At 58.0% G+C, this 922,746-nt stretch carries 825 protein-coding genes, 25 tRNA genes, 3 rRNA genes, 2 other RNA genes, 4 pseudogenes, 2 CRISPR repeat arrays and 6 riboswitches (2 of these 867 running past the window's edge); of the genes and pseudogenes, 471 read left to right on the forward strand and 388 right to left on the reverse strand.

Annotated elements, in window-relative coordinates; genetic code table 11:
* On the forward strand, positions 1-126 hold the final stretch of the coding sequence (locus N675_RS05360) for a glutamine synthetase family protein (RefSeq protein ID WP_051914233.1). 1,209 nt of this gene lie to the left of the window's left edge; 126 of the gene's 1,335 nt are visible here — the last part of the coding sequence; the start codon falls outside the window, past its left edge; it ends in the stop codon at positions 124-126.
* On the opposite strand, the gene N675_RS05365 is transcribed toward N675_RS05360, so the two are convergent.
* Positions 116-1,414, reverse strand: a complete 1,299-nt coding sequence (locus N675_RS05365; RefSeq protein WP_038038403.1) for a glycosyltransferase 87 family protein — start codon at positions 1,412-1,414, stop codon at positions 116-118. The genes N675_RS05360 and N675_RS05365 overlap by 11 nt on opposite strands.
* A gap of 142 nt (positions 1,415-1,556) precedes the next feature.
* Positions 1,557-1,892, reverse strand: coding sequence for a GlsB/YeaQ/YmgE family stress response membrane protein (locus N675_RS05370; protein ID WP_081886883.1), 336 nt, complete (start codon positions 1,890-1,892; stop codon positions 1,557-1,559).
* Between the two features lie 208 nt (positions 1,893-2,100).
* On the opposite strand from N675_RS05370, the gene N675_RS05375 reads away from it, so the two are divergent.
* Together N675_RS05375 and N675_RS05380 are read left to right on the forward strand one after the other, a co-directional pair.
* Complete coding sequence (locus N675_RS05375) at positions 2,101-3,795, forward strand: CAP domain-containing protein (RefSeq protein ID WP_038038404.1); 1,695 nt, start codon at positions 2,101-2,103, stop codon at positions 3,793-3,795.
* Positions 3,796-3,821: 26 nt separating this feature from the next.
* On the forward strand, positions 3,822-4,373 hold the full coding sequence (locus N675_RS05380) for a GAF domain-containing protein (protein WP_231577944.1): 552 nt from the start codon (positions 3,822-3,824) through the stop codon (positions 4,371-4,373).
* A 323-nt stretch (positions 4,374-4,696) separates the two neighbouring features.
* Here the strand turns inward: N675_RS05380 and N675_RS05385 are convergent, their stop codons facing one another.
* Entirely contained in the window at positions 4,697-5,569 is an 873-nt protein-coding gene (locus tag N675_RS05385; RefSeq protein ID WP_051914234.1) for a cytochrome c oxidase assembly protein, read from the reverse strand.
* A 239-nt stretch (positions 5,570-5,808) separates the two neighbouring features.
* On the reverse strand, positions 5,809-6,102 hold the full coding sequence (locus N675_RS05390) for a putative quinol monooxygenase (RefSeq protein WP_038038406.1): 294 nt from the start codon (positions 6,100-6,102) through the stop codon (positions 5,809-5,811).
* Positions 6,103-6,410: 308 nt separating this feature from the next.
* Between N675_RS05390 and N675_RS05395 the strand changes: the two genes are divergently transcribed.
* Positions 6,411-7,376 (forward strand): TerC family protein, encoded by a 966-nt coding sequence (locus tag N675_RS05395; protein WP_038038408.1) that lies wholly within the window; start codon positions 6,411-6,413, stop codon positions 7,374-7,376.
* Here N675_RS05395 and N675_RS05400 read toward each other — a convergent pair.
* The 4 genes from N675_RS05400 to N675_RS14720 all read right to left on the reverse strand — a co-directional run bounded on the left by N675_RS05400 (position 7,345) and on the right by N675_RS14720 (position 12,124).
* Positions 7,345-9,384 carry an APC family permease gene (locus tag N675_RS05400; RefSeq protein ID WP_081886884.1) on the reverse strand — a complete coding sequence of 680 codons (2,040 nt, stop codon included), beginning with the start codon at positions 9,382-9,384 and terminating at the stop codon, positions 7,345-7,347. The genes N675_RS05395 and N675_RS05400 overlap by 32 nt on opposite strands.
* A 180-nt stretch (positions 9,385-9,564) precedes the next feature.
* Complete coding sequence (locus tag N675_RS05405; protein ID WP_038038410.1) at positions 9,565-10,779, reverse strand: NAD(P)/FAD-dependent oxidoreductase; 1,215 nt, start codon at positions 10,777-10,779, stop codon at positions 9,565-9,567.
* Between the two features lie 67 nt (positions 10,780-10,846).
* On the reverse strand, positions 10,847-11,647 hold the full coding sequence (locus N675_RS05410) for a class I SAM-dependent methyltransferase (protein WP_038038413.1): 801 nt from the start codon (positions 11,645-11,647) through the stop codon (positions 10,847-10,849).
* Positions 11,648-11,653: 6 nt separating this feature from the next.
* Entirely contained in the window at positions 11,654-12,124 is a 471-nt protein-coding gene (locus N675_RS14720) for a DnaJ domain-containing protein (protein ID WP_038038416.1), read from the reverse strand.
* Between the two features lie 605 nt (positions 12,125-12,729).
* Here N675_RS14720 and N675_RS05420 point away from each other — a divergent pair.
* From N675_RS05420 to N675_RS05455, 8 genes are all read left to right on the forward strand, one after another.
* On the forward strand, positions 12,730-14,853 hold the full coding sequence (locus N675_RS05420) for a glycosyltransferase family 39 protein (protein ID WP_051914236.1): 2,124 nt from the start codon (positions 12,730-12,732) through the stop codon (positions 14,851-14,853).
* A 12-nt stretch (positions 14,854-14,865) separates the two neighbouring features.
* On the forward strand, positions 14,866-15,522 hold the full coding sequence (locus tag N675_RS05425) for a GtrA family protein (RefSeq protein ID WP_038038421.1): 657 nt from the start codon (positions 14,866-14,868) through the stop codon (positions 15,520-15,522).
* Positions 15,519-17,414: an arylsulfotransferase family protein gene (locus N675_RS05430; RefSeq protein WP_081886885.1), complete on the forward strand. Its 1,896-nt coding sequence runs from the start codon at positions 15,519-15,521 to the stop codon at positions 17,412-17,414. Before N675_RS05425 ends, N675_RS05430 begins: the two co-directional genes overlap by 4 nt.
* 709 nt (positions 17,415-18,123) lie before the next feature.
* A complete protein-coding gene (locus tag N675_RS05435; protein WP_038038423.1) occupies positions 18,124-18,333 on the forward strand; it encodes a CsbD family protein in 210 nt (69 codons plus the stop codon).
* 218 nt (positions 18,334-18,551) lie between these two features.
* Positions 18,552-19,097, forward strand: a complete 546-nt coding sequence (locus N675_RS05440; protein ID WP_231577945.1) for an Asp23/Gls24 family envelope stress response protein — start codon at positions 18,552-18,554, stop codon at positions 19,095-19,097.
* Between the two features lie 6 nt (positions 19,098-19,103).
* On the forward strand, positions 19,104-19,457 hold the full coding sequence (locus tag N675_RS05445) for a hypothetical protein (RefSeq protein WP_156100824.1): 354 nt from the start codon (positions 19,104-19,106) through the stop codon (positions 19,455-19,457).
* The gene (gene amaP, locus N675_RS05450; protein WP_038038427.1) at positions 19,454-20,056 is read left to right on the forward strand and encodes an alkaline shock response membrane anchor protein AmaP; all 603 of its coding nucleotides are present in this window, start codon (positions 19,454-19,456) and stop codon (positions 20,054-20,056) included. The genes N675_RS05445 and amaP overlap by 4 nt, the downstream gene beginning before the upstream one ends.
* Before the next feature lie 32 nt (positions 20,057-20,088).
* Positions 20,089-20,277, forward strand: a complete 189-nt coding sequence (locus N675_RS05455) for a hypothetical protein (RefSeq protein ID WP_038038429.1) — start codon at positions 20,089-20,091, stop codon at positions 20,275-20,277.
* Here the strand turns inward: N675_RS05455 and N675_RS05460 are convergent.
* The 5 genes from N675_RS05460 to N675_RS14280 form a co-directional block, all read right to left on the reverse strand.
* Positions 20,274-21,458 carry a diphosphate--fructose-6-phosphate 1-phosphotransferase gene (locus N675_RS05460; RefSeq protein WP_038038430.1) on the reverse strand — a complete coding sequence of 395 codons (1,185 nt, stop codon included), beginning with the start codon at positions 21,456-21,458 and terminating at the stop codon, positions 20,274-20,276. The genes N675_RS05455 and N675_RS05460 overlap by 4 nt on opposite strands.
* A gap of 54 nt (positions 21,459-21,512) precedes the next feature.
* Positions 21,513-22,232: a DUF6391 domain-containing protein gene (locus N675_RS05465; protein ID WP_038038432.1), complete on the reverse strand. Its 720-nt coding sequence runs from the start codon at positions 22,230-22,232 to the stop codon at positions 21,513-21,515.
* A gap of 49 nt (positions 22,233-22,281) precedes the next feature.
* Positions 22,282-23,346 carry a serine hydrolase domain-containing protein gene (locus tag N675_RS05470; RefSeq protein ID WP_038038433.1) on the reverse strand — a complete coding sequence of 355 codons (1,065 nt, stop codon included), beginning with the start codon at positions 23,344-23,346 and terminating at the stop codon, positions 22,282-22,284.
* A 14-nt stretch (positions 23,347-23,360) separates the two neighbouring features.
* Complete coding sequence (locus N675_RS05475) at positions 23,361-23,558, reverse strand: hypothetical protein (RefSeq protein ID WP_038038434.1); 198 nt, start codon at positions 23,556-23,558, stop codon at positions 23,361-23,363.
* 465 nt (positions 23,559-24,023) lie between these two features.
* Positions 24,024-24,200, reverse strand: coding sequence for a hypothetical protein (locus tag N675_RS14280; RefSeq protein ID WP_156100825.1), 177 nt, complete (start codon positions 24,198-24,200; stop codon positions 24,024-24,026).
* 219 nt (positions 24,201-24,419) lie between these two features.
* Between N675_RS14280 and N675_RS05480 the strand changes: the two genes are divergently transcribed.
* Positions 24,420-25,262 carry a beta-keto acid cleavage family enzyme gene (locus tag N675_RS05480; protein ID WP_038038435.1) on the forward strand — a complete coding sequence of 281 codons (843 nt, stop codon included), beginning with the start codon at positions 24,420-24,422 and terminating at the stop codon, positions 25,260-25,262.
* Between the two features lie 16 nt (positions 25,263-25,278).
* Here N675_RS05480 and smc read toward each other — a convergent pair whose 3' ends face one another.
* The 7 genes from smc to N675_RS05515 all read right to left on the reverse strand — a co-directional run bounded on the left by smc (position 25,279) and on the right by N675_RS05515 (position 33,646).
* The gene (smc, locus tag N675_RS05485) at positions 25,279-28,863 is read right to left on the reverse strand and encodes a chromosome segregation protein SMC (RefSeq protein ID WP_038038436.1); all 3,585 of its coding nucleotides are present in this window, start codon (positions 28,861-28,863) and stop codon (positions 25,279-25,281) included.
* Positions 28,864-28,871: 8 nt separating this feature from the next.
* The gene (gene galE / locus N675_RS05490) at positions 28,872-29,903 is read right to left on the reverse strand and encodes a UDP-glucose 4-epimerase GalE (RefSeq protein WP_051914239.1); all 1,032 of its coding nucleotides are present in this window, start codon (positions 29,901-29,903) and stop codon (positions 28,872-28,874) included.
* Positions 29,884-30,393, reverse strand: a complete 510-nt coding sequence (locus tag N675_RS05495; RefSeq protein ID WP_051914240.1) for an inorganic diphosphatase — start codon at positions 30,391-30,393, stop codon at positions 29,884-29,886. Before N675_RS05495 ends, galE begins: the two co-directional genes overlap by 20 nt.
* Positions 30,390-31,358: a sulfurtransferase gene (locus N675_RS05500; protein WP_231577946.1), complete on the reverse strand. Its 969-nt coding sequence runs from the start codon at positions 31,356-31,358 to the stop codon at positions 30,390-30,392. The genes N675_RS05495 and N675_RS05500 overlap by 4 nt, the downstream gene beginning before the upstream one ends.
* Before the next feature lie 115 nt (positions 31,359-31,473).
* Positions 31,474-32,205 carry an SIMPL domain-containing protein gene (locus N675_RS05505; RefSeq protein WP_038038438.1) on the reverse strand — a complete coding sequence of 244 codons (732 nt, stop codon included), beginning with the start codon at positions 32,203-32,205 and terminating at the stop codon, positions 31,474-31,476.
* A gap of 94 nt (positions 32,206-32,299) precedes the next feature.
* Positions 32,300-32,956: an anti-sigma factor gene (locus N675_RS05510; RefSeq protein ID WP_038038440.1), complete on the reverse strand. Its 657-nt coding sequence runs from the start codon at positions 32,954-32,956 to the stop codon at positions 32,300-32,302.
* Between the two features lie 36 nt (positions 32,957-32,992).
* The gene (locus tag N675_RS05515; protein WP_051914242.1) at positions 32,993-33,646 is read right to left on the reverse strand and encodes a sigma-70 family RNA polymerase sigma factor; all 654 of its coding nucleotides are present in this window, start codon (positions 33,644-33,646) and stop codon (positions 32,993-32,995) included.
* A gap of 429 nt (positions 33,647-34,075) precedes the next feature.
* Here N675_RS05515 and N675_RS05520 point away from each other — a divergent pair, with 429 nt between their 5' ends.
* Positions 34,076-34,789: a LuxR C-terminal-related transcriptional regulator gene (locus N675_RS05520; protein WP_081886889.1), complete on the forward strand. Its 714-nt coding sequence runs from the start codon at positions 34,076-34,078 to the stop codon at positions 34,787-34,789.
* On the opposite strand, the gene N675_RS05525 is transcribed toward N675_RS05520, so the two are convergent.
* From N675_RS05525 to N675_RS05560, 8 genes are all read right to left on the reverse strand, one after another.
* Positions 34,786-35,190: an FtsB family cell division protein gene (locus N675_RS05525; RefSeq protein ID WP_038038444.1), complete on the reverse strand. Its 405-nt coding sequence runs from the start codon at positions 35,188-35,190 to the stop codon at positions 34,786-34,788. The two genes, N675_RS05520 and N675_RS05525, sit on opposite strands and share 4 nt — an antisense overlap.
* Position 35,191: 1 nt before the next feature.
* The gene (gene gatA / locus N675_RS05530; RefSeq protein ID WP_081886890.1) at positions 35,192-36,670 is read right to left on the reverse strand and encodes an Asp-tRNA(Asn)/Glu-tRNA(Gln) amidotransferase subunit GatA; all 1,479 of its coding nucleotides are present in this window, start codon (positions 36,668-36,670) and stop codon (positions 35,192-35,194) included.
* 18 nt (positions 36,671-36,688) lie between these two features.
* Positions 36,689-36,979, reverse strand: coding sequence for an Asp-tRNA(Asn)/Glu-tRNA(Gln) amidotransferase subunit GatC (gatC, locus tag N675_RS05535; RefSeq protein ID WP_038038445.1), 291 nt, complete (start codon positions 36,977-36,979; stop codon positions 36,689-36,691).
* A gap of 118 nt (positions 36,980-37,097) precedes the next feature.
* On the reverse strand, positions 37,098-38,264 hold the full coding sequence (locus tag N675_RS05540; protein WP_038038446.1) for an anti-sigma factor family protein: 1,167 nt from the start codon (positions 38,262-38,264) through the stop codon (positions 37,098-37,100).
* Entirely contained in the window at positions 38,264-38,839 is a 576-nt protein-coding gene (locus tag N675_RS05545) for a sigma-70 family RNA polymerase sigma factor (RefSeq protein WP_051914243.1), read from the reverse strand. Before N675_RS05545 ends, N675_RS05540 begins: the two co-directional genes overlap by 1 nt.
* Positions 38,840-39,061: 222 nt before the next feature.
* Positions 39,062-39,700: a hypothetical protein gene (locus N675_RS05550; RefSeq protein ID WP_038038447.1), complete on the reverse strand. Its 639-nt coding sequence runs from the start codon at positions 39,698-39,700 to the stop codon at positions 39,062-39,064.
* Between the two features lie 65 nt (positions 39,701-39,765).
* Positions 39,766-41,592, reverse strand: a complete 1,827-nt coding sequence (locus tag N675_RS05555; protein ID WP_038038448.1) for a hypothetical protein — start codon at positions 41,590-41,592, stop codon at positions 39,766-39,768.
* Between the two features lie 78 nt (positions 41,593-41,670).
* Complete coding sequence (locus tag N675_RS05560; RefSeq protein ID WP_051914245.1) at positions 41,671-42,246, reverse strand: TetR/AcrR family transcriptional regulator; 576 nt, start codon at positions 42,244-42,246, stop codon at positions 41,671-41,673.
* 198 nt (positions 42,247-42,444) lie between these two features.
* Between N675_RS05560 and N675_RS05565 the strand changes: the two genes are divergently transcribed.
* A complete protein-coding gene (locus N675_RS05565) occupies positions 42,445-43,167 on the forward strand; it encodes a TIGR00703 family protein (RefSeq protein ID WP_051914246.1) in 723 nt (240 codons plus the stop codon).
* Between the two features lie 68 nt (positions 43,168-43,235).
* A complete protein-coding gene (locus N675_RS05570) occupies positions 43,236-44,243 on the forward strand; it encodes a TIGR03557 family F420-dependent LLM class oxidoreductase (protein WP_038038449.1) in 1,008 nt (335 codons plus the stop codon).
* 103 nt (positions 44,244-44,346) lie between these two features.
* Here N675_RS05570 and N675_RS05575 read toward each other — a convergent pair whose 3' ends face one another.
* A complete protein-coding gene (locus tag N675_RS05575) occupies positions 44,347-44,544 on the reverse strand; it encodes a hypothetical protein (protein WP_038038451.1) in 198 nt (65 codons plus the stop codon).
* Positions 44,545-44,873: 329 nt separating this feature from the next.
* Between N675_RS05575 and N675_RS05580 the strand changes: the two genes are divergently transcribed.
* Together N675_RS05580 and N675_RS05585 are read left to right on the forward strand one after the other, a co-directional pair.
* Positions 44,874-46,268: a flavin monoamine oxidase family protein gene (locus tag N675_RS05580; RefSeq protein ID WP_051914248.1), complete on the forward strand. Its 1,395-nt coding sequence runs from the start codon at positions 44,874-44,876 to the stop codon at positions 46,266-46,268.
* Positions 46,269-46,413: 145 nt separating this feature from the next.
* On the forward strand, positions 46,414-47,895 hold the full coding sequence (locus N675_RS05585) for a DHA2 family efflux MFS transporter permease subunit (RefSeq protein ID WP_051914250.1): 1,482 nt from the start codon (positions 46,414-46,416) through the stop codon (positions 47,893-47,895).
* Between the two features lie 5 nt (positions 47,896-47,900).
* On the opposite strand, the gene N675_RS05590 is transcribed toward N675_RS05585, so the two are convergent.
* The 3 genes from N675_RS05590 to rsmI all read right to left on the reverse strand — a co-directional run bounded on the left by N675_RS05590 (position 47,901) and on the right by rsmI (position 50,850).
* Entirely contained in the window at positions 47,901-48,683 is a 783-nt protein-coding gene (locus N675_RS05590; RefSeq protein WP_038038452.1) for an enoyl-CoA hydratase/isomerase family protein, read from the reverse strand.
* Positions 48,680-49,936 (reverse strand): CaiB/BaiF CoA transferase family protein, encoded by a 1,257-nt coding sequence (locus N675_RS05595; protein ID WP_051914252.1) that lies wholly within the window; start codon positions 49,934-49,936, stop codon positions 48,680-48,682. The genes N675_RS05590 and N675_RS05595 overlap by 4 nt, the downstream gene beginning before the upstream one ends.
* A gap of 77 nt (positions 49,937-50,013) precedes the next feature.
* Positions 50,014-50,850: a 16S rRNA (cytidine(1402)-2'-O)-methyltransferase gene (rsmI, locus tag N675_RS05600; protein WP_038038453.1), complete on the reverse strand. Its 837-nt coding sequence runs from the start codon at positions 50,848-50,850 to the stop codon at positions 50,014-50,016.
* Positions 50,851-50,926: 76 nt separating this feature from the next.
* Between rsmI and dnaX the strand changes: the two genes are divergently transcribed.
* From dnaX to N675_RS05625, 5 genes are all read left to right on the forward strand, one after another.
* On the forward strand, positions 50,927-52,696 hold the full coding sequence (dnaX, locus tag N675_RS05605) for a DNA polymerase III subunit gamma/tau (RefSeq protein WP_051914256.1): 1,770 nt from the start codon (positions 50,927-50,929) through the stop codon (positions 52,694-52,696).
* An 81-nt stretch (positions 52,697-52,777) separates the two neighbouring features.
* The gene (locus N675_RS05610) at positions 52,778-54,160 is read left to right on the forward strand and encodes a GH1 family beta-glucosidase (protein ID WP_038038455.1); all 1,383 of its coding nucleotides are present in this window, start codon (positions 52,778-52,780) and stop codon (positions 54,158-54,160) included.
* Positions 54,161-54,185: 25 nt separating this feature from the next.
* Positions 54,186-55,172, forward strand: a complete 987-nt coding sequence (locus N675_RS05615) for an ABC transporter ATP-binding protein (protein WP_081886892.1) — start codon at positions 54,186-54,188, stop codon at positions 55,170-55,172.
* Positions 55,169-56,026 (forward strand): ABC transporter permease, encoded by an 858-nt coding sequence (locus tag N675_RS05620; RefSeq protein WP_038038456.1) that lies wholly within the window; start codon positions 55,169-55,171, stop codon positions 56,024-56,026. The genes N675_RS05615 and N675_RS05620 overlap by 4 nt, the downstream gene beginning before the upstream one ends.
* 25 nt (positions 56,027-56,051) lie before the next feature.
* Positions 56,052-56,699, forward strand: coding sequence for an MBL fold metallo-hydrolase (locus tag N675_RS05625; protein WP_038038458.1), 648 nt, complete (start codon positions 56,052-56,054; stop codon positions 56,697-56,699).
* On the opposite strand, the gene N675_RS05630 is transcribed toward N675_RS05625, so the two are convergent.
* Positions 56,696-58,012, reverse strand: coding sequence for a M16 family metallopeptidase (locus N675_RS05630; protein ID WP_231577947.1), 1,317 nt, complete (start codon positions 58,010-58,012; stop codon positions 56,696-56,698). The genes N675_RS05625 and N675_RS05630 overlap by 4 nt on opposite strands.
* Positions 57,987-58,496, reverse strand: coding sequence for a CinA family protein (locus N675_RS05635; protein ID WP_038038460.1), 510 nt, complete (start codon positions 58,494-58,496; stop codon positions 57,987-57,989). The genes N675_RS05630 and N675_RS05635 overlap by 26 nt, the downstream gene beginning before the upstream one ends.
* Positions 58,497-58,709: 213 nt before the next feature.
* Between N675_RS05635 and N675_RS05640 the strand changes: the two genes are divergently transcribed.
* The gene (locus tag N675_RS05640; RefSeq protein WP_051914257.1) at positions 58,710-59,096 is read left to right on the forward strand and encodes a cupredoxin domain-containing protein; all 387 of its coding nucleotides are present in this window, start codon (positions 58,710-58,712) and stop codon (positions 59,094-59,096) included.
* 3 nt (positions 59,097-59,099) lie between these two features.
* Here the strand turns inward: N675_RS05640 and N675_RS05645 are convergent, their stop codons facing one another.
* On the reverse strand, positions 59,100-60,401 hold the full coding sequence (locus tag N675_RS05645; RefSeq protein ID WP_038038462.1) for an MFS transporter: 1,302 nt from the start codon (positions 60,399-60,401) through the stop codon (positions 59,100-59,102).
* A 265-nt stretch (positions 60,402-60,666) separates the two neighbouring features.
* Between N675_RS05645 and rpmH the strand changes: the two genes are divergently transcribed.
* Genes rpmH through N675_RS05675 form a run of 6 tightly spaced genes read left to right on the forward strand, consistent with a single transcriptional unit; the run spans position 60,667 to position 64,183 of the window.
* The gene (rpmH, locus tag N675_RS05650; RefSeq protein ID WP_038038463.1) at positions 60,667-60,831 is read left to right on the forward strand and encodes a 50S ribosomal protein L34; all 165 of its coding nucleotides are present in this window, start codon (positions 60,667-60,669) and stop codon (positions 60,829-60,831) included.
* A gap of 12 nt (positions 60,832-60,843) precedes the next feature.
* Positions 60,844-61,245, forward strand: coding sequence for a ribonuclease P protein component (gene rnpA / locus N675_RS05655; RefSeq protein WP_051914259.1), 402 nt, complete (start codon positions 60,844-60,846; stop codon positions 61,243-61,245).
* An 11-nt stretch (positions 61,246-61,256) separates the two neighbouring features.
* A complete protein-coding gene (gene yidD / locus N675_RS05660) occupies positions 61,257-61,469 on the forward strand; it encodes a membrane protein insertion efficiency factor YidD (RefSeq protein ID WP_038038466.1) in 213 nt (70 codons plus the stop codon).
* 52 nt (positions 61,470-61,521) lie between these two features.
* Complete coding sequence (locus tag N675_RS05665; RefSeq protein WP_038038467.1) at positions 61,522-62,514, forward strand: YidC/Oxa1 family membrane protein insertase; 993 nt, start codon at positions 61,522-61,524, stop codon at positions 62,512-62,514.
* A 41-nt stretch (positions 62,515-62,555) separates the two neighbouring features.
* The gene (jag, locus tag N675_RS05670) at positions 62,556-63,269 is read left to right on the forward strand and encodes an RNA-binding cell elongation regulator Jag/EloR (RefSeq protein ID WP_038038468.1); all 714 of its coding nucleotides are present in this window, start codon (positions 62,556-62,558) and stop codon (positions 63,267-63,269) included.
* A 26-nt stretch (positions 63,270-63,295) separates the two neighbouring features.
* A complete protein-coding gene (locus tag N675_RS05675) occupies positions 63,296-64,183 on the forward strand; it encodes a PfkB family carbohydrate kinase (RefSeq protein WP_038038470.1) in 888 nt (295 codons plus the stop codon).
* Here N675_RS05675 and N675_RS05680 read toward each other — a convergent pair.
* The 3 genes from N675_RS05680 to N675_RS14450 all read right to left on the reverse strand — a co-directional run bounded on the left by N675_RS05680 (position 64,180) and on the right by N675_RS14450 (position 66,018).
* Complete coding sequence (locus tag N675_RS05680) at positions 64,180-64,677, reverse strand: aminoacyl-tRNA deacylase (RefSeq protein WP_081886894.1); 498 nt, start codon at positions 64,675-64,677, stop codon at positions 64,180-64,182. The two genes, N675_RS05675 and N675_RS05680, sit on opposite strands and share 4 nt — an antisense overlap.
* Before the next feature lie 78 nt (positions 64,678-64,755).
* Positions 64,756-65,223: a transcription elongation factor GreA gene (gene greA / locus N675_RS05685; protein WP_038038472.1), complete on the reverse strand. Its 468-nt coding sequence runs from the start codon at positions 65,221-65,223 to the stop codon at positions 64,756-64,758.
* Positions 65,224-65,346: 123 nt separating this feature from the next.
* Entirely contained in the window at positions 65,347-66,018 is a 672-nt protein-coding gene (locus N675_RS14450; RefSeq protein WP_038038474.1) for a hypothetical protein, read from the reverse strand.
* A 256-nt stretch (positions 66,019-66,274) separates the two neighbouring features.
* Between N675_RS14450 and argF the strand changes: the two genes are divergently transcribed.
* Together argF and N675_RS05700 are read left to right on the forward strand one after the other, a co-directional pair.
* Positions 66,275-67,252 (forward strand): ornithine carbamoyltransferase, encoded by a 978-nt coding sequence (argF, locus tag N675_RS05695; RefSeq protein ID WP_038038476.1) that lies wholly within the window; start codon positions 66,275-66,277, stop codon positions 67,250-67,252.
* Between the two features lie 56 nt (positions 67,253-67,308).
* Complete coding sequence (locus N675_RS05700; protein WP_038038477.1) at positions 67,309-67,701, forward strand: hypothetical protein; 393 nt, start codon at positions 67,309-67,311, stop codon at positions 67,699-67,701.
* On the opposite strand, the gene N675_RS05705 is transcribed toward N675_RS05700, so the two are convergent.
* The 10 genes from N675_RS05705 to N675_RS05750 all read right to left on the reverse strand — a co-directional run bounded on the left by N675_RS05705 (position 67,696) and on the right by N675_RS05750 (position 78,735).
* Complete coding sequence (locus tag N675_RS05705; protein ID WP_038038479.1) at positions 67,696-69,102, reverse strand: TIGR02710 family CRISPR-associated CARF protein; 1,407 nt, start codon at positions 69,100-69,102, stop codon at positions 67,696-67,698. The genes N675_RS05700 and N675_RS05705 overlap by 6 nt on opposite strands.
* Before the next feature lie 3 nt (positions 69,103-69,105).
* Positions 69,106-70,053 (reverse strand): type III-B CRISPR module RAMP protein Cmr6, encoded by a 948-nt coding sequence (gene cmr6 / locus N675_RS13610; RefSeq protein ID WP_051914261.1) that lies wholly within the window; start codon positions 70,051-70,053, stop codon positions 69,106-69,108.
* Positions 70,054-70,057: 4 nt separating this feature from the next.
* Positions 70,058-70,468: a type III-B CRISPR module-associated protein Cmr5 gene (gene cmr5 / locus N675_RS05715; RefSeq protein WP_038038480.1), complete on the reverse strand. Its 411-nt coding sequence runs from the start codon at positions 70,466-70,468 to the stop codon at positions 70,058-70,060.
* A 13-nt stretch (positions 70,469-70,481) separates the two neighbouring features.
* Positions 70,482-71,405, reverse strand: coding sequence for a type III-B CRISPR module RAMP protein Cmr4 (gene cmr4, locus N675_RS05720; protein WP_038038481.1), 924 nt, complete (start codon positions 71,403-71,405; stop codon positions 70,482-70,484).
* Between the two features lies 1 nt (position 71,406).
* On the reverse strand, positions 71,407-72,477 hold the full coding sequence (locus N675_RS05725; RefSeq protein ID WP_038038482.1) for a type III-B CRISPR module-associated Cmr3 family protein: 1,071 nt from the start codon (positions 72,475-72,477) through the stop codon (positions 71,407-71,409).
* A complete protein-coding gene (cas10, locus tag N675_RS05730) occupies positions 72,474-74,288 on the reverse strand; it encodes a type III-B CRISPR-associated protein Cas10/Cmr2 (RefSeq protein ID WP_038038484.1) in 1,815 nt (604 codons plus the stop codon). Before cas10 ends, N675_RS05725 begins: the two co-directional genes overlap by 4 nt.
* On the reverse strand, positions 74,281-75,438 hold the full coding sequence (gene cmr1, locus N675_RS05735; RefSeq protein ID WP_038038485.1) for a type III-B CRISPR module RAMP protein Cmr1: 1,158 nt from the start codon (positions 75,436-75,438) through the stop codon (positions 74,281-74,283). The genes cas10 and cmr1 overlap by 8 nt, the downstream gene beginning before the upstream one ends.
* A 99-nt stretch (positions 75,439-75,537) precedes the next feature.
* Positions 75,538-76,365, reverse strand: a complete 828-nt coding sequence (locus N675_RS05740) for a S1C family serine protease (RefSeq protein ID WP_051914264.1) — start codon at positions 76,363-76,365, stop codon at positions 75,538-75,540.
* A gap of 13 nt (positions 76,366-76,378) precedes the next feature.
* On the reverse strand, positions 76,379-77,365 hold the full coding sequence (locus N675_RS05745) for a zinc ribbon domain-containing protein (RefSeq protein ID WP_038038487.1): 987 nt from the start codon (positions 77,363-77,365) through the stop codon (positions 76,379-76,381).
* Positions 77,366-77,427: 62 nt separating this feature from the next.
* Complete coding sequence (locus N675_RS05750; protein WP_051914266.1) at positions 77,428-78,735, reverse strand: hypothetical protein; 1,308 nt, start codon at positions 78,733-78,735, stop codon at positions 77,428-77,430.
* Between the two features lie 294 nt (positions 78,736-79,029).
* On the opposite strand from N675_RS05750, the gene N675_RS05755 reads away from it, so the two are divergent.
* Positions 79,030-80,400, forward strand: a complete 1,371-nt coding sequence (locus N675_RS05755) for a dipeptidase (RefSeq protein WP_038038488.1) — start codon at positions 79,030-79,032, stop codon at positions 80,398-80,400.
* A 21-nt stretch (positions 80,401-80,421) separates the two neighbouring features.
* Complete coding sequence (locus tag N675_RS05760) at positions 80,422-80,991, forward strand: FumA C-terminus/TtdB family hydratase beta subunit (RefSeq protein WP_038039412.1); 570 nt, start codon at positions 80,422-80,424, stop codon at positions 80,989-80,991.
* On the opposite strand, the gene N675_RS05765 is transcribed toward N675_RS05760, so the two are convergent.
* The 3 genes from N675_RS05765 to N675_RS05775 are packed head-to-tail and all read right to left on the reverse strand — an operon-like array spanning position 80,964 to position 84,028.
* A complete protein-coding gene (locus N675_RS05765) occupies positions 80,964-81,926 on the reverse strand; it encodes an N-acetylglucosamine kinase (protein WP_051914268.1) in 963 nt (320 codons plus the stop codon). The genes N675_RS05760 and N675_RS05765 overlap by 28 nt on opposite strands.
* Positions 81,923-82,840 carry an N-acetylmuramic acid 6-phosphate etherase gene (murQ, locus tag N675_RS05770; RefSeq protein ID WP_231577948.1) on the reverse strand — a complete coding sequence of 306 codons (918 nt, stop codon included), beginning with the start codon at positions 82,838-82,840 and terminating at the stop codon, positions 81,923-81,925. The genes N675_RS05765 and murQ overlap by 4 nt, the downstream gene beginning before the upstream one ends.
* Positions 82,841-82,855: 15 nt before the next feature.
* Positions 82,856-84,028 (reverse strand): exo-beta-N-acetylmuramidase NamZ family protein, encoded by a 1,173-nt coding sequence (locus N675_RS05775; RefSeq protein ID WP_038038490.1) that lies wholly within the window; start codon positions 84,026-84,028, stop codon positions 82,856-82,858.
* A 231-nt stretch (positions 84,029-84,259) separates the two neighbouring features.
* Here N675_RS05775 and N675_RS05780 point away from each other — a divergent pair, with 231 nt between their 5' ends.
* The 4 genes from N675_RS05780 to N675_RS05795 all read left to right on the forward strand — a co-directional run bounded on the left by N675_RS05780 (position 84,260) and on the right by N675_RS05795 (position 90,663).
* A complete protein-coding gene (locus N675_RS05780; RefSeq protein ID WP_038038492.1) occupies positions 84,260-86,566 on the forward strand; it encodes a 3-hydroxyacyl-CoA dehydrogenase/enoyl-CoA hydratase family protein in 2,307 nt (768 codons plus the stop codon).
* A gap of 16 nt (positions 86,567-86,582) precedes the next feature.
* Positions 86,583-87,749, forward strand: coding sequence for a thiolase family protein (locus N675_RS05785; RefSeq protein WP_038038495.1), 1,167 nt, complete (start codon positions 86,583-86,585; stop codon positions 87,747-87,749).
* A 26-nt stretch (positions 87,750-87,775) separates the two neighbouring features.
* On the forward strand, positions 87,776-88,951 hold the full coding sequence (locus tag N675_RS05790; protein WP_051914270.1) for an acyl-CoA dehydrogenase family protein: 1,176 nt from the start codon (positions 87,776-87,778) through the stop codon (positions 88,949-88,951).
* Between the two features lie 62 nt (positions 88,952-89,013).
* Complete coding sequence (locus tag N675_RS05795; protein WP_038038497.1) at positions 89,014-90,663, forward strand: long-chain fatty acid--CoA ligase; 1,650 nt, start codon at positions 89,014-89,016, stop codon at positions 90,661-90,663.
* 96 nt (positions 90,664-90,759) lie between these two features.
* On the opposite strand, the gene N675_RS05800 is transcribed toward N675_RS05795, so the two are convergent.
* From N675_RS05800 to N675_RS14455, 7 genes are all read right to left on the reverse strand, one after another.
* The gene (locus N675_RS05800; RefSeq protein ID WP_038038498.1) at positions 90,760-91,758 is read right to left on the reverse strand and encodes a ribonucleotide-diphosphate reductase subunit beta; all 999 of its coding nucleotides are present in this window, start codon (positions 91,756-91,758) and stop codon (positions 90,760-90,762) included.
* 47 nt (positions 91,759-91,805) lie between these two features.
* Positions 91,806-94,142 carry a ribonucleoside-diphosphate reductase subunit alpha gene (locus N675_RS05805; protein ID WP_038038499.1) on the reverse strand — a complete coding sequence of 779 codons (2,337 nt, stop codon included), beginning with the start codon at positions 94,140-94,142 and terminating at the stop codon, positions 91,806-91,808.
* 182 nt (positions 94,143-94,324) lie between these two features.
* Positions 94,325-94,520: riboswitch (cobalamin riboswitch) on the reverse strand.
* A 230-nt stretch (positions 94,521-94,750) separates the two neighbouring features.
* Complete coding sequence (locus N675_RS05810; RefSeq protein WP_081886895.1) at positions 94,751-97,306, reverse strand: heavy metal translocating P-type ATPase; 2,556 nt, start codon at positions 97,304-97,306, stop codon at positions 94,751-94,753.
* A gap of 2 nt (positions 97,307-97,308) precedes the next feature.
* Positions 97,309-97,632 (reverse strand): metal-sensitive transcriptional regulator, encoded by a 324-nt coding sequence (locus N675_RS05815; protein WP_422396423.1) that lies wholly within the window; start codon positions 97,630-97,632, stop codon positions 97,309-97,311.
* 100 nt (positions 97,633-97,732) lie between these two features.
* A complete protein-coding gene (locus N675_RS05820) occupies positions 97,733-98,128 on the reverse strand; it encodes a low affinity iron permease family protein (RefSeq protein WP_038038500.1) in 396 nt (131 codons plus the stop codon).
* Positions 98,129-98,205: 77 nt separating this feature from the next.
* A complete protein-coding gene (locus N675_RS05825; RefSeq protein WP_338417749.1) occupies positions 98,206-99,591 on the reverse strand; it encodes a thioredoxin-like domain-containing protein in 1,386 nt (461 codons plus the stop codon).
* Entirely contained in the window at positions 99,565-99,702 is a 138-nt protein-coding gene (locus N675_RS14455) for a thioredoxin domain-containing protein (protein ID WP_197066273.1), read from the reverse strand. Before N675_RS14455 ends, N675_RS05825 begins: the two co-directional genes overlap by 27 nt.
* Before the next feature lie 162 nt (positions 99,703-99,864).
* Here N675_RS14455 and N675_RS05830 point away from each other — a divergent pair, with 162 nt between their 5' ends.
* Positions 99,865-100,968, forward strand: a complete 1,104-nt coding sequence (locus N675_RS05830) for an EAL domain-containing protein (protein WP_038038501.1) — start codon at positions 99,865-99,867, stop codon at positions 100,966-100,968.
* A 96-nt stretch (positions 100,969-101,064) separates the two neighbouring features.
* Positions 101,065-102,486, forward strand: coding sequence for an aspartate aminotransferase family protein (locus tag N675_RS05835; RefSeq protein WP_051914278.1), 1,422 nt, complete (start codon positions 101,065-101,067; stop codon positions 102,484-102,486).
* A gap of 87 nt (positions 102,487-102,573) precedes the next feature.
* Here N675_RS05835 and N675_RS14290 read toward each other — a convergent pair whose 3' ends face one another.
* The 9 genes from N675_RS14290 to N675_RS05880 form a co-directional block, all read right to left on the reverse strand.
* A complete protein-coding gene (locus N675_RS14290) occupies positions 102,574-104,364 on the reverse strand; it encodes an Ig-like domain-containing protein (protein WP_156100826.1) in 1,791 nt (596 codons plus the stop codon).
* A 331-nt stretch (positions 104,365-104,695) separates the two neighbouring features.
* Complete coding sequence (locus N675_RS05850) at positions 104,696-104,944, reverse strand: indolepyruvate ferredoxin oxidoreductase subunit alpha (protein WP_038038503.1); 249 nt, start codon at positions 104,942-104,944, stop codon at positions 104,696-104,698.
* Positions 104,945-105,127: 183 nt separating this feature from the next.
* Positions 105,128-105,337, reverse strand: coding sequence for a hypothetical protein (locus N675_RS05855; protein WP_038038505.1), 210 nt, complete (start codon positions 105,335-105,337; stop codon positions 105,128-105,130).
* Positions 105,338-105,454: 117 nt separating this feature from the next.
* Positions 105,455-105,787 (reverse strand): 50S ribosomal protein L31, encoded by a 333-nt coding sequence (gene rpmE, locus N675_RS05860; RefSeq protein WP_038038506.1) that lies wholly within the window; start codon positions 105,785-105,787, stop codon positions 105,455-105,457.
* Positions 105,784-106,086 (reverse strand): 50S ribosomal protein L27, encoded by a 303-nt coding sequence (gene rpmA, locus N675_RS05865; RefSeq protein ID WP_038038507.1) that lies wholly within the window; start codon positions 106,084-106,086, stop codon positions 105,784-105,786. Before rpmA ends, rpmE begins: the two co-directional genes overlap by 4 nt.
* An 18-nt stretch (positions 106,087-106,104) precedes the next feature.
* A complete protein-coding gene (rplU, locus tag N675_RS05870) occupies positions 106,105-106,416 on the reverse strand; it encodes a 50S ribosomal protein L21 (RefSeq protein ID WP_038038508.1) in 312 nt (103 codons plus the stop codon).
* Between the two features lie 98 nt (positions 106,417-106,514).
* Positions 106,515-107,270, reverse strand: a complete 756-nt coding sequence (locus N675_RS05875) for a rhomboid family intramembrane serine protease (RefSeq protein WP_038038510.1) — start codon at positions 107,268-107,270, stop codon at positions 106,515-106,517.
* 130 nt (positions 107,271-107,400) lie between these two features.
* Complete coding sequence (locus tag N675_RS14295; RefSeq protein ID WP_156100827.1) at positions 107,401-107,568, reverse strand: YtxH domain-containing protein; 168 nt, start codon at positions 107,566-107,568, stop codon at positions 107,401-107,403.
* Between the two features lie 30 nt (positions 107,569-107,598).
* The gene (locus N675_RS05880) at positions 107,599-107,958 is read right to left on the reverse strand and encodes a YtxH domain-containing protein (RefSeq protein ID WP_038038512.1); all 360 of its coding nucleotides are present in this window, start codon (positions 107,956-107,958) and stop codon (positions 107,599-107,601) included.
* A gap of 149 nt (positions 107,959-108,107) precedes the next feature.
* Here N675_RS05880 and sucC point away from each other — a divergent pair, with 149 nt between their 5' ends.
* Genes sucC through N675_RS05895 form a run of 3 tightly spaced genes read left to right on the forward strand, consistent with a single transcriptional unit; the run spans position 108,108 to position 110,799 of the window.
* Positions 108,108-109,250 carry an ADP-forming succinate--CoA ligase subunit beta gene (sucC, locus tag N675_RS05885; protein ID WP_038038513.1) on the forward strand — a complete coding sequence of 381 codons (1,143 nt, stop codon included), beginning with the start codon at positions 108,108-108,110 and terminating at the stop codon, positions 109,248-109,250.
* Positions 109,247-110,128, forward strand: a complete 882-nt coding sequence (gene sucD / locus N675_RS05890) for a succinate--CoA ligase subunit alpha (protein ID WP_038038514.1) — start codon at positions 109,247-109,249, stop codon at positions 110,126-110,128. Before sucC ends, sucD begins: the two co-directional genes overlap by 4 nt.
* 14 nt (positions 110,129-110,142) lie before the next feature.
* Entirely contained in the window at positions 110,143-110,799 is a 657-nt protein-coding gene (locus N675_RS05895; RefSeq protein WP_038038516.1) for a class II aldolase/adducin family protein, read from the forward strand.
* Here the strand turns inward: N675_RS05895 and N675_RS05900 are convergent.
* The gene (locus tag N675_RS05900) at positions 110,796-111,782 is read right to left on the reverse strand and encodes a HEAT repeat domain-containing protein (protein WP_038038517.1); all 987 of its coding nucleotides are present in this window, start codon (positions 111,780-111,782) and stop codon (positions 110,796-110,798) included. The genes N675_RS05895 and N675_RS05900 overlap by 4 nt on opposite strands.
* A 112-nt stretch (positions 111,783-111,894) precedes the next feature.
* Between N675_RS05900 and N675_RS05905 the strand changes: the two genes are divergently transcribed.
* Genes N675_RS05905 through N675_RS05925 form a run of 5 tightly spaced genes read left to right on the forward strand, consistent with a single transcriptional unit; the run spans position 111,895 to position 116,588 of the window.
* Positions 111,895-112,158, forward strand: a complete 264-nt coding sequence (locus tag N675_RS05905; protein ID WP_038038518.1) for a hypothetical protein — start codon at positions 111,895-111,897, stop codon at positions 112,156-112,158.
* 29 nt (positions 112,159-112,187) lie between these two features.
* Entirely contained in the window at positions 112,188-113,585 is a 1,398-nt protein-coding gene (locus N675_RS05910) for an MmgE/PrpD family protein (RefSeq protein ID WP_051914283.1), read from the forward strand.
* 14 nt (positions 113,586-113,599) lie between these two features.
* Positions 113,600-114,799, forward strand: coding sequence for an ATP-grasp domain-containing protein (locus N675_RS05915; RefSeq protein ID WP_038038519.1), 1,200 nt, complete (start codon positions 113,600-113,602; stop codon positions 114,797-114,799).
* A 3-nt stretch (positions 114,800-114,802) separates the two neighbouring features.
* Complete coding sequence (locus N675_RS05920) at positions 114,803-115,732, forward strand: succinate--CoA ligase subunit alpha (RefSeq protein WP_038038521.1); 930 nt, start codon at positions 114,803-114,805, stop codon at positions 115,730-115,732.
* Positions 115,725-116,588: a fumarate hydratase gene (locus N675_RS05925; RefSeq protein WP_038038522.1), complete on the forward strand. Its 864-nt coding sequence runs from the start codon at positions 115,725-115,727 to the stop codon at positions 116,586-116,588. The genes N675_RS05920 and N675_RS05925 overlap by 8 nt, the downstream gene beginning before the upstream one ends.
* Here the strand turns inward: N675_RS05925 and N675_RS05930 are convergent.
* Positions 116,585-117,379, reverse strand: a complete 795-nt coding sequence (locus tag N675_RS05930; RefSeq protein WP_038038523.1) for an SIR2 family NAD-dependent protein deacylase — start codon at positions 117,377-117,379, stop codon at positions 116,585-116,587. The genes N675_RS05925 and N675_RS05930 overlap by 4 nt on opposite strands.
* A 101-nt stretch (positions 117,380-117,480) precedes the next feature.
* Here N675_RS05930 and thiO point away from each other — a divergent pair, with 101 nt between their 5' ends.
* Positions 117,481-118,632, forward strand: a complete 1,152-nt coding sequence (gene thiO, locus N675_RS05935; RefSeq protein WP_038038524.1) for a glycine oxidase ThiO — start codon at positions 117,481-117,483, stop codon at positions 118,630-118,632.
* Between the two features lie 34 nt (positions 118,633-118,666).
* Here the strand turns inward: thiO and N675_RS05940 are convergent, their stop codons facing one another.
* Genes N675_RS05940 through queC form a run of 3 tightly spaced genes read right to left on the reverse strand, consistent with a single transcriptional unit; the run spans position 118,667 to position 123,004 of the window.
* Positions 118,667-121,162: a YfhO family protein gene (locus N675_RS05940; RefSeq protein WP_038038525.1), complete on the reverse strand. Its 2,496-nt coding sequence runs from the start codon at positions 121,160-121,162 to the stop codon at positions 118,667-118,669.
* A 21-nt stretch (positions 121,163-121,183) separates the two neighbouring features.
* The gene (ychF, locus tag N675_RS05945; protein ID WP_038038526.1) at positions 121,184-122,290 is read right to left on the reverse strand and encodes a redox-regulated ATPase YchF; all 1,107 of its coding nucleotides are present in this window, start codon (positions 122,288-122,290) and stop codon (positions 121,184-121,186) included.
* Positions 122,291-122,317: 27 nt separating this feature from the next.
* Positions 122,318-123,004 carry a 7-cyano-7-deazaguanine synthase QueC gene (gene queC, locus N675_RS05950; RefSeq protein ID WP_038038527.1) on the reverse strand — a complete coding sequence of 229 codons (687 nt, stop codon included), beginning with the start codon at positions 123,002-123,004 and terminating at the stop codon, positions 122,318-122,320.
* Positions 123,005-123,141: 137 nt separating this feature from the next.
* Between queC and N675_RS05955 the strand changes: the two genes are divergently transcribed.
* Entirely contained in the window at positions 123,142-123,783 is a 642-nt protein-coding gene (locus N675_RS05955) for a metal-dependent hydrolase (protein ID WP_051914284.1), read from the forward strand.
* 62 nt (positions 123,784-123,845) lie between these two features.
* Entirely contained in the window at positions 123,846-124,199 is a 354-nt protein-coding gene (locus N675_RS05960; protein ID WP_038038528.1) for a hypothetical protein, read from the forward strand.
* Here N675_RS05960 and N675_RS05965 read toward each other — a convergent pair.
* On the reverse strand, positions 124,196-125,857 hold the full coding sequence (locus tag N675_RS05965) for a ribonuclease J (RefSeq protein ID WP_038038529.1): 1,662 nt from the start codon (positions 125,855-125,857) through the stop codon (positions 124,196-124,198). The genes N675_RS05960 and N675_RS05965 overlap by 4 nt on opposite strands.
* Before the next feature lie 242 nt (positions 125,858-126,099).
* On the opposite strand from N675_RS05965, the gene N675_RS05970 reads away from it, so the two are divergent.
* From N675_RS05970 to N675_RS05980, 3 genes are all read left to right on the forward strand, one after another.
* A complete protein-coding gene (locus N675_RS05970; protein ID WP_038038530.1) occupies positions 126,100-126,765 on the forward strand; it encodes a phosphoribosyltransferase in 666 nt (221 codons plus the stop codon).
* A gap of 255 nt (positions 126,766-127,020) precedes the next feature.
* On the forward strand, positions 127,021-127,755 hold the full coding sequence (gene alaXM / locus N675_RS05975; protein WP_038038531.1) for an alanyl-tRNA editing protein AlaXM: 735 nt from the start codon (positions 127,021-127,023) through the stop codon (positions 127,753-127,755).
* The gene (locus N675_RS05980) at positions 127,752-128,954 is read left to right on the forward strand and encodes an aminotransferase-like domain-containing protein (RefSeq protein ID WP_038038533.1); all 1,203 of its coding nucleotides are present in this window, start codon (positions 127,752-127,754) and stop codon (positions 128,952-128,954) included. The genes alaXM and N675_RS05980 overlap by 4 nt, the downstream gene beginning before the upstream one ends.
* On the opposite strand, the gene N675_RS05985 is transcribed toward N675_RS05980, so the two are convergent.
* Positions 128,940-129,893 carry a GNAT family N-acetyltransferase gene (locus N675_RS05985; protein ID WP_038038534.1) on the reverse strand — a complete coding sequence of 318 codons (954 nt, stop codon included), beginning with the start codon at positions 129,891-129,893 and terminating at the stop codon, positions 128,940-128,942. The genes N675_RS05980 and N675_RS05985 overlap by 15 nt on opposite strands.
* A 154-nt stretch (positions 129,894-130,047) precedes the next feature.
* On the opposite strand from N675_RS05985, the gene ligD reads away from it, so the two are divergent.
* A complete protein-coding gene (gene ligD / locus N675_RS05990; RefSeq protein WP_051914285.1) occupies positions 130,048-131,010 on the forward strand; it encodes a non-homologous end-joining DNA ligase in 963 nt (320 codons plus the stop codon).
* Positions 131,011-131,017: 7 nt separating this feature from the next.
* Here ligD and N675_RS05995 read toward each other — a convergent pair whose 3' ends face one another.
* The 11 genes from N675_RS05995 to N675_RS14725 form a co-directional block, all read right to left on the reverse strand.
* Positions 131,018-132,505, reverse strand: coding sequence for an NADH-quinone oxidoreductase subunit N (locus N675_RS05995; protein ID WP_051914286.1), 1,488 nt, complete (start codon positions 132,503-132,505; stop codon positions 131,018-131,020).
* A gap of 11 nt (positions 132,506-132,516) precedes the next feature.
* Positions 132,517-134,103, reverse strand: coding sequence for a complex I subunit 4 family protein (locus tag N675_RS06000; RefSeq protein WP_038038535.1), 1,587 nt, complete (start codon positions 134,101-134,103; stop codon positions 132,517-132,519).
* A gap of 33 nt (positions 134,104-134,136) precedes the next feature.
* A complete protein-coding gene (gene nuoL, locus N675_RS06005; RefSeq protein WP_038038536.1) occupies positions 134,137-136,035 on the reverse strand; it encodes an NADH-quinone oxidoreductase subunit L in 1,899 nt (632 codons plus the stop codon).
* A gap of 17 nt (positions 136,036-136,052) precedes the next feature.
* The gene (gene nuoK, locus N675_RS06010; protein WP_038038538.1) at positions 136,053-136,361 is read right to left on the reverse strand and encodes an NADH-quinone oxidoreductase subunit NuoK; all 309 of its coding nucleotides are present in this window, start codon (positions 136,359-136,361) and stop codon (positions 136,053-136,055) included.
* Positions 136,358-137,080 carry an NADH-quinone oxidoreductase subunit J family protein gene (locus tag N675_RS06015; RefSeq protein WP_038038539.1) on the reverse strand — a complete coding sequence of 241 codons (723 nt, stop codon included), beginning with the start codon at positions 137,078-137,080 and terminating at the stop codon, positions 136,358-136,360. Before N675_RS06015 ends, nuoK begins: the two co-directional genes overlap by 4 nt.
* A gap of 43 nt (positions 137,081-137,123) precedes the next feature.
* Entirely contained in the window at positions 137,124-138,149 is a 1,026-nt protein-coding gene (gene nuoH / locus N675_RS06020; protein ID WP_038038541.1) for an NADH-quinone oxidoreductase subunit NuoH, read from the reverse strand.
* A gap of 81 nt (positions 138,150-138,230) precedes the next feature.
* The gene (gene nuoD / locus N675_RS06025) at positions 138,231-139,460 is read right to left on the reverse strand and encodes an NADH dehydrogenase (quinone) subunit D (protein WP_156100828.1); all 1,230 of its coding nucleotides are present in this window, start codon (positions 139,458-139,460) and stop codon (positions 138,231-138,233) included.
* Between the two features lie 3 nt (positions 139,461-139,463).
* Entirely contained in the window at positions 139,464-140,078 is a 615-nt protein-coding gene (locus N675_RS14300) for an NADH-quinone oxidoreductase subunit C (protein WP_051914288.1), read from the reverse strand.
* A 15-nt stretch (positions 140,079-140,093) separates the two neighbouring features.
* Entirely contained in the window at positions 140,094-140,654 is a 561-nt protein-coding gene (locus N675_RS06035) for a NuoB/complex I 20 kDa subunit family protein (protein ID WP_038038542.1), read from the reverse strand.
* Complete coding sequence (locus N675_RS06040) at positions 140,645-140,995, reverse strand: NADH-quinone oxidoreductase subunit A (RefSeq protein ID WP_038038544.1); 351 nt, start codon at positions 140,993-140,995, stop codon at positions 140,645-140,647. Before N675_RS06040 ends, N675_RS06035 begins: the two co-directional genes overlap by 10 nt.
* Positions 140,996-141,078: 83 nt before the next feature.
* On the reverse strand, positions 141,079-143,580 hold the full coding sequence (locus N675_RS14725) for a transglycosylase domain-containing protein (RefSeq protein WP_277870632.1): 2,502 nt from the start codon (positions 143,578-143,580) through the stop codon (positions 141,079-141,081).
* A gap of 135 nt (positions 143,581-143,715) precedes the next feature.
* Between N675_RS14725 and N675_RS06050 the strand changes: the two genes are divergently transcribed.
* Positions 143,716-144,249, forward strand: coding sequence for a PRC-barrel domain-containing protein (locus tag N675_RS06050; RefSeq protein WP_038038545.1), 534 nt, complete (start codon positions 143,716-143,718; stop codon positions 144,247-144,249).
* Between the two features lie 10 nt (positions 144,250-144,259).
* Here N675_RS06050 and N675_RS14305 read toward each other — a convergent pair whose 3' ends face one another.
* On the reverse strand, positions 144,260-144,436 hold the full coding sequence (locus tag N675_RS14305) for a hypothetical protein (protein ID WP_156100829.1): 177 nt from the start codon (positions 144,434-144,436) through the stop codon (positions 144,260-144,262).
* 60 nt (positions 144,437-144,496) lie between these two features.
* Between N675_RS14305 and N675_RS06055 the strand changes: the two genes are divergently transcribed.
* The 11 genes from N675_RS06055 (at position 144,497) to N675_RS06105 (ending at position 151,984) form a co-directional block, all read left to right on the forward strand.
* Positions 144,497-145,693: a glycosyltransferase family 4 protein gene (locus N675_RS06055; RefSeq protein ID WP_081886899.1), complete on the forward strand. Its 1,197-nt coding sequence runs from the start codon at positions 144,497-144,499 to the stop codon at positions 145,691-145,693.
* Positions 145,690-146,292 carry a CDP-alcohol phosphatidyltransferase family protein gene (locus N675_RS06060; RefSeq protein WP_038038547.1) on the forward strand — a complete coding sequence of 201 codons (603 nt, stop codon included), beginning with the start codon at positions 145,690-145,692 and terminating at the stop codon, positions 146,290-146,292. Before N675_RS06055 ends, N675_RS06060 begins: the two co-directional genes overlap by 4 nt.
* A gap of 24 nt (positions 146,293-146,316) precedes the next feature.
* The gene (locus N675_RS06065) at positions 146,317-147,228 is read left to right on the forward strand and encodes a ComEC/Rec2 family competence protein (protein ID WP_051914289.1); all 912 of its coding nucleotides are present in this window, start codon (positions 146,317-146,319) and stop codon (positions 147,226-147,228) included.
* On the forward strand, positions 147,225-147,470 hold the full coding sequence (locus tag N675_RS06070) for a DUF3006 domain-containing protein (RefSeq protein ID WP_038038549.1): 246 nt from the start codon (positions 147,225-147,227) through the stop codon (positions 147,468-147,470). The genes N675_RS06065 and N675_RS06070 overlap by 4 nt, the downstream gene beginning before the upstream one ends.
* A gap of 62 nt (positions 147,471-147,532) precedes the next feature.
* On the forward strand, positions 147,533-147,904 hold the full coding sequence (locus N675_RS06075; protein WP_051914291.1) for a LysM peptidoglycan-binding domain-containing protein: 372 nt from the start codon (positions 147,533-147,535) through the stop codon (positions 147,902-147,904).
* A 336-nt stretch (positions 147,905-148,240) separates the two neighbouring features.
* A complete protein-coding gene (locus N675_RS06080) occupies positions 148,241-148,846 on the forward strand; it encodes a DUF1684 domain-containing protein (RefSeq protein WP_197066274.1) in 606 nt (201 codons plus the stop codon).
* Between the two features lie 47 nt (positions 148,847-148,893).
* Positions 148,894-149,316, forward strand: coding sequence for a secondary thiamine-phosphate synthase enzyme YjbQ (locus N675_RS06085; RefSeq protein ID WP_038038551.1), 423 nt, complete (start codon positions 148,894-148,896; stop codon positions 149,314-149,316).
* Positions 149,313-149,684, forward strand: coding sequence for a helix-turn-helix domain-containing protein (locus tag N675_RS06090; protein ID WP_051914295.1), 372 nt, complete (start codon positions 149,313-149,315; stop codon positions 149,682-149,684). The genes N675_RS06085 and N675_RS06090 overlap by 4 nt, the downstream gene beginning before the upstream one ends.
* A gap of 70 nt (positions 149,685-149,754) precedes the next feature.
* Positions 149,755-150,636 carry a sulfurtransferase gene (locus N675_RS06095; RefSeq protein WP_038038553.1) on the forward strand — a complete coding sequence of 294 codons (882 nt, stop codon included), beginning with the start codon at positions 149,755-149,757 and terminating at the stop codon, positions 150,634-150,636.
* Between the two features lie 78 nt (positions 150,637-150,714).
* Positions 150,715-151,335: a hypothetical protein gene (locus N675_RS06100; protein WP_038038555.1), complete on the forward strand. Its 621-nt coding sequence runs from the start codon at positions 150,715-150,717 to the stop codon at positions 151,333-151,335.
* Between the two features lie 46 nt (positions 151,336-151,381).
* Complete coding sequence (locus N675_RS06105) at positions 151,382-151,984, forward strand: HDIG domain-containing metalloprotein (RefSeq protein WP_231577949.1); 603 nt, start codon at positions 151,382-151,384, stop codon at positions 151,982-151,984.
* 184 nt (positions 151,985-152,168) lie between these two features.
* Here the strand turns inward: N675_RS06105 and N675_RS06110 are convergent, their stop codons facing one another.
* From N675_RS06110 to N675_RS06130, 5 genes are all read right to left on the reverse strand, one after another.
* Positions 152,169-153,398, reverse strand: coding sequence for a polyamine ABC transporter substrate-binding protein (locus N675_RS06110; protein WP_051914299.1), 1,230 nt, complete (start codon positions 153,396-153,398; stop codon positions 152,169-152,171).
* A gap of 67 nt (positions 153,399-153,465) precedes the next feature.
* The gene (locus tag N675_RS06115) at positions 153,466-154,323 is read right to left on the reverse strand and encodes an ABC transporter permease (RefSeq protein ID WP_038038557.1); all 858 of its coding nucleotides are present in this window, start codon (positions 154,321-154,323) and stop codon (positions 153,466-153,468) included.
* Positions 154,320-155,240 (reverse strand): ABC transporter permease, encoded by a 921-nt coding sequence (locus N675_RS06120; RefSeq protein WP_038038559.1) that lies wholly within the window; start codon positions 155,238-155,240, stop codon positions 154,320-154,322. Before N675_RS06120 ends, N675_RS06115 begins: the two co-directional genes overlap by 4 nt.
* Before the next feature lie 12 nt (positions 155,241-155,252).
* The gene (locus tag N675_RS06125; protein ID WP_038038561.1) at positions 155,253-156,359 is read right to left on the reverse strand and encodes an ABC transporter ATP-binding protein; all 1,107 of its coding nucleotides are present in this window, start codon (positions 156,357-156,359) and stop codon (positions 155,253-155,255) included.
* A 183-nt stretch (positions 156,360-156,542) separates the two neighbouring features.
* Positions 156,543-157,970, reverse strand: coding sequence for a bifunctional folylpolyglutamate synthase/dihydrofolate synthase (locus N675_RS06130; RefSeq protein ID WP_038038563.1), 1,428 nt, complete (start codon positions 157,968-157,970; stop codon positions 156,543-156,545).
* A gap of 67 nt (positions 157,971-158,037) precedes the next feature.
* Here N675_RS06130 and N675_RS06135 point away from each other — a divergent pair, with 67 nt between their 5' ends.
* From N675_RS06135 to N675_RS06155, 5 genes are all read left to right on the forward strand, one after another.
* Positions 158,038-159,351 carry a hypothetical protein gene (locus N675_RS06135; protein WP_156100830.1) on the forward strand — a complete coding sequence of 438 codons (1,314 nt, stop codon included), beginning with the start codon at positions 158,038-158,040 and terminating at the stop codon, positions 159,349-159,351.
* A gap of 94 nt (positions 159,352-159,445) precedes the next feature.
* Positions 159,446-160,534 (forward strand): iron-sulfur cluster carrier protein ApbC, encoded by a 1,089-nt coding sequence (apbC, locus tag N675_RS06140; protein WP_038038567.1) that lies wholly within the window; start codon positions 159,446-159,448, stop codon positions 160,532-160,534.
* Positions 160,535-160,622: 88 nt separating this feature from the next.
* Positions 160,623-161,954: a beta-ketoacyl-ACP synthase II gene (gene fabF / locus N675_RS06145; RefSeq protein WP_081886900.1), complete on the forward strand. Its 1,332-nt coding sequence runs from the start codon at positions 160,623-160,625 to the stop codon at positions 161,952-161,954.
* 19 nt (positions 161,955-161,973) lie between these two features.
* The gene (gene speB / locus N675_RS06150) at positions 161,974-162,939 is read left to right on the forward strand and encodes an agmatinase (protein ID WP_038038571.1); all 966 of its coding nucleotides are present in this window, start codon (positions 161,974-161,976) and stop codon (positions 162,937-162,939) included.
* Positions 162,936-163,568 (forward strand): DUF1989 domain-containing protein, encoded by a 633-nt coding sequence (locus N675_RS06155; RefSeq protein ID WP_038038572.1) that lies wholly within the window; start codon positions 162,936-162,938, stop codon positions 163,566-163,568. The genes speB and N675_RS06155 overlap by 4 nt, the downstream gene beginning before the upstream one ends.
* On the opposite strand, the gene N675_RS06160 is transcribed toward N675_RS06155, so the two are convergent.
* Positions 163,565-163,903: a hypothetical protein gene (locus N675_RS06160; RefSeq protein ID WP_051914304.1), complete on the reverse strand. Its 339-nt coding sequence runs from the start codon at positions 163,901-163,903 to the stop codon at positions 163,565-163,567. The genes N675_RS06155 and N675_RS06160 overlap by 4 nt on opposite strands.
* Positions 163,904-164,127: 224 nt before the next feature.
* Here N675_RS06160 and rpsU point away from each other — a divergent pair, with 224 nt between their 5' ends.
* From rpsU to N675_RS06180, 4 genes are all read left to right on the forward strand, one after another.
* Entirely contained in the window at positions 164,128-164,352 is a 225-nt protein-coding gene (gene rpsU, locus N675_RS06165; RefSeq protein ID WP_038038573.1) for a 30S ribosomal protein S21, read from the forward strand.
* 61 nt (positions 164,353-164,413) lie between these two features.
* Positions 164,414-164,767 (forward strand): hypothetical protein, encoded by a 354-nt coding sequence (locus N675_RS06170; RefSeq protein WP_081886901.1) that lies wholly within the window; start codon positions 164,414-164,416, stop codon positions 164,765-164,767.
* Positions 164,768-164,803: 36 nt separating this feature from the next.
* The gene (locus N675_RS06175; RefSeq protein ID WP_051914305.1) at positions 164,804-166,612 is read left to right on the forward strand and encodes a DUF6909 family protein; all 1,809 of its coding nucleotides are present in this window, start codon (positions 164,804-164,806) and stop codon (positions 166,610-166,612) included.
* Positions 166,575-167,237: a translin family protein gene (locus N675_RS06180; protein ID WP_051914307.1), complete on the forward strand. Its 663-nt coding sequence runs from the start codon at positions 166,575-166,577 to the stop codon at positions 167,235-167,237. The genes N675_RS06175 and N675_RS06180 overlap by 38 nt, the downstream gene beginning before the upstream one ends.
* Positions 167,238-167,318: 81 nt before the next feature.
* Here N675_RS06180 and N675_RS06185 read toward each other — a convergent pair whose 3' ends face one another.
* Together N675_RS06185 and gcvPB are read right to left on the reverse strand one after the other, a co-directional pair.
* The gene (locus N675_RS06185; protein WP_038038574.1) at positions 167,319-167,750 is read right to left on the reverse strand and encodes a ferritin-like domain-containing protein; all 432 of its coding nucleotides are present in this window, start codon (positions 167,748-167,750) and stop codon (positions 167,319-167,321) included.
* A 78-nt stretch (positions 167,751-167,828) separates the two neighbouring features.
* The gene (gene gcvPB, locus N675_RS06190) at positions 167,829-169,304 is read right to left on the reverse strand and encodes an aminomethyl-transferring glycine dehydrogenase subunit GcvPB (protein ID WP_038038575.1); all 1,476 of its coding nucleotides are present in this window, start codon (positions 169,302-169,304) and stop codon (positions 167,829-167,831) included.
* Positions 169,305-169,444: 140 nt separating this feature from the next.
* On the opposite strand from gcvPB, the gene N675_RS06195 reads away from it, so the two are divergent.
* The 6 genes from N675_RS06195 to lipB all read left to right on the forward strand — a co-directional run bounded on the left by N675_RS06195 (position 169,445) and on the right by lipB (position 174,619).
* Complete coding sequence (locus N675_RS06195; RefSeq protein ID WP_038038576.1) at positions 169,445-170,452, forward strand: DUF1385 domain-containing protein; 1,008 nt, start codon at positions 169,445-169,447, stop codon at positions 170,450-170,452.
* A gap of 28 nt (positions 170,453-170,480) precedes the next feature.
* Positions 170,481-171,941: an argininosuccinate lyase gene (gene argH, locus N675_RS06200; protein WP_038038578.1), complete on the forward strand. Its 1,461-nt coding sequence runs from the start codon at positions 170,481-170,483 to the stop codon at positions 171,939-171,941.
* Positions 171,938-172,429 (forward strand): GNAT family N-acetyltransferase, encoded by a 492-nt coding sequence (locus N675_RS06205; RefSeq protein ID WP_051914309.1) that lies wholly within the window; start codon positions 171,938-171,940, stop codon positions 172,427-172,429. Before argH ends, N675_RS06205 begins: the two co-directional genes overlap by 4 nt.
* Positions 172,429-172,842, forward strand: coding sequence for a carboxymuconolactone decarboxylase family protein (locus tag N675_RS06210; protein WP_038038579.1), 414 nt, complete (start codon positions 172,429-172,431; stop codon positions 172,840-172,842). The genes N675_RS06205 and N675_RS06210 overlap by 1 nt, the downstream gene beginning before the upstream one ends.
* A 95-nt stretch (positions 172,843-172,937) precedes the next feature.
* Positions 172,938-173,855 (forward strand): lipoyl synthase, encoded by a 918-nt coding sequence (lipA, locus tag N675_RS06215; protein ID WP_038038580.1) that lies wholly within the window; start codon positions 172,938-172,940, stop codon positions 173,853-173,855.
* Positions 173,856-173,887: 32 nt separating this feature from the next.
* Complete coding sequence (gene lipB, locus N675_RS06220) at positions 173,888-174,619, forward strand: lipoyl(octanoyl) transferase LipB (RefSeq protein ID WP_051914311.1); 732 nt, start codon at positions 173,888-173,890, stop codon at positions 174,617-174,619.
* On the opposite strand, the gene N675_RS06225 is transcribed toward lipB, so the two are convergent.
* On the reverse strand, positions 174,616-177,480 hold the full coding sequence (locus N675_RS06225; RefSeq protein WP_231577950.1) for a DEAD/DEAH box helicase: 2,865 nt from the start codon (positions 177,478-177,480) through the stop codon (positions 174,616-174,618). The two genes, lipB and N675_RS06225, sit on opposite strands and share 4 nt — an antisense overlap.
* A gap of 111 nt (positions 177,481-177,591) precedes the next feature.
* Between N675_RS06225 and N675_RS06230 the strand changes: the two genes are divergently transcribed.
* From N675_RS06230 to N675_RS06295, 14 genes are all read left to right on the forward strand, one after another.
* Positions 177,592-178,782: a glycosyltransferase family 4 protein gene (locus N675_RS06230; RefSeq protein ID WP_038038582.1), complete on the forward strand. Its 1,191-nt coding sequence runs from the start codon at positions 177,592-177,594 to the stop codon at positions 178,780-178,782.
* Positions 178,773-179,804 carry a thiamine-phosphate kinase gene (thiL, locus tag N675_RS06235; protein ID WP_038038583.1) on the forward strand — a complete coding sequence of 344 codons (1,032 nt, stop codon included), beginning with the start codon at positions 178,773-178,775 and terminating at the stop codon, positions 179,802-179,804. The genes N675_RS06230 and thiL overlap by 10 nt, the downstream gene beginning before the upstream one ends.
* 50 nt (positions 179,805-179,854) lie before the next feature.
* Complete coding sequence (locus N675_RS06240; protein ID WP_038038584.1) at positions 179,855-181,264, forward strand: amidase; 1,410 nt, start codon at positions 179,855-179,857, stop codon at positions 181,262-181,264.
* Between the two features lie 21 nt (positions 181,265-181,285).
* Positions 181,286-181,819, forward strand: a complete 534-nt coding sequence (tsaE, locus tag N675_RS06245) for a tRNA (adenosine(37)-N6)-threonylcarbamoyltransferase complex ATPase subunit type 1 TsaE (RefSeq protein WP_051914313.1) — start codon at positions 181,286-181,288, stop codon at positions 181,817-181,819.
* Positions 181,785-182,492 (forward strand): tRNA (adenosine(37)-N6)-threonylcarbamoyltransferase complex dimerization subunit type 1 TsaB, encoded by a 708-nt coding sequence (gene tsaB, locus N675_RS06250; RefSeq protein WP_051914315.1) that lies wholly within the window; start codon positions 181,785-181,787, stop codon positions 182,490-182,492. Before tsaE ends, tsaB begins: the two co-directional genes overlap by 35 nt.
* A gap of 25 nt (positions 182,493-182,517) precedes the next feature.
* Complete coding sequence (rimI, locus tag N675_RS06255) at positions 182,518-183,201, forward strand: ribosomal protein S18-alanine N-acetyltransferase (RefSeq protein WP_051914317.1); 684 nt, start codon at positions 182,518-182,520, stop codon at positions 183,199-183,201.
* Complete coding sequence (gene tsaD / locus N675_RS06260; RefSeq protein WP_038038586.1) at positions 183,198-184,301, forward strand: tRNA (adenosine(37)-N6)-threonylcarbamoyltransferase complex transferase subunit TsaD; 1,104 nt, start codon at positions 183,198-183,200, stop codon at positions 184,299-184,301. Before rimI ends, tsaD begins: the two co-directional genes overlap by 4 nt.
* Before the next feature lie 14 nt (positions 184,302-184,315).
* Entirely contained in the window at positions 184,316-185,122 is an 807-nt protein-coding gene (locus tag N675_RS06265) for an inositol monophosphatase family protein (RefSeq protein ID WP_231577951.1), read from the forward strand.
* The gene (locus N675_RS06270) at positions 185,115-186,068 is read left to right on the forward strand and encodes a histone deacetylase family protein (protein WP_038038588.1); all 954 of its coding nucleotides are present in this window, start codon (positions 185,115-185,117) and stop codon (positions 186,066-186,068) included. Before N675_RS06265 ends, N675_RS06270 begins: the two co-directional genes overlap by 8 nt.
* Before the next feature lie 6 nt (positions 186,069-186,074).
* Positions 186,075-186,716 (forward strand): imidazole glycerol phosphate synthase subunit HisH, encoded by a 642-nt coding sequence (gene hisH / locus N675_RS06275; RefSeq protein WP_038038589.1) that lies wholly within the window; start codon positions 186,075-186,077, stop codon positions 186,714-186,716.
* Positions 186,713-187,471, forward strand: coding sequence for a 1-(5-phosphoribosyl)-5-[(5-phosphoribosylamino)methylideneamino]imidazole-4-carboxamide isomerase (gene hisA / locus N675_RS06280; RefSeq protein ID WP_051914319.1), 759 nt, complete (start codon positions 186,713-186,715; stop codon positions 187,469-187,471). Before hisH ends, hisA begins: the two co-directional genes overlap by 4 nt.
* Positions 187,468-188,583: a coiled-coil domain-containing protein gene (locus N675_RS06285; RefSeq protein ID WP_231577952.1), complete on the forward strand. Its 1,116-nt coding sequence runs from the start codon at positions 187,468-187,470 to the stop codon at positions 188,581-188,583. Before hisA ends, N675_RS06285 begins: the two co-directional genes overlap by 4 nt.
* A 6-nt stretch (positions 188,584-188,589) precedes the next feature.
* The gene (gene hisF / locus N675_RS06290) at positions 188,590-189,354 is read left to right on the forward strand and encodes an imidazole glycerol phosphate synthase subunit HisF (protein ID WP_038038590.1); all 765 of its coding nucleotides are present in this window, start codon (positions 188,590-188,592) and stop codon (positions 189,352-189,354) included.
* Between the two features lie 243 nt (positions 189,355-189,597).
* On the forward strand, positions 189,598-190,872 hold the full coding sequence (locus N675_RS06295; RefSeq protein WP_081886902.1) for a C40 family peptidase: 1,275 nt from the start codon (positions 189,598-189,600) through the stop codon (positions 190,870-190,872).
* 349 nt (positions 190,873-191,221) lie between these two features.
* On the opposite strand, the gene N675_RS06300 is transcribed toward N675_RS06295, so the two are convergent.
* The 10 genes from N675_RS06300 to N675_RS06350 form a co-directional block, all read right to left on the reverse strand.
* Positions 191,222-192,178, reverse strand: a complete 957-nt coding sequence (locus N675_RS06300; RefSeq protein ID WP_038038592.1) for an ABC transporter permease subunit — start codon at positions 192,176-192,178, stop codon at positions 191,222-191,224.
* The gene (locus tag N675_RS06305) at positions 192,175-193,116 is read right to left on the reverse strand and encodes an ABC transporter ATP-binding protein (protein ID WP_038038593.1); all 942 of its coding nucleotides are present in this window, start codon (positions 193,114-193,116) and stop codon (positions 192,175-192,177) included. The genes N675_RS06300 and N675_RS06305 overlap by 4 nt, the downstream gene beginning before the upstream one ends.
* A gap of 36 nt (positions 193,117-193,152) precedes the next feature.
* Positions 193,153-194,256: a recombinase RecA gene (gene recA, locus N675_RS06310; RefSeq protein WP_038038594.1), complete on the reverse strand. Its 1,104-nt coding sequence runs from the start codon at positions 194,254-194,256 to the stop codon at positions 193,153-193,155.
* A 79-nt stretch (positions 194,257-194,335) separates the two neighbouring features.
* Entirely contained in the window at positions 194,336-194,680 is a 345-nt protein-coding gene (locus N675_RS06315) for a cyclic-di-AMP receptor (protein WP_038038595.1), read from the reverse strand.
* Between the two features lie 126 nt (positions 194,681-194,806).
* Entirely contained in the window at positions 194,807-196,426 is a 1,620-nt protein-coding gene (locus N675_RS06320) for an ABC transporter ATP-binding protein (protein WP_051914321.1), read from the reverse strand.
* 1 nt (position 196,427) lies between these two features.
* Positions 196,428-197,399 carry an energy-coupling factor transporter transmembrane component T family protein gene (locus tag N675_RS06325; protein WP_038038596.1) on the reverse strand — a complete coding sequence of 324 codons (972 nt, stop codon included), beginning with the start codon at positions 197,397-197,399 and terminating at the stop codon, positions 196,428-196,430.
* The gene (locus tag N675_RS06330) at positions 197,396-198,409 is read right to left on the reverse strand and encodes a hypothetical protein (RefSeq protein WP_038038597.1); all 1,014 of its coding nucleotides are present in this window, start codon (positions 198,407-198,409) and stop codon (positions 197,396-197,398) included. The genes N675_RS06325 and N675_RS06330 overlap by 4 nt, the downstream gene beginning before the upstream one ends.
* Positions 198,410-198,438: 29 nt before the next feature.
* Complete coding sequence (locus N675_RS13620; RefSeq protein WP_051914323.1) at positions 198,439-199,950, reverse strand: prenyltransferase/squalene oxidase repeat-containing protein; 1,512 nt, start codon at positions 199,948-199,950, stop codon at positions 198,439-198,441.
* Positions 199,951-200,081: 131 nt separating this feature from the next.
* A riboswitch (adenosylcobalamin (AdoCbl) riboswitch) is annotated at positions 200,082-200,219 on the reverse strand.
* A 119-nt stretch (positions 200,220-200,338) separates the two neighbouring features.
* The gene (locus N675_RS06345; RefSeq protein ID WP_038038598.1) at positions 200,339-201,634 is read right to left on the reverse strand and encodes a hydroxyacid-oxoacid transhydrogenase; all 1,296 of its coding nucleotides are present in this window, start codon (positions 201,632-201,634) and stop codon (positions 200,339-200,341) included.
* Positions 201,635-201,665: 31 nt separating this feature from the next.
* Positions 201,666-202,481: an N-acyl homoserine lactonase family protein gene (locus tag N675_RS06350; protein ID WP_038038599.1), complete on the reverse strand. Its 816-nt coding sequence runs from the start codon at positions 202,479-202,481 to the stop codon at positions 201,666-201,668.
* Positions 202,482-202,809: 328 nt separating this feature from the next.
* Between N675_RS06350 and N675_RS06355 the strand changes: the two genes are divergently transcribed.
* The 16 genes from N675_RS06355 to N675_RS06425 all read left to right on the forward strand — a co-directional run bounded on the left by N675_RS06355 (position 202,810) and on the right by N675_RS06425 (position 220,074).
* Positions 202,810-203,694: a CDP-alcohol phosphatidyltransferase family protein gene (locus N675_RS06355; RefSeq protein WP_338417743.1), complete on the forward strand. Its 885-nt coding sequence runs from the start codon at positions 202,810-202,812 to the stop codon at positions 203,692-203,694.
* A complete protein-coding gene (locus N675_RS06360) occupies positions 203,640-204,080 on the forward strand; it encodes an NUDIX domain-containing protein (protein WP_038038600.1) in 441 nt (146 codons plus the stop codon). The genes N675_RS06355 and N675_RS06360 overlap by 55 nt, the downstream gene beginning before the upstream one ends.
* A gap of 375 nt (positions 204,081-204,455) precedes the next feature.
* Positions 204,456-205,067, forward strand: a complete 612-nt coding sequence (folE, locus tag N675_RS06365) for a GTP cyclohydrolase I FolE (RefSeq protein WP_038038601.1) — start codon at positions 204,456-204,458, stop codon at positions 205,065-205,067.
* Positions 205,068-205,182: 115 nt separating this feature from the next.
* Positions 205,183-205,764 (forward strand): NADPH-dependent FMN reductase, encoded by a 582-nt coding sequence (locus tag N675_RS06370; protein WP_038038602.1) that lies wholly within the window; start codon positions 205,183-205,185, stop codon positions 205,762-205,764.
* 249 nt (positions 205,765-206,013) lie between these two features.
* Complete coding sequence (locus N675_RS06375) at positions 206,014-207,786, forward strand: ABC transporter substrate-binding protein (RefSeq protein WP_051914325.1); 1,773 nt, start codon at positions 206,014-206,016, stop codon at positions 207,784-207,786.
* A 25-nt stretch (positions 207,787-207,811) separates the two neighbouring features.
* Positions 207,812-208,753 (forward strand): ABC transporter permease, encoded by a 942-nt coding sequence (locus N675_RS06380; protein WP_038038603.1) that lies wholly within the window; start codon positions 207,812-207,814, stop codon positions 208,751-208,753.
* Positions 208,753-209,628, forward strand: a complete 876-nt coding sequence (locus tag N675_RS06385; RefSeq protein WP_038038604.1) for an ABC transporter permease — start codon at positions 208,753-208,755, stop codon at positions 209,626-209,628. Before N675_RS06380 ends, N675_RS06385 begins: the two co-directional genes overlap by 1 nt.
* A 92-nt stretch (positions 209,629-209,720) precedes the next feature.
* Positions 209,721-210,947: an MFS transporter gene (locus tag N675_RS06390; protein ID WP_051914327.1), complete on the forward strand. Its 1,227-nt coding sequence runs from the start codon at positions 209,721-209,723 to the stop codon at positions 210,945-210,947.
* A 70-nt stretch (positions 210,948-211,017) separates the two neighbouring features.
* Entirely contained in the window at positions 211,018-212,631 is a 1,614-nt protein-coding gene (locus N675_RS06395; protein WP_051914329.1) for an ATP-binding protein, read from the forward strand.
* Positions 212,628-213,329 carry a response regulator gene (locus N675_RS06400; RefSeq protein ID WP_038038605.1) on the forward strand — a complete coding sequence of 234 codons (702 nt, stop codon included), beginning with the start codon at positions 212,628-212,630 and terminating at the stop codon, positions 213,327-213,329. Before N675_RS06395 ends, N675_RS06400 begins: the two co-directional genes overlap by 4 nt.
* 141 nt (positions 213,330-213,470) lie before the next feature.
* The gene (locus tag N675_RS06405) at positions 213,471-213,878 is read left to right on the forward strand and encodes a response regulator (RefSeq protein WP_051914331.1); all 408 of its coding nucleotides are present in this window, start codon (positions 213,471-213,473) and stop codon (positions 213,876-213,878) included.
* Between the two features lie 103 nt (positions 213,879-213,981).
* Positions 213,982-214,071 carry a K(+)-transporting ATPase subunit F gene (gene kdpF, locus N675_RS14015; protein ID WP_081886903.1) on the forward strand — a complete coding sequence of 30 codons (90 nt, stop codon included), beginning with the start codon at positions 213,982-213,984 and terminating at the stop codon, positions 214,069-214,071.
* A 299-nt stretch (positions 214,072-214,370) separates the two neighbouring features.
* Positions 214,371-216,098 carry a potassium-transporting ATPase subunit KdpA gene (kdpA, locus tag N675_RS06410; RefSeq protein ID WP_038038606.1) on the forward strand — a complete coding sequence of 576 codons (1,728 nt, stop codon included), beginning with the start codon at positions 214,371-214,373 and terminating at the stop codon, positions 216,096-216,098.
* A 28-nt stretch (positions 216,099-216,126) separates the two neighbouring features.
* On the forward strand, positions 216,127-218,280 hold the full coding sequence (kdpB, locus tag N675_RS06415; RefSeq protein WP_081887025.1) for a potassium-transporting ATPase subunit KdpB: 2,154 nt from the start codon (positions 216,127-216,129) through the stop codon (positions 218,278-218,280).
* A 19-nt stretch (positions 218,281-218,299) separates the two neighbouring features.
* A complete protein-coding gene (gene kdpC / locus N675_RS06420) occupies positions 218,300-218,887 on the forward strand; it encodes a potassium-transporting ATPase subunit KdpC (protein ID WP_038038607.1) in 588 nt (195 codons plus the stop codon).
* The gene (locus tag N675_RS06425; RefSeq protein ID WP_038038608.1) at positions 218,884-220,074 is read left to right on the forward strand and encodes a sensor protein KdpD; all 1,191 of its coding nucleotides are present in this window, start codon (positions 218,884-218,886) and stop codon (positions 220,072-220,074) included. The genes kdpC and N675_RS06425 overlap by 4 nt, the downstream gene beginning before the upstream one ends.
* 12 nt (positions 220,075-220,086) lie before the next feature.
* On the opposite strand, the gene pyk is transcribed toward N675_RS06425, so the two are convergent.
* On the reverse strand, positions 220,087-221,568 hold the full coding sequence (gene pyk, locus N675_RS06430; RefSeq protein ID WP_231577954.1) for a pyruvate kinase: 1,482 nt from the start codon (positions 221,566-221,568) through the stop codon (positions 220,087-220,089).
* Between the two features lie 146 nt (positions 221,569-221,714).
* On the opposite strand from pyk, the gene N675_RS06435 reads away from it, so the two are divergent.
* The 6 genes from N675_RS06435 to N675_RS06460 all read left to right on the forward strand — a co-directional run bounded on the left by N675_RS06435 (position 221,715) and on the right by N675_RS06460 (position 227,744).
* Complete coding sequence (locus N675_RS06435; protein ID WP_038038610.1) at positions 221,715-222,773, forward strand: NAD(P)-dependent alcohol dehydrogenase; 1,059 nt, start codon at positions 221,715-221,717, stop codon at positions 222,771-222,773.
* Between the two features lie 16 nt (positions 222,774-222,789).
* A complete protein-coding gene (locus N675_RS06440) occupies positions 222,790-223,284 on the forward strand; it encodes an adenosine-specific kinase (RefSeq protein ID WP_038039463.1) in 495 nt (164 codons plus the stop codon).
* Positions 223,285-223,491: 207 nt separating this feature from the next.
* Positions 223,492-224,505, forward strand: coding sequence for a pyruvate dehydrogenase (acetyl-transferring) E1 component subunit alpha (gene pdhA, locus N675_RS06445; protein ID WP_038038611.1), 1,014 nt, complete (start codon positions 223,492-223,494; stop codon positions 224,503-224,505).
* A gap of 19 nt (positions 224,506-224,524) precedes the next feature.
* Positions 224,525-225,547, forward strand: coding sequence for an alpha-ketoacid dehydrogenase subunit beta (locus N675_RS06450; RefSeq protein ID WP_038038612.1), 1,023 nt, complete (start codon positions 224,525-224,527; stop codon positions 225,545-225,547).
* A gap of 35 nt (positions 225,548-225,582) precedes the next feature.
* Positions 225,583-226,920: a dihydrolipoamide acetyltransferase family protein gene (locus N675_RS06455; protein WP_038038613.1), complete on the forward strand. Its 1,338-nt coding sequence runs from the start codon at positions 225,583-225,585 to the stop codon at positions 226,918-226,920.
* Positions 226,921-227,099: 179 nt separating this feature from the next.
* A complete protein-coding gene (locus tag N675_RS06460) occupies positions 227,100-227,744 on the forward strand; it encodes a 50S ribosomal protein L25 (RefSeq protein WP_038038614.1) in 645 nt (214 codons plus the stop codon).
* Positions 227,745-227,775: 31 nt separating this feature from the next.
* Here the strand turns inward: N675_RS06460 and N675_RS06465 are convergent, their stop codons facing one another.
* Both N675_RS06465 and N675_RS06470 read right to left on the reverse strand, forming a co-directional pair.
* Positions 227,776-228,204: a hypothetical protein gene (locus tag N675_RS06465; RefSeq protein WP_038038615.1), complete on the reverse strand. Its 429-nt coding sequence runs from the start codon at positions 228,202-228,204 to the stop codon at positions 227,776-227,778.
* Positions 228,201-228,710: a CpXC domain-containing protein gene (locus N675_RS06470; protein WP_038038616.1), complete on the reverse strand. Its 510-nt coding sequence runs from the start codon at positions 228,708-228,710 to the stop codon at positions 228,201-228,203. Before N675_RS06470 ends, N675_RS06465 begins: the two co-directional genes overlap by 4 nt.
* A 115-nt stretch (positions 228,711-228,825) precedes the next feature.
* Between N675_RS06470 and N675_RS06475 the strand changes: the two genes are divergently transcribed.
* From N675_RS06475 to tsaA, 3 genes are all read left to right on the forward strand, one after another.
* Positions 228,826-229,065, forward strand: coding sequence for a hypothetical protein (locus N675_RS06475; protein WP_038038617.1), 240 nt, complete (start codon positions 228,826-228,828; stop codon positions 229,063-229,065).
* Positions 229,066-229,142: 77 nt separating this feature from the next.
* Entirely contained in the window at positions 229,143-230,654 is a 1,512-nt protein-coding gene (locus N675_RS06480; protein ID WP_038038621.1) for a molybdopterin-dependent oxidoreductase, read from the forward strand.
* A 25-nt stretch (positions 230,655-230,679) separates the two neighbouring features.
* Entirely contained in the window at positions 230,680-231,558 is an 879-nt protein-coding gene (tsaA, locus tag N675_RS13625) for a tRNA (N6-threonylcarbamoyladenosine(37)-N6)-methyltransferase TrmO (protein ID WP_051914335.1), read from the forward strand.
* Here the strand turns inward: tsaA and N675_RS06490 are convergent.
* From N675_RS06490 to N675_RS06500, 3 genes are read right to left on the reverse strand one after another with little or no spacing between them, the layout of a single operon-like run.
* Positions 231,499-232,224, reverse strand: a complete 726-nt coding sequence (locus tag N675_RS06490; protein WP_038038622.1) for an ABC transporter permease — start codon at positions 232,222-232,224, stop codon at positions 231,499-231,501. The two genes, tsaA and N675_RS06490, sit on opposite strands and share 60 nt — an antisense overlap.
* A 6-nt stretch (positions 232,225-232,230) precedes the next feature.
* Positions 232,231-233,190, reverse strand: coding sequence for an ABC transporter ATP-binding protein (locus N675_RS06495; protein ID WP_051914336.1), 960 nt, complete (start codon positions 233,188-233,190; stop codon positions 232,231-232,233).
* Between the two features lie 21 nt (positions 233,191-233,211).
* Positions 233,212-233,622 carry a DUF420 domain-containing protein gene (locus N675_RS06500; protein WP_038038623.1) on the reverse strand — a complete coding sequence of 137 codons (411 nt, stop codon included), beginning with the start codon at positions 233,620-233,622 and terminating at the stop codon, positions 233,212-233,214.
* 90 nt (positions 233,623-233,712) lie between these two features.
* Here N675_RS06500 and N675_RS06505 point away from each other — a divergent pair, with 90 nt between their 5' ends.
* Positions 233,713-234,507 carry a Mut7-C RNAse domain-containing protein gene (locus N675_RS06505; protein ID WP_038038624.1) on the forward strand — a complete coding sequence of 265 codons (795 nt, stop codon included), beginning with the start codon at positions 233,713-233,715 and terminating at the stop codon, positions 234,505-234,507.
* An 83-nt stretch (positions 234,508-234,590) separates the two neighbouring features.
* On the opposite strand, the gene tatA (N675_RS06510) is transcribed toward N675_RS06505, so the two are convergent.
* The 8 genes from tatA (N675_RS06510) to N675_RS06545 form a co-directional block, all read right to left on the reverse strand.
* Positions 234,591-234,803 carry a twin-arginine translocase TatA/TatE family subunit gene (gene tatA, locus N675_RS06510; protein ID WP_038038625.1) on the reverse strand — a complete coding sequence of 71 codons (213 nt, stop codon included), beginning with the start codon at positions 234,801-234,803 and terminating at the stop codon, positions 234,591-234,593.
* A gap of 160 nt (positions 234,804-234,963) precedes the next feature.
* Complete coding sequence (pgl, locus tag N675_RS06515) at positions 234,964-235,704, reverse strand: 6-phosphogluconolactonase (RefSeq protein ID WP_038038626.1); 741 nt, start codon at positions 235,702-235,704, stop codon at positions 234,964-234,966.
* 18 nt (positions 235,705-235,722) lie between these two features.
* A complete protein-coding gene (locus tag N675_RS06520) occupies positions 235,723-236,907 on the reverse strand; it encodes a glucose-6-phosphate dehydrogenase assembly protein OpcA (protein ID WP_038038627.1) in 1,185 nt (394 codons plus the stop codon).
* A 21-nt stretch (positions 236,908-236,928) separates the two neighbouring features.
* Positions 236,929-238,470, reverse strand: coding sequence for a glucose-6-phosphate dehydrogenase (zwf, locus tag N675_RS06525; RefSeq protein ID WP_038038628.1), 1,542 nt, complete (start codon positions 238,468-238,470; stop codon positions 236,929-236,931).
* A gap of 19 nt (positions 238,471-238,489) precedes the next feature.
* Positions 238,490-239,407: a phosphogluconate dehydrogenase (NAD(+)-dependent, decarboxylating) gene (gene gnd, locus N675_RS06530; protein WP_038038629.1), complete on the reverse strand. Its 918-nt coding sequence runs from the start codon at positions 239,405-239,407 to the stop codon at positions 238,490-238,492.
* Positions 239,408-239,435: 28 nt separating this feature from the next.
* The gene (locus N675_RS06535) at positions 239,436-242,264 is read right to left on the reverse strand and encodes a bifunctional transaldolase/phosoglucose isomerase (protein WP_038038630.1); all 2,829 of its coding nucleotides are present in this window, start codon (positions 242,262-242,264) and stop codon (positions 239,436-239,438) included.
* A gap of 670 nt (positions 242,265-242,934) precedes the next feature.
* Entirely contained in the window at positions 242,935-243,900 is a 966-nt protein-coding gene (locus tag N675_RS06540) for a helix-turn-helix transcriptional regulator (RefSeq protein WP_038038632.1), read from the reverse strand.
* A gap of 146 nt (positions 243,901-244,046) precedes the next feature.
* Positions 244,047-246,023: an AMP-binding protein gene (locus tag N675_RS06545; protein ID WP_051914340.1), complete on the reverse strand. Its 1,977-nt coding sequence runs from the start codon at positions 246,021-246,023 to the stop codon at positions 244,047-244,049.
* A gap of 175 nt (positions 246,024-246,198) precedes the next feature.
* Between N675_RS06545 and N675_RS06550 the strand changes: the two genes are divergently transcribed.
* Entirely contained in the window at positions 246,199-247,896 is a 1,698-nt protein-coding gene (locus N675_RS06550) for a DEAD/DEAH box helicase (RefSeq protein WP_051914342.1), read from the forward strand.
* Between the two features lie 185 nt (positions 247,897-248,081).
* Positions 248,082-248,828 (forward strand): YebC/PmpR family DNA-binding transcriptional regulator, encoded by a 747-nt coding sequence (locus N675_RS06555; RefSeq protein ID WP_038038634.1) that lies wholly within the window; start codon positions 248,082-248,084, stop codon positions 248,826-248,828.
* 566 nt (positions 248,829-249,394) lie between these two features.
* Here the strand turns inward: N675_RS06555 and mreB are convergent.
* Together mreB and N675_RS06565 are read right to left on the reverse strand one after the other, a co-directional pair.
* The gene (gene mreB / locus N675_RS06560) at positions 249,395-250,399 is read right to left on the reverse strand and encodes a rod shape-determining protein (protein WP_038038636.1); all 1,005 of its coding nucleotides are present in this window, start codon (positions 250,397-250,399) and stop codon (positions 249,395-249,397) included.
* Positions 250,400-250,507: 108 nt separating this feature from the next.
* Positions 250,508-251,362: a hypothetical protein gene (locus N675_RS06565; RefSeq protein WP_038038637.1), complete on the reverse strand. Its 855-nt coding sequence runs from the start codon at positions 251,360-251,362 to the stop codon at positions 250,508-250,510.
* Between the two features lie 122 nt (positions 251,363-251,484).
* Here N675_RS06565 and N675_RS06570 point away from each other — a divergent pair, with 122 nt between their 5' ends.
* From N675_RS06570 to N675_RS06580, 3 genes are read left to right on the forward strand one after another with little or no spacing between them, the layout of a single operon-like run.
* Positions 251,485-252,558: a GntG family PLP-dependent aldolase gene (locus tag N675_RS06570; RefSeq protein WP_038038638.1), complete on the forward strand. Its 1,074-nt coding sequence runs from the start codon at positions 251,485-251,487 to the stop codon at positions 252,556-252,558.
* The gene (locus N675_RS06575; protein ID WP_038038641.1) at positions 252,551-253,675 is read left to right on the forward strand and encodes an NAD(P)/FAD-dependent oxidoreductase; all 1,125 of its coding nucleotides are present in this window, start codon (positions 252,551-252,553) and stop codon (positions 253,673-253,675) included. The genes N675_RS06570 and N675_RS06575 overlap by 8 nt, the downstream gene beginning before the upstream one ends.
* Before the next feature lie 60 nt (positions 253,676-253,735).
* Entirely contained in the window at positions 253,736-254,881 is a 1,146-nt protein-coding gene (locus N675_RS06580; protein ID WP_038038642.1) for an FtsW/RodA/SpoVE family cell cycle protein, read from the forward strand.
* A gap of 169 nt (positions 254,882-255,050) precedes the next feature.
* Here N675_RS06580 and pdxT read toward each other — a convergent pair whose 3' ends face one another.
* The 3 genes from pdxT to pdxR are packed head-to-tail and all read right to left on the reverse strand — an operon-like array spanning position 255,051 to position 258,131.
* The gene (gene pdxT / locus N675_RS06585) at positions 255,051-255,674 is read right to left on the reverse strand and encodes a pyridoxal 5'-phosphate synthase glutaminase subunit PdxT (RefSeq protein ID WP_051914344.1); all 624 of its coding nucleotides are present in this window, start codon (positions 255,672-255,674) and stop codon (positions 255,051-255,053) included.
* Between the two features lie 12 nt (positions 255,675-255,686).
* Positions 255,687-256,592, reverse strand: a complete 906-nt coding sequence (pdxS, locus tag N675_RS06590) for a pyridoxal 5'-phosphate synthase lyase subunit PdxS (protein ID WP_038038643.1) — start codon at positions 256,590-256,592, stop codon at positions 255,687-255,689.
* 36 nt (positions 256,593-256,628) lie between these two features.
* The gene (gene pdxR / locus N675_RS06595; protein WP_038038645.1) at positions 256,629-258,131 is read right to left on the reverse strand and encodes a MocR-like pyridoxine biosynthesis transcription factor PdxR; all 1,503 of its coding nucleotides are present in this window, start codon (positions 258,129-258,131) and stop codon (positions 256,629-256,631) included.
* Positions 258,132-258,311: 180 nt separating this feature from the next.
* Between pdxR and N675_RS14730 the strand changes: the two genes are divergently transcribed.
* Entirely contained in the window at positions 258,312-259,859 is a 1,548-nt protein-coding gene (locus N675_RS14730; RefSeq protein ID WP_051914346.1) for a PucR family transcriptional regulator, read from the forward strand.
* Here N675_RS14730 and N675_RS06605 read toward each other — a convergent pair.
* The gene (locus tag N675_RS06605; protein WP_038038646.1) at positions 259,810-260,220 is read right to left on the reverse strand and encodes a ribosome maturation factor RimM; all 411 of its coding nucleotides are present in this window, start codon (positions 260,218-260,220) and stop codon (positions 259,810-259,812) included. The genes N675_RS14730 and N675_RS06605 overlap by 50 nt on opposite strands.
* A 306-nt stretch (positions 260,221-260,526) precedes the next feature.
* On the opposite strand from N675_RS06605, the gene N675_RS06610 reads away from it, so the two are divergent.
* The 5 genes from N675_RS06610 (at position 260,527) to N675_RS06630 (ending at position 265,461) form a co-directional block, all read left to right on the forward strand.
* Positions 260,527-262,005, forward strand: a complete 1,479-nt coding sequence (locus tag N675_RS06610; protein ID WP_051914347.1) for an ABC transporter substrate-binding protein — start codon at positions 260,527-260,529, stop codon at positions 262,003-262,005.
* Between the two features lie 82 nt (positions 262,006-262,087).
* Positions 262,088-262,468, forward strand: coding sequence for a CHY zinc finger protein (locus tag N675_RS06615; protein ID WP_038038647.1), 381 nt, complete (start codon positions 262,088-262,090; stop codon positions 262,466-262,468).
* Positions 262,465-263,406: a carbohydrate ABC transporter permease gene (locus N675_RS06620; RefSeq protein ID WP_038038650.1), complete on the forward strand. Its 942-nt coding sequence runs from the start codon at positions 262,465-262,467 to the stop codon at positions 263,404-263,406. The genes N675_RS06615 and N675_RS06620 overlap by 4 nt, the downstream gene beginning before the upstream one ends.
* 2 nt (positions 263,407-263,408) lie before the next feature.
* Positions 263,409-264,254 (forward strand): carbohydrate ABC transporter permease, encoded by an 846-nt coding sequence (locus tag N675_RS06625; RefSeq protein ID WP_038038651.1) that lies wholly within the window; start codon positions 263,409-263,411, stop codon positions 264,252-264,254.
* Positions 264,255-264,354: 100 nt separating this feature from the next.
* Entirely contained in the window at positions 264,355-265,461 is a 1,107-nt protein-coding gene (locus tag N675_RS06630) for an ABC transporter ATP-binding protein (RefSeq protein ID WP_038038652.1), read from the forward strand.
* A 68-nt stretch (positions 265,462-265,529) separates the two neighbouring features.
* On the opposite strand, the gene N675_RS06635 is transcribed toward N675_RS06630, so the two are convergent.
* Positions 265,530-266,045: a DUF421 domain-containing protein gene (locus N675_RS06635; protein WP_038038653.1), complete on the reverse strand. Its 516-nt coding sequence runs from the start codon at positions 266,043-266,045 to the stop codon at positions 265,530-265,532.
* A gap of 238 nt (positions 266,046-266,283) precedes the next feature.
* On the opposite strand from N675_RS06635, the gene N675_RS06640 reads away from it, so the two are divergent.
* Positions 266,284-266,961 carry a cyclase family protein gene (locus N675_RS06640; protein WP_231577955.1) on the forward strand — a complete coding sequence of 226 codons (678 nt, stop codon included), beginning with the start codon at positions 266,284-266,286 and terminating at the stop codon, positions 266,959-266,961.
* On the opposite strand, the gene N675_RS06645 is transcribed toward N675_RS06640, so the two are convergent.
* From N675_RS06645 to N675_RS06660, 4 genes are read right to left on the reverse strand one after another with little or no spacing between them, the layout of a single operon-like run.
* Positions 266,958-267,221 carry a hypothetical protein gene (locus N675_RS06645; protein WP_051914349.1) on the reverse strand — a complete coding sequence of 88 codons (264 nt, stop codon included), beginning with the start codon at positions 267,219-267,221 and terminating at the stop codon, positions 266,958-266,960. The genes N675_RS06640 and N675_RS06645 overlap by 4 nt on opposite strands.
* A gap of 3 nt (positions 267,222-267,224) precedes the next feature.
* A complete protein-coding gene (locus N675_RS06650; RefSeq protein WP_038038656.1) occupies positions 267,225-267,743 on the reverse strand; it encodes a hypothetical protein in 519 nt (172 codons plus the stop codon).
* 39 nt (positions 267,744-267,782) lie between these two features.
* Positions 267,783-268,385 (reverse strand): thioredoxin family protein, encoded by a 603-nt coding sequence (locus tag N675_RS06655; protein WP_038038658.1) that lies wholly within the window; start codon positions 268,383-268,385, stop codon positions 267,783-267,785.
* A gap of 50 nt (positions 268,386-268,435) precedes the next feature.
* Complete coding sequence (locus N675_RS06660; RefSeq protein ID WP_081886905.1) at positions 268,436-269,308, reverse strand: LLM class flavin-dependent oxidoreductase; 873 nt, start codon at positions 269,306-269,308, stop codon at positions 268,436-268,438.
* A gap of 148 nt (positions 269,309-269,456) precedes the next feature.
* On the opposite strand from N675_RS06660, the gene N675_RS06665 reads away from it, so the two are divergent.
* Positions 269,457-270,251, forward strand: a complete 795-nt coding sequence (locus tag N675_RS06665; RefSeq protein WP_051914351.1) for a heparan-alpha-glucosaminide N-acetyltransferase — start codon at positions 269,457-269,459, stop codon at positions 270,249-270,251.
* Here N675_RS06665 and N675_RS13630 read toward each other — a convergent pair.
* Positions 270,248-273,958, reverse strand: coding sequence for a GAF domain-containing protein (locus tag N675_RS13630; RefSeq protein WP_051914353.1), 3,711 nt, complete (start codon positions 273,956-273,958; stop codon positions 270,248-270,250). The genes N675_RS06665 and N675_RS13630 overlap by 4 nt on opposite strands.
* A 236-nt stretch (positions 273,959-274,194) precedes the next feature.
* On the opposite strand from N675_RS13630, the gene N675_RS06675 reads away from it, so the two are divergent.
* From N675_RS06675 to moaC, 3 genes are all read left to right on the forward strand, one after another.
* Positions 274,195-275,556, forward strand: coding sequence for an aminotransferase family protein (locus tag N675_RS06675; RefSeq protein ID WP_038038660.1), 1,362 nt, complete (start codon positions 274,195-274,197; stop codon positions 275,554-275,556).
* A 68-nt stretch (positions 275,557-275,624) separates the two neighbouring features.
* Positions 275,625-276,590 carry a DMT family transporter gene (locus N675_RS06680; protein ID WP_197066275.1) on the forward strand — a complete coding sequence of 322 codons (966 nt, stop codon included), beginning with the start codon at positions 275,625-275,627 and terminating at the stop codon, positions 276,588-276,590.
* On the forward strand, positions 276,583-277,080 hold the full coding sequence (gene moaC / locus N675_RS06685) for a cyclic pyranopterin monophosphate synthase MoaC (protein WP_038038664.1): 498 nt from the start codon (positions 276,583-276,585) through the stop codon (positions 277,078-277,080). The genes N675_RS06680 and moaC overlap by 8 nt, the downstream gene beginning before the upstream one ends.
* On the opposite strand, the gene mnmA is transcribed toward moaC, so the two are convergent.
* Positions 276,998-278,173, reverse strand: a complete 1,176-nt coding sequence (gene mnmA, locus N675_RS06690) for a tRNA 2-thiouridine(34) synthase MnmA (RefSeq protein ID WP_081886906.1) — start codon at positions 278,171-278,173, stop codon at positions 276,998-277,000. The genes moaC and mnmA overlap by 83 nt on opposite strands.
* 102 nt (positions 278,174-278,275) lie before the next feature.
* Between mnmA and N675_RS06695 the strand changes: the two genes are divergently transcribed.
* Together N675_RS06695 and N675_RS06700 are read left to right on the forward strand one after the other, a co-directional pair.
* Positions 278,276-278,878 carry a GNAT family N-acetyltransferase gene (locus N675_RS06695; protein ID WP_051914355.1) on the forward strand — a complete coding sequence of 201 codons (603 nt, stop codon included), beginning with the start codon at positions 278,276-278,278 and terminating at the stop codon, positions 278,876-278,878.
* Between the two features lie 67 nt (positions 278,879-278,945).
* Positions 278,946-282,152, forward strand: coding sequence for a VPS10 domain-containing protein (locus N675_RS06700; protein WP_051914357.1), 3,207 nt, complete (start codon positions 278,946-278,948; stop codon positions 282,150-282,152).
* A gap of 245 nt (positions 282,153-282,397) precedes the next feature.
* On the opposite strand, the gene N675_RS06705 is transcribed toward N675_RS06700, so the two are convergent.
* Entirely contained in the window at positions 282,398-283,426 is a 1,029-nt protein-coding gene (locus N675_RS06705; RefSeq protein WP_038038666.1) for a helix-turn-helix transcriptional regulator, read from the reverse strand.
* A gap of 189 nt (positions 283,427-283,615) precedes the next feature.
* On the opposite strand from N675_RS06705, the gene N675_RS06710 reads away from it, so the two are divergent.
* The 3 genes from N675_RS06710 to N675_RS06720 are packed head-to-tail and all read left to right on the forward strand — an operon-like array spanning position 283,616 to position 285,959.
* Positions 283,616-284,431, forward strand: coding sequence for a WecB/TagA/CpsF family glycosyltransferase (locus N675_RS06710; protein WP_051914359.1), 816 nt, complete (start codon positions 283,616-283,618; stop codon positions 284,429-284,431).
* Positions 284,428-284,949: a B-box zinc finger protein gene (locus N675_RS06715; RefSeq protein WP_038038667.1), complete on the forward strand. Its 522-nt coding sequence runs from the start codon at positions 284,428-284,430 to the stop codon at positions 284,947-284,949. Before N675_RS06710 ends, N675_RS06715 begins: the two co-directional genes overlap by 4 nt.
* Before the next feature lie 8 nt (positions 284,950-284,957).
* Positions 284,958-285,959: a bifunctional heptose 7-phosphate kinase/heptose 1-phosphate adenyltransferase gene (locus N675_RS06720; protein ID WP_156100835.1), complete on the forward strand. Its 1,002-nt coding sequence runs from the start codon at positions 284,958-284,960 to the stop codon at positions 285,957-285,959.
* Positions 285,960-286,005: 46 nt separating this feature from the next.
* Here N675_RS06720 and N675_RS06725 read toward each other — a convergent pair whose 3' ends face one another.
* On the reverse strand, positions 286,006-287,367 hold the full coding sequence (locus N675_RS06725; RefSeq protein ID WP_038038669.1) for a hypothetical protein: 1,362 nt from the start codon (positions 287,365-287,367) through the stop codon (positions 286,006-286,008).
* Positions 287,368-287,966: 599 nt separating this feature from the next.
* Here N675_RS06725 and gltX point away from each other — a divergent pair.
* Complete coding sequence (gltX, locus tag N675_RS06730) at positions 287,967-289,493, forward strand: glutamate--tRNA ligase (RefSeq protein WP_038038671.1); 1,527 nt, start codon at positions 287,967-287,969, stop codon at positions 289,491-289,493.
* 80 nt (positions 289,494-289,573) lie between these two features.
* On the opposite strand, the gene N675_RS06735 is transcribed toward gltX, so the two are convergent.
* The 4 genes from N675_RS06735 to N675_RS06750 form a co-directional block, all read right to left on the reverse strand.
* Complete coding sequence (locus N675_RS06735; RefSeq protein ID WP_038038673.1) at positions 289,574-290,254, reverse strand: dienelactone hydrolase family protein; 681 nt, start codon at positions 290,252-290,254, stop codon at positions 289,574-289,576.
* Positions 290,255-290,386: 132 nt separating this feature from the next.
* Positions 290,387-291,775 carry a L,D-transpeptidase gene (locus tag N675_RS06740; RefSeq protein ID WP_038038674.1) on the reverse strand — a complete coding sequence of 463 codons (1,389 nt, stop codon included), beginning with the start codon at positions 291,773-291,775 and terminating at the stop codon, positions 290,387-290,389.
* Positions 291,776-291,907: 132 nt separating this feature from the next.
* Positions 291,908-293,434, reverse strand: a complete 1,527-nt coding sequence (locus tag N675_RS13635; protein WP_156100836.1) for a hypothetical protein — start codon at positions 293,432-293,434, stop codon at positions 291,908-291,910.
* A 26-nt stretch (positions 293,435-293,460) separates the two neighbouring features.
* Positions 293,461-294,255, reverse strand: a complete 795-nt coding sequence (locus tag N675_RS06750) for an MBL fold metallo-hydrolase (protein WP_081886909.1) — start codon at positions 294,253-294,255, stop codon at positions 293,461-293,463.
* A gap of 141 nt (positions 294,256-294,396) precedes the next feature.
* On the opposite strand from N675_RS06750, the gene N675_RS06755 reads away from it, so the two are divergent.
* The 3 genes from N675_RS06755 to N675_RS06765 all read left to right on the forward strand — a co-directional run bounded on the left by N675_RS06755 (position 294,397) and on the right by N675_RS06765 (position 298,689).
* Positions 294,397-296,655, forward strand: a complete 2,259-nt coding sequence (locus N675_RS06755; protein ID WP_038038675.1) for a GAF domain-containing sensor histidine kinase — start codon at positions 294,397-294,399, stop codon at positions 296,653-296,655.
* Between the two features lie 92 nt (positions 296,656-296,747).
* Entirely contained in the window at positions 296,748-297,422 is a 675-nt protein-coding gene (locus N675_RS06760) for a response regulator (RefSeq protein ID WP_051914365.1), read from the forward strand.
* Between the two features lie 79 nt (positions 297,423-297,501).
* The gene (locus N675_RS06765; protein ID WP_038038676.1) at positions 297,502-298,689 is read left to right on the forward strand and encodes a CaiB/BaiF CoA transferase family protein; all 1,188 of its coding nucleotides are present in this window, start codon (positions 297,502-297,504) and stop codon (positions 298,687-298,689) included.
* On the opposite strand, the gene N675_RS06770 is transcribed toward N675_RS06765, so the two are convergent.
* The 5 genes from N675_RS06770 to N675_RS06790 all read right to left on the reverse strand — a co-directional run bounded on the left by N675_RS06770 (position 298,682) and on the right by N675_RS06790 (position 302,643).
* Entirely contained in the window at positions 298,682-299,530 is an 849-nt protein-coding gene (locus tag N675_RS06770) for an ECF transporter S component (protein ID WP_231577956.1), read from the reverse strand. The two genes, N675_RS06765 and N675_RS06770, sit on opposite strands and share 8 nt — an antisense overlap.
* Positions 299,527-300,462, reverse strand: a complete 936-nt coding sequence (locus tag N675_RS06775; RefSeq protein ID WP_038038678.1) for a cobalamin-binding protein — start codon at positions 300,460-300,462, stop codon at positions 299,527-299,529. Before N675_RS06775 ends, N675_RS06770 begins: the two co-directional genes overlap by 4 nt.
* Before the next feature lie 24 nt (positions 300,463-300,486).
* Positions 300,487-300,843 (reverse strand): winged helix-turn-helix transcriptional regulator, encoded by a 357-nt coding sequence (locus N675_RS06780; RefSeq protein ID WP_038038680.1) that lies wholly within the window; start codon positions 300,841-300,843, stop codon positions 300,487-300,489.
* A gap of 267 nt (positions 300,844-301,110) precedes the next feature.
* Positions 301,111-301,818 (reverse strand): PIG-L deacetylase family protein, encoded by a 708-nt coding sequence (locus tag N675_RS06785; RefSeq protein WP_038038682.1) that lies wholly within the window; start codon positions 301,816-301,818, stop codon positions 301,111-301,113.
* 6 nt (positions 301,819-301,824) lie between these two features.
* The gene (locus N675_RS06790; protein ID WP_051914366.1) at positions 301,825-302,643 is read right to left on the reverse strand and encodes a serine hydrolase; all 819 of its coding nucleotides are present in this window, start codon (positions 302,641-302,643) and stop codon (positions 301,825-301,827) included.
* A 93-nt stretch (positions 302,644-302,736) separates the two neighbouring features.
* Here N675_RS06790 and N675_RS06795 point away from each other — a divergent pair, with 93 nt between their 5' ends.
* From N675_RS06795 to metE, 4 genes are all read left to right on the forward strand, one after another.
* Complete coding sequence (locus N675_RS06795; protein ID WP_051914368.1) at positions 302,737-303,948, forward strand: DUF711 family protein; 1,212 nt, start codon at positions 302,737-302,739, stop codon at positions 303,946-303,948.
* A 130-nt stretch (positions 303,949-304,078) separates the two neighbouring features.
* Complete coding sequence (locus tag N675_RS06800) at positions 304,079-304,594, forward strand: hypothetical protein (protein ID WP_038038683.1); 516 nt, start codon at positions 304,079-304,081, stop codon at positions 304,592-304,594.
* Positions 304,595-304,623: 29 nt separating this feature from the next.
* A complete protein-coding gene (locus N675_RS06805) occupies positions 304,624-305,487 on the forward strand; it encodes a class I SAM-dependent methyltransferase (RefSeq protein ID WP_038038684.1) in 864 nt (287 codons plus the stop codon).
* 50 nt (positions 305,488-305,537) lie between these two features.
* A riboswitch (SAM riboswitch) is annotated at positions 305,538-305,638 on the forward strand.
* A gap of 76 nt (positions 305,639-305,714) precedes the next feature.
* Positions 305,715-308,009 (forward strand): 5-methyltetrahydropteroyltriglutamate--homocysteine S-methyltransferase, encoded by a 2,295-nt coding sequence (gene metE / locus N675_RS06810; protein WP_038038686.1) that lies wholly within the window; start codon positions 305,715-305,717, stop codon positions 308,007-308,009.
* Positions 308,010-308,084: 75 nt separating this feature from the next.
* On the opposite strand, the gene N675_RS06815 is transcribed toward metE, so the two are convergent.
* From N675_RS06815 to cysS, 11 genes are all read right to left on the reverse strand, one after another.
* Positions 308,085-311,057 carry an FAD-binding and (Fe-S)-binding domain-containing protein gene (locus N675_RS06815; protein WP_231577957.1) on the reverse strand — a complete coding sequence of 991 codons (2,973 nt, stop codon included), beginning with the start codon at positions 311,055-311,057 and terminating at the stop codon, positions 308,085-308,087.
* A 134-nt stretch (positions 311,058-311,191) separates the two neighbouring features.
* Positions 311,192-312,178, reverse strand: a complete 987-nt coding sequence (gene ispH / locus N675_RS06820) for a 4-hydroxy-3-methylbut-2-enyl diphosphate reductase (RefSeq protein ID WP_051914371.1) — start codon at positions 312,176-312,178, stop codon at positions 311,192-311,194.
* Positions 312,179-312,186: 8 nt separating this feature from the next.
* Positions 312,187-313,728, reverse strand: a complete 1,542-nt coding sequence (gene crtI / locus N675_RS06825; RefSeq protein WP_051914373.1) for a phytoene desaturase family protein — start codon at positions 313,726-313,728, stop codon at positions 312,187-312,189.
* Complete coding sequence (locus N675_RS13640; protein ID WP_051914376.1) at positions 313,728-315,347, reverse strand: carotenoid biosynthesis protein; 1,620 nt, start codon at positions 315,345-315,347, stop codon at positions 313,728-313,730. Before N675_RS13640 ends, crtI begins: the two co-directional genes overlap by 1 nt.
* Positions 315,347-316,495, reverse strand: coding sequence for a glycosyltransferase family 2 protein (locus N675_RS06835; RefSeq protein WP_038038689.1), 1,149 nt, complete (start codon positions 316,493-316,495; stop codon positions 315,347-315,349). The genes N675_RS13640 and N675_RS06835 overlap by 1 nt, the downstream gene beginning before the upstream one ends.
* Positions 316,492-317,334, reverse strand: coding sequence for an alpha/beta hydrolase (locus N675_RS06840; protein ID WP_038038690.1), 843 nt, complete (start codon positions 317,332-317,334; stop codon positions 316,492-316,494). The genes N675_RS06835 and N675_RS06840 overlap by 4 nt, the downstream gene beginning before the upstream one ends.
* 5 nt (positions 317,335-317,339) lie before the next feature.
* Complete coding sequence (locus N675_RS06845) at positions 317,340-318,323, reverse strand: phytoene/squalene synthase family protein (protein ID WP_051914378.1); 984 nt, start codon at positions 318,321-318,323, stop codon at positions 317,340-317,342.
* A 252-nt stretch (positions 318,324-318,575) separates the two neighbouring features.
* Positions 318,576-319,157, reverse strand: a complete 582-nt coding sequence (locus N675_RS13645; RefSeq protein WP_051914380.1) for a TetR/AcrR family transcriptional regulator — start codon at positions 319,155-319,157, stop codon at positions 318,576-318,578.
* Between the two features lie 203 nt (positions 319,158-319,360).
* A complete protein-coding gene (locus N675_RS13650) occupies positions 319,361-319,861 on the reverse strand; it encodes a MarR family winged helix-turn-helix transcriptional regulator (RefSeq protein ID WP_197066276.1) in 501 nt (166 codons plus the stop codon).
* A gap of 214 nt (positions 319,862-320,075) precedes the next feature.
* A complete protein-coding gene (locus tag N675_RS06860) occupies positions 320,076-320,333 on the reverse strand; it encodes a hypothetical protein (RefSeq protein WP_038038691.1) in 258 nt (85 codons plus the stop codon).
* 76 nt (positions 320,334-320,409) lie between these two features.
* Complete coding sequence (gene cysS, locus N675_RS06865) at positions 320,410-321,609, reverse strand: cysteine--tRNA ligase (protein WP_038038692.1); 1,200 nt, start codon at positions 321,607-321,609, stop codon at positions 320,410-320,412.
* A 150-nt stretch (positions 321,610-321,759) separates the two neighbouring features.
* Here cysS and N675_RS06870 point away from each other — a divergent pair, with 150 nt between their 5' ends.
* The 7 genes from N675_RS06870 (at position 321,760) to N675_RS06900 (ending at position 330,095) form a co-directional block, all read left to right on the forward strand.
* Entirely contained in the window at positions 321,760-322,239 is a 480-nt protein-coding gene (locus tag N675_RS06870) for a redoxin domain-containing protein (protein ID WP_231577958.1), read from the forward strand.
* A 232-nt stretch (positions 322,240-322,471) separates the two neighbouring features.
* Complete coding sequence (locus N675_RS06875; protein WP_038038693.1) at positions 322,472-324,082, forward strand: alpha-amylase family glycosyl hydrolase; 1,611 nt, start codon at positions 322,472-322,474, stop codon at positions 324,080-324,082.
* Positions 324,083-324,307: 225 nt separating this feature from the next.
* On the forward strand, positions 324,308-325,822 hold the full coding sequence (locus N675_RS06880; protein WP_081886913.1) for an ABC transporter substrate-binding protein: 1,515 nt from the start codon (positions 324,308-324,310) through the stop codon (positions 325,820-325,822).
* Positions 325,823-325,880: 58 nt separating this feature from the next.
* Positions 325,881-326,816 carry a carbohydrate ABC transporter permease gene (locus N675_RS06885; protein WP_081886914.1) on the forward strand — a complete coding sequence of 312 codons (936 nt, stop codon included), beginning with the start codon at positions 325,881-325,883 and terminating at the stop codon, positions 326,814-326,816.
* Positions 326,813-327,664, forward strand: a complete 852-nt coding sequence (locus N675_RS06890; RefSeq protein ID WP_038038695.1) for a carbohydrate ABC transporter permease — start codon at positions 326,813-326,815, stop codon at positions 327,662-327,664. Before N675_RS06885 ends, N675_RS06890 begins: the two co-directional genes overlap by 4 nt.
* Positions 327,665-327,669: 5 nt before the next feature.
* Entirely contained in the window at positions 327,670-328,692 is a 1,023-nt protein-coding gene (locus N675_RS06895) for a PfkB family carbohydrate kinase (RefSeq protein ID WP_081886915.1), read from the forward strand.
* Positions 328,689-330,095, forward strand: coding sequence for a M28 family peptidase (locus tag N675_RS06900; RefSeq protein ID WP_038038696.1), 1,407 nt, complete (start codon positions 328,689-328,691; stop codon positions 330,093-330,095). The genes N675_RS06895 and N675_RS06900 overlap by 4 nt, the downstream gene beginning before the upstream one ends.
* Positions 330,096-330,143: 48 nt before the next feature.
* On the opposite strand, the gene lon (N675_RS06905) is transcribed toward N675_RS06900, so the two are convergent.
* The 3 genes from lon (N675_RS06905) to N675_RS06915 form a co-directional block, all read right to left on the reverse strand.
* A complete protein-coding gene (gene lon, locus N675_RS06905; RefSeq protein WP_081886916.1) occupies positions 330,144-332,585 on the reverse strand; it encodes an endopeptidase La in 2,442 nt (813 codons plus the stop codon).
* A gap of 25 nt (positions 332,586-332,610) precedes the next feature.
* Positions 332,611-333,912, reverse strand: a complete 1,302-nt coding sequence (locus N675_RS06910) for an MFS transporter (protein ID WP_156100837.1) — start codon at positions 333,910-333,912, stop codon at positions 332,611-332,613.
* Positions 333,913-333,996: 84 nt separating this feature from the next.
* On the reverse strand, positions 333,997-334,959 hold the full coding sequence (locus tag N675_RS06915; protein ID WP_231577959.1) for a pyridoxal-phosphate dependent enzyme: 963 nt from the start codon (positions 334,957-334,959) through the stop codon (positions 333,997-333,999).
* Between the two features lie 261 nt (positions 334,960-335,220).
* On the opposite strand from N675_RS06915, the gene N675_RS06920 reads away from it, so the two are divergent.
* Positions 335,221-336,867, forward strand: coding sequence for an amidase (locus N675_RS06920; protein ID WP_231577960.1), 1,647 nt, complete (start codon positions 335,221-335,223; stop codon positions 336,865-336,867).
* Positions 336,868-336,930: 63 nt separating this feature from the next.
* Here N675_RS06920 and N675_RS06925 read toward each other — a convergent pair whose 3' ends face one another.
* The 6 genes from N675_RS06925 to N675_RS06945 all read right to left on the reverse strand — a co-directional run bounded on the left by N675_RS06925 (position 336,931) and on the right by N675_RS06945 (position 343,077).
* Entirely contained in the window at positions 336,931-337,797 is an 867-nt protein-coding gene (locus N675_RS06925) for a DODA-type extradiol aromatic ring-opening family dioxygenase (protein ID WP_038038697.1), read from the reverse strand.
* 55 nt (positions 337,798-337,852) lie between these two features.
* Positions 337,853-339,208, reverse strand: coding sequence for an ABC transporter ATP-binding protein (locus tag N675_RS06930; RefSeq protein WP_051914387.1), 1,356 nt, complete (start codon positions 339,206-339,208; stop codon positions 337,853-337,855).
* An 18-nt stretch (positions 339,209-339,226) separates the two neighbouring features.
* A complete protein-coding gene (locus tag N675_RS06935) occupies positions 339,227-340,987 on the reverse strand; it encodes an ABC transporter permease (protein WP_231577961.1) in 1,761 nt (586 codons plus the stop codon).
* 285 nt (positions 340,988-341,272) lie between these two features.
* Positions 341,273-341,587: a CorA family divalent cation transporter gene (locus N675_RS14735; RefSeq protein WP_081886918.1), complete on the reverse strand. Its 315-nt coding sequence runs from the start codon at positions 341,585-341,587 to the stop codon at positions 341,273-341,275.
* On the reverse strand, positions 341,482-342,243 hold the full coding sequence (locus tag N675_RS06940) for a CorA family divalent cation transporter (RefSeq protein WP_051914391.1): 762 nt from the start codon (positions 342,241-342,243) through the stop codon (positions 341,482-341,484). The genes N675_RS14735 and N675_RS06940 overlap by 106 nt, the downstream gene beginning before the upstream one ends.
* A gap of 42 nt (positions 342,244-342,285) precedes the next feature.
* Positions 342,286-343,077, reverse strand: a complete 792-nt coding sequence (locus N675_RS06945; protein ID WP_051914392.1) for an enoyl-CoA hydratase — start codon at positions 343,075-343,077, stop codon at positions 342,286-342,288.
* 337 nt (positions 343,078-343,414) lie between these two features.
* Here N675_RS06945 and rlmD point away from each other — a divergent pair, with 337 nt between their 5' ends.
* The 6 genes from rlmD to pyrE all read left to right on the forward strand — a co-directional run bounded on the left by rlmD (position 343,415) and on the right by pyrE (position 352,316).
* Positions 343,415-344,614, forward strand: coding sequence for a 23S rRNA (uracil(1939)-C(5))-methyltransferase RlmD (gene rlmD / locus N675_RS06950; RefSeq protein ID WP_038038698.1), 1,200 nt, complete (start codon positions 343,415-343,417; stop codon positions 344,612-344,614).
* The gene (locus N675_RS14635; protein WP_338417744.1) at positions 344,611-345,441 is read left to right on the forward strand and encodes a Maf family protein; all 831 of its coding nucleotides are present in this window, start codon (positions 344,611-344,613) and stop codon (positions 345,439-345,441) included. The genes rlmD and N675_RS14635 overlap by 4 nt, the downstream gene beginning before the upstream one ends.
* A 464-nt stretch (positions 345,442-345,905) precedes the next feature.
* Positions 345,906-347,345, forward strand: coding sequence for a dihydroorotase (locus tag N675_RS06965; protein ID WP_231577962.1), 1,440 nt, complete (start codon positions 345,906-345,908; stop codon positions 347,343-347,345).
* Positions 347,305-348,456, forward strand: a complete 1,152-nt coding sequence (gene carA / locus N675_RS06970) for a glutamine-hydrolyzing carbamoyl-phosphate synthase small subunit (protein ID WP_038038702.1) — start codon at positions 347,305-347,307, stop codon at positions 348,454-348,456. The genes N675_RS06965 and carA overlap by 41 nt, the downstream gene beginning before the upstream one ends.
* Positions 348,457-348,460: 4 nt before the next feature.
* Positions 348,461-351,724, forward strand: a complete 3,264-nt coding sequence (gene carB, locus N675_RS06975; RefSeq protein WP_051914395.1) for a carbamoyl-phosphate synthase large subunit — start codon at positions 348,461-348,463, stop codon at positions 351,722-351,724.
* A complete protein-coding gene (gene pyrE / locus N675_RS06980) occupies positions 351,714-352,316 on the forward strand; it encodes an orotate phosphoribosyltransferase (RefSeq protein WP_051914398.1) in 603 nt (200 codons plus the stop codon). The genes carB and pyrE overlap by 11 nt, the downstream gene beginning before the upstream one ends.
* A 60-nt stretch (positions 352,317-352,376) precedes the next feature.
* On the opposite strand, the gene ligA is transcribed toward pyrE, so the two are convergent.
* On the reverse strand, positions 352,377-354,470 hold the full coding sequence (ligA, locus tag N675_RS06985; RefSeq protein ID WP_038038703.1) for an NAD-dependent DNA ligase LigA: 2,094 nt from the start codon (positions 354,468-354,470) through the stop codon (positions 352,377-352,379).
* A 100-nt stretch (positions 354,471-354,570) separates the two neighbouring features.
* On the opposite strand from ligA, the gene N675_RS13660 reads away from it, so the two are divergent.
* From N675_RS13660 to N675_RS07035, 10 genes are all read left to right on the forward strand, one after another.
* The gene (locus tag N675_RS13660) at positions 354,571-356,589 is read left to right on the forward strand and encodes an exonuclease domain-containing protein (RefSeq protein ID WP_051914399.1); all 2,019 of its coding nucleotides are present in this window, start codon (positions 354,571-354,573) and stop codon (positions 356,587-356,589) included.
* A gap of 33 nt (positions 356,590-356,622) precedes the next feature.
* A complete protein-coding gene (locus N675_RS06995) occupies positions 356,623-358,041 on the forward strand; it encodes a phosphohexomutase domain-containing protein (protein WP_051914401.1) in 1,419 nt (472 codons plus the stop codon).
* 60 nt (positions 358,042-358,101) lie between these two features.
* Positions 358,102-358,737 carry a uracil-DNA glycosylase family protein gene (locus N675_RS07000; RefSeq protein ID WP_081886921.1) on the forward strand — a complete coding sequence of 212 codons (636 nt, stop codon included), beginning with the start codon at positions 358,102-358,104 and terminating at the stop codon, positions 358,735-358,737.
* Between the two features lie 202 nt (positions 358,738-358,939).
* Positions 358,940-361,039 carry an FtsK/SpoIIIE family DNA translocase gene (locus tag N675_RS07005; RefSeq protein ID WP_231577963.1) on the forward strand — a complete coding sequence of 700 codons (2,100 nt, stop codon included), beginning with the start codon at positions 358,940-358,942 and terminating at the stop codon, positions 361,037-361,039.
* Positions 361,040-361,143: 104 nt separating this feature from the next.
* Positions 361,144-361,758, forward strand: coding sequence for a recombination mediator RecR (gene recR, locus N675_RS07010; RefSeq protein ID WP_038038706.1), 615 nt, complete (start codon positions 361,144-361,146; stop codon positions 361,756-361,758).
* An 18-nt stretch (positions 361,759-361,776) separates the two neighbouring features.
* Positions 361,777-362,838 (forward strand): hypothetical protein, encoded by a 1,062-nt coding sequence (locus N675_RS07015; RefSeq protein ID WP_156100838.1) that lies wholly within the window; start codon positions 361,777-361,779, stop codon positions 362,836-362,838.
* A gap of 25 nt (positions 362,839-362,863) precedes the next feature.
* Positions 362,864-364,630 carry a R3H domain-containing nucleic acid-binding protein gene (locus tag N675_RS07020; RefSeq protein WP_422396424.1) on the forward strand — a complete coding sequence of 589 codons (1,767 nt, stop codon included), beginning with the start codon at positions 362,864-362,866 and terminating at the stop codon, positions 364,628-364,630.
* On the forward strand, positions 364,627-365,277 hold the full coding sequence (gene tmk / locus N675_RS07025) for a dTMP kinase (RefSeq protein WP_038038712.1): 651 nt from the start codon (positions 364,627-364,629) through the stop codon (positions 365,275-365,277). Before N675_RS07020 ends, tmk begins: the two co-directional genes overlap by 4 nt.
* Complete coding sequence (locus tag N675_RS07030; RefSeq protein ID WP_038038714.1) at positions 365,274-365,606, forward strand: cyclic-di-AMP receptor; 333 nt, start codon at positions 365,274-365,276, stop codon at positions 365,604-365,606. Before tmk ends, N675_RS07030 begins: the two co-directional genes overlap by 4 nt.
* A gap of 32 nt (positions 365,607-365,638) precedes the next feature.
* Positions 365,639-366,283 carry a zinc ribbon domain-containing protein gene (locus tag N675_RS07035; protein WP_051914404.1) on the forward strand — a complete coding sequence of 215 codons (645 nt, stop codon included), beginning with the start codon at positions 365,639-365,641 and terminating at the stop codon, positions 366,281-366,283.
* Here the strand turns inward: N675_RS07035 and N675_RS07040 are convergent.
* The 3 genes from N675_RS07040 to N675_RS07050 all read right to left on the reverse strand — a co-directional run bounded on the left by N675_RS07040 (position 366,280) and on the right by N675_RS07050 (position 370,190).
* Positions 366,280-367,725 (reverse strand): cryptochrome/photolyase family protein, encoded by a 1,446-nt coding sequence (locus N675_RS07040; RefSeq protein ID WP_038038715.1) that lies wholly within the window; start codon positions 367,723-367,725, stop codon positions 366,280-366,282. The genes N675_RS07035 and N675_RS07040 overlap by 4 nt on opposite strands.
* The gene (locus N675_RS07045) at positions 367,676-369,262 is read right to left on the reverse strand and encodes a phytoene desaturase family protein (RefSeq protein ID WP_051914406.1); all 1,587 of its coding nucleotides are present in this window, start codon (positions 369,260-369,262) and stop codon (positions 367,676-367,678) included. The genes N675_RS07040 and N675_RS07045 overlap by 50 nt, the downstream gene beginning before the upstream one ends.
* A gap of 67 nt (positions 369,263-369,329) precedes the next feature.
* Entirely contained in the window at positions 369,330-370,190 is an 861-nt protein-coding gene (locus N675_RS07050) for an NAD(+)/NADH kinase (protein WP_038038718.1), read from the reverse strand.
* Between the two features lie 90 nt (positions 370,191-370,280).
* Here N675_RS07050 and N675_RS07055 point away from each other — a divergent pair, with 90 nt between their 5' ends.
* The 4 genes from N675_RS07055 to cas6 all read left to right on the forward strand — a co-directional run bounded on the left by N675_RS07055 (position 370,281) and on the right by cas6 (position 373,680).
* Positions 370,281-370,937 carry a bifunctional 4-hydroxy-2-oxoglutarate aldolase/2-dehydro-3-deoxy-phosphogluconate aldolase gene (locus tag N675_RS07055; RefSeq protein ID WP_038038719.1) on the forward strand — a complete coding sequence of 219 codons (657 nt, stop codon included), beginning with the start codon at positions 370,281-370,283 and terminating at the stop codon, positions 370,935-370,937.
* The gene (recO, locus tag N675_RS07060) at positions 370,937-371,761 is read left to right on the forward strand and encodes a DNA repair protein RecO (RefSeq protein WP_051914408.1); all 825 of its coding nucleotides are present in this window, start codon (positions 370,937-370,939) and stop codon (positions 371,759-371,761) included. The genes N675_RS07055 and recO overlap by 1 nt, the downstream gene beginning before the upstream one ends.
* 125 nt (positions 371,762-371,886) lie before the next feature.
* Positions 371,887-372,216, forward strand: coding sequence for a heavy metal-binding domain-containing protein (locus N675_RS07065; protein WP_038039524.1), 330 nt, complete (start codon positions 371,887-371,889; stop codon positions 372,214-372,216).
* A gap of 615 nt (positions 372,217-372,831) precedes the next feature.
* A complete protein-coding gene (cas6, locus tag N675_RS07070; RefSeq protein ID WP_051914410.1) occupies positions 372,832-373,680 on the forward strand; it encodes a CRISPR-associated endoribonuclease Cas6 in 849 nt (282 codons plus the stop codon).
* Between the two features lie 517 nt (positions 373,681-374,197).
* Here the strand turns inward: cas6 and N675_RS07075 are convergent.
* Positions 374,198-375,271 (reverse strand): permease, encoded by a 1,074-nt coding sequence (locus N675_RS07075; protein ID WP_038038721.1) that lies wholly within the window; start codon positions 375,269-375,271, stop codon positions 374,198-374,200.
* A 352-nt stretch (positions 375,272-375,623) separates the two neighbouring features.
* The gene (locus N675_RS07080) at positions 375,624-377,162 is read right to left on the reverse strand and encodes an AAA family ATPase (protein ID WP_051914412.1); all 1,539 of its coding nucleotides are present in this window, start codon (positions 377,160-377,162) and stop codon (positions 375,624-375,626) included.
* Between the two features lie 132 nt (positions 377,163-377,294).
* Between N675_RS07080 and N675_RS07085 the strand changes: the two genes are divergently transcribed.
* The 3 genes from N675_RS07085 to N675_RS07095 all read left to right on the forward strand — a co-directional run bounded on the left by N675_RS07085 (position 377,295) and on the right by N675_RS07095 (position 377,979).
* Positions 377,295-377,366 (forward strand) — tRNA-Ile (locus tag N675_RS07085).
* Between the two features lie 50 nt (positions 377,367-377,416).
* Complete coding sequence (gene rsfS, locus N675_RS07090; protein WP_038038723.1) at positions 377,417-377,788, forward strand: ribosome silencing factor; 372 nt, start codon at positions 377,417-377,419, stop codon at positions 377,786-377,788.
* Positions 377,789-377,793: 5 nt separating this feature from the next.
* Positions 377,794-377,979: a hypothetical protein gene (locus N675_RS07095; protein WP_038038724.1), complete on the forward strand. Its 186-nt coding sequence runs from the start codon at positions 377,794-377,796 to the stop codon at positions 377,977-377,979.
* Positions 377,980-378,115: 136 nt separating this feature from the next.
* Here N675_RS07095 and N675_RS07100 read toward each other — a convergent pair whose 3' ends face one another.
* From N675_RS07100 to der, 4 genes are all read right to left on the reverse strand, one after another.
* Positions 378,116-378,580, reverse strand: coding sequence for an FmdB family zinc ribbon protein (locus tag N675_RS07100; protein ID WP_051914414.1), 465 nt, complete (start codon positions 378,578-378,580; stop codon positions 378,116-378,118).
* 2 nt (positions 378,581-378,582) lie between these two features.
* Positions 378,583-379,707, reverse strand: coding sequence for an MraY family glycosyltransferase (locus tag N675_RS07105; protein ID WP_038038726.1), 1,125 nt, complete (start codon positions 379,705-379,707; stop codon positions 378,583-378,585).
* A 17-nt stretch (positions 379,708-379,724) separates the two neighbouring features.
* Entirely contained in the window at positions 379,725-381,032 is a 1,308-nt protein-coding gene (locus N675_RS07110; protein WP_038038727.1) for a serine hydroxymethyltransferase, read from the reverse strand.
* 117 nt (positions 381,033-381,149) lie between these two features.
* Complete coding sequence (gene der, locus N675_RS07115) at positions 381,150-382,583, reverse strand: ribosome biogenesis GTPase Der (protein WP_051914415.1); 1,434 nt, start codon at positions 382,581-382,583, stop codon at positions 381,150-381,152.
* A 185-nt stretch (positions 382,584-382,768) separates the two neighbouring features.
* Between der and dnaJ the strand changes: the two genes are divergently transcribed.
* Both dnaJ and N675_RS07125 read left to right on the forward strand, forming a co-directional pair.
* A complete protein-coding gene (gene dnaJ / locus N675_RS07120) occupies positions 382,769-383,920 on the forward strand; it encodes a molecular chaperone DnaJ (protein WP_038038729.1) in 1,152 nt (383 codons plus the stop codon).
* A gap of 83 nt (positions 383,921-384,003) precedes the next feature.
* On the forward strand, positions 384,004-385,620 hold the full coding sequence (locus tag N675_RS07125; protein WP_038038730.1) for a DUF2723 domain-containing protein: 1,617 nt from the start codon (positions 384,004-384,006) through the stop codon (positions 385,618-385,620).
* Here N675_RS07125 and N675_RS14310 read toward each other — a convergent pair.
* The 4 genes from N675_RS14310 to N675_RS07140 form a co-directional block, all read right to left on the reverse strand.
* Positions 385,617-385,787: a Flp family type IVb pilin gene (locus N675_RS14310; protein ID WP_156100839.1), complete on the reverse strand. Its 171-nt coding sequence runs from the start codon at positions 385,785-385,787 to the stop codon at positions 385,617-385,619. The two genes, N675_RS07125 and N675_RS14310, sit on opposite strands and share 4 nt — an antisense overlap.
* Positions 385,788-385,962: 175 nt before the next feature.
* Positions 385,963-386,148, reverse strand: coding sequence for a Flp family type IVb pilin (locus N675_RS07130; protein ID WP_051914418.1), 186 nt, complete (start codon positions 386,146-386,148; stop codon positions 385,963-385,965).
* Between the two features lie 312 nt (positions 386,149-386,460).
* Complete coding sequence (locus N675_RS07135; protein WP_081886924.1) at positions 386,461-387,543, reverse strand: sensor histidine kinase; 1,083 nt, start codon at positions 387,541-387,543, stop codon at positions 386,461-386,463.
* A complete protein-coding gene (locus tag N675_RS07140) occupies positions 387,543-389,192 on the reverse strand; it encodes an ArnT family glycosyltransferase (RefSeq protein ID WP_038038733.1) in 1,650 nt (549 codons plus the stop codon). Before N675_RS07140 ends, N675_RS07135 begins: the two co-directional genes overlap by 1 nt.
* Positions 389,193-389,428: 236 nt before the next feature.
* On the opposite strand from N675_RS07140, the gene N675_RS07145 reads away from it, so the two are divergent.
* The 13 genes from N675_RS07145 (at position 389,429) to N675_RS07205 (ending at position 402,331) form a co-directional block, all read left to right on the forward strand.
* Positions 389,429-389,499: transfer RNA gene (locus N675_RS07145), tRNA-Gln, on the forward strand.
* A 46-nt stretch (positions 389,500-389,545) separates the two neighbouring features.
* Positions 389,546-390,976 (forward strand): bifunctional UDP-N-acetylglucosamine diphosphorylase/glucosamine-1-phosphate N-acetyltransferase GlmU, encoded by a 1,431-nt coding sequence (gene glmU / locus N675_RS07150; protein WP_051914420.1) that lies wholly within the window; start codon positions 389,546-389,548, stop codon positions 390,974-390,976.
* An 8-nt stretch (positions 390,977-390,984) separates the two neighbouring features.
* Positions 390,985-391,923 carry a ribose-phosphate diphosphokinase gene (locus N675_RS07155; protein ID WP_038039535.1) on the forward strand — a complete coding sequence of 313 codons (939 nt, stop codon included), beginning with the start codon at positions 390,985-390,987 and terminating at the stop codon, positions 391,921-391,923.
* Between the two features lie 48 nt (positions 391,924-391,971).
* Entirely contained in the window at positions 391,972-393,213 is a 1,242-nt protein-coding gene (locus tag N675_RS07160; RefSeq protein ID WP_051914422.1) for a hemolysin family protein, read from the forward strand.
* Positions 393,210-393,755: a biotin--[acetyl-CoA-carboxylase] ligase gene (locus N675_RS07165; protein WP_051914424.1), complete on the forward strand. Its 546-nt coding sequence runs from the start codon at positions 393,210-393,212 to the stop codon at positions 393,753-393,755. The genes N675_RS07160 and N675_RS07165 overlap by 4 nt, the downstream gene beginning before the upstream one ends.
* Positions 393,756-393,892: 137 nt before the next feature.
* Complete coding sequence (locus tag N675_RS07170) at positions 393,893-395,113, forward strand: acyl-CoA dehydrogenase family protein (RefSeq protein WP_038038734.1); 1,221 nt, start codon at positions 393,893-393,895, stop codon at positions 395,111-395,113.
* 12 nt (positions 395,114-395,125) lie between these two features.
* The gene (locus N675_RS07175) at positions 395,126-395,686 is read left to right on the forward strand and encodes a gamma carbonic anhydrase family protein (RefSeq protein WP_038038735.1); all 561 of its coding nucleotides are present in this window, start codon (positions 395,126-395,128) and stop codon (positions 395,684-395,686) included.
* Positions 395,679-396,446 (forward strand): enoyl-CoA hydratase-related protein, encoded by a 768-nt coding sequence (locus N675_RS07180; RefSeq protein ID WP_231577964.1) that lies wholly within the window; start codon positions 395,679-395,681, stop codon positions 396,444-396,446. Before N675_RS07175 ends, N675_RS07180 begins: the two co-directional genes overlap by 8 nt.
* Before the next feature lie 37 nt (positions 396,447-396,483).
* A complete protein-coding gene (locus N675_RS07185) occupies positions 396,484-397,254 on the forward strand; it encodes an electron transfer flavoprotein subunit beta/FixA family protein (protein WP_038038738.1) in 771 nt (256 codons plus the stop codon).
* Between the two features lie 27 nt (positions 397,255-397,281).
* Positions 397,282-398,277, forward strand: coding sequence for an electron transfer flavoprotein subunit alpha/FixB family protein (locus N675_RS07190; protein ID WP_038038740.1), 996 nt, complete (start codon positions 397,282-397,284; stop codon positions 398,275-398,277).
* 9 nt (positions 398,278-398,286) lie between these two features.
* The gene (locus N675_RS07195) at positions 398,287-399,585 is read left to right on the forward strand and encodes an FAD-dependent oxidoreductase (RefSeq protein WP_038038741.1); all 1,299 of its coding nucleotides are present in this window, start codon (positions 398,287-398,289) and stop codon (positions 399,583-399,585) included.
* Between the two features lie 74 nt (positions 399,586-399,659).
* A complete protein-coding gene (locus N675_RS07200) occupies positions 399,660-400,526 on the forward strand; it encodes a CvpA family protein (RefSeq protein ID WP_038038743.1) in 867 nt (288 codons plus the stop codon).
* A 116-nt stretch (positions 400,527-400,642) separates the two neighbouring features.
* A complete protein-coding gene (locus N675_RS07205; RefSeq protein ID WP_038038744.1) occupies positions 400,643-402,331 on the forward strand; it encodes a hypothetical protein in 1,689 nt (562 codons plus the stop codon).
* On the opposite strand, the gene N675_RS07210 is transcribed toward N675_RS07205, so the two are convergent.
* Positions 402,282-403,367: a hypothetical protein gene (locus N675_RS07210; protein ID WP_051914426.1), complete on the reverse strand. Its 1,086-nt coding sequence runs from the start codon at positions 403,365-403,367 to the stop codon at positions 402,282-402,284. The genes N675_RS07205 and N675_RS07210 overlap by 50 nt on opposite strands.
* Positions 403,368-403,845: 478 nt before the next feature.
* On the opposite strand from N675_RS07210, the gene N675_RS07215 reads away from it, so the two are divergent.
* The 6 genes from N675_RS07215 (at position 403,846) to N675_RS07240 (ending at position 409,551) form a co-directional block, all read left to right on the forward strand.
* Complete coding sequence (locus N675_RS07215) at positions 403,846-404,640, forward strand: putative hydro-lyase (protein ID WP_038038746.1); 795 nt, start codon at positions 403,846-403,848, stop codon at positions 404,638-404,640.
* Positions 404,641-404,704: 64 nt separating this feature from the next.
* Positions 404,705-406,111, forward strand: coding sequence for an ABC transporter substrate-binding protein (locus N675_RS07220; protein ID WP_231577965.1), 1,407 nt, complete (start codon positions 404,705-404,707; stop codon positions 406,109-406,111).
* Between the two features lie 39 nt (positions 406,112-406,150).
* Positions 406,151-407,035, forward strand: coding sequence for a branched-chain amino acid ABC transporter permease (locus tag N675_RS07225; RefSeq protein ID WP_038039543.1), 885 nt, complete (start codon positions 406,151-406,153; stop codon positions 407,033-407,035).
* A 16-nt stretch (positions 407,036-407,051) separates the two neighbouring features.
* Positions 407,052-408,104, forward strand: coding sequence for a branched-chain amino acid ABC transporter permease (locus N675_RS07230; protein ID WP_081886926.1), 1,053 nt, complete (start codon positions 407,052-407,054; stop codon positions 408,102-408,104).
* The gene (locus N675_RS07235) at positions 408,104-408,844 is read left to right on the forward strand and encodes an ABC transporter ATP-binding protein (RefSeq protein WP_038038749.1); all 741 of its coding nucleotides are present in this window, start codon (positions 408,104-408,106) and stop codon (positions 408,842-408,844) included. The genes N675_RS07230 and N675_RS07235 overlap by 1 nt, the downstream gene beginning before the upstream one ends.
* Positions 408,844-409,551 carry an ABC transporter ATP-binding protein gene (locus tag N675_RS07240; RefSeq protein WP_038038751.1) on the forward strand — a complete coding sequence of 236 codons (708 nt, stop codon included), beginning with the start codon at positions 408,844-408,846 and terminating at the stop codon, positions 409,549-409,551. Before N675_RS07235 ends, N675_RS07240 begins: the two co-directional genes overlap by 1 nt.
* 257 nt (positions 409,552-409,808) lie before the next feature.
* Here the strand turns inward: N675_RS07240 and N675_RS07245 are convergent.
* Positions 409,809-409,896, reverse strand: a tRNA-Leu gene (locus N675_RS07245).
* A 910-nt stretch (positions 409,897-410,806) separates the two neighbouring features.
* On the opposite strand from N675_RS07245, the gene N675_RS14315 reads away from it, so the two are divergent.
* Entirely contained in the window at positions 410,807-412,162 is a 1,356-nt protein-coding gene (locus N675_RS14315; RefSeq protein ID WP_038038752.1) for a hypothetical protein, read from the forward strand.
* Positions 412,163-412,248: 86 nt separating this feature from the next.
* Here the strand turns inward: N675_RS14315 and N675_RS07255 are convergent, their stop codons facing one another.
* Positions 412,249-414,180, reverse strand: coding sequence for a S9 family peptidase (locus N675_RS07255; protein ID WP_051914428.1), 1,932 nt, complete (start codon positions 414,178-414,180; stop codon positions 412,249-412,251).
* A 156-nt stretch (positions 414,181-414,336) separates the two neighbouring features.
* Between N675_RS07255 and N675_RS07260 the strand changes: the two genes are divergently transcribed.
* Together N675_RS07260 and N675_RS07265 are read left to right on the forward strand one after the other, a co-directional pair.
* A complete protein-coding gene (locus N675_RS07260) occupies positions 414,337-415,521 on the forward strand; it encodes an amidohydrolase family protein (RefSeq protein ID WP_038038754.1) in 1,185 nt (394 codons plus the stop codon).
* Between the two features lie 23 nt (positions 415,522-415,544).
* Positions 415,545-417,740: direct repeats of the CRISPR family, unit length 30 nt; unit sequence GTTTCAATCCCTCATAGGTACGGGCAAAAC.
* Between the two features lie 121 nt (positions 417,741-417,861).
* Positions 417,862-428,037: a CRISPR direct-repeat array (repeat unit 30 nt; unit sequence GTTTCAATCCCTCATAGGTACGGGCAAAAC).
* Between the two features lie 967 nt (positions 428,038-429,004).
* The gene (locus tag N675_RS07265) at positions 429,005-430,111 is read left to right on the forward strand and encodes a M24 family metallopeptidase (protein WP_038038755.1); all 1,107 of its coding nucleotides are present in this window, start codon (positions 429,005-429,007) and stop codon (positions 430,109-430,111) included.
* Here N675_RS07265 and N675_RS07270 read toward each other — a convergent pair.
* The 5 genes from N675_RS07270 to N675_RS07285 form a co-directional block, all read right to left on the reverse strand.
* The gene (locus N675_RS07270) at positions 430,108-432,273 is read right to left on the reverse strand and encodes a sensor domain-containing diguanylate cyclase (RefSeq protein WP_038038756.1); all 2,166 of its coding nucleotides are present in this window, start codon (positions 432,271-432,273) and stop codon (positions 430,108-430,110) included. The two genes, N675_RS07265 and N675_RS07270, sit on opposite strands and share 4 nt — an antisense overlap.
* Positions 432,274-432,575: 302 nt before the next feature.
* Positions 432,576-433,841 (reverse strand): MFS transporter, encoded by a 1,266-nt coding sequence (locus N675_RS07275; RefSeq protein ID WP_051914430.1) that lies wholly within the window; start codon positions 433,839-433,841, stop codon positions 432,576-432,578.
* A gap of 873 nt (positions 433,842-434,714) precedes the next feature.
* The gene (locus tag N675_RS14325) at positions 434,715-434,891 is read right to left on the reverse strand and encodes a hypothetical protein (RefSeq protein WP_156100841.1); all 177 of its coding nucleotides are present in this window, start codon (positions 434,889-434,891) and stop codon (positions 434,715-434,717) included.
* A gap of 501 nt (positions 434,892-435,392) precedes the next feature.
* Positions 435,393-437,012, reverse strand: a complete 1,620-nt coding sequence (locus N675_RS07280; RefSeq protein ID WP_231577966.1) for an AMP-binding protein — start codon at positions 437,010-437,012, stop codon at positions 435,393-435,395.
* 78 nt (positions 437,013-437,090) lie between these two features.
* Entirely contained in the window at positions 437,091-437,834 is a 744-nt protein-coding gene (locus N675_RS07285) for an SDR family NAD(P)-dependent oxidoreductase (RefSeq protein ID WP_038038760.1), read from the reverse strand.
* Between the two features lie 194 nt (positions 437,835-438,028).
* Between N675_RS07285 and ald the strand changes: the two genes are divergently transcribed.
* From ald to N675_RS07300, 3 genes are read left to right on the forward strand one after another with little or no spacing between them, the layout of a single operon-like run.
* Complete coding sequence (ald, locus tag N675_RS07290) at positions 438,029-439,171, forward strand: alanine dehydrogenase (RefSeq protein WP_038039549.1); 1,143 nt, start codon at positions 438,029-438,031, stop codon at positions 439,169-439,171.
* Between the two features lie 54 nt (positions 439,172-439,225).
* Complete coding sequence (locus tag N675_RS07295) at positions 439,226-440,308, forward strand: tyrosine-type recombinase/integrase (RefSeq protein WP_081886930.1); 1,083 nt, start codon at positions 439,226-439,228, stop codon at positions 440,306-440,308.
* A complete protein-coding gene (locus N675_RS07300; RefSeq protein ID WP_081886931.1) occupies positions 440,274-441,683 on the forward strand; it encodes a glycine--tRNA ligase in 1,410 nt (469 codons plus the stop codon). The genes N675_RS07295 and N675_RS07300 overlap by 35 nt, the downstream gene beginning before the upstream one ends.
* 59 nt (positions 441,684-441,742) lie before the next feature.
* Here the strand turns inward: N675_RS07300 and N675_RS07305 are convergent, their stop codons facing one another.
* On the reverse strand, positions 441,743-442,609 hold the full coding sequence (locus N675_RS07305; protein WP_038038762.1) for a ParB/RepB/Spo0J family partition protein: 867 nt from the start codon (positions 442,607-442,609) through the stop codon (positions 441,743-441,745).
* Between the two features lie 279 nt (positions 442,610-442,888).
* Between N675_RS07305 and N675_RS13665 the strand changes: the two genes are divergently transcribed.
* A complete protein-coding gene (locus tag N675_RS13665) occupies positions 442,889-443,818 on the forward strand; it encodes a CPBP family intramembrane glutamic endopeptidase (protein WP_197066278.1) in 930 nt (309 codons plus the stop codon).
* Positions 443,819-443,858: 40 nt separating this feature from the next.
* Here the strand turns inward: N675_RS13665 and N675_RS07315 are convergent, their stop codons facing one another.
* Positions 443,859-445,502 (reverse strand): zf-HC2 domain-containing protein, encoded by a 1,644-nt coding sequence (locus N675_RS07315; protein ID WP_038038764.1) that lies wholly within the window; start codon positions 445,500-445,502, stop codon positions 443,859-443,861.
* On the reverse strand, positions 445,499-446,083 hold the full coding sequence (locus tag N675_RS07320; RefSeq protein WP_038038766.1) for an RNA polymerase sigma factor: 585 nt from the start codon (positions 446,081-446,083) through the stop codon (positions 445,499-445,501). The genes N675_RS07315 and N675_RS07320 overlap by 4 nt, the downstream gene beginning before the upstream one ends.
* Before the next feature lie 173 nt (positions 446,084-446,256).
* Between N675_RS07320 and N675_RS07325 the strand changes: the two genes are divergently transcribed.
* The 12 genes from N675_RS07325 (at position 446,257) to N675_RS07380 (ending at position 459,473) form a co-directional block, all read left to right on the forward strand.
* Entirely contained in the window at positions 446,257-448,140 is a 1,884-nt protein-coding gene (locus tag N675_RS07325) for a bifunctional homocysteine S-methyltransferase/methylenetetrahydrofolate reductase (RefSeq protein WP_038038768.1), read from the forward strand.
* Between the two features lie 97 nt (positions 448,141-448,237).
* Entirely contained in the window at positions 448,238-448,606 is a 369-nt protein-coding gene (gene rplS / locus N675_RS07330; RefSeq protein WP_038039558.1) for a 50S ribosomal protein L19, read from the forward strand.
* A gap of 88 nt (positions 448,607-448,694) precedes the next feature.
* The gene (locus tag N675_RS07335) at positions 448,695-449,345 is read left to right on the forward strand and encodes a ribonuclease HII (protein WP_038038769.1); all 651 of its coding nucleotides are present in this window, start codon (positions 448,695-448,697) and stop codon (positions 449,343-449,345) included.
* Complete coding sequence (locus tag N675_RS07340; protein WP_038038770.1) at positions 449,345-449,710, forward strand: YraN family protein; 366 nt, start codon at positions 449,345-449,347, stop codon at positions 449,708-449,710. Before N675_RS07335 ends, N675_RS07340 begins: the two co-directional genes overlap by 1 nt.
* 31 nt (positions 449,711-449,741) lie before the next feature.
* Complete coding sequence (locus N675_RS07345; protein WP_038038772.1) at positions 449,742-450,977, forward strand: M20 family metallopeptidase; 1,236 nt, start codon at positions 449,742-449,744, stop codon at positions 450,975-450,977.
* Positions 450,974-451,483, forward strand: coding sequence for a MogA/MoaB family molybdenum cofactor biosynthesis protein (locus tag N675_RS07350; RefSeq protein ID WP_038038773.1), 510 nt, complete (start codon positions 450,974-450,976; stop codon positions 451,481-451,483). Before N675_RS07345 ends, N675_RS07350 begins: the two co-directional genes overlap by 4 nt.
* Positions 451,484-451,501: 18 nt before the next feature.
* On the forward strand, positions 451,502-452,863 hold the full coding sequence (gene hisS, locus N675_RS07355; protein WP_038038775.1) for a histidine--tRNA ligase: 1,362 nt from the start codon (positions 451,502-451,504) through the stop codon (positions 452,861-452,863).
* A gap of 97 nt (positions 452,864-452,960) precedes the next feature.
* A complete protein-coding gene (locus N675_RS07360; RefSeq protein WP_038038776.1) occupies positions 452,961-453,662 on the forward strand; it encodes a PIG-L deacetylase family protein in 702 nt (233 codons plus the stop codon).
* A 107-nt stretch (positions 453,663-453,769) separates the two neighbouring features.
* A complete protein-coding gene (moaA, locus tag N675_RS07365) occupies positions 453,770-454,819 on the forward strand; it encodes a GTP 3',8-cyclase MoaA (protein WP_038038778.1) in 1,050 nt (349 codons plus the stop codon).
* Between the two features lie 82 nt (positions 454,820-454,901).
* Complete coding sequence (locus tag N675_RS07370; RefSeq protein WP_231577967.1) at positions 454,902-456,116, forward strand: M24 family metallopeptidase; 1,215 nt, start codon at positions 454,902-454,904, stop codon at positions 456,114-456,116.
* 94 nt (positions 456,117-456,210) lie between these two features.
* Entirely contained in the window at positions 456,211-457,680 is a 1,470-nt protein-coding gene (locus N675_RS07375) for an O-antigen ligase family protein (RefSeq protein WP_081886932.1), read from the forward strand.
* 53 nt (positions 457,681-457,733) lie between these two features.
* The gene (locus N675_RS07380) at positions 457,734-459,473 is read left to right on the forward strand and encodes a CocE/NonD family hydrolase (protein ID WP_231577968.1); all 1,740 of its coding nucleotides are present in this window, start codon (positions 457,734-457,736) and stop codon (positions 459,471-459,473) included.
* On the opposite strand, the gene gpmI is transcribed toward N675_RS07380, so the two are convergent.
* Complete coding sequence (gene gpmI, locus N675_RS07385; protein ID WP_081886933.1) at positions 459,441-461,057, reverse strand: 2,3-bisphosphoglycerate-independent phosphoglycerate mutase; 1,617 nt, start codon at positions 461,055-461,057, stop codon at positions 459,441-459,443. The genes N675_RS07380 and gpmI overlap by 33 nt on opposite strands.
* A gap of 188 nt (positions 461,058-461,245) precedes the next feature.
* On the opposite strand from gpmI, the gene ilvD reads away from it, so the two are divergent.
* The gene (gene ilvD, locus N675_RS07390; protein WP_038039565.1) at positions 461,246-462,907 is read left to right on the forward strand and encodes a dihydroxy-acid dehydratase; all 1,662 of its coding nucleotides are present in this window, start codon (positions 461,246-461,248) and stop codon (positions 462,905-462,907) included.
* Between the two features lie 79 nt (positions 462,908-462,986).
* On the opposite strand, the gene N675_RS07395 is transcribed toward ilvD, so the two are convergent.
* The 7 genes from N675_RS07395 to nadD all read right to left on the reverse strand — a co-directional run bounded on the left by N675_RS07395 (position 462,987) and on the right by nadD (position 470,662).
* Positions 462,987-464,090, reverse strand: a complete 1,104-nt coding sequence (locus N675_RS07395; RefSeq protein ID WP_038038780.1) for a 5-(carboxyamino)imidazole ribonucleotide synthase — start codon at positions 464,088-464,090, stop codon at positions 462,987-462,989.
* A gap of 6 nt (positions 464,091-464,096) precedes the next feature.
* Positions 464,097-464,618 (reverse strand): 5-(carboxyamino)imidazole ribonucleotide mutase, encoded by a 522-nt coding sequence (gene purE / locus N675_RS07400; protein WP_038038783.1) that lies wholly within the window; start codon positions 464,616-464,618, stop codon positions 464,097-464,099.
* Positions 464,619-464,620: 2 nt separating this feature from the next.
* Positions 464,621-466,087 (reverse strand): NADP-dependent isocitrate dehydrogenase, encoded by a 1,467-nt coding sequence (locus N675_RS07405; protein WP_038038785.1) that lies wholly within the window; start codon positions 466,085-466,087, stop codon positions 464,621-464,623.
* Positions 466,088-466,225: 138 nt separating this feature from the next.
* Positions 466,226-467,593, reverse strand: coding sequence for an NAD(P)/FAD-dependent oxidoreductase (locus tag N675_RS07410; RefSeq protein WP_038038786.1), 1,368 nt, complete (start codon positions 467,591-467,593; stop codon positions 466,226-466,228).
* Positions 467,594-467,613: 20 nt separating this feature from the next.
* Positions 467,614-468,543, reverse strand: a complete 930-nt coding sequence (secF, locus tag N675_RS07415) for a protein translocase subunit SecF (RefSeq protein ID WP_038038787.1) — start codon at positions 468,541-468,543, stop codon at positions 467,614-467,616.
* Positions 468,544-468,571: 28 nt separating this feature from the next.
* Complete coding sequence (secD, locus tag N675_RS07420; RefSeq protein ID WP_038038788.1) at positions 468,572-469,954, reverse strand: protein translocase subunit SecD; 1,383 nt, start codon at positions 469,952-469,954, stop codon at positions 468,572-468,574.
* 51 nt (positions 469,955-470,005) lie between these two features.
* Entirely contained in the window at positions 470,006-470,662 is a 657-nt protein-coding gene (gene nadD / locus N675_RS07425) for a nicotinate-nucleotide adenylyltransferase (RefSeq protein ID WP_051914436.1), read from the reverse strand.
* 106 nt (positions 470,663-470,768) lie between these two features.
* On the opposite strand from nadD, the gene N675_RS07430 reads away from it, so the two are divergent.
* The gene (locus N675_RS07430) at positions 470,769-471,575 is read left to right on the forward strand and encodes a hypothetical protein (RefSeq protein ID WP_038038789.1); all 807 of its coding nucleotides are present in this window, start codon (positions 470,769-470,771) and stop codon (positions 471,573-471,575) included.
* An 18-nt stretch (positions 471,576-471,593) separates the two neighbouring features.
* Here N675_RS07430 and gyrA read toward each other — a convergent pair whose 3' ends face one another.
* The 12 genes from gyrA to lexA all read right to left on the reverse strand — a co-directional run bounded on the left by gyrA (position 471,594) and on the right by lexA (position 485,289).
* Positions 471,594-474,068 (reverse strand): DNA gyrase subunit A, encoded by a 2,475-nt coding sequence (gyrA, locus tag N675_RS07435; protein ID WP_038038791.1) that lies wholly within the window; start codon positions 474,066-474,068, stop codon positions 471,594-471,596.
* A gap of 162 nt (positions 474,069-474,230) precedes the next feature.
* Positions 474,231-475,223 (reverse strand): lysophospholipid acyltransferase family protein, encoded by a 993-nt coding sequence (locus tag N675_RS07440; protein WP_051914437.1) that lies wholly within the window; start codon positions 475,221-475,223, stop codon positions 474,231-474,233.
* Positions 475,224-475,231: 8 nt separating this feature from the next.
* Complete coding sequence (locus N675_RS07445) at positions 475,232-475,933, reverse strand: hypothetical protein (RefSeq protein ID WP_038038792.1); 702 nt, start codon at positions 475,931-475,933, stop codon at positions 475,232-475,234.
* A 21-nt stretch (positions 475,934-475,954) separates the two neighbouring features.
* Positions 475,955-477,106, reverse strand: coding sequence for an inositol-3-phosphate synthase (locus N675_RS07450; protein WP_051914580.1), 1,152 nt, complete (start codon positions 477,104-477,106; stop codon positions 475,955-475,957).
* Between the two features lie 60 nt (positions 477,107-477,166).
* Positions 477,167-478,288 (reverse strand): glycosyltransferase family 9 protein, encoded by a 1,122-nt coding sequence (locus N675_RS07455; RefSeq protein ID WP_038038794.1) that lies wholly within the window; start codon positions 478,286-478,288, stop codon positions 477,167-477,169.
* A gap of 4 nt (positions 478,289-478,292) precedes the next feature.
* Entirely contained in the window at positions 478,293-479,423 is a 1,131-nt protein-coding gene (locus tag N675_RS07460) for a glycosyltransferase family 4 protein (RefSeq protein WP_231577969.1), read from the reverse strand.
* The gene (locus tag N675_RS07465; protein ID WP_051914439.1) at positions 479,395-480,552 is read right to left on the reverse strand and encodes a glycosyltransferase family 9 protein; all 1,158 of its coding nucleotides are present in this window, start codon (positions 480,550-480,552) and stop codon (positions 479,395-479,397) included. Before N675_RS07465 ends, N675_RS07460 begins: the two co-directional genes overlap by 29 nt.
* Positions 480,549-481,544, reverse strand: coding sequence for a glycosyltransferase family 9 protein (locus tag N675_RS07470; RefSeq protein WP_051914441.1), 996 nt, complete (start codon positions 481,542-481,544; stop codon positions 480,549-480,551). The genes N675_RS07465 and N675_RS07470 overlap by 4 nt, the downstream gene beginning before the upstream one ends.
* Positions 481,545-481,615: 71 nt before the next feature.
* A complete protein-coding gene (gene fabZ / locus N675_RS07475; RefSeq protein ID WP_038038795.1) occupies positions 481,616-482,065 on the reverse strand; it encodes a 3-hydroxyacyl-ACP dehydratase FabZ in 450 nt (149 codons plus the stop codon).
* 46 nt (positions 482,066-482,111) lie between these two features.
* A complete protein-coding gene (locus N675_RS07480; RefSeq protein WP_038038796.1) occupies positions 482,112-483,407 on the reverse strand; it encodes an adenylosuccinate synthase in 1,296 nt (431 codons plus the stop codon).
* Between the two features lie 84 nt (positions 483,408-483,491).
* A complete protein-coding gene (locus tag N675_RS07485; RefSeq protein ID WP_038038798.1) occupies positions 483,492-484,529 on the reverse strand; it encodes a DnaJ C-terminal domain-containing protein in 1,038 nt (345 codons plus the stop codon).
* 106 nt (positions 484,530-484,635) lie between these two features.
* The gene (gene lexA, locus N675_RS07490) at positions 484,636-485,289 is read right to left on the reverse strand and encodes a transcriptional repressor LexA (protein ID WP_038038800.1); all 654 of its coding nucleotides are present in this window, start codon (positions 485,287-485,289) and stop codon (positions 484,636-484,638) included.
* A gap of 202 nt (positions 485,290-485,491) precedes the next feature.
* On the opposite strand from lexA, the gene N675_RS07495 reads away from it, so the two are divergent.
* The 3 genes from N675_RS07495 to N675_RS07505 all read left to right on the forward strand — a co-directional run bounded on the left by N675_RS07495 (position 485,492) and on the right by N675_RS07505 (position 488,838).
* Positions 485,492-486,112, forward strand: coding sequence for a hypothetical protein (locus tag N675_RS07495; protein ID WP_156100842.1), 621 nt, complete (start codon positions 485,492-485,494; stop codon positions 486,110-486,112).
* The gene (locus N675_RS07500; RefSeq protein ID WP_038038803.1) at positions 486,106-488,520 is read left to right on the forward strand and encodes an endonuclease MutS2; all 2,415 of its coding nucleotides are present in this window, start codon (positions 486,106-486,108) and stop codon (positions 488,518-488,520) included. The genes N675_RS07495 and N675_RS07500 overlap by 7 nt, the downstream gene beginning before the upstream one ends.
* Before the next feature lie 75 nt (positions 488,521-488,595).
* On the forward strand, positions 488,596-488,838 hold the full coding sequence (locus N675_RS07505; RefSeq protein WP_038038804.1) for a putative signal transducing protein: 243 nt from the start codon (positions 488,596-488,598) through the stop codon (positions 488,836-488,838).
* Here the strand turns inward: N675_RS07505 and mfd are convergent.
* Positions 488,835-492,344 carry a transcription-repair coupling factor gene (mfd, locus tag N675_RS07510; protein ID WP_051914443.1) on the reverse strand — a complete coding sequence of 1,170 codons (3,510 nt, stop codon included), beginning with the start codon at positions 492,342-492,344 and terminating at the stop codon, positions 488,835-488,837. The genes N675_RS07505 and mfd overlap by 4 nt on opposite strands.
* A gap of 113 nt (positions 492,345-492,457) precedes the next feature.
* On the opposite strand from mfd, the gene N675_RS07515 reads away from it, so the two are divergent.
* The 8 genes from N675_RS07515 (at position 492,458) to N675_RS07545 (ending at position 498,323) form a co-directional block, all read left to right on the forward strand.
* Entirely contained in the window at positions 492,458-493,096 is a 639-nt protein-coding gene (locus N675_RS07515) for a ComEA family DNA-binding protein (RefSeq protein WP_038038805.1), read from the forward strand.
* A gap of 5 nt (positions 493,097-493,101) precedes the next feature.
* The gene (locus N675_RS07520; protein WP_197066280.1) at positions 493,102-494,490 is read left to right on the forward strand and encodes a ComEC/Rec2 family competence protein; all 1,389 of its coding nucleotides are present in this window, start codon (positions 493,102-493,104) and stop codon (positions 494,488-494,490) included.
* A gap of 100 nt (positions 494,491-494,590) precedes the next feature.
* Positions 494,591-494,663: transfer RNA gene (locus tag N675_RS07525), tRNA-Thr, on the forward strand.
* Positions 494,664-494,673: 10 nt separating this feature from the next.
* A tRNA-Tyr gene (locus tag N675_RS07530) sits at positions 494,674-494,755 on the forward strand.
* A 94-nt stretch (positions 494,756-494,849) separates the two neighbouring features.
* On the forward strand, positions 494,850-496,049 hold the full coding sequence (gene tuf / locus N675_RS07535; RefSeq protein WP_038038807.1) for an elongation factor Tu: 1,200 nt from the start codon (positions 494,850-494,852) through the stop codon (positions 496,047-496,049).
* 40 nt (positions 496,050-496,089) lie between these two features.
* Entirely contained in the window at positions 496,090-496,260 is a 171-nt protein-coding gene (gene rpmG / locus N675_RS14040; protein ID WP_081886934.1) for a 50S ribosomal protein L33, read from the forward strand.
* Between the two features lie 30 nt (positions 496,261-496,290).
* A tRNA-Trp gene (locus N675_RS07540) sits at positions 496,291-496,363 on the forward strand.
* A gap of 172 nt (positions 496,364-496,535) precedes the next feature.
* Positions 496,536-498,323: a GmrSD restriction endonuclease domain-containing protein gene (locus N675_RS07545; protein WP_038038808.1), complete on the forward strand. Its 1,788-nt coding sequence runs from the start codon at positions 496,536-496,538 to the stop codon at positions 498,321-498,323.
* A gap of 87 nt (positions 498,324-498,410) precedes the next feature.
* On the opposite strand, the gene N675_RS13670 is transcribed toward N675_RS07545, so the two are convergent.
* A complete protein-coding gene (locus N675_RS13670) occupies positions 498,411-499,745 on the reverse strand; it encodes a hypothetical protein (protein WP_051914445.1) in 1,335 nt (444 codons plus the stop codon).
* 256 nt (positions 499,746-500,001) lie between these two features.
* Complete coding sequence (locus N675_RS07555; RefSeq protein WP_156100843.1) at positions 500,002-500,889, reverse strand: hypothetical protein; 888 nt, start codon at positions 500,887-500,889, stop codon at positions 500,002-500,004.
* 1,192 nt (positions 500,890-502,081) lie between these two features.
* On the opposite strand from N675_RS07555, the gene N675_RS14330 reads away from it, so the two are divergent.
* Positions 502,082-502,252 (forward strand): site-specific integrase, encoded by a 171-nt coding sequence (locus tag N675_RS14330; RefSeq protein ID WP_156100844.1) that lies wholly within the window; start codon positions 502,082-502,084, stop codon positions 502,250-502,252.
* 512 nt (positions 502,253-502,764) lie between these two features.
* Here the strand turns inward: N675_RS14330 and N675_RS07565 are convergent.
* From N675_RS07565 to N675_RS07590, 6 genes are all read right to left on the reverse strand, one after another.
* A tRNA-Leu gene (locus tag N675_RS07565) sits at positions 502,765-502,847 on the reverse strand.
* A gap of 107 nt (positions 502,848-502,954) precedes the next feature.
* Positions 502,955-503,647: a thiaminase II gene (gene tenA / locus N675_RS07570; protein ID WP_038038811.1), complete on the reverse strand. Its 693-nt coding sequence runs from the start codon at positions 503,645-503,647 to the stop codon at positions 502,955-502,957.
* Between the two features lie 11 nt (positions 503,648-503,658).
* On the reverse strand, positions 503,659-504,780 hold the full coding sequence (locus N675_RS07575) for an ABC transporter substrate-binding protein (protein WP_231577970.1): 1,122 nt from the start codon (positions 504,778-504,780) through the stop codon (positions 503,659-503,661).
* 15 nt (positions 504,781-504,795) lie between these two features.
* Positions 504,796-505,599, reverse strand: coding sequence for an ABC transporter permease (locus tag N675_RS07580; RefSeq protein ID WP_051914446.1), 804 nt, complete (start codon positions 505,597-505,599; stop codon positions 504,796-504,798).
* Complete coding sequence (locus N675_RS07585; protein ID WP_051914585.1) at positions 505,577-506,377, reverse strand: ABC transporter ATP-binding protein; 801 nt, start codon at positions 506,375-506,377, stop codon at positions 505,577-505,579. Before N675_RS07585 ends, N675_RS07580 begins: the two co-directional genes overlap by 23 nt.
* Positions 506,378-506,388: 11 nt before the next feature.
* Positions 506,389-507,672, reverse strand: a complete 1,284-nt coding sequence (locus tag N675_RS07590) for an acetylornithine deacetylase (protein ID WP_038038812.1) — start codon at positions 507,670-507,672, stop codon at positions 506,389-506,391.
* Positions 507,673-507,757: 85 nt separating this feature from the next.
* A riboswitch (TPP riboswitch) is annotated at positions 507,758-507,876 on the reverse strand.
* Positions 507,877-508,225: 349 nt separating this feature from the next.
* Here N675_RS07590 and N675_RS07595 point away from each other — a divergent pair.
* From N675_RS07595 to N675_RS07610, 5 genes are all read left to right on the forward strand, one after another.
* The gene (locus tag N675_RS07595) at positions 508,226-508,951 is read left to right on the forward strand and encodes a TetR/AcrR family transcriptional regulator (protein ID WP_038038814.1); all 726 of its coding nucleotides are present in this window, start codon (positions 508,226-508,228) and stop codon (positions 508,949-508,951) included.
* Positions 508,923-509,852, forward strand: a complete 930-nt coding sequence (locus tag N675_RS07600; RefSeq protein WP_038038815.1) for an ABC transporter ATP-binding protein — start codon at positions 508,923-508,925, stop codon at positions 509,850-509,852. Before N675_RS07595 ends, N675_RS07600 begins: the two co-directional genes overlap by 29 nt.
* Complete coding sequence (locus tag N675_RS07605; RefSeq protein WP_038038816.1) at positions 509,849-510,655, forward strand: ABC transporter permease subunit; 807 nt, start codon at positions 509,849-509,851, stop codon at positions 510,653-510,655. The genes N675_RS07600 and N675_RS07605 overlap by 4 nt, the downstream gene beginning before the upstream one ends.
* A 36-nt stretch (positions 510,656-510,691) precedes the next feature.
* The gene (locus tag N675_RS14045; RefSeq protein ID WP_277870641.1) at positions 510,692-510,895 is read left to right on the forward strand and encodes an ABC transporter permease subunit; all 204 of its coding nucleotides are present in this window, start codon (positions 510,692-510,694) and stop codon (positions 510,893-510,895) included.
* Between the two features lie 79 nt (positions 510,896-510,974).
* A complete protein-coding gene (locus tag N675_RS07610) occupies positions 510,975-511,514 on the forward strand; it encodes a type 1 glutamine amidotransferase domain-containing protein (protein ID WP_038038817.1) in 540 nt (179 codons plus the stop codon).
* Between the two features lie 77 nt (positions 511,515-511,591).
* Here N675_RS07610 and pyrF read toward each other — a convergent pair whose 3' ends face one another.
* Entirely contained in the window at positions 511,592-512,416 is an 825-nt protein-coding gene (gene pyrF, locus N675_RS07615; protein WP_038038818.1) for an orotidine-5'-phosphate decarboxylase, read from the reverse strand.
* Positions 512,417-512,550: 134 nt separating this feature from the next.
* Here pyrF and N675_RS07620 point away from each other — a divergent pair, with 134 nt between their 5' ends.
* The 3 genes from N675_RS07620 (at position 512,551) to N675_RS07630 (ending at position 518,203) form a co-directional block, all read left to right on the forward strand.
* Positions 512,551-513,546 carry a threonine ammonia-lyase gene (locus tag N675_RS07620; RefSeq protein WP_038038820.1) on the forward strand — a complete coding sequence of 332 codons (996 nt, stop codon included), beginning with the start codon at positions 512,551-512,553 and terminating at the stop codon, positions 513,544-513,546.
* A gap of 20 nt (positions 513,547-513,566) precedes the next feature.
* The gene (locus N675_RS07625) at positions 513,567-515,690 is read left to right on the forward strand and encodes a tetratricopeptide repeat protein (RefSeq protein WP_051914449.1); all 2,124 of its coding nucleotides are present in this window, start codon (positions 513,567-513,569) and stop codon (positions 515,688-515,690) included.
* Positions 515,691-515,830: 140 nt separating this feature from the next.
* Complete coding sequence (locus N675_RS07630) at positions 515,831-518,203, forward strand: hypothetical protein (protein ID WP_038038822.1); 2,373 nt, start codon at positions 515,831-515,833, stop codon at positions 518,201-518,203.
* 25 nt (positions 518,204-518,228) lie between these two features.
* On the opposite strand, the gene N675_RS07635 is transcribed toward N675_RS07630, so the two are convergent.
* From N675_RS07635 to N675_RS07645, 3 genes are read right to left on the reverse strand one after another with little or no spacing between them, the layout of a single operon-like run.
* On the reverse strand, positions 518,229-518,951 hold the full coding sequence (locus N675_RS07635) for a hypothetical protein (RefSeq protein WP_156100845.1): 723 nt from the start codon (positions 518,949-518,951) through the stop codon (positions 518,229-518,231).
* Positions 518,930-519,967 (reverse strand): DNA polymerase III subunit delta', encoded by a 1,038-nt coding sequence (gene holB / locus N675_RS07640; protein ID WP_038038824.1) that lies wholly within the window; start codon positions 519,965-519,967, stop codon positions 518,930-518,932. The genes N675_RS07635 and holB overlap by 22 nt, the downstream gene beginning before the upstream one ends.
* Positions 519,968-519,973: 6 nt before the next feature.
* Positions 519,974-520,738, reverse strand: a complete 765-nt coding sequence (locus tag N675_RS07645; protein WP_038038825.1) for an NERD domain-containing protein — start codon at positions 520,736-520,738, stop codon at positions 519,974-519,976.
* Positions 520,739-520,858: 120 nt separating this feature from the next.
* Between N675_RS07645 and N675_RS07650 the strand changes: the two genes are divergently transcribed.
* The 12 genes from N675_RS07650 to radA all read left to right on the forward strand — a co-directional run bounded on the left by N675_RS07650 (position 520,859) and on the right by radA (position 537,897).
* Positions 520,859-521,803 carry a glycosyltransferase family 2 protein gene (locus N675_RS07650; RefSeq protein WP_038038827.1) on the forward strand — a complete coding sequence of 315 codons (945 nt, stop codon included), beginning with the start codon at positions 520,859-520,861 and terminating at the stop codon, positions 521,801-521,803.
* Positions 521,796-523,550: a glycosyltransferase gene (locus tag N675_RS07655; RefSeq protein WP_038039581.1), complete on the forward strand. Its 1,755-nt coding sequence runs from the start codon at positions 521,796-521,798 to the stop codon at positions 523,548-523,550. The genes N675_RS07650 and N675_RS07655 overlap by 8 nt, the downstream gene beginning before the upstream one ends.
* A gap of 7 nt (positions 523,551-523,557) precedes the next feature.
* On the forward strand, positions 523,558-524,712 hold the full coding sequence (locus N675_RS07660; RefSeq protein WP_038038828.1) for a glycosyltransferase family 4 protein: 1,155 nt from the start codon (positions 523,558-523,560) through the stop codon (positions 524,710-524,712).
* Between the two features lie 93 nt (positions 524,713-524,805).
* Positions 524,806-525,195, forward strand: a complete 390-nt coding sequence (locus N675_RS07665) for a hypothetical protein (RefSeq protein WP_038038829.1) — start codon at positions 524,806-524,808, stop codon at positions 525,193-525,195.
* 19 nt (positions 525,196-525,214) lie between these two features.
* On the forward strand, positions 525,215-526,552 hold the full coding sequence (locus tag N675_RS07670) for a DUF1015 family protein (RefSeq protein ID WP_038038831.1): 1,338 nt from the start codon (positions 525,215-525,217) through the stop codon (positions 526,550-526,552).
* Between the two features lie 84 nt (positions 526,553-526,636).
* On the forward strand, positions 526,637-529,249 hold the full coding sequence (mutS, locus tag N675_RS07675; RefSeq protein ID WP_038038832.1) for a DNA mismatch repair protein MutS: 2,613 nt from the start codon (positions 526,637-526,639) through the stop codon (positions 529,247-529,249).
* Positions 529,250-529,308: 59 nt separating this feature from the next.
* On the forward strand, positions 529,309-530,415 hold the full coding sequence (locus N675_RS07680; RefSeq protein ID WP_038038833.1) for a pyridoxal-phosphate-dependent aminotransferase family protein: 1,107 nt from the start codon (positions 529,309-529,311) through the stop codon (positions 530,413-530,415).
* A 147-nt stretch (positions 530,416-530,562) separates the two neighbouring features.
* Positions 530,563-531,369, forward strand: coding sequence for a DUF4397 domain-containing protein (locus tag N675_RS07685; RefSeq protein ID WP_038038835.1), 807 nt, complete (start codon positions 530,563-530,565; stop codon positions 531,367-531,369).
* A 7-nt stretch (positions 531,370-531,376) separates the two neighbouring features.
* The gene (locus N675_RS07690) at positions 531,377-532,204 is read left to right on the forward strand and encodes a class F sortase (protein ID WP_051914450.1); all 828 of its coding nucleotides are present in this window, start codon (positions 531,377-531,379) and stop codon (positions 532,202-532,204) included.
* Between the two features lie 139 nt (positions 532,205-532,343).
* A complete protein-coding gene (gene rpsA / locus N675_RS07695; RefSeq protein ID WP_051914453.1) occupies positions 532,344-533,645 on the forward strand; it encodes a 30S ribosomal protein S1 in 1,302 nt (433 codons plus the stop codon).
* Between the two features lie 264 nt (positions 533,646-533,909).
* Complete coding sequence (locus N675_RS07700) at positions 533,910-536,363, forward strand: ATP-dependent Clp protease ATP-binding subunit (RefSeq protein WP_038038838.1); 2,454 nt, start codon at positions 533,910-533,912, stop codon at positions 536,361-536,363.
* A 106-nt stretch (positions 536,364-536,469) separates the two neighbouring features.
* Entirely contained in the window at positions 536,470-537,897 is a 1,428-nt protein-coding gene (gene radA, locus N675_RS07705; RefSeq protein ID WP_038038840.1) for a DNA repair protein RadA, read from the forward strand.
* Here the strand turns inward: radA and murG are convergent.
* The gene (murG, locus tag N675_RS07710) at positions 537,870-539,027 is read right to left on the reverse strand and encodes an undecaprenyldiphospho-muramoylpentapeptide beta-N-acetylglucosaminyltransferase (protein ID WP_038038842.1); all 1,158 of its coding nucleotides are present in this window, start codon (positions 539,025-539,027) and stop codon (positions 537,870-537,872) included. The genes radA and murG overlap by 28 nt on opposite strands.
* Before the next feature lie 150 nt (positions 539,028-539,177).
* Between murG and lspA the strand changes: the two genes are divergently transcribed.
* Genes lspA through N675_RS07725 form a run of 3 tightly spaced genes read left to right on the forward strand, consistent with a single transcriptional unit; the run spans position 539,178 to position 541,985 of the window.
* Positions 539,178-539,678 (forward strand): signal peptidase II, encoded by a 501-nt coding sequence (gene lspA, locus N675_RS07715; protein WP_051914454.1) that lies wholly within the window; start codon positions 539,178-539,180, stop codon positions 539,676-539,678.
* The gene (locus N675_RS07720; RefSeq protein ID WP_081886939.1) at positions 539,678-540,676 is read left to right on the forward strand and encodes an RluA family pseudouridine synthase; all 999 of its coding nucleotides are present in this window, start codon (positions 539,678-539,680) and stop codon (positions 540,674-540,676) included. The genes lspA and N675_RS07720 overlap by 1 nt, the downstream gene beginning before the upstream one ends.
* Entirely contained in the window at positions 540,657-541,985 is a 1,329-nt protein-coding gene (locus N675_RS07725; protein ID WP_038038843.1) for a glycerate kinase type-2 family protein, read from the forward strand. The genes N675_RS07720 and N675_RS07725 overlap by 20 nt, the downstream gene beginning before the upstream one ends.
* On the opposite strand, the gene N675_RS07730 is transcribed toward N675_RS07725, so the two are convergent.
* Complete coding sequence (locus N675_RS07730) at positions 541,982-543,589, reverse strand: TolB family protein (RefSeq protein ID WP_038038844.1); 1,608 nt, start codon at positions 543,587-543,589, stop codon at positions 541,982-541,984. The two genes, N675_RS07725 and N675_RS07730, sit on opposite strands and share 4 nt — an antisense overlap.
* An 80-nt stretch (positions 543,590-543,669) precedes the next feature.
* Between N675_RS07730 and N675_RS07735 the strand changes: the two genes are divergently transcribed.
* Entirely contained in the window at positions 543,670-544,590 is a 921-nt protein-coding gene (locus N675_RS07735) for a nucleoside hydrolase (protein WP_038038845.1), read from the forward strand.
* A gap of 95 nt (positions 544,591-544,685) precedes the next feature.
* Positions 544,686-545,276, forward strand: coding sequence for a hypothetical protein (locus N675_RS07740; protein WP_038039588.1), 591 nt, complete (start codon positions 544,686-544,688; stop codon positions 545,274-545,276).
* 3 nt (positions 545,277-545,279) lie between these two features.
* On the opposite strand, the gene N675_RS07745 is transcribed toward N675_RS07740, so the two are convergent.
* Complete coding sequence (locus N675_RS07745; RefSeq protein ID WP_231577972.1) at positions 545,280-546,305, reverse strand: polyprenyl synthetase family protein; 1,026 nt, start codon at positions 546,303-546,305, stop codon at positions 545,280-545,282.
* Between the two features lie 230 nt (positions 546,306-546,535).
* Here N675_RS07745 and N675_RS07750 point away from each other — a divergent pair, with 230 nt between their 5' ends.
* From N675_RS07750 to lon (N675_RS07765), 4 genes are all read left to right on the forward strand, one after another.
* Positions 546,536-548,257 carry a putative glycoside hydrolase gene (locus tag N675_RS07750; protein WP_231577973.1) on the forward strand — a complete coding sequence of 574 codons (1,722 nt, stop codon included), beginning with the start codon at positions 546,536-546,538 and terminating at the stop codon, positions 548,255-548,257.
* 3 nt (positions 548,258-548,260) lie between these two features.
* Positions 548,261-549,208: a decaprenyl-phosphate phosphoribosyltransferase gene (locus N675_RS07755; RefSeq protein ID WP_038038846.1), complete on the forward strand. Its 948-nt coding sequence runs from the start codon at positions 548,261-548,263 to the stop codon at positions 549,206-549,208.
* A 122-nt stretch (positions 549,209-549,330) separates the two neighbouring features.
* Positions 549,331-549,801, forward strand: coding sequence for an Hsp20/alpha crystallin family protein (locus N675_RS07760; protein WP_038038847.1), 471 nt, complete (start codon positions 549,331-549,333; stop codon positions 549,799-549,801).
* Complete coding sequence (gene lon, locus N675_RS07765; RefSeq protein ID WP_197066281.1) at positions 549,798-552,326, forward strand: endopeptidase La; 2,529 nt, start codon at positions 549,798-549,800, stop codon at positions 552,324-552,326. Before N675_RS07760 ends, lon (N675_RS07765) begins: the two co-directional genes overlap by 4 nt.
* A gap of 99 nt (positions 552,327-552,425) precedes the next feature.
* On the opposite strand, the gene N675_RS07770 is transcribed toward lon (N675_RS07765), so the two are convergent.
* Positions 552,426-553,193, reverse strand: a complete 768-nt coding sequence (locus tag N675_RS07770) for a gamma-glutamyl-gamma-aminobutyrate hydrolase family protein (protein ID WP_038038848.1) — start codon at positions 553,191-553,193, stop codon at positions 552,426-552,428.
* A gap of 64 nt (positions 553,194-553,257) precedes the next feature.
* On the opposite strand from N675_RS07770, the gene N675_RS07775 reads away from it, so the two are divergent.
* From N675_RS07775 to N675_RS07830, 12 genes are all read left to right on the forward strand, one after another.
* A complete protein-coding gene (locus tag N675_RS07775) occupies positions 553,258-553,449 on the forward strand; it encodes a hypothetical protein (protein WP_038038850.1) in 192 nt (63 codons plus the stop codon).
* A gap of 199 nt (positions 553,450-553,648) precedes the next feature.
* Positions 553,649-555,166 (forward strand): 16S ribosomal RNA (locus N675_RS07780).
* Positions 555,167-555,393: 227 nt separating this feature from the next.
* Positions 555,394-555,467, forward strand: a tRNA-Ile gene (locus tag N675_RS07785).
* Between the two features lie 12 nt (positions 555,468-555,479).
* A tRNA-Ala gene (locus N675_RS07790) sits at positions 555,480-555,552 on the forward strand.
* Between the two features lie 120 nt (positions 555,553-555,672).
* Positions 555,673-558,643: ribosomal RNA gene (locus tag N675_RS07795) — 23S ribosomal RNA — on the forward strand.
* A 127-nt stretch (positions 558,644-558,770) separates the two neighbouring features.
* Positions 558,771-558,890: ribosomal RNA gene (rrf, locus tag N675_RS07800) — 5S ribosomal RNA — on the forward strand.
* The 16S, 23S and 5S rRNA genes sit together here with 3 tRNA genes alongside, the layout of an rRNA operon.
* 21 nt (positions 558,891-558,911) lie before the next feature.
* Positions 558,912-558,983 (forward strand) — tRNA-Met (locus N675_RS07805).
* A 186-nt stretch (positions 558,984-559,169) separates the two neighbouring features.
* Positions 559,170-560,159 carry a Flp pilus assembly protein CpaB gene (cpaB, locus tag N675_RS13675; protein ID WP_051914460.1) on the forward strand — a complete coding sequence of 330 codons (990 nt, stop codon included), beginning with the start codon at positions 559,170-559,172 and terminating at the stop codon, positions 560,157-560,159.
* The gene (locus N675_RS07815; RefSeq protein WP_051914462.1) at positions 560,156-561,421 is read left to right on the forward strand and encodes a CpaE/TadZ family protein; all 1,266 of its coding nucleotides are present in this window, start codon (positions 560,156-560,158) and stop codon (positions 561,419-561,421) included. The genes cpaB and N675_RS07815 overlap by 4 nt, the downstream gene beginning before the upstream one ends.
* A gap of 54 nt (positions 561,422-561,475) precedes the next feature.
* Entirely contained in the window at positions 561,476-562,969 is a 1,494-nt protein-coding gene (locus tag N675_RS07820; protein WP_038038851.1) for a TadA family conjugal transfer-associated ATPase, read from the forward strand.
* 18 nt (positions 562,970-562,987) lie between these two features.
* Positions 562,988-563,965 carry a type II secretion system F family protein gene (locus N675_RS07825; protein ID WP_038038852.1) on the forward strand — a complete coding sequence of 326 codons (978 nt, stop codon included), beginning with the start codon at positions 562,988-562,990 and terminating at the stop codon, positions 563,963-563,965.
* 17 nt (positions 563,966-563,982) lie between these two features.
* Complete coding sequence (locus N675_RS07830; RefSeq protein WP_231577974.1) at positions 563,983-564,906, forward strand: type II secretion system F family protein; 924 nt, start codon at positions 563,983-563,985, stop codon at positions 564,904-564,906.
* Here N675_RS07830 and N675_RS07835 read toward each other — a convergent pair.
* Entirely contained in the window at positions 564,903-567,089 is a 2,187-nt protein-coding gene (locus tag N675_RS07835) for a copper resistance CopC/CopD family protein (RefSeq protein ID WP_038038853.1), read from the reverse strand. The two genes, N675_RS07830 and N675_RS07835, sit on opposite strands and share 4 nt — an antisense overlap.
* A 75-nt stretch (positions 567,090-567,164) precedes the next feature.
* On the opposite strand from N675_RS07835, the gene N675_RS07840 reads away from it, so the two are divergent.
* Both N675_RS07840 and N675_RS07845 read left to right on the forward strand, forming a co-directional pair.
* Positions 567,165-567,560 (forward strand): DUF192 domain-containing protein, encoded by a 396-nt coding sequence (locus N675_RS07840; protein ID WP_051914465.1) that lies wholly within the window; start codon positions 567,165-567,167, stop codon positions 567,558-567,560.
* Positions 567,561-567,582: 22 nt separating this feature from the next.
* On the forward strand, positions 567,583-568,326 hold the full coding sequence (locus tag N675_RS07845; protein ID WP_277870642.1) for a ComF family protein: 744 nt from the start codon (positions 567,583-567,585) through the stop codon (positions 568,324-568,326).
* On the opposite strand, the gene dxr is transcribed toward N675_RS07845, so the two are convergent.
* The 10 genes from dxr to N675_RS07895 all read right to left on the reverse strand — a co-directional run bounded on the left by dxr (position 568,299) and on the right by N675_RS07895 (position 576,282).
* Positions 568,299-569,459: a 1-deoxy-D-xylulose-5-phosphate reductoisomerase gene (gene dxr, locus N675_RS07850; RefSeq protein WP_038038855.1), complete on the reverse strand. Its 1,161-nt coding sequence runs from the start codon at positions 569,457-569,459 to the stop codon at positions 568,299-568,301. The genes N675_RS07845 and dxr overlap by 28 nt on opposite strands.
* 5 nt (positions 569,460-569,464) lie before the next feature.
* Positions 569,465-570,325 (reverse strand): phosphatidate cytidylyltransferase, encoded by an 861-nt coding sequence (locus N675_RS07855; protein WP_038038856.1) that lies wholly within the window; start codon positions 570,323-570,325, stop codon positions 569,465-569,467.
* 16 nt (positions 570,326-570,341) lie between these two features.
* Complete coding sequence (locus tag N675_RS07860) at positions 570,342-571,151, reverse strand: isoprenyl transferase (RefSeq protein ID WP_081886941.1); 810 nt, start codon at positions 571,149-571,151, stop codon at positions 570,342-570,344.
* Complete coding sequence (gene frr / locus N675_RS07865; RefSeq protein WP_038038857.1) at positions 571,132-571,689, reverse strand: ribosome recycling factor; 558 nt, start codon at positions 571,687-571,689, stop codon at positions 571,132-571,134. The genes N675_RS07860 and frr overlap by 20 nt, the downstream gene beginning before the upstream one ends.
* A 24-nt stretch (positions 571,690-571,713) precedes the next feature.
* Entirely contained in the window at positions 571,714-572,454 is a 741-nt protein-coding gene (pyrH, locus tag N675_RS07870) for a UMP kinase (protein ID WP_038038859.1), read from the reverse strand.
* Between the two features lie 6 nt (positions 572,455-572,460).
* The gene (locus N675_RS07875) at positions 572,461-572,994 is read right to left on the reverse strand and encodes a translation elongation factor Ts (protein WP_051914589.1); all 534 of its coding nucleotides are present in this window, start codon (positions 572,992-572,994) and stop codon (positions 572,461-572,463) included.
* A gap of 120 nt (positions 572,995-573,114) precedes the next feature.
* On the reverse strand, positions 573,115-573,990 hold the full coding sequence (rpsB, locus tag N675_RS07880; protein WP_038038864.1) for a 30S ribosomal protein S2: 876 nt from the start codon (positions 573,988-573,990) through the stop codon (positions 573,115-573,117).
* A 169-nt stretch (positions 573,991-574,159) separates the two neighbouring features.
* Entirely contained in the window at positions 574,160-574,810 is a 651-nt protein-coding gene (locus tag N675_RS13680) for an SH3 domain-containing protein (RefSeq protein ID WP_197066282.1), read from the reverse strand.
* Positions 574,811-575,136: 326 nt separating this feature from the next.
* Positions 575,137-575,664, reverse strand: coding sequence for a bactofilin family protein (locus N675_RS07890; RefSeq protein WP_051914471.1), 528 nt, complete (start codon positions 575,662-575,664; stop codon positions 575,137-575,139).
* Between the two features lie 33 nt (positions 575,665-575,697).
* The gene (locus N675_RS07895) at positions 575,698-576,282 is read right to left on the reverse strand and encodes a bactofilin family protein (protein ID WP_051914473.1); all 585 of its coding nucleotides are present in this window, start codon (positions 576,280-576,282) and stop codon (positions 575,698-575,700) included.
* 196 nt (positions 576,283-576,478) lie between these two features.
* On the opposite strand from N675_RS07895, the gene N675_RS07900 reads away from it, so the two are divergent.
* Positions 576,479-576,781 carry a hypothetical protein gene (locus tag N675_RS07900; RefSeq protein ID WP_051914475.1) on the forward strand — a complete coding sequence of 101 codons (303 nt, stop codon included), beginning with the start codon at positions 576,479-576,481 and terminating at the stop codon, positions 576,779-576,781.
* 20 nt (positions 576,782-576,801) lie between these two features.
* Here N675_RS07900 and N675_RS07905 read toward each other — a convergent pair.
* Positions 576,802-576,874, reverse strand: a tRNA-Arg gene (locus N675_RS07905).
* 125 nt (positions 576,875-576,999) lie between these two features.
* Between N675_RS07905 and N675_RS14335 the strand changes: the two genes are divergently transcribed.
* Genes N675_RS14335 through rpoC form a run of 3 tightly spaced genes read left to right on the forward strand, consistent with a single transcriptional unit; the run spans position 577,000 to position 585,108 of the window.
* Positions 577,000-577,158, forward strand: a complete 159-nt coding sequence (locus tag N675_RS14335; protein ID WP_156100847.1) for a hypothetical protein — start codon at positions 577,000-577,002, stop codon at positions 577,156-577,158.
* A 38-nt stretch (positions 577,159-577,196) separates the two neighbouring features.
* Positions 577,197-580,664 (forward strand): DNA-directed RNA polymerase subunit beta, encoded by a 3,468-nt coding sequence (rpoB, locus tag N675_RS07910; RefSeq protein WP_038038865.1) that lies wholly within the window; start codon positions 577,197-577,199, stop codon positions 580,662-580,664.
* A 37-nt stretch (positions 580,665-580,701) separates the two neighbouring features.
* Positions 580,702-585,108 carry a DNA-directed RNA polymerase subunit beta' gene (rpoC, locus tag N675_RS07915; protein ID WP_081886943.1) on the forward strand — a complete coding sequence of 1,469 codons (4,407 nt, stop codon included), beginning with the start codon at positions 580,702-580,704 and terminating at the stop codon, positions 585,106-585,108.
* A 78-nt stretch (positions 585,109-585,186) separates the two neighbouring features.
* Here rpoC and N675_RS07920 read toward each other — a convergent pair whose 3' ends face one another.
* Positions 585,187-586,956 (reverse strand): L-lactate permease, encoded by a 1,770-nt coding sequence (locus N675_RS07920; RefSeq protein ID WP_038038867.1) that lies wholly within the window; start codon positions 586,954-586,956, stop codon positions 585,187-585,189.
* A 329-nt stretch (positions 586,957-587,285) separates the two neighbouring features.
* Here N675_RS07920 and rpsL point away from each other — a divergent pair, with 329 nt between their 5' ends.
* The 38 genes and pseudogenes from rpsL (at position 587,286) to rpsI (ending at position 609,267) form a co-directional block, all read left to right on the forward strand.
* Entirely contained in the window at positions 587,286-587,711 is a 426-nt protein-coding gene (rpsL, locus tag N675_RS07925; RefSeq protein ID WP_038038868.1) for a 30S ribosomal protein S12, read from the forward strand.
* Between the two features lie 120 nt (positions 587,712-587,831).
* Positions 587,832-588,302, forward strand: a complete 471-nt coding sequence (gene rpsG, locus N675_RS07930; RefSeq protein ID WP_038038869.1) for a 30S ribosomal protein S7 — start codon at positions 587,832-587,834, stop codon at positions 588,300-588,302.
* Between the two features lie 56 nt (positions 588,303-588,358).
* Complete coding sequence (fusA, locus tag N675_RS07935) at positions 588,359-590,479, forward strand: elongation factor G (RefSeq protein ID WP_038038870.1); 2,121 nt, start codon at positions 588,359-588,361, stop codon at positions 590,477-590,479.
* Between the two features lie 27 nt (positions 590,480-590,506).
* Entirely contained in the window at positions 590,507-591,706 is a 1,200-nt protein-coding gene (gene tuf / locus N675_RS07940) for an elongation factor Tu (RefSeq protein ID WP_038038807.1), read from the forward strand.
* A gap of 25 nt (positions 591,707-591,731) precedes the next feature.
* Positions 591,732-592,052 carry a 30S ribosomal protein S10 gene (gene rpsJ, locus N675_RS07945; protein WP_038038872.1) on the forward strand — a complete coding sequence of 107 codons (321 nt, stop codon included), beginning with the start codon at positions 591,732-591,734 and terminating at the stop codon, positions 592,050-592,052.
* A 94-nt stretch (positions 592,053-592,146) separates the two neighbouring features.
* Positions 592,147-592,806, forward strand: coding sequence for a 50S ribosomal protein L3 (gene rplC / locus N675_RS07950; RefSeq protein ID WP_038038874.1), 660 nt, complete (start codon positions 592,147-592,149; stop codon positions 592,804-592,806).
* A gap of 17 nt (positions 592,807-592,823) precedes the next feature.
* Positions 592,824-593,462, forward strand: coding sequence for a 50S ribosomal protein L4 (rplD, locus tag N675_RS07955; RefSeq protein ID WP_038038875.1), 639 nt, complete (start codon positions 592,824-592,826; stop codon positions 593,460-593,462).
* A gap of 4 nt (positions 593,463-593,466) precedes the next feature.
* Positions 593,467-593,775 (forward strand): 50S ribosomal protein L23, encoded by a 309-nt coding sequence (gene rplW, locus N675_RS07960; protein WP_038038876.1) that lies wholly within the window; start codon positions 593,467-593,469, stop codon positions 593,773-593,775.
* A 16-nt stretch (positions 593,776-593,791) separates the two neighbouring features.
* Complete coding sequence (gene rplB, locus N675_RS07965; RefSeq protein ID WP_038038877.1) at positions 593,792-594,625, forward strand: 50S ribosomal protein L2; 834 nt, start codon at positions 593,792-593,794, stop codon at positions 594,623-594,625.
* A gap of 18 nt (positions 594,626-594,643) precedes the next feature.
* Entirely contained in the window at positions 594,644-594,934 is a 291-nt protein-coding gene (rpsS, locus tag N675_RS07970) for a 30S ribosomal protein S19 (protein ID WP_038038878.1), read from the forward strand.
* 27 nt (positions 594,935-594,961) lie between these two features.
* On the forward strand, positions 594,962-595,306 hold the full coding sequence (gene rplV, locus N675_RS07975; RefSeq protein ID WP_038038881.1) for a 50S ribosomal protein L22: 345 nt from the start codon (positions 594,962-594,964) through the stop codon (positions 595,304-595,306).
* Positions 595,307-595,309: 3 nt separating this feature from the next.
* Positions 595,310-595,987 (forward strand): 30S ribosomal protein S3, encoded by a 678-nt coding sequence (gene rpsC, locus N675_RS07980; RefSeq protein ID WP_038038882.1) that lies wholly within the window; start codon positions 595,310-595,312, stop codon positions 595,985-595,987.
* 18 nt (positions 595,988-596,005) lie between these two features.
* The gene (gene rplP, locus N675_RS07985) at positions 596,006-596,446 is read left to right on the forward strand and encodes a 50S ribosomal protein L16 (RefSeq protein ID WP_038038885.1); all 441 of its coding nucleotides are present in this window, start codon (positions 596,006-596,008) and stop codon (positions 596,444-596,446) included.
* 17 nt (positions 596,447-596,463) lie between these two features.
* A pseudogene (gene rpmC, locus N675_RS14640) lies at positions 596,464-596,670 on the forward strand (50S ribosomal protein L29); the annotation flags it as partial.
* A gap of 155 nt (positions 596,671-596,825) precedes the next feature.
* Positions 596,826-597,095 (forward strand): annotated as a pseudogene (gene rpsQ, locus N675_RS07995) (30S ribosomal protein S17); the annotation flags it as partial.
* A 65-nt stretch (positions 597,096-597,160) separates the two neighbouring features.
* A complete protein-coding gene (gene rplN / locus N675_RS08000; protein WP_038038889.1) occupies positions 597,161-597,529 on the forward strand; it encodes a 50S ribosomal protein L14 in 369 nt (122 codons plus the stop codon).
* Between the two features lie 10 nt (positions 597,530-597,539).
* Positions 597,540-597,887, forward strand: a complete 348-nt coding sequence (rplX, locus tag N675_RS08005) for a 50S ribosomal protein L24 (RefSeq protein WP_038038890.1) — start codon at positions 597,540-597,542, stop codon at positions 597,885-597,887.
* 21 nt (positions 597,888-597,908) lie between these two features.
* Entirely contained in the window at positions 597,909-598,475 is a 567-nt protein-coding gene (gene rplE, locus N675_RS08010) for a 50S ribosomal protein L5 (RefSeq protein WP_038038891.1), read from the forward strand.
* Between the two features lie 15 nt (positions 598,476-598,490).
* Entirely contained in the window at positions 598,491-598,676 is a 186-nt protein-coding gene (locus N675_RS08015) for a type Z 30S ribosomal protein S14 (protein WP_038038892.1), read from the forward strand.
* Positions 598,677-598,700: 24 nt separating this feature from the next.
* The gene (gene rpsH, locus N675_RS08020; RefSeq protein ID WP_038038893.1) at positions 598,701-599,099 is read left to right on the forward strand and encodes a 30S ribosomal protein S8; all 399 of its coding nucleotides are present in this window, start codon (positions 598,701-598,703) and stop codon (positions 599,097-599,099) included.
* A 33-nt stretch (positions 599,100-599,132) separates the two neighbouring features.
* On the forward strand, positions 599,133-599,678 hold the full coding sequence (gene rplF, locus N675_RS08025; RefSeq protein WP_038038894.1) for a 50S ribosomal protein L6: 546 nt from the start codon (positions 599,133-599,135) through the stop codon (positions 599,676-599,678).
* A 69-nt stretch (positions 599,679-599,747) separates the two neighbouring features.
* Positions 599,748-600,125, forward strand: coding sequence for a 50S ribosomal protein L18 (gene rplR, locus N675_RS08030; RefSeq protein WP_038038895.1), 378 nt, complete (start codon positions 599,748-599,750; stop codon positions 600,123-600,125).
* Positions 600,126-600,145: 20 nt separating this feature from the next.
* The gene (gene rpsE / locus N675_RS08035; protein WP_038038898.1) at positions 600,146-600,721 is read left to right on the forward strand and encodes a 30S ribosomal protein S5; all 576 of its coding nucleotides are present in this window, start codon (positions 600,146-600,148) and stop codon (positions 600,719-600,721) included.
* Positions 600,708-600,953, forward strand: a complete 246-nt coding sequence (gene rpmD, locus N675_RS08040; RefSeq protein ID WP_038038900.1) for a 50S ribosomal protein L30 — start codon at positions 600,708-600,710, stop codon at positions 600,951-600,953. The genes rpsE and rpmD overlap by 14 nt, the downstream gene beginning before the upstream one ends.
* The gene (gene rplO, locus N675_RS08045; RefSeq protein ID WP_038038904.1) at positions 600,950-601,390 is read left to right on the forward strand and encodes a 50S ribosomal protein L15; all 441 of its coding nucleotides are present in this window, start codon (positions 600,950-600,952) and stop codon (positions 601,388-601,390) included. The genes rpmD and rplO overlap by 4 nt, the downstream gene beginning before the upstream one ends.
* The gene (gene secY / locus N675_RS08050) at positions 601,390-602,688 is read left to right on the forward strand and encodes a preprotein translocase subunit SecY (protein WP_038038906.1); all 1,299 of its coding nucleotides are present in this window, start codon (positions 601,390-601,392) and stop codon (positions 602,686-602,688) included. The genes rplO and secY overlap by 1 nt, the downstream gene beginning before the upstream one ends.
* 10 nt (positions 602,689-602,698) lie before the next feature.
* Positions 602,699-603,409: an adenylate kinase gene (locus N675_RS08055; RefSeq protein WP_038038907.1), complete on the forward strand. Its 711-nt coding sequence runs from the start codon at positions 602,699-602,701 to the stop codon at positions 603,407-603,409.
* Positions 603,381-604,136 carry a type I methionyl aminopeptidase gene (gene map, locus N675_RS08060; protein WP_038038909.1) on the forward strand — a complete coding sequence of 252 codons (756 nt, stop codon included), beginning with the start codon at positions 603,381-603,383 and terminating at the stop codon, positions 604,134-604,136. Before N675_RS08055 ends, map begins: the two co-directional genes overlap by 29 nt.
* A gap of 63 nt (positions 604,137-604,199) precedes the next feature.
* Complete coding sequence (gene infA / locus N675_RS08065) at positions 604,200-604,421, forward strand: translation initiation factor IF-1 (RefSeq protein WP_038038910.1); 222 nt, start codon at positions 604,200-604,202, stop codon at positions 604,419-604,421.
* A 23-nt stretch (positions 604,422-604,444) separates the two neighbouring features.
* Positions 604,445-604,558 (forward strand): 50S ribosomal protein L36, encoded by a 114-nt coding sequence (gene rpmJ / locus N675_RS14055; protein WP_081886945.1) that lies wholly within the window; start codon positions 604,445-604,447, stop codon positions 604,556-604,558.
* A gap of 16 nt (positions 604,559-604,574) precedes the next feature.
* Positions 604,575-604,964: a 30S ribosomal protein S13 gene (rpsM, locus tag N675_RS08070; RefSeq protein WP_038038912.1), complete on the forward strand. Its 390-nt coding sequence runs from the start codon at positions 604,575-604,577 to the stop codon at positions 604,962-604,964.
* Between the two features lie 40 nt (positions 604,965-605,004).
* Positions 605,005-605,421, forward strand: a complete 417-nt coding sequence (gene rpsK / locus N675_RS08075) for a 30S ribosomal protein S11 (RefSeq protein ID WP_038038913.1) — start codon at positions 605,005-605,007, stop codon at positions 605,419-605,421.
* Positions 605,422-605,467: 46 nt separating this feature from the next.
* Positions 605,468-606,103, forward strand: coding sequence for a 30S ribosomal protein S4 (gene rpsD, locus N675_RS08080; protein ID WP_038038914.1), 636 nt, complete (start codon positions 605,468-605,470; stop codon positions 606,101-606,103).
* Positions 606,104-606,163: 60 nt separating this feature from the next.
* A complete protein-coding gene (locus N675_RS08085) occupies positions 606,164-607,162 on the forward strand; it encodes a DNA-directed RNA polymerase subunit alpha (protein WP_051914477.1) in 999 nt (332 codons plus the stop codon).
* Between the two features lie 3 nt (positions 607,163-607,165).
* Entirely contained in the window at positions 607,166-607,519 is a 354-nt protein-coding gene (rplQ, locus tag N675_RS08090) for a 50S ribosomal protein L17 (protein WP_038038915.1), read from the forward strand.
* Between the two features lie 33 nt (positions 607,520-607,552).
* The gene (gene truA / locus N675_RS08095; RefSeq protein WP_038038916.1) at positions 607,553-608,425 is read left to right on the forward strand and encodes a tRNA pseudouridine(38-40) synthase TruA; all 873 of its coding nucleotides are present in this window, start codon (positions 607,553-607,555) and stop codon (positions 608,423-608,425) included.
* Positions 608,376-608,825, forward strand: coding sequence for a 50S ribosomal protein L13 (gene rplM, locus N675_RS08100; protein ID WP_038038918.1), 450 nt, complete (start codon positions 608,376-608,378; stop codon positions 608,823-608,825). Before truA ends, rplM begins: the two co-directional genes overlap by 50 nt.
* Positions 608,818-609,267 carry a 30S ribosomal protein S9 gene (gene rpsI, locus N675_RS08105; protein ID WP_081886946.1) on the forward strand — a complete coding sequence of 150 codons (450 nt, stop codon included), beginning with the start codon at positions 608,818-608,820 and terminating at the stop codon, positions 609,265-609,267. The genes rplM and rpsI overlap by 8 nt, the downstream gene beginning before the upstream one ends.
* 124 nt (positions 609,268-609,391) lie before the next feature.
* Here the strand turns inward: rpsI and N675_RS08110 are convergent, their stop codons facing one another.
* From N675_RS08110 to N675_RS08135, 8 genes and pseudogenes are all read right to left on the reverse strand, one after another.
* Entirely contained in the window at positions 609,392-610,267 is an 876-nt protein-coding gene (locus tag N675_RS08110; protein WP_038038921.1) for a sugar phosphate isomerase/epimerase family protein, read from the reverse strand.
* A gap of 99 nt (positions 610,268-610,366) precedes the next feature.
* A complete protein-coding gene (locus N675_RS08115) occupies positions 610,367-611,290 on the reverse strand; it encodes a P1 family peptidase (RefSeq protein WP_038038922.1) in 924 nt (307 codons plus the stop codon).
* 11 nt (positions 611,291-611,301) lie between these two features.
* On the reverse strand, positions 611,302-612,081 hold the full coding sequence (locus N675_RS08120; protein WP_231577975.1) for an MBL fold metallo-hydrolase: 780 nt from the start codon (positions 612,079-612,081) through the stop codon (positions 611,302-611,304).
* Positions 612,078-612,719: a histidine phosphatase family protein gene (locus N675_RS08125; RefSeq protein WP_038038923.1), complete on the reverse strand. Its 642-nt coding sequence runs from the start codon at positions 612,717-612,719 to the stop codon at positions 612,078-612,080. The genes N675_RS08120 and N675_RS08125 overlap by 4 nt, the downstream gene beginning before the upstream one ends.
* Positions 612,640-612,852, reverse strand: coding sequence for a hypothetical protein (locus N675_RS14830; protein ID WP_422396427.1), 213 nt, complete (start codon positions 612,850-612,852; stop codon positions 612,640-612,642). The genes N675_RS08125 and N675_RS14830 overlap by 80 nt, the downstream gene beginning before the upstream one ends.
* A gap of 36 nt (positions 612,853-612,888) precedes the next feature.
* Positions 612,889-613,209 (reverse strand): annotated as a pseudogene (locus tag N675_RS14835) (endonuclease III domain-containing protein); the annotation flags it as partial.
* Positions 613,210-613,227: 18 nt separating this feature from the next.
* Positions 613,228-613,428, reverse strand: a complete 201-nt coding sequence (locus N675_RS13685; RefSeq protein ID WP_051914479.1) for a hypothetical protein — start codon at positions 613,426-613,428, stop codon at positions 613,228-613,230.
* A gap of 101 nt (positions 613,429-613,529) precedes the next feature.
* Positions 613,530-613,958 carry an Hsp20/alpha crystallin family protein gene (locus tag N675_RS08135; protein ID WP_038038924.1) on the reverse strand — a complete coding sequence of 143 codons (429 nt, stop codon included), beginning with the start codon at positions 613,956-613,958 and terminating at the stop codon, positions 613,530-613,532.
* A 213-nt stretch (positions 613,959-614,171) separates the two neighbouring features.
* Between N675_RS08135 and N675_RS08140 the strand changes: the two genes are divergently transcribed.
* From N675_RS08140 to N675_RS08155, 4 genes are read left to right on the forward strand one after another with little or no spacing between them, the layout of a single operon-like run.
* Positions 614,172-614,546, forward strand: a complete 375-nt coding sequence (locus N675_RS08140; RefSeq protein ID WP_038038925.1) for a hypothetical protein — start codon at positions 614,172-614,174, stop codon at positions 614,544-614,546.
* 23 nt (positions 614,547-614,569) lie between these two features.
* Positions 614,570-615,262, forward strand: a complete 693-nt coding sequence (locus N675_RS08145) for an RNA polymerase sigma factor (protein ID WP_038038926.1) — start codon at positions 614,570-614,572, stop codon at positions 615,260-615,262.
* A 20-nt stretch (positions 615,263-615,282) separates the two neighbouring features.
* Positions 615,283-616,674 (forward strand): nicotinate phosphoribosyltransferase, encoded by a 1,392-nt coding sequence (locus N675_RS08150; RefSeq protein WP_038038927.1) that lies wholly within the window; start codon positions 615,283-615,285, stop codon positions 616,672-616,674.
* The gene (locus N675_RS08155; RefSeq protein ID WP_038038928.1) at positions 616,671-617,078 is read left to right on the forward strand and encodes a TraR/DksA family transcriptional regulator; all 408 of its coding nucleotides are present in this window, start codon (positions 616,671-616,673) and stop codon (positions 617,076-617,078) included. The genes N675_RS08150 and N675_RS08155 overlap by 4 nt, the downstream gene beginning before the upstream one ends.
* A gap of 1 nt (position 617,079) precedes the next feature.
* Here the strand turns inward: N675_RS08155 and N675_RS08160 are convergent, their stop codons facing one another.
* On the reverse strand, positions 617,080-618,756 hold the full coding sequence (locus N675_RS08160; RefSeq protein ID WP_038038929.1) for an ABC1 kinase family protein: 1,677 nt from the start codon (positions 618,754-618,756) through the stop codon (positions 617,080-617,082).
* A 93-nt stretch (positions 618,757-618,849) separates the two neighbouring features.
* On the opposite strand from N675_RS08160, the gene htpX reads away from it, so the two are divergent.
* Both htpX and pspAB read left to right on the forward strand, forming a co-directional pair.
* Positions 618,850-619,767 (forward strand): zinc metalloprotease HtpX, encoded by a 918-nt coding sequence (gene htpX / locus N675_RS08165; RefSeq protein ID WP_231577976.1) that lies wholly within the window; start codon positions 618,850-618,852, stop codon positions 619,765-619,767.
* Entirely contained in the window at positions 619,764-620,342 is a 579-nt protein-coding gene (pspAB, locus tag N675_RS08170) for a PspA-associated protein PspAB (RefSeq protein WP_038038930.1), read from the forward strand. The genes htpX and pspAB overlap by 4 nt, the downstream gene beginning before the upstream one ends.
* Positions 620,343-620,542: 200 nt before the next feature.
* Here the strand turns inward: pspAB and pspAA are convergent, their stop codons facing one another.
* The 4 genes from pspAA to N675_RS08190 all read right to left on the reverse strand — a co-directional run bounded on the left by pspAA (position 620,543) and on the right by N675_RS08190 (position 623,975).
* Positions 620,543-620,821 carry a PspA-associated protein PspAA gene (gene pspAA / locus N675_RS08175; RefSeq protein ID WP_038038932.1) on the reverse strand — a complete coding sequence of 93 codons (279 nt, stop codon included), beginning with the start codon at positions 620,819-620,821 and terminating at the stop codon, positions 620,543-620,545.
* On the reverse strand, positions 620,818-621,564 hold the full coding sequence (locus N675_RS08180) for a PspA/IM30 family protein (protein ID WP_038038933.1): 747 nt from the start codon (positions 621,562-621,564) through the stop codon (positions 620,818-620,820). Before N675_RS08180 ends, pspAA begins: the two co-directional genes overlap by 4 nt.
* A 212-nt stretch (positions 621,565-621,776) precedes the next feature.
* On the reverse strand, positions 621,777-622,640 hold the full coding sequence (locus tag N675_RS08185; RefSeq protein WP_038038935.1) for an SDH family Clp fold serine proteinase: 864 nt from the start codon (positions 622,638-622,640) through the stop codon (positions 621,777-621,779).
* A 228-nt stretch (positions 622,641-622,868) separates the two neighbouring features.
* Positions 622,869-623,975 carry a Zn-dependent alcohol dehydrogenase gene (locus tag N675_RS08190; RefSeq protein WP_038038937.1) on the reverse strand — a complete coding sequence of 369 codons (1,107 nt, stop codon included), beginning with the start codon at positions 623,973-623,975 and terminating at the stop codon, positions 622,869-622,871.
* Between the two features lie 159 nt (positions 623,976-624,134).
* Between N675_RS08190 and N675_RS08195 the strand changes: the two genes are divergently transcribed.
* The 6 genes from N675_RS08195 (at position 624,135) to N675_RS08220 (ending at position 630,544) form a co-directional block, all read left to right on the forward strand.
* Positions 624,135-625,343 (forward strand): CaiB/BaiF CoA transferase family protein, encoded by a 1,209-nt coding sequence (locus N675_RS08195; RefSeq protein ID WP_038038938.1) that lies wholly within the window; start codon positions 624,135-624,137, stop codon positions 625,341-625,343.
* Positions 625,340-626,167 (forward strand): ABC transporter ATP-binding protein, encoded by an 828-nt coding sequence (locus N675_RS08200; protein ID WP_038038939.1) that lies wholly within the window; start codon positions 625,340-625,342, stop codon positions 626,165-626,167. The genes N675_RS08195 and N675_RS08200 overlap by 4 nt, the downstream gene beginning before the upstream one ends.
* 18 nt (positions 626,168-626,185) lie before the next feature.
* Complete coding sequence (locus N675_RS08205; protein ID WP_081886949.1) at positions 626,186-627,049, forward strand: ABC transporter permease; 864 nt, start codon at positions 626,186-626,188, stop codon at positions 627,047-627,049.
* Between the two features lie 96 nt (positions 627,050-627,145).
* Positions 627,146-628,393, forward strand: coding sequence for an ABC transporter substrate-binding protein (locus N675_RS08210; protein ID WP_051914480.1), 1,248 nt, complete (start codon positions 627,146-627,148; stop codon positions 628,391-628,393).
* Between the two features lie 23 nt (positions 628,394-628,416).
* Positions 628,417-629,316, forward strand: a complete 900-nt coding sequence (locus N675_RS08215) for a hydroxymethylglutaryl-CoA lyase (RefSeq protein ID WP_038038940.1) — start codon at positions 628,417-628,419, stop codon at positions 629,314-629,316.
* A gap of 52 nt (positions 629,317-629,368) precedes the next feature.
* Positions 629,369-630,544, forward strand: a complete 1,176-nt coding sequence (locus N675_RS08220; protein ID WP_038038941.1) for a serine hydrolase domain-containing protein — start codon at positions 629,369-629,371, stop codon at positions 630,542-630,544.
* A 73-nt stretch (positions 630,545-630,617) separates the two neighbouring features.
* Here the strand turns inward: N675_RS08220 and N675_RS14065 are convergent, their stop codons facing one another.
* Together N675_RS14065 and N675_RS08235 are read right to left on the reverse strand one after the other, a co-directional pair.
* Positions 630,618-632,693: an ATP-binding cassette domain-containing protein gene (locus N675_RS14065; RefSeq protein ID WP_231577977.1), complete on the reverse strand. Its 2,076-nt coding sequence runs from the start codon at positions 632,691-632,693 to the stop codon at positions 630,618-630,620.
* Between the two features lie 132 nt (positions 632,694-632,825).
* Positions 632,826-633,968, reverse strand: a complete 1,143-nt coding sequence (locus N675_RS08235; RefSeq protein ID WP_156100867.1) for a sugar ABC transporter substrate-binding protein — start codon at positions 633,966-633,968, stop codon at positions 632,826-632,828.
* 476 nt (positions 633,969-634,444) lie between these two features.
* Here N675_RS08235 and N675_RS08240 point away from each other — a divergent pair, with 476 nt between their 5' ends.
* The 4 genes from N675_RS08240 to N675_RS08255 all read left to right on the forward strand — a co-directional run bounded on the left by N675_RS08240 (position 634,445) and on the right by N675_RS08255 (position 636,242).
* On the forward strand, positions 634,445-635,437 hold the full coding sequence (locus N675_RS08240) for an FTR1 family protein (RefSeq protein WP_231577978.1): 993 nt from the start codon (positions 634,445-634,447) through the stop codon (positions 635,435-635,437).
* Positions 635,438-635,814: 377 nt separating this feature from the next.
* A tRNA-Arg gene (locus N675_RS08245) sits at positions 635,815-635,887 on the forward strand.
* A gap of 44 nt (positions 635,888-635,931) precedes the next feature.
* Positions 635,932-636,019, forward strand: a tRNA-Ser gene (locus N675_RS08250).
* A 131-nt stretch (positions 636,020-636,150) separates the two neighbouring features.
* A tRNA-Ser gene (locus N675_RS08255) sits at positions 636,151-636,242 on the forward strand.
* A 698-nt stretch (positions 636,243-636,940) separates the two neighbouring features.
* Here N675_RS08255 and ppdK read toward each other — a convergent pair.
* Positions 636,941-639,583, reverse strand: coding sequence for a pyruvate, phosphate dikinase (ppdK, locus tag N675_RS08265; protein WP_038038944.1), 2,643 nt, complete (start codon positions 639,581-639,583; stop codon positions 636,941-636,943).
* Positions 639,584-639,631: 48 nt separating this feature from the next.
* Complete coding sequence (locus N675_RS08270; protein WP_081886950.1) at positions 639,632-641,806, reverse strand: ATP-dependent helicase; 2,175 nt, start codon at positions 641,804-641,806, stop codon at positions 639,632-639,634.
* 196 nt (positions 641,807-642,002) lie between these two features.
* Between N675_RS08270 and N675_RS08275 the strand changes: the two genes are divergently transcribed.
* From N675_RS08275 to ftsH, 3 genes are all read left to right on the forward strand, one after another.
* A tRNA-Met gene (locus N675_RS08275) sits at positions 642,003-642,074 on the forward strand.
* Between the two features lie 69 nt (positions 642,075-642,143).
* The gene (gene hpt, locus N675_RS14645) at positions 642,144-644,171 is read left to right on the forward strand and encodes a hypoxanthine phosphoribosyltransferase (protein ID WP_081886951.1); all 2,028 of its coding nucleotides are present in this window, start codon (positions 642,144-642,146) and stop codon (positions 644,169-644,171) included.
* Positions 644,172-644,319: 148 nt separating this feature from the next.
* Complete coding sequence (gene ftsH / locus N675_RS08285; RefSeq protein ID WP_038038945.1) at positions 644,320-646,293, forward strand: ATP-dependent zinc metalloprotease FtsH; 1,974 nt, start codon at positions 644,320-644,322, stop codon at positions 646,291-646,293.
* A gap of 102 nt (positions 646,294-646,395) precedes the next feature.
* Here ftsH and N675_RS08290 read toward each other — a convergent pair whose 3' ends face one another.
* Together N675_RS08290 and N675_RS08295 are read right to left on the reverse strand one after the other, a co-directional pair.
* Positions 646,396-646,644 carry a hypothetical protein gene (locus tag N675_RS08290; protein ID WP_038038946.1) on the reverse strand — a complete coding sequence of 83 codons (249 nt, stop codon included), beginning with the start codon at positions 646,642-646,644 and terminating at the stop codon, positions 646,396-646,398.
* Between the two features lie 122 nt (positions 646,645-646,766).
* Positions 646,767-646,842, reverse strand: a tRNA-Ala gene (locus tag N675_RS08295).
* A gap of 322 nt (positions 646,843-647,164) precedes the next feature.
* Between N675_RS08295 and N675_RS14340 the strand changes: the two genes are divergently transcribed.
* Complete coding sequence (locus N675_RS14340; RefSeq protein WP_156100850.1) at positions 647,165-647,302, forward strand: hypothetical protein; 138 nt, start codon at positions 647,165-647,167, stop codon at positions 647,300-647,302.
* A 228-nt stretch (positions 647,303-647,530) separates the two neighbouring features.
* Here the strand turns inward: N675_RS14340 and N675_RS08305 are convergent.
* Positions 647,531-647,606: transfer RNA gene (locus N675_RS08305), tRNA-Gly, on the reverse strand.
* Between the two features lie 257 nt (positions 647,607-647,863).
* On the opposite strand from N675_RS08305, the gene N675_RS08310 reads away from it, so the two are divergent.
* Positions 647,864-649,129 carry a threonine synthase gene (locus N675_RS08310; protein ID WP_038038948.1) on the forward strand — a complete coding sequence of 422 codons (1,266 nt, stop codon included), beginning with the start codon at positions 647,864-647,866 and terminating at the stop codon, positions 649,127-649,129.
* On the opposite strand, the gene mutM is transcribed toward N675_RS08310, so the two are convergent.
* The gene (mutM, locus tag N675_RS08315) at positions 649,108-649,947 is read right to left on the reverse strand and encodes a bifunctional DNA-formamidopyrimidine glycosylase/DNA-(apurinic or apyrimidinic site) lyase (RefSeq protein ID WP_038038949.1); all 840 of its coding nucleotides are present in this window, start codon (positions 649,945-649,947) and stop codon (positions 649,108-649,110) included. The two genes, N675_RS08310 and mutM, sit on opposite strands and share 22 nt — an antisense overlap.
* 24 nt (positions 649,948-649,971) lie before the next feature.
* On the opposite strand from mutM, the gene N675_RS08320 reads away from it, so the two are divergent.
* Complete coding sequence (locus N675_RS08320) at positions 649,972-650,322, forward strand: histidine triad nucleotide-binding protein (RefSeq protein WP_038038951.1); 351 nt, start codon at positions 649,972-649,974, stop codon at positions 650,320-650,322.
* Positions 650,323-650,477: 155 nt separating this feature from the next.
* Here N675_RS08320 and xseB read toward each other — a convergent pair whose 3' ends face one another.
* The 13 genes from xseB to N675_RS08385 all read right to left on the reverse strand — a co-directional run bounded on the left by xseB (position 650,478) and on the right by N675_RS08385 (position 663,058).
* Positions 650,478-650,831 carry an exodeoxyribonuclease VII small subunit gene (xseB, locus tag N675_RS14840; RefSeq protein ID WP_038038953.1) on the reverse strand — a complete coding sequence of 118 codons (354 nt, stop codon included), beginning with the start codon at positions 650,829-650,831 and terminating at the stop codon, positions 650,478-650,480.
* Entirely contained in the window at positions 650,824-652,047 is a 1,224-nt protein-coding gene (gene xseA / locus N675_RS08330; protein ID WP_038038954.1) for an exodeoxyribonuclease VII large subunit, read from the reverse strand. Before xseA ends, xseB begins: the two co-directional genes overlap by 8 nt.
* 7 nt (positions 652,048-652,054) lie before the next feature.
* A complete protein-coding gene (gene accB / locus N675_RS08335; protein WP_338417745.1) occupies positions 652,055-652,561 on the reverse strand; it encodes an acetyl-CoA carboxylase biotin carboxyl carrier protein in 507 nt (168 codons plus the stop codon).
* Between the two features lie 21 nt (positions 652,562-652,582).
* On the reverse strand, positions 652,583-653,143 hold the full coding sequence (gene efp, locus N675_RS08340) for an elongation factor P (protein WP_038038955.1): 561 nt from the start codon (positions 653,141-653,143) through the stop codon (positions 652,583-652,585).
* Between the two features lie 37 nt (positions 653,144-653,180).
* Positions 653,181-654,284, reverse strand: coding sequence for a M24 family metallopeptidase (locus tag N675_RS08345; RefSeq protein WP_038038956.1), 1,104 nt, complete (start codon positions 654,282-654,284; stop codon positions 653,181-653,183).
* An 8-nt stretch (positions 654,285-654,292) separates the two neighbouring features.
* Positions 654,293-654,751, reverse strand: coding sequence for a type II 3-dehydroquinate dehydratase (gene aroQ, locus N675_RS08350; protein WP_038038957.1), 459 nt, complete (start codon positions 654,749-654,751; stop codon positions 654,293-654,295).
* A gap of 2 nt (positions 654,752-654,753) precedes the next feature.
* Positions 654,754-656,487 carry a glycosyl hydrolase family 18 protein gene (locus N675_RS08355; RefSeq protein WP_051914481.1) on the reverse strand — a complete coding sequence of 578 codons (1,734 nt, stop codon included), beginning with the start codon at positions 656,485-656,487 and terminating at the stop codon, positions 654,754-654,756.
* A gap of 34 nt (positions 656,488-656,521) precedes the next feature.
* Positions 656,522-657,742: a hypothetical protein gene (locus N675_RS13695; RefSeq protein ID WP_051914482.1), complete on the reverse strand. Its 1,221-nt coding sequence runs from the start codon at positions 657,740-657,742 to the stop codon at positions 656,522-656,524.
* Positions 657,743-657,778: 36 nt separating this feature from the next.
* Complete coding sequence (uvrB, locus tag N675_RS08365) at positions 657,779-659,785, reverse strand: excinuclease ABC subunit UvrB (protein ID WP_038038958.1); 2,007 nt, start codon at positions 659,783-659,785, stop codon at positions 657,779-657,781.
* Positions 659,786-659,872: 87 nt separating this feature from the next.
* Positions 659,873-660,334 carry an NUDIX domain-containing protein gene (locus N675_RS08370; RefSeq protein WP_038038959.1) on the reverse strand — a complete coding sequence of 154 codons (462 nt, stop codon included), beginning with the start codon at positions 660,332-660,334 and terminating at the stop codon, positions 659,873-659,875.
* 65 nt (positions 660,335-660,399) lie between these two features.
* Positions 660,400-660,834, reverse strand: a complete 435-nt coding sequence (locus N675_RS08375; RefSeq protein WP_038038960.1) for a hypothetical protein — start codon at positions 660,832-660,834, stop codon at positions 660,400-660,402.
* A 13-nt stretch (positions 660,835-660,847) separates the two neighbouring features.
* A complete protein-coding gene (locus N675_RS08380) occupies positions 660,848-662,011 on the reverse strand; it encodes an aminotransferase class V-fold PLP-dependent enzyme (protein WP_038038961.1) in 1,164 nt (387 codons plus the stop codon).
* A 9-nt stretch (positions 662,012-662,020) separates the two neighbouring features.
* A complete protein-coding gene (locus N675_RS08385) occupies positions 662,021-663,058 on the reverse strand; it encodes a ThiF family adenylyltransferase (protein WP_038038962.1) in 1,038 nt (345 codons plus the stop codon).
* Positions 663,059-663,133: 75 nt separating this feature from the next.
* Here N675_RS08385 and N675_RS08390 point away from each other — a divergent pair, with 75 nt between their 5' ends.
* A complete protein-coding gene (locus N675_RS08390) occupies positions 663,134-663,649 on the forward strand; it encodes a hypothetical protein (protein ID WP_231577979.1) in 516 nt (171 codons plus the stop codon).
* On the opposite strand, the gene N675_RS08395 is transcribed toward N675_RS08390, so the two are convergent.
* The 3 genes from N675_RS08395 to N675_RS08405 all read right to left on the reverse strand — a co-directional run bounded on the left by N675_RS08395 (position 663,646) and on the right by N675_RS08405 (position 666,074).
* Positions 663,646-664,710 (reverse strand): prephenate dehydrogenase, encoded by a 1,065-nt coding sequence (locus tag N675_RS08395; protein WP_038038963.1) that lies wholly within the window; start codon positions 664,708-664,710, stop codon positions 663,646-663,648. The genes N675_RS08390 and N675_RS08395 overlap by 4 nt on opposite strands.
* Positions 664,711-664,728: 18 nt before the next feature.
* Positions 664,729-665,232, reverse strand: coding sequence for an SH3 domain-containing protein (locus N675_RS08400; protein WP_038038964.1), 504 nt, complete (start codon positions 665,230-665,232; stop codon positions 664,729-664,731).
* A gap of 74 nt (positions 665,233-665,306) precedes the next feature.
* Complete coding sequence (locus tag N675_RS08405; protein WP_038039639.1) at positions 665,307-666,074, reverse strand: class I SAM-dependent methyltransferase; 768 nt, start codon at positions 666,072-666,074, stop codon at positions 665,307-665,309.
* Between the two features lie 87 nt (positions 666,075-666,161).
* Between N675_RS08405 and smpB the strand changes: the two genes are divergently transcribed.
* A complete protein-coding gene (smpB, locus tag N675_RS08410; protein WP_051914484.1) occupies positions 666,162-666,647 on the forward strand; it encodes an SsrA-binding protein SmpB in 486 nt (161 codons plus the stop codon).
* A gap of 419 nt (positions 666,648-667,066) precedes the next feature.
* Positions 667,067-667,424, forward strand: a transfer-messenger RNA (tmRNA) gene (gene ssrA / locus N675_RS14080).
* A 57-nt stretch (positions 667,425-667,481) separates the two neighbouring features.
* Here ssrA and N675_RS14345 read toward each other — a convergent pair.
* Entirely contained in the window at positions 667,482-667,715 is a 234-nt protein-coding gene (locus N675_RS14345) for a hypothetical protein (protein ID WP_156100851.1), read from the reverse strand.
* A gap of 47 nt (positions 667,716-667,762) precedes the next feature.
* Complete coding sequence (locus tag N675_RS08415; protein ID WP_038038965.1) at positions 667,763-668,149, reverse strand: hypothetical protein; 387 nt, start codon at positions 668,147-668,149, stop codon at positions 667,763-667,765.
* A gap of 85 nt (positions 668,150-668,234) precedes the next feature.
* Between N675_RS08415 and N675_RS08420 the strand changes: the two genes are divergently transcribed.
* Together N675_RS08420 and N675_RS08425 are read left to right on the forward strand one after the other, a co-directional pair.
* Entirely contained in the window at positions 668,235-668,660 is a 426-nt protein-coding gene (locus tag N675_RS08420) for a MarR family winged helix-turn-helix transcriptional regulator (protein WP_038038966.1), read from the forward strand.
* A gap of 46 nt (positions 668,661-668,706) precedes the next feature.
* Positions 668,707-670,653, forward strand: a complete 1,947-nt coding sequence (locus N675_RS08425) for a chloride channel protein (RefSeq protein ID WP_081886953.1) — start codon at positions 668,707-668,709, stop codon at positions 670,651-670,653.
* Positions 670,654-670,745: 92 nt separating this feature from the next.
* Here N675_RS08425 and N675_RS08430 read toward each other — a convergent pair whose 3' ends face one another.
* Positions 670,746-671,210 carry an EVE domain-containing protein gene (locus N675_RS08430; protein WP_038038967.1) on the reverse strand — a complete coding sequence of 155 codons (465 nt, stop codon included), beginning with the start codon at positions 671,208-671,210 and terminating at the stop codon, positions 670,746-670,748.
* A 184-nt stretch (positions 671,211-671,394) separates the two neighbouring features.
* Here N675_RS08430 and N675_RS08435 point away from each other — a divergent pair, with 184 nt between their 5' ends.
* The 5 genes from N675_RS08435 (at position 671,395) to N675_RS08455 (ending at position 678,955) form a co-directional block, all read left to right on the forward strand.
* Positions 671,395-672,852: an FAD-binding oxidoreductase gene (locus N675_RS08435; protein ID WP_038038968.1), complete on the forward strand. Its 1,458-nt coding sequence runs from the start codon at positions 671,395-671,397 to the stop codon at positions 672,850-672,852.
* Positions 672,853-672,873: 21 nt separating this feature from the next.
* Positions 672,874-674,166: an FAD-binding oxidoreductase gene (locus N675_RS08440; RefSeq protein WP_038039642.1), complete on the forward strand. Its 1,293-nt coding sequence runs from the start codon at positions 672,874-672,876 to the stop codon at positions 674,164-674,166.
* 15 nt (positions 674,167-674,181) lie between these two features.
* Complete coding sequence (locus N675_RS08445; RefSeq protein ID WP_038038970.1) at positions 674,182-675,525, forward strand: (Fe-S)-binding protein; 1,344 nt, start codon at positions 674,182-674,184, stop codon at positions 675,523-675,525.
* Between the two features lie 71 nt (positions 675,526-675,596).
* Entirely contained in the window at positions 675,597-676,820 is a 1,224-nt protein-coding gene (locus N675_RS08450; RefSeq protein WP_038038971.1) for a transthyretin-like family protein, read from the forward strand.
* A gap of 161 nt (positions 676,821-676,981) precedes the next feature.
* Positions 676,982-678,955 (forward strand): S9 family peptidase, encoded by a 1,974-nt coding sequence (locus tag N675_RS08455; protein WP_038038972.1) that lies wholly within the window; start codon positions 676,982-676,984, stop codon positions 678,953-678,955.
* On the opposite strand, the gene N675_RS08460 is transcribed toward N675_RS08455, so the two are convergent.
* Positions 678,952-680,226, reverse strand: coding sequence for a metallophosphoesterase family protein (locus N675_RS08460; protein ID WP_231577980.1), 1,275 nt, complete (start codon positions 680,224-680,226; stop codon positions 678,952-678,954). The genes N675_RS08455 and N675_RS08460 overlap by 4 nt on opposite strands.
* A gap of 2 nt (positions 680,227-680,228) precedes the next feature.
* Positions 680,229-681,869, reverse strand: coding sequence for a helicase HerA domain-containing protein (locus N675_RS08465; RefSeq protein WP_231577981.1), 1,641 nt, complete (start codon positions 681,867-681,869; stop codon positions 680,229-680,231).
* Positions 681,870-681,960: 91 nt separating this feature from the next.
* Here N675_RS08465 and N675_RS08470 point away from each other — a divergent pair, with 91 nt between their 5' ends.
* The 3 genes from N675_RS08470 to ffs all read left to right on the forward strand — a co-directional run bounded on the left by N675_RS08470 (position 681,961) and on the right by ffs (position 684,883).
* Positions 681,961-683,691, forward strand: a complete 1,731-nt coding sequence (locus N675_RS08470) for a sensor histidine kinase (protein WP_231577982.1) — start codon at positions 681,961-681,963, stop codon at positions 683,689-683,691.
* Between the two features lie 82 nt (positions 683,692-683,773).
* Complete coding sequence (locus N675_RS08475; protein WP_038038973.1) at positions 683,774-684,571, forward strand: enoyl-ACP reductase FabI; 798 nt, start codon at positions 683,774-683,776, stop codon at positions 684,569-684,571.
* Positions 684,572-684,618: 47 nt separating this feature from the next.
* Positions 684,619-684,883: signal recognition particle sRNA large type (gene ffs / locus N675_RS14085), an RNA gene on the forward strand.
* An 83-nt stretch (positions 684,884-684,966) separates the two neighbouring features.
* Here ffs and N675_RS08480 read toward each other — a convergent pair.
* From N675_RS08480 to sdhC, 5 genes are read right to left on the reverse strand one after another with little or no spacing between them, the layout of a single operon-like run.
* Positions 684,967-685,452: a hypothetical protein gene (locus N675_RS08480; protein ID WP_038038974.1), complete on the reverse strand. Its 486-nt coding sequence runs from the start codon at positions 685,450-685,452 to the stop codon at positions 684,967-684,969.
* Between the two features lie 14 nt (positions 685,453-685,466).
* A complete protein-coding gene (locus N675_RS08485) occupies positions 685,467-686,162 on the reverse strand; it encodes a succinate dehydrogenase iron-sulfur subunit (protein WP_038038975.1) in 696 nt (231 codons plus the stop codon).
* A gap of 2 nt (positions 686,163-686,164) precedes the next feature.
* Entirely contained in the window at positions 686,165-687,898 is a 1,734-nt protein-coding gene (sdhA, locus tag N675_RS08490) for a succinate dehydrogenase flavoprotein subunit (protein ID WP_038038976.1), read from the reverse strand.
* Positions 687,899-687,901: 3 nt separating this feature from the next.
* Positions 687,902-688,312, reverse strand: a complete 411-nt coding sequence (locus N675_RS08495) for a succinate dehydrogenase hydrophobic membrane anchor subunit (protein ID WP_038038977.1) — start codon at positions 688,310-688,312, stop codon at positions 687,902-687,904.
* Between the two features lie 18 nt (positions 688,313-688,330).
* Positions 688,331-688,753, reverse strand: coding sequence for a succinate dehydrogenase, cytochrome b556 subunit (gene sdhC / locus N675_RS08500; RefSeq protein ID WP_231577983.1), 423 nt, complete (start codon positions 688,751-688,753; stop codon positions 688,331-688,333).
* Between the two features lie 234 nt (positions 688,754-688,987).
* On the opposite strand from sdhC, the gene N675_RS08505 reads away from it, so the two are divergent.
* From N675_RS08505 to N675_RS08525, 5 genes are all read left to right on the forward strand, one after another.
* Entirely contained in the window at positions 688,988-690,151 is a 1,164-nt protein-coding gene (locus N675_RS08505) for a M20/M25/M40 family metallo-hydrolase (protein ID WP_231577984.1), read from the forward strand.
* Positions 690,152-690,163: 12 nt separating this feature from the next.
* Entirely contained in the window at positions 690,164-693,106 is a 2,943-nt protein-coding gene (locus N675_RS08510) for a helicase C-terminal domain-containing protein (RefSeq protein ID WP_081886954.1), read from the forward strand.
* Positions 693,090-694,061, forward strand: a complete 972-nt coding sequence (gene glpX, locus N675_RS08515; RefSeq protein WP_038038978.1) for a class II fructose-bisphosphatase — start codon at positions 693,090-693,092, stop codon at positions 694,059-694,061. The genes N675_RS08510 and glpX overlap by 17 nt, the downstream gene beginning before the upstream one ends.
* A 352-nt stretch (positions 694,062-694,413) precedes the next feature.
* On the forward strand, positions 694,414-695,733 hold the full coding sequence (gene rho / locus N675_RS08520) for a transcription termination factor Rho (RefSeq protein WP_197066283.1): 1,320 nt from the start codon (positions 694,414-694,416) through the stop codon (positions 695,731-695,733).
* Positions 695,734-695,838: 105 nt separating this feature from the next.
* Entirely contained in the window at positions 695,839-697,569 is a 1,731-nt protein-coding gene (locus N675_RS08525) for an ABC-ATPase domain-containing protein (RefSeq protein WP_038038979.1), read from the forward strand.
* Here the strand turns inward: N675_RS08525 and N675_RS08530 are convergent.
* The 4 genes from N675_RS08530 to N675_RS08545 form a co-directional block, all read right to left on the reverse strand.
* Positions 697,538-698,314 (reverse strand): 16S rRNA (uracil(1498)-N(3))-methyltransferase, encoded by a 777-nt coding sequence (locus tag N675_RS08530; RefSeq protein ID WP_038038980.1) that lies wholly within the window; start codon positions 698,312-698,314, stop codon positions 697,538-697,540. The genes N675_RS08525 and N675_RS08530 overlap by 32 nt on opposite strands.
* Complete coding sequence (gene prmA, locus N675_RS08535; protein ID WP_051914486.1) at positions 698,311-699,267, reverse strand: 50S ribosomal protein L11 methyltransferase; 957 nt, start codon at positions 699,265-699,267, stop codon at positions 698,311-698,313. The genes N675_RS08530 and prmA overlap by 4 nt, the downstream gene beginning before the upstream one ends.
* The gene (locus N675_RS08540; protein WP_038038982.1) at positions 699,242-700,255 is read right to left on the reverse strand and encodes a sugar phosphate nucleotidyltransferase; all 1,014 of its coding nucleotides are present in this window, start codon (positions 700,253-700,255) and stop codon (positions 699,242-699,244) included. Before N675_RS08540 ends, prmA begins: the two co-directional genes overlap by 26 nt.
* 100 nt (positions 700,256-700,355) lie before the next feature.
* Positions 700,356-700,429 (reverse strand) — tRNA-Glu (locus tag N675_RS08545).
* A 184-nt stretch (positions 700,430-700,613) separates the two neighbouring features.
* Here N675_RS08545 and coaBC point away from each other — a divergent pair.
* The 4 genes from coaBC (at position 700,614) to N675_RS08565 (ending at position 704,551) form a co-directional block, all read left to right on the forward strand.
* Entirely contained in the window at positions 700,614-701,831 is a 1,218-nt protein-coding gene (gene coaBC, locus N675_RS08550; RefSeq protein ID WP_038038983.1) for a bifunctional phosphopantothenoylcysteine decarboxylase/phosphopantothenate--cysteine ligase CoaBC, read from the forward strand.
* A gap of 2 nt (positions 701,832-701,833) precedes the next feature.
* Entirely contained in the window at positions 701,834-702,208 is a 375-nt protein-coding gene (locus N675_RS08555; protein WP_038038984.1) for a hypothetical protein, read from the forward strand.
* Positions 702,209-702,492: 284 nt separating this feature from the next.
* Positions 702,493-703,659 carry a baeRF10 domain-containing protein gene (locus N675_RS08560; RefSeq protein WP_038038985.1) on the forward strand — a complete coding sequence of 389 codons (1,167 nt, stop codon included), beginning with the start codon at positions 702,493-702,495 and terminating at the stop codon, positions 703,657-703,659.
* Between the two features lies 1 nt (position 703,660).
* Entirely contained in the window at positions 703,661-704,551 is an 891-nt protein-coding gene (locus tag N675_RS08565) for a diacylglycerol/lipid kinase family protein (RefSeq protein ID WP_038038986.1), read from the forward strand.
* Positions 704,552-704,561: 10 nt separating this feature from the next.
* On the opposite strand, the gene N675_RS08570 is transcribed toward N675_RS08565, so the two are convergent.
* Both N675_RS08570 and N675_RS08575 read right to left on the reverse strand, forming a co-directional pair.
* On the reverse strand, positions 704,562-705,380 hold the full coding sequence (locus tag N675_RS08570) for a helix-turn-helix domain-containing protein (protein ID WP_038038987.1): 819 nt from the start codon (positions 705,378-705,380) through the stop codon (positions 704,562-704,564).
* Between the two features lie 30 nt (positions 705,381-705,410).
* Positions 705,411-706,271: a hypothetical protein gene (locus N675_RS08575; RefSeq protein ID WP_038038988.1), complete on the reverse strand. Its 861-nt coding sequence runs from the start codon at positions 706,269-706,271 to the stop codon at positions 705,411-705,413.
* Positions 706,272-706,739: 468 nt separating this feature from the next.
* Between N675_RS08575 and miaB the strand changes: the two genes are divergently transcribed.
* Both miaB and N675_RS14845 read left to right on the forward strand, forming a co-directional pair.
* On the forward strand, positions 706,740-708,128 hold the full coding sequence (gene miaB / locus N675_RS08580) for a tRNA (N6-isopentenyl adenosine(37)-C2)-methylthiotransferase MiaB (RefSeq protein ID WP_081886956.1): 1,389 nt from the start codon (positions 706,740-706,742) through the stop codon (positions 708,126-708,128).
* Positions 708,109-708,369: pseudogene (locus N675_RS14845) on the forward strand (tetratricopeptide repeat protein); the annotation flags it as partial. The gene miaB and the pseudogene N675_RS14845, both read left to right, overlap by 20 nt.
* 687 nt (positions 708,370-709,056) lie before the next feature.
* On the opposite strand, the gene N675_RS14350 reads toward N675_RS14845, so the two are convergent.
* The 3 genes from N675_RS14350 to mobA all read right to left on the reverse strand — a co-directional run bounded on the left by N675_RS14350 (position 709,057) and on the right by mobA (position 710,856).
* The gene (locus N675_RS14350; protein ID WP_038038989.1) at positions 709,057-709,332 is read right to left on the reverse strand and encodes a hypothetical protein; all 276 of its coding nucleotides are present in this window, start codon (positions 709,330-709,332) and stop codon (positions 709,057-709,059) included.
* Between the two features lie 65 nt (positions 709,333-709,397).
* Positions 709,398-710,204 (reverse strand): SAM hydrolase/SAM-dependent halogenase family protein, encoded by an 807-nt coding sequence (locus N675_RS08595; protein ID WP_038039653.1) that lies wholly within the window; start codon positions 710,202-710,204, stop codon positions 709,398-709,400.
* A 13-nt stretch (positions 710,205-710,217) separates the two neighbouring features.
* Entirely contained in the window at positions 710,218-710,856 is a 639-nt protein-coding gene (gene mobA, locus N675_RS08600) for a molybdenum cofactor guanylyltransferase (RefSeq protein WP_038038990.1), read from the reverse strand.
* A gap of 182 nt (positions 710,857-711,038) precedes the next feature.
* Here mobA and N675_RS08605 point away from each other — a divergent pair, with 182 nt between their 5' ends.
* A complete protein-coding gene (locus tag N675_RS08605; protein WP_038038991.1) occupies positions 711,039-711,314 on the forward strand; it encodes a hypothetical protein in 276 nt (91 codons plus the stop codon).
* Between the two features lie 24 nt (positions 711,315-711,338).
* Here N675_RS08605 and N675_RS14460 read toward each other — a convergent pair whose 3' ends face one another.
* Positions 711,339-711,680, reverse strand: a complete 342-nt coding sequence (locus tag N675_RS14460) for a cyclic-di-AMP receptor (protein ID WP_038038992.1) — start codon at positions 711,678-711,680, stop codon at positions 711,339-711,341.
* 268 nt (positions 711,681-711,948) lie between these two features.
* Here N675_RS14460 and N675_RS08615 point away from each other — a divergent pair, with 268 nt between their 5' ends.
* Both N675_RS08615 and N675_RS08620 read left to right on the forward strand, forming a co-directional pair.
* The gene (locus N675_RS08615; RefSeq protein ID WP_038038994.1) at positions 711,949-713,577 is read left to right on the forward strand and encodes a thiamine pyrophosphate-binding protein; all 1,629 of its coding nucleotides are present in this window, start codon (positions 711,949-711,951) and stop codon (positions 713,575-713,577) included.
* Positions 713,578-713,579: 2 nt separating this feature from the next.
* Positions 713,580-715,442, forward strand: a complete 1,863-nt coding sequence (locus N675_RS08620) for a GNAT family N-acetyltransferase (RefSeq protein WP_038038996.1) — start codon at positions 713,580-713,582, stop codon at positions 715,440-715,442.
* Here N675_RS08620 and N675_RS08625 read toward each other — a convergent pair.
* A complete protein-coding gene (locus N675_RS08625) occupies positions 715,397-715,807 on the reverse strand; it encodes an ASCH domain-containing protein (RefSeq protein WP_051914489.1) in 411 nt (136 codons plus the stop codon). The two genes, N675_RS08620 and N675_RS08625, sit on opposite strands and share 46 nt — an antisense overlap.
* A gap of 298 nt (positions 715,808-716,105) precedes the next feature.
* Between N675_RS08625 and cimA the strand changes: the two genes are divergently transcribed.
* A complete protein-coding gene (gene cimA / locus N675_RS08630; RefSeq protein ID WP_051914490.1) occupies positions 716,106-717,743 on the forward strand; it encodes a citramalate synthase in 1,638 nt (545 codons plus the stop codon).
* Here the strand turns inward: cimA and N675_RS08635 are convergent.
* On the reverse strand, positions 717,740-718,522 hold the full coding sequence (locus N675_RS08635; protein WP_051914491.1) for a class I SAM-dependent methyltransferase: 783 nt from the start codon (positions 718,520-718,522) through the stop codon (positions 717,740-717,742). The two genes, cimA and N675_RS08635, sit on opposite strands and share 4 nt — an antisense overlap.
* Before the next feature lie 102 nt (positions 718,523-718,624).
* Here N675_RS08635 and N675_RS08640 point away from each other — a divergent pair, with 102 nt between their 5' ends.
* Together N675_RS08640 and N675_RS08645 are read left to right on the forward strand one after the other, a co-directional pair.
* Complete coding sequence (locus tag N675_RS08640) at positions 718,625-720,832, forward strand: MMPL family transporter (protein ID WP_038038997.1); 2,208 nt, start codon at positions 718,625-718,627, stop codon at positions 720,830-720,832.
* 4 nt (positions 720,833-720,836) lie between these two features.
* Positions 720,837-721,964, forward strand: coding sequence for a lipocalin family protein (locus N675_RS08645; protein ID WP_038038998.1), 1,128 nt, complete (start codon positions 720,837-720,839; stop codon positions 721,962-721,964).
* Here N675_RS08645 and N675_RS08650 read toward each other — a convergent pair.
* The 5 genes from N675_RS08650 to N675_RS08670 all read right to left on the reverse strand — a co-directional run bounded on the left by N675_RS08650 (position 721,959) and on the right by N675_RS08670 (position 725,776).
* Positions 721,959-722,897, reverse strand: a complete 939-nt coding sequence (locus N675_RS08650; protein ID WP_051914492.1) for an LLM class flavin-dependent oxidoreductase — start codon at positions 722,895-722,897, stop codon at positions 721,959-721,961. The genes N675_RS08645 and N675_RS08650 overlap by 6 nt on opposite strands.
* Before the next feature lie 12 nt (positions 722,898-722,909).
* Positions 722,910-723,623, reverse strand: coding sequence for a B3/B4 domain-containing protein (locus N675_RS08655; RefSeq protein WP_038038999.1), 714 nt, complete (start codon positions 723,621-723,623; stop codon positions 722,910-722,912).
* A gap of 23 nt (positions 723,624-723,646) precedes the next feature.
* A complete protein-coding gene (locus N675_RS08660) occupies positions 723,647-724,969 on the reverse strand; it encodes a glycosyltransferase (protein ID WP_231577985.1) in 1,323 nt (440 codons plus the stop codon).
* A 107-nt stretch (positions 724,970-725,076) separates the two neighbouring features.
* A complete protein-coding gene (gene hpf, locus N675_RS08665) occupies positions 725,077-725,649 on the reverse strand; it encodes a ribosome hibernation-promoting factor, HPF/YfiA family (RefSeq protein WP_038039000.1) in 573 nt (190 codons plus the stop codon).
* A 53-nt stretch (positions 725,650-725,702) separates the two neighbouring features.
* Positions 725,703-725,776, reverse strand: a tRNA-Arg gene (locus N675_RS08670).
* Positions 725,777-725,902: 126 nt separating this feature from the next.
* Between N675_RS08670 and N675_RS08675 the strand changes: the two genes are divergently transcribed.
* Together N675_RS08675 and selA are read left to right on the forward strand one after the other, a co-directional pair.
* Positions 725,903-725,978 (forward strand) — tRNA-Pro (locus tag N675_RS08675).
* 60 nt (positions 725,979-726,038) lie between these two features.
* Complete coding sequence (selA, locus tag N675_RS08680; RefSeq protein WP_051914493.1) at positions 726,039-727,463, forward strand: L-seryl-tRNA(Sec) selenium transferase; 1,425 nt, start codon at positions 726,039-726,041, stop codon at positions 727,461-727,463.
* Between the two features lie 7 nt (positions 727,464-727,470).
* Here selA and dnaG read toward each other — a convergent pair whose 3' ends face one another.
* Both dnaG and N675_RS08690 read right to left on the reverse strand, forming a co-directional pair.
* Positions 727,471-729,387: a DNA primase gene (gene dnaG / locus N675_RS08685; RefSeq protein ID WP_038039002.1), complete on the reverse strand. Its 1,917-nt coding sequence runs from the start codon at positions 729,385-729,387 to the stop codon at positions 727,471-727,473.
* Positions 729,384-730,442: a deoxyguanosinetriphosphate triphosphohydrolase gene (locus N675_RS08690; protein WP_038039003.1), complete on the reverse strand. Its 1,059-nt coding sequence runs from the start codon at positions 730,440-730,442 to the stop codon at positions 729,384-729,386. Before N675_RS08690 ends, dnaG begins: the two co-directional genes overlap by 4 nt.
* 132 nt (positions 730,443-730,574) lie before the next feature.
* On the opposite strand from N675_RS08690, the gene uvrC reads away from it, so the two are divergent.
* The 3 genes from uvrC to N675_RS08705 all read left to right on the forward strand — a co-directional run bounded on the left by uvrC (position 730,575) and on the right by N675_RS08705 (position 734,388).
* Complete coding sequence (gene uvrC, locus N675_RS08695; protein WP_038039004.1) at positions 730,575-732,404, forward strand: excinuclease ABC subunit UvrC; 1,830 nt, start codon at positions 730,575-730,577, stop codon at positions 732,402-732,404.
* Between the two features lie 7 nt (positions 732,405-732,411).
* Complete coding sequence (locus tag N675_RS08700; protein ID WP_038039005.1) at positions 732,412-733,038, forward strand: L-threonylcarbamoyladenylate synthase; 627 nt, start codon at positions 732,412-732,414, stop codon at positions 733,036-733,038.
* Positions 733,039-733,176: 138 nt separating this feature from the next.
* Positions 733,177-734,388, forward strand: coding sequence for an MGDG synthase family glycosyltransferase (locus N675_RS08705; RefSeq protein ID WP_051914494.1), 1,212 nt, complete (start codon positions 733,177-733,179; stop codon positions 734,386-734,388).
* 35 nt (positions 734,389-734,423) lie between these two features.
* On the opposite strand, the gene N675_RS13700 is transcribed toward N675_RS08705, so the two are convergent.
* Positions 734,424-735,428 carry a hypothetical protein gene (locus N675_RS13700; protein ID WP_051914495.1) on the reverse strand — a complete coding sequence of 335 codons (1,005 nt, stop codon included), beginning with the start codon at positions 735,426-735,428 and terminating at the stop codon, positions 734,424-734,426.
* 176 nt (positions 735,429-735,604) lie between these two features.
* Between N675_RS13700 and N675_RS08715 the strand changes: the two genes are divergently transcribed.
* Genes N675_RS08715 through rph form a run of 4 tightly spaced genes read left to right on the forward strand, consistent with a single transcriptional unit; the run spans position 735,605 to position 738,754 of the window.
* Positions 735,605-736,432: a DUF5656 family protein gene (locus N675_RS08715; RefSeq protein ID WP_038039006.1), complete on the forward strand. Its 828-nt coding sequence runs from the start codon at positions 735,605-735,607 to the stop codon at positions 736,430-736,432.
* Positions 736,433-736,463: 31 nt separating this feature from the next.
* Positions 736,464-736,655, forward strand: a complete 192-nt coding sequence (locus tag N675_RS08720) for a hypothetical protein (protein WP_038039007.1) — start codon at positions 736,464-736,466, stop codon at positions 736,653-736,655.
* 6 nt (positions 736,656-736,661) lie between these two features.
* A complete protein-coding gene (locus tag N675_RS08725) occupies positions 736,662-738,008 on the forward strand; it encodes a replication-associated recombination protein A (RefSeq protein WP_038039009.1) in 1,347 nt (448 codons plus the stop codon).
* On the forward strand, positions 738,005-738,754 hold the full coding sequence (gene rph / locus N675_RS08730; RefSeq protein WP_277870636.1) for a ribonuclease PH: 750 nt from the start codon (positions 738,005-738,007) through the stop codon (positions 738,752-738,754). The genes N675_RS08725 and rph overlap by 4 nt, the downstream gene beginning before the upstream one ends.
* A 3-nt stretch (positions 738,755-738,757) precedes the next feature.
* Here the strand turns inward: rph and hisB are convergent, their stop codons facing one another.
* Positions 738,758-739,363, reverse strand: a complete 606-nt coding sequence (hisB, locus tag N675_RS08735; protein WP_038039010.1) for an imidazoleglycerol-phosphate dehydratase HisB — start codon at positions 739,361-739,363, stop codon at positions 738,758-738,760.
* A complete protein-coding gene (gene hisC / locus N675_RS08740; protein ID WP_081886961.1) occupies positions 739,360-740,424 on the reverse strand; it encodes a histidinol-phosphate transaminase in 1,065 nt (354 codons plus the stop codon). The genes hisB and hisC overlap by 4 nt, the downstream gene beginning before the upstream one ends.
* 115 nt (positions 740,425-740,539) lie before the next feature.
* Here hisC and N675_RS08745 point away from each other — a divergent pair, with 115 nt between their 5' ends.
* From N675_RS08745 to N675_RS13705, 4 genes are read left to right on the forward strand one after another with little or no spacing between them, the layout of a single operon-like run.
* Entirely contained in the window at positions 740,540-741,523 is a 984-nt protein-coding gene (locus N675_RS08745) for a pseudouridine synthase (protein ID WP_231577986.1), read from the forward strand.
* The gene (gene cmk / locus N675_RS08750) at positions 741,498-742,169 is read left to right on the forward strand and encodes a (d)CMP kinase (protein WP_231577987.1); all 672 of its coding nucleotides are present in this window, start codon (positions 741,498-741,500) and stop codon (positions 742,167-742,169) included. Before N675_RS08745 ends, cmk begins: the two co-directional genes overlap by 26 nt.
* A complete protein-coding gene (locus N675_RS08755; protein WP_231577988.1) occupies positions 742,144-742,896 on the forward strand; it encodes a lysophospholipid acyltransferase family protein in 753 nt (250 codons plus the stop codon). Before cmk ends, N675_RS08755 begins: the two co-directional genes overlap by 26 nt.
* Before the next feature lie 14 nt (positions 742,897-742,910).
* Complete coding sequence (locus N675_RS13705) at positions 742,911-743,474, forward strand: GNAT family N-acetyltransferase (RefSeq protein ID WP_197066284.1); 564 nt, start codon at positions 742,911-742,913, stop codon at positions 743,472-743,474.
* Between the two features lie 8 nt (positions 743,475-743,482).
* Here N675_RS13705 and N675_RS08765 read toward each other — a convergent pair whose 3' ends face one another.
* The gene (locus tag N675_RS08765) at positions 743,483-744,688 is read right to left on the reverse strand and encodes a DUF362 domain-containing protein (protein WP_038039011.1); all 1,206 of its coding nucleotides are present in this window, start codon (positions 744,686-744,688) and stop codon (positions 743,483-743,485) included.
* Positions 744,689-744,914: 226 nt separating this feature from the next.
* On the opposite strand from N675_RS08765, the gene N675_RS13710 reads away from it, so the two are divergent.
* The 4 genes from N675_RS13710 to N675_RS08785 all read left to right on the forward strand — a co-directional run bounded on the left by N675_RS13710 (position 744,915) and on the right by N675_RS08785 (position 750,132).
* Entirely contained in the window at positions 744,915-746,552 is a 1,638-nt protein-coding gene (locus N675_RS13710) for a D-alanyl-D-alanine carboxypeptidase family protein (protein WP_051914498.1), read from the forward strand.
* Between the two features lie 112 nt (positions 746,553-746,664).
* Positions 746,665-747,021: a heat shock protein transcriptional repressor HspR gene (locus N675_RS08775; protein WP_038039012.1), complete on the forward strand. Its 357-nt coding sequence runs from the start codon at positions 746,665-746,667 to the stop codon at positions 747,019-747,021.
* A gap of 65 nt (positions 747,022-747,086) precedes the next feature.
* On the forward strand, positions 747,087-749,699 hold the full coding sequence (gene clpB, locus N675_RS08780) for an ATP-dependent chaperone ClpB (protein ID WP_038039013.1): 2,613 nt from the start codon (positions 747,087-747,089) through the stop codon (positions 749,697-749,699).
* Positions 749,700-749,907: 208 nt separating this feature from the next.
* Positions 749,908-750,132, forward strand: coding sequence for a DUF2905 domain-containing protein (locus tag N675_RS08785; protein ID WP_038039014.1), 225 nt, complete (start codon positions 749,908-749,910; stop codon positions 750,130-750,132).
* 18 nt (positions 750,133-750,150) lie between these two features.
* On the opposite strand, the gene N675_RS08790 is transcribed toward N675_RS08785, so the two are convergent.
* Positions 750,151-751,359 (reverse strand): M20 family metallopeptidase, encoded by a 1,209-nt coding sequence (locus N675_RS08790; RefSeq protein WP_038039015.1) that lies wholly within the window; start codon positions 751,357-751,359, stop codon positions 750,151-750,153.
* 136 nt (positions 751,360-751,495) lie between these two features.
* On the opposite strand from N675_RS08790, the gene N675_RS08795 reads away from it, so the two are divergent.
* Genes N675_RS08795 through N675_RS08805 form a run of 3 tightly spaced genes read left to right on the forward strand, consistent with a single transcriptional unit; the run spans position 751,496 to position 754,138 of the window.
* Positions 751,496-752,335: an HAD-IIA family hydrolase gene (locus N675_RS08795; RefSeq protein ID WP_051914499.1), complete on the forward strand. Its 840-nt coding sequence runs from the start codon at positions 751,496-751,498 to the stop codon at positions 752,333-752,335.
* Positions 752,336-753,139: a class I SAM-dependent methyltransferase gene (locus N675_RS08800; protein ID WP_038039016.1), complete on the forward strand. Its 804-nt coding sequence runs from the start codon at positions 752,336-752,338 to the stop codon at positions 753,137-753,139.
* Between the two features lie 3 nt (positions 753,140-753,142).
* Positions 753,143-754,138 (forward strand): dipeptidase, encoded by a 996-nt coding sequence (locus N675_RS08805; RefSeq protein WP_038039017.1) that lies wholly within the window; start codon positions 753,143-753,145, stop codon positions 754,136-754,138.
* Positions 754,139-754,192: 54 nt separating this feature from the next.
* Here N675_RS08805 and thrS read toward each other — a convergent pair whose 3' ends face one another.
* The 4 genes from thrS to fusA (N675_RS08825) all read right to left on the reverse strand — a co-directional run bounded on the left by thrS (position 754,193) and on the right by fusA (N675_RS08825) (position 759,112).
* Complete coding sequence (gene thrS, locus N675_RS08810) at positions 754,193-755,974, reverse strand: threonine--tRNA ligase (RefSeq protein WP_051914500.1); 1,782 nt, start codon at positions 755,972-755,974, stop codon at positions 754,193-754,195.
* A gap of 381 nt (positions 755,975-756,355) precedes the next feature.
* Positions 756,356-756,432 (reverse strand) — tRNA-Val (locus N675_RS08815).
* A 79-nt stretch (positions 756,433-756,511) separates the two neighbouring features.
* Positions 756,512-756,931 carry a ribonuclease HI family protein gene (locus tag N675_RS08820; RefSeq protein ID WP_038039679.1) on the reverse strand — a complete coding sequence of 140 codons (420 nt, stop codon included), beginning with the start codon at positions 756,929-756,931 and terminating at the stop codon, positions 756,512-756,514.
* A gap of 105 nt (positions 756,932-757,036) precedes the next feature.
* Positions 757,037-759,112, reverse strand: coding sequence for an elongation factor G (gene fusA / locus N675_RS08825; RefSeq protein ID WP_038039018.1), 2,076 nt, complete (start codon positions 759,110-759,112; stop codon positions 757,037-757,039).
* Positions 759,113-759,257: 145 nt separating this feature from the next.
* Here fusA (N675_RS08825) and N675_RS08830 point away from each other — a divergent pair, with 145 nt between their 5' ends.
* Positions 759,258-760,367, forward strand: coding sequence for a M42 family metallopeptidase (locus N675_RS08830; protein ID WP_051914501.1), 1,110 nt, complete (start codon positions 759,258-759,260; stop codon positions 760,365-760,367).
* Between the two features lie 7 nt (positions 760,368-760,374).
* Here N675_RS08830 and N675_RS08835 read toward each other — a convergent pair whose 3' ends face one another.
* From N675_RS08835 to N675_RS08890, 12 genes are all read right to left on the reverse strand, one after another.
* A complete protein-coding gene (locus N675_RS08835) occupies positions 760,375-761,148 on the reverse strand; it encodes a type III pantothenate kinase (RefSeq protein WP_038039019.1) in 774 nt (257 codons plus the stop codon).
* Positions 761,149-761,201: 53 nt separating this feature from the next.
* On the reverse strand, positions 761,202-762,368 hold the full coding sequence (gene queG, locus N675_RS08840; RefSeq protein WP_051914502.1) for a tRNA epoxyqueuosine(34) reductase QueG: 1,167 nt from the start codon (positions 762,366-762,368) through the stop codon (positions 761,202-761,204).
* Positions 762,365-763,342 (reverse strand): carbohydrate kinase family protein, encoded by a 978-nt coding sequence (locus N675_RS08845; protein WP_038039020.1) that lies wholly within the window; start codon positions 763,340-763,342, stop codon positions 762,365-762,367. The genes queG and N675_RS08845 overlap by 4 nt, the downstream gene beginning before the upstream one ends.
* A 17-nt stretch (positions 763,343-763,359) precedes the next feature.
* Entirely contained in the window at positions 763,360-764,538 is a 1,179-nt protein-coding gene (gene ispG, locus N675_RS08850; protein WP_038039021.1) for a flavodoxin-dependent (E)-4-hydroxy-3-methylbut-2-enyl-diphosphate synthase, read from the reverse strand.
* 66 nt (positions 764,539-764,604) lie between these two features.
* Entirely contained in the window at positions 764,605-765,924 is a 1,320-nt protein-coding gene (rseP, locus tag N675_RS08855) for an RIP metalloprotease RseP (protein ID WP_038039022.1), read from the reverse strand.
* A gap of 244 nt (positions 765,925-766,168) precedes the next feature.
* Positions 766,169-767,176, reverse strand: a complete 1,008-nt coding sequence (gene ilvC, locus N675_RS08860) for a ketol-acid reductoisomerase (RefSeq protein ID WP_038039024.1) — start codon at positions 767,174-767,176, stop codon at positions 766,169-766,171.
* A 31-nt stretch (positions 767,177-767,207) separates the two neighbouring features.
* The gene (ilvN, locus tag N675_RS08865; RefSeq protein ID WP_038039026.1) at positions 767,208-767,726 is read right to left on the reverse strand and encodes an acetolactate synthase small subunit; all 519 of its coding nucleotides are present in this window, start codon (positions 767,724-767,726) and stop codon (positions 767,208-767,210) included.
* A gap of 3 nt (positions 767,727-767,729) precedes the next feature.
* Positions 767,730-769,463, reverse strand: a complete 1,734-nt coding sequence (ilvB, locus tag N675_RS08870; protein ID WP_081886965.1) for a biosynthetic-type acetolactate synthase large subunit — start codon at positions 769,461-769,463, stop codon at positions 767,730-767,732.
* 473 nt (positions 769,464-769,936) lie between these two features.
* Positions 769,937-770,884 (reverse strand): ABC transporter permease, encoded by a 948-nt coding sequence (locus N675_RS08875; RefSeq protein ID WP_038039027.1) that lies wholly within the window; start codon positions 770,882-770,884, stop codon positions 769,937-769,939.
* Between the two features lie 29 nt (positions 770,885-770,913).
* Entirely contained in the window at positions 770,914-771,882 is a 969-nt protein-coding gene (locus N675_RS08880; protein ID WP_038039028.1) for an ABC transporter permease, read from the reverse strand.
* 77 nt (positions 771,883-771,959) lie between these two features.
* On the reverse strand, positions 771,960-773,771 hold the full coding sequence (locus tag N675_RS08885; protein ID WP_051914503.1) for a peptide-binding protein: 1,812 nt from the start codon (positions 773,769-773,771) through the stop codon (positions 771,960-771,962).
* A gap of 361 nt (positions 773,772-774,132) precedes the next feature.
* On the reverse strand, positions 774,133-774,717 hold the full coding sequence (locus tag N675_RS08890) for a hypothetical protein (RefSeq protein ID WP_038039029.1): 585 nt from the start codon (positions 774,715-774,717) through the stop codon (positions 774,133-774,135).
* 307 nt (positions 774,718-775,024) lie between these two features.
* Positions 775,025-775,130: riboswitch (SAM riboswitch) on the forward strand.
* A 151-nt stretch (positions 775,131-775,281) separates the two neighbouring features.
* On the opposite strand from N675_RS08890, the gene metX reads away from it, so the two are divergent.
* Positions 775,282-776,409, forward strand: coding sequence for a homoserine O-acetyltransferase MetX (gene metX / locus N675_RS08895; RefSeq protein WP_038039030.1), 1,128 nt, complete (start codon positions 775,282-775,284; stop codon positions 776,407-776,409).
* Positions 776,410-776,415: 6 nt separating this feature from the next.
* On the opposite strand, the gene N675_RS08900 is transcribed toward metX, so the two are convergent.
* On the reverse strand, positions 776,416-777,420 hold the full coding sequence (locus tag N675_RS08900) for a homoserine dehydrogenase (RefSeq protein WP_231577989.1): 1,005 nt from the start codon (positions 777,418-777,420) through the stop codon (positions 776,416-776,418).
* A gap of 300 nt (positions 777,421-777,720) precedes the next feature.
* On the opposite strand from N675_RS08900, the gene asd reads away from it, so the two are divergent.
* Both asd and N675_RS08910 read left to right on the forward strand, forming a co-directional pair.
* Entirely contained in the window at positions 777,721-778,773 is a 1,053-nt protein-coding gene (asd, locus tag N675_RS08905) for an aspartate-semialdehyde dehydrogenase (RefSeq protein WP_038039031.1), read from the forward strand.
* Positions 778,774-778,861: 88 nt separating this feature from the next.
* Complete coding sequence (locus tag N675_RS08910; RefSeq protein WP_038039033.1) at positions 778,862-779,968, forward strand: DmpA family aminopeptidase; 1,107 nt, start codon at positions 778,862-778,864, stop codon at positions 779,966-779,968.
* Positions 779,969-779,991: 23 nt separating this feature from the next.
* Here N675_RS08910 and N675_RS08915 read toward each other — a convergent pair whose 3' ends face one another.
* Entirely contained in the window at positions 779,992-781,551 is a 1,560-nt protein-coding gene (locus N675_RS08915) for an alpha,alpha-trehalose-phosphate synthase (UDP-forming) (RefSeq protein WP_051914504.1), read from the reverse strand.
* Between the two features lie 208 nt (positions 781,552-781,759).
* Here N675_RS08915 and N675_RS08920 point away from each other — a divergent pair, with 208 nt between their 5' ends.
* Positions 781,760-782,047, forward strand: a complete 288-nt coding sequence (locus N675_RS08920; RefSeq protein ID WP_038039034.1) for a hypothetical protein — start codon at positions 781,760-781,762, stop codon at positions 782,045-782,047.
* Positions 782,048-782,160: 113 nt separating this feature from the next.
* On the opposite strand, the gene N675_RS08925 is transcribed toward N675_RS08920, so the two are convergent.
* The 8 genes from N675_RS08925 to N675_RS08960 all read right to left on the reverse strand — a co-directional run bounded on the left by N675_RS08925 (position 782,161) and on the right by N675_RS08960 (position 789,100).
* The gene (locus N675_RS08925) at positions 782,161-782,580 is read right to left on the reverse strand and encodes a cupredoxin domain-containing protein (RefSeq protein ID WP_051914505.1); all 420 of its coding nucleotides are present in this window, start codon (positions 782,578-782,580) and stop codon (positions 782,161-782,163) included.
* A 255-nt stretch (positions 782,581-782,835) separates the two neighbouring features.
* A complete protein-coding gene (locus tag N675_RS08930; protein WP_038039036.1) occupies positions 782,836-783,156 on the reverse strand; it encodes a metal-sulfur cluster assembly factor in 321 nt (106 codons plus the stop codon).
* Between the two features lie 45 nt (positions 783,157-783,201).
* Positions 783,202-783,582 (reverse strand): Fe-S cluster assembly sulfur transfer protein SufU, encoded by a 381-nt coding sequence (sufU, locus tag N675_RS08935; protein WP_038039037.1) that lies wholly within the window; start codon positions 783,580-783,582, stop codon positions 783,202-783,204.
* Between the two features lie 55 nt (positions 783,583-783,637).
* Positions 783,638-784,891 carry a cysteine desulfurase gene (locus N675_RS08940; protein WP_038039039.1) on the reverse strand — a complete coding sequence of 418 codons (1,254 nt, stop codon included), beginning with the start codon at positions 784,889-784,891 and terminating at the stop codon, positions 783,638-783,640.
* A gap of 22 nt (positions 784,892-784,913) precedes the next feature.
* Positions 784,914-786,251, reverse strand: a complete 1,338-nt coding sequence (gene sufD / locus N675_RS08945) for a Fe-S cluster assembly protein SufD (protein ID WP_051914506.1) — start codon at positions 786,249-786,251, stop codon at positions 784,914-784,916.
* 109 nt (positions 786,252-786,360) lie between these two features.
* On the reverse strand, positions 786,361-787,773 hold the full coding sequence (gene sufB, locus N675_RS08950; RefSeq protein ID WP_038039041.1) for a Fe-S cluster assembly protein SufB: 1,413 nt from the start codon (positions 787,771-787,773) through the stop codon (positions 786,361-786,363).
* Between the two features lie 27 nt (positions 787,774-787,800).
* Positions 787,801-788,589, reverse strand: coding sequence for a Fe-S cluster assembly ATPase SufC (gene sufC, locus N675_RS08955; RefSeq protein ID WP_038039043.1), 789 nt, complete (start codon positions 788,587-788,589; stop codon positions 787,801-787,803).
* A 70-nt stretch (positions 788,590-788,659) separates the two neighbouring features.
* A complete protein-coding gene (locus N675_RS08960; protein ID WP_038039044.1) occupies positions 788,660-789,100 on the reverse strand; it encodes a Fur family transcriptional regulator in 441 nt (146 codons plus the stop codon).
* Positions 789,101-789,249: 149 nt separating this feature from the next.
* On the opposite strand from N675_RS08960, the gene N675_RS08965 reads away from it, so the two are divergent.
* Positions 789,250-789,747 (forward strand): iron-sulfur cluster assembly scaffold protein, encoded by a 498-nt coding sequence (locus N675_RS08965; protein WP_038039045.1) that lies wholly within the window; start codon positions 789,250-789,252, stop codon positions 789,745-789,747.
* Here the strand turns inward: N675_RS08965 and N675_RS08970 are convergent.
* From N675_RS08970 to N675_RS08990, 5 genes are all read right to left on the reverse strand, one after another.
* Positions 789,744-790,142, reverse strand: a complete 399-nt coding sequence (locus tag N675_RS08970) for a hypothetical protein (protein WP_051914507.1) — start codon at positions 790,140-790,142, stop codon at positions 789,744-789,746. The two genes, N675_RS08965 and N675_RS08970, sit on opposite strands and share 4 nt — an antisense overlap.
* Positions 790,143-790,253: 111 nt before the next feature.
* Positions 790,254-790,940, reverse strand: coding sequence for a metal-dependent hydrolase (locus N675_RS08975; RefSeq protein ID WP_038039046.1), 687 nt, complete (start codon positions 790,938-790,940; stop codon positions 790,254-790,256).
* Between the two features lie 109 nt (positions 790,941-791,049).
* Positions 791,050-792,660 carry an amidohydrolase gene (locus N675_RS08980; protein ID WP_038039047.1) on the reverse strand — a complete coding sequence of 537 codons (1,611 nt, stop codon included), beginning with the start codon at positions 792,658-792,660 and terminating at the stop codon, positions 791,050-791,052.
* 15 nt (positions 792,661-792,675) lie between these two features.
* The gene (locus N675_RS08985) at positions 792,676-793,881 is read right to left on the reverse strand and encodes an aminotransferase class V-fold PLP-dependent enzyme (protein WP_038039048.1); all 1,206 of its coding nucleotides are present in this window, start codon (positions 793,879-793,881) and stop codon (positions 792,676-792,678) included.
* A gap of 80 nt (positions 793,882-793,961) precedes the next feature.
* Positions 793,962-795,173 (reverse strand): trans-sulfuration enzyme family protein, encoded by a 1,212-nt coding sequence (locus N675_RS08990; RefSeq protein ID WP_051914508.1) that lies wholly within the window; start codon positions 795,171-795,173, stop codon positions 793,962-793,964.
* Positions 795,174-795,272: 99 nt separating this feature from the next.
* Here N675_RS08990 and N675_RS08995 point away from each other — a divergent pair, with 99 nt between their 5' ends.
* The 9 genes from N675_RS08995 to thiS all read left to right on the forward strand — a co-directional run bounded on the left by N675_RS08995 (position 795,273) and on the right by thiS (position 803,462).
* Complete coding sequence (locus N675_RS08995; protein WP_231577990.1) at positions 795,273-795,932, forward strand: endonuclease III domain-containing protein; 660 nt, start codon at positions 795,273-795,275, stop codon at positions 795,930-795,932.
* 229 nt (positions 795,933-796,161) lie between these two features.
* Entirely contained in the window at positions 796,162-797,937 is a 1,776-nt protein-coding gene (locus N675_RS09000) for a peptide ABC transporter substrate-binding protein (protein WP_038039049.1), read from the forward strand.
* Between the two features lie 79 nt (positions 797,938-798,016).
* Positions 798,017-799,027, forward strand: a complete 1,011-nt coding sequence (locus N675_RS09005; RefSeq protein ID WP_038039050.1) for an ABC transporter permease — start codon at positions 798,017-798,019, stop codon at positions 799,025-799,027.
* A gap of 9 nt (positions 799,028-799,036) precedes the next feature.
* Complete coding sequence (locus tag N675_RS09010) at positions 799,037-800,029, forward strand: ABC transporter permease (protein ID WP_038039051.1); 993 nt, start codon at positions 799,037-799,039, stop codon at positions 800,027-800,029.
* 42 nt (positions 800,030-800,071) lie between these two features.
* A riboswitch (TPP riboswitch) is annotated at positions 800,072-800,181 on the forward strand.
* Between the two features lie 76 nt (positions 800,182-800,257).
* On the forward strand, positions 800,258-801,088 hold the full coding sequence (thiD, locus tag N675_RS09015; protein ID WP_038039052.1) for a bifunctional hydroxymethylpyrimidine kinase/phosphomethylpyrimidine kinase: 831 nt from the start codon (positions 800,258-800,260) through the stop codon (positions 801,086-801,088).
* Positions 801,088-801,897: a thiazole synthase gene (locus tag N675_RS09020; RefSeq protein WP_038039053.1), complete on the forward strand. Its 810-nt coding sequence runs from the start codon at positions 801,088-801,090 to the stop codon at positions 801,895-801,897. Before thiD ends, N675_RS09020 begins: the two co-directional genes overlap by 1 nt.
* A gap of 2 nt (positions 801,898-801,899) precedes the next feature.
* Positions 801,900-802,574, forward strand: a complete 675-nt coding sequence (gene thiE, locus N675_RS09025; RefSeq protein WP_156100852.1) for a thiamine phosphate synthase — start codon at positions 801,900-801,902, stop codon at positions 802,572-802,574.
* Positions 802,571-803,206, forward strand: coding sequence for a thiamine phosphate synthase (locus N675_RS09030; protein ID WP_038039054.1), 636 nt, complete (start codon positions 802,571-802,573; stop codon positions 803,204-803,206). The genes thiE and N675_RS09030 overlap by 4 nt, the downstream gene beginning before the upstream one ends.
* Positions 803,190-803,462 carry a sulfur carrier protein ThiS gene (thiS, locus tag N675_RS14095; protein WP_081886968.1) on the forward strand — a complete coding sequence of 91 codons (273 nt, stop codon included), beginning with the start codon at positions 803,190-803,192 and terminating at the stop codon, positions 803,460-803,462. Before N675_RS09030 ends, thiS begins: the two co-directional genes overlap by 17 nt.
* Here thiS and N675_RS09035 read toward each other — a convergent pair.
* Positions 803,422-803,793: an MGMT family protein gene (locus N675_RS09035; RefSeq protein ID WP_038039055.1), complete on the reverse strand. Its 372-nt coding sequence runs from the start codon at positions 803,791-803,793 to the stop codon at positions 803,422-803,424. The genes thiS and N675_RS09035 overlap by 41 nt on opposite strands.
* Before the next feature lie 6 nt (positions 803,794-803,799).
* On the reverse strand, positions 803,800-804,189 hold the full coding sequence (locus N675_RS09040; protein ID WP_051914509.1) for a DMT family transporter: 390 nt from the start codon (positions 804,187-804,189) through the stop codon (positions 803,800-803,802).
* A 232-nt stretch (positions 804,190-804,421) separates the two neighbouring features.
* Here N675_RS09040 and secA point away from each other — a divergent pair, with 232 nt between their 5' ends.
* The 12 genes from secA (at position 804,422) to N675_RS09100 (ending at position 819,581) form a co-directional block, all read left to right on the forward strand.
* Positions 804,422-807,031 carry a preprotein translocase subunit SecA gene (secA, locus tag N675_RS09045; RefSeq protein ID WP_038039056.1) on the forward strand — a complete coding sequence of 870 codons (2,610 nt, stop codon included), beginning with the start codon at positions 804,422-804,424 and terminating at the stop codon, positions 807,029-807,031.
* Positions 807,032-807,367: 336 nt separating this feature from the next.
* A tRNA-Lys gene (locus N675_RS09050) sits at positions 807,368-807,443 on the forward strand.
* 830 nt (positions 807,444-808,273) lie between these two features.
* The gene (locus tag N675_RS14740; protein WP_038039057.1) at positions 808,274-809,029 is read left to right on the forward strand and encodes a hypothetical protein; all 756 of its coding nucleotides are present in this window, start codon (positions 808,274-808,276) and stop codon (positions 809,027-809,029) included.
* 128 nt (positions 809,030-809,157) lie between these two features.
* Positions 809,158-809,427, forward strand: a complete 270-nt coding sequence (locus N675_RS09060; RefSeq protein ID WP_038039058.1) for a hypothetical protein — start codon at positions 809,158-809,160, stop codon at positions 809,425-809,427.
* Positions 809,396-809,902 (forward strand): hypothetical protein, encoded by a 507-nt coding sequence (locus tag N675_RS09065; RefSeq protein ID WP_156100853.1) that lies wholly within the window; start codon positions 809,396-809,398, stop codon positions 809,900-809,902. The genes N675_RS09060 and N675_RS09065 overlap by 32 nt, the downstream gene beginning before the upstream one ends.
* A 1,292-nt stretch (positions 809,903-811,194) precedes the next feature.
* Positions 811,195-812,505, forward strand: coding sequence for a hypothetical protein (locus tag N675_RS09070; protein WP_051914510.1), 1,311 nt, complete (start codon positions 811,195-811,197; stop codon positions 812,503-812,505).
* 1,466 nt (positions 812,506-813,971) lie between these two features.
* Entirely contained in the window at positions 813,972-814,178 is a 207-nt protein-coding gene (locus N675_RS09075) for a hypothetical protein (RefSeq protein ID WP_038039060.1), read from the forward strand.
* Positions 814,179-814,836: 658 nt separating this feature from the next.
* Positions 814,837-816,198, forward strand: a complete 1,362-nt coding sequence (locus N675_RS09080) for an amino acid ABC transporter substrate-binding protein (protein ID WP_038039061.1) — start codon at positions 814,837-814,839, stop codon at positions 816,196-816,198.
* A gap of 18 nt (positions 816,199-816,216) precedes the next feature.
* Positions 816,217-817,107, forward strand: coding sequence for a branched-chain amino acid ABC transporter permease (locus N675_RS09085; RefSeq protein WP_038039062.1), 891 nt, complete (start codon positions 816,217-816,219; stop codon positions 817,105-817,107).
* A complete protein-coding gene (locus N675_RS09090; RefSeq protein ID WP_038039063.1) occupies positions 817,104-818,102 on the forward strand; it encodes a branched-chain amino acid ABC transporter permease in 999 nt (332 codons plus the stop codon). Before N675_RS09085 ends, N675_RS09090 begins: the two co-directional genes overlap by 4 nt.
* Positions 818,102-818,845, forward strand: a complete 744-nt coding sequence (locus N675_RS09095; RefSeq protein ID WP_038039065.1) for an ABC transporter ATP-binding protein — start codon at positions 818,102-818,104, stop codon at positions 818,843-818,845. The genes N675_RS09090 and N675_RS09095 overlap by 1 nt, the downstream gene beginning before the upstream one ends.
* Before the next feature lies 1 nt (position 818,846).
* Entirely contained in the window at positions 818,847-819,581 is a 735-nt protein-coding gene (locus N675_RS09100; protein ID WP_038039067.1) for an ABC transporter ATP-binding protein, read from the forward strand.
* Positions 819,582-819,932: 351 nt separating this feature from the next.
* On the opposite strand, the gene N675_RS09105 is transcribed toward N675_RS09100, so the two are convergent.
* The 4 genes from N675_RS09105 to N675_RS13715 are packed head-to-tail and all read right to left on the reverse strand — an operon-like array spanning position 819,933 to position 823,312.
* The gene (locus N675_RS09105) at positions 819,933-820,205 is read right to left on the reverse strand and encodes a hypothetical protein (RefSeq protein ID WP_038039068.1); all 273 of its coding nucleotides are present in this window, start codon (positions 820,203-820,205) and stop codon (positions 819,933-819,935) included.
* A complete protein-coding gene (locus tag N675_RS14470; RefSeq protein WP_038039069.1) occupies positions 820,202-820,687 on the reverse strand; it encodes a hypothetical protein in 486 nt (161 codons plus the stop codon). Before N675_RS14470 ends, N675_RS09105 begins: the two co-directional genes overlap by 4 nt.
* 32 nt (positions 820,688-820,719) lie before the next feature.
* A complete protein-coding gene (locus N675_RS09115) occupies positions 820,720-822,777 on the reverse strand; it encodes an MDR family MFS transporter (RefSeq protein ID WP_081886972.1) in 2,058 nt (685 codons plus the stop codon).
* A 22-nt stretch (positions 822,778-822,799) separates the two neighbouring features.
* Positions 822,800-823,312, reverse strand: coding sequence for a MarR family winged helix-turn-helix transcriptional regulator (locus N675_RS13715; protein ID WP_051914511.1), 513 nt, complete (start codon positions 823,310-823,312; stop codon positions 822,800-822,802).
* A 192-nt stretch (positions 823,313-823,504) separates the two neighbouring features.
* Here N675_RS13715 and N675_RS09125 point away from each other — a divergent pair, with 192 nt between their 5' ends.
* Positions 823,505-823,714, forward strand: coding sequence for a TOBE domain-containing protein (locus tag N675_RS09125; RefSeq protein ID WP_038039070.1), 210 nt, complete (start codon positions 823,505-823,507; stop codon positions 823,712-823,714).
* Between the two features lie 325 nt (positions 823,715-824,039).
* On the opposite strand, the gene N675_RS09130 is transcribed toward N675_RS09125, so the two are convergent.
* The 5 genes from N675_RS09130 to N675_RS09150 form a co-directional block, all read right to left on the reverse strand.
* A complete protein-coding gene (locus N675_RS09130; protein WP_038039071.1) occupies positions 824,040-825,701 on the reverse strand; it encodes a DUF11 domain-containing protein in 1,662 nt (553 codons plus the stop codon).
* 76 nt (positions 825,702-825,777) lie between these two features.
* Positions 825,778-827,163, reverse strand: coding sequence for a hypothetical protein (locus tag N675_RS14360; RefSeq protein ID WP_038039072.1), 1,386 nt, complete (start codon positions 827,161-827,163; stop codon positions 825,778-825,780).
* Positions 827,164-827,303: 140 nt separating this feature from the next.
* Positions 827,304-828,605 carry a sigma-70 family RNA polymerase sigma factor gene (locus N675_RS13720; RefSeq protein WP_051914512.1) on the reverse strand — a complete coding sequence of 434 codons (1,302 nt, stop codon included), beginning with the start codon at positions 828,603-828,605 and terminating at the stop codon, positions 827,304-827,306.
* An 824-nt stretch (positions 828,606-829,429) separates the two neighbouring features.
* A tRNA-Gly gene (locus N675_RS09145) sits at positions 829,430-829,502 on the reverse strand.
* A gap of 11 nt (positions 829,503-829,513) precedes the next feature.
* Positions 829,514-829,586 (reverse strand) — tRNA-Pro (locus tag N675_RS09150).
* A gap of 442 nt (positions 829,587-830,028) precedes the next feature.
* On the opposite strand from N675_RS09150, the gene N675_RS09160 reads away from it, so the two are divergent.
* Together N675_RS09160 and N675_RS09165 are read left to right on the forward strand one after the other, a co-directional pair.
* Positions 830,029-830,520, forward strand: coding sequence for a hypothetical protein (locus tag N675_RS09160; protein ID WP_081887039.1), 492 nt, complete (start codon positions 830,029-830,031; stop codon positions 830,518-830,520).
* A gap of 15 nt (positions 830,521-830,535) precedes the next feature.
* Positions 830,536-832,161 carry a DUF5671 domain-containing protein gene (locus N675_RS09165; RefSeq protein WP_038039075.1) on the forward strand — a complete coding sequence of 542 codons (1,626 nt, stop codon included), beginning with the start codon at positions 830,536-830,538 and terminating at the stop codon, positions 832,159-832,161.
* A 152-nt stretch (positions 832,162-832,313) separates the two neighbouring features.
* Here the strand turns inward: N675_RS09165 and tyrS are convergent, their stop codons facing one another.
* The 8 genes from tyrS to nusA all read right to left on the reverse strand — a co-directional run bounded on the left by tyrS (position 832,314) and on the right by nusA (position 840,545).
* Complete coding sequence (tyrS, locus tag N675_RS09170; RefSeq protein WP_038039706.1) at positions 832,314-833,531, reverse strand: tyrosine--tRNA ligase; 1,218 nt, start codon at positions 833,529-833,531, stop codon at positions 832,314-832,316.
* A gap of 5 nt (positions 833,532-833,536) precedes the next feature.
* Positions 833,537-834,535: a bifunctional riboflavin kinase/FAD synthetase gene (locus tag N675_RS09175; RefSeq protein ID WP_051914513.1), complete on the reverse strand. Its 999-nt coding sequence runs from the start codon at positions 834,533-834,535 to the stop codon at positions 833,537-833,539.
* 21 nt (positions 834,536-834,556) lie between these two features.
* A complete protein-coding gene (truB, locus tag N675_RS09180) occupies positions 834,557-835,447 on the reverse strand; it encodes a tRNA pseudouridine(55) synthase TruB (RefSeq protein ID WP_038039076.1) in 891 nt (296 codons plus the stop codon).
* Positions 835,416-836,477, reverse strand: a complete 1,062-nt coding sequence (locus N675_RS09185; protein WP_051914514.1) for a DHH family phosphoesterase — start codon at positions 836,475-836,477, stop codon at positions 835,416-835,418. Before N675_RS09185 ends, truB begins: the two co-directional genes overlap by 32 nt.
* Positions 836,470-836,868, reverse strand: coding sequence for a 30S ribosome-binding factor RbfA (gene rbfA, locus N675_RS09190; RefSeq protein ID WP_038039077.1), 399 nt, complete (start codon positions 836,866-836,868; stop codon positions 836,470-836,472). The genes N675_RS09185 and rbfA overlap by 8 nt, the downstream gene beginning before the upstream one ends.
* A gap of 61 nt (positions 836,869-836,929) precedes the next feature.
* Complete coding sequence (infB, locus tag N675_RS09195; protein WP_081886975.1) at positions 836,930-838,819, reverse strand: translation initiation factor IF-2; 1,890 nt, start codon at positions 838,817-838,819, stop codon at positions 836,930-836,932.
* Entirely contained in the window at positions 838,797-839,189 is a 393-nt protein-coding gene (gene rnpM, locus N675_RS09200; protein ID WP_051914515.1) for an RNase P modulator RnpM, read from the reverse strand. Before rnpM ends, infB begins: the two co-directional genes overlap by 23 nt.
* A gap of 33 nt (positions 839,190-839,222) precedes the next feature.
* Positions 839,223-840,545, reverse strand: coding sequence for a transcription termination factor NusA (nusA, locus tag N675_RS09205; protein ID WP_038039079.1), 1,323 nt, complete (start codon positions 840,543-840,545; stop codon positions 839,223-839,225).
* A gap of 212 nt (positions 840,546-840,757) precedes the next feature.
* Here nusA and N675_RS09210 point away from each other — a divergent pair, with 212 nt between their 5' ends.
* The 7 genes from N675_RS09210 (at position 840,758) to tatA (N675_RS09240) (ending at position 847,400) form a co-directional block, all read left to right on the forward strand.
* Positions 840,758-842,188 carry a gluconeogenesis factor YvcK family protein gene (locus N675_RS09210; RefSeq protein ID WP_081886976.1) on the forward strand — a complete coding sequence of 477 codons (1,431 nt, stop codon included), beginning with the start codon at positions 840,758-840,760 and terminating at the stop codon, positions 842,186-842,188.
* Positions 842,166-843,197 carry a type I glyceraldehyde-3-phosphate dehydrogenase gene (gene gap / locus N675_RS09215; RefSeq protein ID WP_038039081.1) on the forward strand — a complete coding sequence of 344 codons (1,032 nt, stop codon included), beginning with the start codon at positions 842,166-842,168 and terminating at the stop codon, positions 843,195-843,197. The genes N675_RS09210 and gap overlap by 23 nt, the downstream gene beginning before the upstream one ends.
* 25 nt (positions 843,198-843,222) lie before the next feature.
* Positions 843,223-844,410 (forward strand): phosphoglycerate kinase, encoded by a 1,188-nt coding sequence (locus tag N675_RS09220; protein WP_038039083.1) that lies wholly within the window; start codon positions 843,223-843,225, stop codon positions 844,408-844,410.
* Positions 844,407-845,204 (forward strand): triose-phosphate isomerase, encoded by a 798-nt coding sequence (gene tpiA, locus N675_RS09225; protein WP_038039084.1) that lies wholly within the window; start codon positions 844,407-844,409, stop codon positions 845,202-845,204. The genes N675_RS09220 and tpiA overlap by 4 nt, the downstream gene beginning before the upstream one ends.
* Before the next feature lie 6 nt (positions 845,205-845,210).
* Entirely contained in the window at positions 845,211-845,438 is a 228-nt protein-coding gene (secG, locus tag N675_RS09230) for a preprotein translocase subunit SecG (protein ID WP_038039085.1), read from the forward strand.
* A 34-nt stretch (positions 845,439-845,472) separates the two neighbouring features.
* On the forward strand, positions 845,473-847,137 hold the full coding sequence (locus N675_RS09235; protein WP_051914516.1) for a peptide ABC transporter substrate-binding protein: 1,665 nt from the start codon (positions 845,473-845,475) through the stop codon (positions 847,135-847,137).
* Positions 847,138-847,211: 74 nt separating this feature from the next.
* The gene (gene tatA, locus N675_RS09240; RefSeq protein WP_038039086.1) at positions 847,212-847,400 is read left to right on the forward strand and encodes a twin-arginine translocase TatA/TatE family subunit; all 189 of its coding nucleotides are present in this window, start codon (positions 847,212-847,214) and stop codon (positions 847,398-847,400) included.
* Between the two features lie 48 nt (positions 847,401-847,448).
* On the opposite strand, the gene N675_RS09245 is transcribed toward tatA (N675_RS09240), so the two are convergent.
* Positions 847,449-847,703: a hypothetical protein gene (locus N675_RS09245; RefSeq protein WP_038039087.1), complete on the reverse strand. Its 255-nt coding sequence runs from the start codon at positions 847,701-847,703 to the stop codon at positions 847,449-847,451.
* A 39-nt stretch (positions 847,704-847,742) separates the two neighbouring features.
* Entirely contained in the window at positions 847,743-849,614 is a 1,872-nt protein-coding gene (locus N675_RS09250; RefSeq protein ID WP_051914517.1) for an outer membrane protein assembly factor BamB family protein, read from the reverse strand.
* Between the two features lie 109 nt (positions 849,615-849,723).
* Between N675_RS09250 and lepB the strand changes: the two genes are divergently transcribed.
* The 5 genes from lepB (at position 849,724) to N675_RS09275 (ending at position 852,321) form a co-directional block, all read left to right on the forward strand.
* A complete protein-coding gene (gene lepB / locus N675_RS09255) occupies positions 849,724-850,422 on the forward strand; it encodes a signal peptidase I (RefSeq protein ID WP_038039089.1) in 699 nt (232 codons plus the stop codon).
* 113 nt (positions 850,423-850,535) lie between these two features.
* Positions 850,536-851,072 (forward strand): bifunctional nuclease family protein, encoded by a 537-nt coding sequence (locus tag N675_RS09260; protein ID WP_038039091.1) that lies wholly within the window; start codon positions 850,536-850,538, stop codon positions 851,070-851,072.
* A gap of 39 nt (positions 851,073-851,111) precedes the next feature.
* The gene (locus N675_RS09265) at positions 851,112-851,450 is read left to right on the forward strand and encodes a hypothetical protein (RefSeq protein ID WP_038039092.1); all 339 of its coding nucleotides are present in this window, start codon (positions 851,112-851,114) and stop codon (positions 851,448-851,450) included.
* 72 nt (positions 851,451-851,522) lie between these two features.
* Positions 851,523-852,083 carry a sigma-70 family RNA polymerase sigma factor gene (locus N675_RS09270; protein WP_231577991.1) on the forward strand — a complete coding sequence of 187 codons (561 nt, stop codon included), beginning with the start codon at positions 851,523-851,525 and terminating at the stop codon, positions 852,081-852,083.
* Between the two features lie 4 nt (positions 852,084-852,087).
* Positions 852,088-852,321, forward strand: coding sequence for an anti-sigma factor family protein (locus N675_RS09275; RefSeq protein ID WP_038039095.1), 234 nt, complete (start codon positions 852,088-852,090; stop codon positions 852,319-852,321).
* On the opposite strand, the gene N675_RS14475 is transcribed toward N675_RS09275, so the two are convergent.
* Positions 852,303-852,755, reverse strand: coding sequence for a DnaJ family domain-containing protein (locus N675_RS14475; RefSeq protein WP_051914518.1), 453 nt, complete (start codon positions 852,753-852,755; stop codon positions 852,303-852,305). The genes N675_RS09275 and N675_RS14475 overlap by 19 nt on opposite strands.
* 142 nt (positions 852,756-852,897) lie before the next feature.
* Here N675_RS14475 and N675_RS09285 point away from each other — a divergent pair, with 142 nt between their 5' ends.
* Both N675_RS09285 and N675_RS09290 read left to right on the forward strand, forming a co-directional pair.
* The gene (locus N675_RS09285) at positions 852,898-853,446 is read left to right on the forward strand and encodes an NADH-quinone oxidoreductase subunit NuoE family protein (RefSeq protein WP_038039096.1); all 549 of its coding nucleotides are present in this window, start codon (positions 852,898-852,900) and stop codon (positions 853,444-853,446) included.
* Positions 853,430-855,160, forward strand: a complete 1,731-nt coding sequence (locus N675_RS09290; protein ID WP_038039097.1) for a complex I 51 kDa subunit family protein — start codon at positions 853,430-853,432, stop codon at positions 855,158-855,160. The genes N675_RS09285 and N675_RS09290 overlap by 17 nt, the downstream gene beginning before the upstream one ends.
* A 42-nt stretch (positions 855,161-855,202) precedes the next feature.
* Here N675_RS09290 and N675_RS09295 read toward each other — a convergent pair whose 3' ends face one another.
* Positions 855,203-856,195 (reverse strand): ornithine cyclodeaminase family protein, encoded by a 993-nt coding sequence (locus tag N675_RS09295; protein WP_038039098.1) that lies wholly within the window; start codon positions 856,193-856,195, stop codon positions 855,203-855,205.
* A 193-nt stretch (positions 856,196-856,388) separates the two neighbouring features.
* Between N675_RS09295 and N675_RS09300 the strand changes: the two genes are divergently transcribed.
* The 5 genes from N675_RS09300 (at position 856,389) to N675_RS09320 (ending at position 861,223) form a co-directional block, all read left to right on the forward strand.
* Complete coding sequence (locus tag N675_RS09300; RefSeq protein WP_038039100.1) at positions 856,389-857,960, forward strand: DUF2207 family protein; 1,572 nt, start codon at positions 856,389-856,391, stop codon at positions 857,958-857,960.
* Between the two features lie 349 nt (positions 857,961-858,309).
* On the forward strand, positions 858,310-859,419 hold the full coding sequence (locus tag N675_RS09305; protein WP_081886979.1) for an aliphatic sulfonate ABC transporter substrate-binding protein: 1,110 nt from the start codon (positions 858,310-858,312) through the stop codon (positions 859,417-859,419).
* Positions 859,416-860,279 carry an ABC transporter permease gene (locus tag N675_RS09310; protein ID WP_081886980.1) on the forward strand — a complete coding sequence of 288 codons (864 nt, stop codon included), beginning with the start codon at positions 859,416-859,418 and terminating at the stop codon, positions 860,277-860,279. Before N675_RS09305 ends, N675_RS09310 begins: the two co-directional genes overlap by 4 nt.
* Positions 860,279-861,100 carry an ABC transporter ATP-binding protein gene (locus tag N675_RS09315; RefSeq protein ID WP_081886981.1) on the forward strand — a complete coding sequence of 274 codons (822 nt, stop codon included), beginning with the start codon at positions 860,279-860,281 and terminating at the stop codon, positions 861,098-861,100. The genes N675_RS09310 and N675_RS09315 overlap by 1 nt, the downstream gene beginning before the upstream one ends.
* Before the next feature lie 51 nt (positions 861,101-861,151).
* Positions 861,152-861,223, forward strand: a tRNA-Asn gene (locus N675_RS09320).
* 204 nt (positions 861,224-861,427) lie between these two features.
* On the opposite strand, the gene mutL is transcribed toward N675_RS09320, so the two are convergent.
* Both mutL and mutS (N675_RS09330) read right to left on the reverse strand, forming a co-directional pair.
* Entirely contained in the window at positions 861,428-863,158 is a 1,731-nt protein-coding gene (mutL, locus tag N675_RS09325) for a DNA mismatch repair endonuclease MutL (protein ID WP_051914519.1), read from the reverse strand.
* The gene (mutS, locus tag N675_RS09330; RefSeq protein ID WP_038039104.1) at positions 863,158-865,860 is read right to left on the reverse strand and encodes a DNA mismatch repair protein MutS; all 2,703 of its coding nucleotides are present in this window, start codon (positions 865,858-865,860) and stop codon (positions 863,158-863,160) included. Before mutS (N675_RS09330) ends, mutL begins: the two co-directional genes overlap by 1 nt.
* Before the next feature lie 131 nt (positions 865,861-865,991).
* Here mutS (N675_RS09330) and N675_RS09335 point away from each other — a divergent pair, with 131 nt between their 5' ends.
* Both N675_RS09335 and fabF (N675_RS09340) read left to right on the forward strand, forming a co-directional pair.
* The gene (locus tag N675_RS09335; RefSeq protein WP_038039106.1) at positions 865,992-866,984 is read left to right on the forward strand and encodes a 2-hydroxyacid dehydrogenase; all 993 of its coding nucleotides are present in this window, start codon (positions 865,992-865,994) and stop codon (positions 866,982-866,984) included.
* Positions 866,959-868,224: a beta-ketoacyl-ACP synthase II gene (gene fabF / locus N675_RS09340; protein WP_051914520.1), complete on the forward strand. Its 1,266-nt coding sequence runs from the start codon at positions 866,959-866,961 to the stop codon at positions 868,222-868,224. The genes N675_RS09335 and fabF (N675_RS09340) overlap by 26 nt, the downstream gene beginning before the upstream one ends.
* Before the next feature lie 117 nt (positions 868,225-868,341).
* Here fabF (N675_RS09340) and rpoD read toward each other — a convergent pair whose 3' ends face one another.
* Complete coding sequence (gene rpoD / locus N675_RS09345) at positions 868,342-869,508, reverse strand: RNA polymerase sigma factor RpoD (RefSeq protein WP_038039108.1); 1,167 nt, start codon at positions 869,506-869,508, stop codon at positions 868,342-868,344.
* 276 nt (positions 869,509-869,784) lie between these two features.
* Between rpoD and ruvC the strand changes: the two genes are divergently transcribed.
* Complete coding sequence (ruvC, locus tag N675_RS09350; RefSeq protein WP_038039723.1) at positions 869,785-870,303, forward strand: crossover junction endodeoxyribonuclease RuvC; 519 nt, start codon at positions 869,785-869,787, stop codon at positions 870,301-870,303.
* Positions 870,296-871,108 carry a TlyA family RNA methyltransferase gene (locus N675_RS09355; RefSeq protein WP_038039109.1) on the forward strand — a complete coding sequence of 271 codons (813 nt, stop codon included), beginning with the start codon at positions 870,296-870,298 and terminating at the stop codon, positions 871,106-871,108. Before ruvC ends, N675_RS09355 begins: the two co-directional genes overlap by 8 nt.
* Here the strand turns inward: N675_RS09355 and meaB are convergent.
* From meaB to N675_RS09380, 5 genes are read right to left on the reverse strand one after another with little or no spacing between them, the layout of a single operon-like run.
* Complete coding sequence (gene meaB, locus N675_RS09360; protein ID WP_051914521.1) at positions 871,095-872,054, reverse strand: methylmalonyl Co-A mutase-associated GTPase MeaB; 960 nt, start codon at positions 872,052-872,054, stop codon at positions 871,095-871,097. The two genes, N675_RS09355 and meaB, sit on opposite strands and share 14 nt — an antisense overlap.
* Complete coding sequence (locus N675_RS09365; protein ID WP_051914522.1) at positions 872,047-872,499, reverse strand: cobalamin B12-binding domain-containing protein; 453 nt, start codon at positions 872,497-872,499, stop codon at positions 872,047-872,049. Before N675_RS09365 ends, meaB begins: the two co-directional genes overlap by 8 nt.
* A gap of 41 nt (positions 872,500-872,540) precedes the next feature.
* Positions 872,541-873,101 (reverse strand): cob(I)yrinic acid a,c-diamide adenosyltransferase, encoded by a 561-nt coding sequence (locus tag N675_RS09370; protein ID WP_038039111.1) that lies wholly within the window; start codon positions 873,099-873,101, stop codon positions 872,541-872,543.
* Between the two features lie 60 nt (positions 873,102-873,161).
* On the reverse strand, positions 873,162-873,761 hold the full coding sequence (gene pth / locus N675_RS09375) for an aminoacyl-tRNA hydrolase (protein WP_038039113.1): 600 nt from the start codon (positions 873,759-873,761) through the stop codon (positions 873,162-873,164).
* Entirely contained in the window at positions 873,725-874,906 is a 1,182-nt protein-coding gene (locus N675_RS09380; RefSeq protein ID WP_051914523.1) for a glycosyltransferase family 4 protein, read from the reverse strand. The genes pth and N675_RS09380 overlap by 37 nt, the downstream gene beginning before the upstream one ends.
* Before the next feature lie 74 nt (positions 874,907-874,980).
* On the opposite strand from N675_RS09380, the gene tatA (N675_RS13730) reads away from it, so the two are divergent.
* Positions 874,981-875,439 (forward strand): twin-arginine translocase TatA/TatE family subunit, encoded by a 459-nt coding sequence (gene tatA / locus N675_RS13730; RefSeq protein ID WP_051914524.1) that lies wholly within the window; start codon positions 874,981-874,983, stop codon positions 875,437-875,439.
* A gap of 8 nt (positions 875,440-875,447) precedes the next feature.
* Here tatA (N675_RS13730) and N675_RS09390 read toward each other — a convergent pair whose 3' ends face one another.
* Positions 875,448-876,080 (reverse strand): class I SAM-dependent methyltransferase, encoded by a 633-nt coding sequence (locus N675_RS09390; RefSeq protein ID WP_081886983.1) that lies wholly within the window; start codon positions 876,078-876,080, stop codon positions 875,448-875,450.
* Between the two features lie 79 nt (positions 876,081-876,159).
* Between N675_RS09390 and tgt the strand changes: the two genes are divergently transcribed.
* The 5 genes from tgt (at position 876,160) to N675_RS09415 (ending at position 880,989) form a co-directional block, all read left to right on the forward strand.
* Entirely contained in the window at positions 876,160-877,311 is a 1,152-nt protein-coding gene (tgt, locus tag N675_RS09395) for a tRNA guanosine(34) transglycosylase Tgt (RefSeq protein WP_038039115.1), read from the forward strand.
* Positions 877,304-877,597 carry an acylphosphatase gene (locus tag N675_RS09400; protein ID WP_038039117.1) on the forward strand — a complete coding sequence of 98 codons (294 nt, stop codon included), beginning with the start codon at positions 877,304-877,306 and terminating at the stop codon, positions 877,595-877,597. Before tgt ends, N675_RS09400 begins: the two co-directional genes overlap by 8 nt.
* A 72-nt stretch (positions 877,598-877,669) precedes the next feature.
* On the forward strand, positions 877,670-878,968 hold the full coding sequence (locus N675_RS09405; protein WP_038039118.1) for a UDP-glucose dehydrogenase family protein: 1,299 nt from the start codon (positions 877,670-877,672) through the stop codon (positions 878,966-878,968).
* Positions 878,958-879,395, forward strand: a complete 438-nt coding sequence (acpS, locus tag N675_RS09410) for a holo-ACP synthase (protein ID WP_231577992.1) — start codon at positions 878,958-878,960, stop codon at positions 879,393-879,395. The genes N675_RS09405 and acpS overlap by 11 nt, the downstream gene beginning before the upstream one ends.
* Positions 879,388-880,989, forward strand: a complete 1,602-nt coding sequence (locus N675_RS09415; protein ID WP_038039119.1) for a bifunctional ADP-dependent NAD(P)H-hydrate dehydratase/NAD(P)H-hydrate epimerase — start codon at positions 879,388-879,390, stop codon at positions 880,987-880,989. Before acpS ends, N675_RS09415 begins: the two co-directional genes overlap by 8 nt.
* 30 nt (positions 880,990-881,019) lie before the next feature.
* Here the strand turns inward: N675_RS09415 and N675_RS09420 are convergent, their stop codons facing one another.
* The gene (locus tag N675_RS09420; protein ID WP_038039120.1) at positions 881,020-881,550 is read right to left on the reverse strand and encodes an excisionase family DNA-binding protein; all 531 of its coding nucleotides are present in this window, start codon (positions 881,548-881,550) and stop codon (positions 881,020-881,022) included.
* Positions 881,551-881,706: 156 nt separating this feature from the next.
* On the opposite strand from N675_RS09420, the gene N675_RS09425 reads away from it, so the two are divergent.
* On the forward strand, positions 881,707-883,506 hold the full coding sequence (locus tag N675_RS09425) for an ABC transporter ATP-binding protein (RefSeq protein ID WP_051914526.1): 1,800 nt from the start codon (positions 881,707-881,709) through the stop codon (positions 883,504-883,506).
* On the forward strand, positions 883,476-885,284 hold the full coding sequence (locus tag N675_RS09430; RefSeq protein WP_051914527.1) for an ABC transporter ATP-binding protein: 1,809 nt from the start codon (positions 883,476-883,478) through the stop codon (positions 885,282-885,284). The genes N675_RS09425 and N675_RS09430 overlap by 31 nt, the downstream gene beginning before the upstream one ends.
* On the opposite strand, the gene N675_RS09435 is transcribed toward N675_RS09430, so the two are convergent.
* From N675_RS09435 to fmt, 5 genes are all read right to left on the reverse strand, one after another.
* Complete coding sequence (locus N675_RS09435) at positions 885,267-886,061, reverse strand: MBL fold metallo-hydrolase (RefSeq protein WP_051914528.1); 795 nt, start codon at positions 886,059-886,061, stop codon at positions 885,267-885,269. The genes N675_RS09430 and N675_RS09435 overlap by 18 nt on opposite strands.
* 19 nt (positions 886,062-886,080) lie before the next feature.
* Positions 886,081-886,875 carry a peptidoglycan editing factor PgeF gene (gene pgeF / locus N675_RS13735; protein WP_051914529.1) on the reverse strand — a complete coding sequence of 265 codons (795 nt, stop codon included), beginning with the start codon at positions 886,873-886,875 and terminating at the stop codon, positions 886,081-886,083.
* Entirely contained in the window at positions 886,872-888,512 is a 1,641-nt protein-coding gene (locus N675_RS09445) for a thiamine pyrophosphate-binding protein (protein WP_051914530.1), read from the reverse strand. Before N675_RS09445 ends, pgeF begins: the two co-directional genes overlap by 4 nt.
* A 383-nt stretch (positions 888,513-888,895) precedes the next feature.
* Positions 888,896-889,564, reverse strand: coding sequence for a deoxyribonuclease V (nfi, locus tag N675_RS09450; RefSeq protein ID WP_051914531.1), 669 nt, complete (start codon positions 889,562-889,564; stop codon positions 888,896-888,898).
* The gene (gene fmt, locus N675_RS09455) at positions 889,536-890,564 is read right to left on the reverse strand and encodes a methionyl-tRNA formyltransferase (protein WP_231577993.1); all 1,029 of its coding nucleotides are present in this window, start codon (positions 890,562-890,564) and stop codon (positions 889,536-889,538) included. The genes nfi and fmt overlap by 29 nt, the downstream gene beginning before the upstream one ends.
* A gap of 63 nt (positions 890,565-890,627) precedes the next feature.
* Between fmt and N675_RS09460 the strand changes: the two genes are divergently transcribed.
* The 7 genes from N675_RS09460 to N675_RS09490 all read left to right on the forward strand — a co-directional run bounded on the left by N675_RS09460 (position 890,628) and on the right by N675_RS09490 (position 899,869).
* On the forward strand, positions 890,628-895,085 hold the full coding sequence (locus N675_RS09460) for a DUF2298 domain-containing protein (RefSeq protein WP_038039123.1): 4,458 nt from the start codon (positions 890,628-890,630) through the stop codon (positions 895,083-895,085).
* Entirely contained in the window at positions 895,082-897,406 is a 2,325-nt protein-coding gene (locus tag N675_RS09465) for a DUF2298 domain-containing protein (protein ID WP_038039125.1), read from the forward strand. The genes N675_RS09460 and N675_RS09465 overlap by 4 nt, the downstream gene beginning before the upstream one ends.
* A 126-nt stretch (positions 897,407-897,532) precedes the next feature.
* A complete protein-coding gene (gene infC / locus N675_RS09470; protein ID WP_231578010.1) occupies positions 897,533-898,036 on the forward strand; it encodes a translation initiation factor IF-3 in 504 nt (167 codons plus the stop codon).
* Positions 898,037-898,050: 14 nt separating this feature from the next.
* Positions 898,051-898,242, forward strand: coding sequence for a 50S ribosomal protein L35 (rpmI, locus tag N675_RS09475; protein WP_422396428.1), 192 nt, complete (start codon positions 898,051-898,053; stop codon positions 898,240-898,242).
* Positions 898,243-898,285: 43 nt separating this feature from the next.
* Positions 898,286-898,654, forward strand: a complete 369-nt coding sequence (gene rplT / locus N675_RS09480; protein ID WP_038039131.1) for a 50S ribosomal protein L20 — start codon at positions 898,286-898,288, stop codon at positions 898,652-898,654.
* Positions 898,644-899,441 (forward strand): TrmH family RNA methyltransferase, encoded by a 798-nt coding sequence (locus N675_RS09485; protein ID WP_231577994.1) that lies wholly within the window; start codon positions 898,644-898,646, stop codon positions 899,439-899,441. Before rplT ends, N675_RS09485 begins: the two co-directional genes overlap by 11 nt.
* A 149-nt stretch (positions 899,442-899,590) precedes the next feature.
* Positions 899,591-899,869, forward strand: coding sequence for an HU family DNA-binding protein (locus N675_RS09490; RefSeq protein ID WP_038039132.1), 279 nt, complete (start codon positions 899,591-899,593; stop codon positions 899,867-899,869).
* Positions 899,870-899,940: 71 nt separating this feature from the next.
* On the opposite strand, the gene plsX is transcribed toward N675_RS09490, so the two are convergent.
* The 7 genes from plsX to mtnP form a co-directional block, all read right to left on the reverse strand.
* Positions 899,941-900,996, reverse strand: a complete 1,056-nt coding sequence (gene plsX, locus N675_RS09495; RefSeq protein WP_197066285.1) for a phosphate acyltransferase PlsX — start codon at positions 900,994-900,996, stop codon at positions 899,941-899,943.
* Between the two features lie 18 nt (positions 900,997-901,014).
* Positions 901,015-902,919, reverse strand: a complete 1,905-nt coding sequence (gene gyrB / locus N675_RS09500) for a DNA topoisomerase (ATP-hydrolyzing) subunit B (protein ID WP_038039134.1) — start codon at positions 902,917-902,919, stop codon at positions 901,015-901,017.
* A gap of 11 nt (positions 902,920-902,930) precedes the next feature.
* On the reverse strand, positions 902,931-903,914 hold the full coding sequence (locus tag N675_RS09505) for a hypothetical protein (RefSeq protein ID WP_038039135.1): 984 nt from the start codon (positions 903,912-903,914) through the stop codon (positions 902,931-902,933).
* A 9-nt stretch (positions 903,915-903,923) separates the two neighbouring features.
* The gene (locus tag N675_RS09510) at positions 903,924-904,295 is read right to left on the reverse strand and encodes a metallopeptidase family protein (protein ID WP_038039136.1); all 372 of its coding nucleotides are present in this window, start codon (positions 904,293-904,295) and stop codon (positions 903,924-903,926) included.
* Positions 904,296-904,370: 75 nt separating this feature from the next.
* Positions 904,371-906,017, reverse strand: a complete 1,647-nt coding sequence (locus tag N675_RS09515; RefSeq protein WP_038039137.1) for a peptidoglycan D,D-transpeptidase FtsI family protein — start codon at positions 906,015-906,017, stop codon at positions 904,371-904,373.
* Positions 906,014-907,321 (reverse strand): FtsW/RodA/SpoVE family cell cycle protein, encoded by a 1,308-nt coding sequence (locus tag N675_RS09520; protein WP_038039138.1) that lies wholly within the window; start codon positions 907,319-907,321, stop codon positions 906,014-906,016. The genes N675_RS09515 and N675_RS09520 overlap by 4 nt, the downstream gene beginning before the upstream one ends.
* Entirely contained in the window at positions 907,318-908,202 is an 885-nt protein-coding gene (gene mtnP / locus N675_RS09525) for an S-methyl-5'-thioadenosine phosphorylase (protein WP_038039139.1), read from the reverse strand. Before mtnP ends, N675_RS09520 begins: the two co-directional genes overlap by 4 nt.
* Positions 908,203-908,378: 176 nt before the next feature.
* Between mtnP and N675_RS09530 the strand changes: the two genes are divergently transcribed.
* Genes N675_RS09530 through N675_RS09560 form a run of 7 tightly spaced genes read left to right on the forward strand, consistent with a single transcriptional unit; the run spans position 908,379 to position 916,623 of the window.
* Positions 908,379-908,987 carry a hypothetical protein gene (locus tag N675_RS09530; protein WP_038039141.1) on the forward strand — a complete coding sequence of 203 codons (609 nt, stop codon included), beginning with the start codon at positions 908,379-908,381 and terminating at the stop codon, positions 908,985-908,987.
* The gene (locus N675_RS09535) at positions 908,984-910,399 is read left to right on the forward strand and encodes an O-antigen ligase family protein (RefSeq protein WP_051914532.1); all 1,416 of its coding nucleotides are present in this window, start codon (positions 908,984-908,986) and stop codon (positions 910,397-910,399) included. Before N675_RS09530 ends, N675_RS09535 begins: the two co-directional genes overlap by 4 nt.
* Positions 910,387-911,340, forward strand: coding sequence for a UDP-glucuronic acid decarboxylase family protein (locus tag N675_RS09540; protein WP_038039142.1), 954 nt, complete (start codon positions 910,387-910,389; stop codon positions 911,338-911,340). The genes N675_RS09535 and N675_RS09540 overlap by 13 nt, the downstream gene beginning before the upstream one ends.
* Positions 911,318-912,829 (forward strand): O-antigen ligase family protein, encoded by a 1,512-nt coding sequence (locus tag N675_RS09545; protein WP_051914533.1) that lies wholly within the window; start codon positions 911,318-911,320, stop codon positions 912,827-912,829. Before N675_RS09540 ends, N675_RS09545 begins: the two co-directional genes overlap by 23 nt.
* A 13-nt stretch (positions 912,830-912,842) precedes the next feature.
* A complete protein-coding gene (locus tag N675_RS09550) occupies positions 912,843-913,913 on the forward strand; it encodes a lysylphosphatidylglycerol synthase transmembrane domain-containing protein (protein ID WP_038039143.1) in 1,071 nt (356 codons plus the stop codon).
* The gene (locus N675_RS09555) at positions 913,897-915,036 is read left to right on the forward strand and encodes a glycosyltransferase family 4 protein (RefSeq protein WP_038039144.1); all 1,140 of its coding nucleotides are present in this window, start codon (positions 913,897-913,899) and stop codon (positions 915,034-915,036) included. Before N675_RS09550 ends, N675_RS09555 begins: the two co-directional genes overlap by 17 nt.
* Positions 915,037-915,042: 6 nt before the next feature.
* Complete coding sequence (locus N675_RS09560) at positions 915,043-916,623, forward strand: flippase (protein ID WP_038039145.1); 1,581 nt, start codon at positions 915,043-915,045, stop codon at positions 916,621-916,623.
* On the opposite strand, the gene N675_RS09565 is transcribed toward N675_RS09560, so the two are convergent.
* Positions 916,620-917,774, reverse strand: a complete 1,155-nt coding sequence (locus tag N675_RS09565; protein WP_156100858.1) for a hypothetical protein — start codon at positions 917,772-917,774, stop codon at positions 916,620-916,622. The two genes, N675_RS09560 and N675_RS09565, sit on opposite strands and share 4 nt — an antisense overlap.
* Complete coding sequence (locus tag N675_RS09570; RefSeq protein WP_038039147.1) at positions 917,743-918,456, reverse strand: M23 family metallopeptidase; 714 nt, start codon at positions 918,454-918,456, stop codon at positions 917,743-917,745. Before N675_RS09570 ends, N675_RS09565 begins: the two co-directional genes overlap by 32 nt.
* A gap of 56 nt (positions 918,457-918,512) precedes the next feature.
* Between N675_RS09570 and holA the strand changes: the two genes are divergently transcribed.
* Positions 918,513-919,532, forward strand: coding sequence for a DNA polymerase III subunit delta (gene holA / locus N675_RS09575; RefSeq protein ID WP_156100859.1), 1,020 nt, complete (start codon positions 918,513-918,515; stop codon positions 919,530-919,532).
* A 50-nt stretch (positions 919,533-919,582) separates the two neighbouring features.
* On the opposite strand, the gene rpsT is transcribed toward holA, so the two are convergent.
* Positions 919,583-919,885 (reverse strand): 30S ribosomal protein S20, encoded by a 303-nt coding sequence (gene rpsT, locus N675_RS09580; protein ID WP_038039149.1) that lies wholly within the window; start codon positions 919,883-919,885, stop codon positions 919,583-919,585.
* A 163-nt stretch (positions 919,886-920,048) separates the two neighbouring features.
* Between rpsT and murJ the strand changes: the two genes are divergently transcribed.
* Together murJ and lepA are read left to right on the forward strand one after the other, a co-directional pair.
* Positions 920,049-921,665, forward strand: a complete 1,617-nt coding sequence (murJ, locus tag N675_RS09585; RefSeq protein ID WP_081886990.1) for a murein biosynthesis integral membrane protein MurJ — start codon at positions 920,049-920,051, stop codon at positions 921,663-921,665.
* A gap of 61 nt (positions 921,666-921,726) precedes the next feature.
* On the forward strand, positions 921,727-922,746 hold the 5' portion of the coding sequence (gene lepA, locus N675_RS09590; RefSeq protein ID WP_038039745.1) for a translation elongation factor 4. The gene runs 804 nt beyond the window's last position; 1,020 of the gene's 1,824 nt are visible here — the first part of the coding sequence; its start codon is at positions 921,727-921,729; the stop codon falls past the right edge of the window.

Genomic DNA, 922,746 nt, shown 5'->3' on the forward strand with positions numbered 1-922,746 from the left:
TTGCTGCTCGATGCACTTGGGCCGGCGTTGGCGACGTCATACCTGGCTGTACGACGCTCAGAAGCAGCGGCATGCGCGGACCTGTCGCCGGAAGAGATTGCTCGACGCCATCGGTTTATCTACTGATCTTGGCTGCTGTGTGATCGCGGTGGCGCAGACAATGGACGGTCCACCCAAGTGTGACCAGCCAGGCAGGGATGCCGAGTGCGCGAACCGTATCGTCGCTGCGCACGAGTGGGAAGCTGTGAAGTTGGGGCTGGAGTAAGCCGAGCAGGTTGGCGCCGAGCAGCAGGATGAGGCACGCGGCGGTGTAGGCGCGGAGCGGGCGACGGTAGCCGGCGGCGAGCGCAAACGGGACCGGCCAGACGAGATATTGCACGCCAAATCCGGCGGTCGTTGCCAAGAACGTGAGCGTGAGCGTGAGCTGTGCGTGCAGGAACGGGGCTCGGCGCCACATGAGCCAGAGCGTGATGAGGAGAAGGGCGACGAGCGTTCCGTAGCGCCCGAAGAGTGCAGCTTGTGCGAGGCGTTTGGCTGGTTGCCAAGGCTGCAGAAATGCCGCGATCGGGTGCTGGGCCGCTACCGCGCTTAATCGGAGGAGGGCGGTATAGCCCCACCAACCGGGTACACCAGCGTACGAGAGAGCTGGGGTGATGACCGCGCTCCATGATCCGGGAAACAGCCAGCGGTAGCAGGCGATGCCGAGCAAGGGGACGATGGCAATGCTGAATGCTGCGGCGGCGCGGGCTTGCCATCGAGTTAGACGCCAGATAAGCAGCGGAGCGAAGAATGCTGGCCAGAGCTTGAGGAGAATGCCAAGCCCAAGCCACAGACCAGCAACTGTGCCATGACCAGCTTCACCAGCGAGGCCAGCAAGCAATCCGGCGAGCGCCGGTTCGGCGTCGAACTGGCCGTGGTAGGCGCTGACGTAGATAGCAATGGGCTGGAGGGCATACCACAGCCCGAGATGCCAGCTATCCCAACGGCGTTGGCCAAGCCAGGTGAGCGTCACCGCGATGATACCATCGGCCACAATCGGCGGGGCTTTGGTTAAAGGGGCAAAGGGTAATCCCTTCGTCGTCGCAAGCCAATGAGCCGCAGCATAGGCGTAGAGCTGGAGGGGCAGATAGGGGTGGCGACCTTGAGCGAGCGGGGTGGTGTAAATATCGTGGCCGGTGCGAATGAGGCTACCGACGATGGCGTAGGACGTCGTGTCAAAGGCTGCGCCGGAGGGGAGCAACAGCGCGGGGACAGCTCGGACGATAAGCGTGATGGCGCCCACGATGACGAGTTGCAGCCATCGGTGGACTCTTGCCGGCTGTTGGTTGGCGAACCGACGCGTGAGGATGAACCAGCACCCGCTCAGGACGGCAAGCCAGCTGAGACTCAGCCACCCGCGGGTTGCCCCTGTCACAAGCCGTCCCTTTCAGCCTGGTGGGATGGCGCAGCCGGAGCAGGTGGTTCAGGGAGCACGGAAGGGAATTGCAGCGTGGCGACTACCCAAGGCCAATGGATGGCCCAGCCAAGCATGCAGAACACTGTGTGGGCCCCCGATGCTAGAGGCGGCTACCACGCGTCTGCTTGTCAATGATGTTGACTACAAACGCAAGGATGATCGCGCCGACCAGTGCTGGCACGACGGCGATACCTGCGATCCGTGGTCCGAAGTTGCCAAGGAGCCAACCACCGAGCCAGCTGCCAAGTAGTCCAGCCGCGAGTGCACCAAGCCAGCCATAGGGAAGATTGCCCGGCACAATACGGTCAGCGAGCCAGCCGATAATGGCGGCGATGATGAGGGTAAAGACAACGCCGACGAGCTTGAGCGTGACATAGACGCCAAAGAGGATGCCGACAATCAAAACAAGCAAAATCAGCAGCGCGAGCACCCCCATCGCTGTGTGCTCCTTTCCGTGGCTCCTCCGCGACTCGGCACAGCGCCTTCCTTTACGCTGTTCAGTGTACCGGATTGTGCGCCTTCCATGCGTGGCGATGCGAAAAACAATGGGACGAGCCTGCGCGCGCACCTTGCCGAGTGTCGTGTTGCTGTGGCAGCATACCCCCGGCGTTGTCTCCAGGCAAGCGAGGGAAGGGATTGGGGCGATGGGGATGCGAGGGGATCGTCCTGGGCAATTCCGATGGATTGTGGTGATGTTGATGGTGCTCATGAGTACGCTTGCCCAGGCACCGCCGCCGACACGGGCGGATGACGCCGCTACGGCTGTGCTCCAGCGGCTGAACTGGTATCGGGCCTGGTTGGGTGCGCCGCCGCTGCAGCGCGATCCGGCGCTTGATGCGGCGGCGCGTGCTCATCTTGCGTACCTACAGCAGAATCAGGGTGATCCGAGTTTGACGGGGCTGGGGTTGCATCGTGAGCAGCCGGGTAAGCCTGGCTACACTGGCGATACCAGCGCCGACCGTGCAAAGGCGCAAGGGTATGGGGGCGACGTCGTAACTGAGGACCTTGCGCTCGGGGCGGATGTCGCTGACGCGCTCGATTGGTTCCTCGCGACGGTGGAGCATCGGTTGCCTCTGCTCGATCCCCGCATTCGAGACATTGGATTCGGTTGGGGGCAGGTTGGGACAAACTCGGCGGTTGTGTTCGACATGGGCGCGCCGAGCTGGTCGACAACGGCGACGCCAGCTTGGGTGGTCTGGCCGGTGGATGGAGCGACCGGCGTGGCTCCAGCGTTCGACGGCGAGGTGCCAGATCCGTTCCCCGGGGCGTCCTACCCGCTTGGTTACCCAATTACGGTCAGTTATCTTGGCCCGGGTCAGGTGACGTTCACCGACGGGGCGCTCTTTCACGACAACCAGGCGGTGCCAACTCGGTTTCAACCCGGCACGGGCTGGCTCAGTCGCCAGGCGGGGCTTCTTGTTGCGCTTGCACCGCTCCAGCCTGGTGGGACATATCACTACGTTGTGCATGGCCAGGTTGATGGGCAGCCGTTTACCATTTCCGGAACGTTCCGCGTCGCAACGAACGATGGTGAGTCGTTAGGTATTGGCGGGCTTAGCCGTCCCGATCAGTTGCCAGGTGGAGTGGCGCGGGCGCCGCTAGCGGTGCAAGGTCGATGGTGGCGCGACGATGCCGGGGTGTTCACTGGGATGCGTCAAGGGGGATGGCTGTGGGGGCCCGATGTCTTGGCGGTGCAGGAAGAGCCGTATCGTGAAGCGCCAGGGGGCAAGCGTACGGTCGTCTATTTTGACAAAGGTCGACTTGAATTGAACGGAGACGGGCAGGTCACAGCGGGGCTGTTGGTGCGTGACATGATCCTGGGTGCTGTGCAGACCGGCGATGCGACGTTTACGCCGCAGCCTCCGGCAACGCTGCCGTTAGCTGGCGATCCGGCCCCGGTGAATCCTGACGCGCCAACCTACGCAAGCTTGCACCAATTAGCAGCGGTGGTGCCAGGGCGGAGCCAGCCGAGCCGGGTCGGCCAGCCGGTTACGGCCGTGTTGCACCGCGATGGAAGTGTGAGCGACGATCCTCAATTGGGGAGTACAACAATCGCTTGGTATGATCCAGTAACGGGGGTCAATGTTGCAGCTGTGTTCTGGGATTGGCTGCAGCAGCAACCCTGGGATTGGCTCAGTGTGCTTGGTCATCCGCTGAGTGAGCCATACTGGATTCGGACGCGGGTCGGCGGGCGTGAGCAGTGGGTCTTGGTGCAGGCGTTTGAGCGGCGGGTGTTGACGGAGACGCCGAGTAACCCACCAGGTTGGCAGATTGAGTGCAATAACGCTGGCCGCGACTATCTCCAGTGGCGGGCTGGGCAAGCTGTGCCGGGAAGCTAGCGTGTGCGGGAGAAAGGGGACTTCCAATGATTGAGAACACGCCAACGTTCTTTGAACGAGACCAGCATCCGTATGATCGCATGCGGGAGGAGTACACTCGCACTGAAATTGCCTTGGCCGAGCTGTTCACCACACCGCCAGATGATCCAACAGCCCTCTGCCAGGCAGTGTGCACACTCTTGCGGCAGCGGGTGTCACACTATACCTGGGTTGGCATCTATCTGGTGAAGGGATCTGATCTGATTCTTGCTGCCTGGGACGGGCCGCAGGCGACTGAGCATGTGCGCATTCCAATTGGCACGGGTATCTGTGGCGCAGCGGCAGCTGAGGGTGCGACGATTGTGGTGCCAGATGTTAACGCTGATCCGCGCTACCTGCAGTGCTTCCTCGATACCCGATCGGAGATCGTCGTGCCGATCTGGTATGAGGGGCAGGTGATTGGCGAAATCGACATCGACAGTTCACTTGTTGATGCGTTCAATAGCGAAGATCAGGCGCTACTTGAGTGGGCGGCACGGCATCTCGGCCGGCTGCTCGGACCAGCGTGGGCTGCAGGAGCAATTCCTGCTTCCGCGTGATCGACTCTGTACTGGGAGCTGCCGCTGTCTCGACACGAATGCAAGAGGGGCTCTCGGCGATTTCTGGTCCTCCGGTCAAACAGGCTTGACAACTCGTGAGTGCGTTCAGTCCTGACGCAGCAGGTTGCGCGACCGGCTGCCACACGAAACTGGGCAGGCGGTCGGCGCTGACTTGTGTTGTGCTGAGCGGGTAATGTTGCACGGCCTGCGGCGTTGGCGTGAGCGGGAGGACACATCCCGCTAGCGACCGTTCACCCGATGGGACAAGCAGTGCTCTTGCTGCACTCTCAAAGAAGGGGGTGCTTTGGTGCCAATGTAAGGCGCTAGTTGGCGGGAGTGGGGTGCTCGGCAGCTTGGTGGCGATCCTCGGCGAGGAGCCAGCGAGCCAGGAGAAGGAGCAAGATGATGGTGTAGTACAGTCCGCCGCCGACCCACATGATGACGCCGGCTAGTTGCTGATCGTCGAGCGGTGTCAAGCCCCAGGGGGCACGGGCTGCAGCATAGAAGGGGTAGACCAGCCGCGGTGCAAGCGTGAGCAGTGCACCGATGGTCATGCCGACGACCATAATGACAAAGGTCATAACCAAGGCCCACACCGGCGCGACTTTGTGGTGACGTGGCACTGGTTCAACGATGACCCACCAGAAGAGCAAGGCCGTGCCAAGGAAGCAAAGGTGCTCAATGACGTGGACAGTGGTATTGACAAGTGTGGCGTCATAGAAGCGAGGGATGTGCCAGAAGACGAGGGCCACAGCATTGAGTGCGGTGACTGAGAGCGGTGAAAAGAGCGCATTGAGCGTTTGGCGTACCCAGGGTCGAGTGACGGTGAGTTGAAGGATGCGCTTGACGCGGGCAGGTGGCAGCGCTCGCAAAAAGAGCTGCACTGGCCGGCCAAGGATGAGGAGTGGCGCGCTGACTTGGATAAGGACGAGGTGCTGAAGCATGTGCTCGGTGAGACTCTCGTCGTTCCATGTGTCGAGCGGGCCGAGCAGCGCGAGCGCGAGACTGGCAAGGCCGAGGAAGAACGCAATGACCTGGCGGGTGGGGGGAAATTGGCGTCCTTGCTCACGGACAGCCAGGTAGGCAAGGCCGTAGGAGATCCCGGTCGCGAGCAACAGCGCAATTGCTGGGGGTTCGAAGCACCAGCCCATCCATGAGCGACCAACTGCGCACGCGTGGAGTACCGGTAGCAGCATTCAGATACCCTCCGACAAGGACAACCTTGCCGCTTCTAAGGTTACCATGGGTGGTGCATGACCCCTTTCCTCTTTTGTGTCTGGCACTCGTCTCCCCGTACGACATAGTCGAAGAATAATGCAGATTAGTGTCCGCGTCTTGCTGATCAGGCTCCTGTATTCAGGTGAAGCAGCGCTAGAGGAGTCTCGTATAACCCTATTCCTTACGCGATGCGAGTCGACAGAAGGGTTGCAATGGATCAATACACCACGTAGCCTTCGGCGTCGCGTTCTGCTAAGCGCCGGGCGACGCGTTCAAGGTCTGGCAACCGTGGCAGAATGTCGCCGAACAGCCGCTGGTTGAAGCTGTTGTGGGCTTCCCGTGTTGTCCACCGCTCGACCCACACATACCGGCACTCCTCGTCGAGTCGTACGAGTTCTGAAGAAAGACATCCTTCGGCTTCACGTGCTTGCTGCACGATAACACGGAAGGCTTGCTCAAAGACATGCTGCATACCTTCGTCGACTTCGAAGAAGGTTAGGTCAACAAACATCGCTCTCGTCTCCATGGTTATCCTGCTGCACACTTGCCCCTGATCCTGCCGATCGTTCCGTCCTCCGTCAAGATTATCTTGCGTTCTGCCATCCTCTTTGGCATACTCAGCCCACGACGTGGGGAGTAGCCTACCGGGCGTTGGCCCGGTCTGCTCGGTCGTCAGCACAGGGAAGCATTCCCTCGGCCGAGGCAGGATCCGCTCAGGCGAGACCACGGCAGTAGGCGTTGTGCCTGCGCTGTGGACGTCTGAGCGGTTTTCTCTTTGACCACCCGGCGCAGGCGTATCAGGAGTGAAAGGGGTAGGCGATGGCTGTGCCGTGGTGGGGTTGGGTTGGATTCCTCGTTGTGGTGATCGGGCTGATCGGTCTTGACCTGGGGCTGGTCAGTCGCCGCTCGCATGTCATCGGCTTCCGAGAAGCGGCCATTTGGGTGACCATTTGGGTGGGGCTCGCGCTTGCCTTCGGTGTCGGTATCTGGCTCATCGGTGGGGCGGAGCCAGGCTTACAGTACTTCACCGGCTATCTGATCGAGCTGTCGCTCTCCGTCGACAACATGTTCGTCTTTGTGTTAATTTTCAGCGCCTTCGCTGTGCCCGCTGAATATCAGCACCGTGTGCTGTTCTACGGTATTCTCTCCGCTCTTGTCATGCGTGGTCTGATGATCCTGGGCGGATCCTGGCTGATCACCACCTTCCACTGGGTGCTCTATCTTTTTGGTGCGTTCTTGGTTATCACAGGCATTCGCATGGCGCTGCAGCGCGAAGAGCGCGAGGTTGATATTGAAAATAATATTGCTATACGCCTTGTCTCGCGCATTGCGCCAGTAACTGGCGAGTATCACGGTCAACATTTCTTGACTCGCGTCAACGGCCAGCGGATGGCGACTCCGTTGCTTGTGGTCTTGGTGCTGATCGAACTGACTGACCTCCTCTTTGCCCTTGACTCAATTCCGGCCATTTTTGCCATCACGCAAGATGCGTTCTTGGTGTTTACCTCGAACGTGATGGCGATTCTCGGTTTGCGCTCGCTTTACTTCCTGCTTGCCGGACTCGTCGAGCGGCTGGTCTACCTGCGCCTTGGGTTGGGCATCATCCTAGCGTTCGTTGGCATTAAGATGCTCGCGTCAGCGTTTATCCACATTCCAACGCTGCTCTCGCTTGGTGTGGTCATCTTGGTCCTCGCCATTACGACCATCGCCTCGCTCGTTTGGGGTAAGCCGGCTGCCCAACGGGCTGCATCTGCTAGCGCACCAGGTGATACGGCACACCAGTAATGGCGATGTCCGGAATGTGCGAGAGCACACGACGCAGGCGCCATGCTGTCTGGGTGTGGAGAATGCGCTCCCACCAATGGGCTGGGACGAATTCCGGAATGACGACGGTGAGGAAGGGGCAGCCCTTCTCGCGGTGAATCTTCTCGATGACGGCAACGAGCGGACCAATGAGCTCGCGGTAAGGCGACTCAACGATGACAAGCGGAATGTCTAGTCCCGCTTCTTCCCAACGCTTCCGCAGGATCTCGCCACTCTCAGGCTCAACCGCTACATGGACTGCCGTGACATCTCGGGCAATCATCCGCGCGTACTCGAGGGCCCAGTACGATGCGCGGTTGAGGGAAGCAATCGGCACAACGGCAGTAGTGGACCGGCGGATTGGCCGCTTGGTCCGCTGCCGAAGCTCGATCGGCGACAGGCGCAACTGCTCAGCGACCGAACGATAATGGTGATTAATAGCAGCCATCATTGCAACGAGGAGCGGGACGATGATGATGACCATCCACGCGCCGTAGACGAACTTGGTGATGATGATGACGATGGTCGCTATCCCAGTGGCAACTGCTCCGATTCCGTTAATCACCATGCTGTGGATGTGACGATGGCGGTCAGGCATGCGCCACCAGTGGACGACCATACCTGTCTGTGAGAAGGTGAAAGCTGAGAACGCTCCGACGGCGTAGAGCGGGATCAAGGCGGTGACGCTCGCTTGCTTGATAATGACGAGCAGACTCGTTAACACACCGAGCACGAGGATGCCAGTGTTAAAGGCCAGCCGGTCTCCCTGGAACCGGAAGTGATGTGGCAGGAAGCGGTCGCGGGCAAGCAAGTAGGACAAGCGCGGGAAGTCGGCGAAGGCTGTCTCGGCGGCAAGGAAGAGAATTCCAGCAGTTGCTGCCTGGATAAAGTAGTAGAACGGTGATTCGCCAACGACTGTGCGGGCCAGTTGCGAGACAATGGTTTCTTCGTCTGATGGCACGAGGTGGAAGTGATAGGTCAGGATGTGGATGCCAAAGAAGATTGTTGCCAGAATCCCCGCCATCCAGACGAGGGTGATCCGCGCATTGCGTGTTTGCGGCTCCTTGAAGATCGGGATACCGTTGGCGATCGCCTCGACGCCGGTCAGTGCTGAGCTTCCGGAGGCGAAGGCCCGCAAGATAAGGAACAGGGTGAGAGGTTGCACTGCCTCCGGCATCGGATAACGGACTGGATGCGGGTGCAAGGGGAGGATGCCGAGCCAAGCGGCAAACCCAAGCCCTAATAACACGTACATGCTCACAATAAACGCATACGTCGGGAGTACGAAGACGGTGCCACTTTCGCGCACGCCGCGCAGATTAACGAGCGTGATAAACGCGATTGCCGCAACAGCGATCTCAACCCGATAGGGGTAGAGGGAGGGGAAAGCTGATGTGACAGCGGCAACGCCAGAGGAAATGCTCACTGCCACGGTCATGGTGTAGTCAATTAACAGGGCTGAGGCGGCAACCAATCCAGGGTATTTGCCAAGGTTTTCGAGCGTAACATGGTATGTTCCACCGCCTTCCGGGTAAGCCATGATCGTCTGGCTGTAGGAAAAGGCGACGATTGCGATCAGCAAGACGATTGCGATACCAACGGAGAGCATGGCGCTGTAGCCGACGAGGCCGGCCAGCACGAGGATGCGTAGTGCTTCCTCAGTTGCATAGGCTGTCGAGGAAATCGCGTCGGAGGAGAGAATTGCCAGCGCGCGGACTTTGTTGAGCCGCTCGTGCTTGGCCTCGGCCCAGCTCAGTTGCCGGCCGATCAGCACCCGCTCGAGCCGGTATAACAGCCGGCCGAAGCCTTCCTTTGGCGCTGTGACGTCTGCGACGTAGTAGCGGGCGCCGACCGGCTTCAGCGGCAGGTCATTGGCCGGGACGTAGCGAACATAACGATCGCCGGGGTGTGAACCAGTGACTGTAACACCAGAAGAAGATGATCCTGAGGAAGGACTTGGCAGCTCACTCTCGTCCTGTGCAAACGGCATCGCCGCAGCTCCACCGATACGGGGCGTACAACAGCTACGCCCTCTACAGGCTCCCAATGATACAACGTCCAGTCAAGTCCTGTATGTCTTCTCCTAGCATGCTATTCCTTCTCCCACCGGTCTCTCGGGGGATCAGTCTGCTCGCTCCTTCTCTTGTTCCGCTCCGAAGGGCTATGGGAGCTATTGTCTGGGAGTGCGGAGAGGCTCGCCAGCGGTAAAGGGGTTGGTCCAGGCAATGTCAGTACGGGAAAAGCGGTTCGGATCAAAGGGGGCAAGGTCGAAGGCTGCCTGGCCAAGGCAGATGAGCTGGGCGAGGGCCTTGCCAACAGCTGCACCCCATGAGAAGCCGCCGCCGTTGAACCCCGCGGCAACGTAGAGTCCGGCGATGCCGCCATAGGCGCCAATGAGCGGAAGTCCATCGGCCGTGAAGCCCATGAGTCCAGCCCACGCCCGGCGAACACGCACGCGAGCCAGATCCGGGAAGAGGCGCACGAGCAGGGCGGCGATGGCCTGCAGCACTGGCGGCGTGGTTCGTTCCTCCCAGATGCCGAGGCCGGTGCGCACGTCCAGCCGGCGAAAGCCGCCGCAGAGCACACGGCCGTCAGGCGTCTGCCGGCCATACTCTTTATCATCGTTGGCGGCAAAGGGCATTGGAACGATTGGCGGAGCTGGCTCGGTAACAAGAATTTGCCCACGGGCTGGCACGAGGGCGCCGGGTGGGAGATCAGGCAAGAGGAGCCCGGCCCACGCGTTGGTGGCGATCACCACGGTGCCAGTTTCGATGACGCCCTCAGGTGTTACCACGCCAGTGACTGCGCCGTTGGTAATCAGCAGGCGGGTGACAGCGAGTGGCGCGACGATCCGCGCGCCAAAGGCCTGGGCTCCGCGCGCAAGTGCCCAGACAAGCGCGAATGGCCAGAGGTGTCCGCGCTTAGTCAGGAGGCGGGCACCGACGACATGCTCACTGATGCTCGGCACAAGGTCGCGTAGAGCGGTACGGTCGAGCAGTTGGCTGTGGATTCCAAGGTCGTCTAGGCTTGGCTGCTCGGCAGCTGCGCGGGCGGCTTGCGTGTCATCGAGGAAGAGGTCAAGGCTGCCGGTGACGCGGAGCTTGAAGTCGTCGTCGAGTTCGCCAGGGAGTTCGTCTTGCAGCATCCGGAAGTTCTCGCGGGTGAGCGCAATGACCGCCCGGCCGGCGTGGCGCTGGAGGGTACCGGCAACGCCAGTCATCCCGCCGTTGCGGCCTGAGGCGCCAGCAGCGATGCCCCGGAGGTCGAGGACCAAAGGGGGACGTCCACGCTTAGCAAGTTGGTAGGCGACTGAGCAGCCGGTGAGTCCTGCGCCAACGACAACGATGTCTGCACGCCGCAGTGTGGGATGGGTCAGCATGGCCATGGCCCGTCCTTTCCGCAACCGCTCTTTGCCCGCACCACGCTCGGCACGGCCGTCTGAGTATGACAGATTACGCCGAATGCGGCGAGCGGATGGCGACAGCGAGGACGACGCGCAGGCGGTCTTCGGCAAGACTCCGGCGGACGTTGGCGAGCATGCGTGGGGTGTCTGGCCCGAGGATGAGATGGATGCCGAGCGGGCTCGGGGCGATTGGGCGTGTGGCCTGACGCTCGGCCCAGGCGCGGGTCTCAGCGGTGACGTCCTGCCATGTGCGGATAACGAAGCCAGCGGCTTCAAGTCCAGCCCGCAAGGCGTGGGCGGAGACGAGGGCACTTTCGTCGGGGGTCTGGGCCCAGGGAGCGGGGAAGTGGGGTGGGCCAGCCGGACCAGCGACTGGCTCGTGGAGAGCGAGCACACCGCCGGGTCGTAGCACGCGGGCGAGTTCGGCGAACAGGCGGGGTTTGTCAGGCACGATCAGCGCGACGTGCTGGAGCCAGACAGCGTCGACACTGGCCGGGGCGAGTGGCAGCGCCTGTGCGTCGCCAGCGACGAAATGGACTTGGCTGGATAGGCCAACTTGCCTGGTGAGCCAAGTGCCGAGGTGGCAGAAGGCAACCGACCGCTCGACAACAAGGACGGAGCAACCACGAGCGGCGAGCAGCCGTGCCGCACCGCCAATCCCTCCCCCGACGTCGAGGACGCGTGTGCCGGGCGACAGAGCTGCCTGCTCAGCCAGGGCGAGGGTGAGGCGGCGGCCGCCAGTGTGGACCTGATCGAGGGCGGCCAGATCATCGATCTGCAGAGGCGAGGTTTTGCCCGTGGCAGCGAGGGCAGCGGCGACGGCATCGCGGAGAGCACTCGGAGACGACATGGTCACTCACAGTCCAGAGAGGGCATAGGTTGCAGCTTCAAAGAGGGCGCTGGAGAGAACAAGTGCGAGGATGAGAACGGCCAGGAAGATGACGGCAACGACGAGCAGATGGGTGAAAGCGGCGCGGTCAGCTGAGCGGGAACGAGCGGCAGCGGCGCGGGTATACGCGGCGGTCCAGCCGGGGGTCGTGCCGGTGTAGCGCTGGAAGAGCAGGTCGGCGACTGCCCGCTGACGTCGAGCCTGGTCGTAGGCCTGGCGGGTGGCTTCGTGCGAGAGGACAGCGTAGGCGGCGTTGATGAGTTTCGCACGCTCTTCGGCGATGCGGCGCTGATCAGGGTCACGGACACGGTCAGGGTGGCACTGCCGCATGAGGGCGCGATAGGCACGGGTGATCTCGTCCCGAGTGGCGGTGAAAGGGACATCGAGGACGGCGTAGTAGTCAAGTGTTGGATCGAACTCAGGCCGATTGGATGGCATGAATCGTGCTCCTGCGCCATGGCCGCGCTTGAGTAGGCCACAGCAGCACACGCTGTTGCGCTTGCTCTAACGATAGCAAAGGCAGCGGTTGCTCCCAACTCCTCTCCTGCTGGGGGAGAAGTGTTGTGGGGCAGGAAGGCTACTTGTCAGTAGCAGACCCTGGGGCAGGGAGCGATTCAATTTTTAGTCGCATGGTGACAACTCCGCGTTCACTGCCGTGCTCCCCGGTGTCTTCATCCGGCGGGCGAGGAGCAGGCAGACAGTGAGGTTGCGTTTGCCCCCCCCATCCAGAAGTGCTCCTTCGCGGGAGCGTAGCCACGGGCCGGCGGTTACAAGCTGGTTACCAACGGCACGGAAACTTCGGAAGTGTGCTGGGGACGATACCCAGCACGCTCTACCAGTGCGGTGGGATGTCCGCTGGCTGGACTCGCGACCCGGGCGCGTACAGCCAACCATGGCAAAGCGGGTGCCATGAGGCGTTGGACTTGGCTCCTGATCACAGTGGGGAAAGGCAAAACGGTTTGCATGGCGTTCCCCTCCCGCACGGAGGAGCAAGCAACGGTAGAGCGCAACTATGAACAGTGTCTTGGTTGGTGGAGGACAGAATGAATACCTCAGTGTCGAATACGGCACATCCGGCGTCACTCCGCTTGCCAGCCACCTTGACTGGCCGGCGCACCTGGGTGCGTGCCAGTGAAGATGCCTGGTGGGTACGTCCAGCGTTTCTTCTCCTTCTGGCCGCCACGGCTGTCCTCTATCTCTGGGGGCTGGGTGCTTCGGGGTGGGCAAACGCCTACTATTCTGCTGCAGTCATGGCAGCAACGAAGAGCTGGAAGGCATTCTTCTTCGGCTCTTTTGATCCATCTAACTTCATCACGGTTGACAAGCCGCCGCTCGCCCTCTGGGTCATGGATCTGTCAGCACGGCTCTTCGGCGTCAGTTCCTGGAGCATCCTGGTGCCAGAGGCGCTGGAGGGTGTGGCGGCCGTTGGGTTGTTGACGGCGGCCGTGCGTCGCTGGTTTGGGCCCGTTGCTGGGCTACTGGCCGGGGCGATGCTCGCGCTGACACCGGTTGCCGTCCTGATGTTCCGTTTCAATAACCCTGATGCGTTGCTGACCTTGCTGCTTGTCGCTGCGGCCTATGCCACGATGCGTGGCCTTGAAGATGGCCGCACGCGCTGGATTGTGCTCGCAGCGGTGCTCATTGGCCTTGGCTTCCTGACGAAGATGCTCCAGGCATTCTTAGTGGTGCCGGGTATTGCGCTCGCGTATCTCATCGCAGCGCCGCGACCATTCTGGACACGGATACGCCAGTTGGCACTGGCCGCTGTGGCTGGACTGGTCGCTGGTGGCTGGTGGGTGGCGATTGTCGAGCTGGTACCGGCCTCATGGCGGCCGTACATTGGTGGATCGCAGAATAATGACCTGCTGAACCTGATCTTCGGATACAACGGCTTTGGTCGCCTGACCGGGCAAGAGGCTGGCAGTGTTGTCGGCCGAGGGCAGCCGGGGCCAGGCGCTTGGGGACCGACTGGTATCACCCGCCTCTTTAATCAGGAAATGGGCGGACAGATCTCTTGGCTGCTGCCTGCGGCATTGCTCGGGCTGGTAGTCCTCGCAGTTGTCAGCTGGCGAGCGCCGCGCACTGACCGCGTCCGGGCGATGGCGATGCTCTGGGGCGGCTGGCTGCTCGTGACCGGTGCGGTCTTTAGTTTTGGTCAAGGCATCATCCACCCGTACTACAACGTGGCGCTGGCTCCGGCCGTGGCCGCGTTGGCGGCGAGCGGTGCAGCAGTGCTCTGGCGGGCACGCAGCCACTGGCTTGCTCGGCTCACGCTTGCTGCTGGTATCGGGGTGACGGCTTGGTGGGCAGCAACGCTGCTCGGGCGAACGCCCGCCTGGTTGCCGTGGCTGCGCGTTGCTGTGCTCTGGGGCGGGGTTGTAGCTGCAGTTGGGTTGTTGCTGGCAACGCCGCGGCTCCCTCGTGCGCTTGCGGTTGGCACGGCTGCGGTTGCACTAGCAGTAGCACTAGCAGGCCCAACCGCCTACTCCGTTGTAACTGCGGCGACGCCCCATACCGGCGCATTGCCCTCAGCTGGGCCGACGCAGGCTGCCTTCCGCGGTGGGCCTGGTCAGGGCAACGTTGGCCGGTTTAATGGCCAAGCCAACGTGCGAGGCTTTGCCGGTAATAACGGCCAGTTTGGCTCAGGAACAAACCGTGCCTTCGGGCAGTTTGGCCGATTTGGACAGGCCGACGGCAATACCTTCGGTGGGTTTGGCCAGCCAGGCATGCCTCCCGCTGGCATGGGGAACCCCGGCGGGTTTGGCGGCGGACTGGGTGGTCTGCTTGATGCACGCACTCCCTCGAGTGAGCTTGTGAATCTGCTTCGGCACGATGCTGATCGCTATACCTGGGTCGCGGCGACCGTTGGGGCGAACAACGCGGCTGGTGTCGAGCTTGCGACAGGCGAGCCGATCATGGCCATCGGCGGCTTCAATGGCACCGATCCTGCCCCGACGCTGGTTGAGTTCCAGCAACTCGTTGCACAGGGTAAGATCCACTACTTCCTGGCCAGTGGTGGGTTCGGTGGCCCAGGTGGACGTAGTGGTACGGCACGCGAGATTGCCACATGGGTCGCTGAGCACTTTGCCTCAACCACTGTTGGCGGTGTCACTGTCTACGATCTCACCCAGCCGCTTAGCGCAATCAGCAACTCAACCCTGGGTTGATGGAGGGTCGTGATGGCACCTCGAACGTCACGCCTGTTGCCCGCTGCTCACCTTGACGAAAAGGAGAGCATTCCAATGAACCGCATTCCGCGATCTGCGCCGATGCACGCTGGGCCTGATGCCGTACTGCGGCTGTGGCAAGCGGCCGGGACTGCCCACCGGCCGTTGCTGCGGCTGGTGGTATCGGCACAGCCGCGGGTGCGCCACGCTATGGCAGGGGTGTGGCAAAGACCGGTTGTGGATCGACTACTTCGGTTTGCCATCGTTGGTGGGGTGGCCGGGAGCGTCCAGCTCGGACTGCTGGCCGGGCTGACCCGAGCTGGGCTGCATCCGTTCCTTGCCGATCTGGTGGCTTTCCTCTCCGCTGCCCAAATCAACTTCGCCCTCAGTCAGTGGTTCACCTGGCGCGACCGGAGACTCACAGGCTCGGGGCTTGTGGCACGCTGGCTCGCCTTCCACACAATGATTGCCGGAACCGCGTGCCTCAACTTCTTGGTCTTTTGGGCTGCTGATCGGGTGCTGCCCCACCTTGTGGCGGCGGCGCTCGGCATTGCAGTAGCTGCGTTGGTGAACTTTTTGGGCGGCGATCGCCTGGTGTTTGCGCCGCTGGCCCCTGCCCCAGCCCGCGTAAGCACTCGGCCGTTGCCGCAACGGAAAGGGGGACGATGATGCGGACAATGACGCGGCGTGCGCTTTTACATGCCGCTGCTGTGACCAGTGGAGCAACTCTCTTCGCTGCATGTGGAGTGCGTCGCACGGCCGGGACGCCAGTCCCGGCCGCTGTTATGTCGCCAACAGCACGTGTCACCGCGGCCGGTGAAGCATCGGCTGTGGTAGAGACTCCGGCGATTCCCGGCCTCGCCGTTTTCCCGCTGCCGAACAGTGCCACCGCGATGCCGCAGACGGAGATTACGATTCGTGGTGTTACTCCCGATGCGATTGCTGCTGTCAGTGTCACGGGCAGCCAGAGTGGCGGGCATCTTGGCACGCTTGTGCCACACAGCGACAACGCTGGGGCGAGTTTTGTCCCCAGTTCGCCATTTACGCCAGGTGAACACGTGAGCGTTGCAATTGAGGTCGCCGGCCAACCCCGATCGTTCCAGTTTACGGTTGCTACACCGGTTGCTGTCCAACCAGCCGGGCCTGGGCAACTTGTTGATGACCCGCAGTACGTGTGGCATTTCCGCTCGCGTCCCGACCTTCTGCCCCCGCGTGTCACGGTCACGCGCAGCGGCAACACAGCTCCTGGTCTGATCTTCCTTGGCGTTAAAGGAGGAGATGGCGTCCAAGGGTATGGCCAGCGTGGCGCGATGGTGTTAGACGAGCAAGGTGAGCTGGTCGGCTTCTTCCCCGTTTCGGGCGACGACCAATTCATCGAGAACGTCAGTATTCAAACCTACCAGGGGAAGCCGGTGCTTGCCTGGTGGGAGGGCCAGCATGTCGTTGGCTATGGTCGCGGGCGCTACGTCCTTCGCGACACGGCGTATCGCCCAATCGTTGAGATTTCGGCAGGCAATGGCTATGCGGGCGATTTCCATGAGTTCCAGGTCACCCCGCAGAACACGGCGCTCTTCGTTATTTACCAGCCGGTGCAGTGGGATCTTTCGGCGGCAGGCGGTTCTGCCCAGGGAATTGCGGTCGACGGCGTGATCCAAGAGCTTGACATTGTCACTGGGCGAGTACTCTTTGAGTGGCATGCGCTCGACCATGTCAGCTTTGACGAAAGCTACGTTGCTGCGCCACAGGATCCGAACAACCATTACGACTTCTTCCACATCAATGCTGTTGATATCGATCTCAGCGACAACACGTTGCTCGTCTCGGCCCGCTACACCTGGTCCATCTACAAGATTGACCGCAAGACTGGCGCGGTCATCTGGCGACTTGGTGGGAAACGCAGTAGCTTTACCCTTGGTCAAGGTGTTCAGACGGCTTATCAACACCATATCCGTTGGCACCGTGATGGGACATTGACCATTTTTGATAATGGTGGAGCCAACAACGACACGAAAGTGCATGACCAGTCGCGCGGGATCGTGCTCAAGCTGGACACGGGGCGCAAGCAGGTGAGCCTTGTGCGGCAGTACACGCATCCTGACAAGGTTTTTTCTGAGAGTCAGGGGAGCATGCAGGTCCTGGATAATGGCAATGTGTTAATTGGTTGGGGAAGTGCACCTTACTTCAGTGAGCATCGGGCCGATGGCACGCTCGTGCTTGATGGCCGTTTGCCTGACCAGAATGCATCGTACCGTGCGTTTCGTTCTATCTGGAACGCGCAGCCGGCTGACCCGCCCGTCCTCGCTGTTGAGCGTGGTGAAGGAGACGCGGTGACGGTCTACGCTAGCTGGAACGGGGCGACGACGGTAGCGCGCTGGCAGGTCGTGGCTGGGCCATCGCCGGAAGAACTCAGTCCGGTGAGTGAGGCTCCCAAGCAAGGATTCGAGACAGCGATCACCGCGCATACTGCCCAGCCCTGGATCGCTGTTCGTGCGCTTGATGCGAAAGGGCAGGTCCTTGCACAATCGGCCGTCGTTGCCGCGCCGCCTGTTGGGGGTAGTTAGCTCGAAAGCTCTTTGTCTCAGTTGCTCTCGTGCGCCGATCAGGACCGGGCAGAAGAGGAACCGCTGAGGTGCTCCAACCCTCTCTTCCCCAGAGGGGGTAGGGAGTGGGGGCATCTGCTGACGTGTGGCTACGCGCCAGATCACGCTCTCTTCACTGGGGGCAGGTTGAGGGCTGAGTCGAATTGGCCTTCATCCTTGCCCCTTTTCTTCGTCATCAGCAGCGAAGGAGCCTCGGGTGCCGAGCAGAAAAAGATGAACAGAAAGTGAACAGTGCGGTGTGTGCGTTGTGGCACGTGTGGTTGTGTGCCTTGATTTCCTAAGAGCTTCCTGCTACCGTTTTCCTTGTCAGAATCCAACCTTGCATGGAGCCGACATAAGTAGCAAGCGGACGCCGGGATGAGGTGGCTCACTGACATGATGCCAGTGACGCGAACGACCGTCGGCTCTGGTAGTGGCACGGGAGCGACGGATTGTGCGATCTCCTGCTTGGTCGTTCCGGAACCTGAAGCGTGACGACCGTGTCTCAAGGCGCGCAATCATGGCGTGTTGTCCTGCCCAGTATGGCCGTGATCGTTGTGACGTGGCGTGTCGGTGATCTACCAATCCAGGCGTTCCGTACCTCTAGTATGGGGACTGGCTTATTGCGGCATGCGTGAACCGAGCGGCGCACAAAGGTGTCATGACGTAGGAAGGTGAAGGGATACAACCGATGGGTGCTGAAGAGAAAGTCTCGGGAACAGCGAAAGAGATCGCTGGCAAAATCAAGGAGAAGGTTGGCGAGTGGACTGATAATCCTGACCTTGAGGCTGAGGGCAAGGCCGAGCAACTCGAGGGCAAGGCTGAGAAGGCCAAGGGCGAGCTTAAGGACAAGGCGAAAGACCTGAAAGATAAGGTTGACGAGACACTCCACGATCGTTAAGGGTATGTCACGCTGCGTCGCCGGGCTGCTCGCATGCCGCTGATCACGTCGTATGTCTGTCACGATCGCTTCTCGTAAGCTGGTTCCTGCTCCCGAATGGTGATGATTCCCTGGTGCTCCTGTTTAGGGAGCACCACACGCTCCAAAGACTATGGTTTTCTTGGTTTATCAACCTTCGAGAGAGTGGGAAAGCGGTAAGTTGGTGTGGAGGAATGACGATGGTTGAGCAGAGGCCAGAGCGACCGACAACGCAGGAGCGCAGTGTAGGTGAGCGTTCGGGGAGTAGCGCAGTTGAGCGTGTCGCTAGCTCAGTACCGTCGATGACATCAGGCAGCACGTCGCTTACTCGCCCGCGGGCGACCGAGCTCATCACGGAGAACGGCCGCACAACCATTGCTGACACGGTCGTGGCCAAAATTGCTGCTATTGCCGCTCGTGAAATTCCGGGTGTGCACGAGCTTGTTCCGCATAGCGCCGCCAGCGCGATTGCCGGCCTGACGCAGCGCGTGACCGGCGACGTGCGCACCGCTGGCGTTCGCGTCGATATCGGCGAACAAGAGGCCGTTATTGACGTCCGCATGGTCGTCGAATATGGCATCAGCATCCCACAAGTTGCTGAGGCTGTCCGCCGCAACATCATGAATCGCATTCAGGGACTGACCGGTCTGAGTGTACGTGAAGTCAACATCGAAGTTACGGATCTCTTCTTCCCGGAGGATGTTGCTGCGGAAGCTGCGCGGCCTGCTGAATCACGAGGTGCATGAGTGTCGATGGCGGCGGAGCACTCCTCGCCAATGATCGACCCGGCGATCGCGCTTGCGAAGGCGATCGCCGGGGCCCTCGTGCTGTTGCCTGGCTGTGTGCGCCTGGATGCTGGTCAGTTTAGTCCGATTGCAACCTATGGACCAGGTGAACGGGTAGATGGTATTGCGGTCACTGTCCTTCCTGACCGTGTCCAGGTCACGGTAGCACTGGTCGCTCGCTACGACCCTTCGCGTTCTCTTTTCAGCCTAGCTGACGAGGTCCGTGAGGTGGTCAACGGTGTGGCGCAGTTGCTGATACCCCTGCCAGTGCGGCCGATTGATGTTGTAATCACCGATCTGGAGGCTGAGGGGCAAGGATGAACGTCTTCAATCGGATCATCATGACGCTGCTTGGCCTGGTTCTCGTTGTCGGCGGTGTGCTGGGGTTGCTCGGCGCACTCGCTGCCAGTGTAGGAACACAGGTATTGACGACACTCGGGATCGGGCATCTTGTGACTCTGTTCAGTCCATTCTCGCCGTGTCTTGCAGCTGCCTTGCCCGCGGCGCTCGGTATTGCCAGTAAGCTGCTCATTGTCGGCGCAATCGGCGTTGTCCTCGGGGTGATTGTGCTGGTGCTTGAACTACGCGGACTGCGGCGGCCGCGTCCGATTGCGCTCTTTGAAGATCCACAGGGGCGGGTGACTATTTCCCAGGATAGTCTCCGCGTGCTGGTTGAGCATGAAGCGGCCCGGGTCCCTGGAGTGCGTCGGGCATCAGCCAGGGTGCAGGCTAAGGGTGAAGGCTTGGTCGTGCACTGCAACCTGGCAATCTGGCCTGATTATTCGCTGCCCGAGATGGCCGCTGCAGTGCAGCAACAGGTGCGCGAAGCGGTCAAGGATCTGCTGGGCCAAGCCTTAGCGCGGCTCGATATTGAGACGACCGTCGTCCGGCCTTCTACTCCAGCCCAGCAACGGGCGTAAGCGCGTGGAGAGTGGCAGGGAAGGAATGACGTATGCTACATCTCGATGAACTCCTGGAGCGACCGATCTTAGTCATTGTGCTCGCCGCGCTCTTGATCATCCTTGGCCTGTTGATTATGAACAATCCCCGACTGCTATCCTGGCTAGTTGGAATTGGCTGTGTGCTCGGCGGCATCGCGCTTGGCGCGCAGGTGCTGCTCGGTGGACGCCGATATCGTTAGATGAATCGGCCAGGTGGCGGTGGAGGCTCGCCGATCAGCGGCAAGGCGTAGTGACGGAAGGCTGGGGTGATGCGGTGCCCGTCTTCACTGATGAACGCGTCAGGGAGTTGCCGCTCACGCCCAGCCACACGACTAAGCGGTACGGCACCAAAGCTGACAGTGTACGGCTCATTCGCGATGCGCTTCAGCGTTACCATGACCTCGGTTGCGCCTTCCGTTAGCAGGCGCACGGCATGTGCCCCCGCTGTCCAGGCTTCCTGCCAGTCAACGGAGGAAACAGCAAGCGAGAGCATACGGGCGATGGTTCCTGGTTGGTCGATGCGTGCACGAAGTCCCAGTTTGGTTTCGACCGCCCGAGCGAGGGCAGCTGCCGGGCTCGGGTGATAGGGGTGACCGAACGGATCGACCCAGCGCGTCTCGGCTCCGCCAAGTGGTCGGCCGGTTGCATCGCGTAATGTCTCGGGCACGACGACGACGGCCATACCATACTGCGCGTGCACTTGCTGGATGGCAGTAACAGCGTCCTCAAGGCTCTGCGGTGGTCGCTCGGGGAAGAAGATCAGATGTGGTGGATCGTCTGGCGTGGTTTGGCCCAGGGCGGTGGCGGCAGCGATCCAGCCAGCATTCCGCCCCATCACTTCTAGTAGTTTGACGGGGAAGAGCGCGGCCGTGGCAGCGGTGTCCAACCCGGCGTCGCGCGCAGCATAGGCCCAGAACCGTGCCACGGAGCCATATCCAGGACAATGGTCGGTCTCCGGCAGATCGTTATCGATGGTCTTCGGTACGACGACGACCTGCAGGGGATAGTGCGCACGCTCAGCGGCTCGGGCAAGCCGCAGGGCAGTCTCAGCCGAGTCATTGCCGCCGATGTAGATAAAGGCGCTCACGTGATGACGCTGCAGGATGCTCACGGCGATGTCAGCCATTTCTGGTGAGAGGCGTACGCGGGTGGTGCCAAGTGCTGCCGAAGGAGTGTGCGCAACTGCCTGACGAATCTCTGGAGGTTGTGCGCTCAAGTCGACGAAATCCTGTCGGAGAACACCTTCAATGCCGTAACGTGCGCCAAGTATAGCAGCGAAGTGGCGGCTGCTAAGGGCGGCCTCGACTGCACCAATCAGACTGCTGTTGATAACAGCGGTTGCTCCGCCCCCCTGCGCAAGTACTAAAACCGGCCGGCTCATACCTCCCCCTGCTCGCCAGGGAAGATTGTAACCGGCCGGAGGAATCCTGTCGCGCTAATGCACGCGGTAGCGCCCGCCGATGATGACGTCGCGGTTCGGTGTGATGATGACAATATCGGCTTCGTCGGCCGGCTGCTGGAAGCGCAGGGGCTTGGTCGTTGTGCGTACGAAAAGTGTGGGGACCAGCAGGCTTGTCCAGCCGAAGCCGAGGCCACTCCGCAACGCAATGCCTTCAATGGTCAGTTGGTCAACGTGGGCATCGGTCGTGATCCAGCGCTGGAGGAAGGGGCTGAGCCGTGGCCCCAGAACAATCGCCGCAAGCAGTCCGGCAAGAAATGGCCAGATACTGAGGGTGTGCAGGATGATGAGAACGGCCAGAAACGTGACAGCGAGGACGAGCTGCGAGGCCAGTAACGTCGTGCCGCATCGAGGATGAATCGCCAGGCGGCGCTCACCGGCTTGGAGCCGCTGCAATGCTTCATGCGCTGCGTCAAGCACGAGCGCTGGGGAGACAGCACCACGGATATAGAAGCCGTCATGGCGAGCCAACCCGGTCAATTGTGACGGACCAAAGCGCTCTTCGAGTACGTTGATCGTGGCGTGTTCGAGCGCGTGGTTCTGTCGCAACTGGCGATCGCGTAACAATCGCCAGAGTTGTCCCGGCGCGGTTACAAGGGTGACAAGCGCGCTCAGGGTCATGCCCACAGTAACAGTGAGAAAGAGGAATCCGGCAATCAAGAAAGCGGCGAGGAAGAGTACCATCAACCCGATCATGCGCTACCCCTTCGAGCGATGCGTCCAGCGGCAAGTATGCCACTTGCGTTTAGCTGAAGGCGGCCATGACCGTGTTGAGGACAGCGCTCAGGCGCCGTGTGAAAACCAGGCGATCAGCGTTCATATGGCGGTTGGAGACAAAGGCGATGAGGACACGTGCGCGTGGGTCATACCACAACGCGCAGCCCGTTGCGCCACTTAGGCCAAAGCTCTCTGACGAGAACAAATCGCCTTCGCCGAAGCTGCCTTGCCCAATGGCGAACCCGAGCCCCCACGATGGCAAGTCAGGGCGGAAGAATCGCCGTACCTGGTCGGTGGTCATTGTGCAGATGGTCGCGGCCGAGAGAACCCGACTGCTCGCTTCGGGCGTGAAGAGTAGGCCAAAGCGGACAAGGTCAGGCAATGTCGCGACGACACCCCAGGCGGGATGACCAAGGCGTAAGCCATAGCTCGCGCCATACATATGCCCGGGTGTTCCCTCACCAAGCGCCCCAACGACGCGTGCAAGCCGTGGTGCTGCCTCGGGCGGCAGTGGGAAGAACGTTTCGCGCAGGCCAGCTGGTTCGAGGATGAGTTCACGGAGCAGTGTCGGAAAGCGTTGCCCGGTTGCAGCTTCGGCCACAAGCCCGGCGACAGCGTAGCCGAGGTCGCTGTAGGCGAACTGGCTGCCTGGGGGGAACTGCAGTGGGGAGGTGAACGCCGCATCGACAAGTTCGTCGAGCGGCTGCTGGGCGAGCAGGAGCGCTTCCATGTCAGGTGGTTCATAGAGCAGTCCGCTGGTATGGGTGAGCAGATGGCGCAGGGTGATTGCCTCACGTCCTTCACCAGCGAGTTCTGGGAGCAACGAGCAGACTGGCAAGCTGAGTGTCAATGTTCCCCGCTCGACCAGTGCCATGATCGTCGCTGCGGTGTAGAGTTTCGAGATGGCAGCAAGCGGCCAAAGCACCCGGCTGCTGCTTGGCACGCCTGGTGCGGCCTCGCCAGCGTACCACTCGATGGCCAACCGGCCTTCGTGGACGACTGCCAAGCCAGCGCCGTCGATCTCCCTGCGCTCGATCGCCTTCTCGATGTGGGCCTGTGCCTGGGCAAAGCCGTTGGCCTGGTGGGATGCCATGGTCGTGCTCCTGGTTAGCGTGTGCCGTCAACGCGCTCTTCTTCGCCAAATTCTGGAGCTCGAGCATGGGCGCGCTGCTCATGCTCGGCAATCGCTGCGCGAATTGCCTCAGCGATGTTTGCCAGGAGCCGCTCGAAATGGTCCGCTGGCAGACCAAGATCGTCTGCTGAAAGTCCGCGAGATAGAATGTCACGGAGGTGCTGATCCGTCATGGACTATCATCCCTCATCTGTCCGCTGTCACGTTTCCGCATGCTCGCCGGGCATTTCGTCAGTGTACCACCGTACGATGCGCCGTGAATCAAATGGGGAGCCGGCATTGCCGCTTGGCAACTTTGTTACGCGGTGATTCGCGGTAAGCGTGTCTCGGGATTGCCCGCGGCTTGGCTGTTCACCATCCGTCCTCACAACACCATTGAGCATGCTGTCGGGATTATGGCAGTCACCTCGCTGCGGTGCAAGGCGTGCTGCAGCGCGAAACAAATCGACAGTCTCGCCTGGTATTCCTGTCAGATGTGCCGAGCTGACATGGAGGAGTGGTCTGGCTGAACAGGGCATATCATGCGCTGGGCAGTTGTATTCGGCTGGGGTGGAAGGACACGACTGCGTTGAACATGAACGCTCCGCGCCCGGACGGACGCGGAGTGAGGGAGATGGGTTCTGCTGGAGATGGAGGGCTTAGTACCACACCGTGCGGGTCAGCACGCGCCTGACAGCCTCGAAGTCTCGCCGGGCCTCCCGAGCACTCGGGGCCCCGCTGCCAGCGCGGCTGACGACGGCGCTGTAGTACTCTTCAAAGAGCGAATCGGCAGAGTTGCCACTCAAACGGCGAAGCAGCGCTCCTAGTCGGAACATTGGTGAATCCTTTCCGGCGCTGAACCGAAGCGCCTCGCGCTTTTCGCTATTACGATATCACAATATCGCGATATCGTCAAGAGTGTTTTGCTCTGTATCCATGCGCATCAAAGCGCTGGTGCGGCAGGAGCCCGTCTTGGCTTTTGCTCACTGCGGCTTCCCGCGATAATACGCCGGAGGGTGGATTCGCGCGGCATATCGTGTCGAGGGGAGTGCACGATGGACAAGGTGATCATCTCTGTTGCCGTAACAGGCAGCTGGACGACACGCCAGCACACGCCCTATGTCCCGCTAACACCAGAGGAGATCGCGCAGCACGTCGTCGATAGCTGGCGTGAAGGCGCGGCAATCGCCCATATTCACGTGCGCGACGATGAAGGCCGGCCAACCTCCGATCCACAGCGGTACGCTCGTGTTCGTGAGCTTGTCCGCGCTCAGGGGTGCGATGTCGTCCTCAACTTCACGACTGGCGGAGGTGCTGGTCAGGCAAGTGAGGAGGAACGTCTTGCGCCGGTGCGCCTTCGGCCAGAGATCGCCTCGTTCGATGCGGGTTCGCTCAACTTTAACGACCGTGTCTTCGTCAATTCGCCGCAGTTCCTCGAGCGCCTTGCCCAGGAAATGCTTACCTATGGCGTCAAGCCGGAAATCGAGTGCTTCGACACCGGCCACATCGAAAATGCGCGTCGTCTCATCGACCGAGGGCTTATCCAGCCACCGTTTTGGTTCCAGCTTGTGCTTGGCGTCCGGGGTGGTGCACCAGCCACGGCTGACCAGCTCGTCCATATGGTGCGTCAGCTACCACCCGGTGCCCACTGGTCGGTTTGCGCCATCGGCCGTCACCAGCTTCCGATGAATCTCATTGCCCTCGCGATGGGCGGGCATGTCCGCACCGGTCTCGAAGACAACGTCTACTATCACTACCGCGTTCTCGCTGAGAGCAATGCGCAACTTGTGGCTCGGCTTGTCCGTATTGCTCGCGAGTGTGGCCGGGAGATTGCCAGTCCGGCAGATGTCCGTGCGTTGCTCCAGCTTACGCCGCAGCCGGATATCCTGTCCTCGTAATGTGGTAGGAGCGTGCTCAATCGGCAGCGTTGGTTGCCTGGTCGGTAGGGAGGCGGAGTGAGAGAACGCGGCTGGCCCCGTCACTCCCCATCGTAACACCGTAAAGGATGGTCGCAGCCTCAATCGTCACCCGGTTGTGTGTGACGATAATGAGTTGCGTTTGCTGGGCGAGGTGCTGCAGCAAGGAGCTGACGCGCCCAGCGTTGGCCTCGTCCAGCGCGGCATCAACTTCGTCGAAGACGCAGAAGGGGGTAGGGTGGACGCGGAGCATTGCGACGAGTAGCGCCAGCGCTGCCAGCGCCCGCTCTCCGCCAGAGAGCGCACTCAAACTGCGCACCTTCTTGCCTGGTGGTTGGACGATGAGATCGATGCCCCCTTGCTCCCCCTCCTGGTCAATGAGGCGAGCAGTGCCGCCGCCGAACAGCTCACGACATGCCTGGCGGAATGCCTGATCAAGTGCGCGGACTGTACGGCGATACGCCTGTGCAATTTGCTGATCGAGCGTACGCAGCGTCTCGCGGATCGTCTGAGCCGCTTGGCGGACATCGTTCAGTTCACGGCGGAGTCGATCGTATCGCGCTTTCTCTGCTTGGTACTGGACAATTGCAGCCTCACTTTCAGCATGGCGCAGGCGTTGCCAGCGGGCGCGGAGGTGACGGGCTTGGTGTTCAAGCATGCGGCTGTCGAGTGCCGCGGGCAGGCTCGCAGCGCGGGCCTGAAGTCGCGCTTCGATGTCCGCCCGTTCGGTACCAGCCGGCTCATCGAGTTCGAGGGTGGCTTGTTCAAGCAGGTGCCGAGCTGCATCCCGAGTTCGTTCCAGTGCAGCGTGCTGACGTTCCAGCGCGGCCTGTGCCGCTGCCACAGCTCGCTCAGCCGCCACTCGCTCGCTCGCGCGCACATGCGCTTGCGCTCGGGCTGTCGCAAGCCGCTCTTCAGCAGCCATTTGGGCTGCGCGGGCCTCGTGAGCGAGTCGCTCAGCCTCGGCAAGTGCGTGCGCCAAGCGCTCCACAGTCTGCAGCGCCTTCGCCTGTTCGTGCTCCAGTTGCTCGCGTTCTGCGACCAGAGCGGCTTGCCGCTCTTGCACGCGCGCTCGCTGTCGGCTCTGGGTGTCGTACTGCGACCGGACTTCATTGAGGGCGCTCGTCAACGCCGCGAGTCGTCGCTGGGCTGCAGCCAAGGCTGCGCGTTCTTCGGCATCATCACTGGCTGCCAGCTGAGCCTCAAGTTGTTGCCGGGCGGCGCTACGTTCCGCAAGCGCTGTTGACACAGAAGCAAGCTGTGCTGTTGCCATTGCGTGGGCCTCAGCAGCCTGGTGAAGTGCTTGTTCCAGCTGGCGAAGCCGCTCGGCATCATGGGCGAGTGCTGCTTCGGCAGCACGGATCTCCTGTTGGGCGCGCTCGACGGCGAGTTGAGCCTGGCGCAAGGCTGCCGCTTCAGCATCGGCTGCACGCCGTGCTTGCTCAAGGGTTTGCTGCGCAGCGCGCACCGCCTGGGAGGCGGCTTGCTCCTGACCTTGGGCTTCTTCAAGCTCGGCTTGGAGCCGCGTTCGCGCTGCCTCGCATTCACGGCGCTCACGTTCGAGTGCGAGCACCCCGCGCTCACGCCGCGCTGCACCGCCAGTAACACTGCCGCTGCTCCGTACCACATCACCGTCCAAAGTCACCATTGTCCAGCCAGCTGGGAGCAGGGCGAGAAGGCGGTGGGCTACTGGTAGGTTGTCGACGACCAGCACTCGGCCAAGTAGCAGCTGTACTACTGGCAGCACAGCTGGCTCACACGTGACAAGGTGAGCCGCGATGCCGTGCACGCCCGTTTCACGGAGCAAGAGCGGCGAAAGACTACTCGTCGATGATCGGATTGTGTCGAGAGGATGAAAGGTTGCTCGACCAGCTCGTGTCTGCTTGAGATAGGCTACAGCGGCTTCAGCGTCAGCCCACCGTGCGACGACGATGTCGGAGAGTCGCCCGCCGAGTGTTGCCTCGATTGCGCGCTCGTAGCGTGGTGGCACGTCGAGGAGTGTACTCAGCGTTCCGTAGATGCCGTGAAGCGTGCCGGCCTGCGCTGCCTGCAGCACTGTCTGTATTGCGCGCGTCGCGTCGAGTGCGCGTGCTTGTTCGATTGCTTCCAACCGTGCAAGTACGCTGGCTAACGCGCGTTCGATCTCGAGCACGCGGCGGCGTGCTGTAGTGTGCTCGGCTTCGCGTGTAGCGAGAAGGTCGCGAGCCGCTGCTTGTGCTGCAGTAGCGCGCTCAGCGCGGGCCGCGGCGGCGTCACGCTCTTGCTCAGCCTGCAGTGCCTGTTGTCGATGTGCAGCTAGCGCGGCTTCATGCGCTTGCAGACGCTGGTGTAACTGGGCATGTTCCTCACGTAGTTGTGCAAGCGTGCGTTGCTGCTGCTCGATTGTGGCCTCGAGCGCGGCTTGTTCTCTAGCGAGCGCGCTCTCCTCATGCTGGAGTTGGCGGAGTTGTGCCTGGTACTGACTGCGTTCACGCGCGGTTGTCTCCACGCGACGTTCGCGAGCGGCGATCTCTTCTTCGAGGGCCTGGCGCTCAGCCTGGAGGTGCTGCAGTCGCACAGAAAGCCGCTCGAGTTCCTCTTCCAGTGCAGTCGCTTCGTGGTTGAATGCCTGTTGCTGCCGCGTGAGATCATGAAGCCGGACTGCTACAGCCTGTGCCTGAGCGTGCGCAAGCTGATGCTCGTGCTGGAGTTGCCGCACCCGTTCGGCTTGCGCTTGGGCGGCTTGTGTCGCGCAGGCAACTGCGTGCTCAGCATCCTGGACCGCTGCTTGGGTGGCCTGCTCAGCGGCGACTGCCTGGGCCAGTTGGGCTTGGGCGGCGGCAAGTGCCTGTTCGCAATCCACAAGACGGGCAGTCTGTTGGCCGAGTGCCTGCTGCACTTCGTGCCAACGCCAGGCGTAGAGCTGTTCAAGGCAATCGTGGAGGGCAAGGCGTGCCGCTCGGGCCTCTTCTGCTGCCTGCGCTGCCTGGGCAAGCGCCGCCAGGTGAGGTTCAAGCTCGCGCAGGAGGTCATCGAGCCGGGCTGCGTGCGCTTCAGCGTCTGCTAAATCGCGTAGTGCCTCTTGCTGCCGTGCCCGGACGACGCTTAAGCCAGCCGCGTGCTCAACCAACGCGCGTCGCTCGCTGGGGCGCTGCTGGAGTACTGCCTCAACCTGCCCTTGGTTGATGATGACGTGCTCTGCTCCGAGTGCCGCAGCAAGTCGCAGCATGTCACGCAAGCGAACACGAGTGCCATTGAGCAGATACTGTTGCTCACCATCACGGAAGACGCGACGGGTGACGGTGATCTCAGGAAACGGCAGCCCGAGCGACTGGTCATCCTGTTCAAGTGTCAAACTTACCTCGGCCATGCCAAGTGCAGCCCGCCCCTGGCCGCCAGCGAAAATCACGTCATCGCTGCGTCGTCCTCGCCAGGAGGCCGGACTTTGTTCGCCGAGCACCCAACGAATGGCCTCGACAATGTTGGACTTTCCCGAGCCGTTTGGCCCAACGATCGCGGTAATTCCCGGCTCAAAGACCAATTCAACCGGCTCGGCAAAGCTCTTGAACCCGTGCAGGACCAGTCGCTTGAGGCGTACTCCCACGCGTGCGCTTACTCCGGATAGCCGTTCGGGAATCGCTGGTGCCAGCGAAGTGCACTCTCAATCATCACCTTGAGGTCATAGCGTGGTCGCCAGCCCAGCACCCGTTCCGCTTTCGCGTATGAAGCGTACTTGATCGGTGGCTCGCCTGGCCGCGGCTCCCCACGTTCAACCGGGAAATCAATGCCGGTTAGCCGTTGAATAGTGGTGATGACCTCCTTCGTTGAGTAGCCGACGCCGCTGCCCAGGTTTATGGCGTCCGTCGGATGACCCTCGCGTAACACCTCAATTGCACGGACATGGGCATCAGCCAAATCGAGGACATGAACGTAGTCACGGATCGTTGTGCCATCTGGCGTCTCAACTGGGGCAGAGGTCAGCTGGAACGGCTGAAGCCCGAGGGCACCACGGATTGCGTTGGGGATAAGGTGCTCTTCAGGGCGATGGTCCTCGCCGAGCGAGCCGTCAAGCGCTGCTCCGGCCGCGTTAAAGTAGCGCAGGCTGATCGAGCGAATGCCATAGGCTTGATCGTACCAGTGCAGCATCTGCTCGACGGCGAGCTTGGTTGCTCCGTAGGGATTGCTCGGATTCGTCGGGTGCGCTTCGTCAAGGGGGAGGTACTGCGCTTCCCCGTAGACCTCTGATGTTGACGAGAAGACAATCCAGCGCACTCCGTGCTGGATACACGCATCAAGGAGCTGAATCGAACCGCCGAGGTTGACGCGCACGTACTTGGCTGGATCCCGTACCGATTCGCCGACGGAAATACACGCAGCCAGATGCACGACTGCGTCGAATTGGTGGTGGGCAAACAGTGCTGCCACATCAGCTGGGTTGGTGAGGTCGCCGACAACAAGCGGCGCGCAAACGGCGGCGCGATGGCCTTGTGACAAATTATCGAAGACGATGACGTCGTGACCGGCTTCCTGCAAGGCACGGGTGACAAACGCGCCGATGTAACCAGCGCCACCCGTTACGAGGATGTGGAGCCCGCCCTGCTGCGACGGGCGGTGTCGCACTGCATCAGTCTGAGGAGTGTCCATGAATGCTATCCCTCCGTTGTTGTGCGCGTGCAGAGTGTGCTGCCTGTCCGTTGGCGATCAGCGCACGGGTAGCTGAGGCGTCTTCCCACCCAAGGACAACGGTCCAGTCAGCAAACCACTCCTCGATTGCTGTCATGACGTGTGGCGGAAGGTCAGCGAGTTGCCGGGCATGGCCGTAGACCGGGTCGTCACAGACAACAGCAAGGACCTTATGATCGCCATCTGGACGGCGGAAGAGTCCGATCGGGCGGACACGCGTGGTTGTTCCTGTCGGGAGCGAGGATGCTGCCAGGACGATCACGTCCAGGGGATCGTCATCGGCCGGGTTATAGGTACCCGGCAGGAAGCCATAGTTTGCTGGCCAGGGGCGCCGGGCGTATGGATGCTGGTAGGTTATCCAGCCATGCTCAGGATCAAGGACGTGGCGAACCGTGCTCCCCGCCGGGTCTTCGATCATGGCAGTGATGCAATCGTCCTGTCCATGCGTCATTGGCTCAGCTCCACGGGCATCGTGCTCTTGCTGCTTCCCCATTGTGCCCACGATCCATCGTAGACACGTACTGAAGGGTAGCCAAGCAGCGTAAACGCAAGGTAAGCAATAGCGGCATGCGGGCCGTCTAGCCCGTAGACGACGATCGGTCGGTCAGGCGTAATACCGAGAGCGGCTAGTTCAGCCTGCAGTTCGTGTGGCGGACGAATGAACGGGATTGGTCCTGGAGTGAAGAGCTGATCCCATGGCCAATGAATTGCCCCCGGAATGTGTCCACGGCGAAGCTGGCCGTTCCATGTTTCGTCTCGCTCAGCAGGAGTCCGATCATCGATGATGAGCGCCGAGTGGGTTTGCACGATACGGAGCACGTCCTCTGCTCCGATCAGCACGCGGTAGTCAAGCTGGCTGACCGGCCAGTCTCCGGCCGAGGACGAGAGCGGCACGGTGCGGGTTGTCGGAAGGTTAGCTGCCTGCCAGGCTTGCCAGCCACCATCGAGTATTTGCACGGCTCGGAACCCCAGCACGTGCAGTACCCAGAGAATTCGTGCAGCGTCACGCCCTCCCTGGTCATCGTAGACGACGACATGCACCCCGGGACGAATCCCCCAGGCCTGAACGAGCGCAGCCCGTCCAGGCTCGCCAGTGAGCATGCCATAGATATCGTTGTGTACTTCAATAGTGTCTTGCCACCAGGCATGGCGAGCGCCGGGAATGTGCCCAGCGTTATACGCGTGAAGCGGACGAGCATCGAGCAGACGCAGCTGGGTATCTCCAAGTTCTGCTGCCAGTTGTGGTGCGGTAATAAGGAGTGTGCCGTTAGGATAGGCTGATGGCGGTGCGGGCGGCGTTGGGGAAGCGCCGAATGCCGGTTGGCCACAGCCAGCTAGCAATCCTGCCAGGACAATCCATCCCCAATAGATGAGCGCCCGCGCTTGGATTGTGTACCGTGCCTTTGCCCGCATCATCAGGTGCTTTCTGCCAGCTCCGCTTCTCGTTGTTCGTTACCTCACGATGCGACCACCCGAGCGTGGACCGATGGTCTACCTAATGATGCTCTCTGGCGCACGTAGAGACGAGCGATCAGGGGATGCTATAGACGACATTGACCGTCACCCGAACCGTGAGCTCGCCGGGGGGTAAGGGGGTGCTCGGCGTTGCCCCGGCCGCAACGCGTGTTTCTGCTGGCAATGGCGTCACCGTGTTCTCTGTCAGAGAAATGACGGGACCAAGGCTTATGCCAGCTGCTGTCGCGAGTTGCCGGGCTTTGGTCTGGGCGTCTTGGACAGCCCGCTCCCGTGCTTGACGCATCGCATCAGTGAGATCGTCATGAGTGAAACGAACGCCCTCAACGACGGTTGCTCCAGCAGTGATTGCGGCGTCGAGTGCTGGTCCGGCCTGATCGATCGGCTGGATTGGGACATCGATCACATCACGCACTTGGTAACCAATCGGGTGCCCGCTTTGGTCAGTCTGAATGGCGACGGTGTATGTCACGGTACGGATTCGGTCCGCTTGTGCTCCATGCTGCTGGAGCGCTTGCAAAATGGCCTGCATCCGCTGTGCGGCTTCCTGCTGGATCGGTCCAAGCGTTGGGCCACGGAGATCGACGCCAAGCACAAGGTGTGCGACATCGGGAGTGACTGAAACTGTGCCTTCGCCGGTCACGCTGATCTGATGCGTCGGCGCCGTTGTCTCAGCAGCGACTGGCTTGCCTGGTATGGCGGTGAACCATGCACGTGCCAGCATGCCCGAACCGATGACCACGAGACCGCCTACGACAATGAGTAAGCTGATGAGTCGTTCGCGAGACATTGCAACCTCCTCTCTGCCGAAACTGGGAACATGCCGCTTCGGCATTTGCTGCTTCCGGTCATAGTGGTTTAGCCGTCGGGGTATGGGCGTTGTCTCACCCACGACGGGCAACAGCTGGCAACAGAATACTGAGGCCAAGACTCAGGAGACTGGCGAGTCCGAGCACGAGCAACGAGAAATGCCAGCGGGCGTCATAGAGCAGCGGTGTTGGGCGAATTGTTACGCTGGCTGTTGGGGCTACGTCCGGTCGGGTGCTCGCTTGCTCGAATGTCGTCTCGGCTGGCGTCGCTTGAACTGTGGCAACGCGAGCAACGCTCAGCGCTGGTCCCGAGGCTGGCGTTGCAGCGGCGCTTGATGCGATCGCCTGTGCTTGCAACATACGTGGGGCAGCGGCCGCGGTTGGTGTTGCGAGCATGACCGGCGGCAGGAGGAGCGCAAGCGAAGCGCCAGCGAACAAGAGCAGGGCGAAAGCCGTCGCCGTCACGAGCGCAACGCGGCGGAACAGTCGTTGCCAGACGCGATACCACGGTTCTGGCCGGAGACGAGCAAGTTCCTCACGTGTGAGGGTGAAGGAGCGCGGTAACGCTGGTGCGGGCAAGGAGCGCAGGGCGCGGCCAATTGCCGCGAGTTCAGCAGCTGTCTGCTGGCAAATGGCACAGTGCTGAGCATGGATACGCACGCGTTCGTCGGCTGCCCCGTCGAGAAGCCAGGCTGCGAGTTCCTCATCGCTTGGATGCCATCCACGTTGCACGCCTTCTGCCTCCTCAGTCGGTCTAAGCAACCGCCGCTATGATTGCTCTGGCTCAGCCGTCGCCTCTTTCTGTTGAAGAGAACGCACATATGCCGTCAAGAGTTCCCGGCGGGCTGGATCAGCGCACAGCCATGACCGTAATGCAGCCCGAGCTCGACTTAACCGCGACTTCACCGTCCCAACGGGGATGCCAGCGATGTCACTGGCTTCCTCATAGCTTAGACCTTCAATGTCGATGAGGGTGACGAGTAGCCGCTGTTCCGGGGAGAGTTGCGCAAGCGCTGCTTCGAGCAAGGAATGCAGACTGACCTGATCGACAACGCGTTCGGGATCGGGATGTGCCGTCTCTGCTAGTGGCGTTGCTCCGGTTGGTTCCACGGGCATTGCATCGAGTGATTGGGTCGGCTGTTGGCGTTGGGCACGTACAATGTCGATGGCACAGTTCGCGGCAATGCGGAGTAGCCAGGCACGGAAGTTTCCCCCACGGTAGCGGTCTAGCGCTCGATAGGCACGAATGAAGGCCTCTTGGGTTGCGTCCTCCGCGAGGGCAGCATCGTGGACAACACGGCGAGTAACAGCGTAGACGAGCCGCTGGTAGCGCTCGACGAGCAGATTGAACGCCGCGAAGTCTCCGGCGACTACGGCGGCGACCAGCGCGTCGTCAGACCATTGTGTGCGGTCGTGCTCCACCCCTGACTCACGTCCCGCCCAGCCCACTTCTCCCGGCTGTCACTAGGCCAAAGGAACTGCACATCTAAGAGTATTCGGCTATCGCGCCGGGAGCCGCGGTGCCGTTTATTCGTATTGGGAGTGTGGGTGAGCATGGCCGAGATGTCAAGGGGGGTGACAGTGCGGAAGAAATGGCAAAGAAGCAAGGCCTTTTGACAGTGCAATCAATGTCACATCAGATCATCGATTGTTGCAAGGGTTTCTCACTCTAGCCGCGTTTTGTCGGGTTTCGACAATGGAAACAAGGGCGATGAGTTCACGCAACGATCAGAAAAAAGTGGTTGTTGACAATCCGATGTGGTGGTATAATAGCATTGGCCCTCGCAGGTGGACAATCAATGAGCGAAACTCGTGACCGTTTCGCTAGGATGCACGAGGGGGACGTTAGGGATGATAGGGAGCGTTACACTACCCTCTGCCGCCCGCGTGGGTTCATCGTCAGCCGAGAGGGCGAGTGTGCGAGCCATCATCGCCGGCGGGCACGGATTGTTTCGTCAGGCGTTACGTCATTATCTCGAAGTGACCGCCAAAGTGCGGGTGCTCGCCGAGTTGAGTGATGGCCTGCAACTACTCGACATGGTGGAGCGGTGGCAGCCACATGTTCTCTTAGTTGATGCTGAACTACCAGGAGTTGACTTGCCGGTCGTCATTCTGCGCGCCAAACAGGAGATGCCGCAGGTCCGGGCGATTATCTTCGGCGTGCCGACCGATGAGCATAGCGTTGTTCAATTGCTCGGTGCTGGAGCCGATGCCTGCCTTGTCCGCGATACGCCGCTTGCGGAAGTGGTGAGTGCGTTGCGGGAAGTCTGTGCTGGCGGTACGGTATTGAGTCCAGCGCTGACTGCCATTGTCGTGCGAGAACTGCGGCGGCTCATGTCCGTTCACGGGACAACCGCTGTCGTGCGCTTGACCCCGCGTGAGCGCCAGTTCTTGGCGCTCGTTGCCGCTGGTATGAGCAATAAGGAGATTGCTGCGGCGCTCAGTCTTGCCGAGAGCACGGTCAAAAATCGTCTTTCCTTGCTCTTTGAGAAGCTTGGTGTCCGTGATCGAACGCAGGCAGCGATTTACGCTGTGCTGCACGGCCTGCTGAACACGGCCAATTAGGGCATCGGCAGGTGGAAGAGCTCGAGCCAGCGACGCCAGTTTGGTGATGTAGTGTTTGGCGAAGAAGAGGGTCCAGCGATTGGTGTAGGCGTTGGTGTGGCGGTGTCCTGCCAATGGACAATGACGACTGTCTCGCCGGGATACGCCAGGCCAAGCTCTCGCCGGGCAGTCTGCTCAACATAGGATCGGTATTGTGGCCCAGAGTACTGAGCAAGTTCAGCAGCAAGGGCGTCATGCTCGTGCTGCAAGGTGGTTAGTTGTTGCTGCCGCTCGTTCACTTGTGCCTGCAGCTGGCGCGCACGCCAGGCTTGCTGGCCAAACGCAACGCTAAAATAGAGCGTCACACCGAGTGCAAGAAGGATGAGCGCTGAGGCCTGGATCCGTCCCCGGTCGATCTGCATGTTACTGGCTGCCCTTCACTTGCGCAACTACAGGTGGCACGATGGTGTGCCACGACGTTGCCTGCTCATAGGCGTGGGCAACCCGGAGGATTGTCGCTTCATCAAAAGCCTTGCCGATGAACTGTAAGCTGACTGGTAACCCCTGTGCCAGCCCACAGGGAACAGCGATGCCGGGGAGTCCGGCCATATTAGCTGGAATGGTGAAAATATCGGCCAAGTACATCTGCAGCGGATCCTCAGTACGCTCACCGAGCCGGAAGGCAACCGTCGGCGATGTTGGCAGTGCAATGACATCGACCTTGGTAAATGCCGTATCAAAGTCGCGTTTGATCAACGTTCGCACTTTTTGGGCCTTGACGTAGTAGGCATCATAGTAGCCAGCACTCAGGGCATACGTGCCAAGCATGATGCGCCGCTTGACTTCCGGGCCAAATCCACGGCCGCGCGTCTCCAGGTAGTTCTCGAGCAATGTATCCTTGCCGGCGCTGAGGCCATACTTGACCCCATCATAACGCGCGAGGTTCGCGCTCGCCTCTGATGGGGCAATGATGTAATACGTCGGCAAGGCATAGGATATGTGGGGCAGCGTAACCGGTTCAACCGTTGCGCCTAGGTCCTCCAAGGTGCGTAGCGCATCCTGGATTGCTGCTGTAACGGCCGGATCGACTCCCTCGGCCTCATTCTCTAGCACGCCAATGCGCAGCCCACGAATATCGCCCGTTAAGAAATCAGTGTAGGTCGGGACGGGCAGTGGAACCGACGTTGAATCGTGGGGGTCATGCCCGCTGATTGCCCCGAGCAGGATAGCAACGTCTTCGACAGTGCGGCCGAAGGGGCCGATCTGATCAAGACTGCTCGCGAACGCAACGAGCCCGTAGCGCGAGACTCGTCCATACGTCGGCTTAAGTCCGACAATGCCACAGAAGCCTGCTGGCTGACGAATTGAGCCACCGGTATCTGACCCGAGTGCTACGATCGCTTCACGGGCGGCCACGGCTGCCGCCGAGCCACCACTTGAGCCTCCCGGTACCCGCTCAAGGTCCCAGGGGTTTCGCGTTGGGCCATACGCCGAATTCTCCGTCGATGACCCCATCGCGAACTCATCAGTGTTGGTCTTGCCCACAAACACGGCACCCTGCTCGCGCAGTTTGGCGACAACGGTTGCATCGTACGGTGACCGGAAGCCCTCGAGGATGCGCGAGCCAGCCGTCGTTGGAGCATCAATGGTGCAGAGCACATCTTTCAGTGCAATGGGAATGCCAGTCAGCGGCAGAACGTCACCCTCGGCAATGCGGCGATCAGCGTGCGCAGCCTGGGCTCGGGCGATGTCAGCAGTCACCGTGATAAAAGCGTGGAGGTACGGTTCGAGCTGGGCAATCTGCTCGAGGTGGGCCTCGAGCAACTCTTGTGCGCTGACCTCGCGGCGGTCGAGCAATTCCCGCGCCTGGCGGATCGTCAGCCGCGTCAACTCCTGCTTCACGGTTCCTCCTTCATCTCCTCATGACTGCTCGAGCACCGCATTGACCCGGAAGTAGCCGTTTTCGGCAGCTGGAGCGTTCTGGAGCACTGCTGCTTGTGGTAGTGAGGGCTGGACCACGTCGTCGCGCATCACGTCGTGGAGCTCAATGACTTGTGCTGTCGGGGGAATTGCCTCCGTATCGAGCTCTTGGATTCGGCTGACATGTTCAAGGATGCTCGAGAGTTGGATGCGCATGCGCTCGCGTTCCTCTTCAGTGAGGCCGAGGCGAGCCAGCATGGCAATGTGATCGACGATCTCACGGCTGAGCACATGCTCCTCCTTCCGCCGCGCTCCTTTGCTGGAGAGTGTAGCACGGGAAAAACAGCAGCGAGCCGGAGGGCCGGCTCGCTACCGGGTCTGGAGTTGGGGAGGGTGGGGGTATGCAGGGTTAGTGCACGGATTGAGCAACGCGTAGCACGGTATTGCTGTCGAACGTGCCAACGACACCGTGAAGAATGCCGTTCTGCTGCCAGAGTACTGCCGACCCTTGTGGCCCGCTAATGAGTAGGCCAGGCACACCGTGCACCGTCACCTGCTGCGTCGTTGCCCCACTGGGCACTGGAATGATCAGGGTATGCTGCCAGTCATGGACAGCGCGAATTTGCGCGACTACATCCGGCGGCAGCCCTGGGATGGAAAGGAGGTCTTCGCGGAGTGCCTCCGTATCGATCGAAGCCGGAATGTCAAGTTCCGGACTTTCCATCTCACCAATCGCCAGCTTCTGATCGCCTTGTTCGTAGACTTGCACAACGCCAGCCGGTACGTGCAGGGTAATAGTGACCGTCGGATTCGTCTGCGGGTTGGGCAGCGATGAGAGCGGAATTCCAAGCTTACTCGCAAACTCCTGCGCCTTGGCGACGTTGATCGTCAAGATAGCCGTGCCAGCATCACTGACACCGATCCGTGGTGTTACCCCAGCCAGTGCGCCTGGTACCTGTGTGGTCGACGCCGGTGTACGACCAAGGATGCGGGCAGCATCCGCGAGCGAATTGACTTCGTGAACGCTCTGCTCATTCAGCGTTGTCGAGAACTGGGCGACTTGTGCCAGTTCCTGTTGCAGCGCCTGCTGCTCTTCTGGCGTGAGGGCACTGTGCGCAGCGGCGATCTGATTCATGGCGTCCATCGGGATTGTGATCGCCGCGAACTGCTGCACGCGGAAGCGGTTAATGAGTTCGTCCGCAAGTGCACTTACTGGAACAAAGGTAACCAGGAGTGCGAGCCCAGCAATGAGTACCGTGCCAACGAGGGCAACCCGCGTACGGGCTGACCGAAACCGTCGAGCCATTATGCTTTCTCCTTTCCCACCCCAATGGGTGCGTGTTACCGGTGTGGTGCGTCGCTGGCGTAGCTGCGCCAGCATTACTGCGGGATCAGGCGCGGGAGTAGCAGCGAGCTGATCAAGCATCGACTGCGCCAGTGCGGCATTCTGTTGCAAGCGGGCCATGGCTGCAGCACAACGCGGGCACGTTGCCACATGCGCGTTAATCTGGGGATTGGGATGATCAAGCGCACAGCGGAGTGTGCCGATGGATGGACAACGGTGGAAGAGACGCATTAGGCCAGCTCCTCCCCAGAAAGTTCAGCATACCGAGCGCGAAATCGTTCTTCCGCGCGGGCCAGAAGTTTGCCAATTGAGCTTTCGCGCAGGTCAAGCGCATCGGCGATCTCGCGGTAGCTCAGGCCAGCGGCTCGCAAGCTGAGCAGCAAACGATCGCGCTCCGGCAAGCCGTCAAGTAACTGACGGACAAATGCAGCTGTCTCTCGACGAGCGATTGCAAGTTCGATCGGCTCGTCAGCTATCGGCTGTTCAAGTTGGCCGTATCGCTGCGTGCGAGCCGCGAGGCGGCGCTGTTGGCGAAGCATGTTCCGTGCCACGTTTGCTGCGACGCGTGCCAGCCATGGTCGGATGCCCGCATCACTGTCGCGAGCTGGCGGGCGGTGATAGAGCTGAAGGAACACCTCTTGAGTCACATCTTCCGCGTCTTCTAGCCGGCCAGTAATCCGCAGTGCGATCGAGAAAACCAGCGGATAATGCTGGGCGAACAGTCGCGAAAAGGCCTCGTCGTCGCCATCCTGCGCAGCACGCAGAAGTGCCCAATCGTTTGGTAATAGCGCGTGGCGTGCGACCATGAGGCTTAACCAACTCCTCTCGCGCCTCTCATAGACGATAACACCGCTGCCCCGTGAAGTGTGACAGTCCACTCCCACCTCTCGTCCAGCGCTTCCATGCCTCCATTGCTCGCGAACGCAACGGAATCGCAGTTTTGCGGGAAAACCGGAGGGGATCAGGGTTGCCTCAGGCGAGAATTCGTCCGCTTCCATTGCAGAGAAGAATTGAGGTATGGGGAAGCGCTACTGGACGGTGATCGTGAAAGCGTAGTCGGCTGAGGGTTGTCGTCCAGGAACCGGGTTCTTCGCTGGCGCAGGCCATTCGGCATGAAGCACAAGGTAGTATTGCCCTGGTGCAAGCGAGACGAGCCAGGATGCGGTGTCTCCGCTCATCTGGAGGGTTGTCGTTGTCGCCGGCGACGTTTTGATGACGAATCCGGGCGTGTTGTTTGCGCCGATTGTGCTTGTGTTCTCGTCCTTTGTATAGGCGGCGACGGTCAACCGCGTCGGAGCTGGTCCACCACTAAAGCGGAAGTGGGCAGTCTCACCAGTATGGAGCGTTAGTGCTGGTTGCTGTGCTGGGAATCCTGATGCATGGCCCTCCGCAGCCAGGCCGCTCTCATGCACCCAGAAGTAAGAACCAATATTCCCTGCCTGTTCACCAGCTTGAGCAGACAACGTGACCTGCGGTGGCTGGAGAACCAGTCCGCTTGGTGTGACGGTGAGCTTTGGTACCACCGGCGTTGTCGTTGCCGAACGGGTTGGCACGGTTGGAGCTGCAGACGACACTGGTGTGCGCTGTGTCGATGACGTGCCGCAGCTACTAAGGAGTACAAGCACGACAAATGAAAGAAGTGCTCGCCAGATTCCACGCGTCCACATATCGACCCCCGGCGCACTGCCTGCGCGCCGGGGGAAGCCTATCACAGATTGCTCTCGTGTTGGGCTTAGCTGGCGTGTGTCGGCACCTCAGGATGCGGTTGCCCGTCCCAGCTCTCGCCCCAGAAATGCCAACGGAAGACTTCGACTAGGCTACGTAGCGTGTCGCTGAGCGCTTGTGGATTTGGCTGGCCATTGCTATCGAACCAGGTCGGTAATGGCTGGGCGGGGCTTACGGTCGTCGCATGGGTTGGTAGATCGGGGTGGGGTTGTCCATCCCAGGAGATGCCCCAGAGATGCCAGCGAAATGCCTCGACCAACGCCTTCAGTGTTCGCGTCGTTGTCGCGGCTTTAAGCGTGCCGTTGCCAAAGAACCATGCTGATTCACCAGGGTCGTTTGAGACCATAAAACTCCAGGTCGTCGTCAGTTGGTGGCCGGCGGCGTCGATTGCGGTGGCACGTAGGCCGTAGCTACCCGCTGTCAACGGTTGCGTGGTGAAGATGGCGAGACTCGTCTCACTTGGCCCGCCCTTCTCTGGTGAAAGCGGCTGACCGTTGAGCCAGAGGGTGACGTCACGCAACGGGCTGTCTGCCGTGACGTGGATGGCAAGCTGAATCTCGCCTGGGGGTAGTGTTGCATAGCGATCAGGGGCAAAGCCGTCGAAGTGGATTGCGCCAGGGTTCAGGCTGGCATGGGTGGGGATATCGGCATGAGATTGGCCGTCCCATGTCTCACCGTAAAGGTGCCAGCGGAAGGCCTCAACGAGGCTGCGGAGCGTTGCCTCGATAACATCACGCCGTGGTGTACCGTCAGCCAAGAACCACCAGCTATCGCCAAGGTTGGTTGAGACGACGAAGGGCCAAGTCGTGCGCCGAACATGCCCCTGGCTGTCTTGGACCGTTACGCGGACGGTATAGAGCCCAGGCTGCAGCGATGGCATCGTACTCGCTTGAGCCTGGAACGTGCCCAGGCCATTGACTTGCATGGTCAAGGGCTGACTCGTGCTCGCTGTTGGCCCGGTAGCGAGTATGGCGGTGACGGCCGTAATCGGGTTTGGGCTCACCACGGTGAAGGCGATCTGCACATTCCCCGGTGAGACGGTTGTCCATGGCTTGGGGGTAAGCGTGCTGAGTATTGGTCCAGCGACCAGTGGCGGCGGTGGCGGCGCCGTGCTGATCACGCCGGTTGGTTCAAAGTCCCAGGTTGTGGTAATGCCGCCGCCGCTGAACGTAACATTGTCGATCGATCCCTGCCAATTGTTCCAGGTATAGCCGCTCAAGCAACCAGCAGCGAGCATGAGGCTCGGCATCCCAGAGGCACTGGCGAGCCGGGCAGTTGGGTTCTGTGCAAGGTAGGTGCTCAGCGGTTGTGGGTGGTCGCGGGTCAGTCCGGCCGTGCCGTTGGGCGACCACCAGAGGCCATTGAGCGCGTCCCAGGTCTGCCAGGTCTGAGACGTCACCGTGCCGTTTTGGGACGGTTCGAAGATCAGCTGGTCATCGGGTGTGCCATCGCCCGTGAGATCAATGCTGAGTGTCAAGTACGGTGCTGCTGACGTGTTTGGTGTCTCGACATAGGTGCTGTACTGAAGTGTTGTAATGCTGCTGAGCGGGATATTTGTCAGTTGGGGGTAACGCACTTGGAACCAGCCCTTGCCATCGCTGGCGATGCGGATCTCGAGGCTTCCCGAACCGCTTGGTGGGATAGCTGGTCCGCCGACAAACTCGCCGACCGCGAGCCCTCCGCCACTTGGGCAAGCGACCGCTTCCAACTCCCATCCGTCGGTGTTGACTGCTGCCGAGACGACTGGAATGCCAAATGCTCCGAACGCACCGACGAGGCTCAGGATCATCGCCGCGAGCCATTGAATGACTGCCAGTGTATGCCGGCGTGTCATGGTATCCCCCTCGAGACCTGGCCCTTCCCTGCACTGTGACCTTAGCAAGCCTGGTTCCCTTCTGCAACCCCTCAGCTGTTAGGCTCTGTTTGCGCTACGTCCTGTGAGAAAGCCCCGTACGTATTGTGGTAAGTCAAGGGGAATGTGGAAGCTGAAGATATTGCCGAGGAGGAACCGTGCCATGAGCGGCCCGATGAAGGCTAAGGCCAACGTCTCGGCTGGCTCGCTCTTGGTGAGTCGACCATGCTGTTGGTGATGGCGAAAGAGCGCCATGACGCGTTCAAACGTCTGAAGGATTCCAGTTGGTGGATGGTTTGCAAGCAGTTCGGGGTGGCGAAGGAGTTCTGATAAGAGGCGCAGGAATAATCCACCGTCGGCTGCGATGAGGTCAAGGTAGGCTTGTCCGAGTGCGAGCAGGTCGTGCTCGACATCGTCCGAGGGGTCTGGTAAGGCGATCGTTGGGGTAAAGTAGTGCAGCGCTTCTTGCATCAGGTGCTGCTTTGATCCGAAATGCCGGAAGAGTGTGAGTTCTGTGACACCGGCAGTCTCAGCAATGATCCGCGTTGTTGCGCCGCGGTAGCCATACGTGGCCAGTGCTTCAAGCGCTGCAGTGAGAAGCCGCTGGTGAGCTGAGGTTTCCCCTTCTTTGATCACGCATACGCCCTTCCGCGATCAATCCTGCCTTACGGTACGATACTGTGGCCCCCTATAGTAGGTACTAACATGCCGGCGTCATTGTAGCAAGCAGCGACTTGTTGCGCGGCATATGCATGCAGTGGTATAGTTAAGAAAACTTGCGCTTACTTGTATAAAGTAAGCGCAATCGGATCAGTTAAAGGAGTTGTAGATTTGATGGGAGGTGATACCGTGGCTGAAGGAAACCGGCAGCTCGCGTTGCAGCATGAGCGTGCGCTGAACACGTTCGTTCGTGAGATCTGGGGCCCAATTCCGGAAGAGCGTGAGGTTCGTTTGAAAAGCCTAAAGGCGTGGGGATTTGATCTGCTGCAAGGACTCCGTGGTGGCCAGGCTGCGTTTTTTGTCGCGGAAGCTGGACGGCGTCAGGCTGGTGAGCAGTACGAGGAAGAGGGAGAATCCTATGCCGTGCATCGCATTGTCGACGAGCTCCGCGGCGCAACCTTGCGAATTCGCGTCGATCTCGAAGATCGACGCGGGGTGATTCGCGCCTATCATCGCTCACCGGAGGGGCAGGATACATTGCTTTTTACGCTACCGGCGGGCGAGTTGTTGTTGGCCTTCTTCCGCAAGCGGGGATTTGGCAAGCTCTCACAGGCGTTCCACTCGAGTGGCTTGACAACAGAGTTGATCCAAGCGCGCGGACAGGTAGGGCGCGCTGTGCCCTTTGACCAACTTCCGGCCAAGTGGCGGCGCGCTCTCCGGGAAGCTCACGATGTGCTTCGGGATCGCACCGGCGTTGGGCGTTTTTCGCTGGTCTATTTTGGCCAGAACAAAGATGGGGATGATCGCTACATTGTGACCTGGCTCTTGCCGACCATCCATCTGTTCGACGTTGATACCGCTGAGCATCTTGAAGGCCTGCTTGCTGCCCTAGATTAAGGGCGTACCCTCCGCTTGCCAACAGTGGCAAGATCAACAGTGAGAGAATCGCAAGGCAGGAGGGGGCTATGGGACACCTCGGGTATTGTGCAAGTTTTGAGCAGTTTCACCCTCGTGATTTACTTCGCTGGAGCCAGCTTGCTGAGCAGTCTGGGTTTGACGCCGTGCTTGCTTCCGACCACTTTCATCCTTGGACGCCCGAGCAGGGGCAGAGCGGCTTCGTCTGGTCATGGCTTGGTGCACTTGGGGCGACCACGCGTCTGCGCTTCGGTGTCGGTGTCACAGCCCCAATTGGGTTCCGCTATCATCCAGCCATTATCGCCCAGGCTGCAGCGACGCTTGAGGCGATGTTTCCTGGCCGGTTCTGGCTCGGCGTGGGGGCAGGCGAGGCGCTGAACGAGCATATTGTTGGGCGCTATTGGCCTGAAGCACCTGAGCGCATCCGCATACTGCTTGAGGCAATCGATGTGATCCAGCAACTCTTTACCGGGAAGGTTGTCAAGTACAGCGGTCGATATTTTACGCTTGAGAGTGCGCGATTATACACCATGCCGGAAACACCGCCTCCGGTGATTGTTGGCACGGCAGGTCCCTACATGAGTGAGCGTGCTGGCGAGCGGTGCGATGGCATCCTGACTCCCGGCGCAGCTGATGAAAAGTTGCGCCAGCTTCTGAGTCGTTTTGAAAAGGGGGCACGTTCGGCTGGGAAAGATCCGGTTCGTATGCCGCGCCTACTGCAGCTCCACGTTTCCTGGGCCGAGACTGATGAGGAAGCCCTGGAGCAGGCGATGCGCGAGTGGCCAAACGGTGGTATGGCCTTCCCCAAGGCGGATATCCGCAATCCCGAGGACTTTGCCGCAATGGCACGGCTGGTGCGTCCCGAGCATTTCCAGAACCGAGTGCTCATCTCGGCCGATCTTGAGCAGCATCGGGAACAGATTCAGCACTACATTGATCTCGGCTTTACGGAGATCTACGTCCACAATGTAGGGCGGAACCAAGAGGCTTTTATCAAAGCCTACGGCGAGCATGTCATCCCGAAGTTGCGCTGGCCTGAGCCAGTGACTGCGTCATGAGCCTTGTTCGTCCATAAACGCAGCGCGCCCCCCGTCAGGACTTTCCTGCGGGGGGGGGCGATGCATGCGGGTTGTGTTGCAGTGTCGTACCGGCCACGACCGCTTAGCGAATGTCGAGGATCCGGAAGCGCCGGATTCGGCGCAGTCGTGGCGCGGTAGCCTCAGTTGTCTGCTCTTCGGCCTGATCCTGGGCAGTTGTTGTTGGCAGCGAGGACTCCTCGATCCGGCGCGGAACTGGTACCGCTCGGATCACTGGCCGACCATTTTGGGTGACGATGGTATAGCGCATATAATTCCGCATCGCTCCCCTCCTTTGGGCGTCTGCATGTTTGGTGTGCACTGCGACACCCCCCGAGCTAGCTCGGGAGCGGAGGGGTGATGCGACAAGAGGAGATTAGAAATCCGCACCCGACCAGCTCGTGGGGGTTGTACTGCCTATCGGTCCAGCATCCATCGAACCAAACCCTCCACGAGACACAAAAACAGCGGCGTTACCTGCCGCTTCTCAATTCCGCTGGGCTCCATTGCCCAGCGCTCTCAGTGTACTCCGCCTATGCCTTTCTGTCAAGCGCTGCCCGTGCCCACGCGTTACACTGACACGACAGAGGCGACTGGCGGAGGAGGCGTGCCATGGCAGATGTCGATGTTGCAGTAGTCGGAGCCGGTTACGCCGGCTTGACGGCTGCATGGCGGCTCCAGGAAGCCGGCGTGCGTGTCGTCGTGCTCGAAGCACGTGACCGAATCGGCGGGCGAGTCTGGTCGGTGCCGCTCAGCGAGGGGGGCACGAGCCCGGTGATCGACCTTGGCGGCCAGTGGGTTGGACCGGGACAGGAGCGTATCCTCCGTCTGGCTCGGCGCTTTGAGTTGCCGCTCGAGCGGGTCTATACCCGCGGGCGGCACCTTGTGCTGGTCGATGGGACTGCCCGTCCCTATCGCGGCCTCATTCCGCCGGTTGGCTTGAAGCGCACACTCCAGCTTGGCTGGCTTCTCTTGCGGCTTGATCTTGCAGCGCGGCGCATTCCGGTCGACTATCCCTGGTCGGGGCGTCGCGCGAAGTTACTTGATCGGCAAACGCTTGGAGACTGGCTCGACCGGCACGCACGTGATCCGGTGGTGCGCGGGTTGCTCGAGACGGCGATCACTGCGGTGTTCTCAGCTGAGCCCGAGGAATTGTCCTATCTCTATAGTCTGTTCTACATGCACAGTGGCAAGAGCTTCCAGCATCTGCTCAGCGTCCGAGGTGGAGCACAGGAACGGAAGTTTGCCTCTGGTGCTGACGCTCTTGCTCGCATCATCGCTGGAAAGCTCGGCAACCGTATCCATCTTGGGCAGCCGGTTCAGGCCATCGTGGCCTCGCCACAGGACGTGCTCATTCGCACACCTGATGAAACGGTTCATGCCAATTACGTTGTTGTCGCCGTGCCACCGCCGTTGTGGCGAAAAATCGCTTTTGCACCAGAGTTGCCAGAATCACTGGCTGTGCTTTCCCACGAGATGAAGATGGGCGCGGTGATTAAATGGCATGTTGTCTTTGACGAGGCCTTCTGGCGTGAACGTGGCCTCTCAGGCCAGATTGTTGCGGCTGATGGGGATGTCCGTGTCGCGTTCGATAACAGTCCGCCGAGCGGTCGTCCTGGGATGCTTGTTGGCTTTCTTGAGGGGGCAGCGGCTCGTCGTCTCTCCTGGCTCTCAATGAACGAGCGCGCTGCGATTGTCCAGCGTTTTCTTGAGGCGGCTTTTGGCTCCTTGCCGCCAATCCGGCTCTATCGCGACCATGTCTGGCAAGCCGAACCTTGGTCAGAGGGAGCGTACGTTGCCAATATGGGACCGGGGATTCTTTCGCGGCACTATCGGATGGTGCGTCGAAACTGGGGCCGGATCGTCTGGGCTGGTACTGAAACCTCGCCAGTGTGGTACGGCTACATTGAGGGTGCCATCTTGAGCGGAGCTCGCGCGGCCCTGCAAGTACTTGGCCTGGAGAGCTATCGCACAACGCCACCAAGCGACGCGCCACGCCTTCGCTAGGTGATCAGATGATCTCTTGTCAGAAGAAGAGGGGCGGCGTAAAGTTACCGATTGCCCGCTGCCGGCAGCGGCCAGGCACAAAACGGGCGGGTAGCTGCCCGTTGAGAACGCTTCACGGCCGCTTGGGAAAGGGGAATGGTTACTGATGGTGGAGACGGCAGCGCAAGCGGACATGACCAGACATCGACCGCGGACAAGCCGAGGGCCTGGCCTGCGGTCGATTTTCATTTTTATCGTGGTCGCGCTTGCCTTGCTCATGTCGAGTATCGATTCAACGATTGTGGCGGTTGGCTTGCCAGCCATGGTCGAGGGGCTGAAGACGAACCTTGTCTGGCTTGGCTGGGTATTGACCGCGTACCAGCTTTCGCAGACTGTCGTGATGCCGATGGCCGGCAAGCTTAGTGACGAGCTTGGCCGTAAATGGCTCTTTCTGGGCTGCGTCTTTCTCTTCACGCTGAGCTCGTTGCTCTGTGCTCTTGCCCCCAATGTCTACTTACTGATTCTCTTCCGTGTGTTTCAGGCGATGGGCGGCGGCGCGTTTTTGCCTTCAGCGTCAGGCATTGTGAGCGATGTTTTCGATGACCGCTGGCGCCCAACGGCAATTGGCCTCTTCACGAGTGTCTTCCCCTTGGGAGGCATCATCGGGCCAAACGTCGGTGGCTGGATGATCGATCACTTTGGCTGGCGTTCGATCTTCTTCGTCAACGTGCCGATCGGGGTGGTTTTGCTCCTGGCTGGCTTGGTCTTGATTCCGCGCGGCGTGCGTGCCCCGGGGCAGCACCGCATTGACTTTCTGGGGGCGGGCCTGTTTGCGCTTGGAATTGTGGGGATCATGTATGGCATGACCGTCTGGGGGAACCAGGTCGTCTTTAGCTGGCAGGTTGCCCTCTGGATTGCTCTTGGGATTCTCGCCCTCGTTGCCTTTGTCTATCAAGAGAGCCGAGCACCCGACCCGATGGTCGAGTTGCGGCTGCTGCGCGAGCGTGCCTTCGCTGCGGTCAACATCTATAATTTCCTCTACGGTGCCCTCGTCTTTGGCTTTTTTAGCTTTATCCCGCTCTATGCGATCGATGTCTATCACATGTCTGAGACGACTGCTGGGTTTATCCTCACACCCCGTGCCATCATTATGGTGCTGTGCTCGACGATAAGCTCGTTCGTTTTGATCCGTACTGGCTATCGGGTGCCAATGATCGCTGGGATTCTCTTCGTCAGTCTCGGCCTGTTCTTGACCTCGCAAGGCTGGCAACATGTGACGCTCTTCGGCCACCCAGTCAGCGACGTCGTCCTGCTTTCAGCGCTTGTTGGGATCACCGGCATTGGCGTGGGGATCAGCGGGCCGGCATCGAATAATGCGGCGGTCGAGCTGATGCCTGAGGCCGTGGCCCGCATTATTGGACTCCGGGGCATGTTTCGCTCGACAGGAGGTGTGCTGGGTACGGCGACCATCGTGCTGCTACTGGCGCACTTCCAGAATCAGGGACACGGGCTTGAAGTCATTCTCCGTGGTCTTTCTGCCCTGATTCTGCTCGTGATTCCCATTATTTTCCTGATTCCGGATACGGCTCGGGCCCGCTGGCTGAAGCGGCAACAACAGCTGGCTCGGGTGCGGGGAGCGGGTGACTAAGCTCGTTACTGGCCGCGGAAGGCTGGTGCTCGCTTCTCGATGAACGCTTGCACGCCTTCGTGATAGTCTGCACTGCCGTACGTCTCAACCAGTAGTGCCCAGTACGCAGGGTCTTCGGTGGATGCACCGTTGGCAACCAGCCGTAGCAGCCGTTTGAGTCCCGCGATGACGTGTGGAGCCTGGGCGAGAAGACGCTGTACGTACATCCGGACAGTGCTCTCCAACTCGGCTGGTGGCACAACATGGGTGACAAGCCCAAGGCGGCGCGCTTCTTCGGCCGTGATGAGTTCGCCTCGGTAGACGAGGTCTTTCAACGCTGCCGGCCCGATCAACTCGAGGAGCAGCCGTGCCTCTTCAAGTCCAAGCATCACTCCAAGCCGCCCAATCGGTAGTCCAAAGGCTGCCTGTTGGCTCGCAATTCGGACGTCGCAGGCGGCTGCGAGTTCGAGCCCACCACCGACGGCTAACCCATGGATGACGGCGATGACCGGTTGCGGTAGAGCCTGTATCCCACAGAGAGCGCGCCGAATCAGGTCGTCATACCGAGCTGCTTGCTCGGGGGTATTGCGCTGCGTTGGAAACTCGTGAATATCTGCGCCCGCACTGAAGGCTCGATCGCCCGCCCCGCGGACAAGGACGACGCGCACTGTTGGATCAGTTGCAAGCTGGGCCGTAATCTCGGCCAATGCCGTCCACATCGCCACCGTGATAGCATTCAATGCCTCTGGCCGGTTGAGCGTGAGGGTGGCAACTGGTCCATCTTGCGTAAGCAGCAGATGTTGGCTCATGATGTGACCGCCGTTTCTTTGGTAATCGGCCCAAGGCGTACTGCCCCTTGTTCGGCGAGCGTTGCGATCTCCTCTGCCGTGTAGCCAAGCTCCTCAAGTACTTCACGCGTATGCTGGGCAAGGAGCGGCGGTGGGCGACGAATACTTGGGGGTGTGGCTGAAAGCTCGACAGCGGGGCCAATGAGTGGGATATCGCCGGCAAGGTCGTGCTGGACGCGTCGAACAATCCCAAGGTGCTGCACGACTTCACTTTCGAGCGCCTGCCCAATTGTCCAGATCGGCCCACAGGCAACACCGGCCGCGCTGAGGCGCTCAAACCAGTGCTCGACGGTGTCATGCGCGAGTGCGGCTTCGAGCAGCGCGTTGAGTTCAGTCCGGTTGGCGACTCGGTCGGCGTTGGTGGCAAAGCGCGGGTCATCAAGCCATTCTGGATGGCCGACGGTTTCAGCGAGCCGACGCCACATCTGCTCATTCGCAATGGCGATGTTCAGCATCCCATCCTTGGCACGGAATGCTCCGTAGGGCGCCGCAACATGGTGCTCGTTTCCGGCTGGCTCGGGGTCGCCACCGCCTGCTAGGTAGCGGCCGGTTTGGTACGTTAGGATGCCGATAATTGCACCGAGCAACGACGTGTCGACGCGCTGCCCTCTGCCTGTCCGCTGCCGGGCAACAATTGCGCCGAGGATACCGTAGGTAGCGAAGAGCGCGGCAAGAATGTCGCCAATCGCGACCCCGACGCGCAAGGGGCCGCTTTCCTTCGTCCCTGTGACGCTCATGAGTCCCGACATGCCTTGGGCAACCTGGTCAAAGGCTGGCAAGTGTGCATACGGCCCGCGTGGACCATATCCACTCACTTGACAGAAGATTAACGTTGGATTGACCTCACGCAAGGTTGTTTCACCGAGGCCGAGCCGGTCCATTACCCCCGGACGGAAGTTGGTGATGATCACTGTGGCCTGCTCGGCGAGCTGGCGGGCGATGTGCCGACCTGCCTCGGTCTTGAGGTCGAGGACGATGCTGCGCTTATTACGGTTAACCGAGAGGAAGTAGGGGCTCTCGCCGGCAACAAACGGTGGACCGTAGCCGCGTGCTGGGTCGCCTTCAGGCGGCTCAACTTTGATCACATCGGCGCCGAGGTCACCGAGAAGCATTCCGCACATCGGGCTCGAGACTGCCTGGCCAAACTCAAGGACCCGCTCACCTTCCAGCGGGAGAGGATCATTTGGGGACGCGAATGGTGACGAAATAGCCATGTGCACGTTCTTCTCCATCCCGCGCTGACAGTGCACCACTGTTTCCCTCTTCATCTTAATCGGGGAGTCGCGCCATGTCACGACTCGGTTTGTCCGTGGCCTTGCAGTGTGAGTGCAAGCCGGTACAGCCGGTTGCGCGGTAGGCCCGTTTCGGTGGCGATCAGTCTTGCGGCCGTACTTGGCGGATGCCCAGCTGCTAGGGCTGCGCGCAGGCGGGAGATAAGCTCGTCGTCGCTTGGCTCCGGCGTGCTATTGGCGAGCCCGATAACGAGCACGAATTCGCCCTTGACCGGGGTGGCAAGGTGCATTGTGGCGTGCTGGAGCGTTGTCCGCGTAATCTCCTCGTGCACCTTGGTCAGTTCACGACAAATGACCACGGGGCGGTCGCCGAGTTCGTTGGCGAGGTCAGCGAGTGTCGCTGCCAGCCGATGTGGCGCCTCGTAGAGCACGAGTGGATAGGGTAGCGCGGCAAGCTGGCGCAAGCGTGCGCGCCGGGCCTGGGCGGTGCGAGGCAGGAAGCCAAGGAACACGAAGCCGTCAGAGACGAGACCCGAGACAGAGACCGCGGCTGTCAGTGCTGATGGCCCAGGAATGGGGACGACCGGAAACCCTCTCTCCGCTGCGGCATTGACCAGTTCCTGCCCTGGATCAGCAATGCCGGGCATTCCCGCGTCGGTCACAAGGGCGACGTCGTGGTGGGTCAGTGCGTCGAGAATTTCGGCAAGCCGAGAGGGTGGGCTGTGCTCGTGGTAGCTCACCAGCCGCGTGTTGATGCCATAGTGCTGGAGCAGGATACGCGTGCGCCGCGTGTCTTCGGCAGCGATTAATGGCACGCTACGCAGAACATCGAGCGCCCGCATCGTGATGTCGGCGAGGTTTCCGATGGGTGTCCCGACCACATACAGCGTTGCCACCGTGGCGCACCTCCAGCGGTTATACTTCCTCATCAGCGAGTGTACCCGCCATCCGGCGGACGATCGTGAGATGAGCATGGCCGAAGATCGACACGTTCTGCAGCAGCCGGCGGCGCAATCCAACACCCTGTATCGAAAGTATCGCCCGCAATCGTTTGCACCTGGAGAGCTCGTTGGCCAAGAGGCGATTGCTCAGACGCTGCGCAACGCCATCGCCCATGGCCGGGTAGCGCATGCCTATCTCTTCTGTGGTCCCCGCGGCACCGGCAAGACAAGCACAGCGCGCTTGTTGGCCAAAGCGGTCAATTGCCTCCACCCCGACCCATGGCAGCGGCCATGCAACACGTGCGAAGCTTGCCAGTTGATCAATACTAGTGCGACTGTCGACCTCATCGAGATTGACGCCGCTTCAAACCGTGGTGTCGATGATATTCGCGACTTACGCGAGAAAGTGAAGTATGCACCAGCTCAGCTCCGCGTCAAGTTCTACATTATCGACGAAGCCCACCAGTTGACGCGTGATGCGTGCAACGCCTTCCTGAAGACGCTCGAAGAGCCTCCGCCGCATGTTGTTTTCGTTCTCGCGACAACTGAGCCTGACAAACTGCTTGATACTGTCGCGTCGCGTTGCCAGCGGTTTGACTTCCGGCGTATCCCGCTCGAGGCGATGTGCGCCCGCTTGCGTACTGTTTGTGAACGGGAGGGCATCGTCGCCGATGAGCAGGCGCTTGAGCTGATCGCTCGGCACGCAAGCGGTAGTTTGCGTGATGCCTTGGTGCTACTGGAGCGTGTTCGGCTCTTTGCTGACACGCCGGATGGCCCAGCGACGTTGACAGCCGAACACGTGCGTGCCGCGCTTGGCCTGAGCCGAGACGAGCGGCTTGCTGCCCTCGTTGATGCTCTGATCGCTCGGGACGCTGGAGCAGCTTTGCGACTCATCAACGCTGTTGCTGAAGATGGCAGCGACATACAACAGTTCACTCGGCAGTTGCTGGATTACTTGCGTCTTCTCCTCCATACTCGTGCCGGCGGTGTTGAACTCTTCGCTGACGAGCGAGCACGAAACCAGGCTGCACAACTTGATCTTGCTGGTTGGACGACCCTGCTCCGTGTTTTCAGCGGGCTAGACCTGAGTTTCCCCCGTAGTGGGATCGAGCCGCTCATTGTCCTTGAACTTGCTGCGGTTGAGGCGACACTGCGCCTCGATGGTGTGACAGCCATGCCTGGCGTGCCTGCACCGTCGGCTGCTCGTCGTAGCAGTTTGCCACACGAGGAGGTGCCTCCAGCCCCGAGTCGCCCGGCCGCGGCAGTGCCGAGCGTACGCTCGGACCGTCAGCCTGTCCCGTCGGCGCGTCCTAGCTCGCCGCCTGCCCGCCCAGCGACGGCTTCGCCAACGGTGTCGTCATCTTCCTCAGAGCAGCATTTTGATGAGGAAGAACTCATCGAGCGCCTGGTCAATAACTGGCAGCGCATTCGGCGAGAAGTGCGGGCATTGAGCAGTAAAGCTGCGGCCAGTCTCGGCGACATCGAACCGGCACGCCTGCTTGGTGACGAACTCATCCTCGTCTCTCCCCACGAATTTCATCGCAATATGGTCAATCGCGATGCGAAAGTGCGTGAAGCGATTGTCCGAGTGCTTGAGCGTTACATCGGCCGTCGGGTGCAGATTCGCTGCCTTTCCCCCGAGGAAAACCGTGCGCTCGGTCACGCGACTCCGTCCGGCGCTTCTAATGTTGAGCCTGAGCCGCCAGCTACCGCGACGCCCGCGGCGGATCTGGGTGACGACGACCTTGAGCGACTGCGGGCAGCTCGCAGCATCTTTAATGCTCGTGATCTTCCCTCATAACTGAGAAAACGCAGTATCATCAGGCTGTACGCCACCAGGCGCGGCGAACGCGCAGAAGAGAACAAGGACGGAGGGCGGATCGTGGCAGGGCGACAATTCCCCGAAGGCTTTCGGTGGGGAACAGCGACAGCATCATATCAGATCGAAGGGGCGGTCAACGAAGATGGCCGCGGCCCATCAATCTGGGATACGTTTAGCCATACGCCAGGCAAAACGCTGAACGGTGATACTGGCGATATTGCTGATGATCATTATCACCGCTGGCCCGAAGACGTCTGGTTGATGCGTGAGCTTGGCCTCAACGCCTATCGCTTTTCAATTGCCTGGCCGCGCGTCCTGCCCTACGGTACTGGGGAGATCAATCAGAAGGGACTTGATTTTTACGACCGCCTCGTCGATGGATTGCTCGCCAACGGCATTACGCCGTTTGTCACCCTCTATCATTGGGATCTTCCGCAGGCACTCCAAGACCGCGGTGGCTGGACTGTCCGCGAGACGACCGAGGCCTACGCCAACTATGTCGACGTTGTCGTCCAACGCCTCGGCGACCGTGTTCAGTACTGGATTACCCATAATGAGCCCTGGGTTGTTGCGTATATTGGTCATTTCACTGGTCAACATGCGCCGGGTATCCGCGACATTGCGACGGCACTCCAAGTTGCGCACCACTTGTTGCTTTCTCACGGGCTTGCCGTTCAGGTGATCCGTGCGCGCCAGAGCAACGCCCAGGTGGGAATCACGCTGAATCTTTCGCCTGTGCATCCAGCCTCACCGTCTGAGGAAGATGTACGCGCAGCTCAGCTCGCTGACATGGGACTGAACCGATTCTTCCTCGATGCGGTCTTTGGGAAGGGCTATCCGGCAGAACTTGTCGCTGCGTATGGGCCGTTTGCTCCGCGGGTTGAAGCCGATGATCTGCGCATCATCGCTGTGCCGATCGATTTCCTTGGCGTCAATTACTATGCCCCGCAGTTCGTTCGGGCCGTCTCGTATGATCGCCATCCTCTGGGGATCGAAACGCTTGGACCTGAGGAACTCGCGCGGCGAAACTATCAGCTAACGGAGATGGGTTGGCCCGTTGTCCCCGATGGCCTCTACGAGTTACTCACGCGGATTCATCGCGACTACGCGCCACGTGCGATCTACATCACCGAAAACGGCGCGGCGTTGCCTGACCGCCTTGAGCGTGCTCGCGTCGATGATCCCCAGCGCATCGCATACTTGCATCAGCACCTTGTTGCGGCCCACCGGGCGATTGAGGAGGGGGTGCCGCTTCGGGGGTATTTCGTGTGGTCGTTGCTTGATAACTTCGAGTGGGCGTTCGGTTACAGCAAGCGCTTTGGACTGATCTATGTTGATTACGACACGCTGATTCGGGTTCCCAAGGCGAGCTATAGCTGGTACCAACGCGTCACGCAAACGAACACGTTGCCAGACGACGCAGAGGTTCCAGGAAACGCGTGATTGGCGCTTATTGAGGGAGTGCATTATGGTCGAGACCTCGCCAGCAGCCCCTCCCGTACAACCAGCGGAAGAGGCGACTGCTCGACGACCGGTTATTGAAACGTTCGGCTTACGCAAGGAGTATGGCGAGCGCGTCGCCGTCGCCGACCTCACGTTACGCGTTGAAGAAGGCGAAGTATTTGGCTTCCTGGGCCCGAATGGCGCTGGCAAGACCACCTCTGTCAAAATGCTCATGGGGCTGATCCATCCCACGGGTGGCACGGCGCGAATCCTGGGGAAACCACTTGGCGATTTGGAGGCTCGTAAGCAGCTTGGCTTCCTGCCAGAACTGTTCCGCTTTCATGACTGGCTGCGAGGCGAGGAGTTGCTCGATTTTCATGGTCGTCTCTACGGCATGAGCCGTGCGGAGCGTCGGCGGCGCATCCCGGAAGTGCTCAAGCTTGTCGGCCTTGCCGATGTCGGGCATCTGCGCGTGCGCACGTACTCCAAGGGCATGCAGCAGCGCATTGGAATCGCTCAAGCCTTGCTGAACAATCCTCGCGTCGTTTTTCTTGACGAGCCGACATCGGCGCTTGACCCACTTGGGCGGCGTGATGTCCGTGAGCTGATCTTGCGGCTGAAACACGAAGGGGTTACGGTTTTCCTTAACTCGCATTTGCTCAGCGAGGTCGAGAGTGTCTGTGACCGCGTCGCGATCGTCAATCACGGGCGTGTTGTCGCCATGGGGCCAATGGATGCACTCCTCAATCAAGAACTGACGGTAGAGTTTCGGTTGGGCGCGTTGCCTGATGCTGTGCTTGCGCGCTTGCGCCAACTACTCCAGGTTGAGGCGGTGCATGCTGGGCCGCCAGCGATGGTCGTGGCGCGTGCGCCCGATGAAGCGACGATCGCTCGCGCTGTTGATCTGCTAGTCCATGCTGGCGTGCCGGTCTATGGCGTCATGCCTGAACGGCGATCCCTTGAAGATGTCTTTGTTGCTATCGTCGCCCGCGAGGGGGGCGAACCGCAATGAAAGCTCTGGTCATCGCGCAGTTGACATTTCGCGAAGGGTTGCGCAAGAAGCTCGTCCTTGGAGTCCTCTTGATCAGCGTCATCTTTGTGGTGCTTTATGCCTGGGGCTTCCACCTTTTCGTCCTTGACTGGCAGGAACGCGTCGCGCGCCGCGCAGCACGAGGTATGCCGACAATTGGAACGTACGAGATCTTCGCCAGTGCGATGGTGCTCCTTGGTCTCTGGACGGTCAACTTCCTCTCTGGGGTGATGACCATCTTCGCGGCTGTCGGCACCGTTTCCAGCGAAATCGATGCAGGGACGTTGCAAGCTATTGTTCCGAAGCCGATTCGACGCTGGGAGATTGTGTTTGGCAAATTCCTTGGCTTTGCCGGCATGCTTGGCGTTTACATCATCGCCATGGTGACGGCTGTTATCCTGACAGCCCGCTGGATTGGTCATTACACGCCGCCCAACGTCATCCAGGCCACGCTCCTGATTCTGCTGGTCATGGTCATTCTGCTCAGCTTGACGCTTCTGGGCAGTACCCTTCTCAGTACCGTTACGAATGGCGTCGTTGTCTTCATGCTGTATGGCCTTGCTATCACTGGTGGTCTCGTTGAGCAGATCGGCACGGCACTTGACAACGATGTCTTACGGCGTATTGGCATCATCAGCTCGCTTGTGATCCCGAGTGACAGTATGTGGCGCTTGGCCAGCTACCTTGTTCAACCGCGGATTGCGGTCAATTTCCTTGGCCCGAATCCATTTGGCACGACTACACCACCGAGTGCCCTTGCTGTCGAGTACAGCGTGGCGTACGCCGTGATCATGTTGCTGCTGGGGATGCTTGCCTTTCGGTATCGTGATTTATAAGGCGGTTGAGCAGAAAGGGAGACGGATGACGCTCACGGTTGCGGTGGTTCCAAGCGGACCTTTGGAAACGAATAGCTATGTGATCGTAGATCTTGACCAACATCTTGCCTTCGTCATCGATGCGCCACCAGGTTCTGCTGACATGCTCGTCGAGACAGTACAACAGCATCAGGCCCGCGCGATCGCTCTTGTGATCACGCATACCCATTGGGACCACATCGGCGATGCTGCTGTGTTGCGGCGACGCCTTGGTGCGCCAATCCTCGCCCACCGTCTTGCTGTACCAGGGCTTGAACAGCCGCGAGCGTTGATTGGTGAGTTGCCGTTTACGATCGAGCCGGCTCCTCCTGACCGCACGCTCAGTGATGGTGAAACGCTTACGCTCGGCACGTGGACGTTCCAGGTCATCCATACGCCTGGCCATGCACCTGAGCAACTCTCGCTCTATCAGCCTGATCACGGCTGGCTCTTCTGTGGCGACACGCTGTTCCAGAATGGCTACGGACGGGTTGACTTGCCTGGCTCGAGTGTCGAGCAGACGATTGCTACACTTCGCCGCTTGCTCACCTTACCAGCCGAAACGGTCGTCTACCCCGGCCACGGCGGCACGACAACAATTGGCCGTGAAAGCGGCTGGATTCGCCAACTTGTCGAAAGCACGTCCGCGCGCTAATGGGCGAGCAATGCCTGGAATGGTGCTGGATCGTCATATGGGCCAATGATGGCAAGTGCCGTGTGTTCAGGCTGGAAGAGCGTTGCTGCTAACGCTTGAATCGCTTCGCTCGTGACAGCTTCAATACGAGCGATCACTTCATCAGGCGTGAGAATCTCGCCGTAGACGAGCTCCTGCCCGCCAATCCAGCTGGCGACCGCTCGGCTGTCTTCGAGCCCCATAACGATGCGGCCGCGCCGCAACGCCTTGGCCCGTTCAAGCTCATCTTCTGGCACAGGTTCAACCTGTAGCTTTGTCAACTCTCGCTGAATGGCTTCGATTGCTCGTGGTGCTTGGGCAACGTCTGTACCAGCATAGACAACTGACTGTCCGGCATCGGCATAGGAACGGAAATAGCCATAGACCTCGTAGGCTAAGCCCAGCCGCTCGCGAATTTCTTTGAAGAGCCGCGAACTCATACCAGAGCTGAGAATGGTATCGAGCATGTCCTGCACAAAACGCCGTTCATCACGGTAGGAGAGCGCGGGCAATCCCAAGCACAGGTGTGCCTGCTCGGTTGGCCGAGAGAGCAGCAACGCTTGTGGTAAATCAGGCCGCGGGCTGGCTGGTGTAAGCTCTGGTTCCGGCCCTGTTGGCAGATTGCCAAAGTACTTGGCTGCAAGCTCAACGACCTGGTCGTGCCAGATATCTCCTGCGGCAGCAATGACCAGCCGATTCGCGCGGTATTGTGCCGTCAAGTACTGTTGGAGATCATCCCGACTAATGCCCTGTACCGTCTCGATTGAGCCGATGATCGGCCGTCCGAGGGGATGGCCATCCCAGAGTGCTGTGTCGATCAGATCATGGATATAGTCATCTGGCGTATCGTAGATCCCGCGAATTTCTTCGATAATAACCCGCCGCTCTTTCTCTAGCTCAAGTGGATCGAACCGGGAATTGGTGATCATATCGGCCAGGACGTCGAAGGCTTGGGGCAAGGCGTCGCTCGGTACCTTGGCCCAGTAGTTGGTGCTCTCCCGGTCGGTTGCTGCATTGAGCATGCCACCCACGCCTTCGATTGCGGCTGTGATTTCAACGGGATCCGGTCGGCGCTCCGTGCCCTTGAAGAGCATGTGCTCGAGGAAATGCGAAATGCCAGCCTGCTGATCGGTCTCATGCCGTGCACCAACACCGAAGTAGAGTATTAACGTCGCTGAGCGCACGTGACTCATGCGACTTGTCACAACACGTACGCCGTTTGGCAATATCGTCTTCTGATATTCCATGGGGAACAGCACCCTTTCTTCCTCAATCGTTGCTGGAAGATGTATCATGGATAAGTTCCTGCGCGCAGCGAAGGGCAAGTGCCAGGGCGGCGCTTGCAGCCTGAACAATCACCGCCAGTCGGTCGCCCGAAAACAGTTGCTGCTCGACAACCACTGCCTGTGGTGTCGCACAGGCGATGTAGACCAGGCCGACTGGCTTTGTCGGCGTTGCACCGCCCGGGCCGGCAATACCAGTTGTGGCGAGCCCGAGCGTCGCTCCGGTTCGAGCCTGAATCCCTTTAGCCATTGCTTCAGCACATGGTGCGCTGACCGCCCCGAAACGCTCGAGAATCTCTGCCGGGACATCAAGCAACTGCTGCTTGAGCGCGTTGCTGTAGGACACAACGCCGCCAAGGAAGTATGCCGAACTGCCTGGAATCGTCGTAATGCGGTGCGCGAGATAGCCGCCGGTACACGATTCAGCTGTCGCGAGGGTTATACCAGCGGCGATACAGGTCGTTGCAAGCGTCTCTTCTGGGAGTGGAATGGTCATCGCACTCAGCTCAGCCTCCACCGACTACGCTGACAAATCAGTATAGCGTACGTGTTACCATGCACGGCGCTGCGGTGCACGGTGTTACTGCATGGGGAAGTGTTAGGAGCGAGGTCGGCCCCCCGCTGCGCTGTTGGTGGACAACGCTCGGCCGGTGCAGTATACCGGATGTGTCGGTTAGCAACAGGTTACTTCTGTGGAAAGGGACGGGTGATGCGCTGGACACGGCGGGATGTGTTGTGGCGGGGGCTCATGGCATTGTTAGGGAGCTGGCTCGTTACAGCCCCATTTGATGCTTGTCGGAAAGCTGGCAAGGCGAGCGACTTTGTGACCATACGTGCTACGGAGTATGCCTTCACCCCAGCGTCACTCTCGGCGCACGTTGGGCAGACCGTGCGGATTCGCTTCGAAAATCATGGCTCCTTACAGCACAATTTCGTCATTGACAATGTTATTTGGAGCGCGATGGTCGATCCAGGAAAGACGGTTGAGCTGGAGTTCACGGCTCCCAATCAGCCTGGTAACTATCCCTATTACTGTGCTGTCCCAGGTCATCGTGAACTCGGCATGCAAGGCATGCTTCACGTCACGCCGTCATAACGCCTAGGCTGAATCTGCCGGGGCGAACACTTCCTGCGGTGTTGTCATCAGTTGATCAGCTGCGCGGCTTGCGGGCACGACCCCCGCAAGAAGCGCGCTCACGAGCAACGTAATTCCAGTTGCCGCCAGTATCAGGCGTGCGCCGAGTGCGTCGCCAACCCAGCCTCCGATACCGTTGGCGATCAACGTTACTGCGAAGATCAGCGCAGAACGCAGGGTGAAGATTCTGCCGAGCATCTGGCCAGGGACGCAGCGGTGGACGATCGTTACGCTCGGGATGAGAACTAGCATATTGCCGATCCCGCTCACGGCCATCATCGCGATAGCCGTCCAAAGGGTATGTGTCCACGCAAGGCCGATGAATGCTCCACCCATTAGCAGTAAGCCGAGGATTACCAGTGAGCCGAGCCGACGCAGTTCACGCAGGCTGAGTACCATGGCACCGAGCACGCAGCCCACGCCAATGCCAAAGTTCAGCAGTGCATACGCACGGGTACCATCGCTAAAGACTGTCCAGGCATAGCCGATCAACAGCGGGGTCGCAATACCTGCGCTTAGCGGTCCAAGCAGCATGATGATCGTGTTCGTTCGTACAACGGCGTGCTGACGTAGAAAGTACAGACCATCGCGGAGTTCCTGCCAGCCCGAGTAGATGAGGGCGCCCACAGTACGCTGTTCGATGTTGTGCTGTGCTATTGCTGGTAGGCGCAAGTGGCTGAGGAGCATGGCCGAGAGCCCATAGACAAAGGCGGTCGTGCCAAATGCGATGAGGAGGCCGGTATTGGCGTCAGTCAGTTTCGTGAGCAAGCCAATACCGAAGCCGGCAACGGGATAGCCAAGCAGATCACCAACACTTTCGATCATCGACGAGAACGAGTTTGCTTGGTTTAACGATTCGGGCGGAACCACTGAGGGGATAGCCGCCAGCTTGGCCGGCCGGTAGAACACCGCGAGGGCGTTGATCACGAACAGCAAGAGATAGACGGCCCAAAACGCTCGTGGTGCGACGATCGGCAAGAGTAAGACTGGGATGACCCGGGCGATGTCTGAGAAGACCATCAGCCGCCGCCGGTCGAACCGGTCAATCAGAACCCCACCGGCTGGGCCAAGAACAAGGTCGGGCAATCCAGCAGCGATGAAGGCAATGCCAGCGTCAAGCAATGAACCAGTAAGAGTGTAGATGAGGTTTGCCAGAGCGACGCGATGAATGCGATCACCGAACGTCATCAACAAATCGGAGACCCACAGGATCGTGAAATCGCGGTTGCGCAGCAGTGAACTCACTGCAGCTATCCGCTCACGCATCTCCCCCGCTCCACCTTCCCGTGCAGCGTAACCAGATAATGAGGTGCCAAGAGCGAGTATAGCCAATACGTCTCGTCTACAACGAGGGGTAGGTAGTACGAATGTCACTGGATGACTTACCGGAGAGCGGATTAGCTTATTATGCCTGTTTGGTGATAGATCTGCTCGATTGACACTCGGATGGAGAGAACAGTACACTTCCCGTGCCGTGGCGGCAAGGATGCCGCGCGGGCATTTTTTTGCAAGGTAACGGAAGGTGGGCACAATGCCAAAGCGGACGTACCAGCCCAAACGGCTCCCCCGCAAGCGGAAGCATGGCTTCCGGGCACGTATGCGTACCCGTGGCGGGCGACTCGTCCTCAAGCGGCGGCGGCTGAAGGGGCGGTGGAAGCTGACCGTTTCTGACGAGAAGAAGCCGACGATTCGTTAATCAACCCGGCGAATGATTGCGCGAGCACTGCGACTGCGTCGTTCGGCTGACTTCGCTGCAGTGCGCCGGCAGGGGCGTACGGTGAGCGGGCAGCTCGTTGTGCTCGCGTATCGGCCGAACGGCCTGGAGCACAACCGCTATGGCGTGGCGGTCGGGCGTCGCATCGGCAAAGCCGTTCGCCGTAACCGCATCAAGCGCTGGCTTCGCGAGAGTGTGCGTCGGCTTCATCCCCAGCTGCGTCAAGGATATGACCTGGTCTTTATTGCGCGCGGCTCGCTGGCTGACCCGGCGGTGACGTATCATGATGTTGCTCGCTGCATGGAGGGGCTTGTCCAGCGAGTCGGTCTGCTGATTGAGTCGAACGAGGCCTCAACCAATGCTGCATCGTCGCCGACCGAAGTGATAACAGCCTGAGGGCCGTTTCGATGCTTACGCGTCTTGTGCTCGTACTTATCCGATTCTATCAGCGGTGGATCTCCCCGGGCTTACCAGCGGCCTGTCGCTATACACCAACGTGCTCGGAATACAGCTATCAGGCGATTGCCAAGTACGGTATCATCAAAGGCGGTATGCTGGCGGTCTGGCGCATTATCCGCTGCAACCCGTTTACCCGTGGTGGATATGATCCAGTGCCCTAGCGATATGCTGGGATAAAACGCGGCAAAGCATCACAAAGCAGGAGGCACACGGTTGTTCATCTGGGATGCGTTTGTTCACCTTATCGAGCTTGCGCTTGATCGCACCGCTATTCTCGTCGGCAGTGGGGGGCTGGCGATTATCCTGTTAACGATCTTGTTACGCACCCTCATGTTGCCCTTCACCATCCGGGCAGTCCGCTCGCAGGCTGCGCTTGCCGAAATGCAGCCCAAGCTGCGCGAATTGCAGAAGAAATATGGTCATGACCGGCAGCGGTATTCGGCTGAAGTGATGAAGCTCTATCAAGAGCACAATGTCAGCCCAACTGCCGGCTGTCTACCGATGCTTCTTCAAATTCCTATCTTCTTTGCGCTCTACTTTGCGATCCGCAATCTGTCAACGAGTGGGTCCGGGGTGTGGAGTCACGGGTTTCTGTGGCTGCCGAATTTGGCGAGCCCTGACCCGCTGAAGATCCTGCCGATTCTGGCTGGTGTGTTTCAGTTCATCCAAGCCCGCATGTCGCGCCCGGCCGGCCAGGGCAAGGTGCAGGACCCCCAACAGCAGATGATGTACACGATGATGTTGTTCATGCCGCTCATGGTTGTCGCCTTTGGCTGGAACTTTGCCTCAGGGCCGGTGATCTACTGGGTGGTGTCAGCCATCTACGCCGTCGTTCAACAGTGGCTTATTACTGGCTGGGGTGGCATGCTCGATTGGTTCCCGTTCTTGCCCGATTTGCCTGAGCACCGGCGGCTTGGCTACGTCGATCCGGCGAAGCGAAACCAGCAGCAAGCGCGGCAGGGTTCCGGCGGGCTCATGGGCTTGATCAATAAGCAAGTTGAGAAGCAAATCCGGCGCGTTGAAGAGCAGCGTGGGGTGGCACCATCGACAAACCAGCAGGGTCAGGCGTCTGCGGCTACCACTGCGCGCGGGGAGGCTGAGCGGAGCGAGCCGGCACCATCTACTCCCCTTGACCCAGCCGCTCTTGTGCCGCGGCGGAGCCGTCCCGTGAAGCAGAAGCCGTCGTCGACACCGAGCAAGCAATAAGATACCCGCGCCGCGCCGGCCCAAGGGGAAGGGCTGCGAGCATGGCACAGAAGCAGGTGGTCGAAATTCAGGCACGAACTGTTGATGATGCTGTTCGACTCGCGCTTGAGCAACTCGGGTTGCCACGTGAGCAAGTGCACGTTGAAGTCCTTGTCGATAATGTCGCCGAAGGCGGCGAAGCGCTTGTGCGGGTCACGCCACTCCATGTCCTGGCGAATAGTGGAAATGCAACACGCACCGCTCCTCCTCGTGTAGATCCACAGACTGAAGCGCTCGTCAAGCAAGTGGTCCGTGAGTTGCTGTCGGCGATGGGCTTCACGTGCGATGTTATGGCTGTCGATAACCCATCAATCATCGAGCTGGGACCGAACGATCCACCAACAGTCTTTATTGATATTTTTGGCCCGCGTGCTGGGATGTTGATTGGGCGTCGTGGGGAACATCTGGCCCAGTTGCAATACCTGGTGAACGTTTTAGTTAACCGGCGACTGCCCCAGTGGACGCGGGTTATTCTTGACATTGAAGGGTATCGTAGTCGGCGCGAGGAATCACTGATTAATCTGGCGCAACGCGTTGCCCGACAAGTTGCTCGCACACGGCGTCCGGTAACGCTCGAGCCGATGCCTGCGAATGAACGCCGCGTGATCCACGTCGCGCTGCGGAATCATCCTGATGTGACGACACGGAGTAGCGGGGAGGGTGACCAACGCCGTGTGACGATTTATCCGCGTGGGATGGCGCCAGCTGACGGCTGAGCTGCGCTCACGCATGGCGAGGAGTCATGACGACAGGGAACCCAGCGGCTCCTGACTACGTGGCCATTGGGCACGTCACGGTTGACCTCTTGCCTGATGGTCGGCAAGTTCTTGGTGGCACGGCGCTCTATGCTGCGCTGACTGCAGCCCGATTTGGCTTGCACGCTGCCGTGCTGACCCGTGGCAACTTCGGTGCCTACAATCCGAACGTGCTCGAAGACCTTACCCGCTTTGCCCGTGAAATTGCTATCATCGTCCAGGAGGCAACAAGCGCAACAGTCTTCGCGAACCGCACAGTTGCTGGCCGTCGTGAGCAGACGTTGCACGGATGGGCTGGTGTGATCGACCTCAACGGCCTGCCACCAACGTGGCGCTCCGCACGGATTATTCACCTTGCACCAGTGGCGCAGGAAATCGATCCCCGGCAGGCTGGCCGCTTGACTCCTGAATACCTCGGTGTTACCCCACAGGGCTGGATGCGCCAGTGGCCGCGGGCGCTTCCTGGACGGGTCCGTCTTACCCCACTTCGGCTTCCATTGGAGCTCTTGAGCCATATCGATGGGCTTGTGCTCAATGCTGAAGAGCACACGCTTGCCCGCGACGAGATTGAGGCGGTATCGCGACGTGGGCTCGTTGCGATCACGCGCGGACCAGATGGTGCCCAGCTGATCGACCGCGGGCGTGTCTACGATATACCAGCCTATGCGGTACCCGTGGCTGATGACGTCGGAGCCGGCGACGTCTTTGCGTCGGTGCTCTTTCTGCTGCGGGCTGATCGTGAACCGGTCAGCTTCGCTGGTCGCATGGCGGCTGCAGCGGCGGCGTTGCGTATTCAGGGGCAGGGGCCCGATGCCGTGCCGACGCGAGCAGCAGTTGAAGAGTTCCTCGAGCGACGAGGCGATTTGCGTCGCTAAGCACTACCCTCTGCATGCGGTGACTCGGTAATCTCCTCCACACGGGCATTGGTTAAGCGGACAATATCGGCGGGGGCAATGGCAAGCATCGCGTCGCTTGCGCCTCCGCCGCCGTAGACGACTGCGTGCGCAAGCAGTGAGGCATCGACGACAACCGGCAACGGTGTAAGGTGGCCGACGGGTGGGGTTGCTCCCGGGGGGTAGCCGGTAGCCTGTTCGACTATGGCTGGGGAGGCCAAGCGTAGTCGTTCTCCGCCAACAAGGGCGGCAAGCTTTGCTGGATCGACGCGTCGATCGCCGGGTACGACGGCGAGGACGAGTGTACCGTTGCTGTTTGCGAACACGAGCGATTTGATGATCTGGCCTGGTGGTACACCGAGTGCTGCCGCTGCTTCTGGTACTGTTGCTGTTGAGCGACCAGGATAGAGCAACTGTGCGTCGACATGATGTGCAGCAAGATAGGCGGCAAGTGTCTCTGGTGTGCCACGTGCCATTCTTTGCTATCCCCTCCAGCGTATGGCATGCCCCAGGGGCAAGGAATCACCGTTGGGGAAGGCCCCTGGGGCAGGATGTTACTCAATCCGGACGATACGTGCGGAAAAGGTGCGCGCTGGTGCTTCAATTGTCACCACATCGCCGACTCGGTGGCCAAGCAGCGCCCGGCCGACCGGCGACTCGTTCGAGATGCGGCCTGCTGACGGCTTTGCCTCGACCGCTCCAACGATGGTATAGGTCTCTTCTTCACCATCGATCTCAATGGTGACCGTCGAGCCGATGCGTACGACTGAACGGTCGGTTCCATCCTCTTCGATGACCTCAACGCGTTTGAGCAGCTCTTCAATTTCGCGGATACGGCCTTCAATAAAGCCCTGGTCATGCTTGGCTGCATCATAGGCCGCATTCTCTCGGATATCGCCGTGCTCCCGCGCTTCCTGAATAATCCGGGCAATTTCGGGTCGGCGCCGCTTGACCAAGTCCTCATATTCCCGCTGTAGTGCTTCAAGCCCTTCACGGGTAATCGGAATCTTCTCACGTGCCATTGCTCGTTCACCACTTCCTTACCAGTATGACAGTCTGCGACAGCTGCCGCGTACATCAGCCCGGTAGTGGGCGAACACTCATGATACACAGCAGCAGGTACTTTCTGCCAATCCCCTCTGTTCCTAGTATGGTGGAGAGACATCAGCAGCAATGCGTAGTTTCACGCGGATAACGTAGGGACTTTGGTTGGTGATGGTAAGTGTGGTGCAGCCAACTCGGATAATGCCATTTGGCCCGCTGCCGAGCGGCATCGTTGTCCCCTGGCGTGTGCCATTGAGGGAGAGCTGGAGGTCAGAAGGAACAGGGTAGGGAAGAATGACCTGCCATGCAACAGCGAGGCCAAACGCCGCGCAGGGTGGTTGCTGTGTGTAGCCAATGCGGGCAGCGAGATCAAAAGGATCCCACGTCTGTGTGCCTCCATTCGGATCAAGCTGGATAATCAGGAAGTTTTCAACGACGCGATGAGTGAATGGAGTCGCGATCGGGATGCGTGGTGGATCCGGTGGCGGCGTCGGTGTGCCAGGACGTGGGGTTGCCGTTGGTGGAAGGTTCGGCGTTGGTGTGGGAGGTGGCGTCGGCGTACTCGTCGATTGCAACGGAGTAGGGGTAGGCAAAGGCAGTGGGGTCGGGAATGCTGGTGCAGGTTGAGCGGGCACAGTATGAGCAGGCACAGCGGGAAGTTGCGTGCTCTGCGGTAGCGCGGTTGGCGACGTAGCGTGTGAGCAGGACACGATGGCGAGGATGCTCAGGAGCATCGCCCAACGCAGAGGTCGCTTCACGGGTCTGCCTGCCATGGTCTCTCCTCTGCTCGCGTCTTCTGCCTGAGCAATTCTGGGAGATGGCCTCAGTGAGAGCAAGCATGTCTATCATGCTTGACAAGGCCGGCAAAACATGTCACGATAACAATACATGCGGCTGAACAGCCGCTTGCTAGAGATTGTGGAAAGGAAGCTGCCGGATGCGCCTCCGGCTCAGGCACAGGCTCAGCTTGCTCACTGACGTGTCGGTGACGACGCGAGGCTGGGGTGTGGGTACTGAGAGGAGGCACCAATGGCAGTATCTTCAGCGAAGACCGTTTTTCATCTCTTGACGGATGACGACCTTGCTCCCGAACAGGCGCAGGCTCTGATCGCGCTTGCGGCTGAGCTAAAGGCGCAGCATCAGGCTGGTCATCCGCAACATCATCTCCTGCGTGGCAAAACTCTCGCAATGATCTTCCAGAAGCCGTCAACACGCACGCGCGTTGCCTTTGAAGCTGGCATGGCCCAGCTTGGCGGTCATGCACTCTATCTTTCGACCAACGACTTGCAGCTTGGCCGAGGCGAAACAATTGCTGATACGGCCCGCGTGCTCTCACGCTATGTTGATGTCATCATGGCACGCGTCTTCAAGCATGCCGACGTCGTTGAGCTTGCTACCTATGCCACGGTTCCCGTCATCAACGGGCTCTCTGACCTTGCTCATCCGACCCAGGGTCTGGCTGATATGCTGACGATCAAGGAGCATCTTGGTGGCTGGGAAGGGCGGACACTTGCCTATCTGGGCTGTGCCAACAACATGGCTCATTCGCTGGCGCTTTCCGGGGCCCTCGTCGGACTCAACGTCCGCCTTGCCTGTCCGCCGGTGTGTGCACCCGATGCGACGATATTGGCGCGGGCTCAAGCCATTGCTGCAAAGACTGGTGCTCAGATCACCGTCCATGCAGATCCCTGGGAAGCGGTGGCCGGCGTCGATGTCGTGTACACCGATGTCTGGGTGAGCATGGGACAACAGGCGACCCCGACATTGCTCGAAGCCTTGCGGCCATACCAGGTTACGCCAGCGATCATGGCAGCAGCTGGGCCGCAGGCGATTTTCATGCACTGCTTGCCGATGTATCGTGGACAGGAAGTCGTTGCTGAGGTTGCTGATGGGCCACAGTCGGTTATCTTCGATCAGGCTGAGAATCGCCTGCACCTGCACAAGGCGTTGCTGGTTGCGCTGCTGACCGATGCAGGCACGCGTGTTTTCAGCGGTACGACGGCCTAGGAGGGCTCTTACTGCTGGAAGTTGGAGAGGACAGCCATCATGGTAAGGAGCGGCCTGTGGATCGCCAGCATGCCGTGATGGATAAGCAGTTTCACGTGACAGTCAACAACGTTGATTGCAATGCGCAGGTGACGCGCGATGGCGCACGTGTGACGTTAGACATGACCTGCCGACACACTGCTCGACGGCAGGCACGCATTGGCGAACCGCTTGCTTTACGCGCATGGGGCCATCTCAGGCAAGATCAGCGGTTGGCCGTGCAGTACGGCGTTTGGGTACTGTGGGATAGTGCCGAGCATCAGCGGCTCCGCTGGGGTGAAGATGTGCTTTCGGTTCCGCAAGATCTCGAGCCGTGGCTCCGGCAGCTTGGATTCCCAGCATCTGTTGCCGAGTCGCTTGCCGAGCATCTTGCGACATGGCTGCGCAGCACAAGCGAGCCAGGGTCATAAACGTTGTCGCTCCTGTGCTATCTGTGCCAGGCCCAAGGCCTGGTCAAGCAGCTCCGGCCCTGGGAACTGTTGGTGACGTAGGACCTTCGGCCGCGCTTTGCTAGGCAGCGCTTGCAGTGCCTCCTGGCAGAGCTTGAGTCCGAGCTTGCCCTTGTCTCGCCAGGCCTCAGCTGAGACGGGTGTCAGTCCATGGGCAAGCAGCGAGTAATTGCGCGTCGCAAGGAAGTCGCGCACCTTGCCGGCATGTGCGCTATACCAGGCTCCGAGTGGTTCGTCGGGATAGGCAGCAAGGAGTTCCCAGCTCTGGGTCAGGGCCAGGCGGATTGACCCCTCGCCGGTACCGGTTGCGGGATCGAGTTCACGGCGTGTGGTGAGCCGAGTGCGAAGCGGCTCGGGTACACGGGTGAGGTCAACGTCGCTCGTAAGAATGCCATGTCCGATGGCAAGACGGAGTTGGGCGAGGAGTTCGAGGGCGCGATAGATCCGGGCGATCGCGTCGTCGTAGCGTGCCTGGGCAGCCCGGCGCTCGGCGTTGAACAGGAGGTCGACGATGATAATGACGGGATCGTTGATCTGCCGGAGTTGTTCAGCGACGGCGTTGGCGGTTTGACCGGGTGTCCAGTCGGAGGGCTTCTGGAATGAAAAGGCTGCTACCACTCCCTGTATGGCCTCCAGGACGGGGAGCCAGCTGTGCCAATCGCGGCGGTAGATCTCGAGGAGGCGCTGTGCAGTAGTCAACTCGTACCGGTCCCAGGCATCAAAGGCCCGGCAGAGATCACGCGCTTTTTCGATCTGCTTCCGAAAGGTCGAGGAGAGCTCGCGCCTCATCGCTTCGTCGAGCGCTGCAGCGGCTTCGGCATAGTCGAAGCGCTTGAGCGCAGCCCGGGCAAGTGCGATGAACCGATAGGCGCGCATGTCATGAATACCAGAGACCGGCGCGAAGCTTTCGGTGCCGGGAATCACGGTTGCCTGCTGCCCTCGTGCCCCACGCACGAGACGCAACTGCACCTCGGGCGATCCCTCGCTGTCGAACGCAGCGAGCACGAGTGCTGCGCTCATTGACTTGGTGCCGGCGGTGTAATCGGCCAGGAGTTCCGCATCAGGGAAGCGGCGGCGCAGATCGGCGAAGCAGGTGACGAGCGCCTCGTAGCAGCGAACGAGGTCATCGGGATCGGCTAGGGTGAGTACCTCGTAGTGCTCAGGAGAGAGGCCAGTTAGTGTAGCGTACTCGGCGACGAAGCTAAAGCTTCCCCCCTGGGTCTCACCCGGCTGGGAGCAGACGAAGACGACGTAGTCAGGGTGAGCCTCACGGAGGGCGAATGCCTCTGGCCGCTCGGCAACGTTTCCGTTCATTGGTTTCCCCACGTTGAGGACGAGCACACGACGGACGTACTGTTGCATCACTCATCCTCCGTTGTGGAATACACCATAGCCGCTGGTCGTCTTGGCGCCGAAGCCCAGCTGGGCGAGTCCCTTTTGCAGCCAGCCTGTCGCAAGCGCACGCAGGCGGCCATCGGGATCGCGCGCATCCTGCCGGAGCCCGATCGCGATCCGGTAGCGCGTGCCGGGTGCGACAGTGAGGAAGGTGATCGGGGTCGGGTTCTGCCAGGGGGTCGGCGGGGTGTCACCGCGATAGTAGTCTGGGTAGTGGGGCGTCATCACGTCGAGTTCCAGGCGCCAGCCCGGCTCGGGGTAGGCATCGAAGAAAACAAGTGCTCCTGCCTGGGCGACCTCGTACGCTTCCCCCGACGTGGGTACGCGGCTGAAGACGGCGAGAAAAGCGGGATCCGACTCGTCGCGCTGCTCGACCAGGTGCGCGTAGGCACGTGCGACACCCTTGAGACCGCTGCCCGGTAGCACAGGGAATCCGAGGCGGTCGAAACGGAAGCCGGCCTCTAGTGGTCCCTGTGCACCGAGCCCGGTGACGAGGCGGCTTTCCAGTTGGAGAGAAAATGGCTCGGCTCCGGCTGCTCGCACGATTGCCTCCCAGCGCGCCAGCACATGTTGCGCGAGATCGCTTCTGGCAAGCCGCTCGACCGCCGCGATGACCTCGCGCAGGAAGTCGCGGCGTGGTGTCGAGTCGGTACGGTCGCCGAAGACGGCCGCTTCTGGGGCGAAGCGGTCGAAGAGGAGGGCTGGGTTCGCCACCCGGCCTTGCGCGCTGCTCCAGAACATCCGCGTAGCGGACGGGAGGAGCGGGTGCGGCCGAGCTTGCTCGCCGCTGGGGCGGTTAGCCGATCGGTCGCGTTCGCGTGGTGGGCCGGAGCGGCCACTCGAAGGATGTTGCGCCCTGCCACGTTGCGGTGGACGGCCGTTACCACGCGGCTGGTCGGATCGTGGGCGCTCGCGCATCGGCTCACTCCTTCACCAGGTCGGCTTCGGCGAACCGCTTGAGCCAGGAAAGAAAGGCGAGGGCTTCCAGCGTGGCCCGCCGGTACTCGGCGACACTCGCCTGGCAAACGATCCACTCGCGAAGATCGTCCTGCTCCTGACCGATGACTTGCTTCCCTATCCAGCGCGAGAGGTCGCGGGCGAGGTGGAGATGAGCGTTGATCTGCCCAGATTTTTCGGGCTTCTTGGAAAAGAGAAACGCCAGCGTCTGCCCCAGGCCGTGCAGTTGAACGAGCGAGGCTGCCTCGCGCGCGAGCTGGCCATATTCTGATGGGTAGCTCGTCTCCTTGACCGCTGCCACGCATTCCCAGGCGCGTGCTGCACGTTGCTGCTCAAGCGTTTGTTGGCGTGGTGTTGTATGTGCTGGCTGGCTCATTGTTCCCCTCCCCTTAAACCCGTGCCACGCGCAGGGCGACGGCACCGCGGCCGGTCGTCTCATCGCCACCGAGCCGGACACGCCGACCGTCGAGCTTGCCCGTCAACCAGCCGAGGAGCGACTGGGCGCCCTCATTCATCTTGTCGTAACGCGAGCGGGTAGCTGCTAAGAGACCGACCAGGAGTGTTTCCGCCGGCAATGCCTCGGTGGTCCAGAGTGCTCCTTGGTCGACTGTTTTCGTCTCATCCTTCAAGCGCACGTGAGCCTCGATTTCAGTTCCATAGAGCACGAAATCGCGAAAATCATTGTCGGCCAGAACGCAGAGATGCTTGGCAAGATTTTCCCGCCACCAGCTGTATTCCGGCGACTGAGGCAGGGCGTGAGCAGTGAGCCACTCGGCTAGCACCGAGACGTGATCAGCGAGCTCGCTGACCAGCGTGAAGCTGTATTCCTCAAGAACCACTCCGGTCTGCTGGCCCGCTTGCACGCGCAAGGCACTGCTGCTGGTAACGGCGCACTGGCCCGGCTGCAGGGCAATGAAGCGGGTAGGGTCGACTGGCCCCTCGATCCCGGCTAGCTGTGCGAGCCGACCGAGGCGAGCCAGGGCGGTGGGACTCGTCGTCCATGCGAAGACACCGGACAGTGAACGAACCGGAAAGAGAACGATCTGAAGGTCAGTGACCTGAAGGCAACCAGCGTGACTTGAGGCTTCCTCTGGTCGATCCGGCCCGAAGAGAGCACGGTGCCGCTCGGCATCCGCACCATTTGTCTGCGTTGTTGCCCGGAGTACTCCTTTAACGCTGGAAGCCTGGACAATCGGAAAGCCGGTGATCCGCTCGCGCTGGATCGGCAAGTCCACCGTCCCTAGCGCTCGACCGGTTCCGGCATGAAGCGGAGTCTCGCAGTAGGCAAAGAGCAGCGCACACGCTTCAGCCATGTCACCATACTCCGATCGCTACTGTACCGAATCCGATCTCTCGGCCCCAATCGCTCACCGTGAACCACGGAAACTCGCTCGACCAGCGCGGCCGCGCCGTACCGCGGGCGACGAAGTAATAGGCGCTGCCGGCCGGCACTGCCCGCTGGGCGGGGCGTTCGCTCCCCCGCGCGATGTCGAACCCCCCAATCGTCTCGTACCGATCGAGTGCTGCGGCGACCAGCTCTACCTGACCATCGAAAACGGTGCGCCAATCGTACGGTTGCCAGCCTTGAGCGAAGATCGCTGGTGTGAGGAAGTAGAGCACGAACCGCTCGGGCAGCGGGTCTGGTATCGGTGGTGGGACGAACGAGGCGAGCTCCTCGAATCGGGCCGAACGCCGCTCGCCGCCGAGTGCCAGGACCCCCGTTTCCTCAGGCCAGTCGAGCCCGGTGAAGGAGACAAGCAACCCGACACCGGGGGCTGGCCGGACGTAGCGCGCTTCGTAGTAGAGCCCCTCGCGTGTGGTGCGGCGCGACGAATCCTGGGCGATGCCGATGCGAACTTCGTCTTCCCAGAGTGTTTCCTGCCGAACGCCGAATACTGACTCGCCCTGACAGTAGGCAGGAAGAGCGGCTAAGCGCAACCACATGCGCTGGCTCACCTTCTCCAATCCTTCCTCGCCCGTCTCCCAGAGCGGAAAGAGCAAGGGAGTTGGTGCGTTCATGCGCAACCAACCCGGTGGCTCCTTCGGGGCTGGGAGGCGTTGGAGCTGGCGACCGTGGGTAGTTGCGTCGGCGGGCGGAGCGAGAAGGACCTCGAGTTGTCCAGTCTCATCCCGGCGCGCAACGAGCGGCCCGGCCAGGCGCAATGGCCCCCAGTCGTCTGGTCCACCGACCGTCGCGGCGACCGCTGATGTGTCCCACACGGGGACACGGCTGTGCACGATGAGGTGATGGGTGCGCAGCGCGCCCTGCATGACGAGCGGACTGGGTGGGAAACGGCTTGCTGCGCGGAATTGCTGCCCGGCTGTGAATGGACGGCCATCACGGAAGAGCCAGACATCAAGTGGCTCTAGGAACAACGTCTTCACTCCCCGCCTCCTCTCGCCAGAAAGCGAGCTAGCGCGAGCCAATCGGCCAACTGTGCTGGCCCAGGGGGTACCCGTTCGAGCTGGTGCGTGTTGGTCTCATCCGGCAGACTCGCCCGCAGTTGGTCGTAGCTCATCGCGAAGGCGTACAGCCGATCAACGAGGTGCTCACGCTCTTCGCTCGTCCCGGATGGCCACTCCCCCTGACGCTTCACGGCGCGGGCAAGCACTGCCCGGAACGCGGCGTCGACCTGCGGGAAGGCACGGGCAAGCTGCCGCAGGTCAGTTGGCAGACGCCCAGAGAGGCTCCCAGCACCGTCGCGGCGAAAACGGTCAACGAGGTCGGTCAGGTCGAGTGCTGCCAGCTGGTCCGTGCGAGCGACGACGCGGATGGTCTCGCCCCCACGCGGCTGGAGTTCGACGGCAATGGCGCTCTTTCCCGGCAGCCGTTTGGCTCGCTTCTCTGCCTCGCGAGCACTCTGGAGAAGGTCACCGAGCGGCTCCAGCCAGTGTCCGATCGCAATCCCGGCCGATGCAGTGCGCCCACCGGTCTTTTCCAAGAAGGTGCGGGCAAGCGTCAGGGCGAGCGGCACGGCCTGCTCAGCTGGTGCCAACGCGACCACGTCGTCGCCACCGCGGTAGACGTAGACACCGTCGGGCGCCGCAGCCTGCAGGACATTTTCCGCTGCGTCGGCGAAGTGCGTGAGGGCGCGGCTAACCTCGCGGTGGGCCTCGACGCCACCTTCGGCCAGCACGCTGGCCAGCCATTGCCCCATTGAGTCGCCGTCGAGCACCAGGACTGCCACATAGCGTGACGGACGATGGCCAACTACTTGGTAGAGCTTGGCCAGGCGAGCACGTGCGTCGCGGAGTATCGAGTCAACCTGGGTACGTCGCTGCTCAGCTCGAGCCGGGTCGAGGCCGAGTTCCTCAACCAGCGCTGGCCACTCGAGCGTTGCCTCGTAGAGAAAGGCGCCATCGTAGGGAAAGCCTTCGATCGCGAGGCCGGTCCGGCGATACCGATCTGGTTGCTCGCCGAACGCAGTCACGAGGAGTTCGAAAGCATCACGGTACGACGCGAGGGCTTGTGCTGCCTGCACGGCCGCTCGGCGAGCGAAGGGGCGGGCGGTGATCGTCGGTACCGAGGGGTACGATGTCTTTGCACCATGGAAGCGCTTCACTGTACCGACCGCATCAAGCCGCTCGTGCTCGCCGACAAGCCGCGCACCGCGAGGATGCCGGCGTACCCTGCGCCAGAAAGCGCGGGGATCTTCGCCGTCGCAGGCGAGTGCGGCGCGATTGCCGCTGAGCGTGTCCTTGGCACCCGCCTCGGCATGCTGGACGAAGACGCGCGTCTTCTTGAGCGCGGCGACACCAGCCTGGGATCGGCCAAACGCCGTTGCATAATCGTCGTTCTCGATACGCGCGGCAGCCCAGTAGACTTCCCAGAGATCCGCAACCTGTGACCGCCACTGCCGCTCAAGCTTCTCGTCGAGATCGACCAGCCCCCGGAGTGTGGTGAGTGCCTCGTCGGCGAATGCCTGCCAGCGAGCCTGGAGCGCTGCAGTTGCCTGCTGGGCAAGTTGCTTGGCATCCTCCCTAGGTACGCGGGCGACGATGACATTCGGTGGGTCACCGGCATCGAGGTTAGCCGGGTAGATCAGGTCGGCACCAGCTTCCTGGAGTGAGCGGGCAGCAGCCCGGACCAGCTCGGCCAGGATACGGCTGCCGGCGTAGAGGTCAGCTGTCCGTCGGGCTTCAGCGATGAACGTCTGGACTGGGCTAACAGTGAAGCGGAGGAGTGCGTCAGGCATAATGTACCTCCGCAACGTTGGAGAAGTTCTTGTACAAGCTTTCGGCAACGATCTTGTGTAGGTCTTCTAACTTCTCTATCTTCACTAATCCGATATCACTGTACAATTGAGATTTAAATAATGTAACGACACCGATGAGTTGCCTTTTAACAGTTTGCGTTACTGAAAAGCAGAGGGGTGAAGGTCTTCTAACTTTCGCTACGGGTGTAGCTTTTAGCGGGGCACCCAGTACGATACGATCATGCAACTCAAAGGCTTCACGCGTATCGAGTAGAAATTGCTGAAAGCATCGCAACGCAACCTTCCATGGTTGGTCTTCCTTGGCAGTAGCTGGTGATACCATACCTGATGAACTGGTGGAGCGCTCGCCATTAAATGAAACCAGCCAGATGAAGCAGTAAGACGGATGGAGAATTTCCCAGCGGGGCAAACTAGTGGAAAACTCGGCGCTAACCCCGAATTTAGCCCGAATTTCTGAGAGGTTTTGCCCGACCTGTTGAGCGGCTGAATTTAGCTCAGGAAGGAGGTGAAGAGGAAGCTTGTTGATTGACATTGGGCGATAGCCAACGCTCCCATCAGGTAATCTCGTGGGACGAAATTCAACCCCGATGCTTCCTGCAGCACGCCTGCTTCGCGCTCCTAGACCCCCAAGGTGGATCAGTAGCCACGTAGCAATCAGAGCTTTTTGCCACGCAGTTCCGCTTATATCGCGGGGTACCCCAAAGCGTTCTGCTAGCTCGAGAGTAAATGTTGAACCTGGGGCGAAATACATCCTTGATAGCTGGGATTTGCCAGATTGTTGCATGCCGAATAATAAATATTTCATCTCAACTAGTGAAGTATCAAACCTCTCGATCTTGGTGGACCGGCCTGCAACCCGCACGACGATCTTGGAGGCACCGGCTTTGCTCTCACCCCCAGCTTCGCCGAATGTCTCAGCCTCGACCCGGCGGATCTTGGCAAGTGCCGCATCGTCCGTCCCGTAGCAGCCGCCGAGGAGCGCGCGTAGCCAGAAGCGCAACGCCCCGCGTACGGCCGTTGCCCGGAGTTCTGGCTGGCCGCGTGGGTCGGCACCACCGAGAAAGAGTGGTGTAAGGGTCTCCAGTGGAAAGAGGATACGGTGTGGCGTCGCTACCGTCTGTTCGCTCATGATTCCCACCTCTTCTTCGAGTGCTCTGACGAGCCGTGCCTGGCAGTCCAGCCTGTCTGTGCGTTGCCGCAGCAAAGTCAGCCCGGATACGCCGGCAGCCTAGGGCAGACCGAGGGCATCGCGAGCTTGCTCGATCGTGACTGCGAAGTTCACTCCCTGGATCGTGACTCCTGCACGCTCACGCACACCCCACGCCGCAATCCCGACGACCTCGCCGCGTTCGTTCAGCACAGGCCCGCCACTGTTCCCCGGGTTCATTGCGGCATCGGTTTGCAAACAGGCTACCCCGTCGATGACCCGTCGGCCCGACAGCACCCCACGCGTTACCGTTGGGTCGCCGAGTAAGTCAGCGCCTAACGCATAGCCCACCACGTAGAGTGGGTCACCTGGCTCTAACACGGCAGCGCTGCCCAGGGGAAGTGGCCGCAACCCGCCCGTATCGTTCGCCTCAAGCAGTGCCACATCGGCATGCTCGTTGACTCGCAACACATGTGCCGGATGTTCCTGCCCGTCTGGCGTGATCACGCGCACTTGGGGAGCGTCAGCAATGACGTGCGCGGCCGTCAGGATCCGTGTCGTGGTTCCCTGCTGCTGCCAGGCAAAGCCAGTACCTTGCCCGTTCGGAGTCCGCACCTGTACGACGCCAGCTAGTGCGGATCGGGCTGGGTTCGTCGAGTTGCTCAGCGCTGTGGGCGTCATCCCAGCCGTTGGCGTAGTACCGGGCGTGGATGCTTTCGGCGTGGGGTTTGGGCTCGTCTGCGTGCCAACCGGTGTCGCTAACGGTGTCACAGTGAGTTGGACACGTGGATCGAGCGTCGGTGGGGCTGGGGCTGGTCCCCAGGCGCGGCTGAGCAGCAGCCCGCCGGCGACCAGCCCGCCGACAATAATCACGAGTGCTACGGTGAGTCCTGCCGTTACCAAGCGCATAGTGCCTCCGGACTTAGCTGGGAAGCTGGTTCAGCAGTGCATTCCGCTGGGCGAAAAGTTCACGTAACCGCTGGATACTGGCGTTTGCCCGGCTCGATGCCTGCTGGTAGGCAACGGCGCTGCCGTAGCGGTAGGCGTCTTGCATGTCGATGAACGCCTCGACCAGGTTTCCAAATTCCTTGTGAATCTCGTTGTCCAGTACGACAACCTTGGCCAGCACCGTGCCCGCTTGCTCAGCTGTAGCTGCTCGCGACTGCTGGCGTGAGGCTTCCTGCTGGGCCTGCTGGAGCTGGCGGTTACGGTCGTCGAGCGACTGTTGTAGGCTCGACACTTTGGTCTGCAATTCAGCGTTGCTGCTGCGCAAGGCCGCTGCTTCCCCGGCCAGCTTGTCGCGCTCCTGCGTCACCTGGTCGCGTTCTTGCGTGAGGCGGTCACGTTGGTTGGTGAGCTGCCGCACTTGGTCTTGTAAGCCAATATTCGCATCCGTGAGGCTCTGCACCTGTCCCTGAAGCGTACTGATCGTCGTGTTGCGCTGCCGGATCTGGGTCGTTGCATAGGCTGCGCCTATCCCGAGTGCCAGCAGGAGTACAGTGGTGAGCACACCCAACAGCGCGGCCACGATGCCCCAGGTGCGCCGTGGAGGCGCTGCGAGCAGCGGTTCACTGGCTGCCCAGGCAGGTTGCGCTGCCGGAACGGATGCTGGCACCACCGCTTCGAGCGGCCGTGTCTGCTCAGGTGGAGGTGGTGGCGACGCGGTTGTGTTGCTAGAGGTGGCGGCGCGCTCCATTGGTTCCGGGGCCACGTGTGGTGTGTCAACCGGCTGTCCTGCTGGTGCCGCATCTGCGAGATGAGCTGGCGTTGCAGCCGGTGTCGTCGCTGCGATGGGTGTGCCCGACCCGTCTCCGGTTGCAGGAGCCGCCGCTGGGTGCAAGGCCGTGCCACAGTGGGGGCAGAAGCGAGCTTCATCGCTCACTGGTGCCTGACAGTGTGCGCAGTGCATAGGGCAACGCGTCCTTTCCGTCGTGTGCCGTGCAGTCGCTACTACTTGTGCTAGTACTTGTGCTAGCTGCCGAGACTTTGTAGCACTTGCATCGCAGCAGCGAACTCGGCTGCGGCCGTTCTGAGAAAGCCAGGATCGCCGGTGTCAAGGAATGCTCGGAGCGCGCGAGCCCCGTTATCGAGGTGGTCGGTCAGCAGTGTCAGCCGACTATGGAGGGTTCCGAGGCTCGGTGGCGGTGTAATAGAGCGGAACGTTTCAGCGATATCCTGGATGTACTGGAGCCGGCTTGTTGTGTCGTCGTACCAGTGCTGGCTCCCCAGGTTCGGCGTCTGCAGAAGCGGCTGCAGCGAGTCGAAGATCGTGGACAGTTGAAGGATCGTTGGTACGACGGCGTCAAGGTAGCTGAGTTCAGAATCGCGTGCTCCACTGTAACCTTGCGTGTCTTGCCAGCCGTAGCTGTAGCGGCCGAGGCCGAGTTGCTCGTAACGCCAGGTGTAATAGTGCTGGCCGACGTTGCCCGCTTCGACACGCCAGCCGGGTGGGTTATCTGGCGTGTAGGTCAGGACCCGCCGTTCAAAGACTTGCACTAGCACCCGTTTCGGCACTCCACCGACTAATACCGTTGTCCAGTAGGCTTCAGTCAACGGCAGTCCGGTCGCGTAGAAAGGATTGGAGAAGAGTGGCCCCTGCTGGAACTGTCCGTCCCAGTAAATCGTTCCCGTGCTGTTCATGAAGTCCCAGAAGACCGATGCCACAGTGTGGTTTGTCTCGCGCACGTAGTAGGCTGCAGTGACGTTATATCGCGCGAGCGCTTGATCAGCGCCGACATTGCCGGCCCGGTCAACCGTTTGGATAATCACCCAGCCAGTTGGAACTGGGCTGAAGCCCATGAGACGGTTGAAGGTCGCATAGGTTGGCCCATTCGGATCGTTGGCGTCGCCCGCGACGTTGACCTGAGCTGGGCTGAAGTCGAGAAACCGGTTGTCACCAACTTGTACCTTGCCGGTAATCAGTTCCTTAGCCAGCAGCCCATTCGTAACATACCAGGGGTTTACTGGGTCAGCCCCTTGATCGGTAATTTCCATGCGCGTTTTGTCGAAATATTGCACCAGGCGATAGTTGTAGCTCTGGTTATGGATTGATCCCTCGGCATACGGTTCAAAGATGACGTGGGTGTTGGCTTGCGGACCCCACATCCACGTCCGGTTTGCCCGCCCAGCAGCGACTGGTCGGTCGGTTCGATTCCAGGTGCGCTGAAAAGCGGCATTGAGACCACCGCTTGCTGCTGCCTGTGTTGGTGCGCTTGGCAAAGCAACAAGAAAGCTGAGCAACAACAGGCTGACAAGTGACCAACGGACACGCCGTGTCATAAATCCCCTCCCTTGTTCGATCAGCCGCACACCTTCGCCGTTCTAGTACATAGCAGAGTGCGAGAACCCTGGTGTTCCTGTCCCTGGTACTGAGACACCTTGTGTGCACGACGTGCCCGTCACTCCCCTTATGATGAATTAGGATGGTGTACTCATCGTTGGCACCTCCTTTCTGTCATCATGCTGACTACATTCCATTCTCGTGCGATACTCGCTATGAACCGTGCAGGAGCACGGCGGCCAAAAACACTATCGGATACGGTATTGGTCGGAGTGTAACGGAAAGGTAAATCCATGACAAGCGCTGCGGAAGTGTACCTCCAGGAGCATGAAGAGGAGTTGCTACGTGCCTACTTTGACTTGCTCCGTATCCCCAGCGTCAGCGCACTACCACAACATCAGGACGACGTGCGGCGCGCGGCGGAGTGGGTTGCGGAGCGCTTGCGGCACATTGGGGTACCCCACGTCGAGCTCTTGCCGACAGAGCGTAATCCTGTTGTCTATGGCGAGTGGTTGGTCGATCCTGCCAAGCCTACTGCATTGCTCTATGGCCATTATGACGTCCAACCGCCCGATCCACTCGACCTCTGGGAGACGCCACCGTTTGAACCGACGGTACGCAATGGACGGGTTTATGCCCGTGGGGCATCCGATGATAAGGGGAATCTCTTCGCTGCACTCTGTGGGGTTGAGGCGCTTGTGCGCACCCAGGGGAAGCCGCCCATCAACCTGAAGTTCTTCTTCGAGGGCGAAGAGGAGATTGGCAGTCCTAGTCTTGCTCCGGTAATTGAGGCACATCGCCAGAAGCTCGCCTGTGATTTTGTCATTTCAGCCGACGGTGGCATGTATGACTATGATCTGCCGTCAGTGACGCTCTCCTCAAAGGGGCTTTGCGCCTGCGAAGTGGTGCTACGCACTGCTGCCACTGACCTGCATTCTGGCCAATATGGTGCAGCGGTTCCGAATGCTGTGCAGTCGCTCGTACAACTGGCAGCGACGTTTCATACCCCAGAAGGCAAGGTGGCGATTGCGGGCTTCTACGATAAGGTGCGCGAGTTGACGCCCGAAGAGCGTGCGGAGATCGCGGCCGTGCCGTTCAACGAGCAACAATTGCTTGAGCGCGTTGGTGCCAAGGCTCTTTGGGGGGAGCCGGGATATAGTCCGCTCGAGCGGATGTGGGCGCGCCCCACACTTGACTTGAACGGCATTTGGGGCGGGTTCCAGGGTGAAGGCGTAAAGACTGTAACGCCTTGCGAGGCACACGTAAAGATTACCTGTCGCTTGGTGCCTGACCAGGATCCAGAGGAGATCCTCGACCTTATCGAGCGCCATGTCACTACGCATTGCCCACCCTGGGCGGAAGTCTCTGTCAAGCGCTTCCCGGGCTCAGCTCGGCCCTTTGCCGTGCGGCGCGATCACCCGGCGTTGCTCACGGCGAAGCAGGTACTCCGCGAGCTCTATGGGAAAGAGCCGCTTGCTGAGCGTACAGGTGGCACAGTTCCGGTTGCTGAGCTGTTCCAGCGTCTACTCGGTGCCGATATGATCTTTTTCGCGTGGGGTATGCCAGATAACCGGGTACATGCGCCCAACGAATCCTATCGCCTTGAGGATTTTCGGATGATGGCCCGCGCCTATACACGCTACCTTGAGGCGTTGGCTCGCTAGATGCTGAGTGAGGCAGCGGCGATGTCGGTACCACGCCGAATCACCGCGCCGTTCGATGAGGAGACAGTGAAGTCGTTGCGTGCAGGTGACGAGGTGCGAATCAGTGGGGTTCTCCTCACTGCACGCGATGCTGCTCACCGCCGACTCGCCGCTGCCCTCCACGCTGGCCAGCCGCTGCCGGTTGATCTGCGCGGCCAGGTCATCTACTACACCGGGCCTACACCTGCGCCGCCGGGCAAGATCATCGGCGCGGCTGGCCCAACAACAAGTAGCCGGATGGATCCTTTCACACCCGCTCTGTTGGCTGCGGGATTGCGCGGCATGATTGGCAAGGGCAAACGCAGCCTTGCTGTCCGTCAGGCGATCGTACGCTATGGCGCCGTCTATTTTGCGGCACTGGGTGGGGCTGGGGCGCTCCTGGCACGCAGCATTACGGCGGTTGAGTGCCTGGCATATCCAGAGCTTGGTCCAGAAGCGATCTATCGCCTGACTGTCATCGACTTTCCGGCAGTGGTCATTAATGACTGCTATGGTGGTGATTGGTACGAGCAGGCAGCGGCTGGCTATGCCGACGAACCTGTAGTGCCGTAAACCTGCGAGTTGGTGTCACGCTCGAGGAGCGTCTGCGCTAGGCGGAGTGCCCCGACTGCTGGTTCGGTGACAATGCTGACTGGCCCGATTGGGATTGTGATGGCCTGCACGGCCTGCTCACGCCACCACGCGTGATGGATAAATAATCCACCGCTCAAGGCCAGTGGTGGCTCAGGAAGGCTCAACCGGGCGGCGACGGCGTCAACGTGGCGGGCGAGTGCTCGTGCCTGTGTGCTGACAAGCTGGCGGGCGTCGTCATTGCCGGCTTCTGCGAGGGCGAGCACAACTGGGGCAAGCGTGGCTAAACGGTCGGGGCGTCCGCGGGCGTCTTGATAGACAGCGGTAATGAGCTGCTCTGGTGTATTCAGCCCCCACGCCTGTAATACTGCCGTCAACACGTCGGTCGCCTGTGCCCGCCCGTCGGCCGTTTGTGCGGCGAGCCGCAGCGCCTCAAGCGCGAGGGCACAGCCGCTCCCTTCGTCGCCAAAGAGATAGCCCCAGCCGCCAGTGCGTGCGAGCCGTCCGTCAGGTGCCCGCCCATAGCAGATCGAGCCGGTTCCACTCACCAATGCAATTCCCCAGCCATCTGGGCAGCCGGCTGCTAAGAGCGGGAGTGCATCGTTGACTACCACGAGCCGTTGGGCTAATCCCTGTGCCTCAAGCGCCGCTGTGACGCGTGCCTGATCGTCTGGTCGATCGACTCCGGCCAACGCAACACATGCGACGGCTACTGGCAAGGCCGTATTGTCTAACCCCGCGTTGGCGAGCGCTCGTTCGGTTGCGGTCACAATTGCAGTCACTGCGGCAGCAAGGCCAACAGTCTGATAGTTCGCCCTCCCGGCATTGCCGCGGCCCCGCACGTGACCAGTTGCGTCACCGACCAATGCAACGGTTTTGCTACCGCCTCCGTCAATCCCAAGAATGAGCTGGCTCATGGTGATGTCAACTCCAGGGCGCGACGAATGCGTCCACCACTCTGGGCGAGGCGCCGCCGAGCTTCAGGTGCGTCGACGCCAGCCAGTGCCATGACAATTGCGGTTTTCGCCTCACCGTTGGCTCGCTCCAAGAGCTCTCGTGCGCTGGTTTCGTCCAAACCAGTTGCCTGGGCAACGATTCTCGTCGCACGCTGCCAAAGCTTCTGGTTCGTCGGGAGTAAATCGACCATCAAGTTGCCGTAGGTCTTACCGAGCAAGATCATCGCGGTCGTACTGAGCGCGTTGAGCGTCAGTTTCTGAGCTGTGCCGGCTTTCATCCTGGTGGAGCCAGCGATGACCTCCGGGCCAACGATCACAGCGATGGTAAGATCGACGTGCTCAGCGAGTTGACTCGGATGGTTACAGGTTAACCCAGCGGTGAATGCCCCGCGCGCCCGTGCTGCATCAACGGCACCGATCACGTATGGCGTACGGCCGCTGGCGCTGATACCCACAACGACGTCGCCTGCCGTGACCTCGCGTGCTGCAATGTCACGCGCACCTTGCTCTGCGTCGTCCTCGGCGGCCTCAACGGCCTGGGTAAGGGCGGCTGGCCCGCCCGCGATCAAGGCGCATACTTGGGCAGGATCGACACGGTAGGTCGGCGGTAATTCTGCCGCGTCGAGTGCGCCAAGTCGGCCAGATGTTCCAGCACCGACATAGATGAGACGTCCGCCACGAGCAAGTCGTGCTGCGACGATCTCGGCGAGCGCAGCAATTTTACCGGCTTGTCGCGCAACTGCCTCTGCGACACGGGCTTCTTCGTTCAAAATGGTTGTGACGATCTCCTCAGCAGGGCGCAGATCAAGATCATGGGTGGTTGGGTTCACCGCTTCTGTTAGCATTGCCTGCATTCGCTCTGCATCAGGCGGCATCGTACTCCCTTTCTATCAGTCTGGATAGAGGCTGACAGACGCACGCTCGGCGGCAAAGGCCTGTTCGTCTTCTTTCCAGCTCGCAGCAATCGCGTCAGGGGGCACGCCCGCTTCCAGTGCCTGCCGTAGTTGTGGCGTGCCAGCTAACAGATCGATGACAACGCGGCCATCTTCCCATTGGCGCCAGGAGAATGCGTCAGGATTTTGCGCTCGTAACGCTGCCAGGAGCGTGATCCCTAAACGGACTGGCTGCAGTGCTGCGGGGTCGAGCACGTGCAGTTGCACGCCACCACAACGTGTTCCGGCGTGTTTGCTCCACTGAGGGATGAAGTAAGCCGGACGAGCCCGCAAGCCTGGCAGCCCCGCTGCGTTTACAGTCTCCGCGAGAACAAAGGGGTCGATCCAAGGGGCACCAACCAGCTGAAATGGCAGCGTGGTGCCGCGCCCCTCTGAACAGTTCGTTGCCTCGAGGAGACACGTCCCAGGGTAGAGGAATGTTGCCGTCAGCGTGGGCAGGTTTGGTGAAGGCGGGACCCACGGCAGGCCAGTCTGGTCGAAGCGCTGGCTTCGCCGCCAATGAGCGACTGGCACAATGATCGGCTCGGGCCACTCTGCCTGTTGGGCAAAGAGTCGAGCAAGTTCCCCGAGTGTCAGACCATGTCGAATCGGCAGTGGGAAAATGCCGACGAACGAGCGCAGCGATGGATCGAGTCGTGGCCCTTCAATCGCGCCACCGAGCGGATTCGGCCGATCAAGGACAACAACTGGTACGCCAGCCTGGGCTGCGGCTGCCTGGAGGGCAAAGAGTGTGCTCGGGTAGGTATAGAACCGGGCTCCCACATCTTGCAGATCGACGATGATGGCATCGAGGCCTTCTAGCATAGCTGGCGTTGGCGCCCGTTGCTCACCATACAGGCTATAGACGGGCAGGCCAGTGTGGGGGTCAGTGGTGTGTGGTACCGGCTCACCTGCTTGCCGATCACCCCACACCCCGTGTTCCGGACCAAAGAGCACAACGAGCTTGACCCAGTCGCTGGCGCGTAACCGCTCGACAGTACTCCGTAGCTGTCGGTCAACGCCGGTCGGGTTGGTGAGGAGCCCAACCCGAGCGCCATGCCTGAGTGGCCAACCTTCTGCCTTAAGCCGTTCGACGCCTGGAATAACGCTCAGGTTTCCCGCTTCATCCATATCACATTCCCGCAATCCTCTCGACGCGAGTCTCGCTAGCTGCACAAGACTTGTCAAGGCTTGGCCAGGTTGCAGTCCAAAAAAAGAAGATGCCATCAACCTTGACAACAGTCAGGCCACGCGCTACCGTTGTAATAGACTGCGTTTGGATGAGCGTGCAATGGAGTTCGGGTTAGCCCGCGATACTCGCCTGCTGCTAACGGCGAGGTATGCGGTAGTAAGGGGAAGCGAATGCGGATCAGGCGCGTTGGGGTTGTCGGCGCGGGCACAATGGGCAGCGGCATCGCTGCGCTGGTTGCCTCGGTCGGCATCCCGGTTGTCCTGCTTGATGTGCCCGGGACTGGCCAACGGCTTGAAGTCGTCCAACGGGGGCTGCGTCGAGCATTAGAGGCGCGGCCCCCAGCGTTTTATGACCCCGCTCGTGCTGCGCTCATCACTCTGGGAACGATCGATGACGATCTGCCACGCCTCGCTGAGTGTGACTGGATTGTTGAGGCAATCATTGAGCAACCCGAGCCGAAGCAAGCGCTGTTCGCCAAGCTTGAGTCAATCGTGCATCCTAAGGCGATCGTTTCCTCGAATACCTCCGGTATTCCGATCCACATCTTGGCCGAGGGACGCGGCGAAGCTTTCCGACGCCGCTTCCTTGGCACGCACTTCTTCAATCCGCCGCGCTACCTGCACCTGTTGGAAATCATCCCGCTGCCTGAGACTGATCCGGAAGTCGTTGAGACGATGGCGCACTTTGCCGACTACATACTCGGCAAGGGCGTTGTGCGGGCCAAGGATACGCCGGGCTTTATTGCGAACCGATTGGGCGTCTATGGCATGGTGCAGGCCTTGCGGCTCATGGAGCAGTTTGATCTAACGGTCGATGAGGTTGATGGCCTGACAGGACCACTCCTCGGGCGACCACGCTCGGCCACGTTCCGCACTACTGACCTGACTGGTCTCGATATCCTCCAGCATGTTGCCGGCGAACTCGGGGCAACGACGGGCGACGATTTTGCGTTGCCTGACTGGGTGCATGAGATGGCACGGCAAGGTCGGCTAGGCGAAAAGACTGGCGCGGGCTTTTATCGTCGCGAAGGCCGGGCGATTTTCACGCTTGACTGGAAGACCGGTGAATATCGTCCGCGTCAGGAGCTGGCGACGCCAGAAGTGAAAGCCTTGCTGCGCCAGCCCTTGCCAGAGCGTCTACGCGGTGCATTGCAGTTGCCAGGCAACTATGGCCCCTTCCTACGCGCGCTGCTCGCTCGGACGTTCCACTATACGCTGATGCGAGCTCCTGAGATTGCCTATGATCTCGTTGATATCGACCGCGCGCTTGAGTGGGGCTTTGGCTGGGAACTTGGGCCGTTTGCCACCATGGATGCGCTTGGGCTTGATACTGTTCGGCACCTGCTCGGTGAGCACGGGCTGGACGAGCCGCCGTTGCTGCAGCAGGCTGGTCCTGCCTTCTACCAGCGTCAGAACGGTACACGCCTGGTGCTCACGCTCGACGGTGGCCGCAAGCCGGTTACACCGCCGCCTGGGCAAATCTCACTGCGCTTCATCAAAGAAGAGCAGCGGGAGTTACTTGCCTCGCCCGATGCCGCACTCCTTGATCTCGGCGATGGCGTGGTGCTCCTTGAATTCCGCAGTAAGCAGAACACGCTGGGCGATGGCGTGTTAACGATGATTGAACGCGCTATCGACTTTATCGTTGAGCGGGGTTACGCTGGCTTAGTCATCGGCAACGAAGATCCCCGTGTCTTCTCCGCTGGCGCGAACTTGGTTGAAATTCTGACGCTGGCCAAGGCAGGGCAATGGGACATGCTTGATCAAGCCGTGCGTCGCTTCCAGCGCATGACGACAGGGCTGCGTGATGCGCCCTTCCCCGTTGTTGTAGCCGCTTTCGGCATGACGCTGGGCGGCGGTGCTGAAATGGCGCTCTATGCCGATCATGTGCAGGCTGCAGCAGAACTGGCGATTGGTCTCGTTGAGACGGGCGTTGGGCTCATCCCGGCTGGCGGTGGCACGACGGCCCTGCTCCGGCGCTTCAGCGAGGAACTGCAACCGTATGAGCAGGCTGATCCCTTTGAGGCTGTTCGCCGTGCGTTCAACCTCATTGCCTTTGCTCGCGTAAGCGGCAGCGCGTTTGAGGCCCGTAGCTTGGGCTATCTGCGGCCGAGTGACGGGATTACGATCAACCGTGATCGCCTTATCGCCGATGCCAAAGCGCGTGTCCTGCTCCTCGCGCCAAGCTATGTTCCACCAGTGCCTGGCCCCATCCAGGTTCTGGGCAATGAAGCGCTTGGCAATCTGCGTTACGCGATCTGGGCAGCGCGCGAGGCGAACCAAATTAGCGAGCATGATGCCTTCATTGGCGAGCAACTCGCCCTCATCCTTTCGGGTGGCGAAGGGCCGGCCCGAACTGTTCCGGAACAGACGGTACTTGATCTCGAGCGTGAGGCGTTCCTGCGCTTACTTGGCACAGCGAAGACGCAGGAGCGCATTGTCTATATGCTCGAAAATGGCAAGCCGTTGCGAAACTAGAGAGGCGGCACGAACCATGCGTGAAGCAGTCATTTTGAGTGCAGTCCGGAGCCCGGTGGCCCGCGGCAAGCCAGATGGCGCACTTGCCCATGTCCACCCGGTTGATTTGTCAGCTGCGGTTATGCGTGCAGCAGTCGAACGTGCTGGTGTTGATCCTGGCAAGCTCGACGATGTGCTCTGGGGTTGCGCCATGCCCGAGGCCTCTCAGGGGCTCAATGTTGCTCGGCTCTCCATCTTGCGCGCCGGTTTCCCGACAAGTGTCCCAGGTGCCACAGTCAATCGATTCTGCTCAAGTGGACTACAGACCATTGCGATGGCGGCCCAGTCGATTATGACTGGTATGGCTGACCTTGTTCTTGCTGGCGGCGTTGAGATGATGAGCCAGATGCCGATGTCGGGCTACCATACGCGCATTCACCCTGAGCTTACCGAGGCGTACATCGGCATGGGCTTCACTGCGGAGCGCGTTGCTGAGCGCTGGGGCATCCCTCGGGAAGAGCAAGATGCGTACGCGCTTGAGAGCCATCGCAAAGCAGCGCAGGCGTGGGATGCTGGCCTCTTCGATGACGAAATCGTGCCGATTCCAGTTGGCACGGATGGCGATGGCCAGACCCGCTGGTTTACCCGTGATGAAACGATTCGACCTGATACGTCACTTGAAAAGCTAGCGGCCCTGCGGCCAGCCTTCAAGGTCAATGGCACGGTCACTGCTGGTAACTCTAGCCCCTATTCTGATGGCGCGGCTGCCGTTGTCCTCGCCAGCCGCGAATTTGCCGAAGCCCATGGCCTGCAACCACTTGCGCGCTTCGTTACCTTCGCGGTGGCTGGCGTTGATCCAGACATTATGGGCATTGGTCCTGCCCGGGCAATCCCGAAGGCGCTTGCGCGTGCTGGCATTGATCTTGATGACCTCAAACGTATTGAGCTGAACGAAGCCTTTGCTGCCCAGGTGCTCGCTGTCATTAAGGAAGCGGAATTGCCACGCGAGCGTCTCAATATCCAAGGCGGGGCAATCGCGCTCGGCCATCCACTCGGCGCGACTGGTGCGAAGCTGACGGCGACGCTTGTCCATGCTCTCCGCCGTGAAGGTGGTGGCTACGGCATGGTCACGATGTGCATTGGCGGTGGAATGGGTGCCGCGGGCATCTTTGAAGTCTTTGCCAATGGCAAGGCCTCACGGTAGTGCGCGCAAGGAAAGGAAGGGTTGCCATGGATTTCCAGTTGACACCGGAACAGCAAGCGCTTCGTGATCGCGCTCGAGCCTTTGCCGAACGGGAGATTTTGCCAGTCGCTGCCAAATATGACCGCGAAGAGGCCCATCCGCACGAAGTGATCCTTCGTGCTCGTGCTGAAGGGCTGACAGAACTTGGCATCCCGCGTGAATATGGTGGCCCAGGCCTTGGCGCGCTTGACGTTGCGATCGTCAGCGAGCAGTTCGCTTGGGCATGCCCAGGCATGGCGACGGCGCTCGGCATGAACGGCCTGGCGGCTGAACCGATCATCATCGCTGGCACGGAGGAACAGAAGCGCCGCTGGTTGCCTCGCTTAACCCAAGGCGAATATGCAAGCTATGCTGTCACGGAGCCCGATGCGGGATCTGACGTTGCCAGTATGACGACCCGTGCTGAACGCCGTGGCGACCACTATGTCATTAACGGCGTAAAGCGCTGGATTGGCAATGCCCCGCACGCAAACTTCATGGTGGTCTTTGCCAAGACTGATCCATCGGCTGGCCATCGGGGTATCAGTGCCTTCATTGTCGAGCGGGATACGCCTGGTATTGAAGTGCGCAAGTTGCACAAATTCGGTCAGCGTGCCGTGCAGAATGGCGAGATTACCTTTACTGATGTCGTGGTGCCTGCTGAAAACCGTCTCGGGAACGAGGGCGATGGCTTCCTGATCGCGATGAAAGTCTTTGACCGCACCCGTCCGATGGTCGCGGCATTTGGTGTTGGTGTGATCCAGCGTTGCCTCGATGAATCGCTGCGATATGCCCTCCAGCGGCGCACGATGGGCCAGCCGATCATCCAACATCAGGCTGTTGGTCATAAGATTGCGGAGATGCAAATCCGTCTCAATGCCGCTCGGTGGCTCACCTATCACGCTGCCTGGCTTGCTGACCAAGGGCAGCGCAATACGCTCGAGGCTGCCCTTGCGAAGGCGTTCGCTGCTGATAGTGCAATGTGGGCCGCAACGGAGGCAATGCAAATCTTTGGTGGGAACAGTTACAGCATCGATTACCCGATCGAGAAGATTTTCCGCGACACCAAGCTCTTGCAAATCTACGAGGGTACAAGCGAGATCCAGCGCAACATTATCGTGCGGGAGCTTGCCAAAGCGGCAATCGCAGCAGCGACAGCCGCTGCGGGTGTGCCAGCCTTCTAGTGTGGCGCGCGGTGCGCTTGCGGAACACTGAGAGCACGCAACCGTTGGAGAGGAGCCTGGCAATGTTACGCGGACTCATGATGGACTATCAACTCACCCTTCCTGCCATGCTTCGACGAGCCGAAACATTCTTCCCCCATAAGGAAATCGTCACCCGGCTCCCCAACAAGGAGCTATTCCGCTATACCTACGCCGATATGGCGCGCCGCACAAAGCAACTTGCGCTTGCACTGCAACGCCTTGGTGTCCAGGAGGGTGATCGAGTTGCGACACTCTGTTGGAACCATCATCAGCATCTCGAAGCCTACTTCGGTATCCCAGCGACGGGTGCGGTGCTGCATACCCTTAACCTACGCCTGCCGCCCGACGACTTAGCCTATATCATCAATCACGCCGAAGATCGCGTGATCTTAGTTGACCAAATCTTGTTGCCGGTTTTCGAGCGCGTGCGCGACCGCGTTCAACCTGAGCATGTCATTGTCGTCGGCGCCGCTGGCCCAGTGCCCGAGGGAATGCTCGACTATGAGCAGTTGCTCGCAGCTGAAGACCCCAATGCGTTCACCTATCGTGAGTTGAACGAGTGGCAAGCTGCAGCCATGTGTTATACCTCGGGCACGACCGGGCGGCCAAAGGGCGTTCTCTACTCGCACCGTGCCATTGTGCTCCATTCGCTGGTCAGTGCCTTGCCTGACTGTACTGCTCTCTCAGAATCAGATGTGTTAATGCCCGTTGTGCCAATGTTCCATGTGAATGCCTGGGGGATGCCCTTCACAGCTACCATGCTCGGTGCCAAGCAGGTCTTCCCAGGTCCTCACCTCGATCCCCAGAGCTTGGCTGAGTTGATCCATCAGGAGCGTGTCACGTTCACCGCTGGTGTGCCAACGATCTGGCTCGGCTTGCTGCAGTTCCTTGACAAGCATCCTGGCGAGTATGACCTCTCAAGCTTGCGAGCTATTACATCGGGTGGTCAGGCCGCGCCCGAGGCCATGATTCGGGGGTTCCAGGAACGGCATGGGATTCATGTCTACACTGGCTGGGGCATGACCGAGACAACGCCGATTGGCTTGCTCGTTGGGCAAACGAAGGAGTTGCTTGAACGGCCACTCGATGAGCAGTATCGCTATCGCGCGAAGGCTGGTCGACCGTTGCCCTTCTTTGAAGTGCGCATTCGCAATGAGAACGGTATTGCTCCGTGGGATGGCAAGACCATGGGTGAGCTGGAGGTGCGCGCTCCATGGGTTGCCAGCGCGTACTACAACTACCCTGAAGGTGCTAGCTCCTTTACTGAGGATGGATGGTTGCGCACAGGCGACATTGCGACGATCGATCCCGAGGGCTGGGTTGAAATCCAGGATCGGGCGAAGGATGTGGTCAAGTCCGGTGGCGAGTGGATCAGCTCAGTGCGTCTTGAGAATGCACTCATGGCGCATCCCGCAGTTGCCGAAGCTGCTGTCGTGCCGGCCGAGCATCCCAAGTGGCTCGAGCGGCCGATCGCGCTGGTGGTGCTCAAGGAAGGCCAGCACGCTACTCCGGAAGAGTTGCGCGCGTTCCTTGAACAGCAGTTCCCACGCTGGTGGTTGCCGGATGCCTTCATCTTCGTCCCTGAGATTCCGAAGACCTCGACCGGCAAATTCCTGAAGGCTGCTTTGCGTGACCAGTATCGCAAGTATCTGATTGAATCAGGGTTGGCTGTTACGCCCTCGTCCGAATAGCCAGCCGTTGTCGCTGACGCTCGACCATGCAGGAATGAGATCGGCGCCGGGGCTGACCAGTACTGCCGCCCCGGCGCCGGTGCGCATGGTGTATGGCTAACTGCGCTCACGGCCAACTTCATAGTGCACGTTGCGTGCCTCGAAGAAGTTGACCAGTTCTGGTACATCAAGCTGGGTGGCCATCCACTTGAGTGGGTTAGGATTGCCAAACGCGGCCGGGAGCCCGAGTTCCTCGAGACGCCGGTCAGCCACGTAACGAACGTAGCCGTTGAGCGCGTCGGCGCTGAGCCCGATGATCGGCTGCGGCAGGACTGCGCGGTTATACCGCTCTTCGAGTTCCACTGCCTCGAGAATGAGCTGCTGGACGGTTTGTGCAAATGCTGGCGTCATAATCTCTGGATGCTCTTCGAGTAATGTTGTGATCAGGTGGATGCCGAACGAAAGATGCAGGCTCTCGTCCTTCAACACCCAATCGACGATACTGCACAGCCCGCGTAGCAGGTTTCGCTGTCGGAAGGCCAGTGCCAGCGCAAAGCCTGAATAGAAGAAAATTCCTTCCAGCACAACGAAGAAACCGATGAGGTTATGGCACAATCGCTGCACACCTTCGACTGTCGAAATGTCCGGCTCAACAAGCCATCCTTCGATTAGCCGACGCTGGAACGCCTCCTTGGCAGCGACATCGGGGTGATCGGTATGAAGCGCGAAGACCCGCGCTCGGTCGACTGGCAACGTCTTGATGACATATTCAAATGCCATAGTGTGGTTCGCTTCTTCCCAGGCCTGGCGCGCGAGGTAGAGCCGTACTTCCGGTGCCGTGATTGGCCGGTAGAGCGAGAGGAGCAGGTTCGTCGTAACGAGCGATTCCATGGGATTGAAGAAGCCCAAGAACATCTCGACCGCTCGTCGCTCTTCATCGCTGAGTCGCTCGTGCCAGTCACGCACGTCATCATGGAGCGGGACTTCCTCCGGGAACCAGGTATTATGTTTGGCTTGTTGTACATGAGCATACGCCCAGGGATATCGTAGAGGGAAAAGCTCAACGGCAGCGAGTGGATCACCACCAAGGAGTGAGCGCGCTGGTGCTTCTGCCATTGCTGTTGCCTCCTTCTTCCGCGTCTGTGTTCATCACTTTGCCGGGGCTACTGGCAGCTCTCGCACGTGCCGTCGAGGCTGCAATGGGCGCCATTTGCGCTATGCATGCTGTTCTGTGCTAGCACGTCTTGCTCAGCGAGTTGCACCCACTGTGGGCGTCGCCGTGCCTTGTTCACCGCAACCGTCGACTGTTCTGCCTGCATGCGTGGCTGGACGAAGCAGTAATAGGTGCTCTTGAGACCTTTGCGCCATGCTGTGAGATAGACCTCGCTCAGCTGTCCAGGGCGGTCGGCATGGTGGTACAGGTTGCGGCTTACACCCATGTCAACCCACTTCTGGACGCGTGCCGCAACCTCAATGTAGGCTTCGGGCGTGATCTGGTAGGCAGTGGGGAAGCGGTCGACGAGATCTGGCGGGCATTCGGGAATCTGCCGTAGGTCGCCACGGGCTTCGATGAGTCGGGGCACGAGTGCGGTCCATAACCCGCGCTGACGCAAGCTCTCCACCAGCACTGGGTTAATTTCAAGGAACTTGCCCGAGAGCGTCTGCCGGCTGAACACATTGCTGTAATACGGGTCGAGACTTGGTGTGGTCCCTGCGATCAAGGCAATCGTTGCCGTTGGGGCAATAGCCATCACCGCGCCATTCCGCATCCCACGTCGCACGCGTTCCCGAACAACGTCCCAGTCCAGCCGCATGGTGCGATCGACCGCGATCGGCTGCTCGCGTCGCTCATCGAGTTCGGCGATGGTGTCAATCGGCACTTGTCCGCGTGCCCAGCGGCTCTGGGCGAAGGTTGGGAAGCTCCCGCGCTCGCCTGCGAGTTCGTGACTAGCCAAAATCGCGTGGTAACTCACGAACTCAGCGAGCTGATCGGCGAGTTCAGCTGCTGCTGGGGCGTTGTACGACAGCCCTTGCCGGGCTAACACTTCAGCAAAGCCCATCATCCCCAGCCCAACTGGTCGATTCCGCAGATTGCTCGCTTCGGCTCGTGGTGAGGGATAGAGGTTGAGATCGATCACATTGTCCAACGCTCGCATGGCAAGTCGCACTGTGTGAGCCAGTTGATCCCAGTCCATCGTGCCGTCGGCTCGCAGGTGGCGTGCGAGGTTCACACTGCCGAGGTTGCAAACGGCAACCTCCTCGTGACTTGTTGGCAAGAAGATTTCGGTGCAAAGATTGCTTGAGTGGATCATGCCGGCCAACATAGCGCGATGGTTTGCCGTGTCCTTGAACGTGATCCAGGGATGGCCGGTTTCCATGAGGCTGGCGAGTATCTGCAGCCAAAGTTCGCGAGCTGGCAGGCGCCGCCAGGCGCGGCGCGGTAGCTCGCCGTTCGCAGCCTGTTGGCAGAGGGTGCGGTAGCGCGCGCTGAATGCTTCGCCGAACAACTCGGGGAGTTCGGGCGCAACAGCCGGGTCGAAGAGGTACCAGTCGGCATCAGCCTCGACACGTCGGAAGAATTCATCGGGGATCCATAGCGCAGTGTTGAGCGACGGTGTGCGTCGATAGGGATCGCCAGCATTGCGCCGTAGGTCGAGGAAGGCTTCGACTTCCAGGTGCCACGGCTCGAGATAAACACACATGGTGCCGCGTCGCCGTCCACCTTGGCTCACTGAGGCAAGCAGTGCGTCATAGAGGTGGAGGAAGGGAATCAGGCCACCACTCGTACCGTTGATGCCCTTGACCGGTGAGCCAACCGCGCGAATCTTGCTTACTGCCGTGCCGATCCCACCCGCATATTTGGCGAGCATCCCAAATTCGTGTGCCGAACTGAGGATGCTTTCCAGACTGTCTTCGACTTCAGCGAGGTAGCAGGAAGCCAATTGGTGATGCGGTGTGCCGGCATTGAAGAGCGTTGGCGTGCTCGGTACGTAGTGCAGCGTACTCATCAGCTTATACCAGCGGAGCGCCCACTGCTCACGTTCCCCGCGTGGTTCGCGCAACGCCAAACCCATGGCTACCCGCATCCAGAGCGCTTGCGGGGCTTCAAGAAGCTGCCGCGTTTCGGGATGACGCACAAGATAGCGATCAGCCAGTGTTGCCAGTGCAACGTAGCTCAGAAGGGCATCCCGTTCCGGGACAATGGCTTGCGCTAGCAACTCAAGGTCGTAGTCAAGTAGGGCTGGATCAAGCGCACCGACTTCGACGCCGTACCGTACATACGTCGGAAAGTAGTCACGGTAGGCAAGGTGTGGCTGCCCAGCAATCTCCAATGCGATCTTCGCCAGCAACGCTCGCGCGGCGTCAGCCTGTGCTTCAGGCTCTTCTGGCAGGCGCTGGAGGGAGTCAAGAATGCGCTGTTCGAGCCACGCAGCTGATGGTACGGCCTCAGTGTGCAACGACGTCGCCAGCGATGCAGGTGCGCGGAGTTCTGCAACCATGGTGTCCTCCCTTCAGTGTGAGTTCAGGCGGGTGACGTGATGCCGATGGTCACACCACGCCGTGTGTTCCCGGGAATGCGCATGCCCACACGGCGACGGCATCCGTGTTGTCGCGAGCCTCCACGACCGACAGTGCGGTCATCTGCGGCACGCTGCATTGCGCCCACCCGCGAGACGCAATCGCAGCCAGAGGGGAGCGAGTCGGTCTTCGGGCTTGCGGATCACCCTACTTGCCGCGTCTTCCCAGCGGAGTTTCCGCCAGTGACACGCGAGTGCGCCTGGGGTGACGCCTCGCTGCGGCGTTCGTCCCCGCTCACCGCTGCGGGGCAGCGCCGGATTTGCACCGGACTTCCCGGCACTCGCTCCCGGCCGGGCCACAAGATGCTGAGTGTTTCTCGCTGTTTGCCCCTGCATCTTGTGGTCATCCCCTAGTCTAGTCAGGCGTCAAGGAAGCGGCAAGGGTTGCCAGGGAGGCAAGGAGACATAATCCGAGGCGGGCTTTCGCTCGTCTTCAGCGGATTTGCTGCGAAGGGCCAATGGTGCTGCTGGCCAACCTGTCACAGTGTGGCAGGTTGGCCATGGTGTCGAGATGGCTTGACATCGACGGTTTAGGACGTGCGGGGTTGTAGGTGGGTGCTTGGAGCAGTGCCACAGTGCGTTGCTGAAAGACTCCGTAAGCGCAGCGAATTGGTGACGACGAAGACTGAACTGAAGGCCATAGCACCAGCAGCAAGCATCGGGTTCAGTAGCCCGACTGCAGCAACCGGGATAAGAATGACATTGTACGCGAATGCCCAGAAGAGGTTCCAGCGAATCGTCCGCAGCGTGCGCCGCGCTAACGTTAGCGCGGTGACTACGCCGCGCACGTCGCCGCCGATCAGGACGATGTCGCCGCTTTCAATTGCGATGTCCGTCCCAGTCCCTATCGCGATTCCAACGTCGGCTTGTGCAAGCGCCGGGGCATCGTTAATCCCGTCGCCAACCATGCCGACACGTTCACCTTGTGCTTGGAGCGTTCGTACGATCTCGGCCTTCTGCTGAGGTAGCACTTCCGCGATCACGCGGTCGATCCCGAGTTGGGATGCAATAGCCTTGGCCGTCGCTGTGGTGTCACCGGTTACCAGCACAAGGGAAAGTCCCAGAGCACGAAGTGCCTCGACAGCCTCACGGCTGCCCGGCTTGAGGGTGTCAGCCAGGGCGAGGACTCCCACGACTTGGTGAGAGCGCGCGACAAGGACCGCGGTCTTCCCCTCGGCAGCCAGCTTGGCGACGATCGCCTGCGCTTCGCCGAGCGCAATGCCCTGCGACGCTAAAAATCGTGCATTACCAACTAGCACTGGCGCGCCCTCGATCGTGGCCTGAATGCCAAGGCCCGGTTCAGCTTGGACATTGGTAACCGTCCCGTCTAGCTCAAGCCCACGGGCTTGTGCCGCGGCGACGATGGCCCGACCAAGCGGGTGCTCACTGCGGGATTCCGCCAGCGCTGCTAGTTTCAACACAGATGCCTCGTCCAGCTCGGCGAGCGGCACCACGTCTGTCACTTCAGGTTTGCCGTTCGTCACCGTGCCGGTCTTGTCGAGTACGAGCGTCGTGAGCTGAGCGGCCCGCTCAAGTGCCTCACCACCTTTGATCAGCACACCGTGACTCGCACCAGTACCAGTTGCGACGATGATCGCCGTTGGGGTTGCAAGGCCCATTGCACACGGGCAAGCAATAACGAGCACAGCGACAGCGGGGAGCAATGCTTGGCCAACCGTGCCGGTGGCGAAGTACCAGCCGACGAATGTCACGGCAGCGACGGCCATAACAACTGGGACAAAGACGCTGGCCACGCGATCAGCCAGAGACTGGATCGGTGCCTTTGACCCCTGCGCCTGCCGCACGAGCCGGATAATTTGAGCAAGTGTCGTCTCAGCGCCGACCCGCGTTGCCCGAAGAGTAAACGTCCCTGTCGTGTTCACGGTGCCACCAAGGACCTGGCTGCCCGGCGCTTCCTCAACGGGGATGCTTTCACCGGTCATCGCGCTTTCATCAACGGCAGAGCGACCTTCGACAACAATGCCGTCAACCGGGATCCGCTCGCCTGGCCGCACAATGACGAGGTCACCCGGCCGGACCGCACTCGCTGGTATGTCGACCTCTCGCCCGCCGCGGATAACATGTGCCGTGCTCGGTTGCAGCCGTACCAGTGCACTGACTGCAGCTGACGTTTGTCCACGAGCGCGCCGCTCCAGGTAGCGCCCCAGCAGAATCAAGGTAATGATCACCGTTGCCGTGTCATAGTACAGCTGCATACTCGCCTGATGGTGGAGTCGCGAGGCGGTGAGACGTGGCAGGATCGTGTTCCATGCTGAGTAGAAAAATGCCGCTGTCGTGCCTAAGCTCACCAGCGTGTCCATCGTGAACTGGCCATGCCGCAGGTTCTTCAGTGCCGTAGCATGGAAGCGCCAACCAGCGTATGCCCACACTGGCAACGACAGGGCCAGGAGGACGAGGTCAACACCTGGCCAGTGCATGAAGAACATGTTGAGTACGGCAACAGGAACTGTCAGGATGGCGCTGAGGAGCAAATCACGACGCAGGCGCGCAAGCTGTTGATCGTTCGATCCTTCTGTTTCGGCTGCTGCTTCCGTTCCACTTGGTTCATCAACGACCTGCGCGTGATAGCCCGCAGCTTCCACCGCGCGGAGCATCGCATCGATCGTAGCCTGGGTGGGATCATAGTGTACTTGGGCTTGCTCAGTTGCGAGGTTGACGGTTGCCTCGGCAACGCCCGGCACGCGCTGTAACGCCCGTTCGACGCGTCGCACACAGGAAGCGCAGGTCATACCCTCGATCGCAAGTGTCACGATCGCAGCATGCGCCTCTCCGGCGTCACTGTGTTGGTCAGTGTTGTGTACCTCCAACACCCGCGCGCCGTAGCCTGCTGCTTCGACTTGCTGCACGAGGGCCGCTTCGTCTACTGCTGTGGGATCAAAGACAACGCGAGCTTGTTCCGTCGCAAGGTTGACCGATGCCTGTGCTACGCCTGGTAGCTTGCTCAGCGCACGTTCAACCCGACGGACACACGAAGCGCACGTCATTCCTTCAATGGCGAGCACTGCCTCTGCTGGTGATCCTGTTTGTTGTTCAGGTATTCGGTCGCGCGTTTCCGTCGTGTTCATCGTTAGCTCACACTCTGGGTAAATCGCTCAACGGCCTCCGTCAGCTCCTGGATGAGCATCTCGCGCTCTTCTGGTGCAGCGGTTAGCAAGCAGCCGCGGATGTGGTCTTCCAGGAGGAGCAAGCCGATGCTGCGAGCTGCGGCAATGACCGAAGAGAGCTGAGTTAAGACGTCAACACAGTAGCGATCTTCTTCGATCATGCGTTGAATGCCTCGCACTTGCCCTTCGATACGGCGTAAACGGGCAAGAATGCGTGCTTTGTCCTGGCGATACGAATCGACTCGCTTCACAGAATGCTCGCTGTGTTCAGGTGGCATGCTGTCCATCGTATCCTCCATGCACGCCGATGCGTACGTGTGATACTCCTCTAGGGATTATACCCCCTGAGGGTATCACTTGCAATGATCATGATGGGCGATGCAGCGATTAGGCTTCGGGAGCCGGCGGTGGAGGCGTGTCCCGTGAAACGAGATGATCAAAGTATGCGCGCAGTTGCGCAAGATCTTCCTCGCTGAGGTCTTCAATCCGGAGCATGCTGTTGCGTGCTCCTTCGAGGGCGCGAATAAGCTCGTCAAGTTTGAGTTGCACTGCCACGCTATCGCGATTGACTGCGTTCTGAATGAGGAAGACCATCAGAAAGGTGAGCACTGATGTAGCTGTATTAACTACGAGTTGCCAGGTGTCGCTGAAGTGGAAGATGGGTCCACTTACCGCCCAAATGACGATGCCGAACAGAGCAGCAATGAAGGCCACCGGGTGTCCCATGGCCCATGCAGTCCAACGCGAGAACCGGTCGAATGCTTGTATAACCTTTGGCTTCATGTGCCCTCCAAACGTCTGACGTCAATATGTGTCGTGAGCCGACGCAATGCTCGCGCACGATCATAGCATGCGTGCGGCTACCTGAGTACAAGGGTCTGGACTATGCCAGTTTGGAGGTGGACCGTCCGGATCGCGTGATTATTCGTGTCAGCGATGTAGAGTACGCCGTTGCCGACAGCCAGCCCGCCGGGTTCCCAGAATGTTGCGTTGTCAGCCGGGCCGTCCTGCAGTCCTGGCTGGCCGGTGCCGAGCCAGCTTCGGCATTCCCGCGTTATCGGGTCGAGCCGTTTAATCTTGTTGTTATAGCTATCGGCAACGTAGAGCGTGCCAGCCTGCCAGGCTACGTCAAGCGGATGTTGCAGCCGCACCGCGTCACCAGTGCCATCCCGGTCGCCGAAATCAAACAGACCGACGCCGACGAGCCGGTGAACGAGCAGGTCACGGGGTGCTTTCCCAACCCGGGGCAGATCAACAGCCCGAATTGCGCTCGCTTCACTATCTGCTACGTAGAGCACATTGTTACCAAGGGTAAGCCCGCTTGGTTGAGCAAACCACGCCCGTTCCAGCGGCCCACCTTGGATGCCTTCCATGCCCGAGCCAGCGTAGGGGCGGAGCATGCCACTGACGAGATCAAGTGCCCAAATCTGGTGCATGCCAGCCATTGCGATGTAAAGTGTTGTTCCATCCAACGCTAAGGCCCATGGGCTCCGCAAATCGCGTTCACGGGCAGGGCCAGCGCTTGCATAGGTGAATCCAAGCTGGCCAGCCCCCGCGATGGTTTCGACAGTGCCGTGGTCCAGGTCGACGCGTCGGATTGCATGGTTGCCGGTGTCCGCGACGTAGAGTGTCTGATCCTGTACGACAAGCCCATAGGGATGTGAGAACGCCGCGGTTTCAACGGTACCGTCATTGAATCCAGCGATGCCGCTGCCAATCATCTGCTGGACGTGCCCTGTGGGGTCGGTGACGACAATCCGATGGTGTCCAGTATCAGCAATGAAGAGGCGCTGATGTACCGAATCGAAAAAGACTTTGCCCGGAAATGCCAACAAGCTGTCTGGCTGTGGCTCTGGCTGAAGCCAGTCACGCGGCTGGCGATCGATGAGTCCTTGTGCATCATACTCGCGGATTAACCGGCGTAAAACGGCGGCAAGACGGTCTGCTGGCACTTCACCAGCTTGTGCGCCGACAACGTAGCCGCGTGGATCGAGAATCGCGATCGTTGGCCACGCATTGACGCCGTACTGCCGCCAGAGCCGCAGTTGTGGGTCGTTGACGACGGGATGGGTGATGCCGTAGCGTCGGACTGCTTGCCGGACGTTCTCATCGTCGTGTTCAGCAGGAAACTTTGGCGAATGTACGCCGATGACGATAACCTCATTGGCAAACTCATGCTCGACTTTCCCCAACTGGGAAAGGAGATGCAAGCAGTTAATTCAACAGTAAGTCCAGAAGTCGAGGATGACGACTTTGCCACGAATGTCTGCCAAGGTGACTGGTCGTGTCGTGTTAAACCAGCGGAGACCGTTGGGAAAATCTGGCGCTCGGACCGGGCCCCAATCGAATGCTGCCATTGTTCTGCTCCTTCACTTTCCCTGCAATCCTACCGGATCTGGCACGGTGGTGTGAGCATACGGCATCACACCTTCAGAGAAAGATGTTGTGTGTCGACAAATACCTGTGGGCTTATCGATTAGAGTGGTCGTACTTATTGTCAGCGAAGGGACTGCGCAGGAATGACTGAGGGGTGCAGATCACGTGGTACGTGCGTCTGCCAAGCCAACGTTTCGGCCGCGCCTTCTGAAGGACGGTATCTTTTTATCTGGCCTGTCAATATGCATGCAGCAACGAAACTCCGTCGTGCATGTGTCGATACTGGTTGTGCAGTGCACGAGGTCGATGCTGGGATGATCGTAACCCTCGGTGATACGCAGACGCCTGCCGATCTCTTGCAGCACCTGCTGCGCGCTGTGACGCGTGAAGAGGCCGAGCATACCCGCGTCCTTGTTGCTCGCGAGCCGTCACTCCAACTTGCCGACGTGCCCAATATCCGCTCACTGCGCCAAGCGACGGCCTATGCGCAGGGCATTTGGCTGCGCACGTTGCTCGCTGAACATCGGCTCACCAGTGTCTTTCAGCCTATTGTCCGGGCTGATCGCCCAAGCGAAATCATCGGCTATGAAGCGCTCCTACGTGGTGTTCATGAAGATGGCAGCTTGCTCCCGGCCGGTATGATTCTTTCGGCAGCCCGCGACGCCGGTCTCATGACAGCTCTTGATGTTGCTGGCCGCACGTGCGCGATTCGCGAGGCGAAGCGTCATCATTTGTCTGGCTTACTCTTCATCAATTTCACGCCGACAGCGGTGTACGATCCTGCGGCATGCTTAATGACAACAGTGAAGGCCGCTCATGATGCTGGATTGAATCCAGCGTCCGTTGTGTTCGAGGTTATTGAAGCCGAAGAACTCGATGATCTGGAACATGTCCAGGCTGTATTGCAAGCCTATCGTGCATTTGGCTTCCGCGTTGCGCTTGATGATATCGGCTCAGGCTATTCCGGCCTAAGCTGGCTGAGCGTGCTGCGCCCAGATTTTCTGAAAATTGATCGCCAGCTTGTCCACGGTGTCGCTGATGATCACGTGAAGGCAACCATCCTGAACAAGATTATCGAGCTTGGCCATGAGCTTGGCATTACGGTCATTGCTGAGGGCGTTGAACGCTTGCACGACTTCTTCTGGCTGCGCGACCATGGTGCTGCACTGGTGCAAGGGTTCCTGTTTGCACGGCCAGCGGCGCCGCCACCAGCTATTGACCCTGCGGTTCTCGAGCGCGTTGCCTAGCTCCTCTTCACGACGGGGCAGCGCTCTCCTATACTGGAGTTATCCGGGAGCGGCTGCCCCGTCAGTGCAGCCAAACGGTTTACCCTAGGAGGTTGTATGTATACCGGCACGTCGCTGTCGGGCACGTCGCGTTTTGCCCGCAGCCAGGAACTCTTTGCACGCATTGCGCGGACGATCGCGGGGGGCGAAAGCTCCTATGCCCGGCTGAAGAAAGGTCTTGAACTCTGCTTCGATCATGGCGAGGGCTCACATTTCTGGGATGTCGATGGAAATGAGTACATCGACTATTCGCTTGGTTATGGGCCGCTCCTCTTTGGGCATCGTCCGCAGTGGCTCATTGAGGCGGTAATGGAAGCGGTTGCGCACTATGGTACCCTCTCGACGTTTCCCTACGAGCTCGATGCCGAAGTTGGCGAGCTGATTACCGAGCTTGTACCAGGCGTTGAGCTCCTCCGGTTCGCCAACTCCGGCACCGAAGCAACAATGGCTGCTGCCCGCCTTGCCCGCGCGTACACTGGCCGTACGAAAATCGTGCAGATGGAAGGCGGCTATCACGGCTGGGCTGACACGCACTTCTGGTCGAGCCATCCCGATGTCTGGCAACCAACGATTCGTCCGTACTCTCCAACGCCAATTCCAGGCTCTCGCGGCATCCCGGCTGTGTATGGTGACGCACTCCTCATTGCCCAATACAATGATCGCGAAGGACTCGAACGTCTCTTCGCAGAGCATGGATCAGACATTGCGGCAGTGCTCGTTGAGCCGGTGCAGTGCAATAGTGGCGTTATCCTTCCCGAGCCTGGCTATCTGGAGTTCTTGCGAGAGATTACCAAGGCCTATGGAGCGCTATTAATTTTCGACGAGGTGATCACCGGCTTTCGGCTTGCTCCTGGTGGGGCACAAGAACGGTTCGGTGTTATCCCTGATCTTGCCACCTTTGCCAAGGCGCTTGGCGGAGGTTTCCCGATTGCTGCTTTTGGTGGCTCGGCTGACGTCATGGCATTGGAAGCGACCAACCAGGTCATGCATGGTGGAACATATACCGCGAATGTCCTCGCGCTGGCTGCGGCGAAGGCTGTGCTGACACGCATCCGCGAGCAGCGCGAGGCAATCTGGGCTATCCTCGATGGCTTTGGGGAGCAGCTTCGTCAGGGGTTGCAGGAAGCGTGTGAGGCCGCTGGCCTGCGCTGCATCGTCCAGGGGATTGGGCCGGTATGGCATATCTTCTTTGCGAAGCACGATGCTCCTGCTCTTGATCGGATTCGCAACTATCGTGATGCCCACGCTTACGCCAGTATCGATCTCTTTGATCGCTTCCACCGCGCAATGCTGGAGCGTGGTGTCTATTTCCATCCGTATCATCTGGAGCGGTGGTTCCTCTCGGCTGTTCACACGGCTGATGATGTTGCCCAAACGCTCCAGGCTGCTGCCGAGGCTGCGGCCGACGTTGCAGCCTCACTGCGACGTCAGCCCGAAGGCGCTGGTTCCGTGACAACCATGTCGGGCATTGCCCAGTAGGGGTGTCTGTGGCGCGATAGTTGAGAGCAAAGCGAAGGCCGGACCCACCCGGGTCCGGCCTTCTTCGGGGGAAGGGGATGAGCGTGTTTAGGAGAGGAGGTTGAGCAGCACAATAACGTGGCGGCTCACCATCGTCACGTGGTTGTTTGCATCATAGGCACGGATAATGACAGTGACATTCACCTGCAATAGCCCTACCCCTGGCAGGAGATTCCCAGGCACGCTGGCCGATGTTGAGAATTGAACAGAGGGTTGTGGCGGAGTGAGCGTCTTGATCGTGATCTCGCCAGTCGTACCGCGGCTTGTCACGATTTCGTAGGTGACGCGGGACACGCCGCACCGATCGCTTGCTGTACCGCTGATTGGGATTCCACCGAGCACGAGGATAGCGATGGTCGCTCCTTCACTTGGCGAGGTCACGTTCAAGGTTGGGGCTGCCGGGCAGGTTGGTGTCGGTGTTGGGGTTGGTGTAGCAGGTGGGGTTACTGTTGGTGTTGGCGTCGGAGTCGGTGTTGGCGTCGGAGTCGGTGTTGGCGTTGGTGTGCCACCACCCCCGGTGCCGCCACCACCGGCGCCACCGCCGCTGCCGGAGCCACCACCAGGCGTCGGTGTCACCGTCGGCGTTGGGCTACTTCCACCCGAGGAACCACCCGAACCGCCAGATCCGCCAGGCCCACCGTTTCCACCACTTGAACCACCAGATCCACTAGATCCACCGGTCCCACCGTTGCCACCACTTGAACCACCGGATCCGCCAGTGCCACTACCGGTTCCAGTGCTTCCTCCTGACGAACCGCCGGTGCCTCCGCTTCCGGTATTCCCGCCACTGTTCCCGCCAGTACCGCCGCTCGTGCCACTACCGGTGCTACCACCGCTGCCTCCCGAGGTACCACCTCCACCACTGGTGCCGCCGGTATTGCTGCCCGCGCCACCAGATCCGCCTGAGCCTGGTGCTGGACAGGCAACGGCGCCCACCCCGTCGTAACGCCATCGATAATAGTGCTGACCGATGTTGCCCATCTCGACTTTCCAGGGATCAGGGTTGGACGGTGTGTAGGTTAGCACCCGGCGTTCAAAGACCTGAAACATCACCCACTGTTGCGTACCAGCTACCTTGGCCTGCACCCAGTAGGGCTCAGAGATTGGATAGCCCATCACGTAAATCCAGTTGAACCATGGAGTTTGCGTTTGATAGTTGCCGTTGTTGTAGATGATTCCTTCGTGGTTCATGAAATCCCAGAATGCCCGAGGGATATTATGACCAAGTGTCGTGTCGTAGTAGACATACTCGAGGTCGGCGCTCTGTCCGCCTGGATAGGTACCTCGTGTCCCGTCTGGATTGAGCACGGTCATTGCGTAAGAACCAGTTTGTTGGGGAGCGCCCGTACCACTCGTATTAATAAGGTTGCGTAGATCGGCATAGGTTGGCCAGGCATTGTCAGGATCACCAACGACGGAAATATGGGCACCATCGCAACGATCGAGGAATTGAGCGTTGCCAACCTGAATACGCCCAAGAATCAGCTCTTCGCTGAGGAGTCCGTTCGTGATGTACCAAGGGCTATTGGGATCGGTGACATCGGTCAGGCTAATCTCCATGCGACTTTTGTCGAAATACTGAACGAGGCGTTTGCCTCCGGGGCTCTCGGTGTAGGGTTCGTAAAGCCCTGGCGTATTTGGCCCTGGGCCCCAGAGCCATGAGCGGTTGGTTGCGGTATGGGAGGAGACGGGGAGGTCGTAGCGCTCCCATAGCAATCGCATGGTCGGATCAGCAAAATCAGCAGCCTGGACAGGGTCATGAGCTGTCCAGAGTGGAAGAACGAGCGTCAACGCAAGCCAGCACATGGCTAGGCGTAACCAGAGGGAGTGGCGTCTCATCGCGGCACCTCCATGATGACAGCCATTGCACTGAGAGCCGACCGCCATTGCCACATGGGCCCATGTGATGGATTGGTTGGTCGTTCTCTTATTCGAGTGTACGGAGGTGGCGCTGCGCTAGTTCATGAAGAAAAGGTCAGGGAGCTGCGCATGCTTTTGGGTGGGGGTGGTTGCCTGACTGTCACAGGGATCTGCAAAAGAAGAAAACTATTGCTCGGATTGCCCCCGTTTGCGTTGAGAAAGTGGGGGCTTGTAGAACGGCAGGAACGAAAGAATCCCCGAAAGCGCACGATGGCTTTCGGGGAATGTAGGCTATGAAAGGGGGAGAGCCTTACCCGCGCTTCTCGTAGTACTCGCGGTTCTTAACGAGATAGTGGGCCCACTTCTCGGGCAAGTCCTCTTCAAAGAAGATCGCCTCGACCGGGCAAACTTCTGCGCACACACCACAGTCGATGCATTCATTTGGATTAATGAAGTACTGGTCGGCTTCATCGTCCGAGTGAATGCAGTCAACTGGGCAGACCTCCACGCAGGAGGCATCTTTCACACCGATGCATGGCTCTGCAATGACATAGGTCATGTGACATTCCATCCTTTCTGCTGGTCACGCATTGACCTGCTGGGCGGCGCCGTTGCCGCTGCAACCTCCACGCGTAGTGTACTGAGTGTGATTTCATATGCCTAGGGGGAAGCATACCAAGGAAAAGCGCGACAGCGCTGGACTGCTCCAGCGCTGTCGTGAGGTTTGCTCTGTTCGCGATGCTTACCGCGGGATCTTGCCTTCAGCGTAGAGCCATTTCACGAAGCGCAAGCGGTTCCACTGCTTGCGCGAGTCCATGTACTCAATGTACGGGTACATATCTCGGAGCTCGCGAAGCCGGGCAATCTGCTCGGGTGTGAACCCTGCTTGCGCAAGCTCGCGCTCGGCGGCCTGATCCTCGGGGCGCGGCGACACAGATGGCATTCTGGTCATCGCACTCTCCTCCCTGTTCCGCCCAGCGTTTTCACTGAGCGGCCGGAGCTTTCCTCGCCCCGGATGCATCTTCAGTATACCCCAGACATAGCCGTCTGTGAATCAGCCCATTCGTCCCTAGCGCTCGGCTTCGCTTGATGTCGCCTCTTCGTCGGGCGCTGTCAGCAATGCCTCGCGTTCGAGTTGCATGCGCTGGCTCAGTCGGCGCTGACGCCGCTCCTGCTTCTTCTTTCGTGGCTGCTCCGCTTGCGCTCGCTCGAGCTTGCGCATAAACCGCTCGACTTGCCCGCCGGTATCGACGATCTTTTGCTCACCGGTGTAGAACGGGTGGCAGCGAGGGCAGAGCTCAATCCGGATCATTGGCTTTGTCGAGCCGGTGACCCAGGTGTTACCACAGGAGCAGACAACTGTTGCCTGCGGGTAGAACTTTGGATGGATGTCCTTCTTCATGCTCCCGCTCCCTGCGCCGCGACCTGAGCAGGCTGGGCGACAACCCTCTCGGGATAAACGCTGACGCGGCGCTTTTCTCGATTGATCCACTCGTACTTCACATAGCCGTCGATGAGCGCGAAGAGGGTAAAATCGCGACCCATCCCGACGTTCGTGCCTGGGTGGAAGCGTGTCCCGCGCTGCCGCACCAGAATGTTGCCCGCACGGACGAACTGACCGTCAAAGCGCTTGGGCCCGAGGCGCTTGCCAGCGCTGTCGCGCCCGTTGCGCGTGCTTCCGCCACCCTTCTTATGTGCCATGGCGTTGTCCCTCCGTGTTTATGCCTGAATCTCTTTGATCTTCAGCCGGGTCAGGCGCTGCCGATGCCCATTCTTGCGGCGGTAGCGGGTCTTTGGCTTCATCTTGAAGACGATCAGCTTTGGCCCTTTGATCTGATCGACGACTTCAGCGATGACTCGAGCGCCAGGAACATACGGCCGCCCGACCTGCGCGCCACCCTCACCACCAACAAGGAGGACTTGCTCGAGGGTGACTTCGCTCCCAGGCTCAGCTTCGAGCTTCTCAACATCAAGTACGTCTCCAGCCTGGACGCGGTATTGCTTTCCACCTGTTTGGACGATCGCGTACACCACGGCTCTCCTCGTTCGATGCTGAACAAAACGTGGACGTTGCCGTCCACATCCCTCAAGCTTAGCGTCTGGTGCCAACGCTGTCAATGCTTGCGTGCTTACACCCCGCGTGTGACGCGCTGGAAGGCCCGATTCATGCTACGTGCCAGGCGTTGGCGCCGCACGCGGTCGGGATCGCGGAAGATCCACACGAGGATCATGCCTGCGATGAAACCGCCAATGTGAGCCCAATAGGCCACGCCGCCGGTTGCCATGGTCTCAACGCCCAGCGAAGCAAGGCCTGAGAAGAGCTGCAAGATGAACCAGATACCGATCCAGATCAGGGCGGGCATGTAGAAGAGCAGAGGGATCCAACCGAGAAACGTAAGGGTGCGAATCAGCCCACCGGGATAGAGAACGAGGTAAGCACCCATGACAGCGCTAATCGCTCCACTTGCGCCAATCATTGGCACGCGACTGTCGGGGGCCGCAAGTGTTTGGGTGAGTGCAGCCGCAATACCACCGAGCAGGTAAAAGATGAGATAACGGAGATGCCCCATTGAATCTTCAACATTGTCACCGAAAATCCAGAGATACCACATGTTCCCAAGAATATGCAGCCATCCACTGTGCAGGAACATTGCGGTGATGACAGTAAGGTAGATAGGGAACCCGACATGGGGCGCAAGATCCTGGCCATGGGTGAGTTCATAGGGGGTTGCGCCGTAGGCCAGGATGAAGTGCTCCAGTTTTCGAGGAGACTGTGCAGCGAGACTCAGTTGGTAAATGAAGACAAGGACATTGATGAGGATGAGCGTGACGTTGACGATGGGAAAGCTCTGGCGTCCACTGTTGTCATCGCGAATCGGCAGCATCTCCCCCTCACCCCCCGGCCTACTTGCGCCCCTCAATTGTTTCCCTGATCCTAGCAGGATATTCCTGCTAAGATCAGGCTATGCTCTTCACAGAGAAGTTGCTGCGTTGTGGCTCGGTGCACTCGTGCGTCTAGCTTGCTGACGCCGAGTGCATCTGTTGCCAGCGTTCCTCGACTGTCTGCCAGACCCGACCAAGCAAGAGTCGTCGAGTCTCGGCTCCTGAGCGTGGTGCAACCAGCAACCCGATGGCTAAGCCGAGCGCTAGATACTTGAGCGCGGTGCGCGCCTGCCGTAGCATTCCGATCTCCTTTCAAGCCGCTCGGCTTCGCTAGGCGTGCTGGTCGGTTGCTTTCTCCACCTGCTTGCGAGCAGCATCGGCAGTATCGCGAGCAGCTTGCTCAGTGCGCTCCGCGACGTCGCGCAGTGTCTGCTCTGCTCGCTCCGCCGCGTCAGTCGCGGCTTCCTGCAGGCGCTGCCCAACGGTTGGCACTTGTTGCAGCGTGGACTGAGCGCGCTCGCGGATTTGATTTGTCAAGGTTTCCGCCTGCTCTTTCACCGGCTGCACGCGCTGCTTCAGTTCGCTGCGGATCTCCCTCCCCGACTTGGGGCTGAGAAACAGTGCAAGGAGGATACCAGCAGCCAATCCACTCAGGAAACCGACCAGAAACCCACCACGATCCTCGCGCATGTCATTCTCTCCTTCCCTTTCGCACCATCACGCGCTTATTGGTTGGTATACCACAGAGCATGTCAGTATGGCGAAGGGAAAGCCCCAGCGTTGGCGCCAGTGCTATGATTCGCATTTAGGGAAACGTTCCAGGAAAGGGGTGCACGGGGGTGGATCTCCATGAGTATCAAGCGGCAGAGTTACTGAGCCGCTACGGCATTCCCGTTAACAGAGGGATTGTCTGCGAGACACCCGAGCAGGTGCGTGACGCTGCCCAGCAACTTGGTGGCCGCGTGGTGGTGAAGGCACAAGTGCATGCTGGTGGGCGTGGCAAGGCAGGTGGTATCAAACTTGCCAATGATCCGGACGAAGCTGCAACTGTGGCGAGCCAGATCCTTGGTATGGACATCCGCGGCCGGACCGTTCACCGGGTTTTGGTTGCCCCCGCGGTTCGCTATGTCCATGAATACTACCTTGGCGTTGTGCTTGACCGGGGCGCGCGTTCGGTTGTCGTCATGGCGAGCAGTGCGGGGGGCGTTGATATTGAGGAGGTTGCTCGCCAGACGCCGGAAAAGATTGTGCGAGAGTATGCTGATCCGTTCCTCGGTCTGCACGACTATCAAGCACGCCGCCTGGGCTTTGCCCTTGGCCTCACTCCAGACCAGGTGCGTGGCTTCGCGACAATTGCGCGGCAACTCTTTTCCGCATACAGTGAGCTCGATGCCTCGCTCGCTGAAATTAATCCTCTGGTGTTGACTGACACTGGGTCATGGCTTGCGCTCGACACCAAGATTGTTGTTGATGATAATGCGCTCTTCCGGCACCGTGAGTATGAAGCGCTGCGGGACACGCAAGCAGAGGATCCACGGGAGCGCGAGGCGCGTGCAGCTGGCGTGAGCTTCGTTGCTCTTGATGGTGAAATTGGCTGTGTCGTCAACGGCGCTGGCCTTGCAATGGCAACGATGGATGCGATCAAGCTCTACGGTGGCACGCCAGCGAACTTCCTCGATGTTGGTGGTGGAGCGAGTGCTGAGCGGGTAGCCACTGCGTTCCGCCTTGTGCTCGCTGATCCCAAGGTCAAAGCCGTGCTGATCAACATCTTCGGTGGTATTACACGGGGCGATGTTGTGGCACAAGGCATTCTTGACGCCTTGAAGGTTGTCCCTGTTCGAGTGCCGCTCGTCATTCGTCTTGTTGGCACAAACCAGGAAGAAGGGCGCCGCTTGTTAGAGGCAGCAGGCCTCACCGTTGTCGAGTCCATGGATGAGGCGGCGCAAAAGGTGGTAGCCGCGGCGAAAGGGGTGAGCGCGTGAGCATCTTGGTCGATGCAGAGACCCGTGTGTTAGTCCAGGGCATTACTGGCCGAGAAGGCTCATTCCATACGAGCCAAATGCTGGAATATGGCACGAAAATTGTTGCTGGTGTGACGCCCGGAGCCGGCGGGCGTACGGTGCATGGGGTGCCGGTCTTTGACACCGTCGCGCAGGCTGTCGCGGCTACGCAGCCGAACGCTTCGATCGTGTATGTGCCTGCTCCCTTCGCTCCTGACGCTGTCTATGAGGCGATTGATGCCGGAATTCCGCTCGTCGTTTGTATCACGGAGGGCATCCCTGTGCTCGACACCCTCAAGCTCTATCACTATGCGCGCCGCCATGGTACGAGACTAATCGGCCCAAACTGCCCGGGGTTGATTACACCAGGGCAAGCTAAGCTAGGGATCATGCCTGGCTATATTCACCGACCTGGGCCGGTTGGCATTGTCTCTCGAAGTGGAACCTTAACCTATGAAGTCGTCTGGGCGCTCACCCAAGCTGGCCTCGGTCAGTCGACGGCTGTTGGTATTGGCGGTGATCCCATTATTGGTACCTCCTTCGTTGATGTCCTCGAGCTCTTCGAAGCTGATCCGCAGACTGAGGCGATTGTGCTGATTGGAGAAATCGGCGGGACTGATGAAGAAACGGCCGCGGCGTTTATTCATGACCATGTGACGAAGCCTGTCGTTGGCTTTATTGCTGGGCGTACAGCGCCCCCAGGGAAGCGCATGGGGCATGCGGGCGCAATCATTGCTGGCGGACAGGGCACAGCTGTTGAAAAAGTTGCAGCGCTCGAAGCTGCTGGCGTCCGCGTTGCTGAGCGGCCAACGCAAGTTGCCGATCTCGTTCGCCAAGCGCTCGCGGCGCGTGCTGCATAGCGTGAGGGGCTCCTATGGCTGACCTGGCTTCATGCCGTTCAGCACTGATCACGGTCGGACGGCTAGCGGCGGCTCGCGGGCTTGTCTGGGGTACGAGTGGCAATATCAGCGCTCGGCTTGACGCAACAACCTTCCTCATCACCGCCAGTGGGACAACGCTCGACCAGCTCCAGGCATCTTCATTTGTTGTTTGTGACCTTGACGGTGAGCCTGGCGAGCCGCCGCGTGCTTCCAGCGAGATTCAGCTTCACCGGCGCATTTACCAGCGACGCCCCGATGTCAAGGCGGTGCTGCATCTCTCGCCGTTCTGGGCGACATTGGCTGCTTGTCTCGATCTGCCGTTACCGACAGATGTAACACCTGAGTCAATGCTCTATCTTGGCCAGGTCGTTCGTGTGCCCTACATTCAGCCTGGCACTGATGCGCTTGGGCTGAAGACAGCGGAACTGCTTGGTGAAGCGGGTTCCGTTGCGCTGTTGGAGAACCATGGCGCAGTCACAGTCGGGGCAACGCCTGCGGACGCGTTGCGGCGGATGGAGACACTCGAGTTTCTCTGCCGACTTGTACTGACTGCACGAACAATGCAGCTGCCACTCCGTCGGGTCGGCGAAGAGGCCGCAGAGGCCTTACGGCGAAGCGCCTATCGCCGTGCGCATCAGGAAGATCACTAAACTGGAGCTCCAGGACGACTACCGCCAGCGGCTGGCGAGCCACGGCGTGGATCGAGCAGCCGCTGGCCAATGGCACGCACAGCTGGGTAAGGGCTCGTGAGCGCGGCCTGCGCAGGAAGCGGGTGCCGATGAAGTTGCCAGAGAATCTCGGCAGCCGCTTCTGCCACGAATTGACAAGGATCGTTGACAAGCATAGCAAGAATGGGCGCGATTTCCGCTGTCGTAAGGTGTTGGGCAAGGGCTTCAAGCGCACTTACACGTACGCTTACCGGCGCATCTCGATCGCCGAGCAAAGAGGCGGCTTGCTCACGAGCGCGCTCCGTATCAAGCAGAAAAGTGAGAGCCCAGCACGCTGCTCGCATGCCCTGGCTCTCTGCATCAATGAGTCCTTGTTCCAGTCGTGAGACAAGCAATGCCGGTGCATATTCCTGCGCAATCGTTGCAGCAAGTCCACGCAGCGCAGGATCGCTATCATCGAGCGCTTGTACAAGGAGTTGCTCGGCGTCCTCCTGAGGCAGGCGGAAGGGACTTGCTGGTTCAAGGAACAACAGGACGAGGGCGGTTTCACGCACTGATGGTACGTCGTGCTGCACTGCGCGTGCTGTGATTATCCGCAGATGTGCAGGATCTGCAGCCGTGCGCTCCCAGAGTGCAAGAGCAGCGTTGCTCGCAAGCAGCCAGTCAGCATTGGCGAGCAGTGTTTCTCGATCGAGTGATGACACGACGTACCAGGTTGAGAAATCCCGCTGTGTTGTCATAAAGTCTTCTCGCCACGCAAGGAGTTGCCTTGCTACAGCCGCTGCTTGGTCGGGCGGTAGGGATGGCAGTGCACGCCGGAGTGCGCGACGGATTTCTGGATCGTGCAAGGCAGCGCTCGCGGACGCTGTATCCGCAGCCGAGTGCTGCTGTTCACTCAGAACGTGAAGGATCGTCAGCAGTGCGGCTTGGTCAGTGCAGGTGGTTCTCGCATCGTTTGCCATCATATTCACGTGCTCCCCTCTTGCTCAATTCTCCGTCGGCTGCTATCACTACAGCAACCAAGGGTTGCAGGTGTCAGGAGAGGGTATTGTTCTAGGAGGCGTGAGGTTTCCGCCAATGCGACGGATGCGCGGTTACCCAGAGGACTTTGATGACGATGTGGATGTCATGGAGGTGCGGGGCAAGCGCCCCCGTGGCCGGCCTGAGAGCATGGAGGCCGCACGTGATGCCTGGGAGCCAGTCGTCTGCCCACGGTGCGGTGCTGATCACCCTGACATGACGCGTGTCCGTTTGCGCCGGACGACCGGCGGGATTGAGGCACGCTGCGGCTACTGTGGCGCCGTTGCAGCGCGGTATGCTGCCGGCGTTTGGACATCCTGAGCACGAAAAGGAGAGAACCGACGAAGACCTTGCATTTCGGTCCTGCGCTTGACCAGCCTGCTGGACACATAGCCAGTCTGACGGAACGTCTTGCTGCTACTATCGAGGGTCTCACCCGAGCGGCGCTGCCTGAGGTTGTGCTCCATGAGGCACGCCGTGCGCTGCTCGATCACCTCGCTGTTGCAATTGCTGGCGGTACGCATCCCATTGCCCGAGCGGTAAGTGCATTGGTCACCCAGCAAATGCCTGGCGAGACAGCGACGGTGCTTGCCACAGGCGATTGCAGTAGCGCGCTCGGTGCGGCACTTGCCAATGGCGTTGCGGCACATGTCCTTGAACTCGATGATTTGCATCAAGGCGGCACGATCCATGCTGGTGCTCCGGTTATTGCCGCAGCGCTTGCCGCTGCTGAGCAAGCTGATGTCTCCTGCGGCCAACTCCTTGCCGCAATTGTTGCTGGCTACGATGTCGCGATTCGCTTAGCATGCGCGGTGAATCCTGGTCACTATCGCTTCTGGCATCCGACTGCGACCTGCGGCGTTTTTGGCGCAGCCACCGCTGCCAGTGTCGTTTGGGGCCTCAGTGCCACCCAGCTTGTCAATGCGCTTGGAACAGCTGGAACCTTTGCGAGCGGCTTATGGGCGTTCCTTGACGATAGCGCGCAATCAAAGCCGCTCCACGCAGGCAAAGCAGCGCATGATGGCGTGCTCGCAGCCAGTCTTGCCCAATCAGGGATACGGGGAGCCCGTCGGATTCTTGAAGGGCCTCGAGGCTTCTTTGCGGCTATGGCTGAGGATGTCAATCCCGATTTCCTCACCATTGGTCTTGGACAACAGTTCATGATTGTGGACAATGGCTACAAGCGCCATGCCTGCTGTGGCCATACCCATACGGCTATTGATGCGGCGTTGATGCTGCGACCCCAGCTTGAAGGCCGACCGATTGATCGGATTGACGTCGAAACGTACCAAGTTGCCCTCGATATCACTGATTGCCCTGAACCAGTGACTGAGCATGAAGCCAAATTCAGCTTGCAGCATGCTGTGGCTGTGGCGCTATGCGATGGACAGGCAGGACTTGCCCAGTTTCAATCAGAACGGGTCATGGCCCCTGAGGTCGCTGCCCTGCGTCGTTGTGTTGCGGTGCGAGCAGATCCGGCAATGACAGCAGCCTATCCACAGACGTGGCCTGCGCGTGTGCGTATCTGGCTCACCGATGGTTCCGTGCTTGAAGCCCAGGTTGTGGTGCCGAAAGGCATGCCAGGGAACCCTCTCTCTGATGACGAATTGCGCGCCAAGGTATGCGTGTTGCTGACGGAGCGGCTTGGTTCGCAAGCCGCACTTTTGGCAGACAAGGTGTTGGCTCTTGAAGAAGACCAGCCGGTTCGGTCCGTAATGGACATGGTGCGGCGTATGCTCCGCCCCTAAGAGGGAAGCCAATCATGGCACGGTTGCTCGAGCACGACGCGAAAGTGTTGCTTGCAGCTCGGGGAGTACCAGTCCCGACTGGTGACGCCGCCAGCACGCCGGCTGAAGCGGCGGCCATTGCTCACTCACTTAGTGGCCCTGTTGCCGTTAAGGCGTTAGTGCCAGTTGGCCACCGGGCCAAGGCTGGCGCCGTGCGACGGTGTGCTGATCCTGTCGATGCTGAGAAGGCAACAGAGGCATTGCTTGGGCAGTCGATCGGTGGCTTTACGGTCGATCAGGTGCGTGTTGAAGCCTGGCTTCCCGCGACGGCCGAGTATTACCTGGCGGCCTTCTTTAACGAAGTCACCGCGGATGTGATCGTCTTGGCGAGTTGCAGTGGTGGCATTGAGATTGACCCCGCGTCGGCTTCCGAGCGCCTGGCCCGGATAACAATTCAGGCGCCGTTTGCTCCACTTCCGGCCTTTCGCGCACGTGAGTTATGGAAGCGGGCTGGAGCGCCGAGTGCTCTCCTACCAACATTAGCTGGCGTCACCCAACGCGCACTTGCGGCCTTTTTCGACCTCGATGCGCTCTTGCTTGAGCTGAACCCCCTCATTGTGACTGACCAACAGCACGTCTTTGCTGCAGGGGCAGTGCTTGTTGTCGATGATGCGGCGCTTGTTCGCCAGCCTGGGATCGCCGAACGCGTGGTGCACGGCTTACCGTGGCGCCCGCTAACACCCCGTGAACAAGCTGTTGAGCGACTCAACCAGGAGGAGCCGTATCGGGGATCCGCTCGCTATCTCGAGCTTGATGGGGGCGATATTGGTTTCCTCTGTGGTGGAGGCGGAGCCAGCCTCTTACTCTTCGATGCATTGGTACGCGCTGGCGGGAAACCAGCGAACTACGCTGAGCTTGGTGGCAACCCCACTGAACGCAAAGTTGCTGGTCTCGCTCGTGTCGTACTTGAAAAACCCGGTGTGCGTGGTCTCTTTGTCGCTCATAATGTGACGAATAACACACAAATCGATGTCATTGCACGGGGTGTGGTTGCTGCGCTCCAAGCGACGGGGAAACTCCCGCCAGCATTCCCGGTCGTTGCCCGGGAGGTTGGATTGCATGATGGAGTTGGGCGTGCCATCTTCGAGCAAGCTGGGGTTCGTTGGCTTGGAGAGGATGTCTCGCTTGACGAAGCAGCGGCGCTAATGGTCAGTTTGCTGCATGAGGCAGGATAGCGCATGGCGGTGTTGTTCGATCGGCAAACGCGGTTGCTTGTCCAAGGCATTACAGGGCGCGAAGGGCAAATGGTCACCGCGCACATGCTGCGCTACGGCACAGCAGTTGTCGCTGGGGTAACGCCGGGGCGTAGCGGCATGGCAGTTGCCGGAGTGCCGGTTTTCGACACGGTGGCTGAGGCCGTTGCTGCGACACAACCGAACGCAACGCTGATTAGTGTGCCACCACTTGCTGTCCTTGATGCCGTCCTTGAAGCATTAACGCATGGGCTCCGATTGCTCGTGGTAGCAACAGAACGAGTTCCGCTGCACGATGCAGCCCAGATGCTGGCTGCAGTGCGGGAGGCCGGGGCAACGCTGATTGGCCCGAACTCTGTGGGGGTGATCTGTCCAGGGGAACGTGTGAAAGTTGGGGCGATTGGTGGGGAATACCCGGAGCGCGTATTTGTCCCCGGCTCAATTGGCATCATCTCGCGCAGTGGTGGAATGACAGCCGAGCTCGCGTTGATGGTAAAGCGCGCTGGATTTGGGGTAAGCACTGCTGTGAGCGTTGGTGGCGACGCCTGCATCGGCATGCCTCCTGCTGCGCTGTTGCCGCAGTTTATGGCTGATCCTGAGACGACGGCTATCGTTCTCTTTGGCGAGCCTGGCACGCAGTTTGAAGAGGACGTTGCTGCCTGGTATGCCGCTGTACGCCCGCCTAAGCCGGTGTTTGCGCTCATCGCGGGACGCTTTACGGAACAGTTGCCTGAAGGGACGCCATTTGGCCATGCGGCGGCAGTCATCCGAGCGGCACAAGGACGGCCAAGTGCGAAGATCGCTGCGCTGCGGGCTGCTGGCGTGTGGGCTGGCGACCAACTCGCAGAACTGACGGAGTTCCTCGCTCACCTCCGTCGACCACTCCTCCAGATGACGGAAGCGGAACATGCGTGAGATCAACGTCGTGACGATTCGTGATGCAATCCGTGATCTTTGTCTTGAGCTCTGTGTCGTGGCGCGAAGCGACGTTCGCCGGGCTTTTGCTCATGCAGCGAAGCAAGAACGCTCGCCCATTGGCCGACGGGTACTGCTACAGCTCTTGGAGAACATGGATATTGCTGTACAGGACCGCTTACCGATGTGCCAAGATACAGGAACGGTCGTTGTCTTTGCCGAGGTCGGGCAAGACGTCCATATCGTTGGCGGCGGATTTGAAGAGGCGATTCTTGCTGGTGTCCATGATGCCTACACCTCTGGGCTATTACGCCCATCAATGGTGCAACGGCCAATTGGTGATCGGCGGAATACTGGTGATAACACGCCTGCTGTGATCCATACACGGTTGGTACCAGGAGATCGCATTCGGTTGGAAGTGTTTGCCAAGGGCGGCGGCGCCGAGAACATGAGTCGGCTTGCGATGCTCACACCAGCCGATGGTTGGGATGGTGTGAAGCGCTTCGTCGTCGACACTGTGCAACGCGCAGGGCCTAATGCCTGTCCGCCGGTTATTGTTGGGGTAGGGATCGGCGGCACGTTTGACGCAGTTGGCAAGCTCGCCAAGCATGCCTTGCTGCGTGAGATCGGTAGCCAAAACCCGGATCCCGAACTTGCCGCGCTCGAGCGAGAATTACTGGATGCGATCAATCGTCTTGGCATTGGGCCGCAGGGATTTGGCGGTACTGTTACCGCGCTCGCTGTCCATATCGAAACGTATCCCTGTCATATTGCAAGCTTGCCGGTTGCGGTAAACCTGCAGTGTGGCCCAGCGGCACGGCATGGCGTGGTCATGCTGCCGCGAGATGATAGCTAAGCGAACGCGGTGGATTGCGGTGCGAGGAGGAGTGAGGCCAGGTATTCCAGTGCGGCACCGGCACTACTGTGGACAACAATGGTAGCCTGTGCATCGAGCGGCGTCGGTTCGTTGTTGATGACTGCAACAAGTGCCCCGTGCTGAAGTGCTCGTCGTGGGACATAGGCTGCTGGATACACGCTGAGTGATGTGCCGATCACAAGCATGAGGGCAGAACTCTGGGCTAGACGCAGGGCTCGGTTGAGTTCCGCCTTGTCCAGTGGCTCACCGAATGAGACTGTTGCCTCTTTGACAATGCCGCCACAGTGTGGACAAACCGGAATAGTATCTGGCGGACCTGGGTCAAAATCTGCCGCTGGCCAGCGCGCACCGCAATCAAGGCAGCGGATTTCGTGGGCCGTGCCATGCAGCTCAATGACCGAGTCAGGCGGAGAGCCTGCAGCTTGATGCAACCCATCAATGTTCTGAGTGATGATCTCTTGCAACAGACCGGCTTGCTGAAGGCGCGCGAGGACGAGGTGCCCAACATTGGGACGGGCTTGGCACAGTACCGGGTAACGCGCGCGACGACGATTCCAGTAAACACGGCGAATCTCTGGGTCACGAAGAAAGTCGCGGAATTTTGTGGGGTTGTGCTTTGACCAAAGACCGTTCGGCCCACGATAGTCAGGAATGCCAGACTCGGTTGAGATTCCTGCTCCCGTGAAAGCGATCGCTGGTTGAGTCTGGTAAAGCTTGTCAGCGAGTTGCTCAAGCGCGCGCCGCTGCTCGTCCGTGAGCGCGATGTCCATGCAACGTCACCTCCTCGCACCTGCAAGGATACCGATCATGTCAAGGGCAAGTGTGTGGAGCCAGCTGTGGGGTATGCTGCCGTAAGAAAGGAGTGGATGGTATGACAGCGGCGCGTGCAACAGTCGCGGTGATCGGCGGAGGGATTACGGGTCTCGCGATCGCGTTCCAGCTCTTGACACGAGGTGTGCACGATGTTGTGGTGCTCGAGCGGGGGCAGATGGGCGGGCAGGCGATGATCGCCTATGCTGGCTTGCTCTCGATTCCAGGAACTGGACGTCTTGATGATCCTTTGAGCAGTCTCGGCATGGCGAGCTTGGCCCGCTTCCCTGATCTCGTTGCTGATCTTCGCGAGCGGAGCGGTGTCGATCCTGAGCTGCGTCCTACTGGTGCGCTCTACTTGGCTATGACTGCAGATGAAGAAGCGGCGTTACGTGCCTGGCTCCCAACCTTGCAGGCCTATGATGCACGCTGCCGATGGGTTGACCAGTATGAGCTACGGGAGCTTGAACCAGCGGTTTCCCCGCTCTTTCGCGGGGCAGTGCTTGCTCCTTTTGAATGGCAAGTGCTGAGTCCGCGTCTTGTCCAGGCGTATGCCCGCGCGCTTGTACTTGGTGGCGGACGTATCCTTGAGGGGACAGAAGTTACTGGTGTCGAGGCTCATGGTGACCAGGTTGTCGGAATCGATACCTCGGCTGGACGCATAGCAGTGGAGCGGGTTGTCCTTGCTGCTGGTGCATGGTGTGGCGTGCTTGGCCCGCGACTCTTCGGTGTCGATGTGCCAGTTGGGCCACTTCGGGGGCAACTCCTTCGATTTGAAGCACGAGAACTTCGCTTGCGGCATTCGCTTTATCGTGGCGAGCTGTACATTGCACAGAAAGCTGATGGAACTGTCGCGATTGGCTCAACGGAAGAGGCAGCGACGTTTGATCGTCGGCCGACGGGGGCTGGTGTGCGGTCGCTCGCCACTTTCGCGACGGATACGGTGCCGGCGCTTGAGCATGCCGTGTTCCTTGAAGCGCTGGCTGGGTTGCGGCCACTCGCAAGTGATGGCTTGCCCCTGCTCGGGCAGCTGCCGGGCTGGCGGAACGTCTGGATTGCAGCGGGACATGCGCGAAACGGTGTCTTGCTGAGCACGATCACTGGTGTGGTGATGGCTGAGTGTATTCTCGGCGCAACACCGACCGTCGACCTTCATCCTTTTGATCCAGCTCGCTTAGTGCGACGGTATGGCGCACGGGACCGGTCAGCATGACGTTGCTTGTGGCGGCCAAGATCTTGCCCATTCTTTATTGAGGTGAGCGAGTGACTGGTGCGAGCGCTCGACGGGGTGTTCGATGCGTTCGTTGACGGGTAAGACGTGGCAAGAACGCGAAGGCCAGCAACCCTAACGTGCCAGCTGCAGCGGTGATCAGTCCTGCAGTCAGGAGGGGTGGCCAATATGCGAACGTGACCGTGTGTTGACCGGCAGGAAGCCAGAGTGCCTGGTAGATACCATCGGCGAGTGCGATTGGAGCAGCCTGCCCGTCAATCGTCGCATGCCACCCTGGGTCAGCTGTTACCGCGAGCACGAGATAGACAGGTGCAGAGGTTGTTACCGTAAGGTGAATGCGGTTTGGCCCATCCTGCGCAAGGCTGATCGTGCCCTGTGCGTTGGGATCAGCAGCTGGGAGTGCAGGCCCGCTGAGGTAGAGCTTCGTCCGTGGATCAAAGGTGGCTGTGAGCACCCGATCAAGCGCGTGGTCGACAGGCACGACCTCAGCTTGGCTACTCAGCCAAGCGCGTGGCAAGGCTGTCGTGTCTTCCCAAATGGCCAGTCCATCGGTGGTGGTCAGCACGCGGTGGAAGCGTGTGCTTGGCGGTATCACATCGGCACGTGTGATCAGGTACCGGACATTGAGCAAGTCATATGCTGGCCAGTCGCGATGGTTTCGCAGCGTATCAAGTACGCGGGCATACGCAGCTGGCTGCATGGGATCGAAGAGTCCACTGGCATCCTCGAAGCCAAACACGGCTGCAGCGCTTGGTTGCAAGGGAGCCGCAGCCGACTCGATGCGGAACTGACCGCTTGCAGCACCGTGCTGCCGGAGGAAAGACACGACTTCTGGGTGTCGGTAACCGCTAAGGATGTCGTTGCTTGTAGGGTTAAAGCCTGCTTGAGCGGTTGCGAGATCAAAGAAGAGCAATCCGAGGCTCACAAGCCCAAGCAAGGAGCTTGTCAAGATCTGCCTGTACCAAGCCCAAAACAGAGCTGCAAGGAGACCAAGCAGCAGCAGAAGCACATTGAGATCGTCGATTGCGATGAGGATACGTGGGGGGATGTCTCGTGAGAGAAGCGTGTTGTAGAGCACCGGGAGTGCAATCCCAAGAATAAAGATGATCCCACCGACAAGAATGAAGATACCCCGACGGAGAATCACGCGTACAGCGTCCCAAGAGCATAGTGGACAAAGCAATGCATCGAGCCCAAGCGCGGCCAGGAATGCCACGGCGAAGTCGACATAGAGGAGAGTGCGGGCAGGAGCGCGGAGTAAGTTGTCAAATGGAACGAAGCGGTACACCCAGCCGTGGAGCGCACTGCTGGGCCCAAGCGCGTGGAGCAGCGCGATGGCTCCCAACGCGGCGAAGAACCAGCGTTGCCAATGGCGACTGAGGATGAGCCCGAGGGCGGCGAAAGCCAGAGCAATGATGCCAGGATAGCCCCAAGTCTCAGTTGTGCTGAAAGGCCCCCAGTAGTTCGTAGGGTTGCTGCCAAAGATGTGCGGCAGGAGGAAATGGGCGAGCATTACGGGTTCAAAGCTGAAAGCCGATGCATCATCATAGCTCAGCCCACCAGCGCGCACTGAGCGGCGTGCTAGCTCGAGCGAGGGGAGCACCGCCGGGGCGGCGAGTGCAAGGCCGCAAGCTATAGTGAATGCAATCCGGAGCGTGCTGATAAGCACAGGCCGAACTGCCTGCCAGAGCTGTAACCATGGAATAGGCTCGCGCTGGAGCGCTTGCCAAGCCGTACCAAGATCCATCCAATGTGTGGCACAGAGGACGGCAAGCCACCAAGCGGCAGAAGCCAACAGGCCGTAGAGCACGCTCTGCTGATGCCCTGCTGTTCCGAGGAGCGCGACTGCGAGTGCAGTGAGGACAGCCCAATACCATTGTGATCGAACGGTTAGTCGCTCAAGACCAAGCCAAATCCATGGGATCCACGCGCATGCCGCGATCATCGAGTAGTGGCCCAGGTGGGCAACGAAGAAGCCACTGAAGGCACACCCGATGCCAGCGCCCAGTGCCGCTATACGACGCAAGTGCAAACTCAGCCGGGCAACGGTATACCCACCGAGGCTAACGATGAAGTAATGGACGAAAACGAGTGTCTCCACGGCCTGGTACGTAAACGGTCTGGCAATGAGGTAGGCAACCCAATTCAGAGGATAGAGTAGGCCAGCTTGGTAATTCGCCAGCTGGGGCATACCAGAAAACAGCGTCGGATTCCACAGTGGAAACTCGCCAGATTGGACCACCCGTGCGTTATAGGCGTGCAGTGGAAAAGTGAACGAGGCAAGGTCGCCTCCACCATTCGGCACGAAGGCTGGTGTTAGGAGCAGGCGCCAGAAGAAGAGCACATGAAAGATGCCGAGCAGGCCAAGCGTCGCAAGCTCGGTGGCAACTGCGCGCCAGCGCCCACCACGAAGCCAGCAGCCGACGATCACGAGCAACCAGAAAGCTGTGATGCTGGCGAGGAACCAGCGAGAGAGCAGAGGGCTAGCCTGGGCAATGGACGCGAGGGCCATAGAACCCTGCCGCGTTACTTGTTAGACATTGAAGAGGATGTGCAGAATGTCGCCGTCTTGGACGACATAGTGCTTCCCTTCAAGGCGCAGTAGCCCAGCGCGCCGAGCTTCAGCAAGTCCGCCGGTTGCAACGAGGTCGTCATAGCTCACGACTTCTGCGCGGATAAAGCCTTGCTGCAGATCCGAATGGATTGCGCCAGCTGCCTCGACGGCAGTCATGCCCCGACGGATTGTCCACGCTCGCACCTCATCTTCTCCGACGGTGAAGAACGAGATCAACCCGAGGAGCGCGTAGGATGTGCGGATAACGCGGTTGCGTCCTGGTTCGCGAATGCCCAGCTCGCTCATAAACTGCTCAGCTTCTTCGGGCGAGAGTTGGGCAAGTTCAGCTTCGAGTTTGCCCGGGAGTGCGTCGACTGCAACATGTGGCCCGCTGAAACGCTCGACGGTCGCACTGAGGAGTGCTTCGGCAGCGGCACCAAGTTGCTCTTCGCCAAGGTTCAGGAGAATGAGGAGTGGTTTGGCTGTCAGGAACCCGAAGCCGCGGAGCAGTTTCTCTTCGTCTGGCTCAAGGGGAACTGCACGGATGGGCGTGCCGTCAGTGAGCGCTTGGTGGAGCCGCTGCAGTACTGCCTGCTCACGTTCATGCGCCTCACGTTCACTGCCACGCAGCTTTGGGATCATTGACGCAATGCGTTGCAGGCGCTTTTCAATGACCGCAAGGTCGGCAAAGGCCAGCTCCATATTCATGGTCTCGATATCCCGCAGCGGGTCAACTGACCCTTCGGGATGGGGTACTGCTGGATCATCGAATGCACGCACGACGTGCACGAGCGCACTTGCCTGGCTCAAATAGCTCAACAGCCGCCCGCTCAATCCCCGTTCATGGATCCCTTTGGCTAGCCCGGCAACGTCATAGTACTGGACCTCAGCTGGAACGGTACGACGCGGGTTGAACATTCGGGTAAGCACGTCGAGTCGCGGATCGGGAACTTTGACCGTGGCCAGGTTCGGCTCAGACTCGAGATCACTAAACCCGCCCGTTGGTGCGTCTGCACCGGTCAGTGCATTGAAGACCGTTGTCTTACCACTCTGGGGAAGACCGATTAAGACAAGTTGTACTGCCATTACCCCTGTCCTTCGATTGGCCGCGTATTACGCTTGCTCTGACTGACGCGCAAGCAGTGGGTCGGGAATTCCTACCTCAGCGAATGCGGCTGCGCGGAGCCGGCAAGCGTCGCATTGCTGACACGGCGTTGTCCCTCCCTGGTAGCATGACCACGTTAGGCCATAGTCTACGCCCAGGGCAAGACCAAGCCGAATGATGCCCGCCTTTGGGATGTAGAGAAACGGTGCAATGACGGAAATGCGCTGCCCGGTTTCAACGAACTGTTTGCTTGCGAGATCAGCCGCACGCTGGTACGCCTCAAGAAATTCGGCTCGGCAGTCGGGATAACCTGAGTAGTCAACCTGACTCACTCCAATGAAGATCGCACTGGCCCCAATTGCCTCAGCGTATCCCGAGGCAATGGCCAGGAAGATAAGATTGCGCGCTGGTACCCAGGTTGAGGGGATCCCTTGACTCGGCTGAGTGGGAATGGGCCCAGCACCAACAAGCGATGAACCACCCCACTGAGCAAGATCGATCGAGACAAGCCGGTGTTCAACGACATCCAAAGCCTGGGCAACCGCTTGGGCCGATTGCAGCTCGCGTTGGTGACGCTGACCATAAAGGAAGGAGAGGGCATAGAGGGCGAATCCTTGCGCACGGGCCAGATAGGCTGCTGTTGTGCTGTCAAGCCCTCCCGAGAGCAAGACGACCGCGCGTGGCTGTTGACTCATGCTTCCCTTGCTCCTCCTCGCGCACTCCGTGCACGCGAACGCACACCGGCGATTAAGGATGCCATGGTTTTTGTGTTCTGTCGCGACAACGTATGCTTAAGGGCTTATAAGCGGCTGGCCCGTGGAGGTGAGCCAGAATGGATCAGTGGCGGCGAAATGCAACGAGGGCGCGACAGGAGGCGAACTGGCATACCGTAGCGCTCGTAGCAGTAGCCAGTGGTATTGCAGCGGCATGTCACTGGGTATGGCAACGTGCTCCCGACCCAAGTCCACAGCGTGCTCTGGCTGACGGCTGTTGCCATGCTGCGACAGCGTTTGCCACTGCGTTGCCAGCTGCCTATCGTGTTCCTGATCCCTCACGATTCCTCGTCGCTGCCGTGCTCGGTGGTGTTGCTATTGACCTTGACCATGTTGCCGCTGCACGGTCACTGCGACTCACGGATTGCATGACGATGCCGTCTCGTCCCCCGACACACTCTCTGGCAACTATTCTCCTTGCCTCGAGTGTCGTGGCGTTGATCAGGCCATGGCGCGGGCTTGGCCTCGGTGCATTTTTAGGCTTGAGCAGCCATCTTCTTCGTGACGTAAGTACTGGTGGCGCGCCATTGTTCCGCCGCGATACGGTGTGGCGGCTCCCCTATCCACTTGCGCTCCTTGTCAATGGGATGGTCGGGATACTTGGCTGGTGGCTCGCTGGGACCGCGCCCAAAGCCTCTATGCTCTCCACTATAACGACTCGCCAGATCTACCAGCATGCCACTTCCAGTGCAGCTGGCTAGAAAGTGCAGCAGGTTGGGCTGCTATCTGGTAGGATGAGGGAAAGGGAAGCTAAGGGGGTATTGTGTCAACGATATTGACGATCCATGGGATGCTTGGGCAGGCGCTCGTTGTGATTTATCTCCTCATCGCCCTCGGCTCGTATGTACGACGCCAGCAGGGTGGCCTGCCGATGTGGGTGCTCGGCATTGCCCATACTCTCCTGGTTCTGCAGGTAATCCTTGGCGTCACGCTCTACATCCGGGCTCCGCAGTCGATTTCTTGGGTCCATCCACTGAGTGGCATCGTGGCACTGCTGGCGTTAGGGCTCACAACGCCATTGCGGCGGCGAATGGGACGTGGTGAGGCAAACGCCTTGTCTGCGCTCGCTGTTGTGCTGTTTGCGGCGATCGCCGTCGGTATTGCTGAGATGCGCTAAAGCTCACTGATAATTGGCAGGATAAGTGGGCGGGTTTTTGCTCGGCGATAGAGCTGGCGGCCGAGGACATGCTTCGTCCGGCTGACAAGATAGCCGTGGCTAAACCCGCCCTTCTGCCGCTGGAGGAAGCGGCGGAAATCCTCGGTGACCTTGGCGAGTACCTCTGGACTGATCTGGCCGTTGAGCCCCTGGGCAGTTACTTCCGGTCCGGCAATCAGCTTGCCAGTCTCGCGATCGATCACAAAGGTTGCAATGATCACGCCACTCGTAGCAATTTCATCTCGGCGCCGCAGAATCGCATGCTGGCTCGTCACGAAATCAACGAGAATTGGCCCAGTGTCGACAGTGCCCTCGCGTCGTGCGTCATCGCGGCCGAAGGTAAGCACGCTACCAAGTTCGGGGATGATGATCCTCTCAGGTGGATAGCCGAGCTCCATAGCCAGCTCTCGGTAAAGGGCAAGGTGTCGGTACTCACCGTGGATCGGTACACAGAACCGTGGCCGTACGAGCCGGAGCATCAGCTTGAGCTCTTCGCGGCTCGCATGACCTGAGACATGGACCATTGGCTCGATTTCCGGATAAATAACGCGCACACCGCGACGGAAGAGGGCATCAATTGTCTGGCTCACGGTCTCTTCGTTGCCAGGGATCGGTGTCGCTGAGAAGATGACCGTGTCGCCTTCTGCAAGATGAATGTGGGGGTGGTCGCCACTGGCAATCCGAGCGAGGGCAGCTGTTGCCTCCCCTTGGCTCCCGGTCGTAAGGAGCATCACCTGTCTTGGGGGGAGTGCCATCGCGACGTCGAGCGGCACAATCACGCCGTCGGGCGGCTTGAGGTAGCCAAGTTCCATGGCGATACGTGTGCTCTGTTCCATGCTGCGGCCTGAAATTGCCACTTTGCGACCATGCCGGTGCGCAGCACGAATCGCCTGATCGATCCGCGTTATGTTGGACGCAAACGTCGTTAAAACCACACGTCCCGGAGCTTGGCCGATAATACGATCAAGTGCTTCACTGACCACTGCCTCGGATGGGGTGTGTCCTGGTCGTTCGACGCGAACGGCATCGGAGAGCAGCACGAGAACGCCCTCACGCCCGATCTCGCGGAGCCGTTCCTCATCAGTCGTTGGGCCAAGTGGTGGGGTTGGATCAAATTTATAATCGCCTGTATGAATGACCCAGCCGAGCGGCGTATGTAACGCAATGGCATAGCTGCCAGGGATGCTGTGGGTTACCGGAATGAACTCGGCTTCGAAATATTTCCCCAGCCGGTAACGTGTATGGGGGCGCACGACATCAAACTTTGCTAGCTTAGGATTGCCAAGTTCTTCAACTTTTGCTCGCGCATAGGCAATGGCAAACTCTGAGCCGTAAATGCGAATTGGTGCAGCGCTTGCCAGCTCGTTGAGGAGGAAGGGCACACCGCCGATGTGGTCTTCGTGACCGTGGGTCAAGAGCAGACCACGGAGTTTCGAGAGGCGTTCTTTGATATACCGTACATCAGGGATGATCAGGTCGATACCACGTAGCTCTTCTTCAGGGAACTTGGCACCGGCGTCGATAAGGACCATCTCGCCGCGATACTCATACACTGTTAAGCTTTTGCCAATTTCGCCAACGCCGCCCAAGGGGATGATGCGTAGTCGCGGCTTTGCCATTGAATGTCTGCCCCTTTGTCCCATCGGCCTGCCCGATGACTCCCTTATCTCATTGATCGCCCTGGCTGGCCGCTTGGCTTGCACGCACAAGGCGGCTACTCAATCATACTGAGCGCTTGGCAAATTCTGCACAAAATGCAGCCGTTCGTCGACCAAGGCGGCTCTATCGTCTACAATAGACCCCATTGGGTAGAGACAAGCGTGGAGCCGGCCGTGGCAGCAGCGGTGGGGTGGGGGCGTGGATGAACGAGCCACAGCGGTTTCGGGACCGTGCCGAAGCAGGCCAACGCTTAGCCGAACGTTTACGTGAATTGCCGATCGAGCGTGGTATCGTCCTGGCGCTGCCGCGCGGCGGTGTGCTTGTCGGCTATGAAATTGCTCGCATACTGCAGTTGCCCCTTGATGTGATTCTGACCCGCAAAATCGGTGCGCCGTTCAACCCCGAATATGCCATTGGCGTCGTTGCAGAGAATGGATTCGTCTCAGTGAATCGCCAGGAGCTGGAACTGGGTATTGCAACACCTGACTACATTGCTCGTGCTGTCCGAGAGCTCAGCGCTGAACTCATGCGACGCCGACAGCGCTACCGGGGTGGCCGCCCGTTACCTGATCTCACAGGTCGCACGGCCATTATCGTCGATGATGGCGTCGCAACCGGCTTTACCATGCTCGGCGCGATTGCTGCGGTCAAAGAGCAGCATCCGGCTCGCCTCATCGCTGCCCTGCCAGTGGCCCCACCCCAGGCCGTCGAGCAACTCGCTCCGCAGGTCGATGACCTCGTTGTCCTGCTGACCCCTGATCCCCTTGACGGCGTCGGCGCGTGGTACGAAGACTTCCGACAGCTTGACGACGATGAAGTCGTGGCGTTACTACAGCGTGCCCAGCAAGAACTTGCACAGGCACCATAGCCAGCTGTGCAGAGCATTGCCTGCTCACAAGCGCTGCCTCGCTCGTGTCTTGCCTATCGACGTGCAGTGCTGACCTTGTCTGCACACGCAGTCCTGCGTGCATTTCCCGATTGCGAGTTCGGGCAAGAAGAACCTAATGCATGTATGAATGAAGCGAGGAAGCCCCACGTCCCCATGCTGGAACAATGAGGTTGCAGAGGCACCGTTGTGCTCGCTAAGATCAGCGGGAGTGTACGAGATGCAGGAGAACCGGGTATGACTACGTTACTGTATCTCGATGACAGCTATCTCCGTGTGTTCGACGCGACAGTGGTCGCGGTTACACCCGACCAAGGCGTCGTGTTAGATCGGACGGCCTTCTACCCCGGTGGTGGTGGTCAACCGCACGATGTTGGTTGGCTGCGGGCTGGTGACGCTGTTTGGCGTGTCATATCACTGCGCCGTGGTCTCACTCCTGGTGAAGTTGTTCATCTCCTTGATCATGCACCGGTGCCACCTGTCGGCACGAAGGTTCAGGGTGAAATCGACTGGGATCGCCGCTATCGGCTCATGCGTACCCACACTGCGCTCCATGTCCTCTGTGGTGTCGTCTTCCGCGAGTATGGCGCGCTGGTCACGGGCGGCAACATGGATGTTGATAAAGCGCGCATGGACTTTGAACTCGAAGATCTTAATCCCGAGCGCGTAACTCGGATCGAGCGGTTGGCAAACGACGCCATTGCTCGAGGCTTGCCTGTGCAATGGTGGACGGTGTCACGCGAAGAGGCAGAGCGTATTCCGGACTTGATTCGTACAAAGGTCAATCTCCTTCCTCCTGATCTTCGCGAAATTCGGATTGTTGAGATCGTTGGACTGGATCTGCAAGCGGATGGTGGCACCCATGTCCATAACACCCGTGAAATTGGGGGCATCCGGGTGATTGGCACGCGTTCGAAGGGACGTGCCAACAAGCGGCTTGAGATCGTAGTAGTTGATCCGGAGGAGCAATGAACCGCTGGGCTGATCGCGTCGCTGCTCGGGCCAAGCGTTTTCACCCGTCCGTCTGTATTGACTACGACGCTCTACCCGGTGACGCTGCACAGTGGATTGCGTTTACCGGTGGCACACCACCGCGTGAGTGTTTGCCAACGACTGCACTCCTTACTGCCTTGAACGCCGCTTGGGATGCCGAGCCAGAAGCCCTTTGGTATGGCGATCCGCAAGGATATGAACCACTGCGTGAGCAGATTGCAAGGCTCCTCGCTGAACGCGGCGTCTGCCTCTCGGCTGAAGAAGTGCTGATCACAAATGGCGCCCAGCAAGCAATTGATGTCTTGGCGCGGCTGTTGCTTGAGCCGGGCGACCGTGTGCTCGTCGAAGGTCCGACCTATTTCGGTGCGCTTCAGGTCTTCGAGCCATATGACGTACAGATCGAAGCTATTCCACTCGATGAATACGGTATTCGCCTTGATATGCTGGAAGATGCACTTGCGCGTCAGCCACGTCCGAAGCTGCTCTACCTTGTCCCGACGTTTCAGAATCCTACCGGTGTGACCTTGACCGCTGAACGACGGGCTGAACTTGTCGCGTTAGCTGACCACTATGGTGTCGCGGTCATCGAGGATGATCCCTATGGGGAACTATGGTTTGATGCTCCACCGCCACCACCGCTGCGAGCATATCATCCTGACGTCTTTTTCGTCGGAACCTTCTCGAAGTCCATTGCGCCGGGGCTCCGCATCGGCTGGCTCGTTGCCCCACGTGAATTGATTGGCACGTTGACCGATATTAAGGAGAGTATTGACTGTCAAGCCGATCGTTTGCATCAGCGCTCCATAGCCCGGCTGCTTGCTGTGGGCTGGTACACTGAGCATGTCGCGAGTGTTCGTCCAGTCTATCGCCGCCGCTGCCAGATGCTTGAACGTGCCTTGGCTGAGCAGCTCACCGGTTGGGCGCGTTGGACGATACCCGGCGGTGGGTTTTTCCTCTGGTTGGAGTTGCCGCAAAATACAGACACTGATGCGCTCTTGCCCAAGTGCGCTGAGGCTGGCGTTGTCTACGTGCCAGGCTCTGCATTCTTTACGGAGCGTACCCCCCAACCAAGCATGCGACTTGGCTTCTCAACCTTGCCAGAGGAACAGATTGTCCCAGGCGTTGAGCGCCTCGCGAGTGTCGTTCGTGCCCACGTTCGCCCTTCACTTGTGTCCTAGTGTGTCAGGCAAGGGGAGGACGACTGATTGATACGCTCGCCAGAGGTGTGCGCCGAGTCGACCATAGAATGAAGCAAGTTTGGTCCAATCGATCACGGCGAACGTGCAGCCATGCTCTCGCAGCCATTGCGCTGCTCCGCGAACGAGCGCGATGCCGAGTCCTTTGCCGCGTGCTTCGGGAGCAAGACCAAGCGGCCCCATGCCGCCAGCCGGTCCTGGCAAGGCCTGGGCCCAATATTGACTCGGGCCACGATACGATTGCCCTGAAACATAGACGGCGACAAAACCAATGAGCTTGCGCTTTGTCCAGAGGCCAAGCACTGTTCCCCCAACTTGCAGGTACTGTTCCATATCCGCTTCCCAGCGTCCGGGGAAGACACGAGCTAAGAATGGCAGCAGATGCGCTGCGTCTACTGGCTCAAGCGTTGTTGTTTCTGGTAGTGTGCCAGGAAGCGGTAGGCGCAAGTCGAGGAGCAGGTCAAAGAAGACCTCGCGGAGTGTCGCACCGCGGCTGCAGAAGAAGCGCCAGGTCGCGAGAGACGCTTCAAGCGGGATCCCTGGAACGAGATGGCCAGGATCACCCCCAACCAGGAGCCAGCGGCGACCGCGTGCTCGGATTGCCTCAACGAGCGTGGTATAGAGCGCCGAGCCGATACCACGGCGCTGCACTGCGGGATCGACAATGATGTAGCTGAGAAACCCAAGATCCGGTGGAAGCCAGGGGACGGTTGGCGCTTTGCCTGCAATGGCTCCCACAACATCGTCGTTATACTCGGCGATCCACGCAAGCGCTGGGTCATACCATGGCGTGCGGGCTAATTGTGCGAGCACTGATGGCTCAAGAGGATATCGCTCGCCGTAGTGTGCATTCCACATACGGGCAATAATAGGGAAATCAGCTGCGGTCGTCTGCCTCAGGCGAAAGTGTTCTGCATGCATTCCCAATACCCTTTCAGGATACCTTCCTGAAATGCTACTGTAGTGTTATTGATCATTCCCTGTGGGGACAGCATAGGCGTTGCTGTTGATTGTGCGCAAGGGTGGCACATCTGTTACGCTCGAAGATGACGCTGGATAGAGCAGAGGGGATAAGATGCCGAGAGAGCAGGAGCGGCAAGAGACCTGGCACGTTGACGGCCATGAATTAACGGTGACGCATCTTGATAAGGTGCTTTGGCCGGATGATGGTATGACCAAGCGCGATGTGCTTGCGTACTACCGTACTATAGCCCCTGTTTTGCTCCCTTACCTGCGCAATCATCCCGTTGTCTTGCGCCTTTTCCCTGACGGCATTACCGGTCAGGGCTTTTACCTGCGAAATGCTCCCGAGTCAATGCCAGCCTGGATTCGGACTGCTCACTATCATCCTGTGACTGAGGAAGCGGAACGGGTCGTGCCGCTTATCGATGATGCAGCTGGTCTGCTCTGGTTCGTCAATCGTGGTGCGCTTGAAGTGCATGTCTGGGCAGCGCCAGCTGATCGTCCTGAATTCCCTGATTGGGTCGTCTTTGATCTTGATCCCGGTCCGCGTGCAGGCTTTGATCGGGTTATTGAGGCTGCACTTGTCCTACGTCAACGGCTTGCTTCGCTTGGAGTGCCGGCATTGCCGAAGACGAGTGGCGGCTCTGGTCTGCACCTGTGGGCACCGATCGAGCCGCGATATCACGTTGATATGCTTCGCACGTGGGTAGCATATCTCGCTGAGGAACTGAGCCGAGAATATGCAACGCTCTTTGCGCCGCCCGATGGCGCGACGCACGACGAGGACGAACGGATCACGCTCGATGCTGCGCAAAATAGTGTTGCTCGGAATACTGCTGCCCCCTATACCTTGCGTGCGCGTCCCGGGGCGCCGGTTTCAACGCCCTTGACGTGGGAAGAGGTTGAAGGCGGACAGATCCGCCCCGAGCAGTTTACGTGGCAGGCTGTCCTGCAACGGGTGCATGATCGTGGCGATGTCTGGCAAAAGGACTGGAAGCCTGGCAAGCTGCCGATTGACGGAACGATACAGTCAGCACGACGGCGCACGCGCCGTGGTGAACATCGTCAGGCATGATACCTGGCTAGGCAAATGCTTGCACCCAGCGCTGTGCAAGATCCAGTACCGGGCCTGAGAAAATCCCCAGTGCAATGTTGCCGAGCACCATGAGGGCAAGACCTAAGCCAAGCAGCGGTGTGCGCACGGCCTGCCAGGTCTGACTCGGCTCGCTAAACCACATCACGGCGACAACGCGCAGGTAGAAGAATGCTGATACTGCGCTCATGATGACAATGGCGACAGCCAGCCAGAGGAGATTTGCTTCAATCAGCGCTACAATCACGTAGTACTTGGCATAGAAGCCAACCAGCGGTGGCAGACCCATCAAGGAGAGCATGAACACGCTCATGGCAATGGCAGCGAGCGGGCTGCGCCCGGCAAGTCCCGCAAAGTCATCGAGTGTCGTGCCATATCCGCGCTCCTGGAGCCACGCCACTGCGCCGAATGCACCAATGTTCATGAAGGCATACGCAAGCAGATAGAAGAGCAGACTTCCGACACTATGGTCTCCCGGCTGAACGCGCGTAAAGGCTGCTAGGCCAGCGAGCATGTACCCCGTATGCCCGATTGAAGAGTATCCGAGCATACGCTTGATATCGCGCTGCGCGATGGCGACGACATTGCCATAGACCATCGTGATCAAGGCCAGGATCGCAATAAGGGTGAGCCATTCCTGGCGGAGTGGCGCAAGCCCTTCGACAAAGATGCGTGCCATGGCCGCAAAACCTGCCAGCTTTGGTACCGAGGACATGTAACCGGATATTGGCGTTGGTGCTCCTTGGTAGGCATCTGGAGTCCACATGTGAAATGGCACTGCAGCGACTTTGAATCCTAGCCCGACGGCAAGCAACAGGAGGGCAAGTAGGACCGAGGCTTCGACACGCCCTCCGTTGCCCACCGCACGTTGTAACGCTGCCGCGATGTCGTCCAGCATGATGCTGCCGGTGAGGCCATATGTCCAAGCCATGCCATAGACCAGCAGCGCTGTGGCAAACGCACCGAGCAGGAAGTACTTCAGCGCTGCCTCCAGCGAAGTTGATCGCCGCCGTGCAAAGGCCGTTAGCGTATAGACGGCCAGAGAGCTCATCTCTAAGCCAAGCAACACCATCAGGAGATCACCGGCTGTACCCAGAATCATCGTGCCGAGAATTGAGAAGAGAAGGAGCGAGAGGTATTCCGCAAGAGCCATGCCACCTGGTTCAAATCCCGACTCAACGTAGCCTGCTGAGATGAGCACGGCTAAGATTCCCGCCGCCAAGGCAATAAGCATCACAAAGAAGGCGAAGGGATCGGCGCGATACATCCCGCCGAAGGTCCGCTGGCCAGCGGTCCAGTCAATTGTTGCCAGCGAGAGCAATGCCAGTGTCAGGCCAACAATCGCAACACCGGTCAATATGGACTGACGTGTCCGCGGCAGGAACAGATCAGCCGCGAGCAAGACGATGATCGTGGCAAGCACAACGAGTGGTGGAACAAGCAAACCCCATTGTGGTGTCGTCAACTGCAGTGGCACAGTTCCGCTCCTTACACCCCAATGTTGCCGAACAATGCTGCCAGCTGCGTGATCGCTTGCTGCATCCAATGCAGGAAGTAGCCGGGATAGATGCCGATCCATATTGTCGCGAGAGCTAGTGGTATGAGCGTCAGCGCCTCTTTCCAGGTTACATCAGGGAATGTGCGTGGGTCGGGCGCATCATGGTGCTGCGTGTCAGCTCCACCAGCGATCGGCTGTGTCGCAAGTTCGGCTGTACGGCGCTCGGGATCATCCGGATCCGGCGGCTCGCCCGGTGCCCGAATTAAGGCCACGCGCTGGTAGACACGCAGCATGTACCACGCTGAGAGAATAACAACCAGCAACGCGATGGCTCCAAACCAGCGATTATAGCGGAAGCCGCCAAGAATCGCGAGGAACTCACCGACGAAGCCGCTGAGCCCCGGTAATCCCAGGGAAGCGAACGTGAACAGTCCGAAGAAGCTGGCGTAGATCGGCATGTTCCGCGCAAGACCACCAAAAACCCGTAACTCACGAGTATGGGCTCGCTCGTAGACGATGCCGACAATCAAGAACAGGGCACCTGTGACAACACCATGGCTGAGCATCACGATCATGCTGCCATAGAGCCCTTGTGCATTGAGGGCAAAGATGCCCAGGGTAGCAAACCCCATGTGGCTTACTGATGAATACGCAATGAGGCGCTTGAAGTCTTCCTGAACGAGTGCCATGAGTGCGCCGTAGAGAATCGCAATAACTGACAGGACAAGCAAGACGGGGGCAAGTCGCTTCGTGGCATCTGGAAAGAGCGGCAAGTTGAAGCGTAAGAAGCCGTATCCCCCCATTTTCAGCAACACGCCGGCGAGCAAGAGTGAGCCAGCGGTTGGGGCTTCGGTGTGGGCATCGGGCAGCCAGGTATGGAATGGCCACATCGGCACCTTGATAGCGAAGGCGAAAAAGAACGCGAGGAATGCCCAGAACTGAAAACTCGAGTCGTAATGGGCATGGGTCAGCGTCAAAATGTCGAGCGTTCGTATGCCGGTCTGCTGGTAGTAGGCTTGGTAGAGCGAGACGATCCCGACAAGCATCAACAAGCTACCGGCTAGGGTGTAGAGGAAGAACTTCACTGCGGCATAAACGCGGTTTCCGCTGCCCCAGATGCCAATCAACAATGCCATCGGAATGAGCATAACTTCCCAGAAGATGTAGAACAGGAAAAGGTCCAAGCTCACGAAGACCCCGAGCATACCAGTAGCGAGCAGTAAGTAGGCGATGTAATAGGCACGCACGCGCCGTTGGATAGGGTCCCATGAGGCGATGACGCCAATGAGGCTGAGCACTGTCGTGAGCAGCACGAGCGGTGCGCTAATACCGTCGACGCCAAGACGATAGGCAATGCCAAGCGCTGGCAACCAGTTGACCTCTTCAACAAACTGCATGCCGCTTGCCGTGCGGTTGAAACCGAATACCATGACCAGTGAGAAGAGGAGGGAAAGCGCGGTCGCAATGAGCGCGATCCACCGCGTGATGCGCGGGCTCGCGTTTGGCCAGAAGAAGAGGATCAGTGCGCCAATGAGTGGCGTGAAAACTGTGAGTGTCAGCACCGGCAGTTGTGTCATGGTTTGCCCCTCTGCTGCCCTGCTCGTGCTCGCCTACCGGAACAATGTGCTTCCCATCACCAGGTAGACGCCGACGATAATAACCGTCCCCAATGCGATGATGAGGGCGTAGTTTGCAACCAGCCCCGTTTGGAGTCGTCGCCAGGCTTGAGCCGTAGCCGCTACCACTCGAGCCATTCCGTTGACCGCGCCATCGATAATCGCCACATCAACGCCGCGCCAGAGACCTCGCGCCAGTGCATAACCAGGCTGCACAATGAACCGATCATAAATTTCATCGAAGTACCATTTGTGCGCAGCGAGCTGATAGAGCGGTCCAAGTCGTTGGGCAAGTGCTTCTGGAGATAAGCTGCGCTGAAGGTAGAGTGCCGCGGCGAGCCAAATTCCGCCGAGCACGACGAGTGTTGAGATGACTGCAAAACCGATCGTTAAGCTTAAGCTCGCCTCATGCGGTGTCGCGTCGGTGAAGACTGGTTCAAGGAAATGATGAATCCATCCCTGTTCCGGCGGCACGCCAACGAATCCAGCAATGAGTGAGCCTATGGCCAGGATCAGAAGCGGAAGTGACATAGAGAGCGAAGGATCGTGCGGGTGCAAGTGGCGGTCATAGCGTGGCACGCCATGGAAGGCTAGGAAGACAGCGCGGAACATGTAGAGTGCGGTAAAGAACGCAGTGACAAGGCCAACAATTGCGACGAAGGGATGGCCACCGACCCACGATCCTACGATGATCTCGTCTTTGCTCCAGAATCCGGCGAACGGCACAAGCCCAGCGTTGGCGAACGCGCCGATCACGAACGTCCAGTATGTCAGCGGCATCACAGCCTTGAGTCCGCCCATACGTCGCATGTCAAGTTCGTCCTCAAGGGCGTGCATGATGCTGCCTGATCCGAGGAAGAGCAGTGCCTTAAAGAAGGCGTGGGTAAAGAGATGGAAGATCGCTGCGCTCCAGGCTCCAACGCCCAGCCCCATCGCCATGTAACCAAGCTGGCTCACAGTCGAGTAGGCGATGACTCGTTTAATGTCAAACTGTGTCACCGCGATAGTAGCAGCGATGAAGGCGGTTAACGCGCCGATGATGCTGACAACTTCCATCGCTGTGGGGGCAGCCAGGAAGATCGGGTGCGCCCGTGCTACCATGAAGATGCCGGCGGTCACCATTGTCGCTGCGTGGATCAGTGCGGAGACCGGCGTCGGCCCTTCCATGGCATCTGGCAACCAGACAAAGAGCGGCACCTGAGCTGACTTACCAATTGCCCCCATAAAGAGCAAGAGTGCAATCAGCGTCACTGTGCCTTGACTAAGCGATGACAACTTGGCGAAGACATCGTGGTAGACCAAGGAACCAGTCTTAAGGAACAGCAGCATAATACCCAGCTCGAAGCCAAAGTCGCCAACGCGGTTGACGATGAAGGCTTTCTTGGCAGCGAGTGCGGCTGAACGCCGTCGGAACCAGAAACCGATCAACAAATAAGAACACAGACCAACCCCTTCCCACCCGAAGAAGAGTAGGAGGAAGTTGTTGGACATGACGAGGATGAGCATGGCGAAAACGAATAAGGGAAGCCAGGCAAAGAACCGTGGATAACCAGGATCATGGTGCATATAGCCAATGGAATAGATATGAACGAGTAGGCTGACTCCAGTAACGACGACAAGCATGATGGCCGCGAGATGGTCGACGGAGAAAGCAACCGGGATCTGGAAATCACCTGCGGGGATCCAGGTATAGAGTGTCTGTTGCAGTGGTTCCTCACTGCCCGAGACGGCAGCAAGGACAAAGAGGCTGAGGACAAAACTTATTGCAACAGCTGGGATCGCCAGCCAATGAGCACGCTTGCGAATCCACCAGCGCCCGAGGAGAGCATTGAGCACCGCGGCAATGAGTGGTGCAAGCGGGATAACAAAGAGCCAATGGGCAATCCCGGCCATTGCGTTACTCCCCTGCCTTACTCACGCAGTTGCCGAACCTCGTCGATGTCCACGGTATCGAGGCGTCGGCTCAGTGCCACAATAATGCCAAGTCCGATGACCGCTTCCGCAGCTGCTAAGGCGATGATGAAGAGTGCAAAGACTTGGCCAGTTAACGCTTGCTGTTCCCAGGCAAAGCCAATGAAACTCACGTTGACAGCGTTGAGCATAAGCTCGATCGACATAAAGATGACCAGCACGTTACGGCGTGTGAGGACGCCAACCATACCGATAATGAAGAGGGCAGCGCTGAGGAAGAGAAAATGAGCCGTCGTGAGGTGCGTCATCGCCGAACGACCTCCCCCCATGCCGGCTGCTCGGTGAACTCGTCAGCCGACTTCGCGAGAATAAGGGGCCGCGTAAAGCTCGCTGGTTTAAGCTCGGCCTGACTTGGCGCAGGTAGCTCGCCAATCGGCCCGAGATCCGTTCCTTTGGGGTGGCCCAAGGAGATGGTGAAAATACGTCGTGCTGCGGCTATTCGCTCGGCAAGTGTCTCTGGACGTGCGAGGAAGATAGCGCCAATCGTGGCCATGAGCAAAACAATTGCTGTCACCTGGATTGGTAACGTGTATGCCGAGTACAGCTCGCGCCCGATCGCTTGAATGTTGCCTCCGACAGCTGCAACTGCATCCGGTGTCCAAGGCCCCGGTTGCCCGCGGAGCGAACGTGTCAAAATGGCGGCCAACACCTCAGCGAGTAGCAGGATGCCAAGCACAAAGCCAGTTGCGATGCGCAGTGGTCGCCCACCATGAAACTCCGGCAAATCCTGCTGTTGGACAAGCATAAGCACGAAAACCACAAGGACGAGGATTGCGCCAGTATAGACAATAACTTGTGCCACAGCCAGGAACTCCGCACGGAGCATCACATAAATCGCCGCCACGTTAATGAACGTGACCATTAGCGCGATAGCGCTGTGCACAGGGTTTCGGGCAAGTACTACACCGGCTGCTGCACCGATGGAGACAATTGCAAGCAAATAGAACACCAGCACTTGAATGCTCATTGCTGCCGTGCCTCCTTTTTCCCGGCTCGTGTCCACTGCAGCATTAGAGCAATCCTAATCCCCAGAGCCGGACCAAGCCGGTAAGCGCGATGTTCAGCAGGGCTAAGGGCAGCAGCACTTTCCAGGCCAGCCCCATCAGCTGGTCATAGCGAAAGCGCGGAAGTGTTGCCCGCAGCCAGACGTAGAAGAACAGGAAGATGAGCGCTTTGAGGATGAGCCACCACACTCCTCGGGCAAAGGGGCCGTCAATACCTCCAAGGAAGAGTGTTGAGGCCATGAGGGAAACCACGATCATGTTAATGTACTCAGCTAAGAAGTAGAACGAGAAACGGAATCCGGAATATTCAGTGATATAGCCGGCGATCAACTCAGTTTCAGCCTCTGGCAGGTCAAAAGGCGCACGATTGGTCTCGGCAACGGCCGCGATGAGAAAAAGCACAAACGCCAAAGGCTGGCTCAGGATAAACCAGTTCGGCAGTTGCAACGGCCCAAGTGTCAACGTCTGTTCCTGCTCCCGCAGGATATCAACCAGGCTCAGTGAGCCGGTCAGGATGAAAATTCCGACGAGTGACAGCCCAAGCACGAGCTCATAGCTAATAACCTGGGCCGTGGAGCGTAAGGCGCCGAGGATCGAGTAACGATTCCCTGATGCATAGCCGCCAAGAATAATGCCGTAGACGCCGACCGACCCAAGCGCAAGGAAGTAGAGCACCGCGATGTTGATGTCAGTGACGTAGAGATGGACTGTCCGACCAAAGAGGGTAAGAGAGTCCCCAAACGGGATGACAAGCGCACCGAGCGGCGCAAGCATGAACGAGAGCAGTGGAGCAACAAGGAAAACCAATCGGTCAGCATTGGCCGGCACGATATCTTCTTTGGCCAGCAGCTTGACTGCGTCAGCAATTGGCTGGAGCAGGCCGAAAGGGCCGGTGCGGTTTGGCCCGACACGGTGCTGCATGAGAGCCAGCACACGCCGCTCAAACCACGTCATGTAGGCCATGCAGAGCAACAACACGTTGAGCACGATGAATCCGAAGATGTAGCTGATGAGCAGCCCGATCCAGTCCATGTGCTCCTCACTGTCTACTTGCCTCAGCGCCAAGCTACTGGTGCTTTGCGGTACGACGCGGCGCCGTAGCCTTGCCTGGCATTATCGATCGACCGAGCCGAGCACGATATCGATCGTTCCAATCAGAGCAACCACGTCAGCGAGCATCGCTCCCTGGGCCATGTATGGGAGCGACTGTAGGTTGACAAAGTCTGGCGAGCGAATGCGCATACGATAGGGAATCGGCGATCCGTCGCTCACTAAGTAGTATCCCTGTTCACCCTTTGAATGCTCAATCGCGTGATAGACCTCGCCCTTTGGCGGCGAGAACCCTTTGATGACCCAAATGAAGTGCCGCTGCATATCTTCCGCCGTGCGCATGACGTTCTTATGTGGCGGAATGACATAGGGTGAGTCATGTGCCATGAGCGGCCCATCAGTCGGCACTTGCTCGAGGCATTGCTCAATGATGCGGATGGCTTGCCGCATCTCTTCGACACGCACAAGGTAGCGATCATAGACGTCGCCGTGCGTGCCAAGAGGAACGTCGAACTCGACGCGGTCATAGAGCAAGTACGGGTTGGCCTTGCGCACATCATAGTTCACACCTGATCCTCGCAGGCAGGCTCCCGTCAGCCCATAATTGATGGCAACCTCTGGCTCGATGACCCCGATCCCTTTCGTGCGCGCGAGCCAAATTGGATTTTCGGTTAGTAAATCTTCGTATTGCCGGATGGCTGAGGGGAAGTAGCGAATAAAGTCTCGTACCATATCCGGCAAGTCAGGCGGGATTTCGCGCGAGAATCCGCCAATTTCCATCATGTTTGTCGTGAGCCGCGCCCCGCAGAACTTCTCAAAAATGTCCAGGATGAGCTCGCGGTCACGGAAGGTGTAGAGCGAAACCGAGAGCGCCCCAATGTCGAGTGCGTGAGTGCCGAGCCAGACAAGGTGCGAGGCAATGCGCGACAATTCGGCCATGATCATGCGCCAGTATTGGGCGCGTTCAGGAACCTCAAGTCCGCAAAGTTTCTCGACAGCCAGAACATACCCCAAGTTATTGAGTGGGGCAGCAACGTAGTCGGTTCGATCAGTCCACGGCACCACTTGGGCGTAGCGATGTGTTTCTCCGAGCTTCTCGACGCCGCGGTGCAGGTAGCCGATGACTGGATCACAGGCGATTACGACTTCGCCCTCGAGTGTCAGGCGAACGCGCAGCACGCCGTGCGTACTCGGGTGCTGTGGCCCCATATTGAGCACAAGTTCGCGCCGTGTCTCGCTAAGCTGCCGCTCCTCGCTAATGACAACTGGAGTCGGCTGAGAAAAGTCCAGCATCGTTCACAGCCTCCGCAATGGCCCGTGTATCCGCGGCACAGGAGACTCATAGCCCGGCTGCACGTAGTCACGATACCCGCGTAGTGGATAGTCTTTTCGTAGCGGGTGTCCCTCGTCCCAGTCTTCGGGTAAGAGGATACGGCGGAGGTCAGGGTGTCCCTCAAAAACGATCCCGAACATGTCAAACACTTCGCGCTCAAACCAGTTTGCGCCGGCGAAGATCGGGACGAGTGACGGCACCGTCTCGCCGTCCTCCACGCCGCACTTAATGCGCAGACGTTGACGCCGCGGGATTGAGTAGAGCTGAACAACCACGTCAAACCGCGGGGCTTCGCGCAGATACAGCATGTCAACGGCGGTAATATCGGTCAGATGGTTATAGCGTAATGCGGGGTTCTCACGAAGAAACGCGACGACATTACGCAAGGCTTCTCGCTGAATACGAATGGTCATCTCGTCGCGGAACGTCGTTGCTTCAACGAATGCTTCGGGGAAATGTTCACGAATGGCTTGGACAGCTGGGTGTTGATCGGGATCAGTCGGCCCCCACCAGCCACATTGCCAGGGAACCCGTGAGGCCGACGCTGGAGCTGGCACGGGGTGCTCCTGCTGCTCCATCAGCCTCTATCCCTCCTAGCGTCGCGGCCCGAGCGCGGCCTTGGCCGCCTCGCGCTGCTCTTGTCGATACGCCTCAGCGGCCTCAAGCCCGTGCTTTTTCTTGAGCGTATCGTAGCGGATAATGCGGTTCTGGAGTTCAAGGACCCCATAGTAGAGTGATTCTGGCAAGGGCGGGCATCCTGGTACGTAGATGTCGACGGGAATCACCTGATCGACGCCCTGGACGACAGCGTACGTGTCAAACGGGCCGCCAACGTTTGCGCAGCTGCCCATGCTAATGACCCACTTGGGATCAGCCATTTGGTCATAGAGCTGGCGGACGATCGGCGCCATCTTCTTGGTGACCGTGCCAGCGACAAACATGAGATCGGCCTGGCGTGGTGAAGCGCGATAGAGCATGCCAAAGCGCTCGGCCATATCGAAGCGCGGCATAGCCGAGCTGATCATCTCAATTGCACAACAGGCTAGGCCGAATTGCAGCCACCAGAGACTTGAGCGTCGTCCCCAGTTGAAGAGCCAATCAACAGTCGTGAGGAAGACGTTTCGTTCTGCTTGCGGCTCGGCGGTTACACCCATTCGAGGGCTCCTTTCCGCCATTCATAGAGCAGACCGAGCAGAAGGATAAGGACGAAGAGGCCTGCTTCAACGTAACCATAGAGGCGAAGCGCATCAAATGCTGCTGCCCAGGGATAGAGAAAGAGCGCTTCAACATCAAAGACGACGAATAGCAAGGCAACCAGGTAAAAGCGTGGTGAGTAGCGTGATCGGGGCGGCTTCACATCTGGGACGCCACTTTCAAATGGCTGCAACTTTGCCGGAATCGGCCGTGATGGACGGACAAAATGCCCGACAACTAACAGCACTGAGCCCATGATTGCCGCTGTGATCAACAGCAGGCCGATAACCGCGTAGTGCATGGGCAACACTCCTCACTCTCTACCCCATTTGTGCAGTATAGCACAAGTGCTTGGGCGGCTCTCCTCTCACGTGAGTAAAGCAGCTATGGCGTTGGTGTTGGTGAGCCCGGGGGCGCCGTTGGAGTTGGCGATCGTGGTGGACTGGGCGTTGGCATTGCCGGCAACGGTGTTGGTGTCACGCCTGGTGATGGAGTTACGGCAGGCGGTAGCGGTAGGCTCACCTGTGGCGTCGCTGTCGGTTGTCGCTCTGTATCAATGACCGGTCCGCCACGTCCCACCATCGCTGCATAGGCGAGCACGCGGGAACGTCCTTGCGCTGTCATCCCCTTTGGTGTTGCAAGAGCTGCGCGCAATTCCTGCGCTTCCCAGGCATTGACTTGGTCGCAGCGCAATCGTGGCCCACCATCTTTGGGCATGACTTCCATAACCGTGCGTACTCCAGGTATTGGTCGCTTGCCTGTTGCAGCACAGACTGGGGCTTCAATAATGCCTGAGGGGCGGACAAAGTCTGGTGCAATTGGTTTGCCATCAGGAGCAGCCAGCGCCTTGGCAAGCTGCGGATCTTGATGGACTTTAACCATGAAGTCGTGCCAGATGAGGGCGGCGCTGCTTACGCCATCAAGCCCGCGCGTTGGACTGTTGTCAGTATTGCCCACCCACACACCCACCACGACATCAGTGGTATACCCAACGGTCCAGAGGTCGCGTGCGTCCTCACTTGTACCAGTCTTGGCGGCAACCGGTCGATTGCCGAGTTCTGGAAGGATAAGCGGGTTGCGCAAGCCAAAGACGAGGGCCCGTGCGTTATTGTCACTCAAGATACTCGTGATCATGTAGGCGCTTTCAGGCCGAACGACTTGTTCGCCATGGGCGAGCGCATGGGCACGGTCAAGTTCGTACACCTTTTGATTGCCTGGCGCGATGATCTCAAGGAAAGGCGTGTATGGCACGTAACGACCATTATTCGCAATCGTTGCGAAGGCATTGGTGAGCTCGATCGGCTTGACTTCTCCTCCACCAAGGGTGATCGCTAGACCGTAGAAGCTAGGATCGCGCCAAAAGCCGGTGCGAATGCCAACCTTGTGTGCCATCTCAATCATCGTCGGTACACCGACTTGATCGATTGCTTGAACAGCAGGCACGTTCAAAGAATTTGCGAGTGCTTCTCGAACCGTCACAGCGCCGTAGTGAAGATTTGTGTAGTTATGTGGTGTATATGGCCCGCTCGGAAGCTTCCAGGTCTTCTCGTAATCAAAGAGAATCGTTCCTGGATACCAGCCAAGCTTTTCAAAGGCCGTGAGGTACGTAATCGGTTTGATGGCGCTGCCCGGCTGGCGCTCCTGCGTCGTGACGTTGACCTGGCCGTCAATTGCCGTATTGTAGAAGTCGGCACTGCCGACCATCGCAATAATTTCGCCGCTCCATGGCAGCATGGCGACGAGGGCACCATTGTTGACATGATACGGCGCGAGCTGCTTGATGCGCTGGGCTACGACTTGCTCTGCCATGTGCTGAATATCAAGGTCGAGCGTTGTGCGCACCATTAAACCGCCGCGGTAAGCAGCATCACGCCCGTACTTCTCGGAGAGTTGCTCGAGCACAAAGTTCACGAAGTGCGGCGCTTCAATAGACTGCCCTTTGGCGCGCTGAGGAAAGAGTGGTTCGGCATAGGCTGCGTCGGCTTCAGCTCGAGTGATCATGCCGAGTTGTACCATACGATTCAGCACGTAGCGTTGCCGCGCTTTCGCAAGGTCATAGTTTTGCGTTGGGTCGTAGAGGCTTGGTGCTTGAGGCAGCCCAGCAAGCATGGAAGCTTCGGCTAAGTCCAGCTCCCAGGCAAATTTGTTGAAGTAGGTCTGTGATGCTGCATCAATGCCGTACGACAGGTTTCCGTAATACACGTTGTTGAGATACATTTCCAGAATCTGCTGCTTGGTGTAATGCTGCGTGAAGCGAACTGCCATAATCGCTTCACGCAACTTTCGGGTATACGTCCGCTCGTTGCCAATTCGCTCAGGATAGAGCAGTCGCACTAATTGCTGGGTGATTGTTGAGGCGCCAGATGTCGCATCGCCGGAAATGTTGGTGAAGAAGCTTCGAAGAATGGCCCGTGGATCGACGCCGGGATTCGTCCAAAACGTGGCATCTTCTGCAGCAATTGTCGCATCAATAATCCAGGCACGGTGCGGCTTGGTTGGATCGTTTTGTTGCTGAGCGATGTGATCCATCAACTCTTGATACGTAATAACGGTGCGTCGGCCGAGATTCGGGTCAGAAATCTCAGCAAGGAGACGCCAGTTACGGTCATAAATTTTGGTGGTTTGGAACTGCAATGCTTCAAACTGCTCAGGCGAGGGAAGATCATCGGTGAGGTAGTGCCATCCGGCGAAGGCGGCTCCAGCTGCAACGCCCGTCGTGACGAGGGTTCCCAGTAGCAGCGCAAGCAGAAGGCCAAGGGCAAGGCGCAGGAACGGTACGCCGTGTTTCGTGCGGCGGCGGTGCATTGCGGCGAAGACTGCTGCCCGCGTGACTGGATGACTTGTGTAAGGAGTTCGTCGCTGGATTTGCCGCTTATCCCGTCCCATGCTCATCCTTACATTCTTTACATTCTTTTGTCTCGCGGCCACGTGCTGCTAGTATGAACAGCGGGTAGCCAGTGTCTCTTTCGCTCATTATGATAGTGCCCAGAGGCAAGTGCAGTAGGGAGAGGGGCATCTCCTGTGGAACTCAAAGCCCTTCGTGGCCTTGCAGTGATTACCGTTGGAGACGGGCAAAAGATCGGCGAAGTGGCCGAACTCTACATTGACCCCGGGGAGCGTCGCATTGTCCGCCTGCGGATTGCAAGTGGTGGGCTCTTCGGCGGGCGTAAGATGCAGGTACCACTCAGTGCGGTACAGCAGATTGGTCAAGACGCGGTCTTACTGCCGAATGCTGATGTGCTTGAGGCAGAACCGAATGAGCAGGCGATTCGTGATCTGCTCGACTTTGACGCATTTACCCGGCTGCGTGTTGTGAGCGATCATGGACGGCTCCTTGGCACAGTGAGCGGTGGCGAGTTTGATCCGGCAGATGGTCGGTTAACCGTCATTGCCTATCTCCCGACGGGACTTCGCAGCCTCTTCGGTCGACAGATACTTGTTGCCATAAGCGATGTCATTACCCTTGGTAAAGATGTTGTCGTTGTGCCTGAGGCAGTCGTGCATCCGGAATCAGCACAGGCTGAGGACGAGCAATCGGCAGAGCATACTGGATAACTGACGAGTGCTAACGCACGATGTGGCCCAGTACAATGCCAAGCAGCGCTCCGGCGAAAACGTCTTGCAAGAGGGGTTGCCAGAGTGGAAGATGCTGACCGCGTATAGTTGGAGGGGCAAGGAGGATCCAGACTGTTGCAGCACTCCACCAAAGGCCTGTTGAAAGGAAGACAATGGGCCAGTTCATCCTCCAGCTCCTGTCCTGGCATTGCCGCTGTGCGTGGCGACGAAGTCGAAGGACGGTAGCGTGAAGATCTTGTTTGTTTCTCCCTTCGACTTCACCAATCCTGGTGGTGTCAACGAGCATATTTTGCACCTTGATGCGCAATTTCGTCGTCTTGGTCATGAAACACGTATCCTGACACCGCGCGCGTTGGGGGAAGATGAATCTGACGACGGGCATTTCATTAAACTTGGTACGGCCGTGCCAATTCCCGCGAATGGTTCAACCGCGCGAATCACACTCTCCCCCTTCGTCTCTGGCAAGGTGAAGGAATTGCTGCAGCGCGAGCAGTTCGACATCATTCATCTGCATGAGCCCCTTGCCCCAGCCTTGCCGTTGCTCGTCCTGCTCCATTCCCAGACGGTCAATGTTGGCACGTTCCACGCGGCCCGTTCGTATCACCTCGCCTATCTCTATGCCAAACCATTCCTTGGCTACTTCTTTAACAAGTTGCACGGTCGTATTGCTGTATCCCCCGCTGCGCTCGATTTCGTCAGTCGTTATTTCCCCGCTCACTATGAGCTCATTCCAAATGGTATTGATGTCACGCGTTTTCATCCCAATGTCCCACCGATTGCGACGTACGATCGCCCCACGATTTTGTTTGTCGGGCGGTACAACGAGTCCCGAAAAGGACTGAAATACTTGATTGAGGCGATGGCGCTGGTGCGTCGTGAATTCCCGACATGCCAGCTCGTTGTCGTTGGCCCTGGAGATCCGGAACGCTATCGGCGGCTTATTGAACGGGTTAATGTTGCTGAGCACGTGCATTTTGTTGGGCCGGTCTCGGCTGATGAACGACCGCGATATTACACTGCATGCGACGTCTTCTGCGCGCCAGCGACCGGCCGGGAGAGTTTTGGCATCGTCTTGCTTGAGGCCATGGCGTGCGGGCGGCCTGTCGTCGCAAGCGACATTCGTGGGTATCGCTTTGTCGTGCGCCATGGCGTTGAGGGCTTGTTGGTTGAGCGGAAGAATCCGGAAGCCCTTGCTCTCGCGCTTGTGCATCTCTTGGCTGATCCGGCACTGCGGCAACGGCTTGGGCAAGCTGGTCGAGCGCGTGCTGAACAGTTTGCTTGGCCAGTCATTGCCCAGCAAACACTTGAATACTATGAGCGGGTGCGGGCACGCGTTGCTCCGCGTCTTGTTCGGGCTGCCCAACGCTGGACAGCTGGACTACCGGCCTTTTTGCGTGGCCCATTTGATGGTGAGCAGTCATGATTAGTGATCTTCTCGCAGACCGCGTTCGTGCCCACTTGCAACATGTCGGCGCTGTGCTGGCACGAGGGCGCTTGACCCCCAATATGCTAACGGTGCTTGGCTTCCTTCTTAACCTTGCTGTTGCGGTAGTCCTTGCTCTCGGTCATCTCCAAGCAGCAGGATTGCTGGCGCTGTTCGCTGGAGCCTTCGATATGCTTGATGGGGCAGTCGCGCGCGCAACCGGCAAAATAACGCTATTTGGTGGTTTTCTTGATTCGTTTATTGATCGCTATTCTGAAGCTGTCGTGTTTGGCGGCATCCTGATCTATTTCTTGCGCGTTCCTCATGGCGATCTTCCGATCGTGCTCTGTTATGCGGCTATTGTCGGCTCGTTGATGGTCAGCTATGCTCGCGCACGAGCAGAAGCTGCTGGTATTGCGCTGACTGCCGGCATTTTTGCCCGCCCAGAGCGCATCGTCACGCTCGCGCTCTTTTTGCTGCTCAATCGTCCAATCTGGGCTCTCTGGCTCTTGGCCATTGTTGCCAATATCACTGCGCTGCAGCGAGCCTATCTTGTTTGGCGAGAAGCACATCGCGCTGGCCCACGTCAGCTTTCGTAACGGGCCTAGCAGTAGGGCGAACTAATGCCTCAGCGGAAGCGCGGGTACCCAAGACAACGTGCCAGCTATGGGCTTCTACTGCTGCTCAGCTGGCTGCTTTTTCTCAGTGGCTGTCAACCCTTCTCAAAGCCGGCAGCCATCTCGGCACGACTCACGGTTGCCGTCTTAGATGTTGGGCAGGGGCTGTCGGTCGCTGCCGTAACCGATGATGGTCATGCCTTGTTGTACGACGCCGGCAATGGCGCTTCGGATGTCCAAAACGTGATTATGCCGTTCCTGCGCCAGCATGGCGTGCAACGCTTGGACTATCTTGTCGTCAGTCACCCAGACCAAGATCACGTTGGCGGAATACCAGCAGTCTTATCGGCCATACCCGTTGGGTTGTTCCTTGATCCTGTCTTACCCACGACGAATCATGCGTATCTCCAAGCGCTGCAACTCGTCGCTTCGAAGCACATTCCTGTACAGCGTGCTCGGCGAGGACAGAGCTTCACTCTTGGGCAAGTCCGCGTTGAGGTACTCTGGCCGCGCGATCCGCTTATGCAGCAAGATGGCGCAGTCAGTGACAATGACAATGCTGTTGTTATTCGGCTTGTTCTTGACGATATTGCTGTCCTGTTGCCAGCTGACATCGAGGCCCCAGCAGAGTCGGCGTTGGTTGCTGCTGGAGCAGGCGCACTCCGCGCGAATGTGCTCGTTGTTCCACATCATGGCAGTCGGACGTCAAGCACAACGCCGTTTTTGGCGGCCGTCGCACCGAAATTCGCCATTATCTCGGTTGGCGCGCACAATGCGTATGGCCATCCGCACCCCGAAGCGATCGCGCGACTGCGCGCGGCCGGGGCAACGATCTTCCGGACTGACCAGGATGGTACAGTAACAGTATTGACCGATGGCCAGAGTCTTCAAGTGAAAACCGAGCGGGGTAAACCATGACGATGTTGCGCGCTACCCTTGACCGCTTTGAAATCGATACTGCCGGGCAGGCTATCGCGGTCCTTGTGTTTGACGATGGCCAGCAGCTGGTTGTCCCACGATCCCTGCTCCCGTCCGGTGTCCGGCATGGTTCAGTGCTGCAGATTCAGTTCGTGCTCGACCCGGATGTCGAGGCACAACGTCGTGCGGAGATTGCAGCGTTGCAGGAACGGCTCTTTGGTGAAGCGCCCTCCAGTGCATGACCTCTCTTGGCGGTAGCATGATCCTTGGGTGGAGATGTTGACGCAAGGCTGAGGCTGAACCGATGATGCCTATCCGACAGGTTGCAGCACTGCTCAGTTGCGTTGCTGCAATGGTGCTCGCAAGTTGCAGTTGGCCGGTGCATACAAGCAAGCCAACGCCAACAGCAGTGCCAACACCAACGCCGATCCCCGTGCTTGAAGTCGTGACGCCGACACCTGGGCCTGCCCTTCCGCCCGCTGGCACGCCAACGCCGCGACCTGGCGGTACACCGGCTGCTGGTACGTATGTCGTTCAGCCCGGGGATTCCTTGTTTACCATTGCTGCCCGGTTTCATGTTAGTGCCCAAGATTTGGCGGCTGCTAATCACCTGACAGATCCCAATACGATCCAGGTTGGTCAGGTGTTGATCATTCCGACTCCCAGCAGTCGGTGAGCAGAACGCTTTGCCCGTCGGTACGCCGTTTTTGGCTCGAGGAGTTGTGAAAAGAGAAGTGCTTATCTTGACGGGCAGATTGGGGCATGATACGCTCAGCGTGGTCGGTCTGAATATGACCGAGTAGGGTGAAAGGGGGTGATGCCCGGCATGAGTAGTAGCGAACGTCCGGGCGTCACCGCGGGGGTTACAGCTTAGTCTGTCACTATCCGCGGTGACGGCCCAAGAGACCGGAGGCCGGCTTTGAGAAGCCGGCCTTTGCTTTTTCGAGTCCTGATCGACATGCTTGGTATGCTTGTGCCAGTGGCAACGTACGAGGTGCACAAGGAGCAATCGATGCAGCAGGAAGAGCAGGTCTACCAGCAGCGGATTGCTGATTATCGCAGGCGGCGGGATGAGTTTTTCCGTTCTCATCCCAATTCGCCGCTGCTGCCTGAGCAGCGCGAGCGGTTTACTGGCCTGGTGTACTATCCAGTGAATCCCGCACTGCGCTTCGTTGTCGAGCTGGATCGAGAGTCTGGTTCGAAAGAGCCCGTCTATCTTGGTACGACGACAGGGGAGCCGAAGGCATTCATCCCCGCAGGGAAAATTCGCGTAGAGATTGAAGGGAAGCCGGTTGAGTTGACCGTCTTCCGAGAGGTTGGCCGAGGACGATATTTCTTGCCCTTCCGTGATGCGACAGCTGGTAGTGAGACGTACGATGTTGGTCGCTACCTTGATCCACAAGAAATGCCGGACGGCAAGCTTGTTGTCGATTTCAATATGGCCTACAACCCATACTGTGCGTATAACGACCGTTGGACGTGCCCCATCCCGCCGCGCGAAAATGTTGTTGATGTGCCCATTCGCGCGGGTGAGAAGAAATATCCTGACTATGTCTCAGTTGCCGCCTCTGAAGAAGCGCCTGGCCTTTTCCTTGAACTTGGGAAGCACGACGACTAACGTAATGTTGTCGATCAACAGACACGAACCCTGAAAGCGGGCCGAGGATGGGGCAGGTCTATACGAAGCGTATTCAAATCGCAACACGCGGGCATGATCAAATGCTTGATCTTACCCCGCAGGCCCAAGCAGCGCTTGCCGAAAGCGGCCTGACTGATGGGATCATCACCGTGTTTGTTGCCCATTCAACCGCGGCAGTGACAGTCAGCGAGTGTGAACCGGGCCTGATCGAAGATGTGCGGCTTGTTGCCGAGCGGCTTGCTCCGGAACACGAACGGTATCGCCACAATGCGTTGAATTTTGACGACAATGCTCATAGTCACCTGCGAGCGCTCGTCCTTGGGCCCTCTGTCACTGTCCCCTTTGCCGATCGCGCACTCTTGCTCGGGACATGGCAGCGCATTGTGCTAATCGATTTTGATACGCATCCGCGGCAACGGAATGTCGTCATTCAGGTGCTTGGTGTGTGAATAGTCAGGCTGTTTCTCCACTCATTCAAGCGTTGGCACACCTGCTCACACGGTGGCGTGGTGAACGCGGCTGGTCGCTGCGTGAGGTAAGCGAGCGCTCAGGTTTGTCGATCCCGTATCTGAGTGAACTGGAGCGTGCGCGAAAGGCTCCGTCAGTCGATGTCCTCGAGCATCTTGCTCGTGCCTATGGTGTTTCGCTTGCCGTACTCCTTCGCGAGTTGGCCTCGCTCCTGGATCGTTCGAGCGATTCACACTATCACTTGCATCCAGAACTTCGTGAAATACTTCCGCTGCTCACTGAGGCCGAGCAGGGGGAACTTGTACGCTATGCGCACTATTTACACTGGCGTCGTCAGCAACCGCAGTAATACGAAACGGCGTTGCGCATGATACGATGCGGCAATGAACGGCGAACGAGCTCGCGAGAGGATGTCATATATGCTACTTGAGCGTGAGGCTGTGCTTGTTTCGACAGATTGGCTCGCTCACCATCTTGACGATCCAGCTATCCGCATTCTTGATTGCCGCTATTACTTCGATGGGCGTGATCCGCGTGCCGAATACGCGCGTGGACATATTCTGGGCGCAATCTTCTTCGACTGGTATCAAGCACTCAATGACCTGTCGAATCCGATTGAATTCACGATGGCTCCCCCGCAACAGGTTGCGGATGCGCTCGGGGCACATGGCGTTGGCGATGAGCATCTCATTGTAGCGTACGATGATGAAGGTGGGCACTTCCCTGCGCGGCTCTGGCTCGTCTTGACGTGCTATGGCCGCGGCGATCGCGTACGGATTCTCGAAGGAGGCTGGACTGCCTGGGCCGCGGAAGGGCGGCCGATAAGTACCGATGTGCCCACAGTTGCCCCAGCGCGGTTTACGCTTTCTGGTGAGATTGATACGCGTCTCTTGGCAACGCTCGACGATGTGCGGCGCGCGATTGAAGCTGGTGACACTGCCCTGCTCGATGTTCGTCGGCTGACTGAATATACGGGTGAAGAGATTCGGGCAGCTCACGGTGGTCATATTCCCGGCGCGTTACATTGCTTCTGGCAGGACAACCTCAATTGGGATGGCGACCGACGCTTCCTCTCGCCCGACGTGATTCGTGAGCGTTATGCAATGCTCGGCATTACCCCTGAAACGCCAGTCATCACGTATTGTCAGGGTGGCGTGCGTGCGGCTCATGCGGCGTTAGCATTGATGCTCGCGGGGTTTCACAATGTGCGCGTGTATGAAGGAAGCTGGGCAGAGTGGGGCAATCGCGATGATGTGCCCATTGAAACGGGTGAGCCACGCTTGCCGTCTTCTCGAGCCTGATACTGGTACGCTAAGGCAGGAATCGACTAGGCTTAAGAGAGGACGCATGGTGGTGAAGTATGGAAGTGATGGATCCCGATGTGGCTGCTCATTCCACTTGTGTATCTGATGGCCTGGCGGCTCTGCCGGCGCTTTGATCAGGCATTCAATGAAACCGTGGCATGGAGTGTTGGTTATCTGATTACCGCGGCGATCATCTGGATTACCGATGTTGGTGGCATTGACATTCTCTCGGCCCGTCCTGACGGTCCAGGTGCTGTTGTTGCCTATCTCGGTGGCTTTGCCGGGATGTGGCTCAGTCACTACCGCTGGAAGCGACGTGGTGGGCCGCTCCAACCAGCGCGTGACCCTATCACCCGGGCGATTCGAGCGTTGCGCGTTGGGTTCGCTGGGACAGTCCGCCCGCGAGCCGCCCGGCCGGCGACTTCTGCTCACCCTCAGGTCACGGCGCGCGCACCCCAACGAACTCCTCCGCAGACTACTGCTTCGACCGGAGGCACGGCAAAAGCTTCCCCTGCACCAGCAACGCGTAAGACAACGTCAGCAACGCGCACTGTTCCCTTGAACAAGGCGATGGCTGCAGCAGTGCGTGCTGCTGGCACGAAGCCTGGTGGGAAGACAAATCGCTGGGCCCGGGCGATCAGTGCCTTTTTAGATGCTGACAGCGCACCATCACGTACGCGAACACGGAACCAGTGAGGGCCGACGCTCTGCTGCTCAAGTTGGCTAAGGGAGGTGGGCAACGGTGAGTGAGCAGCGTTTGCCGACGCGCCACGAGGCGTGGCAACTCGTAACGGAATACACTACGGCACCCCATCTGATTCGCCATATGCTGGCCGTTGAGGCAGCAATGATGGCGTACGCTCGCCGCTTTGGCGAGGATCCGGAACTCTGGGGCCTTGTTGGTCTCCTCCATGATTTCGACTACGAGCGTTATCCCGATATTAGCCAGGAGGGGCATCCGGTCGTCGGTTCGCGAATTCTCCGTGAGCGAGGGTATCCGGAGGTCGTCATTCGTGCCATCCTTGCCCATGCGAGTGAAGTGACGGGAGTGTATCCGGAAACCCCACTGGAAAAGACGCTGGTTGCGGTTGATGAACTAACGGGATTCCTCGTGGCGGTTGCCCTCGTTCGGCCCACGAAGAGCATTCTCGATGTTGAGCTGCCAAGTGTGAAGAAGAAGTGGAAGCAGAAGGAATTCGCCGCCGCAGTGAACCGCAAAGAGATTGAAGAGGCGGCAGCAGCGCTCGGAGTGCCACTCGACGAGCATATTCAAATCGTTCTTGACGCGATGAAAGCGATTGCCAGCGACCTTGGCCTTGAGCGCCAGCCGGTTGAGACACGGTGAGTGCTGCACTCCCCTGTGCCGCCGAGGGAAACGAAAGCCCGAGGGAGCCAGAGGCGAGCATTGTGCAGGGCGAATGACAACGTCGCGAGGACGTCATCCGGTGGGCCGCGGTTCAACCGCGGCCCACGCTGTTGGGATTGCTCTGTTGTGTCCTGGCGACGCGCTGTTGAGGTGAAGCGCAGTATTACGCTGTCTTTACTTCGGTCCAGAGTCGGTCGAACTTTTGGGTTGCCTCACCGATGTCTTTGATCCATTGCAGACGTTGCCAAACGTCCTGTGGTGGGTAGACCTTCGGGTCGTTCAGCATGCTCTCATCAATGAGCTTTTGCTCTCGTGCAGCTTTGTTCGGGCTAGCGTAGCCAATGTAGTTCGTATTGCGCCCGTTGACCTCTGGCCAGTTGAGGAAATCGATGAATACCATGGCAGTGTACTTATGCGGCGCGCTCTTGAGTACGCAAAGATTGTCTTGCCAGACTGTACAGCCTTCCTTCGGGATAACATAGGTGATCGTGCTCTTTTGGTTATGGGCTTGAATGTAATTTCCTGTCCAAAGATGCGCGAGTAGCGCTTCGCCGGAAACGAGTAAGTCAGTTTGGTTGTTGCTGGTATAGGCAAGCACTGCTGGTTTCTGCTGCATGAGCACGCTCTTTGCTTTCGCTAAGGCTTCGTCGCTGGTTTCATTGATTGAATAGCCGAGATACATCAGTGCTGCGCCAATGACCTCGCGCTCATCGTTCAGCATGACGATCTTTTTCTGCAAGGCAGGCTGTGGCTCGAAAACGTCTTTCCAGCTCGAAAGCTCTTGCTTGATTGCCTCCGTGTTATAGCCGAAGCCGGATGTGCCCCACATATAGGGCACACTGTACTTGTTTTCTGGATCGTAATACGGCTTGAGGTTATTCGGATCGATATTGGAAATGCTTTTAATCACGGAGTAATCAAGTGGTTCGAGCATGTTGAGCTTGATCAAAATGCTGACGGTGTAATCAGACGGGACGATGACGTCATACCCCGTTGCACCTCCTTGCAGCTTGGCGAGGAGGTCTTCGTTACTGTCATACGTGTCCTGGGTTACCTTGACACCAAAGATGCGCTCGAATTCATCTAACAATCCTGGTTCAATGTAATCTGACCAATTGAAGAAGTTGAGTTCTTTGGCTAGTTTGGTTTTGTCGACATAATCTGGGATTCCTCTGGCAATCGGACTTGGTTTGGCGGTTGCCTCGGTGCTTTGGGTTCCGCTTGCGCTGTTGCTCTGGTTCGACGACGAGGAGCCGCCACAGGCGCTGAGCAGCGCAGTGATTGCTGACATGCTCAGGCCAAGGGCAGTGAGCCGGCTAATCAGTTCACGACGGGTCATGCGCCCAGTCTGCCATTGGCGAAGGAGCCGCGCGATTGCCGCACTCCGTGTCATCTCCGACCTCCTTTATCCTTCTCTTGCCCGCGTTCAGCCTTCTGATATGCCTGCTTGCACGAGGAAATCAGCGTCGCCGTTGGAGAAGTAGCGATCCGAGGACGAGCGTAATCGAGGCGAGAAGCAGCACTGCCGAAATTGCGTTGACTTCAGGGGTAATCGTGCGGCGGATTCTGCCATAGATTTCGAGTGGCAACGTGGTTGCACCAATGCCTGCATTGAAGAAAGTAATGACGAAATCATCGATTGAGAGGGTGAAGGCGAGCAGTGCTCCCGCAATGATGCCGGGCATCAGTAATGGAAGGGTAATATGGCGAAGTACCTGCCATTCATTGGCTCCGAGGTCCTGGGCAGCTTGCTCGAGTGTGCGGTCGAAGTCGGCTAGGCGAGCACGTACGACAACGGCAACGAAGGGAAACGAAAACGCAATGTGTGCAATCGTGATCGTGCCAAGGCCAAACTTCAGGGTAAGTCCAACGAGGTCATCCAACCAGCGGAAGACCTGGTTGAAGAAGACGAGGAGCGAGATTGCCATAACGATCTCAGGAACAATGATTGGCAAATAGAGCGCACCCTCGACCGTCGTCTTGAGGCGAAAGCGATACCGGTCAAGCGCTAACGCCGTCATCGTGCCAATGATCGTTGAGACAATCGTCGAAATTGTTGCGATCACAATGCTGTTTTTAGCTGCCTCGAGAATTCGATCGTCCTGTAGCATCTGCTGATACCAGTCGAGTGTGAAACCGACCCAAACTTGCTGCTGGCGCGAATCGTTGAAACTGAACACGATGAGCACGATGATCGGTGCGTAGAGAAAGAGAAAGGTAAGCACAACGTTAAGGTCGAGCATGATCCAGCCAAGCGAGATGTGCCGTCGTGGCTTCACCAGTGCTGTTATTGGCCGGGGCATCGAGGTGCTGCTCATATAGGCCGTTCCTCTCCGGAGCGGAAGTAAATCAGCGTCGCGATCAGGACGATTGCCATCAGGATCAGCGAGATTGCAGAGCCAAATGGCCAGTGGCGAACCGTGAGGAATTGTTGCTGGATAAGATTGCCGATCATCACGACTTTGCCGCCCCCTAGGAGATCAGAGGTGACGAATGTGCCAACTGAGGGGATGAAGACCAGGATTGACCCAGCGATCGTTCCTGGCAGTGTCAATGGCCAGAGGATTTCTCGGAACACTCGCCATGCATTGGCTCCGAGGTCTTGAGCAGCTTCAGCAAGAGTAAAATCAAATTTTTCAATCGAGGCGTAAATGGGCAAGATCATAAACGGCAAGTAGCCATAGACCAGACCCAGCACAACCGCAAAGGGAGTAAACAGCATCGGGATTGGACGGTTGATGATTCCCAGCCACTGCAAGGCGGTGTTGATGAGGCCCTCGTTCCGGAGCAGAAACATAATCGCGTAGGTGCGTACCAGGAAGTTTGTCCAGAAGGGGATCATAACCAGAAGCATCAGCGCGTTGCGCCAGCGGCGTGGTGCTCGTGCCATGACAAATGCAAATGGATAGCCAATCATGAGGCAGATCACCGTAGCGAGGACCGAAAGCCAGATCGAAAGAAGGAAAGTGCGGATATAGAGCCAATCGAAGAACCGTCGGTAATTTTCAAGGGTGAAGTGCCAGACGATTTGGCCATATGTCCCGCGCGTTGCAAAGCTGTAGGCGAGCACAATGCAGAGTGGGAAGAGGAAGAAGAGCGTAAGCCACAGGATGCCTGGGCTGAGAATAACGCTCAGTTGCAGAAGCGGGCGGCGGCGCAGTACTTCTCCGATTGTTTCAGTAAGACGCGGTTTTGCCTGGACGGCTTTCTGACGAGCCTCTTCGGCAAGCGCCATAGCGGCATCCCCCTATTCAGTAAGTAGCCGTGCTGCCTCTGGTGCCCAACGCAAGACTACCCATGTGCCGCGGCGAACGGAATCTGGACTGTCGAGGCGGTTTTGGGCGTTCTGGACGCGGACTCGGATGGCTGTATGGTCATCGATGCGGACAAGGTAATGCGTGTCAGTGCCGATATAGACGATGTCCTGAACCGTCCCTGTGAGTGCTCCAGCCTCGTTCTGGCTGTCGCTCGTGGGAATGCAGAGGCGAATCTTTTCCGGGCGAATGGCAACCGTGACACGTTGCCCAGGCTGGATGCCGTGGTGCGTTTGCGCCAAAACTGGGAACCGGTCGCTAATAACGACGGTCGCGGTGTCGCGCTCAATGCGTGTCACTTGCCCTTCGAGGAAGTTTGATTCGCCGATAAAGTCGGCGACGAAGCGGTTGGCTGGACGTTCGTAAATTTCAAGCGGTGTTCCAACTTGGAGAACGCGCCCTGCGTTCATGACGGCGATGCGATCAGACATGGTAAGCGCTTCTTCCTGATCGTGCGTGACGTACAGAAATGTGATACCGACCGTTTCCTGCAAGCGTTTGAGTTCAAGCTGCATATCCTTGCGAAGTTTAAGGTCAAGGGCTCCAAGCGGCTCATCGAGGAGAAGAACCCGTGGTCGGTTCACCAATGCCCGGGCAAGCGCAACGCGTTGTTGCTGCCCACCAGAGAGTTGACGCGGATAGCGATTTTCGAAGCCACTGAGGCGTACAAGGTGCAGCGCTTCGCGTACTCGCTGGCGAATTTCGTCACGGGGTACGCCTTTCATTCGCAAGCCAAACGCAACGTTTTCCTCGACTGTCATGTGAGGAAAAAGGGCGTAGTTTTGAAATACGGTGTTGACATTACGCTTGAATGGCGGCGTGTTCCCAACGACGCGCCCTTCAATCAAGATGTCGCCACTGGTTGGAAGCTCGAATCCGGCAATCATCCGCAGTGTCGTTGTCTTACCACATCCTGATGGGCCAAGTAGGGAGAAGAACTCGCCCTGGTAGATTTGTAGCGAAACGTGGTCAACGGCCTTTACATGTTGATCAAACACTTTGGTCACATCGCAGAGCTCGACATCGACTGGGCGCTCCAAGCGCTCACTCCTCTCCCTCAGCTACCCAGCAGCCTGCGCCTGACGTTTGTGTGTATTCGATGTTGCCCCGAACGAACAAGCCTGCCGTTCGAGTACTTCCAGTCTTGCCTGGAACGACAGGTCATATCTTAAGCGCTTTGCTGCATTGTGTCTAGGGCAAGACGCACAACTTGGGTTGCCGCGTTATGAGCACGGTGCCTGGGTGACCGCTGGTGCTGGCCACGGAGTCGCAGCACAGATCATTGCCTCATGTGGATACCAGCGCTCACGCACTTGACCGACGAGATAGAGTGAGCCAGTCACAATGATCTGATCATCGGGGGCTGCGAGGGCAAGCGCTTGGGCGATGGCATCCTGCGGAAGCGGAACGATCTGCACGGGAACCTGGGCGTCAGCAAAGCAGCCCGCAAGGGCAGCTGGGTCTGCCGCTGGACGTTCAAGAGCTTGTGGTGTCGTCACAATGGCCATGGTGATATGTGGCGCAAGCAAGCGTGCCATCGTCAGTGCATCGTGCCCCTCCAATACACCAAAGACGAGGATGCGGCGCGATGGTTGAGGCAGGCAGGCAAGGCTCTCCAGTAGCCCGCGCATTTTGTCTGGATTGTGTGCGCCGTCGAGGATCACTGTCGGGCTCGTTTGCACAATTTCAAATCGACCAGGAATGCGTGCTTCAGCCAGGCCACGACGGACAACGTCTGTGGTAATTGGTCCACGCGGTAGATGGCCAAGTTTTTCCACTGCGGCCAATGCAGCAGCTGCGTTTGGTATCTGGAACTTACCGAGTAAGCCTAGTTGGAACACAGTCTTGCGCCGATAATCAAGGAGCCATGTTCCTGTCGCGTCACAACGCAACAGGGCATAGTCGTGCTCAGGCTGAACGATATCGAGTGGGGCGCCGACGGTCTCAGCTTCTCGACGAATAATCTCCAGCAGTTCTGGATCGGTAACAGTTGTCACTCCTGGACGGCCAGGTTTCAAGATACCCGCTTTATGCCAGGCAATATCGCGAATCGTTGGACCAAGCGTGCGCACGTGATCTAGCCCGACTGAGGTAATTACTGCAACTTCCGGCATGATGACGTTGGTCAGATCAAAGCGGCCGCCAACACCAACTTCAATCACCGCGATGTCGACGCGCTCTTCGGCAAAGGCCAGGAATGTGAGTGCAGTCCAACATTCCCCATAGGTTAGTCGCTCTTCGCCTCTGGCATTCCATCGTTGGATGGCTTGATCGAGTTCGGCGACGTATCGCGCAAAGCGGTCGGCTGGTAACAGGGCGCGGTCAAGCTGGAGCTTCTCAGTCTCGACTTGGAGGTAGGGTGAGGTGTGCAAGCCAACATGATAACCAGCAGCGGTTAGGATGCTTGCAATGAAGGTAGCAGTTGAGCCTTTTCCGGATGTGCCAGTAACGTGAACGGTCGGGTATGAATCGTGTGGTCGCCCAAGGAACTCGAGGAAGCGACGAAGGCGAGCCAAGCGGGCCTGAGCGCGAGCCCGAATTTGCTCAGGCGTTGCTCCAGGGGGTGGGGAAGGGGGGCCTTGAATTAATCCGTTGAGGTATGCTGCAGCCTGCTGGTACTGTGCCAGTAACTTGGCACATAGTGCTGTCACTGCATTGCTCCCTTCACCCCGGCAATACATCTATCGGGATGATTCTAGCAACCGAGCATGGCTACGGATGAGGAAGACGGCGCTGTTTCAGCATCACGCTCACACCCGCGACAGGACAGTTCAATCGCTCTGGCGTTCCTACACCCGAAGTGCTCTCGTGCTCGCAATCGCCACTGGCTTTCTCCTGGGGAGTTTCACAGCCTTGTTGGAGCAGCAGCCCGCTTCTGTGTCACTTGCGCTTACTCTTGCGCAGTTGCATGGCGAACTCCAGCTGATTGGCTTTCTCGGGCTTTTCACGCTTGGTGTCTTGTTTCACTTCTTCCCGCGTTTACGGGGTGTCGCCTCTCCACCGACACTGCTGCAACACATTGCACTCGTCGGGTTTGTCGTTGGGCTTCTTTTCCGCATCGTCGGCGTCCTGCTGCTTTCCGTTGGATGGATGCATCAGTGGAGCGCATGGCTGCACGTGCTCGCTGGAGGTTTCTTGCTCATCGGGGGAAGCGCAGCAGTGCTTACTGTTGGCTGGCTTTTGCGCCAAGCACCGCCGGCGGGGAAGACTGCCTCTCGCCTGTTTACGGTCACGGTTGCACTTGCCTCCTTGGCCCTTCTGCTTGCAGTTGCTGTGCTCGCGTGGGGATTCTTGCACATAAATGATGCGGGTGCTCTCCCTGCGCGGCTGGACATCATAGAAACTGCCCTACTGCTTGAAGGTTTTGTCGTCCCGATCGCGCTTGTGATGGCGACACGCCTCTTCCCGCTGTTTTTCCAGCTCCAACGGCCGCGTGAGCGCTGGGTGGCTGTGAGTGTCGGCTTGGTTCTCCTAGGGCTGGCCTGCCGCATCCTTGGTCTTTGGCAAGGCGGCTGGTGGGTATGGGGTGGTCAGGGACTCATTGGGGGTGGCATGCTTGTGGGCCTCGTTGGGCTGCGGCTCTGCGAACCGCGACGCCAACTCCCCCGTGCTGGGCGTCTGTGGTATCGCGATCCATTGCATTGGCTGTTGCTCTGTGCTCATGCTTGGCTTGCACTCGCCGGCGGGATATTACTCTGGCACGGGTTTCATTTCCGTCCCGCGCCAATGATGCTCGAGTGGCATCTTGTTGGTTTGGGGTATCTTGTGACACTGGTGTTGGCCGTTGGCTCGCACCTCTTGCCAGGGTTCCTTGGAGTCCGTTTGCGATCTCAGGCAGCCAGTTGGGTGTTGCTCGGACTCTCGCAAGGGGCAGTGCTGTGTCGGCTCATCCCCTTTGTTCCCATGTTGCCGCTCTCTTTCCGCCAGGCACAGGATGGAGCCGTAATTGCTGGCATGCTCGGCCTTCTCAGTCTTGCCCTGTTTTCGTGGAACACGCAGCTTTTCCGGCGTGTGCGTAGGGGGTCTCCATAGAGGAAACTTCATTGCCGAGATAGACGGGGCAAAGGTATTTCGATACTATTGGGTTCGGAAAGTTGATGGATCGCGCAGAAGAGAGGCAGCAGCGATGACGGAGCTGACACGCGAGCAAGTGATTGAGGCCTTGCGGCCAGTCTATGATCCAGAGCTGCGTCGCAGCATCGTCGACCTCGGTATGGTGAAAGATGTGCAGATTGATCAAGGGTGCGTGCGGGTGCACGTTGAACTGACCACGCCCGCGTGTCCGCTCCGGGCCCAGATTCAGCGCGACGTGCACGCGGCGATTGAGCAGTTACCGGGCGTGCAGCAGGTCGAAGTGACCTTCGGCGCTCGGGTTCGCGCTGCTGGGACGGGAATGCCCGATCGCCAGCCGATTCCTGGGGTGAAGAATACGATTGCCGTTGCGAGCGGTAAGGGCGGTGTTGGGAAATCGACTGTCGCGGTTAACATCGCTGTTGCCCTCGCGCAAGACGGTGCGAGCGTGGGGTTGCTCGATGCCGATGTCTATGGGCCAAGCATCCCGTTGATGATGGGTACCCGGGCCCGCCCGATGCTCGAGAATGACAAGATTCTCCCGGTCGAAGCCTATGGCTTACGGATAATGTCGGTTGGTTTCATTCTCGATCCCGAAAAGGCGCTGATTTGGCGTGGGCCGCTGGTTTCCCAGCTTGTGCGCCAATTTCTCCACGACGTTGTGTGGGGTGAGCTCGACTACCTGGTTATCGATCTGCCACCGGGGACAGGTGATGTTCAGCTCACGCTCGTGCAACAGATTCCGCTGTCTGGGGCGATTATTGTGACGACGCCACAGGATGTCGCTCTGGCCGATGCCATTAAAGGTCTGCAGATGTTCCGAGAAGTGAAGACGCCGGTGCTTGGCATTGTCGAGAACATGAGCTACTTTATCTGCCCACACTGTGGTGAGCGCTCCGATATTTTCGGGACGGGCGGGGGGCGACGAACTGCCGAGCGGTATGATGTCCCCTTGCTTGGTGAAATCCCGATCGATCCACTGGTGCGTGAAGGTGGCGATACTGGGCAGCCAATTGTGCTTGCGGCACCAGAGTCGCCAACGGCGCAAGCGTTTCGTGATGCAGCTCGCCGTGCGGCGGGGCGGCTTTCGATTGAGGCTGTGCGCAAGCCGCGTCGGCCGGTCCTCATGCTGCGTCGGAGTTAGTCCCTTCATCTGCTCCTGCGTTGCCAGCACGCTTCTGTTAGCATCACACTGAGAGTGTGGCTCCGGGTGATGCGGTGTGGGGGGCAACGTGAACTGTCACGAGTGTGGAGCACGATTACCAGCTGATGCGCGCTTTTGCCCGCAGTGTGGCCGACCAGTAAGCGGTGAGCGGCATCCGCGACGCGTGGTCGTCACTGGACTGGGAGCAGTTACGCCGCTTGGATTGACGGCAGAGGAAACCTGGCAACGGGTACGTGCTGGCCAGTCGGGCATTCAGCGGATCTCGCGGTTTGACCCCGCTGATCTTCCAGTGCAGATCGCCGGCGAAGTTCGCGGTTTCGTTTTTGGCGATTGGGTTGATCCGAAAACTGCCCGGCAGATGGCAATCTTTAGTCAGTATGCTGTCCATGCGGCAGGGATGGCGCTGCAGGACGCTGGGCTTGACCAGGGCGGCTTTGATCCAGCGCGCGCGGCTGTCGTCGTTGGCACCGGCGCTGGCGGCATGGCCACGATTATTGAAGCGCAGGATGCCGCAACGCGTCGCGGACTGATGCGCGTCAGTCCGCATTTCATGACAACCTTTCCGCATAACATGCCCGCCTATCACATTGCTCAGGCATTTCGGTTTCTTGGCCCAAGCTTGACTGTTTCCACAGCCTGTGCCACTGGCGCGCAGGCGATCGGCGAGGCGGTGATTGCAATTCGGCGTGGGCAGGCGGATCTTGCGCTAGCCGGCGGCACAGAATACGCGGTGTTTCCCCTGTTTCTTGCAAGCTTTGCCGTCCAGCGGGCGGCTTCGCCCGATAATGCATGCCCAGAGCGTGCGAGCCGGCCGTTTGATGCGACGCGCAACGGGTTTGTGGTGAGTGAAGGGGCCGGCATGCTCGTCCTTGAGTCGCTTGAGCATGCACAGGCGCGTGGCGCGCGCATCTATGCCGAAGTCCTTGGCTATGCTTCGAGTAATGATGGCTATCACCCGATTGCCCCCGAACCGGAAGGAGAAGGGGCGGCTCGCGCTATTCGTGCCGCCCTCGCTGACGCTGGCGTAACGCCAGATCAGGTTGACTACATTAATGCGCATGCTGCAAGTACGCCTTTAGGCGATAAAGCGGAAACGCTGGCGATTAAGCGAGCGCTTGGCGAACATGCGGAACGAATTCCTGTCAGTGCGCCTAAGTCGATGCTTGGTCATCTCATGGGAGCTGCAGGCGCGGTTGAAACCATTGTGACGATCCTTGCGCTCCGCGATCAAATCCTGCCCCCGACTATTAACTATGAGCATCCGGATCCTGACTGCGACCTCGACTATGTGCCAAATGTCGCTCGTCCAGCATCGATTCGCATTGCACTGAAAAACTCATTTGGTCTTGGTGGGCAGAATGCCTGCTTGGTCATACGTCGTTGGGAACAGGGAGTGTAAAGAGAGGAGCAGCCAAGGTATGCCACGTGGTTATGCTCCGGTCAGCGGGTTGGAGAGCCCACGGTTTAGCGGAATTCGAACCTTCGCACGCTTGCCGCATACGCGCGATCTTGCTGGTGTTGATGTTGCCATTGTTGGTGTGCCGTTTGATACAGGCGTGACGTACCGCGTTGGAGCGCGGTTTGGGCCGGCGGCAGTCCGCGAGATGTCAGCGATGTTGCGGGTGTACCACCCTGCACTCAACGTCAATGTGTACGATGTACTGTCCGTGGTTGACTATGGCGATGTCCCAGTTGTCCCGGGCTTTATCGAGGCAAGCTATGACCGCATTGTCGATGGCTTGCGCCCTATCCTTGCTGCTGGCGTTGTGCCGATCTGCATCGGCGGTGATCATTCAATTGCGCTAGCCGAACTGCGGGCTGTGGCAGAACGCTATGGCCCGGTGGGGATGGTGCAATTCGACTCTCACACTGATACCTGGGATGAGTACTGGGGGCAGAAGTACACTCACGGCACGCCGTTTCGCCGTGCTGTCGAAGAGGGCTTGCTCGATCCTCGCCGCGTGATTCAGGTCGGCATGCGTGGTTCGCTCTATGGGCCTGAGGATCTGGATCAGTCGCGAGACCTCGGCTTTGAAGTGTGGACAACGGATGACGTGCGACGTGAGGGCATCGCCGCTGTCGTGCAGGCGATCCATCGTCGGGTGGCGGACGGCCCGGTGTTCCTATCGTTCGATATTGATTTCGTTGATCCAAGTTTTGCGCCTGGCACTGGTACGCCAGAAATTGGCGGATTTACTAGTCGCGAGGCACAGGAATTGCTCCGCGGCCTCGTTGGACTTAAGCTTGTCGCCTGTGATCTTGTTGAAGTCCTGCCAGCACATGATCCTGCTGGTATAACCGCTCTTATCGCGGCGAATCTCATCTTCGAAATACTTGCGGTCCTGGCGGCGACACGACGTCAAGCGCAGGAGGCAGATGCATGACCGTGATTTCAACGGAGCATATTCTGTTTGGCCGCATTCCGCGGCGAGCGGCACAGCTACGCCCGTCTGCCCCAATGGCGTTTCCGATGACGAGCGGGCAGCTTTTGCAAATTACTGACCTTGAGGGCAAGCAGGTCGCTACCATGGTTGCGTTTGCTGCTCACGATCAGACTGAGTATCTCTCTTGCACCCAGACAAGGGCTGTCAACAACACGCTGATGCTCGAGCAAGGCATGGTGTTGGTCAGCAATCGGCGCAATCCGATGTTCGTTGTTGTCGAGGATACGGTCGGACGACACGATATTCTGCTCCCGGCTTGTGATCAGCGGAAGTATCTCGAAGACTATGGGCTTGTTGACCACCCGAACTGCCATGATAATCTCCTTGCTGCCCTGCGTGAACACGGATTGACCGTTGAGAGCCTTCCTGACCCGGTCAACTGGTTTATGCATGTTGGGTTCAAGGCGCGCGGCCGCCTTGAAATCCGTGAGCCCCTTTCTGAACCGAATGATTACGTTCTGCTTCGCGCATTAATGGACGTCGTTGTGGCGATCACACCGTGTCCGCAGGATCAAAATGCCAGCAATGCGTTTAACCCAACTGATATTCTGATTCGTGTCTATGACTAGTCCGTACGGTGAGCTGTAGAGGGCGAATGCGTCTGGCGTTGTGGAGTGTGATCAGCTGTTGATGTTGTCATGATCAGTTGATAGCGTGTGCGATACGGAATGCGATAATCGCGGAGCAGTTTTCGGACGTCAATCCGCCGGTAGCCTGCTGGGGTCTCCGGGCGAGCATGGCGTGAGAGTGCAAGCTTCGTTGGCAGCAGCGAACCAAGCTTGCCTGCTGCGACTGCCTCAGCAAGAATGGCGAGGTCAGCGCGGCCTGGAATGTCGTCAATCTCGTAGTCTGGCGGTTGACTGAGTGGATCTCTGTCAAGCCAGATATAGAGCTTTGCTGGCATTCGTACACACTCCTTGTGCTTTCTCGAAGGTCGATGCCGTTCCACCGTCCAGAGCGATTAGTACTGCCTGAAATGTATAATCTTAGGAGAGTCTCCGTGACTATGGGAGTTTTTCGTCTGTGCGGCATTGCGTGGTATACTTTCTTCTCGCGAGTCCGACGGGCTGGCCTGTCGGGTCGAGCACGGAACGTATGCACACGTGCGTAGAGGGGGCGTGAACAGCAGTGGCGAAGTCGGTACATGTCGAACTTCGCGAGAACGAGAGCTTTGAGGCGCTACTCAAGCGCTTCACGAAGGAACTGCAGAAGTCAGGCGTTCTGCGCGACTACCGCGCAAAGCGTCACTATGTAAGTAAGAGTGAGCAGCGCCGAGCGAAGATTCGCAAGGCAGAGCATCGCCGCCGTCGCAAGCTGGCCAAGCTGGCGAAGAAGGGGCAGGTTCTTCTCTAACCCCATACCTTGTCACGCTTCTGCCTTCTTGCTCGGTCGCTCAGGGTCGGAAGAAGATTGGGTGATCACGCCGAACGCTGAAGCACGAACAACGCCAACAAGTTCAACGCGAGCTTCGCTGTTGACAACGCAGACGTGGGTGTTGCCGACAGCGACGCTCGTATTCTTGGCATATCTGGCTTTCGTGATTGTCGGCCGGCTTTTCGCGCATCTTCCCTTTGTTGTCGTGCTCTTGCCAATCTTACCATCGTTTCTTCTCACCTGGTTTGCACTCGCGGTTGCCCTGACTGATATCGTGTCTCGTCCCTCGTTTACCACTGCGGCAAAGATCCGCTGGGCGGCGATTATCGCGCTCTTCAATGTTCTGGCGTTCTTGCCCTATTGGTTCTTTGTTGTTCGCCCTGGGCGGAAGTAGGCCGCTCCTGTTTAGTATCGCAACGGAGAGACGCGGGTGGACAACGCGAGGCAGACGGAGCTACCTGGTAAGCGCGAGGTTGATCTCTACGTCCAGACGTATTTGACGCTTCTCCGTACGTCAGGTCCCGTTCCGGTTGCCACACTTATTCCAGCACATCTTCAGAGTGCCCCGTTGCTCCATCAGGGTGCGAATGAACCTGATATTGATGCCGGGGCGTTTCTCTATAGTACGCTTCGCCTTCCCCGAGAAATTGTTTGGGTTGAGCACATTCTGTTTGGCCAGTCGGTTGCGAGTTTCGCTCGGCATGGCTATCGCGACATACTCAGTTGGCGACAGGTTACCGCACCTGGTCGTCGGCGTCGCTGGTATACGAACGATCAGGGAGTCCTCGCAGCCTTCGTCAGCTCGTCTTCTGACCTCGATGATGTTGTCCCAACCATCGTCGCCTGGCAGATCGAGTGGAATAAGTTGCACCGTATGTTTGAGGAGAATCCTGTACTACGGGACATCGTGCGCCAGGTGACACAAACGCAGGCCAACGCACAGCGTGAGGCAGACGAGCGACTGCGTGAAGCACTTGGATTATCAGCCTATGATTGGGGGAGACTTGCTCAGGCGTGGGGAGAGCAGTTCTGGGCAATTCTCGCGTTCGCGGCTGAGCAGCGGAAGCGACTCACAATCCAGTTGCTGCCAGGCGGTTATGCGGGCTATACCCGTGCTGCCCGTACCTGGTGGACGCCGATTGAGCGATATTTGCTTGAACATCAGTTGATGGATCGGCCGCTCTTCTTTGTTTCTTCCAACATGCACAGCATTGCAAATGTGCTGTCGGGAACTGCGCGTCGTCGCCAAGATGCGCTCGTGCGCTTTATTGAGCAGACTCGTCATCCTGAACTCTACCCTGAACTCGAACGTTTTCGAGCGGGGCAGAGCCGCAGCAATTGGGACAATTTGTTGTACTACACCGCGCGACTTTATTTTGCTGCCCATCCTGAGGAACGAGAAGCGCGGAATCGCGAAGAAGCAGAACGTGGTATCGTCACGATTAACCCTGAAGGCCCTGTTGATGTTGGGGTGCAGATCATCACGCTTTCGCAACTCTCTCCTGAGGACTTTGATCCTCGCCTCGGCCAACTCTCTCTCGATCGACTTGCGCATTGCCAAGCGGTGATCCTGAACATTAACTATCCTCTTGGTATGGGGGCGTATCATCTTCTCCACCAGATCGTTGCCAGCACTGAGCGGCTTGTTGGTGTCTATATCCTTGGCAAAGCGGCAACACTGAACGCACGGATTGGCGACGTCATGCTATCGGACGTCGTCTATGATGAGCATAGTGGGAATACATACTGGTTACGGAACTGTTTTAGTGCTGCTGACCTTCGACCATATTTGATTTATGGCTCAGCTCTTGACCACCAGCGTGCTGTAACCGTCTTTGGCACATTTTTGCAAAACCGCGGATACCTCGACTTCTTCTATCGCGAGAACTTTACGGTAGTTGAGATGGAAGCTGGCCCGTATCTCAGCGCACTCTACGAGGATCTCTTCCTGACACGTTACGGCACTGGCGAGCAGGTCAACTTGACGGCTGTGCCATTCGACCTTGGGCTGATTCACTACGCTTCGGATACGCCCTATAGTCGGGCGCACACGCTTGGCGCTCGCGGCTTGTCGTATTACGGCATGGATTCGACGTATGCTTCGACCATTGTGATATTGCGCCGCATTTTCCGTCAGGCTGGTGTGCTCATCGATACTAGTCATGCTTCCGACTGCATAGTCCAACCGCATGGAGGAGTGCATGGAACAACAACGGGCAGCGATTGTTCACATCGCTGAAACGCTGATCAGTCAACTGGACCTTCTCAACGACGCACGTGAGCGTGCGCTTGCGGTGACACGACAAATCACACGGCTGAGTGCGAATGCGGTGCGCGCTACCCACCGTGGTGAACGGGATGTTGCCCGGTCACTTCTCGCAGAGGCGGGGAATTTAAAGGATGCACTGACGGCTGATCTCCAAGCTTTCCCTGCCCTCTATTGGTCAGGGTATGTGCAAGACGCGTATAAGGAATATGCCGAGGCTCACATCACCGCTGCGCTGATTGCTGGCGATCCGGTACCGACCCCGGAAGCGCTTGGAGTTGAGCCAGCAGTCTACTTGAATGCACTTGGTGAAGCTGCGGGAGAACTGCGGCGCTACATCCTTGACTGCATTCGTCTTGGCGAACTCGCTCGTGCCGAGCAAGCATTGGCAATCATGGACGAAATCTATGGCATGCTTGTGCAGGTCGACTATCCTGATGCTGTGACCAATGGCTTGCGGCGCACAACCGATATGGTTCGCGGCGTTCTCGAACGCACGCGTGGTGACCTGACGCTTGCCGTTGAACAGCAGAAGTTTTCTGAGGCGCTTGCGCGTGCACAAGAGGCACTGCAGCGCACGGCGACGTCAGCAACGTAGCAAGTTCGGTGTAGGGATGCAGAAAGAAAATCCCCCCAGGCGGCAGTCTCGCCTCCCGGGGGATTTTGCATAGGATAACGGTTAGGCTCCGCGAAGGAGCTTTTCGGCCTCTTCCTTGTGTCGTGTCTCGTCAGAGATGATTTCTTGGATATCATTCGAAAGGCCGTAATCGCCGAAGTCCTCTGCTTGCTTCATGCGCTCAACATAGCGCTGGATTGTCTCGACCTCGGCTTGAAGAACGCGCTCTACCATCTCCTGATTCGTCTGCGCCTTGGGGACAGGCAATGCTTCATCGGTTGGTGTACCGCCAAGGGCGACAATCTTGTTGGCAAGGAAGAGCGCGTGCCGCAATTCGTCCTGAATCTCTTTCTCGAAAAACTCGGCGAGCTCAAGCCGATCGAGACCGGTGCATGACGCAGCATAGTGGATGTACATCGTGATAGCCTGCAGTTCGCCAGCAAGATCTTTGTTTAATCCCTCGATCAACTGTTGTGCAGTAACTTTCCCCGCCATCGCACTTCCTTTCCTTCATTTTCCGACCAATCGTAACTGTACCAGGTTGTGACATCGGTTGACGAGCTACTGGTCGACCTAGGATGATGCGGCAACCGCCTCGCGAGTCTGTGGCTCCCATCGCAGGTTCAGCTCTCGGTTAGCACGTACTTCGTCGAGGCGCTTGTAAAACGTGCGATGCGGCGCGTGCTGGACAAGTTCTGGATTGTGCTCGGCCTCGTCAGCAATCTGCAGCATGGCATCAACGAACGCGTTGAGTGTTTCGAGGCTTTCGGTTTCTGTCGGCTCGATCATGAGTGCTTCAGGGACGATCAGCGGGAAATAGACGGTCGGTGGATGCAGGCCGAAGTCAAGCAGTCGCTTCGCGATATCCATCGCCCGCACGCCATGTTGCTTCTGTCGGGTAGCTGAAAGGACAAACTCGTGCATGCATGGCCGGTCGTAGGCAACGTCATAACGTTCGCGGAGTCGTGCCATGAGATAGTTGGCGGCGAGGACCGCGTCTTCGCTCACCTGCCGTAGACCGTCAGCGCCATTCATACGGATGTAGGTATAGGCTCGTACGTGCATGCCAACATTGCCGTGGAACCCATGAATCTTGCCGATTGAAGCAGCTGGCCACTCCCATGTGTATTCTGGGTCACTGCCCTCATGGCGCACGACGATTGGCCCAGGCAGGAATTTGGCAAGATGGGCCTTCACGCCAACGGCGCCTGAGCCTGGACCACCACCGCCATGGGGTGTCGAAAAGGTCTTGTGCAGGTTAAAGTGCATAATGTCGACGCCAAGTTCGCCGGGCTTTGCAATACCCAGCAGGGCATTGAAATTGGCACCGTCGTTGTAGACGAGCCCACCAACGCCGTGGATGATGGCAACGATCTCGTCAATATGCTCATCCCATAAACCGAGCGTGTTAGGATTCGTGATCATCAGTGCGGCCGTGTCCGGCCCCGCAAGGCGGCGTAGCTCATCAAGGTCGACATTGCCGCGTGCGTCTGACTTCACCTCAACGACTTTGTAACCGGCCATTGCTGCAGTAGCGGGGTTTGTGCCGTGAGCGGAATCAGGAATGAGGACCGTTGTGCGGCCGTGATCGCCGATGCTATCGAAATAGGCGCGCGCAATCAGGATGCCGGTCAACTCACCATGTGCTCCAGCGGCAGGCTGGAGGGAAACAGCGTCAAAGCCTGCAATCTCGGCAAGATAGTTCTGGAGCCGATACATCAAGGCCAGGATACCTTGAACTGTCCGTGGGTCTTGCAAGGGATGAATCGCAGCAAATCCTGGGAGTCGTGCCAACACCTCATTGATCTTGGGGTTGTACTTCATGGTGCATGAGCCAAGTGGATAAAAATTAATATCGACCGCGTGATTGAACTGCGATAACCGGGTGAAGTGTCGGACGACGTCGATTTCGCTCACTTCGGGGAGGGGGAGTTGCTCTCGGCAGAGTTCAGAAGGGATCTCCTGTTCTGGCACATCGCACTCAGGAACCGAAACGCCCCGACGTCCTGGCTTGCTGAGCTCAAAGATCAATGGCTCAACTTGGAGCATAGCACCCTTTGCCTCTCCACAGGTCGCCGTCCAGTACTTTGTCTGTAGCGTAACATGCTTGCGTCACGTGCGACAATGAGCAACCGGAGCGGTCTGGTAGAATCAGCCCAAAGGCGGCGTGAGGACAGAGGGCAGAAGCCATGGCAGAACAGTGGGCATATGGCGGCCAGGCCGTGCTAGAAGGGGTCATGATGCGCGGCCGGCGAGGCATGGCAGTGGCGGTTCGACTGCCTTCTGACACGATTGCTGTCTGGTATGAGCCAATTGCGCTCAGCCACTGGCAGTTGCGTGTGCGGCGCTTGCCGTTGGTACGTGGCGTCTTTGTGCTGTGGGATACGCTTGTCCTTGGCATTCGAGCCCTTGTCTTCTCGGCCCAGGCTCTTGCCCGTGCTGAGCTTGGTCAGGGTGCTGCCGAGACAAGCAGTCAAGGAGAGAATATTCGCCCCTGGCTATGGGGTACTGTTGCTATCTCACTGGCATTTTCGCTTGCGCTCTTCTTCCTCCTGCCGCTTGGGTTGGTCAGCCTGGTTGACCGCTGGATTTCCAGTGCGCTCGTAAGTAACCTCATCGAGGGAATAATCCGACTTGGCATTTTGCTGCTCTACCTTGTGCTTATTGCGCGCACCCCTGACGTTCGTCGCGTCTTTCGCTATCACGGTGCGGAACATAAAACAATCCATGCCTATGAAGCACACGTGCCACTTGAGCCGGACAACGTGCGACCGTTCAGCCTGTTACATCCGCGCTGCGGAACGGGCTTTTTGTTAATTGTGATGCTGATTGCCGTGCTAGTCTTTGCTCTCCTTGGCCGCCCCCCATTATTCTGGCGTGTTGTATCTCGGATTGCCCTCGTTCCGGTGATTGCCGCTCTCGCGTATGAGTTCATTAAGTGGACAGCATCGCAGTACCATCACCGGGTTGTGCGCTGGTTGACCTGGCCAAGCATGGCGTTGCAGCGCTTGACGACCGCTGAGCCAGATCGTTCAATGCTTGAAGTTGCAATTGCGGCACTGGAGACTGTGCTGTATTACGATGGCCAACAGTCTTTCGCCCCTGTCCTGCATCACGTCGTTCTGGTCGATGCTCTTGGTGTGCCGCTTGAGGAGAAAGTCGCGGATGCGGCATCGGTTTCCGCACAACGCGGCTAACTGGCGGTAGTATCGTTCGGTGGTGGGAATGGAACGCGGTTCAACAAAGCTCTGGGGTGGGCGCTTTCACGCCTCAACTGATGCACTGGTTGATCAGCTTAATGCGTCCTTGCCGTTTGATCAGCGTCTTGCGGTGCACGATATTCTCGGTTCGGTTGCTCATGTTGCCATGCTCGCACGGCGGGGCATTGTCTCCCGTGACGATGCGCTTGCTATTGTGGATGGCCTTCGGCAGGTCTTAGCAGAAATTGAGGCGGGAACGTTTGAGTTTCGGCTTGCCGATGAGGATATTCACCTGAGCGTTGAACGGCGTCTGCATGAACTCCTCGGTCCAGTCGCTGGTCGGCTGCACACTGCGAGGAGTCGGAACGATCAAGTGGCGCTCGATTTTCGTCTGTGGATCCGCGACGCGATCCTGGCGCTTGGGCGCGGGCTTGCCGATGTCTGTGAGGCGCTTCTTGACCTTGCAGAGCGCGAGCGCGAGACGATTGTTCCGGGCTATACCCATCTCCAGCGTGCCCAGCCGATTCTCCTGAGCCATCACTTCCATGCTTACGTCGTAATGTTGCTACGGGATGCAGATCGTCTTCGGGAGTTGTATGCGCGGGTCAATCGCTCTCCTCTCGGTGCTGGGGCTCTTGCGGGTGTAACGTATCCTATCGATCGTGAGTATGTTGCAACCCTCTTGGCGATGGATGGTATTTGCGAGAACAGCCTCGATGCCGTCGCTGACCGTGATTTCGCCGTTGAGTTCTTAGCTGATCTCAGCATAATCCTCGTCCACCTCTCCCGGCTTGCCGATGAACTTGTGCTCTGGTCGACGGCTGAGTTCGGCTTCATCGAGTTTGCTGATGCCTTTGCAACCGGCAGCAGTATCATGCCCCAGAAAAAGAATCCGGATGTCGCTGAGCTGATTCGCGCAAAGACCGGCCGGGTTTTTGGCCATCTTCAATCAATGCTCACCGTGCTGAAGGGCTTACCACTGGCCTATAACAAGGATCTACAAGAAGACAAAGAAGGTGTCTTTGATGCCGTTGACACTGTTCAGCTTATTCTCGCTGTCCTCCCCCCTGCGCTTCGGACACTGACGATCAACCGTGAACGTATGGCTCAAGCCGCTGAGGAGAGCTTTACTGTAGCGACCGACTTGGCTGACCACCTTGTCCGTTGTGGCATTCCGTTCCGTGAGGCCCATGCCATTGTTGGGCGACTTGTTGCGTATTGCATTGAACATGGGAAAACCTTCGCGACGCTTGAACCGGGTGAATGGGCGCAGTTCCATCCCGTGCTCGTAACGTCTCGTCCTCCCCTGACGGCGCGAGACGCGGTTCTGGCTCGCGAAATTCCTGGGGGCACTGGCCCATCACATGTCGCGGCGGCCCTTGCCCGTGCCCGTGAGCACGTGCAAACGTGGCGGGCATGGCTTGCTGAACAGCAGGCACGGATAGAAACAGCCTTTCATCGCCTTCGAACAGGAGCGCTGGTATGACAGCACTTGAGGAAGCGGCGCACCCCCATCGTATTCATGTTGCTCCTGTAACAACGACAACGGACCTCGAAGCTGTCTATGCAATCCGTGATGAAGTTTTCCATCGTGAACAGCAGTTAACGCGTTTTGTGCGTGACGATCCTGATGATCGATTTAGTCTCAATGTTCTCGCGGCGGTCGATGGGGTCCCGGTTGGAACAGGGCGGGTCACGCTGTTCGGTGATGAGGCACAGATCGCATGGGTGGCAGTACGAAAGCCATATCGCCAGCTAGGGGTTGGCCGTGCAATCATGGTCTTTCTCATCGACTGGAGCCGTCAGCAGGGTGCCCGCTATGTCACGCTGAATGCGCAGACGCATGCGTTGGAGTTCTATCGGAAGCTTGGGTTCGTACCCGTTGGCCGTCGGTTCTTTATGGCCCATATCGAGCATCAGATGATGGTGCTTACCCTTACGAATCAGGATGAGACTGAGAATGGAGTGGCCTAATGGCAGACAAGGGGCGCAACATCCCGCCGGTTACACCTGCGGAGGCCAACGTAACGGTACAACAAGCGTTTGAGCGGATTGCCAGAACTTTTGGTTCCGGCACCGTTCCTGCTATCTATCAATCCGTTGCTCAGAATCCGACCGTGTTGGATGCACTTGTCACGTTTCGCGGACAAGTGATGGACACCGGCGAGCTTGATGCAGTACTCAAAGAGTGGCTAGCCTGGGCTGCAGTGATCTTGACGCATAACGCCTTCGGCGTCCGGATTCATACTGCTCGTCTCCGCCGTCTTGGAGTAACCGATGCGCAACTAGTGGAAGCTCTTGGTGTGTTAGGGTTTTTCAGCGCGATGGGGACGGTTGCCCACGGCATCGGCCTGACGGCGGAAGATGCTTTGCCTCCAGAGCAGTGAGATGGTGGGAAGAGATTCCAGGCTCACGTGGTTCAATAGGAGCAGAGTAGTCATCCGATGCAGCCCGGCTAGGATGAGAAAGGGTAGCGGTCTCAATGGCGCGCGTGATTCAGCCGATTCTTCTGCAGCGTAAGCCCGAGTGGTTCAAGATCAATCGGCAGTATGGAGAGGATTATCTGGATCTCAAGCGGATTGTCCATGGACGCGCACTCCATACAGTCTGTGAGGAAGCGCGTTGTCCGAATATCTATGAGTGCTGGAATCAGCGGACCGCAACGCTCATGATCCTCGGTGATCACTGTACGCGTGCCTGTCGATTCTGCAATGTCAAGTGGGCACGCAGCAGCACGCTTGACCCAGACGAACCGCGGCGCGTTGCAGAGGCTGTCGAAGCAATGGGTTTGCATTTCGCGGTTATTACCTCGGTTGACCGCGATGACCTTCCTGATGGCGGAGCGCATATCTTCGCCGAGACCATTCGGCAGATTCGTCAACGCATTCCCGACTGTGGTATTGAAGTGCTCATCCCTGACTTCCAAGGTAACTGGGATGCGCTGCGCGAGGTTGTTGAGGCCGGTCCGGATGTCATTGCACACAATATTGAGACTGTTCCGCGGCTCTATCGTCGTGTCCAGCCGTGGGATAACTATGAGGTTAGCCTCGAACTGTTCCGTCAGGTAAAGCGCATGAATCCTGCCATCATCACCAAGTCTGGATTGATCGTTGGCATGGGTGAGACAAAAGAGGAACTCGTTGAGGTTATGCGTGATCTCCGAGCATGCGATGTTGGCATCTTGACGATTGGTCAGTATCTTCCACCGACACCGCGGCATTATCCGCTTGATCGTTACTACACCCTTGAGGAATTCGCTGAGTTGCGTGATATCGGCTATCAGCTCGGTTTCGGTCACGTTGAATCAGGGCCGCTTGTCCGTTCGTCGTATCGAGCAGCCGAGCAGGTCGAGTCGTATCGCGCTCGAATGGCGCAGTCGTCAGCTGGAGCCGTACGTTAGCGCTGGAGTGTTGCACGAGCAGCGATTAGGCGATGCGACAAGCAAGCATGCAGAGCGACGTCACACCGATTACCGTTGTTCACCTCGGACACATGCCGTATCTCCCATGCTGGCAACTGCAACGTGCGCTTGCTGCGGCGCGACGTCGTGGGGACGTGTCTGACCTGCTCTTACTCGTGGAACATCCTCCCACGTATACCATCGGCAAAGGTGGAAGTTGGGACAATCTCCTGCTCGATGCGCAGGCCCTTCAACGGCTCGGGGCTGTTTGTGTCACCGTTGATCGTGGTGGCGATATTACGTTTCACGGGCCGGGGCAACTTGTTCTGTACTTCATCATGGCACTCGGTCCCGAGGAACGACGCGTTCGGCGCTTTGTTGAGCGTCTTGAGCGCGTGGTGATTGAGACGATCGCTGCCTTTGGCATTACGGGCCATATTGACCCAGCATATCCTGGCGTTTGGGTTGGTGATGCCAAGATTGCCGCGCTTGGTATTGCGGTGCATCATGGGGTAACCTATCACGGCACGGCACTCAATGTGGATCCGGATTTGCGCTACTTTACCTACATGATTCCCTGTGGCATTCGAGGTCGCGGCGTGACTTCACTCGCTCGTGAGCTTGGCCGGTCCGTGCAGTTCGCTGAAGTGCTCCCACCACTGTTGTCAGCGGTTGAGCACGTCTTTGAACGGCCAGTGAGCGTGGGGCCAAATCGCGACCAATTTCTTGCTTCCTGGGCTCAGTTGCTTATGAATGCTGCTTAATTCGCTTCATTTGATTGCTCGGTCATTGGCAGCAACCCAATGAGCAGTGATTGTTCCACGATATCACGCCGGACAAGTGCTTCAGCCTCTTCCAGCGTTGTGCGCAGTGGATGCTCAGGCATGACGCGAGCGAGCATCTCACGGACTTGGCGCATTAAATCCAGGGTCTTGTTAAACGTCATAACCAGGTCGCCTTCACTCAGCTCAATCTGCTCGAGGATCTGCGCCATTGTTTGGCCATGGCACCATGCCCGCATGGCGCCGTAGAAGCCCGCACTATGCCCCGTTGAAAGAAAGAGACCATTCCGGCGCTCGAGTTCAAAAATCTCCTGCTCGAGTCCTTCAAGACGCCGGCGGAGTAAAACGAGGCGGCTCGGCAGGACAAAACTGTTAGCAAAGCGGGCATCGCGATCAAAGGCGAACCACGAAAGCACTTCAGCAGTGTCAGCCGCGTCAAGGTTCCGGAAGAAGTCACGATCAATCATTTCGCAGATAATTAGCCCGTTCGTATCGAAAACTTCGGCAAGCGTGTCGGCCTTGGCTGTTGGGTATCCCCGGTGGAGATAATCGAAGTGCTCGAGCACTTTGCGAATCCCGCGAATCAGTTCACGAACCCGCCGCTCCTCATTCGCGAGCTCTTGGCTAAGCTGTCGCTCGAGTTCTGCGCGATGCCGCTCAAGGCTTGCGATTGTCATAAGATAGCCCTGGTGTTCCTTCCGACGCGGGCACTGATGGCATGGATGTTGATGCCGTGCACGCATGAGCGTGGTGAGCTCAGAACGCGTCTCGTGAAGTTGCTCCTCGATACGTCTGCGTTGGTGCGCATATCGAGCTTCCAGTGCTGCGCGGTGTGCTGCAAGGGCATCGTCAAGGTCGGGCAAATTACGCTGTTGGAGCATCTCCCACAATTGCTGAAGTTCTGCCTCTGGAACGAGCTCACGAACATCAGCATAGGCTTGCCCAAGTTGCTGCAATGGTTCTGGCACAGGCAATGGCTCAATGCCGCTTGGGAGATAGTCGATCTGGCGATACTCCGTTAATTCGGCAACCGCGTGATTACGCGTTAACACAAGGGCGATCCCGCTACCACTGCCGCGACCAAGGAAGATCGTCCAACCATAGTCTCGGGTGTGCAGTGGGGTTCCGGGAGCTAATGTCTTGAGTGCACGACGGAGGAGCGGCCGGCCAGGCTCGGTCCACGGACGCTCATCCAGTTCGAGTTCAAGTGCTTTCCGTTCTTGGGTAAGTCGTCGCTCACGGCTGCGCAGTGCGTTGACTGAGGCAACGAGATTACGGTACTCGTAGAGCAATTCATCGCCGTCGAGACCAAGCAAACAGCCACGTGGTACAGCCTCGATTTGTTGCCCAACCGCCACAATATCGTCTTCCAGCTGACGTACCCGTTGCGCTGCCTGGTACTGTGCGAGGCTTTCGAGCAGGAGATGGCGAACACGATCCCCATGAGGTGGATCCCAGAGGTTCAGGACCGTGTTGTAGCGTACCGTAAAGGCGCTGCGTACCGGCTCGAGTTCACCAGTTGCGACTGCCAGCATATCTTTGAAGCTAATCCAGGGGCTATATGGAACGACGACATTGCCGCGTTCATCCATGCCGCGTCGGCCAGCTCGTCCAGCCATCTGCTGAAATTCGTTTGGGGTGAGGAGCCGGCGACGACGCCCATCCCACTTCGTCATCCGGCCGATAACGACCGTGCGCGCTGGCATGTTCACACCCAGTGCGAGCGTGTCGGTCGCGAAGACAACCTTCATTAATCCTTGGCTGAAGAGAACCTCGACGAGTTGCTTCAAGATTGGCAAGAGTCCAGCATGATGAAAGCCAATACCTTGGCGTGCGAGGTCCAAAATCGTCTGAACTTGAGTAAGTTCTTGGTCTTCTGGACGCAATCGTGTCAGGAAGTGGCTGATAGTCTGCTCAATCTGTTCCCGTGTTGCGTCGTCGCGGACGAGCCGCACGCGCATCATCGCAAGCCGCTGGGCGTAGTCTTCGCAGTCGCGGCGGCTAAAGAGGAAGTAAATGGCTGGCAGCATGTCCTCTGCGGCAAGTGCTTGGACAATCTCCCAGGGTGGCGGCTCAGCCTCTTCCGCTTCTCGACGGAGCTCAAGGGTGAGCCCGCCACGTGCTATCTGACGACGGATTTCGCCTCCAAGGTGGGAATAGTCAGCCACCTGATGACCGTGGTGGTCAATCACGAGACGAAGCTTCTTGTCGTAATAATAGTAGAGTGCAAGCGGAACTGCCCGCTCATTGTGCACAATGAGGCGAATTGGCCGGTGTGTGCGGCTGATCCAATCAGCAATCTCTTGCGCATTGGAAACCGTAGCAGAAAGGCAGATGAGCTGAATGTGCTCCGGGCAGAGGATGATTGCTTCTTCCCAGGTTGTGCCGCGTTCAGGATCGGCGAGGTAGTGAATTTCATCGAAGATGATGCACTCGACATTGTCGAGTTCCCATGGTGTCTGGAGCATCATGTTGCGCAAGACCTCGGTCGTCATGACCAAGATCATAGCGTCGGGGTTTTCTGTCACATCTCCCGTGAGCAGGCCAACATTGTTGCCGTAGATGGCACGGAGGTCACGGAACTTCTGGTTACTGAGGGCTTTAATCGGCGTGGTGTACATCACGCGACTGCCACGCCGGAATGATTCATAAACGCCGAATTCCGCAACAACGGTCTTGCCCGTACCTGTCGGGGCAGCGACCATCACGGAGTCGCCCTGCAAGAATGCTTCAATTGCTTCGACTTGAAATGGGTCGAACTGGAAGGGGTAGAAGACGGCAAATTGCTCAAGGATTTCCTGGGTATTGATTGTGTCATGCATGTGTTCTCGGTGTGCCTCCATTCACCGCAACATCCTGCCCGATACTCACAATAGCTGCAAGTATAGTCGGCAGCTGGTGTCCCTGCGATAGAAGGGAATAAATCGTTACAATCGGGCACGAGAGGAGGTGGCGTGCGGGTAGGCTTGCTCGGCCATCTGCTGAGCTTTCGCCCCGGATATCGCCAGGCGGGAGTGAGCCGCTATATTGAGGCTCTTGTGCGAACCCTCCCGCACGTTGACCCTACGCTGCAGCTGGTGCTCTACACCAGTGCTGACACATGGCGACGTGCTCCGCAGAACTTTTCTGATCATGTGACAGTACGGGTAACACCATTGCCCACTCATACGCCGCCGGTCCGGATTGTATGGGAGCAAGCTGTTGCGCCGCTACAGACACGCCGAGACCACGTCGATATCCTTCATGCTCCGGTTAACGTTCTGCCGCTGCTTAGTCCACAGCCATCAGTGGTGACTGTGCATGATCTCGCATTCTTGATTGAACCGGCGACGTATCCTGCCATCAAACGCTCCTATCTGACGATCTTTACTGCTCTTTCCGTGCACCAGGCTACCCGGGTGATTGCTGTTTCTGAGCAGACACGCCAGGCATTGCTCGCGCGTTTTCGGCTGCATCCGAGCCGCGTCGTTGTTGTGCCGAATGGCGTAGATTCGCGTTTTCAGCCTGTTCGTGATCCTGTGGCGCTGGCTGCCTTGCGTGAGCGTTTTGCGCTGCCCGAGCACTTCTTCCTCTATGTTGGCACATTGCAACCACGCAAAAATCTTGTTCGCCTCATCAAGGCTTTTGCGCAGATCGCTACCAAGCTTGGCTGGCCTCTTGTCCTTGTTGGAGCGCGCGGATGGCAGGACTCGGAAATCTTTCAACACCTGCAAGCGTTAGGGTTGCATTCGGCAGTTCGCGCTGTTGGCTATGTGCCAGCGGAAGAGTTGCCGCTGTGGTATAGTGCCGCAACGGTCTTTGTCTATCCCTCAATCTATGAAGGCTTTGGGTTGCCAGTACTTGAGGCAATGGCATGTGGCACGCCAGTCCTAACATCAGCTGGGACGGCCATGGCTGAAGTTGCGGGTGATGCTGCGTATCTCGTTGATCCGTATGATATCGAGGCAATCGCGCAAGGGCTGTGGCAGTTAGCGACGGCCCCGTCACTACGTGCCGATCTCGCTGCTCGAGGTATCGTACGGGCCGCCCAGTTTACCTGGGAACGGACGGCACGCGAGACCTTTGGTGTCTATCAGGCTGCGCTATGTGCGTGGAACAAGTGCGTGCGACAGAGATCAGGGGAGGAGCGACACGCATGTCGTTAGGCGGGCGCCCGTTACGTGACATTGGGGAATTCGCACTTCTTGAACAGATTGCCCGGGTTGCTGAACGTCCTCAGCCGTCCTTGCGACTCAAGCTTGGTATTGGCGACGATGCAGCTGTGTGGGAGCCGCGACCACATCGATGGCTAGTTGTCTCTTCTGATACGCTTGTGGAACGTGTCCACTTTCGTTTGGACTGGACTGACTGGGAATCCCTTGGGCATAAGGCGCTCGCTGTGAATCTCAGTGATCTTGCTGCGATGGGAGCGCGCCCCTGGTTGGCGCTTGTTGCGCTTGGGCTGCGTGGCAGTGAACGCGATCAGGAGATCATGGCGTTTTACCGCGGGATGCGCCGCCTTGCTGACCGTTTTCGTGTTGAGATTGTTGGGGGTGATCTCTCGTCGTCACCTCAGGCTGTTACCATCACGGTGACAGTCATTGGTGATGGCCCGAATGATCCGCAAGGACTGCTAACGCGCAGTGCTGCTCAGCCGGGTGACTGGATCGGCGTCACCGGTCCGCTTGGCTTAGCTGCCGCTGGCTTGCGGGTTTATGAGCGCGATTTACGCCTGCTCGATGGTTCGCCGGTCATGCAAGAGGCGTATAACCGTCCCTGTCCCCGAGTGCGCGAAGGGTTACTCTTGCGCCGGTGTGGTGTCCGTGCGGCTATGGATATCAGCGACGGCTTGTTTGGCGATTTGCCTAAGATGTGCCAGCAAAGCCATGTGTCGGCTGTTGTTGATCTCTTCGCGATTCCAATTCCGAACGCGGTGAAGTGGGCATTCGATGACTGGCAGGACGTCGCGCTGCGCACTGGTGAGGACTATGAATTGCTCTTTACTGCTCCGCCGCCAATCTTTGAGCGCGTCTGCACGGTTTTTGCTCGGGCTGGCTTGCGGCCGCCGTATCGTATTGGTGAAGTGATCCCGTGTGGTGAAGAAGAACCGCAGCTGTTCGTTCGTAACGTCCTCGGCCGTGTTGAACCGGTGATTGCTCGCGGGTACAGCCACTTCTCGTCAGCCTGAATCGTGCTAGCATGCGCAGGGGAGCAGAAGCTGATAGAACGGAGTGCGAGATGGCTGATGATCTTTTCTATCTCTCAGCGCTTGAGCTGCGGCAAGAGTATCAGCGCCGGTCCCTCTCGCCGGTTGAAGTCACGCGGGCGGTGCTGGAACGGATTGATCAGGTCAATCCTCGCCTCAAGGCGTTCATTACCGTGACAGCTGACCTTGCTCTCAAGCAGGCACAACGCGCAGAAGTGGCGTATGCGACGGGCCATACGACACCACCATTACTTGGTATTCCTATCTCGATTAAGGATGTCACACCAACCAAGGGCATCCGAACGACCCGCGGTTCGCTCCTCTGGAAAGACTGGATTCCAGAGGAGGATGCACCAGTCGTTGAACGAGTGCTGGCTGCTGGAGCAATTCTCCTTGGGAAGACGAACACCCCAGAATTAGGCTGGAAGGGTGATTCAACGAACCGTCTCATTGGCTCAACGCAGAATCCATGGAAACCCGGTAAGACAGCGGGCGGTTCAAGCGGTGGCGCAGCGGCAGCGCTTGCTGCGGGATTAGGCCCATTGGCTCAAGGGACTGATGGGGCTGGCTCAGTACGTATTCCCGCGTCATTTTGCGGGGTCGTTGGCGTAAAGCCGTCATTTGGCCTTGTGCCCTACTACCCGCCAAGTGCTGTAGAATCCCTTGCTCATGTTGGACCAATGGCGCGGACGGTTGCAGATGCTGCGTTGTTGCTCAACGTCATGGCTGGTCCTGACCCACGTGATCGGAATTCGCTAAATGCAACGGGAATTGATTATCTTGCTTCGCTCGAGGGAAGCGTTGCTGGGTTGCGGGCATTATGGGTGCCGCGCATTGGACCGTTGCCGGTTGATCCAGAAGTCCTGCGCATTGTCGAAGATGCTGTCCGTCTCCTCGCCGATCTTGGCATCAGTGTCGAGACAGCGCCGCAGCCGCTAGAAGATCCTTACGAGGTCTTGGAGGTAATCTGGTCAACAGCAATGGCCGCTGCAGTGCACAATCGGCCTCCTGAGGATCGCGCGCTCCTTGATCCTGGTATCGTGCGCCTGATTGATCATGCGCAGCGCTTCTCTGGCGTTGACCTTGCTGTGGCATATGCAGAACGCTCTGCCTATGCTGATCGCCTTCGCCGCTTGACAGAGCCCTACGACATCCTACTTTCGCCAACGACGCCAGTCGCAGCCTTTGAAGCCGGCGCTGATCATCCAGGGCATATTGCTGGGCAGCCGACAACCTTCTTGCATTGGACACCATTCACTTATCCGTTTAATTTCACGGGGCAGCCTGCCGCCTCGGTACCCTGCGGGTTTACCGCTGATGGACTACCGGTCGGTCTACAGATTGTTGGCCGATGGCGTGATGATCTCACCGTGCTGCGTGTGGCGCGTGCGTTTGAGCGTGCCAAGCCATGGCACAGTTATCGTCCTCCACTTGCGGCATAGTGCCGAGAGAGTGAGTTGAGCATGGAACGAATGCCTGCTCTCGACCTGATTAGCCATAGTCCTGATCAGACGCGCCGTCTGGGGACGCATCTGGCGCGTTTTGCTGAACCTGGTGATCTCTATCTGCTTAGTGGTTCACTGGGCAGTGGTAAGACGACGCTGGTGCAGGGCATTGCCCGTGGCCTGAAGGTTGGCGACTATGTGCAAAGTCCCACGTTTATCCTCGCGATGGAGCATGCTGGTTTATTACCTGATGGACGCCCAGTGCGGCTCTACCACATTGATCTCTATCGCTTGGAGAAGCCAAGCGAGTTACTCACATTCGGCATTGAGGATTATTTAGCCGATCCCCAAGGGATTGTGGTTATTGAGTGGCCTGAGCACGCCTCAACGGATCTCTTCGATGATCATCTACTTATTCGGCTAGAGTTCATCGCCGAGACAAAGCGGCGGTTGATGTTTTATCCCAACGGCCAGCGTTACCAGCGGCTGGTCGACCAGGTGCGACAGGAGGTAGCTGGTGGACGGCGGCGCTCAACCACTGCTAGCGATTGACACTGCAACAGAACAAGCTGGAATCGCACTCTATGATGGGCACTGGCTCAGCGAAATCACGTGGCAAGCCGGGCGTAATCAGACGGCGACCTTGCTTGCGGAAATTGACCACCTGCTCCGTATTAACCAACGGACAGTGCGACAACTTGGTGCAGTGGCAGTATCAATTGGGCCGGGCGGCTTCAACGGTCTACGTGTTGGCTTAAGCGTGGCCAAAGCACTCTGCTACAGCCTTCATCTCCCCTTAATCGGTATCATGACTCTCGATGCGCTCGCGTACCCGTTTACTGCCTATCGACGTCCCATTCGCGCATTTGTCCCGGCTGGCCGGCGACGCTATGTCTACACTGACTATCGCCGTCAAGGGCAGGCCTGGGTCCGTGCAAGTTGGCTGCGGACAGTGCGTGGCGAGCAGCTTGCAGAAGACCTAACTGAGCTAACGGTCTTGGTTGGCACGCTCGAGCCCAGCGATGCTGAGACGCTTGCCAAGAATCCGCGGGTTGTCCTGCCGCCCTCGAGCCAGCGAACGCTGCGGCCCGCTTGGCTTGCTGAGCTTGCTTTTCAGCGCTGGCAACGGGCAGAGCATGATCCCTTGGAAACACTTGAGCCGATTTACGTCCATGCAGGCGGTAGCGAGCCGATTCCTTCAGTAGAATTACCAGAGAGCTACTAAGTGGCTGGAATGTGGAGCAACAAGCGTGAAAGTTCCCGCCCAGAGCCCTGTACCGGAAGAGGTACCGCAGGAACGCACCTACATCCTTGCTCCCATGCAAAGTGATGATGTCCCAGCCGTCTCAGAGTTGGAACGGCGGTGTTTTACCAATCCATGGCCGCAGTCAGCGTATTACCGCGAGCTGCGCGAGCCTGAACGGAACTTCTATATCGTCTTGCGTCACGTGACAGGGGATGTGTCATTCGCGGAACCGGAAGCAGAACCGCGAGGCCCACTCGCTCTTTTACCACGGCTCCTGCGGCCGTCGCGCCCAACGACTCAACCGATTGTCGGTTTCGCAGGGATGTGGATCATCTACGGTGAGGCGCATGTCACAACGATTGCGGTAGCGCCGGAACACCGGGGACTAGGGTTAGGGGAAGTGTTATTCCTGACCCTCGTTAGTGAGGCTGTACGCCGTAATGCTGAATTTGTGACGTTGGAAGTCCGTGTTTCCAACGTGACTGCTCAGCGACTGTACGAGAAGTATGGATTGACGCGACAAGGGCTTCGCCGTCACTACTACAGCGATAATGGTGAAGATGCCTATATTATGACGTCCCCCTCTCTTCGCGATCCTGCTTATCGTGCAACGTTGCTCGCCTTGCGTGAACAGTTGATGAGCCGGCTGTCCACTGAACGGATCGCTGTCCTGGAGCAAGTGCCATGAACATCCTCGGCATTGAAACGTCGTGTGACGAGACCTCGGTTGCCATCGTTCGTGATGGGCGATGGGTACTCTCGAACGTTATCCGTTCACAGGTCGAGTTGCACCAGCGCTATGGTGGCGTTGTGCCAGAATTGGCTTCTCGCCGTCATATTACGACGATTATTCCAACGCTCCAACTCGCCTTCGAACAGGCTGAGCTCGAGCCAGCGGCTATCGATGCCGTAGCGGTGACGTATGGACCGGGTCTCGCTGGCTCGCTGCTCGTAGGTGTCAACGTGGCGAAGACGCTTGCCTATGTCTGGGAAAAGCCGCTCATTCCGGTGAACCATCTTGAAGGACATATCTACGCCAACTGGCTCACGTTGCCCGGTCAGCCCGAAGTCGAACCTCCAGTGTTCCCTGCACTTTGCCTGATCGTTTCTGGCGGACATACTGAGCTTGTCCTGATGCGTAATCACGGAGAATACACCTTGCTTGGGCGCACCCTTGATGATGCAGTGGGCGAAGCTTTTGATAAGGGGGCTCGCGTACTTGGCTTGGGGTTCCCCGGCGGTCCGGCGATTCAGCGGGCTGCAGCCGAGGGGCGACCAGGGCGCTACCCGCTGCCACGCGCATGGCTTGGTGACCGCTACGACTTTAGCTTTAGCGGGCTGAAAACAGCCCTCCTGCGATCTGTCGAGCAGTACCGCAAGCCGAGCGCCGCGCGTCCGAGCCGCAAGCCGACGGCTCAGCAGCCGTTCCCAGAATATCAGCCACCGGAGTATCTGCCTGGCCTCCCAGTTGCGGACCTCGCAGCCGAATATCAGGAAGCGATTGTTGATGTCTTGGTGGAAAAAACGGCACGAGCCGCACAGGATTACGGTGTCGCGATGGTCCTGTTAGCCGGTGGGGTGGCGGCCAATGCCCTGCTTCGCGAACGGTTGCGGGCAGCAGTGACTGTGCCCGTCCGGTATCCGCCACCGATCCTCTGTACTGACAATGCTGCCATGATTGCTGGGGCCGGATACTTCCTCTACCGTCGAGGCATTACTGCTGGGCTTGATCTTGATGTGCAAGCTGATCTCCCGCTGGTGACACGCACCGCGGTTACAGCAGCCTAATGGAAGGACCATGTGTGGTTGTTTCACCGCGAAGTTTGGCGATTGAGCTTGCATTGGAAGCCGGCCGATTACTGCGTGAACGGCTCGGGCATGTGCAGGCGATCCGCTATAAGGGTGAGATTAACCTCGTCACCGATGTCGATCTCGCGAGTGAACGGCTCATTCTTCATCGTATCCGCGAAGAATTTCCTGAACATGCCATCTTAAGTGAGGAGCAGCCAACATCTGCTGAGGTGTTGCGCGCACCATATACATGGGTTGTTGATCCTCTCGACGGGACGACGAATTTTGCTCATGGATATCCGATGTTTGCTGTCTCGATTGCTTGGCTTTGCGAAGGTGAGCCATACATTGGCGTCGTCTATCAACCGATGCTCGATGAACTCTTTGTTGCCGAGCGAGGGCATGGTGCCTACTTGAACGGCCAACGACTCTATGTCTCAACTGAACATGTCCTTCGCCGGTCTCTTCTCGCAACCGGGTTCCCGTATGATGCTGAGCGCCGCCGGCAAGCAGTTCGTGATTTTGTTCATTTCATCGATGTAGCGCGAGCAATTCGCCGCGATGGGACAGCAGCCATTGACTTATGCTACGTCGCTGCTGGCCGCTTTGACGGGTTTTGGGAGCGCGAGCTATCTCCCTGGGATACAGCAGCTGGCGTGCTGCTTGTCCGCGAAGCCGGTGGGATGGTTACGAACGAAGCAGGAGAACCCTACCGTCTTGGTGACCTTGTGTGTGTTGCGTCGAACGGCCAGATTCACCAGGAAATGTTAGCAGTGCTCGCTGCTGCCCAACACCAGCAGGATCCGCACGATGACTGACCGCACAGCGCTTATCCTCTCTGACGATTTTCTTCGACACGAAACCGGCGATCATCCTGAATCGCCTTCCCGCCTTATAGCAATCCGTCAGGGACTGCAACAGGCTGGCATGCTCGCAGACCGGCCGGTGTGGGAGCCACAACCTGCCTCGCTTGAGTTGGTGACAGCGATTCACCGGCCTGAGTATGTCTCCATGGTCGAGCGTCTCGCGCTCCTTGGCGGCGGCTGGCTTGATGCGGATACGGTCGTCTGTCCAGTTTCCTATCCAGTTGCGCTCTTAGCTGCTGGGGCTGCGGTTCAGGCAGTCGATGCAGTAATGGCTGGGCAAGCACCGCGTGTCTTTGCCTTCGTTCGCCCTCCTGGGCATCATGCCGAACCAGGACGTGGGATGGGGTTCTGCTTGTTTAACAACATCGCTATTGCAGCCTGGCATGCCCTGCATGCCTACAGGCTTCAACGCGTGGCGATTCTCGACTGGGATGTGCATCACGGTAATGGCACGCAAGCAGCCTTTTACGATACCGATCGTGTGCTGTTCATCTCGCTCCACCAATGGCCGCTTTACCCCGGTACTGGACGTGCCAGCGAGACGGGGCGTGGAGAGGGACTTGGATTCACGCTGAACCTGCCACTGCTGCCAGGAACAGGGGATGCCCGCTATCTCGCGCTCTTTGATGAAACGATTGAACCGCGGTTGCTTGACTATCGTCCCGAGTTGCTCCTTGTGTCTGCAGGGTATGATGCCCATTGGCAGGACCCGCTTGCTGATATGCGTGTGACGGAACAAGGATTTGCCGCCATGGCAGCTCGTGTCCGTCGTTGGGCGGATACACTGTGCGCTGGGAGGCTCGTGCTCGTGCTTGAAGGCGGGTACAATCTCGCTGCGTTGGCCGCAAGCGTCGTTGCTACGCTACAGGCTCTCGACGAGCCCAATAGCATTGGATAGTGTGAGATGATTGCTGTTGTTGATTACGGTGCAGGCAACCTCGCAAGTGTTGTCAATGCGCTGGAACGCATTGGTGCATCAGTGACGGTAACGCATGATGCGCAAACGATTGCCAAAGCAGACGGGGTCATTGTCCCTGGCGTCGGTGCGGCAGCCGACACAATGCACCATCTGACATCGCTTGGGCTCGTGCCCGTATTGTGTGACAGCATTCAGCAGGGCAAGCCTTACCTTGGGATCTGCATGGGGCTGCAAGTGTTGCTCGAGCGAAGCTATGAGGGTGGCGAGCACCAGTGCCTGGGTATCGTCCCCGGTGTTGTCCGGCAGTTGCCAAGGGAACAAGTGATTCCTCATATGGGATGGAACACAGTTAAGCAACGGCAGGATCACCCGATCTTTGCCGGTATTCCCGATGAAGCCGACTTCTACTTTGTCCATTCGTACTATGTTGATCCTGTCGACGCCTCGTGGATTGCAGGTACCACCGACTATGGCGTCACGTTCCCGAGTGTCCTTGCTCGTGGTATGGTCATGGGGACGCAATTCCATCCTGAGAAGAGTGGACGTTGGGGATTACGCCTGCTTGAAAACTTTGTCTTGATTGTGCAACGGCATGCATCGCCAACGCAGCTTGGGGTACGGACATGATTATCATTCCAGCCATTGATCTCCGCGCAGGCAGATGCGTGCGCTTAGTCCAGGGGGATTTTGCTCGCGAACGAGTCTATGGCGATGATCCTGTCGACGTGGCTCGGCACTGGGCGGAGTGCGGTGCGCCACTGCTGCATGTTGTCGATCTTGATGGTGCGATTGCTGGTCGCCCTATGCAGTTGGACCTCATTCGCGCGATGATCGCTTGTGTGGATTGCCCTGTTCAGGTTGGCGGCGGTCTGCGAACCATGGCAGACCTCGAAGCTGCGTTTGCTGTCGGGGTCGCACGAGCGATTCTTGGCACGGCTGCACTCGACCAACCAGCGCTGCTTCAAGCAGCACTCGAGCGATGGGGCCCAGAGCGCATTCTCGTTAGCGTTGATGCGCGGAATGGCTCCGTTGTTGTCCGCGGTTGGCTTGAAGAGCGTGCTGTAACTGCGCTGGAATTCGTCAGCCAGCTACGCGAGTTTGGCGTTCGACACGTCATCTATACCGATACTGCCCGAGACGGTATGCTAAGCGGCCCTGATGTTGATGGCATTATGGCTCTTGCTCATACTGGTGTTCAGGTCATCGCCTCCGGCGGGATTGCCACCCGGCAAGATCTTGAGCGTTTGGCCACCATTCCTGGGGTGGAAGGGGCCATTGTCGGCCGAGCCATCTATGATGGCACCATTGTCTTACAGTCTCCGACAGACTGGGTCATCGAACCTCAGCGAGGGACGGAGCAGGAAGAAGCGGAGGCGCTGTGACGACCTCAGATCGGCGTGATCGGCTCACGAGCATGCCGCGTGATGACGATCGGCGGCAGCGTGAAGAGCTGAAGCATTATGCATTGCAGACTCAGCTCGATGAGTTGCGTCAGCTCTTGCGCGAGCTGGCGAGTCGTCAGCTTCGACTTGAAGAGAAGCAGACCGCGAGTGATGCAGAGCTTGCTGAGGTACGTCAAGGGCTCGAGCAAGTTCGCCGGGATATCGGCCAAGCGGCGCAAGCTCGCCAACTGGAAGATGCTCGCATGCGCCAACAGCTGGTTGAGCTTGCAACACGACTTGATGAGGCAACACGACCAGTGCGTGCTCTGCAAGCCCATGTTGCTGAACTTGCCGAGGCGCTACGTCGGCAACGCGATGAGGCAGGCCAAGATACCCGCCGGTACGACGAACTCCGTGTCCTGATCGATCATCTCTCTGGTCATATCGAGCGGCTCCATGCCATCAGTCAGTCGGTGCGGACGGCGCTCGACACCCTCTCGGCTGAAGTCCAGCGGATTGATCGTGAAGTTGCTCGGACACAGGACAACATACGGATTGTTGACCAGGAAGCTCGTCGCCGCGTTGCTGAAGGCATGCAAGGAATTGAGAAGATCCAACAAGAATTGAAAGAGTTGCATGCGCGCCAACAGGTGGCGCAAGCACGTATTGAGGAAGTTGCTGAGTCAATCAAGGGATTCGACCCGCAAATCGAAGAGCTTGCGGGGCAAATCGAGCAGATACGCCAGCGTATTCCTCAAGTTGAGGAACGCGCTCTTGAGCGTCATACGCTCGTGAGCGAGCGGCTTGAGGAGTTGCGCCAGCAGCTTGAAGCTCATCTGCGCGATGTAAGCGCGCTCGCTGAGCAACGTCATGCTTACCTTCTGGCCCAGCTCGAAGCGTTGGGCGCTGAAGATCGCAATCTTGCCTATCGTCTCGATCTGTTTGAGCTTCGGCTCGAAGAACTTCGGGAAATCGACCGTCAACTCCGGAGCGAACTCTGGCGTCTTCACGAACAGCGTGCTCGACTGCGCCTTGAACAGGCCCAGCAAGAGCTCGATGCGGTGCTTGAGGCACGTAAACAAGCTGAGAAAGAAAAAGCGGTACAGGACTAGCTAAGGATGTTGAAATACCGTGTTATCCCTTGCCTTGATGTGACGGACGGACGCGTTGTCAAAGGCGTCCAGTTTGTCGATCTTCGTGATGCAGGTGATCCGGTTGAACTTGCTGCACGCTATGATGCTGAGGGAGCCGATGAACTCGTCTTCCTCGACATTACTGCCACGAGCGACAACCGAGAGACGATGGTTGACGTCGTGCGGCGTACTGCCCGGGAAGTGTTCATCCCCCTGACGGTTGGCGGCGGCGTGCGCACAGAAGATGACATGTATCGTCTGCTTCGGGCTGGAGCAGACAAGGTAAGTGTCAACAGCGCAGCGGTTGCTGACCCAACGTTGATTGAGCGGTGCGCAGCCCGTTTTGGTAGTCAATGCGTTGTCCTTGCCATTGATGCCCGTCGCCGCAAGGACGGTGGGTGGGAAGTTTACACGCACGGTGGACGTCGACCAACTGGATTCGATGCTGTCGAATGGGCACGGCGCGGGGCGCAGTTAGGGGCTGGAGAGATTCTGCTGACGAGCATGGATGCCGATGGGACAAAGCGTGGATATGACCTTGCCTTACTGCAGGCGGTAACGAAAGCCGTTTCCATTCCGGTCATTGCCTCTGGTGGGGCGGGGAGTCTTGAAGATCTCTATCAGGCGATCGCTCTAGGTGGCGCACAGGCCGTGCTTGCAGCTTCGCTGTTTCACTTCCGCCAGCACACAATTGCGGAAGCAAAGCAGTATCTTGCTGCTCGCGGGCTTCCAGTGCGGGTACAGTGGTAAACGCGTGTATTGGGCATATGGTCCCGTGCAAGTGCCCACCAACGGCCTTGTTTCGATCGGGACGCGTTTCCTAAAGGGTCGGTGGTTGACAGATGGGGAAAAGCGTGCTAGTCTGCGTGTGAGCGCAGGAAGGTAGTGGGGAGAAAGCTCCTGCGCGGCTGCATGTAGGTGGGTTCCTGTTGCCTGCCACAGTGCAGCTCTTAGGATGGGGGACGGGTACAGGACGACGGGAAGGGGAGAGCATTGGGGTTGGCGAGATTAGTGCGCCGGTCGACGTGGACGTTCTCGCTCCTCACGCTCGTACTGCTGGCTAGTACTACTCCAGTTTTCGCCGAGAACACACCAGTTCCTGGTGCCGTTGGAACTGTGAGTCAAACCAACGGCGATGGGGTGAATGTGCGCGCGAAGCCAGGCACGGACGCGGACAAGCTTGGCACCCTCCCAGAAGGCGCTCGTGTCCTGGTCATCGATGGCCCTGTGGCAGCTGGTGATGGATCGAAGTGGTATAAGGTGCAAAGTGACCAGGTTTCCGGATGGATTATCAGCACCTACCTTGTTCGGGCATTGCCAGCTAAGGGCGATACCGTTGCTATCTATGGGACTGATGGGACAGGCCTCCGGTTGCGTGACAAGCCAAGCCTTTCATCGACTGTGCTGACGATCATGCCCGAAGGCGCAACTGCTCGTGTTGTTGGCGATACAGTGCAAGATGGCGATGGGAATGCTTGGGCGCAGCTGAGTTACAGCGGGCAGACCGGCTATGCATCAGCCGCCTTCCTGGTAGTTAAGCAGAGCCAGGGAACCGTTGCCCAAGTGCAGCAAGCTGGCCCAACCCTTCACGCCGGAGGCAATGCTGAGGTCGCCAACACTGATGGTCAGGGCGTCAATGTGCGCTCTGGTGCAGGGTACTCAGCGAGCATCGTAACAGTTGCACCAGAAGGTGCGGTGATGGCAGTCCTTGGTGGACCAAAGACGGATGATCAAGGGAATGCGTGGTGGCAAGTTGACTATCAAGGTGTGAAAGGCTGGGTCAACGGCGCTTATCTCAAGCCAACCGACAAGCAGCCATCACAGCCGCAAGCGCAGCCTGCCGCTGCCAATACTGCACAGGCGGGCGCGTCGGCTGCTCCAGCTGCCTCGAACGTAGGCCAGGCGATTGTGGCTACTGCAATGAAGTATCTTGGTGCTCCATATGTTTGGGGGGGCACGACGCCGGCTGGGTTTGACTGCTCTGGATTTGTCTACTATGTGGTAAACAAGGTGCTGGGAGGTGGATTCCCACGCAGCATCTTCTCCCAGGCAGTGAGTGGTGTGTATGTTGATCCAAAGAACTTGCAGCCAGGCGATCTCGTCTTCTTCCAGAATACGTACCAATGGGGCCTCTCCCACGCAGGGATTTACATTGGGAACGGCAAGTTCATTCATGCCGAAAATGAAAGTACTGGAGTGACAATTAGCGACATGTGGGATGGTTACTGGGGGCCGCGCTTCTATACCGCCCGCCGCGTCGGCTCCTGATTCGTTCTGTACCGTAAGAATCATCCCATTAACCCGCTACCGTGCGCTGTCAATGCTGGTAGCGGGTTTGTTTTAGTGCCGGTGGAAGCGTGAGAGCGCTGCACGCGACAATACTGCAGCGCAACGCACCTGGCCCATCGGCCGTGTTCACTTCGTTGCTTGTTTGCTTCGTTGTGTGACGTTGTGGAACCCGCGATTTGAATTGGTTAGCTCCTCTCCCCTTGAATCTGTCTTATCGGGGAGCCGGGCTGTTATCGCTGCATGCCTTGGCTTGCCACTGTGTTCCTGCTGGTACGCTCCCGGTCGAGCACCACCTTGTCGCCCGCGCTCGGAAAATATCCCCCTGGATTTAGCTGGCTGAGGCTCGTGGAGCAAGATCCCGTTTTTGCAACGCGAGGATCGCGAGAATGCAGAAGAAGAGGGTGTAAGCGATGAGGATGCCAGCTGCCCGGTATGGATGCAGGTGTTCAGTGGTACTACTCGCCAGGAGTTGGGTGCTGCTAGCTAGCTGTTGCGTGTTAAGCGTGCGCATGACTGATGCATTGCCGCCGATCAGGACTTCTTGGACGAGCGTAAGCAAGCGGTGGAGGAACCCGTGTGTCGCGGGCAAGACTTGACTGATAACTGGTACTGCAATTTGCTCAGCGAAGAGATAGCCTAAGACACAGCCCATCGTGACTGCCGATGACCGCAGGAGAAGGCCAATTGCAACGGTAGCGGTGACATACGGCAAGAGTGCCAAGAATGCGCGGCCAAGACTGAGGAGGACGGTGAGGACAAATCGACCGGTTAGCCAACTGCCCAGAGTAGCTTGATGATAGATGGCCGAACCGATAGCTGACAACACAACTGCGGCTAGAAAAATGACGATGAGCCAAAGGATGGTAATCATCATAAGCCCGAGGAGTTTTGCCGTAGCAATTTTCCAGCGTGCTGTTCCACGGCTAGCCAGTAGACCAATTGTGCCCCAGCTAAATTCATTTCCCGTCATGCTCGCAGCAACAACGACTAAAGCGAAAATGCCGAGCCCACTGAGGAAATTGATCCCATCGCTCAAGCCACCAGGTAAGGTGACCGCTTCTTTCACGACATCCTGCAGGGATGTCGTAGCGTTTTGATCGCTCTGTGATACCTGGATGGAGACTCCGGGTGTTGCATCCCCCGTACCTTGGGGCGACGTAGCTGAGGTTGCGACAAACAACAGGATGCGAACGGCAACGAAAAGGAAGAGGATAATGCCAAGCGCAATCCAGGTCATTGGGCGGCGGCTAAGTTTATAAAGCTCTGCGGCCAATAAGCCGCTCATGCGACATGCTCCTCTGTTTGTGTGGAGGAAGCCCCAACCAGCTCAGCGAAGATATCACGCAGGCTCTCACGCTGAGGCACCAATTCCACAGGGTAGATATCCTGCTTCGCGAGCATGGCGCTCAGCTCACCGGCATGAGCTGGATCTGCGTAGATAACGAAAGCATTCTCACGCTCCTCGATGCCGGCAATCCACGCTGGACGCCCTGGGCTCGTCAAGAGGGCTCGCGCGCGATGATCATCCGTGGTTCGTAACCGGATACAGCTTGTGTGCTGGAGCAACGCTGATAGCGGCCCATCTGCGACAACACGACCACGTGCGATGATGATGACCCGGTCACAGAGCGTCTCAACATCCGGCAGGAGGTGACTCGAGAGGAGAATGGTCTTGCCGTTTTCGACCAGTTCTTTGAGCAAGGCGTGGATCCGCTGTTGGCCCAGCGGATCCAGCCCGTTTGTTGGCTCATCGAGGAGCAGGATGTCGGGGTCGCCAAGCAGTGCGCTAGCAAGCGAGAGCATTTGCCGCATGCCTTGGGAGTAGCTTTTGGCTGGCCGACGGCTGTGTTCGCTCAGCCCAACACGCTCACAAAGACTCGGGATGACGCGCGGGTCAACGTTATACGTACGGGCGAGGACGGCGAGGTTGTCTTCTCCGCTTAAGTATGGATAGAAGACAGCTGCTTCAGGCATAATCCCCACGCGGCGAAGTGCTACCTGCCCAGCTGGGGTATCAAGCTTCTGGCCAAAGAGCCGAATTTCACCGCTCGTCGGCTGAACAAGTCCCGCCAGCATCGACAGCGTCGTCGTTTTTCCAGCACCATTCGGGCCAAGTAGGCCAACAAGCTCACCAGCGCGCAACGTGAATGTGACATCCTGCACAGCGAAGCGCTGACCGTAGCGTTTCGTCAGGTGCTCAGCGCAGAGAACCGGTTGTTCCATGGATGCTCCAAGTGATCCAATCGGCCCGCATGAGCGCTAGAGATCACGGAATAATCCTGGCAGCAGCGCGGACTCTTCGTCGTCATCAAGTGGCTCAGCGGGTGTTGGTGCTGGCGTCTCTTCGCCGCTACCATCGTAGTGAATCCGATGCCGGAGTTCCGGCGCGGCCTGGCGAATTCGCTGTTCGATTTCCTGAAGTACGCTGGGATTAGCCTTAAGGAAGGCCTTCGCGTTCTCTCGGCCTTGCCCAAGCCGCTCGTCCCCCAGGTAGTACCATGCACCGCTCTTGCGGATAATCCCGAGGTCTGTGGCGACGTCCAAGACGTTTCCTACAACTGAGATGCCTTCGTTGTACATAATGTCGAATTCAGCCTGACGGAAGGGCGGTGCGACCTTATTCTTGACGACCTTGACGCGCACGCGCATGCCAACGGTGTCTTGGCCTTCCTTAATAACGTCGACCTTGCGAATATCAAGACGAACTGAAGCGTAGAATTTGAGGGCCATTCCTCCCGTCGTCGTCTCGGGATTGCCGTACATGACACCGATCTTCATCCGGAGTTGGTTAATAAAGATGACGGCAGTCTTCGAGCGGTTAATCGCGCTGGTTAGCTTGCGGAGTGCCTGGCTCATGAGCCGAGCTTGGAGTCCAACGTGCGCGTCACCCATCTCGCCTTCGATCTCTGCTCGTGGGACGAGCGCGGCGACCGAGTCGATCACGACAACGTCGACTGCGCCACTCCGCACGAGAGTTTCGGTAATCTCAAGCGCTTGCTCGCCCGTATCGGGCTGAGCAATAAGCAGACTGTCGAGATCAACACCAAGGCGCTCGGCATAAATCGGGTCGAAGGCATGCTCAGCGTCAATATAGGCGGCAACACCGCCAAGTTTCTGGGCTTGGGCAATGACGCTGAGGGCAAGCGTCGTCTTCCCGCTTGACTCTGGGCCATAGACTTCAGTAATGCGTCCACGTGGAATACCACCAACGCCGAGTGCGAGGTCAAGGGCGATTGCTCCCGTTGGGATGACCTCGACCTGGAGTTTGCTCGTATCTTCACCTAGGCGCATAATGGCGCCTTTGCCGTACTGTCGCTCAATCTGTGAAATGGCGAGCTCGAGAGCCTTCTGTCGATCTGCCATGGATGCCTGCCTTCCTGATCACCAGCGCCTTTCGGCGAAAGAATGTTCTGTCTTATGGTACTCCAGCGGTGCTGCAATGTCAACTAACGGGGCCACTGATGCGCTCGATCCGCTCGACTGGGAGTGTGAAGATGATTGCGCCACCAACTTCAACTTCGAAGTTCTCTGGCAAGTATAAGAGACCTGGTTCAACTGCCGGGACATAGGGGACGACGATCTCCTTACGGCGGCGGCAGGTTCGCCGAATAATTGCGAGGGTGCGGTTCACCTGGTCATCTTCGACGCCAAGGAATAGGCTAACGTTATCACGACGAAGTAGCGCGCCAGCACTCGTGATGCGGGTCATTCGTAAGCCCTCGGCGACCAGTTCGTCCATGAGTTTCTCAGCGTCTTCACTCTGAACGATCGCGATCAGAAGTTTCACGCGGTTCTCCACTTCACCTCTTATGTCTTGGTGTTCCAGCTTGAGCCGACCGATAGCATGCTGAGTATACGGCCAGCAGAATCGTCGCGCAATAGCATGAGAATGAACAATAGATGAACAGCGCAGTCAGGCATTGACCGCCGCGTCGGCGGCAAGCGACGCAAGCACGTCTCGAACGGTTAAAAGTCCTTGCCCAAAGACCCGGTTGATTTGCGTGCTATAGGCAAGTGTCCCATCGAAAACCACGGAAGGCTCCCCTTCTGCGATCACCTCACCCTCGGCGAGGAGTACCACCCAATCAGCACACAGGGCAATGAGTTCACAGTCGTGCGAGGTAAGTATGACAGTTTTTCCTTCCTCTGCCAGAGCGCGGAGATGTTGTGCAAGCACGTGCTTGAATTCCGGATCAAGTCCTCGCGTTGGTTCGTCAAGGAGGAGCACAGGCGGATCGTGTGCGACAGCAATCGCGAGAGCAAGACGTTGTTGCTCGCCAACACTAAGGTCATACGGGTGTTTAGCCGCAACAGCAGTGAGCTGAAATGCATGGAGCAGGTCCTGCAGTCGAGCTGCGCGTGAAGCCGCGTTCGTGTCAAGACTGGTGCACAGTTCTTCCTCAACACGTTCAGTAAGGAAGAGCGTGCTCGGTAGTTGAGGCACGTAGCCCATCCAGCGTGTGCGCTCTTCCACAGGGACTTTCGTAATGTCACGATCACCGAGCCATATCCGACCTTCGCGTGGCCTGATAAGACCGCGGATTGCCCGGAGCAGTGTTGTCTTGCCTGCCCCGTTCCGGCCGAGAATAGCCGTGACCGCTCCGTGCGGACAATGGAGTGTGCATGCTCGCAGCCCCCAACTGCCTGACGCAAACTGGACGCTAAGGCGCTCAACACGAATCCCAGGTTCCCGCGGAGCTTGGCGTATTACCCGCTTGGAGAGTGTCATCGGCTTGGCACGTACGTGTTGGCGTGCTTCACGAACAGTTAACGGCAGTGGCCGCCAGTCAAGTGCCATGCCAAGCTGGATAAGTGGCGGTGGGTATGGGAGCAGCGGAGCGATACTGCGTGGCTCGCCATCATGGACGATCTGACCATCTGCCATGATGACAAGGCGAGTACAGTTGCCGAGGACACGCTCAAGCCGATGTTCAGTCAGGACAAGCGTTAACCCGAGATCGCTCGTCAGCTGGGTTAAGACGCTCAGCAGCGACTCTGCCGCCCAGGGGTCAAGCTGGGATGTTGGCTCGTCAAGTGCCAAGATCGTTGGGCGTGTCGCGAGGGCAACGGCTAATGCTACACGCTGTCGTTCTCCGCCAGAAAGCGTGTGAATGCGGCGACCATGCAGTGCACTAATCCCAAGAATGTCAAGTGCTTCCTCAGTTCGGAGTCGTGCAGCCTGGGGACTAAAGCCAAGACTTTCCAAGGCAAATTGCAGTTCTTCTGCAACCCGGTCGACGACTACTTGCGTTTCAGGATCTTGAGCGAGAAATCCCACGAGATGGCTCAGTTGGGCTGGACGTATGGTCTTTGTATCACGGCCAGCGACATAAACTGATCCTCCGAAAGTGCCACCGGTGAAGTGAGGGATGAGGCCATTGAGTGTCCGCAACAACGTTGATTTCCCAGCCCCCGATCGGCCTGCGATCACCACAAATTCGCCTTCGTCGACCGTCCAGTTTGGAATCGTCAACGCTGGCGTGCTGCTCCCTGGATAGCAATAGCGCACTGAACGAAGTTCAATGATTGCCATATCACGTTCCTATGGTGAGTGTTGGAAGCGCAAGCAAAGCAGCTGCAAGAGTCGGATACAGGGCGAGTGGGGGAAGAGTCAGTGTTGGATAGGTAGAGTATTGGAGTATTTGTGGCTGCAGCAGAAGTGTGCCCCAGAGAATGCTAAGGCTCAGGATAGTCATGGCAAGACTGAGACGATGCGGGCGGTCCCATGGAAGCTGCAGGATACGCGGCCAAATGAGGATGACAAAGAGGCTGAGGCCAAGCAAAACGAGGCCAACGGCAATGCCTGTTACGACGCCGTTGGTGCCGAGAAGCCCAAGGATAAGCCCAAGCGTTCCACAGAGCAGGCAACCGAGGGCACTATATTCTTTCCAACTTGGTCGCATGCGGCCGTATCCGCGGCATTCAAGGGTTTCCGCAAGTGCGAGCGCATAGGTGAATCCATGGTGCAGCATGCTTGAAAGCAACCAGCTAAGCCGAATGCTCTGGGTGCTTGGAATCCCACGAATAGTTTGCGCCTCGCGGATGTCGTGAAAAGCCCGAACAGCGGAGGGGAAAATCGTTCCAGCAAGGGCAACGGCAACCGCCACTGAACTGAATCCTGGGGGAATAAGACGAAGGATTTCGAAGCCGTCGAGCGCTGCATATACGGTTATCCCAACGATAATAGCCGTCGTTAGGGCAAGCGCAGTGCACAAGCCGTACACCAATGCGTTGAGCGTAAGTGGCCCACCGACAATTGGCCATGATGCGGGCAGTTGCAGCATGACCCTGTCTCCAATATGAGCGGTGAGGACATTAAAGAGCACACTGACCACACTGAGCGTGCTGCTGATCACGAGCGATTGCCGGACTGCGCTCCACGAAGCAACCGAGAGTTGCACAGCGAGTACACTCAACACCGTTATCCCCAAATACCAGGGGTTCCGTGTTGATGAAATCAAGGTCAAGGCTGCGCCTGCCCAGAGGAGCCAAGTCAGCGCATTCATTCTCTCCCCCGTTGTGGCTTGATGTGCCGCCGCCAAATTGTCCAGCCCATCAACCCGATGATGGCGATGACGAGTGCTCCATAGATGCTGTACATGGCCAGTCGATGCTGCTCGCGTCCTGGCCGCTGTGATAGTGGTGGGGCAGATCCGACGCTCGGCCCATTGCTGACGATCGGCGTAGCCAGCACAGTCGGCTGCGCGAGGGTTGAGAATGGCGAAGGTACGGCACTTGCTGGAATCGTCGTTGGCGATGGGAGAGCAGAAGGGGAGGGCGAACCTAACGGAGGTGATGGCATGATCGCCGGTGGTGAAGGCGTTGCTGGTTGTGGTGTTGAAGCCATGGTCGGCGGTGATGTTGCTGCTGAAGGCGGTACGGTGGGGGGCACGGTTGGGGTCGAAGGGCGCGTTGGTATCACGGTCGCTTGTGCTTGAGAAGGAAGCGCAGGGGGTGGCGTTGGAGGTAGTGGCGATGGCCCTGCCGTTGGCTGCGTGTGGCGTTGGACGCCGGCCTGCGCTGCAATAGCATCGATTGACGTTGCCGGCAAGCCGCTAGCACCTGCTGTCCACGACCAACCATCGACATCGCCGTCGTGGATCTTGCGATTCGATGCCCCCACCGTCTGCAGTATCCATGTGCCCTCGGGTGTTAAGCGGTAGTAATGCCAAAAGTACGCAGGGTTACTATAGCTTTTGCAGAAGCAGTTCTCGGCTGGGCATCCTTCTTGGTTAATCGCGCAGACAGCAGCGCCAAGGCCAGGGTAGGTTGCAATCGTGATCGGTACCCCAGCCCGTTGCAAAAGGTCGAGCCCTGTGATCTCTGGTTCCGTAAACTCAACGTAGTGCATTTCGATGTGGCCGTCGCCATGACGAATGACGAGGCCAGCGCCGTTTGGTCGATCGGCGCTGGCCGTCAGCAGTGCAATTGGCCAAAGAAGGAGCGTGAAGATGAGGGCGAGAGGCCAGCGACGATGTCGCTGACCTCGGAATACCCGTCGGTGACGATTGTGCACCGGGTGATCGACCCTCACCGTTCCCTCGACTAGGACACTCCAAGTTGTTCAGCACCAAGACGTGTGAGGAGTACGTCATACCGCGTTGGCCAGGCACCGGGATGCCACTCGAAGCGGGCCCGCTCGAAGACCTGAACCACCACCCCGTTCTCGGTGTACTCCTCGCTCAGCGGATAACCAAAGACTGCAAGCCCGCCGAATTGCTCCCAGTAGGCCCGGAAGCCATTGCACACGTTGTGGTGTGTCTCCGGGAAATAGCGGCAGGCAGGATTTGTCGATTGTGGTGTCTGCTGGAATGCCGGGCCATGGGCATGGGTTGCTGCCCATTCAGCTCCGAGGCGCCCGAGGAGGATCATCGGCTGGCCTTGCATGTCGGGGTGCCACTCAAGCCGAGCTCGCTCGAACCACTGAACCACAGCTCCCCGTTGGGCGTCATAGTATGGACGTGTCAGTGGGTAGCCAAGGTTTGGCAACCCCCCAGCTTGTTGCCAGGTTGTTCGGAAGGCGCCACAGAGGTTGTGGTGGGTCTCGGCAAAGAAATCGCAATCGAGGCTATCTTGAATTTCATCCTGTCGAGCGACAACTGAGGCGCTTTGGAGCATGAACGGGAACGGAACGGCAGCCAGGGCAGGAAGTGCTTGGACGGTCGCGAGGAGATTGTCGTCGGGACTGTCATTCCGCCAGCGAAACGCTCCGTCGGCATTGGCAAAGCGGAGCAGTGCTGCCGAGGCGTTATGCCAATCGTTGCTTTCGGGATGTTGCCCAGCGGCGAGGGTCGCCTGGATAGCTAATGCCGTTGAGTTGGCGTCACCGTCCTGCCCGGGCTGATAACCAAAAGAACCATCGGGTTGCTGGACGGTGTGAAGATACCCAAGCCCCTTGACGATTACCGGGTCATTTGCGGCAACGCCCGCTGCACGCAACGCCTGCAGCACGATTGCGGTTGTGTTGCTATCCCCGGCGCCAGCATCAGTGCTTCCATCCCATGCCCAACTGCCGTCTGCTCCCTGATGTGCGATGAGTCCCTGAACCGCTTGCTGTGGGATCTCGACTTTGGCTGCTGCAAGGGCCAGAAGTGCATAGGCATCTGCAAAGAGCTGCGAAGAGTAGAGCCCCGTCTTTGGATCGTAGGCTTGCGTAATTTGGCGAATAAGATCAAGCCCGCCAAAAGAACGTGGGGACTGGCCACTTGCGATAACGGCAAGTGCAAGTTTTGCTGCTCCGCCAACGGTGTTGGCGTAGTTTGTGGCTTGCGCCGCAAGGAAGTCAAGCGGGGACTTTTGATTACGCGTAACACTGGCTGGGTCAATCCCGAAAGAGGCGAGTGCGAGCACGACATCACTGGTGGTGCTTGGATCACTTTGTCCTTTCAAGCCGGGAAAGCCCCCGTCATCCTTCTGCTGGGTCAGGAGCCACCGAACTGCACGGACTCCAGTTGTCGCAGAGGCCAGCGTATCAGCGTGGACAGTAAGGGCCGGCGCGAGAAGAAACGTGAGTGCCAGGATAAGAGCAGACAAAGGTCGCCAACGTTGGCCAAGCACGATCTTCCCCTTCCCAATCATCGCACTACCATATGGTCACTGCCGCACGAGGCTTGTGCAGTGTTCGACAATATGCTCGTTCTGAAAGTTATCGTGGGGATTGTTCAGTGCTGTGGGATAGAGCGGCACATCTGCGTCCTCCCCCCTTCGCTCGAGGCAGGTCGGACACGGCGGCAGCGGTAGACCTGGCTTCGTCGCTCTCATGCGACGTCACAGTTGCGGCACAGCCCCGGATTTGCACCGGAGTTCCCCCATGTGGACGAGAGGGCGTCATGTCCCCACCGCTCTCGCACCTGCCGCCGTCTCGCGAACCGATCAGTCACCAAACCATGCGCCTATCACGGCGCCGCCTTCAGTTTGACTGAGGAAGAGAAACGCTGTCAAGCAGTTACCAGTAGCGCAGAGCGTTCCGAAAGATCTGCTCTAGCGCCTTGCCATCAACTGGGCGTGGTGAGTTCACGAGCAAGCGTTGCTGTTTCAAGGTGCCGTCAACGAGTCCTTCAATGTCGCGTTCACTGTAACCGAGCGCCTCAAGTCCATTGGGGATGCCAAGGTCTTGCATCAATTGTTGGATATAGTCAGCAACGGCTTCTGCGGCAGCGCGAACCGGCATGCCTGCAGTGTTTATGCCAAGCATCGCTGCGACCTCAGCGTGGCGCTCAGGCCACGCTGGCGCGGTAAACCGGAATGCTGCGGGCGCGTTAATAATGACGGAGAGTCCGTGGGGCACAATCGGCTCATCAACGTTGTAGTCCGGTGGGAAGTAGTCGCGCACCATGCCAGCTACTGGATAGGCCATGGCGTGTGGAATATGCACGCCAGCATTGCCGAATCCAATGCCGGCAAAGGTGCTGGCTAAAAGCATGTAGCTCCGCGCTTCGACGTCGAGCGGATTATAGACAGCGCGGCGTAAGTACTGCGCTCCCCAGCGAATTGCTTGCGCACTCCAGAGATCGGCGACTGGATTTGAGCCAATATACGCGGGACGTTCAGCAGGATTCGTTACGGCTGGCCGAACATGGTATGGCTTGGCGGTATAGGACTCGATCGCATGGCACAGGACGTCGAAGCCAGCGCAGGCGGTTACCATTGGTGGGCAGGAGAGGGTATTCAGTGGATCAATAATGGCAAGACTTGGGCGAATGTAGCGGTGGGAAATTCCCGTTTTCACCTTCTGTTGCAACAGGTCCAACACGATGACTGCGGTTGTCTCACTGCCGGTCCCAGCAGTGGTTGGGAGCGCGATGTGCGGTTTGAGTGGACCGGGAACGGGCTTCCCTTGTCCGATCGGCTTGTTGATGTAGTCCATTAACTCTCCAGGATGGGTGCTGAACAAGTTCATCGCCTTCGCCGTGTCAATCGTGCTGCCTCCACCAAGCGAAATAAATGCTTCTGGCTGGACTCGACGGGCAAAGGCGATCGCGTCATTGAGCGAGCGGTCGGTTGGCTCAACATGGACAGCATCATATATTTCGAGTTCAACACCAGCGTCACGAATGACCTGCTCAACTCGATCGACGAAGCCAAACTGGCGCAAGTTCCGATCCGTCACGAGGAGCGCGCGCCGGATGCCGAGTCGGTTCAGCTCGTAACCCAATTCGAGTGTGGCACCGATCCCAAAACGGATGGGCACAGCGTCAACGGCAATAACTGTTTCGGTCGGCAAGAGCGAGTCCCGTGGCATATGAGTGCCTACCTTTCATGTGCACTGCGCATTACTCGTAGTATTCTGGTGCTTTCTTCAGTTCTCGGAACTTGTCCATGTCATGGCCATAGCCAATCACCGCGTTATATTTACGGGCGAGTTGTTTGATCTCATACATTGAGCGGAAGTATGCGACTGTATCATATACGATGCCGGAGAGGTGCCATTCTTTGAGATTGCGCTCAAGATAGATGGCGTCAGACGTGAAGATGAATGTGCCGGAGTGCTGGGTATGGGCCACCATGCCAATTAATCCCGGTGTATGGCCAGGCCAGTGATAGAGGTGTAAGTCCGGAGCAAGCTCGAGATGATGGCCAACCATAAGTTCATAGTTAATTCCTGGTAACTCGAACTCTCCTTTGACATACGCACCAGAGAAATCAACTGGGCCAACATGGGTCACTTTCAATGCATGCGCGAGTTCATCCTCGTGCACAATGATTCCCCGACTTCCAGCCTTGGTTCCACGGAAGAAATCAAGGCAGCCGCAGTGATCAAGATGTAAGTGCGAAATGATAATAATATCAATGTCGCTCATCTTGAGACCAAGTTGGTCGAGTTGTGCTGGGAGGAGTTGGCGATCCGTTGCTCGGTAGGGAAAGATAGGTTGGAGTTCCTTTGGCCAACGCTTCTCCCATTCCGGGTGACAGGTTGCATCGTAGAGAACCCAGCCAAGTTGTGGATGCTCAATTAAGACTGTGTAGGTAGGAATCGTTACCCATTCAGCAGGTGGATGTTGATTATCAACGGTGGCTGGGTGAGGAATGTGATAGAGCCAGGCGTAGTCAAGGTCGAGTGTGCCGTTGTCGAGGATGAAAACCTTCATGATCTACCTCCTACCTCGGCTGTCTAATAGACCGAATCCTTTGGTACTCGGCACTGCAGTGCCCTCGCTGATCTTGCAGAAGCCGACCCCTCGGCAATACCCGGAGTAGGAGGGTGTTGTAGCGGAGTCGCGTCGGGGAGGCTGCTACAAAACCAACTGGAATTTCTCCCCATTCTAGTGGGGGCCTTTGCGCCTTGTCAAGCAGGTTCTTGATGCTGAAATCGATGCCAAAGGGGCTGTACAAAAGGCCAACCATTGCTTGCAATGCCGTGCAAGCCGGATTACCCTCTGGAAGATGACTGGGTAAGTGTGATGGGCAAGTGGCGGAGTGACGTGGCAAGCAGTTGTGCGGCGTGGGCTCCTGATACACTCGCCGCGTGTTAATACGAACGCATTTTGGCGCAGTGTCAAGGCGCGGCCGGTTCATGAGGGCGTCAACCTCCTCATCTTTCGCCCGTTGGGGTATGTGCTTGCCCGTGCGCTTCTGCCAACGCGGGTGAAGCCACCCCACATTGTGCTCGCCCATACAGCGCTTGGCATGGTTGCTGCACGCTGTATTGTGGCACATGCCGACCTGCCTGCAGCACTGCTCCTGCAAGTGAAAACCCTCTTGGATAACGTTGACGGACAACTTGCGCGGCTACGGGGCGAGGAGAGCGCACTTGGCCGGTATCTCGATACAGAGGCCGATTTCGTCGCTAACGCTGCGTTGTTCTGGGCACTTGGTCGCCGGACCCGTGCACCGTGGCAAGCGCTCCTGGCGTTTGGCTGGTTTACGCTCGTGCTCTCGTGGGATTTCAACGTCGAGTATTGCTACCGACACGTGCGTGGTGAACGCTTCCGGCCAGCGTTGCCTGAACCCGAACATGGCGTGGCACGGGTCCTCGGACATCTCTACCAGTACTTCTTTGCACCGCAGGATCAGCTTATTCGCTGGATTGAACAGCAAAGTTTTGCATGGATAACGCGCCATGTTTCGCCAGAAGAGCGCGCGAGGCTAGCGTTGCATTGGTGGGACCGATCGGTCCTTATCGCAGTGGTGAATTTTGGTCTCACGACGCAATATTGCTGGCTGGGATGGTTTGTGGCGCGTCATCGCCCACGAGGGTTTCTCTCGTTTGTTCTGGCGCAAGGACCGTACTTAGGGCTGGTTTATCTATGGCGCATCTTTCGGATTCGCTGCGCTATCCAATCCCAACGGTCGCTGCGTTAATTCAAGGCCCCTCAGCACGTATCTTACTTGTGCGGACGACCAAGTGGCGAGGCCTTTGGGGCATCCCTGGTGGCAAAGTCCAGTGGGGCGAGCGGCTTGAGGATGCCCTCCGGCGCGAAACCCGGGAAGAAGTCGGGCTCGAACTGGACACAATCAGGCTGCTCCTGGTTCAAGAAGCGATTTTTGATCCCCAGTTTCGTGAGCCGATGCATTTTCTCTTGCTCAATTACATTGCCTCGACAACCATGGAGAAGGTGACGCCGAATGAGGAAATTGTCGATTGGGCCTGGGTTCTTCCCGAAGCTGCACTCACGTATCCGATGAACAGCTATACGCGTGTCTTACTAGAGCGCTATCTCCAAGAGCGGCGTACCGCGGCGGAATAGAGCAGTGCGGACTATTGGGCAATGCTTCGCTATACTCAGTAGCAATGAGGCTTGTGCTCGGAGGGGATGTTCCCAGGTGGTTGTTCTGGGCGGGAGCATAAGCCGGTAATGCCAATGTCAACGCGTCAAGTTTACTGTGGCCATCGCAAAGCTGTGTCAAAACCGTACTGCTAAGCGGCAATTCGGCGCGAAAGCGCATGCACACTCGCGTAGCGATATGGAGTAAGAGAGCAGGGCGGTCCGACCAATTCTCAAACGCTTCAGCGGTTTTCATCGTATTCCCTGGAGAAAGGAATGTGTGGGTAACAAGACAGCAAGCAAGCGGAACGCGGCCCTATTCTATCAATAATTTGTTATTCCGAGAGGGGTTAGCTAATGCGGAACGATCAGATCATTGAGATTGAGGACACTGGTCTTGCATTCGCGACAACGTGTGATATCGAGCGATTGCAAGCGCTTGCTCGCGAGTGGCTCGAGCTCCTCGGTGAAGATCCTGAGCGTGAAGGGCTGCAGAAGACCCCAGAACGGATGGCGAAAGCCTGGGCATTCCTCACCCGTGGCTATCGCCAAGACTTGGATGCCATTGTCAATGGGGCGATTTTTCAAGCAGAAGACAGTGCGATGGTTGTCGTCAAAGGGATCGAGTTTTATTCGATGTGTGAGCATCATCTCCTTCCATTCTTTGGCAAAGTACATATTGGCTACATTCCAGATGGGAAGATTCTTGGTCTCAGTAAATTTGCGCGAATAACTGACATGTTTGCGCGCCGACTTCAGGTGCAGGAACGGCTAACGGTGCAAATTGCTGAGGCTATCCAGCACGTTCTTCAGCCGCGCGGTGTCGGCGTTGTGATCGAAGGGGTCCACCTCTGCATGATGATGCGGGGAGTTGAAAAGCAGCATTCGCAAACCACGACCAGTGCGATGCTAGGCGTCTTCCGTGACTCACGCGAGACACGCGAAGAATTTCTGCGCTTACTCCAGTAGAGTTGAACGCTTTGCTAGAATCCTTCGCGAACCAGAGTGGTGGAGTACGGCGGTCATTCCGCCGTACTACTTTCTCTTGGCGGTGAGCAACGGGATAGACTGGGAAGGGTGTTCAATGCCGGTGAAGATCCTGGGCATTGCCGGAAGTTTGCGTCAAGGTTCCTACAATCGCCGCCTCCTTGATGTGGCTGCATCGCTTTTGCCCGCTGATGCAACGCTTGAGATCTTTGACCTGCATGGCATCCCGCTGTACAACCAAGACGTTGAACGGGCTGGCTTACCGGAACCAGTTCGCGCCATGAAAGAGGCTGTGCGCCGGGCTGATGCCGTGCTCATTGCCACGCCTGAACATAATTGGTCGATCCCTGGCGTGTTGAAGAATGCGCTTGACTGGGTTTCACGTCCACCGGGCGACAATCCCTTCCGGGGGAAGCCAGTTGCCATTATGGGGGCATCAACTGGCCTTATGGGAACAGTGCGTGCGCAGCTGCATTTACGCCAGGTTCTTGCCTATCTTGAAGCGTATACGGTTACTCGACCGGAAGTACTCGTCGCGCAAGCAGCCGAGCGTTTCGATGCCGAAGGCCGTCTCATTGATCCGACGGCCCGTCAGCTGATTGCCGATCTGCTGCAAGCACTCTATGAGCTGACCGTGCGCTTGCAGGCTGGAGAGCGGATGGTCAGTGCTCGGCAATAGCGCTTCCCTGGTGCAGCCTTCTCATCCAGCGTGCGCATCAGGTGGGCATCGATGGCCCTGGAGTTGCATCACGTGGCCATAAGGTCGTGTGATTTTCGGTGCCAACAACAGACATGAGCACGTGGTGGATAATCTGATGAGTCATGAGAGCTTGACAGCGCATTATCGCCTGATTAGGCTTACCGCAGATTTTGAGCTTCCATGCTAGCCCGTGGGAACAGGAGCACGTGAGGAAGGAGTGGGCAGGATATGCACGATAAGGCGAGTGCGGCGTTTACCGCAGCCCTCACACGGCGAGATCTTTTGCGACGTGTTGCTGCCTTTGGGGCCAGTGCTGCCGTGACAGGTCTACTGGCTGCGTGTGGCGGCGGTGGTGGGAGCCAGGCAACTCCGACGATGGCTTCGGGCGGTGCGGCAACGCAGGCGCCAAGCGGCGGTACGACAGGGAATACCCCTGCTGCGACCACTGGCACACCAACGACAGCAGCTCCAGCAGCCAACCGGCCCACTCTCCGCTATGGCGTCTATGCTGCCGATATTCAGACAGTCGATCCGCACTATTCGGCTGCAACGCAGGACCGCAATATTGTCGATATGGTCTACAACGGACTGATTCGGTATAAGCCTGGATCGAGCGATGAATTTGAGCCCGATCTTGCCGAGGTGTTACCCGAGCCGCAGATGGAGAACGGTAAGCAGGTCTGGGTTGTCAAGATCCGCAAAGGGGTGATGTGGCACCCCAGCCCCAAGACCGATGCGTATGAGGTAACGGCCGACGACGTTGTCTTCTCGTTCCAAAAGGCCGCTGACGCCAAGCGGTCAGGCTATTCCGGCGATTATCAAGGGATTACGGTTCAGAAAGTCGACGACTACACGGTTAAGTTCATTCTTGATCAGCCGCTCTCGAAGACATTGTTTTATCCCAAGATCGCTAACTATCAGGGCGGCTTTATCATGAGCAAGAAGGCGGTCGAAGCCCTCGGCCTCGATGCGATGAAGACAACACCGGTTGGCACTGGGCCCTTCCAGCTCAAGAGCTATACGCCGAAAGGGCAGATGGAGCTCGTTGCCAACGATAAATACTTCCGTGGTGCCCCGAAGCTAGCTGGGGTGCTTATTCGTTTCATGCCTGATGCATCGAGCCGCGAGCTTGCGCTCCGCACCGGTGAGATGGATGTCATTAGTGGCATCCCCGATTCCACCTGGGTCAAGCGAATTAATCAAGAGCAGAATCTGCAGGCCGACGTCTTTGGCGTTGGTGAGTCAATTGTCATTCACCTGAACATGTCCAAGCCGCCGCTCGATGATCTCCGCGTACGGCAAGCGATCTTCTATGCCATTGACCGTGACGCACATGCTGGAGTCTTCGGCGGGCCGCCAGTCGCTGAGCTCGTCTACTCGGCAGTGCCGGCGCAGTTGATGCCAGGAGGGTTGACCAAGGACGAGGCACAAGCGGCTGGAGTGCTCTATGGCAAAGATGTCAACAAGGCGAAGCAACTCCTCCAATCAGCTGGGGTCTCGAATCTCACGTTAGAATGTGTTACTTCGGAGCGTGAAGACTATCGCAAGACATTCGAGGTACTCCAGCAGGAACTGGCCGCAATTGGGATTCAGTTAAAGCTGAACGTTGTTGATCATTCAACCTATCATAGTCTGATCCGACAAGATAAGAACCCAATCGTGGTCTACGTCGCATTCCGGCCCAATGCTGACGTGATTCTGACTCAGTTCTATCTCTCCAGCTCAATTGTCGTCACTGGCAAGAGTCCGATCACGAACTTCTCGCACTATGACAAAATTGATGACTTGATCCTCCAGGCGCGGACGGAGCAAGATCCCAACAAGCAAGCCCAGCTTTGGAAGCAGGCCAATATTAAGATTCTGCAGGATTGCGTGGCGTACCCGCTGTGCTTTGCGAACCAGGTTGTCGGCCGCTCGAAGGCGGTTGATTATGGGCATCCGCTCAAGGCGGTTCTGAATCTCTACCCGTCATTTACTGAGCAGACGACGGTAAAGCGCTAGGGTCGCTGCGGTATAGGGGCACAGTATGCTCCGTTACATTATCCGCCGGCTGCTTTTTGCGATTCCGACCGTGTGGGCTGTGCTGACGATCATTTTCGTGATCGTTCGGGTGGCGCCAGGTGATCCGGCCACGGCTGTGTTGGGTGAGCAAGCGTCGCAGCAGGCTATTCAGACGTTACGTGAGCGCATGGGGCTGAATAAGCCGATCTGGGCACAATATCTCGACTATTTAACTGGTCTTGCACATGGGGATTTTGGTCGCTCATTGATTAATGGGCAGCCGACGGTTTTGCAGATTCGCCAAGTGTTTCCGTATACGCTGGAGCTTGCGACCGCAGGACTGGTATTGGCGATCCTGATTGGTGTGCCGCTCGGTGTTGTCACGGCGGTGCGGCGCAATACTGTCGTTGACTATGTTGGACGCATTGTGTCGCTCGTTGGGCTTTCGCTACCAGCGTTTTATCTTGGTGTACTGCTCATCTTTGCTTTAGCCGTGAAAGTGCGACTATTCCCTGCAGTGGGAGCAGCACCATTTTCACAGCCGACAGCGAATTTGCGTGCGCTTGTCTTGCCGGCCCTAACGCTCGGGCTCATTGAATCGGCCTACATCATGCGGTTAACGCGTTCCGCAATGCTCAACGTTCTCAGTGAGGATTATGTTCGCGTCGCTCGGGCCAAAGGCCTCCCCGAGCGACGCGTCCTCCTGCGCCATGCACTACGTACAGCGCTTGTGCCGTTGCTCTCGCTCGTGGGGCTCACAGCGATTTCACTAATTGGCGGGACAGTGCTCACGGAGGAGGTCTTTTCCCGTCCAGGACTCGGACGCTTGATGATTGGGGCAACGAAGCAGCGTGACTACACCCTGCTTCAGGCGATTATGACCGTCTACGCATTGCTCATCGTGCTGATTAACCTTGCGGTTGACCTGTTATATGGGGTAGTGGACCCCCGGATTCGGTATCGCTAATGGCTGCGACTGGACAGCTTGTCATCGCACGAGAACCATCACGTCAATATCGTCGGCTCCGGGCGTTTGCGCGAAACCGTACAGCGGTCATTGGGTTAGTGCTGGTCGCTGTTTTGTTGGCTATTGCGCTTGCGGCACCAGCCCTTGCACCACATGATCCGCTTGTCCAAGATCCCGTGCACCGTTTGAGCGGGCCATCGAGTGCTTTCCCCTTAGGGACTGACGACTTTGGCCGCGATATCCTCTCACGCGTCCTGTATGGGGCACGGATTGCCTTCTTGATCGGCGTCTTCTCGGTCTTGCTCGCTGGCGTGCTCGGGACATTAATCGGCGTTGTTGCCGGGTTTCGCCGTGGACAAACTGAAACCTGGCTAATGCGGTTGGTTGACATTTTGCTTGCATTCCCTGATCTTATTACGGGCTTGTTGATTATGGCGGTGCTTGGCCAGGGGCTCATCAAGCTTATCATTGCGATTGCGCTGACGATCACGCCACGTTTCGCGCGTATTGCCCATGGGCAAGCGCTTGCGGTTGGCGAGCGAGATTTTGTGCTTGCGGCGCGAGCGCTGGGAGCTTCTGAACTACGAGTATTACTTCGTCACGTTTTGCCAAATACGTTGGGGGAGTTGCTTGTCCTCGGCAGTCTTTGGACTGCCGCTGCGATCCGTCTCGAGGCCAGCCTGAGCTTTATTGGGCTGGGTGTTAGTCCACCGACGCCCAGCTGGGGGCAAATGATTCGCGATGGAGTCGTCTACCTAAGTGATGCGCCCTTCTTCTCGATCGCGCCAGGGTTGGCACTGTCGCTAACGATTCTTGCGTTCAATCTTGTTGGCGACGGCCTCCGCGATGCTCTTGATCCGCGGGCGCAGGCCTGAGAAGCCTTGAAGCCACAGTCGCCTGCCTCTTACGCTGACTGAACACAGCCGGTAAGATAGAACACTAGCGGGCTGTACCGGAAGGGGCAGCGATGGCGGGTACAGCGCCTGTCACGCACCGGCAGACGGTGCTTGGCTGGCGGCGGGCATTAGCCCTGAGTTGGATCGCGTACCTAACGTATTACTTTCCCCGATTAGCGTTCGCCGTTGCAAAGCTTGGCCTGTTGGGCGATCCAGCTGCGCCACTGTCTCGTGCTGCGATGGGTGTGCTCGATGGGCTATTTCTGACGCTCTACGCCCTGGGGCAATTCATCTGGGGCGCTGCTGGGGTGCGACTTGGGCCTCGCATCCTTGTGCCGGCTGGCCTTGTGCTTGCCGCTGGAGCCGCTGGGCTGATGGCGAAAGCACAGACATTGTCAATCTTTCTGGTTGCCATGACAATCCAAGGCATTGCCCAATCGACTGGTTGGCCAGTTCTCTGTTTGGATGTCGTACGTCGCGTGCCGGCAACCGCGCGCGGCACGGCATTCGGTGTCCTCAGCACGAGCTATGTAGCGGGGGGATTGATTGCGCCGCCGTTATTAGGTTGGTTCGCGTATTCCGTGTTTGCAACCTGGCGTGCTGCGTTTCTTGTTGCGGCTGGAGTAGCGCTCTGTGTTGCTGCCCTCTACTGGTTTGCGACGAGTGAGCATGGTGCTTCCACAGAGTCATCCCTGACAGTGAAACAACCAGCAGGCCGGGCAATGCTGGCTGCGCTGCGTGATCGGGACGTGCAAGTCCTTGCGCTGGCTGACTTTTTGGCGAAGCCTGCACTCTATGCCATTCAATTCTGGGGACCGGTGATGGCTGCCGAATGGTTGCGACAAGGGCCAGTCGTGGCTACCTTCGTGGCGGCGGCATTTAGCCTTGCTGGACTTGCGGCCCCAGTGGTTGCCGGCATACTTTCTGATCGGCAAGGGAGACGGCGCCCAGTTGTGATAACTGGATTGCTGCTCTGTGCTGTACTCCTGCTGATTTTGCCCTTCATCGCGCAAACAGCTCAAGTTCTTGCAGTTGCGCTCGGCTTCTTCGCAATTGGGTTAGCATTTTACGGTTCGGAGTCGCTATTAACTGGCGTTGCCGCAGCTGAACGTGGTGCGGCGAACAGCGATGCCAGTGCGGCTGTTGGGGTTGTGAATGGTGTTGGCTCGCTCGGTGCGATTCTTGGTGGTATGCTCCCCGGCTATGTGCATGGCCCTGCTCTCTTCAACGGACTAGCAGTGGCGTGCGCTGGTGCGGCGTTGCTTCTCGTGATTGCCGGTCGCCACGCTCAGGCGTAATCTTCCCCATTCATGCTTCGCCTCAGTGCCATACTTGTAAGACAGACTGTGTCTTGATCAGGGCACGAAAATGGATGCTCTTCGAGTTGATCATCTCTGGAATAGAGCCCGTCGGGATATTCGGCAATCTTGGCGAGGCTATGCCGTTGGCCTTGGTGGGGTTGCGCTGATCACGTTCGTCATTGCTGTCGTTCGGGCATGGCTTGCTATTGCCAACCTCTCCGTTTTGTACTTGATCGCTGTACTTGTGGCTGCAAGCTTCTATGGGCGTGGTCCGGCTGTTGTTGCGTCAATCGCAGCATTTTTGGCGTACGATTTCTTCTTTGTTGACCCTGTCTATTCTATTACAATTGCTGATCCTGCTGAGTGGGTTGCCCTCTTCATGTTCTTACTTACCGCGTTGATTACTGGGCAACTTGCTGCAGGTCAGCGCCGACGGGCCGAAGAAGCCCGGGCGCGCGAACGCGAAGCTGCTCTGCTGTTCGAAGTTTCGGGGATGATGCAGCAGCCTGATCTCAACGATGCCTTGCATGCAGTAGCGGAGCGTTTGCGGGAGCTCTTCCGGGTGGACACGGTGGGCATCCTAGTGAATCAGCCAGGTCTTTCGCCAATACGCGTTGTAGTTGGGCATTCCGTCCCATCGAATGTCTTTCGCATGGACGAGGGGCAAACTCATGTCCTGCAGGAAGGAACTGCGCGTTCGTCAACTACTCCCGGGCGATGGGTTAGCGTGCTTGGCCCGCGTGGTCGCCGGCACCAGATGCGCGTTCCCGCGCGCTACCAGGTGCCGTTGCGGTCTGGGGGGCGACGAATTGGCGCGCTTGTCCTTGTCAATGCTGGACGCGAGTTAGAGTTTACGCCTGAGGAGAACCGGCTTTTGCTTGCTGTTGCTGCGCAGCTCAGCGTTGCCTTGGAACGCGAGCGGTTGCGCCGTGAAGCGACGGAAGCAGAAGTACTACGCCGGACAGACGAGCTCAAAACGGCGCTGCTAAATGCTGTTTCTCATGATTTACGCACCCCACTTGCCTCAATCATTGCTGCTGCTGAGAGCTTGCTCCAGCGTGATATCGATTGGTCGCCCGAAGAGCAGCGTGAATTACTGGAGACAATTCTTGAGGAAGGACAACGGCTTGACCAACTGGTACGCAACTTGCTCGACCTTTCGCGGATTGAGGCAGGTAAGCTCCAGCTTGACCGGCGACCACATGCAATACGAACATTGGTAGACGCCGCGTTGAAACGCGTTGGCCCTCGTTTATCTCAGCATCACGTTGTGGTCGAGATCCCAGAAACCTTGCCGCCGGTTGCTGTCGATGCGCTGAAAATTGAGCAAGTACTGGTCAACTTGCTCGAAAATGCTGCGAAATATAGCCCACCCGGCAGTACGGTCACGGTGCGGGCCAGGCTGTCGAATGGGTCGGTTGAAGTGCTCGTTGAAGATGAGGGTCCTGGCATTCCCGAGGATGCCTTACCATATCTCTTCGCCCCGTTTTATCGGGCTGGGCAGGGTGGGGATGGTGCACGCCCACAAGGGACTGGCCTCGGCCTTGCTATTGCGCGGCAACTTGTTCAGGCCCATGGAGGGACGATTCGGGCTGAAAACCGGCGAGAAGGAGGGGCGCGCTTTGCCATGACGCTGCCGATTGCTGCCTCTGTAGCTTCCGTGGAGGAGCGAACCACATGACAGGTCAGCCGGGCGCTCGCATTCTTGTTGTTGATGATGAGCCAGCAATCCGCCGCGTCTTAACCGTGACGCTGAACAGGCATGGGTACGCTGTTGAGACTGCTGAACGTGGGCAGGAAGCACTCATCAAAGCAGCTCGTTGGCATCCTGATCTCATTATCCTCGATCTCGGGTTGCCGGATATCGATGGCCTCACTGTGATTCGTGAATTGCGGCAGTATGCGACAACGCCGATCGTCGTTCTCTCTGTCCGTGAGGCCGAGGCGGTGAAAGTTCAAGCACTTGATCTTGGAGCAGACGACTATGTGACCAAGCCTTTTGGTGTTGCTGAGTTACTGGCACGTATTCGTGTTGCCTTGCGACACGCAGCTCGGCCAGCTCACGGATCTGCTCCGGTTATTCAGGCTGGTGCGATAACGGTTGATCTTGAGCATCGCCAGGTGTTTGTGAACGGGCGAGAAATTCGCCTGACTCCTACCGAGTGGGAACTCCTCAAAGTTTTTCTTACCCATCCAAATAAACCCTTAACCGATCGGTATCTCCTTGAGCATGTTTGGGGACCAGAGTTTTCCGGGGCTGACCATTATCTCCACGTCTACATTGCGCGCCTGCGGAAAAAGCTTGAACCAGATCCCCAGCAACCAACGCATCTTCGCACTGAGCCAGGCGTCGGCTACCGGTTTGTCATTCCCGACTAGATTCCTTTGGGGGTTCAGCTCAATACCACGTTGAGCATTTGTTGAGGATTTCCCCGAAGGTCGTTGAGGACCTATTGAGCAACGGTGTTTCATGCTTCCCCCTGGTGGGCTTAGGGGAAGCTCAGCAGAGAGGAGTGGCCATTGAGTGCGCAGCGTGTCTTCCAGCCGCGCTTTCGTCATGTGCTCATTGTCGAAGATGATCCTGCTCTTGCGCGAGTCATCGCGCGCAATCTCGAGCACCGTGGCGTGACAGCTCGTCTTGCCCAGTCTGTTGAAGAAGCGCAAGCGGTACTGGCAGCGTGGCATCCAGACGTACTTGTTCTTGATATCGGCTTGCCTGGCCGTACTGGCTGGGATTTAGTCCGAGAACTTCAGGCCACCGGGCGTACTCTCCCAATCATCGTCCTGACCGGTGGGCCACTGTCACAGCGACGGATGACCGAGTTTCAGCCATACGCCTGCTTGCCGAAACCATTTCCGCTGGACGCACTCATTCGCCTCATTACAGGAAGCGATGAAGCAGGTGGAGAAGTGGCAGCTGATGCGTGATCTGGTGATTGTGATCGGCAGCCTTCTCTTCTTTGTGGCGATGTTTGCCCTCATTGTGGCCTGTGAACGACTTGGCACACCCACAGAAGGGAGGGGCTAAGGGATGGATTGGGCAACGGTTGTGAGTGGTCTCGTAGCCATTGGCCTGTTGATCTACCTGCTCATTGCCCTCCTGTGGCCAGAACGGTTTTGAACAATGGGTACTCATGGTGTGACACATCAATTTGCCCCACATCGTCGTGGTCGGCAACGACAGCGCGAGCAACCGCAATGGCATGCTGCCTTCCGCGCACTCTGCGCTACGGTAGGGGACAGATCCTCTGCCATCCACCATGGGACTTTGAGCGTCACGCTTGCGACGGAGATGGCGACACAGGCTGTGGTTCAGGAAGCTGCAGAAATCGCAGCATGCTACGGGCTTGTGTTTCATCCCTTTCTTCAAGGAAAGACGCTGACACTGGAGGTTTGGGCGGAGGGAGGACGTCGGACGCAATGATCGTCCATACGCTTGGGTATTTTGCGCTCTTTACGCTTGTACTTATCGGCATCAGTATTGCATTAGGGTGGTACATGGCCCGCGTCTTTGATACCGAACGGCCCCCCTTCGCGCGAGTGCTTGGGCCAGTTGAGCGGGCATGCTATCGGCTTGCCGGCGTGGACCCGGCGCGTGAGCAGCGGTGGACGGCCTATGCCGCTGGACTCTTGCTCTTCAATCTTTTTGGTCTCCTGCTGCTGTATGGCATTCAACGCTTACAAGCATGGCTTCCGTTGAACCCGCAAGACCTAGGGCCTGTGAGTCCGCTCGTGGCCTGGAATACCGCTGTCTCGTTCGTCACCAATACCAATTGGCAAGCCTATGCAGGCGAGAGCACGATGAGCATCTTCACGCAAATGGCCGGGCTTGCGGTGCAGAATTTCCTCTCTGCTGCGACGGGAATTGTCGCTGCGCTCGCCTTGGCGCGCGGGTTAGCACGCCAATCGACACAGGCAGTTGGGAACGTGTGGGTGGATCTTACCCGTGCAACACTGTACGTTCTCCTGCCACTTGCCCTTGTTGGTGCAATTTTCCTGGTTTGGCAAGGCGTACCGCAAACGTTGCATGGTCCGGTGACGGCGACCACGCTTGAAGGCGCGCAGCAAGTTATTCCGCGCGGTCCTGTTGCAAGCCAAGAAGCCATCAAAATGCTGGGCACAAATGGTGGTGGCTACTTTAATGCAAATTCTGCGCACCCGTACGAGAATCCAACGCCGCTGACCAATCTCGCTGAGATTCTGTTCATGCTTGCGATCCCAGCAGCCTTGCCGATTACCTTCGGATATTGGGTCAAAGATCGCCGTCAAGGCTGGGCGATCTGGGCAGCCATGGCAGTCGTTCTCGCTCTTGGTGTTGCCGTGGTGACGGTGGTTGAGCAGGGCGGCAATCCGCTCCTCGCACGGTTCGGTGTTGACCAGCATGCCTCAATACTGCAACCAGGGGGCAATTTTGAAGGGAAAGAAGTCCGGTTTGGTATTCCCGGCTCGTCGCTGTTTGCCGTCGTCACAACGGCAGTTTCCTGCGGCGCTGTCAACAGTGCGCATGACAGCTATTTGCCACTCGCTGGTCTCGTGCCAATGTTTAACATGCAGCTGGGCGAAATCATCTTCGGCGGTGTTGGTAGTGGTCTTTACGGCATGCTCGTCTTTGTCCTGACTACGGTCTTTATCGCTGGCTTAATGGTTGGACGCACCCCGGAATATCTCGGAAAGAAGATTGGGCCATATGAGATCAAACTCGTCGCACTCTATATTCTTGTCTCCGCTGCCAGCATCCTTGTGTTCACTGGATTGGCAAGCGCGTTACCGGCCGGGCGAGCGCTAGCTGGCAACCCAGGCCCTCATGGCTTCAGCGAGTTGCTCTACGCCTATAGCTCAACAACCGGCAATAATGGCTCTGCTTTCGGCGGCTACAACGCTGCGGCAACGTTTGCGTTACTTACCACTGCACTTGCCATGCTGTTTGGGCGATTCCCTGGCATTGTGCTCGTGCTTGCATTGGCCGGTTCGCTCGCTGCAAAAAAGCGTGTGCCACCAAGCCTGGGTACTATGCCAACCCATACCCCCTTATTCGTCGCGACCTTAATCGGCGTGATTCTCATTGTCGGTGGGCTGACGTATTTGCCAGGACTTGCGCTTGGGCCGATTGTCGAGCACCTGCTGCTTGTTGCTGGCCGGGTGTTCTGAGACTAGGAAGAGGTATTGGGAAGCGATGATGGCGAAGAAGCCAGAAGAGACAAATCGTGTACCACGGGCCGTTGTTGCGCGAGACGCTGTGCCAGCGCGTGGCCTCACGCCGCCGGCTGTCCGCACGCCTGAAACCGATGCGCTCAAAGCCCTTGCCGAGCAACGACTGCGAGGGCAACGCTGGTGGGCTGGTCCGCTTCTCCGGCGTGCTGCGAAGGATGCATTCCGACGCCTTCATCCGCGTGAAGTGGCGCGCAATCCGGTCATGTTCGTCGTCGAGATCGGCTCAGTCCTGACGACGTTCCTTGCGATTGTTGATGGCCTCTCTGGGCGACCGTTTGGATTTGGGCTTCAGGTCAGTCTTTGGCTCTGGCTAACCGTCTACTTTGCCAATTTTGCCGATGCGCTTGCTGAAGCCAATGGTCGTGCGCGTGCTGATACATTGCGCGCGACGCGGACGGATACGCCAGCGCGTTTGCTCCGCAATGGCACTGAGGAGATGGTGCTGGCTACGCAGCTACGCAAGGGCGACCTGGTCCTCGTGCGTGAAGGGGAAATCATCCCGACCGACGGAGAGGTCATCGAAGGCATCGCCTATGTCAATGAAGCGGCAGTGACAGGAGAGTCTGCCCCTGTTTTAAAGGAACCGGGAACGGATACGCGGTCAACGGTCATTGGGGGAACTCAGGTCGTCAGCGATTGGCTAAAGATTCGCGTAACTGCTGATCCTGGTGAGACATTCCTTGATCGAATGATTGCACTTGTTGAAGGGGCACGGCGACAACGGACGCCAAATGAGCTCGCTTTAGCGCTACTGCTCGCTGGATTAACCATTATCTTCTTGCTTGTCGTCGCAAGTCTCGATGCTTTTGCCGCCTATTCTGGGATGCTTGTCTCCGTGATCGTCCTTGTCGCGCTCTTAGTCTGCTTGATCCCGACGACGATTGGCGGCCTGTTAGCTGCCATTGGCATTGCTGGTATGGATCGAGTGCTTCGCTTCAATGTGCTCGCGCTCTCGGGACGAGCAGTGGAGACGGCGGGTGATGTTGACGTTTTGCTGCTCGACAAGACTGGCACAATTACCTATGGCAATCGGCTGGCTGCTGAGATTATTCCTGTGGGTGATGCCTCACGACTTGACGCGCTCATTGTTGCACGCCAGTCCAGCCTCGCTGATGAAACACCCGAGGGGCGGAGCCTGCTTGCTTTAGCGGAACAGCTTGGTGCACCACCAGAACCAGGACTTCTGCCGGACGCTGAAATCATTCCGTTTAGTGCTGAGACGCGGCTGAGCGGAATTCGGCAGGGTGGGCATACGTATCTCAAGGGTGCAATCGATGCTGTTATCGCGCAAAGTCACGAGCCGGTTCCTGCTGATCTCCAGGAGCATGTCGATCAGATTGCTCGGCGTGGGAGTACGCCACTGGGACTTCTCCTTGATGGTCGGATTGTTGGCGTCGTTGAGTTGAAAGACACTGTCAAGCCAGGTTTGCGCCAGCGTTTCGATGAATTGCGGCGCATGGGTATCCGCACGGTCATGGTGACAGGCGATAATCCTGTAACGGCTGCGACTATCGCCAAAGAAGCCGGCGTTGATGACTTTGTCGCCGAAGCCAAGCCTGAAGATAAGATCCGCCTCATCCGACAATTCCAGGCTGAAGGGCACATTGTGGCGATGACAGGCGACGGCACCAATGACGCCCCGGCGCTTGCCCAAGCCGATGTCGCACTCGCGATGGCCTCTGGCACTGCAGCAGCGAAAGAAGCGGCTAATCTCATTGATCTTGATTCAAATCCGAGCAAACTAATCGAATTAGTCGTTATCGGCAAGCAACTGCTGATTACTCGCGGAGCGATTACCACGTTTTCCATTGCGAATGATGTTGCGAAGTATTTCGCGATCATCCCCGCGATTTTCGTCACAACCTATCCAGAGCTTGGGCAGTTGAACATCATGCACTTGGCAAATCCGCAAAGTGCCATCCTTTCAGCGGTCATCTTTAATGCCCTCATCATCCCGGCCTTGATTCCGCTTGCCATGCGTGGTGTTGCCTATCGTCCTGCTCCAGCTGCCGTGTTGCTGCGCCGTAATCTCTTGATTTATGGACTTGGCGGCGTCATTGCCCCGTTTATCGGGATTAAGCTTATTGATCTCCTGATCGTGGCACTTGGATTGGCATAGTGTGTTGGGGAGTAGAACAATGCAACTCCGAGCGCAACTTCGGCCGGCAATTGTGCTGTTGGTGGTCTTTACAGTTCTGACGGGGGTGGTCTATCCGCTATTCGTCACGGGAATTGCCCAGACGCTCTTCCCGCGACAGGCTGAGGGAAGCCTGCTTCGTGATAGCCAGGGACGTGTGATTGGCTCGACCCTGCTGGGCCAGCAATTTACAGATCCACGCTATTTTCACCCTCGTCCGTCAGCCGCCGGCAATGGCTACGATCCAACACAGTCAGGGGCGTCGAATCTAGGGCCGACAAATCAGCAGTTCATCAGCACCGTTCAGGAACGGGCAAATGCCTATCGGCAAGAAAACGGCCTTGCACCTGACACGCCGGTGCCTGTCGATGCGGTCACAGCTTCAGGGAGTGGCCTTGATCCTGACATTAGCCTTGCCAACGCACTCCTCCAGGTGCATCGAGTAGCCACTGCCCGTGGCTTGCCGGATGATGCGGTAAAAAGCCTCGTTGAGCGGCTTGCAAGGCGACCATGGTTTGGCATCCTTGGTGAGCCACGTGTCAATGTACTCGAGTTGAATCGTGCACTCGATCAGGGAATGGCTCAATGAACGAGTTGCCTGAATCTAGTCGCCCTGATCCCGATGCGTTGCTTGCCCAGCTACGTCGTGAACCGGGTTCCGGAGCCCGAGGATTTCACCGCATTTACTTGGGGATGGCACCGGGAGTTGGCAAGACGTATGCCGCGCTCCAAGAACTTCACCGGTTGCGTGAACAGGGTATCGATGTTGCGATCGCCTTTGTTGAGACGTATGGTCGCCCGAAGACAGCAGCGCTGCTCGAAGGGTTGCCGATTATTCCACGCAAGCGCTGCCAGTACCGCGGTGTCATTGTTGAGGAGATGGATCTTGATGCCGTTCTCCTGCGGCGACCGGCGGTCGTTCTCGTGGATGAGCTTGCCCATACTAATGTTCCAGATTGCACCCGGCATGCGAAGCGCTGGCAGGATGTTGAGGAGTTGCTCGAGCATGGTGTCAGTGTGCTCAGCACACTCAACATCCAGCATATCGAGAGCCTGGCGGATATCGTCGAAAGCATTACCGGGGTTGTAGTTCGTGAACGTGTTCCTGACGATGTGGTTGATAAGGCTGATGAAGTCGTCCTTGTCGATGTAACCCCCCAAGTCCTGCGGCAACGGCTGCGTGAAGGCGAAGTTTACCCGCCGGAGCGCGCCCAGCTCGCATTACGGCAGTTTTTCCGCGAAGGGAATCTGACAGCGCTCCGCGAACTTGCTCTGCGTAAGCTTGCAAGCCGGGTTGAACACGATTTGCAGACGTACATGCACCAGCATGATGTTGACACCGTTTGGCCAGCGGGCGAACGTGTCATGGTTGCGGTTGATGCTCATCCGCGGGCACAGCATTTAATCCGGCGTGGTTGGCGTCGTGCACAACGTAGTCAGTCCGATCTGCTGGTTGTCTTCGTTGAGACACCAGACTGGGCACATGCTCCGCCCGAGGTGAAGCGTCAGCTCGAAGAGAATCTCCGTTTTGCTGAAGACCTCGGGGCTGAGGTCCTTCGCATACCTGGCGAGGATGTGGCGAAGACGCTGGTCGACGTGGCACGTGAGCGCAACGTCGATAGCATCATCATTGGTCATTCTCGTCACGGCTGGCTTCACCGATTGCTACACGGCTCAACCGTTGAGAAGTTACTTCGCCTTGCCCATGACATTGACATCCTCGTCGTTGCACCACGCGAACCAAGCGCGCACGTCGATGTGCGAAACCAGAGTTAACCCATGTGCCTGCTAGAGCCGCCGTAAATGAAGCGAATCAGTGTGTCCAGGCTCAGGAAAGTAGCGCAGGCTGCCGGTAAAGACGACGTGATCGCCTTCTTTGACCAAGCGTGATGCTGCTAGTTGCGCTGCAACCCCATCCATGAGTGCTTCTGTTGTGTCAGCATAGGTGACGACGAGGGGAGTAACGCCCCAAACAAGAGCAAGTTGCCGCGCGACGAATGGATCAGGTGTTAGTCCGAAAATTGGCACTGGTGGGCGCTCGCGGGCCACTTCACGTGCAGTGAAGCCCGAACGCGTGATTGCCCCAATGGCTTTCACCTGTTCCCATCGTCGGGCAATATCGGTTGCGGCACGTGCGATGGTCGCTGCAATTGTCGTTGGTCCCTCAGCCGCCGTTGCACGAGCAGGAGCAAAATGTTGCTCGATTGTCACGATAATCCGATGCATCATCTCAACGGCTTCGACGGGATAATGGCCAGTTGCCGTCTCAGCGCTGAGCATTAAGGCATCGACGCCTTCGAGTACTGCGTTCGCGACATCGCTGACTTCTGCTCGTGTTGGAATCGGCTGGTTCACCATTGATTCAAGCATTTGTGTCGCGATAATCACCGGCAACCCACATGCTCGGGCCGCCGCAATGACGCGTTTCTGGGCGATCGGCACAAGTTCTGGCGGAAGCTGCACGCCCAGATCTCCTCGTGCCACCATAATGGCATCGGCATGACGAACAATGGTGTCAATTCGCTCTAACGCTTCTGGCCGTTCAATCTTTGCGACAAGCTTCGCCCGCCCCCCAACACGTTCCAGCTCTTGTCGAACCAGGTCGAGGTCTTCGGGCTTGGTCACAAAACTCACACCAAGATACTCAAGTTCGTGTTCTGCTGCGAAGGCAATATCAGCACGGTCTCGATCGCTAAGTTTGAAGGGGCGACCAAGCACACCAGGAATGGTAATACCTTGCTTGCCACGGAGTGCTCCGCCCCGAACAACCCGGGCGCGGAAGACCGTTCCCTCTCGTGCCTCAACGCGCAGCTCAATGAGTCCGTCAGCGATCAGCACACGCTGCCCTGGTTCAATTTGGGCAAAGAGTTGCTCATCGTCGACCGATACCTGCTCAGCCGAGAGTGGGGCGTTGCCACAAACGAGGCGGACCGTCGTCCCACGGGTGAGCGTGACTGGTGTGTCATCTGCTAATGGTCCAGTGCGAGGTTTCCAACCGGCAAGATCTTGCAAAATTGCGACATGCTGACCAGTTCGAGCGGCGACGGTGCGGATACGACCAACGATGGGTGCGCGTTCTTCCGGTGCGTTGTGTGCCGCATTGACGCGAACAACATTGACACCGGCAGTAATCAGTTGGGTCAGTATTTCGTCTTCCCATGAGGCCGGACCGATCGTCGCCACGATCTTTGCTCGGCGCTGGCCCAGTGCAGCGGTTTCCTGTAACTCTTCCATGTTCATGTTTGTTTGCATGCTCAGATTTGCGCTCACGCTTCCTTGTCTCCTTTTGCTCCTCGACGCCATACGGCGGGCTCACCAGGTGAGCAGACGAGCATAACGCACTGAGTAGGCATTGCCAACTAGCCGTGCTAGGATGAGGCAGCACACAGAAATGGGGTATGGTGAAGGGGGAAGACATGCTGGCAGCACGGCTCCACCAGTACGATCCGGAAATGCGAGGGCCGGACTTTCTGGTGCTCGAGCAAGTGCCTGATCCAGCTATCCAGGAGCCGGACGACGTCCTTGTCCGGATCGATGGTGCTGGTGTTTGTCGGACAGATCTGCACATTATTGAAGGTCTCTGGCGTGAGCGATCAGGTGTGGTGTTGCCGTACATCCTTGGTCATGAGAATGCTGGCTATGTTGAAGCCGTCGGCTCAGCCGTGCGGAGTGTTCGCCCTGGTGACCCAGTCATTGTTCACCCATTGATCACTGATGGACTATGCCCGGCATGTCGTCGGGGCGATGATATGCACTGCGAACACAGTCAATTCCCCGGTATTTCACGCGATGGTGGCTTCGCTGAGTATCTGCTGACAAAAGAGCGGAGCGTTGTAAGGTTGCCGGATAACCTGCAACCCAGGGCGGTTGCGCCACATGCGGATGCTGGGTTGACGGCGTATCATGCTGCCAAGCGTGCAGCTCGTCGGCTCGCACCAGGCCAGACTGCCGTTATCATCGGATTCGGTGGCCTCGGACATATTGCGTTCCAAGTGCTGCGTTTGCTCAGCCCGGTTCGGATTATCGTTGTTGATCGATCGGATGTTGCCCTGGGGCTTGCTCGTGAGCTGGGGGCTGAACATACCGTGAAAGCTGGCGACGATGATCCGGTTGAGCATGTGCGAGCGCTGACCGACGGTCATGGTGCTGAAGTTGTCCTCGACTTCGTTGGAGAGGGCGAGGCAATTGCACAGGGATTAGCCATGACACGACGAGCCGGCGCTTACTTTGTCATCGGCTATGGGGGTACGGTTCAGATACCAGCGATTGAGCTCATTGCAGAGGAGAAAGCGATTATTGGCAACCTTGTTGGTACGTATAGCGAATTGCTCGAACTGATCACGCTCGCGGCTGAAGGGAAGATACAACTGACGGTTAGCTACTATCCGCTTGAGCAAGTCAATCTTGCACTTCGTGATCTACTCGCTGGCCGAGTCAAAGGACGCGCAGTCTTAGTACCAGGGAAGAGTGGATGAGGAGGGCGTGATGGCAATCGAGCTTGTGCGGGTTATGATCGAGAAGCCAGCCGATGTCAATATCATCTTTGGCCAAGCGCACTTTATCAAAACGGTCGAAGACCTTCATGAGGCCTTAGTCACAAGTGTCCCAGGGATCAAGTTTGGCCTCGCTTTTAGCGAGTCATCTGGACCACGGTTAGTGCGTTGGACAGGCAGTGATCCTGAATTAACCGAGCTGGCGCGCCGGAATGTCCTCAACATTGCCGCTGGTCACTGTTTCTTAATCATGCTTGGCAATGCCTATCCAATTAATGTCTTGCCTGCGGTTCGCTCCGTTGCCGAGGTTTGCACCATCTATTGTGCAACGGCAAATCCGGTTGAGGTCATTTTGGCTGATCTTGGCGAGGCTCGTGCTGTCCTCGGCGTTGCCGATGGGCTCAAGCCGCTTGGTGTTGAAACCGAAGAGCATCAGCAAGAGCGGCTGAGCTTCCTCCGGCGCATCGGCTATAAGCTTGGGCCAGGAGTATGATAAGCTTGCCATGATGATCAGCGGGGCAAGGGGATAGGAGGACAACCCCTGAGCCCGCCGGATACTGTGCCGCGCTGGTCCGGTGCCCAGCGAGCCAGCGCGCTCAGAACTGGGCAATGACGCCGGTGTAGGCGACGTTGCCAACCGGCTTTCAGGACGCAGAATGCTGCTGGTGGGAATACCGAGCGGCAGAAGTAGGAGGCGGGCATGACCAGTACGGTTGACGGGCGCTCGCTCGAGCTCTCTCTGCCCAAGAGCGAGTTGCTTGAGCTCTACCGACGGATGGTCCTCATCCGTCGCTTCGAGGAAGCTGCTGCTGAGCAGTATACCCTCGGTAAGATCGCAGGCTTCCTTCACCTGTACATTGGTGAAGAAGCTGTTGCGGTTGGTGCGCTTCACGCCAAGGCTCCCCAAGACCATGTGCTGACCCATTATCGTGACCACGGTTATGCGCTTGCGCTTGGGCTTGACCCGAAGCGTTGCATGGCTGAGCTATTTGGGCGTGCCGATGGTGTCGTCGGTGGCCGTGGTGGCTCAATGCACTTTGCTGATGCGAGTAAGCGATTCTGGGGCGGCTATGCGATTGTTGCTGGCTTGCTCCCCATTGCGGTTGGCCTTGGCCTCGCCAGTGCTTACCAGAAGCAGGATGCTGTTGCACTGGCCTTCTTTGGCGATGGGGCAACCAACAACGGCGCATTCCATGAATCGCTGAACTTCGCGGCTCTCTGGAAACTGCCAGTGCTCTTCATTTGTGAGAACAATCTCTACGGTATGGGCACGGCTGTGCAGTACGCTTCGGCTGTCCGTGAGATGTACCGCAAGGCTTGCGCCTACGATATCCCGGCTGAGCAGGTTGATGGGCAGGACGTGCTCGCGGTCTATGAAGCCACAAAGCGTGCACTTGAGCACTGCCGGAGCGGCAAGGGGCCCTATTTTCTAGAGGCGCTCACCTACCGTTTCCGCGGCCATTCGATGGCCGACGCCGAGCTCTATCGAACGAAAGAAGAAGTCGAAGATTTTCGCCGTCAGCGCGATCCTATCGTGCTCTTCCGAGCGAAGCTGCTCGAGCGGCAAGTCGCGACAGAAGATGAGTTAAACGCGATCGATGAGGCGGTTGCCCAGCAGATCGCTGAAGCAGTGCGCTTCGCCGACGAAAGCCCGGCACCAGCGCCTGATACCCTCTTTGATTACGTTTACGCCGATCCCATTACCGTTCGCTAGCAGGAGGGGCGACGCAACAATGGGCGTACGTGAGATTACCTACCGCGATGCAATCCGCGAAGCGCTGCGCGAGGAGATGCTGCGCGATGAGCGTGTTTTCCTCATGGGAGAAGATATCGGGTACTACGGCGGCTCATATGCTGTGACGAAAGGCTTCCTGCAAGAGTTTGGGCCTGACCGGGTTCGCGACACACCGATTTCTGAGCTGGCCATCGTTGGCTTGGGAGTTGGGGCAGCTATCGGTGGGTTGCGGCCGGTCGTCGAGTTGATGACAATTAACTTCGCCCTGCTCGCCATGGATCAAATTGTGAACCACCTGGCGAAGATCTACTACATGTTCAATGGCCAGTTTACGGCGCCGGTGGTTGTCCGCACAACGTCGGGCTTTGGTCAACTTGGTGCAACACATTCGCAGACGTTTGAGAATTGGTTTGCGCATGTGCCTGGCTTGCGAGTCGTGATGCCTTCTGTGCCGAAGGATGCCAAGGGTATGCTCAAGGCGGCTATCCGTGGCAATGACCCTGTTATCTTCATCGAGCACACGCTGATTTATCGCAATCGTGGACAAGTGCCCGATGATGAGGATTACCTGCAGCCGCTTGAAGGCGCAGAGGTCCGTCGCGAAGGTACGGACTGCACGATTGTCTCCTGGGGGCGCGACTACTATCTCGCCCTGGGTGCGGCCGAAGACCTCGCGCGTGAAGGCATTGAATGCGAAGTGATTGACTTGCGTGCCATTCGCCCGCTCGATATCGAGACGATTGTCCAGTCAGTGCAGAAGACGAATCGGCTGGTCGTCGTTGAGGATGGGTGGCGAACACTTGGGGTTGGAGCCGAGATCGCTGCAGCCGTACAAGAGCGTGCATTCGATTATCTTGATGCGCCAGTAGCACGCGTTGCAGCACTCGAGGTTCCTATGCCTTATGCACGTAACCTCGAGCAGCTTGTTGTGCCCAATAAAGCTCGGGTTGTTGAAGCTGTGCGCCAGGTGCTCTATCAGCAGCAGCCGGCTCCAGCAGTTGTCGGCACGGGTGCTCGCTAAATCGGGGCAACGCAGAAGGAACGGAGAGGAGCACTATGGCCAAGCCGATCCCAATGCCCCGCATGGGCTATGACATGAGCGAAGGGACGCTCCTGCGCTGGCTGAAGCACGAAGGTGATCGAGTAGAGCGGGGCGAGCCGATTGCTGAAATCGAGACAGATAAGGTCAATCTTGAGATTGAATCCTTTGAAAGTGGTGTCCTGCTGAAGTTGCTGGCAAAAGAGGGCGATGTCGTCCCCGTCGGGCAACCAATTGCACTGATTGGCGAACCAGGTGAATCGGTTGAGGAGACACCGGCGGCAACCTCGACGAGTACGCAAGCTGATGGTAAGGCAGCGGCGCCAGATACGGCGGCTGTGCCTGGACCGCAGAGCCAGGATGTGGGGCTAACGACCGCGGTGGCTGAGCGGGCCCCTGGTGAGCGGGTACGCGCTTCGCCGCTGGTACGACGTCTGGCGGCCGAGCATGGTATTGACCTCAGTACAGTCCGTGGCAGCGGTCCAGGTGGACGGATTATTAAAGAGGATATCCTCGCCTTGATTGCTCGGCCGGCTGCAGCGCAAGCGCCAGCTGCGCAGCCCGCCGCGCCGCAGGAAGCGCCTGCTGCCCCAGCGGCGCCCGCAGTTGCGCCCAGTGCACCAACAGCTGCGCCAGCCACTCCAGAGCCAGTACCCGGGTTGCCGCCCTTCGAGGTCATCGACCTCACACGCATGCGTCAGACCATCGCACGACGCATGGCCGAAAGTTTCCAGCAGGCACCGCATTTCTTCGTCACCACTATTGTCGAATTGGATGCTGCACTGGCGCTCCGGCAGCAGATTAATGCGCAGGTTGATGACGAAGAGAAAGTCTCTGTCACAGATCTGCTCGTCAAGGCTTGTGCCTTGGCCTTGCGAGAACATCCGCGCCTGAATGCAAGCTATGCTGGGACGCAACTTCGTGTCTATCGGCGGATCGATATTGGCATCGCGGTTGCTCTTGAGGACGGCTTACTGACTCCCATTATCATTGATGCCGATCACAAGCCGCTTGGCGAGATTGCGCGGGTGAGCAAGGACCTGATTAACCGGGCTCGGACAGGTGAGCTACGGCCGGAGGAATACCAAGGCGGCACCTTCACCATTAGTAATCTCGGGATGTTCGGCCTGGTTGAGCACTTCACCGCTGTTATTAATCCACCCCAAGCGGCAATTCTTGCCGTTGGGAGTATTGTGCGTGAGCCGGTCTATCATGGTGACGAGCTTGTCCCTGTCCAGCGTGTTCGCTTAACGCTGTCGATTGACCATCGCGTAGCCGATGGCGCAGAGGCTGCGCGGTTCCTGAGCACAGTCAAGCATTTGCTTGAGCACCCCATGCTCTTGCTTGTTCGCTAGGCTTCCGGTAGGTCGACTTCGCTTACACGTGACGAAGTCGACCTACCATGTTTTATCCGCCGAAGGCCAGATCCATGTTGCCGAACCGGGGCGGAGCGTGCTACCCTACCCCTCTGGCTTGAGTGCGCGGTGCACGCGCGAAGATGGAGAATGCGCAAGGGGTTTCCGGGAGGGAGCACATGGCAGAACATCCAACGCTGCAAGCAACAGTGCGGACCATTGTTGGCAAGAAGGTCAAGCGTCTTCGCCGCCAAGGACAGACGCCAGCAGTGCTCTATGGCCCAGTCGTTGCACAGCCACTGCCGATCACGGTTGATGCACGAGCGTTTGCCCAGGTCTACCATCGGGCCGGTACGACGTCGTTGGTTGATATTCTGCTTGATGGACAGGTGTATTCAGTCTTCATTCGTGAGGTTGCGGTCCATCCAGTTTCGCGCGAAGTCCAGAATGTCGAATTCTATGCTCCTGACCTCCAGCGACCGGTCGTGGTGACGGTACCAGTGGTCGGTGTTGGGGCGCTGCCACCAGACGTTGTTGGTGTCGTTGCGTATCCGCGAGCAGAGCTCGAGGTTCGGGCGCTTCCGCAAAATGTCCCAACCCAGATCGAAGTGGACTTGAGCGTATTGAATCCGGATCGGCTTGTCATCCATGCTGGCGAAATTCCGCTGCCAGCTGGAGTTGAGCTTGTAACCGACCCAGACGAGGTCGTTGTTGTCGTCGAAGAGGAGACGGTTGAGGAAGCCGAGGTGCCAGGCGAGGAAGCGTTGGCGGAAGAGCTTGGCGATCGCCCGGCGGCGTCTCGCGCAGAAGAAGAGGAAGAATAACGCTCGTTGGTCAGCGGGATTGTGGTGGCCACTATCCGTGTCGTTCTCCTCTTCCGGCACGGGTGAGGCCAAGCACTAGCAGCATCCCGGCGAGTCCGAGGGTGCGCCATCCCGGACGCCAACCGAGCAACGCCCGGTTGTTTGATTCAGGCGACTGGGCATGGTTCACGATAACTGTCTGACGCTCGTGAATTGTCACGTGTTGTCCCTGCCGATTGCGCATCGTCACGACGAGTTCATAGGAGCACGCAAGGGGCTGAGGTGACGGCGTTGTTGGATCAGTTGACCGGCGGTGGCGAACGTTTCTGCTGAGCCGCGCAAGCTCTGCAAGCGTGTTGAGCGCGTCAAGTGCTCGTGACGCGTATGGCAGGAACGATGATGCTGGTCGGGTAATATGGACCTGATCTGATGCGACTTCAGGAGCGTGTGGTTCGATCGGAACCGGTAGCCAGCGGCTCATTCTGTCTCCTTCCGGTCTGATGCTGTTTCCGGCGCGTTGGCTTCTTGTGCCTGTTGCCGCTTTGTGCGTGCTGCCCATTCACGCTTTGCTTCTTCGACAGCGGCCGCCCCACCGAGATACTTCTCAATCATCTCATCGAAGCCGAAGACAACATCAACTTTGACATCGTAGTCCGCGTATTTCAAGACCAGATCTTCATAGCGCGCCCAATACCACTCCTCGCCGCCTCCAGCATGGATTTCCCAAGCTGGTCGTACTTGAACAACGAGCTTTCGCTGTGGGTCATAATAGTCGAAAATCGTGTCGATCTCGCGCACGGTATGGCAACTTGGGCACACTGCCCGATGCATGGTTTTTAAGAGGATGCCTAGGCGGGCGTCTGGATGAGTTGCCACATTAACGCGACGAGCAACCGGTGCTTGCCAGCTAATGTGGCATCGAGGACAGCGTAGGTCAATTTCGCTAAACTCTGTTGTAATCTCTGGAACAGTCGAATGTTCAGCCATTGGCGTTGCCTTTCTTGCCCTGCTCCGGCGTACCGCCGTGATCATATTGTACGGAGTGTGATCCACCACTCACATGCCGCCTTTATATGGCCAGTAGCGGCGAAAGGAGAGTTAGATGCCCACTGACACGGTGGAGAGGCTTATCGCGGTGCTCGAGCAACACGGGTTTCGTCGTGGCTACGGTAGTAGCGCATTAGTTAGCTTGGTGCATCCCGATCTGCCCGGGTTGGAGGTTTGGATTGGGACACGAGATATCCGCGCCGAACGTGATGGGCGAGAGCTCTATCGTGCTGCTCTTGATCGCTTTGATCTCACGACTTTCTTTCGTCACATTGGGCTCAAGCAGCGCGAGTGAGCATGCCAGGTGACGAACCAGGTGACGGGAGTCCGTCGTATAGCTATCAGGGACAGCGTTGTAGAGGACAGCGTGTGATGACGAAACGGCAGCGATGGATACCCTTCTTGGTCGGTGCACTTGGCAGCATGATCGGTGCACTGGTCGTGATCGTGCTGGCTCAACTCTGGCAAACGCCGTCGCCGGCCCAGTTGCTTACGGATCGGATCACGGCACTTCTCCCGCTCTCAATTTTTGCAGCACTTCTTGGCGCGCTGGAAGCGGCGGCTAAACCCTTGGTCTTCTTGCTGATCCTGATTGGCTATGGGCTTATCGGTGGTTTGGTTGCTCTCCTTGCCCAGCAGCTTCTCGCACGAAATGTGCGGCAAATCACGGTTGCTGTTGGGATGATGGCACTCTTTTGGCTTGCCCACGCAGTGGTTCTTGCTCCCCTGGGTGGTGTTGGGATCGTTGGCCGCAGTGCTCAAGCTGGGCCTCTTTGGACAAGCCTTGCGTTTCTTATTGGCGCATTGAGCTTTGCTGTCATTGTCATGAGTGGCGTGACTCCTGGCTCCGATCAGACAGTCTCGGTCTCCGAACGTCGTCGCTTTCTTCGGCTCGGTGCCTATGGACTGCTTGGCCTCGTAGCCGCTGGGTATGCGCTCCGATTTGCTGGACAACTCTTTGCACGTTCCAGCCGCGCTCCTGTGACTGACGCACAAGGGTTGACCCCAGCGCTCACTCCAACGGCGGATTTCTACGTTGTCTCAAAGAATTTCGTCGATCCCAAGGTCGATCCTTCCTCCTGGCAACTCACCGTTACTGGCCATGTTGCCCATCCTCTGACGCTTCACTATACCGAGCTCAAGGCAAGGCCAGCGCTATCCTTGACAACAACACTCGAATGCATTAGCAACGACGTTGGCGGTGACCTCATCAGTACTGGCCAGTGGACGGGGATTCGTCTTGCTGATCTCTTGCAGGAAGTCCAACCGTTGCCTGACGTTGTCGATGTCGTCTTTCATGCGGCTGATGGCTACAGCGATTCGATTCCACTCATGAAAGCATTGCAGCCGACTACGCTTCTTGTCTATGCGCTGAATGGCGAACCGTTACCAACGGAGCATGGTTTCCCTGCGCGGATCATCGTCCCAAATATTTATGGGATGAAGAACGTCAAGTGGCTCACAGCGATTGAACTCGTTCCGTATGACTTCAAGGGGTACTGGCAAGAGCGTGGGTGGAGTGACAGTGCGATTGTCCAGACTATGTCACGGATTGATGTGCCTCATAATGGTGAACGTATTCCTCTTGGCGGCAAGGTGCTGATTGGCGGCATCGCGTTTGCCGGTGAACGAGGAATTTCGCGCGTTGAAGTCTCACTGGATGGTGGGGAAAGCTGGGCTCCTGCAATGCTTGAACCACCGTTGTCACCGTTGACATGGGTGCGCTGGCGCATGTACTGGCAACCACGTACGGTTGGGGCGTATCGGATAGTTGTCCGGGCGTGGGATGGCACAGGATCCCCACAGGACGCGAAGCCTCGTCCGCCGCTCCCTGATGGGGCAACAGGCTTACATACCATCACTGTCCGGGTTGTGCAGTCATAACAGAATCGAAAGTAGTGGAAGAAACATGCAGGAAGAGCTTGTGCTTCATCCAATTGGTGTTGTTCATTCGCCAATTACCGATCGTCGCCTCATGCCAGCCGGTGGGGTACCAGCAGAAATTGAAATCTTTCCGGCGTATCGCGATGGTCTTCTGCATATCGAGGAGAATACCCACATTTGGGTGATCGGTTGGTTTACAGCATCTGACCGGCAACGCCTGCAAGTTGTTCGCCCTGGATATGATCCTGAGCGTCGCCAGCGCGGGGTGTTCGGCCTCCGTTCCGTTGCGCGTCCCAATCCGCTTGCATTGACAGCCACCCGTCTGATTACAGTCCATGATGGCGTTTTGCACGTTGACCCGCTTGATCTGATTGACGGAACGCCGGTAGTTGATCTCAAGCGATACTCGCCAAGCATCGACTGCATCTTTGCGGCACGAAGTTCCCGAGATCGCTTTTCATTTGACGTCATGACTCCTGAGTGGCTCAGTGAGTTTGAAGCTGAAGCGGCGAATTTCCATGGTGAACGCTGCCCAGCGGTCGTCGTTGCAGCGCGCCTCGTGCAGTATGTTGCAACATGCTGGCAGGTTCGTCCGAAAGACGAGCGCTTGCAGCTTGTTGTTGGCAATCAACCGGCGCTTGGGCACCTTGTAGATGCCCTCCAAGCCCTCACTGGGGCAACGTTCGGTTCAGGGCGTCTGATTGTTGACCCAGAGCAGCAGATTGCCTTTCGCTACGATGCACGGATGCTTAAGGCTGTGCCGCGGCCGCTACCGACTGCTGACCTTGCGTTGCTTCGTCGTTGTCCGCTCGAAACCTTGGTTATGCTTGACGACAATGCAGCGTTACTCCCAACGGAAGGTGCGCACGGCACAGACCAGCGCGATTCCGCACCACAGCAGTAAGCTCACCAGGCCGAAGATTGGGGATGGACCACTGGCCCCCAAGCTTGCACGTAAAGCTGAGGCAAGGGCATTGGAGGGCAGAACAAGCCCGACCAGTTCGAGAGGACGGGGGAGTCGTTCCACCGGCCAGACAACTCCACCGACAAGGAGAAGAAGCAAGTAGAGGCCATTCGCTAAGGCGAGGGTCGTCTCGGCCCGCAGTGTACCAGCGAGCAGGAGCCCGATACTGCTGAATGTTGCTGTCCCAATCAGGAGTACCACAATGGCCCAAAGGGCTGAGCCGGCTGGACGCCAGTGATAGAGCCACGCTGCAACGAGGAGCAGCAGGGCGATCTCGACAACCTCAACGACGATTACAGACAACACCTTGGCAGCCAAGAGGCGGGGACGTCCAAGTGGCGTGCTCCCAAGACGCTTTAATACCCCGTATGCTCGCTCATATGCTGTCCGAATGCTGAGGCTAACCAGACCTGCAGACATCACGGCAAGGGCAAGCATGCCCGGTAGAAGGAAATCGATTGGGCGGGCATAGCCTGGCGGTTTGACACCCAGGGCACCAAAGAACACGAGAAGCGCAAGAGGAACGACCATTGTGATTAAGACGGACTCTCCCTGGCGCAACAAAAGACGTAGTTCCATTTGGGTCTGGGCAAGGAGTGCGCGCATCGTCGTTTACTCCCGTAGCTCGTGGCCAGTGAGGCTGAGGAAGACATCTTCAAGCGAGGCATGACCGACGCGAAGTTCAGTGAGCAAGATAGCATGATCGCGCGCCCACGCGGTGAGCTCAGCAAGCAACGCTGCGGGATCAGATGCTTGAGCGACATAATGTCCCGGTTCTTGCTCGATGACTGAGCGAACGGAGGGCAAGCGCTGAATCTGCTGGAGGTCAAGACCAGCCGGACCGCTAAATTGCACGGTGTCCGTGCTTGCCCGGGTTAATTCTGCCGGCGTTGCCAATGCAATGAGTTGCCCATGGTCAATAATGGCGACACGGTCGGCAAGTCGCTCAGCTTCCTCCATAAAGTGAGTAGTGAGCACTATCGTAATGCCGCGCTCGCGTAGCTCCGAGATAATGTTCCACGTCAGCCGGCGTGCTTGAGGGTCCATGCCAGTCGTCGGTTCGTCGAGGAAGAGCAACTCAGGTTTGCCAATCAAGGCAATCGCCAGTGCTAATCGTCGCTGCTGGCCGCCGGAAAGTTGCCGGAAACGCGTCCGTGCAACTTCTTCAAGACCAACAAGGCGAATGAGTTCCCAAGGATCTTCTGGATTACGATAGAAACTGTGGAAGAGCTGAAGCAGTTCAATCGGAGTCGCTCGGGGGTAAAGCCCTGATTCTTGGAGCATCACTCCAATACGCTGACGCAATTCAGCGCTGTCACGTTGTGGGTCAAGCCCGAGGACGCGAACCTCGCCGCCATCAGCAGCCCGATACCCTTCGAGGATTTCAATCGTCGTTGTCTTCCCTGCGCCATTCGGCCCAAGCAGAGCGAATACTTCCCCGCGCATGATAGTGAAGCTGAGCCGATTTACCGCAATGCGGTCACCATAGCGTTTCACAAGATCGCGTACAACAACGGCTGGCTCGGCTGTGGTGGAGTGCCGCGGTTGTGTGGTCGTCAACGTTCCCGTCATTGCCTATCCTGCCTTTAACACTTATAACCCATAAAGCATGACGTAAATGATCCAGCCAGTGACGGCGACGTAAAGCCAAATCGGTAGCGTGAAGCGTGCAATGCGTCGGTGGCGACGAAACTGTCGCGTGAGGGCGCGATATGCGGTCACCAGCGCAAGTGGCCCGAGTGCCGCGGCGAGAATCGAGTGTGAGATCAAGATCACAAAGTAGACCACTCGGCTCAGACCATGTCCTGCATAATGGGCACCGCCATAGAGCGCTGCGCGCGTGAGATAGACGAGGAGAAAGAGGGCAGCAAAGGTAAGCGCTGTCAACATCGCCCATTTGTGAGCTGTGATGTTACGGCGCCGGATACAGAAGTAGCCAGTGAGTGCCGCCAAACCACTGATTGCGATCAGCCCAGTATTCAGCGCAGGGAGCCACGTTGGCATTGTTTCCATACTGCCACCATCACAGGCGGGTTCAGCCGCCAGTATCATGATAGATGAAACAGCCGAGGAGTGTGGTCAGGAAAGTTCTGTATGCCAGCACTGCAACGGGTATCGAACGTATCGCCTTTTGGGAACGTTACCGTCCGTTGTTATGCTGAGCTGAATGATTTTCTGCCAGTCGAGATGCGCCAACAGGCTATACCGGTTGCGCTGTCGTCACCAACAACGGTGAAAGATCTCTTGGAGGGGCTTGGCATTCCACATACAGAGGTTGATTTGATTCTTGTGAATGGCCAATCTGTAGACTTTTCCTATCGGCCAGGCGACGGAGACTATATTAGTGTTTATCCTGTCTTTGAAACACTCGACATTTCCACGGTGACACGCTTACGGCCGAAACCACTGCGTGTCCCGCGCTTCGTTGCCGATGTCCATTTGGGACGAATGGTTGCCTATCTTCGCTTGTTAGGTTTTGACACTGCCTATCAGCGCGATAGTGATGATTCAACACTTGCAGCGCAAGCTGCAGCAGAGCATCGCATCTTGCTCACACGCGATCGTGAACTTCTCAAGCGACGGATAGTGACACATGGGTATTTTGTTCGATCGCAAGAGCCGCGTGAGCAAGTTCGCGAAGTTCTGCTTCGCTTTGACCTTTGGAACAGTGCGCAACCCTTTACCCGCTGTCTCCGTTGTAATGGCATGCTCCGTGAAATTCCAAAAGAGGCGGTAGGGCATCGCCTACCGCCACGATCACGCGCGTACGCCCATCAGTGCTGGCAGTGTATTCTGTGCGGCCATATCTACTGGGACGGTACGCACTACCAGCGTCTCACTGACCTCGTGACGCAGCTACTCAGTTTCCAACAACCCAATACTCTTTAGACCTGCTGAGGTGATACACAGCCCTTCCTGCTTGTGACATACGCGGGCAGGAAGGGTTAAGGATAACGCTGCCCGCATGCAAACTAGCGAACTTGAGCGTCCTGCGATTGCTCTGTTACCGTGACGTGGGCTTGTTGATTCGCGTCTCCGACTTCCTCGCGAACGCTGTGGCGGAACTCCCGGATGCTGCGCCCAATCGCTGAGCCGATCTCGGGGAGCTTGCCCGGTCCGAAGAGAATGAGCACGATGATCAGGATCAGAATCAGGTGCGCTGGCTGAAGCAATCCCTCAAACATGGTCTTTTGCCTCCTGGTTCGACCTTCACTCCCTTGCGCTCGTGATCAATCCTACTCCAAGAATGTGCTGCCAGGGTAGGGATTTTCTGGATAATTCTCTACGTAACAGACGCGGGCTCTCGCTCCAGCAGCATACGGCTTCCCAGAGCTTACAACGATGTCATTGCCCTTTCTGTAAGCGCTGCGCAGCTGCGCGATCAAGGAACCAGATCACGTCTCCTTGTGCTGCGCGGAGCAATTGTGCAGGAGTTGTCGTCCAGTCATCGTTCCCTTCAATTGCCCGCGCAACAGCCTCTGCTTTGTCCTGGCCACTCACCAGGATGAAGATCGTTCGAGCGGCCAGAAGGACGGGCACGGTCAACGTAATGCGCTGAGTGTTAAGCTGGGGAACGGAATTTGCGATAACAAGCCGATCACGGACGGCTAGGGCCGTGGTATTGGGGAAAAGTGACGCAATGTGCCCATCGGCTCCAACGCCGAGCAGCAAAAGGTCAAAGCGTGGCACTGCCCCCGGCTGGAGCTGAAAGACGCGTTGCAGCTCACGCTCATAGGCTTCGGCAGCAGCCTCGGCGCCCTTTTCGGCAGGAATACGGTGAATGTTCTCAGAAGGAACCGGGACATGAGCAAGCATGGCCTCATATGCCATGCGGTAATTGCTGTCCGGATGATCGGGGGGAACCGCCCGTTCGTCACCCCAAAACCAATGGACACGTGCCCAATCGATCTGCTCACGATATGGTGACTGAGCCAGCCGTTGATAAACCGGTCGAGGGGTTGATCCGCCCGAGAGTGCGACGGCACACCAGGGTTGCTCAGCAAGGCACTGGTGAATGGCATTGGCAATGCGTCGTGCAGCTTCTTCTGTCAGTGTTGTTGGATCGTCAAGCAAAACGATGTCCACAGCTCCTCCTTCTTCCAGCTAATTGAGCCAGCGTTGGAGGGCACGAGCGAACTGTTCTGCTTCATGCACTGCCTCGGCATAGAGTGGATCTGGGCTAAAGCTCTGTAGCTCACGAAGGAGCAGGCGTTGGGGGTCAAGGTGTGCGTGGTGAAATGCGTAGTGCATTTCTTGTTGCCGGTGATCGATTAAATGAAGCTTGACCATCGTTTGGCGCTCTTCGCTGCGTGTAATCGCGAAGCGAATCTGTTCACCTCGTTGTTGTGCTCGGAATTGAACGGTCAAGAGGTGTCCGCTCATCGCTTGCTCGCAGCGCGTGCAGAGGAGCTCCCAGTGGATTGGCCGATCGTCTGGCCCACGTACTTCAAGCGTCCAGCGGTCCTCTGTTCCACTGGCCTCGGTGAGTTGCCAGTTGAGGCGGTTACTGAGCCATCCGAGGTAGAGGATAGCTTGCAGGGGATTTGCTGGCTTTTCGGGTGTATGGCCAATCGTTACTTGGACATCGGTTAATGCGTCAAGGGCCCACTGGTACTGCGGGAGGTCGAAGGTTCGGGCTGTCATTTCCTGCCATGGCGCTAAGCGTGACCAATTGAGGTCGGAGAGAACGGTCTCTCGTCGGCTGAGCTCTGGCAGAACAGCACTCAGGGCGAGGAAGTCAGCTAGCGGTTGCCCAAAGTTTACTGAGTCGAGAATGACCCGATCAACAGCCTGACAGACGCGACGAAATGCTCGGTCACGGACAGGCGGCGAGGCATACCACCAGAGGAATGAGGGCAGATCGGGTAGTGCAAGCGGAATGATGATACTCGAAAGTGCTTCAAGACTCGTTTGGTTCAGGGTAATGGTAATCTGTTCCCAGCAGGGGGCAAAGCGCTCGCCGCCTTCGAGATGGCACTGAATGCTGACCTGTGCGTCTTGCTCAGTTTCGATTTCGCTACCTTCAGGCATGATCAACAGGACGACACGCGATGGATGCTGGGTCGAGAGTTGGCTGATCCATTCGCGCGCCTCAGCGGCTTGCGTGTCTCCAGTAACGAACACGAAGAGTGTTAGTACACTGGTGCGACTCAGCGTCACTGCCGCGCCGCGTGCATCGAAAGCACTTGGCGTTTGCCATAGCTCAGCAAGTTCCCGTTCGATCGTCTCTACATCGATGAATGGCCCATGGCCTCGCGGCAGAGGTCGACTTGTCTCAATCTTGGCCATCGCTGCCCGCCTTTCGCTATTCTACGGGCGGCGCCATCGGCGACCGTCGCGCGCGATAAACTCGTCGGCTTCCGGCGGCCCCCAGGTACCAGCGTCATAATTGGGGAACTCCGGTGAAGGCATCTCTGCCCACCCTTTCAAGATTTGGGTGATTGGCAGCCAAGCCGCTTCGGTTTCGTCACGCCGTGTAAAGAGCGTCGAATCACCGAGCATACAGTCGAGTAACAGGCGTTCGTACGCGTCAGGCGCCTGGACAAGGAAGCTCGTTCCATAGAGGAATCCCATGTTCACCGTGCGAACACGCACCTGTGGCCCTGGGACCTTCGCTGCAATGTTCAGTGCGATACCCTCATCTGGCTGGATGCGGATAATCAACACGTTCGGCTCGACGCCAGCTTGAGCGATGCCTTTGAAGAGCGGATGAGGCACACGCTTAAACTGAATGGCGATCTCGGTAACACGGCGTGGGAGCCGTTTGCCTGTGCGGAGATAAAATGGCACGTCAACCCATCGCCAGTTGTCGATAAAAAGCTTGAGAGCGACATACGTCTCAGTAACTGAGTGCGGGTTGACGCGTGGCTCTTGCCGATATCCTGGAACTGGCCGGCCGCCAATAAAGCCAGGACCATATTGCCCACGGACTGTTTGCTCGGCAACGTCTTCTGGACGAATTGGCCGGATTGCCCGTAGCGCCTTAACCTTTTCATCGCGGATCGGGTCGGCTTCAAAGGCAATGGGTGGCTCCATCGCGATAATACTCAGGAGCTGCATCATATGGTTCTGCACCATATCGCGCAGCGCCCCAGCGCGATCGTAGTAACCACCACGCCCCTCGATGCCAATGCTTTCAGCAACGGTGATCTGGACGTGGTCAATATAGTTGCGATTCCAAATCGGCTCGAAAATGCCATTTGCGAAGCGAAAGACCAGGATATTTTGAACGGTTTCCTTACCGAGATAATGGTCAATGCGAAAGATCTGCTCCTCACGAAAGTACTGCAAGAGGAAGTTGTTGAGCTTTACGGCACTTTCAAGATCGTGCCCGAAGGGCTTCTCGACGACAAGCCGTACCCATGCTGAGGCGTTTGTTGGTTGGTTCAGTCCGGCTTCGGCAAGCTGCTCAACAATCAGCTCATAGCTGTCCGGAGGGACTGCGAGGTAGAAGATCCGGTTACCCCCGGTACCGCGCTCGCGATCGAGTGTTGCAAGCAGGTCGCCGAGCTTTGGGAAAGCTGACCGATTAGTAAAATCGGCAGCGAAGTAGCGGATGCCTTGCGCAAAACTCTCCCACACATCTTCGTCAATTGGCTTACGACGAGAAAACCGCTCGACTGAGGCGCGAAGGTCAGCTCGAAATTCCTCGTCGCTCATTGGTCGTCGGGCAAAGCCAACGATGCTGAATCCAGGTGGCAGTAAGCCGTCATACGCTAAGTTGTAGAGTGCAGGAACGAGCTTTCGGTGGGTAAGGTCGCCGGATGCGCCAAAGATAACCATGACGCAAGGATCAGGAATCCGTTCAAGTCGCAGCCCTTCGCGCAGCGGATTGGTTGCAAGTGCAGTCATCGTCGCTGTCCTCCCGGGCCTACGTTTCCGCTTGTGACGAAGATTCCTTCTGAACTGCGTGACCACCAAATTCGTGCCGGAGCGCGGCGATCACTTTTGCTGCAAAGGAATCGTCTTGCCGTGAGCGGAAGCGCATCTGCAAGGAGAGCGTAATCACTGGCGCCGGCACATCTTCTTCGATGGCAGTTAACACAGTCCATCGCCCTTCACCTGAATCTTCGACATACCCTCGGATCGTGCTGAGTTCAGGGTCGTTCTGGAAGGCGCGCTCGGCAAGCTCAAGGAGCCATGAGCGGATCACACTACCATGGTTCCAGAGCTTAGCGAGTGCTGCCAGGTCGTACTGGTATGGCGAGGCCTTCAAAATTTCGAACCCTTCGCCATACGCTTGGAGCATCCCGTACTCGATGCCGTTATGGACCATCTTGGCGAAATGCCCAGCGCCGCTTGGCCCTACGTAGCGGTAACCGTCTTGTGGAGCCAGGGTCTGAAAGGCTGGCTCAACGAGCTTGAAGGCTTCTTCGTCACCACCAATCATGAGACAATAGCCGTATTCCAGGCCCCAAATCCCGCCGCTTGTGCCCACGTCGAGGAAGCGGATGCCATCCTGGCGTAAGCGCTCAGCGCGGCGAACGGAGTCCTTCCAGTAAGAGTTTCCGCCATCGATGAGAATATCTCCTGGACTAAGCAAGGGCCGGAATGTCTCAATCATATGCTCGGTTGGATCTCCGGCCGGCACCATGATCCAAATGACGCGTGGTGGCTGCAGATGATGGACGACCTCTTCGGGGGTATATGCCCCAATTGCGCCTGCCGCTTCGGCTTCACGAATTGGCTCAGGGCTGCGGTTGTGGGCGATGACACGGTGTCCGCCCTGGAGAAGCCGCCGAACCATATTGCCACCCATTCGCCCTAGTCCAACAATTGCGAGTTCCATGATGTGTTCTCCTGTTCTGTCCTCAGATTTAACGTGTTCCAGCAACGGCCAGTTGCTGGAGCAGCCAGTCCAAGCCACGTTCTGCTTCATCGGCCGGGATGTGGAGCAGGAGCACAGGGCGTTTCCGGCTAATCAGCGCAGCGTAATCGCCAAAGGCCTGGGCTTTGAAGAGCGTCTTGAACGTGTAGGGTGAGCCAGGGATCGGAAGATCGTGCGCGGGCTCAATGAGCACCATAAGGAACGCCCCATTTGGTGTCCCGCCCTTATAGAACTGCCCGATCGAGTGGAGGTAGCGTGGTCCATAGCCAAGTGTCGTTGCTACTCCGAGGCGCTGGAGCAGTCGGCGAGTTTCCTGGAGTCGCCAGCTTATTTCTGGACGCGTGTCCGTGAAGGCGAGTAACGCAAGGTAATCCCCCAGGTGGACACTGCTGCAGAAAGCCGCAACGGCTGCTTCCGCACTGGTCGTATCAAACTCGCCGTATATTCGTATGCCGTTTGCAGTTGCAAGGACTGGTGGCTCAGGAAGCTCACCCGTCTTGGTGAAGGTTTTGAGGAGTGCGTTTGTCCGATCTTTGCTTTCTTGCACGTTTGGCTCATCAAAAGGATTAATCCCGAGAATAGCCCCTGCGACGGCCGTTGCAACTTCCCAACGGAGGAATTCTGCTCCAAGGTCCCACGTGTTCCAGAGGCGGCAGCGCACGACAGGGTGCCCGAGTGTCTCAAGCGCTAAGAGCAGTGCGTCACTCTCGACATGTGGTTGCAGTGCAAGGTCAATACCGACAAAGAGCCGATCTGTCCCGTACTGATTCGGTGCTTGGTGCGGTTCATGAATAACCGGCAGCAGGCCTGTACCGTCCTTGCCGGTGCTTTCCGCTAGCAGCTGCTCAAGCCAGTCACCAAGACTCGTAATCGCTGGCTCGGTGAGCATCGTCACTTTGTCCCGGCCAGCGGTACCCAATGCCCCAAGGGCAGCCCCAAGCCACAAGCCGGGATTCTCCACACTATTTCGCTGCAACTGCTCGGCCATTCGAGCGGCTGGCTCAAGTAACGCTTTGAGTGGCAGCCCGATGGCTGCTCCTGGCACCAGCCCAAAGAACGACAAGGCGGAGTAACGGCCGCCAATATCGGGAGGATTGAGGAAAACTCTGCGAAACTGGTGGTCTCGTGCAAGCCGTTCAAGTGGTGTTCCTGGATCGGTAATGGCGATGAACTGATCTCCGGCTGCAGCGCCACGCCGTGACCGTATGATCTCGTACCAGTATGCGTATTGGCTGAGTGTTTCGACAGTGGTTCCTGACTTTGAACTCACGATGAAGAGTGTCTTGTCTAGATCAACTTCATCCTGAAGTCGGGCAATAATGTCAGGATGTGTGGTATCGAGAACGCGCAGCTCCGGGAACCCTTCGGCATTCCCGAAGACGCGTTGCAGCACTTCTGGAGCGAGGCTACTCCCACCCATGCCAAGCAGAACAGCGTGCTGGAACCCCGCAGATTGAATGTCGCTGGCCACTGCCTCAAGCTCGTGTAGGCTGGCGAGCATGGTCTCATGAACGGTTAGCCACCCAAGGCGTTGAGCAATCTTGGCCTGTGTTGCTGGATCAGCGCTCCACAAGCTTGGATCCTTGGCCCAAAGTCGCTCGATAAACCGTTCGTTGACCAGCCGCTCAGCTTGAGCCGTGACCGTTGGTTCAAAAGGGCCAAGCTGACCGGCCCTCCTTTCAATCACTGCAGCAAGGGTACGCCGCTTTTCATCGATCCGCTTGAGGACATCGTTATAGGACTGCTGGAAGAGTTCGACCCCTTGGCGTTGCAGTAGGTTGGTTACCTCAGTGTAGTCAATGCCAACGTCCGCTAAGGTGCGCAAAACTTGCTCCGCTTCCTCAACGCCCTCTTCGACCGTTGCCCGCACGCGACCATGGTCGCGGAACGCCTCAACCGTGACAGGAGCCATGGTTTGGACGGTATACGGCCCAATCAAGGTCTCAACATAGAGCACATCGCTGTACGCAGGGTTCTTCGTGCTGGTGCTTGCCCAGAGGACACGCTGGATGCGCGCTCCCTGCTTTTGAAGCCGAGCAAAACGTTCACCATTGAGGAAAACACGCTTGAAGCGCTGATAGGCAAGCTTCGCGTTCGCGACAGCCACTTTGCCCTTCAGCCAGCCGAGTTTTTCACGCCGTTCAGGATCCGTCTCTTGCTTGAGTAGCTCGTCAATGCGGCGGTCAACTTCTGTGTCGATACGGCTAACAAAGAAGCTCGCGACTGAGGCGATGTGGTCGACTGCCAGGCCAGCTTCAAGCCGGCGTTCAATGCCGCGGAGATATGCTTCCATCACCTGCTCGTAGTTCTCAAGGCTGAAGAGCAGGGTAATGTTGACATTGACGCCTTCGGCAATAAGTTGTTCGATGGCTGGAATGCCTTCCGGTGTTCCCGGCACTTTAATCATGACATTGGGACGGTCAATTTTCGCAAACAGTCGTTTTGCTTCGGCAATTGAGCGCTCGGTGTCATATGCCAGGTCTGGCGGGAGCTCAAGGGAGACGAACCCATCTTCCCCGCCGGAAGCTTCATACACGAGACGGAAGAGGTCGCAGGCCTTTTGTACGTCGTGCACCGCGAGTTCTTCAAAGATTGCAGCACTCGAGAGCCCTTTTGCAGCGAGTTCTGCAATCTCGTCGTCGTATTCTTCGCTACTCGAAATCGCCTTATCAAAGATTGTTGGATTGGATGTAACGCCGCGTAGTCCATCCTCTTCGATAAGGCGGGCGAGTTCTCCAGAGGTAATGAGTGAACGACTCAGGAAGTCGAGCCAGAAGCTTTGGCCATACGTGCTGAGCTCTCGTAAGGGGTTCGACATGATGGTTACCCTCCCGTCTGCCGTGCCTGACCGTCTCGTGATCATGGTGGCAGGCACTTGCACGACATCTGCTCGCCGGCAACTGGAAGCCGGCTCTCAATGATAGCGTACGTCACTAGCATGGGGTTGTCGTAGGCGTACAGCCCAACAGCCGAAGAGCATGTTGGGTCGCCAGATAGAAGGACTCGCGCCGAGCGATTAAGAGTAACCGCTCGGCGCGAGCGCGGTATAGGGAGTGACGGGATGGTGTGTGCACCGTTATGGACGTATCTCTTTTGCGTGGCAGCGTACTGTACTGCCTTCACTTCTAGTCATAGATCACGACGGTCAGGCCGGGAAGAGGGTGCAGGGAGGAATTTTTGTCAACCGTGGGTGGGAATTTTTGTCACCCCTCAGGTTTTGGGGCAGCTTGATCATGAAAGCGAGCCAGTGGGGCTGCTCAACAGGCGAACCCTTTTCGCCTGTTTGCCTTACAGTCACTACGCTGGTATAGATGCAGGCAGGCACGTAGCGTCGGGATGTGGCACACGCTTAAACTGAATGGCAATCTCGGTGCTGCGTATTGGTCTGACAACGGAAGTGAGGCAGGGGACAATGTCACCGGACTGATTGATCGAAGCACAAGTCGGCAACGAGCAAACACACCCTCCGGGCGCTTCTGGTGCTGTCTTCAGCGGTTTTCCAATGGTATTTCCGGCTGCTCAATACGAGGTACCATTGGTGCAATAAGTATCGGTTGTTCTGGATGCAGAATCCCTCGACGCCGTGCCGCTGCAACGACCTCGTCACGGGTACGTTCCGAGCCAAGCTTCTCGGCAATGCGTCGAACGTGGGTCTTTACTGTATGCACCGAGACTGGTGGATCAAGCTGCGACGCAATATCCGCATACGTGAGCTTTGGCTCCGCAAGAAGAACAAGGACCTCAAGCTCGCGATCAGTTAACCAGCAGACTGCCCGTCGATCAGCGAGGAGCGGTTCTTTGGCATCCCCAGAAGAAGGAGCGACTGCGTGATCCTCTGAAATCTTCTCCGACGCAGGGACAAGCGTTGCAAGCGGTCGACGTAGTCCCCGGGCAATCAAGCCGAACGTTGTTCCGGCGACGGCCAGCGTGACCAGACTTCCAGCAAGAAATGGGAAAAGCCGGTTCCAGGGAACATCATGGATCAGCCAAATGTGGAGTGCACAGACAAGGAGAACGAGCCCACTGGCAAATGTTGCTCCAAGTGCGCCAAAGGTGCATGAACGGAGGCTGGTTACTCCGATGAGGAGGATAAAGAGTGTTGTGCCAATTGTCAGTGAGGCGTCAAAGAGCAGGAGCGCGAAGCAGGCGCCAAGCCAATCAATGCAAATTGCCAGCGTGCGTCCAATTTTCCAGTCTTGGAAGGTCTTCGGTGGGGCAATGAGCGCGTGAACAATACCATTGCCGATCCCATAGTAGGCCGCGAGCAAGAGTGGCCAGATCCAGTGCACTGTTGGTCTGAGGAGTAAGAGCGAAAGGCTTGAGACAACGGTTACCCATCGTGCCTGTACCAACAGCCGCTCAATCCACCATTCGCCGACAGGAATTCCCAACTTCCAAACTTGCGGAAGTTCATCCTCGGCGTTTCGTTGCTCCCATTCTCGATCTAGGAACATACGAAGGCATCTATCCCTACACCGCTGCCTCTGTCAGTGTAGCGAATGTAATAGAGCCCTGGCAACACCTGCATCCCAGCGAACGCCAGAGCCATTGCTCTGGCAAAATGCAATGGCTCTGGCGACGCATCACATTCACTGCGCGGCTACGAACGTGTTCCGTTTCGTGCAGCCTCGGCAATGGCCTGAACAGCTGCTGGATTCTCAAGTGCTGAGAGATCGCCAGGATCGCGGCCAAGATAGGCAGCCCGAATGACCCGTCGCATAAGCTTTGCGTTACGCGTCCGCGGCAAATCAGGGACGAAGAGGACGCGCTCTGGTCGTAATGGTCGCCCCAGCCGCGCAGCGATAGTATCCTGGATCTCGGCAGCTAAGGACGGATTTGCCGGTATTCCTGGGCGAAGCATGGCGAAGACAACAATGGCTTCGCCTTTGACCGGGTCTGGCACGCCAATGGCAGCCGCTTCTTGAACAGCTGGGTGTGCAACCGCGGCGGATTCCACTTCCGCTGGCCCAATGCGCTTGCCCGCCGCTTTGATCGTGTCATCGGAGCGTCCGAGGATGTACCAGAAGCCGTCTTCGTCAATCAGTGCCCAGTCTCCATGGTCCCAGAGATCAGGCCAGCGCGACCAGTATGTCGCAAGGTAGCGGTCAGGATCGCGCCAGAATCCTTGTGTCATCCCCACCCAAGGCTGCCGAATAACAAGTTCGCCGACGGATCCGCGAACGGGATTACCTTGTTCATCAACGACGTCAGCCGCCATGCCTGGTACTGGACCACTAAAGGCGCAGGGTTTCTGCGGCTCAATCATGGTGCAGCCGAGAATGCCGCCACTAATCTCAGTTCCACCCGAATAGTTGAGAATTGGTCGGCGCTCCTGGCCAACAACCCGGAAAAGCCACTCCCAGGGGGCAGGATTCCACGGTTCGCCGGTTGATCCAAACGCTCGGAGTGAGGGCATCGCATGCTGCTGGGGCCAGTGATCCCCGTGAGGCATCAAGGCACGGACGACCGTTGGAGTTAAGCCGAGGACGCTGATGGCATGGCGTGATACCAGCCGCCACACGCGGTCAGGCTGCGGCCAATCCGGTGTCCCTTCGTAGATGACGAGTGTGGCCCCAAGCAGGAGCGTGCCAGCAATGGCCCAGGGCCCCATCATCCAGCCAAGATCGGTCAACCAGCAGAGACGATCGTCTGGCTGAATATCGAAGCACACGGCCATATCGTGTGCCGCCTTAACAGGGAAGCCAGCATGCACGTGAACGGTGCCCTTTGGTTTCCCAGTTGTTCCCGACGTGTAGATGATCATGTACGGAGTATCGGCATTGGTTGGCTCAACGGGACATGTGGAATCAGCATCAGCAACCAGGTCATGCCACCAGTGATCACGCCCAGTCGTCCAGGGAATTGATTCGCCAGTTCGTTGCACGACAATGCAGTGGCGTACAGTTGGGACCTCAGCACAGGCCTCATCGGCCGTTGCCTTGAGGCTAATTGTCCGACCGCGACGGAGAAAACCATCAGCCGTAATGAGCGCAACAGCTTCGCCATCGCGGAGGCGTGTTGCGACGGCTTCAGATCCAAAACCAGAGAAGAGTGGGATGAAGATCGCGCCAATGCGACTGCAGGCGAGTGTCGCAATGACGGTTTCCGGAAGCATTGGCAGGAAGATGCCGATCCGGTCGCCTGGCCCAATTCCAAGATGACGCAAGGCTGAGGCAAGGCGATTAACCTGCTCAGCAAGTGCGCGAAATGTCAGCGTCCGTGTTGCTCCATCATCGCCTTCCCAGATAACTGCTGGCCGCTCTGCTGCATTGCTCCTTGCGTGTTTGTCCACTGCATCGATGACGTAGTTGTATTGGGCGTCAACAAACCATTGTGCCCAGGGTTTGCCACGACGCAGGTCGAGAATTTGATCATACGGCCGTAGCCATGTCAGCTCGAGATGCTTGACCATCGCCTCCCAGTACCAGACAGGATCAACGGCAGCTCGTTCGCGAAGAGTGGTGATATCAGCGATCTGCTGCTCTTTCATGAAGCGGACGAGCCGACTACGCGCGTACTCGGCTTCGCTTGGTCGCCAGACAATGTGCTGCGCGTGCAATGTCTGTTGCTCTGACATCCGGTATTCCTCCATTTCCCTGTGGCTAGCTTGATTGTGCGCCTGCATCGTCTCCAGCGCAAGCATGCGCTCGACTGTGGTATAGTCAATGGGTGCGGCGGTCGCTGAAAGCCGGCTGCAGCGACCGTCTTTTCTTGTGTTTCAGCCGGGTGGTAGATATTGGGGTTCCTCATTGATGGCAATCGCAGTGATCGCTGATCAAACAACAACAGCGAAGGTCGAAGAGCTGACTTTTGCTGACCTTGGCCTCTCACCTGAATTACTTCGTGCGGTGCAGGAAGCCGGCTTTTCTGCACCAATGCCCGTCCAAGCACGGGTTATTCCGATTGTTTTGTCTGGTCGCGATGTGATCGTGCAGGCGCAGACCGGGACAGGTAAGACGGCAGCGTTTGCGCTGCCAATCCTGCACCAACGTCATCCGCTTGAGCATAGGGTACAAGCACTTATCCTCACGCCGACGCGAGAACTGGCACTGCAGGTCACGGCAGTGTTCCAACAGCTTGGACGTTACACAGGGGCACGGGTGGTTCCGGTATATGGTGGTCAGCCTATTGAGCGACAAATTCGTGCCCTTCGGGATGGCGCTGACATCGTCGTTGGTACTCCGGGACGCATTATTGATCATCTGCGACGCGAGACTCTGCAGCTCGAGGACGTGCGCATGGTGATCCTCGATGAGGCCGATGAGATGCTCAATATGGGCTTTATCGAGGACGTCGAATGGATTCTCGACCAAACACCAGCCACACGGCAAACCGGATTGTTTTCCGCAACGATCCCTGAGCGGGTTGCTCAACTTGCTCATCGCTATCTCCATGATCCTGTTCGGGTAACCATTGCCCCAGAGCACATTACTGTCCCGCACATTCGCCAGATCGTCTATGAAGTGCCTGAATCGGCTAAGCTGGCAGCGCTTCAGCGCGTGCTGGCTTTTGAGCAACCGACGTCGGCGATCATTTTCTGTCGCACGAAGAGCGGGGCGGATACGCTTGCGCAGGCGTTACAGGCACGCGGTGAAGACGCTGAGGCGATTCATGGGGATCTGACACAAGCGCAGCGTGATCGTGTCATGGCGCGTTTCCGTGCTGGTAAGGCGGTACTCCTTGTCGCTACGGATCTTGCGGCACGCGGGCTCGATATTCCGCAGGTCACTCACGTTATCAACTACGATATTCCGCAAGATCCTGAGAGCTATGTCCATCGGATCGGCCGGACTGGTCGGGCTGGTGCTCCTGGGACAGCGATCACGCTCGTCACGCCACGCGAGCGCCGAATGATTCGAGAGATTGAGCGGACGATTAGCCAATCGCTCGAGCGAGGGCGCGTGCCGAGCCGTACGCAAGTGATTGAACGGCAGTGGGCCAAGCTTCGGGAAGCGCTTGAGTCAGTGCTTGCATCTGGTCCTGATGCCAGTGCCTATTCGTTCATTGCGAGCGTGCAAGGGAAGGCTAATCCCGAAACGCTCGCTGCTGCTGCCGTTCAACTCCTTATGAATGAGCGTGAGCGTGACCTTGGCGGGGATGCAATTGACGACGCCCAATTCATGGTGCCTGTTGAGCGGTCAGCTGTTAACCGGCGTTCGCCACGCACAGCGAATGAGCGAGCAATACCAATGGTGCGCCTTGTACTCGCTGTTGGCCGTCGTGATGGCGTTGCCCCTGGCGATATTGTTGGGGCAATTGCGAACGAGGCGCGAATTCCTGGGCGGGTAATCGGGCGTATTCAGATCGATGAGCAACAGAGCACAGTCGACGTGCCAGCTGATGTTGCAGAGCAGGTCTTACGAGCACTTGAGCATACTCGACTACGCGGTAAGCTAGTTCGACCATCCCGTGCTGATGGGCTTCGCTCTCGTGGGCGTTTCTCTCACTAAGCCATGCGGTGCACACACGTGCGAGTGTAAACACGACTACAATTATTCCTGATAATGTCGTGAAGGTGCTCTGCAGGAGTAACCTTCCCCCTGGCGTGACCATGTAGGGGCGCCATCGTGAATGACCTTGTGCTGGCGATTCCTGTGGAGCAATGCGACAGTGCACGAAGAAGGAGTGGAGCGCTATGGCAGGGCATTCAAAGTGGGCGCAAATTAAACGGCAGAAGGCAGTTGCTGATTTCCGGAAAGGGCAGATCTTCAGCAAGCTCTCGCGTGAAATTCAAGTCGCGGTCCGTGAAGGTGGGCCGAATCCCGATGCGAATCCCCGGCTGCGCATGGCGATTGAGCGTGCCAGGCGAGAGGGGATGCCAAAAGAGAACATCGAAAACGCGATTGCGAAGGCAACTGGCGCTGCCGGCGGTGGGAACCAGTACGAGACGATCGTCTACGAAGGGTATGGTCCGGGTGGCATTGCCATTATGGCCATCGCGCTGACTGACAACCGCAACCGGACGGCATCGGAAGTTCGCCATACCTTTTCACGGTATGGTGGCTCCCTGGGTGAGACAGGCAGTGTTGCGTGGCAATTTGACACAGTTGGTCAGATTGTTGTTCCGCTTGATGGACGTGATCCAGATGAGGTTGGCTTGCTGGCAATCGATGCTGGTGCGCGCGACGTTGAGGTTGAGGATGAGACACTGATCATTACGACCGATCCCGAGGTGCTCAGCGACGTTGTTGAGAAGTTGCAGGCTGCTGGATTGACGATCCGGCAGGCTGATATCCAACGCGTACCACAGACGACGGTCGAGTTAGAAGGCGCGCAAGCTCAAAGCGCGCTGAAGTTGCTTGAGGCACTTGAAGATCTCGATGATATTCAAGAGGTCTACACAAACGCCAGCTTCCCAGCTGAGGTACCGACGGCTTCGTAACCAGCACTGTTCTTTGAGAACCTGGCTCGACCAACTCGGGGGTAGTCCAAAGCACTTGGTGTTTGAGTCCTGTTCTGTTGCGGCAAAGGCAGGAGAAAGGATTACTGAGGCGGGATATCCCGCCTCAGTTCCTCCATCGAACTCAGTTCTATTCTGCGCCGGACGGTCGCCGTCCGGCCAGCTGCTCTAGGCAACTCGCCCATTGCCCCCCGAAGTGTGGTTCCAGCACTGGAGCGGGCTTTCCGTAGCCCGGCAGCGGTGGTAGTCCTCATCTGTGGCGATGGCATAACCAAGTGCACATCGCATGGTAACGAGTTGACGCCCTTTCATTACAACAGTCGATCGGCGTAGCATTGGGCACCCAAATCGCAGCTGGCCATCGGGCTCGGCATCCGACGCTTGCTCCGACGTTGACAGTCGCAACATAGCGCCGCCTCGTTTTTCTTCTGTGCCGTTCCCTCAGGCCGCACAAGGCTCATAACGATATGCTCTGGCGTCTGCCAGCTCGCACTCGTCACGAGCGCTGCGCCGCTTACCCCTTAGTATACATTCCTGTTACCTGCGGATCAGAGTTCCTCAAGGCTGTCGCGGATGACGTCGAAATACTCCAGGGCCAGACCAGTGCCAATGGCAACACAGCTCATCGGATCGTCTGCAACATAGCAGGGCACCCCTGTAACCTCGGTGAGGAGACGGTCAAGATTGCGGAGGAGCGCCCCACCACCGGTGAGTACCATGCCCTTATCGATAATGTCTGAGGCAAGCTCGGGCGGGGTCTTCTCAAGCACTGAGCGGACTGCCCCAATAATCGCTTCGAGTGGCTCAGTAATCGCCTCCACGATTTCGTTCGCGTGAATCGGGATCGTACGTGGTAACCCGGCTACCTCGTCGCGTCCGCGTACCTCGATCGAGAGATCCTCTTCAACTGGGAGGGCTGAGCCAATCGCAATCTTGATTTCCTCAGCGGTTCGCTCGCCGATGCGCAGGTTGTGCTTCCGCTTGATGTACGCCGCGATGGCGTCATCAAAATGGTTTCCACCGATGCGAATTGATTCTGCAACGACAATGCCGTTGAGGGAAATGACAGCAACTTCAGTTGTGCCACCGCCAATATTGATGACCATGTTCCCGCTAGGGTCGGCAACAGGGACTTTTGCTCCGATAGCAGCGGCTAACGGCTCACTAATGAGGTATGCTCGCCGGGCTCCAGCGTTTAAGGCGGCGTCACGGACTGCTCGACGTTCGACGCTTGTGACGCCAGCCGGAACAGAAATCATGACCTCGGGCCGAACAAGCGAGAAGCGACCTACTGTCTTATTAATAAAGTAGCGGAGCATTTCTTGCGTAACGACATAATCGGCGATGACACCGTTCCGCATTGGCCGCACCACTTCGATCGTGTCGCGCGGCTCACGGCCAAGCATGTTACGGGCTTCAATGCCAACCGCTTTGACTTTTCCATCCTTCGCCGAAATGGCAACGACTGATGGCTCGTTAATCACGATCCCACGGCCACGGACATAGACAAGGACGTTTGCCGTGCCCAGGTCGATGCCAAGTTGCTTCGCCACTGTGCCTGCCCTCACCAACTCGCAGATACTCGTGCACAGCAACAATCCCGTGGCCATGTGGACACGGGCGTTCCATTCGGATTGTACACAGTGTAAGGGCAGTACGCGTTAGTTCTCAAGGGTGACGCCTTTGGCTTGTAATGCTGCGATATCCGTTTCAATTTCACGAAGTTGACGCTCAATAATTGGCAGCCGATCTCGTGTCCGTGCCATGTCGGATAATACGGCATCGCGCTCTTTCCGTAACCGCCGAAGTTCACTGACCAACTGCTGCCGATGCCGTTCACGCGTTAGGCAAGTTGGGCAGTGATCGTGGAGATCACGCCATCCTCCACAGACCGGGCAAGGCCGGACCAGCGATGACAGCGTTGGGAGATCGATGGGCTGCTGCTCGCGGATGGCTTGCAGCACTGCAGTTGCCAGCAAATCAAGACTTGTGAGCAGTCGTTCGCTCAGTGTTGTGCGCTGATCTTCGGTGAGATCCGTTGGAAACAGCGGCGAGAGATCGACCTCATCACGGACGAGTTGGGCTGGCGCGAGCTGGTGACCACGCTCTGCCCAGTCAATCGCCTCGTGCCACGTACATGGTATTGTGCCAATCACGAGTGTGAGCGTTGCCGGCGCTGTCGTGTCACATGCAATCAGCTGAATCGGCACGGGCGGTAACTCGGGCGGAGGAGAAGGTGCACGTTGGGGCTGGTCCCACTGCTTGATATCAGCTTCGACTTGGGCGATCGCTGCTTCAAGTTCAGCAGCGCGCACTGTCCACCGATTCGATGGTTTCTGTGCTTCAAGCGCTTGCTCACGATCGTACTGTAGCTCTGCCTGCTGCTGGAGCAGCCGGCGCAGCCGACGGCGCTCTGCTTCGCGGATATATGCTTGCTCAGCATCACCATCGTGAGATGGCGATGGTCGTTGGTCTGGTTGTGTTGGCTCATGGCGACGACGGAACCAGCGAAGCATCCAATGACTCCTTGCACTTCCCATTCTCGATTCAAGTGTTGCCTGATGATACTGAAGCCGACAACGCACGGTAGACTCTCAACGAAAGCGTGAGTGCTGAGCTAGAAGGGACGAAGGAAAGCGTGACGGACGTGATTGACCTGCGCGGTGACTGGGCTGCACCGCCAACGCCAGCAATGCGGCGGGCGATGGCAGAGGCTGAAGTGGGCGATGACAACTCGCATGAAGATCCCACGGTCATTCGGCTTGAGGAGCGCGCGGCTGAGATCCTTGGCAAGGAAGCCGCGCTCTTCGTACCAAGTGGCACAATGGGAAATCTTGTGAGCATTCTTGCCTTGACCGAATACGGTACTGAGATCATCCTTGGTGATCGCTCGCATGCTTATGTCTACGAGGTTGGTAGCGCCGCTGTTATCGGTGGCCATCCGTACCGGCCAGTACCCAATGATCGTTTCGGGGGTCTCAATCCTCGTGACGTTGAATCTGCTATACGTCCGCCGAATATTCATTTTCCGCGTACTGGCCTCCTGATGCTTGAGAATACGCATAACCTCTGTGGTGGAACAGTGCTCTCCGTCGAGTTAACTCGACAACTCTGTGCCCTTGCGCATGCGCATGGCATCCCCGTTCATCTTGATGGCTCGCGCATCTTTAACGCGGCTGCTGCCCTTGGCGTCCCTGCAGCAGAGCTTGCACAGGATGCTGATACTGTCATGTTTTGTCTTTCAAAAGGGCTTGCCGTCCCAGTCGGTTCAATGGTCTGCGGATCTGCAGAGGTGATCGAGCGTGCACGGCAAAAACGCAAGCTGCTTGGGGGCGCCATGCGGCAAGCGGGTGTTCTTGCAGCTGCTGGTCTCGTTGCCCTTGAGCAGATGATCGATCGATTGCCGGAAGACCATGCGACAGCGCGATACCTCGCTGAGGGGCTCGCACTGCTCCCGGGCTTTGTTGTTGATCTTGAAACGGTGCAGACCAATATCGTCTTCTGTACCCTTGAGCCGCCGCTGTCGGCTGAGGCCGTTGCTGCAGCTCTACGCGATGCGGGCATCCGGTGTAGTGTCTTTGGCGCGCAGCAGATTCGTTTCGTTACGCACTACGCCATTACACGCGCCCATATTGATCGCGTTCTAAGTGCTCTACAGCAGATTGTGTGTGAGCTGGGCGGAACGCGCTTGGCGGTAGGCCCCAATGGCTGAAGCATTACCCCGTGCCGTCGATGTTGTCGTCATCGGTGGTGGGATCATTGGCTGTGCAATTGCGTATGAACTGGCGCGCTCGGGCGTCGATACCCTTTTGCTTGAAGCAGGGACGCTTGCCCGTGGAGCATCTGGGGCAAGCGCTGGTGGTGTGCGCCAGCAAGGCCGTGATCCCCGCGAGTTGCCTTTGGCAAGGCAGGCAGTTGCGCGTTGGCCGTCGCTTGCTGAAGAGTTGGGATATCCAACAGGATTTTCCCGCTGCGGTCATCTTACTCTCGCTGAGTCGTCACAAGAACTTGCGATACTCGCTGAGCGCTGTGAGCGCGAGCGAATGGATGGCATCGACGCTCGCTTGGTCGACGCAGCTGACGTCCAGACCCTTGCGCCAGGGGTTGCTCCGCATGTCGTCGGTGGAAGTTGGACGCCTGATGATGGACAGGCTGTGCCCGCGTTGGCGACGGTTGCATTCGCGCAGGCTGCTCGCCGTTTGGGCGCTCGCATCATCGTTGGCTGTCGGGTCACGGGTATTCGGCAAGTAGCCAGCCGCGTTGTTGGTGTTGACACTCCATTCGGGTCGCTCGCTTGCAACTGGATTATCAATGCTGCGGGAGCTTGGAGTGCACACCTTGCCAGGCTTGCCGGGCGGGTACTCAATGTTGCCCCGCGCGCGTTGCAAATGCTCGTGACTTTTCCTGCGCCCCAGCGCCCGTTACCGGTGTTAGGTGCGTTGAACCGGCGTCTTAGCTTTAAGCAGCTTGCTGATGGATCCTATCTCATTGGCGGAGGCTGGCCTGGCCTCGTCGTAGGGTCTCGAAGTGTCCTCTTGCCAGCAAGCCTTCAGGGTAGTGCGCGAGACGCTTGCGCAATCTACCCGCCAGTTGCTCAGATACCGCTTCGTCGTGCATGGGCTGGTATTGAAGGATTTACTCCTGATGGGGTGCCGGTGGTGGGCCCCGATCCCAACGTGGCAGGTTTCGTTTATGCCTGTGGTTTCTGTGGTCATGGTTTTGCTTTGGCTCCGGCTGTTGGTGAAGCAGTCGCTCGCTTTGTTCGCACAGGTCAGCTTGATCCAGCAATCCTCCCATTCCGCCCGGATCGATTTGGCGCTATGACCTAGTCTGTGCCACAACTGAGTAGTGGATACGGTCTTGCACCCTGGTACCGGAAAGGGAGCCAATTGGACGCGATTTGGATTGGGCAAAACGGGCAACGTGCTGCGCGACGTTGGGCGGGGCTGGATCTTTATCTTCTCGTGACAACGGCAGTCCTGGTTGGCTTCGGGATTGTCGTTATCTGGAGTGCTGAAGGAGCTGGTCCACTGCGGCTTGGCAGTCTGGCCGTCCGTCAAGCGCTCTACGCACTGGTTGGCTTGCCACTTTTACTTGGTCTGACCTGGCTTGATTACCGCTACATTAAATCGCTGGCCTGGGTGATTTATGCAGTGTCTCTTTTCTTGTTAGCACTTGTTGACTTTATCGGCACGAACATCGGTGGTTCAGTTCGTTGGATTGATATTGGGCCGGTTAGTCTTCAACCGTCTGAGCCAGCCAAACTTGGGGTTTTGATTGCGCTTGCAACGCTCTTGGCTGATCACTGGGAGGAGATGCACCGGTTCACCTGGTTTGTCCTCTCCGGTGTGCTCGTTGCGATTCCAATGGGGCTTGTCTACCAGCAGCCTGACCTCGGCACGGCCGGTGTTTTTGCAGCGATCTGGCTTGCCCTTATTTTGGTCTCACCGGTGCGCAAGCGATATGTATTTGCGCTTCTCCTTGCCTCTCCTGCCGTTGCACTGTTTGCCTGGCGCTACGTTTTGCATGACTACATGCGGCAGCGACTCCTCATTTCATTCCACCCTGAACGCGATTACTTTGGTGCTGGGTTCAATATCATTCAAGCGCAAATTACGATTGGGACGGGCGGACTGCTCGGGAATGGATTGGCTGGCAGCATGCAGAGCCAGCTCGGGTTGCTACGTGTTCGAACAACAGATTTCATCTTCGCCCACGCCATGGGTATGTTCGGTTTTGTTGGTGCACTGGCCTTGATTGTGGCCTATGGTTTGCTGCTTTGGCGGCTGATTCATGTCGCTGAAGTTGCCGCTGATCGCTTCGCGCACCTCCTGGCGATTGGCGTGACAGTCATGATCTTTTTCCAGGCATTTGTCAATATGGGAATGAATGTTGGTATTATGCCGGTGACTGGCCTACCCCTGCCGTTTGTTAGCTATGGTGGCAGCTCACTCTGGACGCTATTTGCTAGCCTTGGCATCATGCAAAGCATTCTGGTGCACCGTCGCCGGATCGGCTTTCGTGCTTTTGGGTGATAACCTCCGATAGTCCGCATGGCTTCCACGTTGTTCGTCTTTCACGATCTCTAACTGGTGTTTGTATGCAATCGAGGTGTGTTCTGTACAACATGGGAAAGCACAAGGGCCGGTGCAACGTCGCCGGCCCTTGTGGCTGGAGGGGGTGAGAAGGATAAAGCGGGTGGTGCTATAGGGTCGTTGCTGGTTCAGTGCGCGCAACGAAAGCTCGCGCGAGTGCGCAGAACCAGGCATGGAATCGATCATCTTCGGCAAGCTCAGGATGGAACGCGGTGCCGATGATATTGCCTTGCCGTACGGCAACAACTGTACCGTCAGCGAGTTGCGCTAATGGCTCAACATTTGGCCCAATCCATGAGACGATTGGGGCGCGAATGAAGACCGCCCGGAACGGTTGGGGACCAAGGACAGGGATAGCAAGGTCGACCTCGAAACTCTCGGGTTGTGGTCCAAAGGCATTGCGTCGGACCACGATGTCGAGCACGCCAAGCAGCGGCTGCGTGCGGGCACGTGTTTCAGCATCAACGTCGCGGGCCAGGACGATCATGCCAGCGCATGTGCCCCAGACCGGCATGCCGCTCTGAATACACTCGAGCAGCTTGTCACGCAGAGCAAAGCGCTCGATGAGCCGACCGATTGTTGTGCTTTCACCGCCAGGGATGATAAGTCCAGCGAGACCATCAAGATGGTGCGGGAGTCTCACCTCTCGAGCTGCGACACCAAGCCGCTCGAGTACCGCAAGGTGTTCCTTGAAGTCGCCCTGCAACGCAAGAACCCCGATGGTTGGTTCCATCGCTGTACTCCTTTACCAGCCTCGCGGTGCAAGACGTTGCTCGGCAGGGATCGCGGCGAGATCGACGCCACGCATTGGCTCGCCTAAGCCTCGGCTCACTTCGGCAAGAATCTTGGGATCGCGATAGTGCGTGACGGCCTCAACGATCGCTCGGGCGCGCTTGAAGGGATTCTCTGACTTGAAGATGCCCGATCCGACGAAGACCCCTTCAGCTCCAAGTTGCATCACAAGTGCGGCATCGGCAGGAGTTGCGACACCGCCGGCGCAGAAAAGTGGCACTGGTAACCAGCCAGTCTCCGCTACTTCGCGAACGATTTCGTAGGGGGCGCCGAGTTCTTTGGAAGCTGTCATGAGCTCCTCATGAGGCATTGCCTGCAAGCGGCGGATACCGTCAATAATTTCGCGCAGGTGACGTACCGCTTCGACAATATTGCCCGTGCCAGCCTCTCCCTTGCTCCGAATCATCGCGGCACCTTCACCAATGCGGCGCAGGGCTTCACCTAAGTCTCGGGCACCGCAAACGAATGGTGTGCGGAACGGGTGCTTATCAATGTGGTAACGGTCGTCGGCTGGAGTCAGCACTTCGCTTTCGTCGATGAAGTCGATCCCCAGCGCCTCAAGGATTTGAGCCTCGACGAAGTGGCCAATGCGCACCTTGGCCATGACTGGGATCGTTACCGCTTCTTTAATGCGCAAAATCAATTCGGGATCACTCATCCGTGCAACGCCGCCTTCACGGCGAATGTCAGCTGGCACTCGCTCCAAGGCCATGACGGCAACTGCGCCAGCTTCTTCGGCAAGCTTGGCCTGATCAGGCGTGACCACATCCATAATCACGCCACCTTTGAGCATTTGGGCAAGGCCAACCTTTGTCTTCCAGGTTGCCTTTTCACCGTGGCCATTTGGTGTCACGCTCATGCTGTCTTCCTCCTTTCTGCACTGTTCTTGCCTCTCCTAAACCAGTGGTCGAGCGAGCACGGCCGTGCGATCGCGTCCGAATCGGTTCGCGCGTAACGTGTGAATGGCCTGAGCAAGTCGTTTGATGCCTTCCTCTATCTGATCTGGATTGGGATAGGTGAAGTTCAGCCGGAGGAACTCGGCGCCTCCTCCATCGGGAAAGCAACTTTCTCCCGGTGTGAATGCAACCCCGTGTCGCGCCGCCTCTGGGAGGAGGTCGCGCGCTCGCAACCCGTCCTGCAGCTGACACCAAAGGTAAAGTCCACCTCCAGGCCGTTCCCAGGCCAAGACGTCAGCGGCATATGCCTCCAGCGCGCTGAGCATACGATCTCGCCGTACTGGGTAGGTTTGGCGGAGACGCTCGATATGCTGGTCGAGCAGACCACGAGTGAGGAAAGCCCAAACAGCCCATTGGGCGAGCGCGTTGGTGTCAAGGTCGACGAGTTGTTTCAAGGTGCTGAGGCGTTCAATGACCGGCTGTGGACCAACAACCCAGCCGATACGAAAACCCGGGAAGAGCACCTTTGAGACAGTACTGAGGTAGATCACAATGCCAGCGGTATCAAGAGAGAGCAGTGATGGCAGTGCTGGTCCCTCGTAGCGCAGCATGCTGTAGGGATCATCCTCGATGATGGGAATCTGATACCGAATAGCTATATCAAGGAGCCGTTGCCGTCGCTCGAGGGAAAGGGTTGTACCAGTCGGATTTTGGAACGTTGGAAGGGTGTAGATGAGCTTAGGACGACGACGCTGCACCATATCTTCGAGCACGCTGACATGCATCCCGTGGCGGTCCACAGGTATTGGCAAGAAGCGTGCACCAATTGCTCGGAAGACGTGGAGGGCGCCGAGATAGGTCGGCGATTCAACAGCAACGACGTCGCCAGGTTCGAGCAAGGCGCGGGCGAGTAAGTAGAGCCCTTGCTGCGAGCCCGAGACGACGAGGACGTGCGCGGCGGTCGTTCTGGCACCATGCTGACGCAGGTATTGCGCGATAGCTTCACGGAGTGGCGGGTATCCCTCAGTAGGACAGTACTGGAGGAGTGATTGGCCCTCGTGGTGCAATGCCTCGTCGAGCAGGGCACGAACGGTCTCCACTGGGTAGAACTCAGGAGCAGGAGCGCCGGTAGCAAAGCTGATGACATCCGGTCGGGCCGATACAACCATCGTGTCATAGAGCAATGGATCACGCATAACTGTCGTAATTGGCGTAAAAAATTGAGCCCAGGCAACCGACGAGCCAAGTGGTTGTGGCGAAGGCTGTGGTTCAGCAACGATCGTGCCGCGGCCAACGTGGCCGACAATCAAGCCTTCAGCCGCGAGTTCGCGATAGGCACTCACGACCGTAGTCCGGTTGACGCCGAGCATTGCCGCTAAACGGCGCTCTGGAGGGAGCCGTGTGCCCGGTGGGAGTTCGCCGGAACGAATCTGCTCGCGAAGTTGCTCGGCAATCTGCCGGTAAAACGGAATAGAGCTTGTGCGATCAAGCGTCAGTCGCATCCAATCCTCCTTTGGATGCCCCATTTACTTAGCGTAGTCTCACGCTACCAGGCAAGAAAAGAGCCAATTCTGGCGATCCCCTCACCATCCAATCATGCCATTTTTCATAATTGGATGGTAATGCTTGCTTAGTATACTTCCCTGCAAAAGAAAGCCGGCGCGATGGCCAAGGGGTGAGACGTGTCGGACATCTTGATACGCGATCTTTGCCGCTGGGATCGGCGGCTTCAGCTTGTTGTTCCACGTGATCAACCAGTTGACCCAGTGCTCGATCGCCCAATTTCGTGGGCAGTCGCTGTTCGTGCTGTCCCACCACACCTGCCGCCCTTGCGTGGCGACGAGTTGGTTATTCTTTCCCAGCGTGTATTGACAGAGATTGAATCCGCTGGTGCGACAAGTCGCGATGCATTGGTGCGTGCGCTTGAACGTGCGCCGATCGCAGCGCTCGTCACCGAGGCCGGGTTACGCGAACAGCTCGTGGTAACGTTCCCGCTTCTGCTCTTCCCTGGTCCCCTCCCGTTCGACTTCGATGCCACCCTGAACCGTCTGCTTACTGAGCAACGTAGTGCACTCTTTCGGCTTTCAAGCCAACTGTCACGTGATCTCTCCCGTGTCGCTGTGAGCGGTGACATTGCAGCAGTCCTGCGGGCAGCATCGAGCGCGAGCGGCCGCAGCCTCCTACTCCAGGATGCTGAAGGGCAGGTTGTGGCACAGAGCGGCGGATTGCTCGAGCCATTGCCAGCGCATCAGTTGTTGCGGATTCATCCATACCCAGCAGTAACGCGGCTGGGATTGTCAGAAGGAGAAGCGGTTGCCACAACCATATTGCCGGATCGTCGCCCGCTCTATCTCATCCTCGCCTCACCTGAGGCGACAACGGAACAAGATCGCCTCACGCTTTCGCTCACGGCTGGGGTGTGTACGAGTTTGCTTGCTCGTGTTGCTACCCGCGATGCGCGCGCAGTGCCGGGACTTCGGGAATTGCTTGAAGGCAAAGTGCATGGCGAGCAAGCACTTGCAGCTGTTGCCCAGCGACTCAGACTTGATGTCGATCGCTCAATTATCGTTGGCCTCGCTGCTGGAACTGCCGGCCTGCATGACGTCGAGCATGTGTTGTTGCGCCAGGTGGGAGAAGATCGACTGGTACGGTTTGAGCAAAGCGTTGCGTTCGTCAGTGAAGCTGGTGTGGTGGATGACCTTGCGAGCGCACTTCGTCGTGTCCCTCACCGTGATGGAGCACGCTGGGCAGTTGCGTTGAGTGAACCTGTTGCTTCACTGCGTGATGTGGCAGCAGGATTGCGTCAAGCACAGTATCTCCTTGCCCTCTGGCACTCAGGCGCTTTGCCTGGGGGTGTCTTGCGCTTCCATGTTGTCGAGGAGACAGGCCTCTACAGCTTGCTCTATGCCCTGTGGGGCCATCCGGCTGCAGAGCGTTTTCGCCAAGCAGTACTTGGACGCTTGGCTGTGCGCGGGAATCGCAACGCCGAGTTACTCGAAACACTCGAAGCCTATCTTACTTACGGCAGCGCAGGCGAAGTTGCGGCACGCCTTGGCGTGCATCGCAACACTGTCGGCTATCGCTTACATCGTATTACTGAGTTGACTGGTCGGTCTGTCGACCAGCCGCATGACCGGCTGCTGCTTCATGTCGCTGTGCTTTTGGGCCATCTCCCACCTCCTAATCGGCGCGTCGAGATTCAAGGTCGCTCGCCTGTTGGCGAAGGATGACGCGTTCAAGGGTAACAGTGAGCACGTCGTCGATTGAAAAGCGACACCAGCCGATCGGAACGGGCAGCTTTCCTACCCAAAACGCTCCTGCAACCAAGGGTTCAGCTTCATCTGGTATTGTCCCGAAGGCATATCGTGGCGTTTGCGTTGTTGGGCCTGGGTTACCGAGTGGCGAGGTTGGCATCGGGCCGAGGAGTTCGCCAGAAATCATGCTTGCAGGCGACGACCGAGGCGCCTGTGTTGCAACGCGTTGAACTGGTTGAGCTGAACCTGGCTCGAGGCGCCGTACTGTGCCAAGATAGCGGCCGTCACGCGTGTAAACGTCCATGCCGACGCGAATGTCCCGCGTATCAAATGTCATCACGTCTCTCCTTTGTCGAGTGCCAGTGTGCGTGCTTTCTCCTCGCGTATAGAGCTGGCAGGTTCCTGTATGATCGCCTGAGGGCTTGACAATCTCATGGCATTGCGCTTACCCTACCGCTGTCGCATCGTGAGGGTGGGGAGAGCAGCCAATGGTAGCAATCATGCAGTTGCCCCACTGTATCTATACCGAAAACGACCGAAAGGGGGCAAAATCGACGAAAGGACGCTGAGAGCGGCAGCAAACCGTGCAATACAGTGGTTTTGGCTCACGATGATTACGATGAGAGGTGGATGAGGAGGAGCTATGGCGAAACAAGAGCAGCGTGGATGGTGGTCTGGGCAACCAGCACAGCTTTCACGGCGTCAGTTGCTACGTCGGGCTGCGGCACTTGGCCTTTCAGCTCCGGCGTTGAGTGCATTGCTTGCAGCCTGTGGCGGTGGAAGCGCGACGCCAACGTCAGCGCCAGCTGCGGCTCCCTCGCCGACAGCGGCAGCGACAAAGGCAAGCGGCGCTGCGAGCCCAACTGCTGCTGCCACGAGCCAAGCTGCAGCGGCAACGCCAACTAGTGCGCCAGCAGTGCTGAAGGGAACGAAGCTGAGCATCCTTCAGGCATCCTACTTTGTTCCGGCTGGGCAAGATCTCTTCAAGAACCAACTGCAACAATGGGGGAAAGAGAATAACGTTGAGGTTTCGGTTGACTTCGTGAACTGGCCTGATCTCCAGCCGAAAATCAGCGCGGCCGTTCAGGCCGGTGCAGGACCTGATATCGTCCACCTGTGGCCGACCTGGCCCTCGCTCTATGCCAATAGCCTAGTTGATGTGCATGACTTCGCTGATAAGCTTGGCAAGAGTCAGGGAGGATACTTCGATTGGGTATTGAAGAGCGCGAGCGTTGATGGCCGATGGCTGAGTGTGCCGATCGGTACCTCCACGAGCGCGCAGGTGTATCGGATCTCTCTCTTCAAACAAGCAGGGATTGATGACCCGGTGAATAACTTCCCGGATACATGGGAGGATCTGTTCAAGGTTGGCAAGAAACTCAAGGCAATGGGCAAGCCCTTAGGGCAGGCCTTTGGCCATAGTCCTGGTGATCCGCCATCGTTCTGCTATCCCTTCATGTGGGCGTATGGGGCGATGGAAGTCAAAGAAGATGGCAAAACGGTTGCCTTCAATGTCCCCCAGTTTGTCGATGGGATGAAGTTGCTTATCCAGGCGTGGAAAGACGCATTTGATGAATCTGGCCTTTCCTGGGACGACTCGACGAATAACCGCGCCTTTTTGGCTGGCCAAATTTCGTGGACCTTTAATGGAAGCAGTATTTACCTGGCAGCGTTGAAAGATAATCCGTCACTCGCCCAGGATATTAACCATTGGATTTACCCAAAGGGACCGGCTGGGCGATTTAATAACCTTGGTAGCCAATCAATGGGGATTATGAAGTACTCCAAGAATATTGAAGGGGCAAAAGCGTTTCTTGAATGGTGGATGCAGCCTGAGCAGTTCCGTGCCTGGCTTGCTGCCCAGCAGGGCTATAACCTTGCGCCAACGCCGCTGTATATTAACGATCCCTACTACACTTCAGATCCCAAACTGAAGGCGTATGCCGAAGTCGGGAAGTATGGGCGAAATCTCGGTTACGCGGGCTGGGGTAATCAGAAAGCGGCCGAGGTCTCAGCTCGGTATATCGTTATTGATACCTTTGCCCGAGCGATTCAATCCGGCGACGCCGCGAGTGCAATCAAGTGGGGAGCTGACCAACTCCAGCGTATTTATGGGCAATAGAACACTAGTGGGCAGAGAGGGAGTTTCCCCTCTCTGCCCAGTTCTCATACCAGCGAGAAGGGTGACGAGAGGAGTTTGAAGCTTGGCAAGGAGCCAGGCAGCGAGTGAGCAATGTCCAGTCGTCTACGGGCACCCTGTTGACAATCAAACGCGATGTGTCCACTATCATGGGCCGACAGATGTTGTGGCGATTAAGTTCCCCTGCTGTGGGCGTTTCTATCCATGCTTTTTTTGTCACGAGGAGACTGCAGATCATCCTGCACTGCGCTGGCCCGTTGAGGCTCTTGATGAGCCAGCCATTCTCTGTGGCGTCTGCTATCATGTGTTGACGATTCGTTGCTATCTTCAGAGCAAGTACCATTGTCCATTCTGTGGAGCCGCATTTAATCCAGGCTGTGCCCATCATGCGCATTTCTATTTTGCGTTTGATCCTCACGTTGTTCTTCAGGGAGGTGAGGCATGACCACTGCTCCGGCTCGGTCGCTTGCCCGTGCTGCGCCACTATCATTCCGCGCTAGGGTCCGGATGTGGCTCGAGCGTGAACCTGTTCTGGCCTATCTCTTCATGAGCCCTGGATGGCTTATCCTCTTGCTTTTCATGAGCTATCCCTTCTTCTTGGGGCTCTGGATCTCGTTGACCGACCGCATGGTTGGTCTCCCAGGTGGTAGTTTTGTTGGCTTGCAAAACTACCGAGACCTGCTCCACGATAGCGTTTTTCATTTGACCGTCTTGAATACTTTCATCTACGGATTTATTACCGTGCCGTTTAAGTTGCTGCTCGGGCTCCTGCTTGCGCTCCTGCTGAACCAGTCGTTTCGCTTGCGCAATGTACTACGCGCGGCACTCCTGCTGCCCTGGATTGTTCCAACGGCACTGAGCAGCCTGGCGTGGTTGATGCTGTATGACCCTGTATTCAGCCCGTTCTCGTGGGTGCTGAAGCATCTGGGGCTTATTCACGCAAACATTAACTTTCTTGGATCGCATTGGAGCGCGCTTGCTTCGCTCTGTGTTGCAAATATCTGGCGCGGTATTCCGTTCTTCGCTGTGGCAATTTTGGCAGGTCTCCAGGCGGTGCCACAGGAGTTGCATGAGGCTGCTGCAATTGAGGGTGCTGGCACGCTTCAGCGTTTCTTTGCTGTCACGTTGCCGGTGATCCGTGGTGTCATCGTGATTACAACTCTATTCTCCATCATCTGGACGTTCGGTGACTTCCAGCTGATTTACGTGCTCACCAAGGGTGGCCCTGCGAACTCAACGCATGTCTTTGGGACGTATACCTGGCAAATCGGTATTTCGGCAGGGCAACTTGGACAAGGTGCAGCGGTTTCGCTGTACATGTTCCCCATTCTCGTTGTGCTATCGGCGCTGTTGCTCCGCTATGTCCGTTCTGAGGAGGCGTAAGCGTGGTTGGGAGTAACCGCTTCTCACAGCGATTGCTCTTCTTGTACGTTCCACTTCTTCTGTTCACGGTTTTTTTGCTTTTTCCGTTCTACTGGATGCTCGTCGTATCACTAAAACCTGACAGTCAGCTCTTCAACACCGACTTAAATCCGTTTTTCCTCACGAAGGCAACGCTCAGTCATTATCGCTATCTCTTTGAGCAGACGGCGTTCCCCAGGTGGGCATGGAACACGATTGTCGTGACCTTTGGCGCAACCTTTATCTCGCTTGTTTCAAGTATTTTGATGGGCTACGCGCTTGGCCGTTTCCGTTTCCGTGGTGGCAATTTCTTTGGGACAGCGGTCTTCTTGGCGTATCTAATTCCACCAACGTTGCTCTTTATCCCGTTGAGCCAGGTAGTAGCCCGATTTGGCTTGTATAACCGCTACTGGGCGCTGATCCTTACCTACCCGACATTTCTCATCCCCTTTGCCAGCTGGTTGTTGATGGGCTATTTCCGCACGATTCCACGGGAGCTAGAGGAATGCGCTATGATCGATGGAGCCAGCCGTTTTCAAGCCATGTGGCGCGTGATCTTGCCGCTCGCATTGCCTGGGGTGCTCTCGGCGGGCATTTTCTCCTTTACGCTTTCGTGGAATGAGTTTCTCTATGCACTCGTTTTCATGGGGAGCGGGAATATGAAGACCATCCCGGTCGGTACAGTTAGTGACCTCATCCGCTCGGATGTCTTCTTCTGGGGGCCGCTTATGGCATCGGCGATTCTCGGATCGGTGCCAGTTGCGATTGTGTATATGTTCTTCGTCGACAACTATATCTCGGGGTTGACTGCTGGAGCTGTGAAAGGGTGATATGGTGACAGCCTTGACAGACTCTGGCATACTAGGTCTTGACAGTTTTCAGGGGATCAGGGATAACACAGGTGACAGGTTCCAGGTGGAGGGCTGATACATGGCGCAAGTGATCTATGACCATGTGACCAAGCGCTTCGATGGTGTCACTGCTGTCAATGACCTCTTCATCGAGATCCGTGATGGCGAATTTCTTGTGCTCGTTGGCCCGTCAGGATGTGGCAAGACAACGGCGTTGCGCTGTCTTGCCGGTCTTGAGGAAGTGACAAGTGGTGACATCATCATCGGCGACCGCGTTGTCACCAATGTTCCCCCCAAAGACCGTGACATCGCGATGGTCTTCCAGAACTACGCGCTCTACCCGCACATGACTGTCTATGACAACATGGCCTTCGGCCTGAAACTGCGCAAGGTGCCGAAGCAGGAGATCGATCGGCGGGTAAAAGAAGTCGCGGAGATGCTGGGTATTCAGGAATTGCTGAATCGCAAGCCGCGCCAGCTCTCCGGTGGCCAGCGCCAGCGGGTTGCCCTTGGACGAGCTATTGTACGCGAGCCACAAGTCTTCTTGATGGATGAGCCGCTTTCAAACCTCGATGCGAAACTGCGCGTTCAGACGCGTGGCGAGCTGATTAAGCTCCAGCGACGCCTCGGTGTTACGACCATTTACGTGACCCATGACCAGGTTGAAGCGATGACCATGGGCCACCGCATCGCGGTGATGAACCAGGGCGTGTTGCAGCAGCTTGATACGCCGGAAAACCTCTACGAGCATCCAGCCAATCTCTTCGTTGCGACGTTTATTGGTAGTCCAGCGATGAATATCTATCCGGCACACGTGTCGTCAATGAATGGCACGCTTGCCTTCACGACGGATGAGCTGACACTCGAAGTGCCCGCAGACAAGCGCAACCGCTTGGCTGACTATACCAATCGCGAAGTGCTGGTCGGTATTCGGCCGGAGGATATGCGTGTCTTGGCCGGTGATGAGACCGATCATCCGGAATTGCCCGTGATTCACCTACCGGTGGAGATCGTCGAGCCACTCGGGTCTGAGACGCTGGTCCACCTTCGCGGGCCGCGCGGCACAACGTTGGTCGCGCAAGCCGAACCACGCGTGCACATCACACCTGGTGATGTGGTCAAGGTGCGTGTCAATACGCAGCATATGCACGCCTTTGATCCACAAACGGAGCAGGCGATCTTCTAACGCGCTGTATATCGTCTATCGGCGATGTATCCAGTCCTAGACGTCTAGGACTGGATATTTTGCTGTTATTAGGGGTGACGGCGATAACGGCGTCGTCGACGTTGGCTTGTGTAGACTGTTGCATCCTTTGGAACAACACTGATTGAGCCGTCTGGTTCAAGGACCACGAGTTGTGTCTCGCTGACGTCACTCAGCTCGTGTTCGCGGATGGCCATCTCAGCTTCTTCCTGATCGATGCCTTCTCGTGCTAAGGCACTTGGGATCCATTTGCCATTTTGCGCGAGGATGGTTGGCGTTGGTTCCAAAACATGGCGAAGCGGTGGGGCGAGGAACAGGAGGCGACTGACAACCCAATTTGCCAGAAGCAACACCGCAATGATGATGAGCCCGCCAGTCAGTGAGCTGTCCGGGCCAGTCATTGCTGGTTGCACAGCGTTTGCTACAAGCAACACAAGGGCAAGGTCAAAAAGTGTGAACTGCCCGACTTGCCGTTTACCGAAGAGACGCAATCCAAGAAGGAGCGCAAAGTAGATCAAAAGACTACGAACAGCGATCTCCCAAGCCGGAATCTGTAGGTGCCACATCGTCTCCTCCTTATCACCGTACAAGCAACGTAGCTGACTCACAGCGTCTGCGTATTTCCAAGGTCAAATCCTACTGCGAACATGAGCATGCCTCGGAAACGCTTCTGGCGTTATGGCAGCGTTGTGGAAAAGACAATCGAGGAGAAGTGTTGAAGCAGAATGGGAGCATTTGCGTGTTGAGCAACCAGGGCGTGCCGCCTATGCTACGGTGTAGTGCGGGGAAATGAAGGGGGATACGATGCCGCGACGCATTGTCGATTTATCTCATCCGATTGACTCGTCGATCCCGATGTTTCCAGGCTTACCAGCTCCGGAAATTACGGCCTTGCTTTCTCGTGAAGAATCTGCCTCGCGGTATGCTCCTGGCGTCAGCTTCCTCATCAGCCGGTATGTCTTGGCTGGCAATACCGGGACCTATCTTGATGCGCCGTTCCATCGCTATGCTGACGGCGCTGATTTGGCAACATTACCGTTGGATCGAGCAGTTGACTTACCTGGTGTTGTTGTCGATGTTCGCGGGCGGTGTGCTGGGAGCCAGCGTGCAATTGATGCAGAAGTATTTGCCGAATATGACCTTGTCGGTTGCGCTGTGCTCATTCTTACAGGGTGGGATACGCGGTGGGGAAAGTCTGACTATCTCGAACCTGGGCCTTTTCTGACGGCTGAGGCGGCACAAGCCCTCGTGTCAGCTGGTGCTGTCCTGGTTGGCATTGATACGTGGAACATCGATGATGTCAAGGATCCAAGCCGACCCGCCCATAGTATCCTGCTTGCTGCCTCAATCCCGATTGTTGAAAACCTCTGCCATATCGATCAATTGCCGCAACGCGGATTTCGCTTCCATGCAGCGCCGTTGCCGATTGTCGCCGGAACAGCGACACCAGTGCGCGCGTATGCTGTCTTAGTTGAACGCTAACGGTGAGGAACTGAGGGCGCACTCGTGCCATTCTTTGATGTGATTCCAGTTGTTTGCCGGAATTGCTCCCACAATTCCCGTTCAGTTTGCGCTTCCGCTTCTCGCGCTGCTTGCTGAGCTTCTTGCCAACGCTGGCGGAGGCGCTGCTCAAGCTCACGCGCGCGTTCCGAGGAGAGTGCTGCCGCGACGGCTGCTCCGGCTGCGATGCCAAGTACGCTGCTAACCAATGTCTTGACAACTCGCGCTGCGCTCAGGGCCATTTCCTACCCTTCCTGTCCACGGATCAGACGAAGAAGTGCACTGGCTAACGTAAGCCCAATGCCAAATGCTGCACCAAGAATCGCGGCACTGCTTGGTGTCAACGTAGCTGTCACTGGTCCGTCTGACCGGCCAATAAACCAGAATATGCGTCCACCCTCAATTTGCGCATGATCAGCCTTGACAAGGATCGCTTGGCTTTTGACCAAGCGCACGCTGCCCGCACTTGCGGCCAGGATGCGACTATGTTCGGCAACGGCTCGCTCGGCATCAAGCCGCTGAACAGCGCTTTGTGAGAGTTGTGCACTGCGTGCCTCAACTGTACTGAACGCCGACTGCTCAGCCGTTAGTCGCTCGGAGGTAACAAGCCCGGCTGTACTCTGGTGCAGAACGACGGTCTGCCCTTCGACACGGTCTACACGCGTGCGAACAGCTTCAGTTGCTTCGGTCGGTTCATAGCCACCGGGCTGCTTATACGTCGTCTGGTGAACGCCAGTGGCGAGGGGATCGTGATGTTCGCTCATGATAGCTCCTTCTCGCTGTCTACTTCGGTATACGCTGTATTAGGCTACACGCAACTTGGCTGACTTCGCAATTTCGGCGAGATCCTCGATCAGGTAGCGGGTCCACCGGTCAAACTGTTCATCGCGCCATGCAGCAATATGCGCTTTGACTGCTTGGCGTGTTTCTTCTGGCATGCGATCGATCATCCGGTTTGCTCCGGGGAGATCTGGATGTTCGGCCAAAAAGCGCCGCGTTTCTTCTGTCATTTCCTGGGTTGCTCGCTCTGGACGCTCGAGCAATGCGCCCAGTTCTTGAAATTCAGCGTCGAGCAGGATAAAGACGGGAATGGGTTGATAGCCATCCTTGCGCTGGTACTGCTCTGCAAGATCCTTGTGCTCGTCACGCCGCAAAATGCGAACCTCAACAGTCGGAACGAGCTGGGAGAGCCGTATGACCATTGGGACGAATTGTGCCGAGTCACTGCACCAATCTTCAGTAAGCACGAGAATGTGGAGAGGTTCTTGGCCAAAAGCTGCCCAGTCACCAGGCATAATACGCGTCCGTGTGATGTTTGCCTCGAAGCGCTCGCGATTCTTTGTCATCTGCTGGAGATATTCGTCCGGGGTCATCGCCTCATTCCACAGCTCTGCTGCACGTACCATGTGCCCAATTCCCCCTTCATGCTTTCCCGAACGAAGTATGCCACGGCGCTCTATCGCTGCTGTTGTCGAGCAGCACGCTCGCGCAGCAACGGGATGATGTCACGGGCACAACGCTCAAGAATAGGCCAGTGTTCTTCTGGCGGCATTGGGAAGATGATGTCAGTGAATCCAGCGTTCAGGTAGGCCTGAGCAACCTGAGTAAACTGTTCGACAGAAGCAAATGCCGGGCGCCAAGCAAAGAGCGAGAAGCGGAGCGTTGCTGGATCACGGCCGACGTCGTGCAGCGCAGCGCGCATGGCCGCAGCAAGCGCTGGGGCTTCCTCAGGCTCCGCGCGTGTATTCCATGTGTCAGCGTAGCGCGCTGCAAGCCGAAGCATCCGAGGCTTAAATGCGCCGATAGTCAGAGGGATCCGTGGCTGTTGAATTGGTTTCGGCCAGCACGGGGCATCCTCGAAGTGATAGAACATCCCATGGAAGGTCGTTCGTGGCTTGGTCATAAGACTGTCAATGACTTGTATTGCTTCTTCAAGCATGGCGATGCGTTCAGCTGTACTTGGGAAAGGAAAGCTGTAGGCCCGGTGCTCGCGTTCCCACCAGCCGCTGCCCAGACCAAGCTCCAGGCGACCATTGCTTGCATGATCAATCGTAATCGCCATTTTGGCAAGTAAGCCGGGATTACGATAGGTGTTTCCGCTTACCATCACACCGAAACGCACCCGCTGGGTATGCATCGACAAAGCAGCGATCAGTGTCCATGCCTCATAATAAGGCGTATCTTCGTTATCACCAGCCATAAAATGATCAACAACCCAGAGGGAGTCAAATCCGAGTGCTTCGAGCCATTGCCATTGTTGAACTAATTCAGGAAACGGACGGCGGTTCCCAGTGCCAATACCAAAACGCACCGGAAAACTCATCGTCATCCTCCTCCTTACTCATCGCTTTCCTGGTTGGCAGTGTACCACCCAGTGCTTGGAGCGACAGCGATGCGGAATCGGCGTATGATCGTGCAAAGACGGGAGAGGTCACGAGTAGATAGGTAGCAGGAGTAAAAAGGAGTATGTGCAGTCGATGACGACGTCACGCGCACTGAGTTTCCGTGCAATTGCATCAGCTCAAACAGACCGATTCTGGGAAGTTGATGTACTGCGGGGAATTGCACTCTGTCTGATGCTTTTTTATCACTTCATGTATGACTTGCGCTATTTTGTGCATATTCCGTACAAGGTTGGGGAGGGCCGCTGGGCGGTTTTTGCCGACCTGATTGCTACGATGTTTGTTGGACTTGCTGGCCTGTCATTGACGCTCAGCCGCGCGCGCTGGCTTCAGCGGCATACGGGGAGCTACTGGCCGCATCTGATCAGACGCGGTATGCGCATTCTCGGATATGGAATGCTCGTGACTGTGGCAACATGGTTCGTTGATCCAGCCGAAACCGTGCACTTTGGCATCTTGCATCTCATCGGGGTGTCGATCATGTTGGCTGGGCCGTTTTTGCCGTTACGTTGGCTCAATGTCGTGTTTGCGGTGCTCGCTATGCTGTTGGGACGTTGGCTCAGCCAGCAGATTGTGCCTGCGCATCTCTACTGGGGATTACCCTTTGGCTTCGTGCCTGAGGGATACACGTCCTTTGATTATCGGCCGCTCTTCCCATGGTTTGGCGTGATGTTGCTCGGCATTGCGCTTGGGAATACTCTGTATCCTCATGGACAGCGTCGTTGGCCATTGCCCGCTCTTGAAGGGAAGCACTGGGTTCGTGCCCTGGCCTGGCTTGGCCGGCATACCTTGGTCATCTATCTTGTGCACCAACCGGTGTTCTTCCTCGGCTTCTTGATCACTGGCTTTGCTCACCTTCGGTTGCTTTAACGATGGGAAGGGTGCTGCTCACGTGTCGTTGTCGCAAGTCGTGCGACGAGGGGTCCAACCCGCCGACCAATTGTTGCAAGGATCGCTGCATCCTGATCCGTGAAGGGCTCGGGGGTTGTGCGGACAACCGTGATGACACCGATCGGTTGTTCGCTATCAAGCAATGGCGCAGCAAGCATGGTCTTGGTATTCGGCAAGAATCGCACGACGCGCGGGTCATGTTCAGCGTCATTGACGACGACTGGCTGACGTGTCGTAAATGCCTGCCAACTCATGCCGTGCTTGCGGGGAAGTACAATCTGACCAACTTGCTCCGGAGCTGCTCGTGAATAGCGAAGAACAAGGGCATCAGCTAGCTGGTCATAGAGAAAGATATTGACAGCGTTTCCACTTAACGACGTTGAAAGGCTTTCGTCGATAATGCGGGCGAGACTGTGAAAGTCTCGGACATCCTCAAGGCGCTCACCAATCGTATGCAGCACCGTGAGCTCAGATAGTGACACGAGCGAGTGTGGAGGGGTCGGTACAGCTTCTCCTTCACTAACCAGAGAGCGTTCAGTAAAGACTTGGAGGAATGCAGCAACAACACGCGGATGGAATTGGGTGCCACTGCAGCGGCGAATTTCGGCGATTGCCTCTTCTACGGGCATCGCTTTGCGATAGGGGCGATCACTGGTCATTGTGTCGAAGGCATCGGCTAGACCGATAATCGCTGCGCCGAGTGGAATGTCTTCGCCTTTGAGGCCATCCGGATAGCCATGGCCGTCCCAGCGCTCATGGTGATGCCGAACGAGCGGCACAATTGGGGCAAGTGCTGGGTGGGTTGCGAGAATAACTGCTCCCCGTTCTGCATGAGTCTGCATTACCGCCCATTCTTCCGGTGTCAATTTGCCCGGCTTCGTCAGGAGGTGGTCAGGAATGCCAATTTTGCCAATGTCATGGAGTAAGCCGGCAAGTTCAATCTGCTCAACTTCATCAGGGCTGCACCCAAGTGTTTCTGCGATCATCCGTGCATAGCGAGCAACATTGCGCGAGTGGTTGTGCGTGTAGGGATCTTTGGCGTCGACTGTAGCAGCCAGTGCTTGGACTGAGGACAAGTAGAGTTGTCGCTCACGTTCCCGTTGCTGCGCTTCGCGCAAGGCAAGTGCGGCTTGGTTGGCAAAGAGTTGGAAGAGCGTGAATTCGTAAGAGTTGAATTGATTGCGCCCTGGACGACCAATGAGTAACACGCCGAGGAGTTCGTCATCGGCGACCAGCGGTCCAACCATTAAACTCAAGGTGAGGTCTGGCTCAGTTTCTGGTGGGAAAAGCACGCGCGGATCGTTGCGAGCGTCGTTGACAAGTTCAGCCCGATGAGTGAGGGCGACGAGCCCAGTGATGCCGCTGCCATAGGGGATCGTTGGCGTTTGGGCGAACAGCGACTCATAGTGATGAGAATATCGCCAGGGACGTAACTGTTGCGCTTCTGGTTCAGCAATATAGACGATGAAGCGGTCGTAGGGCAGAACCCGCTGCAGTTCGGTTGTAATCGCTTCGAGCGCGTCGGCAAGACGAAATTGGCGCATCAATGCCTGTGAAGTACGCAGTAACGCATCGCGCGCTTGCTCAGATTGCCAGCGGTCAAGCGCGGTACTGAGACGATCGGCAGCGGTTCGAAGCAAGCGGCTCAGCGTCAGGGTGACGTCTGGTCCCGCCGCTGTGCAAAAGCTCATGAGTAAGCCAACTTGATGGTCTTGTTGGCGTAATGGCACTCCAATCAGCAGTTCAGCACCAGCCGCCTCCAAAAGCTGTTCAACCAGTGGTTGCAATGCTGCTGACACAGTAGTGGCACCGCGACGCAGGATGGCTGTTCCTTCAGTATCGCTGAGGAGGATCCGAAGCGTCTTGAGATCAAGCTGGTGAAGAATCTCGTGGACGACTTGACTCCGGTGAGGGTCAGCATGAGCGCTGTAGAGTTGCTCAATATTCCCGTTCGCCGGACTCCAGAGGTAACAAGCGACAGCTTCACCGAGTACTCCCGCCGCGCGCCGTACTGCTGCAGGCAAGAAAGTGGCTGGATCGCGGTATTGGAGTAACAGTTCACCAAGTTCGGCGAGAAACCGTTGCGCTCGTTCGCGTTGCTCGAGCCCTGCGCGTGCTTTCAGGAGCGCTAAAGCTGTGCTCGCCTCTTGAGCTAGCACGGCAAAGAGTCGTGCTTCTTCCGAAGAAAACGGTTGAGGTTCACTCCTTCCAATACCAAAGATGCCAACAACTGTGCCTTCCTCAAGCAGTGGTTCAATGAGTACCGCATGGAGTTTGAAGCCACCTTCACCAGCGTATGTCCGTGGATCAGCGTGTGCATCAGCAACATTGACGGCTTTTCCTGTTCGATACACTTGCCCAGCCAGACTGTGTGCAATGGGAATCGTTCTCCCGAGACGGCCTCTCTCCGGGCGAGCGCTAACTCCCCATGCCCAGGTGACGCGAAGAAACTCTTTCTGCTCAATATCTGGCTCAGCGACAATGGCGGCATCGAAGGAGATAAAGCGCCGAATCACCGTTGCCACGAGGTCCAGCGCCTCGCTCATACTCGTACTGCCATGGATCGTTTGACTGAGCGCCCAAAGGGCTTCAAGCTCAGCTACGTGTTGCTCGGTGCGTTCCTGGAGGCGCGCTCGCGTAATTGCTCCGGCGACTGTCCGAACGATAGCTTCAGCAGTAGCCACGGCACTCGGTGCAAAGCCCGTCTCGTCCCGGTAACGCCAGGCGAAGAAGATGCCAAGGTGCATTTCACGATCGACCACCGGCAGCATCAAAATGCGCGATGTTTCAAGCGCGTGCGCTCGCTGGAGGATGGCATGATTGGGCCCAAGAATGTTTGCCAACGTCTCAAGTGTGATTTCGCTGTGAGCAGTTGACGGGAAAAGATCCCGTGGCAGGGTCCGAATTGGGTGCTGCTGAAGGGCTTGTTGGATTAGGACTGCGCCTTCATCAGTTAGGCCTTCACTGTGATAATCAAGGAGCCGAAAGCCAACTTCATCGTAAATTGCGAGGATGGCTGCATCAGCACTGAGCGTTCGCTTCAGGGCATGCGTAACCACCGGGAGGATGCTCTCGAGGCTTCCCATGCCTGCGACAACTTGGCTAATTTCGAGGAGGGTGTGGAGTTGTTCTCGCTGAATCCGTTCTGCGTCGTAGAGTCGGTTGAATTGGATAGCGACGATGGCAAGTTGCGCTAACTCTTCAGCCAGTGCCTGCTCCTCCGGCGTAAACGGCTTGGGCGGATCCCATCGCCAGAGATACACGACGCCGATGACGGTGTCTTCCCAAAGCAGCGGGACGGCGAGGCTGGTCAGCGCTCCTTCACGACCAAGCCGACGAAGGACTGGATTCACCGGTGGGTAACGGTCGTAATCTTCAGGCGTCGTGCAGTGCAATGGACGTTTGGTTTGTCGAATCTCAATCTCCGCCTTGACATCTTCCGGAGCGAATTCGACGAATGCCCGCCGCGGGAGCACGATGTTCTCTGGATGGACGCCGGCCCAAGCGGCGTAGATCGTGCGTTGGCCACTCTCGTCGTAGACAAAGAAGCTTGCCATGTTGACATGGACAGTTTCTACCAGCCGCTCAGCAACGAGCTCAAGGAGTTGTTGTGCCGGGGTAAGCGATTCTGGCTCTCCTGATTCTTGGGCTGGAGGGTACTCTGATGACACATTGGGCGACCCCATTGCCGTTTCCCCTGTCGTCTCCTGGGCCTACCCAGATGATTGCCGTAGCGGATTACCTGCTGTCTGGTACATGGTGTCTAGTCTAGATCATAGCATGGACATGGCAGTGATGCCTATCCCCTCTTTGTCCTTTCGACAGCAAGCCGTTTTTCCTAGAGGTGTCCTTCGTCTCCTCTCGACATCTGGCGAGAAATCCGCCACAATCCATCGAGGATTGGTTGGACGAGGAGGCTTTCATGGCAATACAAACGTGGAATGCGGCCGAACTGATCCGCAAGGATCAGGCATATCATCTCCATCCTGTATCGAATTTACACCAGATTCGTCATTATGGCCCACTGGTGCTTGTGCGTGGTGAAGGAGCCTGGGTGTGGGATGCGGAAGGAAAGCGGTATCTCGACGGATTTGCTGGGCTGTGGAATGTGAATATTGGTCATGGGCGGCGTGAACTTGCGGAGGCTGCCAAGGCGCAGATGGAACAAATCGCTTTCGTCCCAACCTTCTTTGGCTTGGCAAGTCCTCCGACGATTGAGCTAGCTGCCCGGCTGGCAGAACTTTTCCCCGACCCCATCAATCATTTTCAGTTCACCTCAGGCGGTGCCGAGTCGAATGAGACCGCTATCAAGATCGCTCGCTACTACTGGTGGCTCCGTGGTAAGCCAGAGAAGATAAAGATTCTTAGCCGCCAAATGGCCTATCACGGTATTGCAATGGGGGCGCTCTCGGCTACTGGCGTACCAGCCTATTGGGAGGGGTTCGGGCCACGGCCCCCGGGCTTTATTCATTTAACCGCTCCCTATGCGTACCGCTTTGCTCACGGTATGAGCGACGAGGATTTTGTCCAATCGCTTGTCCGTGAGCTTGAAGAAACCATCGCCCGTGAAGGAGCTGAGACGATTGCCGCATTCATCGGTGAACCGGTACAAGGGGCTGGCGGTGTGGTTGTCCCGCCTGAAGGGTATTGGCCAGCTATTGCGGAGGTGTTGCGGCGACACGATATCTTGCTCATCTACGATGAGGTCATTACCGGGTTTGGGCGTACCGGAACACTCTTTGGGATGCAACAGTACGGAGTGATCCCTGACATTGTCTCATTCGCGAAAGGGATTACCTCTGGCTATGTGCCGCTTGGCGGAGTTGGGGTTACGGATGCCATCTTCGATGTCTTGTCAAGCCCTGATCGTATGTTCATGCATGGCTTCACCTATTCTGGCCATCCCGTTGCGTGTGCCGTAGCGCTTCGTAATATTGACATTCTTCTCAATGAGCGTCTGCCCGAAAACGCCGGAGAGATCGGCCGGTATCTTCTTGAGCAGTTTGGCACGTTACTTGATCGGCCATATGTTGGGAATGTTCGTGGCAAAGGACTTATGCTGCTGATTGAATTGGTAGCTGATAAGGAGACGAAGGCGAAGTTTCCAGCTGATTTCCGCCTCGGCGATAAGCTCCAGGAGGCAACCCGCAAGCGGGGCGTCATCGTTCGCTGCACTGGCGATGGCGTGGTCATGGCGCCGCCGCTGACGTTGACACGTGAAGAAGCGGATTTCTTGCTGAACGCGGTTAGCGAAGCAATCGATGAGGTTTGTAACGGACAATAAGGGCGGAAGCCGAGCATTCCGGGTTGAGGCGTGGCGTGGTGAAAAGCGCGGCACGAATGCAAGAGAGCGTGAGTAGACAATCGCTTAGCATTCATGCCGCGCTGCTCCTGGTTATCGCGAGTTGGGGCGCAAACTTTGTTGCTGTGAAAACGCTTGTCCAATTGGTAACGCCGGTAGAGATGACCGCGCTGCGCCTTGTTCTCGCAGCATGTTGTTTCCTGGTTCTCCTGATGATTCGTCGCGAACGTCCAATGATTGCTCGCTCTGATTGGCCACGGCTTGTGCTTGTGAGTTTGCTGGGCTTACCAGCGAACACGCTCGCGTTAGCAATGGGATCACGGCTGATTCCGGCAGCGGTAGCAAGCCTCATCGTCTCGCTGAATCCGATCTTCACCGCCGTTGTCTCTCGCCTGCTCATTGGGGAGGCGATTACGTGGCCAAAGCGACTTGGGATTGGCATTGCTTTCCTAGGATTTCTGATTATCCTCCGTTTCGGTAGCCCAGGCGCCCACTTCAACGGCGCGAACGTCTATGGCGCCCTCCTCACGCTTCTTGCTCCACTCTCTTGGGCGTTTTATACCGTGCTCAGCAAACCGCTTGTGGCGCGCTATGCTCCGCTCGAATTAACCGCGAGTGTGGTCATGCTTGGTGCACTTCCGCTTGCTCCAGTTGTTCTCGTTAGTCGACACCTGCACTATGCTCTCCGCGCATTTCCGGCCGTTGGTTGGTTGGCGCTTTTCATCAGTGCCGTGCTAGCGCTTGCGCTCGCATTTACCCTGTGGTATCGAGCGCTCCGCATCCTGACACCTGTACAGCTGGCTGTATACATTTATCTTACCCCGTTCTTCGGGGTTCTCAGTGCACGACTCGTGCTCGGCGAACAGCTGACGCCTTTCGTGCTGCTTGGTGGTCTCCTGATCCTGCTTGGTGTGATGGTTACCAACACGAGTCAGCTTGGTAAACTGGTCTATGCCTATCCACGTTTACGCCGAGCGAATACCCATCTTCATCGAGAAGAGGCGAGCGATGAGTGACTTGACGCATCTTGATGAACGCGGCAATGCACGGATGGTCGACATCGGTGCAAAAGATGAAACTCACCGGATTGCGATCGCGTCCGCTGCTGTATACATGCAGCCCGAAACCCTCCAGCGCATTGCTGATGGCACTGTGCCGAAAGGTGATGTTCTTGGAGTTGCCCGCGTGGCTGGCATTATGGCAGCCAAGCGCACCGCCGAACTGATCCCGCTCTGCCACCCCTTGATGCTAACAAAGGTTGCTGTTGATTTTGAGCTTGATCCCGAGCGTAATGCTGTGCGCATTCAGGCGCACGTTGAGACGGTAGGAAAAACTGGCGTTGAAATGGAAGCCCTGACTGCAGTCAGTATTGCGGCGTTGACCATCTACGATATGCTGAAGGCCGTTGATCGTGGCATGGTCATCAGCGATATTCAGCTTGAAGAGAAGCGCGGTGGAAAGAGCGGCGACTGGCGTCGCGCTGCTCGTGGACAGTCCATAGCCTAGCCTGCGGCGACAAGGGCATTGCGTCGACCAGGTCTTTCACGCGGACAACCTCGGCTGCAGTGCCCCCGCCAAGGACACGGTCTCCATCGTAGAGAACAACAGCCTGCCCACGGGCAAGCGGCGGAGCCGGCTCCAAGAAGCGTACCCAGGTTCCATCACAGGTCGCAGGATAGCGCGGAGCCTGGTATCGGATGCGTGCCTCAACCTGTTCGGGCAAGGGGTCATGCCAAATCGGATCGGCGAGGCGGACAGCGACAGTCAGTAAGCGCGTCCGTGGTGCGACTCGCGCCAGCTTGCGCTGTGGGTCAATCTCGGCGATGTATTGGCGTTCTGGCGTTTGCTCATACCAGCGAAGGCCCCGCCGCTGACCAACTGTCAGGAACGCGGTGCCGGGATGCTCCCCAACAATGCGTCCCTGTTCGTCGACCACGGGACCTGGCTCTCCGGCTTCAGGATAGGTCGCGGCAACGAGCTGACCGATCCCACCATAGGTCTTGGCAAAGCAAAGATCGACCGATGAGCGCTTTTCTGCAACGTACAGCCCTGCTTCGCGCGCGATGTTGCGAACAGTCTCTTTGTCAAGTTCGCCCATTGGGAATTCCAGTCGCGCGAGTTGCTCAGGCGTAAGCCGGTAGAGCACGTAAGACTGATCGCGCTGTGGATCACGGGCTTCGGCCAAGCGCCAGCCATTTCCGTACCAAATCTTGCGCACATAGTGTCCGGTTGCAACTGCGGGAATATCGAGCTGTTCTGCAAGCTCGAGTAGCGCTGGGATCCGGACCTGATGGTTGCAGAGAACACAAGGGTTGGGAGTCTCAGCGCGAGCGTAATATGCAAGTGTTGGCGCAACAACATGTTCAGCGAACCGATCCCGCAAATCACGCACGTAGAATGGAATACCGAGCTGAGCAGCAACCATTCGGGCATCTGCTGCCGCAAGATCACCGCAGCAAACGCCTTCTTCAAGTGAATCGGGATTGGTCTCATATAAGCGCAGGTGTATACCAATCGGCTCCCACCCAGCACGCTTGAGGAGCAGAGCCGTAACCGCGCTATCGACGCCACCTGAAAGAGCAACCAGAATCTTCGCCATTGTTCTCCACACAACAAGCGCCGGGCAACTCCCGGCGGCTGTTTCCAAGCCGTAGTATGCTGCATCAAGTATAGCGAACGCTCAGGTATGGGAGGAACGGTGATGCACGAATCTCCAGAGGTGATTGTGCCAGGTCAGCGGGTTTATCTCGGTCCAATGCGCCCTGAGCACGCGCAGGTCTTTGCGCGTTGGCTCAATGACCTTGCGGTCTCGATAACCTTGTCAAACGTGCGACGTATTCCTTTCATGGTTCAAGATGAAGCGGAATGGATTGAGCACATACGCCGCGATCCGAATCATGTCGTCTTTGCGGTCTATACCCGTGAAGGCGACCAGCCGATTGGCACCGTTGGGCTGCACGACATAAACTGGCCCGATCGCAATGCTGAACTTGGTGTCATGATTGGCGAACGAACAGAGTGGGGACAGGGCTATGCAACGGAGGCGATTAGCCTCCTTCTTGACTACGCGTTCACGATTCTCGGTCTGCGCATGGTCTTCTTACGTTGCATCGCCTATAACGAGCGAGCCTATCGGCTTTATGAACGCCTTGGCTTTCGTCCAGTGGGACGTTTGCGCCAGTCGCACCGTATTGGGCAGCGGTACTACGACGTGATTTATATGGACATTCTTGCTGAAGAGTTTGTCAGCCCTGTGCTCGCATCCTGGCTTCACTTGCCACATGAAGGTGCTGATGTTCCATAGCGAGCTCGTCATTTCTGTGTGAAGATACCCTGTTGGCAAGTGTGTTTATTGGGGTGAGGAAAGCCGTATGCAAGAAACGCATCCGATCACAGCCCTGACACGGGCATTGCAACCGCGGTTAATTGGGCCCCATCGGGGTGGCCGTGTCGTTGCTGTCGCTGGCCATCCGTTTGATCCCATGACGTTTTACTTTGGGGCTTGCGCGGGTGGCGTTTGGAAGACGACGAACGGTGGCATGCTATGGGAATGTATCTCTGATGGCTACTTCCAGCGCGCATCGGTCGGCGCGCTTGCCGTAAGCCACGCTGATCCAAATGTGATCTACGTTGGCACAGGCGAAGCATGTATCCGCGGTAACGTCTCCCCTGGCAATGGTGTGTATAAGAGTACGGACGGCGGCCGGACATGGCAGCATAGTGGTCTTGAGGATAGCCGGCATATTGCCAAAATTCGTGTTCATCCAACAAATCCCGATCTTGTCTACGTCGCTGCGTTTGGGCATGCGCATGGACCAAATCCTGAGCGCGGTATTTTCCGGTCACGTGATGGTGGCCAGTCGTGGGAACGCGTGCTTTTTCGCGATGAACACACCGGAGCGATTGATCTCGTTATGGATCCACAGAACCCACGGATTCTCTATGCAGCCTTGTGGCAAGCGATTCGGCGTCCCTGGGAACTCGTCAGTGGTGGCCCTGGCAGCGGCATCTTTCGTTCGACCGATGGTGGTACGACCTGGGAGGAACTTACGCGCCGTCCCGGTTTGCCCAAAGGTATGCTCGGACGAATCGGGCTAGCGACTTCAGCGCAGCCAGGGCGACTGTGGGCGTTGATCGAGGCCGAGGACGGCGCGCTATTTCGCTCTGAAGACTATGGGGAGACGTGGCACCGGGTCTGTGAGAAGGGCGACTTACGTTGGCGTGCCTGGTACTTTCACCATCTGTGTGCTGATCCACAGGATCCAGATACGCTCTGGGTGCTCGGTCTCAAACTCTGGAAGTCCATCGATGGTGGCGTCACCTTTGTTGAAATGCCAACCCCCCATGGCGACCACCATGATCACTGGATCGATCCCCGTAACCCATTGCGCATGATAAACGGTAACGATGGAGGCGCGTGTATTAGCTTCGATGGTGGACGGACATGGTCAACCCAGATGAACCAACCGACCGCACAACTCTATCGGATTGCCGTTGATACACGCTTCCCTTACTGGATCTATGGATCGCAACAAGATAATACGGCTATTGCTCTACCGAGTCGTTCGATTATCGGGGCAATTACGCCAACCGAGTGGTTTGAGCCCGGTGGTGGCGAAAGCGGTGCGCTCGCAGTCAAGCCTGACGATCCCGATATTGTCGTCGGTGGTGCTATTGGCAGTGGTGAAGGGAATGGCCGGCTGATTCGCTACAATCGCCGCACCGGTGAGCAGCGGAACATCACGGTGTGGCCTGAAGAAATGGGCATGGCTGAAGGCGCCGAGAGCCTCAAATATCGGTTTCAGTGGACGTTCCCGATCTGCTTTTCAACTCATAATCCTACTGTGCTTTACGTCTGCTCGAACGTTGTCCATCGATCACGTGATCTCGGCTATACCTGGGATATCATAAGTCCTGACCTTACCCGTAATGACCCCGAAAAGCTCAAGCCCTCTGGTGGCCCGATTACCAAGGACAATACCGGAGCAGAAGTCTACTGCACGATCTTTGCCTTCGCGGAGTCGCCCCATGATCCACAGGTGCTTTGGGCTGGTTCTGACGACGGGTTGGTGCATGTCTCGCGTGATGGTGGCGTAACGTGGCAAAACGTGACACCACCGGATCTGCCCGAATGGGCAACCGTGAGTTGCTTAGAACCTTCGCCGCATGACCCAGCAACCTGTTATCTTGTCGCTCACCGCTATCGTCTCGACGATGTTCGGCCACTGCTGTTCGTCACACAGGATTTCGGGCAGACGTGGTTGTCCATCAACGGTGACTTGCCCACTGATGAGATCACACGCGTTCTGCGGGTTGATCTAAAGCGTTCCGACGTACTCTACCTTGGCACTGAAACAGGAGTCTGGGTTTCGCTCGATGGTGGAGGGCACTGGACTCGTCTCGGTGGGCTGCCCGTTGTGCCGGTCTATGATCTCCTGGTTGTCGATGACGAGCTCGTCATCGCGACGCATGGACGGAGCATCTGGATTCTTGATGACCTCGAGCCGCTTCGGCAGTTTGACCCGCAACGCTATGCGACGGAACCAGCCTCCCTCTTCCGTCCCAAAGCGACCGTTCGACTCAAGACATACACAGGCTTTGGCGACGCAGTTGCTGGGAAGGTGAGTTATCTCTGGGCTGGTCCCTGGATCTTCGCTGTGCGGACAGCTGAACTGCCAACTGGCGTGAAGCAGGTGATACCTCTCGATGCAGGACAGAATCCGCCGGATGGTGTGCGCTTTGTCTACTTCTTGCGGGAAGAGCCAGCGGCTCCGGTCGAATTTACTATCCTGGATGAAGCCGGAAACGTTTTACGGCGATTCTCCAGTGAGCTAGCTCCAGATCCACTTCCTGATCTTCCAGCCGAGAAAAAGCCGACGCCTGAAGTGCGCCTTGAGAAGACGCCAGGGTTCCATACGTTTGTCTGGGATCTCCGCGTTGAGGGCGCTCGCCGTGCTCTCGGCGATAAGGAGATCGAGGGCTATCTTCGTGGTCCGCGTGTTTTACCTGGGACATATACCGCGAAATTAACGATTGGTGAGCGGAGTTGGACACAGCCGTTTGTTATCCGAAAAGATCCTCGTCTCACGGTATCTGATGCTGACCTTGCCGAGCAGTTCCAGCTCTTGCTTCACGTGCGTGACAAGGTTTCACAGGCCCACGATGCGGTGAACATGATCCGCAATCTTCGGCGTCAGCTAGCCGAATGGCGGAGCCGTGCAGTGCAGCGTGAGGAACTGCACGAGGTCGCGACGGAACTTGCGCGGCAGGATGCCCAGCTCCGATCCATCGAAGAGGCGCTTATCGAACCTCACCTCGATGATCCACGGCAACGTCCTTGGAAGCTCAATGCTCGTCTCGCTGCCCTGACCAGCTTTATTGAAAGCGCCGATGATCGGCCGACGGCTGCTGAGCGTGCAGTTTATGAGGAACTTGCGCGTCAGATCGATGCCGAGTGCGCTCGTCTTCGGTTCTGGATCGAGCAAGTGCTTCCGCAACTCAACCGCTTGCTCACTGAAGCTGGGCTGGTGGCACTGCAACCCTCCGCCTCACTTGCACCACTGCTCCGCGAGCAGTAGCTGTCTACGGACAAGGGAAACACCGTCGAATTTCATTGCCCGTGGCTGTTCCCAAGTGGAGAGCCACGGGCAGTGTCTTGATGGCACGATAACGGCGCTAGTGGCCACCACAGGAGAACCCCATCCTTCTCGTTGTCATTGTGCTGATTGTCTCGTTGGCACAACGCACGATGAGGGTTTTGCCGGTCTGAACCGCGCGCTGACATGCGTTGATTAATCAGTTGTCGCCAGGATGTACCTGATCACTAGGACACGCGAGCAGCACGCGATGGAGAGAGAAGGAGCTCTCGCTGGGGGAGCGACGGTGCGTGGTAGCGTGCAAGGATCCCTTGGGCTTGCTCAATAATCCACTGGCGGAGTTCTTCGGGAGCAACAACTTCAACCTCTGTTCCGTAGTGAAATACCCAGCGGCAGAAATCAGGAGTGATCGGCACTGTGACGGTGAAACGGAGTCGTCCATCGGGTAAGCGCTGGCACTGCTGCGTGTGGTGCCAGTGCTCTTCCTCAACCCAAGGCGCTGCTTGCTGGGAGAAGATGAGCTCGACATGGTGTTTCGGCTGATTACGTCCCTCCATGATGCCCCACATGCTTCGCAAGTATTCCCCGACGTCGATTGTTGGTGGACGACTCAATGGCTCGCGTGTCACGACCAGCCGCTTCATCCGATCGAGCTTAAAGGTACGAACGGCGTTGCGCGTATGGCACCAGCCAATGAGATGCCATGAGCGGTAATGTGGTACAAGCGCGTAGGGATCAACTTTACGTCGGGTTACGGTACCCTGCCGTGATGCAGCCGCATACTCGAGCTCAACCACCCAGCCATTGAGAATCGCTCCTTCAATCTGCCGGAGCAGTTGCTCACGGCGTGCCACATTTTCGGCCGTGCTGGCGAGTGTGGTGAACATCGTGCTTTCGACAACTCGCCCGAGAGGGGTTGGTAGTAAGCTTACAAGACGCTCCAATGCTCGACGGAGTGGTTCACTCGGCATCCCAAGGGAACGAAGAGCAATCTTCGTTGCAAGGATCAGTGCAAGCGCTTCATCGGCTGGCAGCGAGATCGCTTGTAAAGCTGGTGGCCGTTTCACGCGGTATCCCTCGCGCGTGTGCTCGATCTCGAGCCATTGCCGGAGCATCAAGATATCGTTCTGAATTTGACGCTCGCTGACCCCAAAGTGCTCTGCGAGTTCGGCACGCTTCCAACGACGCTGCATGAGCCGAAATGCCATTTCGAGAAGCCGCTTGACTCGTTGTTCTTCAGGTGGTCGCTTCGTCATCGTAGTCCCTTCCCCTGGGGAAATGTGTCGAGTGTGTGCGTTGTCCTTCGTCTTGGAGATATGGCAGGACAACCAGGCAATGTTGCGAGCCTGCCGTACCTTCGGCGAGTCCATAACGGTATCCTATCACGCTGAGAGTGTCCCGTCGAGCCGCGTCGTTCTGGGGCGTTGCGGCGGAAGAGGTCATACATGCCATCAGCGTGCAATTGGTACTTGGACAGGGGAGATCGTCTTCGGCCGGCAGCCGTTATCCTTGGCCTTCCAGTCCATGACGTCCTTGTCGATGATGTCGTGCGGCTCACTCGCTACTGGCTTCACGAGGAGGCTGACCGTCTGCATCACATTGTGACCCTGAATCCTGAGATGGTCATGACTGCTCGGCGTTTCCCCGACTTCCGCAGCGTGGTCCGTCATGCTGATCTTGTCACACCGGATGGGATTGGCATTCTGTTGGCAGCTCGCTTGCTTGGTACTCCATTGCGTGGGCGTGCAACAGGAGTTGAGATAACGCAAGCATTGGCGCGGGCGAGCGAGCCGCGACTTCGCCTCTTTCTCCTAGGGGCCGCTCCAGGCGTCGCTGACCGTGCAGCACAGGTGCTCCGGCAGCGTTTCCCGACCTGCCAGGTCGTTGGCTGTTTTGCAGGTTCGCCAGCAGATGCTGATGCGCCAGCTGCGCTCGAGATGATTGCGCGTATGCGCCCGACTGTGCTGCTTGTAGCGTATGGCGCTCCAGCACAAGAGCGCTGGATCGCGCGTCATCGTGCGTTGTTAGAGGCCTATGGTGTTGTTGTTGCCCTTGGCGTTGGTGGAACATTCGACTACCTTGCTGGTGTTGTGCCGTTGCCGCCTGCTTTTGTCCGACAATTCGGCTTTGAATGGCTCTATCGCCTCTTGCGCCAGCCATGGCGTTGGCGTCGCCAACTTGCCCTACCTCGCTTTGCCACACTTGTGCTTGTTGAAGCGGCACGACGCCGCGTGCTGAAGAAGGGAATGTTACCTGAATGACTGGTATTGAAGAGCGGCCGTGCGCTCGGCACCCTGATGTCCTGACGACTTTGCGCTGTAACCGCTGCGGGAAGCCAATTTGTCCTCGTTGTATGGTTGAAACACCGGTAGGTTATCGCTGCCCGGAGTGTGCTGGTGTGCGGCTCGGTACCTTCGCAAGGCGAGAGTTCGGCTATGACCTGCGCGCCATACTTGTTGGCGTGCTGGTTGCCCTGCTCGCTGGCTTTATCTGGGGGCGTTTCCCCGACTGGGGGTTCTACTGTGCCCTCTTGCTCGGCTTTGGGGTTGCCGAAGCGATTGCCTGGGTGACCGATGAGGGACGTGGACGTGATCTTCTGACCATTGGGATCGGTTGTGTGTTGCTCGGTGTGGCGTTTTCCCGGATCGTTTTAGCCTATCGTCTTGGTGTCTTCATACGAGACGATCCTGGTCTGCTTAGCATTCTGCGGCTTCAGCCAATTCCTGACCTCGTCTTTGTTGCCCTTGCAGTGCTGATTCCATACGTGCGCTTTCGATGAGGGGAGCAATGGTCAGCTGGCAGGTATTGCTTGAACGGATTCGTACTCTTCGCATTCTCGTCGTTGGTGATCTCTGTCTGGATGTCTATCTGTTTGGTGAGCCAACGCGGGTATCACGGGAAGCCCCGATTCTCGTCCTCGAAGAGCGTCGACAGGAGGTCCGTCCAGGAGGAGGTGCCGCACCTGCTCTTGCGCTAGCTGCCCTTGGCGTGAAGACATGGCAGGTTGGCGTCGTTGGCAATGATGATGCTGGTCGACAACTTGTGCAGTTGCTCGCTGATCGTGGCGTCGATCCAAGTGGTGTCCTTGTTGATCCTGATCGTCCAACAACGTGCAAGACGCGCGTTGTTGCCGAGGGACCATATAACGTGTTCCCCCAGCAAATTGCTCGTATTGACCGTCAGGATCGACGCCCCGTGCCCCCTCACATTACACAGCAGATGATCGATGTTATTGCTCAGCACGGCCCTATGGTTGATGCCATCTTGCTTTCGGACTACCGGAGTGGCGTGATTGAGCCCGCCATCGTCGAAGCTGCGCGTGCTGCAAACCAGGTCGTCACGGTTGACTCGCAAGGGCGGCTTGACCAATTTCACGGATGCACGGTTGTCAAGTGTAATCAAGCAGAGGCGGAGCATTACCTTGGCGTTGCGCTCAGTACACCATCGCTCCGCGAGGTTCATCTGCACGCTCTGCGCGAGAATCTCAACTGCGCTTTGCTGGTTGTCACGCTTGGGCCAGCTGGAGCTGCCTTGGTCACGAGCGATGGACGCTATCTTGAGCAGCCGCCAAGAGTCCGTCGACAGGTCTTTGATGTGACTGGCGCTGGCGACACCGTGATTGCCGTGTTCACTGCTGCCCTTACTGCTGGGGCCGACCCGGTTGCAGCGCTTGCCCTTTCGCAAGTTGCCGCTGGCATTGTGGTGAGTAAGTGGGGCAATGCCCAAGCGACCACCGACGAACTGCGTGAGGCGTTGGCTGACGATCCTCCCGACTGTCTGACAGGCTAGTGCTGTCTCTCGCTGGTGTTGCCCTTCCGTTCTACTGACGGCTTCGTCATATCGAGCCCTTGTTTCCCTGGCAAGCTGGCAATGGCGGTAAGGCGCTGAGATCGACGATGTGTGGGATGTCCGATGGGCCAGGCACGGGAATGCCAAGGAGCGGATCCGTGCTGCCTGGCTTCGTTGCCGTCGTCGTTGCGAAGGTCGCAATCAGAACGCGGTTATTTTCGAGTCCAGCCGCCCAGCCGTTCAACTGCGTCGCGCTGCCACTTCGCGTGTCAAAGATCATCGGCGGAGGGGAAGGCGGCGTCCATGCGATCAGTGGTCCAGCAATCGTCAGGAACTGAATGGCATGGCTGTTGGTCGGTTCAGGTTGCCGATAGACTGCTTGTGCCTCAGCATCGCCCGGGTGCCAAATCCAGAGTGTATGGGTATCCGTCCAGGCAAGGAGCGTTGGGCTGGCTGCAAGGTAAGCGATTTCCTGTTGGTGGGCGATGAGTGGTGCTGGCGGTGGTTCGAGTTCCCCGGTTAGCGCATCAGCCATTGCGATCTTGGCCCGCCGATTTTCGGGTGACTGGAGGGAAAATTGTTCCCATTCCATCCAGAGTAACTCGTTGCCCCAGAATACCACTGGGTAAATCGCGCGCATCGTTGGGAGCACGTGATCGACACGGGCGGAAAGGTCGTAGAGGTGCAAGGTCGAATGAAACGTTTGGTTACTCTCTGGAGATGTGGTGGTGAGTCCGCCTTGCACCCAGGCTATCTTGTCTTTAGATAAGGCTGGAAGGATCAGCCATCCGGGAATGGTATCTCCTGGTTGGTTATGGCTGAGTTCAAGGAGCTGGTTGTTCTGGGCATCCCAGGCAAACAAGCGCCACTCTCCCCAAGTGGCATCCTTCGCCCAGCTGAAGATGAGCCACCGCTCGTTCGCGACAAGGATGCCAAGCTCCTCTACTGACGAACCAATCTGATAAATTCGGTGATAACTCGATTCGCCAACGCGTCCAGTCACCAGCCCCGACCAGTCAGTGCTTTTGAGTGTGCCAAACCAGCGGTGCCCGTCGCTGCTCAACAGACCGAAGCGGAAGTGGGGCCCAGGTGCGTCACGAGTGACCTCGGCGGGGAGTGTCAGCGTACCTTTGTCAATCACGGTATCCCATGTTGTTGGTCGCGCGACCTGGCATCCAAGCATGCTCCCCTGGCTGGCCTGTGTTGGGGGTGTGACTGGGGAAAGAGTAGGCAGGGTAGTTGTGGTGGCCAGTGTTGGAAGAGCAACTGATGGTGTTGCAATGAGCCTGGTTTGCGACGGCGGTGGTGTCGGTGATGCTAGTTGCGTTGATGAACGTGCGCCCCAACATCCAACGAGCAAGCTAAGCAATCCGAACAGCCAGAGCCAATGGAATACCTTACCAAACATATCCTCGTCCTCTGAGGATTACTACCAGTGTCGCGGTATCGATGCTATTGTAGGGCTGAACGCTTGGCCAGACCGTCGTCGCTGAATCCATGTAGAACGTTGTATTACCCCAGTCGCTACGTTTCCCTGACAGTAGCATCGAGGATCGTGCGGTGTCTCTTACGCATCACTGTACCTCCACTTCCTTCATTTGTTTCCTGCGATTCAGTAGGCGTATAACGCAGAATTCATTAGCTGTCACGTGGGCAGGTGGCTGGGAGATGTACGGTGAAAGCGGTGGCTGTATGTTGTTGGTAGTTGATAAAGGAAAGCAGCAATCCCTTGATTCCGTCGTGCAGTGCTGTGCTTCCCCCTGGATGCTCGTTCTTGCGGCCGTTGACTTATCGAGCGTAGATCTGCTAGACTTTGGTACAAACAGATTATTGTTTCATTATTAGTCTGCGTCTGCGATGCTCGCTCTGTCACGCCCTGCTGGGCAAAGAGCGTGGGAGATTCGTACACAGACGATGGGCGGTCCGGTTCTTGTCCGCCCCTGTGCCATACTTGATGAACGCAGGGCAGCACTTTGGCCCAGGCGACGAAACTGGAGCGTGCAAACGATGACACAGACAGCGGTACGTGTGCGCTTTGCGCCGAGCCCGACCGGCGAGCTCCATGTCGGCGGTGCGCGGACGGCGCTCTTCAATTGGCTCTTTGCCCGCCAGCATGGCGGGGCATTCATCTTGCGGATTGAAGATACCGATCAAGCTCGTCTCGTCGGGCAAAGCATCGCTGGCATTCTTGAGTCGTTGCGCTGGCTCGGGCTTGAGTGGGATGAAGGCCCAGATGTCGGTGGGCCCTATGGCCCCTATATTCAGAGCCAGCGGCTGGAGCTGTATCAGCAGCATGCAAGGTGGCTCGTCGATCACGGCTATGCCTACTACTGCTTCTGCACACCTGAGCGTCTCGAACAGGTGCGGAAGGAGCGGTTAGCCCGCGGTGAGCCACCCGGGTATGACCGTCACTGCCGTTGGCTTCCTCCTGAAGAGGTCGCTGAGCGCCTCGAACGTGGCGAGCAAGCCGTCATTCGCTTTAAGATGCCGCTCGAGGGCGAAACCGTTATCGTCGATTTACTCCGTGGGGAAATTGCCTACGATAACCGCGTCTTGCAAGATCTCGTGCTCCTCAAGTCGGATGGTTTCCCAACCTATCACCTGGCAAATGTCGTTGATGACCATTTCATGCAGATCACACATATTCTCCGGGCTGAGGAATGGATCCCAAGTGCGCCACTGCATGCACAGCTCTATCGCGCTTTTGGATGGGAGATGCCGGTGCTCTGTCACTTGCCGGTAATCCTGAGTCCGGATGGCAAGGGCAAGCTCAGTAAGCGTCATGGCGCAACGAGCGTGCTTGAGTTTAAACGGCAAGGATATCTGCCTGAGGCAATGGTGAATTATCTGGCATTGCTCGGGTGGGCGTATGATGACAAACAGGAAATCTTTAGTCGGGAGGAATTGCTTGAGAAGTTCCGGCTTGAAGATGTGAACCCACATCCAGCCCGCTTCAACTTCGAGAAGCTGGCCTGGATGAATCAGTACTACATTAATCACGTGCTGACACTGGATGAGTTAACGGCACGATGCATTCCCTTCCTGCAGGAGGCGGGGTTGCTTCCGCCTGAGGCAAGCGATCCGGCAAGCCCTGCTTTTGCCTACGCACGTGAGGTCCTTGCCCTTGTGAAAGACCGGCTCAAGACACTGGCTGAGGCGCCGGACCTTACCCGTTTCTTCTTTACCGATGTAGAGGACTATGATCCATCATTACTTGTTCCCAAGAAGACAGAGCCAGCTCAGGTACTCCAGGCACTCGAGCGGGCAATGGCCACGCTTGAAGGTGCCGATTTTACGAGTGAAACAGACCTTGAAGCGCGCCTGCGGGGATTAGCAGAGGAACTTGGCTTGAAGGCTGGCCAGCTCTTTATGCCTATCCGCGTTGCTGTTACTGGCCGCACGGTCTCACCCGGCTTGTTTGAGACGCTCCGCGTCCTTGGCCGTGAGCGCTCACTCGAGCGGCTTGCGGCAGCGCGTGAGAAGCTGGCGGCTTATCTTGGAACGCTAGCGTGGTCAACGCCATCTGGGCAATGAAGCGCACCATCTGAGAAGCAAAGCAACGTGGGCTGTCTGAATTGGCAGCCCACGTTTGTTTCGTCGATCGGTCGCATGATTCACGCTGTCTTCAGATGCTGGCGGAAGAATGCGAGCGTCCGACGCCACGCATCGATAGCTGCCTCGGGGCGGTAGCTGGCTCGGGTATCGTTGAAAAAGGCGTGCGGTGCGTTGGGATAGATGTGGAGTTCGAACTGTTTGCCGGCTTCCTGCAATGCTTGGCGGAGCCGCTCCACTTCAGTGGGCGGAATACCTTGATCCGCCTCTCCATACAAGCCGAGCAAGGGGCAGGTGAGCGAACGTACTTGCTCAATTGGATTAGGATTACGGCCGTAGAAAACCACCGCTGCCCCAAACAGATCGCTGCGGCATGCGGAAAGAAGCGACAACCCACCACCCATACAAAAGCCAACCACGCCAACCTTGGGGCCGCGGACTTCGGCACGGCTCAAGAGATAGCGGGCAGCAGCAATGATCTCAGCGACTGCCCGGTCATATTCAAGTTCCATCGCGAGTTTGCGCGCTTCATCCGGTTCGGTCGCAACTTTGCCGTGGTAGAGGTCAGGGGCGAGTGCGACAAAGCCTTCAGCGGCGAAGCGATCGGTCACATCCCGAATGTGTGGCTCAAGCCCCCACCACTCCTGGATAACAACGATACCCGGCGCAGGCGTTGTGCTCGGCAACGCAAGATACCCGGGTGTTTCTCCACCATTGCTTGGGAACGTAATCATTGTGCCCATTGCGTGCTCCTTTTCCCAAGGTACCCCTTTGTCACGAGCATCGTAACACGGGGAATTATTCGGAGACTCTTCACCCAAGCAATATCACGCCCCGAGGTTCTCAAACACAAGGCGCTACAGGAGACATGCTACTTAGTAGTGAATGCTGACTGTCGAGCCGATGTTCAAGAAATTCCAGAACCATTCGGCATCGCTATTCATGAGTCCAACACACCCGTGGCTGCTAAAGCCGCCAAATTGCGAAGGCGGAGTCCAATAGTTGCCGTGGATGGCATATCCCCCCGGTTTGAAGTACTGCGTGTAGAGCACGTTTTCAAGATGATAGTACCCCGGACTGCCCGGTGGGATACCAATGGTGGCTGAATCCATCGTCTCGTTCTGGACTCGGTAGAGGATATGGAATATGCCAGTTGGTGTAGCCTGGTCTTTTCCAGCCGTGATAATTGCTGCATAAACCGGACGGTAGCCGTCATACGCAATCGCATAGAAAGCTGTGAGACTGACATCAACCCAATGTCCATCAAAGAACTGTGGTGGTTCTGGCGGAGTGAGTGGCTCAACCCAAGCCGCTGCGACATAGCGGCCCCCGCCAAGGTCATACCAGACATTCAACCCGTTCACGCTATCGCCAGTAACGATTCCACGAATTGGTACCGGGTAACGCTTGTATGTTGAGCCGACAACTGGAGCGCTCGTCTGTGGAGCCGAGCGAATCAGCAATTCATCAGCCACAACAGCGCCAAACAGTGTGCCGTCATCGTTGCTGACGGCGCGGGACCAGCGAGGATCAAGTAAGCCAGGATAGGCGGTGATACTCCCAGAAGCCTGGGGCACGGGGGCCGTATTGATCCCTTGGGAGGCTGCATATTGAGCTCCCAGTCGCCCAAGCAGGACTTCGTACTCTGTGCCGCGATTTTCGGGATGGTATTCAAACCGGGCACGCTCGAAGTATTGCACCGTATAGACCTGCCCGGTATCAGGATTGCGCTCAGAGAATTCCTCAGAAATTGGGTAGCCGAAAGTATACAGCCCGCCATGGAGGAGCCAGTAGCGCCGGAATCCATAGGCAATCGTATGCCCGGTTGCCGGGAAGAAGGTGCGGTCGGGATCGTTCTTAAACCAATCAGCTGCTTGGGGCGGCAGGGGCTTGAAGGGATCCTCATTCTTCCGGTTTGCGGTTGCCCAATTACCGAGAAGCGTTGCGAGGACGACATAGGGTGTACCCCGATTCTCGGGGTGATACTCAAAACGCGCACGTTCGAAGTATTGGACAGTCATGCCATCTTGCGTCATTGGCTCGGAAATTGGATAACCAAAGATCATTAAACCACCATGGCTGAGCCAGGCTTGTAAAAAATCACCGCTGAGGTGATGACCTGTTTGCGGGAAATAGATTGTTGGTGTTTGCCAGGGGGCTGCTTGGGCTGGGGGCTGTAAAGGAAGCGGCATCAAGCTCAACAGGAAGGCGCTTACCGTTCCAACCAATCCAACCAGGCGAGACCAGCGCCGTGTACGTCCCATTGGGCTTGCTTGCTCCCTTCATTGTCACTGATTGCCTGAGGCGAAACGGTGCGGCTCATGCGACCATGCCGCACCGTTTCCTCTTTCCATATTGGAATAACGAATGAGCAGCGGAAACGTTCCGCGTCCTGGTTAGTCGCCAGGTTGGAAACTGACTAATTGAACAGCAAGGGCATCGCTTGTCCACTGCACAATGCCGATACCCGGACTAAACCAGATAGTTAACGTTTGGGGTGATGTCGCATTTTCGGGCAGTACCCCTTGCATCGTCATGCGAAGCCGCCACGCTGGTACCAGTCCATACGTTGTGCTCACAAGTTCATTTTCCTGAACCTCGACGTGGAGGCTCGCGGGACGGGGTGGTGCATCGGTGGAAAGAGCAGTTGCGGTGACTGTCCATTGCACACCTTCACTGAGGTCGAGCACTGAGAGAAACCGAAGTGCTGGCCAAAACATGGTTGTTTCGGTGACGGTCCCATTTTGATCAAGGCGGTCATAGCCAGTGAAGAACACCCCACGATTGGTAATTGCCCAATACGTAACGCGTGTCCCCTGTGTGTCTGTTTCCCGACGAGGAATCAATGTAGAGCCAGCGATGAAACTGACGGAGGGATCACGCGTTTCCCATTTTTCCTGTGTACCGGCAGTCGTCGTATAGGTCCACCGAGAGCCTGGTTGTAAACCGTAGTATGCAGCGCCCGGCGCCAGCGTGGTTGGTGGGGTGAATTGATAGCGCCAACGATAATAATGCTGGCCAACATTGCCCATCTCGACTTGCCATCCGGCTGGATTGGTTGGAGTATAGGTGAGGACGCGTCGTTCGAATGGCTGAATAAGCACCCAGGTCGGCTCACCCCGCAGTCGAACTTGTGCCCAAACAGGGTCGGCGATGGGGTACCCAAGCACGAACAGCCAGTCAAACAGTGGAGACGCTGTTACCAATTGTCCATCTTGTTCAGCTACCCCACTCTGTGTCATGAATGTCCAGAAGGCACGTGGGATGTTATAGCCAACGGTTTGCCCTGATGGGCCACGGTAGGTAATGTATTGCACGAATTGCGCGTTTGGGTCCTGGGCAGCATCCGTATATTGCGTTAATCCGCTTGGGGTAAGGGCCGCTGTCGCAGCGAGTCCGGTGCGCTTAGGCTGGCTATGATCAACCAGTGCGGCGAAATCAGCGTATGTAGGAAACGGAGTGTCTGGGTCGCCGGCAATTGGCACCGTCGCACCTGACCCGGTGTCGAAGAAGGTGCTGTCACCGACCTGAATTCGTCCGCTGATCAGTTCACGTGTCAGCAGGCCACCAGTCACATACCACGGTGCAGTCGGGTCACTATTCGGATAGGTGAGTTCCATTCGCCCCTTGTCGAAATACTGGACAAGCCGCACTCCACCGGGTGCCTCGCGATAACGCTCATACAGGGCCGGTGTAAATGGACTCGGTCCCCAGAGCCAGGTGCGGACAACTGCACCAGTCTGGATTGGACGATCAGTCCGTGCCCAGCGAGCCACAAATGCCGGTGCGGCAAAGTCTTGCGCTCGACTTGGCTGCACTGGCCAAATGCCGAGCAGGCCAATGACAAGGGGGAGAAGAAAGCGAATATTCCACTTTTGCCAAGTCCGTCGTTGCGAAGCGCGGCGTTGAGCGTACTCCATCATTCTATCCCTTCGGTTACCCTGGTCTCTCACTCTGCTGCCCGCCGCGCTTCCCCAACAGTAATTGTTAACCCATCATAGGCTAATGCCACATTCGGAGGGAGTATGGAACTGACCGCAGCATGCGAGACCTCATGGCTCATGTGTGTGAAGTATGCCTGTTGTGGCTTGAGACGCTCGACAACCGCAAGCGCCTCGTCAATGCTCAAGTGGGTTGGATGTCGACGGGCACGCAGTGCATTCAACACCAGTACCTGGACACCTTGAAGCGCTGCAAGGGCTGATTCCGGCACGGTTGCGGCGTCGGTAATGTATGCAAAGGGGCCAAAGCGGAATCCGAGGACAGTCCAACGTCCATGTGGCACGGGAATAGGGATAATCTCTTGCCCGAATAACTCGAATGGTCCGGTAATTTCGTGCAAAATGAGATCGGGCTTGCCGCCGTAAAAGGGGAATTGGTCTTCAAAGGCATAGCCGAAACGCTGGCGAAGTTCTCGCGCTGTATCAGGTGCGGCATAAACAGGCAGGTGTGATTGTGCAAGGTAATTGAACTGGCGGAGGTCGTCAAATCCTGCAACGTGGTCAGCATGCGCATGTGTGAAGAGAACAGCATCAACGCGTCGGAGTCCAACGGCTAGGGCTTGTAGTCGGAGTTCAGGAGCAGTATCGATCAAGATAACCCGATCGCCAACGTGCACGGTAATGGAGCTGCGTGTCCGTCGATCGCGCGGATCCGTCGAATGACAGACAGCGCAGTCGCAGCCGATCACCGGGATACCGTTTGATGTGCCAGTTCCAAGAAAGGTTACTGTCAGTGCCGTCATCGTTCGCCTCTTTCCGGCTGCTGATTCTACCCATCAGGCAAGGGCTGGCCCAGGCATTGACCGGTGTCTCAACCGGAAATAGGACTGGTGGGGGCTATCCAAATCTCTTGCTGGGACGAATGGTAAGAATAGGGCCATGGAATGGCTGCAGCGACGCTGGGGATCGATGGGTGGGTGAACAAGATGGGCGCAGAAACACTGCGCCAGTTTCAGGAGGCGATAGAGGAGATCGAGAATGGTAACCTGTTCTCGATGAGCACATTCTCGCCAATGCCTCGGCTCCAAGAGTTAGCAGACGCTGCTCGGCTTATTATGCAAGCCGAGGTTGCTGTCGTTTACCAATTTCTGCCCTCTGACCAAGTACAGATCGTGGCGATCAGTACCAATCCTTCCGTTCCAGCAGTTCATCACTGGCCATCTCACGATCTGCCTCTTGAGCGCCAGATGGAGCGTCAGCCTCACCTCGTCGAGCTCACCAGTAATGCTCCTCCTGCATTGCCCCAGGCGAGGGTGACGCAGTTACGGGCATTCGGGATTCAGTGGCTGCTCTCGTATCCTTTGCTGATCGATAACAATGTCGTTGGGTTGCTCGAAATTGGTTGGTCTTCAGCTCCGCCGTCACCCCATACTCCTGAGCACGCGATTCTTCAGCCCATCGCTGCGGCGATTGCGCGCACGCTTCGTGCTGCATCATCAGAGTCACCGCAACTGTCGAATCGGCAACCGCAATCAGCAAACTTGACTCCATCCCAATCGAGCGTACTGGCGGTCGGTCTGCAGCGCCTGGGTGCGGAGTTGCGTGAACTCCTCCAGGCAGATATCGGTCTTGTCTACGTGCCCTCTGGGACTTCTGGTCAGCTGCAGGGAAGCGTCGTCGCAGGATCACGTCCTGGGGCTGAAGCGTTGAGTGTGTTGCCGCTCAATCTTGACGCTCCCTTGGTACAGGAATGGATGAAGGCCCCTGCTTCTCTCCTAGATTTAGTGGCCTTGATTCGTGCCTTTGGCCGGCATGCCATGATGCTGCAGCTACAAAGTGGCATCGTCGCGCCAATTTGGGGTGATAGCAACGAACTACTTGGGTTTGTCCTGCTCCTTCGGTCTGTCCCGCAGGTCTTTTCTGAGGCAGACCGTGCGCGTGTTGAGCGAGTGCTTAACGCGATGGTTCCACTTCTTGCACTGGGCTGGCAGCTGGAGCAGGCTGAGCGTGCGCGGGCCCTTCGTGAAGCGTTGCTTCGGCTGGCGATGGCACTCGTCCAAGCAACGTCGCTGAGTGATATCGGTCGACTCATTGCTGAAGCACTTCGGGCTGACCTCAACGTGGTGACCAGTTTGCTGGGGATTGTGTCTAACGGTCAGATCATGTGGTATGGCGCCGTTGGTGAGCGGTTGCTTGGACCGGTTGCCAGCCAGATCGATGGTGATAGTGTCAGCGAGGCAGTGCAGAACCAGCGTGTCCTTCGTGGAGTGAGTCGTTTCTTCCGCTTGCCTGCAGAACTCGCTGCGCTCGGTTTGAGTGTTGTACCAGAAACTTTGCTGGTTCCTGCAGTACAAGCAACGCAGCGCGTTGTGTTACTCGTTCAGCGTCCTGGTACACCGTTTTCATCTGATGAGGAGTGGTTTCTCCAAGGAGCAGCACAATGGGCGGCACAAGCAGCCCAGTCTCTTCGCACGCTCGAGACAATGCAGCGGGCTGGGGATGCACGCGCTTCGCTTCTCGCTCAGCTTCTTGCCTATCAAGAAGAAGAACGGAAACGTCTTGTCGATACCATTCATAATCAAACGTTGCAAGGGCTCGCAACCTGCCTGTATCGCATCGAGCTTATTATCCGCCAAGCGGAAGAGCAGTTACTTGGTGATGCGGTCGGCCAACTTCGCCAAGTGCGTGATATGCTTGCGGAGCATATTGCGCTCCTTCGTGAAGCTGTCTTCCAGCTTCGGCCAGTCACGCTTGATCACCTCGGCCTCGAAGCGGCGTTGCGTGAGTACCTCGCGAAGCTGAGCGATCGCGGCATAACCGGTACGCTTGATCTTCAGCTCAATGAACGCCTTAATCCTGAACTTGAAACGGCGATCTATCGGGTCGTGCAAGAAGCGATTGAGCGTGTGCGGCAGCCAGCGGGCATTCGCCGGGTAATTGTGCGTGTACGCGAAGGCCTCGGCGAGAAGGTCATGGTTACTATTGCTGATGATGCTCCGATAGCGCCTCAGGGGCAGGGGGGTGAACAGTCCTTGCCCCTGGTAGCGTTGCGTGAGCGTGTGACGCTGCTGGGTGGCGTGATGCAGGTGGCAAGTGTTGCTCAGGCTGGCACAGTCATTCAGCTCGTGTTACCAAAGCGACGAACAACGCGGTTTGGCTCGCCAGCGGCGTCTGAAGAACGATTTCCACCATTGCCAGAGTAGGACTTTTTGGGGGTTGTCAGCGACGCTACGTACTCGTGGAATAAGACCAAGCGCGTGGGGCGTGGTAGGAGAAGCGCACGAGAGAGGACACCATGGGAACTGAACGAGTGATCCGTGTGCTCATCGCCGATGACCATGATCTCTTTCGTGAGGGGCTTCGCCAGCTCATTGAGACTGACGATCACATTGCCGTTGTCGGTGAAGCTGCCAATGGTCAGGAAGCGATTGAACAGGTCAAAGCGTTACGGCCAGACGTCGTGCTGATGGACATCAGCATGCCCGGGTTAGACGGTATTCGAGCGACGGAATATATTGCTCAGCACTTTCCGAATACCCATGTGATTATGCTGACGATGTATCAAGACGATGAATACGTTATCCATGCTATTCGTGCTGGAGCGAAGAGTTATCTCGTGAAGAGTACGAAAGCGGAAGAATTACTTCGCGCAATCCACGTTGCTGCTGAAGGCGGTTCGGCAATTGATCCTGCGCTTGCTCCAGTGCTCATGCGCGAATACCAGCGTTTGTTGAGTCGTACTCCGGTTGGCCGTCAGCAACTGAGCGATCGTGAATTAGCAATGCTGCGGCTCTTAAGTCAAGGGTATAGTAACCGACAAATTGCCGAGCAGCTTAATCTTGCCGAGAGTACGGTCAAAAACAGCCTCTCAGCACTCTTCCAAAAGCTTGGCGTGCGTGACCGTACGCAGGCCGTCATCTACGCAATCTCGCATGGACTTGTGCCGCGGCCAACCGCTGAGCGTCGCTAAGTGACAGTCGGCGGTTTCACCAGCACATTTCCATGCTACAGTACCCCTAGGTGCAAGGGACGTCTGTGAAGGGGGAGCAATGGCCGCCCTGCTCGAGGGTGTTCGTGTTGCGGATTTCACGCGAGTGATGTCTGGGCCGTATTGCACGATGCTGCTCGGTGACCTGGGCGCTGATGTTGTCAAGATTGAGCGTCCTGGCAAAGGCGATGACACGCGTGACTGGGGTCCTCCGTTCGTCGATGGCATTAGTGCCTATTATCTCTCCGTGAATCGCAATAAGCGAAGCATAACGCTTGACCTCAAGCATCCAGCAGGGCAAGAAATTGCCTGGCGGCTTATCGAAAGCGCCGATGTCCTTGTTGAGAACTTTAGCCCTGGGACGATGGAGCGACTGGGGTTTGGCTACGATGCCGTATGTGCGCGCCGACCAGATATAATCTATTGTTCAATCTCGGGATTTGGCCAAACTGGCCCAGGCCGTGAGCGAACCGCGTATGACCTCATCGTGCAAGGTATGTCCGGCTTGATGAGTGTCACGGGGTTCCCGGACGGAGAGCCAACCCGTTTTGGGGTGCCGATTGCTGATCTCGCAGCGGGCATGTTTGCTGCCTATGCCATCGTTGCGGCACTCTTCTATCGAGAACGCACCGGCAAAGGGCAATACATCGACACGTCAATGCTCGGTGGACAAGTTGCCTTACTGACGTATCAGGCAGCAATTTATTTTGCGACGCATGAGGCGCCTAAGCGCACTGGTAATGCTCATCCTATTGTTGCGCCATACCAGACATTTCGGTCGAAGGATGGCTATGTCAACATTGCCGCTGGTAATGATGGTATCTTTGCCCGCCTCTGTCGTGCTCTTGGGCTTGAGCGTTTGCTTGAAGATCCTCGATTCAAAGACAATGCCGGCCGTATCACACGTCTCCCTGAGCTTGTCGCAGAGCTGGAGACAGTGTTGACACAGCTTTCTACCGCTGAAATCATTGAACGACTCGATGCTGCCTCAGTTCCGTGTGGGCCAATCTACACCGTGCCAGAAGTCTTTGCTGATCCGCAAGTCCAGCATCTCGCACTCCATCAACGTGTGCCACACCCCACCCTTGGCGAAGTTGATCAAACAGGCTTCCCGTATCGTTTCTCAGATACTCCAGCACGCATTCGCCGTCATCCGCCGCTTCTTGGTGAGCATACGGACGAGGTGCTCAGTGAGCTTGGGTATAGTGCTGATCTGATCGCCTCGCTTCGAGAGCAAGGAGCTATCTAACTATTTCTGATGGCATATCTGTCTGGGGAGTGCGTTGGTGCTCCTCGGCTGCCCAGGGTTGCCAGATAAAGCGATCGCGATAGCGTTGCATCACGTTAACAATCGCTGGCCCAAGGGTAAAGACCAGGAGCGCGTTACCCAAGGCGCGTGTGCCGTCAAACACGAGTGACGTCGTAAGATAAAATTTCCAATAGGTCTGCAGAGTCTCCGAGAGCGACATGCCAGGGTGCCAGTAAAGCCCTGCAGTATCGGAAAGGCCAGGTGCAGCAAATGGCCAGAACCACAAGTTCATGATTGCGCCAAAGAGGAATCCCCAGATACTCCCGAACAGGGTAAGAGCAAGCCGTTGGGCAGTACCGCGCCACTTTGGCAACCAGCTGGCCGTCATGCCCACCCAGCCTGCTGTTAACATCTGGAAGGGAAGCCAGGGGCCGATGCCTCCTGTAATGATGGCCGACAGCGCGAGGGTCATTGCTCCCATGACGAAGCCATAGGCCGAGCCGAAGACGTAGCCCGTGACGATAATGAGCAAAAAAATTGGTGATGCGCCCAGGAGGCTCGGAAGTAGTCGGAGTGCTGCGTCAAAGGCAATCAGGACGGCAAGTAAGCCGAGTGCGCGTGATTGTCCTCGCTGAATCGTCTGCTCTTGGAACAGTAGCAAGAGCAGCAATAAGGCACACGTGGCAAGGGCGGCGAAGAGTAATGGCACCTCGACGCTGCGTCCATTGGGAACCGATGTAACTCCGAGCAGCGGCAGAACAAAGGGGTAGAGAAACGCGAGAAAACCAATCACGCTTGCTGCGAGGAGCAGGAACGGCAGGAGAAGACGGATTTCTTTCACGGCACCTGTTCCAGCGTATTTTCAAAGACGGCAATAGCAGAGTGCCCATCAGATGGGGTTGAGAGCACAGTAGGGTGGAGAAGATGGGCGAGCAACGCGAGCCCAGTGACGAGACGAGGACCAGGACGACTGAAGTAGCTTGAGGCATCGACTGCGTAGACGTGGCCCATCTGTGTTGCGCGCGGTGCGGCATGTTCAAGGACAGGCCAGTAGGACTGTGCAAGTTCAGCACTCGCATGAGCATCGTAGCCGCATGGCATGACGATGAGGATGTCTGGGTCGGCGTCAGCAATAGTCTCCCAATTGACGGCGAATGAGGGCTGCCCATGCAGGCCAAGTACGTCGATGCCACCGGCACGCTCGACCATCTCAGGAACCCAGTGCCCAGCGATGAATGGCGGGTCAAGCCACTCTAGGCACACAACACGTGGACGATGCGGTTGGGCCGCACACTGTTTTGTGATCCACGCGATACGCTGGCTGAGAGCAGCAGCGACTGCTGATGCGCAGGTTGCCCGACCAGTTATTGCTCCGACTGTTTGGAGTGATGCTACGACATCGTCAAGCGTGTGTGGCTCGACTGCCAGAACGTCTGGCTGGCTTGGAAGCGTGGCTGCGAGCATGCAGACATCATCGTATGCCACTGCGCAAACAGGACAAAGCGCCTGGGTAAGGATAAGGTCGGGTTCAAGCGCTGCGATCAGTTCCCAATCGAGCGCATAGAGTGGTTGCCCGGCTGCAACACGTTCTCGCACCGCCCGGTCGATGGCTGCATGATCCAGCCCTTCTGGAAGCAAGCTCCGGGTAACATGGGGAAGCGTGCGCACAGCAGGCGGGTAATCACATTCATGGGTAACGCCAACAAGGCTATCAAGAAGACCAAGGGCTGCGCACAGTTCTGTTGTACTCGGCAACAGTGACACGATCCGCATGCCTGATCCTCCTTGTGGACCAGGCTAGCTATCGTCAGTATGGCTACTATCAACTGACGAATGGTCTTCTCGTAACCACGTCTCGCCAAAAAGCCGCAGTTGTTCGATAACAGGCAATGCAGCCTTCCCCATTTCGGTGAGTGAGTACTCCACACGCGGCGGAATTTCCATGTACTGGCGACGTGAGATCAGCCCAGCAGCCTCAAGATGGCGTAGTCGATCAGAGAGCACGGTAGGACTCATCCCTGTTGACCGCTGGAGTTCGTGAAAGCGCTTGCATCCTTGCGCAAGGTCGCGGACGATCAAGAGTGTCCAATGGTCGCCAAGGAGCTGCGCCGCGCGCGCGATTGGGCAATCGGTTCGTTCATGTGTGCGTCGCATTGATCAGCTCCTCATCCCTATTGCCATTGCCCATTGTACTCTATGAAGCGGCCTTTTTCACTGATACCTCATTGCTAAATAAGCCTTTTCAGATGTTGATACGAAAGGTGTGATATAAAGAGAGGATCCTGTTCCTGCTCGCAAAGTAAGTATGGTGTGGTGGGAATGTTGGTTGCTATTGTCAATACTGCACTCAACACTGTTTCATGCTTGGTCTATCCTAAACAGAGCAATGCCTTGCTGGTCACCCATGGCGTACCTCGCCACCTACTCGAGCTCGACAAGGACGAACGCTTCGGCAAGGTCGAGCCCCGCAGTGCGGCCGGCTTCCTGCGCACGCAGTCGGATCCGCTGTTCGAGGCCACCAGGGAAAGCGCCAAGTTGACTCACGTGGCAGCGAAGCGCTTCCAGTTTCTTGGGGAATACCTCGTGAATGTCAACGAATGTATTCGGTTGATCAGAGCCAAAAAGCATGGCCCAGCGGACTATATGGGGCTGTAAGCCTGCTGCGAGGTGATTGGGGAAGAACGTTCCAAGACGACTTGCGGGGAATGCAGCAGCCAGCGCTGCCGCTCCCGTTGCACGGTGGTCCGGATGCTGGCGGTAGAGGCGCGTGAATGGGTCATGGGTCAGCACGACATCAGGGCGAAAGCGACGAATTTCTGCTGTTAGACGTTCGCGCAATTCGAGGGTATCGAACACCTCTCCGTCTGGCCATCGGAGAAATGTCACATCCTGGACTCCGAGTATTGCTGCGGCTGCTCGTTGCTCATCTTCGCGGACCCGTGGAAAAGGACGCGGATCATGCCAATCGTCGGGTTGACCTTTATCGCCTGAAGTAACCACGATATACCCAACAGTAACGCCTTGCGCAACCCATTGGGCAACGGTGCCGGCGCAGAAGAATTCTGAATCATCGGGATGTGCTCCAATCACCAGCGCACGCTGAACTAGCGGCAGCAGAGTGATTGACATGGTCCCTTACCTTCCTCTCTCGTTTCCTTCACCATAAAGTTCGGCTATCCATGCGTTGTAGCAGGCTCGTGCAATCTCACTAATCTCACAACGGCCACGATGTTCATCAGTCAGTCCCGTGGTGAAGATCGCGAGAGCAAGGCGCCCCTGGGGCGCCCAGATGATCGCGGCATCATGTGCAATGCCAGGTAGGCTCCCGGTTTTGTTGCCCACCACAACTGAGGGTGGGAGACAGGCCGGAATACATTCTTGAAACTGCTGCGCGCGAAGAATTGTCCGAACCTCGTCGAGCAGTGGTCCTTCAGGAACAATCATGCCGCACTCAAGTGCGCGCAGTAAGGCTACGGCGTCACGTGCGCTCATCGTATTCTCCGGCTCATCGGCACGTGCGGCGCGTCCCCAAAATGGGCGGCGTAGCGATGTCTGCTGGAGTCCAAGCTGGGCTGCTAGGTGATTGATCGCTGCAAAGCCAAGGATATCAATGAGTCGGTTTGATGCAATGTTGTCGCTGACGATGATCATCAAAGTGGCAAGATCGCGCACGGTAAAGCGAAGGCCGAAGCTGAGCCAACGTAGGACACCGCTGCCCTCGACTACATGCTCCTGCTCAATCGCGACCTGCGCCTCGAGTGACAGTGCACCGCGCGATGCCTGGCGATACAGTTCGGCGAGGATAAGCAGCTTAATGACGCTGGCAGAAGGGACCGTGTTGTCTGCGCGAAAGGCAAGGTGCCAGTCACGATCAAGGTCGCTTGCGGCAAGGGAAATTTGACCGGGAAAGTGAGCGATGCGTTCTGCGATCTGTGACGGTAATGGCGCTACCACTCTCGCGACCCCTTTCTGCTGCTGGCAGTATAGCGGCTTGCCTGGTAAAGCGCGCTATGCTGTGGCTGAAGAAGAGCGAAAGGGGTCGTGATCATGCAAGTGCGATCGGTAACGGTCGGGGCATCGGCGGCATTTGATCATGGCGTGCTTGCGTTACCTGAGCAACTTGGCCCGTTTCTCGCACAGGCGCATACCTACTTTGCGCGAGCAAGTCTGCCAGTTCAAGGAATGCGCTTGGCTTGTCAGCCATTGGCTGCGGTTACGGGCTTGACACGTGAGAATACAGTGGAATATGCGCAAGCGCTTGCTCGTGTTGCTGGCATTCTTGGCTTTGATTACGTTTCACTTGGGCCGGTCGATGCAGCACATCTTGACTGGATCCCTCTGCTTATTGAAGCGCTTGTCAATGTCGAGACAGCGTTCGGCTCAGTTATCGTTGCCGAGCGTGGTGGAACGATTTCACTGGAAGCGATTGCAGCAGCGGTTACGGTGATACGAACCCTTGCCGAGCGAACACCTGACGGTTTTGGGAATGTTCGATTCGCTGCTTTGGCAAATTGTCCAGCGGGAATTCCCTTCTTCCCAGCCGGCTATCATGAGCCTGATGCTTCGCCGCGGTTTGCCGTTGCATGGGAAGCTGCCGATCTCGCTGTTGACGCTTTTTCCCAAGCGAGTACGCTCAACGATGCTGAAGCGCGGCTCCTTGAACAGGTGACAACCGAAGGGCGGCGTGTTGTTGAGGCGGCAGAGGCGCTTGCTCGCGCCACCGGAGTGCCATTTGCTGGCATCGATATCTCGCTTGCTCCGTTTCCGCGTGACGACCGAAGCATTGCGGCAGCGTTCGAACGATTGGGCGTCGACTGGTTCGGATCGCCGGGTACCCTCTTCGTTGCGGCACTGATTACTCGTGTGCTGAAACGTGTGCCATTGCCCAAAACAGGTTTTTGTGGGCTGATGCTACCCGTTCTTGAAGATAGTGTGCTGGCCAAACGTGCTGCCGAAGGGCGGTATGGCGTATCCGATCTCTTGGTCTGGTCGGCGGTTTGCGGACTCGGTTTGGATGTTGTGCCGCTCCCAGGTGACATTACGGCAGCCGAGCTCCGTGGCCTTGTCCTCGACATGGCAACGCTTGCGGTGACGCTCGATAAGCCGTTAACGGCGCGGCTCATGCCGTTGCCTGGCAAGCATGCTGGTGAGCAGGCAGTCTTTTCCTTCGCCTACTTTGCGCCAGCTGGCATCCTTGCCGCGCGTGGTGGTGGAGCGCAGGGGCTCTTTGCACGCGAGGGTATATCATGGCAGGGATAGTGTCGAAAGTGATTTGTGAAGTAGGTAAAAGGTACTTTCGAGTATAAGCTTTGCAACAATGCTTATATCCTCTATACTTTGATGCTAGTGCTGTGGGGGTAGTTCTCGGCCTCTTTTGGAGGAATAGTCGATGGCACGGATCGTCATTACGATTGAAGGCGATTCTCAAGAAATTGAAGCAATTCAAGCGGTGTTGCAACGTCTGGCTGGGATGGCAAGTGGCGGAATTGAAGCAGAAGAGACCGTGGAACAGCCGCGGTCTTCAGGCGAGGAAGAAAGCTGGACGTTCGAGGAGTTTCAGCAGTTTTGGAGTCGATTGAAGGGCGGGGCTCGGCAAATTCTTGCCGAAATTGCGAAACGTCCTGAGGGCTATCCGATGACCGACCTCGAGCAGGCGCTAGGTTTGCCCGCTCGTGTCATTGGCGGACGACTCAGCTCAGTAGGCCATGCAATGCGCCGCTTTGAGCATAAGCGGGAACCGCTCGAGTTTCGCGCTGGCGGTGACGAAGGGGTTGGCCGACGCGTCTATATCATGCCGCCGGAGATCGCTCGCATGATCCGGCAGCTCGTAGCTGAGGAGCGCCGAGCTGGACAGGCCGGTGCGAATCAGGGCTCGAATGAAGCAGTCTCTGTCGCTGAACGGTAAAGCGCACACGGAATCGAGTGAGATAAGGGATGCACGAAAGCGAACAGTGGAAAACGATACGCGAGGCGAACCGTCGCTCGTGGAATGCGGCGACCTTGGTGCATCAGCAACATAAGGCCACGCTGCAAGAGCAACTTCGCTCGGGTATTGGTACGCTCCACGCTGAAAAACGCGCACTGCTCGGAGATGTTTCGGGTAAACGGATTGCCCATCTTCAATGCAATGACGGTGTCGACACGTTGAGCCTTGCGCTTCTTGGTGCAGAGGTTGTCGGCGTCGATATAAGTGACACGGCAATTGCGACTGCGGAGGAATTGCGCCAACGTCTTGGCATTCCTGCCACGTTTGTCCGTGCTGATGTGTATGACTGGCTACCGCAGGCGCAACACAATGGGCAGCAGTTCGATGCTGTCTTTGTTTCCTATGGAGTGTTTTGCTGGCTGCCTGACCTCCGCGCATGGGCACAGGGCGTCGCTGGCGTGCTTACTCCAAATGGTCGGCTTATTGCAATCGATTTCCATCCTGTGCTTGGAATGTTCGACGATGATTGGCAGGTGTGCTATCCCTATGCTGGGTTTGGTTCGTCGTCCCTCCTCGAGAATCCCGATGGTGTGGGTGACTATATCGGTTTTGAGGAGACCTTGCGTACTGGACAGGTTCCTACACAAACGTGGAAGAATGGTCGGCCGGCATATGAATTTGCCTGGGGGATTGGCGATATTCTCTCAGCGGTGCTTGGGGCTGGACTGCAGATCGAGCAGTTTACTGAGTACGCAGGATGCCCCTACGCGCTACGATCTGGAATGGTGTTGCGCGAGGAGCGCTGGTATCCGCCATCCCATGTTCCGCCCATCCCGCAGTTGTTTAGCCTCGTTGCGCGGCGAGTTGATTGACGGTTGAGGCAGGTCGTGGTATCGTGAGCCAGAACATTATGCGCTGATGACGCGCATTCCGAGTGGTGGAGGGAACGGCCCGACGAAACCCGGCAACCAGCGCGATCGCGCCAGGTGCCAATGCCGGCGGAAAGTTTCCGCACGATGCGCGTCTAAGGACGTGAGGATATTGGCTGGTAGTGCCCTCCACGGTTCTGTGGAGGGCACATTGTGTATGGGGGTGCAGCATGGCACAAAGTTCGACTCTTGGCTATCCACGCCTTGGCAAGCGCCGGGAGCTCAAACGTGCTCTTGAAGGCTTTTGGGCAGGGACCCTTGATGAAGCGCAGCTGGTAGAGACGGGCCGGGCAATCCGCCGAGCGATGTGGCAGGTGCAGCAACAGGCTGGCATTGACTTGATTCCCTGCAATGATTTCAGCTTCTATGACCACGTTCTCGACGCTATTTGCCTGGTTGGACTTGTTCCCGAGCGTTTTGGCCCGCGTGAGGAAACGGTGAGTTTGTCAACCTACTTTGCCATGGCACGGGGAGCCGAAGGTATTCCAGCGCTTGAACTCACGAAGTGGTTCGATACGAACTATCACTACCTCGTCCCTGAATTTCAGGGACCTGAGCCTGCACTGGCGAGCACGAAGCCGTTTGATGAATTTGTCGAAGCGACAACGATGCTTGGCCGTGCAGCAAAGCCTGTGCTGCTTGGCCCGGTCTCCTTGCTTCTGCTCGGGAAGCATCATTCACGACCGCTCGCTGATCACCTTGCTGCACTTCTACCCATCTATGCACGCGTCCTCGAGCGCCTGGCAGATGCAGGCGCCGAGTGGGTGCAAGTTGATGAGCCCGTCCTCGTCCAGGATCGTACTGCCGAGGAGCTGGCCCTTGTCCGACAAGCCTATCGAATGCTTGGATCACTCTCTCATCGTCCAAAGCTTCTCGTGCAAACCTACTTTGGCAGTCTCGATGTTGAGAGTTGGCACCTTGTGACAGCCTTGCCCATTGAAGGGATTGGCCTTGACTTTGTTCGTGGGACAGAGAATCTTTCACTGCTCAATGAGCACGGATTCCCTGCCGGGAAAGTCCTCGGGGCTGGTGTGGTCAATGGTCGCAATATCTGGCGAACGAATTTGGTTGAAGCACTGGAGTTGCTGGAGGAGCTAGCTGAGCACGTTGATCCTGCTCTGCTCTGGGTACAACCGTCGTGTTCCCTGCTCCACGTTCCACACGATGTGCGACTCGAGGAGCACTTGCCGGAAAACGTGCGTGCACTCCTCGCGTTTGCTGAACAACGGCTAGAAGAGGTCGTGATCTTAACACGTGGGATCAATGAGGGCCGGTCAGCGATTCTAGCTGAGCTTGAAGCAAACGCCGAGTATTTCCGCCTTGGTCTTGATGCCAGCCAGCTCTACCACCGGCCAACACGAGAGCGTATCGCTGCCTTGAGCGAGGATGATTTTCGCCGTCGCTCGCCATATAACGTGCGTGCACCACTCCAGCAGGCACGTCTTCAACTGCCCCTCTTCCCCACGACAACAATTGGCAGTTTCCCACAGACACAAGATGTGCGGACCGCTCGTGCGCGCTGGCGCAGTGGGAAGTTAAGCGATGAAGCGTACTGGCAGTTTATTCGCGAGCGCATTGCCGACGTGATTCGCCGGCAGGAAGAAATCGGCCTCGATGTACTCGTACATGGCGAGTTTGAACGGAGTGATATGGTCGAGTACTTCGCGGAGCAACTTGCCGGGTTTGTCTTAACGGAACATGCCTGGGTGCAGTCCTATGGCAGTCGTGCTGTGCGCCCACCCATTATCTTTGGCGATATCTATCGCCCTAAGCCGATGACGGTCGACGTCAGTCGCTATGCACAATCGCTCACGGCAAAGCCAGTGAAAGGTATGCTGACTGGGCCAGTAACGATTCTCAACTGGTCGTTTGTCCGGGAAGATTTGCCACGACGCGAAGTTGCCTATCAGATTGCGCTGGCGCTCCGCGATGAGGTACGTGATCTTGAAGCTGCGGGAATCCAGGTTATTCAAATCGATGAGCCGGCGCTCCGTGAGGGGTTGCCGCTACGGCGGAAGGATTGGGATGACTACCTTGATTGGGCCGTGAAGGCGTTTCGTCTTGCATCTTCAGGTGTGCGGGATGAAACACAAATTCACTCTCACATGTGCTACAGCGAGTTTAACGACATCATTGCAGCTATTGATGCGTTGGATGCGGACGTGATTTCAATCGAAAATAGTCGAAGCCAGGGAGAATTGCTGCGTGCGTTTCAGGATTATCGCTACCCACGTCAAATTGGCCCCGGCGTCTATGACGTGCACTCAGCACGCGTGCCAAGTGTTGATGAGATTGAATCGTTGCTCCTCCGTGCTGCCGAGATTCTGGATCCTCGCCAGCTTTGGGTCAACCCTGACTGTGGGTTAAAGACGCGTCGGCCCGAAGAGGTCTGGCCCTCACTGACGAATATGGTTGAGGCCGCGCGACGCATGCGGGAGCGCTATCTCGCCCGTGTCGATGCCTAGCAACGTGCTCCTTCAGCGTGTAAAGTAGCGAGGGCGGGGAGTTCTCCCCGCCCTCGACTATGTTCGGCCGCTCGGTTATTCGGCCGCAAGCGCCACCCCCGTAGGCTCTGCGGCTGATTGGACAGCTGGCTCGAGACGACTCGCAAGGACCTCAACAACGTGTACTGGGCGGCGTCCAGTAAAGTGCGCAATTTGCTCTCGGCAGGAAACACCAGCGACAGCGATTACGGTGTCTGGTGCTTGTGCTGCAACTTTCGGGAAGAGTCGCTCTGCTCCAATCTTGCGAGAGATCTCATAATGTTCTGTTTCATAGCCAAATGAGCCAGCCATGCCACAGCAACCTGCGCCGCTTTCCTCGACCGTGCACCCTGCTGCGCGCAGCACCTGCAGCGTTGGTCCAACTCCAATAAGTGCCTTCTGGTGACAATGCCCATGGAATAGGACGTGTGGGCCAGCTTCTGCTTTCCAGGGTAGCTGCACCCCGTGCTGCAGTTCACGCGCAAGAAATTCATCAATCATAAAGCTCTGGCTTGCAATGAGTTCAACATCTGGCGAATTTGGCAAAAGATCGCGGTATTCATCGCGAAACGTGAGAATGCAGCTTGGCTCAGTGCCAACAATCGGGATACCGGCTCGGGCGTATGGCGCAAGAAGCGCAACGTTCTTGCGTGCATTGGTGCGTGCCTGCTCAACTAATCCCTTGGAGAGCATCGGCCGGCCGCAGCAGGCGCGGCGCTCGACAAGGATGACACGATAGCCCGCTGTCTCAAGGACAGCAACTGCCGCTCGGCCGATTTCCGGATAGTTGTATGTAGTAAAGGTGTCATGGAAATAGACGACTGGGCCGCGAGTACCATCACCGCGTGGTATATGGACGTTGCGGAACCACGCGTCAAATGGTTGCCGAGCAAGATGTGGCAGTGACCGTGCGGGATGAACGCCAATCAGCCGCTTGCCGAGATTGCCAAGTGGGCTATGGAGCACCAGGTTCGCAATGGGCGCCACCGGTGCGCCAAGCTTGTTTAGCGCGTGAATATTGCCGAAGAGACGGGCGCGCAATGGTGTGCCATGCTCGGCGTAGTAGTGCGCCAGGAATTCGGTTTTGATCTTCGCCATGTCCACGCTGGAAGGACACTCAGTCTTGCAGGCTTTGCAAGACAGGCAAAGATCGAGCACTTCATAGGTGCGCTTATCCGTGAAATGCTGGGGAGTAAGCACGCGACCTGCAAGGGCATTGCGAAGCGCGTTGGCCCGGGCTCGCGTCGTATCACGTTCGTCGCGAGTCGCCATGTACGAGGGGCACATGGTCCCGCTACCCAGTTTGCGACAGACCGCTGCACCATTGCACATTTCAATTGCTCGAGCAAACCCGCCTTCTCGTTCAAAGCTCAGGTGCGTCTTGATGTCAATGGTGTGGTAATCAGGGCCGTAGCGCAGGTTCTCAGTCATCGGCGGGCAGTCAACGATCTTCCCCGGATTGAGGAGATTCTGGGGATCAAAGGTGGCCTTCAATTCTTTCATACACTGGTAGAGCGTCGGGCCGAAGAGCCGAGGATTTAACTCGCCACGCGCGAGGCCATCGCCATGTTCGCCACTCATCACTCCGCCAAAGCGCACAGCAAGTTCGGCTGCGCCTTCGGTAATGGCGCGCATGGCCTGGACGCCTTGAAGCGTCTTAAGGTTAATAAGCGGGCGAACGTGCAAACAACCAGCGCTCGCATGTGCATAGAAGGCGGCCTTGGTGCCATGCTCGGCGACAAGGCGGTTGATTTCCGCCACATACTCTGCGAGGTGTTCAACAGGAACTGAGACATCTTCGATACAGGGTATCGGCTTTGCATCGCCCCGAACGCTCATCAGAAGGCCCAGGCCTGCTTTGCGAACTGCCCAGACATCGGCCTGGCGCCCAGGATCAAGAATGACGAGCGGCTCCTCGGCGAAGGTGACCCCCGCGAGATGATGGAGTAGACGTTGTGCTTTATCCTGCAGCTCAGCATCCGATTCACCATAAAATTCGACAACAAGGACTGCCTGTGCGTTGCCAGTAATGAAGGCAATCTTCTGTGCGTAGCCTGGTTGTTGCCGGGTGAGGGAAATAAGCATGCCGTCCATCAGCTCAATTGCTGATGGTTCACATTCCAGCATGCGAGGAACGAGCGCCATCGCCGCAACAAGATCGTCGAATTGGAGTAAGACAAGCCCTGTCTGCTTAGGACGTGGGACGAGGTTGAGCGTGTACTCCAACCCAACCGCAAGCGTTCCTTCTGAACTGGCAAGCAGTCGAGCGGGATTGAAGCGTTCGGCGATTAACTCCTTCAAGCTGTAGCCACTCGCCCGACGCCAGTGCCGAGGGTAATCGCGGACGATTGCTTCACCATAGCGCTCTCGGAGCGCAAGCAAGTCGCGGAGGAGTTGTCCCTCTCGGGTGGACAGGCGCGCACGGTGCTGCAGGTCTTCGTCAGAAAGTTCACGGAGCGTGAGCTCATGACCATCGGCGAGAAGGACGTGTGCGTCGATAACATGATCACTCGTCATGCCGTAGAGGATTGAGTGAGCGCCCGATGAATTGTTCGCCACAACACCGCCGATTGTTGCTCGATCGCCGCTGGATGGATCAGGACCAAACATCAGCCCATGGCGACGCAGCTTGGCGTTGAGTTGCGCCAAGACAATGCCAGGTTGGACACGGACACGGTGGCTCGTTGTGTCAAGGTCGATAATCTGATTCAGATATTTGGAGAAATCAATAATGAGTGCGCGGCCGACGGCTTGTCCGGCGAGACCACTCCCACCGCCGCGGGGAATGACCGGGACACCATATTTCGCTGCAAGCTCAAGCGTTCCCCGAACATCGTCGTAGGTCTTTGGGATAACTACGCCATAAGGTTCGATCTGGTAGTTACTTGCGTCGGTGCTATACAGCATGCGGCTGTAAAGGTCGAATCGAACCTCGCCATCAAGACGCCACCGTAGTTCCTGCTCAAGCGTGTGCAGCGTGTCGGCGTCGACCGCCGGCATCGTTGCCGTGCTCGCTGCCTGGATGCTCACTTCGCCTGCCCCTTTCATGTCAAGGCGAATTATCGGTGCCAAGCAAGCGGCGCGATGCAGCTTGCCTGGATGCTGTTGGTATCAGTCTACAACGGTGTGCTGGGCTATGGATGCTCAAGCGACTAGCGTAAGTCCTAAGTCAGAGATGCCATTTCATCGTCGATCTCGCCGATATCATGCTGTGAGGGCCAGACTGGACGCGCGTAGCCAAACGCTGCAAGCCGGTCAATGACAGCGGTAATGACATAATCAGGCGTTGATGCCCCAGCGGTAATACCGATGATGCGTGCATCGCCGAGAAGCGCTGGGACGATTTCATCAGCCTGTTCAATACGCGTAGCGGTAAGCCCGAGCTGCTGCGCGACTTCAACAAGTCGAGCCGTATTCGAGCTTTTGCGACCGCCAACAACCAGAACGAGCTCAACGCCTTGCTCGGCGAGATGAGTAATCGCGTCCTGTCGATCACGTGTCGGTTGGCAAATCGTGTTGACAACACGTACTTCCCCGCCAGTAGCGATCACTGGTCCGACAACTCGCTTGGCAAATGTGGCGAACCCGTCGGCTGTTTTCGTGGTTTGGCTGATAATTGCCACTTTATGGGGAATATGGTTATTCGTAAGCCACGGTACTGCTTCGGGAGCAAGTGCAGCACACGCTCGGCTGGTTCCGGCCCAAGCGAGAATCCCGCGAACTTCGGGATGCAGCGCGTCGCCATAGACGACGAGATAGTAGCCTTGTTCGACCAGCTTGGCAGCCAGTCGTTGGACACGGGTGACAAGTGGGCAGGTTAGATCGATGTGCTCGAGGCCGGCTTGCTGCGCTGCCTGGGCGCGGCCAGGGCCAGCGCCATGCGCGGTCGTTGCAATGCGCTGGAAGCCTCGTGCTGCTGCTTCGGCAACGCTACCCACTGGTTCGATTCCTCGGGAACGTAATGCTGCAACGACCTGAGGATTATGAATAACGTCGCCGACGGTAGCCAACGGCCCTTGAGAAGCGGCACGCTCAAGTAAGGCCAACGTCCGTCGCACACCCCAGCAATACCCAAACACCGGTGCCAGGACGATACGTCGATCGAGGGGTGTCGTTGCCGGATGCTGATGATGAAGCGTCTGCTCAGTCATGGTTCAACTCACTTTCCGTATGCCCGCTGACTGCCGGTCGGAAGAGGAGATGAAAGGCGGAACGATCGTGGCGCAGGCCAATCCTGCTGGACGAGACGGCTAGTAATCGCTGCCGAAAGGAGGACGCCGGGAATCCCAGCTCCGGGATGGGTACCAGCACCGACAAAGTACAAGCCTTGAATTGTGCGTGCCCGGTTATGTGGACGGAAATAGGCGGATTGGGTGAGCGTCGGTTCAATGGAGAACGCTGCGCCATGCCAGCTTTGAAGCTGGGTGGCGAAGTCAGTCGGCGTGAACTGTGCTTCGGTCATGATGGCGTTGGCAATCCCCTGAAGCCCATAAACATACTCAAGTGTCGTTAGAATACGAGCACGAAATGCCGGGGCTTCAGCGGCCCAGTCAAGAGGCAGGTGCCCCAGATGTGGTACTGGAACAAGGATATAGAGGCTTTCCTGCCCGGCAGGAGCAAAGGATGGGTCAGTGGTCGCCGGGGCATGCAGATAGAACGCAAGCTCGCTTAACTGCGTGGTGCCATCAAAGAGTTGGGCTAAGAGGCCTGTATAGTCCCCGGGCATCATAATCGTATGGCGCTCCAGTTGCGGAAAACGATGCTTCAAACCGAGATAAAGCAGGAAGCAGCTCATAGAATAGCGAAGGCGTGGTAAGCGCCATGTCCACCACGGACGCGCATCGGGCGGAATAAGCTGGAGCCACGTTTTCGTTACATCGCTATTGGCAACAACAATGTCAGCGGGAATTGCTGTGGTATCCGCAAGCTGCACACCATGGATACGGCCGTTGCGTACGATAATCTGCCTGACGGGTGCATTGAGCAGCATTTCGCCGCCAAGTGCCTGAAAACGTTCGACCATTGCTTGCACGAGTGCCCGAATGCCCCCGTGGGCAAACCAGACACCGCCTTGTCGCTCAAGGTAGGGCACAATGCTGTAGATCGCGCTGGCTCGTAGCGGATTGCCACCAATGAAGAGCGGATGGAAGGAAAAAACGATCCGGAGTTCCGGTGATTGGAAATAGCGACTTGCAAAGCGATAGACGCTTTCGTGGGCGCGCAGCTGAAGCAGTTCTGGCACAATACGGAGAAACGTGGTGAAGTGATCAAACGGCTCTCCAGCAAGTTCTGCAAAAGCTCGCTGATAGATACGGCGTGTCGCGTGCAAGAACGCGCGATAGCCCTTGACGTCAGATGGAGCGATGCGCGCGATCTCCGTTTCATCCCGTTCAGGATCACCCCAGTAGTCGAAGGTGCGTCCATCAGCGAAGACGATGCGATAAAACGGCGAAAGCGGTGATAAGACCACGTCACGCTCAAGTTCGCGATCAGTGAGTGCCCAAAGCTCGCGAAGAAGGTCTGGGGCAGTGATCAGGGTTGGCCCCATATCGAAGCGATATTGTCCAAGTTGCAGGGCACCCGCTCGCCCACCAGGCTGATCACGTCCCTCAACGAGCAAGACGTGGTAGCCAGCTGCTTGGAGCCGGATCGCTGCGGCAATGCCGCCGATGCCTGCGCCGATGACAATGACACGGTGCATTATGCTTCTCCTTGACCGAGTTGCTGCCTGGGCTTGATGGCCAACGTTGGCATTGGCGTTGAAAGAGCATGAACCTGTGCCTCGATCATGGCACGAACCTGCTCACGGTCGTCACGGTCAGAGACGAAAATCGGCTCGCCGATGTTGAGGGAGACATGCCATCGTTGATCGAATGTGTAGGCGAGACCGACCGGCACGATAGGAATGGGTTGCTTGTTGATGTGAGCGGCACGCTGGGCCAGCCAGACGAAGCCAGGGCGGAAAGGAAGGTAGTCCTGGTTATCCCGTTTTGGCGTCCAGTGGGGATCAATATTTGGAAAACCTTCGGGGAAGACAACAAGTGCCTCTCCAGCGCACAGCCGTTGCAGAGCATCGCGAACCCCACGAAGAACGCGTGCTGAGCGCTCAGAGAGCTGGTAGGCACTCTGGCCTTGTTCCAGTCGTTCAACTCGCAAGACAACGGGCCAGCCAGCACATGCACAGAGTTGTTCCATAATCCAACGCAAACGAGGCGTGGTAGCCCAATCGAGTGCGACAAGGAAACTGAGTGGCCTCGGGCTTGTGGCCATCAGGAGTGTCGCATCGTACAGGTGATGGTAATGACGGCAGGCAAGAATCACCGGGCCTCTTGTTGGAACGTGTTCCCAGCCCGAGACATGAACATCAAGACGGCTTGACACAAAACGACTGGCAAATTGAAGCAAAATTCGAGCCACGCGCTCGGTCACTGGTATAGCGGGGGATTCTGCCGTGGTGCGCTGAGCACGTCGCGCAGCTCGTTGTATTCCGTCTGGCGTATCGGGATGAGTAGGCCAGAGCGTGCCGAGGATTGCTGGGAGTACGCCAAGGACGAGAGCGAGCACAACTGGCATCCACAGGTGAACGCTGATGCTCAATGCAGAGGCAAAGGCAATATTGGCAAGGTAGATCCCAAGTGGAATGAGGCTCTGCAGCTCTGCATGCGTGAGATTGCTCCGCCAGAGCCAACGACTGACTGCCATGAATAACACGGCAGTCGCAGCCCATCCGGCGAAGTTTTGAATAGGCATGCCGAAATACGGGCCGTGCCGCTCCCACACCCAGAACCGTGCGGTAAGTGCTGGGTGCGCCATTGCTGGATCAAGCACAAGATCCCAAACGACGAGGAAATACGCTCCAAGCAGTACCGATGGCCAGAGCGTTGTCCGTGAACGGAGTCGCAGGAGGAGGCGTGAGGCAAGCAAGTACGAGGCAAAGCCCATGTAGAACCACGAAAGTGGAATCGTAAATGGTACGCGTCCCAGGATTTTGAACCCCAATCCACTGGTATACGCGTAGTTACCGAATGGCCAACCTGTGCTCGTGCCAATGAGTTCAGAGCTTAGTGAAATCACCACCGTCGCTACAAAGAAGGTCAACGTGCGCCGGGCGCCGAGTGCATACAGCCCAAAGAGCAACATGGTCAGCATGCCGAAAAGGATATGGAGGCTACCGCCATAGTGCATGCCGAAGGCATAGACGCGAAGTGCCAGTGGGTTGTGGCTCCAAAGGTCAGGCGAGCGCAGGGCGATAAGCAAGCCGCCAAGCCCAAACGTCAGAGCCAGAAGATGGCCGACAAAGCACAGCCGTACGAGTCGCATTAGACGCTCCCTTCGAGTATGCGCCCGCGCCAGAGATGTTTGCGCTGTAATGCACTGTGCCAAAGCCGTCCTGTGACCACAGGGTCGCAAAGTGGGCTAAGCCAGTAAGTCCAGGGACGTGTTCGGTAGGCGGTACGTGCTCCCCACAACGTGCCCAGGCGAATGGCAAGGAGGATCCCGTTGACAAGCGTGAGCGCTGACGGTCGCTTTTGACAAAATCGAAGGCCCAGCAGCAATGGTAATGGAACAGCTTGCGTGAGCGTGACAACCAGTAGGTCGCGCCACACGCGCCAGCCGCTCAGCGTATCACGCAAGGTGAGAGACCGCGGCCAGTTGTGCCAGACATCGTTGCCGTTACGATGCATCCGTGCCCAAATGAGGCCAGCGGTCTCGAAAAAACCAACTGCAATGCCATGCTGGGCAGCAAGACGAGCGAAGGTAACATCTTCGCAACGGGAGTGTGCCACAGGCGTGAAGCCACCGAGGATCTCAAGAACATTTCGATGAATCAGCATGCATTGGCCATTGGCTTGTGCTTCGACCCAGTTCGTTGTGATGTTCCCTGGCGGACCGAGGCGATAGATTAACGTGGTGAGAAAAGCGGGGTGTAGAAGGCCAGCAAGTGGATCTGCAGGGAGAACTTGCTGCGTTGCCACGCTGAGTACAGATAAGTGTTCAGCCAGTGCAAAGGACACAAGCGCATCAGTCAGGTTGGCTGCCGGACAGACATCGGCATCAAGGCAAAGGATCCACTGGTTGTGGGGATTGCTGGCCCGCCATCCCTGTTCAAGTCCCCAGGCTTTCCCATTCCAGTCTTGGGGAATGGGAGCAGCATCAACCAGCCGTACTCGTCGATCGCGTGCAGCATAGGCGGCAATGAGGTCGCGTGTTCGATCAGTGGATCCGCCATCGATAACGAGAATTTCCGTGACACTCGGCCCCTGTTGGATCGCTCCTTCAAGGCACAAAGAAAGGCGTGCTTGCTCATTCAGCACCGGAACAATAACGGTGACACAGGCCTCTTGCGGCTTGGTTGTGGCGGGGATGATTCGACGTCGTGTAGCTCGCAGGAGCTTGCTGGCAACAGCAAGGCCAGCAGCGCTTTGTGCGAGCGCAAGCATGCGTGGCAACGTTGAGCTGCGCATCATGTCAGTTCTCCAACCGCGAAGCATTGAATCAGCGTGACCAGTTCTGCCCAGAAGGGGCGATCAGGGGCCAGCAAAGTGTGGTCAGTTGGGAGGTCATGCCAGACGACCGGAGCAGGCATGCGCTGGACGAGCGCCCGCGTCGTCGCTGGAGGCACTGTTGTATCGAGTGTGCCTTGAATGACAAGAGTCGGGCACGAGATACGGGAGGCGGCGCGGAGTGCCTGGAGTCCAACTTTACGTAACTCATCGAGCACGGCGAGCGGGAAGCGTACATTGCGCAGTCCTTCACGGACTGTTGGATCATCGATGTTTAAGCCTGGCATGCTCTCAGCAAAGAAGCGCCGCGTTTCTGGGTCGTCAAAATCCATCTGAGCGAAAGGTCGGATACTCGGCACGATCCACCGAATGAGCGGCAGGAGACGAGCACGCCAGTCGCCGGGCAGCAGACGTGAGAACGGGGCAAGCAAAATGAGCCGAGTCGGCAAGATGTCGGCAGCAGTGAGTATCGCAAGCGCGCCACCCATAGAGTAGCCGAGGAGGATGGCAGTTGGATGCCGGTGGCGAATCTCTCGCCATGCATTCTGCGCTGCGGTGATCCAATCTGCCGCCCGTTGCTGTGGCAGCCGGTTCACCTGGCGTCCAAAGCCTGGCAGAAGTGGCGCGTAGCATGTGATCTGGCCAGTCTGGATGATTTCATGCGCGAGAGGACGAAACTCGGCTGGTGTGCCCATAAAGCCGTGCAGCATGAGTAATCCAATTGGGCCGTCTCCGAGGACAAACGGGTCATGCACTGGATCAGCAAAGAACGTCTCAGGCTGCAAGGCCGAAACGGAGGTCATCGCTGTTATCCTCCCATATAACGATTTCGGACGTGTTCCCAGAGCATCAGAACAGCGACAATCAGTGCTTCACTGAGCTTCTCGTCAAAACTCGTCGCGGCGCGGCCACGTAAGGTGTCGTAGCCACGTGCTTCAATGCGATCAAGGATGCGACGGTAGAGACGTGCAGCGAGCACGATAGCGAACCGCGACCGAAGCGGCAAGTATGGCACTCCCCGTAGCCCAAGCATGTAGTAACTTTCAGCACGTACGCGGTGGAACTGAAGGAGCGCGCGTAAACGGTCATCTGGCCCTTGGCCGGAGACTGCCCAGGACCGTATTGTCACAGGATCAAGGCCGAAGCGGTGCAGTTCATCTTGGGGAAGGTAGATACGATTATGGCGAAGATCTTCTCCGAGGTCACGCAGGATATTCGTGAGCTGCATGGCAATGCCGAGGTGCTCGGCTGCTTGCAATGCGGCTGCGCTGCGCGCGCCGAGCACACATGCCATGATGATTCCGACTGTTCCAGCAACTTGGTAACAGTACTTGCGTAGTGCCGCAAACGAAGGAAGAAAGACCGGGCCAAGGTCATACTCAAGACCATCGAGAAAATCAAGAAAGGGTGCCACGGGAAGCGCATACTGCTGGATGAGTGTGTCGAGCATACTACCAAGTGGTTCTCGTGGTGCAATACAGCGGGGGGAGGTCTGAAACCACGATCGCCAGGCAGCCAGTTCTTCCTGCGCCGCTTGACGTGCAGACTGGTCAAGTGGCTGTGCATCGACAAGATCATCGAGTGTACGGAAGAAGGCGTAAAGTGTGATAGTATGAAAGCGAGAAGGCATTGGCAAGAAGTATGTGGCGAAGGTAAACGTTTTCGCGTGCTGGGCCATGAGTCGATCGAAAGAGGGAACTGCACGGTATGGCTTCGAAGACAACTCGTCTGCCTTCGTCCACAAGACTGGCGTCTCGATCGAGGTGCCCCTGCCGCCGCTTGCCCGCTCCATGAATCTACCTAATTATTCATAGAATCCCTCTATCACTTCCAAGTATAGTGCCCAGCAAACTGCCGCGCAAGTGAGCGATATGGTCATCAGCTGTCAACTCTGGCTCGTTGTGTCGTATGCACGCTGTAATGTTATACGGATGTTTTCGTTGAACACGCTGTGCGATGACTTCCTAGTCGTGGAGAGACAGATACCGGGCAAGCTGACGTTTTCGAAGGGATAATGGAAAACGCCAGCCTGCCCGGTGCGTGGCTAGCGTGACAACACGCCGTGAAGGAATGTGTCGAGCGCTTCGTCGAGATAGGTGCGTGCTTCGCTCTCGGCAAAGCGTGCGCCAACTTGAATGCCGTCAGCCATCGAGAGGAAGAGCGCGGCCAAGAGCCGATCATCGCTGCGCTTGGTTTCGCCGCGCGCGCGTGCTTCGGCAAAGAGGTTCTCGAGCGGGCGCAGCAAGGCTTCGCGCGCCAACTGGAGGAGTTCCTTTGAATGGTCAGCAGAAATCGCCGGCATATCGGCCTGGACCATACGGACGAGGTCGAGTGGAGGATGTTGCAGGAGCCATTCAGCAACCGCGCGTAACTGTCCAGCAAGGCTATCCCCGCCGCTCCGGATAGCCTGCTCAATTCCTTCGCGGTGGCGCTCAAGCGCATGCCTCGTAACCGTGACATATAACTCTTCTTTACCACCGGGGAAGTGGTAGTACAGCGATGCTTGCCGAATGCCAAGCTCTTGGGCGATGTCGCGAAGCGTCACCGCTTTATACCCGCGCTCGGCGAAAAGGCGCTCCGCAACTGCCTGTACCCGCTCTCGCGCTGCGCTCGGCGCTGCTGTCATGCGACACCTCCTGCCTGCGCCCAACCGAACCGTCACTCCCACCTAGCAGTATACTGGAAGACTGTTATTTTGTCAATTCGCCGTTCCTGTCATGTGAGAACGCTATTCTTGCCGCTTTGGCCTGGGAACATCCGCAACACAGCCGACTCAACGCGCGCTTGGCGTATACCCGCTGCAGTTCCTTCCTTCTATCAGATTATTGATTATGCTGCCGAAATATGGCGACGTCGGTGGGGTGAGGTCGTCTTCGCCGGTTGTGGCGTCGTGGTGAGGCCAGCAAGACGCTGCAGTAAAGCCGTTAAGAGTAGTGTGAGCCCACGGGTGAGTTCGTCTAGCTCTTCATCGGTAAGGGCGATGATTGCCTGCTGGATGACCGCGCTACGTCGGTCATTTGCGTCAAGGGCTGCTTCTCCCTCTGGCGTAATCGCGACAAGGACAGCTCGCCGATCGTGGGGATCTCGCTCGCGACAGACGAATCCTTGTTGCTCAAGGGTGGCAACCGTATGTGCCGCTGTTGGTAAGGAGACGCCAAGCCGCTGTGCGAGCTGGGTGAGACGGAGCGGTCCACTGGCTGCCAGAATCGCGAGCGCCAGGCGCTGACGGGATGAAAGCGTTGATGGTGTACCGGTCGCCTCGGCAAAAAGGTCAACGACCTGACAAAGTCGCAACAACGTCTGCGCGAGTTGTTCGCGTTGTCGTGTCACGCGACTATTCAATGGACGCGCCATCGCAACCAACGAAGCTCCCGTCGCTTGTACCCAAGCATAGAGAACGACCGGGAGGTTGCCGATAGCGCGTTTGTCACAAACACAGGAGACGCAGGTCCTAGATAAGGAGGGAGCGAGAAGGTGAGAAAAACAGAAGCCGGAGGCAGCCACAATACCGCGGTCGCCTCCAGCCCCTGAAAACTCGAAATCCCTAGCGCCGTTCAGTTTGATGGACTGGTCGCCAGCGCAGGAGTAAGACAGCAGTTGCGGCTGCTGAAAGGAAAACCAACGGCATATCAATGAGGAGAAACTCCCAGCTAATCGCCAGTTCGCCACTGATCGCGCTCGCAAGTGTTCCGAAGATCACACTCAGGACAACAACAGTGAGTGCGCGAAGCCGTGGCGACGCGATACGCCACGCCAGAATGCCCACCAGAACTCCTGCAGCAATCGGGAACAGCTCGTGCACGGCCACTACCTCCTTCCCTGTCTTCCGGCCGCCTTGCATTGCCGAGTGTGACACTGCCTTCTCGTCGTGTCAAGCATTAGCGCGTAACCGTAAGACCAAGGACAGTCCCGAGTTCGCGAAGTGCCTGTTGTGCCTCACGAATATCCCGGCCCGCTGCGCTCGCATCCAAAATGGCTTGAGCAAATTCGTCGAGCGTAGTAATTGCTCGTGGTGTATCAAGGTCGTGTTGAAGCGCTTGGAGCGCACGCTCAGTGAAAGACCTTGAGTCAAGGGGAGCGTGTTGTCCGCTCGGTGCTTCGACTGCTTGCCTCAGCCGGGCGACAAGTGGCTCAAAGCGAGCTGGTCCGTCATCCTCATAGGCGAATGGAGTACGGTAATGATGACTCAAGAGGTAGAGACGAATAGCATCTCCACTGTGCCGGCGTAGGACATCGCGAACAAGAACAAGGTTCCCCAGCGATTTGCTCATCTTCTCACCTTGGTATTCGACCATGGCGACATGTACCCAGAACCGGCTAAACGGCTGACTGCCGGTGTAGCCTTCTGACTGAGCAATCTCGCTTTCATGATGGGGGAAAATCAAGTCATGGCCGCCGCCGTGCACATCGATCTGAGCCCCAAGGTATTTTAGGGCCATCGCGCTACATTCAATATGCCAGCCAGGACGTCCTGGTCCCCACGGGCTGTCCCACGTTGGCTCACCAGGCTGCGCAGCCTGCCAGAGAAGAAAATCGAGCGGGTCGTCTTTCCGTGGATCAGTCGGATCGGCGCCCCGCTCGGCTGAAAGCTTGATCATTGTCTCCCGGTCGTAACAACAGAGGTGGCCATAGTCAGGATCACTGGTAACGCGGAAATACACATTGCCCTCACGGACATATGCCATGCCCTGGTCAAGCAACTGTTGAATGATCGCAATCATAAACGGGATTTCTTCAGTCGCACGGGGAAAGACAGATGGCCAGAGCACATTGAGTCCATTGAGATCTTCTTGAAATTGGCGAATATAGCGATCTCCAAGGCGATCCCAGGGCTCGCCGACTTCGCGTGCCTTGCGCAGGATGTCATCATCAATGTCCGTCACGTTTTGGACGTAGCGCACACGCCACCCAAGATGCTGGCAGAGACGATTGAGGACGTCGAAGACGAGGTAGGTCATCGCATGTCCCATGTGGGTTGTATCGTAGGGGGTGACGCCGCAGACGTACATCCGCACCGTTCGTCCATCGGCCGGAGCAAACGGTTCAAGTTGACCAGTCAGCGAGTTGTAGAGTTGCACGGGTGTCCCCTCTTCCTGAGCAAGCCTCTGGCGGCACTTTGGTGTTGTTCTGTAACACACAGGCGCGATGCTGGCGCGAATGCCAGCGCCTCGCTATGCTACCACTTGCAGGCATGGAGTGTGCAAGATCAGGAAGGAGTGGAGTGACCGATGGGAGTACAAATCGGAGAGCGTGCACCAGACTTTACCTTGCCGAGCACCCTTGGTACCCCCGTCCAACTCTCAGCAGTACTCGGCCAGCATACTGTTGTCCTGGTGTTTTACCATTTTGCCTTTTCTGGTGGCTGAACGAACGAGATGGTCCAGTTTCGGGACCATTACACTGAATTCCGCGAACTCCAGGCCGAAATTTACGGGATTAGCGCTGATAGCCATTTTGCTCAGGCTGCCTGGGGGCGTGAGCTTGGTCTGCCGTTCCCGCAACTGAGCGATTGGGAGAAAACTGTCGCCCGCACCTATGACATGCTCCTTGATGAGCTCATCGGTTACCGCGAGGTACCTGATCGTGGCGTGGTCATCATTGATCCGCAAGGAATTGTGACCTACCGCGAGCGTGTTGCGCAGCCACGGGATTTACCCAATCTGCAAGCCGCGTTGGCACACTTGCGCGCGCGGGCCGGGCAGGCATGAAGCCGAAGGGATCATCCAGGCGGAAGAGCCTTCGACTGCAGGGCTGAGAGGGTTCTACAGACTATTGCGTGGTGAGACGGCAGTATCGGCATAGCGCATTGTTGAGAAGTGTTGACATAACTTCTGCCGGGCCAACTGCGTATGCATTGGAATCTGCATGCATGGGGTGGAAGTAGAGAGAACGGCGGGAAAGCACGAAGCTGCATGACAAGGGGGAAGGAGTATCGACGTCGTGGCAGGGCAAACACGTCCCTGGTGGCAAGGGGCAGTGATCTATCAGATTTACCCACGATCGTTTCAGGATACGAATAGCGACGGAATCGGGGATTTACGCGGAATCCTGCAGCGATTGGACTACTTAGCCTGGCTTGGTGTTGATGCAATTTGGATCTCGCCGTTCTTCCCCTCGCCAATGGCTGACTTCGGCTATGACATCAGCGACTACACTGATGTTGATCCCCGATTTGGGACCCTTCAAGATTTCGACGAGCTTATCGCCGCCGCACAAGCGCGTGGCCTGCGTGTTATCCTCGATCTTGTGCCAAACCATACCTCTGATCAACACCCATGGTTTCAGGCGGCGCGTTCAAGCCGTACGCATCCGCAGCGTGATTGGTATATCTGGTGTGATCCAGCTCCAGATGGCGGACCGCCAAATAACTGGCTCAGCGTGTTTGGCGGGAGTGCATGGGAATGGGATGAAGCAACAGGCCAGTATTACCTCCACACTTTTTTGCGCGAGCAGCCTGACCTTAACTGGCGCAACCCCGCTGTGCGCCAGGCAATGTATGACGTTATCCGCTTTTGGCTTGATCGTGGGGTGGCCGGTTTTCGGCTCGACGCGATTTGGTTTCTCATGAAAGATCCCCTGTTGCGTGACAATCCCCCGAATCCATACTACCGTCCTGACGCGGAATATCCACATCAGCGACTTCTTCCGGTCTACACATCAGATTTGCCGGCAATTCACCCTATTCTCGCTGAACTTCGGGCGGTGGTTGACCAGTATGATGCACGCGTGTTGATCGGAGAAATCTACTTGCCGCCCGGACGCCTGGTTGACTATTTTGGCTGTCCGCATGCCCCAGAGCTGCACTTGCCCTACAACTTTGCGCTCTTGCAACTTCCCTGGGATCCGCGCGAGATTGCAGCAGCGGTTGATACATATGAGGCGCTGGTTCCTGATCATGGTTGGCCCAGTTGGGTGCTGGGAAACCACGACCGGCCTCGACTAGCAAGCCGCGTTGGCGTGGAGCAGGCGCGTGTGGCTGCGATGTTGCTTTTAACGTTACGTGGTACCTCAACTATTTATTATGGAGAAGAGATTGGAATGGTCGATGTCGCCATTCCTGCCGAGCGGTTGCAAGACCCGATTGCGTTTACGCTCGGTCGGCAATTCAGCCGTGATCCAGCGCGCACACCGATGCAGTGGGACGCGACTCCTCATGCTGGGTTTACCACGGGTGAGCCTTGGCTCCCTGTTGCGCCTGACTATCGCGAGCGCAATGTTGCGCAGCAGCGTGCTGACCAGCGATCGCTACTCTCGCTGTACCGGCGCTTGCTCGAACTGCGTCGCGCTGAGCCAGCGCTTGTTATCGGTGAGTATGTGCCACTTACCGTCACAGAACAGGTTCTCGCCTATCGACGGAGCCTTGACAACCGTCATTTCGCAATTGTCTTAAATTTCTCCGGCATGCAACAGACCGTGCAATTCCGTTTTCCTCTCCAGGGGAGCGTCGTCCTTTCAACCGAACTTGACCGCGAGGGAGATGCAATGCGTGCTGGCAAATGCTTCTTGCGACCTCATGAGGGTGTGGTTGTGCAGCTAACATCACTCTCTTGACTCCTGCCAAACTCTTTGCTGATCAGCTCGACTTGGGATCCTTCTTGTTTCTGCATGTATGTTGACAAACCTCAGGACTCAGGTTAGGCTATACGTGGGATTCCGCTATGTTGAGCTTCAAGAGCCAGAACGCAGAGGTAAGGGGGCGTGATACGCGACACATTCGCGTGCGATGTGTCTCCATCGTCTGTGTTTGGTTGTGAGGCACGTGATGGAGGGTGTGGTATGAGTTGGCACAATCGCGTGAGTTTCGAGAGGCAGTTACACCAGCGATTCTCCCGTCGACAAATCCTGAAGGGGATCATTGTTGGCGCAAGTGCTCCAGCGGTCTCCGCGCTCCTGGCGGCATGCGGAGGCGGTGGCGCGACGCCAACACCAACGCAGGCACCGGCTGCGCAGCCGACAGCGACCAAGGCTGCGGCAAGCCCGACGGCTGGTGGCATGACACCGACGAGCGGCATGGCAGGTGCTACGCCGACAGTGATCACAACCGGAACAGCAGTCACCTATACAAAAGACAATCCACCCGCAGTCTTTAACGCTGACCAGGCCAAGAAGTACAGCAACCAGCAAATTACTTACTATGGTGATTCCGTTGGCATTGGTGCGGAACTTGACCAGATCCTTGCCAAGAAGTTCTCTGAGGCGACGGGGATCAAGATCAACGTCGTACCAAAGCCCCAGAGTGCAACTGAAAACTATGCTACGTATCAGCGCTTCTTCTCGGCCAAGTCAGCTGACGTTGATGTCATGATGCTTGATGTGATCTGGCCTGGTGCGTTTGCTCCTCACCTGCTCGATTTGAGCCAGGCCTTCGCTAACGAGATCAAACAGTTCTATCCCACCATCGTCGAGAACAATACGGTGAATGGTAAGCTGACCTGCATTCCCTGGTTTGGTGACTTCGGCATGCTCTATTACCGCAAGGACTTACTGGAGAAATATGGCTTTAGCAAACCTCCAGAAACATGGGATGATCTTGAGCAATACGCAAAGAAGATCATGGATGGAGAGAAGGGCAGTAATGCAAATTTTGTGGGGTTCGTCTTCCAGGGCAATGCCTACGAGGGTTTAACCTGTGATGCCCTTGAATGGCTGGCCTCAAGCGGCGGCGGTACCTTTATCGAGAATGGCAAGGTGACGATCAATAATCCGAATGCTGTTGCGATCCTGAATAAAGTGCGAGGGTGGGTCGGAACCATTGCACCCCGCGGTGTGACGACGTATCAGGAAGAAGATGCGCGGCAAGTGTTCCAGGGCGGCAATGCTGCGTTTATGCGCAACTGGCCCTACGCCTATTCGCTGGCGGGCGGGTCGGACTCGCCGATCAAGGGGAAGTTCGATGTTGCTCCCTTGCCAGCTCAACCTGGGAACAAGCACGTTGGTACCGTCGGTGGGTGGCAACTCGGAGTCTCCGCCTACTCGAAGAATAAGGAGGCTTCTATTGAGTTCGTTCGCTATATGACAAGCCCACAAGTGCAGACCTATCGCGCGGTCGTGGGTAGCTTTGTTCCAACCATTCCGAGCGTCGCGGCTGATCCACAGGTGCTGAAAGCCATGCCGTTCCTGCAGAGTTTGCAAGACGTTGTCCGCGTGACGCGACCATCTCGTGAGACTGGGGAGAAGTATAACCAGGTATCGACCATCATCTTCCAGGGCGTGAATCAGATCTTGAACGGCAGCGATGCTGCCCAAGTCCTGCCGCAAGTGGCCCAGCAACTGCAGCGACTCATCAGCTAAGCCATGCGGTGAGTCGTGGCGGGGCTTCCTCGAACGCTCTGGTTGAGAGGAGGCAGCAATGAGTCAGCGTACCGCCGTGGGGGCCCGACCTGTTCCGTCGTTGCAACGCGGGCGAGGGCTGACCCTTGCTCAGCGCCAAGCTCGCCTCGCGTGGCTCTTTCTTCTGCCGTCTCTGGTAGTCGTCTTGCTCGTTGCATTGGTTCCGCTTGTACAAACGATTATCTACAGCCTGACTGATAAGCGCCTCGGAAGTGTTGAAGCAACGCATATTATTGGCTTGAAAAATTATCGATTTTTGCTCTCTGATGGAGCGTGGTGGCATGCTGTCTGGGTGACGATCGAATTCACAATTATCACGGTCTTCTTCGAATTCCTGCTCGGCTTGCTGATTGCATTAGTTGTCAACTCGCGCTTTCCTGGTCGTGGCCCCATGCGGGCCGCAATGTTGGTTCCATGGGCCATCCCGACCGTCCTCTCATCACAGATGTGGAAATGGATGTATAACGACATTTTTGGTGTGGTTAATGACCTGCTGAAGCGCGTCGGGCTGATCCATCAGAACATTGCGTGGCTTGCCCGGCCCGATACTGCGCTCTTCGCGGTTACCTCTATTGACATCTGGAAGACCACGCCATTTGTTGCCCTGCTCTTACTAGCCGGGTTGCAGGTTATTCCAGACGAACTCTATGAAGCAGCAACGGTTGATGGGGCCAGCAAAGTCCGGCAATTCTTCACCGTCACGTTGCCGCTGTTACGTCCTGCAATTGTCGTTGCCTTAATCTTTCGAACGTTAGATGCATTACGTGTATTCGACGTGTTTTACGTGCTCTTCGGAGCGCGCGCTGATATGACGACAATGGCCGTCTATGCCCAGAACAACATTGTGGCGTTCAGTGACGTCGGCTATGGCTCGGCGATCAGTGTGCTGATCTTCGTGATTATCGGCATTTTCGTGGTGGCGTATGTGACCACGTTGGGAGTCGAGCAATCATGAGTCGGACGTGGCAGTACCGAGTCTCACGCGTGCTCTTCTACCTCTTGCTTCTCGTGATTATCATCTACCTTGTTTTCCCGTTCTACTGGGCAATTCGTTCGTCGATTGTGCCGAACTCTGTTCAGTTCAAGACTCCAGTTGTTTACTGGCCATCGCACCCAACGCTTGAGAACTATCGTCAAGTTTTTGCTAGTGGACAGTTCCGCCGTGCATTGCTCAACTCTGCAATTGTCGCTGGTAGTGTTACACTGCTCTCGCTCGTGATTGGATCAATGGGAGCGTATGCGCTCGGGCGTTTTGTCTTCCGGGGACGCGCTCTCATGCGGTATATCATCTTATCGATGACCATGTTCCCGTCAATCTCAGTGTTGGGTGGGTTATATACCATTATCACGCAATTTGGTCTGTATAACCAGCTGAAGGCTTTGGTCTACAGCTATCTTATCTTTACGCTGCCGTTCACGGTCTGGGTGCTGATGAGCTTCTTCCGGCAGCTGCCAAAAGATTTGGAAGAAGCAGCGTATGTTGATGGCGCTTCACCATTTCAGACGTTCTATCGCATTCTCCTGCCGCTCTCCGCTCCGGGACTCGTTACGACTGGATTACTCGCGTTTATTGCAGCATGGAACGAGTTCCTGTTTGCACTCTCCTTTACCCAGACGCCTGATAAGCGCACAGTGACGCTGGCCATCTTCTACTTCTCGCCGCAAACATCGGGCGGATTTGAAATTCCCTGGGGGCAGATGATGGCCGCAACAGTCGTTGTCACTATCCCGCTCATCGTCTTGACATTGATCTTCCAGCGTCGGATCATAGCAGGGCTAACGGCAGGAGCGGTCAAGGGTTAGCATTTGTGGTTGATGTCGTTACCTGCGGTGAAGCCTTAATTGATTTCGTTGCGCTCCGCCAGGGAACACTGGCGGAGTCATCATTGTTTCGGCGAATGCCCGGGGGTGCACCGGCCAATGTCGCCGTTGGTGTTGCGCGCCTCGGCCGTCGTGCAGCCTTCCTTGGACAAGTAGGCGATGATGAATTCGGGCATTTTCTTGCTCACGTCTTAGCGCAGTCTGGTGTTGATATCAGCGGGTTGCGCTTTACAACAGAGGCGCGAACTGCACTTGCGTTCGTTAGCCTCCGTGAAGACGGAGAACGCGATTTTCTCTTTTATGGGCAACCCAGCGCTGACATGCTATGGCGGTCAGACGATCTTCCGCTTGATCTTATCGCATCGGCACGGATTTTCCATTTTGGCTCAATTTCGCTTATTACTGATCCAGCCCGCTCTGCAACATTGGCCGCAGTAGCGCACGCGCGGGCGAACAATGTGCTGGTTTCCTATGACCCAAACCTGCGGCTCGCGCTCTGGCCGTCTATTGAGGCAGCGCGCAGTGGTATTCGCGCTGGGTGGGCGCTTGCCCATGTCATCAAAGTCAGCGAAGAAGAGCTCGCGTTTTTGGCGCCAGGATTTGACGACGTCGATCAAGCTGTACGCTCACTTTGGCACAGTAGCTTACGGCTCGTCGTTGTCACGCGTGGAGCGGCTGGCTGCCGATATTACACCGATACACATCAAGGAGATGTGCCCGGGTTTCGTGTGCAACGGGTTGTTGACACGACAGGCGCCGGTGATGGCTTCGTGGCTGGGTTGCTTGTCGGCCTCTTAGAGCATGCCGAACCGTGGATGCCAGAGGATATTGAAACCATCATGCGCTTTGCCAATGCTGCTGGCGCGTTGACAACAACAAGGCGTGGAGCGATTCCAGCATTGCCGCGGCGTGCCCGGGTTGAGGCATTCCTTGATCAGCAAAATGGGGCACGCCGCGGCCGGGCAATGCCTAGGAAACGGCTTAAACAGGAGGGAGAGTCTTCATCGTGAGTGATGCTGAGCGACTCCAAGCGATCGATCGGGAGATTGCTGGAGCGATCTGGGTATCAGATGAGCCATGGAAAAATCTTGTTTACCTCTGCGATGTCCTCGGGCATCGTTTTGCTGGCAGTTCGCAGGAACATGCTGCTGCGGAGTTTCTGAAGCAGAAGATGGAGGCCTATGGGCTTGCTCATGTCCAGCTTGAGGAATTTCCGATCGCAACGTGGGAACGTGGTCCTTGTACTTTGATCCTCGTTGAGCCGTTCCAGCGCATGCTCCCAGCGATCGCTATGCCGTACTGCCCTTCAGCAGCGATTGAAGGTGAGGTCGTTGACGTTGGTGAAGGTGAGTTGCCTGATTTTGAACGGTGCCGTGATGTTATCCCGGGGCGGATTGTGTTGACTGATGCAGAAACGAATCGCCCGGGAGAGCGGAAGAGCCATCGCATCGATAAATTTGGGTGGGCGATTGAACGTGGCGCAATTGCGTGTTTGTTCGTTAATCAGAACCCGGGCCAGCTCCATATCACTGGCGGGTTGCGTGGACGCGGACCACGTGGCGTCCGGGCAGATGAGGCTGAGGCGCCCATTCCAGGGTTAGGGCTGAGTTACGAAACCGGGATGCTGTTGCGTCGTCTTGCCAAGCAGGGCACGGTTCGTTTGCGGCTGGAAACGCAGAATCGTACCAGAGACAGTGTATCGTACAACGTCATCGGCGAAATCCCAGGCACCACAAAGGCGGATGAACTGATTCTTGTCGGCGGCCACTATGATGGACACGACATTTCGCAAGGAGCAACTGATGATGCCGCCGGAGCGGTCGTGGGCCTTGAGGTTGGGCGTGTCCTCGCGCCGCTCCGTGGTCAGCTCCAGCGCACAGTGCGCATTCTCTGCTTTGGTGCTGAAGAACTGGGATTATTCGGCTCGTGGTATCACATCGAGCACCATGCGCAGGAGCATATTCGCTTCATGCTCAATTTGGATGGCGCTGGTCGCGGCCTCGGTGGCCAGGAGGAGCTTCGCCTTTCTGGATGGGCAGAATTAGTCCCCTATTTCCAGCAACTTGGACAACAACTCGCCTATCCCTTTGGCGTTCGTGACGATCTCAACGCGCATTCTGACCATTTCCCATTTGCTGTTCACGGTATTCCCAATGGCACACTCGTCAGCCGTGATGCGACCGCTGGAATGATTGGCCGCGGTTGGGGGCATACGGAAGCTGATACGCTCGACAAGCTTTCACTGCGTGGTGTACAACTTGCCGCAATGCTCGCTGCCCGCTTGGTTGTGCGCTTGAGCGAGGACGAGGCGTTCCCCGCTCAGCGCCGTGATCTTGCCGCTGTTCGCCAGCAACTGGCCGATGCGGGTGTCCTTGACGAGCTTCTTGCGAGTGGACGCTTCCCTCAAGCCTAAAGCACTGTATGGTGATGCTGGGGCACACAGTAATCGTGTGCCCCAGCATCACTCCTGGACTTCCACAGGGATATCGTCTTCCAGCGACTGCGGCGGAATCAGTGGTGTTTCTACCTTGCCCGCGAGTTCTGTATCCGCTAGGACGTCGTGTGGCTGCATGGGTAAGAGGGCGAGTGCGATCACTTCATCCATTGTTCGAACCCAATGGAACGTTAAAGTATGGACGACCGAGGCAGGAAGACGTGGGAGCTCGCGTGCATTCTCGGCAGGAGCCACAATGTGGCGAATGCCTGCACGCTGGGCAGCAAGCACTTTTTCCCGCAGCCCTCCAATTGGCAAAATCCTGCCGCGCAGCGTAATTTCTCCAGTCAACGCCATATCGGCACGCACGGGACGTTCAGTGAAGGCCGAGATCATGGCAATTGCCATGGTAATGCCGGCTGAAGGGCCGTCCTTTGGCTGCGCTCCTTCTGGGAGGTGGATATGAATATCACTCTGCTCAAAGCGTTCAGGTGGAATCGCAAGGCTAGTGGCTCGTGATCGAATAAAACTTAACGCTGCACGAGCAGATTCTTGCATCACCTCGCCAGCTTGCCCTGTGACCTGCAGCCGTCCTTTCCCAGGCATAACGGCTACTTCAACCGGGAGAAGTACCCCCCCGACTGCTGTCGTGCCAAGCCCGAGAGCGACGCCAATCTGTGGTTCACGGTCAAACTGCGCCGGGTCGTAGCGCGGCGGCCCCAGATAGGCAAATAAGCGGCGCTTGGTCAGGCGTACTCGTGTCTGCCCTTGTTGGACTGTTTCCCGTGCCACTTTGCGACAGAGCGCGGCTAATTGCCGGTCAAGTTCTCGGACACCAGCCTCGTAGGTGTAGCCGCGAATGAGGATCGGCCAAAGCGGTTCCGGGAATTCAATGGCATCAGAAGACAGTCCATGGGCGGCAAGTTGGCGTGGTAGCAAATGGCGACGGCCAATCTCGCGTTTCTCTTCTTCGGTGTAGCCTTCGATCTCGATCACTTCAAGGCGGTCGCGAAGCGCACGTGGCACAGTTGCCAGGGTGTTGGCTGTAGCAATAAAGAGAACACGCGAGAGGTCATAGGGGACATCAAGGTAATGGTCGGTAAAGTGCTGGTTCTGCTCGGGATCAAGGACTTCGAGTAATGCTGCTGCCGGGTCGCCACGGTAATCAGACGCCAGCTTGTCAATCTCGTCGAGCACGATAACCGGGTTGATGGTTCCCGCGCGTCGCATCGCTGTGATGATTCGTCCGGGATAGGCCCCGATGTACGTCCGGCGATGACCTCGAATTTCTGCTTCATCACGGACCCCGCCGAGGCTGACGCGGGCAAACGCGCGACCAAGCGCCTGGGCGATTGATCGACCCAGACTCGTCTTGCCAACACCTGGTGGTCCGACAAAGCAGAGAACTGTTGCCTGCGTGGGCGGTCGACCGGCGGTCAACTTGCGAACAGCAAGAAATTCGAGAATGCGTTCCTTCACATGCTCGAGCCCATAGTGCTCGCGCTCAAGTACGGCTTGGGCGTGCTCCAGATCGAGATTGTCAGTGGTTTCTTCATTCCATGGCAATGCCAGGAGTGTTTCGATGTAGGTGCGCACAATGGCGCCTTCAGATGAAGCGTTTGGCATATGCTCAAGGCGGTCAACTTCACGGAGGAGGCGTTCAGCAACGTCATTGGGCAGCGATCGCTCTTGGATGCGTTGACGGAGTGTGTCAGCTTCACTCTCGGTGCTGCCAGAGAGTTCGTGGTAGATGACCTTCAGTTGTTCGCGGAGATAGAACTCCCGTTGACTCCGGTCGATTTGTTCTCGAACGCGGTCTTTAATGCGTTGCTCAAGCTCGCTGATTTCGACTTCGCCGGCAAGAAGGATCGCAAGTTGTTCAATTCGTGCAAGTGGATCGAGTAATTCAAGGAGGCGTTGCCGCGTTGGCATATCGCGGACGATGTGCGAGGCGAGCATGTCCGTGAGGACATGTAAATCCTCAGCGTTTTCGAGGATTGACAGCATATCGTCGCTGAGGTGTCCTCCTGCAGCACGATACCGGTCAAGCAGTGTGCGGAGGTATCGTAGCTGTGCTGCAGCTTCGCGAGGCGGCGGTTGGGGCTCGGCTAATGGCTCAGCACGTGCGAGGAGATAGCCATGTTGGGTATCAAGATGGAGCAAGTGAACGCGTTGCTGGCCTTCGAGTCGAACTTCGTAACCACCACTCGTTCGTGGTTCCTGCGCGAGGATACGCACGAGGGTTCCAACCTCAAAGATGTCATCAGGTCCAGGATCATCGCAGTCAGCGTCACGTAATCCAACGACGATGAGATGGCCGTCGTAGGAAGCTGCGGCTTCAAGGGCCTGAATTGATCGTGGCTTACCAACAAGCAAGGTCACAATTGTATGTGGGAAGATGACAGCTTGACGCAGCGGGAGCACTGGGTAACGCGCGGCATAGAGTTCGTACCGGCTATTGACCGGCATGCTACGCTGCCTCCTTACACCTTGCTCAGCGACCCGTCTCGCGCTTTCGGGTCGTCGACGGCAGGGGAGATTGTGCCAGCCTGCTTGCTCCATGACAAGCGGGCAATGGTTCGGCTGGAGGTGTGCTGCGTGATTGAGCCCAGCGCGTTTCCTGGACGAAGAAGCCCAGTGTGCTCGCAGCGAAGAGACCAAGGAAGGCAGTTGCCCCAGAAGTCAAGGTAATCCCGATAAGGTCGGCGATCAAACCAACGGCAAGGGGTGAAAGGGCTTGCCCGCTATCACCGATTAACCGCCAGATGCCGAGGAACTCTCCTGTCCGGCCTTCGGGTGCGAGATCAGCACCAAGGGTCATCATTGTGCCGGAGCCAATGCCGTTACCAAAGCCGATCAGAAGGCCAGCTGCACAGAGGGTCCAGTAGCTGGTGGTGAAGGGGATAAGCCCCATGCCAAGGCCGAGGAGCAGGAATGACGGGATTGCAGCCGCTTTCCTTCCCCAACGGTCCATGATCATGCCGGCTGGGATAAAAAGTGACATGTCGAGGAAGGAGGATGCGCTAATAATGACGCCGACCTGAGCGGCATCGAGGCCGAGAATATCTCTCCCATAGAGTGGGATAACGATGTAGCGTGCTTGGCGGATCATCTGGGCAAAAATCTGTGCAGTGCCAGCGGTGAGCAACTCGCGCCAGCGCAGCTGGATGATTTCGCTAATCACTGCCAACGATAAGCGATGAGCTCCAGGAGCCGGACGCAGGTTGGGCAGTTCGGGCACGGCAATTGCAAAGCCAGTCGCCCCGAGAGCAAGTATGCCGGCAACAAGAATAGCTGTGCCGAGGCCAAAGTCGCGGCCGACGAACCCACCAACGGCTGGACCAACGAACCATCCCAGCCGATTAATCCCGCCAAATACCGAGATAACCCGCCCACGGGACTCGACTGGAACTGCCTGCGCAATATAGGCATGCCGTGACAGTCCCCAGAAGGCAGTGCCGATACCTGCAAGAAGACGATCGATGATTAACTCTGGTGCACTCTGGGCAAAGGCCAGCGCAATTGTCCCGGCGGCAAAGAGTCCGCATCCAATGACCATGGCGCGGCGATGACCAATCCTTGGCAAAAGAAGTCCAACAGGGACGTCCATGAGCAGTGTGCCGATCCAAGCTGCCGAGACTGCCAACCCTGCGAGGCTGTAACTTGCGCTGAAATGCCGAGCATAAAGCGGTAGGATCGGCACCATTGCTCCTTGCCCAAAGGCGAGCAGGGCGGTCGGAAGATAGACAGCTGCAAGGAGGTGTCGATTGAACGACCGAGATGCCTGCTGTTGCACTGCCCCTGTACACCCTTTCCGGACGCCCGCTGGGCGCGCTGGTATCCTAGCGCGCTCACGGCCGGATGCCAACACGACGAAGACTTACTGCGCTTCAGTCAAGAGCGTTTGGACAATATCCGGAGCTTTGAGACCACTTCCGGTCAGGACAATAACAATTGGGCCGTCCGGCAAAGGGATGCCACGCGCAACTACTTGACAAAACGCTGCAGCACCGAGCGCTGCTGTCGGCTCAACAAAGAGTCCCTGGCGCCAGAGCAGACGCAGTGCAGCAACAAGTGATGCTTCGGTTACTGCTTCAGCCCAGCCGTGGCTAGCTCGTAAGATCGTAAGCAACTGCTGACCGCGCGGTGGATTGCCGATTCGGGCGCCTTCTGCGAGGGTTGGGCCGGGAGATACTGGGGTAACCTCTTGCGCGTTCGCTACCAGTGCCTGGACGAGTGGCGCGCAGGCGGCTGGCTGAGCTGCAACGAGGTAAGGTGGCACTACACCGAGGTCTTCCGCAGCGCGCCAGGCCCCGGCAAGGAGACTCCCACCTCCAACCGGCAGAAAACATATCGCTGGCATGCGTCTCCCAAGCTGTTCCCACGTTTCAAGGAGCCACGTCTTGGTGCCTTCGACGAACAAGGGATGCCAGTTATGGCTCGCGTACAATGTGCCAGGTTCTTCGGCGGCATGTTGCGCGGCCGTGGCGGCAGCTTCGCGTGATCCTTCGACAAGCGTGATCATGGCTCCATAGGCACGCGTCTGGGCAAGTTTTGCCGACGATGTTGATGCTGGCGCGAAGATGTGACATGTCATGCCGGCAGCAGCGCAGTACGCGGCAAACGCTGCGGCAGCATTACCCGACGAATCGACAATCAGCGTCTCAACACCAAGATGTTTCGCAAGGCTTACCACGACACTTGCGCCCCGGTCCTTGAATGAACCGGTTGGCTGCAAGAAATCGAGTTTGAACCAGACAGGATGACCAGCAAGTTCGCCAGCGACAAGTGGCGTTTGCCCTTCACCCAAGGAAATAGCATTGACAGCGGGTACAGGCAACACCGAAGCATAACGCCATAAGGTGCCCTCGCCAGGGCTGGAGACGACTGATACGGGCGTTGAAGTTGGATGTGTAAGTCCCCATGCTGCACCACAGGTAGGACAGCACCATGCACGCGTTGTGAGCTGCTCAGTGGTTTCGCAACGGCTGCAGTGATACTGCCACGGCTGCATGGTTGATCCCTTCTTGACGGCTACAGCTGAGCGGCCGTACTCTACCCCCATCATAGCTGGTGGCTGCAACAAAGCAGGAAGGGGACAAGAATGTCAGAGCAACTGCTGCCGTACTCTCGTATGACAAGGCGAACGCTCATCAAGGGAGCATTCGCGAGTACAATCGCTACCCAGCTTGCCCTATGGCGCGGATTCGGAGTTGGAGCCAACGCGAAGCCCCGTGAAGTGACCCTAGCAAATTTGGAAGAGGCCACCGTTGCCGATCTCCGAGCTGCATTAGACCAAGGCAAGGTTTCGGCCTATGGCCTGACCCAGGTGTATCTTGCACGGATTGCTGAGCTGAATCCGCTCCTCAACGCGGTAATCGAAGTCAACCCCGATGCCGAAGCAATAGCTGCAGCGCTTGACAAGGAATTGCGCGAGAAAGGGCCGCGGAGTCCGCTCCATGGCATTCCTGTCTTACTGAAAGACAACCTGGATACGGCGGATAAGCTCTCGACGACAGCTGGTTCCCTCGCACTGGTTGGCGCAAAGCCACCAGCTGACTCGACTGTCGCAGCACGGCTCCGGGCTGCAGGCGCAGTCATCCTCGGTAAGGCTAACATGAGTGAGTGGGCAAACTTCCGGAGCATCCGTTCCTCGAGTGGTTGGAGTGCCCGTGGTGGCCAGGGGCGTAATCCGTATGCACTTGACCGCAATCCCTGTGGCTCGAGTTCGGGTTCGGCCCAAGCGGTTTCAGCGAACCTGGCAGCGATCTCGATTGGCACCGAAACAGATGGATCAATCGTTTGCCCATCGTCAATCTGCGGGGTCGTCGGTCTCAAGCCAACCGTTGGGCTTGTTAGCCGCAATGGTGTCATCCCGATTGCTCATAGTCAGGATACTGTCGGGCCGATTTGTCGCACCGTTGCTGACGCTGCTGCCGTGCTCAGCATTATCGCTGGGCCGGATCCGCAAGATCCTGCGACTGCGGCAAGTGCGGGACATGCGCCGCAGGACTATACCCGATATCTTGATCCCCAAGGACTCAAAGGTGCTCGTATTGGTGTGGCGCGGCAGACGTTCTTTGGCTATAGCCCAGCAGCTGACGCCGTCATTGAAGAAGCGATTCAAGTTATGCGTGACCTTGGAGCTGAAATCATTGACCCAGCTGATATTCCTACCGCGCAGCAGATTGCTACGAGTGATGCAGAGCTCACTGTGCTCCTCTATGAGTTCAAACATGATATCGCTGCCTATCTTGCGCGCTTAGGGCCCGATTTCCCCATGAAAACGCTTGAAGATCTCATCCGCTTTAATGAAGAACATGCTGACCAGGAGTTAAAGTGGTTTGGGCAAGAGTTGTTCCTCATGGCTCAGGAAAAGGGACCACTGACCGACCCAGCTTATCAGCAGGCTCTGGCTGAGGAGCGACGCCTTGGGGGGCGGGATGGTATCGATGCGGTCATGGACAAGTACCGGCTTGATGCTCTCGTGGCGCCCACTGGGAGCCCGGCTTGGACCATTGACTTGATCAATGGTGACCATTTCTTAGGAGCAAGTTCGTCTCCAGCTGCAATCGCGGGGTATCCGTTGATTACAGTTCCGGCTGGCTATGCCTTTGGGTTGCCAGTGGGGTTAACCTTTATGGGACGCGCCTTTAGCGAACCGACACTCATTCGACTGGCCTATGCGTTCGAGCAAGCGACACGCGTACGCAAGCCGCCACAGCTCTTACCGACAATACCAATGGACTAATGGCTCGTACCAGCCAGTTGGCCGGGGAGTTCTAACCCCGGCCAGCTGGCGTTTCCCTACCTGTCACCGGAGTTCGAAAGGCGCCACAATCATCCCATAGTATCGTGGTGCTTCATAGCTCAGCACGGTGCCGTGCATTGGAACTCGTCGCATAACGCCAGCAAGCATGAGTGTTTGCCATAATCCGTCAATGGCGGCATTGGCTACTTCCTCATCAGAAAGGTCAAGCAAGCGTTCCAGGTCATTTGCCTGTAAGGCTTCAACCACAGCCTGGTCGACACGCGCTGCATCGGGATGGAAGCCGTAGGGGCCATCTGCGCGATGGGTATGTGCCCAATCGCACGAAGCGATGAAGGCCACTCGTCGCCCGTCGGCCTCAACAGCTTCAGCCACCGCTTCACCAAAGGTGATCATTGCTGTACGCGGTAACGCGCGTGAGGGAGTCACAATCACAACTGGTGGCCCTGGATCATGCTCTGGCGTTGGGGCAAGCACATTCCCGTAACCAGGCATATCTTGGCCATAGCCAAGAAACCAAAGCGGTGTTATGACCCCCCAGTCAAGAGGAATGACGCTCTGATCACGGCGATTGCCTGCAAAACCAGCAAGAGCGATCGGTACACCCGCGGCAGTCGCGCGCTGCGCGATCCGGTCGGTTAACTGGCCATCGACGGGCACGTTCATCTCGATCTTGCGATCATGCCACCACAAAGTGCCAGCGCCGCGAGCCGTATTAGCAAGGCAGATATGCCCTTCCACACGGACACCGTGCGGTGTTGCAACGACAAGCACATCAGGATGTGACGCAGCGCAGCGACGCCCAAGCTCTTCCATCGCTGCACGTGTGTGCAGCGCACCTTCCGCATCGTCGCTCAGTGCTGGAATAATTGGGAACCCATGCGGTGCCACAGCCCCAAAAACGATTGGCATCGCAAACCTCCTTCCCTGTTCCCACCAGGCAGTATCAGGCAGCCGGCATGCAGCGTCAATGTGTCGCCTCGGCGTCACCGTTTTGTTCAAGGTAGAGAATGCCTGCGTGGTCATCGTATGCAAAGAGCTCAGCGTATCGCCCCCAGTCGATTGCCGTATCGAGTTGCCGTCGTGCCTCAACAGGACTGAAGGTCTCTTCGAGCCGCTGAATGAAGGGTTCCTCGGCAAGCCGATGCCGTGGTAAGCTGCGCAGCGCCGTCACAATCTCACGAATCAATTCGATGCGGTCGAGTGCTTGACGGCGGAAAATCGCTTTCTTCTCAAGGACGTCCGCTTCAGCAAAGGCTGAGCCGACTGGTGTGAGCGTAACGTCACCCTCAAGTACTTCGACGAAATCGAGCAGGTCAGCTGCTTCAACAAGTGGCAACAACTCGTCGACCTCAAGCTGTAACTCACGCGCGAGTTCGTAGAGATCTTCCCGCCCACCAAGAGCGGCCAGACGTTCAATAAAGCCAGTCAATTCTCCAATGCTCACATGAGGGAGCATCTGATAGGTGGGAACTTCGGCAGTCTGCAGCACGCGAGCCTGTGGGAGCAATGCGGTAATATCCTCGTGCGGATTCGTCATAATGCGGTAAATGGTGTCGACAAGTTGTGCATGCGCTTCTCCCTTGGCGAGACGCTCAGCAACGGGAAGACCCGGGAGTTCGACCCGAATTCTCCCCGGGTTTGCGCTAAAGATTAGTAACCGATCGGCCATACTGACCGCCTCATCGATGTTGTGGGTGACCATCAGGATTGCCTGCGTGGGGATCTTTCGAGCAAGCCAGAGGTCAAGCAGTTCATGGCGAAGGTTTTCTGCAACGAGGACATCCAGCGCTGAAAATGGTTCGTCCATAAAGAGGATCTCTGGTTCTCCGACAAGCGCACGGGCAAACCCGACCCGCTGCTTCATCCCTCCAGAAAGCTCACGCGGATACGCGTGCTCGAATCCATCAAGCCCGATAAGATCGATAATCGCCAATGCACGTGCTCGTCGCTCAGCTTCCGGTAAATGTTTGTGGAGGAGCCCAAGCTCGACGTTTTGGAGGACCGTCAGCCATGGGTAGAGAGCGAACGACTGGAAAACCATTGCCACGTTCGGATTCACACCTTGCAGGGGTTGGCCATGGAGGAGCACGCGCCCGCTGGACGGCGGGATGAGGCCTGCGAGGATACGCAGCAACGTTGACTTTCCTGACCCGGATGGGCCAAGCAGAGCAACAAATTCTCCAGCTCGTAAGTCGAGCGTAATACGGTCAAGCACAAGAATACGGTTGCCATCCTGCCCGTAGTACTTCGTCACGTCCTGTGCTCGTAACAGAACAGGGGCCTCGTTGGTCGGACGGCGAACTGGCACGGTCTGTACCATCGTGCTTCTCCTTTCTGGTTAATCCAGTCGGAAGCGTGTTGCTGCCAGGCGGTAGAGCCTGCGCCAAAATGCACGATTCAGCAGGACGACAACGACTGCCATGGTGAGTGTTGCAGCGAAGAGTTCGGGGTAGTTCCCTGCATTCGCGCTCGCAGCAATCAGTGCGCCGAGCCCTGATGTCTGATAGACCTGGTCCTGAAAAGTGACATACTCAGCGACGATTGTGGCGTTCCACGCACCACCAGCTGCCGTAATCAGTCCAGTAATGAGGAAAGGGAAAATAGCCGGCAGAATCAGAATGCGCCAGCGGTGCCAGCCAGTCAGGTGATAAATTGCTGCGGCCTCTTTCAAATCATTCGGAATGGCCATGGCACCGGCAATGACGTTGAAGAGCACGTACCACTGCGTGCCGAGCAACATCAATGCGATAGCAGCGACGTCAAGACCTCCAGGGAGATGGAGCAAGAGCAGGAGTAAGGCTGGAAAGAGGGCGGTTGCGGGAATTGAGGCAACCATTTGGACGATTGGCTGAATCTTTGGGGCCCATCGTGGACTTAATCCAACGGCAACGCCCACTGGAACAGTCCAGATGACTGCAATCAGCAGAGAAGCAGCAACGCGCAGGAATGAGAGCCCAGCATCCTGTGCAATCGTTGCCCACGCTGTTACTGGAAGCGCAATCAAGAGGTGGCCTGCTGCACGCACTCCCCAGCCGATGAGGAGTAGTATACCGAGACCGGCGAAGGTAGCGAATGTCCATCGCCATACTGTGCCTGGCGGTGAAATAGCATCGCTTGAAGCTGGAGATGGCTCGCCGGCAAAGATCCGGTTCATGAGCCGGTCAAGAGAGCGAGCAGTTGGGGCAACGAGGTGGTCACGTGCCCACGTGAGAAGAAGCGAGCGCTGCAGAATTTCAAGCACCCATGATGATGGCGTGACTAAGCCGGTCGTTTGTTCAACCTTGAAGCGGTCGGCCCATGCTAACAGGGGGCGCCAGAGAAACTGGTCGAGGAGGACAATCACAATAATGAGTGCGAGCAAGCCGAGTCCAAGTGCATGGAGGTCACCTCGGTCAGCTGCAACCTTGAGATAGGCACCCAGGCCAGGAAGCAGGAAACTTTGCTGCCCAAGAGTGAATTGCTCCGATGCCATAAGAAAGAACCAGCCACCAGCCCAGCTCATCATTGAATTCCACAGCAGGGGAATGAGGCCGAATGGAAGCTCAAGCCGTGTGAAGCGCTCCCATGGCGTTAGTCGGAAAAGCCGAGCGACTTCACGGAAATCTTGCGGAATCGTGATCAGTGATTGATAAAAGCTAAAGGCAAGATTCCATGCTTGACTCGTGAAAATCAACACAATTGCTGCAAGTTCCGTTCCTAAACTGCGGTGTGGGAAGAGCGTCACGAGAGCAAGCACGACGCCAGGCATAAACGAGAGAATGGGAATGCTCTGCAAGATGTCGAGTAATGGTACGAGTACTCGCTCGGTTGCTTTACTCGCCACAGCGATCCGTGCATAGAGCAGGCTAAACGAGAGCGCAAGTACATAGGCAAGGGCCATGCGCGAGAGCGAAAAGAGTGCATACTGCGGCAGTACCCAGGGGGAGAGACTGATTGCTGTTGTCGGCGTGAGCGGAGCCGTCCATCGCTCGGCGATCCGGATGATCCCGTAGATGCCAAGAACCAGCATGATGGCGAGCAACAGATCGATCCACCATGCTGAGCGGACGTGGCGAAGTGGCTGGCGATGGACGATAAAGGGCCAGACACGCGAAATCACGCGGCACCTCCTTATCACGAAGCTCCCTTGGAGTACATGCCGCCCCTACCAGTGAGGGGCGGTGTGCCGCGTGATGATCGAGGGAAATGTGCTAGGTCAGCTCACCAGCCCCACCGGTAGGAACGGCTGACGTCGCGGACTTGGGCCGTCGTCGTGCATTGCTTCCGTTCCTCCGAGGTCCCTGCACTGGCTGGAGCGCACCAATGATGCGCGCCAGCGGTTGGAGTGTACGCCGAGGTGTGCAGAGGGCGCAAGGGGATAAAACAGAGAACGCTTGCCTGGTTTTCAGAGCCAACGGATGTGGCGGAAAAGTGCAAACAACCCAATGACAAGAACAGCCATGCCGGCAAGGACCGCGTAGTATCCCCACCAAAGGTTAAGCTCCGGCATGTTCTTGAAGTTCATCCCATAAATGCCGGCGATGAGCGCTAGTGTCATCAAGATGATGCTCCAGGCTGTGAGCGTGCGCATTACCTGGTTCAGCTGGTTTGAGGTCACCGAAAGATGGGCTTCCAGCATGCCCGCCAGCAGATCTCGATAGGTATCAACCGTGTCAAGAATGCGCAGGACATGGTCATAGAGATCTTGAAAGTACAACATCGCGTCGTCACCAAAAGGTTGTCATCGAAGCGCAGGAATGCATTGAGTGCGTCACGCTCCGGGGCAAGAATTCGCCGCAAGGTAAGAAGGGTTTTGCGGAGACGAAAGAGATCACTGAGGACAGCATTATTTGCACTTGCAATAATGGCTTCTTCGATTTCTTCCGCTTGCTCAGCTAACTGGTCAAGAAGAGTAAAGTATTGATCAAAAAATGTGTCAAGAATGGTATACAGCAGCAGGGCAAGATGGGAAAGGTGCGGGTTCATCTCTGCCTGCTGCTGCCATCGCTCGGCGATGGAGGCAAGTTCAGGACAGGGAGCGCGATGAATCGTCACGAGATAATTTTTGCCGATAAAGAAATTAATTTCTTGATACTGTAGAGGAGGCCCTCCTGCTAGGCGTACTGCGTAAAAGACGAAGAAGAAATAGTGATCGTATCGATCGAGTTTCGGCCGCTGATGAGCCTTCTGTACATCTTCAAGAGCAAGGGGATGGAAGCCGAACTCACGCTGGAGAAGAGCAATGTCATGCTCAGTGGGTTGCTCAATATCGAGCCAGAGCAATCCTTCATCCCGCGCAATGATCTGATCAATTTCATCAACACTTGGTAAGCGCCGTGTCCCTTTTTCAAGGAGTACCGCAATGTGCGCTGGCATTACTGTCCCGTTCAACGCTTTATGCCATACTGCGTCGGTTGACTATGCTCCTGTCCATTGTGGTGTACGCTTCTGCAAGAAAGCACACATCCCTTCTTGTGCATCAGCGGCGAGTGCGTTCAGTGCCATAACCTCTTGGGCATAGGCGTAGGCTTGTGCTTGGGTCATCTCGAGCTGATGATAGAAGGCCTGCTTCCCAATGCCAACAACCAACGGACTGGCTTGCCGGATCTTCTGTGCCAATGCCCAGGTTTCCTCTGCGAGGCGCTCGGCTGGCACAACACGGTTAACAAGCCCAAATTGGTACGCTTCTTGTGCTGAGATGGGTTCACCCGTGAGCAACATTTCAAGCATCTTCTTGCGCGGTAGGTTGCGGCTGATTGCTACCATCGGTGTCGAGCAGAACAGTCCAATCTTGACCCCTGGTGTGGCGAACTTGGCATCTTCTGCTGCGACGACAAGGTCGCAGGTTGCCGCGAGCTGGCATCCTGCCGCGGTCGCCACTCCATGCACTTGTGCAATAACTGGCTGCGGGATTGATTGAATTGTTTCCATTAATGTCGTGCAGACGGTAAAAATCCGGCGATAGGTCGGGACATCGCCACCGATCATCTCATTCAGGTCGTGGCCAGAGCAAAAAACTGGCCCATTGCCGCGGAGGATCACAACCGCAAGAGAAGAATCTTGCCCAATCTCCTTGAAGCAGTCGGTGAGCTCTTGCATGTGCTCGAGCGAGAGAGCATTGCGCTTCTCCGGCCGATTCATTGCGACAATTGCAATGCCATCTTGGCTATCAAAGAGAATATTGGTATAGTGCTTTGTTGCGATCGCCATCGTGTGCCTCCCCTGTGCGGTCTGCCTTGCTTCGCCTTTAACGATACGCTCTACAAGAAAACAGCACAATGTCTGACTAGCGAAGAAAGACGTGGCGCTTTCTCTGCCCCGTCTTTCTCGTTTGCCAGCATGCTCGCTGATCGAGTATAGCGATGTCGCGATGCTCTCCAGCGAAGTCTGCTGTTATTCGGTGAGGGGCGTGGTGCCTGTCTAGACACGATGTTGGGATACTCCGCAAGACCTTTCCTCAGCACGTGTCACGTACACGATGAGAGGGAAAACGTTGGTTGCTGGAGGATGGACATGCTCACTAGACTTCTTGAGTAAGGAGGCGCATATGCCGAGTAGTGATCAACCAGCATCGCATGTTACCCTACAGCTTACCGATATGGCATTTCAGGGGGCAGCCATCGGCCGCCTTGATGGTCGTGTTGTCTTTGCGGAATATGGGATTCCTGGGGAAACGGTCGAGGTTGCAATTGAGAAGGAGCGGCGCGACTATAGCCTTGGGCGCGTTATTGCAGTGCATGAGCCATCCCCCAATCGTGTGACACCGCCGTGTCCGTACTTCGGCGTTTGCGGCGGTTGTCAGTGGCAGCATATTGACTATGCTGCGCAGCTTGAGTACAAGCAACACATTGTCAGCGAGCAGTTACGGCGCATTGGAAAGTTTGTGGATCCTCCAGTCTTTCCCACTGTGCCTGCTCCTGAGCCGTACGGTTACCGGAATCACGCCAGGTTTACCGTAGGCCCCGAAGGGAAACTAGGGTTTATTGCACGACCAGGGGCTGGACGGCGATTCATCCAAATCGACCAGTGTCTCTTAATGCATCCGCGCATCAATGCTGTACTTGCTCAACTTCAGGGCCGCGCTTTTGTCAAGCATCAGGTGGTTGTGCGATATGGCGTGCATACTGGGCAACTACTTGTCCAGCCCGACCTTCATGAGCTGGTCCCTACTGTGCCCTCTGGGCAGCCCTGGTATGAGGAGGAGCTACTTGGCCATCGCTTCCGTATTTCGGCCTCGTCATTTTTTCAAGTGAACACGAAGCAGGCCGAGCAACTCGCTCGCTTAGTTCGAGAACGACTGACACTCACGGGAAATGAGGTTCTTGTTGATGCCTATGCTGGCGTCGGCACGTTTGCAGTGTTTCTTGCGCCATTTGTGCGTGAAGTCATTGCCATTGAAGAGTCGCCATCAGCGGTGAGCGATGCACGAGTAAACTGCAGCGGGTCGGCGAATATCCGGTATGTGCAGGCCAAGGTTGAAGATGTGCTGGGCTCGCTTGAGGAACAGCCTGATGCCATTATCCTTGATCCGCCTCGCGTTGGCTGTCATCCTCGCGCATTGAGTGCGGTGTTGGCATTACGCCCACGTCGTCTTGTCTATGTCTCCTGTGATCCATCGACGTTAGCCCGCGACTTGCGTCGTCTGTGTGATGGTGGCTACATACTGCGTGACGTCACGCCAGTTGACATGTTCCCTCAGACATACCATATCGAGTCAGTTGCAACATTGGAGTTAGCAGAATCGTGACCAACCTTGTCCTTGCTTCGGCATCGCCGCGGCGACGTGAGTTGCTTGCGCTGCTCGGGTTGCCCTTCGAGGTCGCTCCGGCCGATCTTGCTGAGCCAATGCCAGAACAGACGCGACGGCCTGAACGCGTAGCGCGTGCACTGGCGCGGGCGAAAGCGCAAGCGATTGCAGCGCGCTATCCTCAGGCCGTTGTTCTCGCAGCTGATACCGTCGTTTGTGATCGCGGCTATCTCCTTGGCAAGCCAGCTGATGAAGCTGAGGCATGGGCACTCTTGCGCCAGCTTCGTGGGCGGTGGCACCGGGTGATTACAGCAGTGGCAGTAGCGCGCGGACGACGCCTCTGGATTGACCATGCACGAACCTGGGTACAGATGCGCTGCTATCAGGATGACGAAATTGCGGCGGCTATTGCCCGTGGGGAGCCATTTGACAAGGCCGGGGGGTATGCCATTCAAGATCCGCTCTTCCGGCCAGTTCGTTGCTTCCGTGGTTGTTATTGCAACGTCGTGGGGTTACCCCTTGCACTCGTTGAGCAGCTGTTGCTGCGTGCTCACGCATTACCTCAAGACTGGACAGTTGAGCCCCGGCAGCCTGCGTGCGTAAACTGTCCGCTCTACTGCGCTTTTTCCGCGAGAGAACTTCCACTACAACAACCCAAGGCGATGAAGGACGAGAATGAGAATGAGGAATGTCCAGAGGACGAGCATTCCGCTGATACCGGCGACGCCGGCAGCGATTGCAGTGAGGGGAACAGCCATCACGAGCAAGGTCATAATGAGCGCAGGGTTCCGCGACGTCGAGGGTTGCCACCGGGTTCGGCGGCGTAGATGCTCTTCGACGATCTTGGCTGCATACTGTTCGACTTCTTGTCGAATCAGCGGACGGAGCGCTTCAACCAGCGATTGAGCGACAGCATCGCGATACTCTGGTCCAAGCTCGTGAAGGGCATCGAGATGGACCGCGATTTCTTCCTGGAGCGCTCGCTCGTCCAGGGAGGATGTGCTGCTGTCCCGTGTTTGGTAGGACCGCCGTGCTCGCGGCTCACCACTTGGCATGAGACGCCTGCTCCTCATGGTCGAAGTGTAACGCAGCTAGGACGATCCGCAAAACTGTCTCTTCTACCACACACGTCATACAACAGCGAGACCTCGGCCTATTGCTTCTGAGATCGTAGCATTCAACAGCCGATCCGTGTGTGCCCGTGTTCGTTGGCTTGACGCTGTGCCGTAGCTTTGCTACACTCTTGAGGACTGCCCTGGAGGCAGGAATGTACGGACACTGGGCAGGACGTATGCACCAACTTGAATTGAACCAAGCCAATATGTGGAAGCAAGGGCCTCTGGATTCAGCCCGAATCCAGAGGCTTTTTTTTAGCACTCCACAGCTCTCGCTCCATCTTCGCGGAGTACGAGTCGTTGATCCGGCACGTGGATGGGATGGTGTTGCCGATCTCCTCGTGCGCGAGGGGCGGCTCGAAGCTTATGGCTTGCACATCCCGGTGCCCGAGGGCATCCCTTCGCTCGACGGCCATGGACTTGTGGTTGGGCCAGCGCTCGTTGATATCCATGTCCATCTGCGTGATCCTGGCTTCCCTGAGAAAGAGACACTGGAGTCAGGGGCGTGCGCTGCTGCTCATGGCGGTTTTGGGACGATCTGTTGCATGCCCAATACTGAGCCACCGCTTGACCAAGCAGAACGAATTGCTGACATCCGCGCCCGAGCACGATCATTACCTGTTCGCGTCATGCCGATCGGGACGATTTCCCAGGGACGCAAGGGCGAAGTGCTGGCTGATCTTGAGAGCATGGCTGAAGCAGGTGCGGTCGGTTTTTCCGATGATGGTGACAGCACGCGATCGGCTGCAGTCATGCGCCAGGCTTTAGCATGGTCGGCTAGCTCTGGCTTGCCGATCATGGTGCACTGTGAAGAGCCAACGCTGTCACGTGGTGGCGTGATGCATGATGGAGAGGCAGCCCGGGCGTTAGGCTTGCCAGGTATTCCCGCCCTTGCAGAAGAACTGATTGTGCTACGCGATCTCGAACTTGCACGGGAAACTGGGGGATGGTTGCATGTCCTGCATGTGACAACGGCTCGTGCTGCGGCGATGGTGCGTACTGCCAAGCGGGCAGGAGTGCGTGTCACCGCTGAAGTAACGCCGCATCACCTGCTCATGACCGATTGGTGGGTCGCTGGACAGCGGCGCTTTGTTGGCGAAGACACAGTGGAGATTGGCCCTTCGCCTGATCCGCATGCCAAAGTTAATCCGCCGCTGCGTCGTAAAGAGGATGCTCGTGCACTGCTCGCTGCTGTTCTTGACGGCACGATTGATTGCTTCGCAACTGACCATGCTCCTCATCACGCGGCCGCAAAGCCTTCGGATCTCACCCGTGCAGCGTTTGGAATGATCGGGTTGGAGTTTGCCCTACCGTTGCTGCTGCGTCTTATTCACCGTGGTGTGCTCTCGTGGCTCCACTTCTTTGATCTCTTTGCTACCCGCCCCGCCACACTGTTCCGCCTGCCGGGAGGTGTCTTGAGGCCGGGAGCCCCGGCCGATGTCGTGGTGATCGATCCAATGGTTACCTGGCAGGTGAAGCCTGAGGTTCTGGCTTCCCGAAGCGCAAATACCCCCCTGTTGGGGATGGTCCTTCAAGGTCGGGCTGTGTTGACAGTCGTGGATGGGAAGGTGGCATATGCCGATTCAGCAGCGTTGGCCAGGCGCGCTTGTTCTTGAGGATGGGCGGATTTTCCCCGGGATTCCCTTTGGGGCCCACAGTGATGCTGAGGGGGAAGCCGTTTTCACCACGGTGATGACTGGATATCAGGAAGTTGCGACGGATCCCTCGTTTTTCGGTCAAATCGTCTGCATGACGTATCCCCTGATTGGCAATTACGGTGTGGCCCCCGAGCATGATCAATCGCGCCGACCATGGATTGCCGGGATGGTCGTGCGCGAATACTGCTCGGAGCCGAGTCACTGGCAGTCTGTTGAGACCTTTGGCGAATACCTGAAGCGCTACGGTATTCCGGCGCTCTACGGCGTTGACACACGTGCCTTGACACGGCATTTGCGCACGCGTGGTGTCATGCGCGCAGTTTTAGTTTCTGACCGGCGTGGCCGGAGTGATGACGAGCTTGTCGCCTTGGCTCGCCGCGCCTGGACGCCTGATCGCGAAGACGTTGTGCCCTCAGTGACCGGCGGAGTTCGCCGCTATGGGCCAGCTGATGGCCCACGGGTTGTCCTGGTTGACTGTGGTGTTAAGCAGTACATCATCACATCCCTCGTCATGCGTGGGATGCAGGTGTTCGTTGTGCCCTACGGAACGAGCGCCGAGGATATCCTGTCGCTTGATCCCGATGGCGTTGTGGTCTCTCCTGGCCCCGGCGATCCGGCTCGTGCTGCAGCAGCATTGCGCTCTGTGCACGATCTGGCGCTGTCAGGCACTCCATTTTTAGGAATCTGCCTCGGTCATCAACTGCTCGCGCGGGCCTTCGGTGGGCGGACGACCAAGCTCAAGTTTGGCCATCGCGGTGGCAATCATCCAGTCAAGGATCTCGTCACTGGCAAAGTGCGCATTACTTCCCAGAACCACGGTTACTGCGTTGAGCCAACGCCCACGCTCACGGAAGGTGGCTGGGAGATCTGGATGGTCAATGTCAACGATGGCACGGTCGAAGGGTTACGCCACCGCTCGTTGCCGGTCTGGTCGATCCAATTCCATCCAGAAGGATCTCCCGGCCCACAAGATAGCCAGGATCTCTTCGATGCCTTTGTTGCTCAAGTGCGCGAGCGCGCGCAGTCACGGCAGCCGGTAACGCTTGTCCAAACGTCGTCGGAGGTGTAATCCAATGGCACGCCTTGATGTGAAGACGGTGTTAGTGATCGGCTCTGGTCCGATCATCATTGGTCAGGCGGCGGAATTTGACTACTCAGGAAGCCAGGCCTTGCGAGCGCTGCGTGAGGAAGGCGTGCGCTCAATCTTGGTGAATTCCAACCCAGCCACGATTATGACCGATGAAGATATTGCTGACGTCGTCTATATTGAGCCGCTCAACGTCGACGTGCTGCATCGCATCATTGCCCGTGAACGCCCGGACGGGCTTTTGCCAACACTGGGTGGGCAGACAGGCTTGAATCTTGCCGTGCAGCTCGCGGAAGCCGGCATTCTTGAACGCTATAACGTGCGACTCCTCGGCACGCCGCTCGAAGCGATTCGGAAAGCTGAGGATCGACAGCTCTTCAAAGAATTCCTGATCAGTATTGGTGAGCCTGTCGTTGAGAGCACCATTGCCTATTCTGTTGAAGACGCGTTGGAATTCGCGAAAAAAGTGCCGCTGCCACTCATTATTCGCCCGGCTTACACGCTTGGTGGCACGGGTGGCGGTATTGCCATGACCGAGGATGATCTGGTACGTCTGGTACGGCGTGGGATCAATGCCAGTCCCATCGGACAAGTATTGGTCGAACGCTCCCTGCTTGGATGGAAAGAGCTCGAGTATGAGGTGATGCGTGATAGCAACGACACCTGCATCACTGTCTGCAACATGGAAAACATTGACCCCATGGGAGTCCACACCGGCGACAGTATCGTCGTTGCGCCAAGCCAGACGTTGAGTGACCGCGATTACCAGATGTTGCGTTCGGCCGCGCTCAAGATCATTCGCGGGCTCGGGATTGAGGGGGGCTGCAACATTCAATTTGCCCTTGATCCAAAGTCGTCACAGTACTACGTGATCGAAGTCAATCCGCGTGTTAGCCGGAGCTCTGCGCTCGCTTCAAAGGCAACAGGCTATCCCATCGCCCGAATGTCAGCCAAGATTGCCCTTGGGCGGACACTCGACGAGCTGGTTAACCCTGTAACCGGACAAACCAAGGCCTCGTTCGAGCCAGCGCTCGACTATTGCGTGGTGAAGATTCCGCGTTGGCCATTCGATAAGTTCAGCCGAGCTGACCGCACCCTGAGTAGCCAAATGAAGGCGACTGGGGAGGTTATGGCGATTGATCGCTCCTTTGAGGCGGCGCTCCAGAAGGCTGTGCGCGGCCTCGAGACGGAACAGCGCGATTTGCGGTGGGAGCATCCGGCTTGGGCTGATCCAACCGCGCTGGAAGAAGCGATTCGGTGGCCGAATGACTTGCGACTTTGGGCAATCACGGCAGCACTCCGTCGCGGCTGGGAGCCTGAGCAGATTAGCGAGCTCAGTGGCATTGATCCGTGGTTCACTCGGGCACTCCGTCGCATTGTGACGCTTGAGCGTCGACTAGCCCAGGAGCCGCTCACGGAAACGCTCCTCTGGGAGGCCAAGCGTGCTGGCTTTGCTGATCAAACCATTGCCGCATTGAATGGCTGCTCGATAACCGAAGTACGAACACTCCGCGATCAGTACGACCTTCACCCGGTATATAAAATGGTTGACACTTGTGCGGCGGAGTTTGCGGCGGCTACGCCATATTATTACAGCACCTATGAGATGGAAGATGAAGCGCCGCCGCTCGAGGGACCAAAGGCGGTCGTCATCGGCTCAGGGCCCATTCGTATTGGGCAGGGCATTGAATTCGATTATTGCAGCGTCAAATCCGCGCAGGCACTCCATCAGCGTGGTGTGGCTGCCATTATGATCAACAATAATCCCGAAACCGTTTCGACAGACTTCGACGCCTCCGATCGGCTCTATATCGAGGTGCTTGACGAAGAGAGTGTGATCGAAGTCCTCCGGCATGAACGAGGAGTAAATGCAACCTATCCTCCCGTTGTTCTCCAGTTCGGTGGACAAACTGCCATTAACCTCGCGCAACCCCTGGATGCTCACGGCGTGCCGATTCTCGGCAGCTCAGCAGAAACGATTGACATTGCGGAGGATCGACGGCGCTTCGAACGTTTCTTAGCTGAGCTTGGTATCCCTGAACCTCCCGGCGCGGGCGTGACCTCACTTGAAGAAGCCTTAGCGGTCGCCGAGCGAATTGGCTACCCGGTACTGGTACGGCCATCCTATGTCCTTGGTGGCCGGGCAATGGAAGTTGTCTATAGCGCTGAAATGCTCGAACGATACCTCCACGAGACTGCTGCGTTTGCCAGTGGCCGCCCAGTCTTGATCGACAAATATCTTGAAGGGAAAGAGCTCGAGGTTGATGCGATTTGTGACGGTGAAACTGTCCTCATCCCAGGGATCATGGAGCACATTGAGCGAGCGGGAGTCCATTCTGGCGACAGCTTTGCGGTTTATCCAGCACTGAGCCTTGACCCGCAGACAGTCAATACGCTTGTGACCTACACCACGCGGATTGCGCTAGCGCTTGGTGCCATCGGATTGATCAATATTCAATTTGTCTATCATCAGGGTCAGGTCTATGTCCTCGAAGTCAATCCTCGGGCGAGTCGAACGGTGCCTTTCCTCAGCAAAGTAACTGGTGTGCCAATGGTTGAGGTTGCTACGCGAATCATGCTCGGCGAATCGTTACGGGATCAGGGATACGTTGGCGGCTTATGGCCTCGACAACCACTTGTCGCTGTGAAGGCACCAGTGTTCTCAATGGCCAAGTTGCCAGGTGCTGAGGTTTCACTTGGCCCAGAGATGAAGTCAACCGGTGAAGCGATGGGCGTTGATCGCACATTCGCCGCTGCCCTCTACAAGGCAATGCTTGCGGCAGGATTATCGCTCCAGCCTCATTGTGGAGTGCTTGTTAGTCTCGCTGATCGTGATAAGCCTGTTGGCGTTGAGCTCGTCGCTGAGCTTGTTCGCATGGGCCATCCAATTTACGCCACTGCTGGAACGGCGGCGGCCTTACAGCAGGCGGGCTTACCGGTTGCGCAGGTCGCGAAGCGTATTAACGAGGGTTCGCCGAACGTGCTTGACATTATTCTTGATGGCACAGTGCGGGCTGTTATCAATACGCCTGGGCCAGACGACCACATGGTTCGTGACGGGTTCCAGATTCGTCGCGCGGCTGTTGAGCGTGGCATTCCCTGTATCACGTCAATCGACACTGCCCGGGCGCTCATTCAAGCGACACTTGCGGGCGGCGCTGCATTCTCTGTCCTACCGTTGCCGGAGTATCGCCAGCGGATCACCGCGGGTGTTGCGGCGGCCGAGGAGGAGCCTGTTTATGGTGAATAATCCACTGTTTTCGCTCCGTGCATGCCTGCGAGAGGTGGGTGCTCTCCAGGAGGGACATTTTCTCTTGGCTTCTGGCCGGCATAGCGACCAGTATGTGGAGAAGTTCGCGCTGCTTCGCCAGCCACGGCTAGTTGAAGCTGTCTGCGCGGCATTGATTGCGCGCCTACCCTGGCGTGATCAGATCGATGTTGTCGTTGGCCCGACGACAGGCGGGATCCTGCTTGCATATGAGGTTGCCCGCCAGCTTGGCGTTGCTGCTGCTTATGCTGAACGTGAAAGCGAAGGGGCAGCACGTCGCGTCTTCCGCCGGGGTACAACCTTTGATCCTGGCACGAGAGTGATGGTGGTTGATGACATCCTGACCACCGGCGGATCGGTACGGGAGACACTTGCAGCGCTCGAGCCGTATGGCGTCGAGGTACTTGGCATTGCTGTCTTGGTCGATCGCAGTACGACACCGGTGGTGTTTCCTGTTCCATTCCTTGCGCTCGAGCGACTTGAAATTCCAAGTTGGGAAGCTGCAGCGTGTCCGCTCTGCCGTCAAGGCGTGCCGCTGGTCAAGCCTGGGACGTCGTTGTCCGTGCAAGCGTGATCGATGCTCTCTGACGAGCACGCGCTGTCGTCTCTGACGACTCGCGCGTGCTCGTCGAGTTTATGAAATAGCTGTTTCTTGTGGAATATCAATACCAGATTCACGCAGCAGTTGAAGCAATGCTTCCTCGTCAAGAATTGGTACACCAAGTTGTTGCGCCCGCTGATATTTGCTGCCGGGATCCTCGCCAGCAAAGACGTAGTCAGTGTTGCGTGATACCGAACTCGTAACGGTGGCACCAGCAAGCCGTAACGCTTCTTCGGCTTGGCTGCGTGTCATTGATTGTAGCCGGCCGGTAAGCACGACCGTCTTGCCGACAAGTGGACCTTGACGCGTGCGTGTCTCTTCGCCTCGTTCTTCGCTCATTCGAACGCCAGCAGCACGGAACCGTTCGATCATTTCGCGGTTCCGTGGCTCCTGGAAGAACGTCACAATCGCTTGGGCAACCGTTGGTCCGAAGCCAGGCAGCGTGAGGAGTTCTTCGAGTGTTGCGCGCTCAATTCGGTCGATGCTGACGAACTGTTCGGCGAGGATCCGTGCATTGCGCTCGCCAACATGCCGAATACCGAGCGCGTAGAGGAAGCGTGCTAGCGGGCGTTCTTTGCTCCGCTCAATGGCCCGTTGAAGGTTTTCAACGCGTTTGGCTCCAAACCCCTCGAGCTGCCGAATGCGATTCCAATCCAAATAATAGATATCTGGCAGGCTCTGGATCAATCCAAGGTCGACGAAAAGTTCCGCAACCTTTTCGCCAAGTCCTTCGATGTCCATGGCATTGCGCGAGGCGAAGTGTTGGATGGAGGCCTTTAAGCGAGCCGGGCAATTGGGGTTCACGCAATAGCGATCAGCTTCGCCTTCGAGCCGAACTGCCTGTGCACCGCAAACAGGGCAGTGTTCTGGTGGGGTAATTGGTTGTTCATCTCCATCGCGTCGTGCAAGGATAACGGCAGTAATTTTAGGGATCACGTCGCCGCGTCGTTGGACAACAACGGCATCTCCAATCATCACGCCAAGCCGAGCAATTTCATCTTCGTTGTGGAGCGTGGCGCGCTCAATAACTGCTCCGCCAATCTCAACGGGCTCGAGAAGAGCAACAGGCGTAAGCTTACCCGTGCGCCCAACACTCCACTCCACACCACGGATAACCGTCGTCTTCTCAATTGCCGGGAACTTATAGGCTGTTGCCCAACGTGGTTCGCGTCCTACGACCCCAAGCTGGTCATACACTGTGCGGTCATCGACCTTAATGACGACCCCATCAGCTTCAAACGGGAGGCTTGCGCGCCGCTCTTGCCAGCGCATGCAGGCCTGCCAAACTTCATCAACCGAATGGTGAACCGTATAGTCGGGGACGACAGGGATACCAAGTTGGCGTAAGAAGTCAAGAGCCTCATGATGGTAGCGAGGTGGTTCTGTTCCTTCCCACACCCCGATGTCCCAGGCAGCGAAGCGCAGCGGGCGACTTGCGGTAATGCGCGAATCGAGCTGGCGCAGCGATCCAGCAGCGGCGTTGCGCGGATTTGCGAAAAGAGGCAGCGGGCGCTGGCCTGCTGCGGCGCGTTGCTCGTTCTGCTTTGCAATTTCCTCATTGAGGCGTTCAAAGTCAGCAACGTTCATGTAGACTTCGCCACGCACTTCGAGCACGCGTGGTAGCATCACACCCGGCGGAGGATAGAGACGTAAGGGGACACTTTTTATTGTTCGGATATTCGCCGTAACATCTTCGCCTTCAAACCCATCCCCGCGCGTTGCCCCGCGGGTGTAGACTCCGTTCTCGTAGATGATGGAGACTGCAAGGCCATCGACTTTTGGTTCTGTTACGAAGTCGAGGTTGGAGGCTTTCAAGAGGCGCATGACACGTTCCGCCCAGTTACGCAGTTCTGCCTCGGTGAAGACATTGCTGAGGCTGAGCATAGGAAGTGCATGACGAACAGGTTGAAATCCAGTGGCAGGAGGAGCGCCGACGCGTTGGGTGGGTGAATCGGGCGTAATGAGTTCTGGATACTGCGCCTCAAGCTGGCGCAATTCTTGCATCAAGGCGTCGTATTCAGCATCACTCACACTTGGCTGGTCGAGGACGTAGTACTCATAGTTGTATCGATGGATGAGTTTTCGCAACTCTTCGACTCGTGCAACGATTTCTGGCGGGACAGGCATCGCAGTCGACTCCTCACTTCCTCATGCCTGCGCGCTGAACGTCCTTGTGCTGCCGCAAGTATAGGTGACAGATGGGGTGTCCGTACACCTGGAGCAGGGTATGACTGAGGCTGACGTTGAGCGAGCGCAAATGGGAGAAAGCGCCTATGAGCGCCTTCGCCAGCGAGCCTACGAGTTTGTGCTGCGCAAGGGCGGTTGCGTCAGTGAACATGACTTGATTGCGCATGTCTTCGGAAGTGTTGGCAGCCTGAGGATCTGGCAGCCGCTGCTGCGCCAGGTGCTTGGCGGTGATGAACGGCTTGTGATGCAAGCGGATGGACGTTGGACACTCCGTTATTCCCCAATCCAGGAACAGCTGGATTTCCCTGTCGACTTCATCGCGATTGATGTGGAAACCACCGGGTTACGCCCAGCACGGCAGCGAATTATTGAGATTGGAGCGGTGCGCTATCACGATGGAAGGCCAGTTGAGCGCTTCTCTCTGCTTATTAATCCCGAACGGCACGTACCCCAATACATTACAAAATTGACAGGTATTCGCGACCTTGATCTTTTGGAAGCGCCAATCTTTAGCCGCATTGCTGGGCAACTCCTGGCTTTCCTTGGAGATGCTGTTCTGGTCGGGTATAACGTCGGATTTGACCTCGCGTTCCTCAATCTCGAGCTCCGTCGTGCCGGCTGGCCTCCGCTCGCGAATCCGACGATCGATGTGTTGCCCCTCGTTCGTCAGCTTCAGCCGACCATCGGTCGTTGGGGCCTCGACGATGCGTGCCGTGCTTTCGGGCTCTCACGGGAGACGCGACATCGCGCACTTGCCGATGCTGAAGCCACGGCCGAGCTTTATCTTGCGCTCCGTGCGAAGCTTTGGACGTCGATACTTCCCTCGTCCCTTTCGCATGTGAACCAGAACGGGCGATACGGCTACGTTACCGCGATTGAGGCAGTAGGGCGCGGGCGTGCAGTACTCGATCGCTCGTTTCTCGCCCAAGCACCGGAACGGCCTGGTGTCTATATCATGCGTGATGCGCAAGGCCGCGTGCTCTATGTCGGCAAGGCACGGAATTTGCGTCGGCGACTTTCGTCCTACTATTCGCAACCCCTGGGGTATACGCGGAAAATGGATGGGCTGCTGGAATCGATCGCGGATATTGAGGTGATTGAAACGGGCTCAGAGTTGCTTGCGTTACTGCTCGAGTCGCAGCTGATTCGTCGCTATACCCCTCCCTACAATACGCAACAACGCAATCACGAGCGTTATCCCTACATCAAAGTCGAACTCGGTAATCCTTGGCCCCGAGTGTATCTCACTCGCTATCGCGACGATGACGGAGCGTTCTACGCTGGTCCATTTCACAGTAGCACGGCAGCGAGGGCAACAGTGGAACTTCTCCACAAAGTGTTTCCCCTCCGTACCTGTCCGCGGTCCTTTCGAACGCTTCGAAGTTATGGATCGCCATGTTTAGCGCTTTCGCTCGGACGTTGCCTTGGCCCGTGTGTTGGGCGTGCTGATCGCGAACACTACCATACGATGATCCAACAGGTCATTGCTTTCTTACGTGGTGAAAATCAAGGGGTGATTGATCGTCTCCATCAGCAGATTGCAGCAGCAGTTGCACGACAGGATTTTGAGCAAGCCGCCCGACTGCGTGATCTGCTGCGTTCAGCCGAGTTGCTTGTCCGTGCTCAGCGGACGCTTGATGCGGCAGCTGCTCGTGCTCCAACCGTGGTTATTACGCGTTCAGTCGATCCAGGGAGCCGAGCGTTTCTCCTTATTCTGCATGGACGGCTCTGGGCCATTGTGCATTGCTCGCTCAATGATACCGACGAGGAAGTGGCGGCTCGGCTCCAGCGCGCATATGAGCGCGGATGCGCCGCAAAAGCAATGCCGCTTGCCCAAGATGAACTCGATACGTTTTGGATCCTTGAACGCTGGATTGCTGCTCATGCTGGTAGCCCGGCAATTATCCAGTTACCGGCCTCGCCGGATTGGCTCGCACTTGTCCAGCATGGTCGCTCGTTACCCGATGCGGTTGTCGCTGGCGATGGTAAGCCTGCTACAGCTTTTGATGATGACGATGAACTGGCAGCCGCTGAGCTTGAGGATGAAACACCTCGATGATAGGGGTATGTGCCCGAGAGGAGCAGGCAGAGCGTGCAGTCGACCATTCGTTTTGGTACCGATGGATGGCGTGGTATTATCGCCGATGACTGTACGACAAGCACGATGCGGCGTATCGCACGCGCCTATGCCATCGTGCTCCATGAATTGGTTCACGGACGTGCGCCACGTGTCGTCGTTGCCTATGACCGCCGTTTTGCCTCCGATCTATTTGCACAGGCGGTTGAGCTGAGCCTTCGCGAGACTGGTGTTGATGTCCTTGCTTGTCGTGAGCCGTTGCCAACGCCGGTGGCGAGTTTTGCAGTGCGGACATATGAAGCGGATGGGGCGCTGGTGATTACGGCGTCGCACAATCCGTTTCGATATAACGGCGTGAAGGTCAAAAGCCGTGCTGGTGCTTCGGCACCCCCAGAACTCTATCGTCGGATCGAAGCCCATCTGTTGGACGCTGAAACGATTGCGATTGATCGGCCCGGTACCGCAGTCGATCTTGCCCCACTTGATGACTATTGTGCAGCGTTGGCGCAACGTTTACCGCTGGATGCTATTCGCAGTGCGGGATTTACTGTCATCGCCGATGCTATGTTTGGCACGACGGCTGGACTGCTTCCCCGGGTACTCAATGGCGATCTGACAACGTGCATTGAACTAAATACGACGCATAATCCGCTATTTCCCGGTATTGTGGCCCCGGAACCTATCGAGCGAAACCTTGCGAAGCTCAAGCGTGCGGTAGTCGACGGCAAGGCAACGATTGGCGTTGCCTTTGATGGCGATGGCGATCGCATCGGCGTTGTTGACGAGCAGGGCAATGTCGTTTCTCCCCAGTATGTTTTTGCGTTGCTTGCCTACTATCTGCTCGAGGTGCGGGGAATACGTGGCCCGATTGTCCGGTCGGTCAATGGCACGGCAATGCTTGATCGACTTGCCGAACACTACGGCATTTCGGTCATTGAAACCCCAAATGGCTTTCCGTATCTTGCGCATGCCATGCTCGAGCATAATGCGATTCTCGCAGGTGAAGAGAGTGGTGGTTTTGCTGTCGCCCTTCACATGCCTGAGCGTGATGGCCTCTTTTGTGCACTGGTGCTGCTTGACTTCTTACGGGAAAGCCAGCTGCCCCTTTCGCACCTACTTCGCGAGTTGGCGCATCTCGTTGGCACGTGGTATTACCAGCGCTACGATGTCTTAGTTTCCAACGAACAGCGTCTCCGCCTCGCGCAAGCACTGCAAACCAGTGAGCACCCCCAGCAACTTGCTGGGGTATCGGTCACCGGCGTTTCGCTTCTTGATGGCGTCAAATTTCTCCTCAGCAATGGTGGATGGGTGCTCGTGCGTCTCTCTGGTACAGAACCTCTTGTACGCATCTATGCTGAAATGCCTGATCCTGGACAAGCTGACGATGCAATCCGCGCGGCACAGCGCTGGCTTGCCTTGACGATTGGAGAATGATCTGACAGCGTTGAGAGGACATTGGGGCAAGGCGTCTGGCGGAGATAGTGAGGTGATGACGTGAGTGAGAAAGCTGAGTCGACACCGGAGGCGGTGCTGGCTGATGTTGCTGCGCGTGTCAAAGTCTGCACCCGCTGCGAGCTTGCGCGGACGCGAACGCATGCGGTGCCGGGCGAAGGCAACCCGCATGCTGAGGTGATGTTCATTGGTGAAGCGCCAGGCTGGAATGAAGATAAGCAGGGCCGCCCGTTCGTTGGAGCCGCTGGCCAGTTCTTGAACGAGTTGCTCGAGCGTATCGGGCTCAGACGCTCAGACGTCTTTATCACCAACATTGTCAAATGCCGCCCACCTGGCAATCGTGATCCGCTTCCCGACGAGATTGTGGCATGTGCGCCCTACCTTGAAGAGCAAATCGCGGCGATTCGCCCAAAGGTGATCGTCACGCTTGGCCGCTACTCCATGGCTCGCTGGTTCCCGACGGAGAAGATTTCCAAAATCCATGGGCAACCGCGTCGTTTTGGAGACTATGTCGTTGTGCCAATGTATCACCCGGCTGCAGCGCTCCACCAGCCTGCATTAAAGGCCGCGGTTGAACAAGACATGATGAAGCTGCCGCAGATTTTGGAAGAGGTACGAAAAGCACAACAGCAGGAGGAATCGGCGCCTGCACCGCCGCAACAAATGCGCCTTTTCTAGCTCGAAGAGGTGTCAGATTTTCTCCGTGCTTCTCGGCGAAGCCGCTCGCCAAGCTGCTGGTGAGCGGCTATACTGTGTCCGAACGAGGTGAACGTACATGGCGGCAAAGGCTCGAGCTCGGCAAGCAAAAGCAAAACAGCCCAAGCGTCCTTCACATCCTCAGAGTAGTGTTGCTACGAGGGTTATCCATCGAGCACGATGGATGCGGGTAGCGTTACGCCGTCTGCTTTTCCCTTTGGATGCTCCAGCCCGCTTGATCCGCGAAGCTGTTGCGCTCCTCCTCCTCGTTGCGACGGTACTCCTGTGGGCTGGCCTCCTTGGAATACATGCCGTTGGCGGAGCAATCATCTGGGTCGTTGATGGCTTGCGCTTGTTGTGTGGGCAAGGTGCGTGGGTGGTTCCTGGCCTTGGGGTGTGGTTGGCTGGGGAATTGCTGTTGAACCAGCATGGCGCTGCTGTACGGCGCCGCGGGTTGGGGTTAACGCTCTATCTGCTGGCACTCCTGGTGATCTTCGATCGTCAGCCGAGTACTGACCCGCGCACGGCTGGTGGATATCTTGGTGCCGCTCTTGGTGCTCTCCTTCGCCTGTTCGGCGGATCACTTGGAGCAGAGATGCTCGCCCTCGTTCTCGGAGCCATCGGCCTTGCCTTTTTCACCGGCCACGCGCTGCTGACTTCTCTCGCATGGTTACATGGTTTGTTTGTCCGCTCGGCACTGGTCAACCAGGTGAAGACGCCGAAGACAAGCCCCGAGCAGTTCAAGCCAAACCGTGACGGAGAACGTCAGACACCGCTCACGGACGTTCAGCCAGTGATTTCGTTGCCGGAGACTGGCCGATCGCGCGGGCGAAAATCGGCACGCACTCAGCCTCCTGTGTCCTCCGCTGAATCTACCCATGATGTTGCGTCGTTGCCATTGCCTGATCTCAGCCGTTTACAACTGTATGCCTATGGAGTTCCCGATCCCAGCGAGTTGCAGCGGAAAGCCGCGATCATTCAGGAAACGCTGACAAGTTTTCGCGTTGATGCGCGTGTACGCGAAATTTTCCCAGGGCCAGCCGTCACACTCTTTACCCTCGAGCCAGGGCCTGGCGTGAAGGTGCGGCGAATTACCGAATTACAGAATGACCTTGCGCTTGCCCTTGCAGCGCCGTCAATTCGTATTGAGGCCCCGGTGCCAGGCATGGCACGCGTCGGGATTGAAGTGCCGAATGCGAAGATTCATACCGTCGGGCTTCGCGAAACCATGGAATCGGCGGCATTTCAAGAATCCGCCGCTAAGCTCCCGCTTGCACTCGGGCGAGATGTGCATGGCCAGTATGTCGTTGCTGATCTCACGAAGATGCCGCATCTGCTGATTGCCGGGGCGACGGGGTCCGGCAAATCGGTATGTATTAACAGCATCATTGCTACCTTCCTTCTAACAAAGCGGCCTGATGAACTCCAAATGCTTCTCATCGACCCCAAAATGGTTGAGCTGACGGGGTTTGAGGGGGTGCCTCATCTTAAGCGTCCAGTTGTCACCGATATGGCACTCGTAGTCGGCGCTCTGCGCCGCGTCTTACAGGAAATGGAACGGCGTTACCAGCTTTTCGCGCAGTTGGGTGTGCGCAATCTTGAGGGATATCAGCTGCGGCGCGAGGAGGATCCATCGCTTGAACCATTGCCGTACTTCGTGGTCATTATTGATGAGTTGGCCGATCTCATGTTGACCACGCCGGATGAGGTCGAAACCTTGCTGGTGCGGTTAGCACAAATGGCTCGGGCGACTGGCATTCATCTCCTGATTGCAACGCAGCGCCCCTCGGTTGACGTGTTGACAGGCTTGATCAAAGCGAACGTGCCGGCACGTATTGCGTTCGCCGTCACGTCGCAAACGGATAGCCGCGTGATCCTCGATATGCCGGGCGCTGAGCGCTTGCTTGGGCGTGGCGATATGCTCTTCTTAGCTCCAGATGCAGCTCGGCCGCAGCGGATTCAAGGCTCATTCATCGAGGATCGCGACCTCAACTATCTTGTCGAGCATTGGCGCTCGTTGGTGCCTGAGCCGCGCTATGACCCACTGTGGCTTAACCTCGATGCTGATGCGCAGGATGACAACCGGGAAGATCCGTTACTCGATCAAGCTCGACAACTTGTGCTTCAGCATGGGTCAGCATCAACCTCGATGCTGCAGCGGCGCCTCCGTATTGGCTACAACCGTGCTGCCCGCTTGATGGAACAGCTTGAGGCCGAGGGCTTGGTTGGTCCTAGTGATGGGCCCCGAGGGCGGCAAGTGTACCTTCAACACCTCGAGGAGTAAGCTACCACCCATACGAGCCGAGAGCTGGGGGAACCTCGAACGAACAGCAGAATCCCGTTCTTGGTATACTTTGGGGAGAATACGCGAGGCGAGTGGATTTGTCGATGCGTACACGTCCAACGAAAATCACTGTTGAACCAGTTGCCCGGCTCATTGATGAGCTGGCGAAATTGCCAGGGATCGGTCCAAAGACGGCTTCTCGCCTAGCCTATCACATCCTGCGCGGTTCACGTGAAGAAGCGCTTGCACTTGCCCAGGCCATTATGGAAGTGAAAGAGCGAGTCTCGCTCTGCTCTGTCTGTTTTAACATTACTGATGTCGACCCATGTGCGATTTGTCAAGATCCCCAACGTGAGCGTTCAGTGATTTGCGTGGTTGAAGATCCGCTTGATGTGCTGGCCTTGGAGCGGACCGGGGAATATCACGGGCTGTACCATGTGCTTCATGGCGCAATCTCTCCGGTGGATGGCATTGGTCCTGACCAGCTAAAAATCCGCGAGCTGATTGCACGGGTACAGCAAGAACGGCCTCAAGAGGTGATCTTGGCGTTGAATCCGAACATTGAAGGAGACGCGACGGCGATGTACCTTGCTCGCCAGCTTATTCCTTTGGGCGTCTTGGTGACTCGACCTGCAAGCGGATTGCCAGCTGGTGGCGACCTTGAATATGCCGATGAAGTCACGCTGGGACGTGCGTTAGCCGGGCGCCGGGCGCTCTAGTCGCGAGGTTGAGGAACGATGATGTGGCTCTGGCGTCCACTCGCATTCTGGCGATGGCGAAGTCGCAGCTCGGGCGAGGTGCAGATTCGGCCCGTGCGCTGGCATGATGTTGCCCGCTGGATGCGTGGCCAGCACGTTGACTTGCTTGAAGTACCACATGGGATCGGCAATCTTTCGCTCTGGGCGCTCACGCTTGGCTCAGTGTGGCCGGTGCGGCGGAATCGCCTCCTCTTTCGTAGCGAGCATCCAGCGCTCGGAACAGGGTGGATTGCCGTTCAGCAAGATCCGCGTCCCGAGCATTGGATGATTACCCAGTTACTCCAACCCTACACCGATGACAGCGAGGCATATCTTCTCCTCATCGAAGAATTTCTACGTGTTGCTGGGCGGTATGGCGTGCAACGTGTTCATACAGTCATTCCCCGCGAGAGTCCGGTTCTGTCGCTCTTTGAGCAAGCGGGCTTTCTGCCCTTCCGGCGGATCACCGTTTTTGCAGCACAGGCCGGTGCATTGGTGCTTGCAGCGCCGTCTTCGGCAGTGCGTCCTCAAGCTGTCCATGATGGCTGGGCAATTCTCCGGCTATATGAACGGGTGACGCCTCGCCCCGTCGTCTATGCCGAAGCGCGTACCCGTGCATCGTGGCAGCCTGGGCGGCGTGCTGGCTGGCATGTACGGGGAGTGGTCTTGCCATACGAACATGAGGTTATCGCCTATTGTCAAGTACGCTCTCGGGCCCATGTCCATGTCGTCGAAGTGCTTGCCGATCCATCAGCAGCCGATACGGTCGGTGATGTGCTCTCGGCAGCCTTGCGTGGTGCTCGACCAGTCCCAACCGATCTGGTCCTTGCGCTTGTCCCAGAAGACGCGCTTGGATTACCTGAGGCTTTCCGAAGGTTTGGCTTTGCCCCAGTGGACGAGCGGGTTTGGGTAGCCCGTTACCTTACGCGCATGGCTCGCGTACGATTGCCCCGCGCGGCGGCCCCGGTGCTCCGCGAATTGCCTGAGCTCGTGCCAGGAGTGTTCCGTGGCCTGCCGCAGCGGCAGTTCTCAAAGTCACGTTCACATTACACCTGGTGTTAGTTGCGGAGGGGTATAGACGTTCAGCATGACGCAGATGCTGCCCACACTACCGGTCTACGAGCAAACCATTACGGATAATCTGGAAGACCTACTCGCAGTGCTACCGCCGGACATTGTCACGGCGCTTGAACACTACAACACGCCTGAAGAGCGCAGTAAACTCATCGAGATTGTGCTTGACCTCGGCCGACGTCCCGAAGCTCGCTTTGAGGACAAAGAAGTCTATCTGGCAGAACGCGAGGTGACGCGCGAAGATCTCGCCTACGTCGCCAAGCGGATCGGGCGTTTTGGCGATGATAATCGCGCGGGTATCGAGCGAACCTTGCACCGCATCTCGGCTATTCGGAGTCGCTCGGGGGAAATCGTTGGGCTCACGTGCCGTATTGGCCGGGCGGTTTATGGAACGGTCGGCATCATCCGTGATCTGATCGAAACCGGCCAAAGTATCCTGCTGCTCGGACGACCTGGTGTCGGTAAGACAACGATGCTGCGTGAGACAGCTCGCGTGCTTGCCGATGACTTACGCAAGCGGGTTATCGTCGTTGACACCAGTAACGAGATCGCTGGCGATGGTGACATCCCGCATCCAGGCATTGGCCGTGCGCGCCGTATGCAGGTGCCGACCCCAACATTGCAGCACGCCGTGATGATTGAAGCTGTTGAGAACCACATGCCAGAAGTCATCGTTATTGACGAGATCGGCACAGAACTTGAAGCAGCAGCAGCTCGGACCATTGCCGAGCGCGGCGTGCAGCTTATTGGCACTGCCCACGGCAATACCCTTGAAAATATCATGATGAACCCAACTCTTTCTGATCTTATCGGCGGTATTCAGTCGGTAACCTTGAGTGACGAAGAGGCGCGGCGGCGGGGGACACAGAAGTCAATTTTGGAACGCAAAGCTCCGCCGACGTTCAATATTCTGGTTGAAATCCAAACCCGCAATCGTGTTGCCATCCATCGTGACGTTGCAGCGAGTGTTGATGCGATCTTGCGTAACCAGCCGCTCAAGATCGAAATTCGTGAGCGAAAGCCTGATGGAACCTATGCGGTACATTATGAAGAGATCTACGGTGGTGAACGGTATGGCGAGCGGCAATTGCCTACAGGCCCCCGCCGGTTGGCACAAACCCAACCCTGGTCGCAGACTACGACAGTGATCCCGCAGCCAGTAAGTAGCCGAACGCGGGCGAGCAGCTTGGCGGAAGCAAATGACACACGCGTTCCCGAAAGTGGTGGGCGTGTTCGACCGCGCGAAGTAGGGCGTAAACTGCTGCGAGTCTATCCCTTTGGCGTGAGCCGTAATCGCCTGGACGAAGTCATTCGTCAGCTCCTGGTTCCAGCCACGCTTGTTCGTTCGCTTGATGAGGCTGATGTTGTCTTTACGCTGAAGAATTACTACCGCAAGCGGCCGCAGGTGGTGCGTGAGGCGGAGGAACGTGGGCTGCCTGTCTATGTGTTGCGCAGCAATACCGCAGTCCAGATGGCTAATCTCTTCCGGTCGCTCTTTCCAGAACAATTTGCGCTGATGCCAGAAGAGCAGCCATGGCACGATGATGATGGCCATGCCGCGAGCGAATCGGATGAGGTCGAGAGTGCACTGACTGAGGCAGAAGATGCAATTCACCAGGTGCTCAGTGGCCTGACATCACGGGCATCGTTGCGTCCGCAAGCGTCGTGGATTCGCCGTCTCCAGCATCAGCTGGCAGAACGCTATAACCTCGGCTCCCGCAGCCGTGGGCGCGAACCATTCCGCCATGTCGAAATCTTCCGCGAGGAGTCAAGTGCGTGAGTTTCTTCATTACTGTCGAGGGGCCAGAGGGAAGTGGAAAAACCACGCAGGTCCGCGAGTTAGCTGCTCGCTTGCGCTCATCCTCGCATCACGTCATCGCGACGCATGAGCCTGGGGGGACGCCGCTTGGTGAGCAGATCCGTGAATTGCTGCTCCACGCCCCTTGGCCCCTGTGCCCTGAAACCGAGGCCTTGCTGGTTACGGCTGCACGAGCGGAGCATGTGACACACGTCATTCGTCCAGCGCTTGAGCATGGCCACATCGTCATCTGCGATCGTTATATCGATTCAACACTGGCATACCAGGGGGCAGGGCGTGGCCTCGATCTTGATCAGCTTTGGGCGCTGCAGCGCTTTGCGTTCGACGGACTCCTACCCGATCTCACCATCTTGATCGATGTGCCGGTTGAGGTTGGTCTCGCTCGACGGTATCAGGATGCGGAGCAACTCTCGCGCTTTGATCAAGAGACGTTGGCCTTTCACGAACGTGTGCGTGCGTGGTACCTTAGGGCGGCACATGCTGAGCCGGCACGCTGGCGTGTGTTTGACGGGACGTTGCCGCCGGAGATTGTTGCTGAACAGATATGGGCAACGGTACAGACATTTCTCCATAAGCGTGAGCAGATGGGCGCGAGAGGGCGGATATGAAGCTCCTGGTAACCGTCATTCAAGCTCGCGACCTCGAAAACCTCACGCTGGCATTGCACGAACGTGGGTATGCTGCGACACAAGTGCATAGTGCCGGTGGGTTTTTGCGAGAGCAAAATGTCACGTTGCTGATTGGGGTTGATGATGAGGCAGTGGCAGAGGTGATCCGTATCATTAAAGCGAATTGCTATTCGCGTGTGCAGTACGTTAACCCTCTCCTCCCAATCGTCGATGCTGGTGAAGTCTTTCTCCCGAATCCGGTTGAGGTGCAGGTCGGTGGCGCGCATGTCTTTGTTCTCCCCGTTGAGCGGCTCGTGCGGTTACCATAAGGAGACAGAAAGGGGAACGGGGGCAAGCTAAGATGGAAGCGCTTATCGCTCGTGCCGTGCACCTCGTGTTAGCTGTCAGTATTGCCTACTACTTGGCACTCTGGTTTGCCTTAGTCGTCTGGACATTCCAGGATGTACAGGCGCGAACCCGCAGTGTGCTCGCCCAGATTTTCGCGACGTTGTTGGTCGTTCTGTTTTCGGTTCCCGGGGTGCTGCTCTATCTGTTACTCCGTCCGAAGGAAACGCTTGAAGATGTCTACCAACGTTCCCTGGAGGAAGAGTATCTGCTTCAGGATTTGGGTACCTTCGCCTTATGTCCGCATTGCCAGCATGTCGTGCACGAAGACTTCCTTTACTGTCCAACATGCCGGAATCAAATTCGCCATGGTTGCTCGGCCTGCGGTCGCCTGATCGATTTGCGGTGGGCAATTTGTCCGTACTGCGGGCACGAGCAAGAGGCCGAGGCACTGGTAACTACCGAAGAGAGCCGATGGGCGTTGCCCGGGCTCAGTCGGCTTACGCGGCAGCTGCGCCGTGCGGAATCTGAGCCGACCCTTGATCAGTCGTATCAATCGGAGCCCGCAGTTCTCGGCGATCGAGACGGGCGAGTGCTTCCCCGGGCTACTTCGCTCGCCGACGAGGATACAAGCGAAATTCGGCCCACCACGTCGCGTTAACGCTCTTCGTCTCTCTTTTGCTTGTCCCGGTGTAGCTGTTGTAGCAAGCGGAGTGCTCGTTGACGTGCTTGCTCATGGTCAACGAGTGGAGCTGGATACGTATCACCAATGCGACAACCAGTTTTGCGCTGAAGATCGACTGGCATATCCCATGGGTGATGGATAAAGCGATCGGGAACGTGGGCTAAAGCTGGCACCCAACGACGAACATACCGGCCGCCTGGATCAAACTGCTCTCCTTGCTTGACGGGATGAAAAATCCGGAAAAAGGGCGCCGCATCCGTTCCTGTGCCGGCTGTCCATTGCCATCCTCCATTGTTCGCTGCTGGATCGCCATCAATGAGTTGCTCCCAAAACCATCGCTCTCCCCAGCGCCAGTGCACAAGGAGATCTTTGACCAAGAAGGATGCGACGATCATCCGAGCCCGGTTTGAGATCCATCCCTCTTCCCGCAACTGCCGCATCGCGGCATCAACGACCGGGTAACCTGTCATACCTTCACGCCATGCGGCAAAGAGCGTCGAATCATTTTCCCAAGGAAAGTTGTCATAGACCTGGCGGAAATTCTGTTTTACGACATGCGGGAAGTGCGCAAGAATGTTGACATAAAATTCTCGCCAGATAAGCTCGTTGATCCAGGCATCGACGCCTTGCTTTGCTTCTTCGGTTTTGGCCTTCGCGCGTGCTTCCATGGCTGTGACAAACGCAGAGCGGGCAGAGAGTAAGCCGAAGCGAAAATAAGGGGAAAGTCGTGAACTCCCTCGGCCGTCCAACCAATTCCGTTCATGGTGATAGCGAAAGATTGGGGCCTCATCTCCGTGGCAGAAATGCTCTAACCGTTCCTGTGCTGCTTGTTCGCTCGGTGGGAAGTGCGACCAATCGAATCCCGCGATGATTGGAATCGGATCACCTGTGATCTCATCGGGAACAGGTGGAAGATGGGTTGGGGGAGGAAGGAGCGCTGATCGCGACGGGCTTGGAAGCGCACGCCATGCTCGCGCAAACGGCGTGAAAACGGTGTAGGGCTTGTCATCGGCGGTGCGCACGGTTTCTGGCGGATGAATCACCACACCGGGGGTAAGGTGTAAGGGAACGTGTTTGGCTACCCGTGCATCACGTTGTCGGGCATAGGGCGAGTAGTCTTCTTCGGCAAAGACTGCTGTTGCACCACTCTCACGGACAAGTGCTGGAATGAGGTCGTCGGGTTTCCCATACCGAACAACAAGGCGGCTCCCGCGCTTTCTTAGGGCACGATCGAGGCTGCGGAGTGCCTCGTAGAGAAATGCAAGCCGTCGTTGACTGACAGAGTGGCCATGGTGAGCAATGGGGTCAAGGATGAAAACCGGAATAACCTGGTGAGCATGGCGCAGCGCTGCTGCCAATGCTGCATTATCAGTGAGTCGAAGATCGCGTCGAATCCACCAAAGTGCCACCGATGACATCAGCTTCCTCCTCATGGAGATTGCGCATCGTCGCGGCATGCTTGTTCATGTTGAGTGCTTGCCCATGTTCCTGAAGAATTGCGTGCGCAACAGCAAGCCCTCCGAGTGCTGCTGCGGCGATCGACTGCCCCGGGAACGTGCTATCACCAACAAGCCAAAGGTTTGGGGCAAGCCGGCGTGGAACAGCGCGGCCGAGGCGGGTCTGCGGAAATCCGCCTACCCACCCGAACAGGCGACGGGTGAAGCGAGCGAAGCTGACGGGAGTTCCCGGAACAAGGAGCCGAATAGCATCGCGAATGGTAGGCAGTACGCGAGCAATACCGTCGAGCATGCGCTCGGTATAGGCTTGTTTACGTGCGGCATAGCCGGCGGGATCATGTTGCCGTAAGTTCCACCATGGCTCCCAACGCGTGTGCGTGCTCGCCGTTAACGCGCGTTGCCCAGCTGGTGCGCGTGCTGTATCCCAGGATGGGCTGAGGGAAAGGAAGATACTGTGCCCCTCGCCAAAGGTGCCGTCAACCAGGATCTGGTGATGCAAAGGAAAATCGTTGGGAACTGCGTCCTCGTCAATACCAAGATAGAGCACAAACGCGCTCCAGCCCTCTGGTGGATGGCGAATAATGTGGTGGAGTGTTGCCGGTGGTGTCGTAAGCAATCGAGCGAGGCTCCAGGGTGAGAGGTTGGCAATGATGCAAGGTGTTGTTACCTCAAGCCCACGATTGGTGATCAGCGTGAACTGCTCATCACTGTGTTGTGTAATGGATGTGACTTCGTGGCGAAGCATAACGCGCCCGCCTTGCCGGATGATAGCGTCGCAGAGGGTCGTGGCAAGTGCGCCCACGCCACCACGGACGACGACAACACCGCGGTTGGTGAAATCGAGAGCTGCTGCACCATAGAGCGCGTTCACGCGGTTGCTCGTTGCTTGAGCGGTAATGAGCAGCTGGGCATCAACAAATTGACGCAGTCGACTGTTCTCGGATGGCACATGATGTGCAACAGTGCGAAAAGCATCGGGAAGTAAGCCGAGGCGTTTCCAATCGTGCTGGATCAGTTGCCAACCCTCGACCCCAAGACGCAGGAAATCCTGCAGGCGCTGTGGCGGCCACGGGATGCAGCGCGCCGCAAGCTCCCAAAGCGGCTGTGCTGTTGCTTCCTGCCATCTCCAGAAACGGAGTGATGACGGGCCGAATGCTTCACAATAGGTCTGCCAGTGACGCTCGTCGCCCCAGCGGGGTACCGTGGTTCCATCTGGCAGGTGCACGACGAGTGCAGGCTCGTGCCGGACAACTGGCCAGTCGGTGATGCCTGTTGCGCGGCTGAGCAATGCCATTGGGCCATCGGCTGTAAATCCACTGGCGAGCGTTGCGCCGGCATCAAACCAGTAGCCGCGATGGCGAAAGGTTGCAGCGCATCCTCCTGGATAGACATGGGCGTCAAGGACAAGCGGTGGTACACCTGCGTGCGCGAGTGTGGCTGCAGCGGCAAGACCGCCGATGCCTGCTCCGATAACGACGACGGGTGCGGGAACGGCCATGATACCCTCCGGAATTTAACTAAATATTGTTAAATCATCCGCAAAAGTTCCCGTCTCCTCCCGCGATTTACTGGCGGCTCGTGGGAAGCTCGTGGCGGAGTTTGAGCGGACGAGAGGGGCGTGCGTCTGGGCGAATCTGAAAATTGAACTTGCTGCGAAACGCCTGGTAAAAGTTCATCTCCGGGAGAACGACGCGAAGAAAGCGATGCACACCACGCTGCACCGTAATTAAGTCTCCGGCCTGGAGTTTGCACTGCGGCTGGCCGTCAAGGACGAGGGTAGTGTCACGCTCGCTCGTTAAGAGCAGCTCAAGGACGGCTTCCTCCGGCACGACAAGAGTTGTTCGAATCGGCGAATGAGCGCAGATTGGTGTTACCGCAAAACCTTTGACGCCAGCGCTGAGAACTGGCCCTCCAGCTGCCATGCAGTACGCCGTACTCCCTTGGGGCGTTGCGATGATCATGCCGTCGCCTGGATAGGTGTTGACGTACTGCCCATCGATGTAGAGTTCAATTTCGATCATCTGGAGCCCTGCACGCGCAACGACATCGTTAATCGCCCACCCCTCGCTTACAGCGTGGTCTTCCCGCGTGACGTGGGCGCTGAGGGTAGGACTTTCCTGGACAACGTACTCACCAGCCAGGACTTGAGCAAGTGCCTCTTGCCAGTGATCTTCCTCAATCATGGCCAGGAAGCCGACGTGGCCCATGTTAATGCCAAGAATTGGGATATCGGGGTAGACGTGTGCGGCACGCATGATGAGCCCGTCGCCCCCAATTGTCACTAACATGTCGACACTGGCGTGATCAAGTTCGCTTTCGCCAACAACAGCTATCTGTTGTCGTCTGAGCCAGTCTCGGATTGCGGCAGCCAGTTGTGCTGCCCGGGGCTTGCCTTGAGCGGCGATCAGGCCGAATTGTCGTGCCACACCTCTACTCCTACGTCGCTGTCTCACCCCTAGGAATGGTACTCAATTCGCCGTATGCTTGGACAGAGAAGGAGCGAGGAGGGACAACGCATGACTGGACAACACTGGATCGAAGAGGCTGGGTTAATTGCTGTGATCCGACTTGATGACCTCAGTTGTGCACTCCAACTGACGGAAGCGTTGCTTGATGGTGGGGTGCGGGTTCTCGAGTTTACCTATACAAATCGGGAGGCTGGGCGGGCAATCGAAACAGTTCGTCGAGAATTTGGTGAGGCTTGCCACGTTGGTGCGGGAACTGTGCTCGACGCAGAAACCGCACGTCAGGCGATGATTGCAGGGGCTGAATTCATTGTCACACCGACATTACGCCTTGAAACAATCGAGATATGTCGGCGCTATAGCGTGACAAGTCTGATTGGTGCGTTTACTCCCACAGAAATTCTGACGGCGTGGGAGCATGGGGCCGACTTTATCAAAGTTAACCCGGCGAGCCTTGCTGGCCCAGCCTATTTCAAGGATGTGCTTGCACCACTTCCACAAGTCAAGCTTATTCCTTCAGGTGGTGTAACACTCGAGACTGGCCCTGAGTTCCTCAAGGCAGGTGCTGTTGCCCTCGCCGTCGGCAGCCACCTCATTGACAAGCGGGCAGTTGCGGAGCGCGATTGGGGCACTATTCGCGAGCGAGCCCGGGCGTTTGCTGAAATGGTTGCTCGCGTGCGGAGCCCTGAGCATCCTGTGCATCTCTGATGAATGAGTCAGGTGTATCACCAGCGCTTCATGAGCGTCGTAATCGGCTTTACCGAGTCGAGGCGATCGTCCTTCGTCGCTACGATCTCGGTGAGGCTGATCGTATCCTCGTACTCTATACCTTGCAGCGCGGAAAGCTGCGCGTCAAAGCGCGCGGCGTCCGCCGTCCGCGTAGCCGGTTAGCCGGTCACCTTGAGTTGTTCGCACGCACGCAACTCGTGCTTGCCCAAGGTCATGAACTTGATGTAGTCGCACAGGCGATGTTGCTTGATCCTCACCGGGGCTTGCGTGAAAGTGAGCTGCGTGTTGCCTATGCTGGCTACTGCGCGGAGTTACTCGATGCGCTGACCAGTGAAGCTGATCCGCAGTCAGCCATCTTTCATTTGCTTGCCGAAACACTCGCTGCACTTGCGCACAGTTCTGATCCGTTCTTTATTGTGCGACACTACGAACTGTGCCTCTTGACGCTGCTGGGATTTCGCCCAGAGTTGTACCGTTGCTTAGCGTGCGACCGCGAACTTCAACCCCTGACCCATGCCTTTGTCCCCTCGCTCGGTGGACTCGTCTGTGCTGATTGCGCGGCACAGTATCCCGGCGCATTGGCGGCTTCGGTCCCCGTCGTCAAAGCGCTACGGCTTTTGCTGGATCCTCACCAGTGGACAACCCTGCTTGAGCGCCGGACAAGCGAACGCTTACGGCACGACGTTGAAGCAATTGCCCATGCGTATGTGACCTCTATCCTTGGTCGCCCCATCGCTTCCCATGCAGTACTGGAGCAACTCCAGCGGCCAGCTTTTTCGCTACCGGCTGAACCACCTGCCTAGTTCGTGTTACGCTTCAGCTGGCGACATCGATACGAATGTATCGCTATGCGTGCACGAAAAGTCAGGATATCCTCTTGATGGCACGGGTGGTGGGTTCACCGCGAAAGAGAGGCGAAGTTGTCATGATGCAAGATCTTCTGATAACAACCACGACGATGGTCGAAGGACGTCCAGTCAAAGAGTATCTTGGGATTGTCACTGGCGAAGCGATTCTTGGGGCGAACATCTTTCGCGATCTCTTTGCGAGTATTCGCGACATTGTCGGTGGTCGCTCCGGAGCATATGAGCAAGAGCTCCGCCGTGCCCGCGATATTGCACTGCAAGAGATGGCTGATGCAGCACGCCAACTGGGTGCGAATGCCGTGATTGGCGTTGATATTGACTACGAAACGATTGACATGGGCGGGAGTAACATGTTGATGGTAACGGTTTCTGGTACGGCTGTGCGGCTCTGATCAGTTTGCTGGTACGCGTCCCTCAGCTCCTCTCGCTCGCGACACTTTGCTGCTGCGCGTACTGCGGTGGCGATGCAAGACTCCGGCAGGGTTCCGTTCGGTACGGTGTACCCTTTTGCCTGTCCAGTTGTCTCGTTGTGCGGCAAGGCTGTTACTCTCATATTGACATGAGCGTGAAATAGCACGGGGCCGTCATGCGAATGTCCTTGCGCGCTTCTCGAATATCCCGCGGGACTGCAGCACGCACTCGCGCGTTGTTGCGATGCAGCTCTTCTCCCGAAACACGCTTACTGCGGCGCCGCACATGCTCTGCGTTGTCACACACTATCCGTTCCTCGTTGTGGGAACCGTTTCTCTGCATAGTTTGTGCGTTGGACGTGGCGCCCAGGAGGATACGGTGGATCCACTTGGCATGCGCATGAAGACAGGAAGCATGAACACGGGAATACCTGTCTTCCCGTGTTGTGCTGACCAATAAACGCGGTTGGGGAATCTGGCAGGAGTCCCAGGAGGACTTGTCTTCAGCAAGATGCAGTTGACGGTCGTGCCAGACGATGTGTCATTGCTACCCTTGACAGACAACCAGTTGCTTTGTCATCGTATGGCGTCACGTTCATGCTCGACTGGGGGAATGCGGTGCGACTGACAGTACATCTCGAGCCGGAGCAAACAGGTCTTCTTCCAACAACGTATCGAGAATATGTGCAAGCCGCCATCTACCGCTTGCTTCCAGCGCGAATTGGACAACCGCTTCATGACGGCAGCTATTGGTCAAGTACACGTCCTCTGAAGTTTTTTGTTTTTTCCCAACTGTATGGGGCTGTGCAGTACCGCAAAGGGGAAGGGGTCATGATAAGCGGACCGATCTGGTTTCGGTTTGCTTCACCAGACCGCAACCTGGCCTTAGGAGTAGCGGCTGGTCTCTTGCAATTCGGACGGCTCCGTCTCGGCACGCTGGATTTTGCTGTCCGCGAAGTGGCAACGCAGGCCTTGCCAGAGCTTAGTGAAACACTCGTGGTGCAGACGCTTTCACCCATCACGGTTTATCGAACAGTCGAGCAGGGCGGAAAGCGCCGTACGGAGTACTTCAACCCGCTTGAGGAGGAGTTTGCAGAACTCGTTGTGAGCAACCTTATGCGGAAAGCGCGTGTGCTTGGCTGGTGGTCAGATGACAATGGCACCGCTGACCAAACGGTGACGGCTGAGCACCCGGTTCGAATTCGTCTCCTCGGTGGCATCTCGGCGCGGCAGAAGCGGCTTGAATGTTACAAAGGCACGTGGATTGAGGGATGGGTCGGACGTTTCAAGCTTGAAGGCCCGCCACAACTCCTGCAACTTGCGCTTGAAGCTGGCCTTGGGGCGAAAAACAGTCAAGGCTTCGGGTATGTCGAGGAAGTGTTAGCTGGGGTATCGCCGCGTCGTCCGCATCCCCCGATCGAGCAACGTGAGGAACGGTGTTCATGAGGGATGAATCAGTATCGTCGTGTCGCTATTTCGAGTTTATGCTGTATTTTCTCGAGGGGAGCGGGGATGGGAGAGCAATGAATTCCGGTGGGACAGGTCTTGACAGGGAAGCATGACAGTGGTAGTATAGTCCTAAGCCCCGATGATCTTCGGAGCGCGCGGCGAAGACCGCCAACGGATCTTCGTCAAGCAGCCCGGAATCGTCGGGGCCTTTGCTTTCATCGTGATATGGGCCGCTCGCTTGCTACCGTGCCCCTGTCATAAGTCACGCCCCTTTAACGATGCAGAGAGAACTGTGAAATCCTGGGGATGCTTCTCTCCGATCATCAAAGCGCAAGAGGTGGCATAGGAGAAGATAAGCGGTGAGGCTCGTTCGGTATTCTTGGTTTCCGCGCGAAGAGGAGGCCTATTGATAAATCAGGGCGTCGGAACCTGCACGTTCCCGACGCCCTGATTATGCTGTGCTGCCGACCCGGCAGCTCCCCGACCAGCTCGCTCAGCGGTCGGGTGGCTGGGATCAGCGCAGCGGCAGTGCGATGGCAAGGAGTCCAGCGAGGATTCCCATCCCGATGGTCAAGAGTGTCAATGCGGCGAGGACACGCCATGGGAGGGCCTGGCTAACCATGAGCAGTGATGCGAGGTTGAGAGGCGCAAGCGTGAGGAGCAGTGCGCCAGCTGGGCCAGCTCCGACGCCGAAGGCAAGCATCGTCTGGATGATCGGGATCTCGCCAGCTGTTGGAATGACGAACAAGGTTCCGACAACGGCAAGGGCAATGATCACAAGCAGGGAATTGCCGAGCTGTGGCCCAGCTGATGGAAAAAGCCACGCCCGGGCGAGTCCCATGAGGAACACGACGATCAGGTACTCGGGCAGAAGCTGCACCACGAGCCGGGTCAGATTCCCTACCCAGCGTCGTAACCAGTTCCCATGCTCGGCAACCGATGGTCGTGAGGCATTTGCAATCGCTTGAGGAACGAGTGTCGGCCCCGCGAGACGTTCAGCGAGCGCAGCACCACCAAAAACGAGAAGGATGCCGAGTACAAGTCGAAGCAGTGCCCATTGCCAACCAAGCGTGAAAACGAGAAAGACGAGCACAGCCGGGTTGAGCGTCGGATTTCCGAGGAAGAACGCGACGGCACTGCCGATTGAGGCCCCTTGTCGTCGTAGGCCAACGACGACTGGTGAGACGCAGCATGAGCACATCATCCCTGGCAATGCGAACACGCCGCCAAGAAGAGTCGATCGCGCGCAGGCTCGACCAATCCAGCGCGTGACGAGATCAACGGGTAGGAATGTCTGGATTGATGCTGCGAGCAAGAGGCCAAGCACGAGCGCTTGCCAGACTGCGAGGAAGTATGTACGAGCGTAGTCGAGTGCGGCATGGAGTGACGGCGCTGGCGGCGTTGCCGCTCCACCAGTCAGAATCGACTTGCCTAGCTTGCCCGTTGCTGCAGCGAGATGTGCTTTGTGGTAATACGGCAACCACTTCACGTAGGCTAATCCGATGACAGCCAACACAAACACGATGAGTACGCCAACGAGGACATGCTGCTGCCGCTGCGATAGTGCCGGAGTTGACGTATCCTGCATCCGCTTTCCTCCTAATCTTCAGCTAGCCACGATCGCCGCCTGCCATATCACCATGCCCTACATGGCCCACCCCCTTTCTGCCTCATTTCGCAGCATACAAAGCCCCATTCTACGTAAAGAAGTAAGTCGGGTGATAGTAGTGCGCCAAATGCGCCTGTCAATCAGTATGTTGTGCGTCGCAGGCAAAGCCTCCGGAAGAAAAGTGCACTCGTATGATGATTCGTTGGGGCGTGTAGTCTCAGGGAATGGTGTTCAAGTGACCGTCTCATGGCATACGTGTGCGGTGCTGTCATGCAGGAGTAGCGCGTGGAGTGCCTTTCTAACTCGGTGAACACATCAGTATGCCGAGCAGCTACTCTGGCGATTCCGCTCGTTGCTGGTGGACAGCTGTCGCAGGAATCGCGGGTCGCTCTTGCTCGTTGAGGTTGGCTGCATCTTCATCAGAAAGTTCTTCATCAGCTGAAGGAAGGAGGATCGGTTTCAGCAGATCTTCTGGTTGGAGCAAGGGGCGTGGCGGCGTCGCATAGGCGCGCTGGGCAGGAACAGAGACAAGTTCGAGTTCTGGATAGCGTAAGGCCGTGAGCGCGTTGCCGAAAACGCAACCAGTATCAATGTCAATCGTTTGATTCACCCAGACAGGGGTAACAACTGGGGTGTGGCCATAGACGACAATGGCACGTCCACGGTAGTCCAGTGCCCAGTTAACGCGGATTGGCAATCCTTGCGCATCGCGTTCCCCAGTGGTGACGCCAAAGAGTGCAATGCGTCGGACAACGGGAGAGCTTCGGCCGTGATACTCTTCGGGAAGGCCAGCGTGTGCTACGACAAGTCGACCGCCGTCAAGCACAAGATGGTTCGGGAGCTTTGCGAGGAAGCGGCGAACACGTTCGCGAAATGCAGGCGGTTCAGTTGCCAATTGCGCGACGGTAATTTCGAAGCCGTGCGCAATCAGGACGTCCTGGCCCGTTAAATAGCGCTGAAGCTTACGATCGTGGTTGCCCATCACCATCAGGGCTCGGCGTTCTTCAACTGCGTCCATCACAAGGCGGAGTACGTTCGGGCTATCAGGCCCGCGATCAGTTAAATCACCGACAAAGACAAGCTTGCGCCCATGTGGATGGCGGACGCGGAAGCGGGGCTGGCCATCTCGTGCTGTTGTCTGTTCAACGCGATACCCAAGCCGGTCGAGCAAGGTGAGCAACTCTGGGAGACAGCCGTGGACATCGCCGATAATGTCGAAGGGGCCATGGAGATTCCGGCGGTCGCAATCCAAGGGGCGCCGGATGACAATGCATCGCATAAGCTCTTCAGGCGAGCGAATCCACTCTCGAAGGGCAAACGGTTCACGCAAGATCTGCCCGCGATTGCGTTGTAATTGCTGATGTTGCCGGGTAATCACTTCAGCGCCAACATGACGCTCTGGTCGAGCGGCATCCCAGGCGAGGCAAGTCCGCAGTGGCAGGTCGAAGATGATTGCCACGGCTGGTAGATGGTGTGCCTGCGCAAGGGCCAGAAGCGGGGCGCGGGATTCAGCTGTCGTGTTTGTTGCGTCAATGACCGTGAGTTTGCCGCGACGCAGCCGCGCATCTGCCACTTGATGAAGCAAGGCGAATGCTTCACGGCTAGCAGACTGGTCCGCTTCACTGTCAGTCAGTAACGCGCGGAAAAAGTCGGAGGAAAGTACTTCGGTTGGGCGAAAGTGGGTGCGAGCAAACGTCGATTTCCCTGAGCCTGCTGGACCAATGAGGACGACGAGTGATGGCGTCGGAATGACGAGCCGGCGGCTCGGAGTTGCCTTTTCTTTGCCGTTGGGTGAGGCGCGGTGGCCTTCGGCAGGTCCAGTAGCCGCAGTGGCTGGTTCACGTTGCTCAGGGTGTTGAATTTGCTCCATTGAACCGCGTCAACTCCTCTCACGGGCAGTTGCCCGCGCAGGCAATCCTAGCACGTAGCTGATGCACCGACTGGCTGGTTGCCGACATGCGCCAGCTATCGGTAGAATGAGATACGCGGGAGCCGACGAGATGGGCCTGTAGCTCAGCGGTAGAGCAAGGGGCTCATAACCTCAAGGTCGTAGGTTCGAATCCTACCAGGCCCACCCGCTGGCAGCATGGGAGCTGCCGGACAGTTGGTAATCGAGAGGTGGACATGGCGCGACTAGAACAGGAGACGCTGGCGAGTCCAGCAGCGTTGGCCCGCTATGCAGCTGAGGCAGCTGCTGATGCACTTGCGACCGATATTCAAGTACTTGACCTCCACGAATACACTCCGTTCTTTGACCTCTTCGTCATCTGTACAGCGGATAACACCCGGCAACTGCGAGCGCTGAGTCTGCGCGTTGTTGAGGCGCTGCGTGAAGCTGGCGCTGAACTCCGGCGCAGTGAAGGTGAACCGGAGTCGGGCTGGATTGTGCTCGACTATGGCACGGTCCTCGTGCATCTCTTCACGCCCGAACAACGCCAGTACTACCGGCTTGAGGAGCGCTGGAGCCATGCACCGAAAGTGCTGGTGATCCAATGAGCCGGGTGGGCGGACAGGCTCTGCGGCGGCTCTGGCTTCAGGCATGGGTACGCTACAGTCTTGTGTTAGCCCTTGGTCTGGCAAGCGGTATGGCAATCGGCCTGGTGCTTGCTCAGCGTCCTTGGGTGCTCCTTGCGCGGCTTTGGCGTGCAGCCCCCGATCAGCCGCCGTTTGATGCCTTGCTGCAGTAAGTGCGAGAGATGCACAAAAGCCCAGCGGAAGGCACACACTGCCCCGCTGGGCTTTGTATCACACCGTCCTTCATGCTTCGCACGAGAATGAGGCTTGTTCGCGCTCCGTTCGTCGTTTTACCCAGAGCGCGCCAGCTTACTCGAGGTCAGTGACCTCCGACTCTTGATGGCTTTCTTCGGTCTCAGCCTGATCTGCTTCTTCTTCCATTGCACGGTCAAGGCGTTCCATGACAGTATCAGGGTCAGCGCCGCGTTCCAGGTCAGTCAGCGCTTGGTCAAGCAGCGGGTCAAGCGGCTCGCCAGTTTCGGCTGCAAGCTGACGCGCCCATTGGGCCAGGGCTTGTGGATTGTCGTCCTCGGGCAGTGGGAAGTCGTCTTCCTCATCCCATCGCTCGTCAGCCATTGTCGCGTCGTCCCAGCTGTCAGCCGGCTCGCGTGGTGCCGAGGTGCGGAGGACGGCAATACGTGAGAACCGACGTTCACCAATGCTGCCGCAGCGTGGACACTGGGCAGGCCCAGCCGCTTCTGCTGCAGCGATTGATGGATAGAAGGTGCTGAATCGCATACGGCATTGTGGGCACCGATATTCATAGATCGGCATCGTTACGACCTCCGTGGCGGTTGCGGAAGCACTGGCTGGTTGACCGATTGCTCCGTTTTCGCTGCTGCTTTCGGTGTTTGCCGTGCGAGCAAAGCGAGTGCGACGAGGCCGAGGATACCTGCGGCGCTGAGGACAAGCAGCTTGACGAGTGGGCCGGAAAGGAGCAGCGCTGCAGCGCCAAACGCGCTTGAGACCACGGCGAACAGGCCAACAATTTGGCGCTGCGACCATCCACGGTCGAGGAGCCGATGGTGAAGATGGCTACGATCAGCAGCCATCGGCGAGCGGCCAAGGCGGAGGCGGTAGAGGATAAGCCAAGCGACATCGAGAATCGGCAGCCAGAGGACCAAGAGTGCGGTCGCGATCTTTGCCCCACCGATAATGGCCGTAACAGCGAGCGCGTAGCCAAGGAACATGGCACCACTGTCACCCATGAGTATCCGTGCTGGGTGCCAGTTGAAGACAAGAAAACCAAGGGTAGCGGCCCCAAGTGCCATCGGCAGAAGGGAGATGGTGAATTGCGGGTTGCCCGCTGGTCGGAAGAAGGTGTGGAGAAAGAGGACGACACAGGCAATGGTGACGACTGTCCCGGCAAGACCGTCCAGGCCATCGAGGAAGTTCACCGTGTTCATCATCCCGACGATCCAGAAGAATGTGAAAAGCACGGCGATAATAAGTGGCAACGTTGTCATGCCCCCAAAGGGGTTGCGAAACTGCTCAATGACCAGACCATGCTCGGGGCCGCGGAGTCGCGGCAAGATGATGATTGCAGCCGCAGCAATTTGCCAGAGCAATTTCGGTAGTGGCCGTAGCCCCATGAGATCATCGTAGAGGACGCTGCCAACGACGAGCCCGCTCCCGATGACCAGCAGGGCGATCCGCTCAATCTCAATTGGAAACCGCTCGACTGGCAGCACAAATGAGAGCGCAAGACCGGTCACAAAGCCAAGGAAGATGCCTGGCCCGCCGATGCGTGGCAATGGCCGGCGATGTACTTGGCGTGGCTCGGTGGGGTAGCTGAGGATGTCATACCGCGCGGCGAGGTGAATCAGCCAGGGCATTATGAAGGCTGATGTTCCCCCTGCAATGAGACCAACAGCGAGCGCGATGAGTCCTCGTTCCACCATCGCCGCGCTCCTCGCGGCTATCGCAGCTCTCCGGCAAAGCCCAGCTGGGCTGCCTCCATCGTGTGCACAATCTTGCTGAGTGGCGGCAGACCCGGTACCGGGAAGTGCTCGACCAGTTCGCGTACTTGCCCACGCACGCGTTCGAGTGTCGCCGTATCATCTGGGTTACGCAGCACGGTCGCAATGAGCTGTCCAGTGAGGCGCATTTCGTCTGGGCCAAATCCGCGCGTGGTCATCGCCGGTGTGCCGAGGCGAATCCCGCTTGCCTGAGCCGGTGGCCGTGGGTCATTGGGGATTGCGTTCTTGTTGACCGTGATCCCCACGGCATCAAGCGCCTTCTCTGCCTTGCGCCCGCTGAGGCCAAGTGGACGCAAATCAACAAGCATTAAGTGATTGTCTGTACCGCCCGAGACGATGCGTAATCCCTCAGCCTGGAGTGTTTCCGCTAAGACGCGAGCGTTCTCAAGTACCCGGGCGATATAGTCCCGAAAGCTCGGCTGGAGCGCTTCTCCGAAAGCAACAGCTTTGCCTGCGATGATGTGCATGAGTGGGCCACCTTGCGTGCCAGGGAAGACGCTTTTATCAATTGTTTCGGCATAGTCAGCATCACAGAGGATCATCCCACCACGAGGACCGCGAAGCGTCTTGTGGGTGGTTGTCGTGACGATCTGAGCGAGGCCAACCGGGCTTGGATGGAGGCCGACTGCAACGATGCCTGCGATGTGCGCGATGTCGGCAAGTAACACAGCCCCGACCTCGTCAGCAATCTCGCGAAAGCGCGCAAAATCGATCGTGCGCGAATAGGCGCTGTAACCGCAGATGATGAGCTTCGGCTGTACTTCGTGCGCTCGCGCTCGAATATGGTCATAGTCAAGTTGCTCAGTCTCAGGGTGGAGGTGATAGAAATGGATCTCGAACCAGCGGCCAGAGAAGTTGACGGGTGCGCCATGGCTGAGATGCCCACCCTGTTGCAGACTGAGACTCAGAATCCGGTCTCCCGGGGAGAGCACGGCGAGCATCGCCGCCATATTGGCTTGTGCGCCCGAGTGCGGTTGAACGTTGACGTGTGCGGCTCCGAAGAGCTGCTTTGCACGTTCGATTGCGATGGTTTCTACGCGATCAACCCATTCACATCCACCATAATAGCGGCGTCCTGGGTAGCCTTCGGCATATTTGTTGGTGAGGACGGTTCCGACCGCGGCCATAACCGCTGGGCTGGTGAAGTTCTCAGAGGCGATGAGTTCAATAGTGCCTGCCTGACGGCACTCTTCACCCGCGATTGCCGCTGCGATCTCAGGATCCCAACTCCAGAGTCGTTCGTCCATGACGTCCCCTTTCACGTCGAAGGCATGCGCCCGTGCCGATGGCTACCCGCAGCGAGTCTACCATGCCACGACGCTGAACGTACTGTGCTGATAGTCCTGGCTCGCGCTGTCTTCGCTTCAGGTTTTTCGGAGGGCTGAGCGGGTAGGACGGCGTGCTGCCGAGCGAGCTTTCTCCGGCCCTCCCGGCGCGCTCCGCTCACGTTCGCGGAAAACCAACTCGATTGGGGTACCGAAAAAGCCATATGCGCGCCGGATCGTGTTCTCCAGGTACCGTTTATAGGAGAAATGGACTCCCTCGGCGTTCCGGCAGAAGAAGACGAACGTTGGCGGTTCTGTCTCAGCCTGCGTCGCGTAGTAGATTTTGACCCATTTGCCCGGCTTGCTCGGCGGGGGATGATGGTGAACGGCCTCTTGTACCAGGCGGTTGAGTTCTGCCGTCGGAATGCGGCGCGAGCGTTCAGCAGCAACAACAAGGGCGAGGTCGACAACCTGCTCGACGTTCTTGCCGGTAACGGCTGAGACGAAGACGATTGGAGCCCACGGCATGAACGCGAATGCGTTCTGGGCCGTCTCGCGGTAGGCTTCTTCGGCGCCTTCCATGTGCTCGAAGAGGTCCCACTTGTTGACAGCCACAACAATGCCTGCTTTGGCTTCAAGGACCGCCCCGGCAATGTGTTGATCTTGCGCAGTAAATGGCTCGCTTGCATCAACAACCAGAATGGCTACATCAGCCCGTGCTAATGCCCGTTGCGCCCGGAGTACGCTATAGCGCTCGACGCCACGCTCGATCCGGCCAGGACGGCGGATCCCTGCTGTATCCACTAAGACGATCGGTTGTCCCTTCCAGGTCAACGGTGTATCCACCGCGTCACGCGTCGTGCCTGGAATCGGCGAGACAATCTGCCGTGGTTGCCCGGTGATCGCATTGAGCAGTGCCGATTTCCCAACATTGGGGCGACCGACGATCGCGATGTGCGGTGCATCAGTCGTAGCAGAATCCTCACCCGCTGGGACGGCATGAGGCAGCGTAGCGACAAGCGCCGTCAAGCGTTCGAGCAACTCGCCAATATTCTGCCCGTGTGCCGCTGAAATGATGATCGGTTCGCCGAGTCCAAGCGCGGCAAACTCCATGGCTTCGAACTGGCGCTGGCGCTTTTCCGCTTTGTTCGCGACCACAAGCACCGGTTTGTTTGCCTTGCGTAGCAGGTCAGCAATCTCCCAGTCGCCCGCGGTGAGTCCAGCCTGCGCGTCGACAACAAAGAGGATGATATCGGCCTCCTGAAGAGCAAGCTCCGCTTGTTGGCGCGTTGCTTCGGCAATGTCCCGCTGCGAGGCTTGGGCAATTTCCTCGTCGGAAAGCAGGCCGCCAGTATCAACGAGGGCAAAGCGAGTACGGCCCCATTCAGCCTCGCCATAAATGCGATCGCGCGTGGTTCCGGGCAAGTCCTCGACAATCGCTCGGCGTTGCCCAAGGATACGATTGAACAGCGTTGATTTGCCGACGTTTGGCCGCCCGACAATTGCAACGAGTGGCAGTGGTCCTTCGGGCATCGTCTTTCCCTCCGTCGCTGGTATGCCGGTTGCGGCACACCTAACCGTGTGAGTATGCCACGTCGTCGCGTGCGCTCGCCGCTTTGCCTGAGTTTGCTATACTTCATATCAGACTTGACGGGGCGCAGCGAGAACCGGCGCGAGCGCCCCGTCCTGCCCAGCGCGGGACGGGCCGGAGGAGGCAGATGACGACGACTCGGGATTACTACGAGATCCTCGGCGTCAGTCGGACAGCAACAACGGAAGAAATCCGGCGCGCTTACCGGCGCCTCGCTCGTCAGTACCACCCTGATGTCAACAAAAGCCCAGACGCTGAAGAAAAATTTAAGGAGATTAACGAGGCCTACGAGGTCCTCAGTGATCCGGAGCGGCGCGCCGCCTATGATCGTTTCGGCCATGCTGGCGTCCAGGCCGGGGCGACAGCCGGCACTGGCGGATTTAGCGAGGGGTTCGCTGATCCCTTCGGCTTCGGGTCGGTCTTCACGGATATCTTCGAAACCTTTTTTGGTGGGGCAACCGCCAGTGCAACGCAGCGCCGGGCCAGTCGCGGCGCTGACCTTGAGGTAACGGTTGAACTTAGCTTCGAGGAAGCCATTTTCGGTACGGAGAAAGCGATCGAGATTGAGCGCTTGGAAACCTGCCCTGATTGCCATGGTACCCGCGTTCGCGGTGGTGGCCAGCCGGCGACGTGTCCGGTCTGTGGGGGCACTGGCCAGGTGCGCCGCTATCAAATGAGTATCCTTGGGCAAATGGTCACGGTCACTACGTGCAGTCACTGCGGTGGCGAAGGCCGTGTGGTAACTGACCCGTGTCCGCGCTGCCGTGGACGCGGCCGTGTCCTGCGCCGCCGTACCGTCACCGTCTCGATTCCGCCTGGTGTCGAGGATGGCACGACACTCCGCATCAGTGGCGAGGGCGAGCACGGTTTCGGCGGTGGCACGCCTGGCAGCCTCTATGTCACGATCCGGGTCCGGCCGCATGAACTGTTTACGCGCAAGGGCACAACGCTCTACCTTGACCTCCCGATCAACGTCGCCCAGGCAGCGCTTGGCGCCGAGGTGGATGTGCCAACTGTTGATGGCCCAGTGCGTCTTACGATTCCGCCGGGGACACAGTCCGGCCAGCAGTTCCGCATTCGTGGCAAGGGCGCGCCGGATCTGCGCACCGGTGCTCGTGGCGACCAGGTTGTGACCGTCTGGGTTGTCGTGCCGACTGAACTCACGCCACGCCAACGCCAGCTCTTTGAGGAGCTTGCCGAAACGCTTGAGCGCCCCGATGTGCATGAAACGCGCCGCCGCGGCTTCTTCGAGAAGCTCCGCGAAGTGCTTGGCGTCTAACATTCCCTTACGTGCTGGCATGCTCCTGCCGATCCCTTGGAAGAGGAGATTGAAGCAACACGGAGCGAGGGAAGCGAGATCGTATGGCAAGCGTGCCGGCACGCATCACCAGGCGACAAGGGGCCGCAAACTGGCTCGCCGCGAGCCCATGGGCGCTCAAAGTTACCGCGCTCGTTGTCTTCACCGTCGTCACGCGCCTGCCGTTTCTCCCTAGGTATCCGTTCAACGGTGACACTGTCAACTACATGCTGGCGCTCCAGCACTTTGACCTGGCGAATGCGCAGCCACACCCGCCAGGCAATCCCCTCTACGTGCTCCTCGGCAAGGGCGTGCACGTCGTTGTCTCTGATCCAAATGCCGCGCTGGTCTGGCTGAGCATCGGACTCGCTGCGGTCGCGGTCGCGCTGACGGCCTGGCTTGGCCGGTTGCTCTGGGATGAAGCAACCGGGCTCTGGGGCAGCCTGCTGCTCGCGGTCAACCCGCTCTTCTGGCTCTATAGCGCAGTTGGCTTGCCCTATACGGCGGAGGCAGTCGCGGGGTTGCTGGTGGGACTTGCCACGCTCGCTTGCTGGCGCTGGCCAGGACGGCGCAATGCTGTCGCACTCGGCGCAGCGGCAGCAGTTGCTGCGGGGCTCCGCCCAACAATCTTGGTCTTGCTCTGGCCGCTGCTCCTCTTGGGGCTCATTGGACTGCGCTGGCGGGATCGGCTGCGTGCGCTCGGGGTGGGCTTTGCGCTCAGCCTGCTGTGGGCAGTCCCACTGGTATGGCTGAGTGGCGGCCTGCTGCGCTACTGGAGCCTGCTGCATAGCATAACGGAGAGTTTCGCTGTGCGGACGACGGTCCTCAATGGACCGAGCCGGGCATGGCTGAACAACCTCGGCCAGCTTGGCGCGGCGCTGCTGGTTGGCCTTGGCGTGCCGGCTGTTGCCTTCGGCTACGTCTGGTTACGCGTCCGGCGCCGGCCGGCCCTTAGCCGTTTCCTGCGCTGGTATCTTGCGCTCTGGATCGTCCTGCCGCTCAGCTTCTTCGCCCTTATCCACTTTGGGCAGTGGGGATACCTGCTGCTTATTCTCCCCGTTGCGTCGCTTGCCCTGTACGCGCTGACCGCTCCAGCCCTCGGAACGACGCGTCGTGTGCAAGGGGCAACGGCTGGCTTGATGGCCAGTGTCCTCACCGTCGTGGCGTTCTTCCTTCTCCGTGTCGGCATTTGGGAGCATGACCGGTACTGGGATGCCATGCTGGCAGCGCTCCAGCAGTTTCCAGCTGATCAGACGGTCGTCTTAACACCAGATGGCAAAGCGCCACTCCGCGTACTCAACTGGCTCGCACCGCAGGAGCTTGTTCTTGGCATTGTCCAGAATGACGATGGGCAGATTGAAGGGTTTGGGAGTGGAGCGGTCGGCCGTCAGCTCTATCGCCTGGTGATCGATCCGTCGCTGTCCGCTCAGGCTCGCCTTGTACCATACGCGAGGACGCCGCGGCAACGGCAGATGCCACAAAACTTCTGCCCGCGTGTTTCCCTCGTCGTCGTCCACGACCCAGCGTTGCAGGCCTGGGTTCGCGACGCGCCAGCCTGGAATACCCTGCAGCTTCCTGGCAGCGAGCCTCTCATCTGGCGCAGCGTGCCTTCCCAGGCCTGCCTGCAGATCCGTGATCATCGCCTTCAGGTCGTGCCCGAAGCGGCTGCTGACGAACGCTAGCTGCCAGGCCATTGCGCGAGGACGCGCTGATATAGGGCATTGACGGCGTTTCCAAAGGCGCTCAGCGCGACGACAACGGTTAGGGCTACGCCAAGCAAAATCAGCGCATACTCAAGCACGGCCTGGCCAGCTGTCGCAAATGGCCATGTCGTGCCGTTCTCCCACATTGCATGTCATCCTCATCCATGTGCCAGTACCGTGATGCTATTTGCTGCAACACCGAGCTCAGGATTACTGGTGTTGCCTCGATCCCAGGTGCTGCTGCGAGTGTCACGAGGCCACACGAGAAGAGTATTTCCCCGTGTGGCCTCGGGCATCTGCACATTCTGCTCAGTCGAGAAGTTATGATGGCAGCGAGTTATTAATCTTGTTAAACACTCCTTGAACCTTGGTGCCAAGGGTGATGAGCGCCGCGATGGCCACAATAGCCACGAGCGCGAGGATCAGAGCATACTCGACCAGCCCCTGGCCTTCGAATACGTCCTCAGGGACATACAGTCCATAGAGTGCCTTGAGATAGTCCAGCATTGTTCCCCCCTTTGCCATAATGGCAGCTGCCCAGATGGAATGAGCAGCAAACAGTCCAGACGACAAGCGTGTTCACTTCCCGATCGGCTCCCCGATGCTCTGCCGTTTCGTCACCCCCTTCCTTCCCTCTACTGACGCGGATGGGGTAGCCGGGTCGGCCTCGTGAACTGGCTTCACTTTCTAGTGTCGTGAGGAAACGCCAACCTGACTAGGGGCCAGTTGTCCCTATAGTGAGCGGTACTTTTTGCCCTATACGAACGCGTGGACCAGATCGACTCAGGCCACCGTCTATCACGCGCCTGCTGACTCGGGCTAGGCCAGCGGAACCAGTAACCGGAACCGTGTCTGTTCGTCCTGCTGTGACTCTTCACTGAAGCTTGCGCCGAGCCGTTCAAGTCGTTCGGTGACGACGCTCCCGGGCGATTGCCACTTCGCGATGGCCTGGCGCACGGCCTCGCCTGGTGCCTGGACGTCGAGGATCGCGACGGCCTGGGCTGGCTCATACTGGAGGGAGAGGGTCAGCCCCTTCAGGCTACGGGTCGCTGCAAGTACGCCGGTGAGTTCCTGGAGCAGGCGGTAGAGCGCAAGCTGGATTGCTGGTGTGAGCGGGGTATCGTGCTCTGGTCCCGTCAGTTCAACGGTAAAGCCGTACAGCCGTGCAAGTTCGCCGAGGTAACGCTTCAGCGTTTGGGTCAGGCCAAGTTCCTCGAGCACTGGTGGGCGCAGCTCGTAGAGCAAGCGGCGCGTGTCGAGCAACGCTCGGGCAATGGTCTCGCGTAAGCGCTCGAGGGCCTGTGGCACATCGTCAGGCTGGCGGGCCAGCAGCTGCTCGCAGAGTTCGACATCAAGCAACACAGTACTGAGGGCTTGGGCTGGACCATCGATAATCTGCCGTGCGACGCGCCGGCGCTCCGCTTCTTCAGCGAGGATCATCTCATCCAGACTGAGAGTATGCGTTGCATCGCCGAGGAGCCGTGTGCGTCGTTCGGCGGCCCGCACTTGTTCCTCAAAGTAGGCAAGGACTTGCTCTGCCAGTTCGAGGAAGCGCCGGAGCCGCTCTTGCTCGCGTTCCAGAGCGTCGTACCGCTCCTGGAGTTGTTCGGCCTGGTTGCGCATCATGAACAAGCGGATCGTCACTTCATGGGCCTGGCGAAAGGCGTCACGGATTTCGCTACGCGAATACGCTTCGAGGTTCGCTTCAATCTCCCGAAGGCGCGCACTTGCTTGCAACTCGCGCTGATTCAGCCGCTCAGCCTCACTGGCTGACTGGTCGAGCAGTAAGCTGATTTCCTGGAGTGAGCGGCTCATCTGCGCGAGTTCACTCCGAATCGTCGCAATGATCTCGCGCAGTCGATCAGCCAGCTCGTAGATCGTTGAACTGCTCCGTGTCATCATCAACTCCTTTCTCGTTCTGTGGCGGCGCGTGCTTGTGCGTGATCGGGCAGGCGCTCAAAGATCGTGACAGCCGTATTATCGAAGATGACGCGGTACTGTGGGTCATGCTGCAATGCGTGTCGGAGGGCGGCGCAGCAGTCGCTCTGGGGATCAGGAAGCTGGGCATAAACGCCACTGATGTTTACGCGCAGTGCCGGTCGCTTGACAATATAGACATACGCGAACGAGCGATGATACTGCGCAGCCCAGTGTTCGAGGCATGTACCATCGTCAGCGTTGCATGCCTGAAGCACGGTTGCTGCGTCGATATGCTGCCAGAAGGTTGGAAACCATTCGGTTCCTTGAACGGTGTTTAGACTTATTCGTCCAGTGAGTGCCGGAAGCCATTCGCGTGATCGATCAAGGGCAGCGTCATCTTCTGTCATGACGAGGAATGAGGCACCCGGTGGGGTGTGGCTCGCGATCCACTCCATGGCAAGGCGCTCTTGTGCGGAAAGTGGTTGCGTCAGGAGCTGAATCGCCAGCGTATTGCTAAGGATGAGGTAGAAGCCAGCATACGCGCCAAGCCCAAGGTACAGCACGTTTCGCCATCGCTCCGCAGGCAGGGCACGCTGCAGGAATGGATGAAGCACCTCGGACAGGGCGATACTGGCAAGCAAGGCAATGGGCACGCTGGCGAGGGTCAGCGCTTTCCGCGAGTCGCCGAGAAAGATCAGGACAAGCCATGCTGGGAGAAGCCAGCGCCGGCGGTACAGGCAAACGGCAAGCCCGACCATGCTCAATGCCCGAATGCCGGGGAAACTGAGCTCCTGCGAAATATTGAGGAAAAGGAGGTTGACAAGACCAACCCATGGCGGTTGCCCTGCCCCGAGTGCTGCGCGGAACGGAGCCAGGCCGTGCTGAGCGAGCACCGTGGCCCACCACGGCGCTGACAAGGCCAGCACGCCGACGGCAACCAGCAGGGAATCGCGTACTCCCTGGCGGTTGCGCCCATACGCAAGGAAGAAGAGCAGCGCGCTAAGTGCGACAAAGAGTGCCGTCTCGAGATGGGAGAGTACGGCGAGGCTGGCAAACAGGCTGCTGAGCGCGACACGTCGCCAGCCTCCCTCGCGGTAAAGCATGAAGATCTGCTCGATTGCGAGCACCGCGAAGAAGAAGCCTGGAGATCGCGTCAATCCGCCGCCGACGATCTCCCAGCCGTAGGAACGAGCGAATACCGCGAAGCACCCTGTTGCCAGCACCGCTGGAAGACCTGGCCCAAGGATCGTGCGGGCAAGTCGATAGAATGCCACGATGGTCAGCACGCTGAAGATTGGCGGAAGGAGACGGACGGCGTCGAGCAGCGAGAGTGGCGTCATGCGGTCGACCAGCGCAGCCAGGTAGAAGCCAAGCGGTGGGTAGGCAAATGGGATGCCTGCGCCGTTGTACGTCGTATATGCTGGCAGGCGGAAGCCATTCCGCTCTAGGTCGCGTGCCATGACGTAGAACATGCCGCCGTCGCCAAGCGGAAAGTCAGCCCGCAGGACTGGTAACAGTCGCAGGACGGCGCCGACGAAGAACACGGCGGCGAGCAATGCTCGTTCGCCGCTCAGGCTTCTTCGTGCCGGAAGTGACGTCGGGGGAGAGATTTCAGCCGCTGGTGTAACCACGGGCGCCCTCGCTTCGCACAGATCGATCCGCCTGTACGCTCGCAGTCTAGCCAACGCCTGCACTGGAACGGCATGGGACAGACGTACTTGTTTGTGCGTGACTGTCGTCGTTGCTCGGAGCCGGTAGCATGGTATGCCGTTCGCGTTGAACCAGCTGGTGAGGGGGTAACTGCCGCACAGCCGTGGCTTGACAACACGGTGTCAGCTTGGCTACGCTTATGCGGGTGACACGACGATGGCGGGTGGTGAAACGGTATCACAGGGGCCTTTGGAGCCCTTGTTCCAGGTTCGAATCCTGGCCCGCCAGCCCTTGGTGAAGCGGCGCGTGCCCGGGCAACCGGGCGGAGGAGAGTATGACGTCGCCTCTCCAAGCTGAGAGTCCTGATAGTTCCCCAGATTCATCATTGCTGCAGGTCGCGGCCGTTGTCCTTGCGGGTGGCCTTGGCACCCGGATGCGCTCTCGTCTCCCCAAAGAATTGCAGCCGCTTTGCGGTCGGCCCTTGCTCCGGTATGTGCTCGATGCTCTCGCGCCGCTCCCCTTTGCCCAGCGCATCATCGTGCTGAGTCCTCGCAAGCAGGCGGTGACCGCCATGCTCCCGGAAGGGTGGCACGTTGTCTGGCAAGAAGAGCCGCTCGGCACGGGGCACGCGTTAGCCCAGGCACTGCCTGCATTGCAGCCAACGATTACCCACGTCCTTGTTGTCTTCGGCGACCATCCACTGGTAACCAGTGATGACCTGGGCCGCCTGGTGCGTGCGGTGGAAACGGAGCGTCCGCTGGTTGCCGTACTGACGACCATGCTCGATGACCCAGCGGGGTATGGGAGGATCCGCCGGCGCGGTGAAGCAGTGGCGGGTGTCGTTGAGGCGCGTGACGATACGGCGCACTACACGGGCCCTGTTGAGGTTGTCAGCGCGGCGACGTGCTATGACCGTGCCTGGCTCGAGCGTGCAATGCCGCGGCTGCCGCGGAGTCCCTCGGGCGAGTACTACCATACGGCACTGGTCGAGATGGCCGCAGAGACGCCATGGCCGGCTCTGCCCGTTGTCACCGTGCGCGCACCGGTTGAGAGCGCGCTTGGCGTCAATGATCGGCTTGAGCTGGCGCAGGCGGAGCGAGTTTTACGCCAGCGGATCCTCGAGCGTCATCTGCGCGCCGGGGTTGCTATTGTTGACCCGGCGACGACCTATATCGATGCTGACGTTGTGATCGAGCCAGACGCTCGGATTGAACCCGGGACGATGATTATGGGAGCAAGCTGGATCGGGGCAGGCGCGCGAATCGGCCCGTACGCCATCGTGCGCGATAGCCGAATCGGGCGCGACTGTGTGGTGATAGCATCCGTTGTTGAAGAGAGCGAGCTGGGAGAAGGGGTCCATGTCGGACCGTACTCCCATTTGCGCCCGGGGACACGGCTGGCTGACCGTGTGCACGTCGGCAATTTTGCTGAGCTGAAGAATGCCCATGTTGGGCCGGAGACGCGTATTGGCCATGTGAGCTATATCGGCGACGCTCGGCTTGGCGCGCGCGTCAATATTGGCGCTGGAACCATAACCTGTAATTACGACGGCGTTGCCAAACACGAGACGGTGATTGAAGACGAAGCGTTCATCGGGAGCGACACGATGCTGGTTGCGCCAGTGCGTGTTGGCGCGCGCGCGCGAACGGGGGCTGGCAGTGTCGTGACGCATGATGTGCCAGCGGGCGAAACGGTCGTTGGTGTTCCGGCGCGGCCGCTGGCCTCGAAGCAGACGCAGAAAACGGCAGAACAGACGGAAGCGTGAGGCAAATGGTGGAAGGTCGGCTCCAGCTCTTCACTGGAAATGCGAACCCGCGGCTTGCGCAAGCAATTGCCAGTATTCTGGAGACTCCGCTTGGCCGCGCGGAAGTCGGCGCATTCAGTGACAGCGAAACGCGAGTGCGGCTCGAAGAGAATGTGCGTGGCTCTGACGTCTTTGTGATCCAGCCACTCTGCGCTCCAGTGAACCAGCACATTATGGAACTGCTCATCATGCTCGATGCGGTGCGCCGGGCGTCGGCTGCTCGAATCACAGCCGTGATCCCGTACTACGCGTACGCTCGACAGGAGAAGAAGACAGCTGGGCGCGAGCCGATCAGTGCCAAGCTCCTGGCTAACCTCTTGACGACGGCAGGGGCCGACCGCATTCTCACCGTCGACTTGCATGCACCAGCAATTGAGGGCTTCTTCGACATTCCCGTTGATCATTTGCGGGCGACACCAATTTTGGCGGCGCATGCCCGTCGTCTCGGCCTTGAGCGGCTGGTTGTTGTCAGTCCGGATACGGGAGCCGTTGCGCGGGCTGAAGAGTTTCGGCGGCGAGTCGGGGGCGGACTTGCCATCATCTCCAAGCAGCGCCCCAGCCCAGAAATGGCCGAGATGCATGAGATGGTTGGCGAAGTTGAAGGCCGCGATGTCATTATCGTCGACGACATCATTGCGTCTGGCGGCACGCTCCTGAAAGCAATTGAGCTGTTGCAGGCTCGGGGCGTGCGGCACATCTTCGCCGCAGCCATTCACGGTGTCTTCAGTGGCGATGCGCTGCGGCGGATTGCTGAATCACCGATTGAACGTGTCTTCGTGACCGATACGATCCCACTGCCTGACAATGGCCCGGTCGACAAGATTGAAGTGCTGACGGTCGCGCCGCTGCTCGCTGAGGCGATTATGCGCATCCATAAGGATCTCAGCATTAGTGCACTTTTTACATAATAGCCAAGCGCGGCGTGCCCACGGGCGGACACGTGGAGCGGTGATGCATTGCGACACGACATCGTTGTCATTCTGGAGCTCATCCTGCTAATCCTTGCAACGTTCGGCCTCCTGCTTGCGGCAATTGCCGAGGCTGCATGTACCGCGGTCTTTCGCCGTCCATTACGCGAATTGCTTGAGCTTTTGGCGGAACCGGCGAGTTTGCCGGCTACGCGGTTGGAGCGTTTGCGCCAGGCGACGGATGGGGTACGGGTTGCGCTCCTGCTGATGCAAGGAATCCTTGCGCTCGTGCTGAGCGACCTGCTCCGCCGGCTGCTCGGCACAGCCGCGCTGGCTGTCGGCATCGTGAGTGTTGCCGGTGCCGCGATCATCGCCCAGGGTGTTGTGGTTGCGGTCGGACGCTCACGTCAGCGAGTACCCATCGGAGCCCAACGGCTGGCACTCTGGACTGGACAAATTGCTCGGCCCCTCGTTGCGCTTGGTGCACTGTTTGCTCGCGTGGTCGCTGGACCACCACAACCCTCGCCACTTTCGGCAAGCGGGATGAGCCCAGACGAAGAAGCGGCGATGGTTGTCCGTGTATTGCGCCTCGACCGGTTGACTGCGCGTGATGTCATGGTCCCGCGGATGGACATTGCAGCGGTCCCTGCTGACATGATGGCCCGGGATGTCTTGGCGCTTGCTCGGCAGACGGGCCATGCGCGCTTTCCGGTCTACCGCGAGCGCATCGATCAGATTGTTGGTGTGGTTGTGGTCAAGGATGTGCTGCAACTGCTTGAAAATCCCGCGTTGCTTGAGCAAAAACGTGCTGGTGAGCTTGCTCGCCCAGCGTACTTTGTGCCTGAGTCGAAGCGGCTCGATTTGCTCTTGCGTGAGTTACAACAACAGCGCATGCCTATGGCCATCGTCGTTGACGAGTTTGGCGGTACGGCTGGACTGGTCACCATCGAAGATATTCTTGAACAGATTGTTGGTGAATTGCGTGATGAGTATGACGCCCAACCACCTGAGGTGCAATGGATTGGGCCAAATGAGGCAGTAGTTGATGGCCGATTGAGTCTCGAGGAGCTCAGCGCAGCGTTTGCTGTACCGATTGACGATGACGAGGCGACGACGGTCAGTGGCCTTGTCCAGCAGCAACTCGGGCATATTCCGCAAGCTGGCGAGTCGGTTCACATTGATGGGTTGCGGATCGAAGTGTTGACGGTCGAAGGGCGGCGCGTGCGGCAGATGCGTATTGTGCGTGAGACGCCAGCCGAGGTCAGTCCACGAGAAGTTGAGCAAGAATGATCTGCTGGCGTATCGAATGGCTTGACCGCGTCTCGTCAACGATGGATGTTGCAGCTGAGCGGGCACAGCGTGGTGCGCCCGCCGGCACGGTCATTGTTGCCGATGAGCAAACGGCAGGACGTGGGCGTGAAGGGCGGCGGTGGTTTGCTCCGGCCGGGACATCGTTACTGTTTACGGTGATTGCGCGCCCTCCGTTGGCGGTAGTTCAAAATCCGATGCTTTCAGTTGCAATTGCCGAGCGTGTTGCAGCGGCATTGATGCCATTAACGGGATTGCCGATCACGATCAAAGAGCCGAATGACCTCATGGTCAACGGGCGGAAGCTTGCGGGCATTCTCTGCCAGAGCCGCATTACCCGTGATCAGGTCGACTATCTGCTGATTGGTATCGGCTTGAATGTCAACATTCCCCCCGACCAGTTGCCTTTGCCGACGGCAACAAGTCTCCTCGCTGAAACTGGTCGTGTCTTCGATCGCCACGCCTTACTTGATGCCGTGCTACACTCGCTGCGTGAGCTACCAGGAGTGTGGGATCTGCAGTAAGTGGCGGGTGCGGGGAGGAGCGCTGCAAGGCGAGATGTGGCCAGGTTGCGAGCGCGTCAGCCCCTCCCCTATACTGCGGTCAAGCCGCCGGCGAATCCGGCTGGCAGCGAGGAGTTGCCGGGCGAGGGAGGAACACCATGGATTTTTCGTTTACGCCTGAACAGTTGCAAGTGCGCGACATGGTGCGCGAGTTCGCGCAGCGGGAAGTCGCGCCCTACATTCGGGAATGGGACGCCAAAGGAGAGTACCATCCCGAAGTATTCCGCAAGATGGGCGAGCTAGGCCTGCTTGGCCTGCCGATCCCCGAGCGGTATGGCGGCGGCGGCTTTGACTATATCAGTCTCGCCCTGATGTGTGAGGAACTGGAGGCTGTTGACACGTTCTTGCGCGTCGTCATCAGCGTCCACGTTGGGCTGAACAGCCTGACGCTCTTGCAATGGGGCACGGAGGAGCAAAAGCAGCGCTGGCTTGTGCCCCAGGCACGGGGTGAGAAGCTTGCAACATTTGCACTTACCGAACCGGGGGCTGGCTCAGACGCTGGCAGCATCCAGACTCGTGCGGTCAAAGATGGCGATAGCTACGTGCTCAATGGCGAGAAGATGTGGATTTCGCTCGCCAACACTGCTGATCACTTCCTCGTCATCGCTACGCTTGATCCATCCAAGAAGCATCACGGCCTTGCCGCGTTCATGCTCGAGCGCGGGATGGAGGGACTGACAACGGGGTCGCTTCACGGCAAGCTCGGCGTACGAGCCGGAGATACTGGCTGGATATCACTGCAAAATGTGCGCGTGCCGGCCGAGAACATGATCGGTGAGCCGGGTGAAGGATTCAAGATCGCGATGAGTGCGATTGACCAGGGGCGATTCACCGTCGCGGCCGGTGCGTGCGGGTTGATCCGGGCATGCCTGGAGGCGAGCATCAAGTACTGCCACGAGCGGCAAGCCTTTGGCCAGGAGATTGGCCGGTTTGAACTTGTGCAGCAGATGATTGCCAAGATGGTCAAGGGGTACGAGACCTCGCGGCTGTTGGTCTTCCGTGCCGCTGAGCTGAAGAACCGCGGTATCCGCAATACGCGCGAGACGTCCCTTGCCAAGTGGGTTGCCTGTGACGCTGCATTTGAAGCGGCAAATGACGCGATTCAGATTCACGGTGCCTACGGCTATTCCAATGAATATCCTGTCGAGCGGTACTTCCGCAATGCTCGTGGCGCTGTGATCTACGAGGGGACACGGGAGATTCACACGATTCTGCAAGCAGAATACGCGCTGGGCTACCGGGTCGATCGGCCGTTGCGTTGCCCGCAGCCGCCAGCGCAAGGCTTTGAAGCCCAAACCCCCTCGGCAGCGATGGTGTAAAGGGGGTGTCTCGTGGCGGCATTGCTCCTTCCCTTCGGGGGCAAGCGTCCGCGTGTTGCCGCGGATGCGTTCATCGCACCAACAGCCGTCGTGCTCGGCGATGTTGAGATCGGTGAGCAGGCAAACCTGTGGTTTGGCGTTGTCGTTCGTGGCGATATTGGCCCAGTACGGATTGGTGCGCGGACGAACTTGCAGGAAGGTGTCATCGTCCACGTCGACGAGGGCTATCCCACGATTCTTGAAGAGGATGTCACGGTCGGCCATGGAGCAATTGTGCATGGCGCGGTCGTCGAGCGCGGAGCCCAGGTCGGCATGGGGGCCATTCTGCTGACTGGCTCGCGGATCGGTGCTGGTGCGATTGTTGGCGCTGGTGCCGTTGTGCCGGAGGGAATGGAAGTGCCGCCCGGCAGTGTCGTCCTTGGCGTCCCTGCTCGTGTGCGTCGCGAGGTGAGCGAGGCGGAGCGTGCGGCGTTGCTTGAGCGGGCAGCGCGCTATGCGGCGCGCGGGCAAGTGCTTCGAGCGTTGCTCGCCGAGCTTGCCCAAGGGAAGGAGACGCATGATGGCGATGGTTGAAATACGGCGCGAGCCGCCGATTGCCTGGGTGACGCTTAATCGTCCAGAGCGGCTGAATGCGCTCAATAGCCAAGCGCTCATTGACCTGCGTGAGGCTTTTCAACAACTGAGCCATGATGATGTACGGGTCATCATCCTGACAGGGGCGGGGGATCGTGCCTTTGCTGCCGGCGCCGACATCGCCGAAATGCGCGAGAAGTCTCCAACGGAGGCGCTCGCGTTTGCCCGCCTGGGGCAGGCGGCATGTGATGCGATTGCGCAAGCTCCACAGCCGGTGATTGCCGCGATTAACGGGTTTGCACTCGGTGGTGGTTGTGAGATCGCACTAGCCTGCGATATCCGGCTGGCAAGTGACCGGGCAGTGCTTGGTCAACCCGAAGTGACACTTGGCGTGCCACCAGGGTGGGGTGGGACGCAGCGGCTGACGCGACTTGTTGGGCCCGGCGTTGCAAGTGAGTTAATTTTTACTGGCCGCCGCGTGAGTGCTGAAGAAGCGCTCCGGATTGGTCTCGTCAACGCTGTTTATCCCGCCGATGAACTGCTTGACCGCGCCCGCGAGCTTGCGCTTGCTATCGCCCGCAACGGCCCAATTGCTGTGCGCCTCAGCAAGGCAGCCATCCGTCAGGCATTGGATGTTGACCTGAATAGTGGGTTGGCGTTTGAAGCTGAGGCCTTTGCGCTTGCGTTTAGCACAGCTGACCAGCGTGAGGGGATGAGCGCATTCCTTGAGAAGCGCTCAGCGCAATTCCAGGGGCGCTAATGTCGCAGGAAGCCTGACGAGAACAGGGGGCAGTATTGTGCGCATCGCTGTATTAGTCAAACCGGTTCCTGATCCGAGCGCACTTCGGTTCGATCCTCGACATGGTGACCTCGTGCCAGGGGTGCAGCTCGTTGTTAATGAATATGACTTGTATGCTGTTGAGGCAGCGCTGCGCCTACGGGAGCAGGTTGGCGGCGACGTCATTGTTGGGACAGTCGGTGGTGGGGCACGCGAAGCGCTCAGCCGATGCCTGGCAATGGGCGCTGACCGCGCTGTCTGGATCGATGGTGATGGACTGCCCGGTGATAGTCTCACCACAGCGACGGTGGTAGCGGCCTGGCTCCGACAGGAAGAGCCGGACGTCATCTGGGCTGGCCAGGAGACGAGTGATGCTGGTACCGGCAATGTTGCGCCGCACGTTGCCACATTGCTCGGGTGGCCGCTGGTGAGTAATGTCGTTGGTTGGCAATACCAAGACGGACAGTTCACGCTCGAGCGCGAAATTGAAGATGGCCACCAATTCCAGACGGTTGCACCGCCGGTCGTCCTCTGCGCGCTCTCAGCCCTCGATACGCCGCGTCTGCCGACCTTGCGCGGCATTATGGAAGCACGGCGTAAGCCACTCGAGCAACGCACGCTTACAACGCTGGGCCTTGATCCTGCGGCGCTTTCGCCTCGCGTGCAATGGGGCAAGCTGTTCGAGCAAGAGCGACGGGCTTCCGGCATTGTCTTACAAGACGTCGATCCAGATGAGGCCGTTGAGCGCTTCATTGCGTTCTTACGCGAGCGCCGGCTGCTTGCCTGGTAGCCGAGTGAGTGGAGAGGGGAAACTGACGTGGCTGGCGTGCTGGTTTTTGTCGAATTAGCCGGGAGCGAGCCGCGCGGGGTTGCGCTCGAAACGCTCGGCGCAGCTGCTCACGTTGCTGGGACGCTTGGCGAGGTGACGGCGCTCGTCATTGGCCATGAGTGTCACGCTGTTGCTGAGCGCATCGGCCAGTATGGCCCAAGCCGTGTGCTCGTTGTTGATGATCCCGCGTTTGCTGCACCGGTTGCTGGTCCGTACGCGCGAGCGCTGGAAGCAGCCGTGGCTGCAACGGAACCTGCGCTCGTCTTGCTTCCCGCGACGACACTGGGACGCGATATCGCACCGATTGTTGCGACACGCCTGGGTGCGCCGCATCTCGTTGAATGCATGTCTTTGACGGTTGAGGACCAGACAATTACGGTGACACGCCCAGTGTATCAGGGGAAATTGCTCACCACGGTAACGGCGCCACGCGACACTGTTGTGTTTGCAACGGTACGTGCTGGTGCATTCAAGGCACCAACACCGGATGAAGCCAAGCAGGCGACAATCGAACGCATGACAGTGACGCTGGACGCCGCTGACCAGCGGGCAGCGGTGACCGGGCTGGCGCCAAAAGGGCGTGGCGGAACGGCGCTCGAGTCCGCCCCGATCGTTGTCGTTGGTGGGCGAGGCATTGGTGGCCCACAAGGGTTTGCCCTGCTTGAGGAATTAGCTGCAGCCTTGGGTGGAGCGGTTGGTTGCACGCGGGCAGTTAGTGACTTGGGCTGGCGGCCCCATGATGAACAAATTGGACAGACCGGCAAGCAAGTCAGCCCGAAGCTTTATCTCGGTGTTGGCGTCTCTGGGGCAGTGCAACATACTGTTGGTATGCGTGGAGCTGAGGTTGTTGTTGCGATCAACCGTGATCCGAATGCTCCCCTCGTGCAAATGGCCGATTTTGCCATCGTCGCCGACTATAACGAGATCGTGCCGCGTTTGACAAAGCGTCTGCAGGAACTGCGCGAAGCGGCGGGCAAGGCATAAGGACGGCGGATGAGTCAGGAACGGGTTGACGTTATCGTCGTCGGAGCGGGTCCAGCTGGCACGGCTGCAGCGCTGACGTTAGCTCGGGCTGGGCTCAATGTCGTGGTGCTCGAACGCGGAGCCTATCCCGGGGCAAAGAATGTCATGGGTGGCATCCTCTATCGCCAACCAACTGAACAGCTCGTCCCAGAGTTTTGGCGTGACGCACCGCTTGAGCGCGCGATCATTGAACAACGCTACCTCTTGCTGACCCAGGACAGCGCTGTTGGCTTCACGTTCCGGAGTGAGGAATTGGGGCGGGAGCCAGCGAATGCCTTTAGTGTCCTGCGGGCGCCGTGGGACCGATGGTTCGCTGAGCAAGCTGAAGCCGCCGGTGCGTTCGTGGCGAGTGGTGTGCTCGTCGAGGACGTGTTGTGGCGGAGCGGCAAAATTGATGGAGTGCGCGCCGCTGGTGATGAGGGCGACTTATTTGCTGATGTCGTCGTCATTGCTGATGGGGCAAACTCGCTGCTCGCTCAAAAGGCTGGTCTGCACCGGGAATGGCGCCCGGAAGAGCAGGCGCTCGTCGCAAAGGAACTCCTTCGTCTCTCAGAAGATGAGATCAATCGTCGGTTCAACGTTCCGTCAGGACTGGGTGTGGCGATCGAGGCCTTTGGTGAATCGACCTGCGGGTTGCTTGGCTATGGCTTTCTGTATACCAACCGCGACACGCTGTCGATTGGCACGGGTGCCCTCCTGTGTGACTTGATCGAGAGTGGGCTCAACGTCAGCGATATGCTCGATCACTTCAAGCGTCACCCAGCGATTGCCCCATTCCTTGAGGGCGCTGAGCTCGTTGAATATTCGGCTCATCTCATTCCCGAAGGCGGATGGCGTGCCATGCCGCCGCTCTATACCGATGGCGCACTGCTTGTCGGCGATGCTGCGGGCTTTGTGAACCCATTGAGTCGCGAAGGTTCAAACTTCGCGATGATCTCCGGTAAACTCGCTGCTGAGACTATCCTTGAGGCGCGAGAAGCTGGGGACTTTTCTGCTGCGGCGTTAAGCCGTTACCGCGAACGGCTCGAAGAGAGCTTTGTCTTGCAAGATCTGTGGACCATTCGCAATATCACGCCGTTCGTCCATGAGCGACCCTATCTGTTGCGCGCTATCCCGGAAGCGCTGGCCGAAGCCTGGAAGAGCTATTTGACGGTTGACAGTACCCCGAAGCGCGAAAAATATACCAAGATTCTGCGTCAGTTCCTGAAACGGGTGCCGCCGCGTCAGCTTTTCGCTGATCTGATAGCAGCGCGTCGGCTTCTGCGCTGATCGTCTGGCAAACAGCAATCGGGCGGCATGGTACCCTTGGCAGCAGCACAGCGTGCTGCTGTGGGGAGGTGCTTGTGAGCCCGTACGCTGTCCTCGACATCTTGCTCCTGATTTTGCTCGCGCTCTTTGTTCCCATTGGCATCTGGCGAGGAGCGCAACGCGAAGTGCTGGTAACGTTCGGCATCCTTCTTGGTGTGGCGCTCGGACAATTCTGGGCGCAGCCATGGGGTGGTGTGCTGGCACGCTGGACAGGGCTCAGCCAGAACGGCGGGGCCTTTCTCGTTGCCATGATCTGTCTTGTTGCCGGGACATTCCTGATTGGCTATGGATTAGGCTCAGCAATGCTGATGCCGCCGCCGGGAACGCTCGGACGACTCGCTGGTGCAGTGGTTGCGGCTGTCAATGGCGCGCTGGTGCTGGGCTTCGCCTTACAGCATATTCAGGGATACCTCTTGGCTGGCAGTTCCATTCGCCTTTTCGACCAGGCTATCGTTGCTCACTATCTTAGTAGAGGAGTTGGTTGGTTGTTGCTGGCGAGTGCTGTTGCGCTCTTGGTGACGATCCTGATCCTCGTGCTGTTCGGACAATCGGGGACAATTGTGGTTTACGAGGAGGGAATGCCATCTGAACCAGGCCCGGTGACGCAGCAGACGCGCCGCTACGTCCCAGGTGGCGTTGAGACCAAGACAGCGTACAAGACCGAGCCTCCGCGACGTCCAGCTGAGGAGACGCGTCCGCTGCGTGCGACGGATGTTGAGCCGGGAGGACGAGTACGAGGGAACCTTAGCGATCAAGAGACAGCGGTGATTGCCCGATCAGCGACCCCAGCAGCCGAGGAAACGCGTCGGCAAACGCCGCTCGAGACTGGCAAGTGCCCCTACTGCCACGCCGACCTGGATGGTACTGAGCTGTTTTGTCCTCGGTGCGGTCACGTGCTCTAGTTGCCTCGGTCCGTCCCGCTCGTTCCAGAGAGCCGCTTCCAGTCAGACGGGCGTAGATGATCAGGAGAGGGTAAACCTCTCCGCAGGAGGAACATGGTCTGGGAGGTAGGAGAAGGTTGGTCACACCGCGTGTGAGCGTGCTGGAGCGCCTGCAGCAGACCCCTGTTGTGCAACAGCGTTCCTCACGCTGGTATTGGTTCTGGATTGCGCAAGCACTCGTAGTCGCAACTGGTTTTCGCCTCTGGTTCGTGCTCCATAGCAGTTTCCCATTGAATGATGGCGGTCTCTTCTACACGATGGTACAAGACCTTGAGCATGCTCACTTCCGTTTGCCTTTCTACACGTCATACAATCACGCGCATATCCCGTTTGCTTACCCTCCTCTTGGTTTTTATGTTGCAGCAGCACTTGATCGGCTTGGCTGGCCAGTGCTGAGCGTGTTCCGCTTTCTTCCAACGCTCGTCAACGTTGCCAGTGTTGCCGCCTTTGTCCCATTGAGCCGGGCCATGTTGCGCTCATGGCGAGCAAGTGCTGCCGCAACGTTTGCCTTTGCCTTGCTGCCAATGGCGTTTGCCTGGCAAATCATGGGGGGAGGCATCACCCGTGCGTTCGGGCAGCTTTTTGCCGTGATCGCTCTGCATCAGGCGTACCGACTCTACACGCGACGGCAGCGGCGATATGTGGTTGGACTAGCGCTCAGTGCTGGCCTAACAGTGTTAAGCCATCCTGAGGCGGCGTGGTTTTTAGCGTATAGTGTGCCCTTGTTCTGGTTGTTCCTGGCCCATGACTGGCGTGGCCTGCGAGACTCGCTCCTTGCAGCGCTTGGCGCAGTGTTCCTAACGAGCCCATGGTTGGTGACGGTCCTTGCGCGGTACGGATTCGCCGTACTCCAACCGATGCGTGACTCGGGTTGGGCACCCTATAGTGGCATCGGTCGCTTTGCGCTCTTTGACCTCACCCGCGAGCCGGTCTTCCCACTCCTTGGTGCCCTTGCCCTGGTTGGAACGCTTGCCGCGCTGGCTCGTCGGCAGTTTCTGCTGCCGGTTTGGCTTGTGGTTATCCCGGTTCTACAGTCGCGTGCCTTTGACCAGCGCGCGGTAGTGCCACTAGCGCTGCTGGCAGGTATTGGGCTGGTTGAGGTTGTGTTACCCCTGACACAACGGGCACTGCTTGGGGTTGCACGCGTTCGGCTACCAGCTGGTGGGCGGCTCCTGACCTGGTTGAATGGAGCTTTCTCCCCTCGACGCTATCGCCTGCGGCATGTCTGGTTGCTTCAGGTGCTGCTGATTCTGATCGTGGTCCAATCGGTCGTTGCGACGGAACGAGGATTTCGGCCGTTACTGACTGGTCTTTCCGCTGATGACCGTGCAGCGATGGCCTGGGTGGCAGAGCAGACACCGCCGGACGCGCGCGTGCTGGTTGTCACGGGCGAGACATGGTTTGCCCAGGACCGCGTGGCTGAGTGGTTCCCAGCCTTGACAGGCCGCACCAATGTTGCCGTTGTCCAGGGGTATGAGTGGCTCGGCCAGTTCTCAGATCGGATGAAGGCGGCAACTGTTCTGCAAGGGTGCGGTACGGTCGGCGTGAGTTGTCTGGAATACTGGGCAGCCCAGACTGGACAGTCATTTGACTACATCTATCTGGTCAGTCAACCCATGTGGGTCGATGGTGTGCGTCACGAGCGCTTCGGCGCCTTGGCTGAGGAACTGGTCCGTGATCCCGACTACGCCTTGGTCTACAGTGGACCGGGCGCGCTTATCTTTCACCGGCAGGCGGTTCCCAGTTGGTGGGGAGGAAAGCGCTAAGGAGCAGCGGAAGCACGCGTTGTCGCCACCATGCGAGTATCGGCGGAGCGAACGCGACGGCTAACGCTGGCAAGTAAATGCATCCAATGATCCAACCGGTAGCCATTTCAGGTGAAGTGCCCTTCCACACCGCATCCCCAGGGGTGAGTCGCCAGCCCCAATAGCCGATCCAGCTGAAGACAGTAAGAAAGAGCCCTTCGCGCCACGAACGCGCCATCAGCCAGAGCGGGAGCTGGTCATAGAACCATAATCGCTGCGGCATGATGGCCATAGCGAGCAAGAGGCGGGCAGCCGGATCGTGCCAGCGGAGCAGGGCGAGCAGCAGCACGATCCCCGGAAAGACCTGCAGCGGCATCGGGTAATGGCTCTGGTGTTGCAGGTTGTGGAGCCAGTCGAGAGGCCAGCTCGGCAAGAGTGGAAGCGTCAGCACGACAAAGTAGAGCGCGCGGAGCCACTGCCGTCGATTGCCATGGGTTAGCAGCACAGGAATCCCAAGGTTCGGCTTGGCCAGTGCGAGCGGCGCGAGTGCTGGGGCAAGCGCAGCGGCGACAATGAGCGGAGACCATTGCGCAACTGAGGCGGCAACGTAGAACGGAGCGCTCACGAGCAACGGCACGAGCCGCCATTCCTGCTTGCGCGCAATAAGATAGGCCAGCGTGCCAGCACAGATGCCGAAGAACGTTGGACCACCAAGCCAGGCTGGTAAGAGCGCAAATGGCGCGGCGACCACGACCGCTGGTAAAGGATAGAACAGCGGCGCATCAAACGGATAGGGAAAGATCGGCGAGAGACCTGGGTCATGGTATGGGTTGTGACCATGGATTAACAGCCGGGCAGCACGCCAGGCCCACGTGAAATCACCCGCGTAGCCGCCTCGTTGAAGTAAACAGATAAGGCTAACGAGTGCACTCAGTCCCCCGACGACGAAGGCAAAGTGTCGTGGATGCTGAGCCCAGTAGTCTGTCCAGAAGCGGAACGGATGCGCAGTAGCCTCGTCGGGCAACGGTGCTAGGCGAAGCCTGCGCAGTCGGTGCATGCTCCCGTCCCTCGTTCAGCTGGTGGGGCCGTGCGAGAAGTCGGCTATAGGCTCGCCACATGCTGAGAAGCCCGCACCAGCATTCCTCCACCCACTGTGGCCACAAGGGAATAGCTCCCTGTGGCCGCCCTCCCCAGCTGTCGATCCTCCCTCACGATGACCAGCCGAGCACGCCCCTTCCGCATGGAGGATAGCATGCTGCTCGTCTGGTTCCCATGCGCATTATGGCATAGCCTGCAACATGTTGTAATACAACACGCTGAACGCGCTATGGCAGGAGCTGCACTCCTCTCATCGATGAGAGTGCCCGCTGATTGTCCTCGTGCACAAACGGCTGCGTTCACGTTTGGAGTCGGGGAGTTGACAGCTGACAACCGTTGCCGACATACTAGCGACTGGTTGCCGGAAAGACTGGAGTCATACTCCAGACTGGCGAAAGTGGCGGGATGCTGAAGCATTCTTATCCTGTGAGGAAGGCATGACAACATCTTCTCTGCCGAAAACACCTGCTGAGGCGCGTGCCCTCATTCGCTCTGGCGCCTGGAGCACACATACTGCCGGGCTCGTTCCGGGAGCTGTGCAAGCAAACGTCGTCATCCTGCCCGCTGATCTGGCCTACGACTTTCTGTTGTTCTGCCAGCGAAATCCGAAGCCATGCCCAGTTCTCGAAGTGACAGATCGCGGTTCGCCTGAGCCGAAGCTGACTGCGCCAGGAGCAGACCTGCGGACTGATGTGCCGCGATACCGTGTGTATCAGCACGGTGAGCTGATTGAGGAGTGTACAGATATCTCCCACTGGTGGCGTGACGATCTCGTTGCGTTCTTGCTTGGCTGCTCGTTCACCTTTGACACCCTGCTCCTTGACGCTGGCGTGCCAGTGCGCCATGTGCAGTGCGGCTGCAACGTGCCAATGTACCGGACGAATTGGCCATGTCACCCTGCTGGTATCTTTGCTGGACCATTGGTTGTCTCATTGCGGATGATCCCTGGCCCGCTGGTTGCGCGAGCCGTTGCCGTGACAGCGCGTTTCCCGAACGTTCATGGTGCGCCAATTCACATTGGCGATCCAGTGGCGCTTGGCATTGCTGACCTCAGCCGGCCCGACTGGGGTGACCCGCCAGTGATGGAGCCAGGAGACGTGCCAGTCTTTTGGGCCTGTGGGGTGACGCCGCAAGCGGTGGCGCTGGCTGCGCGACCATCGCTCATGATCACCCATGCTCCTGGCCATATGTTTATTACCGATCTCCGTGTTGAAGAGATCGCTTCGTGGTAAAGCTCCGGTTTGGTAGTGTGCGGCAGGCTCTGATGGACGTGGAGAGATGAGGAGGAGTGCTGCGATGAATTCGCTTACCCGTCGGCAGGTCCTACGCCTTGGCTTGGCTGGTCTCGCTGGTGGGTTGCTTGCTGCGTGTGGCGGCCAGGCAACGTCAACGCCAACTCCGGCGAAATCGAGCGGAGCGGCGACGAGCTCGACGGCAACGGCACAAACGCCAACGACTGCCGCAACTGCGACGAAAGCGACCACCGCAACAGCGAGCACGGCAAGTGGGAGCAGCAAGACCATTCGGATCGGAGTGATTTTCCCCTTGACGGGTACCGCTGCCAGTGTTGGCAATGATGCGAAGCAAGCGGTGCAACTCGCCGTTCAGCTTGTCAATGAGGGAGCACCCGATATTGCGTTGCCGCTTGCCAAAGGTGGTGGATTGCCGAACCTGGGTGGAGCCAAGGTTGAGCTTGTCTTTGGCGACAGTCAAGGGAAAGCTGAGGTCGGACAGTCAGAAGCGGAGCGCCTCATTAAGCAAGAGAAAGTCGTTGCACTACTCGGTTGCTATCAGAGTGCGGTGACGAAGACGGCAAGTGCCGTTGCTGAGCGTGCGGGCATCCCCCTGGTCAACGGTGACTCGTCCTCGCCAGCCTTGACCGAGCAGGGATACCAGTGGTTCTTCCGGACGTCACCTCACGACGGTGACTTCTCCAAGATCATCATGGAATTCCTCCAAGCGCTAACACAGCAGAAGAATGCGGGCATTAAGACGGTTTCCCTGCTGTATGAGGATACCGACTTCGGTGTCAATAGTGCGCAGGCATTAAAGGCTGAGGCGCAAGCACATGGGCTGCAAGTGGTTGGCGAGGTCAAGTACAAGGCCAATGCCACCTCGCTCACCACCGAAGTGCAAACGCTGAAAGGGCAGAATGCTGACGCCCTGGTTCCTTCGTCGTACACCAATGATGCAATTTTGACCATTAAGACGGCGCAGCAGTTAGGTTACCTGCCGAAAATGATTGTGGCTCAGGATGCAGGGTATGCTGACCCCGCCTTCATCAGCGGCGTTGGGGCAAATATCGCTGAGGGGATGTGCACGCGCTCAGCGTTCTCCGTTGATATCACCCAGCTCAAGCCAGCAGCAGCGAAAGTCAACGAGCTCTATAAGAAGGCAGCCGGTAAGGATATCTATGATGTGCCAGCGCGCGACTTTACCGCAATGCTCGTCTTGTTAGATGCCATTAACCGTGCTGGCTCAACTGATCCCGCTGCAATCAAGCGTGCCTTGGAGGCGACCAATCTTGGCCCGAACGACACCATCATGCCGTGGAAGGGCGTGAAGTTCGATAGCAAGCATCAGAATACGCTCGGTACAGGGATCATCTTGCAGATTCGAGATGGGCAGTATCGAACCGTCTATCCCTTCGACGTCAAAACCATTGATGTTACCTTCCCATTGAAGCCCTGGAACCAGCGCTAGGGCTGAGTAGACGAGCAGCGAGTGAGCGCGGAGGCGATCGTGGAGCTCACTAATGTGCTCCAAGCCCTCGTGAATGGGCTCCTGATTGGCATGGTCTATGCCCTGATCTCGGTTGGGCTGACTCTGATCTTCGGCTTAATGGAAATTGTGAATTTTGCCCACGGCGACTTGCTGATGCTGGCAATGTATGCCGCGTTCTGGGCGAGTGTCTTGGTGCATCTCGATCCCGTCTTTTCCTGGCCGCTTGTGGTTGTCGGCCTGGGACTGCTTGGTATCGTCATCTTTCATCTGGTGATCGCGCCCATTCTCCGCGCGCCGATGCTGGCGCAGATCTTCGCCACCTTTGGCCTCGGATTGTTTCTCCGGGGGCTCGCGCAGTTTCTGTGGAAAGCGGATTTCCGCACCATTGACCATCCGCTGCTCGGACAGGTCGCCGGGGGAACGCTGCAACTCGGATCATTGTTCATTGGCCTGCCGCAGCTTGCTGCAGCCGTGATGGCCGCGCTTGCCTTCGGATTACTCTGGCTGTTTATTAACCGGACACGCGTGGGACTCGCCTTGCAAGCGGTTGCGGAAGACCGGGCAACCGCTGGGCTTGTTGGGATTGACAGCCGGCGGATGTTCGCGCTGGGGTGGGCCATCGGTGGTGGCTGCGTGGGACTCGCTGGCGCGGCGCTCGCGAGTTTTTATCCGGTCAGCCCAACCGTCGGTGTGCTCTTTGGCTTGATGTCCTATTTTGTCGTCGCCCTTGGCGGCTTTGGCAGCGTGCCGGGAGCGCTCCTTGCGGGGCTCTTGGTTGGGCTTGTCCAGGAACTCAGTCCAGCGCTGCTGGGCGTGCCGCCTTCCTACAAGTACGCGGTCGTCTTCGGGCTGTACCTGTTGGTCGTGCTGGTGCGGCCACAGGGGCTCCTGGGCCGGTTCTAACACGTTGGGGGCGAGCATGACAGCGCACAACCGACGGCCACTGCCAAAACGCGGCCTCGTCTGGCTATCCGTTATCGTGGTCGCGCTTGCTGCCCCGCTGGTATTCCGAAGTGATACCGCACTTAACATCGGTATCTTGTTACTCCTCTATGCTACGCTTGCGCAGGCGTGGAATATTCTGGGAGGGCTTGCTGGGCAAATTTCCTTTGGGAATGCCGTCTTCTTCGGTATCGGAGCCTATACTTCAACCGTATTACTTGTCCGGGCAGGCGTTTCCCCCTGGCTTGGGATGCTCGCCGGGGCAGCGTTGGCGCTGGTCGTTGCGTTGCTGGTGGGCTTCCCAATGTTTCGGCTCGGCGGTCATTACTTCGCCATCGCCACCATTGCACTTGGTGAAATTGCCTCAACGATTGTGACGAACTGGGATGCTGTCGGGGGAGCAACTGGGATTGTCATCCCGCTCGTGCGTGACGCGCAAGGTCAGCCAAGTGATTCCTGGCGCATGCTTCAGTTTAATCAGTCACGGCTGCCATACTACTACCTGGCGCTAGTTTTGCTTGCTCTGACAACGCTTGTAACTGCTCTGATTCTCCGCTCGAAGCTCGGCTACTATTTGCGTGCTATCCGCAATGATCAGCAAGCGGCTCGAGCACTTGGCGTCGCGGTATTGCGCTACAAGCTTGCCGCCATTGCTCTTTCGGCTATCTTCACGGCGATCGCTGGCACGCTCTATGCCCAGTATCTCCTCTACATTGATCCCGAGACTACCATGCGCCTTGATCTATCAGTGCTTGCTGCACTCATCGCGATTCTCGGCGGTGTTGGCACAGTCGCCGGGCCGCTGATCGGTGCGGCTGTGATGGTGCCGATGTCCGAGCTCACGCGCGCGTTCTTGGGTGGTGGAGGCAATGCCATCGACCTCCTGCTCTACGGTGGACTCATTGTGCTGATCTCGCTGTTCGAGCCACAAGGACTGATTGGCATTGGACGACGCTTCCGTCGCTCGCCGCGGTCACAGCCCGTTACTGTCGAACCGGCGCCGATCTCCAGCTCAGAGGAGGCGCACTGATGCCGTTGCTCGAAGTGGACCGTGTCACCATGCGCTTCGGCGGGCTGCTGGCGAACGATGCCGTGAGCTTTGGTGTCGAGCCAGGCCAAATTGTCGGACTCATTGGCCCCAATGGCGCTGGCAAGACGACGCTCTTCAACTGCATCTCTGGCTTTCTCCGACCGACGAGTGGCCATATTCGGTTTGCTGGTCAGGATGTTACCGGCTGGCCTGCTGAACGGCTGGTTCACGCTGGCCTTGCCCGCACCTTCCAGATTGTGCGCACCTTTACCGACATGACCGTTCGTGAAAATGTCATGGTTGGCGCCTTTGCCCGGACGAACAGCACTGCTGAGGCACGACGCATTGCTGACGAGTTGCTCGCCTTCACTGGTTTAGCGTCACGGGCTGATGTGCTTGGCGGCAATCTTACGGTTGCTGAAAAGAAGCGGGTTGAACTCGCACGTGCGCTGGCAACCCAACCGCGTCTGCTGTTGCTCGACGAAGTCATGTCCGGCTTAACGCCTGCTGAACGTGGCCAGGCAGTTGACCTGATCCGGGCGGTTCGCGAGCGAGGGATCGCTGTTGTGCTCGTTGAGCACATCATGGAGGTCGTCATGCCGGTCTCTGATTGGGTCGTCGTGCTCAGCTCGGGCCGTAAAATCGCTGAAGGACCTCCGGCCACAGTTGCGCGTGATCCTGATGTCATTGCTGCTTACCTTGGTGAACGCTATCGCCAGCGGATGCAGGAGGAGTCCTGATGCTGCTGGAGGTGCGAAACCTGCGAGCTGGCTATGGCGGTGTTCCGGCGCTGCATGACGTTCGCCTGGCCGTTGCGCCCGGAGAAGTGGTGGCACTGGTTGGCGCGAATGGGGCGGGCAAAACAACGACACTGCGGGCAATCTCGGGGCAAATTCGTCCGATGGGAGGAGAGATCTGGTTCGATGGGCAGCGCATCGATGGCCTACCAGCTCACCGCATTGCCGAACTCGGTATTGCCCATGTGCCGGAGGGGCGCGGCGTCTTCAGCCGCTTGACCGTCATCCAGAACTTGCAGCTTGGTGCCTATTGTTCCCGAGCTCGGCCAGCGGAACGTGAGCAGCTTACCCGCGTCTTTGCGCTGTTCCCACGGCTCCGTGAGCGGATGCATCAGCGAGCTGGTACGCTCTCGGGCGGCGAGCAGCAAATGCTGGCGATTGCTCGTGGGCTGATGTTGCAGCCGCGTCTTCTCATGCTTGATGAGCCGTCGTTGGGACTTGCGCCAGTGCTCGTTGAAGAGATTTTCGCGACGATTCAACGCATTGCCCAGGAAGGGATAACGATCGTTCTCGTCGAGCAACACCTGCACGAGGCGCTCGAGCTTGCCGATCGAGCGTATGTGCTGCAAAGTGGGCGAACCGTCCTCGAAGGAACAGGCGCAGAATTGCTTCGCTCTGACCTCGTGCGACAAGCCTACCTTGGCTTATAGCCCTTGTGCGCAGGGTATTGGCGCCCTTCGGGCATTGTTTCCTGATTGCCCCTGCCTGCACCCGACCCTTGGGATGTCCAGCATGGCGCAGGCAGCCCCCGGGCGACCCTGACTCTTACCTGCTTGGTGGCTAACTCTCGTTTGACCCTCAGTTGACCCTCAGCTGACCCTCGCCTGCCCCCCCATATGCCTCCTCGTCCCCCAGTTCATGCTGAGGGGAAGGAGGGCCAGGTTTCCGCGTGCTGCTGCCGCTTTCGTGGTGCCGAAGGGGGGACTCGAACCCCCACGGGTGTTGCCACCCCGCGGTTTTTAAGACCGCTGCGTCTGCCATTCCGCCACTTCGGCCCAAATGGCTTGCGGGCCAACCATCAGTGTGCCCTATGGCCCAGCCAGGCGACAAGTCTGTTCGTCATGGAACGCGACGCCGCAAGGCCGACGTGGCTCTGGACCGTGTTCGGTAGCCCTCATCGCTCGCGGATGTGCAGTCCTTCCGCGAATCGGCCTCAGCGCGCTGTGGGTTGCCTCACGTTGTCAGCAGCGATACTGCCTCCCGACCAGAAGCTGCCAGGCGTTGGCAATTCCGCTCGGGAAGCCACCAGACGTTGGCAAGCGGCGCCTGGCCAGAGCGCCGCTGGTCGGCTTAACGGCGACGGTTTGCTATCTCAACCGACTAGCCAGGAGGGTTCGCCGGCGTTTCGCGCACGCAGTGTCTTGCCAGGTACAGCATAAGCATGGACCGCTCTCCTCCAGCAACTTTGGCCCCGCCCGGGATGGTTCGGTGAGCGGTCAGCTCACGGGCAACCGCCAGGTGCAGTGCCCAGATCGCGAAATGCCAGACCCGCTGGGAGTGGCTGTGCGTTCACGACCATGTCCAGGGGCGCGTCGGTCACGTCGCTGCGACGATCGGGTGAAACCGGTAAGTCGCGCCACCCCTCGTGCGTTGTACAGGGTGGAGACCTTCTGGACGAGTGTCTGCTGCCGCGGCGTGCGGTGCCTGAACCGGCAGGGCTCTAGCCGATGGCTAAGCGGACACGCATAACGGTAGATAATGCTGCTGCAGTTGAACGGTCGCTACGCCGTCAGCTTGCTCGTGGAGTGACAGAGCGCATGCAGGATTGGCATCTATCCAGTACCATGAACGGGGCTGTTGTCAGAACGGAACAGACTGGGGAAATCAGGGAAGCGGCAGAGTGAGCACACTGCTGCCAGCCATGGCGCCGGCTCTAGCAGGAGCGTGGCTCGAAAAGGGGGCACCATGCTGCATCGTCCATCGACGGTTGTTCTCCTCGTGGCGAGTATGCTGATGCTTGGCGCGTGCCAGGGTACGCTTCGTGCTCGCGTTGTTGCGACACCGACGGTGTCTGCCGAGCAGAACACGTCGCCGACGTCGCCGTTCTTCGTCATGGCAAGCCCAACGGTGCCGTCACGCGTCACTGCCACGCCTGCATCGTCACCGAGTGTCCCTGCGCCGTCCACGACGCCGACAACCGCAACGGGAACGCCTTCCCCGGCTTCGCCCACTCCGCCATTGCCAAACCAGCCTCTCGCCGCTGCGAGCCCAACGCCAGCCAGCCTCCCGCCAGCTGGCCGGGAGACGCCACAAACCGGGCAGGGCCAGCAGCCATCTCCGCCGACGCCGACTGAGCCGTCGCAGCCCGCTTCTCCAAGGGAGCCGACGCCAACGCCAGTGCTGGCAAGCTCGCCAACGCCACCTCCGCCGACGCCAACCGCGACGCCCCAGCCGTCACCAACGGAGCCGACTGCTTCCTGCGACCTCGCCATTGCCAAGCAGATGCGCTGGCATGCTGATAGCAGCGGCATGCTCGACGTGAGTATCATCGTGCGCAATATCGGCACGGCAGCATGTCCAGCTGGCGAAACGGTGCTCGATCCCGAGCCACCATCGTTGCATTTCATCCCGCCGGTGCAGATCACTGAGTCGGGCGGGCAGGGGAACTGGCAGTGCCAGAGCACGACCTGCACCGCCAGCGATCCGCTGCCCCCTGACTACAGCGCTGTGTTCAGTTTTGTGGCCCAGCTCCGGGCGACGCCGTCGGCGAGCGTACCGATTGTCAACTGCGCTCGCGTCACCGACTTGGGTGACATGAATCCCCAGAACAACCAGGAATGCGCGCAGCTTACGATCACGCCGACACCGACGCCACGGCCAGTACCCACACCCACGCCAACGCCAATACCAACGCCGACACCAACACCGTTGCCGACGCCGACGCCAACGCCATGCCAGTACCAACTCACAAAGCAGATGCGGCAACAACCGGGCACGACGGCGATCATGGTGACGGTGACGCTGTCGAATACAGGGCCTGCTGGCTGTGCTGGCCCGGCGACGTCTCGCATCGTTGACCAGCCGCCGCAGGGGATGACGTTCGGGCAACCCGTCCAGGTGAGTCCGTCAGACTGGCAGTGCCAGCTCACGAACGGCACCGTAGAGTGCTCCGGGCCAACGCCAGCCCCAGGGCAGAGCGTCACGGTAACGTTCCCTGCAACGGTGTCGGCACTCCAGCAAGCGAGTGCGCGCAACTGCGCCCAGGCCTCGCCGATGGGGCTGACGGCCTGTGCGACGCCTTCATCACCGACGGCGCCCTAAGGTGGGGCGCTGATTCACTTGCCTGCGGGGCCAGGCGAGGGGCGGCTGACCTCGGGATGACCGAGCAGGCTGCCCCTCGCTTTCCTTTAGGCTCCGGGCGTGCTGTCAGGCGGGATGTACTGACGGAACCAGGCGATAATCCGCTCGAGCAGGTCGCGTTGATGGGCGCGCTCCTCGAAGCCGTGCTTTTCCCGCGGGTAGGTGACGAGCTGGCAGATGGCGCCCCGCAGCCGCAGCGCCCGGTAGAACTGGATCGATTCGCTGACGGCCACGCGCGGGTCGTCCTCGCCGTGCAGGATCAGCAGCGGCGTGGTCACTTGATTGACGTAACGGATCGGCGAGCGCTGCCAGTAGGCGTCGGGGATATCGGCCGCTGAGGCGGGGAAGTAGGAGAGATTCGCGCGGGGGATATCGCCCAGGTAGTTATCGCTGATGAGGTTGCTCAGCCCTGCGCCCATCACCGCTGCCTTGAACTGGTCGGTCTGGGTGACAGCCCAGGCGGTCAGGTAGCCGCCCCAGCTCCAGCCAGCGACCCCAAGCCGCTCTGGATCAGCAATGCCACGCTCAACCAGCGCCCGTACGCCTGTCAGCACATCGCGGAGTTCCCCGCCGCCGACGTCGTCGAAAATGGCGTTCGTCCAGGCACTGCCGCGGCCGGTGCTCCCGCGCGGGTTCGGCAGCAGCACCGCGTAGCCCTGGGCGACGAGCGCTTGTGCCCAGTCGTGCCAGCTCGCGGCGCACTCATCGCCCCAAAAGCTCGTCGGGCCACCGTGAATCTGCACGACCAGCGGCAGCCGTTGCCCAGGCTGGGCCGATGGTGGACGAAACAGGAGGCCCTCGACGGTGACGCCAGGGTCGCTCTCCCAGGTGATCCGCTCGCCCTTCATCATCCCAGCCTCGATCTCGGGGTGGAACACGGTCAGCCGCTGCCCGGGAGTTCCTGGCTCAGCCAGCGACCAGCACCAGACGCCCGGCAGGTGCGCGCTGTCAGAGCAGATGGCGGCGAGCCGTCCGGCGGCCGTGCTGACGACGCCGTGCACGACCCCGTGCGGCTCGGCGAGCAGCGTGCGTTCGCCCGTCCAGGTGAGCTGTTCGATACGCGCGGTCAATCCGTTGACCACCGTCAGCGCCAGGGCCTCCCCACCGGCGAGTGGCGCAAGCCCCTCAGCTGTGCCGTCCTGGGCTGGGTAGAGGCAGACGGTCTCGCCGGTTGCGAGTTCGTAGCGATAGACGGCCTCGCCGCACACCACGCGTCCTGCTCGGGCGCGATAGGCGAGGAAGCGGCCGTCGGCCGACCAGGTCAAGTCCTCGGCCAGCCCGACGAGTGTGAAGAGCTGGCGAGCTTCACCGTCGACGGTGATGAGCCAGACGCTTGTCTCGCCGAAGAGGTCGTCGACCTTTGGCGAGGGCGTCGTCGCCAAGGCGAGGCGCTGGCCGTCAGGTGCCCAGGCATAGCTCCAGACGTGCACGTGCTCGGGCGAGCGCACCTGTCCCTGCTTTGTCTGTGGGTCGACCAGCCAGAGCCGCTGGAACTTCTCTTCGGTGTCCCAGACGTGCCAATCCTCACGTCGCTCGCGGCGCTGCCGTTCCTCGTCCGTTTCGGGCTCGACCATGAGCACGCTCAGCCAGTGTCCATCAGGCGACCAGTCCAGGAGGTCCAGCTCGCCCTGCTGGTCGAAGGCGCGGATCGCTTCGCCGCCGTCTCGTGGCATCACGTAGATGCTGCTCTTGCCCCGCTCGGCCCGGTCAGAGAGGAAGGCCAGGCGTTGGCCGTCGGGTGACCAGCGTGGACAGCGGTCATGCCACATGCCGCTCGTGAACGGCCGAGGAGCTTCGCCGGACGTCGGAGCGATCCAGATTGCTGTTTCCCAGTGCTCGCCACTGCGGCTGACCGGCCGTCGCACAAAGGCGACCAGCGCGCCATCGGGCGAAAGGTGTGGCTCCGTCGGCCGGTCATGCGTCACACACTGCTCGACGGTCACCCCGGTCGCGGTAGCCTGTGCCGTTGCTTCGCTCATGCACCCCTTCCGTTCCATCCTGCATGCTTTGCTACGGAGAGTATCGACCGTCAGCGATGACCTGGCAAGCGGCCCCCTTTTCGCTCACGACGTTCTCAGGTAGGCTCTTGACAGTCGGGCTGGCGAGCCGATCGGGAGCGATGAAAGGATAGGCGCATGGACACTGCTGCCGTCTTACGCGAGCACCTCGCTGAATTCGTCCTGCTTGACCACCATTGCCATGCCCCGCGACGCCTTCGCCAGCGGCTGCAGCCTGAGCATTTGCGTCGCCCCTTCACTGAGAGCGGCGATCCGGCCATGCTGGAACACGTGCCGCACACGGTTGTCTATCGCCTGCTGCTGCGTTGGCTCAGTGCCCTGCTGGGTGCTGACCCGACCGAGCAGGCTGTGCTCGAGGCCCGTGCGCAGTACGACGAGGCAGCGTACCACCGCCTGCTGGCCGACGACGCCCGACTTGGCCCCTGCTACGACGATTACCTTTTCGATACCGAGCGGTGTTACTCTCCCAGTGAATGGGCTGCGCTGCTCGGTCGGCCTGTTGTGCCGGTGATCCGCATCGAGACGGTCGCTGAGCAGCTGTTGCCCGAGGCTGAGTCCTGGGCTGACTTTCGTCAACGCTTCAGCCAGGAGCTTGCTGCGCGGGGCATCGAAGCGGCCGGGTTCAAGAGCATCGCCGCCTACCGGGGCGGACTGGCCATTGAGCCGGTTGACCTGGTAACGGCGGAGCAGGCGTTCCGTGACGTGCGCGCTGAACTCGACGCCCTCAGGGTGTCATCGGGTGAAGCGGAACGGTTGGTGCGTCCAGCGTTTCGTCTGACGCATCGGCCGTTCATCGATGCCCTACTCTGGGAGGCGCTTGAAGTTGCTGCTGAGCTGAGCCGGCCGGTGCAGGTTCACGTCGGCCTTGGTGATGACGACGTTGTCCTGCCGCAGAGCGATCCGACCCTCCTGCGGCCGATCTTCCGAGAGGCTCGCTATCGCCACGTGCCGATTGTCCTCCTGCACTGCTATCCCTTTGTCCGTCAGGCAGCCTATCTGGCCAGCATCTATCCGAACGTCTACGTTGATCTTGGGCTGACGCTGCCCTTAGCCGCGGGCGAAGGGGCGCATCTTGTTCGGACAGCGCTGGGGCTTGCGCCGGCGAGCAAGCTTCTGGCCTCGACCGATGGGCATGAGCTACCGGAGTTCCAGTGGCTGGCGGCACGACTGTGGCGGGAAGCGCTTGCGCAAGCGCTGGGTGGCCTGGTCGACGACGGCCTGCTCACGCTTGCTGACGCGCTTGAAGTGGCGGGGATGGTGCTCGCTGCCAACGCGCAGCGCATCTACCCGCCCTTGCGTTAACGCTCCGCGCTGGAGGGCGGCCGTTTTCAATCCCTCCTCGGTACGGGCAAAACCTGTCCGCGCTGCGGGAAGGAGCCCTGATCGTGCGGAGTTTCAATCCCTCATAGGTACGGGCAAAACGATGGCGACGCGTGGTTCCCCGCTCTCCGCGCGTGGACGGTTTCAATCCCTCATAGATACGGGCAAAACCCGGCACCGGCAGCTGAAGACGGGGAAGGAACTCCCCGTTTCAATCCCTCATAGGTACGGGCAAAACTGGAATATCGCCACTGACCTCGAGATCAACGACGACGTCGTTTCAATCCCTCATAGGTACGGGCAAAACCGCACATCTCGATGCCGTGATCGACCACCTCCAGCAAGTTTCAATCCCTCATAGGTACGGGCAAAACATGGTGACCGCCGTCACGTTCACCGCGTCGTCAATGTTTCAATCCCTCATAGGTACGGGCAAAACGTTGTTGCAGGAATTTCCTATGTCATTGAGGATATCGCGTTTCAATCCCTCATAGGTACGGGCAAAACACTTCGTCATTTCCTTGGAAGACCAGGCGACTGGGTGTTTCAATCCCTCATAGGTACGGGCAAAACATCAAGCCTGGATAGACAACGTCCGTGCTGGGAACAGTTTCAATCCCTCATAGGTACGGGCAAAACAAGTGGCGCCGGGAGTGTACGCTGACGCGCAAGGACGCGTTTCAATCCCTCATAGGTACGGGCAAAACTGGAATGGCAAGCGTCTGCTGCCCAACGGCGTCAAAGGTTTCAATCCCTCATAGGTACGGGCAAAACTTTCGGCATCGTATCCCCCCAACGTCCTAGTACTCATGTTTCAATCCCTCATAGGTACGGGCAAAACCTGGGTCTCCGTTGTGCGCCAGCAGTCGATTCAAGATGTTTCAATCCCTCATAGGTACGGGCAAAACCCCTCGGCCAAAGTCGTCGACGACGACAAGCAGGCGAGTTTCAATCCCTCATAGGTACGGGCAAAACGAACGTTGTTCCTCACGAAATCAGGCGTGCGGCCCTGTTTCAATCCCTCATAGGTACGGGCAAAACGCGGCAGGCTGAACAAGGCTGCCGCAGAACTCCTGTGTTTCAATCCCTCATAGGTACGGGCAAAACCTCGCTCTTCATCCGGGTCGATGGGGTGCTCGCCGTCAGTTTCAATCCCTCATAGGTACGGGCAAAACCCGTCCGCTGCTTCCGCGGGTCGATGTAGACGAGGACCCCGGGTTTCAATCCCTCATAGGTACGGGCAAAACCGTGGAGGCTGGCGCAGTCGGGGTGCTGACGCTCACCGGTTTCAATCCCTCATAGGTACGGGCAAAACCGGATGGATGCCTGGACGGCAGGGTCACGCAGCCAGCGGGTTTCAATCCCTCATAGGTACGGGCAAAACATGGCAGCCCGGCCTGCTTCAGCATCTCGACGAGTGGTTTCAATCCCTCATAGGTACGGGCAAAACTCAACGGTGTTCCGGCGGAGGAGATGCGGCGGATGCACGTTTCAATCCCTCATAGGTACGGGCAAAACGATCTTCTGGCGGCCCAGCCGAACGGGCTGCCAGAAGTGTTTCAATCCCTCATAGGTACGGGCAAAACTCTGGCTGAGTCGCACGAATGGGGGGGTTGTCGTGTCTCTTGTTTCAATCCCTCATAGGTACGGGCAAAACTGTACAGCGGGGGCAGGGCGGTGAAGGAACGACAGGAGCACGTTTCAATCCCTCATAGGTACGGGCAAAACTGATTGTTAGAACATCTTCGAGCGGGAAGTCTTCTTCAATGAGTTTCAATCCCTCATAGGTACGGGCAAAACGCCCGGCGACGACACCTCCTACGACACCGCGATGGGGTTTCAATCCCTCATAGGTACGGGCAAAACACGGGTGGCCGTCCTGGCTCATTGTCGCTGGCATGATCGTTTCAATCCCTCATAGGTACGGGCAAAACCCTCGAGCGAGCCTGGAGCCAGGCGGCTGCGAGGTCAGTTTCAATCCCTCATAGGTACGGGCAAAACAGAAGCGTGTCCTACCGATAGATATCCGGCGAGCGTGTTTCAATCCCTCATAGGTACGGGCAAAACGAACCACTGGACGACGTGTGGCTTCCCGTCATCGCGGGTTTCAATCCCTCATAGGTACGGGCAAAACATACGCCCATAGTCGTCGCACACGACGAGGAGGCGAGTTTCAATCCCTCATAGGTACGGGCAAAACCTGAAGCCGGCGTCGTGGGTTGCCGATCTCAAGGCGGCGCTTGCGCAGATCGACCAGGACGCCGTCTTCCGTGCGCACCGGGCGCGGGTCGTGGAGCAGGTGTGGGATGGGACCACGCCGATGTTTCAATCCCTCATAGGTACGGGCAAAACGCAAGTTCAGGGCGCACGCAGTCTCTGCGTCGCCCAGGTTTCAATCCCTCATAGGTACGGGCAAAACTCCAGATATTTTCCCAGGTATTCTTGAGGTCCTGGAGTTTCAATCCCTCATAGGTACGGGCAAAACGAATAGCGGGCAAGAAACAGATCAATCGCCTCTCGAAGTTTCAATCCCTCATAGGTACGGGCAAAACGTGCCGCGCGGATCTTGCTCGGACGCGAAGCAGAGGTTTCAATCCCTCATAGGTACGGGCAAAACCGTATTCTTGACCGTACTTGCGATCTCTTGTGCCTTGCGCTGGTTTCAATCCCTCATAGGTACGGGCAAAACGGCCGTCCTCAAGTCTCCGAGGACGGCCACATTGAAGTTTCAATCCCTCATAGGTACGGGCAAAACGACATTGAGGACGCGCTGGCGCAGATGCTGTTGGGCGTTTCAATCCCTCATAGGTACGGGCAAAACAACCACCTCTCCACCAACGAGGCTTTCGCCCTGGGCGTCGTTTCAATCCCTCATAGGTACGGGCAAAACGGAGAGGTAGTTCGTCCCGTTATACCCACCGACGGCGTAGTTTCAATCCCTCATAGGTACGGGCAAAACTGACCCACGTCGCTGGTTTCACGGCCTTGACAGCCTCGTTTCAATCCCTCATAGGTACGGGCAAAACGGAGACTGCCCCCGAGCATTGGGAGTGAGGACGGTGGTGGGTTTCAATCCCTCATAGGTACGGGCAAAACGTGCAACCACAGTGTCAAGCCCCAGTCGGGGGGATAAGTTTCAATCCCTCATAGGTACGGGCAAAACCGGGGCACAGTCGTGCTACAGTGTCCCTGGCGGAAAAAGTTTCAATCCCTCATAGGTACGGGCAAAACTTTTGCAGGTCTGGTACGCACACGAATGGTACCAGAGTTTCAATCCCTCATAGGTACGGGCAAAACAACCGTAGCGGTCAACGTTCCCAATCTCGGTAATCTGTTTCAATCCCTCATAGGTACGGGCAAAACCAGCTCGCCCGGCTCCTCGCAGCCATAGAGGCCGGGAAGTTTCAATCCCTCATAGGTACGGGCAAAACCGAGAATCCGGTCGAGAAGACTCTTGGCGTCGCCAAGTTTCAATCCCTCATAGGTACGGGCAAAACTCATTCTCTCCCACGAACGCGCCGAGCGGATCGCGAGTTTCAATCCCTCATAGGTACGGGCAAAACGCCACACCTGCATTGCCGTCCCCCTTTCCTTCACTCGTTTCAATCCCTCATAGGTACGGGCAAAACTGCCGACACGCCCAAACTGGCTCTCATGCCAGAAGATGGCGTTTCAATCCCTCATAGGTACGGGCAAAACATGAGCCCGAGCGCGGCGATGGCAATCGGCAAGCCAGTTTCAATCCCTCATAGGTACGGGCAAAACAAATGCCGACGACTGGTGTGACTGTGGCGGATTCGGTGTTTCAATCCCTCATAGGTACGGGCAAAACGAAGATAGCCGTACCCTGGATGCCGCCGTGCTTCCTGTTTCAATCCCTCATAGGTACGGGCAAAACCGCGAGCGCCCAGTCCAGAAGAACACGGGCGAGGGCCCGTTTCAATCCCTCATAGGTACGGGCAAAACTCGGGCCCGAACAAAGAGCCCTATCGGTTGCTCGAGTTTCAATCCCTCATAGGTACGGGCAAAACCGAGCTTCTTGGTACCCGAGTAGAGGCCGCTCGCCATGTTTCAATCCCTCATAGGTACGGGCAAAACCCGCGCAGGCCGGGCACATTGGCCGCCCGGCGACCGTTTCAATCCCTCATAGGTACGGGCAAAACTTTGCCACGCTCACGCCGACTGACACGGGGAATATGTTTCAATCCCTCATAGGTACGGGCAAAACTCCAGCCACCGTGAGGGTTACCGTTGCTGGCGAGCCGCGTTTCAATCCCTCATAGGTACGGGCAAAACCGAGAACATCGTATCGAGCTGCGTCTCCATGCGGGGTTTCAATCCCTCATAGGTACGGGCAAAACGGATTGTGACGGAGTGCTGGTGGTTCGGGATCGACAGTTTCAATCCCTCATAGGTACGGGCAAAACATGAGCCCGAGCGTGGTGATGGCAATCGGCAAGCCAGTTTCAATCCCTCATAGGTACGGGCAAAACCCGCGCTCGGCGTCGAGCCGAACGCGATCGCCTGGCCGAGTTTCAATCCCTCATAGGTACGGGCAAAACCCGCCCACTTCCTGGTCGGCCGCGACGGACGCGTCGCCGTTTCAATCCCTCATAGGTACGGGCAAAACTCTGGTACTCGAGCCGATCCGCCCCCTTCGGAGTGTCGTTTCAATCCCTCATAGGTACGGGCAAAACCTGGCCAAGTATCGGTCATGAATTTCCCTGACCAGTCATGGTTTCAATCCCTCATAGGTACGGGCAAAACGGAAGTACCTATACGTGGAGGCTTGCCATCAGACCAGTTTCAATCCCTCATAGGTACGGGCAAAACAGGGAGAAGAACGGCCATGACTGACGTGGAAATCGCGTTTCAATCCCTCATAGGTACGGGCAAAACGGCAATGGGGCGCACAGATGTTGTCTGCCCCGGCGACTGTTTCAATCCCTCATAGGTACGGGCAAAACCGATACGCCGGGTATCCCACGGGCGCGTTCTGAGCATGGGGTTTCAATCCCTCATAGGTACGGGCAAAACTCTCCCCAGCGGCGGTGCCAGCGCCGCTGGGGGTCATCGTTTCAATCCCTCATAGGTACGGGCAAAACCCCGGGGGCGTCGTGTCTGGTGTCGCCGGAGGGAAGTTTCAATCCCTCATAGGTACGGGCAAAACGGGGAGGTGTTCGATCGCCCCGAACCGCTTGGCCACGTTTCAATCCCTCATAGGTACGGGCAAAACGATCGCCGCAGCACTCGACCTCCCCCAGGCAACGGTGTTTCAATCCCTCATAGGTACGGGCAAAACGCGCGTCCAGCTGAACAACGCGGCGACGGCCCTGACGCGGGTTTCAATCCCTCATAGGTACGGGCAAAACTCGCGCCGCTCGTCCCGGCGAACACCCCGGCCTGCATCAGGTGTTTCAATCCCTCATAGGTACGGGCAAAACACGAGGGACGGGCTCTTGCATATCGCCCACGCGTCTGGCGTTTCAATCCCTCATAGGTACGGGCAAAACCGAGGGGCAGTTACAGCGCGTGATGTACTTCTGGGTGGTTTCAATCCCTCATAGGTACGGGCAAAACACGTATGCTGGGTCACTGTCCATCGTCGGCCTCCTTCGTTTCAATCCCTCATAGGTACGGGCAAAACGACCGGGGCGAAGAGCGTCTCGCTGTCGTAGTCGTGTTTCAATCCCTCATAGGTACGGGCAAAACCCTGACGCTCACCAGCTTGCTCTCCGACGCCGAGGACCTCGTTTCAATCCCTCATAGGTACGGGCAAAACTTGGAGGCGAGCCACTGGCGGCCGCTCCTCTGCCGTGTTTCAATCCCTCATAGGTACGGGCAAAACGGCCGCCATTCCCGAACGACCGCGCGCGGACGAAGGTTTCAATCCCTCATAGGTACGGGCAAAACGTGCCACTCACCTGGAGTTCCACGGTGAAGGTGAGGTTTCAATCCCTCATAGGTACGGGCAAAACTGGAGGTCTGGACACCATGAAGAAGGATGTCGAAAAGTTTCAATCCCTCATAGGTACGGGCAAAACGCGGAAGGTGCCGTCTGGCGCCGTGTAGGCAAGTGGCGTTTCAATCCCTCATAGGTACGGGCAAAACCCAGGAAATGTCGTCCCCGCCAATCGCCGCTTGCTGGGTTTCAATCCCTCATAGGTACGGGCAAAACGAGCACCCACTCGGCGACGTCGCCGAGTGGCACGAGTTTCAATCCCTCATAGGTACGGGCAAAACGATGACAGCGCACGCGGCGTGGTCGGCGGAATTGCGCTGTTTCAATCCCTCATAGGTACGGGCAAAACGATGCGCCGCCCACGGCGTACCCACGCTGTGCCGAGTTTCAATCCCTCATAGGTACGGGCAAAACGCCGGGGGGTATTGACAATGGAATATGGCGGGTGCTAGTTTCAATCCCTCATAGGTACGGGCAAAACTGGGCCGACCTGGGTGAGTTGCTCGACTGTCTGGTTAGTTTCAATCCCTCATAGGTACGGGCAAAACTCAAGCCCCCTGGCGATCGAATCTGACCGCCAGGGGTCGTTTCAATCCCTCATAGGTACGGGCAAAACTCCTCGAGCACCTGCAGACCGTCATCACCGACCTCGAGGTTTCAATCCCTCATAGGTACGGGCAAAACACAGCCTCACACGTCACTCCGTACCGCGCCAAACGGCGGTTTCAATCCCTCATAGGTACGGGCAAAACGTTCATGCTCATGACGGGACTGCGGCCGGGAGAAGGTTTCAATCCCTCATAGGTACGGGCAAAACGTCCTGCGCATCTGTGAACGGTACGGCCTTGACCCGCTCCTGTTTCAATCCCTCATAGGTACGGGCAAAACAAAGGATCGGTCTCCCATGATGACAGATGACGGTGGTCGTTTCAATCCCTCATAGGTACGGGCAAAACCGCCAAGCGCATCGAGATCGCCGATACGCCAGGCGCCAGTTTCAATCCCTCATAGGTACGGGCAAAACGATGCCGACGGGAAGTGGATCGCGACGGCGAAGGTCGTTTCAATCCCTCATAGGTACGGGCAAAACGCATGACCACGGCGAGCGGCACGATCGCCCGTCTCTGCGTTTCAATCCCTCATAGGTACGGGCAAAACTCCTGGACGTGTACGGTGCGACGCGCTGGCTTGGCAGTTTCAATCCCTCATAGGTACGGGCAAAACGCACTCCCCATTGGCGTTGGTACGGTCACCGTTGATGGGTTTCAATCCCTCATAGGTACGGGCAAAACGGGAGCGCGGCGAGTTCCTCGTTCTTGAAAAAGCTTGGCTGTTTCAATCCCTCATAGGTACGGGCAAAACCCTCGCCGCCCTCATTGATGAGGCGCGCCAGCTCGCTGTTTCAATCCCTCATAGGTACGGGCAAAACATCAATGCCGCCGTCAAGCAACTCCGCGCCATCGGCGGTTTCAATCCCTCATAGGTACGGGCAAAACCATTCTCTCCCACGAACGCGCGGATCGGATCGCGAGTTTCAATCCCTCATAGGTACGGGCAAAACCGTGGCCAGTCATGTATCGGCCAGGAATTTCCAGGACGTTTCAATCCCTCATAGGTACGGGCAAAACTCGGGCCCGAACAAAGAGCCCTATCGGTTGCTCGAGTTTCAATCCCTCATAGGTACGGGCAAAACCGGGTGCACGATGCCAAGCCTGCACCCGAAGCACTTCGTTTCAATCCCTCATAGGTACGGGCAAAACCATGAATCGTGGCTCGGACTACAATCGGGTATGGCGTTTCAATCCCTCATAGGTACGGGCAAAACTGAGTCGGCGCTTCCAAGGTTGGCTTGGGTTGCCGAGTTTCAATCCCTCATAGGTACGGGCAAAACCCATTGTCGTTCTCCCTTCGTGTTGCTGCATGAAACGGAGTTTCAATCCCTCATAGGTACGGGCAAAACTGACCGCCAAACTGGGTTATGGCCGTGATGACGGCCGTGTTTCAATCCCTCATAGGTACGGGCAAAACTCTGCCCGAATCGCCGTCACGACCTCGATAACATCCTGTTTCAATCCCTCATAGGTACGGGCAAAACGCCCTCGTGCTGATCGACGTCGATCGCGCGATTGCTGTTTCAATCCCTCATAGGTACGGGCAAAACTGTACGGACACAGTGTCCGGACGCTGTGCACGAACACTAGTTTCAATCCCTCATAGGTACGGGCAAAACTGAAGGTCAATCCAGAACGGTTCTGGCAGTATCTTGAAGTTTCAATCCCTCATAGGTACGGGCAAAACGTCGCGAAGCTCGATGCGGACACCGTCCCAGTCGATCACGGTTTCAATCCCTCATAGGTACGGGCAAAACTCGGTGGAGGATTTCTCGAGTACTGGCGGTACCTTGTCCGGTTTCAATCCCTCATAGGTACGGGCAAAACGACGCATCGAAAACGCCCTCCACGGCGCAACCTTCGAAGTTTCAATCCCTCATAGGTACGGGCAAAACTATCGGAATCCAGTTGATGCACGTGGTGATTGCCGCAGTTTCAATCCCTCATAGGTACGGGCAAAACTACCCCACTGCTCGATTTCGTTTCCCTGACCAATGCGGTTTCAATCCCTCATAGGTACGGGCAAAACTCGAACCATTCCCCCTGATCATGGTTATGGGGATGGTGTTTCAATCCCTCATAGGTACGGGCAAAACCGAGAAGTATCGTCTTCTCGATGATTCTTATCGCTAGTTTCAATCCCTCATAGGTACGGGCAAAACCGGGAGGAACGGCTGCCACGCCGTGCCGGTGTCGAGGTTTCAATCCCTCATAGGTACGGGCAAAACATTGGGCGTCCCGGAGGATTCGGCAAAAGGTATCGCGATGTTTCAATCCCTCATAGGTACGGGCAAAACAATGCCCGGAGGCGTGGAGGAAGAGCAGCGTCACGCTGGTTTCAATCCCTCATAGGTACGGGCAAAACCGGGAACCAGGGTTGCTACCGCCACGAACGATTTCAGCAGTTTCAATCCCTCATAGGTACGGGCAAAACTGCCACGCGATGAAGGCGACCGCCACAACAGCGGCAAGTTTCAATCCCTCATAGGTACGGGCAAAACCCGCGACGGCCTGCTCCACATCGCGCACGCCTCCGGCGTTTCAATCCCTCATAGGTACGGGCAAAACCAAAGGCGTGGCAGAAGGCGCCGCGTGCGATGACCGTGGTTTCAATCCCTCATAGGTACGGGCAAAACGGTTGTCCCGATATTGACGACTTTCTGATTACTCTGTTTCAATCCCTCATAGGTACGGGCAAAACGCCTGGAAGCTCGCCGAGGACTTGTTGTTTTCCTATCTCGAGTTTCAATCCCTCATAGGTACGGGCAAAACGCAGGACGCTCGTGAGGCCCTGTCGCTCACGCCGGAGTTTCAATCCCTCATAGGTACGGGCAAAACATGTCCGGTATGTCACCGAGGAACAACCGGGAGAACGTTTCAATCCCTCATAGGTACGGGCAAAACGGAATGCGTGCACGCTTGGTGAAGCCGAGCTTTTTGTTTCAATCCCTCATAGGTACGGGCAAAACGCTGCCTCCGCCCCGAGTCGCCTGAGGAGCACATCCGTTTCAATCCCTCATAGGTACGGGCAAAACCGCCGGGCAGTGGGATTCCGTAGTGAACGAATTCACGTTTCAATCCCTCATAGGTACGGGCAAAACTACGGGCCGATTGTGGCCCGCTTTCTCGAAATCGGTGTTTCAATCCCTCATAGGTACGGGCAAAACGACAACCTGGGACAACGCCGAAACAAGAGGTCGTGTGTTTCAATCCCTCATAGGTACGGGCAAAACTTTTCAGATCAACTTGAAGGCGCATCCGAACGTCTCAGAGGTTTCAATCCCTCATAGGTACGGGCAAAACCGAGACAGAGACCCGCGCCGTGGCCGTGCCCGCGGAGAGTTTCAATCCCTCATAGGTACGGGCAAAACCTTGCCCACGAGCGTGACGCGCTCGTTCTGCTTGAAGGGTTTCAATCCCTCATAGGTACGGGCAAAACTCACCGAGATAGCGTCGCGCGATCCGCACCAACATGGACGTTTCAATCCCTCATAGGTACGGGCAAAACTTGAATATCACTGGTTCAATCACAGGTACATTGTCAAGCCCGTTTCAATCCCTCATAGGTACGGGCAAAACCGTTTCTGGTGAAGCGAACGAGGATTGTTCGGCATCGGTTTCAATCCCTCATAGGTACGGGCAAAACTCCGTCCAGGTCGTCCACGTCCCATCGGATCGGACAGTTTCAATCCCTCATAGGTACGGGCAAAACACGGACGACCGCCGCCACATAGCCCTCGGGATCATGTTTCAATCCCTCATAGGTACGGGCAAAACGCTCGCGTGCCGTGGAGAAGCCTTCGAGCTCGATGAGTTTCAATCCCTCATAGGTACGGGCAAAACTGCTGGGGGCGCCCCTATCAGGATGTCCCGCTGACGTTTCAATCCCTCATAGGTACGGGCAAAACTCTTCTGAGGCTGACGGCCCGGCCCCGGCATCAGCTGTTTCAATCCCTCATAGGTACGGGCAAAACCCCGCTCTGCCAAGTGTGTGCCGCCCGTCGTGCAATAGTTTCAATCCCTCATAGGTACGGGCAAAACTCGTCGATCTCGCCGACCCATCGCCGCACCTCAGCCTCGTTTCAATCCCTCATAGGTACGGGCAAAACTGCCTCGCCAGCCCTGCCATGCCAGCCCTGCCACGCCCAGTTTCAATCCCTCATAGGTACGGGCAAAACCCAAGAGCCGCCTGAAGGGGGATATACCGATCTAGGGTTTCAATCCCTCATAGGTACGGGCAAAACGCGTCCTCGGCACCGCCAGGCCTTCCGCCTCAAGCAGTTTCAATCCCTCATAGGTACGGGCAAAACCTTGCCATCGACGGTGCCCCGTACAAACAGGGCACCGGTTTCAATCCCTCATAGGTACGGGCAAAACTCTTGGTATAGAAGAGGATGACGTCGTGAATACGGCCAGTTTCAATCCCTCATAGGTACGGGCAAAACGAGGGTTGTCGTGGTCGTGTCGGCGGCCGGCAGGAGTTTCAATCCCTCATAGGTACGGGCAAAACGCCGCTGATGACCGTCGTAGACCTCGCCGTCAGGCCCAAGTTTCAATCCCTCATAGGTACGGGCAAAACCCAAGCCCGGCTGGGAGTATCGGGAGGTCCATCCCTAGTTTCAATCCCTCATAGGTACGGGCAAAACGAACCCGCAGCATCTGCCGCACGACCCGGCGTATGTGTTTCAATCCCTCATAGGTACGGGCAAAACAGCGAACGGCGCACCGAAGAACGCCCGCAGGATCGAGGTTTCAATCCCTCATAGGTACGGGCAAAACTTGGGCTCGTGGTAACGAGGTCCTGGAAGGTGCGCTGTTTCAATCCCTCATAGGTACGGGCAAAACCGCCAGGTTCGGTCATGCACCGCCGTCCAGGGGTGCAGTTTCAATCCCTCATAGGTACGGGCAAAACTTTGGTCCGAAGACCGCATCGAGCACGAGTTTGATGGGTTTCAATCCCTCATAGGTACGGGCAAAACTTCGACGCGCTGGGCAATGGTATCGCCACGATAGAGCAGTTTCAATCCCTCATAGGTACGGGCAAAACGCACGTCAGTGCCAGCCGCCTCATTTGCGCGCTTTTGCGCGGTTTCAATCCCTCATAGGTACGGGCAAAACGCGGTCAAGGGCGGTGGCAAGGGCACGATCAAAGGTTTCAATCCCTCATAGGTACGGGCAAAACGATCAGCTCGCTTCCACTCTCCGCATCTCCCGTTCAGCTGGTTTCAATCCCTCATAGGTACGGGCAAAACCCTCGCCAGCCCTGCCATGCCAGCCCTGCCACGCCCAGTTTCAATCCCTCATAGGTACGGGCAAAACGCTGGCGCTTTCTATTCCGGAGGAATTCAACGAAATCAGTTTCAATCCCTCATAGGTACGGGCAAAACGGCGGAGAATCCGTGAATTCCGTGAGCAGCGAGGATGTTTCAATCCCTCATAGGTACGGGCAAAACCCGCTGACCAAGAACGAACGTGGACGGCTCAACGAGGGTTTCAATCCCTCATAGGTACGGGCAAAACAAGCGGCCGTACTGCGCCGACCTGAAGGTGCTGGCGTTGTTTCAATCCCTCATAGGTACGGGCAAAACCGCTCGCTGAGCGTGGCTTCATTCTCCGATACACCGTGTTTCAATCCCTCATAGGTACGGGCAAAACGCCATGTTCCCAGTGTCGGCCGCGTCCATCACAAGATGTTTCAATCCCTCATAGGTACGGGCAAAACAAGCAACGTGTCGACGTCAAGGTCATCGTAGGGGAAGTTTCAATCCCTCATAGGTACGGGCAAAACTTTGCGGATCCGCTTGAGCACGTCGCGGTGGAGCACCGTTTCAATCCCTCATAGGTACGGGCAAAACGGGTCCAGGTAGGCCAGGAGACCAGCGGCAATCACCGGTCGTTTCAATCCCTCATAGGTACGGGCAAAACCCACCACATTTCTAGTCTACCACAGCGAACGCCTGACCGCTACTCCCTCCGCTGCCCGCCTCGGCACCTGCCCACCACCGCCGCTCACCGCATCCCGCCGCTCATCCCGCCCCCGCACCCCGCTCCGTCGACCCCCCAGCCGCTGCGCACGATCTGAGGTCGACGGACGTGCCGCGCCAGATCTCCCCTGCGCTCCCCGCCCTGTTCGTGCTGCCTGTTGCGGACAGGCCAGCGGAGGCGGCCAGCTGTTCGCGGTGCCTCACGCTGGGCCTGGCTGGGTGCACCACCGGATACTGCCCGGTTGGATGCGCACTGTGCGGTGTTGGGCGAGCATGGCCGGCGGTGCCCCTGGGCACTGCGCCCAGCGGTGGGACAGGAGCTCTCCTGTCGGAACCAACTGGATGGTCGACGAATGGAGCACTCCGCGTGTTCGGCAGCGAACAGGTGAGCCAGGCCCGTCACTCCCTTCTCGGCACCGCATCGGGTGCAACGAGCTCACAACTGCGAGGCCGCGGAACGGGAAGATGCCGTACGGTGCACGAGTGAATCCCTGGAAGTGTGGCAGCAGGGTGAGCAGAGGCGGCGGCAGATGCCGTATGGTGCACGGGCGAATCTCAGCGAGCAGGCCGGTGCCCAGCGTGGCGTGCGGGCAGTCAGCATCCCGGCCACGGGCGTTTAAGCACGGACGTTCAAGGCGGGCAAGTCCGGTTCCCAGCGTGTTGCAAGAGCTGTGCCAGCGCGTTTCGGCAGCTGTCGTGGTCCAGGCGCGGCCGGCTGCCCCTCGCGTTTCTTCCACGCTAACCCATAGAATACCGAAAATCGAGCATGGGCGAAGCCGCTGGTGCGGGCGAGGCGGGTGGACTGGTATGCTGCGCTGCAGCGCCGGTGGTGAAAGTCCCGGCTTTTCCCGCTGGGCGCTGCAACCACAACGGTACCCAGGACGCCGCGATGAGAAAGGAGAGGGATCATGGCTTCCGGACGCCCGCTGGAACGGATCGCGAAGGCGCAGGCGCAGTTGGATGCGCTCGGGGCTGATGCGTTGCTCGTCGCCCCTTCGGCCGACTTCCGCTACTTCACCGGCTTGCCCGGCCACGTCAGCGAGCGGCTGACGGCCCTCGTGATTCCCCGGGAGGGGCCGGCAACGCTGCTTGTGCCCCAGCTCGAAGCCCCGCTCTACGCCGCACTGCCGAACACCCTCCAGCGCCGCACCTGGGCCGACGGCGATGACCCGATCGCTGCGCTGTGCCAGGTGCTCGATGCTGCCCAGGCCCGCGTCGTCGCCGTGAACGACCAGCTCTGGAGTGGCTTCTTGCTCCAGTTGCAGGAGGCCGCGCCTGACCGCCGCTTCGTCCGTGGTCAGCCGCTCCTCCGCCGGCTGCGCATGGTGAAGGACGCCGATGAGCTGGCAACGCTCCGCGAGGCTGCCCGGCGTACCGACGTCGCCTGGGAAGCGTTCTGTGCCAGCGCGCGCCTGGTCGGCCAAACCGAACGTGCGTTGGCTGCGCAGCTGCGCGCGGCACTCGAGGCGGAGGGGCTGGAGACAGTCGCGTTCTGCATCGTCGCCAGCGGGCCCAACGCGGCCTCGCCCCACCACGAGCCCGGTGACCGGGTTGTCCAGCCTGGCGACCCAGTCATCTTCGACTTCGGCGGCACGCTCGACGGCTACTACTCCGACTGCACACGCACGGTCATGGCCGGCCACGATGCCCCGCCGGAGATCGCCGACGCCTATGACGCCGTGCTTGAGGCCAATCAGGCTGCCTTCGCTGCGATTCGCCCCGGCGTACCGTGCGAGGAGGTCGACCGAGCTGCCCGGCAGGTGCTCGAGGATCGCGGCTATGGCCCCTTCTTCATCCACCGCACGGGGCATGGCCTCGGGCTCAGCGGCCACGAAGATCCTTACCTTGTCGCCGGCAATCGTGAGCCGCTCCAGCCGGGCATGGTCGTCTCCGACGAGCCCGGTGTCTACCTGGCCGGACGCTGGGGAATCCGCATCGAGGACATCGTTGTGGTGACGGAGGACGGGGCTGAGCGGCTGAACACGACCAGCCACGAGTTGCGCGTCTTGCCCTAGCCCTCGGCGATGTCGGCCATGACGACGCGATTGCGTCCGCCAGCTTTGGCCCGGTAGAGCGCGGTGTCGGCTGCGTGGAGCAGCGCGTCGGGCGTCTGCCCGTGCTCGGGGAAGCGCGCGATACCGAGCGAGATAGTCAGAGTCACCGGGGTATCGTCGGCAGTGAACGGCTGCGCGGCGATGGCCCGGCGGAGGCGCTCGGCGACTTCCCGCGCGTCACCCTCGCTCACGTCTTCGAGCAGCACGGCAAGCTCGTCGCCACCATAGCGGGCAAGCAGGTCGTGCGGGCGGAGCGAGCGGGTCAGGCGTTCAGCGGCTTGCTGCAAGATGGCGTCGGCGACGAGATGGCCGTACTGGTCGTTGAGTTGTTTGAAGCCGTCGAAGTCGATGAGCAGGAGCGCTGCGCGCTTGCCCGGCACCCGGCTGAGGCGCTCGAGGTGGTAGAGCAGGGCCCGGCGGTTGGCGAGCCCAGTGAGCGGGTCGGTCATCGCCTGCCGGGCGAGCCGCTCGGTGAGCTCAAGCTGGCCCATGAGCAGTTCCAGGTGCGCGGCCACCTGTTCGGCCAGGCGCAGGTCGCTCTCGTCGAGCTGGTGACCGAGCGCGCTCTCGATGTTGAGCACGCCGATGGGGACGCCGTCCCGCCGGAGGACAGCCACGACTTCGCTCTGCATGACCATCTCCGGGCTCGGCGGAAAGTAGTCCGGGTCATGCCAGACGTCGGGGATCAGGAGCGAGCGGTTCTCGCGGATGGCCCGGCCGGTGACGCCACGGCTCACCTGCCACTCGTTGAAGGCGATTTCGCCGTCGGCGTAGAACGTCTGGCCGATGAGGCGCTGGCCGTCCGGACTCAGCACGCCGAGGCCGACGTAGGCGTAGCCGAACGTGTCATGGAGTCGCTGGGCCACGAGCCGGAATGCCGCTTCAAGGTCGCGCCGCTCGGCGACCATCTGCGTCAGCTCGTGCAGGAGCTCCAGCTCGAGCACGTAGCGCTCGGTTTGGGTGACGTCGTTGAGGCTGAGGAGGAAATGTGGCGCCCAGGTTCGCCCCCAGCGGTCGGGCAGCTCAACGACACGCACCGCGCCCTCGAGCGCTTGCCACCGTCCGCCAGCGCCACGCACCCGCGCGCGTAGCGGCTGCGGCGAGCTGCCGGCCGGACGCTTCGCCAGTTCGCCCCAGTCCAGGTCGAGCAGCATACGCCAGCGGGGCGGGAATGGCTGCCCCGGCACGATCCCCGGCTCGCCGAGCAGCAGTTGCGCCTGGTGGTTGCAGAAGGTGACGATGCCGTTGGTCGTGCAGACGATAATCCCGATCGAGAGCTGGTCGGCAACGTCCGTGAAGAGCCGCTGGCTGGTCAGCGTCTCGTGCCGCAGCCGCGCGAGCGCCAACGCCGACCGCACGAGCGCGCTGGCGGCATCATAGAGCGGCAGGTCGTCGGGATGGTAGGGGCGGTCGCGGACGAAGGAGAAGGTGATGCAGCCCTGCAGGCGGGTGCTCTCGCGGAAGGGGAAGGCGATGGTCTGGAACACGGGCTGGCCGTCATCCAGCGCCAACCTGGCGAGCACGTGCGATGCCTCCTGCGCGATCATGGTCGGCTGGACGCTGGCGGTGGTGAACTCAGTCAACACCAGCTGCCCGCGGCGGCGCGAGGCGAGCTCGGCGGCGGTGATCGCTGCTGGCGAGAGCCCGACCTGTTCGATACAACGCAGGCTGTCAGACTCGGCCTGCCACTCCCAGACGGCGATGGCCGGCACGGCGAGCAGGCGCTGCAGGCGGGCAAGGCCGTGTGGCAGCCAGCTCGGCGAGAGCTCGACGAGCAAGAGTAGCTCGGTGTCGAGCATGCGTAAGGCCTGGAGCCGCTCCTGCCGCTCCTGCGCGGCGTCAGTGGTGCTCTGCTTCAAGGCGCGTGCAAGCGCCAGGGCTCGGGCGACCTCGATCGACGTGACGGGCTCGTAGAGCAGACCGTGGAAGCCGGCCGCCAGGAACTCAGGGGTGTGACCGTGCCCCTCAGGCAGTAGCGCCAACCGCACGACCGACTCCGGCAGCGGCAGCGGAATCCCCGGCGGTGCCGGATGCTGCGCGGCGAGGTCGGCTGCGACGATTACGACGTCCGGCGGCGGCTCAAGCGCGACAGCGTCCCAGTCTGACGCGACCGTAGCCGTCACCCCCAGCCCCTCCAATACCCCCCGTACCCGCTCGGCCCGCTCTGGCTGCGGGTCGACGAGAACTGCCCGCATACTCCCCTCCCGCTCTAGTTGCCGGTCAACCAGGGCAACCGCGGCTGAGTCCACACTGGCCGTGCTGTCCTTACGCTATAGCAGATTAGTCTGGAAGAAAATAGGAATTTTGGGGGAGTACTTTTTTCCTAGGTACGGACGGCCCGGTGTGCCGCTGGCGTGGCGCCGGTGGCAGCCGCTGCATGGGTGCGCAACGCCGGCTTCACGGCATGCAGCGCGGGGGAACGGGCTCAGTCGTCGCTTGCGGCAGCGTGCGCGGGCTGTGGCGGCGCGGGCTCGCCGAGCGCGTAATCGTCCGCCCACAGGCCCGGCGCCCACCAGCGACTCAGCACGGCCACGAGGACACAGGCCGTGCCGCCGAGTGCCATCGCTAGCCGCGCGCCGAACACACTGGCAAGCAGCCCGGCCTGGAACTGCCCCAGGCGCGGGCCGGTCAGCGCGAACAGCGAGGCCAGCGCGCCGACGCGGCCGCGGTAGTCGTCGGGCGTCACCAGCTGGCGCACGGTGTGGCGCATGACCATGCTAATCGCGTCCAGCCCGCCAGCGAGCGCCAGCAGCACCAGTGCGAGCGGCAGCCACGGTGCCAGGCCAAAGAGCCCCAGCGCTAGCCCATAGCCGATGACAACCGTTACCATGACGCGGCCAGGGTGCTGGGGCGTGCGCAGGAAGGCGACGAGCAGCTCGCCGCTGACCGCGCCAACGCTCAGCGCCGTGTAGAGCCAGCCGAGCCCCTCCGGGCCGATCCGGAAGATGTCGCGCGCGAACACCGGCAAGAGGCCGACCGAGGAGACGAGCGCGGTCGCCAGAAAGTCGAGTAGCATCAACTGCCACAGGATCGGCCGTTGGCGGACGAAGCGCAGTCCCTCGACCAGTGCTGCCAGGCTGCGGCGGTCGCGCGCGACGACCTGCTTTGGCGGGTGCATCAGCGTCAGGGCGACGACGACGAGCAGGTAGGTGAGCGCGTTGAGCCAGAAGCAGGCGGCGGTGCCAAACGTGCTGATGAGCACGCCGCCGAGCGCCGGGCCGAGGATCGAGGCGCTGTCGGAGGCGAGGACGTTGAGCGTGAGGGCGTTGGTCAGCCGCTCGCGTGGCACAAGGGCGGGGATCAACGCCTGGCGCGCGGGACTGTCGAACGCCATCGCGCCGGAGATGGCCATGGCAAAGAGGTAGAGGGTGAGGGTGGTGGCGCGGCCGGTGCTCACCAGCAGGGCGAGGGCAAGGAGGAGGGTGGCGGCGGTGCTCTGGGTGACGAGCAGCAGCTTGCGCCGGTCGACCTGGTCGGCGAGCGTGCCGCCAAAGAGCGAGAGCAGGACGGTCGGCACGGCGCGGGCGATGGCGATGCCGCCGAGCTGCGCGGTCGAGCCGGTGAGCACGTAGATCAGCCAGCTGAGCGCGACCGTCTGCAGCTGCACGCCGAACATCGAGATGAACTGGCCGATCCAGAGCAAGCGGAAGTCACGATAGCGCAAGGCCGCAAAGGCCTGCGGCATACGCATACGCCGTTGCTCCTCGTCCCTGTGGCGGAGCTCCCGCCTTCATGTTGCGCAAGCCTACCATCCCATTGCCCCGCTGTCGAGACCGGTGCCGGGTATTCCGGCGGTCGTGCATTGCGTGATACGTCCGCGGAGGCGGCCCGCGCTGGGTGCGCCGGTGCCGGGGAGACCCGGGTGCACGTGGTTGACATGGTTGACAGGGTTGACAGTGGTTGAGCGGGAGCGGTTGAGTGTGGTTGAGTGGTTGAGTGCGGTTGAGTGCGGTTGACGGGGGTAACGGTGGTTGAACCGGTTGAACGTGGTTGAAGGTGGTTGAAACGGTTGAAAGCGGCCAAAAACCGCGTGACGACGCGGAAGTTCTTTCAACCACCGCGACCACACACCGGTTGAAAGGGTTGAATGCGGGGAATGCCGGTGATGGTGGTTGACAGTGGTTGACACGGTTGACAGTGGTTGACGGGTTGACAGTGGTTGACGGGTTGACAGTGGTTGACAGGGGTAACGGTGGTTGACGGAATTGATGTCGGTGAGAGTGGTTGACAGTGGTTGACGTGGTTGACAAGGGTCAAAAAATCCCATGAAGACGCGGAAACGCTGTCAACCACCCCGACCACGCACTGGTTGACAGCCGTGCCTGCCCCGTCCACGACCACCACCCACCCCTGTGCTCCTCACCGCTCACGTGCCACCGGCCTACCCGTTTCAACCGTTTCAACCACTTCAACCGCTTCAACCGTTTCAACCACTTCAACCGTTTCAACCACTTCAACCACTTCAACCGCTTCAACCACCTTCAACCGCTTCAACCGTTTCAACCACTTCAACCACCTTCAACCGCTTCAACCACTTCAACCGTTTCAACCACCTTCAACCGCTTCAACCGCGTTCAACCACGGTACCACTGCAACCAGCGCACCTGCTGTCAACCCTGTCAACCACGTCAACCGCGTCAACCACGTCAACCGCGTCAACCGCGTCAACCATGTCAACCGCGTCAACCACGTCAACCGTGTCAACCACGTCAACCACGTCAACCACTGTCAACCGTGTCAACCACTGTCAACCGCACTCAACCGACTCAACCGGTGCTGGGTCAGGGTGGTTGAGTGGATTTCCGCGTTGTCATGGGGTTTTTGCCCGTACTCAACCGACTCAACCACTGGTGCACGGTTGACGGGTGGTGGAGTTGCGTGGGGGCTGGGTGGTGTCATATCCCAGGGTGCAGCCGGTGCGGGCTGAGACGGTCGGAGCAGGGACACGGCGTCGAGCAGTCTGGTGTCATATCCCAGGTCTCAGCACGCGCGGGCGCCGCAGGCGAAGGGGTCACACGCGCGGTGCCACAGGCGCGGGCGCCGCGAGCTGGCAGCGGGCTCACGCTCCGTTTCCCGGCAGATTGCCGGCCTCCCGGTTGGCGCGGGAGTATGCACACAGCCTGGTATGGCCGGCCGGGCCGTGCTCGCTCCACGGCGCTGGGCGCACCTGCGTGGCGTAAGGCAGCCAAGACACGCCCTGCCGGGCCGTGTTCGCTCCATGGCGATGGGCGCGGGAGGTGGGCTAGCTGGTGCGCAGCAGGAAGCGCTGGATTTTGCCGCTCGGCGTCTTCGGCAGCTCGGGCACGAAGGCGAAGGCACGCGGGTAGGCGTGGGCGCCGACGTGCTGCCGGACGACTGCCTGCAGCGCCTGCTCCAGTTCCGGCGTCGGCTGAAATCCCGGCCGCAACACCAGATAGGCCTTGATGATCTGCCCGCGCAACTCGTCGGGGACGCCGACCACCGCACACTCGGCGACTGCTGGGTGGGTGAGCAGGGCGCTTTCGACTTCGAAGGGGCCGATCCGGTAGCCGGCGCTGAGGATGATGTCGTCGGAGCGGCCGCTGAAGAAGAAGGCGCCCTCGGCGTCGCAGCTGGCGTCGTCGCCAGTGAGGTAGTACCGGCCGTCGGGCGAGAAGCGCGCTGCCGTTGCCTCAGGATCGCCGACGTAGCCGGCAAACCAGAAGAGCGGCGACTGCGCTGTGTCGATGGCCAGGTGGCCTTCCTGGCCTGGCCCGCACTCCTGTCCCTGCGCATCGAGGATGACCGGGCGAAACCCCGGCATGGCGTAGCCCATCGAGCCGGGCTTCAGCGGGCGCTGCCACGCCGGATGATGATGGTTGTTGATGACCATGCCCAGCTCGGTCTGGCCGTAGTGGTCGTGGATCGGGACGCCAAACGTCTGCGTGGCCCAGGTGATCACCTCCGGGTTGAGCGGCTCCCCGGCGCTGGAGATCACCCGCAGGCGCGTCTGCGTGCCGGGCTGGAGGCCGGCTGCCCGCAGTGCCCGGAATGCCGTCGGCGCCGCCGCCCAGTTCGTGACGCCGTAGGCGTCGAGCAGCCAGAACGTGATCTTCGGATCAAATGGCCCGCGATACCAGAGCGTTGCCTTGCCGAGCAGCAGCGGCCCGATCAGCCCGTAGTACAGGCCGTAGGCCCAGCCGGGGTCGGCCATGTTCCAGAACATGTCATCGTCGCGTAGGTCGAGGCCGATACGCATGTACATCTCAACGGAGGCCAGGGCTTTGAGCGGCACGGGCACACCCTTTGGGTGCCCGGTCGTGCCCGAGGTATAGATGAGCACCATCGGGTCGTCAGGGCGGATGAGCACGGGATCGGTGACTGGATCAGCGCGCTCGATTTCGTGGTAGAAGCTGAGGTCGCCGCGCTCGATGCCGCGTCCGCCGCCCTCGCCGACGGTCACGATGGTGCGGCCATCGGCGACGAGGTCGGCTGGGATTTTCGCCCGCTGGTTCGCTGCCGTGACGATCACCTGTGCGTTGCTGCCGCGCACGCGGTAGGCCACGGCTTCGGGGCCGAAGGCGGTGAAGAGGGGGACGTAGACCGCGCCGAGCCGCCACGTGGCGAGCGCGGTGATGAGCAGCTCTGGCCCGCGGGGCAAGAAGCCAGCGACGCAGCTCCCCGCCTGCACGCCGAGGGCGCGGAGGACGCCAGCAAATGCCGCCGACTGGGCGTGCAGGTCGCGAAAGGTGATGCGGGCCGTCGTGCCGCTCTCGTCCTCGAAGAAGAGGGCAATCCGCTCGGGAACGCGGGCGTGGCGGTCGCAGAGCAACACAGCAGCGTTGCCCGGCGCGCTCGTGTACTGCTGCAGCAGCTGAGGCACGTCAACCGATGCGGTCGCCATAGGCATGTGCTCCGTTCGTGCTTGACACCGTGCTTTGCCACAGTCTAGCCGAATGTGGAGCCGACAGCAACGCTGGTGTTAGCGTGGCGGCATGCGCAGGCCACCGTCGAGCCGGATGACGGTGCCGTTGAGCATCGGGTTGCGGATGATGTGCATGGCCAGGGCGGCAAACTCGTCGGGATGGCCGAGGCGCTTGGGAAACGGCGTCTGCTCGCTGAGCGTGCGGCGGATCTCGTCGGGGATCTGCTGGCCCATGGGGGTGGCGAACACGCCCGGGGCGATGCCGACGACGCGGATGCCGAACGCCGCCAGTTCGCGCGCTGCCGGCAAGACGAGGCTGGCGACGCCGCCCTTCGAGGCTGCGTAGGCCGCCTGGCCGATCTGCCCCTCGAACGCGGCAATGCTCGACGTGACCACGATGACGCCGCGCTCCCCCTCGGCGTTCGGGGCGTTCTGCTGCATCGCGGCCGCGGTGAGACGCAGCACGTTGAAGGTGCCGATGAGGTTGACCTCGATCACGCGGCGAAACTGCTCAAGGCTGTGCGGCCCGTTCCGCCCGACGATGCGCCCGGCCCAGACGATGCCGGCGCAGTGGACGACGATGCCGAGCGGCCCGCGTTCGACTGCGACCGCGACGGCGCGCTCAAACGCGGCCTCGTCGGTAACGTCAGCGACGACGGGCACGATGCCCGGCGCAGCGGACGCCTCGGCGAGGTCGACGGCGACGACGTGGGCTCCGGCGGCTGCGAGCGCGTGCGCCGTTGCCTGGCCGAGCCCGCTCGCCCCGCCCGTGACGATTGCGCTCACGCCTTGCATCTCCATGGTGCGCTCCTTACGTCCTGTCCCGACGCGACCGCATGCATCTTGCCAGCCAGGCAGGCTTGGCGGCAAGGGGTGACCTTGCGCGGCGGTCGCTGATCGTCGACAATACAGCCGGTTTGCCGGCACAGCGACGTGCACGGCGGCGGACGCTGCTGTCCACGGTCGTGTGGGCGGTCAGCTGTGGAGGCATGCGCATGATTATCGGGGTACCGAAAGAAGTCAAGGTTCAGGAAGAGCGCGTTGCCGTGACGCCGCATGGCGTTCGCGAGTTCGTGCGGCATGGGCACCAGGTGCTGGTCGAGCAGGGCGCTGGTGTCGGCAGCGGGTTTCCTGACCGCGAGTACGTTGCCGCTGGCGCGACCATCGTGCCCACGGCGGCCGACGTGTGGGCGCAGGCGGAGATGATCATGAAGGTCAAGGAGCCGATTCCCGCCGAGTATCCCTACCTGCGCCCCGGCCTCGTGCTCTTCACCTACCTGCACCTTGCGGCCGACGAGGCATTGACCCGCACGCTCCTCGACCGGCAAGTGACGGCGATTGCCTATGAGACGGTCCAGCTTGCCGATGGCTCCCTGCCGTTACTGGCGCCGATGAGCGAGGTTGCTGGGCGGCTCGCGGTACAAGTCGCGGCGTACTACCTCATGCGCCCGCACGGCGGACGGGGCGTGCTGCTTGGTGGCGTCGCGGGGGTTTCGGCGGCCAACGTCGTCATCCTGGGTGGCGGCATCGTTGGGACGAACGCCGCGCAAATGGCGCTTGGGCTTGGGGCGAACGTCACGTTGCTCGACATCAACGTTGACCGGCTCCGCTTCCTCGAACAGATTCTCCACGGGCGGTTCCACACCCTCATGTCGAACCAGCAGCACATCGCTGACGCCGTCGAGCAGGCCGATGTCGTCATCAGCGGCGTCTTGATTCCCGGGGCACGTGCTCCGCGGCTCGTCACCCGCGAGATGGTCGCCAGCATGCGCCGTGGCTCCGTGATCGTCGATGTGTCGATTGACCAGGGCGGCTCAATCGAGACCTCGCGCCCAACGACCCATGCCGACCCGGTGTACGAAGAGTACGGCGTCGTGCATTACTGTGTCACGAACATGCCTGGGTCGGTTCCCAGGACTAGTACGTTCGCGCTCAGTAACGTAACATTGTCGTACGGGCTCAAGCTCGCTGACCTGGGGGTGGTCGAAGCAGTTCGTCGCGATCCAGCGCTTGCGCGGGGCGTCAATACCTATCAGGGGAAGGTGACACATCCATCTGTCGCGTCGGCATTTGGTTTGCCCTACACGCCGCTCGAGACGTTGCTTGCGCCGTCACCCGAGCAGGTCTCAGCGTCCTAGCGCATGACGCGAGCAGTGCGCACGCGGCAGGTGGAAGGATGGAGGGGACGAGTTATGCAGGATGAGGTCGCACGCTTTCTCGAGATGCTGGACGAGCGCCGCGCCCTCTCCGGGAACACCGTTGCTGCGTATCGCAATGACCTTGCCCAGTTCACGCAGTTTCTGGCTGATGGCCATGGGGTACAGTCCTGGCAGATGCTGACATCACATCACCTCGAGCACTTCCTCTCCTATCTCTACAGCCGCAAGTACGCCGACACGACGGTTGCGCGCAAGATCTCGGCTGTCAAGAGCTTCTGCCGCTATCTCTATACCCGGGGAGTGCTGCACGAAAACCTGGCCGCCCAGCTCCCGACACCCCGTACCACCTACTTCAAGCCCCGGGCCATTACCCCAAGCGAAGTCGCGGCCTTGCTCAACACCGTTGCCATCGACGACTCGCCGGAGGGCCTCCGCGACTATGCCATGTTCCTCACGCTCTACTCGACCGGCATGCGGGTGAGCGAACTGACCGCCCTGAACGTCAGCGACGTGAGCCTGCACGAGGCGCGGATTCGCATCGGGCGCCAGACGCCGCGCGAGCGGGAAGTCCCCGTAAACGAGGAGACGGTCGGGGCGCTTGAACGCTATCTCGAGGAGGGCCGCCCGCAGCTCGTGTGCAATAACCGCGGCGAGCTGGCGCTGTTCATTAACCATCGCGGCAAGCGGCTGACCCGCCAGGGCTTCTGGCTGATCCTCAAACGCTATGCTGATCTTGCGGGCATCCCGGACATTACGCCACACATCCTGCGCCATTCCTTCGCGTTCCATGCCCTGGAGCAGGGCTGGCACCCAGCGGAGTTACAACGCGTCCTCGGCCATCTGAGCCTTTCGACGACGTTGGCCTATCAGCACCTGCTGCGCCAGGGCGACCATCGCCAGCACCGAGTGACGGCGCAGACGGCAGCGTCGTGGGACGACGCCGCGGCATACTTCGAGCAGGCGAGCCATGACGCGGCGGTGGCACGTGGCCCGTCGACGACACCGGCGGCAACGAGGCCGTCGCCCGAGCACACTGCTGACCCGCTCGCCACCGACGAACACGATGGTACGGGAGGGGACAATGAGCGCACCACACCCGGTGACGGTCTCGCTTGACACGCTTGCCTCATTGGCGAAGCGCCGTGGCTTCGTCTACCCGGGCAGCGAGATCTACGGCGGCCTGGCCAATACCTGGGATTTTGGCCCACTTGGCGCCGAACTCAAGCGCAACATCAAGCAAGCCTGGTGGGAGTTCTTCATCCAGCGGCGCGAGGACATGGTCGGCCTGGACGGCGGGATCCTGCTCCACCCCCGCGTCTGGGAAGCCTCAGGCCATGTCGCCGAGTTCAACGACCCCTTAATCGACTGCCGCAACTGCAAGAGCCGCTTCCGGGCCGATACCTTCGTCGAGGAGCGGCTCGGCATCTCGGCCGAAGGCTTGAGCGTCGAGGAGTTAACGCGGCTGATCGAGGAGTACCAGCCAGCGTGCCCCGTCTGTGGCCAGCGCAACTGGACGCCGGTTCGCCGCTTTAACTTGATGTTCAAGACGTTCATCGGCCCGGTCGAGGAGCAGAGCGCGCAAGTCTACCTCCGGCCGGAGACGGCGCAAGCGATCTTCGTCAACTTCAAGCAGGTGCTGCAGAGCAGCCGGCAGAAGATCCCCTTCGGCATCGGCCAAATCGGCAAAGCCTTTCGGAACGAGATTACCCCGGGCAACTTCATCTTCCGCCTGCTCGAGTTCGAGCAGATGGAGATCGAGTACTTCATTCGGCCAGAATCCTGGGAGGCTGCTTTCGAGCACTGGCTTGCCGAAATGGGGCAGTTCTTCGCCCGCATCGGCCTGCGCGCTGAGCGGCTCCGCCTGCGTGAGCACAGCCCGCACGAGTTGTCGCACTATTCCAAGCGAACCGTCGATTACGAGTACCTTTTCCCCTTCGGCTGGAAAGAGCTTGCGGGGCTCGCCTACCGCACCGACTACGACTTGCGTCGCCACCAGGAGTACAGCGGCGAAGATCTGAGCTACTTCGACCAGGAACGCAACGAGCGCTTCATCCCTCACGTCATCGAGCCCACGATGGGCGTGGAGCGGCTCTTCCTGGCCCTGCTCGTCGATGCCTACGATGAAGAGCCAGCGGTTGACGTGAACGGCAAGCCCTACACGCGCGTCGTCTTGCGCTTCCACCCACGGATCGCGCCCTACAAGGCGGCAGTGCTGCCGCTGATGCGCAAGCCCGAACTGGTGGAGAAGGCCCGGGCCGTGGCTGCGCTCCTCCGCAACCATTTCATGATCGAGTACGACGAGACGCAGAGCATCGGCCGGCGCTACCGCCGCCAGGACGAAATCGGCACGCCCTACTGCATCACAATCGACTACCAGACGCTGGATGACGACACCGTGACCATTCGTGACCGCGACACGATGGCGCAGGATCGCGTCGCCATCAGCGCGCTGCCGCACGTGCTCGCCGAGCGGCTCGGGTACGGCGCATAACGCGCGTCGCTGCCTCCGCTGTGCGGGCTGGTGGCGCAGGCGACAGGCGCGTTCAGGGGCTAGAGCGTCTGGTCGGGGTGGGCAAGACGCTGGTAGATGGCTGAGAGCTCGTCATCTGAGTAGTAGTGGATGACAATCTGGCCGCCTTTCCGGCCGGGGCGGAGTTCGACTTTCGTGCCGAGCGCACGCCGGAACCCTTCCTCCACGTGCTGCAGTGCTGGCGGGAGCGAGCGGGGTGCTGTGGCGCGCGACGTCCGCTGCGCCCAGCGCTGCACCAGCGCTTCCGTCTGTCGGACCGTCAGCCCTCGCTCGATGACGATGGCCAGCGCCGCGACCTGGTCGAGGGCGTTCGGCAGGCCGAGCAGGGCTCGCGCGTGCCCCTCGGTGATCTGACCGTCAGCCAGCGCGGCTTGAATGGCAGGCGGCGCGTGTAGCAGGCGGAGCGTGTTGGCGATCGCCGCGCGGCTGCGGCCGACGCGCGCAGCCAGCTCTTGCTGCGTGAGTCCAAATTCGGTGATCAGCGCCTGGTAGGCGGCTGCTTCTTCCAGTGGCGTCAGGTCCGCCCGTTGCAGGTTCTCGATCAGGGCGATTTCGAGTGTCTCGCGCGGCGTTACGTCGCGGATGATTGCCGGGATCGTCGCGAGCCCGGCCAAGCGGGCTGCCCGCCAGCGACGCTCGCCCGCGACAAGCTGAAACGTGGTACCGTCGTCAGCGCGCGTGACGATGATCGGCTGGACCACACCGTGGGCGCGAATGGACTCGGCCAGCGCCGCGAGCGCATCCTCATCGATGCGCTGCCGGGGTTGGTGGGGGTTGGGCTGGATCGCGTCGAGCGGCAGTTCGACAATCTCGCTCTGCACCTGCCCGGTATCGTGCTGGATCAGCGCGTCCAGTCCGCGCCCAAGGCCGCCACGTCGCTGTCGCATGCCACACCTCATCCACTTCTCTTCGGAGTCTAGCGTAGGCGCGCGCACTTGGCCAAGCCGCTTGCACGGCAGCTGCCGTGGCAGGCCAGCCCGGCCAGTGCGAGCACGACTGCCGCGTGTTGTCGAGCCTGGCAGCGCTGGCCGCTGGGCGGAGCACATCCCCAGCCGGCACGGCGTCGCGCGCTGGTGGGCAGCGTTCGGTTATGCGGGCGATTCCGGAGTAGACTCAAGCGGGGCAGACGGCCCTGAGGTTGATTGCGAGGGACTATGCAGTGGGTCATGAGCCTTGTCGCGTTGGTTGTCGGCGCTGCCGTAGTACGCGTCTGGGCGCATCTTGGGCAACGCCGGCCGCTTTTCCGCCGGCTCCTGTTCGGGGCGATTGCGCTGCTTGGGCTGCTCGCCTGCGTGGCCGGGGTGGCGCTGTGGGCCGGCCTCGGCAGCCAGTTCATCCAGAACCAGCGCAGCGTCGCACTCGCGTTCGCTGGTGTCGGGCTTGGACTTCTCCTGCCTCTCATGCCGTGGGTGCGGCGCGCGCTTGCCTGGGTGACGCCGATTGATCCTGCTTCCGTGCTCGATACGGTCGGCCTTTCGGCCGCGTTTGCTTTCATTGGCCTGAGCGTGGGGATCACCACGGCGCTGTCGCCCGATACCACGCTGCAACCGGTCACCCTCAGTGAACTCGTGGCACAGTCAGCGGCCTTCGTCGTGGTCGCGTTCGTGCTGGTTGGACTAGGGATCGAGCGCGGGTGGCATGAGACGATTGAGCGCCTTGGGTTTCGGCCCCTGTCCCTTCGCGGCGTTGGCAACGCACTGGCATTGATTGCCCTGCTGTTCGTTGCGTCTGGCTTGGCTGGCGCGCTGACGCAAGCGCTGCAGCCGGAGTTGACGCAGCAAGTCGGTCAGCGGATGGTTGAGCTGACGGGGCCGGTCTCGTCGCTGCCCGGCGCGGTCGTGCTTGGCATCTCCGCTGGCGTTGGTGAGGAGATCCTGTTTCGCGGGGCAATCCAGCCGCGGTTCGGCATCTGGCTCACCTCCCTGCTGTTCACTATGGCACATGTGCAGTATGCCTTCTCGTTCTTGCTGCTTGGCGTCTTTGCGCTGAGCCTGATCCTCGGCTGGGAACGGAAGCGCTATGGCACCCTCGCCTGCATCCTGACACACGCTGGCTATGACCTCATCGCGGTCTTGCTCCAGAGCGTTGTGCGCTAGCCAGCGGTCGGGATGCGTCGGCCGAGCGTTCGCCGCGCCGTTAGCTGCTAGCAACCGGGAACTGCGCCCAGCTGCCACTCTCGAGCAGCATGTAGACGAACCCGCGGTCGCTCAGGATCAGGATACCGTGCTCGAAGGGTTGCACGCGTGCGCCTTGCGCCATCACGTGCGGTGTCGCTTCCGTGGCATAGCCGATGCTATCGAGCAGTTGTTGCTGTTTCCAGACCAGGCCATACTTCCCGCCTGGAATCCAGAGGTTCGGCTGCGCTTGGCTCGCTGGATCGCCCTGCTCGGTCGGTGCCGGAAGGCTGACCCACGAGCCATCGTCCTTGAGGATGTAGAAGGTGTTGGTGTCGATGCGCTCGAGCATGACGCCGCGCTGGAAGGCGAGTTCGCTCGCCGCGACGGTATAGGCCAGGCCAGTTGGGGAGCCGAGCAGCTTCTGGACTTGCTGATCTCCCCAATAGACCTGAGCGAAGGCACCAGTCACTGGCGTTGGCTGTGGCGTGGGCGTTGGTGACGCTGCCGGCGTTGACGTCGCTGCCGGTGCTGGCGTCTCTTGTGGCGTCGGCGTCGTTGCCGGTGTTGCCGCCGCTGGTGCTGTCGGGCTTGGCACGACGCTCGGCGTTGCCGTTGGCTGGCTCAGCGGAGTCGGCGTTGGGCTTGCTGGGGGCGTTGCTGCGGCCGGTGCTGGAGCAGTCGTTCCAGACCCAGCAGAGCTTGTGGGCACGCTGTTGCCCGCCGTACCTGTGCCGCCTGCCGACGAACTGCGGGGTGGTTGTGCTGTCGTCGCTGGTGATGGTGCAGCAGCCGACCCAGCACTCTGCCCATGGCCTTGCTGCGGCGCTGGCGTGGGGTTCGCAGGCGCCGGCGATGATGCCGCGGCAACCGCCGTTGGTGGCACGGCGGTCGCTGTGCTGGCAGCTGGCGGCGGTGTTGCCGTGGTGTTGGCCGTTGCGGATGGCTGTGGCGTAGTCGCAGCGGGCGTTTCCGTGGGTGCTGGCGTGCTCGTCGCGGTTGGCGCTGAGGCGATCGCCGAAGTTGTGCGGAAGGTCAGTGTCCAGTCTTGCTGCAGCTCGTGTCCCCACCGGTCTCGTGCGCCATGGAGGATCGCAATCGTGTAAATCGTATCGGGCAGGAGTGACGCTTGTTGCTCGCTACTCGCGCCGATGACGAGCGTAGTTCCACGCCAGCTGATGGGCAGGCGCTCGCGCTCGCCAGCGGGGGAGATGCGCAGGTGGCTCGCGACCGAGGCCTCATCCATTGGCTTGGTGAAGGTAATCGTCACCGGGCGGTAGAACGGCCAGGTCGCGTTGGCCGCCGGTTCCGAGCTGACAATGCTCGGGGGTAGTGCTTGGGCGTAGAGCAGCGTGCCGAGGAGCATGAGAATCAGCCCGAGGGCAAACGCGAACGCGACTGGGCTGACAGAGAGGCGAAGCCAGCGTGGCCGGCGCTGTTCCCGTTCGATGGCGGCGCGGATCTCGTGGTGCAGTGTTGGCGGCACTGGTGCTGTGGGGAGTTGATGCAGTTGCTCACGCATGCGCTCGTAGGACGCGAGGAGCGCGCGGCAGTCCGCGCATTCGGCAAGGTGTGCCTGCAGCCGAGCCACATCATCGGGGCTCAGCTCTCCATCCATGTAGGCTGAGAGCAGTGGCCGGATGGACTTACAGGCGCGAGAGGTCATGATGCTTTTGCCTGCTCCTTCTGGCTGTAGATCGTCCGAAATTCCTCACGGGCCCGGAAGAGCAGCGACTTGACCGCGCCCTGTGAGATCCCCAGGATTTCGGCGATCTCCGTGGTTGACAGCCCTTCATGTTCGCGGAGGAGCAGGACGAGCCGGTGTCGCGGGTGCATCTCGTTCAGCACTTGCTGGATCAGTTCCCGCAGTTCAATCCGCAGCATCGCATGTTCTGGGTTGTCCAGATCAGCAGAGCGTTCATGCACGCTGCGGTGCTCCCACGGGAGCCAGCGGAAGCGGTTGCGGCGCCGGAGCGTGTCCAAACACAAGTTCGCAGCGATGCGCCGCAACCAGCCGCCAAGGTTCAATTCACCGCGTTGCGATGGCAGAGCTCGATAGGCCCGGACAAAACATTCTTGCGTAAGATCAAGCGCTTCTTCGGGATTGCCGACCATCCGATAAATGAACTGGAAGATTGGCCGTTCATACTGCTGGTAAATCGCCTCGAACGCGGCGTGATCACCCTCCTTGGCGCGACTGATCCACTGCGCTTCTTCTGCAGCGGACAAGGTGACCGAGCCGTCCATCAGCATTCCTCCATAGTGGTTTAACGAACAACGTGCGGAAAGGTTACGACAACGCCCTCTGATCCATCTTGAGCCTAGCGTAGAGTCAAGGCCGTGTCAATGGTGCGTGGGGCGCATCTGCTACAATAGCGGCTGCTTCGCCGCAACTGGCGGCTCGCGATGGGAGTGCTGCCATGGTCCATCCTTTCCTGGCACGGATGCAGCAAGGACCGGTGTTGTGTGACGGCGCGATGGGGACGCAGCTCTATGAGCGGGGTGTCCGCCTCGACGCCTGTTTTGACGCTGTCACGCTGACGAATCCGTCGCTGGTGCTCGAGATTCACCGTGATTACATTCTCGCCGGCGCTGAAATCATCGAGACGAACACGTTTGGCGCCAACCGCTATAAGCTGGAAGCGCACGGGCTCGCCGATCGCGTGCGCGAGGTGAACTTCCGGGCCGTGAAAGTGGCGCGTGAGGCACGGGAGATTACTGGTCAGCCGGTCTTCATTGCTGGTTCCATTGGGCCGACCGGGCGAACCCTTGCTCCCCTTGGGCGGACGCCGCCGGAGCAAGTTCGCGCTGCGTACCGCGAGCAGGTCGAGGCGTTGCTTGAAGGCGGCGTTGACCTGCTGATCATCGAAACCATGAGCCAGCTCGAAGAAGTGCGACAGGCGGTGCTCGCAGCTCGTGAGGTCAGCGACCTGCCGATCGTCGTCCAGATGACGTTCGCGTCGGACGGGCGGACGCTCGTTGGCCACACGCCTGAAGAAGTCGTCCACGCCGTACGCGAGCTTGGTGTGACCGCCATCGGCGTCAATTGCAGCGTCGGGCCGCGGCACGTGCTCGACGTCTTGCGGCGCATGGCTGGGGTTACCCAAGGCCAGGTGCCGCTGGCTGGCCAGCCCAACGCAGGCTGGCCAACCCAGGTCGGTGAGCGGGTGATCTACACCGCTTCGCCGAGCTACTTCGCCCAGTATGCGCGCGAAGCGGCAGCGTTGGGCGTCGTGATCATCGGTGGCTGTTGCGGCACAACGCCCCAGCATATCCAGGCGATGCGTCAGGCCCTCGATGCGCTGCGCGAGACAGCGCAGCGGCCTGACACCGTGGTCGAAATTCGTCCGCGTGCTGCTCAACCAGTGCTCGCGCCCGAAGGGCCGACGCGGCTTGCGCAAAAACTGGGCAAAGAGTTTGTCGTGAGCGTCGAAATCGACCCGCCGAAGGGGCTCAATCCCCGCAAAGCCCTCGACGGTGCTCGGCTGCTCAAGCAGGCCGGCGTCGAGTTCATCAACGTCGCTGATAGCCCGATGGCACGGGTCCGCATGAGTGCGCTCGCGCTCTGCTACCTCATTCAGCACGAGGTCGGCCTCGAGACGATCCTGCATTTCACGACGCGCGACCGCAACCTCATGGGCTTACAGTCTGACTTGATCGGCGCCCATGCCGTTGGAGTGCGCAACATCATTGCCCTCACGGGCGACCCCCCAACGCTCGGCGACTATCCGCACGCGACACCGGTGTACGATGTCGATTCCATCGGCTTAGTCAGCATTATCAAGGCGTTTAACCGCGGCGTCGACGCTGGCGGGGCATCGATCGGCCAGATGGCGAGCTTCACTGTCGCTGTCGCCTGCGATCCAACCAAGCCCGATCTTGAGCAGGAAATCGAGCGCCTTCATCGCAAGATCGAGGCTGGGGCTGACCTGATTATGACCCAGCCGATCTTTGCCATTGAGACCTGGCAGCATTTCGTTGCTCGCTATGAAGCGCAGTATGGGCCGATCCCAATCCCTGTCCTTTTAGGTATCTTGCCGCTCCAAAGCTATCGCCATGCGCTGTTTTTGCATAACGAGGTGCCGGGCATCACGCTCACGGAAGAAGCGCTTGAGCGCATGCGACGGGCAGGGCCGGAAGGACGGAGCGAGGGGATCAAGCTTGCCCAGGCGTTGCTCTTGCAAGTGCGCGAGATTGCTCACGGCACCTATCTCATGCCCTCATTTGGGCGCTATGAAGTGGCAGCCGAGGTTGTAGCCGTCCTGCCAAACCGCCAGCTCGTTGTGCCAGCGCCGCAGCGCTAGCGCCGTGTTGCTGACAGATTCTACGCTCTGGTACACTACCGCGATGGCGAGCGTTGGCGTGGGCGAGGCGCGATGCAGAGGGAGCAGGACAACAATGATGGAAATCATCCAAAGCCTCCAGCGGGAATACATGCGGGACGATATCCCACCATTCAGTCCCGGCGACACCGTGCGCGTACACTATCGCGTTGTCGAAGGCAACAATGTCCGTATCCAGCCGTTTGAGGGCGTCGTGATTCGCAAGCGTGGTGGTGGCACGGACGCAACCTTCACCGTCCGCCGTATTGCCGCCCACGGCATCGGGGTTGAGCGAACGTTCCCCTTGCACAGTCCCTTTATCGAAAAGATCGAAGTCCTGCGGCACGGGCGTGTTCGGCGAGCCCGCCTCTACTACCTCCGCGGGCGTTCTGGCAAGGCGGCGCGCATCAAGGAGCGTCGTCGCCCCGAAGGCAGCTACCTGCGCTAGCACGACGTATCACACGCATGCACTGACGCGGTGGCAACAGCACGCCACCGCGTTCGTTTTTCGGTACCATACCCGGTGAGGGGGGCGTGTGGCACGGGTTCGGCCATCGTTCCATCACGAAGCACCGCTGTGGGCGGCAGGGCAGCTCGTAGTAGGCGTTGACGAAGTTGGCCGGGGAGCGCTGGCCGGTCCTGTCGTTGCAGCAGCGTGCCTGCTTCCCCCGTGGGTTACCCTGCCCGTTGATGTCTTTGACTCCAAGCAGATGACGCGCCCGCAGCGTGAGCGCGCCTTTCACGTCATTCGCCAGTATGGGATCGTGGCCGTGGGGGCAGCGTCGCATCGGGAGATCGACCGGTACGACATTCGTCGGGCAACGGCTATTGCCATGTGGCGTGCGCTGCAGCGACTGCCTCACTGGGACGTGCTCTTGTACGATGGCCTGCCCATGCACGAGTTTTCCCAACCAGGCATGCACGCGCTTGTCGATGGCGACCAGCACTGCCTGTCAATTGCCTGCGCCGCCATCGTTGCCAAGGTCATCCGTGATGATCTCATGGCGCGACTGGCCCGACGGTATCCGGTCTATGGCTGGGACGAGAATGCTGGCTATGGCACGGCGCGTCATCGCCAGGCCCTCGAGCAGTATGGCCCCTCGCCGTTTCACCGGCGCTCCTTCGCGCCGATCGCGACACTTGTCGCGCAGGTTTCGTCCCTGACAGTTGGCGAGAGGAGGCGGTGATGCCTTCCGCCTATCGTCGCGGTCGCCAGGGAGAAGCGATTGCCGCGGCGTGGGCCCGGCAACGGGGCTGGCAGGTGCTGGCAACGAATTGGCGGTGCGAAGCGGGAGAGTTGGACCTCGTCGCGTTGGATGGCGATGTCCTCGTCGCGCTCGAAGTCAAACTCCGTACCGGTGACCGCCATGGCCTCGCTGAGGAGGGGCTGCGTCCCGGACAACTTGACCGTCTGCTGCAGTCGCTCAGCATGTTTGCGGCAATCCATCCTGAACATGCCGAGCGCCTGTGGCGTGTCGATCTCCTCGCACTCACGCTCGACCGTGGCCAGCTGCAGCGCGTGACTCATGTTCCGAATCTGACGCTTACCTGAGGCTACCTGACGAGAGAAGGAGAGCAGAGCAGTGATCGATCAGATAGATGAGAATGTCCGCACGCGTCTCCAGGCAGCGGTTGCGCAACACGCTGATGCCATGATTGCCTTTGCGCAACGCGCGATCCAGACACGCAGCTTGCCAGGCGAGGAGCAGGAACTGGCCACCCTTGTCAAGCAGGAGATGGAGCGCCTTGGTTACGATGAGGTCTGGATTGACCGTGTTGGCAACGTCATCGGTGTGCTGAAGGGGCAGGGCCAGGGACGGAGTGTGCAGTTCAACGCCCATCTTGACCATGTCCACGAAGGTGATCCCGCGCTCTGGCCGTATCCGCCCTACGCTGGCGTCATTCACGACGGCGTGCTCTATGGACGCGGCGCGTGCGACGTCAAAGGCGCCTTAGCCGCACAGGTCTACCTGGTGCCCGTGCTCCGTGCCGCCGAACTCCTCCCGCGCGGTGACATCGTTGTCGCAGCCGTCGTACTTGAGGAACTCGGTGGGCTCGGCACGCAGACGCTGTGCCAGGAGGTGCGCACCGACGTTGCCGTGCTCGGTGAGCCGACGCGCCTTGAGCTTCGCCACGGACATCGTGGCCGTCTCTTGATCGAGGTTGACTTTGTTGGCCGTTCGGCCCACGCGAGCATGCCAGAGGAAGGGGCCAACCCCTTGTTCTCGCTCGCGCGGTTCCTGCTTGCCCTCGAGCATCTTCCCATGGTGACTGACTCGGTCCTTGGCCCATCGTCCGTTGCACCAACGCTGCTCCGCGTGGACCAAACGAGCAGCAATGTCACGCCTGCGGTCGTCACCCTGTCGCTCGACTGGCGGAATGTGCCCGCTGATACACCTGAGGCGGCGGTTGAACGCGTCCAGCACCTCGCCCGCGAGTGTTGCCAGGCAGGGATTACTGCCCAGGTGCGTCTGGTGCAGCGAAGCGTGCGGACCTATACCGGCATCGAGGCAACCGTGCCGCCGACTCGGGGGTTCCTGCTGCCTGCCGACCACCTGCTCGTCCGTGGTGCGCAGCAGGTGCTCCAGCATGTCTTGGGCCGGGCAGTTCCGCTCGGTGTCTGGCGCTTTGCGACTGACGGCGGTCATCTCATGCATGCTGGTATCCCAACGATCGGCTTTGCTCCCGGTGACGATCGCCTCGCCCATACCGTGCACGACCAGGTATCGCTTGCTGAACTCCGGGCGGGGCTCCTTGGCTATGCTGCGCTTGCCCTTCATCTCTCAGCGCTTGAGGAGAACGAGGAGGCTCGCCCATGAGTCGTTCCGTCGCCGCTCACCGTGCGGCTGCCCCGGAAACAGTGCGGTGCGCTGTCGTCACCGTCAGCGATAGCCGCACACCCGAAACTGACGAAAGCGGCCAGTGGATCAAAGAGCAACTTCAGGCCGCGGGCCATGCAGTCGTGTACTACACCGTGATTCCCGACGAACCCAGCCGCGTCGTTGCCGTCCTCGACGAAATGGCGGGACGCGATGACTGCGACGCGGTACTGTTCAACGGCGGAACGGGCATTGCTCGTCGTGACACGACATATGAAGCGGTGAGCCAGCGCTTGGAGAAGCGCCTCGACGGCTATGGCGAACTCTTCCGCATGCTCAGCTATCAGGAAATCGGCCCGGCTGCCATGCTCTCGCGCGCTGTCGCTGGCGTCTACCGTGGTAAGTTTGTCGCGCTCATGCCGGGATCGCCGCACGCCGTCAAACTCGCGATGGAGAAGCTTCTCCTTCCTGAATTGGCGCACATCATCTTTGAACTCCGACGATAACCGAGGGAGTGTGTGAAGATGGAGCAACAGCCGATCGCGCCGGCGCGCGTCAGCCCACACGTGCTCAGTGGGATGCGCGACTTTTTACCCCAGACCATGATCCTTCGCCAGCAGATCATTGACACCTTTCGTTCGGTCTTTGAGCGCTACGGATTTGAGCCGATCGATACACCACTGATCGAGCGCTATGAAGTCCTTGCTGGCAAATACGGCGAAGAAGGTGAACGCTTGATGTATCGCTTTCAGGATCACGGCGGGCGTGAGGTTGGACTGCGCTACGACTTAACGGTTCCGCTCGCTCGCTTCGTCGCCGCGCACCGCAGCGAGCTGACGTTTCCCTTCAAGCGCTACCATATCGGCCCGGTCTTCCGTGCTGAGCGGCCGCAACGTGGGCGCTATCGCCAATTCTGGCAGTGTGATATCGACACTGTCGGTACACGCTCGATGCTTGCGGACGCGGAAATCGTCCAGGTGTGGCTGGAAGCGTTGCGGGCTGTCGGATTGCACCAAGTCGTCGTCCATGTCAATCACCGCGGTCTGCTGCAGGGACTCGTGGAAGAAGCGGAGGTTGCGCCGGAGCAGAGTTTGACCGTCTTTCGCGCACTTGACAAGCTGGCGAAGATTGGGCCAGATGGCGTGCTAGCCGAAATGGAAGCACACAATGTCCCGCGCCAGGCTGCCCAGCGTCTACTCGCGCTCGCACAGTTGCAGGGTGAGCCAGCAGCGGTGCTTGATGAACTGGATGCGCGGTTGCAGCGCTATCCACATGCCCAGCAGGCGATCGCTGAACTCCGCGAACTCTTCCGTTACCTCAACTGGCTTGGCGTGGCGTCAACAGCGTATGTCCTTGATCTCACGCTCGCTCGCGGCCTGGACTATTACACCGGTCCAGTGTTTGAGGCCATGGTGACTGAGCCGGCGATCGGTTCGCTCGGCGGTGCCGGTCGCTATGATCGGCTCATTGGCATGTTCCTCGGCGAAGAAATCCCGGCAACCGGTGGGTCACTGGGCCTGGAGCGCGTCGTCGAAGTGGTGCAGGAATTGCACCTGCTCACCGCGCCATCGACCGTGAGTGACGCCATGGTCGTCCTCTTCGATCCGGCGTCCGATGCCGCGGTGCTTGGCTTGTTGCGGGAGTTGCGCGAAGCTGGCCTCAACGCTGAGGCATATCTTGGCGAGCGGCGCGATCTGCGGCGGCAACTCCAGTACGCTGATCGCAAGGGCATCCCGTTTGCGCTCTTCTACGGCACTGATGAAGTGGCAGCGGGGGTCGTGACCGTGCGCGACTTGCGTACCGGGGAGCAGCAGCGTGTTCCGCGCGATCACTGTGCGGACTACCTGCGACAGCGTGTGCACGCGCGCCGTTCTCCCACGACCTAAGCTGTGCGAGCGGGAAGAATTGCTTCGTCACTGGCGTTTGAGATAGTGGGTGTGTGCGTGGCGAGCAAACTCGCTGGCCACAGAAGGGTAAGGAGTAATGGCAGAGCAGGCGCAGGTTCCTCCGCGGGTAATGGTGGTTGTTGCCCATCCCGATGATATGGAGTTCAGTAGCGCCGGAACCGTTGCAAAGTTTGTCCGCGATGGCAGCGAAGTCATGCTCGTGCAATGTACGTCAGGCGATAAGGGAACGAGCCGGCGCGATCTCTCGCCGCAGCAACTTGCTGAGATGCGTGAGGCGGAAGAGCGTGAGGCGTGCCGGCGGCTGGGTGTCCAGCACATCGTGTTTTTACGACTTCCCGACGGAGAACTCGTGCCTGACCTGGCCTTCCGCGAGAAGATTGTCCGGCAAATTCGCGCATTTCGCCCTGACATCGTGATTACCCATGATCCATTCCGCCCCTATGCCCTCCATCCGGACCATCGGGCTGTCGGCATCACCACCATTGACGCTGTCTACCCAACGGCGCGCGACCCGCTCTACTTCCCCCAGCACTTGCAAGAGGGGCTTGAACCACATAAGGTTGCCGAACTGTGGCTTTTCGGCGCAGAGTATCCCGATGTCTACATTGACATCTCGGAGACGATTGATCAGAAGATCGAAGCCTTGCGCGCACACGTGAGCCAGGTGGGGGACGCTGCTGACCTTGCCGAGCGCATCCGCGAGCGCGCCCGGGAGCTTGGGGCGGCGCAGCAGCTGCCCTATGCTGAAGCGTTCAAGGTCATCAAATTGCGGCGCTAAATCGAGTTGTGCAACCTTCCCGTTGCGTTTTTCTGCGTAGCGTGTTATCTTCAAACCAGCGGAACATGACGGCCGTATGCGTGGCGGCCAGAACGAAAGAGGGCAAGATGAGCACGGTTCATGAAGCACCAGCCCGGCTGCTTGACGATCGGGCTATCCCGCGCGCTGGTGAGCGGGTGACCCGTGATGCCTATGGCCGCCCCATTACCTATTTGCGCGTTTCTTTAACCGATCGGTGCAATCTTCGCTGCGTCTACTGCATGCCGGCGCATGGGGTGAAGTTCGCCCCGCGCGATGAATTGTTGACCGATGACGAACTCATTCGCGTTGTGCGTGTCGCAGCACGCCTTGGGTTCAACCGCATCCGGCTGACTGGCGGCGAGCCGACGGTCCGCCCGCATCTGGTTGAGATTGTCCGCGCCATTGCGCAAACACCGGGCATCGATGACATCTCGATGACGACCAACGGGCTGTTGCTCGAGCGCCTCGCTCCTGATCTCAAAGCTGCGGGCCTGACGCGGATTAACATCAGTATCGATACCCTCGATCCAGCCCGCTATACGATCATGACGCGCGGCGGCAAGCTCGAGCGCGTCTGGGCGGGTATTCTCGCGGCCGAAGCGGTTGGCCTTACGCCGATTAAACTCAACGCGGTGGTAGTGCGTGGCCTCAACGACCACGAAGTCCCCGACCTGGCGGCGTTGACGCTGGACCATCCGTGGCAAGTCCGCTTCATCGAGGTCATGCCACTCGAAGGCGTCGGCCACGTTCATGATAGTGGCTTGGTCACCACCGCGGAGATGATTGCACGTCTCCAGGAGCGGTTTGGGCCGCTCGAGCAACTCCCAGCTCCGCTCAGCGATCCCGCTCGGGTCTATCGCATTGCTGGAGCGCAGGGCACGATCGGGTTTATCAGCCCGGTGAGCGAGCCGTTCTGTGCCTTCTGCAACCGTGTCCGGCTCACGGCTGATGGGAAGCTCCGTCTCTGCTTGTTGCGGAACGACGAGGTCGACCTTCGCGATTTCATGCGGCGCGGCTGCAGCGATGACGAGCTTGCCGAGCGGATTCGGTTCGCCATCTGGCGGAAGCCATGGGGACATGGGCTGCGCGAAGGTGACCGGAACGTCGGCCGCGGCATGAGTCAGATCGGCGGCTAGCTTCGCTGCCGCTCTCCTTACCAGGGGATAGCAATCACCGCGCATTGGCCGTACACTCCCGCACGAGGAAAGGAAGTGTGCGGTGATTGCCGAGCATGAGCGTCAACTCCTCGAGGAAAAGCTTGTCCAAGCCCAGCACATTCTCAACGAGTGCGATCTTGACCTCTGGATGCTCGTTGCCAGCGAAAGTGATGTGATGGGTGACCCAACATTCCCGCTGGTCGTGGGCACAAGCGTGACATGGCCCTCAGCGTTTTTGCTCACCCGGCACGGGGATCGCATCGCCCTCGTTGGCACCGGCGACGTCGAGAATGTCCGCCAGCTTGGCACCTGGCATCGCGTTATCGGCTACGTTGAGCGTTTCGGACAGCCCTTGCGCGACCTGCTGGATGAACTGCATCCCCAGACAATCGGCGTGAACTACTCCAAAGACAACCCGTTGGCCGATGGCATCCCCCATGGTTTCTTCCTCTACCTTCAGGACATCCTCGCGGACACGCCGTATTGGGAGCGTGTGATCAGCGCTGAGCCGGTCGTGATGCGACTCCGCAGCCGCAAATCTCCCGAAGAGCTACGGCGCATGCGGCAGGCCGTCGCGACAACCTGTGAGATTTGGCAAACTCTGCATGCGTGGCTGCGTCCAGGCCTCAGCGAGTGCGACATCGCAGCGTTTCTCCACGCTGAAGTGCAACGCCGTGGCCTGACGACCGCGTGGGACGCGCGCTATTGTCCGACCGTCACCGCTGGACCAAACTCGCCAATAGGTCATACTGGGCCAACCGATATCGTCCTCGAACCTGGGCAGTTGTTGGCGATCGATTTTGGTGTCCGTCAAGATGGCTATTGCTCGGACATGCAGCGCACGTTTTACGTCCTTGCACCCGGAGAGAGCGCGCCACCGCAGCCGGTTCAGGAGGCGTTCGAGCTCGTTGCGCAGACAATTGCACAGGCGGCTGCAGCCCTCCGTCCAGGTGTCGCTGGCTGGGAAGTCGATCAGGTCGCGCGGGAATGCTTTGCCCGCGCAGGTGTCGAGCCCTGGGCGTTTGCGCTTGGCCACCAGGTTGGCCGGGCGGTACACGACGGTGGCTGCCTCCTCGGTCCGCGGTGGGAGCGGTATGGGCAGCAGCCGTTCTATACGGTAGAGCCGGGCCATGTCTACACCCTCGAACTCGGCCTTTCTGTCCCAGGCTACGGCAGGGTGAGCCTGGAAGAAGAAGTGCTGGTAACAGAGACCGGCTGCGAGTTTCTCGCGCCGCCACAGCGCGAACTCCTGCTTGTGCCCTCGGCTCATGCGTGATCTTCGGAGCACGTGCGACGCTGGTGAGACGTGCGCGATACTGGAAGCACGGATGCGTCGGCGAGCAACGGTCATGATGAGCGGGTAGGCGACGATGACGAGCAGCCAGCACGTTGAGCATCACTCCCCAGGCCTGCTCTTGCCCAGATGGCCGCATGCGCGTTACTCCATTGACCGGAGGCTGCAGTGGCCACTGGCGATAGGGCTTGCGCTGCTTGGCGGCGGAATCATCGGCGCGTTAGCCGTTGCCCACCTTCTTCTCGCCGTGGCCGTGCTCCTTGCTGTCCCGGTTGCGTTGCTCATCCTCGTCGATGTACGGTCGGGGCTCTGGTGCGTCCTGGGCATCGCTGCGCTGCTGCCGTTTGCCGTTTTCCCGGTCAAGGTTGGGTTTACTCCGACGTTGTTCGAGTTCACTGCCAGCGCGGTCTTGGCGGTGTGGGTGGTGCACAGTGCGTTGCAGCGCAACCGACGTTGGCCAGTGCACCGTGCCGGCCTCTTCGTCGTGACCTATCTCATTGTGACGCTTTTTGCCTTCGTGCTCGGCCTCAACCGGGGCTACACGCAGCAAACGTATCACGACTATGCCAAGTTTCTCCTGGCAAGCCTGCTCTTCTTTCCTGTCTGGACACACCTCGTCTCACGTGATGATGTGCGCCGGCTGCTGCTCGTCTGGTTTGGCGCGTATGGCGCCGCGGCGTTCCTCGGCCTCGCGCTGTATGCTGGCGGACCGTCGGTGACGCAGGCGATCCTCGCACGGCTCATTCCCTTCGGCTACCCGAGTGAGCGGATTGTCCGCTACATTGAAGATGACCCCGCAAAGCCGATGCGTCTGATCAGCACCAGTGTCGATCCGAACGCCTTCGGCGGGGCGCTCGCGGTCGTGCTTGTCCTGGCGATCGTGCAATGCATTGCGAAACATCCGCTGGTGCCGCGCTGGGTGTGTCTTGGCGTCATCCTTCTCACAGCGCCTGCGGTGCTCTTGACATATTCACGAGCGGCTTGGGTCGGGGTCGTGGTTGGGGTTGGGATCGTCGCGCTGGTGCGCTATCGCTGGATTATCCTGCCAGGATCGCTCGGCCTTGTCGTTGTGGCCGCGCTTGGGATTGGTTCAGGCTTTCTCCAGCGGTTGCTTCTTGGTCTGCGCCTCCAGGATCCAGCAACGCAAATGCGCCTCGTCGAATACCGCACGGCTCTTGAGGTCATTCGCCGCTATCCGCTTTTTGGCGTGGGATTTGGCGCTGCGCCGACCGTGGAACTCTGGACCGGCGTTTCAAGCATCTATCTCACTGTTGCTGAACGGATGGGGCTCTTCGGGCTTGGGATGTTTCTCATCGTTGTGGCATCGATCGGCACGCTTGGCTGGCGTGCGTGGCGCCGGGTTCAATCAACACCTGATGGTGATCTCCTGCTCGCGCTCCTTGCGGCGCAGGTCACCGTGCTGATCATCGGCTTCTTCGACCACTACTTTGTCAACATTACATTCCCGCACATGGTCTGGCTCTTCTGGCTCCTTCACGCCCTCATCCTGGGCCAGAGTTTGCGTGTCCTGACTGATCCCTCTTGACAACCATCACGCTCGGTCTACCATGAGACCATGTCCCGGTCAGGAGGTGCGTGATGGCGCTCCAATCAGTGTATGAACGGTATAGTGATATTACGGTTGAGTATGATGTCATCGCCCAGATGCGCGATGGGACGCTCCTCTATGCTGATCTCTATCGTCCAACCCGTGGCGGACCGTTTCCGGTGTTGCTGATGCGGTTGCCCTATAACAAAGCGCAAGCGGAAGACCTCACGTACCATCATCCCGCGTGGTATGCCCGCCAGGGATTTCTCGTCGTGGTGCAAGATACACGCGGGTGTTTTCGCTCCGAGGGGGACTTCTATCCCTTTGCTCACGAGGCGTCCGACGGATTTGATACGGTCGAGTGGGCGGCAAGCCTCCCCCATGCGAATGGCCGTGTTGCCATGTACGGGTTCTCCTACGTTGGGGCAACGCAACTCCTAGCGGCGACTCAGCGGCCACCGAGCTTGCGCACCATATGCCCTGGTTTGACAGCGTCGCAGTACTACGATGGCTGGACCTACAACCAGGGGGCATTTGCGCTCGCATTTGCTGCCTCCTGGGCGACGAATTTGGCGATGAACACGGCGCGGAAAATTGGCGATGAAGCGAAACTGGCGCAGTTGGCCGCGGCCTTTGCGCAAGCCCCTGCGTGGTATGGTTCACTGCCGCTCAAAACCTATCCCCCGCTGGCGTCGTCTGGCTTAGCGCCCTACTTCTTCGATTGGCTGTCTCATCCGTCCTACGACGACTACTGGAAGCAGTGGAGCATTGATGCGGACTACAGCCGGATTACTGTTCCTGCGCTGCATATCGGCGGGTGGTATGACGTTTTTATCAGCGGGACGGTGCGCAACTTTGTCGGCCTGCGTCACGGGGCGGGAACCGAGAGCGCACGGGCGCAGCAGAAGTTACTCGTTGGGCCCTGGTATCACTTGCCCTGGGGACAGGTTACTGGGTGCGTTGATTTTGGCCCGGAAGCCCGCAATATTGTTGACTTGTGGCAACTTCGTTGGCTTCGCCAGTTCCTTTTCGATGAGGACACCGGCGTGCTTGAGAAACCGGTGACGGTCTTCGTTATGGGCCTCAATGAGTGGCAGGAGTTCGATGCCTGGCCACCTTCTGGCGCAGAGATGCGCGCGTTCTATCTCCATAGCGCTGGCGCAGCGAACTCCGTCAACGGCAATGGTCGCTTAAGCCTTGATCCGCCTGGCGCAGAGCCGCCTGATGTTTACACGTACGATCCGCTCTCCCCAGTGCCGAGCGCGGGTGGACGCTCGTGCTGCTTCCCGGCGATCGCGCCAATGGGGCCAGCTGATCAAGGAGCAGTCGAGGTATTGAATGGCGTGCTTGTGTACACGTCAGCTCCACTTGAGCGCGATCTGCTCGTTGTCGGTCCCGTCCAGCTGGAGCTTTATGCCGCATCGTCTGCGCCAGATACGGACTTTACTGCCAAACTCTGTGATGTTTCGCCAACAGGCCAGTCAATCAATATTGCGCAAGGCATTGTCCGGGCGCGGTACCGTGAGTCCCTCAGTGATCCGCACCTTCTTACCCCGGGAGAGGTCGTCCGGTATCACATCGATCTTGGCCCAACTGCCCACGCCTTTCGGCGCGGTCACTGCATTCGGTTACAGGTTTCCAGCAGTGATTTCCCGCACTGGGATCGCAACCTGAATACAGGCGGTCCCTTTGCCGAAGAGGGCCTCTCGGCTGCCCGCGTTGCGACACAGCTCGTTTTGCATCAGGATGGATTCGCCTCACGCCTTCTTCTCTCGGTCCTCCCGGTCTAGAGCCTGATGCACCGTGTGCGTCCGCGTTTCGCTGTGCGCGATGAGGCTTTGACCTGTCATCACCTCGGGTTTGGGAAGACCGAGCAGTTCAAGAATGGTTGGAGCAACGTCGCCAAGCCGGCCACCGGTTCTGAGTGGTACGCTGCGGAATGGTGAGTCCTCAGGCGCGACGATGATGAAGGGCACGGGGTTTTTCGTGTGGGCGGTCCACACCTCGGTGGTTCCGGGGACAAGCATTTCGTCGGCATTGCCGTGATCGGCTGTCACAACCAGGATGCCGTGTTGCGCGCGGATAGCCTCTTCGAGTTTCCCCAGGCAGGAGTCGACGCACTCGACCGCGCGAACCGCCGCCTCGAAGACGCCGGTATGCCCGACCATGTCGGGGTTGGCGTAGTTGATCAGGATGAACGCATACTGGCCGCTCTGGATCGCTGCCAGGGCAGCGTCGGTGACTTCTGGCGCGCTCATTTCGGGTTTGAGGTCATAGGTGGCAACTTTGGGCGATGGGATAAGCTTGCGGTCTTCGCCCGGAAACGGCTCTTCGCGTCCACCGTTGAAGAAGTACGTCACATGCGCGTATTTTTCGGTCTCCGCAGTATGGAACTGGCGAAGGCCGGCATCTGCGAGCACCTCAGCGAGCGGCTGGTGGATGTTTTCCGTTGGGAATGCGACGCGAACGGGGAAGTCCGGCTCATACTCGGCCATGGTAACGATCATCACGTCTTTGGGAACACGACAGCGATCGAATTCATGGAAGTCTGGTGCAGTGAGCGCACGTGTGAGTTGCCGTGCACGGTCGGCCCGGAAGTTGATGAAGATCACGGCGTCGCCGTCTTGGACCGGCGCGATCGGCTGGCCGTGCTCATCCACGATGACGGTTGGCTCGATGAACTCGTCGGTGACATTGTGCTCGTACGACTGCTGGATTGCAGCAAGGGGGTCTGATGCTGTAGCGCCCTGCCCACAGACGATCGCATCATAGGCCCGCTTCGTCCGGTCCCAGCGCTTATCGCGGTCCATGGCGTAGTAACGGCCCGAGATGCTTGCGATACGGCCAACGCCGAGCCGTTCAGTCGTAGCGAGGATTTCGCGCATAAACTCGATTCCCGACGTTGGTGCAGTATCGCGCCCGTCGGTGAAGGCATGAATGGCGACGTGAGGAACCTGGTGCCGTGCGGCAAGTTCGAGTGTCGCCAGCAAGTGACGCTGGTGGCTGTGCACACCGCCGTCGCCGATCAGCCCAAGAATATGCAAGGTTCGCCCCGTCGTGCGCGCATGTTCGACTGCTGCGACCAGTGCGGGATTGGTGAAAAAACTTCCATCCTCAATGTCGAGATCGATCCGCGTGATGAGCTGATACACAATCCGGCCAGCGCCAAGATTGAGGTGCCCAACTTCGGAATTGCCCATCTGGTCGTCTGGCAAGCCAACGTCACGGCCGCTACAGCGCAGCGTGGTGAATGGGTAGGCCTGCTGCAGCCGATCCATCGTTGGCGTCCGCGCAGCACGAATCGCATTGCCTTCGTACTCTGGCCCGATGCCCCATCCGTCGAGAATCACCAGCACGACCTGTGGCCTATCCATCCGTGTTTCCTCTCTCACCGTCAGCGTTGAACATGATGGGGGGCGATGCTCGCGAGGAGGCAGTGCCCTCTGATCCTATCGCCCTACTCGGCTGCTACGCAAGGTTGGTGTGTGCACTTGGTGGGAGACGCGGTAGAATGCCGGAACGAAGGCATGGCGCATGGGTGTAGGAGGAAATGCCAATGCGATTGCGAAGTCATATGATCACTCACGGTGTGGAACGTGCCGGGGCTCGCGCGATGATGCGGGCAGTCGGGTTTACTGACGAGGATTTTGAGAAGCCCATCGTCGCTATCGCAAACACTTGGACCGATGCGATGCCCTGCAACTGTCACCTGCGTGACCTTGCGCAGCTTGTGCGCGAAGGGATCCGCGAAGCTGGTGGGGTTCCCGTCGAGTTCAACACCATTGCCATCAACGATGGCATGAGCATGGGAACCCAAGCGATGAAGGCATCGCTGATTAGCCGCGAAGTCATTGCCGACTCCATTGAGCTCACCGCGTTTGGCTACCAGTTTGATGCTCTTGTCGCCCTGGTCGCCTGTGACAAGACGATCCCCGGTGGCGCCATGGGTGTCATTCGCGCAGGTGTCCCGGCAATGGTGCTCTACGGCGGATCGATTGCGCCGGGACAATGGGCTGGGCGCGAACTCAACATCGTCGATGTCTACGAGGCTATTGGTGCCCATGCTGCCGGCAAGATTTCGTACGAGGAGTTGCAGCAGATTGAACGCCATGCGATTCCGGGGCCAGGCGCCTGCGGTGGGCAATATACGGCCAACACGATGGCAATGGCGCTCGAGGTGCTTGGCCTTTCCCCAATGGGCTATAACGCGATTCCCGCAATCCTTCCTGAGAAGTCAGAGGCGACACGCGAGGCCGGCCGACGATTTATGGAGGTCGTACGTGCTGGACGAACCCCTCGAGACTTCTTGACGAAGACCTCGTTCCACAATGCAATCGCCGCGGTTGTTGCAACGGGTGGGTCAACGAATGCTGTGCTCCACCTCATCGCCATCGCGAAGGAAGTCGGCATCGACATCTCAATCGATGATTTTGATGCGATCAGTCGGCGTACGCCGATCATTGCTGACCTCAAGCCTTGGGGCAAGTACCTGGCCTGGAGTTTGTACAAGGCCGGCGGCACCAAGTTAGTTGTCAAGAAGCTCATTGATGCAGGCTTAATTGATGGCAGTGCGCTGACCGTGACAGGCGAAACGCTCGCTGAAGCCGTGGCCGATGCTACTGAAGCACCAGGGCAGCCCGTCGTCTATGACCCCGCAAAGCCCTTGAAGCCCCATGGCGGGCTGGTCATTTTACGTGGCTCGCTCGCTCCCGACGGTGCAGTCCTGAAGATCGCTGGTACAGAGCAGCTTTACTTCCGTGGACGTGCCCGTGTGTTTGATAACGAGGAGGCAGCCATCCAGGCTGTGCTTGGCAAGGAGATTCAGCCTGGGGACGTCGTCGTCATCCGCTACGAAGGGCCGAAGGGCGGCCCAGGTATGCGCGAGATGTTGCAGGTAACAGCAGCGATTGTCGGCGAAGGTCTGGGCCAAGACGTTGCGCTAGTGACCGATGGCCGCTTCTCTGGCGGTACACGTGGGTTGATGATTGGCCACGTTGCGCCCGAGGCCGCAGTCGGCGGGCCAATCGCGCTTTTGCGTGACGGCGACATGATTACGATTGATGTTGAAGGGCGTCGGCTGGACGTCGAAGTGCCGGCTGAGGAACTCGAAGCGCGTCGGGCACAGTGGACGCCGCCAGCGCCACGCTTCACCCACGGCGTCTTTGCACGCTATGCCGCGCTGGTGACCTCAGCGTCCGAAGGGGCAGTGTTGCGCGATCGATAGTTCCACGCTTGTCCTGCGTGAGGAAGAACGCTGGAGCAGCGAGGGTAAAGGCTGCTCCAGCGTCTTTCTCTGTCGGGAATTACGGCTCAAGGATCTTGAGCACAGCCTCGACGGCTGCTTCCCGCTCGTCGACCGAGTCTGCACGCACGGTCACATGGCCGAGCTTTCGGCCGGAGCGAGGTGCTTTTCGGTAGAGGTGGACATGGGTGCCGGGAAGTGCGAGAAGCTGTTCGATTGCAGGAATCGTTCCCAGGATGTTGATCATCGCCACATGACCGCGCGCACGCGTTGAGCCCAGGGGAAGGCCGAGAACAGCGCGCAAGTGCTGAGCGAATTGACTTGTCTCAGCACCTTCGATGGTCCAGTGCCCGGAGTTGTGGACCCGTGGGGCCATCTCGTTTGCGAGCAACTGGTTGTCAACGACGAAAAACTCAATGGCGAGCAGCCCCACGTAATCAAGCGCTTCCAAGACTCGTTGGGCATAGGCCGCAGCCTGTTCCTGGAGGTGCTGCGCGTTGGGTGCTGGCGCGCGTGAGATGAACAGAATGCCATTGCGATGAATGTTTTCGACGAGCGGATAGATGGCAATCTCACCAGTGCGGCTGCGCGCTGCGAGCACCGAGACTTCTCGCTCGAATGCGACGCGCTGCTCATAAAGACAGGGAACGTTCTGCACCTGTTGCCATGCAGCCTCAGCCTCAGCCGGGTGGTTGACGGGTACTTGCCCTTTCCCGTCGTAGCCAAACCGGCGGGTCTTGAGCAGGGCTGGCGTGCCAATGCGGTTGACGGCCTGCTGCAGTTCTTCGGCTGTGCTGACTGCAGCATATGGCGGCACAGGGATATCGCAGGCCTGAAATAGTTGCTTTTCAAAGAGCCGATCTTGCGCTGTCTCAAGGGCGCGTGGCGGCGGGAAGACGGGGAGTTGCGGCGCGAGTTGCGCAACTGCGGCAGCCGGCACATTTTCAAACTCGTAGGTGACGAGGTCGAGCCCCTCACCAAAGGTGGCCAGGGCCGCGGGATCGTCGTAGGCTGCGCAAATCAGCTCGCCGACGTCGCTCGCTGGAGCGTCAGGCGCTGGATCGAGGAAGCGAAACCGCAGCGCGAGCGGAATGCCCGCAAGCGCAAGCATCCGGCCAAGTTGGCCACCGCCGAGAATGCCGATATGACCCCGATAGATGCTCATGGCACTCTACCCCGTTTGTTCTCGTGGATCAGGATGCGCTAACACGGCTGCTGTTTGCTCAGCGCGGTAGCGCCGCACGGCTTCGCGGATAGCCGGGTATTTGATCCCGAGAATCGCTGCGGCAAGAAGGGCAGCATTGACTGCGCCACTCCGTCCAATGGCCAGCGTTCCAACGGGAATACCGGCTGGCATCTGCACAATTGACAAGAGCGAGTCGAGGCCGTGCAGCGCGTGCGATTGCACGGGAACCCCAAGGACCGGCAGCACGGTTTTCGATGCGGTCATGCCGGGAAGGTGTGCTGCTCCTCCGGCTCCGGCAATAATCACTTCAATCCCACGCGCTTCCGCTGAAGCTGCATACTCGAACATCGCATCGGGCGTGCGATGGGCAGAGACGACCCGTACCTCATACGGAACGTTGAGCGCCTCGAGGGTCGCCGCCGCATGTTGCATGGTTTCCCAGTCAGAGCGAGAGCCCATGATAATGCCGACAAGTGGCGTTGACCGTGTCTGCTCTTCGGTTTCCATCGCTACTCTTCGCCCTGTGCCTTTGAGAATCCTTGCTCACCGTCGAACTCGCGAAGACGAAGCACGCTTGTCCAGGTAAAGTGCTGCCCGATTTTGGTCAGCAAATCGAGAATAGCCGCATCGTTGACTTCACCCTCGCTTGCGCGAGCGAGGAAGCGGCAGCGCCAGTGATCGACATAATCAATCGATGCGCCGACGTCGGGATAGACCTGCAAGCCACGGCTGGAGACGTGATAGAGGGCAAGCGGTGAGTCAGCTGTGAGCTGCTCAAGCGCCCTGCCCAAATCGGTGGGATTGGTGTCCGCCTCGATAAACACATCAACGCCAACAACGCGCTCCTGCTTGACTCGCACCGCGACCGGATCAGGATGCAGTTCCGGGATCTGGATTGGCGAGTAGGCGCGCGGTTGCCAGTGTGTTGAGCGGCGTCCCAAATTGCTGATAATCGCATCAGTGAAGGCTGTCGTTGTCGCAGCTTCAGCGTCGCCGACAACGTCACGGGTGAGGGCTTTACCTTCCTCCAGGGTGACAAGAAGCGCGTGCTCGATCGTCTCGGCTGCGGCGAATTCATCTAGGTAACGAAGCATGAGGATTGCCGTGAGGATCATCGCGGTCGGATTAATAACGTTCTTGCCTGCGTACTTTGGAGCAGAGCCATGGACTGGCTCAAAGATTGCAACATCGTGACCGTAGTTGGCCGAAGGCGCAAAACCAAGCCCGCCAACCAGGCCTGAGGCAAGGTCGCTGATGATATCGCCGTTCATATTGGTCGTCACGATAACGTCGAACTGCTCTGGCTGCTTCACCAGCTGGTGAGCGCAGTTGTCGATAATGATGTGCTCAGCGCGAATATCAGGAAACTCGCGCGCAATCGTCTCGAAGAGCCGCTTGAACAGTCCCTCGGTCACTTTCAAGATATTCGCTTTGGTAGCGCCATGAACGACCTGCCGGCCTTCAGCGCGAGCCAGTGCGAACGCGAAGCGGATAATCTTTTCGCTGCCCTTGACACTGATGACCTTGAAGGCGCTCGTCACTCCTGGTGTGTCAACGTACTCGATCCCGGCGTAGAGGTCTTCGACGTTTTCACGAACGATGACGAGATCGATGCCGCGACCGCGATAGGGCGTTGGTACTGAGGGTAACTCGCGGACTGGCCGCACATTGGCGAATGCCTCAAAAAGCTTGCGCAACGTGACGTTCGCGCTCTTCTCACCGTACCCAACCGGTGTCTCGAGTGGTCCTTTGAGCACAACGCGGGAACGGCGAATCGAAGCCACGGTCTCTTCTGGTACGCCGCTTGCAATTCCTTCACGGAACACACTTGCGCCGGCTCGTTGCTCGTCCCATTCAATCGGCACGCCGACCGCTTCGATAATGCGGCGTGCGCTGGCAACAACCTCTGGTCCGATACCGTCTCCAGGGATAAGTGTGACAAGCTTCTTACCCTGCGGAGTTACCACATACTTCATTCCCTACCGGCACTCCCTTGTGTCATCACGCTTCGCATGCTGCCGCAACGTCCGGCAGCCTAACCAGCTGCTCACCATACGAGACCAGGACCGCAACGTCAAGGGTTTCTACTTGTTCAATAACAATGTCGTTATGGATCACCGAGCAAGTGCTGGCTCAGGAATCCTGAGCCGTCCCTGTTTGAGGTCGTCAAGGATGATGCGGACGATCGTATTGCCGAGGCGGACACTGTAGTTGGTCCCACGGTCTTCCGGATAGATCTGGGTCGTGTTCGCAAGGTATGCTGCTGGTAACGGCATGCGGTGCTCAGGAATCTGTTGGGAGTAGTGCAGGGGAATGATTGGCTGGGCGGCTCGTTCCCGGAAGACCCAGTACCGTTCTACCCAGTCAGCCGAAAACTGGGGGTTGATCTTCGGTAGCTGCTCAAGTGCAATCTGGAAGATGCCCTCGTCGTCAAGTTGGATATAGGGATCGTCTTGTTCGACGTACTTGCTTACGTAGACGAAGTGCCATCCCTGGTAGTGTTCGGGGCCTATCAAGTTGGTATGCTCGATGATCCCCGTGTAGGGAAGATTGAGGTCGCCAATGTTGAGCCAATAGGTCGAGGAGAGTTGATGCCGTGTTTGCAAGAGTAGCGTTGCAGCAGCTTGATAGACTGTTCCAGTCAACTTGCGGACGTAGTCGGCTGGGAGATTCGGGAAGAGGCGCACGACAAGTGGCGACGGCGCCGTGACAACCAGGACGTCAACGGCAGTTGCCTGGCCGGTGCTATCACGAATGATCCACCGATCGGCTTCTCTACTGATTTGTTCAACACCGATTCCGGCAAAAATCTGCCCACCGCGCTGCCGGATTGCTTCAGCCAAGCGATCGATCAGGACGTTAAAACTGCCGCGGAAATATCCGAGTTTTTCGGGCTCAAAGAGCGACGTTCTCGACTGCGTGCGCAGGTAGATCTTATTCCAGAACCAGACCATGGCCACATCACGGGCTCGCGGCCCGAACTTCGCACGGAGCTGTGCGCCCCAGACCCGTTCGAAAGCGCGTCGCCCAACAGCTCGCTGCAGCCAATCCCACGCTGTGACCGCTTCAAACCGCCGCCAGTTGTGGACATGCTGAAGGTAGTATGTGACGAGCCCGATGCGCAGGCGATCATGGAATGGCACGACCCCAAGGCGGAGAACATCGAGCGCACTTGCCAACGGATAAATTTTGCCGTTGGCGTAGAAGCCAACCCGTGACGGAAGCCAGACGAGCCGGTCGCCGATGCCCAGTTCCTCTGCCAGCGCCACGATATCGCGATCACTCATAAAGAGGTGGTGATAGAAGTATTCCAGTGCTGAGCCAGCGACAGGGAAGGCAGCAGCTTGTCCACCCAACTGCGTATTGCGTTCCCAGAGGGCGACGCGAAATCCAGCTTGGAGCAACCGGTACGCTGCTGTCAGTCCAGCGACGCCACCGCCGATAACGCCAGCTGTGAATCCTGCAGTTTGGTACTCGTTCATTGCGCTCTTCATCCCGGATCTTATGCAGGAACGTGTTGTCGCTGACCACGCAGGCGAGCAACGAAGCGCTGGAGTTCGCGGTTCTCCCAGACCACGAGGATTTGGCTTGCGTTGAAGATTGATGAATACGTGCCGCTGATGATGCCAATCAGCAACGCCAGGACGAAGTAGCGTGTTGTTTCTCCACCAAAGAGGTAGAGCGCGAGCAGGGTGATGACCACTGTGAGTGACGTGTTGAGGGAGCGAACGAGAGTCTGAACCAGGCTATAGTTCACCACCTGTTCAAACGTTGGTGCAGCGCGGCGCGCGAGGTTCTCACGGATACGGTCAAAGACCACGATCGTGTCATGGACGGAGAAGCCGATGATTGTCAGGAGCGCAGTAATGAACAAGGAATCGACTTCAACGCCGCGAAGCCAACCGAGGATTGAGAAGATACCAACCACGACTGCAACGTCATGCAACATCGCAATAATGGCGGCGATGCCATAAAGGAATGGATTGTTGGTGTTGCGGAATGCCCAGGCAATGTAGCCGAGAATGCCAAGCGTTGCGAGTCCAACAGCAGCAATCGCACGGTTACGGATTGACGTCCCGAGCGTGGGGCCGACTGATTCAAGGCGCTGTTCCGTGAAATTGCCAAAGCGTTCTCGCAAGGCGTTGGCGAGTTCTGTCTTTTGCGGCGACCCCTCTTTGAGTTCCTTCATCCGGATAAGCACGACGTTGTTATCGGCTGTTTGAACGATTGCATCCGGAAAGCCATGTTGTGCCAGGACATCGCGAACCTCGCCAGGTTGCACCGGGTGACTCATCTGCAGCTCCCAGAGAGTGCCTCCGGTGAAATCGATGCTCAAGCGGAGGCCGTGCGTAACGAGCGAGATCATCCCTGGAATAATGATGATTAGGGAAAGGAGGAACCAGTAATAGCGTTTGCCGACAAGATCAAACATTGACACGTACTCCTTCACCCCGCGTTGGTTAGTCTCCTGTCGCTGGAGCAGTTTGTGCTCGTGCCCGTTCGATCCCGTACCACCAGGGGTTGTGGATGATCCGGAGTGGCAACAGGACACGAAGGAGCGTGCGACTCACGACGATTGCCGTAAACATGCTCACCGCGACACCGATGAAGAGCGTAAGCGCGAATCCTTGGATGATTGTCGCGCCAACGTATCGGCCAAACCAGAAAAGAATGGCGCAGGTAATCATCGTCGAGACATTGGAGTCGCGGATTGACGGCCACGCGTGGTCAAACCCTGCTTCAATTGCTCGAGCGACTGTATGCCCTAAGCGAAGTTCTTCTTTGAGGCGGGCAAAGATAAGCACGTTTGCGTCAACCGCCATGCCGATGGAGAGGATGAATCCTGCAATCCCTGGAAGCGTCAACACAACGGGGATGGCCTTAAACAGCGCGAAGACGAACGCCGTATAGAGCAAGAGGGCGATCACCGAAATCACGCCGGGAAGGCGGTAGTAGGCAATCATGAAGAAAGCGACGAGTCCAAGGCCGACCAGACCAGCGATAATGCTCTTGTGAATGGAGTCTTGCCCAAGTGTTGGGCCAACCGTGCGGCTCTGCACAACCTCAAGCGGGACAGCCAGCGCACCGGACTTGAGTTGCAGCACTAGGTCGTTGACGCCCTGGGCACTGAGGCCGGTAATGATGCCTTGATCACGGATTGCATTCTGGATCGTGGCGGTCTCAATGACCCGCTTGTCGACGACAATCGACATCGGCTGGCCGATGTGCGTGCTGGTGTACTGGTAGAACTTGTCCGCTGCATCGGACTTGAGCTGGAACCCGACGACAAGGGCTCCGACGTTGTCCGTGGTCGGGAATGCGTCTTTGAGGTCAGCGCCCGTCACGATGGTCTGATACGTGGGGCGCTGGTTTGCTGTTTCTGCTTCGGGCGTGTCACCGAGAACATCCTTGGCAGGGCCAAGTGAGGTGTTGACCACCGTCCCGACGGGGAGATACTGCCCTTGCGGATCAATAATCTCCAGCAGTGCTGTGCGCTGCAGCACCTGCACTGCGTGTTCGGGATCCTTATACCCCGGTAGCTCGACGAGAATCTGATTGTTGCCGCGTGTCTGGACGACTGGTTCACTCACCCCCAGGCCGTTGACACGGCGCTCAATGGTGTCACGGGTACCTTGCAACACCTCATTGGTAACTTGGACGCCTGCTGGGGGGCGTGCTTGGAGCACGATTTGAATTCCCCCCTGGAGGTCAAGTCCCTGGTGAACGGTAATGTTTTTCTTCCAGCCGAAGGGATCCAGGCGATCGCCTGGAAGGTCGATCCAGACCGCGACAAGTGCCAGCACCAAAATGACGATCAAAGTATGCCAGGGTTTGATCCGCATGGGCTTCCCTCGTCTCCTGTGAGTATCACGGCCACCCTTGGCCAGCGGCGATTATACATGGGGCAGCGAGACAACATCGGGATGCGCCACGCTCTGCTGTTCGTTTGCAGCTGTCCGGTAGAGGCCGTGGTGGACGATATACGCTTCGACCGCTGGTGGGACGAAGTACCGGATGCTGCGCCCTTCGGCAACGCGTTGCCGGATATCGCTTGACGCGATTTGAATGAGGGGCACAGAAACGAGGATGACACGTCCGCGTGCTGCTGGCACCGCTTGGTAGAGCGCGTCGAGATCGACGGAAACGCCAGGTCGCATGGCTACTGCAAGAAACGCCTGCTCGGCAACGCGCTGAGGTTCGTGCCAGGTGGGTAGCCCAGCTAGGGAATCCTGTCCCATCAGGAAGTAGAGCTCATCTTCTGGATATTGCTGACGCAGCAGGGCCAAACTATCGGCGGTATAGGAAGGGCCGGCTCGCTGGGCATCGACATAGGAAATCGCAAAGGCTGGCTCATCAAGCAGCGCAAGCTGGAGCATTGCAAGCCGGTGCTGAAGTGGTGTAATCGGCCGTCCCTGTTTATGTGGTGGCGTATGGGCAGGCAAGAAGAGCACAGCGCTAAGCTGCAAGTGCTCGCGAAATGCCTCAGCGATAATTAAGTGTCCGTGGTGTACTGGGTCAAATGTCCCACCAAAGATACCCAGCCGCCCCACATGCTCCCCCTCGTACAGCGTTCATGCTTGCGCTTATGGCAATCCTACTCGCATCATCAACGACTGTGCACGCCGTGTGCACGGATGCTGAGGAAAAAGGACGCCTATGGAAGAAGATCGTTGGGAACCGCCACGCTCTACGGTTACTCCCGTTTCATCACCTTCGCCTCTGCGTCTCGAACGTGGAGACCTTCCCCTCTGGCTCCTTGCCGTGCTCCGGATCGTGCTTGCTGGCGTGTGGCTCAGCGCTGGTCTTGTGCCGCGGCTGGAACTCGCCCTTTGGCTGTTGCTGCCCCTTGCGGTCGTCTTGCTGGCTGGCGGTCTGCTCCCACGGTCTCCAATCCCATTGGCCCAGCGCCCGCTCTGGCTCGTTGATGCTGCGATGCTGATGCTCGTGTTACCAGTTGCCGCGATCAGTTTTGCGGTGGTGACGTCAGCTCGTCACTCATTCCTTCCATCACTCTGGCTTGCACTCCTGCCGGGCTTCGGGATGACGGTCTTGGTTACTGCAGGCTTGGGCGTTCTTGTACGAATCGTCGACGATCCGTTGGAACGGTTCCAGTATGCGCTGCCGGTTCTCACGACCATCCCGCTGCTCTTGCTTGGCGAGCCTGGCCGTGTGAGCCAATTTGGTGTGCTCGCAGGCATTGGGACAGTCGTTGCGGGAGGACTTGGCCTCATCCTGCCGTTGTTTTGGAGTCCTCTCATCGCGAGCATAGGCAGTATTGGCCTGCTTGCGCTGTACTGCCTCAGCGCATTTGTCCTTGGAAGTGCGCCGTGGCGAGGGATACCGCCCCTGCTCGCTTTCTTTCAGCTTGCCCCCATTGTCGCGTGTGTGCTCTTTATCCTTGTAACGTTCTGGAACGAGCCACTGCTCTTGCCAAGGCGCTTGGCAAAGCGACGACGTCACTGAAACAGCCAGTGTGTGAGGCTACTCACTGTGGCCGTTACCGGTCCATGCGGCCTCGACGTGGCCATCGTTTGCAGGATCGGCGAGTGCGAGTGCTGCCACGGTATCGCCCTCTTCAAGGCGCATCAAGCTGACCCCCTGGGCGGCGCGGCCGAGTTGGGGAACCTGCGCGGCCTGAATGACAATGACCTTCCCCCGAGCGCTCATAATGATGATGCTTTCAGTGCCAACGATGACGCGAGCGCTGGCAAGTGCGCCGGTTTTCGCTGTGACCTTTGCTGCCATAATCCCGCTGCCGCCACGTCCTTGACGCCGGAACTCACTCAGCGGCGTTCGCTTGCCGTAGCCGTGCTGGGAGACGACGAGCAGGTCAGCGTTTGGGCGGCTCAAATCTGACGCAATCACAGCGTCGCCGTCCTCAAGCCGGATGCCGATGACGCCAGCAGCTTGGCGACCCATTGGGCGGACGTCGCTTTCTGGGAAACAGATGGCTTGTCCGTGAGCCGTCACAAGGACAATGTCGTTATAGCCGGTGGTGAGGAGCACCCAGGCCAGTTCGTCACCGTTTTCGAGGGTAATAGCCAGAATGCCGCTCGAGCGAACGGAGGCGAATTCCGACAGTGCCGTCCGCTTCACACGACCTTGCCGTGTTACCATGAACAAATAGCGCACCTCTTCTAATGAGGAAATCGGTACGAGAGCGGTTACCTCTTCATCCTGCTGAATGTTGATGAAATTGACAATCGGCATGCCGCGCCCAGTGCGGCTCGCTTCCGGAAGGTCGCGAACTGGCAGCTGATAGGCACGACCGCGGTTGGTGAAGACGAGCAAGGTATCGTGTGTCGTCGCGGTAAGAACATGCCGGATCCGATCTTCCTCGCGAACTTGCATGCCATTAACGCCTTTGCCACCGCGGTGTTGTGTGCGGTACGAGCCGTTGGGATGGCGCTTGATGTACCCGCGTTCAGTCAGCGTCACGAGGACGGGGATCCGCGGGACAAGTTCGTCGTCCGTCAAATCCTCCACGGTTTCTTGGATAATGGTGCGTCGTGGATCGCCATACTGCTCTTTCAGTTGTGTAAGCTCGGTCTTGATCAGGGCAAGCACCCGCGACGGATCAGCGAGAAGCGCTTCCAGCTCTGCAATGCGCGCAAGAATCTGTTGATACTCTTCTTCGATTTTCTGTCGCTCGAGTGCAGCAAGCCGGCGAAGCTGCATCTCAAGGATGGCGTTCGCTTGGATTTCGGTCAGCTGGAAACGTGCCATCAAATTCGTGCGTGCATCTTCCGCTGATCGTGATTCGCGGATCGTGCGGATGACATTGTCGAGTTGATCGAGGGCGCGCTTCAACCCTTCGAGAATGTGGGCGCGGCGACGGGCTTGCTCAAGCTCAAACGTCGTGCGGCGGCGAATGACGGTCTGCCGGTGCTCGATGTAAAGCTGCAGCAAGCGCTTGAGGGTGAGAACCCGCGGTTGGGTGCCATCAACCAAAGCGAGCATGTTCACGCCAAACGTCGTTTGAAGCTGCGTGTGCTTAAAGAGGTTGTTGAGGACGACGCGCGGCTGGGCGTCGCGCTTGAGCTCAATGACGATGCGCATGCCGTTGCGATCGGATTCGTCACGGAGATCGTGAATACCTTCAAGTTTGCCGGCCTTGACAAGCTCCGCGATACGCTCGATGAGCACGGCCTTGTTCACTTGATACGGGAGTTCGCTGACGATGATCGCCTGGCGCCCTCGACTTAATTCCTCGATGTGTGTCTTGGCCCGGACAACAATGCGCCCACGACCAGTAGCGTAGGCAGCGAGAATGCCTTCGCGCCCAAGGATGATGCCGCCGGTCGGGAAGTCTGGACCAGGCAGATACTGTAACAGTTCTTCGACGCTCGCCTCAGGATGATCGATGAGGTAGATAATGGCATCACAGGCTTCGGCAAGGTTATGGGGTGGAATGTTGGTTGCCATGCCCACAGCGATGCCCGAAGCACCGTTCACGAGCAGATTCGGCAGCCGTGCTGGCAGGACTGTTGGTTCGCGCGCGCTGTCGTCGTAGTTTGGGATGAAGTCGACCGTTTGCTTTTCAATATCGGCGAGCAATTCTTCAGCGATTGGTGCTAGCCGTGCCTCGGTATACCGCATGGCGGCGGCACTATCGCCATCGATTGAGCCGAAGTTGCCTTGTCCGTCAATGAGGGGATAGCGGAGCGTAAACGGCTGCACCATTCGTACGAGTGCGTCGTAGACGGCGCTATCGCCGTGAGGGTGATATGACTTCAGTACCTCACCAACGATGCCAGCGCTCTTGCGGTACTTCGCTGTTGGGCGCAGGCCCATTTCATGCATGCCATAGAGGATGCGCCGCTGCACTGGCTTGAGCCCATCACGGACGTCCGGGAGAGCACGCTGCACAATGACGCTCATGGCGTAATCAAGGTAGGAGCGGCGCATTTCTTCTTCGATGCTTACGTGCTCGACCCGACCGATTTCTGCACTCATTGCTCTATGCGAACCTTTGCTCTGATTCGATGCCTCTGCCTCAACCCGGGCAAGTATAGCATAACCTTGTCGACTTTGCCCGAAAAATCTAACGCTTGGCCCGAAGACCCTCGACCATTGGGCAAGACACGCTTCGACCGGGGTGATCAACTCCGATCGCGATCATCGTTCACCTGTTCGCTTTGCCGGAGATTCCGGGTGAAGCACGGGTGCCACTTCATGCTGCATGTCCGAGCTGACCAGTTCCGCTGGGATAGCCCCCCAGCTTTCAGGTTGTGAGACGAAGGCTCGTTCGGGGTGGGGCCACACGCGCTGGAGCATCGTCCATTGTCCTGGATCGGTGCGGATCATACTCTCCAGGACCCGGGCGATTTGGTGCATCGCGTTTGTCAAATCGATGTCTGGATTGCCAGTCCGCGTGAGGATGATCTCCGGCAAGATGTAGACCACTGACTTCCTTGTCCCGCGGCGTACGGTGAACGCTGGAACCAGAGCTGCGCCAGTGCGCAGCGCAAGCACCGCGGGTCCAACCGGCAATGGCGCGGGCGCGTCGAAAAACGGGACAAGTTTGGCATGTCCGGTAACGTCCCGGTCACCGGTCACCAACAGGATGCCGTTCTGCCGCAACAATCGAAGAATCGGCAAAACTGATGATGCGCCGGGGGGAAGGACGGTGATCCCCAAGGCGGAACGGAGGGTTGTGAGATAGCGGAAAAGTGCCGGAGGGTGCACTTGTTCGGCAATGATTGCGCCCTGATAGCCGAGCATGGCCGGGTACTGGGCAACGACGTTGAAGTTTCCAATATGTGCCGAAAGCACAATAATGCCTTTCCCACGGGCACAGGCGCGCTCGAGATGCTCTTGACCGTGTAATTCGATGAGGGTAGGAAGGCGTGTGCGATCAAGAAGGCGAAGGCGTTGCAGGTCATAGTAGTTCATTGTGGCGGAAATAAAAACGCGGGCGGCTTGGTACTCGCGCCAGAACCAGGAACGCTCTGGCGCGACGTGGCGTAGATTGTCAAGCACTGCGCGTCTCGTCCGGAATTTAACACAGAAGAGGACAACGCCGATTGCACGGCAGATCCAATACGCAAGTGGTGTTGGCACAATTGGCGTCAGGATTGCTCCAATGCGCATGCCGATGAGCAATCCCATATGCTGCCTTACCCTTCATCTCGGAATTCAGGCAATACCACTTCAGCTGGAGCTGGCCAAAGCGCTCGTTCGGGATACCACTGAGGCCAAAAGTTACGAAGCACCTCTTCGATGCTCTGGCCAAGCATTGTGAGTCGTTCAGTCGGTTGTTCCGGAAGTGGACAGAGGTGGAGCAACACGCTCTGCCATCCGGGGCGGAAAGCTGCTGTAGCGAACCATACCGGCACAGCATTGTCAAGCAATGCTTCAGGAAGGGCGAGACGCGTCGGAGCGCGAAAGAGAAGGAAGGGCCGGTCACGAGCTGGCCCAACCATCGGCAAGCGCTCGAGGACCCAGACCGTTGGCTTGCTCTGGTAGGTATGGAGCGCAATCAGGCGAGGGAGAAGCTGCCATGCTCCCAGGGTGAGCGTAAGGAGATGTATTGAATGGGGAGCTGTCGACTGGAGGAGCTGAAGCGCATGCTCATGGTGTGGCACGACATACGGGATTACGGCTTCATCCGAGCGGGAAGCCAGTTGCTGCGTTGCCCGCTGCACGCGTCTGTGTGTCGTCTGGAGCGTGCGCACCGCAGCGTGGATTTCGGGTGACGTTGATGGCTCATGCAGGACGTAGGAGAGATTGAGGGCAAGAGCCTGCTTGATGGGATCGAGAACGGAAAGCGTGCGCCGCTGACAGGTGCTGAAGCATGGCAAGAGTCTGCTCCAGCTCATCGCTGCCAGCGGCGCAATGCCTTAGCTTTCCGCGAGCAACCGCCGTGCTCGCTGTGCTGTCGTCTCGCGGATGAATGCCTCGACCATCTCACGTGCCTCTTCATCGCGGTACTGGACTGGTGGGGACTTCATGAAATAGGCACTTGGTCCGATCAGTGGCCCAGCAATACCAGCATCCAGCGCGAGCTTCGCACAGCGGATTGCGTCAATGACCACGCCGGCTGAGTTGGGAGAATCCCAAACCTCGAGTTTCAACTCAATGTTCAGCGGCACTTCGCCAAAGGTTGTCCCTTCGATTCGGATGTGGCACCACTTCCGGTCTTGGAGCCAGGGCACGTAGTCACTTGGGCCGACATGGATGTTTTCTTCTGACAATGGCTGATCGAGGATGCTCTGGACGGCTTGCGTCTTCGAAATCTTCTTTGACTCAAGCCGTTCGCGTTCAAGCATGTTGAGGAAGTCGGTATTGCCACCGAAGTTGAGCTGATAGGTCCGATCAATGCGCACGCCTCGATCGGCAAGCAAGCGCGCCAGGACGCGGTGCGTAATCGTCGCCCCGACTTGGCTCTTCACATCGTCGCCAATAATCGGGAGTCCGCGTTCGCGGAAGCGATTTTGCCAGTACTCTTCACGAGCGATAAAGACCGGAATGCAGTTCACAAACGCGCAGCCGGCATCGAGTACCTGCTCAACATACCACTTGGTCGCCATTTCACTGCCGACTGGCAAGAAGTTGACGACAACATCAGTCTTGGTTTCCTTGAGGATGCCGACAATATCTGCTGTTGGCCCAGGTGCCTTCTGAATTACCTGGGAGAGATATTTGCCGAGGCCGTCGTGTGTCATCCCGCGATAGACTGGAGCATTGAGCGGCGGAACGTCGGTGAATTTGTAGGTGTTATTCGGAGGAGCAAAGATTGCCTCGGACAGATCCTTGCCGACTTTGTTGACGTCGATATCGAAGCCAGCGGTAAACTCGATATCACCCACGTGATAGCCGCCGAGGTCAACATGCATAAGGCCCGGAACAAATTGGGTTGGGTCAGCATTGCGGTAAAAGTGCACCCCTTGGACAAGTGCTGATGCGCAGTTGCCAACGCCGATGATCGCGACGCGAATTTTCTTCTCGCTCACTGTTGCCCGTTGTCCTCTCAGTGTGGTTGCTGCCCCCATCATTCGCGCAACACGATGCGGATTGTACGGCGTCATTGCTGCAACGTCAATGTGCTGAACCTACTTTTGTATCCTTGCAAGGAGAGCAAACGCGTACCGCAAGACGAGTGCTGGTGACAATCCAGACAAGCACCATCGGGTATGACAGCCCTGTGGTCGACCAAGACGGTAGCCAACGTAGAAGCAGGGTGAGCATGGGAGTCCGAGTGTGAGTGCGACGCTTGTGCAGCCTGGCGGCAGCGGTTCTCCAGCGCGGAGAATGCGTGCGTGGAATGGTGCCCACGCGTGTACGTTAGAGGGCCCGAAGAGCGCGAGCACCGGTGTCCCAACCGCGTTCGCAAGATGGAGTACGCCGTTGTCCGCCCCGATCACCAGGTGAGCTTGTTGCAGCACTGCTGCAAGGACTGGGAGGGTAGTCTGCCCGATGAGGTCGCGCACGCCTGGTAGGTGGCGGAGTGGCTGCAACGATGGGCCATCAGCGGCCGTCCCAGTCAGGATTACTGTGCATCCGCCGTCGAGCAGCCCATGGATGAACGTGCGAACATGAGCAAGCGGCCAGGCGCGTCCGGGGCCATACGGGCCAACACGTGCATGGACGACAACCCTGGGACCATGTGATCCCCGAAGGAGGTTCCTCGCTTCAACCTTGGCGCTGTGTGGGAGCTGAAGTTGTGGGGCAGATGCCTGTGCAGTTGCGCCGAGAGTTTGTACGACCTCGAGGCCGTATTGCCATTCTGGTTTTGCGCCGAAACCAAGATCGGGAATCCGATGGGTGAGAAACGTTCCGGTGCCGTTGTCTAATCCTGCGCGGACTGGCGCGCCAGTTGCGGTCAGTAGCATGCGATGCTTCCAACGGCCAAACGGAGTTGTCAGATGATGCAGGAGGGCGACGGCATCATAGCGTTTCTGGCGCAGGCGTTGTGCGAGACGCAGCAGAGGCAGCCAGTTTTGCGGAGCGAGGAGTTCTCGGGCCTGATCGAATTGCGCTTTGTCGAAGCTGTAGACCGTATTGATGACCGGACTGAGGTGAAAGACTGCTGCGCCTTGCGGCGTGCTCATCACGTCGATGGTGGCCGTTGGATAGGCCGACCGCAGGGCCTGTAGTGCTGGTAAGGCAAGAACGGCATCCCCAATATCGGCGAGCTTCACAACCAGTATTCGCTGAAATCGCTCAAATGGCATCGGGCTACCCTTCCTGGGCGGCCGCTTCGAGCACCGCGAGTGTTGCCCTCGCTGCTGCTTCCCAAGTAAAGCGTTTGACGTGCTTCAAGCCAGCGGCGATCAGTGCTGGACGACGCTCGGGGCAGAGTGCATCCTGAATGCCTTGTGCGAGGGCTTGTGGATTGAGGGCGTCGACGAGGATTGCCGGGCCAGCGATCTCGGGCAGAGCTCCACGGTGTGAGGCGACGACCGGCGTGCCACATGCCATCGCTTCAAGGACGGGCAAGCCAAATCCCTCGTACTGTGAGGACATGACGAAGACGAGCGCGGCGCTATAGAGCCCGGGGAGGTCTTCTTCAGGAACATACCCCAGGAACCGAATGCGCTCACGATCCGGATGATGCGCAAGAGCTTCGAAGATCGGGTCAGCTAGCCAGCCGCGCTTGCCCGCGAGAACCAAGGTGAGATCTGAATGGGTGTCGGCAAGCAAGCGAAAGGCTTCGAGCAACCCGCGGATGTTTTTGCGCGGCTGAATTGTGCCGACGTAGAGCACGAACGGTCGGGATAGGCCGTATTTCGCGCGAACACGGTCTTGCTCGGCAGGTGATTGGGGCACGAAATGGGGATCGATGCCGTGTGGGATAACGGAGAGCTTCTCCGGTGGCACTCGGTAGATGGTCATGAGGTCACGTGCGGTTGTCTGGGAGATCGCGATGATCCTCGCCGCTCGCCATATGCTCCACCGTGTTCCTAGTTCAAGGTACAGGCGCTGTCGCCATGGGTGTGCTGCCGGCTCATAGTGAAAGCCGAGGTCGTGGATGGTCACGACACCCTTGCCCCGTAACGGGAGTGGCAGGACATGCGCTGGAACAAAGAGCACATCGAGTGGAAAGCGCCAGGACTCGATCGCTAAGCGAAGATGGGTCCAAAGACGGGGAAATGGAATAGGCCGAAGATGCGCATGGGGTGGGATGGGGAAGGGAAGCGTTTTCGCCTGATTCGTAAAGAGGGTGAAATGGTGTGGGGCAGGGAGAGCCAGTAACGCCTCAGTGATGCGTCGGGCATAGCGTTCCGTTCCGGTTTCGTATCCGACGCCGATACGGCTTGCATCAATGCCAATGTGCAAACTACGCGGGCTTGGCATGGTCAAGAACATCAAAGCAAACCTCAGCGACACGCGAAACCGAAAGTGCAGTGAGACACCCAGCTGTTCTGCGACCGGGGCTCAGGTTCTCACAATGTCGGCACTGCCACCCAGCATGAACCACACGGTGCACCTGTGAATCTCCCCAGGGACCAAACGATGCGGCGTTGCTTGGCCCGAAAAGATGCACGGTGGGAGTCCCAACTGCCACAGCGATGTGCAGTGGGCCAGTATCAGGACCAACCACGAGCGCAGCCTGCCGCAAAACCTCAGCGAGAACTGGCACTGTCGTCTTGCCAGCGCACGCAATGGTATCTGGACCAGCGATCCTCGCAACCATCTCAACAAGCGATTGCTCTGCCCGTGTGCCAGTGATGAGGACAGTATAGCCGGCCTGGTTAAGCAGCCGGGCCAACGTGGCCCAGCGCAGCGCTGGCCAGTATTTTACTGGAACCCCGGCTCCAGGATGGAGTACGATGAACGGTCGATTGATGCCCAGCGCACGAAGCAATGCCTGTGCCGCAGTGCTTGCGTCTGTTGGGCCAAACCAGGCTAATGGCATGGTCGTTGGAGTGGCTGACACGGGTGGCGAAGCGACGCCAAGGATTTCGGCGGTCGCGGTAAGTAATGCGACGTTGCGTTGGACCCAGTGTTGACCAGTGAGCTGGATGGGGTGGGTGAGAAAAGGGCGGATGAGGGGATGGTCGGCTCCGATACGAATGGGAATGCCAGCCTGCTGAGTGAGCCATGCCCCCCACCAGTGATCATCACGGAGCAGAACGGCTGCTACTGGACGAAGATGGCGCAATTGTCGGGCGTAGTGGAGGAGCATGGTATATGCCGAAACCCGATGATGCCGCTGCCGCGTAAATCCGGGGAAGGGGATTTCCAGCACCGTATCAACAGCTGGATGATAGGCAACGACATCGTGGCTCCACGGGCCAATGGCGAGCGCAAGGCGATAGCCAGGGACGTGTTCATGCCACCATTGGAGGCCAGGGGTCACGAAGAGGACGTCACCAAGATGATCTGGGCGTACGACGAGGACAATTGGCTCTGGAGAAGCAATTGGCTGGACCACTGACGTCAGAATACGCCCGAGAACAGCATTCATCCCGCGACGGAGGCCACGTGGAATCATGCCGGGACCGTCCGCGTTCGGGTGTTGAGGAGTGTCATGCAGGCTTCGAAGACCGCCTCGACTGAAACACGTCGGATGTCGAGTGCGGCGCAATAGCTCTGCTGCCGTCGCAAGTCGTGATCATGCCAGTAGGATTCTGCGCCGGGCGGAGCGCAGACAAGGCTGTGCGGGCCGAGGGGGCGATAGCGGCGTGGGTCGGTGGGACCAAAAATGGTCACCGTCGGTGTGCCAACTGCCGCTGCAAGGTGGCTGATACCGCTATCGTTGCCGATGAAGAGATCAGCCTGTGAGCACAGCGCGGCAATCTCGGCTAGGCTGAGTTGAGTGCTCACGTCACGAATGGGGAAGGAACTCCGTGCGCGAATGGCCGCTACCGCCTCACGATCTGTCTCGCTGCCGATGAGGCAAAGATCGAGTGTAGGGAAACGTGCATGGAGCTTTGCAAGGAGCGCAACAAATGCTTCGGGCGGCCAGCGCTTCTCAAGCAAACGAGCCCCTGGATTCATTCCACCGCCGGGATGGACAATGATCAAGGGTGATCCGAAAGGGCCAAGCCGATGCTGAAGGGCAGTGACGAGCGTTGGGTTTGGAATGTATTCAGGTGCATCTCCTTGATCAGAGATGCCGAGCGCGCTGAGCACGCGAAGGTACAGGCGTGTTTCATGCTCAACCGGGAGTGGCCGAACACCCACAGTCAAACCAAGGCCACGCCATCCACTTGCGATGCCGACACGCACAGGGATGTTGCTCAAATGAAGCAGAACGTTTACGAGAGGAGAGCGATCGAGCCCAATGCCAATGTCATAGTGACGACGGCGAAGCACATGCGCTGTTCGTAGTAGTGGGAGCAGCCGTAGCGGATAGGTGAGTGGAAGCACTGCGTCAAGATGGGGATTGCCTTCAAGTGCTGGAGCTGCCCAGGGTGAAACGAGAATCTCCAGAACAGCAGTTGGCCAATGCTGTCGTATTGCACGAATGGCTGGGGTTGCCATGAGAACATCCCCAAGACAGCATGGCTTGATCAGCAGCACCCGTGGTGCGCTTCGTCGATAGCACCTGCCGTTCACGACGCTTCAGCCGACTGCTCCACATCGACCAGGGCAAACATCAAGGAGCCCTCAGCGACGAGTTCGCCATCAACTGTCGCTCGCCCCTGTCCAATGCCGATTGAGCGGCGCATCTTTTCGAGTTCAACTTCTAAGCGCAGCGTATCCCCGGGACGAACCGGTCGCTTAAAGCGCACTCGGTCGATTCCGGCAAAGAATGCCAGCTTACCACGATATTCTGGCATGCCAAGCACGGCGACTGCTCCCACTTGCGCAAGGGCTTCGATGATCAATACGCCTGGCATAATCGGATTGCCGGGGAAGTGCCCTTGGAAAAACGGCTCGTTGACCGTGACGTTTTTGATTCCGACTGCCCGTTTGCCCCATTCGATCTCGACAATGCGGTCAACGAGCAGAAACGGATAGCGGTGGGGAATGATGCGCTGAATCGCTTGAGCATCCAGCATGCGTGTCCCCTTTACCAATCGTGTGCCGTCTCATTGCCCACCGGCATTATGCCAGCATGGGGGCAGTCCGCCACAGGATCTGCTTGCGCTGGGGGCCGATGCCAATCATGGTGATCGGTACGCCGATTAGTGCTTCAAGGCGGGCGATGTAGGCTTGGGCTGCCGCAGGCAACTGCTCGATCGTTGTTGCATCAGCTGTGTCGGTCTTCCAACCCGGCATCGTCTCATAGATTGGCTCGACACACGCATAGTCTTCGACACGGGCTGGCGGAGCGATCAGTTCTTTCCCATCAAGCTGATAGCCAACGCAAATCCGAATCTCTTCAAGTGGATCGAGGACATCAAGCTTGGTCAGCGCGATCTCGGTCATGCCATTGAGTCGCGCTGCATATCGTGCGGCAACGGCGTCGAACCAGCCCGTGCGACGAGGCCGGCCAGTGGTTGTGCCGTATTCATGTCCACGCTCACGAATTAATTGGCCAATCTCGTCGAGCAGTTCTGAAGGGAATGGCCCCGCACCGACGCGCGTAGTGTACGCCTTGAAGACGCCAATGACGCGGTCAACTTGCGTCGGCCCAACTCCGGCTCCCTGGCATGCACCAGCGGCCGTCGGCGACGTCGAGGTGACATACGGGTACGTACCGTAGTCGAGGTCGAGCATGCATCCTTGCGCTGCTTCAACGAGGACTCGCTTTCCTGCGTTGAGGGCATCCTGGACGTATGTCTCGGCCGAAATCACATAGGGGGCAAGCGCTTGCCCCCACTGTTGTGCGAGTTCGAGCATGCCTTCGGGATCAATCGGAGGGGCACCGTAGAGGTGGCGGAAGAGTGTATTCTTGTCTGCAAGCGCAAGGCCAAGCTTTTCCCGGAGTGATGCAGCATCTCCTGCAACGAGATCAGCAATGCGAATACCCCGACGAGCCACTTTGTCGGTAAATGCTGGCCCATTGCCCCGGAGGGTGGTACCAACAGCGGAGGATCCGCGCCGGGCTTCTTCGTACTGATCTAAGAGCGGGTGGTAGGGCATGATGACATGCGCGCGATCGCTGATGAAAAAGCGCCCTTGCAGCTGAACACGTCCACGCAGCGTTTCAAGTTCTGCAAGCAGATCCGGCGGAGAAATGGCGACGCCCGCCCCAATCACGCAAATGCAGTGCGGATGCAAGATACCGGCTGGCACCAGGTGGAATTTGAAAATGCCATCCTCGGTCGCGACAGTGTGGCCGGCGTTTGCCGAGCCGTTTGGTCGCACGACCATGTCTGCTTGGGCAGCGAGCGTGTCAGTGATCTTGCCTTTGCCTTCGTCGCCCCATTGCCCACCCAGAATCAGCGTCGCTGGCATTTCGTGCTCTCCTTGCTCGCTCTTCGGCCACACCGTCGCTAGACCAACGCTTGACTATACCACGTTGACTGTCTGCCGCAGAGGCTATGCGTGGACGTGAGATTCGCGCAGTGCTCTGAGTTGTTCAAAGAGACGGCGCTCCTCTTGACTGAGTTTGGTCGGCAGGACGACTTTGACGCGGACGAGGAGATCGCCGGGCGTTCCACCTTTGAGCGACGGCATACCCTTGCCCCGGAGCCGGAAGACCTGGCCATTTTGCGTCTCCGGTGGAATACGCAGGACGACTGGGCGGTCAAGTGTCGGCACGACCACTTCTCCACCGAGTATTGCAGTGTACAGTGGTACTTCAACCTCGGTTCGGAGATTGTCGCCGTCGAGTTCGAATCGTGGATCTGGTATCAGGTGAACACGCAGATACAGATCGCCTGGTGGTCCACCGGCTGTGCCAGGGCCGCCCTGGCCTGCGATGCGAATGCGCGAGCCTTCGCGCACTCCCGCCGGAATCTTGACTTCAAGCGTTTTTGATCGGCTGATGTAGCCCGTGCCACCGCAGACCGGGCAAATTCCTCGACCGTCAAGGCCCGTGCCGTTGCAAGCCTGGCACCGCTCATCGACCGTGACAGTGATGCGCCGTGTTGCGCCGTGGTATGCCTCACGCAGTGAGACGTCAATTTGGTGCTCGTAGTCCTGTCCACGCTGTGGCCGTGTGCGGGGACGGGCGCGGTCGCGCGTTGCCATACCGCCGAAAAGATCGCTGAGGTCGCCAAAGAGCATGTCAAAGAAGTCAGAGAAGCCCGTCCCGCTCGTCCCACGACGTTCAGCCGTTGTGCCGGTACCGCGCTGGCCAAAGAGCCACTCCGAGAAGTCGCTAGCGCTGGCGCCCGTCGTTTGCTGATAGCGCTCCCAGTCGGCGCCAAAGCGGTCATAGCGCGCGCGCTTCTCAGGATCTTTTAAAACCTCATAGGCTTCATTAATTTCCTTGAATTTTTCCTCGGCTTGTGGATCACCCTTGTTCATGTCGGGGTGATACTTGCGCGCGAGACGCCGATAGGCCTCCTTAATCGTTTTCTCGTCGGCATCGCGTGGCACACCGAGAATCTTGTAATAGTCCTTAAATTCCATGCTGCGGCTCCTTGGCTGGGTTGCGCGATATCGCGTTCACGCTTCACCCAAAGTATAGCGAATTGATTCGTCTTGTAGCAAGAATACTATGCCATTTCGTTTCATTCTAGTGCTGCGTGGTATTCCCCAACGTGCGCAACACGAGGACGACCTTCCCCTGGATTTCGACGTTGTCGGGTGTTGTGTAGATGGGCTGAAGGAAGGCGTTTGCCGGTTGGAGGCGAATGCGGCTTCCCTCGTGGTAAAAACGCTTGAGTGTTGTTTCTTGTTCGCGGCGTAGCCAAACAGCCACGGTTTCGCCGTTTTCGGCTGACGATTGGCGCCGGAGAACCACGATATCACCGTCATTAATGAGCGCATCGAGCATCGAGATGCCGCGAACGCGCAGGGCGAAGAGACCTTCGGGCGAGCCGACGAGGTCAGCGCCGATCTCGATGTGCTCGGTAACGGTGCTGAGTTCAGCTGTCTCGAGAACGGGGATCGGCCGGCCTGCTGCAATATGGCCGAGCAACGGAATTCGCACGATCTTTGACGTGTCATCCGTGACACGGCGGTAGACAAGTTCAATACCGCGCGAAATATGGCGATTGCGCCGAATGAACCCCTGCCGCTCCAATGTATTAAGGTTGTAGTCGACCACGCTCGTCGACGAAATATTCAGTGCTTGTTGGATTTCGCGAATAGTTGGCGGGTAGGAATTCTGCGCGATATAGCGCTCGATAAACCCGAGAATTTCCATCTGCTTCTCTGTAAGCGGCATCTGACATGACTCCTTTCTGAATACGCTGTACCCTTGCCGCTCGCATTGCCAACGGACTCACGCTCCGTTGCGCAACGCAGTATAGTTGCGAACACTAGTTCTTGTCAAGAGGACGCGCTATACTTCTCTCCAATCGTCCTGATTGAGCACTCGCCGATGTCTCACCGCCGTTCAAGGCATAATCACAGCGAGAGGTGATTGCGTGGTGGTAGTCGACGGTGCCATCATTCTTGTGTTTTTAGTCGCCTATACCCTTGCCTTCATTGGCGGGCTTGGTCGTGCTGCTCTCGCGCTCCTGACAACGGTTATCATTCTGGTTGCAGCTGCGGCGTTTACTGTGCCAGTTGCGCAGGCGTTGCAGGGGGTTCTGCATTCCCTGCCCCTCTGGGCAAGCGAACTCTTGGCGCTGTTGCTCCTCAGTGTTATCTTTGGCCTCCTTACTCCCTTCGTGATTACGCGTGCCGTGACGCTTGTACCACATGTTCGTCGTTCAGTCATGACGACGCAAGGTTCTATCGGTCTGATTGTCTTGGCTCTCGTTGCCTTTGCGTTCGCAGCCGTCCTCACCGTCATGCTTGGTACAGTGACCGGGAACGTCATCGCGAGCTTGCCTCCTGGTAGTGTACAACGTACACTGGTTCGCGCGATCGACCAATCGGTTCTTTTCCCCGGTATCGTGCGACTGAGCGCGACACTTGTACATCTTACCATTGATTGGGTTCCGGGAATACATCCTCAATTGCTCCATCCGCTTACGGCGTTGCGTATCGCCCATACATTCTGGGTCGCTCTTTCCACGAGTGGGATGACACAACCATGGTGATTGCTCCTGATGTCCTGGTAACGCTCGAATTCGATAAGGTTCGGGAGATTCTTGCACAACACTGCCAATTCTCGGTTGCCGCCGAGTATGCGCGTTCGCTTGTTCCGGCAACCGATGTTGACCAGGTGAAGTTGGCGTTAGCACTGACCCGCGAAGCCGTTTCTTTGCTTCGTGAGCAACCGCGTCTCTCCATTGGCGGTTTCCGAGACATTCGTCCCGTACTGATGCGTGCCCGCCAAGGCCAGTTGCTGGATCCGCCAGCGCTGCGCGACGTATTCGATACAGTTGAAGCGGGGCGGGTATTACGCGGTCAATTGTTGCGCCATGACGAATGGCGGACGCGCTTCCCGCAGCTCTCGGCAATGATCGCGCGTATTCCCGAGTTGCCTCAACTAGCTGCATCCTTGGAACGGGCGATTGGTCCTCGCGGGGAGATTCTCGACACTGCCTCAGCGAAGCTTGCTGAGATCAGGCGAGAGGCCAGCGCGGCTCATGAGCGGCTGCTCGAACGCCTGCGCCGTCTCCTGAACGACCCACACGTTCAGCCAGCGTTACAGGAGCCAATCATCACGCAGCGGGATGGACGGTATGTCATTCCCGTGCGTGCCGATCGACGTCAGGCTGTTCCGGGTATTACCCACGATGTTTCAGCAAGCGGGCAGACGCTCTTCGTCGAGCCGTTTTCGGTGATTGATCTCACCAATCGCTGGCGCGAGCTGCTTGCCGCCGAAGAGCATGAAATTCAGCGGATTTTGCGCCAGCTCACGGAAGCAGTCCTTGCGGCAGAGCCGGCCTTGCAGACACTCATTGAAGTGGCCGCGCAATGTGACTTGACGTTTGCCAAAGCCCGGCTTGCTGCCCACTGGCGAGCTACTGAACCTGAAATTGTTGAAGCCGCTGCCTCAACGAGTCCGGCTGGACATCCAACCCATCGACTGAATCTCAAGCAAGCGCGACATCCGCTCTTACCTCCTGAGACCGTTGTGCCGATCGATTTGGCGTTGGGCGAGCAGTACCGCATCCTCGTCATCACTGGTCCAAATACTGGTGGCAAAACCGTTGCGCTCAAAACCGCTGGGCTGTTAGCCCTGATGGCGCAGAGTGGCTTGTTTATCCCAGCAGCCCCCGGATCGCAGCTCAGCGTCTTTACGAAGATGTTTGCCGACATTGGTGACGAACAGAGCATTGAACAGAACCTTTCGACGTTCTCAGCGCACATGCGCCGAATGCGAGACGTCTTAGCGCAAGCTGACCAGTCTTCACTGGTTTTGATTGACGAGTTGGCGGCCGGAACAGATCCCCAAGAGGGTGCCGCGCTCGCTCGGGCGCTCCTCCGCGCGTTGCTCGATCGCTGGGTCTTAGGGATTGTAACGACACACTATCCTGAGGTGAAAGCCTTTGCGGCGGTCACCCCTGGGCTGGAAAATGCGAGTGTCGAGTTCGACCTTCAGACGCTGTCGCCAACCTATCGGCTTATCTTAGGGATACCAGGCCAGTCAAATGCATTAGTGATTGCCGAACGGCTTGGCCTGCCGCGGGATGTCCTCGAAGAGGCACGTCGCTATGTGGCGCCTGATGCTGCGCAACTGGAAACGCTGCTTGCTGAGATGCGGCGTCGTCTCGCAGCCGCGGAGAAGACACTGCAAGAGGCGCAGCGCATTCGTGATGACGCTGAGCGCATGCGGCGTCAAGCCGAAGAGCGGCTGCACGAAGCTGAGCAGCGATATGCCGAAGCGTGGAATGCTGCCTATGCTGATCTCGAAGCGGAGTTAACGCAAGCGCGTGAGCTTGTCAAAACGCTTCGGCGGCAGCTATCGCAGGCTGATCGCTTTGCTGCGACTATGCCGACGTCGGCATTGTCTGATGAGGCGACGAAGGTTGAACAGCAGTTGCGACAAATCCAACGCCGCGTGCGGACACGCCCACGTTCGCACCCACAGGTGATGACCTCACCTGGTCTTCGGGTCGGAGATGTTGTCGACATTCCATCACTTGGATTACGCGGTGAGGTCGTTGCGCTGCTGGAAGAAGATCAGGTTGAAGTGCAGGTTGGATCATTTCGTGTGCGCCAGCCTCGCTCTGCAGTTCGCCCTGCAGCCGATGGTACTCCAGCTCGACAACCAAGTTCTAGTACGAGGGTAAAGGTTCCTCCTCCGCCTTCTGTTCCGTTAGAACTCCATCTTCGTGGGATGCGTGTTGCTGAAGCACTCCCTGCGCTTGAACGTTATCTCGATGATGCTATCCGAGCTGGATTACCATGGGTTCGCATTGTGCATGGAAAAGGCACTGGAACGATCCGTGAGGTGGTGCATCAAGTGCTTCGTGAACATCCGGCAGTTGATCATTTTGAGCTGGCACAGCCCCATGAAGGCGGAGCTGGTGTCACGATTGTCTATCTCAAGGGGTAACATGACGCCAGCGCACGAACCGATCGGCTGGAAAGCAAACACTGTTGCTCGGTTGAAAAGGCGAATGATAGAGCAATGTCGCATCAGAAGGAAAAGCGCAACACTGGCGCTTTGGTAAAGCTTGTTACGGCTCCGAATACCATCGTGGCTGAACTCTGGCAGCAGGCACTCAAAAACGAGGGCATTCCAACGATGATCCGTCCGATGATTGCCGCTTTCCCCTACATGACGGACGGACCATGTGATCTTCTCGTCCTGCCCGAGCAGCTAGACCATGCACGAGAAATCCTCGCAGCCTTGCTTGATGTAGCCGATTAATCATCGCCGGCAAGGAGCAAGGTGGCCCCAACGTCTTCAATGGTGCGGAGCACCGCGCTCAACGCGTCCCACCAATCGACCTTCAGTCGGCTGATGAGTAGCCTGACTTGATTGGGGGTAACATAAACGCCTTGCCCGAGTTGACGGCGCAGCGCATCCTGGTTGATTCTGGCTCCGATCACGGGCCGGATAAAGATTTCTCCATCACGCTCCACGATCGCGCTGATGCCAATGTGACTTGCGCGGATCCGTAAGCGCGCAAGCTCAAGCAACTTCGTGACTGGCTCTGGCAGCGGTCCAAAGCGATCGCGCAGCTCCTCCTCCAGTTCGCGCAGTTCGCTCATCTTGCGGGCACGGGCGAAACGCTGATACAACTCCATGCGCACTGCCGGATCCCCACAGTAGTTCTCCGGGATTGTCGCCTCAACTGGCAGGTCGACAGTGACGCTGGGTGGCTCTTCAAGCGGCCTTCCTTGGCGAATTTCCTCCACTGCCTGGGCAAGCAATTGGGTGTAGAGTTCGAATCCGACGGCGGCGATATGCCCGCTTTGCTCTGGTCCGAGAATGTCGCCAGCGCCGCGAATCTCAAGGTCGCGAAGCGCGATCTGGAATCCTGCGCCGAGTTCGGTCGCTTCTTGAATTGCCTCTAATCGTGCCTGCGCTTCTGGCGAGAGCGGCTGATGCGCATCATAGAGTAAATAGGCGTATGCCCGCTGATGACTCCGCCCAACCCTCCCGCGGAGTTGATACAGTTGCGTCAGGCCAAGTTGATGAGCACGGTCAATGATGATGGTGTTGACGTTCGGCATGTCAACGCCGGACTCAATGATCGTTGTACAGACAAGAACGTCATATTCTTGACGGAGGAACGCAAGGACAATCGATTCAAGCTCGTCTTCGTTCATCTGACCGTGTGCCACTGCGACGCGTGCTTCAGGAACGAGCTGCTGAATCTTGTTGGCGAAGTGATAGATTGACTGGACGCGGTTGTGGACAATGTAGACTTGCCCGCCGCGGTTCAGCTCGCGGAGAATCGCTTCGCGGATGACGGTATCACGGGCGGGCGTGACAAATGTCCGTACTGGCACGCGATCTTGTGGTGGTGTTGCGATGATCGAAAGGTCGCGTACTCCGCTCAGCGCGAGGTAGAGCGTTCGCGGAATCGGCGTAGCGGTAAGCGTCAATACATCGACGTTTGTCCGTAGGCGCTTGAAGTGCTCTTTCTGTGCGACGCCAAAGCGGTGCTCCTCATCAATAATGACAAGCCCCAGTCGTTTAAACCGGACATCAGCTTGGATGAGCCGGTGCGTACCGATCACGATGTCGACCTCACCGCGCTCAAGTCCAGCGAGAATGTGCCGTTGCTCAGCCTTGCTCCGTAGCCGTGACAACATTTCAATGCGCACGGGAAACGGCGCCAAGCGCTGCTGGAACGTCGTGTAGTGCTGGAGGGCGAGGATTGTTGTGGGAACAAGCACGGCGACCTGGTATCCGGCGTTGACTGCTTTGAAAGCGGCCCGCAGCGCAACCTCCGTCTTCCCAAAACCGACATCTCCGCAGAGAAGGCGATCCATTGGTTTGGGCTGTTCCATGTCCGCTTTGACTTCCTGGATAGCGCGCCATTGGTCGGGAGTTTCCTGATACGGGAAGGATTCAGCAAGTTCGATATCCCATGTGGTATCCGGAGGGAACGCAATCCCCTCAGCGGCTTCGCGTAAGGCATAGAGTTGCAACAGATCAAAAGCGAGTTCACGGACAGCTTGCCGGACGCGACGCTTGACGCGCCCCCAGTCCGGTGACCCGAGCCGTGTCAGTTGCGGTGCACCGTCCGGTCCTTCGTAGAGCGTAATACGATCCAGTTGGTCAACAGGGAGATAGAGACGATCGTTTTGGGCATACTCGAGCAGTAAATACTCTCGGTTGACCCCGCTCACTTCGAGGGTGACCAGTCCACCATATCGCGCGATGCCGTGCTCAACATGGACGACGTAGCAACCAGGCTGGAGTTGCTGTAAGAGGTCGTTTCGGCTTCGCACCCGCTGAGCATGCCGATGCACGACACGGCGATAACCGAAGAGTTCGCGATCGGTCAAGACAATAAGTTGACAACGCTCGTGTTGCCAGCCACTGGTAAGGCGTTCGCGGATGACCTCAACGGTCCCCGGTGGCCATGACGCGCCGTCTCCTGTTTCACTGTCCCCGTGGTGAACCAGGCGTGGGAAAATATCTTGCTCTTCAAGAATTTCTGTGATGCGTTCTCGCTGTTCGGTCACTAAGACGATGCGCCAGCCTTGCTGCTGTCGGGCGCGGACAACCGCTGGAAGCTCATGAACATGGCCAAGAAGCAGCGGCATATCAGCGCTGTAACCATGGCTGGCAGGAAGCGGAATCGTTTCACCTGGCCAATCCTCTGGCCGCTGACCGAGGAGCAGTTGCCGCTTCTGCTGGAGTGTTGTCAAGATAGCGGGCAACGGCAGATAAGGCTGTGGCAGGCCGTAGGGCAGTTCTCCGCTTTCCTCAAGCGTTTGACGGAGGTCCTCGGCTTGGAGGGCAAGCTGCTCGAGCGCAAGGCGCACATTCGCTGGTTCGAGAATCACGGTAAGGTGTTGCTCTGAGCGGAGGTAGTCCAGGATTGTTGCGGCGGGCTGATAGACGAGTGGGGCGAGCAATTCCGGAGGGTAACTCAGCTCGCCACGTTCCAATCGTCCAAGGAGCTTGTTCCACTCATCCTTGACTTCACTCCGGAGTGTGGCCGTATCCCATTGCCGTGCTTGTTCACAAGCACGTGCGATTTCTGCCTGCGAAGCCAGGCGAGCCGGCAGGATCAGCGCAGCGTCAGTGCGCTCAACCGAGCGCTGGGTACTTGGATCAAACCAGCGGAGTGAATCAATCTCATCACCAAAGAATTCGATACGAAGGCCGTATTCACTTGTCGCTGGCCAAACGTCGACAATGCCGCCTCGCTGACTGACGTGGCCAACTTCTGAGACAGTGCCGACACGGCGATATCCGTAGTCCAGCAGCGACGTCATGAGATCCACAGGCGAAAGATGCATCCCAACACGCAGTTCGAGGGTGTGCGCTTGAAGAGCCTCTGGCATGCCAACGAGTTGACCAAGTGCCCGTGCTGGAACAATGACGACTTGGGGAACATTGCTCAAAAGGTGCCACAGGATGGCAACTTGCCTTGCCCCAACATCAGCATCAGGCAAAAGCACATCGTATGGCAGCGTATCAGCAACTGGCCATCGCTGTGGGGTAAGCGAAGAGGGCAAGTAGATACGAAGCAGTTCTGCGAGTTCGTCGGCCTGGTCGGGACGCGGCGTCACGATCAGCATTGGTCCATGCCAGCGGAGGGCGAGAGCCGCAAGCAGTGGGGCACGCGCTGCCGCTGGCACATCCTCACAATGCGCCCCGATGTTGCCGGAACAGGCTTGTAATGTCGTGACGAGTTGGTTCTGCCAGGTATCAGTTGCGAGATATGCGGTGAGATGTGCGAGTGTCATTGATCTCGTTGCCTGTATCGTCCTGCGCCGGCACAGCCGGCGTATCTGTTACTGTACCACAGCGGCAAAATACCCGCTGACAATCTGCGATAAAATCCTTGAGAGGGGGAAGAATGAGGCAATTCATTCGCCGCCTTGCATACTGGCAGCTTTTCCTCATCGGATTTCTCCTTGGCAGCCTGATTATGATCGGAATCTTCATGGTTTGGCCTTACCATCCGGATGAGCTTGTCTTAACGGTTCTGCCAGACGAGACGCCAACGGCTGTGACGGTCTATGTGGGCGGTGCAGTCGCTACCCCTGGTCTCTATACGCTGCCACGCGGATCGCGTGTAGCCGAAGCGATTCAACACGCCGTGCCAATTCCAGAGGCTAATCTCAACACCTTACCGCTCGGGCAAGTTGTAGAAGATGGGCAAACAATTATTGTCCCGACAAAGATACCCACATCACACGGAACCAAAACGGCTGATGCAACCGCAGCGGCTTCGACCCCAGACATGCAGCAACCGGCCGCAACTGGATCACCACCGCCGACGCCAGAGTCAGCGAGCAAGAAGATCAATGTGAATACTGCCTCTGCAGAAGAGCTTGAACGTTTACCAGGGATTGGCCCAGCGCTTGCACAGCGGATTATTGATTATCGCAATACCCATGGACCTTTTGCCTCCCTTGATGATCTTGCTGCTGTTCGAGGTGTTTCGCCTCGCATGGTCGATGCGTGGCGTGAACTCGCGACAACTGGAGAGTAATGCGCATGCTTGGAGCGGCAGCTGCCACCGCTTTTTTAGCCGGAGTTGTAGCTGCTGATCTGCATCTGCTCATCCCCTGTGCCCTTGTCCTCGTCTGTTGCGTGATGCTCCTGCATCGCCGGTGGCCGATTCAGCCTGTCCTCAGTGTCCTTCTGCTCCTTGGAGCGTTTGGTAGTGGAGTATTGTGTGCGTTGCATGGCCGCCCGTGGTTACCGCACGACGCAACATTGCAACAGTCGCGCTTCTTTGAAGGCATTGTTGTCTCGGTGCCCCGTACGTATCCCACGATGACCCAAGCCGAGTTGCACCTTACCAAGCCAGTGACCACAACAGTCACTGCGCTCTTTGATCCGACGTTCGAGATCGAGGAGGGGATGCAGCTCAGCATGCAAGGAAACGTCCGGCGTGCGATGCGACCGATTGCAACTGGCCGGCAGACGGTCTTTGTCCTTGACGTACAGTCAGCTCGGGTAACGGGGAGTATGGCGAATACACCACAACGGTGGCGCGCGATGGTGCAGCGTACGCTTCGCGATCGTGTCTTCTCGGCGGTTCCCGAGCCAGCCGGATCTCTGACGCTCGGTGTCCTTACCGGTGATGATGCGCTGATGCCACCGCAGACACGCGCGACGTTTCGACGGGCTGGGCTAAGCCACATCACTGCCGTGAGTGGCTGGAACTTAAGCGTGCTGGCTGGTGTCCTGGAAGCGGGAGCCGGAAGATGGCTTGGACGCCGTTCTCTCGGGGCCCTCACTCTTGGCGTGGTCTGGATGTATGCCTATCTCGTGGGAATGGAGCCGTCAGTGCTCCGAGCTGCCATGCTGACGACGCTGTCAATGGTTGGGCTGTTGCTCGGTCGCCTGCGTGCGCCGCTCCTGCTTGTGCTTTGGGCCACGGCTGTTCTCCTGCTTTGGAACCCACTCCTGCGTTTCCAACCAGGCTTTCAACTTTCCGTTATTGCCACCATTGCGTTGATTAGCATCCAGGGGCGTGTGAAGCAGTATCCGCGCTGGCTCCAGGTCTTTCTGGTCGCATGTGGTGTGCAGGCTGCCGTTATCCCAGCGACGCTCTATTGGTTTGGGGAACTCTCGCTGATTGGCCCGCTTGCGAACGCGCTCGTTGAGCCGATTGTGCCCGTGGTCATGGCAGGCGGGGTGCTGACGGTGCTGGCTGCCTCCGTGCACAGTGCACTGGGCCAATTCGTGGGCATTCTCCCGTGGCTTGCTGGGAGCTTGGTGACTGCTGTGGCTGATGGCTGTACGTGGCTTCCTGGTGCGAACATGCTCATGCCAGCACCGTCTGCTGTCCCCGTTGTCTTGTTCTATGGTGTCGGACTTGCGATCCTCATGTGGGATCAGTTCTTTCGCATCAGGGCTACTCCTTGTCCTTCTTGACAGGCGCACATGTTCCTGAGTACACTTGGCCCTTGGTCACGCCTGTGCTCTTGTTTGAGCACGCGGGCTTTGTGTTAAAAATGCCATGCATCAGACAGATGCCGGTGTAGCTCAATTGGCAGAGCAGCGGTTTTGTAAACCGCGGGTTGTGGGTTCGAGTCCCACCATCGGCTCTGGGAACATGGGGGGATGCCCGAGTGGCCAAAGGGGCCTGGCTGTAAACCAGGTGCGCAATGCTGCGGGGGTTCGAATCCCTCTCCCCCCACGAGTATTCACTCTATGTGATCGCGACGCAGAGCGATACACACCCAGTGAGAAATTGACCTGGCATAGCTGGAGTCAAGCGAGGAGGCAGAGCGATGGGGAAGCCGCGGTTTGAGCGGACGAAGCCGCACGTGAACGTTGGGACGATTGGGCATGTAGACCATGGGAAGACGACGTTGACGGCGGCGATCACGAAGGTATTGAGCTTCAAGGGGTGGGCGAACTACACGCCGTACGATCGGATTGACAAGGCGCCGGAGGAGCGGGCGCGGGGGATTACGATTGCGATCAGCCACGTCGAGTATGAGACGGCCAAGCGGCACTATGCGCACGTGGACTGTCCGGGGCATGCGGACTACATCAAGAACATGATCACGGGCGCGGCGCAGATGGACGGGGCGATTTTGGTGGTGAGTGCGCCGGACGGGCCGATGCCGCAGACGCGGGAGCACATCTTGCTGGCGCGGCAGGTAGAGGTGCCGGCGATTGTGGTGTTTTTGAACAAGGTGGACATGCTGGACGACCCGGAGCTGCTGGAGCTGGTGGAGCTGGAGGTGCGGGAGCTGTTGAGCCAGTATGGGTTTCCGGGGGAGAGCGTGCCGGTGGTGCGGGGGTCGGCGCTGAAGGCGCTGGAGTCGAGTGCGACGGATCCGGAGGCGCCGGAGTATGCGCCGATCTGGGAGCTGTTGCGGGTGGTGGATGAGTACATTCCGACGCCGGTGCGGCCGGTGGACCAGCCGTTCCTGATGCCGATCGAGGACGTGTTTGGGATCAAAGGGCGGGGGACGGTGGTGACGGGGCGGATTGAGCGTGGGCGGATCCGGCCGGGGGAGAGCGTGGAGATTGTGGGGCTGGGGCCGACGCGGCAGACGGTGGTGACGTCGATTGAGATGTTCCAGAAGGTGCTGGACGAGGGGGTTGCGGGGGACAACGTGGGGTGCTTGCTGCGGGGGATTGAGCGGGACGAGGTTGCGCGGGGGATGGTGCTGGCGGCGCCGGGGTCGATCACGCCGCACACGCAGTTTCGGGCGGAGGTGTACGTGTTGTCGAAGGAGGAGGGGGGGCGGCACACGCCGTTCTTCAGTGGGTATCGGCCGCAGTTTTACATTCGGACGACGGATGTGACGGGGGAAGTGACGCTGCCGGCTGGGGTAGAGATGGTGATGCCGGGGGACAACGTGAATCTGACGGTGACGTTGGACAAGCCGGTGGCGTTGGAGGCGGGGTCGCGGTTTGCGATTCGGGAAGGTGGGCGCACGGTCGGAGCCGGCGTCGTCACCGAAATCCTGAAGTAAGTCGGACGACCGGTCGACACGCACTGAAGGATGTGGTATTATGGCGAAGAAAGGAAAGGCTGACCGGATCGTCATCACGCTTGAGTGCACTGAGTGCCACGAGCGAAACTATGTCACGGAGAAGAATCGGCGTAACGATCCGGGGCGGCTAGAGTTGCGAAAATATTGCCCACGGTGCCGCAAGCACCAGGTGCATCGCGAAACACGCTAACGCGCGCACGTGGGTCGGGAATGGTGAAATAGGGTCGTAGCTCAATTGGCAGAGCAGCGGTCTCCAAAACCGCAGGTTGGGGGTTCGAGTCCCTCCGGCCCTGCTCGAGCTACACCGTAACTTCTCTGCAGATACCAGAATCCAAGTTCCCATATGGGAACTGGGATTTTCTTTTGTCTCGGTTCCTGGTATTATCGAACATATGGCATGGGACACAGGTGATCAGCGTGATGGCCTGTTTAGAAGGGCGTTTATGCGGGGAAGGAACGCGGATCGTGGCGGATATCCTCTTCAAGAAGGTCGATTACACCCTGAAGAAACTGCTCGAAGACATCGCGATGGGTGAGATCGGTTTGCCCGATATCCAGCGGCCGTTCGTCTGGAACATGAGCAAAGTACGCGACCTCTTCGACTCCATGTATCGCGGCTATCCCATCGGCTATCTGCTCTTCTGGGAAAATGGCTATCCGGGGGAACATCGAGTCATCGGGGTAGACAGGAAGCAAAAAGTTCCTCGCCTGCTGATCGTGGATGGCCAGCAAAGACTGACCTCCTTATACGCCGTGATTAAAGCTGTACCAGTCGTTGATGAGAACTTTCGACGTGCCCGGATCCGTATTGCGTTCAACCCGTTGGAGGAGAAGTTTGAGGTGACGAACGTCGCTATTGAACGCGATGTTACCTGGATCGCCGATATCAGCGAATTGTGGAAGCCCGCCACAAGCACCTATGCGTTTATCGCACAATACCTCCAGCGGCTCAAAGAAAAGCGCGAGGTCACTCCTGACGATGAACAGCAGGTGGCTGCGGCTATCGACCGATTGCAAAAACTATTGGATTATCCTGTGACCGCTCTGGAGATCTCCTCCTCAGTCGACGAGGATCAGGTGGCAGAGATCTTTGTTCGCATCAACAGCATGGGGACGCCTCTCAACCAGGCAGACTTCATCCTCACCCTGATGTCTGTCTTCTGGGATGATGGACGTGCGGAACTCGAGGACTTCTGCCGACGGGCCAAAATACCACCTATGGACGCTCAGCCTTCACCGTTTAATTACTATCTGCGTCCTAATCCCGACCAATTGTTGCGTGTCAGTGTTGCTCTCGGGTTCCGGCGGGCACAGCTGGCGTACGTCTACTCGCTTCTACGCGGCAAAGACTTGCAGACGGGTCAATTTTCTGTGGAACAGCGTGAACGGCAATTTCAAATTCTTCAGCAAGCCCAAGCCTACACTCTCAACCTGACCAACTGGCACGAATTTTTTAAGGCATTGAAGCGGGCAGGATATCCCGGCGACCAGCTTATCTCTTCACAGTTGGCGGTACTGTACACCTATGCCTTGTGGCTGATTGGCAAACGCGACTTTGGGGTAGATCCATACTCCCTGCGCGAGGTGATGGCACGCTGGTTCTTCATGGCGTCTCTAACAGGGCGCTACACCTCATCGCCGGAATCTCGAATGGAGCAAGATCTCGCCCTTTTGCGCGGAGCGAAAACAGCAGCTGATTTTGTGAGAATTCTTGATCAGCAGATTGACGCCGTCCTGACGCGAGACTATTGGGAAGTCACCTTGCCCAGTGAACTGGAGACGGCTGCCCCGCGGAATACAGGTCAATCTGCCTATTACGCGGCGCTTTGTCTCCTGGATGCGCCAGTGCTGTATTCTCCAATGAAAGTAAAAGAACTTCTTGATCCGTCCACTAAGGCGAAGAAATCAGCGCTCGAGCGGCATCACCTCTTTCCTCGTCACTATTTGCAGCGCATCGGAATCAACGATGATCGTCTGATTAATCAGGTTGCAAACTATGCCCTCGTGGAGTGGACCGACAACATTCAGATCTCTGACCGCGATCCCAAGGAATACGTGCCTCGCATGGAGCAGCGCTTCTCCCCTGCAGAGCTTCGTGTGATGTACGACCTGCACGCGCTCCCAGAGCGGTGGTACGACATGGATTATCACACGTTCCTGTCAGAACGGCGGAAGCGCATTGCCGATGTCATACGTCGTGGATTCTTGCAGCTTAAAAATGTTAACGAATCCCCTATCGGCTGCTGCCCTTGAAGAAGCCACCAGCGCCTTGTCACCAGAGACAACTATCGCTCCACCCTTGGTATGGTGGCAGGAAGAGCCTCTGACCCCGCCAGCATCTTAGCTTGCGGGCTGGTAGACCTGCCACCAGGGGAAGATCCACTCCTCCTGAGCCCGTGCTGCCCCATAGCGCCAGGCGACATAGTGCCGCCCTGTGTTGGCAAACTCCACCCGCCACTCTAGCGGGTTCTCCGGCGTGTAGGTCATGCACCGCCGCTCAAAGCACTGCACCAGCACCCAGCGCTCCACCCCAGCGACCTTGGCCCGCGTCCAGGAGGGCTCAGTCAAGGGCCAGCCGACCAGCCACAGCCAGGGCCAGGAGTGATCATCACTGAGCGTGAATTCGAGCCCCAACTCTCCTGTCCAATGTGGTATATATGAAAGTCGCCAGACATCGATGACCTCGGCCTGGCTGCGCTGCCACTGGAAGAACTTCCAGAAGACACTGGCAACCGTGTGCTGGGTGGGGGCTCCAATGTCCAGCGTGGTCACGAGGTAACGACCCAGGCTGGGATCAACCCCGACCTTGCCCTGGCTATCGATGGTCTGGACTACCGTCGAGCCTGCGGAAGACGGCTTATACCCTATGAGCCTCCCTAGGGCAGCGTAGGTCACCCCGCCGCCATCGGCATCTCCAGCAACAGGGATAGCCGCAGGTTCCCGCGGGATGAAGGTGGTGTCCCCCACCTGGAGCTGTCCCGTGAGGAGTTCCTTGGCCAGCAATCCCGAGGTGATGGCCCAGGGTGCCTCGTGCCAGCGAGAGGCAAAACGGGCCAGGCTATGCTCCTCCAATTTGGCTGGATAGTCGAGAGTTCGCCAGACTGCAGCATCTTGTGACAAAGGCGAGGCAGAGCCAGTGGTGATCTCTAACCTCCCCTTCTCGAAGTACAGCACATAGCGAGCCCCCAGGAGCTTGGAGGGGTCATCCGCCCTTCGGTAGGGCCAGTTGTTGGGGTAGCCGTAATCAAAATAGTCTTTGATCACTCCCTCCAGGTAGGGCTCAACAAAGAGTTCGTCGGCTGGCGAGGAGGAGGACTCGACGCTGTACCTGCTCAGAAGTGCGCCGAAGAACCAGGAGTTCTCCCTGCGAGCAGCCACTGGCACATCGAAGACCAGTGCGGGGAGCCCCACGGTTATGAGCTGGGCCCTTCCTGGATCAGGTTGCAGCCATCCACACCCGGCGGCGTGGCAGGCTTGAGCGAGTGTCATTCCCAGTCCGATCAGGTCGAGTACCCCCTGGAAGCCTGGGGGCACCGGCTGATTCGGTTGCAGGCTGACTGGAGGGCTTCCTGGGGCTGGCTGGGCGGCTGCTGGTGGCGGCAGGAGAGCAAGGTTCCCTAGCAGGAAACAGAGGGTAACAAAGCGTGCCAGCCGCTGGATCTGGGAGCGAGCCATCCCACTTCTCCTCTCCTGATGAGGAACCAACTTCCCTTCCAGCAGGGAGTGACGATACCACAGAAGACGTTAGGTTGGCAACCAGGGGCTGGCTCTGGAAGGAGTGACTTGTGGTCTTTTTCATCTCTTTGCTCCCTCTACAGCACAACGACACCGTAACTCTGACACCACGTAACCAAATCCGGATCAAGTGCTAAACCGCGAAACAGGGCCAGGGGCTGTTTCCCTGGCCCTGTCCTTCCGGTTTTCCTCACGGTTACTCGATGCGGCGGTAGGTGCCCAACGCATAACCGGCTACCCCTTCCAGTCCCAACGTCTGTGCATTCCAGGGTGCTCCGTACCGCCACTGGTAGTAGTGCAGCCCGGTATTGGTGAACTCAACCTTCCACGGATCCGGGTTGTCAGGCGTATAGCTGAGGCAGCGCCGCTCAAAGCACTGCACCAATACCCAGCGCTCCACCCCGCCGACTTTGGCGCGTGTCCAGTAGGGATCAGTGATGGGCAGCCCCACCAGCCAGAGCCAGGGCACGCGGTGCGGCGACTTGACCAGCGTGTAGTGGAAGAGCTTCACCGCCGGATGCCGCGGGTCTATATGAACCCAGGAAAGATCGGTTGCCACCCATCCTGGTTGCTGCAGGAAGTCCCAGAAGACGTCGGGGACGACGGAGGGATGAGGGCCCCCGGGGATTGCAGATGGAGGAACCATCACAGGCTGCAAAGAGACCTTGGGCGCAGTGGGGTCAACGGTGACGTTGCCCTGGGCGTCGATCACCATCCCGGGTTGCCATGGGGTTGCTGACCGAACCGCGTTGGCCAGGGCCGCATAGGTCACGCCGCCGCCGTCTGGGTCGCCAACGATGGGGATGGCAGGCGGCTCACGCTGGATGAAGCGGGAGTCGCCCACCTGGATCAGCCCTGCGAGGAGTTCCCAGGGCAGTCGCCCACTGGTCAGCCACCAGGGAGGATCCAGCGGATCCCAGGTGCTGCGGTATTCGAAAACGTTTGGGAGGACAATGGAGCCACCAGATGAGCTGTCCGCCTCAAAGGTGATGGTGGCGACAGACTTCTCTCGCGTGATGAATGGCAGGGCATTGGTGAGTTCCACGCGCCCTTTCGGTGAATAGGCAACCCAGCGTCCTCCCACGATGGTGCGCTCCTCACTCCTGAAGAGGGGGCACACGGGAGTGTCCGCAAGCGCGAGACCTTCCCGATAGGGCTCCAGCATCAGGGGCCCTGCTTCCAGCCAGGGCCCTGCTCCGAAGACTGGCTGCTGCTCCAGCCCGAGATCCACGGGGACATCATAGGCCAGGAAGGGAACGAAGACCTCTGGCACAAGCTCGAAGGGGCCAGGCGGAGACAGAACCCACCATGAGCGACAGGCGGCGAAGGGGTTGACCCCGAGGCCGATGTCATCCCGCACTCCGTCTGGTTGGGGTGGGGATGGCACGAGAATGGGCTCTGCGGCGGCTGGTGTGGGAAGTGAGGAGGCAACGAGGAGGAGGGTGAGCAGCACGAGGGGGAGCCGCCTGGGGCGGGCTCGTGAGGGCGCTGGCCTGGCAGCACGTGGGAACCAGCGGAAAGCCTGGAACGGCATCAACAACTCCCTTCCGTCAGACTGACCTTCTTCTTGTTGTCAGCAGGAGTGTAGCGGCAGGACATGAACCAGACAAAGGTGGGAGCAAGAGCGACCTCGGTGGTGCTGGTGGATGGTCTCTGCCGCTGGGTGACGATTGCCATCGCCGATTTTGGGGGCGGGGGTGGTCTAGTAGCACCCTTTCCCACTATCTGTCGAGAAAGAGTTGCGTCTTGGCAGGGATAAGGCAACGGTGATGGGGCCCACGCGAGTCTGGGACTTGTGTAAGTGCTCTGGTCGGTGGTGTGGCAGCGTGTGTAATTGCCGGATAGCAGACCTGGAGAACCTTAGGCGCGAGATCTTGCAATTCCTGGCACGAGTGTGGCAGCAGGAGGGGACTGAACGGGTGTTTGTCTTATGTTGCCTGTTGGCGACGCTAGAGGATCTCCCTCGTCTCAGCAGATTTCTTGATGTCGGGAATGGAACGACTGCCGTTCTTGGTGCCTAGCTCCGGGATCAGCCTTCCCGTAGTACGGCAAATCCGCTATCGTCTTCGTGCCTGTTGCACAGCACGGAGTACTCAGTGTAGCGAAACACCCTATCATGCTCGCGGGGAAGTTCTGCTCCAAACGTGCGATAACACGGTGCGGGAAAGCTGCACTTGTGAGGCATCGTTGGGCGTTTGGCTGGCAGCACACTGGGACGAGATCGCTTGTAGTCTGGCGGACTGCGACAGGTATGCTGCAGTGTTGTAGGTGCGTTGATGCTCCTCTTAACCGACGGGGTGCATCCGAAGGTGGTGGCCAGCCTCTTAGGCCACAGCACGATCCAGATCACGCTGGATACCTACTCGCACGTGACGCCGGGGCTCGCGCGGGAGGCCGCGGAACACCTGCATCAGCTCGTTGCGAACTCGATTGCTCACTCGGCGTGAGTGCCGTGGGAAGAGGCTGGCCGTGTCGCTGGCGGGGGTTTGTCGTTGACGGAGTGACCCTCACCTGACCCTCGCCTGACTCCCATATGCCTCCTCTTCCCCAGTTCACGCTGAGGAGAAGGAGGCGGATGGCGGTCGGGGAGAGGGAGCGGAGCGGCTGGTTGGCCAGGGGCTGGCAGAACCGGTCCCAGAGCTCCTGGTACTCCAGGCGGATGCGGGTTTGAGGGGGCGGGCGAGGAGGAGGGAGAAGGCAGTGGCGAGCGTTGCCGAACGGTCGAGGAGACCGAGTTCCCGTTGGAGCTGGTGGAGTTTGGCTTCGGCTTCTTGCCGGGTTCGGGCAGTTGTCGCCAGTCGCTTCCCTCCAACCCGCAGGTAGACATCGAAGGTGCCATCCTTCCGCTGACTGATCCCCATCGGGCTCCTCCCGTAGCGTTCCGGCTCACGATCGGTTGACGATCACTGGTCGGCGGAGGGAGGAGCTGGTCAACGAATCGGATGGTGCGAACGGACGGTGCCGAAGGAGGGACTCGAACCCTCACGGGGTTGCCCCCAGCGGTTTTTGAGACCGCCGCGTCTGCCGTTCCGCCACTTCGGCGTTGCTCGCGCCGCGTCAATGCTTGCTGGTGTGCTGTAACCCACCCCTCTGACGCGTCCGCTTGCCAAGTTCGTGAGTATACACGGTGGATCTCTTTTTGGCGACTGTCACCGGTGCTCGCTTTCTTGTTCCAGCCAGGGAAATGTTCGCCGGTGATACGCATCGTCCCAGAATTGCCATTCATAGATGCTCGTCTGGCGAAAGTGGCGAATCAGCACAGTTCGCCGGCTCTCTGGTAAATCAGCCGCTGCTTCATCCATCACTGTCTGCACCGCTTGGACAATGCTGCCAAACTCTTCGGAAGCATACGTCTCAATCCAACGCTGATAGAGGGGATTGGGAGAGCCAGTAGCTTCGAGGTGCTTGCCGACTTCCCAATAGATCCAGTAACACGGCAGCAGGGCGGCGATTGCCTCTTCAAATGTGCCGAGTGCAGCGGTGGCAAGGAGATAGTTCGTGTATGCCTGGTTTGCGGGCATCTTTGGGGTGCGATAGACTGCTTCGGAAGAAAGTCCCCAATGCTGGAAAAATGCTTCATGGAGCGCTCGCTCAACAACGAGACTCGTTTTCGCATGCTCCGCAAATAACTCGCACCAGGTGTCTCGTGGCGCTTTGGCTGCGGCGAGTGCTTGTGCTCGGGCGAAATCTTGGAGATAGAGGGCATCTTGCACGACGTAGAAGCGGAAGCTTGGTTCTGGTAGGGAGCCATCAGTGAGCCCGGTGATGAAGGGGTGCTCGAGAATGGCGCCGTAAATCGGGGTAATGGCATGCCAGAGCGTTGTGGTGAGTAGTTCACGCATGGCACTCCTCCTTATGCACTGGTACGGGCGGCCTCAACGAACTGATTCGTGAATGCGCTATTCGGGTCAACTTGGCCGGATAAGAGCCCTCGCGATTTCATCCAGGTGGCGTACTGTTGCCATCGGCTCGCTTCTTGCCATCCAAAAATGGGCACTCCAGCTGTCCAGAGCGGAGCCAAGCGCTGAATGCCAACTTCTTCAACACTCCGGTTCGTGTCGGGGTAGCGTTTGACGAGAAGGTCGACGGCAGCCTGTAAGTTCGCTTGGGCATCTTGGTAGCCACGGATCATTGCGCGGACAAAGCGTTGCACAAGATCAGCGTGTTGCTTGACCTGGTCATCGCTTGTAACCATAACGAGTTCGTAGAAATCCGGCACCCCCCAATCTTCAACCTTCAGCACTGTTACTTGCTCGCCCTGTTGCTCAATCAGGATTGATTCATGCACCCAGTAGGCGCCGATGACGGCATCGACCTTGTGGCCAAGGAGTGCAGCGACCAAGTCGTAGCCCACGTTAACGAGCTGCACTTGATCAAGTTTGGCGCCGTCACTCTCGAGCATCGTCGCTAACAAGGCCTCGTCGCTCGGAATCCCGGGGTATCCTACTTGTTTCCCCACAAGGTCACGCGGCCGAGTAATGCCTGAGCGTTTGAGTGCCATAACAGAATTGAGTGGGTGCTGAACAAGAGCTGCAATTGAGACAACGGGCAATCCCTGGGCCCGTGCTTCCAACACGTCTGTCTCGTAGCTAATGCCAAAGGTATTGCGTCCAGTCGCAACGAGCTTCAGCACGTCGTCGGGGTTAGCTGGGACTTCAAGGCGTACATCCAGTCCTTGTTGCGCAAACGCACCATGCTCCTGGGCCATCAGGAGCCCGGTGTGGTTTGACCAGGGATACCAGTCCAGAGCGACGCTAACACTCGTCTGCCCTGTTGTTTGTGTCGCGGGAGAAGGGGTTCGGGCAGGTGATGGTGTTGTTCCACGGTCAGCTGTATTCTGTCCTGGCGTGAGAGTCGGCCCAGTGTTGCTACAGGCGGCAAGGAGCATCCCAAGCCCGAGGGTGGTTGCCCCGCGAAGGAGCATACGACGCGTGAGGCGAGCTGACTTCGAGCGGAGAAGAGCGTTCTCGGTCATCTGCCTTACCTCCTCCTATCGTGCTGCAGCTGGACGCTCGCTGCGTGGCAGCTGACGCCAGCGCAGCGTGATGCGTTCGACCCAGCCAATAAGCCAGAACAGCCCAATACTCAGCACAGCTGCAATCACAACTGCGGCAAAGACGCGATCAGTCAGAAACTGTGAGGCTGAACGAATCATCAGGTATCCCAGACCAGCTGAGGATCCCACCCATTCGCCGATCAGAGCTCCGATGACACTCACTGCAGCGGCAACGCGTAGCCCTGAAAAGAAGCTTGGTAACGCTCCAGGTAAGCGAACGATGCGGAACACGTGCCAGCCACGTCCTCCCATGCTGCGCACTAAATCGACAAGTTCCGGATCGACGTTTCGCAGACCGTCGGCGGTATTGACCGTGATCGGGAAAAAGCAGGTAAGCACGACGACCACGACCTTTGGACTCAGGCCATATCCCAGCCAGATCAGCAATAACGGTGCAAGAGCAATTACCGGTATTGCTTGTGAGGCGACAATGGCTGGATACAGTGTGCGTTCCAGTGTTGGGGAAGCAGCGATCGCCAACGCGAGTGCCAGGCCAAGGACGAGTGAGAGTGCAAGACCAACAAGGACTTCCTCTAGGGTGACAGCAGTGTGTCGCCAGAGAAGTGCTCGGTCACGAACAAATGCTTGGACAATCGCACTTGGAGCTGGCAGGAACCACCGTGGGAGATGCGCCAACCGCACGGCTAACTCCCAGATAAGAAGTCCGCTGAGCACTCCCAATACGGGTACAACAAGTGGTCCATGCGGCTGCCTTTCATGACCGAACGGCTGGAACATTGTCTTGGCCTTTCACGCGCTCAGCTCGCAATGTTGCGAGCAGTTCCGCTTTCAGTGCGACGAACGCCGGATCTGTCACATGCTGGTAGGTTCGTGGACGTGGCAGTGGAACGGAATACTCACGGAGAATGCGGCCAGGACGTTGGCTCATGACGAGGACACGATCTGCGAGCAGGATCGCTTCCTCGACATCGTGGGTCACAAACAGTACTGTGCGGCCGACATCGCCCCACAACGCCAACAGCCACTCTTGCATTTCAGCCCGTGTGAGCGCGTCGAGTGCTCCAAAGGGTTCATCGAGCAAGAGGACTGGTCGCTCAGTCAAGAGCGTGCGGAGGAAGGCTGCGCGCTGACGCATGCCACCCGAGAGCGCTGCCGGATAGACGTCGGCGAATCCTTCGAGGCCGAAGCGTACAAGCCACCCTCGCGCACGCTCCCGTGCTTGAGCACGTGGTACGCCCGCGATCTCGAGTCCAAGCACCACGTTATCAAGCACCGTACGCCAGGGGAGCAGGAGGTCGCGCTGGTGCATATACGCAACTCGCCCGAGTCGTTCAGGTGCTGGTGATCCATCAAGCCACACTTCGCCGCTGGATGGCTCCTCTAACCCTGCAATAATGTTGAGTAGGGTGCTCTTGCCGCAACCGCTTGGTCCAATGACACTCACAAATTCGCGGTCACGCACCTGCAAGGACACGGTGTCAAGCACGAGCAGTTGCTGACCAGCGTGCGAAAAGGTCTTACTCACGTTCCGTATCTCAATTCGCCAGAACGGCATTGTGGGCTCACTCACATGGCCTCCTTCGGGCGATTGCACCAGCGGACAATGAACTCAGCTAGCACATGGCTGAAACCCAGCAGCGCTTCGACACTGACCCATTCGTCAACGGTATGCGCTTGGGCGAGGCTTCCCGGACCGTACACCACGGTTGGGATGCCAGCGTCTGCGAGCCAGCCAGCGTCAGAGACCGAGGGCCACATCCCAGTGGCTGGCTCGTTTCCCCAGATCTGTGCATGTGCCTGGCGCAGTGTGAGCAAGCCGGGGTGGTGGAGCGGAAGTGGGGCCGCAGGAAAGAGTTCTCCACGGTCAACCAGCATTGACTCGCCGCCCCAACGGAAGCGGGGCGGGTGCAGTCGAAGCCAGGGGTCCGACTGGGCTGCTGCGAGCACGTATGACTCGATCTCGGCAACCACATCCTGCCATTGTTCATTGGGATAGAAGTGCACGGTGATCCAGAGTGCACAACGATCAGCAAGAAAGGCCGGATGTCGCCCACCTTCAATAACTGCTGGGTTGATCGTCGTCGAACCTGGCGGGAAGCCTGGGTATTGCTTCACAACGGCCCAATGGCGCTCCAGGCGCTCCAGCGCCTCAATGACCAAGACCATCTTCTCGATCGCGTTTGCTCCAAGAACGCCGCCACCAGCGTGGATGGTGCGAGCTCGCATGCCGTCATGGAGCGTCTCTGGGCTGATGATCTCAATCCACCCGGTGATCACGCCGCCTTGACCAACGATCGAGAGTTCCGTTGGTTCCGGTACAATAGCGAAATCGGCACGATAGCCGCGTTCGATACAACGGCGAGTGCCAGGCTCTCCTTGTTCTTCCCCGACAACTGACTCGATGATGACGTCTCCGGCGAGCGCGATGCCCTGTTCGCGGATCACCTGAAGCGCAAAGAGCGCAGCAGCAAGTCCGCCTTTCATGTCCGCTGCGCCTCGACCATAAAGCCGTCCATCGCGGAGTGTTCCAGCAAAAGGCGGCACACTCCAGCGAGCCGGGTCGCCAACTTCTGCGACATCAATATGACCATTGATCAGAAGCGAGCAGGCTGCTTGGCGCTGCTTGCCAGGCAAGACGCCGATGACGTCGGGATCGCCTGGATAAACATCGAATTGCTCAACCGTGCAGCCAAGTTGGCGAAGGAAATCAGCGAGAAACGCCTGGGCTTCGGCAGTATTCCTTCCCGGCGGATTTGGCGTAGGAAAAGCCAGAAGGCGCTGGGCCAGCTTTAGCAATGCATCCTGCCGCTGGGTGAGCGCAGCATGCAGCGCAGCCGTGTCAGGCGTCATTGGGGAGCTCCTTTCTGCGGCAGGCCGGGGAAACAGCGCGCAGCGGTATGGCAGAAACAAAAGGGACGCTGCCTGAGCTGCCAGCGTCCTCCGGTGTAGACCGTCCCTTCGCTGGTATTACCCAGGTCAGGTTCCAGCGGTCGGTGGCGGAGTTTCCTAAGCCACCCTCTCAGCCTGGTTCCCCAAGCCCCCGTGGTCTCCGTCATTTCGTTGTCGGCACCTAGCGTAGTCAGATCAGGGGCCGTTGTCAAGAGCCTTTCGATTGCTTGTCTACTGTGTGATGTGTTCCTCGAGGACAGCAGAAACCCCTGCGATCAGCGGGACGAAATGTCAAGGGATTCCGCGTAACGACCGAAGCGTTTTGTTTGCAGCCAAGAAGGATCCTGGTACGGAATGGATCGCACAGCGTCGCGTACTCCATGTCCTTTGCCGGTTGTCTGCAGACGCATCCCAAGAGCCCCATTGCGCTTCATGCGGCGTCGTGTTAGGATTCTGACGTGCTGACTGAATAAGCTTATCTAGTCAGCACGTCAGAAGGGAGGGGTGATACCAGTTGACACGACTCGATGACGGGCGAATCCAGCACATTCTTGAGGTGGCGGGCCGTCTCTTTGCGCATTATGGCTATGACAAGACCACGATGGACGACATTGCGCGCGAGGCTGGCATCGCAAAAGGCACGCTCTATCTGTACTGGCCGAGTAAAGAGGCGCTCTTTGAAACGCTGCTGTTTCAAACGCTGCGCCAGGTAAATGCCGACTTCCTGGCCCGGGTGGAAGCTGACCCCCAGGGTGGCACGATTGGCGCGATTGTTCGGCATGGTATGGCTGCCTCGTTTGCCAATCCTTTTGTGCGGGCACTGCTTACAACCCAGGGGAGAGTCCTGGGTAACTACTTGCGTCGGGCAAGCCCGCGAATAACGCAGTGGCAGTGGCAGCTTGACTCGGTGCTGGTTGCGCAGCTTCAGCAGGCAGGCGTAATTCGTGCTGATCTCTCCCCGGAGCTTGCAACCTACCTGCTCTCGCTGATCTCTCTGGGCATGATGAGTGCTGCCGAATATTACCCGTCAGCTGTCGTTCCACCGCCCACAGTGCTTGTTGATGCTCTTGCCGATATCGTGCAGCGTGCATTTGCTCCTCCGGATGGCGGTGACTCTGAAGCCGGCAAACGTGTGTTGCGTGCTTATCTCCAGGAAGTTGATGCCGTCATGACGGCGTACAGCATGGAGCGAATGCGAAAGGAGCCTGACTATGGAGCAGCAGAGACCACTTCAGACTGAACTACTCACGCGCTTTTATGGTGCACGACGAGGTGTCGAAGACTTGACCTTCACACTTGAGCCTGGGGAGATTTTCGGTTTCCTTGGGCCGAACGGCGCCGGTAAAACCACGACGATTCGTCTGTTAATGGGGCTATTGCGTCCCACACGTGGGAAGGCTCGCATCTTCGGCTACGATTGCTGGCGCGAAGCTGCCGCGGTAAAGCGTTACGTTGGCTATGTTCCTGGTGATATCCGTCTCTATGACCATCTCACGGGGTGGCAGCATATTGACCTCTTTGCTGGACTCCGCGGCGGTGTTGACCGCGGTCGGGTTCGCCAGTTGCTTGACCGCTTTGACTATGATCCTGGCCCACGGGTGCGGACGCTCTCGACGGGAAATCGTCAGAAACTCGCGCTGATCCTTGCGCTGATGCATGATCCTCCATTGCTTGTGCTTGACGAGCCGACGAGTGGCCTTGATCCAGTGATGCAGCATGTCTTCGTTGAAGTCCTGCGCGAGGAGCAGGCGCGCGGGAAAACGGTTTTTCTCTCCTCCCATCGTCTTTCTGAAGTTGACCAGCTCGCCGATCGAGTCGGGATTATCCGTGATGGCCGATTGCTCCTAGTCGAACCGATTACGACGGTACGCCAGCGTTACGCGCGTCGTATGGAAGTGTGGTTGACCGCGCCGGTAACCGAGGCCGCGTTTGCTGATCTTCCTGGCGTGCAGATCATTGCGATCCATGATGGGGGCCGGCACGTTGAACTGACGAACCAGGGTGATGTCCGCGCCTTGCTCGGTCGGCTCAGTCAATTGCCTGTTCGCGACTTCACCTATGCGCCGCCCGATCTTGAAAGCGTCTTCTTAGCGATCTATCGCGATGCGGAAGCAGCACATCCAACGGAGGTGCAGGCATGAATGGGGTTATGGTGCGAAAAGCACTCCGTGACTGGCAGTCTCTTATGCTCTGGTTCTCGCTCGGAATTCTTGCGTATATTCTCCTCTTTGGGCCGCTCTGGCACCCAGTGCGCAGTGCTGCGAGTGCGATTGAACAATATGCTCAAGCGTTTCCCAAGGGCGTGCTTGCCGCCTTTGGCGTGCCGCAGAGTCCTGCTGCTTCGTTCTCCTCGTTTCTACAGGCCGAGGTCTTCGGTTTTGTTTGGCCGATTGCTGCCATCATCTTCGTTGCGCTGGCTGGCTCCTCGGCTGTGGCTCAGGAACTCGATCAGGGAACCATCGACATCTGGTTGTCGGTACCAGTGAGTCGGGCACGCCTCCTGGCAAGTAAGCTGGTTGCCTTGCTCGGCACCATTGCGCTCTTTGCCAGCGTGAGTGTGCTTGGTGTGATGCTCGATTTTCTGCTGGCGGGCGAGCATGCGTCAGCGACGGGATATGCTCGATTATTTCTCGTGCTTGGTGCGTTCCTGCTCGCTGTTGGCGGGCTTGCTGTCTGCTGCTCAGCTGTAGCCCGGACACGGGGGCAGGCTGCGGGAATTGCTGGGGGTATCTTGTTCTTCATGTACGTTGCTCGCGTTGTCGCTGAGCTGAGCGAACGGCTTCGTTTATTGCGATTGGTTAGTATTTTCACTCCATTTCGTACCGGCGCTGCCCTTGCGGGCGATCCCATTCCGTGGCTTGGCGTACTGCTTAGCGCATTGCTCGGCGTCATTGCTGCTCTCGTGGCGCTCATGCTCTTCCAGCAGCGCGATCTTGCACGATGATCTCGTAAGTATCGTTGTCTGCTCTGTGGTGCTACTATCTCGTTTCTTGGGCTTGGTGCTCAGCCGCCAAACCCGTCCTGGGGGCAGGATATTTATTACTCCCAGCGCTATCTGGCGAATCTCAAATGGTGGATGAGTGTGGGGCCGGGGATTGCGATTTTCCTCGCCGTTTTCGCGTTTAACTTCCTTGGTGATGCACTGCGCGATGCCCTTGACCCGCGCTTGCGCCGCCGTTCCTAGCGGCAATCTCTGCTATAAACCTTGTCAATTTCTCTGCGTTGTGTCATGATTTTTCGTGGTAGGCAGGAAGGAGGGCGATATGGCTGAGCTGACGGGCAAGCGTATTGCGATGATCGTTGCAAATAACTTTGAAGACGTCGAGGCGACTGATCCGAAGAGCTACCTCGAGCAGCACGGAGCAACTGTCGTTGTCATTGGTCTCAACCGTGAGCCGATTACTGGGAAGAAGGGCGCGGTTCTCCAGCCTGATAAGACGATCGACGAGGTCTCTGTTGATGACTTCGACGCCTTGGTGATCCCGGGCGGTGGCTCGCCGGAGAATTTGCGAATCGATGACCGCGCGGTGGCATTCGCGCGCCAGTTCGTTGAGAGCGGTAAGCTCGTTGCGGCCATCTGCCACGGTCCGCAATTGCTGATTTCCGCTGGCGTGCTGCGAGGCCGCACGGTGACCTGCGTCAACAAGATCCGCGATGATGTCAAGAATGCGGGTGCTAACTACGTCGATCAGCCAGTTGTCATTGATGGCAACCTCATTACTTCGCGCGTCCCTGCCGATTTGCCACAGTTCGACGAGGCGATCGCCAAAGCGCTGACTGCTGTTCCAACCTCTGCGGACTAGTCTGCGGTGATCGCGTTGTCGGTGAAGTGCCTTCCTGGAATTGTCCAGGAAGGCACTTGTGTCTTTGCGCACAGTTCTCAGTTTTGGAAGGCTTGGCGGAGTGCCTCATGCAATGATTGGGCGGCCTGTCGCGCTGCGTCGGCAAAGTCACGGCCATTGCTTGCGTATATGACTGAGCGGGTTGCTGTGAAAAGTGCCGGCCCATGCCCCTGTCGAACAGCTGCAACAGCTTGGGCAAGATCTCCAGCTTGGGCGCCGATCCCCGGAATAAGCAACGGAAGTTCCGGGCAAGCCTGTCGCACTGCGGCTAATTCTGCTGGATAGGTTGCGCCAACCACGAGCCCACACGTACCGTGTTGGGCATGCCACATTCGGACGCGTTGCGCGACGACTTGGTAGATGGGCTGGCCAACTCCGTTTTGTTCCACCACCAGGTCTTGCAGTTCTTTTGCGCCTGGATTTGAGGTTCGTGCCAGGACGAACACACCATGCTCAGGGCGTAGCAAGAGCGGGCGAAGCCCTTCCTCTCCAACGTACGGCTGCACCGTGACAGCGTCGAATTGCCAACGGGTGAAAAAGGCTTCGGCGTACGCTGCTGTCGTGCTCGCAATATCTCCGACTTTGGCATCGAGAATAGCAAGGTGAGTGGGGGGGATGAGCCGACGCGTTTCTTCAAGCGCAGCGATACCAGCTGGGCCGTGCATCAAATAAAAGGCCAAGTTTGGCTTGTACGCACAAGCAAACGCAGCTGTTGCCTCAATGATGGCGCGGTTGAAGTGCACAATAGCCTCTGGAGTACGTGGCAAGTGTTGGGGCAGGTGCTCGAGCATCGGGTCAAGCCCAATACAAAGCGGAGCGCCGCATCGGGCGATCGCTGCTGAGATTCGCTCTTCCCACCGCATGCTGCCTCCTTGCTAACGATCTTGCGTCCGACCAGCCTGTAAAAATCAGGACAAAAACGCCTAGACATTACCCGCTACGTATCGTACGCTGTGTGCGTACAATCCGGAGCACGTGTCTGCGCAGGAAGGGTCAGATGCGCTTGGAGCCACCGACATTTCAAGAGATTCTCCGCGCCCGCCAGGTTGTCCGTCGCTATCTGCCGCCGACACCGCTCCTTTATTCTCCGGTGCTCAGCGAACGGCTTGATTGCGAAGTCTACGTCAAATGCGAGAGTTTGCAGCCGATTGGCGCGTTTAAAGTTCGTGGTGGCGTGTATCTCCTCAGCAAGCTGAGTCCTGAGGAGCGCGCTCGCGGGGTGGTCACGGCCTCAACCGGCAACCACGGGCAGTCAATTGCCTATGCAGCACGGCTTTTTGGCGCTCGTGCCATCATTTATGCCCCTGAGCAAACTAACCCGATCAAGCTTGCTGCGATGCGACGGCTTGGCGCTGAGGTCGTGTTAACGGGCCGAGATTTCGATGAGGCTCGCCAAGCCTGCGAGGAACGTGCCGCTGCTGAAGGCCTCCGCTATATCCACTCTGCGAACGAACCCGACCTCATCGCTGGCGTAGGGACATACGCTCTCGAAATTCTTGACGAGTTACCCGACCCGGATGTTGTGATTGTGCCGGTTGGAGCAGGCAGTGGCGTCTGTGGGACCGCGATTGTAATGAAGACTGTCAACCCTGCGATTCGGGTGGTTGGGGTGCAAACTGAAGGTATGCCGGTCGTCTACGAATCCTGGCGACAAGGCCGGTTGCTCGCGCTCGAGGGGGGCAGCACATTCGCAGAGGGGTTGGCGACACGTGTTGCCTTTGAGCTTCCGCTTCGCATCATTCGCGATCTCGTTGATGAGCTGATCCTGGTCAGTGATCGTGAACTCTGCCAGGCAATCGTTGAGTTTCTTGAGGCAGTTCACCTTGTTGCTGAAGGAGCTGGGGCTGCTTCCTTAGCAGCAGCGCATCGTCTGCAGCCGCAACTTGCCGGTAAGCGTGTCGTGCTTATTCTCAGCGGTGGCAACATTACCCGTGAAATATTGCAATGGGCAATGGCGGTGGCTGAGCAGCACGCAGCCCAGCCGTCAGCGTAAGAGAAACAAGGGAGCTGGGAATGCTCGAGCAGTTTGGACGGTGGTTGAGACGACGACAAGGGATCGAGCGCAACCCACTCTATCGCTTGGCTGAAGATGCCGTTGCTGGGCGGATTCCTGTTGAGCAGGCCTATGCTGGTGCCGAAGCGCCAACAACGCTCGCACGTCTGGCCGATGGCGATCTCTGGGAAGTTTTGAACGAGTCTGGTCGGATCGCACTCGATCATCCAGAGCATGCTCTCCTCCTAGCGCGGTTGGTCATCCTGGCGGCTCGACAAAAGGGCTTTGATCGAGTCTTGATGGAGGCGAATCTGCGTGCAGCGGATTTGCTTGCTGAGTTAGGAGAGACATCGGAGCAGGAGCTGCATCTCCGAGAAGCGCTTCGCGCTGCGCAACGCATTGCCAACGTCGTTGGCCAACGCCGAGCTCTGGCACGGCTTGCTCGGCTTGCATTTGATCGCGGCGACCACGAGAAGGCGCGTGAACTCTTGTTGAAGCAGCTTGAATCAGGCCGCGAAGATACCGATACGCTTGAAGATGTTGAAACCGCGCTGATGCTTGGAGATCTTGCTCGTCAAGACGGCAATCTTGAGGCTGCCCGTGAGTTCTACCACCGTGCTGCGCGGAGCGCGCGGCGCGTTGGACACTATGCCGGGATGGTGGATGCGCTGCTCCGCCAGGTCGTTATTCTGCGCGAACTCGGTGACCTCGACGCTGCCTATGTCCTCTTGCAGCAAGCACAGGAGGCAGCTGAGCGGACGATTGATCACCGGCTGCAGGCTGAGATTGCGATTCAAATTGGCGCGCTCTTAGGAGAGAAAGGGCGCTTTGCCCATGCCCGTAGTGCGCTTGTTACCGCGCTTGACCGTGCCCGTGCTGCTGGTGACTTAACGATGGAGAGCCGGTGCCTCGTCGGGCTGACCTCTCTTGAGCGGCGGATTGGCCGCCTGCAAGATGCTGCTGAGCACTATCAACAGCTGGCCAATCTGGAGCGTCGGCTCGGGAATCGATCGGCAGCACTGCGCGCGGTGCTCGATGCAGCGGAACTCCAGCTCGAAGCGCGTCAGCCTGCGCGTGCTCTCGAACTCATTCAGGGCATCATGGGAGAGATTCCGGAAGATGATCTTGCCTTACGGCAGCGCGTATTTGGCTTGCTTGGCCTCGCTCACGGTGCACTCGATCATCGCGGTGAGGCATTAGAGTATCTCTCTAATGCCTTGCAGCTTGCGCGACAGCGGGATTCTGCTGCTGACGAAGCGCGCTGGCTTGCTGGAGCTGGTGAACTTCTCTTGCAGTTTGGTGAGCTGAGTGATGCTCAAAGTGCTGCACAGCAGGCAGTGGTACTTGCTCGAAAGGCCGGTGATCCACGGGTTGAAGCACAAGGGCTGGCGCTCCTTGGCGCCGTTTCACTGAATCGTGGACTTGCTCGAGAAGCCGAATCCTGCTTAAGCCGGGCTGTAGCCCTTGCTGCTGAAACGGGCGATGTCGCTGGGCAGCTGCGTTATCTTCTTTCCCTTGCTGAGTTGCAGCGTCGACTGACAAATCCTCACGGTGCTATTGGCTACTTACGCCAAGCGCTTGACCTTGCCGCCAGGACCGGTAACGCAGAAGTGCGTGCTCGGCTCCATGGACAAATCGCACAGCTTTACCAGTCTTTGAATTTTCTCCCGGAGGCTATCGAGCATTACCGTGCTGCGCTTGCGGCCGCACAGGAAATTGACGCGTTGTCACTTATGGCTCGAGCGCTCCGTGGGCTTGCGATTGTCCTCGATTTGCAAGGCGACACCCAAGAAGCGATTGCCACGTATCGGCAAGCTATTACGCTCAGTGAGCAACTTGGTGATCGGCGAGCAGCGCTTGCTCTGCACTACAACCTTGGTGCTCTGCTGCTGGATCGGGGCAACGATGGTGAGGCTCGCTACCACTTGCGGTTAGCGTACGATTTGGCTCGGCAACTTGGTGAGCGCGAGATGGCTGAAACCATCCGGGATCTCGTTGGCCCGCTGATGCCTTCAGCGAGTGGGAACCACCGCGACGCATTGCCTTCTGAGACTGCGCAGCAAAGTGACGCCGACGATATTGTTTTGAGTGAGATCACACTCCGCCCGGCTCCTGAACACTATCGTGAGCTCTTCCGCGACTAGCACGCATTCGTACGCAGCAGTTTCCTCCCGCCTCTAGACGTACGTACACCTGCTGTGCTAGACTAGCAGTGCCAATGAGGCAAGGGTTGGAAACGGTGCGAGTGCTGCCACCGAGTGTGGCGCTGGCAAGGAGGGCGTTTGTGTCACTTGGAGTCGCACAGCGGAGCAGTCGAGTCCAACAAGGGCAGCCGTCGAGCGTCACTGGTGGAGTAGCAGCTGTTGCGACGTCGCCCTATAGTCGTTTGTGGCGGCACGGGATGCTTGGAACTCCGGGGAGTCGGGCACTTGCTGTTGTTTTACAACCAGTCGAAGAAAACCCGCGTAGTGCGCAGCTTGCTGAACAACTCCTCGCATTGTTTGAGCAAGAGTTGTGGCGTGCTGCACTGCCTCGCTCAGGTCAAACAGTTGACGCTTACACGGCACGAGTACGCCAGGCCTGCCTTGCCGCAAATGATTGGCTTGCTGAATGGAATGCCAGCACTACTCCCGATCGACGTTGTTGCTTCGGGTATACCTGTGCATTCTTCTGGGATCGCGAACTCCTTCTTGCGACAGCGCCGCCAGCTGCCACCTTCGTCCAACAGGACGGCGAATTGTATCGTTTTCCCCTGCGGGACGATCAGGCGTCTCTTCTGCCTCTTGGCCAGCAGCGTGCAGCTGAGCCAGCACTGTACTACACCCAAACTGCTCCGCGTGATGTCATTATCCTCACCCGTGCAGAGCTTGGCGCTGCGCTCCTTGAACATGCGGATCCTTCGCTTCTGACGAACCACGACCCTCGGCCGATTTTTGCCGAATTGCAGGCGATGAGCCAAGAACTCGGATATGAAGAACTTGACGCCGTTGTGCTTGTTCTTCCTGATGTCCGCCCAGGTCGACGCCGTCTGCTTGGTGATTGGATATCAGTGGTCCACCGTTTCCGAGGACCTCGGCTTCGCGCTAAGGATGCGTTTGCGTATGATAATGCCGTCGCAGTTGACCTTGAAGACGAGAACAGGCAGACTAGCAGTGAGGAGATGGCTCCCAGTGTGGATCGCCGGCCGGATGAGATGCTCGATACTGCCTCGGTCGATGCGCTTGACGAACAGGAGCAAACTGATCCGGAAACAACGCAGCGCTGGGAGCCGCTCAACGGAGCGTACGATTCTGAGCTGGTAAAACGTGGCAGGGGGAGGGGGGCAACCCTGCGCGAGACAATAAGTGGCCTCGCTGTTGCGGCAGTCGTAGCGTTCATCGGGTTGTGGCAGGTCCTCTTTCGGCGTCGTCCTAAGATTGCCCCGCCGCCCGATGACGGGACATTTGGTTTGCCACGTTTGCAACGATATGAAGAGTCGCTTCGCCTTCCGGATTTCACGCCAGTCCGCCGGCAACTTCCTCGGCTGCCCGTAAGTCCCTTAACTGGGCTCATTGCAGTGAGCGCTCTTGGTTTGCTCTCTGCTGCTTTCGCACTTTCAGTGCGCCATGATCATGAGCAAGCACTTCGGTCGCGCTTCGATACCTTGCTGCAGACTGCTGCGCAGGAACGTACGCTGGCGACGCAAAGCTCAAACCCAACTATTGCCCGGGCTTATCTTGAGACGGCTAGCCAGCGACTTGATGCTGCAGCCCAGCTTAACCTTGATCCGCAGCGGGTTGCCCAGGAGCGTGCTGCCTTAGCGACAGCCCGGGACCGCGTTTTCAAGATTACGCGGCTTGAGGGTGTTCAAGTCCTTGGTGCAGTTCCGCCTGCGCCCGAGGGCGTAACTCCTCGCTTGTTCCTTGGTAATGGCCAGCTTTATCTGCTCACCGATGCGCTCTATCGACTGGACTCGACCGGTACTAAACTCATTCAACTGCTGAAACCTGGAGATACTGTTGATGGCCAGCGCGTTGGCACGTTGCTCGGTGCTGCCTGGGCTGATGGTGCACCGATCGCTTTCGATGGAGCCAATGCCTACCTCTTTGATCCTACCAGCGCACGGTGGACTCGTCTGCCAATCGGCACTGTTGGTACAGCTTATCGTGGTGTTGCCCGCGTTGGCTCGTTCTCTGGGAACTTGTACTTGCTCATCCCTCAAAACGGCCAAATCCTCCGTTTCCTGAGCGGTGCATATCAGAACAAGCCCGAAGATTGGACTGGCGGTCAGGCAGCAGACCAGCTCCACCAGGCACGTGACATGCAGATCGATGGTCGCATCTACGTCTTGCTCCAGGATGGGACGATACTCACCTTCTACCGCGGCGCGCTTGAGAGCACGGCAAAGCCAGCTGTTGATCCTGCTGTTACCGACGCTGTCGCGCTGTCTGCCCAGCCTGATCGTCCATATCGGTACATTGGTCTTGCCGATGGGCGAATTCTCCGCGTGACGACGGATGGTACGCTTGTGCAGCAGTTCATGGCTGCCGATAACGCACCATCACTTGCTCCAATGCGCGATCTCGTCGTTGATGATATTCTCGGTGTTGCCTATATCTTGACAGACCGTGCTCTGCTGACGGTTCACTTGCCAGCTGCGCCCGCAGCTGGTCAGTGATCGCTGCCCTGGAAATCGTTGGCATTTACGTCGTCGAAGATACTGGCCGACAGTGAGTAGCAGGCACCATAACCTGTCGGCCTTCATTGTCTTGGATGAGAATGGCAGCATCGCGGGTATCGACACGGAGGACGCGCCCAGGACCGTTCGGCGTTTCAACCCACGATCCGAGGCGGGGATAGTGCGGTTGAGCATAATCATGGCGTGCGAACAGCCGCGCGAGCGCCTGCTCACATTCTCGCTGCGTTTCATCGTGTGGCAGGCCAACGCTGCCGATGTGCGAGGGGGCTTTTGCCTGTTCCTCAATTACCACGGTTTGGCTAAGCTGGGAGCTTAGCCATGGGCCAAGCTGTGTCGGCAGAGGATGCTGTGACCAGATCCCGATGACTATCCCGTCCGAAAGTGTTGGACGAACTTCATTGAATTGTGCCTCTGGAGCAGCTTGCGCAAGAGCCTCTATTACCCGCGGCACAAGACGGCTGGCACGTAGCACATGCTGTCGAATTGCTCGTCGTTCACTCTCTGTAAGCGGACGCCATGCTATCGTTTGCGCTTGTCTGATGTTGCCGAGACAGTGGCCGGGTGTGACAAGCACGCGTGCTACTTCCTCGCCAGCTGGCCCCGCAACGGCGATCCATTCCGGCGGTGGGGCTTCAACGTGAAGAAGTTCAAGCTGGCTCTTGCCTAATCGCCGGATCCCGACGATGGTCTGCGTACGCTGGGATTTCATGCTGGTGGATTTGGCCATGCGAGCACCATCGTGTCAAGGGCAAGACGGGCTTGAACGTTAGCCTCAAGATCGGCAAGCGCACGGCACGTTGCGGCAAGTCCTTGGGCAATTGCGGCGATGTCCCACCGCTGTGCCAACGAATCAAGGGTCTCGCGGAATTCGACGAAGGCGATCCGCTCGCTGAGGCCAGCGCGAAGAGCAAGAAGGTCGTCCCAGAGCGTGATAAGCACACTCAGCTGATGCGTAACTGTCTCACGCTGACCACGCCGATAGCGTTCAGCAAGCTCGCGTGCCTGGAGCAGTGCGTTGAGCCGATTCGTCAGCATGGTAAGGCCGATCTGTCCTGCAGTGCGATAACGCTCGAGCTGGGCAGGATCCTCTGCAAGTTGTAGCGCGAGCCCAACTCGTCCTTGGCTGAGTTGGGCAATAAGCGCTGCATCGCTCGAAGGATAGCCTTGTGCCTCAAGGACAGCACGAACGCGCATTCGTGGCACCGGATGCAAAGGAATCAGCTGACAGCGCGACCGCACCGTTTCTGGCAGGTCTTCAGGGCTGGTTACGATTAAGAGGAAGATCGCATACGACGGTGGTTCCTCAAGGGTCTTGAGCAGGGCATCGGCAGCGTCATGCGAAAGTTCGTCAGCACCATCAAGGAGCACGATACGGTATGGAGCCTCAAGCGGGCGAAGCGTGATCGCTGTCCGGATCTCGCGGATCGTTTCAATCGAAATCCGAGTATTGCCTCCATGCGTGTCGCCTTGAGGAGATGATATCGTGATGAAGTCAGGATGCGTTCCGTGGCTTATGCGTCGACAGGCGGGACACTGGCCGCACGGCCGTTCGTCATCAGGAGCTTGACAGCAAAGCGCTTGACTAAAGCGCACGGCGAGCGTGCGCCGGCCAATGTGCGGCGGCCCGCTGAAAAGGTAGGCATGAGCAAGCTGTCCGCGCGATAGTGCTTGCTGCAGTTGGCGTACAGCTGCCTCATGGCCAATTATGTTCCAGTTGTGATTACTCCTGATCTCTTCAGTCATGCGTCGCTATGCTGTCCGAGCCTTTTTCTCCTCTGCTATGCGTGTTGGGAGCGCAATTGGCCCTTCGACAGCCTCGCCTTGTGAGAGCGCCGTAACGATTTCCTCGATCTCTTTGGCATGGAGCCGGCGCTCGTTGCCGAGCGCACGCACGGCGTCGGGGAGCTCTTTCCGTGTGACGACAGTTAGCTCGCTTTGAATGACTTGCAGTTCGACGCGGTCGTTAACAAAAACAATCAATCCCTCGATCGTATCAGCTCCCGGCAAGTCTTGCTGTTCAAGAAATGACTTAAGTGCTTCCTGTTGTCCGAGACATTCAACGGTTGGATTGCCAAGAGGTGGCCCCCCGAACGTGAAGATGCGGAGCAACAGATTATCGAGCCGGCGCCAGCGTTTTCCATTTACCTGAATGCGCCCAGCAAGTTCGCGCGTGGTAATCACAAGCAGGCCACCAGGCCATACTAGGATGTGTTCAGGAGGAAAACGGCCACTGATATTCGGGTAATGGATCAGCGTATATCGGTCATTGAGTCGCCGTAGGGTGCTATCAAGCAATTCGTCGGGACGTGGACGGTGATTCCATTTTGCCCAGCTCTGCATGCCAGCATTGAACGAAAGAAACCCTGCAATGAGGACAATGTAGGCGCCAATGAGGAGTTGCGGATAGAGCGTCATCACGATAGAGCCAAACAGACAGAGTAAGCCCGCGACGAGGAGCAGTCGTGAGACGCGTTGGTGTGTTTTGATTGTTCCAACATTGCGAACGACACGCACTCTACCACCTGCCCGGCCAAATGGGCCTCATCATGCCCAGTCTAGCATGCGCTTCCTCCTCTGCGCTACCCTCGATCTTGGCGTTGTACCTTGCGATGACGCACAATCCTTCAGGGGACAATGCGCGAGCAGGCTGATCTCGCAGTACTGATCGTAACGTGGAATAACGCATCCGTGATTGACGCTTGTCTTCGTTCGCTCGCTGAGGAGCTGCAAGCTAGCAAGCTCCGCGGAGATGTCCTGATCATAGACAATGCCTCGACAGATGGCACGCCCGCCCTTGTGCACAATCGCTATCCCTGGGTTCGCGTGATGGCATTGCCTGCAAACGAGGGGTTTGCGCGTGCGAACAACCGCGGGATACGCGACACGTCCGCCCCAGCGCTTCTCTTGCTGAACCCTGACACAGTGCTTTTGCCTGGCGCGCTTTCTGCCCTCTGGAGGGCACTCTGGGCAGCGCCGCATATCGGCCTTGTTGGTGCTTGCTTGCTTAATCCTGATGGATCATTGCAATCTGCAGGATATCGGTTCCCAGGCTTTATCCAGAACTTCTTTGATTTTTTCCCGCTGCACCAGCGTCTCATTGGCTCTCGGTTTAATGGTCGGTTTGGGCCAGGCGATGGCTTGACGCCGTTTGCCATTGATCATCCACTTGGCGCGTGCATGCTCGTGCGGCGAGAAGCAGTTGATCAGGTTGGGCTACTGGATGAGCGCTACTTCTATTACAGCGAGGAGATCGATTGGTGTCGGCGGATGCGGGCGCATGGCTGGACGGTGCTCACTGCGCCCGCTGCTCGTGTGATCCACTATGGCGGGTGGAGCAGCCGTCAGGTTTCGACTGCAAGCCTCTTGCAATTGCATCGCAGCCGGGCCCGCTATTTCCGTCGCTGGCATGGCCGACGTTTTGTCCGTGTGCTTTGGGGATTAGCTCTGTTGGCAACGGTGCGGGCCTGGCTTCAGGCATTGGTGTCACCGCGGCGTCAAGCACAACGTGTACAGCTCGAGCTATTGCATGAAATTGCACGTATCTATGCAGATGCTGCGCGGACCGTCGACGATGACTGAGCCTTTACCAATAACTGCCGTTATCTTGACGAAGAATGAAGCACGGCATCTACCCGGTTGCCTTGCAAGTGTTCAAGGGCTCGTGCGTCATGTGTTGGTTGTCGATAGTGGGAGCACCGATGGAACGGTGCAGCTTGCGCAGTCTACTGGGGCCGAGGTTGTGGAGCGTCCGTTCTCTGACTTTGCGAGTCAACGCAACGCGGCGCTTCAGCTTGTGCGTGACCCGTGGGTGCTCTTTCTCGATGCTGACGAACGCATTACTCCAGTTCTGGCTCGCGAAATACGACTTGCACTTCAGCATGTGAGGGACGAGGTCACTGGCTTTTGGCTTGCCCGGCAAAACTTTTTCTTCGGTCGTTGGGTTCGGGCTGGAGGATGGTGGCCGGACTATCAGCTTCGACTCTTTCGTGTTGGCCAGGGCCGTTATCGTCCTGATCAACTGGTCCATGAGGTTGTTGAACTTCATGGCCACGCCCAGACGCTGCACGCACCGTTGCTCCATGTGAACTATGAGACTGTGGGCGAATTTGTTGCGAAGCAATTCGCTTACGCTCGGCTCGACGCCCAAGCTCGCCTACAAGCAGGATACCGGCCGCGCTTGCGGACATATCTTGGACAACCTGCGCGAGCGTTCTGGCGACGATTTGTGCAGCTACGTGGGTATCGTGATGGGCTGCTCGGCCTTTTCCTGGCAGGAACGCTTGCCACGGCTGAGCTCGTGGTCTGGTTACTGGTGCGTCGTGGTATGCACCAGCATCAACGCGATGAATCCACGGTGCGTGTTGCGCTCGCGCCGCTCGATCCAACAATTTCCTGCTCCGTCGTGATTGTTAACTACAACGTCCGCGAGCATGTGCTTGCATGCCTGACATCGATCGCAGAAAGTTGTCGGTCGAGCGGGCTGAATGCTGAGGTGATTGTCGTCGATAACGCGTCGTCCGATGGATCAGTTGATGCGATCCAACAGCAATTTCCTTGGGCCCGTGTCATCGCTCTCCCGGAGAATCGGGGCTACGCCGCTGGTGTCAACGCCGGCATTCGTGCGGCACACGGCGCGTTCATCATTGTGCTGAATCCAGACACACGAATTGTTGGTGATGCGCTTGCTCAGCTTGTTGCGACGTTGCGTGATCATCCTGATGTTGGCGTTGTTGGACCACAGCTTCGGTATCCTGATGGACGCATTCAGCCATCCCGGCGCCGGTTTCCTACGTTGCTCACGGCTCTGCTTGAAAGTACAGTGATTCAGGACTATTGGCGAAATAATCGGGTCCTTCGCCGCTACTATATGGCCGACTTCTCTGATGCTGAACCGCACGATGTCGATTGGCTTGTCGGCGCATGTCTCGGGGTTCGTCGACAAGTCATTGAGCAAGTCGGGGGGATGGACGAGCGGTTCTTTCTCTATAGTGAGGAAGTTGAGTGGTGCTGGCGAATTCGTCGAGCTGGCTGGCGCATTGTCTATGAACCGCGCGCAGTCATTGTCCATGTCGAGGGGGCAAGCGCTGGCCAGGAGCCAGCACGGCGACAGATTGCTTTTGATACTGCCAAGGTGCAACTCTATGACATACTCTATGGCCGTCCTCTTGCACAATTTGTCCGTGTTTTTCTGCTGAGTAATTACCTGGTGCGGATCGCGATTGAAGGCGGGAAATGGCTTTTGGGCCATAAGCGCGCCTTGCGCCGCCAGCGTGTCGTCCGCTACTGGCAAGCGTTTCGCTCCGGGCTGCGTCCGGCGAGTTGGTAGCAGGAAGATGGTACGCGTGCTGATGGTCACCGGCGAATATCCGCCAATGCCTGGAGGCGTCGGTGATTATACGCGTTGCCTTGTTGACGCCCTTGAACGGCGTGGCTGCCGGTGTGGCGTCGTAACGGCTGTGCCAGCCGCCGGCCAGCAACATGTGATCGCTACCGCTCGACGCTGGGGGTGGTCGCTTATCCCACTTGTCCGACGAGCGGCGCACCAGATGCACGCCGATCTTGTACACATCCAGTATCAGGCTGGCGCCTTTGATCTCCATCCTGCGCCAACGATCCTGCCACTATTCGTTCGTCCAAGGCCTTGTGTCGTGACGTTTCATGACACGAACGTGCCTTATCTCTTCCCTAAGGCTGGTCCACTTCGACGTTGGGCGACGATCCTTCTTGCTCGACAAAGTGCGGCAGTTATTGCTACGAATCCGGAAGATGCGAGCGAACTCGCTGTGTGGCAAGCACGACAGCTGTACCGGGTGCCAATTGGCAGTAATATCCCAGTTTCCACCAATACCTCTTTGGCAGAAGGAATGAAACTGCTTGAGCAGTTCCGAGCTAGCCGAAGGCCAACGATCGGTTTCTTTGGCTTTCTCACACCAGATAAAGGGATCGAGGTTTTGCTCACGGCCCTTGCGAAACTACCTGAGCCTCGGCCAGCCCTTGTCCTGATCGGCGGCTCCCAAGGAGCGACTGGCAAGGTTCATGGAGCGTATGCTGCTGCAGTTGAACAACGTCTTGCCACCGCTCCGGTTCCGCTCTTGCGCACTGGCTACCTTGATGCTGAAGCAGTTGCTGCTGCGCTTGCAGCGGTTGATCTCGTTGTCTTGCCTTTTGCTGAGGGGGCAAGTCTGCGTCATGGCACACTCATTGCTGCACTAATGGCGGGGGCACCGGTGGTCACTACCACCCCGGCGCGGCTAGAGTGGATTGCACCACTGCGCGACCGCGAGCATTGTTGGCTTGTCCCGCCACGAGACCCCGAGGCCCTTGCCCATGCTATCCAGATGTTGCTTGCTGCTCCTCAGACGCGCCGACATCTTGGTGAAGCTGCCAAGCAACTCGCTGTTCATGCGTTTGCCTGGGAAACCATTGCGGACCAGCACATGACGATCTATGAGACGGTGCTGAGTCCATCGCGCATGCCTCCAAATTGACGAAGTCGCCATAGTACACTTGCTTGAGTGGCAGGCTGAAGAGCGGGCGAAGATGCTGTCTGCACCAGCGGACGTGAAACTAAGGAGGTCGAAATGCGCTACTTCGTTAAAGGAGCAAAGGGGCAGCCTGCAAACGAAGTTGATGTTGAAACTGGTGCGGGGATTCTTTCGCGTGGCCGTCATGAAGGGCGACGCGTGGTTGAAGTGTTTGTGCTGCATCCAGATGGGCGAATTGATCGCTATCAGGAACGTGCTCGGCGCAAACTTGGTAGCAATGCCATTGTGAGCCGCACCTGGTTGGCCGAAACGTATCGTGTGGGCCAATCTCCTGAGTGGGGCGATGATCGGTATGTGCCTTCGCCTGAGGACGCGATTCGTGAGGCCACACCAGAGCCAGAGGCTGTTGTGCTCGTCCTGCTGGGCGCTGAGGAAGACGACGCACCGGTGCTGGAACAGTTGCTTGCCTTGCAAGCGCAGCGCTAGTGAGGGATGAGCTTATAGCGTGGACGGTCGCACTGGCGCTACGTGTCCTGAGCATGATGTAACTGAAGCAGTACCCCGACTTCATGGGGAAGTGCGACTGTTGCCGTTTCGTGCCTTGCGATACAACCCCCACTATGTTGCTCAACTTAGCGCGATACTTGGCCCCCCGGACGATTTTCGCTCTCATCGCCAAGCTCGTGAGCTTGGGCGAATGCATCCCTATCACAGCATATGGCTTGAGTTGCCGGATGAAGATGAAGAGCATTTTCGCGAAGCGCAACAACGCTTTATGCGGTGGCGAGCAGAGAACATCCTGGTGGAAGATCAGCATCCTGGGTTCTATCTCTACGCCCACCACTATCGTCGTCTTGGTTCCGCATATCGACGTCTGGGCATATTTGGCATTATCCCAGTGCAGGATGAAACGAGCCGGCCAACGTTACTTCCACATGAAGGAGTCATGCCGAGTGTTGTCGCTCGCCGACTTGCGCTTCGCCAAGCACTCAATGCCGATGTCAGCGCGATCTATGTCGTTGCCCAGGCTGAGGGGCGTCTGCGCTCGACGCTCGAAGATCTGAGCACCAAAGCTGAACCTCTTCTTGATATTCACGATACGAAGGGTGAGCGGCACCAGCTTTGGGCAATTACTGATTCCGTGGCAATCCGTCTCCTTACGCAGGTACTTGCGAATTCCCCGCTTGTTATCGCCGATGGGCACCATCGCTACGCTGCAGCACGTGCTGACTGGCATGCACGGCGCAGCAGTGGTGATCAATACGCAGATGCGGCTGGCCTCGTCCTTGTCCACCTTGTCGATGCTGCAGATCCAGGCATCCAGCTTCGGCCAATTCATCGTCTGGTTCGTGGGCTCACGGCTGAGCGAGTACAGGCAGTGCTCGCAGCGTGCCGCCAGTACTGTGACGTGTTTGAGTTGAGTCCGCTCTATCCATTAACGGCTGAGCGCTTACAGCATACCTTGGCAGCAGCACAATCAGTGCACGGCGTGATCTTTGTGCTTGCGTCGGCAGCGACGCAGCATGTCTATGCGCTTTACCAGTCCACCTCAGTTGCTGTCCCGAATGAGTTAGAAGTTGAGCGGTGTGAGCATTTCGTTATGGAACCGCTTCGGCGAGTCCTTGGTCTGCCGCCTGAGGCCGTAGGGTATGAGCCGGAACTGGAGGGAGTTGTTCGCCATCTTGTGAGTGATCCAACGGCAGCGGCTGTTCTTTTGCGCCCTCCGCAATTGGCTGATGTGTTGGCTCGCGCTCAACTCGGTCGCCTTCTCCCTCCTAAATCCACCTCGTTCTACCCGAAGGTACCGCTTGGTCTACTCTTCCGAGCATTCGATGTCGACTAGATCCCGCTGACTAGACCACCCACTCTCCCTGTCCGTACACTATCCTGAGCAGTGGGGGCCGGCAGCTGTGGGAGTGGGAGCGGAATGAGCACACCAATCCGTCAGCAATATCTTGCCGTAAAGCGACAGTATCCTGACGCGATCGTATTCTTCCGCCTCGGTGATTTCTACGAGACATTTGATGAGGATGCCCACATCGCTGCATCAGTCCTCGACATTACGCTGACGTCCCGTGAGATGGGTAAGGGGCAACGCGTGCCGATGGCTGGCATCCCCTACCATGCCGCTGAGGGATATATTGCTCGCTTGGTTAGTGCTGGCTACAAAGTTGCGCTGTGTGACCAGGTTGGCGAACCGGATGGTCGACATCTCGTCGAGCGTCGCGTAACTCGTGTGGTGACGCCGGGTACAGTAACCGATCCAGCGATGCTCGATGCTAGCCGTAATACTTATATCGCCGCAGTATTGCTTGAAGGCACGCGAGCTGGCCTCGCTGTCGCTGATGTCTCGACAGGAGAATTTGCGGTTACCGAACTGCTCGCTGAGCGTGCTGAACAGGTACAAGATCTGTTACGGCGTGAATTGCTCCGCCTGAGCCCTGCGGAAGTCATTCATCCGCAGTTGCCCGACGAAACGTCAGATGCATTGTGCGAGTGCTTACCAGAAGGTGTCTATCGAAGCCCAACCGACGCTGTAACATGGCGGCTGAACACTGCCGAAGCCGCACTTCGCGAGCATTTCCGTGTTGAGACACTTGAGGCATTTGGTTGTGCGGGAAAGCCTTTTGCCATTCGGGCGGCAGGGGCGCTGTTGCTCTATCTCCAGGAGACGCAAAAGGGGAATCTCGCGCACATAACCGAGCTCGTAACGTATTCGCTTGACACGTTCATGACGCTCGATGCGCAAACGCGTCGTAATCTCGAATTGGTTGAAAATCTCCGAGGAGAGCGCCGGCATTCGCTCATCGCAGTCCTTGACCAGACGTGTACTCCGATGGGGGCACGGTTCCTTCGTCGCTGGGTCAATCAACCGTTGCTCGATCTTGCTGCAATTCGTGCGCGACAGGATTGTGTTGCCGCGCTTGTTGGTGACGCATTGCTTCGTACACAGCTTCGTGAGCAACTGAAGCGTGTAGCAGATGTTGAGCGGCTTATCAACCGGGTCGTGACAGGTGCAGCCGGACCACGTGAAGTGCTGTCACTTGGCGTATCCCTGCGGACGTTGCCAGTTATCCAGCAGCTGGTTTCACGTGCTCCTGCGCTCTCAACCTATGCTGTACTACCAGATTGTCAAAATGTCGTGCGACTGATTGAGCAAGCTGTGGTTGATGATCCACCGGGGACGCTTGGACAAGGACAGGTCATCCGGCCGGGATTCAGTCCGGAGTTGGATGCGGTGCGTTCGTCGATACAAGAAGCGCGTACCTGGATTGCGAGCCTTGAACAGCGGGAACGCGAGCGTACCGGAATTAAGTCGCTCAAGGTTGGCTATAACAAGGTCTTTGGCTACTACATCGAGGTGAGCAACGCGAACCGGGCGCTTGTCCCACAGGATTACCAGCGGAAGCAGACGCTCGTTGGGGCTGAGCGCTACATAACCCCCGAGTTGAAGATCTATGAACAACAAGTGCTGCACGCGGAAGAGCGCATCGCTGCACTTGAGGAGGATGCCTTTCGACGTGTGCTCGCAGAGGTTGCCAGTACTGCGGAACCGATCCGTCGTGCTGCGCGCTTGCTTGCTGAACTCGATGTGTTTGCCTCCCTTGCCGAAGTAGCAGTGCGCCGCCGTTACGTTCGCCCGGAGGTTGATGACAGTACGGTGCTTGCTATCACTGGGGGGCGGCATCCGATCGTTGAAGCCGTGTTGGAATCGGGTCGCTTTGTTCCCAATGACACCTACCTTGATACAAGCGAGCAACAAATTATGCTCCTGACTGGGCCCAACATGGCCGGCAAATCCACCTATCTTCGCCAAGTGGCATTGATTGTCCTTCTGGCACAGATCGGCTCGTTCGTGCCAGCTGAACAAGCCCGGATTGGTCTCGTTGATCGCATCTTTACCCGACTTGGCGCGCAAGATGATATTGCCAGCGGCCAGAGCACATTTATGGTCGAGATGGTTGAAACGGCGGCGATCTTGCATCATGCAACACCGCGCTCACTTGTTGTTTTGGACGAAATTGGTCGCGGCACGAGCACGTATGACGGGCTCGCGATCGCCCGCGCGGTGATCGAGCACCTCCACAATAGCCAGCGACTCGGCTGCCGCACACTCTTTGCGACCCACTACCATGAGTTGACAGAACTTGAGCGGATTTTGCCGCGCGTGCGGAACTATCGCATGGACGTGCTTGAAGAAGGAGAGCGCGTGGTTTTCTTGCATCGTGTTGTTCCAGGGGGAGCCGACAAGAGCTACGGCATTCATGTTGCACAACTTGCCGGTATGCCGCGGGCGGTCGTGCGCCGGGCCCGTGAGATCCTTGCCGAGCTTGAACAAGGACCTGCTGCACAGGAAAAGGCACGCCGACGGGCCGCTCTCAGCCATGCCCAAGAACCGGTGATTCAACTCACGCTCTTTGGTCCGCCACACCCCGTGCTTGAAGAGCTCAAGCGGCTCGATGTTGAAGCCCTTTCGCCAATCGAGGCATTGACGACGCTCTATGCGCTGCAACGCCGTCTTCGTGAAGAATCACCGTAGGTGCAGCGTATGATGTAGGCTGCCAGCGCAGGTTGCGCATTCCGAAGGAGGGCATTCCGGTGCACCACAATAGTGATCCAACAAATTTGCGTATTGCTGGCCCAACGCCACTGCCGCCAGAAGTCATCACGGCATTGCAACGGCCGATGATTCCACATCGAGGTGAGGCGTTCCGCGCGCTGTTCCGTCAGCTTCTTGCACGACTTCGTCCAATGCATGGCACTGACGACGTTTTCGTGTTGCCTGGTACTGGCTCAGCTGGTTGGGAAATTGCCATTGTTAATACGCTGCAGCCAGGCGATGCCGTCCTTGCTGTGGTTGCGGGTGACTTTGGTGAGCGCTGGGCACGAGTGGCGAGCCGCTACGGTCTTGTGGTTCATCGGGTCGATGTCCCCTGGGGCCAGGCAGCGACGGCTGCTGTTGTCCAGTCTGGACTGGCTGCACATCCAGAGGTCCGGGCGATACTCTATACCTACAACGAGACCTCGACCGGCGTAGCCAATCCGCTGCGCGAAGTTGCAGCAATTGTCCGTCAGCATGGGGCGTTGCTCCTCGTCGATGCCGTGAGTGCTGTTGCTGGGATGCCGCTGGAGATGGATGCCTGGGGTGTCGATTTGGCTTTTAGTGGATCACAAAAGGCCTGGATGTGTCCGCCTGGCCTTGTGATCGTCGGTGTTGGACCACGGGTGTGGGAAGCGGCGAGCCGTGCCGGATTTCCCCGTGCTTTTTGGGATTTAGAAGAATATCGAGCACAAGCGCGACAAGGCGACATGCCAAGTACCGCACCACTCTCACTCATTTATGCGCTTGATGCTGCAGTCAGTTTGATCGAGCAGGAAGGGCTTGAGCACGTTTACGCGCGACATGCGCGCCTTGCGACACTCTTTCGTGATGGGGCACGGAAAGTGGGCTATCGGCTGTTTGCCGATCCCGCCTATGCTTCCCCGACCGTTACCGCCCTTGTACCTCCCGATGGCATCTCGGCTGGCGATGTGGTTCGGACACTACGTGAGCGCTTCGGAATTGAAATAAACGATGGCCAGGGCAAGCTGAAAGGGCACATCGTGCGTGTTGGTCATATGGGCTGGGTGCATGAACCGGAACTGCAACGCACGATCGAGGCGCTGTCAGCGGTTACCCGGCTTCAACAGACACGGCTCTCGTGAGGAGGGTGGCATCTGGCGCTGCCCTCTTGACGAGCGCGCATTGCTTCCGTATAGTGCATAGTGAGTGCACTCAACGTAAGGCTTGTGGCGACGCGGCGCCAAGCGAAGAGAGTATAACAAAATATAGGTAGTCCAAAGGGGGAACGAATGAAACGGCTGAGCAGTGTCTTGCTCGCGATTGGCCTCTGCCTTGCCTTTGTGGCAGTGGTTGCGGCCCAGAATAAAGCCATGGTGACCGTCGTCCATGGCATCCCGAACACTGACGTCGATGTCTATGTCAATGGCCAAGCGACGCTCAAGTCGTTCAAATTCGGCACCGTGACCGATCCATTGAGCCTTGATCCTGGATCATACAAGATTGAGATTCGCCCAGCCGGTGCTGCTGCCACAAGCGCACCAATTCTGAGTACTACGGCGAACCTCCAAGCTGGCCAGAACGTCAGCCTGGTTGCCCATCTCACAGCTGATGGCAAGCCGGCACTTGATGCGTATGTCAATGACACGTCGATGTTGGCTGCTGGTAAAGCCCGGCTCACCGTTCGGCACGATGCTGCGGCTCCAGCCGTCGACATCTTGGCGAACAATGCGAAGCTGGTGAGTAACTTAGCCAACCCCAAAGAGGCAAAAGCTGATGTCGCTGCTGGAACATACGCTGTCGCAATTGCTCCAGCAGGCCAGACGACACCGGTATTTGGACCGCAAAACCTGACACTGAATGCCGGCACAGGCTACGTGGTATACGCCGTCGGTTCGCTCTCGGATAAGACTTTTACGCTCCTTATTCAACAGATCCCTGGTCTGGGTGGTGGACCGATGGGGGCAGCAACTGGCGAAGGTGGCCTTGCGCAACAGCCAGCGTTCCCGACAAGCGGCTGGCTCGTGCTTAGCTTAGCCGGTGCTGCGCTTGCGGCGAGTGCGGTCATGGTGGTGCGTACACGAGCTCGTGTGCACTAATCGTTCTATGGCGAAGAGAAGCCTGCGGCGGGAGAGAGTCGCATTCTCTCCCGCCAACCTGCTGCAGCGGCGGATCCGGGCGCTGCTTGTATTCCTGCTTGCGACTGTCCTGCTGCTTATGGTTCCGGTTGGCTGGGCTGGGACGTCCCGTAGTTTTGTTCCAGCGGTTCCGACCGATTTCCCAACATCATCGCCTGCGGTTGTCATGGAAGCCTCTCCGCAGCTAACAGTAACCGCTGAGGTGTCTACTGCTTGGACGTTCCCGTCTGATATGCTCCCGCGTGTGATGCCGACACCTCACGTGACGCCAGTTGTGATGCCGAGTCCGACAGCGCAACCAACACCACCGACGTCTGCCGCACTTGCACTGCTTAGGAGCAAGCCAGAGCCCCTTCGCCTCACGATTCCTGCGTTGTCACTCAATGCCCCTGTTGTCGCCATTGGTCTTGATCAGCGAACTGGAGAGTTGGCGCTGCAATCGGATGTCACTGTCGTGCAGTGGTACCGACTTGGTCCAGCGCCCGGCCAACCCGGAACAGCGCTGCTTGCTGGTCATCTTGATAGTGCAACTGGACAGCGTGGTGTCTTTGCTGGACTCAGCGCTGCCCGACCAGGCATGGCAGTTTGGGTCGATCTGACTGGAGGACAACGTTTGGTGTTCCGCGTCACGCGGATCCATACGATTTCGGCTTTACAACTCTTTGCCAGCGGTGTCTATACCACCGCGGGTCCGCCACGACTCCTCTTAGTCACCTGTGCCGGATATTGGGATATCCGAAAGCAGCGCTATACGGAAAACCTTATTGTTGAGGCAGAACTGGTTTCTCCTACGTGAAAAGAGCCAAGGCTTTTCCCTTGCGGGTGGGCAACCTGGCCGCTATACTTGTCCCAGTGTCTCGCTCCCGGTTATTGTCCGGGGGTAAAACTATGGCACGCGGGTGAGATGAATGGTCAGCGAGCTTGATGAGGGGCGCATGAGCCAGCAAGCCGTACTTGGAGACAGTGACGTTGCACTTTTTCAGGAACTACTGCGTGATCCGGCCCACGACTATCGGCTGTTCCGATACGGGGATGTCGTTGAGGGCACGATTATGAGCATTCACCCCGACGAGATCCTCGTCGATATCGGGGGTAAGTCTGAGGGGGTCGTGCCGGCGCGTGAATTCTCCACGCTTTCGCCGGAGGAGCTGGCGCAGTTGCGCCCAGGAGACCGAGTACTCGTCTTCGTCATGCAGGCAGAAGATCAGGCCGGCCAAGCCGTACTCTCAATCGACCGCGCACGCCAAGAGAAGAGCTGGCGACGGCTACAGCAACTCTATGAAGCTGGCGAGGTCCTCGAGGCTGAAGTTATTGGACATAACAAGGGTGGCCTGCTGGTCAACCTTGATGGTGTTCGGGGATTTGTTCCGGCTTCGCAGGTTGTAGCTATTCGCGGCGGCGATGAGAGCACCAAGCAGGCCGATATGGCGCGTTTGGTTGGGTCGCGCCTGCGCCTGAAGATCATCGAAATTAACCGACACCGGAATCGGCTCATCCTCTCCGAGCGTCAGGCGATGCAGGAGCAGCGTGACGCTGTCAAGGCGCAACTCATTGAGCGGCTGCGTGAGGGCGATGTACTTCGCGGTCGGGTAACAAGCATCGCTGACTTCGGCGTCTTCGTTGACATTGGCGGTGCTGACGGGCTGGTTCATCTTTCGGAAATTTCCTGGAATCGGGTGAAGCATCCGAGTGAAGTCCTTCAAGTTGGGGACGAAGTTGAGGTTTGCGTCCTCTCAGTCAACCCTGACCAGAAGAAGATTGCGCTGAGCATTCGGCGTACTCAGCCTGAGCCGTGGACGAAAATCGCTGAGTCGTATACGGTTGGGCAGCTTGTCCGCGGTACAGTTACGCAGCTTGCCGCCTTTGGTGCCTTTGCTCAGCTTTCTGATGGTATTGAAGGGTTGATCCACGTTTCTGAACTTGCGGGGTGGCGTGTTGAGCACCCGCGTGAAGTTCTCCATGAAGGTGATGAGGTAATCGTCCGTGTCATCCGAGTTGATGCCACGAGGCGTCGGATTGGCCTGAGCTTACGTCGTGCGCTGGAGGCTGATGATGAAGAAATTGAGGCGGCTTTGGGTCCCGATGGCCTCCGGATTAAACAGGAGTTGCTTGATCGTGGCATCACGCCGTATCCTGTAGATGAAGAATCCGAGCCGGTTGAGGATGAAGCGGACGTCTTAGACGAATTCGAAGAGACGGCTGAGCTCTCACCGGCCGATGATGGCGAGACTGCGTAAGCGATTGCTCGCCAGCTAAGCACACGAACAAGATGATGTTTCCCCCGAGCAATCGGGAGTTGTAACCGGCAGCCCCCAGCCTTTGGCGCGGGGGCTTGCCGCACCTTATTTGGCTGTTCTGCACGCTCTAGAAGGCAGGCAGCGTTTTCAGGTACACTAGAAAGTGCGCGGGTTCCGGCGAGATCAGCCGAAGCAGCGTCCGCGGAAGTTGGACGCCACTTCCTCCGTCAGGAACGCCGCCACGAGTCGTCGAGGGAGCGAGCAATGGCGGACAAATTCGAGAAGTTCACCGAGCGGGCAAAGAAAGTATTGGCGCTGGCCCAGGAGGAAGCGCGTCGCTTCAATCACAATTACATCGGTACTGAGCACATCCTCCTTGGGTTGGTCCGTGAAGGGGATGGCGTCGCAGCTCGTGTTCTCATGAGCTTGGGCGTCCAGCTCCCAAAGGTGCGGAGCGCGGTCGAATTCATTATCGGCCGTGGCGATAGCGCCGTCGTTGGGGAAATTGGGCTGACACCGCGGGCACGCAAGGTTATTGAGCTTGCGGTCGATGAAGCCCGGCGAATGAACCACCATTACATTGGTACCGAGCACCTCTTGCTCGGTTTGGTCCGTGAGGGCGAAGGCATTGCTGCCGGTGTCCTTGAGAGCCTTGGGGTGAGCCTCGAGAAAGTCCGCCAGCAGGTCCTACAGGTGTTGAATCAAGGGGCGGCATATCAGCAGCGAACGCAGCAGACCAAGACGCCCTATCTCGATGCCTTGGGCTTTGACCTGACTGAAGCGGCGCGTCAAGGCAAGCTGGATCCCGTTATTGGCCGCCATGCGGAGATTGAGCGCGTGATGCAGATCCTCTCGCGCCGCACGAAGAACAACCCTGCGTTGATTGGTGAACCGGGCGTTGGGAAGACCGCAATTGTTGAAGGCTTGGCCCAACGCATCGTTGCTGGCGATGTTCCTGAGCCACTTCAAGGCAAGCGCCTTGTTGCACTGGACATCGGAGCCCTGGTTGCCGGCACAAAGTACCGCGGCGAGTTCGAAGAGCGGCTGAAGAAGATTGTTGCCGAAGTGAAAGAATCGGGCACTATCCTCTTCATCGATGAGTTGCACACGCTTGTCGGGGCCGGGGCAGCTGAAGGCGCTGTTGATGCTGCCAATATCCTTAAGCCCGCACTCTCCCGGGGCGAGGTGCAGACAATTGGCGCAACGACCTTGGATGAATATCGCAAGTACATTGAACGTGATGCAGCGCTCGAGCGTCGCTTCCAGCCAGTAATGGTCAACGAGCCGACGGTTGAAGAGACGATCGAGATCTTGCGCGGGATCCGTGAGCGCTACGAGGAACATCACAAGCTCAAGATCTCGGATGAGGCTCTGCGAGCTGCAGCCGTCCTGGCTGCGCGCTATGTGCCTGATCGATTCTTACCCGACAAGGCCATCGACCTTGTCGACGAAGCTGCGTCACGCGTTCGCATGTACCGTTCCGCGTCGCCACCGTCGCTCAAGGAGGCGCGGCGTGGACTTGAATCGCTGCGTCGTGAGCTCGATGCTGCCGTGGCAAGCCAGGAGTTTGAACTTGCTGCCGAGTTGCGAGAACGCGAACGGCAGTTGTTGGCCCGCATTAGCGACCTTGAAGCGCGCTGGCAGCAGGAGCAGGGTCAGGAAGAGCCGCTGGTGACCGAAGAGGACATTGCACAGGTTGTCTCGATGTGGACAGGGATTCCGCTCACGCGGCTAGCGACTGAGGAAAGTGAGCGCCTGCTCCATATGGAAGAGGCGCTGCGTGAGCGTGTCATCGGTCAAGATGAAGCGATTGAGACTCTTGCTCGCGCTGTCCGGCGTGCTCGTGCAGGCTTGAAGGATCCGCGTCGACCGATTGGTAGCTTCATCTTCCTCGGGCCGACAGGGGTTGGCAAGACCTTGCTCGCTCGCGCACTGGCCGAGTTCATGTTCGGTAGCGAAGATGCGCTTATCAAGATCGACATGAGCGAATTTATGGAGCGGCACACGGTTTCGCGCTTGGTTGGTGCGCCGCCGGGCTACATTGGATATGAGGAGGGCGGCCAGCTCACCGAGGCGGTGCGCCGCAAGAGCTACTCAGTCATCCTGTTGGATGAGATTGAGAAGGCGCACCCAGAAGCCTTCAACATGCTGCTCCAGATCATGGAGGACGGAACGCTGACTGATGCGAAAGGGCGCCGCGTCGACTTCCGCAATACGATCCTGATCATGACGTCGAACATCGGCGCGGAGATGATCCAGCGTGAGGGCACGCTTGGGTTCGCTGTTGCTGAGAGCAAAGAGAAGCGCGCGCAGTATGAGTACCAAGTCATGCGCGACAAGGTTCTCAACCAACTCAAGCAGACGTTCCGTCCTGAGTTCCTGAACCGGATCGATGCGGTGATTGTCTTCCATCCGCTCTCGCCTGAGCAGGTGCGTCAGATTGTTGACCTTGAGCTGAAGCGCGTGCGCAAGCAACTTGCTGAACAGGACATCACGCTCGAGGTGACGACAGCAGCGAAGGATCTGCTGGCGGAGCGTGGGTATGATCGACAGTACGGCGCGCGGCCGCTCCGGCGGATTATTCAGAATCTGATCGAAGATCCGCTCGCGGAAGCTTTGCTCCAAGGACGCTTCAAGCCCGGGAGCACAATCGTCATCGACGTCCGGGATGGCCTGCTGTCGATCGAACCGGCTGACGCGCTTACCTCAGTCTCGTAATCCTGTTGGCTTCAGCGCGTGTGGGCGGCTCCAGCCTTGCTGGAGCCGCCTTTTGTTCCCTTCGGTATACTTGCGAACGTGTATTCGGCTATGGAGGTAACTGCCTGTGCCTCGTTCACGACATGATCGCTCGACGCGCTGGGTCTGCCAGCAGTGTGGCTATGAGAGCCCGGGCTTTTATGGACGCTGCCCATCATGTGGGGCATGGAACAGTCTCGTTGAAACGGTGATTGTCGACCGTCCATCATCTTCAAGCGGTCGTCATCGCACGTCTGTCCACGCAGTGCCGTTGGCACACGTGACGAGTGCGGGGGAACGTCGTCTGCCGATTGGCCTTGGGGAGTTTGATCGCGTTCTCGGTGGTGGGCTTGTACCGGGAGCACTGATCTTACTCGGCGGTGATCCGGGCATTGGGAAGTCGACGCTGTTACTTCAGGCTGCTGGGAACGTTGCCAATCGCATCGGCTCCGTACTCTATATCGCAGCCGAAGAGTCGGCGGAGCAAGTAAAACTTCGTGCCGATCGCATCGGGGTTAATGCTGATCAGCTCTATCTCCTGCCTGAAACAAGCTTGACAGCCGCACTCGATGTTGCCCAGACACTGAAGCCGCGAGTCGTCATTGTTGACTCAATTCAGACAGTCTTTGTCGAGGAACTGGCATCATCACCGGGCACGGTGAGTCAGGTTCGCGAATGCACAGCGCGACTGATGCGCTATGCCAAAGAAGCGCACGTCCCGGTATTCCTTGTTGGCCATGTCACAAAAGAAGGAGTCATTGCTGGACCACGAGTGGTCGAGCACATGGTTGATGCGGTGCTCTATCTCGAAGGCGAGCGATTCCATCAGTATCGCGTCTTACGTGCGGTCAAGAACCGGTTTGGTTCAACTGACGAAGTTGGCGTCTTCGAGATGGCTGACCACGGCTTGCAGGAAGTTGGCAATCCGTCTGGAGTCTTTCTTGAACAGCGCTTGCATGATGCTCCCGGCTCTGCAGTGATTGTCACCCTTGAAGGCACGAGGCCAATTCTCATTGAAGTGCAGGCGCTGACAAGTCCGGTTGGATACGCTATGCCGCGTCGCACCGCGACCGGCTTCGATCTCAATCGCCTGCAGTTGTTGGTCGCTGTCTTACAGAAGCGTCTTGGTTATCGGCTCGGTCATCATGACATCTTTGTTAATGTCACCGGTGGTCTGCGCGTGGTTGAGCCTGCTGCGGACCTCGGCGTTGCTGTCGCTATCGCATCAAGCTTCACGGAGCGGCCAGTACGCGATGATACAGTGCTTATTGGAGAAATTGGGTTGTCGGGTGAACTCCGCAGCGTAAGCGGGCTTGACCGGCGACTGCAAGAGGCAGCCAGTCTTGGCTTTCAACGTGCTGTCATACCGCCACTGTCTGAGCGGAATCAGGTGCTCACCAGTCGTTTGCCCCTTACTGTCGTATCAGCCCGGACTGTGGCCGAGGCAATTAGGCTCTCGCTCGCGGAAGCTTCTCCTGCAGTCTCGCTTCAGGATGACGTTGAAGCTGAAGCATAGTCGAGCAGCAGGGTCGCTAAGCGTTCCGCTGCGTCCAGGCGGGCAACATTCCGAGCACGTTCTGCCATTTGAGCTAGCTGCTCAGGCTGGTTCATCATCGTCTGGATCAAGCTAAGGAGCCGCTGTGGTGTGAGGTCCTGCTGCGGTAAGACGAGAGCGCCGCCGGCTTGCTCAAGGATTGCTGCATTGCGTGCTTGCTCATTGCCGGCTGCACCAGGCAATGGAATAAGAATGGCAGGTTTCCCCAGTCCTGCTAGTTCGGCAACCGTGTTTGCTCCTGCTCGACTCACAACCAACGTGGCTGCGGCATAGAGATGTGGGAGCACGTGGCTATCGACGTACTCGACGACCTGGTAGCGCGTAGCAAGCGCAGGAGGCAGCGCGGCGCGTGTTGCGCGAAGACGCGGGTAATCGTGATTTGCTGTGGTTGGCCCACATTGATGGACGACTTGAGTAAAGAGCAGAAGCTCCGGGAGTATCTGCTCGACCGCAAGGTTCAGTGCATGGGCGCCCAGCGAGCCGCCCGTAATGTAAAGCACCGGCAACTGTGGCGTGAACTGGAAGTGCGCAAGCGCTTGTGATGCGTCGCCTGTGAAAAGCTCTGGACGGAGTGGCAACCCGGTTACTGTAGCTTTGTGCGCGAAATGACCGAGCCATTGGACTGTTTGCGGATAGGTCAAGGCAATCTTCCGGACGAATGGGGCAGTAAGCCGAGTTGCGAGACCAACAGTCGCTGTCTGTTCGTGGATGATGGCGGGGATACCAAGGATGCCTGCAGCGATCACCGCTGGCACGCTGACATAACCGCCAGTGCCGAAAACGACATGGGGGCGAAGTCGGCGCAGGAGCACGATTGCTTGGAGCAGTCCAAGGGGGATCTTGACCAGATCGAAAGGCGTTTGCCAGGCGAGGTACCGACGCAGCTTACCAGTGAGAATTGGGTAGAATGGCACGTATTCTTGCTGAGCGATTTGTCGCTCAAGCCCTCGTCCGCTTCCAATCCAGAATACTGAAATATTCAGTGAAAGGCGTTGTCGTAGGACATGCAAGACTGCGACGGCAGGTTGAATGTGTCCTCCGGTTCCGCCCCCAGCAATGACAAGATGGAGTTGCTGTTTTCTACTTTGCATCTCCTTCTCCCCTAGTTCCGGCCTGCAAGCCTAGCATCTTACATGGGGCTTTGCGCTACACTTGAGTGGTACGGCTTGTGCCGACGCTGTTTGGAGCGCATGGACGCAAAGCAGCACGACACTCTACAAGACATAGTTGAGCAGAAGCCAGTGGCAACGCTTCTCTCAGAGCGCCGAGTGCCCGTGTGGGTTGTCGGTGGTATTGCGTTGGGTGTACTTCTGCTCGACCAAATCTCCAAGTCGCTTGTATTGACCTACTTGGGTCCAGCACGTCAGGATGGCCCGGTCCAGATTGTTATCATTCCGCGAGTGCTGCGTCTCATTTACGTTGAGAATACAGGTGCAGCTTTTGGTGTACTTCAAGGACGTAATCCAGCATTGGCCTTTCTTGCCGTTATTGTCGTTGCGATCTTAGCGGTTTGGTTTCGGTCGATCGCAACGACATCACGCTGGGGTGCCTTAGCCCTTGGCTTACAGGTTGGCGGAGCACTCGGGAATGTACTCGATCGCTTTCGCCATGGATTCGTCATTGATTTCATTGATGTTCCACATTGGCCGACCTTCAATCTTGCTGATAGTGCAATTACGGTTGGCGTAATCTTGCTTGCGTTGATCTTGCTGGAACGCGATCTCCGTGCACGTAAGGGATGATGACTACCGATCACGGTGAGTTAAGTCTGCCGATTGAACGATCTACTGTCCGGTTAGTCTTCACGATTGCGCCTGAGGAACAGGGTGAACGGCTTGACCGGCTTATTGCCTCGCGTGTTACCGGCGTGAGTCGAAGCTATGCTCAGCGGTTAATGGAAGAAGGCCGTGTCCGGGTAAACGGTCAGTCTGTGCGCCCTGCGTACCGTGTCAAGCCAGCAGATCAGGTCGAACTTTGCTTGCCCCCACCTGAATCTCCCGATGAGCTCACCCCGGAGTATTTGCCAATCCCGGTGCTCTATGAAGATGATGATGTTCTGGTGTTTGATAAACCGCCGGGGATTGTCACGCATCCTTCTCCTGGACATAAACGCGGTACCCTGGTGAACGCCGTGCGTGCAATCCGACCAGGGTTGCCGTTGTTGCCAAGTATTCGCCCTGGTATTGTCCATCGGCTGGATAAAGACACCTCAGGGTTGATCGTCGTTGCCAAAAATGAGCCGGCTCGCCTTTTCCTTCGCGAACAGTGGCAAACACACCGGGTTGTGAAACGATACCTTGCTCTTGTCCATGGCGTTGTACCGGACGACGAAGCGACAATCGATGCGCCGATTAACCGTGATCCGCGTGATCCAAAGCGTATGGCCGTAGTCGCTGGTGGTCGACCGGCAATCACCCACTTCCGTGTGGCTGAGCGGTTCCTTTCAGCAACGCTTCTCGATGTGACGATTGAGACTGGGCGAACGCATCAGATTCGTGTTCACATGGCATTTATTGGGCATCCTGTTGTTGGTGATGAAATGTACGGGCGTCGGACGTTTATCGTGCCGGTTCCTCGCCAATTTCTCCATGCCTACTATCTACGCTTTACCTTGCCTTCTGGACGACCGATTGAGCTTCAAACACCGCTCCCCTATGATCTCCTCGATGTCCTCAATCGCTTGCGAGCGGCTGAGCAGGTAGAGGAAGGGGAGCGACGCGATGGATCAGCTACGCGCTAAGCAGTGGGTTGAGCAAATCTATGCCACAGCTCTAGCCGCCGTTGACGCAACGCACCTTGTCAAGGCAACGCTCCAGCTCACTGATGATGCACTGTGGGTGCAGGGAGAACGATATCCCCTTATCCCATCGGCGCGGCTTGTCGTCTTAGCGATTGGCAAGGCTTCGCTCGCGATGGCTCGGGGAGCTGAAGCCGCGCTCGGGAAACGGATTACTCACGGTCTGGTCGTGACAAAACGCGGCCTTGTTGAAGAAGTTGGCTCCTTAGCCCATTTCCGTATTTTGGAAGCGGAACACCCAGTTCCCGGGCCTGGGAGTTTCGCGGCAGGGGAGGCTGTGCTCTCAGCAGTCAGCGGGCTGAGGGGAGAAGATCTCGTCGTTGTCTTGCTCTCAGGTGGCGGTTCAGCACTCGTTGAATCACTCTATCCTCCATTGACGCGTGAGGAACTCGCGGTGACCACAGAACTCCTCCTCCGGGCCGGGGCAGATATCTGGCTGCTCAACGCTGTGCGCCGTCGTCTCAGCCGCATTAAAGCTGGCGGTCTTGCCCGGGCAGCGTTGCCGGCACGTGTCATCAACATTATCGTCTCGGATGTTCTTGGTAATCCGTTACCTGTTATTGCCAGTGGACCTACGGTTTCTCCAGAACCTGAAGACAGTGATCCGATTGCGCAGATTCGTGCGCTTGGCGTTTGGGAACACTTACCGCCTGCAGTCCAGCACGCTCTGCTTCGCCCCATTCCGGCTGAACCATTGCCAAATGTCCTAGCCAGCATCATCCTGGCGGACGCACGGACGTTTGCGCTTGCTGCGCAGCGGGCAATTGAACAGATAGGTCTCCCTGCGTACCTTCTTGCTGATCGCTTTACTGGCGAGGCGCGCGAGTTTGCCCGTTTCTGGGCTGCGCTCGCTCGTCATATTCACGACTATCAATCGCCGTGGAACTCCCCCGTGTGCCTTATTGGTGCAGGCGAACTCACCGTGACTGTTCGTGGTCAGGGACGAGGTGGCCGCAATACTGAAATGGCGCTTGCTGCTGCGCTCGAGCTGGCTGGACTTTCCAACATCGTCATCGCAAGCCTTGCGTCGGACGGTGACGATGGCCTGAGTGGAGCGGCGGGCGCTGTCGTCACTGGAGAAACAGTGACAGCACTTCGTGCACACGGTATCGACCCACATCGCGTACTCTGGAACAACGATAGCGCGACTGCCTTAGCACAGGTCGAAGGGTTGCTGCCAAAGCGTGTAACGAACACGAATGTGAATGATCTCTATCTCGCCTTGATTGGTACACCGCCAGCTGACCTTTAGGGCATCAGCATTGTCGTATCAAGTGGCGGCCGTGGGAGCCAGCCCATGCGCTCAAGCATTTCGCGGCCAAGCAAACCAAGCGTAATGCGTGCATTCGGGTCGCTTGCTTCAGGATGATATTCGAATCGAGCCCGTTCAAAGTATTGGACGGTATGACCGTTTTCTGTGAACTCCTCACTGATCGGATAGCCGAAAATGGCCAGTCCACCATGTGTTTCCCAGAAAGTCTTAAATCCGTATGCAAGCGAATGTCCAGTTTCGGGAAAGTAGAGGCGATCGCTCGTGCTCTGGAATGGAGCGATTGGCTGAAATGCGCGGTCTTGCGTTAACTCGACGCCGAGCCGGCCAATCGTGATCCGTTCATTTTCTGGGCGGTCAGCCCGGTATTCAAGCCGCGCGCGCTCAAAGTACTGAACTGTTACTTTTTCTCCAGTGGCTGGATCGGTGATGGTAAACTCTTCACTTAATGGGTAACCAAAAATCTGCTCAGCCCCATGCGCTTGCCAGAACGCCTTAAATCCGGCAGAGACATAGTGTTGCGTTTGCGGGAAATAGACGCGATCAGGGCTCGGCACTGCCGGAGGATCTTGTGGGTCAGTTGGCAAGCGCTGAATCAGCGCAACTGCCTGGACACGTGATTGCCCAGTGGGAAGGCCAGCAATCCACGCAATCGTTGTTGGGTTCACCGCTGGGGTTGTTACGTCTTGCGAGCGTGCAATGGCAAATTCTTGCTTTGCCTCAATGTCGTAGGCATAGATGCCGGCTAAACCAGAGCGCCAATCTTCCCAGACAACCCGCTTTCCGTCAGTTGCTGCTACCCCAATGAAATGGTCTTGACTCAGCACGCGTTCTTCGTGGCTCTGGATATTCCGGAGTACCAACTGGGGCGTGCTGCTCTGTGGTTGCCAGCGTAAGAAAATGAGCCAATCGCCAGCAAGATGAGGGTATTCTTCGTCCAGGGAACCTTGGGTCAAGAATGTTTGAGTGCGTGTAGAAAGATCGTAAAGCACCAGTTTCCAGTGATCCTGTTGATATTCCTGCCAGACGATACGGGTGCCACTGATCGTTGGATAGCCGTGGTTTTGATCACTGCTACTTAGCTGCATTGGCTGGTTATCGCTGAGCCGACGGGCGAAGATTTGCCACGTCCCGTTGATGCGCTGTCTCCACACGACAATATCGCCATCGATGGCTGGTTGATCGACTTCAGCGGGGGCTGAGGTGATTGTCAGGCGTTGACCTTGGCCCAAATCGATGCCAACGATCTGTCGTTGTGTCGACTCCTTGCCACTTACCCATACAATCCTTGAACCGGAGACTGCTGGGGCTGTGCGATAGCCGGGAGTTGGATCAGGCCGAAACTCTCGATTATCGGTGAGGTCGTAGGCGTAAATATCTGGGGTTCCCGAGCGCCAGTCCTCCCAAACGAGTAAGGTTGAACTCATTGCCAGACCGCGGATCTGCTGGCCAACTGAGGATGTTAGCGATGGCTCGATACGATATGGGAGTGTCGCAGCAGAGACATGGAGAGTCCAGATCGGAGCAGTAAGGAGAAGGCTGAACAGAAACAGAACTCGAGAAAGCCGCTTGGTCTGTCTTTGCATGTGCCCCTTCCTTGACTCGCTTGTCCCGTGCGAGTATAGCGCAGTCAAGGGTGATGCCTTTCGTAGAGGAGGAGGGCACGATGGCCGTGCCTTTGGTACTTGACGTTGATACTGGTGTCGACGACGCGTTAGCGCTCGCACTTGCCTCTCGGCTTCCATCGATCCAACTCATCGGCGTCACGACGGTTGCGGGGAACGTCGATTGCCCACAGGCGACGAGTAACACACGGAAGGTTCTAACCGCAATCGGGGCGCAGGATATTGTCGTTGTGCCGGGCGCTACGCGCCCTTTACTCCGTCCTCACCGTGATGCTCGCTACTTTCACGGCCCCAATGGCTTAGGGGGCGGTGAACTTCCTGAAGGCAAGAACCCAATCAGTGATTTGCCAGCGCCAGCATGGCTTATTCAGCAAGCGCGCATCTATGCGGGCGAGCTTGTGCTCGTGTGCGTTGCGCCACTGACCAACCTGGCTATGGCGCTTTTGCTCGAACCGTCACTGCCGCAGTTGCTTCACCGCGTTGTTGTCATGGGCGGGGCCTTCACCGTTGCCGGTAATGTCACGCCATTTGCTGAGTTTAATTTATGGGAGGATCCTGAGGCGGCTGCGATCGTGGCGCAAAGTTCTTTGCCGCTCACATTTGTTGGCCTTGACGTTACAGCGCACGTGACACTCAGTCGGGAACAGTGGGAATATGCTCGGCGAGCAGACCATGCTGAAGCACGCTTGCTGGCCGAAATTGGGCAGTGGGCTTTTGAATCACTTGGACTTTCATCCTTTGCACTCCACGATCCACTTGCCCTGGCGGTAGCCTTTGATTCATCGTTGGTTGGAGTAGAGCAGTCTGCTGTTTGGGTTGATACCAGCCCGGTTTCACCAGGGCGAACGTTCCTCATTGCTGCTTCCTCCTCACTCCCTGCGCACCTCATTGCCCTGGATGTCGATCGCGACCGCTTTTCCGCGCTGTTCTGCGAAGCGCTTGGATTGCCGCTGGCGCAGTGAAATGCTCGTGCCTTTGTGCCTGGTAGATCTCCGGGTCATAATGGAAAGTACGGAGCATGTCGCGCAATATCGCTGAGCGGACTATGGAGGCGGCGATGACGAGTGAAAATGACGTCCGTGAGGTTCCTGCATTACAAGACGTAGACTTGCTTGGGCGACTTACCCAGTACTTCGATACGCTTCAGCAACATCTGCGTGCTGGGCATGGCTGGTTTATCTTCAATGCCCGAGGGACTCGTGGTGCACGAATTGTTGGCTTCATTCTGAGCCGTTTGGCCGATTATCAACCGCTTGTGACGTATTACTATGTCCCTTGGCGAGATTTTGCCTTGAACGCCTATATGGTTGAGGTCGAGTTACATGCAATGGCAGAGCATGGCCAGGCGTTGCAGGGGAGAGTCAAACAAGAGTATGACATTGCCACGCGCGTCTCTCGCGATAGCATGACGCGAATGATCGTGTCAGACTTGCTCATTGTTGCCGGCGTCTTCCCACACCACCGGCATGAGCTTCAGTTCTTGGATCAGGCAGTTGAGCGACGCTATGCGCAGCGACTCTCGACGATCTTGATTACGCCCTTGCAACCGCATGAGCTTGCTCGGCAAATGGACGAACTTGCACCAGAAGCGCACTATTGGGATCGCCTTTTCACGCGGATGTATGAGCGCAGTCTTATTGCCATGTAGGTGCTAGAATTGTCGCTCAATTGCATGTTGGGCGAGCGCCTCGAGCATCGCTCGTGCTTCTCCGTCGGGCAGTCGGGAGAGTAGCTGTCGTGCGTCCTCGATATAGTGAACAGCAAATTGCCAGGCTTGCTCGAGGACGCCTGATGTGCGAATTGCCTGCACGGCTGTGGCGAGTGCTTCAGCTGATTCCGCTCCTTCACTGACGATTCGACTCACCAGTGCTCGTTCGGCTGCCGTCCCACGCTCCTGCTGTAGGAACAGCATGGTCGGCAGTGTCACTGTACCTTGGCGGAGGTCATGGCCGGCAGGTTTGCCCAAGCGTGTCGAATCTTCTCGCAGGTCAAGGATGTCGTCGATGATTTGATACGCCATCCCGAGGCAGCTTCCGAATTCGCGCAACGTTGCAATCTGGTCGTCTGTTGCCTCACCAAGGATTGCCCCGATTTCGGCTGAGCTCGCGAAAAGCGCCGCGGTTTTGCCATAGATGCGCCGTTGATAGTCATCGAGAGTGACATCGGTTGAATGTGCGGCAAAAATTTCGCGTAGTTGGCCGTCGCAAATGCTGCCGAGACAGCTGGCAAACACGGCAAGCACGCGCGGATTCATCGTTGACGCGGCTAACATCGCTGATCGTGCGAACATATAGTCACCAACGAGGATGACAACCTCGGGATCAAGGAGCGCGTTCAAAGTCGGTTTGCCTCGCCGGGTTTCCGCGTGGTCAATTGAATCATCATGAATCAGTGAGGCTGTGTGCAGGAGTTCAATTCCGGCAGCTGCTGGGACAAGGCGGTCAAGGTCATACCGAAATGGCTTCGCTGCGAGAAGCAGTAAGAGAGGGCGAAGGCGCTTTCCCCCAGCAGCAACTAACTCACGTAAAACATCGCCGACGAGGGGGTATTCGACGACAGTTTCGGCCAAGAGCCGCTCCTCGACCCGCCGAAGGTCGGGTTGCATCCGCTCGAGGACTGTTGTGAACTCCAAGGGGCCCCCAGTGCTCTGAATCCGCCGAGCTGTCCGTGCAGCCACCGCGTTCCGCTCTCTTTGCAGGCGATTATACCTTGTTCGCTGTTATCCCCTTGCTGTGAAGCGATGCTTGTCATCTCCCGCAATATGATCGCTGGGCTATGGCATACTGGCCCGTGGTACTGGTGGAAGTGTGGGAAGGGATGGTTCAAACCCGTCGTCAACCAAGGTATATCCAAACGCCGTTTGGCTTACGGCCACGTCGGCGTCGCTGGCCTTGGCTGAGCTGGCGTATGAGTATCGCGAGTATTTTACTTCCATTACTGCTCGCGGGGGCCTCGCTCGCGTATCTCTCTTACCAACGTAATCATGTCAGTATTACGGCCCTTGATGCAGCAACTCGCAAACCACTGCAACACGCTGAGTTGATCTTTGCTGATGGTACAGTGCGGTCATTTTCTGGCTCGGTGCGACTCTCGATACGGCGGCCGACCATTGTGCACCTTCATTGCGCTGATTGCATTCCTCAGACGATAACGCTTGAGCCAGGTCGTCAGTATGTACTCCAGCTGGTACATGCAGTCCTTCGCGGAACAGTGGTTGATCGATCAACGCAGAAGCCAATCCCAGGTGTCCATGTTGTTGCTCTCGTTGGTGGCCAAGAGGTGGCTGGGACAACAACTGCTGCTGATGGCACCTATATCCTCCAGCCAGTGCCTGCCAATGCCACGATCGTCTTTCAACACGGCGATTATGCTCAAGTTGAAGTACGACGTGCCGTTCAACCGGTCATTGATGTTGCGCTTCGCCCCGATAGTGTACGCGGCCAGATTCAGGATTCCTCTGGGAAACCAGTTGCTGGTGCACTTGTTGCGGCGTCTGGTGGAGTCACAACGATAACAGCTCACGATGGCTCGTTTGTGTTAAAAGGCGTGCCTGAGACAGGACTCCTCCTTGTAAAGGCGCCAGGTTTTCAGGTGAAGACACTCACATTACCTCTCGCCAGTCCCCTTGAGCTCAAGCTTGCACCGCTTTCGGTGCGGGCCATTTATCTTAACGCTGATGTCTTAAGCCATCCTGAAGCACTTCAGGAACGTCTTGCTTGGCTTCCCGGAAGCCTTGTGAACGCTGTCGTGCTTGATTTAAAGGACAGCACAGGCCATGTTTTTTATGACAGTCACGTGGCACTTGCTCGCCAGATCGGAGCCGTTGATCCGCGTTACGATCCGAAGCAGCTGGTCGCCCAGTTGAAACACCAAGGGATCTACACGATTGGTCGAATTGTCGTCTTTGAAGATCCCGTTCTGGCAGCTGCCCATCCCGAATGGGCTGTGCGCAATCGGAAAACCGGTGGGGTGTGGCAAACCTGGACTGATGTGGCCTGGATGAACGCGAATCAGCCTGAGGTTTGGGACTATAACATTGCGTTAGCTGTTGAAGCTGCAGGCTTTGGCTTTGATGAAATTCAGTTTGATTATGTGCGGTTCCCTAGCGATGGCCCACTGAACGACGCTGATTTTGGCATGCCTTCGACGATGGAATCACGGGTCGCGGCCATTCGCTCGTTCCTGCATCGAGCGCATCTCGCCCTTGCACCTACACCGACGGTGCTTGCTGCCGACGTGTTTGGCCTCACCGTCTGGGCCGAGGATGATAGTGGCATTGGGCAACAGCTCGAGGCGCTGCTGCCTGAAGTCGACTATCTTTGCCCGATGATTTACCCTTCGCACTTCGCGGCTGGATCAATGGGCTTTGCAATCCCGAATGATCATCCCTATGAAGTCATTCTCTGGAGCCTCCAGCGCGGAGCGAAGCGAGCTGAAACAGCTGCAGCAAAATTACGGCCCTGGCTCCAGGACTTTTCCTATGGACCGGGGATCGATTACGGACCAAACGAGGTGAAGGCCCAGATTCAAGCTGTACAGGATGCTGGTGGAACGTCCTGGCTACTCTGGAACGCCGATAGCGTGTACCATCAGGAAGCACTACAAAACGGAGGGGCTGGGGTGCACTAGCGCATGACACGGCATGTCGAGCAAACACCAACTGCCCAGCAATCAGTGACAACGGTACCGCAGGCGGTACCAAGCCTCTGGATTGACCTTCTTCGGTCTTTGCGGCCTCGCCAGTGGGTGAAGAACGCAGTAGTCTTTGCTCCGTTGGTCTTTGGTGCACAGCTAACCCATTTCTCGGCTTGCCTCCGTGCTGTATTGGCCGCGGGGGCATTTTGTGCCGTTGGAAGTGCGGTCTATCTTTACAATGATTGGCATGATGCTGAAGCAGATCGGGCACACCCGTTGAAGCGTTTCCGTCCAATCGCTGCTGGTCGATTACGTGGGCGAGTTGTCTGGAGCACCTTCGTGGTGCTGTTGTTGCTTGGCGCAGTGCTCGCCATCGTCGTCAATGTTTCTCTCCTCCTTGTTCTCGCTGCTTATCTCCTCTTGATGGTGACCTATACCCGATGGTTGAAACATGTCGTGCTCATTGATGTGTTAGTGATCGCTGGAGGGTTTGTATTACGTGCTGTTGGCGGCGGCGTTGCCGTTTCGGTACCCATGTCTCCCTGGCTCTACATGTGCACTGTGCTCTTAGCGTTGTTTCTGGGCTTTGCGAAGCGCCGCCATGAACTTGTGTTACTTGATCTGGCCGCAACCAACCATCGACCGATTCTCGATGATTATCCTGTTGCGTTACTGGATGCCTTGCTGACGGTAACTGCTGCCGCAACCATTATGGCGTATTCACTCTATACTTTCTCAGCGCCTAATCTGCCGTCTAACCACGCTATGATGCTCACGATCCCATTTGTTCTGTATGGGCTCTTCCGCTATCTCTATCTTGTCTATCGACGTGAGAGCGGTGGGGTCCCGGAACAGGTGCTGTTGAACGATCTCCCGTTACTGATCAGCATTGTTCTCTGGGGGCTTGCAGCGCTTATAGTACTTTATGCTCCATCCTTGCTATAACTCGCCGCAATGTTATTTGTATGAGTTGTTGCAAGGATGCGCGGATGGCGGTATACTCATCAATGCCGGTCAACACCGAGCGTTTTGGCTCAGTTGGCTGACCGGTAGGGTGGAGGTCGGGAATGCTCATCATCCGACGGCAGCAACAGCAGGACGCAGGGCGAGCTGTCCGGGAGGTCGCGGAATTCTTTGAATCCTGGATTATTGGCTTTCGCCCGCTCTATCGCTCGCAGAGCGGTGTTTGGCGTCCACCGACTGAGGTCTATGAGGATGACCGTGGTCTTGTCATCCGCGTCGAAATTGCTGGTGTGCGTGAAGAAGATATCAGTGTCGTGATTGACGATACCGTCCTGCGTATTTCTGGGGTGCGCCGGCCACGTGAAAGTGGCCAGAGACGAACCTATTACGAAATGGGCATTTTCTATGGTCCATTTGCTACAGAAGTGCTCCTGCCTTTTGCGATAGAACTTGATGCGGTCGATGCAATGTACGATCAGGGCTTCCTCGAAGTCGTGCTCCCGCGTGTGCGCACGACTCGTGTTGTGCCCTTACGCATAACAGACTCGACCGCACAGGAGGGGACGAACGAATGACAGAGTATGAACGCTTCAATGAAGAGCCTGAGCCCACCATGGGTGAAGGGCTGGGCCAGGATCCTGAACCTGGTGACCTGAGCGAATCAGCAACGCAGCCAGAGCGCTATATCCTGCCGATCCTTCCACTGCGGAACACGGTGGTCTTTCCGATGACGGTTGTGCCTCTTGCGGCAGGACAACCACGGTCGCTGCGGTTGATTGATGATGTCGCTTCGGGCGATCGCACGGTTGGACTCGTGCTGCAAAAGGACCCAAAGAAGGAAGGTGCTGGTCCCGGCGAGGTCTATACGGTTGGGACGGTTGCTAGCATCCATCAGATGATGCGCGTGCCAGACGGAACGGTGCGCCTTGCGGTGCAGGGCATGCGGCGCATGCGCATCGTCGAGTGGGTTGCTGAGGAGCCCTATCTTAAGGCACTTGTTGAGGACTATCCCGAGACTGTCGAAGACACCATCGAAGTCAAGGCGCTCATGCGCACGACGCTGGAATTGTTCCAGCGGCTGGTCTCGCTCGTATCGAACTTGCCCGAAGAGCTCGTTACGGCTGCTCTGAACATCGATGATCCGCTCCATCTCGTCTACCTCGTTGCTTCCAATCTGCGGATGGAGCCGGAGGAGCGACAGCAGCTCCTTGAGCTGGACAGTGCGCGTGAAAAGTTGCTGCGACTCAATGCCTTCATGAGCCGCGAACTTGATCTCCTGGAATTGGGTAAGAAGATCCAAAGCGAAGTCCAGGAGGAGATGGCGCGCACGCAGCGCGAGTACTACTTGCGCGAGCAACTCAAGGCTATTCAGCGCGAGTTGGGCGAGACGAGTGAGCAAGAGGCGGAGATCAACGAGTTACGGGCTAAGATTGAACAGTCCGGTATGCCTGAAGAGGCCCGCCGGGAAGCTATGCGCGAGCTTGATCGCCTCCAGCGCTTGCCCCCGGCTGCAGCAGAGTACGGCGTCATTCGAACCTATCTTGATTGGCTGGTTTCCCTGCCGTGGAACAAGAGCACGGAAGGGGAGATCGATATTGCGAAGGCGCGACAGATTCTCGACGAGGATCATTATGACCTCGAGAAGATCAAGGAGCGAATCCTGGAGTACCTCGCCGTTCGTCGCCTTCGCAAGGAACGCGGTGAGACGGAAGGCGAGCCAGCGCGCGAGCCGATTTTGTGCTTTGTTGGGCCTCCAGGCGTCGGCAAGACAAGCCTCGCTCAATCTATCGCCCGGGCGTTGGGACGAGCGTTCACGCGTATGTCGCTCGGCGGCGTTCACGATGAGGCTGAGATTCGTGGGCATCGCCGGACGTACATCGGTGCCATGCCCGGCCGGATTATTCAGGCAATTCGCCGTGCTGGAACCAATGATCCCGTCTTTGTCCTTGACGAGATCGATAAGGTTGGTGCCGATTGGCGTGGTGATCCAGCTTCAGCGTTACTCGAAGTTCTTGATCCGGAGCAGAACCATAGCTTCCGCGATCACTATCTCGATGTACCGTTTGATCTGTCGAAGGTAATGTTTATCGCGACAGCAAACGTACTCGACACGATTCCAGCGCCGCTTCGCGACCGTATGGAGATTCTGACCCTCTCGGGATATACCGATGAGGAAAAGCTCCAGATTGCGCGCCGTTATCTCATTCCGAAGCAATTCCGACGCCATGTGCTGAATCCCGAGGACTTCGAGGTGACTGATGAGGCGATCCTCGAAATCATTCAGCACTACACCCGTGAGGCAGGCGTGCGCAACCTGGAGCGTGAAATTGCTAGCATTGCGCGCAAGCTTGCCACACGCATTGCTGAGGGCAAGGAAGTGCCTCGCGTCATCACGCCGGAGGAGGTCCATCAGTTCCTTGGCAAGCGTCGCTTCTACTATGAAGAACTGTCAGAGCGCACTGCGCAGCCAGGGGTGGCGATTGGTGTCGGCGTGACGCCGGTCGGTGGCGATATCATGTTCATTGAAGCAACGCGTATGCCTGGTCGTGGCAATCTGACGATCACCGGTCAGCTCGGTGAAGTAATGCGCGAGTCAGCCCAGGCGGCCCTAAGCTTCGTGCGTTCGCATGCACAAGCCTTTGGGATTGATCCTGATTTCATGAAGGATACGGACATTCATATTCACGTCCCAGCAGGGGCAATTCCCAAGGATGGCCCGTCCGCTGGGGTGACGATTGTGACAGCACTTGTGTCGCTGCTCACTGGTATTCCAGTGCGCTCGGATGTCGCGATGACTGGTGAGATCACGCTGCGTGGGCAGGTGCTGCCCGTTGGGGGCATTAAGGAAAAGGCGCTTGCGGCGCAGCGCGCTGGGATCAAGACCTTCATCTTGCCGAAGCGCAACGAATTAGATTTGGATGAGCTTCCGTCAGCGCTGCGTGAGAACATGCGCTTTGTCCTCGTTGATCGCATCGAGGACGTGTTGCGGGAGGCGATGCCGGAGGAGTTCCAGCAGCGACTTGCTGAAGCTGCGCACGCTGGCGGCGAGCGCCGCGAGGTCGGTGAACCGATTGCAGCGGCAAGTGAAGATCGGCGGTAGCGGGTAGGTTACTGTCTTCCTACAGCGCCCAGACTATTCTTCATGGTCTGGGCGCTGCGTTTTTCTACACCGCGAAGCGCTAGACGATGCACTGATGATTCATGATGATGAGGGCGTGCTGATAGTACGTGCGAGCTGAGCAGTTCGGGCCGCCTCAACGAAGGCGGCAAAGAGAGCTCGATGCTCGGGGTGTGCCTCGACCATCAGTTCAGGGTGCCACTGCACCCCAATGACAAACTGCGCACTTGGCAACTCAAGTCCTTCGATAATCCCGTCGTCTGCACGGCCACTCACGATCAGCCCTGCTCCAGGCTGACGCACGGCTTGGTGATGGAAGGAGTTAACCCAGACTGTTGTTGAGCCATAGATCGACGCGAGAAGACTGCCCTCGGCGAGATGAACTGCATGGCTTGGCTCATCCCCAGGGACACCCTGCTCGTGTTGCTGGTGGGCAAGCGAAGAAGCGATCATCGATGGGATATCTTGGTAGAGTGTGCCGCCGAAGGCGACATTCAGTACCTGACAGCCACGGCAGATGCCCAGAATTGGCAGTTCGCGTGCGAGTGCCGCGCGTACAAGTTGGAGTTCAAGCTCGTCGCGTCCTGAGTGGATCCCGTAGGTCGTGGGATGAATCGTCTCTTCGCCATAGCGATGTGGTGCGATGTCTGCACCACCGGAGAGGAGAATGCCATCGACGTGATCCAGGAGCGAGCCGGTCGCGAGCGTCGGAAGCGGTGGCAACAAGATCGGCTCGCCTCCAGCTGCAGCTATGGCGTGAGCATACGCGGCCGTAAGCGTATAGCGTTCATACGGTTGCTTTGGTGGCTCGGGGGCGAGTAAACTAACAGTAATGCCGATAAGCGGCATGGCAACACTCCTTTCGTTGCCAGGATAAAGCAGAACGAGCAAAAAGGACAGGGGGCAGGGCAGGATGCCACGAAAGTGGTGGCTTTGGCAGATACCGTATATCGGTGCGGTGCTCATGGCGATTGGGCTGCGTCTCAGTGGCCATGCTTCTTGGGGAGCGGCAGCGGCGATGATTGGGGCGCTGTTTGTGTACGGCGTGGTGGAACGTCGTCGTGCACGTCATGCGCTCCTCCATGAGCAAAGCTGTGAGCATTGAGCGCTGTTGCTCTTGACGTGTGTCGGCGTGGTGGGTATACTATCCGATGCGTTTGGGAAGCCGGCGCATGAAGCTGGCTGGACCCGGCACCTTGACAACTGAGGCGTAGTCGAGTGCCCTGGCGAATGCCAAGCCGCTGCCTCAGGCGGATGAAAGACGCGAACGTGCTGCATAGGTAATCCATGCAGTTCTGGTTGAGGTGGTGGAGAGTTTGATCCTGGCTCAGGGACAACGCTGGCGGCGTGCCTAATGCATGCAAGTCGGACGGGAGCCGCGGAAGCGGTCGACCGTGGCGGACGGGTGCGGAACACGTGGGGAACCTGCCCTGGCGTGGGGGACAACCCTGGGAAACTGGGGCTAATCCCGCATACGCTCCTCTGGTGGTAGGCTAGGGGAGGAAAGGCCGGATGGTCGCGCTGGGAGGGCCCTGCGGCCTATCAGCTAGACGGTGTGGTAACGGCGCACCGTGGCGATGACGGGTCGCTGGTCTGAGAGGACGGCCAGCCACACGGGGACTGGGACACGGCCCCGACTCCTACGGGAGGCAGCAGCAGGGAATCTTCCGCAATGGGGGCAACCCTGACGGAGCGACGCCGCGTGGAGGACGACGCCCTGCGGGGTGTAAACTCCTGTTCGGGGGGACGAAGGCAGTGACGGTACCCTCGGAGCAAGCCCCGGCTAACTCCGTGCCAGCAGCCGCGGTAAGACGGAGGGGGCGAGCGTTGCCCGGAGTCACTGGGCGTAAAGGGCGCGTAGGCGGCTGGGCGCGCCGCGCGTGAAAGCCCCCGGCTCAACCGGGGAGGGTCGCGCGGGACGGTCTGGCTCGAGGGCGGGAGAGGCGGGTGGAATTCCCGGTGTAGCGGTGAAATGCGTAGAGCTCGGGAGGAACACCGGTGGCGAAGGCGGCCCGCTGGCCCGTACCTGACGCTGAGGCGCGAAGGCGTGGGGAGCGAACCGGATTAGATACCCGGGTAGTCCACGCAGTCAACGATGCGGGCGAGGTGTGGGGCGTGTTGACCCGCTCTGTGCCGGCGCTCACGCAGTAAGCCCGCCGCCTGGGGAGTACGGCCGCAAGGCTAAAACTCAAAGGAATTGACGGGGGCCCGCACAAGCAGCGGAGCGTGTGGTTTAATTCGACGCAACGCGCAGAACCTTACCAGGGCTTGACATGGCCTCGGACCTGGCGGAAACGCTGGGGTGCCCTGCTTGCAGGGAGCGAGGTCACAGGTGCTGCATGGCTGTCGTCAGCTCGTGCCGTGAGGTGTTGGGTTAAGTCCCGCAACGAGCGCAACCCTCGGGGCCAGTTACGCGGGTGTCTGGCCCGACTGCCGGGCGCAACCCGGAGGAAGGAGGGGATGACGTCAAGTCCGCATGGCCCTGACGCCCTGGGCGACACACACGCTACAGTGGCCGGGACAATGGGCGGCCAAGGGGCGACCTGGAGCCAATCCCGCAAACCCGGCCGTGGTGGGGATCGCAGGCTGCAACCCGCCTGCGTGAACGCGGAGTTGCTAGTAACCGCCGGTCAGCCATACGGCGGTGAATACGTTCCCGGGCCTTGTACACACCGCCCGTCACGTCACGAAAGCCGGCTCCACCTGAAGCCGGTGGGCTAACCCACGGAAGTGGGGGGCAGCCGTCGAGGGTGGGGCGGGTGATTGGGACGAAGTCGTAACAAGGTAGCCGTACCGGAAGGTGCGGCTGGATCACCTCCTTTCTAGGGAGCTGGGTGGATGCTCAGCTTCTGGGTCAACCGGTGTGGTGCAGGTGCGGGTTGCACTGGGACGGGGTGGCGGTGGTCGCGTGGGGGCCTGAGGAAGCCGGCGGGGATGCCGGTGGAGGGTCTGCCCCAGGACCACTCATCACGCCGGAGTCGTCACACCGTCGTGCCTCGCCTGAGGCAGCGGTTGTGCACTCGGCTACGCGTCAGGTGTCAAGGGCCATGGGCGTTTAGCTCAGGTGGTTAGAGCACACCCCTGATAAGGGTGAGGTCCCTGGTTCGAGTCCAGGAACGCCCACTGGGCCAAGACGGGGCTGTAGCTTAGCTGGGAGAGCGCCGCCTTTGCACGGCGGAGGTCAGGGGTTCGAGTCCCCTCAGCTCCACCTTGGCTCTGGCACGTTACCAAGTGATGTGGGAAGCAGACGAACGTCCTGTCGCACGGTAGCCGGGCTTGGATCGATCTGGCAGTGTTGACCAGATCGGCGCGCAAAAACCCAGGACGAGGGACTGGGTGAGGAGGGCGCGTGGTGGATGCCTTGGCGGCTGGGGCCGAGGAAGGACGCGGCCGAGCGGCGAAACGCCCCGGGGAGCTGCGGGCGAGCGGAGATCCGGGGGTATCCGAATGGGGCAACCTGCCCAGGCGAGGAGTCTGGGCGCCTCCACGGTGGTGGAGGAGGGCACCGGGGGAAGTGAAACATCTCAGTACCCCGAGGAAGCGAGAGGCAGGCCCGGAGTAGTGGCGAGCGAAACGGGCAGAGCCCAAACCGCACGAGCTAGGTGGCCCGCTGGCCGGAAGCTGGTGCGGGGTTGTGCGGCCCATCGGGCTTGGGCAGCGGACCGAGCACGGAGTGAGCAACCGCTGGGCTAGCCGAACGCGGCTGGAAGGCGCGACCGGAGAGGGTGAGAGTCCCGTAGGCGGTGGCGCAGCGGCTCCGGGATGGGTGCGCGAGTACTGCCGGGCACGAGGACCCCGGCAGGAAGCAGGGGAGACCACTCTCCAAGGCTCAGCACCCCAGCCGACCGATAGTGGACGAGTACCGTGAGGGACCGGTGAAAAGGACCCCGGCGAGGGGGGTGAAAGAGCGCCTGAAACCACGCGCCCCCAGGCGGTCGGAGCCTGTGGTGAGCAGGTGACGGCGTGCCTATTGGAGCATGAGCCGGCGAGTGGCCGTTCGTGGCGAGGCGAAGGGAGGGGCACCCGAAGCCGGAGCGCAAGCGAGTCCGCAGAGGGCGCAGAGTCGCGGGCGGCCGACCCGAAACCGGGCGAGCTACCCCTGGCCAGGCTGAAGCGCTGGGAAGACCGGCGTGGAGGGCCGAACCGGTGTCCGTGGCAAAGGGCTCGGAGGAGCTGGGGGTAGGGGTGAAATGCCAAGCGAGCTCGGAGATAGCTGGTTCTCCCCGAAATGGCTTGAGGGTCAGCCTTGGCGGGCAAGCCATGGCGGTAGGGCGCTGGTGCGGTGCGGGGGCGCGGAGCCTACCAAGCCGCGTCAATCGCCGAAGGTCATGGCTGGAGCGCCGGGAGTGAGACTTGGGGCGACAAGGTCCTGGGTCGAGAGGGGAACAGCCCAGACCGCCGGCTAAGGTCCCGAAGGTGGGCTGAGTGGGCAAGGAGGTGCGGGCGCGCAGACAGCCAGGAGGTTGGCTTAGAAGCAGCCATCCTTGAAAGAGTGCGTAACAGCTCACTGGTCGAGTGCCCGTGCGCCGACAATGGAACGGGGCGAAGCCCACCACCGAAGCCGCGGGCTGCAGGGCGTGGTGCGCTGCAGCGGTAGGGGAGCGTCGGCGTCAGCGGGGAAGGTGCGGTGGGAACCGTGCTGGAGCGGCGCCGAGTGCGAATGCCGGCACGAGTAGCGTGAGCGGACGGTGAGAATCCGTCCCACCGGAAGCCGAAGGGTTCCGCAGCGATGCTCGTCAGCTGCGGGTGAGGCGGGCCTCAGCTGAGGGCAGGAGCCGTAGGCGAGGGACAGCCGGTGAAGATTCCGGCCCCGCAGCAGGTCCGGTTGGAGCGGCGGGGGGACGCAGTGCGAAGCGTCCGGCGGCCGCAGGGGCCGTCGAAGCGGGGTAGGGGGCCACCTGAGGGAAAGCCCGGGTGGCGGGACCCTGAGCCGCGAGGGCGAGGGGAGGGAGCGATCCCTCCACCGAGCGGGCGTGGGGCGCTGCCGCGAAAAGCCTCGCCGTGAGGGCCTGGTGCGTCCGTACCGCAAACCGACACGGGTCGGCTGGTCGAGGAGACCGAGGTGGGCGGGTGAGCCCCCGTCAAGGAACTCGGCAAGTTGCCCCCGTAACTTCGGGAGAAGGGGGGCCCCGGTAGGGTGAGGAGCCCGAGGGGGTTGCAGCGAAGGGGCCCAGGCGACTGTTTACCAAAAACACAGGTCTCGGCGAAGGCGGAAAGCCGACGTATCGGGGCTGACGCCTGCCCAGTGCCGGAAGGTGAACCGGAGGGGTGATGAGCCCCGAAGGGAAGCCCCGGTGAACGGCGGCCGTAACTCTGACGGTCCTAAGGTAGCGAAATTCCTTGTCGGGTAAGTTCCGACCCGCACGAAAGGCGTCACGACCTGGGCGCTGTCTCGACGGGGGGCCCGGTGAAACTGCAGAGTCCGTGCAGATGCGGACGACCCGCGGCGGGACAAAAAGACCCCGTGGAGCTTGACTCCAGCTTGCCATCGCGTGCGGGCCGGGCCTGTGCAGGATAGGTGGGAGGCGGAGAAGCGGGGCCGCCAGGTCCCGTGGAGCCGGCGGTGAGATACCACCCTGGCCGGGCCGGCGCGCTCACCCAGGCGGCGGGAGCGCCGCTGGGGACGGTGGCTGGTGGGGAGTTTGACTGGGGCGGTCGCCTCCTAAAGGGTAACGGAGGCGCCCAATGGTCCCCTCAGGCCGGAGGGCAATCGGCCGGAGCGTGCAAGGGCAGCAAGGGGGCTTGACTGCGAGGGAGACACCCCGAGCAGGGCCGAAAGGCGGGCCTAGTGACCCCATGGCGCCGGGTGGAAGGGCCATGGAGCAACGGATAAAAGCTACCCCGGGGATAACAGGCTGATCGGGCCCGAGAGTTCCCATCGACGGCCCGGTTTGGCACCTCGATGTCGGCTCGTCGCATCCTGGGGCTGGAGGAGGTCCCAAGGGTTGGGCTGTTCGCCCATTAAAGCGGCACGCGAGCTGGGTTCAGAACGTCGTGAGACAGTTCGGTCTCTATCCGCCGCGGGCGCGGGACGGTTGCGGGGGGCTGGCCCTAGTACGAGAGGACCGGGCTGGACGGACCGCTGGTGTGCCAGTTGTCGGCCGACCGGCAGCGCTGGGTAGCCAGGTCCGGCAGGGATAACCGCTGACGGCATCTAAGCGGGAAGCCTGCCCCAAGATGAGCCGTCCCATCCCATACGGGAGTAAGGCCCCGGGGAGATGACCCGGTAGCGAGGCGGCAGGTGGACGGCGGGTAACCGACCGGAGCTGAGCCGCCCTCATGGCCGAGGCCAGTCCCTTGTATACTGGGTTTTTACGCCGTCGGTTTGGTCAGCACTGCCAGGCCGATCCATGGTGCCGTGTTCTCTCCGACGTTCGTTTGCTTCCTCCATCACCTCTTGCTGGAGTGCAGCTGGGGGTGCGGTGTGCGCGTGGCCGAGAGCGGCGTCGATTCCACCCCGAACCATCCCGAACCGGGTCGTGCCCGACGCTAGCGCCGGAGAGTACTGCGCGGGGGACCGCGTGGGAGGCGAGGCCGCTGCGCGCACACCCCACCTCCAGCCAGTGGCGCGGGGTGGAGCAGCGGCAGCTCGCCGGGCTCATAACCCGGAGGTCGTGGGTTCGAATCCCACCCCCGCTACCGCCGCCGTGGGGCACCCCCTCACGGCGGCTTCGCGTTTTGAGCTCTCTGGGGCTCTCGTCTCCGCAAATGCGTACTAACGTACCATTGAGCCGCACTCGCCTCCACCTCTACACTCGCAACTGTCAGATAGCGTCGGAGGCGGCAGGGATGCCGCACGTTACGCGGTAAGGGGGCAGAGCAGGGATGCTACGGGGTGGACGGCTCTTTCTTGTCCTCGGTATGGTACTGGCTGTTCTTGCCGTTCTCCTCGGGATTATCGCGCTCTCACAGCGGGGTCAGCAAGCCACGGTCACCCCAACACCTGCTGGCGTACCGGTTGTTGTTGCTGCACGTGATATTCCAGCTGGTACTGTACTCACTGCCGATGACGTGCAGGTTGAGCGCGTTGCCCAGGGAGCAGCTGCTGCCGGTGTTGTCCAGTCTCCATCTCAGGTCATTGGTCTCGTCACGGCAAATGCATTGGTCAAAGGCCAGCAAATTACTGTTGCCAACCTTCAGAGCAGTGGCGTATCCGTGGCACTGCAACCGGGCAAGCGTGCTATTGCATTGCCGGTTGATCGTGTAACGGGGGTCGGCGGCCTAGTACAGCCGAACGATACAATCGATATTATTTACTCAGGGCGATTGACCCTCACTGGCTTACTGCCAACATCACCGTTGCAATCAGCCTCGGATCAGAAAGGGTTCTCGCCTCCGCAACTCACGCTTCCTGCTCCAAATCAGCCAACACCCGCAGCATATCCTTTTCCTGGCGAGCCAGGCTCGCAAGTCATCATCTCAGATGGAGCGAATGGCGCTCCAGTAACGAAAATCGTGCTTCAGAATATTCGCGTCTTGCAGGTGTTGGCAGGAACGCAAGTTGTTTCTTCAGGTGCCACAACACGGCCAACTTCGACGACTGGGACGGCTACGCCGCAGCCGACGCAGCCAGGTAGCGCTGGAGGGGCGAGTGTCTCAGTCCCAGCGGTTGATTTGTTGATTCTTGAAGTTGATCCGCAGCAAGCTGAGGTCATTGCTTTTCTCGTTGCTCAGCAGGCGCACTACCAAGTTGTGTTACGCGCACGAAACGATCAGGATACCGCGAAGACGACCGGGATTACCTATGACCGTCTCTTTACCGACTATGCACTCCCAATGCCTCATTCATATCGTGTACCGGGAGGTCCGCAATGACCAGCGGTTTACCCATTCGCGTGCTCATCGTTGATGATGTTCCAGAAAGCCGGGAAAGTATTCAACGGCTTTTGAGTTTTGAACCAGACATTCACGTTGTTGGCCAGGCGAGCCGGGCTCAGGAGGCCTTAGAGCTTACCGCGCGGCTCCAGCCAACGGTTGTGCTTATGGACACTACCTTGCCCGATATGGACGGCCTTCAGGCAACGTTGACATTAACCGCACAATTTCCTGGAGTGGCCGTTATCATTCTCTCCGTTGAAAGTGACCCAGAATTACTTCGGCAGGCAATGGTTGCAGGGGCGCGCGAGTTCCTTGTGAAACCATTCCGCTTCGAGGAGCTTGTCGCTGCAATTCGTCGGGTTGCGTTGTTTGCTCGCCCAGCTTCTCCGCCCTCTCCAACCGTAACAGCGCAGCCGACTCGTGCCGCAGTTACACCACCAGTTGATCAGCAGAGTCGTGTCATCGCAGTCGTCGGTATGAAAGGCGGCGTAGGGCGAACGTTTCTTGCATCGAACCTTGCCGTTATGCTTGCCCGACTTGGGCGCCGCGTTATTCTTGTTGATGCAGATCTTATGTTTGGTGACGTTGCTGTTTTATTCAATGTGCCGAAAGGGAAAACATGGACCGATGTTGCTCACCTCTCTGGTATGCTTGATCCTGAGGTTGTTCAGGATCTCTTAACTGTGCACGCAAGCGGCGTTCACTTGCTGCTTGCTCCATATACTCCGCAGGAAGCAGAGACGATATCCGTTGACCATATCCAACAGGTTTTGCCATTCATCCGGCAACTTGCTGATGTTGTTCTGTTTGATACGTATCCAAGCTATAGCGAAATAACGCTGGCTGTTATGGATGCTGCTGATACGTTGCTGTATGTTCTCACGCCAGAAATGACTGCGATTAAAGATGCACGGCAATTTCTCGATGTGATTGAGCTTCTTGGATATACCGAAAAGCGGGTGTTGTTTGTCTTAAATCGCGTTCATCCGGCAGCCGGGATCACGGCAGCCGATATTGAGGAAAGCTTGAAACAATCGTGTCTTGTCCGCTTTCCTGATGATGCTGCACCAGTTCTGCGCAGTATTAATGAAGGGATGCTGTTCGTCGACCGATATCCAGAGCATCGTATTAGTGAAGAATTCCAACGACTTGCCGCAATCTTATTTGAGGGCGAGAGTACCCATATTTCGACGGAATCACAGGGGCGTCGACGTCGACTGTTTGGTGGACTAATCCTCAGTCGAAGAGCAACGTCGTAATGTTAAGGAAGGGACGCCATGCTGGTCGAGCAAGCGTGATTGGAGGGTAACGGGATGTCACTTCTACGACGCATTGGCACAGGATCCCTCGACTCGACGCAAGCGAATGCTGAACCATCACTGGATCAAACACCTCCGCCTTCAACAACCAATCTCTCCCGGCTTGCTCGTCCTGGAGCGATGCCTTCGTCGTCATCATCGGGGAAGGCGATCAGCGGTGGCGAATTGAGTAGCACGCTACGGCGACCGAATTTGAGCAGCCCAACGAGCACAGGCGCGGAAGGCCTTGCTGAGCTGAAGAGCCGTATTCAGAATCGCTTGATCGCTGAGCTTGACCCGCGAATGGACTTCAGCAACCCTGAGGAAGTCCGGCGGACAGTCGAGGAAACCTTTCTGGCTGTCCTGGAAAGTGAAAATATCACGCTGAGTCGCATCGAGCGAGTTCGACTCTTCGAGGCGATTGCTGCCGAAATTCTTGGATACGGACCAATTGAACCGTTATTGAAAGACGATACGATCACTGAGATCATGGTCAATGGTCCCAAGCAAGTCTATATCGAGCGCAACGGCAAAATTGAGAAGACCGATATTACGTTTGATGACGATGATCACGTCATGCGGATTATTGATCGCATTGTCTCGCCACTTGGACGACGCATTGATGAGAGTTCGCCAATGGTCGATGCGCGATTGCCCGATGGCTCGCGTGTCAATGCTGTCATCCCTCCGATCTCACTTGTTGGCCCAGTGTTGACGATCCGAAAATTTGCTCGTGATCCGCTTACGGTTGATGATCTGATTCGCTTTGGCACGATGACGCCAGAAATTGCAGCCTTTCTCAAGGCATGTGTTGAAGCGCGGCTGAACATTGTGGTCTCCGGAAGTACTGGGGCTGGAAAAACAACCCTGCTCAATGTCCTTTCGTCATTTATCCCGGGTGATGAGCGGATTGTGACAATTGAGAATGCCGCCGAGCTACAGCTTCGACAAGAACACGTTGTCACGTTGGAATCGCGGCCACCCAACATTGAAGGGAAAGGGGAAATCACGATCCGCGATCTTGTCATCAACGCGCTGCGCATGCGGCCGGATCGCATTGTCGTTGGTGAGTGCCGGGGCGGCGAAGCGTTGGATATGCTCCAGGCGATGAATACCGGACACGATGGCTCAATGACAACGGTGCACTCGAACAGCCCGCGCGATACGCTTCACCGACTAGAGACAATGGTTCTTATGGCAGGGATGGATCTTCCGATTCGTGCAATTCGCGAACAAATTGCGTCAGCACTTGACTTGATTATCCATGTCGCGCGTTTGAAGGATGGAACCCGACGGATCGTGGCAATTACGGAAGTGCAAGGCATGGAGGGTGATGTTATCGTCTTGCAGGATATTTTCACCTTTGAGCAGACCGGTATGGAGAATGGTCGCGTCATTGGCCGCATTAAGCCTACTGGTATTCGTCCGAAGTTCGTTGAAAAGTTTGAGGTAGCAAATATTTATCTGCCGCCAACGGTCTTTGGCGTGAGCTTTACTCGCCCCTTCTAAGAAGGGAGGGCACAATCAATGGCTACTCCATTACTTGTCCCAGCACTCCTGCTGCTTGCCGCGGCGATTGCACTCGTTGTAGCTGGCCTCTTGCAGGCAAGAGAAGCGAATCCCCTTGTTGAACAGCGTCTCGAGCAATTTGGTGCCCGTCAGGAGTTTGAGGGAGAGGGATCTGCCGGGCGGGCGTCAAATGTATTGGCGCAGCAACTTGATCGAGCAGTCCAGGGCCGTTCCTTCGCCGAACGTCTCCGTACTGACCTGGCGCGGGCCGATCTCCGCCTGACTGTCGGTGAATATCTCCTCATCCGCGCTGCCAGTGTCAGCATCGGGTTCTTGGTAGGGTTTGTTCTTGGTCGCGGACCAACTCGTCCTTTCATGGGGTTGCTTATGGGAATCCTTGTCGCGATGCTCGGCTGGCTCGCTCCGCAATGGTACGTTGCGTGGCGAGCGCGACGACGGCTTCGAGCGTTTGTCAACCAGCTCGGTGACACCATTACACTGATGGCCAACTCATTGCGCGCTGGGTATAGCCTCTTGCAGACAATCGAACTGGTTTCCCGCGAATCACCCTCGCCAATGCGTGACGAGTTTCAACGCGTTGTCCGCGAAGTTGGATTTGGGATCCCGACCCAGGAAGCTCTCCAGCACTTACTCCGACGTATTCCAAGTGAGGATCTTGATCTTCTAATCACAGCAATGAATATTCAGCACGAGGTGGGCGGAAATCTCGCGCAAATATTGGATATTATTGGTGAAACCATTCGTGAGCGTGTGCGCATTCAGGGGGAGATCCGTGTGCTGACGGCGCAACAGACATTGTCTGGTTACATTATTTCGGGGTTGCCAATCGCGCTTGCTGTCTTTCTCTTCATTCTCAATCCTGACTATATGGCAAGCCTCTTCACGTTTCCCTGGATTATTTTGCCGATTCTTGGCTTTGTTTCAATGATTATCGGGTTCATCATGATGCGACGGATCGTGTCGATTGAGGTGTAGCCAAAGGGAGCGTCACGATGACTCCAGCAATGCTAGCAATGCTGACAATTGTGCTCACGCTGATGGCGTTGCTGTTGATTGTGTTTGGGCTTCGAACGACGCGACGTCAGGTGATTATTGAGGAGCGGCTTGCCCAGTTCGGTTATCGTGTGCCAACTCTCGAAGAACTTGAGTTGCAACAGCCATTTCGGGATCGCGTTCTTCTGCCAGCGTTGGCGAGGATCTCGCACATTGTCCTGCGATTGACACCTCAAGCGAACTTGAAGCGTGTCGAGCAACGCCTCATGGAAGCAGGGGCGCCACCTTCCCTGACTGCGCCCGTCTTCATTGGTATCCGTGTCATTTTCGGTTTTGGTCTCGGCCTGCTGATGCTTCTGGTCGTGTTACCCGCTGATGCGTCGCCGTTGGCCAAACTCGTCCTGCCACTGTCGCTTGGGGCAATGGGCTTTGTCATACCGAACTTCTGGCTCAGCCGCCAGATTACTCGTCGGAAGCATGAAATTACACGAGCGCTCCCGGATGTCATTGATTTGCTCTCAATCAGCGTTGAGGCCGGGCTTGGGTTTGACCAGGCACTCTCGCGCGTTGTTGAGAAGTGGGATAATGCGCTCACGCGAGAACTTGGGCGTATGCTCTCAGAAATGCGCATGGGCGTTTCTCGGCGTCAGGCAATGCGTGACCTCGCTGCTCGACTCAACGTTGATGACTTGAATGTCTTTATTGCCTCGCTTCTGCAAGCAGATCAACTGGGTATTAGTATCTCGCAGGTCCTGCGTGTTCAGTCTCATCAGATGCGCTTGCGACGGCGGCAGCGTGCCCAGGAGCTTGCCCAGAAAGCTCCCATTAAAATGCTTTTCCCGATGATTTTCTTTATCTTCCCAGCAATCTACATTGTGATTCTTGGCCCAGCACTGCCGAAGATTGCCACAATCTTCCGTTAGCTTCCAGTCGGGGCCATAATGGGTGCCGTTGCCTCATTAAAATGGCTGTATTCTACAGTCATAAAGTGTGCAACTGCCATCATCTCATAGCGCAAAATCAGCCATGACTGACTATCGACCCACATACGATAGTAGGTATCGCTTGTTGGGTCAGCGAAAGAGAGAAGATAGCACAACGCTGAACCAGAACCACAGGGGGCGACGTCAAGCAGGCGAACTTGCTGCGCTTGCTGGGCGAAATGGTAATCGGGCCAGCGGAATGGTGTGTCTCCTGGCCATTGACTCGGTTGCCAGGGTTCTCCGGGTATACGATCATAACGCTGGTTACCGATAACGATGGTTTCATGCGGGGATTGATTGCTTGTTTCGACGATATACGCCATACGGTCAGGCGCTTGATAATGAATCGTGGTCGTAATGGTGGCGATGCCGTTACTGAGTGTTTGCACTTCTTGTAGGGTCTGAAGCTGGTTCATCGCCGCATCAGCACGTTCAAGGAGTGGTTTTGCGTCTGGAACCGGCAGCCGTAGCTGGAAGCGCGCACTTACTGGTGGTTGCCCGGGCTGTTCGATATGCACTGTCATAGTCCACATGCCGGCTTGCGGAACGACAAGGGTGCCACGGTAGGCTCCACTTACGTTTTCAAGTGTCACTGCGCTTGGTGGGGCTTGGATACTCGCTTGCTCCGGCTGACTGATGAGATTGACGGTGGCGTTGCGCACTGACCCACCGTGGTTGTCGCGGAGCGTAATTGTCACCTCGTTTGGGCCAGGCTGAGCGGGACGAAGCTGCAGAATTGCGAGGTACGTTCCTGCTTGCTCAGCCAAAACCAAAGCGTCTTGTTGGGTACTATCAGCAGGCTGGCTCTTTGATATGACTGAACGAGCTGGCGGCAGAGCCGTCAGAATGCCAATAGTGATGAGGAGGAGCAGCGTAATGCTCATCTCACCACGCAGTATGCGCCACGTCGATTGTTGTGCCTGAGCAAAAGACACGCGCTGCCAGCTGTGGCGCATATTGAGGGCACCGAATGCAGAAAGGATGAGAATAAGTGCACCCTTGAGAAGGAGTATCCGGCCATAGCTCGTCGTGACGAGATCCGATGGTTGGCCAACATTAACCCAGAGCTGATAGGCGCCAGATATCAAGGTGACATAAAGTGCAGCTAGGGCAATGATGCCAAACCGCTGAAAAAGTGGTTGCAGTGGCGGGAAGGGGAGTGCATCATGGCGAGCAGCGTTCCAGAGCAGGCCAAGCGTTATAATGCCGCCAAGCCAGAGCGCAGCTGCTGCAAGATGAACGAAATCGACGATAATCGAAACGACAACTGGCGCAGTGGCGCTTGCATGGCTGCTTAGGCTATTGCCGAGGCAAAGAAGGCAGCTTAATCCGAGTAAGCTGCCTGTCGCGACCGAGGAAGATTTTCGAACTAACCAGACTGCGAGGGCGTAGCCGGCGACGAAGAGTAACCCTTGGCTAAACCAAGCAAGGCCGGCAAGACCTCCGAGAATGGTCGAGAGGTTTTGCGGATCAGCAAGTGCCTGCAGATCGCCAAAAAGTCCAAGAGCTTGACCGCTAATCCAGAGCAAAACGGCGAAAATTCCTATAAGTGAGCCACGTCGGGATTGTGTCAACAGACGCTGGTACAAGGTGGAGAATGCCTTCATTTCGTTTTTTGCAAGCGAGATGAGTAGTGCACTACCGGTGATCACGCTGATTGCGAGCAGGCGAAGCCAGCGGGCAATCGCATCGATTGGTACTGTTGATTGGGGAGCCGTCAGGGTGGTCGGGGCAGCTGTCACAAGACCAACACTAAACTGATAGGAGCCGGTCACAAGGTGTGAATCTGCCGAGATAACACGCCACGTGACACGATAGGTCCCTTGCTTATGCGCATCGATCATCACCCAAATATGCGTAGGATCGGCTGTATCCTGTTGAGGGGCGCTACGCGCATAGTTGTGGCCGTCGGGACCAAGAACATGGAGACTTTGCGCGCTGATGCGGACCGGTTCTGAAAACCAGAGATCAATGCGGGTCGGTGGTTGGGAGAGGACTTGATCAACCGCTGGCTCTGCACGAACTAACACTGCATGTGCTGATACGAGATGAAGGGCGAGTAACCAGTATGTCCAACCGAGCAAGAGACTTTGGCAGAAACGCCGTTTCCAGGAACTGCGCACAGACGTCGTGCTCCTCTCTCACCATATCCCGTCGTCAATCCTAGCGATCAAGACTGATACGTGCTGGGGAAGGAAATGATTGGTAACACAACTGCAACAGCGCAGTGGCCAGCCGTTGTGACGTTGCTGAATGAAACGCGTGGCATGGTCATTGCCGATCGGGTCTACCTTGCACGCTCTCTCTGGGCACGTTTCCGCGGGCTCATGGGACGAGCACGCCTTGACGATCAGGAAGGGCTGCTCATCGATCCCTGTTCTGCTATTCATACGCTTTGGATGCGCTTCCCGATTGATGTGCTCTATGTCGGCGGTGATCATGTCGTGCGCCATATTGACCATGGACTCCGACCATGGAGAATCGGTGCGCTCCGAACTGGGGCGGCATATGTTGTCGAGTTGAATGCTGGCGTCGCGGAACGTGCTGGGGTGCGTGTCGGGGATCGATTAGGCTGGCGTTGGCCGACCACGTAATGGGGGCAGCGTGCTTGTTCATGTGCAACGATTTCTCTCCTTTCTCGAAGACCTTGTTTTTCCCTTCTCTTGCCTTGGTTGTGGACGCACCGGGAGCATCCTTTGTGCTGATTGTGCTCGTGCCTGGTCGCTGGAAGGACAGCCGCAGTGTCACCGATGTGGCACGCCAACTCCGATGCCGCAATCCCAGTGCTGGCGTTGCCAGAATTGGCCACCGGTGCTTGTTACTGTGCGGGCACCGTTCCGTTTTGACGGGCCAGTTCGCCAGGCAATTCATCAGCTGAAATATCGTGGTGTCCGGGGCGCTGCACCCCAGCTCGGCCGGTATTTAGCTGCGTATGCCGCAACAGAATTGTCGTCAATACGTGGCCAGACTTCTTGGGCGGTTGTCCCGATTCCGCTTCATCCAACTCGCCAACGGGAACGCGGTTTTAATCAAGCAGCCTTGCTAGCCAAACCCGTGGCTGACGCTCTCGGCATACCGGTAATACACGGGCTCGTTCGCCAGCAGGCAACGCGCCCGCAGGTTGGGCAGTCCTACGCTGCGCGGCAACGAAACGTTGCGGGTGCGTTCGCATGGCGGCAGGGGAAGCAGATGCCGTCGGCGGTTATCCTTGTTGATGATGTAGTCACCACAGGCGCTACGATGGTCGCTGCGTGTGAGGTGCTCCAAGCAGGTGGGGTGCAGACCGTTGTTGGGCTCGCGCTTGCTCGCCATCTCCTCGCTGGCAATATGCCTCATCGCGAAGATGCAAATCGGGTCTGAATGAGGTGCTGCGCTGTTTCGCGCGCCCATAGGTCGGCTTCGTGAATGTGCTCGAGGCTGAGTGGTCCTGGTGATGGCGTATGGCGCGCGAGAACGTCTGCAACCAGCGGAACGATGTCGCAGAAACGGAGACGTCCTTGAAGAAAAGCGGAGACAGCGACTTCGTCTGCACTGCTGAGTACTGTTGGGAACGTTGTACCTCGTTTGCCTGCTTCGCGTGCTAATTCGAGGGCTGGAAAACGTCCTGGATCTGGCGCGTAGAACTCAAGGTGATACTGTTGCGACCAGTCGAGTCGTCCATATGGTGAAGGAAGACGCTCAGGATACGTCAGCGCATACTGAATCGGTAGTCGCATATCAGGGGTAGCAAGTTGGGCGATCGTTGATCCGTCATAGAGGCGGACGAGCGCGTGAACAACGCTTTGTGGATGAATGATAACGTCGAGTTGTTCAAATGGTAAGGAAAAAAGCCAGTGTGCTTCAATGAGTTCAAGCCCTTTGTTCATCAGGGTTGCTGAATCAACCGTAACCTTCGCCCCCATTTTCCAGGTTGGATGCGCAAGGGCTTGTTCGACTGTGACATACGCCAGCTGATCCAGAGGCAGTGTCCGGAATGGCCCGCCGGAAGCGGTGAGAAAAGCACAGTCGAGTTCTTCACGACTACGGAGTAGTGCGAGGCATTGCCAGAGTGCGCTGTGCTCACTATCAATTGGTCGAATAAGGACGTTATGCTCCGCTGCTGCTTGCATGATGAGCTCGCCGGCGCAGACAATCGTTTCCTTATTTGCCAAGGCAATAGCTTTGCCGGCCTGAATTGCAGCGAGCGTGGGACGAATTGCTGCGTGGCCAGCCGTCGCGATAACGACGAGATCGATGTCCGGCGCTGTTGCAAGGGTAAGGAGCCCTTCTTCGCCGGCAAGGACGATGGGCGCGTGAATAGCTGCCCGGTCTTCTGGTCGCTCAACTGAGACATAACGTGGACTGAATCGAGCAACTTGTTCTTGTAAGAGGGGCAAGTTGCGTCCGGCGGCAAGGCCAACCACGCAGAAGCGTTCACCAAGTGCCTCAATGACTTCTAACGTTTGCCGGCCGATTGAGCCAGTCGAGCCAAGGATCGCGACTCGTTGTGTCATCAACTCTATCTCCCTGTTGCCCACCATGCAATGGCGAGTGCTACGGGAAAGGTAAAAAGCAATGCGTCGATCCGGTCGAGAATACCGCCATGTCCCGGAAGAATCGTTCCCATATCTTTTACGCCAAGTGCTCGCTTGAGGAGTGATTCAGCAAGGTCACCGAGTTGGCCAATAACACTTAAGACCATACTGCTCGCGAAAGCCATTGGCCAAGCTAAGGGCAGTGCAGTTACTGTTGCAACGATCCAGCCGGTTAGACTGCCGCAGACTGTGCCACTAACAGCGCCTGCCCACGTTTTCCCTGGACTCAGTCGTGGGGCAAGCTTCGGCCCACCAAGAATTGAACCGCCAATGTAGGCGCCAACGTCAGTAAGCCATGTGACGGCAATTGCCCAGGTTAACCATGCTAAGCCAGGAGCGCTTGTGGCATCACCAATCCAGCCAGCGATGCGATAAATCCAGGGAGCAATAGCCCCTTCGCTTGTCGCACGTAAAGCCAGAGCAGCACCAAGAGGTAGCGCAAGGTAAAGTGTGCACATCGTCGTCGCAGTCGCTCGCTGGATTGCGTGGACAGTATCTTCACGGAAGCTTACGATCATCGGAAGCATCACGGTCAAACTCAATCCAAGCAGCAAGAGTGCAGTATCTGGAACCTGCCAGATGATGAGCATTAAGGCAAGGAGCAGCACACTTGCAAGACTCCGAAACGGGGCGAGGTCGTACGCTGCAAGGGCACGGTGAAGTTCGCGCAGTGCTCCCCAACCGATGAGGGTCAGCAAGAGTGTAAGAACCCAACTCCCTGCAAGCACACCGATGACCGTGATGGCGAGAATGCCGAGTGCACTGATAAAGCGTTGAAGAAGCATCGGCCGACATACGCGCTCATGGTACTTCAGGAGGCTGAATTGGCTCCAGCCCCCCGAAACGACGCTCGCGTTGCTGATAGTCTCGGACGGCTTGCTCAAGTTCATCGGGGGTGAAATCAGGCCAGAGGGTGGGGGTGAAATAGTACTCGGCATAGGCTGCCTGCCAGAGCAGGAAGTTACTGGTTCGCAATTCGCCGGAGGTGCGAATAATTAAATCGGGATCAGGCATATCAGCAGTATACAGATAGCGGCTAACAAGTTCCTCGGTCACCTCATGGGGATGAACGCCATCTGCAATCATGCGACGGATAGCATGAACAAGCTCAGCACGACCACCGTAGTTGAAGGCGATGGTCAGAATGATGCGCCGATTGTGTCGTGTGAGTTCGATCGCGTCGCGAATTTGCTGCTGGAGCTCAGGAGTAAGCCCTTCAAGGCTGCCGATGTGTCGTAGTTGAGCTCCTTGGCGATGGAGTTCGGGAGTCTCGCGCACAATTGCGTCACTGAGAATTTGCATGAGCCCCTCGACCTCTTCGCGAGGCCGGCGCCAGTTCTCCGTTGAGAATGCCCAGAGCGTCAAGTAGAGAATGCCAAGCTCTGCTGCTTTTTCGGTAATCCGACGGATGTTCTCGGTACCAGCCTGATGTCCAGCAATGCGCGGCAATCCTCGGCGCGTTGCCCAGCGCCCGTTACCGTCCATGATAATGGCAACATGGCGAGGAACTCCACGCCGAGGAGGCGTAAGCGGCTGCAACTGTGGCGCATTGTTGGGATGCGAATGCGCCGCATCCAGGAGTGAGGTGCTCCTAGACTTCGAGAATGTCATGTTCTTTCTGCTTCCCGAGTTTCTCCGCCTCGTTGATATACCGATCTGTTAATTGCTGAAGCCGCTCTTCCGCTCTCCGCTCTTCGTCTTCGCTAATCTCTTTGTTTTTCTGCATGGTCTTAATATGCGTCAGCGCATCTCGGCGAATGTTACGAATGGCGACTTTGGCTTCCTCAACATGCTCTTTCACCAGTTTTACCAGCGTTCGGCGGCGTTCTTCAGTGAGTGGTGGAAGAGCAATCCGCAAAATTTGACCATCAACGGCGGGATTCAGGCCGAGTTCCGAACTTCGCAATGCCTTATCGATGGCACTTACGGCATTACGATCCCATGGTTGCACAACAAGCATGCGTGGTTCGGGGGCCGTAATGGTAGCCAGTTGGTTCAGGGGTGTCGGCGTGCCGTAGTAATTGACTTCGATGTGCTCAATCAGTGCAGGCGATGCCCGACCAGCCCGGATGCCGGCAAGTTCTTGTCGAAGAATATCCAGGCTCTTCTTCATTCGCTGTTCGGCGTCTTTGAAGATGTCCTCTAGCATCGCCGTTCCTCCTCGCGCCTGGAACTAGCGCACTAACGTCCCAACCTCGTAGCCTAGCGCCGCTTTTTCAATGTTACCTGGCTTCAGGACGTCGAAGACAATGATCGGCAAGCCGTTTTCTCGGCAGAGTGCAAGTGCGGACTGATCCATAACGCGTAGGTTGCGCTCGATCGCTTCCTGGTGTGAGATGACATGGAAGCGCCGAGCTTGTGGGTTGCGTTTCGGGTCATCGTCATACACACCGTCGATATTGTTCTTGCCCATAAGCAGCACTTGTGCGCCAAGTTCAATCGCGCGCAAGGCTGCTGCCGTATCAGTCGTAAAGTATGGATTGCCCGTACCACCAGCGAGGATGACAATGCGGCCTTTTTCCATATGGCGAATTGCACGGCGGCGGATGTACGGTTCAGCAACCTGATGCATTTCAATAGCGGTTTGCACGCGCGTGACAATGCCAAGATGTTCAAGAGCGTCCTGCAGAGCAAGCGCGTTAATAATCGTGGCCAACATCCCCATATAATCGGCGGTGGCACGGTCCATCCCCCGTGTACTGGCTGCTATACCACGCCAGATATTGCCACCGCCGACGACAATAGCGAGCTGAATCCCACGAGCGGCGACCCGAGCGATCTCACGGGCGAGCGCTTGGACAACATCTGGATCAATGCCATAGCCTGCTTGACCCATCAGCGCTTCGCCGGAGAGCTTGAGGAGAATGCGGTCGTAGATACGCGCTGGCGCCGTTTTGCGCTCGCTCTCCCACATGGCTACCTAGGCACCGGTCTCATCAACACCAAGTTCGAACCGAGCAAAGCGACGAACCCGGATATTCTCGCCGAATCGTGCAATTGCTTCTTTGATCAGTTCACCAATCGTCTTTGAGGGGTCCTTAATAAATGGCTGAGCAAGCAGGGCAACGCGAGACACATATGCTTCTTCACTGCCGGCTTCTTCAGCCCCGCGCGCTCGTTCTTCTGCCGGAACCTCGTCCGGAGAAACATAGCGTGGCGATGTCGCAGCGACTTGCATCGCAAGATCGTGAGCAAGCTGGCGAAATTCCTCCGTGCGTGCGACAAAGTCAGTTTCACAGTTCAGTTCGATCAGCGCACCAATACGTCCACCACCGTGAATATACGCATCAATAACACCTTGTGCTGTGGCTCGCCCCGCCTTCTTCTCGGCACGGAGGAGTCCTTGTTGGCGCAGGATCGCTGCTGCACGCTCCATATCGCCGCCGCTTTCTTCGAGCGCGCGTTTGGCGTCCATAATCCCTGCACCAGTTCGATCGCGGAGCGCCTTGATCATCTCGGTCGTAATAGTTGCCACTGGTTCCCCCTTCGTTCTACTGTAACCTCACGGCTCCTTGGGCACAAGCTGGCCGGCAGTTGTCTGCCGGCCAATACTGCTGCCAGAAGAACGCCTGCCTTAGTACTTGTGCTTGGGTAGCCGAGCTTCGAGTGAACCCTCTTCTTCTTCGAGCATTTCCTCCTCGAGTTCTTCCTGCATCTCCAGATACTGTTCGGGATAGAGCTCTTCATATGATGCAGCCACAGTCTCTTCAGCCGGAACAGCCTCTTCGCCAAGTGCCGTTTCGTACTGCGTCCGTCCGGCAATGATTGCGTCAGCGATGCGACTCGTGATGAGGCGAATTGAGCGAATCGCATCGTCGTTTGCGGGAATGACGAAGTCAATGACGTCTGGATCGCAATTTGTATCAACCATGGCTATCGTTGGGATACGCAATCGCTGTGCTTCAGCGACAGCAATTGCCTCACGCTTCGGGTCAACAATGTAGAGCGCATCTGGCAGGCGGTTCAGCCCGCGCAAGCCGCTTAGTGTCCGTTCAAGTTTCGATAGTTCGCGAAGCTTTCGCATTTGCTCTTTTTTGGGAAGGGCGCTGAAGTTTGGCCCTGCCACTTCCTGCTCAAGTTGGGTGAAGTAGCGAAGCCGCTGGCGAATCGTGACGAAGTTCGTGAGGGTTCCCCCCAGCCAGCGTTCGGTAACCCAGAACATACCACAGCGCTCAGCTTCAGCTTTTATGACATCCTGGGCTTGGCGCTTGGTGCCAACAAAGAGGAATAGGCCACCGCGAGCGGCGAGATCGCGTGCAAATGCCTCCGCCTCGCTCAGGAGTTTCACCGTTTGCCGAAGGTCAATGATGTGAATACCATGGCGCTCGCCGAAGATGTACGGCTTCATCTTCGGGTTCCAGCGCTTGGTCTGGTGACCAAAGTGCACTCCAGCTTCGAGGAGTGCTTTCAGTGGGAGTTGTTCAGTTGAGTGCTCTGCGACGGACACCATCGCGTACCCCTTCCATTCTGGTGTTACACACCCGCGCCTTTCGTCCCGTGCGTCCACCGTCAACAAGACGGCACACCCCGCACAGTCCAGGCACGTGTAGCATTCTGTCCCGGCTGCGCCGGTTTATCTGCAGTATACACGATGCTCAACAGGATGCTGCGATAACGCTCTAGCTTGCTGGCTTCAAATAGTCTCCCACAACATACCCGGAATCGCCACTGTCCGTTTTGACAGGCCACCAAACGTGACCATCAGCATTGACCGAGTTACCAACTACGGTGAGTTTCGTTCCTTCGGGCAAGGTCTTCACCACTTCACCCGATGTACTTGGCGCAGCTCGCAAGTTTACACCGCTGCCGCCAGTATTCGCGACAACGACCTTGGAGCCATTCTGAATTCCCTGTGCTGCCCCAGTTGCTTGTGTTGCTTGTGCGGTTCCCGTTGGTACTGCCGTCGTCAATGGAATAGGCGTTGTAGCTTTGGCGGGCGTTGCCGTTGAACCAGTAATGACGGCTGGTACAGCAGTCGTGGTGGACACTGGCGGCGTGACTTTGGCTAGATTGTCATTCCTGCCTAACAGACTGTTAAGCCAAAACCAAGCAAGCGCGAGCATCAAGATGACGCCGAGGACTGGGAGCGCGATGCGCAAGTAGTCAGGCCAATAGCGCTCTTCCGTCCGGTAGGTGTACTGCTGCTCCATGCCAAATGGATGACCGCCGCTCGTCTGGCGACTCCGGAACGGCGGTGGAGCACCATATTCGCCGTACTCCTCATCTTCAGGTTCGGGTGGAGTGCCAGGGTTTGTGTGTTGCTGGTCCATTCTGCCTCCTTCACTCTGCCGGAATCGTGTCGCCTCTTGTTCCCTTTCTGGCGACCCAAGTGCACTACGTAGCGCGATGCTCGGATCGAGATCGCGCGGGAGATCCTCAGCTGGTTCCCAGTAGTTCCCCATGCCGCGATCGCAATCCAAGTCATCTTCGTTGACCAGATGGCTTTGGTGTGGCGCATAGAGGAGCGGATGTCGGCACCACCCTTTCCGCCAGATTGGTGCGGGTTCATAGTACTTGCATGTGCCACACTTGCGCTCAATCATTGGCCGAAACCGCTATTGAACGTGCAGCGCACCACGCCTCACCATGAGTGATGTTACACACTCCGTCGGTCTTTTAGGAGATTCGTCTCATTGGCATGGAGGGGAGTGTCTTCAAGTGAGGGCAACCGTGTTGTCCCCTCGTTTGGTAGCGGGCGCGCGTTGCGGCTACCTGTGCTGCGCTGTGCCTGCGTATTGGGAAGTGCTGCGCCTGCCCCAGTGTCCATGTGAATCTCGCCCTCGCACCGACCTCCTTCTTGAATCACCAGAAGTTGGGTCGTGATGGTGCCGTTCACTCGTCCGGTGTTCAGGATGGAAAGTTTGCCGCGGCAGCTGATTGTGCCACGTAACGTGCCTGCAACTGTGATGTGGGTAGCCTCAATCGTCGCCTCGACGGTTGCCCCTTCTGCAATATGCACCGCGCCCTCGGAGCGCAGTGTGCCGCGGAGTTCTCCTTCGATACGAATATCGCGTGACGTTGTTAATGTCCCTTCAATAACGGTATAGCGGTCGACTAAACTTAGACTTTCCGGCATTGTGTTCTCGCGTGTGCTGCGGAGTGGAAGGTTTTGCTCGTATGCCATTTGGCCGCCTCCTTGCTTCTGCTGCCGCTTGGCCTATCCTTTCCGCCCTTCGTCGTCCATTCGCAACTGGCCACTGAGCTTTGCTCCTTCATGGACAACGAGCGAAGGAGCTTTGACATCGCCGATGACCTCACCTTGCGGGAAGATCTCCAAGCGGTTTCGTGCCTCAACCTTGCCGCGCACCTGACCGTGAATCAGGACATTGTGAGCGAAGATTTGTGCTTCAACACGAGCTCCTTCAGCAATGGTTACGTCTCCTGCTGAATGGACTTCTCCCTGCAGTTGTCCATGGATAGCGACAGCGCCGTCGCTGCGTAACACGCCCTCCCACTGCGCATTGGCAGCGAGCAAGGTGGTGTTGGCATCGACGGATGGTGCTGGAGCAGGTTGGGCGGATTGGGAGGTGCGAATCCGTGGCTCGGTTTCCATTGGCATCGTCCAACTCGGGGCGACCCGACTCTCGCGGGCCTCAGGAAGTGTCGGCTCACTTGGGAGAACTGCCCGCTCGATTTCCTCTGACTCCCGCTCGGCAGTACCTTGCTCTGTGGTCTGCCGGAAGTTGCCAACTGATCGTTGAAAGCCTTCTCCTCGGCTTTGTTGTTCGCGGCGGAAGATCATTGCATTACCCTCCTTCTCAGTTGTCGCCTTTTGTCTCGCAACCTGGTCCGCTGCCCACCTGGCCTGCGATTGTACTGCCGTGCTTGTCATCGTGCTGTGAACAGCCTCAGTATAACAGGTCAAGGCAGGCAGGTTGTACGTACAGATTGAGGCTAGTGCGCTCTTGTGTAAGGCCTCTTTGAGGTACACTTCAGCTATGAGTAATGATGAGCGGACGTGGCGACAAGTAATCCTTTGGTTTGGCGGAGGGCTTGTTGCCTTCAAGCTTTGGACGCTCTTTGTCATCTTCTATTTTGCCGTTGGCTGGCGAACAGCGCTCTTCTTGGTTGCCAGCCATGTGTTATGGATTGTGGTCCTCGGTGTTGCGCTTGCTGGTCCAGCAGTCTTTTGGATGCGATTAGTGCGTGTCCGCGCAAAGCGCAAACGGCTCATTGCGCAGGAGTGGAACGCTGGGCCGTCGCCATCTGAAGCATCGGGGCAGGTCAAGCAGCGGAAATGAACCATCGAGCACGAAAAAAGTGCGCCCGGCAGGACTCGAACCTGCGGCCTTTTGCTCCGGAGGCAAACGCTCTATCCACTGAGCTACGGGCGCGTTTTCTATATTCGACTATAGCATACCAGGCGGGCTAATACAATACTGCTCGCGCTGTGGGTTGTGCTTGACACCGAGGTTGTGCTGTGCTATAGTGGTTAGTTGCTGAAAGGTGGCGCTCGCGCATGGAGTGTCTGCGACGAGTGCGACGAGGGTTGACAATTGCCGGAAGTGCAGATGGACTGACCAATGCCTTCCGGCTCTTCGTGTTCCATGCATTGGCAATTCCGCCGTTATGGGGGCGGCGGAGCATCCTCACGGGTGGCGCAGGGCTATCCCACTGACTTGCTGTCTGTTCCGCAGCAGTTCAAAGGAGTGATCCATGGCAACAGTCGTAAGTGGTGAACGTGTCTCTCGGCAAGTTCGTTCCAACTTGGGTGTGGATCGTGTTTCATTCTCCCGCATTCCCACAGTGTTGGAGATGCCGAACTTAATCGAATTGCAGCTCCGGTCCTTCGAGTGGTTCAAGACAGAGGGGCTGCGCGAACTGCTTGAAGAGATTTCTCCGATTATCGACTACAATGGCAAGATGGAGCTGCATTTCTTACGCCACTGGTTTGAGGAGCCACGCTACTCGGTGGAACTCTGCCGAGAGCGTGATATGACCTATGCCGCGCCGCTGTATTTCCGTGTTCGACTTGTCATTCGCGATACCGGGGAAGTGAAAGAAAGCGACGTGTATGTCGATGACTTCCCGATGATGACTGAAACCGGTACCTTCGTGATTAACGGCGCTGAGCGTGTTGTTGTCTCGCAGTTGGTTCGCTCGCCGGGTGCCTATTTTGAATTGGTGACGGATCCGACAACTGGACGTCAGCTTGCGACGGCCAAGCTTATTCCGAGCCGTGGCGCCTGGCTGGAGTTTGAGACGTCAAATCGCGATGTGCTGTTTGTCAAGGTCGATCGCAAGCGCAAGCTACCAGTGACCGTGTTGCTCCGTGCTGTTGGTTATGGCTCGACCGACGAAATTCTCGAGCTCTTTGCCGATGTTGACGTCGATCCTGACCATCGCTATATCACCGCCACACTCGAACGTGATCGCACGAGTTCGGTCGAAGAGGCACAAATGGAGCTCTATCGCTCCTTGCGTCCTGGTGATCCACCGAACCGGGAGAATGCGGCAAATCTCGTTGAGCGGCTCTTCTTCAATCCGCGGACATACGATCTTGCGAAGGTTGGGCGATATAAGCTCAACAAGCGACTCAAGCTTGCGGTTGATCCGAGTATCCGTATCTTGACCAAAGAAGATCTCGCTGCGCTTGTTCGGACGCTGATCCTTGTCAACCGTGGCCTTGACCATGCTGATGATATTGACCATCTCGGGAATCGGCGTGTGCGTACGGTTGGCGAGCTTATCCAGATGCACCTGCGGACTGGGTTGCAGCGGCTCGAACGCGGGATTCGCGAGCGGATGACCATTCAGGATATCGAGACCGTCACGCCCACTGGTCTCATTAGCAGCACGCGTCCCGTCCGTGCGGCCATCCGCGAGTTCTTCGCTGGTAGCCAGCTCTCGCAGTTCATGGACCAGACGAATCCGCTGGCAGAATTGACCCATAAGCGTCGTCTTTCAGCGCTTGGTCCTGGTGGATTGAATCGTGAGCGAGCTGGTTTCGATGTTCGCGACGTCCATGACTCGCACTATGGTCGGATCTGTCCAATCGAGACACCAGAAGGACCAAACATCGGCCTGATCGGTTCGCTGGCAACCTATGCGCGGATCAATGAGTATGGCTTTATCACAACCCCCTATCGTCGAGTCTATCGCTCGCTGCGGTTACCAGACCAGCAGTCGCTCTTAGTTGGCCAAATTACGCGTGTTGATGTGATCGATCCGCAATCAGGTGCCGTGTTGGCACCGAAGGGAACAACGGTTGATGAGTCCCTTGCGCAGCGCATTGCTGCCGCAGGTATCACGGACGTTCCTGTTGTGCCGTTCGTCAGTGACGAAGTCGATTATCTGACTGCTGATCAGGAAGAGCATTTCACAATTGCGCAGGCGAACACGCCCCTTGATGAGGGCGCACGCTTTGTCCAGTCGCGAATCGAGGCTCGCCGTGCTGGTCAGTTCGTGCTTGGCACGCCTGAGCAGATTGACTACATGGACGTGTCGCCGAAGCAGGTGGTCTCAGTCGCCGCATCGCTAATTCCCTTCCTTGAGCACGACGATGCAAACCGTGCCTTGATGGGCGCGAACATGCAACGCCAGGCCGTGCCGCTGCTGCGTCCACGCGCGCCAATCGTTGGCACGGGTGTTGAATATCAAGCTGCTCGCGACTCTGGCCAGGTTGTTGTGGCCGAGAAGGATGGTGTTGTCACGTCTGTGACGAGCCAGCGCATTATCATTCGGGAAGATGATGGTACAGAGCGTGAGTATCGTCTGCGCAAGTTCGTCCGCTCGAACCAGGACACCTGCATCAACCAGCGTCCAATTGTGCAAAAGGGGCAGCGTGTCAAGGCTGGTGACGTGATCGCCGATAGCTCAAGTACCGAGCGCGGTGAGCTTGCCCTTGGTCAAAATGTCCTCGTCGCCTTCATGTCATGGGAAGGCGGCAACTTTGAGGACGCGATTCTCATTAGCGAGCGTCTTGTCCGTGACGACATCTACACATCGATCCATATTGAGAAATATGAAGTCGAAGCGCGGGATACCAAACTTGGGCCCGAAGAGATTACCCGCGATATCCCGAACGTAGGTGAGGATGCTCTCCGCGACCTCGATGCTGATGGCATCATTCGGATCGGCGCTGAAGTGCGGCCAAATGACATCCTGGTTGGCAAGGTGACGCCGCGAGGTGAAACTGAATTGTCGGCAGAGGAGCGATTGCTCCGTGCCATCTTCGGTGAGAAGTCGCGCGAGGTGAAGGACACGAGCTTGCGTGTCCCGCACGGTGTGTACGGCAAAGTCATCGATGTGAAGCGCTTCCGCCGTGATGATGACACTGAGCATGAATTGCCGACCGGCGTCAATGAAATGGTTCGGGTGCTCATTGCCCAAAAGCGCAAGATCTCTGAAGGCGACAAGATGGCCGGTCGCCATGGCAATAAGGGGGTTGTCTCGCGGATTGTTCCTATTGAAGACATGCCGTATCTCCCGGACGGCACGCCAGTTGATATCATCTTGAACCCGATCGGTGTGCCATCGCGGATGAACCTTGGTCAAATTCTCGAGACGCATCTAGGGTGGGCTGCGCACGAGCTGGGCATTCGCGTCGCGAGCCCGGTCTTCGACGGCGCAAAGGAAGACGAAGTCCGGGAATTGCTTCGGCAGGCTGGCTTGCCTGAAGATGGCAAGGTTGAGCTCTACGATGGCCGAACAGGCGAGAAATTTGACCGTCCTGTAACGGTCGGTGTGATTTACATGATGAAACTCGTCCACCTTGTTGAGGATAAGATCCACGCGCGCTCAACAGGGCCGTACTCGCTGGTTACCCAGCAGCCACTTGGTGGGAAGGCACAGTTCGGTGGCCAGCGGTTCGGTGAGATGGAAGTATGGGCGCTAGAGGCCTATGGCGCGGCTCACACCTTGCAGGAAATGCTCACGGTCAAGTCTGACGATGTTGTTGGTCGTGTGAAGACTTACGAGGCCATCGTCAAAGGTGAGCCGATTGTCGAGGCTGGTGTTCCAGAATCCTTCAAGGTATTGGTGAAAGAGTTGCGCAGCCTCGGCCTCTCGGTCGAAGTCCTTAATGAGGACGAAGAGCCGGTCGAGTTCTCTGAAGACGGTGGCCGTGAACGGGGTGCTTCCCTCGGCATCAATTTGAGTGGCTTTGAGCGCACCGAGGACTAAGAGCGAGCGGGCAGGCAAAGGTTGAGGTGAGGGAACAATGACGACTGCAACACGGCAACGACCAGGCCAGCAGCGGGTTCTTGACGTCAACAATTTCGAGGCCATTCGCATTGGGCTTGCATCACCGGAGGCGATCCGCAGCTGGTCGTACGGGGAAGTCGTAAAGCCCGAGACGATCAATTACCGCACGCTGAAGCCCGAGTTCGGTGGACTCTTCTGCGAGCGGATCTTTGGTCCGACCAAGGACTGGGAGTGTTACTGCGGGAAGTATCGCCGCGCACGCTATGCTGGTACCATCTGCGAGAAGTGTGGCGTTGAAGTTACGCGCTCGAAGGTGCGACGGGAGCGGATGGGCCATATCGAACTGGCGGCGCCTGTCGCCCACATCTGGTATGTCCGCGGTACGCCGAGCCGCCTTGGTCTGCTGCTCGATATTACACCGCGAAATCTCGAGCGCGTGCTCTACTTCGCATCGTACCTTGTAACCAAGGTTGATGAAGAGAAAAAGCAGCAACTTATCGAGAGCATTCGCCAGGAGTTGCAGGCTGAGCTGGACGAGCTCGACCATCGCTTTGAGGAAGAGCGTGGGCGATTGCTCGAGCAGCGTGAGGCGGCACTCACGAGCCTGCAATCGGGGCTTGCTCGGCAGCGCGAAGACGCTCTCGCCACACAGCGTGAGGCTGTTGAGCGTGTCCGTGAAGAAGCCAATGCGCTGCGTGCTGAACTGACAGCGCTCCTCCATCAAGCAGCGCCGCGTGACTTCTTCCTGCGTGATCGCCTGATTGTTGCCGAAGGACAAGCGGTCAATGAAGATCGGCTGAATGCTCTCGATGAGGCAGAAGAGTCGTTGATTGCAGCGCTTGAGGCACAGGCTGAGCGCGAGCTTGAGCGGCAAAGTGCGCTCGCTGAAGCGGAAAGTGAGCTTTCACTCTCAAGTATTGATGAACAGTTACAGCGGCTCGAACAGGAGATTGAGCGCCAGAAGAACGACTTGCGTAGCGAGGCTGATGAGCTCATTCGCCAGATCTCCGATATTCGTCCGATGCAAGTGCTGACGGAGCAGCAGTACCGTGATCTGGCGGAGCTGGCTCCCGATGTCTTCGAAGCGCGCATGGGGGCCGAGGCTGTCTATGATGTTGTGTCAAAGATGGATCTCGAGGCACTCTCGCGCGAGCTTCGGGCTGAACTACAGACGACGACCGGACAGCGCCAAAAGAAGATCGTGAAGCGGCTTCGTCTGGTCGAGGCACTGCGCAAGAGCGGGAATCGTCCGGAATGGATGCTGCTGACCGTTCTTCCGGTGCTGCCGCCGGACTTACGTCCAATGGTGCAACTTGATGGTGGCCGCTTCGCGACATCAGATTTGAACGATCTCTATCGCCGGGTGATTAACCGCAACAACCGGCTCAAGCGGCTTATCGAACTCGGTGCACCAGAGATCATCGTCCGCAACGAGAAGCGGATGCTCCAAGAGGCAGTAGATGCCCTAATCGACAATGGCCGCCGAGGACGCGTTGTCTCAGGAAGCAGCAAGCACAAGCTCAAGAGCTTGTCCGACATGCTCAAGGGCAAGCAGGGGCGGTTCCGTCAGAACTTGCTCGGAAAGCGCGTCGATTACTCTGGTCGCTCGGTCATTGTCGTTGGGCCAACGTTGAAGCTCGACGAGTGTGGCTTGCCCAAGCGGATGGCGCTTGAGCTCTTCAAGCCCTTTGTTATGCAGCGTTTGGTGGCGCATGGTTACGCGCACAACATCAAGGCAGCCAAGCGGTTGGTTGAGCGTGTTGATCCAAAAGTCTGGGATGTCCTTGATGAAGTTATCGAAAACTACCTGGTGCTGTTGAACCGTGCACCGACGTTGCACCGGCTTGGTATCCAAGCCTTTAAGGTTAAGCTCATCGAAGGGTCCGCGATTCAGCTGCATCCGCTGGTCTGTGCTGCCTTCAACGCCGACTTCGACGGTGACCAGATGGCGGTGCACGTGCCGCTTTCAGCTGCCGCGCAGCAAGAGGCGCGTGAGCGCATGCTTTCGACACGCAATTTGCTCGACCCGTCTGACGGTGAGCCAGTCATTGCGCCGACACTTGACATCGTGCTTGGCTGTTATGCCATGACGCTGCCAAATCCGGAGGCGAAGGGCGCAGGGAAGGCCTTCTCGAGCCCGGCTGAAGTCATCCTGGCGTATCAGACTGGCCTAGTGGACATCCAAGCGCCGATCAAGGTTCGGTTGTCGCGTGATGGGCAGCCTCCTGAAATTATTGACACGACGGTTGGTCGCGTCATCTTCAACGAGTTGCTGCCACCGCAGCTTGGCTTCTGGAACGAGACAATGGACCGGAAGGTGCTGCGGCGTCTCATCGCGGCTTGCTATCAGCAGGTCGGGCCAGAAGAGACAGCGAAGCTGGCTGATCGCATTAAGGACCTTGGCTTCGATTACGCGACGAAGAGCGGCATTACGATCGGACTGACCGATGTCCACATTCCACCTGAGAAAGCGCAGATCATTGCTGAGGCCGATCAGCGTGTGGCTGACGTGGAGCGGCAGTACCGACGTGGTCTTATTACCGATGCCGAGCGACACCGGGAAATTGTGGCGATCTGGAATGAGGCACGCGACCGGTTGGCTGAAATCGTCGAGCAAAGCCTTGGCGAACAGAACTCGCTCTACATGATGAGTAAGTCGGGAGCCAAGGGTAACATTAACCAGATTAACCAGATGGCCGGAATGCGCGGCCTCATGCTAGACCCACGTGGGAATATCATTGAGCTTCCGATTCGCTCGAACTTCCGTGAAGGGCTCTCCGTCCTCGAGTACTTCATCTCGACGCACGGCGCGCGCAAGGGGCTGGCTGATACCGCGCTTCGTACAGCTGACTCGGGGTACCTCACGCGTCGACTGGTTGACGTTGCTCAAGACGTGATTGTGACGATTGAAGACTGCGGCACCGAGGATGGCATGTGGGTGCGCCTCGTCGACATGCCCGATCAGGATGCGTTTGTTGAGCGGATTGTCGGGCGAGTTGCGGCGCGGCCAGTGGTTGATCCAAAGACGGGCGAGGTCCTCGTCGAACGGAATCAGGAACTCCGCGAGCCGGTTGTCCAGGAGATTTTGGCTCGTGGCATCGATGCCGTCATGATTCGTACTCCGCTCTACTGCACTGCTGACTATGGCGTCTGCCAGCTCTGCTATGGCCGCAACCTTGCAACGGGGCAGATTGTCGAACAAGGCGAAGCGGTTGGCATCATCGCGGCACAGAGTATTGGCGAGCCCGGTACACAGCTCACAATGCGCACCTTCCACATGGGAGGCGTGGCAAGCGAAGACATCACGACCGGTCTGCCGCGTGTCGAAGAGCTCTTCGAGGCTCGTGAGCCAAAGGGTAAGTCGATCATCTCGCGCATCGATGGCGTCGTTGAGGTCATTGAGGATGACCAGGGACGGAAAGTCCGCGTTCGCTCGTCTGACGTCATCTCGGAGCCGGTGCCGATTCCTGCTGGGACGGAGCTGCGAGTAGCGGACGGCGAGGTAGTCACAGTCGGCCAAGTGCTCGGGACAAAGCCAACGGGTGAGCTCATTGTTGCGCCGCTTGAAGGCCAAGTCTTCATTGATGAGGGCGAGCAGACGCTATACATCCGTGCCGAGAAGCATCGGGAAGAGGAATACGTCATTCCGGCAGCTGCACACCTGCTTGTGCAAAGCGGCGACTACGTGACTGCCGGGACGCCGCTAACCGACGGGAACTTGAGCCCAGACGAGCTGCTTGAGACGCTCGGGCGTGACAAGGTCCAGCGCTACATCCTCGACGAAGTACAAAAGGTTTACAAGTCGCAGGGTGTGGTCACGAACGATCGACATATTGAGATCATCATTCGCCAAATGTTGCGCAAGGTTGTTGTGACCGATCCCGGCGACACTGACTTGTTGGTCGGCGAGATGCTCGACCGCACACAGCTCCGCCGCATCAATGAGGAAATTGTGACGCAGGGTGGTGTCCCGGCGACAGCCCAGCTTGTGCTTTTGGGCATCACGAAGGCGTCGCTCGCCACCGAGAGCTGGCTCTCCGCAGCCTCGTTCCAGGAGACCACGCGTGTCCTGACTGAAGCCGCAACGCAAGGGAAGGTCGATTATCTGCGTGGTCTTAAGGAGAACGTCATCATTGGTAAACTGATTCCCGCCGGGTCTGGGTTCTGGGAGCGCAAGAAGAAGCGCGCTGAAGAAGCCTCGTTGAGCCCGCTTGATGAGGTGACCCTGACATCTGTTGCAGCGCAGGCAATCGGGCCACGACGGGGCGAAAGTGCTGGACTACCTGAACTCGATGAGGCCACGCAGAAAGTCTTACGCGAGCAGGCGATGGGGCGACCTGAGACTGGGGCTCCGTCAGCCCAAGCGTCGACTGACGTCCGGAACGAGGACAACACTGAGGAAGAAGAGCGCGACGTGCGTTAGGCGCTCACATAGGCAATGCACGAAGGGGGCTGGCCTCGTTTAGCCAGCCCCCTTCGCTGTTCAATGCCCTTGCATGAGCTAGGGGATCATCCAGGGGAACACATAAGCCTGTAACAGCACAATCAGACCCATAACGCAGGCAAGAACGATACTATGCCAAACGACGGCGCGGAAGATCGGCCCGACCATGCGGTTTCCTTCCTCCGGATCTTCATAACAGGCAGCCGTGGCAACCGTGATACTTTGCGGGTCGATCATCTTACCCATCACGCCGCCCGTGCTATTCGCCGCGGTAATGAGAATCGGATTCAAGCCGAGTTGCTCGGCGGTAATGCGCTGCAGGTTACCAAACAAGGCATTGGATGCCGTATCGGAACCCGCGAGGAAGACACCAAGCCAGCCGAGTAATGCGGCAAAGAATGGATAGAGCGGGCCAACGTGCGTAAACGCAAGGCCTAAGATAGCATCAAGACCTGAATAGCGTGTCAAAAACCCGAGTCCCAGGACCTGCGCAATAGTCAAGACCGGAATCTTCATGCGTCGAGCTGTTCGAACAATCGCGTGCTTCCATTGCTCAGCTGAAAGGCGCAGCCAAAGTCCACTGAGGACTGCTGCGACGAATACCCCAGTTCCTGCTGCCGAGAGCCAGTTGAATCCCCAAATCGCCGATTCGGGCTTGGCGTTCGGTGGTGCAATTGGCGGCGTACGAACGACTTGCTGATGCAGGTAGGGCATCGCAACGTTCACCTTCGTTACGCCCGGGATCAGATTGTCAAAGAACGTCTTAATCTGTGGTGTTCCCCAGATAGCGACGCACGCAATAAGCAGAATCCATGGTACCCAGGCTTCGAACGTCTGCCAGCGTGTGTATGGATAAACATACGCAGCTGGGTCACTCGCTCCACCAGCGGCTGGTTGAGGCTGTCCTTCTCCGCCGACTCTCGTTGCGACACTGCGTTCGCGAGCTAAAAGGAATCGTGTCTTGGGATGCCACACACGGAGGAAGAGCACAACCGCGAGAACAGATGTCAGGCCCGCGATAATGTCAGTGAGCAAGTAAAGTGATGGGACGTTGGATACTAAAAATTGCATGATGGCGAAGACACCACCGGCAACGAGGGTTGCTGGCCATACCTCCCAGACATCGCGCCATGATCCCTTTTCCATGAAGACGAAGGTGGCAACAAGCCAGAACGGAATGAGAATAGAAACAAATGGCAGCTGACGGCCAGCCATTTTGCTTAAAACTTCGGCTGGTAGGCCAGTAACAAGCCCAAGCGTGATGATCGGCGTGCCAATTGCGCCATACGCGACTGGGGCAGTATTCGCGATCAAGTTAAGAATTGCTGATTCAAAAGGACCAAAGCCAAGTCCCACCATCATGGCGCCCGCGATGGCGACTGGGGTGCCAAACCCAGAAGTCCCCTCAATAATTGCGCCGAATGAAAATGCGATAAGTAAGACTTGGAGTCGGCGATCAAATGAGATGTGCGTAATGCTCTCTTTGACAATCTCGAATTTCCCCGTGATCAGCGTGATGGTGTACAAGAACATTGCAGCAACGACGATCCAGATAATACCGATAAACCCTGAGAGAACACCATAGAGAAACGCTGAAATCGCTGAGGGTGCGGGCATGTGGAGAATCCCAACGGCAATAATGAAGGCTGTGAGCCAAGCAAAAAGCGCCGCTACCGGAGCACTGATCCCAAGATGGCGATGTCCTTGTTCGTCGCGATGTGGGTGAAGAGCTAACAGGTAGAGGAGTACAAGAATTGGCAACGCTGCAACGATTGTTGAGAGAAAGGCATTACCAAGAGGGTTATAAACTTGGTGAAAGACGGGCATCTCTTCACTCCTCCCCGGATAGTACAGCCACATTGTCAGCCGCCGTTGCTTACATGTCTCGTGTGATTGGTGTCACCTCCTCTCCATTTCTTGTCTTGAAGGGGACAAGGTACGACAGTCGGATAGTACTTCATCCCAGAAAGATGCTGACAGCGGCAGCCTACGGAGAAAAGGGGACCTTGTCAAGGGGTGCAGAAGCAATGCTGAACAGTGCTTGACGATTGCCGGAATGGCTGCTAGACTTCACCCTTGTGACCTGTCCATGGGTCACGGTAGGTACTTGTGTGCCAGTGAGACGCGGTTATACGGAGAGGGCAACGGAGTAAGCCGTGCCGACGATTAACCAGCTTGTCCGAAAAGGTCGACAGCGGCCGAGGAAGAAGCCGAAGGCTCCAGCGCTGCGGTTCATTAACAGCCGGGTGGGGCGAAACGCGGGAAAGTTGCGCGCGACGCCGAAAGGATCTCCGCAGAAGCGTGGTGTGTGCGTGCAGGTGCGCACCATGACGCCGAAGAAGCCGAACTCTGCGTTGCGCAAGATTGCGCGTGTTCGTCTCACCAATGGTCTTGAGGTCACGGCCTACATCCCGGGTGAGGGGCACAATCTCCAAGAGCACTCGGTTGTGCTGATCCGGGGTGGTCGTGTGAAGGACCTGCCGGGTGTCCGCTACCACATTATCCGTGGTGCTTTGGATGCCAAGGGCGTAGAGAACCGGAAGAAAGGGCGTTCCAAGTACGGGACGAAGAAGCAGAAGTAGGCGCGGCCGCGTGTCACTGAGGACCGACGGGCCGGCACGGAAAAGCGGCGCACGGCGTATTTCGCGTGATGTCCGCTTTTTCATGTCTCTAGTACAGGAGTGAGAGGGAGGCTGAGAGGCATGCCCAGGCGAGCAAAAGTCGAGCGGCGACCCATTCCGCCCGATCCCCGCTATGGTAGTGAGCTCTTGCAGCGTTTTATCAACAAAGTCATGCGTCGTGGCAAGAAGTCGCTCGCTGAGCGGATTGTCTACACCGCGCTCGACCTGGTTGCCCAACGTACTGGCCAGAGCCCGCTCGAGGTCTTCCAGCGGGCTGTGCAAAATGCCATGCCGATCCTTGAGGTGAAGCCGCGACGTGTCGGTGGTGCGACCTATCAGGTTCCGGTGCAAGTTGAGCCCCATCGGCGCGTCTCGCTGGCGATGCGGTGGCTGATCGAGTCGGCCAAGTCTCGCGCCGGAAAAACCATGGCTGAGAAGCTCGCTGCTGAATTAATCGACGCTGCCAACAACACCGGCGCAACCATTAAGCGGCGCGATGATGTCCACCGCATGGCAGAAGCCAACCGTGCGTTCGCGCACTACCGCTGGTAATTCGCGGTCGCTCTAGCGAGGCAACGTGACCAAAGACAATGGTAGTGGGAAGTGATATGAGTACGGTACAGGCACAAGCAGTTGACGAACGGCTCGTCTTGCTCCAGCGGACGAGGAATATCGGTATTATCGCTCATATCGACGCTGGGAAGACGACAACGACCGAGCGCATCCTCTTCTATACGGGTCGGATTCACCGGCCTGGAGAAGTTCACGAAGGCTCGGCCACGATGGACTGGATGATTCAGGAGCGGGAGCGCGGCATCACGATTACTGCTGCCGCGACAACCTGCTTCTGGCGGAACCATCGAATCAACATCATTGACACTCCCGGCCACGTGGACTTCACCGTTGAGGTTGAGCGCTCACTCCGCGTGCTCGATGGTGGTGTCGTGGTCTTTGATGGTGTGCATGGCGTCGAGCCACAGTCCGAAACGGTGTGGCGCCAGGCTGACAAGTATCATGTTCCACGTATTTGCTTCATTAACAAACTCGATCGAGTTGGCGCGAACTTCGAGCGTGCTGTCGACATGATTCGTGAGCGGCTCGGGGCGCGCCCGGCCGTTATTCAGTGGCCTATCGGGTTGGAGTCAGATTTTCGTGGAATCATTGATCTTATCGGTTTTCGGGCGCTGATCTACCATGATGACTTAGGACAGCAGATCGAAGAAACGGCTGTGCCTGAGGATGAGCGTGAGGTTGCTGAACAGTGGCGGCAGCGGCTTATTGAGCAAATCGCTGAGACAAATGAAGAACTCATGCTCAAGTATCTCGAAGGCGAGGAGCTGACGCCGGACGAGCTTCGCGCTGCCCTGCGCGCTGCAACGATCCGCGGCGAGCTCGTGCCGGTCCTCTGTGGTTCAGCCCTCAAGAATAAGGGTGTACAGCCGCTGCTTGACGCTATCGTCGATTATCTTCCGTCGCCACTGGACATTCCTCCAGTGCGGGGAACGCATCCTGCCACTGGGGAGGAGATAACGCGTACAGCTGATCCTGATGGCCCATTTGCGGCCCTGGCATTTAAGATCCAGGCCGATCCGCATGTGGGGCGGTTGACGTACGTACGCGTCTACTCTGGCAAGATCACCTCAGGTTCGTACGTCTATAACTCGACAAAGAATGAGCGCGAACGGGTTTCCCGCTTGCTGCGCATGCACGCGAATCACCGCGAAGAAGTCGATGAGGTTGCGGCGGGTGATATCTGCGCGGTTATTGGGCTGAAGAAGACCTTTACGGGTGATACGCTCTGCGATCCCGAGCAGCCGATTCTACTCGAGGCGATCCAATTCCCTGAGCCGGTGATTTCGGTTGCCGTGGAGCCCAAGACACGCGCCGACCAGGACAAGCTCTCACTGGCCCTCCAGCGGCTAGCGGAAGAGGATCCGACCTTCCGAGTCCGCATTGACCCTGAGAGCGGGCAGACGATCATCAGTGGCATGGGTGAGCTGCACCTTGAAGTCATCGTTGACCGAATGCTCCGTGAATTCCGCGTTGGCGCTAATATCGGTCGCCCGCAGGTGGCGTATAAGGAGACGATCACGCGACCAGTTCGTGTGGAAGGGCGTTTCGTGCGCCAGACTGGTGGGCGTGGTCAGTATGGTCACGTCTGGCTCGAGCTCGAGCCGCTGCCGCGTGGGAGTGGCTTCGTCTTCGAAGACCGGATTGTCGGCGGCGTCGTGCCGAAGGAATTTATCCCAGCTGTTGAGGCCGGTATCCGCGAGGCCATGGAGACCGGCGGCGTAGCCGGCTTCCCAGTGATCGATATCAAGGCCGTCCTCGTCGATGGTTCATACCATGAAGTCGACTCCTCGGAGATGGCGTTTAAGATCGCCGCTGCGATGGCTTTGAGGGAAGGGGTGCGCCGTGGCAACCCGGTCATCCTCGAGCCAATTATGCGGGTTGAGGTAGTGACCCCAGATGAATTCACGGGTGATGTCATCGGTGACCTGAATGCCCGCCGCGGGCGCATCGAAGGCATGGAGATGCGTGCAGGCTCACAGGTCATCCGTGCCTTGGTACCGCTCGCGACAATGTTCGGTTATGCGACTGACCTGCGTTCGATGACGCAAGGTCGCGCAACGTACACTATGCAGTTTGACCACTATGCGCCGTTGCCAGAGAACTTGGCTGCGGAGCTCATTGCAAAGAACGGTAAGTCGGGACAGGCGAACGTCTAATCGAAGGAAGGATCAGGAGGCAGAGCGATGGGGAAGCCGCGGTTTGAGCGGACGAAGCCGCACGTGAACGTTGGGACGATTGGCCATGTGGACCATGGGAAGACGACGTTGACGGCGGCGATCACGAAGGTGTTGAGCTTCAAGGGGTGGGCGAACTACACGCCGTACGATCGGATTGACAAGGCGCCGGAGGAGCGGGCGCGGGGGATTACGATTGCGATCAGCCACGTGGAGTATGAGACGGCCAAGCGGCACTATGCGCACGTAGACTGTCCGGGGCATGCGGACTACATCAAGAACATGATCACGGGCGCGGCGCAGATGGACGGGGCGATTTTGGTGGTGAGTGCGCCGGATGGGCCGATGCCGCAGACGCGGGAGCACATCTTGCTGGCGCGGCAGGTAGAGGTGCCGGCGATTGTGGTGTTTTTGAACAAGGTGGACATGCTGGACGACCCGGAGCTACTGGAGCTGGTGGAGCTGGAGGTGCGGGAGCTGTTGAGCCAGTATGGGTTTCCGGGGGAGAGCGTGCCGGTGGTGCGGGGGTCGGCGCTGAAGGCGCTGGAGTCGAGTGCGACGGATCCGGAGGCGCCGGAGTATGCGCCGATCTGGGAGCTGTTGCGGGTGGTGGATGAGTACATTCCGACGCCGGTGCGGCCGGTGGACCAGCCGTTCCTGATGCCGATCGAGGACGTGTTTGGGATCAAAGGGCGAGGGACGGTGGTGACGGGGCGGATTGAGCGTGGGCGGATCCGGCCTGGGGAGAGTGTGGAGATTGTGGGGCTGGGGCCGACGCGGCAGACGGTGGTGACGTCGATTGAGATGTTCCAGAAGGTGCTGGACGAGGGGGTTGCGGGGGACAACGTGGGGTGCTTGCTGCGGGGGATTGAGCGGGACGAGGTTGCGCGGGGGATGGTGCTGGCGGCGCCGGGGTCGATCACGCCGCACACGCAGTTTCGGGCGGAGGTGTACGTGTTGTCGAAGGAGGAGGGGGGGCGGCACACGCCGTTCTTCAGTGGGTATCGGCCGCAGTTTTACATTCGGACGACGGATGTGACGGGGGAAGTGACGCTGCCGGCTGGGGTAGAGATGGTGATGCCGGGGGACAACGTGAACCTGACGGTGACGTTGGACAAGCCGGTGGCGTTGGAGGCGGGGTCGCGGTTTGCGATTCGGGAAGGTGGGCGCACGGTGGGAGCCGGCGTCGTCACCGAAATCCTGAAGTAAGTCGGACGGTGCAGGGAGGTTGACTATGTCGTCCCGGCGACCGGCGCAGAAAATCCGCATTCGGCTGAAGTCACACGACCACCGCATCCTTGATCAATCTGCTCGGCAGATTGTCGAGACTGCTGAGAGCACGGGGGCGAAGGTCGCGGGGCCGATTCCTTTGCCGACACGGATTGAGCGGTTTACCGTCATCCGCTCACCATTCATTGATAAAGACTCGCAAGAGCACTTTGAGATTCGCACACACAAGCGGCTCATCGATGTGCTCGAGCCGAGTCATGCCACCATTCGTGCGCTCATGCGGCTCACGCTGCCGGCGGGTGTCGATATCGAAATCAAACTCTAGACGCGATAGCCGTAGCGTGGAGATCACGCTCTAGATGGCGGATTGGGCAGCATTGGCTGTCTATGCCGCCGCCTGAGAAGGTCAGGGAGAGCCAATGATCGAGGGATTACTTGGACGTAAACTGGGCATGACCCAGATTTTCGATGAGCAAGGACGGGCAGTTCCCGTCACGGTACTTGAAGTTGGGCCCTGCGTCGTTACGCAGGTCAAGACGGTCGAGCGTGATGGTTACACGGCTGTCCAGCTCGGCTTTGGCCATCGCAAGCGAATCAACAAGCCACTTGCCGGCCATCTGCGAGCGTCGGGGGCGCAACCGCGCTACTTGCGTGAAGTGCGGGTCGATGACCCAGAAAACTTTACCGTTGGACAGGTCATTACGTGTGCTTCGGTTTTCGAAGCGGGTCAACTTGTTGATGTGACTGGCTGGCGTAAAGGGCGCGGCTTTGCGGGCGTCGTCAAGCGACATGGCTTTGGTGGTGGTCCTAAGACGCACGGTCAGTCCGATCGACTGCGGGCGCCGGGTTCGATTGGCCCGACAACAACGCCGGGGCGTGTGCACAAAGGCAAGCGAATGGCCGGGCGCATGGGACCTGCTCGCGTTACCGTTCAGAATCTGCGGGTGATGCGCGTCGATGCTGAACGCAATCTTGTTCTCGTCAAAGGGGCAGTCCCTGGGCCGATCAAGGGGCTGGTCATCGTGCGGCATGCCATCAAACAACGTGAGCGCGAACGCGCTGCCCGAGCGAAGGCCTGAGCGGGAGGGGGCGAGCAGTGCACGTACCAGTGTATGATGTGCAGGGCAACGAAGTTGGGCAGATTGAGCTTTCCGATTACATCTTCGGGATTGAGCCGCACATTCCAGTCATGCATCAAGCGCTTGTGCGGCAGCTCGCGAATGCCCGAGCGGGTACCCATGACACGAAGACTCGGGGCGAAGTCAGCGGTGGCGGGCGAAAACCGTGGCGACAAAAGGGCACAGGGCGGGCTCGCCAAGGAAGTATCCGCGCACCGCATTGGAAAGGCGGCGGCGTTGTCTGGGGCCCGCATCCGCGGAAGTACACAAAACAGATGCCGAAGAAGATGCGGCGCCTGGCGATCCGCTCGGTGCTGTCAGCGAAGCAGCGAGAGCATCAGCTGATCGTCGTTCAGGGGCTTGCTGACGTTGAACCGCGTACGAAGGCAATGCTGGGTGTCCTGTCGCGGTTGCCACTCGCGGATGCTCGCTCAACCCTCATCGTTGTTGATCAACCGCGCGAGAATGTGCGCCGCGGCGCAGGAAACCTGGAAAACGTCAAGGTGCTCATGGCACAGTATATGAATGTGCGCGACGGCCTGAAGTACGAGCGCATGATACTCATGCGCGAGGCCGTTGACGTGATTCATCGGCTCTGGGCGCAGGAGGGGCGGTAACGCGATGGAACTCCATTGGCAAGATGTACTCATCCGCCCGCTCATTACCGAAAAGAATACGCGGATTATGGAGCTGGGGCAGTACATGTTTGAAGTGCACCCAGCGGCGAATAAGACGATCATCAAAGAGGCGGTTGAGCGGACGTTCAATGTGAAAGTGCGCAAAGTAAATACCATGAACGTCCGCGGCAAGGTACGCCGTCGGGTGCGGCGGCGCGGTGGGCCGACGATTGTTGGCCAGGAGCCCAAGCGAAAGAAGGCGATCGTCTCCCTTGAGCCGGGATATACGATCGACCTCTTTAGCCAGCTCTAGGAGACAGGGGCCAGACATGGGTGTGAAAAAGCTCAAGCCAACAACTCCCGGGCGTCGACATATGTCGGTGCTTACCTTTGAGGAAATTACGAAGAAAGAGCCGGAAAAGCGGCTCATCGAGCCGCTGAAGAAGCACGCCGGCCGCAATAACCAGGGGCGGATTACCACCCGTCACCGCGGTGGTGGGAACAAGCGGTTTTATCGAATCATCGATTTTCGGCGTAACAAACATGGTATTCCAGCAAAAGTTGTAGCAATTGAGTACGACCCAAACCGAACAGCGTTTATCGCCCTGCTGCAGTATAAGGATGGTGAAAAGCGCTATATCCTCGCGCCGCTTGGACTGAAGGTCGGGGATGTTGTCCAGTCTGGTCCGGGATCGCCGATTCGTGTTGGGAATGCGCTGCCGCTTCGAGAGATTCCGCTCGGTACCCAGATTCACAACATTGAGCTCTATCCAGGCCGGGGCGGGCAGCTGGTGCGTGCCGCTGGTGCAGCTGCTCAGCTCGTTGCCAAGGGTGACCGCTATGTGCAGGTTCGTCTTCCCTCCGGGGAAGTACGAATGATTCTGGCCGAGTGCATGGCCACAATTGGCCAGGTTGGCAATGTCGATCACGCGAATGTAAGCATCGGCAAAGCAGGACGACGGCGTCACATGGGGTGGCGTCCGGCAGTACGTGGTTCGGCGATGACGCCTCGCGACCATCCGCATGGTGGTGGTGAAGGCAAAGCGCCGATTGGTTTGCCCCATCCGAAGACACCGTGGGGTAAGCCAGCGCTCGGCTATCGGACGCGGCGGAACAAGAAGACTGATCGCTTTATCGTGCGCCGCCGCTACGAAGGCCGCTAGCGAGAGGAGGGAGAAGCGATGGGGCGATCATCGAAGAAGGGTCCGTACATTGACCCCAAGCTGCGCAAGAAGATTGAAGAGCTGAATCGCTCTGGTGAGCGCCGGGTGATTCGAACCTGGGCGCGTGATTGCACGATTTTCCCAGAAATGGTCGGCCACACCATTGCGGTGCATGATGGCCGACGGCACGTACCGATCTACATCACGGAGCAGATGGTTGGGCACCGACTCGGTGAGTTTGCGCCAACGCGTACCTTCCGCGGCCATGGTAAGGACGCGGAGCGGACAACGCGCCGCCGAGCGGCCTAGCGTCCCGAGAAGCGGGTGAGGAGCGTTATGGAAGTGCGGGCATCAGTACGTGAAGTCCGAGTTTCTCCCAAGAAGGCGCGGCTCGTCGTCGACGCCGTGCGCGGCAAGCCGCTGCTGGAGGCGATGGCCATCCTCCGCTTCCTGCCGCAGAAGACCGCGCCAGTTGTGCTCAAGCTGCTCAAGTCGGCGGCTGCAAATGCTGAGCATAACTATGACCTTGATCCCTCGACGCTCTACGTCAAGCGGATCACCGCCGACGACGGGCCACGCTATAAGCGCTGGCGCCCGCATGCACGCGGCCGAGTCGGGCGGAAGTGGCGGCGAACGACGCATATCACCGTCGTGCTCGACGAACTGCGGAAGGGAGCCTAATGTATGGGCCGCAAAGTCCACCCGATCGGCTTTCGTCTCGGCATTGTTCACGACTGGGAATCGAAGTGGTTCGCGGAGAAGGACCGTGCGTATCGCGAGATGCTTCAGGAGGATATCGCGATCCGCTCGGTTATTCAGGACGAGCTTCCGCGAGCCGGTATCTCGCGGATCGAGATTCAGCGCGCAGTGAACCGTGTCGATGTGACGATCCATACGGCGAAGCCGGGTGTTGTTATTGGAAAACAAGGTGCCAATGTTGAACGGCTTCGCCAATTGCTCGAAGCGCGTATCGGGAAGCGGGTTCACCTCAATATCCAAGAGGTACGCAAGCCTGAGCTCGATGCGCGCTTGGTCGCGGAGAGCATTGCTGAACAGATTACGCGGCGCGTTTCCTATCGCCGCGCAATGAAGCATGCGATCGCCCAGGCGCTTCGTGCTGGTGCCAAGGGAGTCAAGATTCGCGTGAAAGGGCGTTTGGGCGGCGCGGAAATGAAGCGGGTTGTCTGGGAAATGGCCGGGCGCGTTCCGCTCCAAACCTTGCGCGCAAACATCGATTACGCTCAGGTCCATGCGCCAACCACGTATGGCCAGATTGGCGTCAAGGTTTGGATTTATCATGGCGACGTCTTGCCTGAGCGCTCGGTTGCGCCGGCTGCCGAGGCAACGGTTGCCGCTGACTAGCGAGGAGGGTAGAGAGTCATGCTTATGCCACGACGTGTCAAATACCGCAAGCAACATCGCTATCGTACCCGCGGCATCGCACTGCGCGGCAATACCGTTGCGTTCGGCGAGTGGGGAATCCAGGCTCTTGAGCCTGCATATGTCACCGCACAGCAAATTGAGGCCGCTCGCCGTGCGATCACGAACGCGGTGCGCCGTGGCGGCAAGATTTGGATTCGGATTTTCCCCGATAAGCCAGTGACGAAGAAACCGGCCGAAACCCGAATGGGAAGCGGGAAAGGAAGCCCAGAGTATTGGATGGATGTTGTCAAGCCTGGGCGTATCCTTTTTGAACTCGCTGGTGTCCGAGAAGACTTGGCAATCGAAGCGTTGACTCGCGCGATCCATAAGCTGCCGTGTAAGTGCCGCATCGTAAAGCGCGAGACAGCGGCCGAGACAACGGTTGCGACTGGAGATTAGGCGAGGGGTGAGCAGCGATGAAAGCAGCCGAATTACGCGCAATGACCAATGAGCAACTGCATCAGCTCCTCGCTGATCTCCGCAGCGAGTGGCGTGACTTGCGCTTCGATGCGGCGCTTGGCCGGTTGACGAATACCATGCGCATTCGCCAAGTGCGCAAGGATATTGCCCGAATCTTGACAATTCTAACTGAGCGCGAGCGCGCGGCGTTGGCTGAGCAAGGGTTGCTCCCACCACCGAAACGAACACGGCGCGAGCGAAAGCTTGCCCGCCAGCGGCAACGAAACTGGCAGGAACATGAACTGCGACGCCAGCGACGGATCGAACAATCGCAGCGTCGGCGCCGTGCGCGGGTTGAAGGAGAGGTAGGGCAGAGCTGATGGAAGCAAGCCAGCACGCGCAGCGTCCAAAACGCCGATTAACCAAGGTTGGACGAGTTGTCTCAGATAAGATGGACAAGACGGTGGTCGTGGCGGTCGATTATTTCCGCCGACACCCACTCTACAAGAAGACTGTACGCCGCACGAGCAAATTCAAGGCACATGATGAGTACAACATGTGCCGTATCGGGGATCTTGTGCTAATTGAGGAAACCCGCCCACTGAGCAAAACCAAGCGCTGGATTGTCCGGCGCATTCTTGAGCGGGCAACGCCGGAAGTTGCCGCTGAGATTGCCGAAGAAGAAGCTGGTGAAGAGGAGGAGGGCGCGAACGCATGATTCAGCCACATACTCGCTTAGTCGTTGCTGACAACACTGGTGCAAAGGAAATCATGTGCATCCGCGTCCTCGGTGGGTCAGCCAAAAAGTATGCGACCGTTGGGGATGTCATTGTGGCTTCCGTAAAGGTTGCCCAGCCAAACTCCGGCGTCAAGAAGGGTGAAGTTGTCCGCGCTGTTGTGGTGCGAACAGCGCAGGGCATTCGGCGCCCTGATGGCTCGCACATTAAGTTCGACGACAATGCCGCGGTGCTGATCACACCACAAGGCACCCCACGCGGGACGCGAATCTTTGGCCCTGTTGCGCGTGAACTGCGCGAGAAGCAATTTATGCGCATCGTCTCGTTGGCGCCAGAAGTGCTGTGAGGGCGCAGACATGGCTGAGAAAATTGTTACGGGCGATGAAGTCATCGTCATTCGCGGCAAAGATAAGGGTGCACGCGGCCGCGTGCGCCAGAACTTGCCGCGCGAAGATCGCGTTATTGTCGAGGGCGTCAATTTAGTGAAGCGGCATCGCCGCGCAACCCCGGGAGTGCAGCAGGCGGGCATTGTCGAGATGGAAGCGCCGCTTCATGTCTCGAAAGTGATGTTAATCTGCCCGCACTGTGGCAAGCCTACTCGTGTTGGCTTCCGCTTTACCGAAAGCGGTGAGAAGGTTCGGTACTGCAAGAAGTGCCAGGCGACGATCGAAAAGCCAACAGCAACCCGGTCGCGCGGCAAGTAGGCCGAGATGGAGTAGAACGCAATGAGTGTAGAAGCCCAGGAGCGCGTCGAACCTCGCCTCAAGAAACGCTATCGTGAAGAAGTTGTTCCTCAGTTGATGCGCGAGTTCGGCTATCCACATATTTACGCCGTTCCGCGCCTGGAGAAAATCGTGCTCAACATCGGCTTGGGCGAGGCAGTATCGAATCCGAAAGCGATCGATGCTGCGATGAATGACCTGGCCGTCATTACTGGACAACGGCCAGTCGTGACGCGTGCCAAGAAGTCCATCGCAGCGTTCCGGGTGCGGAAAGGCATGCCAATCGGCGTAATGGTAACGCTACGCGGCAACCGGATGTGGTATTTTCTCGATCGACTCATCTCGATTGCGTTGCCGCGCATTCGTGATTTTCATGGTCTGTCGGCACGATCATTCGATGGGCGTGGGAATTACACGCTGGGGCTGCGCGAGCAGCTTGTCTTTCCAGAAGTTGACTACGATAAGATCGATAAAGTGCGCGGTCTTGAAGTAACCATTACAACGACAGCAAAAACTGACCGCGAGGGGCGGCGGTTGCTCGAGTTACTTGGTATGCCCTTCCGCGATTAGTCCAAGGGAGGATCGATGGCCAGGAAAGCCCTTATTGTCAAAATGCAAAAGCCGCAGAAGTACGCGGTGCGATATCGCAATCGCTGCAAGCTGTGCGGTCGCCCGCGTGCGTACATGCGGAAGTTTGGCCTCTGCCGCATTTGCTTCCGCCAGCTTGCGCTGCAGGGCAAGCTCCCCGGTGTGACGAAGGCAAGCTGGTAGCGTGTAGGCAAGGGAGGCGCGCAAATGACGATTACCGATCCAATTGGTGACATGCTCACACGGATTCGCAACGCCCAAATGGGCAAGAAGCAAGAGACGCGTCTACCGGCCTCGCGCATGCTCGTCGAGATCGCGCGGATCTTGAAAGAAGAGGGCTATATAGCTGACTATCACCTCGAGCCAACAACGCCCCGCGCGACACTGGTGATCCGGCTCAAATATCTGCCTGACAAGAAGCCGGCGATTCGTGAGCTGCGCCGTGTCTCGAAGCCTGGGTTGCGAATCTACGTGGGCAAGGAAGAGTTGCCACGAGTCAAAAGTGGCCTTGGCATTGCCATCCTCACGACGTCGCAGGGCGTCATGACGGATGTCGAAGCACGCCGGCGTGGCATCGGCGGCGAGCTGATTTGCACTGTCTTCTAAGGAAACTCGCTGGAAAGTGGAGGAGCGGCAGCGATGTCACGAATTGGCCGTCGTCCAATTCCGATTCCCGCCGGAGTCGATGTAGCGATCGAGCCAGGATATATCAGGGTCAAGGGGCCAAAGGGAGAGCTGGAGCTGCGCCACGACCCAGGGATTCAGGTGAGCCGACAGGACGGCACGCTGGTGGTGCAGCGTCCGTCTGAGGAGCGACGGTATAAGCAGCTCCATGGACTCTATCGCACGCTGATTGCGAATATGGTTCAGGGAGTAACTGAGGGATACCGCAAGGATCTCGAAATTCAAGGCGTTGGGTACCGTGCTGCGTTGGAGGGCAAGACGCTTGTCCTCCAAGTTGGCTATTCACACCCTGTACGTGTTGAACCACCGGCGGGGATCAGCTTCGTCGTTGAGTCGCCGACGCGTATTGGTGTTGTCGGCATTGATAAGCAACTTGTCGGTGAGATTGCCGCACAAATTCGCCGCATTCGTCCGCCTGAACCGTACAAGGGGAAGGGGATTCGTTACCTCGGCGAAGAAGTGCGGCGCAAGGCTGGTAAGACTGGTAAGGTCAAGAAGTAGCAGAATCGGGTGTGCCAGGGCGAAACGGTCGGCCGAGGATCGCGCTGGCGAGAACCCTAGGAGGACGATATGGCACGATTTCAATACAAGCGCCAGCTATCACCGCGAAAGCGGCGACATTTGCGGGTGCGAGCGAAAATCTTTGGGACGCCTGAGCGCCCGCGGTTGAATGTCTTTCGGAGTAATGAACATATCTATGCGCAAATTATTGACGATACAAAGGGGCACACGTTAGTTGCGGCCTCAACGCTTGAAAAAGCGGTCCAGGAACGCTTTCCTGCTGAGCACCCCAAGACCGTTGAGGCGCGGATTGTTGGACTGGTCGTTGGTGAGCGCGCTTTAGCGAAGGGAATTACGCGCGTCGTTTTCGATCGTGGCGGCTATAAGTACCACGGACGCGTGAAGGCCCTCGCTGAAGGTGCGCGTGAAGCTGGACTCATTTTCTAGAAACGAGGAGTGATAACGATATGGGCAAAGGAAGAACGAAAATCTGGCCGTTTGCCCAGCGGGTCAAACCCGACCAGGTTGGGGATCTCCGGGAGCGTGTGATTCAGATCAACCGGGTCGCGAAGGTCGTGCAGGGAGGACGGCGCTTCCACTTCTCGAGCGTCGTCGTTGTCGGTGATGGCGAAGGTCATGTTGGGGTAGGGATCGGAAAAGCGACAGAAGTGCCCGACTCCATCCGTAAGGCCGTTGAAAATGCCAAGAAGCGTCTTATCCGTGTGCCGCTCGACCGACGAACAATCCCTCACGAAATCGAGGTCAAGTTTGGGGCGACGCGAGTACTTATGCGCCCAGCTGCTCCTGGTACGGGTGTTATTGCCGGTGCTGGTGTGCGAGCTGTCGCCGAAGCGGCAGGTATTCGCGACCTCATTGCCAAATCACATGGCAGCAACAATCCGGTTAACGTCACCCAGGCCGCTCTGTTGGCTCTGAGTATGCTTGAGTCGCCTGAGCAGGTCGCCGCTCGACGGGGTATCCCAGTAGAGCGGCTCCGACCACGTAAGCGTGTCCAAGAGGAGTCGGGGGATGGCTGCGCCTAAGCTGCTCCGCATTACGTATATCAAAAGCATGATTGGCTATCCAAAGGATCAGCGCGCAACGTTATATGCGCTTGGGTTGCGCCGACTGCATCAGAGTGTGCTGAGGCCCGATACCCCAGCTGTTCGTGGGATGATTGCAAAGGTTCAGCATCTGGTGCGTGTCGAGCCAGTGGAGGACGATCGGACGGCAAGCGGTGTCCTGTCGGCTGATCGTCAGGAGGTGGCGTCATGAAGTTGCATGATTTGCGGCCCGCTCCGGGTGCTCACCGACCGAAAGTGCGAGTTGGCCGCGGAATTGCTGCTGGCAAAGGGAAGACTGCGGGCCGTGGCACGAAAGGGCAAAAGGCACGAAACAAAGTTCGGCCCGGGTTTGAAGGTGGCCAGAACCCGCTCTACATGCGGCTTGGGCGGAAGCGTGGCTTTCGGAACCCGTTTAAGCTGGTCTACGAAGTGGTCAACGTCGGAGTGCTGAACGCGCTTGAAGTCGATGGGCCGATCACCCCAGAAGTGCTCTTTGCGCATCGCCTAATTCGCGGGCTTGAGTATCCTGTCAAAATTCTTGGCGATGGTGACGTAACTCGACCGTTGCATGTTCGCGCCCATGCGTTCTCAGAAAGTGCGCGAGAGAAAATTGCCGCCGCTGGCGGAACGGTGGAGGTTATCGCCTAATGCTCCAAAACGTCCTCAATGCCTTTAAACTGCCCGATCTCCGACGCCGGATCTTTATGACGATCGGCTTGCTTATTGTCTTCCGCTTTATTGCAACCATTCCGGTGCCTGGTGTCGATCGGGCAGCGCTGAATCGTCTTCTTGAGACGAACCAGTTGCTCGGCGTGCTTAATCTCTTTTCAGGGAGCACGCTCACGCATTTTTCAATTGTCGCGATGGGAGTGTATCCCTACATCACGGCCTCAATCATCATGCAACTCCTGACGCCCGTCATTCCAAGCCTTGCCGAGCTTTCCAAAGAGGGCAACTATGGCCGGATGAAGATTAATCAGTACACGCACTGGCTTACGGTTCCGATTGCCTTGCTGCAAGGCTATGGGCAGGCAGTTCTTATGGCGCGGGCAAATGTGCTCCGCGACTTTGGGCTTTTCAACAGCTCGACCGCTCTGCGGAGCATTGCTCTGCTGCTTATGATGACCGCTGGAACCATTTTCCTCGTCTGGCTCGGTGAGCTGATCACTGAGTTTGGTATTGGCAATGGCATCTCTATCATCATTTTTGGTGGGATCGTTGCTCGCTTGCCGGCTGCAGTAGCCCGACTGGTTACGGGTGGGACACTGACACAAAACCTCATTGGTACCGTTGCCTTTGCCGCGATCGGTATTCTCACCATTGTTGGGATCGTGTTGCTCACGGAAGGACAACGCCGCATTCCGGTGCAGTATGCGCGCCGTGTCCGGCACGGCCGTGTCTATGGTGGAGGAACTACGTATATTCCGCTGAAAGTTAATTCTGCTGGCATGATTCCGTTGATTTTCGCAATTAGCATCCTGCTCTTGCCAGGCTTAATTGCGAATTTCTTTGCGACATCCGAACGTCCATGGCTGCGCGACCTTGCCGGTGGTATTGCAGCAGCGTTCAATCCAAATGGGTTGCTTTACCAGATCGCATACTTCATTCTCGTTATTGCCTTCACCTACTTCTACACGATGGTGCTCTTCCAGCAGCAGAATATTGCCGAAACGCTGCAGCGCCAGGGGGCCTTTATCCCGGGTATCCGCCCAGGGCGCATGACCGATGAATATCTGACGCGGGTATTGATGCGTATTACGCTTCTTGGCGCTATCGGATTGGGCATTGTGGCAGTGTTGCCCTATCTGATTGCCAAGATCACGGGGGTGACGATCCTTTACCTGAGCGCCACATCGCTGTTAATTGTGGTTGGAGTGGCGATCGACACTATGCGGCAACTTGAAGCGCAGCTGCTCATGCGCAATTATCAGGGCTTCATCCAGTAGGCGGTGCAAGATGGCAGAGCGGCGGCACGTCCTGATCATTGGCCCACAAGGCTCCGGGAAAGGGACGCAGGCGGCGCGTGTCGCTCCGGCACTGGGTTTAGTGCATGTCGCAATGGGCGATCTCTTTCGCTCCCTGATGCAGCACGATACCCCACTCGCTCGTGAGGTTCGCTCGTACTACGATCGCGGGGCCCTCGTTCCGGATGAACTCACGCTACGCGTACTCTTGGCTCATCTTGATGAGCTCGCTGAGCGCGATGGTGCCTACCAGGGAACGCTGCTGGATGGTTTCCCGCGTACTCGTGCCCAAGCTGAGGCGCTCGATCGCGTGTTAGCTGAGCGGCACGAGCAGATTGCGGCGGTTGTGGAGCTGGCTGTTCCACGAACCGTGCTCATTGAACGATTGAGTGGCCGTTTGATCTGCCCTCAATGTGGGGCGGTATATCATCGCGTTTTCGCGCCACCGCAGGTGCCTGGCCGTTGCGACCGCTGTGGGGGCGAGTTGATCCAGCGTTCTGATGATACGCCAGAGGCGATCGCACGGCGCTTGGATCTTTACGAGGAGCAGACTGCCCCTCTGCTTGAGTACTATCGCCAGCGTGGCCTGCTGCTGACGGTAAACGGCGATCAGCCGATTGAGCAAGTCACGCATGAACTTATTGCTGCGCTTCGTCCACGGCTTGAGGATTCGCATGGCAATCACGCTGAAATCACATCGTGAAATCGCACTCATGCACCAAGCCGGCCGCATTCTGGCTTCGATCTTGGCCGAGCTTTCTACGGCAGCTCGACCAGGGATGACAACCCGTGAACTTGATCACCTAGCCTGTCGCTGGATTCAGGAAGCGGGTGCTGAGCCAGTGTTTCTTGGCTATCGCGGCTATCCAGCTTGCCTCTGCACGTCTGTCAACGACGAAGTCCTTCACGGCATTCCAGGATCGCGTCGATTAGAAGCAGGAGACCTACTCTCACTTGATCTCGGCTTGCGCTTTCACGGTTTAGTCGTCGATGCGGCTGTAACGGTGATTGTTGGAGATTCCGTCCATCCTGAAGCTGCCCGCTTGATTACCGCAACGGAAGAGGCATTTTGGGCTGGCTGTGCCGCAGCACAGCCAGGCAACCGGGTTGGCGATATCGGGGCAGCAATTGAGGATGTTGCACGTCGGTATGGCTATGCGGTTATTGCTGACTATGGTGGGCATGGGGTGGGGCTTGGGCTGCATGAGGAACCTTCGGTCCCGAATACAGGCCCGGCTGGGCGTGGCCCATTATTGCGGGCGGGGATGACACTCGCAATTGAGCCGATGTTGACGAATGGGTCAGGTGAAACAGTTGTGCGTCCTGATGGATGGACTGTGGTCACAAAAGATGGTGGCCTTGCGACTCACTATGAGCACACGGTGCTGGTGAGCGAGACGGGACCGATCGTATTGACAATGGCGGAATGATGCGCTATGTTATACTTTCGCTTTGTGGCGCGTGCGCACGTGTGCGCATGAGTGGGGTGGTGTGTGCCGAAGAAGGATGTCATTGAAGTTGAGGGCACCGTGACAGAAGCGCTGCCGAACGCGATGTTCCGCGTGCAGCTCGACACGGGGCATGAGGTGTTAGCTCACGTCTCCGGGAAATTGCGCGTTAACTTCATCCGAATTCTCCCTGGAGATCGTGTCCGGGTTGAACTGTCACCGTATGATCTGACACGCGGGCGCATTACGTATCGGCTGCGCGGCTGACGGTTGGGTCAGGAGGGAATGCGATGAAGGTGGCTTCATCAGTGAAGCGTCGCTGCGATAAGTGCCGGATTATTCGCCGCCACGGCGTTGTCCGTGTGATCTGCACTAACCCGAAGCACAAGCAGCGCCAGGGCTAGTAGGGGGTGTGTGACAATGGCCCGCATTGCTGGCGTTGATCTCCCGCGCGATGAACGGGTTGAAATTGCCTTAACGCGCATTTACGGCATTGGTCTCTCAACGTCGAAAAAGCTGCTGGCGCGCACGGGGATTGATCCAAACACCCGCGTTCGCGACTTGACTGATGACGAGGTACAACGACTACGCGACATTATCGAAAAGGAAATGGTCGTTGAAGGAGACCTCCGCCGAGAGGTCGCGATGAACATCAAGCGCTTAATCGATATTGGTTGCTATCGCGGGCTGCGCCATCGTCGCGGTCTTCCGGTGCGTGGTCAGCGCACGCGGACGAATGCGCGAACGCGGAAAGGGCCACGGCCGCGAATTGGTGCGGCAAAAAAGGCCAAGCGCCAGCAGGCGGCGTAGTGCGGGCAGGATATGCTGAGACGAGGCAAGGGGGCAAGGCATGGCTGACCGGCGGCGAGGAGCCCAGCGAGGGCGGACGACAACCCGTCTCCGCCGGCGTGAACGGAAGAATATCCCGCGTGGGCGTGCCTATATCCAGGCGACCTTCAACAACACGATCGTGACGATGACTGATCCCAATGGAAACGTCATCGCCTGGGCCAGTGCGGGGTCGTCGGGCTTTAAGGGCTCGCGGAAGAGCACGCCGTACGCCGCACAGGTGGCAGCGGAAAATGCTGCACGAAAGGCAATGGAGCACGGCATGCGTCAGGTCGATGTCTTTGTGAAAGGACCGGGCGCAGGCCGAGAGATGGCGATTCGCGCACTGCAAGCCGCGGGCCTGCAAGTGCTCTCAATTACGGACATTACGCCGGTGCCGCATAACGGGTGCCGGCCACCGAAGCGTCGCCGTACGTAAGACATACCTAACCGGTTGTGTTGCCCGGATGGGCAAAGGAGGATGAATGGGACGATATATTGGCCCAGTCTGCCGACTGTGCCGTCGTGAAGGCATCAAGCTCTACTTAAAGGGCGAGCGTTGCTTTGGGCCCAAATGCCCGATCACGAAGCGACGAGGCGCTCCAGGGCAGCATGGCCAGCAGCGCACTCGCCGACCTTCGGAGTATGCGCTTCAGCTTCGCGAGAAGCAGAAGCTGAAGAGGATTTACGGAATTCTTGAGCGCCAGTTCCGTCGTCACTTCGACGAGGCGGAACGGCGGCCTGGTCTTACCGGCGATAATCTCTTGCAGATTCTCGAGACACGGCTGGACAACGTTGTCTACCGTCTCGGCTTTGCTGACTCACGGCGCCAGGCGCGCCAGCTTGTCCGGCATGGCCACTTCCTCGTCAACGGGCGTAAGACCGATATTCCGTCCTACCTGGTGCGCCCGGGTGACATCATTGCGGTGCGGCCACAGAGTCGCGAACGGGAATATTTCCAAATTGTCGCGGAGACTGCGGCATCGAAACCGGTGCCGAGCTGGCTCGTACGCGACTTGGAGACGTTGAGCGGTCGTGTCGTGAGCTTGCCAACTCGCGACCAGATTGACTTGCCACCCATTAATACTCAGCTGGTCGTTGAGTGGTACAGCCGTCGGTAGTGTGCAGGTCGAACTCTGGCATTGCGTCACGAACACATCCTGCGGGAGGGCTGAATAGCCGTGTTAGAATTTGCCCGACCTCGCGTAACGCAAACGCATGGAGCGCCTGGATATGGGCGGTTTGTCATTGAACCACTCGATCCAGGCTATGGAACGACCTTGGGCAATGCTTTGCGCCGAATTCTGCTGCGCTCGTTGCCGGGCGCAGCGATCAGCCGTATTCGTATCACCGGCGTTTGGCATGAGTTCTCGGCAGTCGAGGGTGTCCGTGAGGACGTTACGGAGATTGTCCTGAACCTCAAGGGCGTCCGACTGCGCGTCGTCACACCGTTTGAGAACGAAGTGCGTGCAACGCTCTTTGCTCAAGGCGAAGGGGTTGTACGCGCTGGAGACATTGAGTGGCCGAGCGAAGTCGAAGTAGTCAACCCAGATCACTATATCGCCACGCTCGATAACGAAGATTCGCGACTTGAGATGGATTTGTGGATTCGGCGTGGGCGTGGATATTTGCCTGCCGAAGCGCAGCAGATTCGCACGATCGGTGAGATTCCGATTGATGCGATTTTTACGCCAATTCAAAAGGTGAACTTTGTCGTTGAACATACGCGTGTTGGACAGTTCACAGATTACGATCGGCTGATTATTGAAATCATCACTGATGGAACAATTGATCCCGCTGATGCGCTTTCGCAAGCTGCCCGAATTCTCGTCGACCACGCGCGGATTATCGCGGAGTATGAGCCAGAGCTTGCGGGCGAGGCTGCATCAACTGGTATCAGTGGCGCAGGTGATCGCCCGCTGTCCGATTTGGGCCTTTCTCAGCGTGTCCTGAACGCGCTGCGTTCTCGCCAGTTTGAACGTGTCTCGCAGCTTTTGGCTGCCAAGCCGGATCAACTTCTGGCGATTCGCAACTTTGGACCACGGGCGTTGCAAGAGGTTCGTGACCGTTTGCGCGCGCTTGGCTACACCGAGGGTCCTCTCTTTGCTGAACCCTCAGGGGGCTTCGGTGAGGATGAGGAGAGTAATCTGCACGATTTGATCGAACAGGAAGGGACGTAAGGGATGCGCCATCGCAAGGCTGGGCGGAAATTCCATCGTACGACCAACCAGCGGAAGGCGCTGTTCCGTAACCTTGCCATTTCGCTCATTTTGCATGAGCGGATTCGCACAACTGAGGCGAAGGCGAAGAGCCTTCGACCGTATGTTGAGCGCCTGGTAACTATCGCCCGGGAGGATACCGAGCACCATCGCCGGTTGGTTCGCGCACGCATTCCTGATGAGCGTGCGGTGGCAAAGCTCTTCGAAGTGATTGCGCCGCGATTCCAGGGACAGCCTGGCGGCTATACTCGGATTTATAAGCTGGGCACGCGGCGTGGAGATGGTGCGCCAATGGCGCTCATCGAGTTCGTTGCCTAGCGTTGTGTGGGATAGCCCAGTGCAGCAGGCAGCATGGAATACTGGCACTGCCGCATCGACTTGGGGTATGACGGGACAGCCTTTGCTGGGTCACAACGCCAGCCTGGACGGCGGACCGTTCAGGGAGAACTGGAGGCCGTGCTCAGTCGGCTTACCGGAGAGCCGGTCCGCGTGGCACTTGCCGGTCGAACTGATCGCGGCGTCCATGCATGTGGGCAAGTCGCATCGGCGGCAGTGCGCTGGCGACATGAACCGGCAGCGCTGGGACGTGCGCTCAATGCCTGCCTCCCTGAAGACATTCGTGTCTTCGGGGTTCGGCCAGTGCCGTCGGATTTCCATGCCCGGAAAAGTGCCTGCTACCGTGAGTATCGCTATCGGCTTTGGGTCGGCGCGCGCCCGCCTGTCCTTCTCCAGCGGTATCTCTGGTGGGTGCCGGACGAGCTCAGTGACCGCGCATTGGAAGCGGCGACAGCGTACCTTCCGGGCGAACGCGACTTGCGGGCGTTCACAGGCAAGGGCATGGGAATACCTGGACATCCGAATCGGACCGTTCGCCAGATTTACGTTGCACAGTGGCGAACACTCTCAACCTGGGAGCGAGCTCATGGAGCCAGGGTGCTGGAGTTTCGCATTGCCGCCAACGGGTTTCTTCCACACGTGGTGCGAACGATCGTTGGCGCGTTGGTTTGTGTCGGTTTGGGCCAGCAGCCACCGGAGTGGTTCGCGTGGCTCTTGGCCCAAGCTGACCGCCGGCTTGCGCCGCCGCCTGCGCCGCCGCAGGGGCTGGTACTCTGGCGCGTTGGCTATCCTGATGAACCAGGGATCACGTTGCTGATGCAAGGGCAGGAGATCGAGGATGAAGACCTACATACCGAGAACCTATATGGCGAAACCTGGCGAAGTTGAGCGTAAATGGTATGTCGTCGATGCAGAGGGAAAGACGCTTGGTCGGCTAGCGGCCCAGATCGCTCACATTTTGCGCGGCAAGCATAAGCCAACCTATACCCCGCATATCGATGTTGGGGACTTTGTTATTGTCATTAATGCGGAAAAGGTGCGGGTGACCGGCACCAAAGCGGTCGATAAAGTGTATTATCGTCACTCTGGTTATCCTGGGGGGCTGAAGGCAACAACGTTCCGTGATTTGATTGCCAAGCATCCGACTTGGCCGATTGAACTTGCTGTGCGGCGCATGTTGCCAAAAGGGCCACTCGGCCGCCGACAGTTTAAGAAACTCAAGGTTTATGCCGGGCCGAACCATCCGCATGCAGCGCAAAAGCCTGAGGTGCTGCAGATCGATGCCTAGTGAAGGAGGAGCCGTGGTCGAGACGCGTGTCGCGCCGCAGCCGACAGCGAAAGAGCGTTACTTCTATGGACTTGGGCGACGAAAGACTGCAGTTGCTCGTGTTCGTCTCTACCCTGGTACGGGTCGTGTCTTCGTAAACGGTAAGAATGCCGATGAGTATTTCGGTGGCCGTGATCTCTATCGTGTGATGATTACGGAGCCACTACGCCTGGTGAATTTGCTCGATCGATTCGATATCCGCGTCCGCGCCGTTGGTGGAGGTCTCTCTGGGCAAGCTGGGGCGATTCGTCTTGGCGTTGCTCGGGCATTGGTGGCCTATAACCCTGAATTGCGTCCAGTATTAAAGCGGGCTGGTTTCCTCACGCGTGATCCACGCGTCAAGGAACGCAAGAAGCCAGGACTCAAGCGAGCCCGCAAGGCGCCGCAGTATACAAAGCGCTAAGCACCTACCCGGTGCACAACCGTGCATGTTACGCCGCCATGCATCCGCTCTATTGGGCATGGCGGCGTTGTATGCTCTTTATCATAAAAACAGTTGTTATGTTCGAGCAGGCATTCAGCGAATGCTACCGTGTATCGCTTTGTCCAGATTGTCGGTCGCGTTGATGGGACTGGTGCGTAGATGGCGGGGAGGTAAGGGAGGGAGCGATCCCACTGCGGCAGAATGCAATCGCTTGAGCAAGAGCTTCGTGAATGCGAGTGCGACGAGGGAAGCCGAATGCAAGTGGGCTTAGCTCAAGCGAAAGCGTTCCTTGATACCTATGGTTCCGAAGTGTTTGAAGTAGTTCATAGAGGGGAAGCCTGCCTTTGCCAGGTAACTGATGGTGATAGATGAGCGAGTCAATCAGAATTGAGCCGGAGTGCCCTGGCCGTAAATCACTCAAATGGACATGGGCTAGGCGAGGCAGGAACAATTCTGCAGTTTGGACAAGATCCCACTGTGCACTGCCAGCATGGGCAGTATCCAGCGTGTAGCGCAAATCCCATTCTTCGACAAGGCGCATAAGTCGCTCGCGGGCAAGTGGCCGGTTTTCTGGTGTGACAGGAAGATTCTCAGCTGCCAGTTGAATGCCATGACCTTCGAGAATAAAGCGCGCCTGGTCTAAAGCCTGATACCACCGTTGCGCAAGGCTGCTGCGCAAATCATCAGGAGGATGGAGTACTAACACCTTGACATTGGGCAGCATGGTGCTGAAGCGCGCTGATGCGACGAGGTCTTCGGCAAGTGCATTCCCCCGCGGCCAAAGGCGGAGCGCTGCATGAACCGCGATAATCGGCAGAGAGAAACGCGTTTCCAGTTCACGAACCATTGTCGCTGGTCGACGAAGAAGACGCGGCGTAAGCATGAGTTCAACACCATCTGCTTGTGCCGCACGGATGAGAGCAAAGCATGATGGGAGGGGAAGCCACCCAAGCGAGCCGGTCGAGACGAGCACACGCATTGGTCTTCACCTTTTTGCTGCGCCGAACGCGGATAAGGCGTCCTGCGGTCTCTCTGCCTTGCTATCAGTGTAGCACTCGCAGCGGGGGAGTGAACATAGCTAGTGGTGTTTGACACTCGCAAGGATTGCCATCTCCATGGCACATTCAGCTGCGACGGCTGCGCGGATCCGCGTAAACGGCTCGGGTGAGCCCTCCTGTGCAGCGAGGACGAAGACTGTGTCCCCATCAACAACGGTATGGGCAGGCCAAATCGTGCGGGCTACTCCATCATGCGCGGCGATAGCCATGCGTGTCAGGAGATCCGTGTCTGCCGGAATCGTTGTTGCGATAACGGCGATGGTTGTCTGTTCCAGAGGCTGAACTCTTGGGGGCTGGCGCAACAGCGCCCATCGCAGGTCAATGGGGTTACCATCTTGGTCTCGTGGGGCGGCAACAAATTGTCCGGTAGCAGGATCAACGATCATTCCGGCGGCATTCACCGCGACGAGTACGGCAATACTGCCCTCAGGAAGATCAATGCGTGCAACACCGAGTCCAGATGGCTGGGCCATTGCTGGATCGAGCAGCTTGGCGACTGTTGCGCCGGCCCCGGCTCCGAGACGACCTGACTGCCACCCGTCTGGCCTTGCTGCCTGAGCAGCTGCGTAGCCAGCAGTGGCATCAGGCCAGAGAGGATTCCCTGGAACGAGGTCGTAGAGCACTGCAGCAGCGACAATTGGCACAGGAAGAGCAGTTGTTGGGAACCCGCGGCCCTGCTCACGGAGCCATTGCATGACGCCTTCTGCTGCTGCGAGACCAAAGGCGCTTCCGCCGGTAAGGAGCACAGCGTTCACTCGTTGGACGAGCGCTCCTCGCTGCAGCAGATCCGTCTCGCGTGTTCCGGGTGCCCCGCCACGAACATCGACAACGGCAAGTGCTAACCCGTCTTCAGCGATCACGACACTGCATCCAGTTTGGCCACTCGGGTGTGTCCAATGGCCAACGCGAAATCCCGGAAGTGCAAACGGTTCTTGTGCTTCCATGGTGTGCTCTCTCATGCGCTGAAGGTAAGCTGCAAACCCGGCTGAGCAAGAATCACTGGTTGCCCGAATGCTGCAGCCGCATCACGAGCGAGATACTCAGTCCCGAGGTTGGTCCAATAGTGCGTGAGAATGAGTGTCGGCGTGCCAATCGCCCGAGCGAGGTGCCCTGCTTGCTGTGCTGTGAGATGCCCCTGGAGCGAGGTATCAGGAGGTTGTTCACGGAGCGTGCCCTCACAGATCAAGGCATGCACGCCAGCGAAGAAGTCGACAAGTGATGGTATTGGGCCCGTATCAGCGCTATAGCCAATGTGCCACTGTCCATCGGTAATGCGGATTGCCCAACACGGAACCCAGTGTTGCGTTGGGGTGAAAATCAAGGTGAGATCGCCGCACTGGAGTGTCTCCGTTGGGTTGTATTCCATAAGCGAGAAGACTTCTGAGAAGAAGCCTTCTGCCTCTTCTGCATCAACTGCAAGGGCCGTTGCCATCCTATGCAGTAAGGCTTTACCACCTGGTGGAAGCCAGAGCGGGAGGTGGCGGCGAGTTAGCCCAGGCATATATTTCAGCCCGTAGCGAAGAGGGATGAGATCCAGGATATGGTCAGCGTGGAGATGAGAGATGACAATTGCAGTAAGCGCGTCGAGCGGACGGTGAAGCTGGAGCGCTGCGAGAGTATCAGGCCCACAGTCAAGGAGCAACGCTGTCTTTTCACTTTCAATGAGATATGCAGAGCATCCCTGCCCAGGATTTGGGCATGCTGCTGCCCCGCCGAGCACTGTCAGTCGGATCATATCTGGACCTCCAGTGTGTCTAAATGGTGGGTATCGCCAGCAATAAGAAGGCGAGCTGGCCCATGCTCAGGAACAACGAGTTCAGTAATGCTCGCATTTGGCAGAGGATTCCGTGACCAGCGCACGGGATCATCACCAATCAGAAGGGCAATGGCTGCGCCGATCACGCCTCCATGAGAGACAATCACGATGCGCTGCCCCCTGTGTGCAGCGAGAATCTCGCGTATGGTACGATCGACGCGCTCGTAGAATTCACGGGCTGATTCACCTTCAGGAAAGCGTAGGTCAAGATCATTCGCTCCACTCATCACGCGAGCGAAAATTGCGGGAAACCGTTCTCGTACTTCTTCAAGCGTTAATCCCTCAGCGAGGCCGAAGTTAAACTCTGTTAATCCTTCATGAAGTTGCACTGGAAGGTTCAGCCGTTGGGCAATAGGCTCAGCGGTTTCTCGAGCTCGTCGGAGAGGGCTACTGTAGAGTGCATGAAGGGGACGGAGTTCAGCTAAGCGTTCCGCGGCTCGTTCGGCCTGGGCATGACCGAGTGGAGTAAGGGGAGTATCATTGCGTCCGTTGAGTAACCCTTGGTTGTTGCTTGGTGTTTGACCGTGACGGACGAGAAACACGGTCGTCTCTAGCATGCTGAGTTTCCTTTCCATCAGAGCTTTGTTGACCCATGCGTACCAAGCCAGTCGAACAGTAATCGAGAATGGGACAGGTTGGACACCGTGGATTGCGCGCGTGACAACATTGGCGTCCATGGCGAATGAGCAGTACGTGAAACGCCGCTCGGTATTCTGGAGGAACGAGTGCAGCAAGGAGTTGATGGGCTCGCTCACTTGTACATCGTGGAGGAAGTAGCCCCAACCGCTGCGCGACACGATAGACATGGGTATCGACAGGTAAGGCTGGACGCCCGAGGCCAAAAAGCAACACGCACGCAGCCGTCTTCGGCCCGACGCCTGGTAGTGTCTCAAGCCAAGCTTGTGCCTCAGCGAGCGGGGCTGTGGCGAGCCAGGCGAGTCGCTCTTGTCCTTCCTGCAACATCGTACAGATGACGGCGCGAATGATTGGTGCTTTGTGGCGGCTGAGTCCGGCTGAACGAATGGCTTCAGCAATTTCAGCAATGTGCGCACGGCAGACCTCTTCTCAGGTTGGGAAGCGTTGCCGCAACTTCTGGTAGGCGAGAGCGGCGTTGTGATCGCTCGTATGTTGCGAGAGAATCGTCTCAACGAGTTCCCCAAGGATGTCATTGGTCGGTTCTATGATCACAGGGCCGTAGCGTTCCTGGAGACGCGCAAGGAGTACATCAAGATGGGGCAGTATCGGTGGAGGAGCCTGTGCAACCAAGGTTTCGTCCCACCCTTTCGCTATGACCCAGTATAAAAAACACGCGCCTGCTAGCGCAGTATCTCACTAGCAAGCGCGCGTTTTGCTCTGTGCCTGAATTGTTAACGAACGTGAACAGGAATCCGCCGCTGGGTTCGCGGCTCAGCCTTAGGCAGGCGAATCTCCAGGACTCCATGCTCTAGCGTGGCTTGGGCTTCCTCTTCACGTACAGGGGCTGGCAAAGTGACCGATCGATAGACAGTTCCAATGCGGCGCTCGCGAATGTGCCAGGTGCCGCGTGTTTCCTCGTGTTCTTCGCGAATCTCCCCACGGATCGTGAGTACGCCCTGATTCACTTCGACGCTGAGGTCTTCGGGGCGAATGCCCGGAACTGAGGCACGAACGATGACTGCGTCATCAGTTTCCTGAACATCAACCGGAACTGAGCTCTCGCCTTCGCGACCAGTTCTGCCAAGTTCCGTGAGCACACGGTCAAGCCGTTCTCGTAGTGCTTCAAGATCCCGCCATGGTGACCAACTTGTCAAACTCATTGTTTCCCTCCCTATGCTATCAACGACGTTCATCTATGATTATGACGTAAGCATACGCAAAAATGCTCCCGGCTCGATGGCGTGGCGGCGCAGTAGCGGCCGCACAACCTGATATTCTTGCCAGGAGAATCATGGTCTGCTGTGGCATGTTATCCTCAGGCTATTATGGGAACGCGGACGACGGTGCTTGTCCTGAGAAAGGGAGTGGGAGCGATGCGGGTACGCTATCATGACCTCGGTGTTGATCGCGAGAAGGTTGAGCACCTTCTCGAGCGGGAATTACGCGTCATTGAGCGTCAATTAGAAGACATTGATGATGACTTGAAGGCGCTCGATGTAACGATCGAGCACTTTCAGCGTAGTGATACTTACGAAGCGCGCTTACGGTTGAGCGTTCCCGATCGCGAGCTGGCAGCGCGTGGCGAAGGCGTGAATCCGCTGCATGCACTTCGCGATGCGTTTGCCGAACTGCGCGAGGAACTCGAGCGCTATCTCGCTAAGATGCGCGGCGAGGACTTTAAGCGACGTGCTCGACAACATCCAAGTCTTGCCAAGCCAGTCCTCCCTCCGGAGGAGCCGGAATCATAATTGTTGGTCAAGGAGTTGAGGCAATGACTGCTGAACAACCGCAGCAGGCAGGCTACGAAGCAGGTTCGTGGCAGCGTGTCACGGCAAATCTGCGCGCATTCAGTCAAGCCATTGAGGACTCGCCGCGTAAGCGGATAGCACAACAACTCCTCAGTCACCTTCGGCCGCTCCAGCGGTTTGTACGACGAGAGTTACGCCGCTGGACTGAAGTTCGGGGGCTTGCGCCAGAAGCAATTCCAGAGGAGGAAGTGCTCGATACAGTTATCCTGCGAGCACTTGACCGAGCGGCCGAGGCACCCGAGCGTGGATTCTGGCGTTGGCTTCGTGGGTTGGTGCGCCGTGAAATTCGCCGTCGCATTGATGATGAGCTGCGGCGCTTACAGCATGAGCGTTCACTTGAGGAACCAGTAGGGTATCTCGGTGAAGAATGGCCGGACCAGATCGTTCGGCTGCTTGATATTCTTGCTGATCCGACTGCTGCCCTGCCCGAAGATGTCGTCGTTGATGAAGAGACGCGGCGGATTTTGGAGCAGGCGCTCGATCGCTTGCCGGAACGATGGCGTGAAGTCTTTTTATTGCGGACAGTTGATGGGTGGGACGTTCATGATATTGCGCAATCAGAAGGGATAAGCGAAGAAGAGGTTGAACGCATTGTTCAGGCTAGTCGCATCTTTCTTGCCGATGTGCTTCGTGAAGTACAACCTGAACTTGCCTGAGGAGAAGGGGAAGTTGTCGCATGAGCCCCACACCGCTCGAACTAACGCTTTCGACCGACCTCTATGAGTTGACGATGGCCGCAAGTTACGTGGCCCTTGGTTTACACGACCAGGCCGTCTTCAGTTTGTCAGTGCGAAGCTTACCCTCCAATCGCCCTTTTCTCGTTGTCGCCGGCATCCAGGAAGCGATTGAGCGTGTTGCAACGCTTACCTTTCCTCCTGAAGCGATTGCCTATCTTCAGACACTCCCGAATTTGCCGAGCGATTTCGTTCGACAACTTGAGCATTTCCGCTTCACCGGAGACATTTGGGCTGTCACAGAAGGCACCGTAGTTTTCCCCAACGAGCCTATTCTTGAGGTTCATGCTCCAATTGAGCAGGCGCAGCTTCTAGAAACACTTCTTCTCAACGCTATTCATTATCCAAGCCTTGTGGCAACGAAGGCCGCGCGATGTCGTCTGGTTGCGCCCAATAAGACGTTGATTGATTTTGGATTGCGGCGGACGCCAAGCATTGATGCTGGCCTCGCTGCGGCGCGTGCTGCCTATCTCGCCGGCTTCGCTGGGACGAGTAATGTGCTCGCTGGGCAACGTTATGGCATCCCTGTTTCTGGCACGGTTGCCCATTCGTTCATCGAGGCATTTCCTTCTGAGCTTGAAGCGTTCCGAGCCTTCGCTCAAACGTATCCGGGCAATCCCATTTTGTTAATTGATACCTACGACACCGTGCGTGGTGCTCAGCATGCCATCCTCGTTGCCCAGGAACTCCGAGCGCAAGGACGTCGGCTGGCTGCGGTTCGCCTCGATAGCGGTGATCTGCTTGCATTAAGCCGTCAGGTGCGGCGCATGCTCGATGAAGCGGGATTCCCTGATGTCCAAATCTTTGCAAGCGGTGGGCTTGATGAGTATGAGATCGCTGCGTTACTCAGCGCAGGTGCACCGATCGATGGATTCGGGGTTGGTTCTCGGCTTGGGACGAGCGCCGATGCGCCATTAGTCGATATGGCGTACAAGCTCGTTGAGTATGCGGGCCATCCAACCTTGAAGTTGAGCACTGGGAAGCAGTCGCTTGTTGGGCCGAAACAGGTCTGGCGGCAGATCGGTCCGGATGGACGCTATCAGCGAGATCGCGTTACCTTGCGTGAGGAACGGGCTCCTGGCCCCGATTGGCAACCGCTCTTGCACTGCGTAATGCGCGGTGGGGAGCCGATGCCATTTCCATCTCTCGATGAGCTCCGTACAGCCCATGCGACAGAAATGGCACGATTGCCAGATTCACTGCGCTCGCTCGATGCCTCCACGTCGCACTATCCCGTTGAATACAGCCCGTTACTCCAGGAGCGGCAGGCAGCGGCGATTGCGCACATACGTGCCCGAGAAGGTTTAGAAGTCGATGGAGGCCAAGCAGAATGACTCACGATACGAACGAGAACCAGCAGTGGCTTGCGCGACAGCGAGAGCGACTTCTGGAGCGACGCGCTCAACTGCTCCATCAGGTACGAGAACAGCACGAGGTGGCAGCTGACCAGGCAGAAAGCCAAGCAGATGAAGGAGCAGCGCTCTCCACGCATCCAGCGGATGCCGCAAGTGATCTTGCCGAGGCAGAAATTAGTGTTACCGTCGGGTTGACTTTGCAGGAAGAGTTGCACGAGATCGATATGGCCCTCGAGCGCCTCGACAACGGTTCCTATGGTATCTGCATTGACTGTGGCAAACCGATTTCCCGAGAACGACTTGAGGCAATCCCATGGGCGTTGCGCTGCATTGCTTGTCAAGAGCAGTGGGAAGCGCGGCGCGAGGTTCACGGAGCACGCTGAGTTAGCGACGATGCCGCCGTTCATGCGTTAAAGCAAGCGCTGCGATGAGCAAGAAAAGGCCAAGCGTAATCAGGATCCAGGTTAATGCCTGGGAAAGCCAAGCTGGTCGGGTAGCGGCGACGAGAAGGCCAAATGCAACCGTTCCAGCAGTAATGAGGAGTGCGACGATCAGTCGATTTATCATGATCCGTAGATCATGGACAAGCCTGGGGTATTCTGCAATATGCATGGTTACTTCAAGATCTGCATGCTCGAATTGCCACAGGAGGCGATCGAGACGGCGTGGGAAGTCGCGCATGAGGCGGATTGTGTCATTGACCATCGTCCCAATGCGAGGTAACCAATATTCTGGCCGATACCGTTCAACGAGGAGCTGTCGCACAATGGGCTCAGCGACTGGCAACGGAGTAAAGGACGGATCGATGTGACGTGCGACGGCCTCATGGGTAGCAATTGTCTTGAGCAGAAGGGCAAGCTCGCTCGGTAGCACGAGATGGTGCCGACGCATGATTGTGAACGCATCGGCGATAATGTGTTGAATCTGGTAGCTTCCGATTGGGAGTCCTGCATAGCGATCAAGCAAATAGGCAAGATCGCGCCGAAGTGCTCCACGATCAACCGAATGGTGCAGAATGCCTAAACGCTGGAGCGCATCGATCACCAGGTCAAGATCACCGCGTACTGCTCCTACTAATCCATCAAGAAGCGTATCGCGCATCTCCGGTGTAAGGTGACCGACCAATCCAAAGTCATAGGCGACAATTCGGCCGTCTTTCAAAACCGCGAAGTTGCCTGGATGCGGGTCCGCATGGAAAAAGCCGTGCTGCAAAATCGCAGTTAAGACAATGCGGGCAGCACGTTGTGCAAGTGCATGACGATCGATTCCTGCTGTGTCCAACGCAGCAATGTCATCGATTGGAATACCATGGATCCGCTCAAGCGTAAGCACTTGCTCGGTGGTGTAATCCCAGTAAACAGTTGGAACGACAAGATCGGGTGAATGACGAAAGAAATTGCCAAAGGTTTCGGTGTTTTTCCCCTCATGGCGATAATCGAGCTCCATCCGAATTGCGCGCGCAAATTCTTCTGCCAATGCCGGAAGATCATATGCGGCAGCAAGCGGGGCATACCGTTGGGCAATGCGGGCAAGTGTCGTAAGGAGCTTGAGGTCTTCTTCGATCTGCTCGCGAATACCAGGCTTTTGCACTTTCACTGCAACGGGTAATTGGCTGGGAAGTCGGGCGGCATGGACTTGCCCAAGTGAGGCGGATGCTAGTGGAGTAGGATCAAAATGAGCGAAAAGTTGTGTGAGCGGTCGCCCAAGTGAAAGCTCGATGGTAGCCACTATCTGGTCGGTTGGGATTGGTGGGAGTCGGTCACGAAGGAGCGCGAGTTCCGTAATATAAGGCGTGGGCAGCAGATCTTCTCGAGTCGAGAGGAGCTGGCCAAGTTTAATGAACGTTGGCCCTAGCTCCTCAAGCGCTTGGCGCAGATGCTTTGCTGTTGTCGGTACGTCGAGTGGACGCTGTCGTGTCGTACTGCGGCGGCCAAGCAGTGGGCTCAAGCCGAGTTGCTCAGCAAGCAAGCCAAGACCGTGGTGCGAGATGACTGCCGCAATCTGGCGCAAGCGCCGTCGCATCCGCGGATCAGTTGGGAAAAGCAGTTGACGAACTGACATGGCACTCCTCTTCTCCTGGGAACCCAGGAGTTCGCGGGAAAGTATAATGATTGGGTGCAAAAGACCAGTTTGTCTGGTCGAGGAGGATTAACAATGGCCTACAGCATGCGTCGAGTTGCTCGATGGAGCCGTGATATTGGCTTAACGATTCGGATGTTCGTAGTCATGGGCTTGCTTACCCTGATCTATCTTGCCTTCTTCGCCTTCCTTGCCTCTCGCGGGGTAAGCACGATCAGCTTGCTAGTGCTCGCAGCGATCATGGTTGGGATCCAGTATTTCTTCTCAGATAAGTTAGCTTTGCTCGCCGCGGGGGCGCGGGTCGTTGATCGGCAGCAGGCACCAGAGTTGTACGCGATGGTTGAGCGCCTAGCAGCCCAGGCCGATTTGCCCGTTCCGAAGGTTGCGGTCATCGATACACCAGTGCCCAATGCCTTCGCCACAGGCCGAAGTCCGAAAGCTGCCGTGGTCGCCGTAACAACTGGTCTGCTTCGGACGCTTGAACCTGAGGAAGTCGAAGCGGTACTAGCTCACGAGATGACCCATATCCGGAATCGTGATGTTATGGTGATGACGATCGCAAGTTTCTTTGCCCTCGTTGCGCAACTGATCACGCGCTGGGCATTCTGGGGAAGCCTCTGGGGCGGTGATAACCGCGATCGCCGTGATGGTGGCAACGTTTTTCTCCTGATTTACCTGGTCTCGATGATTGTGTACTTTGTGAGTACGCTCCTCATGCTGGCGCTTTCTCGCTATCGGGAATTTGCAGCGGATCGTGGAGCGGCTTTGATTACCGGTGCGCCATCGCGGCTTATTTCGGCACTGCTGAAGATTAGTGGCGTCATGCAGCGGGTACCCCAGCAAGACTTGCGTGAAGTTGCGGCGATGAACGCTTTCTTCATTGTTCCGGCGATTCGCGGGGAAGATATTGCCGAGTTATTCGCAACCCATCCATCGCTTGAGAAGCGCATCGCACGGCTCCAAGCGCTGGCTCGCGAGCTGGAGGGTGTGTGAAGCGGCTGCTCGATATCATTCTCGGCCGAACGCAGCCTCCGCCAGCACGGGCTGATAACCTGCTGGCAATTGCCTCCGCTGCGGTAACAATGCAGGCCCAGCTTGGTCTCACCCCAAGTGACCAGGCTGGGCTTGTTTTTCGTCCAGTTGAGTCGCCGTACTTTGACCGAGCAGAAAAGGAAGTCGAGGAATTGCTCGCAGTCAGTGCCAAGGAGACCGGGAGCGCGTACCGCACGTTCCGTGATCAATATGGATATCGCTGGGTTGTTCTTCAGGACCCGCAGTTTGAGGATCTTGTAAGCATCGTCCAGATGGCGGCGACAACATTTATTGAGCAGGGGTTCGGCGAGCAGCTACTTGCCGCAGTTTTTCGCTTTACAACCTCAGAGGGCAAGCCCTTCTATTGGCTGTATCAATTTAAGCGAGGAGCATTTTCTCCGTTTGCACCGATTCCCGGCAGTAATCAACGTCGTGACCACGCCCTGGAACTGCGTTTTGCCAACGCAATGGGACGAGAGTTGCCAGTCGAAAAAGCGCTTGAGTATTGGTATCCCCTTTGGGATATTCCCTTTTAGCTTGTTAGCGTGTACTCTACGCGACTTCTCTGGTCTGTCATACCCGAGTGTGCTCTGTTGAGACATGCTCCTCACTTACTCTGTCTTCTCGTATCTTCGTGAGCCAACGCACCAATGAACAAGAGCTGGCAAGCACTAACTTGGGATCGATGCGGTTTAGTACTGCCAGCACCCAGGACAACGGATCGCGTTCCAGAAGCTTATCCTGGAATCAGTCCTTCGTCCTTGAACAACTCCCGTGCTTCTTCGAGGGAAATATCGGGTGGTGGCAGGATAAGGTCGGACTCCAGGATTTCCTCTGGCGACACTGGTTGCCCATGTTGCCTCACAAAATCAAGCAACTGGTTTAGTGCTGTACGAAACTGCCCTTCATCTCCTGTCTGGATCAGTTGGACAAGGTGATTGTCCATTGCGTTCAGCTGGCTAAGCATTGCGTCATCAAGCCGAAACTGTCCTTCAGTTGCAATCCGAATAATCATTGTGCTTGCTTCCCTTCTCCAAGCGGTTTGGGTTGCTCAGGTTGTCCGAGTTCGCGGCGCAGGGCGGCAAGTTCCGCATCGATTGACTGGCTTACGGTAACACGTGAAAGCTCACGGCTGATGTCATCCTGGCCGCTGCCGACGGTTACGTCTTCAAGTGCGCCTGAAGCGAGCAACTCATCAATAGCGCCAGCTCGAGCCTGGAGTTCTTCTGTCTTGCGCTCAGCCCGCTCAAGTGCGAGGCCAACGTCTGCCATTTCTTCGGAGATGCCTGTCACCGCCTCGTTAATTCGTACTTGTGCTTCAGCAGAGGAGTATTGCGCCTTAATGACCTCCTTGCGCGTGCGGAAGGCTTCGACCTTTGTGCGTAACCGCATCTCGGCTTGTTCCAGTTTTGCCTGCTCTTGCTCAAGTGTAGCGATTTGCTGATCGAGAGCAGTAATCTGCTGCTGCGCCAGCGCTTTCCGCTCCAATGCCATGCGAGCAAGATCTTCCCGGCCAACGGCCAGGGCTTGCTTGGCTTGTTCGGTAAGTTGATCGACTTTCTGTTGTAATTGACCACGTTGAATTTCTAATCGACGCTTCGAGGTCGTCACATCAACAATGCCACGACGAACCTGTTGGAGAAGTTGTAACTGCCGCTCATAAGCGTAATCAAGCGTTTCGCGTGGGTCCTCGGCACGATCGAGCAGATGGCTCAGTTTCGCTTTGATGACCGTTGTCATACGTGAAAACAAGCTCATTGCGCGCTCCTTTCGTGTGCGCTGCGTGTCTTTCGGGAAGGGAGTATACCAGTACAGCACATGTGGTGAGGGAGACAATGGTACTGTAGTAGGTGAAAGAAGCCGATAATGGAAGAGGGTCGATTGGGGAGAAATGCAACTTGTGCACAAGGTCGAGCAATGCCTTGGCGCGCTAAGCAGAGGGCAATGCTCGTTCGATCACCGCACCCCGTTTAGCCTCGTTCTCCGCGCGATGGAGCGGTACGGCGACCCCGTTCAGGTGGCTGATATGGGAGCGGAATGTATTGAACGGAAGGGCGTCGCTGAGCGGCCTGCGGATAAAGGTCCATCAGGGCGTATACTTCTTCAGGAATGCCGGTTTGTACAGGAAGACCAAGCTTACGCGCTTCTTCAACCGTAATCGGATAGTCGTGTGTCCATTGCCCGCACGTAAGTTCCTCGGCGAGCTTTGCGGCCTGTTCAGCAGCCATGCCATTCGCCGTTAAGATTTGGAAGACGGTCTCACGTACTTGGCGAAGCGCCTTTGCACTCATGTCAGCAAGAATCAGCGTCTGATCATCGATCTCCGCTGGAGGCTTTTGCTCGAGCACCTTCAGAATCGAGGCTGCAGGATATTGCCCAAGTTGCGGATCGACAGGACCAAGCACCGCATTTTCGTCCATGACGATTTCATCCGCAGCCAAGGCAATCAGCGTACCACCCGACATGGCATAGTGCGGAACGAATACTGTCACTTTTCCCTGATGGCGGATGAGTGCATTGGCGATCTGCTCAGCTGCCAGGACAAGTCCACCAGGAGTGTGGACAATCAAGTCAATTGGAAGGTCATCTGGGGTAAGGCGAATTGCGCGGAGGACTTCCTCCGCATCGTCGATATCGATGTAGCGGGCGAGTGGAATACCGAGAAATGAAATTGCCTCTTGGCGGTGGATTAAGGTGATAACGCGACTACCACGCTTTCGTTCGATAGCGTGGATCAGCCGGTAGCGCTGGGCTTCAAGCCAACGCCGCTGCACCGCTGGCGCAACAATCGAGAAGAGCAAAAGAATCCAGAAAAGAAATCCAACGATATCCATTGGTGTTCCCTTATCAGCGCTACTTTTGCATCAACCTCCGCTGGAAGGGAATATATCATAGGATCGCAGAGCGGACAACGAATTCTGCCGTCGATGAACTAGTACGCAACACGAGCATGCGCTGTGGAAACTCTCGTGCTGTGTCCTGCGCATGCGAATATTCTGCGGCGTCACGCCCAGGGCGATCGCTCCATAGCAAAATGAAAGCGTGACTTGCTGCAGGTTATCTTAGGAAAAGGCAATAACCCCGCGCTTAACTGCTCCTTCTCGCAGCGCTTGAAATGCAAGATTGATCTCGTCAAGGCTGAAGCGCTGACTAATCAATTCGTCAAGCTTAAGGCGACCGGCCCGGTAAAGCTCGAGAAAGAGTGGAATATCGCGAGGAAGGTCAACCGAACCATAGAGTGTGGCTTTCAGCGTTCGTTCTTCACGGAAGAAGGGTAGGAGATCGAGTGACAGCTGTGACCCTGCTGGTGCTAATCCCACAATCACGGTCGTTCCGCCTTTACGTGTCGCTGCATATGCTTGCTGGATAGTCTCAGGATGCCCGATGACTTCAAATGCGTAGTCGACACCGCGTCCATCAGTCAGCTCACCGACGGCTTCAAGTAGACTGCGCTCGCGCGTGTTAACGAGGTGCGTTGCACCGAGTTCCTGTGCCCACGCGAGCTTCTGGGGGTTAATATCCGCTGCGATGATGGGCCAGGCGCCGACAAGTGCTGCTCCCTGGACGACATTCAGTCCTACCCCACCACAGCCAAGCACGAGGACGCTTTCCCCCGGCTGAACCCGCGTAGCGCGCAGGACAGCTCCAACCCCAGTAGTGACTGCGCAGCCGACAAGTGCTGCTCGGTCGAGCGGAATATCGGCTGGGAGCTTCAGAAGGGCCTGGCGAGGCACAACAGTGTACTCCGCAAAGCAGGAAACATTGAGAAAGTGGTGAATATCTCGCCCGTTGAGGTGGAAGCGCGTTTTCCCATCAAACATCCTGCCACTTGTCCGAATCGGCGTACCATAATCACAGAGTGCAGGACGGCCAATTCGGCAATAGTAACACTGGCCGCAGAACGCGCGAAAAATGAAGAGTACGGGATCTCCCGGTTGTAGGTCAGAAACCCCTGGGCCGACAGCTTCTACTCGGCCAGCGCCTTCATGCCCAAGCACTGCCGGAGTGACAAGTGGGAGTTCACCAAGAATGTAGTGCAGATCACTGTGGCAGACGCCAGCGGCTGCCACGCGGACGAGTACTTCCCCGTGCTGGGGTGGATCAATTTCGATCTCATCGACTTCCAGCGGCTTGCCTGGCTCCATAAGCATTGCTGCTCGTGCACGCATGTGCCTACCCTTTCTCCTGGCTATCCTTTGCGTGCCATAGTATCGCATGATCAAGTGACCATGTACATTCTCGTCCTTCCCTTTCGAACGACGTGCTTGACGCTGCTAGGGATTGATCACTTAGAATCGCACTCGTAGAGGACGTGAGGAGTCACACACATGGGAGCAGAGACCAGGGCAGCCTTAACGGGGATTCGTGTGCTTGAACTCGGCACATTTATTGCTGGGCCATTTGCCACCCACATCTTGGCTGACCTTGGGGCGGATGTCATTAAAGTTGAGCCTCCAGGCAAAGGAGACCCTCTGCGTGAATGGGGATTTGGGGCGCGCGATGGGGATTCGTTGTGGTTTGCCGTTCAATCACGCAATAAGCGTTCCATTGTGATTGATTTGAAACGCCCTGAAGGTCAAGCTCTAATTCATAAATTGCTCCCGGCCTGTGATATCGTTGTCGAAAACTTTCAACCTGGTACGCTCGAGCGATGGAATCTAGGTTGGGAAGTGTTACAGCAGATCAATCCCCGTGTGATCCTCGTGCGTATTTCCGGCTTTGGCCAGACGGGTCCTTATCGGTTGCGACCGGGCTTCGGTAACATTGCCGAATCGATGGGGGGTATTCGCTATATTACTGGCTATCCTGATCGTCCACCGGTCCGCGTCGGGATGAGTTTAGCTGACCATGTCGCTGCACTCTATGCCGTCATTGGTGCTCTGGCAGCGCTTCAAGCACGCACGGTGACTGGGCGTGGTCAAGTGGTGGACGTTGCCTTAACAGAGAGTATGTTTAGCTTCCTTCAGGATGCTCTGCCACAGTATGTCGCCCATGGGCGTGTGCAAGAGCGTGTTGGGAATGCCTTGCAGTTTGCTGCGCCGTCAAATATCTATCAGACACGTGATGGGCACTGGGTTGCCATTAGTGGCAATGCCGACAGTATTTTCCGCCGGCTGATGCATGCCATTGGCCGCGATGATCTTGCGGTGGATCCTGAGTTGCAATCAAATCCGGGACGAGTCGCTCGTGAGGCGGAACTCGATGAGGCAATTGAAACTTGGACGCGACAGCATACACTTGAGGAAGTTTCTGCAACGCTGGAAGCAGCCGAAGTGCCCTATGGCCCAGTCTATAGCATCCGCGAGATCGTCAATGATCCACAATATCAAGCTCGGGAGATGATTGTGATGGTCCCGCATCCGCGCTTCGGGCAGGTTGCTATGCCCGGCATCGTGCCGCGACTTTCCGAAACGCCGGGTTCAATTCGGTGGCCTGGACCGGCTCTTGGGCAAGATACGGATGCTGTCTTACGCGAACTTGCTGGGCTTGATGAGGAAGCACTGGCACAACTTCGGGATGCTGGGGTGATACAGTGAAGCACTATGGTAACGAAACGGCGGCACCTCCGGCGATTGAGCTTGAAGAGGTAACGCGCTGGTTTGCGACGCCACGCGGACGGTATGTGGCAGTGGCGGATATTACATTTACTGTTCCGCGTGGACAATTTGTCGCCTTGGTGGGACCGAGTGGTTGTGGGAAGTCAACGATTCTTTCGATGGTCGCTGGGCTCATCAGTCCGAGTCGAGGCGTCGTGCGTATTGATGGGCAACCACTGGTTGGGATCAACCATCGAGCTGCCTTCATGTTTCAACAGGATGCGCTCCTGCCCTGGAAAACAGTACTTGATAACGTTGCCTTTGGTCCAATGCTTCGTGGTGTACCAAAACGTGAAGCGAGGGACATGGCCCGGACCTGGCTTGCGCGCGTTGGCCTGCGCGGCTTCGAAGATCGCTATCCCCATCAACTCTCGGGTGGCATGCGGAAGCGCGTTTCGATTGCGCAAGACCTGGTGAATGATCCCCAGATTCTGCTGATGGACGAACCGTTCAATGGGCTCGATGCACAGACACGGACAATGATTGAAAACGAAGTCCTGCAGCTCTGGTCTGGATCGAATAAAACTGTCCTCTTTGTTACGCATGATCTTGAAGAAGCAATCGCGATGTCCGATCGTGTCATTCTCCTAACAGCGGGACCGGCTCGTATTAAAGGTGATTATCCAGTCATGCTTGAACGACCGCGAAATGTTCAGGAAGTGCGCTTTCAGCCCGCGTTTGCCGCGTTATATGAGAAGATCTGGGACGACTTGAAGAGTGAGGTTCTTACGAGCTATCTGCGGCAACAGGCAGTGAGTGGCTAGGAATAGAGGGACGCAGAGATGGAATCGCGTGCGGTAAGCGTGGAGACACCGTCTCCGGAAGCGCTCCACGAATTTGGACAACTGGAACGGCAAGAGCGTCGACGCCGTCTTCTTGTCCACATTCTCCAAGTGCTTGTGCTCGTTGGAATTCTCGCTGCCTGGCAGTTGGTGACAACTATAGGCTGGGTTAGCCCATTCTTCGTCAGCCAGCCGACAGCAATCTTCCATCGTCTTGTCACCTGGTTTGGGACAGGATTTATCTATCGACATATTGAGGCGACGATCTATGAGACCATTGTTTCGTTTATCGTTGGTGTTCTGTTCGGGATCCTCTTTGGATTTTTGCTTGCTCGGAGCGCGTTGCTGGCTGACGTCCTGCAACCGTACGTCGCCATGCTCAACGCGTTGCCACGTGTCGTCCTTGCGCCGATTTTTGTTCTCTGGTTTGGGCTTGGCATGCTCTCGAAGATTGCGCTTGGGGTCTCGCTTGTGTTCTTTATTGTCTTCTACAACACGTTTCAAGGTGTGCGTGAAGCTGACCCACGAGTCATCGACAAGGCGCGCATGCTTGGGGCAACTGAGTGGCAAGTTATTCGCCATGTCCAATTGCCGTCGGCAATCACCTGGATCCTTTCAAGCCTTCATACGAGCTTTGGGTTCGCTCTTGCTGGTGTCGTGGTCGGTGAATATCTCGGGGCAACGCATGGGATTGGTTATCTCGTTGCTCTCAACGAAGGGAATTTTGATAGTACCGGCGTCTTTGCTGGCATGACGGTTCTTGCGATCTTGGTCTTGGTGATCGAGCTTGGTATTGGTCCCCTTGAGCGATGGTTGCTCCGCTGGCAGCCACAGCAGGAAGCTAGTCGCGTGCGAGAAGGTTAAGCAACGTGCACAGCGTAAGGAGGTGAGGAGGAGTAGGATGCGGGTTACCCATCGGTGGTGTGGGAGTAGGGCTGTACAGGAGGAGAGTGAGAAGTGATGCAGCATCAAGGGATGATGCCATCATTGACTCGGTGCACTCGGCGAGCAGTGCTTCGCTGGGCGCTTGGCGCCGGACTGTCATCGCCAGTCGTTGCCGGTTTGCTCGCTGCATGTGGTAGTAACGCTACGCCAACTGCGAGCACAAGTAGCGGAGGTGCGAGTACCGCGGCGAGCCTAACCCCGACTACCAGTCGGCCAACGTCCGTGGTCACCGTGACGACGAATACAGCAACAGCACCTGCTGCTTCAGCGACAGCTGTGGGGACGGCGTCTCCAGTTGCCCTGAATTTGCCCAAAGTGACACCCGAGAAGACGAAGATTACCTTCGCAGTTGGTGGTCAAGAGCAGTTCATTTACCTTCCACTGACGTTGGCCAAGCAACTTGGCTACTTCCAGGAACAAGGAATAGATGTCACGATCGCCAATTTTTCCGGTGGCTCGAAGGCTGCTGAGGCATTAGTTGGCGGTAGCGCTGACTTTGTGATGGGATTCTACGACCACACGATACAGGTGCAACCGAAAGGCCAATACCTTCAGTCAGTCTGTCTCATTGACCAGTATCCTGGTATCGTCTTGCTGGTCAGTCAGAAAGCTGCCGATAAAATCAAGACGCTTGATGATCTCAAAGGCAAGACGGTCGGGGTAACGGCTCCTGGCTCTTCCACACAATTTTTCCTGAACTTTATCCTCTCACAACATAATATTCCCCAAGATGCTGTGAGTGTGGTTGCTATTGGTACGGGAAGCACGGCATACGCCGCTATTGCCGAGGGCAAGGTCGATGCTGGGATGACCGTTGATCCTGCTGCAACGCAACTGGTACAAGACGGCAAAGCTACGGTTCTCTGGGATACGCGGTCACAGAAGGACACCGTCGCAGCATTCGGCGGGCCATATCCAGCAGGGTGTTTCTATAGCAAGGAAGATTTTATCAAGAATAATCCACAGACTGTTCAGGCATTGGTTAATGCAGGCTTAAAGACGCTGGCCTGGATTCAATCGCATAGTGCGGCTGAAATTGCTGACAAGATGCCGCCCGATTTCTACGCTAACAACAAGCAACTATATGTCTCATCATTGCAAAATTCCCTGACACTCTTCTCTCCCAATGGGCTGATGCCGGCAGATGGCCCCGCGACGGTGCGGAAAGTGCTGGCTCTTTCTGACGCGTCGGTCAAAAATGCGCAGATCGATCTGAATCGTACCTATACGAACCAGTTTGTTCAGGCCGCATTAGGCAAATAGCACTGGAATTGAGGCACGAAGACATGTCGCTGCCAGCGCGCGTACGCATCACCGAAGTTGGGCCGCGCGATGGACTACAAAATGAAGCGGTAATACTTTCGACTGAACAGAAATGCCAGTTGATCAAGCTCTTGATTGAAGCTGGCATACGCGAAATTGAGGTCGCTGCCTTTGTCCATCCGCGTTGGATGCCGACAATGGCCGATGCTGAGGCTGTGCTTGCCGCGGTACCCCGAGGTCAAGGCGTGCGCTACAGCGTCCTCATTCCAAATCTTAAAGGCTATCAGCGAGCGGCTCCGTTACGACCGGATGAAATTGTCGTGGTGTGCTCGGCAAGTGAGCGACATAATCAGGCAAACCTGAACCGGTCGACAACTGAGTCGCTCGCTGAATTCCAGCAGGTAGTGGCTCTGGCTCGGCACGATCACCTTCCCGTGAGAGGTGCAATTGCAACGGCCTTCTGGTGTCCGTACGAAGGGCGCATCAGTGTCAGCAGAGTTTGCGATGTCGCCGAGGCCTATGCTGCAATGGGCGTTCAAGAAATTGCTTTGGCTGATACCCTTGGTGCTGCCGATCCACGCCATGTACGGGAACTTGTGCTGGCAGTCCGTGAGAGCACGGGCTTGCCAGTAAGCCTCCATCTGCATAACACCGCTGGACTGGCCCTTGCCTGTCTTGTTGCTGCACTCGACATCGGCGTCGAGCGCTTCGACGCATCGATCGGTGGGCTTGGGGGGTGTCCCTACTGCCCTGGAGCCGCTGGCAATGTAGCCACGGAAGATGTGGTGTTTTTGCTGGAGCGACTCGGCATTCAGACAGGAATTGACCAAGCGAAGTTGCTTGACGCCGCTCGCTACGTGCAGATGCTTGTTGGTCATCCGCTGCACAGTTATCGCCTCGTCACTGCTGGGACGATTGTGTAGATTGCATGTATCCTTACAAGGGAATTTTCTGTGAATGGAAAGGCGGTAGACCATGAGTCTGGCGCGTGCGCTCGACACGGTGCTACAACAGGCAGTCGAGCGAGGAGATGTGCCAGGAGTCGTTGCGTTTGTTGCCAATGATCAGGGGCTTCTCTATGAAGGAGCCTTTGGTGTTCGCACAGTTGGTCAACCTGATCCGATGTCACGTGACGCAGTCTTTTGGATTGCGTCAATGACGAAGCCCATTACCACCGTTGCCGCATTACAATTGGTTGAGCAGGGAAAACTGAGCCTCGATGCACCTGTTGGCTTAATCGTGCCTGAATTAGCTGAGCCGCAAGTTCTCGAGGGGTTCGATGAGTCAGGGAAGCCGAAGTTGCGCTCAGCGAGTCGCCCACTCACACTCCGACATCTGCTCACGCACACGTCCGGATTTTCCTATGATTTTTTGAGTTCAGACTACCAGCGATATATGGCAATCACCGGCTTGCCTTCGATTGGCACCTGTCAACGCGCGGCTCTCGCATTGCCGCTGCTCTTTGAGCCTGGTGAGCGTTGGGAATATGGCATTAGCATCGACTGGGTTGGCCAGATTGTCGAACGGGTTACTGGTGAATCGCTTGAGGAGTACTTCGGTAAGCACATTTTTGACCCACTCGGCATGAGGGATACACGATTCCTTTTGCGTCCAGATATGCAAGCACGCCGTGCTGGTATGCATCTCCGACAGCCAGATCAACGCCTTGTGCCAATTCCATTTGAGGTACCCCAGCAACCAGAATTCTTTATGGGTGGCGGAGGGCTCTATTCAACTGGACCTGATTACATCACCTTCCTTCGGATGATCTTGCGTGGCGGTGAACTGGATGGCGCGCGCATTTTGCAGCCGGAAACGGTTGTTGCCATGGGCACCAATCAGATTGGGGCACTAGCGGTTGGTGCGCTCGTGAGTGCTGACCCTACACAGGCACGGGATCTTGAATATTTCCCTGGTTTGCGCAAGAAATGGGGCTTTGGCTTCATGATCCTTGAAGAGGATGCGCCAACTGGGCGGAGCGCTGGAAGCTTGGCGTGGGGAGGGCTGGCAAACACAACGTTCTGGATTGATCCTGCCAAGCGCGTTGCAGCTGTGATCTTGCTTCAGGTTCTGCCTTCAGGTGATCCGTTAGCGCTCCAACTCTTCGAAGCATTCGAGCGAGCGCTCTATACCCAGCTTGCTACGCGCTAGGCGTGAAGATCAACATAAAGCCCTCGGGGACACGCTACGCTCAAGGCCGTCCCTGAGGGCTTTTGTCTATGGCCTATGCCCGTCCGGCAGCTTCCTGTGTTCGCCGCGTTATGACATCGATGGAGACTGCAAGGAGAAGCACAGCACCAGTAACCATGAACTTAATTGCCGACGGTAATGCAAGGAGATCCATCCCATTCGCGATGGAACCAATAACCAGTGCACCAAGTAAGGCTGACCAGGCACTGCCGCGGCCGCCGAAGAGGCTCGTTCCGCCGATGACAGCGGCAGCGATGGCGTCGAGGAGGAGGTCACCGGAGCCAGAGGATTGGTTAACAGCCAGAAGGCGAGAGGCTGCAAGGATGCCGCCGGCTGCAGCTAGGAGTGAACTGAGCATGAAAACAATGATGCGAACGCGTGTGACATTGATCCCCGCGCGTCGAGCGGCTTCGGCATCACCACCGACGGCGTAGATGTAGCGACCAAAACGTGTGCGGCGGGTCAAGAGATCAAAGCCAACAACAACGAGCAGAAAGATCAGCACGCCAAGTGGGACACCGGCAATGCGCACCTGCGTGGCGCTGCGGTTCACGCTCATGATTGCCACGGCGCCAAGCGTTGCGACAGTGATTGCCACAGCCCGCATGAGCATACCGGTCGTTGAAGCAACGGGAAGGCCAGCCTTCATCCGTGATTGTCGGCTGCGAATCATGCTTCCAATCGAGAACACAACAAAAAGTGCGCCAAGAACCCAACCGAGCCAAACTGGGAGCAGTGTGTTCGCTAGACCGACGATAAAGCGATCGTTCAAGTTAATGGTTCCCGTCGGGCCGAGAACTTGAAGCAATGCTCCTTGCCAGCCCAAGAGTCCAGCAAGGGTGACGATAAACGATGGAACTCCAACTTTGGTTGTCCAGGTGCCTTGAATGAGTCCAATGACAGCACCTGCTGCTAGTCCTGCGAGGACGGCAAGTGGTCCAGCAAGATGATGGCGGGTTGAGAGAACGGCCATAATGCCTGCTGTTAGCCCGCTGACCGCGCCGACTGAGAGGTCAATCTCACCCAAGAGCAGGATAAGCACAACGCCGACAGCGATTGTACCGAGGGCTGCAATCTGGGCAAGTAAGTTCGTCAGGTTTAACGGTGTGAGGAAGTTGTGGTTCAGCGCTTGGAAGATCAGCGCAATGATCACCAGTCCAATCAGGACCGGCAATGTGCCAACGCGACTCGCAAGAGCCGAGCGAATGACCCCGACTAACCCTCCACGCCGACTTACCGGTGCAGCGACTGTCGTCTCAAGCGAAATATCTTGGTGTCCATCAATCTCAGCAGGTTCAGCGGTGTCGGGAACCTCAAGCGTGGCCCCAGTAATTGCGCCTACGACCTGGTCGGGGGTTGCCTTGCGTGCATCATAGGTGGCAACCCGTCGGCCTAGACGCATGACGACGATGCGGTCAGCCACTTCAAAGACATCAGGGAGGTTATGGCTAATGAGAACGACGCCAAGTCCACGTTCGCGGAGCCGCTTGATCAGGTTAAGAACGTTCCGTGTTTGCGCAACCCCAAGGGCAGCGGTTGGCTCATCAAGGATGACAACCTTTGAGTTCCACATGACGGCTCGCGCAATGGCGATCGATTGCCGTTGTCCACCTGACAGTGTTGCAACAGGGCGGCGAACCGATGGAAGGACAACGGACAGGTTCTGCAATACCTCGATGGCTTGTCGTTCCATCTGGATTTCGTTGAGGGGCTGAATTCCCGGAGGCGCGACGTGATCGAGTTGGGTAGTCGCTTCGCGGCCGAGAAAGAGATTCGCGACGACATCAAGATTGTTGCAGAGAGCGAGATCTTGATAGACCGTTTCAATGCCCAGGCGCGCTGCATCGGCTGGTGAGCTAACCGTCACTTGCTGACCGTTAAACCAATACTCGCCGCTATCTGGCTGGTAGACTCCTGAAATGATCTTGGCAAGGGTAGATTTTCCTGCGCCGTTATCGCCAACAAGTGCAACAACTTCGCCGGGATAAACTTCAAAGGAGACATCTTTCAGGGCTTGGACAGCACCGAACCGTTTGCTGATGTGGCGCAGCATGAGAATTGGCTGACGCTCGTGTGCCGTATTAGTAGCGGGCTGCGTCTGCACTTCCATTGCTGTACCCTTCCCAGGTGCCGAAACAAAACACTTATTTGAAGGTGAAACAGGCTCACGATACAGTGAAGCGTCAGGAGGGGTATACCCCTCCTGACGTGTTCTTCATGACAGGCTGACCGTTTTCTAGGCTTACTGCAGCCCTGCGTTCTTGCATGCCGTCGCGTAATCAGCAGTGCAGATCTGCTGCACTGTCCAGAAGCCATCCTTCACGACGGTGTCTTTAATATTGTCCTTCGTCACAACAATTGGTGTCAGCAACACTGAGGGCACATTAATCTTGCCATTTGGGGTTGTCTTGCCGGCTGTAACACTGCTCGGCACGGGCGTGTTGGTGAGCAGCGAATATGCGAGTTCAGCAGCAATTTCCGCTTCAGGCTTCAATGGCTTGTAGACAGTCATGTACTGCTCACCAGCGACGATCCGCTGAATTGCCGCAAGCTCAGCATCTTGCCCTGTCACTGGAGGCAGCGGATTCAGCCCTGCCGCCTTCATCGCAGCAATCGCACCACCGGCTGTACCGTCATTTGCCGCATAGACACCGTCAACTTTGTTGCCCAACGCTGTCAGTGCTTGCTGCATCTCGTTTTGTGCCTGGTCCGGACTCCAGTCCGGCGTATCGTACTCTTTGGCGATCACCAACTTGCCAGCCTGCACCAACGGATCGAAGACGCTATGGGCGCCGGCTTTGAATTGACCAGCATTGGGGTCTGTTGGCGCGCCGTTGATCATCACAATCTGGGGCTTGCTTTTACCGCTTAAGGCCTGAACAAGCGCTTGGGCCTGAAGCTGACCAACACGCGTGTTGTCGAACGAGATGTAGTATGTTACGCCATCAGAATTCTGGATTAGTCGGTCGTAAGCAATAACCGGAACGCCCTGTGCCTTTGCCTTATCGGCAATCACCGCGGCAGCCTTGCCATCAACTGGATCAAGGACAAGTACCTTGGCGCCGTTTGCAAGCGCGGCTTCAGCTTGTTGCTGCTGTGCGCTTGCGTCTTGGTTCGCATTGCTGTAGATGATCTTGCAGTTTGGACAGAGCGCCTTTAGTTTTGCTTCGAAGAGTGGGCGGTCTTTACTTTCGTACCGTGCCGTCTTTGATTCAGGTAGAAGCAGCGCAATAGTTCCGCTGGCCGAGGTCGACGGCGTGACCCAGTCGGCAATGCCAGGCGTTGCCTGGGCAGTGCTCACAGCTGTCGCGCTGGCAGTTGTCGTCGCGCTACCAGCACTCGTTGTTGCCGTTGCTGCTGCTTTCGTGGCCGTTGGGCTTGCCATGCTTGTTGCTGCGGTAGGCGAGCTTGTTGTACCTGCACTTGTTGAGGTCGTTGGAGTTGGTGTAGCGCTCCCACCACAGGCAACTGTCAGTGCAAGTAGGGCACTGACGAGAAGCAACCAAATACCTCGCTGTTTCATGTGGACCCTCCTCACGTCTTGTACCACCCACCACAAACAAGACAAAATTGGTGAAAACTACAACGTCCACAGGATAGCATACAATCTGCAAAACACGCAAGACCTCATCTACGCTTTTAACGAATATAATGTCGGCCGGTCGTGAATTCTCTCCTGGCTTATGCACGTGGACTTGCCTATCACCCCTCCCTCTGCGTAATCATGCAAAAGCAGTTTGCGACGATGCTCAAGCACCTGATTGGCTTATACCCCTTGACAGTGGTGCTCGAACTCGCTATGCTAAACCCGACTTGATTACTCGGGATTCTCCCGGGTGGAGGCGAGCACTGCAGGGAGGGATGATGGGCAAGTCAGTTGTTTCACGGATGTTCCATGATATTGTTCTTGTGGGAGCCATTGCGCTCCTGCTTGGCATTATGATTTGGCAAGGGTTGCGCTTCGGTGGTAGCCCTGACCCAGAGCAAGCCGTTGGAGCATGGTCTGCCGGTATTTCCGCCGCTGTTCTCGTATTTCGTGAAGGGTTGGAGGCGATTCTGGTTCTCGCAGCCCTGTTCGCAAGCTTGCAGCGGGCGCAAGCTGCGTTGACGCGGCCGATTAGCGCTGGTGCACTTGCGGCTCTGGCGATGACGGTTCTTACCTGGTTTGTCGTTGTCTGGCTCATTGGCCTTGCCCAGTCGACGTTCTCCGAGTTGCAGGTGCAGGCGGCAACGGGCTTGCTTGCTGTCGTGGTGTTACTCGTGGTGATGAATTGGTTTTTCCATAGGGTTTATTGGACTGAGTGGATTCGCGTCCACACTCGACGGAAGACGGACCTCGCGCAGCAGTTGAAAGCTGGGTTGTTAACTCCGCGTCGGGCCTTTTTGGGCCTCGCATTGTTGGGCTTTAGCGCGGTCTATCGCGAGGGATTTGAAACGGTGCTCTTCCTGCAAGATACCCGTCTGCGCTGGGGTATGAGCGTGATTGAGCTTGGTGCAGGGCTTGGGTTGCTGTTGACGCTGATCGTGGGGTGGCTGACCTTGCTTGCCCATCGGCGGCTCCCGTATCAGCGCATGCTTGTTCTCACCGGTGCGATGCTCGGGCTGGTCTTCGTTGTAATGGTTGGCGAGCAAGCGCAGGAAATGCAATTGGCAGGTTGGCTGCCAACGACGCAACTGCCGCTGCCTATTCCTGACTGGCTCGGCACATGGTTTGCTCTCTTCCCGACTGCAGAGACGCTATTAGCTCAGGCGCTTGCCGCAACCCTTGTGCTAGGGTCCTTCCTCGTCGTTAAGTTGCGCACAGCACGTGCCGCTCGCTTACTTGAGACCTCTCCAGCACAATCATCGCTATAAACGCAACGACGAGTAAGACGGAGAACGCTGATGGTGGGGGAAGCAGAAAGCGCTTCCCTCGCTTTCTTCTACAGCGTGGGCGTGTGTGTGATAGCACGATACCTTGCCTGAGGCAAAGATTGTGGTGCTCCGTGAAACTCGTGGAACGTATGCGATTGCAAGACGTTTGGGAAGGGAGCTTGGCACGGAAATCCCTTGTGCGTTGCAACAACAAACTGGTGATGCTGCGATATTGGTCACACGCAGCAAGGGAAGGCGTGTTAGCAGAGGCGGAGCACGTGCCAGAAACGTAGCCCAAGCAGATACTGGTCTTGCGTGTTCCGTGGATCGTGTGCTATACTGAGAGGCGCTGTGGCGAGAGATCGCCCAGTAAGTGAGCGCCCGTAGCTCAGTGGATAGAGCGTTAGGTTGCGGACCTAAAGGTCGGGGGTTCGAGTCCCTCCGGGCGTACGAGATGAAATGCAGGGCAGCAGCCCTGCATTTCGCGCACCTGTGGAGGGGTGTCCGAGTGGTTTAAGGTGCCGCTCTCGAAAAGCGGTAGGCGTGATGAGCGCCTCGTGGGTTCGAATCCCACCCCCTCCGCTATGGTGATCTCTCGCCCGCTTTGTTCAAAGCGGGCGAGGCTGTTTCTTCGACAGGTCTTTGCTGGACGAAAACGGCCACTCTTTGCTAGAGTCTTATAGCGAGCGGCGCAAATGGCTGCTCGAATATGTGGAAGGGTCGCATAGTTGGCCGAGTGCGCGCGACTGGAAATCGCGTGGGCGTGATGAGCGCCTCGTGGGTTCGAATCCCACCCCTTCCGCCACGATTTTTCCTTTCCTATCTGCTCGCTGCATCCCCAGCCTTCTTACCGCCTGCCGACAAAACAAACATGCGCCATGCACATGGGTGTTGTGTTTCTCGGGTTGTCAGTTCGTTCAGGTTCTACAATACTAGCATAACATTGATTCTGTAGGGAAATCAGCCATCTTCGCGCAATCATTAAGATACATGGCTCGTAGTGAAGGTGTGACAGACACAGGGATTATACACGACATTATACGAGATATTTTGCTTCATGGCTTCCTGCCCGCAAATGCAGGCTAAGAGCTGCCTACCTCCTAATGAAAGCCTGGATGCTTACGGTTGTGCTGGTGCTGGGGCCCATCGCCAGTAAGAATCAGCGCGGAGTGTCTCGAGCCGTTGTTTACAGCGATCGTGCTGTCTATCAACGTAAGGCAGAGAGGCAAGTCCGATTACTTGCCTCTCTGCCTTGACGGGTGAGAATGTCTCTTCCTAGCTATTTCTCCGGTTTCTTATCGAAAATGCGCTCAAGCATGTGCTCGCCAACAACACACCAATGGCGCAGCCGTGGAGGAAGCCAAGCCAGACATCGCCAATTGCTGTGCTCATACGGGAAAGTACACTTGCGAACAGATTAACGCTCCCGCCAAGCAGCAACAGGATTGGCCAGAGCTTGGCAGCGCGCTCAGGCTGAAGCTTCTTGTCCCACAAAGCGTTCACCTATACATCCCCTTTCTGAGCGCCTAACGCAGCATGTGCTGCCGCAAGCCGAGCTATTGGTACTCGATATGGCGAAGCGCTCACGTAATCAAGGCCGGCGTCGTGGCAGAAGTGGACGCTCGCTGGATCACCACCATGTTCGCCACAGATGCCGAGTTTGAGTGTTGGCCGTGTCTTGCGCCCACCGTCACGAGCAATCTCGATAAGCCGTCCCACGCCTTTCCGGTCGAGGGTCTGGAAGGGATCAGCTGGGAAGATGCCGTTCTGGATGTAGTAGGGAAGAAAGCGGCCGGAATCGTCTCGGCTGAGACCAAAGGTGGTCTGTGTCAGGTCGTTTGTGCCGAAGCTGAAAAACTCGGCCTGTTGTGCAATTTCGTCTGCAGTCAATGCAGCGCGTGGTAGTTCGATCATGGTCCCGACATGATACGGGATCGTGCGGCCAGCTTCGGCAAAGAGTTCCTGGGCAACACGGTCAATAATGGCTCGCTGGCGTTCCAACTCGCGGACATCAGCAACCAGAGGGATCATGATCTCGGGATGTACCTTGATTCCCTGGGCAGCACAATGGAGCGCGGCGCTGAAAATTGCCCGTGCTTGCATCTCGGTAATCTCCGGGGCTGTGATGCCGAGGCGACAGCCGCGATGCCCAAGCATGGGATTCGCTTCGTGCAGCGCCTGCACCTTCGCGCGAATGACGTCCGGTGCAACGCCAAGTTCGTTCGCAACTGCAACAATCTCCTCTTCGTCTTTCGGGAGGAACTCATGAAGCGGTGGGTCGAGTGTGCGAATAGTAACCGGGAAACCATCCATTGCCGTGAAAATACCAATAAAATCCTCTCGCTGCATTGGCTCGAGCTTGGCAAGCGCAGCGCGGCGCTCTTCTTCTGTCTGTGCAAGGATCATCTGACGCATGGCGACGATGCGATTGCCCTGGAAAAACATATGCTCTGTGCGGCAGAGGCCAATTCCCTCAGCTCCCAGTTCGCGAGCTTTGGCTGCGTCTTCAGGTGTATCAGCATTGGCTCGCACGCCGAGACGTCGGAACTGGTCTGCCCATTGCAGCAATGTTGATAATTCGCCGCCGACGCTTGGCGGCAGGGTTGGAATAGTCCCGACGTAGACTGTCCCCGTTGCTCCGTCAATCGTAATAGGATCTCCAGCGCGGACAATTGTCGAACCAACGCGGAAAACTTTCTGCTGGTAGTCAATTTCAAGTGCGCTACAACCAACAACCGCTGGTTTTCCAATACCACGGGCTACGACAGCAGCATGAGAGGTCATGCCACCACGTGCGGTGAGGATCCCTTGCGCGGCCAGCATGCCATGGAAGTCATCCGCTGAAGTTTCGACGCGTACCAGGATGACCGCTTCACCGCGCTCAGCGCGGTGCTTCGCCTCGTCCGGGTCAAAGACGACGATACCGCTGGCTGCACCCGGGCTTGCTGGAAGCCCTGTTGCCAGCGGCTGGCCCTGCCAATTTGGATCGATCGCCGGGTGAAGGAGTTGCTCAACGTGCTCCGGTTCAACGCGCAGCACAGCTTCCTGCGGCGTGATAATGCCTTCCTCGACCATGTCAACGGCAATTTTGACGGCGGCGCGTCCCGTCCGCTTGCCAGTGCGTGTCTGGAGCATGTACAGCTTGCCATGCTCAATCGTGAATTCAAGGTCTTGCATATCTCGGTAGTGCCGCTCAAGGCGCTCAGCGACATCGAGCAGTTGCCGATACGCGCCCTGAAGCAACGGATCATCGGCCATGGCGTGAATTGGTTGTGGTGTCCGAATACCGGCAACAACGTCCTCACCCTGAGCGTTGGTCAGGTATTCACCGAACACCACCTTTTCTCCGGTATTGGGATTGCGGGTGAACGCGACACCAGTTGCGCAATCAGGGCCGAGATTGCCGAACACCATTGCCTGAACATTCACTGCAGTCCCAAGATCATGCGGGATCCCGTGAGCGTTTCGGTAATCGATCGCCCGCCGATTGTTCCAGGAATCGAAGACCGCCATAATCGCGAGTCGCAGTTGCTCAAATGGATCCTGCGGGAAGGAGCGGCCAGCCTCACGTTCCACGATTGCTTTGAACGCTTCGACAAGTTGCCGCCATGTTGTGGCCGGAATTTGGTAGTCATGCTGAATACCAAGTTCCCGCTTCTGTTCGTCGATAAGGTCCTCAAACAATTCGGCAGGCACGCCAAGTACGACCTTAGCAAACATTTGGATAAGCCGGCGATAGCAGTCATAGGCAAAGCGCTCGTCTCCACTCAATGTGGCGAGACCCCGGACCGTCTCGTCAGTCAATCCGAGGTTAAGAATGGTGTCCATCATCCCTGGCATTGAGAACTTGGCACCAGAGCGAACCGAGACGAGGAGTGGCGCCTCAGGATCGCCAAAGCGACGGCCAATCTGGCTTTCGATATCATGAAGGCCTTCGAGCACCTCATCCCAAAGACCAGGAGGGAACTCACGTCCCTGGTTGAGGAACGTGACACAGGCTGCGGTCGTGATGGTGAACCCAGGCGGGACGGGGAGGCCAATCCGCGTCATCTCGGCGAGATTTGCGCCTTTGCCGCCGAGGAGATCACGCATCTTCGCGTTGCCCTCACGAAAAAGCATTACCCACCGTCGTGTTGTTGTCGCCATGGTCTTCTCCCTCCCTCCAGTTGCAGGCGTCGCATGGACGCCATTCCTCTACTCAACTGTCAGGTTTGCAAGGCTGACAAGGAGTCGCTTCGTTCCATGACGTTTAAAGGCTACCGCGACTTCCTGGTCGCCGGGAAGATCGTGCACGTCAACAACGATGCCATCTCCAAAGGTCTTGTGGAAGACACGCATCCCCTTCCTGAGTCGCACAGTTGGCGTAGGAGTGTGATGTAGCCGGCTGCGTTGCTTCAAGGAATGCTCGAGGAATGATCGCCGTTCGGACTTCCCTCCATACTCTAGCAACTCATCTGGGATGTCGTCGAGGAAGCGCGAGCGAACACTCCAGCTTGACGTTCCCCAGCGAAGACGCCGGTTGGCGAAGCTAATGTACACTTGTTCCTTCGCTCGCGTCAGACCGACGTAGAAGAGACGGCGTTCTTCTTCAAGTTCGGCCTCGTTCTCGATTGATCGCGAGTGAGGAACGAGGCCTTCTTCGATGCCGACGAGGAAAACAACCGGGAACTCTAATCCTTTTGCTGCGTGAAACGTGATGAGCGTGACATGATTGCGCTCGTCGTTTAAAAGATCCGCATCGGTAACAAGCGCAGCTTCGTCGAGAAAGAGCGGAATCCCTTGGTCTGCAGGTAGGTGATCGTATTGTTGCAACAGACTCGCGAGTTGCGTCAAGTTTTCCCAGCGGTCGATATCTTCAGGATCACGTGCTTCACGGTAGAGTGCACTCAATCCAGCTTCCTCAAGCATACGTGCGAAAAGAGCGCTCGCAGACAATTCGCAAGAAAGCGTTTGCCAGCGCTGCAGATGATCTGCGAGTATTGCTAAGCGCTGCCGAGTGCGTCCCGTAAGCTCACAGCAGGCAAGATGGTGATCGCGAAGAAGCAAGCCAATCGGCATAGCATGTTGGGCAGCCACGCGCTCGAGGCTCCGCCATGTCTGTTTGCCAATGCCATTCCCAAGAGGTGTGTTCTCAATGACCCGCCGCAGGCTTACGTCGTCGGCTGGGTTGATCAAGATGCGGAGGAGGGCAAGCGCGTCTTTAATCTCACGCCGTTCATAGAAGCGCAGGCCGCCAATGAGCTGGTAAGGAATACCGGCCTGGACAAGCGCCTGCTCGAGTGGTTGGCTTTGGGCATTGGTGCGATAGAGAATGGCGAAATCTCGGTATTGTCGTATTCCACGCGCGACAAGTATGCGAATTTCTTCGACAACGCGCGTCGCTTCCTCAAGGTCATCAGCGCATGCCCAGAGGGTGATTGGGAGCCCCGTGTCATTCAGTGTGCGCAGCGTCCTTTGGATACGCAGCCGATTCGCCCGGATGACGTGGTCAGCTGCCCGAACGATCGTGGCTGTCGACCGATAATTCATCGACAAATGAATCTCACGAGCATCGGGGTAGTCGCGCTTGAAATTGAGAATGTTGTGGATGTCAGCATGCCGCCAGCCATAGATTGACTGGTCGGGGTCGCCGACAACAAAGAGATTCCGATGGCCTCGTGCAAGAGCGCGAACGAGCAAATACTGTAAGTGATTCGTATCTTGATATTCGTCGACGTGAATGTAGTGCCACCGATCCTGATATCGCTGCAACACTTCGGGAAATTCGTCAAACAGCGCAAGCGTTTTGGTGAGTAGATCATCGAAATCGAGTGCGCTTGCTCGCTCGAGGCGTCGTTCATATTGCGGGTATACGCGAGCAACGACTTCGTCAAAATAGGATTCAATCGGATAGCTGGCTGGAGAAATTTGCTGATTTTTGGCAGCTGAGATGCGAGCGAGGATGGCACGCGGACTAAACCGCTTCGGATCAAGATTGAGCTCTTCAAGGACATGACGGACGAGAGCCAACTGGTCCTCGTCATCATAGATGACGAAGGAAGGGTAACCGAGCGCGGCATATTCAACGCGCAGGATACGCGCGCAAATGCCATGGAAAGTCCCGGCCATGACGTGTTCAGCTACCTGCGGATCAAGGAGTTGGGCAAGTCGTTCGCGCATTTCCCGGGCAGCTTTGTTCGTGAACGTTACCGCAAGAATCTGGTGCGGGCGGGCATAGCCTTCAGCGATGAGGTAGGCAATACGATGGGTCAGGACGCGAGTCTTGCCGCTTCCGGGCCCAGCAACAACTAACACCGGCCCATCTACTGCCGTGACAGCTTCTTGCTGTTCGCTGTTCAGCGCTTGCAGCAGTTCTTGCGTCATTCGCATGTCGTGCTCGCTTTCTCTCTCAGTTTGGCTTCCCAGCCCCTCTACGACGTAGGCTTCCTCAAGCGTACCGCATGTCCGTACACTCTTGCTCCACCTTGGTGAAAGAATCCGGTGGGGAGAGGATGTTTCACATGGCATCCTGCTGGCGTTGACGGGAAGTGCACGGGACGCTACACTTAGTTGGAGGAAAAGCGATGCCGGTGTAGCTCAACGGTAGAGCAGGGGACTCATAAGCCCTTGGTTGGTGGTTCGAATCCGCCCACCGGCACAGCGCGAGCGGTACTCGCCGCTCGCCTTTGCTTTTTATCCATGTCATACGATATGCGCAGTGCTGGCAATGGATCGGTCGACGAGGCCCAGTGATCAGCTGCCTGCTCCAGCGCGCAAGATCCTCCAGGCAGTTGCAACACACCTGAAGCAGGCGCAGGTTGAGGTGACCGCGACGCTCGTTGTCGGGTTTTCGGGCGGCCCCGATTCGTTGACTCTACTCTGGGCGCTTGCCGAATTGGAGCGCCGCGGCCAAGGCCCTCGAATCGTTGCTCTCCATGTCGATCATCAGCTTCGTCCAGAATCAGCTGACGAAGCGCGCCAGGCGCAGGCGCTTGGCGCAGCGTTGGGTGTCCCTGTGCAGGTTACTCAGGTGGATGTGACCCAATGGGCGGCATATCACGAGGGTGGCATCGAGGCGGGAGCGCGAGCAGCGCGCTATGGTGCGCTCGGAAAGCTAGCACGGCAGCTTGCGACACCATGGGTGGCTGTTGCCCATACACGTGATGACCAGGCAGAGACTGTGCTTCTTCGATTAATCAGCGGAGCAAGTCTCGAGGGCCTTGCTGGGATGCGCTACTGCCATCGCCGACCCGTTGCGCTTGATCCTTCCGGCAACGACGTGGTTGAGTTGTCGATTCTTCGGCCGCTTCTCGATACGAGTCGAGCGGAAATTCGTGCTTGCCTCATGTCGCTTGGCCTGACACCAATTGATGATCCCTCGAACACATCACTCGCCTACCGCCGCAATCGCATTCGCTACCAAGTCCTCCCTGCTCTTGAGGACATTGCACCTGGTGCAACAGGCGTTATCGCGCGTGTTGCGATGTTTCTCCAAGATGATGCTGATTACCTTGCTCAAGAAACCGCTCGGTATGTCACAGACCTTGTCCGCCAAGAGAAGAATGTCATCTGGGTCGAACGGCAGAAGTTGGTGCACTTGCCGGTTGCGATCCAACGGCGCGTGCTGCTTGCTGCAGTCCAGCACGCCGCGCATGGACGACAGGTGCGCGTAGCATCAGAGCGTCTTGAGGCGTTACGGAGTGCGAGTGCCCATGCTGTGGGCACTCGTATCGAACTAGGACATGGGTTACTCGCGTATGTTGATTACACGGTGATTGCGATCGGACACCAAATGGTCCTTGAGCGTGCCTTACGTTCTCGCTGGCAAGGGCCGCTCCTGCTGACGCCAATGACACTCGCTATTCAGGGGCACCAGCTCATCGCGTTCCCAGGTGGCTGGATTCTCTCCATCGATGCAGCGGAGCCGGTGACGCTACGAACTCGGCACCACGGTGATCGGTTGCGTGTCTCAACAGATCGCCTTGTGCGATTGCAAGATTGGCTTGTTAATGAAAAAATCCCACGATACCTACGGGAATGGCTTCCTGTTGTAGCCCGTGACAAGGAGGTGCTCTGGATCGCTGGTGTTCATCCGGCAGCGGCGCAGCTGCCAGGCGCGAGCGTTCAACTTATCTCTCACGATCCAACAATTCCCAAAGCGTGGCAGGTGTTGGCAGAGAAGGAGGAACAGTCGATGGGCGATATTGAGCCATCAGCCTTGCAGGCGGGGCTTGCGGAAGTCCTGATTGATGAGCAAACCCTTCAGCGCCGGGTGACAGAACTAGGAGCAGAGATTGCACAACACTATGCTGGAAAGCGACCGTTACTCATTGGGGTGCTCAGCGGTGCCTTCGTTTTTATGGCTGATCTCGTGCGGCATATGCCCATTCCATTGTCCATCGATTTTATGGCGGTCTCCAGCTATGGTAAGGCGACGGTGACGTCAGGGGTCGTGCGAATTTTGAAGGACCTTGATCGCCCGATCGAAGGAGAGGATGTGTTGCTCGTTGAGGACATCGTTGATAGTGGGCTCACGTTGCAATACCTCAGCGATGTCCTCCGCCGGCGCAATCCGGCAAGTCTCCGCGTTGTCGCGTTGTTGCGCAAACAAAAAGCTGATGCCTTGCCTGTTCCAGTCGATTGGGTCGGTTTTGAAATCCCCGATGTCTTTGTGGTCGGCTATGGGCTTGATGTGGCAGGGAAATATCGTAACTTGCCATTTGTTGCCATCTACCGCGCCGAAGCGCCGGTATGATCATGCGTCAAGATTGGCAGCGCTTATGCCGAAACGCTAGAGGGGTGGAGGTGACAGAAAGCAACCTGGCAGTTTGCTATAATCAAAACACCTCGAGCCGCCCTGTGAAAGAGCAGGGTAACGGGGCAAGCGAGCGTGGAGGCCGCGAATGAGCGACAACAAATGGCTGCGCAACGGCTTTGTTTGGATGATCCTCATTATTGCCGTTGTTGCAGTGTGGTTTACGTTCCTCGGGAATGATTCACGAGGACAACGGATTACCCTCGCTGACCTTGCGGCAGACATTAAAGCTGGCAAGGTAGAACGTCTCGTGATGACGGAAGGGTCCAGTCAAGTCCAGGTTCAATATGTCGGTTCGCAAGAAGTCAAAGTAACGAACCTGCCAGCGAATGTCAGTATTTTTGATGCACTTAATGAGTATGGTATTCGGCCAGACCAGGTCGATATCCAAGTTAATCCAGCAAGTCAGTGGGGAAATTGGCTAGGAGCACTGACCTATATCTTGCCTCTCGTCTTTGTGATTGGGTTCTTCGTCTTTGTGATGCGCCAAGCGCAGGGTACGAATAACCAGGCGTTATCGTTTGGCAAAAGCCGTGCCCGCGTTTTTACCAGTAACCGGCCAACCGTGACGTTTGATGATGTGGCTGGGGTGGATGAAGCGAAAGAAGAACTGCGGGAAATTGTCGAATTCCTGAAATATCCTGAGAAGTTTGCCGCGCTTGGCGCTCGCATCCCGCGTGGTGTCCTGCTGGTTGGCCCGCCGGGTACCGGCAAGACATTACTTTCGCGTGCGGTTGCGGGTGAGGCTGGCGTGCCATTCTTTAGCGTCAGCGGCTCAGAGTTTGTCGAAATGTTTGTTGGTGTTGGCGCTAGCCGCGTCCGCGACTTGTTTGATCAAGCGAAGCGTAATGCCCCGTGCATTGTCTTTATTGATGAGATCGATGCTGTTGGCCGACAGCGCGGTGCTGGCCTTGGCGGTAGTCACGATGAGCGCGAGCAGACACTCAACCAGATTCTGGTTGAGATGGATGGCTTTGATAGCACGACCAACGTAATCGTCATTGCAGCGACGAACCGACCTGATGTCCTTGATCCTGCATTGCTCCGTCCCGGGCGCTTTGACCGTCAGGTTGTGCTTGATCGGCCTGACTTGAACGGCCGACTGGCCATCTTGAGGGTGCATGCGCGGGGCAAGCCGCTCGAAAGTGATGTGAGCCTCGAGGAGCTAGCACGCCAGACGCCAGGATTTTCAGGTGCTGACCTTGAGAACCTGATCAATGAAGCGGCGATTCTCGCAGCTCGGCGTAACAAGAAGACCATTGGGCGGCGTGAGTTGTTCGAAGCAATCGACCGTGTTGTCGCTGGTCCCGAGCGCAAGAGTCGTGTGCTGAGCGAGCGTGAGAAGCTCATGACCGCGTATCACGAGGCTGGGCATGCACTCGTTGCGCGAATGTTGCCTCACGCTGATCCCGTTCACAAGGTGTCGATTGTCGCGCGGGGCATGATGGGTGGTTACACGCGCGTCTTACCCGAAGAGGATCGCTTCTTCTGGACGAAGAAGCAGTTTGAAGCGCAACTTGCAGTCTTTATGGGAGGCCATGTCGCCGAAGAGCTTGTCTTCCAAGAGGTCTCTACTGGAGCAGCGAACGATATTGAGCGAGCGACCAACTTGGCCCGTCGCATGGTCACGGAATATGGGATGAGTGAGCGACTTGGTCCCCTCTCCTTTGGTAAGAAAGAGGAATTGATCTTCCTTGGTCGGGAGATTAGCGAACAACGGAACTATAGTGATCAAGTCGCCTATGAAATCGACCAGGAAGTTCGTCGGCTCATCGAAGAGGCATATAACCGTGCGAAGGAGATCTTGCTCCAGCACATGGACAAGTTAGAGAAAATCGCGATGCTCCTTGTTGAGCGTGAAACGATTGATGGGAGCGATATTGAGGCGCTGTTTGATGAACCTCGGCCGCGACCAGAGCTGGTTGGTCCGCCGCTAACCCGGCCGGCAGCGGTGATTGCGGCCGAGCAAGCGCGAGATCGTGAGCAGGCTGATGGGCAAGACCTCTCTGTGCCCCCTGTTCCTAAACCCTCACCGCAAATTCGGCCACAACCTGCATCGTAAAGCTGGTTAGACAAGCAAGCAACGATTGAGAAAGCCCGCCGGTTTTACCAGGCGGGCTTTCGAGTTGTTGCGTCTCAACCCATTCGTGGCCAAACAACTGTGTTAGGCAATTGACCCGTCTGGGAGCGGACAATCAATCGCAACAACCTGATCGTAGTCGTACCAGCCGGAGTCGAGGACAAGCCGATAATCTTGCCGACGCATCAATGCCTGGGCATCGCGCGTCGTTAGCCGCACGAGGCGGGTACCACAGCCAGGGCGAAGATAGTACCGGCCTTCCTGGTCACGGAAGAGAAGGCTCTCGCGACGGTTGCCGTTTCGTCCGACCAGCTGAAAGGTCTGTCGCTCCATAGCTGCCCTCCCTCCGTGTTATGACCTAGCCACGCGGACTTCGCTTTGATTCGCACATCCATCCCCAAGGAGCCGACAGGGCGGCTTCGAGGTCAATTAAGCCAATTTGACGCATGATCGCGTGGTGGAGGCAGGGGGACTCGAACCCCCGACCTCTACAGTGCGATTGTAGCGCTCTCCCAACTGAGCTATGCCCCCACGCGCTTTGCGCGTCTATCAGTATACGCTAGGGCACGATGAAGCGTCAAGGGTGATCAGAGCAAATCAAACCATTAGCTGTGATCGATAGAATAGCGGGATTACCCATATGGTGTAGACTACCCTTGTTGCCATCACTCCTAATAAATCGGCTGTTCGCTGGTGCAGTCTATGTTACGCCCCAGAGGAAACGGTGCTGTTGTGAGGCGTAGCGTACCGACAAACGGTGGGAGCCCTTGGACCGAAGGGTAGGCATATGTAGTGCTCAACGCATGTTGTGCAGAATGCACTATTGGCTGATTCAGGAAGGGAGGCTCTTGCTATGATCTTACTGTCCCAGCCTCAGGCGATGGAACAGCCCCAGACAGACGAGGAGGTGGCGAGCTTTCTCGCCCGGTATCTCCTCCATGACCGCTCGCTCCCCGTCTACTACGGCTTCCTTCCCCAGCCGTATGGATGACTCCAGCTGGTCTTCTACCTCCGGAACCAACCGTTCCCGGCCTCCTGGCTGGTGGCCCCATCCAAAGAGAAGGTCGACTCCATCCTCGAGGCCCTGGGGTATGTGGGGGCTGAGCGGGAGCGGCTCTGGTCGCTGATCGAGGGGATCCAGGCCCTCCTTGCCTCTTGACATCCGGCCACTTCTGCTATCAACTGGCAGCAGAAGGAAGGATAATCATGCAACAGGATCTGGAGCGGGAGACGGGATTCGAACCCGCGACAACCGGCTTGGGAAGCCGGCACTCTACCAACTGAGTTACTCCCGCATTCTTTTGTCATTACACAGTATAGCAGACATGTCTCCTCCGTGTCGAGTACGACGTGTGGTATGTTTGCGCAGCTGGTCAGAGCGTACCTGATGACGCGCCTCCTGCTCCGTGGCTCTGCGTGCGCTGCGTAGGCGACCATGTGATGATCCCTCAAACACGTCACTCGCCTCTCCACGCTCTTTGCACAATGCGCTATCGAGCGCGCAACGTCGTACACTGAGCACGGTGATGGACCGGAGGTTGGGATCGTGGGTGTGGATAGTGCAGAGAGTTGTCTTCTTCAACTGCGTTGTACAAACTGTGGCCAACGATGGCCAGCTGATACGGTACAAACAACCTGCCCAAGCTGTGGCCGGGTCTTATTCGCCGAGTACGATCTTGAGGAGCGTGCTCGGCGTGCAATGACGCCCAAAGCACTCGTACAGCGCTCCTGGACGCTCTGGCGTTATGCGGAATTGCTCCCAGTTCGCAATCCAGTCCATCGATTAACGCTTGGTGAGGGTGGCACACCGCTTATCCCGTCGATGCGCTTTGCAGAATATCTCGGGCTGAAGCATCTTTGGTGGAAAGATGAAGGGCAGAATCCCACTGGGTCATTTAAAGCTCGTGGGCAAGCGGCGGCCATCTCTCGCGCGCGAGAACTTGGTGTTCGCGTTGTGGCTTTGCCTTCGGCCGGCAATGCAGCAGCTGCTATGAGTGCCTATGCTGCGCGTGCTGGGATGCGTGCAATTGTGTTTATGCCTGCGGATACCCCACCTGCAATGCCGGCAGAGTGTCGAGCCTACGGCGCTCACGTCTTTCTGGTTCATGGCTTGATTTCTGATTGTGGCCAGCTTGTTCGGCGCGGAAGCGAGCAGTTTGGTTGGCTTGATGTTTCGACGCTTCGAGAGCCGTATCGCGCTGAAGGAAAAAAGACGCTAGGGTTTGAACTCGCGGAACAGCTTGGGTGGCAGTTACCTGACGTCATCATTTATCCCACCGGAGGTGGCACGGGAATCGTTGGCATGTGGAAGGCCTTCAGCGAATTGGAGTCACTTGGTCTCATTGGCTCTCATCGCCCACGGTTTGTGATGGTGCAAGCCGAAGGATGTGCGCCATTGGTTGAAGCGTTTCACCGTGGTACCCGGCATGCTACCCCGTGGGAACATGCTCAGACGCTTGCCCCTGGCATCCGCGTGCCATCAGCAATTGGTGATTACTTGATCTTGGATGCAGTGCGTGCAAGTCACGGTATTGCTGTGACGGTGAGTGATCAAGAGATCCTTGATGGAATGGTTCGGCTTGCTCGGTTTGAGGGGATTTTCACCGCCCCAGAGGCTGGTGCAACAGTTGCTGCACTTATGAAACTTCGTGAGACCGGCGAAATAACGGCAGAGACCTCTGTTGTCTGTTTCTTGACCGGCACTGGACTCAAGCATATTGACCTCATCGCAGGTGACTATCCAGTGCTTGATCCTTCGTCTCCTGACGAGGCATTAGCGTATGTTGCCTCGGTGCTTCAGGAGGCTGGTAAGGGCTGACAGGTTGGACAGTAGGTCGTTGTACGCCCAGCAACAATCATCTGCTGAAGTGGCGAGCCGCAGCGATAGCATGGTGCTCCGGGAGAACGGCCATACACTTGTAGCGTATACTGATTCGTTCCCGGTTCCCCGAGCCCATCGCGATAATCACGAAACGTTGTGCCATGACGGGTAATAGCGTTTGTCAGAACAGCTCGCATCGCATGCAGGAGTCGTTCACTCTCAGCAAGGCCCAATCGTTCGCTTGGCGTACATGGGTGCAGTCGTGCGGCAAAAAGGATTTCATCGGCGTAAATATTGCCGATGCCTGCAATAACATGCTGATCCAAGAGTGTTGCCTTCAGAGCCCGGCGATGTCGAGTAATGCGCGCAGCGAGCCGTTCTGCTGTAAGCTGGGGATCAAGCGGTTCTACCCCTAATCGACGGTCAAGTTCGGCATACGCTTCAGGCGTTAAGACAGCAAGCCGACCGAAGCGGCGAGGGTCGTAGTAGCGTAGAACGCGACTATCATCGAGTGTGAGGTACAGGTGCGTATGAGAAGATGGAAGACCAATGGCTGGATTCAGTACAAGTACACCGGTCATGCCGAAATGCACAAGAAAAATACGGTGATCATCCAAGAAGAGCAGCAGGAACTTGCCGCGTCGTCCGGTCCCTACGATTCTTCGTCCTGTCAGACTGGCAAGCAATGTGCGGGAATCCTGATTCGGCACAAGGTCTGCGAGTTTTGAGCTTCCCACTGCCTGGGTAATTGTGGTACCCATAAGGAGAGGATGAAGCGTTTGTCGGATGGTCTCGACTTCAGGGAGTTCAGGCATGGTCCTTCACCGCAAGGAGGAGGAATGACTGAGCAGTCTTGCATTTTCTGCGCAATTGCAGCTGGACAGCAGCCAGCTACTGTTGTCTATCGCGATGATCGTGTCACGGCGTTTTGGGATATCCGCCCTCAGGCCAAAGTCCATGTGCTGATTATCCCAAACCAGCACTTTTCATCGTTGGACGACGCTATCAATGCTGACCCAGCGCTTCTCGGGCACTGCCTCCAGGTTGCAGCGCGGTTGGCTCGCGAGCAGGGAATCCACACCACAGGATATCGTGTGGTGACGAATGTTGGTCCCCATTCGGGGCAAAGTGTCTTTCACTTGCATTTCCATCTTCTTGGTGGCAATCCGCTTCGACTCGCGCTTGGCTAGGTTGCTCAGGGTGTGGCGGACAAGATGGTTTCTTGATCGGGGATCGGAGAATGCACTTGCCCACGATTCTCCGGATAGCCTATTTGAGTTGGGTACGCAGTGATCACCATGGCCGTTCGCCTGCGTTTCTTACCTCAGGCGGTGTGTGACGTTGCTCAGTTGAGTTCATCGTCGGGCTCATTCTCGATATGAAAGACCGTTTGAAACTCGTCGTGAAGCGTGCGTGACTGGAAGTATTCTGTGTAGTCGCCACGCATTGGTGGTGCTTGTCCATCTGCGAGTGTGAGGCCAGTTGCAAGTTCTGTAATCTTCAGCTCAGCTTGGTCAAGAATGCTGTTGCAGAGGCGAATGAGTTCGATACCACGCTGATATTCTTGGAGCGCTTCTGTAAGTGTCAGCGTGCCAGATTCAAGCCGCTGGACAATCTGTTCAATCTCTGCCACGAGTTGCTCGTAGACTTCGATGGCTGGCTGCTCACCGTCGAACGGGGCAGAGTGCTCATCAGCCATTGTGGCCTCCTTGTGCTTTGGATACCGGACGAATTGTGCCCTCAGCATGCCCATCAGCAAAAATCACGTGCACTGCCTGCGGATCAGAAAGTTCGCCAGCCGAATGAAGCCACCGGCGAGTTGTGGGATCCACAATAATGCTATAGCCCCGCTCGAGCGGGTGCCGAGGGTGAAGGAGCGTCAATTCACGCTCAAGGCTTGTGAGGTGCATGCGTGCTCGCTGCAACTGAGTGGCAAGGATGCTGTTCATGCGTCCAACAATGTCGTCAAGTCGGATGCGACCATCGTCGATAACCCGTCGCGGGCTGGCGTGGTCAAGCCGGGCAGAGAAGCTACGGATCAGTGCACGCTGATGTGCGAGCAGGAGTTCGGTAGCCTGACTGGCACGCTGGGCATATCCCCAAACCGCTTGCTGTAAATCACGGATGTCTGGTGTGATCTGTTCAGCCGCTGCTGAAGGTGTTGGTGCGCGGAGATCGGCGACGAAGTCGCAGAGCGTATAGTCCGTCTCATGGCCAATCGCCGAAACGATTGGGATACGGGATGCGAAAAGCGCACGGACAAGTTGTTCATCATTGAAGCACCAGAGGTCCTCAAGCGAGCCGCCGCCTCTCGCAAGGACAATCAGTTCGGCCCGTCCATCACGGTGGAGTGCCTCCAGCGCAGCAATGATCGTCGCGGGGGCGTCTTCGCCTTGCACCAGTGCTGGAGCAAGAAGAAGATGTGCCAGCGGGTAGCGTCGACGCAGGATCGTCTGGATGTCATGCCAGACTGCTCCTACTGGCGAGGTAATAACGCCAATGTATCGTGGCCGCGGTGGCAGGGGACGTTTGCGTGATGGGTCGAAAAGTCCCTCACGCTCAAGCTTAGTGTAGAGTGCTTGGAAACGCTGGCGTAAGAGCCCTTCACCAATCGGGTGAATGAGGTCTGCATACAACTGGTAGACGCCGTTCGGCTCATAGACCCGAACTGCTCCGTGGACGACAACGGCGTCGCCATTTTTAGGCAAGAAAAGCTGCCGTATTGCATCGCGACGAAAGAGCACGCATTTAATCTGCGATCGCTCATCGCGAAGTGAAAAGTAGATGTGGCCATTTGATGAGCGCACAAAATTTGTGACTTCTCCTTGAATCCAGACATCGCGTAGGATCTGATCGTTCTCGAGAATCTCCTGAATGTATTCGGTTATGTCTGAGACATTGAAAATATGCTGCATTAAGCACTCATCCAGCTGAGTCGCGGCGAATTTGAATCAGCGGCTGACCATATTCTACTGCTTGCCCGTTCTCAACTAGAATAGCGATAACGGTACCGGCATACTCAGTCGTAATCTCGTTCATCACCTTCATCGCGGAGATAATGCCGATCGTTTGCCCTGCTTCAACGTGATCTCCGACTTGTACAAATGGCTCAGCATCAGGAGAAGGTGCAGCGTAGAAGGTGCCGACGAGCGGGGCACGCACGGTATAGAGTGCTGGATCCTCAGTCGCTGAGCTTGCTGGGGCAGCACCAGAGGGTGCAGGTGCCAGCGGTGCTGCGCTCGTCGGGGGGGTACGCTGTTCTGCTGCCTCGAGGACAATATGTAACGACCCCTGGGCAACTTCGAGCCGCCGGAGTCCTGCCTGCTCCATCAGCGTGACAAGCTCACGAATGACATTCGTCAAGGATACATAATCAGGAACAAGATCAACGTGATCTATTTGCTGCTTCTGCTCGCTTGACCATGTCACCGCTTTGCACTTCCTTGCTACTTACTGCACGCGCTCCAGGTATTCGCCTGTTCGCGTGTCAACTTTCACAATATCGCCAACGTTAACAAAGAGCGGGACAGTGACTACTAAGCCAGTTTCAAGCTTGGCTGGTTTGCCACCGCCGGTTGCGGTGTCACCACGAATACCAGGATCAGTCTCAACAACTTGCAATTCGACTGTAACTGGAAGTTCAACTTCAACCGGTTGCCCTTCATAGGTTAACAGATCAAGCGTCAAGTTCTCTTTCAGGTAGTTCACCGCTTCGCCAAGTGCTTCTCGGTCGAGTGCAAATTGCTCATAGGTGTCGAGGTCCATGAAATGGTATTGATCTGCGTCTTGATAAAGATACTGGACGCGGTGACGCTCGAGTGGAGCAAGTTGGAACCGTGAACCTGCTTGATAGGTGGTTGTGATCGTTGCTCCGGTACGGAGATTGCGCATGGTAAGGCGCACAAAAGCACTACCGCGCCCCTGCTTGACATGCTGGTAATCGAGGATCCGGTAGAGTTCCCCATCAATGAGTAACGTCAGCCCTTTACGCAGATCGCCTGTCTCAATCATCGGTTGCTACTCCTTGTCATCTCTCCTCAACGCGTTATCATGCGAGCGGCAGTGTGATCCGCTTCGGTACTGTTGTGAGTATACGCAGCCCATCTGGCTCGATGACAACGAGGTCTTCAATGCGGATGCCAAACTGCCCGGGTCGATAAATTCCCGGCTCAAGTGTCACGACGCTACCAGCAGGCAGCGGCTCCTCATTGCGCGGAGAGAGCGCAGGGCCCTCGTGAACGCGAACGCCTACCCCATGTCCCAGTGAATGGGTGAACGCTTCCCCATACCCTGCTGCCGCGATGTGCTCGCGTGCAATTCCATCGGCTGCTTTGCCGGTCATACCGGCGTGGAGTTGCCGTTCGACTGCTTCAAGCGCTTGGAGGACAACGGTAAATGCGTATTCCGCTTCCGACGGAAGTTCACCGAACCAGACAGTTCGAGTCAGGTCAGCGCAATAGCCATCGACCATTGCGCCCATATCGATGACCACCGTTTCACCCGGTGCAATTGAGCGATCACCCGGGGTATGATGTGGCAATGCAGCGTTGGGGCCACTGGCCACAATTGTCGGGAAAGCTGGGCGATCAGCACCGTGTTCAAGCATGGCTTGATCAAGGCGCCTCGCAAGTGTGCGCTCCGTCTGTCCTGGCGTGAACTCGGCAAGTGCAGTCAGCAGCGCTTGCTCGGTGATCTGCTGTGCGTGAATGATACGTTCAAGCTCGTCGGCAGTTTTGACCTCACGCAGTGCATCAACCGCCGAACCAAGCGGCTCAAGGCTTATCCCTTCACCAAGCGTCTGTGAGAGCGTTTGATAGTCCTGGTAAAGGATCGCCCCATCTTCAAAGCCTATGCGACGGGCACCACATTCTTGGAGTAAGAGCGCATCGGCACGGGCAAAGTTGCGTTCACGGTCGTAAATTTGGAAGTGTGGTGCTTCTTGTCGTGCTTGTGGTGCGTTCATGGTTGAAACGACCAAGTAAGCTTCCTGGTGCGTGATAACCACGTGCCCTGCTGACTCGTTCGGGGCAATATCTTCGCCGGTGTAGCCGCTGAGCCAGAACCGGTTTGATGGGTGAGTAATCACTACCGCATCGAGTGCCCGCTCTGACAGGAGCGCACGCAGACGTGACAAGCGGTGTATCCTGTTCATTACTTCTCTTACCCCTTCCACTCGTCTTTTGCGTATTCCAAAAAGTACTGTAGGGCCAAGAGATATCCGGCAGGCCCAAGACCGACAATCTGTCCTCGGGTAACCGGCGCCGTTACGGAGCGGTGACGAAATGGTTCACGGGCATGAATGTTTGAGAGATGAACTTCGATTGCTGGTGAAGGCACAGCGGCCAGCGCGTCACGGAGTGCGATGCTATAGTGTGTCAGCGCACCGGGATTGATGATAATGCCGCTTGCGGTGAAGCCATACTGCTGAATGGCGTCGATCAGCTCCCCCTCATGATTCGATTGTATGATGATCAGTTCAACACCATGAGCGTGTGCACGCGCCTCAAGTTGGGCATTGATCTCAGCCAGCGTGGTGTGCCCGTATATGGTCGGCTCACGCTGGCCGAGAAGATTCAGGTTTGGGCCGTGCAGAACGAGAATAAATCGTTGATCTGCCATCACTATCGAATCCAGCCCTTTGCACGGAGCGTATCGGTACCGAGTAGCCCAAGAAGGACTTTATATGGGTCGGGATTTTCCGGGTGATATTCGAATCGCGCTCGTTCGAAATATTGCACTGTGCAGCCACAGGCTGGGTCAGTGAATTCCTCGGAGATAGGATAGCCAAATAGGGCAAGCGATTCGCGGAAAGAGATTCCTGGGTCGCCTAGATCAAGGCCGTGGGATTGCCAGTACTGTCGGAAAGCGTTGCAGAGACGATGTCCAGTCTCAGGGAAGAACTGACAGGAGGCATCGCTTTGGGTTGTTGGTGGAAGTGGCTGGAACGGCGGCGTGCTGAGCAGTCCGCGCCGTTGCGCATCGGTGACGCCGAGCCGTCCCAGTTCTACTTCGTAGGGTGTGCCCTTGAATTCCGGGTGATATTCAAAGCGTTGGCGTTCAAAGTACTGCACGGTATAGCGTTGGCCAGTGTCTGGGTTGAACTCATCAAATTCTTCTGTCAACGGGTATCCAAAGACTGGAAGTCCACCAGAACGTTGCCAGAATGCTTTAAAACCATAGGCAAGTGAATGACCAGTCTCAGGAAAATAGAGGCGATCAGCAGTCGATGGGAAAGGAGGAATGCGCGTTGCCGGGGTATTCAACTGCGCGACTTCGTTCCAGACTGCCGGATCCTCCTGCCCTAAACGCCAAAAGGCGAAGCCTGCAAGGGTTTGGTCAAGCATGAAACGGAACCGTGCGGCGATGCTGGCTGCGTTGGCGTACCACACCTGGTGGAGATGCTGTTGGCTGTCCACATACGTTATCCATGGTTCCTGGGCTTGTGGGTCAAAGCCTGTCTGGACACCTGGTTGTTGCATGAGTACTTGCACCTGGTCGAAACGGAGAGCCTTGGCAGGTGGGCCAGCTACGGTGTCCCAATCATAGCCATAAAGCGAGAGGCCAAGCAGAAGCTGTGAGCGTGGCACCCGCTGCGTGAGATAGGCCATGACTTGTGTGATCCAGTCAAGAGGTGCAATTGGGCCAGGTGTCGCACTTCCCTGACTATGATGGTCATAGACCATGACAATGAGGTAGTCCACTGAGCGGGCAAGTGCTGCATAATCGTACGCGCCGCCCCACCGTGTCGGTGCGTCGGAGGTTCGGGGGATGACTGCTTGTGTCACCAGTTTGCCAAGCGGATGAAGCGCTGCACTCAGTTCCGTCATAAACTGGGTAAGTAGCGGGGCATCTGCAGCGTTGACCGCCTCAAAGTCGATGTTGATCCCGTCATACTGGTTTTGCTGGATGAGCGTGACGAGTTGTTGAATAACACGTTGCCGTAGTGCAGTGTTGCTCAGGAAAGCGTGAAAGTCGTCCCATTGCGGAACGTTCTTGATCATTGGGACAATCTCGACGTGATTTTGTTTGAGGAAGCGCACAACTGTTGGATCACTATTATCAGTGATGGTGCCATCAGCTTGGAGTTGATAGAAGTACGGAGCAACGACGTCAAGTTGGCCGACATGAGCTTGGAGGGAAGTCCAGGAGGTTCGATCATACGTGACATAATATGCCCAACGGAGCGTTGCTGGGCGTGCCGTGAGGGGAGCAGGAGTGGCTAACGTTCCAACGAGACTTAGTACGACGCTAAGCACAAGGCCTGCTGAGCAGAGCCGTTGGAGGCGTCTACTGCTGCCGCTCGTCCCGTTTGACTTTGGCGAGTCGGTCTCAGCTTGTTGGTTCCCCCGAGTCATAGTTCCCCTTCCCTGGATACAGGCAGTCGTGTCGTTATCCTCGCGGCAGGGTTTGCGCTGCAACGGCTGGAACGGCAATCTGCACCGGTATTGGCTTGTTGAGCCCTTCGATTTGTGCCTGACCGACGAATTCTGCTAACGGGGTAAGATATCGGCGTGACGCATCTCCGGCGTCAGTGTAAACGATTTGGACCTGGGTAATCGTGACTTGCCCGGTGAGTTGTCCACTGCCGCTTGGCAGCAGGCTTGGGTCGAGGGCAATGTATCCACGACCCGCTTGCACGTCGTTCCACAGGGTTTCAGCAGGGCGCAGGCTGTAGGTGGACGGTTCAAAGCGAGCTGGCCAGAAGACTCGTGCCTGCTGGATTGAGCCGTCAGGGGCTACTGCAATCTGAGCGCCGGGAATAGCCGAGAGTACTGGAGGGGAGCTTGGCGTAATGAGCACGAGGGTAAGGCCTTCATCGGCGACACGTCCGATCACTTGTCCTTGGCCTAAATTCGGCAGATCCCCAAAATATTGGGTTAGCCAGTACCGGGCTACAGCAATTGCCTGAGCGTCGCTAATCTGCCCGGTAGGCGTATTTGCCCCACTCGTCGCGGTTGCAGCAGGCGTTGCTCTTGGTGTAGCGGCTGGCGTTTCGATGCGCTGTAAGCGCTGATATTGTATCGTGCTGCCTGATACGGTGAGGAGTTGAGCGTTATCCTGAACGCTAAAGGCATTTTCGCCCTGTGGCTGGACAGCCCCCATAATCCCGAGCTTTTGCGCAATACTGGCAACCTGCTCCGCTGACCAGGTGCGAGGGATAAGCGCGTAGACTGGTGCGGTTTTCGGGACTTGATTGAGGTCGACGTTTAGCTTGTAGGATAGTTGGAGCCGGGAAAGCGCGGGATCAGGTTGCGGCAGGTTTGGAGCGGGCAGTTCGCCAAAGCTCCCAATAACAACCGTTGGGGCTGGTGTCGGGGTTGCTGCTGGTGTTGCTGTTGGCGTTGGTGATGGCCGCGCTGTTGGAGTAGCGGTCGGCGCAGTTGTTGGTGTAGCTGGTCCTGCCGGAACTGGCGACGCTGTTGCAATTGCAAGGGCTGGAGACGAGTTCGTCGGTGAAGCTGAGGCTGCGTGTGGTGCGGGTGACGTTTGTCGATTGAGGTCATAGAGTAGCCATCCTGCAATGGCTGCAACGGCGAGAATAGCGACTCCCGCGGCGAAGAGCGTGCGCTGGCTCGCCTGAGAGCGCCGCGTGGTGCGGTTTCGCGCCATTCGGTTCTCTTCCCTCCTTCAGTTTGCGCTGTTGAGCTAGCGAAGCACTTCTTGAATGCGACGCAGTTCAATAATCTGGTCACGAAGCAACGCCGCTTTTTCGAATTCCAGCTGCTTCGCAGCTTCCTTCATTTGCCGCTCGAGGTCACGGATCAGCCGGGCGAGTTCTTCTGGTGCAAGTTCTGCAATGACGCCAAGGTTATCTGACGATTGTGTCGTATCATAGGTGCTTCGTTGCTCAGCAACAGCTCGGACGCGATCAGTCAGGTCCTTCACCTGCTTCACGATACCACGCGGTGTAATGCCATGCGCTTCGTTATAGGCCATCTGAATAGCGCGGCGGCGATAGGTTTCATCGATAGCCCGACGCATCGATTCCGTTACCGTGTCAGCGTACATGATGACGAGCCCGTTGACATGTCGAGCTGCTCGGCCAATCATCTGGATGAGTGAGCTTTCCGAGCGAAGATAGCCCTCTTTATCTGCATCAAGAATTGCAACAAGCGAGACCTCAGGCAGATCAAGACCCTCACGAAGGAGATTGATTCCAACGACAACGTCATACACACCAAGCCGGAGGTCGCGGAGGATTTCTACCCGCTCGAGTGTATCGATTTCGCTGTGTAAGTAATGCGTGCGGATGCCGATTTCCTTGAGGTAATCCGCCAAGTCTTCGGCCATCTTCTTGGTCAGGGTGGTTACGAGAGCTCGTTCACCTCGCGCTACACGTTGGCGGATTTCATGGATTAAGTCATCAATTTGTCCGCGTGTTGGGCGGACGCTGATTTCTGGATCGAGTAAGCCGGTTGGTCGAATGATTTGCTCAACGATTTGCTCACTCACTTCTCGCTCAAACGGTCCAGGTGTTGCTGAGACATAAATTACTTGGTTAATCCGCTCAAGAAATTCCTCAAAGGTGAGCGGCCGATTGTCCCGTGCAGACGGAAGGCGGAAGCCATATTCAACGAGAATATCCTTCCGGGATTTATCTCCATGGTACATCCCACGAACCTGTGGAATCGCGATGTGTGACTCGTCGATGAACATGATGTAGTCGTCGGGGAAATAGTCGAGCAGTGTCCACGGAGGCTCACCGGGGCCGCGGCGTGCAAGGTGGCGGGAGTAGTTCTCAATACCAGAGCAATAGCCAACCTCCCGAAGCATTTCTAAGTCGTACAGCGTCCGTTGCTTGAGACGGGCAGCTTCCAGTACCTTGCCTTGTGCTTCTAATTCCCGCACCCGCTCTTCGAGTTCCTGTTCAATATCCTGGATTGCAAGAAGCAACTTTTCTTGACTCGTCACCCAGTGCTTTGCTGGGTACACGAACACTTCAGTACGTTCAGTCAAGATCTCGCCAGTGAGTGGATCAAATTCGACAAGCCGCTCGATTTCGTCCCCCCAAAGCTCAACGCGGATCGCGGTTGAGCCCGATGCCGGAAAGATTTCGATGACATCGCCTCGCGCACGGAATGTTCCGCGAATCAGCGTCAGGTCATTGCGCTCATACTGAATGTCGACAAGATGGCGCAAAAGCTTGTCGCGGCGAATACGCTCCCCACGCCGTAGCGTGATCACCGTTTTCCCGTACTCTTCCGGTGAGCCAATGCCGTAGATGCAGGAGACGCTTGCGACAATGATCACGTCACGGCGAGTCAGAACGGCTTGGGTAGCGGCGTGGCGCAACCGATCGATCTCATCATTAATTTCTGTTTCTTTCTCGATATACGTGTCAGTCCTTGGCACATAGGCTTCAGGTTGATAATAGTCGTAATAACTGACGAAGTATTCGACAGCGTTATAGGGAAAGAATTCCCGAAACTCGCTGTAGAGTTGCGCAGCAAGCGTTTTGTTGGGAGCTAAGACAAGCGTTGGCCGCTGAACCCGGGCAATCACGTTGGCCATTGTAAAGGTCTTGCCCGATCCTGTGACGCCAAGCAGCGTCTGATGGCGATATCCTCGCTCAAGTCCTTCGACGAGTTTTGCGATTGCTTGTGGTTGGTCACCGGTCGGCTGAAAGTCTGTTACCAGCTGGAACTCTGGCATTGATCGTCTCCAGGTCGTCAGTGCAGTAAACGCACCTGGGAAGTATACCCGTCAGTGCATCGAGGTGTGTTAGGGACAAGCAGTGCCCTATGTAATGGCATAAAACTCTGCTTCGTCTCCGCCAAGGGCAATGACATCGTAGATGTGTCGCACTGCCCAGCGTTGGCTACTCCAGGGAAGCCGACTAACCGTCTCCTCGAGGTCGCACCATGCGTAGTCGTTGTAGTCACCAGCCAGCTGGATTGTGCTGGCATCTTCAATGAGGGCAGCAAACGAGGGGGCTAAGATAATCGCGTCCGCAAGGTGATCGTAGAACTGGTTGATGAAGTCGGCGGAATAGAGGCGGGCCGGAATCAGGCCAGCTTGTTCTCGCAATTCTCGGAGCGCGGCTTCGGTTGCTCGTTCCTGCGGCAAGATACGGCCGTGAACGGCTTGCCAGGTATTCCCTAACGGGACATCATCTCGCCGGTGTAAGAGTAAAAACTGAATAACTTTCCGGTTTCGCCGGAACGGATAGACATCGACAATATCGCTCACAATCTTCGGCATGCCTTCACACCCTCCCTGCCCCTTCCTGGCCAAGGATAGCGTGTGTGCCGGTAGCGGGCATAGTCTTATCGATGTCGACGCAATCGATCCCAGTATTCTCGAATACGCCAAAGCGATGAACGGCGGGTAAGTGAAATGTCGCGTCCGCGCCACTGCCGGCTTGATGGATACGCTGGTCTGCGGAAGTTCAACAGAATCGGTATGTAGAGGGCAAGCAGGGACAGGAGGGCAAACACTTGAGCCAGCCAATGGATCCAGTTGGTGACGATGAGAGCAAGGAAGACAAAGACAAATGCCCCCACATATCCTGTCCAGGCTGCAAGGTTGGCTGTGCGCCACCATCGAGGAGCGCGAATTGGATGAGTCAAACGGTAGCGATAGAAGCGGAGACGTAGGCTGGTAATCTGGCGTAGCCAGCGGCGCCAGCGTGGCTCATGCTCCGCTTTTTCAAGGATCTCCAGGATTTGCTCTTCGAGGCGTGAGCGCTGTTTGTTTGCCATCGTGCTGCCTCCGCTAGCGCAGCTGAAGCGGTGTTCGGGCAAGCTCCGCGACTGCTGCGATCGCTTGATCGATTTCTTCTTCAGTGGTAAAGAATCCCGGCGAAAAACGAACGGTGCCTCCAGGGAATGCACCAAGCGCTTGACAGGCTTCTGGAGCACAATGAAGCCCAGTGCGACAGGCAATGCCGAAGGCCTGATCAAGGACTGTACCAATATCGACCGGTTCCCAGCCATCGATCAGGAACGAGACAACAGCTACGCGGTGAACTGGATCGCGCGGGGCGAGAACGCGAACACCAGGAATGTCTGAGAGGCCATCGATAAGCCGTGCTGTAAGCGCGCGTTCGTGGGCGGCAATACGGTCAATCCCAACTTCGAACAGGAAGTCGAGGGCAGCACCAAGGGCTGCAAGACCAACCGTGTTAACAGTGCCCGCTTCGTAGCGAGCTGGCAGTTCACGAGGTTGCACGTCTTCTTCAGAGTTGATTCCCGTTCCACCCTCACGAATTGGTGAAAGTTCTGCGGGATCAAGCCAGGGGGCAAGTACCAACGCTCCGGTACCAGGAGGACCCATCAGAGCTTTGTGCCCCCCAAATGCCAGGAGATCTGCTCCTAGTGCTTCGATCGAGAAGGGCAGTGCACCGATCGTCTGCGCCGCGTCAACGAGCAGCAGTGCACCATGTGCATGCACAACGTCGGCGATTTCGCGAATCGGTTGGACTGCCCCGTTAACGTTCGAGGCATGCGTGACAACCACCAGCCGGGTGTTCGGCCGAAGTGCTGCCTTAATCTGTTCAGGTGCGACAAACCCTTCAGGGTCAGCTGACACTTTCGTCGTTGTCACGCCAATAGCCTCGAGCGCCCGCAGCGGACGCCGCACAGAGTTATGCTCCATTACCGTCGTGACTACGTGGTCGTTTGGTGAAAGGACGCCCTTGATGCCGAGGTTGAGGGCGTCAGTGGCGTTAAGTGTGAAGACGATCCGCTCTGGCTGGCTGAGGCCGATGAGCCGTGCCAGCTTCCGACGCGTCTCTTCAACAGCACGGCTCGCCTCGAGAGCCATCCGGTGCGCAGATCGACCGGGATTGGCTCCCGCTCGCTGCAAGAAAGAGCCAAGTGTCTCATAGACGGCTGGAGGCTTTGGCCAACTGGTAGCAGCATTGTCGAGGTAAATCATGGTTGCGATTCACATTCCGATGTAACGCGCGTAGACGCTGCGTGCTTCGGTCGGATCGGTTGTGCCTTTCACGATCGCGCGGCCATCGGGGAACACAGTAAGTTCATACCGATCTGCCCGCAGTCGCAGCACGTACCGGTTATAGCTTACCGCACCAACCTGGGTAAGGCGTGTGGCAAGTGCTGAAAGTGAGAGCGTGGCTGGGGGATACGGGACGACTTGGACGGCATCACGCCCGCACAGGTGCACCGTTTGGCTGGGGGTAGGGCCGGTGAGAAAATCAAACGTGTGTAGTCCACAACAAGGGCACTGGGGATCAGGGGAATTGAGAGGAATACGTGAACATTCAAGTGTCCAGCCATCTATTTGGAGTAATGATCCGTGGCAGGCTGCCGTATCCTCAATAAGAATTTTTATTGCTTCGCTCGCCTGAATCGCTGTTATCAGTGTAACCGCCGGACTGAAAACACCCACGGTATCGCACGTTGGAGCACTGCCTGGTGGTGGTGGATCACGAAAGAGGCAACGAAGACATGGAGTAATGCCGGGACGAATCGTCATCGTTGTTGCCATCGTTGCAACAACTCCACCGTAGATCCAGGGAATGCTATATTTTACCGCTACATCGTTTACGAGATAGCGCAGTTCAAAGTTGTCGCTGCCATCGATGATCACGTTGACGTCGCGCACAAGCTGTTCGATCGTATTCGAATTGATATCGACCACGATTGGCTCAATCACCACATCGCTGTTCACTCTGGCAAGGTGGTTCGCTGCAGCGACAGCTTTGGGCAATCCTTCTTCGAGGTCTTGTTCGTCATAAAGCGCTTGCCGCTGAAGATTCGTAAGTTCCACAACGTCGCGGTCGACGAGGCGCAAAAACCCAACACCTGCACGGGTAAGCAGTTCCGCGACATGGGATCCTAATGCACCAACGCCGAGGATGGCGACGCGCGCCTGACGAAGTCGTTCCTGGCCAGCGAGACCAATCTGCGGCAGGATGATCTGGCGGTGATAGCGCTGTTGCGTTGATGAGGCTGTCGTCATATTCGCTCCTTACAACTCGCTACGTATATGGTACAGTTGCCAATGCCTTTGCCCAACGGCAAAGGCGGTAGAAACATGTCATTTGGGAGGCCATTCCTCGTGATGAATAGCTCACTTGTGCGTTTTACCGTTGTTGATCCCAATGGGGCAACGAGCTTTCTCGGACCGGGTCATGTGATCAAGATGCTTGCTGCAGCGTGCAGCCGCAACCCTCGCACGCTGCAGGACTTGCTTGAATTTACCCGGCCGTATGATCCCGATTTTGTTAGCGAGGTCCGTCGGGGACTGGCTATTTTCGATGAACACAATACGCCCGATGATCTGTCGGCCTTTCAAGCCGTTGTCGAGCGGCAGTCTCCTGATACACTGCCGCCATTTCGGGTCTTTGATGACCTGACACGTGATCTGAGTCTGCGTCCGGCGCGATTAGGACTAGTTCTCTATAACTTGAAGGCACGCCGCATCGTCCAGCTCGTCAATTCCTATGGCGCGCTGTTACGTGAGGATCGAGGTCGTATTCGGCGCTCCGGTCAGCCAACGCCTGTCCTCTACTCCTATCAATTACCGCATGAATGGCAAATTGTGCCTTAAGACCGCTCTTCTGCCGCGCGTTCGTCGTCACGACGCTGACTTGGCGGCTGCCGTGACTGGCGGGTGTCAACCCGTGGACGCCGAAAGAGGCTCCCAAGGAACATCTGCTGCATTTGTTGGCCGAGGGAGAGCGAGGCGAGCTCATTCGCGGTCTGCTGCGTGAGTTCGCCTGGCCGACGTTCTTGCGTAGCCCACTCAGCACGGGCATCGCGCACAGAGACAAAGAGTTGGTGGAGCTCTTGTTGTGCCTCTTCAGTGTTTTGGGCAATGAGGTCGCGAAGGTGTGAAAGCTCGGTAATCGTTCGGTCGAGCCATCGGACGATCTGCTGCGAGTTCGTGGCACAGATGTCGCGATACATCTCGGGGCTCCCCCCGGCGAGGCGTGTGGCGTCCCGAAAGCCGCTGGCCGTGAGTTTCCGGATATCCCGCCATGCGGGGTCTTGGCTCACTGTATGCATGAGACCGACAGCTAACAAAAATGGAACGTGGCTAATTGCTGCAACGTAGCTATCGTGTTCCTCGGGATCGATGAAGAGCGGTTCGGCTCCGAGTGCACTGATGAGTCCAAGGACCGTTTGAATTGCTGTCTCACTCGCGGTTACAAGTGGACTCACACACCAGGTTGCGCCCTGAAACAGGTCGGCATCGGCACCCTCAATACTCTGGGTTTTGCCAGCCATTGGATGTCCACCGACGAAGGGGATCGTTGGCGGCAAGATGGTTTTTGCCCAATTCAGAACTGCCGCTTTTGTGCTCGCTGTATCAGTAACAACCGTTCCTTCACGAGCATGATCAGCGATGGCGTGAAACAGTTCGGGAAATGTGCTGACTGGTGTTGCAAGGATGATCAGGTCGCCCTGCTCAAGAGCTTCGCTGAGTCGCCAAACAGTTCGGTCGACGGCGTGAATCTTTTTTGCATATTGCTGATGGGCTAAATCGATATCAAATCCAATGACTTCAAGCGTTGCCGGTCGTTTTCCGCCGTCACTTGCCCATCGTCGGAGGCCAAGCCCAATCGAACCGCCAATCAATCCAAGGCCAATAATCGTCACACGTTGCATGGTTCCCTCGCTTCGTGTCTAGGGATTCAGCGATTCAAGGTCAATACTGCGGATCCACCCCTGGGTGCCGTCCTGGAGTGCAAGATGGAGCCACGTTGCTCCTCCAGCTTGCTGGGTTTCTCCCAAAAACTGAAGCGGAGTTCCTGGATCGAGGACACGAACAACGTCGAAGTTTGTTCCCGGGCCTGCTCGCAGATTCACCGCCTCGTTACCAGCGACGCGATGCGTGGCTTTCCACGCCGCTGCCGTTGGTGTTGCCGGAGGGCGTGAGGGTGTTGGCGTGGAAGCCGTACTTGGGATTGGCGTGGGGCTTGCAAGCAGCGTCGCTGAACGTGTTGCCGTTGTCGGCGTAACGACTGGCGCTCGTGGTACGAAGTCACGAAAGAGTGGATCAAGTCGGACGTATGCCCAAATAAATGCGAACAAGGCGACAGCAATGGTGATCACAAGCGTTATGGCGATGAACAAACCCGACTGGCGTGAGCGCTGGCGAATTCGGCTGCTCAGGTCTTGCTCAATCATGGACATCGTGCTGCCCCAGTACTCCTTGCAGCGCTACACGACGCTCAACAGGTGGAGTATATGACAGTCTGCTGCTACTGTGCTTGTGCAACTGCTAACATAATCGGACTCTCGTCAACGAGCGGATCGAGTTGGTATGAGCCATATACCGCTTCAAGCGCAAAGCCCGTTTCTTCAAGGAGCAATACTAACTCGTACCGATGCACATAACGAAGCTGATACTCGACTGCCTCACGCGAAACCGGACCTCCGCTGACCGGATGTCGATCATAGAGAAGCGTAACGGCGATGCGTTGCTCAGCAGCAATGACACGGCGGGTACTCCACCGGTATACCAGCTCATTTGGCGCACGATGCCATGGTCCTTCAAGTTCGCTTCGCCCATCCCAACTGGTAAGCTGGGAGGGGGTTGGGTGCAGCACATCAAGAAGCAGTAACCCACCAGGAACAAGAACCCGGTGCACTTCGCTGAGGGCTTGACGCTGTTCCTCCAAAGTAAGCAGGTGCAGGAATCCGTTAATTGCCCAGATAGCTAACCGAAATGTTCCTGATGGAAGTGGCTCGAGATGTACGACATCAGTTTGATACAAAGCGATGTCAGCAAAACCAGCGGCATGGAGCCGTTGTCGTGCACGGGCAAGCATGGCAGGGGAACGGTCAACCCCGACAACCGTAAACCCTGCTCGCGCGAGCGGAAGGAGTAATCGACCTGTCCCACAGCCGAGTTCTAAAATTGGAGATCCAGTCCGTTGGGCAAAAGCCAAGTAGAGGTCGATATCCTCGGCAAAATCCTCGAACTCGAGATCATAATACAGTGCGATGCGCTCGTATGGATCCACCATGCCATTCATGTGCCGAAGTATACTCGAAGGATCATTCTGCGTTGTGTCTGGACGCGGCAACACCTGATGGAAAAACGCGGAGGGGGTATGGCAAAAGGGACAACACCATCCCAGCGATCAGATGAGCGCGTTATCACCGTTAATCGTCGCGCGTTTCACGATTATGACATTGAAGAAGAGCTTGAGGCCGGAATTCAGTTAACTGGCTCGGAAATTAAGTCAATCCGGGCTGGCCGGGTAAATCTTCGTGATGCCTATGCTCGTATTGAGAATGGTGAACTCTGGCTCATTGGAGCGCACATCTCGCCCTACGCGCAGGCCAGCGGTCGCTTCCAACATGATCCCGATCGCCCGCGGAAGCTATTAGTGCATCGCAACGAGTTGGACTACCTCCGTAGTAAGACTGAGGCCAAGGGGTATACTCTCGTGCCACTCCGGTTAGCGATTCGGCATGGATTAGCAAAAGTGGATTTGGGTATTGCTCGGGGCCGGAAGAAGTATGACAAGCGTGCGGTGATCGCCGAGCGTGAGGCTCAGCGTGAAATGGAACGAGCACTGCGACATCGGTGGTAACGCCCGTCTCGCAACTAAGGTCGATACGTCTACGGCACAGTGCTGGGGCGGAGACGTTTTCCAGATTGTTGATAATTTTCTCTCCTGCATATGCATAATCACGAAGCGCCATCATTGCTCGGTTGAGAGGGTTAACTCCGTTGCGGTATGTCATGGATACTAAAAGCGACCTGCTGTCCAGCTATTTGTCCGTTTCCTCTGCTCACACCTTCCTGGTCGCTTGGGTTGCTGCACTGGCTCATAATGTTGGTTCTACTCGCGTTGTGGGCTTGGCTGGATAGCGACTGGATTACTTACAAAGCGCCAGCGTTGTCTGTTTGATGGACAATGAGATGGAGAGGAAGTGGACACACGGAAGAGGATTGCTGTATACTGGAGTGTGCTGCGCGAAGTGACGCGCTGTACTTGTGTCGAGACCTGGGGATGACCGGTTTCGACAGGGCTGTAGGTGCGAGGATTGCAGGCCGAGGTCGCCCACGAACTCGTAAAAAGGGGCAGCAAAGTAACTGGCGAGCCTGAACTGGCTCTGGCCGCCTAATTAACTGAGCGGCCACGTCTGCCCGAGCCCTTCCCCGGTGGGCGAGGAGCAGGCGTCGCAAAACCGGGGTGCTGTGTGCTCAATGCCGGTGCGAGCACACCTACAGATTTCATCCGGCGTAGCTGAGCAAGATCCTGCCAGTGGGAGCTTGCCAGCGGATATGGGAACACTGGCTAAGCCTGTAGGATATCCTCGGCTGAACGCTCTGGACGGGGGTTCGACTCCCCCCATCTCCACGAACAACCCAGCGGCTGGAGAGTTATCCATCCAGCCGCTGGGTTTTGCTTTTAATGGGTTTAATGGGTCACTGCATGGAGTTCGATGATGTCACCATGACGGCGGACAGTGAACAGCGTACCGCCATAGTGGATACGTTCTCCATCTTGTATCGAAGCCGGGATACGAACGATCGGCGAGCTCACATGGATTCGCACGGGCCGACGGGCGCGGGCCGTACTGGTTGGTACACGGTTGATTCCCCAAGGGGGATTTTCGCCACATCGCGGACAATATCCCATTGCCCACCCCATCCTTTCCTCGCCGTCCGTTTTCTATCATACATGTCAACCCTGACCCATTAGGCAACACGGCGTCGCTGGCTTGCCAGTGCGCCGAGGTATGCGCCAGTCATACTGAATACCCCGATGTAGAGCGCCCCAAAAATGCCAAAGAAAATGAACGCAGCGGTCTCGAGGCGAGGCAAAATATGAAGCATCCGAAGGAGAAACGGAGCAGGCAAGCCGATGCCGAGCGCGAGGACGATGCCAAGAATCACGGCTTCGCTTGTCCGCAGCCGTAGCACTGCACCGGCAACAAAGCCCCCAATAATCGGGCCGAAGATGCCGGTAACGAAGTGAATGCCTGGCGGAAGAAGGGCAAGAAGCGAAACAGCAGCCCCAATCGCAATGGCCGCGATAATATGCAGGGGGCGGACACCACTCTGTGATTTTCTGGATTCATTCATGGCTTCATGATCCTCCAACCGCTACCAGCCTACAACACTTGTCATGTCAATTATATCGTATTACGATATAATTGAGGGGGTGGCGATGAAGCTGCAGGACGAGCACTACCAGGCACTTGCCGAGTTCCGCTATCAGCTCCGCCGGTTCCTCAGGCGTAGCGAGGAGGCAGCGCGAGCGGTTGGGCTTGAGCCGCAGCAACACCAGCTGCTCCTTGCGATCCGAGGATTGCCATCGGACTACGAGCCAACAATTAGCGAGTTGGCTGAGCGCTTACAACTTCAGCATCACAGCGTGGTTGAACTGGTTGATCGGCTCGAACAGCGTGGCCTTGTCCGCCGTGAGCGTAGTCAACGTGACCGACGACAGGTCTATGTGCGGTTAACGCCTGCTGGCGAGCGACTACTCGAAGAACTGAGCGCGTTTCACTGGCAGGAGTTACAAGAGACTGCGCCGCGTTTGATTGCCGCGCTAAGCCGTATTGCGGACCGGGCACAGCATGAGCTCTCGTGATCCAGCAGGGGAAGGCGTGACTGGAAATGGGGAGGAACAACGCGTGATGCGCCAAACAGAATGGCGAAGCTGGATAAGCCAGTTCCTGCATCGTCTTGGCTATCCGGAAGATGGAAGCGTTCTTGGGGATTTCACGACAACATGGCGCATTGTGCCAATTTCGCTCCTTGCGCTTGTGGTTGGGGGCGTCGGTGCATGTGTGGCTTGGGTGCTCTTACGCCTGATTGGCTTCTTTACAAACCTCTTTTTCTTTCTTCGTTTGAGTACCAAGCTTGTGACGCCAAGCGATGCTGTACTGGGGCCGTGGATTGTGATTGTGCCAGTCATCGGAGGGCTGATTATTGGACTCATGGCTCGGTATGGCTCCGAGCGCATTCGCGGTCATGGTATCCCCGAGGCAATTGAAGCAATTTTGATCAATGGAAGTCGCATTCAGCCCCGAGTAGCGATCCTGAAGCCAATCTCATCAGCGATTTCGATTGGCTCAGGTGGACCATTTGGTGCCGAGGGGCCGATCATCATGACAGGCGGAGCATTTGGTTCGTTGATTGCGCAAAGCTTCCGCTTGTCCAGTGCTGAGCGGCGGACGCTGCTCGTAGCCGGGGCAGCCGCTGGCATGACCGGAGTATTTGGTACACCCGTTGCGGCAGTATTGCTGGCGGTCGAACTGTTGCTGTTCGAATGGAAGCCGCGTAGTTTTGTGCCGGTAGCCCTCGCGGCTGTTGTGGCGGAAATGGTGCGTACCTGGATCCTCGGTGTTCCTCCGCTCTTCCCAACGCCGCCCCATAGCGACTGTACAGCATTGGTGTGTCTCGGCGGGGTAGTAGTAACTGGTGTGCTTGGTGGCGCGTTGGCTGCACTATTAACAGCGGCAGTCTATGGAGCTGAAGATGCATTCCGCGCGTTGCCGATTCACTGGATGTGGTGGCCACTGTTCGGAGGTTTAGTAATTGGCATTGGTGGCCTTATCTTCCCGCCTGCGCTTGGCGTCGGCTATGACGTGATCGGCCAGTTGATCAACGGCAACTATACGCTTCGTCTTCTCCTTGGCATTCTCTTGGTCAAGTCAACAATATGGGCAATTGCGCTCGGTTCTGGTACATCCGGGGGCATTCTTGCCCCTCTCCTGATGATGGGTGGTGCGCTGGGCGGACTTGAATCGCTGGTATTTCCTGCGGAAGGAGCTGGATTTTGGCCTATTATCGCAATGGGGGCAGCTCTCGGCGGCACGATGCGCTCGCCATTCACTTCGGTCGTCTTTGTCCTCGAGCTCACCCATGATGTCCATCTGCTCCTACCACTTCTCCTTGGCGCAACAATTGCGCATGGATTCACCGTTCTTACGCTCCGCCGCTCGATTTTGACTGAAAAGGTAGCGCGTCGTGGCTATCATCTCAGCCGAGAGTACGCGGTCGATCCGCTCGAAATTGTTTTCGTCCGTGAGGTTATGCGCCGCAATATCGTTGTCTTGCCCGCCAATGCTCCTGTGGCAGATCTTGCACGGCGCATCACAGAAGAACCACAACCTCGTGGCCAACACCTTTTCCCGGTACTTGATGAGCATGGTTCCTTGATTGGCGTGGTTACTCGGAATGATGTACTGACTGCGGCACGATCATTGCCACGTGACGGCCAGGAACCAGCAACAATTTCCGCAATCATTCGAACTAATCCGGTTGTGGCCTATCCTGATGAGCCATTGCGGGTAGTGGTGTATCGTATGGCTGAGACAGGATTAACGCGTTTCCCAGTGGTACGGCGTGACAATCCTAAGCAGGTAGAGGGAATGGTGAGTCTAACCGATGTGCTTGTTGGCCGTGCTCGTATCCTCGAAGCTGAACGCCGCCGTGAGCGCTTTATCGGCGGGCGTCTCGTGTTCCCGCGCGGCCAAGGGCGGCGCCTATCTCAGCCCACCAGCGAGTCTGTGATATCAGTGCAACTGCCACCCGCGAACGAGGAAAAAGGCGCTACCGTATCGAGCGCGCGCGAATAGCAATGCTGTGATCAATAACTTCGTTGTCCTTCTTTGCCCAGTTGCTGGGAAACGGGCAGGCAGGTCACGATGAATGACCTGCCTGCAGTTAATTATGAAACAAGCGCATGCGCTTCGCGAAGCGCGGCGTGAATCAGCTGAAAGTCCCCTTCGTCGATACGATGCAGATTCCCCTGGAAGGCAAGGGTCCAGTGATCGGCCGGCCATTTGGCTGTATATGCCATCTGGCGGGCAAGAGGTTCCGCCGGAACATACTGACCAGGTGGTAACACAATATCTGGTTTGATCTGGACACGCCAGGGGTAGTCTTCTGCTGCCTTCTTGGGATCACGGCTCCGCCAAATAACTGTATGATCCTCGAACATCGACGATGTTACTGTGGCGATCGCGGCAAAGGCTTTTTCCCCAGTAATATAGTAAACGAGTTTGTCGCCCGCTTGCATTTGTTCAACCTTCTTGCGATGCCGGCTCTTGAAGCCTTGAATTGTAAAGCCATGAGCTCGCGTGGCTTCGAAGTTCTCTGGTGAGCCGACGACAATCCAGTATCCTTGGGCCATATCTGTTCCTTTCCTATCTGGTCTGGCGCGCTGCAACTCTCTGTTTGAGTATGCCGCAAAGCCACGCGGTTGCCAAGATCTTTTGCGTACGTACGAAGTTTTTTGTGCTATTGCGCCGATGGCCAGTTTGCCGCATACTTGCGGCAAGAACGCCACAATAGTGAATGGCAAGGAGCCCGGCGCGATGGAGAAACAAGAGCTCGTTGATCGGCTCCGGTCCATTGTTGGACCAGACGGAGTCATCGCTGATCCAGATGAATTACTCGTGTATGAGTACGATGGCTCGGATGAGGCATTTGCCGGAAACCACCGACCCGATGTCGCTGTCTTACCGACGTCGGCTGAGCAGGTGCAGGCTGTTGTGCGATTTGCTGTCGAGCAAGGTATTCCCATTACCCCGCGCGGAGCGGGTACTGGACTTGCTGGCGCTGCTGTAGCAGCTCGTGGCGGCATTCTGGTTGTGCTGACCCGGATGAACCGCATTCTCGAAGTCAACGAACGAGATGGCTATGCGATTGTTGAACCTGGGGTCATTAACCTGGAGTTGAGTACCTTTACGCAGCCGCGCGGCTATTTCTTTGCTCCTGATCCTGCATCGCAGCGTGCATGCACAATTGGCGGTAATGTCGCCAATAATTCGGGTGGCCCACATTGCTTGAAGTATGGCGTTACCACGAACCATATCCTTGGACTTGAAGTGGTCTTGCCTAATGGCGATCGAATCTGGACCGGGAGCCCTGCTCCTGAATCCCCCGGTGATTTGACTGGTATTCTGGTCGGTTCTGAAGGTACGCTTGGGATTGTAACCAAGGTGCTTGTGCGCCTGACTCGGCTTCCTGAAACGGTCAATGTACTCCTCGCAGCATTTCCCGATATTCGCTCGGCGTCAGAGGCGGTTTCGGGGATTATCGCCGCTGGCATGCTACCAGCTGCCCTTGAAATGATGGATCACTTGACCATTCAGGCTGTCGAAGCGGCCTTTCATGCAGGCTATCCGACTGAGGCAGGCGCCGCGCTCTTGATCGAACTTGATGGCTTAGCCGAGATTGTGGCGGAACATACCGAGCAGGTCAAAGAGCTATGCCGAGTCCACGGAGCAACTGAAGTACGCATAGCACGCACCAAACAAGAGCGTGACCTGCTTTGGCTCGGGAGGAAGTCGGCGTTAGGTGCCATGGGACGGCTTGCTCCCAACTATTACCTCGTTGATACGACAGTGCCACGAAGCAAGTTGCCTGACACAATGAGCTATGTCGAAGATCTCAGCCGTGACTATCGCTTGCAGATTGCTAACGTTTTCCATGCTGGCGATGGCAACCTGCATCCGCTGGTCCTCTTCGACCGCTATCAGCCGGGCTCCATTGAGCGCGTCTTACGCGCAACCACTGACTTGCTGCAGTACTGCGTCGATGTTGGAGGTACTCTCTCTGGGGAACATGGTATCGGCCTCGAGAAGCGCGACTATATGACGCTAGTCTTTACTACTGAAGATCTCTGTGCAATGGCTGGACTCAAGCGCAGCTTTGATCCGCGTGAGCTTTTCAATCCCGAAAAGGTCTTCCCCTCCGGCTTCTCGTGTGGTGAAGTGAATCAGTACTACCAGCAGGTGCAGGCGCGTCGCCTGGGGCTTGAATATGTGTAAATGAAAGTGAGCGAGCGGGCAATGGCGGCGACTCCAGTCTTGCAGCAGTTAACGCAGTTCGGTGAAGTCCTTGACCCGCAAGCGTATCAGCTTGACGGGCTCACTCCCCAGCTTGCACTTGCCCCTTTGACCATTGATGCGTTACGTGACGTATTGCATGTGGCCGCCGAAGCTGGATTAGCCGTTGTTCCCTGGGGCGGTGGAACGCACATTGGCCTTGGGAATGTTCCCCGCGCATTCGATCTTGCGCTCGACCTTCGCCATCTTAACCATATCGTCAGCTACACACCTCACGATCTTACTGTCGCGGTCGAGGCTGGGGTAACTGTTGCCACGCTACAGCGCGAGCTTGGCCGTCATGGGCAGATGCTTCCACTCGACTGTGCGACCCCTGAACGTACCACCATTGGTGGGTTAGTCGCCTCAGGGTTGGGAGGGCCACGACGCTATGGCTATGGCTCGCTGCGAGATCTTCTCATCGGTATTACAGTCGCCCTCCCAAATGGCCAACTCTCTCGTGGTGGAGGAATGGTTGTCAAGAATGTTTCCGGTTATGACATGATGCGCCTCCATTACGGTGCACTTGGCAGTTTTGGTGTGATTGTGCAAGTGAATTTCAAGGTCTTGCCTGCACCACGAGCACAGCGGACAGTGCTTGCTGGCTATGCAACACTTGACCAAGCGGCTGACCTAGCAATGGCAGTCCGAACGTCGCAATTGGCTCCAACGGCGCTGATTGTGCTCAATGCCTCGGCGCAGCGCACTCTTGGTGAACACGTTGAAGGCTGGAGCGTCGCGTTGCGTTGTGAGGGCCCGCCCCAAGCCGTGGAACGACAGGCTGAACGGATTTCTGCGCTCGTGCGTGAGCATGGTGGCCGAGAGTGGGTGTTGGACGATCAGCAAACAGAGCAGTACTGGGCACGCGTTGCAAGTCTCATCGACGCTGCCCCCTGTGAGCAGGGGCTCCGCGTTCGGATTGGCGAACGCCCGTCATCGTTCAGTGACATCATCCCAACGATTGAAGCTGCCTGTACTGCTGTCAGGGTGCATCCGACGCTTGTTCTTGATGTTGGCTCTGGACTTGGGTACGTGACGATTGACGATGAGCTGCCTCCCGTAGCCTTCCAGCGATTGTGGGAGCGCCTGTGTACCCTTGGGCAACATGTCACGCTTTTGCGTGCTCCAGCTGCATTCAAGGCAGGCATCGATGTCTTTGGTCGCAGTCCAGCGAGTCTTGCTGTGTTGCGGGCGCTCAAGGCAACGTTCGATCCGAGTGCTGTCCTCAATCCTGGCCGCTACGTCGGAAAATTGTAGGAAGGTGCCACGACGATGGCAGTTGCGACGGAAGCCCCAGATACGCGGGTGGTACATGGTTTTCATGGTAAAGATGCGCCGGATTTTGATCTCATCCGGCAATGCGTGCACTGTGGATTCTGCTTACCCTCCTGCCCGACCTATCGCATCACTGGACGTGAACGCTCCTCTCCCCGAGGGCGCATCTGGTTAATGAAATCTGTCGCTGAGGGGCGACTCGATTTGCTTGATCCGCTTTTTGAAGAGGAGATGACCTTATGCCTGAACTGTCGCGCGTGTGAAGCCGTTTGCCCGTCAGGCGTGCACTATGGCGCGATTGTCGAGGCATCGCGCGCACAAATCGTGCAGCATCGCCCTCAGCGCTTCAAAGAGCGACTCTTTCGCTTTGTAGGCTTTCAGGTATTGCTCCGGAACATGACACGGTTTCGGTTGGCGAACCGGATGTTGCGCCTGTACCAACGATCGCCCCTCCGATCGTTGGTGCGACGCTCTGGGATCCTGCGGCTCCTTGGCTTGGAACATGCAGAGTCGCTCATGCCGACGATAAGCCAGCATTTTGTTGTTCCTACGGGTCAGTTCTATCCTGCACAAGGGGAACGGCGCGGACGTGTCGCGCTTTTCACTGGCTGCGTGATGAGCACGGCTTATGCCCATGTCCATGAGGCGACGATTCGAGTGCTGACGCGTAATGGCTTTGATGTTGTCCTTGCACCTGGTCAAGGGTGTTGTGGAGCATTGCATGTCCATAGTGGAGAGCCAGAAACTGGGCGAATTCTTGCCCGGCAGAATATCGATGCACTTGAGAGCCCATATTTTGATGCGATTATTGTGAATGCCGCCGGCTGTGGTGCCATGCTGAAGGAATATCCGCAACTCCTGCGCGCAGATCATCGCTATGCTGAACGAGCGCAGCGCTTTGCAAGCAAAGTACGCGATGCCATTGAGTTCCTTGTCGAACGAGGGCTGAGCGTATCGCCTGGCCCATTGCCATGGCGGGTGACGCTTCAGGAACCGTGTCACCTTGCACATGCCCAGCGCATTACGCAGCAGCCTCGTCAGTTGCTTGGCGCAATTCCAGGTCTGCAGCTTATTGAGATGGCTGAATCTTCGTTATGCTGCGGTAGCGCTGGAATTTACAATCTCCTGCGACCACAGATGGCTTCGGCGTTACTCGACCGCAAGCTGCGCAATGCGCTTGCAACCGGTGCTGATGTCATTGTGTCAGCAAATCCTGGCTGTATGCTGCAACTTGAGGCTGGGCTCCGTGAACGTGGTGCTGAGGTTCCTGTCCTCCACCTGTTGGAAGTGCTTGACCGAGCATATGGGGCTGAACAGCAGGCTTCGGCTGCTACGGCATAAAACGCCTGCTCGTATGCGCTACACTTGGCAGGGAGCACGTGGGTGCTCGCATTCAGTAAGGACGTGGTGGGATGCGACGAATCGTCCTCTCTCTCCTTGCTGTGGCGCTTCTGTGGTCAGTCGGTGGAACGCATGCACTTGCAGCTGATACCGGTACGATCCAAGGCACAGTGAAGAACGGCACGCCAGGAGGCGGAAGTGTTGCCGGTCTGACCGTAACGTTGCGCCGGTTCAATGGTGCTGATCTCGTGCAGCAGTATACCGCGACAGTGGATGAGCAAGGACATTTTGCATTTTCCGGACTACCTGTTGTTGATGGTGAAGCGTATATCGCAGTTGTGAACTATAAAGGCGTTCAATATGTCAGCTCCATGCTGCAACTTACCCAGAACCCTAGTCAGACTGCTGATATTACGGTGTATGAAACATCTCGCGATGCCAGTACAGTTCGTATCGATTCGCGTTCCCTTGTGATCGCCGGTGCGGTGCCTGAGCAACGGTTGTTGGAAATCATGGACATTATTATTGTCACCAATACTGGCGATCATACCTATATTGGTGATGATACTGGCACAGTCTTGCGCATTCCTTTGCCCGAAGGAGCACAGGAGATTAGCCCACAGGCTGACCCTGCAGTTGATTTTGGCCAACCTCGGCTGGATAACGGCACGCTGGTAACAACTGGGCCAGTACCTCCTGGAACCCATAATCTTGTGCTCAGCTATGCAGTTCCCTACAACGGAACACAAGCGACACTCGCAGTTGGGACAGCAATGCCAACCGGCACACTCCGTGTCCTCGTCCGCAACGGGACCTATGACCTCTCTTCGCGGTCCCTTTTCGATAACGGGACCGTTAATGTCAGTGGTGTTGACTATCACGTTCTTGCCGTTGATGCGCCGATTGTTGGCGATCGTCTGGTTATTACGGTCAGCAAGCTTCCGCGAGCTGGGGGTGGTGGGCTGAGCCAGACGGTCACGCTCGCGATCGTTGGAGCAATTGGGGGCGCTGGCTTTGTTGTCGCGCTTATCTTGCTGCTCTTAGTGCTCCAGCGCCGACGTACACAACTGCATACTGCACCGGCTGGTTCGCAAGCAACTGAGGCTGAACCTCGCGAGGTTTCGCCCGACGATGAACGACTTGAATTAGCCGCAGCCTTAAATCGCCTTGACATGCAGCGGGATGCTGGCGAGATTGATGAATCAACGTACGTACGTGAACGTGCTGCACTACAGGAACGACTGCGAGCCTTGCTCTTACGCGAGCGGGGCCTTGACGAGCTTGTGAGCCACTAAAAATAGCACGATCACTCCTGCATACGGAACCAGTTTGTCCAAAAGCGTGAGGGAACACGCGTCGTGGTGACTATGCGGGTTCCCTCATGTGTTACTGTGCGTTACGATCGTAGGTGCCTGTTGGGGCGTGACGAACGCGTGGAGGTGAATGGAGGGAAGTGGTGACTGAGAAGCGGCCGCTCACGCCGGAGGACATTTACAACATCACGTTGGTCAGTGACGCGCAGATTGCTCCCAATGGTCAATGGGTAGCCTACGTCGAGACTCGCCTTGATCGTGAGGCAAATGACTATCGCTCCTCACTCTGGCTTCTTTCCCGTGATGGCCAAATGCGACGACGTCTGACGCGTCCTGATACACGCGTCAGCTCACCGCGGTGGTCGCCTGATGGGAAAGTGATTGCGTTCCTCTGCAATCGCTCTGGTACCGACCAGGTTTGGCGTATCGCGGTTGATGGCGGCGAGGCCGAACCGGTAACAGCCTTGAAGGAGGCGGTGACCTGGTTTGCATGGTTTCCAGATGGACAACGATTGGCTGTCGTCAGCAAGGTACCGGCTGAGCAAGAACCCTCAACTGATGTTGTGCATATCACCTGGACGCGGTATCGCAGCGATGGAAATCCTGGCTTTGTCGGCGACCGAAAGCGACAGATCTGGATCGTGCCGCTTGATGGTAGTGAGCCGCAAATGGTTACGGAAGAGGCATACGATCACGATTGGGTAGTATGGTCGCCTGATGGACAATGGCTTGCCTTTGTTTCCAATCGTACTGCGGATCGTGAGCGCAATACAGTTAGCGAGATATGGGCACTGCGGCTCGAAGACAAGACAATAGTGCCTGTTGCAACAGGTGAGCGCGCATACTTCCACCGACCCTCGTGGTCTCCTGATGGACAGCGGATTGCATTCACTGGCCACCAGGAGCCGTGGGCTGGCTCGGCGCGGAATGACCGCTTATGGGTCGCGTCGCTTGGAGGCAACGACCTGCAATGCCTAAGTGAGACGCTTGATCGTGCAGTTGAAGATAGCCTCCTTACTGATACTGCGGCAAGCACGAAACCCGGCCTTGTCTGGTCGCCCGATGGACAATGGATTTATGCGCAAGTGAGCGATCAAGGCAGTGTGCATCTCTATCGCTTTGCTCTGGATGGGACGGCCCAGCAGGTCGTGCTCGGCGGGAAGCGTCGTATTGTCGATTTCAGCATGAGTCAGGATGGGCAAACGATTGCCTACACTGTTGCCGACCCCTTGAATCCGTGTGATGTCTATCTGTGTGCTGCTGATGGTTCAGCCGAACAACGCCTAACCGCCGTCAACACGTCTTTCTTTGACGGAGTATTTCTCTCGGTGCCTGAGGAGCATTGGTTTACCAGCGCAGCTGAGGATGCGCAACCGATCCATGGCTGGGTACTCAAGCCATTTGGCTATGAAGAGGGCAAGCAATATCCATTGGTCCTTGAGATTCATGGTGGCCCTCATGCGATGTATGGCCATGCCTATTTTCATGAATTTCAGGTTCTTGCCGGCCAAGGGTATATCGTGCTTTTTACGAATCCCCGTGGAAGCCAAGGATATGGTGAAAAGTTCCTCTCCTGTACCCGTGGGGCATGGGGAAAAGCTGACTTGCCGGACTTACTGGGTGCCGTCGATGCTGTGATCGCGACTGGCATGGTTGATCCGGAACGACTTGGCGTGCTTGGCGGATCGTACGGCGGCTTCATGACGAATTGGGTGATCGGCCATACCAAGCGGTTTCGTGCCGCAGTCACGCAGCGCTGCGTGAGCAATATGGTGAGCATGTATGGGACAAGCGATATCGGTTTTCATTTCCTTGAATATGAGCTAGGGGGCACACCGTGGGAATTGCCCGAGCGATACTGGGAACTCTCGCCAATCCGCTATGTCCAAGACATGGAAACCCCGCTCCTGATCATCCACTCTGAGCAGGATTATCGTTGTCCAATTGAGCAAGCTGAGCAACTCTACATTGCTCTGAAGCGCTTCGGTCGAACTGTTGAGTTTGTCCGCTTCCCGAATGAGAGCCATGGCTTAACGCGCTCGGGTAAGCCGCGGCACCGCGTCGAGCATATGGAGCATATTCTTCGCTGGTTTCAAACACATCTCGGTGCAAACTAGTCTTCTTGTAGCAAAAGCTCCTGCTGTACTTGCGCGATAATGGCTTTTCCGCGCTCCAGAATAGCCTGCCGGCGATTGTCTGGCAGGCTTTTTTGTAATTCAAGCCAGCGATGCAGAACTGTGGCAGGATCAACCGCGTCCTTCGCGGAGATTGCGAGGCGTCTCGGCTGGTCGCGTGTTTCTTCGCGAAGAATGGCGCTCACGAATGATGCACCGTGTTCAAGGAGCTGGCGGCGGACGTCGGTGAGTCGAATTGTGCGGAGCTGCTGCGATGGGCCAGTAACGATAACGCGGACGATCGCTCCCGCTATGCGTTCGGCATGCCGCGTAATTGTCCGGGTAATAGCTGCTGTGGGATCAGCCGTATCTTCTCGCAGTTCAACGCGCAGTGTGAGGAACGGGCGCGCAGGAACAGGATGGAAGGTCCATGAGACAGCGCGCGGGTACGGCCCATCGCCAATGTCAATAACCACAAAGCCCTTTTCTTCATTTTCCTCACCAAAATCAACCCGTTCAAGGCTGCCAGCATACACAGTTGGTGGATAACTGCTGATAACTTGGTGGGCATGAATATGCCCAAGAGCGACATAATCAAGTGGTGCGGCGTGAAGACCAAGTTCTGCTGTACTAAAGAAGATATCAGCGCCGAGCATGATATTGCGCTCGATGCCCAATCGTGCCCCTTCGAGACTAAGATGCCCAAGCAACACCGCGGGGTACGCTGGATCGAGTTTTTCTAGTTCTGCCTGTACTAATTGGGATACCAAATCCCGAAAGCGACGTTCCAACTCAAGCGGTGACAGCGCCCGAATGTCATCATGTGTGAGGAGCTGGTTGATGGGCTGCCAAGGTAAGGTAACGACCTGCAGCCGGGTGTTTGCGACAGCAATATTGAGCGTTGTAATGGTGCGGGCAACATAGATCTCCGGAATAGCCAAGGCCTGGTAAATATCAATTGCTGTAGCACGGTGTATGGCATTCGGTAAGTCATGGTTGCCAACGAGCAGCACGGTGGGGATACGCGCTTCGACGAGCCGTCGGATCCGCTCGGCGAAGAGCCGTTGCAGTGTCGGGCTGGGGTCACGATTTTTGAATGCATCCCCAGCGAAAAGGACCGCATCGACTGGGGTGGTAACGGCATAGTCAATCAATCTGTCCAGTGTTGCGAGAAAGTCTTGTACGCGAGTCGAGAGCCCAGTTTTTGGATCAAGCGAGCCGTGATTTTCAATCCCGAGATGCAGGTCTGCGAAGTGAAGTAAGCGAATCGGCACGGTTACTCTCCATAAAGTAGCGAACGAGCTGTCTGCGGATCAACAGGTGCTTTGCCTGACGCTCGCAATTCAGCCAGTAACTCATCGCGCTTATACTGGCGCGTACGGAGGAGGATCGGCATTGGAACAGCGTGACCAATGACCAGGCATTCCTGCTGTGGTTGGAGATTAGTCAGGAATTGCCGGAGTTGATTACGGTCAGCGGTTCCGGTAAGCACTGCATCGATATCGTGCTGGTCAGCCAGTGGTCCAATAATCTTCGTGCCCAACTGTGAGAGCACTTCGGGGTCAATCCCCGAAGGGCGTTGATCCACAATAAGTAATGTTACAAGATATTTCCGCATTTCCCGAGCAATAGTACCGAAGATTGATTGGCGAGCGGCTTCGGGGGCAAGGAACTTGTGTGCCTCTTCAAGCACGATGACAATGCGCCGTCCCTCACTGCTGCCATCGAAGGTAAGTGTTCGCTCAACATACCGCTCGTAGATCCGCCGAGTAATAAGGTTCGTGACGAGCATATAGTCAAGGAATGCGTTATAACGGCCAAATTGCAGAATAACATGTTGACCACGTTCGAGATTGGCAAGCAAGTCATCAAGTGTCGAGGGACTAGTCAACTCTGGCAGCAGGTAAGATCGACGCGCGAGGCGTTGGAGCCGTGAGCGCAGGGCATCAAGTGATGCTGCGTGCACTCCCGTTGCTTTGCAGAATTCTGCAGCGTCGTCGTCGGACATACTGAGTGTCTTATTGATCCACGTGTGTTTAAACTGCTTGTAAAGTAGCTCTGCCGTATTAAGAAACGTAGCTGGTAAGCTGAGTTCCTCTTGAAGGAGGGCGAGGTCGTCAGGTTCGATCTGATTCAACCCGATTTGGATCGTGCGGCTTCCGGCATGTTGGGCAAGTCGTTCATCGAGGGTGTAGAGCCGAATGCGCGAAGGGCCAAAGAGGTCAACAAGCCCAACGATCGAAGGTTCGTCGTGGGGGGCCCTTGCATACTCATTGTGCATGTCAAAGAGCAACACCGAGGCAAGATCTGCCTTGATGATGCCAAAGAGGAGCAAGCGGGTAAGCACACTCTTGCCGCTACCGCTTTGACCAAAAACACCGTTGCTACGTTGGATCAGCCGCTGAAGATCGAGGGGGACCGGGATATCCATACTTGGAGGAGTGCCAAGGGCGAAATGTTGGTCATCAGGCTGGCCGAAAACCAAAGCAACGTCATCCGGGTTTGCCAGTCGCAGCAAGGCGAAATGGTCAGGAATAGTCTGAATTGGCTGGGGGCCTCGCCCAACGGGTGAGGCAGATTCATGCAGCATCAGCGAGGGGCGAACGTCGACTGTTGCGTATGCCTGAATGCCTTTCAATACGCGTCGGGTAAAACGAGATGCGCTGAATGGTGGATCGGCGGAGATTGCGGCATCCGTGGTCCGAAGCTTGATATCAGTGATCGTGCCGAAATAGCGGTGATGTTCTCCTTCAAGGACGACAAAGCTACCGACTCGCAAGAGTTCCGGGGGACAATCGGGGAAGAGCCGCACAGTAAGCCCACCACTGAAGCTACCTTCGGTTACGACCCCGAGTGCTACCGGTAGGGTCGGTGATGATGACATATTCCTTTGGCCGAGGCCATTGTGGCTGAGCATCTGGTCAAACCCCTCGTACGTGCGCAGCGTATGCGTCTGCTTGCTAGGGATTGTACCATCAACACGAAAGGACTTGAGTGAGGTTGTGACCATGCTTGATCAGGACTGGGAAACGCTCGCAGAACTTGCACGATCAGCAGGCCGGCCGGCGAGCATGCAAGGTCCAGAAGCCTTAGCCGGACCAGTAGGTCGCCTGCATGCCTTGCACCGCATTATGCAAGCAGCAACGCGGAGTCTCAATCTCGATGAGATGCTTACAACCGTGGTGCGGGTGTTGCGGCAAACGGTTGATGTCGATGTCTGCAGTATCTTTCTCTATGACCAGGCAACCGGCACGCTGACTCTCCGAGCAACTGATGGAATCAATCCTCATCCTCCTGGATCGGTCACATTGCCACTGGGCGTTGGTATTACCGGCCAAGCGGCAGTGACACAGCAGGTGTTGGTGGCAGCTGATGCCCCCAATCACCCTGCTTATCTTGACTATCCCCATGTGAACAATCGTCCCTTTGCCAGTCAGGTTTCTGTGCCGCTGACGGCGCGAGCGCCTGGTGGATTGCTGGGTGTGCTAAATCTTATGAGCCTTGAACGCCGCGAATTTACTCCAGAAGAATTGAGTTTTCTCGAGACGGCAGCCGGTGAAATCAGCATCGCCCTTGAAAATGCTCAACTGTATCGCCAGACTGACGAGGAACTGCGACGGCGAATCGCGCAACTTGAGCTACTGCAGCAACTCTGGCGTGCTATTGCATCAACGCTTGACTTGCAGCAGTTGCTGGAGTTGATCAGCACGAAGGCGATTGCCTTAGCAAATGCGCAAGCTGTCGTGATTTACCGGAGGCCACGGAGCCGTCCTGCAGAACTTGAGCTTCTTGCTCAATCGCCCGAAGTGGCAGGTGTTGGTGCCCCACTAGATGAGGCGTTACGTGCGGTTGTCGCGCGTGTTCTCGAGGAAGGGCGGGCAATCTGGCAACGGCTAGAAAGTGCAGGTGTTACAGTCTACAGTTTACCCATGATTACCGGTCGTCGAGCAGTGGGCGCAGTCTGTTTGCTCTTCCCGTTGGATGCCGAAGAGCCCTCACAGCCACAGTTGCTTCACGCATTTACTGATACCGCGGCAATTGCTATCGAAAATGCTGAACTCTACGATGAAGCCCGCCGTGGCCTTTCGCGTGCCTCAGCATTGCTGCGCGAACTGCACCATCGCGTTCGCAATAACCTGCAGACGGTTGCCGCGTTGCTCTCGCTCCAAGCTCGCCGAGCTGCGCCCGAAGTGCGTGAGCCATTGCAGGAAGCAGTGAGCCGTATCCGTAGCTTAACGATTGTCCACGACCTCTTGAGTGGCCATGATCTCGAGGGAACGAGCGTCGAGGCCCTGGCACGGACCGTGACGACAGAGGTCGTGCATACACTCTGTGGTGATGAGCCACGGATTCAGTGGTCCGTGAGTGGGGATGAGGTCGTTGTGTCTGCACGACAAGCAACAATCCTTGCCCTCCTCCTGAACGAGTTTGTGACGAATGCTATTCGGCATGGTTTCAACGAGGGCGAAAAAGGAACTGTTGCTGTACGGTGCCGGCGTGAGGGGAATTGGGCAGTGCTTGAGGTCGAAGACACAGGGCATGGCCTTCCGCCCTCCTTTGATCTGCGTACTAGTCGTGGGCTGGGCCTGCAAATTGCCCGAACGCTCACGGAAGTCGATCTTCGGGGACAGCTCGCGATCATGTCCTCAGATGCTGGTACAACTGTCCGCATTCGTTTCATTCCCGATGCGCCAGTGCCAGCGGGTGAGGGCGCAAGTGCTGAGCCTGCGCGCGCTTGACGGGGGACAATGGCAAGCACAGAATCCCCTTCGTGAATGACAGGTGATTGGACGAGTGCGTGTGATACAGGAGGGAGATCACGTGACAGCAGAATCAGCGACAGTTGCTGGAAGCTGGGCAGTCATTCTTGGGGCTTCAAGTGGCTTTGGTGCTGCGACCGCACGGGCACTGGCGCGTGGTGGCATGCACATTTGTGGCATCCACCTCGATCGCCGGGCCACGTTGCCACAAGCGCAAGCTGTCATTGCTGATGTTGAAGCGGCAGGTGTGACTGCTCTGTTCTTCAATCAGAATGCTGCTGATCCTGAAACGCGCCGTCAGGTGGTGGAAGCACTCCAGGCTCGTCAGGCACGTGTTCGCGTTCTGATGCATTCGCTCGCCTTTGGCACATTACGTCCGTATATTGATCGTGATCCAGCACAACAAGTCACCCAGAAGCAGTTGGAAATGACACTTGATGTCATGGCGAACTCGTTAGTTTATTGGGTCCAGGATCTTTTCCAAGCTGGTCTTTTTGCACCGGATGCCCGGATCTTCGCGATGACGAGTGAGGGATCATCGCGTGTCTGGCAAGGTTATGGTCCCGTTTCTGCAGCGAAAGCTGCGCTTGAGGCTCACATTCGTCAGTTGGCCGTTGAACTCGCGCCCTACCAGATAACGGCCAATGCCATCCAGGCAGGGGTGACGGATACCCCAGCACAGAACAAGATTCCGGGTGCGCAGGAGATGCTTGAGCATGCGGCTCGGCGGAATCCTGGCGGTCGTCTAACGACACCCGATGATGTAGCCCGGGCAATTTATGCGCTTAGCCAGCCGGGGCTTGGCTGGATTACCGGCAATGTGATTCGCGTCGATGGCGGTGAAGCCCTCGTGCCGTAGAGACCATGGTTGCTGCTGTTGGAGTGGTTCGCTAGACTTAACGATGGCCGTGCTAGGTGGGGAGCTAGCGGTGCCCTGTACCCGCAATCCGCTTGAGCGGGGCTGAATCCCCTCCCGAGGCCCGGCATTGTGGGACTGCCCCGATCACGTGGCGAGGATGGTCGGGTCCCACGCGGCAAGGAGCCGTGAACCTGGTCAGGTCCGGAAGGAAGCAGCCATAAGCGGTGACCCTTGGGTGACGTGGGAGTGCCTGGCCGGAGCAGGCGGATCGAGGGTAAGCCGGAGTGCCGACGGTCGACGGAGGGTGCACGGCCTTTTCTTCTGGCACAATACGCACATACAAAGGTGGGGAGGAAATTCCCACCTTGTTTTTTTACCATTTGCCGATATTGCTGTTACTTGTTACTACGACTCGCCGCTTTCGCCTGCTGACTGCCTGCTGTCGTCTTCTTCCGACGCACAACAGCCTGGCGTGAAAGATATTGTCGTCGCTCACGTTCAGCGCGGTAAGCAGCCAACTGTTTCGGATAGCGTTCACGGAATTCGTAGATGAAGTACCCGATCATGATAGCAGCAGCCAGTGCGCAGAGGTAGAGCCAAAGTCGCATATACAGACCATATGCACTAATTCTGAGTAAGCGAAACAGGAAGAAGAAAAGACCAAGGCCGAAAATGACCAAGGCAACACCGCTCCATCGCCGGAGAAAGCGAGCGAGGACAGGGTTGCGGGATCGGAGATAACGCCCCGGATCATTGTAGCAGTAGAGCGCGACAAGAAAGCCAAGCAAAAAGAGCACAAGATATGTAATCGAAAATGGTCCCCACGTTGGCGTTTCATAGAGTGGCGCGGTGAGATAGTGCCAGCTGAGTGGGTTCTGCATTGCTACTCCTCGGCCTAGACTTGCTCAGCCAAAATTCGGCGCTTGACTTGCTCGATTGCATTGGTCACTTGAATACCTCGCGGGCATGCCTCAGTGCAGTTGAAGATTGTCCGACACCGCCAAACGCCGAACCGCTGGTTGAGAATCGCGATACGCTCTTGGGTTGCCCGATCGCGGCTATCAAAGAGGAATCGGTGTGCATTGACAATGGCCGCAGGCCCAAGCCATTCTGTTGTCCAGTAGATAGGGCAGGAGGCTGTACAACACGCACAGAGAATGCACTTCGTCGTATCGTCATAGAGCTCGCGCTCTGCTGGAGACTGAAGCCGCTCACGTACTGGCGGCGGTTCGTCGTTAATGAGGTAGGGCATGACCGAACGGTATTGTGCGAAGAACGGCTCAAGGTCAACAACAAGGTCTTTAATTACCCGGAAGCCAAGTAATGGTTCAATGGTGATCTTTGGGCCGCAATCTTTAACCAGCACCTTGCAGGCGAGTCGATTGCGCCCGTTGATGCGCATGGCATCCGAACCGCAAACGCCGTGTGCGCAGCTACGCCGATAGGTGAGTGTTCCATCCTGATACCACTTCACCTGGTTCAGTGCATCAAGCACACGATCGGTTGGTTCAACTTCAACCGTGTATTCACGATAGTAGGGCTTCGTATCTGTTTCAGGATTAAAGCGCTGAATACGCAGTGTGACCTGCATAGCTAGTACTTCCGTTCCTTTGGCTCGAACCGAGTAATCACGACAGGCTTGTAGGAAAGCTCAAGCCCTCCTGAGGTGCGGGTGACAAGCGTATGCTTCAGCCAGTTCACATCGTCGCGCTGTGGAAAGTCTTCGCGGTAATGGGCGCCACGGCTTTCCTGCCGGGCGAGGGCACTGATTGCAATTGCTTCAGCGCAGTCAAGCAGGAAGCCCAGTTCAATAGCTTCGACGAGGTCCATGTTGAAGGCTTTGCCGTGATCGTCGATACGAATGCGTGTGTAGCGGCTTCGCAGCTCAGCGAGCTTCTGTTGCAAGTGGCGGAGCCCCTCACCAGTCCGGAACACGCCAGCATCTTGCATCATCGCTTCCTGTAGCTCCGCGCGAATCGTCGCGACTCGCTCATCGCCGTCGTTTTCGAGGATCCACGCAACCTCGGCCTTGGCACGATAGTCTGGTTCTTTTGGCAAGGGGTGGAAATCATTTTCCTGCACAAACTGCAACATGTGCTTGCCAGCACGGCGGCCAAAGACGACGAGGTCAACGAGCGAATTAGTCCCAAGACGATTCGCTCCGTGCACGCTTACGCACGCGCATTCACCGGCCGCGTAGAGGCCAGGAACAGGTGTATTCTGCGCATCAACCGTGACCCGACCATCAACGTCGGTAGGAATACCGCCCATAGCGTAGTGGGCTGTAGGTTGGATCGGAATTGGGTCTTTGATCGGGTCAAGACCAAGGTACGTGCGGACAAAATCGGTGATATCCGGAAGTTTGGTCTCGATAACCGTTGCTGGGAGATGCGTCAAGTCAAGATAAACGTAATCTTTCCCTTCAACGCCACGTCCTTCGCGAATTTCCGTGTAAATTGCTCGGGAGACCATATCTCGCGGGGCAAGATCGAGTAGGGTTGGTGCATAACGTTCCATGAACCGCTCGCCGAGGCCATTACGCAGGATTCCGCCTTCTCCTCGACAGGCCTCAGAGAGCAGAATGCCCATTTTATAGATACCAGTTGGGTGGAATTGGTAGAATTCCATATCTTCAAGCGGAAGGCCGCGGCGGAAAACGAGCGCACACCCGTCACCCGTGAGGGAGAGTGCATTGCTCGTGACTTTGAAGACGCGGCCAAAGCCACCAGTCGCCAGCAACACTGCTTTAGCATGAAAGATGTGGAACTCACCTGTTTCGATATCCATCGCAACGATGCCAGTGCAGACGCCGTCATCAGTGAGCAATAAGTCGAGCATCATGTACTCATCGTAAAAGACGACCTGGTGCTTGATCGCGTGCTGGTAAAGCGTCTGCAAAATCATGTGGCCGGTGCGGTCTGCTGCGTAGCACGAGCGTCGGACTGGCCCTTCACCGAAGTTCTTGGTATGACCGCCGAATCGGCGCTGATCAATTTTTCCGTCAGAGGTTCGGTTAAATGGAAACCCCCAGTGTTCGAGTTCGATGATGGCATCGATGGCTTCGCGCGCAAGGACTTCAGCAGCATCTTGGTCAACAAGGTAATCCCCACCTTTGACAGTGTCGAACATATGCCAGATCCAGTGGTCTTCTTCCAGGTTCCCAAGTGCTGCTGCAATGCCACCTTGCGCGGCACCGGTATGGGAGCGTACGGGATACAACTTACTAATGACTGCGACATTGCATTTTCCGGCTAGCTGTGCCGCGGCCATTAAGCCGGCGCCACCCGCTCCAACGATGATTGCATCGTAGCGATGATACGTTGCCATGGTTTAACTCCCCATTGCTGCTTGTCGGAATGCCTCGGGATTGAAGGTAAGGATAGCAATTGAACCAATGACAAGGAAGATAATAGCAACGGTCCAGAGGACGGAATACGCAGCAATCCGCCATGGACGCGGACGAATGTAATCGTCAATTGCCAGGCGTGCGCCGTTCAAGCCGTGAAGCAGTGCCAGAAAGAGCATGAGCCAGTCGAACCCTCGCCAGAAGGGCGAGTGCCATCGGTTGGCAACGAAGTTCCAATCAATCCGATCAACTGTGTTGATGACGTGCATGATGATCACGTGGGTAATGGCGAGGAAAATCAGCAAGAGCCCACTGATCCGGAAGAAATACCACGAATAGAGCTCAAATCCCCCACTAGGGCGTTCACGCCCAACTGATGGACGTGGCGTGCTCATCACTCTGCTCCTTCTGCCTTAAAAGAACGATCGCAGCATGAGTATCGCAGTTGGCACGAACGCAATAACGGTGACAGCGAGAACAGCGTAAAACAACTCCCGCTGATAGTGATAGGCGCGATCCCAAAAATCGATCAGAATAATACGAACACCATTTGCGGCATGGTAGTAGAGCCCAGCGATGAGGAGAAGTTCTGCAACGCGGAAGACAGGGTGACGGTAAATCACGAGCAAGCTATTGAATGCATCTGGGCCATAGCCAACGGTAAAGATGTCAACAATATGCAAGAGCAGAAAGAGAAGAACACCAAGACCACTAATACGATGAAATGCCCAAGCGAGCATGCCGGGAGGAGGGCGATAGCCGCGATAGGCAGAAAGCGTGTGTCGTGTAGCTGGAGGTTGCGTTACGTCCTTCGGTTCAACTACCTCGGTCGTCACTACCGAAGCCCCCTTAATCCCACGGTTCTCTCACGCCGCCCGCCGGACGAGGCAGAAATGATATGCATCAACGGTAGTCCGACCGCCGTTAAGTGTACCGGGTTGTATTCTTCTTCACAAGATTGCCACTTTCGATACTCTTCAGATTGCTTGATGGAAAACTGAGGCGTCCATGGTACACTGACAGCCGCAGTACAGCCTTGAGAAGGCGCGCTGCACGATGCTGGCTAGTGGATGTTTCGCGTATCGAAAATAATGCGTGGTATTGCGCGTTGGACTCCTGAGCAACAGACACGTATTCGCGAGCGAGCGGCCGCACTTGCTGAAGCGATTTGTCGTATTCCTGCTCCCACCTTTGCTGAGCAGGAGCGAGGCCGCTTCGTGGCTGCAGAATTTGCTCGACGAGGACTGGCCGTCGAGGTCGATGAACTGGGCAATGTCATTGCTCGACGCCCGGGATCTGGTACTGCGTCCACCCTTCTCCTGGCTGCTCATCTGGATACAGTCTTTACCGATGTCACAGCGATTACGGTAACGCGTGATGGGATGCTGTTAAGAGGGCCGGGTATTGGTGACAATAGTCTAGGGATTGCTGCATTACTTGTCCTCGCAGAATTGCTTGATGAGCTTGGCATAACCACTCCGGGCGAGTTAATTTTGGCTGCTAACGTCGGAGAGGAAGGATTAGGCAATCTGCGAGGCATCCGCGGGCTGGTTGATCGCTTTGCGGACCAGCTTGGAGGCGTGATCGCTGTTGAGGGGCACAACTTTGGCCGGGTAACGCATGTCGCTGTTGGCTCGCGCCGGTATCGTGTGATTGTTCAGACACCGGGGGGGCATAGTTGGGGAGCGTTTGGGGCGCCGAGCGCTATTCATGTTCTTGCACGGATCATTGTCGATCTTACAGCGATCGCTGTTCCTCACCAGCCAAAGACGACCTATAACGTCGGCTTGATCGAAGGCGGAGTCTCGGTAAATACGATTGCGCCACGTGCTTCAGCTGTCGTCGATTTACGCTCGGTCGATCCTCACGAGCTCACGAAACTTGCTACCCGGTTTGAGGATCTTGCCCTGCGGCAAGCAACTGATCGTGTTCAGGTGAAACTTGAGCTGCTCGGCGAGCGTCCGGCTGGACAAACTTCGCCAGAAACCCCTCTCGTGCGGACTGCTATCGCTGTATTACGGGAGCTTGGGCGTGAGCCTATCCTCGATGCCTCGAGCACCGATGCGAATATTCCGATCGCACGCGGTATCCCGGCAATCTGCATTGGCATTACCACTGGCCAGGGCAGCCACACCCTTGAGGAGCAGATTGATCTTGAACCTGTTCCACTTGGGATCCAGCAACTTGTCGAACTCGTACGGCGGTTTCCTGTCTCGTCAGGGTTGCAGGATTAAGCAGGACGAATCGTGAGTGAGATCTACGTTGCCCTTGATATTGAAGCGACCGGCATGGATCCGGAGCGCGACGACATTCTGGAAATTGCTGCTATGAAATTTCGCCCGGATCGCGTGCTTGATCGTTGGGAGACGCTCGTCCGTCCACGAGGTCCAATCCCGCTCGCCATTGCCAGCTTGACTGGGCTCTCCGCGCGCGATCTTCGCCAGGCGCCGCCAATTGATGCGGTTTTGCCACGGCTCCGCAGTTTTGTTGGACAGCATCCCATCGTCGGCCAGTCTCCACAATTTGACCTCCAGATGCTTGAAGCAGCAGGATTGCGCTTGCAGAATCCAATCTACGATACGTTTCAGTTGGCGACGATACTCTTGCCTGACCTACCCGCCTATAGTCTGGCCAGTATTGCGTCGCGACTTGGCGTTTCCGTGACGCAGCAGCACCGGGCGATGGCCGACGTTGAGACGACTGTCGCAGTTTTCCTGGCGCTGCGCGACATGCTGCTCGAATATGATGCCCAGACGTTGCAGCACCTCGCCGAGTATCTACAACTTGCCGAGGTTCCGCTTGCGCAGCTTTTCCGCGATGTTGCACGTGAACTGAGCTTACAGGGGCAAGGCACACTTGGTGCGATGCTTACTGAGCGGCTCCATACTGCACTGCCCGCAGTACAGCATGCTGCGGAAGTCGTCTTCTTGCTTGATCGTGATGTGCCGACACGCCTTGAACCACGTCCAAACCCGCCGGCCCTTGATCTTGCTCGTATCCGTGCCTTCTATGCAGCTGATGGTCCGTTTGCCCACGTTCTGGGTGATCGGTATGAACTTCGCCCGCAACAGGTGCAAATGGCTGAAGCAGTGGCCCACACACTGAATCAAGGTGGGCATCTCCTTGTTGAAGCAGGTACGGGAACTGGGAAATCGCTTGCGTACCTTTTACCTGCAGTGCTGTATGCGGTGTCACACGGGGAAACAGTTGTCATTTCGACAAATACCATCGCGCTCCAAGACCAGCTCTATAAAAAAGATATTCCTCTCCTACGGCGTGCACTCGAAGCTGCCAGTCAACGCTGGCCAGAGCTTGCGGAAACAGCTAACTTTCGGGCGGCTATCCTGAAAGGCCGTGGAAACTACCTCTGCCTACGTCGCTGGTTTCTCCGGCAGCGTGAGCCTGCTCGTACATCTGCTGAAGCCTTGCTGTTCGCGAAGGTTACAGCGTGGTTACCACAGACAGCGACTGGCGATCGCGCCGAATTGCATCTTAGTCCCGAGGAGCAGGCGGCGTGGAGTCAATTGGCTGAAGAGGAAGGGTCGTGTGTCCCACGCCGCTGTCTTTTCCATCGCCGACGCCAATGCTTTCTCTTTCGCGCTCGTGCCGAGGCAGAGGCTGCGCACATCGTCATTGTGAATCATGCTCTGCTCTTGTCTGATGTGTTAACCGAGAACCATGTGCTTCCTCCCTATCATACCCTCATCATCGATGAGTCCCATAACCTGGAGGAGGAAGCGACAGACCAGTTTGGTGCTCAGCTCAGTGCTGAAGTATTTCGTGACTTCTTCAATCGTACCTTGATGCTCGATCACCTTGGACGACTTACTGGAGCGCTGAGCGACCTTGCTCTGGCGCTCAGTGAAGTTCCCACAGAACAAGCGCGGCAATTGAGTCGCGAGCTCGATGAACGCATGCAGGAGATGATTCCCCATCTTGCTCGGCCACGTGAACTCACTGATCAATGCTTCCAGGTGCTCGCAGACTTTGTCGATCGGTATGATACGCAGCCTGCTGGAGGCTATGAGCGCCAAGTGCGACTGACGGATGCTGTCCGTCATGATCCTGCCTGGACGCTCGTCGAAGAAGCTGCCGAAGCACTACTCGTCGAAATGCGCACTTACCAGTTGCTTCTGTCCTGGATCAATACTCGACTGCGAGATATTCCAGAGACTGACCTGGCAAAGAGTGAAGACGTAGTGACAGAGCTCGACGTGCTCGCACGGCGAGGAGATGCTCTTCGCACTGCCATGGATGAAATCATCCATGCTCCGAAACCAGACAGGATTTACTGGATCTCGCAGCAAAGCAATACTGGGCAACTTACTCTTCACATGGCACCGCTCGACGTTGCTCCGCTCTTGCAACAGCACCTCTTTAACCGCTGTGATCGGGTCGTATTGACGTCCGCAACCTTAACAGTTGGTGGTACGTTTCAATACATTCAAGAGCGACTTGGGCTTACTGACGCGACGACACTTCGGGTGCCTTCTCCTTTTGACTATCAGCGGTCGACGTTACTCTGTGTCCCGGAGGATATGCCAGAACCCGGAGCGCCCGGCTATCAGCGTGCTGTGAATGATTTGCTGATTGCCTTGTTTCGCGCGACACGTGGCCGTGGGTTGGTGTTGTTCACGTCCCACAGTGCATTACAAGCGACCTATCGAGCGATCAAACGGCCGCTTGAACGCCAGGGCATCGTTGTCCTTGGACAGCGGATCGATGGGACCCCGCGTCAGTTAATCGAGCGCTTGAAAGCACGACCCGGCACAGTTGTCCTCGGCACGAACAGTGTCTGGGAAGGAGTTGATGTTCCGGGAGAGGCGCTGAGTGTCCTGGTCATTGCCAAGCTGCCATTTGCAGTGCCAACGGATCCAGTCTTTGCTGCACGTAGTGAACGGATGGCCGATCCATTTGGTGATTACGCGGTTCCACAGGCTGTCTTGCGGTTTAAACAGGGCTTCGGGCGACTCATTCGGAGTGCAACCGATTATGGTGTTTGTGTCATCCTTGATCGACGGGTATTGCATCGTCGGTATGGCCAGCTATTCCTTGCGTCGCTGCCCGAGTGCACAATAGAAATCGCTCCTGGTATGCAACTTGTCGACGCAGCGGCGCGGTGGCTCGCTGAAGGGATAGCACCTGAGCGGGTGGCTGAGTGGGAGGGAGACCATGGAACTCGACCGTAATTTAGCGATGGAACTCGTGCGAACAACTGAAGCCGCAGCCCTTGCAGCGGCGGCCTGGGTTGGCCGTGGCGATAAGAACGCGGCTGATCAAGCTGCAGTGTCTGCCATGCGGCGGATGCTTTCCACCGTCCATATGCATGGCGTTGTCGTGATTGGTGAAGGGGAAAAAGACAAGGCTCCGATGCTCTATATTGGCGAAGAGGTTGGTACCGGGGAACCTCCCGAAGGGGATATCGCAGTTGATCCAATTGACGGTACGCGGCTATGCGCGAACGGGATGCCAGGGGCTGTCTCTGTGATCGCATTAGCCGAACGGGGCTCGATGTACTATCCACCGGGCATTGTTTACATGAACAAGATTGCCGTCGGCCCTGAAGCCGCACATGCCATTGACATTCGCCTGTCGCCAACTGAAAATCTGCATCGGATTGCCGAAGCAAAGCGGATGAACATCAAGTTGTTGACGGTCGTTGTCCTTGATCGTCCTCGCCACCAAGACCTCATCGCGGAAATTCGCCGGACGGGGGCGCGCATTCGCTTGATCACGGATGGCGATGTCGGTGGTGCCATCATGACTGCCTTGCCACATACTGGGGTTGATGTCCTCATGGGGATTGGTGGCTCTCCTGAAGCTGTTGTCGCTGCCGCAGCGCTCAAATGCGTTGGAGGTGCAATTCAATGCACGTTGTACCCTCGCGATGAGGAGGAACGACAAAAGGCAGAAGCAGCGGGGCTTGACCTGAACGCGGTTCTGCATACGGATGATCTTGTCCGTTCAGATAACGTCTTCTTCGCCGTTACCGGCATCACGACTGGTGATTTGGTTCAGGGGGTTCGTTTCACCAAGCATGGAGCACGGACGTATTCCATCGTGATGCGCTCGCGAACCGGAACCATACGCTGGATTGAGGCCGAGCACCAGTTGGCGAAGATTCAAGAATATGCCCAGCTGTGAGTTGACGGAGTTGATCATGTGCAGTACAATATCACTGGCTCCTCTTGGAGCATGGAGTAGCGTTCTCCTCACTCTTCCTCTCGTGACCTAGACTGCTGGATCCATACGAGCGTGCAGGTTTGCAGCACACGATCAAACGATTACGAACAACCCGAATATGCCACTCTGCCGAGCCTGGATTCTGCTGGGCAGATGGTACCTTTCCGAGCAAACGTATTCCTGCAGTAGCTGCCTTCTCTGGCGGGTAGCGATCACGCCTTTGCGGCAGAGTGCTGCGCTTCTGCGGTGCTGTGTCGCCGAGTAATGCGATAAATGCGATCACACTTTCTTTGGTTAAGGGGGTTATTGGATCATGAAAACCACAACAACGACCGTTCCTCCGGTTGAGCCGACAGTTACTGAGGAGGCTCCCGAGGTTGCAGCGATCAATGTAGCGGAGCTTGAAGCCAAGTCAATTGATGAATTGCAGACCATCGCCCGTGACTTCGGGATTACCAATGCGGCTCGTCTCAAGAAGCCTGATCTGATCAATCGCATTCTCCAGGTCCAAGTGGAACGCCAAGGTGGTGTTTTTGGTCAGGGTGTGTTGGAAATCGTCGAGGAGGGGCATGGATTTTTGCGCGGTGAGCGCTATCTTCCAGGCCCGAACGATATCTACGTTTCGCCGTCACAGATTCGACGCTTTGGTTTGCGAACTGGTGACTGGGTAGCCGGACACATTCGGCCACCGAAGGAGAACGAGAAGTTCTACAGCTTGCTTCGGGTTGAGACCGTCAATGGGATGGATCCGGAAACTGCTCGCCGCCGACCGAACTTCGATACCCTCACACCCATTTTCCCAATGGAACTGATTAATCTTGAGACTGAGCCACACATCCTTTCGACGCGGCTTGTCAACCTTGTTGCTCCCATTGGGCGTGGTCAGCGTGGTTTGATTGTTTCGCCACCGAAAGCCGGTAAGACAATCTTGCTCAAGCAGATTGCGAATGGCATCACGACTAATTATAAAGACATCTACCTGATTGTTCTCTTGATCGGTGAGCGCCCCGAAGAAGTAACCGATATGCGACGCTCGGTTGAGGGCGAAGTTATCTCGTCGACCTTCGATGAGCCGGTTGAAGACCATATCAAAGTTGCTGAAATGACGCTCGAGCGGGCCAAGCGGTTGGTAGAGTGTGGTTGGGATGTGGTAATTTTGCTCGATTCCATCACTCGCCTTGCACGAGCCTACAACCTCGTCGTTCCGCCGAGCGGACGTACGCTTTCCGGTGGTATCGATCCTGTAGCGCTCTATCCGCCCAAGCGCTTCTTCGGTGCGGCGCGCAATATTGAGGGCGGCGGTAGTCTCACGATTATCGCAACCTGCTTGATCGATACGGGTTCCCGCATGGATGATGTCATCTACGAGGAATTCAAAGGTACCGGTAACATGGAACTTCATCTTGATCGAAAGCTCGCCGAACGCCGGATCTATCCTGCAATCGATATTCAGCGCTCTGGTACCCGCCGCGAAGAGTTGCTGCTGGATGAGCAGACACTTCGCCAGGTCTGGACGATGCGCCGCATGGTTTCGATGCTGGGCGGCACTGATGGGACCGAATTGGTGTTGGGCCGCTTAGCAAAGACAGCAAACAATGCCGAGTTTTTGGCTACCTTGCACAAGGACATCTAACACGTCGTATTCTCACTGAAACATGGAGTACTCAACACGACGACCAGGGATCCCTGGTCGTCGTGTCACATCTCGCCATAGTCTCGGCATAGTAAGGAGGAAACGGTGCGCGATATCGCCACATTGCGCGTGATTTTGCAGCGTATTGACCGTCGTGGCTACAAAGCGTATGAAGAGATCCGCGGACTCTATCGCGCAGACTGGATTACGCTGGCAATCGATCACGTTCAAGGCGATCCATTTGCTTCTCCTTCACGTGTGCGCCTCATCGTGCCACGTTCACGATTGCAGTTGCCTGCCTGCACAAACCGCATTCGGCGCGTTGCTCTTGAAAATGTCCTGGCGCGACGTGCTCGGCAGATTGCTGCTGAACATGCACCCCGTCGCATGGGGACAGGGAAATCTGGCTTGGTGTTCATTGATGCTGGTGGCCAGGAAGTCCTTGAGCGGACAGCGTGCCGTATTTTCGACGACCATATCGAATTACGTCTCAGCGTCGGCTTGCCTGCTGCCGGCCGAACAATCTTGGGGAAGGCTGCCGAGCAATTGCTTGTTGATTTTCTGCCGCACCTTGCAAAAGAAACGTTTCTCCTCTCGCCAGTCGAGTATCAAGAAGCTGAGCAGTTTACCGCGCTTATTGAGGATGCTGAATCATTACGTGAGCAACTAGGGGAGCATCGTCTTGTAGCGTTTGTCGCGGATGGAGCTATTCTCCCGCGACGCAGTGGGGTCAGTCAGGAACCACTCCTTGGTCCGGCAGTCGTGCGTTTCCAGAGCCCTCCCGATCTTCAACTTGAGCTTGCCACGCCAAACAGTGGACGCGTGCGAGGGATGGGCATTCCGGAGGGTGTTACGGTAATTGTTGGCGGCGGATTTCATGGTAAATCAACGTTGCTGGAGGCGCTTGCCCGAGGGATCTATAACCACATTCCCGGCGATGGACGGGAACGGGTTGTAACCCGCGCAGATGCCGTCAAGATTCGTGCAGAAGATGGGCGCCGCATTGTTGGTGTGGACCTCAGTGCCTTCATCCGCAGCTTGCCGTTGGGGCAATCAACCCAGTTCTTTACCACTGATAACGCCAGTGGTTCAACATCGCAGGCGGCCAATATTCTTGAGGCCCTTGAGGCCGGATCACGGTTGCTGCTGATGGATGAAGATACCTGTGCGACAAACTTTATGATTCGCGACGAGCTTATGCGAGAGCTTGTTCCAGACGACGCTGAGCCGATCGTGCCGTTCATTGATCGTGTTCGTCAGCTTTATCGGGACGTCGGCGTCTCAACGATTATTGTGATGGGTGGGGCAGGAGATTATCTGCGTGTTGCTGATACAGTCATTTGGATGCATGCGTACCGGCCTGAGCACGTAACCGAGCGTGCTCACCAGATTGCCTCATCTCGCCATCACGTGACGTTTGTGCCGCCTGATCCGTGGCCTGGTGTTACTGAACGTGTGCCACTACCCGAAAGTATTGACCCCCGACGTCGGGATCGCACCCGTGTCCGTTCACATGGTACGGAAGAGGTCACGTTTGGCTTTGAGACGATTGATCTGCGCCAGGTCGAGCAAATCGTGGATCCAAGCCAAACTCGAGCCATTGGCGATGCGCTGGTTCTCGCCTTGCAACGTGGGATTATCGATGGCAAACGAAGCATGGCAGAAATCCTCGATGTGCTTGAACGGGTGCTTGATGAAGAAGGCCTTGATGCTCTTTCCCCCTTTCGTGGGCATCCAGGCGACTACGCACGTCCGCGGCGGTACGAACTTGCCGCGGCGCTGAATCGACTTCGAACGTTGCAAGTTAAGCAACGTCGCTCGAAACCGCAGCACTAGTTGGATGCTGGCAAGCAAAGGCTGCCTGCACCATTGCAATGGCAGTAATTGCTGCGGTTTCGCTGCGAAGCGTGAGTGGACCAAGCGAGATCGTTTTGGCTCCCCAGCTGCGAAGCCGCTGAATTTCCCCTTCCGTCCAACCGCCTTCTGGCCCAACCAAGAGAAAAATGTTTGCGTCTTGAGGGAAACGACAGGTAGTGAGATGCTGACTGGTTTCGTGTTCCCAGCAGACAAGCGACAACGACGTCGTCAACTGGCTTCGTATCGCATCAAGTGGGCATGGCTCGGTGATTGTCGGCAATTCAGTGCGTCCTGATTGTTCAGCGGCTTCAATAGCGATCCGCTGCCAACGCGAGTGTTTCATTGATTCCCGCTGCGCATCAAGCCTGACAACCGTGCGCTCAGTGAGGAGTGGAACGATGTGTTGTACGCCGAGTTCGGTTGCCTTTTGAATCACGAACTCAAAATGCTCGCGTTTGAGCAGTGCAAGGCCAAGGGTTATCGATGGTGCAGGGAGGTGGCGCCCAAGAGATGGTTCACCAAGCTGTACGATGACCTGCTTTCGGGAGACAGCAGTAAGCGTAGCTGACCATTCCCTGCCGTCTCCGTTAAAGACGGTGATTTGGTCGCCTGGCTCAAGACGAAGGACGAGATGCACCTGGTGTGCCACGTCAGGAGGCAGCGACAGCTCTTGACCAGCCGAAAGTAGGGAATTAACGTAGAACCGATGCCCATGTCGGCTCATAGGTCGTCGTTTCGCTGGAGTAACAGGGTTACCCAGTCGCCTTCTTGCCGCTGATCACGCACGGTGAAGCCGAGATGGCGGTAGCGCTGAACGACATCGTCACGTGCCTCAGTAATAATGCCACTTAAGATCATCAAGCCGCTGGGCATAAGCGCTCGACGAAAACGTGGGGCGGCTTCGATGAGGACTCGGGCAAAGATGTTGGCGACAATGCAGGAATAGCGTTGAGGAAGTGGCAGTGACAAGATATCTCCTTGGTGCACGGTAACAGCCGATGCGACATTGTTGCGAAGCAGGTTTGCTTTGAGTACGTCAATCGCGACTGGATCAAGTTCAACAGCATCAACGGCTTGTGCGCCAAGCTTTATGGCCGCGATTGACAAAATGCCTGATCCTGCCCCCGCATCAAGCAGAATTGCACCTTGGAGTGACAGGTCTTCAAGCAACTCCAAACAATGCCGGGTTGTTGGGTGTAACCCAGTGCCGAATGCCATTCCGGGATCGAGGTCGATCACGATCTCGCCTGACTGCGGTGTATAATCTTGCCAACTCGGGCGAATAACGATGCGCTTGCCGATATGCAGAATGGGGAAAAATTGTTTCCAGCTCTCTGCCCAGTCTTCTTCTGCAATCACTCGAATATGAAGTTCACCGATCGGCTGAATCTGCTCCAAGTGCCAGAGCCCTTGTCGAATTGCTTCAACACGCTGGTCAGCGAATTCATCAAGTGGCAAGTAAGCGGCAACACGGGCAGGCTTCGTCTCATCGATTGTGCCGCCTTCCTGGTCAGGTGCAGGAGCGACGGCGTGGGAAACAGCTACCCCGCCCTGATAGCTGTAGCGACTAAAGAGATCGACGACAGCATCGACTGCTTCAGCCATGGCTTCAACACTGAGTTCTAGCCAGCGTCCTCGTTGTGCTGAGGGTTTACTTGTTGTTTCGCGCAGTTCCATCGGTACGCTCAAACCTGATCTGCGACGAATCGCCGACGTTGACCTGCATGAAGTCCCCTTGCACATCGGCCCATCGGCCAACGATCGAGCGAGTGAGGGTCGCCATGGTGATTCGCGCTCCTTCATCAATAATCGAGTCCGTGATGATCGCGTGTGAAACATTCGCCTTTGGGCCGATACTGACATAGGGGCCGATCACGCTGTGTTCGACTGTAGCTGTTGGATCAATCACAACTGGTGGAATAATGACTGCGTTTGCCTGAACATTGGTTGTGACAGATTGCTGTTGGCGGCTAAGCAAATACCGATTGGTGGCAAGCAGTGCTTCGACTGTGCCACAGTCTTCCCAAACGGAAACGGGGAGCCAAACGAAGCGCCTGCCGGCATCGATCATCAATTGAAGTGCGTCGGCCAGATAAAACTCATTGCCCTTCTTGAGGTCACGAGCGATTTGCTCCTCGATAGCCTGGAAGAGGTCTTGGATTTCGCGAAGGTAGTAGATTCCGACAACTGCCAACCGCGAGACAGGGGTTTGCGGTTTTTCGACCAGTCGCGTAATTCGTCCATCTTCGAAAACAACGACACCGAACCGTCTTGGATCCTCGACCTCTTTCACAAAGATCGCACCATCGGCGTTGCACTCCGCTAGTGCGGCAAGATCAGCTTCAAAGATCAAGTCGGGGAAGACGATCAAGGTTGGTCCCTCAACCAGTCCTTTTGCCTGCAAAATCGCGTGGGATTGGCCAAGCGGCTCTGGTTGCTCGACAAAGCGAACGTTGAGGTCGTAGTGCTCGCGGACATATTCTTCGATCTGCTCACCGAGAAAGCCAGTGATAAAGACGACGGTTTCGAGCGGCAGAGAAAGCAGATGATCGAGCACATGTCCAAGAATAGGCTTTCCCGCTACCGTGACGAGCGGCTTGGGCTTGCTCCACGTATGGGGACGCAGCCGTGTGCCAAGCCCCCCAACTGGGATGATGACGTGCATCGTCCGTACTCCTTGCCTTTACTTTATTGAGTGTAGCTGGATGTAAGCGTCTTCCTCTGCCCGACCGGAATCGCTCGGCATATTCCAGTGTATTGTTCAGTGCCCCCAGCGGGATTCGAACCCGCGATCTCCACCTTGAAAGGGTGGTGTCCTAGGCCTCTAGACGATGGGGGCGCTTCGCGCCAATCCGCTGAAGTGTATGCATAACACCTCGGCTCTGTCAATCTCCTTCGAAGCGGGGTGATCCCTCAGCTTTTCCAGTGGCTCTTCCTTCACTGCCGTCTGCCGCTTTACACTAGAGCAGCGTGATAGGTTCTCGCGATGAACTGGCGCGTAAAACAAAAAGCAGAGGAATGCGATGGTTCGGGTGCTTCGTGATCGCCGAATCGTGCTTGGTGTAACGGGAAGCATTGCAGTGTACAAAGCGCTCGACTTCGTGCGACAGCTGACTCAGGCTGGTGCGCAAGTCGATGTCGTTATGACTGAGGAAGCTCAAGCTTTTGTCACTGCGCTCACGTTCCAGACGCTGACGCGTCGGCCAGTCCACACAACGGCATTTGAAGCCTGGGACGCTGAGCAGGCAGGACATGTTACGCTTGGGGCGAATGCTGACATAATGATCATCGCACCGGCTACTGCCCAGAGCATCGCTCGGCTTGCCCATGGCTTTGCCGATGATGCCGTCTCCTTAACTGCGCTTGCCTGTCCAGCCCCGTTGATTGTTGCTCCAGCCATGGATCATTACATGTATTGGCATCCAGCGATGCAGGCTAACCTGGAGATCCTCAAGTCGCGAGGCGTCATTCTCGTTGGACCAGATCACGGCCCACTTGCTTCAGGGATGGTTGGAGATGGGCGCATGGCCTCAATTGACGAGATTCTCGCGGTAACACGGAAAGCTCTTGGCCGTACTGGGCCGCTCGCTGGGCGGCGTGTTGTCGTCACGGCTGGACCCACCCGCGAGTTCATCGACCCTATTCGGTTCTTAACCAATGCTTCCAGTGGACGAATGGGATACGCGCTCGCTGAAGCCGCGCGCGATGCTGGTGCTGACGTCCTCTTGATTACTGGGCCAACTGCGTTACCTGACCCGAAGGCGCTGGACGTTGTGCATGTGACAACGGCTCAGGAAATGTACGGAGCAGTTAAGCACGCTGTGCAAGCGGCTGACGTGCTGATTATGGCTGCAGCTGTATCCGATTATCGACCGCGGCATGTTGCTCGCGAGAAGATCAAGAAAGAAACGCCGATACAGGTGCTTGAGCTTGAGCGAACGGTCGATATTCTGCGCGAGATTAATCAGCCAGGGTTACTTAAGATCGGGTTTGCCGCTGAGACTGAACAGCTTATTTCATATGCCCAAGAGAAATTACATGCCAAAAACCTTGACATGATTGTTGCTAATGATGCTCGTGAGGCAATGGGAAGTGAGTTTTCCAGCGTTGTGCTTATCACCGCCGAAGGCATTATTGACCGGATTGAGCGTCAGTCAAAAGTAGCCTTAGCAGAAGCTATCATTGATCATGTTGCTGCCATGCTCCGTACTCGCGTGGCAACGGACGAGAGGACGCCCTGATCATGTTACGTTTGCCTCCTCGACGTCCAGCACGGCATGAACGTGTTGAAGGTGCGTTGTTAAGCTGGGGTATCCTCTATGCAGTGAGCATCTACTGGACAATTATCTGTGTGTTCCTTGCTTTTTATGCTCTTCCGTGGCGGCAAGGACCAGACTGGTTTGTGTGGCTAAACCGGTTCGCTGTGATTGTCATCCCGTTTCGTCTAACAATGCTTGGGCGTCTCTCTCTCCTTGGCGGTGTAACGGTAGCCGATGTTGCAAGTCTACTTGCAAGCGGTATCCTTGCTTGGCTACTTTTGGCGATACTCGCCGGCTGGCGCTCAGAGGCATTATGGTTTCAACGGTCTGCAGTGCGCCGGTCTCCACCGAGGCAATGATGGTCCGAAGTGCTATCAATGGGCTCGGCGACTGAGCGAAAGTAGGTGGTAGACTCGAGAAGGCGGGAATACGTAGCGTTCGACATCATCTTGGTGGTAAGTAGACTGAGTGACGAGAGGGGCGGAGAATCATGGTAAAGAACCTTGTGCGGGGAATTTTAGGACTCGTCTTGGCCGCTGCTGCAACGTGGCTCGCTGATTACATTGTTGAGCGGATTTTCGGCAAAGAGGAAGCTGTATAGCCACGACGAGACATTAGTGCGGGGGTGTTGGAGGGGGTGCCAATGGCAATTACGCGAACGGATATTGAGGCGCTCGCGAGCATTCAGCCGCAACCATGGCCGGTCATCAGTCTGTATGTGCAGATTGCGCAGGAGCACGTGACTGATGACCATTACTCTATTCGGGTCAAGAACCTTCTGAAGCAACTCAGTGAACAACCTGGAATCGCGCTCAGTCACGAGCAGGATGCTGCTTTCCGGGAGGATCTTGAACGAATACGACTGTTTTTCCGTGATCATGGCGACGATTATGGCGATGCTGTGGCACTCTTTTGCTCATCACGCGCAGGCATCTGGCATGTGTATGGCGTCCCGCGAGCAGTAGGCAATCATGCTGTAGTAGATTTTCGGCCGATGATTGCGCCGCTTGTTCATGCCCTTGATCATATTGAGCCATTTTGTGTGTGCTTGATTGCTCGTGATCGTGCCCGGATCTTCCTTGGCAATGTCAGTGAGTTTCGTGAGGTGGCTGTCCGTTTGGATCAGCAAGTGCCAGGCCAGCATGACCAAGGTGGGTGGGCACAAGCGCGCTTTCAACGGCATATTGATGAGCACGCGCGACAGCATTTCAAAACCATTGCGAATGTGCTCTTCGAGTTATTCAACCAGGAGCCTTTTCGTTTTCTGGTCGCCGGTGGCACGGACGAAGTCGTCGCAGCATTCGTTGAGACGCTGCATCCGTATCTCAGCGAGCGCTATGTCGGTCATTTCAACTGTGAACTTGATGCAAGTGTGAAGGAAATTAAAGAGGCTGCGTGGGGCGTTGTCCAGGACTGGCTCCAACGCGACAAGGCGCGTAATCTTGATTTGTTGCTCGAAGAGGCATTAAGTCAAGATATGGGTGTTGTGGGCTTACCCGCTGTTGCCGACGCAATCCAGATGGGTAATGTCCTGACGCTGGTGCTCGACGATCGCCTCAGTGCCCCAGGTGCCTATTGTTTGGCGTGTGGTGCCGTTCAGCCGCTCGATCAACCGCCTGAAGATGAGCACTGTGTTTACTGTCAGGGTGCACTGCGGAAAGTTGCCAATATCGTGCCTGTGCTCTATGCCAATGCCTATCGCCAAAGTGCCAGTGTGCTCTTCTTGACTGAACGCGAATTACAGATGCGATTAGAGCCGCACGGTGGCATTGGAGCGCTCTTACGGTATCGGCTGGAGGCTGAGGGCTAATGTGCGATCTCGTGCGCTCTTCGTTGTCAACCCGCAGGCAGGACGCCTTCAGCCCGGTGCCATTGCTACTGTGCAGGCTATCCTTGCGCAACGCTATGATCTCACGACGATTGACTGCAGTGTCGTACCGGCTGAGCGCTTACCAGCGCTGATTGCCGATCAGGCGCCGTCGTATGAATGTGTCCTTGCGCTTGGCGGTGATGGGACGATCAGCGTAGTTGCGAGTGGACTCGTTCATACCGGAATTCCGCTTGGGGTCTTACCAGGCGGATCAACGAATCATTTTGCTCGCATGATTGGCATGCCGGGTGCCTTGGATGCTGCAGCCCATGCGCTCATTCACCCAATGCGCGTTCGCTATCTTGATACCGGACAAGTGAATAATCGGGTGCTGATTTACCTTGGAGGAATCGGCATCGATGCACTCATCGTGCGGGATGCCCCACAACGCGTGAAGAAAGTGCTTGCCTGGCTTGGATATATCCCGCCCGGAATTCGGCACTTACAGAGTGCTTCCTGGCAAGTGACGGTTACCGTTGATGGGCAGCAATTCCATTCACGGGCACGGACAGCGTTAGTAGCAAATGGTGGCTTCCTTGTCCATCCACGCTTCCGCGTTGGTCAGGGGATTCGCCCCGATGATGGATTGCTTGACCTCTGCCTTTACGCTCCAGAGAATCTCTGGCACTGGTTTACCCTTGTCTGCTGGATGATGCTTGGGAAAATTCACCGTTCGCGATATGTACGGCAGTTTCGTGGCCGGGAGATAACAGTCGTCGCACATCCTCCGGCTCCTGTCGAAGTTGATGGCGACTTCATCGGTTTCCAGCCACTATCGGTACGTGTTTGCCCACAATCCCTTGCTGTCCTCGTTCCCGCTTCGGCTCAGTGATTGCAGAGCGCTATGGATACGTTTGGCTCTCGCTCCACGTTGAGCCAAGCGGGCCACGATCCTGTCCGTCGACATAGACGCGAACTTTTGGCGCGTTTCCTGACGTTACTGACAGTGTTTTCCCCTGGAGTGTAACGCGCTCGCCTGGGCTCATAACTTTTGCAAGCGCTACGTTGCCATCAACGCTCGCTTCAACCCAGACGCGGTCTGTTGCAGCAATAACGAACGTGTGGCTTGTCGGCGTTGGACTCGGCGTTGGCGACGGTGGAGGAGAAGTAGGTGAGGGAGTAGCTGATGATGCAGCAAGGGTCGGTGATTGTATTGCTGTTGGTGTTGCTGTTACGACGAAAGCGGGCGGCGTTGCAAGAGCTGCAGCTGGCGTTATCGCTGCGGTTGGTCCATTTGTTGCCGTCGGTGTGTCCGCAAGGAGCAGGGTTGGAGCTTGCTTCGGGTGTGGACTCAGGGCGCTATAAATCCAGGCAAAGACAACAGCGGAGATCACAACCATAAAAGCGATAATAGCAAAGTTGGGTGCCCAGTGCCCCGTTCGTGGTACTGACTTCACTGCCGGGACAACCCGGAATCCTCCGCTCCGTTGGCCGTGTGCTTCTTCAAACTTCGCAAGGACAGTAACGGGATCAAGGCCAAGATATTGGGCATAGGCCCGGACAATCCCCCGAGCATAGGTGAGTGGGGGAAGGACGTCAAACGCTTCTTGTTCAAGTGCAGCGAGATAACGCCGATGAATGCGCGTGGCGCGCTCGGCATCCGCAAGCGTCACTCCCCGATAGGCGCGAGCATTCCGTAACAAGTCGCCGAATTCGCCCATAGCCTCCAACGTAACAGATATGATCCTTGCCTATGCTGAACGACTTCGCCGCGTCCGCGTACTATCGCGCGCAGCGAGTAACTGCCGCAAGTATTCATCGACGTTCGGCGTTGGTCGACCATGATGGGAAATGTCTGCTTGTTCCAGCCACCATTCGTCGTGAGGTGTCCACCATGATCCCAGTGAGCTTGCACACGGCAAGGCATTCGCCGCTACCTTCGTCCGCTCAGGAAATGCGAAGGCGTTGGCACACCAGCCGGTTGTGCCGTCGCCAATAGGACGGAAATCACGGCATGTGCGGCAGCAGCGTGGCAAATTGCTGAGTGCAGGAGGGATCGGCTCATCAAGGAGCGGTTCCTCCAGTCGATGTGCTTCGGTGACAGCTTCCTGATCTTCTCGGTCAAGCTGGGGCAATGGCTCGGTTAAGCCACTTTGGTGAGCGGGTATCGCATCAGTCTCAATGGTCTTTCCGGTGTCAGGAGCGTGGGTACTGGGGCGCACGCGCTGCGCACGCTGTTTGTGCGGGGATGACTCAGCGGTTGTAGCCTGCCCAGTGACAGGGGACGCCGATAGTGCTGAAGGTGATGCAGTAGTAACAGTCGTTGGTGGCACTAATGTTGGTTGTTGCTGTTTGCCCACGTCACGATGCGGAAGGTGCTGGGGAGGCATTTCAGCGAGAAAGGCCGAGGAGTCGTCGTGTATGGCGCCGTGTACGGTGCTCTCTCGTGGTTCCCAAAGGTCATTATCCCAGCCTGTTTGGCAAGCAAGCTCGTTTTTCCGGACAAGTACCATGTGATGGAGCTCACGACGAAGCGGATGTCGGCACCACCCAGCCCCTGCGAGCGAACCTTCTTCGAAATAGCGGCATGTTCCACAGCGACGCTGTGGCACCCTTGTGCCCTCCTTAGGTAAAGCGTATTGCAAAGCATAGAACGAGACAGGACGCTCATAGGAATGAAGCAACACTCTCGCGTCCACCGTCTCGCGTGTTACCTCTTGATGGTAGCACCCTGCATTGGTTGGGAAAAGGGCTGCGGCAGGACGAAGAGCTGCTTGAGCAATGCAACGCTAAAGTGTATGAACGCAAGAACATCGTGACGCTGAGAAAATCGCTGGGACGCAGTACCGGTGATCGCGGTATTAAACAACGAAGGGGGCGCATGAATGCGCCCCCTTCGCCCGCTCCCCCTAACCGGAGCAGGTTACTCCCCTTCCCCGACGCGAGCGTTGCCTCACGTCCTGCTCCCACTATTTCATAACGAATGGGCTGGCGAAAGGTTACGCAGTGGGCTGAAGGCAACCCAAATCGTTATACTTGCCATGTTGTGATAGGCTACCCTACCCTGAGGTGGAGGAGCCATGACGAGGTCTGTGTTCCCGACATCCTTGCCGGTTGAACGTCCTGTGGATGGAGTCAAACGCTTTCATATCTGGACCATCGGCTGCCAAATGAACGAAGCCGAGTCTGCCAAAGCTGCGGCGCTGTTACGGCAGGCAGGATACGTCAGTGCGCTCCGTGAAGAAGATGCCGACATCGTTATTGTCAATACGTGTGTTGTTCGGCAGCAGGCTGAGGAGAAAGCCGCAGGACATATTGGCGCACTTGCTCGCTTAAAGCAGCGAAACCCCAATGTACGAATTGCCGTAACCGGTTGTATGGTCACCGGTCAGGAAGAGAAGCTTTCAGCACGATTCCCGCATGTCGATCTCTTTTATGGACCGTCGGAATTTGAACGACTTGTTGAAATTGCCCCTGAGCTGCGTGATGTCGATTTCGATCTTGCTGAGCTGCCACATTACTATGATGAGGGGACAAGTGACCCCGAAGTTACCGCGTTTGTGCCGATTATCTATGGCTGTAACTTTGTCTGCTCGTACTGCATCGTACCATATCGACGTGGGCGAGAGCGAAGCCGGCCAATGGCTGATATCGTGGCCGAGGTTGAGCGTCTAGCAGCCCGTGGTGTTCGCGAAATTACGTTGTTAGGGCAGACTGTTAATGCCTACGGCCACGACCTACCAGGCCAGCCGGATCTGGCTGACCTCTTAGCTGCGGTGCATGAGGTTGATGGCATTGAGCGTATCCGTTTCCTTACATCGCATCCCAAGTACTTCTCGGACAAGCTCATCGCAGCAATTCGTGATTTGCCGAAAGTCTGTGAACATGTTAACTTGCCGGTTCAATCTGGCGATAATGAAGTCCTTCGACGCATGCGGCGCAACTACACGGTCGAGTACTATCGCGAGCGTATTGCCAAGATTCGCGAAATGATTCCCGACGTGACACTCTCTACTGATATCATCGTTGGTTTTCCAGGAGAGACAGAGGAACAATTCCAACATACGTACCAGTTACTTGAAGATATCCGTTTTGACAAAGTACATGTGGCAATGTATTCGCCACGGCCGGGCACACTTTCCGCGCGCTGGGAAGACGATGTGCCACGTGCTGAAAAGCGGCGCCGTCATCAAGCGATTGAAAAGTTGCAAGAACAAATCTGCCGCGAGCGGAATGAGCGCTATCGAGGCCAAGTTGTCGAGGTCCTGGTGGACGGTATGGCTCGCGGTCGATGGCGTGGGCGAACGCGGGGCAACACGTTGGTCTTCTTTGAGTCGCCTGACTCATGGAAAGGCAAGCTCGTCCACGTTCGCATCACGCAGGTAAGTCCATGGTACCTCCTTGGAGAGCTGATAGAACCACAAACATCGCATGGAGGGGTACAGCAGTATGTTGCAGTTTCCCGGTGAAGGTGCACAAGAGCGTCGATTAATCCGTCGCTTAACCAACGCAGCCAAGCAGTACGCGTTGCATGGCGAGTGGGAACGAGCAGTAGAGGCAAATCGAAAGCTACTCGAATATGCTCCGCGCGATGTTGCTGCATATAACCGATTAGGTCGAGCCCTCGCTGCCCTTGGTCAGCTGGATGCTGCACGCGAAGCCTATGAAAAGGCGTTAGAGATTGATCCTGGAAACACCATTGCGCAACGTAATTTGAATCGCTTGCAGTGGTGGAATGGCGATAATGGTGGCAGCGTTGCGCTGCTTCAGCAGCCGGCACGTGCTGATGTTTTTATCGAAGAAGTAGGTCGGACGTATGTGACCGATGTGCTTGAACCAGCCGATTCAGCAATCTTGGCACAGCTTTTTCCAGGCCAGGAGTTGCTCGTTGAGGTTCGGGATAATGCTGTCGTTGTCTGTGATCCAGTCGGTCGTTGTCTTGGCCGACTCGATGCGGAGCTTACCCGTCGTCTTCGTGACCTGATCCAGCAAGGCAATCAGTACCGCGCGTACGTGGTCGCATTGAATGGCAGCACAGTGCGTGTGATCTTGCGGGAGGTCTTCCGGACAGCGAGCTTGCTCGAGCGCCCTTCCTTCCCGCCGCAGCCCAAAATTGCAGCGCCTCGGCCGTATTTGCCCGAAAGTGGCCTCCAAGAGGAAGAAGAACTTGGGGAAGAAGAGGTTGCCGAGTTGCTTGAGGAGACTGAGGAAGAGGAAGAAGAAGCGGTCTTGTCCGAGGAGGTTACTCCCGAAGAAGAATTACTTGTCGAGGATGAGCCACTTCTTTCTGACCTCGATTTCACCGACGACTCTCCTTTAGATAGCTAGCTTGCTTCCGAACGCATAGTACCCCTGGGGCAACACACCCCAGGGGCTTCGTTTCTCTCAATTCGGCTGCTAGCGGAGGACAAACGTAAGGGCGATTAAGACAGCAATAATCAAGGCAGTAAGGATCAGCAGGCGCCGCAAGTCCGAGCGAATCATGGAGAACTCTTCGTCAACGCGTCCCCACGGCGAGACAATACCAGTCGGGTGATTTATGCTGGCAGCCTGCGTGTTTGATACGCGTGTCGGCGCTGCTGTCCGAGGCATTGGCTGTGGTGTTACTGTGTTCGGGGCTGGCCTTCTGGTTTGTGCTGGTCGCTGTCCTGATCGCGGTCGGCGTTGTGCCATGCTGCTCCCTCATGAACCGATCACACATGTACACCATGGCAGTATACCAGAGGATGCTGTACTGTCTAGGCTGACGTAATTTCAACAAGATCGCCACGACGGAGGCCAAGTTCGTGTGCAGCGTTTCCGTTGCGAATTGCAATCTCAAGGCCGCCGTGGCTGCCGAAAAGTGCAAGTGGTGACCCCGGTTTGACATCGCCATATGTCGTGTGAATACCATGAATTACCACACTCCCACACCGAACAAGCGCAGTTTCATAGGCAAACGGAATATCCTCGGGCCGGATCAGCGTTCGACAATTGCCGAAGTGGTCGATTGACAACAGTGGGCCTTGCACACGTTCCGGTGTCCGTACCACAGGCGTAAGCGAGAGCTGGACAATCTCGCTTGGTGCGATTGGTGTGCCAAGGAGTGCAAGGTCAGTACCCGATGCAAGGTGAGCTGCTACAGGTGCGAAGATATCACGGCCATGAAATGTCCGTGAGACAGGATGACGGAAAAATTGGGGGCGATCGAGTGCCACGACCATGTGGGGCGGTGTCTCACGAAAAACCAGGGTTCCTACCCCATTGTCTGGCAGCACGAAGTACTGCTCGCCGGCAAGACACGCGAGAGCACGCCGTGCCGTCCCGACTCCTGGATCGACCACTGCGACATGCACTGTTCCTGGTGGGAAGACACGCCACGCTGTCGCAAGCTGAAAGCTTCCTTCGAGAATATCTTGTGGTGGAACAGCGTGGGTCAGGTCAACAAGGCGAACCTGTGGGGCAAGACTGAGGATCACGGCTTTCATCTGTCCCACATAGGTGTCGCGCTCGCCGAAATCTGTCAGGAGTGTAATCAAGCCACTGGGTCGAGGAAAGCGGTTCATTGCGAGTCCAATCTCATCCCTGAAGGCGTTCTGCAGCATCGAAGGCCTGCACATGCGCAAGCGCCCAGGCATAAGCCTCTGGTGTGTTCGCATTAAAGAAGCTGAGTAACTCGGGATCAAATTGTCGAACAGTCGACTCAGGAATGCGCCGGACATGAACTCGTGGGAAGAAGCCGATAACCTGGTATCGCCCCTGGGCGAGTTGCTGTTCAATTGCAGGAATGCAGGCTCGGCTGTAGATCGCGTGGAGCGTTTGCAGCGTTTCTTCACCACCCTGAGCGCTTGTGCCACGAAGCGCAGGAATGAGGACGTCATAATCTCGAGGAAGGCTGATCATATAGCGGAGCAATTGCACGTTAACAAAGGGGAGATCACACGCTAAAACGAGGCAGTAGGGATGTTGCGCAGTTGTAAGCGCGGTGTAGATCCCGCCTAATGGTCCAGCTTGTGGGACAAGATCGTCGACTCGACGGGCGGCAAATTGCTCATATCCTGGACGTGCTGGGGCAATGAGCAGGAGATCATCTGAAAGCGGAGCAACCCGCCGGAGGACACGTCCAAGCAGTGGCTCACCCCCAACATCAAGCAGAGCTTTATCTTTCCCCATACGACGACTCTGGCCTCCGGACAGAATCGCAATCGAAAGATCCACGATCGCACTACCCCTCTTGTGCTCTTTTCTCCGTCCGAAGTATACTGGTCTCGTACTTCCAGCAGTGTAGCGAGCAAAGTGGTGATTCGAGCAGAGCGGCGTATTGAACGGAGGCCGGTGGACTCTTCAGCGAGGTCTTGTGGCAGTGGGTAGGGTTGCGTCGCTAAAGGAGGGCAGCACCCATGAATTCGGCACTCATCGGGAAGATCGAGAAAGCTCGCCGATACGCTGAAGAACCAGAGCGTGCTCAGCTCCAATCACTTCATGTTCGTTTCCGTGGCGACCACGACGTCTATGACGTGCGGTTCGAAGATCAGCACTGGAGTTGCACGTGTCATTCGTTCTCTGCTCTTGGGCTTGGTACGTGCAGCCATATCATGGCGCTTGAACGGCTGCTTGCTCCAATGATTCCAGCAGAAGTGCCAGCAAGCGGGACGCAACCCCTTGGTTCCTCTTAAAAAATCTGGCTATTAAAAGTCTGGCTATCGTGATACTCCGCTAAGGACTTGCTCGTAGCGTTCGACTGGGAGGATGAAGAGCGAGCCTCCTCCGACGACACGCGGTAATGGAACTGTTTGCCATTCGGATTCCTCTTCGAGACGATCAGGTGCTGGCGGTGCTGGTTGCTCCTGCCAGTATGCGTGCAAGAGTTGAAGCGCTTGACGAAGTTCATCTTCTGAAACCCCGAGCAGCAGTGCGGCGCTTCCAGGTTGCAGAAGTTTGCCGGTAGCTGAAATTTGCGTCACCTTCAAACCTGCTTCAACGAGCGTAGCCACAATCAGTGGGGCATCCTGCTCATGCACGATCGCAATAATGAGGTGCATCCCGACTCCTGACTCTCTGACTATGACTCCTCTTGACAGAACCTTTCGCCACGATAAAGTGTCGCATACAACGCAGAGCTTCTGCTGACCCGGCGCGGTTTTGTTTTGGCTTATGGTGCCGCCATTGGCACCAGGAATGAGTCCACACCCTGGCTTCTGTGGTGCAGGGCTCATCGACATGGTTGGTGGGCGTTTGTTACCCTGAACAAAAGGGTGAGAGCGTGCCCGTATCTCGCGTGTAAGCATATCGGGACAAGCACGATACAGCATGTTACGGGAACAGGGGGAACATGTGCGAGTTCGTGGTGGGCAAGCGGTTGTCCATACACTCGAGCGACTTGGCGTTGACGTCGTCTTTGGTATTCCCGGCGTCCATACGCTTGAAATTTATGATGCCTTATATGATTCACCGATCCGCCATGTCCTTGCTCGCCATGAGCAGGGCGTTGGGTTCATGGCTGATGGCTATGCCCGCGTTTCAGGACGCCCTGGCGTAGCGATTGTTATTACTGGCCCGGGGGTCACAAACGTCGCTACGCCGTTTGCCGAAGCCTATGCTGATTCATCACCAGTCCTGGTGATTGCGTCCAATGTCGAGCAGGCGTGGCAGGGGCAGATGCTTGGCCATCTCCACGACCTTCGCGATCAGCTCGGCTTAATGCGAAGCATTACCCCTTGGGCGAAGCGTGCGCATACTGTTCAAGAAATTCCATGCCTTCTCCATGAGGCGTTGACCTTCATGCTTGGAGGACGCTCTCGTCCTGCCTATCTGGAAGTTCCCCTCGACGTCCTGAGTGCTGAAGCGGACATCGACGTTGCTTCACTCACGCCAATAACGCGACCCGTCATGGCGCCATCACCAGAGATCGTTGCTGTAGCGGCCAAGACAATCGCCACGGCACGTCGCGTTGTGATCTACGCTGGTGGTGGGGCAGTTGCAAGTCAAGCTGGAGCTGAGCTGGCAGCATTGGCAGAGTGGTTGCACGCTCCAGTACTAACCAGCACGCAGGGTAAGGGCAGTATTCCAGATGACCATCCGTATAGTGTGGGAAACCTCTGGGAACCGGGCAATCCGGTTGAAAATCTTTTGCGTGAAGCAGACCTTGTCTTGATTTTTGGCTCCAAGCTTGGCGCAATGGAGACGAATTACCAACAGATGCCACTCCCACCCATCCGCATTCGCGTTGATGCTGATCCGCAGGAGATATTACGCAACTATCCACCAACGATCCCCATCGTTGCCGATTGCCGGCTCACAGCACGTGCCTTACTCGAGGCTCTGCGACATGAGCGTCTTCAATGCGCAGGCTGGTCGCCGGATGAGGTTGCTGCAGTTCGGCAGAAGGCTCTGGCACGAGCGTGGGGGCATGAGCAGGCAGCCTACATACGTGCAATTCGCTCAGCTCTTCCGCGCGACGGCATCCTTGTGGTTGACATGACGATGATGGGCTACGTCGCGAATCGCTTCTATCCCGTCTATACACCGCGAAGTTACCTCTTCCCGACTGGCTACGGAACGCTCGGCTTTGCGCTGCCAGCAGCAATTGGTGCGAAAATTGCCCGACCTGATGTGCCAGTTGTGGCTTTGGTTGGTGATGGCGGATTCCAATACACTATGGAAGAACTCGGAGCAGCGGTACAACTTGGGATCGGTTTGCCGATTATCCTCTGCAACGATTCCGCATATACCGCTGTCAAGGACGAGCAGGCGCGACGTTTTGATCGCCGTTTTATTGCGGTTGATCTCGTCAATCCCGATTTTCAGCGTCTTGCTGCCGCATATGGGATTCCATCGGTGCGCGTAGCCTCACCGGAGCAACTGCAAGACGCGTTGAGTGTTGCGCTTGAGCGCTCTGTGCCGACGGTGATTGAGCTTCCGGTTTCTTTTCCGGTGTAGCAATGCGGTGTCAGGTTACCGGTCACGATCTGCAACTCTGGCGTTATCGGTGGTATGGCCGTCTCCTCGTTTCAGACGGGGTACGGAATTATGCGCTGCCCATGACGGGAACGATTGCCCAGTGGTTTCAGCCTGGAGAAATCGTTGAATTCTCCCGTCTATCTGCAGACAAGGAGGAACCACTCGGGTTTGATAACTATATGCTCGCACGCGTCAGCGATGATGGGCTCATACCAGTTTGGCCAGTATGGCAGGATGAGCAACAACTCGTTCGGACGCTACCACTTTCTGACCAGCCGCTTTATACCTATCGCCTTCGTTTCCGCGAAGCGACGCGTGAATCGGACTTTCTCGCCATTGTCGACTTTGAACAGCACCACTACGCGGCTGAAGAAGCTGAAATCGCGCGATGGTACTGTCCCGACGATGGGCGCGTCGTTGTTGCAAATGCGCAGCCATTTTGCCCAGTATGTCATCGTCCAATGCGCTTTGCAGACCTCGTTGATGCCACACGAGCAAGTCGGTTTCTGCTTGCTGAGTTGCTTGACCGCGAGCCGTATGAGCCATCGGTGATTGGCTATGTCCGCGTTGATCCTCCATTGCCGATCATGCATCGACGACTTCCTGATGGGACGATTGTCCGCGATATCCGTCGGCAGATCTTCCCTCCCGATTGGATTTCGCCGACGTATTGGCCAGTTGTTGTGTACCGGCGTCTTCGTAAGGAACATCCCGATCGGCCAGCCCGTGAACTCTGGGCGATGGCAGAGGCCGAGGCGCTGGCTCAGTGCAACACCCGTGGAGCACGGATTGCTCGCGTTGTCGTGCATCCCGACTATCGTGGTGATGGGTTAGGCGTTCGCCTTGTCCAGGCTGCCCTTCGCTGGATTCACGATCGGCGCATTCCGGAAATGCGCCAAGCCAAGGATATCGTTGAAACTGTTGCCCTCATGGCTCGGTATAATCCATTTTTTGAACGGGTTGGATTCCGCTACCTCTGGGATACGGCGTCTGGCCGGCCTGTGCTCTACTATGCGCTGACGCCCGACGCGCAAACCCGCATCGACCATTTTCTTGCCCATGACGAAGTTGGGCAGCAGCATCGCGGACAGCTTTATCGCGCTCGGCTTGACCCGGTAGAACCATTGGCCGGCTCGATCGTTATCGATCATGTCACCAAGTTCTACCGCACAACGTTAAGCCTTCGTGCCTTACCCATGTCGTTGCAGCAACTGCTCCGTGCTTTTGGTGTGGCCAGACGCACAATGACGAAAACCGTTTTCCGCCGCCTCAGTCTTGAAATTCCTCCACGCGCTATCGTTGCCCTTGTTGGTGCTTCCGGAAGTGGGAAAACAACACTCCTCCGCATGATTGCTCAAGCAGCTGGTGAACCGTTTGGATCGGTTGCTCAGCCGGATACTGGACGCGTACTGGTGCCCGAGAACGTTCAGGTGGCCGTCTTCTTCCCTGGTGAGCGCGAACCACTGTTTGAAGGCGTAACACTTCTTGAAGCAGTATGGCGCCTTACGAATGATGAAGTTGCTGCGCTCGAGTTGCTCAATGCGGTCGGACTCGGCGATGCTTTGCTCTTCCGAGCAACTCCGGGACAGCTTTCAACTGGACAGCGGGAACGAGCACGGCTTGCGTTGCTCTTTGCGAGCCGTGCGAACCTGATCCTTATCGACGAATTTGCTGCTCATCTCGATCCATCACTCGCTCGCCGTGTGGCACGCAAGTTGAGTGAACTCGCTCGCCGGCTTGCAGTGACGGTCATCGTAGCGACTCATCGTCCTGAAGTTGTTGAGGCGCTGGCCCCTGATCATACATTGGTGGTGGGGTATGGCGGTGTTCGACCTTTAACGTGACGCCGCCGGACCCAAATGCGGGGCCCAGTTGGCCGTTCGAGCGCATACGGTGTTGGAAAGGGTTCTGGATCCTCAAGCACCCAAGCGTACAGTGGTTGCCCCTGAGCATACGCTTCGAGAAAGGTGGCGGGGGCCAGATGCTTCTCAATATGATCAAGCAATTCCTCGATGGTAAATGGCCCTAAGACATCAGTCAGTCGAACGGTGCCGATGAGTCCCCGGCTGCTGGCAATTCCGATGCGCCCACGAATCCGCGTTGGATAGCGCCGAATTTCCCAAAGTTTTCGCCCCTCCACGATGTGCGTTGCCCAGGGCTCACGGACAGTCAGAATATGCTCCGGTAGTTCGGGCTCGTCTTGTGACATCGTGTGTCTCCCTCCACATGTCAGTATAGAGACTTGACGGCGAGATGAATACCGCGTATTCTCTGAAGAAGAAGGGAAAGAGGCGCTGGATATGATGTCGCGCTCCAGCACGCAGGCTTTGCCAATCCGGATTCTCGCGATTATTCGGCCCCGCCTGGGCGGGGCTAGCCGGTGCTGGGGAGTGCTGTCATGTCGGCGCTAGGCCGATAACCAAAAGCGAACGCGAGGATGTCGGCGGCCTCCCCATGTGGGGAGGCCGCTCAGTATTGTGCAGTGGTCTTGCAATAGGGAGGGTACTATGGCGGCAGAACCAATGACGTCCGGGCCAACAGTTGCAATCTATGACACGACGCTTCGTGATGGGACGCAAGGTTCTGGCATTTCCTTGACCACTGACGATAAGTTGAAGATCGCACGGGCGCTCGATCGCCTTGGCGTTGCCTATATCGAGGGCGGCTGGCCTGGTTCTAACCCGAAGGATCTTGCATTTTTTGAGCGGGCAGCTCATGAACACTGGGAGCATGCACGCATCGTAGCTTTTGGCAGTACACGAAGGGCGCACGTCGCTCCAGAGGATGATGCTAATCTGCAATTGCTGCTTTCTGCCCAGACGCCGACCGTCACCATTGTTGGAAAAGCGTCAGCATTCCAGGTCGTACGCGTATTGAACACGACGCTCGACGAAAACTTAGCAATGGTACGCGAATCTGTCGCGTACCTGAAGGCTGCCGGGAAGGAAGTGTTCTTTGATGCAGAGCATTTTTTTGACGGCTACCGCGACGATCCCAACTATGCTCTTGCTGTCTTACGGGCTGCATGTGAGGCTGGAGCTGATGCTGTCGTGCTCTGCGATACGAATGGTGGGACGCTGACCGAGCCATTAACTGAAGCAGTGCGACACGTTGTGCGAGAAATTCCCTGTGTTGTTGGCATTCATACGCATAATGACTGTGAATTGGCGGTTGCGAACAGTATTGCCGCTGTGCGAGCTGGGGCGCGACATGTTCAAGGAACGATCAATGGCCTTGGAGAGCGTGTTGGCAACGCGAATTTGTGCTCAGTGATCCCAATTCTTGAATATAAGATGGGGTATCGCTGCTTACCACCTGGAAAACTTGCGCTCTTGACAGAGACCTCTCGCTATGTAGCGGAAGTAGCGAATGTCGCGCACGATCCAAAGCTCCCATTCGTCGGGGCACATGCCTTTACCCACAAAGCTGGCCTCCACGTGAATGCAATTGCGAAGGAGCCGCGTGCCTATGAACACATGCCCCCTGAGGCAGTCGGAAACACGCGCCATGTCTTAGTGTCTGAGCTCAGTGGACGGAGCAATATTGTTCTTAAAGCTCAGACATTTGGCATCGATTTAAGCGACAAGCCAGAGATCGTACGACAGATCGTTGAGCAAATCAAAGAGTTGGAATTTCTCGGATTTTGGTTTGAAGATGCCGACGCGTCACTTGAACTGCTGATCCGGCGAGCATTGCCCGGCTATACTCCGCCCTTCACTGTGCTCGATTACACTGTGCTCACTGAATATCGTGAAGGTCGTGGGATGCTGGCGGAGGCGATGGTAAAGCTTCAAATTCATGATCAGGTTTTCCATACTGCTGCAGAAGGCAACGGGCCGGTGAATGCCCTTGACGCGGCGACGCGCAAAGCGTTGCAAGCTTTCTACCCGCACATTGCCGATGTGCGCCTTGAGGACTACAAAGTGCGGGTGCTTGACGACCATCACGGCACAGGGGCAAAAGTGCGAGTCTGGATCCGCTCCGGGGATAACTTCCGCAGCTGGAGCACTGTTGGGTGCTCTACCAATATCATCGAAGCATCATGGATGGCGCTTGCTGATAGCTTGACGTACCCGTTAGTTACGCCGTTACCAACTGGAACACAGTCAATTACTCCGGCAGTGGAAGCTAAGGCGTCTCGTTAGCGGCGCCAGGCCCGGACGATGAGTTTATCGTCACGAAAACCGAGGATAGACCCCTCCTCCACGTGCGCACCGAGGTATGCGAGCAGGGCTGGTTGGCTGAGAAACCATGCCTCCAGCTCTGCTCGCTGGTCGGACGTCATCCCCGAACGCTCAGTCCACTCCTTCCAGTTGTGCCAACGTTGTACTTCCATCACAACGTCGGGGACAAGTCCAACTGTGCGAAGCCCGTCGAGCCAAGCCCGGCGTGAAAGACTGTGTACATGGCTGGGATCTCGTTGTCGTTCAAGCTCGTCAAGGGCGTGAGCTAACGCAGGATCATCAGGACCAAGATTGTCAACGAGAATGAAACGCCCGCCAGGTTGCAGGACGCGTGCGACCTCAGCAAGAAAGTGATGTGGCGAGGGAAAGTGATGGGGAGCAATGCGACAGGTGACGAGCGCCATTGAGGCGCTGCGAAGTGGAAGAGCAGTCGCATCTCCTGCAAGAAACAGACAGCTGCCTTCGCTGTCAGCCTCTCGTAGGGTCTCTCGAGCAACATGAAGCATCGATGGGGTAAGGTCGAGCGCAATGACGTGCGCTCCGTGTTGCGCTAACAGCTTGGCGGTATGCCCAGCGCCTGTAGCCACGTCGAGAGCGCGTTCTCCGGGGCGCACTGCTGCAAGTCTGAGCAGGAGTTCAAGATCAATGCCCGTCGCAAAGGTTGGACTCGTCTGGTAAGCGCGGGCAACACGCCCAAACTGCTGTTGCACTCGTATCCGGATCTCTGCGTCTGTGTTCACTTGTGCCTTCCTCTCTCGCTAAATTCCTCGTTTTAGGCAGCGTTGGTGTTATACCTTTTGGGTGGGTGAATAGAGTTGGCGGGAGAATGGAGGGAGTGCTGCGTGTTTCGGTGGTTTGGGCGCTTGGCGTACCGGTTCCGCTGGCCGATTGTCGTGCTCTGGTTCGCCGCTGCCCTTGCAACACTTCCTGTTTTGCCACGTGTTGCTGATGTCCTTTCGCCTGGCGGCTTCTCGAGTTCGCAGACTGAATCAGCCAAAGCACGTGCCTTGCTGCAGCAGAATATCCCAGGATACAGCCCAAGCACAATCCTGGTCCTGTTTAGTCATCCGACGTGGAAGCCGACTGATCCGCAATTCATTGCCGAGGCACAACGAGCGTTAAGCCGCGTCACTTCACTGCCGGATGTTGCAGGAATCGATTGGTTTATGCAGAACCCCCGGCAAATTGCGCCGGATGGCTCTCTTGCGTATGCAGTGATACGGCTGAAGCGCGATCCTGAATCGGCTGAAGGGACCGCACGGGAGATCCAACAAGCACTTGTCCCAACCAATCTCACGGTCCAGCTTTCGGGCAGTCCTGTACTCTACGCCGACTTTGCCCATGTGACAGAACATGACTTGCGGCGTGCTGAAATTGTTGCGTTTCCTTTCGCCTTGGTCGCTCTCGTTTTCGTCTTTGGCAGTGTGGTGACGGCGATCATCCCGCTGATTGTTGGCGCAATTAATGTAGCGCTTGTGCTTGGCTTTCTCTACCTGCTCACGCACGTCATGTCGCTTTCGGTGTTCTCCCTCAATGTTGCGAGTATGCTCGGGCTTGGATTAGCCATCGATTATTCGCTCTTCCTCGTCAGCCGATTCCGCGAAGAACTTCTTCATGGTTCTGTCGTACAGGCTGTTGAGAAAACGGTTGCTACGGCCGGCCGGGCTGTCTTCTTTTCTGGCTTGACAGTACTCATTGGGTTGAGTGGGCTGAGCTTTTTCGAATTTCTCTTCATGCGCTCCGTTGGTATTGCTGGCATGTTGGTCGTATTGACTGCTGTGCTCTCTGCGATGACGTTCTTACCGGCTATGCTTGCGATCGTCGGCCCGCGTGTCAATGCGTTAACGCTTCGCTCTCGGCCAGACCAGACAGGAGGCTTTTGGCATCAGACTGCAACGCGTGTTATGCGTCATCCCTGGTTCGTGGTGATTCCAGTAACGGCGCTTCTCATCGGCCTGGCATTGCCGTTCCGCAACGTACAGTTAAGCTCTCCGGATGCGACGATTCTACCGCGTAGTACCCAGTCGCGGCAGGCGTTCGATCGCTTGAGCCAGGCCTTTGGCCAAGGGGCCATCTCACCGATCGTGATTGCAGTTCAAACCGACCAACTAGTAAACGACCCGCAGACCCTTGCCTCCCTCTATGCCTACACGCGGCAAATTGCTGCCGACACGCGTGTTGAACGTGTAACCAGCATTGTCACTGTCGATCCACGGATTACGCTTCCACAATACCAGCAACTCTACCATGACCCCGCGCACATCCCTGATCCAGTGCTCCAGGCCGCGTACCAGCAGCTTGCGGGCCAGAACGTAACGGCCATCTATGTCTATTTCAACGCCCTACCGGCCAGTCCAGAGGCTCGATCATTACTCCATGATTTGCGTCACATTCAGCCGCCAGCTGGTCTCCATGTGCTCATGGATGGTTCAACCGCTGAGATCGTTGATAATGTTCAGCGGATGTACCAGAAGTTTCCGTACGCTGCAGCAACGGTCATCCTGGCAACGTATGTCGTGCTCTTCGTCTTGCTGCGCTCAGCGCTGTTACCACTCAAAGCGGTTATCTTGAATCTCCTGAGCTTGACGGCCAGCTATGGTGCTTTAGTCTATATCTTTCAGGAAGGCCACTTTCATCGATTGCTTCACTTTGACCCTCTCGGATTCACTGAATCGTCGCTGCCAATCATCCTCTTTTGTCTTCTCTTCGGTCTGAGTATGGACTACGAGGTCTTCCTCCTGAGTCGTATCCGCGAGGCGTGGGAGCAGACGGGCGATAATACGCGTGCAGTAGTTGAGGGATTAGAGCGGAGTGGTCGGATTATCACTGGCGCTGCATTAATTCTGGTCATTGTTGCAGGTGCCTTTATTACTGCTGATGTCGTGCTCATTAAGGCTCTTGGTCTGAGTGTTGCGTTGGCCGTTGCGCTTGATGCTACGCTGGTGCGTGTCTTGCTCGTGCCGGCAACCATGCGCTTACTCGGGGACTGGAACTGGTGGATACCACGATTCGCACTTCGGCTTGTGCCGGTCCGGGGTATGGAGCACTAACATCATGCGGCGGTGGGTACCGATTATCATTGCCTTGCTCCTGCTGGTACTTCCGGCCTGCGCGAGCCATGCTGGTTTGGCACAAAACATGCCGCAGTCTTCGGTGCCGACTCGTGAGCGCACCGCCCAGCTTTTCCTGACACCTCCACCTACGCCAGGGCCGATACAATTGCCGGACGACGATGCTCCACATGATGTTTTGACAGAATGGTGGTACACAACAGGCCATCTCCAAGCGACAGACGGTCGGCAATTTGGCTTTGAGTTTGTCATCTTTCAATCCGAACGCTTTGGCTATCCGGTTGTCTACGCTGCCCACTTTGCCATCACAGATCACCAGGCGCAGCAGTTTTCGTGGGCTGAACGTGTCGATAGCCATCCACGGCCGCCGTCGACACTTCCAGTTGTTCTCTCTGTTGCCGATTGGTCTCTCCAGATTACTGACAATCAGCTTGTCCTTGCAGCCCGCATGGACAACTACGCGCTGCAGCTTGCTTTGCGCTCAATAAAACCCCCGGTGCTTGAAAGTCCCGGCGGTTTCTTCACCTGGGCTCCAGCAACTGGGTCATACTACTACTCGCGCACCCGCCTAGCTGTTCAGGGAACGTTGCGTGCCGGCACAGCGGATTTCGCTGTCCAGGGCCAAGCGTGGATGGATCATCAGTGGGGTAACTTTATTGTTGGGAACCAAGGAGGATGGAACTGGTTCGCAATTCAACTCGATGATGGCCGAGATGTGATGCTTTGGCAAACACATGACACTGAGGGATCGGTAGTGTTGGCGAGTGGCACACTTGTTGATCCGGAAGGACATCCCCAGTATTTGTCTGCCGATGCATTCAGAATCCAGTCAACAGGCTCGTGGCAGAGTCCCCATTCTGGAGCGCTCTATCCCTCGGGCTGGAAAATTGCTATTCCCGCTGCCAGGCTTCAACTGACAGTCACGCCCGTACTCCAGGATCAAGAGTTGCAAACAGTTCGCTCAACTGGCGTCATGTACTGGGAGGGTGAAGTCGAGATCGCTGGTTTCGCCGATAACAGGCCAGTAAATGGCAAGGGGTATGTCGAGCTAACTGGGTATGCCCGACCCACGATCCAGCCCACACCTTCCCTTCCTGTGCCGCATTCATGATTTGAAGGCTGGCATGACCTCTTTGACAAATGCGTCGAGCGCTTCCCAGTCAATGGGTGGCCGAAGCGCGAGGTTGATGGCTGTTACTCCTTGCTCAACATAGCGATAAAGTTGCTCGGCAATACTTTTCGGGCCACCGACGAGGTAACCCGGCTGCGTTGCAGCTTGCGGGCCAACTTGGGCAATGAGTCGCTGACGAAGGCGCTCGACTGCGTCAGGGGCATCACTCGTCGCCATGTAGAGTCCAAGCTGGACAGCAATGCGAATGGTGCGTGGGTCACGCTCTTCCTGCTCGCACCATCGTTCGAGAGCCGCCAGCTTCTGCGGCAATTCCTCAGCGCCAATATAGGGGATGTTCCAACCATCAGCATACCGGGCTGCGATCCGTGCGGTGCGTCGTTCGCCACCACCACCGACCCATAAGGGGAGCTGTGCTTGGACTGGCTTCGGCAGCAGCCGGGCATTTTCAAGGTGGACGTACTTGCCGTGAAAGGTTACTGCATCTTCGGTGAGTAGGCGGCGCAATGCTTGGATGCCCTCTTCAAGTTGATCAAGCCGCTCGCGATTCGCGAGAAACGGATACCCGAAGGCCCGGTACTCTGGCTCATGCCAGCCTGCGCCGAGTCCAGCTTCGAGCCGCCCGCCGCTCAAGTGATCAATGGTTGTCAGGGACTTAGCGAGAAGGCCGATATTGCGAAATTGGACGGCGAAAACCATGCAGCCAAAGCGAATGCGCTGCGTTTCGCTCGCGATCGCGCTCAGGAGAGCGACCGCTTCGAAGTGGGGAATCTCATCACTGGTTCGCGCATAGAAGTGATCCCAGACCGAAAACCAGCCAAACCCTTGTGTATCAGCAAAACGCCAGAGTCGGCGAAGTTCATCAATGGTAGTATTTTGTGGACCCACGTGAATCCCAAATGTGACGCCTGCCATTGCTGCTCTCTCCTACTCACTCACCGTTCGCTGATCGGGTGTAAGCCAATGGATACTGACAGTAGCGCCCAGCAATGAGGTCAGCATGTCTGCAAGTGCATGAGCAGCTTCACGGATTGCTGTCTCCGTCACGTCGACAAAGCCATCGATCGGAAAGAGAATGTCGCGCGAAGAGAACGTTACGAGTCCTGTCCGACTTTGACGCCAAACCCAACGGCGGGTTCGAATGTCATGTTCATGGGCGTAAACGATTTCGCCGGGTGAGGGGCACTCTTCCTCGTCGCTCCCCAGTGGGAGGAAGCGGTCAAGAGCTGGGTCAGCAAAGCGGACATCGATTCCTTGAGGTGCTGAAGCTAAATCATGCGCGCCGATGGGAACGAGATAGCGCAACGAGATCGCATTGGCGAGGTCAACTGCTGGGTTAATATGGGGCGGTGGATTGCCTTTGACGGAGCGTCGCACGAGTGCTTCGACAGAACTGAGGTATGTGCTGGGTGACCACCCAAGGGCCCGGAACGTTTCACGCCAAATCGCGATTGCCGGGTGGGCTTTCGGATCACTGCCGCTGAAACGTTCAACCGTCTCCTGTACTGTATCTTGTAGGAAAGCTTGGACTTCGGTGTTCGGCTGGGTGTTCTCGACTCCATGAGCGACGACGGCGGCGAAGCGGGCATGGGGAATACGAGAAAAGACTTCCGACGCAATTTCGAAGATTCGGCGTGCCATACGGTATTTCCCCTTCCATATGGCTATGATGGTGTAGAGCAAATCGTGCCTTCGCGCTTTGACAGAATGCGTTCGTAGAATGTAAGGATCTCGTTGGTTACCCCATCCCAGGAGTATCGCACTGCCGCCTGTCGCGCGCCGACCTGAAGACGGGTGCGCAATTGGTGATCACGGAATCCTCGAAGGAGAGCTGCAGCAAGTTCCTCGCTATTGTCCGGCGGGACAACGAGACCTGAGATTTCATGTTCGACCGTGAATCGTAAGCCTCCAACGTGGGTCGCGATAACCGGAGTGCCGCATGCCATTGCTTCAACGGCCACCAGTCCAAAAGACTCGTAGCGTGATGGCACGACACAGAGGTCAGCAGCGCTGTAGTAGAGTGGCAGGATGTCACGCGGCTGTGATCCGAGGAACCTAACAAACGCGCTGATCCCAAGTGCATCGGCGTGTTGAACGACTCCTGCGAGATCGGCATCGTACTGCGGACCAGTTGGGGTATCTTGACGCTGGCCACCAATGAACACAAGCAACGGCTTTGGGGAGTCAACAGGCCAGCGATCGAGCAGCCAACGCCAGGCAACGAGGAGCGTATCAATGCCTTTGATCGGGTCAATTCTGCCAACGTACAGCCCTATTGGTCCATCCGGTAAACCGAGTGCCTCGCGTGCTGCGCGCTGTGGAAATGGTCGGAAGCGCTCGAGATCGACGCCAGGAGGAACGGTACAGATTTTTTCTGGGGCAACTGCCAGTGTCTCGACCATTGCCGTTCGTTCATCTGAGTTGGCAGCTACGATGCCATCGGCAAGGCTCAGAAGCCGACGCTCAACTTGGAGTCGTATTGCTGGCTCTCGCTGGAAAGCCGCTTCACCTGGCCATTTGAGCTCACCTAGGGTATGAAACATTTGCACAAGTGGAATAGGTTGGTAGAAACGCAATAAAAATCCAGCCCATCCCGAAAGCCAGTAATGTGCGTGGATAAGCTCATAGGGCAACATGCCGCCTTGGCCGGCGAGAAAGACCAGATTCGTAACAAATTCTGGCAAATAACAGAAAAGTTGCTCTTTGGGCAAGGGCATGGGCGGCCCAGCCTCGACGTGAAAGAGACGCACACCAGGCTCAATATGGAGGACAACCGGTTGGTCGGGGTGTTGCCGCCGCGTGAAAAGATCGACAGCAATGCCGCGTTGTGCCAGGTGATGGGCGAGTTCGCGGACGTAGACATTCATCCCACCGGCGTCGCGGTTCCCTGGCTGTTCAAGCGGAGAGGTGTGAACGGAAAGCATCGCAACGTAATGCAGAGGGGGAGGCCCGAAAAGTTGTGCTATCTTGGCCTGATGCCGCGACACGCTGTCCCTCCTCTGCCGATATGCCTGAGAACCGCGCAGCCGGCCATGTGGCCGGCTGGCAGGAGTTAAACGCACAGCAATAACTATACACGTCCAGGCAAGCGCTTTTAGCCAAGTGTGGGCTGAATGAGACCATATTGCCCGTCTTTGCGGCGGTAGAGCACGTTAATCTGCTCATCGGCAGGATTCCAAAAAACGAAAAAGTCGTGCCCAAGCAGTTCCATTTGTTCAATTGCCTCATCTTCGGTCATGGGATAGACCGGGAAACGCTTCCGGCGTACGACCTTGGGCAAGGCTTCTTCCTCTTCTTCGATTTCGGGCTCGGCAGTGAGTAAGGCTTCTGTTTGCGCTTCAAGCACCCGCTGTGTCTGGCGATGGCGCTCGGTGGTGCGTTTTTCCACGAACTGTTTCATGCGGCGCGCCATATGCTCAATAGCTCCATCGATCGCAAGATGGAGGTCACGGTCCCGGTGCTCAGCACGAAGAATTGCCGCTTTCGTAAGCACTGTCATTTGTGCAATGTACATTTCGCCGCCTGAGCGTTGTGGTACACGGCGTATTTCAAATCGTGTGTCAACTGCGCGGACATTTAGCCGGTCGAGCTTTTGCATGCGCTGCCGGATATAGTGGTTGAGTCCATCGGTAAGCGGTACGTCAAGCGTCCGGAGTTGGAACTCCATCGCGTGCCCCCTTTGCTGTTTCCCGCTTGGATTCCCCCTATTGGAGGAAAGAGCGCCCGCGGAGGGACTCGAACCCCCGACCACAGGGCTTAGGACGCCCCGGCTCTTTCCCCTGAGCTACGCGGGCAATATTCACCTCTGCCTATCCCAAGTCTAGCATGGACCTCGTTCGTGCTTCGAGAGACCGCCCGTTCATAACGCAATTCTCTGCTTGTCGCACTGCCTCTCTGCCGGTATACTTAGCACCGTGTAACGGGGAGTGGCGCAGCCCGGTTTAGCGCGCCGCGTTCGGGACGCGGAGGTCGGAGGTTCAAATCCTCTCTCCCCGACATGAGAGGGCGATCATCATGATCGCCCTCTTTCTCATTAGTGAGCAAGGGAGATCGCTGATGGACGAGCGGCAGACGGTGGCAGCTGCTTCACAGGAACGTGCAAGCGAGCTACGCAAGCTTCCTTCTGTTGCGACGCTCTTGCAGGCGGATGAACTCGCTCCGTTCGTTACAACGATGCACCACGACACTCTCGTCCGTACGATCCAACGCGTTCTTGCCGAAAGTCGCGAAGCGATTTTGGCAGGCGAACCTGCTCCATCACACCATGAGCTCATTGCTCGGGTGCAGCACCAGTTGCAGGTTTTGTTTACTCCGAAGTTGCGTCCAGTCATTAACGCTACCGGCGTCATTTTGCATACCAACCTCGGCCGTGCTCCCTTGAGTGAGGATGCAGCAATCGCAATGGCCGAGGCGGCTCGGTTCTATACGCCGCTCGAACTCGAACTCGAAACGGGGCGGCGTGGGGGGCGCATGCGCGAGCTTGCCACTCTGCTGCGGGAACTAACCGGAGCTGAAGCGGCGCTCGTTGTGAACAACAATGCTGCTGCTGTGCTGCTCGTGCTAAGCGCGCTTTGCGCTGGACGTGACGTCATCGTCTCTCGCGGCCAGGCTGTCGAGATCGGTGGAGGCTTTCGTATACCCGACGTTCTCGCTCAGAGTGGCGCGAGGCTAGTTGAGGTCGGAACGACCAATCGTACTTACGTACGCGATTATGCAGCAGCAATTCGTCCAGAAACTGTTGCGATTCTCTCTGTGCATTGGAGCAATTTCCGCATTGTTGGCTTTACGGTTCAACCCACGTTGTCTGAACTCGCTGAGTTGGCACATCAGCATGGCTTGTGGCTCATTGCCGATCTTGGTAGTGGCGCATTACTCGACACTGCGCGGTATGGTCTCGCTCATGAGCCGATGGTGCAGGAAGAGCTAGCTGCTGGGGCTGACCTCGTCTGTTTTTCTGGAGACAAGCTCTTAGGCGGACCACAAGCCGGGATTATTGTTGGACGACATGACCTCGTCCAGCGCGTAGCAGCGCATCCCCTTGCTCGTGCCGTACGTGCTGACAAAACGACCTTGGCAGGCCTGGCCGCGACACTTCGCCACTACCTACGAGGCGAAGCAGAACAAAAGATTCCGATTTGGCGAATGATGAGCATACCAGTAGAAGCGCTTGAACAGCGCTGTCAAACATGGCAGCACGCTTTAGGAGCAGCGGTTGCGGCCGAGGTTGTCCCAAGCGAAGCTGCTGTTGGTGGTGGCTCGCTTCCTGGTTCAACATTGCCAAGTTGGGCATTGGCCATTCCCGAGTCCACGGCGCGTGCGCGTGGCATGAGCCTCGATGCCCTCGCAGCAGCGTTACGTAAGAACAACCCACCGGTGGTTGCACGGCTCGAAGAGCATCGATTGATGTTTGATGCTCGCACTGTTTTGCCGGAGCAAGATACTCAGCTTATTGCCATCCTCCGCCGCACGTTTTCTGTCTGACAGACGGTTACATCCGCGCTTGCTCAGAACGCAGGTCGGGGAAATAGGGACTGGGGGCAGGATAAAACTCCGGATAGCGGATGCGAAGTTGTTCGAGGTGCTGGAGATGCTCACGGACGATTTCGCGATCACCCCGTGCTTCGGCTTCTCGTATCTCCTGGTGGAGCAGCCGAACTTGCGCTTCATGCCGCTCTCGTCGTAGTCGATGGATTGCTTGCCGAATCGTCTCGATCGTAGTGGAAGCGGGTGTTTCCGGCATTGGCGGCAGGCGATTGCGCAGTTCCTCGGCGTATTCCTGCACTTCAGGAGGCAACCATGTATTGTTGTCCTCGCGTAACTGTGACGGATCAGCTGTTCGCAGTGCCTCGAGAATGGCTGCGTTGCGTGCATCGAGTACGTCGTATTCGTCAAGCTCAGCGATCACTGATTGAGCAAGCTGCGGGTAGCGGAGACAGAGCGCGATGCATCGTTCCTCCACTGTAAGAGGTGTTCGTGTTGGCCCGGCGAGTTCGGGGACGGGACTTCGCATGCGCTGTGGTGAGCCACGTGATGTTCGCATCGCCTGGCGAACCAACTCTTCGCGAATGCTCAAGCGTCGAGCGACTTGCTGGACATAATGATCCTGTACAATTGGATCGCTAATCTCGCGCAAAATCGGAGCGATACGTTGCACGAGCGCTGAAATCGCTTGTGGCGACGTTGGAGGCTGTGTGCCAAGCAGTGCGTCAAGATAGAAATCGAACAGGGGAACAGGGTGCGTAATGGCCTGGTCCCACGCTTGCCGGTCGTTGCGAATCAGCTCATCTGGATCCTTTCCACCAACGAGCCGGGCGATGCGGAGATCAACACGTAGTGTTCGCTCGAACCGAATCATGTAGCGCACACGAGCATCGGCATCGGAGGTGGTTACCGGTACCGGGCGATCCGGTTCAGCAAGCACCTCTCGCATGACGTCCAGTCCACGAAGTGTGGCTTGTTGACCCGCTGCGTCAGCGTCAAGTGCGAGAATGATTTGATCGACGGCACGGTGTACCAGCCGAACTTGCCGCTCCGTCAATGCTGTGCCCATGGATGCTACTACGTTGGTGTAGCCGAATTGATGAGCCGTAATCGCATCAATGTAGCCCTCAACGACAATGAGCTGCCGCGTTCGGCGGATTGACTCCCAGGCGAGGTCTAACGCATACAGCACACTGCTCTTGTCGAACAATGGAGTCTGCGGAGTATTGAGGTATTTCGGTTGAACATCACCAAGTGCCCGTCCGCCAAACCCGAGGATCTTTCCTTCACGATCGCGGATCGGAAAGATAAGGCGATTGCGAAAGCGGTCGTAGAGTGTTCCGTCCTCGCGTTGGCCGATCAGACCAACTTCGAGCAGCTCATCGCGTGTCGCCCCCTGCTTTCGTAGATGCTGGAGTAACGCGTCTCGGGTAGCTGGTGCAAACCCGAGCTGAAATCGCTCAGCTGTCTCGCGATCAATGCCACGTTGGACAAGGAGATCACGGCCAGCTGCGCCGAGTGTGGTGTTCCACAGCACATGGCTAAACCAACCAGCGGCCAGCCGATTGAGTTCAGCTAAGCGAGCTAGATGAGCATCCTGCTCTGCACGCTGCGGGGATGGGCGGTGCAGTGTAATACCAGCGCGTTCGGCTAAGCGCTCGAGTGCTTCGCGGAAGCTCAGTTGCTCAATGCGCATCAAGAAGCTGACTGCGTCGCCACCGACGCCACAGCCGAAGCAGTGAAACGTTTGGGTCTCGGGGAAAACGATAAAAGACGGGGTTTTCTCCTGATGGAAAGGGCAAAGCCCCTTATAATGTCGGCCAGTTTTTCGGAGGGCAACGTAGTTGCCGACAAGCTCGACAATATCTGTCGCTTCGCGAACGCGCTCAAGATCGTCTCGGCGAAATGCACCTGCACTCGTCATGTTAGTACCCAGAAACGTGGAATACGCAGTTGCTCAAACTTCATGAGTGCATACCGGTCCGTCATGCTGGCGACATAGTCTGCAGCGACGCGTTCAGGGCCATCGTCGATCAGCGCGGCAGCGAATTCCTGCGGAATTTCTTCTGGATGCGTTGCATAGTGCTGAAAAAGATACTCGACGATCGCCTCGGCTTTCTGTGTCTCAGGGGAATGATTGAGCGGTTCATACACGTGCTCAAAGAGGAATGTGCGAAGTTCATCGGCTGCTTCCCGCATGGAAGAGGAAAGCGCGATGACCTGCATGCCTGGTGTGAACGTATCGAGCAATGGTGCTGAGGTGGTAATAACATCGAGCACGAGCCGATTGATCCGCTCAGCATGCGTCTCTCCCAGGATCTGCAGCACTCGCTTCGGGATGTCAGCCAGCCGTACCATGCCCGCGCGGACTGCATCGTCGAGGTCGTGGTTGATGTACGCAATGCCATCGCTGACTTTAACAACTTGTGCCTCTGGAGTGAGTGGCCTCCCCGCGGCTTCGCTCATAATGCTGCTGACCAGTTTTGAGTGCCGCAAAATGCCATCACGAACAGCGTTTGTGAGATTCAGCCCGCGGCCGTCTTTCTCAATCCTGTCAACAACGCGTAAGCTCTGCTCGTTGTGGCGAAAACCTGGAAATACACGCGCAAGCGCTCGCTCACCGGTATGGCCAAACGGGGTATGGCCAAGATCGTGAGCGAGTCCAATCGCCTCGATCAGATCTTCATTTAATCGCAGGGCACGACCAATCGTGCGTGCAATCTGGGTTACTTCGAGCGTATGCGTCAGTCGCGTCCGAAAGTGATCACCGTCGGGTGCAATAAAAACCTGAGTCTTATGCTTCAGGCGACGAAAGGCTTTGGAGTGGATCACCCGATCGCGATCGCGTTGAAATGCTGTCCGTACCGCACATGGCGACTCAGGATGGGGACGAGAGGCATCCCGGCTCCGGGTAGCTGCTGGGTGCAGCCAGGCTTCTTCGCGCTCTTCAATCCACTCACGGATGCACGTAGTCGTCATCACGCGTACCGTTAACCCTTCCTTGCAATCTAGTGTACGTACGGACAGTGCTTTTGACGAGGGTTGTGTTCATATGAACTTTCTCGGTTAACTTGATATGGTACAGGGATGAGCTGTCTGAGGGTGCCATCAATGACGAAGGAACACCTTGCTGAGCGTCTTGCTGCACTCGAAGCTGCTCCTGGGGTTTATCTGATGAAAGATGCCCAGGGAAACGTGATCTATGTTGGCAAAGCGGCGTCGTTGCGTGCTCGTGTTCGTTCATACTTCGGCTCGCGTTCGGGTATGGATGCCAAAACGCGAGAATTAGTTGAGCATATTGCTGATTTTGAAGTCATTCGCACGGATACTGAGACTGAGGCTCTGATTCTTGAAAACGAATTAATTAAACGGTATCGCCCGCGGTATAACATCCTGCTCCGAGATGACAAAACGTATCCCTTTATCCGCATCACCAATGAGCCATATCCACGAGTGATTGCAACGCGCCGGTTGGTACAGGATGGCAGCCGTTACTTCGGCCCATATCCGAGCGCTGGCGCTGTACATCGTACGCTCGAACTCTTGAAGCGCCTTTTCCCCTATCGGGCATGCGATATTGAGATTACTGGTAATGCGAGCCGACCGTGCCTTTACTATCATATCGGTCGATGTGCTGGCCCATGTATTGGTGCGGTATCGCAGCAAGAATACCAGCAAATTATTGAGCACGTTATTTGTTTTCTCGAAGGCAAAGGAGACGATCTTCTTCCTGCGCTGCGCGCGCAAATGGAAGAAGCCGCCGAACGGCTGGATTTTGAGCAGGCAGCCCGATTACGCGATGAGATTCGAGCCATTGAGCACGTTTTGCAACATCAGAAGATTGTGACCGGCCGCAATGAATCGTTTGACGTTCTTGCCGTTGCTCAGGGAGCCGGGGGTGACGCCTGTGTTCAGGTGAGCACGGTGCGCAACGGCAAGCTGCTCGGTTCAGAATCGTATATGATGGCCGGGGCGCGCGTTGACGATACGCCGAGTGCGATTCTCACATCGTTTGTCACCCAGTTTTATCAACAGGCAGTGCAGATTCCGCCGGAGATCGTCCTGCAATATCCTGTTGACGATGAAGCGATGATTGCGGCGTGGCTTACCGAACGTCGCGGGAGTACGGTGAAGCTTACGGTGCCAAAGCGTGGGTTACGGCGTGAACTCGTCGAGATGACGCAAAAGAGCGCGCAGCAAAACCTCGAGCAGCACCGCGTGCGCTGGCTAAACGATGAGCAGCGGACAACAATGGCGTTGAGTGAACTCGCCGATGCACTGGGCTTAGATCGCTTGCCACGACGCATTGAGTGCTTCGACGTGTCAAACTTGCACGGAACGAACGCTGTTGCTAGTATGGTGGTCTTTGAGCAAGCGAAACCGAAGAAGAGTGACTATCGGCGGTTCCAGATTAAGAGCGTCGAGGGACCGAACGACTTTGCAATGCTGCAAGAAGCAATTCGCCGTCGTTATCGACGCGCACTTACCGAGGAGCAGACAGAATCGTGGCGGTCACTTCCTGATTTAATCATTGTGGATGGTGGCAAAGGGCAACTCAACGCAGCGTGTGAAGTGCTCAGAGAATTGGGCCTTGATTTGCCGATTGCAGCATTGGCCAAAGAACATGAGGAGCTCTTTTTGCCCGATCGCCCTGACCCAATTCTCTTACCACGCGATTCGCAGGCACTCTATCTTGTCCAGCGTATTCGCGACGAGGCACATCGCTTTGCAATCACGTTCCACCGCAAGCGCCGGGCGAAGTCGACAATTGCCTCGGTCCTTGATGAAATTCCTGGCATTGGCCCGCGTCGCCGCCGAGCGCTGTTGCGCGAGTTCGGCTCTGTGGAAGGCATTAGACAGGCGAGTGTCGAGGAGATCGCCAACGTTCCCGGGATGACGCGGGCGTTGGCTGAGCAGGTGAAAGCTGAGTTGGGAGGATAAGAGGGCTGTGCCAGCAGAAATCATTCGTGCTGATGACCCCCAGATGCTTGTGCGTGCACGTGAGGTCCTGCTGAATGGCGGCTTAATTGTCTTTCCGACGGATACCGTCTATGGCGTTGCTGCTGCTGTTGAACGACCTGATGCGGTAGCGCGCCTTTATGTTGCGAAAGGGAGGCCACTTGACCGACCAATTCCCGTCTTGATCGCTTCCCTTGACCAGCTTGAGCGACTCGCTGCGACGATCGACGAGCGAGTGCGGAAACTGGCCGCCCAATTTTGGCCTGGCGCATTGACCATTGTTGTGCCAGCCCAACCGTGGCTACCGCCAGAAGTCGTGCGTGATACTGGTGCAGTTGGCGTGCGGATGCCAGATCATCCAGTCGCGCTTGCAATCATCCGCGCCTTAGGCGGTGCACTTGCTGTGACGAGCGCAAACCGGTCAGGTGAGCGTGAAGCGCGCACAGCTGAGGAGGCCTTTGAGGCATTAGGCAATCAGGTGGAGCTTATTGTCGATGGTGGCACATGCCCGGGAGGTGTTCCATCAACGGTGATTGCCTTGACCCCAACGGGAATAACGGTCATGCGGCATGGGGCGATTGATCCTGCCGAGATCGAACGTGCGTTGCTCTCTTAACCAAAATGGATCTTGTTCCCCAAATGTGGAGTGAATCACAGTACAATCAGCACGAGAGTGCCTGAAGGTGGGGAGGCACCACGATCGAATGTCGGTGGGCGTGGTCTGCAGGTGGGACATTAAAGGAGCGTGAGCACAATGCCGATGCCGTCGGATGCCCCAGTTTCACGCCCCAGCCGTTTCCTTCCGTTGTTCCGTCGCACGCGCCGACCTCCGTTGACTGTCCATACCTGGGAGTGGCGGAGAGTAACTGAGGCTGTTTCTGGAGAGAAGCAGCGGTATCGTATCTTGATTCTCTCGGCCCCAATCGGTGGTGGGCATAATGCAGCCGCACGGGTTCTCCATGCGCAGCTGAGTGCCCGCGGGCACTGTGTCACCATCCAAGACGGCTTTCGAGCAATGAGCCCTCTCCTTTGCCGTCTTTTTCAATGGATGTATCCGCGCCAGCTCAAGTATTTCCCTCTGTCTTATACAGTGCAATTTGCGCTTTCCGATCGGCGATTTGTGGCGCAAGCAGTCCGTTGGTTCTATGGACGTTTTCGCGGTGAACGACTCTTGCGCTTTATTGAGACTCATGAACCCGATCTTGTTATTTCGACGTACCCGTTAGTTACTGCCGCGCTCGGGTATCTTCGGCGGCGCGGCCGGCTTACTCGTCCCTGTGCGGCTGTTGTCACGGATTTTGGTGTCCATCGCCTTTGGGTATCCCCAGGCGTTGACCTTCATCTCGTGCTTTCGCTCTTGCCTCAACCTGCCTTTGATGAAGTTGGTGAGACTGTGCGGCTTATGAAACCCCTCGCGAGTGATACCTTTGCCGAGCTCCCGGACCGTGACACGGCTCGTGAGCAGCTTGGCTTGCCCCCTGACGTGTTCTTTGCCCTCGTGATCGGCGGTGCGTGGGGCATTGGAAACATCGAGCGGATTGTTGCTCATCTCGTTGAACTCGGAGTAGGAGTTCTGGTTGTCTGTGGTACGAACCGGCAGTTGGAGTGTACCTTGCGCAACCGCTATAGACAGCATCCGCTGGTGCGTGTCTACGGATGGACGGATCAGATTCCGCTGTTCATGGCGGCGGCCGATTGCTTGGTTCAGAACGCTGGTGGCATTACCTGCCTCGAGGCCATGCTAGCACAGCGGCCGATTATCATGTATCAGCCGATTGCTGGTCATGGCAAGCGCAATGCCTGGGAGATGGAGCGAGCTGGTGCGGCTTACTACCCGCGCTCCAAGAAAGCGCTTGCCTGGCTGCTAGCGACAACACGTAACGGCTTGCAGCCGCTCCATCCCCCCTTCATCCCAAGCGAAGCTGAAGCTGCGGTCTCGCTCATCCTCGCGTTAGTTGCAGCCTGAGTAACCCAGGGTTAGTCGCCATGATGGTTGATCCTTTATTGGACAGGCGAACGCGAGCGTTCGCCCAGATCACCTGGCTCACCAAGCCCAGCGTATGACCCAATCATGACGCCGAATGCGCTTCCAAGCAGCCCTCCAAGAATGAAAACCAGGCTGCTACTCGTGTTTGGGGAGAACAGGCTTTTACCCAGTAGGGCAAGCAGCGCTCCAGCGAGGAATCCTGGCACGATGGCCCATCCCATGATGCGTTGAGCGCGATTTAACACTGGCTCTTCAGCGGCCTCCTCCTCTGGTGTTTCTGCCAAGGTCTGTTGGACAACGAATGCCTCGCCCATGAGTGCGCCATAGACAAGGTGCAAAATGAGGTTGCCGATTACTGGTAGCGGACCAGCGCCAAGCTTGACCCCAAAGATGCCTGCCCCCATCACTGGGAAGAAGATCACGATTGATGCAAGCCACGGGAGAAGAGCAAAGATGAGCCCACGGCGCCAGCCTGGGCCATTGAGCCGCGGTTCAAACCAGGCGGCGTAGATGACTGCCCAAATAATTCCTGCGGCAAAGTTGAGGATGATTGCAGCAGCGAGGCTCGTAAATACTCGTTGAGTGAGGAGGTTGGCCGCCAAGTGTGCAAACCACCGCTGAAGTATCGTTCCCTGCGGTAGGCTCGCCCCAAGTGGCTGGACAATCCAGCCGTAGCTCATGAGTAACGCAACAGTGGCGCCACCAGTCCCAGCAAAACCGGCCAGAATACTTAGTGGGAGCCAGTCACGAACGCGGCCGTTGGGAAGGCGTTCGGGTTCGCGCGCCGGAGCGAGCGCAGGAGTTCGTGGGGCGCGACTGGGCTGGGAGGATGGTGTTGGTGATACGACCAACGTGGGCCGGAGTAACCCAGTGGCGACGACAATGCCCCCTATCACGATCGCTACTGCGGCGATTAGGGCTTGCGCATAGCGTCCCGAAAGCAAATGAAAGATACCAGCAGGAATAGCGAGGACGAGTAAGACGATGTACACCACATCCCACAGCGAGAAGCGTCTCATCGAACCGCTCCTTTCCTGGCTACTAACCCTCGAGGGTGTTTTCGCAAAGTGGAGCGCCAAATGTCTGGCAGCTCTGTCCATTGCTCCTTTCACCATGTTCGCGCTGGCATGTCAGAGTGTACCATACAGCGAATGAATATGGCGAGGATCAACGCCGGGACAAGGTGAAGTAACGGATGCGTGAAAAACTCATGCTACTGCGGAACATCCGAGTTCTTCGACACGCGCTTGTTTGGGGGATGGCTACACTTATCACTGTCATTCTCGGCATCTTGGCACGTCGTGATGGACCGCGCATTGGTGAAGTCCCATTGCTTTCGCCGTACGGCCGCCTCTATTGGCTCGTTGCGTTGGTTAGCCTGGTCCTCGTTGGCGGGGTTGCTCAATGGCAACAACGACAACGAGATGAGCATGAATTAGGTGAAGAGCCCGTCGCGTGGATCGCGCCAGTCCTGACGATCTTGGCAGCGACCCTCGTATTGGCTGCTTATGCCGAGAGCATACGAGCGCTGGTGGTGGTTGTGCTCGGCGTCGTTTTCCTTCTTATCTGGCATACGCTGACACACCGTCTGCTGGCCGTTGAGAATCTGCAGCAGCGATTACTTGGCCAGCTTGGTCATACCCTTTTTGTCCATCTCTTGGCATTGATTCTCCTTGCGATGATTTATGTGCAGAAGTTGCGAAGTCTCTACTCCGCAGTCGCGATCGTTGTTGTGACAAGCATGCTTTCATTCTTGGCAATGCAAGGTGTCAGCCATCCGCGTGAGCGACGTTTGCTCTATGCGATCCTAACTGGATTGATATTAGGGGAAACGACTTGGGCGCTGAACTATTGGCGAGCGACGGGGTGGCTTGGGGGTGCTGTGCTCTTTGTTTGCTTTTACTTCATTACGGGGCTCATCCTGGCACACCTGGAGCGTGCACTCCAGGTTCGTGACGTGGTGGAATATGGTGGAGTCGCGCTTCTGGCTTTTGGCATATTGACTTGGGCAATTCTACGCTAACGGGTTAGTGTAAGTATGAAGGAGCAACGCAATGCAAGAAGATGAAGAGCTCGAAGATCTTACCCTTGAACTTGAAGAGCTTGAGGATCTCCGCTACGAGATGCTGGAATTAGGGATTACCAGCCTTGCAGAACTTGAGGAGCGTATTGCTGCCCTTCGCGCTCAGATTGCTGAACTCCGTGGTGAGGAGTTTCCGTCCGACGGAGATGATGACGAGGAGTAATCGCTGATGGATCTTTTCGAGGCGCGCCGTCGCGAGTTGCTTCGGACACAATCCCCACTCGCAGAGCGGATGCGCCCCCAGAGCTTAGAGGAATTCGTCGGACAGGACCATCTTACAGGCCCACGCGCTCTCTTGCGTCGGCTGATTGAGCGCGATCAGCTCCGGTCATTGATTCTGTGGGGACCTCCTGGTAGCGGGAAGACGACACTCGCTCGGATCATCGCGCGAACGACGCGCGCGCATTTTGTCGCACTTTCAGCAGTTACTGCGGGTGTGGCGGACCTGCGGCGGGAGGCAGCTGAAGCTCGTGAACGACTGGGAATGCATGGCCAGCGAACGATTGTCTTCATCGATGAGATTCATCGCCTAAACCGCGCGCAGCAGGATGCGATTCTCCCCTATGTTGAAGATGGGTCAATTATCCTGATTGGAGCAACCACGGAAAATCCATCTTTCACTGTCAATGCGCCTTTGCTCTCACGAGCCCGCGTGATCGTACTTGAACCGCTGTCCGATGATGCACTGCGTGTCATCATCCAGCGCGCGTTGACTGATCCTGATCGTGGTCTGGGGTCCCTGGGGCTTCAGCTTGATCCAGAAGCTGGCGATCTCCTCATCCGTCTCGCCAACGGTGACGCACGCTTTGCACTCAATACACTGGAATTAGCCGCACTTGGCGCAACCGGTTCGATGATTACCACACAGGATATACGTGAAGCAGCAATGCGGCGAGCTGCCGTCTATGACCGCGCGGGCGATGCGCACTACGATACGATTTCAGCATTACATAAATCAATTCGTGGCTCTGACCCCGATGCAGCGCTCTACTGGCTTGCCCGCATGGTTGAAAACGGCGACGATCCCCTGTACATTGCTCGCCGACTCATTCGTATGGCGAGTGAGGATATTGGCCTTGCCGATCCTGCGGCGCTACTCATCGCTGTCGGCGCCTATCATGCTGTCCAGATGGTTGGATTACCGGAGGCTGCACTCGCCCTTGCTGAGGTGGCGGTGTACCTGGCACTTGCTCCAAAAAGCAATGCGCTCTATCGCGCATACACTGCAGCGCAACAGGACGTTCTCGAGGCGCCGAACGACCCGGTGCCACTCTATCTGCGCAATGCACCAACGCGGCTCATGCGCGAGCTTGGGTATGGCCGGGATTACCGCTATGCACACGATGAGCCTGATGCAATTGGAATCCAGGAGTATCTTCCGCCACGGCTGCAAGGCCGTCGCTACTATCAGCCAACGGACCGCGGAACAGAAAAGCACCTGGCACAACGGCTTGCTCAGATTCTTGCCCGACGCGCGCAAGCCCAACCGCGTCGAGATCAGGAGGAGGAACGGTGACGAGCGAGGAACCAATCACCCTTATCGGTCGTCCCGGTGGGCGTCGCAATGATGAACTGCGTCCCGTCGAGATCATTGCTGGATACTTGCCGTATGCTGAAGGCTCAGCGTTGATCAAGATGGGGAACACCCACGTCCTTTGTGCGGCTACAGTTGAAGCGCGTGTGCCAAATTTCCTGGTCGGCACAGGACGGGGGTGGATTACTGCCGAGTATGGCATGCTCCCACGGAGTAGCCGGGAGCGCATTAGCCGCGAGCGCATGGGACCCGGAGGTCGGACAGCAGAGATCCAGCGCCTGATTGGTCGCGCCCTGCGTGCTGCCGTTGATCTTACCGCTCTGGGCGAGCGTATGATCATTATCGATTGCGATGTTATCCAAGCCGATGGTGGAACCCGTACTGCCGCTATCACTGGCGGCTATGTTGCGTTGTACCAAGCGCTTCAGTACCTTGTCCGTGACGGTGTGCTCACGACCTTGCCGATCGTCCGGCAAGTTGCCGCTATTAGTGTCGGCATTGTTCACGGTGAGCTGCGGCTTGATCTGGAGTATGCTGAAGATAGCCTCGCAGAAGTCGACATGAACGTGGTTATGACTGATAGCGGCCACTTTGTCGAAATTCAAGGCACTGCCGAAGGGCTGCCGTTCAGTCGTGAGCAACTAGGGTTGCTCCTTGATCTTGGCGAACGTGGCATCCGTGAGCTGATGTGGCATCAGCGGCGGGCGCTGGGGCTCCCGCTCGAATAATGTCTACGTTGTTTCAATATAGCCTTTCGTCGATGGCAGTGTGTCCTGGATGCGTGCATCACGCTGCGTTGCTTGGTCGAGTGCCCGCCCGAGGGCCTTGAATACCGCTTCGACTTGATGATGAAGGTTCGTGCCATAGAGCGTGAGAATATGGACGTTGATTCTGGCTTCATAGGCGAAGCTTTCCAGGAAGTGCCGGACGAGGTCGGCGTCCAGCAGGCCAAACATTCCCGGAACAAAAGGTGAGGTCATGACAAAATAGCCTCGACCGCTACAGTCAACAGCGACATGGGCCAACGCCTCATCCATCGGCACTGCGGCATTCCCCATGCGAACGATGCCGCGGTGATCCCCAAGCGCTGCTTTGAACGCCTGGCCAAGGCAGATTGCAACATCTTCAGTTGTATGGTGTGCATCAATGTGAAGGTCGCCTTTCGCCTCGATGGTAAGGTCGAAGCGACCATGCTTGGCAAAAAGAGTCAGAACATGGTCAAGTGCGCCGATGCCTGTCTGAACCATTGCCGTGCCACGTCCGTCAAGAAGTACCTCGACGGCGACACGCGTTTCTGTAGTTTCGCGCTGTATCACACCACGACGTAGCGCAGTCATCCGTTTGCCTCCGGCTGATAGGATTGCAGGACAGCAATAATCTGATCAGTATGCTCGGGAAGCCCAACACTGATGCGGAGACAATCTCGCAAGAGTGGATCATCATACTTGCGAACAAGGATGCCGTGCTGGGCAAGCCAGGCATGCACCGCATGTGCGTCGCCAACCGTAACGCGGCAAAGGATGAAGTTGCCGTGTGAAGGATACGGTTTCAGATAGGGGATGGTGCGAAGTTTGCGGTAGAGCCGACCGCGTTCCAGGCGAAGCTGGATCACGGTCTGGAACTGAATCGCGCGATCAGCAAGTGCGGCTTCCACTGCGCGCAAAGCAGGCACGCTGACGTTAAAAGGTTGTTTGATTGTCCAGAGTCGATCCGCAAGCCAGCGTGGAAAGAGGCCATAGCCGATGCGGAGTCCAGCAAGGCCTGCCCATTTGCTGAACGTTCGTAGAATCCCAAGGTTGTCATATTCCTGAAGCAGTGGGGCGAATGTCTGCCCTGCAAACTCATAGTACGCTTCATCAGCTACCACAAAAATGCCGGTCTTCAGCAGTTGCTCAAGCTGATGGCGTGTCACAGGATTGCCTGTGGGGTTATTCGGTGACGCAAGGAAGATGAGGCGCGTCGTTGGACGAATCGCGCTCAGGATCTTTGGGATATCAAGGTCAAAATCTTCGTTACGGGCAACACTCTGCACTGCAGCACCAAAAAGCGGTGGGCGCGAGAGGTAGACGCCAAAGGTGGGAACAGGGACAAGAACGTCATCGCCAGGCTTGACGAGGGCAAGCAGGAGCAAGTCGATGAGTTCATCCGAGCCATTACCGAGAATGATCTGTTCTGCAGGGATACCGGTATATTCAGCCAAAGCAGCGCGGGCACGACGTTGCATAGCATCTGGGTAAAGATGATAGGGGAGGGGTTGCGCAAGTGCCTCACGCACGAGAGGAGAAGGTCCGTATGGATTCTCATTTGCGTCCAGCTTAATGAGCTGCTCTTCTGGAATTCCGAGAACTTCAGCTGCAGTTGCTGCATCGGCCACCGGTAGGTATGTATTCATCTGCATTGCTTCAAGCCTTATCGTTCCAAAACCATTGCTCCCACCATGGGAGTGTTGCATCCGAGTGAGGATCATACTACGCCACGCTCATGGAGAAGAAGCAAGAGTTGTGGCAGGCACCATGGTAGGATTGCAGAAGAATGCCTGTGCGTATGCTGCCGAGCGAGTGCATGCGCATGATGCCGATGATCAAACCATGGGTGAGCAGATGACAGGAATGCAGCGACTTCAACGCGTTCTTGCAGCTCGAGGAATTGCTTCTCGACGGAAGGCCGAAGCGTTAATTCAGGCTGGTCGTGTCTCAGTTGATGGCCAGATTGTGCGTGAACTCGGTGTGCGAGTCGATCCCGAGCGGCAGGATATTCGGGTGGATGGTCGCCCTCTGCCGGCGGTTCGCCCACGCTATATCATGCTCCATAAGCCGGTAGGGTATATTACTACAACTGCTGACGAGCGTGGCCGGCAAACAGTGCTTGATCTTGTTGACGTTCCAGAACGGGTTGTACCAGTAGGGCGCCTTGATCGTGATACCTCCGGCTTGCTGTTGCTCACAAATGATGGCGAGTTCCTCTATCGCATTACCCATCCTAGATATGAGCTTGAGAAAGCGTACGAAGCGCTCGTCGATGGATTTCCTGATGAGGAAACAATTGAGTTGTTGCGTCGAGGTGTGAGCATTGCTGGGCGTCCTGTCGCAGTGCGCCGCGTGTCGTTGCTCCGGACGGAGCCGCGCGGTGCAGTGTTTGAAGTTGTCGTTCATGAAGGACGTAATCGGATTATTCGGCGTATGTTTGAACGGGTGGGCTATCCAGTTCTCGCATTGAAACGCACCCGGATTGGCCCGCTCACGCTTGGAACTCTTCCAGTCGGAGCCTGGCGTGACTTGACGCCTGAGGAAGTTGCGGCGCTGGCACGTGTCGTTGGCCTTGATCGGAAGGTTGTCGGAGACGAACTACGGCGTTCCAACGTTCGACCAAGACAGGCAGAGATGACTCGGGGGAGAGGTAATGGCGCCAAGCGCTCAGCAAAGGGAGCAGCGGCCATGCCGGATCGTTATCGCAATCGACGGTCCGGCCGCAGTGGGGAAAAGCACCGTTCTCGCTGAACTAGCTCGCCAGCTTAACGCGCTTCCGTTCGATACTGGCATTGTCTATCGCGCGTTGGCCTGGGCGGCGCAGCAAAACGGGATATCGCTTGACGATGAATCGCGTCTGAATTCACTTGCACAACAGCTCCAGCTTGAACTCCGCCGGGAAGAAACATCCAACGGGCTCGCTGTGCGCATTGTCGTAAACGGGCAAGATGTCTCGGAGGTAGTGCGCGCACCAGAACTCGGCGAAGCCGCCTCCCGGGTTGCTGCCTATCCAGGTGTTCGTGCTGCGCTTTTAGCTCTGCAGCGTGAGGTTGCCGCCTCAGCTGAGCGTGTTGTCATCGCTGGGCGGGATATCGGGACGGTTGTGGTGCCTGAGGCAACGCTTAAGATCTGGCTCGACGCCTCACTTGACGAGCGCGTACGCCGACGGTATCACGAACTTCAGCAGCGAGGTGAAGAGGTTACACTGGCTGAGGTGAAGCGCGACCTCATGCAGCGTGATCAGCGAGACACTTCACGCGCCGCGGCACCGATGCAGCGCGCTGCTGATGCCATCGTTATTCAGACTGATGGACGATCGGTTCAGGACATTGTGCAGCAAATCCTTCTGTTAGCAAAGGAGCGTGCTCGCTGTGCAGACGCAGCGCGTACCGTTTGATCCAGCCTGGCGTCTTTCGCCACGCCGCAAGCTCAAGATGGCTATTTTTAAAACGGCGCGTTTCTTCATTGTGCCACTTCTGCGGCTAGTCATTCGCTTTCGGCTCGAAGGACTGGAACATGTGCCGCCATACGGCCCTGTCCTCGTCGTTGCGAACCACCTACACAATGCTGATCCTGTGCTGATCATTGCAGCCTTGCCACGCCCGGTGCTGTTTATGGCGAAGAAAGAACTTTTTAGTATTCCGATTATCTGTTGGTTTGTCCGCCAATCTGGTGCTTTCCCGGTTGATCGCGGCAAGGCTGATCGCAATGCATTGCGCCAGGCGGAGCAGTTGCTTCGTGAAGGCATGGTTGTCGGCATCTTTCCTGAGGGCACACGCTCGATCACTGGTGGCCTGACCAAACCGCATCCGGGCGCGGCGCTCTTGGCGCTTAGGGCACAGGTGCCAGTCCTACCTGTGGCTATTACTGGCACTGAGGTCTTGCCGTTTAACGGGAAAAAGGGGCGAGTACGTGGTCGTGGCTGGCCACGTGTAACGGTGCGCGTTGGCCAACCGTTCTTCGTTAGTGCAATGACGCCGCAAGGCCAGCGACGGACGCTCGAGGATGTTGCTGATGAAATGATGCTGCATGTTGCTCGGTTGCTTCCACCTGCGTATCGCGGCATCTATGCCCAGCATCCGCATGTCATCGTGGATCCTGAAACTGCCGAGATCGGGCGATGAGTGTTCCCCTACCAGTGGGCTGTCAAGATATGGGAGCGCTCTATGCTTGGTGGCGCGGTGATCCCCTGCCAGCACTTGCTCCTTTACCAGGCTTGGTAGTGCAGTGCTGTACAAAACTCCCTGGGGCACACCATGACTTGATCCAGAAACCAGAAGAGATACAAAGGCGCTGGCAAGAAGGACATCGCCTCTATCTAGCATGGATCAGGCAGCAACTCGTAGCGTTTGGTTGGGTGGCAACACGGACGGCCGAAATTGGCGAGCTGGCACTGCGGTTTTCTCTCTCCCCTGATGACCGATACCTCTGGGATTTTCTGACCATGCCATCATGGCGAGGGCAAGGAATCTACCCACGCTTGCTCCAAGCGATCCTGCGTCTTGAAGAGACAGGAAAACACTTTTGGATTGGCCATGGTCCGAATAACGTGGCATCAGCACATGGAATTCTTCGGGCGGGCTTTCGTAAGGTGATTCAGGTATGGCGCCTGCCCGATGGTAAACTGGTCTGTACTACTTGCGATGACCAGCGCGCTGAGGCTGGGGCGGCGTTGCTTGGCCTTCCTCTATGGCGAAGCTGATCGATGTTTTAGCCTTCTCTGCGTAACTCTATCGCACGTCTCCAGTGGCGAAGGGCAAAGACCGATGCGCCAAGTCCAGCGACCCCGAGCATTCCGAGCAATGGTTTGGGAATGCGTTCTGGGATGCGGACGTTTCCGTCATCGTAGCTTTGGAAGAGTTGTCCCCATGGTGTCTCAAGGGCAGTTCGAGCAAGTTGCCGACCCACACCCGATGGCCAGAAAAGCTGGAGCTTAAGTGTTGTGAGGAGCTTTCCAACGCCTTGGGGTGAAGCGAGCTGAGCTGCCCCCTTCTGTCTCCGGCCGGTCACCGTGTTAATGACCCTGTCTTCCGGCTGGAGGTTCCAATCAGGCCCTAGCAGGTTTTCCCCAAGAATGCTCAATGCCGCGAGGTCGCTGATGCCAAGCCCTCGCTCTTGTGCTTGTTGTAGAGCAGGAATCTCCTGGGGAGGATATCCCAGGATGATCGCTCCAAGAGTGTCCACTGCGACGTGATCTGTGCTTGCCAGGATAAGGCTCCATTCTTTCAATCGCGTGTTTGCAAAACTGCTTCCTTGTCCGACCAGTGTGGCATCGACAACGGTGAGACTCCCTGCACTGAGTTCTTGTTGCAGGGCAACCGCGTCTGCGAGGACATCAGCGATTGGCACACGGCTGAGCGCTGCTGCATGGGCATGTCCAAGCCAGAGTTGTGCTGTGCTTACCATGCCACCAGCTATTGCCATTGCTGGATGTGCTGAAAGTGCTGGCAAGTGGATGATGTTACGCTCGAGAAGCAATCGCGGCACCTTAATTCCATCGGGGAAGAGTTGAGGGGCAACTTTAAGCGGACGCGAGGGGGTGTGGGTTACCCATTCAACCTCAGGATCGTGTAAATCGAGGTGCGAGAGGCGGTATTTATCGATAACATAGCGAAGCTTGTTCGCTTCTTCGGCCTGCAGGACGCTACCAACAAGTGGCTGATGGCAGAGAATGTAAAGTCGACTGTACCCATCAGCCTTCAGTCGTCGAACAAGGCCTTCAAGTTGCCATGGCGTTGTTGCGCTCCCGGGGCACCACATCGCAGTGGGAGTAGTAATGACGATGACAGTGTCACGGTCCTTCGGTAATGCCAGTTCGTATTCGATCAGGTGCAAAGCCCGGCCAATGTCTCCTAAGACCGTCTCTGGCCTTGTCTTGATGACAGCAACCTTGCCTTTTCCGTGAAATTCCGTCATGCTACTACTCGCTTTCTCACAGCACCGGCAGCGCACTCTCGGCTTCATCCTACTCAATGCCGTGCTTGTCCTGCTATCAAGATCGGTGGAGAATGCAGCCGTGCTCAGCCCTGCGATAGGGGTTGTACGTACACCCTGGACCTGGTATGCTGTGCCATGTCGTCACTGCTCTCGTCGACTGTGATCGGGATAATAGCTAGAGCGGTCGCGGAAGCGAGGGGGAAGCGTGCGGCGTTGGTTGTTCGTTGGGGTAACGCTCTGCATCAGTGTAGCGCTTTGGCAATCTGCAGCAGCGCAAGCAACGGAACCAGTAATTACGGCCGACTCCGCCGTTGTCTTAGATGGCCAAACTGGTGCGATCCTCTACGCTAAAGATCCTGATACACCACGAGCGCCGGCGAGCCTTACCAAGATCTTCACGGCGATCGTTGCGCTGGAAACTGCCCCGCTTGATACCCCTTTGACGGTAACTGCTGCTGATCTTGTTGGCGAGTCCTCGATGGGATTGCATGCGGGCGACCACTTGTCGCTGCGTACCGCTCTCTACGGCCTCTTACTCGCTTCAGGAAATGATGCGGCGATGGTCATCGCACGTAACCTTGGAGCCGAACCCGGAGATACACCCCAACAATCAGTCGCTCGCTTTGTACGTCAGGAAAATGCCCTTGCTGAGCAGCTTGGCCTCACACATACCCATCTCGAGAATCCTCATGGGCTCGATCAAGAGGGGCATGTTTCATCTGCTCGTGACCTGGCTGTTGTTACCCGATATGCTCTGCGGAATCCACAATTTCGACGCATCATCAGCACGCGCACGTACGAAGATGGCCAATACGCCTTCTTGCAAACCAACCGATTGCTTGGTGTATATCCAGGCTTGCTTGGCGGAAAGACCGGCATCACTGATCGGGCTGGGTACTGCCTTATGGAGGTTGCTGAACGCGATGGGCACACCGTTATTGTCGTTTTACTCCATAGCACGGCTGAGGCATGGTATGACGATGCCCGAACGTTGCTTGACTTCGGCTTTGCGCAACTAGCGAAGCAAACAGCGTTACCAACCGCTCAACCATCTCCTCTTGTGCCACTGGCGCCATCGACGCCAGTCACATCAACACAGACGAGTTCTACCTCACTATCCGTATCTCAGCCAGCGACAGGGACAACGGTCGTGATTCAGTCCGCTGGACCCGTCGCACGCGCGTTGGCTCATCCATGGCAGTGGCTCATGGCGAGTCTTGTAGCGATGGGAGGCTTCCTCTGCCTTTGGGTTGGGGCGCCAGCAACCCTCGGACTTATTGGATTGCGGCGCAGTCGACGGCGAACGGCACATACCTCGGCGCGTCGTCAGCGAAGCTGGCAGAAATCAGAATCAGTGGCCTGTGAGCGGCGTACGGAGCGGCATCCTGGCAATGTCCATCATGCGTCTATCACGCGGCAACAAAAGGCTATCTCTGGACGACATGGAAGCGATTATTCTCTCGGCGACGTATTTACCCTGCTGCCGTCTACAGATGGTTCCCCACACGTCGTCACATTCTTGCCTGCTCAGGCTCGTACTCGACGAGCAATCCGCTTGGCCTGTGAAGGAAACTACCAGGAAGCCGAACGCGAATTTCTGGATGCGCTGCGCAGTGACCGACGCTATGACTTTACCCAGTGCCCGGGCTTCTGGCAGATGCCGCCTGCAGGCTATATCGCGGCAGCTCGTGCCTACCGGCTTGTCCAGCGTACTCGCGATGCCCGAAGTCTTCTGATGGTCGTTCGTCTCAGTTTTGGTTCGACCCCGTTGCTTGATGCTGAGCTTGCGCAAATGAGCGAGGGCGTCTTCTCGCAAGCGCGTTCTTCTCCTGTGAACAGCTGAATTCGAAGTCCATTCCTGGGCATATTCTCATCGCGCAGTAGACTTGATATAATCCGTAGCAACTGATATACTCATGTATGCGTAAGGGGCGGCAACCCTTGAGGGAGGAGCGATGCGACGATCAGAACCACTCTATGTCATCAGTGTTGCAGCGCGGCTTCTTGAGCTGCACCCGCAGACGCTACGGAAGTACGAGCGTGAGGGATTTATTGCTCCATCCCGAACGCCGGGAAACCTCCGACTTTATTCCGCTGAGGATATCGAGCGTCTGCGCCAGATTAAGCATCTCGTTGAAGAGCGCGGTGTCAACCTTGCTGGCGTGCAACTCGCGCTCTCACTGACGAATCGGCTGCAGCAGTTGCGCGAACGTTGCCTTGCAATCTCAGAGCAGTATGATCGGATCTTCGACTCGGTTGTCGCTGAGATCGAGGCAATGCTTCAAGAGCTTGGCGCAAGCATTGACCAGTAAGTGCCGTCGCTTACGTTACTGAATGTTGTTTTCCATTCCGAAGGCAAGGGGGTATTGACGTTTCCATGAGCATGCAGCGGTTGACTGAAAAAGCACAGGAAGCATTGCTGACAGCACAGCGCGAAGCGGAGCAGCGTCGTCATGCTCAGCTTGATGTCGAGCACCTGCTCTACGCGCTCATTACCCAGACTGATGGTGTCGTGCCGCAGATCGTCTTGCGCTTGAAGCGTGATCCTCAGACCGTTCGAGCTGATCTTGAGCGAGTGCTGCAGTCGCTCCCGCGTCTGCAATATAGTGCAGAGCCAACTGTCTCGCCAGCCCTCCGCCGCACGCTCGAGCGGGCAAACGATGAAGCGCAGGCGTTTGGCGATGAATACATCAGCACGGAGCATCTCTTGCTTGCCGCTCTTGATACGGCGCCCCGCTCGCCAGGCGTTGCGGCTTTGCTCCGGCAAGGCATTGACCGGAATGCCGTTCTCTCGGCGCTCGCGCAGATTCGCGGTGCTCAGCGGGTGACGAATCCAACGCCTGAGTCAACATATCAAGCACTCGAGCGCTATGGTCGTGATCTGACTGCGCTCGCCCGGCAGGGGAAGTTAGATCCGGTCATTGGCCGGGATGAGGAAATTCGCCGGGTTATTCAGGTGTTGCTCCGGCGTACCAAGAATAACCCAGTCCTGATTGGTGAGCCAGGTGTTGGGAAGACGGCAATCGTCGAAGGCTTGGCTCAGCGAATTGTTCGTGGTGACGTCCCAGAAGGGTTGAAGGACAAGCGGATTGTTCAGCTTGATCTTGCTTCAATGGTCGCCGGGGCGAAATACCGTGGGGAATTCGAAGAACGCCTCAAGGCCGTCTTGAATGAGATTCAGCAATCCGAGGGCGAAATTATTGTCTTTATCGATGAGGTGCACACAGTCGTCGGTGCGGGCGCGGCTGAAGGCGCGCTTGATGCATCAAACATGCTCAAGCCGATGCTCGCTCGTGGTGAACTCCATGCAATCGGTGCGACGACGCTTGATGAGTATCGGAAGCATATTGAGAAGGATCCAGCTCTCGAGCGTCGCTTCCAGCCGGTCTATGTCGATGAGCCGACGGTTGAAGAGACAATCAGTATCTTGCGTGGCCTGCGTGAGCGCTACGAGTTGCATCATCAGGTGCGTATTCTTGACTCGGCGCTTGTCGCAGCAGCTGTACTCAGCCATCGCTACATCACAAATCGCTTCCTGCCAGACAAGGCGATCGACCTTGTCGACGAGGCTGCGGCACGCCTGCGAATGGAGATTACCAGCATGCCGGCCGAGCTCGATGAGCTGATGCGCCGGATTATGCAGCTTGAGATCGAGCGTGAGGCGTTGCGCAAGGAACGGGATGAGGCATCACGTGAACGTCTCGCGAATATTGAGAAAGAACTCGCTGACCTGCGCGAGCAGGAGCAAGTTCTACGCTCGCAATGGGAGCAGGAGCGGCAAGCGCTCGAGCGGATCAGCGCACTCAAGCAGCAAATTGAACAGACACGTCATGAAATCGAGCAAGCACAGCGTGTAGCGGATTACGCTCGTGCGTCGGAGTTGCAGTACGGACGGCTTGTCGAACTTGAGCGCCAGCTTCGCGAGGAAGAGCAGCGCCTAAGCCAAGTGCAGCATGGCCGCCGCTTGCTCAAGGAAGAGGTCGATGCTGATGACATTGCCGAGGTTGTCAGCAAGTGGACGGGCATTCCAGTCGCGAAGTTGATGGAGAGCGAAATGGAGAAGCTCGTCCACATGGAGGAGCGGCTGCATGAGCGGGTCGTTGGCCAGGACGAGGCAGTAACAGCTGTTGCCAATGCGATCCGCCGCGCTCGTGCTGGCCTGCAAGATCCGAACCGGCCATTGGGCAGCTTTATCTTCCTGGGGCCCACTGGTGTTGGCAAGACAGAGTTGGCCAAGGCGCTGGCTGAATTTCTCTTCGACGACGAACGCGCGATGGTGCGGATCGATATGTCCGAGTACCAGGAGCGGCATACCGTTTCACGCCTCATTGGTGCGCCGCCAGGGTACGTTGGCTACGAGGAGGGTGGCCAACTCACTGAAGCGGTTCGGCGCCGGCCCTACTCGGTCGTACTCTTCGATGAGATTGAAAAGGCGCATCCGGAAGTCTTTAATGTGCTGCTCCAGGTGCTCGATGATGGTCGTCTCACCGATGGACAAGGCCGAACTGTTGACTTTCGCAATACAGTGATCATCATGACGAGCAACCTTGGGTCCTCGTACATTATCGAAGCGGGCCCGAACGGTCAGGAACGGATGCGCGAACGGGTCATGGAAGCAGTGCGAGCGCACTTCCGTCCTGAGTTCCTGAACCGGATTGACGAGATCATCATCTTCCATCCGCTGACCCGCGAGCAGCTCGCGGAGATCGTCGAAATCCAGCTGCGCCAGGTTCGCCAGCGCTTGCAAGAACGCCACATTACGTTGCAGCTCACGCCGCGAGCCAAGGAGTGGCTGGCCGAGCATGGCTACGATCCGGTCTTCGGAGCACGCCCGCTCAAGCGTGTCATCCAGCGAGCGTTACTTGACCCGCTCGCGACCAAGCTGCTGCGTGGGGAAGTGCGTGATGGGGAGACTGTCATGGTTGATGTCTCGCCAGACGGTCAACTAAGTATCCACGCACTGCTTTCTGAAGCCGAAGTCGTTGCGTAATGAACAGACGGGCGAGGGGACTGGAGCTTCCCTCGCCCGTTTCCCTCGTTTGAGCGAGAGAGGTGGCAGCGATGGTGGAGCTTATCAAGCTCATCTTGACCGTACTGGTGGTTGTGCTGGTTCCCTTGCTGTTCATCCTTATCTTTGATATCGCAGCACACCTTAGCGATCTCTTTGGAGAGCGATAGTTACCAGGGAGGGAGCGTGAATGACCGGGCTTGATCAACTTGCCAAAGTGCTCCTCATTACTGGGCTCTGCTTTGTCGTTGTCGCGCTTGTTCTTTTGACACTCGGTCGCATTCCCTTCCTTGGACGCTTACCAGGCGATATTGTCTACCGACGCGGGAACTTCACATTCTACATGCCGTTAGCCACGATGCTTCTGCTGAGTCTCATTTTCACGCTCGTGCTCAATCTGATCTTTCGCCGATAGCTACCACGCTTGTGCTCATCATCCTTCACAAGGATGAAGGAGGCGGAGCGTAGCGAGCGCATAAGCCTTGGCAGCCATGACCACGTCAGCGAGCGCTACCCATTCATCTGGCTTGTGCGCTGTTGCAGGATCTCCTGGACCATAAATAATTGTCGGAAAACCACGTGCAGCGAAGAACCGCCCATCAGTCGCCATATTGAATCCGGTTGGTGTACTCTCCAATCCAAGCTGACGGTTGACCTCCAGCATCGTTTGGACAAGCGGGCTATCAAGCGGTTGCAATGTCGCTTCTCTCCCAAGCCACTCGTAGGCTGGAGCAACCGAGACACGAATGCCAGGCATTGCCGCAACAGCTTCTTCTGCAATTGCACGCACTTCGGCGATGGCTTCTTGTGGCGTTTCCCCAGGGATCAGGCGTCGATCAATTGTAATGCTGCACTGATCAGGCACAACATTCGTCTTGACACCGCCATGGATGATGCTAATCGTGGCTGATGAGGGAGCAGTGAAGTACGGCGCACGGCGCTGAGCGAGAACTGGCCAGAGACGTTCGCGAAGCGCCATGATCACAAATGCCATGCCCTCGATTGCATTCACACCTTCCCAGGGGAGCGCACCATGGGCGGTACGGCCATAGGTTGTGATAATAATCCCCGTGCCACCGCGTTCACCGATACAGACGCGGTTGTCTGTTGGCTCCCCGACAATGACGAAATCTGGCTGAAGGGTAGCTTGCTCAATGAGAAACGCTGTACCGTCCTGCCCGCCGATCTCTTCATCAGCAACGGTGGTTACCACCAGTTCTCCCGCTAGTGGAACCTGGCTCCGCACGAGTGCAAGGGCTGCAACTAATTGTGCAGCCACGCTCGCTTTGTCGTCGTTGGCGCCGCGGCCATAAATTCGCCCATCGACGTAGTCTGCACCAAACGGCGGATGTGTCCAGCTTGCTTCCTCGCCGATTGGCACGACATCGAGGTGGGCGTTGAACAGGAGCGTTGGGCCCTTACCCCAACGGTAGCGCGCCACCAGGTTCGGCTTTGCTTCATCATGGGCAACGATATGAAGCGAAAATCCAGCATGGTGCAGGATGTCAGCGCAATAGCGTACTGCTTCGCGGACATCGCCAGGCGGGTTAACTGTTGGGATACGAACAAGGTCGGTAAGGATTTGTGTGATCTCTTCCTCACGAATCTGCGCAAAAACGGCGTGCTGTGTGTCTGAGACCATTGAAACCCTCCTTATTCCTGCTGCTCATCTTCTACGGTCTGGATTGTGCTTGGCCTATGCCCAATTTCTCGATCCCGGCAGAGGCTGTGCTATCCTCCCTCGGAGGAGGTGGCTTGTCAATCTGGAAGGAGCATGCATGGCGCAGAGCACCGAGCAGGAGCAGCAGCTAATACACGCGGTAGTGCAAACAGTCCGGGGTTTTGCTTTCGATATGGATGGCGTGCTCTACCGCGGAAATCTCCCGATGCCATTTGCCAAAGAGGTGTTGGGATATTTGGAGCAGCATAAGTTTCCGTATGTTTTGGTTACGAACAATTCAACGAGAACACCGCAGCAATATGCCGAAAAGCTTGCTGGTATGGGGATTCGCGTTCCTCCTGCGCGGATCTTGACGTCAAGCCTTGTGACACGTGCCTGGTTGGAGCAAACCTATCCGCGTGGTACGACCATCTTTGTTGTTGGCATGGACGCACTTGCCGAAGCGCTGTTTCACGACGGTTACTTTATGCCAGCGACGACTGACGCCGCGGTGGTTGTGAGTGGAGCAGATTTTGCACTAACATACGAGAAGTTAAAAATTGCGACGCTCGCAATTCGGCGTGGGGCAGCCTATGTTGCAACGAACCCCGACCGCACATTCCCGTCTGAAGAAGGCTTAATCCCAGGAGCCGGAGCGATCATCGCTGCAATTCAGGCAGCGACCGATGTGCAACCAATTGTTATTGGCAAGCCCGAGCCAGCTATGCTGCTGCAAGCTGCCCGAATGATTGGCTGCTCGCCTGACGCGATGCTGATGGTTGGTGACCGACTCGACACTGACGTGCTTGCTGGCAAGCGTTGCGGTATGCGAACAGCTCTTGTCCTGACCGGTGTAACGACTGCCGAAGAAGTTGCCGCAAGCCAACTCATTCCCGATCTCATCTTACCAGACCTAGGTTTTCTTTTGCGTGCGTTGCAGGCGGATCAGGACGGATAAATGGCCTACGGCCGCTATCACGTTGAAGATCCGGGCAAGATTCAAGGGCGCGATGATGTCCGTCTCGGTGAGCGAAGTTACGCGGGCCTTCGTCTCCGCTACGCGCTCGAGAGTATCCAGCATGTTCATGGCCGAATTCTCGTTCCCGGATGTGGTGCTGGTCGATACGTTCGGGCGCTCGCTCGAGCCCGTCCAGATCTTCAGATCATTGGGGGGGATCTCAGCAAGACAGCCCTGCGGGAGGCACGACGACGTGAACGTGGGTGGTATCTTGCCCTCGATGCGACGCGACTTCCGTTCCGTGATGCGTCCTTCGATGCAGTCATCTTCTTTGATCTCCTTGAACACGTACCGGATCCTGCGGCGATGATCCGCGAATGCAGCCGTGTGCTGCGTCCCGGCGGCATCCTCCATTGCTATGTGCCACTCGAACGACAGCCTGGCACGTTGTACATGTTGCTAGCACAAAGCCAGCGGGTTCCGATTCGCCGCTGGAAGCGGGATCACGTTGGGCATATCCAGCACTTTGACGATAGTACCGTATTGCGTTTGTTCTGGCATGAGCGGCTTGCAGTGCACAATCTTGCCTATAGCTTCCATTTCATCGGTCAGCTGCACGATATTCTGGACTATTGGCAGCGAGAGCGGATGAGTGGTGGAACGGGATATCTGCCCCAGTGGGCAGTGCGTATGATCTGCCGTCTCGCATTCATCTTGACGTGGAGACTCGGCTACTGGGAAGATCGGCTGTACAAAGGTCGATGGTTCGCGTCTGGTCTCCACGTGACAGCAGTGAAGGGATAAGCGATGACGATGACGGTCGCTGCGGAGAGCCGCGGAGGTGCTATCCCGATTATCGATGGGCATACTGATTACCTCTTATCATTGCGCGAAACAGGCCGAGATTTTTTAACTGAGTCGACGGTCGGACATGTTGACCTTCCGCGTGCCTTACGAGGTGGGCTCTGCGCGATGCTCTCAGCGGTCTATATCCCGTCGGATTGGCTTCCGGAGGGTGCGCTGAGTTATACGATCAACGCGATCGATCGACTGAACACGATCATTCAGCGATCAAATGGGCGGATCGTGCTAGTGCGAGAAATCGCTGACCTGCAACGTTGCATCCGTGAGGGAATCTTTGGCGCAATTCTGCATTACGAAGGAGCAGAGGCTATTGATCCAGACTTCTGCTTCCTTCGACTCTCGTATCAACTTGGATTGCGTTCACTTGGGCTCACATGGAGTCGTCCAAATATTTTTGCTGAAGGCGTCGGGCCGTTGAATCGGGAGCGCGGCCTCACGCAGCTTGGCCGTGAACTTGTTCGTGAATGCAATCGCCTTGGTATTCTCCTCGATGTCTCACATCTGAACGAGGCTGGCTTTTGGGATGTACTTGAGTATTCACAGAAGCCGGTCGTTGCCAGTCATTCCAATGCTCGAGCGCTTTGTCCCGTTGAGCGGAATTTGACTGACGATCAAATTCGTGCACTTCACCAGAAAGGTGGAGTGATTGGAATCAACTTTCATGTCGGGTTTCTCGTCGAGGGAGCAACCCGCCCGGAAGATGTCTCACTCAATCAGCTGATTGACCACATTGACTACATTGTTGGTTTGACAAGCATTGAAACCGTCGCTCTCGGCTCTGATTTTGATGGTGCAACCATGCCAAGCGAGCTTGCTGACGCAGCAAAACTCCCTGCACTGATCGCAGCCTTGCAGCAGCGTGGCTATGATGAAGTAGCCATCCGCAAGCTCTGCTATGAAAATTGGCTTCGCGTTCTTGGTGCTGTTTGGGCAGCCTAACGGGTGGGTAGAATGCTACCCACCCGTTCGCCTCTGCTTTGCTGCAGAGGTTGCTTATGGCACAAGTGCCAGTGACTTGCTGGCGATGACCGCTTGGACAAGTGCCAGAAACTGCTCGATTGGCATTGCGCCGAGATTCTCATTACTTCGTAGGCGCACGGCAACGCTGTTGCTTGCTGCCTCTTTATCACCGACGATGAGCATATAGGGAATCTTCTGCAGTTGTGCGTTGCGAATCTTGGCCTGCATGCGTTCATCACTGGTATCGAGCTCTGCCCGGATCTTCGCTTCTCGCAGTTGTTCCAATACCTGCTGGGCATAGGTGTAGTGCCGATCTGCGATCGGGATAATGATGGCTTGAACGGGCGCAAGCCAAACTGGAAATGCACCAGCGAAGTGCTCGATGAGGATGCCGATAAATCGTTCAAGTGAACCATAGATGACGCGATGAATCACGACCGGCGTTTTCTCTGTGCCATCGCGGTCAGTATAAGTGCAGTGGAAACGGCGTGGTAGCTGGAAATCCAGCTGGATTGTCCCAGTTTGCCATTGGCGACCAAGCGCGTCTTCCATAAGGATATCGATCTTCGGCCCGTAGAAGGCACCTTCGCCTTCGCCGATCAGGTATTTGCCTGGTCCGGCATGCTTGTCGAGAATGCGCTTGAGCGCTGCCTCAGCTTTATCCCAGGTTTCAAGGTCACCCATAAAGTCATCGGGCCTGGTGCCGAGACGCAGCGTGTAGGAGAGGTCAAAAATGCCGTAGAAGAGACGCGCAATATCAAGGATGCGGTCAAATTCCTCTTCGATTTGGTCTTCGCTCACGAAGATGTGGGCGTCGTCCTGCTGGAACTTCCGGACGCGTAGCAAGCCATGGAGTGTTCCTGATCGCTCAAAGCGATGAAGGATATCGCAGTCGGCAAGGCGAAGCGGCAAGTCGCGGTAGCTTCGCTTCTTGAGGTTGAAAACGATCATTGCATTCGGGCAGTTCATCGGTTTCACGCCGTAGGTAAGATGATCCTCGATCGGGATAATGAACATGTTTTCACGATAATGCTCCCAGTGACCTGACGTTTCCCACAGCGATTTCTCATTGATTAAGGGTGCGGCGATCTCGAGATACCCACGGCGCTCGTGCTCTTCGCGCCAAAAGGCGAGTAACGTATTGAGGACTTTCAGACCTTTGGGCAACCAGTAGGGCATGCCTGGCGCGGTTGGGTCAAAGTGAAACAATTCAAGTTCTCGCCCCAAGCGTCGATGGTCACGGCGTTCAGCTTCAGCTAGTCGATGCAAATAGTCTTCGAGCTCAGCTTGGGTTGGCCACGATGTGCCATAGATGCGCTGAAGCTGTGGCCGGCGCTCATCGCCTCGCCAATAGGCTCCGGCAACACGCAAGAGCTTGAATACGCCGATTTGCGACGTGTTCTCGACGTGTGGTCCGCGACAGAGGTCGGTGAAGCCATCGTGTGTGTATGTGGTGATGACTTCGTCAGGAGGAAATTCGTCGATAAGCTCGAGCTTGTATGGTTGATCATGAAAGAGCTTGCGTGCTTCTTCGCGGCTAACGACTTGACGGATGAAGGGGTAAGCCGCTTCTTGAATCTCCCGCATGCGCTGCTCAATGGCCTCGAGGTCATCGGGGGTAAGCGGTCTAGGTAAATCGAAGTCGTAGTAAAAGCCGTCGGCAATGGCTGGGCCGATCCCAAGCTTGGCGCCGGGGAAACGCTCGAGTACTGCTTGCGCCATCACGTGTGCACAGGAGTGGCGCATGCGCGCCAAGTACTGCTCTCGTTCGTTCTCCGGCGTAACTTGAAAGTCCATTTCCCGAGCAAGAGACATTGTCGTACTCCTTTCGTCGAATCGAAAAGGCCTGCCGCCCTTGTGGGGGCGACAGGCCTTCCTGCTGCCGTGGTTCCACCCCAGTTCTGCTGCCATCGCCACTGAGAGCATCACGAAGGGCAGCAGCCCTCGTTCACTGTCTGATAACGGAGACCCCGGATGAACTACTTGCCTAGCGCGTTCGCTCATCAGCTCACGGGTGGTTGCCGCCCAGTTTCTCAAGCAAGGCTTGCAGCCAGACGACCTTGCCTCTCTGATGAGAAACACTCGGACGACCTGTCCCGGTCATCGCATCATGCGCATTCGCTTGTCGCCGGAATACTACCGATGCGCAGTCGCCCCGTCAAGTAAAACAAAATCCCCGCCATTTGCGGCGGGGATTGGTGGGCGGTAGTAGACTCGAACTACTGACCTCCACGATGTCAACGTGGCGCTCTAACCGACTGAGCTAACCGCCCATATCACTGAAGAGTATACCCATCATCACACGCGGCTGCAACCCCTTTGCCGGTTGTCTGCTCGCTGCTGTTCAGTCTCTTAGTGTCCAAGCACAGCTACGATCTCACGCCGCGGGCGATGGGAAATGGTGACATGGCCGAAGGCGCGGAGTGCTTTGCGTGCTCGATCATAGAGCATTCGAAGTTGCAGGTCACGTACCTGCCATCGGCCGCGGAGTTGTTCGGCCATGAGTTGGCTGTCGGTGATGATATGGAGGGTTACTTGCGAAATTGGCCAGTTGTGTTGCCGTGCATGCTCTTGCGCTCGCTCTAAGGCTGCCAACAGCGTTCGATACTCAGCTTGATTGTTCGTGACCCCGTCGCCAAATTCGAGGCGCATAATCTCGTCATGCCCAAAAGAGTCACTGAGGTGAAAACTGCCATATCCAAAGCCTGGATTACCGCGTGAGCCGCCGTCAACAACCAACGTAATGCGGGGCGTTTGCTGTTCGATCGTCACTGCTGCTTCTTTCTTACTCACACTGACATCATGCAGCAAGCAGACGGGCGCGGATACCGCCCGCGCCCGTGTATTGCTTCGCATGAGGCATTATAGTGGATGTCCTTAGCTAGCCGCAGCCTGCCGTGCCTTGCTTGCCGCAATGATCTGCTCGGCAAGATGCTGTGGCACCGGCTGATAATGGCTGAATTCGGTGGTAAAGGTGCCTCGGCCTTGGGTAATGGAGCGGAGTTCGGTCGCGTACCGTTGCAACTCAGCTGCTGGAACGAGGGCTTCGATCGTCGTATAGCCGTTTCCTTCTGGTTCCATTCCCTGAACCTGGGCGCGTTTGCCGTTTAGATCATTCATGACATCGCCAGTATAGCTGTCAGGCACAGTGACGCGTAAGCGGAGGATCGGCTCAAGCAAGATCGGTTTTGCCTGAAGCGCGCCCTTCTTAAATGCCTGAGCGGCTGCAATCTTAAAGGAAATTTCAGACGAGTCAACGGTGTGATATGACCCATCGACGAGGGTGACTTTGACATTCACAACCGGATAGCCAGCAAGCACGCCTTCTTCCATAGCCTCACGGACACCTTTTTCAACAGCAGGGATGAACTGCTTGGGGACAACGCCACCGACAATCGTCTCAGCGAATGCGAACTCTGCATCAGGTAACGGCTCAAGATCGAGGAAGACATGGCCATATTGACCATGTCCACCGGTTTGCTTCTTGTGCTTGTACTCGACCCGCCGCACTGGCACGGAAATCGTCTCGCGATAGGGAATGCGGGGAAGACTCATTTCGACATTCACGCCAAATTTGCGTGACATCCGCTCCAGCGCGATTTGCACGTGTGACTCACCGAGTCCAGAGAGGAGCGTTTCTCCAGTTTGTGGCTCACGGCTAACATGGAGCGTTGGATCTTCTTCAAGCAGCCGTTGCAACGCTGTGCCCATCTTATCGAGGTCTGTCTTGGTCTTCGGGCTCACGGCTGCAGTAAAGACTGGGCGAGGAAACTCAATCCCAGGCAGAGTGATCGGACGGTTTGGATCACACAGCGTCTCGCCTGTGTGGGCGTGTTGGAGTTTAGCAACTGCACCGATGTCGCCAGCGGTAAGCTGGCCAACCGGAATTTGCTCTTTGCCGCGAAGGATGAACAACTGGCCGATGCGTTCTGTCTCTCCACGCTGGGCAACAAGTACAGTTGAATCTGACCGCAAGGTGCCCGAATAGACCCGGAAGCAGGAAAGCTTACCGACGAACGGGTCGGCGATGGTCTTGAAGATTAGTACCGCGAGTGGCCCTTGTGGGTTTGGCTCAAGGGTGATCTCCTTGCCCTCTGGCGCCTTGGCTTGCGTCGCTCTGGGGTGGGGGAAGAAATCGACGAACGCGTCAAGCAGTGGAAGCGCGCCTTTCAAGCTCGTTGCTGCGGTGACAAAGACTGGCACAAGGACACGTTCAGCAAATGCCTGGCCGAGCGCTGCACGCAAGTCCTGCTCGGCAATAGGTTCACCATCGAGGTAGTGCATCATTAATGTTTCATCGATCTCGCAGACGCGTTCAATGAGCTGATTTCGGGCATCTTCGACTTGATCAACAAGATCGGATGGCAGTTCAGTGGTCTGAGGGGTCCCATCGTTTGCATAGGCATAGGCTTGCCCGCTGATAACGTCGACATAACCACGGAAGGCTTTTTCCTGTCCAATGGGGATTTGGAGTGGCACAACCGCTGGCCCAAATGCTTCACGCGCTTGCGAGAGTGCTTGGGCGAAGTTTGCATTCTCGCGATCCATCTTGTTGATGACGAGAGCTCGTGGCAGCGCGTGCTTCTCGGCAAGCTGCCACATCTGCTCTGTGCCGACTTCAACGCCTGCTGATGCGTCCATCAGCAGCACGGCGGCATCGACAACACGCATTGCGCTCGCCATCTCGCCGGCGAAGTCAAAATATCCCGGGACATCCAAGAGATTAATCTTGTGTTCTCGCCACTCAATCGGCAGAATGCTTGTTGAGATCGAGATACGCCGACGTTGTTCATCCGGATCCCAGTCAGAGACGGTCGTACCGTCTTCAACGCGGCCAAGGCGGGCAGTCGTATGGCTCACGAACAGGAGAGCTTCGCTTAACGAGGTCTTTCCTGACCCACCATGTGAAAACAGGCCGACGTTACGCAGTCGCTCAATTGGGTACTGTTTCACGGCTCCTCCTGTTCTAGCCCTAACGATGAACCGATTACCAGATCTGCTTGGGCTTTGCTCCTTGTCGCGTGCTGTACTTCGCTGATGCCTGCACCGCGTATTATAGCCATGATATGAACGAGACGTGAAAGTGGGGAGAGCGCATATGCTTGACCAGCTGTGGGAAAATCGGCTTTTTCTGCTGACGAAAGAACTGGCTGCATTGGATGGCGTGTCAGGTCATGAGCAGCCAGTAATTGCTCGCTTAACTGAGCTTATCCGGCCTTATGTTCAGTCGATCGACGTTGACTCTTACGGCACTCTCTATGCATTTCGTGAGGAGGTCGCAGCTGGCCCGGTCTTAATGATTACAGCCCATGCTGATGAAATCGGGTTGATCGTCAAGAGTATCGAACCTAATGGGTTATTACGCGTCGAGAAAGTCGGCGGTGTTATTGAAAGCCTGCTCGTTGGTCGACGCGTGCGGGTGCGAGGACATCGTGGTGTCATCGGTGTCCGTCCTGGGCACCTGCAAACGAGTGAAGAGCAACGACTTGTGCCATCTCTTCGTGACCTCTACGTGGACCTAGGCTATGACACTCGTGAAGAAGTCGAGGGACTTGGTATTCGCGTTGGGGATGCGATCGCCTATGAGGAACCAGTTGAACGCCTCGCAAACGAGCGGCGCATTACAGGAAAGGCTCTCGATAATCGTATTTCGTGTGCTGTCCTCGCGTTGCTGATGGAGCGGCTCCAGCATGTTACGCTCTCCTGTCGTCTCGTAGCTGTCGTCACGGTGCAGGAGGAAGTTGGGCTCCGGGGAGCCCAAATGGCTGGATATCGGCTGAATCCTGATGCAGCAATCGTGATTGATACTGTACCGGCTGGTGGTACGCCAGATGTCGATTACTACCGTGATCTCGGGATTCGGATTGGTGCTGGACCGGTCTTGGCTTTAGCGAGCGGCATGGGTGGCGTGCGTGGACACTTGGCTCATCCCGGCATGCGCGATTTCGTTATCAAAACTGCACAGGAAGAGGGAATTCCGCTTCAGCTTGCGCTCTTTCCGCGTAGCACGTCTGACATTGCGTCGTTGCATCTCGTCCGCGGCGGTATTCCGGCAGCCGTGTTAAACATCCCGCGGCGGTATGCCCACAGTCCAGTCGAGACGCTTGATCTCGGTGATGCTCTTGCCACACTTGCCTTAGCTGAGGCCCTTGTGCGTCGTTTCAGCTCTGCCGTTTCCCTCGGATTTTTGGAAAGTGAATGGCGGTAGAGCAGGATTAGGACGTGTGGGTCAGCCGCTCGTGAATGAGGCGAATGCCGATGAGGGTAAGGTCCGGTTCATAGCGTTCAATGTCAGGTACAAGGGGAGTAATGAGCTGGCCAAGCCCTCCGGTACTTACAATGCGCGCGGGCTTTGGAAGCTCTGCTTGAATGCGTTGGAGCAGGCCACGCACGAGTTCGGCGTACCCTAAAACTGTGCCAACTTGCATGCTTTCGATTGTGTTCTTGCCAATTGCACGTGGAGGAGCCTTGAGCTCAATGCCAATGAGGCGGGATGCCCGCTGTACGAGTGCGTCGAGTGAGACAGTCAGGCCAGGCGCGATTGCTCCGCCAAGGTATGCACCATGCTCGTCAATGACATCAAACGTCGTTGCCGTGCCAAAGTCAATGACGATCGCTGGGCCTCCAAAAAGCTCAAAGGCCGCAACAGCATTACACAGTCGATCAGCGCCAACCTCCCGTGGATAATCGACAAGAATGGGAAGCCCAAAATTCAGCTCTCCGTTAATGATAACTGGCTCACATCCAAGTCGTGTGCGGGCAAGCTCACGGAACGTCATTGTCAGTGCTGGGACAACACTTGCGATCGCGACTGCTTGGATAAGTGTGAGGCGGTATCCCTCTGCCTGGGCAAGCGTTGTCAAAAGTGCCCACCATTCGTCAACCATGCGATCACGAACGGTAGCGGCGCGCCAGCGTGTTACGAGTTTTGGTCCGCTGAAAAGGCCAGCAACAATGTTTGTATTGCCAATATCAAGCGCGAGTAACATGACTCCTCCGCAGCCAATCGACGTTCGATAACTGAGCATCATTCTAACCGAGGCTATACATCAACGTGAGCAGCCGTGGTTCTGTGCCTTTCGGTAAGATCCAGCGCAGTGAGCAACTCCGACCGTACGTATGGATCCTCTTCGCGCGCAAGTGCTTGGCGGAGCGTAGGCAGCGCTGCTTGGCCACCAAGTTGCGCAAGGGCCCATGCAGCGTGACCACGAACCAGTGGGTGGGGATGCCGTGCAAGCACTTCTTCGAGCACCGCTGCATCATCTGGCCGACCGCAGTTTCCAAGGGCGATGGCTGCATTCCGCGCAAACCCTGCCCACTTTGCACCCAAAACGGCCCGCCCGCGATAAACCGTGCGAAACTCTTCCTCTGATATGCGGAGGATCCACTCAAGACGTGGAAAGCAGTGTTCTTCACGTTCAGGCAAGAAATCTGGATCGATGGTTGATCGGGCCGCGATTGTATAGGGACAGGCTTCTTGGCAAATGTCGCACCCAAAGACCCAATTGCCCATCAATGGCCGGAGTTCGAGCGGGATGACTCCACGATGCTCGATGGTAAGGTAGGAGATGCAGCGTGGGGCATCGAGTTCGTATGGTCCAACGAGCGCTCCGGTTGGGCAAGCTGCCAGGCACGCTGCGCACCGTCCACAGCGTGGCCGAAGGGGTGGATCAGGCTCGATCGGTATATCGACAATCATCTCTCCGAGCATCACCCAGGAGCCGTAGTGAGGAACGATGATCATGGTGTTTTTGCCATACCAGCCGAGCCCTGATCGCGCAGCAACAGCACGATCGACGATGCGTGCTGTATCCACTAGGAAACGTGCCTCAACAGGACGACCAAGCTCTTGCTCGAGCAGAGCGTGGAGGTGTTCCATACGCTTTCGGAGCGTTCGGTGGTAGTCCTTGCCCCATGCGTAGCGTGCAATGCGTCCACGCGGAATTCCATCGTCTGGTGGCGTAATCGACGGTGTCCAATAGGGTACACCAATGCTGATGATGCTTTGGCCCGTTGGATGCAGATTGCGTGGAGTTAGCGAAAACAGAGCACGTTCCTCGGTAAACCAGTCCATCCCCCGAAGGCGGCCATCGGCGATCCGCTGGTGAAGGACAGGCCAAAGTTCCGGGAACGGCTCAGCCGTGGTAACGGCTGTCACACTCAACCCGGCAATGGCAGCAAGTTCACGCAGGCGTTGTCGCTCGATCATGATGCAGTGCTGTGCTGGACGATGTCATGCTTTTGCAGGAAGGTTTCAACTTCTTGGAGAGTTGGCAGGCTCGTCTGTGCGCCAACGGATCGCGTTGCAAGTGCTCCCACTGCATTGGCGAACTGGCCAATGCGCTCTAGTTCCCAGTGGTGGACAATGCCATAGATAACGCCAGCAGCGAAAGCATCGCCGGCACCCGTAACGTCGACTGGCTCAATCGTAAATCCCGGAACGTGGACAACCTGCTGTGCGGTGAAGAGTGTGCATCCTCGGCTGCCTTGGCTGATCGCCCCAATCCGCATACCCCACAGCGACATCTGTGCCTGTATGCCGGCAATCGCTTGATCAACCGTCTCTGTTCCTGTAAGTTGGCAGAATTCGTGCTCATTGCCGATCAGGACATCATGCTGTAACCCGAGGCGAAGTGCCGTGGCAGACGAGCAAGACAACAATGACGTAACCAAGCCCACCAGTCGACTGCGTGGAGCGATGTGTTGGGGCAAGTCGACGAGGAATTGTCGTAGCCGCTCATCATCAACGTCAACAATCAGCGCATCGCTGGCGAAGAGCTCGGTAACGGGCAAGGGGTCGCCATAGCGTGGCCGTGCACCTGGCACCCACACAATCGTCCGTTCCGGCCCCAGTTCTCCGGGGGTGATCAATACAAGGCAACGATCGCTAGGTGTTGATGGACGTGTTGAGATCCAGTCGTCAGCAAGACCACGCTGGCGCCAATCTTCCCGTAGCCGTATGCCTGCATCATCGTCCCCAACAACGCTTGCGAGCCGTACGGTACAACCAAGTTGGTGCAAGGCCACGCAAACGTTCGCCGTCGTACCACCAGGTAACTCGGCCTGCTTTTGCGCGATTGCGTAGTTGCCTGTCTGGATTAGCCGATCGAGGATGAAGAAGGTATCCCATGTCATACAGCCAACGGCGGTGATGCGTAGTCGGCGTGGGCGGGAAGTACACATGGGATGTCCCTGCCGTGTTACGGTGAGTTGGCTTCAATGACTGGAATGGAGATCATACGCCGCTCGGCTTGTGGTGAATCGTCGCGGGCCTGGCCATTCGCGCGCTCAGCAAGCACCAATTGGATTTCTTCCTTGAGCGCAGCGACGATTTCATCTTCTTCGACTCGCCGAACGATCTTGCCCTTGCGGAAGATGACGCCCTTGCCACGGCCAGCAGCAACGCCGACGTCGGAGTCGCGCGCTTCGCCTGGACCGTTCACGACACATCCCATGACTGCAACCTTGATCGGCTCGCGGATCGTCTTGAGGTAGGCGTCAATCTCGTTGGCGAGCTTAAAGAGATCAACTTCGACTCGTCCGCACGTTGGACAGGCGACAAGCGTTGCGCCTCGCTGTCGCAGCCCGAGGCTCTTCAGAATCTCATAAGCAACGATAACTTCCTCAACGGGGTCGGTGGTCAAGGAAACGCGAATCGTGTCACCAATACCTTCAGCGAGCAAGGTTCCAATGCCGACGGCTGAACGAATGGCGCCGGACTTGGGAGTGCCTGCTTCCGTTACCCCAAGGTGCAGCGGGTAATCACGAATCTTCGCCATGCGGCGATAGGCCTCGAGCATGACCGGAACTTCAAAAGCTTTCAGCGAGACAACAATGTCACCGAAGTCAAGATCCTCAAGGATACGAATATGCCCAAGCGCAGTGCGAACCATGTGCTCAGCGATGAGCTCTGTCTGTGTCGCTCCTTGGGCTGCCATCTCATCGACGAACTCGCGGGTCATCGGTGGCAGTGACCCGAAGTTTACGCCGATCCGAATGGGGACGTGGCGTTCCTTCGCTTTCTGTACTACTTCCCGGACATCTTCCGGTTTCCGAATATTGCCGGGGTTGAGGCGGAGCTTGTGAACGCCAGCTTCAAGTGCCCGGAGTGCTAAGGTATGTTCAAAGTGAATGTCAGCAACGACCGGGATCGGTGAGTGTGGAACGATATCGTTGAGTGCTGCTGCCGCGACTTTGTCGGGAACAGCAACGCGAACAATTTCGCATCCCGCGTCAGCAAGCTCGTGAATTTGCCGCAACGTTGCTTTCGGATCGCGAGTATCGGCGGTCGTCATAGACTGCACCACAATCGGTGCATCCCCGCCGATCTGAACATTACCAACCCATACTGGTCGTGATTTGCGTCGCTCGTATGGCATGGTCTCTCAGACCTCCTTAGTTGCCATTGTCAAGTCTGCCGCGTGGCGAAGCGCTTGTCGAATCGCTTAGGGAACCAGCGATTGTCCACTCAAGATGCGGCCGATGTCGACAAAGGCGATGAGAAACATGAATCCGAGCAGAATGATAAAGCCGATAAGGTGCACAAGGCCCTCTTTCTCTGGGGCAATCCGTCGACCACGGATCGCCTCGACAAGGACGAAGAAGAGGCGTCCGCCGTCAAGCGCTGGGAATGGAATCAGGTTCAGAATTGCCAGGTTCAACGAGAGCAGCACCGTCAGGTTTGCAAGCGTCATCCATACAGGATTTGGGCTGATGGCAAGCAGTTCTGACGTGAGCTGGCCAATGCCAATCGGGCCAGTGACGTTCGATAAGCTTGCCTGGCCGCGGAGTAGCATTGCCAGGCCAACGATCATGCCACCGAGCAAGCTGAATGTTTGTGCAATGCCACGAACGGGAATCTGCCACAGTGGAAGCGGCCGGGCGATGACCTCTTGCCGGATGACTGTGCCAATATGGAGCTGGCTTTGCGCTGGTGAACGCTCAGGTACTTGAATCGTTACCTTCAGAGGTTGCCCATCACGGATGATCTGCATGGTCGTCGTCTGTTGCGCATAGCGCTCAAGCGCAAGCCAGTAAATTGCGGCATCGTCGATGGTGTAATCGCCAATTTGCGTGACTTCATCGCCTGGCCGAATTCCCGCGTTGGCAGCTGGGGAACGGGGGTCAACGTCGGCGACCGTGATATGCGCTTTGGGCGCTGTAGCAATACGGACACCGGTCCGGCCCTGGCCAGCTGGAGGCTGCTCGCGCGGTACTACCGTTGACTGAATGCGCTGACTGCCTCGCTGTAAGACAACTGGCATTGGGCGCCCAGCATACGACTGGGTGATGGCGAGGAGTTGATCGACGCTCGTAATGGTTTGGCCGCCAACTTGGAGGAAGCGATCCCCCGGTTGCCAACCAGCCGCTGCTGCTGGCGAGTCAGGTGCAACTTCGGCGATGTAGACGTGCTCTTCAGGCTTCCCCTGTGCCGCGACTAAGACCATCATGAGAATAACGGCAATCACGACATTCATCAGCGCACCAGCGGCGAAGAAGATCGCACGTTGCCAGCGTGCCTTTGTCTGCAAGCTACCTGGTTCGAGGCTCCGACTATCTTCTCCAAGCACCCGGACGAAGCCACCGAGTGGGATAAGGTTCAATGAATAGAGTACGCCACCCCGCCGGATACCGAAGAGGCGCGGTGGTAGTCCGATACCGAATTCAAGAACCGTGATGCCGAAGAGACGTGCGGCGAGGAAATGGCCCAGTTCGTGTACTAAGATCAGGAACGCGAGAATCGGAATAACGTAGAGCGCTGACACGGTCTAACCTTCAATCGTGCTCGTGGTAGCACGCTTGCTACCACGGCTAACTGTAGCCCGGTGAGCCCCAAGCGTCAACGTCGATGTGCTGTCACACCGACGCTGTTGTTCAGGAGCGAGTGCCGCATTGCGCCGGGTATCTGAACATACCTCCATGTACCGTCTGAGTACGGCGATCAAGGCAATCAGGCACGCCCTGGATATATTCCAGGGCGTGCCTGCGGAATGGCCTGCTGCCGGCATGTTATGAAGGGATTTCCCGTGCCTTTAACCAGGGCATCATTGCCCGCAGTTGCTCGCCAACCTTCTCGATGGGGTGATTGAGCGCCTCCTGGCGCATGCGGTAGAAGTTCGGGCGCCCGTTTTCGTTCTCGGCGATCCACTGCTGGGCAAAGCGTCCGCTTTGAATGTCTTGCAGGATCTGGTGCATCGTCTCACGGACGCGCTCGTCAATAATTTTCGGCCCGCTTACGTAGTCGCCGTATTCAGCAGTATCGCTGACCGAATAGCGCATGAACTTGAGGCCACCTTCGTAGATCAGGTCAACGATGAGCTTCAGTTCATTCAGGACCTCGAAGTAGGCCAACTCCGGCTGGTAACCAGCCTCGACAAGCGTCTCAAACCCCGCGAGGATCAAGTGGCTGACGCCGCCGCAGAGGACGGCTTGCTCACCGAAGAGGTCGGTCTCGGTTTCTTCCTTGAATGTCGTTTCCAGTACGCCAGCTTTCGTGCACCCAAGGCCCTTGGCGTAGGCGAGGGCAATCTGCTTCGCCTGGCCGCTTGCGTCTTGATGAACAGCCAGAAGCGCTGGCACACCGATGCCCTGAGTGAAGAGGTCGCGCAACACATGCCCTGGGCTCTTCGGAGCGATCATGGTGACGTCGACATCGGGCGGTGGGACAATGCGGCCATAGTGAATGTTGAACCCATGGGCGAACATCAGCACTTTGCCTGGCTTGAGCTCAGGAGCGACATGCTCGTCGTAGACGGGCTTTTGGACGTGGTCGGGAATGAGCATCGAGATGACATCGGCTCGCGCGGCTGCTTCGCGAACAGGCAAGACGTCGAAGCCATCGGCTTGCGCACGTTCGCGACTGCGGCTGCCTTCGTGCAAGCCGACGACGACCGTGATGCCGCTGTCACGAAGATTTTGGGCATGGGCATGCCCTTGACTGCCGTACCCTAAGACGGCAACCGTCTTCCCTTGCAGGTACGAGAGATCAGCGTCTTTATCGTAGTAGATAACGGCCATACCCCTCCGTCCTTCACACTCAGCCGCTGGCTTATGCGACGACCTGCGGCTCCTTGACCATCACTGCACGGCTGCCTCGTGCCATGGCGACGACGCCCGTCCGCGCGACTTCTTTGATGCCGTATGGTCGGATCATCGTCAAGAGGGATTCGATTTTCTCTGACGGCCCAGTGACCTCGATGATTAACGAATCAGGGGCTGCATCAACGATGCGTGCCCGGTAGACATCCGTGACCAAGCGCATAATGTCAGAGCGTGTCCGCTCTGTTGCGGTTACTTTAACAAGGGCTAATTCGCGCTGAATGAGATTCTCGTCGGTCACGTCTTGGATCTTGATGACTTCAAGAATTTTGTACAGTTGCTTAACGAGTTGTTCGATCTTCTGATCGTCTCCTTTCGCGACCAACGTGATGCGCGATAATCCAGACGTCTCACTTGGGCCGACGGCAATGCTATCGATGTTGAACCCACGTTGCCGAAAAAGGCTAACGATCCGGTTCATCACGCCAGGCTTGTCTTCGACGAGCACGACCAGCGTGTGGCTGCGCACGGCCTACCATTCCCCTTCCGGCTCATCGATCATCTCGCGGAACGAGCCGCCTGACGGAATCATTGGATACACGTTCTCTTCCTGATTCACCACGAATTCGATCAGCGCTGGGCCGCGGAAAGACTGGGCCCACGTAATTGCTTCATCGACTTCAGCCGGACGTGTCACCCGCCGCGCCGGCATGCGGTAGGCCTGGCCAAGCAGGACATAATCCGGGCTGCTGATTGGGGTCTCAGAGTAGTTCCGGTTGTGGAACAACTGCTGCCATTGTCGCACCATGCCGAGATAGCCGTTGTTAATAATAGCCACCTTAACGTTGCATCCCTCATCGACGATAGTGGCGAATTCGTGGAGTGTCATCTGCACGCCACCATCGCCAACAACGCACCAGACCTCGGCTTCCGGCCTGCCGAGCGCCACGCCCATCGCTGCCGGCACAGCAAAGCCCATCGTGCCCAGCCCGCCAGAGGTGATCCACTGGTTGGGGTAATCACAGCGATAGATTTGGGCAGCCCACATCTGGTGCTGACCGACATCGGTGACCACGAGCGCGCGCCCCTCAGTGAGCGCATGCAAGCGGGCCATCACGTACTGCGGTTGCAAAGCTCCGTTGGGGCCGGATGGCTCCGTGCGAATTGGTCGATACCAGCTGCGGATCTGCTCCAGCCATTCGTCATGGCGCAATGGTTCGAGTTCTTCGAGGAGCAGCTTCAGGGCTTCGCGCGCATCGCCCACAACCGGGACTTCAGTCTTCAGCACTTTCCCGATCTCAGCAGGATCGATATCGATGTGGATGATCTTGGCGTGCGGGGCGAACTCGCTCGGTCGTCCGGTAACGCGATCGTCAAACCGCATGCCGATCCCGATGATCAAATCGGCTTCGTGGATGGCCCGGTTCGCATGTGCATACCCGTGCATCCCAACCATGCCTAGGCAGAGCGGATGCGAAGCAGGGAAGCCGCCGATGCCGAGGAGAGTTAGCCCGACTGGAATCTGCGTGCGCTCTGCAAAGGCGATCAACTCTGACGTCGCTCCACTGATGAGAATGCCGTGGCCAGCGAGGATCAGCGGGCGCTCGGACTGGCGAATTAATTCGGCGGCTTTGCGAATTTGTCGCCGATGCGGAACGATTGTTGGCTTGTATCCTGGAAGGTTGAGCGGCTGCGGAGGGGCAAGATACCCCTTTGCGAGCTGTACATCTTTCGGAATATCGACAAGCACAGGGCCGGGGCGACCGCTCCGCGCTAGGTAAAACGCTTTCTGAATTGCCGGACCGATTTCCTCTACACTACGGATGACCATGTTGTACTTGGTAATCGGGATGGTGATGCCGGTAATGTCGGTTTCTTGAAAAGCGTCCATGCCAATCACATTCTGAGGCACTTGACCGGTAATGGCGACAATCGGAACCGAGTCCATCATTGCCGTAGCGATGCCCGTGACCAGGTTGGTCGCTCCTGGTCCCGACGTTGCCAAACACACGCCGACTTTGCCTGTGGCGCGCGCGTAGCCATCTGCGGCATGGGCAGCACCTTGCTCATGACGCACAAGGACGTGGTGGATCGGAAACTCCGGCAAAACGTCATAGAGAGGGATAACGGCTCCACCCGGGTAGCCAAAGATGAGATCGACTCCCTCGCGCACGAGTGCTTGACAGATGAGCCGAGCACCGAGTTGTGGTCCAGCATGCGTTTCGGCTGTCGTGGGCGGCGATGTTGGACGCGTTTCAACGGCCATCGGTTTGATCCTCCCTTCACCCTTCCAGGTAAACAATTGAGCCTCCCGCGTTCGGGAGGCTCACGAGTCTGCTGCTTGCGTTCCGTTTTGCGTTACGGCCTCGCCCTGCCTCCCGAACGCCCGAGTGGCTCCGTAATGCCTACTACGATGCTAAGGAGGAGAAGAGCGAGCGAAGAGACAAGGATAGCATGAGCACTAACCAGCCGCACGCTATTCGGCTGGTGCAACAGCATCGCTTGTTGCCGTGATTGCCCTGTGCTCACGCACCCGTCTCCTTACCGTTAGCATCAGCGTAGCAGGCATTCGCTGTGCTGTCAAGCCCTACGTTCGGCCAATTCCCGCCCGTGAGGCGATGGTGGGCCGCTGGTGGGGGTGAGCAGGTAATGACCATTCGTCGCGCTGCAAGTGCACCGCGGCCATGCAATCCCTGTCGTGTTGCATCGGTACCGCTCACTTACTTGGACACAAGCCACTTAGTCCGACAACCGCGGATCAAGCGCGTCACGAAGGCCATTCCCAAAGAGGTTAATGGCCAAGACAGTAATGTAGATCATAAATCCCGGAATGAAGACGAGCCACCAAGCGCGCGAGAGATACTGCTGCGCCTCGTTGAGCATGTTGCCCCAGGAAGGCGTTGGAACATGGACGCCAAGCCCAAGGAAGCTGAGTGCGGCCTCTGTGAGAATAAACGCAGGAATGGCCAGGGTGGCCCAGACGATGATGATCGGTGTGAGGTTCGGCACCATATGCCGGAAAATAACCCGTGCGTCGGAGGCGCCTAACACGCGTGCGGCCATGACATAATCGCGACTCTTTAAGCTCAAGACTTCGCCGCGGATCAATCGGGCAAGTCCCATCCAGCTGAAGAGTGCGATGACAAAGGCTAGCCCAATCCAGTTCACCTGGAAGAGCGAATTGACGAAAATGAGCAGGAATAGGGCTGGAAAGGCGAGTAGGATATCGACGAGCCGCATAATGATGGAATCAACAAGACCACCATAATAGCCGGCGATTGCTCCCATCGGCACGCCGATCAAGAGCGCACTCGCTGTGGCGAGAATACCGACTGTCATCGAGACACGGCCACCGTAAGCGAGGCGGGTGAGGATATCGCGGCCGAGGTTGTCGCTGCCTAAGATGTACCCATCGGTGAAGGGTGGCTCAAGGCCGTGCAACAGCGACTGGTCCGCGTAGCTTTTATGCGTGATGAAGTGGGAAATCAGCGGAGCACCGTAACTGAACGCCATAATGAGGACTGTCACAATCAAGGAGAGGACTGCCAAACGGTTACGGCGAAAGCGCATCCAGGCTTGTTCGAAGTAGCCGCGTTGCTTCGTTCGTGCTGCCCGGCTTAAGTCTGGCCGGACAAGGACACCCGCTTCACCTGACGCTGAGCCAAACTGTCGTTCTGCCTCGACCATGATTCTCTACCCTTTCCTGCTGTGCGCTGCTAATCAAAGCGCACGCGCGGGTCAAGCTGGGCATAGACAATGTCTGCCAACAGGTTTGCGAGCACCGTCAGGATCGAGATGAACAGCACGGTATCCATAATCACGGTATAGTCACGCTTGAACGTTGAGTCGACGATCAGTCGTCCAAGACCATTCCACGAGAAAATCGTTTCAGTGATCACGGCGCCGCTGAAGAGTCCGGGGAGATCGAGTCCCAACAGCGTCACTAAGGGCAGAATCGCATTGCGAAAGCCGTGGCGGAAGATGACCAAGCGCTGTGGCAAGCCCTTCGCCTCGGCAATGCGCATATAGTCTTGCCGCAAGACTTCAAGCATTTGCGAGCGGATATAGCGCGTCCACCCGGCTGTCTGAACGAAGGCGAGGGTGAACGCCGGCATGATCAAGTGGATGATGCGGTCGCCGATACCCCCACCACTTCGCAGGTCGTACATGCCGCCAGGCGGGAGACTCGGCAGACCCCACTCGCGGAATTTGACGGAGAAAACAATGATGAGCATCAGACCCAGCCAGAACGTTGGAACGGCAAAGCCTGCTACAGCGCCAACTGTGGTGATCTGGTCGAACCAGGAATTACGCTTCACAGCAGCGAACACACCAATGGGGATTGAAACAAGGAGTGCCAAAAGGAGGGATGTACCGGTCAGCAAGAGCGTGTTCGGCAGCTTTTCCATGATGAGCTTGCTGACGGGTTGATAGGTCACCAGCGAGATACCAAGGTCACCGCGGGCAATGTTGCTCAGCCACTGGAAGTAACGAATGTAGATCGGTTGGTCAAGGCCAAGCTGATGACGGATTCGCGCAATATCTTCTGGCCGAATGCCCGGCTGGAATGCCAGGTCGGATAGCGGGCTCCCAGGCACAAGGTTGGCAATGGCGAAGGTCACGAAGGTAATGCCAATGACAATTGGGATGAGTTGAATGAGACGCCAGAGGATGTAGCGACCCATACGACGTGCCTTCCATTACGCAATCAGCGAGGCGAGGAGGGGATTCCCCTCGCTCGCCTCGCCATTGACCGCATGCACTAGCTTTCTACCCACCACTGATGGGCATTGAAGCGGTCGTCAACGGCATTCGGGAAGAGGTTATGGACGCGCTTGTTAACGACCGCGATTGCCTGCGGAAAATCGAGGATCGCGTTTGGCAAATCCTCCATAATGATGTTCTGCATCTGGGTGTAGAGATCCTTGCGCTTCTGGACATCGGTTGTCTTGATAGCTTCGTCGAGGAGTTGATCGACCTGCGGGTTACTGTACTTGTTCATGTTAAACCCGCCTTCGTAGGCCGAGCTCTTCCACATGGTGCTTTGATCAGGGTCGACATCCCAGACGAAGCCGACGAGGAACATTTCGAAATCCTTGCTACCGGTGATGCGGTTGAGGAAGGCATTCCATTCTTCTGTCTGCGGCTTGCATTCGACGCCGATCTTCTTCCACTGCTCTTGGAAGACGGCAACGTACTGTTCGCGAATCTTGTTGCCAGCATTGGTGTAGACCGTGAAGGAGAGCCGCTTGCCATTCTTCTGCCGGATACCGTCAGGGCCAGGTGTCCAGCCAGCCTGGTCAAGCAGTTGCTTGGCCTTATCCGGGTTGTACTCGTACTTCAGCTTGATCGCGTCAGGATTATATGCCCAGGAGAGAACTGGCATGGTGCCGACCGCAACCCGGCCGTAACCAAGCCGGATCGACTTGATCATCGCTTCGCGATCGAGAGCGTAGAGCAATGCCTGCCGAACTTCTTTCTCTTGGAACAGCGTCGTCTTCTGTGGGTCAAGCTGGTAGGAGTAGAACGTGAATGAGAAGGTGTCATAGACCACCACATTGAGGTTCGGCTGGCTCTTGATATCTTGCACTTGAGAAGGATCAATCCCACCGTAATCAATCTCACCAGTCTTGAGTTGCTGTGCGACAACGTTCGAATCAGGAACGACCTTGTAGATGTAGCGGTCAAGGTTTGGCTCGCCCTGCCAGTACTTGGGGTTCTTCACCAGCGTGATGTGGTCATCCTTGACCCATTCCTCGAACATGAACGGACCAGTACCGATGGTACGACCTTTCTGCCCAGTCGAGAATGGATCTTTTGCCAAATTTGCTGGTTGCACGTCTTTCAAGATGTGCTGAGGAATAATACCGTAGACCGTATTCGAGACAAGGAACGGAGCAGCTGGCGCATTCAGCGTGAACTTGATCGTGTGATCATCAACGACGTCTACCGACTTAACCCGTTCAGTCAATTCAGCAGTGCGCGGCGACTTGGTGTCCTTATTCATGAGCATGTCGTAAGTGAACTTGACGTCGTTGGCAGTGAATGGCTGGCCGTCTTGCCAGTTGATGCCCTTGCGAAGCATGAAGGTGTATGTGATACCGTCCGAGGAAATGTCCCACTTCTCTGCTAAACGTCCAGCGGGTAGCACAGTTTGGGGGTCAATAAAGATCATGCCTTCAAAAATGAGCCCGGATACGGCACCCGATGCGGTGTCACTGACAAGAACGGGATTCAGGGTCTTCGCGTCAGCGAAGCTCCCTTCAATCAGAGTGCCACCTTTGTGCTTCGCTGGCTCAATGGTGAATTTCTGCCCAGTCGCTGTTGCCGCAGCCGAAGGTGTCGCGCCGGCCGTCGCCGCAGCGGTTGGACTCCCCATGCTTGTGCCACCAGTCGTTGGCGAAGCCTGCTGGGCCGGCGCTTTGGTTGCTTGAGCCGGAGCAGCCGTTGGTGTGGCATTGCCGCCCCCGCCGCATGCCGCAAGGAGCGCTGCGCCGGAGACCCCTACGCCGAGTGCCAAGGCTCGACGCAGCATTTGTCGTCGGGTCAAGGGACCCCGCAAAAATTGCTGCACCTGGTTTCCCTATTCCATCGTCGGCTGTCCTTTCCTTCCTCACTCACGTGCCAATCCAACTGACTTCCACTGCGACATACCGATCGACAACCGCGGCGGCTCTCCTCCTCTCCATTGCTCTTACGTACCCCATGAAAAAAGCCGCCGTTACGGCGGTAATGCACTACGGAAACACAAACAGAAACCCGTATAGGGCGAGCAAAATGGGAAAGCGCAGCGCGAAGATGTGAGCAAATCTTCCTTGAAGCTGCCGTGCACCTTGCACTGGTATCCGTCTGTCCTTCTCCAGCCATATATTGCAGCGGCTAGCCAGCGCAAGTATAGCTTATGTCAGCTCCGATGACAACCCTTCTGACACCATTTAGATCAAACGACCGGGAAGTCGGCGGGCAGCGTCTTGGAACGCTTTGGCGTCGTGTGGCGCAAGTGCAGCGATTTGCCCAATGAGCGTGTTAATGCGAGCAATGGCGTCGAGGAGATACTGGTCTGGTGCATGCTCTTCAAGGCCACGGCTGTGGTCAAGTGGGTCACGCCAGAGCTCGAAAGGGCGCCCTGGAGCAGTTGAGGGGCGAACTAACGCTGCGAACGGGCTGGCGGCGTCTTTGGCCTCGAGCCACCAGAGCCAGCCTTCTTCCGGTTGGGCCGCTTGGTCAAGCAGGTCAAGAGTACGGCTTGGGGCTTCAACAGAACGGAACCGCTCGCGAAGGTTACGCCGGGAGAGACGTGAGGCTGGCAACGGCTGAGGAAGGAGCAAGTTGAGGCCATGGAGTGCGGCCGTCAGCGCTTTGAGCGCCTGATCAATGCCAGCACAGATAGCTGCTTCGACGCGCACCTGATCTTTGGCCTCAATTGCCATCGCTGCCTCACGAGCGTGGTAGCGTGCTCCTTCCAGCCGCAGGTGAGCCTGTTGTTGCGTCGGTAGCTTTTCGAGTCCGCTGTTGTTCATGGGTAACCTCCTCCCGGCATCATAGCCCCTCAGTATGGTCCGAACAACAACGTGTTTGCAAGGGTGAACACTGTATTGTCTTCTCCTGCTTGGCGGACGTGCCTGCGCCTGGGCGTAGTGACGTGCCGAAAACGAGGGCAGTGGTGGTACAGTGCCGGAAGGACTGCCAAGCGCAATCCCGTACATAACGTGCCTCCAAACTGCTCTTGCTGAGCTTTGTAATAGCAACGGCGCCATGTTACCGCAGACGCTCTTGACATCGTGGTATTCTTCTGCTATCCTGATCGGCAACAACGCAAGAGGCCGGCGCTCATCAAGAGCGGTGGAGGGAACGGCCCGACGAAACCCGGCAACCAGCGCGCCAGCGCCAGGTGCCAATGCCGGCGGAGTGCAGAAGCTCCGCACGATGAGCGCCGAAAAGAATGCCCTCCACCTTTGTGTGGAGGTTTTCTTTACTCCCTCCACCACAACCAGTGATTACTCGACGGCGATTGCGCTGTGCGAGGGGAGAGTTTGTCGCACATCCCATATTTGGATGGTGCATTGGAGGGAGCAGACGCACCGATGACCGTAACAGCTGTGACCGCCCCGTGTATTACAACACCAACGATTGCCCGCATTGCGACGCCGGATAATCCCTTCGTTACTGAAGGAGGGGCTGTTCTTCCTATCGTTGACATTGCTTACGAAACCTGGGGAACACTGTCACCAACCCGCGATAATGTGGTGATTGTCGCCCACGCATTGACGGGCAACAGCCATGTTGCGTCCCACGGCCTAGGTGATGAGCCAGGTTGGTGGGAGCCAATGGTTGGCCCTGGGGCGCCGATTGATACGAACCGCTACTTCGTGATCTGTAGCAATATCCTCGGCAGCTGTTATGGCTCGACTGGCCCCCGCTCGATTGATCCGCTGACTGGCCGCCGCTATAACCTCCGCTTTCCCAAGATCACTGTCCGGGATATTGTGAATGCCCAAGCACGGTTGCTTGACCTCCTCGGCATTCAGAAAGTCTTTGCTGTGGTCGGTGGCTCCCTTGGAGGCATGCAGGTGCTCGAGTGGGCAGCGATGTATCCCGAGCGCGTCGAGCGCATTATCCCGATCGCTGCATCTGGCCAATTCAGCGATCAAGGCATTGCATATAACGAAGTGCAGCGGCGTGTCATCATGCTCGATCCTGCGTGGAACAACGGAGAATATGAGGATGGTCAGGGACCGGCAACGGGTCTAGCGATTGCCCGGATGCTCGGTGTCATCACCTACCAGTCTGATGAACTCATGACGGCGAGGTTCCATCGCCGCGAAGAGGCGCGGTATACCGCATGGCCAGAATTTCTCGGCCGGTACGACGTTGAGGGTTATTTGCATTACCAGGGCGAGAAGCTCGTCCGGCGCTTCGATGCCAACAGCTACCTCTATCTGACACGGGCGATGGATTCACACGACCTGGGCCGGGGACGCGGTGGCTACGATGCCGGCCTCGACCGCATCACCGCGCGCGTGCTTGCCATTGGCATTCGCTCCGATATCCTCTTCTGGCCAGCGCAAATCCGCGACATGGTTGAGCGGCTGGCACGCCTTGGCAAAGACGTGACCTATTGGGAGCTTGATTCTCCCAATGGCCACGATGCGTTCTTAAAGGACTTTGACCAGATTGGTCCAGTGATTGCCGCGTTCCTCAGTTGTCCGTAAGGCGGCCTATGCTGGCGCGATCGCCGGCGTTAGTGCGCCGCCAAACCGGATTGCATCAAGCACATCGCTCACGATTGCACTCGCCGTCGGTAGTGGGCCTGCGCCTTGTCCGTAGAGGACGACAGTGCCGACGCGGTCGCCTGTTACCTCGATGGCATTAAAGTTCAGGCGCACGTGGGCGAGTAAGCTATCGCCCGGGACAAACTCCGGTGCAACGCGGAGGCGCCAGGTGCCGTTTTCCTCAGTGGCCTGAGCCAAGAGTTTTATTACGCCGCCGCGACGGCGCGCTTCAGCAATTTCCTCCGGCGTGACCTGCGTTATCCCGATCCGCTCAATGTTCTCAGGATGGATCTGCTTCTTGGCAGCAAGCGATGCGAGAATCGCCAGCTTGTATGCTGCGTCGTAGCCTTCGACATCGGCTGTCGAGTCGGGTTCAGCGTACCCAAGACGCTGTGCCTCCTGCAGCGCCTCGTGATACGGAGTGCTGTGCTCAGCCATCTGCGTGAGAATAAAGTTCGTCGTGCCGTTAACAATGCCGCGAAGCTGGCTCACGCGGTTGGTCGCAAGGATTTGCCGAAGGCTCGCCATGAGAGGAATGCCGCCGCCGACGCTCGCCTCAAAGAGCAACGCGCGATTGTTCGCTCGTGCTATGGCGGAGAGGGCAGCGAAATGCTTCGCAAGCGCCTCTTTGTTTGCTGTCACGACATGCTTGCCGCGTTCAAGGGCTGCGTGCATGATACTGGCTGCTGGTTCCTCCCCACCGAGTACTTCAACGACAACGTCGACGTTGGGATCGGCGAGGGCTGGTTCGGCACTAGTGATTGCTTGTTCAGGGCGGAGTCCGGCTGCTTTGACCCGCTCGATCGACCGTGCCATCGCATAGCGGATCGTGAGCTGGATGCCAGTTTGCTCCGCGATCCGATCACTCTGCTCGTGAATCAACCGGACGACAGCGCGCCCGATTGTGCCGACTCCGAGGATTGCTAGGTTGACGGTTTTCAGTTGTTCCATTTCCAATCCTTTCACTGTGGTCCTTGACAACGTCATATTCTGTTGCTACAGTCAGCCTAACAACGACCTCCAGCGTATGAGCTGGACGGCGTGAACGCAAGAGGCGAGTATGCAACGTCGAATACTGATCCAGAACGGAACACAGTGGACTACTAAGCCCGCCGGCGATCAGGCGGGCGGTCACGGGTAGTGCGCGACCGTTTGCATGATCGGCCGGCAGAGGATGCCTCCTCTGCCGGCTTTTTCTGTATGGCGAGCAAGGCAGAGTTCGGGGTAACGAGGAAGTGGAAGGAGGATGGAATGCCAGACCGTCTTGATGTTGCCGTACTCGGAGCAACGGGCAGTGTTGGGCAGCGTTTTGTCCAGCTTCTGGCTGATCACCCCTGGTTTCGGCTCGCTGAGCTTGTCGGCAGTGAGCGCTCAGCTGGCAAGCGATACAGCGACGTCTGCGACTGGCGGATTAGCGCGCGGCCGCCCGAGAGCGTGCTCAACCTGCCAGTGAAGCACTACGAAGAGCCGCTGCAGAGTCCCATCGTCTTTTCTGCCTTGCCCGGTGGTGTGGCCGGGCCAATTGAAGAAGCACTCGCTCGCGATGGCAAGAAAGTGTTTACTAATGCTCGCGACCATCGCATGGACCCGGATGTGCCGTTGCTCATCCCCGAAGTGAACCCTGACCACGCGCGCGCGATTGAAGTGCAGCGGCAGCAGCGGGGATGGCGTGAGGGCTTCATCGTTGCCAACCCAAACTGCTCAACCATCCACCTTGTGCTTGCCCTCAAGCCGTTACATGACGCATTTGGTATCACGCACGGGATTGTGACGACGCTTCAGGCTGCCTCGGGTGCAGGATATCCTGGTGTGCCCTCGCTCGATCTGATCGACAATGTAATCCCCTTCATCGGAGGCGAAGAAGAGAAGATTGAGCGGGAAACGCGCAAATTGCTCGGACAATGGGATGGAGCCAAGTTCATTGATGCCGAGGTTACCCTAAGCGCTCATTGCAACCGCGTGCCCGTTCGGGATGGGCATCTCGAAACGGTGAGCGTGAAGTTCGCTCGCCACGCGACACCGTCTGACGTCGCCGAGGTGCTCGCATCATTCCGTGCGCAGCCACAAGAACTCGGCTTGCCAACTGCACCGAAGCAGCCAGTCGTTGTTCTCGACCTGCCAGATCGTCCTCAACCTGTCTTGGACCGCGACATCGAAGGTGGGATGGCTTCAGTCGTGGGGCGAATCCGCCCGTGCTCAGTCTTGGATGTGCGCTTTGTTGTGCTTGGACATAACACGATTCGGGGTGCGGCTGGCGCCTCAGTATTGAACGCCGAGCTTTTCTATCGCCAAGGGCTGCTGTAGGGTAGACGATACCGAGAAAGGTGGTGTGGGTGCTCATTGGGTTTGCCAAGTGGGCACCCACGCTTCCTCTGCGGGAGTTGATGCGGTGATGCGTCCACGAGCGCGCGAAGTTGGACTGCGAATCGGCCAACTGCCTCCCGGAAAGCAGAACACGATCACGGACGTTCCGGGCGTCTTGGTTGGCCATGTCACAAAAATTGCTGGAGAAGGACCGCTCGTCCCTGGAATGGGCCCAGTACGAACTGGTGTGACCGTAATCCTGCCTCATGAAGGGAATCTCTTCCGTGAGAAAGTCCCTGGAGCCATTTTTACGCTCAATGGCTTCGGTAAGCCACTGGGTATTGCCCAAGTTGCTGAGCTTGGCCGCATCGAAACCCCAATTGCATTAACCAACACGCTTGCTGTGCCCCGTGTTGCTGACGGACTCATCGACCACGCATTGCGGCAGAATCCTGATATCGGGGTGACGACGTCAACGGTCAATCCACTCGTGTTTGAATGCTCCGACGCTTGGCTGAATGACATTCAGGGCCGTCACGTAACGCCTGCCGATGTTCTCGAAGCAATTGACCGTGCGCAACGTCCCAGCCTCGACGAGGGGAATGTTGGGGCGGGAACGGGCATGATGCTCTTTGGTTTCAAAGGTGGCATTGGCACCGCATCACGCTGTCTGCCAGCAGAGCTTGGAGGGTATACCATCGGGGCACTGGTGTTAGGCAATTTCGGGCGTAAGGAGCAGTTGCGGATTGCTGGTGTGCCGATCGGTATGTTGCTGTCTAACCAGCAGGCAGATAAACAACCGGAAGAGCGTGGCTCAGTCATCGTCGTGCTTGCAACCGATGCCCCGCTGCTCGATCGTGAACTCAGCCGGATTGCCCGCCGCGGCGCGCTCGGTTTGGCCCGAACAGGGGCTATTGGCGGGCACGGGAGTGGTGACTTCATTGTTGCCTTTTCGACGGCCCTTCGGTTCGCCCACGCAAACGCGGACAGCCGGACAGTAACGGTCACCATCCTTCGAGAGGATCCGGTGGTGATGGATGCGCTCTTCCAGGCTGCAATTGAGGCAACCGAAGAGGCGGTTGTCAATGCCTTGTTCCGTGCCGAAACAATGACCGGCCGCGATTGGCATACCGCGCAGGCATTGCCGCTTGACGAGACACTTGCCCTCCTGCGCCAGGCTGGTGTCATAGCGTAAGGCGTCATGCCTCGCTGTGCTGGCTATACTCGCGCGAGTTCGGCAAGATCAGCAAGCTGGTCAACGAGCCAGCGCTTGAGGTCATGCTCAATAACCAGCTGGCGGAGAGCTTGGGCGCGTCGTTTTCGTTCAGCCTCCGGCATCGTTAGGCCAGCATAGAGTGCTTGTGCGGTGCCTTCAATATCTGTTGGTGAGACGGTAAGTGCCCAGCGGCCAAGCTGCTGATAGGCTCCAGCGCCTTCTGAAAGGACCAAGACACCGTTGCGTTGGTTCAACAGTGCCCCTTCTTTGGCCACGAGGTTCATGCCGTCAAAGATTGCATTTACCAGAAGCACATCATAGTGCTTCATCGCGGCAAGCGCGCGAGGATAGTCGTCTCCAATGAAAAGAGAAATTGGTTGCCAGTGGATTCCTTCGTGCTCGGCGACATTCGCATACTTAGCGTTGATGCGACCAACGACGGCATTGATGTCGTCGAGGTAATCAATATATTCAGCGACTTCCAGGCGCGACGGTACAAGAAATGCCAGGAAGTTGACGCGACCGAGAAGCTCAGGATGCGCTTCAAGTAAGCGGTCATAAGCGAGGAAGCCGCGAACAATGTTCTTACTCGGCTCTGCACGGTCAACGCGCATGATCGTATATTCGTTGAAATACTGGCGAAGGTGTTCCTCGTGCTTTCGGGCATCCTCGCTTTCCGCGACCTGGAGGACATGCGCTGGGTCAATGGAGATCGGGTAGACACGAACATGGGTGGTTCGCCCCTGATATATGATCTCACCAGTGCGATAGTTCACCTCAATCTGGTCAAGGTTCGCTTCGCACGTGTTCATGAAGCTCCGAGCGTGGCGTGGGGTTTGAAAACCGACGACGTCGTTGCAAAGAAGGCTTTCGCAAATAGCCTGGCGCATAGCGCGCGGTAGGAGCCGCCAGTAGTCTTGATCGGGCCATGGGATGTGAATGAATTGTTGGATCACGATGGTTGGCAACCGCTCGCGCAAGAACCGTGGAACGAGGTAGAGGTGATAATCCTGCAGCAGGACTACTGGTGGCCTGGACGTCGCTTCAATCGCGGCGGCAATTTCCTGGGCGAAAAGTTGATTGACAACGACGTAACCTTCTTCCCAGGCGTACCACGTCAGTGCATCAACGTCAGGAGCGCGGGGCGTATCCCAGAGATAGTGCTGAAGAAACCAGAGCAACGGATTGGCGATGCGGTTGTAGTAGCCAGCGTAGGCTTCAGGAGAGGGCAGAACGAAGCGGATACGAAATTCGCCTCCTGGCACGGTGATGACTGGTTCACCGGCTTCGAGAGCCAAGGATGCACGAAGTCGATCGCCATCGGTCATCGCGCACGCGACCCAGATTGCGTCAGTGTAGCGGCTTGCAGCGCTCATTGCCGTGACAACGCCGCCCGAACCTCGCTTGGTTGTCAGAGTCCCATCTGGAGCAACGTGAAATTCAACGGGACCGCGATTTGATGCGATAACCAGGGCGACTCGGTCGAGGAATGACCGGACATGTTCGGGCAGCTCCAGCAGGGTATCGCGAAAGCCGTTCGCATGAGGCTGTTCGTCGGGCACTCTTCCTCCTTTTCGCTCCACTGGCGTTCCATGCCAGGCGCGTGCCTTGGAATGATGCGAGGAAATCGCTACTGGCTTTGTCTCTCTGAATCGATTCTACTCGAAATCATCCCCGCCGCGCTCTTGCGTGATAATGCAATCCCCGTTATTCTCGTGCGCGTACGACGTAGGGAATGGTGACGCTCATACAATCTTGGGGCATAGGTGCATGGCAACCCGGTGTTGCCCGTATTGTGGCAGTTCAGACGGCGAGCTTGTTTCGCGCTCGTTGACGCGTGCCGTCGTCCAGCCGCACCAGTTTTGGCTTTGTCGGCGATGTGGGCGGAAAGCCTACGAGATTATTAGCTGTACTGGACGAGAGCTGCGTCTCTATATGCTGGAACCGGGCAAGACCTTTACAAAAGAAGGCCAAGAGTATGTCGTGCAGCGGGTGCTTCGGGCTGGAGATCGCGAGTACCTCCTCTACGTGCGTCCATGTCCGGAGCATGAATCGTAGTGCGCGGGTTCATGTGCACATGGATAGTGCAGTAGCTTCTTGGGTAACGAGAAAAAGAAGCCCCATGCGCTACGTTCAGCGCATGGGGCTTCCGCACATATCCTGCTTTATGCTTACTGTACCTTCAGGGTGCCAACCATACCAAGCTCTTTGTGCCCGGGGACGTCGCAGTAAAACTGGTAATCGCCGGGCTGAGATGGTGCAGTGAATTTAATGTCTTCGCTTTTGCCCGGATCAAGCAAGGATCCCTTGACGACGTTGTCGATCACAAAGTCGTGCTGAAGTGTGCCTTTATTCTGGAAATGAACCGTTACCTGCTGCCCAGCTTTTACGGTAATGGTATTGGGATCATACTTGTATTCTGTTGCGGTAACGGTAATTGTGCCGCTCCCGCCGCCAGACGAACTCCCGCCACCACTGCTCCCGCCGCCACATGCTGCCAGGAGCGCGCTCGCAGCCGGGACAGCCAGACCGAAGGCAGCGGCCTTCGCCAAGAATCCCCGGCGCGTCAATCGTGTTAGGGTCTGTACCATTGCAAGCCTCCTCTGCGGAGTATCCCTACATTCCACACTCACCGCCAGACAGCCGTAGGCGCATCCGGATGCTCCGTCAGCGCCGCACCAGGAAAAGATTATACATCACGCAAGAACATCTGAAGGGTTGTCAGGAATTTCCTGACAACCCTTCACCGTCCTTTTGCTTCCTAGTATTCACTGCTTGTCATAAAAGCTCTGCGGAGAGCAGAACTCGTGCAGAGGTTCTTACGGTATTCTCGTTACAAGAAGATGTTACCAAATCCCCAACTCTTCTTTCGCTGCTTCGCTCATCATGTCGGGGGTCCAGGGTGGTGACCAGACCAAATTGATATCGATCTCGCCGATATTCGGCAGATCTGCCAGGGCCTGTTGAATTTCCTCGACCAGAATCGGCCCGAGCGGACAACCAAATGAGGTCAGCGTCATGGTGATGAGCACGTCGGTCTTACCGTCGTGCTCATCAAGGTCAATGCCGTAGATTAAGCCGAGATCGACCACGTTAATGCCAATTTCAGGGTCATAGACCTGTTCTCGTAGGCGCTCACGGACGTCGTCTTCTGTGAAGTGCGGCATGGCTGGCCGTCTCCTTTCGTTCACCGGGATGGTACGATACAGGATTTAGGATGGCCATTCGTTGAGGCCATAGGCGGCGGCCTTGAGGACTTTTAGGCTCAGCAGCGCGCACTTGCGACGCGCTGGGCTAATAGGGATGCCTAATTCCTCAAGAAGGTCATCTGCCGTCAGCTGCTTCACGGCTTCAAGATCTTGGCCTTTGACCATCTCAGTCAAAATCGACGCCGCGGCTTGGCTAATGGCACACCCCCGTCCAGTGAAGGCGATCTCGGTGATCTTGCCATCGCGAATGCGAAGATCGATCCGAATGCGATCACCACAGAGCGGGTTGCTGTCTTCAAAACTCCGGTCAGCCGGATCAAGCGTGCCGTAGTTACGCGGGTGTTCATAATGGTCAAGGATGTGTTCACGATAGAGATCGGACATTGGTGATGCCCTCCGTTAGCACCCGATCGTCTCGGGTATATCCAATTCTATCCCCTTAGGAAACACGGAATGTATGCCGGACCAGGAGAAGACCTTCAACCAGGCGATCGATATCTTCAACAGTGTTGTAAAGGTAGAAGCTTGCGCGGGCCGTCGCGACGACGCCAAGCCGGTGCATCAAGGGCTGCGCACAGTGGTGCCCTGCGCGAATAGCGACACCAACTTCAACGTCGAGGATGCTCGCGATGTCGTGGGGATGGACTGTACCGAGCGTGAAGCTCACAACGCCACTGCGATCGTCGCCGCGCGGACCGTAGAGGGTGATGCCAGGGATTTCATCAAGGCGTGCAAGCGCGTAGTCGAGCAAGGCTCGCTCGTGTTGATGGATAGCTGTCATCCCCACGTGCTGTAAGTAGTCAATGGCAGCGCCGAGGGCAACAGCATCAGCTACGCTTGGCGTTCCCGCTTCAAACTTGGCGGGAGGATCAGCCCAGGTTGAGCCTTCGAGGGTCACTGTGCGGATCATGTCGCCGCCACCGAGAAATGGTGGCATTGTTTCCAGGATAGCTCGCTTAGCGTAGAGCACGCCGATGCCCATTGGACCAAGCATTTTATGCCCGGAGAAGACGTAAAAGTCACAGTCCATTGCCTGGACGTCAATCGGAAGGTGTGGCGCAGCCTGGGCACCGTCGATCAGTACCAGTGCCCCAGCCTGGTGTGCCTTATGCACCACGGTGGTGACAGGTGTGATAGTACCAAGGACGTTAGAAACGTGGGTGAGACTTACCAGTTTGACATTGCCGCGCTCAAGCCACGTGTCCAGTTGCTCGAGCCGGAGCCGGCCGGTGTCGTCAATGTCGAGGTACCGGAGGATAATGCCACGTTCCTGGGCGAGGATTTGCCATGGAACGATGTTGCTGTGATGCTCCATCACGCTAAGGACGACGACATCACCTGACTGAAGGTTCGCTCGAGCCCAGCTATAAGCAACCAGGTTAATCCCCTCGGTTGTATTGCGGACAAAGATACATTCACGCGGATCAGCGGCATGAATGAATGCGGCCACCTTGGCCCGCGCTTCGTCGTAGGCCAGGGTGGCCGCTTCGCTCAGCTCATACACGCCGCGATGAATATTCGCGTTGATCGTGGTGTAGAACTGGGCCAGGGCATCAATGACCTGTCGTGGTTTTTGTGACGTTGCCCCACTGTCGAGATAGACAAGCGGTTTGTCGCCACGGACACGTCGTTCGAAAATGGGAAAGTCTTGGCGGATCTTGGCAACGTCAAGCATTGTTTGCGAGGGGCCCATCGATGCCCTGCCCTTCATTTCACTAGAGTCCAAGCTTGCGATCGATCGCGCGTCGGACCGTCTCTTGTACTTCGGGCACCGGAACGCGCTCGATAACCTCGTCGAAGAAGCCGTCGACAATCAGCTTAACGGCTTCAGTGCGGTTGATACCACGGCTCATAAGATAGAAGATGTATTCCTCTTCCACTTGCCCCACTGTTGCCCCGTGTGTGCACCGGACGTCGTTTGCGCCGATTTCCAGTTTGGGCATGGTGTCAGCACGCGCTGTGGGCGACAGCACGAGGTTGCGGTTGGCCTGGTAGGCATCCGTCCGCTGCGCGTGCGGGAAGACCTTGATGAGCCCAGCGAAGACGGTGCGCGCGCGATCCTTAAGTGCCCCCTTGTAGAGCAAATCGCTTGTCGCATACGGTGAGATGTGCCATTGCCGTGTCTGGTGGTCGAAGTGCTGGTTGTCGTCAGCAAAGTAGAGCCCGAGCAACTCGGCTGTTGCACCAGGCCCAACCAGATCACTGGCGATGTAGGCTTTGCTCAGTCGAGAACCAAGGGCAACATTCAACGTATTGAGGATGGCGTCCTGGTGAACGTGCCCTTCCTGGGTCGTGAAGTTCCAGACCGAGCGCCCCCAGTCCTGCAGCTGAATGTAGCGGACCTGGGCACCTTCGCCGACGTAGAGTTCGACGACATTGGAGGCGATCAGCGGCTCGTCAACGGTCGGTGATGCCCAGGTATCGATCAAGACGACCGAGGCACCTTCTTCGACGATTACGAGGGTATGGGCAAAGATGCCAGTGTTCGGCGTTTCTGCCCAGACAAAGCTCCGTAGCGGCAGTTCAACCTGAACGTTCTTGGGGACATACAAGAACGTGCCGCCGCTCCAAAAAGCCGCATGTAGAGCAGTGAATTTGTTGGTATCAGGCTTAACGATCTCAGTCATGAAGAAGCGCTGGACGAGTTCTGGAACTTCCGCGATCGCTGTCCCAAGGTCTGTGAAAATCACACCTTGTTCACGCAGCGCTGGGTCAAGCGTGGCAAAGGCTGGAGCAGCATCGACTTGGACGACAAGGCCGAGTCGCCGCGCTTCATCGCCCAGGATCTCGATCAGCGCTGGTGGCAACTCATCAACGCTGGCGACACGACGCTCGAGCGCCCCATAAGGCTTGACAGTATCGATCGGTAGTCGGCGGATATCGGTGCGCCGCCAGTCTTCATCGGTGCGGCTTGGCATCGGGATCTGTTCATAAAGCGCCCAGGCTTCGAGGCGCTTGGCGCGGACCCAGTCTGGCTCCTGCCGTTGCCATGAGAGTGCTTCAACAGCCTCGCGCGAGAAGCCGCGAGTTAACTCGGCAGTGACTGTGCTCATTCGTCTGCTCACCCTCCGTTCTGTGCCTGGCTCGTGGACAACACGATGACATGAAGAGGCCGCTGGCTGGCGGAATCATGCCCAGCCAGCGGCCCAGCCCCCGACCTGATCAGCCGACTGACCCTTCCATCTCAAGCTGGATCAGTCGGTTCAGTTCGACTGCATACTCAAGTGGAAGTTCCTTCGTGATCGGCTCGATGAAGCCGTTCACGATCATGCTCATGGCTTCAGCCTCAGTTAGGCCGCGGCTCTGTAGGTAGAAGAGCTGCTCTTCGGCCACCTTGCTCACAGTTGCCTCATGGCCGATCGAGACCTGTTCCTCCTCGATCTCCATATATGGATAGGTGTCAGTTCGGCTCTGCTCATCGAGGAGGAGCGCGTCGCAGACGACGTTGGCGCGAACGTGGTGCGCGCCGCGGTGGACCTTCACCAGCCCGCGATAGCTCGATCGCCCTGTTCCCTTGGAGATGGACTTCGAGATGATCTGGGATGAGGTATACGGAGCGACGTGCACCATCTTGCCGCCAGCGTCTTGGTGCTGGCCGTCCGAGGCGAAGGCCACGGAAAGCACTTCACCGCGCGCGCCCGGCTCCATGAGCCAGACTGCCGGGTACTTCATCGTGACCTTCGAGCCGAGGTTGCCATCGACCCACTCCATGGTCGCGTCGCGATAGGCGGCGGCTCGCTTCGTCACGAGGTTGTAGACGTTCTTCGACCAGTTCTGGATGGTCGTGTAGCGGCAGCGCGCGCCTTCTTTGACGATGATCTCGACGACTGCGCTGTGCAACGAGGCCGAGCTGTAGATCGGTGCGGTGCAACCTTCGACGTAATGGACGTAGCCGCCCGGCTCGACGATAATCAGCGTCCGTTCAAACTGGCCCATGTTCTCTGAATTAATGCGGAAGTACGCCTGGAGTGGAATCTCGACCCGCACGTTCTCCGGTACATACACGAATGAGCCACCCGACCAGACTGCCGAGTTCAGTGCGGCGAATTTGTTATCGTTCGGTGGAACAATCGTGCCAAAGTACTGCTTGACAAGGTCGGGGTACTCGCGAACGGCGGTGTCCATATCGACGAAAATGACCCCTTGCTTGGCCAGCTCCTCGCGCAGTGAGTGGTAGACTACTTCGGATTCGTACTGCGCGCCGACGCCAGCCAGGAACTTCCGCTCGGCCTCAGGGATGCCCAAGCGGTCAAAGGTACGACGAATCGTCTCCGGGACCTCGTCCCACGACGTGCTCTTCTTGTCAGTTGGGCGCACGTAGTAAACGATTTCGTCAAAGTTCAGCTCGCTGAGATCTGCTCCCCAGGTTGGTAGCGGCCGCTTCTCGAAATACTCGAGTGCCTTGAGACGGAACTGCCGCATCCACTCTGGTTCGCCTTTTATCCATGAGATCTGCTCGACGACTTCACGGTCGAGGCCCTTCCGCGCCTTGAACACGTACGTCTCGGGGTCGCGGAAGCCGTACTTGTATTCGGTTCCAAGCTGTTCGAGTTCAATTTCCGGTCTCGTTGCCATTGCTCACTCCACCTTTCGCTCTGAGCGTTAGGAAGCTGCCTCGGCGTATGTCTCTTTGAGCCAGTCGTAGCCCTTGGCCTCAAGCTCTTCGGCAAGCTCCGGACCGCCTGAGGCAACGATCTTGCCGTCCAGCATCACGTGGACGAAGTGCGGGCGAATGTAGTTAAGGAGGCGCTGATAATGCGTGATGACCAGCAGCGCCATCGACGGATTGAACAGCGTGTTGACGCCGTCTGCGACGATGCGCAGTGCATCGATATCTAGTCCAGAGTCTGTTTCATCGAGGATGGCGAACTCCGGCTCGAGCATGGCCATCTGGACAATTTCTGCGCGCTTCTTCTCGCCCCCGGAGAACCCCTCGTTGAGGTAGCGGGACGCAAATCCTTCTTCCATCCGGAGCATGGCGAGCTTGTCACGCAGCAGGCGGCGGAATTCGCGCGGCGAGAGCGCCTTGTCCTCACCGAATCGCGCTTTCCGCACCGAGTTCACGGCAAGCCGCAGGAAGTTGGCCATCGTTACGCCGGGGATCGCCGTGGGATACTGAAAGGCCAGGAAAAGCCCACGCTTTGCCCGTTCGTCCGGCGAGAGCTCGAGCAGGTTTTCGCCTTTATACAGGATGCGTCCTTCGTAGACTTCATAGTTTGGGTGACCAGCAATCACGTACGCCAACGTGCTCTTGCCTGAGCCGTTGGGACCCATCATCGCGTGAATTTCGCCAGTGTTGATCACTAAATCGACCCCACGCAGGATTTCTTTCCCCTCGATCCCTGCATGGAGGTTTTCGATCACAAAGAGCGGTGTTGACTCTGCCGTCATGAGCCTTTAATCCCTCCTATCCATCCAACACACGACATTACTATACGCAATGGTTGCGAAATACAGCAAGCTAGGAGTTCCCGGTGGTCGCCTTGACACGCTCCTGTCCTGCCGCTTGTTTATCCTGACAACTGGGGCAGATGCCAGTGAAGACCGTCTGGTGGTCGTAGATGATGTAGCCCGTCTGCTCTTCAGCTACCTGCCGGGCTAAGAGCGCGATCGGCACTTCAACATCGAGCAGTTCACCGCAGATCGCACACTGCACGTGATCATGGCGGTCAGTTCGTCGATCGAAGAGCGCTGCCTGATCGCCGAACGTGTACTCCTGGATCAGCCCGTGCTCGGCGAGTAAGTGCAGCGTGCGGTAGACCGTGCCGTAGGCGATTGTCGGGTACTTGCGGCGAACGCGCTCGAAAATCTCCCCAGCGGTCAGGTGCCGTTCGGCATTCTGCACCTCAGCGTAGATTGCTGCTCGCTGTGGGGTCATGCGAAATGGTCGCTTGTTCTGCATATGCTGCAAGTCACTCCTACGTGAGAATGATTCTCGTTTTTCTCACTGCATACCTTACTAGATCAATCGGAATTCGTCAACCGCTGCGGTGTCCTAAATGGTAGGATTTCCCTGTGCATGGACGCGTGCGCATTTTTGGAGTGAACAGGATGGACCGACAGGAACAGATTGAACTCTTGGCCGAGCGCTACCGCTCACCGCGCTATCGCAAGCCGAATCCGCAGGCGGACGTCATCATGCCAGGAGGCAACCCAGGGTGTGGTGATGTAGTGACAATTTACTTGACAGTGGCTGACGATGGTAAGTCGATTGCTGACGTGACGTTCGAAGGTGAGGGCTGCACGATCAGTCAGGCCGCGGCCGATTTACTCATCGAGGCTGTACGTGAAGAGGGCTGGTCGCTCGACGACGTGTTGTCAGCTGACTACCACGTGATGGAAGAACTGCTTGGCTCGGAAACCGTGCAGCTCCGTCCGCGTTGTGCCACGTTGGCGCTGGGGACGCTGAAGGCGGCGGTGACGAAGTTCAAGCGCGACCGCCTGCGGGAGGAAGCTGGTCTCGCTGCTGTTGAAGCCGAAAATGCCCAGTATGGCATCGTTACTGGCGAGGCAGCACACGATGCCACCCAGCACCGCACGCCACACTAATCCTCGTTGAGCGTATTCGGCGGCGCAGGGATGGTGGGCGGCGTGCGTCGCTGGGCACGCAAGTGGTTGACATAATCTTGAAGGTGCTGACGAAGCAAAGGGCCAAACCCGCTGACGGTGACAAGTGTCGTCCCGCGTTTGCCGACTCCTGGCTGCACGAGGATTTCAGCGGTTACGCGCGGGAATGGTCCTTCGCGTTTTCCCAAGACATAGACCTGGTTTGGCCGGCCAGTGAATCCCGCCCGGTAGCCACGAGCTTGGAAGAAGGCGATCGCGTCGTTGAGGATGTCTTTGGCCTGGCGGGTCGTCACGACCTTACGTTGAAAGCTTTCCTGCGCGAGTGCTGCTGAGACTTCTTCCCGATGAATGAAGCCTTCGCTGGTCTTGTCTGTCATCGTTCCAGCCTCACTTGCCACATGTCGAACACAGGCTAGAGGGCAATACGAACTACCCGCACTCCGGTTATGCCTGGAGTGCGGGTAAGAATGCAACATGCGGCACGTACGCTAGGCAAGCGTGTACTGCTCGCCGGGAGCGAGCACAACGCAGACAGCTTCGGTTTGCGCTTCAACGTCGCGCTTGAAGGCGTGCGGATCTTGCTGAATCGGCGGGAACGTGTTGTAGTGGCAGGGTATGACAACGCGTGGCTTGAGCAGTTTCACCGCGCGAACGGCGTCGGCTGGCCCCATGGTGAAATGGTCGCCGATCGGCAAGACGGCGAGGTCGAGTCCCTCTTCACCGATCAATGCCATGTCACCAAAGAGGCAAGTGTCACCAGCGAAATAGAGCACCTTACCGCCGAAGCGTACAACGAAGCCAGCCGGGACGCCTGGCGCGGCGAAGGTATCGCCATAGGTCGAGGTGTGCCAGGCTGGAACGAGCTTGGCGCTGCCACCATCGAACTTCACTGTACCGCCATGGTTGGCGGGAATCGCTTCTGCTCCTTGCGAAGCAAGGTAGCTTCCCAGTTCGAAGGTGGCAATAATTGGTGCCTTCGTGCGCTTCGAGATCGCGACGGCATCCCCAACATGGTCGTTATGAGCGTGGGTAACGAGGATCGCGACGGGAGAAAGCTCTTCAGGTTTCGCGGCAGCGAGCGGATTACCCGTGAGGAACGGATCGATTACTACCTGTTTGCCGTCTGCTTCGATCACGAACGCTGCATGTCCGAGGTATCGCACCGTTACTGCCATTGGCCACTCCTTTCCTCCTGTTTTCCCTCATAGCAGCCCTCTTATTATGGCGCGTGCTGCGCGGAAGCGAAACCGTCAAATCTCGCGCCGTCGCGGACCCCGGCCCGCGTTATGCTGCTCCTGGGCGCTCGTAGGCAACACGTCCCTCGATGATGGTGTAGTCGACCTTGATGGCAGCGATATCAGTTGGAGCGACACGCAGGAGGTCTGTCTCGAGGATCGTCAGGTCGGCGAGTTTGCCCGGCTCGATCGTGCCCTTGATATGCTCTTCAAATGTGGCATACGCACCGTTGTAGGTATAAGCGCGGACGGCCTCCAGCACCGTAATACATTCTTCTGGCCAAAGAGTAGCTCCCTTGGCGTTCTGGCGTGTCACCATCGTCTGAATACCGAGGAGGGCGCTGGTTGAGCAGACTGGGGCATCGGTGCTGGCCGCGGCGATGATGCCGCGATCGAAGAATGTGCGCATGGCGTAGGTGTAGCGTAAGCGCTCGCGCGGCAAGGCTGCTGTGTAGGCTTCTTGAAAGTCGTATAAGAACGTCGTGCCGGGAATTGGGATCGCGTTCAACCGGGCGATGCGATCGAGGAGGTCTGGCCGTAGGATGCTGCAATGCTCGATCCGGTGACGATGGTTCGGGCGCGGGGCGAGTGCAAGTGCTTCGTCATAGGCGTCAAGCAGGAGCTCGATTGCTGCATCGCCGATCGCGTGTGCACAGCACTGATAGCCAGCGAGGTGGGCGCGGATGATCTTCTGTTTGAGGACAGCCGGATCCTCGGTCCACAGTCCATAGTGGTCTTCTGTGCCTAGATATGGCTCTGACATCCGCGCGGTCCGTCCGCCAATGCTCCCGTCAAGAAAGAGTTTCATCGGACCAATGCGTAACCAGTGGTCGCCGAAGCCAGAGCGGAGCCCGAGTTCGGCAAATGGTTCGAAGAGGTCGTTGATGCGCACCATAAGTGTCGTGCGGACTGGTAGTTGCCCTGATTGGGCAAGATGCTGGTAGGCTGTGAATTCGCGGGCATTGCCAATGCCGGCCTCGGCGACACTCGTGACGCCGTGCGAGAGGAACAGACGGCCGGCACTAATCAGCGCCTCCTCAATCTGCTCGACTGTTGGCTCAGGAATGCATCGCCGTACTGCCTCAAGGGCTGCCTCGCGCACGACGCCGGTTGGTTCGCCGTGTACATCGCGGTCGATGGTGCCGCCTGGTGGGTCTGGCGTTGTCGCGGTGATTCCGGCCAAGGCCAGTCCCTGGCTGTTGACAACACCGATATGCCCACAGGCACGCACGAGCAGTACTGGATGCTGGGTAGTGGCACGGTCAAGATCTGTCCGGCTCGGGTGTCGTCCCTCGGCAAGCCGGGCCTGGTCGTAGCCGCGAGCGATGATCCATGTCCCGGGCGGTGTCGAGCGCGCCCGTTCGGCGATACGCGCGACGAGTTCGTCAATGGTGCGCAATGGTGGAGTTCGGGCGTCAACTTCCCTGAGGGCATGGCCAACGGCCATTGGGTGGCAGTGCGCGTCGTTGAAGCCAGGGGTAACAGTTCGTCCATTGAGGTTAAGCACTTCGGTATGACGGCCAATCCATGGGCGAACCGTGTCGTCGTCGCCGACAGCTACAATTCGCCCGTGGAGGATGGCGACCGCTGTCGGATGGGCTGCAGGGCCAAGGTGGCCAGTTAAGATCTGGCCGTTGTAGAGAACAAGATCAGCGGCCATGCTGGTGCTCCTTAACTACGCGTGTGCTGTGCTCGGCGAGCAGTGCTTACGAAGCCGACGGATGGCATCGATGAGCTGGTCAATATCCTCTTCGGTGTTGTAGAAACCCGCCGAGAGCCGGATGCAGTAAGGATGGCTGATGAAGCGCACAATGACGTTGGCTTCTTGCCAGAGCGCCTGCACGAGCGCAGCTGGATCGCAGCCATCGACAGTGAAGCAGACGAGGCCGGCCATGCAGTGGCGTGGTGTAATGACGTGAACGCCGTCGAGTTCACTCAGCGACTGCCACGCGTAGTCGCCGAGTTGCTGAATCCGCTCAAAAGCCCAGGGAAAACCCACTGTCGTGCGAATCCAGCGGATGCTTGCTGCTTGGCCAGCAATCGCTGGCATGTTCATGCCGCCGACTTCGAAGCGCTCAGCAGTTGCCTTCGGCAGTAGATAACCGCCGATTGGTTCAATGCCATGTGGCATAGCGAGTGAACTGTAGCCGGCAACGGTGAGCTGCAGAATGTCGAGCGCATTGTCCGCGATGTAGACTGCTCCAGTGCCTTCAGGACCGCACAGCCACTTTTGTCCCGGGATGGCATAGACGTCGACGCCCAGCTCCGTCACATTGACGGGGATAGAGCCGGCTGACTGCGCGCCATCGACGACGACCAGGATGCCATGCTGGTGCGCAAGCTCGGTAACCGCACCAACGGGCAATATCGCGCCGGTGTTCCACGTCAGGTGGGAAAGCATGATCAGGCGTGTGCGTGGAGTGATCAGCCGTGCGATGGCGCCGACAACATCGCCGCCACCGTCGCCGAGTCTTGCCGTACGAATTGTGACCCCATAGCGTCGCGCGACAGTGAACAGTGGCGCTTGGCCACCTGGGTGCTCCATGTCTGTTGTGATGATTTCGTCTCCTGGTTGCCAGTTGATGCCGAGCACGCCAATGTTGATGCCGTCAGTTGTGTGGCGGGTGAGGGCGATGTTGTCTGGAGAGCAACCCAAGAGTGCGGCAACTTCCTCACGGGCTTGTCGCTTGAGGTCACTATTGATGAGGTAACGCTCTGGCACGATACGCCCATCGTCCAGTTCGGCTTCCGCGATGGCACGCATTGTCTCTTCCACCGGCCGCGGCAATGGGCCACAGGTGCCCGTGTTGAGGTAAACGTGCCGTGTTACTGCTGGCATGGCGTCGCGAATTGCTGCGACATTCGTTGTCTTTTCAGTCATGATCTCCCGTCTCCCGGCTTGCTCCAACCTTCTCCGCCTCTATACCCTGTATGCCGGGTTCTGTCAATCAGCACGACGGGCTAACAAGCGGCAAGGGCGTGTTCGAGGTCGGCGATAATATCCTCCGGGTCCTCAATACCGACCGAAAGCCGGACGAGCCCTTCCGTGATTCCCATGATCTGGCGTTGCTCCGGCGGGACGTTGCGGTGTGAGGCCATGATCGGGTAGAGGACTTCGGTGTACACGTCGCCGAGCGTTGTGGCGGGCACGATCATGCGGAGGGCGCGTAGGAACCGGAAGACCCGCTCGCGCGTGCCATCGCGAATCTCGAACGCGACCATCGCGCCATAGCGGCCGTCGGGGTAGAGCCGCCGCGCGGTTACGTGGCTCGGATGTGTCTCGAGCCCTGGGTAGTAGACCCGGCTGATACGTGGATGCTCGGCAAGCCAGCGTGCAACGATCGCGGCATTGTCACACTGACGCTGCATGCGTAGCGGCAACGTCTTTAGCCCGCGAAGAACGAGCCACGCTTCGAACGGACCGAGCAGGCTACCGATGGCCTTGTTCATCTCGTTTAGTTCCCAGCGGCGATCGGCACTGGTGGCGATAACTCCGGCCATAACGTCGCCGTGGCCGCCAAGGTATTTGGTGGCGCTGTGCAGGACGTACTCGGCCCCGAGCGTGCCTGGGCGAATGAGGTACGGAGTGGCGAACGTACTATCAACCACGAGCTTGACCCCGTAGCGATGTGCGAGTTCTGCGAGGGCCGGAATGTCGGCGACACGGAGGAGCGGGTTCGAAATCGCCTCGCAGAGGACAAGTCGTACCCGCCCGTTGCCGGTTACAAGCGCCTGTTCGACTGCTGCAAGGTCGAGAATGTCGACAAACGTTGTCTGGACGTTGAGCTGATGGTAGACAGCCTTGAGCAAGGTGATGGTCTGCCCGTAGAGATCGTGCGACGCGACGATCTGGTCGCCAGCTTCAACGTTGGCGAGGATGACAAGATTGACAGCAGCCATGCCCGAACCGACGGCGATGGCCGCTTCTTGCTCTTCGAGCGCGGCTACCGCTGTCTCGAGTGCCTGGACGGTCGGGTTACCGTACCGGGCATAGGCGAAGACGCCTTCTGCCCCGCCGAGCGCTGCATCCAACTTCTCGAGATCGTCGTAGATGAATGTTGAGCTTGGATAGATCGGCGTAGTGGTTGGAATGAAGTCACGTGGAGTCGGACGTTCGCCGGCATGGACAGCGCGGCTTGCGAAGCGCAACCAGGTGCGCGTTGTGTCGGCCATGTCTTTGGCATGCTCCTTCCTGACGAGTCGAGCACATCGGTTCAGCGCATCCAGTATAAGGGCTTGCTGTCCTACTCGCTGCGTCGCGCGGAGGAAGGTGTGACCGACATTGATCTTGCCCGTGCACTTGAGCGGATCCGTGAGGCCATTCGCCCGTATCCACCAGCGGCGCTCTTCGCGCTGGCTGAGGAGGGATACCGCTCAACCTTTGAGGTGCTCGTTGCCTGTGTGCTCTCCATCCGCACGCGCGATGAGACAACAGTGCCGGTTGCACGGCGGCTGTTTGCTGAGGCGCGCACGCCAGAAGCCTTGCTGCAGCTTGCTTCGTCTCGGCTCCTCGAACTAATCCGCCCGGTGACGTTTGCCGAGCAGAAAGTTGAAACGCTGCACGCGATTGCCCGCGACGTGCTGACACGCTATCACGGAGAAGTGCCGTGCACCGATGAAGCATTGCGCGGGTTTCGGGGCGTTGGCCCGAAATGCGCGAACCTCACCCTGACGATTGCCTGTGGCATCCCGCGCATCGCAGTCGACGTCCATGTCCAGCGCATCGTCAACCGCTGGGGATACGTGCGGACGCGCACACCAGAGGAGACGCTCCAGGCACTTGAGGCACGCGTGCCCCGGGCACTCTGGGGAGAAATCAACCCGCTGCTTGTGCCGTTCGGCAAGCATTACTGCACGCCGAAACGGCCGTGGTGTTCGCGTTGCCCGGTTGCCGACATGTGCGCGCGTGTCGGCGTCAGCATCTCACGCTAACAATGTTGCAACAATGTTGACGAATCAATCGACTTGTGCTACCAAACAGATAGAGGGAATGCATGGTGAGAGAGAGGAGGGCTTGGCGACTGCCAGGACAGGGAGTGCTGTGTGGGGTGATGCGCGGGTGAAAGGGGGAAGAACGGCGCGTAAGAGGGGGTTCGGTCACTGTTTGAACGCGTACCGGACGGAATGTTGTCACGAACAAGGTGTGTAAGGAGTGAGGGAGATGTCAAGGAAACGCTTGAGCCGCAAATGGCTCGTTTGGTTGACGTTGCTTTCGCTCTTCCTGCCGACGCTTGTCGCGTGCGGCGGTGGGAACGCGACGCCGACGCCAGCCCCCCAGCAGCAACAAGCTTCGCCGACGGCAGCGGCAGCACAAACGCCACAAGCAACCAAGGCCGCGAGCGCAACGACGCCAACTGCCCAAGGAACACAGGCAACGGGGAATAAAGTCCTTCGCATTCACGAGTACACCTACCCCGATATCTTCGATCCTCAGAAGAGCTCTTTCAGTAACGAAATCGCTGTCCTGCATATGAACTACGAAGGCTTGACGCAGCTCGACAAGAACATGAAGACCGTGCCAGCAGCGGCAGAGTCGTGGGAGTTTAGCCCCGACGGGCTGACCCTGACGTTCCATCTCCGCGCTGGCCTGAAGTACAGCGACGGGACGCCGCTAACGGCCGAGAACTTCCGTTACGCTGTCGAGCGCACCTGCGACCCCAAGACCGCGGGCGAGTACCAATCGATTCTCTTTGACATCGTCGGCTGCGAGGACTTTGCGAGTGTTGACCCGAAGGACACGCAGAAGTACGAAGCAGCCCGGCAAAAGCTCGGTGTTTCGGCGCCGGACGATCGGACGCTGGTGATTAAGCTAACACACCCAGCGCCGTACTTCCCGACCATTGCATCGCTTTGGGTCTTCTACCCGGCTCGTAAAGAGCTGATCGAGAAAGGCGGTGACAACTGGTGGAAGGACCCGAAGCTGCAGATCGGCAATGGCCCGTTCCAGATCACCGAGATCGTCGAGGATCAGCTGATTCGCTTTAAGGCGAATCCCAACTACTGGGCAGGTCGGCCCAAGCTCGATGGTATTGACATCGTCTATCAGAAAGAGAGTAGCGTTGCGCTCGAAGCCTATAAGGCTGGCCAACTTGACATGTTCTCGCCTGATCCCTCACAGTTGCCAGCAATTAAGAACGATCCTGAACTGAGCAAGCAGCTCGTCCAGTACACCGCCGCGACCACGATTAACCTGTCGTTCAACCTGACGAAGGAGCCGTTTACCGACAAAAACGTCCGGCTTGCCTTCTCTTATGCGTTCGACCGCAAGACCTATTGCGAGCAGGTGCGTAACGGTGACTGCAAGCCGACGCTTGAGTGGATTCCGCCTGGGATTCCCGGCAACGCCAACATCGACAAGTATGGATTTGACCCACAGAAAGCAAAGGAAGCACTAGCGCAGTCGAAGTATGGCGGTCCGGATAAGCTGCCGCCGATCAAGCTGACCTACAACAGTGACGATCCTGCGAACCAGGCGCGCATGGAATGGATTGCGGGCCAGTTCCGCGACATTCTCGGCGTCAACATTACCCTTGATCCGGTCGACGGTAAGACGCTGGTGGCCATGCGCAAGGACATCAAGACGTATCCGCAGATGACACCAGCTGGCTGGATCGAGGACTATCCAGACCCGCAGAACTGGCTCAGTGTGTACTGGAAGTGCGATGCGACCTTTGCGCAGCGCTTCGGGTATTGCAATAAGCAATTTGACGATCTCGTGACCCAGGCTGACAAGGAGCTTGACCCGAACAAGCGCGTGCAGCTCTATCAGCAGGCTGAGCAAATCTTGGTGGATGACGTGCCCGGTCCCTTCCTGTACAACCCGATCAATCGCTTCCTGGTCAAGCCGTATGTGACTGGGTACACGCCAACGCCAAGTGATGATGCCTTCCCGGGTGAGTTCGGGTCACTGCTCACGCTTGATATTCAGCCCCACTAAGGCGTGGGTGCGAGAGGCGGTGGGCGGGACAGGGATGATCCCCTGTCCCGCTTGGCCTGCATGAGGGAATGGGGTCGCAATGTTTCTCAGCTTTGTGATTCGGCGCGTACTCTGGCTCATCCCCGTCATCCTGACGGTCTCATTCATCACGTTCTTCTTGATGCACCGTGCCCCTGGTGGGCCGTGGGATCAAGAGAAGAATGTTGCACCAGCGACGTTGGAAGCGCTGAACGCGAAGTTCGGCTTAGATAAGCCAGAATGGTTTAACCCTGATGAAGTGCGAACGGCGTGGGCTCATGGTGAGCGCAATCCCTTGCGCCTAGCCCGTGATTTCCTGGACAGCCAGTTCTTCAACTATCTCTTCAATCTTGCCCACGGCGATCTTGGTCCATCCTATCGTTCTCGCGGCTCAGAGTCGGTCCAGAGCATTCTTATCCGAAAATTCCCGGTAACGGCGAAAGTTGGCCTTGTGGCAACTGTCTTTGCGCTTGTTGTCGGAATCCCCCTTGGTGTTTTCGGAGCACTGCGGCAAAACTCCTGGATCGATTACCTTAGCCTTGGCATCGCAACAACCGGTGTCTCTGTGCCGAGCTTTATCATCGGGGTCTTGCTCATTATTGCGTTGAGCCAGTGGTTTGGCGTCAAGCCGATTCGCAGTCCAGAGGAGTGGGAAGGGTTCTCGACTGCCTATATTCTGCCGGGCATCGTCCTTGGTCTCGGCACGATGTCATATATCACGCGCCTCACGCGCTCAGCGATGCTTGAAGTCATCAGGCAGGATTACATCCGAACAGCACGGGCCAAGGGGCTGCGCGAACCGACAATTATCACACGGCATATGCTCCGCAACGCCCTCATTTCGGTCATCACGATCCTCGGTCCGGCAATTGCTGGCTTGGTCACCGGCTCGTTCATCATCGAGTCGATCTTTAACGTGCCGGGGATGGGCCGCGAATATGTGCAGGCGATTGCCGCGCGCGACTACTCAATGATTATGGGCACCACGCTGTTTTATGCCGTGATGGTCGCCATCGCAAACCTGTGGGTCGACATCATGTACGGGCTACTCGATCCCCGCATTCGGATTTAGGAGGATCACATGGCGAGCACGACAACTGCGGTCGGTGCGCTTGACGAACGGTTCCTCCTGCGGCATCCGCCCCGGAGCTTGTGGAGCGACGCATGGCGACGGTTTCGGCGGAACAAAATGGCCATCGTTGGCGTGGTGTACTTGCTCTTCCTGGCGATCGTTGCGATCTTTGCCCCAGTCATTGCACCCCATAATCCGGTCAAGACCGACGTTGCTCACGCGGGTGTCTACCGCCAGGCGGCGTGGATTCACGACCCGAACCCGATGCGCACCGGGACATGGGAGTACCCGCTTGGGACGGACGCCGTTGGTCGCGACGTGTTCAGTCGGCTGATCTATGGCACGCGCGTATCACTGATCGTCGGATTTATCCCGATGATCTGTACGTTACTGATTGGCACGGTCATTGGCCTAATTGCCGGGTACGCCGGAGGGCGGATCGATAACTTGCTCATGCGCTTTACCGACGTGATCTACGCGTTTCCGGACTTGCTGTTCTTCATCATCATGCAGGTCGCGTTCCGCGACGCCTGGTTTGGCCGGCTGCTCAACGGGCTGGTTCTGCTCTTCATCACCCTTTCGCTTGTGAACTGGACGGGCGTGGCGCGGCTTGTACGGGGCGAAGTGTTAGCCCTCAAGCAAAAAGAATTTGTGGAAGCTGCTCGAACAATCGGTGCGCCGACCTCGCAAATCCTGCTCCGGCATATCTTGCCGAATGCCCTAGGGCCAATCATCGTGGTCGGTGCGTACATCGTACCAGGCGCAATTATCTCTGAAGCAATCTTGAGTTATCTTGGTATTGGCGTTCGTCCGAGTGTCCGCCTGGATGCGCCGTTTCCGACAAGCTGGGGCAGCATGATCCTGGACGGCTCACGGGCGTGGGAATCCCAGCCGTGGATGCTGATCGCGCCGAGTTTGGCGATTGCGCTCATTACCTTGGCCTTCACGTTTGTCGGCGATGGTCTCCGTGATGCGCTCGATCCGCGGCAGAGTGAACGCTAGCGGTAGCTTGCCAGCGCAGACGGCTAGTGTTAGGCTAGGAGTGACGGTTGCCAGGGGTGCGCAGAGGCGCTGAGAGGCTGGGCGCGCGGCCCGCCAACCCTCCGAACCTGATCTGGGTAATACCAGCGCAGGGACGGCACCGGATCGCGATCCGCTCACTCCGCAACCGCCGAACCGCAAGGTCGGCGGTTTTCTGCACCCCAGGCCAATGCAGGAAAGGAGACGCGGATGACGGCACACACTGTGCCCAAAGCGGTGACCATCGCCGGCTCGGACTCCGGGGCAGGCGCTGGAATTCAGGCTGACCTCAAGACCTTCTCAGCGCTCGGCGTCTACGGGTCAACGGTGATTACGGCTGTAACGGCGCAAAACACCCTCGGTGTGGCAGCCGTGCACGACATTCCACCCGAAATTGTTCGCGCGCAGCTTGACGCGGTGATGACGGACATCGGGGCACAAGCGGCTAAGACCGGCATGCTGAGTTCCGCGCTGATTATCGACGCCGTCGCCGCTGGGATTCGGGCGCATGGTATCCGCAACCTGGTCGTTGACCCGGTTATGGTTGCCAAAAGTGGCGATCGACTGCTGCGTGAGGATGCAATTGCTGCGCTGAAGCAACAGATTTTTCCCCTTGCGCTCGTCATTACTCCAAACATCTGGGAGGCACAGGTGCTGACAGGGTATGAGATCACGAGTGAGGCTGATATGCGCGAGGCAGCTCGTGCTCTCTATGCGCTCGGCCCACGGTACGTCGTCGTGAAAGGCGGACACCTGGCTGGTGAGCCGGTTGATCTCCTCTTCGACGGCGAGTCATTCGAACGCTTCGTCTTACCCCGCGTGCCGACACGCCACACCCATGGCACGGGATGCACATTCTCGGCCGCGATTGCTGCATTCCTGGCGCGTGGGCATGACGTGCCAAGTGCGGTCTGGCAAGCAAAATGCTATTTACACGAGGCGTTACAGCATGCGTATCCGATCGGCGCGGGGCAGTCGCCAGTTCACCATTTTTATGCATGGTGGCCAGCCAGGGCTGAAGCACAGCAGGAGGTGCAGTGATGGTCGAAACGGCTGAAACAGTTCGGGTGGAAGATCGTCCACTGAAGATCGCCGACCGCGAGTTCCGCTCGCGACTCATTCTTGGCACGGGAAAGTGGCGCTCGCATGAGGAGATGCTGGCGGCGTTTGAGGCAGCCGAGTGCGAGATGATTACAGTGGCGCTCCGGCGCATCAACTTCGACGATCCGCAGAGCCGCAGTATCCTTGAAGTCATCGACTGGTCAAAGTATCAGATTCTGCCGAACACCGCTGGTTGCCGCACAGCGGAAGAGGCGATCCGCGTGGCACGGCTTGCGCGGGCGATGGGACTCTCGAATTGGATTAAGCTTGAGGTGATTCCCGACCCGAAGTACTTGCTGCCCGATCCCATTGGGACCTTTGAAGCGGCACGTGTGCTTGTCCGCGAAGGCTTCGTTGTCCTGCCCTACATCAACGCTGACCCTGTGCTCGCCAAGCGACTGGAGGAGATCGGCTGTGCAACGGTGATGCCGCTTGGTTCGCCGATTGGCTCAGGGCAAGGCTTGCCAGATTTTCGCGGCATCCAAATCATCATCGAGCAGGCGAACGTACCGGTGATTGTGGATGCGGGTATTGGCGCACCATCTGACGCTGCGTTGGCAATGGAACTGGGAGCCGATGCCTGCCTGATTAACACGGCGATTGCGCAAGCTGGTGACCCTGTAAGAATGGCACGGGCGATGCGGCTGGCAATTGAAGCTGGGCGGCTCTGCTACTTGGCTGGGCGCATCCCGAAGAAGCCGTATGCCGCGGCCAGCAGCCCGCTCGAAGGCATCGTTGGACGGAGCTAACCGTGCAGCGGGGTGCCTGGTCGCCAGAACGACTGCGGGCTGCGTTGCGCGTCTACGTCATCACTGACCAGACGTTAGCGCGTGGCCGCTCGCAAGCCGAACTCGTTGCCCAGGCCCTTGAAGGTGGAGCAACAGCTGTGCAGCTCCGTTGGAAGAGCGGCCCGCTACGGGATGCGGTCGAATTGGGGCGTGTGCTGCGCCAGCTCTGCCGTGCAGCTGGGGCCCTCTTTATCGTCAACGACCGCCTTGACCTTGCGCTCGCGGTCGAGGCGGATGGCGTACACCTCGGGGTGACGGATCTGCCGGTTGCTGAGGCGCGACGGCTAGGCGGAGATGATCTCGTCATTGGCTTTTCGCCAGAGACGCTCGAGCAGGCGCAAGAGGCTGAAGCAGCAGGTGCAGACTACCTTGGTGTTGGGCCGATTTATGCCACGACGACGAAGCCCGACGCCGGTGCGCCAGTGGGCGTGGCACATGTACAGGCGATCGTGCAGCGTGTCCATATTCCAGTCGTTGGTATTGGGGGAATTACCGCGGCGAACGCAGCGGAGGTGATCCGAGCTGGCGCCGCCGGAGTTGCCGTGATCGCCGCGGTCTTTGGTGCTGAAGACGTGCGCGGGGCAGCGGCTGCGTTACGCCAGGTCGTCGACGCTGCACGAGGTGAGCGCGGCAGATGAAGCACATTCCACGCTTCCACGTGCTGAGTCAGCGTACGTTGTTGCCACTGGCAACCCTCATCGATCTGCTCGAGCCGTTGGCGGCGGCGGGCGTCGAGGCGTTCCACCTCCGGGAGAAGGATCTTCCTGGTGGCATCTTGCTTGACCTCGCGCAGCAGTGTCGCCAGCGATTAGGGGGACAAGCAGCGCTCTTTGTTAACGAGCGGCTGGATGTTGCGCTGCTGTCCCAGGCTGACGGTGTGCAGTTGCCAGAACAGGGCATCCCAGTAGCGGCAGCGCGGCATCTGCTCGGCCCGCACATGCTAATTGGCCGGTCGGTGCACGATGTTGCGGGAGCGCGGCATGCCGAGGAGGCGGGAGCCGACTTCCTTCTCTTCGGCAATGTCTACGAGACGACGAGCAAGCCTGGCGTGACGGGCCGTGGGCTTGCTGCCCTGCGCGAGGTCGTGGCAGCCTGTCACCTGCCCGTGATCGCGATCGGCGGGATCACGCCTGAGCGGGTGCCCGAGGTGCTGGCGGTCGGCGCGTGGGGGATCGCGGTCATCTCGGGGGTGCTCGCGGCGTCAGACCCAGTGGCGGCAGCGCGGCGCTATCACCAAGCGCTGAATGAGGGGGATGGCCGTGCAGCTTGAGTTAGTGATCAATGGTAAGCGGATGACGCTCGAGAGCGTGCAGACGATTGCTGACTTGCTCCGTGTACGGGGACTAAACCCGCAACTAGTCGCCGTCGAGCACAATGGTGAAATTGTGCCCCGCGATCAGTTTGACCAGCGTGTATTGCACGATGGTGACCAGCTGGAGATTGTCCACTTCGTCGGGGGTGGCAGTCCGGCGCACGGCACCCGTTCTAGGATAAGGAGGCATCCTGGTCGTCCTGTGCCTCGGTGAGCAGCGGTGGCTCCCAGAGATGTGCGGCCAGATCAACCTGGTACTCGGCGACGAAGCGAACCCCTTCAGCTTCGAGCAACCCGCGCATGATGGCTGGGTGCCCCCAGGCCCAGCCACCAGTCAGCTCACCGTTGCGATTGACGACACGGTGGGCAACTGCTGCGACGTCTGGCGGGGAGTGGTGCAATAGCCAGCCGACCATGCGGGCTGAGCGCCCAGCGCCAGCAGCCCGCGCGATTCTACCGTAGGTGGTGACACGCCCTGGTGGAATCCGTTTGACGATGGCGAAGACGCGCGCCGCGAACGGGCTCAGTTTGGTCGTGTCAGTCATGGTCGATTATCTCCCCTTTCGGCCGATGATCAGGATGCCGGCCACGATGAAGAAAGTGCCAAGCCAACCCCGCGGAGTGATCGGCTCATGAAAGAGCCAGGCTGCGGCGAGCACTTGGACGCCGATAACCGCCAGCCCAGTCGTCACCGGGTACGCAATGGAAAGTGGCACGAGGCGGAGCAACGCCGTCAGCGTGATGACGGTGATGAAGCCAGCCACATTGCCGATTACTTGCCAGAAGAGAAAGCGTTCCCATGTTGCGCTATCAGCCGAGAAGCGAAACGCTGCTCCAGCGATGATATTAAACGCGAGATTGGCAAGTGTTAGCCCGACCGCGACGACGAACTGGCCAGTGTGTGGCAACCAGGCATCGATCCACGCGCGGTGACCGTTCATAACCCTTCCCCTTTCGCTAGACAGGGGACGCCGCGCTGGTGCCCTTCACTAATCCGACGCCCCCCGTTGCTACCCCCACGTGCTCTGCACGAGAGCATACCGCTCATGGGCGCACCTGGAGCGTTCGTCACTCGGGAGTGCGGTAGACTTGATGCGGAAACTGAACCCGCAGTTGAGCGTGGGCACAGGACGCCCACTACTGCTCACGCGGAGAGCATAGGGGATAGCATCAATGCGAGGATTTCTGAGCAAGATCTTTGGCGATCCGAACGAGCGTGAGCTCAAGCGACTGCGCAAGATCGTCGACAGCATCAACGCGCTTGAACCGGAGATGCAAGCGCTGTCCGACGAGGCACTCCGAGCCAAGACGGAGGAGTTCAAGGCGCGGCTTGCCGAGGGGGAAACACTCGACGACCTTCTGCCCGAAGCGTTTGCAACGGTACGCGAGGCTGCCCGGCGCACGATCAACATGCGCCACTTTGATGTCCAGCTCATGGCTGGCATCGTCCTCCACGAGGGCAAAATCGCCGAGATGAAGACGGGCGAAGGCAAGACGCTCGTCGCTACCTTGCCGCTCTACTTGAACGCGCTGCTCGGACGCGGCTGCCACCTGGTTACCCCGAACGACTACCTGGCGCGAGTCGGTGGTGGCTGGATGGGGCCGATCTACCACTTCCTTGGCTTGCGTGTCGGGGTGATCTGCCATGAATTCTCAGCGATCTACGACCCAGAATATCAAGATCCAAACCCAAGCCCCGATGACCGGCTCAACCATTGGCGACCTGTTTCCCGACGCGAGGCGTACCTGGCCGACATTACCTATGGCACGAACAACGAGTTCGGCTTTGACTATCTACGTGACAACTTGGTGTATCGGCCAGAAGATCTCGTCCAGCGCGAACTCTACTACGCGATTGTTGATGAGGTCGATAACATCTTGATCGATGAAGCGCGGACACCACTCATTATTTCCGGTCCAGCCCATGAGACTGTCGACCGCTACTACCAGTTTGCCCAGATTGCGCGGCAGCTGAAAAAGGACGTCCACTATACTGTTGACCTCAAGTACCGAGCGATTACCCTGACTGATGCTGGCATTGACCGAGTTGAGCAACTCTTGAACATCCCGCCCGGCCAAAGCCTCTACGACGACCGTTATGCTGATCTTGTTCACTACCTCGAACAGGCGCTGAAGGCGAAGGAGTTGTTCCATCGTGACCGCGACTATATCGTGCGCGATGGTGAAATCATCATTGTCGACGAGTTCACCGGACGCTTGATGCCCGGCCGCCGTTACAGCGAGGGCTTGCACCAGGCAATCGAGGCCAAAGAAGGCGTTCGGGTTCGTAGCGAGACGGTGACGCAGGCGACCATCACGTTCCAAAACTACTTCCGTATGTACGAAAAGCTTGCTGGCATGACTGGTACCGCTGCGACCGAGGCCGAGGAATTTGCCACCATCTACAACCTCGAGGTCGTCGTCATCCCAACGCACAAGCCGATGATCCGCATCGACTACCCCGACGTGGTCTACCGTACAGAAGAAGCGAAGTTCCGCGCTGTGGTGCGTGAGATCAAGGAGATGCATGCCCAAGGACGGCCGGTGCTTGTCGGGACGACGTCGATTGAGAAAAGCGAATACTTGAGCAATCTACTCAAGCGTGAGGGCATCCCCCACGAAGTTCTCAATGCGAAGCATCACGAGCGCGAGGCATTGATCGTCGCGAAGGCCGGGCAGCCTGGCGCGGTGACGATTGCGACGAACATGGCTGGGCGCGGCACGGACATCGTGCTGGGCCCGGGCGTGGCTGAGAAGGGCGGACTGCATGTCATTGGCACCGAGCGTCATGAGGCACGGCGTATCGACAACCAGCTGCGTGGGCGCGCTGGCCGTCAGGGCGATCCCGGCTCGAGCCGCTTCTTCGTCTCTCTTGAGGACGAGTTATTGCGGCGCTTCGGCTCCGACCGCATTCAAGGACTGCTTGACCGGCTCGGCGTCGACGATGATACGCCAATCGAGCATCCACTGGTTTCGCGGACGATCGAGAGTGCGCAGACGAAAGTTGAAGGCTACAACTTTGACCTGCGCAAGCACCTAGTTGAATACGATAATGTGATCAACAAACACCGTGAGGTCATTTACGCCGAACGACGCAAGATCATCCAGGGCGAGAACCTGCGTGACAACGTGCTCGCGATGATCGAGCGACAAGTCGCGCAGATGGTCGAGCAGGCGTTTACACGCGAAAGTACTGAGGGGCCTGATGTTGAAGGCCTGGCTCGAGCATTCTGTGGCCTTCTGAATGATCCAGCCGCGGTTACCCCTGCAGAGCTGAGCGGGCGTTCGGCAGACGAAGTCAAGGAGTTGCTGCAGGAGCGCGCGCTGGCACGCTATGCGGCGCGCGAGGCCGAACTCGGTGAAGAGACGATGCGCACCCTTGAGCGGCTCGTGATGCTGCGGGTTATTGACCAGCTCTGGGTCGAACACCTCACCGAGATGGAGCACATGCGCCAGAGCATCGGCTTGCAGGCCTACGGGCAGATCGATCCGCTAGTGGCCTACAAGACTGAGGGCTACCGGATGTTCCAGCAGTTGCTCAAGAACATCGAGTACGACGTCAGCCACCTGATGTACCGTGTGCAACTGGCGCCGGCGATCACGCGGCCGGTGCTGCAAGGCGGTGTTCCAAACCGGTCAGGCGATGGCAACGGTAGTCGCCCGGCGAAGAAGCGCAAGGTTGGTCGTAACGACCCCTGTCCATGCGGTAGTGGCAAGAAATACAAGCAGTGCTGCTTGCCAAAGGAGCTGGGGGCGCGTGCTGCTGTTCCTTCGAGCAAGTAGCGCCGCATCTCCTCACCCGGATCTACCACGCTCTCTGCTCGCATACCGAGCAGGATAGGGGTGAGGGAGTGCGGGATTGCTGCTAACTTGGCACGTTCTGCCTCCATGGAAGCGGCATGCTGCGGGGAGGGGAATGCTGCCCAGCGTGAGCGTTCCTTGCCGATGCTTCTTCTGTGTTTTCTTCTTGCCTCGGTGAGAACATAGCATTGGCATGGCTATTCTGGATGCCCCCTTTTGCTGCTTCGGAGGGGAATCGGGATGCAGGAATATACACTTGCCATACATGCTAAAGACCTGCTATACTAAGGCACTGCGTGGGGAAATGCCACGCAGCATGGGCCGCTAGCTCAATTGGTAGAGCAGCTGACTCTTAATCAGCGGGTTGGGGGTTCGAGTCCCTCGCGGCCTACCACGTAAACCCGCAACAGGACGCGGAACCACGCCACCGGTTGGCTTCCGCTGCGTGTCGCTCACGCCGCGTGTCCTGCAATCATGCTGCAATGCGCACGGCGGCCAGGTGGCCTTCGGTTGCAGCGGCTGGCGTTTGGCATGCTGCGGCCTGTGCGGAACGAGCTGCTTCCGCGTTTGACTGGCAAACCGACTGGCACTCGCCAGCCGTTGCCCGTGCCCCTCGCGACGGAGCGCGAAGCCGCAGCGTCGTTGCCGACAGGCTGGCCGTCCGCTGCGTGCCTTGCAGCCTTGCAGCAAGCAGCGTTCATGGTGACTGGCAACGACAAGCGACCGTCCCCTGGTGCGACCACCCCGCGGGCGTACTTTTCCATCTCCGGCACGCGCTTATCGGAGGATGACCCCGCGACCGCGCCGCGCGCCAGCTGCGCGCGTGTGCCGACTCGACGCGAAGCGCGCCGTCATGACACGGAGCAGGCGTGCGTTCCCGCGCATGGCCTGACCCCGATGCGTAGCCGGAACGTGGCATGCCGATGGTGCGCGTGGTTGTGGGCGTGGCAGGCCCACGGGTGCGGCCAGAACGCGCGCACCGTGTCGCGCGGTGTAGGGTACGCGAGCCGCCTGCGCTGCCCATGCAGGGGAACGCGGGGTTGTCGACGCCCTGCGGCTCGGTCGCCATCCATGCGTGGGAAACGCCTCCTGCTCCGCCTGTCCACCGTGCGGCTGGGGCTGATATCGCGGTTCAGGCGGAGGGAAACGCAGGACGGGAACCCCGTGGTTCCCGTTACCGGGTGCACGCTTGACACAACGGCAACGCGTACAAAGGAGTGAGCCATGCAGCGGGCAGATCAGATCTGGCAGGGCTTTCGTCGGCAACGGTGGTGGGTGCAACTGCTTGGCTGGCTGTTCTTCTGGGGCGTGCTTGCGGCCATCTGGCTTGCGCGGCGGCCTGGGCGTGGCTGGCTTGTGGTTGCCGCTATCCCGGCGCTGCTCTGGTTCGGAACGTGCGCGACCATCGTGACCCCATCCACGCCGTCGCCGACCCCGTCCCTCGCCTCCGTCCAGGGGGCCGTCAACGCTCCGACGCTCCCTCCGCCTCGTCCAACGCCGCCACCGACCCCGACACCAGCACCGACGCCGACACCAGCACCAACGCCAACACCAGCACCAACGCCGACACCAGCACCGACCCCGACACCAGCGTTCACGCCGGAAGAGGAACGGTACCGCGCCGCTATTCGTGATCAGGCGGAGCGGATGCAGCGCTCCTTGCAGCGGTTCGTCGATCATATCCAACGCATGCAGAAAGAACCAGGGCTGCTCTTTGACCAGCAGTGGCGCATCGAGGTCGCAGCCGAGCTAGCGACCTGGAAGCTGATTCGTGATGAAGCGAGAGCGCTCACTCCGCCGCCACGCTTCGCGTCGTTTCATGCATTCTATCTCGACGGGCTTGAGAAGTTTGCTCAAGCAGCTGACGACTTCGCCTACGGCGTCGATCATCTCGATGCCGAGCGGATCCAGAAGGCTTCGGATGAGATCAAGCAGGCGAGTCAATCGTTCAACCAGGCGCTCGCGCAACTCCCGCAATGAGGGCATACGTGGGCAAGCGTGGGCGCGGGTGACACGCGACAGCGTCCAAAACGGGTAATGCAAGCTGTCATGCCATTGACCGATACGCTATGGTAGATGGAGGATCCAAATGTGGAGGGAGCACGGGCATGCTCCAGGATCAGACACAGAGCACCGAGCGCATTCGCCAGAACAAGGCGGAATTGCGCCGCCAGCGTAACCCCGAGGGGCAGCGTCAGTTCGCTGAGGAGCGCCGGGCGGCCATCGCCGCGTTTGAGGCGCGCTACGGCATTCCCTCTGACCAGATCCACCAGGCGATCGAGGAGGGGCGCCTGGCAGAAACCTTCGAGGTCAACCAGTGGCTGCACCTCTGGGAGATCGAACAGCATGCCCGGCGCAAGGCCCGGACAACACGGTGACCCGCACGGGTGGAATAGCCTCGACAACGACGTGAAGACACATCAAGGCTCCCTCGCGTTCTGGGAACGACGGGGATTCCTCATCAACGACGCGCTCGAGTGGCGCACGGCAGAGGGCGGGAATCGCCTCACCATCCGGGGCCGGTTGCACGTTCGTGGTGGGTACAGCATTGCTGTTGACAAAGTCCTCGCCGTGCGCGTTGCCCGTGGGCGGCGTGAGGTACAGACTGTGCGCTCTGCCTACCAGGCTTTGCGGGAGTTGCCGGATGGCCAGGTGCGCGAACGCTTTCGCTATGACAATGACCATCAGTATAGCCGTGAAGGTCACCTGGACGCGCATCACAAGCATGTGTACGACCGGCATGGGAAGGAACAGGTCGTCTGGGTTGGCCGGGACAACTGGCCGACCCTCCACAAGGTGATCGACGAACTCTACGAACTGGCCCTCCAGCTCAACGACACACTCTGGCAGTGAGTGCGTGAGGAGCAGGCAACGGCACCCCGTGGCCGTGGCGCGCGGCAACCTCCAGGCGCGCCGACGGCTGCTGGGAACGGGCGCTGCCCACGTCACGTTCACGCAGCACCAGCACGCCTCTGTCAGCTGACGCGTTGCCTGCCCCTGCTGCCGCTGCCGCGCTGGCCGCCTGCCACAGCCATACCCGGCCTCAGCGCCAGCCGGGCCCGTCCTGCCGGGCGGCTAGCATTCCCCCACACGCGTGCACCGTCTGACGCTCCCCCGCTGTTTCTGACGCACTTTCTGACGCTCGTGCGTCAGGGGAGCGTCAGAAACATTTTCCGCATGCAGACGCGGATCTTTTCGTGCTTTCTGACGCTTCTGACGGTTCTGACGCTCCTTTGCACGACGTTTCTGGTGTCCCTCCTTCCCATGCATGCTTGGCCTGGTGCGCACACGCCGTGACGGCCACCTGCCGCCGGTGCTCGGCTGCTGACGCTCCCGTGGTGGTTCTGACGCTCGTCTGACGCACCCGGCCGTGAGGAGCGTCAGAAGCATTTTCCGCATGCAGACAAGCATTTTCACCGGTACCCCGCGGGTTTCTGACGCTTCTGACGCTCGTTTGCAGCACGTTTCTGGTGTGCAGCAGCCAGGCGTCTCACGGCCTGCCACTCCGCCCAGCGGCTGTGCCGTCTAGCCGCCTGCCCGCGACACGCACCGGCTGTGCCCGGCTGTGCCGCCCGCCTGGTGGTGCACCGCCCCGCACCCGACCCGGTCTGACACCCCCGCGGAACGCTGCCACGCCTGCCACACGGCTGGCCGGGCAGCTGCCCGACCGACGCGCCTGACACGCCCCCTGTTTCTGACGCCCTGCTGACGCGCTTCTGACGCGTTTCTGACGCACCTGACGGTGAGGAGCGTCAGAAGCGTTTTCGGCTTCCTGATGCGGAAAATGACACGCCACCCGCGGGTTTCTGACGCTTCTGACGCTCCTTTGCATGACTTTTCTGGTGTTGCTCACCGGCTGGCTCTCCCCTGCCTGCTTGCCGGGGGTCGCAGTGCGAACAACCAGCCGTGGCCCGCGCACACCCTCCAGCCCGGCGTGCGCACCGGCCTCCTGCCCCTGCGCACCACTCTGAACTAATGTGATGTCCCAAACAGCGGCAGGCCGCAGCAACCTCCACGACTGTCAAGCAACCGTGGGAACCCCACTCTTCCCGTCTCTCCCCGACAATCGAAGTGCGACACGCGCGAGTCCGAACGTGGCGGAGAACGCCGGCGTCATACGCCACCTGAGAGGGAAGGAGGATCAGATGCGACGACCGACAGTTCTGTTCATTCTTGCTGCGCTGCTCCTCGGGCAGGTTGTCTCACTCGCTCGAGCAGCTGAAGTATTCGGCTCATACGAGTTCCAGCGGACATGGGAACGTACCGACCTGCCAGTCGCGCAGGGCGTGGTCGCGCGCACCTGGATGTGGGGACCGAATCCAATTACCCCGCGCCTGGCTGAAGCCTACGCCGAGGCGCAGGACGGCGGACGGTATGTCCAGTATTTCGATAAGACGCGCATGGAGCTGAACGAACGTGAGCCGTACGACTCGCCGTGGCGCGTCACGAACGGCCTGCTAGCCAAGGAACTGGTGACGGGCAAGCGACAGCTTGGCGACCAGCTGTTCCGCGACTACGGTCCAGCCCAGATCAACGTGGCCGGCGATCAAGACGATCCCAATGCGCCCACCTACGCCACGTTTACCGCGTTGCTGACCGCACCAGCGCTTCCGGTTGGCCAGACCATCACCGCCACCCTCGACCGGCAGGGGCATGTCGGCAACGACCCGAGCCTTGCCCGCTACGGTGTCACGGCCGCGATCCTGGTATCGGAAACCGGCCATACTGTTGCATCTCCGTTCTGGGCGTTCATGCAGAGCAGCGGCATCATCGCCGAATATGGCGCGTTTAAAGAAGGGCCGCTCTTCCCCAATCCGTTCTACGCGACCGGGTTTCCGATTACTGAGGCCTATTGGACAACTGTGCGGGTCGGCGGGGTGCCGAAGCAAGTCCTGGTGCAAGTCTTTGAGCGGCGCGTCTTGACCTACACGCCGGACAACCCGCCTGGCTGGCAGGTCGAGGCCGGGAACGTCGGCCAGCATTACTATCGCTGGCGCTACGAGCTTGCGCCCGATGTCGGCAGCCGGGCTAACCCCATCCCGCTTGGCCAGTCGGCGCTGGTCTACGGCAACTGGGAAATCCGGGTTGTCGACGTGATCCCCAACGCCACGGATCTGGTCCTTCGGGAAAATCGCTTTAATACGCCGCCCAAGCCGGGCTACCAGTTCTTCATCGCGACCGTCGAGGCGACCTACCACGGTCAGGGTTCCGCACGTTTTGACGGAACGTATCGCCTGCGCGCGGTTGGCCCTGCCAATGTGTCCTACTCAACATTTGAAGATGACTGCGGCGTGATTCCGAACGAGATCAGCGATACGGAAGTCTTTACCGGCGGGACGATCCGCGGCAATGTGTGCTGGCAGGTGCGGTCAAGCGATGCCGCAGCCTTGCTGATGTATGATCGCGAGTCGCCGTCTGACCGCTATGTGCCGACCTATTTCCGGCTCGCGCGCTGAGCGCCGGGCGCGCGTGGCAGGCGGTGGGATGGACCGCGTGCTGTCCTGTCGCGCGGTGGACATGGCGAGCGGCCCCCGGTGCGTGCCGTGGGGCCGTTTCGCTGTTCACGGCCTTGAGCGGGGAGGCAACCCGGTCACGGGCACGTGCGGAAAGCGGCGAGGCTACCAGCACAGCGGTCAGGCTGCCCGTGCACGGAGCGTGGCCGGGATCACGGCTGCGACGGGAGGAGGGGGCCATGCCGGGAGCGTCAGACGGCGGGCGCGGCCAGGGCCGCTGTGCGTGCTGTGGCGAACACCAGAAAAGTGCTGCAAACGAGCGTCAGAAGCGTCAGAAGCGTCAGAAAGTACGAAAAGATCCGCGTCAGTATGCGGAAAATCGTTCTGACGCTCGTCGCGATCGGGTGCGTCAGACGAGCGTCAGAAGGGCGTCAGAACCACCACGAGAGCGTCAAACGGACGTCCCGTCATTGTGCACCGACGGCACGTCGCGCCTGCGGTTGTTGTGCTCGGGCCTAGGCCAAGCACGTGCAGGAAGATGAACACCAGAAACGTCGTGCAAAGGAGCGTCAGAAGCGTCAGAAACCCGCGGGGTACCGGTGAAAATGCTTGTCTGCATGGGAAAATTGCTTCTGACGATCCCCTGACGCACGAGCGTCAGAAATGGCTGGGAGAGCGTCAGACGCGTCAGAAGGACGCAGGGGCTGGGGCGTGGTTGCGGCGCTGGTCGGGTGCGCACCGGGCTGCCCGTGTGTGCGCGAGGGGGCTGTATGGAGGGCGAACGCGGGGTCGAGACGGTGGTTATCCTGCCCGTGTGTGCGCGAGGGGGCTGACGTCGGAGCGGACATGGGATTAAGACAACGATGCCCATCCTGCTCGCATGTGCGCGAGGGGGCTGACGTCAGCGTGGATGCGGGGTCACGAGGGCGGCCGTCCTGCCCAGGCGTGCTCGAGGGGGCTGACGCCGCCGGGATGGTGCTGACTCCTGCAGGGTGCTGCACACCAGAAACGTGCTGCAAAGGAGCGTCAGAAGCGTCAGAAACGTCAGAAACCACGGGAAGATCCGCGTCGGCATGCGGAAATTGCTTCTGACGCTCCCCTGCGTCAAGTGCGTCAGAAACGACGGTGGGTGCGTCAGACGTGTCAGAAGGCCAGGCCGTCGGCTGTGCCGACCGTGTGTGCGCCTCCGTTGGCGGACGGCTGTGCGATTGGGCTATGAGCCGGGCGGGTCGCGGATGGAGGCAGCCGCTGCAATGGGCGGCCGGTGCTGGGCTGTGCCGGCCGCGCGTGCGCCTCCGCGGGCGCGCGGCTGGACGGCGGTCACCGGCGTCATGCCTGGTTGCCGGCGGGGACGCAGGCGGCGTGGGCCGTGAGATGGGCGTGGTCGGGGATGGTGGCAGCATGACGTACCGGTCGTGATGAGCAAACTGGTAGAATGATGGGTGAAGCCGCCGTCTGACCAAGGGGAGATGCCGACGAAGCCGCCCCGGACGTCGCTGAGGCTGACCCGAAGGCCCCGCAAGCGCAAGACGGAGCTGGATGACGACCGACCGCTTGACCCCAGCGAAATCAATGTGGACAAGTGGGTCAATGACATCCTCGTCTTTGAGACCGTTGGCTACGACCTGGTCTCGGAGGATGCGCGCCGCCGCATGCGTCTCCCTCCTTCTTCCTGACGCGCACCTGAGCAGCCCAGTGCCCCGCTCCGGCAGCGCGTCACCGGGGCGCCGTGGAACGGGTGCGCTGCTGCCCGCATGCCCGCAGGCCACAGGGCGGTTCTGAACGCGATGGCCAGGGGCTGTGCGTACCACGGGCACGGCCTGTGCTGTGCTGCACGTGCGTTCATGGCGGCAGGTGATGGCGCGGGCGAGGTGCGTGCCACGTGGGCAATACGCGGCATGATGCACGCAACAGCGTGCTTGTGGCTTCCATGCCGAAGCGATGTGCGTCACGCGTGCGACACGCGGCGTGCTGCACGGTGACGGCGCCGCGTGCTCGACTGCCACGTGCCCTCTGGCCACTGCTCGCGGCGCACCGGACGCGACCGCGCTGCCGTCTGCGGTCACGGCTGCGGGCCGCGCCGCACTGGGCACGAGGAGGGGCAAGGATCTCGACCGTTCGCTGCAGCGCGTGCTGCGGGCCGCTGTGCCTGGCGAGGGGAGTGGCACGGCTGGCGCGCTTCCCTGTGCTCGCGCTCCGTGGTTGCGCGTCGCGGCGAGGCATTCGTGGTGCACGTTTGACCAAACGAGAACGCTGCCTGTATACTGCGCCGTAGTCTGCGACGACCGCGGTTGCGAGGCAGAAGCGTTCGGACGTGAGGAGGGAGCACACAGGATGATGCGGCGGCAGCGTCTGCGGCTGTCACTGGTTGGCTTGCTCTGCGCGCTTGGTCTGGTGGTTGCGGCCTGCGGTGGCGCGGCAACGCCGACTCCGGCCACCGGCGCCGCTGGGAGTGCTGCGTCGCCGACCAAGGCGACGTCGGCGACAACGGCGACCACCCCAGCTGCGGCGAGCACGACGAGCTCCGGCGGCCAGGCAGCAAGCGGTGACGTGATCAAGATCGGCGTCGTCCTGCCGATTACCGGGAGCGAGGCGAAGCCTGGGCAGTACCAGAAAGAAGGTATCGAGCTCGCCGTCAAGCAGATCAACGACCAGGGCGGCGTCATGGTCAAGAGCCTGGGCAAGAAGCTGCCGATCCAGATCGTCTTCTACGACGATGGGTCGGATCAGGCGAAGTCGGCGTCGCTTGTCGAACGGGCGATGAGTTCCGATAAGGTGGTCGCGGTGATCGGCGGCTACTCGACGGCGCTTGGGCAAGCGGAGTCGGTGATGGCTGACCGCTATCAAACCGTCTGGATCACGCCCGGTGCCGCGGCCAGCTCCATCTTTGCCCAGGGGTACCAGTGGATCTTTGGGACGCTCAGCCCGGTCGATCAGCTGGGCTATACCACGATGCAGTTCCTCGGCTGGCTCGTCGATCAGGGCAAGCTCCAGAAGGGGCTCAAGATCGCGCTGGTCGTTGAGAACACCGATCACGGCGTCGACTACGTCAACGGCATCCAGCAGTGGATCAAGGAGCACCCCGGCTACTTCACCGTCGTCCTGAACGAGAAGTTCGAACTCAACAGCACGGACTTCTCCGGCCTGCTCCAGAAGGTGCAAGCGGCCAATGCTGACATCTTCCTCTCCGATGCTCACCTGCCGGACTATATCACCATGCAGCGGCAGTACACGCAGCTTGGCCTGCACCATCAGATGATCAGCTACGGCGCACGTGGGCCGGAAGCCGACGCGCGCAAGGCCCTTGGTGATGCGGTGAACTACATCTTCGCCGGTATCTGGTGGTCGTCGAGCCTCCCCTACCCTCAGGTGAAGCAGTTCGTGCAAGACTACACCGCTTTCACGGGCCATGCGCCGGACTCCTGGTATGCCGCGCCGGCCTATGAAGCCGTACGCGCGCTCGCGGCCGCGATCGAGCAGGCTGGCTCGCTCGACCACAAAGCGATCCGCGATGCGCTGCGCCAGGTCGATCTCAAGCCGTCCTTGCTGCCCGGGCAGGAATTGAAGTTCCAGCAGAACGGGCAGGTGAAGACCCCGTTCGTCATTGTGCAGAACAAGCCGGGCGGCAAGGTCGACATCGTCTACCCGCAGGACTCGGCGACGGGTGATCCCGTGGCGCCGATCCCGCGCTCGTAGTACTAGGGACGTGACACGGTGAGTGCGGCGCAGTTTGTCAACCTGCTGGTCGCGGCCCTACTCCTGGCGGGCGTCTACGCCATCATGTCCTACGGGCTGGCGCTGGCCTATGGCGTCATGAAGCTGGTGAACCTGGCGCATGCCGGCTTCATGATGCTCGGCGCGTACCTGACGCTCGAGGCCTTTCGCCGGCTCGGGCTCGACCCCTTGCTCGGGGCCATTGTGACCGCTGGCGTGCTCTGGCTCGTCGGCATGGGGGTGTACTGGCTGCTGGTGCGGCACGTGCCGACGAGCGATGAGCCGACGTTGCCGTCGCTCCTGCTGCTGTTCGGCGTGTGGCTCGTGCTCCAGAACATCGGCTACCTTCTCTGGGGGACGCAAGACCAGGCGATCCTCACGCCGCGCACGCTCCAGACGATCCGGCTGGGGCCGGTGACGCTGCCAGTCGTGCGCGTGCTGGTCTTCCTGGTCGCGCTGGTCGGCCTGGCGGTGCTCCACCTCGTGCTTGGGCGCACGTGGTTCGGCCGGGCGGTGCGTGCCCTGACGCAGAACCGGCAGGCCAGCCGCATCGTCGGCATCGACGTCGGGCGCACGGCGATGCTCGCGTTCGGCGCGAGTACGGCTTTCTCCGGGCTGGCTGGGGGGCTGCTCGCCACGCTCTACTCGTTCAACCCCGACTTTGGTGGGCCGTTCCTGCTGCGCTCATTCGTGATCATCGTGCTCGGGGGATTGGAATCGTTTGCGGGGGTGGCCCTGGGCGGGCTTGTCCTGGCCCTGCTTGAGACGTTCAGCGTGCTCGTCATCCCCGCTGGCTATCAGCTCGCGCTCTCGTTTGGCCTGCTGGTCGTGGCCTTGCTGGTGTTGCCCGGCGGGCTGCCGAGCCTCTTTGCCTGGCGGAGGCGCCTATGAGTTCGACGAAGTCGCAGGCGGTCGCGCCCGCCGCTGTTGGCGTCTCCTGGCAGTCGTGGGTGCGGCAGGCTGCGCCGATGGTGCTGGCCGGTGTGGCTGGGGCAGTCATCCCCCTGCTCCGTGGTGATCCGAACACGATCCGCCTGCTCTTCATCGCCTACGTCTGGGTCATCACGAGCATCGCCTGGAACATTCTCGGCGGCTTCACCGGCCAGGTCTCCTTCGGCTTTGCCGTCTTCTACGGCCTCGGCGCCTACACCACCGCGCTGCTGATCACGCGCGCCAGCCTCCACCCCTACCTCGCCTATCTTGCTGGCGGCGTGCTGGCCGCGCTGGCCTCGCTGGTCATCGGCGTGCCGGCCTTCCGCCTGCGTGGCCCGTACTTTGCCATCGCGACCATTGGCGTCAGTGAGACGGTGCGCGTGATTGCCAACAACCTCAAGCTGACAGGGGGCGCCAGTGGGTTCCGGGTCGTCGAGCGCCGGCCGTTCAACCAGCTCGAGCACTACTACGTTGCCCTACTCGTCGCGCTCGGCGCGCTGGCGCTGACGCTCGTGCTCGCGCGGACGCGTGCCGGGCTGGCGATGCGGGCCGTGCGCGATGACCAGGATGCGGCGGCGGCGGTTGGCATCGACCCCTTCCGCTGGAAGCTCATCGCCCACGCGCTCGCCGCGCTGCTCACTGGCATCGCGGGCGGCGTGTTTGCGCGCTATGCTGCTTTCATCCACCCCGGGGGCGTCTTCGCCTTCCAGACGGGCGTGGCCATCCTGCTCATGCCGGTCATTGGCGGGTTAGGAACACTCTGGGGGCCGGTCTTCGGCGGCTTGATCTACGGCATCGTCCAGGAGCAGCTGATCGCCCGCTTCCCCCAGATCCACCTGCTGCTGTATGGCATCCTGCTCATCCTCATTATCCTCTTTGAGCCGGGCGGGCTTGTTGGCCTCGCGCGTCGCGTGCAGCGCCGCCTCAGTGCCGGTCGTGGGAGGGGGAGCTGATGCTACGCCTCGCGCCACTCCTCCGCGTTGAGCAGGTCACGCGGGTCTTCGGGGGCCTCGTCGCGGTGCGCGATGTCTCGCTCGACGTCTTCCCCGGCGAAATCCTCGGCCTCATTGGCCCCAACGGCGCCGGCAAAACCACGCTGTTCTCGATGATCGCCGGTGCGCTGCGTCCCACGCGCGGGCGGATCCTGTTCGAAGGGCACGACGTGACGCGCCTGGCGATCCAGCAGCGGGTCGCGCGTGGCATTGTGCGCACGCACCAGATTCCACGGCCCTTCCGGTCGATGACCGTCTTCGACAATGTGCTGGCCGCCGCTGCCTTCGGCCGAGCCGGCAGCCGCGATGCCCATCGCCGGGCCATGGAGAGCCTCGCGTTCGTCGGCCTGGCTGACCTCGCGCGTGCGCCAGCTGATGGCCTCTCCGTCGGCAACCAGAAGCGGCTGGAGCTGGCACGGGCGCTGGCGGCACAGCCACGTCTGCTGCTGCTTGACGAGATCGGCGGTGGGCTGACCGAGCAGGAGCTCGCCACCATTCTCGACGTCATCCGCCGTATCCGCGCCCAGGAAGGGGTGACGGTGCTGTACATTGAACATAATATGCGCGCGGTCATGGCCGTGAGCGACCGCGTTGTCGCCCTCGATGGGGGGCAAAAGATCGCTGAGGGGACGCCCGAGCAGGTGCAGCGCGACCCGGCGGTGATCGAGGCCTATCTTGGTCAGCCAGTTGATGGGCAGGGCTAAGATGAACGCCACCACCGTGCCGTTGCTCAGCCTCACGGACATCGCTGCGGGCTACGGCGAGACGCAAGTGCTCTGGGGCGTGTCGCTGGCAGTGCGCGGCGGGCAGGTCACGGCGCTCCTTGGCCCCAACGGCGCCGGCAAGACGACCACGCTCCGCGTCATCGCCGGCCTCCTCCCCGCGTGGGGAGGCACGCTGACGTTTGACGGCCAGGACATCACCCGTCTGCCGCCGCACGAGCGCGTCGACCGCGGCATCGTCCTCGTGCCGGAGGGGCGGCAGCTCTGGCCGCGCATGACGGTCGAGGAGAACCTGCTCCTGGGGGCTTATCGGCCACACCTACGGGCGCGGATTCCCCAGAACCTTGAGCGCGTCTACACGCTCTTCCCGCGCCTTGCTGAGCGTCGGCGGCAGCTGGCTGGCACGCTCTCGGGCGGCGAGCAGCAGATGGTCGCCCTCGGCCGGGGCATGATGGCCGAGCCACGCGTGCTCTTGCTCGACGAGCCCTCGCTCGGCCTCGCGCCGCGGGTCGTCGCCGATATGTTTGCCGTCATCCGCGCCATTGCCGAGCAGGGGGTGACCATCCTCCTCGTCGAGCAGGCAGTGACGAACGCGCTGGCAGTTGCCCAGTACGGCTACGTCCTTGAGACCGGCCGGATTGTGCTGGAAGGCGAGACCGCTCAGCTCCGCGCCAACCCACACGTCCAGCAGGCCTATCTCGGCGTGCTCCCCACCTAGGGGGCCTCGCCGAACCGCACACGCGCTAGCTGCTGACGCCGCCATAGTGGCGAGCGGCTCACGCACTGGCCGTGGCGCCATCGCGCGCAGCCTCGAGGGCAGCGCGAGCCCAGCGCTGCTGGCCAGGATCAGCGCCGACTGGCCAGCCGGGAGCGCCGGGTGGGAACGGGCGTGTTCGCACGGTTGACAGCGCGCCATTCAATGTCCGCCATGCCCTACCTGAGTAGGCCGGTGGGAACGGCTACGTTCTCGCGGTTGACGGCGCTCCAGCGGTCACGCCTGGCACACAAAAGGCCGTGCACCTGGTGTGGGTTACCAGGTGCACGACGCGTGGAGCAGAGCGGTTGGGCGTTAGGCAGTGGCTGCTGTGGAGTCAGCCTCGCTCGCTTCCAGCTCAGCAGCCTGAATCAGTGCGCGGAGCCCGAGCCCGATGTGCAGGGCAATGCCGATGAGCGATGCCGCGATCAGGACGCCGCCGACGACGACGTCGTTAATCGTCGCATGCGTCCAGTGCGCGCCACGGGGCTGGGTATTGAGTGCGGCCGGGGCAATGATCATCCAGATCCCCGCGGCGAGCGTCAGCACGAGGGTGATGATGCCTGGTGAGAGCAATCGCGTCTTCATCCTTGCTGCCCTCCGATCTGGGTGGTCACCGGTTGCTGGCTGTTGCTGCCCGAGCGGGCCTGGCGGCGCTCAGCCAGTTCGGCGGCGAGCGTCGTGGCCAGCAGCGCCATCGTCCGCTCAAGCTCGTCGTGGTAGGGCGAACCCGCGGCCGCTGGCGCCGCCGGCTGGGGCGCAGCCGCAGCTGGCTGGCCAACCCAGGCCGGCATCTGCGGCACTGGCTGCGGCCGTGGCTTCAGCACGCCGGCCGCGCGCAGCTCGCCGACCACCGAGAGCGAGAACAGGACGATCCCGATGACCGACAGGATCACCACAGCAAGGCCGGTCCAGAAGTCGTTCTTCGTCGCGTCCGTCCAGCTCCCGCCGTTCTGATAGCCGATCGCAAACGGTGCGACCATCAGCCAGGCACCCGCCAGCCCTGTCACGAGGCTCGCCGCGATGCCCCAGAGGTGTCGGCCGATCGCGACCGGACGTCGTCGTGCCATATCCTGCCTCCTTTCCCCTCACTTGCCTTCCGTTACTCACGCGTTGGTTCGCGCAGTGGCTGCGTCATGAACACGGCGCTCGTGGCGTTCGCGCCGTTCACCGTCACGCCGTTCCCGTTGAATGAACCCGCCTCATGGGCATTCCCGTTGCCGTTCACGGCCTGCGGTGACGCGTAGCGCAGGAGCAGCGTCACCGCCGCTGGCTCAAGGAGTTCTTCGGCAACGTGTCGCGCGCGTTCGACCGGGCTGGCCGTCGGCGGCAGCTGGCCATCAGCGAGCGTGGCAAGTGCCTCAACCAAGTCAGGGTCGGGGTTCGGCTGCTTGGCTTCACGTGCGATCAGGGCCAGCGTCAGCCCGAGCAGTGCAGCGGCGCGCCCGTCCCGCCGTGCCGGAACCGCCGGCGCCTCGGCGGACATGCCGTCAGCTGGCACCCCGCCTTCGCCGAGCCCAGCAGTGCTTGCGCCGTGCGTCCGCCGCAGCGGAATCTCCGGCAGGAAGAGCGTCGTGACGAAGCTCAGCACCATCGCGATCGCGCTGATCAGGAACAGGCTGGTGATGGCGACCGAGAGGCTTTCGCGCAGCGCCTGCATGAACTGGGTGTAGAGCTGCAGCCCCTGCGGGCCAAACGCCGCAAACGCCTGCTGGATTTGCCGCGCCGCTTCTGGCGACTGGAGCGCCTGCGGATTCTGCGTCAGCAGGTGCAGCCGGTCGGCGGGGATCATCGTCTTGAGGGCCGCTGGCAGCCGGTTGTTGATCTCGTGCTGGAAGCGGTTGGTCATCAGCGTGCCGAGCACGGCCACGCCGATCGTGCCGCCGATCGAGCGGAAGAACTGCAGGTTCGCCGTCACTTCACCGAGCTTCTGCAACGGGAACGCGTTCTGGACAACGATCGTGAAGAGGCTCATCAGCACGCCGATGCCGAGACCGACCACGATCATGTTGCGGATGACCATGCCCGCGGTCGCGTCGACCGGCATCCGCCAGAGCAGGATGTTGCCAACGGTCGCGATCGCCAGCCCAGCCAGCGCCAGGATCTTGTACTTCCCAGTGCGGGCCAGGATTTGCCCACCGACGATGCTGCTCACCATGAAGCCGAGCATCATCGGCGTCAGCAGCGTGCCTGAGTTCGTCGCCGACTTGCCGACGACAGCCTGCAGGAAGAGCGGGATGTACATAATCGCGCCGAACATTCCCGCGCTGACCAGGAAGGACGCAAGCGTGCTAATCGCGAAGATGCGATTCAGGAAGAGCCGCGGGGTGATGATCGGCTCAGCCGCGCGGGGCTCGACGACGAACAGGCAGAGGCTGAGCATGACGACCGCGATGGCGAAGCAGGTCAGCACCTGCCACGAGCCCCACGGGTATTCGGTTCCGGCCCAGGAGAAGCCGAGGAGCAGCGGCACCGCGCCAGCGATGAGGGTAATGGCCCCAAGCACGTCGATCGTGTGCTCAATGCGCCGCACCTGGCCAGGGAGCGCGATGCCGGCGGTGATGACGGCCAGCACGCCCACCGGCATGTTGACGTAGAAGACCCACCGCCAGCCCCAGTGGTCGGTCAGCCAGCCACCGAGCGACGGCCCGACGATGGTCGACAGGCCGAAGACGGCCATCGTCAGTCCCTGCCACTTGCCGCGTTCAGCGGGCGGGAAGATGTCGCCGATGATTGCGATCGCGATCGGCATCATTGCGCCGGCGCCCAGGCCCTGCAGCCCGCGGAAGAGGATCAGCTGGGTCATGCTGTGGGCCTGGCCGCACAACGCTGACCCCAGCATGAAGATGATCATGCCCCCGAGGAAGAAGATGCGTCGGCCGTAAATATCCGACAGCTTGCCGTAAATCGGAATGGAAACGGTCGAGGCGAGCATGTAGGCGGTAAAGACCCACGAGTAATGGTTTAACCCGTTCAGCTCGGCGATAATACGCGGCATCGCCGTGCCGACGACGGTTTGATCCAGTGAGCTAAGCAGCATGCCGAGCAGCACACCCGCGATGATCAGGATGAGCCGTTCTCGGCTGACGCTTGCTCGCAGTGATTGCACCGGGGCCGCGCCAGCCGCCTGGCGTGACGTCGGTGCAACTGCCTGTGCCACGAGTCGATCCCTCCTTCCCTTCCTATGCCGACGCCTGAGCAATCGGATCCACAACCGGAGTCACTATCTCCTGCTGTGCACATGCGATCTGATTCACATCTACGCCCGCGACGCGAACCAACGCCCGCAAGCCGGTTGCCAGCGCCTCCAGCTCCTCCGCCGTGAGCTGCTCGAGCCAGAGCCGGAACTGCTCACCATGCGCCCAGTCGCGCAACTGGTGATGCAACTCTTCGCCCTCGCGTGTCAGCGTCACGATCGTTCGCCGTCGGTCGTGCGGATCTTCCGTCCGCTGGGCAAGCCCTGCCTGCACGAGCTTGTCGACCAGGTGGCTTGCCGTCGGCGCGCTCACCTGCAGGCGGCTCGCCAGCTCACTGACCGTCGCCTGGCCGATGCCTGCCAGGAGGATCAGCAGCTTCAATTGCGCCATGGTGAGGTCGAGCGCGGCCAGCTTCGGCAGCGCGCGTGGCCCAGCCACCCGTGCCAGTGCCCGGGCGAGGGTTAAGACTTCAGTGATGAGTGGTGTCATCGGCACCATCGCGCCTCCTTCCATGGCAGGAGAGGATACTGCAATGCTTCGATTGTGTCAAGGGATTTGCTGACACCAAAAGATATGAACGGATCAGCAGGAATTGTCGGTCTGTTCACAAATTCGCCGGTAAGGGCAGCAGCGACATGGTATCCTGAGGCGTGACGAGGCAATGGTAGAGAGCTACGGGAAGGGGGAACCATGCGGATCAGCGCACGCAACCAGCTTCGCGGAACGGTCAAGGCGGTCAAGCACGGGACGGTCGTAAGCGAGGTCGTGCTCGACATCGGCAACGGGCAGGAGCTGGTGTCGGTCATTACCCGCGAGTCGGCCGAGCAGCTTGGTCTGGCGCCGGGCATGGCGGTCGTGGCCATCATCAAGTCGACCGAGGTCATGATCGCGGCCGAGTAAGCCTCTGGCCGCACGTTCCAGCCGGCGTGCCCTAGCACATGGCGGTGTGGCCTTGCCAGCCATGAAGCTGAGGGCCCGGCCGTCGCCGCCAGCTGACTGTTCCTGCTCGCGTTGCATAGCATGGTGTTGACTGTGGCGTGACCTGGTCTATAGCTGAGCGGCCGGTGCGCGACCGTCTGCCGTGCCCGGCTGTGTCGTTGTGCCGGCTGAGGCCAGCGAGAGTGACGGAAGGCGGCCAGGGCTGGCGCGTGTTGCGGCAAACGGGCAGGGACACGTCCAGGGCGACTGCAATGCGCCGCCCTGGACGCGGGCAGGAAGGCGCGCGTTAGGGGATTTCCGGCACGGTGCAGGCTTCGATCTGCATGGGCTTCGCCCCGGCGCAATTGCGCACGTCAGCGCTGCCCAATTGACCAGTGACGGTGGCATTGAACGTCACGGTGACGCTCTGCCCAGGCGCCAGCGCTGGCCCGTTGCAGAGCACCTGCCCCCCGCTGAAGCTGCAGGACCAGCCGCTCAGGCTGGCGCTAAACGGCCCGCTGAACGTCATGCCGCTCGGCTGGCTGTCGCTGATAGTGAGCGTTGTCCACGGGGTGGTGCAGCCAGCCGGCCCAGCATTGGTGAGGGTGATAGTCACCTTGGCTGGGTGCCCGGACTGTGTTGGCTTGGCAGGATTGCCGCCATCTGTCAGGACCACCTGCTTGGCTAAGCGATACTGGCAGAACACTGCCTGCTGCGTCGGCGTCGGCGCGATCGTTGGGGTTGCCGGTGGTTGCCCGGCTGGTACGGTCGCGCAGGCGTGATTGTTCTGTGGGGTATTGTCAGCAACATCAGACACCGTCGCGCAGTTCTGCGTCCCTGGCTTGGCCTGCGCCGTCAGGGTGAAAGTCGCGCTATAGCCTGGTGGGAGCGGATTGGCTGCCATGCATTGCCAGGTTGGCGTGCAGCTCCACCCGGCGGTGCCGCCCGATTCCGTCACGCTGGGGGCTGAGGCATAGGCCATGCCGGTTGGCTGTGGGTCATTGACCGTTTCACCCGATGGACATTGCCCCGAGCCAACGTTCGTCACAGTGACGGTGATCACAAAGACGCCAGGTGTGCTTGTAGAATCGATCGTCTTGGTGATTTGCAGGTCGCAGTGTGTCGATGGAGGCGGCGTGCCAACTGGTGCTGTCGGATTGGGCCCCTTTGTCGGGATGGGCGTCGGTGGCACTACTGTTGCCGGTACCGCCGTCGCGGGCACGACCGTGACGGGAACAGCCGTCGCGGGCATCGGTCCGCCCCCGGTTGACCCGGTCGGTGTCGGCAGCTGCTCATGCAGGCACAGCCGGAGCGTGAGGTAGTCGACGCTCGTGTCGTCCTCGATCTGGACGTCGAGAACACCAGAGCTGTTCATCGCTGCGACCACGCTTGGATTGAGCGTCACGGTGAGCAGCTGCGGTGTGGGGTAGTTCGATGAATTCCACGGGTTTGGGAGCAGCCCAGTGATGCTGCCGGCTGTGCCGATGCGCGTCTGATAGACGAGGGCTGGGGTTGCCCCGCTAGAGAGGGCCAGACCGTCGTTCTCTGGCTCACCACTCAGCGGCTTCACGCGTGTTTCGAGTTGCGCTGCCACGATGAGCCCGCCGCTTGGTAAGCCGGTGAACGAATGCAGGAGATGCTGGTTCGGTACGGTGCCATCGAACCCTGTTTGCGGCGGATTACCCACCGCGCTCACGAACGCTGGGCGGGGCGATGGGGCAGGGTCAGGGCTCGCAGCGAACTGATCATCTGCACCCGCCGTATACGTCTTCACCATGCCAGGAGCCGGACACTGAAAGGCCGTTCCGGTTCCTGGGTTGCCGGGGGTCAACGAAATCGGCGTCTGCGGAACTTTTGTGGGGAGCACTGCGGTCGCGACTGGGGTCAGGTTCCCCTTGCACGCCGCAAGTATGAGCACAAGCGCAAGCAACATGCTCGAGACGATGGTCGGGCGAACGCGAGCTTGCATCACGCTATCCTCCTTCGACACACATCGAGCTTCTGCACACGTCGAGCGACACCGGAGCAGTTGGACTTCCGCTCTGCTACTGCACGGTGACGCACTGCAGGTTGTTCTTCGGGTTCAGGTCAGCATTCTGTGGCACGATGCCCTGCGCACAGTTCCGTGCGGGCTTCTGGGTCACCGTCGCCGAGAAGCTGATGGTCACGCTGTACCCAGCAGGCAGCGGATTCACTGCCGTGCAGCTATTGCCACTGCATGACCAGTCGGATGCTGCTCCCGCTGGGGTGAAGACGAGTGGCCCACCGAACGTCATTGATCCGGGCGGCGTCGGGTTGTCACTGATCTGGGTGCCAACGGGGCAGGGCCCTGAACCAGCGTTGTGCACCACAATGATCACCGCGTAGAGTCCTGGTTGCGTGGTCGGCTGCATGAGCTTATCGACCACGAGGTCGCATCCGCTGGTGGGCGTGGCCGTCGGCTGCGGCGTTGGTGTTGGCTGCGGCGTTGCTGTCGGGGCGACCGTTGGCGTAGCCGTCGGCATCGGCGTTGGTGTGGGGGTGGCAACGGGGACGACGGTGACACCCACGATCACCGTTGGCTGCTTCACGATCGTCGGGGTCGGCGTTGGACTCGGCAACGGCACGGGGGTCAGGCCGCCACTGACCACCGTCCCCTTCTTGATCGGGGTCGGGGTTGGCGTCGGCTCGGTGTCGAGGGCGGTTGTCGGCCCGGTCACTGTCGCTGGCACAGCGGTGAGGGGCGGTTTGGGCGTTGGTGTTGCAGTCGGCGTCAGTGTCGGGGTCGGTGTTGGCGCGGGAAGGCACAGCAGAAGCTGGATCAGTTGCACCTGGGTATCATCGCCGATCGCGACGTCCAGCACGCCTGCAGCGAGGATCGTGCTGAGCTGCGATGCGCTGAACACGTAGGAGAAGGGGACAAAGTTCGGATAATTGCTCGGCGTCCAGGCATTGGGCATGACGCCTGCCGTGCTCCCGCTCGTGCCGAACTGAAACTGCCCGAGTTGCGTCGGCGTTGCCCCACTGTACAGCTTGGTTCGATCGTCCTGTGACGCTGGGGAGGCTGGAGGGCGTGCCGAGATGTGCAGGATACCGGCGAGTGGCGTCGTAGGTGCACTGACGGTGAAGGTATGGAGATACCAGGTCGATCCTGACATAACGCTCAGGTTGATCTGGCTGTAGTATGACGGGTTACCGAGGGTCGTGAGCAAGGCAGGGCGCGGAGTCAGCGCTTGGCCGTTGCCGACACCTTGTGCCACCTGGACTGTTCCAGCCGGGCACCACGTGTTGCCACTGCTTGCCCCGGGAGTTGGTAAGGGGATCGTCGGGGTCGGCGATGGCGTCGGGGATGCTGGCTGCCCAGCAAGCCAGCCGCTACACGCTGCCAGCACAAGTGCACTCACGAGCAGCGCAATCAGCCAAAACGGTCGAGGAGAAAACAGGATTCGCACGTCCCACTCCTTTCATGACGCACCCAGACACGAGCACCGTCGGCAACGATCAGCGGTCTTGCGGCTCCGGGTGCGTCACCGTGCGGTGCGCATCCCGTTCTCCCGATACAACGCGTGAGCTGCGTGATTCCTTACACGTGTTATCGGCAAACGAGCGTCAATGTATGCGTCGAACCGCGCGCCAGGGGCAGGTGGCGCGTCCCCTGGCCGAGCAATTCCTGCCCGTCCCACAGGACCTGCGCAAGATCGACGTCAATGCGGATCTGGACGGGTACCCCGTCGATGGCCAGGTCGGCTGCAGCCGGCGTTACCGTCGTACGCAGTGTGCCAAGCGGCAGGTGCCAGTGCACCGGCTGACCTGGCTCCAGCACGGTTGGTAACCCGGTTGCTCGCGCTACAAGATCACCAGCCCCGCCAAAGCGCAACTCAAGCGGCGGACAGTTAGCAGTCTGGAGGGAAACGTCAACGGTGCCCCAGAGCGCTCCAGCCACGCCGAGCGCGGTCAAGGCGACGAGGGCAACCGTCCCGATCACGACTTTCCCCAACGCCGTGCTGGTCAACCAGTGACCGGCGCGAGACGGCGCCGAGGATGGTGTTGCTGGCGCAGTTGCGGGCCGCATTGCCTGCGTGACCCGCTCGCGCAGTGTCTCTCGCAAGGCTGGACTTGGCACAATGGGCACAAGCGCCGGGAGGAGTTCAACTGCGGTCGCGTAGCGGCGGCGGTTACGCTGGCAAACCTCGCACTGGTTGGCATGACGCGCAACGGCTCGCCGCAATGCTGGCGTTAAGTCAGCCGGAAGGGTGTAGCCGGCCAGCAAGGACGCAAGGGCGGGGCAGTCGGCGCGTCCACGCTTGGCCAGGATGAGCGTGGTGAGACTCTCCTCAAGGGCGTCGCGAAGGCGGCTCAGGCGCGTGTGGATGCTGCCGCGGCTTGCGCCGGTTGCCTGCGCGATTTCCTCGGGCGAAAGGCCTTGCCGCACGCTGAGATCGAGCAAGGCATAGTCAGCCGGGTTCAGCCCACGGGCTGCCTGCCAGACGAGGGCCGCGAGCTCAGCTTGCGACGCAGCAGCCTCAGGGTCATCACCAGCCCCGCTGCTCAGCTGGGCCGGTTGCCACTCGTCTCCCTCCGGCGTGCGCAGCGCCGACAGCGGCGTTGTCCGCCGGCGGCGCAGCTGGTCGATCGCCACGTTCCGGGCAATCGTGAAGAGCCATGGACGCACGCCACCCTGCGGTGGGCGCTCGCGCAACGCCGTCAGGGCTTTGAGGAATGTCTCCTGGGTCGCATCAGCCGCTGCCTCGCGGTCGCCGAGCAGCCGGGCCGTAAAGTCATAGATCCGGTCGACATACCGTTCATAGAGCGTGACGAACGCGTTGTCGTCACCGTGTGAGAAGCGGTACACGAGTTCATCATCAGTTGGGGCAAGCGCGATCTCCGTTGTCATGGCACGGTACCCACGCCCAGTCCTGACTCCCCATGGAAAATTCTTGGCAGCGATCGTAGCATACCCACGCCAGGGACGCGAGTCAGAGGGGCGGATAAACCACCCCGCTGTGTATTCCACGCAGACCCCTGCCTGTTTCTCACAGGATGAGCCTTCCGCTCTAGCGTAAGCGTTTCCTGGAACCAGAACGCGTCGCGCATTGCACTCCACCCTCAGGCTGGACAGCTCTGGCGGAAACGTCTTCTGGAGCCAGAACAGTCACCCGCCTGCTCCTGCAGCAACGTCGCCGCAGTGGATACTGCTCGCGCCCACTGTGTTGCGGTGAGGCGTGCTGCGTTGTTCGTGGTTGCTCGCTGCCTCGCTGTCCTGGCGAGGGACTGGGTGGTGACGTCCTCAAGCAGCAACGGTGGGCATGCGGCGTGCGTCGTCCATTCCCACACGATGCCGCCGCGTGCTGCATACGGTCAGGGTTCCCTGTCGCGGGGGGCGACGTTCAGCTTGCTGGATGGTGCCAGTGCGCCTTCTCCTCCAGAACCGTCTCGTTCCGGTCGTCGAATGAGGGCTCCGTCGGAGCGGGAGCAGTACTCGCCCTCGGGCTCGACCGTCTTGCCTGTGATCTAACGAGGGGGCTCCGTTGGCGTGGGAACAGTACGGCAATCCCGGCGGTTTGGCGCTCACGGCAGAGGCGCGAGCGTAGCTGTGGGGTAAACGCGCGCGTGGCTGTAGAGTAAAGCGGGGCAACGAGGCTCCCGGCCTCGCGATACCCGGCCGTTTCTGCTGTCAACTGACAGCAGAAAGGAGGATAGTCATGAGGCGAGATGCAGAGCGGGAGACGGGATTCGAACCCGCGACAACCGGCTTGGAAGGCCGGCACTCTGCCAACTGAGTTACTCCCGCAACAAAACCGGTCGGGGTGAGAGGACTCGAACCTCCGACCTCAGCGTCCCAAACGCCGCGCGCTACCAACTGCGCCACACCCCGATCCGTCATTTGCACCCCATAGTATAGCAGAATCGCCGTCATCGTGCACGTCCCTGCCCCCTGCTCCGCCATGTGACGCCTCGCTACTCCCCGTGAATAGCGGGGGCGTCCTGCGAGTGCCCCAGTGACGCAGTTCCCGTTCCCATTGCTGCTCGCTCGATCGTCTGGAGCTGTGGCTGGCTCAGCTCTTGCCTGCCCTGCTCTGGCTCGTCGCTGTGCCGGCGTTCCCGTTTCCGGCCAGCTATGCCACGCTGCGGGATTGTTCCGGTATATCGTGGCCGTGTATCCTTGCCGTACATGAGGCGGAGCTCTCCCAGCCGGGCGCCTTTACCGAGTCTGCACACGGCACGGGCCGTCCTCAAGGAGGAGGGCTCTGCACCCCGCGTGTATTCCCCTTTCTGTGCTTGCCTGCCGGAACGGAACGATCAGTGTGAGAGTCGACATGACGCATGCGAATCGCCTCGTTGTGCTGACAGGGCTGGCGCTCCTTGTGCTCGCGGCCGCCACGATCGTCGTCGTGCTGCTTGCTGAGCGACAGCCTCCGCCTCCGTTTCCCTCAGATTCACCCGAGGCAACCGTGCTGGCCTACCTGGAAGCGCTCCGCTCGGCCGAGCGCGAGCGCGTGCTCGCTCTGCTGTCGACGGATGCGCGAAGCGAGCTTGAACGCCGCGAGCGCGATCCGTTTTTTCGGGTTGAGGACATGCTGCACATGGCTCGTCAGTCTCTCCGCGAATCCCGGATTCGCCTTGGTTCAGTCGAGCGCCGTGCTGATCATGCTACGGTGACGCTCCTCATTGAGCGGAGTTCACCACAGGTCGACATCGGTTTTCCGTTCCCGAACGTGAGCGGCGGGCCGGTAAGCTCTACCCGTACCCTCAGGCTCGTTCGTGAAGATGATGCCTGGAAGATCGATGAACTGGCGTTCTTCTTCTGAGCGGCGGGAGGAAACATGGGACATGTCCGTCGCCTCTACCTCTCTGTCGTTGCTGGCGTGAGCCTGGCTGTCTGGGCGACTGGTGCTGTCCTGCTCCTGCGGCAACTCGTGCTCGCGGTGTGGGATGCTGCGACAGGCGTCGTGCTCTTCGCTGGCGGCACCGTTTGGCGCCAACAGCTTGGCGTCAGCCTTGCCCTGGTGCTCGTCGGCCTGCCGGTGTGGGCACTGCACTGGAGCTGGATCGAACGCATCAGCGCGCGTGAGCCTGCAGAGCGGCGGTCAGTTGTCCGAGCCTTGTACCAGGCCGTTGTGTTAGCCGTGACCTTCTCAACCTGGATCCGGAGTGCCGTCGCCGTGCTCGCTGCGCTCCTGCGTGCCATGCTCGGTGCGGAGGGTGTCAGTGACGTTGCGCCGCTTGTGCAGGACGGCGTGCCGGCACTCCTCGTCAGCGGTGGCGTGTGGTGGTTCCATCGCCGGTGGCTCCGCATCGACTGCCAGTTAGCCGAGCGGCGGGGGGCTGCAGCGTGGATCCCGCAACTCTACTGGTATAGCGCAACGGGCACTGGGCTGACCTTGCTGGTGGTCGGCGTCGCGTTGCTCCTGCGTGCCGCGCTCGATGCCGTTCTCCCGGCGACCGTGCTCGTCGGGTCGTTGCACACCGCTGTGTCACGCGCGCTTGCGCTTTCCGTCAGTGGGCTCGTGGCGTGGGGGCTGCACTGGCCGGCAGTGCTCCAGGGCACACTCGACGCAGCGCCAGCTGACCAACGGCGTTCGGCCATCCACTGGGGCTATCTCACCGTCGTCGTCTTTGCCAGCCTCGCAACGCTGCTTGCCGCGCTCACGGTTGTGCTCCAGGTCGCGTTGGGCTGGATCGTGGGTGTTTCGGATGGCGACACCGTTGCTCGGACTCGGCAGATACTGCAGCCGCTTACCTGGCTGCTACCGGCCTTGCTGGTCTGGTGGTACCACCGTGCAGTGCTGCGCCATGAGGCGGCGGTGAACGCCACTCTTCAGCCGGCCGGCACAGACTGGTTCACGAATGCCGGTCGCGTGCTGCGCTACGGGTCGGCGTTTGTTGCCTTGCTCTTTGCTGGACTCGGGCTCAGCCGCATGGTGAGTCTGCTGGTCGATGCACTCTTCGCGCTGCTTGTCAGCCAGCCGGTTGGGAGTTGGCGACGTGATTTGGCTTTCGGTCTGGCAGTGGCGGGCTCCGGCAGCGGCGCCTGGCTCGTCTTCTGGCGCGCGATCCTTGCAAGCTGGGCCCGCGATCCATCCGGAGAGCGGAGTAGCCTGAGTCGCCGGGCCTATCTCTACGCGACGCTCGGCGTGAGTGTCCTTGCGCTGCTCGGGTCAGCTGCGTCGGTGCTTGCGCGCCTGCTGAGCTGGCTGCTCGGCGCTGAGAGCGCAGCGGTTGCCCTGACGAGCAGCGCGCCGGCCTTGGGAATCATGCTTGTTGCCCTCATGGTGCTTGCCTACCATGGCCAGGTCTTACGACGCGATCTGCGCGAGGCTGGGGCCGCGCCAGCGGCTGGCGCGACGGTGCGCCTTGTGCTCCGTCTGCCGCCTGGCAGCGATCCTGAGGGCGTTGTGCAGGAGCTTGCAGCACATCTTCCACCGGGGGCACAGCTTGAACGCAGGTAGGCTCGCCTAACAGTGGACGACGCTGAGTAGCGTGATAGCCATGATGCAACTGACCGACGAGACCGGCTTGGCGCCCTGCTGGGTCAGCCTCAGCGTGCAGGCGGTTCCGCGCGCCGGCGAGCTCCGGTTCGGTGCGACGCACTCGCTGTCGTTTAGGTGGTCGCTGCTTCGCGTGGCACGAGTCGGGCAAAGCGCCGCTTGCCGACCTGGAGGACGACTGGCCGGGTGAGTTGGACGATGTGTTCGGGATCGTCGACGCGTTGCCCGTCCAGCCGCACACCACCCTGCTGGATCAGCCGCCGCGCCTCGTTGTTGCTGCCTGCCATGCCAGCCTGCACTAGCAGCGTCACCAGCCGTTGCTCGGGGTCGACCAGCACGTCTGGCAGCGTCTCGGGAAGCTCATGACGGCGGAAGAGGCGGTCGAAGTGCTCCCGGGCTTGCTCGGCCGCTTCCGGACTATGCAGGTCACGGACGACAGTCAGTGCCAGCTGCTCTTTGACGTCACGCGGGTTGATTTCCCCGCGTTCCATGCCTGCTAGCCAGGCGTCAATACGCTCCTCAGGAATGTCAGTCAGCAGCCGCAGGTAGTCGCCGATGAGGTGGTCAGGGATCGACATCAGTTTACCGAACATCTCCTCAGGCGGCTCGGTCACGCCGATGTAGTTGCCATAACTCTTGCTCATCTTCAGCGTGCCATCGGTGCCGACGAGCAGGGGGACTGTCAGGATGTCCTGTGGCTCTTGGCCGTATTCGCGCTGGATGTCGCGGCCGACAAGCAGGTTGAAGGTCTGGTCTGTGCCACCGATTTCCACATCGGCCTGGATTGCTACCGAGTCGTATGCCTGCAGCAGCGGGTAGAGCAGTTCGGTGATGGCGATCGGCGAGCCTTCAGCGTAGCGGCGCGCAAAATCGTCGCGGTCGAGCATCTTGGCTACCGTGTATTTCGCCGTCAGGTGGATGACGTCGGCGAGCGTGAACCGGTCGAACCAGCGACTCTGCCAGGTAATCTCTGTTCGGCTCACGTCGACAACTTTGAAGAATTGATCAAGGTAGGTCTGGGCGTTAGCGCGCACTTCCTCTTCGCTCAGCATCGTGCGCTGTGACGAACGACCGGATGGGTCACCGATCCGCGCTGTCCAATCGCCGACAATCACCACAACGTGATGGCCAAGCTCCTGGAACTCGCGGAGCTTGCGGAAGCACACATAATGCCCGAGGTGGATATCCGGTCGGCTTGGATCGACGCCGTACTTGACGCGGATTGGCCGATCGCCAAGCAGTTTGCGGCGCAGGCTGTCACGTGCAATGACATCGACAACGCCGCGCGTGAGCAAGCGATCGACCGCGGCTTCACGGTTGTGGCGTGGCATCGTGTTCATGGGCGATGCTTCACCCCTTTCGGCTGGTTCAGCAGCGTCCACGTCAATGGTGGCGGCCAATCGGCAGGCAGTGCGGCGAGCGCAGCCCGGCCAGCTTGCTCGTCCCGCTGCATCTGCTCAATGAGTGCATCGACGCTCTCAAAAGCCTGGTCGCCACGGAGTCGCTCGACGAAGAGCACGTGCACGGTCTTCCCATAGAGCACGATATCGCGGTCGAGGAGGTAGACCTCGATGGTGCGCATTTCTTCGTGGAACGTCGGTCGCACGCCGATGTAGACCAAGGCGTCGAGCAATGTTGGATCGGTATCAATGGCGACGCGTGCGGCATAGATCCCGTCAGCCGGTACGGCCAGGCGTGCTGGGAGCGCGAGGTTGGCTGTTGGAAAGCCGAGGAGCCGCCCACGCCGTCGCCCTTCAACGACGGTGCCTGAGAGCACGTACGGCCGGCCGAGCAAGGCCGCGGCTGTTGCCACGTCGCCGGCCGCGATGGCCTGGCGGATTGCCGTGCTGCTCAGTGGCGTATGGTCGGTGGTGATGCGCGAGACAATGGTGACGCGAAAGCCATAGCGTTCACTCAGCTGTTGCAACAATGCTGGCGTACCACGGCGATTGTGTCCAAAATGGAAATCGTCGCCCACGACGAATCCAGCCAGCCCAAGCGCGCAGAGGTGGTCGACGAACGCTTCTGGCTCCTGTTGGGCGAATTCACGGGTGAATGGCTCGACGACGACGAGATCGACGCCGCAGCTGAGAATCACGTTGACCCGTTGCTCCGTCGTGCAGAGGCGGGGCGGTGCTGCCTCAGGGCGAAGCACCTCGCCGGGGAGCGGGTCAAACGTCAAGGCGACGCTTGCGGCCTGCGCTTCTCGCGCCGCAGTCACCAGGCGTTCCAGCAAGTACTGGTGACCGCGGTGCACGCCATCGAAGTTGCCGATCGTCAGGACAAAGCGCCGACCATTCAGGGCGCTCAGCTCGCTGAGGACTTGCTCCGTCATGCGCCTGTTGCTCCGCTCGTTTCACTGTCCCGTTACAAGAACGGGGCGCCACCGTCCCGTGCTCGCTGGTCGGGCCAGGCCGGCCCAGTAACCATCGTGGGTATAGACCCGGGCAAGCAGATCGGGCACAGCGGGTGCCGAAAGCCGCACCGGCGACCCATGATACCATGCTGCCTCGTCCTGCTCCGACAGGATGAGCGCCGGGCCAGCGCTGAGGGCATCTTCTGGTGGCAGCGCAAAGAGGCTCCAGGTCTCCGGCGATAACCCAGCCTCGAGTTCATCGATCGTCCACGCTTGCGCCAGCGTAAACCGGCCGACGCGGGTACGAACGAGACCGTGGAGGTATCCCCCCGTCCCAAGCGCTGCGCCAATGTCGCGCGCCAGTGAGCGCACATATGTGCCTTTGCTGCAGTCGACGACAACCACCAGGTCGGGGTAGTGATAGAAAAGCAACGACAGTCTGCTGATCGTTACCCGGCGCGGTGGTGCAGACACGTCCTGTCCTGCGCGGGCTCGCCGATAGAGCGGCGTGCCGTCGACTTTGATGGCCGAAAACCGCGGCGGAACCTGCACAATCTCTCCCTGGAACCGCTGCAGCGTCGCCTCGACGTCAGCTTGGCTCGGAGGCGTTGCCTCCGTGATCGCGGTGATCTCGCCCTCGAGATCGTCCGTCGTCGTTTCGACGCCCAGCACAACGTGCGCGACATATTGCTTGTCGGCTTCTTGCAGGTACGGCAAGAGCCGCGTTGCACTGCCGACCGCAACGACTAAGACGCCTTCGGCCGCTGGGTCGAGCGTCCCGGCATGCCCGACCTGGCGCGTCTTCACCCGGCGCCGGAGCCAGGCCACGGCGTCGTGTGATGTCCAGCCGCGCGGCTTATCAAGGATCAGCAGGCCGCTCAGCGATGGCATAGGGACTTCCCGTGCGCTGCAACTGATCAGCAACGGCCATGGCGACTGCCTCGAGGAACGCGTCACGCGACGCTGGCCCAGGGGGAAGGCGGCATCCAGCGGCTCGGCTGTGTCCACCTCCGCCGAATTGGGCGGCGATGGCTGCGACATCGATCTGCTCGCTCGCCGAGCGGATGCTTACGCGCCAGTTCTCAGGTTGCTGGTAGAACATCACGGCGACGAGCGTCTGATCGACGCCGAGCAAGAAATTGACGATGCCCTCTCCCTCGGCCGGCGTCGCACCGCTCTCGGCCAGCATCTCCGGCGTAATTTCTGTCCAGATAATCGGCGGCCGTAGCTGTGCCCGGCTCAAGGCCAAGCCCCACAGCCGAACTGTTGAGTAGGGCTTGCTGCGGAATAACGCGGCAACGACGCGCTCCAGGTCCGCGCCGCGTTCAAGCAACGTTGCCACGAGCCGGAGCGTCTGTGGCCGCGTGCTGGATGTTTGCAAGCTGAGCGTGTCGCCGTAGATGCCGCTGAGCAAGCACGTTGCCAGTGGTGGTGTGATCGGCTCCTCAAGGAGGATGAGCCACTCCGCGAGGACTTCGGTCGTCGCCGCAGCCTCTGGATCGACCAGGTTCACGAGTCCAAACCGTGTGTTGGTGACGTGGTGGTCGATGTTGATGAGCGGAACGCGACCATCGAACCATTGCGGAGCAGCGCGATAGAGCGGGCCAAGGCGTGACGGATCGGCGCAATCAACGAGGGCGATGCAGTCAGCGGGTGGTGTGCTGTCTTCTGTCGGCGAAAGCACGGCAAGTTCGCTACTGTCGGGGAGGAAGGCAAGCGCTGGCGGCAAGCGCCCATCGCCAATGGTTGGTATCGTCTGCACCCCGTGCTGACGCAGCACCAGGTGTAGCGCCAGCGTCGAGGCGACAGCGTCTGCGTCGGGGTTCGCGTGGGTAGCAATGAGCACACCCGCGCTGTGCGCCAGCAGCTGCCATGCACGCTGCGCGTTTTCGCGTGAGAATGGCGCGATCAGATCAGGCATTGCCGTGCTCGTCCTCTGCGTTCGGTGTTGTCGCCTCCTCCGGGTGTAGCTGGCCATGCAGCGCGTTCAACGCGCGGGCGACCTGCTCGGCATACTCCATTGAACGATCGAGCCGGAAGCGCAGCTCTGGGATGTGACGAGTGTGCATGCGCGGCTTGAGCAGCCGCCGGATGAAGCCGCTCGCGCCGTTGAGCGCCGTAATCGCCGCCTCTTGTTCTTCAGGACTGCCAAAGACTGAGGTGAAGACTTTGGCATATCGCAGGTCAGGGCTGACCTCGACTCGGGTAATGCTGATGAACCCGAGTCGAGGATCCCGCATCTCGCGCCGGATAATCTCACTAATTTCATCGCGTAAGAATTCGGCAATGCGCTGTTGTCGATAGGCGCTCATCGCTTCGCCTCCTTACGACATCCGGTGTACCAGCTGGACACTGGTGCACCCAGCGGATGAGCTAGCGCTGCCCTTCGCGCTTGGCCGCTCCATCGCTCGAGCGCCGCACTTCTTCAACATGATAGAACTCGATCTGATCGCCAACCTGAACCTCATTAAACCCGTCAATCACCATCCCGCATTCGTAGCCAGCAGCGACTTCACGCACGTCGTCCTTGAACCGCCGCAGCGAGGCGATCGTGCCTTCGTGGATGACAACGCCGTTGCGTAAGACGCGAACGCGTGAAGAGCGGAGCGCTTTGCCACTGACGACATAGAGCCCAGCGACGACTGTGCGGTTGGGGAGCCGGAACGTCTCGCGCACTTCAGCGTAGCCATCGGTCACTTCTTGCTGCTCTGGAGCAAGCAGACCAGTCAGCGCCGCTTTGACATCATCGAGCAAGTGATAGATGACGTTGTAATACCGGATATCAACGCCGGTCTCGTCAGCGGCGCGCCGTGCGGCGACGTCCGGCCGCACGTTGAAGCCGATCACCACCGCGCCGGCCGTTGCCGCAAGCTTCACGTCGGATTCGGAGATTGCTCCAACGCCACTGTGGAGAATCGTCACGCCGACGTCCGGCACATCGTCGCTCAGCTTCGCGAGCGCGTTCTGAATCGCCTCGAGCGAGCCTTGCACGTCAGCCTTCAGCACAAGGCGCAACTCACGGGTTTCGCCCTCCTTGAGTCGCGTCGCCAGTTCATCCAGGCGAACAGCGCGCAGCGTCACGCTTTCGGCGCGGCGCTGTCGCGCGTGCTCTTCAGCGAGTTCGCGCGCGGTCTTCTCGTCCGGCACGACTTGAAGCCGGTCGCCTGCTTCGGGCAGATCGAGTAACCCCAGGATCTCGACGGGTGTCGAGGGGCCAGCGCGCCGGACGCGCCGTCCGCGGTCATCGAACATTGCACGGATGCGTCCCCACGTGCCGCCGACGACGACGATGTCGCGGAGCTGCAACGTGCCTGATTGCACGAGCACGGTCGCCACCGGCCCACGGTTGGGATCAACTTTCGCCTCGATGATTACGCCGATTGCCGGCTTATTGGGGTTTGCCTTTAGCTCCATCAGGTCAGCGACGAGCAGGATCATCTCCAGCAGGTCTTCGATGCCGAGGCGCTGCTTTGCGGAAACCTCGACAACCGGGACATCGCCGCCAAACTCTTCCGGAATCACTCCGATTTCGGCCAGTTGCTGCTTCACCCGCATCGGGTTTGCTGTCGGCAGGTCAATCTTGTTAATCGCAACGATGATCGGCACGTTCGCAGCCTTCGCATGGCTGATCGCCTCGCGCGTCTGCGGCATCACGCCATCATCGGCTGCAACGACGAGCACGGCGATATCTGTGACCTGGGCCCCGCGTGCCCGCATCGCCGTGAAGGCCTCGTGCCCTGGCGTATCCAGGAAGGTAATTTTCCGTCCCTGCACCTCGACCTGGTACGCGCCGATGTGCTGGGTAATCCCCCCCGCTTCGCCCTCCGCCACGTTGGTATGCCGGATGGCGTCAAGCAGCTTCGTCTTCCCGTGATCGACATGCCCCATCACGGTCACGACGGGCGGGCGTGGCTGTGCTTCTGGGTCCTGTGCTTCTGCCTTGAGCTCCGCCTCGAGCGCTTCGACGCCTTGGCCGGTCTCTGGCGTGCGCTCTTCAGTCTCAATGCCGAATTCGGCGGCTACTGCAGCCGCCGTCTCGTAGTCGATCTGCTGGTTAATACCGGCCAGAACGCCGCGACGCATTAATGCTTTGATGACGTCGACAACGCTCACGCCGATTGCCTCGGCGAATGCGCCGACCGTCATGACACTGTCGAGGACGACCGGGCCATTCAAGGTCGCGGTCGCGCTCGGCTTTGCCGCTGGCGCTGCTGCCCGGTGTTGCCTGGCATGGTTGCGGTCACGCTTGGTTTTCTGGCTCATTGGTCGCCTCCTTTAGCTCAGCGTCAGAGTACGCCGGTGAGGTTGTTGCAAGGTCAGGGGTATCGTCCCGGCGAATGTGCAGGTCTGCGTAGCGCAGCAGCTCAGCCCGGAACTCCGGCGGCACGGTCGTGCGCAACGCCCGGTCGAGGGCATCAGTCTGGGCAGCAAGCTCCCAGCAGCGAAACCGCCGGCAGAGATAGGCTCCGCGGCCATTCCGCTTGCCCGTTGGGTCGATGGCCAATGTACCCTCCGGTGTGCGCACAATGCGCACGAACGTGCGCTTGGCATCCTTGGTATGGCACACCACGCACGTGCGCAACGGAATGTGCTTCAGTCGTGGCTGCTTTCGCCGCTTCGTCGGTTCCGGCATCGGCTGGCGCTCCTTTCTGCCTGGCCGCATGGGTTAGGATGCGGTCGAGGCGGTTTCTTCCGTCAAGGGTAGCGCTCGCCCCGTCTCAAAGTCGTACCGTGCCCGCAACTCTCGGTCGTAGTAGACGTTGACAACGCCGTTGACCAACTCGACGTCGACGCTCTTCATAATGAGGTCGCTCGGCAGCGGGCCAAACTCACGCTCGCGAACGCTGATCGTGCCGTCAGCCCGCACGAGGCGTGGCTGGCGACCAAAGACCATGAAGTCTTGCGGCGGCATCTCGGGCATCCGGTAGCTGGCCGCTTCGGCAAAAATGCCCTCCTCGGCCACCGAGTCACGATCTTTCACGTCAATCCGCCAGCCGGTGAGCTTATAGGCCAGCCGGGCATTCTGCCCGTCCTTGCCAATGGCCTGCGACATCTGCTCCGGCGGGACAATCACCCGCGCCACCTTTTCGGCCTCGTTCAAAATGACGCTGATCGGCTTGGCTGGACTGAGCGCATTGGCAATAAACGTCCGGATGTCCGGCGACCACTCGATGACGTCGATTTTTTCGCCGGAAAGCTCGGTGACGATGTTTTGAATGCGCACGCCGCGGACGCCCACGCACGCGCCCACTGGGTCGACCTTCTCCTGCCGTGCCGCCACGGCGACCTTCGAGCGCTGGCCGGGTTCACGGGCGATCGCCATGACCTCGACCGCGCCACTGAAGATTTCTGGCACTTCGAGCTCGAGCAGCCGCTTGATTAAGTTCGGATGCGTGCGTGAGACGACGAGTTGCGGCCCGCGTGGATCCTTGTTGATATCAAGCAAGTACACCTTAATGCGCTGGCCGGGGCGATACCGCTCGTTTGGAATTTGCTCCCGTGCCGGCATAATTGCCTCGGCCTTGCCGAGGTCGATAATGACGGCACGCGGATCAGCCCGGTGTACGATGCCCGTGAGCACTTCGCCGATCCGGTCATGGTATTCCTTGTAGATCATCTCGCGCTCGTAGTCGCGGATCCGCTGCATGATCACCTGCTTCGCGGTCTGCGCGGCGATCCGCCCGAAGTTGTTTGGTGTCCGCTCGAGCTTGACGATATCGCCGACGACCGCCTTCGGGTCGACCTTGCGCGCTTCCTCGACCGTGATCTCGCGGGCAGGATCCGTGACGCGTTCAACGACGCGCTTGGGCGCGAGAATGTGAATTTTGCCAGTGTTCACGTCAATGAACACTTCGACTTCTTCGTCAGAGCCCGTCATCTTCTTGTACACCGTGCGAAGCGCTTGCTGGACGGATTCCATGACCGCTTCGCGCGGGATGCCGCGCTCGGCAGCGATCTGTGCGATGGCAGTGTACAAATCGCTCTTCATCGCGGTGTCCCTCCTTGTCTTTGGCGTGATCTCACCTGTGCCGTTCTGCTGGCTGAGGCAAAAATTAAAGTGGGCAAGCTGCCCACTTCGCACAGGGCAGATCCATTCATTAAGAGTATACCAAACCTGCGCTGCGCTGTACGGAGTGGTTGGGGCGGGCAGGGGGCGTTATACTAGCCCTGACTGCGGTGGGATTGGTGGCGGGGGTAGGGATGAAGCTCCTCGCGTGGCTTCGGCCGGGGATGTACGTCAAGCGATGGTTGCTCCTCCTCATGCTTGGGCTGGTGATGACCAGCTTAGCCCTGGCTATGGGCTTAGCCTGGGTCTATCGCAATTACGACTTTCCGCAGCGGATCTCTGGTTTTGTCCAAGCGGTCACGCTCCAGTTCATTCCACACCCGTATCGCGAGTTGCTCATGTTGAGCGTCGGTAGCTCGCTGGTCGTTTTCGGGATTTTCCAGCTCAGTCGCTCGCTCCTTGCGCCGTTTCTCGACCAGCGGAAAGACGGTCAGGGGTTGGCGGAGATTATCCAGGCCCACCGTTTTGGCAATACGCCGCCGGAGTTTCATGTTGTCGCGATCGGCGGTGGCACTGGCCTCTCAACGCTCCTCCGCGGTTTGAAAACGCACAATGTCGCGATTACTGCGATTGTCACCATGGGTGATGATGGCGGCAGCTCTGGGCGGCTGCGCACGGACTTCAACATGCCACCGCCTGGCGATATTCGCAATTGCCTTGTTGCACTGGCCGACGCCGAGCCACTGATGAGCGAACTCTTTCAATATCGCTTCCCCGATGTCGGCTCCTCGCTTGATGGGCATAGCTTCGGGAATCTCTTTATCGCCGCGATGACCCAGGTGACGGGCAGCTTCGAGCGCGCCATCCGCGAGTCCTCGAAGGTGCTCGCTGTTCGTGGCCAGGTGCTGCCCTCGACGCTGGAGAACATTACCGTTTGTGCCGAGATGGCCGACGGGCGCATTGTGCGCGGCGAATCGCAGATTACGCAGGCCCGTGGAAAAATCCACCGAATCTTCCTTGATCCTGAGCATCCTGATCCGTATGAGCCGGCGCTTGCGGCGATTTTGTCAGCTGATGTGATCGTCCTTGGACCCGGCAGCCTCTTTACGTCAGTGATTCCCAACGTGCTGGTGCGCGGTCTTGCTCATGCCATTCGCTACGCGCCAGCTGTGAAAATCTACGTCTGCAACGTGACCACGCAGCGTGGTGAAACTGATGGCTTCCGCGTCATCGACCATGTGGCCGCGCTCTTCCAGCACGCTGGTGGCCCGTGCGTCGACTATGTGCTGGCGAACAGCAATTTCGAGCCAGCGCGCAAGCTTGACCCGAACCTCGGTGTCATGGCGGTGAGCCTTGATGGCCTTGATCAACTCAAGGGCAAGGTTGACGTTGTCTTACGTGACCTCGTCAATACAGAACTTCCCGTCCGCCACGATCCAGCGAAGCTCAGCGCTGCCGTGCTGGACATTGCACGGCAGGCCTTGCGAACAGGGCGTCGGGGAGTGGCTGAGCAGGAGCTCGTGAGTGCCCCGATTGCCGCAAACGGTGCGGCAGTCCCCGAAGCTGTTGTGTCAATGATGGGAGTGGAAGGGTGGAGCGACAATGGCAGTACGCGTAGGGATTAACGGGTTTGGCCGCATCGGCCGCCAGGTCTTGAAAGTGCTCCTTGATATCTACGATGAGGATTTTGAGGTTGTCGCCATCAACGACATTACGACCCCTGATGTCCTTGCGCATCTTCTGAAGTACGACTCAACATATGGCATCTACGATCGTGATGTCGAGGTAACGGAGAATGGCCTTGATATTGATGGCATGACGATTCGGGTGCTCTCCGAGCGCGATCCAGCGAATCTCCCGTGGCGCGACCTTGGCGTCGAACTCGTCATCGAATCAACAGGACTCTTCACCGACGCGGCCAAAGCGCGCGCCCACCTCGACGCTGGCGCAAAGAAGGTGATCATCACGGCTCCAGCCAAGAACGAGGACATCACGATTGTGATCGGCGTCAATCACGAGCAGTACGATCCCGAGCGTCACCATATCGTCTCCAACGCGTCCTGCACGACAAATGCCCTGGCGCCGGTCGCGAAAGTATTGCACGAGCGCTTCGGCATCGTCCGTGGCATTATGACGACGGTGCACGCCTACACCAGTGATCAGCGCTTGCTCGATGCCCCTCACCGTGACCTGCGCCGCGCGCGTGCTGCCGGGCTCAACATCGTCCCGACGACGACCGGTGCTGCACGTGCTGTTGCCCTGGTCATTCCTGAGCTCAAGGGGAAGTTCGACGGCTTTGCCTTGCGCGTGCCGACACCAACGGTGTCAATCATTGACTTCGTGGCCGAACTCGAGCGCGCGACAACGGTCGATGAGATCAACGCGGCGTTCCGCGAAGCTGCCGAGGGCGAACTTGAGGGCATCCTTGATTACACGGAAGAACCGCTGGTGTCGAGCGATTTCCGCATGGACCCGCACTCGACGATCGTCGATGGCCTCTCCACCATGGTTATCGATGGGACGTTGGCGAAGGTCGTTTCGTGGTATGACAACGAGTGGGGCTACTCCTGTCGCGTGGCCGATCTGGCCTACTACATGATGATCGGCTGCTACGAGCAGGGCGAGGAAGCATAGGCACCGACGGGGAGGGAGAGGGCTCGTGAGACTCCGAACACTTCGCGATCTGCCCGTCCAGGGCCGGCGCGTCCTGCTCCGGGCTGATTTCAACGTCCCACTCCAGGATGGTCATGTGGCCGATGATACGCGCATCCGCGCGACGCTCCCGACAATCCAGTGGCTGCGTGACCAGGGCGCTCGCGTCATTGCCTGCTCGCACCTTGGCCGTCCCAAGGGCAAGGTCGATGAACGGTTGCGTCTCGCGCCAGTTGCTGAGCGTCTGAGTCAGCTGCTGGGCGTGTCAGTACGGTATGCGCACGACATCGTTGGTCCTGAAGCGCATGCGCTGGCCCGTGAGCTTGGCGATGGCGACGTGGGACTGCTGGAAAACCTGCGGTTTGATCCGCGCGAAGAACAGAATGACCCTGAGTTCGCTGCGGAATTAGCTGCCCTCGCCGACTGCTACGTCAACGATGCCTTTGGTGCAGCCCACCGCGCTCATGCCTCGGTCGTTGGTGTTGCCCAACGGCTCCCGTCAGCAGCCGGGTTCCTTCTGGAGCGCGAAGTCACTGCGCTGAGCCGCGTCCTTGAAGCGAACGATCATCCCTTCGTCGTCGTCCTTGGTGGAGCTAAGATCTCTGACAAGATTGGGGTGATCAAGCAACTGCTCCAACGTGCCGATGCGATCTTGCTTGGCGGTGGCATGGCAAACACGTTCTTGAAAGCTGCTGGATACCAGGTCGGTCGGTCACTGGTCGAAGATGATCACCTCGACACAGCCTCGTCGCTGCGCGAGCAGGCCGCTGCCCGTGGCGTCCAGCTGCTCTTGCCGCGCGATGTCGTCGTTGCCCCGAGCCTTGATGACAGTGCGCATCGCGCCGTTGTTTCGGTCGACGCGGTGCCGGCCGATGCCGCCATCTTCGATATTGGTCCAGAGACGGTTGCGGCCTTCGCTGCAGTCATCCAGCCAGCTGCACTCGTCGTCTGGAATGGCCCGCTCGGTGTCTACGAAAACCCGGCCTTCCGCGAAGGAACCCGTGGCGTAGCCCAAGCGATTGCGGCCTGTCAGGGGTACACGGTCGTTGGCGGCGGTGATTCCGCAGCCGCGCTCCAAGAACTGGGCCTTGCCGACAGCGTTGATCACCTCTCAACCGGCGGTGGCGCAACGCTCGAGTTTCTCGAGGGAAAGCAACTTCCCGGCATTCAGGTCTTGATGGAGCACGACGCATGAGGCCTGGGCGACGTCCGCTCATTGCTGGAAACTGGAAGATGCACACCAGCTATGAGGAAGCGCTCGCGCTTGCTCGCGGGTGCGTTGAGCGGATTCCTGCATCTCTCGCAGTCGACGTTGCGATTCACCCACCGTTCATCTGGCTTGTGCCAGTCAGCAAGGTGCTGGAGGGCTCAGCAATCGCGCTTGGCGCGCAAAACTGTGCCGCGCGTGAGGATGGCCCGCTCACTGGCGAAGTCTCGGCGCATATGCTTGCACCATTTTGCCGCTACGTGATCGTTGGCCACAGCGAACGCCGACTACTCCTGCATGAAGACGACGCAGCAATCGCGGCCAAGCTTCGCCTCGTCTTTGACCACGGCATGACGCCGATTCTTTGTGTCGGTGAGCAGCTTGCGCAGCGTGAAGCCGGCCAAGCCGGTGAGGTTGTGACACAACAGCTTCGGGCGGCCCTAGATGGCTTGACGCCGGATCGGCTTGCTCGTCTCGTCATCGCCTATGAGCCAGTCTGGGCTATTGGGACCGGTGTCCCTGCGACGCCTGCTGACGCTGAAGCCATGGCCCAGTTGATTCGTGCCGTTGTTGCCGAACTCGGCACTGATGGAGCTGCGCTGCGCGTCCTCTACGGCGGCAGCGTCAACGCGACGAATGCGGCAGGATTTCTCGCAATGCCGGCGATTGATGGGGCGCTTGTCGGCGGGGCAAGCCTGGATGTGGAACAATTCAGCGCGATTGTGCAGGCCGCCGAAGCGCTCTACCAGCAAGCGGCTGATCAGGCAACGATGGAGGCGTAACGTTCGATGGAGACAGCACTCTATATCGCGCTCATCTTAGTTTCCATTCTCTTGATTCTGGTCATCTTGTTGCAGAGCAAGGGCTCTGCGTTCAGTGGGGCATTTGGTGGCGATCCGTCGGCCATTTACCATACTCGCCGTGGGGTTGAGCGCTTGCTCTTCCAGTTGACGATCGTGGTCGCGGCCATCTTTGTTGTTCTGGCGCTCGTTGCACAACTGGTGTTGTCGAGGTAAGCAAGCAGTTGTCGTGAGGTAGGGTTCTGTTCGCGTGCGCAGAAGCTGGCGAACCAGCTGGGCTGTCACAACAGTCCTGGTGTTGCTAGCGCTGAGTGTTGGTCTTGGGCGATACCTGCTCTCGTCCCACGGCTCAGCGGCCCAGCTGAATCCGAGCCCGACGCCGAGCCCAACCGCAACGCTCCCGCCCCGTCCAGGCGGTACCTATACTGAGGGAACCCTCTCGAAACCCCAGACCCTGAATCCGTTCTTCGCCACCATGCAAATCGAGCGTGATATCGCAGCGATCCTCTTTGACCCGCTGGTCGGCCTTGATGCAAGTGGTCAGCCGATACCGAGCCTTGCGACGAGCTGGAAGCTCAGTGATGACGGCCGAACCTACACGCTGACTCTCCGCGCTGACGTTACCTGGCACGACGGCACGCCGTTCACCGCCAGTGATGTGCTCTACACGATTCGCTTACTCCAGGCACCTGACTTCCCCGGCGATCCAACCCTCTCTCACTTTTGGCGCAGCGTCGTTGTCTCAAGTTCTTCTCCAACAGAGGTGCGCTTCACACTGCCTGCACCGTTTTCACCCTTCTTGAATTACCTCTCAATCCCGATCCTGCCGGCCCATCGGCTGGCAGGTGTCTTGCCGCGTGATCTTCCAACCGACAGTTTCAGCACTTCGCCAATTGGCACCGGCCCCTATCGCCTGGTGCAGTTCGACGCTGAGCGAGGGACCGTAACGCTCGCGCGCTACGACGGCTACTATGGTGAGAAGCCATATCTCGACCAGGTTATCATCCGCGCCTATCCGGATGTGCCGGCGCTCGCTCAAGCCTTTGCGAGCGGCGCCATTCAGGGGATTGGTACGCCGCCAATTGACCTCCTCCTGCGGCCAGGGGCACTTGGCTCCCATGCCCGCATCTATGCCCCACTTGTGCCGGGCTACACCGCGCTCTTCTTTAACCTGCGCGATCAGCTCTTTGCTGATGTGCGTGTTCGGCAAGCGATTGCCCTGGCAATCGATCGCCAACATCTCGTCCAGGATGCCCTGCATCAGCTTGCCGAACCTGGGAGCAGCCCAGTACCGGCCTCGCTCTGGGCGTATGCACCGCAGCCGGCTACTGTCAATCTCGATCGTGCGCGACAATTACTGAATGAAGCCGGCTGGCAGGATCAGAATGGTGTGCTCCAACGCAATGGAACGCCATTCCGCTTCACCTTGCTCGTCAACAGCGATGATCCGCAGCGGCTCGCGGCAGCGCAGGCGGTGGCGAGTGCCCTTGGACAGTTGCACATGCAGGTGACCGTGCAAGCGCTTTCGCCGGCCGCACTTGAACAAACCCTGCTCAACCGGCAGTTTACCGCTGCAATCTATGGGTGGTATGCCCGACAGGGTGATCCTGATAGCTTCACCCTGTGGAGTTCAAGCCAGGTCGATAGTGGGGCCAATATCAGTGGCTTTCGTAACCAGGCAGTCGATACGTTGCTTCAGCAAGCGCGCACAACAGCCGCTGAAGCGGACCGCAAGGCGCTCTATGCTGAATTCCAGCGTGTCTTTGCGGAGCAAGTGCCAGCGGTGATCCTTTACTATCCCCGCCTTCCCTTTGTGGTGAGTGACACGATTGGCGGCGTTGATGCCACACCGCTGGTTTCCCCAAGCGATCGGCTCCGTGAAGTGATCCATTGGTACCTGGTTGCACCGAAGTAGTGTCGGACGTCGCTGGCGCGAGTATACTTGCGCTAGGCCAGCGCGAGGCCATGAGTTGAGGGGAGTATTCATCAATGTTTGGATCGTTGGGCTGGCAAGAGCTGCTGCTGATCCTGCTTATCGTGCTCATTATCTTTGGTGCTGGCAAGTTGCCCGAGATCGGGAGTGCGCTTGGCCGCAGCATTCGTGAGTTCCGCCGCGCTACCCACGAAGAGGAGCTGGCGAGCCAGCAGCAGGACGCTGCACACAAGGACATTTCATAGTACCGCGTTCAGCTGCCTTCTGTGCGTCAGATTTGTCTCGGCAGACGGTCACGGCTCATCACGGAAGAAGGTGATGAGCCGATCGTTTGTTGGTGCCTCGCCGTCCAGGATCTCGACAAAGGCGATGCGTGTCCAGGGGTAGAGGAAATGGGTCGCTCCCGGGGTGACGAAGCTGAGCGACTTGCCGTCGCGTCGCCGTGGGTTGCGCAAGACTAAGAACTGGTCTTGGGGATTCGGCAACGCGTCGATTTCGGCAACGAATGGATCCTCATTGTAAATATGAACGACAACCCGGTACCCCATCCACCTTCTCCTTTCCTCTGCTGCTGGTAATGCTCGGTCTCAGCGCCGGAGGGCATAAACCCGCCCATCGAATGCCCCGAAGATGACGGCGTGGGGAGCAATTGCTGGCCGACTCACGATTGGCGCATTGACCTCGTACGTCCAGCGAATGCTTCCATCGGCAGTAAATGCAACGAACCGACCATCAACGGTACCAACGTAGCCGAGGACGTCGTCCGCATTTGGCGCTCCGGTGATTTGTGATCCAAGCTTAGCCTGCCAGAGGAAAGTGCCATCTCCAATATGGCCGGCCCAGAGCGTACCATCGCTCACGCCTACGATAACCGTCTCGCCCCAGACCAAAGGCGTCGCGACAATCGGTGGGCCAAGCGTAATCTGCCAATGGACTGCACCAGTCTCCAAGACGATTGCCCACAGTTTGCCACCAAGTGTGGCGACCAGCACAAGGTCCGCAGCAAGGGTTGGACTCGCCAGAATTGGTGCATCAAGTTGACAACGCCAGCATTCCTCACCACTTGTCAGTGACCAGGCATAGACCGTGCGATCTTCACTCGCCGCAAGAACGCGCGATTGTGCAAGCAGGGGGCTGGCGCGGATTGGCCCGCGCGTATGCCGTCGCCAGAGCAATGTCCCCGTCAGCGCATCGAGGGCGTAACACATGCCGTCATCGCCACCAATAATGACGACGCCCGTATCCGCAGCGAGCGCTGGTGACGAACGGATCGGCAGCGGCGTCAAGTAGCGCCAGCGCAAGGCTCCGGTCTGGCAGTCAAGCGCATACACGTTGCCGTCTTCTGCTCCGACAATGACTGTGTCATGACTGATGACCGGGCGCGAGACGATTCCCCGGCCAGCGCGGTAGCGCCAGAGCACGTGGCCACTCTCAAGCGCGATGGCATAGAGACAGCGATCGTATGAGCCGATGAAAACCGTGTCCTGGGCAATACGGGCACTGCCGCGGACTTCATCCCCGGTCGCCACTGTCCAGAGCACCCGTGTGTCCGGTTGCTCCTCTTCACATACGGAAGGCTGCATGTCTTGGGAGTGAGAAGCCTTAATAGGTGCTGATGGAGTGACTGCTGGCGTGCGGCATGCGCGGATCGCGTCGGCCATTGCTGCGGCTGAGGGGAAACGCTCTTCTGGGCGATAGGCCAACGCGCGGAGAATAACCGCCTCGAACTGTTCACTCAGGTTGGGGTTGATTTGCCGCGGTGGCCGGTACACCAGCGAAAACGGTGGCTCGTCGCGTGGATCGATCCGCGTCGCCAAATGATAGAGAGTTGCCCCCAGGGCATAGAGGTCGGCACGCGGATCGACGATACCACGGTATTGCTCCGGTGGAGCATAGCCTTCGGTGCCGATCATCGTGCCGCGATGCTGCGGCTGGAAGATACGTGCAATGCCAAAGTCGATGAGACAGAGGGAGCCATCTGGCCGGCGCATGATGTTGGAGGGCTTTAAGTCGCGGAAGATGATGGGTTCCGGCTTCTGGTTATGCAAGTATGATAAGACATCCAACAGCTGAAGCGCCCAGTCGATCAGCTGCGCTTCGGAGGGCAGTCCGGGCAGGCGAGCAACATAGTGCTCCAAATTTTCTCCCTCGACGTATTCTAGGACGAGATAGGACACGTCGTCGATCGTGAAAAAGTCGAAGACCTGGGGGATAGCAGGGTGACGCAGTGTAGCAAGCAACGCCGCTTCACGTTCAAAGGCAGCGCGTTGGAGTGCTCGTGTCCGGGGATGGGCATTATGGGAGACAAGCGCTTTAATAGCACATCGTCGCTCAACGTGAGGAAAGTGGAGGTCGCGTGCCAAATAGACCGTGCTCATTCCTCCTTGACCGATCGGCTGGAGCAGTTCGTAGCGTCCAGCCAGAATAGTGCCGTGTGGATATTCCTGATGCTCGCCCACAGTTCCCCCGTTTGCTTTGTTCACGCAGTCTGCCCGTGGCCGATTATAGATGTCCCGGGGGTATAATCGGCAGCGGGGAGCGTTCATACAGGGTTCGGAGACGGAACGCGTGGATGAATTGCATGGAGTGACGGCTTCAGTTGAGCATCCAACCCAAGCAACCCAGTCTGCAGAACAACCGCTTACCCGACCAACCGGTCGGCGTCTTGTCCTCTGGGATATCCTCGAGACGGTCGTCTTAGCGCTTGTCCTCTTTGTCGCGATTCGGGAAGTGATCCTGAACTATCGCGTCGATGGTAGCAGTATGGAGCCCACGCTCCATAACGGCGAGATGCTGATCGTAAATCGCCGAGCCTATATGCACATCTCGCTCCAGCACCTCTTCGGCTGGATTCCGAGTATTGGGCAAGACGTCGATGGAGAATGGTATCCCTTTGGGCCGCCGCAACGGGGCGACATCATCGTCTTTTATCCTCCGGGCAACAGCAGTGAGCCCTACGTCAAGCGGATCATTGGCCTGCCAGGTGAGCATATCGCCATTCATGACGGCGCAGTCTACATCAACGGCCAGCGGCTGATTGAGCCATACCTCGATGTCCCAACACTCTGGCGTGGTGTTACGCTCGATCAGGACTATGTTGTGCCGCCTGGTTACGTCTTCGTCCTTGGCGACAACCGCAACAACAGCAGCGACTCACGCATCTTCGGTGCTGTGCCGATGTCTTCTATTGTCGGCAAGGCGTGGATCACCTATTGGCCGCCGGATGAGATCAAAGTGCTCTCGCACCCAGCCTATGCGTTCCAGTAGCGGAAGCCTTGGCCCGGTTGTACAATCGTGAATGAGCAGAGGATGCCAGGACAGCGCCGCGGGCCGGCACTAACCCATATGGCACCCGAGCACGCGGAGGGAAGGCTGAGAACATGATTGAGACGGTCGTCGAAAGCATTCGAGTAAGCCTTGTCACCCAACATCGTGTCGTGCTCTTGCGCGAGGTCGGCGGTGACCGCCATCTTCCGATCTGGATTGGCCCCTTTGAGGCTGAAGCGATCGCAATGGCCATTCAAGGTGTCACGTCTGCTCGCCCGCTGCCGTATGACCTCCTGCGCACGGTCATTGCTGAGATGGGCGGCGAGATCACCGAAGTTGCTGTCACTGACCTTGCGCAAGATGTCTTCTACGCGCGCATCGTCATTGCCCTCAATGGTCGACGCATTGAGATCGACAGCCGGCCGAGCGATGCCATTGCGCTTGCCGTGCGCGCAAAGGTGCCGATCTACGTCGACGAGAGCGTGATGGAGCGGGCTGGCGTCCAGCTTGAAGCTGATGAAGAAGCTGAGGCAGAGCCAGAACCGCCCGAGGCCGAGCGGATCGAAGAAGGAAGCTCGTTTGACGCCGACCTTTCGGTCTTCCGTGAATTCATTAACTCGCTCGACCTTGACGATCTCGATAAGAAGTAGCGGTTGGAGTGACTCGTTGCCTATTGTGGATGGATCAGGATGAGCCCAGAGTTTGAGGACGTCCGCGCACTCGTACTCAGCATGGTGGACCACTGCTCTCACTGTGGTCAGCCGTTTGCGGCGGAGCACCTGACGCTGATCGGTCGCACGCCGTTCATGTGGGCGTTTCGGCTGTCGTGTCCAAACTGTGGGGCACAAAGCCTCGTTGCGGCAATGGTCGGTGAGCAGGATGCAGCTGCCGAACTGAACCGCCGCCGGCGGGCACTCTATCGCCCTGAACATCATGCTGAGCCGGTGACGGAGGACGATGTTCGGGCGATTCGTGAATTCCTCGAGCACTTCGATGGTGACTTCCAGCGGCTGTTTGGCTACCGCTGATCCTGCTCTCCGCTGTTCTTCACGCGCAGTACCCTAGCGTTACCGATGGAACAGAGAGAAGGAGTGCCGCCCGTGGAGGAACGCCTGAAGGAAGAGGCGGTACAGTATCTTGATGCGCTCTATCGCACTGCAGTCCGACTGACACACAATGCCGCCGACGCCGAAGATCTGGTGCAGGAAACCTATGTCCGTGCTCTTGGCGCGCTTGATCAATTCGAGCCAGGAACAAACTTGCGCGCGTGGTTGTTTCGCATCTTGATGAATACCTTTATCAATCACTACCGACGCCGACAACGCCAACCGGTAGCGACGTCCTTGGATACGATGAGTGATTTCACGCTGCATCAGCAACGCGCCGATTTCCAGCAGCGCTTGCCGGAAGAACAGCCCGAGCAAGCCGTGCTCGATCAGCTTGCGGTCGAAGAGGTGCTGCATGCTATTGATGCACTCCCGCTTGAATTCCGGCAAGTCGTCTGGCTTGCTGATGTTGAAGGGTTTCGCTATCGCGAGATCGCGGATATTCTCAAGATCCCAATCGGAACCGTGATGTCACGTCTCCATCGTGCCCGCCGGCGTCTTCAAGACGTGCTGGCGCCCGCCGCTGCGCAGCCGTGTGGGTGCTGCGGGGAGTAGGGAGATGGTGAGCTGTCGCGATCGTGCGCAATGGCTCTACCCGTATCTTGACGGGGAACTTGAACCGCCGATGCAGGCCGAAGTCGAGGCACACCTTGCGCAATGTCCTGCGTGCCGCGACGAGGTTCGCCAGACGGCTGCCGTGCTCGCTCGCGTTGGCACCTGTGGCCGATGTGTGTGTGCTCCTGATGCGCTGGTTGAACGGGTGCGGCGACTGCTTCACGTTGAACCACGGTGAGTGGCGCGTCGAGCCCGCTCACGCGCGATTAAATCCTCGGGAATGCGAATAAGCTCGTGCTCCATTGACGGGCAACGCAGGTTGTGCAAATCGATCTTCTTGTTCAGCAAGCGGGCAAGCTCGCTGAACCGCCGCTCGAGCCGGCGAAGAATAGCTGCATGGCCCGGATCATTCGGGTCAAGCCGTGCTGCTGCTTCCCAATACTCGTCGTAGGCTTCCCAAACGATCCGCTTTTCTTCCCAGATTTCCTTACGCAGCTGAAGCCAGTCCGGCAACACGCCGTTCTTACGCAAGAGCCGATGGGCCGCCCAGAACTCATTCTGCGGCTCATCATCGCGTGGCAGCGGTTTACCTTCTCCAGGCAGGTTGCGAAATGCACCCTCTTCTTGCGCTTGCTTGATCCGGTCTTCGACGAGCTTTTCGTACCACCACATGCTGGCGATCCATTCTCTCGCCAAAGTATAGCCTCCCTCGCAACCTTCTCCGGCCAACCATGTCGTCACGCTGGTGAACCGAGCCTCGGTGTTATACTCGGCATGAGGAAGATGTGCTGGCAGAGCATGCGGGAGAGATACTGTGGAATCGCAGACGAGCAAGTCCCAGGCGATCGATCTCGCCCCCTTGCGAGCCGTCCTTGAAGAGAAATTTCGCCCTCGCGATAGCCAGGAAGCCCAAGAACTCATCGTCATGGCTTGTCAGGAAGCGCAAGCGCTCTACGGGTGGGTACCGCCGGAGGCTGCCCAGTGCATTGCCGATCACCTCGGCACGACGATCAATCGCGTCTATGGCCTCTTGACGTTTTACGCTGACTTCCGCACAACGCCTCCCGGCGAGCATTTCCTCTGGCTCTGTGGCGGCGCTGCGTGCTATGTCATGGGCGCACCGAAGCTGATCGAGCTCTTACGGGAACAGTATCAACTGACCGATCATGGTGTCAGCCCCGATGGGAAGCTGACCCTCCATATTTTTAACGGTTGTTTGGGTGTGTGTGACCTCGCGCCGGTTATCCAGGTTGATCACCATCACTATTGGGGCCATCTGACCCCGGAGAAATTACGTGACGCGCTGGAGGCTCTACGGGCTGATGGCGTGGCTGAGGAGCAGACACATGGAGCGACTGAGTAGCCGTCAGGCGTTTGACGAGTACGTTGCGCGCGAGCAGGCTCGCTGGGAGTCTCTCTGGAATGGCGACCAGTGGGTCGTTTCTGTTGGAATCAGCGAATGTAGCATTGCCAAGGGTGCTGAGGAAACCTATCGCCATCTCTCGCTCATCCTTGCTCAAGAGGGCATTCCCCATGTCCTCCGCCGTGTCGGCTGTGCTGGGTGGTGCTTCGCTGAGCCGTATGTTGAAGTGCGGGTGCCTGGCGCTCCACCGATTGTCTATGCGCAGATTACGACCGAGCGTGTTCCCGAGCTTGTCCACGCGCTGCGCCAGGGGAATCTGAAGCCGGAGTGGGCGTTGGGGGTCCGCGGGGAGCAAGGCTTCGACGGCATCCCACCGCTTCACGCGCATCCGTTTTTAGCCAAGCAGCGTCGGCTACTCTTCGCTGATGCTGGGGTCATTGACCCTGAATCCATCAGTGACTACATCGCCCGCGGTGGCTATCAAGCCTTGCGCAAGGCGCTTTTTGAAATGACGCCGGAAGAGGTTGTGGCCGAAGTCAAGGCTGCGAACCTGCGTGGTCGCGGCGGCGCGGGCTTCCCCGCTGGTATCAAGTGGGAGAGCGGCCGCCGAACTCAGGCCTGGCCCAAGTACGTCGTGGTCAATAGCCACGAGGGCGAGTTCAACGTGTACAAGGACCGGCGCTTGCTCGAATCGAACCCGCATCTTGTGCTTGAAGGCTTGATCATCGGCTGCTATGCGCTCGAAACCCCGTATGGCTACAACTACATCGGCGGCGAACACGCACTTGCCCTCAAGCGCTTTCAGCATGCTGTTGAAGAAGCCTATGCGCTTGGCCTACTTGGCGACAACATTCTTGGCACAGGCTTTAGCTGCCATGTCCGGGTTCGAACCGGTGGTGGTGCGTACATTTGTGGCGAAGGTTCAGCCTTGATGTATGCCATCATGGGCTACCGTGGACAGCCACGCACAAAGCCACCGCGCTCTGTTGAGGAAGGTCTCTGGAAGCGCCCGACGGTGCTCAACAACACCGAAACCTTTGCCAATGTGCCTGGCATCATTCGGAACGGTGGCAAGTGGTATGCCAGCATCGGGCCTGAGAACAGCCCGGGCACGAAACTCGTAACGATGCAAGGCCCTCTTGTCCGCCTTGGGGTTGCCGAAATTGAAATGGGCCTCTCGCTTCGTGAGCTGATTTTTGACGTCTATGGTGGGATGCGCGAAGGCTATCGCTTTAAGGGCATTCAGATGGGCGGGGTTTCGTCTGGCCCGTTGCGCGAAGACGAGTTAGATGTCGGCGTCGATTTCGACTCGCTTGACAAAGCGGGGGTGATGCTCGGCTCTGGAGGCTTCGTCGTCTTCGACGACCGGATCTGTGCGGTCGACTTCGCACGCTTCCTGGTCGCGTTCAGTCGCTATGAGTCGTGTGCAAAGTGCAATCCGTGCCGGCTGGGCAACCCCGCGCTGCTCGAAATCCTTGACCGCATTCGCTACGGCGAGGGTCGGCCGGAGGATATCGACCTCATCAAGGAGACCAGCAAGCACATCATCGAGCTGTCACTCTGTGGCCTTGGGCAAGTTGCACCAATGCCAGCGCTCGGCATGCTTCGGGCGTTCCCCGAAGAGTTTGAGGCCCATATCCGCGAAAAGCGGTGCCCAGCCGGTGTCTGTCCGATTGGCGAGCCGGCGGAGCTTGCTGCAGCCAGCGCTGACTAGCCACACCGCAGCGCTGGCTGCTCTTGCCGCAGGCCGCGTCGCCTACCGGCTTAAGTCGACTTCAAGCCCGCGTCCACGCTCTTGGGCTGCGCGCACGGCATGTGCAGCAACAATGACATCCTGCACAGCATTGCCAACGGACTTAAAGAGCGTCACCTGGTCAGCTGATTGGCGCCCAGGCGCTTGCTGCGCAGCGACGTGGCCAAGTTCGACGCGAATGTGCTCGGGGGTGATGGCACCAGCGTGCAGCGCCTTGAGGAGATCTCCGGCCTCAGCGAGTGCTGCTTCGACGTGATCGACCACAACGTAGGCTCGCTGTACTGTTGCGATGGGAATTTCCTGCATTTCTGGAGTGAACGCCCCGATTGCGTTGATATGCACACCGGGCTTCAGATCAGCGTCGTCGAAGACCGGCTCCCGTGATGTTGTCGCTGTGCAGATGACATCAGCCTCGCGGACAGCGGCCGGGAGATCCGTTACTGCAATCACTTCGGCCTGAATCTCTGGAGCAAGCCGATGGAAACGCTCAGCGAAGCTTGCTGCGGCTGCAGGTTGTCGGTCATAGACGTAAATGCGCTCGATCGGCCGGACTGAACAGACTGCCCACGCTTGTGTCGGTCCTTGGGCACCAGCGCCGATACAGAGGAGGATGCGACTGTCTGGCCGGGCGAGCAGGTCGGTCGCAGCACCAGAGGCCGCACCGGTGCGCAACGCAGTGAGGTAGGTGCCATCGAGCAAAGCCGATGGTGCGCCCGTCGTTGGGTCAACGGCAAGGACGGCGGCGTGAATCGTTGGCAGCCCCTGCTCACGGTTACGCGGAAAGACTGAGACGACTTTCAATCCGAGGCCGCTTACCGCTGGAACATACGCCGGCATGATCAGCGTTGTCCCCTCAGCTTCTGGCACCTCAATCGGCACCCGTAGCGGTACTGTGACGCAGCCAGCTGAAAGCTCAATAAAGACCTGCTTCATCAATGCAATGGCAACGCGCATCGGGACGAGTTCGGCAAGATCTTGCCGTGTGATGATCAGCATTTGCTTCCTCCCCGGTCGATTGATTCGCTCACATCCACGCTTGCTCGCGCTCCTCTGTGGTCGCAGTGTACCATGGTGTTCGGGCTGATAGGCCTTTTGCTCGTCTGGGCGTGTCACCAGTGCAATACCGTATCCGGTGATGTAGCCGGCCAGCGGCATGCCGTGCATGATGCAGTGCAAGGACATGGGACGCATGATACACGTGCTGCGACGTCTTGGGTTTCGCGCAGGAATGGCTGTCGGCGTTGGCTTGTGGCTGCTGATGCTCTTGCTCAACGCGATGGCAGTGGTGCATGCTGCCGATTTTGGGACCCCGATCCCTGGTCAGCATGTCTATGACCGCGCTGGTGTGCTTGATTCAGCAGCGGTGGCAGCCCTTGAAGCGCAGGCTCGGACAGTCGAACAAGCGGGCGTTCCCATCGTTGTCTACCTCCAGCGAAAGCACGCCACGTATGACGATACCGTCCGTGACGGTCGGGCACTCATGGACGCGTGGGATATCGAGTCGAAGCCGAATGCCCGCGATGGCATCGTTCTTTTCCTCAACCTTGAACCGAATGATCCGAAGCACGGGCAATTTGCAATCATCGCTGGAAAGACACTCGTTGATCGGCGAATGCTTTCGCAAAGCCGTCTCAATCGCATCGCTACCTCGATGCGCGGCACGTTGCAGTCTGGCGATCTCGCCAACGGGATCGCTGTTGGCTTGCAAGCGGTTGCGGCTGATCTCGCAGCTGGGCCAGAACCACCAGGTCGACTGGAACAATTCGCCTCTCGCTTTGCTGTTCCATTGAGTGTGCTGAGTTGTGCTACGAGTGCTGCTCTTGCGCTCTGGACCCTCCTCCATTCCCCGCGCCAGTCACGCTTGCCGACCCCAACGGTGCAACGTCCTGACAATTTGCCGCCTGCTCTTGCCGGTGCACTCGTGGCCGGGCGAATACACACACGGCAGCTGTTTGAAGCAACAATCCTCGATCTTGCGCGTCGCGGTGCACTGGCTGTTGAGCCAGTGGATGCTTCGCAGCCTTCGCACGGTGTGCAGATCCGTTTACGCAACAAGAGGAAGGTCTCCACGGCGCCATTTGAGCAAGAAGTCTGGAAGATGCTTGAGCGCGAAGCTAGCGATGGCGTTGTCACTCGTGATCGGATACGTCGGCTTCTTCTTAACATCGGCCAATTCCGTACACTTCTCCGCGATGAATTGTTATCGCGACGGTGGTTTGATCCGACAGCTTCCCGTCGACGTCATTGGTTGCTCGCGGGCGTCATGCTCGAAACGCTTCTCAGCGTTGTTGCATTGGTGTTCCTCTTTATCGGTCAGCCGTGGGGAATCTTTCTGAATCTCGCTGTTGCTCTCCTCATTGTCATTCCGAGTGTGGTCGCCTTTGTTCTTGCTGTAGCAATGCCAGAGATAAGCACGCTCGGCGAGGTAGCTGCCGTACCCTGGCGGGCCTACCGTATGGGCTTACTTCGCGCTTGGCGTCATCCAGAGATTGACATCGATCTTGATGAGGCTCTTCCCTATGCTGTTGCGCTTAATGCGACACACGGGTTGAATAAGCGCCTGCAGGAGGCGAGCAAGCACGGATATTCTCCCGCCTGGTTTTTGCGTCCAGCGCCAGGCGACGACGGCTTCTCCCCTGGCTTCTACCCGTACTGGGTCACCTGGCACTCGAGTTTCTCCCCAGCGGGAAGTAGCGGTGCCGGGGGTGGAGTCTCCGGCGGTGCTTCAGCTGGCAGCGGCTCAGCCGGCGGCAGCTTCTAGCAGCCTTGACGCCATGCGGCCCCTTCGCTATCGTTGGACTGATGACGGTGGCACCTGGGAGTGAGGAGGAATGCGCCAACACGTGTGCCGCTTCTCCCATGTGAGCCGGATGTGCAGTCCTGTTCCCCCATGCGCCTCAATGGTCGGGGTCTATTCCTTCTGGCCCCGAATTTGTGAGTGTACCCCTTCCTCCTAACTAGTGCCCGCGTCGCGCGGTGAATTTTCTCGGATCCTGCGCTAAACGCGCCATTGTCTGTGTCGAACGCCTGTAGTTGGTACGTGGCGTGTCTCTGCCATGTGCGGCACGTCGCACTGGCATAGGCGAAACGAGGAAGGGGTCAACACACCGATGGTTCCTGAAAGGAAGCTGACACGGCGAACGTTCCTGCACGCCGTTCTTGGCGTTGGTGCAACCGGCATCCTTGCCAGTTGTGGAGGGGCTGCCAACTCATCTCAGCTCACGCCGACGCCTCTCACCCGTGCGAGCACGCCGACGGTAGCCCAAACGGGCTCCCTGTCAACGCCAGCCGTCAAGACGTCGTCCAAGCTTGACGTCTTGCGCTTGGACTATGCCTACTATAACCCCGTTAGTCTTGTCTTGAAGCGCCAAGGCTGGGTTGAGCAGGAGTTCAGTCGCGATGGCACGCGTGTTGAGTGGGTCTTGAGCCTTGGAAGCAATAAAGCCAATGAATTTACGGCAAGCGGCACCGTACATTTTGGTTCGACCGGTGGGAGTGCGGCGCTGCTTGCGCGGGCAAACGGTGTTCCACTCAAAACCGTCTGGATTTATGCTCAGCCGGAATGGACAGCTCTGGTTGAGCGCCGTGATGGGGCGTTCAGTTCGCCAAGCGACCTCAAGGGCAAGAAAGTTGCAGCGACGCGCGGCACCGATCCGTGGTTCTTCCTCCTGCGCTCGCTCGATAGTGTCGGACTCTCATCGCAGGATCTCACGATTGTGCAACTCCAACATCCGGATGGTGAGCAAGCGCTCCTGCGCGGCGACGTTGATGCGTGGGCCGGCCTCGATCCGCATATGGCACATGCTGAACTGACGGCTGGCGCTCGCCTTTTCTTCCGCCATCGCGACTGGAATACCTATGGGACGCTCAATGTCTTGGAGTCGTTTCTCAACGCGCATCCTGACGTTGTTGAACGCGTGCTTGTCCTCTACGAGCGCGGTCGTCAATGGGCGCTCGCCCATCAAGAGGATCTTGCTCAGATCCTCGCTGATGAGGCAAAGCTAAATCTTGACATTGCCCGCAAAGTGCTCACGGAGCGAACGGCCTTCCCCGATCCCACTCCCGGTGATACCCAGCGCCAAGTGCTCGCGCAGATTTTGCCGCTTATCCGCAAGGAGAATCTTGTGCAGGCCGGAGCTGACCTTGACCGCGCACTCGCCACGCTCCTTGAGCCAAGCGTTGCGCAACGTGCGCTTGCTCAGGCGAAAGGAGGGCAATGATGGTCTCGGTACGAGCCGTGAGCCGTCAACAGCGGCTCACGGCCGCCTCTCGCACTCCTCGAGCACAGGTGAGATGGCAAAAGGTTGGACACTGGCTTTTGCCGTGGCTCATCCCGCTTGGTGGATTGGTCCTCTGGTGGGTTGCCGTTACGTCCGGCTGGATTCAGCCTTACCAATTGCCCTTACCAACGACGATTCTCCGGACGTTCATCGATCTCGTCATCCATGGCGAACTCGCTCGGCATATGCAGGCAACACTGCAACGACTGGCTGTCGGCTATATCCTCGGCGCTGTCTTCGGCGTTGCCCTCGGGATGCTTGCCGGCATGTCAAAAACGATTCGGCGAGCTGTTGATCCAACAATACAAGGCGTTCGAGCAGTACCGTCGCTGGCATGGGTACCGCTCTTTCTCCTCTGGTTTGGAATCGGCGAACGGGCGCGTGTCTTGCTCATCGCGCTTGGAGTCTTTTTACCAGTGTATTTCAACACATTGGCTGGTGTCGGCGGTGTCGATTGGCGTCTTGTTGAAGTGGGGTATGTATATCGGCTGGGGCGATGGAAGATTCTGCGAACGATTCTGCTGCCCGGGGCACTACCAGGGATTCTGACAGGCCTGCGTTCGGGGTTAAGCCTTGGCTGGATGTTTGTCGTTGCCGCGGAGTTGCTTGCTGCCAGCACGGGCCTTGGCTTTTTGCTCGTTGAGGGACAGTCAACAATGCGACCCGATCGGGTCATCGTTGCCCTCTTGCTCTTCGCCATCCTTGGACGGTTCAGCGACGCACTCCTTGGGGCGGTTGAGCACGCGCTTTTGCAATGGCGTGAGACGGTTGCGACTGCCGGACAGGAGGAAGGTTCCTAATGCCAGGAGCGGCCTTTACCGTAACACACGTCAGCGTAGCGTTTCAGGGCCAGCCCGTCCTTCAGGATGTCAGTCTTGAAGCAGCGCCGGGGGAGTTTCTGGCGGTTGTCGGGGCAAGCGGAATTGGTAAGACAACGCTGTTGCGATTGCTTGCCCAGATGGTGGCTCCTTCGGAAGGCTCTGTGCAGTTCTCACACGATGCAGCAGTTGGTGCTGTAGCACCACAAACCGCTATTGTCTTTCAAGAGCCGCGGCTATTGCCGTGGCTGCGGGTCTGGCAGAACGTTGCGCTTGTTGCTCCGGGGAAGACAGCTGACGAACGCCGTCGCCAGGCCGTGGCGGCGCTTGAGACGGTTGGTCTGCCACCAGAGTCGTTCTCGGCGTGGCCCCGGCAGCTTTCGGGCGGCATGGCACAACGGGTGGCGCTTGCTCGTGCGCTGGTGACTGCTCCGTCACTCCTGCTGCTCGATGAGCCCTTTAGTGCAGTTGATGCGCTAACACGCTTGCGTCTCCAAGATTACGTGCTTGACCTTTGGCAACGCTACGCCTTTACCGTCGTGCTCGTTACCCACGATGTTGATGAGGCAGTCTACCTTGCTGACCGTGTTGTCCTGTTGGCAGGCCGACCAGCTGGAGTCCATGCGGTCTTCCCGATTCCGCTGCCACGCCCGCGGAGCCGCAGCGATCCTGCGCTTGCGCTGCTTCGTGGCCAGGTGTTATCGGCACTGGATCAGTCGCTGGTGCAGCATGACGCTCTGGATCAGGCGTTGTCGTCTCGTGAAGAGAATGTTCCATCGGGGATCGGCAGTGCAGTGTCTTGACGCCGCAGGGGACAGTGTGGCATATTCTTATCCGCGACAATGCAAGAACGTTCCCCGATAGCTCAACGGTAGAGCAGGCGGCTGTTAACCGCAAGGTTGCAGGTTCGAATCCTGCTCGGGGAGCTTTTCTTTACCCCCTTTCACGTTCTCACGTGCGCTGCCTTGTCTGCCCGATGCTGTTTCCTCTTTACCCTTCGCATTTTCTCAGCTGCTTTCTTCAACCTGGTGCTGACGGCATGGGGGAACCTTCCGTGCTCGCTGATGAGTACTTAGGAGTAAGGCAGCGCGTCTCTGATCCACACTGCATCTCGCTCGGCTCTCGTGCTGTCACCAGTTGAATTGTCGCGCGAGTGCCTGTCCGTCAATCCGGAGGAGGATCGGCGAGCCATGCGGGCAGACGGCAGGCGTAGACGTCTCGCCAAGCGCCTGAACCAGAGCGCATAATCCCGGAAGGTCAAGCGGCTGACCGCGGCGTACTGCTGTTCGGCAGGCGAGACGGATGGAGAGCCGATCACGCCAGCTTTCGCTGTCCTCTGCTGCGACATCGTCAATGGCTTCGAGGAGCGCAGGGATCAGTGCGTCGCGCTGGCCGACCGCGGGGAACCCTCCAGCGTGCCGCGCTTCAGTGACAACGCCTGGCAAGTACGGCGTCGTTCGCAGCAGAAACGTGTGACGCCCAAACGTCTCACAGTGGAATCCGAGTGCTGCTAATGCGTCGAGCCAGTTGCTGAGTTTGGCGGCTTGGCTTGGCGTCAGTTCAAGAATCATCGGTTCGGCCAACTCGACAAGTGTGTCTGGGGCATCGTGCGTTGCTGCTTTGAGCCGCTCGTAGAGGACGCGCTCGTGAGCTCGGTGTTGGTCGATGAGGTAGAGCCCGTCAGGTCCCTCCGCCAGGATTAGCCGGTGCTGGACTTGCCCAAGAATGTGCAGCGGGGGAAGGTTCGGGGTAACGACGAGCCGGTTGTCGTATGAGGGCTGGTCCTCAGCAACCTGAGTGTGTGACACGAGTGGGTCAGTGACGGCCGCGGCAGCGAGCTGAAATGTTCGGGCCTTTCTCCCTAAGGTCGTGCGGATCACCTCAGCAGCAATTTTCGCGATTTGTGATTCGTGGTGGAGCCGCACCTCAAGCTTCGCCGGGTGGATGTTGACGTCAACCTGCTCAGGCGGAAGGGTAAGGGCGAGCGCGAGAATGGGATGACGGCCTCGCGGCAGTAACGGGCGGTAGGCAGCTTCGATCGTGTTCAACACTCCACGGGGCTGCGTCCAGCGCTCGTTGACGAGAATGTGAAGATGGCTCCGTCCTGGACGGGTGATGCTTGGATCCGCGATCACGCCGGTGATCTTCGCTTCGGCAAATTCCACCGTTTCAATGCTCTGTAATGATTCAGGCGGCAAACCGTAAACTTCACTCATGACCGTCACCAGATCGCCTGAGCCACTGGTCTGCAGCACGTGGCGTCCGTCGAGTAGTACCGTGAAGCGGATGTGCGGCGCAGCGATGGCCAGCCGGCGCACTGTCTGGACAATTTGTGCGGCTTCGACGTGCTTCTGTTTGGCAGCAGCGAGCCGAACCGGAACATTTGCAAAAAGATGTTTTACAATAACGGTCGTCCCCGGCGGATGAGCGACTGGTTCATCGCGTACGATCGTGCCATTGCGCAGCGTGAGGCGTCGTCCGATCCGGGACTCCGCTGTTGCGCTCAGAAGCGTCAACTCAGCAACTGCGGCAATGCTGGGCAATGCCTCACCGCGGAAGCCAAGGGTTTGAATGCAACGCAGGTCATCGTCAAGCAGTTTGCTCGTCGCATGCCGCTCACAGGCTAGTGGCAGTTCGTCAGGTGGAATGCCGATGCCATCATCGATCACCTGAATGCGTCCAAACCCAGCCTCTGTGATCTCAAGACGAATACTGCGAGCTGCAGCGTCGATTGCGTTTTCAATGAGCTCTTTGACAACAGACGCTGGGCGCTCGATCACTTCTCCAGCGGCAATACGGCTTGCCAGTGCTGGAGGCAGGACTCGGATCGGACGTCGGGCAACGCGCTGTGACTCGGACACTACTGGCCCACCTGATGAGTTGCATGACCGCGTAGCCTGGCTTGTTGCGCGAAGAGCCAGGTTAAGGCTTCGCGCGGCGTCATGCTTGAAAGATCGAGGGCGGCAAGCTCGTGTGCGACGGCCTGGCATGCTACAGGTGGAGGCGGAAACCCAGCAAGCGGCAGCTGGTACGGCCCCCGCAGATTGCCGGCTTCCCAGGGCGATGCCGGAATATGCTCTTCCTGGGGTGGTGCCGGCATTGCTACAGGCCGTGTATTGGTGAGTTCTGCAAGCACCGCTTCAGCGCGATCAGCGACCCAAGGCGGCAATCCAGCAAGCCGTGCGACATGAATTCCATAAGCACGATCCGCTGGACCGGGGCGAACGGTGTAGAAAAAGATCACGCGGCCATCGCGTTCAAGCACTTCAACATGGGCATTGGCGATACCAGGGAAGGTTTCGCTGAGTGCCGTGAGTTCGAGGTAGTGGGTCGCAAAAAGCGTGCGCGCGCCAATGCGATCGTGAAGGTCCTCCAGCACGGCCCGTGCAATAGCAAGACCATCGTAGGTGCTTGTGCCACGCCCAATTTCGTCGAGAATCACGAGGCTTTTTCGGGTTGCCTGGTGCAGGATAGTCGCGGTTTCCACCATCTCAACCATGAATGTGCTCTGCCCGCCTGCCAGGTCATCGTGCGCCCCGATACGGCTGAAAATCCGATCGACAAGACCGATGCGCGCTCGTTCTGCCGGGACGAACGAGCCGATCTGCGCTAACCAGACAATCAATGCGACTTGGCGAAGGTACGTGCTTTTGCCTCCCATATTCGGTCCTGTAACAAGCAAAATCCGCGGACCATCTCCGCCTATCATGCAGTCGTTCGGGATAAAGGGCTGATGGGTCATCGTCGCTTCGACGACAGGATGCCTTCCTTGGACAATTTCGATGCAGTCGCTTTCATCCAGTATCGGGGCGACCCAGTTGTAGCGCACTGCTGCTTCTGCCATTGCTATGAATGCGTCGAGTTCGGCAACCCGGCGCGCTGTTTGTAGCAGACGGTCAGCATGACTAGTGAGCGTGTGACAGAGGTCGGTCAATGCTGCGCGCTCGAGCGCCTCAATTTCTCCTTCCGCCGATAGGATGCGTGCTTCTGCTTCCTTTAGCGCTGCGGTGATGAAACGCTCGCCATTCGCCACCGTCTGTTTCCGAATGTAATCTGGCGGGACATTCGGCAGGTTCGGGCGTGTTACTTCGATGTAGTAGCCAAAGACTTTGTTATATCCGACCTTCAGGGAGCGAATGCCTGTCCGCTCACGCTCCTGTTGCTCGAGCGAAGCCAGCCATTGACGTGTTTCGCGAATAGCCTCCCGGGCCTGATCAAGGGCAGGGCTGAATCCCGGCCGGATCCGTACGCCCTCAGCGTCCTCGATGATTGCAGCTTCAATCATAACCGCGAGGTCAGCGCAGGACGGTATGTTCTCAGCGAACGAGCGCAGTGCTGGTGCCTGAGCGGCCTGGAGATGGCCGAGCAGTGCTTCAACACCCTCGAGCGCGCTTTTGAGCTGGAGAAGGTCACGAGCAGTCGCAAGACCCTGGGTCACCCGACTGATCAAGCGCTCGAGATCCCCAACTGACGCAAGGATATGCCCGAGGTGATGCCGCACCCGCGTTGCCGCAACCAACGCGGCGATGATCCCTTGCCGTCGCTGGAGTTCCGCAAGGTCGCGCAGCGGCTGGCTCACGATGCGCCGGAGTGTGCGTGCGCCCATCGCTGTCTTCGTGTGGTCAAGCACGCTCAGCAGGCTGCCGCGTGTCCCACCAGTGTGAAGGCTTCGTGTCAGTTCCAGGTTGCGGCGTGTTGCTGCATCAACCCATACCGTGCGACCGAGGGACTCAGTCCGCAGACTGGTGAGCATGGCCAGGAGGGCTGGATTGGTTTGTTGCAGATACACAAGAATAGCGCCCGCTGCGCCAATTGCCCCCGGTAATTCCGCACAGCCAAAGGGCGTGAGAGCCTGCGTGTGAAAATGCTCGCACAGTATTGCGGCAGCGCGCTTAGGAGCAAAGTGCCAGTGCGGTAAGCGTGTGATGTGGCCGATGATCCCGTCCATCGTCTCGGCAGTATCCGGAAGAAGGCATTCAGCTGGATTGAGGCGCGCGAGTTCGTCGCGGAGGAGGTCAGCTCGGCTCGGTCCGTTCAATTCAAGCGTGGTGAATTCGCCGGTGCTGACATCCACCCAGGCAAGGCCAATGCGGTCACCAAGTGGGGCAATGGCCGCAAGATAGCGATTTTCTGTTGAAGGGAGTAGGGCAGTCTCAGCGACCGTCCCGGGTGTCAAGACGCGTGTGACTGCTCGCTCAACAAGTCCTCGTCCGGGCTCACTCAACTGCTCGGCAATAGCAACGGTGTGCCCGGCTGCGAGGAGCCGTGAGAGGTAGTAATTCAAGGCATGGTGCGGGATTCCAGCCATTGGCACGCGGCCATTGCGGCCGAAGCTTCGTGACGTCAGCGTGATCCGCGCGTCACGAGCAACGATGTGCGCATCATCATCGAAGGCTTCATAGAAATCACCGAGGCGGTAGAGGAGGATCGCATGAGGGTATTGTTGCTTCAGTTCGAGATACTGCCTCCTCGACGGGACAAGCGCTGACGAATCCGCTGGCCGCTCGGACTGTGCCTGGTGGTCACGTTGCGTTCCGGTCTGCCGTGATCCTGCACGCGCCATGCCCGACTCTTCCCCTCACCTGCCACTCCCTGCTTCATCCAAGGATAGTGCATGATTCTGCCGTTGTCTGGTCGTTCCGTTGTCCGTGTGCCTGCCAGGCTCTAGAATCCATGCAGAGGAAAGGAGTGGCAATGCGCGTCGCAGTAACGCGAAGAATTCCCGAGGTTGGGATCCGTACGTTAATCGATGCTGGTGCCGACGTCTATATTTGGCCGGAGTCGTTTCCTCCAACGCGTGAGCAGCTCATCGCATTTGCCCAGGGTGTCGACGCGCTGTTAACGCTCCTCACTGAGCACATCGACGGGGCACTCTTAGATGCGCTTCCAACGGTACGCGTTATCAGCAACATGGCTGTCGGCTATGACAATATCGATGTTGCTGCCTGCACCGAGCGTGGTGTTGTTGTCTGTACCACCCCCGATGTCCTGACCGACACAACGGCTGATTTTGCCTTCGCGTTGATGCTGGCCGTTGCCCGGCAACTCAAGCCGGCTACCGAAGCAGTGTTGCGGGGAGAGTGGCGCACGTGGGAGCCACTTGGGTTCCTTGGTCACGATGTCTCCGGTGCCACGCTTGGAATCGTCGGCTTTGGCCGGATCGGGCAAGCGGTTGCCCGGCGGGCGCGCGGTTTCAACATGACGGTCCTCTATACCGACCGCGATCCGCAACCGGCAGCAGAGCATGAGACGGGCGCGCAATATGTTTCGCTTGACATACTGCTACAGCAGAGTGATTTTGTCAGTCTTCACGTGCCATTAACGCCGGAGACGCGCCATTTGATTAGCGCTCCCGAGCTAAGCATGATGAAGCCTACGGCAGTGTTGATCAATACTGCTCGTGGCCCCATCGTTGATACCAACGCGCTTGTCCGAGCACTGCAAGAACGTCAAATTTGGGGAGCTGCTCTCGACGTGACGGATCCCGAGCCACTGCCGCCGAACCATCCGCTGTTGCAGTGCCCGAACGTCCTCGTTACGCCGCACATTGCAAGTGCGAGCGAAGTGACACGGGCCCGTATGGCAGAACTCGCTGCGCAAAATATTCTCGCCGTGCTTCGTGGCGAGAAGCCGCCGCGCGCAGTGAACTGGGAGGACGTCCGTGGTCAGCTCCAACAGCACCACTAGCCCGGACTTTCGCGTTGTCATTACGGGAATCGGCGTCATCTCGCCAATTGGGCAGACGCTCGACGCTGTCTGGGATGCGCTCTGCACGGGACGAAGCGGCATCGGCCCGCTGACCCGTGTGCCAGCTGAGGGCTTGCCAAGTCAAATCGCTGGGGAAGTGCGGGATTTTGATCCTTTCTGTTGGCTTGAGCCGAAAGAGGCACGGCGGACCGATCGCTTCATTCAATTCGCCGTCGCTGCTGCGCGGCAAGCGCTTGAACAAGCCGGTCTTTCTCCCCTGCCTTCGTCAGTAGCCGAACAGACTGGCGTGATTCTTGGAAGCGCGCTTGGCGGCGTAGAGACGTTTGAGCGGGAAGTGGTGACGCTCATCGAGCGTGGTCCGCGCCGCGTTAGCCCGTTTTTGATTCCGATGTTCCTGCCTGATATGGCCGCTGGGTATGTCTCGATTGTAGCCGGAGCAACGGGCCTGAACTTTGCAACACTCTCTGCATGCGCGAGTGGGGCGCACGCTATTGGTGAGGCGGCCGAAGCGATTCGTCGTGGTGACGCTCTCGTGATGCTCGCCGGTGGAACTGAGGCACCATTGACCCGTTCTGTTATTGCTGGCTTTGCAGCGCTGCAGGCATTATCAACGCGAAATGATGAGCCGCAGACGGCAAGTCGGCCATTCGATGCAACACGCGATGGGTTTGTCATTGCCGAAGGCGCAGCAGTCTTCGTCTTGGAGCGACTCGATCATGCGCTTTCGCGCGGTGCACCGATCCTCGCGGAGGTCACAGGCTACGGAGCGACGGCAGATGCCTACCATATCGTCCAGCCATGTGCGGATGGTGCCGGGGCTGTGCGGGCAATGCAACGCGCTCTTGCCAGTGCCCGGCTTGCACCTTCTGATATTGACTATGTCAATGCCCACGGCACGAGTACACCGCTCAATGATGCCGCTGAGACCCTCGCAATTAAGCGGGTGTTTGGCGATCGCACGCCGCCGGTGAGCTCAACCAAGGCGTTGACTGGCCATCTTCTTGGCGCTGCTGGTGCGCTTGAAGCTGCGTTCTGCGTCCTCGCCTTACACCATCAAGTGATTCCACCGACCTGGCACTGGCGTGTCCCTGATCCGCAGTGTGATCTTGACTATGTGACCGAAGGCCCTCGGCCGGCGACCTTACGCCACGTGCTTAACAACGCCTTCGGCTTTGGGGGGCATAACGCTGCACTTGTGTTGAGCCGCTACGACGGCTGATGCGTTGTCGCATTTTGCTCCACTAACCTGGCGTAAACGCAGGAAAGGGTAAACAGCACGACGGCAGCCCAGGATTTCACGAGTGCTTGTCCTGGGCTGCCGTCGTGTAGCGTGTCTCTATTCGAGATAGCCGCGTAATGCCCGACTATAGCTCGGGTGCCGCAGCTTGCGAAGAGCCTTGGCCTCGATTTGCCGAATCCGCTCGCGCGTGATCCCAAATTCGCGGCCAACTTCCTCAAGAGTGCGAAATTGACCGTCCTCAAGACCAAAACGAAGGGCGATGATTCGGCGCTCTCGCTCTGAGAGGCGACTCAATGCCTCTTCGATTTGCCGGCGGAGTAACTGTTGGGACGCGAGTTCGAGTGGACTGGGCATGGACTCGTCTTCGATGAAGTCGCCAAGGAAGGCATCACCGTCTTGTCCGATCGGCGCTTCGAGCGAAATCGGCAGTCGGGCTGCTTCGAGAACTTGGCGAATCTTCTCTTCGGGCATATCGAGGGCGCGGGCCACTTCGAGTTGGGTTGGCTCGCGCTCGAGAATCTGTTGCAAGCGGTGCGACATCTTCTTGACGCGGTTCAGCGTTTCACCAACATGCACAGGAAGGCGGATTGTACGGCTCTGGTCGGCAATCGCGCGCGTAATCGCTTGCCGGATCCACCAGGTGGCGTATGTTGAGAACTTATAGCCGCGCTTATAGTCAAATTTGTCTGTTGCCTTCATCAAGCCGATGTTGCCTTCTTGAATCAGGTCGAGGAACGACAATCCACGGCCGACGTATTTCTTCGCCACACTCACCACAAGGCGCAGATTCGCTTGGATGAGGTGTGCGCGCGCTTGTTCACCGTCTTCCTTATCGGCGAGCAGGGCTTGGCGTTCCTCTTCGGTGGCATAGTCGCCGCGGGCGAGGCGTGCTTCAGCAACCTTGCCCCGCTCCATCCGCTTGGCAAGCCAAACCTCTTCCTCGGCGGTGAGGAGTGCGGTTTCGCCGATTTCTTGAAGGTAGAGGCGAACGGTATCGCTGACGCTGATTGCGTCATCCTGTTCGGTTCGCGTGCTGGAGATGCGCCGCCCAAGGAATGTGGGATGTCCCGTCGTTGTCGCCGGGGCTCGGTCAATGAAATCATCCTCGGCGACTTCGATTCCTTGTTCTTCAAGGGTGAGGTAGAACTCGTCAACAGCGGCAACATCGTCTTCAGCATGTGGGAAGACCGACAGAATTTCATCGGGGCTGATATAGCCGCGATCCTTACCGCGCCGGATCAGGCTGGACTCCGCTGAATCCATCGTTACTCCCCTTTTCCGCACACCCCTTGCCCAAACGCACGTTGCCTCGCCCATACAAATGCGCCCTGCGCAAGCGCGCAGGGCAGCATGTCATAGTATCATGGTAGAGTGTGTTGCCACATCATCATATTTCGTGCCAAGCCGCACCATACATCCATACGCTCGGAAGCTCTCCACTATTATGAAAGTATAACCCGAAGCTGCTACGCTTGCAAGTGGAAGGGTATGATCGGCCATGCTACGGTTGTGGCAGTACGGAAACGGCATTGTTTTGAAATGAACTCGACGCGTGTCGTGTTGCCGATCGTCATCGGGATTGACCCGGGAACAGCCCGCTTAGGGTATGGCATCATCCAGGATGGTGAACGCCTTGCGGCACTGGCCTATGGCGTGGTCGAGACAGCGCCACACCAGCCGATGGAACAACGACTGCTTACTCTCTATCAGGAACTTGACATGCTGTTCACGCAGTATCGACCTCAGGCCCTCGCACTCGAGCAGCTTTTCTTTGCCCGTAACGTCACGACGGCGCTCGCTGTTGGGCAAGCCCGTGGTATTGCCCTGTTAGTGAGTGCCCAACATCAGGTTCCGGTCTTCGAATACAAGCCAGCTGAAATCAAGCAAGCCATTGTCGGTTACGGTCGTGCTGAAAAGCGCCAGATGCAAGAAATGACGCGAATTCTCCTTGGCCTTCCTGATATCCCGCGCCCGGATGATGCGGCTGATGCCCTGGCTATCGCGTTATGCCACCTTCAGCATGCCCGCTTTACAGCGCGTGTACGGAACGATGTCTGAGCGACAGCGGTCACCACGTATTCGAGCCGATGAACTCCTCGTCCAGCGTGGATTAGCCGAGACGCGCAGTCAAGCCCGCAGCTTGATTCTCGCTGGCCGTGTGCGACTCGGCCAGGAGGTGATCGATAAGCCTGGGACGCTCTTACGACCCGAGGCCGAGTTGACTGTTCTCGAGCCGCCGCGGTTTGTTAGCCGTGGTGGTGAGAAGCTCGATTATGCCTTAACCGTCTTCCACATCGATGTTCGTGGCCTGGTCTGCGCTGATTTCGGGGCCTCGACTGGCGGTTTCACTGATGCCCTGTTACAGCGCGGTGCTGCCCGTGTGTACGCCCTCGACGTCGGCTACGGCCAGCTGCACTATCGGCTGCGTCACGATCCACGTGTAATTGTGATGGAGCGGACGAATGTCCGGTACCTGTCCTCTCTCCCTGAACCGATTGACCTCGTGACGATCGACGTGTCATTTATTTCGCTACGGCTGGTATTGCCTGCAGCTGGCCGCGTCTTGCGACCAGCCGGGCAGGTTGTCGCACTGGTGAAACCACAGTTTGAGGCCGGTCGAGGTAAAGTGGGGAAGGGTGGGATTGTTCGTGATCCGGCGGTACACCGCGAAGTACTCGAGCAAGTGCTGCATGCTGCTGCTGCACTTGGCTTTGCGCTTCAGGGGCTGACGCGCTCTCCGATTACTGGCGCAGATGGCAACGTCGAGTTTCTCGCCTGGTTCCGCTGGGAAGGTCAGCCCGTCGGTGCGCAACCAATCGAGCCACTGATTGCTGCTGTGCTGACTGCGTCTACGAACTCGTAGTGTCTGGTTCAGGCGCGTCTGCACCCTGGAGAAACGTCGCAGCGCGTTGCGTGAGGAATGCTGCGATCTCACGTGGGGAGCGCGCGAGGAACTCCGTTGGTAGCTCTGTGAGAGCGTGCTGCAACGCCTTGGCAAATGCCTCAGTTGCCCGGTACTGTGCTTCCGCGAGCAGACGCTGCTGGCGTCGTTGTTTCAGGTCGGTTGCGAGCAGCGCCTGTCGGTTGTCGAGCAGGAAGCGCCCAAGTTCTGCGATTCCCTCGCCGGTCGTTGCTGTTGTCAGAAAGACTGGTCGTTCCGGTGCATGGGGAGTGGCGAGTCGTTGTGCTGCGCGGAGTTCGCGGGCGAGCGCCGGTGCGCCGGGGGTGTCCGTCTTGTTAACGACATATCCCTGAGCGATCTCCAATACCCCTGCCTTCAGCAGTTGCACACTATCACCCAAGCCGGGAACAAGAACGAGTAGCGTGATATCAACCATTTCTGCGATCGCGCTGTCGTCCTGCCCGGCGCCAACCGTTTCAATGAAGATCACATCAAAGCCGAAAGCGTCGAGAAGAAGGGCCATACCCATTAAGGCCGGAGCAAGCCCTCGCGCGCGACCACGGCTTGCAACGCTTCGGATGAACAGACCTTCGTCAATACTCTGCTCAAGCATACGGATGCGATCGCCGAGGAGCGCACCGCCACTCCGTGGACTCGTCGGGTCAACGGCGAGCACGGCTACCGTTGCCCCCTGTGAGCGCAGAAATTCGGCCAAGGCAGCAATCAGTGTGCTTTTGCCAGCTCCGGGAGGGCCAGTAATACCGACGAGATAGGCATGTCCGCATGTATGCCACAGGGCAGCCTCAAGCGCTTCACCCTCAGCTGCCCGGTTTTCGACGAGCGTGAGGGCGCGCGCGAGTGCTCGGCGATCGCCCGCACGAAGCCGCGCAAGCAGATCGTCACTCATGCAGTCGCTCCTCGCGTGGCACGTGTTCCTCGATAAACCGGATAATTTCTGTCAGCGGAGTGCCTGGACCAAAAACTGCTGCAACGCCAAGCGACTGCAGGAAAGGAATATCCTCGCTCGGGATAATCCCACCCGCAATGACGAGCACATCAGTTGCACCGGCTTCGCGAAGCGCCCGCATGATTTCCGGGAAGATCTGATTGTGGGCGCCTGAGAGGATGCTCAGTCCAACGACGTCAACATCTTCATCAACCGCTGCGCGCGCAATCATCTCAGGGGTTTGGAAGAGGCCGGTATAAATGACTTCCATTCCTGCATCACGGAGCGCTCGCGCGAGCACTTTGGCGCCACGATCATGGCCATCCAACCCGGGTTTGGCGATCAGCACCCGAATCGGGCGGGTTGGTGAAGAGCGTGCGGCTGAAGACGAAGGCGTGCTCGTCATGGATTCTGCTCCCACACAACGGTGCAGCCAAGAAAGAACACTTAGTAATGGATACCGCGGCGGAGGACCCCTTCGCCTTCACGCGTTTTGATCGTCTGCATGACGGTGACAGTATCAGCTGCTTCTTCGAGCGCCGGCGTTGCCGCCCGGCCAGTCAGCACAATATCTGTCCATGGAGCAGCATGCCGAACGAGGTCGAGGATAGCTTCATCGCTTACCGCCCCCTCCGCGACAAGTGTCAGCAGGCCGTCAAGAATCAAGATGTTTGTAACTCGCTGCAGAACGTGCTGGCGCGCTTCGCGAAGTGCAAATTCGAGGCGTTCTGGCGAGATACCTGGCTTCGGCACGTCCTCAAGCCGGGTACCAACTCCAACCAGGCCGTATTGTGAGAGCGTGACACCGGTGAGGAAGGAGACGGCGGCAACTTCTCCGCGCTCCCGTCCAGTTTTTAGAAACTCGATGATATGGACGCGCAAGTTATGCCCGGCACCACGGAGGGCAATCCCAAGCGCTGCATCTGATGTCCGGCGCTCATCGCCGACAAGCAGGAGCAGATACCCACGCTCCTCAGCCTGCTGTCCATTCGCTTGTGCTTCGCTCATCTGCCTCGCTCCTCTACCCTCATACCAGCAACCGTATTCTATTGCAAGGACGAATTACGCTCAGTGACGTCCTTGGGTGGCAACAACCGCACGATTGAACCGGTTCATCGCTGCCGTCAGTCCTTCGCGCCGCCAGCATTGTGCTGCGGCGGCAGCTTGCTCGATGATACTGGGAAGTACTGCTCTCTCGTCAGCCGTAAAAGCCTCGAGCACATAGCGTGTCGCATCATGCCGCGGCGGACGACCGATCCCGATGCGCAAACGGTCGAATCCAGCGCCAACGGCTTGTATGATGGATTCGACACCATGATGACCACCACTTGAGCCATTATGCCGTAGACGGAGCGTGCCGAAAGGAAGATCGAGGTCATCATGGATGACGAGAAGCCGCTCAAGTGGCAGGCGGTACCAGCGAAGCAGTTGCTGAACTGCTCTTCCGCTTGCGTTCATGTACGTCAGCGGTTTCGCTAGTACGATGCGTCCACCGTCTTGGTCCGTCACCGACGTGATTGCTGCCTCGAATCGAATATCCCATAGCGGAGCCTGATAGAGCGTTGCCAGCGCGTCGACAACCTGAAAGCCGATGTTATGGCGCGTTGCTGCATATTCAGGGCCGGGATTTCCTAGGCCAACGATGGCCCACGTTGGCGTGTCTGGCATGCTCGAAGTACCTCCTTATACACCGCCACAGTTTGCTTTGCCGTCTCATCCCAGGAAAACTGTTGTGCACGTGCTTTCCCAAGAACACGAAGTCGATTTTGTACTGCCTCATTGTGCAACACGTCCCGCAACGCCTTGGCCCAGCTTGCGGGGTCGTCTGCCGGTATGAGGATGCCAGCATTGTCAAGGATTTCTGGCAACGCCCCGCGGGCAGCTGCAACGACTGGAAGGCCAGCCGCCATCGCTTCGAGCGCTGGCAACGAGAATCCCTCATCGAGTGACGGGATAGCCAACACCGTTGCTAACGTAAAGCATGCGTCGCGCAGTCGATCATCAGCGTCGGTGATCCAGTAGAGCCACCCTTGCCGCATACCTTCATGGATGGCAGCAAGTTCCTTATCGGCCTGCCATCCCAATTGGCCGATGATCACCAGGTAGGGCGCAGCAGCTGGGTCTTCTTGCCAAAGCTGGGCAACAGCGTGACAGAGGAGCTGATACCGCTTGCGCGGTTCGATTGTGCCTACGGCGAGGACCCACTGCCGCTCCCGAAGGCGCTGGACAGTCATGCGCCCAAGCTGTTCGGCAAGGTACTCCCAGGCACGCGCTGGCGAAAGGGGTTGAACTGGCGAAACACCGAGATAGGTTACGGCGATGCGAGCGCGTAAGGTCGGAAAGAGCTGGCGGAGTCGCTCGGCCGTTGTCTGCGAGACGGCAATGATGGCATCGGCGCGGGGCAGTGCAGCCAAAAACTGCCCATAGTAACGTCGGGCATTTGCATCAAGCAGCGACGGGTGGTCAAGAAAAGCGAGATCGTGCACGGTGACAACGCTGCTGATGCATGAGGGAAGTGCGGGCGGAATAAAGTCGACGCTATGGACGAGCGCAGGACGCCGCAGTGATAACTCAAGCGCAAGGGTCCGTCGTTCAAAGCGGTGGTGCGGCGGCGTCAGTACGCGAACCGTTGGCCACGGAAGATTTGCCACCGGCCGATTTTGGATGAGGCGCAGTGGCAACGATGGGGCAACCCGCGCGAGCGCAGCAGCTAATTGCTCGACATAACGTTGAATACCGCCAGGACGGTACGCGAGCAGTCGGGCGTCAAGGAAAATGGGGCGGTTCGTGTCGTGACGAAGCCAGTGCATCATCGTCCTACGCTCACCGCGGAGGGTAGGCTATACTAGCAAGGCGAAACGCTGTGCGTCCGGTATGGAGTTTGGCGATGAATATTTTTGGGATAGGAATTCCAGAACTGGTCCTCATTCTCATCGTTGCACTCATCCTCTTTGGCCCAGAAAAAATGCCAGAAATTGCCGCGGCAATCGGCCGGGCTGTTCGCGACTTCCGCGCTGCCACCCAGGAGCTAACGGCTGACTTTCAGTCAAGCCTGCAAGAACTTCAGGCCAGCGCGGCCGAAGTGAAGGATACGGTATTGGATGTCGGGCAGTCAGCGCGCGCAGTCTTAACTGAACCGGTGACTGCAGTGACCAGTACTGTGACTGGCTTCTCACCAGCACACACCGCAACGGACGGCACAGTAACCACAACTGCTCCGGAGAGTGGTATTGCGGCGCTACCTGCTGCGCCTGCAGAACTGCCGCCTGAGCCGACGAAGCAGGATCCCCTCGCTGATCTTGCCGTTCTCGACCGCTTAGTCGCCCCGCGCGATCACGAAGGGTAATGGCATATTTAGCCGAGAACATGATCGGGAATGCGTGTGCCAATCCACACGTACACGATCCCTGTTGGTGTCGTGCGGTGCTGCCATGCTCCCTGGAGCATGGGATGATTGAGAAGCGCTGGCATGTGAAGGAGCGTCGCTGGCGAAGCCTGAAGCACGCGCTGCAGGAGTCGTATTGGCCAGTATCGAGGGTGCCAGCTCGTAAGCTTTGCGGCGACAACGACAACGATGTTGCCTCCTGGGGATAAGACACGGGCAATCTCGTTCGCAGTTTCGGGGTCAAGGATATATCCCGAAGGGAAGGTACAGAAGATTGCACTGCATGTTCCACTGCGGAGGGGAAGCGCACGCGCGTCTGCACAGAGATAAACGACCATCGTATGCTTCTTTTTAGCTTGACGGAGCATTGCCCGCGAGCGATCAATGCCGATAACCAGGCGTGCTCGCGGCTGCAGGAGCGCGGAGAGGGCTCCTGTTCCACAACCAAGCTCAAGGACACACTCGCCAGCAATGTCGTCAAGGGCACACGTCTGCCATTCACGCCAGGCTGAACCGAAGAGCAGCCAGACCAGCGGATCGTACAACCGTGCGCCGCGCGAGTAGAGCCATTCAAGACCGCGATAGAGCCATTGATATGCCATGATTGCCACAGTGAGTGTATCGTGCTGCCGTTCCAGTACGCGGCCAATCTGGGAGAGCACTGTGGAGGATTGTGGAGCCGTGCATTTTCTCGTGACGAGTGTCGATCCACAAAGCTATGCGCGGACGGGTCAGCTGCTGACCCGTCGTGGCGCTGTGCAAACACCCACGTTCATGCCAGTTGGCACCCAGGCAACGGTCAAATCGCTGACTCCTGATGAAGTGCGACAAACAGGGGCCGAGATTGTTTTGGCCAACACCTATCATCTCATGCTCCGTCCGGGCGTCGAGGTGATCGAAGCAGCTGGTGGGCTCCACCGTTTCACTGGCTGGCAGGGCGTTTTCCTCACCGATTCAGGTGGCTTTCAAGTCTACAGCCTCGCTCCGCTGCGGCGCATTACCGAAGCAGGCGTCACATTTCGCTCTCATATCGATGGCAGTATGCACGAATTAACGCCTGAATTCGCTGTTGAGCTTCAACTGCGCTTTGGGAGTGACATCCTGATGCCGCTCGACGACGTTGTCGGTTACACCGAAAGCCAACGGCAACGTGAGGCCATGGAACGCACACACCGCTGGTTGCAACGCGCAGTGCATTACTTCCACGAACGGACGTGTGAGCAGGCTGTGCTCCAGCGTCCTTTGCTTTTCGGCATTGCCCAAGGTGGCTTCGACATCCAACTACGTCACGAAAGCCTCGCATTTGTCGCAAGCCTACCAGTTGATGGGATCGCCGTTGGCGGGCTGAGTGTTGGCGAGCCGAAACCACTCATGTTCGAACTCCTCGAAGCGTTAGCACCGTCGCTGCCGCACGATCGACCACGATACCTGATGGGAGTTGGTGATCCGGAAGATCTTTGGAATGCTGTCGCGCTCGGTATTGACCTCTTCGATTGCGTTCACCCAACGCGCCTTGCTCGTCATGGCTCGCTGTTTACGCGTCAGGGCCGCATTGATATCACCAGCGCGCGCTTCCGTTTCCAGTTTGACCCCGTCGATCCCACCTGTGACTGCGTCACCTGTCAGCACTTCAGCGCGGCATACCTCCATCATCTCTTTCGTGCTCGGGAGTTGCTTGGTCTCCGGCTGGCGTCAATCCATAACTTGCGCTTCATGCAACGCATCATGCAGGAAATTCGGACATCGATCCAGCGAGGCTGTTTTCAGACGGCAAGACGAGCATTCCTCGACGCGTATCGAGATGGAGCTGGGAGGGAGGAGCGCCATGGCTGAGCACGAGCAGGCTTCTTTACACTGTCTCGTCTTCGGCCGTGTGCAGGGGGTTGGCTTCCGCTTCTTCGTCCAGGACCGTGCGCGAGAGCTTGGGCTCGTAGGGTGGGTACGGAATCGGCCAGACGGCCGCTCGGTTGAAGTCTATGCTGAAGGACCACGCAGCGCACTTGAGCAACTCCGTCATGCCCTGCACAGTGGGCCTCCGGGCGCATGGGTTGAGCGCGTTGAATGCACCTGGGGCGAGGCGACAGGCGCCCAGCGAGCATTTGAAATCCGGCGAACCTAGGCTGTGGCGTGTAGGATAGGCAGCGGTATGGTGCTGCCACCTGCCGCGGCATGGGCTGGGAGATGGGGGACAATGGCATCAATCGCGATTATTGGTCTTGGCTATGTTGGCCTGGTCTACGGAGCAGCCTTCGCAGATCTTGGCAATCAGGTCGTCGGTGTTGATATCGATGCGGATAAAGTCGCTCGGTTGCAACGTGGCGGTATCCCAATCTACGAGCCCGGCCTCGATGAACTGATTCGACGGAATCGCGAGACCGGCCGCTTGCGCTTTACCACGCGCTATGAGGAGGCCGTGCCAGAAGCCGAGTTCGTCTTCATCTGCGTCGGCACACCGTCAACGCTTGATGGCGATGCCGATATGCGGGCTGTTCGTGCTGCTGCGCTGTCAATTGGCCAAAACCTGCGAGGCCACACGATTGTCGTCAACAAAAGCACAATGCCAATTGGATCTGGCGATCTCGTGACTGCGCTGATTGAGCAAGTCAAGCCCGCCGATGCTACCTTCGCTGTAGTGAGCAACCCGGAGTTCCTACGCGAAGGCTCAGCGGTCTACGACGTGTTTCACCCGAGCCGCATTGTGCTTGGTGCAGAGGATCGCCAGGCAGCGGAACGTGTTGCTGACTTGTACCGTGTCCTTCAGGCTCCGATCCTCATCACTGATCGGCGCAGTGCAGAGATGATCAAATATGCTTCGAATGCGATTCTGGCTACCCGAATTAGCTTCATTAATGAGATCGCGCAGATCTGTGAGCAACTTGGCGCTGACGTGACGGTTGTTGCAAAGGGAATGGGTTACGACCCCCGGATCGGCCCACTCTTCCTCGAAGCGGGCATCGGATTTGGCGGTAGCTGCTTCCCAAAGGATGTGCGTGCACTCATGTCCATGGCTGAACAAGCTGGCTGTCATCCGCAGTTGTTGCACGCTGTGCTCGAAATTAACCAGGACCAGCGCCGCCGCTTTGTTCGCAAGCTACAAGAGTTACTCGGCGACTTGCACGGCAAACGAATTGCGCTTTGGGGGCTTGCCTTCAAACAAGATACCGACGATATCCGGGAATCGCCGGCCATTGATATCTTGCGCATGCTACTCCAGCGCGGAGCAGAAGTGCGTGCGTATGACCCGGCAGCGATGCCCCATGCTGCGGCGGTCGTTCCTGAGGCATCATACGTCTCAGACGCGTATGAGGCGGTCATCGATGCCGACGCACTGCTCATTGCCACACCATGGAACGAGTTTAAGCAAGCCGATCTTGCGCGTGTTCGAACACTAATGCGCCAGCCGGTGTTGTTGGATGGCCGCAATATTTATGATCCGGCTGAAGCACGGCGCCTTGGCTTTACCTATGTGGGGGTGGGGCGTGGAGTATGAGCCAATTTGGGACCCTGATGCCACCGGCCCAGTTGAGGTTGGCGTTGATGCCATTGAGATTGAGCGGATCCACCGTGCCATAACGCGGTTTGGCGACCGTTTTCTCAATCGGATTTACACCCCCCAGGAACGTGAACGCTATCGGGGGCGCATTGCCGAGCTTGCCGCGCGGTTCGCAGCCAAAGAAGCCGTGATGAAGGCACTGGGTACGGGCGTTCGCGGGGTGCGCTGGCGCGATATTGAGATTCTCAGTAACCGCCGGGGAAAGCCCATCGTCGTTCTCCACGGCACAGCCCGCGCGCGAGCGGCGCAGCTTGGTCTCCGGCATGTTGCGATCTCGCTGACGCATGCACGTGCTTTCGCCATTGCGGTTGTTGCTGTAACTCGGCAGGCAGCGCTGAGTGAAGGGGAGCAGAACAATGCGTAAGCTCTGCACTGTTGCAGAGATACGTGAAGCTGAAGCTGCGGCTGTTCGTGCCGGTGTGAGTCTGGCTACGTTGATGCGTCGCGCCGGTGAGGCGGTGGCCTCCGTTGTCCTCGCTCGATGGAAGCGTGCGACGCCGGGAACTGTCCTCGTTCTAGCAGGACCCGGGAACAATGGCGGCGATGGGCTCGTGGCAGCTGCAACCCTCGTCAAACATGGCTGGCATGCGCTGGTTTGGGGATGGCGTCGCACTGAGCCTGGCGATATTCCTGCCGAACCCGAGCAAACGCGACAGTTTCACTGGGTTGCTGACGACCAACTTGATGCTGCGATCGCGACGGCTGATGTCATCCTTGATGCCGTATTCGGCATCGGTGGAAAGCCGGATCTGCCAGAGCCAGTTGCCGCCGCATTTTCGTCGGCTTACCGTGCACGCCAGGCACGCGGTGTGCCACTTGTCGCTGTTGACGTGCCCTCTGGCGTTGATGCAGAGAGCGGGGCGGCCAGCGAACACGCCTTCCGTGCCGACGTTACGGTTATGCTTGGTTTGCCCAAAATTGGCTTGTACCGTGCACCAGCGCTGCGCTACGCCGGGGAGCTTGTCTTGGAGGAGATCGGACTGCCCGAACCGCCAGCGGACGGTGCCGGGCCGTGGCTCGTTACTGAGGAGGATGTCCGCGCCTGGCTTCCACGCCGCGAGGCTGATACCCATAAATGGCGCGTTGGTTCGGTTTTAGTTGTCAGTGGTGCCCCGACATTTTACGGTGCGCCGCGCTTGGCAGCGAGTGCAGCCGCGCGGGCTGGCGCGGGTGTTGTAACGTTAGCTGTGCTGCGTTCACTGATTCCGGCGATCGCACCAGCATTGCCTGAAGTGACCTATATTCCCTTGCCAGAAGGCGAAGTTGGGGCAGGGGCGCGAATGGCTGACCTCGTGCGCCAGGATTTGTCAAAGTATCGTGTCCTGCTTGTTGGCCCAGGGTTGGGACAGGAGCCACCGGTCGGCGAGTTTCTAGCCCATCTCTTCGGACTTCGCGGCGCTACTCGACCCATCGGCTTTGGCGTTTCAGCCTCGACGACTCGCTCCTCCATCGAACCGTTTACTGGACAGACCGTCATCGATGCAGACGGCCTAAACTGGCTTTCGACACAACCGCAGTGGTGGGAATCGCTTCGACAGGCACAGTTGATCTTGACGCCACATCCTGGGGAATTAGCCCGGCTTCTTCAGACCGACACTGCCACGCTGCTCGGCGATCCCTGGCAGCACGCGCGCGAGGCCGCACAGCGCTTTGGGCAGCATGTGCTCTTCAAGTATGGCCATGCGACCGTTGCCTGCCCTGATGGTCGGCTGCTCCTTGCGCCACAGGTCTTGCCAGCGCTTGCCACGGCAGGAACGGGCGATGTCTTAGCGGGGATTACCGCAGGACTCTATTGCCAAGGACTCGAACCAGACAAAGCAGCAGCGGCAGCGGTGTGGGTGGGCAACGCTGCCGCACAGCGAGCGATTAGCCGGCATGGAACACTCAGCCTCGTTGCCAGCGACCTCGTCGCTGAACTATCGGGGACGCTTGCCGACCTGTATGAACCGTCCTGGTGATCAGTACCCGATGAGAAGCGTTGATCGGGCCTAGGCAACACCTTCCTGCTGTTCTTGCTGCCGACGCAGTTGCTCGACGTCTTCGCGAACAACGAACGTCCGGCCCGACATCTCATCGCGGACATACTTGAGCTTGCGCTCGTCCATCCAGCGGTAAATGGTCGGGCGCGTAACGCCGAGTTCTTGCGCAGCACGGCCAATGCTGAGCAGTTCGGCCGGCTCGTACGCTCGAAACTTTGCTTGTGAAAGCAAACGGCCGAGGTTTGTTTCCCAGAAACTGCGTGGGACAGTGTAATCCTGTGCTCCTGGAGCCCAGAAAAGCACTTGGAGTACCAGCTCGATATTGTCGAGAATGCGTTCCCGTGAATCCTGTGCCCGCCCTTGGGCCACGAGAGCCAGGCGCTGCAGAATTTGCCCCAGCGGCCCATCGCGGAGTTGTTCGAGCGTCAGATGCTGTGCAGCCGCCGGATACAATCGTGACATCAGGCGGTAGTACTGCGAGTAAAGTAATTGGAGGGCCTCGTCAATAACGCGCTGGTAGTCCAGTCCCTCGTTTTCCACTTGACCCCCTCTGCGGTATCCCGCACGGTTATTGTACGTACTCATTTTACGAACAGATGGGAGAGTCGTCAATCTCTTGATTTCGTTCGCGCCTGTTCTCTTTCCGTGTCACCCGTGTCATACTGTGAGCAGGAAGGGGGCCAGCTTCGGGGTTCAATGGCTGTCCTGTTCCGTCTGCTGGGGTATCTGAAGCCATATTGGAAGACGCTTTGTACTGGGTATCTCTTCCTCCTCGCTGCAATTGCCGCCCAACTCACTGCGCCGCAACTGACCGCCTGGGCGATTGATACGGGCATTGCCAAACATCAGCCAGCGATTCTGGCAATTGCGACTGTGGCAATTTTGCTCGCCGGTCTGGCGCAAGGGGCACTCACGTATTCGCGCAGTTACGCGTTTCAAGCACTCGCTGAGCGGATCGCAGCAAGGCTGCGGGAAGAGCTGTATGCTCACTTGCTCTACCTCTCTCCCAGCTTTTTCGATGTGACATACACCGGCCAGCTCATGGCACGACTGACGGAAGATATCAGTGCGATTCGCCGCTTCTTCTGGTTCAGTCCCCGGGTCATTCTGCAAAGTGGTGCAACACTGACGGCGATTGCCATCGTGCTCTTTTCGATGGATGCGCGACTCGCTGCGTTAACCCTCGGGTTCGTTCCGTTCCTTGCACTTGCGACCGGCGTGTTTAGCGCTACAATGCGGCATTTGTATCTCGCAGTGCAGCAACAGTTTGGCGTTGTCACAACGAAGTTGCAGGAAAACCTGGCGGGCGTTCGTGTTGTCCGTGCTTTTGCTCGCGAAAACTGGGAGATTGATCGTTTTGCCCACGAGCTCGATAGCTTGCAACGCCTGTCGCTTCGGGTTGCCTGGTGGTCGGCTGGCTACACTGCCCTCGCTGCACTGCTTGGCAGTAGTGGCACAGCCTTGCTGCTCTGGTACGGCGGCCATGAGGTCTTAGCTGGGCGCTTAACTGTTGGCAAACTCACGGCTTTCTATTTCTTTGCACTCTTAACCGTGCAACCAGTACGACTGCTCGGCTCGATTGTCAGTAACGTCGCACGGGCGATTGCCGCAGGACGACGGATTTTCGAAGTCCTCGATACTGCACCAACGATTCAAAGCCCGGCCAATGGCAAAGATGCGAGCCACATTCGTGGGGCAGTTGAGTTCCGCCATGTCGTGTTCCACTATGATCAGCAAGGGCCGCCAAGCTTGCTCGATGTCGACTTTGCGGTGCCCCCTGGCGCTCATGTCGCCCTTGTTGGTCCAACTGGCTCTGGGAAGACGACGGTCACCGCCCTCATCCCTCGCCTGTACGATCCCTCTGAGGGTGCTGTCTTGATCGACGGCGTCGACGTGCGCGAGTATGACCTCGCTTCGCTTCGACGCGCGATCGCAGTTGTGCAGCAAGAGCCGTTGCTCTTTGCCATGAGCATTCGTGAGAACATTGCCTTTGGCCGCCCTGATGCGACTGAGGAAGAAATCATTGAGGCAGCACGGCTTGCCCAGGCGCATGATTTCATCATGGCCCTGCCGGACGGCTATGACTCGCTGGTTGGTGAACGCGGGGTATCGCTCTCGGGTGGACAAAAGCAGCGCATTGCCTTAGCCCGCGCCATTTTGATGAATCCGCGCATTCTGATTCTCGATGAGGCAACGTCGAGCGTTGACGCGGAAACCGACAGTGCGATCCAGGCGGCGATTGCTACTGTCCTGCAAGGCAGAACGGCGTTCATTATCGCCCACCGACTTTCAACGCTCGAGCATGCTGACATCATTTTTGTCATGGATCACGGGCGGATTGTTGAACGTGGCACACATGCTGAGCTCTTAGCACGTGGCGGTCTCTATGCGCGTCTGTACTTCACGCAGCAGGCAGAGCAGGACGTGATTGGCGAGGGTGTTGATTGGGCGGGAGAGGCACTCCAGTGGCAGCAGACACAGCCGCGTCGCGGATAACGCCAACGAACCGGCAAGCGATTCTTCAGCTCACTGCCCGACTGTTTCGCTACCGGCACATGGTGCTCCTCGCCGCATGCCTCATGCTCCTCAGCGCGCTTGCTGATCTCCTCGTCCCGTATCTGTTTGGACTCGGTATTGATATTGTTCGTGCTCAGCGGAGTTTCTTTGGCCTGGGCGGGAGCCGTGGGCTCAATGCCGCAGCACTCTTGCTGGTTGGCGTGCTCGCTGGCCGTTTCGTAGCCAATATCGGGCAACTGTATTTCACGCAAGCGGTTGGCCAGCAACTGGTGTATGACCTGCGACTCGAGTTATTTGCTCACCTGCAACGCATCAGCCTCCGCTTTCTTGATCAGCGGGGTATCGGCGCTGTCATGTCACGGCTCCAGAACGATGTGAGTGTGATCAACGATCTCTTCAGCGATGGCTTGATTGGCGTGATCAGTGATCTCCTCACGCTTGTTGGCATCATTGTGGTCATGACTGTGACGAATTGGCGTCTCGCGCTGGTAGCCTTCGCCACACTGCCAGTCCTCGCCATTGGCACCGTCCTCTGGCAGCGTCGCGCCGTCGTGGCCTATCGGGCAGTGCGACTCGTTGTGGCCCGATTCAATGCGCACATCGCCGAGACAATTAACGGCATTCGGGTGATCCAGGCGTTTGTGCAAGAGCCACGCCAGCTTGCGAAACTCCGAGCGATCAACGCGGACTATCTTGAGGAGAGCCTGCGTGCTGCTCGTCTCTCCTCGATGCTCTTTCCAGCGGTGCAGGCAATGCAAGGCGTGGCAACCGCCTTGATCGTCGGCGTTGGTGGCTGGCTCGTCCTCGGCGGCCAGGCATTTACCATTGGCGAGCTCGTGACCTTCGCCGCGTATGTCTCGCGCCTGTATGACCCGATTCAGACGCTCGGCATGCGCTTTGATACCTTGCAATCAGCTTCGACAGGCGCAGAGCGCATCTTTGAGCTTCTCCGGGTCGGTCCGGATGTTGAAGAGCGCCCAGACGCAAAAGAGCTGCCGCCGATTCGTGGTGAAGTGAGCTACGATCATGTCTCCTTCGGGTATGGGCGGCAAGAAGTCCTGCACGACATTACCTTTGCCATTGCACCTGGCGAAACGGTGGCGTTAGTGGGAGAGACTGGCGCTGGCAAAACGACGATCGCGGCGTTGTTACCTCGCTTCTATGACGTGTGGAGTGGGGCTATCTGCATTGACGGGTACGATGTCCGCGATGTGACGCTGGCATCGCTGCGTCGCCAGATCGGCCTCGTGTTACAAGATACGTTTCTCTTCGCTGGCACTGTACTCGAGAACTTGACCTACGGTAATCCCAATGTTCCGTTTGACCGTGTCGTCGCCGTCTGTAAGGCAATTGGCCTCGATGCCATGATCGCTCGCCTCCCCCAAGGGTACGACACAGTGCTCTACGAACATGGTGGAGGGCTCTCAGTTGGACAGCGCCAGCTGATCACGATTGCACGCGTGCTGCTCGCTGACCCGCGCATCGTCATTCTTGATGAGGCGACTGCGCACGTTGATACGGAAACCGAATTGCTTGTCCAACGAGCGCTTCGTCTCCTGCTGGCTGGTCGCACAGCGTTGATCATTGCCCATCGTCTCTCGACAGTCCGGCATGCTTCACGGATTATCGTCTTGCATGAAGGCCGGATCGTGGAGAGTGGCCGCCACGAAGAATTACTCGCCCAGAATGGCTACTACGCGCGGTTGTACCGGCTGCAGCAACGACAGGCGAATGGCGTGTCAGCTGAAGCGGAGTGAGAGCTGAACTGGCTGCGTACTTGAATCCCAGACTACTGGTTGACCGCGACGCGGGAGTGCCCGAATGGGATTCGGTATTGCGCCAAGCGCAGTGCGGACGCACCGTTCAGCAATCTCCGGCGCGTTGTTCTGCTCTGAGAGATGCGCCAACCAGATCTCTTGGTGTGGGGCATGGACTGCGCGGCGGAGGGCCTGAGCACAGCTCTCGTTGCTGAGATGACCTAGCGGACTACTGATACGCGCTTTGAGCCAGGGCGGGTAGGGGCCGCGGCGGAGTAGTTCCGTATCGTAGTTGGCTTCGAGCACGAGGAGGTGAGCAGAGCGCAATGCCGTAACAACTTCTGTGGTCACGTTACCGAGGTCAGTGAAGAGTGCAATGCGTGTGGTCGCATCTTCAATGAGAAATCCCACCGGTTCTGCTGCATCGTGTGTAACGGGAATGGGATGAAGGACAATGTCCCCAAGGGTTAGAGGGACGCCGGGCTGAAGTAGCACCCAGTGCAAGCCGGTTCCCGGGTTCAGGGCCTGCCATGTCCCACGCGTGGCGATGATTGGGCGGGGATCGTCCTCAAGCAGTCCAGCTAAGCCGCGAACATGATCATGGTGCTCATGTGAGAGTACGATCGCCTGAACTGCCTGCATGCTTATACCACAGGCACGAAGGTGCCGCCGCACCGTTGTGCTCGGGAGCCCCGCGTCAAGCAAAATCGCTGTCGTCCCTTGGCGAATGAAAAACGCGTTGCCGCTGCTGCCACTGCCGAGGCAAATAATCTGCATCTACCTAACCCCTTGTCTCTCATTCGGTCATGGTTGGGATCATGATCACCGCAGCAAAACGCCCCTCGTGTCCGACTGGCCGGCGATGGGAAAACCAGAGGTCCGGGTGGCACGCGGTGCAACCACCAACACACTCAATCTGCTCGGCAGGGACGCCATACGCTTGAAGAACCAGTTGCGCTGCCTGTCTGAGATCAAAACGCCAGTGGCCATCTTGCCACTCCACAGCTGCTTCCCAGTTGGCTAATCCGAGGGCACGCCAAGCCGTGATGACCTCTTCGCCGACCGCGTAGCAGCATGAGCCAATCGCGGGGCCCAGGACAGCCACAAGGTCACGTGGCTGCACAGTATACCGTGTCATCAGCATCTCAAGCGCACGTACAACCACGCCCTGCGTTGTCCCGCGCCATCCAGCATGGATTGCCGCGGCAATGGGCCGTTGCGGAGCATAGAGCAAGATCGGAAGGCAGTCAGCACAGAACACGGCGACAGGAATTCCAGGTGCTGTAACAATCAGCCCGTCGACGCCAGAAATTGCCTCCTCATAGCACCATGCTCCGCGGCCAGCATCCCGTTCATCGACACAGGCAATTGCATTGCCATGGACTTGCTGTGCGCAAACTGTTCGCTCAAGCGGGAGTCCCAGCGCACGCCACCACGCTTGACGATTTGCCCGTGCTGATGCTGGCGCCGTAACAAAACTCACGTCGCCATCGTCGGGCAGGACCGTAGTCCGCGTCGTTATGCCATGTGGTACTCCAAGGTCGCTGAGTAGCCGAGAGCGTTGTGGATGCACCATTCCGTGCATGGTCATGCATACCGCTCGAGTGCAATTGGGACATCAATGACCATCGGCTCGTTAGCCTCCACGGCGTGTCGCAGCGTGACTTCAAGCTCGCTCGGAGACGCGACGCGGACAGCGGTCAGTCCATATGCCGCTGCAAGCTTGACATAATCTGGGTTGACTAAATCGACATCACGATAATGCCCAGGATAAGCCCGGTGCATCGCGACTTTCACAGCTGTATGCGTGCTGTCATTGAAAATCACCACGATGACCGGGAAACGATAATGCGCTAAGACACCGAGCTCTTCGAGTGTGAACTGAAAACCGCCGTCTCCGTTCAGCGAAACGACCGGTACATCAGGACGCGCAAGCTTGGCGCCGATTGCAGTGGGCAGCGAAGAGCCGAGGGTACCGAAACCGCGTGGGAAGAGATAGCTGCGAGGTTCATAGACAGGAAGGAACCGTACGCCTTCATAGCAAAGCATGGTCATATCGTTGACGATAATCGCCTCACGCGGGAGGGCTGCACGGACTGCTTCAAGGTACGGCACATACCGTGCTGTACGCTCATCTGGGGGAGTTCGCAGAGCGTGCTTGACAGGCGCAATCTCTTCAGGTGTCCACCCCTCACGTGGACGAGCTCCCGCGTGGACTGCAGCGAGCAGTGCGCTGAGCGTAACGGCAGCATCAGCTGCCAGCGCGACATCCGGTTGGTAGCGCTTGCCGAATTCGTGCTCATCGATGTCAATGTGAATGAGCGGTGTTGGGAGTGGCATTGTGCCATTGGCTGTAGTGCGCACACCAAGCCCGCTGCCGATGACGATGGTAAGGTCGGAACGCTCCATGAGGGTAACAACGGGATTGTCTGGTGACCATCGGTAGCCAAAGGCGCCGGCAACCTGTGGATGATCCTCCGGCAATGCCCCTTTGCCCATGAGCGAAGTGAGGACAACCGCACCAATAGCCTCGACAAACTCTTTCAGGAGCGGGGCAACCCGTCGGGAGACGGCGCCGCCGCCTGCAAAGACAAGGACGCGCTTGGCGTTGCGCAGCAGCTGTGCAGCGTGTTCGATCAGGTGCGGGGCAGGCTCGCTTGGAGGAGGTGGCGTGGCTGGTTCAACTGCCAGCGCTGTTGCTTCATCGAGAAGATCAAGCGGGACTTCGAGGTACACTGGGCGTGGTCGGCCTGTCCAAAGCTGCCGAAACCCTTCGGCAATTGCCGGTGCGAGTTCGTCTGCCGTCATTGCGCGATATGCCCACTTGACGACAGGCCTGACAACCGCGAGCTGATCAGTCAGCTCGTGCAAGTTGCCTTCCAGTCGATTGAGAAATGGACGCTCAAGATTCGTGGCAATGAGAAAGACGCGTGAGCTGTCGGCAAAAGCCTGCGCAATTGGCGTCAAGATATTGGTGACGCCTGGTCCGGTAATGGTCACGGCGACACCAACGCCCTCCGAGACGCGCGCGTACCCATCGGCCATGTAGCCAGCTCCTTGTTCGTGGCGTGGCAGCACGGTTTGTATGACTGCGCTGTCATCGAGGGCGCGGTAGAGAGAAAGTGTATGCACACCGGGGATGCTGAAGACATAGCGGACACCGTGGGCCTCAAGTGCACGCACAATACTTGCTGCTCCACGGATTGCCGGTTTTGCGGCCACCTCCACGGATAACACATCCTTTCAGTCATTCCCTGTTCCCGTGCGTAGTATAACGGCTTGCGCTGTAATGCGAACGCCCACGTTCCATATTGTCCCATCGTGTCGCTGTCAACATTGTGTATCGCGGGTGATGTGCGATATCGCTGTGTGCATCGTGCCCGCAACCGAGCACAGCATTGCCGCGTGTGGCGAGCATTCGTGCACTATCGGGTTGATCACCGCTCACCAGACGAAGGAATCGCGTCGTATTACGCGTATTCCCAAGCGTGGGTGCCCAGTTGGTGACCCGTTCGCCGCGGAACAGCGAGCAGAGTCTTGTCGTCGTGCGGTTTGCCCTCATTGCGCATAAGTGTGCTTATCCGCAAAAAGGAATCCTGGAAAGGGAAGGGCTATGGCGACTGAGCGCGGAATGCAGCAACGGCTTGTTGCGCGTACCGATGCGCTTGACGTGTCGGTTCTGGGATGCGGTAGCGAGCGGTGCGCAGCACCCAGTCGACGGCTTCGCCTAACGTGATGCGGTGACCAACGGAAACGAAAACGGGTGCGACACCCGTGCGTGTGCGCACTGCCATGCCGACAACTTCTCCGTGATCAATGAGAGGCGCGGTGGCGCCAGCATCGTTCCCGAGCTCATGGTAAACGCCGCATAGCTTGGATTTCGCCACACCAATCGTGGGAAGATCGCAGGTTACGCCAATATGGCAGGCCAGCCCACATCGGCGTGGGTGCGCTTTGCCTTGACCATCAATGAAGAGTAACTCTGGCGGCTGCGAAAGCTTGGCAAGCGCGGCGAGCACCGCCGGCGCTTCGCGAAACGAAAGAAATCCAGGAACGTACGGAAACGTTATGTCGACTGTGGCGGTGCAAACGTCGTGCACGGCAAGTGTCGCGGCGTCGAGTATGACAACAACCGCAACCGCCTGATTACCTAGGAGATGGACATCAGCGCCGGCAAGCCACTGGGGCGGTTTCGGCAGCGGGCATTCGAGGACGCGTTGGGCAAGCGCGCGTTGCTGTGCTGCCAACGTTTCAAGCGTTTCGGGGGAAACGGCTGCCATCGGTTTGACCTTTCTCGCAGGCGGCAAAGCGTGTTCCCGGTGGCAGTCGGGCGCCACGCCACCAGGCAAGCCCTGACATCGCAGCCCGGCCTTCAGGAATCACCTCGAGAAGGACGATGGGGGTGCTCCCAGTGCCAACGAGCAGTCCCGCAGCTGCCGGCCAGAGTTCCCCCGGTGCAAGTGACGGATGGTCCGCTGCCAGCGCAACGCGCAAGATGATCAGCCGGCTTTGTTCAACCTGCGTCCAGGCACGGGGCCACGGGGAGAATGCCCGAACCATCCGATCAATCTCAACGGCTGGACGCGTCCAGTTGATGCACCCATCCTCTTTCGTCAGTGGACGGGTGTAGCTTGCAAGCCGTTCATCTTGCTCACGCGGAATAAGCTTCCCTGTTACCCACGCGACAAGCGCATCCGGAACGTGGTCTGCTGCGAATGCCGCGAGTCGATCGTGAAGGGTTCCAGCTGTGTCATCGGGCTGAATTGGAAGAACCCACTGAGCAAGAATTGGCCCTGCATCAAGCCGCTCTGTCATCAGCAGCAGCGTTATGCCTGTTTCGCTGTCGCCGTTGAGCAAAGCAGCCTGAATTGGTGTTGCACCGCGATACCGTGGGAGCAAGGAGGGGTGAACGTTGACACACCCATGAGGTGGAAGATCAAGCACGGGTCGTGGCAAAAGGAGTCCGTAGGCTGCAACGACAGCAAGATCAGGTTGAGCAGCAGCGAGTGTCGCTTGGACGTCAGCGTGACGGAGCGTTCGGGGCTGGAAAACCGGCAGGCCCAGCGCATCGGCAAGCTGTTTTACTGGTGGTGGCGTCATTGTTCGACCACGACCTGACGGCCGATCGGGCTGGGTAACAACAAGGACAACGCTGAAGCGCGGATCCTGTGCAAGCGCGCGCAAAATTGGCACGGCGAAATCAGGTGTGCCGAAGAACATTGTTCGGATTGGTTGCTGTTGGTGCTCTCCCATGCTCAACTCGTCAGCATCGTCTACCATGCGCTATCCTCTCGGAGAGTCTACCGCGCGCCGGAGGAGTTGCACCATCGAGGATCACCGGTGATGAGCAAGCAGCGTCGTGAACAGGTAGGCTGGTGGCTTGCAACGCTGGCTCTTTGTGGGCTGGCACTTGGCGTTCGCCTCTTCGGCCTCAACTGGGACGATGGCTTTCTGCTTCATCCTGATGAGCGTTTCATTCTGATGGTGGCGCATGACCGCATTCATCTGCCACACCAGTCGTGGACAGTTCTGCTTGATCCAGCGAAAAGTCCGCTGAATCCTCGGGCAGACAGCCCAGATGGGCACCCACAGTCGTATGCCTATGGTGCCTTGCCGCTTATCCTACTCAAGGTCATGGGCTGGTTTTGGGGGACGGTTACTGGAATTCCGTCGCTATCCCTTGTGCAACTGGCTCACGTTGGCCGGTTCAGCTCAGCGCTAGTCGATACCGTAACGGTTCTGCTCACGATGCTGCTTGCCCGTCGGCTGTATGGGCAGATAGCTGGGATGCTGGCTGGACTCCTGGCTGCTCTGAGTGTTATCGCAATTCAACAAGCCCATTTCTTCGTGACCGATCCCTGGACAACCTGCTTCGTTGCCCTCAGCTTGTTTCTCGCTGTTACCTTCATCGAAAAGCCATCGTGGTGGCGCGCTGGCTTGCTCGGCATGGCATATGGGGCCGCACTGGCCTGTAAAGTCAGCGTCGCACCGTTGGTTGTCCCGATCGTCGTCGCACTCGCGTCGACCGCGCGGCGAGCCTCAAGCAATCGGTGGCAGAAATTTTTTGACTGGAGTTTTACTGCAGCGGTTGGTGCCCTGGTCATCTTTGCGCTGTTCGAGCCGTATGCGCTGCTGCGACCACGTCCCTATCTCACGGATGCCATCACCCAGTGGCGAATCGCGACGGGCCGTATTGACGTTCCCTATACCTTGCAGTACATCGGCACGCGTCCAGTGTTCTATCAGGTCGAGCAGCTTGTCCGGTGGGGATTCGGCCCAGCGCTTGGACTTGCATCGCTGCTTGGTCTCGCTGTCGGCATATGGCGTGCCACACGCGAACGCCGCGTTGCTGAGGCCATCCTTGTCGTCTGGATCATCGTCTACAGCGCGAGCACCATGTTTGCGGAGATGAAGTTTCTCCGCTATCTGTTACCCCTCGTGCCACCGTTGCTGGTGCTAGCAAGCGGATTACCAGGATGGCTGCAGACCGTTTGGAAGCATCGCTGGGCTCCAGTCGCGATCTGGGGGATAACCGCTGCTGTGGTCGTGGTGACAGCTGGTTGGGCTGTGGCATTTCTTTCCATCTACACTGAGCCAAATACGCGGGTCGCAGCTTCTGCCTGGATCGACGCCAATATTCCAGCTGGCGCCACGCTCGGAGTTGAGCATTGGGACGATCCCCTTCCACTCCCGTTGCCTGGTCATCCATGGCCAGGTACGGCCTATCACCAGGTAACATTGACGCTTTACGATGTCCGACCGAATGATCAAGCGTTTGCCTACATTGCACAGCAGCTACAAAACGTTGACTATATCATTCTGTCAAGTGATCGCCTGGCACGTTCCATTCCGCGCGTGCCCTGGCGCTATCCTGTCACAAGCGAATACTATCGGCTTTTGGAGAATGGACAGCTTGGCTTTCAGCTTGTCTATGAAGGGCATGTTGTCCCGCATCTGGGGCCGCTGCAGTTTAACGACATCGATGCCGACGAGAGCTTTAGCGTCTACGACCATCCCCATGTACGGATTTACCGAAAGGTCCAGCAACTTTCAACGGCCGAACTCCAGGAGCGCTTCGCCTGGGCAATGTCTCAACCCTGGTATCCTCAGCGGACTATGCCAGATGCGTATCGCGTGCGTCTTGGCCAGCCAGCGGATACGCTTCCGGTTGCCAATGATCTTGGGTGGTCTGCACCCCTCACCCGGTTTCAACTGCTTGCGGTGCTGTGGTGGGTCATCGTTGTCTGTGGGCTCGGCTGGCTTGTTCAGCCCTTTGCCGTGCAACTCTTCAGTACTTTTGCCGATGCTGGTTACGGCTTGGTCGTCCTGCTGAGTCTCGTGCTCGTTGGATATCTTACGTGGATTGCCGTTGCAATTGGCTGGCTTCCCTTCTCGATGCCCTGGCTCCTGCTTCCCATCGCCCTGGTTGGGCTTGGAAGTCGCGTGCTTCTACGCAGCATGCAACCTGCGCCAACGCGAACGCTTTCACCGTTACGGTGGGGCAGCCTTGCCGCCTTTTGGGGATGCTTCGGCCTGTTCTTGCTTCTGCGCGCACTCGATCCTGATCTCTGGCATCCGATCTTCGATGGTGAGAAGCCGATGGAAATGGCCTATACCCTCGCCATCGCTCGAAGTCTCCATTTCCCACCGTATGACCCGTGGCTGGCCGATGGCACGATGAACTACTACTACTATGGCTTTTATCTCGCCGCCTTCTTATGGAAGCTCACCGGGATTCGCCCCGAGGTTGCGTTCCAGCTGACGGTTGCCACGTTCGCCGGCATGCTCGGTGGGGCGCTCTTTAGCCTTGGGGCAACGCTCGGCCGTTGGCTCCTGTACCAGCGTCCGAACGTGGTGCGCTGGGCTGCCCTGTCCGGAGCAGTAACCGTCTATTTGGGATTACTCAGTGGTAATCTGGACCCCCTTGCCCAGGTCGTGCAGAAACACAGCCTGACCATCGATTTCTGGCAAAGCTCTCGCGTCGTCACGAATGCGATTACCGAATTCCCGTATTTCACGTATCTCTGGGCTGATTTGCATCCGCATGCGCTTGCGCTGCCTTTCCTTGCATTGTTGCTTTGTCTTCTCGCACAACGTGTTCTTGTCGAGGCACCGATATGCCGGCTACGTCTCGACCAACTCGTACTGAGCGGTGTTGCCGCATTCACAGCTGGAACGATTATGGTAACGAATACGTGGGATTTGCCCCTTGCAACCATCCTCCTGGTGCTCTACGCTGGAGCACCCCTCCGACACGTGGCTGGCCGATGGCAGCGCTGGCTTGGCGCGCTTGCGGCAACAGGTTGCGAAGCTGGTGTGCTCATTGTGCTGGCGCGATGGCTGTTCCAGCCGTTCTACGCGCACTTCATTGCACCGGTCAGTGGCATAGCGGTAACGCGTTTTGGTACACCGCCACTCCAGTATCTGGCGCATTACGGCATTGCCCTCTTAGTCTTGGTCGAGGCAGTGCTGCTTTGGCTCACCCTTCGTGAGCATGTGCCCTGGTTGACTATGATCTTCCCGGTCGTTGCAATCTTTGGAGGCGTTGCGCTGACAATTGCGGTGAGCCATTTCTGGCCCCAGTGGACCCCTGCCGTCAATGTGCCAGCCTTCCTCATCACGCTCGCCGAAGCGGCGCTCATGCCATTGTTGTTCCAACAATTGGTGGGAGAACTTCCCGCAACCTGGGAAAGTTGGCTGATTCTTGGGTTGACGAGCGTTGGTGCAGGATTGGTTGTCATCATCCGGCCGACAGCGGGCATGCTCTTTATTCCTGCACTCGGGGTGACATTCGCCATTCTGCTTCGGTTTCGCGGACAAGGGGCGGCACTGCTTGCCCTATGCGCTGCAGCTGGTGCGCTCTGGATTACGCTGCTTGCTGACCTCGTGCTTGTCCGTGACGACCTGTATAACTCTCCGTGGGAGCGCATGAACACGGTCTTCAAGTTCTACTTTGAAGCATGGCTGCTCGTGAGCGTTGCAGGCGGGGTGGCCTTTGCCTGGCTCGCGAGCCAGGTGTGGACTGAACGCTCGTTGCCGGGCGTTGCCCTGGGGGCAGTCTATCTTCCGCCGTCGTCAACAACTGACGATACGTCCCAGACCGCTACTGAGCCTGACCGCGGTATTGCTCGCTGGTCCTTTGCGGGGGCACTCCTCGCCATTGTGCTTGGGCTCGGTTATCCTCTCTTGGGCACACCGCAGCGTCTTGCCCAGCGGATGCCAACGACGCCGTGGGGAAGCCTCGATGGGTTTGCCTGGATGAATGGCGCAGTCTTTCCAAATAGTCGGGGGGAACCGATTTCCTTGACTGGAGACTATGAAGCCATTCAGTGGCTTCGCGACCATGCACAAGGCAATCCCGTTGTCCTTGAAGCAAGCATTGGTCCCTATCGAGGAGATGGCGCACGCATCTCAGCGGCGACGGGATTGCCCGATGTCCTCGGCTGGGATCGACATGAACGCCAGCAACGGATGAGTACGGAAGTCGACGAACGAATGGTGCTGGTCCGTCAAATCTATCAGGAGACGAACCTTACGACCAAAGTGGCACTGTTACGCCGCTTTGGCGTGCACTACATCATCGTTGGCGACGTGGAACGGCACTGGCGGCTCGATCCGCCGGTGGCTGGAGCAAGCCAGCCAGAAGAGCTTTATGCCTCTGCCGCCGGAATTGACGCGTTCACGCAGCTTGAAGGTACCGTGTTACGCCGGGTCTTTGATCGTGATGGAACGATCATTTGGGAAGTCTTGCCTTTCCCCACTTTGCCTCCGGCTATAGGAGAAACGGGTCAGCATTCATGACGGTCATACTCTGGTATCTCGTGCTGTTGGCGTTGGGATGGGCAGCCTACCCACTGACTGCACGCGCGTTGTCCCGCTTACCTGATGCTGGACTCGGTCTGCTGCGCATCGTTGGGCTGGTCGTCATGCTTGGACCAGTGTGGTGGCTTACCAGCTTCTTCCCCATCCCTTTCAAGCCAGTGACACTATGGGTGGCGCTCGGCGGTGTTGCCGCCCTCTGTTGGGGACTGGAATTGTTCCGCCCCGTTGCGCGCCTGATTTTGCGGTCACAGTGGCGCCGGGCATTGCTCTACGAAGCATTGACATTGCTCGGATTCCTGGCCTATCTCGGCTTCCGCGGCTTTCAGCCGGACATCGCCTATACCGAAAAGCCGATGGATTTGGCTTTCTTGGCCAGTGCCATCCGGACCAATCATTTACCATTGCCTGACCCCTGGTTTGCTGGACAGCCAGCAAATTACTACACGTTTGGCTATATCATGATGGGCGCCCTCGCTAAGCTGGCTGGTGCGCCGCCGGGCATTGCCTTTGTGCTCGCGCTTGCGACACTCTTTGCCCTTTGCCTCGTTGCAAGTGTGAGTGTCGGGGCGAATCTCGCTCGTTTCCTTGCTGGTCCATCCTCATCCGCGTGGCCGGTCTGGTTGGGTGGAGCGTTCAGTTGCCTCTTTCTCTTATTTCTCGGCAACCTCGTTACGCCATGGCGATTGCTGACACGTCCGCACCAGACGCTGTCACAGTCGTGGTGGGAGGGGATCGGGTGGAACGCTTCTCGCGTAATCATTGATACGGGGTTTCCGTTTGGCAATCAGCCCCACCAGACGATTAACGAATTTCCTGCCTTCTCGTTCGTTCTCGGTGACCTTCACCCTCACCTGCTTGATCTGCCGTTCTTCTTGCTGGTGATCGGCCTTGCCGTAGCGCTTGTTCAAGGTTATGAGCAACCATGGGCACTCGGCCTGGCGGCGGGCACGCTCGGCTTGCTCGACGCCACGAATTCCTGGGACATGCCAACCGGCCTTGCGCTCCTCGCTGTTTCTGCTCTGCTGGCCCCGCGTACTGCCGGCTGGGTCTACCGAGCGCTTGCCTATGCCACCACGGTTGCAGGGCTCGCCCTCGCAGCGTTGCCATTCACGCGTCTCTATATTCCGTCATTTGGCGCTGATCCATCTGTGCTTCCACCAGCGCTTGCACAGTTTCCCATTCTTGGCACCATCATCCGAACGTTTGGGATCGTTATCTGGAATCGCAGTAGTGCAAGTAGCCTTGTACTTGTGCATGGGTTCTTTCTCCTCCTCGGCTGGGGCTGGACCATCGTCGCGTTCCGCGGGTTGCCGGAGCGACTGCGACCCTCGCCGTTCCTGGCAGCGATCATCGCGGGAGTGGTTGCAGTACTGAGCTTTGCGACGCATTTCCCCGCGTTGTTCCTCTTCGGACTTCCAGCTGTTGTGCTTGCATTGAGTGCCTGGATTGGTGATTGGCAGCCTGCAACGCGCTTCGTTCTCGGTGCGCTCGCCCTTGCGTGGGGGCTGATTATCGCTGTCGAGTTGGTCTATCTTCAGGACGTCTTTGGCGATCGCATGAACACGGTCTTCAAAGTGTATTTCCAGGTCTGGGCGATCCACGCGCTCATTCTTGGCGGCAGCTTGCCTGCACTTCTGACGCATCTCGGACAGATTCGACGCTGGCTTGTCCCGGCTTCACGTGCTGCTGTCGTTGTTGGCTGCCTTGCGACCTTGACGTATCTTCCGCTGTCAGCATGGAAATGGACAAATGGCTTTGAGCGCTGGCAGGGGATTGATGGGTTAGCCTATATCCAACGCTTTTCGCCATCAGAGGCCAAGGCGATCAACTGGCTTGCTCGAACAGCGCCGACGAATGCCACCGTACTTGAACTGCCCGGTTGCTCGTATGGTGTAACGAATGGCTTACCCCAGAATCGTGTCTCAATGGCCACTGGTATTCCAACGGTCGCTGGTTGGTTTGGGCACGAATATCAGTGGCGACGGGGCAGTCCGGCGCAGCTTCAAGAATTGAGCCAACGCCGTCAACTGGCAACGGCAGTGTATACCATGCCAAGTATGCAGTCGGTAACCGCACTGCTTCGCCGCGTTCCCGTCACGTATATCTACATTGGCACACTTGAGCGCGTGGGGCTTGGCCCAGGCTGTCCAATCGATGGCACCGTCCAGCCAGCGGCACTCGAGCAAACCTTGCAGCAAGCAGGCTGGCAACGTGTTTTTGCCGATGGCGACGTCGCAATCTATCAGCGTCTTCCGCACGAGAGTATCGTTGACGATGAGCGGGGAAGCATGTTAGCATAAGAACGCTATGCCAGGAAAGTCCTGGCTGTTTTCGCGTGAGGTAGGGACGCGAAGAAGGGGGATTCCATCAGTACGTCGCGCCCGCTACGGGTTAACGAACGGATCCGTGTACCCGAGGTTCGCCTGATTGACGAGAATGGTACAAACCTCGGTGTTGTCCGAACAAATGAAGCGCTCCGGATTGCGCGTGAGCGCGGTCTTGACCTCGTCGAAGTGCAGCCAAACGCTGTTCCGCCGGTCTGCCGGATCATGGACTATGGAAAGTACCGGTATGAGGAAAGCCGGCGGGAGCGAGAGGCCAGAAAGCGGCAGAAAGTTATTGAAGTGAAGGAAATCCGCCTGCGACCACGTATCGATGACCACGATCTACAGACGAAGCTGCGGCAGGCACAGGGTTTCCTTGCTGACGGTGCAAAGGTGCGCTTCACCGTCATGTTCCGTGGGCGTGAGATCGCCCATCAGGAACTGGGTGAAAAACTCCTCCAGCGAGTTGTTGAAGCCATGACGGGACATGCCGTCATTGAGCAGCCGCCTCACCTTGAGGGGCGAAACCTGATCTTGGTGGTTGCGCCTCACGGGAGTGTCGGTCAGGCGGTAGAACGACCAGCGACAACGACAGAGAAAGGATAGAGCCCGTGCCAAAGATGAAGACGAAGAAAGCTGCGGCGAAGCGGTTTAAGATAACCGCAGGTGGCAAAGTCTTGCGTATGCGTGGGTGGCGCGGCCATAACCGGCTGAAGAAGAGTGATCGTGTGCGTCGATCATACGACCGCATGCTTCCAGTATCACCATCAGATGTGCATCGGGTGAAGCGCTTGCTGCCCTACGCGTTCTAAGCGGTTCTCGTCATGTGATACAAGCGGGAGTGGAGCAGAAACAATGGTGCGGGTCAAACGTGGAGTAACAAAGCGCCGTCGCCATAAGAAGATTCTTGAGATGGCGAAGGGCTATCAGCTCGGACGAAGTACGCTCTATCGCCAAGCGAATGAGGCGGTACTCAAGGCCCTTCGATATCAGTATCGTGACCGCCGTAACCGTAAGCGAGACTTCCGGCGCCTGTGGATCATTCGGATCAACGCGGCGGCTCGGCAACACGGCTTGCGCTACAGTACATTCATCAACGGTCTCAAGCTTGCCGGCATTGAAGTCAACCGCAAGATGCTCGCTGATCTTGCGGTGAATGACACCGCCGCGTTCGCGGAGCTTGTTGCTACTGCGAAGAACGCCCTGGCTGAGCGTGCAGCGTGAACGCATCACGAGTCCAGCCAATCCAGTAGTACGCTATGCCCGCTCACTGCTACGCCCTCGGATGCGAGACCGTGAGCGGGCATTCCTTGTTGAAGGACCACGCATTATCTATGATGCGCTCGCTGCGGGTATTGCCCCCCGCGTCCTTTTCTACGTTCCCGAACGGCTTAGCTTACCTGAGCAATCACTCATCGACGAAGCTGCACGTCACGGAACGCGTGTCATTGCCGTTGCCCCACCAATCCTCTCCTTGATAACGGATACCGTCACTCCACAGGGCATGGTTGCAATCTTCCCGCTGCCGGACTTGCCCCTCGCAATCCCCAAAGACCAATCAGCACTCTTCCTCGTCCTTGATCGGATTCAGGATCCAGGCAACGTTGGCACCATCCTCCGTACAGCGCTCGGTGCCGGCGTTCACGCGGTCTTCTTGACTGAAGGAACCGCCGATCCATTCGCACCGAAGGTTGTCCGTGCTGCCGCAGGAGCACACTTTCGCTTGCCGATCTTGCCACTTGACCCTGCCCATCCCGATCCTCGCATACTCCGCTGTGCCCAGCGGCTTGCCGCCGAAGTGAAGAGTTCCCACTCCTATGATGCGATCGACTGGACACGCGATACGGTGCTTGTTCTCGGCAGTGAGGCGCACGGTATCTCGTCAGCCCTCCGACCACTCTTAACGGGATCAGTGGCGATTCCACTTGCTGGCGGACTCGAATCGCTCAATGTCGCGATTGCGGGAGCGATTCTGCTGTTTGAAGCTGCACGGCAGCGGCGGCGCCGCTAGCGGGATGCCATCAGCAGTCAGTTTTGCTTGAATTAACGCTGAAGAAAAGCGTTCGGTGCTTGGGACTTGAGAAATCTCAGATTTGCGCTATAGTAAGAGTGATCTTCGAGCCTGACCGGACAGGATGAAGGAAGGGAAAGGGGGTAGCTATGCGAAAGAGTGATCTCATCCGTGTTGTTGCGGAGAAGACTGGGCTGCGACAAACCCAGGTTACACCAGTGGTCAACGCACTCTTTCAAACGATTCAGGACGCACTCGCCCGTGGCGAGCAGGTGAGCATTGCCGGCTTTGGCACGTTCCGCGTCAGCGAGCGCTCCGCGCGAGAAGGCCGCAACCCGCAGACTGGCTCGAAGATCACGATTCCGGCTCGAAAGAGCCCAAGCTTCCGCCCAGGTACGCAACTGAAGCGCGCCGTTTCGGGCAAGTAGGCCCTGGCCGCTGCGTGAGGGAAACGGAGCACCGCGAGCAAGCCGCTTTTCGCATGCGGCTTGCTCGTCTGTTACTCTGACCGCGGCATCGAGTCCTGTTCGCTGAGTGCTGTCCGCAAAGCAGCTAAAAGTCCAGCGTGTGCCGCCTGATACGCGCGCAGCACTGCTTGGGCAATCGCGTCAGCGTCAGAGCGACCGTGAGCAATGAAGACAAGGCCGTCAACACCAAGCAACGGGACCGCACCATATGCCCGGTAATCAAGGCGCTGCAGTGCTTGGCGGAGCACAGGCCGTACGAGCGCACCGAGCAGTGCCGTATACCAGTGCGCACGAAATGCCCGCTGGACCGTTTCGCGCACGAGCCAGGCGGCCCCTTCTCCCGTCTTGAGGAGAATATTGCCGGTGAAGCCGTCGCAGAGGGCAATGTCGACTTTGCCCTGCGGAAGTTGGTGGGGTTCGATGTTTCCAACAAAGGTAAGTCCTGGCGTCTCCTGAAGCCGGGCGTAGACCTCGCGCACGAGTCGGCTCCCTTTGCCAGGCTCTTCACCGTTGCTAATCAGGCCAATCCGTGGGTGCTGGATGCCTTGGGTAACACGAAGATAGGCTTGTGCAAGCCAAGCATAGTGGACAAGCCATTCTGGGCGAGGGTCGACGGTCGCACCGGCATCAAGCACAAGTACCCAACGTCCATCAACGGTTGGAAACGGGATGGCAAGCGCCGGTCGATCAACGCCCGGAAGCCGGCCAAGTTCGAGCACAGCTGCTGCTACGATCGCACCGGAGTGACCAGCCGAGACGAATGCAGCTCCCGCACCGTCACGAAGTTGGGTGATGCCAACACGGATCGAGTTTCCTGGACGCCGAACAGCAGCAATTGGCTCCTCATCCATCCGAATAACATCGGGCGCATCGAGAAGATCCAGGGCAACTCGATCAGAGGATGGCAGTTGGTCGAGCATCGGCTGAATAACTTGCCGCTGTCCAACTAAACGCACCGATATTCCTGCGCGCTTGACGGCGAGCAGGGCACCGCGAACGGTCACATCCGGCGCTGCATCACCCCCCATGGCGTCGAGGACGATGGGGAGTGCCCCGGTCAGCATTGCGCTAGGGCGTTGGTGTTGCACCGGCATACCTCGGTCACGCTAGATATCAAGATTGCGCACTTCTTTGGCATGCGTCTGAATGAAGCGACGACGTGGTGGTACCGCGCTGCCCATGAGCATGTCGAACGTTTCATCGGCGCGAACGGCGTCCTCAATCGTAACGAGCAGGAGGGTGCGGCGCGCTGGATCCATGGTGGTTTCCCAAAGCTGCTCCGGATTCATCTCGCCTAAGCCCTTGTATCGCTGGATCTCCCACTTCTTTTCAGGATTGCGATTGAGAATTGCGTCGCGCTCGGCATCCGAGTAGACGTAGTGCACTTCGCGCCCACTCTGCAGCCGGTACAGCGGCGGCTGGGCAATAAAGAGCCGGCCATCGACGATGATTCCCTCAAGGTAACGGAAGAAGAACGTGAGCAGCAAGGTGCGAATGTGTGCACCATCGACGTCAGCATCGGTCATGAGGATGATGCGGTGGTAGCGCAGCTTCGCCGGATCGTACTGATCGCCGATCGATGTGCCAAGGGCGGTGATCAGCGCACGGATTTCCTCATTCTGCAGCATGCGGTCGAGTCGGGCTTTCTCGACATTCAGAATCTTGCCCCGCAGCGGCAGTACTGCCTGGAAACGGCGGTCACGTGCTTGCTTGGCAGAACCACCTGCAGAATCTCCCTCGACGATGTAGAGCTCAGCGCGGCTCGGATCGCGCTCGCTGCAGTCGGCGAGCTTGCCCGGCAAGCTAAACGTCTCTAGCGCACCCTTGCGCTGCACAAGTTCGCGGGCTTTGCGTGCCGCTTCGCGCGCGCGGGCAGCGGTGACACACTTGTCAATGATAACCCGAGCAATCTGCGGATTTTCTTCAAGGTATGCCGAGAAACTTTCGTAGACGACGGATTGCACAGTGCCGGCAACCTCGGCGTTGCCAAGCTTGCCTTTGGTCTGCCCTTCAAATTGAGGCTCGGGCAGCATGACACTAATGATTGCTGTTAAGCCCTCGCGGACGTCTTCGCCGCTTAAATTCGCGTCGTTTTCCTTGAGAAATCCGTTCCGCCGGGCGTACTCATTAATCGTACGAGTAAGCGCAGCCTTAAACCCGGTCACATGGGTGCCACCATCAATCGTATTGATGTTGTTGGCAAAAGCATGGGTGGATTCAGCAAAGCCGTCGTTGTACTGGATTGCAACCTCAACGAGGCAGTTGTTCACTTCTCGCTTGACGTAGAACGGTTGCGGCTGCAAGACATTCTTATTGCGATTGAGGTGACGCACAAACGAGATAATGCCACCCTCGAAGTAGAAGGTCATTTCCCGGTCAGTACGCTCATCGAGAAAGTGAATGGTGAGCCCGCGTGTGAGATAGGCAATTTCTCGGAAGCGCTGCAGCAAAACCTCGTCATTGTAGTCAAGGGTGCGGAAAATCTCTTGATCAGGCAAAAACCGTGTCGTCGTGCCATGCTCATCCGGTGTGGTGTCGCCAACGACTTCAACTGGCGTTACAGGGACACCGCGCTCATAGCGCTGGCGATAGATATGCCCATCCCGCCGTACTTCAACTTCAAGCCAACGGGAAAGCGCGTTGACGACTGAGGCACCAACGCCGTGCAACCCACCCGAGACCTTGTAGCCGCCGCCTCCAAACTTTCCGCCGGCGTGGAGCGTCGTCATAATGACTTCGAGGGCCGATTTCTGCAATCGTGGATGTGGATCAACAGGAATACCACGCCCGTTATCCTGCACGGTAACCGAATGGTCGGCATGAATGGTCACGTCAATACGCGTGCAGAAGCCGGCAAGGGCTTCGTCAACGCTGTTGTCGACGATTTCATAGATCAGGTGATGGAGGCCACGAATGTCAGTACTGCCGATGTACATGCCTGGACGGCGACGGACTGCCTCCAGCCCCTCGAGCACTTGAATTGTTGATGCATCATACCGTGTCGTAACCATCGTTGCTCCTTCTACTGTCCCTGTTGCTCGGGTCGTGCGCGGAGGATAAGCGCCACGCGATCAAGGTAGAATACCATCGCTGCGATGATGACTCCTGTCATAAGGTAGGCATAGCTCAGCAGCGCAAACGGGACGCCCCACGGAGTTCGGAAGAAAACGCGAAGCGCAATCGGTACCCCCATCTCAATCAGGGTAGCAGCAACGACGAATCGCACGACTGGCCAAAAATGCTGGCGAACGATCGCGGCACTCAAGGCTAATGAGCGTAAGGGCCCACTCTGTGACAGCACGATTGCTTCCTCGACAAAGAATGTCAGCAGAAAGATCCATAGCCACAGACCGGTGAGCACGAGCGCGATCAGCGGAAGGATAACCGGGCCGGCGCCGATCATGACACCGAGTCCAGCCGTCAGCGAGATCGGCACGAAAAAGACCAGCGCGGCCGCGATCAGCGTGATCCCTACACCGATCATGGCGAGACCGTTCTGGAGTGTGGCACGGAAGAGCCCGCGACTCAGTGTTGGGTGACCACGCACGAGTCTTCCCAGAATCGTGTAATACGCCATGCCGATGAACACGCCAAGGACAGCTAAGCCAAGTGCGGCAAGCGGGGCGGCCCAGCGTGAAAGTGCAATGTGGGTTAACGGTGTGCCGGCGTGCGCAAGCTCATCAGGCGTGAGCGAGGCAATTAAGCTCGGCAGAATGATGCTGAGCAGTGTCAGCAGGTTCAGGTGCGCGCCAAGATCGCGAATTGCGTTAAGCGTATCGCTGCCTGCGCCAACGTGCGTCAACCAGTTCGCGAGGGCATCGGTAAATCCAGTTGGAAGGAGTTGTGGTCCAAGCCAGTAGAGCACATCGAGAGCAACCAGAACGAGCACGACATATGGCCGTCGATTGAGTAGGGCATAGCCAGCCCCCAGCGTGTCAATCACGCCCGGAAGCCGACGAACATCGTGTCGCTCTGGCCCTGTTATTCGCGTTGGTAGGTTCTGCATTGGTCTGATCTATCCTAGCCCTCTGGCTTCAAGCTCGACTTCGTCGATCCCAAAGTGATGCGCAATCTCGTGAATGACTGTATCACGCACGAGTTGCCGAATCTCGTCACGGTTCCGCGCTCGGCGACAAATCGGCCCCTGGAACAGGGTGATGACATCAGGTGGAACCAGGGAGTACCCACTACCCCGTTGGGTCAACGGTACGCCTTCGTAGAGGCCAAGGAGCGTGCCAACACGGGTGCCTGATGCCAGCCGGTGGTGGTAAGTCGGCTCGGGAGCAACGACGATCGCGACATTCTCTATCGCTTCTGCGATCGCAGGCGGTAGCGACTCAAGCGCCTCTGCAACCAGTGCCTCAAACTCCCGTCGGGTCAGTCGCATCACGACCTCCACGTAACCCGAACAAGTATACCATCTTTCCTTGTCCGTACGCTGAAAGATAATCGTTGGACGTCGCTACTGAGACCGCTGGAGCGCTGCTTCAAGGAGGGCCTTGCCAAGTGGCAGGGCAGTCTGCACACCTTCGCCACCGTGTTCAACGATCACAGCGACGGCATATTGCGGCTGACCCTTTCCGGCAAAGCCAATAAACCATGCATGTGGGGGCTGGTTACCAACTTCCGCTGTTCCCGTCTTTCCGCCGACGATAGCCCCCGGAATGGCCGCTGGGTGAGCATAGCCATGCTCAACGGACCAGCGCATCATTTCCTGGAGTTGGCTCGCGATTGTCGGATCGACAGCCTGCCGCCAAATCTTTGGCTGCGTTTGCTGGATAATTGCACCATTCGCTGTCTGAATATGGTCGACGAGATATGGAGCCGGCACTTGCCCATTATTGGCCACTGCCGCTGCTACAAGGACCATCTGGAGTGGGGTCACGAGCAATTGTCCCTGGCCAAATGCAGTGACGGCCATCGCTGCAGGATTGCCGAGATAGCCCGGATCGCTGCTGAGTTGGCTCGGTGCTACGGGAAGATCGAACGGAATAGGCGCACCAAAGCCGAACTTTTGGGCTGTCTCACGTAGCCTGGCTTCTCCCAGTTCGAGCCCGATCTGAGCGAACACAACGTTCAACGAATAGCCATAGGCTTCCTCCATGGTATAGCTTACGCGATTTGGATCAGGACGATTTTGCTCGATGATGACGCGATCACCAACGGAAAGTGCTCCCTCGTCGCGATAGACGCGATCGAGTGTCGCTGTATGATGTTCAAGGGCAGCCGCAGCGGTTACGGTCTTGAAGATTGACCCAGGGGCGTAGCGACCTTGGGTCGGGCGAAGGACAAGCGCCCCGGCGTTCGCTTGTTGGAGCGACTGAAAGTATGCCCGGGCAGCATCCAACTCGTCTTGCGTTGACGTTGTGCTCACAGCGAGCTTATTCGGATCGAAGGATGGCGCGCTCGCCATAGCGAGGATCGCGCCAGTATGGACGTCCATCAGAATAATGGCGCCTGGGCGACCTCCAAGAAGCTGATCAGCCTTGGCTTGCAATGCCGGGTCGATCGTCAGGACGACATCATTGCCTGGCGTCTGACGATGAAGCACGCCATCGAGCCATGCCCGCCAGGCAATACCGGCACGCCCACTTAATTCGGCATCATAGGCCTGTTCAATATTCGTCGCACCAAAAAGCCCTGGGGAGTAGTAGCCTGCAAGATAGGCCGCGGGAGCAAATGGGTAGACACGCCGAATTTCGCCGTTAGCCGCGCGCTCCGTCTGGGCAATTACCGTCCCATCACGAGCAAGAATGCGGCCACGCCGGGCTTCAACGAGCGCTGAGGAGAGGCGTGGATCACCGACAACTGCCCCATTGGTTGGGGCCGAGAGAATTCGCTCGCGGTCAATGGCTTGCACACGGGCAAGCTGAACACCGACGAGCAGAAAGCCGATGCTCAGCACGGTAATGACGTGAAGCATGCTCCGTTCAATCCGACGAGCGGTGCGCCGAATTGGGGGCCACAGCGCAATGGCCCAGAGAAGACCGATAATGACCAGCAGGGCAAGCCATAGGGGCTGTGCACGGTCAGTCGTGCGGAGAACGCCGTAGATGGCCAAGAGCGTCGCGGCCAGAAGAGCAGCGGAGCGAATCACCCAGTTGGTCATGCCGGTTCTCCATGCGCGCTGATCTTCAGCAGGAGTCCGACGATCAAGAAATTCGTGAGGAGCGAGCTGCCGCCAGCACTAATGAATGGTAGGGTGATGCCAGTGAGCGGTAGGAGGCGGACGTCACCCGCGAGGATGATGAACGCTTGCAGACCAAGGACTGCGCTCAGACCAGCTGCCAGAAGGCGCAAAAATGTGTCTCGTGCCTGGAATGCGATCAACGCGCCGCGGGCGACCAGCAGCAAGTACAACGCAAGGATCGCTACTGTGCCAAGAAGGCCGAGTTCCTCACCAAACGCTGCAAAACTGTAATCGGTCTCAACGACCGGGATAGCTTGGGGCATCCCGAAGCCTAGTCCTGTGCCAAAGATATGCCCATGGGCAAAGGCATATTCGGCCTGGATAAGCTGAAACCCTGTCCCCTGTGGATCGGACCAGGGATTGAGCCATACCGCAACGCGGACGCGCGCGTGACCAACCAAATGGAGCGCGACATACGCCGCGATGGCAAACGCGACTGCTCCCGCAAGCACGTAGCCAAGGCGACCGGTTGCGACGTAGAGCATCACCAGGAAAATGCTAAAGAAAAGCAAGGCAATGCCAAGGTCGTTCTGGAGAATAACCATCAGGATTGACAAGCCCCACATGATTGACATTGGAAGCAGATACGGCAGTGGGGGGATAGTGATCGGGCCCCATCGATACCCGCTTGCAATTAGGTCACGATACTCGTCGAGATAGGCGGCGAGGAAGATAACGAGCAGCAATTTCGTCAATTCGCTCGGTTGGACGGTGATGGTACCAAAACGAAGCCAAAGCTTGGCTCCACCAATCTCTTGTCCAAATAGCATGGTAGCGAGCATCAAGGCGATGCCGATCGTCGCCAGCGTGTACTTATACCGGCGAAGCCAATCGAGTCGTCGCACAAACGCAATGATCAGCCACAATACAGCAAAGCCTGCGGTGATATAGATCACCTGTCGCTGGGCAATGGTTGCCCAGCCCTTGCCGCGTGCTGCCAGTGCTGGCTGCAGCCGTTGGATGAGCAAGAGCCCAAGCCCGGTTAATGTCGCCACAATTGGCAGGAGCACTTGGTCGCCGCGAAAGCCGATCAGGCTCAGCCAGATGCTGGTTGCTAAGACTAAGCCCATGTAGAACACGCTAATCGCAATGTCGGACCAGTGCCAGGTTGTCGTTCCCGAACGAGCGAGGAAGATGGTCAAGAGGCCGACAACCGTCAGTAAGCCTGGGAGTACGAGGAGTTGCAGTTCAAGCAGACGGATGCGCGTGAGTGCTTGGCTCATCCTTCAGCATCCACCGGGAAATAGCGGTGAAGCAGCAGCGCATACCGTTGACGCACTGCAGGGGTAATCGCTTGCGGTGCTGTCACGATCGCGTGTTCAAGCGCGTGCCCGCATGGGCAATCATCGGGCAGGCTTGCCACCCGTGTTGCCAGATCCCGGATGATGGCTTGTGCTGTCGTGACATTCTGGTGTAAGCGCTCAATGACCGTCGTAACGGAGACTGGCTCTTCTTCCTCATGCCACACGTCATAATCGGTAACGAGCGCCAGGATAGCGAAGCATAACTCAGCTTCGCGCGCCAGCCGCACCTCTGGCATGGCTGTCATACCAATAACATCGACGCCCCACGAACGATAAATGCGTGACTCAGCCTTGGTCGAGAATTGCGGGCCTTCAATACAGAGATACGTTCCCTGTGGATGCACTCGGGCGCCGGTCGTTGACGCTGCCTCAATGACTGCATGGCGGAGATGTGGGCAGAACGGCTCATCGAGCGCAACATGCACAACCGGTCCCGTCTCCTCAAAGAATGACCGCGGACGTCGGACGGTGCGGTCAAAGACTTGGTCGGGAACAACCAGGTCGAGCGGCGTGATCTCTTCACGCATGCTCCCGACTGCACTGACGGAGAGGACGAATCGAACGCCGAGTGACTTTAGTGCCCAGAAATTGGCGCGAGCGGGAACTGCGCTCGGCGCGTGCTGGTGGAAACGCCCATGGCGGGGCACAAAGGCAACGCGGATACCGCTCAGCGTGCCAATGGTAATTGCATCACTCGGGGGGCCAAAGGGTGTTTCGAGCGTGATCTCCTCAGGCGATTCGAGATCTGGCATCTGGTACAAGCCGCTTCCACCAATCACGCCAAGTACTGCCTGTGCCACGCCAGTGCCTCCTTCACTCCACAGGGGATTGTACCGAAGCGTGAGCGGTGCAGCAGACTGAGCCGTTCTCGCGCATACTTCGGCTGAAGGGAGGCAGGAGCGCGGTGAACGCTCCCACGCTCAGGCAGGTAAGGGCCTTTTTTCGCCAGCAGCCACTAGCGCGAGCAGGGCTTGGCATGATCATTGCTTTCCTTGCGCTCTACTGGTTCGTGACAATCTGTAGCCTGCTCGGCCGACTTGGCCTGCCTCCAGCTTCGACACACGGTGTGTTGCGTCCGGGCATAACCTTTCTGCCAGCGCCAGGTGTCGAGACCACCGGGACATGGGTGCGCCAGCAGTTTGCTGACCAGGCCTATCTCGCAACACGGCAGCCCGGAGCAACACTCCAGCTGACCTTTGCCGGTACGGACGTTGCGCTCGTTGTTCGGCGCAGTCCTGACGCTGGCCGCGTCTCGATCCGCATTGATGGACAATTCCCGAATGGCCTGCCGCGCGATGAATCAGGTACGTATCTCTCCCTGAAAGCGACAACCGCTGTGACAACCGAAGTCTCATTGGCAGCTGGCCTTATGCCCGGTATCCATCACGTAACCCTTGAGAATCGTGATGGCGAATTCGCTATCTTAGCGATCCGCGTTCGTAATTGGCCACCCCTTGATTGGGCCGTTGCCCTTGGCATCGTGGGGTATAGCCTTGTGCTTTTCGGTGCGATCCTGCACTTTTGGCGGACGTTAGCGCAAATGCGTGGCTGGCTCCCGACAGTACCGCCTCGGGAGGGGCAATGAACCGCTGGCATGCTCTCCGTATTGTCCTCGGGCATGGATGGGCGGGGTGCTTCGCCCTCTGGGGATTGCTTGCGCTCGCTTTCCTGTTCCAGGGGCATGTCCTTGCGTTGCTGCTCGTTGTGTTGATTGTTGGCTGTGCAGTGCTTGCACCATGGTCAGCGCTGCTTGCTTTGCCGGGAGCCCTTGGCTTTCGTTATCTCCTCATTTCGCTGCCAGTTGCCGGACGCACTCTCCAACTCAGTCCACCGGAAGTAGTGGTGCTCGCAGCTGTGTTTGCCGCTGCCTGTCATGGCGGTTGGCACTTGCTGCAGAGTGCGATTCAGCGACGTGTTCGTGCCCAGTTGTCGCTGCTGTGGGCACGATGGACTGCGCGGCCGTTTAGTGCGCTCGCGTTCGGCCTCGTGGTGCTGGGCTGCGCCTCCCTTGCGACCGTAGCCGATCCTGCGCACCGTCATGAAAGCGTTCGAGAGTTGCGTTGGGTTATTCTCGAGCCGGTTGCCTGGTATGGTCTTGCCGGCTGGTATGCTCGCCGATGGGGAGATGCGTGGCCGATTGCGCTCTCGTGGATGATGGGGACGAGCGTCGTGGCCCTCATAAGTCTCTTTCGTGGCGTTGTTGGCGCTGGCGTCGCGGTTGAAGGCGTGCTGCGGGTCAGCGGTGTATTTCCCCATCCAAATGCGCTTGCGTTGTATCTGGAACGACCATTGTTGCTCGCCGTTGGCCTCGCGCTTTTTGACACGGCTGTTTCCCGGCGTCGCTTCTGGCAAGGGGCAAGTCTGCTTCTTGGCATCACTCTTTTCCTTACCTTTTCTCGTGGAGCCTATCTAGGAGTACTTATCGGTGTGCTCTTGCTTGCCTGGCGCCACAGCCGGCGTGCTCTTGGGGCAGCAGTCAGCCTTGCCGCGGCCTTCGGCCTCGTTGCGCTCATCACTGCTCCGCATCGGATGGCGAATCTCTTAGGCGGTGGCTCAGGGAGCTTGCGCCTTTCAATCTGGCAATCCGCGCTAGCCATGATTCGCGATTTTCCCCTCTTCGGCGTTGGACTTGATCAATTCTTGTATCAATACACGCCTCGTTATGTCAACCCTTCAGCCTGGGCTGAGCGTTTCACGGCGCATCCGCATAATCTCCTCCTCGATCTCTGGTTGCGTCTCGGGCTTGCGGGAATTGCGCTTGCGGCAGCACTCGTGGTTCTATTGGTGCGCTGTGTCGGCCAGGCCTGGACGCGCCGTGAGCCGCTCGCTGTTGCTGCACTGAGCGCATTGGTCGCGGGAATAGTCCATGGCATGGTCGACCAGGGCTATTTTCTACTTGAACTGGCAATGAGTACGTGGATCATCCTGTTTTTGATCGAGGAAAGTGGCATGGTCGGCGTAGCAATGCGAACGGAGGACCAGCAATGCGCATCGTAGTAGCTGGTGGCGCAGGATTTATCGGCTCCCACCTCTGCGAAGCTTTGCTCGCCGACGGCCATGAGGTGATTGCGGTTGACAACCTGCTTACTGGCCAACGCGCGCATGTACAAGCGTTCCTCGATCACCCCCGGTTTACGTTTCTGGAACACGATGTAACGCAGCCGCTCGACCTTGCCGTCGATCAGATTTATCACCTTGCCAGTCCAGCGAGCCCTGAAGGATATCGGCGCTATCCGATTCCGACGCTCTTGGTGAACGCGCTTGGAACCTATCACCTGTTGGAGCTGGCTCGCCGGTACGGTGCACGCTTTCTCTTTGCCTCGACGTCAGAAGTCTACGGCGATCCACTCGTCCATCCGCAAGTCGAAAGCTACTTTGGCAACGTCAACCCGATTGGTCCGCGAAGCTGCTATGACGAGGGGAAACGATATGGCGAGGCAATGACGATGGAATTTGTGCGCAGTTATAACCTCGATGCCCGCATCGTCCGCATTTTTAACACCTATGGTCCCCGAATGGATCCGCACGACGGCCGCGTCGTCCCAAACTTCATCACGCGTGCCTTGCGCGGCGAGCCACTGGTGATCTATGGCGATGGTACGCAGACCCGTTCGCTCTGCTACGTCAGTGACCTGGTGCGAGGCTTGCGGTTAGCAATGGATCGCGATGGATTGGCCGGCGCCGTCATTAACCTTGGCAATCCTCATGAGCAGACCATTCGTGAGTTGGCTGAGCTTGTTTTGGAATTGACGGGCTCGATGTCGCCGATTCTCTTCGCCGAACCACGTCCTGACGATCCCTCCCGGCGTTGTCCTGATATCACGCGTGCACGAACACTGCTTGGCTGGGAGCCGCAGGTTCCGGTGCGCGAAGGCTTGCAGGCAACGATTGCGTATTTCGCTCAGGTGCTTAACCATGCGCCCTCTGCTGGTCTCTGACGATCGTCTCGGGCAACGACTGCGCTCAACGCAGATCCTCGGGATCATACTTTCGCTTGGCCTTGCCCTTGCGATTGTGTTTCTTCCATTTCCGCTTAATCTGGTTGTACCGTTCGGCCTTGCCCTGGTTGTGCTCGCGGTTCGTTTCCCCGCGCTCTTCCCAATTGCCCTGATAGCGTCAGTACCGGTTCAGGAGTTTGGCGCAGTCCAGCTGGCTGGCCAGGATGTGACTGCCACAAAACTTGCGGTGGCGGCTACCGTTGTCGGTTTATCAGCAACGGTATTCGCACGGCGCTGGTCCTGGCGCTTCACGTGGTTGACTGGAGCACTCGTGCTCTATCTCAGCATGCAAGCCCTCTCACTACGCGCGGCTGTTGCGCTCGGTCCGGGGCTCGCTGAAATGTACCGCTGGACTGTTGCGTTGATTGCATTGCTCGCCACACTCAACCTTGTTCGTCACGCCCGTGAGGTGTGGTGGCTTGCTGGCATCGTCAGCCTGTTGATTTTGGCGGAAACTGCAACCGGGCTGATCCAGTCAGTGCTTGGTATTGCGCCGGCAAGTTTCGCTGTCACAGGCGGCCTCTTCCGTGCCTACGGTACGTTTGGGAAGCCAAACCCGTACGCGGGTTATCTCGAACTTGCCGGACTCTGGCTTTTTCCACTCGCGCTTCTCCGCTGGCAACGCGTACGAGCGGCGTATCGTCGTTGGCAGAGCACTCGGCTCCAGGGCAGCGCCGCAAGTGGACCAGTCCGCCGTGCACTGCTCCGAGAGCTTGCGTTTGCATTCTGGCTGACTGCCGGTGTGACAGCGTCAATCCTTGGTATTGGCCTGAGCTTTTCGCGTGGCGCATGGCTTGGCACTGCCGCAGCACTCATTGTGCTTGTCGCTTTCGCACCCCGCGCAATCAAACTGACGCTCCTTACTGGAGCAATACTCGCCGTCTTTGGCCTCTTGCTCAGTGGTGGTGCGATTGCCCCGGCGAGCTTTCGTGCCCGCGCCGTTCAACTGGTTGAACAGCTGAAGCCTTTTGACGTGCGCGATGTGCAAGTGACGCCGGAAAACTTTGCGACGGTTGAGCGGATGGACCATTGGCAGGCCGGTATCGCCATGTTTCTTGCCTATCCATGGAGCGGGGTGGGAGTCGGGAACTTCAATGTCCGGTTCCCAGACTTCTCTCCTCATCCTGGCTTTCGTATTTCGCAAGGGCATGCGCATAACTACTACATCCATGCAGCAGCCGAAACGGGGCTACCGGGCTTGCTTGCCTATCTCGCGCTGCTCGTCGTCGCGCTTGGGACCATTCGCCGAGCGATTCGGCATAGTCCTACCGCGCTTGGCAGAGCGCTGGGGCTTGGGGCTCTGGCTGCAACCGTTGCCTTGATGACGCACAACGTTGTTGAGGACCTGCATGCGTTAAACCTGAGTGTCCATACGTTGGCGGTGTGGGGATTAGCGAGCATTGCGCCATCCCTTGCTGACAGTGCGTGAGATGGGGTGAATCGTGGGGCGCTCAGTTCGAGACGGTGAGCTACCTGTTGCCGAACAGCCACTGCCGTTCGTGACACCGGCAGCTGACCGGTGGTCGCTGCGCAGCGTCCTTGGCCGCGAATGGCGCCGCATGGTGATTGGCGTTGGGATCATTGGATTACTTACAGCATTCGGTGTCCGGCAACTTCATCTGAACATCGGGAACATTCTTGCTGAGTTGCGCCAGACAAGTCCGGGCTTTCTCAGCGTTGCGCTCGGCATCTATTACGTTTCGATTCTCTTACGAGCCTGGCGTTGGCAATACATCCTGCACGGCAGTCTTCCCCCGCCACCCTCTCCACAGCCACGGCTCCGTTCGTTGACTGCGATGTATCTGTGGAGTTGGCTACTCAATTGTCTTACGCCTGCCAAGCTAGGAGAACTTTATCGCGGTTATCTGCTGAAGCGTGCAGCGCCAGTGGGGTTGAGTCAAGCGCTCGGGAGCGTCGTTGTTGAACGCGCAGCCGATCTGCTTGGTCTCTGCACGCTCTTCCTTGTGGCAATTGGGGCAACCTTCGGTGGCGCGCTCGCCAGTCCGCTACGGCGCTGGGTGCTTTGGGCAATTGCTCTCGCTGTCTGTACCGGTCTTGTCCTCTGGCTGTTCGTGCGCTTTCGTGAGACGCTCGCGCGCATGCTTCCGCCACGGTTCCAGTCGATCTACCGCGGTCTTGAAGCTGGAGTGCTTGGTGCACGCCAGGAAATCCCCAAAATTTTGGTGCTCACGGCAGCAATTTGGGGTCTTGAGGGTGTCCGCTTCTATTTCGCTGCCCTTGCTCTTGGCCTCGCGTTGCCGATGCTCATCGCCTTTCTTGCCGCGCTGCTTGCTTCACTCCTCACGACGTTGCCGATTACTCCCTCGGGGCTTGGGTTCGTTGAAGCGGGCGTGACTGGGGCGCTCGTCCTCGCTGGATTTGCTCCAGACCAAGCTGTAGCGGTAACGCTTGTCGATCGCATCGTTGCGTACTGGAGTGTCCTGGTCATCGTGCCGCCGCTTTGGCTTGCAGCTATTGCCCTGGAGCGCTGGTTCCGTGCGCATCGCGCTTGATAGTACGCCTGCCTTGGTGCAACGAGCTGGTGTTGGCCGCTATGCCCGTGGACTGCTTCATGGCTTGGCATTGTCACTTTCCCCTGATGATCACCTGATCTTGTGGCATGGATGTGGTCTCCAACCAGTTGAACATTTACCGTCACTGCAGGGGTCAACCGTGCATCGAGTCGCGGTGCCAATCCCCGCGCGTGTGCTTCCTTGGCTCTGGTATCGCGCGAGCTTCCCGCTCAGACTCGAGCAGATCCTCGGCCCAATTGACGTGAATCATGGACTAGACTTTGTTGTTGCGCCAAGCCGTGCACCGTCTGTCGTCACGATCCACGATCTCAGCTTTCTCGTTGTCCCACAGTATGCTCACCCGCGGTTGCGAGCCTATCTTGCTAGCGCCGTGCCGCGTACGTTGCAGCGTGTAGCCGCGGTCATTGCCGTTTCTGAGCAGGTGCGCCGAGAGATTGCGGCATTCTATAGCATTCCTGACGATCGAATTGTTGCGATCCCCCACGGCGTTGAACCACGATTCCGCCCTCCTTCTGCTGCCGCAATTGCCGCGACGCTCAGCCGACACGGCATTGCGCCCCCTTACTTTCTCGCCGTCGGCACGATTGAGCCGCGAAAGAATCATCAGACGCTTCTAGCTGCCTTTGCGGCGGTGGCTGCCGTTGATCCAGCGGTCCAGCTCGTCGTTGTGGGGCGACCCGGTTGGCTGTGCCGCGGTATTGTTCAGCAACTCCAGGTCTGGGAACGGCGTGGACGTCTGAAGTGGCTGCAGGCATTGGCCGATGATGATCTGCCAGCACTGTATGCTGGGTGCGTTGCGCTCGTCTACCCTTCATGGTATGAGGGCTTTGGTTTTCCGGTGCTTGAGGCAATGGCATGTGGTGCTCCAGTCATTGCCAGCGACCTGCCAGTCCTGCGAGACGTCGCGGGTGAAGCGGCGATGTACGTTCCAGCTGGTGACGCTGAGGCACTTGGTGCAGCAATGCAACGACTGCTCACTGACCAGTCGTTGCGGGAGCAGTTGCGGACGGCTGGTCTGATACGTGCACAGCAGTTTACGTGGGAAGCGTCGGCAGCCCGGCACCTTGCCGTCTATCGGGCTGTGGCCGAAATGCGCAGGTAGTGTTCGATGCCAGAAGTGCATGGCTTGACAGCCGAACTTTGCTTCGGCTTTGGTCTGCTGAGCATCACGCTGCTCTTTCTGCTTGCTTGGCAGGGAGTGCCAGGCATCGAGCGCGTCCTGACCAGTCCGGCGCGGCGTGTGTTGACCAACAGCGTGTTCCCAATCGGGGCACAGATACTCAACCGTGCTGTTGACCTCGTCTTCGCAGCCTTTGCGCTCCGACTGCTTGGTGTGACCGGCAACGGTCAATACGCGATTGCGACCGTGACGTGGCTCTATCTCAAGACGATTTCAGACTTAGGACTCAGTGTCCTCGTCACACGGGAAATTGCCAAAGATCGCGCTGTTGCACCACAACTCCTTGGACAGTCGACGCTTCTGCGCTGGCTGGCTCTGCTGGCCCTTGCTCCCGTCATCGTGCTGTTAAGCCTTGCGGGGCCTCGTTGGCTCCACCTCGCTCCGGCGAGCGTGCATGCGATCCTCTTGTTGTACCTGTCAATCATTCCAAGCAGCTTTTCCGAGGCGATCAACTCCGTTTTTAACGGCTATGAGCAGATGCATCTACCAGCGATCCTGACCGTGTTCACCAATCTTGGGCGCGCGGGATTTGGGTTAGCGGCGCTGTTTTCTGGCTATGGCGTGACTGGGCTCGCCGGGGTCGCGTGTGGCGTCACAGCGCTTTCAGCACTGGCCTTCCGTGTCGCATTGCGCCATCTTCAGGTTCGGCCGCAGTGGCATTTACCGCTTGACCGTGCCCGTCTGTTGTTACAGACAACCTGGCCATTACTCCTCAACGGTCTGTTGATTACCGTCTTTTTCCGAATCGATACCTACGTTGTTCAAGGGTTCCAGGGTGATCATGCTCTCGGCATTTACGATGCTGCGTACAAGCTCCCAAACTTGCTGCCGATTATCCCGGCGTATTTTGTGATGGCGATCTTTCCAACGCTAACACGGCACGCGCAAGGCGGAAAACTGCGCGAGAGCTTTCTCCTCGCCGCCAAGTTTCTCTGGCTACTCGCCTGGCCCATTGTTATGGGGACGCTTGCGCTTGCACCGTTCATGATTCGCATTCTCGGTGGACGCGCATTTCTCCCGGAAGCTGCAACTGCCCTCCGTATCTTGATCTGGTTTGCACCGCTGCATTTTGTCAACGGTGTCGCACAGTATGCGATGATCGCTGTTGATCAGCAACGCACCATTGCCTATGCCTATCTCTTAGCAACAGGCTTTAATATGGCCGCGAACCTTGTGCTTGTTCCGCACTTTGGGTACGTAGCGGCTGCGGTAACGACCGTGCTGACGGAACTTGTCTTATTCTTCCCGCTTGCGCGATCGCTCAACCGTCACCTTGGCTCCATTCCTTGGTTTAGCATCGTGATCCGAACTGTGCCGGCAATCGCCTCGCTTGGTCTTGCGGCGTTGTTCGCAGCGCACCTTGCAGTTCCTCTTGCTCTCCTCGTGCTCTGCTGCGGCGGACTTCTCTACCTTGGTCTTCTCGTTGTTTGCGGTGCTCTTGGGTCAGTTGAATACCACATTGTCCGTGATCTCATTGGACGGCGTGCGTGGCAGAGTGTGCGCGGCTAGTCTGGCTGGAGAGCGAGAACGACGACGTGGTGATCAGCTTGACGCCAGAACGCGAGCCATTTCCCTCCTGGACTGACTTCCCAGTCGTCATTCTGGACTTGCCCGGGCAGATCCCGGGTAAGCCATGGAGTCGCAGATCCAAGACGGTAACCGAGCACAGTATCATGCTCTATCCCCGGTTGGATCGTCCACATTGTCGCGTCGTCACTGAAGCGAAAGCCGGTTGACAGTGGAAGCCGAGTTCGTTGTTGGCTTTGCACATCCATTATCCAGCATCCGTTTTCTTCCGCTGTCGCGCTCAGACCAACAGCGTAACCAACTCGGGTGCCGCTGGGGGAAAGGCGCACGTTGTAGATGAAGTCAGCGCTGACGAGTACATTGACAGCGCCCGACGTTGCATCGATACGCCAGATCCCAGACTGCTGTCCGTCGAGCGTACGTGCGCGGGCTAAAAGCGCCTTGCTATCAGCAGTCCAGGCAAGTGTGGCTGCTTGCAGGCTCAGCAAGGGGTGGGCGTTCGTTCCGTCTCTATTACTTACCCAGAGCCGTACAGCCGGATTGACTGAAGAACTTTGGGATGGAATCGGTAAACGTTCAAGCCAGGCAGCGCGCTGGCCATCGGGCGAAATCCAGGTGACTACTCCACCATTGGCAATCGTCGAGACGAGCGTACCACTCGCATCCCGGACACGCGTGACCCGTTGTGCATGATCTGGGATAGCGATCAGCCCAGCAGCTGAGGGCAATCCCATCATGCTATCGAGCCAATGAGCCTGTCCGTCTGCGAGGTCAATGACCCAGAGTCCAGCGGGTGAGGAGCTGGTGCGATAGACAAGCAGCCGATGGTCGTCAAGCCAGGCAAACAGGCCGCAGCAATCACTGACATCTTGGAACGACGGTACCCCCGATGACGCCTTTGCTGTTGCGAGTGATACCTCAGGCGTTGGTGATGGCGTTGGCGTCGGCTGTTGCTCCTCACTCGTTGGTGAAGATGTTGCCGGTGGTGTCGTGATCGGAAGAGCAAATGAGGTTGGTGTTAGCAACGGCGTTGCCGGGGCGGCATGACTGTGACAACCGCTCAACAAGAGCGTGATGGTAATCAACACGAGCGTAAGATGGCTAGCGCGGCGGCCAGGCATCAGTCCAGTCATTGAGGAGTGGACCACCAAATCGGATCGTGGGTTGATCGTCGATGGTCTGCCATTGATTCGGCTGCTGGTACGGTACTTCAAAGTGTGTGCCATCTCCACCAAGTCCAAGTGTAAGTCGTCGCCAATCAGCTGGAATAACGGTTACCGGATTGATTGCATGGCTCATTGAGCGGTCACGAATCTCAAGGTGCAGATGCGAGGCGCTATGACAGGTTGGGGTCGCTGGATCACCGACGAGCCCAATTTGTTGGCCTTTCTGAACGTGCTGTCCAATGGCGAGCGGTGAACGCTCCAGCAAGTGTCCATAGAGCGAGCGCAGGCCATTCGCGTGCTCGATGACCACATTGTGGGGCGGTGCTCCATAGGGGCCATCAACGGCAACGACGATCCCATCCGCGATGGCGAGGACGGGCGTGCCGCAGCGGGCTGCAAAATCGACACCAAAATGGATGCCTTGTCCCTGTCGGTACAGGCTATCGCGATTGCGGTATGCCGTCGTGGTGTTGCCATACCATTGCACAACGAACCATGTCGAGAGGCTCGGCTCACCAGCCAGTGGCAATCCGAAACTTACCGCGGCTCGGGTGCGCTGTGCGGTGACTCCAGCGCTTGCGGCAATGAAGAGAAAGGCGAGAAGGAGAAGTCGCACCCGACTGGGGCGTCGACGGATCACGTACTTCATGTTAGCTGTCCGATTGATCTCATGCTGTGCTAGAGTCATGATGGCCAAGCGGCTGGGTGATCACGGCGAGTTTGACAACAGGGATGATAACGCTCTTCACCGGTGAGAACCAGCTTGAACTTCACGAAGCGATCCACGCGCTGCGGCAAGAGCTTGATCCAAGTGAGATCGCGACAAGTGTCTTTGATCCCCCGCATGATCTGCAGGCGATTCGCGGGGCGATACGTTCCCCCGGCTTCTTTGGCTCCACGCGTCTGGTTATTGTGCGCAGGCTACTCAGCGCTGCCAGCATGGCGCGTCGTTCATCTCTCGATGAATCCTTGCTTGACATACTGGCTACTTGTCCCGAGACGACGCGCCTTGTGCTACTCGAACCAGTCACCTTGGACACACGTGTGCTCACTGCGCTGAAGCAGCGCATCCCGAACCTTGAGGTAACGGTCTTTTCTATTCCGAGGGGACAAGCGCTGCTGCGCTGGGTTGTGCAACGGGCCGAACGCTATCAGGCAACGATTTCGCCGCAAGCAGCGGAGCATCTCGTGGCAGCAGTCTGTCCGTGGGGGCTACAGTCTACTGAAGGCAATAGTGGGTTGCAGCCCGATCTCGTTCGCCTTGACCAGGAACTCGCGAAACTCGCAACGGCTGCGCTTCCCGAGCGGCATATCACCGATGCGCTTGTCCGACAGCTTGTCGCAGCCGTTGAGCCAGAGCATGGGTGGGCTTTGCTCAATGCATTCGAGCGACACGATCTTGCTGGAATTATCCGGGAAATTGAGCACGAACTTGACCAGGGAACGCCACCCGAACGGCTTCTTGCCCAAATCGTCACGCAACTTGAGCTCTATCTGCAAGTACGGGCAGCTGGACAGCACGCTGAGACCGCGTTAGCATCCGCTGGCATTTCTGCCGGGCGACTTCGGCATGCTATACCAGCTGCGCGCCGTTTTCCGGACGCGCTCCTCCATTCGCTCCTCGAGCAGCTTCGCCAGCTTGATTTGGCGTCAAAACTTGGCCCTGTCGATGTTGGCGCAGGACTGCTGAGTATTCTCGGTACAGCGGTATCGAGAACAACATAAGGGGTGAAGGCGCGTTGTCTTCACCCCTACAACGTTGCCGCTGGTGTCGCTTATGCTGATGCGCCGGACTGCTCAGCTTGGAGCTTTGCTCGGACGAGGGCGTTGAAGCGCTTCATCAGTCGTGACTTGCCCCGTGCTGCAGCATTCTTGTGAATAATTCCCTTGACTGCCGCGCGGTCAAGCATGCTGATCGCATCGCCAACAGCCCGGGCTGCTGCCTCAACATCGCCCGCTTCAATCAGCTTCCGGGCCTTCTTGACGAAGGTCCTCGTCGCAGAGCGATACATCCGGTTGCGAATTCGCTTTTTCTCCGCACGTCGCGCAGCTCGTGCAGCCGATTTCGTATTCGGCAAGGGTCATCTCCTCTTGTTTGCTCGACGCCACGCCTACACTTGCCGACTGGCTAGTGTAGCAGGTTTACCCGTTTGTGTGCAATATCACTGCCTCTATCGCTTCCTTGGCCAACAGAAGCGTTCGGCACGCGGTATCCTCAACGCGATACAAGGGATGGGCGGGATGCGGGCACAGCGGACGGCTCGGTTCCAGTACCGAGAAGCAGCGGAACGTGTGAGTGTATTGAGTAGCGCAAGCGTCGTCGCGCTTGGCTTCGTCCTCAGCCGCGTGCTCGGCTTAGTACGTGAAGTCCTCATCGCAGCACGCTTCGGGACCAGCGCCAATTACGATGCCTACGTTGCAGCGTTTCGACTACCCGATTTTCTCTTCCTGGTCGTCATGAGCGGCGCGTTTGGCTCAGCCTTCATTCCAGTCTTCGGTGGGCTTCTTGCGCGCGGTGAAACGCAACGGGCTTGGCGCTTAGCGAACACGATCTTAACGTTTACCCTGGTCGTTCTTGCCATTACCGGCGTGATTGTCTATCTCGCGGCTGGTCCGCTTATCCGCACAGTCGTTGCGCCTGGGCTCGCGCCGCCGCAGCAAGCGCTTGCTGTTCACCTCACTCGCCTGTTGCTCCTCTCACCACTTTTGCTTGGGCTCGGCGCTGCCGGAAAGGGGATGCTTGAAGCGCAAGCGCGCTTTGCCTTACCCGCTTTTGCTCCGGTGCTCTACAACCTCGGCATCATCGTTGGTGCGGCAGTACTTGCACCATTTTTCGGGATCTATGGCTTGGCCTATGGCGTTGTCCTCGGCGCATTGGGACACATGGGCATTCAATTTCTCGCTCTCTATGCGAACGGATGGCGGTTTATCCCGACATGGGATCTTCATGACCCACAGGTGGGCGAAGTAGCCCGTCTAATGGGCCCACGCGTGATCGGCCAGGCGGCATTCCAGGTCAATATGATTGTGATGACGAATTTTGCATCGCGTCTTGGGCCGCAGCACGTGTCATCATTGAACTATGCCTATCAACTCTTTATGCTGCCGCATGGCGTATTAGCGCTGAGCCTCTCAACAGTCATTTTCCCCTTGATGGCACAGGATGTTGCGCGAGGGTTGCTGGATCGGGCCCGGGCAATGCTGAATCAATCGCTTGATGCCCTGCTGCTCTTCACGCTTCCCGCGAGTGCGGGGCTCTTGCTATTCCGGACGAGTATTGTGCAAACACTTTTCCAGTTCGGCGCGTTCTCGTCGACCTCGACCACGCTCGTCGCCGAAGCACTTGCCTACATGGCGCCGGGACTGTTGGCCTTCGCGGTCGTTGAGGCTGTGACCAGAGCGTTCTATGCGCTACACGATACCCGTACTCCGGTCACTGTTGCGGTTGTTGCCGTTGCCGTCAATGCCCTGCTCTGCGCGCTGTTTGCCTCTCCCCTTGGCAATCGTGGAATCGCCCTCGCCTTGACGTTGAGCACGACGCTGGAAATGGCAATCCTGTTGCTGATCCTGCGACAGCGGCTGCATGGTTTCGGCGCTGGCCTTTGGTCGTCCTTTGGCAAAATGCTCCTCGCCACCGCGGTTATGACCATTATCGGGTGGCAATTCGCTGGCCCGCTTACTCAAGTGACTAACCCGACGAATGGACGCTCACTCATGCAGCCGCTTATCCTGCTCTATACCTGCTTTGCGCTTGCAGCTGCTTACTTTGTCACGGTTGCCCTTCTGCGCGTGCCAGCAGCATGGCGCATGCTTGAACAAGCACAGCGCATTGCAGCGCGGCGACGACGCTACCATTAACCGGAAATGCGCTGGCGGCTCGCTATACTTGATGGTTGTGTATGATGACGTGGCGCGGGCAATGACGAACCAGGAACGCATTCGGAATTTCAGCATTATTGCACACGTTGACCATGGCAAATCGACCCTCGCGGATCGCTTGCTCGAGTACACCCATACCATTGAGACGCCCGAGCAGGCGCAGGAGATTCTTGACTCCATGGATCTCGAGCGTGAAAAAGGCATCACCATTAAAGCCCGTACGGTGCGCATGGAGTATACAGCGCAGGATGGGCAAACCTATGTACTGAATCTCATCGATACGCCAGGACATGTCGATTTTTCCTCGGAGGTAAGCCGCAGCCTCGCTGCCTGTGAAGGCGCGTTGCTGGTCGTCGATGCAGCCCAGGGAATTGAGGCGCAAACGCTGGCCAATGCATCGCTTGCGATCGATCTCGGGCTTGCGTTGATTGCAGTCATTAACAAGATCGATTTACCGAATGCGATGCCGGAGAAGGTCGCGAAAGATATCACCGACCACATCGGCTTGCTCGAAGATGAGATCATCTTCGCTTCAGCGAAGGAAGGTACTGGGATCCCGGAGATTCTCGAAGCGATTGTTCGCCGGATTCCGCCCCCCTCAGGCGACCGTACCGCTCCCCTCCGTGCCTTGATCTTCGATTCGCATTATGACCCCTATAAAGGGGTGATTGCCTATGTCAAAGTTGTCGATGGCGTCCTTCGCCCGGGCGACCGCATTCGGCTCATGGCAACAGGAGTTGTCACGGAAGCCCTGGAAATTGGCCAGTTCCGTCCGTTCATGACACCAGTCAACGCGCTCGCTGCTGGCGAAGTTGGTTATGTTGCGACAGGCCTCAAGGTCGTTCGCGAGTGCGAAGTCGGTGACACGATTACCCATGACGAGCATCCCGCACTGCATCCGCTCCCTGGCTACCGGCCAGTCAAGCCGATGGTCTTCGCAAGCTTCTATCCAGTCAACAGCGATGAATATCCAGAGTTGCGCGATGCTCTCGAACGGCTGCGCCTTAATGATGCCGCGCTCGTCTTTGAGCCAGAATCCTCGGAGGCACTTGGCTTCGGT

This window comes from Thermorudis peleae (assembly GCF_000744775.1).
Classification (GTDB): domain Bacteria; phylum Chloroflexota; class Chloroflexia; order Thermomicrobiales; family Thermomicrobiaceae; genus Thermorudis; species Thermorudis peleae.

Coding starts and splice junctions, on each gene's coding strand:
- N675_RS05370 (WP_081886883.1), bottom strand. CDS start 1,892: ATGGGGGTGCTCGCGCTGCTGATTTTGCTTGTTTTGATTGTCGGCATC.
- N675_RS05375 (WP_038038404.1), top strand. CDS start 2,101: ATGGGGATGCGAGGGGATCGTCCTGGGCAATTCCGATGGATTGTGGTG.
- N675_RS05380 (WP_231577944.1), top strand. CDS start 3,822: ATGATTGAGAACACGCCAACGTTCTTTGAACGAGACCAGCATCCGTAT.
- N675_RS05385 (WP_051914234.1), bottom strand. CDS start 5,569: ATGCTGCTACCGGTACTCCACGCGTGCGCAGTTGGTCGCTCATGGATG.
- N675_RS05390 (WP_038038406.1), bottom strand. CDS start 6,102: ATGTTTGTTGACCTAACCTTCTTCGAAGTCGACGAAGGTATGCAGCAT.
- N675_RS05395 (WP_038038408.1), top strand. CDS start 6,411: ATGGCTGTGCCGTGGTGGGGTTGGGTTGGATTCCTCGTTGTGGTGATC.
- N675_RS05400 (WP_081886884.1), bottom strand. CDS start 9,384: ATGCCGTTTGCACAGGACGAGAGTGAGCTGCCAAGTCCTTCCTCAGGA.
- N675_RS05405 (WP_038038410.1), bottom strand. CDS start 10,779: ATGGCCATGCTGACCCATCCCACACTGCGGCGTGCAGACATCGTTGTC.
- N675_RS05410 (WP_038038413.1), bottom strand. CDS start 11,647: ATGTCGTCTCCGAGTGCTCTCCGCGATGCCGTCGCCGCTGCCCTCGCT.
- N675_RS14720 (WP_038038416.1), bottom strand. CDS start 12,124: ATGCCATCCAATCGGCCTGAGTTCGATCCAACACTTGACTACTACGCC.
- N675_RS05420 (WP_051914236.1), top strand. CDS start 12,730: ATGAATACCTCAGTGTCGAATACGGCACATCCGGCGTCACTCCGCTTG.
- N675_RS05425 (WP_038038421.1), top strand. CDS start 14,866: ATGGCACCTCGAACGTCACGCCTGTTGCCCGCTGCTCACCTTGACGAA.
- N675_RS05430 (WP_081886885.1), top strand. CDS start 15,519: ATGATGCGGACAATGACGCGGCGTGCGCTTTTACATGCCGCTGCTGTG.
- N675_RS05435 (WP_038038423.1), top strand. CDS start 18,124: ATGGGTGCTGAAGAGAAAGTCTCGGGAACAGCGAAAGAGATCGCTGGC.
- N675_RS05440 (WP_231577945.1), top strand. CDS start 18,552: ATGGTTGAGCAGAGGCCAGAGCGACCGACAACGCAGGAGCGCAGTGTA.
- N675_RS05445 (WP_156100824.1), top strand. CDS start 19,104: ATGGCGGCGGAGCACTCCTCGCCAATGATCGACCCGGCGATCGCGCTT.
- amaP (WP_038038427.1), top strand. CDS start 19,454: ATGAACGTCTTCAATCGGATCATCATGACGCTGCTTGGCCTGGTTCTC.
- N675_RS05455 (WP_038038429.1), top strand. CDS start 20,089: ATGCTACATCTCGATGAACTCCTGGAGCGACCGATCTTAGTCATTGTG.
- N675_RS05460 (WP_038038430.1), bottom strand. CDS start 21,458: ATGAGCCGGCCGGTTTTAGTACTTGCGCAGGGGGGCGGAGCAACCGCT.
- N675_RS05465 (WP_038038432.1), bottom strand. CDS start 22,232: ATGATCGGGTTGATGGTACTCTTCCTCGCCGCTTTCTTGATTGCCGGA.
- N675_RS05470 (WP_038038433.1), bottom strand. CDS start 23,346: ATGGCATCCCACCAGGCCAACGGCTTTGCCCAGGCACAGGCCCACATC.
- N675_RS05475 (WP_038038434.1), bottom strand. CDS start 23,558: ATGACGGATCAGCACCTCCGTGACATTCTATCTCGCGGACTTTCAGCA.
- N675_RS14280 (WP_156100825.1), bottom strand. CDS start 24,200: ATGTTCCGACTAGGAGCGCTGCTTCGCCGTTTGAGTGGCAACTCTGCC.
- N675_RS05480 (WP_038038435.1), top strand. CDS start 24,420: ATGGACAAGGTGATCATCTCTGTTGCCGTAACAGGCAGCTGGACGACA.
- galE (WP_051914239.1), bottom strand. CDS start 29,903: ATGGACACTCCTCAGACTGATGCAGTGCGACACCGCCCGTCGCAGCAG.
- N675_RS05495 (WP_051914240.1), bottom strand. CDS start 30,393: ATGACGCATGGACAGGACGATTGCATCACTGCCATGATCGAAGACCCG.
- N675_RS05500 (WP_231577946.1), bottom strand. CDS start 31,358: ATGATGCGGGCAAAGGCACGGTACACAATCCAAGCGCGGGCGCTCATC.
- N675_RS05505 (WP_038038438.1), bottom strand. CDS start 32,205: ATGTCTCGCGAACGACTCATCAGCTTACTCATTGTCGTAGGCGGTCTC.
- N675_RS05520 (WP_081886889.1), top strand. CDS start 34,076: ATGATAGGGAGCGTTACACTACCCTCTGCCGCCCGCGTGGGTTCATCG.
- N675_RS05525 (WP_038038444.1), bottom strand. CDS start 35,190: ATGCAGATCGACCGGGGACGGATCCAGGCCTCAGCGCTCATCCTTCTT.
- N675_RS05540 (WP_038038446.1), bottom strand. CDS start 38,264: ATGCGTCTCTTCCACCGTTGTCCATCCATCGGCACACTCCGCTGTGCG.
- N675_RS05545 (WP_051914243.1), bottom strand. CDS start 38,839: ATGGTCGCACGCCACGCGCTATTACCAAACGATTGGGCACTTCTGCGT.
- N675_RS05550 (WP_038038447.1), bottom strand. CDS start 39,700: ATGTGGACGCGTGGAATCTGGCGAGCACTTCTTTCATTTGTCGTGCTT.
- N675_RS05555 (WP_038038448.1), bottom strand. CDS start 41,592: ATGACACGCCGGCATACACTGGCAGTCATTCAATGGCTCGCGGCGATG.
- N675_RS05565 (WP_051914246.1), top strand. CDS start 42,445: ATGGGAGGTGATACCGTGGCTGAAGGAAACCGGCAGCTCGCGTTGCAG.
- N675_RS05570 (WP_038038449.1), top strand. CDS start 43,236: ATGGGACACCTCGGGTATTGTGCAAGTTTTGAGCAGTTTCACCCTCGT.
- N675_RS05575 (WP_038038451.1), bottom strand. CDS start 44,544: ATGCGGAATTATATGCGCTATACCATCGTCACCCAAAATGGTCGGCCA.
- N675_RS05580 (WP_051914248.1), top strand. CDS start 44,874: ATGGCAGATGTCGATGTTGCAGTAGTCGGAGCCGGTTACGCCGGCTTG.
- N675_RS05585 (WP_051914250.1), top strand. CDS start 46,414: ATGGTGGAGACGGCAGCGCAAGCGGACATGACCAGACATCGACCGCGG.
- N675_RS05590 (WP_038038452.1), bottom strand. CDS start 48,683: ATGAGCCAACATCTGCTGCTTACGCAAGATGGACCAGTTGCCACCCTC.
- N675_RS05595 (WP_051914252.1), bottom strand. CDS start 49,936: ATGGCTATTTCGTCACCATTCGCGTCCCCAAATGATCCTCTCCCGCTG.
- dnaX (WP_051914256.1), top strand. CDS start 50,927: ATGGCCGAAGATCGACACGTTCTGCAGCAGCCGGCGGCGCAATCCAAC.
- N675_RS05615 (WP_081886892.1), top strand. CDS start 54,186: ATGGTCGAGACCTCGCCAGCAGCCCCTCCCGTACAACCAGCGGAAGAG.
- N675_RS05620 (WP_038038456.1), top strand. CDS start 55,169: ATGAAAGCTCTGGTCATCGCGCAGTTGACATTTCGCGAAGGGTTGCGC.
- N675_RS05625 (WP_038038458.1), top strand. CDS start 56,052: ATGACGCTCACGGTTGCGGTGGTTCCAAGCGGACCTTTGGAAACGAAT.
- N675_RS05630 (WP_231577947.1), bottom strand. CDS start 58,012: ATGATACATCTTCCAGCAACGATTGAGGAAGAAAGGGTGCTGTTCCCC.
- N675_RS05635 (WP_038038460.1), bottom strand. CDS start 58,496: ATGACCATTCCACTCCCAGAAGAGACGCTTGCAACGACCTGTATCGCC.
- N675_RS05640 (WP_051914257.1), top strand. CDS start 58,710: ATGCGCTGGACACGGCGGGATGTGTTGTGGCGGGGGCTCATGGCATTG.
- N675_RS05645 (WP_038038462.1), bottom strand. CDS start 60,401: ATGCGTGAGCGGATAGCTGCAGTGAGTTCACTGCTGCGCAACCGCGAT.
- rpmH (WP_038038463.1), top strand. CDS start 60,667: ATGCCAAAGCGGACGTACCAGCCCAAACGGCTCCCCCGCAAGCGGAAG.
- rnpA (WP_051914259.1), top strand. CDS start 60,844: ATGATTGCGCGAGCACTGCGACTGCGTCGTTCGGCTGACTTCGCTGCA.
- yidD (WP_038038466.1), top strand. CDS start 61,257: ATGCTTACGCGTCTTGTGCTCGTACTTATCCGATTCTATCAGCGGTGG.
- jag (WP_038038468.1), top strand. CDS start 62,556: ATGGCACAGAAGCAGGTGGTCGAAATTCAGGCACGAACTGTTGATGAT.
- N675_RS05675 (WP_038038470.1), top strand. CDS start 63,296: ATGACGACAGGGAACCCAGCGGCTCCTGACTACGTGGCCATTGGGCAC.
- N675_RS05680 (WP_081886894.1), bottom strand. CDS start 64,677: ATGGCACGTGGCACACCAGAGACACTTGCCGCCTATCTTGCTGCACAT.
- greA (WP_038038472.1), bottom strand. CDS start 65,223: ATGGCACGTGAGAAGATTCCGATTACCCGTGAAGGGCTTGAAGCACTA.
- N675_RS14450 (WP_038038474.1), bottom strand. CDS start 66,018: ATGGCAGGCAGACCCGTGAAGCGACCTCTGCGTTGGGCGATGCTCCTG.
- argF (WP_038038476.1), top strand. CDS start 66,275: ATGGCAGTATCTTCAGCGAAGACCGTTTTTCATCTCTTGACGGATGAC.
- N675_RS05705 (WP_038038479.1), bottom strand. CDS start 69,102: ATGCAACAGTACGTCCGTCGTGTGCTCGTCCTCAACGTGGGGAAACCA.
- cmr6 (WP_051914261.1), bottom strand. CDS start 70,053: ATGCGCGAGCGCCCACGATCCGACCAGCCGCGTGGTAACGGCCGTCCA.
- cmr5 (WP_038038480.1), bottom strand. CDS start 70,468: ATGAGCCAGCCAGCACATACAACACCACGCCAACAAACGCTTGAGCAG.
- cmr4 (WP_038038481.1), bottom strand. CDS start 71,405: ATGGCTGAAGCGTGTGCGCTGCTCTTTGCCTACTGCGAGACTCCGCTT.
- cas10 (WP_038038484.1), bottom strand. CDS start 74,288: ATGCCTGACGCACTCCTCCGCTTCACTGTTAGCCCAGTCCAGACGTTC.
- cmr1 (WP_038038485.1), bottom strand. CDS start 75,438: ATGAGCGAACAGACGGTAGCGACGCCACACCGTATCCTCTTTCCACTG.
- N675_RS05740 (WP_051914264.1), bottom strand. CDS start 76,365: ATGCGCTTGGTAACGGCAGGACTCACCGTAGCACTCGTGATTATTGTC.
- N675_RS05745 (WP_038038487.1), bottom strand. CDS start 77,365: ATGCACTGCGCACACTGTCAGGCACCAGTGAGCGATGAAGCTCGCTTC.
- N675_RS05750 (WP_051914266.1), bottom strand. CDS start 78,735: ATGACACGGCGTGTCCGTTGGTCACTTGTCAGCCTGTTGTTGCTCAGC.
- N675_RS05755 (WP_038038488.1), top strand. CDS start 79,030: ATGACAAGCGCTGCGGAAGTGTACCTCCAGGAGCATGAAGAGGAGTTG.
- N675_RS05760 (WP_038039412.1), top strand. CDS start 80,422: ATGTCGGTACCACGCCGAATCACCGCGCCGTTCGATGAGGAGACAGTG.
- N675_RS05765 (WP_051914268.1), bottom strand. CDS start 81,926: ATGAGCCAGCTCATTCTTGGGATTGACGGAGGCGGTAGCAAAACCGTT.
- murQ (WP_231577948.1), bottom strand. CDS start 82,840: ATGCCGCCTGATGCAGAGCGAATGCAGGCAATGCTAACAGAAGCGGTG.
- N675_RS05775 (WP_038038490.1), bottom strand. CDS start 84,028: ATGGATGAAGCGGGAAACCTGAGCGTTATTCCAGGCGTCGAACGGCTT.
- N675_RS05780 (WP_038038492.1), top strand. CDS start 84,260: ATGCGGATCAGGCGCGTTGGGGTTGTCGGCGCGGGCACAATGGGCAGC.
- N675_RS05785 (WP_038038495.1), top strand. CDS start 86,583: ATGCGTGAAGCAGTCATTTTGAGTGCAGTCCGGAGCCCGGTGGCCCGC.
- N675_RS05790 (WP_051914270.1), top strand. CDS start 87,776: ATGGATTTCCAGTTGACACCGGAACAGCAAGCGCTTCGTGATCGCGCT.
- N675_RS05795 (WP_038038497.1), top strand. CDS start 89,014: ATGTTACGCGGACTCATGATGGACTATCAACTCACCCTTCCTGCCATG.
- N675_RS05800 (WP_038038498.1), bottom strand. CDS start 91,758: ATGGCAGAAGCACCAGCGCGCTCACTCCTTGGTGGTGATCCACTCGCT.
- N675_RS05805 (WP_038038499.1), bottom strand. CDS start 94,142: ATGGTTGCAGAACTCCGCGCACCTGCATCGCTGGCGACGTCGTTGCAC.
- N675_RS05810 (WP_081886895.1), bottom strand. CDS start 97,306: ATGAACACGACGGAAACGCGCGACCGAATACCTGAACAACAAACAGGA.
- N675_RS05815 (WP_422396423.1), bottom strand. CDS start 97,632: ATGGACAGCATGCCACCTGAACACAGCGAGCATTCTGTGAAGCGAGTC.
- N675_RS05820 (WP_038038500.1), bottom strand. CDS start 98,128: ATGAAGCCAAAGGTTATACAAGCATTCGACCGGTTCTCGCGTTGGACT.
- N675_RS14455 (WP_197066273.1), bottom strand. CDS start 99,702: ATGGCAGCATTCGATTGGGGCCCGGTCCGAGCGCCAGATTTTCCCAAC.
- N675_RS05830 (WP_038038501.1), top strand. CDS start 99,865: ATGACTGAGGGGTGCAGATCACGTGGTACGTGCGTCTGCCAAGCCAAC.
- N675_RS05835 (WP_051914278.1), top strand. CDS start 101,065: ATGTATACCGGCACGTCGCTGTCGGGCACGTCGCGTTTTGCCCGCAGC.
- N675_RS14290 (WP_156100826.1), bottom strand. CDS start 104,364: ATGAGACGCCACTCCCTCTGGTTACGCCTAGCCATGTGCTGGCTTGCG.
- N675_RS05850 (WP_038038503.1), bottom strand. CDS start 104,944: ATGACCTATGTCATTGCAGAGCCATGCATCGGTGTGAAAGATGCCTCC.
- N675_RS05855 (WP_038038505.1), bottom strand. CDS start 105,337: ATGACCAGAATGCCATCTGTGTCGCCGCGCCCCGAGGATCAGGCCGCC.
- rpmE (WP_038038506.1), bottom strand. CDS start 105,787: ATGAAGAAGGACATCCATCCAAAGTTCTACCCGCAGGCAACAGTTGTC.
- rpmA (WP_038038507.1), bottom strand. CDS start 106,086: ATGGCACATAAGAAGGGTGGCGGAAGCACGCGCAACGGGCGCGACAGC.
- N675_RS05875 (WP_038038510.1), bottom strand. CDS start 107,270: ATGCTGCCGATTCGCGATGACAACAGTGGACGCCAGAGCTTTCCCATC.
- N675_RS14295 (WP_156100827.1), bottom strand. CDS start 107,568: ATGCTACGGCAGGCGCGCACCGCGCTCAAGTATCTAGCGCTCGGCTTA.
- N675_RS05880 (WP_038038512.1), bottom strand. CDS start 107,958: ATGCGCGAGGATCGTGGTGGGTTTCTGGTCGGTTTCCTGAGTGGATTG.
- N675_RS05895 (WP_038038516.1), top strand. CDS start 110,143: ATGGCTGACCTGGCTTCATGCCGTTCAGCACTGATCACGGTCGGACGG.
- N675_RS05900 (WP_038038517.1), bottom strand. CDS start 111,782: ATGATGGCAAACGATGCGAGAACCACCTGCACTGACCAAGCCGCACTG.
- N675_RS05905 (WP_038038518.1), top strand. CDS start 111,895: ATGCGACGGATGCGCGGTTACCCAGAGGACTTTGATGACGATGTGGAT.
- N675_RS05915 (WP_038038519.1), top strand. CDS start 113,600: ATGGCACGGTTGCTCGAGCACGACGCGAAAGTGTTGCTTGCAGCTCGG.
- N675_RS05920 (WP_038038521.1), top strand. CDS start 114,803: ATGGCGGTGTTGTTCGATCGGCAAACGCGGTTGCTTGTCCAAGGCATT.
- N675_RS05925 (WP_038038522.1), top strand. CDS start 115,725: ATGCGTGAGATCAACGTCGTGACGATTCGTGATGCAATCCGTGATCTT.
- N675_RS05930 (WP_038038523.1), bottom strand. CDS start 117,379: ATGGACATCGCGCTCACGGACGAGCAGCGGCGCGCGCTTGAGCAACTC.
- thiO (WP_038038524.1), top strand. CDS start 117,481: ATGACAGCGGCGCGTGCAACAGTCGCGGTGATCGGCGGAGGGATTACG.
- N675_RS05940 (WP_038038525.1), bottom strand. CDS start 121,162: ATGGCCCTCGCGTCCATTGCCCAGGCTAGCCCTCTGCTCTCTCGCTGG.
- ychF (WP_038038526.1), bottom strand. CDS start 122,290: ATGGCAGTACAACTTGTCTTAATCGGTCTTCCCCAGAGTGGTAAGACA.
- queC (WP_038038527.1), bottom strand. CDS start 123,004: ATGAGTCAACAGCCACGCGCGGTCGTCTTGCTCTCGGGAGGGCTTGAC.
- N675_RS05955 (WP_051914284.1), top strand. CDS start 123,142: ATGGATCAGTGGCGGCGAAATGCAACGAGGGCGCGACAGGAGGCGAAC.
- N675_RS05965 (WP_038038529.1), bottom strand. CDS start 125,857: ATGGCAAAGCCGCGACTACGCATCATCCCCTTGGGCGGCGTTGGCGAA.
- N675_RS05970 (WP_038038530.1), top strand. CDS start 126,100: ATGAACGAGCCACAGCGGTTTCGGGACCGTGCCGAAGCAGGCCAACGC.
- alaXM (WP_038038531.1), top strand. CDS start 127,021: ATGACTACGTTACTGTATCTCGATGACAGCTATCTCCGTGTGTTCGAC.
- N675_RS05980 (WP_038038533.1), top strand. CDS start 127,752: ATGAACCGCTGGGCTGATCGCGTCGCTGCTCGGGCCAAGCGTTTTCAC.
- N675_RS05985 (WP_038038534.1), bottom strand. CDS start 129,893: ATGCATGCAGAACACTTTCGCCTGAGGCAGACGACCGCAGCTGATTTC.
- ligD (WP_051914285.1), top strand. CDS start 130,048: ATGCCGAGAGAGCAGGAGCGGCAAGAGACCTGGCACGTTGACGGCCAT.
- N675_RS06000 (WP_038038535.1), bottom strand. CDS start 134,103: ATGACACAACTGCCGGTGCTGACACTCACAGTTTTCACGCCACTCATT.
- nuoL (WP_038038536.1), bottom strand. CDS start 136,035: ATGGCCGGGATTGCCCATTGGCTCTTTGTTATCCCGCTTGCACCACTC.
- nuoK (WP_038038538.1), bottom strand. CDS start 136,361: ATGACGCACCTCACGACGGCTCATTTTCTCTTCCTCAGCGCTGCCCTC.
- N675_RS06015 (WP_038038539.1), bottom strand. CDS start 137,080: ATGAGCATTCAAGTGCTGGTGTTCTATTTGCTTGCAATTGTCTCCATC.
- nuoH (WP_038038541.1), bottom strand. CDS start 138,149: ATGGACTGGATCGGGCTGCTCATCAGCTACATCTTCGGATTCATCGTG.
- nuoD (WP_156100828.1), bottom strand. CDS start 139,460: ATGCTGGACTTTTCTCAGCCGACTCCAGTTGTCATTAGCGAGGAGCGG.
- N675_RS14300 (WP_051914288.1), bottom strand. CDS start 140,078: ATGGAGCAGCAGGAGCACCCCGTGCCAGCTCCAGCGTCGGCCTCACGG.
- N675_RS06035 (WP_038038542.1), bottom strand. CDS start 140,654: ATGGGTGTAACCGCCGAGCCGCAAGCAGAACGAAACGTCTTCCTCACG.
- N675_RS06040 (WP_038038544.1), bottom strand. CDS start 140,995: ATGCACTACGCGGTTATCGGCCTGCTGTTGATCACAGCGGCAATCATG.
- N675_RS14725 (WP_277870632.1), bottom strand. CDS start 143,580: ATGGGACGGGATAAGCGGCAAATCCAGCGACGAACTCCTTACACAAGT.
- N675_RS14305 (WP_156100829.1), bottom strand. CDS start 144,436: ATGAACTGGCCCATTGTCTTCCTTTCAACAGGCCTTTGGTGGAGTGCT.
- N675_RS06060 (WP_038038547.1), top strand. CDS start 145,690: ATGATTAGTGATCTTCTCGCAGACCGCGTTCGTGCCCACTTGCAACAT.
- N675_RS06065 (WP_051914289.1), top strand. CDS start 146,317: ATGCCTCAGCGGAAGCGCGGGTACCCAAGACAACGTGCCAGCTATGGG.
- N675_RS06070 (WP_038038549.1), top strand. CDS start 147,225: ATGACGATGTTGCGCGCTACCCTTGACCGCTTTGAAATCGATACTGCC.
- N675_RS06075 (WP_051914291.1), top strand. CDS start 147,533: ATGATGCCTATCCGACAGGTTGCAGCACTGCTCAGTTGCGTTGCTGCA.
- N675_RS06080 (WP_197066274.1), top strand. CDS start 148,241: ATGCAGCAGGAAGAGCAGGTCTACCAGCAGCGGATTGCTGATTATCGC.
- N675_RS06085 (WP_038038551.1), top strand. CDS start 148,894: ATGGGGCAGGTCTATACGAAGCGTATTCAAATCGCAACACGCGGGCAT.
- N675_RS06095 (WP_038038553.1), top strand. CDS start 149,755: ATGCTACTTGAGCGTGAGGCTGTGCTTGTTTCGACAGATTGGCTCGCT.
- N675_RS06100 (WP_038038555.1), top strand. CDS start 150,715: ATGTGGCTGCTCATTCCACTTGTGTATCTGATGGCCTGGCGGCTCTGC.
- N675_RS06110 (WP_051914299.1), bottom strand. CDS start 153,398: ATGACACGGAGTGCGGCAATCGCGCGGCTCCTTCGCCAATGGCAGACT.
- N675_RS06115 (WP_038038557.1), bottom strand. CDS start 154,323: ATGAGCAGCACCTCGATGCCCCGGCCAATAACAGCACTGGTGAAGCCA.
- N675_RS06120 (WP_038038559.1), bottom strand. CDS start 155,240: ATGGCGCTTGCCGAAGAGGCTCGTCAGAAAGCCGTCCAGGCAAAACCG.
- N675_RS06135 (WP_156100830.1), top strand. CDS start 158,038: ATGAGGAAGACGGCGCTGTTTCAGCATCACGCTCACACCCGCGACAGG.
- apbC (WP_038038567.1), top strand. CDS start 159,446: ATGACGGAGCTGACACGCGAGCAAGTGATTGAGGCCTTGCGGCCAGTC.
- speB (WP_038038571.1), top strand. CDS start 161,974: ATGCCACGTGGTTATGCTCCGGTCAGCGGGTTGGAGAGCCCACGGTTT.
- N675_RS06155 (WP_038038572.1), top strand. CDS start 162,936: ATGACCGTGATTTCAACGGAGCATATTCTGTTTGGCCGCATTCCGCGG.
- N675_RS06160 (WP_051914304.1), bottom strand. CDS start 163,903: ATGCCAGCAAAGCTCTATATCTGGCTTGACAGAGATCCACTCAGTCAA.
- N675_RS06180 (WP_051914307.1), top strand. CDS start 166,575: ATGGAACAACAACGGGCAGCGATTGTTCACATCGCTGAAACGCTGATC.
- N675_RS06185 (WP_038038574.1), bottom strand. CDS start 167,750: ATGGCGGGGAAAGTTACTGCACAACAGTTGATCGAGGGATTAAACAAA.
- gcvPB (WP_038038575.1), bottom strand. CDS start 169,304: ATGCTCCAAGTTGAGCCATTGATCTTTGAGCTCAGCAAGCCAGGACGT.
- N675_RS06195 (WP_038038576.1), top strand. CDS start 169,445: ATGGCAGAACAGTGGGCATATGGCGGCCAGGCCGTGCTAGAAGGGGTC.
- argH (WP_038038578.1), top strand. CDS start 170,481: ATGGAACGCGGTTCAACAAAGCTCTGGGGTGGGCGCTTTCACGCCTCA.
- N675_RS06205 (WP_051914309.1), top strand. CDS start 171,938: ATGACAGCACTTGAGGAAGCGGCGCACCCCCATCGTATTCATGTTGCT.
- N675_RS06210 (WP_038038579.1), top strand. CDS start 172,429: ATGGCAGACAAGGGGCGCAACATCCCGCCGGTTACACCTGCGGAGGCC.
- lipA (WP_038038580.1), top strand. CDS start 172,938: ATGGCGCGCGTGATTCAGCCGATTCTTCTGCAGCGTAAGCCCGAGTGG.
- lipB (WP_051914311.1), top strand. CDS start 173,888: ATGCGACAAGCAAGCATGCAGAGCGACGTCACACCGATTACCGTTGTT.
- N675_RS06225 (WP_231577950.1), bottom strand. CDS start 177,480: ATGGAGGCACACCGAGAACACATGCATGACACAATCAATACCCAGGAA.
- thiL (WP_038038583.1), top strand. CDS start 178,773: ATGTCGTTAGGCGGGCGCCCGTTACGTGACATTGGGGAATTCGCACTT.
- N675_RS06240 (WP_038038584.1), top strand. CDS start 179,855: ATGGCTGATGATCTTTTCTATCTCTCAGCGCTTGAGCTGCGGCAAGAG.
- tsaE (WP_051914313.1), top strand. CDS start 181,286: ATGGAACGAATGCCTGCTCTCGACCTGATTAGCCATAGTCCTGATCAG.
- tsaD (WP_038038586.1), top strand. CDS start 183,198: ATGAACATCCTCGGCATTGAAACGTCGTGTGACGAGACCTCGGTTGCC.
- N675_RS06270 (WP_038038588.1), top strand. CDS start 185,115: ATGACTGACCGCACAGCGCTTATCCTCTCTGACGATTTTCTTCGACAC.
- hisH (WP_038038589.1), top strand. CDS start 186,075: ATGATTGCTGTTGTTGATTACGGTGCAGGCAACCTCGCAAGTGTTGTC.
- hisA (WP_051914319.1), top strand. CDS start 186,713: ATGATTATCATTCCAGCCATTGATCTCCGCGCAGGCAGATGCGTGCGC.
- hisF (WP_038038590.1), top strand. CDS start 188,590: ATGTTGAAATACCGTGTTATCCCTTGCCTTGATGTGACGGACGGACGC.
- N675_RS06300 (WP_038038592.1), bottom strand. CDS start 192,178: ATGAGCGGCTTATTGGCCGCAGAGCTTTATAAACTTAGCCGCCGCCCA.
- N675_RS06305 (WP_038038593.1), bottom strand. CDS start 193,116: ATGGAACAACCGGTTCTCTGCGCTGAGCACCTGACGAAACGCTACGGT.
- recA (WP_038038594.1), bottom strand. CDS start 194,256: ATGGCAGATCGACAGAAGGCTCTCGAGCTCGCCATTTCACAGATTGAG.
- N675_RS06320 (WP_051914321.1), bottom strand. CDS start 196,426: ATGGCAATCATTGAACTTCGTTCAGTGCGCTATTGCTATCCAGGGAGC.
- N675_RS06325 (WP_038038596.1), bottom strand. CDS start 197,399: ATGAATGCGCTGACTTGGCTCCTCTGGGCAGGCGCAGCCTTGACCTTG.
- N675_RS06345 (WP_038038598.1), bottom strand. CDS start 201,634: ATGCCACGGGACTCGCTCTTGCCGACCGAAACAGTTATTGCCGTTGAC.
- N675_RS06350 (WP_038038599.1), bottom strand. CDS start 202,481: ATGAAGGTTTTCATCCTCGACAACGGCACACTCGACCTTGACTACGCC.
- N675_RS06360 (WP_038038600.1), top strand. CDS start 203,640: ATGGCGCATCTTTCGGATTCGCTGCGCTATCCAATCCCAACGGTCGCT.
- folE (WP_038038601.1), top strand. CDS start 204,456: ATGCGGAACGATCAGATCATTGAGATTGAGGACACTGGTCTTGCATTC.
- N675_RS06370 (WP_038038602.1), top strand. CDS start 205,183: ATGCCGGTGAAGATCCTGGGCATTGCCGGAAGTTTGCGTCAAGGTTCC.
- N675_RS06375 (WP_051914325.1), top strand. CDS start 206,014: ATGCACGATAAGGCGAGTGCGGCGTTTACCGCAGCCCTCACACGGCGA.
- N675_RS06380 (WP_038038603.1), top strand. CDS start 207,812: ATGCTCCGTTACATTATCCGCCGGCTGCTTTTTGCGATTCCGACCGTG.
- N675_RS06385 (WP_038038604.1), top strand. CDS start 208,753: ATGGCTGCGACTGGACAGCTTGTCATCGCACGAGAACCATCACGTCAA.
- N675_RS06390 (WP_051914327.1), top strand. CDS start 209,721: ATGGCGGGTACAGCGCCTGTCACGCACCGGCAGACGGTGCTTGGCTGG.
- N675_RS06395 (WP_051914329.1), top strand. CDS start 211,018: ATGGATGCTCTTCGAGTTGATCATCTCTGGAATAGAGCCCGTCGGGAT.
- N675_RS06400 (WP_038038605.1), top strand. CDS start 212,628: ATGACAGGTCAGCCGGGCGCTCGCATTCTTGTTGTTGATGATGAGCCA.
- kdpF (WP_081886903.1), top strand. CDS start 213,982: ATGGATTGGGCAACGGTTGTGAGTGGTCTCGTAGCCATTGGCCTGTTG.
- kdpA (WP_038038606.1), top strand. CDS start 214,371: ATGATCGTCCATACGCTTGGGTATTTTGCGCTCTTTACGCTTGTACTT.
- kdpB (WP_081887025.1), top strand. CDS start 216,127: ATGGCGAAGAAGCCAGAAGAGACAAATCGTGTACCACGGGCCGTTGTT.
- kdpC (WP_038038607.1), top strand. CDS start 218,300: ATGCAACTCCGAGCGCAACTTCGGCCGGCAATTGTGCTGTTGGTGGTC.
- N675_RS06425 (WP_038038608.1), top strand. CDS start 218,884: ATGAACGAGTTGCCTGAATCTAGTCGCCCTGATCCCGATGCGTTGCTT.
- N675_RS06435 (WP_038038610.1), top strand. CDS start 221,715: ATGCTGGCAGCACGGCTCCACCAGTACGATCCGGAAATGCGAGGGCCG.
- pdhA (WP_038038611.1), top strand. CDS start 223,492: ATGACCAGTACGGTTGACGGGCGCTCGCTCGAGCTCTCTCTGCCCAAG.
- N675_RS06450 (WP_038038612.1), top strand. CDS start 224,525: ATGGGCGTACGTGAGATTACCTACCGCGATGCAATCCGCGAAGCGCTG.
- N675_RS06455 (WP_038038613.1), top strand. CDS start 225,583: ATGGCCAAGCCGATCCCAATGCCCCGCATGGGCTATGACATGAGCGAA.
- N675_RS06460 (WP_038038614.1), top strand. CDS start 227,100: ATGGCAGAACATCCAACGCTGCAAGCAACAGTGCGGACCATTGTTGGC.
- N675_RS06465 (WP_038038615.1), bottom strand. CDS start 228,204: ATGAGCCGCTGGCTACCGGTTCCGATCGAACCACACGCTCCTGAAGTC.
- N675_RS06470 (WP_038038616.1), bottom strand. CDS start 228,710: ATGGCTGAACATTCGACTGTTCCAGAGATTACAACAGAGTTTAGCGAA.
- N675_RS06475 (WP_038038617.1), top strand. CDS start 228,826: ATGCCCACTGACACGGTGGAGAGGCTTATCGCGGTGCTCGAGCAACAC.
- N675_RS06480 (WP_038038621.1), top strand. CDS start 229,143: ATGACGAAACGGCAGCGATGGATACCCTTCTTGGTCGGTGCACTTGGC.
- tsaA (WP_051914335.1), top strand. CDS start 230,680: ATGCAGGAAGAGCTTGTGCTTCATCCAATTGGTGTTGTTCATTCGCCA.
- N675_RS06490 (WP_038038622.1), bottom strand. CDS start 232,224: ATGCGCGCACTCCTTGCCCAGACCCAAATGGAACTACGTCTTTTGTTG.
- N675_RS06495 (WP_051914336.1), bottom strand. CDS start 233,190: ATGACGGGAACGTTGACGACCACACAACCGCGGCACTCCACCACAGCC.
- N675_RS06500 (WP_038038623.1), bottom strand. CDS start 233,622: ATGCCAACGTGGCTCCCTGCGCTGAATACTGGGCTGATCGCAATCAGT.
- N675_RS06505 (WP_038038624.1), top strand. CDS start 233,713: ATGCCAGCACTGCAACGGGTATCGAACGTATCGCCTTTTGGGAACGTT.
- tatA (WP_038038625.1), bottom strand. CDS start 234,803: ATGTTTGAGGGATTGCTTCAGCCAGCGCACCTGATTCTGATCCTGATC.
- N675_RS06520 (WP_038038627.1), bottom strand. CDS start 236,907: ATGGCCAAGATTGAGACAAGTCGACCTCTGCCGCGAGGCCATGGGCCA.
- zwf (WP_038038628.1), bottom strand. CDS start 238,470: ATGACTGCACTTGCAACCAATCCGCTGCGCGAAGGGCTGCGACTTGAA.
- gnd (WP_038038629.1), bottom strand. CDS start 239,407: ATGGAACTCGCAATTGTTGGACTAGGGCGAATGGGTGGCAATATGGTT.
- N675_RS06535 (WP_038038630.1), bottom strand. CDS start 242,264: ATGTCGAACCCCTTACGAGAGCTCAGCACGTATGGCCAAAGCTTCTGG.
- N675_RS06540 (WP_038038632.1), bottom strand. CDS start 243,900: ATGTTCCTAGATCGAGAATGGGAGCAACGAAACGCCGAGGATGAACTT.
- N675_RS06545 (WP_051914340.1), bottom strand. CDS start 246,023: ATGTCAGAGCAACAGACATTGCACGCGCAGCACATTGTCTGGCGACCA.
- N675_RS06550 (WP_051914342.1), top strand. CDS start 246,199: ATGGCAATCGCAGTGATCGCTGATCAAACAACAACAGCGAAGGTCGAA.
- N675_RS06555 (WP_038038634.1), top strand. CDS start 248,082: ATGGCAGGGCATTCAAAGTGGGCGCAAATTAAACGGCAGAAGGCAGTT.
- N675_RS06565 (WP_038038637.1), bottom strand. CDS start 251,362: ATGCTTCGCTGGTTCCGTCGTCGCCATGAGCCAACACAACCAGACCAA.
- N675_RS06575 (WP_038038641.1), top strand. CDS start 252,551: ATGGCTGAAGCATTACCCCGTGCCGTCGATGTTGTCGTCATCGGTGGT.
- pdxT (WP_051914344.1), bottom strand. CDS start 255,674: ATGGAACCAACCATCGGGGTTCTTGCGTTGCAGGGCGACTTCAAGGAA.
- pdxS (WP_038038643.1), bottom strand. CDS start 256,592: ATGAGCGTGACACCAAATGGCCACGGTGAAAAGGCAACCTGGAAGACA.
- pdxR (WP_038038645.1), bottom strand. CDS start 258,131: ATGCGACTGACGCTTGATCGCACAAGCTCTATTCCGTTTTACCGGCAG.
- N675_RS06605 (WP_038038646.1), bottom strand. CDS start 260,220: ATGACATTTGATACGCGGGACATTCGCGTCGGCATGGACGTTTACACG.
- N675_RS06610 (WP_051914347.1), top strand. CDS start 260,527: ATGGCGAAACAAGAGCAGCGTGGATGGTGGTCTGGGCAACCAGCACAG.
- N675_RS06620 (WP_038038650.1), top strand. CDS start 262,465: ATGACCACTGCTCCGGCTCGGTCGCTTGCCCGTGCTGCGCCACTATCA.
- N675_RS06630 (WP_038038652.1), top strand. CDS start 264,355: ATGGCGCAAGTGATCTATGACCATGTGACCAAGCGCTTCGATGGTGTC.
- N675_RS06635 (WP_038038653.1), bottom strand. CDS start 266,045: ATGTGGCACCTACAGATTCCGGCTTGGGAGATCGCTGTTCGTAGTCTT.
- N675_RS06640 (WP_231577955.1), top strand. CDS start 266,284: ATGCCGCGACGCATTGTCGATTTATCTCATCCGATTGACTCGTCGATC.
- N675_RS06645 (WP_051914349.1), bottom strand. CDS start 267,221: ATGGCCCTGAGCGCAGCGCGAGTTGTCAAGACATTGGTTAGCAGCGTA.
- N675_RS06650 (WP_038038656.1), bottom strand. CDS start 267,743: ATGAGCGAACATCACGATCCCCTCGCCACTGGCGTTCACCAGACGACG.
- N675_RS06655 (WP_038038658.1), bottom strand. CDS start 268,385: ATGGTACGTGCAGCAGAGCTGTGGAATGAGGCGATGACCCCGGACGAA.
- N675_RS06660 (WP_081886905.1), bottom strand. CDS start 269,308: ATGACGATGAGTTTTCCGGTGCGTTTTGGTATTGGCACTGGGAACCGC.
- N675_RS06665 (WP_051914351.1), top strand. CDS start 269,457: ATGACGACGTCACGCGCACTGAGTTTCCGTGCAATTGCATCAGCTCAA.
- N675_RS13630 (WP_051914353.1), bottom strand. CDS start 273,958: ATGGGGTCGCCCAATGTGTCATCAGAGTACCCTCCAGCCCAAGAATCA.
- N675_RS06675 (WP_038038660.1), top strand. CDS start 274,195: ATGGCAATACAAACGTGGAATGCGGCCGAACTGATCCGCAAGGATCAG.
- moaC (WP_038038664.1), top strand. CDS start 276,583: ATGAGTGACTTGACGCATCTTGATGAACGCGGCAATGCACGGATGGTC.
- mnmA (WP_081886906.1), bottom strand. CDS start 278,173: ATGGCGAAGATTCTGGTTGCTCTTTCAGGTGGCGTCGATAGCGCGGTT.
- N675_RS06695 (WP_051914355.1), top strand. CDS start 278,276: ATGCACGAATCTCCAGAGGTGATTGTGCCAGGTCAGCGGGTTTATCTC.
- N675_RS06700 (WP_051914357.1), top strand. CDS start 278,946: ATGCAAGAAACGCATCCGATCACAGCCCTGACACGGGCATTGCAACCG.
- N675_RS06705 (WP_038038666.1), bottom strand. CDS start 283,426: ATGACGAAGCGACCACCTGAAGAACAACGAGTCAAGCGGCTTCTCGAA.
- N675_RS06710 (WP_051914359.1), top strand. CDS start 283,616: ATGCCATCAGCGTGCAATTGGTACTTGGACAGGGGAGATCGTCTTCGG.
- N675_RS06715 (WP_038038667.1), top strand. CDS start 284,428: ATGACTGGTATTGAAGAGCGGCCGTGCGCTCGGCACCCTGATGTCCTG.
- N675_RS06720 (WP_156100835.1), top strand. CDS start 284,958: ATGGTCAGCTGGCAGGTATTGCTTGAACGGATTCGTACTCTTCGCATT.
- N675_RS06725 (WP_038038669.1), bottom strand. CDS start 287,367: ATGTTTGGTAAGGTATTCCATTGGCTCTGGCTGTTCGGATTGCTTAGC.
- gltX (WP_038038671.1), top strand. CDS start 287,967: ATGACACAGACAGCGGTACGTGTGCGCTTTGCGCCGAGCCCGACCGGC.
- N675_RS06735 (WP_038038673.1), bottom strand. CDS start 290,254: ATGGGCACAATGATTACGTTCCCAAGCAATGGTGGAGAAACACCCGGG.
- N675_RS06740 (WP_038038674.1), bottom strand. CDS start 291,775: ATGGGACGTACACGGCGCTGGTCTCGCCTGGTTGGATTGGTTGGAACG.
- N675_RS13635 (WP_156100836.1), bottom strand. CDS start 293,434: ATGATGGAGTACGCTCAACGCCGCGCTTCGCAACGACGGACTTGGCAA.
- N675_RS06750 (WP_081886909.1), bottom strand. CDS start 294,255: ATGACGGCACTGACAGTAACCTTTCTTGGAACTGGCACATCAAACGGT.
- N675_RS06755 (WP_038038675.1), top strand. CDS start 294,397: ATGGCTGCAGCGACGCTGGGGATCGATGGGTGGGTGAACAAGATGGGC.
- N675_RS06760 (WP_051914365.1), top strand. CDS start 296,748: ATGGGAACTGAACGAGTGATCCGTGTGCTCATCGCCGATGACCATGAT.
- N675_RS06765 (WP_038038676.1), top strand. CDS start 297,502: ATGGCCGCCCTGCTCGAGGGTGTTCGTGTTGCGGATTTCACGCGAGTG.
- N675_RS06775 (WP_038038678.1), bottom strand. CDS start 300,462: ATGCGGATCGTGTCACTGTTGCCGAGTACAACAGAACTGTGCGCAGCC.
- N675_RS06780 (WP_038038680.1), bottom strand. CDS start 300,843: ATGCGACGCACACATGAACGAACCGATTGCCCAATCGCGCGCGCGGCG.
- N675_RS06785 (WP_038038682.1), bottom strand. CDS start 301,818: ATGTCAATCACTCTGCTGCCGCTAGTTCAGCGTGCGCTGGTGATTGGA.
- N675_RS06795 (WP_051914368.1), top strand. CDS start 302,737: ATGCAAGTGCGATCGGTAACGGTCGGGGCATCGGCGGCATTTGATCAT.
- N675_RS06800 (WP_038038683.1), top strand. CDS start 304,079: ATGGCACGGATCGTCATTACGATTGAAGGCGATTCTCAAGAAATTGAA.
- N675_RS06805 (WP_038038684.1), top strand. CDS start 304,624: ATGCACGAAAGCGAACAGTGGAAAACGATACGCGAGGCGAACCGTCGC.
- metE (WP_038038686.1), top strand. CDS start 305,715: ATGGCACAAAGTTCGACTCTTGGCTATCCACGCCTTGGCAAGCGCCGG.
- ispH (WP_051914371.1), bottom strand. CDS start 312,178: ATGACTGAGCAGACGCTTCATCATCAGCATCCGGCAACGACACCCCTC.
- crtI (WP_051914373.1), bottom strand. CDS start 313,728: ATGCACCGTGTCATTGTCATCGGCGCAGGCATCGGCGGCATTGCCGCA.
- N675_RS13640 (WP_051914376.1), bottom strand. CDS start 315,347: ATGCGACTCGTACGGCTGTGCTTTGTCGGCCATCTTCTGGCTCTGACG.
- N675_RS06835 (WP_038038689.1), bottom strand. CDS start 316,495: ATGATGCGCAGCTCAACGTTGCCACGCATGCTTGCGCTCGCACAAAGC.
- N675_RS06840 (WP_038038690.1), bottom strand. CDS start 317,334: ATGACCTCCGTTTCGGCCTTGCAGCCTGAGACGTTCTTTGCTGATCCA.
- N675_RS06845 (WP_051914378.1), bottom strand. CDS start 318,323: ATGGAGCGGGCAAGCGGCGGCAGGGGCACCTCGATCGAGACGCCAGTC.
- N675_RS13645 (WP_051914380.1), bottom strand. CDS start 319,157: ATGACAGCAGCGCCGAGCGCAGCGCGAGAGCGGGTACAGGCAGTTGCG.
- N675_RS06880 (WP_081886913.1), top strand. CDS start 324,308: ATGAGTTGGCACAATCGCGTGAGTTTCGAGAGGCAGTTACACCAGCGA.
- N675_RS06885 (WP_081886914.1), top strand. CDS start 325,881: ATGAGTCAGCGTACCGCCGTGGGGGCCCGACCTGTTCCGTCGTTGCAA.
- N675_RS06890 (WP_038038695.1), top strand. CDS start 326,813: ATGAGTCGGACGTGGCAGTACCGAGTCTCACGCGTGCTCTTCTACCTC.
- lon (WP_081886916.1), bottom strand. CDS start 332,585: ATGCCGGTCAATAGCCGGTACGAACTCTATGCCGCGCGTTACCCAGTG.
- N675_RS06920 (WP_231577960.1), top strand. CDS start 335,221: ATGTCAGAGCAACTGCTGCCGTACTCTCGTATGACAAGGCGAACGCTC.
- N675_RS06925 (WP_038038697.1), bottom strand. CDS start 337,797: ATGCCAATCGTTTTTGGGGCTGTGGCACCGCATGGGTTCCCAATTATT.
- N675_RS06930 (WP_051914387.1), bottom strand. CDS start 339,208: ATGGTACAGACCGTGCCAGTTCGCCGTCCGACCAACGAGGCCCCTGTT.
- N675_RS14735 (WP_081886918.1), bottom strand. CDS start 341,587: ATGTTGTACTTTCAAGATCTCTATGACCATGTCCTGCGCATTCTTGAC.
- N675_RS06940 (WP_051914391.1), bottom strand. CDS start 342,243: ATGCCAGCGCACATTGCGGTACTCCTTGAAAAAGGGACACGGCGCTTA.
- N675_RS06945 (WP_051914392.1), bottom strand. CDS start 343,077: ATGGCGATCGCAACAAAGCACTATACCAATATTCTCTTTGATAGCCAA.
- rlmD (WP_038038698.1), top strand. CDS start 343,415: ATGCCGAGTAGTGATCAACCAGCATCGCATGTTACCCTACAGCTTACC.
- N675_RS06965 (WP_231577962.1), top strand. CDS start 345,906: ATGCACCAACTTGAATTGAACCAAGCCAATATGTGGAAGCAAGGGCCT.
- carA (WP_038038702.1), top strand. CDS start 347,305: ATGCCGATTCAGCAGCGTTGGCCAGGCGCGCTTGTTCTTGAGGATGGG.
- carB (WP_051914395.1), top strand. CDS start 348,461: ATGGCACGCCTTGATGTGAAGACGGTGTTAGTGATCGGCTCTGGTCCG.
- pyrE (WP_051914398.1), top strand. CDS start 351,714: ATGGTGAATAATCCACTGTTTTCGCTCCGTGCATGCCTGCGAGAGGTG.
- ligA (WP_038038703.1), bottom strand. CDS start 354,470: ATGCCTGTCCCGCCAGAAATCGTTGCACGAGTCGAAGAGTTGCGAAAA.
- N675_RS13660 (WP_051914399.1), top strand. CDS start 354,571: ATGACTGAGGCTGACGTTGAGCGAGCGCAAATGGGAGAAAGCGCCTAT.
- N675_RS07005 (WP_231577963.1), top strand. CDS start 358,940: ATGCGGGTAGCGTTACGCCGTCTGCTTTTCCCTTTGGATGCTCCAGCC.
- recR (WP_038038706.1), top strand. CDS start 361,144: ATGCGTACACGTCCAACGAAAATCACTGTTGAACCAGTTGCCCGGCTC.
- N675_RS07015 (WP_156100838.1), top strand. CDS start 361,777: ATGATGTGGCTCTGGCGTCCACTCGCATTCTGGCGATGGCGAAGTCGC.
- N675_RS07020 (WP_422396424.1), top strand. CDS start 362,864: ATGACGCAGATGCTGCCCACACTACCGGTCTACGAGCAAACCATTACG.
- N675_RS07030 (WP_038038714.1), top strand. CDS start 365,274: ATGAAGCTCCTGGTAACCGTCATTCAAGCTCGCGACCTCGAAAACCTC.
- N675_RS07035 (WP_051914404.1), top strand. CDS start 365,639: ATGGAAGCGCTTATCGCTCGTGCCGTGCACCTCGTGTTAGCTGTCAGT.
- N675_RS07040 (WP_038038715.1), bottom strand. CDS start 367,725: ATGTCATCGGTGGCACTTTGGTGGATTCGACGCGATCTTCGACTCACT.
- N675_RS07045 (WP_051914406.1), bottom strand. CDS start 369,262: ATGGCCGTTCCCGCACCCGTCGTCGTTATCGGAGCAGGCATCGGCGGT.
- N675_RS07055 (WP_038038719.1), top strand. CDS start 370,281: ATGACTGGACAACACTGGATCGAAGAGGCTGGGTTAATTGCTGTGATC.
- recO (WP_051914408.1), top strand. CDS start 370,937: ATGAATGAGTCAGGTGTATCACCAGCGCTTCATGAGCGTCGTAATCGG.
- N675_RS07065 (WP_038039524.1), top strand. CDS start 371,887: ATGCAAGATCTTCTGATAACAACCACGACGATGGTCGAAGGACGTCCA.
- cas6 (WP_051914410.1), top strand. CDS start 372,832: ATGCTCGACTGGGGGAATGCGGTGCGACTGACAGTACATCTCGAGCCG.
- N675_RS07075 (WP_038038721.1), bottom strand. CDS start 375,271: ATGCAGGATACGTCAACTCCGGCACTATCGCAGCGGCAGCAGCATGTC.
- N675_RS07080 (WP_051914412.1), bottom strand. CDS start 377,162: ATGGAGCAAATTCAACACCCTGAGCAACGTGAACCAGCCACTGCGGCT.
- rsfS (WP_038038723.1), top strand. CDS start 377,417: ATGGCGCGACTAGAACAGGAGACGCTGGCGAGTCCAGCAGCGTTGGCC.
- N675_RS07100 (WP_051914414.1), bottom strand. CDS start 378,580: ATGCCGATCTATGAATATCGGTGCCCACAATGCCGTATGCGATTCAGC.
- N675_RS07105 (WP_038038726.1), bottom strand. CDS start 379,707: ATGGTGGAACGAGGACTCATCGCGCTCGCTGTTGGTCTCATTGCAGGG.
- N675_RS07110 (WP_038038727.1), bottom strand. CDS start 381,032: ATGGACGAACGACTCTGGAGTTGGGATCCTGAGATCGCAGCGGCAATC.
- der (WP_051914415.1), bottom strand. CDS start 382,583: ATGCCCGAAGGACCACTGCCACTCGTTGCAATTGTCGGGCGGCCAAAC.
- dnaJ (WP_038038729.1), top strand. CDS start 382,769: ATGACGACGACTCGGGATTACTACGAGATCCTCGGCGTCAGTCGGACA.
- N675_RS07125 (WP_038038730.1), top strand. CDS start 384,004: ATGGCAAGCGTGCCGGCACGCATCACCAGGCGACAAGGGGCCGCAAAC.
- N675_RS14310 (WP_156100839.1), bottom strand. CDS start 385,787: ATGTGGGAGAACGGCACGACATGGCCATTTGCGACAGCTGGCCAGGCC.
- N675_RS07130 (WP_051914418.1), bottom strand. CDS start 386,148: ATGCTGGACTATCTCAAGGCACTCTATGGACTGTATGTCCCTGAGGAC.
- N675_RS07135 (WP_081886924.1), bottom strand. CDS start 387,543: ATGATGACACGGAGCAGTTCAACGATCTACGAGCTGGCTGATCGACTG.
- glmU (WP_051914420.1), top strand. CDS start 389,546: ATGACGTCGCCTCTCCAAGCTGAGAGTCCTGATAGTTCCCCAGATTCA.
- N675_RS07165 (WP_051914424.1), top strand. CDS start 393,210: ATGATCTGCTGGCGTATCGAATGGCTTGACCGCGTCTCGTCAACGATG.
- N675_RS07170 (WP_038038734.1), top strand. CDS start 393,893: ATGGATTTTTCGTTTACGCCTGAACAGTTGCAAGTGCGCGACATGGTG.
- N675_RS07180 (WP_231577964.1), top strand. CDS start 395,679: ATGGTTGAAATACGGCGCGAGCCGCCGATTGCCTGGGTGACGCTTAAT.
- N675_RS07195 (WP_038038741.1), top strand. CDS start 398,287: ATGAGTCAGGAACGGGTTGACGTTATCGTCGTCGGAGCGGGTCCAGCT.
- N675_RS07210 (WP_051914426.1), bottom strand. CDS start 403,367: ATGCACCGACTGCGCAGGCTTCGCCTAGCACCGTTGCCCGACGAGGCT.
- N675_RS07215 (WP_038038746.1), top strand. CDS start 403,846: ATGACAACATCTTCTCTGCCGAAAACACCTGCTGAGGCGCGTGCCCTC.
- N675_RS07220 (WP_231577965.1), top strand. CDS start 404,705: ATGAATTCGCTTACCCGTCGGCAGGTCCTACGCCTTGGCTTGGCTGGT.
- N675_RS07230 (WP_081886926.1), top strand. CDS start 407,052: ATGACAGCGCACAACCGACGGCCACTGCCAAAACGCGGCCTCGTCTGG.
- N675_RS07235 (WP_038038749.1), top strand. CDS start 408,104: ATGCCGTTGCTCGAAGTGGACCGTGTCACCATGCGCTTCGGCGGGCTG.
- N675_RS07240 (WP_038038751.1), top strand. CDS start 408,844: ATGCTGCTGGAGGTGCGAAACCTGCGAGCTGGCTATGGCGGTGTTCCG.
- N675_RS14315 (WP_038038752.1), top strand. CDS start 410,807: ATGCTGCATCGTCCATCGACGGTTGTTCTCCTCGTGGCGAGTATGCTG.
- N675_RS07255 (WP_051914428.1), bottom strand. CDS start 414,180: ATGAGCGAAGCAACGGCACAGGCTACCGCGACCGGGGTGACCGTCGAG.
- N675_RS07260 (WP_038038754.1), top strand. CDS start 414,337: ATGGACACTGCTGCCGTCTTACGCGAGCACCTCGCTGAATTCGTCCTG.
- N675_RS07265 (WP_038038755.1), top strand. CDS start 429,005: ATGGCTTCCGGACGCCCGCTGGAACGGATCGCGAAGGCGCAGGCGCAG.
- N675_RS07275 (WP_051914430.1), bottom strand. CDS start 433,841: ATGCGTATGCCGCAGGCCTTTGCGGCCTTGCGCTATCGTGACTTCCGC.
- N675_RS07280 (WP_231577966.1), bottom strand. CDS start 437,012: ATGGCGACCGCATCGGTTGACGTGCCTCAGCTGCTGCAGCAGTACACG.
- N675_RS07285 (WP_038038760.1), bottom strand. CDS start 437,834: ATGGAGATGCAAGGCGTGAGCGCAATCGTCACGGGCGGGGCGAGCGGG.
- ald (WP_038039549.1), top strand. CDS start 438,029: ATGATTATCGGGGTACCGAAAGAAGTCAAGGTTCAGGAAGAGCGCGTT.
- N675_RS07295 (WP_081886930.1), top strand. CDS start 439,226: ATGCAGGATGAGGTCGCACGCTTTCTCGAGATGCTGGACGAGCGCCGC.
- N675_RS07300 (WP_081886931.1), top strand. CDS start 440,274: ATGAGCGCACCACACCCGGTGACGGTCTCGCTTGACACGCTTGCCTCA.
- N675_RS07305 (WP_038038762.1), bottom strand. CDS start 442,609: ATGCGACAGCGACGTGGCGGCCTTGGGCGCGGACTGGACGCGCTGATC.
- N675_RS13665 (WP_197066278.1), top strand. CDS start 442,889: ATGAGCCTTGTCGCGTTGGTTGTCGGCGCTGCCGTAGTACGCGTCTGG.
- N675_RS07315 (WP_038038764.1), bottom strand. CDS start 445,502: ATGACCTCTCGCGCCTGTAAGTCCATCCGGCCACTGCTCTCAGCCTAC.
- N675_RS07320 (WP_038038766.1), bottom strand. CDS start 446,083: ATGGACGGCTCGGTCACCTTGTCCGCTGCAGAAGAAGCGCAGTGGATC.
- N675_RS07325 (WP_038038768.1), top strand. CDS start 446,257: ATGGTCCATCCTTTCCTGGCACGGATGCAGCAAGGACCGGTGTTGTGT.
- rplS (WP_038039558.1), top strand. CDS start 448,238: ATGGAAATCATCCAAAGCCTCCAGCGGGAATACATGCGGGACGATATC.
- N675_RS07340 (WP_038038770.1), top strand. CDS start 449,345: ATGCCTTCCGCCTATCGTCGCGGTCGCCAGGGAGAAGCGATTGCCGCG.
- N675_RS07350 (WP_038038773.1), top strand. CDS start 450,974: ATGAGTCGTTCCGTCGCCGCTCACCGTGCGGCTGCCCCGGAAACAGTG.
- hisS (WP_038038775.1), top strand. CDS start 451,502: ATGGAGCAACAGCCGATCGCGCCGGCGCGCGTCAGCCCACACGTGCTC.
- N675_RS07360 (WP_038038776.1), top strand. CDS start 452,961: ATGGCAGAGCAGGCGCAGGTTCCTCCGCGGGTAATGGTGGTTGTTGCC.
- moaA (WP_038038778.1), top strand. CDS start 453,770: ATGAGCACGGTTCATGAAGCACCAGCCCGGCTGCTTGACGATCGGGCT.
- N675_RS07375 (WP_081886932.1), top strand. CDS start 456,211: ATGACGAGCAGCCAGCACGTTGAGCATCACTCCCCAGGCCTGCTCTTG.
- N675_RS07380 (WP_231577968.1), top strand. CDS start 457,734: ATGGCGCTCCAATCAGTGTATGAACGGTATAGTGATATTACGGTTGAG.
- gpmI (WP_081886933.1), bottom strand. CDS start 461,057: ATGGATAGGCCACAGGTCGTGCTGGTGATTCTCGACGGATGGGGCATC.
- N675_RS07395 (WP_038038780.1), bottom strand. CDS start 464,090: ATGAGCATCTATCGGGGTCATATCGGCATTCTCGGCGGTGGCCAACTT.
- purE (WP_038038783.1), bottom strand. CDS start 464,618: ATGGAAACCGAAGAGCAGACACGGTCAACGCCACTTGTCGGCATTATC.
- N675_RS07405 (WP_038038785.1), bottom strand. CDS start 466,087: ATGAAGTATGTGGTAACTCCGCAGGGTAAGAAGCTTGTCACACTTATC.
- N675_RS07410 (WP_038038786.1), bottom strand. CDS start 467,593: ATGAACGAGTACCAAACTGCAGGATTCACAGCTGGCGTTATCGGCGGT.
- secF (WP_038038787.1), bottom strand. CDS start 468,543: ATGTTTGATCTTGTCGGCAAACGCTATTACTGGTTCCTCCTTTCCCTA.
- secD (WP_038038788.1), bottom strand. CDS start 469,954: ATGCGGATCAAACCCTGGCATACTTTGATCGTCATTTTGGTGCTGGCA.
- N675_RS07430 (WP_038038789.1), top strand. CDS start 470,769: ATGGAAGAAGATCGTTGGGAACCGCCACGCTCTACGGTTACTCCCGTT.
- gyrA (WP_038038791.1), bottom strand. CDS start 474,068: ATGAGTGCAGAAATCGGTCGGGTCGAGCACGTAAGCATCGAAGAAGAA.
- N675_RS07440 (WP_051914437.1), bottom strand. CDS start 475,223: ATGGGATTGCTCATCGGCATGCGCATTGGAGCAATCCTGACGCCAATT.
- N675_RS07445 (WP_038038792.1), bottom strand. CDS start 475,933: ATGAGCTGGAGCAGACTCTTGCCATGCTTCAGCACCTGTCAGCGGCGC.
- N675_RS07450 (WP_051914580.1), bottom strand. CDS start 477,106: ATGGGGGCAGCAACCACACTGAGAGGACAACGGGCAACAGTGAGCGAG.
- N675_RS07455 (WP_038038794.1), bottom strand. CDS start 478,288: ATGCCATTTGAGCGATTTCAGCGAATACTGGTTGTGAAGCTCGCCGAT.
- N675_RS07460 (WP_231577969.1), bottom strand. CDS start 479,423: ATGTTCTTGACCATGCCAAGCCCGCGTAGTTTGCACATTGGCATTGAT.
- N675_RS07465 (WP_051914439.1), bottom strand. CDS start 480,552: ATGATTCCACGTGGCCTCCGTCGCGGGATGAATGCTGTTCTCGGGCGT.
- N675_RS07470 (WP_051914441.1), bottom strand. CDS start 481,544: ATGGCAACCCCAGCCATTCGTGCAATACGACAGCATTGGCCAACTGCT.
- fabZ (WP_038038795.1), bottom strand. CDS start 482,065: ATGCTGGATGCTCAAGCGATTCAGCGCATCATTCCCCACCGCTATCCG.
- N675_RS07480 (WP_038038796.1), bottom strand. CDS start 483,407: ATGCCAGCGACGCTGATTCTGGGTGGGCAATGGGGCGACGAAGGCAAA.
- N675_RS07485 (WP_038038798.1), bottom strand. CDS start 484,529: ATGGAATTTAAGGACTATTACAAGATTCTCGGTGTGCCACGCGATGCC.
- lexA (WP_038038800.1), bottom strand. CDS start 485,289: ATGCCGCTTACAGAGAAGCAGATGGAAATTCTCGGGTTTATCGAGCGC.
- N675_RS07500 (WP_038038803.1), top strand. CDS start 486,106: ATGGTGATTGCTCCTGATGTCCTGGTAACGCTCGAATTCGATAAGGTT.
- N675_RS07505 (WP_038038804.1), top strand. CDS start 488,596: ATGTCGCATCAGAAGGAAAAGCGCAACACTGGCGCTTTGGTAAAGCTT.
- mfd (WP_051914443.1), bottom strand. CDS start 492,344: ATGACACTCGCACATCTCACCGCATATCTCGCAACTGATACCTGGCAG.
- N675_RS07515 (WP_038038805.1), top strand. CDS start 492,458: ATGAGGCAATTCATTCGCCGCCTTGCATACTGGCAGCTTTTCCTCATC.
- N675_RS07520 (WP_197066280.1), top strand. CDS start 493,102: ATGCTTGGAGCGGCAGCTGCCACCGCTTTTTTAGCCGGAGTTGTAGCT.
- tuf (WP_038038807.1), top strand. CDS start 494,850: ATGGGGAAGCCGCGGTTTGAGCGGACGAAGCCGCACGTGAACGTTGGG.
- rpmG (WP_081886934.1), top strand. CDS start 496,090: ATGGCGAAGAAAGGAAAGGCTGACCGGATCGTCATCACGCTTGAGTGC.
- N675_RS13670 (WP_051914445.1), bottom strand. CDS start 499,745: ATGGCTCGCTCCCAGATCCAGCGGCTGGCACGCTTTGTTACCCTCTGT.
- N675_RS14330 (WP_156100844.1), top strand. CDS start 502,082: ATGCTCCTCTTAACCGACGGGGTGCATCCGAAGGTGGTGGCCAGCCTC.
- tenA (WP_038038811.1), bottom strand. CDS start 503,647: ATGCGTGAACTACTCACCACAACGCTCTGGCATGCCATTACCCCGATT.
- N675_RS07575 (WP_231577970.1), bottom strand. CDS start 504,780: ATGACCGAGAACGCTCTTCTCCGCTCGAAGTCAGCTCGCCTCACGCGT.
- N675_RS07580 (WP_051914446.1), bottom strand. CDS start 505,599: ATGTTCCAGCCGTTCGGTCATGAAAGGCAGCCGCATGGACCACTTGTT.
- N675_RS07585 (WP_051914585.1), bottom strand. CDS start 506,377: ATGCCGTTCTGGCGAATTGAGATACGGAACGTGAGTAAGACCTTTTCG.
- N675_RS07590 (WP_038038812.1), bottom strand. CDS start 507,672: ATGACGCCTGACACGGCTGCGCTGCATGCTGCGCTCACCCAGCGGCAG.
- N675_RS07600 (WP_038038815.1), top strand. CDS start 508,923: ATGGAGCAGCAGAGACCACTTCAGACTGAACTACTCACGCGCTTTTAT.
- N675_RS07605 (WP_038038816.1), top strand. CDS start 509,849: ATGAATGGGGTTATGGTGCGAAAAGCACTCCGTGACTGGCAGTCTCTT.
- N675_RS07610 (WP_038038817.1), top strand. CDS start 510,975: ATGGCTGAGCTGACGGGCAAGCGTATTGCGATGATCGTTGCAAATAAC.
- pyrF (WP_038038818.1), bottom strand. CDS start 512,416: ATGCGGTGGGAAGAGCGAATCTCAGCAGCGATCGCCCGATGCGGCGCT.
- N675_RS07620 (WP_038038820.1), top strand. CDS start 512,551: ATGCGCTTGGAGCCACCGACATTTCAAGAGATTCTCCGCGCCCGCCAG.
- N675_RS07625 (WP_051914449.1), top strand. CDS start 513,567: ATGCTCGAGCAGTTTGGACGGTGGTTGAGACGACGACAAGGGATCGAG.
- N675_RS07635 (WP_156100845.1), bottom strand. CDS start 518,951: ATGGCCAAATCCACCAGCATGAAATCCCAGCGTACGCAGACCATCGTC.
- holB (WP_038038824.1), bottom strand. CDS start 519,967: ATGACTGAAGAGATCAGGAGTAATCACAACTGGAACATAATTGGCCAT.
- N675_RS07650 (WP_038038827.1), top strand. CDS start 520,859: ATGCGCGAGCAGGCTGATCTCGCAGTACTGATCGTAACGTGGAATAAC.
- N675_RS07655 (WP_038039581.1), top strand. CDS start 521,796: ATGACTGAGCCTTTACCAATAACTGCCGTTATCTTGACGAAGAATGAA.
- N675_RS07660 (WP_038038828.1), top strand. CDS start 523,558: ATGGTACGCGTGCTGATGGTCACCGGCGAATATCCGCCAATGCCTGGA.
- N675_RS07665 (WP_038038829.1), top strand. CDS start 524,806: ATGCGCTACTTCGTTAAAGGAGCAAAGGGGCAGCCTGCAAACGAAGTT.
- mutS (WP_038038832.1), top strand. CDS start 526,637: ATGAGCACACCAATCCGTCAGCAATATCTTGCCGTAAAGCGACAGTAT.
- N675_RS07685 (WP_038038835.1), top strand. CDS start 530,563: ATGAAACGGCTGAGCAGTGTCTTGCTCGCGATTGGCCTCTGCCTTGCC.
- N675_RS07690 (WP_051914450.1), top strand. CDS start 531,377: ATGGCGAAGAGAAGCCTGCGGCGGGAGAGAGTCGCATTCTCTCCCGCC.
- rpsA (WP_051914453.1), top strand. CDS start 532,344: ATGAGCCAGCAAGCCGTACTTGGAGACAGTGACGTTGCACTTTTTCAG.
- N675_RS07700 (WP_038038838.1), top strand. CDS start 533,910: ATGGCGGACAAATTCGAGAAGTTCACCGAGCGGGCAAAGAAAGTATTG.
- murG (WP_038038842.1), bottom strand. CDS start 539,027: ATGCAAAGTAGAAAACAGCAACTCCATCTTGTCATTGCTGGGGGCGGA.
- N675_RS07720 (WP_081886939.1), top strand. CDS start 539,678: ATGACTACCGATCACGGTGAGTTAAGTCTGCCGATTGAACGATCTACT.
- N675_RS07725 (WP_038038843.1), top strand. CDS start 540,657: ATGGATCAGCTACGCGCTAAGCAGTGGGTTGAGCAAATCTATGCCACA.
- N675_RS07730 (WP_038038844.1), bottom strand. CDS start 543,589: ATGCAAAGACAGACCAAGCGGCTTTCTCGAGTTCTGTTTCTGTTCAGC.
- N675_RS07735 (WP_038038845.1), top strand. CDS start 543,670: ATGGCCGTGCCTTTGGTACTTGACGTTGATACTGGTGTCGACGACGCG.
- N675_RS07740 (WP_038039588.1), top strand. CDS start 544,686: ATGACGAGTGAAAATGACGTCCGTGAGGTTCCTGCATTACAAGACGTA.
- N675_RS07750 (WP_231577973.1), top strand. CDS start 546,536: ATGAGTATCGCGAGTATTTTACTTCCATTACTGCTCGCGGGGGCCTCG.
- N675_RS07755 (WP_038038846.1), top strand. CDS start 548,261: ATGACACGGCATGTCGAGCAAACACCAACTGCCCAGCAATCAGTGACA.
- N675_RS07760 (WP_038038847.1), top strand. CDS start 549,331: ATGCTCATCATCCGACGGCAGCAACAGCAGGACGCAGGGCGAGCTGTC.
- lon (WP_197066281.1), top strand. CDS start 549,798: ATGACAGAGTATGAACGCTTCAATGAAGAGCCTGAGCCCACCATGGGT.
- N675_RS07770 (WP_038038848.1), bottom strand. CDS start 553,193: ATGCCGCTTATCGGCATTACTGTTAGTTTACTCGCCCCCGAGCCACCA.
- N675_RS07775 (WP_038038850.1), top strand. CDS start 553,258: ATGCCACGAAAGTGGTGGCTTTGGCAGATACCGTATATCGGTGCGGTG.
- cpaB (WP_051914460.1), top strand. CDS start 559,170: ATGCTACGGGGTGGACGGCTCTTTCTTGTCCTCGGTATGGTACTGGCT.
- N675_RS07815 (WP_051914462.1), top strand. CDS start 560,156: ATGACCAGCGGTTTACCCATTCGCGTGCTCATCGTTGATGATGTTCCA.
- N675_RS07820 (WP_038038851.1), top strand. CDS start 561,476: ATGTCACTTCTACGACGCATTGGCACAGGATCCCTCGACTCGACGCAA.
- N675_RS07825 (WP_038038852.1), top strand. CDS start 562,988: ATGGCTACTCCATTACTTGTCCCAGCACTCCTGCTGCTTGCCGCGGCG.
- N675_RS07830 (WP_231577974.1), top strand. CDS start 563,983: ATGACTCCAGCAATGCTAGCAATGCTGACAATTGTGCTCACGCTGATG.
- N675_RS07840 (WP_051914465.1), top strand. CDS start 567,165: ATGATTGGTAACACAACTGCAACAGCGCAGTGGCCAGCCGTTGTGACG.
- dxr (WP_038038855.1), bottom strand. CDS start 569,459: ATGACACAACGAGTCGCGATCCTTGGCTCGACTGGCTCAATCGGCCGG.
- N675_RS07855 (WP_038038856.1), bottom strand. CDS start 570,325: ATGCTTCTTCAACGCTTTATCAGTGCACTCGGCATTCTCGCCATCACG.
- N675_RS07860 (WP_081886941.1), bottom strand. CDS start 571,151: ATGACATTCTCGAAGTCTAGGAGCACCTCACTCCTGGATGCGGCGCAT.
- frr (WP_038038857.1), bottom strand. CDS start 571,689: ATGCTAGAGGACATCTTCAAAGACGCCGAACAGCGAATGAAGAAGAGC.
- pyrH (WP_038038859.1), bottom strand. CDS start 572,454: ATGTGGGAGAGCGAGCGCAAAACGGCGCCAGCGCGTATCTACGACCGC.
- N675_RS07875 (WP_051914589.1), bottom strand. CDS start 572,994: ATGATCAAGGCGCTCCGCGATCGAACTGGTGCAGGGATTATGGACGCC.
- rpsB (WP_038038864.1), bottom strand. CDS start 573,990: ATGGTGTCCGTCGCAGAGCACTCAACTGAACAACTCCCACTGAAAGCA.
- N675_RS13680 (WP_197066282.1), bottom strand. CDS start 574,810: ATGGACCAGCAACACACAAACCCTGGCACTCCACCCGAACCTGAAGAT.
- N675_RS07890 (WP_051914471.1), bottom strand. CDS start 575,664: ATGGCATACGAGCAAAACCTTCCACTCCGCAGCACACGCGAGAACACA.
- N675_RS07895 (WP_051914473.1), bottom strand. CDS start 576,282: ATGATCTTCCGCCGCGAACAACAAAGCCGAGGAGAAGGCTTTCAACGA.
- N675_RS07900 (WP_051914475.1), top strand. CDS start 576,479: ATGAGTAATGATGAGCGGACGTGGCGACAAGTAATCCTTTGGTTTGGC.
- N675_RS14335 (WP_156100847.1), top strand. CDS start 577,000: ATGGAGTGTCTGCGACGAGTGCGACGAGGGTTGACAATTGCCGGAAGT.
- rpoB (WP_038038865.1), top strand. CDS start 577,197: ATGGCAACAGTCGTAAGTGGTGAACGTGTCTCTCGGCAAGTTCGTTCC.
- rpoC (WP_081886943.1), top strand. CDS start 580,702: ATGACGACTGCAACACGGCAACGACCAGGCCAGCAGCGGGTTCTTGAC.
- N675_RS07920 (WP_038038867.1), bottom strand. CDS start 586,956: ATGCCCGTCTTTCACCAAGTTTATAACCCTCTTGGTAATGCCTTTCTC.
- rpsG (WP_038038869.1), top strand. CDS start 587,832: ATGCCCAGGCGAGCAAAAGTCGAGCGGCGACCCATTCCGCCCGATCCC.
- fusA (WP_038038870.1), top strand. CDS start 588,359: ATGAGTACGGTACAGGCACAAGCAGTTGACGAACGGCTCGTCTTGCTC.
- tuf (WP_038038807.1), top strand. CDS start 590,507: ATGGGGAAGCCGCGGTTTGAGCGGACGAAGCCGCACGTGAACGTTGGG.
- rpsJ (WP_038038872.1), top strand. CDS start 591,732: ATGTCGTCCCGGCGACCGGCGCAGAAAATCCGCATTCGGCTGAAGTCA.
- rplC (WP_038038874.1), top strand. CDS start 592,147: ATGATCGAGGGATTACTTGGACGTAAACTGGGCATGACCCAGATTTTC.
- rplW (WP_038038876.1), top strand. CDS start 593,467: ATGGAACTCCATTGGCAAGATGTACTCATCCGCCCGCTCATTACCGAA.
- rplB (WP_038038877.1), top strand. CDS start 593,792: ATGGGTGTGAAAAAGCTCAAGCCAACAACTCCCGGGCGTCGACATATG.
- rpsS (WP_038038878.1), top strand. CDS start 594,644: ATGGGGCGATCATCGAAGAAGGGTCCGTACATTGACCCCAAGCTGCGC.
- rplV (WP_038038881.1), top strand. CDS start 594,962: ATGGAAGTGCGGGCATCAGTACGTGAAGTCCGAGTTTCTCCCAAGAAG.
- rpsC (WP_038038882.1), top strand. CDS start 595,310: ATGGGCCGCAAAGTCCACCCGATCGGCTTTCGTCTCGGCATTGTTCAC.
- rplP (WP_038038885.1), top strand. CDS start 596,006: ATGCTTATGCCACGACGTGTCAAATACCGCAAGCAACATCGCTATCGT.
- rplN (WP_038038889.1), top strand. CDS start 597,161: ATGATTCAGCCACATACTCGCTTAGTCGTTGCTGACAACACTGGTGCA.
- rplX (WP_038038890.1), top strand. CDS start 597,540: ATGGCTGAGAAAATTGTTACGGGCGATGAAGTCATCGTCATTCGCGGC.
- rplE (WP_038038891.1), top strand. CDS start 597,909: ATGAGTGTAGAAGCCCAGGAGCGCGTCGAACCTCGCCTCAAGAAACGC.
- N675_RS08015 (WP_038038892.1), top strand. CDS start 598,491: ATGGCCAGGAAAGCCCTTATTGTCAAAATGCAAAAGCCGCAGAAGTAC.
- rpsH (WP_038038893.1), top strand. CDS start 598,701: ATGACGATTACCGATCCAATTGGTGACATGCTCACACGGATTCGCAAC.
- rplF (WP_038038894.1), top strand. CDS start 599,133: ATGTCACGAATTGGCCGTCGTCCAATTCCGATTCCCGCCGGAGTCGAT.
- rplR (WP_038038895.1), top strand. CDS start 599,748: ATGGCACGATTTCAATACAAGCGCCAGCTATCACCGCGAAAGCGGCGA.
- rpsE (WP_038038898.1), top strand. CDS start 600,146: ATGGGCAAAGGAAGAACGAAAATCTGGCCGTTTGCCCAGCGGGTCAAA.
- rpmD (WP_038038900.1), top strand. CDS start 600,708: ATGGCTGCGCCTAAGCTGCTCCGCATTACGTATATCAAAAGCATGATT.
- rplO (WP_038038904.1), top strand. CDS start 600,950: ATGAAGTTGCATGATTTGCGGCCCGCTCCGGGTGCTCACCGACCGAAA.
- secY (WP_038038906.1), top strand. CDS start 601,390: ATGCTCCAAAACGTCCTCAATGCCTTTAAACTGCCCGATCTCCGACGC.
- N675_RS08055 (WP_038038907.1), top strand. CDS start 602,699: ATGGCAGAGCGGCGGCACGTCCTGATCATTGGCCCACAAGGCTCCGGG.
- map (WP_038038909.1), top strand. CDS start 603,381: ATGGCAATCACGCTGAAATCACATCGTGAAATCGCACTCATGCACCAA.
- rpmJ (WP_081886945.1), top strand. CDS start 604,445: ATGAAGGTGGCTTCATCAGTGAAGCGTCGCTGCGATAAGTGCCGGATT.
- rpsM (WP_038038912.1), top strand. CDS start 604,575: ATGGCCCGCATTGCTGGCGTTGATCTCCCGCGCGATGAACGGGTTGAA.
- rpsK (WP_038038913.1), top strand. CDS start 605,005: ATGGCTGACCGGCGGCGAGGAGCCCAGCGAGGGCGGACGACAACCCGT.
- rpsD (WP_038038914.1), top strand. CDS start 605,468: ATGGGACGATATATTGGCCCAGTCTGCCGACTGTGCCGTCGTGAAGGC.
- rplQ (WP_038038915.1), top strand. CDS start 607,166: ATGCGCCATCGCAAGGCTGGGCGGAAATTCCATCGTACGACCAACCAG.
- truA (WP_038038916.1), top strand. CDS start 607,553: ATGGAATACTGGCACTGCCGCATCGACTTGGGGTATGACGGGACAGCC.
- rplM (WP_038038918.1), top strand. CDS start 608,376: ATGAAGACCTACATACCGAGAACCTATATGGCGAAACCTGGCGAAGTT.
- rpsI (WP_081886946.1), top strand. CDS start 608,818: ATGCCTAGTGAAGGAGGAGCCGTGGTCGAGACGCGTGTCGCGCCGCAG.
- N675_RS08110 (WP_038038921.1), bottom strand. CDS start 610,267: ATGCGTGTGCTCGTCTCGACCGGCTCGCTTGGGTGGCTTCCCCTCCCA.
- N675_RS08115 (WP_038038922.1), bottom strand. CDS start 611,290: ATGGAAGCACAAGAACCGTTTGCACTTCCGGGATTTCGCGTTGGCCAT.
- N675_RS08120 (WP_231577975.1), bottom strand. CDS start 612,081: ATGATCCGACTGACAGTGCTCGGCGGGGCAGCAGCATGCCCAAATCCT.
- N675_RS08125 (WP_038038923.1), bottom strand. CDS start 612,719: ATGCTAGAGACGACCGTGTTTCTCGTCCGTCACGGTCAAACACCAAGC.
- N675_RS08135 (WP_038038924.1), bottom strand. CDS start 613,958: ATGAGTTTGACAAGTTGGTCACCATGGCGGGATCTTGAAGCACTACGA.
- N675_RS08140 (WP_038038925.1), top strand. CDS start 614,172: ATGCGGGTACGCTATCATGACCTCGGTGTTGATCGCGAGAAGGTTGAG.
- N675_RS08145 (WP_038038926.1), top strand. CDS start 614,570: ATGACTGCTGAACAACCGCAGCAGGCAGGCTACGAAGCAGGTTCGTGG.
- N675_RS08150 (WP_038038927.1), top strand. CDS start 615,283: ATGAGCCCCACACCGCTCGAACTAACGCTTTCGACCGACCTCTATGAG.
- N675_RS08155 (WP_038038928.1), top strand. CDS start 616,671: ATGACTCACGATACGAACGAGAACCAGCAGTGGCTTGCGCGACAGCGA.
- N675_RS08160 (WP_038038929.1), bottom strand. CDS start 618,756: ATGTCAGTTCGTCAACTGCTTTTCCCAACTGATCCGCGGATGCGACGG.
- htpX (WP_231577976.1), top strand. CDS start 618,850: ATGGCCTACAGCATGCGTCGAGTTGCTCGATGGAGCCGTGATATTGGC.
- pspAA (WP_038038932.1), bottom strand. CDS start 620,821: ATGATTATTCGGATTGCAACTGAAGGACAGTTTCGGCTTGATGACGCA.
- N675_RS08180 (WP_038038933.1), bottom strand. CDS start 621,564: ATGAGCTTGTTTTCACGTATGACAACGGTCATCAAAGCGAAACTGAGC.
- N675_RS08185 (WP_038038935.1), bottom strand. CDS start 622,640: ATGGATATCGTTGGATTTCTTTTCTGGATTCTTTTGCTCTTCTCGATT.
- N675_RS08190 (WP_038038937.1), bottom strand. CDS start 623,975: ATGCGTGCACGAGCAGCAATGCTTATGGAGCCAGGCAAGCCGCTGGAA.
- N675_RS08195 (WP_038038938.1), top strand. CDS start 624,135: ATGGGAGCAGAGACCAGGGCAGCCTTAACGGGGATTCGTGTGCTTGAA.
- N675_RS08205 (WP_081886949.1), top strand. CDS start 626,186: ATGGAATCGCGTGCGGTAAGCGTGGAGACACCGTCTCCGGAAGCGCTC.
- N675_RS08210 (WP_051914480.1), top strand. CDS start 627,146: ATGCAGCATCAAGGGATGATGCCATCATTGACTCGGTGCACTCGGCGA.
- N675_RS08215 (WP_038038940.1), top strand. CDS start 628,417: ATGTCGCTGCCAGCGCGCGTACGCATCACCGAAGTTGGGCCGCGCGAT.
- N675_RS08220 (WP_038038941.1), top strand. CDS start 629,369: ATGAGTCTGGCGCGTGCGCTCGACACGGTGCTACAACAGGCAGTCGAG.
- N675_RS14065 (WP_231577977.1), bottom strand. CDS start 632,693: ATGGAAGTGCAGACGCAGCCCGCTACTAATACGGCACACGAGCGTCAG.
- N675_RS08235 (WP_156100867.1), bottom strand. CDS start 633,968: ATGGCAAGCCCAACGGCCACGAAAGCAGCAGCAACGGCAACAACGAGT.
- N675_RS08240 (WP_231577978.1), top strand. CDS start 634,445: ATGATGGGCAAGTCAGTTGTTTCACGGATGTTCCATGATATTGTTCTT.
- ppdK (WP_038038944.1), bottom strand. CDS start 639,583: ATGGCGACAACAACACGACGGTGGGTAATGCTTTTTCGTGAGGGCAAC.
- N675_RS08270 (WP_081886950.1), bottom strand. CDS start 641,806: ATGCGAATGACGCAAGAACTGCTGCAAGCGCTGAACAGCGAACAGCAA.
- hpt (WP_081886951.1), top strand. CDS start 642,144: ATGGATCGGTCGACGAGGCCCAGTGATCAGCTGCCTGCTCCAGCGCGC.
- ftsH (WP_038038945.1), top strand. CDS start 644,320: ATGAGCGACAACAAATGGCTGCGCAACGGCTTTGTTTGGATGATCCTC.
- N675_RS08290 (WP_038038946.1), bottom strand. CDS start 646,644: ATGGAGCGACAGACCTTTCAGCTGGTCGGACGAAACGGCAACCGTCGC.
- N675_RS14340 (WP_156100850.1), top strand. CDS start 647,165: ATGATCTTACTGTCCCAGCCTCAGGCGATGGAACAGCCCCAGACAGAC.
- mutM (WP_038038949.1), bottom strand. CDS start 649,947: ATGCCTGAACTCCCTGAAGTCGAGACCATCCGACAAACGCTTCATCCT.
- N675_RS08320 (WP_038038951.1), top strand. CDS start 649,972: ATGACTGAGCAGTCTTGCATTTTCTGCGCAATTGCAGCTGGACAGCAG.
- xseB (WP_038038953.1), bottom strand. CDS start 650,831: ATGGCTGATGAGCACTCTGCCCCGTTCGACGGTGAGCAGCCAGCCATC.
- xseA (WP_038038954.1), bottom strand. CDS start 652,047: ATGCAGCATATTTTCAATGTCTCAGACATAACCGAATACATTCAGGAG.
- efp (WP_038038955.1), bottom strand. CDS start 653,143: ATGATTGAGACAGGCGATCTGCGTAAAGGGCTGACGTTACTCATTGAT.
- N675_RS08345 (WP_038038956.1), bottom strand. CDS start 654,284: ATGAACAGGATACACCGCTTGTCACGTCTGCGTGCGCTCCTGTCAGAG.
- aroQ (WP_038038957.1), bottom strand. CDS start 654,751: ATGGCAGATCAACGATTTATTCTCGTTCTGCACGGCCCAAACCTGAAT.
- N675_RS08355 (WP_051914481.1), bottom strand. CDS start 656,487: ATGACTCGGGGGAACCAACAAGCTGAGACCGACTCGCCAAAGTCAAAC.
- N675_RS13695 (WP_051914482.1), bottom strand. CDS start 657,742: ATGGCGCGAAACCGCACCACGCGGCGCTCTCAGGCGAGCCAGCGCACG.
- uvrB (WP_038038958.1), bottom strand. CDS start 659,785: ATGCCAGAGTTCCAGCTGGTAACAGACTTTCAGCCGACCGGTGACCAA.
- N675_RS08370 (WP_038038959.1), bottom strand. CDS start 660,334: ATGCCGAAGATTGTGAGCGATATTGTCGATGTCTATCCGTTCCGGCGA.
- N675_RS08375 (WP_038038960.1), bottom strand. CDS start 660,834: ATGGCAAACAAACAGCGCTCACGCCTCGAAGAGCAAATCCTGGAGATC.
- N675_RS08380 (WP_038038961.1), bottom strand. CDS start 662,011: ATGATTTACCTCGACAATGCTGCTACCAGTTGGCCAAAGCCTCCAGCC.
- N675_RS08385 (WP_038038962.1), bottom strand. CDS start 663,058: ATGACGACAGCCTCATCAACGCAACAGCGCTATCACCGCCAGATCATC.
- N675_RS08390 (WP_231577979.1), top strand. CDS start 663,134: ATGTCATTTGGGAGGCCATTCCTCGTGATGAATAGCTCACTTGTGCGT.
- N675_RS08395 (WP_038038963.1), bottom strand. CDS start 664,710: ATGCAACGTGTGACGATTATTGGCCTTGGATTGATTGGCGGTTCGATT.
- N675_RS08400 (WP_038038964.1), bottom strand. CDS start 665,232: ATGATTGAGCAAGACCTGAGCAGCCGAATTCGCCAGCGCTCACGCCAG.
- N675_RS08405 (WP_038039639.1), bottom strand. CDS start 666,074: ATGGTGGATCCATACGAGCGCATCGCACTGTATTATGATCTCGAGTTC.
- smpB (WP_051914484.1), top strand. CDS start 666,162: ATGGCAAAAGGGACAACACCATCCCAGCGATCAGATGAGCGCGTTATC.
- N675_RS14345 (WP_156100851.1), bottom strand. CDS start 667,715: ATGGGGTGGGCAATGGGATATTGTCCGCGATGTGGCGAAAATCCCCCT.
- N675_RS08415 (WP_038038965.1), bottom strand. CDS start 668,149: ATGAATGAATCCAGAAAATCACAGAGTGGTGTCCGCCCCCTGCATATT.
- N675_RS08420 (WP_038038966.1), top strand. CDS start 668,235: ATGAAGCTGCAGGACGAGCACTACCAGGCACTTGCCGAGTTCCGCTAT.
- N675_RS08425 (WP_081886953.1), top strand. CDS start 668,707: ATGCGCCAAACAGAATGGCGAAGCTGGATAAGCCAGTTCCTGCATCGT.
- N675_RS08430 (WP_038038967.1), bottom strand. CDS start 671,210: ATGGCCCAAGGATACTGGATTGTCGTCGGCTCACCAGAGAACTTCGAA.
- N675_RS08435 (WP_038038968.1), top strand. CDS start 671,395: ATGGAGAAACAAGAGCTCGTTGATCGGCTCCGGTCCATTGTTGGACCA.
- N675_RS08440 (WP_038039642.1), top strand. CDS start 672,874: ATGGCGGCGACTCCAGTCTTGCAGCAGTTAACGCAGTTCGGTGAAGTC.
- N675_RS08445 (WP_038038970.1), top strand. CDS start 674,182: ATGGCAGTTGCGACGGAAGCCCCAGATACGCGGGTGGTACATGGTTTT.
- N675_RS08450 (WP_038038971.1), top strand. CDS start 675,597: ATGCGACGAATCGTCCTCTCTCTCCTTGCTGTGGCGCTTCTGTGGTCA.
- N675_RS08465 (WP_231577981.1), bottom strand. CDS start 681,869: ATGCTCAGCCACAATGGCCTCGGCCAAAGGAATATGTCATCATCACCG.
- N675_RS08470 (WP_231577982.1), top strand. CDS start 681,961: ATGCTTGATCAGGACTGGGAAACGCTCGCAGAACTTGCACGATCAGCA.
- N675_RS08480 (WP_038038974.1), bottom strand. CDS start 685,452: ATGCAGAACCCACTCAGCTGGCACTATCTCACCGCGCCACTCTATGAA.
- N675_RS08485 (WP_038038975.1), bottom strand. CDS start 686,162: ATGCAGGTCACACTGCGTATTCAGCGCTTTAATCCTGAAACAGATACG.
- sdhA (WP_038038976.1), bottom strand. CDS start 687,898: ATGGCAACGTATCATCGCTACGATGCAATCATCGTTGGAGCGGGTGGC.
- N675_RS08495 (WP_038038977.1), bottom strand. CDS start 688,312: ATGAGCACGCCACGTCCATCAGTTGGGCGTGAACGCCCTAGTGGGGGA.
- N675_RS08505 (WP_231577984.1), top strand. CDS start 688,988: ATGTTTCGCGTATCGAAAATAATGCGTGGTATTGCGCGTTGGACTCCT.
- glpX (WP_038038978.1), top strand. CDS start 693,090: ATGGAACTCGACCGTAATTTAGCGATGGAACTCGTGCGAACAACTGAA.
- rho (WP_197066283.1), top strand. CDS start 694,414: ATGAAAACCACAACAACGACCGTTCCTCCGGTTGAGCCGACAGTTACT.
- N675_RS08530 (WP_038038980.1), bottom strand. CDS start 698,314: ATGAGCCGACATGGGCATCGGTTCTACGTTAATTCCCTACTTTCGGCT.
- prmA (WP_051914486.1), bottom strand. CDS start 699,267: ATGGAACTGCGCGAAACAACAAGTAAACCCTCAGCACAACGAGGACGC.
- N675_RS08540 (WP_038038982.1), bottom strand. CDS start 700,255: ATGCACGTCATCATCCCAGTTGGGGGGCTTGGCACACGGCTGCGTCCC.
- coaBC (WP_038038983.1), top strand. CDS start 700,614: ATGGTTCGGGTGCTTCGTGATCGCCGAATCGTGCTTGGTGTAACGGGA.
- N675_RS08555 (WP_038038984.1), top strand. CDS start 701,834: ATGTTACGTTTGCCTCCTCGACGTCCAGCACGGCATGAACGTGTTGAA.
- N675_RS08560 (WP_038038985.1), top strand. CDS start 702,493: ATGGCAATTACGCGAACGGATATTGAGGCGCTCGCGAGCATTCAGCCG.
- N675_RS08570 (WP_038038987.1), bottom strand. CDS start 705,380: ATGGGCGAATTCGGCGACTTGTTACGGAATGCTCGCGCCTATCGGGGA.
- miaB (WP_081886956.1), top strand. CDS start 706,740: ATGACGAGGTCTGTGTTCCCGACATCCTTGCCGGTTGAACGTCCTGTG.
- N675_RS14350 (WP_038038989.1), bottom strand. CDS start 709,332: ATGGCACAACGCCGACCGCGATCAGGACAGCGACCAGCACAAACCAGA.
- N675_RS08595 (WP_038039653.1), bottom strand. CDS start 710,204: ATGAACCGCTTTCCTCGACCCAGTGGCTTGATTACACTCCTGACAGAT.
- N675_RS08605 (WP_038038991.1), top strand. CDS start 711,039: ATGAATTCGGCACTCATCGGGAAGATCGAGAAAGCTCGCCGATACGCT.
- N675_RS14460 (WP_038038992.1), bottom strand. CDS start 711,680: ATGCACCTCATTATTGCGATCGTGCATGAGCAGGATGCCCCACTGATT.
- N675_RS08615 (WP_038038994.1), top strand. CDS start 711,949: ATGTTACGGGAACAGGGGGAACATGTGCGAGTTCGTGGTGGGCAAGCG.
- N675_RS08620 (WP_038038996.1), top strand. CDS start 713,580: ATGCGGTGTCAGGTTACCGGTCACGATCTGCAACTCTGGCGTTATCGG.
- N675_RS08625 (WP_051914489.1), bottom strand. CDS start 715,807: ATGTCACAAGACGAGCCCGAACTACCGGAGCATATTCTGACTGTCCGT.
- cimA (WP_051914490.1), top strand. CDS start 716,106: ATGGCGGCAGAACCAATGACGTCCGGGCCAACAGTTGCAATCTATGAC.
- N675_RS08645 (WP_038038998.1), top strand. CDS start 720,837: ATGCGGCGGTGGGTACCGATTATCATTGCCTTGCTCCTGCTGGTACTT.
- N675_RS08650 (WP_051914492.1), bottom strand. CDS start 722,897: ATGGCAGGCGTCACATTTGGGATTCACGTGGGTCCACAAAATACTACC.
- N675_RS08655 (WP_038038999.1), bottom strand. CDS start 723,623: ATGGCACGCCGAATCTTCGAAATTGCGTCGGAAGTCTTTTCTCGTATT.
- hpf (WP_038039000.1), bottom strand. CDS start 725,649: ATGGAGTTCCAACTCCGGACGCTTGACGTACCGCTTACCGATGGACTC.
- selA (WP_051914493.1), top strand. CDS start 726,039: ATGGACGAGCGGCAGACGGTGGCAGCTGCTTCACAGGAACGTGCAAGC.
- dnaG (WP_038039002.1), bottom strand. CDS start 729,387: ATGACGAGTGCAGGTGCATTTCGCCGAGACGATCTTGAGCGCGTTCGC.
- N675_RS08690 (WP_038039003.1), bottom strand. CDS start 730,442: ATGACGACTACGTGCATCCGTGAGTGGATTGAAGAGCGCGAAGAAGCC.
- uvrC (WP_038039004.1), top strand. CDS start 730,575: ATGACGAAGGAACACCTTGCTGAGCGTCTTGCTGCACTCGAAGCTGCT.
- N675_RS08705 (WP_051914494.1), top strand. CDS start 733,177: ATGCCGATGCCGTCGGATGCCCCAGTTTCACGCCCCAGCCGTTTCCTT.
- N675_RS13700 (WP_051914495.1), bottom strand. CDS start 735,428: ATGAGACGCTTCTCGCTGTGGGATGTGGTGTACATCGTCTTACTCGTC.
- N675_RS08715 (WP_038039006.1), top strand. CDS start 735,605: ATGCGTGAAAAACTCATGCTACTGCGGAACATCCGAGTTCTTCGACAC.
- N675_RS08720 (WP_038039007.1), top strand. CDS start 736,464: ATGCAAGAAGATGAAGAGCTCGAAGATCTTACCCTTGAACTTGAAGAG.
- N675_RS08725 (WP_038039009.1), top strand. CDS start 736,662: ATGGATCTTTTCGAGGCGCGCCGTCGCGAGTTGCTTCGGACACAATCC.
- hisB (WP_038039010.1), bottom strand. CDS start 739,363: ATGACTGCGCTACGTCGTGGTGTGATACAGCGCGAAACTACAGAAACG.
- hisC (WP_081886961.1), bottom strand. CDS start 740,424: ATGCAGATGAATACATACCTACCGGTGGCCGATGCAGCAACTGCAGCT.
- N675_RS08745 (WP_231577986.1), top strand. CDS start 740,540: ATGGTAGGATTGCAGAAGAATGCCTGTGCGTATGCTGCCGAGCGAGTG.
- N675_RS08765 (WP_038039011.1), bottom strand. CDS start 744,688: ATGACGGAATTTCACGGAAAAGGCAAGGTTGCTGTCATCAAGACAAGG.
- N675_RS08775 (WP_038039012.1), top strand. CDS start 746,665: ATGCGACGATCAGAACCACTCTATGTCATCAGTGTTGCAGCGCGGCTT.
- clpB (WP_038039013.1), top strand. CDS start 747,087: ATGAGCATGCAGCGGTTGACTGAAAAAGCACAGGAAGCATTGCTGACA.
- N675_RS08785 (WP_038039014.1), top strand. CDS start 749,908: ATGACCGGGCTTGATCAACTTGCCAAAGTGCTCCTCATTACTGGGCTC.
- N675_RS08790 (WP_038039015.1), bottom strand. CDS start 751,359: ATGGTCTCAGACACACAGCACGCCGTTTTTGCGCAGATTCGTGAGGAA.
- N675_RS08795 (WP_051914499.1), top strand. CDS start 751,496: ATGGCGCAGAGCACCGAGCAGGAGCAGCAGCTAATACACGCGGTAGTG.
- N675_RS08800 (WP_038039016.1), top strand. CDS start 752,336: ATGGCCTACGGCCGCTATCACGTTGAAGATCCGGGCAAGATTCAAGGG.
- N675_RS08805 (WP_038039017.1), top strand. CDS start 753,143: ATGACGATGACGGTCGCTGCGGAGAGCCGCGGAGGTGCTATCCCGATT.
- thrS (WP_051914500.1), bottom strand. CDS start 755,974: ATGTCTCTTGCTCGGGAAATGGACTTTCAAGTTACGCCGGAGAACGAA.
- N675_RS08830 (WP_051914501.1), top strand. CDS start 759,258: ATGCTTGACCAGCTGTGGGAAAATCGGCTTTTTCTGCTGACGAAAGAA.
- N675_RS08835 (WP_038039019.1), bottom strand. CDS start 761,148: ATGTTACTCGCGCTTGATATTGGCAATACAAACATTGTTGCTGGCCTT.
- queG (WP_051914502.1), bottom strand. CDS start 762,368: ATGATCGAGCGACAACGCCTGCGTGAACTTGCTGCCATTGCCGGGTTG.
- N675_RS08845 (WP_038039020.1), bottom strand. CDS start 763,342: ATGTGTACTTCCCGCCCACGCCGACTACGCATCACCGCCGTTGGCTGT.
- ispG (WP_038039021.1), bottom strand. CDS start 764,538: ATGCCATACGAGCGACGCAAATCACGACCAGTATGGGTTGGTAATGTT.
- ilvC (WP_038039024.1), bottom strand. CDS start 767,176: ATGGCCGTTATCTACTACGATAAAGACGCTGATCTCTCGTACCTGCAA.
- ilvB (WP_081886965.1), bottom strand. CDS start 769,463: ATGGCCGTTGAAACGCGTCCAACATCGCCGCCCACGACAGCCGAAACG.
- N675_RS08875 (WP_038039027.1), bottom strand. CDS start 770,884: ATGGTCGAGGCAGAACGACAGTTTGGCTCAGCGTCAGGTGAAGCGGGT.
- N675_RS08880 (WP_038039028.1), bottom strand. CDS start 771,882: ATGGGTCGCTACATCCTCTGGCGTCTCATTCAACTCATCCCAATTGTC.
- N675_RS08890 (WP_038039029.1), bottom strand. CDS start 774,717: ATGAACAACAGCGGACTCGAAAAGCTACCGACGCAACAACAGGCTCAC.
- metX (WP_038039030.1), top strand. CDS start 775,282: ATGACCGTAACAGCTGTGACCGCCCCGTGTATTACAACACCAACGATT.
- N675_RS08900 (WP_231577989.1), bottom strand. CDS start 777,420: ATGGAACAACTGAAAACCGTCAACCTAGCAATCCTCGGAGTCGGCACA.
- asd (WP_038039031.1), top strand. CDS start 777,721: ATGCCAGACCGTCTTGATGTTGCCGTACTCGGAGCAACGGGCAGTGTT.
- N675_RS08910 (WP_038039033.1), top strand. CDS start 778,862: ATGCGTCCACGAGCGCGCGAAGTTGGACTGCGAATCGGCCAACTGCCT.
- N675_RS08920 (WP_038039034.1), top strand. CDS start 781,760: ATGGCAACCCGGTGTTGCCCGTATTGTGGCAGTTCAGACGGCGAGCTT.
- N675_RS08925 (WP_051914505.1), bottom strand. CDS start 782,580: ATGGTACAGACCCTAACACGATTGACGCGCCGGGGATTCTTGGCGAAG.
- N675_RS08930 (WP_038039036.1), bottom strand. CDS start 783,156: ATGCCGCACTTCACAGAAGACGACGTCCGTGAGCGCCTACGAGAACAG.
- sufU (WP_038039037.1), bottom strand. CDS start 783,582: ATGTCCGATCTCTATCGTGAACACATCCTTGACCATTATGAACACCCG.
- N675_RS08940 (WP_038039039.1), bottom strand. CDS start 784,891: ATGGGCCCCTCGCAAACAATGCTTGACGTTGCCAAGATCCGCCAAGAC.
- sufD (WP_051914506.1), bottom strand. CDS start 786,251: ATGAGCACAGTCACTGCCGAGTTAACTCGCGGCTTCTCGCGCGAGGCT.
- sufB (WP_038039041.1), bottom strand. CDS start 787,773: ATGGCAACGAGACCGGAAATTGAACTCGAACAGCTTGGAACCGAATAC.
- sufC (WP_038039043.1), bottom strand. CDS start 788,589: ATGACGGCAGAGTCAACACCGCTCTTTGTGATCGAAAACCTCCATGCA.
- N675_RS08960 (WP_038039044.1), bottom strand. CDS start 789,100: ATGCAGAACAAGCGACCATTTCGCATGACCCCACAGCGAGCAGCAATC.
- N675_RS08965 (WP_038039045.1), top strand. CDS start 789,250: ATGGACCGACAGGAACAGATTGAACTCTTGGCCGAGCGCTACCGCTCA.
- N675_RS08970 (WP_051914507.1), bottom strand. CDS start 790,142: ATGACAGACAAGACCAGCGAAGGCTTCATTCATCGGGAAGAAGTCTCA.
- N675_RS08975 (WP_038039046.1), bottom strand. CDS start 790,940: ATGGCAGTAACGGTGCGATACCTCGGACATGCAGCGTTCGTGATCGAA.
- N675_RS08980 (WP_038039047.1), bottom strand. CDS start 792,660: ATGGCCGCTGATCTTGTTCTCTACAACGGCCAGATCTTAACTGGCCAC.
- N675_RS08985 (WP_038039048.1), bottom strand. CDS start 793,881: ATGACTGAAAAGACAACGAATGTCGCAGCAATTCGCGACGCCATGCCA.
- N675_RS08990 (WP_051914508.1), bottom strand. CDS start 795,173: ATGGCCGACACAACGCGCACCTGGTTGCGCTTCGCAAGCCGCGCTGTC.
- N675_RS09000 (WP_038039049.1), top strand. CDS start 796,162: ATGTCAAGGAAACGCTTGAGCCGCAAATGGCTCGTTTGGTTGACGTTG.
- N675_RS09005 (WP_038039050.1), top strand. CDS start 798,017: ATGTTTCTCAGCTTTGTGATTCGGCGCGTACTCTGGCTCATCCCCGTC.
- N675_RS09010 (WP_038039051.1), top strand. CDS start 799,037: ATGGCGAGCACGACAACTGCGGTCGGTGCGCTTGACGAACGGTTCCTC.
- thiD (WP_038039052.1), top strand. CDS start 800,258: ATGACGGCACACACTGTGCCCAAAGCGGTGACCATCGCCGGCTCGGAC.
- N675_RS09020 (WP_038039053.1), top strand. CDS start 801,088: ATGGTCGAAACGGCTGAAACAGTTCGGGTGGAAGATCGTCCACTGAAG.
- N675_RS09030 (WP_038039054.1), top strand. CDS start 802,571: ATGAAGCACATTCCACGCTTCCACGTGCTGAGTCAGCGTACGTTGTTG.
- thiS (WP_081886968.1), top strand. CDS start 803,190: ATGGCCGTGCAGCTTGAGTTAGTGATCAATGGTAAGCGGATGACGCTC.
- N675_RS09035 (WP_038039055.1), bottom strand. CDS start 803,793: ATGACTGACACGACCAAACTGAGCCCGTTCGCGGCGCGCGTCTTCGCC.
- N675_RS09040 (WP_051914509.1), bottom strand. CDS start 804,189: ATGAACGGTCACCGCGCGTGGATCGATGCCTGGTTGCCACACACTGGC.
- secA (WP_038039056.1), top strand. CDS start 804,422: ATGCGAGGATTTCTGAGCAAGATCTTTGGCGATCCGAACGAGCGTGAG.
- N675_RS14740 (WP_038039057.1), top strand. CDS start 808,274: ATGCAGCGGGCAGATCAGATCTGGCAGGGCTTTCGTCGGCAACGGTGG.
- N675_RS09060 (WP_038039058.1), top strand. CDS start 809,158: ATGCTCCAGGATCAGACACAGAGCACCGAGCGCATTCGCCAGAACAAG.
- N675_RS09065 (WP_156100853.1), top strand. CDS start 809,396: ATGCCCGGCGCAAGGCCCGGACAACACGGTGACCCGCACGGGTGGAAT.
- N675_RS09070 (WP_051914510.1), top strand. CDS start 811,195: ATGCGACGACCGACAGTTCTGTTCATTCTTGCTGCGCTGCTCCTCGGG.
- N675_RS09075 (WP_038039060.1), top strand. CDS start 813,972: ATGCCGACGAAGCCGCCCCGGACGTCGCTGAGGCTGACCCGAAGGCCC.
- N675_RS09080 (WP_038039061.1), top strand. CDS start 814,837: ATGATGCGGCGGCAGCGTCTGCGGCTGTCACTGGTTGGCTTGCTCTGC.
- N675_RS09090 (WP_038039063.1), top strand. CDS start 817,104: ATGAGTTCGACGAAGTCGCAGGCGGTCGCGCCCGCCGCTGTTGGCGTC.
- N675_RS09095 (WP_038039065.1), top strand. CDS start 818,102: ATGCTACGCCTCGCGCCACTCCTCCGCGTTGAGCAGGTCACGCGGGTC.
- N675_RS09100 (WP_038039067.1), top strand. CDS start 818,847: ATGAACGCCACCACCGTGCCGTTGCTCAGCCTCACGGACATCGCTGCG.
- N675_RS09105 (WP_038039068.1), bottom strand. CDS start 820,205: ATGAAGACGCGATTGCTCTCACCAGGCATCATCACCCTCGTGCTGACG.
- N675_RS14470 (WP_038039069.1), bottom strand. CDS start 820,687: ATGGCACGACGACGTCCGGTCGCGATCGGCCGACACCTCTGGGGCATC.
- N675_RS13715 (WP_051914511.1), bottom strand. CDS start 823,312: ATGGTGCCGATGACACCACTCATCACTGAAGTCTTAACCCTCGCCCGG.
- N675_RS09125 (WP_038039070.1), top strand. CDS start 823,505: ATGCGGATCAGCGCACGCAACCAGCTTCGCGGAACGGTCAAGGCGGTC.
- N675_RS09130 (WP_038039071.1), bottom strand. CDS start 825,701: ATGCAAGCTCGCGTTCGCCCGACCATCGTCTCGAGCATGTTGCTTGCG.
- N675_RS13720 (WP_051914512.1), bottom strand. CDS start 828,605: ATGACAACGGAGATCGCGCTTGCCCCAACTGATGATGAACTCGTGTAC.
- N675_RS09160 (WP_081887039.1), top strand. CDS start 830,029: ATGACGCATGCGAATCGCCTCGTTGTGCTGACAGGGCTGGCGCTCCTT.
- N675_RS09165 (WP_038039075.1), top strand. CDS start 830,536: ATGGGACATGTCCGTCGCCTCTACCTCTCTGTCGTTGCTGGCGTGAGC.
- tyrS (WP_038039706.1), bottom strand. CDS start 833,531: ATGCCACGCCACAACCGTGAAGCCGCGGTCGATCGCTTGCTCACGCGC.
- N675_RS09175 (WP_051914513.1), bottom strand. CDS start 834,535: ATGACGGAGCAAGTCCTCAGCGAGCTGAGCGCCCTGAATGGTCGGCGC.
- truB (WP_038039076.1), bottom strand. CDS start 835,447: ATGCCATCGCTGAGCGGCCTGCTGATCCTTGATAAGCCGCGCGGCTGG.
- N675_RS09185 (WP_051914514.1), bottom strand. CDS start 836,477: ATGCCTGATCTGATCGCGCCATTCTCACGCGAAAACGCGCAGCGTGCA.
- rbfA (WP_038039077.1), bottom strand. CDS start 836,868: ATGAGCGCCTATCGACAACAGCGCATTGCCGAATTCTTACGCGATGAA.
- infB (WP_081886975.1), bottom strand. CDS start 838,819: ATGAGCCAGAAAACCAAGCGTGACCGCAACCATGCCAGGCAACACCGG.
- rnpM (WP_051914515.1), bottom strand. CDS start 839,189: ATGCCGGAACCGACGAAGCGGCGAAAGCAGCCACGACTGAAGCACATT.
- nusA (WP_038039079.1), bottom strand. CDS start 840,545: ATGAAGAGCGATTTGTACACTGCCATCGCACAGATCGCTGCCGAGCGC.
- N675_RS09210 (WP_081886976.1), top strand. CDS start 840,758: ATGAAGCTCCTCGCGTGGCTTCGGCCGGGGATGTACGTCAAGCGATGG.
- gap (WP_038039081.1), top strand. CDS start 842,166: ATGGCAGTACGCGTAGGGATTAACGGGTTTGGCCGCATCGGCCGCCAG.
- tpiA (WP_038039084.1), top strand. CDS start 844,407: ATGAGGCCTGGGCGACGTCCGCTCATTGCTGGAAACTGGAAGATGCAC.
- secG (WP_038039085.1), top strand. CDS start 845,211: ATGGAGACAGCACTCTATATCGCGCTCATCTTAGTTTCCATTCTCTTG.
- tatA (WP_038039086.1), top strand. CDS start 847,212: ATGTTTGGATCGTTGGGCTGGCAAGAGCTGCTGCTGATCCTGCTTATC.
- N675_RS09245 (WP_038039087.1), bottom strand. CDS start 847,703: ATGGGGTACCGGGTTGTCGTTCATATTTACAATGAGGATCCATTCGTT.
- N675_RS09260 (WP_038039091.1), top strand. CDS start 850,536: ATGATTGAGACGGTCGTCGAAAGCATTCGAGTAAGCCTTGTCACCCAA.
- N675_RS09265 (WP_038039092.1), top strand. CDS start 851,112: ATGAGCCCAGAGTTTGAGGACGTCCGCGCACTCGTACTCAGCATGGTG.
- N675_RS09275 (WP_038039095.1), top strand. CDS start 852,088: ATGGTGAGCTGTCGCGATCGTGCGCAATGGCTCTACCCGTATCTTGAC.
- N675_RS14475 (WP_051914518.1), bottom strand. CDS start 852,755: ATGTGGTGGTACGAAAAGCTCGTCGAAGACCGGATCAAGCAAGCGCAA.
- N675_RS09290 (WP_038039097.1), top strand. CDS start 853,430: ATGGAGCGACTGAGTAGCCGTCAGGCGTTTGACGAGTACGTTGCGCGC.
- N675_RS09295 (WP_038039098.1), bottom strand. CDS start 856,195: ATGCTGATCATCACACGGCAAGATCTTGCCGAACTCGTCCCGATGCGC.
- N675_RS09300 (WP_038039100.1), top strand. CDS start 856,389: ATGATACACGTGCTGCGACGTCTTGGGTTTCGCGCAGGAATGGCTGTC.
- N675_RS09305 (WP_081886979.1), top strand. CDS start 858,310: ATGGTTCCTGAAAGGAAGCTGACACGGCGAACGTTCCTGCACGCCGTT.
- N675_RS09310 (WP_081886980.1), top strand. CDS start 859,416: ATGATGGTCTCGGTACGAGCCGTGAGCCGTCAACAGCGGCTCACGGCC.
- N675_RS09315 (WP_081886981.1), top strand. CDS start 860,279: ATGCCAGGAGCGGCCTTTACCGTAACACACGTCAGCGTAGCGTTTCAG.
- mutS (WP_038039104.1), bottom strand. CDS start 865,860: ATGGCGCGTGCAGGATCACGGCAGACCGGAACGCAACGTGACCACCAG.
- N675_RS09335 (WP_038039106.1), top strand. CDS start 865,992: ATGCGCGTCGCAGTAACGCGAAGAATTCCCGAGGTTGGGATCCGTACG.
- rpoD (WP_038039108.1), bottom strand. CDS start 869,508: ATGGATTCAGCGGAGTCCAGCCTGATCCGGCGCGGTAAGGATCGCGGC.
- ruvC (WP_038039723.1), top strand. CDS start 869,785: ATGAACTCGACGCGTGTCGTGTTGCCGATCGTCATCGGGATTGACCCG.
- N675_RS09355 (WP_038039109.1), top strand. CDS start 870,296: ATGTCTGAGCGACAGCGGTCACCACGTATTCGAGCCGATGAACTCCTC.
- meaB (WP_051914521.1), bottom strand. CDS start 872,054: ATGAGTGACGATCTGCTTGCGCGGCTTCGTGCGGGCGATCGCCGAGCA.
- N675_RS09365 (WP_051914522.1), bottom strand. CDS start 872,499: ATGACGAGCACGCCTTCGTCTTCAGCCGCACGCTCTTCACCAACCCGC.
- N675_RS09370 (WP_038039111.1), bottom strand. CDS start 873,101: ATGAGCGAAGCACAAGCGAATGGACAGCAGGCTGAGGAGCGTGGGTAT.
- pth (WP_038039113.1), bottom strand. CDS start 873,761: ATGCCAGACACGCCAACGTGGGCCATCGTTGGCCTAGGAAATCCCGGC.
- N675_RS09380 (WP_051914523.1), bottom strand. CDS start 874,906: ATGATGCACTGGCTTCGTCACGACACGAACCGCCCCATTTTCCTTGAC.
- tatA (WP_051914524.1), top strand. CDS start 874,981: ATGAATATTTTTGGGATAGGAATTCCAGAACTGGTCCTCATTCTCATC.
- N675_RS09390 (WP_081886983.1), bottom strand. CDS start 876,080: ATGGCATATCAATGGCTCTATCGCGGTCTTGAATGGCTCTACTCGCGC.
- N675_RS09400 (WP_038039117.1), top strand. CDS start 877,304: ATGGCTGAGCACGAGCAGGCTTCTTTACACTGTCTCGTCTTCGGCCGT.
- N675_RS09405 (WP_038039118.1), top strand. CDS start 877,670: ATGGCATCAATCGCGATTATTGGTCTTGGCTATGTTGGCCTGGTCTAC.
- N675_RS09415 (WP_038039119.1), top strand. CDS start 879,388: ATGCGTAAGCTCTGCACTGTTGCAGAGATACGTGAAGCTGAAGCTGCG.
- N675_RS09425 (WP_051914526.1), top strand. CDS start 881,707: ATGGCTGTCCTGTTCCGTCTGCTGGGGTATCTGAAGCCATATTGGAAG.
- N675_RS09435 (WP_051914528.1), bottom strand. CDS start 886,061: ATGCAGATTATTTGCCTCGGCAGTGGCAGCAGCGGCAACGCGTTTTTC.
- pgeF (WP_051914529.1), bottom strand. CDS start 886,875: ATGACCATGCACGGAATGGTGCATCCACAACGCTCTCGGCTACTCAGC.
- nfi (WP_051914531.1), bottom strand. CDS start 889,564: ATGGCAGCCGTTTCCCCCGAAACGCTTGAAACGTTGGCAGCACAGCAA.
- fmt (WP_231577993.1), bottom strand. CDS start 890,564: ATGGTAGACGATGCTGACGAGTTGAGCATGGGAGAGCACCAACAGCAA.
- N675_RS09460 (WP_038039123.1), top strand. CDS start 890,628: ATGAGCAAGCAGCGTCGTGAACAGGTAGGCTGGTGGCTTGCAACGCTG.
- N675_RS09465 (WP_038039125.1), top strand. CDS start 895,082: ATGACGGTCATACTCTGGTATCTCGTGCTGTTGGCGTTGGGATGGGCA.
- rpmI (WP_422396428.1), top strand. CDS start 898,051: ATGAAGACGAAGAAAGCTGCGGCGAAGCGGTTTAAGATAACCGCAGGT.
- rplT (WP_038039131.1), top strand. CDS start 898,286: ATGGTGCGGGTCAAACGTGGAGTAACAAAGCGCCGTCGCCATAAGAAG.
- N675_RS09490 (WP_038039132.1), top strand. CDS start 899,591: ATGCGAAAGAGTGATCTCATCCGTGTTGTTGCGGAGAAGACTGGGCTG.
- gyrB (WP_038039134.1), bottom strand. CDS start 902,919: ATGGTTACGACACGGTATGATGCATCAACAATTCAAGTGCTCGAGGGG.
- N675_RS09505 (WP_038039135.1), bottom strand. CDS start 903,914: ATGCAGAACCTACCAACGCGAATAACAGGGCCAGAGCGACACGATGTT.
- N675_RS09510 (WP_038039136.1), bottom strand. CDS start 904,295: ATGCGACTGACCCGACGGGAGTTTGAGGCACTGGTTGCAGAGGCGCTT.
- N675_RS09515 (WP_038039137.1), bottom strand. CDS start 906,017: ATGACCAACTGGGTGATTCGCTCCGCTGCTCTTCTGGCCGCGACGCTC.
- N675_RS09520 (WP_038039138.1), bottom strand. CDS start 907,321: ATGAGCCAAGCACTCACGCGCATCCGTCTGCTTGAACTGCAACTCCTC.
- N675_RS09530 (WP_038039141.1), top strand. CDS start 908,379: ATGATCATTGCTTTCCTTGCGCTCTACTGGTTCGTGACAATCTGTAGC.
- N675_RS09535 (WP_051914532.1), top strand. CDS start 908,984: ATGAACCGCTGGCATGCTCTCCGTATTGTCCTCGGGCATGGATGGGCG.
- N675_RS09540 (WP_038039142.1), top strand. CDS start 910,387: ATGCGCATCGTAGTAGCTGGTGGCGCAGGATTTATCGGCTCCCACCTC.
- N675_RS09545 (WP_051914533.1), top strand. CDS start 911,318: ATGCGCCCTCTGCTGGTCTCTGACGATCGTCTCGGGCAACGACTGCGC.
- N675_RS09560 (WP_038039145.1), top strand. CDS start 915,043: ATGCCAGAAGTGCATGGCTTGACAGCCGAACTTTGCTTCGGCTTTGGT.
- N675_RS09565 (WP_156100858.1), bottom strand. CDS start 917,774: ATGACTGGACTGATGCCTGGCCGCCGCGCTAGCCATCTTACGCTCGTG.
- N675_RS09570 (WP_038039147.1), bottom strand. CDS start 918,456: ATGAAGTACGTGATCCGTCGACGCCCCAGTCGGGTGCGACTTCTCCTT.
- murJ (WP_081886990.1), top strand. CDS start 920,049: ATGCGGGCACAGCGGACGGCTCGGTTCCAGTACCGAGAAGCAGCGGAA.